This is a genomic window from Chitinophaga sp. W3I9, from assembly GCF_050434025.1.
In the GTDB taxonomy this organism is placed as follows: Bacteria; Bacteroidota; Bacteroidia; order Chitinophagales; family Chitinophagaceae; genus Chitinophaga.
This window is the reverse complement of record NZ_JBNPWC010000001.1, coordinates 2,271,309-3,194,054: the sequence shown is the minus strand read 5'-3', so window position 1 is coordinate 3,194,054 and position 922,746 is coordinate 2,271,309. Positions and strand designations below refer to the sequence as shown.

General features: G+C 47.5%; 730 protein-coding genes, 4 tRNA genes, 1 other RNA gene, 2 pseudogenes and 4 riboswitches (1 of these 741 cut by a window edge). Of the genes and pseudogenes, 346 read left to right on the top strand and 391 right to left on the bottom strand.

Annotated features, from left to right (window positions below):
- Positions 1-267 precede the first annotated feature (267 nt).
- A complete protein-coding gene (locus tag QFZ51_RS13305) occupies positions 268-4,422 on the bottom strand; it encodes a two-component regulator propeller domain-containing protein (RefSeq protein WP_429046447.1) in 4,155 nt (1,384 codons plus the stop codon).
- Between the two features lie 225 nt (positions 4,423-4,647).
- Here QFZ51_RS13305 and QFZ51_RS13300 point away from each other — a divergent pair, with 225 nt between their 5' ends.
- The 4 genes from QFZ51_RS13300 to QFZ51_RS13285 are packed head-to-tail and all read left to right on the top strand — an operon-like array spanning position 4,648 to position 12,819.
- Positions 4,648-7,842, top strand: a complete 3,195-nt coding sequence (locus QFZ51_RS13300) for a SusC/RagA family TonB-linked outer membrane protein (RefSeq protein ID WP_429046446.1) — start codon at positions 4,648-4,650, stop codon at positions 7,840-7,842.
- Between the two features lie 10 nt (positions 7,843-7,852).
- Positions 7,853-9,352: a RagB/SusD family nutrient uptake outer membrane protein gene (locus QFZ51_RS13295; protein WP_429046445.1), complete on the top strand. Its 1,500-nt coding sequence runs from the start codon at positions 7,853-7,855 to the stop codon at positions 9,350-9,352.
- 11 nt (positions 9,353-9,363) lie between these two features.
- Entirely contained in the window at positions 9,364-11,751 is a 2,388-nt protein-coding gene (locus QFZ51_RS13290) for a glycoside hydrolase family 2 protein (RefSeq protein WP_429046444.1), read from the top strand.
- A gap of 18 nt (positions 11,752-11,769) precedes the next feature.
- Positions 11,770-12,819, top strand: a complete 1,050-nt coding sequence (locus tag QFZ51_RS13285) for a glycoside hydrolase family 53 protein (RefSeq protein WP_429046443.1) — start codon at positions 11,770-11,772, stop codon at positions 12,817-12,819.
- A 27-nt stretch (positions 12,820-12,846) separates the two neighbouring features.
- Here the strand turns inward: QFZ51_RS13285 and QFZ51_RS13280 are convergent, their stop codons facing one another.
- Positions 12,847-13,743: an alpha/beta hydrolase gene (locus tag QFZ51_RS13280; RefSeq protein WP_429046442.1), complete on the bottom strand. Its 897-nt coding sequence runs from the start codon at positions 13,741-13,743 to the stop codon at positions 12,847-12,849.
- A gap of 75 nt (positions 13,744-13,818) precedes the next feature.
- Positions 13,819-14,727, bottom strand: coding sequence for a helix-turn-helix domain-containing protein (locus QFZ51_RS13275; RefSeq protein ID WP_429046441.1), 909 nt, complete (start codon positions 14,725-14,727; stop codon positions 13,819-13,821).
- A 243-nt stretch (positions 14,728-14,970) separates the two neighbouring features.
- On the opposite strand from QFZ51_RS13275, the gene QFZ51_RS13270 reads away from it, so the two are divergent.
- From QFZ51_RS13270 to QFZ51_RS13260, 3 genes are all read left to right on the top strand, one after another.
- Positions 14,971-15,213 (top strand): LytTR family transcriptional regulator DNA-binding domain-containing protein, encoded by a 243-nt coding sequence (locus QFZ51_RS13270; RefSeq protein WP_429046440.1) that lies wholly within the window; start codon positions 14,971-14,973, stop codon positions 15,211-15,213.
- A gap of 375 nt (positions 15,214-15,588) precedes the next feature.
- Positions 15,589-16,719 carry a M12 family metallopeptidase gene (locus tag QFZ51_RS13265; protein WP_429046439.1) on the top strand — a complete coding sequence of 377 codons (1,131 nt, stop codon included), beginning with the start codon at positions 15,589-15,591 and terminating at the stop codon, positions 16,717-16,719.
- 104 nt (positions 16,720-16,823) lie between these two features.
- On the top strand, positions 16,824-17,288 hold the full coding sequence (locus QFZ51_RS13260) for a hypothetical protein (protein ID WP_429046438.1): 465 nt from the start codon (positions 16,824-16,826) through the stop codon (positions 17,286-17,288).
- A 92-nt stretch (positions 17,289-17,380) separates the two neighbouring features.
- Here the strand turns inward: QFZ51_RS13260 and QFZ51_RS13255 are convergent, their stop codons facing one another.
- The 6 genes from QFZ51_RS13255 to QFZ51_RS13230 all read right to left on the bottom strand — a co-directional run bounded on the left by QFZ51_RS13255 (position 17,381) and on the right by QFZ51_RS13230 (position 21,882).
- Positions 17,381-18,277 (bottom strand): hypothetical protein, encoded by an 897-nt coding sequence (locus QFZ51_RS13255; protein ID WP_429046437.1) that lies wholly within the window; start codon positions 18,275-18,277, stop codon positions 17,381-17,383.
- A gap of 97 nt (positions 18,278-18,374) precedes the next feature.
- Complete coding sequence (locus tag QFZ51_RS13250; protein ID WP_370911760.1) at positions 18,375-18,953, bottom strand: YdeI/OmpD-associated family protein; 579 nt, start codon at positions 18,951-18,953, stop codon at positions 18,375-18,377.
- A gap of 11 nt (positions 18,954-18,964) precedes the next feature.
- Positions 18,965-19,345: a DoxX family protein gene (locus QFZ51_RS13245; RefSeq protein WP_429046435.1), complete on the bottom strand. Its 381-nt coding sequence runs from the start codon at positions 19,343-19,345 to the stop codon at positions 18,965-18,967.
- Positions 19,346-19,351: 6 nt separating this feature from the next.
- Entirely contained in the window at positions 19,352-19,819 is a 468-nt protein-coding gene (locus QFZ51_RS13240; RefSeq protein WP_429046434.1) for an SRPBCC family protein, read from the bottom strand.
- Between the two features lie 7 nt (positions 19,820-19,826).
- The gene (locus QFZ51_RS13235; RefSeq protein WP_370911757.1) at positions 19,827-20,150 is read right to left on the bottom strand and encodes an ArsR/SmtB family transcription factor; all 324 of its coding nucleotides are present in this window, start codon (positions 20,148-20,150) and stop codon (positions 19,827-19,829) included.
- 103 nt (positions 20,151-20,253) lie between these two features.
- A complete protein-coding gene (locus tag QFZ51_RS13230; protein WP_429046431.1) occupies positions 20,254-21,882 on the bottom strand; it encodes an ArnT family glycosyltransferase in 1,629 nt (542 codons plus the stop codon).
- Between the two features lie 206 nt (positions 21,883-22,088).
- Between QFZ51_RS13230 and QFZ51_RS13225 the strand changes: the two genes are divergently transcribed.
- Both QFZ51_RS13225 and QFZ51_RS13220 read left to right on the top strand, forming a co-directional pair.
- Positions 22,089-22,883, top strand: coding sequence for an AraC family transcriptional regulator (locus QFZ51_RS13225; protein ID WP_429046429.1), 795 nt, complete (start codon positions 22,089-22,091; stop codon positions 22,881-22,883).
- A 79-nt stretch (positions 22,884-22,962) separates the two neighbouring features.
- Positions 22,963-23,820 carry a class I SAM-dependent methyltransferase gene (locus QFZ51_RS13220; protein ID WP_429046427.1) on the top strand — a complete coding sequence of 286 codons (858 nt, stop codon included), beginning with the start codon at positions 22,963-22,965 and terminating at the stop codon, positions 23,818-23,820.
- Between the two features lie 80 nt (positions 23,821-23,900).
- Here the strand turns inward: QFZ51_RS13220 and QFZ51_RS13215 are convergent, their stop codons facing one another.
- From QFZ51_RS13215 to QFZ51_RS13195, 5 genes are all read right to left on the bottom strand, one after another.
- Positions 23,901-24,572, bottom strand: a complete 672-nt coding sequence (locus QFZ51_RS13215; protein WP_429046425.1) for a YceI family protein — start codon at positions 24,570-24,572, stop codon at positions 23,901-23,903.
- Between the two features lie 124 nt (positions 24,573-24,696).
- The gene (locus QFZ51_RS13210) at positions 24,697-25,002 is read right to left on the bottom strand and encodes an HP0495 family protein (protein ID WP_429046424.1); all 306 of its coding nucleotides are present in this window, start codon (positions 25,000-25,002) and stop codon (positions 24,697-24,699) included.
- Positions 25,003-25,081: 79 nt separating this feature from the next.
- Positions 25,082-25,522 (bottom strand): YqgE/AlgH family protein, encoded by a 441-nt coding sequence (locus QFZ51_RS13205; protein ID WP_429046423.1) that lies wholly within the window; start codon positions 25,520-25,522, stop codon positions 25,082-25,084.
- Between the two features lie 23 nt (positions 25,523-25,545).
- Complete coding sequence (locus QFZ51_RS13200; protein ID WP_429046422.1) at positions 25,546-25,809, bottom strand: hypothetical protein; 264 nt, start codon at positions 25,807-25,809, stop codon at positions 25,546-25,548.
- A gap of 52 nt (positions 25,810-25,861) precedes the next feature.
- Positions 25,862-27,832, bottom strand: coding sequence for a DUF1963 domain-containing protein (locus tag QFZ51_RS13195; RefSeq protein WP_429046420.1), 1,971 nt, complete (start codon positions 27,830-27,832; stop codon positions 25,862-25,864).
- Between the two features lie 122 nt (positions 27,833-27,954).
- Here QFZ51_RS13195 and QFZ51_RS13190 point away from each other — a divergent pair, with 122 nt between their 5' ends.
- Complete coding sequence (locus QFZ51_RS13190) at positions 27,955-28,875, top strand: DUF2268 domain-containing putative Zn-dependent protease (RefSeq protein WP_429046419.1); 921 nt, start codon at positions 27,955-27,957, stop codon at positions 28,873-28,875.
- A 53-nt stretch (positions 28,876-28,928) separates the two neighbouring features.
- Here QFZ51_RS13190 and QFZ51_RS13185 read toward each other — a convergent pair whose 3' ends face one another.
- From QFZ51_RS13185 to QFZ51_RS13135, 11 genes are all read right to left on the bottom strand, one after another.
- The gene (locus tag QFZ51_RS13185; RefSeq protein WP_429046417.1) at positions 28,929-30,053 is read right to left on the bottom strand and encodes an acyltransferase family protein; all 1,125 of its coding nucleotides are present in this window, start codon (positions 30,051-30,053) and stop codon (positions 28,929-28,931) included.
- Positions 30,054-30,059: 6 nt separating this feature from the next.
- Positions 30,060-30,866 (bottom strand): glycoside hydrolase family 16 protein, encoded by an 807-nt coding sequence (locus QFZ51_RS13180; RefSeq protein ID WP_429046416.1) that lies wholly within the window; start codon positions 30,864-30,866, stop codon positions 30,060-30,062.
- 29 nt (positions 30,867-30,895) lie between these two features.
- Entirely contained in the window at positions 30,896-31,537 is a 642-nt protein-coding gene (locus QFZ51_RS13175) for a carbohydrate-binding family 9-like protein (protein ID WP_429046415.1), read from the bottom strand.
- A gap of 2 nt (positions 31,538-31,539) precedes the next feature.
- Entirely contained in the window at positions 31,540-32,310 is a 771-nt protein-coding gene (locus tag QFZ51_RS13170) for a glucosamine-6-phosphate deaminase (RefSeq protein WP_429046414.1), read from the bottom strand.
- Between the two features lie 6 nt (positions 32,311-32,316).
- Entirely contained in the window at positions 32,317-33,531 is a 1,215-nt protein-coding gene (nagA, locus tag QFZ51_RS13165; RefSeq protein ID WP_429046412.1) for an N-acetylglucosamine-6-phosphate deacetylase, read from the bottom strand.
- Positions 33,528-34,850, bottom strand: a complete 1,323-nt coding sequence (locus QFZ51_RS13160) for a sugar MFS transporter (protein WP_429046410.1) — start codon at positions 34,848-34,850, stop codon at positions 33,528-33,530. Before QFZ51_RS13160 ends, nagA begins: the two co-directional genes overlap by 4 nt.
- 5 nt (positions 34,851-34,855) lie before the next feature.
- Positions 34,856-36,385: a beta-N-acetylhexosaminidase gene (locus QFZ51_RS13155; RefSeq protein ID WP_429046408.1), complete on the bottom strand. Its 1,530-nt coding sequence runs from the start codon at positions 36,383-36,385 to the stop codon at positions 34,856-34,858.
- Positions 36,386-36,416: 31 nt separating this feature from the next.
- Positions 36,417-37,757, bottom strand: coding sequence for a glycosyl hydrolase family 18 protein (locus tag QFZ51_RS13150; protein ID WP_429046407.1), 1,341 nt, complete (start codon positions 37,755-37,757; stop codon positions 36,417-36,419).
- 32 nt (positions 37,758-37,789) lie between these two features.
- Positions 37,790-39,364 carry a SusD/RagB family nutrient-binding outer membrane lipoprotein gene (locus QFZ51_RS13145; protein WP_429046405.1) on the bottom strand — a complete coding sequence of 525 codons (1,575 nt, stop codon included), beginning with the start codon at positions 39,362-39,364 and terminating at the stop codon, positions 37,790-37,792.
- 44 nt (positions 39,365-39,408) lie between these two features.
- Positions 39,409-42,627, bottom strand: a complete 3,219-nt coding sequence (locus QFZ51_RS13140; RefSeq protein WP_429046403.1) for a SusC/RagA family TonB-linked outer membrane protein — start codon at positions 42,625-42,627, stop codon at positions 39,409-39,411.
- Positions 42,628-42,991: 364 nt separating this feature from the next.
- On the bottom strand, positions 42,992-44,056 hold the full coding sequence (locus QFZ51_RS13135; protein WP_429046401.1) for a LacI family DNA-binding transcriptional regulator: 1,065 nt from the start codon (positions 44,054-44,056) through the stop codon (positions 42,992-42,994).
- Between the two features lie 457 nt (positions 44,057-44,513).
- Here QFZ51_RS13135 and QFZ51_RS13130 point away from each other — a divergent pair, with 457 nt between their 5' ends.
- The 7 genes from QFZ51_RS13130 to QFZ51_RS13100 all read left to right on the top strand — a co-directional run bounded on the left by QFZ51_RS13130 (position 44,514) and on the right by QFZ51_RS13100 (position 53,432).
- A complete protein-coding gene (locus tag QFZ51_RS13130) occupies positions 44,514-46,346 on the top strand; it encodes a glycosyl hydrolase family 18 protein (protein ID WP_429046399.1) in 1,833 nt (610 codons plus the stop codon).
- A 386-nt stretch (positions 46,347-46,732) separates the two neighbouring features.
- On the top strand, positions 46,733-47,122 hold the full coding sequence (locus QFZ51_RS13125) for a hypothetical protein (RefSeq protein ID WP_429046397.1): 390 nt from the start codon (positions 46,733-46,735) through the stop codon (positions 47,120-47,122).
- A gap of 89 nt (positions 47,123-47,211) precedes the next feature.
- Positions 47,212-47,907, top strand: a complete 696-nt coding sequence (locus QFZ51_RS13120) for an ABC transporter ATP-binding protein (protein ID WP_429046395.1) — start codon at positions 47,212-47,214, stop codon at positions 47,905-47,907.
- Between the two features lie 35 nt (positions 47,908-47,942).
- Complete coding sequence (locus QFZ51_RS13115) at positions 47,943-50,231, top strand: TonB-dependent siderophore receptor (protein ID WP_429046393.1); 2,289 nt, start codon at positions 47,943-47,945, stop codon at positions 50,229-50,231.
- Positions 50,232-50,235: 4 nt separating this feature from the next.
- Positions 50,236-51,678: an ABC transporter permease gene (locus QFZ51_RS13110; protein ID WP_429046391.1), complete on the top strand. Its 1,443-nt coding sequence runs from the start codon at positions 50,236-50,238 to the stop codon at positions 51,676-51,678.
- Positions 51,679-51,686: 8 nt separating this feature from the next.
- Positions 51,687-53,048 carry a DUF3526 domain-containing protein gene (locus QFZ51_RS13105; RefSeq protein ID WP_429046389.1) on the top strand — a complete coding sequence of 454 codons (1,362 nt, stop codon included), beginning with the start codon at positions 51,687-51,689 and terminating at the stop codon, positions 53,046-53,048.
- A gap of 72 nt (positions 53,049-53,120) precedes the next feature.
- Complete coding sequence (locus tag QFZ51_RS13100) at positions 53,121-53,432, top strand: hypothetical protein (protein ID WP_429046388.1); 312 nt, start codon at positions 53,121-53,123, stop codon at positions 53,430-53,432.
- A 6-nt stretch (positions 53,433-53,438) separates the two neighbouring features.
- Here QFZ51_RS13100 and QFZ51_RS13095 read toward each other — a convergent pair whose 3' ends face one another.
- The 3 genes from QFZ51_RS13095 to QFZ51_RS13085 all read right to left on the bottom strand — a co-directional run bounded on the left by QFZ51_RS13095 (position 53,439) and on the right by QFZ51_RS13085 (position 55,713).
- Complete coding sequence (locus QFZ51_RS13095) at positions 53,439-53,999, bottom strand: hypothetical protein (protein WP_429046386.1); 561 nt, start codon at positions 53,997-53,999, stop codon at positions 53,439-53,441.
- A gap of 173 nt (positions 54,000-54,172) precedes the next feature.
- A complete protein-coding gene (locus QFZ51_RS13090; protein ID WP_429046384.1) occupies positions 54,173-54,745 on the bottom strand; it encodes a hypothetical protein in 573 nt (190 codons plus the stop codon).
- Positions 54,715-55,713 (bottom strand): hypothetical protein, encoded by a 999-nt coding sequence (locus QFZ51_RS13085; protein ID WP_429046382.1) that lies wholly within the window; start codon positions 55,711-55,713, stop codon positions 54,715-54,717. Before QFZ51_RS13085 ends, QFZ51_RS13090 begins: the two co-directional genes overlap by 31 nt.
- Positions 55,714-55,982: 269 nt before the next feature.
- On the opposite strand from QFZ51_RS13085, the gene QFZ51_RS13080 reads away from it, so the two are divergent.
- The 3 genes from QFZ51_RS13080 (at position 55,983) to QFZ51_RS13070 (ending at position 57,659) form a co-directional block, all read left to right on the top strand.
- Entirely contained in the window at positions 55,983-56,771 is a 789-nt protein-coding gene (locus tag QFZ51_RS13080) for a helix-turn-helix domain-containing protein (protein WP_429046380.1), read from the top strand.
- Between the two features lie 89 nt (positions 56,772-56,860).
- Positions 56,861-57,280, top strand: a complete 420-nt coding sequence (locus tag QFZ51_RS13075; protein WP_429046379.1) for a DoxX family membrane protein — start codon at positions 56,861-56,863, stop codon at positions 57,278-57,280.
- A gap of 10 nt (positions 57,281-57,290) precedes the next feature.
- A complete protein-coding gene (locus tag QFZ51_RS13070) occupies positions 57,291-57,659 on the top strand; it encodes a cupin domain-containing protein (RefSeq protein ID WP_429046378.1) in 369 nt (122 codons plus the stop codon).
- A 24-nt stretch (positions 57,660-57,683) separates the two neighbouring features.
- On the opposite strand, the gene QFZ51_RS13065 is transcribed toward QFZ51_RS13070, so the two are convergent.
- Together QFZ51_RS13065 and QFZ51_RS13060 are read right to left on the bottom strand one after the other, a co-directional pair.
- Complete coding sequence (locus QFZ51_RS13065; protein WP_429046377.1) at positions 57,684-58,211, bottom strand: DinB family protein; 528 nt, start codon at positions 58,209-58,211, stop codon at positions 57,684-57,686.
- A gap of 30 nt (positions 58,212-58,241) precedes the next feature.
- Positions 58,242-59,006, bottom strand: a complete 765-nt coding sequence (locus QFZ51_RS13060) for a DeoR/GlpR family DNA-binding transcription regulator (RefSeq protein WP_370911723.1) — start codon at positions 59,004-59,006, stop codon at positions 58,242-58,244.
- Positions 59,007-59,376: 370 nt separating this feature from the next.
- On the opposite strand from QFZ51_RS13060, the gene QFZ51_RS13055 reads away from it, so the two are divergent.
- Genes QFZ51_RS13055 through QFZ51_RS13020 form a run of 8 tightly spaced genes read left to right on the top strand, consistent with a single transcriptional unit; the run spans position 59,377 to position 71,135 of the window.
- Complete coding sequence (locus QFZ51_RS13055) at positions 59,377-62,607, top strand: SusC/RagA family TonB-linked outer membrane protein (RefSeq protein WP_429046375.1); 3,231 nt, start codon at positions 59,377-59,379, stop codon at positions 62,605-62,607.
- A 7-nt stretch (positions 62,608-62,614) separates the two neighbouring features.
- Positions 62,615-64,354 (top strand): RagB/SusD family nutrient uptake outer membrane protein, encoded by a 1,740-nt coding sequence (locus QFZ51_RS13050; RefSeq protein WP_429046374.1) that lies wholly within the window; start codon positions 62,615-62,617, stop codon positions 64,352-64,354.
- Positions 64,355-64,385: 31 nt separating this feature from the next.
- Positions 64,386-65,672: an MFS transporter gene (locus QFZ51_RS13045; protein ID WP_429046373.1), complete on the top strand. Its 1,287-nt coding sequence runs from the start codon at positions 64,386-64,388 to the stop codon at positions 65,670-65,672.
- 5 nt (positions 65,673-65,677) lie between these two features.
- Positions 65,678-66,682: a 2-hydroxyacid dehydrogenase gene (locus QFZ51_RS13040; protein WP_429046372.1), complete on the top strand. Its 1,005-nt coding sequence runs from the start codon at positions 65,678-65,680 to the stop codon at positions 66,680-66,682.
- The gene (locus QFZ51_RS13035; RefSeq protein ID WP_429046371.1) at positions 66,679-68,124 is read left to right on the top strand and encodes an FGGY-family carbohydrate kinase; all 1,446 of its coding nucleotides are present in this window, start codon (positions 66,679-66,681) and stop codon (positions 68,122-68,124) included. The genes QFZ51_RS13040 and QFZ51_RS13035 overlap by 4 nt, the downstream gene beginning before the upstream one ends.
- Positions 68,125-68,141: 17 nt before the next feature.
- A complete protein-coding gene (locus QFZ51_RS13030) occupies positions 68,142-69,599 on the top strand; it encodes an FGGY-family carbohydrate kinase (RefSeq protein ID WP_429046369.1) in 1,458 nt (485 codons plus the stop codon).
- Complete coding sequence (locus QFZ51_RS13025; protein ID WP_429046368.1) at positions 69,586-70,188, top strand: histidine phosphatase family protein; 603 nt, start codon at positions 69,586-69,588, stop codon at positions 70,186-70,188. The genes QFZ51_RS13030 and QFZ51_RS13025 overlap by 14 nt, the downstream gene beginning before the upstream one ends.
- A gap of 2 nt (positions 70,189-70,190) precedes the next feature.
- A complete protein-coding gene (locus QFZ51_RS13020; RefSeq protein WP_429046367.1) occupies positions 70,191-71,135 on the top strand; it encodes a glycerophosphodiester phosphodiesterase family protein in 945 nt (314 codons plus the stop codon).
- Between the two features lie 54 nt (positions 71,136-71,189).
- On the opposite strand, the gene QFZ51_RS13015 is transcribed toward QFZ51_RS13020, so the two are convergent.
- Entirely contained in the window at positions 71,190-71,591 is a 402-nt protein-coding gene (locus QFZ51_RS13015) for a hypothetical protein (RefSeq protein WP_429046365.1), read from the bottom strand.
- 11 nt (positions 71,592-71,602) lie between these two features.
- Complete coding sequence (locus QFZ51_RS13010) at positions 71,603-71,785, bottom strand: DUF3606 domain-containing protein (protein ID WP_370911713.1); 183 nt, start codon at positions 71,783-71,785, stop codon at positions 71,603-71,605.
- A 228-nt stretch (positions 71,786-72,013) separates the two neighbouring features.
- On the opposite strand from QFZ51_RS13010, the gene QFZ51_RS13005 reads away from it, so the two are divergent.
- Positions 72,014-72,448: a hypothetical protein gene (locus tag QFZ51_RS13005; RefSeq protein WP_429046364.1), complete on the top strand. Its 435-nt coding sequence runs from the start codon at positions 72,014-72,016 to the stop codon at positions 72,446-72,448.
- Between the two features lie 51 nt (positions 72,449-72,499).
- Here QFZ51_RS13005 and QFZ51_RS13000 read toward each other — a convergent pair whose 3' ends face one another.
- Both QFZ51_RS13000 and QFZ51_RS12995 read right to left on the bottom strand, forming a co-directional pair.
- Positions 72,500-73,339 (bottom strand): NAD(P)H-binding protein, encoded by an 840-nt coding sequence (locus QFZ51_RS13000; protein ID WP_429046362.1) that lies wholly within the window; start codon positions 73,337-73,339, stop codon positions 72,500-72,502.
- Positions 73,340-73,414: 75 nt separating this feature from the next.
- Positions 73,415-74,335 carry a glycoside hydrolase family 43 protein gene (locus QFZ51_RS12995; protein WP_429046360.1) on the bottom strand — a complete coding sequence of 307 codons (921 nt, stop codon included), beginning with the start codon at positions 74,333-74,335 and terminating at the stop codon, positions 73,415-73,417.
- A 156-nt stretch (positions 74,336-74,491) separates the two neighbouring features.
- On the opposite strand from QFZ51_RS12995, the gene QFZ51_RS12990 reads away from it, so the two are divergent.
- On the top strand, positions 74,492-75,577 hold the full coding sequence (locus QFZ51_RS12990) for an ATP-binding protein (RefSeq protein WP_429046359.1): 1,086 nt from the start codon (positions 74,492-74,494) through the stop codon (positions 75,575-75,577).
- On the opposite strand, the gene QFZ51_RS12985 is transcribed toward QFZ51_RS12990, so the two are convergent.
- From QFZ51_RS12985 to QFZ51_RS12975, 3 genes are all read right to left on the bottom strand, one after another.
- Complete coding sequence (locus tag QFZ51_RS12985; protein ID WP_370911708.1) at positions 75,543-76,316, bottom strand: LuxR C-terminal-related transcriptional regulator; 774 nt, start codon at positions 76,314-76,316, stop codon at positions 75,543-75,545. The genes QFZ51_RS12990 and QFZ51_RS12985 overlap by 35 nt on opposite strands.
- 305 nt (positions 76,317-76,621) lie before the next feature.
- Positions 76,622-77,209, bottom strand: coding sequence for a hypothetical protein (locus QFZ51_RS12980; protein ID WP_429046358.1), 588 nt, complete (start codon positions 77,207-77,209; stop codon positions 76,622-76,624).
- A gap of 87 nt (positions 77,210-77,296) precedes the next feature.
- Positions 77,297-79,099, bottom strand: coding sequence for a serine hydrolase (locus tag QFZ51_RS12975; protein ID WP_429046357.1), 1,803 nt, complete (start codon positions 79,097-79,099; stop codon positions 77,297-77,299).
- A 94-nt stretch (positions 79,100-79,193) separates the two neighbouring features.
- Between QFZ51_RS12975 and QFZ51_RS12970 the strand changes: the two genes are divergently transcribed.
- From QFZ51_RS12970 to QFZ51_RS12955, 4 genes are all read left to right on the top strand, one after another.
- The gene (locus tag QFZ51_RS12970) at positions 79,194-79,928 is read left to right on the top strand and encodes an SDR family NAD(P)-dependent oxidoreductase (protein WP_429046356.1); all 735 of its coding nucleotides are present in this window, start codon (positions 79,194-79,196) and stop codon (positions 79,926-79,928) included.
- 211 nt (positions 79,929-80,139) lie between these two features.
- Positions 80,140-81,570: a hypothetical protein gene (locus QFZ51_RS12965; RefSeq protein WP_429046354.1), complete on the top strand. Its 1,431-nt coding sequence runs from the start codon at positions 80,140-80,142 to the stop codon at positions 81,568-81,570.
- A 3-nt stretch (positions 81,571-81,573) separates the two neighbouring features.
- Positions 81,574-82,557: a caspase family protein gene (locus QFZ51_RS12960; protein WP_370911703.1), complete on the top strand. Its 984-nt coding sequence runs from the start codon at positions 81,574-81,576 to the stop codon at positions 82,555-82,557.
- Entirely contained in the window at positions 82,544-83,911 is a 1,368-nt protein-coding gene (locus QFZ51_RS12955; RefSeq protein WP_429046353.1) for a hypothetical protein, read from the top strand. The genes QFZ51_RS12960 and QFZ51_RS12955 overlap by 14 nt, the downstream gene beginning before the upstream one ends.
- A 15-nt stretch (positions 83,912-83,926) precedes the next feature.
- Here the strand turns inward: QFZ51_RS12955 and QFZ51_RS12950 are convergent, their stop codons facing one another.
- From QFZ51_RS12950 to QFZ51_RS12905, 10 genes are all read right to left on the bottom strand, one after another.
- Positions 83,927-85,246 carry a MutS-related protein gene (locus QFZ51_RS12950; RefSeq protein ID WP_429046352.1) on the bottom strand — a complete coding sequence of 440 codons (1,320 nt, stop codon included), beginning with the start codon at positions 85,244-85,246 and terminating at the stop codon, positions 83,927-83,929.
- A gap of 16 nt (positions 85,247-85,262) precedes the next feature.
- A complete protein-coding gene (locus QFZ51_RS12945) occupies positions 85,263-85,472 on the bottom strand; it encodes a hypothetical protein (protein WP_429046351.1) in 210 nt (69 codons plus the stop codon).
- The gene (locus tag QFZ51_RS12940) at positions 85,450-86,598 is read right to left on the bottom strand and encodes a MutS-related protein (RefSeq protein ID WP_429046350.1); all 1,149 of its coding nucleotides are present in this window, start codon (positions 86,596-86,598) and stop codon (positions 85,450-85,452) included. The genes QFZ51_RS12945 and QFZ51_RS12940 overlap by 23 nt, the downstream gene beginning before the upstream one ends.
- A gap of 6 nt (positions 86,599-86,604) precedes the next feature.
- Positions 86,605-88,917 carry a Gldg family protein gene (locus QFZ51_RS12935; protein WP_429046349.1) on the bottom strand — a complete coding sequence of 771 codons (2,313 nt, stop codon included), beginning with the start codon at positions 88,915-88,917 and terminating at the stop codon, positions 86,605-86,607.
- Between the two features lie 9 nt (positions 88,918-88,926).
- A complete protein-coding gene (locus QFZ51_RS12930) occupies positions 88,927-89,853 on the bottom strand; it encodes an ABC transporter ATP-binding protein (protein ID WP_429046347.1) in 927 nt (308 codons plus the stop codon).
- 26 nt (positions 89,854-89,879) lie between these two features.
- Complete coding sequence (locus tag QFZ51_RS12925) at positions 89,880-91,352, bottom strand: RagB/SusD family nutrient uptake outer membrane protein (protein ID WP_429046346.1); 1,473 nt, start codon at positions 91,350-91,352, stop codon at positions 89,880-89,882.
- Positions 91,353-91,373: 21 nt separating this feature from the next.
- Positions 91,374-95,018, bottom strand: coding sequence for a SusC/RagA family TonB-linked outer membrane protein (locus tag QFZ51_RS12920; protein ID WP_429046345.1), 3,645 nt, complete (start codon positions 95,016-95,018; stop codon positions 91,374-91,376).
- Positions 95,019-95,182: 164 nt separating this feature from the next.
- The gene (locus QFZ51_RS12915; protein ID WP_429046344.1) at positions 95,183-96,349 is read right to left on the bottom strand and encodes a FecR domain-containing protein; all 1,167 of its coding nucleotides are present in this window, start codon (positions 96,347-96,349) and stop codon (positions 95,183-95,185) included.
- 22 nt (positions 96,350-96,371) lie between these two features.
- On the bottom strand, positions 96,372-96,947 hold the full coding sequence (locus tag QFZ51_RS12910) for an RNA polymerase sigma factor (RefSeq protein WP_370911694.1): 576 nt from the start codon (positions 96,945-96,947) through the stop codon (positions 96,372-96,374).
- A 49-nt stretch (positions 96,948-96,996) separates the two neighbouring features.
- Complete coding sequence (locus QFZ51_RS12905; RefSeq protein ID WP_429046343.1) at positions 96,997-97,605, bottom strand: RNA polymerase sigma factor; 609 nt, start codon at positions 97,603-97,605, stop codon at positions 96,997-96,999.
- A gap of 171 nt (positions 97,606-97,776) precedes the next feature.
- Between QFZ51_RS12905 and QFZ51_RS12900 the strand changes: the two genes are divergently transcribed.
- Positions 97,777-98,361 carry a hypothetical protein gene (locus tag QFZ51_RS12900; RefSeq protein WP_429046342.1) on the top strand — a complete coding sequence of 195 codons (585 nt, stop codon included), beginning with the start codon at positions 97,777-97,779 and terminating at the stop codon, positions 98,359-98,361.
- Between the two features lie 52 nt (positions 98,362-98,413).
- The gene (locus QFZ51_RS12895; RefSeq protein ID WP_429046341.1) at positions 98,414-98,914 is read left to right on the top strand and encodes a DinB family protein; all 501 of its coding nucleotides are present in this window, start codon (positions 98,414-98,416) and stop codon (positions 98,912-98,914) included.
- Here QFZ51_RS12895 and QFZ51_RS12890 read toward each other — a convergent pair.
- Positions 98,903-99,385, bottom strand: a complete 483-nt coding sequence (locus QFZ51_RS12890; protein WP_429046340.1) for a hypothetical protein — start codon at positions 99,383-99,385, stop codon at positions 98,903-98,905. The two genes, QFZ51_RS12895 and QFZ51_RS12890, sit on opposite strands and share 12 nt — an antisense overlap.
- Before the next feature lie 99 nt (positions 99,386-99,484).
- Between QFZ51_RS12890 and QFZ51_RS12885 the strand changes: the two genes are divergently transcribed.
- A complete protein-coding gene (locus QFZ51_RS12885; protein ID WP_429046338.1) occupies positions 99,485-99,877 on the top strand; it encodes a winged helix-turn-helix transcriptional regulator in 393 nt (130 codons plus the stop codon).
- Here QFZ51_RS12885 and QFZ51_RS12880 read toward each other — a convergent pair.
- Together QFZ51_RS12880 and QFZ51_RS12875 are read right to left on the bottom strand one after the other, a co-directional pair.
- Entirely contained in the window at positions 99,811-100,353 is a 543-nt protein-coding gene (locus QFZ51_RS12880) for a hypothetical protein (protein ID WP_429046337.1), read from the bottom strand. The genes QFZ51_RS12885 and QFZ51_RS12880 overlap by 67 nt on opposite strands.
- Positions 100,354-100,412: 59 nt before the next feature.
- Positions 100,413-101,138, bottom strand: a complete 726-nt coding sequence (locus QFZ51_RS12875; RefSeq protein ID WP_429046336.1) for a class I SAM-dependent methyltransferase — start codon at positions 101,136-101,138, stop codon at positions 100,413-100,415.
- A gap of 123 nt (positions 101,139-101,261) precedes the next feature.
- Here QFZ51_RS12875 and QFZ51_RS12870 point away from each other — a divergent pair, with 123 nt between their 5' ends.
- From QFZ51_RS12870 to QFZ51_RS12860, 3 genes are all read left to right on the top strand, one after another.
- Positions 101,262-102,299, top strand: a complete 1,038-nt coding sequence (locus QFZ51_RS12870; protein ID WP_429046335.1) for a bifunctional transcriptional activator/DNA repair enzyme AdaA — start codon at positions 101,262-101,264, stop codon at positions 102,297-102,299.
- 20 nt (positions 102,300-102,319) lie between these two features.
- Positions 102,320-103,756, top strand: coding sequence for an MFS transporter (locus QFZ51_RS12865; RefSeq protein WP_429046334.1), 1,437 nt, complete (start codon positions 102,320-102,322; stop codon positions 103,754-103,756).
- Positions 103,757-103,847: 91 nt separating this feature from the next.
- The gene (locus QFZ51_RS12860; RefSeq protein WP_429046333.1) at positions 103,848-105,032 is read left to right on the top strand and encodes a threonine aldolase family protein; all 1,185 of its coding nucleotides are present in this window, start codon (positions 103,848-103,850) and stop codon (positions 105,030-105,032) included.
- Positions 105,033-105,093: 61 nt separating this feature from the next.
- On the opposite strand, the gene QFZ51_RS12855 is transcribed toward QFZ51_RS12860, so the two are convergent.
- From QFZ51_RS12855 to QFZ51_RS12840, 4 genes are all read right to left on the bottom strand, one after another.
- Entirely contained in the window at positions 105,094-106,329 is a 1,236-nt protein-coding gene (locus QFZ51_RS12855) for an RNA polymerase sigma factor (RefSeq protein ID WP_429046332.1), read from the bottom strand.
- 39 nt (positions 106,330-106,368) lie between these two features.
- On the bottom strand, positions 106,369-106,710 hold the full coding sequence (locus tag QFZ51_RS12850) for a YciI family protein (protein WP_429046331.1): 342 nt from the start codon (positions 106,708-106,710) through the stop codon (positions 106,369-106,371).
- 159 nt (positions 106,711-106,869) lie between these two features.
- The gene (locus tag QFZ51_RS12845) at positions 106,870-108,411 is read right to left on the bottom strand and encodes a site-specific DNA-methyltransferase (RefSeq protein ID WP_429046330.1); all 1,542 of its coding nucleotides are present in this window, start codon (positions 108,409-108,411) and stop codon (positions 106,870-106,872) included.
- Positions 108,412-108,474: 63 nt separating this feature from the next.
- Entirely contained in the window at positions 108,475-108,978 is a 504-nt protein-coding gene (locus tag QFZ51_RS12840; RefSeq protein WP_429046329.1) for a GNAT family N-acetyltransferase, read from the bottom strand.
- Between the two features lie 123 nt (positions 108,979-109,101).
- Between QFZ51_RS12840 and QFZ51_RS12835 the strand changes: the two genes are divergently transcribed.
- From QFZ51_RS12835 to fucP, 8 genes are all read left to right on the top strand, one after another.
- Positions 109,102-110,121 (top strand): LacI family DNA-binding transcriptional regulator, encoded by a 1,020-nt coding sequence (locus tag QFZ51_RS12835; RefSeq protein WP_429046328.1) that lies wholly within the window; start codon positions 109,102-109,104, stop codon positions 110,119-110,121.
- 106 nt (positions 110,122-110,227) lie between these two features.
- Complete coding sequence (locus QFZ51_RS12830; protein WP_429046327.1) at positions 110,228-111,370, top strand: glycoside hydrolase family 172 protein; 1,143 nt, start codon at positions 110,228-110,230, stop codon at positions 111,368-111,370.
- 18 nt (positions 111,371-111,388) lie between these two features.
- Complete coding sequence (locus QFZ51_RS12825; RefSeq protein ID WP_429046326.1) at positions 111,389-112,951, top strand: aldehyde dehydrogenase (NADP(+)); 1,563 nt, start codon at positions 111,389-111,391, stop codon at positions 112,949-112,951.
- 9 nt (positions 112,952-112,960) lie between these two features.
- Positions 112,961-113,743 (top strand): SDR family oxidoreductase, encoded by a 783-nt coding sequence (locus QFZ51_RS12820; RefSeq protein ID WP_429046325.1) that lies wholly within the window; start codon positions 112,961-112,963, stop codon positions 113,741-113,743.
- A 20-nt stretch (positions 113,744-113,763) separates the two neighbouring features.
- Complete coding sequence (locus tag QFZ51_RS12815) at positions 113,764-115,404, top strand: UxaA family hydrolase (RefSeq protein ID WP_429046324.1); 1,641 nt, start codon at positions 113,764-113,766, stop codon at positions 115,402-115,404.
- A gap of 33 nt (positions 115,405-115,437) precedes the next feature.
- Complete coding sequence (locus tag QFZ51_RS12810; RefSeq protein ID WP_429046323.1) at positions 115,438-116,670, top strand: DUF6786 family protein; 1,233 nt, start codon at positions 115,438-115,440, stop codon at positions 116,668-116,670.
- A 6-nt stretch (positions 116,671-116,676) separates the two neighbouring features.
- Positions 116,677-117,537 (top strand): fumarylacetoacetate hydrolase family protein, encoded by an 861-nt coding sequence (locus QFZ51_RS12805; protein ID WP_429046322.1) that lies wholly within the window; start codon positions 116,677-116,679, stop codon positions 117,535-117,537.
- Between the two features lie 15 nt (positions 117,538-117,552).
- The gene (fucP, locus tag QFZ51_RS12800) at positions 117,553-118,845 is read left to right on the top strand and encodes an L-fucose:H+ symporter permease (RefSeq protein ID WP_429046321.1); all 1,293 of its coding nucleotides are present in this window, start codon (positions 117,553-117,555) and stop codon (positions 118,843-118,845) included.
- Here the strand turns inward: fucP and QFZ51_RS12795 are convergent.
- From QFZ51_RS12795 to QFZ51_RS12765, 7 genes are all read right to left on the bottom strand, one after another.
- Complete coding sequence (locus QFZ51_RS12795) at positions 118,823-119,905, bottom strand: hypothetical protein (RefSeq protein ID WP_429046320.1); 1,083 nt, start codon at positions 119,903-119,905, stop codon at positions 118,823-118,825. The genes fucP and QFZ51_RS12795 overlap by 23 nt on opposite strands.
- Before the next feature lie 10 nt (positions 119,906-119,915).
- Positions 119,916-122,486 (bottom strand): GH116 family glycosyl hydrolase, encoded by a 2,571-nt coding sequence (locus QFZ51_RS12790; RefSeq protein ID WP_429046319.1) that lies wholly within the window; start codon positions 122,484-122,486, stop codon positions 119,916-119,918.
- Between the two features lie 287 nt (positions 122,487-122,773).
- Complete coding sequence (locus QFZ51_RS12785; protein ID WP_429046318.1) at positions 122,774-124,369, bottom strand: RagB/SusD family nutrient uptake outer membrane protein; 1,596 nt, start codon at positions 124,367-124,369, stop codon at positions 122,774-122,776.
- A 48-nt stretch (positions 124,370-124,417) separates the two neighbouring features.
- Positions 124,418-127,723, bottom strand: coding sequence for a TonB-dependent receptor (locus QFZ51_RS12780; RefSeq protein ID WP_429046317.1), 3,306 nt, complete (start codon positions 127,721-127,723; stop codon positions 124,418-124,420).
- A 30-nt stretch (positions 127,724-127,753) separates the two neighbouring features.
- Positions 127,754-128,695 carry a FecR family protein gene (locus QFZ51_RS12775; RefSeq protein WP_429046316.1) on the bottom strand — a complete coding sequence of 314 codons (942 nt, stop codon included), beginning with the start codon at positions 128,693-128,695 and terminating at the stop codon, positions 127,754-127,756.
- 95 nt (positions 128,696-128,790) lie between these two features.
- Positions 128,791-129,345, bottom strand: a complete 555-nt coding sequence (locus QFZ51_RS12770; RefSeq protein WP_429046315.1) for an RNA polymerase sigma-70 factor — start codon at positions 129,343-129,345, stop codon at positions 128,791-128,793.
- Between the two features lie 317 nt (positions 129,346-129,662).
- A complete protein-coding gene (locus QFZ51_RS12765; RefSeq protein ID WP_429046314.1) occupies positions 129,663-130,547 on the bottom strand; it encodes an SDR family oxidoreductase in 885 nt (294 codons plus the stop codon).
- Between the two features lie 93 nt (positions 130,548-130,640).
- Between QFZ51_RS12765 and QFZ51_RS12760 the strand changes: the two genes are divergently transcribed.
- A complete protein-coding gene (locus QFZ51_RS12760; protein WP_429046313.1) occupies positions 130,641-131,567 on the top strand; it encodes a helix-turn-helix transcriptional regulator in 927 nt (308 codons plus the stop codon).
- 60 nt (positions 131,568-131,627) lie between these two features.
- Here QFZ51_RS12760 and QFZ51_RS12755 read toward each other — a convergent pair whose 3' ends face one another.
- From QFZ51_RS12755 to QFZ51_RS12735, 5 genes are all read right to left on the bottom strand, one after another.
- The gene (locus QFZ51_RS12755) at positions 131,628-133,328 is read right to left on the bottom strand and encodes a RagB/SusD family nutrient uptake outer membrane protein (RefSeq protein ID WP_429046312.1); all 1,701 of its coding nucleotides are present in this window, start codon (positions 133,326-133,328) and stop codon (positions 131,628-131,630) included.
- 11 nt (positions 133,329-133,339) lie between these two features.
- Positions 133,340-136,666, bottom strand: coding sequence for a TonB-dependent receptor (locus tag QFZ51_RS12750; RefSeq protein ID WP_429046311.1), 3,327 nt, complete (start codon positions 136,664-136,666; stop codon positions 133,340-133,342).
- Positions 136,667-136,717: 51 nt separating this feature from the next.
- Complete coding sequence (locus tag QFZ51_RS12745; RefSeq protein WP_429046309.1) at positions 136,718-137,980, bottom strand: FecR family protein; 1,263 nt, start codon at positions 137,978-137,980, stop codon at positions 136,718-136,720.
- A gap of 134 nt (positions 137,981-138,114) precedes the next feature.
- Entirely contained in the window at positions 138,115-138,681 is a 567-nt protein-coding gene (locus QFZ51_RS12740) for an RNA polymerase sigma factor (protein ID WP_429046308.1), read from the bottom strand.
- Between the two features lie 111 nt (positions 138,682-138,792).
- A complete protein-coding gene (locus tag QFZ51_RS12735; protein WP_429046307.1) occupies positions 138,793-140,781 on the bottom strand; it encodes an FAD-dependent oxidoreductase in 1,989 nt (662 codons plus the stop codon).
- A gap of 163 nt (positions 140,782-140,944) precedes the next feature.
- Between QFZ51_RS12735 and folD the strand changes: the two genes are divergently transcribed.
- Positions 140,945-141,805: a bifunctional methylenetetrahydrofolate dehydrogenase/methenyltetrahydrofolate cyclohydrolase FolD gene (gene folD / locus QFZ51_RS12730; protein WP_429046305.1), complete on the top strand. Its 861-nt coding sequence runs from the start codon at positions 140,945-140,947 to the stop codon at positions 141,803-141,805.
- A gap of 148 nt (positions 141,806-141,953) precedes the next feature.
- Positions 141,954-142,457, top strand: coding sequence for a DinB family protein (locus QFZ51_RS12725; protein WP_429046304.1), 504 nt, complete (start codon positions 141,954-141,956; stop codon positions 142,455-142,457).
- Between the two features lie 6 nt (positions 142,458-142,463).
- Here the strand turns inward: QFZ51_RS12725 and QFZ51_RS12720 are convergent, their stop codons facing one another.
- The 3 genes from QFZ51_RS12720 to QFZ51_RS12710 all read right to left on the bottom strand — a co-directional run bounded on the left by QFZ51_RS12720 (position 142,464) and on the right by QFZ51_RS12710 (position 144,937).
- Positions 142,464-143,057 carry a porin family protein gene (locus QFZ51_RS12720; RefSeq protein WP_429046302.1) on the bottom strand — a complete coding sequence of 198 codons (594 nt, stop codon included), beginning with the start codon at positions 143,055-143,057 and terminating at the stop codon, positions 142,464-142,466.
- A gap of 125 nt (positions 143,058-143,182) precedes the next feature.
- A complete protein-coding gene (locus QFZ51_RS12715) occupies positions 143,183-144,292 on the bottom strand; it encodes a Gfo/Idh/MocA family protein (RefSeq protein ID WP_429046301.1) in 1,110 nt (369 codons plus the stop codon).
- Between the two features lie 114 nt (positions 144,293-144,406).
- A complete protein-coding gene (locus QFZ51_RS12710) occupies positions 144,407-144,937 on the bottom strand; it encodes an OmpA family protein (RefSeq protein WP_429046299.1) in 531 nt (176 codons plus the stop codon).
- Positions 144,938-145,106: 169 nt separating this feature from the next.
- Here QFZ51_RS12710 and QFZ51_RS12705 point away from each other — a divergent pair, with 169 nt between their 5' ends.
- Positions 145,107-146,432: a GntP family permease gene (locus QFZ51_RS12705; RefSeq protein WP_429046297.1), complete on the top strand. Its 1,326-nt coding sequence runs from the start codon at positions 145,107-145,109 to the stop codon at positions 146,430-146,432.
- A 14-nt stretch (positions 146,433-146,446) separates the two neighbouring features.
- Here QFZ51_RS12705 and QFZ51_RS12700 read toward each other — a convergent pair whose 3' ends face one another.
- Together QFZ51_RS12700 and QFZ51_RS12695 are read right to left on the bottom strand one after the other, a co-directional pair.
- The gene (locus QFZ51_RS12700; RefSeq protein ID WP_370911653.1) at positions 146,447-146,629 is read right to left on the bottom strand and encodes a hypothetical protein; all 183 of its coding nucleotides are present in this window, start codon (positions 146,627-146,629) and stop codon (positions 146,447-146,449) included.
- Positions 146,630-147,229: 600 nt separating this feature from the next.
- On the bottom strand, positions 147,230-148,456 hold the full coding sequence (locus QFZ51_RS12695; protein WP_429046296.1) for a trans-sulfuration enzyme family protein: 1,227 nt from the start codon (positions 148,454-148,456) through the stop codon (positions 147,230-147,232).
- A gap of 125 nt (positions 148,457-148,581) precedes the next feature.
- Here QFZ51_RS12695 and QFZ51_RS12690 point away from each other — a divergent pair, with 125 nt between their 5' ends.
- From QFZ51_RS12690 to QFZ51_RS12665, 6 genes are all read left to right on the top strand, one after another.
- A complete protein-coding gene (locus QFZ51_RS12690; protein ID WP_429046295.1) occupies positions 148,582-149,172 on the top strand; it encodes an RNA polymerase sigma factor in 591 nt (196 codons plus the stop codon).
- A gap of 67 nt (positions 149,173-149,239) precedes the next feature.
- Positions 149,240-150,397: a FecR family protein gene (locus QFZ51_RS12685; protein ID WP_429046293.1), complete on the top strand. Its 1,158-nt coding sequence runs from the start codon at positions 149,240-149,242 to the stop codon at positions 150,395-150,397.
- 288 nt (positions 150,398-150,685) lie between these two features.
- Complete coding sequence (locus QFZ51_RS12680) at positions 150,686-153,928, top strand: TonB-dependent receptor (RefSeq protein WP_429046292.1); 3,243 nt, start codon at positions 150,686-150,688, stop codon at positions 153,926-153,928.
- A gap of 17 nt (positions 153,929-153,945) precedes the next feature.
- On the top strand, positions 153,946-155,529 hold the full coding sequence (locus QFZ51_RS12675; protein ID WP_429046291.1) for a RagB/SusD family nutrient uptake outer membrane protein: 1,584 nt from the start codon (positions 153,946-153,948) through the stop codon (positions 155,527-155,529).
- Positions 155,530-155,537: 8 nt separating this feature from the next.
- Entirely contained in the window at positions 155,538-157,577 is a 2,040-nt protein-coding gene (locus QFZ51_RS12670; RefSeq protein WP_429046289.1) for a glycoside hydrolase family 2 protein, read from the top strand.
- A 9-nt stretch (positions 157,578-157,586) separates the two neighbouring features.
- Complete coding sequence (locus QFZ51_RS12665) at positions 157,587-159,014, top strand: alpha-L-fucosidase (protein ID WP_429046288.1); 1,428 nt, start codon at positions 157,587-157,589, stop codon at positions 159,012-159,014.
- Between the two features lie 168 nt (positions 159,015-159,182).
- Here the strand turns inward: QFZ51_RS12665 and QFZ51_RS12660 are convergent, their stop codons facing one another.
- A complete protein-coding gene (locus QFZ51_RS12660) occupies positions 159,183-159,977 on the bottom strand; it encodes an SDR family oxidoreductase (RefSeq protein ID WP_429046287.1) in 795 nt (264 codons plus the stop codon).
- Positions 159,978-160,102: 125 nt separating this feature from the next.
- Between QFZ51_RS12660 and QFZ51_RS12655 the strand changes: the two genes are divergently transcribed.
- Positions 160,103-160,465: a winged helix-turn-helix transcriptional regulator gene (locus tag QFZ51_RS12655; RefSeq protein WP_429046286.1), complete on the top strand. Its 363-nt coding sequence runs from the start codon at positions 160,103-160,105 to the stop codon at positions 160,463-160,465.
- On the opposite strand, the gene QFZ51_RS12650 is transcribed toward QFZ51_RS12655, so the two are convergent.
- A complete protein-coding gene (locus QFZ51_RS12650; RefSeq protein ID WP_429046285.1) occupies positions 160,462-161,376 on the bottom strand; it encodes an AraC family transcriptional regulator in 915 nt (304 codons plus the stop codon). The genes QFZ51_RS12655 and QFZ51_RS12650 overlap by 4 nt on opposite strands.
- An 88-nt stretch (positions 161,377-161,464) precedes the next feature.
- On the opposite strand from QFZ51_RS12650, the gene QFZ51_RS12645 reads away from it, so the two are divergent.
- Entirely contained in the window at positions 161,465-162,907 is a 1,443-nt protein-coding gene (locus QFZ51_RS12645) for an amidase (RefSeq protein ID WP_429046284.1), read from the top strand.
- Between the two features lie 29 nt (positions 162,908-162,936).
- Positions 162,937-163,785: an NAD(P)-dependent oxidoreductase gene (locus QFZ51_RS12640; RefSeq protein ID WP_429046283.1), complete on the top strand. Its 849-nt coding sequence runs from the start codon at positions 162,937-162,939 to the stop codon at positions 163,783-163,785.
- A 71-nt stretch (positions 163,786-163,856) separates the two neighbouring features.
- On the opposite strand, the gene QFZ51_RS12635 is transcribed toward QFZ51_RS12640, so the two are convergent.
- Positions 163,857-164,702 (bottom strand): protease complex subunit PrcB family protein, encoded by an 846-nt coding sequence (locus QFZ51_RS12635; RefSeq protein ID WP_429046282.1) that lies wholly within the window; start codon positions 164,700-164,702, stop codon positions 163,857-163,859.
- Between the two features lie 94 nt (positions 164,703-164,796).
- Positions 164,797-165,402: an alpha-ketoglutarate-dependent dioxygenase AlkB family protein gene (locus QFZ51_RS12630; RefSeq protein ID WP_429046281.1), complete on the bottom strand. Its 606-nt coding sequence runs from the start codon at positions 165,400-165,402 to the stop codon at positions 164,797-164,799.
- A 52-nt stretch (positions 165,403-165,454) separates the two neighbouring features.
- Here QFZ51_RS12630 and QFZ51_RS12625 point away from each other — a divergent pair, with 52 nt between their 5' ends.
- Positions 165,455-166,189 carry a DNA-formamidopyrimidine glycosylase family protein gene (locus tag QFZ51_RS12625; protein WP_429046280.1) on the top strand — a complete coding sequence of 245 codons (735 nt, stop codon included), beginning with the start codon at positions 165,455-165,457 and terminating at the stop codon, positions 166,187-166,189.
- Position 166,190: 1 nt separating this feature from the next.
- Here the strand turns inward: QFZ51_RS12625 and QFZ51_RS12620 are convergent, their stop codons facing one another.
- Positions 166,191-166,997: an alpha/beta hydrolase gene (locus tag QFZ51_RS12620; RefSeq protein WP_429046279.1), complete on the bottom strand. Its 807-nt coding sequence runs from the start codon at positions 166,995-166,997 to the stop codon at positions 166,191-166,193.
- A gap of 125 nt (positions 166,998-167,122) precedes the next feature.
- Here QFZ51_RS12620 and QFZ51_RS12615 point away from each other — a divergent pair, with 125 nt between their 5' ends.
- Positions 167,123-169,147, top strand: a complete 2,025-nt coding sequence (locus QFZ51_RS12615; RefSeq protein ID WP_429046278.1) for a beta-L-arabinofuranosidase domain-containing protein — start codon at positions 167,123-167,125, stop codon at positions 169,145-169,147.
- A 48-nt stretch (positions 169,148-169,195) separates the two neighbouring features.
- Here the strand turns inward: QFZ51_RS12615 and QFZ51_RS12610 are convergent, their stop codons facing one another.
- Complete coding sequence (locus QFZ51_RS12610; protein WP_370911640.1) at positions 169,196-169,699, bottom strand: Lrp/AsnC family transcriptional regulator; 504 nt, start codon at positions 169,697-169,699, stop codon at positions 169,196-169,198.
- A gap of 211 nt (positions 169,700-169,910) precedes the next feature.
- Between QFZ51_RS12610 and ppsA the strand changes: the two genes are divergently transcribed.
- Entirely contained in the window at positions 169,911-172,352 is a 2,442-nt protein-coding gene (gene ppsA, locus QFZ51_RS12605; protein ID WP_429046277.1) for a phosphoenolpyruvate synthase, read from the top strand.
- A gap of 73 nt (positions 172,353-172,425) precedes the next feature.
- Here the strand turns inward: ppsA and QFZ51_RS12600 are convergent, their stop codons facing one another.
- The 3 genes from QFZ51_RS12600 to QFZ51_RS12590 are packed head-to-tail and all read right to left on the bottom strand — an operon-like array spanning position 172,426 to position 175,142.
- Complete coding sequence (locus QFZ51_RS12600) at positions 172,426-173,121, bottom strand: LytR/AlgR family response regulator transcription factor (protein WP_429046276.1); 696 nt, start codon at positions 173,119-173,121, stop codon at positions 172,426-172,428.
- 4 nt (positions 173,122-173,125) lie between these two features.
- Positions 173,126-174,187, bottom strand: a complete 1,062-nt coding sequence (locus tag QFZ51_RS12595; RefSeq protein ID WP_429046274.1) for a sensor histidine kinase — start codon at positions 174,185-174,187, stop codon at positions 173,126-173,128.
- On the bottom strand, positions 174,180-175,142 hold the full coding sequence (locus tag QFZ51_RS12590) for a hypothetical protein (protein ID WP_429046272.1): 963 nt from the start codon (positions 175,140-175,142) through the stop codon (positions 174,180-174,182). Before QFZ51_RS12590 ends, QFZ51_RS12595 begins: the two co-directional genes overlap by 8 nt.
- A 306-nt stretch (positions 175,143-175,448) precedes the next feature.
- Here QFZ51_RS12590 and QFZ51_RS12585 point away from each other — a divergent pair, with 306 nt between their 5' ends.
- Genes QFZ51_RS12585 through QFZ51_RS12570 form a run of 4 tightly spaced genes read left to right on the top strand, consistent with a single transcriptional unit; the run spans position 175,449 to position 182,304 of the window.
- On the top strand, positions 175,449-178,505 hold the full coding sequence (locus tag QFZ51_RS12585; RefSeq protein ID WP_429046270.1) for a SusC/RagA family TonB-linked outer membrane protein: 3,057 nt from the start codon (positions 175,449-175,451) through the stop codon (positions 178,503-178,505).
- Positions 178,506-178,516: 11 nt separating this feature from the next.
- Positions 178,517-179,851 (top strand): RagB/SusD family nutrient uptake outer membrane protein, encoded by a 1,335-nt coding sequence (locus QFZ51_RS12580; RefSeq protein WP_429046268.1) that lies wholly within the window; start codon positions 178,517-178,519, stop codon positions 179,849-179,851.
- Positions 179,852-179,879: 28 nt separating this feature from the next.
- Entirely contained in the window at positions 179,880-181,112 is a 1,233-nt protein-coding gene (locus QFZ51_RS12575; protein WP_429046266.1) for a TlpA family protein disulfide reductase, read from the top strand.
- 16 nt (positions 181,113-181,128) lie between these two features.
- On the top strand, positions 181,129-182,304 hold the full coding sequence (locus tag QFZ51_RS12570) for a redoxin family protein (RefSeq protein ID WP_429046265.1): 1,176 nt from the start codon (positions 181,129-181,131) through the stop codon (positions 182,302-182,304).
- A gap of 54 nt (positions 182,305-182,358) precedes the next feature.
- On the opposite strand, the gene QFZ51_RS12565 is transcribed toward QFZ51_RS12570, so the two are convergent.
- From QFZ51_RS12565 to QFZ51_RS12555, 3 genes are read right to left on the bottom strand one after another with little or no spacing between them, the layout of a single operon-like run.
- Positions 182,359-183,450 (bottom strand): hypothetical protein, encoded by a 1,092-nt coding sequence (locus tag QFZ51_RS12565; RefSeq protein WP_429046263.1) that lies wholly within the window; start codon positions 183,448-183,450, stop codon positions 182,359-182,361.
- Positions 183,413-184,378, bottom strand: coding sequence for a FecR family protein (locus tag QFZ51_RS12560; RefSeq protein WP_429046261.1), 966 nt, complete (start codon positions 184,376-184,378; stop codon positions 183,413-183,415). Before QFZ51_RS12560 ends, QFZ51_RS12565 begins: the two co-directional genes overlap by 38 nt.
- On the bottom strand, positions 184,378-184,986 hold the full coding sequence (locus QFZ51_RS12555; protein WP_429046259.1) for an RNA polymerase sigma-70 factor: 609 nt from the start codon (positions 184,984-184,986) through the stop codon (positions 184,378-184,380). The genes QFZ51_RS12560 and QFZ51_RS12555 overlap by 1 nt, the downstream gene beginning before the upstream one ends.
- Before the next feature lie 90 nt (positions 184,987-185,076).
- Here QFZ51_RS12555 and QFZ51_RS12550 point away from each other — a divergent pair, with 90 nt between their 5' ends.
- Positions 185,077-186,306 carry a cytochrome-c peroxidase gene (locus tag QFZ51_RS12550; protein WP_429046258.1) on the top strand — a complete coding sequence of 410 codons (1,230 nt, stop codon included), beginning with the start codon at positions 185,077-185,079 and terminating at the stop codon, positions 186,304-186,306.
- A 589-nt stretch (positions 186,307-186,895) separates the two neighbouring features.
- Positions 186,896-187,096 (top strand): hypothetical protein, encoded by a 201-nt coding sequence (locus QFZ51_RS12545; RefSeq protein WP_429046256.1) that lies wholly within the window; start codon positions 186,896-186,898, stop codon positions 187,094-187,096.
- A 7-nt stretch (positions 187,097-187,103) separates the two neighbouring features.
- Here the strand turns inward: QFZ51_RS12545 and QFZ51_RS12540 are convergent, their stop codons facing one another.
- The 6 genes from QFZ51_RS12540 to QFZ51_RS12515 form a co-directional block, all read right to left on the bottom strand.
- Complete coding sequence (locus tag QFZ51_RS12540) at positions 187,104-189,113, bottom strand: hypothetical protein (RefSeq protein WP_429046254.1); 2,010 nt, start codon at positions 189,111-189,113, stop codon at positions 187,104-187,106.
- Positions 189,114-189,197: 84 nt separating this feature from the next.
- Entirely contained in the window at positions 189,198-190,325 is a 1,128-nt protein-coding gene (locus QFZ51_RS12535) for a family 20 glycosylhydrolase (RefSeq protein ID WP_429046253.1), read from the bottom strand.
- Between the two features lie 59 nt (positions 190,326-190,384).
- Positions 190,385-191,668, bottom strand: coding sequence for an IPT/TIG domain-containing protein (locus tag QFZ51_RS12530; protein WP_429046251.1), 1,284 nt, complete (start codon positions 191,666-191,668; stop codon positions 190,385-190,387).
- A gap of 30 nt (positions 191,669-191,698) precedes the next feature.
- The gene (locus tag QFZ51_RS12525; RefSeq protein ID WP_429046249.1) at positions 191,699-193,351 is read right to left on the bottom strand and encodes a RagB/SusD family nutrient uptake outer membrane protein; all 1,653 of its coding nucleotides are present in this window, start codon (positions 193,349-193,351) and stop codon (positions 191,699-191,701) included.
- Positions 193,352-193,373: 22 nt separating this feature from the next.
- Positions 193,374-196,634 (bottom strand): SusC/RagA family TonB-linked outer membrane protein, encoded by a 3,261-nt coding sequence (locus QFZ51_RS12520; protein WP_429046247.1) that lies wholly within the window; start codon positions 196,632-196,634, stop codon positions 193,374-193,376.
- A gap of 265 nt (positions 196,635-196,899) precedes the next feature.
- Complete coding sequence (locus tag QFZ51_RS12515; RefSeq protein ID WP_429046245.1) at positions 196,900-197,916, bottom strand: FecR family protein; 1,017 nt, start codon at positions 197,914-197,916, stop codon at positions 196,900-196,902.
- A 161-nt stretch (positions 197,917-198,077) separates the two neighbouring features.
- Between QFZ51_RS12515 and QFZ51_RS12510 the strand changes: the two genes are divergently transcribed.
- Complete coding sequence (locus tag QFZ51_RS12510; RefSeq protein WP_429046243.1) at positions 198,078-198,656, top strand: RNA polymerase sigma factor; 579 nt, start codon at positions 198,078-198,080, stop codon at positions 198,654-198,656.
- 34 nt (positions 198,657-198,690) lie between these two features.
- Here QFZ51_RS12510 and QFZ51_RS12505 read toward each other — a convergent pair whose 3' ends face one another.
- The 4 genes from QFZ51_RS12505 to QFZ51_RS12490 form a co-directional block, all read right to left on the bottom strand.
- Positions 198,691-199,563 (bottom strand): EamA family transporter, encoded by an 873-nt coding sequence (locus tag QFZ51_RS12505; protein WP_429046242.1) that lies wholly within the window; start codon positions 199,561-199,563, stop codon positions 198,691-198,693.
- Positions 199,564-199,886: 323 nt separating this feature from the next.
- Positions 199,887-200,822 (bottom strand): NADP-dependent oxidoreductase, encoded by a 936-nt coding sequence (locus QFZ51_RS12500; protein WP_429046241.1) that lies wholly within the window; start codon positions 200,820-200,822, stop codon positions 199,887-199,889.
- A 177-nt stretch (positions 200,823-200,999) separates the two neighbouring features.
- On the bottom strand, positions 201,000-202,229 hold the full coding sequence (locus tag QFZ51_RS12495) for a PepSY-associated TM helix domain-containing protein (RefSeq protein WP_429046239.1): 1,230 nt from the start codon (positions 202,227-202,229) through the stop codon (positions 201,000-201,002).
- Between the two features lie 314 nt (positions 202,230-202,543).
- Complete coding sequence (locus tag QFZ51_RS12490; protein ID WP_429046237.1) at positions 202,544-203,896, bottom strand: TlpA family protein disulfide reductase; 1,353 nt, start codon at positions 203,894-203,896, stop codon at positions 202,544-202,546.
- A 210-nt stretch (positions 203,897-204,106) separates the two neighbouring features.
- Here QFZ51_RS12490 and QFZ51_RS12485 point away from each other — a divergent pair, with 210 nt between their 5' ends.
- Positions 204,107-205,855, top strand: coding sequence for an ATP-binding response regulator (locus QFZ51_RS12485; RefSeq protein WP_429046235.1), 1,749 nt, complete (start codon positions 204,107-204,109; stop codon positions 205,853-205,855).
- Here QFZ51_RS12485 and QFZ51_RS12480 read toward each other — a convergent pair.
- Together QFZ51_RS12480 and QFZ51_RS12475 are read right to left on the bottom strand one after the other, a co-directional pair.
- Positions 205,827-206,690 carry a class I SAM-dependent methyltransferase gene (locus tag QFZ51_RS12480; RefSeq protein WP_429046234.1) on the bottom strand — a complete coding sequence of 288 codons (864 nt, stop codon included), beginning with the start codon at positions 206,688-206,690 and terminating at the stop codon, positions 205,827-205,829. The genes QFZ51_RS12485 and QFZ51_RS12480 overlap by 29 nt on opposite strands.
- Before the next feature lie 29 nt (positions 206,691-206,719).
- A complete protein-coding gene (locus tag QFZ51_RS12475) occupies positions 206,720-207,451 on the bottom strand; it encodes a metallophosphoesterase family protein (RefSeq protein WP_429046232.1) in 732 nt (243 codons plus the stop codon).
- A 186-nt stretch (positions 207,452-207,637) separates the two neighbouring features.
- Here QFZ51_RS12475 and QFZ51_RS12470 point away from each other — a divergent pair, with 186 nt between their 5' ends.
- Positions 207,638-208,351 (top strand): 2OG-Fe(II) oxygenase, encoded by a 714-nt coding sequence (locus tag QFZ51_RS12470; protein ID WP_429046230.1) that lies wholly within the window; start codon positions 207,638-207,640, stop codon positions 208,349-208,351.
- A 3-nt stretch (positions 208,352-208,354) separates the two neighbouring features.
- Here the strand turns inward: QFZ51_RS12470 and QFZ51_RS12465 are convergent, their stop codons facing one another.
- Together QFZ51_RS12465 and QFZ51_RS12460 are read right to left on the bottom strand one after the other, a co-directional pair.
- Positions 208,355-208,777, bottom strand: a complete 423-nt coding sequence (locus QFZ51_RS12465) for a secondary thiamine-phosphate synthase enzyme YjbQ (protein WP_370911612.1) — start codon at positions 208,775-208,777, stop codon at positions 208,355-208,357.
- A 22-nt stretch (positions 208,778-208,799) separates the two neighbouring features.
- Positions 208,800-210,068 carry a PQQ-dependent sugar dehydrogenase gene (locus QFZ51_RS12460; protein ID WP_429046229.1) on the bottom strand — a complete coding sequence of 423 codons (1,269 nt, stop codon included), beginning with the start codon at positions 210,066-210,068 and terminating at the stop codon, positions 208,800-208,802.
- Between the two features lie 186 nt (positions 210,069-210,254).
- Between QFZ51_RS12460 and QFZ51_RS12455 the strand changes: the two genes are divergently transcribed.
- On the top strand, positions 210,255-210,674 hold the full coding sequence (locus QFZ51_RS12455; protein WP_429046227.1) for a response regulator: 420 nt from the start codon (positions 210,255-210,257) through the stop codon (positions 210,672-210,674).
- A 3-nt stretch (positions 210,675-210,677) separates the two neighbouring features.
- On the opposite strand, the gene QFZ51_RS12450 is transcribed toward QFZ51_RS12455, so the two are convergent.
- The 5 genes from QFZ51_RS12450 to QFZ51_RS12430 form a co-directional block, all read right to left on the bottom strand.
- Positions 210,678-211,661, bottom strand: a complete 984-nt coding sequence (locus tag QFZ51_RS12450; RefSeq protein ID WP_429046225.1) for a GlxA family transcriptional regulator — start codon at positions 211,659-211,661, stop codon at positions 210,678-210,680.
- A 114-nt stretch (positions 211,662-211,775) separates the two neighbouring features.
- On the bottom strand, positions 211,776-213,044 hold the full coding sequence (locus QFZ51_RS12445; protein WP_429046223.1) for an MFS transporter: 1,269 nt from the start codon (positions 213,042-213,044) through the stop codon (positions 211,776-211,778).
- 27 nt (positions 213,045-213,071) lie between these two features.
- On the bottom strand, positions 213,072-213,290 hold the full coding sequence (locus tag QFZ51_RS12440) for a hypothetical protein (RefSeq protein WP_429046221.1): 219 nt from the start codon (positions 213,288-213,290) through the stop codon (positions 213,072-213,074).
- Between the two features lie 55 nt (positions 213,291-213,345).
- Positions 213,346-213,936, bottom strand: coding sequence for a TetR/AcrR family transcriptional regulator (locus QFZ51_RS12435; RefSeq protein ID WP_429046219.1), 591 nt, complete (start codon positions 213,934-213,936; stop codon positions 213,346-213,348).
- A gap of 102 nt (positions 213,937-214,038) precedes the next feature.
- On the bottom strand, positions 214,039-214,821 hold the full coding sequence (locus QFZ51_RS12430) for an SDR family oxidoreductase (protein ID WP_429046218.1): 783 nt from the start codon (positions 214,819-214,821) through the stop codon (positions 214,039-214,041).
- Positions 214,822-215,015: 194 nt separating this feature from the next.
- Between QFZ51_RS12430 and QFZ51_RS12425 the strand changes: the two genes are divergently transcribed.
- Complete coding sequence (locus QFZ51_RS12425; protein WP_429046216.1) at positions 215,016-215,345, top strand: winged helix-turn-helix transcriptional regulator; 330 nt, start codon at positions 215,016-215,018, stop codon at positions 215,343-215,345.
- A gap of 2 nt (positions 215,346-215,347) precedes the next feature.
- On the opposite strand, the gene QFZ51_RS12420 is transcribed toward QFZ51_RS12425, so the two are convergent.
- Both QFZ51_RS12420 and QFZ51_RS12415 read right to left on the bottom strand, forming a co-directional pair.
- The gene (locus tag QFZ51_RS12420) at positions 215,348-216,121 is read right to left on the bottom strand and encodes a helix-turn-helix domain-containing protein (RefSeq protein WP_429046214.1); all 774 of its coding nucleotides are present in this window, start codon (positions 216,119-216,121) and stop codon (positions 215,348-215,350) included.
- Between the two features lie 76 nt (positions 216,122-216,197).
- Positions 216,198-217,070: an NAD(P)-dependent oxidoreductase gene (locus QFZ51_RS12415; RefSeq protein WP_429046212.1), complete on the bottom strand. Its 873-nt coding sequence runs from the start codon at positions 217,068-217,070 to the stop codon at positions 216,198-216,200.
- A gap of 167 nt (positions 217,071-217,237) precedes the next feature.
- On the opposite strand from QFZ51_RS12415, the gene QFZ51_RS12410 reads away from it, so the two are divergent.
- Complete coding sequence (locus QFZ51_RS12410; protein WP_429046210.1) at positions 217,238-217,606, top strand: winged helix-turn-helix transcriptional regulator; 369 nt, start codon at positions 217,238-217,240, stop codon at positions 217,604-217,606.
- A gap of 20 nt (positions 217,607-217,626) precedes the next feature.
- Here QFZ51_RS12410 and nudK read toward each other — a convergent pair whose 3' ends face one another.
- A complete protein-coding gene (gene nudK, locus QFZ51_RS12405; RefSeq protein WP_429046209.1) occupies positions 217,627-218,205 on the bottom strand; it encodes a GDP-mannose pyrophosphatase NudK in 579 nt (192 codons plus the stop codon).
- A gap of 57 nt (positions 218,206-218,262) precedes the next feature.
- Here nudK and QFZ51_RS12400 point away from each other — a divergent pair, with 57 nt between their 5' ends.
- Positions 218,263-219,009 (top strand): DeoR/GlpR family DNA-binding transcription regulator, encoded by a 747-nt coding sequence (locus QFZ51_RS12400; protein WP_429046207.1) that lies wholly within the window; start codon positions 218,263-218,265, stop codon positions 219,007-219,009.
- On the opposite strand, the gene QFZ51_RS12395 is transcribed toward QFZ51_RS12400, so the two are convergent.
- The 7 genes from QFZ51_RS12395 to QFZ51_RS12365 form a co-directional block, all read right to left on the bottom strand.
- Positions 218,901-219,821 (bottom strand): alpha/beta hydrolase, encoded by a 921-nt coding sequence (locus QFZ51_RS12395; protein ID WP_429046205.1) that lies wholly within the window; start codon positions 219,819-219,821, stop codon positions 218,901-218,903. The genes QFZ51_RS12400 and QFZ51_RS12395 overlap by 109 nt on opposite strands.
- A gap of 48 nt (positions 219,822-219,869) precedes the next feature.
- A complete protein-coding gene (locus QFZ51_RS12390; RefSeq protein ID WP_429046203.1) occupies positions 219,870-220,748 on the bottom strand; it encodes a hypothetical protein in 879 nt (292 codons plus the stop codon).
- A 60-nt stretch (positions 220,749-220,808) separates the two neighbouring features.
- On the bottom strand, positions 220,809-221,924 hold the full coding sequence (locus tag QFZ51_RS12385; RefSeq protein WP_429046201.1) for a glycoside hydrolase family 76 protein: 1,116 nt from the start codon (positions 221,922-221,924) through the stop codon (positions 220,809-220,811).
- Positions 221,925-221,987: 63 nt separating this feature from the next.
- On the bottom strand, positions 221,988-223,784 hold the full coding sequence (locus QFZ51_RS12380; RefSeq protein ID WP_429046200.1) for a RagB/SusD family nutrient uptake outer membrane protein: 1,797 nt from the start codon (positions 223,782-223,784) through the stop codon (positions 221,988-221,990).
- Positions 223,785-223,802: 18 nt separating this feature from the next.
- The gene (locus QFZ51_RS12375; RefSeq protein WP_429046199.1) at positions 223,803-227,135 is read right to left on the bottom strand and encodes a SusC/RagA family TonB-linked outer membrane protein; all 3,333 of its coding nucleotides are present in this window, start codon (positions 227,133-227,135) and stop codon (positions 223,803-223,805) included.
- A gap of 134 nt (positions 227,136-227,269) precedes the next feature.
- Positions 227,270-228,205 carry a FecR family protein gene (locus tag QFZ51_RS12370; RefSeq protein WP_429046197.1) on the bottom strand — a complete coding sequence of 312 codons (936 nt, stop codon included), beginning with the start codon at positions 228,203-228,205 and terminating at the stop codon, positions 227,270-227,272.
- A 313-nt stretch (positions 228,206-228,518) separates the two neighbouring features.
- Positions 228,519-229,109, bottom strand: coding sequence for an RNA polymerase sigma factor (locus tag QFZ51_RS12365; protein ID WP_370911593.1), 591 nt, complete (start codon positions 229,107-229,109; stop codon positions 228,519-228,521).
- A gap of 360 nt (positions 229,110-229,469) precedes the next feature.
- On the opposite strand from QFZ51_RS12365, the gene QFZ51_RS12360 reads away from it, so the two are divergent.
- Complete coding sequence (locus tag QFZ51_RS12360; protein ID WP_429046194.1) at positions 229,470-230,780, top strand: sensor histidine kinase; 1,311 nt, start codon at positions 229,470-229,472, stop codon at positions 230,778-230,780.
- Here QFZ51_RS12360 and QFZ51_RS12355 read toward each other — a convergent pair whose 3' ends face one another.
- From QFZ51_RS12355 to QFZ51_RS12320, 8 genes are all read right to left on the bottom strand, one after another.
- Positions 230,781-233,195, bottom strand: a complete 2,415-nt coding sequence (locus QFZ51_RS12355; protein WP_429046192.1) for an ABC transporter permease — start codon at positions 233,193-233,195, stop codon at positions 230,781-230,783.
- Between the two features lie 224 nt (positions 233,196-233,419).
- Complete coding sequence (locus QFZ51_RS12350) at positions 233,420-234,184, bottom strand: SDR family NAD(P)-dependent oxidoreductase (protein ID WP_429046190.1); 765 nt, start codon at positions 234,182-234,184, stop codon at positions 233,420-233,422.
- 94 nt (positions 234,185-234,278) lie between these two features.
- Positions 234,279-236,075 carry a TlpA family protein disulfide reductase gene (locus QFZ51_RS12345; protein WP_429046188.1) on the bottom strand — a complete coding sequence of 599 codons (1,797 nt, stop codon included), beginning with the start codon at positions 236,073-236,075 and terminating at the stop codon, positions 234,279-234,281.
- Between the two features lie 11 nt (positions 236,076-236,086).
- On the bottom strand, positions 236,087-237,490 hold the full coding sequence (locus tag QFZ51_RS12340) for a RagB/SusD family nutrient uptake outer membrane protein (protein ID WP_429046187.1): 1,404 nt from the start codon (positions 237,488-237,490) through the stop codon (positions 236,087-236,089).
- Between the two features lie 39 nt (positions 237,491-237,529).
- Entirely contained in the window at positions 237,530-240,742 is a 3,213-nt protein-coding gene (locus QFZ51_RS12335) for a TonB-dependent receptor (protein ID WP_429046185.1), read from the bottom strand.
- A gap of 258 nt (positions 240,743-241,000) precedes the next feature.
- Positions 241,001-242,188, bottom strand: coding sequence for a FecR family protein (locus QFZ51_RS12330; RefSeq protein WP_429046183.1), 1,188 nt, complete (start codon positions 242,186-242,188; stop codon positions 241,001-241,003).
- Positions 242,189-242,268: 80 nt separating this feature from the next.
- Positions 242,269-242,904: an RNA polymerase sigma factor gene (locus QFZ51_RS12325; protein ID WP_429046181.1), complete on the bottom strand. Its 636-nt coding sequence runs from the start codon at positions 242,902-242,904 to the stop codon at positions 242,269-242,271.
- A gap of 95 nt (positions 242,905-242,999) precedes the next feature.
- Positions 243,000-243,629: a helix-turn-helix transcriptional regulator gene (locus QFZ51_RS12320; RefSeq protein WP_429046179.1), complete on the bottom strand. Its 630-nt coding sequence runs from the start codon at positions 243,627-243,629 to the stop codon at positions 243,000-243,002.
- A gap of 276 nt (positions 243,630-243,905) precedes the next feature.
- On the opposite strand from QFZ51_RS12320, the gene QFZ51_RS12315 reads away from it, so the two are divergent.
- The 8 genes from QFZ51_RS12315 to QFZ51_RS12280 all read left to right on the top strand — a co-directional run bounded on the left by QFZ51_RS12315 (position 243,906) and on the right by QFZ51_RS12280 (position 252,361).
- The gene (locus tag QFZ51_RS12315; RefSeq protein ID WP_429046177.1) at positions 243,906-244,472 is read left to right on the top strand and encodes an NADPH-dependent FMN reductase; all 567 of its coding nucleotides are present in this window, start codon (positions 243,906-243,908) and stop codon (positions 244,470-244,472) included.
- 217 nt (positions 244,473-244,689) lie between these two features.
- The gene (locus QFZ51_RS12310; RefSeq protein WP_429046175.1) at positions 244,690-246,432 is read left to right on the top strand and encodes an ABC transporter ATP-binding protein; all 1,743 of its coding nucleotides are present in this window, start codon (positions 244,690-244,692) and stop codon (positions 246,430-246,432) included.
- Positions 246,416-248,179, top strand: coding sequence for an ABC transporter ATP-binding protein (locus tag QFZ51_RS12305; protein ID WP_429046174.1), 1,764 nt, complete (start codon positions 246,416-246,418; stop codon positions 248,177-248,179). Before QFZ51_RS12310 ends, QFZ51_RS12305 begins: the two co-directional genes overlap by 17 nt.
- A gap of 45 nt (positions 248,180-248,224) precedes the next feature.
- A complete protein-coding gene (locus QFZ51_RS12300; RefSeq protein ID WP_079468513.1) occupies positions 248,225-248,437 on the top strand; it encodes a hypothetical protein in 213 nt (70 codons plus the stop codon).
- 115 nt (positions 248,438-248,552) lie between these two features.
- On the top strand, positions 248,553-249,137 hold the full coding sequence (locus QFZ51_RS12295) for a TetR/AcrR family transcriptional regulator (protein ID WP_370911578.1): 585 nt from the start codon (positions 248,553-248,555) through the stop codon (positions 249,135-249,137).
- A gap of 71 nt (positions 249,138-249,208) precedes the next feature.
- Positions 249,209-250,417 (top strand): MFS transporter, encoded by a 1,209-nt coding sequence (locus QFZ51_RS12290; RefSeq protein ID WP_429046172.1) that lies wholly within the window; start codon positions 249,209-249,211, stop codon positions 250,415-250,417.
- Positions 250,418-250,422: 5 nt separating this feature from the next.
- On the top strand, positions 250,423-251,220 hold the full coding sequence (locus QFZ51_RS12285) for a PhzF family phenazine biosynthesis protein (RefSeq protein ID WP_429046170.1): 798 nt from the start codon (positions 250,423-250,425) through the stop codon (positions 251,218-251,220).
- 4 nt (positions 251,221-251,224) lie between these two features.
- Positions 251,225-252,361 (top strand): serine hydrolase domain-containing protein, encoded by a 1,137-nt coding sequence (locus QFZ51_RS12280; RefSeq protein WP_429046168.1) that lies wholly within the window; start codon positions 251,225-251,227, stop codon positions 252,359-252,361.
- On the opposite strand, the gene QFZ51_RS12275 is transcribed toward QFZ51_RS12280, so the two are convergent.
- Complete coding sequence (locus tag QFZ51_RS12275) at positions 252,320-253,438, bottom strand: redoxin family protein (RefSeq protein ID WP_429046166.1); 1,119 nt, start codon at positions 253,436-253,438, stop codon at positions 252,320-252,322. The genes QFZ51_RS12280 and QFZ51_RS12275 overlap by 42 nt on opposite strands.
- 87 nt (positions 253,439-253,525) lie before the next feature.
- Entirely contained in the window at positions 253,526-254,365 is an 840-nt protein-coding gene (locus QFZ51_RS12270) for a ThuA domain-containing protein (protein ID WP_429046165.1), read from the bottom strand.
- A gap of 325 nt (positions 254,366-254,690) precedes the next feature.
- Here QFZ51_RS12270 and QFZ51_RS12265 point away from each other — a divergent pair, with 325 nt between their 5' ends.
- Complete coding sequence (locus tag QFZ51_RS12265) at positions 254,691-255,956, top strand: glycoside hydrolase family 71/99-like protein (protein WP_429046164.1); 1,266 nt, start codon at positions 254,691-254,693, stop codon at positions 255,954-255,956.
- A 93-nt stretch (positions 255,957-256,049) separates the two neighbouring features.
- On the opposite strand, the gene QFZ51_RS12260 is transcribed toward QFZ51_RS12265, so the two are convergent.
- On the bottom strand, positions 256,050-256,439 hold the full coding sequence (locus QFZ51_RS12260; RefSeq protein WP_429046162.1) for a hypothetical protein: 390 nt from the start codon (positions 256,437-256,439) through the stop codon (positions 256,050-256,052).
- Between the two features lie 155 nt (positions 256,440-256,594).
- On the opposite strand from QFZ51_RS12260, the gene QFZ51_RS12255 reads away from it, so the two are divergent.
- The 6 genes from QFZ51_RS12255 (at position 256,595) to bioA (ending at position 266,520) form a co-directional block, all read left to right on the top strand.
- Complete coding sequence (locus QFZ51_RS12255; protein WP_429046160.1) at positions 256,595-257,266, top strand: response regulator transcription factor; 672 nt, start codon at positions 256,595-256,597, stop codon at positions 257,264-257,266.
- Positions 257,267-257,288: 22 nt separating this feature from the next.
- Positions 257,289-258,551: a sensor histidine kinase gene (locus QFZ51_RS12250; RefSeq protein WP_429046158.1), complete on the top strand. Its 1,263-nt coding sequence runs from the start codon at positions 257,289-257,291 to the stop codon at positions 258,549-258,551.
- A gap of 57 nt (positions 258,552-258,608) precedes the next feature.
- Positions 258,609-260,603 carry a TonB-dependent receptor plug domain-containing protein gene (locus tag QFZ51_RS12245; RefSeq protein WP_429046156.1) on the top strand — a complete coding sequence of 665 codons (1,995 nt, stop codon included), beginning with the start codon at positions 258,609-258,611 and terminating at the stop codon, positions 260,601-260,603.
- A gap of 52 nt (positions 260,604-260,655) precedes the next feature.
- Complete coding sequence (locus QFZ51_RS12240; protein ID WP_429046154.1) at positions 260,656-262,605, top strand: LTA synthase family protein; 1,950 nt, start codon at positions 260,656-260,658, stop codon at positions 262,603-262,605.
- Between the two features lie 189 nt (positions 262,606-262,794).
- A complete protein-coding gene (locus QFZ51_RS12235) occupies positions 262,795-265,194 on the top strand; it encodes an ATP-binding protein (RefSeq protein ID WP_429046153.1) in 2,400 nt (799 codons plus the stop codon).
- 45 nt (positions 265,195-265,239) lie between these two features.
- Complete coding sequence (gene bioA / locus QFZ51_RS12230) at positions 265,240-266,520, top strand: adenosylmethionine--8-amino-7-oxononanoate transaminase (RefSeq protein ID WP_429046151.1); 1,281 nt, start codon at positions 265,240-265,242, stop codon at positions 266,518-266,520.
- A gap of 51 nt (positions 266,521-266,571) precedes the next feature.
- Here the strand turns inward: bioA and QFZ51_RS12225 are convergent, their stop codons facing one another.
- The 5 genes from QFZ51_RS12225 to sppA all read right to left on the bottom strand — a co-directional run bounded on the left by QFZ51_RS12225 (position 266,572) and on the right by sppA (position 271,428).
- The gene (locus QFZ51_RS12225) at positions 266,572-267,066 is read right to left on the bottom strand and encodes a DUF2911 domain-containing protein (protein ID WP_429046149.1); all 495 of its coding nucleotides are present in this window, start codon (positions 267,064-267,066) and stop codon (positions 266,572-266,574) included.
- A 105-nt stretch (positions 267,067-267,171) separates the two neighbouring features.
- A complete protein-coding gene (locus tag QFZ51_RS12220) occupies positions 267,172-267,702 on the bottom strand; it encodes an SRPBCC family protein (protein WP_429046148.1) in 531 nt (176 codons plus the stop codon).
- 12 nt (positions 267,703-267,714) lie between these two features.
- On the bottom strand, positions 267,715-268,245 hold the full coding sequence (locus QFZ51_RS12215) for an SRPBCC family protein (RefSeq protein ID WP_429046146.1): 531 nt from the start codon (positions 268,243-268,245) through the stop codon (positions 267,715-267,717).
- Positions 268,246-268,284: 39 nt separating this feature from the next.
- Complete coding sequence (locus QFZ51_RS12210) at positions 268,285-269,391, bottom strand: ABC transporter permease (protein ID WP_429046144.1); 1,107 nt, start codon at positions 269,389-269,391, stop codon at positions 268,285-268,287.
- 285 nt (positions 269,392-269,676) lie between these two features.
- On the bottom strand, positions 269,677-271,428 hold the full coding sequence (gene sppA, locus QFZ51_RS12205; protein WP_429046143.1) for a signal peptide peptidase SppA: 1,752 nt from the start codon (positions 271,426-271,428) through the stop codon (positions 269,677-269,679).
- An 86-nt stretch (positions 271,429-271,514) separates the two neighbouring features.
- Here sppA and folK point away from each other — a divergent pair, with 86 nt between their 5' ends.
- Both folK and QFZ51_RS12195 read left to right on the top strand, forming a co-directional pair.
- Entirely contained in the window at positions 271,515-272,000 is a 486-nt protein-coding gene (gene folK, locus QFZ51_RS12200; RefSeq protein ID WP_429046141.1) for a 2-amino-4-hydroxy-6-hydroxymethyldihydropteridine diphosphokinase, read from the top strand.
- A 16-nt stretch (positions 272,001-272,016) separates the two neighbouring features.
- Positions 272,017-272,646 carry a deoxynucleoside kinase gene (locus QFZ51_RS12195; protein WP_370911558.1) on the top strand — a complete coding sequence of 210 codons (630 nt, stop codon included), beginning with the start codon at positions 272,017-272,019 and terminating at the stop codon, positions 272,644-272,646.
- 193 nt (positions 272,647-272,839) lie between these two features.
- On the opposite strand, the gene QFZ51_RS12190 is transcribed toward QFZ51_RS12195, so the two are convergent.
- A complete protein-coding gene (locus tag QFZ51_RS12190; protein ID WP_429046139.1) occupies positions 272,840-274,090 on the bottom strand; it encodes an NAD(P)/FAD-dependent oxidoreductase in 1,251 nt (416 codons plus the stop codon).
- A gap of 121 nt (positions 274,091-274,211) precedes the next feature.
- Here QFZ51_RS12190 and QFZ51_RS12185 point away from each other — a divergent pair, with 121 nt between their 5' ends.
- On the top strand, positions 274,212-276,671 hold the full coding sequence (locus QFZ51_RS12185; protein WP_429046137.1) for an MG2 domain-containing protein: 2,460 nt from the start codon (positions 274,212-274,214) through the stop codon (positions 276,669-276,671).
- 225 nt (positions 276,672-276,896) lie between these two features.
- On the opposite strand, the gene aspA is transcribed toward QFZ51_RS12185, so the two are convergent.
- On the bottom strand, positions 276,897-278,303 hold the full coding sequence (aspA, locus tag QFZ51_RS12180; protein ID WP_370912649.1) for an aspartate ammonia-lyase: 1,407 nt from the start codon (positions 278,301-278,303) through the stop codon (positions 276,897-276,899).
- A 136-nt stretch (positions 278,304-278,439) separates the two neighbouring features.
- Here aspA and QFZ51_RS12175 point away from each other — a divergent pair, with 136 nt between their 5' ends.
- A complete protein-coding gene (locus tag QFZ51_RS12175; RefSeq protein WP_429046135.1) occupies positions 278,440-279,540 on the top strand; it encodes a lipase family protein in 1,101 nt (366 codons plus the stop codon).
- Here the strand turns inward: QFZ51_RS12175 and QFZ51_RS12170 are convergent.
- Both QFZ51_RS12170 and QFZ51_RS12165 read right to left on the bottom strand, forming a co-directional pair.
- Positions 279,537-280,079, bottom strand: coding sequence for a hypothetical protein (locus QFZ51_RS12170; protein WP_370912651.1), 543 nt, complete (start codon positions 280,077-280,079; stop codon positions 279,537-279,539). The two genes, QFZ51_RS12175 and QFZ51_RS12170, sit on opposite strands and share 4 nt — an antisense overlap.
- A gap of 249 nt (positions 280,080-280,328) precedes the next feature.
- Positions 280,329-281,534, bottom strand: coding sequence for a hypothetical protein (locus QFZ51_RS12165; RefSeq protein WP_370912652.1), 1,206 nt, complete (start codon positions 281,532-281,534; stop codon positions 280,329-280,331).
- A 428-nt stretch (positions 281,535-281,962) separates the two neighbouring features.
- On the opposite strand from QFZ51_RS12165, the gene QFZ51_RS12160 reads away from it, so the two are divergent.
- The 6 genes from QFZ51_RS12160 (at position 281,963) to QFZ51_RS12135 (ending at position 289,086) form a co-directional block, all read left to right on the top strand.
- Positions 281,963-282,036, top strand: a tRNA-His gene (locus tag QFZ51_RS12160).
- A 111-nt stretch (positions 282,037-282,147) separates the two neighbouring features.
- Positions 282,148-282,408, top strand: a complete 261-nt coding sequence (locus QFZ51_RS12155; protein ID WP_429046133.1) for a hypothetical protein — start codon at positions 282,148-282,150, stop codon at positions 282,406-282,408.
- Between the two features lie 340 nt (positions 282,409-282,748).
- Positions 282,749-283,045, top strand: coding sequence for a hypothetical protein (locus QFZ51_RS12150; protein ID WP_429046131.1), 297 nt, complete (start codon positions 282,749-282,751; stop codon positions 283,043-283,045).
- A 70-nt stretch (positions 283,046-283,115) separates the two neighbouring features.
- Positions 283,116-283,703: a DUF445 domain-containing protein gene (locus QFZ51_RS12145; RefSeq protein WP_429046129.1), complete on the top strand. Its 588-nt coding sequence runs from the start codon at positions 283,116-283,118 to the stop codon at positions 283,701-283,703.
- Between the two features lie 167 nt (positions 283,704-283,870).
- On the top strand, positions 283,871-286,447 hold the full coding sequence (locus QFZ51_RS12140; RefSeq protein ID WP_429046127.1) for a TonB-dependent receptor domain-containing protein: 2,577 nt from the start codon (positions 283,871-283,873) through the stop codon (positions 286,445-286,447).
- A gap of 170 nt (positions 286,448-286,617) precedes the next feature.
- Positions 286,618-289,086: an outer membrane beta-barrel protein gene (locus tag QFZ51_RS12135; RefSeq protein WP_429046126.1), complete on the top strand. Its 2,469-nt coding sequence runs from the start codon at positions 286,618-286,620 to the stop codon at positions 289,084-289,086.
- Positions 289,087-289,134: 48 nt separating this feature from the next.
- Here the strand turns inward: QFZ51_RS12135 and QFZ51_RS12130 are convergent, their stop codons facing one another.
- Positions 289,135-289,788 carry a protein-L-isoaspartate(D-aspartate) O-methyltransferase gene (locus QFZ51_RS12130; RefSeq protein ID WP_429046124.1) on the bottom strand — a complete coding sequence of 218 codons (654 nt, stop codon included), beginning with the start codon at positions 289,786-289,788 and terminating at the stop codon, positions 289,135-289,137.
- 124 nt (positions 289,789-289,912) lie between these two features.
- Between QFZ51_RS12130 and QFZ51_RS12125 the strand changes: the two genes are divergently transcribed.
- Entirely contained in the window at positions 289,913-291,637 is a 1,725-nt protein-coding gene (locus QFZ51_RS12125) for a phospho-sugar mutase (RefSeq protein WP_429046122.1), read from the top strand.
- A 102-nt stretch (positions 291,638-291,739) separates the two neighbouring features.
- On the top strand, positions 291,740-292,678 hold the full coding sequence (locus QFZ51_RS12120) for a DUF2279 domain-containing protein (RefSeq protein WP_429046121.1): 939 nt from the start codon (positions 291,740-291,742) through the stop codon (positions 292,676-292,678).
- 4 nt (positions 292,679-292,682) lie between these two features.
- Here QFZ51_RS12120 and QFZ51_RS12115 read toward each other — a convergent pair whose 3' ends face one another.
- Positions 292,683-293,180: a phosphoribosyltransferase family protein gene (locus QFZ51_RS12115; protein ID WP_370912661.1), complete on the bottom strand. Its 498-nt coding sequence runs from the start codon at positions 293,178-293,180 to the stop codon at positions 292,683-292,685.
- Between the two features lie 126 nt (positions 293,181-293,306).
- On the opposite strand from QFZ51_RS12115, the gene QFZ51_RS12110 reads away from it, so the two are divergent.
- The gene (locus tag QFZ51_RS12110) at positions 293,307-294,623 is read left to right on the top strand and encodes a 4Fe-4S dicluster domain-containing protein (protein ID WP_429046119.1); all 1,317 of its coding nucleotides are present in this window, start codon (positions 293,307-293,309) and stop codon (positions 294,621-294,623) included.
- Between the two features lie 47 nt (positions 294,624-294,670).
- On the opposite strand, the gene QFZ51_RS12105 is transcribed toward QFZ51_RS12110, so the two are convergent.
- The 6 genes from QFZ51_RS12105 to QFZ51_RS12080 all read right to left on the bottom strand — a co-directional run bounded on the left by QFZ51_RS12105 (position 294,671) and on the right by QFZ51_RS12080 (position 303,746).
- Positions 294,671-296,077: a PKD-like family lipoprotein gene (locus QFZ51_RS12105; protein ID WP_429046118.1), complete on the bottom strand. Its 1,407-nt coding sequence runs from the start codon at positions 296,075-296,077 to the stop codon at positions 294,671-294,673.
- A 16-nt stretch (positions 296,078-296,093) separates the two neighbouring features.
- A complete protein-coding gene (locus tag QFZ51_RS12100; protein ID WP_429046116.1) occupies positions 296,094-296,933 on the bottom strand; it encodes a DUF4843 domain-containing protein in 840 nt (279 codons plus the stop codon).
- A gap of 10 nt (positions 296,934-296,943) precedes the next feature.
- Positions 296,944-298,398, bottom strand: a complete 1,455-nt coding sequence (locus tag QFZ51_RS12095) for a RagB/SusD family nutrient uptake outer membrane protein (RefSeq protein WP_429046114.1) — start codon at positions 298,396-298,398, stop codon at positions 296,944-296,946.
- An 11-nt stretch (positions 298,399-298,409) separates the two neighbouring features.
- On the bottom strand, positions 298,410-301,889 hold the full coding sequence (locus QFZ51_RS12090; RefSeq protein ID WP_429046112.1) for a SusC/RagA family TonB-linked outer membrane protein: 3,480 nt from the start codon (positions 301,887-301,889) through the stop codon (positions 298,410-298,412).
- A gap of 128 nt (positions 301,890-302,017) precedes the next feature.
- The gene (locus QFZ51_RS12085) at positions 302,018-303,061 is read right to left on the bottom strand and encodes a FecR family protein (protein WP_429046111.1); all 1,044 of its coding nucleotides are present in this window, start codon (positions 303,059-303,061) and stop codon (positions 302,018-302,020) included.
- A 106-nt stretch (positions 303,062-303,167) separates the two neighbouring features.
- On the bottom strand, positions 303,168-303,746 hold the full coding sequence (locus QFZ51_RS12080) for an RNA polymerase sigma factor (protein WP_429046109.1): 579 nt from the start codon (positions 303,744-303,746) through the stop codon (positions 303,168-303,170).
- 196 nt (positions 303,747-303,942) lie between these two features.
- Between QFZ51_RS12080 and QFZ51_RS12075 the strand changes: the two genes are divergently transcribed.
- The 12 genes from QFZ51_RS12075 to QFZ51_RS12020 all read left to right on the top strand — a co-directional run bounded on the left by QFZ51_RS12075 (position 303,943) and on the right by QFZ51_RS12020 (position 313,263).
- On the top strand, positions 303,943-304,560 hold the full coding sequence (locus QFZ51_RS12075) for a (Fe-S)-binding protein (protein ID WP_429046107.1): 618 nt from the start codon (positions 303,943-303,945) through the stop codon (positions 304,558-304,560).
- Positions 304,490-304,723, top strand: a complete 234-nt coding sequence (locus QFZ51_RS12070) for a hypothetical protein (protein ID WP_429046105.1) — start codon at positions 304,490-304,492, stop codon at positions 304,721-304,723. Before QFZ51_RS12075 ends, QFZ51_RS12070 begins: the two co-directional genes overlap by 71 nt.
- 23 nt (positions 304,724-304,746) lie before the next feature.
- Positions 304,747-305,253 (top strand): hypothetical protein, encoded by a 507-nt coding sequence (locus tag QFZ51_RS12065; protein ID WP_429046103.1) that lies wholly within the window; start codon positions 304,747-304,749, stop codon positions 305,251-305,253.
- Positions 305,254-305,470: 217 nt separating this feature from the next.
- Complete coding sequence (miaB, locus tag QFZ51_RS12060) at positions 305,471-306,883, top strand: tRNA (N6-isopentenyl adenosine(37)-C2)-methylthiotransferase MiaB (RefSeq protein ID WP_429046101.1); 1,413 nt, start codon at positions 305,471-305,473, stop codon at positions 306,881-306,883.
- Positions 306,884-306,989: 106 nt separating this feature from the next.
- Complete coding sequence (locus QFZ51_RS12055; RefSeq protein WP_429051582.1) at positions 306,990-307,214, top strand: HepT-like ribonuclease domain-containing protein; 225 nt, start codon at positions 306,990-306,992, stop codon at positions 307,212-307,214.
- A 6-nt stretch (positions 307,215-307,220) separates the two neighbouring features.
- The gene (locus QFZ51_RS12050; RefSeq protein WP_370912672.1) at positions 307,221-308,459 is read left to right on the top strand and encodes a sigma-54 interaction domain-containing protein; all 1,239 of its coding nucleotides are present in this window, start codon (positions 307,221-307,223) and stop codon (positions 308,457-308,459) included.
- A 24-nt stretch (positions 308,460-308,483) separates the two neighbouring features.
- On the top strand, positions 308,484-309,005 hold the full coding sequence (gene lptE / locus QFZ51_RS12045; protein ID WP_370912673.1) for an LPS assembly lipoprotein LptE: 522 nt from the start codon (positions 308,484-308,486) through the stop codon (positions 309,003-309,005).
- Between the two features lie 33 nt (positions 309,006-309,038).
- Positions 309,039-309,977: a hypothetical protein gene (locus tag QFZ51_RS12040; protein WP_429046099.1), complete on the top strand. Its 939-nt coding sequence runs from the start codon at positions 309,039-309,041 to the stop codon at positions 309,975-309,977.
- 5 nt (positions 309,978-309,982) lie between these two features.
- Positions 309,983-310,342, top strand: coding sequence for a preprotein translocase subunit SecG (gene secG / locus QFZ51_RS12035; protein ID WP_429046097.1), 360 nt, complete (start codon positions 309,983-309,985; stop codon positions 310,340-310,342).
- A gap of 133 nt (positions 310,343-310,475) precedes the next feature.
- A complete protein-coding gene (mltG, locus tag QFZ51_RS12030; RefSeq protein WP_429046096.1) occupies positions 310,476-311,528 on the top strand; it encodes an endolytic transglycosylase MltG in 1,053 nt (350 codons plus the stop codon).
- Between the two features lie 14 nt (positions 311,529-311,542).
- Entirely contained in the window at positions 311,543-312,502 is a 960-nt protein-coding gene (locus QFZ51_RS12025; protein ID WP_429046095.1) for a YihY/virulence factor BrkB family protein, read from the top strand.
- 152 nt (positions 312,503-312,654) lie between these two features.
- The gene (locus QFZ51_RS12020) at positions 312,655-313,263 is read left to right on the top strand and encodes a redoxin family protein (RefSeq protein ID WP_429046094.1); all 609 of its coding nucleotides are present in this window, start codon (positions 312,655-312,657) and stop codon (positions 313,261-313,263) included.
- Between the two features lie 2 nt (positions 313,264-313,265).
- Here the strand turns inward: QFZ51_RS12020 and QFZ51_RS12015 are convergent, their stop codons facing one another.
- Entirely contained in the window at positions 313,266-315,797 is a 2,532-nt protein-coding gene (locus QFZ51_RS12015; protein ID WP_429046092.1) for a M14 family metallopeptidase, read from the bottom strand.
- A gap of 129 nt (positions 315,798-315,926) precedes the next feature.
- On the opposite strand from QFZ51_RS12015, the gene ggt reads away from it, so the two are divergent.
- Genes ggt through QFZ51_RS11995 form a run of 4 tightly spaced genes read left to right on the top strand, consistent with a single transcriptional unit; the run spans position 315,927 to position 319,663 of the window.
- A complete protein-coding gene (ggt, locus tag QFZ51_RS12010) occupies positions 315,927-317,633 on the top strand; it encodes a gamma-glutamyltransferase (RefSeq protein ID WP_429046091.1) in 1,707 nt (568 codons plus the stop codon).
- 15 nt (positions 317,634-317,648) lie between these two features.
- Positions 317,649-318,176: a DUF1572 family protein gene (locus tag QFZ51_RS12005; protein ID WP_429046090.1), complete on the top strand. Its 528-nt coding sequence runs from the start codon at positions 317,649-317,651 to the stop codon at positions 318,174-318,176.
- 6 nt (positions 318,177-318,182) lie between these two features.
- On the top strand, positions 318,183-318,605 hold the full coding sequence (locus QFZ51_RS12000; protein WP_429046088.1) for a hypothetical protein: 423 nt from the start codon (positions 318,183-318,185) through the stop codon (positions 318,603-318,605).
- 5 nt (positions 318,606-318,610) lie between these two features.
- Entirely contained in the window at positions 318,611-319,663 is a 1,053-nt protein-coding gene (locus QFZ51_RS11995) for an aminotransferase class I/II-fold pyridoxal phosphate-dependent enzyme (RefSeq protein WP_429046086.1), read from the top strand.
- Positions 319,664-319,804: 141 nt separating this feature from the next.
- Here the strand turns inward: QFZ51_RS11995 and QFZ51_RS11990 are convergent, their stop codons facing one another.
- From QFZ51_RS11990 to QFZ51_RS11975, 4 genes are read right to left on the bottom strand one after another with little or no spacing between them, the layout of a single operon-like run.
- Entirely contained in the window at positions 319,805-320,794 is a 990-nt protein-coding gene (locus tag QFZ51_RS11990; protein ID WP_429046085.1) for a DUF5007 domain-containing protein, read from the bottom strand.
- 23 nt (positions 320,795-320,817) lie between these two features.
- On the bottom strand, positions 320,818-321,492 hold the full coding sequence (locus QFZ51_RS11985) for a hypothetical protein (RefSeq protein WP_429046083.1): 675 nt from the start codon (positions 321,490-321,492) through the stop codon (positions 320,818-320,820).
- Positions 321,493-321,518: 26 nt separating this feature from the next.
- Entirely contained in the window at positions 321,519-323,078 is a 1,560-nt protein-coding gene (locus QFZ51_RS11980; protein WP_429046081.1) for a RagB/SusD family nutrient uptake outer membrane protein, read from the bottom strand.
- Positions 323,079-323,097: 19 nt separating this feature from the next.
- Positions 323,098-326,253 (bottom strand): SusC/RagA family TonB-linked outer membrane protein, encoded by a 3,156-nt coding sequence (locus QFZ51_RS11975; protein WP_429046079.1) that lies wholly within the window; start codon positions 326,251-326,253, stop codon positions 323,098-323,100.
- 660 nt (positions 326,254-326,913) lie between these two features.
- On the opposite strand from QFZ51_RS11975, the gene QFZ51_RS11970 reads away from it, so the two are divergent.
- On the top strand, positions 326,914-331,704 hold the full coding sequence (locus QFZ51_RS11970) for a translocation/assembly module TamB domain-containing protein (protein ID WP_429046078.1): 4,791 nt from the start codon (positions 326,914-326,916) through the stop codon (positions 331,702-331,704).
- 109 nt (positions 331,705-331,813) lie between these two features.
- Here the strand turns inward: QFZ51_RS11970 and QFZ51_RS11965 are convergent, their stop codons facing one another.
- Positions 331,814-333,016: a bifunctional 3,4-dihydroxy-2-butanone-4-phosphate synthase/GTP cyclohydrolase II gene (locus QFZ51_RS11965; RefSeq protein WP_370912690.1), complete on the bottom strand. Its 1,203-nt coding sequence runs from the start codon at positions 333,014-333,016 to the stop codon at positions 331,814-331,816.
- Positions 333,017-333,444: 428 nt separating this feature from the next.
- Here QFZ51_RS11965 and QFZ51_RS11960 point away from each other — a divergent pair, with 428 nt between their 5' ends.
- Together QFZ51_RS11960 and QFZ51_RS11955 are read left to right on the top strand one after the other, a co-directional pair.
- Positions 333,445-336,687 carry a TonB-dependent receptor gene (locus tag QFZ51_RS11960; protein ID WP_429046075.1) on the top strand — a complete coding sequence of 1,081 codons (3,243 nt, stop codon included), beginning with the start codon at positions 333,445-333,447 and terminating at the stop codon, positions 336,685-336,687.
- Positions 336,688-336,982: 295 nt separating this feature from the next.
- Positions 336,983-339,085, top strand: coding sequence for a TonB-dependent receptor (locus tag QFZ51_RS11955; RefSeq protein ID WP_429046073.1), 2,103 nt, complete (start codon positions 336,983-336,985; stop codon positions 339,083-339,085).
- Here the strand turns inward: QFZ51_RS11955 and QFZ51_RS11950 are convergent.
- Positions 339,082-339,825: an alpha/beta hydrolase gene (locus QFZ51_RS11950; RefSeq protein WP_429046072.1), complete on the bottom strand. Its 744-nt coding sequence runs from the start codon at positions 339,823-339,825 to the stop codon at positions 339,082-339,084. The genes QFZ51_RS11955 and QFZ51_RS11950 overlap by 4 nt on opposite strands.
- A 57-nt stretch (positions 339,826-339,882) precedes the next feature.
- On the opposite strand from QFZ51_RS11950, the gene QFZ51_RS11945 reads away from it, so the two are divergent.
- The 5 genes from QFZ51_RS11945 (at position 339,883) to QFZ51_RS11925 (ending at position 345,055) form a co-directional block, all read left to right on the top strand.
- Positions 339,883-340,590 carry an esterase family protein gene (locus tag QFZ51_RS11945; protein WP_370912694.1) on the top strand — a complete coding sequence of 236 codons (708 nt, stop codon included), beginning with the start codon at positions 339,883-339,885 and terminating at the stop codon, positions 340,588-340,590.
- A gap of 5 nt (positions 340,591-340,595) precedes the next feature.
- Positions 340,596-341,663: an ATP-grasp domain-containing protein gene (locus tag QFZ51_RS11940; RefSeq protein WP_429046070.1), complete on the top strand. Its 1,068-nt coding sequence runs from the start codon at positions 340,596-340,598 to the stop codon at positions 341,661-341,663.
- 140 nt (positions 341,664-341,803) lie between these two features.
- A complete protein-coding gene (locus tag QFZ51_RS11935; RefSeq protein WP_429046068.1) occupies positions 341,804-342,904 on the top strand; it encodes a carboxylate-amine ligase in 1,101 nt (366 codons plus the stop codon).
- Between the two features lie 38 nt (positions 342,905-342,942).
- Positions 342,943-343,839: a type 1 glutamine amidotransferase gene (locus tag QFZ51_RS11930; RefSeq protein ID WP_429046066.1), complete on the top strand. Its 897-nt coding sequence runs from the start codon at positions 342,943-342,945 to the stop codon at positions 343,837-343,839.
- A gap of 10 nt (positions 343,840-343,849) precedes the next feature.
- Complete coding sequence (locus QFZ51_RS11925; protein ID WP_429046064.1) at positions 343,850-345,055, top strand: hypothetical protein; 1,206 nt, start codon at positions 343,850-343,852, stop codon at positions 345,053-345,055.
- 41 nt (positions 345,056-345,096) lie between these two features.
- Here the strand turns inward: QFZ51_RS11925 and QFZ51_RS11920 are convergent, their stop codons facing one another.
- Positions 345,097-345,849, bottom strand: coding sequence for a hypothetical protein (locus tag QFZ51_RS11920; RefSeq protein ID WP_429046062.1), 753 nt, complete (start codon positions 345,847-345,849; stop codon positions 345,097-345,099).
- Positions 345,850-346,014: 165 nt separating this feature from the next.
- Between QFZ51_RS11920 and QFZ51_RS11915 the strand changes: the two genes are divergently transcribed.
- Both QFZ51_RS11915 and QFZ51_RS11910 read left to right on the top strand, forming a co-directional pair.
- Complete coding sequence (locus QFZ51_RS11915) at positions 346,015-347,148, top strand: hypothetical protein (protein WP_429046061.1); 1,134 nt, start codon at positions 346,015-346,017, stop codon at positions 347,146-347,148.
- A gap of 49 nt (positions 347,149-347,197) precedes the next feature.
- A complete protein-coding gene (locus QFZ51_RS11910; protein ID WP_370912701.1) occupies positions 347,198-347,590 on the top strand; it encodes a RidA family protein in 393 nt (130 codons plus the stop codon).
- A 70-nt stretch (positions 347,591-347,660) separates the two neighbouring features.
- Here the strand turns inward: QFZ51_RS11910 and QFZ51_RS11905 are convergent, their stop codons facing one another.
- The 4 genes from QFZ51_RS11905 to QFZ51_RS11890 form a co-directional block, all read right to left on the bottom strand.
- Positions 347,661-347,966, bottom strand: a complete 306-nt coding sequence (locus tag QFZ51_RS11905; RefSeq protein ID WP_079468586.1) for a rhodanese-like domain-containing protein — start codon at positions 347,964-347,966, stop codon at positions 347,661-347,663.
- 34 nt (positions 347,967-348,000) lie between these two features.
- Positions 348,001-348,819: a PASTA domain-containing protein gene (locus QFZ51_RS11900; RefSeq protein WP_429046058.1), complete on the bottom strand. Its 819-nt coding sequence runs from the start codon at positions 348,817-348,819 to the stop codon at positions 348,001-348,003.
- 26 nt (positions 348,820-348,845) lie between these two features.
- The gene (locus tag QFZ51_RS11895; protein ID WP_429046056.1) at positions 348,846-349,832 is read right to left on the bottom strand and encodes a D-alanine--D-alanine ligase; all 987 of its coding nucleotides are present in this window, start codon (positions 349,830-349,832) and stop codon (positions 348,846-348,848) included.
- 147 nt (positions 349,833-349,979) lie between these two features.
- Positions 349,980-350,327 (bottom strand): 4Fe-4S dicluster domain-containing protein, encoded by a 348-nt coding sequence (locus tag QFZ51_RS11890; protein WP_370912704.1) that lies wholly within the window; start codon positions 350,325-350,327, stop codon positions 349,980-349,982.
- 94 nt (positions 350,328-350,421) lie between these two features.
- Here QFZ51_RS11890 and QFZ51_RS11885 point away from each other — a divergent pair, with 94 nt between their 5' ends.
- Entirely contained in the window at positions 350,422-351,420 is a 999-nt protein-coding gene (locus QFZ51_RS11885; RefSeq protein WP_429046054.1) for an acyl-CoA reductase, read from the top strand.
- Between the two features lie 508 nt (positions 351,421-351,928).
- Complete coding sequence (locus QFZ51_RS11880) at positions 351,929-353,503, top strand: trypsin-like peptidase domain-containing protein (protein ID WP_429046052.1); 1,575 nt, start codon at positions 351,929-351,931, stop codon at positions 353,501-353,503.
- Between the two features lie 272 nt (positions 353,504-353,775).
- Here the strand turns inward: QFZ51_RS11880 and QFZ51_RS11875 are convergent, their stop codons facing one another.
- The 3 genes from QFZ51_RS11875 to proS all read right to left on the bottom strand — a co-directional run bounded on the left by QFZ51_RS11875 (position 353,776) and on the right by proS (position 359,056).
- On the bottom strand, positions 353,776-354,537 hold the full coding sequence (locus tag QFZ51_RS11875; protein ID WP_078672331.1) for a LytR/AlgR family response regulator transcription factor: 762 nt from the start codon (positions 354,535-354,537) through the stop codon (positions 353,776-353,778).
- On the bottom strand, positions 354,534-357,458 hold the full coding sequence (locus QFZ51_RS11870) for a histidine kinase (protein WP_429046049.1): 2,925 nt from the start codon (positions 357,456-357,458) through the stop codon (positions 354,534-354,536). The genes QFZ51_RS11875 and QFZ51_RS11870 overlap by 4 nt, the downstream gene beginning before the upstream one ends.
- A gap of 122 nt (positions 357,459-357,580) precedes the next feature.
- Complete coding sequence (proS, locus tag QFZ51_RS11865) at positions 357,581-359,056, bottom strand: proline--tRNA ligase (protein WP_429046047.1); 1,476 nt, start codon at positions 359,054-359,056, stop codon at positions 357,581-357,583.
- Between the two features lie 284 nt (positions 359,057-359,340).
- Between proS and QFZ51_RS11860 the strand changes: the two genes are divergently transcribed.
- Both QFZ51_RS11860 and QFZ51_RS11855 read left to right on the top strand, forming a co-directional pair.
- Positions 359,341-360,351 carry a hypothetical protein gene (locus tag QFZ51_RS11860; RefSeq protein WP_429046046.1) on the top strand — a complete coding sequence of 337 codons (1,011 nt, stop codon included), beginning with the start codon at positions 359,341-359,343 and terminating at the stop codon, positions 360,349-360,351.
- A 158-nt stretch (positions 360,352-360,509) separates the two neighbouring features.
- A complete protein-coding gene (locus tag QFZ51_RS11855) occupies positions 360,510-362,063 on the top strand; it encodes an OmpP1/FadL family transporter (protein ID WP_370912710.1) in 1,554 nt (517 codons plus the stop codon).
- Between the two features lie 72 nt (positions 362,064-362,135).
- Here the strand turns inward: QFZ51_RS11855 and QFZ51_RS11850 are convergent, their stop codons facing one another.
- From QFZ51_RS11850 to QFZ51_RS11825, 6 genes are all read right to left on the bottom strand, one after another.
- Positions 362,136-364,499, bottom strand: a complete 2,364-nt coding sequence (locus tag QFZ51_RS11850) for an ABC transporter permease (protein ID WP_429046045.1) — start codon at positions 364,497-364,499, stop codon at positions 362,136-362,138.
- A 203-nt stretch (positions 364,500-364,702) separates the two neighbouring features.
- On the bottom strand, positions 364,703-365,602 hold the full coding sequence (miaA, locus tag QFZ51_RS11845) for a tRNA (adenosine(37)-N6)-dimethylallyltransferase MiaA (protein WP_429046043.1): 900 nt from the start codon (positions 365,600-365,602) through the stop codon (positions 364,703-364,705).
- Between the two features lie 127 nt (positions 365,603-365,729).
- Positions 365,730-366,308: an IS1096 element passenger TnpR family protein gene (locus QFZ51_RS11840; RefSeq protein WP_370912713.1), complete on the bottom strand. Its 579-nt coding sequence runs from the start codon at positions 366,306-366,308 to the stop codon at positions 365,730-365,732.
- A 101-nt stretch (positions 366,309-366,409) separates the two neighbouring features.
- Positions 366,410-367,846 carry a CCA tRNA nucleotidyltransferase gene (locus QFZ51_RS11835; RefSeq protein ID WP_429046041.1) on the bottom strand — a complete coding sequence of 479 codons (1,437 nt, stop codon included), beginning with the start codon at positions 367,844-367,846 and terminating at the stop codon, positions 366,410-366,412.
- 70 nt (positions 367,847-367,916) lie between these two features.
- Positions 367,917-368,483 (bottom strand): L-threonylcarbamoyladenylate synthase, encoded by a 567-nt coding sequence (locus tag QFZ51_RS11830; protein WP_429046039.1) that lies wholly within the window; start codon positions 368,481-368,483, stop codon positions 367,917-367,919.
- A 1-nt stretch (position 368,484) separates the two neighbouring features.
- A complete protein-coding gene (locus tag QFZ51_RS11825; protein WP_429046037.1) occupies positions 368,485-369,627 on the bottom strand; it encodes a glycosyltransferase family 4 protein in 1,143 nt (380 codons plus the stop codon).
- A gap of 138 nt (positions 369,628-369,765) precedes the next feature.
- On the opposite strand from QFZ51_RS11825, the gene QFZ51_RS11820 reads away from it, so the two are divergent.
- On the top strand, positions 369,766-370,578 hold the full coding sequence (locus QFZ51_RS11820; RefSeq protein ID WP_429046036.1) for a 2,3,4,5-tetrahydropyridine-2,6-dicarboxylate N-succinyltransferase: 813 nt from the start codon (positions 369,766-369,768) through the stop codon (positions 370,576-370,578).
- A gap of 120 nt (positions 370,579-370,698) precedes the next feature.
- A tRNA-Leu gene (locus QFZ51_RS11815) sits at positions 370,699-370,782 on the top strand.
- 132 nt (positions 370,783-370,914) lie between these two features.
- Here QFZ51_RS11815 and QFZ51_RS11810 read toward each other — a convergent pair.
- Positions 370,915-371,457 (bottom strand): hypothetical protein, encoded by a 543-nt coding sequence (locus tag QFZ51_RS11810; RefSeq protein ID WP_429046034.1) that lies wholly within the window; start codon positions 371,455-371,457, stop codon positions 370,915-370,917.
- 411 nt (positions 371,458-371,868) lie between these two features.
- Here QFZ51_RS11810 and QFZ51_RS11805 point away from each other — a divergent pair, with 411 nt between their 5' ends.
- Positions 371,869-372,567: a hypothetical protein gene (locus QFZ51_RS11805; RefSeq protein WP_429046032.1), complete on the top strand. Its 699-nt coding sequence runs from the start codon at positions 371,869-371,871 to the stop codon at positions 372,565-372,567.
- A gap of 51 nt (positions 372,568-372,618) precedes the next feature.
- Here the strand turns inward: QFZ51_RS11805 and QFZ51_RS11800 are convergent, their stop codons facing one another.
- The 4 genes from QFZ51_RS11800 to QFZ51_RS11785 form a co-directional block, all read right to left on the bottom strand.
- Positions 372,619-373,182: a hypothetical protein gene (locus QFZ51_RS11800; protein WP_429046030.1), complete on the bottom strand. Its 564-nt coding sequence runs from the start codon at positions 373,180-373,182 to the stop codon at positions 372,619-372,621.
- Entirely contained in the window at positions 373,176-373,712 is a 537-nt protein-coding gene (locus QFZ51_RS11795; RefSeq protein WP_429046029.1) for a hypothetical protein, read from the bottom strand. Before QFZ51_RS11795 ends, QFZ51_RS11800 begins: the two co-directional genes overlap by 7 nt.
- Before the next feature lie 247 nt (positions 373,713-373,959).
- Positions 373,960-376,572 carry a DUF7133 domain-containing protein gene (locus QFZ51_RS11790; protein WP_429046027.1) on the bottom strand — a complete coding sequence of 871 codons (2,613 nt, stop codon included), beginning with the start codon at positions 376,570-376,572 and terminating at the stop codon, positions 373,960-373,962.
- 128 nt (positions 376,573-376,700) lie between these two features.
- Entirely contained in the window at positions 376,701-378,248 is a 1,548-nt protein-coding gene (locus QFZ51_RS11785) for a S41 family peptidase (protein ID WP_429046025.1), read from the bottom strand.
- On the opposite strand from QFZ51_RS11785, the gene QFZ51_RS11780 reads away from it, so the two are divergent.
- The 6 genes from QFZ51_RS11780 (at position 378,249) to QFZ51_RS11755 (ending at position 381,259) form a co-directional block, all read left to right on the top strand.
- Positions 378,249-378,530, top strand: coding sequence for a hypothetical protein (locus QFZ51_RS11780; protein ID WP_429046023.1), 282 nt, complete (start codon positions 378,249-378,251; stop codon positions 378,528-378,530). It abuts the gene before it with no gap.
- A 5-nt stretch (positions 378,531-378,535) separates the two neighbouring features.
- Complete coding sequence (locus tag QFZ51_RS11775; RefSeq protein ID WP_429046021.1) at positions 378,536-378,868, top strand: RagB/SusD family nutrient uptake outer membrane protein; 333 nt, start codon at positions 378,536-378,538, stop codon at positions 378,866-378,868.
- A gap of 81 nt (positions 378,869-378,949) precedes the next feature.
- The gene (locus QFZ51_RS11770; RefSeq protein WP_429046019.1) at positions 378,950-380,245 is read left to right on the top strand and encodes an AAA family ATPase; all 1,296 of its coding nucleotides are present in this window, start codon (positions 378,950-378,952) and stop codon (positions 380,243-380,245) included.
- A complete protein-coding gene (locus tag QFZ51_RS11765) occupies positions 380,230-380,538 on the top strand; it encodes an RloB family protein (protein ID WP_429046018.1) in 309 nt (102 codons plus the stop codon). Before QFZ51_RS11770 ends, QFZ51_RS11765 begins: the two co-directional genes overlap by 16 nt.
- Complete coding sequence (locus QFZ51_RS11760; protein WP_429046016.1) at positions 380,489-380,920, top strand: RloB family protein; 432 nt, start codon at positions 380,489-380,491, stop codon at positions 380,918-380,920. The genes QFZ51_RS11765 and QFZ51_RS11760 overlap by 50 nt, the downstream gene beginning before the upstream one ends.
- A gap of 210 nt (positions 380,921-381,130) precedes the next feature.
- Positions 381,131-381,259, top strand: coding sequence for a hypothetical protein (locus QFZ51_RS11755; protein ID WP_429046015.1), 129 nt, complete (start codon positions 381,131-381,133; stop codon positions 381,257-381,259).
- A gap of 36 nt (positions 381,260-381,295) precedes the next feature.
- Here QFZ51_RS11755 and QFZ51_RS11750 read toward each other — a convergent pair whose 3' ends face one another.
- The 13 genes from QFZ51_RS11750 to QFZ51_RS11690 form a co-directional block, all read right to left on the bottom strand.
- Entirely contained in the window at positions 381,296-381,808 is a 513-nt protein-coding gene (locus QFZ51_RS11750) for a hypothetical protein (protein ID WP_429046013.1), read from the bottom strand.
- Positions 381,809-381,870: 62 nt separating this feature from the next.
- On the bottom strand, positions 381,871-383,214 hold the full coding sequence (locus tag QFZ51_RS11745; protein ID WP_429046011.1) for an SMI1/KNR4 family protein: 1,344 nt from the start codon (positions 383,212-383,214) through the stop codon (positions 381,871-381,873).
- Between the two features lie 49 nt (positions 383,215-383,263).
- Positions 383,264-383,821 carry a dihydrofolate reductase family protein gene (locus QFZ51_RS11740; protein WP_429046009.1) on the bottom strand — a complete coding sequence of 186 codons (558 nt, stop codon included), beginning with the start codon at positions 383,819-383,821 and terminating at the stop codon, positions 383,264-383,266.
- Between the two features lie 102 nt (positions 383,822-383,923).
- The gene (locus QFZ51_RS11735) at positions 383,924-384,715 is read right to left on the bottom strand and encodes a helix-turn-helix domain-containing protein (protein WP_429046008.1); all 792 of its coding nucleotides are present in this window, start codon (positions 384,713-384,715) and stop codon (positions 383,924-383,926) included.
- Positions 384,716-384,758: 43 nt separating this feature from the next.
- Positions 384,759-387,038 (bottom strand): hypothetical protein, encoded by a 2,280-nt coding sequence (locus QFZ51_RS11730; RefSeq protein ID WP_429046006.1) that lies wholly within the window; start codon positions 387,036-387,038, stop codon positions 384,759-384,761.
- Entirely contained in the window at positions 387,031-387,411 is a 381-nt protein-coding gene (locus QFZ51_RS11725; RefSeq protein ID WP_429046004.1) for a hypothetical protein, read from the bottom strand. Before QFZ51_RS11725 ends, QFZ51_RS11730 begins: the two co-directional genes overlap by 8 nt.
- Positions 387,412-387,416: 5 nt before the next feature.
- Positions 387,417-387,956, bottom strand: coding sequence for a DUF4402 domain-containing protein (locus QFZ51_RS11720; RefSeq protein WP_429046002.1), 540 nt, complete (start codon positions 387,954-387,956; stop codon positions 387,417-387,419).
- 13 nt (positions 387,957-387,969) lie between these two features.
- Positions 387,970-391,515 carry a T9SS type A sorting domain-containing protein gene (locus QFZ51_RS11715; RefSeq protein ID WP_429046000.1) on the bottom strand — a complete coding sequence of 1,182 codons (3,546 nt, stop codon included), beginning with the start codon at positions 391,513-391,515 and terminating at the stop codon, positions 387,970-387,972.
- Positions 391,487-394,456, bottom strand: a complete 2,970-nt coding sequence (locus QFZ51_RS11710) for a beta strand repeat-containing protein (protein WP_429045998.1) — start codon at positions 394,454-394,456, stop codon at positions 391,487-391,489. Before QFZ51_RS11710 ends, QFZ51_RS11715 begins: the two co-directional genes overlap by 29 nt.
- A gap of 49 nt (positions 394,457-394,505) precedes the next feature.
- A complete protein-coding gene (locus QFZ51_RS11705; RefSeq protein WP_429045996.1) occupies positions 394,506-396,005 on the bottom strand; it encodes a beta strand repeat-containing protein in 1,500 nt (499 codons plus the stop codon).
- A gap of 32 nt (positions 396,006-396,037) precedes the next feature.
- Complete coding sequence (locus tag QFZ51_RS11700; protein ID WP_429045994.1) at positions 396,038-396,820, bottom strand: hypothetical protein; 783 nt, start codon at positions 396,818-396,820, stop codon at positions 396,038-396,040.
- 186 nt (positions 396,821-397,006) lie between these two features.
- Positions 397,007-397,522 (bottom strand): DUF4402 domain-containing protein, encoded by a 516-nt coding sequence (locus tag QFZ51_RS11695; protein WP_429045992.1) that lies wholly within the window; start codon positions 397,520-397,522, stop codon positions 397,007-397,009.
- A gap of 245 nt (positions 397,523-397,767) precedes the next feature.
- A complete protein-coding gene (locus tag QFZ51_RS11690; RefSeq protein WP_429045990.1) occupies positions 397,768-398,580 on the bottom strand; it encodes a carbon-nitrogen hydrolase family protein in 813 nt (270 codons plus the stop codon).
- A 169-nt stretch (positions 398,581-398,749) separates the two neighbouring features.
- Between QFZ51_RS11690 and QFZ51_RS11685 the strand changes: the two genes are divergently transcribed.
- Genes QFZ51_RS11685 through QFZ51_RS11675 form a run of 3 tightly spaced genes read left to right on the top strand, consistent with a single transcriptional unit; the run spans position 398,750 to position 400,068 of the window.
- Positions 398,750-399,058, top strand: coding sequence for a PepSY domain-containing protein (locus QFZ51_RS11685; RefSeq protein WP_429045988.1), 309 nt, complete (start codon positions 398,750-398,752; stop codon positions 399,056-399,058).
- A complete protein-coding gene (locus QFZ51_RS11680; RefSeq protein WP_429045987.1) occupies positions 399,024-399,896 on the top strand; it encodes a PepSY-associated TM helix domain-containing protein in 873 nt (290 codons plus the stop codon). Before QFZ51_RS11685 ends, QFZ51_RS11680 begins: the two co-directional genes overlap by 35 nt.
- Complete coding sequence (locus QFZ51_RS11675; protein ID WP_429045985.1) at positions 399,886-400,068, top strand: hypothetical protein; 183 nt, start codon at positions 399,886-399,888, stop codon at positions 400,066-400,068. The genes QFZ51_RS11680 and QFZ51_RS11675 overlap by 11 nt, the downstream gene beginning before the upstream one ends.
- Before the next feature lie 86 nt (positions 400,069-400,154).
- On the opposite strand, the gene QFZ51_RS11670 is transcribed toward QFZ51_RS11675, so the two are convergent.
- The 17 genes from QFZ51_RS11670 to QFZ51_RS11590 all read right to left on the bottom strand — a co-directional run bounded on the left by QFZ51_RS11670 (position 400,155) and on the right by QFZ51_RS11590 (position 427,593).
- Complete coding sequence (locus QFZ51_RS11670; RefSeq protein WP_429045983.1) at positions 400,155-400,958, bottom strand: DUF4382 domain-containing protein; 804 nt, start codon at positions 400,956-400,958, stop codon at positions 400,155-400,157.
- Between the two features lie 229 nt (positions 400,959-401,187).
- On the bottom strand, positions 401,188-403,998 hold the full coding sequence (locus QFZ51_RS11665; RefSeq protein WP_429045981.1) for a M14 family metallopeptidase: 2,811 nt from the start codon (positions 403,996-403,998) through the stop codon (positions 401,188-401,190).
- Between the two features lie 17 nt (positions 403,999-404,015).
- Positions 404,016-405,464: an amidohydrolase gene (locus tag QFZ51_RS11660; RefSeq protein ID WP_429045979.1), complete on the bottom strand. Its 1,449-nt coding sequence runs from the start codon at positions 405,462-405,464 to the stop codon at positions 404,016-404,018.
- A 4-nt stretch (positions 405,465-405,468) separates the two neighbouring features.
- Positions 405,469-408,216: a M14 family metallopeptidase gene (locus tag QFZ51_RS11655; RefSeq protein WP_429045978.1), complete on the bottom strand. Its 2,748-nt coding sequence runs from the start codon at positions 408,214-408,216 to the stop codon at positions 405,469-405,471.
- Between the two features lie 36 nt (positions 408,217-408,252).
- Complete coding sequence (locus tag QFZ51_RS11650) at positions 408,253-408,873, bottom strand: hypothetical protein (RefSeq protein ID WP_429045976.1); 621 nt, start codon at positions 408,871-408,873, stop codon at positions 408,253-408,255.
- Positions 408,874-408,905: 32 nt separating this feature from the next.
- Positions 408,906-410,516 carry a SusD/RagB family nutrient-binding outer membrane lipoprotein gene (locus QFZ51_RS11645; RefSeq protein WP_429045974.1) on the bottom strand — a complete coding sequence of 537 codons (1,611 nt, stop codon included), beginning with the start codon at positions 410,514-410,516 and terminating at the stop codon, positions 408,906-408,908.
- Positions 410,517-410,533: 17 nt separating this feature from the next.
- Positions 410,534-414,136, bottom strand: coding sequence for a SusC/RagA family TonB-linked outer membrane protein (locus QFZ51_RS11640; protein ID WP_429045972.1), 3,603 nt, complete (start codon positions 414,134-414,136; stop codon positions 410,534-410,536).
- Between the two features lie 205 nt (positions 414,137-414,341).
- Positions 414,342-415,304 (bottom strand): FecR domain-containing protein, encoded by a 963-nt coding sequence (locus QFZ51_RS11635; RefSeq protein ID WP_429045971.1) that lies wholly within the window; start codon positions 415,302-415,304, stop codon positions 414,342-414,344.
- A 127-nt stretch (positions 415,305-415,431) separates the two neighbouring features.
- Complete coding sequence (locus QFZ51_RS11630) at positions 415,432-416,037, bottom strand: RNA polymerase sigma-70 factor (RefSeq protein ID WP_429045969.1); 606 nt, start codon at positions 416,035-416,037, stop codon at positions 415,432-415,434.
- Between the two features lie 213 nt (positions 416,038-416,250).
- On the bottom strand, positions 416,251-418,461 hold the full coding sequence (locus QFZ51_RS11625; RefSeq protein WP_429045968.1) for a Gldg family protein: 2,211 nt from the start codon (positions 418,459-418,461) through the stop codon (positions 416,251-416,253).
- On the bottom strand, positions 418,461-419,402 hold the full coding sequence (locus QFZ51_RS11620; RefSeq protein WP_429045966.1) for an ABC transporter ATP-binding protein: 942 nt from the start codon (positions 419,400-419,402) through the stop codon (positions 418,461-418,463). The genes QFZ51_RS11625 and QFZ51_RS11620 overlap by 1 nt, the downstream gene beginning before the upstream one ends.
- An 83-nt stretch (positions 419,403-419,485) precedes the next feature.
- The gene (locus QFZ51_RS11615; RefSeq protein WP_429045964.1) at positions 419,486-420,919 is read right to left on the bottom strand and encodes a RagB/SusD family nutrient uptake outer membrane protein; all 1,434 of its coding nucleotides are present in this window, start codon (positions 420,917-420,919) and stop codon (positions 419,486-419,488) included.
- 11 nt (positions 420,920-420,930) lie between these two features.
- Complete coding sequence (locus tag QFZ51_RS11610) at positions 420,931-424,320, bottom strand: SusC/RagA family TonB-linked outer membrane protein (protein WP_429045962.1); 3,390 nt, start codon at positions 424,318-424,320, stop codon at positions 420,931-420,933.
- A 344-nt stretch (positions 424,321-424,664) separates the two neighbouring features.
- Positions 424,665-425,864: a FecR family protein gene (locus tag QFZ51_RS11605; RefSeq protein WP_429045960.1), complete on the bottom strand. Its 1,200-nt coding sequence runs from the start codon at positions 425,862-425,864 to the stop codon at positions 424,665-424,667.
- Between the two features lie 117 nt (positions 425,865-425,981).
- The gene (locus QFZ51_RS11600) at positions 425,982-426,581 is read right to left on the bottom strand and encodes an RNA polymerase sigma factor (RefSeq protein ID WP_429045958.1); all 600 of its coding nucleotides are present in this window, start codon (positions 426,579-426,581) and stop codon (positions 425,982-425,984) included.
- A 101-nt stretch (positions 426,582-426,682) separates the two neighbouring features.
- On the bottom strand, positions 426,683-427,045 hold the full coding sequence (locus tag QFZ51_RS11595) for a hypothetical protein (protein WP_429045956.1): 363 nt from the start codon (positions 427,043-427,045) through the stop codon (positions 426,683-426,685).
- A 134-nt stretch (positions 427,046-427,179) separates the two neighbouring features.
- Positions 427,180-427,593: a DoxX family protein gene (locus QFZ51_RS11590; protein ID WP_429045955.1), complete on the bottom strand. Its 414-nt coding sequence runs from the start codon at positions 427,591-427,593 to the stop codon at positions 427,180-427,182.
- A 135-nt stretch (positions 427,594-427,728) separates the two neighbouring features.
- Between QFZ51_RS11590 and QFZ51_RS11585 the strand changes: the two genes are divergently transcribed.
- Positions 427,729-429,636 carry an AAA domain-containing protein gene (locus tag QFZ51_RS11585; RefSeq protein WP_429045954.1) on the top strand — a complete coding sequence of 636 codons (1,908 nt, stop codon included), beginning with the start codon at positions 427,729-427,731 and terminating at the stop codon, positions 429,634-429,636.
- Here QFZ51_RS11585 and QFZ51_RS11580 read toward each other — a convergent pair.
- Positions 429,623-430,546: an alpha/beta fold hydrolase gene (locus QFZ51_RS11580; protein ID WP_429045952.1), complete on the bottom strand. Its 924-nt coding sequence runs from the start codon at positions 430,544-430,546 to the stop codon at positions 429,623-429,625. The genes QFZ51_RS11585 and QFZ51_RS11580 overlap by 14 nt on opposite strands.
- A 195-nt stretch (positions 430,547-430,741) precedes the next feature.
- Here QFZ51_RS11580 and QFZ51_RS11575 point away from each other — a divergent pair, with 195 nt between their 5' ends.
- The 4 genes from QFZ51_RS11575 (at position 430,742) to QFZ51_RS11560 (ending at position 437,300) form a co-directional block, all read left to right on the top strand.
- A complete protein-coding gene (locus QFZ51_RS11575) occupies positions 430,742-431,191 on the top strand; it encodes a KTSC domain-containing protein (RefSeq protein WP_370912759.1) in 450 nt (149 codons plus the stop codon).
- Positions 431,192-431,239: 48 nt separating this feature from the next.
- Positions 431,240-431,623, top strand: coding sequence for a hypothetical protein (locus QFZ51_RS11570; protein WP_429045950.1), 384 nt, complete (start codon positions 431,240-431,242; stop codon positions 431,621-431,623).
- A gap of 182 nt (positions 431,624-431,805) precedes the next feature.
- Positions 431,806-436,152, top strand: coding sequence for a CusA/CzcA family heavy metal efflux RND transporter (locus QFZ51_RS11565; RefSeq protein ID WP_429045949.1), 4,347 nt, complete (start codon positions 431,806-431,808; stop codon positions 436,150-436,152).
- 11 nt (positions 436,153-436,163) lie between these two features.
- The gene (locus QFZ51_RS11560; protein WP_429045948.1) at positions 436,164-437,300 is read left to right on the top strand and encodes an efflux RND transporter periplasmic adaptor subunit; all 1,137 of its coding nucleotides are present in this window, start codon (positions 436,164-436,166) and stop codon (positions 437,298-437,300) included.
- A 21-nt stretch (positions 437,301-437,321) separates the two neighbouring features.
- On the opposite strand, the gene QFZ51_RS11555 is transcribed toward QFZ51_RS11560, so the two are convergent.
- Complete coding sequence (locus QFZ51_RS11555; RefSeq protein ID WP_429045947.1) at positions 437,322-438,164, bottom strand: chromate resistance protein ChrB domain-containing protein; 843 nt, start codon at positions 438,162-438,164, stop codon at positions 437,322-437,324.
- A gap of 38 nt (positions 438,165-438,202) precedes the next feature.
- Positions 438,203-439,105: an AraC family transcriptional regulator gene (locus QFZ51_RS11550; protein WP_429045945.1), complete on the bottom strand. Its 903-nt coding sequence runs from the start codon at positions 439,103-439,105 to the stop codon at positions 438,203-438,205.
- Between the two features lie 252 nt (positions 439,106-439,357).
- On the opposite strand from QFZ51_RS11550, the gene QFZ51_RS11545 reads away from it, so the two are divergent.
- From QFZ51_RS11545 to QFZ51_RS11490, 12 genes are all read left to right on the top strand, one after another.
- On the top strand, positions 439,358-440,242 hold the full coding sequence (locus tag QFZ51_RS11545) for a sugar phosphate isomerase/epimerase family protein (RefSeq protein ID WP_429045943.1): 885 nt from the start codon (positions 439,358-439,360) through the stop codon (positions 440,240-440,242).
- A 19-nt stretch (positions 440,243-440,261) separates the two neighbouring features.
- A complete protein-coding gene (locus tag QFZ51_RS11540) occupies positions 440,262-441,428 on the top strand; it encodes a mandelate racemase/muconate lactonizing enzyme family protein (RefSeq protein WP_429045941.1) in 1,167 nt (388 codons plus the stop codon).
- Between the two features lie 25 nt (positions 441,429-441,453).
- A complete protein-coding gene (locus QFZ51_RS11535) occupies positions 441,454-441,942 on the top strand; it encodes a VOC family protein (RefSeq protein WP_429045939.1) in 489 nt (162 codons plus the stop codon).
- Positions 441,939-442,889 (top strand): 2-hydroxyacid dehydrogenase, encoded by a 951-nt coding sequence (locus QFZ51_RS11530; protein ID WP_429045937.1) that lies wholly within the window; start codon positions 441,939-441,941, stop codon positions 442,887-442,889. Before QFZ51_RS11535 ends, QFZ51_RS11530 begins: the two co-directional genes overlap by 4 nt.
- 40 nt (positions 442,890-442,929) lie before the next feature.
- The gene (locus QFZ51_RS11525) at positions 442,930-443,802 is read left to right on the top strand and encodes a ThuA domain-containing protein (protein WP_429045935.1); all 873 of its coding nucleotides are present in this window, start codon (positions 442,930-442,932) and stop codon (positions 443,800-443,802) included.
- 40 nt (positions 443,803-443,842) lie between these two features.
- The gene (locus QFZ51_RS11520) at positions 443,843-447,031 is read left to right on the top strand and encodes a PVC-type heme-binding CxxCH protein (RefSeq protein WP_429045934.1); all 3,189 of its coding nucleotides are present in this window, start codon (positions 443,843-443,845) and stop codon (positions 447,029-447,031) included.
- 436 nt (positions 447,032-447,467) lie between these two features.
- Positions 447,468-450,044: a SusC/RagA family TonB-linked outer membrane protein gene (locus QFZ51_RS11515; protein ID WP_429045933.1), complete on the top strand. Its 2,577-nt coding sequence runs from the start codon at positions 447,468-447,470 to the stop codon at positions 450,042-450,044.
- A 133-nt stretch (positions 450,045-450,177) separates the two neighbouring features.
- Entirely contained in the window at positions 450,178-450,603 is a 426-nt protein-coding gene (locus QFZ51_RS11510; protein ID WP_429045931.1) for a hypothetical protein, read from the top strand.
- Positions 450,604-450,630: 27 nt separating this feature from the next.
- Positions 450,631-451,551: a RagB/SusD family nutrient uptake outer membrane protein gene (locus QFZ51_RS11505; RefSeq protein WP_429045930.1), complete on the top strand. Its 921-nt coding sequence runs from the start codon at positions 450,631-450,633 to the stop codon at positions 451,549-451,551.
- Positions 451,472-452,134, top strand: coding sequence for a RagB/SusD family nutrient uptake outer membrane protein (locus tag QFZ51_RS11500; protein ID WP_429051580.1), 663 nt, complete (start codon positions 451,472-451,474; stop codon positions 452,132-452,134). Before QFZ51_RS11505 ends, QFZ51_RS11500 begins: the two co-directional genes overlap by 80 nt.
- Before the next feature lie 111 nt (positions 452,135-452,245).
- A complete protein-coding gene (locus tag QFZ51_RS11495) occupies positions 452,246-452,749 on the top strand; it encodes a DinB family protein (protein ID WP_429045928.1) in 504 nt (167 codons plus the stop codon).
- 229 nt (positions 452,750-452,978) lie between these two features.
- Positions 452,979-453,401, top strand: a complete 423-nt coding sequence (locus tag QFZ51_RS11490) for a hypothetical protein (protein WP_429045926.1) — start codon at positions 452,979-452,981, stop codon at positions 453,399-453,401.
- Positions 453,402-453,479: 78 nt separating this feature from the next.
- Here the strand turns inward: QFZ51_RS11490 and QFZ51_RS11485 are convergent, their stop codons facing one another.
- Positions 453,480-454,193 (bottom strand): Crp/Fnr family transcriptional regulator, encoded by a 714-nt coding sequence (locus QFZ51_RS11485; protein ID WP_429045925.1) that lies wholly within the window; start codon positions 454,191-454,193, stop codon positions 453,480-453,482.
- 66 nt (positions 454,194-454,259) lie between these two features.
- Complete coding sequence (locus QFZ51_RS11480; RefSeq protein ID WP_429045924.1) at positions 454,260-454,946, bottom strand: YoaK family protein; 687 nt, start codon at positions 454,944-454,946, stop codon at positions 454,260-454,262.
- A 256-nt stretch (positions 454,947-455,202) separates the two neighbouring features.
- On the opposite strand from QFZ51_RS11480, the gene QFZ51_RS11475 reads away from it, so the two are divergent.
- From QFZ51_RS11475 to QFZ51_RS11465, 3 genes are all read left to right on the top strand, one after another.
- Positions 455,203-456,162 (top strand): DUF5996 family protein, encoded by a 960-nt coding sequence (locus QFZ51_RS11475; protein WP_429045923.1) that lies wholly within the window; start codon positions 455,203-455,205, stop codon positions 456,160-456,162.
- A gap of 79 nt (positions 456,163-456,241) precedes the next feature.
- Positions 456,242-456,325, top strand: a tRNA-Leu gene (locus QFZ51_RS11470).
- Between the two features lie 299 nt (positions 456,326-456,624).
- Complete coding sequence (locus QFZ51_RS11465) at positions 456,625-456,966, top strand: DUF1016 N-terminal domain-containing protein (protein WP_429045921.1); 342 nt, start codon at positions 456,625-456,627, stop codon at positions 456,964-456,966.
- On the opposite strand, the gene QFZ51_RS11460 is transcribed toward QFZ51_RS11465, so the two are convergent.
- A complete protein-coding gene (locus tag QFZ51_RS11460; protein ID WP_429045920.1) occupies positions 456,938-458,311 on the bottom strand; it encodes an aspartate kinase in 1,374 nt (457 codons plus the stop codon). The genes QFZ51_RS11465 and QFZ51_RS11460 overlap by 29 nt on opposite strands.
- A gap of 207 nt (positions 458,312-458,518) precedes the next feature.
- Between QFZ51_RS11460 and QFZ51_RS11455 the strand changes: the two genes are divergently transcribed.
- From QFZ51_RS11455 to QFZ51_RS11425, 7 genes are all read left to right on the top strand, one after another.
- Positions 458,519-459,553, top strand: a complete 1,035-nt coding sequence (locus tag QFZ51_RS11455) for a ligand-binding sensor domain-containing protein (protein ID WP_429045918.1) — start codon at positions 458,519-458,521, stop codon at positions 459,551-459,553.
- A gap of 43 nt (positions 459,554-459,596) precedes the next feature.
- Positions 459,597-462,596 carry a response regulator gene (locus QFZ51_RS11450; RefSeq protein ID WP_429045916.1) on the top strand — a complete coding sequence of 1,000 codons (3,000 nt, stop codon included), beginning with the start codon at positions 459,597-459,599 and terminating at the stop codon, positions 462,594-462,596.
- A 271-nt stretch (positions 462,597-462,867) separates the two neighbouring features.
- Positions 462,868-465,945, top strand: a complete 3,078-nt coding sequence (locus tag QFZ51_RS11445; protein ID WP_429045914.1) for a SusC/RagA family TonB-linked outer membrane protein — start codon at positions 462,868-462,870, stop codon at positions 465,943-465,945.
- A gap of 29 nt (positions 465,946-465,974) precedes the next feature.
- Complete coding sequence (locus tag QFZ51_RS11440; RefSeq protein ID WP_429045913.1) at positions 465,975-467,474, top strand: RagB/SusD family nutrient uptake outer membrane protein; 1,500 nt, start codon at positions 465,975-465,977, stop codon at positions 467,472-467,474.
- A gap of 1 nt (position 467,475) precedes the next feature.
- On the top strand, positions 467,476-468,525 hold the full coding sequence (locus tag QFZ51_RS11435) for a glycoside hydrolase family 130 protein (protein ID WP_429045911.1): 1,050 nt from the start codon (positions 467,476-467,478) through the stop codon (positions 468,523-468,525).
- Between the two features lie 6 nt (positions 468,526-468,531).
- Entirely contained in the window at positions 468,532-469,794 is a 1,263-nt protein-coding gene (locus QFZ51_RS11430; RefSeq protein WP_429045910.1) for an MFS transporter, read from the top strand.
- Between the two features lie 11 nt (positions 469,795-469,805).
- Positions 469,806-471,512, top strand: a complete 1,707-nt coding sequence (locus QFZ51_RS11425; RefSeq protein ID WP_429045908.1) for a hypothetical protein — start codon at positions 469,806-469,808, stop codon at positions 471,510-471,512.
- 60 nt (positions 471,513-471,572) lie between these two features.
- Here QFZ51_RS11425 and QFZ51_RS11420 read toward each other — a convergent pair whose 3' ends face one another.
- The 4 genes from QFZ51_RS11420 to QFZ51_RS11405 all read right to left on the bottom strand — a co-directional run bounded on the left by QFZ51_RS11420 (position 471,573) and on the right by QFZ51_RS11405 (position 476,519).
- Positions 471,573-473,366 carry a DUF885 domain-containing protein gene (locus QFZ51_RS11420; protein ID WP_429045907.1) on the bottom strand — a complete coding sequence of 598 codons (1,794 nt, stop codon included), beginning with the start codon at positions 473,364-473,366 and terminating at the stop codon, positions 471,573-471,575.
- A gap of 69 nt (positions 473,367-473,435) precedes the next feature.
- Positions 473,436-474,236, bottom strand: a complete 801-nt coding sequence (locus tag QFZ51_RS11415) for a helix-turn-helix domain-containing protein (protein WP_429045905.1) — start codon at positions 474,234-474,236, stop codon at positions 473,436-473,438.
- An 18-nt stretch (positions 474,237-474,254) separates the two neighbouring features.
- A complete protein-coding gene (locus QFZ51_RS11410) occupies positions 474,255-475,136 on the bottom strand; it encodes a nucleotidyltransferase domain-containing protein (protein WP_429045903.1) in 882 nt (293 codons plus the stop codon).
- A 105-nt stretch (positions 475,137-475,241) separates the two neighbouring features.
- Positions 475,242-476,519: an NAD(P)/FAD-dependent oxidoreductase gene (locus QFZ51_RS11405; RefSeq protein ID WP_429045901.1), complete on the bottom strand. Its 1,278-nt coding sequence runs from the start codon at positions 476,517-476,519 to the stop codon at positions 475,242-475,244.
- 295 nt (positions 476,520-476,814) lie between these two features.
- Between QFZ51_RS11405 and QFZ51_RS11400 the strand changes: the two genes are divergently transcribed.
- The 8 genes from QFZ51_RS11400 (at position 476,815) to QFZ51_RS11365 (ending at position 490,106) form a co-directional block, all read left to right on the top strand.
- Positions 476,815-477,399, top strand: a complete 585-nt coding sequence (locus tag QFZ51_RS11400; RefSeq protein ID WP_429045899.1) for a TetR/AcrR family transcriptional regulator — start codon at positions 476,815-476,817, stop codon at positions 477,397-477,399.
- A 48-nt stretch (positions 477,400-477,447) separates the two neighbouring features.
- Complete coding sequence (locus QFZ51_RS11395) at positions 477,448-478,185, top strand: SDR family oxidoreductase (RefSeq protein ID WP_429045897.1); 738 nt, start codon at positions 477,448-477,450, stop codon at positions 478,183-478,185.
- 46 nt (positions 478,186-478,231) lie between these two features.
- Positions 478,232-479,767 (top strand): DHA2 family efflux MFS transporter permease subunit, encoded by a 1,536-nt coding sequence (locus QFZ51_RS11390; protein WP_429045895.1) that lies wholly within the window; start codon positions 478,232-478,234, stop codon positions 479,765-479,767.
- 246 nt (positions 479,768-480,013) lie between these two features.
- Positions 480,014-480,613 (top strand): RNA polymerase sigma factor, encoded by a 600-nt coding sequence (locus QFZ51_RS11385; RefSeq protein ID WP_429045893.1) that lies wholly within the window; start codon positions 480,014-480,016, stop codon positions 480,611-480,613.
- A 122-nt stretch (positions 480,614-480,735) separates the two neighbouring features.
- Entirely contained in the window at positions 480,736-481,938 is a 1,203-nt protein-coding gene (locus QFZ51_RS11380; RefSeq protein WP_429045891.1) for a FecR family protein, read from the top strand.
- Between the two features lie 265 nt (positions 481,939-482,203).
- Positions 482,204-485,530 carry a TonB-dependent receptor gene (locus tag QFZ51_RS11375; protein WP_429045889.1) on the top strand — a complete coding sequence of 1,109 codons (3,327 nt, stop codon included), beginning with the start codon at positions 482,204-482,206 and terminating at the stop codon, positions 485,528-485,530.
- Positions 485,531-485,548: 18 nt separating this feature from the next.
- On the top strand, positions 485,549-487,126 hold the full coding sequence (locus QFZ51_RS11370; RefSeq protein ID WP_429045887.1) for a RagB/SusD family nutrient uptake outer membrane protein: 1,578 nt from the start codon (positions 485,549-485,551) through the stop codon (positions 487,124-487,126).
- A 76-nt stretch (positions 487,127-487,202) separates the two neighbouring features.
- A complete protein-coding gene (locus QFZ51_RS11365; protein ID WP_429045885.1) occupies positions 487,203-490,106 on the top strand; it encodes a glycoside hydrolase family 2 TIM barrel-domain containing protein in 2,904 nt (967 codons plus the stop codon).
- 4 nt (positions 490,107-490,110) lie between these two features.
- Here the strand turns inward: QFZ51_RS11365 and QFZ51_RS11360 are convergent, their stop codons facing one another.
- Entirely contained in the window at positions 490,111-490,773 is a 663-nt protein-coding gene (locus QFZ51_RS11360; protein WP_429045883.1) for a dihydrofolate reductase family protein, read from the bottom strand.
- 110 nt (positions 490,774-490,883) lie between these two features.
- A complete protein-coding gene (locus tag QFZ51_RS11355) occupies positions 490,884-491,438 on the bottom strand; it encodes an RNA polymerase sigma factor (protein ID WP_429045881.1) in 555 nt (184 codons plus the stop codon).
- 185 nt (positions 491,439-491,623) lie between these two features.
- Here QFZ51_RS11355 and QFZ51_RS11350 point away from each other — a divergent pair, with 185 nt between their 5' ends.
- Genes QFZ51_RS11350 through QFZ51_RS11335 form a run of 4 tightly spaced genes read left to right on the top strand, consistent with a single transcriptional unit; the run spans position 491,624 to position 498,663 of the window.
- The gene (locus QFZ51_RS11350) at positions 491,624-492,775 is read left to right on the top strand and encodes a FecR family protein (protein WP_429045879.1); all 1,152 of its coding nucleotides are present in this window, start codon (positions 491,624-491,626) and stop codon (positions 492,773-492,775) included.
- A gap of 55 nt (positions 492,776-492,830) precedes the next feature.
- Entirely contained in the window at positions 492,831-496,193 is a 3,363-nt protein-coding gene (locus tag QFZ51_RS11345; protein WP_429045877.1) for a TonB-dependent receptor, read from the top strand.
- Between the two features lie 2 nt (positions 496,194-496,195).
- The gene (locus QFZ51_RS11340; RefSeq protein ID WP_429045875.1) at positions 496,196-497,854 is read left to right on the top strand and encodes a RagB/SusD family nutrient uptake outer membrane protein; all 1,659 of its coding nucleotides are present in this window, start codon (positions 496,196-496,198) and stop codon (positions 497,852-497,854) included.
- 20 nt (positions 497,855-497,874) lie between these two features.
- Complete coding sequence (locus tag QFZ51_RS11335; RefSeq protein ID WP_429045874.1) at positions 497,875-498,663, top strand: endonuclease/exonuclease/phosphatase family protein; 789 nt, start codon at positions 497,875-497,877, stop codon at positions 498,661-498,663.
- Between the two features lie 42 nt (positions 498,664-498,705).
- On the opposite strand, the gene QFZ51_RS11330 is transcribed toward QFZ51_RS11335, so the two are convergent.
- On the bottom strand, positions 498,706-499,473 hold the full coding sequence (locus QFZ51_RS11330; RefSeq protein ID WP_429045872.1) for a DUF72 domain-containing protein: 768 nt from the start codon (positions 499,471-499,473) through the stop codon (positions 498,706-498,708).
- Between the two features lie 100 nt (positions 499,474-499,573).
- Here QFZ51_RS11330 and QFZ51_RS11325 point away from each other — a divergent pair, with 100 nt between their 5' ends.
- The 5 genes from QFZ51_RS11325 to QFZ51_RS11305 all read left to right on the top strand — a co-directional run bounded on the left by QFZ51_RS11325 (position 499,574) and on the right by QFZ51_RS11305 (position 505,241).
- Positions 499,574-499,987 carry a hypothetical protein gene (locus tag QFZ51_RS11325; protein WP_429045871.1) on the top strand — a complete coding sequence of 138 codons (414 nt, stop codon included), beginning with the start codon at positions 499,574-499,576 and terminating at the stop codon, positions 499,985-499,987.
- A 42-nt stretch (positions 499,988-500,029) separates the two neighbouring features.
- On the top strand, positions 500,030-500,500 hold the full coding sequence (locus QFZ51_RS11320; protein WP_429045869.1) for a nuclear transport factor 2 family protein: 471 nt from the start codon (positions 500,030-500,032) through the stop codon (positions 500,498-500,500).
- Positions 500,501-500,765: 265 nt separating this feature from the next.
- A riboswitch (cobalamin riboswitch) is annotated at positions 500,766-500,972 on the top strand.
- Between the two features lie 121 nt (positions 500,973-501,093).
- Positions 501,094-503,112 carry a TonB-dependent receptor plug domain-containing protein gene (locus tag QFZ51_RS11315; protein ID WP_429045868.1) on the top strand — a complete coding sequence of 673 codons (2,019 nt, stop codon included), beginning with the start codon at positions 501,094-501,096 and terminating at the stop codon, positions 503,110-503,112.
- Between the two features lie 5 nt (positions 503,113-503,117).
- Positions 503,118-504,269 (top strand): YncE family protein, encoded by a 1,152-nt coding sequence (locus QFZ51_RS11310; protein WP_429045867.1) that lies wholly within the window; start codon positions 503,118-503,120, stop codon positions 504,267-504,269.
- A 24-nt stretch (positions 504,270-504,293) separates the two neighbouring features.
- Positions 504,294-505,241: a hypothetical protein gene (locus tag QFZ51_RS11305; RefSeq protein ID WP_429045865.1), complete on the top strand. Its 948-nt coding sequence runs from the start codon at positions 504,294-504,296 to the stop codon at positions 505,239-505,241.
- Positions 505,242-505,303: 62 nt separating this feature from the next.
- Here the strand turns inward: QFZ51_RS11305 and QFZ51_RS11300 are convergent, their stop codons facing one another.
- A complete protein-coding gene (locus QFZ51_RS11300; RefSeq protein ID WP_429045863.1) occupies positions 505,304-505,687 on the bottom strand; it encodes an acyl-CoA thioesterase in 384 nt (127 codons plus the stop codon).
- A 20-nt stretch (positions 505,688-505,707) separates the two neighbouring features.
- Complete coding sequence (gene metE / locus QFZ51_RS11295; protein WP_429045862.1) at positions 505,708-507,999, bottom strand: 5-methyltetrahydropteroyltriglutamate--homocysteine S-methyltransferase; 2,292 nt, start codon at positions 507,997-507,999, stop codon at positions 505,708-505,710.
- Positions 508,000-508,197: 198 nt separating this feature from the next.
- Positions 508,198-508,401: riboswitch (cobalamin riboswitch) on the bottom strand.
- 119 nt (positions 508,402-508,520) lie between these two features.
- Here metE and QFZ51_RS11290 point away from each other — a divergent pair.
- The 8 genes from QFZ51_RS11290 (at position 508,521) to trhA (ending at position 520,094) form a co-directional block, all read left to right on the top strand.
- Positions 508,521-509,393, top strand: a complete 873-nt coding sequence (locus QFZ51_RS11290) for an SDR family oxidoreductase (protein WP_429045860.1) — start codon at positions 508,521-508,523, stop codon at positions 509,391-509,393.
- A gap of 342 nt (positions 509,394-509,735) precedes the next feature.
- Positions 509,736-510,332, top strand: a complete 597-nt coding sequence (locus tag QFZ51_RS11285; RefSeq protein WP_429045858.1) for an RNA polymerase sigma factor — start codon at positions 509,736-509,738, stop codon at positions 510,330-510,332.
- Positions 510,333-510,382: 50 nt separating this feature from the next.
- Complete coding sequence (locus QFZ51_RS11280) at positions 510,383-511,582, top strand: FecR family protein (protein ID WP_429045856.1); 1,200 nt, start codon at positions 510,383-510,385, stop codon at positions 511,580-511,582.
- Between the two features lie 115 nt (positions 511,583-511,697).
- Positions 511,698-515,051, top strand: a complete 3,354-nt coding sequence (locus QFZ51_RS11275) for a TonB-dependent receptor (protein WP_429045854.1) — start codon at positions 511,698-511,700, stop codon at positions 515,049-515,051.
- A gap of 19 nt (positions 515,052-515,070) precedes the next feature.
- Positions 515,071-516,600, top strand: a complete 1,530-nt coding sequence (locus QFZ51_RS11270) for a RagB/SusD family nutrient uptake outer membrane protein (RefSeq protein ID WP_429045852.1) — start codon at positions 515,071-515,073, stop codon at positions 516,598-516,600.
- A gap of 36 nt (positions 516,601-516,636) precedes the next feature.
- Positions 516,637-518,073 (top strand): aryl-sulfate sulfotransferase, encoded by a 1,437-nt coding sequence (locus QFZ51_RS11265; RefSeq protein WP_429045850.1) that lies wholly within the window; start codon positions 516,637-516,639, stop codon positions 518,071-518,073.
- Between the two features lie 29 nt (positions 518,074-518,102).
- Positions 518,103-519,104 (top strand): c-type cytochrome, encoded by a 1,002-nt coding sequence (locus QFZ51_RS11260; RefSeq protein WP_429045848.1) that lies wholly within the window; start codon positions 518,103-518,105, stop codon positions 519,102-519,104.
- Between the two features lie 345 nt (positions 519,105-519,449).
- A complete protein-coding gene (gene trhA / locus QFZ51_RS11255) occupies positions 519,450-520,094 on the top strand; it encodes a PAQR family membrane homeostasis protein TrhA (RefSeq protein WP_370912824.1) in 645 nt (214 codons plus the stop codon).
- Positions 520,095-520,108: 14 nt separating this feature from the next.
- On the opposite strand, the gene QFZ51_RS11250 is transcribed toward trhA, so the two are convergent.
- The gene (locus QFZ51_RS11250; RefSeq protein WP_429045847.1) at positions 520,109-520,993 is read right to left on the bottom strand and encodes an AraC family transcriptional regulator; all 885 of its coding nucleotides are present in this window, start codon (positions 520,991-520,993) and stop codon (positions 520,109-520,111) included.
- 102 nt (positions 520,994-521,095) lie between these two features.
- On the opposite strand from QFZ51_RS11250, the gene QFZ51_RS11245 reads away from it, so the two are divergent.
- The 3 genes from QFZ51_RS11245 (at position 521,096) to QFZ51_RS11235 (ending at position 523,941) form a co-directional block, all read left to right on the top strand.
- A complete protein-coding gene (locus QFZ51_RS11245) occupies positions 521,096-522,049 on the top strand; it encodes an NADP-dependent oxidoreductase (RefSeq protein WP_429045845.1) in 954 nt (317 codons plus the stop codon).
- A gap of 87 nt (positions 522,050-522,136) precedes the next feature.
- On the top strand, positions 522,137-523,024 hold the full coding sequence (locus QFZ51_RS11240) for an NAD(P)H-binding protein (RefSeq protein WP_429045843.1): 888 nt from the start codon (positions 522,137-522,139) through the stop codon (positions 523,022-523,024).
- 2 nt (positions 523,025-523,026) lie between these two features.
- Positions 523,027-523,941 (top strand): helix-turn-helix domain-containing protein, encoded by a 915-nt coding sequence (locus tag QFZ51_RS11235; RefSeq protein ID WP_429045842.1) that lies wholly within the window; start codon positions 523,027-523,029, stop codon positions 523,939-523,941.
- Positions 523,942-523,964: 23 nt separating this feature from the next.
- On the opposite strand, the gene QFZ51_RS11230 is transcribed toward QFZ51_RS11235, so the two are convergent.
- Together QFZ51_RS11230 and QFZ51_RS11225 are read right to left on the bottom strand one after the other, a co-directional pair.
- Positions 523,965-525,656 (bottom strand): sodium:solute symporter family transporter, encoded by a 1,692-nt coding sequence (locus QFZ51_RS11230; RefSeq protein ID WP_429045840.1) that lies wholly within the window; start codon positions 525,654-525,656, stop codon positions 523,965-523,967.
- Between the two features lie 144 nt (positions 525,657-525,800).
- Positions 525,801-526,682 carry an inositol oxygenase family protein gene (locus tag QFZ51_RS11225; RefSeq protein ID WP_429045839.1) on the bottom strand — a complete coding sequence of 294 codons (882 nt, stop codon included), beginning with the start codon at positions 526,680-526,682 and terminating at the stop codon, positions 525,801-525,803.
- A gap of 130 nt (positions 526,683-526,812) precedes the next feature.
- Between QFZ51_RS11225 and QFZ51_RS11220 the strand changes: the two genes are divergently transcribed.
- Positions 526,813-527,829, top strand: a complete 1,017-nt coding sequence (locus tag QFZ51_RS11220; protein WP_370912831.1) for a LacI family DNA-binding transcriptional regulator — start codon at positions 526,813-526,815, stop codon at positions 527,827-527,829.
- On the opposite strand, the gene QFZ51_RS11215 is transcribed toward QFZ51_RS11220, so the two are convergent.
- The 14 genes from QFZ51_RS11215 to QFZ51_RS11150 form a co-directional block, all read right to left on the bottom strand.
- Positions 527,824-528,378 carry a DUF1415 domain-containing protein gene (locus QFZ51_RS11215; RefSeq protein WP_429045837.1) on the bottom strand — a complete coding sequence of 185 codons (555 nt, stop codon included), beginning with the start codon at positions 528,376-528,378 and terminating at the stop codon, positions 527,824-527,826. The two genes, QFZ51_RS11220 and QFZ51_RS11215, sit on opposite strands and share 6 nt — an antisense overlap.
- Positions 528,379-528,398: 20 nt before the next feature.
- Positions 528,399-529,316, bottom strand: a complete 918-nt coding sequence (locus QFZ51_RS11210; RefSeq protein WP_429045835.1) for a hypothetical protein — start codon at positions 529,314-529,316, stop codon at positions 528,399-528,401.
- Between the two features lie 28 nt (positions 529,317-529,344).
- A complete protein-coding gene (locus tag QFZ51_RS11205; RefSeq protein ID WP_429045833.1) occupies positions 529,345-530,943 on the bottom strand; it encodes an IPT/TIG domain-containing protein in 1,599 nt (532 codons plus the stop codon).
- An 18-nt stretch (positions 530,944-530,961) separates the two neighbouring features.
- Positions 530,962-531,660, bottom strand: a complete 699-nt coding sequence (locus tag QFZ51_RS11200) for a fasciclin domain-containing protein (RefSeq protein ID WP_429045832.1) — start codon at positions 531,658-531,660, stop codon at positions 530,962-530,964.
- Positions 531,661-531,678: 18 nt separating this feature from the next.
- Positions 531,679-533,148: a RagB/SusD family nutrient uptake outer membrane protein gene (locus QFZ51_RS11195; RefSeq protein WP_429045831.1), complete on the bottom strand. Its 1,470-nt coding sequence runs from the start codon at positions 533,146-533,148 to the stop codon at positions 531,679-531,681.
- A 21-nt stretch (positions 533,149-533,169) separates the two neighbouring features.
- A complete protein-coding gene (locus QFZ51_RS11190; RefSeq protein WP_429045829.1) occupies positions 533,170-536,412 on the bottom strand; it encodes a SusC/RagA family TonB-linked outer membrane protein in 3,243 nt (1,080 codons plus the stop codon).
- 39 nt (positions 536,413-536,451) lie between these two features.
- Positions 536,452-537,495, bottom strand: coding sequence for a DUF5007 domain-containing protein (locus tag QFZ51_RS11185; RefSeq protein ID WP_429045828.1), 1,044 nt, complete (start codon positions 537,493-537,495; stop codon positions 536,452-536,454).
- 2 nt (positions 537,496-537,497) lie between these two features.
- Positions 537,498-538,640: a carbohydrate-binding protein gene (locus QFZ51_RS11180; protein WP_429045826.1), complete on the bottom strand. Its 1,143-nt coding sequence runs from the start codon at positions 538,638-538,640 to the stop codon at positions 537,498-537,500.
- A 12-nt stretch (positions 538,641-538,652) separates the two neighbouring features.
- Positions 538,653-540,137 carry a RagB/SusD family nutrient uptake outer membrane protein gene (locus QFZ51_RS11175; protein WP_429045824.1) on the bottom strand — a complete coding sequence of 495 codons (1,485 nt, stop codon included), beginning with the start codon at positions 540,135-540,137 and terminating at the stop codon, positions 538,653-538,655.
- Between the two features lie 17 nt (positions 540,138-540,154).
- Positions 540,155-543,154 carry a SusC/RagA family TonB-linked outer membrane protein gene (locus tag QFZ51_RS11170; RefSeq protein WP_429045822.1) on the bottom strand — a complete coding sequence of 1,000 codons (3,000 nt, stop codon included), beginning with the start codon at positions 543,152-543,154 and terminating at the stop codon, positions 540,155-540,157.
- 648 nt (positions 543,155-543,802) lie between these two features.
- Positions 543,803-544,765: a polyprenyl synthetase family protein gene (locus QFZ51_RS11165; RefSeq protein WP_429045820.1), complete on the bottom strand. Its 963-nt coding sequence runs from the start codon at positions 544,763-544,765 to the stop codon at positions 543,803-543,805.
- A gap of 71 nt (positions 544,766-544,836) precedes the next feature.
- A complete protein-coding gene (locus tag QFZ51_RS11160; protein ID WP_429045818.1) occupies positions 544,837-545,586 on the bottom strand; it encodes a DNA-binding domain-containing protein in 750 nt (249 codons plus the stop codon).
- Positions 545,570-546,397, bottom strand: coding sequence for an HvfB family MNIO-type RiPP peptide maturase (locus QFZ51_RS11155; RefSeq protein ID WP_429045816.1), 828 nt, complete (start codon positions 546,395-546,397; stop codon positions 545,570-545,572). The genes QFZ51_RS11160 and QFZ51_RS11155 overlap by 17 nt, the downstream gene beginning before the upstream one ends.
- A gap of 78 nt (positions 546,398-546,475) precedes the next feature.
- On the bottom strand, positions 546,476-546,814 hold the full coding sequence (locus QFZ51_RS11150) for a hypothetical protein (RefSeq protein WP_429045814.1): 339 nt from the start codon (positions 546,812-546,814) through the stop codon (positions 546,476-546,478).
- 254 nt (positions 546,815-547,068) lie between these two features.
- On the opposite strand from QFZ51_RS11150, the gene QFZ51_RS11145 reads away from it, so the two are divergent.
- The gene (locus QFZ51_RS11145) at positions 547,069-547,791 is read left to right on the top strand and encodes a hypothetical protein (protein ID WP_429045812.1); all 723 of its coding nucleotides are present in this window, start codon (positions 547,069-547,071) and stop codon (positions 547,789-547,791) included.
- Positions 547,792-547,814: 23 nt separating this feature from the next.
- On the opposite strand, the gene QFZ51_RS11140 is transcribed toward QFZ51_RS11145, so the two are convergent.
- Complete coding sequence (locus QFZ51_RS11140; RefSeq protein ID WP_429045811.1) at positions 547,815-548,798, bottom strand: acyl transferase; 984 nt, start codon at positions 548,796-548,798, stop codon at positions 547,815-547,817.
- Between the two features lie 149 nt (positions 548,799-548,947).
- On the opposite strand from QFZ51_RS11140, the gene QFZ51_RS11135 reads away from it, so the two are divergent.
- The 4 genes from QFZ51_RS11135 (at position 548,948) to QFZ51_RS11120 (ending at position 553,059) form a co-directional block, all read left to right on the top strand.
- On the top strand, positions 548,948-549,379 hold the full coding sequence (locus tag QFZ51_RS11135) for a hypothetical protein (RefSeq protein ID WP_429045809.1): 432 nt from the start codon (positions 548,948-548,950) through the stop codon (positions 549,377-549,379).
- A gap of 91 nt (positions 549,380-549,470) precedes the next feature.
- The gene (locus QFZ51_RS11130; RefSeq protein ID WP_429045807.1) at positions 549,471-551,009 is read left to right on the top strand and encodes an acyl-CoA carboxylase subunit beta; all 1,539 of its coding nucleotides are present in this window, start codon (positions 549,471-549,473) and stop codon (positions 551,007-551,009) included.
- A gap of 55 nt (positions 551,010-551,064) precedes the next feature.
- Complete coding sequence (locus QFZ51_RS11125; RefSeq protein ID WP_429045805.1) at positions 551,065-551,898, top strand: UbiA family prenyltransferase; 834 nt, start codon at positions 551,065-551,067, stop codon at positions 551,896-551,898.
- Between the two features lie 60 nt (positions 551,899-551,958).
- Positions 551,959-553,059 (top strand): M42 family metallopeptidase, encoded by a 1,101-nt coding sequence (locus tag QFZ51_RS11120; protein WP_370912851.1) that lies wholly within the window; start codon positions 551,959-551,961, stop codon positions 553,057-553,059.
- A gap of 318 nt (positions 553,060-553,377) precedes the next feature.
- Here the strand turns inward: QFZ51_RS11120 and QFZ51_RS11115 are convergent, their stop codons facing one another.
- Positions 553,378-554,154 (bottom strand): hypothetical protein, encoded by a 777-nt coding sequence (locus QFZ51_RS11115; RefSeq protein WP_429045803.1) that lies wholly within the window; start codon positions 554,152-554,154, stop codon positions 553,378-553,380.
- Positions 554,155-554,311: 157 nt separating this feature from the next.
- Between QFZ51_RS11115 and bioB the strand changes: the two genes are divergently transcribed.
- Positions 554,312-555,313: a biotin synthase BioB gene (bioB, locus tag QFZ51_RS11110; RefSeq protein ID WP_429045802.1), complete on the top strand. Its 1,002-nt coding sequence runs from the start codon at positions 554,312-554,314 to the stop codon at positions 555,311-555,313.
- A 163-nt stretch (positions 555,314-555,476) separates the two neighbouring features.
- On the opposite strand, the gene aroQ is transcribed toward bioB, so the two are convergent.
- Genes aroQ through ytxJ form a run of 3 tightly spaced genes read right to left on the bottom strand, consistent with a single transcriptional unit; the run spans position 555,477 to position 556,898 of the window.
- Positions 555,477-555,902, bottom strand: a complete 426-nt coding sequence (gene aroQ / locus QFZ51_RS11105) for a type II 3-dehydroquinate dehydratase (protein WP_079468741.1) — start codon at positions 555,900-555,902, stop codon at positions 555,477-555,479.
- 39 nt (positions 555,903-555,941) lie between these two features.
- Positions 555,942-556,523: a UbiX family flavin prenyltransferase gene (locus QFZ51_RS11100; protein WP_370913471.1), complete on the bottom strand. Its 582-nt coding sequence runs from the start codon at positions 556,521-556,523 to the stop codon at positions 555,942-555,944.
- Between the two features lie 42 nt (positions 556,524-556,565).
- Positions 556,566-556,898 (bottom strand): bacillithiol system redox-active protein YtxJ, encoded by a 333-nt coding sequence (gene ytxJ, locus QFZ51_RS11095; RefSeq protein WP_370913472.1) that lies wholly within the window; start codon positions 556,896-556,898, stop codon positions 556,566-556,568.
- A 310-nt stretch (positions 556,899-557,208) separates the two neighbouring features.
- Here ytxJ and QFZ51_RS11090 point away from each other — a divergent pair, with 310 nt between their 5' ends.
- The 9 genes from QFZ51_RS11090 (at position 557,209) to QFZ51_RS11050 (ending at position 567,227) form a co-directional block, all read left to right on the top strand.
- Positions 557,209-558,573, top strand: coding sequence for a UDP-N-acetylmuramate--L-alanine ligase (locus QFZ51_RS11090; RefSeq protein WP_429045800.1), 1,365 nt, complete (start codon positions 557,209-557,211; stop codon positions 558,571-558,573).
- 30 nt (positions 558,574-558,603) lie between these two features.
- On the top strand, positions 558,604-559,377 hold the full coding sequence (locus QFZ51_RS11085; protein WP_079468745.1) for a 3'-5' exonuclease: 774 nt from the start codon (positions 558,604-558,606) through the stop codon (positions 559,375-559,377).
- 72 nt (positions 559,378-559,449) lie between these two features.
- Positions 559,450-560,190: a polyprenol monophosphomannose synthase gene (locus QFZ51_RS11080; RefSeq protein WP_429045798.1), complete on the top strand. Its 741-nt coding sequence runs from the start codon at positions 559,450-559,452 to the stop codon at positions 560,188-560,190.
- Positions 560,191-560,271: 81 nt separating this feature from the next.
- Positions 560,272-561,147, top strand: a complete 876-nt coding sequence (locus QFZ51_RS11075) for a DMT family transporter (RefSeq protein WP_429045796.1) — start codon at positions 560,272-560,274, stop codon at positions 561,145-561,147.
- 60 nt (positions 561,148-561,207) lie between these two features.
- Positions 561,208-564,054: a prolyl oligopeptidase family serine peptidase gene (locus QFZ51_RS11070; RefSeq protein ID WP_429045794.1), complete on the top strand. Its 2,847-nt coding sequence runs from the start codon at positions 561,208-561,210 to the stop codon at positions 564,052-564,054.
- A gap of 123 nt (positions 564,055-564,177) precedes the next feature.
- Complete coding sequence (locus QFZ51_RS11065; protein ID WP_429045792.1) at positions 564,178-564,930, top strand: zeta toxin family protein; 753 nt, start codon at positions 564,178-564,180, stop codon at positions 564,928-564,930.
- A 130-nt stretch (positions 564,931-565,060) separates the two neighbouring features.
- Positions 565,061-565,900: a DUF6597 domain-containing transcriptional factor gene (locus QFZ51_RS11060; RefSeq protein ID WP_429045790.1), complete on the top strand. Its 840-nt coding sequence runs from the start codon at positions 565,061-565,063 to the stop codon at positions 565,898-565,900.
- Positions 565,901-566,056: 156 nt separating this feature from the next.
- Positions 566,057-566,560: a cupin domain-containing protein gene (locus tag QFZ51_RS11055; protein ID WP_429045788.1), complete on the top strand. Its 504-nt coding sequence runs from the start codon at positions 566,057-566,059 to the stop codon at positions 566,558-566,560.
- A gap of 49 nt (positions 566,561-566,609) precedes the next feature.
- A complete protein-coding gene (locus QFZ51_RS11050) occupies positions 566,610-567,227 on the top strand; it encodes a DUF4230 domain-containing protein (protein WP_429045786.1) in 618 nt (205 codons plus the stop codon).
- A gap of 3 nt (positions 567,228-567,230) precedes the next feature.
- Here the strand turns inward: QFZ51_RS11050 and QFZ51_RS11045 are convergent, their stop codons facing one another.
- Complete coding sequence (locus QFZ51_RS11045; RefSeq protein ID WP_370913482.1) at positions 567,231-567,950, bottom strand: hypothetical protein; 720 nt, start codon at positions 567,948-567,950, stop codon at positions 567,231-567,233.
- A 253-nt stretch (positions 567,951-568,203) separates the two neighbouring features.
- On the opposite strand from QFZ51_RS11045, the gene QFZ51_RS11040 reads away from it, so the two are divergent.
- Complete coding sequence (locus QFZ51_RS11040) at positions 568,204-568,524, top strand: RNA recognition motif domain-containing protein (protein WP_079468754.1); 321 nt, start codon at positions 568,204-568,206, stop codon at positions 568,522-568,524.
- Positions 568,525-568,658: 134 nt separating this feature from the next.
- Here the strand turns inward: QFZ51_RS11040 and QFZ51_RS11035 are convergent, their stop codons facing one another.
- The 4 genes from QFZ51_RS11035 to QFZ51_RS11020 form a co-directional block, all read right to left on the bottom strand.
- Entirely contained in the window at positions 568,659-569,978 is a 1,320-nt protein-coding gene (locus tag QFZ51_RS11035) for a dihydrolipoamide acetyltransferase family protein (protein WP_429045784.1), read from the bottom strand.
- A gap of 70 nt (positions 569,979-570,048) precedes the next feature.
- On the bottom strand, positions 570,049-571,296 hold the full coding sequence (locus QFZ51_RS11030; RefSeq protein ID WP_370913484.1) for a CinA family nicotinamide mononucleotide deamidase-related protein: 1,248 nt from the start codon (positions 571,294-571,296) through the stop codon (positions 570,049-570,051).
- A gap of 18 nt (positions 571,297-571,314) precedes the next feature.
- Positions 571,315-571,725 (bottom strand): acyl-CoA thioesterase, encoded by a 411-nt coding sequence (locus QFZ51_RS11025; RefSeq protein ID WP_429045782.1) that lies wholly within the window; start codon positions 571,723-571,725, stop codon positions 571,315-571,317.
- 41 nt (positions 571,726-571,766) lie between these two features.
- Positions 571,767-572,174: a DoxX family protein gene (locus QFZ51_RS11020; protein ID WP_370913486.1), complete on the bottom strand. Its 408-nt coding sequence runs from the start codon at positions 572,172-572,174 to the stop codon at positions 571,767-571,769.
- Positions 572,175-572,464: 290 nt separating this feature from the next.
- On the opposite strand from QFZ51_RS11020, the gene QFZ51_RS11015 reads away from it, so the two are divergent.
- The 3 genes from QFZ51_RS11015 (at position 572,465) to QFZ51_RS11005 (ending at position 578,394) form a co-directional block, all read left to right on the top strand.
- A complete protein-coding gene (locus tag QFZ51_RS11015; RefSeq protein WP_429045779.1) occupies positions 572,465-575,542 on the top strand; it encodes a tetratricopeptide repeat protein in 3,078 nt (1,025 codons plus the stop codon).
- Between the two features lie 40 nt (positions 575,543-575,582).
- The gene (locus QFZ51_RS11010; protein ID WP_429045778.1) at positions 575,583-577,232 is read left to right on the top strand and encodes a hypothetical protein; all 1,650 of its coding nucleotides are present in this window, start codon (positions 575,583-575,585) and stop codon (positions 577,230-577,232) included.
- Positions 577,233-577,455: 223 nt separating this feature from the next.
- Complete coding sequence (locus tag QFZ51_RS11005; RefSeq protein ID WP_429045776.1) at positions 577,456-578,394, top strand: hypothetical protein; 939 nt, start codon at positions 577,456-577,458, stop codon at positions 578,392-578,394.
- Between the two features lie 3 nt (positions 578,395-578,397).
- On the opposite strand, the gene QFZ51_RS11000 is transcribed toward QFZ51_RS11005, so the two are convergent.
- Complete coding sequence (locus QFZ51_RS11000; protein ID WP_370913490.1) at positions 578,398-579,297, bottom strand: SDR family oxidoreductase; 900 nt, start codon at positions 579,295-579,297, stop codon at positions 578,398-578,400.
- A gap of 106 nt (positions 579,298-579,403) precedes the next feature.
- Complete coding sequence (locus tag QFZ51_RS10995; RefSeq protein WP_429045774.1) at positions 579,404-581,497, bottom strand: prolyl oligopeptidase family serine peptidase; 2,094 nt, start codon at positions 581,495-581,497, stop codon at positions 579,404-579,406.
- Between the two features lie 171 nt (positions 581,498-581,668).
- Here QFZ51_RS10995 and pfkA point away from each other — a divergent pair, with 171 nt between their 5' ends.
- From pfkA to QFZ51_RS10975, 4 genes are all read left to right on the top strand, one after another.
- The gene (gene pfkA / locus QFZ51_RS10990; RefSeq protein ID WP_370913492.1) at positions 581,669-582,649 is read left to right on the top strand and encodes a 6-phosphofructokinase; all 981 of its coding nucleotides are present in this window, start codon (positions 581,669-581,671) and stop codon (positions 582,647-582,649) included.
- Between the two features lie 12 nt (positions 582,650-582,661).
- Positions 582,662-584,149 (top strand): pyruvate kinase, encoded by a 1,488-nt coding sequence (gene pyk, locus QFZ51_RS10985; RefSeq protein ID WP_429045772.1) that lies wholly within the window; start codon positions 582,662-582,664, stop codon positions 584,147-584,149.
- A 109-nt stretch (positions 584,150-584,258) separates the two neighbouring features.
- On the top strand, positions 584,259-584,828 hold the full coding sequence (locus tag QFZ51_RS10980) for a TetR/AcrR family transcriptional regulator (protein ID WP_429045770.1): 570 nt from the start codon (positions 584,259-584,261) through the stop codon (positions 584,826-584,828).
- Positions 584,829-585,042: 214 nt separating this feature from the next.
- Positions 585,043-586,449: an MFS transporter gene (locus tag QFZ51_RS10975; RefSeq protein ID WP_429045768.1), complete on the top strand. Its 1,407-nt coding sequence runs from the start codon at positions 585,043-585,045 to the stop codon at positions 586,447-586,449.
- On the opposite strand, the gene QFZ51_RS10970 is transcribed toward QFZ51_RS10975, so the two are convergent.
- Positions 586,439-587,614 (bottom strand): MFS transporter, encoded by a 1,176-nt coding sequence (locus QFZ51_RS10970; RefSeq protein ID WP_429045766.1) that lies wholly within the window; start codon positions 587,612-587,614, stop codon positions 586,439-586,441. The two genes, QFZ51_RS10975 and QFZ51_RS10970, sit on opposite strands and share 11 nt — an antisense overlap.
- 152 nt (positions 587,615-587,766) lie before the next feature.
- On the opposite strand from QFZ51_RS10970, the gene QFZ51_RS10965 reads away from it, so the two are divergent.
- The 5 genes from QFZ51_RS10965 to QFZ51_RS10945 all read left to right on the top strand — a co-directional run bounded on the left by QFZ51_RS10965 (position 587,767) and on the right by QFZ51_RS10945 (position 591,994).
- Complete coding sequence (locus QFZ51_RS10965) at positions 587,767-589,122, top strand: NAD-dependent succinate-semialdehyde dehydrogenase (protein ID WP_429045764.1); 1,356 nt, start codon at positions 587,767-587,769, stop codon at positions 589,120-589,122.
- A 9-nt stretch (positions 589,123-589,131) separates the two neighbouring features.
- Positions 589,132-590,166, top strand: a complete 1,035-nt coding sequence (gene coaA / locus QFZ51_RS10960) for a type I pantothenate kinase (protein ID WP_429045762.1) — start codon at positions 589,132-589,134, stop codon at positions 590,164-590,166.
- Entirely contained in the window at positions 590,090-590,668 is a 579-nt protein-coding gene (locus QFZ51_RS10955; protein WP_429045761.1) for a Crp/Fnr family transcriptional regulator, read from the top strand. Before coaA ends, QFZ51_RS10955 begins: the two co-directional genes overlap by 77 nt.
- Before the next feature lie 84 nt (positions 590,669-590,752).
- Positions 590,753-591,199, top strand: coding sequence for a DoxX family protein (locus tag QFZ51_RS10950; protein WP_429045759.1), 447 nt, complete (start codon positions 590,753-590,755; stop codon positions 591,197-591,199).
- Positions 591,200-591,235: 36 nt separating this feature from the next.
- On the top strand, positions 591,236-591,994 hold the full coding sequence (locus tag QFZ51_RS10945; RefSeq protein ID WP_429045757.1) for an MBL fold metallo-hydrolase: 759 nt from the start codon (positions 591,236-591,238) through the stop codon (positions 591,992-591,994).
- Between the two features lie 79 nt (positions 591,995-592,073).
- Here QFZ51_RS10945 and tssD read toward each other — a convergent pair whose 3' ends face one another.
- The 5 genes from tssD to QFZ51_RS10920 form a co-directional block, all read right to left on the bottom strand.
- A complete protein-coding gene (gene tssD, locus QFZ51_RS10940; RefSeq protein ID WP_079468771.1) occupies positions 592,074-592,460 on the bottom strand; it encodes a type VI secretion system tube protein TssD in 387 nt (128 codons plus the stop codon).
- Between the two features lie 154 nt (positions 592,461-592,614).
- Positions 592,615-593,139 carry a type VI secretion system TssO gene (tssO, locus tag QFZ51_RS10935; protein ID WP_079468772.1) on the bottom strand — a complete coding sequence of 175 codons (525 nt, stop codon included), beginning with the start codon at positions 593,137-593,139 and terminating at the stop codon, positions 592,615-592,617.
- Positions 593,140-593,302: 163 nt separating this feature from the next.
- Entirely contained in the window at positions 593,303-594,478 is a 1,176-nt protein-coding gene (locus QFZ51_RS10930; protein ID WP_370913502.1) for a hypothetical protein, read from the bottom strand.
- A 12-nt stretch (positions 594,479-594,490) separates the two neighbouring features.
- Positions 594,491-595,345 carry a TssN family type VI secretion system protein gene (locus QFZ51_RS10925; protein ID WP_370913503.1) on the bottom strand — a complete coding sequence of 285 codons (855 nt, stop codon included), beginning with the start codon at positions 595,343-595,345 and terminating at the stop codon, positions 594,491-594,493.
- A gap of 109 nt (positions 595,346-595,454) precedes the next feature.
- Positions 595,455-596,417: a type VI secretion system baseplate subunit TssG gene (locus tag QFZ51_RS10920; protein WP_429045755.1), complete on the bottom strand. Its 963-nt coding sequence runs from the start codon at positions 596,415-596,417 to the stop codon at positions 595,455-595,457.
- A gap of 230 nt (positions 596,418-596,647) precedes the next feature.
- Between QFZ51_RS10920 and QFZ51_RS10915 the strand changes: the two genes are divergently transcribed.
- Genes QFZ51_RS10915 through QFZ51_RS10905 form a run of 3 tightly spaced genes read left to right on the top strand, consistent with a single transcriptional unit; the run spans position 596,648 to position 599,994 of the window.
- Positions 596,648-597,703 (top strand): PKD domain-containing protein, encoded by a 1,056-nt coding sequence (locus tag QFZ51_RS10915; RefSeq protein WP_370913505.1) that lies wholly within the window; start codon positions 596,648-596,650, stop codon positions 597,701-597,703.
- 9 nt (positions 597,704-597,712) lie between these two features.
- Positions 597,713-598,144: a GPW/gp25 family protein gene (locus QFZ51_RS10910; RefSeq protein WP_429045753.1), complete on the top strand. Its 432-nt coding sequence runs from the start codon at positions 597,713-597,715 to the stop codon at positions 598,142-598,144.
- Between the two features lie 23 nt (positions 598,145-598,167).
- Positions 598,168-599,994: a hypothetical protein gene (locus tag QFZ51_RS10905; protein ID WP_429045751.1), complete on the top strand. Its 1,827-nt coding sequence runs from the start codon at positions 598,168-598,170 to the stop codon at positions 599,992-599,994.
- Here the strand turns inward: QFZ51_RS10905 and QFZ51_RS10900 are convergent.
- The 9 genes from QFZ51_RS10900 to QFZ51_RS10860 form a co-directional block, all read right to left on the bottom strand.
- A complete protein-coding gene (locus QFZ51_RS10900; RefSeq protein ID WP_429045749.1) occupies positions 599,975-601,075 on the bottom strand; it encodes a transglycosylase SLT domain-containing protein in 1,101 nt (366 codons plus the stop codon). The genes QFZ51_RS10905 and QFZ51_RS10900 overlap by 20 nt on opposite strands.
- A gap of 9 nt (positions 601,076-601,084) precedes the next feature.
- Complete coding sequence (locus QFZ51_RS10895) at positions 601,085-601,984, bottom strand: hypothetical protein (protein ID WP_429045747.1); 900 nt, start codon at positions 601,982-601,984, stop codon at positions 601,085-601,087.
- Between the two features lie 116 nt (positions 601,985-602,100).
- Positions 602,101-603,471: a DUF5458 family protein gene (locus QFZ51_RS10890; RefSeq protein WP_370913510.1), complete on the bottom strand. Its 1,371-nt coding sequence runs from the start codon at positions 603,469-603,471 to the stop codon at positions 602,101-602,103.
- Between the two features lie 38 nt (positions 603,472-603,509).
- Positions 603,510-603,956, bottom strand: a complete 447-nt coding sequence (locus QFZ51_RS10885) for a hypothetical protein (protein WP_429045745.1) — start codon at positions 603,954-603,956, stop codon at positions 603,510-603,512.
- A 37-nt stretch (positions 603,957-603,993) separates the two neighbouring features.
- Positions 603,994-606,432: an AAA family ATPase gene (locus QFZ51_RS10880; protein ID WP_429045743.1), complete on the bottom strand. Its 2,439-nt coding sequence runs from the start codon at positions 606,430-606,432 to the stop codon at positions 603,994-603,996.
- 375 nt (positions 606,433-606,807) lie between these two features.
- The gene (locus QFZ51_RS10875) at positions 606,808-607,818 is read right to left on the bottom strand and encodes a DUF3137 domain-containing protein (protein ID WP_429045741.1); all 1,011 of its coding nucleotides are present in this window, start codon (positions 607,816-607,818) and stop codon (positions 606,808-606,810) included.
- Between the two features lie 13 nt (positions 607,819-607,831).
- Positions 607,832-608,359, bottom strand: a complete 528-nt coding sequence (locus QFZ51_RS10870; protein WP_370913513.1) for a hypothetical protein — start codon at positions 608,357-608,359, stop codon at positions 607,832-607,834.
- Positions 608,360-608,378: 19 nt separating this feature from the next.
- Positions 608,379-608,690 (bottom strand): hypothetical protein, encoded by a 312-nt coding sequence (locus QFZ51_RS10865; RefSeq protein ID WP_429045738.1) that lies wholly within the window; start codon positions 608,688-608,690, stop codon positions 608,379-608,381.
- Positions 608,691-608,829: 139 nt separating this feature from the next.
- Entirely contained in the window at positions 608,830-610,053 is a 1,224-nt protein-coding gene (locus QFZ51_RS10860; RefSeq protein ID WP_429045736.1) for a PmoA family protein, read from the bottom strand.
- A 143-nt stretch (positions 610,054-610,196) separates the two neighbouring features.
- On the opposite strand from QFZ51_RS10860, the gene QFZ51_RS10855 reads away from it, so the two are divergent.
- Entirely contained in the window at positions 610,197-611,753 is a 1,557-nt protein-coding gene (locus QFZ51_RS10855) for a C25 family cysteine peptidase (RefSeq protein WP_429045734.1), read from the top strand.
- Between the two features lie 136 nt (positions 611,754-611,889).
- Here the strand turns inward: QFZ51_RS10855 and QFZ51_RS10850 are convergent, their stop codons facing one another.
- From QFZ51_RS10850 to dnaK, 3 genes are all read right to left on the bottom strand, one after another.
- Entirely contained in the window at positions 611,890-613,026 is a 1,137-nt protein-coding gene (locus tag QFZ51_RS10850; protein WP_429045733.1) for a dipeptide epimerase, read from the bottom strand.
- Positions 613,027-613,088: 62 nt separating this feature from the next.
- Positions 613,089-615,713, bottom strand: a complete 2,625-nt coding sequence (locus tag QFZ51_RS10845) for a 4-alpha-glucanotransferase (protein ID WP_429045731.1) — start codon at positions 615,711-615,713, stop codon at positions 613,089-613,091.
- Between the two features lie 287 nt (positions 615,714-616,000).
- Positions 616,001-617,908, bottom strand: coding sequence for a molecular chaperone DnaK (gene dnaK / locus QFZ51_RS10840; protein ID WP_429045729.1), 1,908 nt, complete (start codon positions 617,906-617,908; stop codon positions 616,001-616,003).
- Positions 617,909-618,174: 266 nt separating this feature from the next.
- On the opposite strand from dnaK, the gene QFZ51_RS10835 reads away from it, so the two are divergent.
- From QFZ51_RS10835 to argS, 4 genes are all read left to right on the top strand, one after another.
- Positions 618,175-619,539, top strand: a complete 1,365-nt coding sequence (locus QFZ51_RS10835) for an OmpA family protein (protein WP_429045727.1) — start codon at positions 618,175-618,177, stop codon at positions 619,537-619,539.
- 64 nt (positions 619,540-619,603) lie between these two features.
- The gene (locus tag QFZ51_RS10830) at positions 619,604-620,089 is read left to right on the top strand and encodes a GNAT family N-acetyltransferase (protein WP_429045726.1); all 486 of its coding nucleotides are present in this window, start codon (positions 619,604-619,606) and stop codon (positions 620,087-620,089) included.
- Between the two features lie 80 nt (positions 620,090-620,169).
- Positions 620,170-620,745, top strand: coding sequence for a porin family protein (locus QFZ51_RS10825; protein ID WP_429045725.1), 576 nt, complete (start codon positions 620,170-620,172; stop codon positions 620,743-620,745).
- Between the two features lie 106 nt (positions 620,746-620,851).
- Complete coding sequence (gene argS / locus QFZ51_RS10820) at positions 620,852-622,780, top strand: arginine--tRNA ligase (protein ID WP_429045722.1); 1,929 nt, start codon at positions 620,852-620,854, stop codon at positions 622,778-622,780.
- Positions 622,781-623,111: 331 nt separating this feature from the next.
- On the opposite strand, the gene QFZ51_RS10815 is transcribed toward argS, so the two are convergent.
- The 3 genes from QFZ51_RS10815 to lepB form a co-directional block, all read right to left on the bottom strand.
- Positions 623,112-623,495, bottom strand: a complete 384-nt coding sequence (locus tag QFZ51_RS10815; RefSeq protein WP_429045720.1) for a hypothetical protein — start codon at positions 623,493-623,495, stop codon at positions 623,112-623,114.
- Positions 623,496-623,572: 77 nt separating this feature from the next.
- The gene (gene cdd, locus QFZ51_RS10810; protein WP_429045719.1) at positions 623,573-624,061 is read right to left on the bottom strand and encodes a cytidine deaminase; all 489 of its coding nucleotides are present in this window, start codon (positions 624,059-624,061) and stop codon (positions 623,573-623,575) included.
- 109 nt (positions 624,062-624,170) lie between these two features.
- Positions 624,171-625,370, bottom strand: coding sequence for a signal peptidase I (gene lepB, locus QFZ51_RS10805; RefSeq protein ID WP_370913527.1), 1,200 nt, complete (start codon positions 625,368-625,370; stop codon positions 624,171-624,173).
- A 177-nt stretch (positions 625,371-625,547) separates the two neighbouring features.
- Here lepB and QFZ51_RS10800 point away from each other — a divergent pair, with 177 nt between their 5' ends.
- Positions 625,548-626,417: a MerR family transcriptional regulator gene (locus tag QFZ51_RS10800; protein WP_429045717.1), complete on the top strand. Its 870-nt coding sequence runs from the start codon at positions 625,548-625,550 to the stop codon at positions 626,415-626,417.
- A 6-nt stretch (positions 626,418-626,423) separates the two neighbouring features.
- Here the strand turns inward: QFZ51_RS10800 and QFZ51_RS10795 are convergent, their stop codons facing one another.
- The gene (locus QFZ51_RS10795) at positions 626,424-627,071 is read right to left on the bottom strand and encodes an alpha/beta fold hydrolase (protein ID WP_429045715.1); all 648 of its coding nucleotides are present in this window, start codon (positions 627,069-627,071) and stop codon (positions 626,424-626,426) included.
- Between the two features lie 11 nt (positions 627,072-627,082).
- Positions 627,083-628,267 (bottom strand): sigma-54-dependent transcriptional regulator, encoded by a 1,185-nt coding sequence (locus QFZ51_RS10790; protein WP_429045713.1) that lies wholly within the window; start codon positions 628,265-628,267, stop codon positions 627,083-627,085.
- A gap of 245 nt (positions 628,268-628,512) precedes the next feature.
- Between QFZ51_RS10790 and QFZ51_RS10785 the strand changes: the two genes are divergently transcribed.
- Both QFZ51_RS10785 and cysM read left to right on the top strand, forming a co-directional pair.
- The gene (locus tag QFZ51_RS10785; RefSeq protein WP_370913531.1) at positions 628,513-629,325 is read left to right on the top strand and encodes a serine O-acetyltransferase; all 813 of its coding nucleotides are present in this window, start codon (positions 628,513-628,515) and stop codon (positions 629,323-629,325) included.
- A 4-nt stretch (positions 629,326-629,329) separates the two neighbouring features.
- Positions 629,330-630,211 carry a cysteine synthase CysM gene (gene cysM / locus QFZ51_RS10780; protein WP_429045710.1) on the top strand — a complete coding sequence of 294 codons (882 nt, stop codon included), beginning with the start codon at positions 629,330-629,332 and terminating at the stop codon, positions 630,209-630,211.
- A 74-nt stretch (positions 630,212-630,285) separates the two neighbouring features.
- Here cysM and QFZ51_RS10775 read toward each other — a convergent pair whose 3' ends face one another.
- Positions 630,286-631,311, bottom strand: coding sequence for a pyruvate dehydrogenase complex E1 component subunit beta (locus QFZ51_RS10775; protein WP_370913534.1), 1,026 nt, complete (start codon positions 631,309-631,311; stop codon positions 630,286-630,288).
- A gap of 219 nt (positions 631,312-631,530) precedes the next feature.
- Between QFZ51_RS10775 and QFZ51_RS10770 the strand changes: the two genes are divergently transcribed.
- The gene (locus QFZ51_RS10770) at positions 631,531-632,076 is read left to right on the top strand and encodes a hypothetical protein (RefSeq protein ID WP_429045708.1); all 546 of its coding nucleotides are present in this window, start codon (positions 631,531-631,533) and stop codon (positions 632,074-632,076) included.
- A gap of 236 nt (positions 632,077-632,312) precedes the next feature.
- Here QFZ51_RS10770 and QFZ51_RS10765 read toward each other — a convergent pair whose 3' ends face one another.
- Positions 632,313-633,485: an acetyl-CoA C-acyltransferase gene (locus QFZ51_RS10765; RefSeq protein WP_429045707.1), complete on the bottom strand. Its 1,173-nt coding sequence runs from the start codon at positions 633,483-633,485 to the stop codon at positions 632,313-632,315.
- A gap of 144 nt (positions 633,486-633,629) precedes the next feature.
- On the opposite strand from QFZ51_RS10765, the gene dnaG reads away from it, so the two are divergent.
- Positions 633,630-635,597 (top strand): DNA primase, encoded by a 1,968-nt coding sequence (dnaG, locus tag QFZ51_RS10760; protein WP_429045705.1) that lies wholly within the window; start codon positions 633,630-633,632, stop codon positions 635,595-635,597.
- Positions 635,598-635,614: 17 nt separating this feature from the next.
- Here the strand turns inward: dnaG and QFZ51_RS10755 are convergent, their stop codons facing one another.
- Both QFZ51_RS10755 and QFZ51_RS10750 read right to left on the bottom strand, forming a co-directional pair.
- A complete protein-coding gene (locus tag QFZ51_RS10755; protein ID WP_429045703.1) occupies positions 635,615-636,106 on the bottom strand; it encodes a dihydrofolate reductase in 492 nt (163 codons plus the stop codon).
- An 8-nt stretch (positions 636,107-636,114) separates the two neighbouring features.
- The gene (locus tag QFZ51_RS10750; RefSeq protein WP_429045702.1) at positions 636,115-636,936 is read right to left on the bottom strand and encodes a thymidylate synthase; all 822 of its coding nucleotides are present in this window, start codon (positions 636,934-636,936) and stop codon (positions 636,115-636,117) included.
- A gap of 324 nt (positions 636,937-637,260) precedes the next feature.
- Here QFZ51_RS10750 and QFZ51_RS10745 point away from each other — a divergent pair, with 324 nt between their 5' ends.
- Positions 637,261-640,257 carry a SusC/RagA family TonB-linked outer membrane protein gene (locus QFZ51_RS10745; RefSeq protein WP_429045700.1) on the top strand — a complete coding sequence of 999 codons (2,997 nt, stop codon included), beginning with the start codon at positions 637,261-637,263 and terminating at the stop codon, positions 640,255-640,257.
- 30 nt (positions 640,258-640,287) lie between these two features.
- On the top strand, positions 640,288-641,604 hold the full coding sequence (locus tag QFZ51_RS10740) for a RagB/SusD family nutrient uptake outer membrane protein (RefSeq protein WP_429045698.1): 1,317 nt from the start codon (positions 640,288-640,290) through the stop codon (positions 641,602-641,604).
- A gap of 63 nt (positions 641,605-641,667) precedes the next feature.
- Here the strand turns inward: QFZ51_RS10740 and QFZ51_RS10735 are convergent, their stop codons facing one another.
- A complete protein-coding gene (locus tag QFZ51_RS10735; protein WP_429045696.1) occupies positions 641,668-642,849 on the bottom strand; it encodes a proline dehydrogenase family protein in 1,182 nt (393 codons plus the stop codon).
- Positions 642,850-643,031: 182 nt separating this feature from the next.
- Here QFZ51_RS10735 and QFZ51_RS10730 point away from each other — a divergent pair, with 182 nt between their 5' ends.
- Positions 643,032-643,829 (top strand): FecR family protein, encoded by a 798-nt coding sequence (locus tag QFZ51_RS10730; RefSeq protein WP_429045695.1) that lies wholly within the window; start codon positions 643,032-643,034, stop codon positions 643,827-643,829.
- A gap of 192 nt (positions 643,830-644,021) precedes the next feature.
- Here QFZ51_RS10730 and QFZ51_RS10725 read toward each other — a convergent pair whose 3' ends face one another.
- Positions 644,022-645,233, bottom strand: a complete 1,212-nt coding sequence (locus QFZ51_RS10725) for an NAD(P)/FAD-dependent oxidoreductase (RefSeq protein ID WP_429045693.1) — start codon at positions 645,231-645,233, stop codon at positions 644,022-644,024.
- 63 nt (positions 645,234-645,296) lie between these two features.
- Between QFZ51_RS10725 and QFZ51_RS10720 the strand changes: the two genes are divergently transcribed.
- Positions 645,297-646,142, top strand: coding sequence for a dienelactone hydrolase family protein (locus QFZ51_RS10720; protein WP_429045691.1), 846 nt, complete (start codon positions 645,297-645,299; stop codon positions 646,140-646,142).
- A gap of 39 nt (positions 646,143-646,181) precedes the next feature.
- Here QFZ51_RS10720 and QFZ51_RS10715 read toward each other — a convergent pair whose 3' ends face one another.
- From QFZ51_RS10715 to QFZ51_RS10685, 7 genes are all read right to left on the bottom strand, one after another.
- Positions 646,182-647,204, bottom strand: a complete 1,023-nt coding sequence (locus QFZ51_RS10715) for a sugar phosphate isomerase/epimerase family protein (protein WP_429045689.1) — start codon at positions 647,202-647,204, stop codon at positions 646,182-646,184.
- Positions 647,205-647,456: 252 nt separating this feature from the next.
- Entirely contained in the window at positions 647,457-648,059 is a 603-nt protein-coding gene (locus tag QFZ51_RS10710; protein WP_429045687.1) for an alpha/beta hydrolase, read from the bottom strand.
- Complete coding sequence (locus QFZ51_RS10705; RefSeq protein ID WP_429045685.1) at positions 648,037-648,336, bottom strand: hypothetical protein; 300 nt, start codon at positions 648,334-648,336, stop codon at positions 648,037-648,039. Before QFZ51_RS10705 ends, QFZ51_RS10710 begins: the two co-directional genes overlap by 23 nt.
- 37 nt (positions 648,337-648,373) lie before the next feature.
- A complete protein-coding gene (locus tag QFZ51_RS10700) occupies positions 648,374-648,964 on the bottom strand; it encodes a TetR/AcrR family transcriptional regulator (protein WP_370909874.1) in 591 nt (196 codons plus the stop codon).
- A gap of 267 nt (positions 648,965-649,231) precedes the next feature.
- Positions 649,232-649,930 (bottom strand): LytR/AlgR family response regulator transcription factor, encoded by a 699-nt coding sequence (locus tag QFZ51_RS10695; protein ID WP_429045682.1) that lies wholly within the window; start codon positions 649,928-649,930, stop codon positions 649,232-649,234.
- 34 nt (positions 649,931-649,964) lie between these two features.
- A complete protein-coding gene (locus QFZ51_RS10690) occupies positions 649,965-651,149 on the bottom strand; it encodes a DUF4407 domain-containing protein (RefSeq protein WP_370909872.1) in 1,185 nt (394 codons plus the stop codon).
- A gap of 4 nt (positions 651,150-651,153) precedes the next feature.
- Positions 651,154-652,665, bottom strand: a complete 1,512-nt coding sequence (locus tag QFZ51_RS10685) for a sensor histidine kinase (RefSeq protein WP_429045680.1) — start codon at positions 652,663-652,665, stop codon at positions 651,154-651,156.
- Between the two features lie 157 nt (positions 652,666-652,822).
- On the opposite strand from QFZ51_RS10685, the gene QFZ51_RS10680 reads away from it, so the two are divergent.
- The 3 genes from QFZ51_RS10680 (at position 652,823) to QFZ51_RS10670 (ending at position 655,788) form a co-directional block, all read left to right on the top strand.
- Positions 652,823-653,233 carry a Dabb family protein gene (locus QFZ51_RS10680; RefSeq protein ID WP_370909870.1) on the top strand — a complete coding sequence of 137 codons (411 nt, stop codon included), beginning with the start codon at positions 652,823-652,825 and terminating at the stop codon, positions 653,231-653,233.
- 9 nt (positions 653,234-653,242) lie between these two features.
- Entirely contained in the window at positions 653,243-653,746 is a 504-nt protein-coding gene (locus tag QFZ51_RS10675; RefSeq protein WP_429045678.1) for a DinB family protein, read from the top strand.
- Between the two features lie 68 nt (positions 653,747-653,814).
- The gene (locus QFZ51_RS10670) at positions 653,815-655,788 is read left to right on the top strand and encodes a gamma-glutamyltransferase family protein (RefSeq protein ID WP_429045677.1); all 1,974 of its coding nucleotides are present in this window, start codon (positions 653,815-653,817) and stop codon (positions 655,786-655,788) included.
- 5 nt (positions 655,789-655,793) lie between these two features.
- Here the strand turns inward: QFZ51_RS10670 and QFZ51_RS10665 are convergent, their stop codons facing one another.
- The 4 genes from QFZ51_RS10665 to QFZ51_RS10650 all read right to left on the bottom strand — a co-directional run bounded on the left by QFZ51_RS10665 (position 655,794) and on the right by QFZ51_RS10650 (position 657,982).
- Entirely contained in the window at positions 655,794-656,492 is a 699-nt protein-coding gene (locus QFZ51_RS10665) for a hypothetical protein (protein WP_429045675.1), read from the bottom strand.
- A gap of 77 nt (positions 656,493-656,569) precedes the next feature.
- Positions 656,570-656,938, bottom strand: a complete 369-nt coding sequence (locus QFZ51_RS10660; RefSeq protein ID WP_429045673.1) for a winged helix-turn-helix transcriptional regulator — start codon at positions 656,936-656,938, stop codon at positions 656,570-656,572.
- 21 nt (positions 656,939-656,959) lie between these two features.
- Complete coding sequence (locus QFZ51_RS10655; RefSeq protein WP_429045671.1) at positions 656,960-657,472, bottom strand: hypothetical protein; 513 nt, start codon at positions 657,470-657,472, stop codon at positions 656,960-656,962.
- Between the two features lie 18 nt (positions 657,473-657,490).
- On the bottom strand, positions 657,491-657,982 hold the full coding sequence (locus QFZ51_RS10650) for a DUF4240 domain-containing protein (RefSeq protein WP_370909864.1): 492 nt from the start codon (positions 657,980-657,982) through the stop codon (positions 657,491-657,493).
- A 239-nt stretch (positions 657,983-658,221) separates the two neighbouring features.
- Here QFZ51_RS10650 and QFZ51_RS10645 point away from each other — a divergent pair, with 239 nt between their 5' ends.
- The 5 genes from QFZ51_RS10645 to QFZ51_RS10625 all read left to right on the top strand — a co-directional run bounded on the left by QFZ51_RS10645 (position 658,222) and on the right by QFZ51_RS10625 (position 666,417).
- Entirely contained in the window at positions 658,222-658,821 is a 600-nt protein-coding gene (locus QFZ51_RS10645; protein WP_429045669.1) for an RNA polymerase sigma factor, read from the top strand.
- Positions 658,822-658,911: 90 nt separating this feature from the next.
- Positions 658,912-660,096, top strand: coding sequence for a FecR family protein (locus tag QFZ51_RS10640; RefSeq protein ID WP_429045667.1), 1,185 nt, complete (start codon positions 658,912-658,914; stop codon positions 660,094-660,096).
- Between the two features lie 251 nt (positions 660,097-660,347).
- Positions 660,348-663,635, top strand: a complete 3,288-nt coding sequence (locus tag QFZ51_RS10635; RefSeq protein ID WP_429045665.1) for a SusC/RagA family TonB-linked outer membrane protein — start codon at positions 660,348-660,350, stop codon at positions 663,633-663,635.
- Positions 663,636-663,659: 24 nt separating this feature from the next.
- Positions 663,660-665,297 carry a RagB/SusD family nutrient uptake outer membrane protein gene (locus QFZ51_RS10630; RefSeq protein ID WP_429045663.1) on the top strand — a complete coding sequence of 546 codons (1,638 nt, stop codon included), beginning with the start codon at positions 663,660-663,662 and terminating at the stop codon, positions 665,295-665,297.
- 166 nt (positions 665,298-665,463) lie between these two features.
- Positions 665,464-666,417, top strand: a complete 954-nt coding sequence (locus QFZ51_RS10625; RefSeq protein ID WP_429045662.1) for an endo-beta-N-acetylglucosaminidase H — start codon at positions 665,464-665,466, stop codon at positions 666,415-666,417.
- A gap of 60 nt (positions 666,418-666,477) precedes the next feature.
- Here the strand turns inward: QFZ51_RS10625 and zwf are convergent, their stop codons facing one another.
- Positions 666,478-667,980 carry a glucose-6-phosphate dehydrogenase gene (gene zwf, locus QFZ51_RS10620; protein ID WP_429045661.1) on the bottom strand — a complete coding sequence of 501 codons (1,503 nt, stop codon included), beginning with the start codon at positions 667,978-667,980 and terminating at the stop codon, positions 666,478-666,480.
- Positions 667,981-668,065: 85 nt separating this feature from the next.
- Positions 668,066-668,458, bottom strand: a complete 393-nt coding sequence (locus tag QFZ51_RS10615; protein WP_429045659.1) for a hypothetical protein — start codon at positions 668,456-668,458, stop codon at positions 668,066-668,068.
- 181 nt (positions 668,459-668,639) lie between these two features.
- On the opposite strand from QFZ51_RS10615, the gene QFZ51_RS10610 reads away from it, so the two are divergent.
- The 7 genes from QFZ51_RS10610 (at position 668,640) to QFZ51_RS10580 (ending at position 676,782) form a co-directional block, all read left to right on the top strand.
- Positions 668,640-669,134: a molybdopterin-dependent oxidoreductase gene (locus QFZ51_RS10610; protein WP_429045657.1), complete on the top strand. Its 495-nt coding sequence runs from the start codon at positions 668,640-668,642 to the stop codon at positions 669,132-669,134.
- 87 nt (positions 669,135-669,221) lie between these two features.
- A complete protein-coding gene (gene eat / locus QFZ51_RS10605; protein WP_429045656.1) occupies positions 669,222-670,538 on the top strand; it encodes an ethanolamine permease in 1,317 nt (438 codons plus the stop codon).
- Entirely contained in the window at positions 670,535-671,893 is a 1,359-nt protein-coding gene (locus QFZ51_RS10600) for a glutamine synthetase family protein (RefSeq protein ID WP_429045655.1), read from the top strand. Before eat ends, QFZ51_RS10600 begins: the two co-directional genes overlap by 4 nt.
- Positions 671,894-671,903: 10 nt before the next feature.
- On the top strand, positions 671,904-673,040 hold the full coding sequence (locus QFZ51_RS10595) for an iron-containing alcohol dehydrogenase (protein WP_429045654.1): 1,137 nt from the start codon (positions 671,904-671,906) through the stop codon (positions 673,038-673,040).
- Positions 673,041-673,043: 3 nt separating this feature from the next.
- Positions 673,044-673,760: a gamma-glutamyl-gamma-aminobutyrate hydrolase family protein gene (locus tag QFZ51_RS10590; RefSeq protein ID WP_429045653.1), complete on the top strand. Its 717-nt coding sequence runs from the start codon at positions 673,044-673,046 to the stop codon at positions 673,758-673,760.
- Positions 673,757-675,121 (top strand): aldehyde dehydrogenase family protein, encoded by a 1,365-nt coding sequence (locus QFZ51_RS10585; RefSeq protein ID WP_370909848.1) that lies wholly within the window; start codon positions 673,757-673,759, stop codon positions 675,119-675,121. The genes QFZ51_RS10590 and QFZ51_RS10585 overlap by 4 nt, the downstream gene beginning before the upstream one ends.
- Positions 675,122-675,264: 143 nt before the next feature.
- A riboswitch (cobalamin riboswitch) is annotated at positions 675,265-675,476 on the top strand.
- A gap of 175 nt (positions 675,477-675,651) precedes the next feature.
- Positions 675,652-676,782: a DUF5074 domain-containing protein gene (locus QFZ51_RS10580; RefSeq protein ID WP_429045651.1), complete on the top strand. Its 1,131-nt coding sequence runs from the start codon at positions 675,652-675,654 to the stop codon at positions 676,780-676,782.
- Positions 676,783-676,826: 44 nt separating this feature from the next.
- Here the strand turns inward: QFZ51_RS10580 and QFZ51_RS10575 are convergent, their stop codons facing one another.
- The 8 genes from QFZ51_RS10575 to QFZ51_RS10540 form a co-directional block, all read right to left on the bottom strand.
- The gene (locus QFZ51_RS10575; RefSeq protein ID WP_429045650.1) at positions 676,827-677,909 is read right to left on the bottom strand and encodes a DUF2652 domain-containing protein; all 1,083 of its coding nucleotides are present in this window, start codon (positions 677,907-677,909) and stop codon (positions 676,827-676,829) included.
- 70 nt (positions 677,910-677,979) lie between these two features.
- A complete protein-coding gene (locus QFZ51_RS10570) occupies positions 677,980-679,941 on the bottom strand; it encodes a hypothetical protein (protein ID WP_429045648.1) in 1,962 nt (653 codons plus the stop codon).
- Positions 679,942-679,985: 44 nt separating this feature from the next.
- Positions 679,986-681,584, bottom strand: a complete 1,599-nt coding sequence (locus QFZ51_RS10565) for a solute:sodium symporter family transporter (RefSeq protein WP_429045646.1) — start codon at positions 681,582-681,584, stop codon at positions 679,986-679,988.
- A 12-nt stretch (positions 681,585-681,596) separates the two neighbouring features.
- Positions 681,597-682,613, bottom strand: coding sequence for a GntR family transcriptional regulator (locus tag QFZ51_RS10560; RefSeq protein WP_429045644.1), 1,017 nt, complete (start codon positions 682,611-682,613; stop codon positions 681,597-681,599).
- 48 nt (positions 682,614-682,661) lie between these two features.
- Positions 682,662-683,735, bottom strand: a complete 1,074-nt coding sequence (locus QFZ51_RS10555; protein ID WP_429045642.1) for a UDP-glucose--hexose-1-phosphate uridylyltransferase — start codon at positions 683,733-683,735, stop codon at positions 682,662-682,664.
- Positions 683,736-683,741: 6 nt separating this feature from the next.
- Complete coding sequence (locus QFZ51_RS10550; protein WP_429045640.1) at positions 683,742-685,949, bottom strand: alpha-galactosidase; 2,208 nt, start codon at positions 685,947-685,949, stop codon at positions 683,742-683,744.
- Positions 685,950-686,039: 90 nt separating this feature from the next.
- Positions 686,040-687,698 (bottom strand): RagB/SusD family nutrient uptake outer membrane protein, encoded by a 1,659-nt coding sequence (locus tag QFZ51_RS10545; RefSeq protein ID WP_429045638.1) that lies wholly within the window; start codon positions 687,696-687,698, stop codon positions 686,040-686,042.
- Positions 687,699-687,737: 39 nt separating this feature from the next.
- Positions 687,738-690,827: a SusC/RagA family TonB-linked outer membrane protein gene (locus QFZ51_RS10540; RefSeq protein ID WP_429045636.1), complete on the bottom strand. Its 3,090-nt coding sequence runs from the start codon at positions 690,825-690,827 to the stop codon at positions 687,738-687,740.
- A 246-nt stretch (positions 690,828-691,073) separates the two neighbouring features.
- On the opposite strand from QFZ51_RS10540, the gene QFZ51_RS10535 reads away from it, so the two are divergent.
- Positions 691,074-692,546, top strand: coding sequence for a M28 family peptidase (locus tag QFZ51_RS10535; protein WP_429045634.1), 1,473 nt, complete (start codon positions 691,074-691,076; stop codon positions 692,544-692,546).
- 36 nt (positions 692,547-692,582) lie between these two features.
- Here QFZ51_RS10535 and QFZ51_RS10530 read toward each other — a convergent pair whose 3' ends face one another.
- Together QFZ51_RS10530 and QFZ51_RS10525 are read right to left on the bottom strand one after the other, a co-directional pair.
- A complete protein-coding gene (locus tag QFZ51_RS10530; RefSeq protein ID WP_429045633.1) occupies positions 692,583-692,927 on the bottom strand; it encodes a winged helix-turn-helix transcriptional regulator in 345 nt (114 codons plus the stop codon).
- Between the two features lie 70 nt (positions 692,928-692,997).
- Positions 692,998-693,633: a DUF4142 domain-containing protein gene (locus QFZ51_RS10525; protein WP_429045631.1), complete on the bottom strand. Its 636-nt coding sequence runs from the start codon at positions 693,631-693,633 to the stop codon at positions 692,998-693,000.
- 329 nt (positions 693,634-693,962) lie between these two features.
- Between QFZ51_RS10525 and QFZ51_RS10520 the strand changes: the two genes are divergently transcribed.
- From QFZ51_RS10520 to QFZ51_RS10465, 12 genes are all read left to right on the top strand, one after another.
- Positions 693,963-694,565, top strand: a complete 603-nt coding sequence (locus tag QFZ51_RS10520) for an RNA polymerase sigma factor (protein WP_429045629.1) — start codon at positions 693,963-693,965, stop codon at positions 694,563-694,565.
- 56 nt (positions 694,566-694,621) lie between these two features.
- The gene (locus tag QFZ51_RS10515; RefSeq protein ID WP_429045627.1) at positions 694,622-695,575 is read left to right on the top strand and encodes a FecR family protein; all 954 of its coding nucleotides are present in this window, start codon (positions 694,622-694,624) and stop codon (positions 695,573-695,575) included.
- Positions 695,576-695,582: 7 nt separating this feature from the next.
- Positions 695,583-695,816, top strand: coding sequence for a DUF4974 domain-containing protein (locus tag QFZ51_RS10510; protein ID WP_429045626.1), 234 nt, complete (start codon positions 695,583-695,585; stop codon positions 695,814-695,816).
- A gap of 258 nt (positions 695,817-696,074) precedes the next feature.
- Complete coding sequence (locus tag QFZ51_RS10505) at positions 696,075-699,659, top strand: SusC/RagA family TonB-linked outer membrane protein (RefSeq protein ID WP_429045624.1); 3,585 nt, start codon at positions 696,075-696,077, stop codon at positions 699,657-699,659.
- Positions 699,660-699,670: 11 nt separating this feature from the next.
- Positions 699,671-701,095, top strand: coding sequence for a RagB/SusD family nutrient uptake outer membrane protein (locus tag QFZ51_RS10500; protein WP_429045622.1), 1,425 nt, complete (start codon positions 699,671-699,673; stop codon positions 701,093-701,095).
- A 26-nt stretch (positions 701,096-701,121) separates the two neighbouring features.
- On the top strand, positions 701,122-702,048 hold the full coding sequence (locus QFZ51_RS10495; RefSeq protein WP_429045620.1) for a hypothetical protein: 927 nt from the start codon (positions 701,122-701,124) through the stop codon (positions 702,046-702,048).
- Positions 702,049-702,194: 146 nt separating this feature from the next.
- Complete coding sequence (locus QFZ51_RS10490) at positions 702,195-703,124, top strand: ABC transporter ATP-binding protein (RefSeq protein WP_429045619.1); 930 nt, start codon at positions 702,195-702,197, stop codon at positions 703,122-703,124.
- A gap of 21 nt (positions 703,125-703,145) precedes the next feature.
- Positions 703,146-705,446, top strand: coding sequence for a Gldg family protein (locus tag QFZ51_RS10485; RefSeq protein WP_429045618.1), 2,301 nt, complete (start codon positions 703,146-703,148; stop codon positions 705,444-705,446).
- Between the two features lie 14 nt (positions 705,447-705,460).
- Positions 705,461-706,810 (top strand): MutS-related protein, encoded by a 1,350-nt coding sequence (locus tag QFZ51_RS10480; protein WP_429045616.1) that lies wholly within the window; start codon positions 705,461-705,463, stop codon positions 706,808-706,810.
- Positions 706,807-708,117: a MutS-related protein gene (locus QFZ51_RS10475; RefSeq protein WP_429045615.1), complete on the top strand. Its 1,311-nt coding sequence runs from the start codon at positions 706,807-706,809 to the stop codon at positions 708,115-708,117. The genes QFZ51_RS10480 and QFZ51_RS10475 overlap by 4 nt, the downstream gene beginning before the upstream one ends.
- Before the next feature lie 66 nt (positions 708,118-708,183).
- Positions 708,184-709,068, top strand: a complete 885-nt coding sequence (locus QFZ51_RS10470; protein WP_429045613.1) for a M16 family metallopeptidase — start codon at positions 708,184-708,186, stop codon at positions 709,066-709,068.
- Positions 709,043-710,989, top strand: coding sequence for an insulinase family protein (locus QFZ51_RS10465; protein ID WP_429045611.1), 1,947 nt, complete (start codon positions 709,043-709,045; stop codon positions 710,987-710,989). The genes QFZ51_RS10470 and QFZ51_RS10465 overlap by 26 nt, the downstream gene beginning before the upstream one ends.
- A gap of 526 nt (positions 710,990-711,515) precedes the next feature.
- Here the strand turns inward: QFZ51_RS10465 and QFZ51_RS10460 are convergent.
- The 12 genes from QFZ51_RS10460 to QFZ51_RS10405 form a co-directional block, all read right to left on the bottom strand.
- Positions 711,516-711,950 (bottom strand): hypothetical protein, encoded by a 435-nt coding sequence (locus tag QFZ51_RS10460; RefSeq protein ID WP_429045609.1) that lies wholly within the window; start codon positions 711,948-711,950, stop codon positions 711,516-711,518.
- Positions 711,951-712,029: 79 nt separating this feature from the next.
- Complete coding sequence (locus QFZ51_RS10455) at positions 712,030-712,755, bottom strand: hypothetical protein (protein WP_429045607.1); 726 nt, start codon at positions 712,753-712,755, stop codon at positions 712,030-712,032.
- Positions 712,756-713,459: 704 nt separating this feature from the next.
- Positions 713,460-713,942: a toxin-antitoxin system YwqK family antitoxin gene (locus QFZ51_RS10450; protein ID WP_429045605.1), complete on the bottom strand. Its 483-nt coding sequence runs from the start codon at positions 713,940-713,942 to the stop codon at positions 713,460-713,462.
- Positions 713,914-722,238 (bottom strand): RHS repeat domain-containing protein, encoded by an 8,325-nt coding sequence (locus tag QFZ51_RS10445; protein ID WP_429045604.1) that lies wholly within the window; start codon positions 722,236-722,238, stop codon positions 713,914-713,916. The genes QFZ51_RS10450 and QFZ51_RS10445 overlap by 29 nt, the downstream gene beginning before the upstream one ends.
- A 6-nt stretch (positions 722,239-722,244) precedes the next feature.
- Positions 722,245-722,985 (bottom strand): hypothetical protein, encoded by a 741-nt coding sequence (locus QFZ51_RS10440; protein ID WP_429045602.1) that lies wholly within the window; start codon positions 722,983-722,985, stop codon positions 722,245-722,247.
- A complete protein-coding gene (locus QFZ51_RS10435) occupies positions 722,978-724,975 on the bottom strand; it encodes a hypothetical protein (protein ID WP_429045601.1) in 1,998 nt (665 codons plus the stop codon). Before QFZ51_RS10435 ends, QFZ51_RS10440 begins: the two co-directional genes overlap by 8 nt.
- Positions 724,976-725,537: 562 nt before the next feature.
- A complete protein-coding gene (locus QFZ51_RS10430; protein ID WP_429045599.1) occupies positions 725,538-726,437 on the bottom strand; it encodes a hypothetical protein in 900 nt (299 codons plus the stop codon).
- A 39-nt stretch (positions 726,438-726,476) separates the two neighbouring features.
- Entirely contained in the window at positions 726,477-726,971 is a 495-nt protein-coding gene (locus tag QFZ51_RS10425; RefSeq protein ID WP_429045598.1) for a hypothetical protein, read from the bottom strand.
- A 23-nt stretch (positions 726,972-726,994) separates the two neighbouring features.
- The gene (locus tag QFZ51_RS10420; protein ID WP_429045596.1) at positions 726,995-732,574 is read right to left on the bottom strand and encodes a PA14 domain-containing protein; all 5,580 of its coding nucleotides are present in this window, start codon (positions 732,572-732,574) and stop codon (positions 726,995-726,997) included.
- A gap of 41 nt (positions 732,575-732,615) precedes the next feature.
- Positions 732,616-733,488 carry a hypothetical protein gene (locus tag QFZ51_RS10415; RefSeq protein WP_429045595.1) on the bottom strand — a complete coding sequence of 291 codons (873 nt, stop codon included), beginning with the start codon at positions 733,486-733,488 and terminating at the stop codon, positions 732,616-732,618.
- On the bottom strand, positions 733,481-733,717 hold the full coding sequence (locus QFZ51_RS10410; protein WP_429045593.1) for a hypothetical protein: 237 nt from the start codon (positions 733,715-733,717) through the stop codon (positions 733,481-733,483). Before QFZ51_RS10410 ends, QFZ51_RS10415 begins: the two co-directional genes overlap by 8 nt.
- Positions 733,718-733,726: 9 nt before the next feature.
- Positions 733,727-735,997, bottom strand: a complete 2,271-nt coding sequence (locus QFZ51_RS10405; RefSeq protein WP_429045592.1) for a hypothetical protein — start codon at positions 735,995-735,997, stop codon at positions 733,727-733,729.
- Positions 735,998-736,478: 481 nt separating this feature from the next.
- Between QFZ51_RS10405 and QFZ51_RS10400 the strand changes: the two genes are divergently transcribed.
- From QFZ51_RS10400 to QFZ51_RS10385, 4 genes are all read left to right on the top strand, one after another.
- Entirely contained in the window at positions 736,479-737,393 is a 915-nt protein-coding gene (locus tag QFZ51_RS10400) for a hypothetical protein (RefSeq protein WP_429045591.1), read from the top strand.
- A 114-nt stretch (positions 737,394-737,507) separates the two neighbouring features.
- Positions 737,508-738,368 carry an NmrA family NAD(P)-binding protein gene (locus tag QFZ51_RS10395; protein ID WP_429045590.1) on the top strand — a complete coding sequence of 287 codons (861 nt, stop codon included), beginning with the start codon at positions 737,508-737,510 and terminating at the stop codon, positions 738,366-738,368.
- A gap of 80 nt (positions 738,369-738,448) precedes the next feature.
- Positions 738,449-738,970, top strand: a complete 522-nt coding sequence (locus tag QFZ51_RS10390; protein WP_429045589.1) for a hypothetical protein — start codon at positions 738,449-738,451, stop codon at positions 738,968-738,970.
- Positions 738,971-739,083: 113 nt separating this feature from the next.
- Entirely contained in the window at positions 739,084-739,425 is a 342-nt protein-coding gene (locus tag QFZ51_RS10385; RefSeq protein WP_429045588.1) for a HopJ type III effector protein, read from the top strand.
- An 81-nt stretch (positions 739,426-739,506) separates the two neighbouring features.
- Here QFZ51_RS10385 and QFZ51_RS10380 read toward each other — a convergent pair whose 3' ends face one another.
- Positions 739,507-740,289 carry a phytanoyl-CoA dioxygenase family protein gene (locus QFZ51_RS10380; protein WP_429045587.1) on the bottom strand — a complete coding sequence of 261 codons (783 nt, stop codon included), beginning with the start codon at positions 740,287-740,289 and terminating at the stop codon, positions 739,507-739,509.
- A 229-nt stretch (positions 740,290-740,518) separates the two neighbouring features.
- Between QFZ51_RS10380 and QFZ51_RS10375 the strand changes: the two genes are divergently transcribed.
- Positions 740,519-741,982 carry a TlpA family protein disulfide reductase gene (locus tag QFZ51_RS10375; protein WP_429045585.1) on the top strand — a complete coding sequence of 488 codons (1,464 nt, stop codon included), beginning with the start codon at positions 740,519-740,521 and terminating at the stop codon, positions 741,980-741,982.
- A gap of 49 nt (positions 741,983-742,031) precedes the next feature.
- Here the strand turns inward: QFZ51_RS10375 and QFZ51_RS10370 are convergent, their stop codons facing one another.
- The 7 genes from QFZ51_RS10370 to QFZ51_RS10340 all read right to left on the bottom strand — a co-directional run bounded on the left by QFZ51_RS10370 (position 742,032) and on the right by QFZ51_RS10340 (position 746,659).
- Positions 742,032-742,670 (bottom strand): NAD(P)H-binding protein, encoded by a 639-nt coding sequence (locus tag QFZ51_RS10370; protein ID WP_429045584.1) that lies wholly within the window; start codon positions 742,668-742,670, stop codon positions 742,032-742,034.
- Between the two features lie 40 nt (positions 742,671-742,710).
- Complete coding sequence (locus QFZ51_RS10365; protein WP_429045583.1) at positions 742,711-743,526, bottom strand: DJ-1/PfpI/YhbO family deglycase/protease; 816 nt, start codon at positions 743,524-743,526, stop codon at positions 742,711-742,713.
- 49 nt (positions 743,527-743,575) lie between these two features.
- A complete protein-coding gene (locus QFZ51_RS10360) occupies positions 743,576-744,253 on the bottom strand; it encodes a putative quinol monooxygenase (RefSeq protein ID WP_429045582.1) in 678 nt (225 codons plus the stop codon).
- 147 nt (positions 744,254-744,400) lie between these two features.
- The gene (locus tag QFZ51_RS10355) at positions 744,401-745,213 is read right to left on the bottom strand and encodes an alpha/beta fold hydrolase (protein ID WP_429045581.1); all 813 of its coding nucleotides are present in this window, start codon (positions 745,211-745,213) and stop codon (positions 744,401-744,403) included.
- A 54-nt stretch (positions 745,214-745,267) separates the two neighbouring features.
- Positions 745,268-745,837: a carboxymuconolactone decarboxylase family protein gene (locus tag QFZ51_RS10350; protein ID WP_429045580.1), complete on the bottom strand. Its 570-nt coding sequence runs from the start codon at positions 745,835-745,837 to the stop codon at positions 745,268-745,270.
- 16 nt (positions 745,838-745,853) lie between these two features.
- On the bottom strand, positions 745,854-746,423 hold the full coding sequence (locus tag QFZ51_RS10345) for a cupin domain-containing protein (RefSeq protein ID WP_429045579.1): 570 nt from the start codon (positions 746,421-746,423) through the stop codon (positions 745,854-745,856).
- An 11-nt stretch (positions 746,424-746,434) separates the two neighbouring features.
- Positions 746,435-746,659: a 2TM domain-containing protein gene (locus tag QFZ51_RS10340; RefSeq protein WP_429045578.1), complete on the bottom strand. Its 225-nt coding sequence runs from the start codon at positions 746,657-746,659 to the stop codon at positions 746,435-746,437.
- A gap of 412 nt (positions 746,660-747,071) precedes the next feature.
- Here QFZ51_RS10340 and QFZ51_RS10335 point away from each other — a divergent pair, with 412 nt between their 5' ends.
- A complete protein-coding gene (locus tag QFZ51_RS10335) occupies positions 747,072-749,543 on the top strand; it encodes a histidine kinase dimerization/phosphoacceptor domain -containing protein (protein ID WP_429045577.1) in 2,472 nt (823 codons plus the stop codon).
- Between the two features lie 12 nt (positions 749,544-749,555).
- On the top strand, positions 749,556-751,523 hold the full coding sequence (locus QFZ51_RS10330; protein WP_429045575.1) for a sigma 54-interacting transcriptional regulator: 1,968 nt from the start codon (positions 749,556-749,558) through the stop codon (positions 751,521-751,523).
- Positions 751,524-751,625: 102 nt separating this feature from the next.
- Here the strand turns inward: QFZ51_RS10330 and QFZ51_RS10325 are convergent, their stop codons facing one another.
- The 9 genes from QFZ51_RS10325 to QFZ51_RS10285 form a co-directional block, all read right to left on the bottom strand.
- Complete coding sequence (locus QFZ51_RS10325; RefSeq protein ID WP_429045573.1) at positions 751,626-753,452, bottom strand: hypothetical protein; 1,827 nt, start codon at positions 753,450-753,452, stop codon at positions 751,626-751,628.
- 33 nt (positions 753,453-753,485) lie between these two features.
- Positions 753,486-754,748 carry a hypothetical protein gene (locus QFZ51_RS10320; protein ID WP_429045571.1) on the bottom strand — a complete coding sequence of 421 codons (1,263 nt, stop codon included), beginning with the start codon at positions 754,746-754,748 and terminating at the stop codon, positions 753,486-753,488.
- 3 nt (positions 754,749-754,751) lie between these two features.
- On the bottom strand, positions 754,752-756,668 hold the full coding sequence (locus QFZ51_RS10315) for a beta-N-acetylhexosaminidase (RefSeq protein ID WP_429045570.1): 1,917 nt from the start codon (positions 756,666-756,668) through the stop codon (positions 754,752-754,754).
- Positions 756,668-757,717, bottom strand: a complete 1,050-nt coding sequence (locus QFZ51_RS10310; protein WP_429045569.1) for a DUF6528 family protein — start codon at positions 757,715-757,717, stop codon at positions 756,668-756,670. Before QFZ51_RS10310 ends, QFZ51_RS10315 begins: the two co-directional genes overlap by 1 nt.
- A gap of 1 nt (position 757,718) precedes the next feature.
- Positions 757,719-758,828 carry a DUF6528 family protein gene (locus tag QFZ51_RS10305; RefSeq protein WP_429045567.1) on the bottom strand — a complete coding sequence of 370 codons (1,110 nt, stop codon included), beginning with the start codon at positions 758,826-758,828 and terminating at the stop codon, positions 757,719-757,721.
- A gap of 15 nt (positions 758,829-758,843) precedes the next feature.
- On the bottom strand, positions 758,844-760,400 hold the full coding sequence (locus QFZ51_RS10300) for a RagB/SusD family nutrient uptake outer membrane protein (protein ID WP_429045565.1): 1,557 nt from the start codon (positions 760,398-760,400) through the stop codon (positions 758,844-758,846).
- A gap of 12 nt (positions 760,401-760,412) precedes the next feature.
- Positions 760,413-763,775, bottom strand: a complete 3,363-nt coding sequence (locus QFZ51_RS10295) for a TonB-dependent receptor (protein ID WP_429045564.1) — start codon at positions 763,773-763,775, stop codon at positions 760,413-760,415.
- A 212-nt stretch (positions 763,776-763,987) separates the two neighbouring features.
- Complete coding sequence (locus QFZ51_RS10290) at positions 763,988-765,157, bottom strand: FecR family protein (RefSeq protein ID WP_429045563.1); 1,170 nt, start codon at positions 765,155-765,157, stop codon at positions 763,988-763,990.
- A gap of 82 nt (positions 765,158-765,239) precedes the next feature.
- The gene (locus QFZ51_RS10285) at positions 765,240-765,821 is read right to left on the bottom strand and encodes an RNA polymerase sigma-70 factor (protein WP_429045561.1); all 582 of its coding nucleotides are present in this window, start codon (positions 765,819-765,821) and stop codon (positions 765,240-765,242) included.
- A 418-nt stretch (positions 765,822-766,239) separates the two neighbouring features.
- Here QFZ51_RS10285 and QFZ51_RS10280 point away from each other — a divergent pair, with 418 nt between their 5' ends.
- On the top strand, positions 766,240-766,755 hold the full coding sequence (locus tag QFZ51_RS10280; protein ID WP_429045559.1) for a GNAT family N-acetyltransferase: 516 nt from the start codon (positions 766,240-766,242) through the stop codon (positions 766,753-766,755).
- 369 nt (positions 766,756-767,124) lie between these two features.
- On the opposite strand, the gene ssrA is transcribed toward QFZ51_RS10280, so the two are convergent.
- The 4 genes from ssrA to QFZ51_RS10260 all read right to left on the bottom strand — a co-directional run bounded on the left by ssrA (position 767,125) and on the right by QFZ51_RS10260 (position 771,750).
- Positions 767,125-767,498, bottom strand: a transfer-messenger RNA (tmRNA) gene (gene ssrA, locus QFZ51_RS10275).
- Between the two features lie 76 nt (positions 767,499-767,574).
- Positions 767,575-768,909, bottom strand: a complete 1,335-nt coding sequence (gene rseP / locus QFZ51_RS10270) for an RIP metalloprotease RseP (RefSeq protein WP_429045557.1) — start codon at positions 768,907-768,909, stop codon at positions 767,575-767,577.
- Between the two features lie 84 nt (positions 768,910-768,993).
- Positions 768,994-770,160, bottom strand: a complete 1,167-nt coding sequence (locus QFZ51_RS10265) for a 1-deoxy-D-xylulose-5-phosphate reductoisomerase (RefSeq protein WP_370909813.1) — start codon at positions 770,158-770,160, stop codon at positions 768,994-768,996.
- A 90-nt stretch (positions 770,161-770,250) separates the two neighbouring features.
- The gene (locus tag QFZ51_RS10260) at positions 770,251-771,750 is read right to left on the bottom strand and encodes a GH3 auxin-responsive promoter family protein (protein WP_429045555.1); all 1,500 of its coding nucleotides are present in this window, start codon (positions 771,748-771,750) and stop codon (positions 770,251-770,253) included.
- Positions 771,751-772,188: 438 nt separating this feature from the next.
- Between QFZ51_RS10260 and rplU the strand changes: the two genes are divergently transcribed.
- The 7 genes from rplU to QFZ51_RS10225 all read left to right on the top strand — a co-directional run bounded on the left by rplU (position 772,189) and on the right by QFZ51_RS10225 (position 777,021).
- The gene (rplU, locus tag QFZ51_RS10255; RefSeq protein ID WP_079470010.1) at positions 772,189-772,491 is read left to right on the top strand and encodes a 50S ribosomal protein L21; all 303 of its coding nucleotides are present in this window, start codon (positions 772,189-772,191) and stop codon (positions 772,489-772,491) included.
- A gap of 49 nt (positions 772,492-772,540) precedes the next feature.
- A complete protein-coding gene (gene rpmA, locus QFZ51_RS10250; RefSeq protein WP_079468897.1) occupies positions 772,541-772,819 on the top strand; it encodes a 50S ribosomal protein L27 in 279 nt (92 codons plus the stop codon).
- Between the two features lie 64 nt (positions 772,820-772,883).
- On the top strand, positions 772,884-773,315 hold the full coding sequence (locus QFZ51_RS10245) for a hypothetical protein (protein WP_209863763.1): 432 nt from the start codon (positions 772,884-772,886) through the stop codon (positions 773,313-773,315).
- Positions 773,316-773,435: 120 nt separating this feature from the next.
- Positions 773,436-775,124 (top strand): helix-hairpin-helix domain-containing protein, encoded by a 1,689-nt coding sequence (locus tag QFZ51_RS10240; RefSeq protein ID WP_429045552.1) that lies wholly within the window; start codon positions 773,436-773,438, stop codon positions 775,122-775,124.
- Positions 775,121-775,825: a PrsW family intramembrane metalloprotease gene (locus tag QFZ51_RS10235; protein WP_370909810.1), complete on the top strand. Its 705-nt coding sequence runs from the start codon at positions 775,121-775,123 to the stop codon at positions 775,823-775,825. Before QFZ51_RS10240 ends, QFZ51_RS10235 begins: the two co-directional genes overlap by 4 nt.
- A gap of 61 nt (positions 775,826-775,886) precedes the next feature.
- Complete coding sequence (locus QFZ51_RS10230) at positions 775,887-776,522, top strand: DsbA family protein (protein ID WP_429045550.1); 636 nt, start codon at positions 775,887-775,889, stop codon at positions 776,520-776,522.
- A gap of 4 nt (positions 776,523-776,526) precedes the next feature.
- Positions 776,527-777,021 (top strand): GNAT family N-acetyltransferase, encoded by a 495-nt coding sequence (locus QFZ51_RS10225; protein WP_429045548.1) that lies wholly within the window; start codon positions 776,527-776,529, stop codon positions 777,019-777,021.
- Between the two features lie 277 nt (positions 777,022-777,298).
- On the opposite strand, the gene QFZ51_RS10220 is transcribed toward QFZ51_RS10225, so the two are convergent.
- The 5 genes from QFZ51_RS10220 to QFZ51_RS10200 are packed head-to-tail and all read right to left on the bottom strand — an operon-like array spanning position 777,299 to position 793,285.
- Entirely contained in the window at positions 777,299-777,991 is a 693-nt protein-coding gene (locus QFZ51_RS10220) for a Calx-beta domain-containing protein (protein WP_429051579.1), read from the bottom strand.
- Between the two features lie 20 nt (positions 777,992-778,011).
- Positions 778,012-779,784: a hypothetical protein gene (locus tag QFZ51_RS10215; RefSeq protein WP_429045547.1), complete on the bottom strand. Its 1,773-nt coding sequence runs from the start codon at positions 779,782-779,784 to the stop codon at positions 778,012-778,014.
- Positions 779,785-779,827: 43 nt separating this feature from the next.
- Complete coding sequence (locus QFZ51_RS10210; RefSeq protein ID WP_429045545.1) at positions 779,828-781,978, bottom strand: OmpA family protein; 2,151 nt, start codon at positions 781,976-781,978, stop codon at positions 779,828-779,830.
- 20 nt (positions 781,979-781,998) lie between these two features.
- Positions 781,999-782,913 (bottom strand): PorP/SprF family type IX secretion system membrane protein, encoded by a 915-nt coding sequence (locus QFZ51_RS10205; protein ID WP_370909805.1) that lies wholly within the window; start codon positions 782,911-782,913, stop codon positions 781,999-782,001.
- 58 nt (positions 782,914-782,971) lie between these two features.
- Positions 782,972-793,285: a Calx-beta domain-containing protein gene (locus QFZ51_RS10200; protein ID WP_429045543.1), complete on the bottom strand. Its 10,314-nt coding sequence runs from the start codon at positions 793,283-793,285 to the stop codon at positions 782,972-782,974.
- Positions 793,286-793,802: 517 nt separating this feature from the next.
- Between QFZ51_RS10200 and ahcY the strand changes: the two genes are divergently transcribed.
- Both ahcY and QFZ51_RS10190 read left to right on the top strand, forming a co-directional pair.
- The gene (ahcY, locus tag QFZ51_RS10195) at positions 793,803-795,131 is read left to right on the top strand and encodes an adenosylhomocysteinase (protein ID WP_079468905.1); all 1,329 of its coding nucleotides are present in this window, start codon (positions 793,803-793,805) and stop codon (positions 795,129-795,131) included.
- A gap of 97 nt (positions 795,132-795,228) precedes the next feature.
- Entirely contained in the window at positions 795,229-795,960 is a 732-nt protein-coding gene (locus tag QFZ51_RS10190) for a pyridoxine 5'-phosphate synthase (RefSeq protein WP_429045541.1), read from the top strand.
- A gap of 149 nt (positions 795,961-796,109) precedes the next feature.
- On the opposite strand, the gene lon is transcribed toward QFZ51_RS10190, so the two are convergent.
- The 4 genes from lon to QFZ51_RS10170 form a co-directional block, all read right to left on the bottom strand.
- Positions 796,110-798,512 carry an endopeptidase La gene (gene lon, locus QFZ51_RS10185; protein WP_429045539.1) on the bottom strand — a complete coding sequence of 801 codons (2,403 nt, stop codon included), beginning with the start codon at positions 798,510-798,512 and terminating at the stop codon, positions 796,110-796,112.
- A 222-nt stretch (positions 798,513-798,734) separates the two neighbouring features.
- Entirely contained in the window at positions 798,735-799,352 is a 618-nt protein-coding gene (locus tag QFZ51_RS10180) for a porin family protein (RefSeq protein WP_370909800.1), read from the bottom strand.
- Between the two features lie 113 nt (positions 799,353-799,465).
- Positions 799,466-800,374, bottom strand: a complete 909-nt coding sequence (locus QFZ51_RS10175) for a hypothetical protein (protein WP_429045538.1) — start codon at positions 800,372-800,374, stop codon at positions 799,466-799,468.
- A 123-nt stretch (positions 800,375-800,497) separates the two neighbouring features.
- Positions 800,498-801,763 (bottom strand): metallophosphoesterase, encoded by a 1,266-nt coding sequence (locus QFZ51_RS10170; protein ID WP_429045536.1) that lies wholly within the window; start codon positions 801,761-801,763, stop codon positions 800,498-800,500.
- Positions 801,764-802,107: 344 nt separating this feature from the next.
- Between QFZ51_RS10170 and QFZ51_RS10165 the strand changes: the two genes are divergently transcribed.
- The 9 genes from QFZ51_RS10165 to QFZ51_RS10125 all read left to right on the top strand — a co-directional run bounded on the left by QFZ51_RS10165 (position 802,108) and on the right by QFZ51_RS10125 (position 809,958).
- Positions 802,108-802,788 carry a metal-dependent hydrolase gene (locus tag QFZ51_RS10165; protein ID WP_370909797.1) on the top strand — a complete coding sequence of 227 codons (681 nt, stop codon included), beginning with the start codon at positions 802,108-802,110 and terminating at the stop codon, positions 802,786-802,788.
- A gap of 66 nt (positions 802,789-802,854) precedes the next feature.
- On the top strand, positions 802,855-803,676 hold the full coding sequence (locus QFZ51_RS10160) for a ParA family protein (protein ID WP_370909796.1): 822 nt from the start codon (positions 802,855-802,857) through the stop codon (positions 803,674-803,676).
- The gene (locus QFZ51_RS10155; protein ID WP_429045534.1) at positions 803,660-804,577 is read left to right on the top strand and encodes a ParB/RepB/Spo0J family partition protein; all 918 of its coding nucleotides are present in this window, start codon (positions 803,660-803,662) and stop codon (positions 804,575-804,577) included. The genes QFZ51_RS10160 and QFZ51_RS10155 overlap by 17 nt, the downstream gene beginning before the upstream one ends.
- 61 nt (positions 804,578-804,638) lie before the next feature.
- Positions 804,639-805,277, top strand: a complete 639-nt coding sequence (locus QFZ51_RS10150; RefSeq protein WP_370909794.1) for a DUF5683 domain-containing protein — start codon at positions 804,639-804,641, stop codon at positions 805,275-805,277.
- 41 nt (positions 805,278-805,318) lie between these two features.
- Positions 805,319-806,038 carry a 4-hydroxy-tetrahydrodipicolinate reductase gene (gene dapB / locus QFZ51_RS10145; RefSeq protein WP_429045532.1) on the top strand — a complete coding sequence of 240 codons (720 nt, stop codon included), beginning with the start codon at positions 805,319-805,321 and terminating at the stop codon, positions 806,036-806,038.
- Positions 806,039-806,189: 151 nt separating this feature from the next.
- Positions 806,190-806,609 (top strand): RrF2 family transcriptional regulator, encoded by a 420-nt coding sequence (locus QFZ51_RS10140; RefSeq protein WP_142683316.1) that lies wholly within the window; start codon positions 806,190-806,192, stop codon positions 806,607-806,609.
- A gap of 389 nt (positions 806,610-806,998) precedes the next feature.
- Positions 806,999-807,682: a phosphoadenylyl-sulfate reductase gene (locus QFZ51_RS10135; protein ID WP_370909792.1), complete on the top strand. Its 684-nt coding sequence runs from the start codon at positions 806,999-807,001 to the stop codon at positions 807,680-807,682.
- A gap of 35 nt (positions 807,683-807,717) precedes the next feature.
- Positions 807,718-808,626: a sulfate adenylyltransferase subunit CysD gene (gene cysD / locus QFZ51_RS10130; protein ID WP_370909791.1), complete on the top strand. Its 909-nt coding sequence runs from the start codon at positions 807,718-807,720 to the stop codon at positions 808,624-808,626.
- Positions 808,627-808,707: 81 nt separating this feature from the next.
- On the top strand, positions 808,708-809,958 hold the full coding sequence (locus QFZ51_RS10125) for a sulfate adenylyltransferase subunit 1 (RefSeq protein ID WP_429045529.1): 1,251 nt from the start codon (positions 808,708-808,710) through the stop codon (positions 809,956-809,958).
- Positions 809,959-810,182: 224 nt separating this feature from the next.
- Here QFZ51_RS10125 and QFZ51_RS10120 read toward each other — a convergent pair whose 3' ends face one another.
- Positions 810,183-811,121, bottom strand: coding sequence for an NAD-dependent epimerase/dehydratase family protein (locus tag QFZ51_RS10120; protein ID WP_429045527.1), 939 nt, complete (start codon positions 811,119-811,121; stop codon positions 810,183-810,185).
- A 244-nt stretch (positions 811,122-811,365) separates the two neighbouring features.
- Here QFZ51_RS10120 and kdsA point away from each other — a divergent pair, with 244 nt between their 5' ends.
- Both kdsA and QFZ51_RS10110 read left to right on the top strand, forming a co-directional pair.
- Positions 811,366-812,187, top strand: a complete 822-nt coding sequence (gene kdsA / locus QFZ51_RS10115; RefSeq protein ID WP_370909788.1) for a 3-deoxy-8-phosphooctulonate synthase — start codon at positions 811,366-811,368, stop codon at positions 812,185-812,187.
- Between the two features lie 119 nt (positions 812,188-812,306).
- Positions 812,307-812,708: a hypothetical protein gene (locus QFZ51_RS10110; protein ID WP_429045525.1), complete on the top strand. Its 402-nt coding sequence runs from the start codon at positions 812,307-812,309 to the stop codon at positions 812,706-812,708.
- Between the two features lie 70 nt (positions 812,709-812,778).
- On the opposite strand, the gene QFZ51_RS10105 is transcribed toward QFZ51_RS10110, so the two are convergent.
- Complete coding sequence (locus QFZ51_RS10105) at positions 812,779-813,000, bottom strand: PspC domain-containing protein (RefSeq protein ID WP_079468922.1); 222 nt, start codon at positions 812,998-813,000, stop codon at positions 812,779-812,781.
- A 209-nt stretch (positions 813,001-813,209) separates the two neighbouring features.
- Between QFZ51_RS10105 and QFZ51_RS10100 the strand changes: the two genes are divergently transcribed.
- The 3 genes from QFZ51_RS10100 (at position 813,210) to QFZ51_RS10090 (ending at position 816,773) form a co-directional block, all read left to right on the top strand.
- Positions 813,210-815,480, top strand: coding sequence for an aconitate hydratase (locus QFZ51_RS10100; protein ID WP_429045523.1), 2,271 nt, complete (start codon positions 813,210-813,212; stop codon positions 815,478-815,480).
- An 85-nt stretch (positions 815,481-815,565) separates the two neighbouring features.
- Positions 815,566-816,183, top strand: a complete 618-nt coding sequence (locus QFZ51_RS10095) for an HD domain-containing protein (protein WP_429045521.1) — start codon at positions 815,566-815,568, stop codon at positions 816,181-816,183.
- Between the two features lie 8 nt (positions 816,184-816,191).
- Complete coding sequence (locus QFZ51_RS10090; RefSeq protein ID WP_370909784.1) at positions 816,192-816,773, top strand: TIGR00730 family Rossman fold protein; 582 nt, start codon at positions 816,192-816,194, stop codon at positions 816,771-816,773.
- Here the strand turns inward: QFZ51_RS10090 and QFZ51_RS10085 are convergent.
- On the bottom strand, positions 816,770-817,819 hold the full coding sequence (locus tag QFZ51_RS10085; RefSeq protein ID WP_429045519.1) for a DUF4421 domain-containing protein: 1,050 nt from the start codon (positions 817,817-817,819) through the stop codon (positions 816,770-816,772). The genes QFZ51_RS10090 and QFZ51_RS10085 overlap by 4 nt on opposite strands.
- Before the next feature lie 31 nt (positions 817,820-817,850).
- Positions 817,851-818,321, bottom strand: coding sequence for a metallophosphoesterase family protein (locus QFZ51_RS10080; RefSeq protein WP_370909782.1), 471 nt, complete (start codon positions 818,319-818,321; stop codon positions 817,851-817,853).
- Positions 818,322-818,377: 56 nt separating this feature from the next.
- On the opposite strand from QFZ51_RS10080, the gene purU reads away from it, so the two are divergent.
- Complete coding sequence (gene purU / locus QFZ51_RS10075) at positions 818,378-819,247, top strand: formyltetrahydrofolate deformylase (RefSeq protein WP_429045517.1); 870 nt, start codon at positions 818,378-818,380, stop codon at positions 819,245-819,247.
- A 33-nt stretch (positions 819,248-819,280) separates the two neighbouring features.
- Positions 819,281-820,114: a CHAD domain-containing protein gene (locus tag QFZ51_RS10070; RefSeq protein ID WP_429045515.1), complete on the top strand. Its 834-nt coding sequence runs from the start codon at positions 819,281-819,283 to the stop codon at positions 820,112-820,114.
- A 30-nt stretch (positions 820,115-820,144) separates the two neighbouring features.
- Here the strand turns inward: QFZ51_RS10070 and hutG are convergent, their stop codons facing one another.
- The 6 genes from hutG to QFZ51_RS10040 form a co-directional block, all read right to left on the bottom strand.
- Positions 820,145-821,149, bottom strand: coding sequence for a formimidoylglutamase (hutG, locus tag QFZ51_RS10065; protein WP_429045513.1), 1,005 nt, complete (start codon positions 821,147-821,149; stop codon positions 820,145-820,147).
- Positions 821,146-822,372 carry an imidazolonepropionase gene (hutI, locus tag QFZ51_RS10060; RefSeq protein WP_429045511.1) on the bottom strand — a complete coding sequence of 409 codons (1,227 nt, stop codon included), beginning with the start codon at positions 822,370-822,372 and terminating at the stop codon, positions 821,146-821,148. The genes hutG and hutI overlap by 4 nt, the downstream gene beginning before the upstream one ends.
- A 30-nt stretch (positions 822,373-822,402) precedes the next feature.
- Complete coding sequence (gene hutU, locus QFZ51_RS10055; protein ID WP_429045509.1) at positions 822,403-824,073, bottom strand: urocanate hydratase; 1,671 nt, start codon at positions 824,071-824,073, stop codon at positions 822,403-822,405.
- Entirely contained in the window at positions 824,051-825,619 is a 1,569-nt protein-coding gene (gene hutH, locus QFZ51_RS10050; RefSeq protein WP_429045507.1) for a histidine ammonia-lyase, read from the bottom strand. The genes hutU and hutH overlap by 23 nt, the downstream gene beginning before the upstream one ends.
- A 29-nt stretch (positions 825,620-825,648) precedes the next feature.
- Positions 825,649-826,128 carry a MarR family winged helix-turn-helix transcriptional regulator gene (locus QFZ51_RS10045; protein ID WP_429045505.1) on the bottom strand — a complete coding sequence of 160 codons (480 nt, stop codon included), beginning with the start codon at positions 826,126-826,128 and terminating at the stop codon, positions 825,649-825,651.
- A gap of 127 nt (positions 826,129-826,255) precedes the next feature.
- A complete protein-coding gene (locus QFZ51_RS10040; RefSeq protein ID WP_370909774.1) occupies positions 826,256-826,660 on the bottom strand; it encodes an SET domain-containing protein in 405 nt (134 codons plus the stop codon).
- A 125-nt stretch (positions 826,661-826,785) separates the two neighbouring features.
- Here QFZ51_RS10040 and QFZ51_RS10035 point away from each other — a divergent pair, with 125 nt between their 5' ends.
- Together QFZ51_RS10035 and mgtE are read left to right on the top strand one after the other, a co-directional pair.
- On the top strand, positions 826,786-827,664 hold the full coding sequence (locus tag QFZ51_RS10035; protein ID WP_429045503.1) for a bestrophin family protein: 879 nt from the start codon (positions 826,786-826,788) through the stop codon (positions 827,662-827,664).
- Positions 827,665-827,719: 55 nt separating this feature from the next.
- Positions 827,720-829,096 carry a magnesium transporter gene (mgtE, locus tag QFZ51_RS10030; protein WP_429045501.1) on the top strand — a complete coding sequence of 459 codons (1,377 nt, stop codon included), beginning with the start codon at positions 827,720-827,722 and terminating at the stop codon, positions 829,094-829,096.
- Between the two features lie 36 nt (positions 829,097-829,132).
- Here the strand turns inward: mgtE and QFZ51_RS10025 are convergent, their stop codons facing one another.
- Positions 829,133-829,663: a histidine phosphatase family protein gene (locus QFZ51_RS10025; RefSeq protein WP_429045499.1), complete on the bottom strand. Its 531-nt coding sequence runs from the start codon at positions 829,661-829,663 to the stop codon at positions 829,133-829,135.
- A gap of 102 nt (positions 829,664-829,765) precedes the next feature.
- On the opposite strand from QFZ51_RS10025, the gene QFZ51_RS10020 reads away from it, so the two are divergent.
- The 5 genes from QFZ51_RS10020 (at position 829,766) to QFZ51_RS10000 (ending at position 837,092) form a co-directional block, all read left to right on the top strand.
- Complete coding sequence (locus tag QFZ51_RS10020) at positions 829,766-832,138, top strand: prolyl oligopeptidase family serine peptidase (RefSeq protein WP_429045497.1); 2,373 nt, start codon at positions 829,766-829,768, stop codon at positions 832,136-832,138.
- Positions 832,139-832,403: 265 nt separating this feature from the next.
- On the top strand, positions 832,404-834,239 hold the full coding sequence (gene glmS / locus QFZ51_RS10015) for a glutamine--fructose-6-phosphate transaminase (isomerizing) (protein ID WP_429045496.1): 1,836 nt from the start codon (positions 832,404-832,406) through the stop codon (positions 834,237-834,239).
- A 90-nt stretch (positions 834,240-834,329) separates the two neighbouring features.
- Positions 834,330-836,075: a DUF4954 family protein gene (locus QFZ51_RS10010; RefSeq protein WP_429045494.1), complete on the top strand. Its 1,746-nt coding sequence runs from the start codon at positions 834,330-834,332 to the stop codon at positions 836,073-836,075.
- On the top strand, positions 836,002-836,532 hold the full coding sequence (locus tag QFZ51_RS10005; RefSeq protein ID WP_429045493.1) for a hypothetical protein: 531 nt from the start codon (positions 836,002-836,004) through the stop codon (positions 836,530-836,532). The genes QFZ51_RS10010 and QFZ51_RS10005 overlap by 74 nt, the downstream gene beginning before the upstream one ends.
- A complete protein-coding gene (locus QFZ51_RS10000) occupies positions 836,520-837,092 on the top strand; it encodes a DNA-3-methyladenine glycosylase I (protein ID WP_429045491.1) in 573 nt (190 codons plus the stop codon). Before QFZ51_RS10005 ends, QFZ51_RS10000 begins: the two co-directional genes overlap by 13 nt.
- A 224-nt stretch (positions 837,093-837,316) precedes the next feature.
- Here the strand turns inward: QFZ51_RS10000 and QFZ51_RS09995 are convergent, their stop codons facing one another.
- The 9 genes from QFZ51_RS09995 to QFZ51_RS09955 all read right to left on the bottom strand — a co-directional run bounded on the left by QFZ51_RS09995 (position 837,317) and on the right by QFZ51_RS09955 (position 845,004).
- Positions 837,317-838,366: a cytochrome-c peroxidase gene (locus QFZ51_RS09995; protein ID WP_429045489.1), complete on the bottom strand. Its 1,050-nt coding sequence runs from the start codon at positions 838,364-838,366 to the stop codon at positions 837,317-837,319.
- Between the two features lie 7 nt (positions 838,367-838,373).
- Positions 838,374-839,129 (bottom strand): MbnP family protein, encoded by a 756-nt coding sequence (locus QFZ51_RS09990; RefSeq protein ID WP_429045487.1) that lies wholly within the window; start codon positions 839,127-839,129, stop codon positions 838,374-838,376.
- 68 nt (positions 839,130-839,197) lie between these two features.
- Positions 839,198-840,436: a sugar MFS transporter gene (locus tag QFZ51_RS09985; protein WP_429045485.1), complete on the bottom strand. Its 1,239-nt coding sequence runs from the start codon at positions 840,434-840,436 to the stop codon at positions 839,198-839,200.
- A gap of 60 nt (positions 840,437-840,496) precedes the next feature.
- On the bottom strand, positions 840,497-841,279 hold the full coding sequence (locus QFZ51_RS09980) for an SDR family oxidoreductase (protein ID WP_429045483.1): 783 nt from the start codon (positions 841,277-841,279) through the stop codon (positions 840,497-840,499).
- 20 nt (positions 841,280-841,299) lie between these two features.
- On the bottom strand, positions 841,300-842,127 hold the full coding sequence (locus tag QFZ51_RS09975) for an amidohydrolase family protein (RefSeq protein ID WP_429045481.1): 828 nt from the start codon (positions 842,125-842,127) through the stop codon (positions 841,300-841,302).
- 51 nt (positions 842,128-842,178) lie between these two features.
- A complete protein-coding gene (locus QFZ51_RS09970; protein ID WP_370909761.1) occupies positions 842,179-842,508 on the bottom strand; it encodes an L-rhamnose mutarotase in 330 nt (109 codons plus the stop codon).
- A 5-nt stretch (positions 842,509-842,513) separates the two neighbouring features.
- Complete coding sequence (locus QFZ51_RS09965) at positions 842,514-843,365, bottom strand: fumarylacetoacetate hydrolase family protein (RefSeq protein ID WP_370909760.1); 852 nt, start codon at positions 843,363-843,365, stop codon at positions 842,514-842,516.
- A 24-nt stretch (positions 843,366-843,389) separates the two neighbouring features.
- Positions 843,390-844,136, bottom strand: coding sequence for a hypothetical protein (locus tag QFZ51_RS09960; protein WP_429045479.1), 747 nt, complete (start codon positions 844,134-844,136; stop codon positions 843,390-843,392).
- A gap of 82 nt (positions 844,137-844,218) precedes the next feature.
- Positions 844,219-845,004: an SDR family NAD(P)-dependent oxidoreductase gene (locus QFZ51_RS09955; protein WP_429045477.1), complete on the bottom strand. Its 786-nt coding sequence runs from the start codon at positions 845,002-845,004 to the stop codon at positions 844,219-844,221.
- 144 nt (positions 845,005-845,148) lie between these two features.
- Here QFZ51_RS09955 and QFZ51_RS09950 point away from each other — a divergent pair, with 144 nt between their 5' ends.
- On the top strand, positions 845,149-845,826 hold the full coding sequence (locus QFZ51_RS09950; protein WP_429045476.1) for a M15 family metallopeptidase: 678 nt from the start codon (positions 845,149-845,151) through the stop codon (positions 845,824-845,826).
- A 2-nt stretch (positions 845,827-845,828) separates the two neighbouring features.
- Here QFZ51_RS09950 and QFZ51_RS09945 read toward each other — a convergent pair whose 3' ends face one another.
- From QFZ51_RS09945 to leuC, 6 genes are all read right to left on the bottom strand, one after another.
- Positions 845,829-846,218 (bottom strand): hypothetical protein, encoded by a 390-nt coding sequence (locus QFZ51_RS09945; RefSeq protein ID WP_429045474.1) that lies wholly within the window; start codon positions 846,216-846,218, stop codon positions 845,829-845,831.
- A 269-nt stretch (positions 846,219-846,487) separates the two neighbouring features.
- Positions 846,488-847,993 carry a 2-isopropylmalate synthase gene (locus QFZ51_RS09940; protein WP_370909755.1) on the bottom strand — a complete coding sequence of 502 codons (1,506 nt, stop codon included), beginning with the start codon at positions 847,991-847,993 and terminating at the stop codon, positions 846,488-846,490.
- A 26-nt stretch (positions 847,994-848,019) separates the two neighbouring features.
- A complete protein-coding gene (gene leuB, locus QFZ51_RS09935) occupies positions 848,020-849,099 on the bottom strand; it encodes a 3-isopropylmalate dehydrogenase (RefSeq protein ID WP_429045471.1) in 1,080 nt (359 codons plus the stop codon).
- A gap of 37 nt (positions 849,100-849,136) precedes the next feature.
- Positions 849,137-849,736 (bottom strand): 3-isopropylmalate dehydratase small subunit, encoded by a 600-nt coding sequence (gene leuD / locus QFZ51_RS09930; RefSeq protein ID WP_370909753.1) that lies wholly within the window; start codon positions 849,734-849,736, stop codon positions 849,137-849,139.
- A 14-nt stretch (positions 849,737-849,750) separates the two neighbouring features.
- Positions 849,751-850,500 (bottom strand): class I SAM-dependent methyltransferase, encoded by a 750-nt coding sequence (locus QFZ51_RS09925; RefSeq protein WP_429045470.1) that lies wholly within the window; start codon positions 850,498-850,500, stop codon positions 849,751-849,753.
- Between the two features lie 31 nt (positions 850,501-850,531).
- The gene (leuC, locus tag QFZ51_RS09920; protein WP_429045468.1) at positions 850,532-851,935 is read right to left on the bottom strand and encodes a 3-isopropylmalate dehydratase large subunit; all 1,404 of its coding nucleotides are present in this window, start codon (positions 851,933-851,935) and stop codon (positions 850,532-850,534) included.
- A 228-nt stretch (positions 851,936-852,163) separates the two neighbouring features.
- Between leuC and QFZ51_RS09915 the strand changes: the two genes are divergently transcribed.
- Entirely contained in the window at positions 852,164-853,642 is a 1,479-nt protein-coding gene (locus QFZ51_RS09915) for a hypothetical protein (RefSeq protein ID WP_429045466.1), read from the top strand.
- Positions 853,643-853,659: 17 nt separating this feature from the next.
- On the top strand, positions 853,660-854,238 hold the full coding sequence (locus QFZ51_RS09910; protein ID WP_429045465.1) for an NADPH-dependent FMN reductase: 579 nt from the start codon (positions 853,660-853,662) through the stop codon (positions 854,236-854,238).
- Here QFZ51_RS09910 and QFZ51_RS09905 read toward each other — a convergent pair.
- Together QFZ51_RS09905 and QFZ51_RS09900 are read right to left on the bottom strand one after the other, a co-directional pair.
- The gene (locus QFZ51_RS09905) at positions 854,217-855,344 is read right to left on the bottom strand and encodes a hypothetical protein (protein ID WP_429045463.1); all 1,128 of its coding nucleotides are present in this window, start codon (positions 855,342-855,344) and stop codon (positions 854,217-854,219) included. The genes QFZ51_RS09910 and QFZ51_RS09905 overlap by 22 nt on opposite strands.
- A gap of 1 nt (position 855,345) precedes the next feature.
- Positions 855,346-855,987, bottom strand: a complete 642-nt coding sequence (locus tag QFZ51_RS09900; protein ID WP_429045461.1) for an ABC transporter ATP-binding protein — start codon at positions 855,985-855,987, stop codon at positions 855,346-855,348.
- 444 nt (positions 855,988-856,431) lie between these two features.
- Here QFZ51_RS09900 and QFZ51_RS09895 point away from each other — a divergent pair, with 444 nt between their 5' ends.
- Both QFZ51_RS09895 and QFZ51_RS09890 read left to right on the top strand, forming a co-directional pair.
- Positions 856,432-857,406 (top strand): ribonucleoside-diphosphate reductase small subunit, encoded by a 975-nt coding sequence (locus QFZ51_RS09895; protein ID WP_429045459.1) that lies wholly within the window; start codon positions 856,432-856,434, stop codon positions 857,404-857,406.
- Between the two features lie 38 nt (positions 857,407-857,444).
- A complete protein-coding gene (locus QFZ51_RS09890; protein ID WP_429045457.1) occupies positions 857,445-859,820 on the top strand; it encodes a ribonucleoside-diphosphate reductase subunit alpha in 2,376 nt (791 codons plus the stop codon).
- 69 nt (positions 859,821-859,889) lie between these two features.
- On the opposite strand, the gene QFZ51_RS09885 is transcribed toward QFZ51_RS09890, so the two are convergent.
- Positions 859,890-860,735 (bottom strand): helix-turn-helix domain-containing protein, encoded by an 846-nt coding sequence (locus QFZ51_RS09885; protein ID WP_429045455.1) that lies wholly within the window; start codon positions 860,733-860,735, stop codon positions 859,890-859,892.
- A 9-nt stretch (positions 860,736-860,744) separates the two neighbouring features.
- Complete coding sequence (locus QFZ51_RS09880) at positions 860,745-861,407, bottom strand: TrmH family RNA methyltransferase (protein WP_429045453.1); 663 nt, start codon at positions 861,405-861,407, stop codon at positions 860,745-860,747.
- Between the two features lie 51 nt (positions 861,408-861,458).
- Between QFZ51_RS09880 and QFZ51_RS09875 the strand changes: the two genes are divergently transcribed.
- Together QFZ51_RS09875 and QFZ51_RS09870 are read left to right on the top strand one after the other, a co-directional pair.
- Complete coding sequence (locus QFZ51_RS09875; protein WP_429045452.1) at positions 861,459-864,161, top strand: AsmA family protein; 2,703 nt, start codon at positions 861,459-861,461, stop codon at positions 864,159-864,161.
- Between the two features lie 246 nt (positions 864,162-864,407).
- Complete coding sequence (locus QFZ51_RS09870; RefSeq protein ID WP_429045450.1) at positions 864,408-864,791, top strand: SdpI family protein; 384 nt, start codon at positions 864,408-864,410, stop codon at positions 864,789-864,791.
- A 67-nt stretch (positions 864,792-864,858) separates the two neighbouring features.
- On the opposite strand, the gene QFZ51_RS09865 is transcribed toward QFZ51_RS09870, so the two are convergent.
- The 5 genes from QFZ51_RS09865 to QFZ51_RS09845 form a co-directional block, all read right to left on the bottom strand.
- Positions 864,859-868,041, bottom strand: coding sequence for an efflux RND transporter permease subunit (locus tag QFZ51_RS09865; RefSeq protein ID WP_429045448.1), 3,183 nt, complete (start codon positions 868,039-868,041; stop codon positions 864,859-864,861).
- A gap of 29 nt (positions 868,042-868,070) precedes the next feature.
- On the bottom strand, positions 868,071-869,204 hold the full coding sequence (locus tag QFZ51_RS09860; RefSeq protein WP_429045447.1) for an efflux RND transporter periplasmic adaptor subunit: 1,134 nt from the start codon (positions 869,202-869,204) through the stop codon (positions 868,071-868,073).
- A gap of 18 nt (positions 869,205-869,222) precedes the next feature.
- On the bottom strand, positions 869,223-870,557 hold the full coding sequence (locus QFZ51_RS09855) for a TolC family protein (RefSeq protein ID WP_429045445.1): 1,335 nt from the start codon (positions 870,555-870,557) through the stop codon (positions 869,223-869,225).
- A 408-nt stretch (positions 870,558-870,965) separates the two neighbouring features.
- Entirely contained in the window at positions 870,966-871,865 is a 900-nt protein-coding gene (lipA, locus tag QFZ51_RS09850; RefSeq protein ID WP_079468971.1) for a lipoyl synthase, read from the bottom strand.
- 36 nt (positions 871,866-871,901) lie between these two features.
- Positions 871,902-872,735 (bottom strand): hypothetical protein, encoded by an 834-nt coding sequence (locus QFZ51_RS09845; RefSeq protein WP_429045443.1) that lies wholly within the window; start codon positions 872,733-872,735, stop codon positions 871,902-871,904.
- A gap of 166 nt (positions 872,736-872,901) precedes the next feature.
- Between QFZ51_RS09845 and QFZ51_RS09840 the strand changes: the two genes are divergently transcribed.
- Positions 872,902-873,309, top strand: coding sequence for an OsmC family protein (locus QFZ51_RS09840; RefSeq protein ID WP_429045441.1), 408 nt, complete (start codon positions 872,902-872,904; stop codon positions 873,307-873,309).
- A 246-nt stretch (positions 873,310-873,555) separates the two neighbouring features.
- Here QFZ51_RS09840 and QFZ51_RS09835 read toward each other — a convergent pair whose 3' ends face one another.
- Positions 873,556-874,839, bottom strand: a complete 1,284-nt coding sequence (locus QFZ51_RS09835) for a DUF2851 family protein (RefSeq protein WP_429045440.1) — start codon at positions 874,837-874,839, stop codon at positions 873,556-873,558.
- Positions 874,840-874,966: 127 nt separating this feature from the next.
- A riboswitch (SAM riboswitch) is annotated at positions 874,967-875,086 on the top strand.
- Positions 875,087-875,271: 185 nt separating this feature from the next.
- Here QFZ51_RS09835 and QFZ51_RS09830 point away from each other — a divergent pair.
- Both QFZ51_RS09830 and QFZ51_RS09825 read left to right on the top strand, forming a co-directional pair.
- Complete coding sequence (locus QFZ51_RS09830) at positions 875,272-876,450, top strand: trans-sulfuration enzyme family protein (protein WP_429045438.1); 1,179 nt, start codon at positions 875,272-875,274, stop codon at positions 876,448-876,450.
- 96 nt (positions 876,451-876,546) lie between these two features.
- The gene (locus tag QFZ51_RS09825; protein ID WP_429045436.1) at positions 876,547-877,728 is read left to right on the top strand and encodes a homoserine dehydrogenase; all 1,182 of its coding nucleotides are present in this window, start codon (positions 876,547-876,549) and stop codon (positions 877,726-877,728) included.
- A 62-nt stretch (positions 877,729-877,790) separates the two neighbouring features.
- Here QFZ51_RS09825 and QFZ51_RS09820 read toward each other — a convergent pair whose 3' ends face one another.
- The 4 genes and pseudogenes from QFZ51_RS09820 to QFZ51_RS09805 all read right to left on the bottom strand — a co-directional run bounded on the left by QFZ51_RS09820 (position 877,791) and on the right by QFZ51_RS09805 (position 880,647).
- Positions 877,791-878,360 (bottom strand): Maf family protein, encoded by a 570-nt coding sequence (locus QFZ51_RS09820; RefSeq protein ID WP_370909733.1) that lies wholly within the window; start codon positions 878,358-878,360, stop codon positions 877,791-877,793.
- Positions 878,361-878,362: 2 nt separating this feature from the next.
- Positions 878,363-879,307: pseudogene (locus tag QFZ51_RS09815) on the bottom strand (geranylgeranylglycerol-phosphate geranylgeranyltransferase); the annotation flags it as partial.
- 10 nt (positions 879,308-879,317) lie between these two features.
- The gene (locus tag QFZ51_RS09810) at positions 879,318-879,839 is read right to left on the bottom strand and encodes a KdsC family phosphatase (protein ID WP_429045433.1); all 522 of its coding nucleotides are present in this window, start codon (positions 879,837-879,839) and stop codon (positions 879,318-879,320) included.
- Between the two features lie 43 nt (positions 879,840-879,882).
- Positions 879,883-880,647: a Rossmann-like and DUF2520 domain-containing protein gene (locus QFZ51_RS09805; RefSeq protein WP_429045431.1), complete on the bottom strand. Its 765-nt coding sequence runs from the start codon at positions 880,645-880,647 to the stop codon at positions 879,883-879,885.
- Positions 880,648-880,871: 224 nt separating this feature from the next.
- On the opposite strand from QFZ51_RS09805, the gene topA reads away from it, so the two are divergent.
- Positions 880,872-883,220, top strand: a complete 2,349-nt coding sequence (gene topA, locus QFZ51_RS09800) for a type I DNA topoisomerase (protein ID WP_370909730.1) — start codon at positions 880,872-880,874, stop codon at positions 883,218-883,220.
- Positions 883,221-883,347: 127 nt separating this feature from the next.
- Positions 883,348-884,220 carry a transglutaminase-like domain-containing protein gene (locus QFZ51_RS09795; RefSeq protein ID WP_370909729.1) on the top strand — a complete coding sequence of 291 codons (873 nt, stop codon included), beginning with the start codon at positions 883,348-883,350 and terminating at the stop codon, positions 884,218-884,220.
- A 311-nt stretch (positions 884,221-884,531) separates the two neighbouring features.
- Here the strand turns inward: QFZ51_RS09795 and QFZ51_RS09790 are convergent, their stop codons facing one another.
- The 5 genes from QFZ51_RS09790 to QFZ51_RS09770 all read right to left on the bottom strand — a co-directional run bounded on the left by QFZ51_RS09790 (position 884,532) and on the right by QFZ51_RS09770 (position 887,783).
- A complete protein-coding gene (locus QFZ51_RS09790) occupies positions 884,532-884,747 on the bottom strand; it encodes a hypothetical protein (RefSeq protein WP_429045429.1) in 216 nt (71 codons plus the stop codon).
- A gap of 89 nt (positions 884,748-884,836) precedes the next feature.
- Positions 884,837-886,150 (bottom strand): ribosome biogenesis GTPase Der, encoded by a 1,314-nt coding sequence (gene der / locus QFZ51_RS09785; RefSeq protein ID WP_429045428.1) that lies wholly within the window; start codon positions 886,148-886,150, stop codon positions 884,837-884,839.
- A 58-nt stretch (positions 886,151-886,208) separates the two neighbouring features.
- The gene (gene era / locus QFZ51_RS09780; protein ID WP_079468984.1) at positions 886,209-887,078 is read right to left on the bottom strand and encodes a GTPase Era; all 870 of its coding nucleotides are present in this window, start codon (positions 887,076-887,078) and stop codon (positions 886,209-886,211) included.
- Positions 887,079-887,192: 114 nt separating this feature from the next.
- Positions 887,193-887,264 (bottom strand) — tRNA-Met (locus tag QFZ51_RS09775).
- 111 nt (positions 887,265-887,375) lie between these two features.
- Positions 887,376-887,783, bottom strand: a complete 408-nt coding sequence (locus tag QFZ51_RS09770; protein ID WP_370909726.1) for a single-stranded DNA-binding protein — start codon at positions 887,781-887,783, stop codon at positions 887,376-887,378.
- 238 nt (positions 887,784-888,021) lie between these two features.
- On the opposite strand from QFZ51_RS09770, the gene QFZ51_RS09765 reads away from it, so the two are divergent.
- Positions 888,022-890,397: a TonB-dependent receptor gene (locus tag QFZ51_RS09765; protein ID WP_429045425.1), complete on the top strand. Its 2,376-nt coding sequence runs from the start codon at positions 888,022-888,024 to the stop codon at positions 890,395-890,397.
- A 232-nt stretch (positions 890,398-890,629) separates the two neighbouring features.
- On the opposite strand, the gene argH is transcribed toward QFZ51_RS09765, so the two are convergent.
- From argH to QFZ51_RS09715, 10 genes are all read right to left on the bottom strand, one after another.
- Entirely contained in the window at positions 890,630-891,964 is a 1,335-nt protein-coding gene (argH, locus tag QFZ51_RS09760; RefSeq protein ID WP_429045423.1) for an argininosuccinate lyase, read from the bottom strand.
- A gap of 78 nt (positions 891,965-892,042) precedes the next feature.
- Positions 892,043-893,107: a M20 family metallo-hydrolase gene (locus QFZ51_RS09755; protein WP_429045421.1), complete on the bottom strand. Its 1,065-nt coding sequence runs from the start codon at positions 893,105-893,107 to the stop codon at positions 892,043-892,045.
- A gap of 3 nt (positions 893,108-893,110) precedes the next feature.
- Entirely contained in the window at positions 893,111-893,899 is a 789-nt protein-coding gene (argB, locus tag QFZ51_RS09750; protein ID WP_370909722.1) for an acetylglutamate kinase, read from the bottom strand.
- 2 nt (positions 893,900-893,901) lie between these two features.
- Positions 893,902-894,852: an N-acetylornithine carbamoyltransferase gene (locus QFZ51_RS09745; RefSeq protein ID WP_429045420.1), complete on the bottom strand. Its 951-nt coding sequence runs from the start codon at positions 894,850-894,852 to the stop codon at positions 893,902-893,904.
- A gap of 72 nt (positions 894,853-894,924) precedes the next feature.
- The gene (locus QFZ51_RS09740; protein WP_429045418.1) at positions 894,925-896,052 is read right to left on the bottom strand and encodes an aspartate aminotransferase family protein; all 1,128 of its coding nucleotides are present in this window, start codon (positions 896,050-896,052) and stop codon (positions 894,925-894,927) included.
- Positions 896,053-896,083: 31 nt separating this feature from the next.
- Positions 896,084-897,067, bottom strand: a complete 984-nt coding sequence (gene argC / locus QFZ51_RS09735; RefSeq protein ID WP_429045417.1) for an N-acetyl-gamma-glutamyl-phosphate reductase — start codon at positions 897,065-897,067, stop codon at positions 896,084-896,086.
- Between the two features lie 11 nt (positions 897,068-897,078).
- Positions 897,079-898,269 (bottom strand): argininosuccinate synthase, encoded by a 1,191-nt coding sequence (argG, locus tag QFZ51_RS09730; protein WP_370909719.1) that lies wholly within the window; start codon positions 898,267-898,269, stop codon positions 897,079-897,081.
- Between the two features lie 50 nt (positions 898,270-898,319).
- Complete coding sequence (locus QFZ51_RS09725) at positions 898,320-899,099, bottom strand: GNAT family N-acetyltransferase (RefSeq protein WP_370909718.1); 780 nt, start codon at positions 899,097-899,099, stop codon at positions 898,320-898,322.
- An 820-nt stretch (positions 899,100-899,919) separates the two neighbouring features.
- The gene (locus QFZ51_RS09720; protein WP_429045414.1) at positions 899,920-901,569 is read right to left on the bottom strand and encodes a discoidin domain-containing protein; all 1,650 of its coding nucleotides are present in this window, start codon (positions 901,567-901,569) and stop codon (positions 899,920-899,922) included.
- Positions 901,529-901,981, bottom strand: coding sequence for an alpha-L-fucosidase (locus QFZ51_RS09715; RefSeq protein ID WP_429045412.1), 453 nt, complete (start codon positions 901,979-901,981; stop codon positions 901,529-901,531). The genes QFZ51_RS09720 and QFZ51_RS09715 overlap by 41 nt, the downstream gene beginning before the upstream one ends.
- 319 nt (positions 901,982-902,300) lie before the next feature.
- Between QFZ51_RS09715 and QFZ51_RS09710 the strand changes: the two genes are divergently transcribed.
- Positions 902,301-903,695, top strand: coding sequence for a Gfo/Idh/MocA family protein (locus QFZ51_RS09710; RefSeq protein ID WP_370909716.1), 1,395 nt, complete (start codon positions 902,301-902,303; stop codon positions 903,693-903,695).
- A gap of 221 nt (positions 903,696-903,916) precedes the next feature.
- Here the strand turns inward: QFZ51_RS09710 and galK are convergent, their stop codons facing one another.
- Both galK and QFZ51_RS09700 read right to left on the bottom strand, forming a co-directional pair.
- Positions 903,917-905,062, bottom strand: coding sequence for a galactokinase (gene galK / locus QFZ51_RS09705; protein ID WP_429045410.1), 1,146 nt, complete (start codon positions 905,060-905,062; stop codon positions 903,917-903,919).
- Positions 905,063-905,171: 109 nt separating this feature from the next.
- Complete coding sequence (locus QFZ51_RS09700) at positions 905,172-906,494, bottom strand: sugar MFS transporter (protein WP_429045409.1); 1,323 nt, start codon at positions 906,492-906,494, stop codon at positions 905,172-905,174.
- Positions 906,495-906,692: 198 nt separating this feature from the next.
- Between QFZ51_RS09700 and QFZ51_RS09695 the strand changes: the two genes are divergently transcribed.
- The 15 genes and pseudogenes from QFZ51_RS09695 to QFZ51_RS09625 all read left to right on the top strand — a co-directional run.
- On the top strand, positions 906,693-908,609 hold the full coding sequence (locus QFZ51_RS09695; protein WP_429045408.1) for an MFS transporter: 1,917 nt from the start codon (positions 906,693-906,695) through the stop codon (positions 908,607-908,609).
- Positions 908,581-909,546, top strand: coding sequence for an ROK family protein (locus QFZ51_RS09690; RefSeq protein WP_370909712.1), 966 nt, complete (start codon positions 908,581-908,583; stop codon positions 909,544-909,546). Before QFZ51_RS09695 ends, QFZ51_RS09690 begins: the two co-directional genes overlap by 29 nt.
- Positions 909,547-909,582: 36 nt before the next feature.
- A complete protein-coding gene (locus QFZ51_RS09685) occupies positions 909,583-910,638 on the top strand; it encodes a N(4)-(beta-N-acetylglucosaminyl)-L-asparaginase (RefSeq protein WP_429045406.1) in 1,056 nt (351 codons plus the stop codon).
- Between the two features lie 65 nt (positions 910,639-910,703).
- A complete protein-coding gene (locus QFZ51_RS09680) occupies positions 910,704-911,459 on the top strand; it encodes a copper homeostasis protein CutC (protein WP_429045404.1) in 756 nt (251 codons plus the stop codon).
- A gap of 83 nt (positions 911,460-911,542) precedes the next feature.
- Complete coding sequence (locus QFZ51_RS09675; RefSeq protein WP_429045403.1) at positions 911,543-912,427, top strand: alkaline phosphatase; 885 nt, start codon at positions 911,543-911,545, stop codon at positions 912,425-912,427.
- A 7-nt stretch (positions 912,428-912,434) separates the two neighbouring features.
- Positions 912,435-913,202: an endonuclease/exonuclease/phosphatase family protein gene (locus QFZ51_RS09670; RefSeq protein WP_429045401.1), complete on the top strand. Its 768-nt coding sequence runs from the start codon at positions 912,435-912,437 to the stop codon at positions 913,200-913,202.
- A gap of 20 nt (positions 913,203-913,222) precedes the next feature.
- Positions 913,223-915,517: a beta-N-acetylhexosaminidase gene (locus QFZ51_RS09665; protein ID WP_429045400.1), complete on the top strand. Its 2,295-nt coding sequence runs from the start codon at positions 913,223-913,225 to the stop codon at positions 915,515-915,517.
- A 235-nt stretch (positions 915,518-915,752) separates the two neighbouring features.
- Positions 915,753-917,684 (top strand): annotated as a pseudogene (gene nagB / locus QFZ51_RS09660) (glucosamine-6-phosphate deaminase); the annotation flags it as partial.
- Between the two features lie 56 nt (positions 917,685-917,740).
- Entirely contained in the window at positions 917,741-918,172 is a 432-nt protein-coding gene (locus tag QFZ51_RS09655) for a phosphohydrolase (protein WP_429045398.1), read from the top strand.
- A 63-nt stretch (positions 918,173-918,235) separates the two neighbouring features.
- A complete protein-coding gene (locus QFZ51_RS09650; RefSeq protein WP_429045396.1) occupies positions 918,236-918,808 on the top strand; it encodes a hypothetical protein in 573 nt (190 codons plus the stop codon).
- Between the two features lie 25 nt (positions 918,809-918,833).
- Positions 918,834-919,211 (top strand): hypothetical protein, encoded by a 378-nt coding sequence (locus tag QFZ51_RS09645; RefSeq protein WP_429045394.1) that lies wholly within the window; start codon positions 918,834-918,836, stop codon positions 919,209-919,211.
- A 73-nt stretch (positions 919,212-919,284) separates the two neighbouring features.
- A complete protein-coding gene (locus tag QFZ51_RS09640) occupies positions 919,285-920,124 on the top strand; it encodes a hypothetical protein (RefSeq protein WP_429045393.1) in 840 nt (279 codons plus the stop codon).
- Between the two features lie 93 nt (positions 920,125-920,217).
- Positions 920,218-921,174: a YeiH family protein gene (locus tag QFZ51_RS09635; protein WP_429045391.1), complete on the top strand. Its 957-nt coding sequence runs from the start codon at positions 920,218-920,220 to the stop codon at positions 921,172-921,174.
- A gap of 150 nt (positions 921,175-921,324) precedes the next feature.
- Entirely contained in the window at positions 921,325-922,170 is an 846-nt protein-coding gene (locus QFZ51_RS09630; RefSeq protein WP_429045389.1) for a class I SAM-dependent methyltransferase, read from the top strand.
- Between the two features lie 38 nt (positions 922,171-922,208).
- Positions 922,209-922,746: the 5' portion of a type 1 glutamine amidotransferase gene (locus QFZ51_RS09625; protein ID WP_429045387.1), read on the top strand. 158 nt of this gene lie beyond the right edge of the window; the window shows 538 of its 696 coding nt (coding positions 1-538); the start codon lies at positions 922,209-922,211; its stop codon lies off the right edge, out of view.

Below are 922,746 nucleotides of genomic sequence, written 5' to 3'. Positions count from 1 at the left end.
CAATGACTGCTCACATGCTATTTTTCATCCACAGCAACTGTACCAATAATCTCTGTCGCCGGCCCCTGCAATAACACCGGTTATACCGGTACGCTGCGTAAAGGAACGGCATACCAGTCATACTCCTGCATTTCCATGAAGCCGGCAAAAGGGAAGATGAAAAAGAGATGTAGAGAATTTACCGCGTATTGATTTCTTTTGAGGAAGGAATTTTACGTCAGATGCTTTCCTGGATCCACCACTGATGCGACCGGTCTGGTGCAAACACTACTTCTTAATCTCCTGCAAAAACTGGGTGGGCGTTTTCCCGAATTCCTTCTTAAACGCCTTCGTAAAATACGACTGCGTTTGAATACCCACGCGGTACATTACGTCCGAGAGCGGTACATCCTCGTGTGTCATAATATAAACGGCCCTTCTCAAGCGGGTAGTCCGTATAAATTCCACAATATTCTGACTCGTAATGTGCTTTATTTTCTCATAAAGTTTTGTCCTGCTCATGCCTATTTCAGCGCATAGAACGTCTACATCAAACTCGGGATTGATCATCTGGGATTCAATAATACCAAGCAGCTTATCCATAAACTCCTTGTCCTGGGTAGAATGCACCAGTTCTTTTGCTTCTATATGATAATCCTGTATATAGCGTTCTTTCAGCTTCTGCTTCTGAACAAAAATATTACGGACAGTAAGTAGTAACAGGTCGATACTAACCGGCTTTGAAAAATAAAAATCCGCCCCGGAGCCAACGCCTTCTATTCTAGATTCGATCGCATCTTTGGCAGTAAGCATGATAAACGGAATATGGCTGGTTTCAACATCTTCCTTTATCAATTTACAAAATTCAATCCCGTTCAGACGGGGCATCATTACATCACTTATAATCAATGAAGGAAATATCTCCTTTGCCAGCTCAAGGCCTGAAGCGCCGTCAATAGCTTCAGATACCTTATAAAATGGGTGCAGTGAATCTTTCAGGAACTTCCTTAATTCATTATTATCTTCTACCAATAAAATATGTTCGCCTTGCAAGGCTGGTACAGGTAAGTGCTCGGGGCGGTCGTCCAGCAATAACTGTGGTTCGAATTTTTGCTGAACGCTTTCCAGGGCAATTACGCCTTCCGGCACATTCCCCTCTGTCTTCTCCCCGCTGGAATAATTTTCTGCTGCTGATGGCAACGCTATGATAATTTCTGTTCCCTGGTTCCGTTCACTATATACATACACATCTCCTTTATGGAGAGTGGTTAAACTTTTTACAAAAGCCAATCCAACACCCGATCCGAGATGTGATTGCGTGATGCGGTAATATCTTTCAAAAAGATGTTTGATAGATTCTTTTGAGATACCAATGCCGTTATCCTTTACCCTTATATAGAAGTAATCTTTTGCCCGGAACTCATTTTTGAGGATCAGCTCATTGCTGAAGGAAGGTTGAAATCCGCTGAGGGAGGTAAATATATCGATCGTTATCTTCCCCCGTTCTTCTGTATACTTAAAGGAGTTGTTCAGCAGGTTTAAAATAATCTTTTCCAATATTTGTTTATCAAACGAGGGAGTTAAATGCGTATCTGTAGTTGGAAAAGTAAATTCAATCTGCTTCTGCAGCGCCAGGTCTTCAAATTCTTCTGCCACGGTTTGTACAAATCCACTCAGGTTATGCGGAGAAACTTTTAATTTCAGCACGCCCGCTTCCACTTTTCTAAAGTCCATCAGTTCATTTATCAGGCCTATCATACGAAGCGCATTTCTATGTATGGAACGATAGTAATGGGAAAATTCGGGATGGGAATGGCTTTGTCTTAATTTCTCTACAGGCCCCAGGATCAATGATAAAGGTGTACGCAGCTCATGGGAGATGTTGGTGAAAAGCTGCAGCTGCACCTGGTGCATTTCTTCCTTCTTTTTCTCTTCTAATTTATTGAGTTCAAACTTTCGCCGCTGTTTCAGGGCAAAATAAACGAGGTACATCACCAGGCATCCCAGCAGGAGTAAAAACCACCATGTTTTCCAGAATGGAGGAGTGATAATAATCGTTATCGCGGTACCTGCTTCGTTCCACTTGCCATCATTGTTGGAGGCTTTCACCCTGAAAGTATACTCACCCGGATCCAAATTGGTATAAGATGCTTTCCTTTCAGTGCCTACCAGGTTCCAGTCGTTATCCAGTCCTTCGAGCTTGTAGGCGTACTGGTTATTCTGTGCGGCGGTATAATTTAACGCAGCAAAACTGAAGGAAAAATCCGCCTGCTTATAAGAAAGGGTAATCTCCCGGGTGGCGGTGATGTCATTTAGCAGCGGAGTGCCTTTCTGCCCGGCGGCCACCTTTCTGTTGGATATCTGGAAACCGGTAATGTATACTTTGGGAACGAATGTATTTACTTTGATACTATCAGGATAGAATGAATTAAATCCATTAATACCACCGAAATACATTTTGTTGTCACTGGCTTTCAGGTAAGCATTCGCCTCAAATTCGCCGCCCTGCAGGTTATCTCCTATATTATATCTTTTATGTTGACCCGTTTCCGGGTTAAACTTCAACAGTCCGTTAGATGTGGAAATCCAGAAATTACCTTTATTATCTTCCGTTATTCCTTTGATAAACTCCCGCGAAAGACCAGCCTTACCGGTAAAAATTTTAAAGGTGTCATTCTTCTCATCAAAAAGATATAACCCCGCCTGCCCTATCCATAACCGTCCTTTGCTGTCATTGAATATCACCCGAAGGTCGGGCACCTTTTCCTCACTTTTAAAATAACAGGTAAATTTCCGGTTTTTAATATGATAGCAGTTCAATCCGCCATCGTCCGTACCAATCCAGATATTATGGTGAATGTCTTCATCGATGGATACAATATTATTGCCGGATAAGCTATTTTTTCCTCCGGGAGCTGTTGTTATCCTGCGGAATTTCCCGGTGGCCCGGTCAAATAAATTCAATCCGCCGTAATAAGTGGCGACCCATAAATTGCCATTGCTGTCCTCAAATGTTTTTTGCACATAGTTAGAACTGATGGATTGCCTGTTGTCCGGATCATTTACATACCTCCTGAAGGTGCCGCTTTTCCGGTCCATCAGGTTTAAGCCGCCGCCCCAGGTGCCCACCCATAAATTCCCTTTGCTATCTTCCGTAATATGTAAGACGGCATCAGAACCTATGCTTGCCGGCATATACGGATTATACCGGTAACGGGTAAACGTATTTGTCCGGGGGTTAAACCGGTTTAAGCCACCGCCATCGGTACCTATCCATATATAACCTTCTTTGTCTTCATAAAATGCTTTTACATCATTATAACTTAAAGAAGAAGCGTTGTTTTCCTGCCGGTATAATTTGAACTTATCCGTACCGGGGGTGTACAGGTTAACACCGCCCCGATGGGTACCCACCCATAAATTGCCCTGGTTGTCTTCAAAAAGCGCGGAAACGGTTCGTTGCGACAAGCTGTTCGGATTATCGGGTTCATTCTGGTAATGATAAAAAGAGCCATTGGCCGGGTTGAACAGATCCAGTCCCCCATTAATGCTGCCTACCCATAGATTCCCGGTGGGAGTGCTCAGTATTATTTTTATCTGGTCGTTCGACAAACTCAGGCTGTTTGTTTCACTGTGCCGGTATCCCTTAAAGGTTTTCCGGGAGGGATCAAAAAGATAAAGTCCCTTGTCCTGTGTACCCAGCCAAAGATTTCCGGCAGTATCTTCCTGGATAACCTTCACAGTATTTTCGCCTGCGTTGCCGTCCCTGCTTCCGGATGGATAGAAAATTTCAAATGTTTTGTTCTCCGGATTGAACCGGTTCAACCCATTATCAGTACCAATCCATATATTATCTTTTTTATCCCGGTAAAGATAATTGACCCGGTTATCGCTGATGCTACCCGGCTGGCCGGAATGTAAAATATGACTGAAGGTATTTGAAGCCCGGTTATACAGGTTAAGCCCTTCGGTAGTGGCTACCAGGATCACGCCGTCGCGTTGTTCCAATACACAGTTCACCATATTGTTACTGAGGCCGCCGGCCTCCTGGGCACGATGGGTAAATCTCCTGAAGGTATTTTTAACCGGATCAAAAAGATTTAACCCATTATTCGTAGCCACCCACAGTTTGTGGTCACTGTCTTCACATATATAACGGATATAGCTGTCGCTGATGCTGCTGGCATCACTGCGGTCGTTCCGGTATACCACCATTTCATAGCCGTCGTACCGGTTTAATCCGTCGCGCGTACCAAACCATATAAATCCCCGGCTATCCTGGAATATTGTTTCAATGGTGCTGTTTGAAAGCCCTTCCTCCTGGGTAATATGTTTGAAGGAGAGTCTTGGTTGTTGCGCAAAAGAAAACAGCGGAACCAATGAAAGTGTCATGGCAGCCACGTGGAATAATAAAAAATGGGAGATATATTTTTTTAGAGACACCAGGCGCTTTTTAAAAAATCCTTAAACGAATCATCAACCAATTTAGATAAAATCGGGAAATATAGCTGCCTCCCCCTCCTGAATACCTGCTGATATTAACAAAAGACAGATTGAAACAAATGTTAGATGATTTGAACAAGCCTCCGGAAGCGAATTGCAATAAATTGCTTCCCAGCTAATTATGTACGACTTGAAGCTTAGAGTCACTTTATAAATTCCCAGCATATGAATAAACTACGACAAACGTATCGTTCCGCGTGGAGAGTTAGTTATGTAAGACTATTTTGCCAGACCGCGGCGCCCTTAGCCTTCGCCATCGTTTCATCCATGCCTGCGATGGCTGCTTACAGCGGTAACAACATCCGGATCACCTACCGGATAAAAGCCGACATCCCGGTAAAGGGAAAGATCACAGACAAAGCCAACGGAGATGCCCTGCCCGGCGTTTCAGTAAAAGTGAAGGGAAGCAGCGCTGGGGCGGTAACAGATGCCAACGGGAACTTTTCTTTAAATGCACCGGAAAACGGAACGCTGGTTATCAGCTATATTGGTTATACCACTATGGAAGTGCCGGTAAATAACAGGAATACCCTTCGTATTGCCCTGGAAAACCCCGCCACCGCATTAGGCGAAGTAGTAGTGGTAGGTTACGGAACCACCAGCAAAAAGGATATTACAGGATCAGTGGTATCTATAAAAACTAAAGACCTGCCACAGGTGGCCAACACTTCTATTAATAACCTGTTGCAGGGGCAAGCAGCCGGCCTTAATTTAAGTGTGCGGAGCGCCCAGCCGGGTGGTGGCCTTTCTGTGAACATCCGGGGCGCCATTTCTCCGAGAGGTAGCAACGCCCCGTTGTATGTAATCGACGGAGTGCCTATATTAAATAACGCCTCGCCCGTTCCTTCCATCGCCGATGGCGATCTTGGTTTTTACGGCGGAGTGGACCAGGACCCGTTAAGCAGCATCAACCCTTCAGATATTGAATCCGTAGACGTATTGAAAGACGCCAGCGCTACGGCCATTTATGGTTCTGCTGCTGCCAATGGCGTTATACTTATTACCACCAAAAAGGCAAAAGCCGGACAGGCGATAACGGAATACCGGGGCAGCTACACGATACAGTCGCCCAAACCCTACCTCGATTTTTTAGACGCGGGTAACTTTATGCAACAACAGGTCCGTTTGGCCCGGGATAAGTATTTATATGATAACAACCTGGCCCCTTATGGCAACACAGACCCCTCCTCCGTTCCGGCATTCAATCCCATGTTTTCGGATGCAGACATCAGCAAAGCCGGCGCAGGCACAGACTGGCTGGACCTGTTAATGAGACAGGGCAGTATTAATGAACATAATATTTCCGTGTCCGGCGGTACCGAAAAAACGAAGGTATACGCCTCTTTTAACCTGTATGATAATAAAGCGCTGCTGGAAAACTCCCGCTACAAGCGGTACACCGGGAGGGTAAACCTCGAACAGCAAATCAGCAGCCGGGTAAAATTCAACCTGAATTTAACGCTAAGCCAGGTTAACAGCGACAATGCAGCAACAGGATCTAATGCAGGAGGCCCCGAAAAATACAACCAACTGCAAGCCGCCTACACTTTTGCGCCTAATATTGGTATTTATGATGAATCGGGAAATTATACCAAAAGCTACGACCGCCTCATTACCAATCCCGCTGCATTTTCCATTATCCGGAACCAGACCAGCCTCAAACGGCTGTTGGCTGCCCCAACCCTGGAAATAAAGATCCTGGATAATTTAAAACTGACTGCAGTAGCAGGTATCGATAAACAAAGCTCCGATCTGAAATTTTACCTGCCACGAAAAGCTCAGAACGCGCAATTGCCAGAAGGAATGGCGCAACTGGCCACTAATAATATTGGTAACTATACCGCAGAATCTTATTTAACTTTCAACAAGTCATTTAAGAAAAGCGATCTCGCGGTAGTGGCAGGAGCCGGATACTACAAAAGTATGTCAGATAACTTTGGTCTCCAGGCAGTAGGTTTTTTCACAGATGCTTTTAGTTTTAATAATGTAGGCGTTGCCAGCAATAAAGAAAAGAGTTTCCAGAACTCTTTCAGGGCGCCTGACCGCATCAAAGTTTCCCAGTTCTTCCGGGTAAATTACAGTTACGATAATAAGTATATTCTTACTTTAACAGGGCGTAACGACGGATCCAGCTACTTTGCCGACAATCATAAATTCGGTTTCTTCCCCGGACTTTCAGCCGCATGGCGCATCAGTGAAGAGCCTTTCCTCAAAAACTCGGGCTTTATTTCCAACCTCAAGCTTCGCGCGGGATATGGTACCTCCGGTAATGAAAGCATCCTTGGCACCAATGCCTTATCACTGTATGGAACGGGCTCCCCATTTTTAATAGGCTCCACTTATTACACAGGCATTGCCATTACACAGATTGCCAATCCCGATCTCACCTGGGAAACAGACAAAACAATCAATCTCGGTCTTGATTTTGGATTTTTCAACGACCGGCTTACAGGAGCGCTCGACGTGTTCCGGAAGGAAGCAAAGGATCTGCTGGATTACAACCCGCTGCCATCCAACAATGCCGTAAGCCAGGTGGCGGCAAATGTAGGATCCACCCGCAGCGACGGCATCGAGCTATCGTTGAACTCCCGTAATACTACCGGTGCATTTAAATGGAATACTTCTTTTAATATCTCCCAATATAAAAATTACTGGATAGAAAGAAATCCTGTTATTGCGCTTTCTCCTTTCATCGGCGCCAAAGATCCGATCCGCGAAATATACGGCTGGAAAACGGATGGTATTATCAAAAGCGCCGCTGATGCTCCTGTCTATATGCCCAATGCACGGCCAGGAAATATCAGGTATACAGATGTAAACAACGATGGTAACCTGGATATTAATGACGTGGTGAAACTCGGCAACAGGGATCCGAAATTTTCTATCGGACTGGGTAACACTTTTTCCTATAAAAATTTTGACCTGAATGTATTTGTTTACGGCAACTTCGGAGGATATCTTTTCAACAGCTATTCGGGGTTTTATGATCCCGCACAAATAAACGGCAGCAACGCACACAATACACTTACCGGTATCAAAGGAGTTTGGTCTGCCGACAATACCCACGGGGTATATCCCGGTTATGCCAGTAATCCCTACAGTGGCAATAATCCCACCACCACAAATGATTTCTACCTGCAAAAGGTGAATTTCCTTCGGTTAAGGAATATCACATTAGGTTACAAGCTGCCTGATAACCTTACCCGGTCCACCCGGTTGATACGGAATGCCCGGTTGTTCTTCGACATGCAGAATATTGCGGTACTCACCAACTACAAGGGATATGATCCCGAGGTTACAGAAGTGAATCCTTATCCGCAAGCATTATCTGCCACTTTTGGCGTAAACCTGACCTTTTAATATCCACATCATGAAAATATTCATTTCAAACTGCCGCAAACTTTCGCTGCATCAACTGGCACTGATAGGCCTGATCATACTTTTACCGCTCTCCGGGTGTAAAAAAATGCTGGAATCAGACATCTATTCCCAGCTGGCGCCGGAAAATTTCTTTCAAACAGAAGGAGATGCGAATGTTGCGCTCATTACGCTTTACAATCCCTTCACCTCCAACTGGGGCAACGCTGATCCCGGCGCCGGCAACTGGTATGGTGCGCTGTATAACGCTGATATCAAATCTTACTTCATCCGCAGCCTGATGACAACAGATGAATTACAAACCGATTGGGATGCCAATTTAACCAACTTTACCTTCGGACCCTCCACCTGGGTGGATGCCAACGATCCCACCTATCCCAAGATCAGGTACGTAGCCAAAGCTACCGACGTAATTAATAATATAGAAAAATCAACGCTTGACGCAGGCATTAAAAGAAAATATATCGCAGAAGCAAAAGTGCTGAGAGCCTGGCTGATGTATGTGCTATATGATTTTTACGGCCCTGTAAATGCCAAAACTGATCCGGCAACACTGGCAGATAATACCATCACACCCAGGCCGGACGCCACAACTTATTCCGCTCAGATTGAAGCGGATCTGACTGCCGCCCTGCCCGACCTGGCCGACAAATACAACAGTGATGCCACCAACTGGGGAAGGGTTTCCAAAGGCGTTGCACGCATGCTGCTGCTGAAATTATATATGCACAATAAAGAATGGAACAAGGCGGAAGCAACCGCCAAAGAAATAATGACCATGAATTATTCGCTGGAAGATAATTATGCAGATATATTCAAAAAGAAAGCAGGCAAGGAACTCATTTATGCTGTGCCTACCAATGATGCCTCTCCTAACTACTGGATCCAGGAAGTACTTCCCGGCGACTTCAAACAGGCAGGAAGCATCCAGAGAGCCCCGGGCTGGGGAGGATATTATATGCCCTGGAGCTTTTACAATAAATATGAAACCAACGACACCAGGAAAACAACGATCATAGACCACTATACTAAAAGCGATGGTACGGAAGCCAACAAAAGTAATGGATTAAGAGGAGCCATTCCGCTGAAATATACCAGCATCCAGGGCGACGGACCTGGTTATGCCATTGATGTGGTAGTGTTCAGATATGCAGAAGTACTGCTGGCCATAGCCGAAGCCATCAATGAACAAAGAGGACCAGGCGAAGCATACCAATATGTAAACCAGGTGCGGGCCAGGGCAGGCGTTCCCAATTTTACAGGCTTAACACAGGCAGGTATGCGTACCGCCCTGCTGGATGAACGTGGCAGGGAACTCTATGGCGAAGGCGTGAGACGCCAGGACCTGGTACGAAACGGCTCCCTGATAACTAACGCACTGGCAAGAGGAAAAACAAACGCCAGGCCATACCAGGTGTTATTTCCCATCCCATCTGCCGTGATCATCGAAGGAAAGGGAATCATTAAACAAAACGACGGGTATCCGCAATAACCATCTAACCCATGACTACATTTATGCAAAACCGGTTCATCTTTCTTTTCATCTTACTAATTATTATTAACAGTTTACAAGCACAAAACACACACCCTGCGAATAAAATTAATTTCAACGGAAAATGGGAGTTTGTGAAGAATGTGGATAGTATGGAAATAGCTGCATCCCTTTCCGGTAATACTGGTCATAAAATTTTATGGGAGAAAGTTTCACTGCCCCATACACCACGGATTGAACCTGTGGAGAAGAAAGAGGAGCAATGGCAGGGCACCTGTTATTACCGGAAAAACTTCCGGGTGGCTGCTGCCGTCAGGGGAAAACATATCGCATTGCAATTTGATGCAGCCATGCACGAAGCAGATATTTATCTGAATGGAACGCATGTATATCGCCATGCAGGAGGATATCTTCCTATCTATATTGATATTTCTGATAACGTCAGGTTTGAGGGAGAGAATATCGTAGTCGTTAAATTAAATAATCAAAACAATCCCGCTATTCCGCCGGGAAAATCAATTAAAGACCTTGATTTTAATTACTATGGCGGCATTTACCGCAATGCCTGGCTGATCATCAAAGATAAACTGCACATTGCCGATGCGGTGGAAGCGAACAGGGAATCCGGCGGCGGCGTGATGTTGCATTACGAAAACGTTAGCAACAGCCGGGCAACATTAATGATAAAAACAGAATTGCGGAACGATTACCGCCGGCCACAAAATGCACAGGTGAATTTAATTTTAACAGATGAAAAAGGAGTGGAAGTTGGTCGCGTTTTATCTGGTGTAAAAAATGTAATCAGTAAAGGATATGTTTCTTTTAACGGGCAGGTGGCTATCAAAAATCCCGCGCTATGGTCACCAGAACATCCTTCGCTATACCAGCTTACTGTGCAGGTATTGCAGCAGGGCAAAGTTGTGGACGAAGAGCAAATCAGTACCGGTGTTAAAACCTTCCGGTTTGAAGCAGGTAGTTTTACCTTGAACGGGCAGCCATTTTTCCTTCGTGGCACTAACCGCCACCAGGAGTATCCTTATATCGGCTATGCACTTCCGGATAATGCGCAATTCCGCGATGCCTATAAAATCAGGGCAGCCGGATTTAATTTTGTGCGTTGCTCCCACTACCCTCCTTCCCCCGCTTTTTTAGATGCCTGTGACAGATTAGGAATACTGGTGATGAACTCAATTCCCGGCTGGCAATTTTTTGGTAATGAGGAATTTCAGCAAAACAGCTATCAGAATATCAGGGATCTCATTCACCGCGACAGAAACCATGCCTCCATCATTCTATGGGAAGCGTCCCTGAATGAAACCAATATGAGTATGGAGTACATGCAGCAGTCCCACGATATTGTACATAAGGAACTGCCTTTCACAGACGTGTATACCTGCGGATGGATGGACGATGTGTACGATGTGTTTATTCCTGCAAGGCAACATGCCAGGGCGCCGGACTACTGGAAAAAATACACCCGGAAGCCAATACTGATTGCTGAGTATGGCGATTGGGAATACTATGCACAAAATGCGGGGTTTAATCAAAAAGAATATAAAGATCTGAAAGAAGGAGAAAGAACTTCCCGGCAACTGCGGGAAGCTGGTGAAAAGGCATTGCTGCAACAGGCACTCAATTTCCAGGAAGCCCATAACGACAATCTTGCCGGAACAGCCGTAGGCGATGCTAACTGGCTTTTGTTCGACTACAAACGCGGATACGCGCCGGACATAGAATCGTCCGGGATCTCCGATATCTTCCGTTTACCGAAATTCTCTTATTATTTTTATCAAAGCCAGTACCGGACACCGGAAAACACGAACAGCGATTTTGGCAAGCCGATGATCTTTATTGCCAGCTATTGGAATAATCCCTCCGTAACAACAGTCAGGGTTTTCAGTAACTGCGATGAAGCGGCTCTTTTGCTGAACGGGAAGCTGATAGCGCGTCAAAAGCCCGATCAGAACTCCTTCTCGGGAAAATTGCCCCATCCGCCGTTCACCTTCCTGGTAAACAAATTTGAACCCGGAACATTAACAGCGATCGGATACAACAACGAAAAAGAAGTGATCAGCACCACACAAAGAACGCCGGCAAAAGCCAGCAGCATCAGTATGGATGTTGATACGACCGGGAAGCCGCTTCAATCCGGCCAATCGGATATCGTTTTCCTTTACGCGCGTATTACGGATGAAAATGGCGTACTGGTGCCCGATGCAAAAAATGTCATTCAATTCACGGTTACTGGTAATGCAGTATTAATTGGCAGCAATCCGGTAAAGGCGGAAGCAGGCATTGCCACTATCCTGCTGAAAGCAGGAGATCTTACCGGAAAAGTTGTTGTTACTGCCTCTTCGGAAAATCTGAAAGAAGGAACGATAAAAGTGACCATCAAATAACACTTAAATTTCAGCCAGATGAAAATATCAATAATCACTATCTTCTTTATACTGCTCGCGGTTATACTATCGACAGGATGTACCACATCAAAAACATCCGTTGGCCCATCCCGCAACGAATTTGCAAAAGGAGCTGATATCAGCTGGCTACCGCAGATGGAAGCCTCGGGGTTCAAATTTTATAATGATAATGGCGTGGAGCAGGATTGTTTCCAGATCCTGAAAGATCACGGTATCAATACGATCAGGTTAAGAACATGGGTAAATCCATCTAACGATAAAGCCAGCGGTCATTGCAGCAAAGAAGAAACGGTGGCAATGGCCCTACGGGCAAAGAAATGGCAGATGCGGATAATGATAGATTTTCATTACAGCGATAGCTGGGCAGATCCGGGTAAGCAAAAAAAACCGGCGGCCTGGGAAGGCCACGACTTCCCGCAGCTGCTGAAAGATGTATATGATTATACTTTCGATGTAATGTCTGCTTTGAAGAACAGCGGCATCACCCCTGAATGGGTGCAGGTGGGCAATGAAACAGCCGGAGGTATGATCTATCCTGAAGGAAGCACTTCAAACTGGCATCAACTGGCGCAATTAATCAACAAAGGCTATGATGCCATTAAAGCGGTGAGCCCTGCGTCTAAAGTGATTCTTCATGTGGATCAGGGTAATAACCGAACACGCTTTGTTACGTGGTTCGACAGCGCCAGGACCCATGGTGCAAAATATGATGTAATCGGGCTGTCATACTATCCCTACTGGCTTACCGGCAAACCCGATTATACCCTTTCTATTGATGACCTGGGCAATAACCTGAAAGAGATGGCCGCCAGGTACGGAAAGGAGGTGATGGTAGTAGAAGTGGGCGGAGAAGACACGAAAGCGCAGAACACCTATGATATGCTGGTTGCCGTACAGAAAAAGGTAAAGGCCGTGCCGGATGGAAAGGGTTTAGGTGTAATTTATTGGGAGCCGCAGGGAGCAAAAAGCTGGAGCCATTATGGATTAAGTGCCTGGGGAGATGACGGGAAACCCACGAAGGCGATGGATGCCTTCCTGGAGCACTGATACAGTAGGCATACTGCGGCTGACCCACTAAAATCCATTTTCTGCCAGCCAGCTTTTAAATAAATTAAACCAGTTATCCTTGCTGTGAAGATCTGTTAAACCAAAACCATGACCACCAGATTGCAGGATATGCATTTCCGCCTTTACATTCGCTTTCAGTAAAGCGTTAAAAAACAGGAGGGTATTTTTAACCGGTATCACATCGTCATCAGCCGCATGCACCAAAAAAGTCGGTGGCGTATTTTCCGTGACCTGCTTATCGGTACTATAAAGATCCAGCAATGCAGCAGATGGATTTTTACCAATCAGGTTTTCGCGGGTTCTGGGAATAGCAGGATCATAGATCGTTACAGGATACAATAGCGCCATAAAATCTGCCCGGAGATTGATCCGCTCTCTATTTTCAATCACCACCCTGTTCAACTGCGTACCCGCTGTTGATACCAGGTGACCACCTGCTGAAAGGCCCATTGCGCCTACCTTGTGGGGATTGATGCCCCACTCTGCAGCTCTTTTGCGTACCAGCTGAATGGCTGCCTGGGCATCCTGTAACGGACCAATTGTTTTATCAATCATGATGGTATCATGCGGCAAACGGTATTTTACTACAAAAGCGGTGATACCTGCTTCATTGAGCGCCCTGGCCATTTCATAACAGGCGGCTGGCGCCAAAACAAAATAACCGCCTCCGGGAAAAATAAGTATAGCCGTGCCGGTTGCAGTTCCCTTCTTCGGAAAAAAAGGTATCAGGGCAGGTTGTGTTACTTTTCTTATCAAACCTGAAGTATCCGTTTCTTCTATATAATCCGGGGGTATGCTCCTGGAATTCGGAATATTTTTTTCATACAGCGGTATCATTGTTTCCTGCGCATGCGCCAACTGTAAAAATGACAAAAAAGCCAATACTGATATAATTCTCTTCATTTTGTAAACATAAAATGCATGGATACTCAATATTACGCCTACGCTGCAAGATATGATGTGCAAAAATGCTCAATTTTATTTTTTCCTGAAGAGCACCGGTTGGATGCCATAAACAGATTTGAAAGCCCGGCAAAAAGCACTCGTATTTTCAAAACCGCATATCCAGGTAATTTCCTGCACAGGCTTATCCGTGTCTTGCAACAATTGAGCAGCATGCCTGAGCCTGATGCGTATGAGGTATTGATACGGCGTACAATGAAAAGCCGCTTTGAACTGCCTGATTAGTTGAGGCATGGATAAGCAGGCCAGGCTACTTATCTTTGACAGATCAAGATGTTCGGTATAAGAAGAATGCAGGATATCCCTGGCTATGCATAGCCGTTTGTAAATTTCAATCCTGGTAGTTGCCTTAACCGCCCGGATACCAGCTCCGCGAACCACGTCAGATTTGTAAACCCCAATCAGGTGCCGCAACAGAAAAACCAGGTGTTCATCTACCATAGTTGCATCATATCCCCTGCTTTCAATAGTGGTTACAAGCCGGGATAACTGCGCCTGTAAATCAGGGGAGATATTATTAAGGGTCTGGAAAAATTCAGGTATTGTACTGTTATTATAAGAAGAATTATCCAACAGCGCTCCTTCGCTGTTAAGCATATCACTAAACACAGCCGACGCAAATTCCTTTTTAAAAAACACCGACAACCCTCTCACTTTTTCGCCCCGGCTGGTACGACACGAATAACGCTGATCATCGTTTAAAACCAGGAACTGGCCGGGCCTTACCACCAGCCTGTGACGATCAATCCCATACCATTCCTCGCCACTGAGTATTGTTTTGATAGAAAGACACCCGGCATGATCGTCACAATGACTCCCATTGCTCTCCGCATTAATAATAATGTTATGCTTTTGGAATTTGCTGAAATACAATGCCTCATCAAATCCTGGCTCCATATGATCGGGCACACTGGTAAGATACATACACTAATATTAAATTATTTCTATAAACCGGTCAAATTTGTTTTGTTATCCCGCTTTTAACCAGGCAGGAACCCATCTGGCAGGAGTTAGTCCAGCCCCTTTAACTCCCCGCCGGCTCACCCACTTACTCCATCTGCTAAACGGGGCTTCTGCCATTCCCGCTTATCTCGGAATTTTAATGGTACACAGGTCGATGAAGAGGCTCCCCCGATCCCGGCGGACTTTCCGGTAAAGCCCTGTACGATGCCATCAATAATGCCTCCCCCCTTCAAGCTCAAAAGCGAAGGAGTGACGGCAGAAGAAAAGCTCCAGGTACTGCCAGATTTATTCTTCCGTACCCATCACTCGCATATTATCAATCTGCAGTACATCAAACGCTATATCCGGGGAGAAGGCGGGCAGATAGAACTGGAAAATGGTGTGTATGTAACAGTATCGCGGCGAAAAAAAGAAGAGCTGCTGAAAAAGTTCAGGTATAAGAAATAGATCGGGCTAACAGATAAATGGTAAACATCTCCCAGGGAATTTGCTGCACCGGTATAAATTTACCCGCTTGATAAATTAGTACTGTCAATATTACAATTATTCAAACCGGGCACTTGAAAAATTACAACAAAAAAATAACTGATTATCAGAAATATATAAAAATGCCCCGGGCATACCCCCCCACATTATCAGGACTACGAATTAAAAATTTGAAAAATAAATTCCCGGGGAATTAAAATTATTCTTTATTTTAGATAGTATTATAATCGTGATGCTTACCCTCAGGTATCACATTTGTTTAACCTATTCTCATTTTTGCTATATAGTCTGATAATATGTAACCCAAAGTATTCCTTCAACCAATAAACATTACCCATGAAACGTAACCACTATTTGAAAGCATTCCCGTTGTTAGCCGTATTGTTTTTCCTGTCCTGTAGCAAGGATAACCAATCCAATCAATCAGATAACCAGAAAGATGGCCCGATCACTTTAAAATCCGGTGCGATGGTCGAAAAAAAAGGAGCTGATTATTTTTGGGAAGGAGATATCCGTCTCACTAAGGAACAATACAAAAACCTGGATCTCTATGGCCAGCTACTGCCCAAGAAACCAGACTATGTAGGCGCCGAAAAAAATGCGCACCCGGTGTATAATGTGCCCTTTCAAAACACCGCCCAGGGCCGCACCATCCCCAGAGCATTCAGTATATACCCTACTGCCTATAATTTATGGGCCATGGTGAGGATTATATACGGGTCAAATTTAACCCTGGCGGAGAAACAGAAAGTCCGTTCAGCACTGCTTGAAATGGAATCCAATACCAATGTAAGGTTCTACAACGCTACCTGTGAGCCGCTGGTTGACCCCACTTATGGATTTACTTACCCCAACATCGAGTTCTGGTCCACAGATGGTGCTGATGTCAGCGAATCAAACCTCGGAAGAACAGGCGGGGTACAACGCATCAACCTCGCTGATTTCGCCTTTGATTCATGGGACAACAGTGTGATCATCCATGAAATCTGCCATGCGCTGGGTTTAAGACATGAGCATACGCGCCTCGACAGGAATTCGTTTGTTACCGTTAATACGTCTAACCTTACCTCTTCCGGGCTCGCGCAATTTAATATCCCCTCCACCAATTACTATCAGACAGGTACATACGATTACACTTCTGTAATGGGATACAGCTCGCTGACAAGCAGTACATCCATAGTACATAACACCAGTTTACCAATGTACACTAAAACAGATGGCAGTTATATTTACCAGGGCAGCTTTCTTTCCAACAGCGACAGATCCTGGATAAATTATTTCTACATTCCGTATATAGCAAGATCAGATGTGTATGCTGAATTGGCGCCAACAGTGTATAAGTCAGATAACACCATCATGACGCCGAGTGAAAGACTTGACCTGCAGGCGGCTTTGAACAACGGTAATCCATACCCTCCTAATTGTTGTACACTGAACAATGATTTAGGAAAATTTACCTGTCCTTAATGTAAGGACACCAGGAAGAAGCCTGTTAAAAAATGACAGGCTTCTTCCTGGTTTTAAAAGATAAAAATGTAATTTACTTTTCAAAATAGATAAAATATCCACAGATGAAATCCTTTTTCATTTTTTTGTACCCAATTGTAGCGCTGCTGTTATTACAATCCTGCGGGAAGGATGATAACGATGGTGATTTACAGATAGATCCTTTTACCTATGGCGCTAAATTCGATTGGCGGGAAGACTCTATCAAGACGCAGCAGGAAGGAAGCTGGACAAAGATCGGGAACGGCAACATATTTTCCTGGCTGGCAAGAGAAAACACGCTGCAAAGCACCAGTTTCGCGGCCTATGGTCTCCGGACAAATATCAAAGCGAATTTTGTATATACTATCCAGAAAGATTCGGTATTTGCACTCAAGCTAACTGCAGACAGCATCTATTTTCTGGATGGAGATGGCCGGCAAAGAACAGATCTGAAAGGAAAAGTTACCTATTCACCGGATACTTCATTAGTCGTAATCAACACGGCTGTGTCACCAGCGATTACAATAAAATACCGGTTGGAAAAATAGGACGTTCCCTGTATTGTTCAGGATATTTATAAATGCCGGTTATTAAAACTGGTCTTATTTGTTTGTGCCTGGTTCATCAAACAGGCAACCCATCAGAACTGAATGATAGCGCCCAACCTGGCGCCGTAATAATTATTCGCGGAGCCATTAAACTGTGTGGAAATCTGCGTGCCGTTACTCAAATAAGAGATATCAGTTCCTTCCGAAATCCTCGCATTCCCCAGCATGCCGTTAAGTGAAAAGGCGAGAAAGCTGTTAACAGCATATCTGACATTCAAACCATAGTCCATACCATGTCCCTTCGACGTTTGCGCAAAGCTTAACGGATGCATGAACAGATCGATCAGGTTCCAGTTCGCCTCTCCCCGGTAACTGATCCAGGTATAAGCGATATCAGCGCCCACTGATAAAGAGCGGTTGATCTTGTAATTACCCTCCAGAGAACACTCGGGTCCACGCCACTTTGCTGTATAACTACTCTGCAGGTCCGTTAATTCAGGACTAAGTATAACAAAGTTTTGCCGGGTATTTTTATAGGATACCCCAGCTCCCAAACTGAAATTGGCACGTTGCAGAAAGGTAGCCATGGCGCCTGCCCTGAATATCTCCAGGTAGCCCCTGTCGCTGGAAAAAGATTGCTGAAAGGTAGGATCTGTGCGGTTATCACCCTTATAGTCGGTATCCACACCACTGCCGCTAACTACACCATTTCTTTGATAGTATGCGTTGAACCGGAGGCATTTCAACGGGCGATAGGCGCCATCCAGGTAAAAGCCCAGGGACGTGATACCATTAAAGTGCAATTCTGATAAAACGTTGGGGGATTGTCCCTGCGGATTACCTGCAATCGACCAGTCGAAATCATTCGTGTTAAATGCACCGCCACCGGATACCGAAAACTGACGGAATTGCGCATTTGCCGGAAATTGACTCAGCAGCGCCATAATACAGATAGTAACACCCGACCATAAGGGTTTTAAGCTGGTCATGTTATTGGGATTATATAACAGATGCAAATAGTGTTTTCATACCAGCTAAAGATACATGCTTCTTCAGAATAATGCAATAACATCAGATGAAAATCCCTTAATCATCCAATCCCTTCCCGTCGAGAATCTGCGACATATATTTCTCCACCCTCGACTCCCGCGTTTTAGATTGTTTGGGAGCAGAAAAATAAAGCAGGTAGCCTCTTTGCCGCCCCGGTGTTAATTCATAAAAAGCTTTTTTCAAGGCCGGCTTTTTATCTAACTGCTGCTGAAATTCTTCGGGGATGGCGTATTCTTTCGTCTTTTTAAGCGCCACTTTCGCACCTGCTTCTTCCAGTTCAACCGCCTCATAAATATATGCTTTCAGGGTAGGCGCCAGCTTCACTATTTCCTGAAGACTGGTAAAGCGGACCTGGCGCGCCGCCTGCACATTTTCTGTTTGCTGGATCAGGATTCCTTTAGGGTCCTTTAACAGGGCTCCTTTAAAAAACAAAAGCGCACAGTACTCTTTAAAAACATGTATTAAAACGATGTTACTCTTTTCAAACATGTAACAGGGACACCCCCATTTCAATTCTTCATTCAGGTGACAGTCGAGAACAATCGTTCTCAATTTCTCTATTTCTTTCTTCCACTTGTCAGCTTTACTAAAATAGAAATCAACCTTGGGATTCATATTATCTTGTTTTATTGATTAACTGAAATAGTTTTCCTGTCTGCAGGCCTGAAGTACCAGGATGTAATTGTCAACGCCAGCAATAACAACGAAGGAAAAATATTGTTCATGGTACCAGTTGCCATATGTGAAAGTGCGGCTCCCGACATGACAAAGAAAAAGCCTGCATACGCCCATTCCTTTACCAAAGGAAATTTAGGAATCAGTACTGCTATGGCTCCCAACAATTTCCAAATGCCCAGTATGGTCAGAAAATAAGTGGGATAGCCCAGATGCGCCGTAAAATCTGTTTCATCCTGTTCTTTAAATAACTGTACTAATCCGGTTGATACCATTCCTAATGCAAGCCAGAGCGTAGCAATCCAATAAATAATTTTATTTCTCTTTGACATGATGTGTTATTTTAATTTGCCTACGATGCTTTGTAACCGGTTATGTGCCATATTCAGGCCGGGAGCAAAACCCATTTGCATCATCTGGTCCCTGAGTTCAACTGATTTATATACAATATGCATATTGAGTTTGCTGGTATCGGCTGTAAGTGGTTCAAATTCCAGGAACTCGAGCTGGGCGGCAAAAGGTGCATTCTCCATTTCAAAAGTCCGGGTAATTTTCTGGTTCGGAATAAACTCATGAACGGTTCCATTGGCTTTAAATAGCACGTTGCCTTTAGCATCGCTGGTTTCAAACTGCCAGCCGCCGTGCTTCCTGTTTTCAAGTTTCAGCACTTTGGTTCCCATCCATTGCTCCACAATTTCGGGTTCTGTGTATGCCGTAAAAAGTAATTCCACCGGCAAATCAAATTCCCTCGTTATCACTAATTCCTGTTTGCCATCTTCGGCATTGATTTTTGTTTTTCGTTCCATAAGGCTGCTATTTTTTTGGTTTGTACTTTTTCATAATGGATTCTAATTTATTAAATCTGTCATCCCACATTTGGCGGAATGGTTCAATAAAGTCTGCTACTGCTTTCATTTTTTTTGCGTTGATGTGGTAATAAATTTCCCTGCCGTTTTGTTTCTGTTCCAGTAGTTCGCATTCCGTGAGTATTTGCAGGTGTTTGGAAACTGTTGGTCTGGCGGTGTCAAAGTTAGCGGCTATTGCCCCTGCTGTCATGCCCTGTGAAGCTACCAACAGCAATATAGCCCGTCTTGTCGGGTCCGCTATGGCTTGAAATACATCTCGTCGTAAATTCATTGTGTAGCTATTTGACTACAAATGTACATGTAGTTATTTAACTACACAAATTTATTTTTCACCGGCGGTTGGCTGTCTTAACGAATCATTGATTTGAAGATGATTACCTGATCCCCGTGATCCTGTAAAGCGCCACGTCCTTTGTCAGTAACAGGCGTTCGAAATTAGCAGGAATCTTATCTGTATGTTCATCCAGCAAAAAGGAAAACTGGGGAAGATATGTGCTGCTAAGCCGGTTAAAAATAAGGTAATTCACAGGGGATTTTGTGATATCCAGGTCTCCCGGAAAGCGGGGAACATAGTTAATGACCTTGGGGGCAAGATGACCGTATGCGATCCAATCATTGATATTATTGCTATCGTAATAGAGTGGTATCATCACAAACCGGCATCCGAGATAATATGCGCTGGCCGGATGTATGGCCATGATCGTTTTTTGGGATAAATCAGGATCCTGCGCTTTTAAAAGCTGTGTTATTTTTTCCATGTCCGCCAGCTGTCCACTATCGTTTTTGTCATCCAGGTAAATATCCATTTTCCTGATAGTCACTATTACGTTTATCAATAAAAAGAAGAGCAGTGCGCCGGCAACAAGCGGTTTTAATTTTATCCACCCCGGATCAGACATGCCTATTGTATACAACAACACAGCTATAGCCATACCGGTTATGGCAAACCAGCTTAAAAGCAAACGGTCTATGATAAACGCCTGTGAAATCAAGCCTGTATACATTATTAAGCAGGTTGCAATCACCAGGAAAAATTTATTATCCGCCAAAAAGGACCTGCATTTCCGGGTAGATAAAAACTGTACAAAAAATAAAATAATACACCCAATAAACGATAACAGTGTTTTTATAGTGAGCGTGGAGAAAACCTCCATTACATTATATAAAAAATGTTTCCCATAATCTAATGGTGATTGCCGCATAATTTGCCAGACAGAATTGTAGGATGCCTGGTCATGCCACCACCATTTCGGATTAACCGGAGCTGACTGGTACGACAAGCCATAACCAACGTTCAGATAATGCCAGCTATTAAAAGGACCGCCGCTGTTAAGCGTATTAATGATCCACCAGGGCAGGGAAACTATTGCAAACCCCACGAACAAGGTGAACACATTTGAAGAGGCGGCCCGTGGCCGGTAATAGAAAAATAGCAGTATTATAAAGGAGGGCAGCAACGCGTAACTGGTATACCGTGTCAACCCCGCTAATCCGGCCATAATTCCTGTTATAAAAAGATATTTATAAGAAGCTGACTGCAGTGCTTGGAAAAAAAAGCAAATAGCGCTTACATAAAACATGGTATCCAGCATGACGTTTTGCGCCTGGATACTGTAAAGAAAATAGGTGGGATTAGCGGCAACAAGTAATTGCGCTAAAAAGGCAGGCACCTGGCTGCCGGTAAACTTCATCACAAAACGGTAAATAACCAAGAGCAGCACAGACGAGGAAAGCACAGATATAAATTTCGCCGCCGCAAAACCATCCTGAAAAATCCAGGTGAACAAGCCTGTTAATAGCGTAAAAAGAGGAGGCCAGAAATGTGAACTCACACCCCGATATCCTTTTCCCTCAAATAAGTCCACACCAGCCAGGTATTGCATGGCGCCATCCCACTCCTCGAACAAAGTATGATGTTGCGCAATAAAGAAAGTCAATATAAAATATGCCAACGGAATTAAAGCTCCTTTCCAAAGAGCTGGTTTACTTGATCTGATAATCATCTGACAGCTTTAGATACCTGAACCTCATATAAATTAGGCTTATTTTCCATAACAGATAAATATGTTGTTTAAGTATATGTATCAGAGGTCTGTTGTTGCATATATATCATGCTCAGCCATTTAAATATAAATTTAACAATAGCCCACCGACTTCCCGAAACCGGGAAATGGGTTATCTTCGGTATCTGCGTGTTAGAAAATAAAAAATGAATTACCAGGTAATTGCTCCCCCTCCGTCGCTGAAAAATTATGTTCAATGTTTCTGGACCCTGGAGCACCAAACTGACGATGTATCACAAAAAACTTTCACGGCCATGTGCAATGGTGCTCCGGGGCTTATTTTCCAGGAGAACCCCGCAGTGTTTACCGGTTTTGAAGGTGAACAGCTGCCACAATTGTTTGTTTTCGGGCAGGCAAGGAAATATGGCCAATTGCATGGCGGTGGTAGTTTTCGCACGGTTGGTATAAACTTTCACCCCGCAGCACTTAAATCGGTGTTTGGTTTGAATGCTAATGAACTAACCGACCAAAATACCTGCATCAGTCACCTTACAAAAACAGCTTTAAGCGAACAACTGCTTAATTGCAGTTCTGCACAACAACAGGCTGCTTGTCTTTTTAACTTCCTGGAAAAACAGGCACACCTTTACGAAAACAGCAATAAAAAAGTAGATTATGCCGTAACAGCGCTGCAACAGGGGAAAAGGCTGTCGCATGTATTACATGACCTCAATTTATCAGAACGTTCGCTGGAACGTCTCTTTCTTACCCACATCGGCATTACACCAATCTTTTATGCCCGTATCTGCCGCTTCCAGGCTTCGGTAGCGCTTTTGCGGAAAGGCAATCTTTGTTCACTCACAGGCATTGCACATTCGCTTGGCTACTTCGACCAATCCCATTTTATCCGCGATTTCAAACTTTTTGCCGGCGTGAGCCCGGGCATTTACCTGCGCAAATCCATTGAACGGATGCCTGGATTTCCCGAATGGGAATCATAAAAGGGCCTGTCGGTTTTTTACAATTTTACCCGGGGCATAGCAGCTAATTTTGTCACATTGATCACCCAAACCATCACACATGGAACAGGATAAAAGAAAGGCTGCACCAGACAATACAGCGGTACGCACAGCTTTATGGAGAGCCCTGCACGTTCAGATCGATCCGATGCCTCATATTATTGAAGATGAAACCGGGCTTCAACTAATAGCGCCCGATAATGGATGGCAGCAACGGCCGGACATGAGCCCGGATTTTACCAAACGCCTCCGGGCATCCATGGTGGCCCGTGCCCGCTTCATTGAAGACCTGGTGATAGCGCAGCAGGAACAGGGCATTCATCAATACGTGATACTGGGTGCAGGACTGGATACCTTTGCGCAACGCAGACCGGACATTGCATCCCAATTACAGGTATTTGAAATTGACCAGCCTGATACCCAATCCTGGAAACAACAACGGTTAACTGAACTTGGCTTTGGTATGCCGGAGTGGCTGCATTTTGTTGGCGTTGATTTTGAAACCTCCTCCTGGTGGGAGCAATTGATAAGTGCTGGCTTTGATACCAGCCAACCTGCGGTGGTGGCTTGCACGGGCGTTAGCCTTTATCTTACCAGGGACGCGATCGTTGCTACCCTGCGCCAGCTTGCCACCCTTGCACCCGGCTCCCGGATTGCCATGACGTTTTACCTGCCATTTGACCTTCTTAAGGAAGAAGATAAACCCCTGCAACAAATAGCAGAGAAAGGCGCCCAGGCGGCCGGTACTCCTTTCATCAGTTTTTTTACACCGGAGGAAATGCGAACGCTGGCACGTGAAGCTGGTTTTAAAACGTTGGAGATAATATCGGCAGACGATCTTGACAAACGTTACTTTACCGGCAGAACAGATAATTTCCACCCTTCCAGCGGAGAAGAATTTTTGGTAGCGACTACCTGAAATAAAACAGCCTGGCACGATCATGTGCCAGGCTGTTTTCATTTGATATTAAGTTATCAGGACCTTAGCCGGTAAAGAAATTATTTCTTTGCTGCCTTCAGGCTGAAACCAATTTCAACATCTTTGCTGATCATCCAGTTTTCTGGGCTACCTTCTGTTTTGTAGTTAATACCCCATGAAGACCTGTCGATCACGAACTTTGCATTAGCAGTAACGCCGCTTTCAGCAACAACGATTTGCGCAGGGAAAGTGATGTTCAGGGTGCTGTCTTTCAGGGTCAGGTTACCGCTGATAAGATTGGTAGCGCCAGGAAGCAGACTTTTCTGCTTGCTGCTGTCGAAAGGAGCTACAGACGTGATAACGAATTTGGCGGAAGGATACTTTGCCACATCGAAGAAATCGGGGCTTTTCAGGTGCCCTTCCAGGTCGGATGCTTTTTTGTCCGGTTCAGTAACAGAAGCCGGGTCTGCAACCAATGTAGTCAGGTTTACATCAAAACTACCGCCGGTAACAGCGCCGTTTTCAACGTTAAGACTGCCATCCGCTACTTTGATGGTACCAAAACGGGGCGCAAAGCCACCTTTGTGAGTAGCACGCCACTGTACAGTGGTAGTGGCAGTGTCAATGGTATAAGCTGCGCCACCGGTCACAGCTGCTTCTTTCTTTTCTTCGGTCTTCGCCTGATCAGTCGAAGCACCACCACATGCTGCAAGTGTAAGCAGCAGGGCAAAGGCAGGTACTGTTTGCTTCATAAATTTAAATTAGAATTATATATAAGTTCCCGAATATAGGCAATCGGCCTTAATCATGATGCAACATATCGAAAAATGTCAATATTATAACAATCCCTGTATAACTTTTTGCATGATAAAGCTCCTACAGCATAATCACCGAATCAATCTTTGACACCTCCTTATAATACGAAATCACTTCTTCCTCATTCTGAACAGGCACCTGCACGGTAAAGGATTTATACTTCCCGCCGGAAGAATTGGTCTCTGTAATTTTTGCACTTACATCCGCAAACATCGACTTCAGCTCCGCTATCTTGTCCTCGTCCGCCTTAATGATAAACTTAAAAGTATACTCACTGGGGAATACTATTGATTGCTGCAACAATGAACGAAAATTTTCATACGGATCTCCGCCTAAGCTGGCATTTACATTTTCACCTGTAGACATATTAATACTATTTATCAATTTACTTTGCAAAATCAACGTGCAAAATAACTTCTTTTTTAAAAATCCCCCCTGTCCATCACTAAAACATCTTCCCTTCTTTCAGTATCTCCCAACTGCCTTCTGCTATTTCTCCTTCGAGTTCCTGCGCATTCCAGCCGCAATACCCGATGAATATCCGGATGTCCTGCTCAGATATCGTTCCCTTATTCATATGCATCACCGCTGCCTTAAAATCCCCGCCCATATAGATGTTATCCACTACCTGTATACCTTCTTCTATCAGCTCAGGACAACGGTGTATAAAGTAAAGATGCTCCCGGTCTACCGGACCGCCATCATACAACGGAAACGGGGGACTATACCTGAACTCCTCCAACTCGTTAAACTTACGGGGATACTCCTGGTTCACCACAAATCCCATCGCCCCGTTCTCATTATATTCCGTAATGAACAGGACGGCCTTTTCAAAAAAGGTATCCTCCAAAAGCGATGTGCTGGCGATAAACATTCCTGCATTCATAATTTATAAATCTCCCCCAATAATTAATTAAATGTGCCGATCAACTGCAATACCTGGCTGGTGGCCAAAATTAAGCCAAGTATAAGAAACAGCCAGAACCGGGTTGTCCGGTACGTTGGTTCCCCTATTACATAAAGCACCAGGCACACAATCCAGAAAGCGATCGCGAAGCTTTTAAAGGTAACGGAGTTTTTCATATACGTACTCCCGATAATTAAAAGTATAAGCCCCGCAACTTCTATAGGAGGGCCGTAACGCTGCCAGAACAAAACCAGTTTTCTTTTCATAACAATATACTTTTGTTAGATATGCCGAATGTCAAACATGCCAATTCTTTCTTTAGCTGCTCTCCATAGTTACATACACCCTGCGGAAATCTTTCCGCGCCAGGTCGCTTTTATGTATAACAAAAAACAGGTCGCCGGCATCTCCCCAACTAAAATCCCCGCGCGATTTTACGGTAAGCAGAATGGTCCAGTCCTCGGGGTTTCCTTTGCAGGCCAGCGCCGCCTGCAACTCCGGGGAATGATGCTGTGTAAAACCATAGTTATTCATTTCATGATCGCTTTCCAGCAGGCGATTAACCGGCTCTTCAAAGATATCATACAAATTGCTGAGCAGCGCCTCATCCTGCAACAACGACTTCGATATACCCCGGAAAAGATACTGATTAACATGCCAGGAATAAAAACCCGGTACCGAATTTTTAACCGTAGCATCGGCTTTATACGGGGCGTATTGCCCATCTGTCAATTCATAAAAATCCTGCTCCCCGAAGGAAAACCGCTTACCGGATTGCAGGGTGGAATTATCGGCCACATACAATACCTTACAAGGCAGGTGCCCGTCCCGGGCGCCGAGATTGTGCATGGTTTCCAGGAAAAAGAAAAGCATTCCCTTTTCCGGTAAATATTCCTGTAACGGCGCCAGCGCTTCACAATTAACCTGGGCGATGAATTCATACTTATAATACTCCTTGCGGTAATCATCGTGGTACACAGGATAATCAACATCCGCGGGCAAATCAGGCATGCCGCCAAACCGGTGGTTGCCAGTGGCAGCGTAATCTTCTTCGCCGGAATATTTAAAACTGATGGTCTTTTTTACCAGCGCACGTAACGCTTCGCGCTGTTGTAATAACCCCTCTTTCTGCAGGATCTCATCCACTGGTTTAATTAATGCTTCATCATACTGCGCAAAGAAACTTTCATCGTTCCAGTTCACCGGTCCGTTGCCATCTGCATCTTTGTAAGTATTATCCAGCAACTGCTGCTTACTTTTTATATCCAGTTCCAGTCCGGCAAAATCTGAAAAAGCTGCCGGCAGGAATGAAAACGGGTTATTGGCAGCGTTGATCTTTATAATTTTTGGCAACGCCAATAGATTTTCGGGCAGGGTTTTTAACTGGTTCTTCGCCAGGTGCAGGTATTTCAGCTCCGGCAATTCGAATACGGCTATTTCGCTGAGCTGGTTGCCGTTGAGGTTAAGATATTCCAGCCGCGGCATATCCATCAGGTGAGCGGGTACACGCGATAAATTTCCACCTGCAAACGAACAATGCTTCAACTTCGTAAGCTGGTTCATATACTCAGGGATACGGCACAGGTTTGAATCAACAATCACCAGGTGCTCCAGTTCACGGAGATGAAGCAACTTATCATCCAGTCGTTCCAGGGGGATTTTTTTCACCGGCCATTTGGCTATGATTTCCACATGCCGCAATGCTTTCAGGCGATAAAATTCATTCGGCAGCCAGTCGAATGCAGGGTTGGTGAGCACCAGTTTTTTCACCAGTTCCACGGGAGCGCCTGCTGCTTCTGCCACGGAAGTGAAACAGTACTCTTCCCAGTTTAACTGTGCGGTATCTATCTTCCGGTAAACAGTCACCGCAAACACGGGTTGATCACTCCACGAAGGTTTCAACTGCCCCAGCAGCGCTACCCAGCCATCTTTAAAAATAACATCCCCTGAAAATTTTAACGTATAATGGAACCTTTCCCGGTTAATAGAAAGATAAGGCGCCTCGTGTTTGTCTTCCGTAAAATGCAGCACGCCTTCCGGTGCATCGCTTTTATAAATACCCAATGCGGGAATCGTAATTTTCACCTCGCCCGTGGGCTCGTAGTCGTCCAGTAATTCCACCGCCACAGCCCTTTCTACATCGCCGGTCCTGGCAACCACTGTGATGAGTAAAGCCCCTGAGTAATCGAAACCCTGTCCCGATTGTGCTTCATCTATCTCAAAATTAAAATCTCCTATCTGAAAGTGGTTTTTACCATCCGCTGGTGGTACAAAAGCATGAATTTCCATAAGCCCGTTCTTTTGATATGGTTTCCGAATTTGGGTTAACCGGGTTACCGGCACATGGCATAATTATACGAAAAGCGGCTTAAAAAAAGAATTTTGCGTCAAAAAAATTACTTTGCAATATTATGAAGCCATTTTCAACCAATGTTGCTATGTTTAAATATTGCCTGACATTATTAATAGTTGTATTTACATGCACGGTTACTTATTCCCAAACAGCTTTTTCAAATAACCCCGACAGCGCTGTTTTTCTCACAAAAGACATTGATGTTTTCTGGAAAGCGTTTGACCTCTTTAAAAAAGACACGACCGTTAACCCGTTTGGCAGCGCCTATCTCGACATTGGCAGCGCCGGTGTAAAGGGGTTTATACCAGGCAGGATTAAAAGCGCCGAAAATTTATTCCTGGTAGTCAGGAAACGTCGCAGCGACTATGAAAAAGTAAGGGCCACCACCTTGCAAATGAAGGAGAAAGAAAAACAATGCCGCAGCGCGTTCTACGCTTTAAAATACTGGTACCCTCCCGCGCAGTATCCACCTGTTTATTTTGTGATCGGCGCATATAATTCAGGAGGAACCTTCAATGAGCAGGGTTTGTTCATCGGCGCTGAAAAGCAAACTGATGTCAGCAACATTCCATTTATTGTAGCGCATGAGCTGATTCATTTTCAGCAAAAGAACTGGATGGAAAATCCCACTTTATTGCAGCAAAGTATTATCGAAGGCAGCGCGGATTTTTTAGGAGAACTGATATCCGGGGCAACTACCAATAAAATTGCGATAGATTACGGGAATAAAAACGAGGAAAAATTATGCAGGGAATTTGTTACAAGAATGGATAGTACCAACTATATCGACTGGCTATATGGTGTTTCCGGGAAAGACAACCGCCCAAATGATCTCGGTTATTGGATGGGTTATAAGATTACACAACAATATTTTGTGAAGGCAACCGATAAAAAAGAGGCTGTCAGGGAAATTCTTGACATCAAAGACTATAAAGCGTTTTTAACCAGGAGCGGATATCTGAAAGAATATCTCAAATAAGATAGGCATCGGTGTTAATTATCTTACTGACAAAATCCGTGTTGGTAAGATAATTACACTTTAACATATATCTTCCGCCGGTCCATCACATATCCAACAAGCCACATCAGCAGCATATAAAAAACAGCAAACAACAGGGAAGCATTTTTGTCAGATAGCCAACTGGTAAAAGCATCCCTGTAAATAATACCTCTCACGGATCCCCCGTCTATGCGTATCATTCCCAGCAATACAATCACCACCCAGGCAACGATGTAAATGAACAAGGGATTTTTACCAAACACTTCAAAGAAATAAGTCCATTTCCGGAACGACCATACATCAATGATGATGATCAATGCGGCGAGGATCAGCAAATCAAAGCCAGTGGCATACACAACATAGGAGCTGGTCCACAGCGGCTTGTTAATCGGCAACCACCTGTCCCATAACGTGCCGGCCACCACCAGCAATATCCCGGCTACCAGCAACTTCACGATACCGCCTATGCGCTTCCCGTTCTCCTGGATAAAACTACCCGTAAGAAAACCTGCCACCACATTAATAACAGCCGGGAACGTACTCAATAACCCCAGCGGATCAAATGGAAATCCATAATGCCGGTACATGTTCCGGGGAGATAAATAAAGCGCGTCCAATCTGCCAACAGCATTTCCTTCAAGGCTGTAAGGTCCTGGTTGCGTCCCAAAATAATACAACACATACCAATACAACAATAATATCAGCACGCTCATAACAACAAGCATGCGGTGGCTGCTGTAACGGATCATAAAAGCTGCGATACAGTAACAAACCGCGATACGTTGTAAAACGCCCCAGATCCGGGTATCAGCCAGGTCCTTCCACAGGTAATGTCCCTCTTCCACCTGCACAAAAGGAAAAACGCCGAGTAATATCCCAATCATAAAAATGATCGCTGTACGTTTGAATACCTTACCCATAAATGCAGTATGAGAAAGACTTTTCATCTTCCTCATACTGAAGCTAAGAGCGTTTCCCACCACAAACAGGAAGGACGGAAACACCAGGTCGGTAACCGTAAATCCGTGCCAGTCGGAGTGTTTAAAAGGTGCATAGATCGCATTCCAGCTGCCGGGTGTATTCACCACTATCATGAAAGCAACGGTCATGCCTCTCAGCACATCCAACGCAGGGTATCTTTCCGGTACAGATTTCATACGCCACTAAGATAAAGGGGTAAATTTGAATTCGTGTATAATGATTTCCACTGCTTTGCCATTAGAAGGCGGCACCGCTTTAAAAAGCCAGAGGTTCATGTGTACCGGCATTTGCAGCGTGCTGATAGAAGTGGGTGCAGTCCACGTTTTTGTTTCAAACTGGTTCACGTTTCCATTCTGAAAGCCGTGCAAACTCTGAAAATGAATGGAGGTGGCATCCCGCCGGAAACGGTGCGTGGTATAGGTGCCGTTCATCACAAAATCCTTTGCATAGGTTACATTGCTGATACCCGTATCGCCGGTAGCCGGCCAAACGGTATAGTTTAATATCGGCGCATTGGGATATCCCCATCGTGAAAACTCGATATCCATTTCATCAAAACGGCTGTTGCCGGAGTAGTTAAAAAGACCCAATACAATATTTTTATCCAGGGCATTTACGGCTCCTTCAATCTTCCATTGGTAAGTGCCATAACCAAACAGCTGTGTGCTTCTTACCTCTGCACACTCCCACCGGCCGGTATCATTGTGTTTCTTGAGCACCAGGTGTAACCGTCCGTTGCTGTCTACCCACACATTGTCACCACTCCAGTAGTTATTATGTGGTCCCTGCTGACCAGCCGGTTCCTTTACGATCCAGGTATAACCCGAAAACTGGATAGTGGTTTGGTTCAGCGCGTTCACGGCCACCGTATTGGCTTTGCTGTTCTGAATACTTGTTTTTGTTTGAACCGGCCCATCCAGCTTGGAGGAGGTACAATTTGCAAAACAAACAGGGATGGCTGCCAGCAGCCATGCAAAAGTGCTTTTCATATTTTGTACTTTTTATAGGTTAATGAATATCAGAGAAAACAGATATCCGCAAAATCTTCCCGCCGGTGGAAATCCGGCATAGCGGCTTTTACGTCATTCCAGGTTAAAAAATGCGGCGCCGGCATTTCATCCCCGCATTTGTAAAAATTGCCTTTCACCTTCATGGCGGTTAGGGTAGTGATATTGTGATAGCTGAATACTACTGCAGGTATAATCACCGTCAGTTCCCAAACAAATGATCTCCTCCCATGCTCCACTGCCGATGTGATATGGGTAGCCGTGGTGATCAGGTCTGTAGCCGTAACAGGCAGCGGTGCCCTGTTTTCACGGCTGGATCCAAATCCTGCTTTACACCAGCCTATACAGTTAAACTCCAGGTTATAATAATTGCCGCCATCGTCGCAGGCAACAAAAAATTCCACGCAGCTGTCTTTATGAATATCCCCGTTAGTAGAAGCCGCTGCCAGCAAATGGCTCTCTTTTACATAATACTTGAGCAAAATAGCCTCTTCGCTATGCGCAATGGAAAACGCTGCGGTTACCGCATGCGCATACTGCGGCCAGGGGTTACAGCTGATCGGGATCACCTGCAGCCTGTCCAGCAACCGGCTCACTTCCGCCGGTGCCGGCCTGCCATACAACGGAATAAAGGGTACCTCCAGTTTCCGCATCCTTATACCTTTTGATGGCTTAGCTGCGCACCGCTGTCAGCATCCAGGAAAAGCACCGCACCCGGATGGGTACGCAGGATGGTAGCGGGATATTGCTGCTGTATATCCCGGTGAACAGTATCGTATACCGCTGCTGCTTTCCGGGAACCGGGCACCACGCAAAAGATATAGGGCGCTGCCAGCAACGTGGGAATGGTTAAGGTAACGGCATGCGTGGGTACTTCTTCCAATGTGGCGAAACATCCATCATTCACCTGTTGCTGCCTGCATACTTCATCCAGCGCTACTGTTTTCACTTGCAGCGGATCTTTAAAATCGGCCACCGGCGGATCATTGAAGGCAAGGTGGCCATTCTCGCCTATGCCCATGCATACGATATCTGCCGCATGTGTTTGCAGCAGGCCGGCATATTGCTCACAGGCAGCTGCTGTTCCGCTGCCATCGATATAATGAACGGAATGAAAGGGCAACGCATCAAAGATCCGGTGCTTCAGGAAGTTGCCAAATCCCTGTGGCGCATCTGCCGGCAGGCCAATATATTCATCCATATGAAAGGCATTTATGCGGTTCCATTCAATGCCTTTCTCCTGCTGCAGCGCTTCCAGGAACTCGTTCTGGGAAGGGGCTGCCGCAAAAATGATATTCACTTCTTTTTTATTTTCCAATAAATGCCGGAGGGTAACCGCCGCCATCTCCGCAGCTGCCCTGCCCATTTCCTGCCGGTTGGGATAAATCCTCACGGTTAATTTTCCTGCTTTAAATTCCTTTATCATGTTTTTTTATTTAGATAAGATACCCGGAGAAATTTCTTTCGACGTGTACACTATTTTCCCGTTCACGATAGTGGTGTGAATATTTATCTTGTCGTCGAAGATGACAACATCCGCGTCCTTCCCTTTTTCCAGGGTTCCTTTCCGGTCCTGTATGCGGAGAATAGATGCAGGTGTTTCACTCATCATCCTTACGGCATCCCGCAGGGGAATGGCGGCCAGTTCCACCATGTTCAGTACTAACCGGTCGGCGGTAGCCACGCTTCCGGCAAAAGCGCTGCGGTCGGGCAGCTTGGCCACGCCATCTTCCACCAGCACGTTCAACCCATCTTTAAGGCTGCCCAACACCGAGAGGCCTTCCGGCATAGCCGCTGCGCGCATGGCATCGGTGATCAACGCCGTGTGTTCGGGCCCTTTAATTTTATACACCAGTTTCAGCAACGGCGCGGGCAAATGAACACCATCGGCAATAATCTCTACGGTCATGCCATCAATCAAATAAGCGCTTTCTATCACCCCCGCATAGCGGTATGCGTTGCGCCGGGACACGCCGGACATACAGGAGTAAAAATGCGTGGCATGTGTAAAGCCCGCTTCATAGCCTTTTACCACTTCTTCATAAATAGCATCGGTATGCGCCAGTGCCGCCAGGATATTCCTGCTGGTTAAGTATCTTCCAAACTCCGGCGCTCCAGGTAGCTCAGGAGCGGCGCTCCATCTTTTGATGGCCGGGGAACGGGAAAGTATTTCCATGTATTCAGCCGGGTCGGGGTTACGGATATAGCGCGGGTCCTGCGCCCCTCTCTGCTGCATGGAAAAATAAGGCCCTTCGATATGCAGGCCAACAAATGCCGCGCCTTTATCATTCCCCTTATCCGCCTGTTCGTAAATAGCCAGCGTATCCAGCAAATCCTGCTTACCACAGCTCAGCGTAGTGGGCATCATGGCGGTGGTGCCAAAGCGCGCATGCGTAATGGCAATCTGATGGAAGGCTTCGATGGTATTATCCATAAAGTCGTGGCCGCCGCCGCCATGCACATGCATGTCTATAAAACCAGGCGCAATGTATTGCCCGCGGGCATCTATCTCTATGGCGCCGGGCACGTCTATCTGCTGATCGCTTACCTCAGCGATAACGCCATCAGCGATAATCACGCAACCACCGGGAATAGTGCGTTGCGGTGTAAGCACCGTTCCGTTATATATCTTCAGATAGTTTATCATTTATTAATAGTTTTCCGGTTCCAGCTTCTCAAGCCAAATGCATAAAATGCGTAAAAGATCAGGTAGCCATAGCAGGGCAACAACACCAGGTAAGCTAACCGCAAACCATATTTATCGGCCCAGTATCCATACAGCAGCGGCAAAATGGCATTGCCGCATAACCCCATTACCAGTAGGGAGGCGCCCGTTTTTATAAAGCTCCCCAGGCTATCGAGTGCCAGCGGCCATATTCCCGCCCATATCATGGAATTGGCAAATCCCAGCAGCACAATGCACCATACGGAAATGTCCGTTTGGTGTCCCAGCAGCGTTACGTTTCCCTGTATAAAAGGAATCATACAGCTGAACAACAGTCCCAATACGGTGCAGATACGCAACGCCACCAGCTGCGAAAGAAACCGCGGTATCAATAATATACCCAGTATATAACCGGTGATGGTAGCCGCTAAAGTATACGACGGAAATACCTTTGCTTCAAGGAATGGCATCCCCATACCGGAGGCGTAATTAATGATACTGTCTACCGCAATCACCTGCGAACCTACATGGAAAAAAATGGCCACTGCTCCCAAAACCAGGTGCGGAAATTCCAGTACACTTTTCCGGTTTTCATGTAAAGCAGCCGTGTCGCCATGCCCGGTATCAGTATCAATTTCCGGTAAAGGAGAAAATCTTATCAATAATCCCAACAAAAATAAAACAACAGATACCACTGCATAAGGAACAATCACCCGTTGGATCAGCTGGTCCAGTATCAATTCTTTTTCCGGTCCCTGCATCGCGGGGAGCGCCTTGAAAAGCGTTTGATCACCAGGCCGGATGATGGCCACCGCAAATAAAAGCGGCGCCAGTATCCCCGCAGCTTTGTTGCATATGCCCATGATGCTGAACCGCTGCGCGGCGCGCTCTTTATCGCCCAGTATAGTGATGTACGGGTTGGCGGCAGTTTGCAAAACGGCCAGCCCCAGACCAATTGTAAAAAGTCCCGCCAGGAAAACAGGATAAGCCCTCGTAAAACCTGCAGGTACAAAAAGCAGTGTACCGGAAGCCATGATCCAGAAACCAATCATCATCCCCTTGCGGAAGCCGGTTTTCTTCAGCAGGTAACCGGCTGGCAACGACATCACCAGGTAGGCAATATAAAAAGCAAAAGCTACCAGGTAGGATTGAAAATTATTCAGCTCACAGCCTATCTTAAAATAAGGGATCAGGATAGCATTGATCCAGGTGACCATCCCAAAAATAAAAAACATCAACCCGATGATCACAATAGATATCGTGTCCTCCCTCCGTTTGTACAATACCCCCTGTATATTCATATGTGTCATTTGTTGGCCTCCAGCTTATTTCTTAACTGATTCCATCTTTCATTACGCAACGTGTTCTCTGTTTCAATCTCCGCCGGAAACATTATCTCCTCATTCATCAGCGAGAAACGTTTGTTCAGCTGCTCCGGCTTCAGCGCATCCAGCTGTTGCAGCAAACCGGCCGCCTGATCCCGGGTATAATTCACACTATTCATTTTTGCTTCTATCATTAAACAAGACAGGTAATAGATCCTGATATCACTCATTAACAGGAAATGACCAAAGCTGGCTTTATTAGCAGACGGTTGAAGGGAATATAAAACCCTGGCTGTTTCCCGCGCACTGTCCAGCAAAGCGGCGAGCGAAACACCCGGCTTTACCACCGCGCCCTGCGACACCTCATAAGGCGCTTTCTTCAGCGCGTTCCAGCAGGCAAGGGCCTGCGTTTCATTAAAGCCATAGGTATCTTTGCAATACCGGGTAATGAATTTCGTTACTTCCAGCGGGCGGGTGGTACGTAAACTTTCAAAATACGCGGCTATCAGCATATCAAACCCCGCAATGGGATACACCCGGCGGATCGCATAGAGATCTGTAATATCACTGCCCGATTCAAACACCGGGGAATACAACCCGGAGGTGGACCAGGAAGTCATGACCATACCACGGTAACCTAACTTCCGCGCCTGCGGAATAAAGTCACGGATATTATTAAAATGCTTCTCCCAGTCGGTCAGGAAATAATTATCCGGCCCACTCCGGATAGCCGGGGAACCCCATATTTCAAACCCGCTGTGCATAAGCTTTTCATGATCGCCAAAACGATTGAGGGCCCAGCCATAGTTCCAGTCAATAAAAACAGTTTGCTTCGGCAACCCCTGTAATGCATCCGGGTATTTCAACGCAATATCTGCCCATACCACCGGTATTTTGCCCAGGCTCACCACTACCTCGCACAGCATTTTTATGTAATCGCCATACAAACGCCCTTTGCCCACTTTCGCCACTTTCTGTTTCGACGCTTCTGAGTGACCAAGCAGGTAAGTTTCATCCCCACCAATATGAATATACCGGGAGGTATGTGTGGAGATAAGATCCTTATACAGCTCGCTAAAAAGGGCTTTGCAGGCCGCTTCTTTGGTAGGATTTACCTGGGAGTAATCTTTCTGGTCTTCCCGGAGCTCCCGGTAGCGCCAGTGCCGCAGAATATATTCAACATGCCCAAAGCTTTGCTGGAGGGGAATCACATCTATCCCCAACCCGTTACAATACTTTACAAAATCAACAATCTCCGTTCGCGTATAGGCGTAGCGGTTGGAAATAACAGCGTGTTGCTGATAAGGATAAGTGGCCTCCCACTCCATCACCAGCGTGTTGATGCCATGCTCGCTCAGCTGCCGTGCAAATGCTTTCAACGCCGGCATTTTCATCACCTGTATGCGCAGGTCGAGATGAAAACCTTTCACACGGAAAGTATCCGCCTGGCCATTCACCGAAAGATACATGACCAATATAAACACTGCTGTTAATACCCGCTTTGCCATCATAATACTACTGGTTTTTATTATTTACGTGTGTTCATTTCAGTAAATTGAATACAGCACCTGTTAAAGAATTCGCGCCTTGTACGTCATAATCGCCTGTCCAGATATAAGCTCCCAGGAAGCCGTTCTGTTTCAGGTAAGTGGCTTTCTGCGTTACCAATGGCAGGCCATTAAAATACACCCCTTTGGAGATCTCCGCGTATTCCTTGTCTGATGCTGAGGGCACTGCTGCCAGGATATCTTTGTAAGGAATATAGTTGTACGACGACCAGCCCAGGTTATTCCCGTTTGCATCGAGCTGGTTATACCTCAGCCCGAACGCCGGTATGCCGATTACCAGTTTTGAAGCAGGGTATTTCGCTTTCCACAGCAACGCCCCCGTCACAAAATAATCATATCCTGAAGGCTGGCCCGGAATTTTACCCGGCCCTACATGCACGCCATCTTCAAAGGCATGCACATTCAGCCAGGTGGCGGCGGAGAGATCCGGGTAACGGTTGTGGTATTGATTGGTTGGCACCGTTACTGAAATAATAGCGCCTGCACCCAGTGCTGCCCGCAGCTCATTCAATAACAAACCCGTTGCCGCAATGTTGGCATTAATAATAGCGGAAGAAGCGTTGATGTCGGTCATCATGATATCTACGCCATCCATTTTCTTTGCGGCAATATAACTTGCAATGGCCTTCACCAGTGCCGCTCTTTTTGCCGCATCGGTGATCACGGCGCCAAAATTATTACTCTGACTTACGCTCCATCCGTCGCCCGACAATGCGCCGCTTACACTCAGCAGCACCGGCACGCCGTTGAGATGCGCCCTGCCTGTCAGCTCTTCGGCTTTCCGGTAAGGCTCCCCTTTTGAGATATCCATCACGCCGGCAGCCGATATAGTGGCTACTTTATAAGCCAGGTGCGTGATCGTGTTCCAGTCGATATACTTATAACCGGCCGTATCATTCAGGTAGGCCAGCACAACGCCGGCAGCCGCCTTTTTCTGATAGGTGTCCGGCACTACAAAAACGTCGCGGTACCGGCTGGTGGTCATGCCTTCATAAGACACATCGAGCTTTATACGGAAAGCACCGCCGGTGGTGGCCTTGAAGGCAAAGGTATCGGCAGTGGACACTTCTTTATCATTCACCTTCCAGGAAATAGCCACTTTGCCGCCGGGAGAAAATTGCATGCCGGTGAAGGGCAGTTGCTCTCCCATCATCAACACCCTTACACTATCGCGGCTTTCCGGGAACAGGGCCGCTTCATTGAATACGCGCGGTGTAAACGGCCGTCCGTCGGACTGTTCATCCGCTTCTTCTTTTTTACATCCTGCTATGCAATAGCAGCAAACCGCCAGCAATAAATAAATGGATCGTTTCATCAGTTAATATTTTTATTCCTGTGTTTGGATGTTTATTCTTTGTCCCACCATACCCTCTTCAGCCAGTCATCTTCGTTTATCCGCTCAATGGCAGCCTGCACATTCACGGTGTTCTGCTCTTTTTCTGATAACGGATACTGAAACCGCCGCGGTATCGTCAGCGAGGTGGATTCATTGTTGGGAGTGGCTACCAGTTCGGGATAGCCGGTCCTACGCCAGTTGGCAAACAGCTCTGGCCCGTTCAGCATCAAAGCGATCCACAACTGGTTATTGATCTGCTTTAATTCCGTGCCCGGCTGCAGCGGGTTATTCGTTAAGAAATCCGCTATTTCCGCATCGGGGATCACCGGCCCGCCGGGGTAAAGGCTCAGCTGTTTCATGGCTGCCTCTACCCCCTTCTGATAATGTGTAGCCGCATCCGCTCCCAGTGTGAGCCCCAGGCGCACGGACGCATCTGCCAATAACAACTCCACTTCTGCATAGGTCAAATGCAGGAAGGGAGCGTTATTGCGCATAAAACAAGTATTCATCTCACATTTCAAATCACCGTTCACTGCGTTATAATTAGCGCCATTGGCGAGTTTTACGGTAACCGGACCTACCCAGTCGTCATACACATATTTCCCGGGCTTCGACCCCACCAGCCCCAGCACACTGGCTTTTACCTGCGCGGTAATATCTTCCCTTTCAAAGGGCTTCAGCGGCACGTTCTGCTTGTAACAACGCGGAATGTAATTCACCCGCGGGTCGTTGGTATTTTTCAGCTGATCCAGGAAGGTCGTCACCAGCTTCGGCATGGCACTCTGCTGATTGATGGCGGCTGACACAGAATTACCCCGCAGGTCTGAATAATTATTCTGGATATCCATGTGCTTCGTCATGCAGTTATCAGCGTTGCTGATCATCACGCCGCCATCGGCATTAAAGGCTTCCTGGACTTCTTTCTTTGCCTTTTCAGCATCGCGCTTCACCAGGCGCAGGGCCAGCCTGATCCGCAGTGAATTGGCAAATTTCTTCCAGGCAACAATATCCCCCTTGTAAAAAATTTCATTGGATACTTTGTCCTTAGCCGGATCCAGTTGTGCAGATGCCGCTTTCAGTTCTTCAAGAAAATTATTATAAATGTCCTGCTGCAGATCATACACCGGGCGTTTCACCTGGGTGTAAAATGCGCTGCCTGCCTGGGAATAGGGGATATCTCCATAGAGATCTGTTAACCTGGCGAAAGTATATACTTTCATGATCCGGCAGATCGCATTCAGATTGGTTTTTGATGCTACCCCGTTGGTGCGTTCCACGGCATCTACTATATTCACCACATCATTCTGATAACTGTTTTCCCACATTACCCACATCCGCGTAATGTCTTTTATGTACATGCCTCCCACCCTTGCATAATAAGCGGCTCCCAGCTGTTGCATCATCGGCATCAGCACAATGCTGTTGGTACGTTCCTGCGTGGAAAGGTCTCCGGAGAACCACAATTGCGCAAAGATCAGCTGGTTCTCGGGGTTTATTTTGCTGGACTTGGTGGGATCGGTATTCAGATCACCGAACTTGCTGCAGGCGGATATCAGCAGCAACAGCGCCAGTAGTATATATCTCATTGAATGATTGCTTTTAGTGTGCATGTCTGTCATGTTTTGATTGATTAGAACTTGACATTCAGGTTAATTCCCCAGCCCCGTCTTGATGGAAGTGATCCATATTCCAGCCCCTGGCCGTTACCGTTGTTATAATTTGAATCCGGATCTACGTTGGGAATATCTTTATAGATGATAAAAGGATTTCTCGCTACTAAACCAACCGAAGCATCTTTGATGCCCAACCTCCTGTTGAAGGTTCCCGGCACGCGGTAAGACAACGTGATTTCCCGCACCTTCACATAGGTGGCCTTGTAAATAAACGGTACCGCAATACCATTACCATCGGAGTAAAAGCCGCCCCAGTAAACAGAAGGATCCACTGCCCGCGTGTTTTTAGTGTACACCGGTTTGCCCCCGGCGTCCGTGCCGGTTTGCACTACACCTTCAGGCACATATCCTTTTACGTTTCCTGCGGCCTGCCATTCGGCCGGGGTCTTCTTCGCAGCAAGCCTTTCCTGTTCGGAAAGAATCCATTCTTCGCGGCCGGGCAAGGTTTTCGCGCTGCTGCCCCTTACCACGGAGAACAGGTCGGTCATCGAGAAAATATCAGCGCCGTATTTGATATCGAATGCCGCATTAAGACTGAAATTTTTATAGGTAACCCTGCTCATCACACCACCGGTCCAGTCGAACACGCCCTTGCCCAATACTCTTCTGTTGGCCGTAGGCATGGGATTCAGGGAAGATGGGTTAAGGATAATGTTTCCGTCCGGATCGCGCTGGTAGTCGTATCCAAGGATAGCGCCGTATTGCTGACCGGGCATAGCGGCTACCAGCAGGCCAAGCCATCTTGCTTCTGATAAAGCAATAAACGGTACATCGTCTGCAAGCGATTCAACTTTATTAACATTGCGGGCAAAATTTAATGTAAGATCCCAGGAGAAGTTCTTTTTAGATACCGGTGTGCCGGACAGTAAGAATTCTATTCCCTTATTGGTGATCATACCGGCATTGATGATCTGCTTTGGGAACCCGGAAGAGATAGGCGCCGGCACAATATTGATCTGGTCCCTGGAATGGGAAGTATAATAGGTGGCGTCGAAATTCAGCCGGCCGTTAAAGAACTTCAGGTTAGTGCCTGCCTCAAATGAGCGCGTCCTGGTGGGTTTCAGGTTAATGTTTGGTAATATTTTCGTGGCCAGGTTAGCCGGCTGCACCCCATTGAATGCGAGTGGGTAAAGACTGTAATACACATCCAGCATATAAGGGTCGGTGTCGTTTCCTACTTCCGCCCAGGAGGCCCTGAGTTTACCGAACGATAATACATCGCTCTTCATTTTAAACGCATCGGTAAAAATGAAACTGGCAGATACAGAGGGATAAGTATATACGTTGTTATTTTCAGGCAGGGTCGACGAAGCATCTGTTCTCACCGTAGCGTCGAGGTACAGGTAATTCTTATAGCCAAAGGTGAACAGTCCATACGCCGATCTAATCTCCCTGCGCACGTTATTTTCTTCAATGCTTTTATCCTGGTAGCTGTTGATGCTGATCACATCTGTTACCGTCATATTGGAATAGGTAGCGGTAGTGCCTTTCCTGATACGCTGGTTAAAGCTGGCGCCCAGGCGTGCAGAAAAATTGAGATCGGGTGTGATCTTTTTAGTGATGGTAGCCATGAAATCGGCCTGGGTAGTGGAGTACTTCTGGTCCAGTACATTCATCATACCTGAAAGCGCCAGCGGCGTGGTACGCGGACTGTATTTCCGGTAGTTCAGGAAAGTGATATCGGTGGAGGCCCTTGCCAGGAAACTGAGCCAGTTGTTAACCGTATAGGTGGCATTGAAAGCACCGGTGAGCCTGTCTTTCAGCGTAACGTTCGACATTTCATAAAGTATCCAGTAAGGATTCAGGCGGTAAGCGCCACCGCCCCATTCCACGTACTCTCCCTGCGCAGATTTATAGGTATCGGAAAAAACGGATTGATCGATGTTATTAGCCAGGCCGTTAAAGTTTTGCCCGATGTTGGTGGGTGCATCTCCCAGGCCGGCCCTGTTGTTAACCCTTTCATTCAGATAAGTGGCTCTTACATCCACATCGAGTTTACTTCCGAATTTCGACCGGCCGCTGAACGTAAAATTATTGCGGCGGATATCACTGTTCGGCAGGATGTCTTTATACCGCAGGTCTGAAACAGAAAAGCGGAAATTGGACCTGTCGGTGGCATTAGTGAGCGACAAGGTATTATTCAAGGAAGATCCTGTTCTGAAGAAGCTGCCGAAATTATCTTTTGCAAGGGCATAGGGCCTGGTTACGCCGTCGAATCCAATGGAATGGAGACTGGGATCCAACCGGGGACCAAAGTTGGTGAACATAGTGCTTTGCGCCTGCGATTGATCCAGTGGCAGTTGCCCGGAGCGGCCTTGCCCGTACAGGTATTGGTTGCCATCAACTTTTGTAAGCTGGTTTTCAATAGTAGCGGTACTGCTCAGTTCCACGCCCAGTTCTTTCGACTTCGCGCCTCTTTTGGTAGTGATGAGTATCACCCCGTTGGCGGCGCTGCTGCCGTACAATGCAGCGGCGGAGGGGCCTTTCAAAACACTGATCTTATCGATATCATCCGGATTAATCGCCGAGATGGCATCGCCCATGTCCACGCCTTCTGCGAACTTGGTATCGCCCACCTGGCCGTAATTGGAATTATCCATCGGGATACCGTCGATAACATATAACGGCTGGTTGTTGCCGGTGATACTGGTATTTCCGCGGATGATAACCCTGGAAGAACCGGACGGACCTCCCGCGGTGCTGTTGATGATCAGGCCCGGCACTTTTCCTGCCAGGGAGTTGATCACATTGGTTTCTTTTGCTTTATTGATATCCTCTCCCTTTACTTCGGAAAATGCGTAGCCCAGTTCCCGTTCTTCCCGGCGGATGCCGAGTGCGGTAACCACCACATCTTTCAATGTTTCTGAACGCGACAGCAGCTTCACATTCATGAGGCGTTGTGTTCGGGTGAGGAAACCAGCACGCTCGTAACCAATCATCTGGATGATGATGCTGTCGCCGCCGGCGGCTTTAATGGAATAGGCCCCATCGCCCGCTGAGATGGCGGTTTCCTTACTGTTTTTGTTGAAGATACTGGCGCCGGGAATCACAGCGCCATTTTCATCCGTGATGATGCCTTTTATAACAGCAGGCGCCTGCGCAGCGGCATAGTGCCGGGAAGCCGCCAACATCGTTATACATAAGTACAGATGTTTAAACTTGACAATTGCATTCATGGTGGTAGTGATTTTGGTTCTGGCCTAATTCGATAGGTACACAGCAGTGATCAATAAATACCCGCCCGGCTTCACTTTATCCGGAATAAAGCGTAGCGCATTTTGGTTGACTGAATACTCCCTGGCAACAACGATGAAATGATACAGGCTGTTAAAAAACGATGGCTGAAAATAAGACCGTTAACGTACACGAAAAAAAGGTAAAAAAGAGGAATCGCCCCAAAAGCACAATTCCATGTACGTTAACGAAGCGATAAAGGAATTACAAATCCGTCATTTCGTTAACGTACACGAATATAGAAATAAAATTCAGAAAATGCTATCTATCGTAAAATATTTTTTTTCTGGAGAAGTAAAAACAGGGTTAGTTCCTGTAATTGAGATAGTTTTCCCTGGTAATGATATCAATGGGCATATACTGCTGCCGTTCAATTACAGCGGCATGTGTAAGATGATCATATAAGGCCATGATGCCCTTATTCCCCTGCTCCTGTGGTTTCTGGCAGATCAGGAAATCGATCACCGACTTTTTGAGATAGTCGATATTTTCTGCGAGGAAATCATAGCCTATCAGTTTGATGTGCGCCAGGCCGGCTTCCTCCAGGTAACGGCCTACAGTAGCCACCCTCGAATTGGTAACAAAAATTATATCCACCGGCGTTTTGCCCAGCGCCTTGTGCAACTTGCTTTTTACGGACTTGTAATCGGTTTGCCGGATATCGGTTTTCCTGATCTGTATATCCGCAGGATGTGCCTTATAGTATGCACGGAAACCTTCTTCCTTTCTCAACAAATGGTGATGCAGGTCCATTTCCCTGGAGATATTCACAATCAGCACCTGCTGCCCCTCCCTCACCAGGTAGCTGATGAGATGCGCCGCCAGGTAACCGCTCTGGTAAAGGTCCGGACCAATGTAACTTAGACTTCCGGCTGTTTCAATATCTGAGTTAATAAATACAAAAGGGATCTTCTTAGCCCGGCATTTTTTTGTGAAGCTCAGCGATTCCTCTTCAAACATAGGCGCCAGCAGAATGCCCTGGTATTCTTTCTTTAAAATTTCATTGGCCCTGGCAGTAAACGTAGTTTTATCGTTCTGATCAAAGAAGTATATTTCCACAGTCACCCCGAAGTCCCTGATCGCGGCAGCCGCCTGCCTGATTCCATTCAGCGGCGCATTCCAGTATCCTGTTTCACCGGAAGCCGCCGGGATCAGCACCGCCAGGTGAAGAAGCCTCTTGGATGCCAGTCGCCTTGCCATAATGTTTGGCTGGTAATCCAGGTCTTTAATAATCTCCAGTACCTTTTCCCTCGTTTTCTCCGCCACACCGGTACGGTTATTCAATACCCTGTCAACCGTGCCTATGGAAACATTCGCCCGCCTGGCAATTTCCTTCACGCCCACCAATGCTGCTTCTTTTGTATCTTTCATTAACTGGTTTATTGAACATTCAATTATTCGGCTTACAGCTGCGAAGTTATGCCTGTTGCAGCAAAACCTGCTATACCAGCCGGTAATACATCAAAAATACTAATTTAATCCTGTTTTCATCTATTCATATATAAGCGTTGCCCGCCACAACAATATCCTGATATTTTTTATCCCAAAACTTGGATATGAAGAAATAAACACTATTTTTGTGTACGTACACGAAATATAGGTAAAAAACCGTTCGCCCAAAAAATACATCTCCCATCATTACTGAAGCATGTTTTAAAAACAGCTTCCCTGCTGCATCATTATATCACTTCTTTAGTGGCATAACAATGATGGCATGCTAATGTAAAACATCAACCAGATCACTCTTTCCCGGTATTGCTGCACCGGGACAGGAACAGCTATTCAAATATTTCCGCTTATTATTTACCGTTCATTTAAACCAAAAAAAATGAAACAAAAACTAGTCGTATCCGCCCTTCTTGTATTGCTTATTTCCGGCTGCACAAAAATCCGGTATATGCTTAACGCCGGCAAAACGGCGCATATGTCCACATTGCAACTGGAAGAAACCGGGTTTAAGATAGTCGCCTATCTGCCTAAATATACTTCCACACTCGCAGATCATATCAATGCCTTTGACTTCTCCAAAGTTACCCACCTCAATATCGCTTTCTTTAACCCGGATGTAAATGGTAACTTCCCTGCATCACAAGGCACCGGGCTGGATACCATTGTATCAAAAGCGCATCTCAATAACGTTAAAGTGTTGTTGTCGCTCGGTGGCGGCTCCAATCAGAGTCAGTATGCCAACCTGCTCACCTCCGCCAACAGGGCAGCTTTCATCACCAAAGTGGTAAACCTCGTATCACAATACAATGTAGATGGCATCGATGTAGACCTTGAAGGAGATAACATCGATGAAAACTACGAAGCATTTATTACCGGCCTGTCCGCTCAACTCAAACCCAACGGAAAATTACTGACCGCAGCTGTTGCCTGGTGGACGCGCGACCGTGTAACAGATTCCTGTCTCGCTGTCTTTGACTTTATCAACGTGATGGCATACGACAAAGCGGGCGACGAACATTCGCCCTACAGCTACGCCAAACAGCACGTGGAATACTGGAAAGGACAAAGAGGATTAGCGGCCGCTAAAATAGTAGTGGGCGTGCCTTTTTACGGGCTATACACCCTGTCTGGTAATTTACAATCCATGAAGTACAGCGAGATCACCGCGCAATACCCCGGTGCTGAAAACAAAGACACCGTGCGGCGGCCAGACGGCGCCATAGTTAACTACAACGGCATACCCACCATTCAGAATAAAACGGCGTATGCCCAACAGGAAGCCGGCGGCATCATGTTTTGGCAGGTGCTCCAGGACGCCACCGGATCCCTCTCCCTGCTGAATGCGATTCACGATAAAATAAACAGCAGCACAGGTTGGGAGCATCCCTACATCACCTGGAAATTTGATCTGAGCGCCCCTGCTTCCGCTACCTTCGCTGATTCTACCGCCGCTAAAGCGTCTGTTTCCGTAAAAGGAACACCCGGCTTCCTCCCCGCTCCACCGTATGGCTACGGACGGGTATTTCTGCCGGCCACCTGCGGAGGGTACTTTCAATTGCAGCCCGGCGCCAGTCCTCCCAGTTTAAAAGTCGCCGCAAGTTCTACCAATACCCCGGCAAAACTTTCCTGGTATAATATCGATGAGGCGAAACCGCTGGCTGCCCTTACTTTTAATCTCAACCTCAATGCTGCATTAACAAACGGCCAGCTGATCATTCCATTTGGCTACAGCACCACCAGCAGCAGTACGTTTAATAACACCAACCAGCTGACTTCTGTTAGCACACCCGGCGTTTTCGCTGCTATCCGCCTCGACTTTTACGGCGGCAACTTTGCCACCCTCTCCTACCGCAATGCTACCTACGGCTATACTACCATCAACAATACGGTATTCAATAAAACAGGAAATTATAAAATTGAATTATACTGCAATAACAGCAGTGCAGGAGAGAATTATACAAAAGGCGCTTCCACCTATGCATTACCAGCACAAACCTATAACCTGTGGGTAAATGATGTGCTGATACCAGGCGCCTCTTCATTAACAAACTTTCCGGCTACCGGCGAACTGGCCACCCTCAGCACTATCAATAGCTTCTCTTTTAACGCGTCAGGAAACACCGGCACACCAGGTACTACACCGCCAACAAGCGCTAATTCGTTGCTCGCAACGCTGAGTAATATTTTTATCAGCTTTGATCTTAAGAACTGATAAAAGAGAAGAAAAGAATTTTATTTGCAGGGGGTTGTACCAAAAGTACAACCTCTTTTTTTTGATATTTTCGCTGATCAGGTTTATCTTTGAAACAAGTATAAAACATTGACATCCAATATTTTTCTCTTTTCTGTTTGTCTAAACACAACGCCCCCCCTGCAACATCTTGATCCTCAACATCTTACCGATCAAGTCCACGTCACCTCCACATCAACCCCACGTCAACTCCATAGCAAAGGCATCTCCCAAGTATCCCCAAAGCATGTCAAAGGCAATTGCAAAGTATGCGCTATCTCTTGCTCAGGCCATCTTCAAATACACCATCACTTAATTATACGCCCGCTCTGTTACGCTCTTAAAAAAATAAACCTTTCGCCTTTTTAATGAAAATTGTAACTTCGTTGCATATTTTGAATACGCAACAAAAATACCGCCTTCAGCTACTCTCCAGGATTGGGGCCGTATTTCTATTGCTTATATTCCTGAGTGCCCCGCTGATAGAGGCTTTCCATCATCATCATTGCACGGCCGGAACAGAACTGATCGTAAAAAAACATAGCCCTACCGGCGATGAGCAATTCCATACTGTCCATGTAAAGTGTAAGCTGTGCGATCTGATAAAACACCAGTCGCATCATTTCCTGCCAACACAACTACCTCACCTTGTATTCATTTCCCCGGTTACTAAAACAACCGTTTCACTTTTCCGCGTACAGGCCTATTCAGGCTATCTGCTCTCCTGTACAAATAAAGGACCTCCCGCTTTCTGTTAAATCATTTACTCCTACCGGATGTAACATCCGGTTCCTGATTTCTCCGCCCCCGCTATCCGGGGGGTGTATCGCTGCTTATATTCTTTTTTATGCTTCAGGCAATATCTTTATCAAAACATTACCAGTCGCACGTTGCGCTGGACAATCTCAACCTGGAAGTTAAGCCAGGTGAAATTTTTTGTCTGCTTGGCCAGAACGGCGCCGGCAAAACCACTACCATCAACCTGTTCCTGGGCTTTACGGCGCCCACATCAGGGAAGGTAATGATCCACCAGCAGGAAGTGCGCCCCGGTGACGCCGAAACACGCAAACACCTGGCGTATATCCCCGAAGTGGTAATGCTGTACGGCAGCTTAACAGCCACCGAAAACCTGGACTACTTCAGCCGGCTGGCCGGTTTTAAGTATGATAAAAACAGGCTCACCACCTTCCTCTCCGATTGCGGCTTACAACAGGAAGCGCATCATAAACATCTCTCCGGATTCAGTAAAGGCATGCGGCAAAAGGTAGGCATTGCCATCGCGCTGGCAAAAAATGCAGACGTGATCCTGATGGATGAACCCACCAGCGGGCTGGATCCCAAAGCCACCGATGAATTCACGGGGTTGGTGAGGGAACTCGGCAGGCAGCGCAAATCCGTGCTAATGGCCACTCATGATATATTCAACGCCGTTAATGTAGGCGCCCGTATTGGGATCATGCGCAAAGGTCAGCTGGTGCATACCTTAAATGCCGGCGATATCAATGCCCGCGATCTACAGGAACTATACTTACAAACCATCTAGTTATACACTTCATGAAATTTCCTTATTCTCAGCCAATGGCCAAAAACCTGTTTTTGGCAGCAGGCTTTATATATTTATCAACGGCGGCAACAGCCCAGACAAAGGCCGGCGACACCACCCGGCTGCATGCGGTCACCGATTCCTCCAGGAAAAAGGTAGAACTGCAAACAGTGGAAATCACCGGTACCAACGCACAAAAATATTATGGCGACTACTCCTTCTCTGCCACAAAGATCGCGTCTGCCAACAAAGATATCCCGCAGGCTATTTCTTCGGTATCTAAAGAACTGATCTCCGACCGGCAGGCATTCACGCTGGCCGACGCCGTGAAAAATGTAACAGGCGTTTCCCAAAGCAGCTACTACAACCAGTTTGCCATACGCGGCATCAGCCAGAACGAAGAAGGCGCTATTATCAATGGCATGCGTACACGCCAGTACTTTTTTAATCAACCGCTGACCAATAACCTGGAACGCATTGAAGTGATAAAAGGACCGGCCAGCGCTACTTTCTCCAGTGTAGACCCCGGAGGCAGCATCAATATGGTGACCAAAAAACCACTCACGGAAAACAGGAAGCAGGTCAGCATCTCCACCGGCAGCTTCAGCACCATAAGGGCTGCCCTCGATTTCACCGGCCCGCTGAATAAGGAAAAAACATTGCTGTACCGCCTGAATATAGGATACGAAAACAGCAAGAGCTTCCGCGACCTGCAATACAAAAAGGCCTACCTGGTTTCACCGTCCTTTTCCTATGTGCCTAATCAAAGTACCAGTCTGAATGCGGAGCTGGTGATGAACAACAGCAACTCCAGGCTGGATCGCGGACAGGCAATATTCGGAGCTATCGCGGGGCAAACAAACCTCAACAGCACCCCCATCAGTTTTAATATGGGCGCCAGCAACGATTACTTCAATACACAGGACCTGATGCTGATGATCAGCGGCTCCCATGCCTTTACATCAAAAGTGGTTTTCAACGTTGCCTATATGAAGCAAACCTGGAATGAAGACCTGCTCGAACACCGCACCACCAATGCATTTGGCGTGGATGAAAACAATCTCCCTATCCCTACCCTCGCTGCTATGCGCGCTGTACAACGGCAACAGAAATGGAATACAGATAACCTGAGCGCTTACTTCAGTATCAACGCCAGCACCGGCGCTGTACATCATAAGATCGTGACGGGATACGATCGTATTAACACACAGAAGTACCGTGGCGGCGGCGAAAATTCCGCCCTGGGCTACCGGCTGAAAGACGGTACCATTGCTGCACGGTACGATCCGGCAAAGAAAGATGCCTATCTCTTTAAAACAATTAACGGCGTAAATGCACCGGTTCCTAATGTCGACTTCTTTAACCTCGCCAGCCCCGTTTATACCATCCGGAACCTGGGCGATTATATTTTCAACAAAACAGAGATCCCGCCTGCCTATTATCTCGTTAACGGCGTATACATCCAGGACCAGGTGAATTATCAACAGCTCACCCTCACGCTGGGCCTGCGGCAGGAATGGTATGAAGATTTCAGCAACTATAAACTTCCCGGTGAAAAAAAGATCTCCCAACAGCAACTGCTGCCAAGGATAGGCCTTATCTATGCCATCTCTCCGAATATTAATTTGTACAGTACTTATCTCCGCGGTTACCAGCCACAGGGCAATACCTCCACGCTGGTAATTGTACCTCCGCCGGCAGGCGTCAACTACAAACCGCTGGAAAGCGATCTTAAAGAAATCGGGGCAAAATCTGAATGGCTGAATGATCTGCTGATGGTGAACATTTCCTTTTTTGAAATCAACCAGAAGAATTTGCTGATGAATGCCAACGATCCGGAAGATGTGAACCGGCTGGCGGAACGCGGCGCACAACGCAGCCGCGGAATAGAACTCGAAGCCTCCGGGTTCATCATGCCCAACTGGCAATTTAATGCAGGCTATAGCTTCGTGGATGCCATCATCCTGCAAGACTTAAACCCCAAACTCATAGGAGAACGCGTACAAAACACGCCCAAACACAGCGGCAGCCTATGGACCCGGTACGACCTGGACGATCACCCGCTGCTGCAAGGAATTGGCTTTGGCGCCGGCATTCAATACAGTGGTAACAAACTACCCTGGTATATCCGCGATTTCACACTGCCGGCGTATACATTACTGGATGCCGCTTTGTATTACAGTCCGGCTAAAACAAGGATACAACTGGCATTGAATGTGGGCAATATCCTGAACAAAACCTATTGGATAGGCGCGCAGAATTATCTCCGCCTGTTCCCCGGCTCTCCCAGAAACATGATGTTCAACGCTACCTATAAATTCTGATCGCATGAGAACAATTTTTTTGATTGCAGGCAGCACCTGGAAAGCATCATTCCGGAATAAAGCCACGCTGGTACTCACATTGATCCTCGGATTGGCATTGTGCCTGGCCATGTACATCGGGTGGCAGAACTTCAACATCCAGAATGGCCAGCGGCTGAAATATAAACAAATCGTCCGCCAGCAATGGCTGGCAAAACCGGATAAGCACCCACACCGGATGGCCCACTACGGCTATCTCGCGTTCCGTGATAAACATGAACTGAGCTTTTTTGATTTTGGCATTGAAAGCTTTGCGGGCGTATCCATTTTCCTGGAGGCGCACAAACAAAATACCGTCAACTTCAGCGAAGCCGGCTTCTCCAATGGCATGCTCCGTTTCGGAGAAATGAGTGTGGCCATGGTGTTACAGCTGCTCGTTCCATTGCTGATCTTTTTCCTGGGATATAACAGTATTTCCGCGGAGCGCGAAAACGGTACTTTAAAAATACTGCTTTGCCAGGGGGTTAGCTGGCCGGCATTACTAACGGGAAAAATTGCAGGGATTATTGCCGTCAGCTTTACACTTTTCATCCCGGTTATTTTGCTCACCATTTTCCTGTGGGCAATGCTAAGTCACTGGCAGGTAACGGCCGATGCAACCATCCGTCTTTTATTACTGGTACTGGCTTACGCGGTATACTTTATCATCTGCGCCGGCATTGCCGTAGTGGTATCCGCGGTGCACAAAACATCGAGGGCCGCGCTTACTACGCTGCTGGCCTGTTGGGTGTTTTTCACTATTGTGATGCCGCGGATTACCCAGGCGATCGGCGTTAAAGTGTACCCCTCTCCATCGAAAATTGAATTTGCGGCTGCCGTTGAATCAGACCTGCACCAGCAAGGCGACAGCCATAACCCGGACGATCCGCACTATGCGAAATTCAGAGCAGATGTTTTAAAACAGTATGGCGTAAGTGATGTGAAACAATTGCCCTTTAACTACGGCGGCTATGTGATGGCCGAAGGAGAAAGAATTTCCGCCGGCATTTATACCCGCCATCAGAAAGCGCTGACGAAAACATTTGAGCAGCAGAACAGCTTCCAGGTGGCAGTCGGCTACCTGAACCCGTTCCTCGCTATAAAGAACCTTTCCATGGCGCTGACCGCCTCCGACTTCAACACCTTTGCTGATTTCCAGGATCAGGCAGAAGTTTACCGCTACGGGCTTGCCCAGCGTATGAACAAATTACAGAAAGATAAAATCAGCAACACCACACCGGGAGAAAAAGATAAACCTTTAACCATCAGCCGGGCGCACTGGGCAGAACAGGCCGATTTTAAGTACGTGTTTAAACCGGTTGACCAGGTAATGTCACATCACATCAGCACCATCATTTCCTTACTCTGCTGGCTGGCGGCCTTGTTGGGATGCCTGCTGCTGTCATCAAAATGGGTTAGAACTTTATAACAGCAAATATGAATCAGCATATATATCAATTGGAATACAAGATCTTTTTCAGGAATAAAACGGTATTGACAGGGATACTGATCCTTTTTATCAGCGGGTTGGCCGGGTTATATTTTGGAAAGAATTTTACAGACAGGCAGCAGGAAGTGATTGTCAAAGCCGAAAAACTACAGGCAGAAAATACGGCCAGGAATGTTAAATACTTCGGCAAAGAACTGGGATTAATGTTATATCACACCAAATTTTCGATGGCCAACATGCCACGCAACTGGGCGGCATTTTCCAATGGCCAGCGCGACATCAATCCTTATCTCATCGGGGTTACCACCCTGGGCCTGGAAGGACAGCTCTATGATACCGATCTTAACAATCCTTCCACGCTGTTACTCGGCAATATGGATCTTGCTTTTGTATTTATCTTCATATTTCCTCTCATCATCATTGCATTCAGCTATAATTTACTTTCAGGAGAACAGGAGTCCGGTATTTGGGGGCTGCTGCGTTCCCAATCGGCTGTTCCTTTAAAAATACTATGGCGGAAGTTCCTGGTGAGGATGAGTACCGTTTACCTGACAGCGTTGGTATTAATAGCTGCGGCGATTGTTTACCTCCGGCTTGCAGCAGATCTCCGTTTGCTGGCGGTAATCGTGGTATTAAGCCTGTACCTGCTGTTCTGGTTTGCCCTCTCCTTTTGGGTCATCTCACGGGGAAAGTCCTCCAGCGTTAATGCGGTGACGCTCATTTCATGCTGGGTGGTGCTGAACATACTCGCACCTGCTTTGGTAAATGTTTGGCTTACCCGGAAATATCCCGTTCCTGAAGCGTTGGAAACCGTGGTGATGCAACGGGAAGGATACCACGAAAAATGGGATATGGATAAGCGCGTTGCTCTCACCTCATTTTACCGGCATTATCCGCAGTTTAAAAAATACCCGTTCCCGGAAGAACTGGCGTTCAGCTGGTATTGGTATTTCGCCATGCAGCAAAACGGCGATGACCAGGCCGCACCGGGCGCCAGGTCTATGAAACAAAAGCTGGCACAAAGGAACGATTTTACAACTGCAGTGGCGCTTATTCTTCCTGGTATTCAAACCCAGCTTACGCTTAATGGAATCGCCGGATCCGATCTTCAGCAGCACCTGGATTTCCAGCAGGCTATCAGGAATTATCATGAACAGCTACGCCTGTATTTTTATCCGGCCATTTTCCAGGAACAGCCGGTTAAAAATATTGATTGGAGCCAGTTTAAGTTAAAGCGCTATAATGAAAACGGCACCGGCGCCATCTGGCCAGGTGTGCTTTCACTGGCAGTGCTCATTTCACTGTTGTCCGGTGCGGCCATCTATAATTTCGGCAAGAAGATCTATTGAGGAAGTGATTAGGTGCTGCCGCCAGGCGGATATATTTTCCTGGTGTGCGGGTAAGGTAGTACCTTTAGCACTATGGCAAAAGAAAAAAACAAACCGGTACCGGTGAGATTCGATTTAAAGCTACTGGAATTGCTGAAGGAGGAAGAGAAGATAGATACACCTCAGCAGGCGTTAAACTTCCTGTCGAAGTTCTGGGAAAATAACCGGCCCGCAACCACTGATTTTACAAATGATTTCAAAACGCTGACACCGGTAGCGCCGGTTGTAAAGAAAGAAAAAACAGATAAGGAAGACGCTTCCTCCCACCCTTCCGGGTTGTCGGGAATCGACCTCCTTATCTGGAAAGCCGAGCAACGGGAAAAAAATAACGACCCCGAAATCTAATTCCGGCTAGTACCGTTTCTTCGGTTTAGGTATTACCGTATTGTTCAAAGGCGAGGCCAGGAAAATACCATTGACTTTTTTGTCGGTGGTTTCCGTAAGCTCGGCGTCATAAGTAATTTTACCACGTTTTATTTCATAGAACTTCGAGGGAACGTAATACATTGAATCGGCAGCGGGGTAAACCTTTGTAACATCACTGCCGCCGAATTCGAGGTCACCATCGCGGTCCCAGTCTTTCACATCCGAGCTCACTGCACTCAACAGGGAATCTGCCAGGGAGTGGTCGATATTAAACACATACAGCCTGTTCTTGTTCGGGCTGCCGTTTACCTCCAGGAAGAGAAAAACGGATTTACCGTTTTCCACCAGGCGGTTGCGTTTACTTTTGTAGTTGATAATATCTTCATGAAGCACAAAAGCTTTATTGCCGTTCACAAAAATAGTTCCTTTGTACACCGTGATCAGCTGCTGCTGACTGCTGGTAAAATGTAGTTCATTGGCGGGTTTCTGAGCCATGGCTGGCAAATAAACGGCGAGTAACAGGCATAGTTTGAATAGATGGCGCATCGTAATATTTTATACTGAAAATTAATAATAATTATTTAGTAGCCCTAAAATAGTGTGATAAAAAACAATGCCTCACTTTTTTACGCTGCAAACAACTGCCTTTCCCGCCTGCCCGGAATAGAGCCGGTATTTCAACGCCCGCTGCATACGGGCGTTGAAATACCGCTACCTGCTTATAGCTCCATCCAGGTAGTACCTCCGTCTGCATTTCTCCAGCAAAGATGACCGGTTGTTATACTCCAGTCGTTATATATGATGGTTCCTTTGGGTTTCACTTCTGTTGGCACCACTGCTGCATAAGATAAATGATGATCTATGCCCGCTGCCTCCAGGCCGGTATAAGCTGTTACCTGTTTAAAGTCAAGTGTAGCCACGGAAAATGATCTTATTCTCAGGTTCGCTGTCCCGGATGTTAATATTACTCTTACAAACGCTACATTATCCGCTACATTAAAGCTGGTTGGGTATTCAACATCTGAGTTGTTCAGGTAACACCCTCCAAATTGCCCTGTATTAACTATTGTCAAATGTGGTGAAAAGAGGTTGGCGCCGATTACAGGCGTCAATACATTGCCTGCACTGTCGTAGCAAACCACCGATACCCTTCCTCCGAAGCCGGTATCCACATTCTTTCTTACAATAAACTTTTTCGCAGACGATGTATTGATAAAAACGCCTATGCCGGTGTTCCCGGATATCTCCACGTAACTGCTGGTTACCCCTGCAATGAGCCTTGATGGTAACACAGCGCTGCTGGCTTTATCGGCGCAGTGCAATCCTCTGAAAAAGTAACTGGTAGCGTTATACCTGTTGATATGCAGGGGCAGGAAAAGTGATTGCCAGCAATTGCTGTTATTGACAGCGTCATTATAATAGTTCGGATAGTTAGCCACCCGGTTGATGCGCTCAACTCAAAACTGGGTTTGTAAAATACATTGTTGTTGGGAATATGCGCTGTTGTTCCCGACATGCCAATCCTGACACCATATCTTGCTTTGTTCGCCAGGCCGCTTAGTGAGTTTACGGCAAACCGGCCGCCGGTAAAAACATTTTCATTACAAAACCCCTCTGTTCCCGACGCCTGGAGATCCAGCTGTATTTTGCCATCTTTCAATGTCCCTATCCCCGCCCGGTTGTAGGCGCATTGCACACTACCCATGAGCTGCGCGTTAATGGTAAAGGAACTTACAAATTCCAGGTTTAATCTTGATGATAAAAGGTTAATAAGCTTTACGCCGATACAGCTTTCATTCGTCCAGCCCGATATGGTTTCTTTCACGATCCGGATGCTGAGTTTCACGGATGCATTACTTGCACCGTCACTTCCTATTACCATGCCTGGCAGTGAATCAGTGGGGTCGACAAAACTCACCGGTGCCTCCATTTCCACATTCACACCTGCGCCGATATTCAGGGTAGCGCTACACGTATACCGGTCGCCCCTGGGAAAATACAATGTAGGCTTATTCCCATAATAGCTGGTACCCGGATCTGGCGAAGTGACGGAGTAGGCATTTACTACCTTGACGGCATCCTTCAGTGCATTGGTTGAATCAACAGCAGGATTTCCTAAAGCGCCAAACCACAGGACATTTATGATATTGCCATCAATATTCCTGATCCATCTGCCTGGACTGCCCGTCACCTCAAATATAGTACCCAGGTTGGCAGTTAATGAAAGTGCTATTCCAATAAAATACCCCTCCTCCTCCATCGGCCGGTTCAAGATATCCTAACAGATGGCTAAGTTCTCCATTCGTTGTGCCGGCAGTTGCCTTCAATTCATTTACATTTTGAAACGTCATTTCTAATTTATTTGTGGGTTTTCAATAAAGAAATTGTCTTTATAAAAATCCACTTCCCATACGCATTGTAAATGCGTATAAAAATATTTACCACCAGAAGCTTTTCAAAAAAGAAATACGCAGATTCCTATTACCGTTTAAAACCCTATCTTCGGTATCACAACCACCCAAACGCAGGATGATTGAAATAAAAAACCTGGACCATAGCCCGCTTCCCGACAAGCCAAGGCGCATCATGAAGTATGTATTGGTGTACTGTACATCAGGAAAGCTCCAGGTACAGGTAGATCATACCGCATTTGACCTGAATCCGGGCGATGTGATCACTATCACCTCCGGACAGATACACTGCATTCAGCCGCTTCAGAATGCCCAAGGATTTGTACTGGAATTTACACTGGACTTTTTCTGCAAAGATGATAAAGATATTGAGCTGATTTTTCATAACGGGCTTTTCTGCCACTTCGCCATGAATGAAGTAATCCCCGTGGATAAAGAGATCGTCGAAACACAACTCACCCTCATCCGGGATGAATTACAGGAGCAGCCTTACCAATACCTTATTTCTGTGCATAGCCGCGTGGAGCTGATACTGGTATCTATCAACCGGGCAAAGGTGAAACGTGGCGATGAAATCTGGAAACCGGAAGCCCTCTTCCTGAGATTCCTGGAAGCAGTAAGGGATAACTTTGAGCATAACTATCCCCTCGCGCAATTTGCCAAACTGCTTGGCACTACCGAAGCAAAGCTCAATGAACTGGCAAAACTCCATGCCGGCAAAACAGCCCAGAACGTGATTTATGGCCTCGTTACCTCTGAAGCAAAACGGCTGCTTACCTATGGCGACCTGTCCGTAAAAGAAGTCGCTTATAAGCTCGGCTTCAACGATCCCTTCTACTTTTCTAACTTCTTCAAAAAACAAACAGAAATCTCCCCAAAACTGTATAAAGAACAATTCTCCCTTTAAATATTACATGCTTTTTGCAGGATTCTCTATTCCCTGGGGTCCCTATAAACCGCACCTTTGTATCAGGTTAACAATTAAACAACTGGTACATGAAATCTTATCAGCACATCGCTTCCCTGCTACTCCGCCTTGCACTGGCAACAGGCTTCTTATCCGCGGTAGCAAGCAGGCTGGGGTTATGGGGGCAACAGTCATCCGGGTGGGGAAAATTCCTGCAGTATACAGCACAGGTAAATTCATTTGCACCGCAAAAACTGGTCACTGCCCTCGCAGTAGCCAGTACCATCCTGGAAACATTATTGGGTATTTTACTGTTGCTGGGGTTCAAAACATCGCTGGCAGCCATCAGCGCCATGATACTCACCCTGCTGTTTGCGCTCACCATGACCTATTCCTTTGGGCTGAAAGAACCCCTGGACTATTCCGTTTTCACCTTCAGCGCAGCCGCTTTCCTTTTAGCAACGATGCCTCCAAGCAAATGGAGCATGGATCAATACTTCACCAAATAAAAACAAGATCATGAATACAGACATCCATCACTACATCACTAAAAGTAACCAGGCTGAATGGCAGCCTCTCGTGGAAAAAAATGTTCACTACAAAGGAATATTCGTGAAGTCGCTCCGGTACGATGAAGCCGCCGGGCGCTCAAAAACCATCCTGCTCAAATTTGAACCCGGTGCGCATTATCCTTATCATAACCATCCAGGAGGTGAAGAGATCTTTGTGCTGAGTGGAGATGCGGTGCTCGAACATGCAACACTGCTGGCAGGCGACTATCTGTACACACCGCCAGGCTTCCGGCACTCCGTTACCAGCAGAACCGGCTGTGTCCTGTTCTTCGTGATCCCTGAAGAAGTAGAGCTTCTTCCCGGTTCAGGCGAATGATAGCTGTTTTGTTCCCCGTTTGTTTTATCCGGGGAACAGTTGTTCGTCAATCCGCTTTTTTTGCCGGAGATGATGTCTCATATGCATCTCTGCAAACTGAAGCCATTCCAATGAACTAAAAAAAAGCAAACCCGGATGTTCGGTTTTTCCGCCTGCCGGTGAGGGATTTGCAGCGTATAAGGTATTCACGGCTTGTTTTACGCGCAACAGGCCCTGCAACAGCTCCTCTTTATTTTGTGGTTGTCTTGAATAAGGGTCGTTGGACGGGTTTTCGACCAACATATCCGGGAAGTCGTTCTTTGCAAACATGACTTTGGCATGTTTATGCATGGCTTTATCATGGTTCACATTGTCCACCAGTGCAGCTTTCATCTGCTCATAAAAAAAGGTGGTATCGGCAATAATGTGCAGGTACACCTGTCCCAGCGACCAGGCGTCTTCCCGGGGTTTGCGGCAAAGCATCTCTAACGTATAGTCGTTGAGGTAAGTAATCCATACTTCAATGGTTTCATTGAAATGCCGGAGTAAAGTAGTGGTGTGATTTGTTTCCATACGGATTGATCTGTGGTGGTGTTAACGGAATTATTCTGCTATAATTACTTTCACGCCGTGCTCCTTCAGCGTTTTCACGGTGTCTGCAGATACCAGGTTATCGGTAATAATATAATCCACCTGTTCAAGGCTGCAGATGCGGCCTATGCCACGGCGGTTAAATTTGGAGCTGTCGGCCATGATGACCACCGTTTGCGCCAGGTTAATCATTTTCATATTGAGGCTCGCCTCTGCCAGGTTTGTAATAGAAAGACCAAATTCCATATCAATCCCATCTACCCCGATAAATAATACCCCGCAGGAAATATCATCCAGCAGCCGCTCTGCAAAGGAACCCGCAGCCGAAGAAGAGGTTTGATGAATGAGGCCGCCAATCTGCAACACATCTACAAAGGGCCGGTTACATAGTTCCAGCGCCACTTTCAGCGCAGGGGTAATTACCGTGATATGTTTCGACGGATGCAGGTAACGGGTCAGCTCAAAGGCGGTGGTGCCGGAGCCAATAATGATGGAATCATTCATCCCGATAAGCGCTTCCGCTGCTTTGGCTATCTTTTTCTTCTCTTCCGTTTTGATAAACTCTTTCTCGTTGATCGGCCGCTCCACCGTATAAGGATTCTGCGTTGATCCGCCTCCTTTGGTACGGTATAATAACTTTTTCTCTTCCAGTAGTTTGAGATCTTTCCGGATGGTTACTCCTGATACCTGCAAGGCATCACTCAGTTCCTGGATATCCACTTTCCCGTTTTCCTGCAATTTCTGCAGGATGAGCTGATGTCTGTCTGTAATATTCATGGAAAGTTGAATTTCTTCTTTATGTTTAAATTTCTTTCATCAAATATAAAATTATTAATCAAGACTCTACTGTCCTTTTCTATACAACAGCCACCATTATAGTTATAACTCCCTGTTAGCCTGGAAATCATCCCGCTTCCCCACACTTAAAAAATATTTAAAAAGATTAAATAGTTTACTTACATTTACTTTAATTTAATTAAATTTTGTTTAATTTTAAAGGTAACATCGATTGCGCAACCGTATGTTCCAACGTTCATGAATTCCACCATCAGTCCGGAAAAGGTCAGACGAATCAACGGGTAACGGATATCAACAAACAATTTCATGTTATAGAAAAAAGGGTCAACCAAAACAAAACAATCCAGTTATGAATCACTTAAGCTGCACAGCTATGTACAAAATGTACATGCTCTGTTTCCTGCTGCTTGCATGGCCGTGTGCATTATCCGGCCAAACGTCCCGGAAAGTACAGGGGCAGGTTACCAACGACAAAGGAGAAATACTGATTGGTGTGAATGTAAGAGTGAAAGGCAGTACTACCGGCGTTACCACCAACACAGAAGGGCGCTACCAGCTGGCCGTACCCGGTAACGAATCTATTCTCCAGTTCTCTTTTGTGGGTTACACCCCGCAGGAACTCCCCGTTGGCAACCGCAACACCATCGACCTCCAACTCACCTCCTCCGCCAAACAATTGCAGGACCTGGTAGTAGTAGGTTATGGAACACAAAAGAAAGTAAACCTCACCGGTGCGGTGGACCAGGTAGGTAGCGAGGTATTTCAAAACCGGCCGCTCACCAGCGTTACCCGTGGTTTACAGGGCGTAATTCCCAATCTCAATATCCGTATGACCGATGGCAAGCCTACCCGCAGCGCTACCTATAATGTACGCGGCACCACCTCCATCGGCGCCGGCGGCAGCGCCCTCATACTCATTGATGGCGTACCAGGAGAACCCTCGCTCCTCAACCCCAACGATATAGAAAGCGTCACCGTGCTGAAAGATGCAGCTGCTGCAGCTATATACGGGTCACGGGGATCGTTCGGCGTTATCCTTATCACCACCAAAAGCCCGGCGAAAGATAAAACCACCCTCAACTACGCCGGCAGCTACTCCATTAACGAACGAACCATCAAACCCAAAATGGTAACTAACGGTTACGAATGGGCCAAAAACTTCGACGACGCATTTACCTCGTGGAACGACTATGCCTCGCACCCGCAAAAAGCAAACTCCGTGTTCCCGTTCTCGTTAGATTACCTCGATGAACTGAAACGCAGAAACGACGATCCGTCCCTGCCTAAAACAGATATCAATCCCACTACCGGCGAATATGTTTACTACGGCAACACCGACTGGCTGAAAGAACTCTATGCAGATAACAATCCATCTATGGAACATAATCTCAGTCTTTCCGGCAGCAGCAAAAACGTGAGCTACTATCTCTCCGGCCGGTACATGGCACAGGATGGGATCTTCCGTTACAACCCGGACAACTTCAAAACCTATAACCTCCGGGCACGCGGCTCCGTACAGGCGTTACCGTGGCTCAAAGTGGAAAATGATCTCAACTTCACACAAACAAATTATTTCTACCCAATATTAAACCATCCCAGTAACACACCCGTGTGGAGAAGAATTTCCGATGAAGCCTTCCCCATCGCCATGCTCCGCAACCCGGATGGCACACTCACCGAAAATGCTTCCATCGTCTTTGGCAGCTTTATCTCCGGTAATAACCAGTCAGAACTGAGTCGCGCGCAGATCCGTAACACCTCCCGCTTTACCGCTACCTTCTTTAAAAATAAAGTACATGTAAACGGCGATCTCACCTTCTGGCGGCTCAACGATGTGGAAACGCGTATATACACGCCCGTGCCCTACAGCAAAAAACCAGGCGTGGCACTGGAACGCGGCGAAAGTAAGATCAACGAAAACGACGATAAAACAAACTATCTCGCCGCCAACGTCTATGCCGATTATGAACATACCTACCGTAAACATTACTTCAAGGTAATGGCCGGCTATAACTATGAAAATTCCCTGCTGAAAAGCAGGTACATCCAGCGGGATGGCATCATCAACAATGAACTGCCTGACTTCTCCCTTACCAACGGGCTCAACTTCACCATGAGAGGCGGCGGTAATGAATGGCGCACACTCGGCGGCTTCTTCCGCATCAACTATAACTTCGATGAACGCTACCTCCTGGAAGTAAACGGCCGGTACGACGGCACCTCCAAATTCCCGCAAACGCAGCAATGGGGCTTCTTCCCATCCGCTTCCGCAGGATGGAGGATCTCCAAAGAAAAGTTCTGGAACATCCCTTATAAAGTGGTATCCGACATGAAGTTGCGGGCATCATATGGCACCCTCGGCAACGGCAATATCGCTCCTTACAAGTTCCTCGAAACCATGAGCGTAACGCAAATGGCCCGTATTCTGAACGGTATCCGGCCCGACTATACGCAGCAACCCAATGTAATCCCCAACGGACTTACCTGGGAAAAGGCCACTACGCTGAATGTCGGCACTGATCTCGCATTGCTCAACAACCGCCTCACGCTCACGGCCGACTGGTACACCCGCAAAACGAAAGATATGTTCACCGACGGATTGCCGCTCCCCGGCGTATTCGGCGCTACCGAACCCAAAGGCAACTATGCCGACCTGGAAACAAAAGGCTGGGAAATATCTATCGGGTGGAGGAATAAAACCAATGGCAGCAAACCATTCAGCTACGATGCCCGACTGGTACTGTCTGATAATAAAAGTGTGATCACCCGCTTCAATAATCCACTCGGCCTCATCAACACCTACTATGAAGGCATGCAGATCGGCGATATCTGGGGATTTGTAAACGACGGTTACTTTAAAGATCAAAATGAAATAGATACCCGTGGCATCGACCAGAGCTTTATCCGCGTATCCGCCGCCAACAAAATATTACCTGGCGATATCAAATTTAAAGATCTTAACAACGATAAAAAGATCAATGAAGGTGCCGGCTCACTCGCTGATCCGGGCGATAAAACAGTTATCGGCAACAGCTCCCCGCGTTACATGTATGGCTTTACCGGCAACATGGAATGGAATAATATCTTCTTCTCCTTTTTCCTGCAAGGTATTGGTAAAAGAGACTTCTGGCCGGGAGCCGATAACTCCCTGTTCTGGGGCGCTTATAACCGCCCTTACAGCTGGCAGCCGGTGGATGTGGTGAACAATGTATGGTCGGAAGAAAAGCCCGACGCCTACTTCCCGCGCATGCGTGGCTACACCGCGCTAAACTCCCGCGCCGAACTACAGGTAACACAATCCAAATACTTACAGAACGCAGCTTACCTGCGTCTCAAAAATATTACACTGGGATATAACCTCCCCGCATCACTGGTGAACAAAGCCGGTATGGCCAATGCGCGCATTTACGTAACCGGCCAGAACCTGTGGACCTGGAGCCCGATGTACAAGTACGTGAAAACAATGGACCCGGAAGTTATTGAAGGCTCAGATCCTGAGCTGAACGATGGCTCCGGAAACGGGATGAGTTATCCTATGCTGAAAACCTACACTATAGGGATCAATGTAACATTCAAATAAAATGATCATGAAAAATATTCTCTTCCTGGTTGCCGGAATGATGATCATGAGTGCATGTAACCGTGATCTGAACCTGAAACCATTTGATAAGCTGTCGCCTGAAAATGCTTTTAATACCGAAAAGGACCTGCAGTTATACGCCAACTCCTTTTACCTGGATTTGCCCGATGGCAGTGATATTGTGAGGGGAGATGCCCTGAGCGATTACCTGGTGGGCAGAACCCTGTCCAACTACATTTACGGCGCCTTTGGCCCCACCGAAGCCACTGGCTGGAGCTGGAGCGCACTGCGCAAAATCAACTACTTCCTGGAACACGCCGGCAACGCAAAAATTACAGACGAAGCCAAAGAACATTACATAGGTCTCGCCCGCTTTTTCCGCGCCTGGTTTTATTTCAATAAAGTAAAACAATTCGGCGATGTGCCCTGGTACGATAAAAGCCTCGCTGCGGACGATCCGGATCTTTACAAAGGCCGCGATCCACGCACGCTTGTAATGGACAACGTGCTCGCCGATCTCGACTATGCGTGTAGCCATATCCGTAATACCAAAGATAACGGCGCATCACAGGTAACAAGATGGGTAGCCCTTGCCTTTAAATCAAGGGTATGTCTTTTTGAAGGCACCATCCGCAAATATCATCCGAAACTGAAGCTTGCCGGCACGGCGAACGACTGGCTCGACAAAGCCATTGACGCCGCCAACCAGGTGATCAAAGGAAACCAGTATAAACTGCTGACTACCGGCTCCACCGATCAAAATTACCGCAACCTGTTTATCAATGAAACACCCAACAGCACAGAAGTACTGCTGGCGGCTGTTAACAATAAAAGTCTCCGGGTATTCAACGATGCCAACTGGTACTGGACCAGCGCCACTTACGGCGGCCGGTACAGCTTCATCAAAACTTTTATCAACACCTATTTAAATACAGATGGCACGCCTTTCACCACGCAAGCGGATTATGATAAAATCCCTTTTGCACAGGAAGTAAAGAACCGCGACCTCCGCCTGAAACAAAGCATCCGCATGGGTAACTATTCCCGCGATGGTGTGGTAACGCCGCCCGACTTTACGTATACCTATACGGGTTATATGCCTATCAAACTGGCGGTGGATGCGAAAGCGACCGATGGTGTGGCAGAAAACTTTAACTCCCTGCCACTGATCCGGTATGCAGAAGTATTGCTGAACTATGCGGAAGCAAAAGCAGAGCGTGGCAACTTTACTACGGAAGACTGGAACCTCACCATTGCTCCGCTGCGGCAGCGTGCGGGCATCACCGTTACCACGCCGCCGGTTACAGCAGATACATATCTTCAGCAACATTATTTTCCTGGTATAAATGATCCCGTACTGCTGGAAATACGCCGGGAGAGAGGCATTGAGCTGGCCCTGGAAGGATTCCGCTACGATGATCTGAAGCGCTGGCATCTCGGCAACCTGCTCACCATGCCCTATGATGGCATGTATGTACCCTCCCTCAACACATTGATGGATCTGAATGAAGATGGGAAAATGGATGTTTGTTTTGTAGAGAAAATCCCGGCGACAAAAGTACCGGGCGTATATTATTTCCTGATAGACAAAGTACAGTTCAAGCTCAGCAACGGTACCAGCGGCAATCTGCAACTGTTTGATAACCTGGTGCGCAAATACGAAGACCGCAAATACTTCTATCCCATTCCATACAACGAAATCATCTTAAACGGCAACTTAATCCAGGACCCGGAGTGGGCAAATTAAATAAAACGAAAAACCTTAAATAAGCAACCGTATGTTATCAGGTAACAATTCCACAGTAAACAAAACATTCTTCGAAAAGGCCGGACTGCCCCGGCAGCTGTTCTTTGGCTACATCGGCATCATGATATTCATGATGGGTGATGGTATTGAACAGGGATGGCTAAGCCCATACCTGGTATCACATGGCATGTCGGTGCAGCAGTCGGCCACCCTGTTTACGGTCTATGGCATCACCATCGCCATCTCCGCCTGGTTTTCCGGCGTACTGGCAGAAGGCTACGGCGTAAAGCGCACCATGTTCACAGGTTTGATCCTCTACATTCTCGGCACCATCGGGTTCGTCGGATACGGCATGCCGGGGCTCAACTACCCGCTGATGCTGCTCTTCTACGCATTACGTGGATTTGGTTATCCTTTGTTCGCCTACTCCTTCCTGGTATGGATCGCCTACAGCAGTCCGCGGCAGCAACTGGGTCGCGCTGTAGGCTGGTTCTGGTTTGTATTCACCGGCGGACTCAATGTACTCGGCGCGTACTATTCCAGCTGGGCCATTACCCGCTTCGGGCACCTCAATACTTTATGGACCTCAGTTTTCTGGGCGCTGCTGGGCGCACTGTTTGCACTGGTACTGAATAAAGGAAGTATTAAGAAAGAAACTGCCGGCGGCTCGCAGGTAAAAGAACTGATCAAGGGGCTCACCATTGTGAAAGAAGAACCCAAAGTATTATTGGGCGGTATTGTGCGCATCATTAATACCACGGCGCAATTTGCCTTCCCGGTATTCCTGCCGATGTATATGGCGAAACATGGCTACGAAACCACGCAATGGCTGCAGATCTGGGGAACCATCTTTACCGCCAATATCATCTTCAACCTCATCTTTGGCTTTGTGGGCGATCGCATGGGATGGCGTAATACTATCATGTGGTTCGGCGGCGTAGGATGTGCAGCCACTACCCTGCTGTTTTATTACGCACCACAGATATGGGAAGGCAATTTCTGGATGGTCATGACGGCCGGCATACTTTGGGGCGCCTGCCTGGCGGGCTACGTACCCCTGTCGGCGTTAGTACCTTCCCTGGTGAAAAAAGACAAAGGTGCGGCAATGGCTATTCTGAACCTCGGCGCCGGCTTACCTGTTTTCGTGGGCCCTGCAATTGTAGGATTATTTATCGGCAGCGCAGGCGATGCAGGCGTTATCTGGATCCTGGCGGCCCTTTACCTGGTAAGCGCCGTCATCACCCGGTTTATCACCCTGCCGGACAATGCAAAAACATCTCATCATTACAGCAATACAACGGAAACCATACAATTATAATACACATGAAAATCTTAATCACTGCCCCTTATCATGAGCAGGGGCTGGAAACATTACAGCGGCAGTTCGGAGAAATTATTTACCGGTCGTGGAAGCCTCATGGAAGGGCATACAATGAAGACGAGCTGCTGGCCATGCTTTCAGACACGCAGGCCGAAGCGCTGATAACAGAGCACGATCACGTTACTGCAAAAGTAATAGCCGCCAATCCCCAGCTGCAGTTTATCGGCGTATGCCGCGGCACACCGTCCAACGTGGCAGTGAGCAAAGCCACTGAAATGGGAATTCCGGTATTCTTCACACCTGCCCGTAATGCGCAGGCAGTAGCAGAACTGTTTATTTCCAATGTGATCATGCTGTTGCGTAATACCATCCCCGGCATCAACTGGCTGAAAGGCCGCAACTGGCAGGCAGGCGCGCACGACTCCTACCTGCACTTCAAAGGCAATGAGCTGGCAGGCAAAACTATTGGCATGGTTGGCTTTGGCGCTATCGGCCAGCTGATTGCAAAGCTGGTAAAAGAATATCCCTGCCCCATCCAGTTCTTCGATCCGTATGTGGCCGAATACAACAGTGATTACCGGAAAACCAGCCTGGAAGATTTGTTTGCTACCAGCGATATCGTATCCATCCACCTGCCGGTTACCGCAGAAACAAAAGGGATGATCAACGGCCGGCTCCTGAAAATGATGAAAAAAGAGGCCATATTTATCAATACCGCCAGGGCTTCGGTCGTGCAACGGGAAGACCTGCTGGAAGTACTGGAAAAAAAATCGATCCGGGGGGCTATCTTAGATGTTTTCGATCATGAACCACCGGACGAACTGGATTACAGGATCATTGACCTTCCACAGGTAATTGCCACCCCGCACATTGCGGGCGCCACCTTTGAAGTGGAAGATCACCACGTTGAAATTATGAACAGGGCCTTGCTGCAGTGGTATGCACATGCCAACAGGCACATAGCCGAATTAGCCAACAAAGACATACTTAAAGTTCATTTCCAATGACAACACAGAACACCTACATCATTGTGGACATAGGCACCGGAAACGTAAGGGTGGCAGCAGCTTCCCCGCAGGGACAGGTATTAAGCGTTGCCCGGGAAGACATACATTACATCAAAGATCCGTTGTACCCGGATGCCCTGTATTTTGAGCCTACTCAGCTATGGCTTCAGGTAAAGCGTTTAGCCGTGCAGGTACTCTCCGGTATCCCCGGCACGGTGGTAAAAGCCATTACGGCTACCAGTCAGCGCGAAGGTATTGTGCTGTTATCCGCCACCGGCGAATCGCTGACCGGGTTGCCCAATATCGACCACCGTGGCCGGGAATGGGAAAACACCATTGCCGATAAAAGCAGGGTGTACCAGCTGACAGGGCGTTATCCTACCTCCCTGTTTTCTGCCCTGAAACTGGTGGGCATCCGTGAGCGCAGGCCGGAACTGTGGCAGCAATGCAGCACGTTCCTCAGCATCAGCAACTGGATAGAATTTATGTTCAGCGGTGTAGCGCGGTATGAGCATTCACAGGCATCGGAAACATTGTTGTATGATGTAGCGCAAAAACAATGGTCGGCTGAGTTATGCGAAGTTTTTGCACTGGATGCCGCATTGCTGCCGCCGCTCGCAGACTCCGCGACTATACTGGGAAATATCCTTCCTGGAGTAGCACAGGAACTGGGGCTGTCTGCCACCGTGAAAATAGTAGCCGGTGGCGGCGATACGCAACTTGCCATCAAAAGCACGCGACCGGCGGTAGACGATGTAGTGATTGTTTCAGGCACTACCACTCCTATTGTGAAGATAACAGGCACCTATACACTGGATGCGGAAGAAAGGACCTGGACAAGCCGTGATATAGAACCGGGACGCTTTGTATTTGAAGCCAATGCCGGTGTAACCGGGCTAAACTATCAGCGGCTGAAAGAAATTTTTTATCCTAATGAAGATTATGAAGTGATTGAAAAAGAGCTGGAAGAAAACACCCATACGTTTTGCATGGCCTCCCTGGGATCGTTGCTGGCTGATGAAGAAGTGTCCCTTACCCGCGGTGGCTTTATTTTTCCCGCGCCGGTATCGCACCTGCTCACCCGCGGCTCCTTTGTATGGGCTACCATCCTGGACATTGCCTGCTCCATCGTTAAAAACTACCGGATACTGGCTGCTACTGCCGGTCATGATCCAGATTATATCTGGGCCTGTGGCGGCGGACTGCAAAGCCGGGTGCTGCGGCAACTCATCGCCAATCTCACGGGGAAAAAGGTACAGATCAGGAAAGAATACCAGCAATCATCTGCCGTTGGCGGCGCGTTGATCTGCAATGAAGCGCTGCAGGTAAATGCAGTAATGGAGGATGCTACCGAAGTAATCCATCCTGTTGATACTGCCTATTACAGCACATTGTATGCTGAATGGGAAAAAACCCGGCATTATTTCCGGGGCATGAACTAACTACTTAAAATTCGATTATGGCAACAGCTTGTTTCATAGGCATCGACGTAGGTACACAAGGCGCCAGGGTGGTATTAATGGATGCCACCGGCAACCTGCTGGGCAGCCGGGAGGAACATTTCCCGTTGCATGAAAAAATGCGGGAGGAGCAGTCGCCCACCGGCTGGTGGGATGCCTGCCTTGCGTGTTTGCATCAACTCCTGCAGGACGCCTCCGTGCAGCCGCACCGGCCACTTATCAGGGCCATAGCCGTTACTTCTACGTCCGGTACCATCGTACCCGTTGACCGCCGGCACCGGCCACTGCATAACGCCCTGATGTACAGCGACGGCAGGCAGGTGGAGACCGGGAAGCTTTGCCGGGAGACCGCTCTCCGGTATCACCCGCATGGCTATACGTCGTTTAATACTTCCAGTGGACTATCGAAAATGTGCTGGTTTGTACAACAATATCCGGAAGCAGCCCAACAACTTTATAAGTTCATTCATGCGGCCGACTATATCACCGGGCAGCTCAGCGGCCGCTTTGATATAACCGACGCCACCAACGCACTGAAATCGGGATATGATGTGCAGGCGCAGGAGTGGCCTTCCTATCTCTGGGAGCACCTGCCCCTGCAACAATCGTGGCTGCCAGAAGTAGTGCCTGCGGGTACTCCGTTGGGAAAGATACAACCCGGTGTGGCAGCCCTCCTCCACCTGCCGGAAGACGTGACCATTGTAGCTGGTATGACAGATGGCTGTGCCTCGCAGATTGCGGCGGGCGCCGTTTGCCCCGGCGACTGGAACACCACCATTGGTACCACCCTGGTGGTGAAAGGAGTAACTACCCGGTATATCGATGATCCTTCCGGTGCATTGTATTGTCACCGGCACCCGGAAGGATACTGGATGCCGGGGGGCGCCAGCAATACCGGGGCGGACTGGGTATCTCAAAAATTCCCTGGTGATCTTACGATGCTGAATGAGCAGGCGTTGCGGATCATACCCACCGGCCACCTCTCCTGGCCGCTGCTGCAACACGGAGAAAGGTTTCCGTTCGTGGCGCCGCAGGCACGCGGGTTTGAAGCCGCGGAGCTTTCTGCCGTTGAAAGCTATGCCGCCGGCATGGAAGGTGTGGCTTATATAGAACGCTACGCCTACCAGATGATCCGGCAGTTAAGCGGTGAAGCGGTGGAAAAGATTTATACCGCAGGCGGCGCCAGCAACAGCCGCGCATGGCTCACCATCCGCAGCAATGTGCTCAACCTGCCCATCATTAAAATGAAACACGTAAGCGGCGCTGCCGGTGCGGCTATCCTGGCGGCGTCCAAAACATGGTACCACACCGTTATGGAGGCAACAGCTGCAATGACCCAGGTAGCGGAAGAGATACTGCCTTCGCCATCTCCCGTAAAAACCTACGATGCCAGCTACCTGAAATTTATACAACTGCTGAAAGAAAAAGGATATATTTCAACTTATGAACATGCTTAATATTTACCTGTTAAGACACGGACAAACCGCCTGGAACGCCGATAATAACCGCTACTGCGGCAGGTCCGACATTGCCCTTACGGCAAAAGGCATCGGCCAGGCAGAAGCCGTGCGGGAACAACTGAAAGGAATTAACTTTGCCGGCGTATATTCTTCCCCGTTAGAGCGGGCATATCAGACCGCGCGCATCGCCGGCGGAATGGATGTTATTAAAGATAACCGTCTTATTGAAGCTGATTTTGGTAACTGGGAAAAGAAAACAAAGGAAGAATTTATTGCCGAAGATCCGCAGCTGTGGCATAACTGGATGGACGACCCAGGTCAGCACCGCGCCGGTGGCACCGGCGAAACCGGCAGCGAAATCGTTGCCCGTGTGGATGAATTTTTCCATGACCTGCTACAGCAACATGACCATGGAAACATTCTTGTAGCAGCGCATAATGGTGTAAACCGCCTGTACCTGGCGTATAAGCTGGGCATGCCGCTGAAAAATTACCGGATGCTGGTGCAGGACAATGCCTCTGTTACAGTATTTAACCTGTCGGCTCACGAACCTTTTACATTACAACACCTCAATGCAAAATTCTGATCATGATAAAAGTTATTGCCAGAACCTTACTGCTGACAGGCGCGTATCTTACCTGCCAGCTTAACACACAGGCTCAATCACCTGAACTGAATGTGCTGAACATCCGCAACAGCCAGGATCTGCAGGCATTCTTTAAGTATACCGGGAAAGATATTCCCTTTATCAGCGGGCATCGTGGCGGTGTAAACAAAGGCTTCCCGGAAAACAGTATCGAAGCGTTTGAAAATACCCTGCGGCATACGCCCGCCACTTTTGAAATTGATCCCCGGCTTACAAAAGACAGCGCCATTGTACTCATGCACGATGCAACACTGGACCGCACCACCACCGGCAAAGGAAAAATTTCCGATTATACACTGGCGGAACTTAAACAGTTCCAGCTAAAAGATGTGGAAGGAAATATCACCAATTTCCGCATTCCCACCCTGCAGGAGGCAATTGTGTGGAGCAAGGGGAAAACAGTGCTCATCCTGGATAAAAAAGATGTGCCTTTTGAGATGACCGCAAAAATCATTAAAGACAATCATGCCGAAGGAAACGTAATGGTAACGGTACATACCGCGGAAGAAGCCCGCTGGTACCACAGCCGCAATAAGGATATTGTATTCGAAGCATTTGTAAAAACACAGCAGGCGTTGGAAGAATACGAGGCCGCTAAAATTCCGTGGTCGCATATCATGGCGTATGTAGGTCCGGATAACAAACCGGCGCTGAAGGAACTTTACCAGCAATTAAACAAGCGTGGTGTGATGTGTATGATATCCACGGCGCCCACCTACGATAAGCTTCCTTCTTCCGCCGATCGCAGTGCCGCTTACCAGGCGATTATCCGCGATGGCGCCAGTCTTATTGAAGCCGACCGCTCCATAGAAGCCGCAGCGGCCATCCTGCCATTGGTTCCGGTGCATAGCGCCAAAAAGAAATTCTTCGGTAAAAAAAGTATTTAAAATACAAAAGCGTCTTACAATATAACTGTAAGACGCTTGTTTTATACGGCAAACTTATGGGGTCTTCATCCGTTTTAAAACGATTGCCTTTCTTCGCTTCCAGCCGGTAATCACCGGGTCTTCATTTGTTAATTTCCCTTTGGCATCTATTTGTCCCAGGCTTTTTGCCAGTGCCTGGCTTAGCTTCGCCGCCTTCCGGTGCGCTTTCATCCAGGTAGTCCTGGTTTGATGCACATTATCTTCCAAAGATTTTATCCCTTTGTTAATTGTTTCTAATTCTTTTTTATACGCTTTCTGCTTCCGGTAAATGATCATTAACCGGTTATAGGCAGCAATGGTCAGCGGATCATTGGAAAGCGCTTCGTTATACAAGGCAATAGCGCCTGGCAGGTCGTCTTCCGCCTCCAGTTGCCTCGCCTGTTCCAATAAGCTCTTATGGGAAATTTTATCCGCCATGCAACGGGTTATTAATGACCATTCAGATATTTGATCACATCGCTTCTCATCGGCCCTGCTTTTTTGATGGCGTCTTTAATTTCCTGGTGGGTTTTAGATGGAAACTGCTGATGCAGGTATTCCACTTCTGAAGGGTCCTGGCTATCTACCCGGATATCATCCTGCTTGCCAACGTTTTTTTTATCGTCTGCCATAACAATGAAATTTAGGTGAAGAACTAATTACTTTTCCTTTTCAGTTGCCGCAAATTATATGCCCTGACCGATAACAGGTGTGGGACAGAAAAGCGGTGCGGAATTGCAGAAACTGCTCCCCAAAATGTAGCGGCCGTACATCGTAAAACCGGTTTCAAAGAAGGCTGCAACGTGTTCGCATTAATAGGATTATTATTTGATAAAAGGCTGCTATACAAACCAGGTTTTATGAAAGCGATCGCTGCGGGCCTATTTGGTACTTTATTAATGACAGGCGCATTATATCTTCTCACCGCCATTACCGGTAAAAATTATAAAGTGGTGGGAGTGCTTGCTACTATGGTTACTAATCATACAACACCGGATAAGGGTTTAACCCGGAAGCCGGCAGACCTCTTAACCGGCATCATGCTGCATTACCTCATAGGTGTGTTTTTCGCCATTATTTACTTTTACCTGTGGCAGGCCGGCATAGGACGTCCTACCTTGTCCTGGAGTATCGTATTTGGGTTACTGAACGGTATTTTCGCGATGGGGTTCTGGTTTACTTTTATCCGTCTCCACCCGCGGCCGCCTGCCATCCCGGTGATGTCGTATGTGATGGCGGTTGGCCTGTCGCATGTATTATTCAGTATAGGCGTGCTCATTGTTTATACGCTATAACCCAGGCAGGGAAAAGCATTGGCGTGCTTTTCCCTGCTGTTGCTCATCTTCCTATGCATTCCATACGCCTTCAGCAGCGGTTTTCCGGGCATAGTCTGAGAAGTCCCGCGGCGCACGGCCCAGGGCGCGTTGCACTCCATCAGTGAGATGGGCATTCCGGCCATCCAGTACTTCGGCAAACAAATAGGTGACCAGCCAGATGAAATCATCGGGGATGTTATATTCAACGAGCATGGCTTTGTATGCTTCCATGGGTATTGCCTGGTATTGAATTGGCCTGCCTGCGGCTTCGGCTATTTCCCTCACCGCTTCTTCAAAGGTCATCAGGCGGGGACCGGTAAGTTCATATAGCTGGCCGTTATGGTTTTCCGTGGTAAGCGCCGCAATGGCTACGTCTGCAATATCATCCACATCCACAAACGGCTCCGCAACGTTTCCGGCCGGAAGCGCTACATGGCCGGCCAGCAGCGGATCTAACAGATAACCCTCACTAAAATTCTGGCTAAACCAGGCGCATCTGAGAATGGTCCAGCTGATCCCGCTGTTCATAATGATCTGCTCGCATGCCTGCGCTTCTTTTTCTCCGCGGCCCGACAACAATACTATTTTCTTAATGCCGTTTTTCACCGCTGTTTGGGTAAATGAACGTACCGTATCCACTGCTCCGGGTATCGCCAGATCCGGGTGATAGCTGAGATATACGGCGTCAATACCCTGTAAAGCAGGTTCCCAGGTGGATGTATCTTCCCAGTCGAAAGCCGGATTGGCAGAACGTGATCCGATACGTACGGGCCATCCCCTTTCTGTGAGTTGTGCTGCCACCCTGCTGCCGGTTTTACCGGTGCCGCCTAATACGAGTACTGTTTGTTTGGTAGTATTTGCTGTTTTCATGATCTATTTTTTCTCAAATCTACTATGGCGGTTACCCGGAAAATAGAACAAAACCGACACCGCGATACTTTCTTCTTACTTCAGCAATTCAAACTCCTTACTGGTAATGGTCAGCACCGCACCATGCCGGATGCCTTGCGGCATAGATAATTTGCCGGATACGTCCGTCCACGTTTTCAGATCAGTAGATTCCACTGCGCCATAACGGTGCTGGGTATACTTATCGAAATACACGATCCACTTACCGGCGGTATGCAATGCCGTAGGACCTTCCGCCCAGTAAGGCCCGGTAATAGGCGCAGAAGGCTTCCCATAGCCCCCTGTTAAAGTGTTGCTGACTGCTGTGCGGATATTTTTCTGTGGCGGTGTTTTGGTTTCATCTTTCAGGAACATAATAAACCGGCCCTGGTCAGGTACAATGCTCGCATCTATCACGTTAAAGCCCTGGTCGTATAATAATTTCGCCGGGCTGAAATGCTGGAAATCTTTTGTGGTAACATAATACAGCCGGTGGTTATATTTTTCGTCGCCGGTAGAATCGCCGGCGGTGAACCGGCCGGGGATCGTGGTGGCCCAATAGATCATATATTCTTTACGCCGGGCATCGTAAGTAATTTCAGGCGCCCAGCAATTTAAGGCTCCCGGTTCATGCGCCATCACGGGAATATCTTTTTGCGCGGACCAATGCACCAGGTCGGCCGATGAAGCATAGCCGATGCTTTTTTCCTTCCAGCTCACGGTCCATACCATATGAAACCGGCCATCGGCGCCACGGATAATACAGGGGTCCCGCATCAGCTTATCCACTCCGGCGGCGGGTGTGAGCACGGATTGGTCGTTGTTCAGTGCCAGCCACTTATAACCATCCCGGCTATACGCCAGGTGCAGTCCATCCTGCCCGTTGTCTTTAAAATAGGCAAACAGGTATACCGCATCCTGTGCGGTGGCGTTATGCAGGAGTCCTGCTAAAAAAATAAGAATAAATAGTTTCTTCATAAATGACGGATCAATCTTAAATATACATGCAACGATTCGTTTTTCGCAGTCATGGTACCCTGGTAACAAGGCTTTTTTCAGGCCGCGGGTCTATTATTTCTGCCAACTTATTATATTTACCCTCAATTATCCAACCGCTGCTATCCCGAACTGCTCATGAAAAAAACGATTACTCACAGCAACATGTTCCGTCAGCTGAAGGCTGACCTCGGAGGTAAGGACTCTTACCGGGGGGTTACGCTTACCTATACGTGGCTGGCCAACCAGTTTGGTCACTTTTCACTGGGGTTTATTCCTGCATTCATTTTATACCTGGTGCTGAGGCATCGTATGGAAGAAACGCGCGCTGCACTTACGGCCGCCTGGAGTATCAGCGCCGTTTGGCTGGTATTTGAGGCCATCAACTTCCTGTGGCCTTTAACCTTTGGCAAAAAAGGCGGCGTAAAGTCATACGTATTTCAGCCTGCCTGGGGCAATGTGGCTTTTGATACCATCACGGATCTGCTGTTTTTCTGGCTGGGTGCGTTTTTCTGCTCCCTTTTATGTAAAGATACCATGGTGGCCAGGGCCATCGTAATAGTAACTGCGGCGTTGCTGCTCTACCCTACCTATTACTGGTATCTTACCAAAATGTACCTGCAAACGCCGGGCTATCCGTTTCAGTTCCGGCTGAGCCAATGGAGCACAGAACAGATTGCCCCCGAAGATATCGACCTGATCAGGCGTTTCCTGGACAGTAAAACACAGGGGATGCATCTGTTCCTGTTTGGGCCGAAGAACAGCGGCAAAACGAGTTTGAGCGTGGCCATCGCCACGGAACTATCCATCCGCCACTATTCGGCGGTGTATACTTCCGCCATGAAGCTTTACTGCATGTTTTATGAACACGACGATGACTCCACCGCCGATGTGCTGTGGACCTGGCGCAAAGCCTCCATCCTGGTGATAGACGATATCAATCCGGGCAACCCGGTGAAAGAAGACCTGATCACGTCCGACCGCTTCCTCAGCTTTGTGGATGGCTCCTCTACCAATGACATTAACAGAACCGCGTTAAAGGATACCAATGTTATCTGGGTGCTGGGCAACGACGACCAGGACCGTAAGCTGTCTGCCACCTGGCAAAACATGCTGCACAGCATAGGTGTGGAACGGGAAAAAATGCTTTCCCTCAACCTGGAGCGGTATGTACGGAAAAATAAAGCGGCTAAGGCAGAATATGATTTGCAAATGCAAAGCTGATGAGATGGGTCAGGCTTTTTACCCCGAAACGTTTATACATCGGTAAGATCCTTTTCTCAATAGCTGACTGCGATACCCCGAACCGGGCGGCAATTTCCTTGAAGGAATAACCTTCCGCCACCAGGGAAAGGGCGTCTTTCTCTTTTTCTGAGATGGCATAATACCGGAACAACTGCTTGTTCAACTCTTCCTCAAACTCGGATTTTTCAGGCCCGTATGCCGCATAGCGCATCACGTTTCCGAATTTAATGCTCTCATTTTTCTGGGAGTGGCCAATGATGCTGGTCACCTTTCCCTGTTCGGTGGTAAATACGCCCACTTTACTGATGAGGGGTATGGGCGTACCGTTTTTGTGGATCTTCTTCAATTCGATGGTAAAGCTGTATTGTTCGTCGCCAATAGATTTATTGTGCAGGAACATCAGGGCTTTATCGTTCAGCTCATTGGAAAAAGGGGCATATTCGGGTGCGGTAATATTTACAATGGTGAGCATGCTGATCTCGTTATCTGCATAGCCGAGCAATTCCTCCCAGCCGTCAGCATACAACATCTTATTTTCTTTAAACGAATAAATATAGATGGCTTCATCCGCAAACCGGCGGATCGTATTTTTAAAATGCAAAGCTTCCGGGCTGGTCAGATCAGCCGGAACATCAGTTATAAATCCTTTCGAGTAACTTCCAAACCCCAACTTATCAGGATGCATCTTTTTGATCGTAAAAATAATAAAGAATAGCATAACCTGCGAATTTTCGCAGTTGATTCACTGGCTGCTGCGCTATACTTTTGCCCCTGTAATACAATCCTTTAAGGATTAACAAGAAGAATAGCTGATGGCCTTTTATCCGGAGATCCCATCAAAAGCAGACCTGGCAACGGTTTGTATAATGATGGTATCTCGGTAACACCCCAATATTAGTTTTTAACAAGTGTGTCTTAACGTCATTGTTGGTAACCCGGCCCCATTCAATAAATACAATGTTCCCCAGACCGGTGCAGTAATACAGAACTGCACCGGTTTTTTCTGTTTTGAGATATCAGTTATTATTTTACTTTTTTACTCACCATCCGTCCCAGTTCTTTTCCCGCTTTGGCATATGCATCACCAATCCGCATACCGGTAGCGAACTGTCCCTTTCCACCTTTCATATCATTCATCATAATTTTACAGATAGATTTTTTCAGGTTGGCCCGGTCGTATATTTCAACCTCCAGGTTCACCGCCGCCCTCTGCGAAGAAACAGCCACGTTATAGCCCACCTCAATAAATTTTGTCCGCACCACCATTAAATATTTACTGGCGGAATCCTCGGTAAGTTTAATATCGGAATACTTGGTAAAAAGCTCTGAGAACTCGGGTTCATAATGTTTTTTCCTGTCGGCAAACCAGCTCTCCTCCCACTTGTCGCCGGTTCCAGGCTCTTTAGCATCCTTTTCCGCTTTTTTTCTTTTGAGATAGTTCGCTTCTTTTCCTTCTGTTCCTACGGTTACTTTATTGTAGTCGAAGGATACGCCCAATTCTGTAACATCCTTCAGGAAATCAAGCTTTCCTTTTACCAGGTCTTGTGCTTTTAATTGGGTTGTTGTGGTCATAGCTGCCACTAACAGCAGCAGGGTGAAAATTCTTTTCATACGGTAAGAGATCTGTTTTTTATCAAAAATATAGGTAATCCGGCGTGTTATAAACACTCCGTGAGCAAACATAAGTTTTAAAGCGCATTATTCCTTCTCCGCCCGGAAGGAGCCATTAGGCTGGATGGATGTTAACGCCACCACCTTGTCTTTATCATCCCTGATAAACTTCACCTTGTACTCTTTCAGCCCCTGAATACGGAAGGTACTGCTGTCGATTGCTTCCAGCGTATACACCGGTTGCCCAGGCACTACCATGGTAAGTACCTGCTTATCCGACAGTTTGATCTGGATCGGCATGGAGGCCATTTTATAAGCGCCCACAAACGGCGCCAGCGAGGCTGCGGATAATACCACCTGTTGCGGTACGCGCTCAAATATAACCGGGTCGCCGGACGGGTCATAGGCAAAACTCAGCCGATCGATATCCCCGCTGTTATTCATCAGGAATTGTACTCTCATGTTCGACTTGTACTTTACGTCAATCGCCGTATCTGCAGCATCGTAAGGAGAGAAAATATTATAGTCTTCCTGGTTGAGGTACCAGGTCACATCGGGGAATGTGGCAAACAGGGAATCTCTCTTTACAGCAATATCAAAGTTACCATAAGCATCATTCTTAAACACTCCCGCGAATGCCGCTACCGGGTGTGTAGGAGGATGCGGCCTGGAGGCAGAATCCCGGTGAGGCGCGGGGTCTTCCTCCTTTTTGCCGGGTTTAGCTTTAGGACTGGTCGCGGCTGCAATGCCCAGCAACCGGTCGGTGATCAGGTTGGTCACCTTAGTGGGAATAGCGGAATTATTCTGATTGCTCAGCACCACGATGCCAATACTATCTGTTGGGTAAAAGGTAGTCAATGCCGTGAAGCCATCTATATTCCCGCCGTGTTCCACGCGGTAATGACCACGATAAGAAAGCAGCATCCACCCAAGTCCGTAATTGGCAAACTGGATATACGGTGTTTTTGTATCCGGTTCTCCGCCAGGAATGACCATCTGGGAAGAAATGGCTTCTTTCACATAGTCTGCCGGGATGATTTCCTTCCCGTTATACTTCCCGCCATGGATCCAGGTGATCAGCCACTTCGACATATCCGTTACCGTGCTGTTGATAGCTCCGGCGGGGCCCATTGCTACTATCGGGTGATACTTCATTTCATTAATGCCTTTCTCCCTGCTGAACTCATATCCGTGTGAGCGCTCTTCTGCAGCGGCGAGGGCAATAGTGCCGATAGAAGATTCACTCATGCCCAGCGGTTGAAAAACCCGGCTGGCAATGTTTTGTTCCCACGATTGCCCCGTTAACCGCTCTACCACCATTCCCTGTACCATAAACATAAAGTTGTTGTATTGCCAGCGGGCGCGCAAAGGCGCATTGGGCTTCATATAATGGATGCGTTTCAGCAGCGAGTCACGCGAATCCGTTTCAAAAAGATACCATGCAAGGTCGTAGCGCGAAAAGCCGGTACGGTGGCACATCATATCACGTAAAGTAACCTGGGTATTGAGATAGCTATCCGAAAAATCCAGTGCAGGCAGGTAAGTGGTAGCCGGTTTATCAAAATCAACCTTTCCCTCTTTCCGCAAATCGCCCAGCAAAGTGCTGGTAAATGCTTTGGTACAGGAGCCGATGGCAAAACGGGTATGTTCTGTCACTGGTAATTTTCGGGTCATATCCCGGTAACCAAAGCCTTTTGAAAATATCACCTTATCTTTTTCCACCACAGCCACGGCAAAGCCGGCGCCCTGCGCATCCTGCAGGATATCCGTCAGCGCGGCGTCTATCTTTTCAAGTTTATTATTTTTGGCGGGAGTTTGAGCAGTGGCCACTGCTGCAAAAATTAAACAACACAGGCAGGAGATCCACCTGTTAATTCTAGGTACTGTCATCGGGTTACTTTATTACCGTATAAGATTACAGTAAATAACCGGATTTAACAAACGCCTGCAACGAATCTCCCGACAATGACTATTTTTATGATCTATGACTCTTCCTGCTATCAAAACGGTCCTTGTTCTTGGCGCAAATTCCGATGTGGCCAAAGAAGCGATATTATTATACCTGGAAAAAGGCTATCATGTTATAGCCGCTTCACGCAGCACCGCCGACATCGCATCGTTTATGAAAGCCAGGAAGGCAGCCGCTGAGCAACTGACCATCTGTTACTTTGACGCCACCGCTTTTAACGATCACGCCGGGTTCTATGCCAGTCTGCCGGCTAAACCCAACATCGTGGTATATGCCGCAGGCTTCCAGGTTACCAATGAACAGGCGCTGGTGGATTGGGAAGGCAGTTACCGGATGATCAACGTGCATTATGCCGGCGCCCTGTCTATTCTTAATCTCATTATTTCGGATCCCGAAAACGATCACCTGGAAAGGATTATCGGGCTATCGTCGCTATCCGGCGTACGCGGGCGCAAGAGCAACTTTGTATACGGCAGCACCAAGGCTGCCTTCACACAATATCTTGCAGGACTGCGGCAATACCTGTTCTCCAGGAAAATTATTGTTAATGTAATTATAGCAGGGTACATCCGCAGTAAAATGACAGCAGGACTTAACCTTCCCGAATATTTACTGATGGAGCCTTCTTTTATTGCAAAAACTATCGTGCATGCCGGTAACCGTTTTGCCATTGTGCCGGGCGCCAAATGGAAAATTATTTACCAGGTGCTGAAGTATATGCCGGAAAGACTGGTAGCCCGGCTGCCTTAATGCACCGGTGCCTGAAGCCGCCCACCCAGGGACTGCTATTAACCGCCACAGGCATTTCCCGGTACAATAAATTTGAATTTCTGTAAAAATGACCGATATTAGATATCAGGAAAAGAAGCCCCAAAAGACGAGTAACTCCAAATCAGTACCCCAATAACCTCAATTAAAGACGGGGCTCTCCGTGTATTCAAATCAACCCCAAAAAAAGATCATGGAAGCACTTGAAAAAATCTTCTTTGTAAACGTAGGCGCTGATGGCACCTTTGCCGATTCAGGTCACCTCTCCACTACCCCGGCTGATGTAGAACAGATCTTTAGCTTCCTCGAAGAAAAAGATATCGAAAAACTGCTGATCTATTTTCACGGGGGATTAGTCAGCGAAAAAAGCGGGCTGAAAGCCGCTGCTGTCATGAAAGAACACTTCGCCGACGCGGCTGCAAAAAGGCACACCGTGGCCTTTGTATGGGAAACCGGTCCTGCTGAGGTAGTGATGCAAAACCTCAAAAACCTGAAGGAACTTACCGGGAAAGGCGTGTTCGATGAAATCGTGAAATTCGTCACCAAACTGGTTGCCAAGAAACTCGGTCTGGATGATGCCAAAGGCGGGGGCACCTACCTTAGCGATGAAACTATTGCCGTAGAAAAACAAAAGATCGCCCCTTTTGAAGACCTCGACAGATCCCTGGACGCCCGCGGCGGCACCCCGCTTGAAATAGATGAGGAGGACGAAAACTACAGCACCTACTACGCCAAACTGGAAACAGAAGCCAAGGGGCTGGTCAGTGCCGAAGGATCGGAAGAACTCAAATATGAAAAGGCCGAAGGCGATGAAGTGGCCAGGGGCGGAATGCTGTTTGTGGCCAAAGTGGTAGCGCAGATAGCCTTTGCCGTGTTAAAACGCTACTTCAAAAAAACGCACCACGACTTCTACCCCACCATCATGGAAGAAGCCTTCAGGAAATTGTACCTCGATAAAATCGGCGGATGGGGCTGGAAACAAATCAAAGATAAATCCGGCAATATGTTCAACAGCAACAGCGGGGTAACCGGCAACAACCTGCACGCCGGTACGCACTTCCTCTCCTTGCTGGATACGCACCTGCAAAAAAGAAAGGCCGCCGGGAAAAAGCTGGATATAGAACTCATAGGCCACAGTGCCGGCGCTATTGCCGTATGCAATTTACTGGAAGCCACTGCCAATCATTTCAATGCCGTAACCTATAATAACGTCTTCTTCCTGGCCCCTGCCTGCAGAACAGACTTCTTCCTGCAGAAAGGAAGCCCCGCGCAGGAAAAAGGCGTGTTTAAACATTTTAAGATGTTTACCATGGATGAAAGCAACGAAAAAAAGGATCATTGCATTCCTTTCGCTTACACCCACTCCCTGCTATACATGGTGTCTGGCCTGTTTGAAGAAGAAGTGGATGCAAAAATCATGGGGCTGCATGAACAACTGAAAGCAACCGGCCGTTATGAAGACTTCGATGAACTGAAAAAACTGAATCAATATATCGGCAATAATAAACTGATCCTCTCCACCGATCTCGAAAATGCAGACGAAAGCCTGCGATGCAGCTCTCTTAAACACGGCGATTTTGATAACGACACACTCACTTTAACCGCTATTCTAAAAAGCATATAAACCATGGAATATGCAATTATAATAGGTATTGACCATTATGATAAAAGGGCACTCTCCGGGGCGGTAGCCGATGCAGAGGCATTTGCAAAATTCCTGACCGACATGCAACTTGTTTCTAACCCCGATAATATCAAACTACTGAAATCCGATGCCAGCAACCAGATTGTCATTGGCTATGAAATTGATAGTGCCATAGAAGCGATCACAGAAAATGCGAAAGCACACAGGAACGAAACCAATCGCATCTATTTCTATTTTTCTGGTCACGGCATCGGCAATACCTTTAACAACACCGCACTGTGCATGCGGTTCTGGCCCAAAATGATTAATCACTGTATCTCCAGCCTGGATTACCTCACCGGGCTAATCAACAAGGGAATCTTTGATGAAGTGCTGTTGTTCCTCGACTGCTGCCGGGAAAACGACACCATGATAAAAGGTTTGCCTCCTATCGGCGACTGGCAGAATAAAGTGGGCGAACGGGTACCCAGGGTACTGGTTTGCAATTCTACCATCTATGGGAAACTAAGCTATGAAGTGTCTATCGACTCCAACCAGAAAAGGGGCGCCTTTACCTCTTTTCTCATCGAAAGCCTGAAAGGAGATGCCGATATCAACAACAGTGGCAAAATTACCGCGCTGGACCTGAAACAGCATATAGAAACCAATTTCCCAACGTATGCCCTGAAATATAACAAAATCCAGAACGGCAGCGCCTCCACCGACAATGGCGGCGATAACATCGTGATCTGCGAAGTAAAAAAACTGGAAGAAGCCTACAACTTCGAGATAACCTTCAACCGCAATTCCAATGTAACCCTCTATAATAAAAACGCCGACAAACTGCGTACAGCCGATGTAGTTACCGGCGAGAAATGGCACTACAAACTGGAAAAAGGAAATTATGTTTTACTGGACAATGTAAGTGGTGAACAAAAAACGATCATCAACTTTTCTGAAAACACTGTGGGTTATGAACAATTCTGATGTAAAATTCCATATTACCGTAGCTTTCAATCAACCTGTGGAGGGATTGCACCTCATACTCGTAAACGGGGATCTGCAGATCATTTACGCCGGGTATACTGCTGAACTGGATATGTTTGTGGACAAAGGCATTTACCGCCTGAAAGTGAACCTCATCGACTACTACCAGGAATATCTCCTCATTGTAGATGCCGATAAAACATTTCACTTCGACTTTGACTATCCCTCCGTTGCGCCCATCTTATCTTTTAAAGCCACGCATGATTACTTATGCAAAAACCTCGAAGCATCCAGCCTGCAATCCACCAACCCGGATACGCCGCACCGGCCCAGCTTCCTGTTCTTTGGCGCCAAATACGATAAAAACACTTTCCCCGAACTGGTTCCTGTTAACCTGCTTACCAGCTACTCCATCCTCAGCAGCACCAATGATACACTGATTGAATTCAACGCCGATAACACCCGCTTCAATAATGAAGAAGGCTGGTTCATCTTTTCCGGCAAACTGGAGAATGGACTGTACTTCCTGAAAGCCAATGGTACGGAAGATCCCAGGATCTTTCCATTTTACATATATGATCATTATCAAACGCAGTTCTTTATCCGCTATCACAATAAAGCGGATATGGAGAATTGCTTCTTCTTCTATTCCAATAAACAATCATTCAGCAGGGATGCAGAAGAATACCTGGTGCTGGACAAAATCATGTATGCTTTCAAAGACTATAAAAATTTCCAGCAACTCACCGACAGCGATCACCTTCTCATCCGGGAGCATCCTTTCCTGGTATCACTGGTCCGCGCCCTGCAAATACTGGCTACCGGGGAAAGTACGGACTTTACAGATTGCGCATTTCTGCTACTCCCGGATCTTGAACTGCTGACGGGCAACAAACAGCTCTTTGAACTAAATAATCTTTTGCCGGTACTTTCCGCCGTGATGACCCGGTTTGCCGTTAATGAAAATAATGGCGGGATTAATTTTGAGCAGGAACTACTGGTGGATATGGTGATCGATTACGTTAAATATGATCTTTACTGGAATAATTTTTCGCAGATAGATGCACCTTACAGCAACCTCACCGGCTTCATGAACCGTTTGGACGAGCTTACGAGAAGCTTTATTACCCATCCTTACATCATTAATGTTAAAGGGAATACCTACCAGGAACGGCTGATCCAGGCCGTTACCCGCCTCATTGCCACCAACCAGATAAAGGAAGCCATCAAGCTGCTGACAAGAGCGGATAGCATTTCCACGATCGCGCAGCAATTAAATTTACCTACCAGCCAGGTATTCCGGAACTTTGATACTTACAACGATATTTATAATAAGATGAAGCCTACGCAATGAGTGATATTTATTTTATTAAGACATAATAATTTCCAGGATCCCTTCATTTTCTATGATCATCATACCATGACGATCAGTAGTAATACCGGCTTCCAGCTGGTAGGTATACCTGGGAACAGTTCCTTCCATCACGGTTGGCAGGTAAGCAAACTGCAGGTTATCACATCGCTGTTTTAAGGTTTCCCCTACCTCAATAATATGAGTGGAGATAATAAAGAAAGAATTCCCGTATTGCGAAAAGGCTTCTGTTACCGCCAGGGTGGCATCGTACGCATCTTTTACATTGGTGCCTTTAAACAATTCGTCGAAGATGACTACCAGGTTCTTTTTCTGGCTCACTTCTGCTGCCACATTTTTAACACGCATTACCTCCGCATAAAAATGACTGTACCCCAAACTCAAACTATCCGGTACGTTGATAGAGGTATACAATCCATCCCTTACCGCAAACCTCATAGCAGTGGCGGCAACCGGGAATCCCATATGCGCCAGGTACACCGCAATACCAAAGGATTTCATCAGGGTGGACTTGCCGGCCATATTGGCGCCGGTGAGGAACATCACGTTCCGGTCGCGGTGAAGGGACACGGTATTAGGCACGCCATGGTCCAGCCCCGGATGCCGGAGCCCTTCTACCTGCATTAAATGATCCGCTGCCGGCAACGCCGTTGCATAGGAGAAATTCTTTTCCCTTGCCACCTGGCTTACCGCGATGTAAACGTCCAGCAGGTAAATATTTTCCAGGATGATGTCCATTTCCTTTCGCAGGGTGTTACGCAGCAGGAAATCGTACCGGGCCACTTTCATCAGCGGCAGCTGTGTTACGCCTTTTTCTGCTGCAAGCCACTTTAACCGGGGGCCGGAAAAAATACCCAGCAACATTTTTACCTGTTCTTGAAAAGGATGCTGGTTATCATTCATACGGCCCAACAATTCTTTCAATGCGCTTAATGCGGCAATGCAGGCGAGCAGCCCGTTGTGCAGGATGTCAAACTGGTCGTCCCGCAACAACGACTGCCAGATCTTCTTTCTCACAGTAATAATAATCGCTGACACACTGTTGCCGGCGGTTTCCATGCCCAGGTAGTTTTCCGCTGCCCGGAAGGAGCCGTTCTGAAAAGGAAATTCCAGCTGCTTTTCCTGGAAGTACCGGAACGTACCGCTGCGGTGGTTGATTTCTTCCGGCGCGGTGAGCGGATGCTGGAACATGGATTCCAGTAACCGTTCCCCGCCCGCGGTGCGCACTTTATTAAAAATACTGTAAACGGAATGTGATTTATATTTACCCAGCAGGTTCAGGTCATCTAATGTTTGTTTATCAGCAATGAAGCTCATGTTATTGTCTTTTAATTCATGTTGAGATACCTGCCCGCAGCATATCGAGGATGCCCTCATTATTTATGATGATCATACCATGGCGGTCGTCTGTAATACCATTTTCCAGCTTATACGTATACACGGGTTTGTTCCCATCCATTCGTGTAGGCAGGTAAATAAAATGAACATTGTCGCAGGCTTGCTTTAATATCTCTCCCGCCTCAATGATATGAGTGGAAATCACGAACAGGCTGTTGCGTTTGGTAGCAAAGGCTTTGGTAATGGCAATAGTGGCTTCGTAAGCGTCTTTTTACGTTGGTGCCACGGAACATTTCATCAAAAACGATCAGCAGATTTTTACCCTGACTAAGTTCATGCGCTATCTTTTTCACACGCAATACCTCCGCATAGAAATGACTGGCGCCCATTCCCAGATTATCCGGAAGGTTTATAGTAGTATAGATGCCATCCAACACTGAAAATTCCATCCGGGTGGCCGGCACCGGGAAACCCATATGCGCCAGGAACAGCGCAATACTCAATGATTTCATAAAAGTAGACTTGCCGGCCATATTAGCGCCTGTCAGGAAAATAACATTGCCTTCCGGTGTTATCCCTATGGTATTGGCAACGGCATTGGGCACCTGCGGATGATATACGCCTTCCAGCGTCACCGTTAACCGGCTTGGAGGCAGGGCTGCCGGGAACACAAATCCCCTTTCCTTTGCCACCTTTGCTATCGCTATATACACATCGAGATAATAGATATGCCGCAGCAGTTTCAAAATAATGTCCCGGTGGCGGAAACGGAAAACACCGTCAAAAGCAGCCATTGTAGCAGCAGGCAGCTTGTCTTTCCCTTCGTGCAGGATCACCGGGTTCAGTGCATGATCAGTCAGCAGCGCATCTATAGCGGCTTTCTCCGTGTTATAATAAGGCATTCCGGTTACTGCCGGTGAATGAATAAAATCGTTCAGTCCTTTTATCAGCCGGGTAAGCGCGATCACTCCTTTCCGGATCTGAACAGCGTCGGCATCCGGTGCAATAAAACTGCTGAGTTTTTTGGTAACCGCATGATCTTCCGTAGTGAGCCTGGTCCGTTCATCCGTATTACCGAGATAAGGTTCCGCCGCATCAAAGAGGGTGTTCTCAAACGGGAACATGGTTTCTTTTGCCGCGAAATGCTGGATGATACCACTGCGACGGTTAATCAATTTCTCATCTGACAGCGGGTACTGGAACATCTCATCCAGTACCGCCGCACCACCCCTGGTGATGCAGCGGTTAAAGATATTGAAGATGGAATCTCCGCCATGTTTGCCAAAGATGTTAAGATCTTCCAGTGTTTGTTTATCTGTAGTAAATAACATAAAGTTTTATTTCCGCTTACGTCTGATCAGTAATATAGCGCCAAAGGCAATCAAGATTCCAGGCATTACCCAGAGGTATACTATCTTCAGCAGGTCCACATCATCAAGCGATACTTTTACCCGGTTATCTTCCGATTCCGGGCGGTGCGTATCAATCGGGAATTCTTTGTAATCCAGCCAGCTGAATAATGCGGTGATGAAAGGGAAGTTAGCGGTTTCCACATCAAACCTGTTCAGGTTGGTGTTGCTCATAAAATCGGCATCGCCGGCTACAATGATACGTTGTTCTTTACCGTTCACTTTGCGGGTCATGCTGATCATCACCGGCAATGCTTTTCTCTCATCTCCGGCAGCCGCATCGTATACAACCTGTGCAGAATCCAGCACCAGCGAGGCTTTCCTGAGCCAGCTCTTTTTGGTATCGGTAACCAGCAACGGCTCAATGGTGAAGGAACTACCGCTGTAGGTAAGACCGGTAACGCCCGGCATTGCCACTTTCAGGCTGTCTTTCACTGTTTTGGCTACATCAGCTGATAAAGATGCCGCCAGCGGCGTTAACTGCGGCAATACAATATCTGGTGTAAGCTCCTTGCTGGGTTGGGCTACCACGCCATCCGTCATTTGCACCCCCAGTTTTTGCAGGATAGGGTTGAGCACCGTTTGCTTACCTGGTTCCCCGGCAATGAGCAGGTTTCCTCCTTTATCGATATACTGTTCCAGTTTGGCCAGCGTAGCCGCGCTGAGAGCCGTTTTCGGATCTGCCAGTACCAGGGCGGTGATGCCTTCCGGGATATCGCGCGCATCGAGGGAGATGGTGTCTGAATCGAAGCCCTGGTTAATGAGGGAATACCGGAATGGTTTAGTATTGGTGATGGTCATATATTCCCTGGCGCCCACTTTATGAATATCCCTTTCCAGGTTACCGGTTACAAACAGGATCTTTGGCAATTTAGCCTGCAGTAAACGTTTGAAGGCAGCGGAAACTTCTGTTTCACCAGGCCATACCATCTGATCATCAAATACCCGCAGAAAAGTAGAGCGGCCTTTGTACTTTAACTGCATTACAAACCGGTTCAATTCAGGCTCCAGGTCAATTATTTTTTTGATCTCTTCGGGTGTTTTAAACGCGGATACCTTCATCCCCATCCCACGTATGGTTTGTTCCGCCGCCTCTTTAACGGTTTTGTTGGGATACATTTTAGAAAACGGGAATTGCGGATTATCCAGCGGTTCCGCATAGTACTGTACAAACCGGAAACTGATATCCGGCTTGAAACGGGTATACAGATCCCAGTTGTCCAGCAGCCTGTTACGTTGCTCGGGTACGCCCAGCCAAGAATATCTGCTCAAAGCATTGTTATAAGTGATCACTTCCAGTGGTTCATCTCCCAGCTCTTTAATAATTCGTTGGGCATTGGGTGTGAGGGTTCGTTCCTGGTGAACCGTGGTATCCGCATAGGTTGTAAAGGCAGGCCGGGAACTGATATACCCCACAGCCAGGCCAATAACCACCACGATCACATATCTCATTGCTTTCACCATAAATGGCCTGGATTCCATACCAGATTTCAGCTTGAAGTAGGTGAAGCCGATAAACATAAAGATGATGACGAGGAAATATAATACGTCTTTACTGCTGATTAAACCAAACAACATTTTCTGCGTACGTCCCTGAATGGACAGGAAATAAGTAAGATCCCGCACAAAATCGATGCTTTGCCACATGGTGCCTACAAAGCTGAGGATGCCGATCATCACAAAAGTACACACCGCTGCCACTACCTGGTAGGTAGTTAAACTGGACATAAATAACCCGATGGCAGCATAGGTACACAGCAACAGGAAAAGTCCCAGTACAGCGGACATCATAATACCGCTGTCCATCGATTTGATCTGCCACATACCCGCAACAATAAAAACACTCATGGCCGCTACCATCAGTACGCTGTAAATGAGCATGGCCAGGTACTTACCCAGCACAATGTCCCGTACTTTTATCGGGGAAGAATACAGCAGTTTAATGGTACCACTGCTGGTTTCCCGGCTGATCAATCCCATTGTAAGCAAGGGAATGTAGAGATACAGTTTCTGCATCACGTTGCTGAAAACGCTGCTATCTGAAGAAAAGATCTTTAGGGTCAGATGATCCATATACCGTAACTGTTCGCCGCCCATTTCCTGCATGCCGGCGTATCCTTTCAGCTGAAGGAAATAGGCGATACCGCATTGAATAAAAAAGGCAACCAGTAAAAACCAGGCAATGGGAGAATAGAACAGTACCCGCAGTTCTGTTTTTGCAATTCTGAATATTGTCTTCATTAAATATTTTTATTGAGATGATTGACTGGATAATTGTTTGAAGATCTCATCGAGTGCTGTTTTATCAAGATTGATTTCGCGTAACCGCCATCCGTTCTGCACACTGGCAATGATCAGCTTTTCGGTGATATCCTGGCTGCCGTTGAAATACAGGCGCACTTGCCGTTCTGTAAGAAAATCCGCTTTGGTAACCCCATCTATTTTTAACAGCTCGGCAGCAGCCGGCGGATTTTCCAGGTGCATCATTACACTGTGTGGTTCCACATAGTTGTTGAATGCGTCCATGCTATCAGAGAATACGATCCTTCCGTTTTCAATCATCTTGATTTCTTTGCAGAGCAATTGTATTTCAGAGAGAATGTGAGAAGAAAAGATAACTGCCCGGTCCTGTGCAATTTCTTTGATCAGTGAGCGTACTTCGGTGATCTGGTTGGGATCGAGGCCATTGGTAGGCTCGTCCAGCACTACCAGGCGGGGACGGTGAACGATGGCTTGTGCAATGCCTACACGCTGCCGGTAGCCGCCGGAAAGATTGCGGATCAACCGGCTGCTGAAATGGTCGATGCCGCAACGTTCCTTGGCTTCTTTTATGGCTGGCTTCATTTTGTCTTTTGGCAACTGTCTTAATCCGGCGCAATAACCCAGGTATTCATCTACCGTCAGATCCATGTACAGCGGCGGGTTCTGTGGCAAAAATCCGATTTCTCTTTTTGCGAGCTGCGGATCTTCGCGCATGTTGATTCCGTTGATATATACATTCCCCTCTGTTTGGTTCAGGGCGCCGCAGAGGATGTTCATGGTGGTGGACTTGCCCGCACCATTAGAACCCAGCAGTCCGACGATACCGGTTTTGCTGATCTCTATATTGATATCACGGATCGCCCATGAGCTGCTATACTTATGAGACAGGTGCTCAAGCTTTACAATGCTGGTCATATCGTGTTGGTCTGTTTTTTATTGAATTATGGATTATCGGGCATGCCCGGGTTATTCTGTATAAAGTAGGGCGGTATTTTCATCACCAGGCGGTTGGGCTGCTTCAGTGTAATGACCGTAGTTGTTCCATTGGTGTTGTACAAGGTATGCGTGATCGGCTTACCGCTGAAAATGGGATCTACCGATAATCTGCGCATATCAAACCAGCGATATCCCTCCTGTGCAAACTCACGGATACGCTCATCGATGATGTATTTTATCAGCGCTACCTGGTTGCCTGCAATGGCAGCTGGTACCGGCGCATCAGCCGATGGCATGCGGTTCCTTCTCAATGTTTCCAGGTCTGAAACTGCACCGCCCAGGTCGTTTGTTCTGGCCCTGCATTCTGCCCGTAGCAGGTACAGTTCGGGCAATTGCAGGCCATAGCGCGACCAGGTAATACCATACTTGCGCAACCTTCCTCCGGGGTTTAAGTTACCATCCAGGTCCCTGTTGGTATACAACAGCAGGCGCTGATCGTGAGGCCCATACAGGGCTGCGGTAGCCGGCATCAGTACCAGTCCGTCGGTGCCAAACATATTCCCCCGGAACGGACCATTGTAATAAACTTTAGAAAGAATTGCTTCCCTGGTATCATTGCGGTTAACGCCCGGCCCCTGCGGGCCGAAAGTTGGATCGATGGGCAGGAATGCGCCCCCCGGTGCAAACTCCACGTTGTAATTATACAGCACCGGTGCGCCGTTGGCTGCAATATCGGTGAACACATTATTCAGCAATGGCAATGCATCCGCATAGCGCCCCATAAATACACACACTTTGCCTAACAGCCCGGCCACCGCGGGTTTGGACATTCGCGTAACAATGCTGGGGCGCACAGGTACATCCGCCAGTGCTTCCGTAAGGTCTTTAATAATAAAATCATAGCTACCCTGTACGTTGCCGCGGCTAAACTCCGACACGGTAATATCCGCTTTGTCAATAACCGGAAAGCCAGGATCTGTAGCGGCAGTAGTTGCGTCGTAAGGTTTTGCGTAAAAATTGATAAACTGGAAATTTATCCAGGCGCGGGTAGCTTTTGCTTCGGCGAGGAGTTGCTTCTTTTGCGCATCTGATCCACCGGAAGATTCCATCACTTCCCCGATGATCTTGTTGAGCAGGTACATCTTTTCCAGTCCTTCCCGTAGCATGAAAGGGTACGACAATTCATCGCCGGGCTTATAGATGCTGTCGGCCCATTGAAAAAGCCGCGGCATCCATACCGAACCCCTGTTCAGAAAAGCTGCTTCTGCACCTGTTTCATCGCCCATTGATACGGCCTCCTGCCACCCTGAAATGTCATTCATATAAAACCAGGGGTTGTTCATCAGCTTATCATAATCGTCGGTGGTGGTAGCTACCTGGCTACCCTGTGGCACTACTTCCAGGAAATCCTTTTTGCAGGCAACAAAAGAAAAGAGCAGCGTTATATATAAGAAAGGACAAATTATTTTCTTTACCATGATCTGTTCATTTTAGTTCACTTATAAAGTAAGGTTTACGCCCAGGCTGTAGCTATGCAGAAAAGGAGGCGTGGACCTGTACCCCTGCCGCATATCGTGGTATTCCGGATCAATACCATAATCATTGGCTTTCCACACCATGAAATTGGTGGCTTGCCCGTATACGCTCAGTTGCTGTACTTTCAAAGGTTTCAGCCAGGAAGCAGGCAGTTCATAATTAAGCGTAAGATCCCTGATCTTGATATAGGAGGCGCTCACTACATTGATATCGGCCCTGTTATAATAGTTCATGTTGCGGCGGGTATAGCCTTCAGATGGATTGGCTACGTAGGAAGGCACATTGGTAATGGCTTCATCTCCCGGCTTTTTCCAGCGGTGCAGGAAATAGCTGGGTAGATTTCCGGACGTAAATCCTGACGCATATACTCCTATCCGGTCGGAGGTGATGACGTTTGTCTCGGTGCGCATCACATTGCCCAGGTTATAAATCATGTTCACCGACAGTGAAATGCCTTTGTAACGGAAGGTATTGGAGAACCCACCATTGAAAATGGGAATGGTGGTGCCCATATATTTGATATCCTCATTCTTTGTTTGGTAGTAGGGGTCTTTGATAATGGATTTATCGCTGAGTTTTATCTGCGGGTCGCCCATATTATCCAGTCCGCCCCAGGTGTAAGCGAAAACAGGTCCGGCAGGATAACCGATATAATAGAACGATTGTATTTTATAATCCCCGGTATTGGCATAGGCGGATAACGTTTCAAAATCCAACAGCTTATTTTTGTTATAGCTGAATATAAATGTGGTGGACCAGTTCAAACCATTTCCCTGGATATTCTGCGAAGTAATATTCAATTCAATGCCTTTATTGGAATATTTGCCGATATTGCCCAGGCTACTTCTATACCCGGTAAATGGATTCAGGAAAACGCTGCCCAACATGTCGGAGGTAGTTTTGCGGTACATATCAATACTTCCGCTGATCCTTCCTTTCAGCAGGGAATAATCTATACCGATATTAATGGTTTCAGTATGTTCCCAGGCAAGTTTGTTATTAGCAGTAGTTTGAATGCCTAATGCATCACCGGCTATTCCACCGCTATTAGCCTGCGGGATCGCATTCAGGATATCATTCCTTGATGCAGACCCCACGTAGGGCGAATTACCGGTGATGCCATAGGTGGTTCTGATGCTGAGGTTATCGACCCATGTAATGGGTTTAAAAAAATGCTCCTTTGCCAGTTGCCACTTAGCGCCAAAGCTCCATATCGGTTTATTCTGCGAAGAAACATCGCTGCCAAAAAGATTACTGTGGTCTTGCCGCCAGCTTCCATCTACACTATATTTCCCGTTAAAAGTATAACTGGCCAGTGCAAATTTTGAAGTAAAACGGGAGAGCGTTTGGTTAATGAAGTATGGGCGCTGCAGGTAGCCGTAACCGCTAACCGCACCTGTTACACCCTGGCTCAGCGTGGCATAGTCTACCATCCCGTAGGTACCCAGTTTCTCATCATACCCTAAAAAAGTACTGGTAGTGGAAAAATTGAATTGTTCCTGTGCCTCCTGTCCTACCTGTACCATCAAGTGATCCCGGCCTTGTGCAGGTTCTGCGGTATATACCAGCTGATTCCTCACCGTCCAGTTGCGCTGATCGTTGTGACCTTCTATGAAAGTGCCGCCGGTAGTGGGTACCAGGTATTTAGGCGTGGAATTGACAGTAGGCGCTATGGTAAAACCCAGGAGCTGCTGCCGCTGAGAAAACGCCCTGTTATCATTAAAATAGTTGTTAGTTCCCGGAGATTTTACATAACCATAGGTACCATCAAAACTCAATCCTTTCCAGATCTTAATATTTGCGTTAGCGGTGAGATTAATGAAAATAGTATTCCTTTCACTATGCGCGTAATCTGTTTCATCGAGCGGTACATAATCCATATTGATCCTGCTGCGCGCCTGGTAATCGAGCCGTAGGGAATCTGACCAGCCGGACATAAAAGGCATTGCCACGTTTTTCCCGGAGGCATCCCTGGGCAGCAGGTAGGGCAACACATTAGGACTAGCTGCCACCTGGTTCTTTCCGCTTTGTACGCTGTTGATGAGAGAGGCGTTGACAGAGATCCTGATATTTTTATTCGGCTGAAGATTTTGCGTCAGGTTTATTTTGTAACTATTGTCTTTATTCCCCGGCATATTATCCTGCGACATGGTATAACCCAATGATCCATAAAATGAATACACGTTATTTCCACCGCTCACGGAAACGGTATGATTGGTGGTAAACGCCGGGCGAACCATCAGATCAAGGATCTGCTGCCGGTTGTTGATAGACGCCAGGCTGTCCATTCCTTTGTTGTACTGCGCGTCAGAAATCAGTCCGCGGTAATGATCATACATCAGCTGGTCGTGCGGCGGAATGGTCTGATCGTACAAGGTGTTCCACGGAAACTGTATGGGGTCGAATAGTTCTTTTACGGTGGCAATGAACTGCTGGCTGTTCATCACCGGGATATAACTGTAGTTGGGTTTACCCTGGAAGTTAATAAAGCCGTTATAGCTAACCGTGAGCCGTTGATTATTCTTTCCTGACTTAGTGGTGAGTACTATTACGCCATTGGCTGCCCTGGCGCCATAAATGGCGGCGGCAGCGGCGTCTTTCAATACCGTGATATTCTCGATATCATCGGGGTTCAGCGTACTGAAATCGTTTACGATCATGCCATTGATCACATACAGCGGATCTGTGTTCAGCTGAACGGTACCTTTTCCCCTGATCACACTTCTCCGGGTGGTAACGCCATTTCCATTGGAGTTGCGTGAATCCACATCATAATCGGCACCCACTGCCAGGGTTAATCCGGGGATCAGTCCATCGAGCCTTTGCATGATATCCATGCTGCCGGTGCGTTTGGCAACAATCTCCATATCCGGTTTACCAAAAGAGCCAGTGGCCCTTTCTTTATCTAGTTTCTGATAGCCGGTATTAACGATCACCTTTACATCGGAGAGCTGGTACACTTTACTTTTTACGACAATGGTATGTTGCTGTTCATCCATGTTCAGCTCGCCGCTCCATGGTTCTATATTTACACTGGTAATCTGGGCCTTCACCACCGGAAGTTCTACTTCAGATAAAATGAAGACGCCTTTTTCATCTGTAAAGGACATCTGCAGCCGGTCGGCAGATACATCGGCGCGGATGGTGGCGCCGACAACAGGTCTTTTGCGTTCATCTACCACACGTCCGCTGAAAACCCTGCCCGCGTTGGAAGGCTCCGGCTGGGCCATTACCGGTTGCGCCATTACAGCAGGTTGTTCGGGTGTAATCACAATCACCTTATTTTTTATTTCCCAGGTGAGATGTTGTTCTGAAAGACATTGATCCAATACATCCTTCAGGGAGGCATCTTTTACGTTCAGGTTTACAGGTTTGGATTTCTTCAGTGTTTCTTTGCTGACGAGAAAAGAATATCCTGTTTGTTTTTCTACTTCCCTGAAGATCTTCTCCAGGGATAAATTCCGTCCTGTGATCGTAATCTTTTGTGCGTAGGTATTTGCGCTAAAAAGCAATGCTGCTGTAAAAACAAAGAAACACACCTTTATAAATCTGGTCAGTTTAGGTGGCATACAATCAGGCACGGGACTGCCATGTACAATTGAGTTCATATCTATGTACCGGTTTGGATGTTAAAGTAATGCTGAAAAGCGATGTTGGTTTTACGTCTAATTCCTGCTGCTATCCGGAAAATGTTCTCCCATATCCGGATTTCTTTTTGGTTGATGTATTCCTATTTATTTATTTTCATTCACAATGACTGGTTGATTTAAATTTATCTCGGACCGGGAATAACAATGATCTGCTTCCCTTTTATTTCAAAATGTACTTTGCGTGTCAGTTCCAGCACATCCAGGATCTGCCGGGCATTTTCACTTTTTGGAATGGCGCCGTAAAATTCTTCTTCCGGTAATTGCCCCTGGTATATTACCTCCACATCATACCACCTGGCTACCTGCCGCATAATGGTGGCGATGTCTGTATTATAGAACCGGAACTTCCCTTCCTTCCAGGCCAGCACTTCTTCCAGGTCTGGTGTGGTAATGGTAATACCGGGAGTGTTGTTTGCTACGGCGGCCTGTTGACCAGGTTTTAGTATCTTTTGTGTTCCCTGCTGGATCACTTTGATGGCGCCGTTTATCAACGTAGTTTTTATGGCTGCTTCATCAGGATAGGCCATCAGGTTAAATGCTGTTCCCAATACTTCAATGCGCTGCCCTTTGGAAACAACGATAAAAGGTTTCGTGGCGTTCTTTGCCACACTGATGTATGCTTCTCCCGAAATTTCCACGCTCCTTTCTTTATCACCAAAACGGTTGGGATACCTGATATAAGAAGCACTGTTGAGCCACACCTCTGTACCATCAGACAGCTCCAGCTGATATTGCCCGCCGCGCGGTATGGTAAGCACGTGCATGGTAACAGCTCCGGCAGGATCAGCTGCATAAGCGAGTTTGCCGTTGCTTTGTTTAACCACCCCGTTTTCACCGGCAATTTGCCCGTTTCCAATACTATCCAGTGTGATCACCTTACCATTGCCCAGCGTAAGTATGGCTTTATTGCCACCCGGCGCCAGTGGTGTTTGTACGGCCAACGGCCTGCTTTCATGCGAACGGTAATAAGTATAGCCACCTATGGCCACCAATACTGCTATAGAGGCCGCAGCTGCCATACGGAACCAGGCCATCCGGTATACCGGCGTTACAGCCGGCGTTGCCCCGGTGGAGGCCATAATAGTCTGCCATACCACTTCTTCCCGCTCTGGCGGAAGATCTGTCAGCGGTTTGGGTTCCCGCAAACCACGGCGCAGTACTTCCCGCAGGATATCTTCATGACCTGGTTCCTGCAGATACTGCAGGAATGCAGCCTGCTCCTCTGCAGTAGCGGCGCCCTGTATACAACGGTGATATAAAGCAGCTATATTATCTGGTAGTTCCATCATTCATTTTCTTAGGTGTATGTTTTTAATGGGAAAGCTTTGCCAGGCAAAACCGCCGTATCGATCGCATCGCCTGGTCCAGGTTCCATTTCACCGTTTCCGGTGACACCAGGAGCTGATCGGCCACTTCATTTCTTTTTAGGCCTTCCTCTTTTATCAGCTTATACGTTTGTTGCTGTTTATCCGGCAGTCGTGCTACAGCCTCGTCCAGCAAGGTATCCAGCTCTTTTTCGATGTAGAGGTCCAGCGGATCTTTTTTATCCGTTTCCGGTGGTGACTGCGGATTGCTGACGGTTCTGCGCAACTCACGGATCACTTTAAAACCCGCATGTTCCGTTACCCGGTATATCCAGCCGCCGAAATGTGTGATTACCGGCAACCGTTCCCGGTGCAACCACACCTTCATAAACACTTCCTGCAACACATCTTCCGCCAACTCCCGGCTTCCCGTAAGGTGATAAATGGTTGTATACAGTTGCTTCCTGTAATGCGCAAATACCGTGGCAAAGGCAGCGGTATCTCCGTTGGCAATTCTCCCGAGTAACCCTGCTTCATCAGGCAGATAAACAGTATGATTTTTACGGCCTTTCCTGTGAATCATATATATAAGAGCCACGGGAATAACAATTGGGGGGTAAGGACGAAAAAAATTATTGCAAACCGTTCAGCAGCATGAAAGCCAGGGTAAGTCCCAGGTGCGCCATGCAGTACTTACGGACGGACTGGTTGGCCTGATCGAGGTTCCATTTAACCGTTTCAGGCGACACCGACAATCGTTCTGCCACCTCTTTCCTTTTCAGTCCCTGCTGCTTAATGAGCCGGTAGGTGAGCTGTTGTTTTTCCGGTAACTGCGCAATGGCAGCCTCCAACAGCTGGTCATACTCTTTTTCAATAAAAATATCAACGGGATCTTTCTCCGGCGGCGTTAACGGATCATTGGATAAAGCCTGCAGCCCACCGGCAATACGGCGGTTACTGCGGATCACTTTAAAGCCGGCATATTCGGCTACTTTGTACAGCCATCCGGCGAAATTAATAATACCCGGCAATCGCTCCCGGTGCATCCATACCTTGATAAATACTTCCTGTAATACATCTTCCGCCATCTCCCGACTGCCGGTTACCTGTAAAACAGTGGTATACAAATTTTCCTTGTGCGTTTTAAACAATATGGCAAACGCCATGCTGTCACCGTCAGCTACGCGATGGAGCAACTCCTGCTCTCCTGGCAGATCCTCATGAATTCCGAAACCCCTCATATAATGAATCAATGAAATCAGGATGAATTCCTTGATTAGTAAATTGGAAACTACTTTGGTTGCGGAAGTAAATTTATTAATAAAATCTGCCGAAAGGTTATTTTTTTATACCGGATCACTATATTGATAATATATTATATATTTGTCTGCTTTAAAAAATACCCTGACCTTATGAAACCGCATATACACTTTGCTTTTGCAGCTGCTTTATTGTTACTTTTTATTACCGGGAATAGTTTCGCACAGCAAACAGACACTGTTAAGCAGGCGCAATTCTTAGCATTGGTAAAGAAAGCTGCCATCACACTGAAAAATGAAAAGGCCGACGAAAAAAAGCTAAAGAAAGCAGCAGCCACCATGAAGGCAACGCAGGAAATTTACTATAAAAGAGTGGACAGCCTGCGGGAAGCGGACGATACTCCTCAGCCGGTATATGATGCGAACAGCGTTGACCTGGGCGCAGTGGTGATGAAAGACCTCATTGCAAAAGAAGATACCTCAAAGGAACATAAGAATTATCTCGATGCATTGCTGAAGCACAACACCCTTACCATTATCCATATTTTCGGGAAAGAAGCCGGCCAGGAGACATGGCTCCTGCTGGCAAAGAAAATGACCTACGAAGGAAAGGATTATGAACAATACCTGCAGTCTTTTACCTATAGCGACAAAACCAGGGATGCATATACAAAGGTGATCAAAAATTCCCTGCTGGACCTGGCAACGAAGGAAGCTAAAAAGCGGTCGGATTATTAACGTCTTCTTATCAGGTGAATGTCCTACTTTTGACGGGACCATCATAAAACATATGACCCAAACTTTCAGACAGGGCGCCATCGGCGCATTGCTTGATGAATATGAAAGAGCCATTTCGGCATTGAAAGAAGTGATCAGGACCATTCCCGATCACGCACTTACTGTTATCACCGATCCGCATACGGCGGACGAAAACTGCCGGTCGGTTCAAACCATTTTATCTCATGTAGTCAGCTCCGGCTTTGGCTATGCCACCAGTATTCACAACCTGCGGGGCCCGCAGCTAACACGTCCTGCCAAAACATTTCATCTTACTGTAAACGCTTACCTGGAAGACCTGACCCAGGTATTTATCTTCACAGAAAAAATATTCGCAGCATTTAAAGATGATGAACTGGAACAAATGGACGATGCGTTAAAAATAAAAGCCGGCTGGGGACAGGTATACGATATAGAACAAATGGCCGAACACGCTATTGTGCATGTACTCCGGCACAGGCGCCAGATTGAGAGGATTAAACAACAACAGCTTCATGATATTTTAAGCCGGTAATTTCATCATCCCCTGCCGGATCATCCGGACGAAATAAATACCAAGGGGAATTACCACAATGCCCTGCAGCACTCCCGTCACTTCAAAAAATATATCATCCGGCATTTCATACATAGCGGGCGGGAAAAGCATGGACATGTGTGCTGCTGATAATCCGCCAAAGTAAAGGATATTTTTAAGGAGATGATTATAAAGCCCTTCATAGCTCCCAATCATTACAATAGCGGCAAGGAATATGATGGAACAGTATATCCAGGACCACACACTCTTAACGGTCATTCCTTTTTGTTTGATTACCCGGTCCAGGATAATGGTAATGATCAGTACGGGCACACTCAGCAGCAGCACATGCATCCGCCAGGGCGTGTGGTACCGGATGGCGCCGTATACGTGATGAACAGAAGTGAGGAGCATGAGTGCGTTGCTATACAGACTTACATTCGTTTGCTCATTTTTCGGTAGCTTGTACATGATTCGTATTTTTATACAAGCAAAACTAGATTTGTAAAGCGGCGCAGACAAGTAGTTACAGGATGGTAACCATCAACTTTTTTTTAAAAAGATATACGCATGTCAATTACACATACCGAATATGACGCAGGCATTTGCCCGGTCAGTAAAACAATAGAACTGATCAGCGGTAAGTGGAAGCCTGTCATCCTCTATTTAATAGAGCATGATATCAATCGTTTTGGCTTGCTGCATGAAAAAATGCCGAAGATCAGCAGGAAGATACTCACCGAACATTTGAGGGACCTGGAAAATAATGGGCTGATAAGCCGCGAGGTAAAGGTCAGCAAACATCCGCAGGTAGTTATTTACAGGCTAACAGAAAGCGGTGCATCATTGCGGCAGCTGATCGACCAGATCTTTAACTGGGGCAGCCGGCACCTGCTTCAAAATACAATTCCTACAACAAACACATTAGCATTGACGGATTTTTCGCCGAACACAACACTGTGATCCTCTTCCGATATTCTGTCGGGATACCGGTATTTATAGCCGCGGTAAATATAAGAAGCGAACACGCCTATCTTATTGAAATGCCAGGCAACACCAGCACCTGCTCCATAAAAATACTTCCCGGATTCATTGAAAGTAACAGACTCCTGCCCTGTTCCTGAGGGCACTTCCGCAGTACGGGTTACATTATAGCCATTCCTGCCGAACTGCCCGGTGATATACGGATCTATATGCCCGAAGCGGTGTTTGATTTTCACATCTGCAAATACCGGGATCAAGGAATGATCATTGTAAGAAGTGAGCTCCACACCCGGCCCCACACTAATAATATGATTCAGCAACTCCACGCTGGCAGTCACGCCACCGCCGCCATTACCGTCGTGGATCATTCCATAAGCGTAACCATACAGCAATTTCTCCCGCTGGGCAAAAGTAAAAAGCGGTAAACCCAACAGAAAAAGCAAGATATTTTTCATGATCATATGATGTTTCTCTTTTCTTCTAACAACCAGCCGAGGAATATTGTTGCCTGCGCTTACTTTTGCGCCACAATGATGAACCTGTCTTTCTGCACATCCAGGAAAGTATGCAGGGCAAAATAATCCGACAGCCGGGCCGACAGCTGCTCAAAATCAAAGCTGTCGTATTCCTCAAATAAGTAAGGCATAGAGCGGATATAAAACAGCAATGCTTCCACATCATAAAAACGCATAAAGCCATAATCATCCTGCTGGTGAAGGATGCTGAAAGCGGTTGGTGCAAACTGCTGCAGCGCATAATCGATGTTCCAGTGCAAAAATTCTTCATTAGGTTTCACTCCCAGCACCTCTGCGATGGAAAGATCACTTCTTCCATCCACTTGTTGGGTAATGAAGTGCCCGCCGGGCTTCAGGATACGATATACTTCTTTCAGATCATAACTCTCATGCCGGTCTATTACCATGTCAAAATAATTATCTTCAAAAGGCAGGTTATCATCTGTATACTCATGAACAAGCGTTCCGCCAAACGAATGCAGCCGTTTTTGGGCGAGTACCACATTGGGGATGTATCCTTCGGTGGCGTATATACGAAATTGTTCTTTACCGGGCAGCAGGCTTAAAAACTCTCCCCCACCGGTCCCCAGGTCGAGAAGGGTACAGCCCGGCTTCAGGTGGCGGCACACCATTACAAAATAGTTCCAGGGCAAAGGGCTTTCCATCATTCTGCCTGTGTTGGTTAAATAGCTGAAGTCCCAGCCGGTTGCTTTTTCTTCCTGCATATAGCATGGTTTTTATCTCCGTATTTAAAGTTACACAACTACGAGGTACGCTAAAAAAAATACTTGTTCAATTTCCGGTTGTTACCCAAGTTCAGCTGGCGTACTTTTGAAAAAAAGATATACATGCTGACGGACGAAATCATGTACCAGGCGATACTTGATAAAAATGTGGCTTATGAAGGCAGCTTCATAACAGGGGTTAAAACCACCGGGATATTCTGCCGTCCTACCTGTACGGCCAGGAAACCCAAAAGGGAAAATGTAGAATTCTTTAAAACCACGAAAGACGCTATTACAAAGGGATACCGGCCCTGTAAGGTGTGCAGTCCGCTGGAAAAACTGGATGAAACACCTCCGGCTATCAGGGCGATCCTGCAGGAGCTGAATGAAAACCCCTCCAGGAAATTCAAAGACGCAGACCTGGCTGTAAAAGGTATAGCACCCAGCGCCATCAGGCGGTGGTTCCTGAAACATCATGGCATTACCTTCCAGGCTTACCAGCGCATGTTCCGCATTAATGCTGCTTTCAAAAAAATTCAGCATGGCGAACCCGTAACGGCAGCAGCATTTGACGCCGGATACGAGTCCCTGAGCGGCTTTGCCGATTCATTCAGATCAGTATTCGGGGTATCGCCATCCAATAGCAAACAAAAGCAGGTAATGAATATCACACGCCTGGAAACGCCGCTGGGAACTATGTTTGCAGGCGCGGTAGAAGCAGGTGTTTGCTTATTGGAATTCACCGACAGGAAGATGCTGGAAACGGAATTAAAACAACTTTCACAAAAACTCAACGCCAATATCATCCAGGGCGCCAACCCGCATTTTGATGTATTAGAACAGCAGCTGGAAGCGTATTTTTCCGGAAGAAGAAAAACATTCACGGTGCCTTTGTTTATGCCAGGCACAGACTTTCAGCAATCGGTGTGGCGCCTGCTTCAAACCATTCCGTATGGCAGCACCAGGTCTTACAAGCAACAGGCCATCGCTCTGCAAAAGCCGGAAGCCATCCGTGCCATCGCAAATGCCAATGGCATGAACCGCATCTCCATCCTCATTCCCTGCCACCGCGTAATTGGAGAAGACGGCAGTTTAACCGGCTATGGTGGCGGCATCTGGCGGAAACAATGGTTACTCGACCTGGAACAGGGTAACCGGTAAACATTCACACAAACAAGGTTATGAACCCAAAACAACCCAGGCATTCCAAATGGATTGCCCTGGCCGTTATTTTAACGGCCCCGCTGCTCTATGTCATTGATATCTTCATTATCAACATGGCGATTCCCGGTATTCAGAAAGGCGTACAAGCCACCGATGGGGAAGTACAGCTAGTGATAGCCGGGTACCTGCTGGGCAGCGCTTCTTTCCTGATTACCGGTGGCAGGGCCGGCGATTATCTTGGCAGAAAAAAGATCTTCTTCCTGGGCATGCTGCTCTTTACCCTCACCTCATGCGGATGCGGGTTAGCGCAAACCCCGCTGGAGTTAAATATCATGCGCTTTCTGCAAGGGGTGAGCTCTTCCCTGATGGTGCCGCAATCCATCGCGTTCATACAGGTGTTGTTTACCGACCCGCAGGAAAGGGCAAAAGCCATTGGGTGGTATGGTATCACGCTAAGCATTGCTGCTATCATTGGCCAGATCCTGGGCGGTTATCTGGTAGATACCCATTTTCTCATCGCCGGCTGGCGGCTTATTTTTTTCATCAACCTCCCCGTTGGGATCGTATCCCTGTGGGCTATCCGGAAATATCTCGATGAAACACCGAGGGACACGGGGCAGCAGTTTGATTACTCCGGCGCCGCTATCCTCACAGCAGGACTGGTTTGCCTCATCTATCCACTCACAAAAGGAAGGGAAATGGGATGGCCGCCGTGGGCAATCGGGTTGATGCTGCTGGCGGTTTTCATATTTGCCTTTTTTATCCGCGACCAGCAAACAAAAACACTTTTACAGAAAGGCAGTTTAATTGATACAGCACTCTTTAAGATCAGGGAGTTTAATATCGGCTTGCTGGCGGTACTGTTTCACTTTATGATGCACACCGCTTTCCTGCTGATGAGCGCCGTATATCTACAGAACGGGCTCGGCTATACGGCGTTGGACTGCGGCATGTTCTTTCTTCCGCATGCAGTGTTGTTTATGATCTCATCTGTGCTCGCTTCTAAGCTGATAGTACGGTCCGGGAAAAAAGTATTGCAGGCAGGACTACTTATCATTCTTATTTCCTTCATACTGCAACTCCTGCTTTTCAGGCCACACGTCAGCACCATGAATGTAATACTACTGATAGGATTATACGGCCTGGGCAACGGTCTGGTATTGCCTTTCCTGTTAAACATTGTTTTAAAAAGCGTCCCGGTAAAATTTGCAGGGGCAGCGGCAGGCGTTTTCTCTACTTTCCAGCAAACTGCTTCTGCACTGGGCATCAGCATCGTGGGCGGTGTATTTTATTACGTGATCAACAGCAGTCCGCATTTTCCGGATTATAGCAAAGCGCTCGACTGGGGTATACTCACGGGGATCTGCTGCCTGGCAATAGTAGGATGGATGCTTTGGCTACTGCCTGAAAATATGGACATGCATACAGCAGACATTCCTGCCGAAGGCATATAAAAAAGTATTACTCACAATGAAAAGTAACGTGCTGCGTTTGTTATATTTACCGGATGAACAGGTTTATGTCTTCCTGTAAAAACAACTGTTTATGACCTATATTCCGCGCAGACATTTCCTTAAAGCAGCCTCCCTCAGCGCATTGGCGGGCGCTTTGCCATTGGTATCCAAAGCAGCACCCCATTTTGATAACATGGATCCTGACAAAGACAGCGAAAGGATATATTTTATCAACGACGGTATCTTTTACAGGCCGGCAGATTATATACAACAGCTTCAACTTATCCAGCAACAGCATCCTATCACCAGGGATTTTTATGGTACAGATGGCACACTGAAAGAGTTGCTGGACAAATGCTGTGAAATCACCGGCAAAGAGGCGGCGATATACATGCCATCCGGTACACTGGCCAACCAGCTGGCCTTACAGGTGCTTTCCGGCGATCATCCCAAAGTAATGGTGCAGGAAAGCAGCCACGTTTACCGTGATGAAGCCGATGCCGCGCAAACGGTGTTTAATAAAAGGCTGATCCCGCTGGGAAAAGACCAGGCTGCTTTTACGCTGGAGGAACTGAAGCAGGCCATCAGCTGGCATAAAACAGAAGAAGCGTTTGAAGCCCCGGTGGGCGCTCTCTCCATAGAAACGCCGGTGAGAAGGTTCAGCAATACTTTTTTTCCTTTGGAAGATATCACCGCCATCACTGCCTATTGCCGGGAACAGGGTATAAAAACACACCTGGATGGCGCGCGGCTGCATATATCGGCCGCGTTTACCGGGAATAAAGTAATCGACTATACGAAAAACTTCGACACGGTATATCTCTGCCTTTATAAATACCTCGGTGCACAGGGCGGCGCTATCCTGTGCGGTGAAAAGAAAGTGATCGACAAAATGCCGCACCTGCTGAAAGTACATGGCGGCGGCATTTTCACCAACTGGGGAAATGCAGCCATGGCCTTGCATCACCTGCAGGACATCGACGGCGTATTACAGGCATCTATCAAAAAAGCACAGGCCTTGTTTAAAGAGCTGAACAACATCAGCGGTATAAAAATAACGGCAAGGGAAAGGGGAACCAATATCTTTGACCTGCATTTTGATAAACAGATCGATACCGTAAAAGCAGCCAAATGGCTCCGGGAAGAGAAAGGAATTATTGTGGGTCAGCCGCAGGCTTATGGCGCTTCGCGTATGATGGTGAACCCGACCATCCTGAGAAGGGACAATGCTGCTATTACCACTGCATTTTCATCTGCGCTGCGTATCAGCAGCTGATTGTTGTATGTTCTATTTCAGGCTGGCAAACCAGGTAGTCATACTTTTTTCCTGAACCGGCTTACATCGCTGCCAACCGGGCCAGCTTCTTTTGAATGGTTTGTTTATCGGCTTCCGTTTTAGCCAGTGATAAAGCTTTTTGAAGATGGGTAACGGCACGGTTGTTATCAATATCTGTATACAATTCTCCCAGCAGCACAAAATAATAGTGATTATCCGTAAGCTGCAGTTTTTCAGCTTCTGCGATGGCCGCTTCCTTTCCATTGGCTTTCGACAATGCATATGTTCTGTTCAATGCCGCCACCGGCGAATAGCAGATCTGCAGCAAGCGGTTATACAGTTGCAGGATACTCTCCCATTTTTCCGGTGTATCCTGCTTTTTTGTATTCCAGTAAGCAATAGTCGCTTCAAGATGATAACGGGAAAGCTTTTTACCACCGGAGGCTTCATGCAGGAACCACGCGCCTTTGGCGATCAGCGCTTCATTCCAGCGTGACTCGTCCTGGTCCTGGTACAGGATAATCTCACCGTTTTCATTTTTCCGCGCTTCAAACCGCGATGCGTGAAAACACATCAGGGCAAACAATGCATTTACCTCCGGCGTATTGGTAGCGGTATTTTCCAGCAAGAGGTAAGTGAGCCGCATGGCCTCCAGGCAGAAATCTTCCCGCAACACTGCATCCTGGCTTTCAGAATAATAGCCTTCATTGAAAAGCAGGTACAGCGTGGTGAGTACGGTATCCAGGCGTTTTTTGATCTCCGTTTCCCCCGGGAACTCCATCTGCACTTTTTCTTCGCGCAGTTTTTCTTTCGCCCGGAACAAACGTTTATTGATAATTTCCTTATTGGTTAAAAAGGCGTTGGCAATTTCTGTAATCCCAAACCCACAGAGCACGCGGAGTGCAAGGCCAATCTGCGCTTCCTTTGAAATACCGGGATGACAAATAGCGAATATCATCTGCAACTGGCTATCGGTAATATTTTTATCAGACAGATCGATGTCGGGTTCTTCACTGCCAGGGGAAGTATACTTGATCTGGCTGGCGATTTTTGCCGCAAACAGGTGATTCCGCTGAAAATAATTCTTCGCCTTATTTTTTGCCACGAGGTATAGCCATGCCGTTGGATTCTCCGGAATTCCTTTATAGGTCCAGGTTTCCATTGCCGACAAAAACGTTTCACTGGCAATGTCTTCAGCCGCCTGCAGGTGTTCGATGCCAAAAACCTTACAGAGCACAGCCGTTATTTTCCGGAACTCTGTACGGAACAAATGTGGTATTAATTCGGATTGTGCCATACATTAAAACAGCCCCTGTTGCACAGGGGCTTATACTTTTTAGTGACGATCCACCTTCCTTACTTCCACCGTATTACCGTCTCCCTGTAATACCGGGCTGCCTTTTGCGAACTCCACCGCTTCTTCTACGGATGCCGCTTTTACAATAATGTAGCCGCCGATGGTTTCTTTAATTTCGCCGAAAGGCCCGTTAGTCACCACGTTATTATGATGCACTACCCTGCTGTCGGCAAAAGGTAAACCATTTCCTTCTACAAATTTGTTTTGTGCGGCAATGCCGCCGATCCAGTCCATCGTTTGTTTCATCCAAACCTGGATTTGCTCCGGGGAGGCTACTTTGTTGCCATCTTCGTGTCTGAAAATCAACATAAATTCTTCCATCTTTTTAAAGTTTTAAGTGTGATAATATACCTTATAACAAATGGAATGGCAGCAATTGGACATACCGGATCAAATATAATGGAATAAAAAATCAAACGGCAGGGATGGCCGCTGGTGGTTAAGTGGCAGCGGATTGTTCCGCAGCAATACAATTATAGCTCAGAGGGGGCCTAACCGGTATACGCGGAAGCCATCGTCGAACACGGCGCCGGTCTCCTCTTTTATTGACTTGCCGGCTCTGCGTATCCGCTCTTTCCCTATCTCACAAATATTTTTATACCCGGCATGATAAGCGTCGCTCTCTTCAGCTGTAAGCTGCGGCTCCTGCACCAGGATAAATTTCCGCTGCTGCCCGGTGTGCGCTGCCAGTGAATATACCGCATGCGCAGTGGTCGCTGACCCGGAAAAGAAATCCAGCACAATATCGCCTGCGGAGGTTGACAGTGCAATGAGCTCACTGATGAGAGATACCGGTTTTGAATACTCAAATATCTTCCCTTCAAACAATTTGCCCATATCTTTCCTGGCATTATCGTTTGAAAACCGGTTATCAATAAAATCGAGGCTGGTAAAGGCTTTGGTTCTTTCTTTCATTTCTACCGCATACCCGCTGCCTGCTTTGGAAATAGTGGCCTTTTCGTATGTTTTTGTATAAATGCGGTAGCCGTGCCTCGATTGCTTCAGCACCACAAACCCATGCTTTAAACCAAATTCATACAGCCCTTTGCTCCATCTCCAGCAAAAATCGCTTTGGGGATTACGCTGTTGTCTTTTCAGCATTTCTTCCCGGGTTACATTTCCAGGTCTTAGTACCTGCCCGTCTATTTCAATTTCATAATCAAGGGACGCAGAGTACTGGATAGAGCTGTAGTCCAGCGTTTGATTTAATTTATACCTGCCTCTTTCCGGTTCATATTCATCAGCGTGGGTGTATCCCTGCGCTTCAAATGTAGCAGTATTAAAGCGCGCGTAAGGCGACCTGCGGTAGCACAACACATAATCGTTATTCCTGGCGATCATGCTGGTGGATTTACCGGCTTTTTTTGTGAGGCGTGGCAGGCAGCTCACAAAATTTATCTCTCCAAAAATCTCATCACAGATCCTGCGGAGATTAGGCAATTCCCTGTCGTCAATGGAAATAAAAATGATCCCGTCTTCGTGCAACAAAGCAGCGGCCAGTTTCAGCCGGGGATACATCATGGAAAGCCAGTTAGCGTGGTATCTGCTGCCCGCCTCCGGGTATTCATCCGGTGAACTGTTCAATGGGTAATGGTTTCCGTCGCCTTGTGTAAAATTGTCACTGTATACAAAATTTCTACCGGTATTGTAGGGCGGATCAATGTAGATCATTTTTACTTTAGCGAGATAGTGCGGCTGCAACAATTTCAGTACTTCGAGATTATCCCCTTCGATATAGATATTTGCCGTTTCATCAAAGTGCAGAGAGTCTGTTCTTACCGGGTGCAGTGCCTGTGTAGCCGGCTTACCGGCGGAAACGATGGCAGCGCGCTTCCCGGGCCAGTCCAGGCGGTATCTTTCCCTGGGACCTTCTACAACCGCATGGCTGATTTCCTGCTTCAGCAAATCAAAATCGACCACTTTACCATTGGCACCTTCCACCACACAATCCGGAAAAAGGGCGGCAAGCTTTTCAAGATTTTCATTCACCAAAGGGGGTGAAGTATGGTCTGGTTTCTCCATGCTGATCGGCTTCAGTTTATTACTGCCGGCAAATGCCGGCCCAACTGCTAAAGTAGGGAAATATTACAGCATCTGCCAGTCGGCTTTTTGTAATACCATATTATGTGTGTGCCATATTTTCCCGCCTACCTCCGTGGTACCGGCCATCTCCGGGTTAATCCGGAAGCCCAGCTGCGTGTAACACGCAATAGCGTTGTGGTTCCAGTCGAACACATTCAGGTCAACCGCTGTATGTTCGGTAGTACTGAATAACCTGTTCACCATTTCCTTCACCACCTGTTTTCCCAATCCTTTATTACGCATGTTCTTGTCGCCTATCAGGATGCGGGACAAGCGGGGCATTTCCTTTTCAAAATTCAGCTCACAATGGCCAATCACCTCACCGGTTTCCAGTAACCGGATCTTAAAAGGTTTCTTTTGGGTTTGTTCCAGGTAGGCGGTTAGTTGCCCGTGGGTTAACGGGTAAGTAAACAACGGGCCTGCAAACTGTACCAATGCTTCTTCATTGTCGATCCAAGATATAAAACGGTCAAAGTCCGCAGCAGTAAATATTTCCAGTTGTATCATGCACTTAAAAATAGACCATTGCGGGTAAAAACACAAATACCTGGAGTTGGTCAAAAGTTCTTCTCTCAAAAAAAAATTACCCAAAAGCTTGCAAACTTAAACGTTTAAGCATATTTTTAAAAGATGAAGAAAGTCTCGCTGAAAGATATCGCTACCGAAGCAGGTGTGTCCACTGCGCTGGTATCTTATGTGCTGACCAACAAAGACAAGAAGGCCCGGATCGGGGAAGAGATGGCGAAGAAGATCCGTGAAATTGCGCGGAAGCTGAATTACCAGCCCAATCATATTGCACGCAGCCTTAAAAGCGGCCGGTCTTTTACCATTGGCCTGATCGTGGCGGATATCTCCAATCCTTTCTTTGCCAATATTGCGCGGACTATTGAAGACGAGGCCAAAAAGCACAATTACAACGTGATTTTTGGCAGCTCGGACGAAAACGTGGACAAGTCGCAGGACCTGATCAATGTGCTCGTAAACCGGCAGGTAGATGGCCTTATTATCACCCCTACCGAAGGATCGGAGCAACAGATCCTGCAACTGAAAGAGCAGAAGATCCCTTTTGTGCTGATCGACCGGTTCTTTCCGGAGATTCCGGCCAGTTATATTGCCGTTAATAACCGCGAGTCCGCCGCAACAGCAGTATCGCATCTTATTAAAATGGGCAGCAAACGGATTGGCATGGTGGCTTATAAAACCACGCTGCACCATATCAGCGAAAGGATAGGCGGCTACCAGGATGCGTTGCAGCAACATGATATAAAAGCAAGTAATAGTTTACTGAAGAAGGCAAGGTACTCGCATTTGAAAGAAGATATCAGGCTGGCAATTGATCAGCTGCTGAAAGGAAAACAGCCGGCAGATGCGATCTTCTTTGCCACCAACAGCCTGGCTATAGAGGGCCTGAAATACATTAATACACTGGGTATACGCATACCCGATGACCTGGCGGTGATTACATTTGATGAAGGAGAAGCGCTGGATTTGTTTTACGCACCCGTAACATTTGTGAGACAACCGATCCTTGAAATAGGAAAGGCCGCAGTGCGCGTGCTGCTGGAACAGATCCTGGACCATACTACTGCCACCACCGCGATTTGTATTGATACGACGCTGGTGGTAAGAAAATCCTGTGGCAGCCGGTAACACGCGACCACGTACGAAAGTGATCTTTAAAAATTTACCCGATTGCTTAAACGATAAAGCTATATTCAGCAGAAACCCGTAAAACCTAATCTTTTAATATTCACGTATGATGAAAAAGTTATTGCTTCTTTCTTTTATTGCGCTCCTCACATGGACGGCCACCAGCGCCCAGCAACCCTTTAATGGCCTGGAGATGAACATGGGAAATCTGTACCGTTTGTCTGATGCCAAAACCCGTTCTATCAGCCCGGAAAACTTTACCGGCGAACCCGGTAAAGGCGGCATGGCCACACTTGATCAGGGTAATGCCCGCGGCGCAGCAAAAGAGCTGGGCCAGGGATGGAAAGTAAATCCTTATATTCATATTGAGCCGGGGAAAACCGTTACCCTCGCGGAAATTAGCGGCCCCGGCGCCATCCAGCACATATGGATGACACCCACCGGCAACTGGCGCTACTCTATCCTCCGTTTTTACTGGGACGATGAAACCACGCCTTCTGTAGAAGTGCCGGTAGGCGATTTCTTTGGGATGGGCTGGGGCGAATATGCACCCCTCAATTCACTGGCCGTATGCGTAAATCCAGGCAGCGCCTTCAACTGTTACTGGGCTATGCCCTTCCGCAAGAAGTGCCGCATCACCATGGAAAATATCAACACTGAAAGAATGACCTTGTACTATCAGGTAGACTACACGCTTACTAACGTGCCTGAAGACGCCGGCTATTTCCATGCACAGTTCCGCCGCAATAATCCCGTGAAAGACGCGAGCTTTACCATGATCGATGGTGTGAAGGGAAAAGGCCAGTACGTAGGCACCTACATCGCCTGGGGCGTTAATAACAACGGCTGGTGGGGCGAAGGAGAAATAAAATTCTTTATGGATGGCGATAAACAATATCCTACTATTTGCGGCACCGGCACGGAAGATTATTTCTGCGGCTCCTACAACTTCGACACGAAAGGCCGCTACCAGGAATTCTGCACACCTTATTCCGGATTATCGCAGGTAATACGCCCCGATGGATTGTATAAATCACAGCAACGGTTTGGATTGTACCGCTGGCACATTATGGACCCGGTACGTTTTGAAAAAGAACTGAAGATCACCATCCAGGATCTGGGCTGGCGCAGCGGCGGACGTTATCTTCCGCAACAATCGGATATCAGCAGCGTAGTGTACTGGTACCAGCGTGAACCACACGCACCGTTTCCGAAACTGCCGGCAATGAACGACCTGGAAGTAAATTAATCATAAAAATACAGGAAGATGAACAGAACCTCGTTGACAGGATTGCAGATGATAGGCAATAACTTTTCCGGTGAAGGCGACCAAACCTTCCGGGCATTCGCGCCTGCGCAGCAGCAATGGCTGCCGCAGGAATTCAGGGAAGCTACTACCGGTGAAATTGATTCGGCTTTAAACTTAGCCGCACAGGCTTTCACCGTTTATAAAAAAACAACATCGCTGCAAAGGGCCGCTTTCCTTGAGGCGATTGCAGAGGAAATAATTTCCCTGGGAGATGAATTAATCAACGTTGCGTCGGCAGAGAGCGGGCTGCCACTGCCGAGGCTGCAGGGCGAAAGAGACCGCACCACCGGTCAGCTGCGGCTGTTTGCCGCTACCATCATGGAAGGCTCGTGGGTAAATGCGCGGATCACCACGCCTGCTCCGGACCTGCGGCAAATGCAGATTCCCATAGGCGTTACCGGTATCTTTGGCGCCAGCAATTTTCCGCTGGCATTTTCCGTGGCGGGAGGGGATACCACCGCCGCACTGGCGGCCGGCTGTACCGTGGTGTTCAAAGCACATCCTGCACATCCGCATACTTCGCATTTAACTGCTACGGCTATACGTAAAGCAGTACTCCGTACCAATATGCCCGATGGCGTATTCTCGCTGGTGCATGGCACCTCCCATGAAACAGGGCAATACCTGGCCGCTCATCCGCTGGTATCTGCCATCGCCTTTACCGGCTCCTTCAAAGGAGGAAAAGCACTATATGATACGGCTACACGAAGAGCAGTACCTATCCCGGTATTTGCGGAAATGGGCAGCGTAAACCCGGTATTTTTTCTTCCGGGGATACTCCGGGAGAAAGGCGCTGCCCTGGCCACACAATTCCTGCAATCTGTTACCCTTGGCACCGGGCAGTTTTGTACCAATCCCGGTTTGTTCATCACCGCAGCCGGCGGGTCCACCGATACCTTTATCAGCGCCCTGCAGCAAGGCATAGGCACACTGCCCAATGGTTATATGCTCACACCGGGGATCCTGGCGGCGTATAACAACGGTATTGCCACCCTGCGTGAGCAGGGCGTACAAATACTGGGCGAAGCCACTCCTGCCGATCAACAGGCAGCCCCCAGCCTGCTGCAGGTTACCGCAGCGCAGGCATTGGAAAACCCGGCTCTTTGTCATGAGGTATTTGGCCCCTCTTCCCTGCATATTCATGCCGGCAGCATCGAAGAAATATACACGGTAGCCAGGAAGCTGGAAGGTCAGCTCACCGCTACCGTTCACGGTACCGAAGAAGAACTGCAGCAACACGCTGCTTTGATCGATATCTTACGGGAGAAAGCCGGCAGGATCATCATCAATGGATTTCCTACAGGCGTAGCCGTTAGTCATGCGATGGTACATGGCGGCCCCTGGCCGGCTACTACGCCGGCCGCAGGCACATCCGTAGGCACCGCAGCGATCTATCGCTTCTGCCGCCCCGTATGTTACCAGGACTTCCCCGCTTACCTGCTGCCACCGGAACTTCAGGATGAAAATCCAACGAATATATGGCGACAGGTGAATGGCGATATTTCAAAAAAATCCCTCTAAATAGTACGTATGGACCTGGGTTTAAAAGATAAGATCATCATCGTAACCGGCGGCGCCAAAGGCATTGGCGCCGCTATCAGCGCAGTGCTGGCACAGGAAGGCGCCATCCCTGTCATTATCGGCAGAAGTGAAGCCGATAATCTCCTGCAACTGGAACGTATCCGTGAAGCAGGTGGCCAGGGCGCACAGGCAGTAGCGGAACTCACCGATCCGCAGGCCTGCGAAAAAGCCGTGGCCGCAGTTGCCGCGGAATTCGGGCGCATCGACGGGCTGGTGAACAATGCAGGTATCAACGATGGCATTGGGCTGGAGAAAGGAAACTACGAAGCGTTTATGCAATCACTGCACCGCAACCTCGTACACTATTACCTGATGGCGCATCATGCACTTCCCTACCTCAAAATATCAAAAGGCGCCATTGTAAATATCACTTCAAAAACCGCAGAAACCGGTCAGGGTAATACTTCCGCTTACGCTGCCGCCAACGGTGGCCGCAATGCGCTTACCCGTGAATGGGCCGTGGAACTGTTGCCTTTTAGCATCCGTGTAAACGCCATCGTGGTAGCTGAGTCGTGGACGCCTTTATACGAAAACTGGATCAATACCTTCCCCGACAAAGAAGCAAAACTGGCCAGCATCGTGGAACGTATTCCCCTCGAAAAACGCATGACCACCCCAGAAGAAATTGCACAAATGACCGCCTTCCTCCTGTCGGGAAAATCGAGCCATACCACCGGGCAACTTATTCATGTGGATGGCGGCTATGTACACCTCGACAGGGCACTGGTATAAATTATTTTATTCAAGCAATAATGAAACAAAGCATATTACAAATCCATCCTGGTGACAATGTTTGGGTAGCCTTGCAAAACATTCCTGCCGGCACCGCGGTGAGCAATGGCGGGCAAACTGTAACGGCTATACGTGATGTTGCCGCCAAACATAAAATAACGGCGGGCAATATCCCGAAAGATGCGCCCATCATTATGTACGGCGTACTGGTAGGACTGGCCAATGAAGATCTTCCTGCCGGGGAACTCATCACCACCGGGAACATACGCCATGCCTCCGGTCAGTTCAGCGTGAGCGGTGAGCGGCATGCCGAATGGACACCGCCGGATACATCTCCCTGGGAAAACCGCACCTTTATGGGCTACTACCGTAATGACGGCCGCGTAGGCACCGGTAACTACTGGGTAATTATTCCGCTGGTGTTCTGCGAAAACCGCAACGTACAACTGCTGCATGAAATGCTGGTGAAAGAGCTGGGCTACCGGGAACCCTCTCCCTATGAATCCATGCTGCAACAATTGCTGCAGGATTTCCGGCAGGGCGTACAACCAGGTCGTTCCACCGCTGCGGCCACGCTTACGCTGCCCACCCGGACCTTTCCCAATATAGATGGTATTAAATTACTCACGCACACCATGGGCTGCGGCGGCACTAAAGATGATGCACGCACGCTCTGCGGATTACTGGCGGGCTATATCACCCATCCCAATGTGGCCGGTGCTACGGTGTTAAGCCTCGGATGCCAGAATGCTCAGATCAGTATCCTCAAAGAAGAAATTGAAAAACGTTCGCCCGGCTTCGACAGACCGGTGATCTATCTCGAACAACAACAGGTAGGTTCGGAAAAAGAACTGATGACACAGGCATTGCAACAAACTTTTGAAGGGTTAACGCAGGCCAACAGCTGGCAGCGGCAACCGGCCCCACTCAGCAAATTATGCATTGGCATGGAATGCGGCGGCTCCGATGGATTTTCCGGTATCTCTGCCAACCCCGCTGTTGGCAAAGTGGCTGATATAGTGGTAGCGCTGGGTGGTTCGGTAATACTTTCAGAATTCCCGGAACTGTGCGGTGTGGAGCAGGAACTGAGCGATCGGTGTGTTACCACGGATATGGCTGCACGCTATGTGCAACTGATGCGCGACTATGCCAGCAGAGCGGAAGCCGTAGGCTCCGGCTTCGACTCCAATCCTTCATCCGGTAATATCCGCGACGGCCTGATTACAGACGCCATCAAATCTGCAGGGGCGGCGAAGAAAGGAGGCTCCTCTCCTGTAACCGATGTAATAGATTATCCCGGTTGGGCACAACATCCCGGTCTTGCCCTGCTCTGTACTCCCGGTAGCGATGTAGAATCCACTACAGCGGAAGTAGGCGCAGGCGCCAACATCGTACTGTTCACCACCGGCCTCGGTACGCCTACCGGCAACCCTGTTACACCAGTCGTTAAATTATCTACCAACAGTATACTTTCCCGCAAAATGCATGATATCATTGATCTTGATACCGGCACCATCATCAGCGGAGAAGAAACCATCGATGAAGTGGCCGTCCGCATTATGGACATGGTGATCAATACCGCCAGCGGCAACTACCAGACAAAAGCACAGGTACTCGGCCAGGATGATTTTATTCCCTGGAAAAGAGGGGTATCACTATAGTTCATATTTTATCAAGCTAAAAATGCCATCGTTATGAAATCTATCCTTCTCTCCGGTTGTATTGCTGCAGCGCTTTTTAGCTGTAACGGCGCCGGACCAACGAAAGCACCCGATCATATGAAGCCCGTAAATTTTGGTGAAGACGTATCCTTTTTACAACAACATCTGAAGAATGTTGTGGTATTGAAAAATGGCAGCGACAGCGGCCGGCTGGTGGTTACAGGCGACTACCAGGCCCGCGTAATGACCAGCACTACCGGCGGCGACAAAGGAAAGAGCTTTGGCTGGATCAACTACAACCTGGTGTCATCGCAGCAATACGCGCCGCACATCAATGCCTTTGGCGGCGAAGAACGCTTCTGGCTGGGCCCTGAAGGCGGACAATATGCACTCTTCTTTCCCCCGGGAAAACCTTTCGACTTTCCCAACTGGCAAACGCCCGGCCTGATAGATACGGCACATTATACGGTAACTGCGCAATCGGAGAATAGTATTACCTATCAACAGGAAGGAACGATTCAAAATTATAAAGGCAGTACCTTTCAATTGCAGATCAACAGAACCATCCGGTTGCTGAACAACGCCGACATCGTTTCCAGTATTGGATTTGCATTACCTGCAGGTATTAGCAGCGTAGCCTATGAAACCGACAATACCATCACCAATAAAGGCGACAGCAGCTGGCAGGAAGAAAACGGATTGCTGAGCATCTGGCTGCTGGGCATGTTTAAACCATCCGATCAAACCGCCATTGTGGCGCCTTTCAGACCAGGTCGGGATGCCAGGCAACATATTACGGATGATTATTTCGGTAAGATACCACCACAGAATTTACAGGTAAAAGACAGCCTGCTGCTATTCCGCGCAGATGGAAAGTCGCGTGGCAAACTGGGCCTTTCTCCCCTCGTGGCTAAAAGAGGCGCAGGCAGTATTGACCTTGAAAACAACACGCTCACGGTATTGCTTTATGATGTAGTACCACAGGGCCGTTATGTAAATTCAAAATGGGAATTGCAGAAAGAACCATTCAAAGGTGATGCAGTGAATTGCTACAATGATGGTCCCCTTGCCGACGGCACACAAATGGGCCCCTTCTATGAAGTAGAGTCCTCCTCCGATGCGCGGGCCCTAAAGGCAGGCGAATCGCTCCGTTACCGGCAAACGACCCTGCACTTTGAAGGCGACCGTAAAGCATTGCAGGCGCTGGCTATGCAGTTATGGCAACTCCCACTGGAAGACGTTCAACATTTTCTTACCAACAAATAATTCCAAATGAATAGCATCCGCATTTATAAAACCACTACTACTTTACTCATCGCCTACCAGGAGCAGTACTACACTGTTATTGCCGGCTGGAATGAATTCGTAAACAGGGAAGGATTATACCAGCGCGTGGTAGAAGATCTGAAAGGATTGTCGCCTGTTGAAAAATCCGTGGCTGAAAAAATACTGGCAACAGCGCTGCAGCCACCTATTGGTTCACAGGAAGTATGGGCCGCTGGCGTTACCTATTACCGGAGCCGCACCGCGCGTATGGAAGAATCAGAGATATCAGGCGGCGCCACTTTTTATGATAAAGTATATGTAGCCGAACGTCCTGAATTATTTTTCAAGGCTACGCCACACCGTGTAGCCGGTCATGGGCAAACCGTGTATATCCGTGAAGACTCTTCCTGGGATGTACCCGAGCCGGAACTGACCTTATTTATCAGCAGCAAAGGTACTATTGAAGGCTATACCATCGGCAACGACATGAGTTCGCGCAGCATAGAAGGGGAAAATCCTTTGTATCTGCCGCAGGCAAAAGTATACGAGAAATGCGCCGGGCTTGGCCCTTGCCTGATGGTGCCTGATAAACCGGTTCCCCCGGACACTATCATCCGCATGTCTATTTACCGGAACAACGAAGTGCAATATTCCGACAGCGTGCCGATCAGCCAGATGAAACGCAGTCACCAGGAGCTGGTGGATTTCTTATACCGTGGCTGCGCTTTCCCTGATGGTTGTTTCCTGATGACCGGCACCTGCCTGGTACCGGACAATAGTTTTACGTTACAGGACAACGACCGGGTAGAGATCAGCATCGATCATATAGGACAGCTGGTGAACGAAGTACAGACTTACCGCTTATAATTAAAAAACATCTTTATGAATTCCACTGCAGCCATCCAACAAGAGGCGTCCACCGCTTCTCCTGCTTCGCGTCAGCTGAAACTTGCTACTGTACTTATTATCAGCCTCTTCTTTTTATGGGCGCTCACGGGCAATCTCATTCCTGTATTAATACCACATCTCCGGAAAGCCTGCCAGCTGAATGATTTCCAGTCGGCTTTTATTGACGCTGCCTATTGGATCAGCTATTTCTTTTTTGCTTTGCCGGCGGCCTGGGTGATGCGCAAATGGAGTTACAAAACCGGTATCATCACGGGTTTGCTCATTGCCGCTGCGGGGGCTGTGCTGTTTTTCCCCGCCGCAGAACTGCGTTCATTTGGTTTATTCCTCTTTGCCCTGTTCCTGGTAGCCGCTGGCATGACCTTCCTGGAAACCGCTGCCAATCCGTATATCACCATTATGGGCACACCCGAAACAGCGGTGCAGCGACTCAATTTTGCGCAGGCTTTTAATGGCCTGGGCGCTTTTGTAGCGGCTTTTTTCCTGAGTAAAGTGATCCTTTCGGGAAAGGAGCTCACGGCTGCGCAAAGCAGCAGCATGTCGCCCGAAGCATTGAATCAATACCTGCTTACCGAAGCACGTTCCGTTCAGGTTCCCTACCTGGCAATTGCAGGCGTGTTGCTGTTTACAGCGCTATTGTTCCGGTTAGTACGATTCCCAAAAATACATGAAGAGCATAGTGGCGGCTTGAGTATTAACCTGCGTGTATTCAGGCATGTTCATTTCCGGTGGGGGGTGATCGCACAGTTCGCATATGTAGGTGCGCAGGTTTGTATCTCCAGTTTCTTTATCCGCTATGCAGGTTATAGTGGTCATATGCAGGAGAAAGAGGCGACTACCTATTTGGGATTATTATTGCTTTGCTTTATGACGGGCAGGTATGCGGGTACATTATTCATGCGGAAAATAGCACCGCAACGATTATTGCTGCTATACAGCATTGCGTGCGTATTATTGTTGTGTTACAGTGTAGCCGTTGGCGGTAGAACGGGCGTTTACTTTTTGCTGGCGGTGGAATTCTTTATGTCTATTATGTTTCCTACTATTTTTTCACTGGCGATTAAAGATCTTGGTAACGAAACGAAATCAGCGTCTGCTTTCCTGGTAATGTCTATCGTAGGTGGAGCGTTGATACCACTGGCCTTGGGCGCAGTGAGTTTTTACAGCAACGTGCAGCTGGCATATACTATACCGTTGATTTGTTTTGCGGTGGTGGGTTATTATGCGTTAAGACGAGCGGCGCCGGTTACTGTTCCAGCAATTCACTAATGGGTTTACGGGTCAGTCCAAAATATACTTTCTGACCGGCATTATATTTTTCCCGTAATTCAAAGTTTTCGAAAGATGGACCACCGGGGATATTGATGTATGCGTTCGGATCGGTGCTTCCACCGCTCCAATATTTCGCCCGCCCGTTTACCCTTACCTGTAGAGAACTATCGGCCTCACTGGCTTCTTTGCGCCAGTATTGGGTAAGTGTATAAAAAGGGCGGTACCGCCAGCCCCAGCGGGCGGCGTGTTGTTCATCCTCCGGCCAGGCGGCCAGCTCCTTTAATGATTCGTCGGGTTGCGCCATTACCAGGTAGTCCCCGCTTTTATTACGCAACAGCTGCTGTACGGGGTACGGTGCTTTTTCCACGAACCCGGTGCCATCATACCCGTCATATAACGTTTTCGCATACACGACTTTATCCTTCAGGTGTAATTTCCTCAATCGTGCATAATTGCCCATGGTAGCGGTGATGCCACATCGCTCCATGGGCGTGCCACCTGGCTGGTGGAATACTTCTATACATAGTTCTTCCGGCCGGTTGCTGCTGATGCTCAAACGGAGGTAAGGCCGGGCGCCGTTTTCAAATGCTTCCATGAAAACATATAAGCTGAGGGTAGTATATTCCGGATGCTGCGGATCAGGATGTGAAAGCACGCCACGGGTACCGGCAGCAGCCGTAAACCGGCCTGGATCGTTGGTTTCGCCGGTCCACATCAACTTGCCCCACTTCCCGTCTACCCGTGAAGGGGAGATTTCACTGAACTCAATTTTACCATTCACCACCGGCTCTATAGCGATGTAGTTAAGATGGTACACGATGCCTTTCCATTCATACCCGATGCGCAGCAGTCCCCGGGGGCCGCCATCATTGCCGGGCCGCGCGCCTTCTATCGCAGCTGGCCAAAGCCCGATTACAATACCATTGCGTATCCCCCACACCGGTGGACTGGCGGCATTATCAGGTCTGATCCATTGCGGTTCCGACGCTGGTTGCTGCGCAGATGCAGTGCTAACGGCAACGATTATACTAAAAACCAGGCAGCGGTAAATGTTCATCTGTTATTATTTAAACGGCGGATTGTTGCAGCGGGATCGTTTTTCCCCCAACTATCGCGTGTATGGCCGGAATAGTACCATAGGCCACAGTTAAGGAAGGTACACCTTTCTTCCAGCTCACAGTGCCAAAACCTTTGTCGGTGGCCAGGAAGCTGCTGAAGTCGCCGATCTTTGAATCGATATGGATGGCTTTATCCACCGCGTCGTACCGTACGCCGGTAAGTCCCTGCAGTAAGCCGTAGCTCGACATTGCCCGGGCGTACCAGTGCCCGCATTCATATTCATTGAAAGGATTCCTGACGGTACCATCATACCGTTGACGGCAGGCACGTACAATATCAAGTCCCTTTTCCACTTCACCCTGGAACATCAGGTGGGAAGCCACCTGGTATTCGATGCCGGTCCATACTTCATTGCTGTACACAAACGGCAGCGACAACATGCCGCCCTTTGGCCAGGAGCATAGCAGCAGTCCGCCTTCATGCCCCAGTGCATAAGTAGAGCGTTGCGGGTTTTCATGTTGTTGCAGGTCTTTTTTAAGATTGTATTTATGTACGGCCAGTAAGTGGTTTTTTGTTTTGGCAGGATCAACGGGTTCCGGCAGGCCGCATACGCGTGCAATCCAGGAACCCAGCACGCCATCTGAGAGGCATCCTGTACCATATTGATATTTGGGTCCTTCCTTTTTCAGCAGGGCCAATGCTTCCGGCGAGTACTGGGTGCTAAACGACTGCGCTTTTACCGGATCGGGCGCCTGCAGGTCGGTCCATTTTATTTGCTGTATAAAATATTCGCCGTTGTATAACTCCGTTTCCAGGTATTGCTTCCCTTTTGCATAAAGCGTTTTGTAGGCGCTAACATCTTCGCCAAGAAAGGCGCCCATTGCAGTGAACGCCGTGAGTGCCCCCAGATAGAAACTCGTACACATGCCGGTAGGGCCCCAGAATTCAATGTCATAAGTATTATGATGCGGTTCTTCCACAATACCTTTTCTTTTCGGATCCCAGGTGCGGATACAATAATCCATGCTCACTTTCACCAGCGGGAACATTTTCCTCAGCCAGTCGTTATCCCCGCTGACACGCCAGTCGCGGTACATTTTCATAATTCCTCCCAGCTGGCCATCGGCAGCTGAATGGAAGTTATGCACCAATGGCGAAATGGGGATATTTGCGCGGAAGCCCTGGTGTCCTTCCGTATTTTGATTTTCATGAAACTCGGTATGGCGTAAACTTCTTTCCAATGCTGGAAACAGGTGTGGTACTGCCTGTGCATAATTCCATACATGCGTGCACGTGCCGTGGCAACTTCCCCAACTGTCGCCGGAGCCTTCCCAGCACCAGAAGCGGCCATCATACTGCCGCATCACGGTAGCGGATTTCAGGATGGTGAGGTTGGCGGCTACTGCTTCCAGCACTTCGGGCGGTAAAGTGCTTTTATAAAAGGTATTTGTAAAAAGAGATGTTTGCCTGTACAGTTCATCATAGTGGCCGGACCAGTAATCGGCTGCTTCCGCCACATCTTTAAACCTGCTGCTGTACCAGGGCCGGTAATATTTGCCGGTAGCGGGAGTGCCGCCACCCGGACTATCACCTATATGCAGTTTTGAATCCGGCACATACCAGGTCATCATCAAACGGATCACTTTTTTCTCACCGGGTTGCAAACGGAAAGGCACATACAAAGATCCTCCGGGTGCGTCTTTCTCTACAGGTGCGGTGTTACGTGTTTCGCCTGCTTTTACGGTATTCCATGACATTGTTAAGGGATCGAACCAACCGCCCCGGAACCAGCAATGATCCACAATAGTGGAGGGCTCCGTAGTAAAGATGGCAAATTGGCCTTTCTTTTCGGGCGCATCCGGAATTGCCTCCTGCGATAAAACAAACCCTTGCGGCATAGCCTTTACACTATTCCCTGTGTCCCCCTGCCGCATAAAGTTGCGGGCATGATAGGAAAAGATATATTCTTCCGGTTTGGCGCCGGTGTTGGTAAACTGGTATTCCAGAGCGCCAAAAGGCATGCTGGCATGATCTTCATCGCCCGGGGTAAAAGGGCTCCAGCCTTTTATGGATACCTGAAGCGGCAATGCGTTATCACGGAGACGGATATCCGCAAACGGGAAGCGTGCGTTAAAAGTGGATTCGTTGAAACGTGGCAGCCCCCAGGTGGCGCCGCCGGTGCCGCCCAACCCGGCATCGCGCTGCCCGAATTTTTTCCAGTCGGGCACATTCCCTTCAAGTACCCTCGCTCCATCTGGAATGCCCTTTATACTAATGGCGGCAAACATGGCCGGTTCATAAAACATTTCGGGATTATGGTGTACCGACATATGTGAAATAGCGCCGGTACCTTCCAGGCAAAACATGCCGGCGCCTATTCCTCCAACAGGAAAGGCTATACGGTTATTGTATTTTCCGCTGTACGTTTCATTAAAACGACGGCCACCGGGCGCCTTTTTTTCTCCCGGTGGAGGTGTTTCTTCCTTTGCCGCCAGCGCTATGGCAGGAATAGTGGTGGCGCCTAGGTAGGCAACAGCAATGTTTTTCAGAAAGAAACGCCGGTTGTTACTTTTTTTCATGTGGGTTCAAAATTTTAAACAGCCGGTAAGCGGTACCGCTGCTGCACTTTACAATAAAATCAACTATGGCTCTGCTGGTTAAATGTGTCGTTTTTCATCGTTTCTCCGTGGACCATTAATTCTGCTTACACGTTTAAGCAAAATAACAAGATTGAAACTAAAATAATTTATGATAGTATCCTAACGTTTGTGGAAATTTTATTTTGAAGGAAGGATTATTAGTTGCTGCCAAAAAAAAACGGGGATGACTAATCATCCCCGCGATCTTTATACAACCAAAATAGACCTCAATACCCCGGATTCTGTTTCAGATTATTATTCTTCTGTATCTCCGTTCTGGGTATCGGGAATAGCGTACGGTTAATATTATTGGTGGCGGCATGCGACAACCACGACTTTTTCGTAAACGCGCCAAACCGGATCATATCCGTGCGGCGATGGCCTTCCTGGTCAAACTCCCAGCCCAGCTCATCCAAAAAGCGGCCGAATGAAAGATCTGCACCGCCTTCATTGCTGAACTGATTATTCACGGCGTCTTTCATACCATATTGATAGGAACTGCCGCCTTTCAGCTGCGCACCAGTCACCACTGCCTTCGCGGGATTACCCACAAAATCACGTTGCCTTACCTGGGTAACAATGGCTGCAGCCTCGTCGGCCTTACCCGTACGGAGCAGGCTTTCCGCTTTCATCATCAACACTTCTGCGTAGCGGAACAGCGGATAGTCGTTACTCAACCGGTTGGTGGCGCCCATCTTTATTTCAAACTTTCCTAAACGGAAACCATGCACCGACTCTCCCTTTTCCAACCCCGGTAATTCATTCACGAAACTCAGCGGCTTCCCGGCGAAATCGCCCTGCGCCACAAACAGCATCTGGCCGCCGGCGGTGTACTGCTGGCCTTTGATCCAGTTATTCTGATAGCGGGCATCAGCAGCATCAAAGGTGCTGATGAATTGCGGAATAGCGCAGATGCCACCCCAGGGAGTATTCTTCAGGTTATAGGTCGACTGGTTTTCCTGCTGCAATGTTTGCATGTGCAGGTCAAAGGCATTCCAGTTATTGGTATAATCCTCATCCATCGGAATTGCCAATATGATTTCTTTTGAACTCTGGTTCTCTGTTACAAACACATTTTTCTGTGCCGGTTCCAGGATATACCCGGCGCCTGAATTCATAACGCTGTCGCAGGCACTGATACATTTTTCCCACTGCGGTGTACCGGTATACACACCTGCGTTCAGGTACATTTTAGCCAGCAGCGTAAAGGCCGCCCATTTGTTGAACTTGCCGTAGGTAGCCACCGTGTTATCCTTGCTCAGCAAGGGAATATTATCGGTGAGGTCTTTTACAATGAAGTCATACACTTCCTTACGCGTGCTTTGTTGAGGCAGAAATCCTGCAGGCAGATCAAACTGTGTTACCACGGGAACATTCCCGTAAAAATCGCAAAGAATGGCATAGTACGACGCGCGGAGCACCTTCAGTTCCGCGAGGGTGGCTTCTTTTTCATCTGTGATGGGTATCAGGCCGGATTCAATCTGGTAGATGATCCTGTTACAATTGGTGATACCTGCGTAGGTCCGGGACCAGGTTTGGTTTACCACATCGTCATCGGTAGTCCAGGTGTGCTTGTGCAAACGCTGGTATACCCCGTCATCAAACCATCCCCACGGGCGCTTTGGAATCACCAGCTGATCGCCAGTTACTTCCTGTGCCCGCCAAAGGCCATTCCAGTCCAGCAATATAAACCGCCATTGCGAGTATCCTGCGCCCACCAGCGCGGCAATATCATCTTTAGTAGGATTGAACTCCGTGGAGATGATGGTGGTGTATGGCTTATCTTTTAACTTGGTGCACGCCGACAGTAAAACAATAACCATCAGCAGATTTATTTTACGAAGCATTTTCATATGCGTGTTTTTGGAAGATTAGAAATTCAGGTTCACACCAACGGTAAAGGAACGGGTAGACGGGTATTTGTCGCGGTCGTCCATACCGGGGTTCAGTCCCAACCTGTTTACTTCAGGGTCCAGGCCCTTGTACTTTGTGATAACGAAAGTATTCAGCGAGGAAACATAGAAACGCGCACCTTTGAGATACTTGCTTTTCACCTGTGATAAAGTGTAGCCCAATGTAATGTTATCTATCTTCCAGAAATCGCCGTTTTCCACATAATAGCTGTTGAATTCCAGTGCATTTACATTCAGTACTTTCTTTCCAAAAACAGGATCATAAGCCGATTTCAGGATATTATAATTTTGTATAGATGGATTCTCCATATACATCCGCTGCGAATTAATGATCTGATACCCGAAAGCGCCGCGCATAGTGATACTGAGATCAAATTGTTTGTAGGAGAAATTATTATTCCAGCCGGCATAGTATTTCGGCAAACCATTACCGATTACTTTTTTGTCCTCAAAAGCATGGGCAAAATTATCATAGGCGACCGGTTTACCGTCTCTTCCTTCGTATATCCATTTACCGTTATCATCCACATCAATCACTTTATATCCGTAAAAATCGCCGATACCTTTGCCGATGGTTACAATGTTGGTAAATGTCTGGATGGGAATCCCCGCCGCACCAGTGGTGAAGTAAGGCGTAGTGGTCTGGTATAATTCGTTGGAGAGGCTGATTAATTTATTGCTATTGGTAGAAAAGTTGACGCTTGTATTCCACGTAAAGTCCTTTGCTTTCACCGGGATGAAGTTTAGCATTACCTCAATGCCTTTGTTTTCCATTTTACCTACGTTCGCAGTAGTGGTGCGGTAAAGATTAGGCGGACTGGGTACTTCATAATTATACAGCAATCCTTTGATCCGCCGGTTATATACATCCACATTACCGCTGATGCGGCCTTTCAGCATACTAAAGTCTAATCCTATATTAGCTTCTGCTTTCTCTTCCCAGCGGATAAACGGATTCGCATTGGTAGAAGGCACCAGGATGCGCGACCATTTGCCGTTGGTATATACATAGTCGCCATAGCCAATTAATGGCTGGCTTAAAAACCCATCCAATGGCGGGTTACCGGTAATACCATATCCAACACGTAGTTTCAGGTCATCAAACAGCCGTTGCTGTTTCATAAAGTTTTCATTTGAAATTCTCCAGCCACCGGATGCTGCCCAGAAATTACCCCAGGGGTTCTTAGCACCAAACAACTGGCTGGCTCCTTCCCTTCTCAGGCTGGCCATCAGCAGGTAACGGTCTTCGTAGCTATAGTTCAGTCGTCCAAAAAAACTGATCAGGTTTGTTTCTCTTTTATAACTGCTGATATTCGCCAGCTGGTTCTTGATGCCTTCTCCCAAACCAATATTATTATACCCAAAAAGATCAGTCGGAAAATCCTGGTTATCGGCATAGTTACCGGAAGACTCATTCTCCTGGTAGCCATATCCGCCTAATAATGTAAAGTGATGCGCATTGAATGACCGGGAATACTCGGCCGTCCATTCTGTGAGGCGATCGATAGATAAATCCGAAGCCACCGATGCAAAGCCATTCACGCCGCTTTTGATATTGGAGATATGCTTCTTCGTTTCTGCATAACCTTTGTTGGAGTTAAAACGCGCGTAGGAGAATAAGGCCGACAGCTTCAAATTATTAATGGGGCGGTAGGTAAGCGTAGCATTCATGCGCGAATTTACATTCTTGGCTTCCCCGTCGCTTTCATATAATAAGGCCATTGGATTTTCATAATCAAAGTTGCCGGTTTGTTCATAGAAGTCGCCGTTTTCTTTACGCACCGGTTCAGTAGGATTCCTGATGACTGTTTGGCGGTAAATCCATCCGTTGAAGCTGTTATCACCGTTATTATTACGATTGTAATTATTGGTTTGGTTCAGGATGCCGATATTCAGTTTCAGTTTATCATCCAGCATACTGTGGTTTACATCGATCCTGCCGGAGAAAGTATTGTTATCACTCTTTTTAAAGATACCCTGTAACGCGCGGTAGTTGGCGGATGCAAGGTAGTTGGTGGTAGCGTTTCCGCCGCGGATGGTGAGGTTATGTACCTGTGAAAACGGCGTACGGGTGGCTTCCTTCAGCCAGTCGGTAGAGCTGCCTGCATCCCATGAAGCCAGCCTGGTGCCGGCTTTGATCTGGTCGCGGTAATCCTGTGCCGTGAGCATGTCCAGTTTCCTGGAAATCATTTGCGTGGTACCATAGCCGCTGTAGTCCACGGAGTTAGCGATGGTACCTTTGGCTCTTTTTGTGGTAATGATGATAACGCCATTAGAGCCTCTTACACCGTAAATAGCCGCAGAGGAGCCATCCTTCAGCACATCAACCGATTCAATATCTTCGGGTGCTACTGTTTTCAGATCGCCGGGGATACCATCAACGATAACGAGGGGGTTGGCGTTGGCGCCGAATAAGGTGGTGTTACCGCGCAGTAATATTTGTGATCCATCGGTGGGATTACCGCTGGGCGTAGCGATGGTTAAACCTGCTACTTTTCCCTGCAACAGCTGTCCCGCATCCAGTACCGGGCCTTTCACGAAGTTGGCCGCCTTCACGGTGGCTATGGCGCTGGTTACATCGCCCCTGCGCTGTGTGCCATAACCAATAACCACGGCTTCGCGGAGACTTGCTATCGATCCCTGCATAACTACATTTATCAAAGTCCTGTTGCCCACCTGCGCTTCTTCATCCTGGTAGCCCACATAGGAAAACACCAGTACGGCGCCGGGGTCCACAGCGATGCGGTATTTTCCGTCCACATCTGTAGAAGTGCCTGTTTGCCCGTTCTTCACTTTCACGCTTACACCGGGCAGTGCCTCATTCTTATCATCGGTTACCTTTCCCTGTATCGTTATTTGCTGAATGGGTATATCATTGATGATTTCCTGGTGCGGAGTTTCTTTTTCCACGATAATGATCAGGTTATCTTTCTGCAGGTAACTAAGCTTCGTATTCTTCAGTACTTTGTCCAGTACAACAGAGAGCGGTTGCCTGTTTGCAGATACGGACAACTGCCTGTATTCCGCTACCAGTTTATCATTATACACAAATGAAAGCCCGCTTTTCTTTTCTATCTCTGTCAGGATATCATGCAGGGAGCGGTTCTCCAGCTGCACATCTATTTTTATCTCCCTGGCTGTTTGCCCTGTTAAGGCGCCTGCAAACAAAAGTTGTGTGCCGAGTGAAATGAGCAGGAATATGCTACAGCCGGTGCGCATCGTTTTCCGGATGGCATAGAGATGACACCAAATGAATTGCTTCATAACGAGTGAGAATTTTGGTTAAGAAAAGATTTAGAATTGTACTACTTTATTCCGGGCTGACCAGTTAAGTTTGTTGGCTTTAGCAATAGCGAAAAGAATTTTTTCCAATGAATCGGTGGAACTGAAATTTGCTGTAAAACGTATTCCCTTCGTAGCTTCATCTTTAAAAACTATTTTGACATCATAAATATTCTCCAGCAGGATGGCCACGTGCTGCAAAGTTTCATTACGAAAGATTAATTTTCCTGTGAGCCACCCGGTGGTGGCCGCCGCGTCCACTTTCCTTTTCTGTGGTGACCCGTTGGCAGTATGGATGATAGCCTGTTCATCCGGCAGCACCATCAAAGGCGCTTCCTGCGAAGATGTTTCCACTGCTACCTTACCACGTATAACCGTAACTATTACCTCTCCCAATGCTTTGTATGCCTGTACATTGAATGCGGTGCCCAGTACTTCTGTTTGTACGCCTGCACTTGAAACAGTAAAGGGATGCATAGGATCAGTTGTTACGTCAAAACAAGCTTCTCCTTCCAGCAGCGTTACCATTCTGTTCTCCCGGAAGTTTTCCGGGTAACGGATACCGGAGCCTGCATTCAGTGTTACTATTGACCCATCCGGAAGCGGTATTTTCAGCTGTTGCCCCCTGGCGGTGGATCTTGTAACATACTGTACTGCAACGGTGCCTGTGTTGTGATAATGCAGGTATGCCCATGTGCCCAATGATAAAATAACAATAACAGAAGCGGCTACACGCAGCAATACCGGGAGCTTAAAAAAATTTTGTCTTTTGATTTGTCTGTCGATGCGTTCTTTCAGCCGCTGCATTACCAATTCTTTATCTGCAGGCAACTCCTCCCCGCTTCCTTCTTCTGAAAGGCGGTCGAACCACTGCTCCATCCACTCTTTTTGTTCCGGCGTGCATTTCCCTTCCAGGTAAAGTTCCAGCAGCGTGTTAAAGTCAGTTTCATTCATAACGGCTGTTTTTCTTTGTATGGAACACGTGGTTAATATAGAAGTGTATAAAAAGAAGGGATGGTAGTAGATGACTTAAAAAAAAGTTGAAAAAATTATACATTCAGTTTGAGGTGCAGGTATTTCAATGCATTGCTGATCTGTTTCTTTACTGTTTTATCGGAGATATTCAGCTTATGTGCAATTTCTTTATGAGAGAGATCTTCTGTTCTGCTGAGGAGAAATACTTCCCGCATTTTCAGGGGCAGCTTATCTATTTCACGGTTTACCAGCAGGGAAAGCTCATTGGCGGCCAGTTGCCGTTCAAAAAGGTCGTCGGCCTCCGCGAAGAGTATGCCCCAGGATTTACGGAAATGGTTTCTTTTGATTTCCTGGCGGATGTACCGGAAGCCGCCATATCGTACGCAGGAATGAAGATAGGTATACAGTGATTCTACATTGTGCAGGTTACTGCGGCGTTTCCACAGGGACACAAATACTTCCTGCAGGATATCTTCCGCTTCCGTGGTATCCTTGATTGCCTTTACCAGATAAAAGTACAGCCGTTCCCAATAACGCATATAGATCACATCAAAGGCTTCCTTGCTATCCTCTTTCAGCAAATTTAAAAGAATATCGTCTGCATATTGTTGAAGATGCACACTATTCATAAGTGGAAAATTAACATAAACGTGAAACCTCTCTTTACCTACGGCCTTCTGTTCCTTCGGAACGTGAGAATTATTAATTGTCTAATATACAATTAATAACTATTGACCCGTTATTTTTTTTCCGGATTTTTTTTAATTATTACAGAAGATTTGATGGATAAGGGTTTACAGGAAACAAACCACTGTTCAATTGTTATTTTATATTAATTGTCATTTTTACACGAAATACATTCCCCGGAAGAACACTTCCGGGGAACGGGGGTAAAAAATGTAAACGATGTCCTTTAACGGGTATTATTTAAAGGGCGCCGCTGGTTTTATCTGAACCATTCTATATGGTCTGCTATAAAAGCGGCGGTGGTACGCGCCGGCTTGCCCAACACCTGCTGCACATCATTGCTCACATAAGTGGCGTCGCCATTCCGCTGTACTTCAGCATACGTTATCAGGGTTTGAATGGTCCATTGCGGCATGCCCGTCTTTTCCATCCGTTCCCGGGCTTCCTCCAGGGTGAGTGGCACATAGGTCACTTTCTGATGGATCACCGTTCCTATGATATCGGCGAGCTGCCAGTAATTAAGGACTTCGTCGCCGGTGAGGATATACGTTTGCCCGGCATGTTTTGCCGGGTCTTTGAGCACGGTAAATGCCACTTCCGCAATATCCCGCAGGTCGATGTATGCCCGCCCGCCATCGCCGGTAGCTTCATAAATACTGCGCTCTTCTTTTACCCGTTTTGAAAACTCGCCCAGCCAGTTCTGCATAAAACCGGTCGGCTGCAGGATGGTCCAGTCCAGGCCGGAGGCTTTCAGCAAGTCTTCCACTTTCCTGTGCGACTGCCCGATGGCCGATGGCGCAATGTGTGCAGGCCAGCTTTTACCGGCTGCCGCAGAGGATAATTTTACAAAGCTTTTCACCCCCGCAGCCTTCGCCGCGGTGATTACATTGTGTTGTTCCGCTATGAAGTTGGCCCCCATGCCGGATACCAGGAAAGCCGCCACACTGTTTTCCATGGTGGCAGGAAGCGTTTCCGGCCGGCTCATATCCGCGGCCACCCATTCTACAAAAGGCAGGCTTTCAGCCCTGCCCAGGTCGCGGGTTACTGCAATAGTGGGCAGCTGTGCCTCTGATAAGAAACCGAGCAATGCCCTGCCTATTTTTCCTGTTGCACCAAACACGGTGCGGTACGGTGTGTTTTCCATTTTAATGATTTAATTTAGCAGACCCAAAGTTACCGCCCGTAAATTCCGGCTGATAACGCAGAAGGAACTCTCATCAACGCAAAAAGAAGTATTATGATCCGCAGATGCCAGGTAACCCATAGCGCAGATAAACCTCCCGTGCAGGAAAAACAGCTGAGTATTGGAGATGCCTCCGGGTTTCGCATTCAACTGGAAGAGATCACTTTTAACGGCGTAGATCTACGCTGGGGAAGCTACATCAACCACGACGCCAAAGTGTTGTCTTTTCATCCGGAAAAAAAGGCCATTGTATCACACTTCAGGATACAGGATGCCGGCGCCGCCAGTACACACGCCATCCGCGAAAAACAGTTCGTGGTATACCGCGAATCACCGGAGTCGCACGATCTGTTCATTCCTCCCACCAATAATAAAATACGCTCCTTCTTTGAACTGATCGTTACGGATGATTTCTTTGATCATATTTTCACGGAAGAAAGCCGTTTTATGGAACGTTTCCGCCGGTACAACACTTTTAATATACCTGCGCCGGAATTTACCGCACAAATGCTGCCGGCCATGCACAGCGTCATCAACGATATGCAGCATAGCCCATACAGCGGCGCGCTAAAGGCTACCTACCTGGAAACCAAAGCCACGGAATTATTCCTGATGCAGGTGCTGCAACTGGACCAGCCATCGCCCGCTCCCGCAGGATTAACACCCGGCGATACAGAGCGGCTTCACAGCATTAAATACTACATCGATCAGCACTATGAACAACCGCTTTCCATACTGGAACTGGCCCGCACTGCCGGTATTAACCAGATGAAGCTGAAAAACGGCTTTAAAGCCCTGTTTAACACCACCGTATTTGGCTACATCTCAGGATTGAAAATGCAGGAAGCCAGGCGATTGCTGCTGGAGGAAAAAATGTATGTAAACGAGGTGGCCGACAGGATGGGTTATAAATATCCCCAGCACTTCACAGCTGCCTTCCGGAAGAAATTCGGCCTGCTTCCGAAAGATCTCAAAAACTAAGCTGCCCGCTGTAAACACAACGGGCAGCAGCATGGGTGACCAGATATTTATCTCCCGGAATTAATAACCGGGATTTTGTACGATCAACGGATCTGTTTGTGTTTCTATATAAGGGATCGGCCACAGGTAATCCCGTGCAGCATTAAAGGTGCGCACTTCTATCACCCGCATTTCCCCTTTATTGGGCACCGCACTGTAATCGGCGATCCCATTGGCATCTATCTTCGGGGCGGCAGCAAGCCAGCCTCTCGGAACACGGCCATAAAATGGCCCTTTCATCACTTTATTGGCAATCTTCCAGCGGCGGATATCAAACAAACGGAATCCTTCCATCGACAATTCGTGCATCCGCTCTTTCCTTACTGCAGAACGAAGCGCTTCCTGTGTGCTGCCGGCGGGAATGTCCGGCATGTTTACTCCCGGCCGTTTCCTTACCGCGTTAATCGCCTGGTATACGGTGGCATCCAGCTCATTGGCTTCTATTTTTGCCTCCGCATACATGAGCAATATTTCCGCATACCGTGCGAGGATCACGCTCATGGTCGACTGGCGCGTATTGTCTTTATCTTTCAGATCCACATACTTACGCCAGCAATAACCACTGAATGAAGCGTAAGCGTTAACGGCATCCTGGTTTACGATCCGGGTAGCCGGGTTGGTATTATAGTTCCAGCACGTGAGACTGTCCTTATGCGTTTCAAACTGGTAATTAAAAAAGATGGATCCCGGGAGTGCAATCGTGAAGCCAAGCCGCGGATCGCGGTGTTCAAAAGGCTTCTGCGGGTTGAACAACGGTGATTGATCAATGGTTAGTCCGTCGGTACACTCATAGCTGTCGACCAGCGACTGTGAAGGAATTTTATTGGAAGCACCACCGGCATTCCTGCACAGGAGCGGGTACGGTCCTACCCAGTTGATAACCGGTAACTGATACTGCAGGGACAGGATCACTTCCGGCGAATTTTTTCCATCATAGCTAAATAACCGCGGGTAGCTGTCATCCAGCTTGTACACGTTAAGATCCATCACTGCTTTGGCGGCATCAGCAGCAGTTTTCCATTGTTCGTTATACAGCGCCGCCCTTGCTTTTATAGTGAGCGCTGCGCCTTTGGTAGCACGGCCATTATCGGTAGCCGGATAGGTAACCGGCAGTAATGCTGCCGCACTGTCCAGCTCATCGAATACGAATTTAAGTACGGCTGCTTTCTCGCTGCGTGGCACCTGCGAGTTTTCCAATGAAAGGGTATGCGTTACCAACGGCACCCCGCCAAACATCGACAGCAGCTGCTGATACATAAATGCCCTTACAAAACGGGTTTCGCCCATACTGCGCTGGTACAGCAAGGGATCAGTTACGGCCCGTACTCTTTCCGCATTATCCAGAATATAATTACACCGTCCTATCACCTTGTAGTAATCCGTCCAGATGCCTTGTGTAAAGGTATTGTTGGCATCGTGGTTACCCAGCCCTATTTTTTGCAGGTCACTGTTGTTTCGCTCATAGCCAATATCACTGATGGCATCAAACAGGAGCACTGAGGGAAACCCGTCCAGCTGGGCCGGGTCGGAGGCTTTGTCCATAGGCTTATTCAGCCCTTTATACAGTCCGTTCACTGCCAGCAGCAGTTCGTCCTGGTTATTGAAATAAGCGGCGTCGGAAGGGCCGGTTAAAGGATCTTTATCCAGGTAATCTTTATTACAGGCCTGTATCCCCAGCAGGGTAACAGCCACAATCATCCAACAGGTAAAACGCTTCCTCATGATTTCGGTTTTTAGAAATTTACATTAACACCAAAACTGTAGACCTTTACAATGGCATAGTTGTCGGCCACGCCCACAGCTGTTTCCACATCATAGCCCGGCCAGAACTTACTGGACGTAAACAGGTTGGAACCATTTACAAACACCCGCAGGCTGTTGATCCGCATGGATTTCACCAGGTTGGCCGGCAGCGTATATCCCAGTTGTAAGTTTTTCAGGCGCAGATAAGCGGCGCTCTTCATCCAGAAACTGGAGATCTGCTGGTTGTTGGTGCCACCAAATACCAGCCGCGGAAATGCGGCATCTTTATGCTCCGGCGTCCAGTAATCTTTGAAGCGCTCCTGGGCGGTACCGCCTACAGAGCTTACATAAAAAGGCATGATACCGGCGCCGTAAATCAGGCCGTCTACTTTACCTACACCCTGCAGAAATGCGCTGAGGTCGAAGCCTTTCCACGATGCGTTTAAACTAACGCCATAAGTATAACGGGGAATGGTGTTGCCAATAATTACCTTATCATTTTCGTTGATGATGCCATCGCCGTTCTGATCTTTGTATTTGATATCGCCCGGTGCAACAGTGCCGAATTGTGTAGCATGTTTGGCTACTTCATCGGCATTCTGGAAAAATCCCTCTGCCTCTAACCCGAAAATAGAATTCACCGGGTATCCTTCCCTGCTCACGGTTACAGCCGATTGATTAATACCGTGCATATCCACTACTTTATTTTTCACGTCGGATACATTCACACCGATATTGTATTTAAAGTCGCGGATCCTGCCATCGTAGTTGATGCCAAGCTCCCAGCCTTTGTTACTTACTTTTCCTGCGTTCTGGTAAGGGGCTGTCAGCCCGGTGATGAGCGGGATATTGAGCAGCAGCAGGATATCTTTTGTTTTGCTGACATAATAATCTCCTGTTATGGAGAGATGGGAAAACAGGGTTACATCAAATCCAATATCGCTCATCTCGGTACTTTCCCAGGTAATATTTTTGTTCGCGAGAGAATCCAGGGCGGCGGCGCCTATGATTTGTCCGCCCATTGTATAAGAGCTGAGATTCACTACAGTGGCAGACGGGTAGGTTCCAATGTTCTGGTTACCCAGCCGGCCCCACGATGCGCGGAGCTTTAATTCATTCACCACCGGTTTCAGCGATGCCATAAATGCTTCTTCTGAAATGCGCCATCCGGCTGATGCAGAAGGGAATACCCCCCATTTGCGGCCTTCTGCAAAACGGGAAGATCCATCGTAGCGGGTATTAACTTCGAGCAGGTACTTTTCTTTGTAGTTATAGTTAATCCTGCCGAAAAAGGAACGCAGCGCCCACTCTTCACCGGCGCCGCCGTTATTCATATTGGTAGCCGCTCCGGCATTCAGTATGGGATAGTCGGGTAAAACGTAGTTGTCGCGGTACGCGGTGAATCTGTCCTGGCGGTAGCTGTTTTGTTCCACGCCGCCCAATACTTTCAGGTCGTGTACGCCGTATTTTTTCTGGAATGTGAGCGTACCGCGCATATTGTTGTAAAACTGCCGCTGACTGGAAACGTCCAGGGTGCTTACCGGTGGGAACTTATAGCTGGGAGTGCCATCAGGATGATAGGTTTGCACCACTTTATTAAACTTGTTCGTATAGGTTTGCACGTATTTGGGGGCGATGTTAAAGGAAGCAGTAAGCCATTCTACCGGCTGGTAGTTGATGGACGTGTTGAGACTGCCCCAGGGCGCACTTACGCGGTTCAGACCACCTTCGCTGGCTGCTGCCGCCGGGTTGATGCCTACCCATCCTTCCCCGCGGGTACCGTTGGCATTTACCGCCAGCTGATTGGGGGAAATATTATTCATGTAGGCAAAGATCACATCAGCGCCTGTTGCCGGCTCTGTGGTTACCGGGCTGATATACTGCAGGTCAAACTGCATGTTTAACTTCTTCGAAAAAATGATATCGGTATTACTGCGGATGGTAAGGCGTTTAAATTCGTTGTTATCCATCAGCCCTTTCTGGTCAAAATACCCCAGTGATACCAGCATCTTTACTTTATCTGTACCACCGTTCACTGTCAGGAAATGGCTTTGCTGAAAACCGGAACCGGTTAACACGGCCTTTTGCCAATCGGTATTGGGCAGCGAATCCGAGCTGCCGTTTCCCTGCTGCCGGTATTTTTCCAGCAATGCATCGGAGTACAACGGAGAGCGGCCGGAATTTTTATACGCCTCATTCGCCAGCAACATATAATCTAGTGCGTTGGTGAGTGCAGGCAGATTGGTAGGTTTCTGCCAGCCAACGTAGTTGTTATAGTTAATGGACAGCTTGTTGCTTTTGCCTCTCTTGGTGGTTACGAGTATTACGCCGTTAGCCGCACGCGAACCATATATAGCCGCCGATGCCGCGTCTTTCAGCACACTAACGGAGGCGATCACATTAGGATCGATGTTGTTGATAGAGCCTTCCACGCCATCGATAAGCACCAGCGGATCGGGGTTTTTAAGGGTACCCCAGCCGCGCACGCGTACGGTACCACCATCGCCGCCGGGTTTACCGTTGCCTTGCGTAATAGTAACGCCGGGCATGGTACCTTGCAACCCCGCAGCGGTTTGTCCTACCGGCCGCGCGGCCAGCACCTCGCCGGATACGGTGGCTACGGCTCCCGTGAGGTTTACTTTTTTCTGGGTACTATATCCTACTACCACTACTTCCGTTAATGCCGCGGGAGTAACGGATAAAGGTATACGAAAAAACTTTTCCCCTTTAACAGGTTGTTGTTTTGTAAGATACCCGATACTGGAAATACTAAGTACGTCCTGGTCTGTTACATTGGGCAGTGAAAACTTGCCATTTTCATCTGTGAGCACGCCTTTTGTAGTGCCTTTGATGCCTACCGTTACGCCGGGTAAGCCTACACCGGCGCTATCCGTAACGATGCCGGTAATGGTTTTTGCCGGTGAGCTGCCGTCCTGTGGGGAAAGCGTTCCGCCGGGCGGTGTGTTTTTTTTGATAACTACGGTGCCATATTTAATCGTGTAGGTAAGCGGAAGATCTTTCAGGCAGATCTTCAGGGCTTCTTCCAGCGATTTGTTGGCAATATTCACACTGAGCGGCGGCGCATCTTCCAGCAGTTTTTCATCGCAGATAAACTGGTAGCCGGTTTGCTTGCTGATAAGATCAAATACCTTATCCAGCGGCATTTTACTCACGGAGAGCTTTACGGTTTGAGCGCTGGCGGTAAGTGAGGCTGCCAGCAGCAGCCAGGCGGTAAATTTAAATACCCGCCATGTTCGTTGTTTAGCCGGCATACGGCTCCTGCTCCCGTGGGAGTGGACAATGGTAAACAGTTCCATACTATCTTCTGGTTGAGTTTAAATAATTCATACGTGGAGTACTCTCCTGATTTACTTCATAGTGGCGGGCATTACGGTGATACGGCTTCCATTGATGGTGAAATGCACCCTTCCGGTTTGCTCCAGCAGCTCAAGGAGCTGTGTTACACTTTCCTTGCGGGTCATGCTGCCATACAGCTGAATACCGGAAAGATCGCCCTTGTATTCGATGTCCACATCATACCACCTGGCTATCTGTCGCATGATAACGGTGATATCTGTTTTGCGGAATTTGAACTGTCCTTCTTTCCAGGCCATTACCTCTTCTATTTCCGGGCGGGTAATTAAAAACTGGTTTTCTTTTTCAGCGATGCTTGCCTGCTGACCAGGTTTCATCATTGCGGTAGCAGCGCCTTGTGTTACGCTGACAGCGCCTTCCAGCAGGGTTGTTTTTACACGGGCTTCGTCGGTGTAAGCCATTACGTTAAAGTGAGTGCCCAGTACTTTCACCTGTATACCGGATGTTTGAACCACAAAAGGCTTCGCCACATTTTGTGCGATTTCAAAATACGCTTCCCCGGTGAGGAGTACTGTTCTGTTGCTGCCTGTAAACACTACAGGGAATTTCAGTGAAGAGGCGGCGTTCAGCCATACCTGGCTGCCATCGGGCAATACTACCTGGTACTGTCCTCCTTTAGGCGTGCGGATGGTATTATATTCGGGGGCGGCGCCACTGCTACTGCTCATGCCACGATAGGCGAGCCGGCCACTGTCCAGTTTAATGATACGGGTGTTTCCCTGTTTGCCTACTGTTCCTGTTCCTGCATCGTCCAGCACAATGGTGCTGCCATCTGCCAGGATCAGCTCAGCTTTGTTACCTGCCGGTATGGGCGAAGCTGTTTTACTTGATACCAACGGTGCCGGGCCTGCGTAATAATAGCGCCAGGTGTAACCCGCTGCCAGTATAAATGCTACTGCTGCTGCCGCGGCCATTGTTTTATAAAAAGTGCGGATACTTTTCCGGGAGATATGATAGCGGTTATCTTCCTCCTTTATTGGTGGCTGCGCATCGTTGCCTGTTTCCGCGTCATCATCTCTCCGCGTCAGCGCCTGCCGCAAGGCAGCAGTTTCCATTACCTTGTTAAAAGCCTGTTGCAGATCAGGATGAGCGTTAGCCGCATACCTGTCTTCCGCCAGTATGGCTTCAATCATTTCTTCCATTGCCGGCCCGTTACGTTCTGCCTGCATCAATACCTGCAGGCGCCTGGTTTCTTCCGGTGTGATCCGGTTGTCCAGGTATTTCTCCAATAAATCTTTTAACTCATCGTGTAACATAAAACCGGATGCAAGCACAACACTCTCATGAAGGGTTGTATAATAAAGACGAAAAAAGAACGAACGGGAATCCTTCTGTTACCGGAAAATATTTCACTTCGTTTAACCGGCAACGTTATCACCTGTTTCCATGCTCATGTAACATGCTCCGCTCTCCCACCCATATACTTCCGGATGGCGGCAATGGACCGTGCAATATAATTTTTGGAAGTGACCCTGGAAATATTCATCTGCCGGGCTATTTCATCGTGCGACAATCCCTGGAAGCGGCTCAGGCGGAAGGCCAGTTGCATTTGCGCCGGCAGCTGGTTGATGGCAGCATGCAACTGGCCTTCAAAATCCTTCAGTTCCAGTTTATCCTGGGCAGACGGCTGGTCCGATGCCATGTACACATGGTGTCCTTCTTCCTGCACCGTGGGCAATACCCTTTTCCTGAACTCATCCAGGATCAGGTTTTTTGCCATCGTATACAGGAAGGCATCGAAACGCTGTACTGCCAGCAGGCGTTCCCGGTTCATCCATATTTTTATAAAAATTTCCTGTGTCAGGTCTTCTGCCACGGCAGGCGACTTAACAAATTGCAGGGTGTTGGCATACATCTTCCCCCAGTACCGGTCAAATAACCGCTGGAAGGCGGGCTGATCCCCCGCTGCCACACGCAGCAACAGCTCTTTTTCATTATGTGGACTATCTTTCGGCAAGGAAGGTCATGGAATTTATTACAAAATAATCATTTCGCGGAACTACCTGTAATTATAAAGACGATAAAAAATGTAAACCGAATCCTTCCTGTTCTATTTTTTCCAAAATAATTATCTCGGGATAAATAATACTGCATCCGCAGCTATTATCCCGTCCGTTTTGTGGTTGTCTATTTCCACATAGGCGCCGGTTCCGGCTTTCAGCTGGTAACTACCCAGGCTCACCCATTCGCCACTGGTTTGTCCCTCTACTTTTATACTTGCCGCTGCAATTTCCACTTCCTTTACCGTACGGCCATCGTATACCTTTACCCGTGCATTTCCATCCAATCCGGGTAGGCGCGGCACATAGGTAAATACCTCATATTTACCCGTTTTCCCGATAGCCGGTGAAAAACGTACCGATTTGCGCACAGCTCCCTTGCTGTCGTCTGTGAGCATGGAAGGGCCATAGCAGCCATGGATCACCTTTTTCCATTCGCCGGTAATGGTTACGTGTTGCTCGTCATTGTCGTCCACCAGTATTTCCGCCGGGCTGTTATCCACCAGCGGGTTGGTACGCAGCATGGTTTGGATCTTTTTTACGTCTGCGTCCTGTATGGAGCTGCGCTGATCGATGGCTACCGCCGCTGCGGTGGCAGCAGATTGCCCCAGTACCATAAATACCGGTTCCATGCGGATGGAGCCATAGGCGATGTGCGACGCTGATAAACAAACCGGCACCAGTACATTTTTCGCGTCCTCCGGTTTAGGTGTGATGGACCTGTAAGAAACCGGGTAAGGGCCAAGACCGCCAATCTGTACATCTCCCTCATTTTTTACCATACCATTTACTACGATACGCTGGCAGTTATGGGAATCCATATTGTAGGCCGCCATACCAACGGCATCCGTTACTTTTTCCCGGCCTTCACAATTGGCCTGTGTCATCACATATCCGCCGATCATGCGCCTGGCCTCGCGTATATACAGCTGGGGCGACCAATGGCCGTTATCCGTATACTCATCTTTCGGGTACCCCCATTGTAACATTTGTTCCCGGAGATGGGAAGCGATCCGTTCATCGTGTCCTATAAAATATAACAGTCCTTTGGTATAAAGCTCATGATCGCGGATGATCTTTTTCCGGGTAGCCGGATCGGCCTCCGGGTAGTTATAGTTCATCCCGATCATATCCGTGGAAAAAGCGCCGTAATTATTGATATCCGTTTTCCCGTTGGGCATGAGATCTATCTTGAGGTTGGGCTTCAGGGCTTCAGGTTTGGTAGCATTCAGGAGGCGTATCAGCAGCTCATAACGCGACGGATCATAATCTTCCGGTTTGGTGATCGGAATACGGTTTTCCGGGCGGTTGCTCAGGCAGATCCTGAAATTATAGGCCTGTACCTTTTTGTCGCCCTCGCCATGGGCGGCCAGCGAATCGGGACTAATGCCCCACAGCAGGCCGCTTTCGGGTTTGCCGGGGATCTTGTACGGATCAATGCCGTCGGGGAACTGGTGTTTGTCGAGGAGCTGAACGCCGTTGTAGGTTTCGTGGTATTGTGCATTGGATTCCCGGCCAACGGTATAAGAGATGCCGGCTTTGGCCATCAGATCGCCTTCATAGGAGCAATCGATGAACATTTTGGCTTTAACCACCTGTTCCGCGAGTCCGTTCACGGTTATTTCCGTAACATACCCGTTTTTCTTTACTGCGTTGCTGATGGTGTATCCGTACAGCACTTCCACTTTGGCGGCATCGATATACTGCTGGAAAGTAGCTTCCGCCACATGGGGTTCAAAGATCCACTGTTCCAGTTTTCCGTAGTGGTTGCCGATCCGGCGGTAGAAGTCGCGCGATAACCCGGTGATAGCATACTTATTACCGATGTCGGTATATCCCAAACCGCCGGAGGTAAGGCCGCCCAGGTGTTTGTCCGGTGATACGAGCAGTACTGTTTTATGCAACTGCTTTGCCGTATAAGCAGCTATTACACCTGCAGAGGTGCCGCCATATACGCAAATGTCCACCTCCCTGGGAGGCGCTGTAAACCCGGAACTGTTAAGCGGAAGGAGATACCCTGTAGCTACAAGGAGGATAGAAAAGAGTTTTATTTTCATACGTGAATCAATAACAGCCCTTTAAAAGACCGTTATGTTTATAAAGACGGAAAAAAAGGTAACAGGAATGTGTCTTACGAAAAAAAATTATGTCGCAGGTGGTTAGTATCTTTGCTGTCTTCTACATACATCTGGCTCAACACACGGAAATAAACACCAAAATATGACAGCAACAACAATACTACTCGACGGAAAAGCTTTATCCAAACAAATGGAAGCAGAATTAAAGATCAGGGTGCAGCGCATCATTGAAAAAACGGGCGTGGTGCCTGTTCTGGCTACCATCCTGGTGGGCGATGATCCTTCTTCGGAAGTATATGTGAAAATGAAAGGGAATGCGTGTGAGCGGGTGGGCATGACCTCTGTAAAAGTACACCTGCCTAAAGAAACCACTACCAAGGAATTGCTGGATACCATCAAAAAGCTGAATAACGACGACCAGATCTGCGGTATCCTGTTGCAACACCCGGTTCCGTCACAGATCGATGAGCGGGCGTGTTTCGATAAAATACATATTGATAAAGATGTAGATGGGGTTACCTGCCTGGGCTTTGGCCGTATGTCGATGAACGAACCCGCTTATGGCAGTGCCACCCCTGCGGGAATTATGGAGTTGCTGAAGCATTACCAGGTACCTGTTGCCGGTAAGCATGCAGTAGTAGTGGGCCGGAGTCCTATCCTCGGCAAACCGGTAGCTATGATGCTGCTGAATGAAAATGCCACGGTAACTATTTGTCATTCGCGGACCAATAATTTACGGGAGCTTATCCAACAGGCAGACATTATAGTAGGCGCAGTGGGCAAACCTGAATTTATAAAAGCGGAATGGATAAAAGATGATGCCGTTGTAATAGATGCCGGTTATCACAAAGGCGGCATCGGCGATATAGAACTTGGGCCATTAGCAAACCGGGTGGCCGCCTACACACCGGTACCGGGTGGCGTTGGACCTATGACTATCGCAAAACTGATTGCCCAAACAGTGGAATCTGCTGAAAGAAAACTGGGATCTTCCAGGAAATAATATTTAAGTTCCAAAAAATATAATGCAGGGAACAGCTGCAGGTAGTGAAATAACTGCAGCTGTTATTGTCCTTTTTTGCCCGCCTGATTGTCGTTTTCACACCCGTTATATACCGATATATCCACCTAAGTTTGTGAAAAAGAAAATCATGAGACAAGAACTGCTCCGCGAAGTAACCAACACCGGCGATATCCTGCAACAACTGCTTACGTCCTTTGATGACGAACAACTGAACAAGGTACCTTTTGAAGGCAGCTGGACAGCCGCGCAGGTGGCATCGCATATTTGCAAAGCCGGCGACTGTGGCATCTTGTATGGCGAGGCGGTACCTACCGACCGTCAACCGGATGAAAAAATACCCGCCGTAAAATCACTGTTCCTGAACTTCGATATTAAAATGAAGTCGCCAGACATGATTGTACCGGAAGAAGGTTATATGCCGAAAGAAGCTGTACTGGAAGATATCGCTGCCGCCTGGCATAAATTAACCACTGCCGCCAATACCGTTAACCTTACAGAAGAATGCACCGACTTTGAAGTGCCTGGCTTCGGACCTTTTACCCGGCTGGAGTGGATACAGTTCATCAATATTCATACGCAAAGACATATACACCAGTTACAACGTATATACGATACCGTAGTAAAGGCGTAAGGCTGTTTACTTAATATTCACGCCAATGCCGATTTGTACCTGGCGTGTTTTCCACTGGTAGCGGTCATCAATGTCGTTTACATTCATAAGGCCGAGTACATAGCGTGCGTATACGTGCAGTATGTCGAAGTTCAATGTGGCGCCGGCAGCCACTCCCAGATCACTGCGTTTAAAAGCATTACGGTTGTAGTTAAGGAGGTTTTCATTGGCATAAAACAGGTAGCTGTATTGCGGTCCGGCGTTGATAGTAATTAACTTATTCACGTTGTAACGCAATAACAGGGGCAGGGTAATATAGCTGAGTTTAATGCTTTTATTGGCGTTGTCGTTGCCGGCAGAAATATATTTTGCACCGAAATCATCGTCACGTTTGGGTCCCACCTGCGAGAACAGGAGTTCCGGTTGCAGCCCCCATTTTTTTGTAAAATCATATTCGGCATATACGCCTAATCTTCCGCCCAGTGTATAATTTGATTTAATGCCTGCCCCATCCAGTTTAAACATGTTCAGGTCTGCCTTGATGCCGTAATGCAGTCCTTGTGCGCTGGCCGTGGCAGCAAGGCAAACCAGCAACAATACTGACAGTAATCGTTTTTTCATAGCTGATGATTTTAGCATAAAGAAACGAATTGATCAGATGCGAATTGCTGCGCCCGGACCACTAATAGATGATCCTGCTGTTTTTCACTATCACGCGGGATATTTCCTCGGCAGATCGTTTGGGGTTATGACAGTTTAAGGTCTACTTTCTGTCCGGTTTTAACGGCGTGATAGATGGCGTCAATAATTTTCAGGTCTTTCAGGGCCTCTTCTCCATCCACAGCTACCACCGGTTGTTTTCCTTCCAGGATGATCCCTGCCATTTCTTCCATTTGCACGGTTTGATGGGTAACGTGTGGCTGGGTAAGTTCTCCTTTATTGGTGCGCCCGCGGATGGGGCCGTAGCCGGTGGAAGGCTGCATCTCTGCAAATCCTTTTTCGCCGGTGAGGTAAAAGCGGTCGAGGTAGTTCATGTTGTAAGTAGACAGGCACGACGCCACGGCGCCACTGGGGAAGCCCAGCTGGAACTGGATGGTTTCGTCCACGCCTTCTTTAAATTTCACCGGGTCGGTTTTGGTTTCCTGGGCTGTTACCCATATAGGGTCTTCGCCAGTCATATAGCGGGAGCCGTTGATAGCATAGATGCCTATATCCATTAAGGAACCGCCGCCGGCCAGATCTTTATTAAGGCGCCACTGCGTGGGGTCGCCAATACGGAAACCGCATTGCCCCTGGAAGAACATGATTTTTCCGAAGTCGCCGTTTTTACGCATGCGGATAACTTCCAGTGTTTTGGCTTCAAAATGCATGCGGTATCCCACCAGCAGCTTTACGTTTGCTTTTTTACAGGCGGCGATCATTTCCTGGCCCTGTTTGGCATTCAGCGCCATTGGCTTTTCGCAGATCACATGTTTACCTGCTGCGGCCAGGCGGATGGCCTGGTCGTGATGCAGGGCATTGGGGGTGGTGATATATACCGCATCAATGTCTTTGTTATCTTTTATGCGGTCGAAGTTTTCGTAATTATAACAGTTCTTGTCAGGTATGGAAAACCGGCTCTGCCAGTCTTTTATTTTAGCGGGGGTGCCGCTGACCACGCCTACCAGTTTTGCCTTTACGCATGCCTGCATGGCTTCTGCCACCCGGTTGCCATAGCTGCCCAATCCCATAATGGCTACACGTAATACCGGGCCATCATAGTGTTGGAGATCTTTTGCCCAGCCGGCAAGCGGCATCAGGGGCAGTACCATAGCGGAGGCGGCAATTTTCTGTATAAAATCACGACGAGTATTCATGACGGGAGATTTGGGTTTCATTGATTCCTTAATAATACAAAATTTATCCAGGAAATCATATCAAAAAAAAAGCCGCTCCGTTGCCCGGAGCGGCTGACTATCTTTATAAAAAAATCAATTCTTTACATCATACAAAATTACAAACTCCACTCTCCTGTTTCTTGCCTTTCCGGCTTCTGTATCGTTGGTGGCAACAGGATCGCGGTCAGACAATCCCCAGGTGAACATACGGTCGTTGCTCACTTCAAAACTATTGAGTAATTGTTTGGCGCCTGTTGCACGGCGTTCAGACAAATCACGGTTGTATTCCGCCGCGCCGGTATTATCCGTATGACCGGTGATCAGGATCTTTGTTTTATTGTATTTGTTTAGTACTTCTGCAAAATGTTTGAAGGTAGGCTTTACGCTTTCGTTCACCTGGTCGGAAGACGATGAAAACAGTACGTTGTTGGGGAAGATCACTTTCAGGCTGTCTTTGATGATACTTACTTCCGCATCATTCAACGTGTTTTTCAGCTCTTCATACTGCTTGTTCATATAGGCATGCTGGCTGCTGCTTTTCCGGGAAGATGCACACGAAGCCATTAAAACAATGGTCATTATTGCCAGCAGGCAATAACGTGAGGTCAATAACATTCTTTTCATATCCGCTGTATTAAGGTGCAAAGGTAGGTAAAATAGCCATTATCAAGCTGTTGCATAAATAATCTGTAATATTTGCAAAAACATATATGCGTTAATGTTATAACCTGCTGGTGCTGCCACGGTAACACCTATACGGGGTATTGCGTAATTCTTTTTATCTTGGAGAGATATGAATACCATTCCTTTGATACAAAGCATGCTGGGATTGCTGGCGGGCATTGCGCTCATTGTATTGCTCACCGCGCGCTTCCGGGTGCATGCTTTTTTTGCATTGCTGCTGGCCAGTGTTCTCACCGGCGTGATTTTACAGTTGCCCGTAACGGATATCCTTGGCAGTATTAAAAGCGGCATGGGTAATATTATTGGCTCACTGGGATTGCTCATTGTGCTCGGCACTACGTTGGGTTTGATCCTGGAACATACCGGCAGCACTACTGTGCTGGCCAACTATGTGTTACGCCGCACCGGCACCGGCCGCTCTGCGCTGGCGATGAATATCATCGGCTACCTGGTGGGCATGCCTATTTTCTGCGACTCGGGATTTATAGTATTAAGCGGATTAAATAAAGCGCTGGCCAAACGTTCGGGAATTCCGATGATTGTGATGGCATCTTCACTGGCCACCGGCCTGTATGCCGTTCATTGCCTGATGCCGCCGCACCCCGGTATCACTGCCGCCACCGGCACTATACAGGCGGAAACGGGCAGGGTAATGCTGTTTGGATTACTCATTGCCATCCCGGTATCGGCGGCAGGTTATTTATGGTCGGTATTCGCCGGCCGGCGGATAGCCGTTGGCGTTAGTAATGAAGAAGACATTGCTACCGAAACGCCCCGTGGTCCTTCTGTGCTCATGTCTGTGCTGCCTATCGCTGTTCCGGTACTGCTCATTGCCGTCCGTTCCCTGAGCGGCCTGGAATTAACACATCCTTCCCCGGCACTAAAGGCGATCTCTATTCTTGGTATTCCTGAAGTGGCGATCAGCGCAGGTATCCTGCTGGCGTTATCCCAACTGAAAAATAATATGGGCGCTATCCTGCAGGAAGGCGCTGAAAAAGCAGCAGGCATACTGGTGATTATTGGCGGTGGCGGCGCCTTTGGCGCCATCCTCGCAAAAGCAGATATTGGCAGCCATATTGCGCAGAACCAATCCATCGCTGCGCTGGGATTATTTCTTCCGTTCCTCATCACTGCGCTCCTGAAAACCGCGCAGGGGTCGTCTACCGTAGCCGTGATTGCCGCAGCCGCCATTGTGCAACCGCTGCTGCCGGTAATGGGGTTGGATTCCGCTAATGGCCGCATCTTTTGTGTGCTGGCAATGGGTGCAGGGTCCATGATGATTTCACACACCAATGACGCTTACTTCTGGGTGATCTCTAAATTTTCAGGACTGGAAATAAAAGATATGCTGCGGGTGTATAGCACGGGTACGGTGGTAATGGGGCTGGTGTCTGTGGGGTTGGTGTATTTGTTGTCGCTGGTGCTGGCGGTGTAGATGACAAAAAACTCCTAATGGGATAGCTTTTTACTATCCTTTTGTTTGCTCGCAGGCTTGCCTGATACTACCCGTTTCTTCTTTCCTGTTGCCTTATAATGAGAAATTACTTCACTGATCAATTTCTTATCATTTTCTGTAACAGGCTTAGGATCCACAACAAAATTAATACCCTTCGGTTCCTTAATGTATCCCATGTTATTTATTGTTAAAATATTTAATAACCAGCTTTAAAGCTCCGTCTGGAAGGATAATCATTTTATGATTACCAATATGCACTGCACCCAACGTTTTTTCGTAATGCGAAATGAGTTTTGTTTTGGATGTGAAGGATATAAATCCTTCATATCCACGGTCTATAGATAATTGACAGGAAAAAGCAAATAGGTTACCCGGAACTCCTTCGTATAACTTTGCACTTCCTAAATTAAAAGGCGCACTTTCAATAAGACGGAGATAAAAAATGATCGGTATAATCGCTCAAAACTTGCTAATCTCTGCAATATGTGACTATTTCCTTCGATAGTAAGTTTATAAACTTTCTATCGGTCAGTTTAAACTCTTTTTCCAATCAAATTTCCATCCATTTTTCAATGATATCCCTTTTTAAGTCCTCCTTTGCAAGCGGATTCACAACAGTCTCAAAATTGGCTCCGGAAATAGTATTTAAGATACTGTTGGTCAGTTTATCGACTTCGATCCCTATGTAATATTTTGATTGTCGGGACATTCACAAATTTACAAAAAAAGGCTCCAACCTCTGTCTCCCCTCGCTATAAATTTTAATAAAAACGTTATTACCCTTCCAATGCCTGCTTCAGATCCGCCACAATATCCCCTACACTTTCCAGCCCCACACTGATACGGATCAAACCATCAGAAATCCCCGCTTTCCCGCGATCTTCTTTTTTCATTCCTGAATGCGTCATAGACGCCGGGTGAGATACCAATGTATCCACGGCGCCCAGTGATACGGCGCGCAAACACATCTGCAGCCGGTCAATGAAACGTACGGCGGCGTCAAATCCATCTTTCAGTTCAAAGCTCATCACCGCACCGGGATGACGCATTTGTTTGGCCGACAACACATAATCCGGATGCGAAGGAAGCCCGTTGTAATTGACCTGCGCTACGGCAGGATGCGCGTGGAGAAATTCCGCTACCGTTTGCGCATTGCTGCAATGTTGCTTCATGCGCAATTCCAGTGTTTTGATGCCCTGGATCAGTAAAAAAGTATCGAACGGATTGGCGCAGCCACCGAGCAATTTCGCTGTTTTATTGACTTTCGTTTGCATCAGGGGAATATCTTTTCCGATGAGCACACCGCCAATAGCGGTACCATGACCGTTCAGGAATTTGGTGGTGGAATGAAAAACAAAGTCGGCCCCATACCGGAATGGCTGCTGAAGATAAGGCGTAGCAAAGGTATTATCCACACTTACTTTTACGCCGTGCGTGCCGGCTATTTTGCAGATGGCTGCAATATCCACACAGCGCATGGATGGATTGGCGGGCGATTCAATATGGATCATTTTTATAGACGGGTCCTGTTGCAGCAGGGCAGCTATGGCGGCTGTGTCATGCAGATCGGCAATGAGCGCTTTTACACCGAATTGCGGGAGGAAGTCGAATAAGAACTCGTGTGTGCCGCCATAGAGCGAGTAATGCGTGAGTATGGTATTTCCTGCTACTACATTTGACAGGAACATGCTGGCCATAGCGGATTGTCCGCTGGCGTGCAGCAATGCTTTCAATTGCAGGGGCTCACCATCTGCCGTAGTAACGCCAAAAGCTTCCAGGGCGGCGATCAGCTTTTCTGCTACTGTTACAGTGGGATTGCCAAACCGGGAATAAATATAGCCGGGGGCGGTACCTTTAAAACGGTCCATGCCCTGCTGTGCATTATCGAATGTAAAGGTAGCGGTAGCGAAAACCGGTACCAGGTGGGCATGTTCGGCCATATCGGATTGGGCTGCATGGATAGCCGCTGAGGCCATTTCTGTAAAACGCGGATGTTGACTCATGCTGTAAATTTATGATTTCCGGGGAAGAAAATAGGTAGGCAGCAAAGAAAGCGCTTGCAGGAAACCCCTAAATAGTATAATATTGACCATAGCTTATCATTTTGCCACAAAATCCGGATCACGCTGTGAGTTTATCTGAGGACAGGATACTTTTTTCGAGAATTGCAGGTGGAGATGAAGCCGCTTTCCGTTTATTATACCACCGCTATAATGCAGTACTAGCGGGGTCTGTAAAGAAGTTGCTCAGGTCCGGCATGGCATCGGAGGAAGTATTACAGGAAGTATTCCTTAAAGTTTGGATGGTGCGTCATACCCTGGAAAGCATCGAAAATCCGGGTGGGTGGATGTATACCCTGGCGGCCAACTACTCCCTTTCCGCGCTTAGAAAACATGCCCGTGAAAAGCACCGGCAGGATGATATCGCCGATGATATGCCGGATAATGCAGATGTACCTGCAGATATTTATGCAAAAGAATTACAGGTACTGATCCGGCATGCTATAGAAAAATTACCTGCCTCCCGCAGGGAAGTCTTTATGATGAATACCCAGGAAGGCAAATCGCGCAAAGAAATAGCCGATGCCCTGGACATCTCTGAAAATACGGTCAAAAACCAGCTGGTAACAGCCCGCAGATTCATCCGGGAATACCTGGAAAAACATACCGGCACACGACTTCCTATCCTGTTGATTATACTCCTGTCGAAGTTTTTTTAATTTTTTTTAAGACGCATAGTACAGTAACAATATTTCAGCGTCTATCAGCAAAAGAAGGGTTTGTACCGTGGAAGCAAAAGAGTACTACAGGTTTTTATTGGAGCGTTACTACAACGGTTCTGCCACTGCGGCGGAAGAGGAAGAATTGTTTGCCGCACTTCGTACCGGCACGGATGAAGAGGAGTGGACTGTCATGATCAGTGAACTGCATGCGGCGGCCCCCGCCGATCCGGCATATAATCCCGTTTTGTATGAACAACAGGTGAACAGTATCCTGCAACAAGACTCACCTGTAAGAAGCAGGCGCCCGGTAATCATGCGTTATGCTGCGGCAGCCGCTGTTGCTTTACTGGTAGTCGCCGCCGGCTACTTTACCTGGCAGCGGACATCCCGTAAAAGCACCGTTCCCATAGTTGCCACCGCCGATGTAAAACCCGGCAAAAACGGCGCAGTGCTCACGCTGGCCGACGGCAGCGAAGTAGTACTGGACAGCCTGGGCAACGGCACCGTAACCACACAACAGGGCACACGCGTAATACTCAGCAACGGCCAGCTCTCCTATGATGCCGCCGGCACCGGCGAAGTAAGTCAGAATACCATGACCACGCCCCGTGGCCGCAAATTCAGGCTGCGCCTTCCCGATGGCACCAACGTATGGCTCAACGCCGCCAGCGCTATCAGCTACCCCACCGCCTTTACCGGCAACACCCGCAGCGTAACCCTTACGGGGGAAGCCTACTTTGAAGTAACCGCGAATAAAGATCAACCCTTCATTGTACAACTCAATAACGAAACCAGCGTCCGGGTGCTGGGCACTCATTTCAATATCCATGCATACCCCGACGAAAATAATATCAGCACTACCCTCCTGGAAGGCGCTGTGAGGGTACATGTGCAGCAGCAAACGAGTTTACTGAAGCCCGGTCAGCAACTGGAGATCAATAAAAAATCCGGCGCTACCGCCCTCAATAACCAGGCAGATACCCTCGCCATCATTGCCTGGAAAAATGATATCCTGAATTTCCAGGATAAAAAGCTCACCACCGTTATCAGTATGATTGCGCGCTGGTACGACATTGAAGTAGTATATGAAACGACTCCTCCCGATATCACTTTTGTAGGGGAAATTGGTAGTGATGTAAATCTTTCAAGTGTACTGAACTTCCTGAAGGAATCAGGCGTACACTTCCGCCTCGAAAACAGGACTTTAATTATAGGAAAATAAATAAGCTAATCATCAAAACAGAAACAGTTATAGGAAAACAGTGAACAAAATTTCAGCGATCAGCCAATGAAGTTAGCGTAATAAAAAACCGGAGGTGATTCGACCCACCCCCGGCAACAAGATTACAGCTATGCAAAACAATTGAGTAATTCCGTACATCTATCTATTTACAAGCCTAATCATTACAAAGCTATGCAAAAAAATGCTCTTTGTAACCGGTTCCCCTATGCGCCAAAATCAGGAAAAGCGCATACCCGGAGCTGGTTTCCAACCAAAATGCTGTTAGTTATGAAACTGACGTTTTTATTACTTACCGTCGTTTTTCTGAATGTAAGCGCTACCGGATATGCGCAGCTGATCACCTGGTCAGGGAAAAATGTGCGCGTGGAAAAAATATTTTCCGTGATCCGCGTCCAGTCGGGCTACACCGTAGTGGCCAGCAAAGACGTGCTGGACAAAGCCAACCCGGTAACCATGAAGGTGGAAAATGTATCCATCCGGGAATTCCTCGACCTCATGCTGAAAGATCAGCCACTGAAATACGTGATTGAAAATAAATCCATTTTCATTTCACCCAAATCTGCCGGTGGCTATGAAAACAATACCAGCGCGGCTCCGGCCACAGATGTGAAAGGTAAAGTAACCGACGAAGCGGGCAATCCCTTACCCGGTGTATCGGTAAGGGTAAAAGGCGCCACGCAGGGCGTAAGCACCGGCGCCGATGGCAGTTATTCCCTTCATATCACTACAGAGGGACCGCTGGTGCTGCAATTCTCCTACCTCGGTATGATCCCGCAGGAAATAAGCGTAACCGGCAGCGGCATTTTTAATATTGTGCTGAAAGCTTCTGTAGAACAACAAAACGAAGTAGTGGTGGTGGGATACGGTACGCAAAAAAGAAGTGATGTCACCGGTTCGGTATCCTCCGTGCCAAAGGAACGGTTGAAAAACCTGCCCGTCACCAATGTATTGCAATCCATCCAGGGGACCACTCCCGGCGTGAACATTATCAGTAACAGCAGCAAGCCAGGAAGCTCGCCTGCTTTTTACCTGCGCGGGCTTAAGTCCATCAACGCCAGCAATGCACCGCTCATTGTATTGGATGGCATTCCTTTCAGCGGCAGTTACAACGACATCAATCCCAATGATGTGGAGTCTGTTGATATTCTGAAAGATGTATCTGCCTCTGCCATCTACGGCGCCAGGGGCGCTAACGGCGTCATCATGATCACTACCAAGAAAGGTAAAACGGGCAAGCCGGTGATTTCCTACAACGGCTACGCCGGACCGGAATACCAGAGCAATACCGTAAAACAAATGAACGGGGAAGAATACCGCACCAAAAATCACTGGTACAATATCCAGGCAGGCCGCCCCGATGCGCCGGATCTGCCTTACCTCACAGAACAAACGAATTATGCCAACGGCGCACCGGAAACAGACTGGCTCAAAGAAATCGCCCAACAGGGTTATATCCACAGCCATGAACTAAGCATTTCCGGTGGTACCGATCATGTGAAATACTATATCTCCGGTACTTACCTGAAAGAACAGGGGAACCTGAAAGGCTTCCAGTACAACCGTTCCAGCATCCGGGCCAACCTCGATGCCAATGTAACCTCCTGGCTGAAAACAGGCGTAAACCTGTTCCTTGTAAATAATAACCAGGACGGTGGCAAAGTAACCATGTTTGAAGCCAACGCCCTCAGTCCATATGGCTCATTATACAATGCAGCCGGCGACTATGAAGTATATCCCATTGCGCCGCAAACACTGTATCTGAATCCGCTGATCAACCTGTACAACCCGGGAATAAACCGCGGCAAAAACATGACTGCCAGCGGTTATGCAGAAGTAGCCCCCACCTTTCTGAAAGGACTAAAATACCGGGTTAATGCATCTTATGCATTCCGGCCTTCCCGCACGGGCGACTACACCGGCCGGAAAATGGGTGATCTGAAAGGAACTGCCAGCGTAGACAATACGGAAAGTAAACAATGGATCGTGGAAAACCTGCTCTCCTATGCCATCACACGGAATAAGCATGCACTGGACTTTGCCGCACTTTATAGCGCGCAGCAGGATGAACAGTTCTTTTCACAACTGGATGCCAATACCTTTATCAATGATAACCTGGACTTCAATAACATGAAGGCTGCACAGGTACAGCAAACTACCACCGGCTACAGCGCCAGTACGCTGTTGTCGCAGATGTTCCGCGCCAACTACAACTACGATAGCCGCTACCTGCTCACCGCCACCATCCGCCGCGATGGCTACTCGGGGTTTGGCGCCAGTAATAAATACGCGGTATTCCCTTCCGTGGCTGCAGGATGGAATATCCACAACGAAAAGTTCATGGCGGCAGCACCGGTGATCTCCCAGCTGAAGTTACGGGCGTCCTATGGCAAATCGGGCAACCAGGCGATAGGCGCCTACCGTACGCTGTCGAGGCTCAGCACCGTCAACTATATTTATGACGGCGTTACTTCCATTGGCGTGATCCCGGATACACTGGGCAACAGCCGCCTGAAATGGGAAACCACCGCGGGATTAAACGTAGGTATCGATTTTGCCCTCTGGAACAATCGCCTCAGCGGCAGTATCGAGGGATACAGCACCCGCACCTCCGACCTGTTGCTCAGCAGGAAAATTCCGTCCATCAATGGTTATACTTCCGTATACGATAACATCGGGGAAACCGCCAATAAAGGGCTGGAAGTGATGCTGAACAGCCGCAATATCCAGTCGGGCGACTTTAGCTGGAATACCGGTTTTAATATCTCTTTTAATAAAAATAAAGTGGTAGCCCTTTATGGCGATAATAAAGATGATATTGGGAACAACCTGTTCATCGGTAAACCCATGCTGGGCATTTACGATTACACCATGACCGGTATCTGGCAGGAAGGAGAAGATGCCAAAATAGACCCGGGCGCCAAACCAGGGTATATCAAATTTGCTGACCTAGATAACAGTGGAAAGATTGATGCGGCAGACCGCTCCTATCTTGGTACACAATTACCAAAATATATTGCAGGACTTACCAACACCTTTACCTACAAAAATTTCATCCTGAATATTTTCATCCAGGATGTGCATGGCTCCCTTCGTGCCAACAACATCCTCGATAACAGGGACCAGGCAGGGATTATTAACCTGCCCGCAGAAATTCCCTACTGGACCTCTGAAAACAAGATCAATACCAACCCGGCGTTGTTTTACACCAATCCGAAAGGGTATAAATATGCGCAGGATGCGTCCTTTATCCGTATAAAAGACGTAACGCTCAGCTACAATTTCGATAAGAGCACTTTGCAGCGGTATAAGATTTCCAACCTCACGGTATATGTCAGCGGAAGAAATCTTGGCACGTTTACCAAATGGCAGGGCTATGATCCGGAAACCTCGCCATCTTCCGTTACGTCCAACCCTACCCGTTTGAACAACGGACAGGGCGCAGGGCAGCAGAGCTCGGACTTCTATCCGTTGAATACCACGGTGATCATGGGTGTAAATATCAGTTTATAATTTTAAAGAGATAAACAATGAAACACGCTAAATATATATACAGATTTGTGCTGGCGGGGATGTCGCTGCTAACCGTATCTTCCTGCAGCAAAAGCTTTCTTGACGAGGAGCTGAAATCCAGTTATGCACCGGATAACACGCTGGTGGACCAGCTGGGCTTTGAAGCCGCCAGCACCGGTATGCTGAGCATTATGCGTAACGATTACGGCAACACGCAGGGCTTACTTGCCACCTTTTACGTGGGCACTGATATGGCTATTACCGGTCAGCCCAACACCGTGCAGGCGCCGTATGAAAATTACCAGAACCTCAATTCACAAACCGGCTCCCTGAGCTCGATCTGGAACTGGGGATATAAGCTGATCAACAGCGCCAACGTGATCATTGCGGCATCGGATAACCCTTCCGCACAGCTCACCGATGAACAAAGGAAATTTTACAAGGCAGAAGCCAGTTTTTTCCGTGCTTATGCTTACAACCATCTTTCTATACTTTTTGGAGATGTGCCACTGATCGTTGCCCCTGTAACCGTGCCACGCACGGATTACACGCGGGCAAAAGAAGCTGATGTGATCAACCAGATCATCGCGGATCTTACTTTTGCAGAAGCCAACCTGCCAGACCCTGCGCATGTGATCAAACAGGGCAGGATCAATAAATTTGCGGCAGCTCAATTACTTACAGAAGCGTTGCTGCGCGCCAACAAACCCGCGGATGCAGAAGCTGCTGCCAAAAGGATCATCGACAGTAAATTCTTTACGCTCATCACCGCACGCTACGGCGCCAAAGCATTGCAACCCGGCGATCCGTTTGCCGACATGTTCACCTATGGCAACATGCGCCGCAGCCAGGGCAATACAGAAGCCATCTGGGTAATAGAGCAGAACTACAATGTAACCGGCGGCGGATCCGACTTTGATCAGCGCCGGCGCGAGTGGGGGCCTTTCTATGTAAACGTAGCCGGCATGAAGATCTGTGATTCGCTGGGAGGCCGCGGTATCGGCAGGATCAGGCCTACCAACTGGTGGACTTATGAACTGTATGATAAAGACGATATGCGTAATTCCCCGTACAACATCCGTCGCAACTACTATTACAACGATCCGGCTTCCCCGAAATATGGTCAGCCGGTAATTGTGAGCGGGTTTGATACCATACAGAATATCTATGCCCATACCACCAAGTGGTATGAGTTCCAGCCGCAGGATCTGCAGGGAGCACAGTCGTACAAAGACCGCATCCAGATGCGCCTCGGGGAAACCTACCTCCTGCTCGCAGAAGCACAGCTGCAACAGGGCCGCCCCGGCGATGCCGCCGCCAGCATCAACGTAATCCGCAACCGCGCCCACGCCAAAGAAGTACTGGCCGGCGAAGTAAACCTCGACTACCTCCTCGATGAAAGAGCCCGCGAACTCACCGCAGAAGAACTCCGCAGGCTTACCCTGGTAAGAACAAAGAAACTGGTGGAACGCGTGAAGAAATACAACCCTAAAGTAGCGCCTACCATCAGCGACTATAACATTCACCTGCCCATCCCGCAATCTGAAATTGATGTGAACAAAGACGCCGTGCTGACACAGAACACAGGCTATACGAAATAATCCGGCACATGACTAAATATTGTATTATCACTTTCCTCCACGTACTCCTGTTTTTACAGGGGTACGCGCAGGAAGGACGAAAAGTAATTCCCTTCAATGATGGCTGGACTTTCAGGAAAGGACCATTAAATGCCAGCACTGATACCACGTGGGAAGCAATTACCATTCCGCATACCTGGAACAACAAAGACATGCAGGAAGGAAAGAATTTTTATGCAGGTGAAGCATGTTATCAGAAAACTTTCCCGGTAGCCGCCGGCCTGAAAGGAAAAAGATTATTCCTGCGATTCGAAGGCGTGGGCTCGGTAGCGCAACTGTATGTGAACAACCGCTTCATTGGCGAGCACAAAGGCTCTTACGCGGCCTTCTGCTTTGAAATCACCCATTCGGTAACGTATGGAGCGGAGAATACCATTGTAGTAAAAGCCAACAACACGGCACGCGAAGATGTACTGCCCATCAACAATTTCCTGTTTGGTATTTTCGGGGGAATTTACCGGCCGGTAAATTTGCTCATCACCAATGACATCAACATCACCACTACCGACTACGCTTCTCCCGGCATCTATATTACCCAGAATGAAGTGAGTGATAAAAAAGCGATAGTGGGTGTTACTGCAAAAATTGAGAACAAACAACCACATCATACTAACGTACAGCTACAAACAGAGATCCGCGACCAGCACGGAAAACGTGTAGCCGTTACGGTTAAAGAGACAAACCTGAGCCCGCAGGGCATTAATATCATCCGCCAGGAGCTACCGGTGATAAGGCCGCATTTGTGGAACGGGTTAAAAGATCCGTATCTCTATTCCCTCACCACTTCCATTCTTATCAACGGGCGCATTACCGATGCGGTTACACAGCCGCTGGGCTTACGCCGCTTTGAAGTAACCGCCGGCAAGGGCTGCTTCCTGAACGGACAGCCTTATGCAATGCACGGCGTTACCCGTCACCAGGAATGGCAGGACTGCGGCAATGCGCTCACCAATGCGCAGCATAAAGCAGACCTGGACCTGATCCGGGAAATAGGCGCTACCACGATCCGCTTTGCACACTACCAGCAGTCTGAATACCTGTATTCGCAATGCGACAGCATGGGTTTTGTGATCTGGGCAGAGATCCCTTTTGTAAATAACTTCTCCGGCAAGGAAAGTGAAAATGCCAGGCAGCAACTGACGGAGCTGATCCGGCAAAACTTCAATCATCCTTCGATTTACGTGTGGGGCATGCACAATGAAGTGTATTCCAAAACACCTGACGAACATGTGGCCGTGCTCACCCGGCAGTTGAACGACCTTGCCAAAACAGAAGATCCGCGCAGGTATACCGTTGCGGTAAGCGGTTATGGTGAAATGACACGCCCGGCCAACCTGGCTGCCGATATACAAGGCATGAACCGCTACTTCGGCTGGTATGAAGGCAGGATCGGCGACATTGAAAAATGGGTGTCCGGCCTGGAGAAAAACTACCCCGACTATAAACTGATGCTCACAGAATACGGCGCAGATGGAAATATTGATCAGCATACCGATAGTCTCAGTACCAACTTCGATCCGGTAAGCGGGCAGTTTTTTCCGGAAACCTATCAAACTGCCACACACGTGCAACAATGGGCAGTGATAGAAAAGCATCCTTATATTGCGGCCTCCTATTTATGGAATATGTTTGAATTTGCAGTGCCCATGTGGAACCGCGGAGGCGTAAATGCACGCAACCTGAAAGGACTCATCACCTACGACCGCAAACAGAAAAAGGACGCCTTCTACTGGTACAAAGCCAACTGGAACCCCGCTCCCATGATCTACATTGCAGAGCGACGGAACCATGTGCGACAACCCGAACGGGTACACGCAGAAGTGTTCAGCAACCTGGAAAAGGTAACGCTCACACTGAACAACGGAGCGCCTGTTACCGGTCGCACAGGCGCCAATAGTAAAGACTTTATTTTTGATAACCTTACGCTGAAGACAGGTGTGAACACCCTCACCGCTTCCGGCGTATCTAACGGTAAAGTATACACGGACACCATTACCTGGACCCATTAAAAGAACAACATGAAAAAATACTGTATCGCTGCCGCACTGCTCCTCGCACAACTGCACAGCAGCGCACAAAGCAATCCTGTTAAAGACACCATCACCCTGCAACACGGCGCCCACCGCACCGGCAACAGAACTGATGCCGATATGGCCCGCTGGCGGTCCCTTCGCCTGGGACAATTCATCCACTGGGGCCTGTATGCCATTCCCGGCGGTGAATGGAACGGGAAAACATACAACGGCGCCGCAGAGTGGATCCGCTCCTGGAAAGAAATGCCGCGCGGCGACTATGACAACTTATACAAACAGTTTAATCCCGTAAACTACCACCCGGAACAATGGGCGCAATATGCAAAGGATATGGGCGCAGCCTATATGATCATCACCACCAAACATCACGATGGTTTTTGCCTGTGGCCCAGTAAGTATACCCGCTATACGGTAGCCGCCTCGCCTTATAAAAAAGATATCATCGGCCCCATGGTAGATGCATATAATAAAAAAGGAATCGACGTATATCTCTACTTTTCTATTATCGACTGGAACCATCCCGACTGGCGCGCCTCGCTCAAAACGCCGGCCGACAGCCTTGCCTACAGCCGCTTCAAAGTATTTGTGAAAAACCAGCTGAAGGAACTACTGGTGAAATATCCCACCGTAAAAGGTTTCTGGTTTGATGGCACCTGGGACGACTCCTGGAAAAATGACGGCGCCTTCTCCGATGAGCTGGAACAATACCTCCAGCAACTGCATCCCGGGCTGATCATTGGCAGCCGCCTCCGCGCCGACGAAAAAGGCGCAAGGCATTTTGATGCCAACAACCGCCTCATGGGCGATTACGAACAGGGATGGGAACGCAAGCTGCCCGAAAAATATGCAGACATCCATGGCAACGACTGGGAAGGTGTGATGACCATCCCCGAGAACCAGTGGGGATACTGCACCAAATGGACAGGGCATATTAAATCTTCGGACGAGCTGATTGAAATGCTGGTAAAATCCACATCTCTTGGCGGCAACTTCGTCATCAATTTCGGCCCCAAAGCAGATGGCACCTTCCGCCCTGAAGAAACACAGCGTATGCAGGAAATCGGCAACTGGATGAAAGTAAACGGCGCCGCTGTTTATGGCGGCGGCTATGCCGGTTTTGACAAACAGGACTGGGGCTATTATATCCGCAAAAACGGATCCGACAGCGTTTATATGGTAGTGTGCAACGTACCGGTATCCGGCAACCTGCGGGTGAAACTGCCTCCGCGGGTTACCCTGCTGAACGTCTCCCCTGTAGGGCAGCCCGAAGCGCGGATAACGCCGGAGCTGATCGGGCGGAGTGAGTACTTCATCCAGGTGGGGAATGCACCGCGGGCGGCGCCTTTTGTACTCCTGCTGCAAACGGGTAATGCGGGTGCGGAGAGCGGGGGGGCCGACAAGGCGCGGACTTAATGCAGCGGAGGTTGTCTTTCCCGCTGATTACGCTGATTTTGCTGATTAGTTTTTTTGATTTGGTGTGGTGGTTTGATTTTGATTTGATTTGATTGGGGTGAGGTGGATTTTTTATTTTTTATTTGGGAAGATGGAAATGGTGGCATTTTCATCTTCCCATTTTTTTATTTATATAGTGGGGATGGTGCCGCCATCTATGATGTATTGTGTGCCGGTTAAATATCCTGCACGCGGGGAAACGAGGAAGCCAACAAGGTCCGCAACTTCTTCCGGCTTGGCGGGGCGTCCCATGGGAATGCCGCCCAGGAACTGCATGAGTTGCTGTAAGGCATCATTAAAGCTGCTGCCGGCACGGTCGGCCATTTCCTGAATCATTTTATCGGCGGCGGTGGTTTGGATAAAGCCGGGCGATACAGTGAGTACCCTCACTCCTTTCGGCGCCACTTCGTTGGACAAGCCCTTGCTGTAATTAATCAATGCAGCCTTGGCGGCTGCGTAGGGCAGCGTGGAATCATACAGCGGCATAGTGCCTTGTATGGAAGCAATATGAATAATTACACCAGTGCCTTGTGCCAGCATGTAAGGCAACAGCGCTCTGTCCAGCCGTACCGGCGCCAGCAGGTTGGCCTGGAGGGTGGCATCCCAATGATGATCCGTTAATACCTCAAAGCCGCCACCAGGGGTTTCAGAACCGCCCATGTTATTAACCAGGATGTTTACGCCGCCGTAGTTTTCCTTTATTTCGTTTGCTACGCTCGTAATGCCTGCAGGAGTGCTCAGATCAGCGCCTATAAAATGAAATGCCGGGTTCGTGTCTGCCGGCTTTGTTCTGGCAGTGATGATCACTTTTGCACCGGCATTGGCCAGTCGTGCTGCAATGGCTTTTCCTGCTCCCTTTGTACCACCTGTTACCAGGGCTGTTTTACCGGATAGTTCGTTATCAAAACTTAATCTTGGTTCCATCTGTTATTATTATTTTCAGCAAAATTCCGTCAATCATTTATGCCGGACAATAACGGAAAAACGATTCGCATTGGGTGGAATTTATCCCTATAGCCCGTTTAAGAACAATAAAGTACTTTTGAATCATGTATGTAAAAAAACTACCCATTACGCTGAATTGCGGTCTCGACCTCGTGGGCGAAGTGCTCTACGGTAAATGGAAAGTGCGCCTGCTGTATTTCATCCATGAAGGGCATAAGCGCCCAAGTGAGCTGCAGCGGAAGATTCCGGATGCTACGCGCCGGGTATTGAACATCCAGCTCAACGAAATGGAAAAGCATGGCCTGGTGTCGAAGGTAGTGTTTGCACAGGCCCCGCCGAAAGTGGAGTATAGCCTTACTAAGCTGGGCGCATCCCTCATTCCAGTAATAAAAATTTTGGGAGAATGGGCAGATGCACATGAAGAAGTATTGAAAGAAGCGATCCTTCAGGGAGATCTGAAAAATTAAGCGCCACGCTGCTGTGTCGTCACTATGGTTTTGTTTTTTGTAAACGCACTGATATCTGCATTCCACATTGTTTTCCGGTACATGGAAGCACTCATCCCTTTATATCTTTTAAAAAGCCTGTTTAAATGGCTTTCATCTGTAAACCCTAATTCATTTACAATTTCATTGATCCGCATATCGCTGTGGAGTAATCGTGTTTCCATCATTTTTATTTTATAATGCTGGATATATTGCTGCAGCGTTTCGTCGGCCTGTTTTTTAAAGAATTTACCGAGATAATTGGGGGAGATATTAAAATACTGACAGATGGCGCTCACCTTTAGTTGTTCCGGCTCATAGATATGCTCGTGGACATATTGGAAGATGTCGAGCGTTTTTTTATCGGCTACCGGGGTAAATTTATCGGGGAGCCTTTGCGCAATGGACCGGGCCACGAGAATGATAAGACTGTTCACCATCTGCTGAATCAATTCCTTGCTGTACAGATCACAGTGCTGGTATTCGGTTACCAGCGTTTCCACCATTGTTTTTGCCAGCATTTTATGTGGCTGGCTTGGCAGGACACAACCGGGTTCGTGGTTGGCGTGTTGCAGGATAAATTCCAGCCGTTTAATCCACGCTTCCCGCTCCCGCTCATTGCCGGAAAAAGCGGCCGACCTGATATAAATATCATTAAAGCAGATCAACAACATCTTCGTGGGCGTAGTGATATGAAAGGTGGTCAGGTCTTCAGGTGTGATAAGCAGCAGGCGTCCCGGCACGTAATTAAATGTTTGCTGATTGATGGTCTCTTGCCCCGTACCTTCCATGATATAAATGAGCTCAAAAAAATTGCTCGTCCGCCGCTTCTCTTCACCTACTTCCAGCTCTTTATAAATGATTTCAAACGGATAATGCAGATTCTCTTTCATAAGTGCAAATATACCTAATAATGGCAAAATCATACCTAAAACAACCCCTTTACCGGGTATAATTTTGCTATAACAAAAAACAGGAAATATGCATTTATCTGAATACGCCGGCTATGATGCCACGGGATTGGCGGCGCTGATCAAAGAAAAACAAGTGAGCCGGAAAGAGGTGGCGGAATGCGCGCTGGCCGCCATTCAACAGTTGAACCCGGTATTAAATGCCGTGGTGGAAGTTTACCCCGACCGGGCAGCACATTTACCGGAAAATACGGATAGCGGCCCATTTGCAGGCGTCCCCTTTTTACTGAAAGACCTGGCAGCCTTTGAATCGGGTCAATATTACGAAATGGGGAGCCGCATTGCCAAAGGTATGAGGGCGCCGCATGATACCGAACTGGTAAAGCGGTACAAGGCGGCCGGCTTGCTCATTATGGGTCGTACCACCACACCTGAATTTGGCGGGTCTACCGACACGGCATCGCTGGCATCCGGCATTACCCGCAATCCCTGGCATACGGACTATTCCCCCGGCGGATCGTCCGGTGGCTCCGCGGCAGCGGTGGCGGCTGGTATGGTTCCCATGGCGCACGCTACGGACCTGGCGGGATCTATCCGCATACCGGCTGCATTTAACGGGCTGGTAGGACTAAAGCCCAGCCGTAATCTCACCCCAGTAGGGCCTGACCGGGGACAATCCTTTTTTGGGTTGGCGGTGCAGCATGTGCTCACGCGCAGTGTGCGTGATTCCGCTGCGGCCCTGGATGCCACTGCCGGCCCCGCGCCCGGCGAATTCTACTACACACCGCCGGCAGCCTCGTATGTAGCTGCGTTAACACAGCCCCTGCCTGTATTGAACATCGCTTTCAACCTGCAGCCATGGCTGCCCGGAAGCGTTGACCCGGTTATAGTGAATGCCGTAAAAGCCGCAGCAGCGCTATGCGCCTCGCTGGGGCACCGGGTGGAAGAGCAACGCTTTGACCTGGAAGCGACGCAGCTTCTCGATTGCATCAAGACTATCTGGGGCGCCTATACGTTTTACGGCATCACACAGGTTTCCCATGCCATGCAACGCAACATCTCCCCACAAACGCTGGAAACCAGCACGCTGAGCGGCTATCAGGCAGGGCAGGCATTGTCTGCCGCAGACCTCATCAGGGCGGTAGAATACAGCAATACCGTATCACGGGCAGCAGGTAACTTCTACGAAGAGTACGATATTATGATCACCCCTTCCACCGCTATACAGGCGCCGTTAGCCGGCAGCATGAATGGTAATGCCGCGGACATCGACTGGCATAGCTGGGTGCAGGAAGTTTGTGCCGTTGCTCCCTTTGGGCAGGTATTCAATATCGCGGGCGTGCCGGCCATCAGCTTGCCATTGGGTATGGGAGATAATGGCCTGCCTGTTGGCATTACCTTTTCGGCAAAAACAGGTAACGATGCGTTGCTGCTCCGGCTGGCAGCACAGCTGGAAGCCGCGGCGCCGTGGAGCGGACGTAAACCGGCCGTATATGCAGGTAACACTTTTTAACTTTTTGCTACCTTCGGAAAAAAAAGGTTATGATAGCATTCTTAGGCATGGGCCTCCTGGGGTCAAATTTCGTAAGGGCATTGATCGGCAAGGGTGAACAGGTACAGGTATGGAACCGTACCGCGTCGAAAGCGACAGCGCTGGAAGCATACGGCGCCAAAGTATTTCCGGAGGTAACCGCTGCGGTGCACGGCGCAGACCGCATTCATCTTACCTTAAAAGATGATCATACTGTAAATGAAGTATTGGCGGCAGCAGCCACTGCACTTAAACCGGGAGCGGTGATCATTGATCATACCACCACTTCTGCCGAAGGCGCAGCTGCCAGAACAAAAGAATGGAAGGAACGCGGTTTTACTTACCTGCATGCACCGGTATTTATGGGTCCGGCAAATGCGCTGGACGGCACCGGTTACATGCTGGTTTCCGGCGATCAGGCAGTGATCAGCACATGGGAGCCTGCACTCTCCAAAATGACGGGGAAGGTGATCAATTTCGGCGATACGGCCGGTAAAGCTGCGGCCATGAAACTCATCGGAAACAGCTTCCTGGTAGGACTCACTGCCGGTCTTGCTGATACCCTGTCGCTTGCCAAAGCACTGAACATTCCTTTGGGCGATGTAAGTACGTTATTTGATTCATGGAACCCCGGAGCGGCGTTGCCCGCACGCTTACAGCGTATGACTTCCGGTAACTATAACAGTCCTTCCTGGGAACTGAGCATGGCGCGGAAAGACACGCAGCTGTTTATAGATGCGGCAAAGAAAAGCGATGTTAAACTGGCGGTGTTGCCGGCTATTGCCGCTGAAATGGACCGGTGGATTGAGAAGGGACATGGCAATAACGACTGGACCGTGATAGGCAAGGACAGCATCTGAATAAAAAAAATATCATAAAAAAGCGGGCATCTCAGATATGAAATGCCCGCTTTTTTTATAGTGATATTTTATCAGTCTTGTTTCAATACTACTTTATACCCGGCAGGTACAAATGTTTCTGCTGTTGGTGAGGTGATTACCTGCAGGTTGATGCTGCCGGAAGCCGGGGCTGTGAGTTTATAATGGATCTCTGCTTCGCCTGCTTCTGTAAAAACAATGCTGGTTACTTTAACCGAATAGCCGGATGTAGGCTGGTTTTCCGCGGTAATAACGATGCTGTTCACTTTATCGTTCACCGGTGTGGAAGTAAAGCTCGCCGTTTCTTTTCCGTTATGTTCTGCTGCAGCGCTTTTATGCGATTGAATAAATGCAGCGGCCTTCTTCACCATTCCGGAAGCTTCTGTTTTGGTGATATATGCCTTTGGACGGTAGTTGCCATTTTCCAGTGCCACTACATTAAACTTGATCAATGTTTGCACGGCATTCATACCTCCGCTTACAAAAGACTTTTCATCTTTGATGTTGATAAACATCATGTTCACGGGATACTGGCCGGTTGACTGGATCGCTTCATACAGCGCCAGGGCAAACTGTTCGCGGGTAGCCGGTGATTCCGGGTTTACGTCGCGCAGCGACTCCAGTCCGTTGACAGCCGCAATAATGAGCGAAGGTGCATACGATGCTTTATCATTGGCCTTCTTAAAATAATCGGTGGCTTTGGGCGCTTTAATAAAACGGACGTTATCGATGTTCAGTCCGAGTCCTTTTACAATAAGATCAATACCCTTGCCGATAGAGATCCGTGACTGGGGCTTTGGAGCCGAAAATTCCGTGTTAGCTTTGTCTTTGCTGTGTACATCCCGGGGATGCAGGGTCAAAAGGAATAACGGTAATGCTACTGCCGTGTATAGATTCATAAAACAGGTGTTTAACGTACTGCGAAAGTAGGCATTTGTAACAAGATGCCATAAACGGGTGTGACATTATTCCTCAACTGTGTAATAATACCAACTAATAAATAATCCGGAAGGTGAGGTTTATTCTTGGTTGCAGGGGCCGGGCTGATTTCGGGATTCTGTGTTCCCAATGATGCTGCAGGTCTCCTTTCATAATTAACAGGGAGCCATTGCCCAATTTAAGTGAATACTTCTGCTGATGATCTTTCTTATTCCTGAAATCAAAGCTCCTGGCCTGTCCAAGGCTCAGGGAAGCAATATTGGGATGTTGCCCCAGTTCCTTCTCATTATCGCTGTGCCAGGCTACCGAATCATTTCCATCCCGGTAATAATTCAGTAATACGCTGTTGAAGTGCATGTGGGTAAAGGCTTCCACCTTTTCCCGTAACGCACTCAGCGCAGGTGTCCAGGGAAATGGGTGCAGTTGTTTTTCCGACAACCGGTAACTTTTCTGTGCATCACCGTACCAGGCGGTGAGCCGCGGGGTAAGCAGTACTTTATCTTTGATGGTGAGCGTGGTTTGTTTCCATGGCGCGGTGGCTATCAACTCATTCATCAGTGCCAGTGCGGGCCCTGTCTCCAGGAAATGCGGGTAATATTCCAGCAGGTTCTCCGGGAAGCGCAGGCTTTCGTTGTCATCAAAAAAACTTAACTGCGACATATACGGCACATAATTTAGTACGGTTAACGGTAGATAAATTTACATCATTTTTATGCCAGAAGGACCTTCCATAGTTATATTGAAAGAAGAGGCAGCCCGCTTTACCGGGAAGAAGGTGCTTATGGCCTCCGGCAACTCCAAAACAATTGATTTCAGCCGGATGACAGGGAAAAAGATCATCGCTTTTAAAAGCTGGGGCAAACATTTCCTGATTTGTTTTCCGGGCTTTGCAGTCCGCATTCATTTCCTGATGTTTGGCACTTACCGGATCAATGAAACCAAGGATATGCCTGCCCGTTTGCACCTGCAGTTTGCCAAAGGGGAACTAAATTTTTATACCTCTTCCATCCGGATCATAGAAGAGCCATTGGATGAAGTATACGACTGGAGCGCCGATGTGCTGAATGAAAGCTGGGATGCATCAAAGGCAATGGCTAAACTTAAAAAGATACCTGATGCCCTGGTTTGTGATGCCCTGCTAAACCAGGATATTTTTGCCGGCGTAGGGAATATTATCAAAAATGAAGTGTTGTTCCGTATCCGCGTGCATCCGCAAAGTTTAGTGGGAAAGCTGCCGTTGAAAAAGAAGAAGGAGCTGGTAAAGGAGGCAGTACAATACAGCTACGACTTTCTTGAATGGAAGAAAGCTTTTGTGCTGAAGAAGCACTGGCTCGCACATACGAAAAAGATTTGTCCGCGTTGTGAGATCCCGCTCATCAAAGCCTACCTGGGTAAAACCAACCGGCGGAGCTTTTTCTGCAACAACTGCCAGATACGTTATGAGTAGATTATTTTGTCCTGTTTAATAACTGAAAAGCTTTGTACGCCCCATTGTGTAAAATAGTGAGATGCGTTTCATCCGGTAGCGGCACGTAGTGAACATGTAACCCGGGCGTGGCTTTCAGCATGTCTCCCAGCTGACGGGCAGGTTCTTCCATCTCTTTTCCTTCTTTGCCTACCGTAAGAAAAACATTAGCAGGTATGCTGCCTGCGGTAGTCAATAGTTTACCGGCTTGTTTCAACAATGACTCCTGGTCCCACCATAAGCTGGGACTTACGATCATATAGTTGTTAAACATTGCCGGATGTTTGAGTAATATTTCGGTAGCCAGTAATCCTCCGAGGGATTGTCCTATGAGGGTGGTGGTATCGTTGGTGCGGAAGTGTTGTTGTATGTATGGTTTCAGTTCTATATCCAGAAAGCGGATAAACTTTTCAGAACCGCCGGTAGTGGGAAAATCGGCTTTGTCTTTTTTCACGGTGGTGGGAAAGGTGAAATCGTGCTTCCGGTCTTTGTTGGCAATGCCTACCAGGATGGTGGGCGGCATGTGCTGAATCATAGTCAGGAACTGCATTACGCCGGCGATATGGATAAAGTCTTCGTTTGCAGATCCATCCAGCAGATACGCCACCGGATAACGGGCGTTTACAGCCTGCCCGTATCCGTCGGGAAGGTATATATTCAGCGTGCGTGTTTCATTCAATACAGCGGAAGGCAGCTGGTGCGTTTCACCTAAGGTAAAAGAGGTAGTTTGTGCCGTTGATGTGTTGATCCCTACAATTCCAAGTAACAGGATAGCCAGTATACGTTGCATCTTTTTCTTTCAAACATAAGAAAATATAGAGAGACATTTTATAGAAAGAATGAGGCAACCGGGATAACAACCCGTATAAAATAAGGATATATTAGCACCTCATTATGCCACGTCACCACTCATTTATGAAATACTTTGCTATTGCTTCCTCGATATTGCTGGGTCTTACTTTACAGGCAGCGGCGCAGGGAAAAAAGAATACAGCGCCTGTACCACAGTATTATGGCAACCGGGCGCCGCTCCATCCTAAACCGTACTCCCTGCTCCCTTTGGGCGCTATTACGCCACAGGGATGGCTGCGTACCGTGCTGGTGCAGCAGAAGAACGGCGCTACCGGTCAGCTGGATAAATTGTACCCGCTGGTCATGGACCAGCGGAACGGATGGCTGGGCGGGGATGGCGACCAGTGGGAACGCGGTCCTTACTGGATCGACGGATTGCTGCCGCTGGCGTATCTCCTGAAAGATGAAGCACTGATTGCAAAGGTGAAGCCCTGGGTGGAATGGTCTATTAAAAGCCAGCAACCCGACGGTTATTTTGGTCCGGCTAAAGACTATCCCGCTGAACCGGGGATTCAAAGGGATAACAGCCGCGATTGGTGGCCCAAGATGGTAATGCTGAAAGTATTGAAGCAATATTATGATGCTACCGCTGATCCGCGGATCATTACACTCATGACCAACTACTTCCGGTACCAGCTGAAAGAGTTACCGCAAAAGCCGCTGGACCACTGGACCTTCTGGGCGAAGTACCGTGCCGGTGATAACCTGATGGTGGTGTACTGGTTATATAATATTACGGGAGATGCGTTCCTGCTGGACCTTGCAGCCCTGATCCACAAACAGACCTTCGACTACGCCGGCGCCTTTATGCATACCAACCTGTTGTCCACCACAGGGAGTATTCATGGCGTAAACCTGGCGCAGGGTATAAAAGAGCCCATGATCTATTTCCAGCAGCAGCCAGACACGTTATACCCGCAGGCCACGGCCAAAGGGTTTGATGACCTCCGTACCTTCAATGGGATGGCGAATGGCCTTTATGGCGGGGATGAAGCCCTGCATGGCAATAATCCCACGCAGGGATCGGAGTTATGCAGCGCTGTAGAGATGATGTTTTCGCTTGAAAGTATCCTGGAGATAAGCGGCGATGTAAGGTATGCCGATCAGCTGGAGAAGATTGCGTTTAATGTACTGCCTTCACAGATTGCCGAAGACTTTATGAGCCGGCAGTATTTCCAGCAGGCCAACCAGGTGATGGCTACACGGCATATCCGCAACTTTGATGTAAACCACAGCGGTACGGATCTTTGTTACGGGTTGTTGTCCGGTTATCCCTGCTGCACCTCCAATATGCACCAGGGCTGGCCTAAGTTTGCACAAAACCTCTGGTATGCTACCGCCGACAGTGGCGTGGCAGCATTGGTGTATGCCCCCAGCGAAGTGAAGATAAATGTGGCCGGTCAAACGCCTGTTACGGTAAAGGAAGTCACTAATTACCCGTTTGAAGAAGCGGTTACTTTTACCGTGAATACGTCTAAAAAAATAAACTTTCCTTTTCACCTGCGGATACCTGCCTGGTGTAAGAAAGGGGTTATAAAAATCAATGGTAAAGTATGGCAGGAAGCTGCGGGTAACCAGGTAGTGAAGGTGGAAAGAACCTGGCAGCAGGGCGATGTAGTGGAACTGTCGTTGCCGATGCATGTCTACCAGCAGCACTGGTTTGAAAATTCATTGTCGGTTGAACGCGGCCCGGTTACCTATGCGCTGCAGATAGGCGAGGAAGTGAGGGCGGTAAAAAATGATAAGGATCCCCTGGACTATGGCGCCGGTTACCTGGAAGTGCGCCCCACTACCCCATGGAACTATGCACTGATAGCCACTCCGGATGATCAGCTGGCAGCGCGTTACCGGGTAGAGCAACATGGCAGTAAGACTGCCTGGCCGTGGAATCCCGGGCAGGTACCCATCTCCCTTAAAACAACCGCCAAAAGGATTCCTTCCTGGAAGTTATACAATGAGATGACCGGCCCCATTCCTTATAGCATTACCTATGGTATGGAAACAGGGGAAGAAGAAGAGATAACCTTGATACCTTTTGGGTGTACTAAGTTGAGGATTTCACAATTCCCGGTGGTGAATGGCCGTTGATAGTCCGGGCAATAGTGGGGGAAAAACCTTCTCCCCTACTTTTTAAAATTATTTATTTTTCTGTTGCAGTTTTGTTTGCAGTCCTGTTTTGAGGTTGAGTTCCACTTCCTGTTTTGTTTCTGCTAAAACAAACAGGCTGCGGATCTTGTAGATATTATCCAGTTTGGATAATTTGGTAAAATTAAATACTTCATAGGCTTCCATATCCGCGATGAGTACTTTGAGGAGGTAGTCGAACTGCCCGTTCATTTTATAGCACTCCATTACTTCGGGGAAGGTATTGATCTTTTGTTCAAACTCCGGAAACTTGTCCTGGCCGTGCTCTTTGAGGGTGATGCTGGTCCAGGCCACGAGATTTTTGCCCAGTTTATTTTTATTCAGTACAGCGATATAGCGTAAAATATACCCCTCTGCTTCGAGGCGCTTCACTCTTTCAAATATAGAAGTAACCGACTTACCCAACCTCGCAGCAATCTCTTTATTCGTGGTCCTGGCGTCCTCCTGCAATATGTCCATTATACACATATCAATCTGGTCAGGTATAAAATTCATGGGCCGATTTTTCATCAAAAATAATGATACTGCTACTGATTTGATGAAAAAAAATCGGTGACATCCCCTTTTTTTAGTTTTGTTTTCGCTTTTATCCGGGTTGCCGCTATTCCATTTCTGCATGATCTAATTTGCTGTCATAGAAATCTAACCACGTTTGGAAGACAAAAAAATGTCCTTCCTCATTATTATTCACTAAACTCATTTTTACATGAGAGAGAGTATTGTACTGCCGCTCCACGCGGTGGGCATGGATGCTATTGCCTTAGTGGGCGGTAAATCTGCTTCGCTGGGTGAGATGATTGCCAATCTTTCAGAAGCAGGCGTAGCAGTTCCTTCCGGTTTTGCTATCACGACCAAAGCATACTATGAATTTATGAAGCAAAGCGGGCTCGAACAATTTATTGCCGAGCAGGTAGCCACGGTAGACTACAGCGACATCATCACCCTGCGCAGGGCCGGTCAGAAGATACGGCAGGCCATCAGCAGCACCCGGTTTCCGCATGAACTAAGCGAGGAAATCATTGCGGCCTATTATGCTTTATCGCAGCAATACGGGCAGGAACAAACCGATGTAGCCGTGCGGTCGTCTGCCACCGCGGAAGACCTTCCTGATGCCTCCTTTGCCGGTCAGCAGGAAACCTTTCTCAACGTAAGAGGCCCCGCAGCCCTGATTGATTCGGTAAGAAACTGTTTTGCCTCCCTGTTTACTGATCGCGCCATCAGCTATCGCCAGAACTTCGGCTATGACCATTTTAGTATAGGCTTATCCGTATGTGTGCAAAAAATGGTGCGGGCCGATCTTGGCGCCTCGGGGGTCGCTTTTTCGCTCGACACAGAATCCGGATTCAAAGAAGTGGTAGTGATCAACGGTTCTTTTGGATTGGGAGAAATGGTCGTACAGGGCGCCGTATCGCCGGATGAATTTATTGTATTCAAACCATGCATGAAGGATGGCTACATCCCTATCATTGAAAAGAAACTGGGTGTAAAGGATAAGAAAATGGTGTATGGCGAAAGCAGTGATGAAAGAACAAAGATCATCCCGGTAGAAAAAAAGCAGCAGCAACATTTTTGTTTAAGCGATGCCCAGATCATGCAGCTGGCTACCTGGGTGCGTTGTATTGAAACCTATTATTCTGAGAAAAAAGGCCGCTGGTGCCCGATGGATGTGGAATGGGCGGTAGACGGGCTTACCAATGATTTATACATTGTGCAGGCAAGGCCGGAAACCATTCATTCACGCAAAGATCATAACCTCATCACCACTTATGCGATCAACCATAACGGCACGCATCCCCGGCAATTGCTGAAAGGCATCGCGGTGGGTGATAAAATTGCCGCCGGCAAAGTAAACATCCTCTTCTCCCTCGATAACCGCCTTATTACGGGCAGTGAATTCAAACCGGGCGACGTACTGGTTACCGACATGACTGATCCCGACTGGGAACCCATCATGAAAATGGCTTCTGCGATTGTTACCAATAAAGGCGGACGTACCTGTCATGCTGCGATAGTAGCCCGTGAAATGGGTATCCCCGCCATTGTTGGCTGCGGCGATGCTACCGAAAAATTAAACGCCGGGCAGGACATCACCGTGAGTTGCGCAGAAGGCAGCGATGGTATTGTATACGAAGGGATCCTGCCGTTCCGGGAAGATAAACTGGACCTGAGCACCCTGCCTTCCATCCGCACACCGCTGATGCTGAATGTAGGCTCTCCCGCCATGGCGTTCCAGTTTACACACCTGCCTAACAAAGGCGTGGGACTGGCCCGCGAAGAATTTATCATCAACAACTACATCAAGGCGCACCCGATGGCATTGCTGAAGCACAAGGAACTGAATGACCCTGAGCTGTCTGCAAAGATTGCGCAACTCATCCAGGGACATGCCAGCGAAACAGATTACTTCGTTGATAAACTGGCGTATGGTGTAGGAAAAATTGCCGCGGCTTTTTACCCGGAAAAAGTGATTGTCCGTTTCTCTGATTTTAAGAGTAATGAATACTTCAATTTATTAGGCGGTAAATACTTTGAGCCAACAGAAGAAAACCCGATGATAGGCTGGAGAGGCGCTTCCCGCTACTATTCCCCTGAATACAAACCGGCCTTTGAGCTGGAGTGTAAAGCGATCCTTAAAGTAAGGGAAACGATGGGATTAAAGAATGTGGTGGTGATGATCCCTTTCTGCCGGACCGTGGAAGAGCTTCAGCTGGTGCTGGCTACGATGGAGGAATTCGGGCTGCGCCGCGGCGAGCATGGACTGGAAGTATACCTGATGGCGGAACTGCCTTCCAACATTATGATGGCCGAAGAATTTTCTGCATACATAGACGGATTCTCGATCGGATCCAATGATCTGACACAGCTCACACTTGGTCTCGACAGGGATTCTTCCCTGGTGGCCAACCTTTATAACGAGCGTAACCCCGCAGTGCAACGGCTGATTGCGCATCTGATCAAGGTGGCTAAGCAACAGAATGTAAAGGTAGGGATCTGCGGGCAGGGACCGTCCGACTTTCCGGACTTCACCAGGTTCCTTGTTCAGCTGGGCATAGATAGTATTTCAGTTACACCAGATGCAATCATAAAAACGGTGATGGCGATTCATGAGGCGGAGAGGATTAGAAAAGAAGTACCCACTGGTGCCTGAGTAGTCCGGGTCCGGGGTTCAATTTAAAGATGGCCTGCCGGTTGGCGGGCCGTTTTTATTAAATGAGATAGTGTTACCGCTGCATATTAATCGCTTCCATAAACTGTTTCAGGTAAGCATCTCCAATCGGTACATGATGTTCTCCTGTGAATATCCGTTGCCGTTCTATGCTGTCTATTTTATCCAGGGAGATGATAAACGATTTATGTACCCGGAAAAAGCGGAAGGGCGCCAGGATGTCTTCAAAGCTGCGGAGGTTTTGTAACGTCAGGATCTTTTGCTTGTTAGTTTGTATGGCTACGTAGTTGCGGAGCGCTTCTACAAAAAGGATATCTTTTACATCCACCCGTACAATGCGTTTATCGGTGCGCACAAATATATAATCGGTGCCTGCAGGCTGCGATATAGCGGGCGCATTTTTCGCGAGCACCCGTTGTACGGTCCGCGCGAAGCGCTCAAACGATACGGGTTTCAGGAGATAGTCCACCGCTTCGCGGTCGAAGCCTTCTACTGCATATTCATCGTAGGCAGAAACAATTACTACCTGTATACCGCGGGGTGCGAGCTGCATAAATTCTATACCGCTGAGTTCCTGCATTTGTATATCCAGGAATACCAGGTCTACCGGTTCTTTTTTCACAAATACCAGTGCTTCCTGCGGGTTGTGAAATGTTTTCAGTAACTGCAGGTCCGGCGTTTTGTTGATGAAGGCTACCAACACCTGTGCGGCCAATGGCTCATCGTCTACTACTATACACTTTACCGCCATATTATTACCAGTTGATCGTTAAGTTACTGAAATATTCTTCTTTCAAGTCCTGAATTTCCAGGTGATGCCGGCCAGGATAGATCAGTTGTAAACGCTTCCGTACATTATCCAGTCCTATGCCACCGGTTTTATCCCGTTGCTGGCCGGATATATAGTTGTGTACGCGGAATACCAGTCGCTGTTCATTACACATCATGGTAATAGTGACCGGCTTTTCCGGGCGATTACTCACGCCGTGTTTAAAGGCATTTTCCACGAAAGGTACCAGCAGCAGCGGTGCTATTTCCTTGCCGGGCAATTGTTCCGGCAGGGAAAAAATAACGCTTTCGTTGCAGCCGGTACGTATGCGCTGGAGTGTTACGAAGTCCTGCAAATAGCGTATTTCTTCCGCTATAGCGGCGCGGTAAGCGATATCTGAAGGCTGTTCTACCATATAGGCCAGCAGGTGGGTAAGCGTTTTATGGGCGCTTACTACTTCCGGTGAGTTCATCAGCGCCAGTGAATAAATGCTGTTCAGGCTGTTGATTAAAAAGTGCGAGTTGAGCTGCATCTTCAGAAAACCTGATTCTGCCTGCAACTGCTGTTGCTGTAAAATGGCCCTGCGTTTATCTTCCTGTAACCACAAAATAAAAAACCGGTACGAGAAAGCGGCTAACACAATCATGGCGCCGCTCCACAGGTTGCTGAGGAAGTAATTCCCTGCGGAAATATACAGTTGTACTTTTTGCATATTCACATACCGGTAACCTGCGTATAATATTTCCTGTCTGAAAAAATGATCCGCGATAAAATATTTCAATGCAATGCTTCCCAGGACGACCGGTACTACAGACAGCAACAGTTTTATCCAATTTGTTTTTTGTAGAAAGGCAGGAACTATCCAGCGTATATAAATATAAAACGGCAGGAAATTAAACAACCCGAACAGGCCGGATTTGATGTTTAAATGATGTAATTTCTCCGGTGTGAGCGGCCTTGCCAATACCACATTAACACCGTATACCGCCAGCATCCATACCAGCAATAAGAGCAACAGCTCCTGTATATTTTTGCGGGTACTATGCATATTCCGGGTACAATTTTATTTTATGTTGAGAGATGTGAACGGCTGTGAGCACCGGCGATACAGACAGCGCCACCGATTGTTCAACTATATGCAGTGCTATCATAATTCCGCCCGGCGTATCACCCAGTTGCTGCAGGTATTTTTCTGTGGTGTTCTGCAGCCGTAATGCCTCGATCATACCGCCGGGCTCCCCGGTGATGCGGAGGGTCAGCGGCTGATGGGGATGACAGATCCTGCGCAAATCCAGGTAGCGTTCATAGTTGAGCAGTTCTTTCTTAAAACTCACTTTATCTTTTTCCAGCGCTTTATCATACAGCATATATCTCAGCAAATCAGACAACAGCAGGATCGCTTTGGTTCCGTCTTTTTCGCGGGTTTGTTCATTTTCCAGTACCGGTGTGAGTTGCTGGAGATAGTGCAGCAGCTGCCTGGATCCATCCTGCATACGCTCATAACGGATGGCGGCTTGTGTGGCGGCGGTAGCGAGCAACCGGTCGCCGGGTGCGGTATTGCGCCATTGCAACAGCAACCGGTAACCGTAGGCCAGCAGGGCTACTCCCATTCCTGTTTTGATGGTTTCCGGTGCATACTCGACGAAGGTCATATATATTTTGGGGCGGCCAATAAAAGGGATCCCGCGGAGCAATACCTGGTCGGGGAAAAAGAAATAACCTACCATGTACTTAATAACAGCAAAAATAAAGATCGCTGCAAGGACATAAATGATCACTTTCCAGTGCTGTTTATATTGTACCGGGCGGGGAAGTAAACCGAAAACCAGCAGGTAAAACAGGTGGAAATTAATGCATCCGTACAGTACCAGCCGCACCAATGTCCATTTCATGGCAATGGGATAGGGCCAGCCTCCTTTCAGCTGCGGAAAACTATACAGCAGTATCAAGGCCATGCAAACGGCCAGGTGAACAAAATAACGGTATGGTTTAATGTGTTGCATATACACTTACAACATTGAAGATAGCATTTGAAATAACGGTTTTGGCATAAAACGATATTTATTTTTTTCGTCCCTGTTATATGCCTGTTGGTACTTTATTATTACCGGAAAGTACCTGCTGCCGGCACTTTCCGGTGATTCGTGCTTTTGTGGCGGGGAAAATGTTTCATCCATGTAAAAAGAGGGAATGTACTGTTCCGCATCCGGTATGTCCATTATCCGGTGCAGCTGAAAACAGGATAAGTATCTTGGATTTTCATTTTTCTGAGACAGTCCGTATATCGCAAAAATCAACCAACCATTTGTATGAGAAAGTCATTTTTATTCCTGTTGTTGTGCATGTCCGGGGCGTCGGTATATGCACAGCAGGTACTAAAAGGAACCGTGAAGGATGCGGTTTCCCGCCAACCGGTTCCCGGCGCCACCGTAAAAGTAATTGGTTCGTCTAAAGGCGCTACCACCAATGAAAAAGGGGAATTTGAACTGAATGTTCCCGCCAATGCGCAACTGCAGATCTCCTCTGTAGGTTTTGAAAATGTAATTGTTGCTGCCAGTATTATCCAGGCTTCGCCGGTATGGCTGAAAATCAGGGCTATTAATCTCACGGATGCCGTGGTAGTAGGTTACGGCACCCAGCAAAGAGGCAAAGTAACCAACGCTATTTCCACCGTCAAAAGCGATGCTTTATCTCCTGAAAAAAACATTGCCAGCGATTTCGGGAAAGCGCTGACCGGCCGTGTAGCGGGCGTATTTGTTGCATCTAAAGACGGAAGTCCGGGTGGCACGCCCAATATCCTCATCCGCGGGGCGCAGTCGGTGAATGCGGCCAGCACCAATCCGCTGATTGTAATAGATGGTTTGATCGTAGAGGGAAGTACCATCTCTATCAACAATATTAATCCGCAGGATATTGAATCCATTGAGGTATTGAAAGATGCTGCATCAGCGGCCATTTATGGCGCCAGGGGCTCTACCGGTGTGATCATTGTTACCACCAAGAAGGGCAGGATGAACAGTAAGCCTGCTTTCAGCATCAATATGTACACGGGAGTGAACAATGTGCCTACTTCCCGGCATATGCTGAATACGGAAGAATACAGTTCCGCTTTCCTGGATGCCCGCAATAACCGTATTGGCGATATCAATACGTTGCTGTCGGATCCCGGCAATCTCACGCCCGGCAAGATCAGCCAGTTGACCAACGAAAAACAAACCCTGCAAAGCCAGGTGAATGGGCTGCATATGGTTGACCGCAGCACCGACTGGATAGACCGGGTTAAAAATAAAAATGCGTCGGTGAATAATATCCTGGCCAGTATGAGTGGTGGCGGCGACAAGAATAATTATTATATGTCACTGGGCCGTTATGCAGAAGAAGCCACCATTGGTACCGGCAATTTTGAAAGATATACAGGCCGCCTGGACGTAACCCAGCAGGTAAACAACTGGTTAAAGATAAATGGCAACATCAACATTACGCAATCGGTCAGGAAGAATTTCAATAACCCGTTGGTGGCCGCATTCAATGCGAGGCCAGACACCCCGGAAGATCCGGTACTGAACCCCGATGGCTCGCTGGGTTATTATGTTGGTCAGCAGCAGCATCCGCTGGGTGTAATGATGGACAACGACAACAAAGACAGGAACAATGTATACCTGGGAGGTTTATCTGCAGATATTAAATTATTGCAGGACCTGTCGTTCCGCTCCTCTTTCAATGCCACCAAGTTCAATGACCTGAACACGGTGTTCTATCCTCCTACCGGCTACCTGGGCGCTTTTAACAAGGGCGTATTGAAAAACACGGGCGTGGATAATTTCTCTTATAATTTCGATAACTATTTCACCTATACGAAAAAGGTAAGCCGTTTGGGAATCAATGCCACCCTGGGTTACACGTTTTATAACAACCAGCTTAATTACTTTGGATATGAGCTGAATGGTTTTCCTAAAATAGATGGTATTACCGGCGGAGGCGCTGGCAGCGCTTATGGCAGCGCATTTGCCATTGGCAGTAATAATAGCAGTAACAAAGAAGTATCTGACGCCTACTTTCTGCGCACGGGGCTCGATTGGGAAGGCAAATACCTCCTCAATGCCTCCATCCGCCGCGATGGTTCTTCCAAACTAAATGCGGGTAACCGGTACAGCTGGTTTCCTGCGGTATCGGCAGGGTGGGATATAGCGCGTGAAAATTTCCTTGCCGGCAGCAGGTTGGTGAACCAGCTAAAAATCCGCAGCAGCTATGGCATCAGTGGCAATATCCGTCCGCTGGGATATTTTGATGCGCAGAATCTGCTTAACGCTACTTCTTACGTAAACAACCCGGCGTTGATGCTGACCACCGTTATAGGCAATCCGAATATCCGCTGGGAGCGCACCAAACAGGTAGATGCCGGTATAGATGTGTCGCTGCTGGGCAACAGGCTCACATTAACGGCCGACTATTACAATAAGACCACCGATGGTTTAATGAGCAACAATGATATCTCCTGGATTTATGGCGCCAGCAGCATCCCGGATAACATAGGCAGTATCCGTAACTATGGCGCTGACTTGGAACTGGCGCTCAGCAGCCGTGCCGGGGCAACGTTTTCGTGGGAAGTGGAAACCAATATGAATATCAACAGGAACCAGTTGCTGTCATTGAAAGACTCCCTTACTACTTATGGCGCCTATGTATTTGGCGGGCCTATGACAAAAGCTAAAGTGGGGCAATCGCTGGGCTCCGTGCAGGTATATGAGTCGCTGGGCGTGGATCCTCAAACAGGTGATATGTTGTATAAGGATCAGAACAAGGATGGCAAATGGGATAACAATGATATGATCACAGTACCCTTGGCGCTGCCTAAATTTACCGGTGGCACCAACATTACCTTGTCTTACAAAAACTTTACAATAGATGCGCTGTTCAACTATGTGGTGGGCAACAAGGTATATGATTTCTATGAGCAAACATTACGCAACTACAGCCCCGATTTTTACGGTGTAATGCCTAACAAATTTGATATCATCAATAAGCGCTGGAAGCAAAAGGGCGATATCACGGATGTGCCAAGGGCCATTACAGGGCCACATGGCGCCGGACAAACGGCGGACTGGAACTATCGTCCTTCCACACAATTTATCTACAATGCGTCTTATGTGCGTTTGCGCAATATTTCCCTGAGTTATAATATTCCAACGGCAGTTTTAAGCAAGGTAAAGATCTCACGGGCACGCATCTACGCATCTGCCCAAAATGTATTTACCATCACGAAATATATTGGGTTTGATCCTGAAGCAGCCGCTAATAACGGTATTGTAAGTTCCAACCTGCCCAATCCGCGCGCAGCCGTTGTAGGTATAGATCTTTCATTCTAATCTGGCATCACATGAAAAAACATATTTTATTATATTTTACCGCTATAGCCGCCATCAGTTTTTCTGCCTGCAGTAAGCAACTGGACGAGGTTACGCCTGATACGAAGATCGGCTTTTCACAACTCAGTAAAAACAACCTGCCGCTGGTGATCAACGGCGCCAAGCTGGCGCTCACCAACAACGGTTCCTTTTATCTTTATTATGCGTTCCAGGATATTATGAGCGACGACTTTCAATCGCTCACCTTCCCCACATACGACAACAATAACATCGCGCCCAATGATAATTCGTTGCCTGTAGCGTACCGGCAGCCTTACCAGTGTATTGCCAATGCCAACATGGTAATTCAATACGCCAGCGGGTTTCCTGGCGACAGTACCATCAGTGCTGCGCTGGGAGAAGCGTACCTGTTACGTGCCTTCTCCTATATGCTGCTCTCTGAATGCTTTGGTGACGCTGCTATCATAAAAGGCGGGGAAGATCCCAAAAGCCGGCCGGCGCGCAGCCCGCTCACAGCAGTCAACCAGCTGATTGAAGCAGACCTGAAAGCAGCTGTTACGCTGCTGGCAGACTACACCAGCCCGGCAGCCGGTTCCAAACAGGCTGCGCAGCTGCTCCTGTCGAGGTTATACCTGAAGCAGGGGCGTAATGATGACGCGCTGACCCTGGCAACAGCGGTGATCAGCTCCGGGAAGTTCAGCCTGCAATCTAACTATACCGATATCTTCAAATCGCAGGTGAACAGTGCAGAAGCCGTGTATAAAATCAATGAAACCAGCACCAATACCTTCTATGGATTGCCTGCAGTGTTTGGTCCCGGTACTTACAACGGCGTGAATATGTCTGGTTCCGGCAACACCTGGGTCGACAGTAACCTTGTTAAATCCTATGAGCCGGCAGATGTGCGCAGAACTTGTTTCCTGCGTACCAAAGGCGCCGCTATCATAGACTCTGTATACTTTCTCACCAAGTTTCCTGCAGAAATTACGCCTTCGTATGTGGTTTGCCGTTATAGCGAAGCATTATTGATTGTAGCAGAAGCCAATGCACGGAAAGGCGTAACAGATGTAAGCATGTATAACCAGCTGCGTACGGCCCGTAAAGCCAGCACTGTTAGCAGCAGCGATTTCAGCAGTCCGGCCGCATTCCTTGCGGTGATAGAACAGGAACGCCGCAGAGAATTCATTGGCGAACGTTTAAGGTGGAGTGATATGCGCCGTTTTGGTAAAATGGATAGCTGGCTGCAGTCGTTCGGGCAACCCATAACGCATGCTTTGATGCCGCTGCCTTCCAGGGAATTTTTCATCAATCCTGACCTGGCGCAGAATGCAGATTACAGTAAATAAAATATTAAAATAATAAATTAAACAAACAATGATGAAGAAAGCAATTTTCAAGATTTGTGTAGCGGTGCTGGCCATACCCGCAGCATTACAGGCGCAACAGAACAAGTTAGTTAAATCGGTTACGGTAAAAGGCACCGTTGAATTTACCGATCCCAAACAGGCGGTCAATAAAGTATTTTTGTCGAAAGATAACTTCAAAGGAAAACCTGTGGTAGTAGATTCCTGTGAAGTAGGCAAAGACAATTCCTTTTCTTTTAAAATTAAACAGGACCACCAGGGCATTTATATTATCAATGCGATGAACTGGGACCGTGCCACCTTCTGGAGCGATGCCGATGTAACGGTACATATGAGAGGGTATGATACTGCCAGGTATAAGGTGAAGATTCCGCACTACAATTATGTGGCAGGATCTTACGACAATAACTTTGTGAACCTCCGCGAGCTGAACAACGAGCTGAATTACCGCAGGATGATAGATGAATACAACATGGAGTATTATGCCAAGAAAGCCACCGATACTACCTGGTACGCCTATATGAGGGACCATCAGAAATATAACCCGATGGGCGAGGATTATAAAATCCGCGAAGAGGTGCTTACCAAAGCGTATGCCGACCGCCCGGTGATGGTATATGCCATCCGTGGTATGGCGGGCACACAGGCAGGTGCACAATACGACAATGCCATGAAAATGCTGGAGGTGCTGATAGCGCGTTATCCGTGGTTAACAGAAGCAAAGCTGCTGAAGGAAACGATTATCACCAACAAAGCACAGGCCATGCGGTTGAAAGCAGGGCAGCCTATGCCATCTGTGAAGTACCCTGATGCCAATGGGTCGCTGGCCGGACTGGAAAAATACAAGGGTAAATACCTGTTGGTTGACTTCTGGGCAAGCTGGTGCGGCCCTTGCAGGCAGGCCATCCCAAAGGTAAAAGAGCTGTATGAAAGTTACAAGGCAAAAGGCTTTGAGGTAGTAAGCATTTCCATCGACACTGATAAAAATGCCTGGGAAAAGGCAATGAAAGAGGAAGCTATGCCATGGGAACAATTGCTGAGTGATAACAAGGATAAGACCATGGAACAATTCCAGTTTTCCGGCATCCCTACTATGTACCTGGTGGATACCGAAGGAAAAATTATGGAGCGTTTCACCGGCTACAGTGAAGACGCAGAAAAGAAAATAAAGGAGAGCCTGGCAAAAGGCACCAAAGCCGTTCCTGCAAAACAGGCGGCCTCTGTTCCAATGTCCAGTTTCTAAACATCATACACCAACCATGAATAAAAACACATTGATAATGGCCGGCAGCATGCTGCTGGCCGCTTTTCTCCCGGCAACCGCACAAAAGAAATACAAGATAACTGCCCATATCAAAGGCCAGGACGACTATCGTCTGAGCCTGTCGTATGTAACCGCCAGCGGGCATATGGCAGATACGGTAATTGCCCGCAATGGCGACCAGTTCATCTTTTCAGGGCAGGTACAGGAGCCTGTAGTGGGTACTTTTTTGTCGCGCCACCCTGCTTCAAAATTTGAAATGGTGAAAGGCGGTATGTTTATGCCCGCGCCTAACCTGGAAATCCTTCTCACGGAAAATACGGATGTAACCATTACCGGTGATGCCACCGAACTTTACAAAGCAGTAGTGAAGGGCGACAAAGCCAATGAAGAACTGAATGCGCTCCGGCAAAGAGAAATGCCGCTGGTATCAAAAGTATGGGAGCTGAGGAAGAAGTCGGCCGCCATGCGCAAACCGGAAGACAGCACCGCCAGGAAAGCCATGACAACAGAAATGGCCGCCGCCAATGAACAGCTCACGGTTATGCGTAAACAGTTTGTGGCAATGCATCCCAAGTCTTTCGTAAGCGTTATGCTGCTGGTAAGGTTGCAGGGCGACTACGATGCAGTAGCCTATGAGCAGGCGTACAACAAGTTAAGCGACACTTATAAAAATACTTATTTAGGCAGGTACCTGGGCTCCCGGATATCCGGCGCCAAAGCTACCAGCGAGGGCGCCGCGGCTATTAACTTCACCAAAAAAGATAATTACGGTCAGCCGTTTACGTTATCCTCCCTTAAAGGGAAATATGTATTACTTGATTTCTGGGGAAGCTGGTGTGGTCCCTGCCGGGCGAGTCACCCGCACCTGAAGGAAGTATACGCAAAGTATAAAGATAAAGGATTAGAAATAGTGGGCGTTGCAGATGAAAAAGCCAACAACCTGGAAGATGCAAAAAAGGCATGGTTAAAAGCTATCAGTGATGATGGCATCGGCTGGATACAGGTACTTAACAACTACGAAAAGGCGTCTGCCGATTTAGCGATGGCATACGGTATCACCGGGTTTCCCACTAAAATACTGCTGGATAAGGACGGGAAAGTATTATTCAAACTTGTTGGAAGCGGCGGGGATGAATTGGATCAAAAGTTGAAAGCGGTGTTAGGTAATTGAGGAAGGAAGCCGGCTTATTACATGGAGCCGGCTTCTTTTTTATGTTTAATGCAATCATCTTAAGAAACTGTAGAAAATGCCTACCCGGAAACCGATCCATAATTTATTACTGCGGCTTGCATCCGGAGAGAAATTATTGCTGATGGTATAAGGTGGTTTAAAATACTTTACATTAGCGAGTGCCTCACTCTCCTGCTTTCCCAGGGCACGTGGTTTTCCTTCTGTGTAATAGGTTGTTTGCAGGCTATTCAGCGCCACCCCAAACTGAAGCCGCCAATGATCGCCTATTTGTTTTTCCCCTGCCAGGGATAACTTACGTAGCTGTGCTTTCACTGTTTTTTGCAGGAATGCCAGCGAGTCATAGTTCGCTTCCATCCTTCCTGTAGTACCCTGCAGATGTAAACGCCAGTTGTCTGATAAACGTATAGAAGTACCTGCGCCATACCGGAGCATAGAGAAAGAAAAGTTAGTGCTCCAGGAACCGACGAGGTAAAGGAATGGTACTCCTACATGGATGGTTGGATTTACATAAAAAGATTCGTCTGCTACCATCCCTGCGGCGGCATAGGGTTTTAATGCGAATGCCGATTCGCTTCTTTTAGCGCCGGCAGGTGGTGCAGTTATCAGTGGCCTGAAATAGCCGGTATTCTTTTTTATGGTGTCCGGCGCGGGAAATATAACACCTGCCTGTTTGGTAGTCACCGGGGAAACAGGGATGATGACAAAACGGGCAGGTGGTATTACGCGTTCCCGTTTTATCACTACAGGAGCTTTTTTTGTAACAATAAGCGGTGGTGCATCTACAAAAATAATATGACCTCCCAGCACACGGTAATCAATACCGGTATGTTCACGCAGCTCTGTGAGCAACCTTAACAAAGATTGCGTTCCTTTTTTTACATGCACGGTCCTGGAGGTTGGAAACTTCCGTGTGTTCACGGAAAACCGGATGCCTACCTGTTTGCTGACGAGGGTCAGCAAAGCATCCAGGCGCATATCTGCAACGGGAATGGTTACTTCTTCCTGTAACTTCACGGTGGCTTCCTGAGCAAAAACGGTGGCTGTTAAGAGGGTTAACCCTGCCGCTATAAAAAATTTCGATAGCAGACTAATTACATCCTGCCCCACTGATATATATCCTGTCATGCTCAAATCTACATTGTACATTCAACGTAACTGAAATCACTTCAAATACGTATTGTATTGGTTTATTCTCAAAGGCACTGCTCATGGTGCAGTTCTCCAGGCGTTTATCTTCCAGGATCACTTTAATGTTGTATGCCTTTTCCAGTTGAGTGACAATTTCTTTCAACGACGCATTTTCAAAATTAAAGATCCTGGTGGCATATCCCGTTTTATTGGGATTAAAGGCGCCTGTGATGCTGAAACGCTGGGAGATGGTGTTGTACTCCAGCTGTTGTGCTGCTTTTGCTATTATAGCGGTATCTCCCTTGCTGACCAGTACAGCGCCGCTGGTAACCGCTACTTCAATCACGGCTGCCAGTTCACGGACATTAAAGGCAGTGCCTAATACTTTAATGCGCAGGTCCCCCACTGATACTATAAACGGTTTTAACGGATCAGAAGTTACATTGAACCAGGCTTCCCCGGTTAATTGAATGAACCTTGTTTTATCTGCGAGGCCCGGGTTATACTTGATAACCGAATGGCTGTTCACTACTGCCAGGGAGTGGTCCGGCAGGGTATCGCGGTAAATGCCGGTGGTGGTTTGCCTGATCACCAAAGGAGCAACTGCAGGTGATGGCCGCCATATAAAGTAAAGGGTAGCGGCGCCTATCAGCACCAATATGACTGCTGCCATACGCCAGGCGTTCCTTTGCAGTTTATGCCCCACTGCCTTTTGTTTGATTTCATGCAGCAGGAGCGCTTTATCCGGCAGCTGGTGATGCGGGTTGTTCCCGGCTGCGTCCCAGGCTGCTGCTGCTTCGTTGTATAATTTGCGGTGATCCGGGTGCTGCGTGATCCAGTCATCCACGGCCATCGCCTCTTCCGGGGAGGCTTCCCCGGAAAAGTATTTCCCTAATAACCCGTATAACAGCTCCCCGTTGCTCATTATGGTTGTAATAAAAGTAAAATAAATACAGCGATCGTGATGTCCGACAGTTCCGCTCGAAGGATCCGTAAAGCCTTTCCTATCTGGGCTTCTACGGTTTTTACAGAAAGGTCCATTTCTGCCGCAATATCTGCATACTTCTTTCCTTCAAACCTGCTTTTGGTGAAGATCAGCTTACATTGTGGCGGTAATTTTCCGATGCATGCCATGATCCGTTGCTGCGTTTCCTTGCTGACCAGGGCATTCCTGAATTCGCCGGCAGGATGATTGTTGGTTGTTGCGTAATGATCTTTTATTTTTTTATGTCTTTTTATATTAAGACAATAATGGTAGATGGCCGTATACAAATAGGATTTCACCGACTGCTGCCCGTCTATTGTTGTCCTTTTCTCCCATAACTTCAGGAAAACCACCTGTACTGCATCTTTGGCCTCATCATTATCTTTTAGTATAGTGAAGGCATAGCGGTGCAAACCTTCAAAATACGTTTGAAAGTATGTTTCTATCTGCCTGTACAGGTCATCTGCCTTGCCAATATGTGCGTTCAATACAAAACCGGTTACCGTGATTGAAGTGATCGTTCCCTGGTAATACACTTCAGCTTTCAAATCCCCCTATCTGTTTCAAAAAATAATTTTTTAATGGTTCCAGGTAAGGGTAAAAATGAATTAAAGTGTATTAGCCCAAATATCTGTACCATGACGAAAACCATCAGCAAAAGAAATCTCATCTGCCTGATAGCCGGGACAGCCCTTGTTATTTTAAATTCGGTTTCCTGTAAAAAGGAGAACAACGGCGCCAACCCCGCTCCCATACCCAATGAGCCGAACCCGGAGCCTGGCGGAAATGATCCTGGCGCTCCTAACCTGCCCGGTACACTTTACGACTATGTGAGCACCCGCAACAATATGCCTCCTTACATGCAGGCATTTATGAATGCCAATCCTACCCTGGACAATACACCTGTTGGCAATCCTATTACCAATGCAGGAGCTACCCTGGGCAGGGTATTATTTTATGACAAGTCGCTGTCGGTGAATAATACCCGGTCGTGTGGTTCCTGTCACCACCAGGACAAAGCCTTTACCGACGGCGTAGCCACATCCGAAGGATTTGAAGGGAATTTAACCCGGCGTAACAGCATGCCGGTGGTGAATCTCCGCTTCTTCCGGTCGGCCACCATGTTCTGGGACATGCGGGCCAAAGATATTGAAACGCAAACGCTGATGCCTGTCCTGGATCATATAGAAATGGGAATACCTTCCCTCGCTGCTCTTGAAACGAAATTAACAGGGATAAGTTACTACCCGGCACTATTTAAAGCTGCTTTCGGAAGCGAAGTGGTTACCTCCGATAAAATAGCCAAAGCAATATCGCAGTTCCTGCGGAGCATTGTATCCTTCAATTCCAGGTATGATCAGGGAGTAGCCATGCAATTCAGCAACTTCAGCGCCTCAGAAAAAAATGGCATGCGGCTGATGCAGGCGGATTTCTGCACCGAATGTCATAGCGACTTCTCCACCGCCGGGGTGGGAAAAAACGCCTCGTATCTCATTGTGGACAACACCGGGGTGAATACCGGGTTTGGCTCCAACAACGGGCTGGAAAGTAACTACACCGACAAAGGTATTGGTGAGATTACCCACAAACCCGCCGATCAGGGTACCTTTAAAATTCCAAGCCTGCGGAATGTGGAGCTGACTGCCCCGTACATGCACGATGGCCGCTTTGCCACACTCGAAGATGCGATAGAACACTATTCTACCGGGATCAAACAAAATCCAAATATCGGTATACAGTTTTCGGGAATACAAAGCGGGGGTTTGGTGTTTTCCGCGAAAGACAAAAACGATATTATTGCTTTTCTTAAAACACTGACTGATCAGTCGCTGGTAACGGAGCCGAAGTATGCGGACCCGTTTAAATGAGATGGAGAGGGCGTTTCATTGAGTGTGAAACGCCTTTTTTTTTAAAAAATATGTTAAACCTATATTACTATTTATGTCTTTGTAGTGTACAATTAATGTTATTCTCCTTCTAAAAAATCTATACGTTTGACTAATGATCAGAATAAACTTTGAAGATACATTTGAGCGATAGAAGTTGCCACTGATTTAACGGATATAAAATTCTATTCCAGACTAAAGAACGGAAAATTGATTTTACTAAAAATAGAAATCAGACCTCTGACCGATCCGTTATTGCCAAATGTTTTCAACCTGGCCTTTGGTCCTTTAAATGAAGAAGGAAAAATTAACGACGAGATTAAGGTTAATCACTCAAATATCGGCAAATGTTCTCGACGGTCTTATTGTTTGCCTTAAGCTTTCTGCGGAAAAATAATTCATCGACCATTGGCGTAGATGGATCTAATGATATACGTGCATATTTGTATCACAGGATGTTTCTAACCAATAAAAATTATCTCTGCGACGTTATTATAACAATTGGAGTAGATTGGTATGTAGGATTCATTTAAACAACTGATTATTCAATAAAAAACCATAATTTCGACATATGACGAAGAATATCCAACAAAAATTAGATAAAATCATTCAGTTTGCAGCAAGCTCCGGCAAGGCTGTCAGGCCGGTTGAGGATACGTCCACGCAACGTTTAAGCAACGATAGCCTTTCCATGTCTATCAGAAATAAAAAGGAAGCTGATTTATTTCTCGCAGAATTAAACGCTGTCATAAAAACCGCCCGCTATAAATAACCTGGAATCACTTCCCCGGCTTCAGCTCCAGCACTTTCACCTGGAATGGCGCCAGTTCAAGTATAATCGTTTTCTCACTATCCATCTCTTCTTCTTTTACATCTTCTGTAACATTCAAAACAGCAAACCTGGTATGATAGCCAACCGGCAATTCCAGCACTTCTTTTAGATTGAAAGTAATTCTTTTTGTTCCGGGAGATGGGTTCCTCCATGTTAAGATGCCTTCCTGTTGGTTCCATGCGGCAAAGCCATACACCTCCTGTTTGCCGGGGTCACCGCCCATCCAGTGTGCATCGGATAATACATCCCGGTGCTTTTCGGACCAGCGCATGGCTTTGGCCAATACATTCCAGCTGTTGCCGCTCATCAGGTGCGGATTGATATACAGTTCCTGCATGCCGGTGCCGGTGCCAAAAAACTCCCAGATATCTTCCGCAATGCCTTTATCGTCGTTGGTAAAACCTGCGCCCACGCCATTTTCATTATTGATTACCACGCCGTGATACATCATAGCGTTGAGCGGATATAATTTTGCGCGTTGTACTACATTTTTATATACTTCCGCATCGCGGTAGTTGATCCATTGCTGCCTTTTGGTGCCGGCGCCCAGTACATCCATATCGCCGCCGGCGCGCCAGATGGCGTCGCCATAATTGAGCCAGTAAGGAGAGGGCCAGGTGCCTACCGTTAAATTAAAGAAGAGGTCGGGTTTTATTTTGCGCAGATCGGTGATGACGCGTAAAAATGCTTCCACATCTTTAGCGTACTTCTCTCCTGCCCCGCTGGCGCCATTACCAGCGCCTACGCCGTCGAATTTAAAGCTCACCACACCCTGGTCTTTCACAAAACCGGTGGTTAGTTTTTTAAAGTAGCGGAAGTAATTTTTATCCGCCAGGCTAAGGCCATTTTCATTGGGCGTAAAGGGAAGGCCGAGCGTTTTAATGCTGGCAAGGCGACTGATCTTTTCCTGGTCGTAGCCGCCCCAGGGAGACACCCATACGCCCATGGCAGCATGATATTTAGCCGCCAGTGCTTCCATATTCTTAAACCCGTTGGGCAGGTGCCTGCTGAAATACCAGAGTTTATTGTAATCATCCCAGCCGCTATCCCAAAGGAAAGCGCTGATCTTTGCTTTGCGTTTTACGACGAGGCTGTCGCCAAACATGCGGATACGGTCCATTGCGTTGGCTTCGGTAATTTCCCGGCCGTCGTAACCTGCATCGTACCAGGAGTTGTAATGTGGAAAAGGACGATAAGGTACCGCGCGCACTTTTTCCAGGTAGTAAAGGAAACCGCGACGGAGCTGTGTTTCCGGGGTAACGCCCCAGGCTGTGCTCACCTCAAACCCGTTGCCGGAGCGCAGCGTGGCAGATGCCGCCACGCTGCTTTGAATACCTTTATCTGTTACACGTCCCTGTGCCATCGGGTGTTCCAGCGCAAAGAAACTGTTGCCGGCTATAACGGGCGAACCGTCCACAGTGCCGGAAAGCTGCGGCTGATAGGCCGATGGAACATTTACCAGTAACAGATCGTCCACAGCCGACGAAGGATCGGTGATATGGAAATGCTGCTGAATGAAGTTACAGTCGTTGTGCAACGTGATCCGCCAGATCACCTGAATATTCTTTACAGTATTTACCAATGTAAAGCTGAGCTGCTTACCGGGCAGGCGCGCTATCAACCGTACTGCGGTTGGTGAAGCAGTGATGTTACCGGCGTCTTTTGTGCTTACCTGGAAATCAGCGGCGGTTAATACGGTTCCATCTTTCAATTTTAATTCAAACAAACTATGTTGCGGAAAAGAGAATGCTTTAGCACGCAGCTTATCCGTAAACGTTACCTGTTGCAGGTGGTTCTTCAACACGTTTATTTTTACTTCCAGTATATTATTCCCCAGTGTATTGGCAGCGGGTTGCACCACTGCCACGGCGGGCGTTTTGCCAGCGTAATATACCTGGGCAGATAACGCCAGCCGGGATAGCAATAAGATGGCAATAAAAACGGATCTTCTTTTCATGGCTTGTGCTGTTGAACGGAGGATAATGTTAGGCGATTTCACCCGGCTTTTCCAGCACAAACGATTGCGTGAAATAGCAGTATGCTACATCTTTTCTTTTTTCCGGATCTCTGCAAACAATGCTTTAAAGGTATCTGCATTATCCTGTGTTGGTTTGCGCACACCTTTTCGGTTGTAGTAGGCATCAATAAATTCTTTTGTATTTACCCACATGGTTTCGAATACGCCGGGCATCCGTTCAGATAACGTATAGGAAAAATCTGCCCGCAGCGCATTTTTCCGGGCGGCATATACCTGTTCCAGTTGTGCCAGCGCCACGTCTTTTTTTCCGCAGGCGGAAGGCAATACATGAAATCCTTTGATGGCAAAGTAAGCCGGGGTGGGCGGTGCATCTTCATATTTCCAGTCGCAGATCATGATATCTTTCGGGATCAGGTCTATAGCCCTGGCGGTATTGTTCATACTGGCCTGCCATCCGAGCAGGTTGGTTTCTTTTCCGTCTATCAGGCGGTCGCTCCACATCCACAGCTGGCAATTTTTTTCTTTGAGATGCTGATGCAAGGCGTTTACATAGCCTGCAAACAGTTCGGCTTTGTCGCGGCCCCCGCAGCGGGGGCACTTATCATAGCCTAGGATCCACACCTCATCAAGTCCCACGTGAAGCGCATCGGCGCCGCATACATCGATGAGTTCATCCATCAGGGGGAAAATGATCTTGAACAGGTCGGGGTGCAGCGGGCATAGGCTTTTGCTGTAGAAGTCGAACATACCGCCGTTTTTCCAGGGCACCGGCGGATTATAGTCCGGTGATTCGTCGAGCTGCGGGTAATTTTTCAGCAACGGTCCCATTTCTGTTTGTTCCGACTGGTGGGCCAGCAGGTTCATGGTAGGGATAAAGCGGATACCGGCTTCCTTGCAGGCGGCTACAATCTGTTTGAGGTCTGTTTCCGAAATCGCGTTGCGCTCGGCGAGTTCGGGATGCGATTTAAACTGGTATGCATATTCAATCCGTAACGCCAGTGTGTTTACCCCTTCTGCCTTCAAGGCTTCTTTGATAAAGCGGCACAGCAGCGGCACATCCTGGGGAGCTGGCACGCTGAGCAGCAGCCCTTTTACAGGCAATACGTTCCATTTGAAATCTTTTGGTGTTTGCGACATGGCAGTTGCAGGCAACAGCCATAGGGCTATATAAAACAGGACTTGTTTGAACATTACTGAACATTTAATTATCTGAGAAAAGTGGCGGCCCGAAAACGGGCCGCCACTGCTACTTATTCTGCCGTTACTTTGCGGATACGGTTATTGTTGCGGTCGAGCACATACACTACGCCGTCTTTGTCAACTGCCACGCCGGTAGGTGCGTTGAACAGCGCTGCTGCGCCGGCGCCATCCGCAAATCCTGCGGTGCTGCCGCCTATATAGGTGCTTACTTCCCAGGCGTTAGCAGTGATGAAGCGGATGCATTGGTTGCTGTTAACAGAAGATCCGTCGGCACTGCCGTTACCGGCTACGAACAGGTTGTTGGCTTTGTCCACGATAATACTCCAGGGATTTTCAAAACGTGCAGCGGTACCGGTACCATTTACCAGGCCGGTTTGATTTTCCGCGCCGGCGATGATAGTGGGCGCCCAGTTACCTGCAGCAAACTTTTTGATCACGGAGTTTCCATTCTCTGTTACAAATAAATTCCCTTTGTCATCTACCGCTACATCAGCGGGTCTGTTTAGCCCGGTGATGATGGGTGTAACGCTGCTGCCATCAGGCGTTACCTGATAAATGCTGCCAGGGCTGCCGTTGTTGGCGTAGTACAGGGTGCCGTTGCGTTTATCGATGCCAATTCCCCAGGCTTCGCCCCAGCAAATGCGGGAGGTGGTACCATCGGGTGTGATTTTGCGGATGGTCCATGCGGAAGGATCGGATACGAATACATTCCCGCTGTTATCGGTTACAATATCAAAGGGAAGATAGAACTGTGCGGCGGGGCCTTTGCCTTCCACATAGCCGGAAGTGCCGCTGCCGGCGAGTGTGGTGACGGCGCCATCGGGTGCAATTTTTCTCACGCGTAAGTTGCCTGCATCGGCTACATATACGTTTCCGTTATCGTCTACATCGAGGCCGCAGCGTTTATCAAAATTAAAAGCGGCGTTTGTGCCTTTGCCATCGGAGTAGCCTGCCGCGCCGTTGCCTGCCAGGGTGGTTACTTTATAGGAAGATAAATACTGGAAGTCTTTGGGAGCGGTGCCTGCTTTGCCGTTAATGGTTACGACTACTTTACCGCTGCCAGCTTTTTCCGGGATTACTACCAGGATATGATCGCTGATAATGCCGGTGATAAGGGCTTTTTTGCCATTCACCGTAACGGTCACCCCATTGGTATCTTTACTGAAATTGGTTCCATAGATCAGCACTTCCGTGCCGGCGGCGCCGGTTTCCGGTGTAAATTTATCCACTACCACCGGTGCGTTGTTATCGTGTTCGAAATCGTTGTCTTTGTTACAGGCAGCGGCTGTAAACAACAGCCATACTGCCAGTAAGCGGTATATTATCGTTTTCATTCTTTTAAATTTAGGGAGATGTAGAACGCTTTACCAGCCTTTATTCTGCGTAAACTCAGGATTCTGGCTGCTTACCTTATCCATTTCACTTTGCGGAATGGGAAGCCAGTAATTTTTACCCGGATCGAACACCCTTTTTTCTATTATGGGGTAGCGGTAGGAAACATTGCCGGTGCCGCTAACGGCTACGCCGTGTACTTCTTTATTATCCACCTGTTCAGCGGTTTTCCAGCGGCGCACATCCCAGAAGCGATGATCTTCCAATGCCAGTTCTATTCTTCTTTCATGCCGGATCTTTTCGCGCAGCGTTTCTTTGGTTCCACCGCTGACACCCGGCATACCGGCCCTGGTGCGGATTGCATTGAGGGCATTGTATACTTCTGTTGCGGGGCCTGCGGCTTCATTTTGTGCCTCCGCGTAGTTGAGATAAAGTTCCGCGGTTCTGATGAGTACCCATTTGCGGTCGCTGCCACCGGTGCCTGCGAACAGGTCGACCGAAGGGAGGAGATATTTCCGTGGCCAGTAGTTGGTGGCAATCTGGCCGGAACGCGGTGCATCGGCCCCGTTCGGATCCAGCACCTTTCCTTTCCAGGAACAGCCGGGATACAGGATGGTAGCATAAAAGCGGGGATCCCTCCCATCGTAAGGACGTTGCGCGCTGTAGCCGGAAGCGGGATCTTTAATGGAAAGGCCGGTGGTTTTCATTTCGTAATCATCTACCAGTTCCTGCAGCGGCGTAATGTTGCCGTAGCCGTTGGCGCTGCGGGGATTCATTTCCCGGTCAATACCACCATCGCCGAAAGCGCCGGGCGCGGGGCGGCTCCAGATCACTTCACGGTTGAAGTATTGGGTGAAGATATCGCCGTAGCTGTCGTACAGCGTGTAACCGTTGGCGATAGCAGTGTCCAGTGCGGCCTTGCAGGCGGTTGCGGCAGCCTGCCAGCGGGCGGCATTGTTGCCTGCATTGTAGAGCGGGCTGGCGTAAAACAGCCGTACGCGGCCTTCCAGCGCCAGTGCAATCATTTTGGAGGCACGGCCCCAGTTGGAAGGGCGATCGTTGTAAGCCACCGGCAACAAAGTGCCGGCTTCCTGCAGGTCGTTGAGGATGCTGGCAGTTACTTCATCGATGCTGTTGCGTTTGTAGTAAATGCCTGTTGGATCATCAAACGGATTTTTTTCCGACAGCAGCAGTGGTACGCCGCCCCAGGCGCGCATCAGTTCAAAATAGTAGAAGGCGCGCAGGGTGAGCACTTCTCCTTTAAGGCGGCTACGGCGTTGCGGATAGTTAGGATCCTGGGGCACGAGGTCGTACTGCGCAAGGAACTTATTACACGAACGGATCTTGCCATAATAGTCGGCCCAGGAGCTCTGCATCGGGAAGTTGGCAGGGCTCATGGAGCCGGTGTTGAAATTGCCGGCATCGGGATAAGAAGCGGAATTATCGCTGGCCTGGTTGGTTTCGTCGGTGGCACTGCTGAGCGGCCATGCCGACCCGGGCTTAAAAATATTGGGTAAGCTTTGGTAGATAGTATTCACAAACTTTTCGGCGTTTTCAATATTTGAAAACACTTCTTTTTCAGTGATCAGATCACTGGGCTTCCTGTCCAGGTAATTCTTACCGCAGGCAGTAACACACATGATCAGTACTGCTGCTATCCCTGTTTTAACGAAGAACGTATTCATGATTTTAATTTATCACAGGTGATTAAAGATTGATGGTGATGCCGGCATTATATACGCGCATAATCGGATAAGGCTGCCAGCCCCAGCGGCCGCCGGTATTGGATTCCGGATCTATCCCCAGTTCCTTCACATTATCCCAGCTGATGAGGTTCATACCATTCACATAGATGCGTGCGCTTTTAATTTTTACCTTTTTCAGGAGGTGCGCCGGCAGGCGGTATCCTATCTCAGCATTCTTTAATTTAACATAGTCGGTGTTCCTGATCCAGTAAGTAGAACTGACCGAGTTATTGGCCATATTACTTTCCGATAAGTGTAAAACAGGATAGGTGGCTTTGTCGGCGTTTTCCGGCGTCCACCTGTTCAGGTGCATGGGCCGGTAGCTTTCGCGGAAGTTGCCGGTGAGCTGCGAAGAGTAGATCTGGCGTCCGCCGCCTGCGCCCTGGAACAGCACACTTACATCCAGGCCTTTATAGTCGATGCCGAAGGTGGCCCCGAAATAACTGGTGGGTACATTCATCATGGGCAGCATGATCCTGTCGGCTTCATTGATCACGCCATCTTTATTGATGTCGGTGTACTTGATGTCGCCGGGGATGAGTGGTGAAAAAGTTTGCTGCGGGCTTTTATTGATTTCATCCTGGTTGCGGAACAGTCCTTCTGCCACGTAGCCGAGATCGTACCCGATAGGATGGCCTACTGCGCTCTGGTAAGGATATGCCAGTTTGGGTTCATCCATCTCCAGTATTTTATTTTTTACATACTGGTAATTCAATTTTGAAAAGACGCCTACTGCGCCGATGTTGGAATTTACATTCAGTTCTGCTTCCACACCTTTATTGCGGATACGGCCCATATTACGGTTCAGTGATGCGGTGATACCGAGATAAGCAGGGATGGTGCCGGCGTAGGTAAGGATATCTTTACGCAGTTCATTAAAAATATCTACCGAAAACTTCACTTTATCTTTCAGAAATCCTGTTTCAATACCGAGGTTTGTTTTGGCTGCTTTCTCCCAGGTGATGGCGGTGTTGCCCACCCTGTTTTCATAATAGCCGCCGGCGCCGGTGCCCACGCTGCCAAAAGTAAAGCCATCGCCGCGGGCGTAATCAGATACATATAACCAGCGGTCGCCGCCTACCTGGTCGTTACCCACATAACCGTGTGAGAAACGCATTTTCAGGTAACTGAACAACGACTGGCCGCTCATGAATTGTTCATTACTCAGCACCCAGGCTGCAGAAAGCGCCGGGAAAAATCCGTACCGTTTACCGGGAGGAAAGTTCTCGGAGCCATTGTAACCGGCGTTGAATTCGAGGTAGTAGCGGGTAGCGTAATTGTAAGCAATCCTGCCTACAAAGCCTTCGTATACCCGTGGGAGGTTGCCCGACTGGGAGCGGTAATTGCGGTTGAACAGGAGCAAGCCTCCGAGTGAGTGTTTACCAAAATCGCGGTCGTACATCACTTTCAGATCGTAGTAGTAATATCTTTCGCCGCTGGAATAACCGGAGCGCTGTAAACTGGTGGCCTTACGGTGCTGGGTATACGTACCATCTGCACCGGGCACTGATTTGTAACGGTAGGAATCAAAGTCCTGGTCCAGTGCAAAGTTGATATCGCCATAGTTCTCGAAAGTAAAGAGTCCTTTTACTTTCAGTCCGGGTGTGATAAAGTCCAGTTTTCGGGTGAGTGCCACACTGCCGTTGGTGCTATGCCAATAGGCATCGATATAACCGTTGCGGGTAAGTACGCCATACAGGTTGTAGAAATCTTCCCGCATGGTACCGGAGGCGATAGAGCCATCGGGGTTAAACACCGGTGTAAGGCGGTTGGTCATCTGCGACAGCAGTACCCAGAAAAATTCATTATTGCCACGGTCCGCAGAAGGACTGGTACGGTTTTCCAGGCGGGAGGCCAGGTCTACCTGCAGGTCGGTATTTTTATCGAGGGTGATATCCACGTTGGAGCGGAAATTAAAGCGGTCGTATTTGTATTTGATGCCGTAGATATTTTCATTGGCGTGGTTGTATACCGGCTCCTGGCGCAGGTAAGAACCCGATACAAAATATTTCACAAATTTGGAACCACCACCGATATTGATGTTCACTGTTTTCTGCGGGGAATAGTCCCGGATGATTTCCTTGTACCAGTCGGTATTTGGATAGTCATAAGGTTTCAGTCCTGTTTTATAATATTCCAGTTCCTGGTCGGTGAATACCGCCGGCATGCCATCATTTTTGGCGGCTTCATTTTCCAGCAGGCCGGATTGGTAAGAATCGAGGAAGCGGGGAAAATTGGTAGGCTGCTGCAAGGCATACTGCATGTTCACCTGGATGTTGGGCGGGCCGTCTTTACCGCGTTTGGTGGTCACCAGCACGATACCGTTGGCGCCCTGTATACCGTATAATGCAGTAGAGGAAGCGTCTTTCAGGATAGAAACGGATTCTATTTCGTTGGGGTCCAGCTGACCGATATTGGCATCGCCGCGGGGCAGGCCATCTATTACCACGAGCGGGTTGGTGGCGCCGGTGGTGCTGATCCCACGGATAAACAGCTGTGAGTCGTCGCTGCCGGGGCGGCCGGAGTGCTGCGCCGTGATGAGGCCGGGTAATCTTCCGGCCAGTGCGTTCGATAGGTTGGCTACCGGGCTTTGTTTCAGTTCTTTTGTTTGTATGCTGGACACAGCGCCGGTGATGCTTTGCCGTGTTTGTTTTTGTCCGTATCCCAGTACCACTACTTCATTCAAACCTGCATCGGAAGATTTCAGTGTTATGACGGCCAGCTGCGCGTTGCCTTTCACGGCGATTTCCCTTGTTTCAAATCCCAGGTAGGAGATGATGAGGACGCCGTTTTCCGGGACGGTTATTTTAAAGTTGCCGTCAACATCGGTGGTGGTACCACGACTGGTCCCTTTCAGCTGGATGCTTACGCCGGGCAGCTCGGGGCCATTTTCCGCCGTTACCTTACCGGTTACCGTGATATCGGCCGTACTTTCCGAGATGGCTACCAGTCCGCCTTCCAGCATTTTATACCGTAAATTTTTCGCCAGCACTTTATCCAGGATCTCCGGCAGGGTGGCTTCTTTGAAGTTGACATCTACCTTTTCATCTTTCGGAAAAGTTTTGTAGTTGTACAGAAACCGGTAGTCACTTTTCGTTTCCACCCACTCCAGCAGCTTATGCAGGGCAATTTGCCGGCTGTTGAGCGTGAATTTGCTTTGCGAATACACTTCGGCGCGCACCTGTAAAATTGAAGCAGTAATAAGGATGAGACAAAGCTTCATACACAAGAATATTTTTCTCACTGAATAGTTGGAAAGGGCTGTTTTTGAACACAGCTTTTTTTTCATACATTTGAAATTGAACGTTAGACATTAGAAACAACGGGCATCCCGCACGGATTACGTTGTTTCGTACCATGTTTGGCTTTAGGGGAAGTGTTGCCGCACTTCCCTTTTTTTTATGGGCGGAAGGAGTGGTTATACAGGTTCGGTGGGAACCGGGAATATTTTTCTCATCGTGTTACTGTTTGTTTTATGATCTGGTTGATTAATGATGTATAAAGATGGTATCTCCCTTTATAGTGAAATTAAAATCGGCAGTGACCTGTAATGCTTTGAGCGCTTCTGTAACGGATTCTTTCTTGAACGTGCCTTTGAAGCGGTAGTCTGCCGGGAAGGTATCTGTTAAGATAATTTTACGGTTGTACCAGCGGCTCATTAAGATGGCCAGTTCCGGGAAGGATTTGTCTTTGAATTCCAGGCGGTCGTCCATCCATACCAGTTCGCTTACCTTTTTGCTGGTCACATTTGGCGTTATTGTTTCCAAAATGGCCAGTACGCTGCCCCAGTCGAGAATACGGCCATTTGTTACCGGCGTCGTTTTACCCTTCTTCCTGATGGTGAGTTTTTCACCGGGCGCCAGTACCAGCTTTTTATCCGGATGCCCGCTAAGGCTTACTGCCACGCGGCCGTCTACCAGCGTGGTTTCCATGCTTTCATCGGTTTGGTAGGCTTTTACGTTAAAGCGGGTGCCCAGTACCTGCACGTCCACGCCCGACGTATGAATGGTGAAGGGGCGTGTTTCCTTTGGCTTTACTTCAAAAAAGGCCTCTCCTTTCAGGTATACTTCCCTGCTGCTGTTGCCGATGTTAGCCGGATAGGTAAGGTGACTGCTTACATTGAGCCATACCTGCGTGCCATCTTCCAGTTGTATTTTTTTGCGGATGCCGTCTTTTGTATCTGCCGACAGCTGCCTGTTAACGCGGGGAAGCAGCGTCCAGATGCCGGCGCCGGCCACCAGGAACAGTATGGCTGCGGCGATACGCCATCCCCGTTGTTTGAGCGGGTGGATTTTTGCGCGTGGCGGCTCCACCCATTCCCCTTCCTGTTTCAGCCTGCCGGTAATGTCGTGGTACATCTGCAGCAGATCGGGCTGCGGATCGCTGCCAGGCGCTTTTGCGGACTGGTATGTTTCATACCAGGCTTCCAGGGCATTCCGTTCCTCTTCAGTACCCCTGCCCTGCAGGTATTTTTCCAGTAATCCTATCAGTTGTTGATCACTCATTATTTTGGTTGTCTGCAGTATAGACACAGCAGTGAAAGGCTACCCTACCCCCTGGTAGAAATTTATTTTTTCGGGGCGTTTTATGTGGTGCGTCCTTTTTTTTATATCTTATGCTTTTTAAGGGCAGCCGGCAATCATGTGATCCGGCTTAAGTGGTAAGCATGACGGAGTATATTGCATTACAGGATGAAGCTTTACTGGCACTACTGGCGAACAATGATAATAAGGCTTTTGAAGTCTTATACCAGCGCCATGCAGCGGAACTGTATCAACATGCATACAAGAAATTCCCGGCGCCTCATCTGCTGGAAGATATGATCCAGGAAATTTTTATCTCCCTGTATAAAAAACGCGCTACCCTTACCGGCATTAAAAACGCCAAAGCATACCTGCATGGCGCACTGCGCAACAGAATCCTGAATGAACTGCGGAATTCGCTGCTGCATGAGCAGCACCACCAACAACTTCCCGTAACTACTACCGCCGAAACAGATAATACCTACGATCTGAAATTACTGGAACAGCGGTTTGCGCTGGCGCTGGATAAATTAACGGAGCGCAGCCGGGAAATATTCCTGCTGAGCCGCCGGGATCATTTGTCCAATAAAGAAATCGCGCTGCGTTTGGGCATCTCTGTTAAGGCAGTGGAAAAGCACATGGGAAAATCGTTGCAGGTAATGCGCGGGGAGTTTAAAGACTATGGCCTGGTAATAGTGCTTTCAGCGATCTTCTACCAGTAAAAAAAGAACCGGGCAAGATGCCCGGTCTCCTCTTCTATTTGCGGAAATAACGCGCATTCAGCAGCAGCATTGATAACAACATGAGCGCAACTCCTGCCCATTGCAGGCCGTTCACCGGTTCCAGCAGGATGAAATGCGAGCACACAATGGCCACCGGCAACTCGGCGGTCATGATCACCGCGCTGATCCCTGCCCCTACCTTGGGGATTCCTTTGGCAAACAGCAACGGCGGAATAATGGTTCCAAAAAGCGACAGGAACAGCGCCCATTTCAGCAGACCCGTATCGAAGTGGGTACTGGCCAACAGTTGCGGTGCGTTTACCAGGAAAATACATAGCGTGGAGCCAGTGATGATGACCGCACTTTTCTTACCGGTATCCAGCGATTTGCCTACGCGGCTGTTGGCAATGATATACACGGCATATAAAAAAGCAGATGCGCCGGCATACAACAATCCTTTTACAGACAAGCCGGAAAGGCTGCCACCGGCCAACCCACTGCCCAGCCAGGTGCCCACCAGGATCAGTATGGTGGTGATAAGCTGTAATAAGGAAGGTATCTTTTTAAACAGCAATGCTTCCATCAACAAACCTATCCAGGTAAATTGCATCAGGATTACGATAGCTACCGATGCCGGTATATAGGCTACCGACACATAATATACGAAACTGGTAAGGCCAATACCGCCGCCTGTCAACAGCAGCCAGGCCCAATCACCTGGCTTCACCCGGTGGCGTTGCCGCCGGGTAAGGAGATACAGGATCCACAAAACGATCATGCCTGTGCAGGCCTGTGTAACGGATATTTCCGCGGCTGTATAGCCTTCGCGGTAGGCTAATTTTACAAAAGTAGAAAGGATGCCGAAGCTGCATGCGCCGGCAAAAACCATTAATATATACCTGGTCATTATTTTCGGTTGTGTAATAAAAAAGGGAGAATATGGGTACACGAAAATAACCAGGTCAATAAACAGACTTAGTGCATATAAATGACGAACTGATTCCTGTAACAGGAATAGCTAAAAGCCGTAGTAGTGCTGGTTATTTTGCGGACAAAACAACAACAGCTGGCGGAGGTGTGCTTGAATAAATACGGTGCATTTGTGCTTGATTATGGGTAACAAGATAGAAATATTTCTTTACATCTCTCTAAAAAAAATCAGCAGCGCCGGCGGCCGGGCTACCGCCTGTTTAAACTGCGCTGCTGTTATTATGGAATCGTTACTAACGGTTAAACCCGTACGATAATTTTACCTACTGTTCTGCCGGTTTCTATCTGGAGATGCGCCTGCTTCATTTCCTCCAAAGAGAAAGTTTTGGAGACGATGGACCTGAGCAGGCCCTGTTCCATCAAAGCAGCGATACTAGCCATTTCTGCCCCGTTGGAAGCCACCAGGATGAAGAAACCGGTGAGGCCTTTTGCTTCCGCCTTGGCGGTTACCGCTTCCCGGAAACCGGAAGGAATGCTGATGATAGTAGCGCCGCGCTTCATTACTTCGAGCGACTGATCAATGGTATCGCCGCCGATGGTGTCAAGAACGAAATCGACATCTGATACATGATCTATTAAGGGCTGGGTGTGATAATCGATATGCTCATCCGCTCCCAATCCGAGGATCACCTCCCTGTTAGCCGCCGAAGAAGTACCGATGACATACGCGCCGAGATGTTTGGCCAGTTGCACTGCATAGTGTCCTACGCCGCCTGCCGCTGCATGGATCAGCACTTTATGCCCGGGTCTTATGCTGGCGTGATCTATCAGCGCCTGCCAGGCGGTGAGCGCCGCCAGGGTGGCTGCAGCCGCTTCATCGTGAGAGATATTTGCCGGCTTCAACGCCAGGTGCGCGGCCGGCGCGGCTACATACTCCGCGTATGCGCGGCCGTGACCAGGGAAGTTGACCATTCCGAATACGTCATCGTTTTCTTTGAACAACGGTGAGTTGGAAGCGACTACCACGCCGGAAATATCCCAGCCAAGGATCAGCGGGTTTTCCTCTTTCAGGAGGTTGTACCTGCCTTTGCCGGCACGGGTTTTAACATCCACCGGGTTAATGCTGATGGCCTTTACTTTTACCAGTACTTCGGCCTCTCCCGGTACCGGCACCGGCAAGTCTGTGAGTACTAAGTTATCTACGCTTCCTGCACTATTTAAAACAATTGCTTTCATGGTCCGTTGTTTTATAAGCGCAAATTTATACCGATAATCTCTTTATTCACTTGTACATTATTCCTTTAATTCTGTACATTTAAAAGAAAGCCGGTGTATGTACACCCGATAAAAAAAGGACATCAACTGAATGACGCCCTTTCTTCTCTGAATCTATGTAATTGGGAAATAGTTATTTTATACTGCTGCTGTTTGCGCCTTTCTTTTCACCGGCGCCGGCGTTTTCTTTTTCCGGCCTTTACCCCACCAGATAATAAACCCCGTGATAGGTAGTGTAGCGCCGATCAGGCTGGCGAAGAATGCCATGAACTTGCCCGGTAATCCCAGGATGCTGCCTACGTGGATATCGTAGTTCATGCGCCTGAGTTTAGCGCCAAATTCGGCTTCTGCAAAGGATTGCTCATATAATTTATTACCGGTAAGCGGTTCCAGTGTATGCTGATCAAATACGTAGCGCTGGTTATTATAATACTGTCCTTTTTCAGGATATACAATAACAGTAATAGACGCGGTGGCTTTGGAAGTATCCGGGAAGGCCATGTAAAAACCGGATGCCTCCGGGTGTTTGCCTATCGCTGTTTTCCAGGCAATATCCATTTTCTGGCCGAGGTTAATATCCTGTTTTTTGCCCGCCTGCAGGGAATCTGATTTCAATTCCCGGAATTCCGGCAATGTTTTTCCACCGGAGGTAGCCCAGTAGAGGCCTTTGCTCCACCATTCCAGTCCGTATACCATACCGGTAACGCATATAGCAAAAAGTACCAGCAGTGCGTAAAAGCCCAGTACATTGTGCAGGTCGTAGTTAATGCGTTTGAAGCTGGCGCCCCATTTTATTTTAAAGCTCTGGTTACGGGTACTTTTATTCCATCTTTTCGGCCACCATAACACCAGGCCGCTGATCAGGGTGATTACGCAGATCAAAGTGCTGTAGTTGACGATAGGGCGGCCGATCTTAACCGGCAGCCAGAGGAAACGGTGTCCGTTGAGTACCCATCTGAAAAAGTTCAGTTCCCCTTCTTTACGGTTTACTTTATTGATTACCGCGCCGGTATAGGGGTTCAGCTTCAGGGTGGAACCGCCTCTCCTTGCGCCGATATTGGCTTCTACGGCTTTGCCTTCTTTATACAGCACATAGCCTACGGTTTTGCCGGGATATTCTTTCGCGGCTACTTCCAGGATCTTTGAAGGAGCAATGAGTGGCTGCGATTGTACCGGGACATTTGCTTCCGGTTCCATCCAGCCGGTGATTTCCTCGTTGAACACGTAGATGCATCCGGTTACGCACACGATGACTACTACAATACCCGAAGCAATGCCCAGCCACAAATGCAGCCAGGCGGAGATGCGATAGAACAGCGACCGGGAATTTGCTTTTTTCCCGGCCGTTTTCTTTGAATTTGCATTCATATTTTTCTGCATAAAAGTGATATCAATATGCTGCTTTGGTGCCGTAATTCTTCCGCCATCACATTTTAAACAGCTTTATTTAAATGACATGAGGCAAGGATATTCCGTAGCGAATCCTGCAGCATGGTATCCAGGTATTCAGCATACAGCGTACTTATAGGTATTTAAATCTGCTGTAAAAGTAGGTGTATATCTTTCAAAGGATTTTCGATATCGGGAATTTTTCGGGAGATTTATTTTTCCGGATTGCGGGGAGGTTGTCTTTCTCAGGATTACACTGATTAGGTTAATTTTTTTGATTCGATTTTTGATTTTTATTTTATGTTGATTTTTAGCTGCTCAGCCACCGCAGAGGTGTAGCCTGGCATGGCAATTATTTCGCGGTTTTTATTAAGAAGAATATAGGTGGGGTAGCCGCTGATCTGCAATTTATCAAGATAGCCACCGGTACGGCCGTTGTACAGCGATAATACGCCGGGGAGCTTTTCGCGTTTATCCAGGAATGCTTTCATTTGCTGGAGGTTATTGTCAACGGAAATGGAAACGATGGTTAGCTGCCCGTTGCACTGACTGATCCAGGAGGGAAAGTTTTTCATTCCTTCCACGCAGCCCCAGCACCAGGTGGCCCAGAAGTCGACCAGGATAAGATCAGATTTTATATCTGCAAAATTTACGGTTTCATTTTTTTCATTTTTCAGTGTCAGCAGCGGAAATTTATTCCCGACGCGGGCGCGGGTATTTTCTGTAATGACGTGGGCAATCATCGTCCTGATCCCTGGATGGGTAAGGCTATCCAGGATGGTGGCGCGGATGCGGCGGGACAGTTCATCTTTCTGCTCCGGCTCACGATTGACCCGGTATGCCTGGTTACACCCTGCTGCCAGCGCCAGTTGCTGCAGCTGTGGCGATTTAAAATAAGCAGCTTCGTGGGTTACCTTGTCGATGAGGTTACCTGCACTTCCTTTATATCGTTGTTGGGCAAGAAACATCATTCTTACAAACAAATCATCTTCCAACAGCTTCGTATAAAAGGGATTTTTTTCCTGAATGGGCGCGTTATTGAAATAATCATTCTCAAAATAATCCATCAAGCCTGTGGTATCAGGCAGCTGTTGCACAAATGCCAGGTAATAGATCGCCGCATCATAGCGCAGCAGCGGGTAAGCTGTTGATGTGGTATCGTTCGTATATTTTAATACTATTTCGTGGAAGCGTTGAAAAACAGTATCTGCCGGTAGGGTTAGCCGGAAACGGCCGGTGGTATCTACAAATAAGGGATACCAGTTTTTCAGGAGCTCTTGTTCCATGCTATGCAGGAGTTGGTTCACGGGAGTGCCGGCAGCATCGGTTACGGTGAGTTGGCCCGTCGTATCCTGAATAATATAGGCGCCGCCCGGCAGCGTGAAAAAGGACAGTGACCTGTTTTCCACGAGCAGTTTTACCAATGGTCCGCAGGAATCCGATACGGTTACCCGGAAATTTCCGGCACCATTTGTATGTACCTTCAGTATTTCCACGGGCGCCTTACTGATATAATCGGCATAGCCATACAGGGTAATGAGGCTGTGCGGATTTCCGGACAGTTGCCCTTCAATGATGATAGCGCCTTTGCCAGTCACCGGTATGATAAACAGCCAGATGACCAGGTAAAATAAACGTATACTCATGTATATGATAATTTCAATATGAAAGTAGTGTTTATAACTGACAAAAAAATGTGCGTTAATTGTTCAAATCTTCACACGGTAACTTTAAACCGCTGGCAAAAGATATCTGTTGTTAACAAAGAATTTACACTTGATAATCTGCATTCTTCTACCTTGAATGCATCAGGAAAAGAAAGACCTGCAACCCCTTAACATGAAAACCTGGATTTTATGAAAAACAACCTTACCCTGACCAGGATAAATGGCCGCAATGCGGAGGAAAATGAAGCAAAGGAACGGATTATAAAGATTGTCAATTCCCTGGCGGTAAGCGCCAGCCTGCTGGCATTTACGCTTGGATGCCTGTTATATTATATGACGGGCTACGGCATTATTTTTTACCCTGCCCTGCTGGAAAGCGCCCTTTTTCTCTCCACGCTGCTGATTACCCGTTACAGCAAACCGGTTTACGGGAAACAGTTGATGTTCTTGTTACACAGTGTTTCTATCTGGTTTTTTGGCGTGTTGCTGGGACCTGCTTCCCAGATTTACCTGTTTGCCCCCTTCCTTGCTTTTTGTGTATTCCTGGTGTTTGAAAAGCCCTGGTCGCAGGTCATAACCCTTGTTGCCAGTGCAGTGGTAATGATACTGGTACTGATTAATTTCAGGTACCCGGTGATTGCTTCGCTTCCGCTTAATAAGGACACCGAATTATACTTACACTGGCTGGTGATCATCTCTGCTACTTTTCTGAACGGCACCGCCCTGTATTATTTTGCCAAGGAAAGCAGGTTCCAGAATAAACAGCTGAAATCGCTGGTAAACCAGCTGGACAAAGCCAACCAGGCCATGCGCATCTATGTGCGTGAAACCACCCACGAAATCCGGTCGCCATTGAATGTGGTAAACAGCATCCTGCAAAATTATATTGAAACGGCCGACCAGGGGAAAAGAACGGTACAGGTAGGCATTGCCCACCTGGAAGCCGTACATTTTGCCTGCCAGGATATGCAGCTGGTAATGAGCAATGCACTGGGATGGTCGAAAATTGAGGAAGGAAAAGATGAGATCAGCAAATCACCGTTTCACTTCAGCGACTGGGTGCAGCACTTATGCGATACGTATGAATACCTGGCCAAAAGAAGATCCGTGCATATCAATATTTCACTGAACGACAACCTGCCGGAGTATATCCTGGCAGATAAGTCGAAGCTTCGCACCATTATTGTAAACCTTCTCAGCAACGCTATCAAGTTCACTACTTTCCGGTCAATCATTACAGTAAGGGCCGGCATGAAAAACAACCAGCTGGTAGTTTCCGTAACTGATCAGGGGGTGGGCATTAGCGCCGACCGGAAGGAGCACATTTTTGATCCGTATGTGACTGAACCAGGGCAGCATACAGAATCCAGCGGGCTGGGACTACCCATTGCCCGGCATATGGCCCGCATGATGGGAGGCGATCTTACGGTAACAGATAATCCTGATGGCGGGGGCAGCATTTTTACCTTGCGCATGCCGGTGGAAATTACTACTCCACCTGCTGCTATCCATCAAATGATGGACTATTCTATCTTAAAAGGCTTAAAAGTGTTGGTGGTAGACGATGACCACCTGAACCACCTCGCATTTTCACTGGCGCTCAAACGCATGGGCATAGAAGTAATAGTGGCCGACTCAGGTCCGCAGGGCCTTGCCAAAGCCCGGCTGCATCAACCGGATGCTATACTAATGGACATGATCATGCCGCATATCAGCGGTGTGGAAATGTTGTCGCAGTTCAGGGCCGACCGCCAGTTGCGGCAGATCCCTTTCATACTGGTATCCGGCAATGCCTACAGTGAAGTAAAGGAAGAAATAATTGCTTCCGGCGCGGATGGATTTTTGAGTAAACCGGTAAATATTGAACAACTGTATACGATATTGAAAGACCTGGTAGTAATGGCAGATGCTACTCCACCGGTTTCAGTCGCCAGGTAGCCCTGATCCTTCCCGCCGCCCTCATTTTATGCAGCTGCTCTTCTGTAGCGTTTTCGACCACGTGTGGCAGCCCGGTAAGGCGCGCATGATCACGGGCAGCCACCTTCTCTATTTCGAATCCCATCTTCCGGAAAAATATTTCAGCGGCTTCAAAGCTGTCGAACATTTTTTCATGAATCTGATGCTGGGCATAAAATGCTTTCCACTGTTCATCCCGTTTTATTTCGTTGGTGGCGGCATCCCGCTTCACATAAATATCTGCGGTGATCCAGTATCCTCTACGTTGTTGCAACACGCGGCGGATAATATTACATAGTTTTTCCTTTTCAGTATCATCAAGGTACATCAGCAATCCTTCATTCACCACTACAAGCGGGCCTTCCGGGAAACGGTTCACCGTTTCCATAAACTGCGCTTCATCCAATGCGTTTAACGGTAATACTTCCAGCACACCGGCCGGTGGTTGTTTCTTCAACGCCGCAACAAATTCCTTCTTTAGTGCTATTACTTCCGGCAGGTCCGTATCAATATAGTGATACCCCGGTTGTTTCACAGTTTCCAGTCCACGGAAAGAAAACCCGGAAGATAGTTCAAGGACATTTTTCGCCGGCAATTCATCCAGTAATTGATTGATACTCCAGTAACGGTCTTCGAAATGCACCACCCTTAGCCAGAATGAAAGATCCTTACTATCCGTATTCATTTGATAGGGCAGCGGCGCCAGCATGAGTTGTGCAGCTTCCTTTGCGTAAGGAATAGCGGTAACGCCTTTCAGCAGCAACAATGATTTGGCAGTAGGACTGATGGTGCTGTAATCCCGGTGAGCAGTTTCCATACCCGTTAATTTACGGATAAAGATACGCACTAAGCGTTATCGTTACCTGCTAAAAAATGTGCGTAAAAATCGGGAATGGGACTGTTCCGGATGCCGGCTATGGTTTCTTCCACCGGGTAAGGTATCTTCCGGATGGCCGGTGTAATTTTACTGCCGGTAACCGTTAGTTGCAGATAGGCCGCCAGGCGGTCTCTTTCTTTCGACCTGCCTACTGATCCGGTGTTGATCACCATTTTTCCCGCCGCTTTCAGCGGGCGTATATAAGAGAGATGCGTATGCCCGGTCACCATTATATCTGCATGATATTCTTCCATCATTCCCAACAGGTCATTTTCATCATGATCCTGGTAGAGGTATTCATCGTTACTCCGGGTGCTGCCATGTACCAGTAATACTTTTACGCCGGCAACATCCATCTGTATATGGGGTGGCAGTTCTGCGAGGAAGGCTGCGTGTTGCGGCCTAATGGTATCTTTTGTATAGTTGATGGCCTGTAGCCTGGCTGTTTGCTCTTCCGGCGTGTGTTTACTAAGCGGGTATACAGGGTGGTCAAAGGCGATGCGTTCATCATGATTGCCCATAATTACCGGGATGTTCTTTTGCCGGATCAGGTCTATTACTTCATTGTGCCACGGCGCGGCATCCGTGAGATCACCCAGGCAGTATACCTGGTGGGCACCAAACTGTTCTATGTCTTCCAGTACGGATATCAACGCAGGCAGGTTTGCGTGAATATCGCTGATGATGGCCAGCTTCAACATTTCATTTGTTCATTTTGATATTTGCAACGTTACTATTTAATTCATGCACTGCATATTTCAGGCAATAATAAACTATGAAAATACTATTATTCCGTTGAATAATACCATTACCCCAACACCGCAAGAACCGGGTTTTCCGTGGTGGCCCGGGCAGTTATTTTTGTATCTCCATAAAAAAAATACCAGATGAAAGATATTAAACAGCGGCTGCTGGCGCACGACTGGCAACAGGCAGCCACCCAATTGAACGACCGCGGCTATACGTTACTGAAAGGTGTACTGGGCAAAGCGGAATGTGATGCGCTGATCAATGATTACCAGGCCGACGACACCTACCGGAAAACAATTGTGATGGAGCGTTACCGTTTTGGGAAAGGGGAATATAAATATTTTCAGTATCCCCTGCCGGAGCTGGTCACCACTATCCGGGAAACAGTGTACCCGTTTATTGCGCCGGTAGCCAACAAATGGATGGAAGTATTGCACATTGCGCAGCGGTATCCCGATACACATGCTGCATTAAAAGCGCATTGTCACGTTAACGGACAAACGAAACCCACCATCCTGATCCTTAAATATGGGCAGGATGGATTTAACACCCTGCACCAGGACCTGTACGGCGATATTTATTTTCCAATGCAGCTGGTAGTATTCCTGAATGAGCCGGAAGAGGATTATACCGGGGGCGAGTTTGTATTAACGGAACAGATCCCCAGGGCGCAATCCAAAGCCAATGTGCTGCGGCCGCAGCGGGGGGATATGCTGATTTTTACCACTAATTTCCGGCCTGTAAAAGGCAGCAAGGGATATTACCGTGTGAACATGAAACATGGCGTAAGCCCGGTGCATAACGGGAACCGGCACACGCTGGGTATTATTTTTCACGATGCGTTGAGCTGATTGTTATTCTCCCCATGCGGTAAGCAGCAGGTTCCGCGGACCGCCGTGATTGCGGTGTTCACACAGGTATATGCCCTGCCAGGTACCTACTGCAAGCCGGCCGTTGCGGATGGGGATCATAACAGAACTGCCTAACAACGCGGCTTTCAGGTGCGCCGGCATATCGTCGGATCCTTCATCATCGTGCAGGTATTCCGGATCGTTTTCAGGGACGGTTTTATTGAAATACATTTCGAAATCTTTCCGCACGGTGGGATCTGCATTTTCATTCAGCGTAAGCGACGCCGAGGTATGCTGGATGAATACCTGCAGCATTCCCGTTTTTATTTCGGAGAGTTGCGGAAATGCCTGTACGATTTCCGTGGTGATAATGTGAAATCCCCTTCTTCTTTGCTGTAGCTGTAATGCCTGCTGGAATATTTTCATGCCGTGCAAGTTAAACATTTCATTATTGTCCGTATACCACCTTCCAGATGCGGTTGGTTTTATCGTCTGTTACCAGCATTGCGCCGTTTTTCAATACAAGGAGTCCTACCGGCCGGCCTCTTACATCTGCCGTGGTGGAATCTTTCACAAATCCGGTGAGAAAATCTGTTGGTTTACCGGCGGGTTTCCCATTAGCAAAAGGGATAAACAATACTTTGTAACCAGAAATAGGCTTGCGGTTCCAGGAGCCATGCTGGGCGATGAATGCACCCTGGTGGTATCTTTCCGGAAATTTATCTCCCCGGTAAAATACCAGGCCCAGGGAGGCGGTATGAGGGCCTAATTGCACATCGGGGATAATGGTATTGTTTGCTTCCGGTGGCGCGGGATCTTTCACGCGTGTATCAGTACGCTGACCGTAATACTTCCAGGGCCATCCGTAGAAGCCGCCTTCTTTTACGCCTGTCATGTAATCGGGTACCAGGTCGTTGCCTAATTTATCCCTTTCATTAACAGCCACCCATAAGGTAGAAGTACCGGGGGCCCAGTCCATGCCAACAGGGTTTCTTAAACCTGCGGCGTAAATGCGGCGACCGGTACCATCGGGATTGATTTCCACGATGGCTGCCCTCGATTGTTCATTTTCAATACCTTTCTCTGCATGATCGGTGGCTGAGCCAATAGCGATATAAATTTTGGATTGATCTTTATTGGCGATGATATTTCGTGTCCAGTGTTGATTTTTTTTGCCGACAGGCAGGTCTGTTATTTTCTCCGGCGCCGCGGTGATCACCGTATCGCCGGTTTTGTAAGGATAGCGGACTAACGCATTGGTATTGGCTACATAAAAATGGTTGCCTATCAGCAGCATGCCAAAGGGCTGATTCAGATTGGAAAGAAAGGTGCTGCGGAACTCCGGTATACCGTCGTGGTTAGCATCCCGCAGCAGTGTAATGCGATCTGCACTGTGCCGCATACTCTTTGACTTCTGGGCGCCTACAAACACCGCCCCTATTTTAATCACCAGCGGGAAATTACTGTTTGATTCCGCCACCAGCACATCGCCGTTTGGGAGCGCATACATCCAGCGTGGATTTACCAGGTCATCCGCATATAAAGACACGTGAAAACCCGCTGGTGCAACGGGTGTTTCACCAGGACCCCAGCCAACTACCTGGCTATAGTTCATATATGATTTTGTGGCATGGGGTGGCGGCAGGCGGGCACTGTCTTGTGCACACAGCTGATAAGTTGCGGGCAACATTAAAAGTGACAACAAATATTTTTTCATGAGAAGATGCTTTTAGGGTGATACCATCTCTCTTACAATATTTGCGCCACCGGATGCCACAAAAGGAGCGCGACCGTATGTATGGTAAAATCTTAAATTTGAACGCTTTTGCATTTTTGTTTATCTTCATATTTCCCGCCGAAGATCCAAACGAACGTGAAGACCTTAATGCTTAAAATTTTAGCCATGACGAGACCACAACAAATAATGATTATTGATGATGATGCCGATGATAGAATTTTTTTCCAGGAAGCCATTCACAATATCTCTCCGGTTATAGAAACACATGTATGCGATAGTGGAATACAGGCAATAGCGATGTTCCAGGAAAATAAAATTCCGGCTCCTGATTACATTTTCCTTGATTTCAACATGCCGCTGATGAACGGGCGCGAATGCCTGGTAGAACTGAAAAAGATCCTTCAGCATCAGTTAACGAACATCATCATACTGAGTACTTCTGATATGAAGGAAGATATGGAAGATGCCATGCGGCTGGGTGCAAAATTATTCCTGACCAAGCCCAATACTTTCCAGGAATTATGCACTATGCTGAAAGGGGTATTGGAAGGCAGATGGCATAAGATCTTCTCCACAGAAAAATAAAGGTTATTTGGCAGTTGCACCTTTATTGTATTTGTTCCTATACTCGAGTGGCGATAACCCGGTTGTTTTCTTAAAGATTGTCCTAAACGCCTTTGTATCCGAATAACCCACTTCCCACATAATTTCATTGATATTTTTACGGCTGCTTTCAAAGCTTTTTTTGGCCACTTCTACCTTTACCCGTTGGATATATTCCGATACAGTGTTGCTGGTTGCTTTCTTAAATCTTCTTTCCAGGCTTCTGCGGCCTACGGCAAACATGGATGACAACTGTTCCACCGTGATTTTTTCCTGCCAGTTCTGCTCAATAAATTCCTGCGCCTGTTTTACTGATTCATCCTGGTGTTCGCGCTGACCTTTGAAAATGGTGAAGGTGGCCTGGTTAGTGCGGTCTATTTCAATTTCAAAATACTTGGACGCAAGAATGGCCATGTCCCTGTCTGTATACTTTTCTATCAGGTAAATGAGCAGGTTCCAGAAGGAGTTGGCACCACCGCTGGAATAAATACCCTTTTCATCTGTAATGATCTTTTCAGACACCAGTTCCACATCGGGGAACATGTTCCTGAATTCATTGGCTGCCAGCCAGTGCGTGGAGCAACGCTTTCCATTGAGCAAGCCAGTGGATGCCAGTAAAAAGGCGCCTACACAAAGGCTGGCCACTTCTGATCCGTGGTGGTGCTGTTGTACAATCCAGGGATAGAAATCCTTATTCTGTTCTATAACCACTTCACGCTCCCCGTTCACTGCGGGAATAATGATGAGATCTGCTTTATGTTTTTCTGTGATCATAACGTCCGGTGTTACTTTAAAAAACCGGTCGTATTCGTGTGCTTCTTTGGAGAGCCCCACCAGCTGCACGTTGAATAGCGGATCCTTTCCAACGCTTTCGAGGAAGTCGTTGGCTTTGGTAAACAGTACAAAGGGACCTTCAATACTACTGAGCGCAACGGCGCCTTTGGGAACGAGAATGGATATTTGTTTCATAATTCAAATCTAAGATAAAAGTTTCGCTGAATCAACCCTAAACAGCTGGTGCGCGTACCTTATCTTACTAAATACTTTTTTGGGAAGCCGGTCAGCCCGGCTCCCCAAAAAACATTACACTTCCGCCGCTACGCTGGTGGTATTCACCACCGCGCCTTTGGCCAGTTTTCTTTTTACGATTACGCTTACGCGGTGTACCAGGTAAATACAGGGAAGGGTTAAGCCTACAATTACCCATCCGAGTGTATCATAGTGTTCCAGCGGACTGAATTTATCTTTCTGGGATACGATCATCCCTGCAATGACCGCCGCTATTCCGCCGGCAATTTGTTGCAGGGAGGAGTTCACGCTCATAAAGGCGCCGCGGTCCGACAGATCGGGGATACCGGTAGTTAAGGCGGTGAATGGGATCATACGGCCCATGATACCTGCCATCATCAGTACGTTCAGGCACATGATGATCCAGAGCGGTTGCGGTGTTAAGTGTGTATAAATAATGATGATCACCAGTGCATAAATGGAAGCAATGGTAAAGAGCGTAAACCTGTCTTTTTTATCACTTAACTTTCCCAGCACCGGCATAATGAACAGGGAACCAACACCGGTGACCATGAACAACAGCGGTAACTGTTCATGTGTAACGTGCAGGTTATTCACGGCAAATGCGCTACCGAAAGGCATCATCATAAAACCGCCTACAGACATGAGTGCGGTGGCGGTGAAACCGATGCGGTAATCGCGGCTTCTTACGGTATGCCACAGGTGCGTGAATGCGCTTTTATCGCGTTGCACCGCCAGGTGTGCAATTACCGGTTGCAGCTGAAGGATGATCAGTAGCATCACGATAGCGGCTACACCGGCTACAAGGAAAAAGGGCGCTTCCCATCCCCAGGCGTTGGCGAGGTATAACCCAATAGGAATACCGAGTACCTGGCTGGCGCCGAATGCCATTTGCACAAACCCCATCACGCGGCCGCGTTGTGAGATATCAAAAAGATCGGTGACGATCGCCAGGGAAATAGATCCTATTACGCCGCCAAATAAACCAGTAACGATGCGGGCCGCCACCATCGTGTAATACGTGTTGGCCAGGCCGCAGCACAGTGTGCCGAGGATAAAGCCCGCATAAAAAAATATCAGCAGTTTTTTACGGTCGAAGCGATCGGCAAAGCCGGCAGTGAGCAGACCAGAGATACCGGCGCTGAAAGCGTAGGCCGATACGATGAGCCCGAACTGGTTAGGCTTTATGTTCATCGATTTCATGAGCATATCACCGAGTGGCGACATGACCATAAAATCGAGGATGACCGTGAATTGTGTGAGTGCCAACAGGGCTACTATCATTTTCTGGTGACCCGAAAATGCGGTGGATGCTTGTTTCATTAGGGAGATTTTGAGCTTATCTATTTGTTAGTCTTCCAGCTCTGCACATTCGTACTCGCTGGCATTGATTAATGCAATAATGCGATCCGGCACCGGTTCGGCAGTTACTACTCTCAGCACGCAATCTACGTCTTCCATGTCTACTGTCCATTTTTCAATAAAGGACTGCTGATCCAGTAACGACGCTACTTTGGAGCGGGCTTGCACAGTGGCAATGTTTGTTTTGAAAATGAGAACGTGTTGCATGACTAATTTGTTTTTGTGAGCGAGCGTTCATTTATTAATTTGACAAAAAAAAGGGCTATTTCATTATTCCTTTTATCACACAGTCGAATGTTTCTTTCATGATCTTCTCTGAAAACTTAAACTTGCGGCCATCGAGACTTCGTCCTTCGTTATGGAATTTTATCAGTGAGTATAAGGGCGCAAAAGCAACAGACCAGTATACTTCGAGGGGCATTTCTTTGATCTCTCCGCGCTTTACAGCATTATGTACATAGCTCCCCATTGCGCTATGGAATTCATGTGAGATCGTTTCCAGCATTTTTTCTTTATACATAGAATTCCGCAGCTGTTCAAAGAAATTGACAGATTGGTGGTTATCCAGTGAAAAAGCGGCCCTGTTTTTCCATTGGATCCACAGCCCTTCCTCAAAGCCCATTTCCGGGTTAAAATCTTTCAGGGTGGCCCGCGTCATTTTCAGTGCTTCTTCTGTACTGATGCTGGTCAGCAGGTCTTCTTTATCTTTATAATAAATATAAATAGTTGCCGGAGATACTCCCGCTGCTTTTGCCAGCCGGTTGATGCCAAAATTTTCCAGCCCATCTTTCACCACCATCTCAATAGCTGCCTCGCGAATGGCCTGTATTTTATTTTCGTCTCTGTATCTCATGCCGCACAAAGATAAGTGAGCGATTGCTCATTTTAAAATATTTTTTTGAGACTGGGGATTTTGAGAGGGGCTGACTATAGATTTATAGCCAGCCCTTTAAAATTAGTGTGAAAGATCGGGCGGGGTGAGATTTTTAGAAAGACCTCCATCTACGGTTAGTTCCTCACCAGTAGTAAATGTAGCATCGAAGGCCAGGAACAATACGGCCTTCGCCACTTCATCCGTATTACCATTGCGTTTCAACGGCGTTACCTCCTCCCCGATTTTTTCGAAGGCCAGCAATTCTTCCTTCGATGCGCCGGACACGCCCATAGTGGGTGTGTGAATAAAACCCGGACTCACGGCATTTACGCGGATGCTCCTGGGCAGCAGTTCAGCCGCAAAACCTTTTACAAAGGAGGCCAGCGCCGCTTTTGCACCGGCGTACACGCTCATGCCTGCATAGCCGGAATCATTGGCGATGGACGTAGTGAATACAATGGCGCCATAATCTTTTATTAACGGCGATAGCTGCTGTACGGTGAAATAGGCTCCTTTGGTATTGATGGCAAAGGTTTTATCGTAAGTGGCTTCCGTTACTTTGTCGAAGGGTTCCAGCAACGAGAAGCCGGCATTTATAAACAGGAAATCAATTTGCCCCAGGGTGGCAGCCACGGTGTTGCGCAGGGTTTCAATGTCGCTCATGGATGATGTATCGGAAGCTATGATGTGTACGCTGTTACCCAACTCCTCTTTGGCGGCTTCCAGGTTCTTTGGATTTTTCCCGGTGAGCAATACTTCTGCACCGCCTGCGATCAGCATTTTAACCACTGCCAATCCCATACCATGTGTACCGCCGGTGACTACCGCTGTCTTTCCATTGTAATTATTCATTGTGCTGGTCATGTTATTTTTATTTTGATGATCAATGCTGCAAAGTGACGCAGATCGGGTGAACAGAACAATAACGGACATTATGTTCCTATACGGAAAATTTTATCCGTATGCCTGGAATCCGGCTATTAGGGATAAATTTGTCCGTATCAGAAAAGTGACCGGTTATGTATGAAAAAAAGATTCCAAAAAGTTTTGCGTGCGGGATGGCGATCATCATGGAAATCATAGGTGGTAAATGGAAATCCTATATGGTATACCTGATCAACAAAGGGGTAAGAAGACCCAGTGAGCTGCAAAGAGCGATGCCTTCCGCCAGCCGGCGGGTGCTGGATCTGCAGTTGCGGGAACTGGAATTCCACGGCATCATAAAACGGGTTATTTATCATGAGCTGCCGCCGAAAGTAGAGTACTATCTCACCGATTTCGGCGAGTCGTTATTGCCGGTGGTGGATGCGATGGATAAATGGGGGGAAGACTACCAGGGTGAATTTGAGACATTAATGAAAAAGAAAACAGAACCAGTGGCCGTATAAGATTACCACCAGGAGGTTTGCTGCAAAAATGCCTGTGGTGTTTGACCGGTGAAAGCCCGGAAGTCTTTTATAAAATGCGCCTGGTCATAATAGCCGGCATCATAGGCTGCTTCTGTGAGGCTGCCGGCTTCCGGAAAATGATCCAGCAGGTGCCGTAATCTTACGATGGCGGAGAATTGCTTGGGCGTAGTTCCTACGCTTCGCCTGAATCGTTTTTCAAATGCATCCTGACTGATGTACAGGTCTGCTGCCAGTGATTTGATCTTCACATCGCCGGCGGCTGTTTTAATTTGTTGTACCGCATGGCGGATGAGTAAATCCGGTTGCCGGCTGCTGAGTGCCGCCATCAGGAATTGCTCCACAATCGCGATCCGCTGCAGGTTGTTTTTTGCCTCATACAACTGTTCTTCCACTTCCCTTATTTTATGGCGCTGTACCAGTTGATCGAGCGATTCATGGGTATCGAACAATTCATGCAGGGGTGTTTTGAAAAAGGCGGCGGCGCCACCTTCCCTAAACTTCACCAACACATTGCCGGTGCCGGGCGCATAGTGTAACAACCGGGAAGTTCTGCGCAAACCTGCCAGCGCTGTTACCGGCAGGTTGAACGCCTCACCGGATTCCCCGCTTATTACTTTACCACCAAACCGGAAAGACATCACCACAGCAGTATCCGGCATTACGCGGTTCTCCATGCCGTCTTTGCTTTCGATGATCAGATAAGCGCTGACATAAGGAGAGAGAAGGGCTGAGGGAAGATAACTTTCCATGTTCATGCGGCAGCTATTTGAGTGCTTATAAAGATACGGATAATTAGTGTTTAGTCCGGCGGACTAAACACTAACCTCCTGCTTACCGCATGGCTTTTATCAATGCTCCCACCTGCTCTTCTCCATAACCGGCCTTGATGCCTTTATTCATAAGGTTGAGGATGAAGGCGGGCACGTCGCCGGGAATGCCGGATTCAGCGGCCTGTTTCATCATTAAAGTCATAGATACCGCGCAGGTTTTGAGGCTGCTTTCCGGTTGGGAAAAATTGTTGGTGCTGATCACAGCGCCTTCATGCCGCACCATTTCCCCAAGTACCGGTGCAATGTTATGGATCATATCGCCTAATGCGTTTACATCCAGCTTTTCTGATTCAAAGATCCTGGCGCCCTGCAGGAAGCCGGTGATCAAACCGAACAGGCTGGAAAGTATGGCGAGATCCCACGCAGCGGCGGCGCCGGTGGCGGCTCCCATATACATCAGGTTGCCACCCAGTACTTTTAACACGGATTCCCCTTTTTCAAAAGCGGCCTGTTGCCCGGATAAAAAAATAGGCGTATCCGGTTTTCCTATCTGCCGGGGGGTGGCCAGCAGTGCGCCATCCAGGTAGTGCGCCCCAAGGGACTGTGCCCAGGTTGCTGCTGTTCTTGCATCCTGCGGGGTGCCGGTAGTGAGTTCCAGCAGAAGGCGGCCATTCAGCGCCGTTGCTGCTTCCGGCGTGGAAAGAATGCTGCGGGTGGTTTCGTAATTATTGAGGCAGGTAATGATCACCGGGCTTGCCAATACCGCTGCGGCAGGATCTGCTGCCAATACAGCGCCATCCGTTACCAGCGGCGATGCTTTTTCTGTGCTGCGGTTCCATACGGTTACGCGGTAACCATTATCCAGCAGGGTACGCGCCAATACAAATCCCATAGGGCCTAACCCAATTACAGCAACACTTTTATTTGTTGTCATCGTCTCTTTTTTTAGGCCTCAAATGTCTTGACTACGGCGGTGACGGACAATAACCGAAAAAAGTTTCACCCATGGAAAAATTTTTCGGTATACTCCCCTGTTGCGTTACGACGATGCGCTTTTATGAAGTAGTGTAAAATGTTTATCTTTCCTGCAAATGAAACACCATGTACGAGAAAAAAATCCCCGAACTGCACTGTGGCATCAGCATTTTCATGAAGGTATTGGGCGGTAAATGGAAAGCCTGGATCATTGAGTGTATTCATGATGATATCAGACGGCCAAGTGAAATTCACCGCGAGATGGAAGTAAATGGCGCCAGCATGCGCGTGATCACCATGCACCTGAAGGAGCTGGAAGATCTTGGCATACTGTACAAAAAAGTATATGCCGGTATCCCGTTGAAAGTAGAATATTACCTGACAGAAGTTGGACTAAGCACCTTACCTCTGATAAAGGCCATGGATCAATGGGGCAAAAAGAACCAGGCCTTACTAACGAAAGATGAAAACAAAGCGGTATTGGCGGATAACTGATACCTGCTCTGCTTTTTCGTTTAGCCGCACAGGTGATGAAGCGCCGCATATTGCAGCAGCATGATTGTTTTCCCATCCCTGATTTCCCCGGTGCGGATCATGTCCATTGCCTGCGTAAACGGCAGTTCCAGCACTTCTATATTTTCCTGTTCGGCTTCCAGTCCGCCGCCATCGTGAACTTTCAGCTCTTTCGTGTATGCGGCCACAAAAAAATACAGGATCTCGGTAACAGAGCCCGGCGACATATACGCTTCAAATACTTTCTCCACCGCGGTTACCTGGTAACCGGTTTCCTCCATCGTTTCCCGGCGGATGCATTCTTCCGCATTATCTTCATCCAGTAAACCGGCGCAGCATTCTATCAGCAACCCCGTTTCGTTGCCATTGATATAGGTAGGCATGCGGAATTGCCGGGTTAGCACTACGGTGCCATGTTCTTTATTATACAGCAATATAGTAGCTCCATTGCCGCGATCATACGCCTCCCGCTCCTGCTTCACTACTGCCCCATCGCTGTCGGTCATTTCATAGGTGATTTTCTTGAGTGTGTACCAATTGTCCGACAGGATGGCTGTTTCCAGAATATTAATTGTTTTCATATTAAATGATCGATTATGATCGTTTTTGATTATTTTTGATCAAGTTAATTATTTAAAATGAATTTCCAGCTAAGAAAACAAAAAATACTGGCGCTGCTGCATGCGAAAGGAGAAGTAGCCACCGGTGAACTGGCGCAGACATTGGGAATTTCAGAGATCACCATCCGGCGGGATCTCAATCAGTTGTCGGACGACGGGCTGCTGTACCGTACCCACGGCGGCGCTATCCCGGTGACCGGGCAGGATTCCCCCTTTGAATTTGTGAACAAAGCAGCAGCCAACCAAGCAGCAAAAGATAAGATCTGCAGAAAAGCAGCAGCGGAAATCAACGATGGCGATATTATTTTCATGGATTGCGGCAGCACTGTTTTCCGCTTATGCCAGTTTATAAAAAACAAAAAGATTAAAGTAATCACCAACTCCCTCCCGGTGATATTTGAGCTGCAACATTCCGCAGTATCCCTTAACATTATCGGCGGCGAATACGATGCGGCCCGGCAGGCCATACATGGTACAATGGCCACAGAGCATATTCAACGGTATAAAGCAGGCAAGGCATTTATTGGTGTAGATGGCCTCTCGGTGCAGGGATTGTTTGCACACAGCGAAAAAGAAGCAGCTATTGCCACTGCGCTGGCTACACAAAGTGACTATACGTACCTGTTATGCGATGCAGGGAAAATAGGGAAAACCTCCTACCTGAATTTTGCAGGACTGGAGTTGGTAGATGCAATTATTACGGATGGCGATCCGGCCGCATTGAAGTATTGTAAGAAGAAGGGAGTAAAGGTGATAAGCGCATGAGTTATTCCAATATCTCCTTCAGCCGCTCTCTGGTATTCGGGGTTATCCGTCATACCGTTATGCCGCTGCCCTTTCAGTGTGATCAGTGTATCTCCCGGTTTAAAATATGCTTTCAGTTTTTCGGAAGAGCCGTAGTAAATCACTTCGTCGTTATCACCATGAAAGATGGTAACGGGAACGGTAACACGTTGTATATTCCTGTAAGTTGGAAATGTATACTTCAATAAAAATGAAGGCAGCATGGGATAATAATACCTGGCCATATCTTTCATGCTGAAGTAGGGCGCCTGCAGGATGAGTTGCCTGGGATGATTGTCTGCTGCGAGGCGTGCGGCGGTACCTGTGCCCATGGAATAACCGAGAATAACAATCGTATTTTCCGGGTAAGCTGTTTTCAGGCTGTCATAGGCAGTTTGTGCATCGGCATAAAACTGCCGTTCACTGTGGATCTTTCCGCTACTTTTTCCGTAACCGCGGTAATCAAACATAAATACATCATAACCAAGGTGTGTATATACCCTGGCGGCTTCTCCCCACGACCGGAGGGAGCCGGCGTTACCATGGAGATAAAAGATAAGGCCTTTGTCGCCACGGGATTTAAATAGCAGCCCGTTTAACTGTGTGCCATCAGCAGTGGTAATAGTGCGTTCTTCGAAGGGCTCGGGGAACTGGAAAACATACGCCGGCGGTAATCTCTCCGGAAAAAAAAGCAAGCGCTCCTGGATGAAATAAACGAGGACACAAACCGCTGCATACAGGAGGAGCAGCACGCCTGTTGTTTTCAGCACCCATTTTACTATTACAGCTAACATCTATGTAAGATACAAAGAAACACAAATCATGTTATCACCGGCGGTCTTCTACTTCCCCAGTTTTTTGAAGGTGCCGTTTACGCCATCCCAGCTGTATTTGGTAAGCTCTTCTTTTACTGACATAACCGGTTCCCCGTTCTTATCCAGCTTATCTGTTTCTTCTTCTTCATGCATTTTCAGGATGATGGTATCTGGTAGACCGTTTTTCTCGCCGGGGAAAATGAAAGACTCCTCATGATAATATACACCGGCATCACCCACATCCATTCTTTCCGGCAGTGCGGCGATCCGTCCATCCTTCATCCAGGCGAAATAATAATAGTTTGTCGAGACACCACAGGCTGCTCCACCAAAGCCAACAGATACGATATTTTGCACGTTGGTAAGACCGAGACCGGCCATTACCTTCGCATAGGAAAAACCAGCGGATTCATCATCCATTATCCGGAATGTGGTGGCAGCAAGGATTTTACGGGCTTGTACGGCTTTTAATTTCACAATATACTGCGGGTATTTTTCATTGCCGATCAGTGTATCCACGCGGCGGTCGTAGGCAAATACAAATTTCATGTCGCCTCTGCGCATAGGAGGAAAAGAGATCAGTCCTTCCCACACGTAGCCTTGTTTTTCCACACCATCCTTTTTGTATTTAATCTGTACCCAGGGAAGGGTGAGACCTTTGAGTGTGAGCATTTTGCCGGGCAATACCTCCACCGTAGTAATATCGTCGCCGGCCAGCAGGGTGTCGATGGCGGCTTGTTTGGTATCCGGGCTCATACGTACCAGTGCGGTATCTGCAAAAATATACCGGCTATCATCTTTGTTTAACGACCAGGTATTGAAGATAAATTCCTGTTCCTGGGCAAAAAGAGGGGTAGCAAAACAGGCGAACAAACAAGTCAGCGTAAAAAACAACATCGTTTTCATGAGGTATATTGATTAAAGCGCAAAAATAGCGTTTTACCTCCTGAAAACGATGCGTTGCCATTAATTTGCCGGAGGGCATATCTGCATCATGTATACTGCGCTGCTGGCCTCATAGGATTGCAGCACGCCGGTTACACAAGGCACTTTATAGTTACGGTAGGTTAACCCACGGGTAACGTCGCGGTTCCCCCAGGCGGCGTTGATATTTTTCTGGATCCAGGGCAGGAACTGCGTTTGGCCGGCATCGTTGATCAGCGTCATCACATATTGTCCGAAGATGGCCTTTAATATGCCCTGCTCGTTCCAGTCGCCTTCGGCGGGCATAATACCATTTACATCGCTCATGGTTTTCTGCGTATAGGTAGCGGCGAGCTTCGCCTGATCAAGATAAGTCGCGGTACCGGTTTCTTTGTACAACATCACGGCTGCTCCAATGAACGTTCCCTGGTTGTAGGTGTAATCGGACCAGCCTTTGTTACCATTTACATTATTATCTGCCACCCTGCCGGTAGCGGGATCATAAAGATTATTTACGCCCCAGTTGTACACGTCTTTTGCTTTTTGAAGATAAGCGGCTTCGCCGGTGATCTTATACAGGGTCATGGCGGCGATCACAGTGGGGAAGTTAATACAGGCGTTTTTACCGCTATGGTTAAAATCCCAGAACATGCCGCCTTTATCCGGATCATAAGATCCATCCCATACCCTTTTGAAACCCGAAACGGAGAGGTCGAGATATGCCTTGTTGCCGATAACCTGGCTGGCACGGGCAAGTGAAATGACCCACCACATAATATCATCGTAAATAAACCATTCCTTGGTATTGTTCCAGTTGTATTTATCATAGCGGTTATAACCACCCTGGAAGATATCGGTGATGCGTTGAAGATCGGCCGGATCTTTTGTGCGTGTGTATACGTTCATGGCCATATCCCAGTAAATTGCCTGGACCCAGATGGCGCCGATGCCTTTCTTTTCGGTATTGCTGTAATAGAGCTTGTCGGCCGTACTGTAGAAATACTGGTTAAAACTGGCGTAGGCAGTAGCCGCATCTTTGGTAGTAAAAGATACCGTGGGCGTTGGTCCCGGCGTAACAGGATCTTCTTTTGCGTTGCTTTTGGAACAGTTGCTGTGCAGCAGCAATGCTGCAAAAAGTAAACAGGTTATTTTATACATATGATCGGGTTAAAACCGGGAGCCGGTACTACAGTCCGGCTTCCGGTGGTTCTTTAAATATACTTACCAGCCTGGATTTTGCACCAGTTGTTTATCATTATCCACATCATCTGCCGGCAGTGGGAACAGGTAATGTTTTCTTTCAAATACGCGGGTTTCAAAAGGCACTACCTGCAGGAAGTCGGGCATATCAGATCCGATGTTCAAACCATAGACAGGACCGTTTTCTGTTTGTTCTGCTATTTTCCAGCGGCGTACATCAAAGAAACGGTTATTTTCAAAAGCCAGTTCCACGCGGCGTTCTTTGCGGATCGCTTCACGGATGGCGGCTTGCCCGGCGGGTGCCGGCAATTCTGCCGATCCGTATTGCGGAATCCCTGCCCTTTCCCTGATGAGGTTCACATATTTCAGTGCTTCCGGGCTGGCAGGATTGGCTTCATTCACACATTCTGCGTAGCTGAGATAGATCTCCGCCAGGCGGATGAGCATCAGCGTACGGCCACCTACATCCCATTTGCCGAGGCCCTGCGCCTTGCGTACAATATAGCCGGTAGGACTGTAATCGTTGTTGCCTGTGGCCTTACCGGAGTTGCCGTGATTATAGATGCGGGTAACGATATTCCCAAAAGATTTATTCAGCCAGGTGCTTCCATCGTAAGTGATGTTTACATAAAAACGGGGCTCGCGGTTTACCCATTGGTTATAGATATTGCTGGGCGCCGTTTCATTAGGACCGGTAAAATCTGAGTAGCCTGTTTTTACATACTGCGATAACGGGTCATCGATGCTTCTGCCATTCTTCATAAAAAATGCGTCTACCATATTCTGGGTAGCACCTAAACCGCCGCTTCCCCGTACATCGCTGGAAGGTGCGCCGCTGTGGAACGGCGTCATTTCGTACTGACGGGAATTCAGCGAATTGGCAGGACGGGCAAAGATCACTTCCGGGTTCCAGTCGGTCAGGAATACATCCCTGCAGGAAAGATAAGGATCAAATTCTCCCTTTGCATTATTCTTCTTAAATAAACTGTAGGTAGAAGGCACAAACTGGTCGAGGAAAGATTTATAGGCCTCTGCCGCCAGTTTCCATTTATTGGCATCGTACGACTGGCTGATCAGCTGTTTGCCATCCGTGTTTTTCAGGGCAGCCATATCGGTGTTTCCATTAAACAACGGGCTGGCGCTGTACATCAGTGCATTGGCGCGGAAGGCCAGTGCAATGCCTTTACTGATCCGGCCGTAGTCCTGATCGTTGTTGGGTATTACCGGTAAGTTAGCCGCAGCTGTTTCCAGTTCTGAAGTTACATAGGCCACGCACTCATCAAAGGAGTTGCGGGGCATCTGGAGACTGGCATCCACTTCTACTGGTTTTTCGCCCATGAGTACAACGGGACCGTATATACGCATCAGGTAAAAATAGTACATGGCGCGCAGTGCCCGGGCCTCTGCTTTGTATTGGGTGATGAGATCCGGTGAGAGATCTGTTATTTTATCGGCGTTATCAATAAATACGCTGGCTGCGCGGATACCCCGGTAAAAATTGGTCCAGTAGTCGCCCACAAAACCGGATTTGGCATCCCAGCTGCCGATGTTTACGCTGTTGGATTGTACAAATCCCCACACATAATCTGCTTCATCGCAGCCACCGGTCCATAAGCCGCGGTTGTTGTAATCGCCGGGGTTGCGTTGTCCGAATTCATCCGGTATGCGGACATACACGTTGTTCAGGAATTTCTGTGCGGTAGCCCAGGTACGGAAAGTTTCCTCGATGGTTAGCCGGTCGTCCGGCACCTGGTCCAGGTATTTTTTGCACGATGTCAATAACACGATGCCCAGTAAAATATATAATAGCTTTTTCATGATCAGTTGCTTACGTGATTAAAATTTCAGGTTTACTCCCAGCGAAATGGTTCTCACATTTGGATAAGTAGAACCGTTGTCGGTATTTAATTCAGGATCCCACAATTTGAACTTGCTGAAAGTAAGCAGGTTGATACCCTGTAAGTAAACAGATGAATTCCGGACGCCTATGCGCTGCAGCAAACTGGCGGGCAGGTTGTAGGCGATCTGCGCAGATTTCAGGCGGATGAAGCTCACATCTTTTACCCACCAGCTGCTTGGCTGGGTGTTGTTTACATTCTCTGCTTCGCCATAGGCGAGACGTGGGTAAAACGCGTCCTGGCGTGGGTTTTCAGGGGTCCATCTGTCGGTAGCAATGCTATAGGCGTTGCTTTCCCCGCCACCGCCATTGAATGGAATGATGGCGCTGCCCTGCAGCATACGATCGGCATCGGAGATTCCCTGGAACAGGAAACCAATATTAAATCCTTTGTAGGCAAGATTTAACCCGAAGCCATACACCATTGCGGGTACATCGCCGCGGCCGATCTTTGTTTCATCGGAGGAGTTGATCTTACCGTCTCCGTTAAGATCCTTGTATTTGATGTCGCCCGGTTTCACCTGTGAGCGGGAACCCGGAACGGCGCTTTTGTCGATGTCTGCCTGGTCAATGAACAAGCCTTCTGCGATATAACCATACCGCGCCAGGATATTATTGCCGCGGTGTTCCATCCATGGGTACAGCTGCGGCGGGCGGTCATCTTCCAATACTTTATCCTGGTTCCAGGTAATGTTACCTCGCACGGATACTTCTACATTCCCGATACGTGCATTGTATTCCAGGTTGGCATCCAAACCTTTGTTTTCCACGGCGCCGAGGTTACCATACTGCTGATTATCAAGGCCCATGAAATCCACGTTGGAAGCGCGTTGCAGGAAGATACCGGTACGGTGTTCCTTGAACACATCCACATTTACAAGGAGACGGTCGTTCAGTGTACGCAGTTCTATACCCAGGTCCTGTTTATTGGAAACAGACCAGCGCACATCCGATGCATAACGGGTGATGCTGATACCACTGCCGCCGTTAAAACCTTTTCCAAACGTATAGCCGTGATCGTTATCATTCAGTTTGGTGATATACAGGAAACGCTCTTCTGCGCTACCGAGACCGGTATTACCGTTGGAGTAGCGGAACTTCAGGAAGGAGATGGCGTTTTTAAACGGCTCAAAAAAACGTTCATTGGAAGGTACCCAGGCTAAACCGATAGCGGGGAAAAATCCGTAGCGGTTTTCCGGTGCAAACAATTCCGAGCCGTTGTAGCCGAAATTGAATTCCATAAAGTAACGGTCGTCGTAAGAATAGGCTGCTTTACCTGCCAGGCCGAGGTATCTTTCCGGGATGGAGTTGATAAAGTCGCCGGCGAGGGTATTGGTTTTATCGCTGGTATAAAACAATCCTAAACCGGTTACGCGGTGTTTACCAAAACCACGGTCGTAGTTGATGGCGGCCTCTGTATAAAACTGGCGGGTGGTCTGCCGGTCGCCATCGTTTTTATCGAAGCCGAGGTATTGATTACCGGTGAATGTTTTCAACAGGTTAAGCGTACCATCCGGTTTGTACGGATTGTTCATATCCGGGAACCAGGTGTCCTCGCGTTTGGAGCGGGTAATATAGTTCTGGTTAAAAACGTCGAAGGCAAACATCGCGGTGGCCGACAACCCTTCCGTAATGGATTTCAGGTCTTGCGTAGCCCGGATATTGGAGTACAACTGGTTCCTGAATTCGTTGCGATAGCCTCTGCGGGTAAGGTCGGCATAAGGATTCCTGAAGCCGCCGTTGGCCGAGCGACCGGGAACGAAGCCACCAGGGTACATTACAGGATACACCACCGGGGAGGCGTCCATCGCGCTCTGGAAAATATCGTGGGTGTTAATGCCGGGGTAGTTACCATTGGAGAAGTATCCCTGCAGGCCTACATCAAGCTTGGTGGACTTTGTAACTTTCAGGTTCAGGTTAGACGTAAAGTTATAGCGGTTATATTTTAAGGAAGAATTGTACTTCTCCAGGTCGTCTGTTTTCAGGAAGCCGCTTTCGTTATAGTAGCCGAGTGATACGTAGTACTGTGCATTTTCCACACCGCCGCTGGCGTTGAGGTTAGCGCTGCGGGTATGACCGTATTTATTGAATACAGCATCCATCCAGTTTACGTTCGGGTATAACAGCGGGTCCACGTTACTTTTTGTTTTTTCGATAGTTTCTTCGGAGAACACCGGGTTGTGGTTGCGGGTGGTAGAGGCTTCGTTGGCGAGGTTCATATAAGTAACGCCATCGAGCATTTCCGGTCGTTTGGTAAAGGAGTTTACGCCTTCATTATAATCGAAGTAGATCTGTGGTTTACCTACTTTCCCTGTTTTTGTTTTCAGGAGAATAACACCATTGGCGCCGCGCACGCCATATACGGCGGTACCGGCGGCATCTTTCAGGATGGTGAACGACTCAATGTCTTCCGGGGAAATGTTATTGATAGATCTTTCCACACCATCCACGAGGATGAGGGGCGTTGCTTTATTACCGCCTCCGAAGGTGGAGATACCGCGGATCCAGATATCGGCGCTGCCTTTACCGGGTTCGCCGGTACGCTGCACGCCTATTACGCCGGCGATGCGGCCTGCCAGCATGGAAGAGATGTCTGATGCCGGCTGTTTAAATTCCGCCGGGCGGATAGTGGACTGGGCGCCTACCAGGCTTACTTTACGCTGGGTACCGAAACCCACTACGGCTACTTCGCCGAGTGATTTGCTGGCTACTTTCAGTTGTACGTTGATGGTAGTTTGACTGCCAGCTACTATTTCTGCCGTTTCATAACCAATGAAGCTGAATGCCAGTACATCGGTAGCAGCGTTTACGATGATCTTGTAACGTCCGTTGGCGTCGGTGGTGGTCATGGTGCTTACGCCCCTTACAGCTACGCTTACGCCGGGAAGTGGTTTACCGTTTTCATCTTTGATCACACCGGACACCACTACTTCCTGGCGGGTCATGGCCGCTTTGGGGGCAGTGAGTTTACTGATGACTACAATATCATTTACTTCTGCATATCCGAGGGATTTGTGTTGCAGTAATTTTTCGAGAACGTAGTCCAGTCGCTCGTTGGAAAACGAGTACCCTTCTACTTTGTAGCCGCTGAGCAGTTGCCTGTCGTAGGCAAAATTAATTTTTGTATGGCGGTGCAGGTCCCTGATGGCAGATTCCAGGCTACCTCCTTTCAATGCAATAGTGACGCTGGTTTCCTGCAGGATTTGTCCCTGGCCGGCGTATACCGGCAGTATGGCTGGGACACACGTCAGGGCCAAAACGACTGCAAGCATTCGTTTTCTGAAATTTTTTACAATTTTCTTCATACGTGGTTAGGCATTAATTGTTAGCATTAACAAAAGGTTCCATTTACGTGGCATTAATACGTAGTTGTTTTAAGCGATTAGCTTTGGTGATACATTGTTTATTATTCGTAAATAACGGTGTGCTGATTGATCGTGCGTACTTTCAGATGATGGATCGCCGCCAGCACCTGTGCTGCTTTTTCGGGCGCCATATCTGTTGGCAATTCCGTGGTATATCTGGTGGTTCTTACATGTTCCTGTGTGGTGGTGATGGTGATGCCGAAGTTTTTTTCCATCAGTATCACCATGTCGTGGAAAGTAACATCATTGAAAACGAGTTTGCCATCCTTCCATCCGGGCAGTTGTTCGTCTACCGGTGAAACTTTTATCTGCCCGTTGTTCCGGTTGTACACCAGTTCCTGGTTTTGCCCGAGGATGTGTGCGGGTGAGGCTTTTCCAGAGATGCTTACTTTGCCGGATACCACTCCTATGCTGAGGGTGTGTATTTCTTTATAGGCGGCGATGTTGAAGGACGTTCCCAGTACGGTGGTCTGGAGCGGACCGCTTTCTACAATGAACGGTACACCGGGATTTGTTTTCACATCAAAGAAGGCTTCCCCGTCAACCAGGTCGAGTTTTCTTTCTTTGGAGAGGTTGTCGGGTATCCGGATCGTGGTGCCGGCGTTTAACATCACTATTGATCCGTCGTTGAGGTGAATGGTTTTTCTTTCACCGGTGCGGGTGGCGTAGGTGGTCCAGGTAGCCTGTGGGTGTGGATGCAGCAGGTACCAGGCCGCCCCGGCGCCTGCCAGCAGCAATACAGCCGCTGCAGCTCTTTTCCAGCCACGGGTAAGATAAAACGTTTTAGCGACTTCAATTTGCGGCTGGATATTTAGCCACATTTCGCGTTTTATATGCTGTTGCTCCGCCTCATCCATTTCTGGTAAAGCTGCTGCATCGAACGACTGGTACCATTGTTCTATGAGTTGGTTTTCCGGTCCGGAGCTATGCCCCAGCATATACTTTTTAAAAAGCTGTCTGATTTTACTGACTTCCAAAGCGCGCGATTTTATTACTTATCTGAAAAAATAATATCCGGTACTAGTCCGGTTTAAAAAATATTTCCCCTCCGGGAGAAGGATGCCTGGCAGCGGATCATCTCCGGGAGATAGCCCTTTACCACCAATGATATGGCCTTCCCGGGGACAGCCATTCCGGGAACGCCCCGTCGTCTGCATGAATGAATGATGCGCCCCGGGCAATGGATGACACAGTACCGCCTCTCCCCTGCGGGGAGCCTGCCGGTAACAAAGGGAAAAGGTTAGACCATCGGGCCAATCCTGCACGCCGGGAAAAACTTTATCCGGCGGACTACTGTTGCTGATGTAACTGGGAGAAGAGGTAGATTAATACCAGTGTCCAGTCGCCGGTGGAAGAGGCTTTCAATGAAGTACGGAGGCGTTTTAAGGCATCTGTCAGCTGATTCTTTACGGTTTGTTCTGAAATATTAAGTGTTTTTGCAATATCGGCGATGGTATAATCATCCTCCCTGCTCAGGCGGAAGATCTGCTGCATGCGCGCAGGCAACCTGCCGATCTCGGTTTCGATTTTGGCTTTTAGTTCTTTGGTTTCTAATGTATCAGTCGCAATGTAATCGTCGAAAGTATCAAAAAAATCCGCCTTTTTAATTTCTGCGGCACTAAAGGCATAATGGCTGATCACGCGGTACCGGATGGCGGTGAACAGGTACCGGCCCAGGTCTCCCTCCTGCGTTACCCGGATATCGTTCCTTCTTCTCCATAACGTAATCATCACCTCCTGCACCATGTCTTTCGCCTCATCTTTATCCACACGCTGACAAGCCTTTAAATAAAGGGCCTGCCAATATTTATCATAGATAGATTCAAAAGCAGCTGTATCATCTCTTTTTATAAGCTGTAATAAGTCTCCATCACTCATCATTTTTCGCGCATATTAAAAGTGGGTGAATACCTCATCATCTCTCCCGCGGCCGAAAATTAATGATAATTATTTTAGCTTTCCCGCTTTTGTAAAATGCATTTAGCAAAATGTAACGGAAACGGATGGTCTTTACGTATACCCCTTCGCGTTTGGGACAATATTATCTTCGCTTACAGATAATGGCGCGGATATTGCTTTTGATGGCGGTCAGATTTTCTTTGGCCACGCCGCATTTTTTTTAAAAATTAATCAGGTAGTATAAAGAAAACCGCGAAAAAATTGTGACATTACAATAATATGATTATCCTGAGCCCGGCATTTTCACTGCCAACAGCAGTTGTTTTTGCTTAAATTAGTAACATGTCAACACCCGGAACCATAACGATATCCCAACGATTGAAACAATTCTCACACTTCCTGATAGGAGACCCCAGACAGTTCTCGCTGGAAAACCGCATATTCAATGCGATATGTGCTATTTCCCTCTTTATTATTGCCATTAACGTACCATATAATTATATTACCGGCCTTACGGTTACCTCGCTCATCTTTGCTTTACTGGTGCCTGCATTCTCCTTTATTTATTTTTTGTCGAGATACCGGAAGAAGGTAAATATCAGTATAGCCATTGCCGCGATCGTTATTAACGTGAGCTTCGCTATTAACTATTTCTACAGCGGGGGAATACAGGGCGCCTCCCTGTTGTCCTTTACCCTGGCGTTCTTCCTGGTTATGCTGATTTCCTCCCGGAAACAATATTACTGGTGGCTGGCGCTGAACCTGCTCACCGTACTCGGGCTGATCATGTGGGAATATTATCACCCGGCGGTGGTAGATGCGGTTTATAAAACGAGGAAAGACATTTTTGCAGATATGACCCCTACCTATATTATCTGCGTGTGCGTAATTTTCGTAGGAACGGTTTACCTGAAAAATGCCTATAACAAAGAAAAGCAGCAGGGAGAAGAAAAAACGCGCGCACTTGAAATCATGAACACGGAAAAGAGCAAACTCTTTTCGCTGATCTCGCACGACCTGCGTAACCCATTGGCAGCGATACAATCGTACCTCCAGCTGATGCGGGAAATAGAACTGGACCCCGAAAATAAAACCCAGATAGAAACGGAACTGCTGTACGTGGTCAACAGCACACAGGAGATGCTATATAATATCCTTGTATGGTCTAAAACGCAAATGGACGGGCTCAATGTAAATCTTACTCCTGTAGACGTCGCATCGGCCATACATCCCATTCTTAAAATCAACAAAATGGCGGTATCCAAAAAAAAGATCAGCCTGGATACCAATATAGACGCGTCTATAAAAGTGATGGCCGACATCAATATGCTGCAGCTGATTGTGCGTAACCTGCTTGGCAATGCCGCCAAGTTCACCCCTTCCGGTGGAACCATCTTCATCAAAACCAGCAGGGCCGGCAATAAATGCTTAATTGAAGTGAGAGACAGCGGTGTGGGTATTGACCTGTCCAGGCAACCGGATATTTTCTCCCTGAAAGTACGTTCCACTTTCGGAACAGATAATGAAAAGGGGATTGGACTGGGGTTATTTCTCTGTAAGGAATATACCACCGCGCAGGAGGGACAGATCTGGTTTGAAAACAACCGCGAAGGCGGAAGCTCCTTTTACCTGGAACTTCCGCTGGTCAACTGATTATTCTGCTTTGAGGCTGTTCACCGGGTTGGCCGTAGCAGCCCTGATAGCCCGGTAGCTGACAGTTAAAATGGTGATGGCGATCGCAATAAACGCGGCCAATACAAAGGTTGTCCAGCTCATTTTTACCTGGTAGGCAAAATTCTGCAGCCACCGGCTCATCACATACCAGGCAAGCGGACTGGCAATAACAACAGCCACCAATACCAGTTTCAGGAAGTCTTTCGACAGCATGGCCACAATACCCGTTACTGACGCGCCCAGCACCTTGCGGATGCCTATTTCCCGGGTACGTTGTTCCGCTGCATAAGTGATCAGCCCGAATACTCCCAGGGACGCAATTAATACGGCCAATATGGCAAAGGAAATGAAGATCCTGCCTGTACGCTGTTCTGCAATATAGAGGCGGTTAAAATCGTCATCAAGAAAAGAATAGACGAATGGCTGCCCACCCATACCCGGCTGCGCTTCATAGGCGGTTTTTATCTTTGCAATGAGTTCCTGGATATTACTGGTCTGGATGCGGAATGCCATTGACTGGAAATTTTCCCGTAGCCGGAACACCATTGGCGGTATTTTATTCCTTAAGCTACCGGCATTGAAATCTTTTACCACGCCTATTACTTTCAGCGGCCTGTCTCCATCGGCATAGAGATACTTTTCATTCAGATCCCTGAAATCAAATAACCGGGCTGCCGTTTCATTGAGCAATACAGCAAAAGTATCGGAAGGCATGTCTGGTGAGAAATTCCGGCCACTGGCCATTTGCATGCCCATTGTGTGGATGTAATCCGCATCCACATACCATTCCGGTACGCCGGTTACCTGCCCGGTGCTGCGGGCGGCATCTTTTGAATAGATATTGGTGTTCTGTCTTATATCGGTAGGCAAAGAGCCTGTCATAGTACCCGATTCCACACCTGGTATGTTCAGCACTTCATTTTTAAAGTTGCGGGCATGTGTCCACAACGACTGGGTATTGCCCAGGATGAGCACCTGTTCGCGGTTATAACCAAGCTTTTTATTCCGTATATAATTCAGCTGACTGTTGATCACCAGCGTACCAACAATCAACAGGATAGCAGAAGCAAACTGGAAAACCACGAGGCTGTTCCGCAGCCATCCGTTCCTGAAACCGCTGTTCAACCGGCCTTTCAGCACTTTGATAGGCTCAAAGCCCGACAGGAAAAAGGCGGGATAACTGCCAGCCAGCAACCCGATCACACCAGCAGTTACCAGCAGGAAAGGCAGCAGCCATAAAAAATACCCCGCCTCCAGCGTAATGTTTTTTCCTGACAGCTGGTTGAGATACGGGAGCAGTAAAATGGCGAATGCCACTGCCAGTAACAGGGCAAAGAAGCTGGTCAGCATAGACTCCGTAAGGAATTGGAAAATCAGGGAAGACCGTTGGGAACCCAGCACCTTCCGCACTCCTACTTCTTTAGCGCGCCCGGCAGAGCGGGCGGTGGAAAGGTTCATGAAGTTAACGCAGGCAATCAGCAGAATGATGATCGCCACCGCAATGAAGATGTACACGTATTGAATATTGCCGGAAGGTTCTGCTTCATCGGCCAGCGGGGAATATAAATGAATGCTTGTGAGCGGCAGCAGGTTATATCCAAAATGCCCCCCTGATTTTTGGAGATCTGCAAAGGTACTGCCGGTCATTTTCTTCAGCGGCCCCTCCATATATTTTTTGGTAACGGCATCCACATAGCTTTGCAGTTGCGCGCCGGTGGCGCCTTCCCGCATTAATACATAGGTGGCGTAGTTGTCTGACATCCATCCGCCGTTTTCCCGGCTTTCGGGTAATTCGGACATGGCGCGCACAAAATCGAAGTGCAGGTGCGACTGATCCGGCACATCTTTTATTACACCGCTGATCTGGTAAGTGGCCACATTATCTGTTTGCAGTGTTTTACCCACTACATCGGTGCTATTAAAGTATTTGAGTGCCATCCGTTCGGAGATGACCATGGTATTAGGTTGGGTGAGCGCGGTTTTAGGGTCGCCGCTGATCATCTGCAAGCTGAATACATCGAACAGGGTGGAATCTGCAAAGCAGGCATTTTTTTCTACCAGTGTGGTGTTCCCTTTTTTTACCAGGATACTTCCCTGGCGGATAAACCGTACATAGTTTTCCACGTTGGGATATTCCTGCAGCAGCACCGGGCCCAGCTGGCTGGGGCTGAATCTTTCTTTAAAGGCATTGCCGTTTACAAAAAAATCAGCATTGATACGATAGATCCTGTCGGCTTTTTTATTGAACCGGTCGTAGCTCAGCTCATCTGTTACGAACAACGTGATAAGTAAACAGGTGGTCATGCCAATAGCCAGCCCGAATATAGTGATGGCTGAAAAACCTTTGTTTCTCCAAAGGTTCCTGAGTGCAATGCTGAAGTAATTCTTAAACATAATATGCAGGGCGTTCTAATTGGATGCCGGAAATCAGGAGACATGATAATCAGCACTTTAACATCAATACACGACTACCGGATGCCCGGTTTCAATACAGCAGGTGTCCGATTACGGTCATGGTTTATTAAGTGGCAACAGCCAAAAATAAACCTATTTTAATCGCCCGATATAAAAAAAGCACGGCAGGAAACCCGCCGTGCTGCATAATTTGTTTTACTCTATTACAGGAACATGCCTCCGGAAGCTTCAATACGTTGTGCGGTGATCCATCGGGCTTCTTCGGTACACAGGAAGGCTACCACGCCCCCAATATCGTCCGGTACGCCGGTGCGACCAAGGGCGGTATGGGCCGAAATGTATTCAATTGCCTGTGGCGCATGTTCAAAAACGGATTTTGTAAAATCTGTTTCAATGATGCCGGGGGCCACTACGTTGGCAGTAATGCCGCGTGTGCCCACTTCTTTGGCCAGGTACCTGGTAAACACTTCTATGGCGCCTTTCATGGAAGCGTAGGCGGCATATCCGGGTGTGGCAAACCGCGCCAGGCCGGTCGACAAATTAATGATACGACCATTGTTATTAATAAAAGGTAATGCTTTCTGTGTGAGGAAGTATACGCCCTTTAAGTGCACCTGATACAGCTCATCAAAATCTTCTTCCGTAGTATCGGGGATGAGGGAGCTTCTGTCGATGCCCGCATTGTTTACCAGGAAATCGAATTTGCCTTCGCCGGTGTTTTCCTGCAGGTGCGCCGCAACTGTTGCCAGGAATCCATCGAACGATTTTGTGTCGCCGGTATCCAGCTGGTAGGCGATAGCTTTTTGCCCGATAGCCTGGATTTCTGCTACTACTTTGTCGGCCTCCGCCTGGTTGCTTCTGTAAGTGAGGATGATATCGTGCCCGCTTTTAGCGAGTTGTAAAGACATATTCTTACCTAATCCGCGACTGCCACCAGTAACCAGGGCTATTTTGTTTTTTGTTGCCATTTTGTTTTATTTTTTTTGATAAGACAAATTTCCGGGAATCTTTCCGGCTGGTTATGGTGACTACTTAAGTATTTAATGGTACCCGTTTAAGTATTTAGTCGTTTAACAGGATCTCCAGCTGTTGCTTCAGCTTTTCTTCCACTTCCGGTCCTTCAAAGCCGATGTTGCTGAAAATGATGTTCCCTTCTTTGTTGATGAGATAGGAAGCGGGAATGATGTTAAACCGGAACTTATCTCCTATGGCCGGGTCGGTATTATAATACACCGGGAAGGAATATTTTTTATTACCGCTCCAGCCCTGCGCGTCGGCTAAGGTGTTGCGGGCGCCGCTGTTGGCAATCATAAAAACCACATCGGGGTGTTGTTTATATTGATCGTACAATTTCTGCAGGTAGGGCATTTCCTGCATGCAGGGTACACACCAGGTGGCCCAAAAGTCGATCAGTATGATCTTGCCTTTCAGTGAAGCGGCAGATACCGGCTGACCTTTCATATCCACAAAGGAGCTGAGTGGCGGGGCGGGACGGTTGATCCGTTGTTTCTTTACTTTTTCTATCAGTATTTTTTTCCGGAACTCCTGCAGCTGGTTCAGTTGAGCGGTATTATTGGTTTGCTGGTAATATGTTTCCGCGTTGTCGAGTGTTTCTTTATCTGCATAATAATCCACGGCTTGTTCCATGTGTTTGTCTGCCGCTGCCAGGCGTCCCTGTTTCATATCGATGAGGCCCAGTACAGATGCCAGATGCCGGCTGGCTTTATTATACACCGCATTACGCGTACTATCGTCTGCATACGGATAGATGTATCCCGTTTCCGGGAAATGACGGATCACGCCTACCGGGTAGCTGCGTACGCTGTCTAACGCCAGTTGTGCGTACCGGCGTGCGGTATCCAGCGAGAGGTTATTATCCAGCAGTGTTTGCGCAATCTGTTGCCAGGTGATCACCTTGTAAGGATTTTCCTTTTCGGTGGTCATAAAACGGGCATGATATAATGCTTTGTTACTGTCTTTTCTTACAGCATAATATTGAAGCAGGACATCGTGCATTTCTGTGAAAGATTCCCTGTTTTCCGGGGTTTCCTTTTTCAGTTCGTTTTCAAAGAAGGTGATCTGCCGGGCTGTGTCTTTTCCTTTCGCCACGATGCCGGTCATGATATCCCGGCCCAGTGCGGATTCCGGGTAGCGTCCCATCACTACGCGCCGGATAGAATCCAGCCGGGAGTTTTCGCCGATGATCAGGTAGCCCATGGTTACCTTATTCATGTTGCCGGGAGTTGTGGGCGCGCTGTTAAATTTGTCTGCAATCACCTGGTGTGCCTGTGCCCTGAACTTTTCTTTTTCTTTGGCGTTGGTGGCCTTGTTCATTTCGTAGGTAAGCAGGCGCAGTTTTGCTTCGTAGTTGTCCGGGTAACGTTTCAGTTCTTCTTTATAAAGCGCGGCCTGTTTATCGGCCAGTAGAGGGGACTTGCCCATTTGCGCACTAAGACTGTAAGCCTTGTACAGCGCCATATCTTTTACCGGCACTTTGTTTTTATACACCGCTACTTCGTAGTGCCGGTCTTTTGCCGGCTTATCCACAGCATCGCCGCTTTCCAGGTAAAAGGTAGCGAAGGTGGTGTAGTCGGCCAGTACAAAAGAGGTGGTCCATTTATTCCCGGTACGCTGCATGTTCATGCGCCATGCAAGGTTGTAAAAGTTGGAATAGGAAAACACGAGGGTGACCGGCGCAGCGGTGACCGGAATCCCTGCCCCCGGCGCAGCGGGATCGTAAGTGACCGTAACGGTTTGACCACGTTCCGGGTATTCCGGGCTGATCACTACCCTTTGTTGGGCATATATTTTACCGGCTGCCAGGGCAGCCAGTAAAAATATGATAACTAATTTCTTCATATCAGCAATGGTTATTTGTACCCTTCGTTCTGGGTAAGGTTAACATTGGTTCTGATGGCATCAGAAGGAATCGGGTAAAGGGTATCGGTAGATTGCCAGTTGGCGCCTTTAATCGGTCCCAGCACCGCATCCGACCTTTTGGTACGTTTCAGGTCAAACCAACGGTGGCCCCACTCTGCAAACAATTCCACTTTTCGTTCCTGCTCCACTGCCAGCAGCAGGGCGGGTTGTGCGAGGGAAGCAGACAAACCGGGTAAACCTGCGCGTTGACGGATAGCATCCAGGTCGGCGCGGCCATCGTCCAGTTTTCCTTGCTGGATGCGGGCTTCCGCGCGGATGAGATACTGTTCTGCAAGACGCATTACCATGGAGTATTCGGTAACGCCGCTGGTACTCGTTCTTATTTTGTATTTATAAGGGAAGTAAACACTGGTACCCGCAGTGGTTTTGTAGTAAACGATCCATTTGGTAAACCGCTGATCATTCGGTTCGTATTTTCTGATCAGGTTGATGGTATCCAGCCGGAATACCGCTGTACCAAAGAGGCCCGTGGTGGGGTTAATAGCCGGGGTAGAAGTAAATCCTTCCCAGGTGTTGCGGCCACCCACTACATTAAGTGGCTGCAGCTGCCAGATCGCTTCATTGCTATTAGCCAGGAACACTTTGTTCAGATCAGTTACCAATGAATAACGACCATTATCGATGACCAACGATGCAGTAGTTTCTGCCAGTGCCCAGTTTTGGTTATACAGGTACACCCTTGCCAGTAATGCGTTGGCTACGGATTTATCCGGGCGTATATGCTGCCCCGTAGGATAATCATCTCCCATTAATGCCACTGCTGCTTTAAGATCCGTGATAATCCCATTATATACTTCCGCACGTGGTGCGCGTGGTTTTACACCGTTAACTTTATAGTCTGTGCCGGTGATCAGGGGCACATCTCCATACATATTTACCAGGTAAAAATAACAGAAAGCGCGCATGAACAGGGACTCTCCCATTAACTGGTTCTTTACGGCAGGCGTTAATGCGGATGCGGTGGAAAGTCCTTCTACGCAAGCATTTGTCTGGTAGATATAACTGTAAAGATCCGCAAACATACTCTGTACGTACTGGCTGCTGGGCAATAACCTGTTCTCTTTAAAAACATCATAATTGGCGAAGGAAGAGTAATAGGCCATATCATCTGCCTGCATTGCGGTGAGGTAGTTAATGAGCACATTTGCAAACTGGTAGTTGAACGAGTACATACTGCCATATAAACCGGTAACAGCGGCCGTAGCAGTTTTATCATCTGTAAATACCAGTCCGGATACCAGCTCGTTCTTTGGTAACGGCGTATCCACATACTTGCTGCAGGAGCTGCTGCTGAAAAGGAGAACACCGATTAAAAATATATGAATTCGTTTCATGGTAAATCTTTTTATTATCTGCAAAACAGGAATATTTCTTTATAAAGCAAATTGTAACCCGATGGTATACGCTTTTAATGGCGGCATTACCATGCCCTGGGTTTCAGGATCAAGACCTTTATAGTTGGTAAAGGTGAGCAGGTTTTGCGCTAACGCATAAACGCTGATGTTATTGACTTTCCAACGTTTGGTATATTTCGACAGGTCATATCTCACCGAAACATTTTTCAGGCGGATATAAGAAGCGTCGCCCCAACTGGCGGTAGAGAGGCTGTAGTTCCTGTAGTTAGCCGTTCCTGCGGAAGTAGTAGCGCCGGGTACATTCGTGTTATCGCCTTTATTCTTCCAGCGGTCCAGCGCACGCAGGTCCTGGTTGGCGAACGAGCCGATGGCAGGACTACTGTATCCATAGCCGATTTGCGGGCCTTCCTGTTTTACAAACTGCAGCAGGAAATCAAGGCTGAAACCTTTATAGGTAACGCTGTTTTGTAACCCGCCGTAGTAGGCCGGCATTGTTTTACCCAGTGTTACATAGTCGTCATACTCTGCCGGATCCGTAGTAGTGCCGCTGTTGCTGTAGAACTGCGCCAATCCTGTTTCAGGATCGATTCCCATGAACTTATATCCTCTTACAATAGTTAATGATTGTCCTACCACATATATATCTTTGTAAATAGAGCCTTCAATACCCGGATACGATTTCAATTCATTTTTACTTACCGTCAGGTTTAAGGATGATTTCCAGGTAAAGCCGGGTCGCTGAATATTAATAGTATTCACTTCAAATTCCCATCCGCTGTTAAGCACGGATGCCGGGAAGTTGGCGGTGATAGACGGAAAGCCTACCTGTGGTGGTAGCTGATCCTCCACCAGTTGATTACCGGATATGTTATGATAATAGTTGGTATTAAACAGAATCCTGTCTTTCAGGAATCCCAGTTCCAGTCCAATTTCCTTTTTGCGGTTTTCCTCCCATTTATACAATGGATTGGCTAAGCGGGAAGGTGTTAGTCCGGATACCCCATCATAAGGATAAGGATTGGAGGTCCAGCTGTCGAGGTACTTGTAATTTCCTATGTTATCGTTGCCAGTAACGCCGATGCTTGCACGAAGTTTACCAAAGCTGAGGAAACCCACATCTTTCATAAAACCTTCTTTGGTAAATATCCAGGCGGCTCCTATGGCGCCGAAGTTACCGAAGCGGTTGCCGGGGCCAAAGCGGGTGGAGCCATCACGGCGATAGGTGGCATTCACTAAATATTTTCCTTCCCAGTTGTAATTGATCCTGCCGAAAACGGATGTGTAACGGTAAAAGGCGTACTGTGATGGATTAGGGATGACGAGACTGGCCGCCTGTTGATCTTCCAGCAGCGCATCACTGGAAAAGCCGGTTGCTTTTACGGACTGTCCCTGGGTAATGGTTTGTTGCCAGGTGCCGCCCACCATTACCTGCAGTTCACCTTTTGCGATGGTTTTGTTATAATCTATCTGTGGTTCAATGATGTAAGATCCAATGTCGGAAGTACCAAAATATGACATGCTCCCGGTGGAAGTAATCGGGTTAAAGGTGGCATCCGGATATACCTGCACCTGCCTCATATTGGATTTGTTGTAACCCAGGCTGGTTTTCAGATTCAATCCCGGGAGGATGGTATACCTGATGGTACTGTTAGCCACCAGGTTATTGGTATTTATTTCAGACCGGCGCAACAGGTATGCCTGTGGATTTTGCGCATTTCCAAACCAATAGTATTTACCGGTAGAATCATACAGCGGATAATTGGGAGACATGTTGAAGAAGGTAGTGAGATCACTTGCCAGCGAATTATCTTTATTGGCCGAATAATTCACAGAGGTGCTGATGTTAAACTTTCCATCGGTGCTGTTATGATTTAAATTAAAATGGCCTGCGCCTCTCTGGTAGCCGAGGCTTCCGGGCATTACTGTTGATTCCTTATGATAAGTGCCGCTTAACATAAACTGTGTTTGTTCACTGCCGCCGGACACAGAGCCTTGTGCTTCCGTAGTGTGACCGGTACCGCCGATCATGAACTTTTGCCAGTCGGTGGTTTGATGCTGATCCCAAAGGGTGAGGTCTGGTGCAATATCCTCGTCGTATGGTTTATTATCATTTTTATAGGCTTCTTTACGCATGGCAATGTACTCCGGCGTATTCAGCATTTTTACGGTATTAACTACTTTATTGGCGCCCGTATATACGTTGAAGTTAGCCTGTGTTCTGCCTGATTTACCTCTTTTGGTGGTGATGAGCACCACGCCGTTAGCACCTCTGGAACCGTAGATGGCAGTAGCATCTGCATCTTTCAGCACATCGATACGTTCAATATCTGAAGGATTGATGGTAGCCAGCGGGCTTTGATTACCGTTGGCAGAAGTAAACTGGTTCAGCGGATCAGAATAAAAGGGTACACCATCAATGATGTACAGCGGATCGTTTGGGCGGCCAACAGAACTTTGTCCTCTTATCACTACTTTAAAGCTGGATCCGGGTAACCCATTAGAAGATGATATCAACATACCGGCCATCCGGCCCTGCATCGCGGCCAGCGGGTCCATTACCGGCTGTGAAGCGATGTCTTCCGCCTTTAAGCTGGATACCGATCCGGTGTTATTGCGTTTGCTGGTGGTGCCGTAGCCAATCACCACGGTTTCGTCCAGGCTGCTGGCGCGTTGGCGAAGGAACAGCTGTAATGGGCCATAGTTCCCGATACGAACAGTATATGGTTCGTAGCCGACGTAGGTTAACACCAGTTCATCGCCGGGACCTGCTGCGAGAGAGAAATGTCCGTTTTCATCCGTGATGGTACCAATATTAGAGCCTTTCACCTTGATGGTTACCCCGATAAGCAGGTTACCTGCGGCATCTTTCACCACACCCGTCACCGGTTGCTGAGTGGCTTCCGGTGCGGTGCTGATGTTGTTGCTGCCTGCGGGCAGCGCTTTCTTTTTGATGAAAATTGTTTTGTCTTTGATCGTATAATCCAGTGGCTGGCCTTTAAAGATTTCCGTAAGGAAGTCTGCCAGCCTGGTGTTTTCCGCCTTGATGGTAACCGGTTTCACGGTGCGCAGCAAGTCCCGGTCGTAAAAGAACAGGTAGCCGGTTTGCTGTTTTACGGAGGTAAACACCTCTTCCATCGGCGCGTTTTTCACCGATACAGACACTGTTTGACCGAAGGCACCCGCAGATACTTTCAATGTCGCCACAATCATGAGAACAATCGTTAATCTCATAGTAAGTGCAATTTTGGTTGGGGAAAGTCCAGGCATAGAAAGGACTTTACCATAATAATTCAATTGCATAGATTTGCATTTGTTAGGATGGATAATCAGTATTCAAGTATGTACAAGCTTAGTGCTACTATCATCCGGACATATTCGCCGGGGGTGGGTCCAATCACCTCCGGTTTTTTTATCCGTATAGCGGCATTACAATCTCTGAAGTTGGTGGTGCATAAATGTTCAGTTGACAATAGCTAAAAAATAAACCCATTATGGTTCCACGATAATGCTGCGTCCCTGCAGGCGGAAATGGATACCGGTACTTTGCAGTCCTTCCAAAACATCCGACAGTGGCAGATTACGTTGAATTTCCCCTTGGAACCGGCGGGCAGGGATATTACCTGCATAAACAATTGTTACATCATACCATCTGGCCAGCTGACGCATCACGGTGGGGATGTCTGCATCGCGGAAATTAAATTCTTCCTTTTTCCAGGCGAGTATCGCAGCTGTATCTGCATGCGCTACGATATCGATATTTCCAGGACTTTTTACCAATGCCTGCTGACCGGGTAATAATACCCTGGAATTGTTGCCTGCATTTACTTTTACGGCTCCTTGTATAAGGGTCGTTTTGATGCCTGGTTCATCTGTATAGGCGTTGATATTAAAACTGGTGCCTAATACTTCTATGTTGGTTTGGTGGCCCACTTTTACCTGAAAAGGCATTTTCGCCATGGCAGCCACTTCAAAATAAACTTCTCCTTTTATCTCCACTTCCCTTTTCCCCTGCTGGAATGCAGTGGGGAAAGTAATTGAGGAAGCTGCATTCAGCCATACCCTGGTACCATCCGGCAGCGTGAGGCGGAACTGTCCGCCTCTTGGCGTAGCCAGTGTGTTCAGCGTAGTTTGTGCAGAATAATCCTGCGCGTTGTATTGCAGCTGACCATTATTCAGGTGAATAAGGGCACCCTGTTGTGTGATCACGCGGTTACCGTTGCTATCCAGCGGTATTACCGAACCATCTGCCAGTGTTAACGTGGCTTTGCTGGTACCCGGCATAATAGACGTGGTGGAAAGGGCCGTTACCGGGGCAGGCGGGGCGGAAGGGCGAAGAAAATATAAGCCTGCACCCAATAACAGCAAAACAGCCGCAGCAGCGGTCCACCAGCGATACAACGGGCGTACCGGCACATTATCTTTTACCGGGAAATGCTTTGCACTGAAAGTGTTCCAGCCGGCAGTAACATCAAATTTCTCGTATTGCAACAATTTATCACGGAGTATATCCGGGTCGGTCATCTGTTCAAAAAAAAGACGGTTCTCCGCGGAGGCATCACACCAGGTCCGCAGCTCTTCGGCTTCGGCGGCTGTCAGTATACCCTGCTGATAACGGCCTATCAGCCAGGCTATCCGCTGCAATAATGGATTTGTTTCACTGTTTTGATCTATTTCCAACTCACCTCTTTTACTATAGAAACAATAAGAAACTACTTTCGATTAAATAAATCTGAAAAAAATTTTACGGGCTAACAGGATCAGTAATAATTATAATAATATTTGAGAAGGGTAATATAGATGCCCAGTAAGGGCAGTATGTTCTTTTTAATGAGACTGCTCCTGATAAGTTTAAGCGCCCGGAGCTTTTGCGCCCTCACCGTATTGTAGGAGATTTGCAGGGAGGTGGCTATTTCTTCATTCTTTCTTCCTTCAAGATAGCTCATCTTAAAAATCCGCCGGCATTGGGTGGGCAGATGTTCTATTTCCCGGTACAACTGCTGAATGATTTCCGTTTCGGTGAGTACCGGATCAAATCCGGCTATTTCCGTGGTGACCTGTTCTTCCTGTAAATAAGAAAATTCTTTTTCCTTTACATTAAGCCGCTCCCTGCTTTTCAAAAAATTGAGGCAGGCATTTTTGGTGGCGATAAAAAGAAAGGCTTTTATGTTGGCGGCAGATTTGAAGTCGCCGCGTTTATCCCAGAGCTTTGAAAAGGTTTCCTGCACGAGGTCTTCCGCCTCCTGTGCGTCCGCAACAATGGTAAAGGCAAAATAACATAATGCTTTGTAATGCTGGTTAAAAATGAATTGGAAAGCGGATTGTTCTCCACCAGCGAACTTTTGCAGTAAAATATGCTCCTTGTTTGAATACTCCTCTATCATCCCTGGAAACACCCTCCTGGCAATATAAACGATGATTTATCGGTATAAAAATACCGATAAAAGCTGATTTATTTATAGATAGGGGGAAAATATAGTAAAGATCAGCATCATTTCCCCGTGATCCTGTATACACATCTCCGCTGCCCTCCCAGTATATGTTCCAGCCGCTCCACTTTCGCATGCTTTCCAAGTATCCGTGTAAACATCTCGTGTTCCGACTGGCAGAAGCGGCTGCAGCAGCTGGCCGCGGCCTGAATGGGACAATGATTTTCCACGAGGAGATAACTGTTTCCTTCGTTGATATATTCGGCCATGTATCCTTCACGGTTACGGATATCCGCTAATATACTTACACGGCTTTCCAGGCTGGTGATGCCTTTCAGCTCTTCCTGGTATTTTTCGAGGGTGCTTTGGGCTGTGGCGTCGAGCACTTCGTCCATCACACCAGAGGGAAGTGTTTTATTCATATTACACAGGAGCCGCAATGCCAGGTCCTGGTGCCGGTCGGGGAAACGCGCGTTGCCCGCCTCCGTGAGCGACCAGATCTGTTTGGGTCTGCCCCTGCCTTTGGCTTCGGTGGTGGCCTGCACCAATCCTTCATTTGCCAGTTTGAGCAACTGAAACCGCGCGCCCTCCATCGTTACTTTCAGCTCCTCTGCCAACTTACACAGGGGTTGTGGCCCTTGTGTTTTCAGTATCCATACCGCCCGCTCATTATCGGCAAAGTTATTATTCATAATAAACAAAGTGTTTATTTGGTTTATTCAGCAAAGATACTATCTTTGTTCCATAAAGAAAACGACTAGTTGGATACGCAACGCGGGCATAGACTTCCGCGGGTTTATACCTGTGCGGTGCGCAAACACAGGTATGAAAAAGCGGCATACTGCGCTCCCATATACCAGCCGGCAGGGCCCTCCGGCTGGTAACAACCAAACAATGCAATAACCGGTTACTGCTGAAACATCATTTTCAGTACAGGTAGCTGCATGTCTTCACAAAAAATAAAAACAATGAGAATAGCCATATTAATCGGAAGCATCCGGCAGGGCAGGCAATCACAGAAAATTGCCCATTACCTGCAAAAGCAATTAGAGGGCAAGGGATTGGAAACCGATCTCATAGACCTGGCCGAAAACCCGCTGCCCATGCTGGAAGAACGGGTAGGCGTACATCCCCAGCTGCCACAGGTTGTAAAAGAACTGAGCCAGCGCCTGCACGCCGCAGACGCCCTGATATTTGTTACACCGGAATACCACGGCAGTTTTTCCGGCGTACTGAAAAACGCCCTGGATTATTTTTACAGCGAATTTTCCAGGAAAGCCATCGGTATTGTTACAGTGAGTGCAGGAAAACTGGGCGGCATCAACGCAGCTACACAACTGCAACAGGTGATCCTCAGCGTAGGCGCTTACGCACTGCCGGTAAAACTGCTGGTGCCGGAAGTGTACGGCGCATTCAATGATACACACGACCTAACCAGCGAGCATACGCTCAAATCAGCAGCCAGGTTTATGGATGAATTTTATTGGCTGGCCAGCGCCATCTACGAAAAAAAGAAGGCGGCTGTCACTATTTAAATCAAAAGCCAGCGCATCTCCCAACGGGCAGGGACGTGCGCTGGTTCTTCTTTCCTTCTCCACCCCACTCCTTCTCCGGATACCTCACCGGAATGCGTTCCCTAAACCGCTAAAAAAACAATATCTTGTTGAGATATTTATACAATATTTGCGGAGCGGATCCGTCCTCATGTGGAAACCTTTAAAAGCCGCGTCCTGCTAAACATACCAGTTAAAAATGAAACAAGAAGAGGGTAGTAAAAAGAAAGAAGCCGGTGTATTCAGTCTCCTGCAACCATATATGGGTATGGTTAGCCTGCTGATCCTGTTTACACTGGTGAGCAATGGCCTCAACCTGTGGTTGCCCAAAATTATCGGAAACGGCATCGACAGCTACGAACATGGCACCTTCCAGCTGAATACGCTGGTCATAAAATTTATGGTGGCGGTCATCATCATCCTGGTGTTTACCTATCTGCAGAACATCATACAAACCTATGTATCTGAAAAAGTGGCGCGTAACCTGCGCACTAAAATATCAGATAAAATATCCGGTCAGAGTTACGCATGGGTGGAACAAGCCAACCCCTCGCGGCTGCTCACCAACCTGATTGCCGATGTGGATTCTATCAAGCTGTTTGTTTCCCAGGCCATCGTTTCACTGGTATCTTCCTTATTTATTATTATAGGCGCCAGCATCCTGCTGCTGACCATCAACTGGGAACTGGCATTGGCTGTGATTGCCACGCTGCCGGTAATAGGCGTTACCTTTTTCCTGGTACTGCGTAAAGTGAGATCCCTGTTCATCAAGAGCCGGGAAGTAATGGACTGGCTGAATAAAGTGATCAACGAAAGTATACTCGGCGCAGCGCTGATCCGCGTGATCAACTCGCAGCAACTGGAATACCAGAAATTCCTGGACGCCAACGGTAAAGCGATGGACTTCGGGTTATCCATCATAAAACTTTTCGCAGGACTGATCCCGGTGATTACGTTTACCGCCGGCATTGCCAACCTGATCATCCTGGCGCTGGGCGGACATTTCGTTATCACCGGCAGTATGAGCCTGGGCGATTTTGCGGCGTTCAGCAGTTATCTCGCCCTTCTGATCTTTCCGATACTGGTCATCGGTTTTATGAGCAATATTATTGCACAGGCCACTGCCTCCTATCAAAGGATCAGTGCCGTGATCAATATGCCCGACATTATGCCCGCAGGTTCTCTGACGGCACCTGTTAAGGGAGATATTGAATTTCAGCAGGTGAATGTTAACTACGGTCAGAAACCAGTGCTCAAAGATATTTCCTTCTCCATAAAAGCCGGATCAAAAGTAGCCATCATCGGGCCTACTGCTGCAGGTAAAACGCAGCTGCTTTACCTGCTCACAGGGTTAATCAAACCTACCTCCGGCGCGGTGCTGGTAGATGGGCGCCCGGTAGCAGATTATAACAGCGAATCCTTTCACAGCCAGGTTGGCTTTGTATTCCAGGACAGTATCATTTTTAATATGAGCGTCCGGGAAAATATTGCGTTCAACGAAACCGTTACGGAAGCAGCCATGGAAAAGGCATTGCACACCGCCGAACTAAAGGAATTTACCGAAGCGCTCCCCGAAAAACTGGATACCATTGTTTCAGAAAGAGGTGCCAGTCTTTCCGGCGGACAAAAACAACGTATCATGCTGGCGCGCGCGCTGGCCATTAACCCGAAGATCCTCCTGCTGGATGATTTCACCGCCCGTGTAGATACCAATACAGAAAAAAAGATCCTGGCAAACGTACAGGTGGAATACCCGGGCATCACACTCCTGTCTGTAACACAGAAAATTTCTTCAGTAACGCATTACGATCAGATCATCCTGCTCATGCAGGGCGAAATTATCGCCACCGGCGGACATGAAGAACTTCTCCATACCAGCCCCGAGTACGTGCAGATCTTTAATTCCCAACAAAGCACCAGCAACTATGAATTACAATCTTAATAAGTTTACGGAGAAGGAGCAGAAGATATCCAACTACTCCGCATTCAGGAATTTGCTGAAGCTGATTTCCCACGAAAGAAGAAACCTGGCAGTGGCTTTAACCGCCATCCTGCTGAATTCTATACTCAACCTGCTCGGGCCCTTCTTAATCGGTTATACCATCGATCACTATGTGCAGCATAAGCAATACCACGGCGTACTGATCTTTTCAGGCATCCTGCTGGGCATTTACCTGATGGCGCTGTTCACCAGTTACTTCCAGACAAAGCTCATGGGCGGCGTTGGTCAGCGTACCTTATTTACCCTCCGGAATGCTATTTTTAGTAAGATACAGCAACTGCCCGTAGCCTTCTTTAACCAGAATAAAGCAGGAGACCTTATTTCCCGCGTAAATAATGATACGGATAAACTCAACCAGTTTTTTTCACAATCGCTGATGCAGTTTATTGGTAACATTTCTACTATGATCGGCGCCGGTATCTTCCTGCTGATCATCAATTACAAGATCGGCATTGCCGCACTGGCGCCTGGTTTGCTGATACTCCTCTTTACAAGGGTATTATCTCCCTGGGTAAAAAGAAAAAATGCAGCCAACCTGAAAACGGTGGGTAATATGAGTGCAGAAATTCAGGAAAGTCTCAGCAACTTCAAAGTAATTGTAGCCTTTAACCGCCGCGATTATTTCCGCCAACGCTTCCAGGATGCCAATGAAAAAAACTACCAGAGCGCCATTGGCACCGGGCTTGCCAACAATGTGTTCCTCCCTTTTTATGCCATGTGCGCCAGTATTGCACAATTGCTGGTATTAACCGGCGGTATCTACCTGATCACCCAGGGAGAATTTAGTATAGGCCTGCTCGTTAGTTACCTGGCATATGCCACTTATTTCTATAATCCGTTAAGGCAACTGGCTACATTGTGGGCCAACTTCCAGGTGGCGATGGCTGGCTGGGACCGGATCTCCGAAATACTCGGACTGGAAACGGATCTTGTTACAGTGAATGCCGGCAAGGATTACAGCGACTCATCAGCATTACTGGAGTTCCGGAATGTACATTTTGGCTACCCCGAAGGCAGGGAAATATTACATAACATCAGCCTGTCGCTGGAGAAAGGGAAAACCTATGCTTTAGTAGGACCAACCGGCGGCGGCAAAACCACCACGGCATCACTCATTGCGCGTTTGTATGATCCTACGCAGGGGATGGTATTACTGAATGGAAGGGATATCCGCAGTTATGATGCCGATGAACGTTCCCGGAAAATAGGTTTCATTTTGCAGGAACCTTTCCTGTTTACCGGCACCGTGAAAGAAAACATCCTGTACGGCAACCCGGCATATAAAGATTTTTCCAACGAACAGCTTACAGAAGTGATCAGGGAAGCTAACCTGGAAAAACTGCTGGCCATTTTTGAAAACGGGCTGGAAACAAAAGTGCTTTCCGGCGGAGATGGTGTGAGCCTGGGACAAAAACAACTGATTGCTTTTATGAGGGCAGTATTGCGTAAACCCGATCTCCTTATCCTGGATGAGGCCACCGCCAATATTGACACCGTTACCGAACAGTTGCTGGGAGAAATCCTGGAAAAGCTGCCGGAAAATACTACGCGGGTAATCATTGCGCACCGGTTGAATACCATTGAAAATGCCGATGAGATCTTTTTTGTGAATTCGGGAGAAGTAACCAGGGCAGGGTCTTTACAAAACGCGATGGAAAAATTACTGCATGGGGTAAGAATGAGCTGATCCGTGATTTTACCCAAAATCCGGAATTTTTGTTATATTCACTACATGTCAAAATTCAAAGATGTAGTGGTAACACTATCAAAAAAACACCCCCAGACCGCAGAACCGGTGCAGGCCGGACACACGTTTGTGATAGGCGTATTAGGCAAGAAAACTGCCTTTTACGAAATTTCAACGGAGCAGTTAAACAATCTTCATAATGATGATCTGCAAAGAGAATTGTTTCAGCTGCTTCACCCACAAACTCCGCATCACTAACCGGTATATTTTCCACACAAAAGATTAACCTGCGTATTCCGCAGGTTTTTTTATGCCGGAAAAATTTTGTACTATTTGGTAAAGAATATATCTTTGTCATGTAAAAGAGAGAGATATGTCAGGCAGACCGAAAATATTTGACGACGGGGAAGTGCTCAGCAAAGCGGCTGAAATCTTCTGGCGCCAGGGATATGAGGCTACTTCCACGGAAGACCTGCTCGCTGCTATGGGCATAGGTAAGGGCAGCTTTTACCTGGCTTTTAAAGGGGGTAAAAAAGAGCTGTATGAAAAGGCGCTGGCGCAACATAGTGATCAGGCGATTGCACAGTTCAGAAGAGAACTGGACGCCGCCGTGGATCCGGTGGATTACATCCGGGAATTTTTCCGCAGGGTAGCGCAAAGCACCAAAACCAGGCACCAGAAAGGTTGCATCTTCGGCAACGCAGTAGCAGAGCTTTCCAACGTGGAAAACCCTATGATGAAAAGGGCCGCCACTCACCTGCAGGGACTGGAAGCATTATTCCTGGATGCACTGCTGCGCGGAAAACAAAAAGGCACCCTGCACTCCAAACTGCCGCCCCCACTGCTGGCCCGCCTGCTCCTCAATAACTGGAACGGACTTGGTATTACCCGGCGGATTTACCCGGATAACGAAGCTCTCTCCGAACTGATAGAAACACAATTAAAAATACTCGGTTAACCAGGGGGACATCGTATCCCCTTTTTTATGATCTATTTTGTACCATACAGTACAAAACACATAATTCACTCATGGAAAAATTCACCCGGTTTACCGCGCTGCTTTTTGCGGTGGCCTGCGGCCTCGCCGTTGCCAATGTTTATTATGCCCAGCCCTTGCTGAACACAATGGGAAACGATCTTCATATTCCGTCACGCTCACTGGGCATCATTGTTACCATTACGCAAACAGGGTATGCGCTCGGGCTTCTCCTACTATTACCGTTGGGCGATCTGTTCAACCGCCGCAAACTGATTGTAACCCAACTGCTACTGGCAGTGGCTGCATTGCTTACCGTAGCGTGGTCGCCGGCCAAACTGCCTTTCCTCGGTGGCATTGCAGCCGTAGGATTGCTGGCGGTAGTTACGCAAACACTGGTGGCCTATGCCGCCACACTGGCCGCCCCGGCAGAACGGGGGCGTATTGTGGGCTTGGTGACCAGCGGCGTAGTATTGGGTATCCTGCTCGCCCGCACCGTTTCCGGCGCCCTTGCAGACATCGCCGGCTGGCGCTCGGTATACTTTTTTTCCGCTGCATTAATGCTTCTCACCGCCGGTGTCCTTTACCGCGTATTGCCCGTTCACGACCCGCAGAAAGCCAATACCAGCTACCCGCAATTGCTGCTGTCTGTATTCCGGTTATTCCTGGAAGAACCCATTCTTAGGGTACGCGCTATTCTTGCCTTCTTCATCTTCGCAGCCTTCAGCGTGTTGTGGTCGTCGCTGGTATTACCACTTAGTGCGCCACCGTATTCCTTTCCGGCTACCGCGATTGGCATGTTTGGTTTAATCGGGGTGGCAGGTGCATTAGGAGCCGCCCGTGCAGGTAAACTGGCGGACCGTGGCCACGGCCAGCGCACCACCGGCGCCGCCTTGTTGTTACTGCTGGTTTCATGGCTCCCGCTCGGCTTTGCCACCTATTCGCTGACAGCACTTATTGCCGGTATCATCCTGTTGGACCTGGCCATCCAGGCGGTGCACGTTACCAACCAGAGTATGCTGTACAACATCAGACCGGAATCACGCAACCGCATGGTAGCGGGCTACATGCTTTTTTATTCCATCGGCAGCGGCGTGGGAAGCATTGCCGCCACTACTATATATGCCTTCGCCGGATGGATAGCCGTATGCATACTCGGCGCCGCTATCAGCGCCACAGGACTGCTCTTCTGGGCATGCACCCTCCCCCGGAAGATACACGCTCAAAAAAGCAATACCTTTACGGTACAACACCAAAACTGATTTCCATGCCGCATATACCCATTTACCAGGTAGATGCTTTCACCAATGAACTGTTCGGCGGAAACCCCGCAGCAGTATGTCTCCTGGAAGCATGGCTGCCAACAGATACCTTGCAGAAAATTGCGGCGGAAAATTTTCTGCCCGAAACCGCGTTCTTTATTCCCACCGGTCAACAGGGACACTATGAGCTCCGGTGGTTCACGCCCGAAATAGAAATGGACCTCTGCGGACATGCCACACTGGCCAGCGCACATGTGCTGTTCAATCACCTCGGATGGGATATGCACCAACTCACTTTTCATACGCAAAGCGGACCGCTTACCGTTTCCAAACACAACGATCTGCTCACCCTTAACTTCCCGTCAAGGCCCCCAGTACCCGCATCCCTTCCTCCGGAAATACTCAAAGGAATGGGCGTATACCCCATGGAAGTGCTGAAAGCAAGGGATTATATCCTCGTGTATCACGATGAAGAAATTGTACGCAACCTGCATCCGGATAAGGCCATCCTCGACCAGATCAACCTCGACCCCGGCGGCATTATTGTTACGGCAAAAGGAAAGCAAGTGGACTTTGTATCACGTTTCTTCACCCCACAGGCCAGCATCTTTGAAGATCCTGTTACCGGCTCTGCACATTGCTCGCTCATCCCCTTCTGGAGCCGGCAGCTGGATAAGAAAGAAATGATCGCCCTGCAGGTATCCCCCAGAACAGGAAAGCTTTACTGCGTGGATGCCGGCGAACGCGTATTGATAGGCGGTACCTGCAAGACTTACCTGGAAGGAAATATTTTTGTACCTTAATTTTATGAGATATACCCGTATACTGCTGTTATGCCTGCTGGCAGTGAATACCGCTGCCGCACAACCCCTCCCGCAGATAGACAGCACCGTACATGCTTTCATGAATCGCTACCACGTGCCGGGAATGGCGGTTGCAGTAACTTACAAAGGCAAACTGGTATATACCGGCAACTACGGTTATGCAGATACCACACAACATATCCCCGTAAATTCCCAACACCTGTTCCGCATTGCCAGCGTATCGAAATGTATAACGGCCACGGCTATATTAAAATTGGCAGAAGCAAAAAAGCTGTCGCTGAACGACCATGTATTTGGCCCCAATGCTTTATTGGGCACGGCTTACGGCACACCGCCCTACCGGGAAGACCTGAAAAATATCACGGTACGGCAGTTGCTTGAACATACCTCCGGCGGCTGGACCAACAACGGTACCGATCCCATGTTCAGCCATCCGCACATGAGCGCCGCCCAGCTGATTTCGTGGACTATTGATCATCAGCCACTGGACAATATTCCCGGAACAGTATACGCCTATTCCAATTTCGGGTACTGTATCCTCGGCCGTATAATTGAAAAAGTATCCGGTATGCCGTATGAAGCGTATGTAAAAAAAGCAGTGCTGCTACCCTGTGGCATCACAGCCATGCAAACAGGCGGCAATACCCTGGCAGAGCGGAAACCAAATGAGGTAGTATACTACGGCCAGCATGGCGAACAACCATACATCTATAACATTACCCGCATGGATGCGCATGGAGGATGGATAGCCAGCGCTGCCGACCTTGCACGCCTGCTCGTTCATGTAGATGGCTTCGCATTACCTCCGGACATACTCACTGCAAAGTCTGTCACTGCTATGACTACCGGCTCGGAAGCCAACCCCGGTTACGCCCTGGGATGGGCTGTAAATCCTTATCACAACTGGTGGCACTCCGGCTCCCTGCCCGGCACTGCCAGCGAAGTAATACGCGCACAAAAAGGATTCAACTGGGTGATGCTTTGCAACACGCGTACCGACAGCAGCTTCTTCAACGACCTGGATGGATTGCTGTGGAAGGCAGTGAACGATCCCGCCACAAAATGGCCGGACACCGATCTATTTAAACATGGGGCCGATCATGCGGTTATGAAAAATTAACTTTCGAAGCGCCACAGGATCAATTTCTCCCTGTTGCGCATATACGATCTTTCCACCGGGCTCCACTAAAATAGTATACGGCAATGCGCCCTGCCATTTGGGGTCAACAGCTTCAATCAATTCATATTTACTTTTCCCGCTGAAAAGATAATTTTTCCCGGAAGAATGCTTCTTCTGTAAAAACTGTAATACCTTATCTTTCTTCTCCGGTTCATCTGCACTAACACTTACAAACTCAAAATCACGCTCACTAAACGTTTTGGCCAGGATAATAAACTCCGGGAACTCCGCCACGCAAGGCACACACCACGTAGCCCAGATATTAATAAGCCGCAGATTGGAAGAAGTATTTTTCAGCAGCTCCTTAATACCGTCCACCGACACCGTATCCAGGTTCACCGGTTCTTTCGCCCAGGCCTGCGTTGCTTTTTCCACGCTGCCACTTTTATCTTTCCACTTCACAGAACAACCAAATACTTTGGTGACCGCTACCGGCACCTCCCGCTGCTGCAACAAGGCATCAATAGCATTCCGTGCATCCATCGACCCTGGCTTCTTTGCAGGATTCTCCATATCATCAATCCTTCCCTGGTAACGCAGCTTCCTGTCTTTATCAAAAATGAAAATGTGCGGCGTTGCAATAGGACCATAGCCCCGTGAAACTATCTCGCTGTCACCATCATACAAATAAGGAAAGTTGAACTGCTTGTCTTTTGCGCGCTGTTTCATATCATCGAAAGAATCCCCAAGATCCGTGTATCCCAGCTCATCATACCGCAACCCCTCCGCGTTGTTAGGCATAATCGCCACCAGCTCCACACCTTTGCCGGCATAGTCTGAGGTGAGTTGTTTTATCCTGTCTTCATACGCCTGCGCAGTAGGACAATGATTACAGGTAAAAACCACTGCCAGTACCTTCGCCCTGGAAAAGGAAGACAATGAATAATTTTTCCCGTCTGTAGCCGGCAGCGTAAAATCCGGTGCAGCCGCGCCAATGGGAAGTGGCTGTGCGTTTAAAAGCAACGGCAGCAGGAGCAAACAATACAGCATACCGCTGATAAGAAATTTTTTCTCCATTTTATATGGTTTATTTTTTCTTATAACCCACCCAAAGAAAGGCTCTTCCTACGCAGCAGCTAAAGTTACTAAAACTTCCACATCCTGTTATTTACCGGCTGCCCAGAAAATAGCGTTCTGTAACAATTGCAGGTATGCCGGGTTATCCAGCAACCCGGGGCCATGCCCCATGAAAATATAGATATTCCTGGCTTTATAATGTTCATTGGTCCATACCACCGGATGATCGCCCATCTTCCTGTCAGAAGCAGGCACATAGGAGCTTTCATCCACACTGGCCAGCACATGCACCTGCGGGCGGGGGCTTTTATTGTAGGTATACCATTCTTCTTTATTAATAATAAAGGGAGATGTAATGCCCTTCATCACCGGGTGCTTTTTATCTTCCACTACTACCTTCCCGTTGGCAAACTCAGGAATATAGTTCGTGAACCGGATGCCGCCCATAAATGCCGAAAACCAATCCCACATAGGAAAGCCGTCGAATTCACCGAGCAGAGTGGCGTGATGTAACCCGATCCAGCCGCCGCGGCCCTCTTGAATATATCGCTCAAATGCTGCTGCAGCTGCAGGCTTCCATCCATAAGGCGGATAGTCGAGCTGGATAAAAAGCCGGAACTGCTTTAAATAGTCATCATTAATCGCATCAGTGTTGTTGATATAGGTAAGGGTAAATTGTTTCTTCGCTGCGAGGCTGTCCAGCCATACCCTGGCTGCTTTTGAAAACGCCACATGGTGGCCGCCGCCTTCATACAGCACCAACGCTGCAAAGGCAGGCTTGCTGCGGTTGGTATCTGAAGTGCTGCGGCATTCGCGCGTGGCTATTCCACCGCAAATATCCCGGGCACTGCTTGCATCATTTGCAAAAATCATCAACAGCCATACAGTAACAACGCGGAATAGTAATCTGTTTGTTTTTACGGGCATAAAACATTGGGTTGCGTATACAGAAAGATAAATATTATTCCGCCATGCTGTTCGCACGACAAATAAAAGATACTGCTAAATACCGCGATTCCCCTTCGTCAATTTGCCGTTTTCGGAAATTAATCCGGTAAATAGGCCATTAATGCCCGCAATTAATGCTTTGTTAACGCTCCTGTTAGTCCTTCCCGCTTTACTTGCATCTTATTCCGGGGAATATCACCGGGATACACAACTAAGGTGAATGCAAAACCTTTGGAGAATCCGGGCAAGCCGGGTTCTCCTCTTTTTAAAAGCAGGTTCCACGTTAATAACAAACAGTATATATATGAAGCGTATCTTACTAGCTTTCCTCCTCCTGCTGAGCATACCCGCCCAGGCACAATTGAAACACAGCAGGGAATCACAGTACCCAACTTATCATGGACTGGTGATGGCCGGCTACCAGGGATGGTTCCGGGCCGAAGGTGATGGCTCCGGCGCCCGGCGCTTTTCCTATGGCGATGAAACCCGCAGCGGAATAGACATGTGGCCCGATGTAAGCGAATATGAAAAAACATACGCCACACCTTTTAAGCTCGCCAACGGCCAGCCCGCACGTTTCTTCAGTTCTTACGACAAAAGCACCGTAGACATTCACTTCAAGTGGATGCAGCAGTATGGGGTTGACGGCGTTTTCATGCAACGCTTTTTTAATAATGCCAAACGCCGCGACAGCGTCTCTTCCGTTGTCCTGAAAAATGCCTTCGCAGCAGCTTCGAAATATAAAAGGGCCATCGCCGTGATGTATGACCTTTCCGGGTTAAGTGCCACAGGGGAGGATTGTTCCGCTATTATTGAAGACTGGAAGTACCTGGTGGATCAGCTGAAAGTAACCAACCAGCCCGGCGCCAAAACTTATTTGCAGCAAAACGGCAAACCGGTAGTAGCCATCTGGGGAATTGGCTTTCCTGACCGCCCGTATAATCTCCGTAATATTGGCCTCGAAAGGCTCATCGATTTCCTGAAAAATGACCCGGTGTATGGCGGCTGTGCCATTATGCTGGGCGTACCCACCGCCTGGCGCACTTTGAACGCCGACTGCCTCCCTGATCCTTACCTGCATACCATCATCAAACAAGCCGACCTGGTGCTGCCCTGGACGGTACAACGGTATTCCCCGCTGCTTCACAATGATATGGACCGCTACCGCGATAACCTCATCGACGACCTGGCCTGGTGCCGCGCCAACCACCTGGAATATGTGCCCTGCGTATATCCCGGCTTTAGCTGGCACAACCTCAGTCGTTATGAATTCCCGGACGATATAAAACCCGTGGGCTCTATTCCCCGCCAGGGCGGACGTTTTTACTGGCAGCAAATTTCTACCGCCTTAACTGCCGGCGCCAGCATGCTGTATGTGGCCATGTTTGATGAAGTAAATGAAGCCACTGCGATATTTAAAGGAAGCGATCAGCCTCCCGTAAGCAGCACCACGCCGTTTATCAACTTAGATGGGAAGCCTTCAGATCATTATCTCTGGCTAACCGGCGAAGCCGCCAGCATGTTGCGCAATGAAAAGCCATTGAGTGTAAAGATGCCTGAAAGAAAATAATACCGGAAATGGGCTGAATAAAAACGTCCCGGCAGTAATGTACTGCCGGGACGTTTTTATTCAGCCATATTATAAGTGTATAAAATATATATTTTATCCCCATACCTGGACAGCCAGGTGCTTTCCTTTTGCGAGCAAATAAACGCCTCCGAAATAGGAAGCAATACCAACCGTGATGAAAACCACCATCATCCATATGAGCCGGCGTTTGTTTTCTTTCTTTCTCTCGTTCCGGTTCAGCACAATTTGCTCCACTTCGAGCCACCTCCTGCCAGGATCCCCGCTGGTATAACGCTCTGTGAGCCGGCCCGTTCTCATCATCTGACGGTACATTGCTGCCACTGATTTCGCATTGGGAATATGGTCCATCAGGGCACACAACTCCCTCGTGTCATCATCTGAAACCTTTCGTTGTGTGATGGCTGCTTCCGGCAACTTTTTCAGTAATAGCCTATCTGCCACCATTTTAAAATAAGTACTCATAAGAATGCCTGAATGAATGGTTTGATATCGGTATTGTATTTACGAAATACAGGAGTACATAGTTTTCATTCCTGCCAAAAAATGATGAAAAACCCGTATGGGATTGCAGAATGCTGCTACAGAATTCCTTTAGGAATTATACCTACTTTTAGCCTATGAAAGTGCTGATTATAGAAGATGAACCGGCTCTCAGGGCCAGTATACAGGAATACCTGGAACACCAGGGATATATCTGTGAACTGGCAGCAGATTTTCCACAGGCCATTGATAAGGTCAATGAATTTGACTACGACTGCATAGTGGCAGACATCGGCCTGCCAAAAGGCAGCGGCCTGGACGTGGTAAAGGAACTGAAACTGCTGGAGTCCAAAGCCGGCATCATTATCATTTCTGCCAAAGACTCCCTGGAAGATAAACTTAACGGCCTAGAACTCGGTGCAGATGACTATCTCACCAAACCATTTCATCTCTCAGAACTCAATGCACGGGTAAATGCCATCTTACGCCGGAAAAACTTTGACGGCAATACCACCGTCAACTTCCAGGAAATCACCATAAAACCCGCCTCCAAAACAGTGCTGGTTCATCATAAATCCCTTACCCTCACCGGGAAAGAATACCAGCTGCTGCTGTATTTTATTGCCAATCAACACCGGGTAGTCACCAAATCCGCCCTGGCAGGACATCTTTGGGGCGATGAATATGACCAGGCCGGCTCCTATGATTTTATTTATACCCATATTAAAAATCTCCGGAAAAAAATGCTGGAAGCAGGCGGCGAAGATTATATCAAAACAGTATACGGAACCGGTTACCGCTTCGGATAACATCCCTTAAAAGATTGCGCACATGAAACTGCTGACAAAAACAACCCTATACTTTTTACTGATCATGCTCCCGGTGTTTACTGCAGGCGCTTTTTACCTGTACACAGAATTCAATCAGGAGATAAAATATGAAACAGATGAGGAACTGGTGAATGACAAACTCCAGTGGATGCGGTATCTTGATACCGCCAGTGTGAACAACCCGGTTTTTAGTATCAAAACACCGGAATTTAACCTGCATCCTACGAACGACGCGGCGCAGCCAACACATCACCTGAAAGGCGTAAACATTTACCAGGAACCGGAAAATACCTACGCGCCCTTCCGGCAACTATCGCAGGTAATCAGTTTGCATAACAAAAATTATGAACTGGTACTCCGTAAATCACTGATAGAAAAAGATGACCTGGTAAAAAACATCATTCATGTAATGCTGGCGGCTTTTGGTGGTTTACTCTTGTTTGCATTGCTCTCCAACTGGCTGATCAGTAAAAGCATATGGAAACCGTTTTACCGGTCGCTCGACAAAATACAAAAGCTGCAACTGAACAAACTGGACGCCACCGTTTTTGAACCAGCTGCCACCCATGAATTTAACCGGCTGAATACCGCCCTCAGCGCCATGACCAGCCGTATTCACAACGATTACACCAGTATAAAAGAGTTAACGGAAGATGCAGCCCATGAAATGCAAACACCCCTTGCTATCGCCCAAAGCAAACTGGAATTATTGCTGCAGGACGATACCCTCTCTGAAATACAACTAAACAGCATCCTCACCAGCTATGATGAGCTGCAACGCCTGTCGCGCCTCAATCACAACCTGTTGCTGCTGGCCAAAATAGAAAACCAGCAATACCCGCTAACAGAACAGCCGGACCTTTGCACCGTCGTTGAAAAATACCTGCTGCTTTTTGAAGAACTTATCAAAGAGAAAGATCTGCACATTCATAAAGAAATAACCGCTACCGCACCATGGCCGCTGCATCCCGCACTCACCGATATACTGGTCAGCAACCTGCTCGGGAATGCCATCAAATATAATTATCCGCAAGGCAGCATCACTATTCAGTTAACACCCGAGGCGTTCACTATTGCCAACACCAGCCATCTGCCTGAAATACCCGCCAACGTGTTGTTCCAGCGCTTCAAAAAACACAACAACGGCTACTCTAATTCCAACGGACTGGGACTTGCCATTGTTAAAAAAATGGCAGACTCTTATCATTTCCATCTTACCTATTATTATGCAAATGGTCAGCATACTTTCCGTGTAAGCCTATAACCCACCGTTCAGATTTGCTCCAGATTCCATGTTTTTCTTTGCAGTACAAAGGAGCATATGAAACATGTAATACTGGCTATCATTTTATTGAGCGCAACAGGCATTGTAACCGCACAAAATCGTGTGCCCGTTCCCGTTAAAGACACCACACAGCCACCGGCGAAAGATACCACCATCAGCAAAGTATCCGACCTGGAAGAAGTAGTGATTTCTTCTACCCGGGATAACCGCCGTATTGAAGACCTGCCCATGAAAGTAGAAGTACTGGGAAGAGAAGATATGATGGAAGAAAGCGGCATAAAACCGGGTAACGTGGCCAGTATCCTCGGCGACCTGTCTGTAATCCATATTCAGAATACCTCTGCAGTGAGTGGTAACAATGCCATCCGCATGCAGGGACTGGACGGTAAATACACCCAGCTGCTGCGTGACGGTGTGCCGGTGTACGAAGGATTGAGCGGCAATTTCGGTGTACTGTCCATTCCGCCATTAGATCTTAAACAGGTAGAAATTATAAAAGGATCTGTTTCCACTCTCTATGGTGGCGGCGCTATTGCCGGGATCATCAACTTCATTGCCAAAACGCCCGGCAGTAAACCTGAACTAACAGTACTGGTTAATCGTAGTACACTGAAAGAAACCAACGTGAACGCTTACTATGCGGAAAAATACGGCAAAACCGGTATCACCCTCTTTGCCGGCGTTACCACACAAAACGCCAGCGACGTAAATAAAGACGGCTTCAGCGATGTGCCGCGCCTGCGTCAATACCTGCTCCACCCCCGCTTCTTCTGGTACCTCAATCCGCAAACCACATTGGTGGCCGGCTATACCGGTACCATCGAAAAACGCGAAGGCGGCGATATGCAGGTACTGGATCATGCCCCGGCCGGCATCCACCAGTATACAGAAACCAATAACAGCGAAAGACACAGCGCAGAGCTGCAATTCACCCGGAAAAACCTCGGCGGCGGCACTTTAACAATAAAAGGAGCAGGCAGCTTCTTCCACCTGCAAAATAACGTGGAAACTTTTACGCTGCTCGGAAATCAAACCAGCACTTATGCAGAAGCGGCCTACCATAAAACAAGCGGCCGGCACAACTGGGTAGCCGGCATCAATAATACCGGCGAAATATACCACCGCGCCAAAGGCGATAGCACATTACTCGGCAACTACCAGTATAACACGGCAGGCGCCTTTATACAGGATGGTTTCCGGATCACGGACCAGTTGATGGCAGAAGCCGGGCTGCGCGCAGACCATCACAATGAATTCGGATGGTACATTTTACCAAGGCTGGCGTTTGTATACAAACCACTAGATGACCTGTCCATCCGCCTGAGTGCAGGCACGGGTTATAAATCACCGGCTGTTTTCACCACGCAGACTCAAACCATTGGCTACCGCTACCTGCTGCCGCTCAGCGCGGGTATAAAGTCGGAAAGCAGCCAGGGTATTAACTTTGACGGGAACTACCATACCAGTTTAGGTAAGGTAGACATGACCCTGAACCAGGCGCTCTATTACACACATATCAAAGATCCTATCCTGCCGGTGCTGCAACCCGGCAGCCAGGGGATGTACCTGCTGCAGAATATGCCTTACGCTGTAAACAGTGTTGGTACAGATACCTACCTCCGCTTTGAACTGGATCACCTGGAACTGTACCTGGGATACAACCACACGGTGTCCCGTTACAACGATGCTGCCCATACCAACGTCGCGTTTGCGCCACAGGACAAATTTGCCGGTACACTGGCCTACAGCATCAAAGGCAAATGGCGCTTCGGCATTGAAAACAGCCGGATAGGCCATCAGTACGACGATCACAATCAAAAAACACCCGACTACTGGTTCTGGGCTGCGATGGTTTCCCGGCAGTTGGGGGAACACGTTACCCTGGTACTCAACGGGGAGAACATTTTTGACGCAAGGCAAGGCAAGAACACCCCCTTATATACCGGCACCATTACGCATCCGGAATTTGCCCAACTATGGGGGCCTGTAGATGGAAGAATCATCAATATGTCATTGAAAGTTAATTTATAGTTAAATTTATGAGGAAGAGTGTAACTTCGCGGTCTTTAATTTTCTGTACACTATGAAATTCATCAAAAACAGGTACGCGGTGCTCCTGGGCTTTGGCGCCGTACTCCTGATCCTGTCGTTCCTCGTTAGAACTGTATTGCTGGTATGGGCTTTCCCTCAATCCGGGCTGCGCTTATCCCATTTACCAGCCATTTATGGCAAAGGGCTGATATATGATACCGGGGTAGCTTTGTTTTTTACCATTGGTTATGCCCTTTACCTGCTGCTGCTGCCGCAACGGCTCAATAACACGCTGTTTAACCGGATATTCACTTACACCGGCTTTTTCCTGGCGTTGGTAATCCTTGTATTTTCCTTTTTTGCAGAATTAACCTTCTGGGGCGAATACTCCGGGCGCTTTGATTTTATTGCAGTAGACTACCTCATTTATACCTATGAAGTAATCAGTAATATTAACCAGTCGTACCCTTTACCATTGCTGATTGGCGGCGTATTATTATTCACCGCCCTCATCACCTGGGTGCTGGCTCGCAGGGGTATTTTCCGCAACAGTTTCCAATCGCACACACCTTTCGGGAAACGGCTGCTCATCTTTGCCGGGCTGGCGGGGCTAATGCTCCTGCACATTTTCTTCATCAATAACACCTGGGCCGAAAAAAGCAAAAACCGGTATGCACAGGAGTTATCCAAAGCAGGTGTGTATTCATTTATTTCCGCCTACCTGAATAATGAACTGGCTTACGATAAATATTATTTGCTGGAAGATGATAACACTGCCTTCAGCCGGATGCGCACCTTGCTGCAATCGCCCGACAGCCATTACCTGACTGCCGGTAACAATATTTACAGGAGTATAACGGATACGGGTACACGTGTTACGCCCAATGTGATCATGGTCACCATTGAAAGCTTCAGCGCCGATTTCATGGACCGCTTTGGTAACACCGGTCATATTACGCCTGTGCTGGACAGTATTGCCAAAGAAGGTATTCTCTTTACCAATATGTATGCGACCGGCACCCGTACGGTAAGAGGGATGGAAGCGCTTACACTCGCCGTGCCACCCACTCCCGGGCAAAGTATTGTTCGCCGGAAAAAGAATGAACAACTCTTTTCCGTAGGCCAGTTATTTGAGCAGCAGGGTTATGAAAGCACCTTCTTTTATGGCGGCGACGGCTACTTCGATAACATGAACAAGTACTTTGGGAACAACGGCTATGATATTACCGACCGGCTCCGTCATAAACTGGTGGATGATCATATCACCACCACCCGCACAAATATTCCCGACACCGCCGTACAGTTCGAAAATGCCTGGGGCGTATGCGACGAGGACATTTATGCCGCAGCGATTAAAAGCGCCGATCAGAAATATGCGGCCGGCAAGCCGTTCTACGATTTCGTGATGACCACCTCCAACCACCGGCCTTTCACCTATCCTTCCGGCAAAATAGACATCCCTTCCGGCAGCAGCCGTGAAGGCGCGGTAAAGTATACCGACTACGCCATCGGGCAGTTCCTGAAAAAGATCCGCACCAAGCCCTGGTTTAAAAATACCGTGATCATTTTTGTGGCTGACCACTGCGCCAGCAGCGCCGGTAAAAATGAAATAGAGATCAGTAAATATCATATTCCCTGTATCCTGTACAATGTTCCGGGCGTAGCGCCACAGGAAATCAGTGCCATGTGCTCCCAGATAGATATTTACCCTACCCTCCTGGGCATGCTGCACTGGTCTTATAACAGTAAGTTTTACGGCGAAAACGTACTGGAACCGGGATACCAGCCCCGTGCCATGGTAAGTACCTATCAAAAACTGGGTTACCTGGAGCCGGGTAAACTGCTGATCCTCAGCCCGCAGCAAAAAGCGCAATGCTTCAGCTGGAACAAAGAGCGCAATGAACAACGGGCCACGGCAATGGACAGCGCACTTCTCAAAAACAGTATTGCCAACTATCAAACTGCTTATGCCCTGTTTAAAAACGGCGGCATGGCAAAATAACAATCCTCTCCGAGCTGAGGGAATCGTCGAAAACCGTTCCCTCAGCTTATGATAATAATTCCTTGTTCGTTTCTCCGGTTAATTCCCTAAATTTATTCCCCCGGTATAATCCTGACGATAACAATATAACTACACCGGTTTCATAATCTGGCCTCTTTTTAACACCGAATATTAAAACCAACATCGCTCATGCTGGCTACTGCAGCGCTGCGTCAACAAAAATTACTGGATATCATTGGCAGTATTCCCGCAGACTACAGTTTGCAGGAACACCCGGTTAATGCCGTCCAGCAACTGTTAGGACAACTAATGGACCTGACAGGCAGCTCTTACGGTTTTGTAGGGGAATTGAAGAAAAGCGATGCACCTTCCCAACTGCATACCATTACTATCATCAATCATGCGCCGGAACACGGCTGGAACTTCACGCCTGCCCTGCAGGAAGTGGCTGGCAACGGGCAACCGCTGATCCTGCCGGCAGGGGATGCTACCACTGCATTTATCGGGCTGCCGGTAACATACCAGCAGCAGGTGCTGGCCGTAATAGGGCTCGCAGGCTGCATGGACGGCTATTCGGCAGATGCAGTAACTTTCCTCCACCCACTACTGCAAATATTGGGGCATCTGCATTTTCACGGTACCAGGGAAAAGGAAACCAGGCAGCTGCAATCCGCTTTTACCCGGTTAAAATACGAGTGGGATTCGCTGATGCTTACCCTGGATGATATTTTATTTGAGATGAACGAGCAGAAGGTCTTTACCGGGGTATGGTGCAGCAACGACAACCTGTTATTCCGGCCCCGGGAAGAGGTGATCGGCAAAACCATCTCAGAAGCCCTTGGCGAGCATGCCGGCACTTTTAACCGGCTGGTCGACAAACTGCTGGAAACCGGAGAAAACCAGGAATACGTGTATCCTGATATCAGGCAGGGTCCTCAAAACTGGTACCAGCTGAAGGTACGGCTGATTAAAGATAAGTTGCCCGCACCCCGGCGCATCCTGCTGATGATCCGTAATATCTCTGAAATAGAAAAAAAGAACAACAGCTACCTCCAGGCACAGTCTGAACTACGCCGCAGTAACCAGCTGCTGGGCATCTGCCAGCAGATGGGCAAAATGGGGGGATGGGAATTCAATGTAGCCACCGGCGAAACCTACTGGACACGCGAAGTGTATGAATTGAGGGAGGTGCCGCACGACTTCCCGCTTACTTTTCATTCGTCCGTTGCATTTTATCACCCGGATGACCAGCCTGTTTTCGTTGCTGCCAGGGAAGCACTGATTACCCATAAAACCCCGTTCGACCTGGAATTACGGCACATTTCCGCTAAAGGTAAACATACCTGGATGCGCACCATCGGCAGGGCGGTATTTAACAGCCAGGGCCAGCTCACGCATTTCAGGGGCATTATCATGGATATTACTGATAAGAAAGATACAGAACTGGCGCTTACTGCTGCCCGGGATAATGCACAGAAAGCCGCCCAGTCGAGAAGTGATTTCCTGTCTGTAATGAGCCACGAAATCCGTACGCCCCTCAATGCCATCATCGGCATCGCCGGTATCCTGGGGGAAAATCCCGCACCCGAACAGGCGGAACTGATGCATAACCTGGAGTTCTCCGCCCATCATTTGCTCGGACTGATCAATGATATCCTCGACTTCAGCAAAATGGAGGCTGGAAAAATTGAACTGGAAAATATTCCATTTGATCCGGAGGCACTGCTAACGGGTATCGTACGTAACTGCCAGCCACTGGCTACCAGCAAGGGTATTGAACTCATTTCCCGGTTTGATCATTTACCGGGAACACTGAAAGGAGATCCCGTAAGATTATCCCAGGTACTCAATAACCTGTTGCACAACGCCATCAAATTTACCAGTGCAGGATCGGTTACCCTGGAAGTACGCCGGGCAAACACTTCCGCCGGCGACTGTACGCTTTCCTTTGCCGTAAAGGATACCGGTGTGGGCATTGTTCCGGAAATGCAGGCAAAAGTATTTGATACTTTTGTACAGGAAGATTCGGCTACCAACCGCCATCACGGCGGTACAGGGCTTGGACTCGCCATCACCCAAAAACTGGTGGCGCTCCACAACAGCAGCATCATACTGGAAAGCAAAAAAAATGAAGGCACTACCTTCCGTTTTGATATCAGTTTTACAATACCTGAAACTGCACCCGGTCCTGTGCCCCAGAAAAATAAACAACAGGAAGGCCATCTGGAAAATATGAAGCTGCTGGTAGTAGAAGACAATGCCATTAATATCCGCATCCTGCAATTACAGCTGAAAAACTCCGGTGCGCAGATTGAAACAGCCAGCAATGGCAGACTGGCACTACAGAAAATACAGGAACAATCTTTCGATGGTATTATCCTTGACCTGCATATGCCGGAGATGAATGGTTATGAAACCATTCCGCACATCCGGCAACTGCAGCCGGATGCTTTTATCATTGTGTTAACGGCAGACATAATGCCGGAAGTAACCGAACGGCTGGCCCGCCTGCAGGTAAAACATATGCTGCCCAAACCCTATGCAGCAGCGGATCTGCTGGAGATACTGGAACGGCACAGGAAAACATAACCCGCTTTTATAGTACCTTCGCGCCTGCACCAACAGCCAGCAATTATGCAAACATCTTCTTTGTCGGCCCGTGATCTGGACGTGATCTGGCATCCTTACACCCAAATGCAAACTGCACCTGCGCCCATAGGCATTGTACGCGGCGAAGGCGCTTTACTTTTCGACGAAAATAATAACAGCTATATAGACGCTACCTCCAGCTGGTGGGTGAATATTCACGGTCACGCACACCCGCACATTGCGCAGCAACTGGCAGCACAGGCGCTGCAACTGGAACACTGTATTTTCGCCGGGTACACCCATCCCCCGGCCGTTCATCTTGCGGAACGGTTATTACCGCTTCTTCCCGCCAACCAACGTCGCGTTTTTTATTCCGACAATGGCTCTACGGCCATAGAAGTAGCCCTGAAAATGGCCATCCAGTACTGGGATAACAAAGGCACGCCGAAACATAAAATACTGGCCTTCCACAACGCCTATCACGGCGATACCTTCGGCGCCATGAGCGTGAGCGGCAGAAGTGTGTTCACCCGCGTTTTTGATGACCGCCTGTTTGATGTTCAGTTCATAGAAGTGCCCACTGCGGAAAACATCTCCCAAATTATAAACAACATTATTGCACTGCAACCGGAAGATATTGCTGCCTTTGTGTTTGAACCGCTGCTCCAGGGCTCCGGTGGCATGGTGATGTATGACGCTGCCGCCTTTGAACAGCTCCTGCAGTTTTGCTCCTCCCAAAATATCCTGCTGATTGCAGATGAAGTGATGACCGGCTTCGGCAGAACCGGGAAAAATTTTGCTATGGAATACCTCCAAACACCACCGGATATTGTTTGTCTTTCTAAAGGACTCACCGGCGGCACCATGGCGCTCGGTGTAACTACCAGCACTGCGGCGGTGTATGAAGCCTTTCTTTCCAATGATAAGCTAAAAACATTATTCCACGGGCATTCTTTCACGGCCAACCCGCTGGCCTGTACAGCTGCACTGGCCAGTCTCGACCTCTTCACCGACCCAGCCTGCGCGGCTAGCCGGGAACGCATACACGAAAAGCATACCGTCTTTCTGAAAGAATTGTTTACTTACACGGTCATAAAAAATCCAAGATTGCTGGGCACTATCCTGGCGTTTGAAATAGTAACCGCTAACGCCGATGGTTACACGAATGCGTTGGCCGATGAACTGCACCGCTTCTTCCGGGCAAAAAGAGTGATGCTGCGCCCGCTGGGGAATACTCTTTATATACTGCCGCCTTACTGCATCACCAACGAACAGCTGGATGAAGTGTATGGCAGTATCCGGGAACTGGTAGCCACCTTATCATAAAAAAAGGGCACAGACGCGGTGTCTGTGCCCCTGATATTTTTCCCGGTCGTGTTATTTAACCGGTACGGATACTTTAGTGTCATCCCACTCAAATACCACGGCGTTACCGGGTAAAGTGAACGTGAGTTTTTCTGCTGGTGTAGACAGTTTTTCGCGTGGTACTTTCACGGATACTACGTCTTCACCTTTATTCTTGTCGTAATCATAAGCACCCCATTGGCCCAGTTTACCATTCAGGATAACGGTCCAGGTTTTAGGATCAGGAATAGAGAATAAAGTGTAAGTACCTGCTTTTACAGGTTTGCCGCCAAAAGACACGTCTTTGCTGAAAGTGATCTGGGTGGCTTCATCAGCGCCTGTACGCCATACTTTACCAAATGGTTCCAGTTTGCCAAAAATTTCGCGGCCTTTCTTGGAAGGCTGGCCGTACACTACTTTAATACCGTTGGCTTCTACTGTAACGTGGGGGCTTTTACGTGCCTTCTCCTGAGCAAAAACGAGGCTGGTAAAGGCCAGAAATAAGGTTGCCAAAAAGAAATGTTTCATTTTTTTTAGTTTTTTCTGTAAGAAGTTGTTGAGATACGATAACAATTTAAATCATAAAAACCATCGTAAACAAAACTATTGGATCAATGGTAAAATAACTCCATACTATTTTCCTTCACAGATCCGGCTCAACTTTGTCAACCCGTCGTTCATAGCGGGGCCGTATACCCTGTCGGCCACAAATCCCCTCAGCTTCCACCATGGCAGCATGCCCAGCTTAATTTCCATATGCCAGAAGATCGCAGTGGCTTTGCCATCTGCCGTAGGCTTCAGTTCTATGCCTCCTTGTACAGGACGCACACTTTTAATATCCAGCAGGTAATGCATTCCTTTGGCCGGATCACTGTCCAGCACCGTTAGCTTACCGCTGTTGAGCTGGCCGTCCCAGCTGTACCAGGCGCCGGGTCCGGAAGGCGGATCGGAGTATACCAGCGTAGCAGTAGTATCGGGGCGGGTCCAGGGATTCCAGGCATCCCAGGCTTTCAGGTTACTGATATGTGCATAAACAGTATCAATAGGCGCCCGGATAACACCGGTACGCTCCACCACCGCCGTAGAAGGAAATGCCAGCGACAACCCGAAAATCACCACGCCTAAAATGATCACACTGATCAGTAACAACTTAATAAACCGCATAGAAAAAATATATTATCCTTTAAGGAGCCGTTTCATGTTCTCCAGTCCTTTCTCAAAATCCTTTCCTACCCATTTGTCCATCATCAGCCCCATTACTTTCCGGATAGGATGTTGCCCCATATCGCACACCATTCCCCAGGTAACCAGGGTGCCGCCATTTACCGGGTCCAGCCGGAAATAGCCTTTAGTAGCGCCCATGCCCATAAAATCGATGTGGGTGGCCACCTGCTGATCAGGTTTGGACTCCGTGATCGTCATATGCCCTTTGCCCACGTTCCGGTTGCGGCTTTCCCAGCTGTAACCGGCGCCCACGCCACTTTCCTTTTCCCCGTAAGTAATTTTAACGTTGGGATCCTGTTCTTTCCAGGGCGACCATAGCTCCCAGTTACGCACTACGTTCATCAGCGGGAAAATAACTCCCGGCGCAGCCGGTATTACCAGCGAACGCTCCACCTTAATGGCAGATGAGAGGAATAAACTGAAAATGAAAAGCCCCAGCACAAGGACAATGAACGCACCCAGGATAATGAAAAAGGCTTGCATGTGACTGGATTTAGGTCCCACAAAGCTAACGAAATCGCCTTATTCCCACTTGAATACTTTCACGGCTACCGCATATACGACAACACCCCATAAGGTAAGAATGGCGATATCCCAGCCCACATGCCAGAGATGCAGCCCTTCAAAGGCCACTTTTCTCAGGGCGTCTATCAGGTAGGTAAGCGGCATGATCTTACAGATTGGCTGCAGCCAGCCAGGAAAGGAATCTATCGGGAAAAAGGTACCCGCCAGCAGGAACTGTGGCAGGGTAACGATATTGGCCAGGGGCGGAATAGTGCTCTCGTTTTTTGCCAGGCTGCTCACCACAAAACCAAAACCCATGAATACCAGTAGCCCGAATACCGACAATACCAGCATTTCCAGGAAGGTGGCAAAACCATGTACCAGCGTAAAGCCAAAGGCGAAATGCCCAAGCGCAATGATCACCACAGAGCTGATGAGCTGGAAGATCATCCGGCTCAGCGCTTCTGCCAGTACAATATAGGTGCGTTTGATGGGCGTGGCGAAAAAACGCTTGAGTACCAGCGTTTGACGCATATTATAAAACAGGAAGGCCGTACCAAAAACGGCGGCACTCATCAGGGCAAAGCCCAGCTGTCCCGGTAAAATAAAGTCGATGGTCTTAAATTCACGACCCGGCACCTCTGTTTGTGTAAAAGTGGCTACCGTAGGGCGTTTATAGGTTTCATCATCCAGTTTGCCGGCGATGCTTTTCAGCACCGATAACAGGGTTACTTTCTTCGCGGCATCGGAAGCCGTAGAGGTCCGGATATTAATATCGTAAGCAGTTACATGGTTAACTCCCGCTTTGGGCACAATGTTCAGAATAGCCACCAAACGGCCTTTCTTCAGATCATCCTCCATTTCCGCTTCAGGCTGATCGGTAACCAGTTTCAGCGTCCCGGCATGCGACAATTCCTGGTAATACCTGCTGGTAATATCAGTCCGGCGGTCCACCCCCACTTTAACGGAAACAGTACTTTTACCAATAAACCCAAACACCAGGATAAATACCAGCGGGAACCCCAAACTGAACACTACGGCGGAAGGACTACGGAAAATACCTCTTAAACTTCCTTTTGTAATGGCCAGCATGGCCCTCAACTGACTGTACTTCGCTCCATTCATCTGATTCTGCTATTTAAAAACCGGCGGTAAAACTACGACGTTTTTCCAGCTTTTAGTAAAAAATGCAGGGGCGGGGATTTTGTCTTTCTCGCTGATTACGCTGATTTTGCTGATTAGCTGGATTTTTACTTTGGATTTTTTTAGATTTTCTTAATGATTAATATAACTAAGGGAGATAAAAACGAATATATCCGCTTCTATCTCCCTTAATCCTTTATAAAATCCAAAAGTAAAAATCCAGCTAATCAGCAAAATCAGCGTAATCCTGAGCCAAGACAAAATTCGCTAGAAACTGTACTTAAACGGCATTCTCGCCTGAACATCGCCATGCAACTGTTGTACGTCCTTCACCTGCTGGTAAATGTCGTAGTTGGCGCCGAGTTCCTGCTTCACCAGCTGCATGCGCACGTTGCCGGCGAAGGTTTTGAAGAATTTGTTCAACGGGTTTTTCTCTTCCGGGAACTCTCTCAGGCGGTAGTCCGGCAGTTTGGCCAGCCGCGCGGCACAGGCCAGTGCTTCGTTGATACCACCGATGCGGTCTACCAGTCCGAGTTCCTTTGCCTGTAAACCACTCCATACATGCCCCTGGGCGATGCTGTCCACGATAGCGGGGTTCAGCTTCCTGCCGGCCACCACGCGTGATTTGAAAGAGGCGTAGGTGCTGTCAACGCCGTTCTGTATAAAGCGTCTCTCCGCTTCGGTGAGCGGGCGGCCAACGGAACCAAGATCCGCATAAGGTGCGGTTTTAACGCCATCGAAGGTAACGCCCACTTTATTTTTGAAGAAGTCCTGCATATTAAACATCACGCCGAATACGCCGATAGAACCGGTTAAAGTATTGGGTTCTGCAAAAATGCTGTCAGCCATGCAGGAAATATAGTACCCGCCGGATGCTGCATAGTCGCCCATGGATACCACCACCGGTTTCACTTTCTTTGCCAGCGACAGTTCGCGCCAGATTACTTCAGATGCCAGCGCGCTGCCGCCACCGGAGTTCACCCGGAACACGATTGCCTTTACATCTTTATCTTCGCGGGCTTTGCGGATTTCACGGATATAGTCGTCGCTTGCAATGGTTTTATCGCGGTCTGATTCCCCGCCTATGATATCGCCCTCTGCGTAGATCAGCGCCAACTGTCCATCTCCGCCACCGGAAGAAAGGTCGGTGCCACTGTTATATTTTTTTAGCGTCACCAGGTTTACCTCGTCGCCCTGTTTAACGCCCGTTTTGCTTTTCAGTTCCGCTACTACTTCATCGTCATACTTCAAACCATCTACCAGCTTATACTTCAGCGCATCTGCGGGTTGCTGGATGAGGTTTTCATTGGCATAGCCATGTAAAGTGGCCGTGTCGATGTTGCGCGCAGAGCCTATTCCTTTCAGGAAGGTGCCATACAGTTCTCCCAGGAACTGGGTGGTTTGTATGCGATTGGCATCTGTCATCTGTGTTTCGCGCAGCGGCTCGGTAGCGCTTTTAAATTTACCGCAGTAAAAAATTTCCGGTTTGATTTCCAGTCTATCCAGGGTTCCTTTCAGGAACATCACCTGGCTGGCAAAGCCGGTAAAATCAACTCCACCTTTAGGGTTCAGGTATACTTTATCGGCAGCACTGGCCAGGTAGTAGGCGTTCTGGTCCATTACCTCTCCGTAGGCGTACACAAATTTCTTTGACTTCCGGAAACGGAGGAGCGCATTGCGGAATTCCTCTGTGCTGGCAAAGCCATTAGGGTTACCGTTTACTTTCAGGTAAATGCCTTTGATGTTGTCATCGTCAGCAGCGTGTTCTATCAGTCTTACGGTCTGATACAATCCGGGGGTAACTGCGGCGTCGTCGTTCATCAGTCTGCCGAGTGGGTTAATTATATTCTGTTCGTTGTACGACTGCCCTGTTTCGAGTACCAGTACGCCATTGGGGGAAATTGTTACCTTTTCAGGGGTAACGGCCCTTCCTATCATGATCAGCAATATAAAGAAGCATATTGCCGTGAATGCTACGAATGCAAGGAATGCGGCCAGGAAAACTTTGAAGAAACGCATACTTTTTTGTTAAGATGAAACTGAGATGGAAAGATACATTTTTTCAAAAATAAGGAATATGGCTACTTTTGAGTCCTGAAATATACATGAATACAGCAATATTACTTATAGGTGGCAATTTAGGTGATCGTACCGGGAACCTGCAAAAGGCGGTACAATTGATTGCTGAAACAGCCGGAGAGGTGGTACAAACCTCGGCCTTATACCAAACAGCTCCCTGGGGAGCCGTGGATCAACCCGACTACCTGAACCAGGGAGTGGAGATCCGCACATCATTGGATGCACTAACGTTATTGCATACACTGTTAGAAATAGAAAGAAAGATCGGCCGTATCCGCCAGGAGAAATGGGGGTCGAGGGTTATTGATATCGACCTGATCTTTTACAACGACAGCATTCATTCGCTGCCGGATCTGAAGGTACCGCATCCGCGGATGCATCTCCGGCGGTTTGTGCTGGCGCCTTTGATGGAAATCATCCCGGATTATATGCACCCTGTGTTGCATAAAACCGTGCGGGAGCTGGCAGCCAGCTGTCCGGATACATTAGCTGCAAACCGTTACCAGGATTAATTTTAAACCCGTTTTCATGCACTATAGATTTATTACGGTAGAAGGAAATATTGGCGCCGGCAAAACTACGCTGGCCAACATGCTCGCTACCCATTTCTCTGCAAAACTGATATTGGAAGAGTTTGCAGACAATCCTTTTCTCCCACTTTTTTATGAACGCCCGCAACAATACGCCTTCCCGCTGGAGTTATTCTTTATGGCGGAACGGTATAAACAACTCAAGGAAATGTTGCAGTCGCAGGACCTTTTCAGCGATGTGATCATTTCTGATTACCTCTTCATCAAAAGCCTGCTGTTTGCCAAGATCAATTTACCGGAAGAAGAATACTCCCTTTACCAGAAACTTTTTGACATCATCAATCCCCAGCTGGTACAGCCCGAACTGCTTATTTTCCTGAACGCACCGGTTACCAAACTGCAGGAAAATATCCGTCACCGCAACCGCTCCTACGAGCAGCAAATACCCGACGAATACCTGCTGAATGTACACGATATGTACATGCAATACATCAAGCAGCACCCCGTACGCACACTCGTGGTAGACACCACCAAAGTAGATTTCCTGCGGCAGCCGGAAGACTTCGACCACCTGCTGCTGGCGCTGGAAAAAGAGTACGAACCGGGGGTGCATTACCTCAAATTATAATCGCGCGCGAATTTTGTCTTTCTCGCTGATTACGTTGATTATACTGATTTAGGAATTTGATCACTTTGGATTTTAAATGATTTGGGGAGACATAAGCGAATATATCCGCTTATATCTCCCCAAAAATAAAATCATTTAAAATCCTTTATAAAATCCAAAAATAAAATCACGGTAATCAGTATAATCAGCGTAATCAGTGAGAAAGACAACCTTCGCGCTGCGCTATGGCGGTAGCGGCAACAAAGCCGCTCGTCCAGGCATGTTGGAAGTTGAAGCCGCCGGTGATGCCATCCACGTCCATTACTTCGCCGGCGAAGAACAGGTTAGGTACCAGCCGGCTTTCCATGGTAGCCGGCTCTATTTCACTGAGTGTAATACCGCCGCAGGTAACAAATTCTTCTTTAAAAGTGGTTTTACCTTTCACCGGAAACTCCATGCCTACCAGCAACTTCATTAAACGGTTCTGGTCTTTCGCGGGGATGTCCGCCCATCTCATCTCTTCAGTAATTCCTGTCTGTTGCAGCAGGAACTGCCATAAACGCTGTGGTAAACCAAAAGGATTTTTATTATATATTTTTTGCTTCCCTGATTCAAAACGCAGGTCCTGCCAGTGTTCCCGCAGGGTATTTTCGTTGTAATCCGGAATCCAGTTAACGATGGCGGTAAAAGTATATTGCAGCTGCTGCAGTTCCCGGGCGCCCCAGGCCGACAACCGCAATATGGCCGGGCCGCTCATTCCCCAATGAGTGATCAGCAAGGGACCCTGCTCCAGCAGTTTGGTACCGGCCACTTTCACCTGTGCATGGGTAGCTACTCCCATCAGGCCGGTGATAGGATTACCGGGCATGTTAAAGGTAAACAGGGACGGCGCCGGTGGCACAATGCTGTGACCTGTTTGTTCCAGCCAGGCAAACTTACCTGCCTGCGCATAGCCCCCCGCAGCGATGCATAAATAATCGGCGGTGAGCGCAGGACCTTGCTGCAGTTCCAGCTGCCAGCGCCCGTTGCTGCCTTTTTTAAAAGAGGTAACTTCTGTATTGGTACGGATGTTAAGGTGGTATTTGTCGGCCTCGCGGAGGAGGCAGTCGATGATCGTTTGGGAGTTATCTGTTACCGGGAACATCCTGCCATCATCTTCCGCCTTCAGCTGTACGCCTCTTTCCCCAAACCAGGAGATGGTATCGGGAACAAAGAACCGGGAAAACGACTTTTTTACAAAGTTCTGGCCACGGGGATAGCGTTTAGCCATATACGTAATATCAGGGGCATTGTGGGTAACATTACACCGCCCGCCGCCACTCACTTTTACCTTCGACAACAGCTTGCCTGTTTTTTCCAGCAACACCACTTCCAGCTGCGGACATAGGCGGGCCGCATTCACCGCACAAAAAAAACCGGCAGCACCGCCACCAGCTATCACTAAACGTTTCTTTCCTGAACTCATTAAAATCTTGTTAAAACCGTAGGTTGAACACGCAATAATAACAAACCTGCCGTAATCTTACTGATTAATCTTCCAAAGTTTATATTTTTGACATATATTATACCCGCTCAAACTATATTGCATGCAATCGAACCTGAAGAAAAAGCGACAACATCTGAAATGGATAATACCAGCCGTAATGTTAAGCGGCGTAATGAGTGCACTGGCTATACAAACGCGCCCAACTGACTGGTCCGACCGCATTATAAAGGCATTACAAACCTTCGGCAGCCGTTACCCGGCCGAAAAAGTATATCTGCATCTTGATAAGGACTACTACGCAGCCGGTGAAACCATCTGGTTCAAAGCCTATCTCACCCTGCAGGGCATGCCCGCCACCACCGCCACCAATCTGTATGTGGAGCTGCTGGATAAAAACAATAACATCGTGCAGAAGAAACTGTTCGCCGTTGGCAACGCCGGCGCACCCGGTAACTTCGACCTGCCCGAAACACAAAAAGCAGGCGTATACCAGCTAAGGGCTTATACCGCCTGGATGCTCAACTTCGATCCTGCATTCAGTTATACCCGGACCATAGAAATCTTTGATCCTTCAAAGAAAACATCACCGGAAGCAGATAGCGCCACCACACCCGACTTTGCCGTACAGTTCTTCCCCGAAGGCGGAAACCTCATCGCAGGCCAGCCGAACGTAGTAGCGTTTAAAGCCATCGATAACAATGGTTACCCGGTAGAAGTTTCCGGCGCTGTAAAAGACGCTAAAGGCGCCAACAGCGCAGTGATCAAAACCCTGCACGATGGCATGGGATCTTTCGAGATCACCCCCGCCAATGCACAGGACATCTTCCAGGCAACCGTAAAAAACAATAAAGGCCAAACCAAAACAGTGGCCCTGCCCGCAGCAGTAGCGGCCGGCGCCTCCCTGAAAGTATTCAATAAAGGCAGCCGCATCTTTTACCAGGCCGTACCCGGCAACGTAGCCGATACCTCCGTGAATGACCTTGTGATCATTGCCCAGATGGGCAGCCAACTGGTGTACAAAGCCAACCTGGACATAGGAGAAGGCCGCATCAGCGGATTTATCCCCGCCGATCATCTGCCGTCAGGCATTATTCAAATTACCCTTTTTGCCAAATCAGGCATGCCGCTCGCAGAACGGCTTGCCTTCGTCCGCAAAAATGACCTGATGCAGATAGATGTACTGGATGCAGATACCCACAAGGAACCAAGAACAAAAAATGCCATTGAACTGAGACTACCCGATACCATGCAAACAAATATCTCTGTAGCTATCACAGATGCAGACGCGGTACCGGTAGATAAAAATTCCAATAACATCATCTCTACTTTCCTGCTCACCTCCGACATCAAAGGTTATATCTACAACCCATCGTGGTATTTCCGCAATGACGCCGACTCCACCCTGAAAGGCCTGGACCTGGTAATGATGACCAACGGATGGAGACGTTTCAGCTGGGAAAAGATCGTCAATAACGAATTCCCTGAAGTAAGATTCCCTTACGAACAGGGCTTGCTCATGAAAGGCGTTGCCACCATGCTCAACGGTCGCCCCATGCCTACCGGTAAGCTGGATATGATCATCCGCCTGCCGATAGACAGCTCCTCCATGTTTGCTTCTACTCCCATCAACGATAAAGGACAGTTTGAAATGGCCAACATGGTATTCCCCGATACCGCTTACATTTACTACCAGGGCAACGACCTCGTAAAAAAAGGCGTGGATGTAAATGTGAAATTCGATAACCACTTCTTTGAACGTCCTACACAAATTAAAATTCCTTACCCGCTGCGCGTACCACCGGCGGTGGATAATAACGCACTGAAACAATTCCTCGCCAATGCAGCAGAAGGCAACAAAGTAAACCGCTCTATCAATAATAAAACGGTATACCTGCAGGAAGTAAACGTAAATGCGAAAAAAGTGAAGCCGGAAGAAACTACTGAAAAACGTTATGCATCCGGTATGTTCTCCGGTGGCGACGGTTACTCCTTCGACTTAACCAAAGAAACACCGATTGCACTCAACGTATTCCAGTACCTGCAATCCAAAGTAGCAGGCTTGCAGATTACAGGCGATTATAATAATCCCACCCTTTCCTGGCGCGGCGGTGCACCGGGATTATACCTTAATGAAATGCAGTCGGATGTGAGCATGCTGAGCACCCTCTCTATCCAGGATATCGCGCTCATTAAAGTATTCCGTCCTCCATTTATGGGTGGCTTCGGCGGCGCCAATGGCGCTATCGCGGTATACACCAAAAAAGGCGGCGACAATTCACCGAAAAATGACCCCAGCATCCGGGGCTTTAAACTGTATAAAAAAGCCGGTTACCAGATCGTGAAACAATTCTATTCACCGGATTACTCCGTGAAAAAAGAAGTACACGCCTTACCGGATAAACGCCTCACCCTTTACTGGAATCCGAACGTAGCAATAGACACCCTCACGCACACCGCCAGGGTAGAATTCTACAACAATGACTACACCAAACGTTTTCGTTTAGTCGTGGAAGGTATAGGCGAAGATGGCAGCGTTGGCCGTCTCGAACAGGAGTTCTAGTGCGGAGTTTGTCTTTCCCGCTGATTACGCTGATTATAATGATTTTTTTGATTTGATCACTTTGGATTTTAAATGATTTGGGGAGATATAAGCGGTTACATTCGCTCATATCTCCCCAAATCATTTAAAATCTATATCCGCTTATATCTCCCCAAATCATTTAAAATCCAAAGTGATCAAATCAAAAAAATCATTATAATCAGCGTAATCAGTGAGAAAGACAACCTACGCGTTTATAAACCGCGGCCTGATAAGATTATCGAAAGTGAAAATTTCGTCCCACTTCTCCTGGGTCACCCACTTCTTTTCTTTTACGGCGAGGTCGTGCACCGACTTGCCCGTTTCCAGTGCTTCCCTTGCGATCGCTGAGCATTTTTCGTACCCGATGATGGGGTTGAGTTGGGTGACAATCCCAATGCTTTGCATGACCATATCCCTGGTGCGGTCTGCATTCGCGGTGATGCCCACCACGCATTTGTCTTTCAGCGCCCTGCAGGCGTTGTTCATATAAGTAATGGCGGTGAACAGCGCGAAAGCGATGGTAGGTTCCATTACGTTCAGCTGCAGCTGCCCTGCTTCTGCGGCCATTGTTACCATCAGATCGGCGCCAATTACATAGAAAGCAGTTTGGTTCACCACTTCCGGTATTACGGGGTTTACTTTTCCCGGCATGATAGACGAGCCCGGCTGCATGGGCGGCAGGTTAATTTCGTTCAGCCCTGTCCGTGGGCCGGAAGAAAGCAGCCGGAGGTCGTTACATATTTTGGAGATCTTTACCGCGGTACGTTTCAGCACACCGGATAACTGTACATAGGCGCCAGTATCCACGGTGGCTTCAATGAGGTCGGCGGCCAGCACCAGGTCCAGGCCGGTGATAGCGGCGAGGTGTTTGGTCACCAGCTCTGAATATCCCTTGGGAGCATTTACACCGGTGCCAATGGCAGTGGCGCCCATATTGATTTCAGAGATGAGACGCTTGCTGTCTTCCACCCTCGACAACTCCTCGTTGATATTCGTGGCAAAAGCTTTGAACTCATCGCCCATACTCATGGGCACCGCATCCTGCAACTGGGTGCGTCCCATTTTCAGCACGTTCTTAAACTCCTCTCCTTTCGCCTGGAAAGCATCGCCCAGTTCACCCAGGGTTAATTTATAGCCGGTAAGTTTGTTGATCAGCGCAATACGGAATGCCGTAGGATAGGCGTCGTTGGTAGACTGTGAGCAGTTCACATGATTATTGGGATGACAGAATTCATACTGTCCTTTTTCTTTGCCCATCATTTCAAGCGCTACATTGGCAATTACCTCGTTGGCATTCATGTTTACCGAAGTACCTGCACCACCTTGTATCAGATCGCTGAGGAACTGGTCGTTAAATTCACCGGCAATTACGCGGTCGGATGCTTTGATGATGTATTCAGCAATGTTTTTATCAAGTACGCCGAGGTCGCGGTTGGCCATGGCAGCGCCTTTCTTCACATAACCCAGCGCCTGTACAAACATGGGTTCCACTTTGAGGGGAATACCGGTAATATGAAAGTTTTCTATTGCACGAAGGGTTTGAATACCATAGTACACATCCTGCGGTATTTCTTTTTCTCCCAGGAAATCGTGCTCAATTCTCTTTGCCATATTTAAAGTAATTTAGGTCGGAAAGTTAAACGGATTTAGAACAATGAAAGCATTTCAATTGTTTTATTTTATCTTAAAGTGCAGCACTTTTGTTACTGTTCGTCTGTCATTGGTCATTTATAATTTGTTATTTTCTATGGGGTTTCGTATTTCGCTGTTCTCTTTTCTAATTTTATTTTCCGTAAGAAGTAATTGTTTTGCCCAGCGCCTGTTACCCAATTTCAATGCCGCTGAATACAGTGAGTTGCTGAAGCTGGCGGAACGCACCAGGGATACACCGTGGACCAAAATAAAAAGTACCCCGCCTGTTGATTGTGAGCTGGTATACCGTGCTCCCGAATCAGGATTGGTAAACCGCTGGGATCTGTGGAAAAGAAAAGACAATGTTGGCATCATCGTAATCCGTGGCACCAATGGCACCGCGCCTTCCTGGCTGGAAAATTTCTATGCCGGCATGATACCGGCACAAGGCACCGTGCAATTAAACGACAGCACGGCCGTCCCCTATAAAGTGGCGGAAGATCCCAAAGCATATGTACATGCCGGGTGGATGCTGGCAGTAGCCGCTATGGGACCGGAAATAAAACAGAAGATCAACGAATACTACCAGCAAGGCATACACGAATTTATCATCTTCGGACATAGCCAGGGAGGCGCCATTTCTTTTTTAATGCGTTCTTATTTTCAATATACTACCGGCCTGCCGAAGGATATTGTTTTTAAAACATACGCCAGTGCAGCGCCTAAACCAGGCAACCTGTATTACGCATACGACTTCGATTTTATTTGCCGCGATGGCTGGGGATTGCGTGTAGTGAATGCCCGCGACTGGGTGCCGGAAACCCCCTTCTCCTTGCAAACAACCCACGACTTCAATACCGTGAATCCATTCACCGATATCAAAGGCGCATTAAAGAAGCAGAAATGGCCGGTGCGGGGTGCATTGAATTATATGTACGGCCGGCTGAACCGACCCTCCAAAAGGGCTTCCAGGCGCATGCAGCGGGTATTGGGAAACCTGGCGTACAAGCGGGTAAAAAAAATACTGCCGGAGTATCAGCAACCGGATTTTGTGGCCAGTCACAACTATACCCCGGCAGGTACACCGGTGATCTTATATCCCGTAAAAGGCTACGATGAGAAGTTCCCGTTTGATGGAAAAAATATCTTTATCAATCATCTCCCGGAGGCTTACCGCTGGGAACTGGAGCAGATCTATCATATAGACGCCCACTAATCGTTGCCGCTTTTTTCGCCGGTAAACCAATGTTCCTTATCCCTGAACAAAACATTAAAAGTGGTAAGCGACCCATAGATACGGGTAATATATTGCTGCATGTTCACCTTCTCTTCGTCGGTGAGTACTTTGTGGCTGTTAATGTTTTGCTCCAGTACACGGAGGCGGTCGCGCAGCATCACTATTTTATGGAAGAAGGTATCGATGGGCAACTCCTTTGCTTTCAAGGTAGTATCACCAGGCTGAAGAATGAGGTTGCCGCCCTTCCAGCGGTCGCCCAGTGGCACCACTTCCGCAATACCGCCCCAGAGGCGTAGGATCTTCAGCAGCGATGTTTCCACATCTGAAGTGGTTTCCACTTCCGGGGTCGCATTTTCCGCCACCAGCACTTCAAACAACGGGTCCGTTTTATCAATCATCTTAATACCATGATCCATAAACGTAACACGATACTGGGCATATTTAACGGCAACAATAACACCGGGACCAAAATGTGCGTGCTGTACCCGGGAGCCAACGCCGAGAGTAAGTTCTTCCATCTCTTTTTTACGTAAACATAAATAATTCCGCGGAGTTTGTCTTTCGCGGAGTTTGTCTTTCCCACTGATTACGCTGATTATGCTGATTCCCTTGATTTTACTTTTTTGATTTTATAAAGGATTAAAAAAACTGGGGAGATATAAGCAAAAATATCCGCTTATATCTCCCCAAATCAGTTAAAATCCCAAGTGGTCAAATCCCAAAAATCAGCATAATCAGCGTAATCAGCGGGAAAGACAAAATTCGCTTTATTCTTTTACCTTGTTAAGGAAGTACGATAACTTGAACAACAGCTCGTCCTGCAAACCTGCGCGCAGTTTGGCTTCCTCGTCGGTGATGCCCAAACGGCGAAGGCGCTGGTAATATACATAAGAGCCGCCGATCAGTTCCAGGCATTCCTGTATTTTACGTTTTACTTCTGCTTCTTTGGTTCTCTTTTCAAATTCTTTTTTAGTAAGAATTTTATCCACGAAGTAGAAGTGGTCTTTATCTTCTACCCATTTATTGCCTTCCCTGTGCTGGGGTTTATACACTTCCAGGTAGCAGTTATCCAGTTTCAGCACATCGCCGAATTCGGCACGTATATCTATTACCGTTGGTTTCTCTGCAGCCGGATTGGCCAGGCGCTTTTTAATATGATTGCTGATTTCAACACCCAGTTCATCACTGCTCATAAGGATCTGGTTCAGCTCTGAAAATTCCAGGCTGATAGTGATGCGGGCATATCCCCTGCCACTCTTTATTTTACCAAACAGGCTTGGCGTAGTTTGTTCATCAAAGATGATATCTTCTACCTGTACTTTGGTAATGGTTTTATAGTTGGGCGTATAACCATCTTCCAACGGCGTAGCACGTTTATTCACCAGCCTGGACGGTTCCTGGCGGCGGGTAAACTGAATGAACTCATCAATAAAGCGCAGTTCATGTTTCTTCAGTTTGGTGTACAGTTCGTGGGTAGTATGATTATGTATTTTACTCAGCAGCATCAGGTCGTTCCAGCTATCAAAATGCTGCATCTTTTTCAATTCATCGAGGATATCACCGGCAGCCATATTGCGGCGGTAAAAAAGCTCTCCGATGAGGAATAAGGCGTATTCGTGTGCCGGGTAGCCCAGTTCGGGCAACACATCATATGCGCTGCGTTTTTGTTCGCGGGCGCTTTCCAGTAAATCAATGTCCGACATAACAGGCGCCAACAGATACTTACGTGCGGCCGTACGTAGTTTTTTACTCACATAATCCAGTAACTGGTCACTCACATGACCATGATGCACGAAATCATGCAGTATCTGCACAAAACGCCGGGATGTAGGCAATCCAAATTGTGAAAGAATATCGTTTTCCATGTCCAGCACGTCCTCAAAACCAGGCTCCTCCTTTCCAGGCTTCACCCGTTGGTCCATTTGCTGGTAACGCTGATAGTACTCCTGCAACTTCAGTTTAAGCTGATCCATATGTATATACAGTTAAATATTAAATACTTGTTTTGTTTTTAGTCAGTAGTAAAAGGGATTTTGTTAAATATTTCCTGTCTTGGTTAACTTATCCGGACTAAGGACACTAAATTGCCTGAAATCAGGGATTTCTTTGATGCCGTAAAATAACATCCTACTGATTATTAATCACTTATAAAAATGGGAATGGAATGGGAAAGTGCGCAAAGATACACCTTTTCTGTAAGTTCCAATAGTGCCGCTTGTTAATGTTAAGACCGCCCCTTTTTAACAAATGAAAACGATTGTAATATTGGGTTTCATCTGCAGAATATGATCAATATATAATCCCTTGAAAATTTTTTTTCTGAAGTATTTGGAATTTAAAAATAGTTTCACTTATCTTTGCACTCCCAACAACGAAATAATACGAAACTAAAGATAAAACGGTGGTTGTAGCTCAGTTGGTTAGAGCATCAGATTGTGGTTCTGAGGGTCGAGGGTTCGAAACCCTTCAATCACCCAAAAAACGAAAAAGGCTTCTGTAAAAAGAAGCCTTTTTTTATTTGTATATCCTTCGGATTCTTCGTCTTTAATTTTTTTATTTTAAATTCGTTGACGTGAAATTAATCATATGATAAGGCCATTGACAGAAATAGAGAAAAGAGCACAGACTGCAGTTAAAAAACTACGGGATGAAACCTTATTACAAGGCAACCCGTTCATGATCTATCATAAAAGCCTGCCAAAAGGTAAATACTATATGGAATACCCGGATGGCAAAATGAAAATCGTTTCAGTCTCCCGTAAACTGAACGACTTTATTATTGAGAGCGAATTGTCGCAACAACAGGCAGATCAGATCAGGAAAAGGCTTAATTCCAAACATAACTAGTGCCAACATTGTATATTATTGCAGGCTCCAATGGCGCCGGCAAATCTTCGGCCGGGCCCTGATTTGTTACCCACAGAATTAATAAAAAAGCATTCCCCTTTTGATGGCGACAAGCTAAAGTCCCTAAAACAATTAGAATTTCGGAAACAACTGGGGCTGTTCATACAAAGAAGCTGGCAGGCTAGCAGATGAATATGTCGATCAAACCTTCGAGTGGCAGTATAACTCCGCACTTGAGCACAATGAAGATTTTGTATATGAAGGGCATTTTACGGAGGAAGATAGCTGGTCATTGATACGTACCTTTAAAAAAGAGAAATACCGGATTAACATGCTCTTCATGGGATTAGCAACACTTGAAATATCACTGGATAGAGTATTTAAACGCGCTATGAATGGCGGTCACAATGTCCCTGTTTATGAAATTGAAAAGAATTATTATGGTAATCTCTATAAATTAAACCAACACTTTAACCTAATGGACGACCTTATCGTTCTCGACTCTTCTGAAGAATTAGCCCTGCATCTGGCTACCAAAAAGGACGATCTCATAACTTTTCACATCCCCCCTGACGAAATGCCGTTATGGTTCCGCAACGGTCTCCTCAACCTATTCCAACAAGGCTCTTTTGTCTAAAACAAAAAAATCATTTACTTATTGACTCCCAATTTTTTACATTTGTAATAGCTGAAAATCAATTCATTCAATGATCTTTTTCCTTCCCCTCATCGCTGCTGTCATCGGTTGGTTACTCAATAGCCTGGCGCTTACCCTGCTTTTCCGCCCGTATAAACCCGTTAAAATCGGCTTTATCACCCTGCAGGGATTGTTTCCAAAACGACAAACACACCTCGCCAACAGCATCGGAACACTGGTAGCGCAACAGTTTTCCTTTGAGGATATCAAAACAAAAATGACAGATCCGGAAAAGATCAAAAAAATTATTCCACTGGTAGAAGCGCACCTGGACAGCTTCCTGCGGGAACGGCTCCCCAAAGCAATGCCCGTACTGTCCATGTTCATTGGCGATAGTATTGTTAACCAGATAAAAACCCACCTGGTAGCAGAACTGGACACCCTCTTTCCCGTGCTGATCCGCCAATACCTCGATAACGTGGAACAGGACTTGAACCTGGAAAAAATGATATCACAGAAAATTGCAGGTATCTCTGCAGCACAACTGGAAACCATTACACATAACCTCCTCAGCAGGGAACTAAAAAGTTTCAAACTCCTCGGCGCCATCAGCGGACTGATTACCGGGTTAATTTGTATGGTCATCACCCTTTGGTAATCCGCTGAAACACAGCTCTGTTAACTACTGTTAAGACCTCTTAGCGCTTATATTTGCAATTTCCTGCGCATAATAATTCCACTCATCACAATCTTAAACCATTCATACCTGTACCCCGATACATTTGTCCTTATCTGAGAAGAAAGTCCGGATAAAAAACGATAAGGATGAAAAAATGCTACGCAGTTCTTGCTGGTATACTTTTGTTGCAGGCGCACACCTTTGCACAGGCGCCTGGAGCCACAGCCCCGCGGCAGGGACAAGGACAGGGACAACAGGGAAGACCTAACATGCCCCAGATTGGCCATCTTTATGGCAAACTGGTGGATGCAAAAACAGGGAAACCAATAGAATATGCTTCTGTTACTTTATTAAGGCAGAAAGATTCCTCACTGGTGACAGGTATGCTCACCAAACCCAATGGCGACTTCAGCCTCGAAAGCCTGCCATTCGGCCCCATGATACTGCGCGTCAACTTCATGGGCTACACCAGCATGCAGAAAAAAGTAATCATCACCCCGCAGGCTACAGAACAGGATCTCGGCAATATCAAAATGCAACAGAATGTAAAAACACTGCAAAGCGTGGAAGTTACCGGGCAAAAAAGTGCCTTCGCCATGGGTATCGATAAAAAAATATTTAATGTAGACAGGAATCTCACCTCCGTTGGCGGAACAGCACAGGATGTACTCAAAAGCGTACCTTCCGTGAATGTAGACCTCGATGGAAATGTTACCGTGCGTAATGCTTCTCCCAACATCTTTGTAGATGGTAAACCTTCTACACTTACCCTCGATCAGATACCCGCAGATGCTATAGAAAGTATTGAACTTGTTACCAACCCCTCTGCAAAATATGATGCGGAAGGTATGTCCGGCATACTGAATATTGTACTGAAGAAAAACCGCAAAGCCGGCTTCAATGGCGCTGTGAACGCAGGTATTGGTACCGGTAACAAATATAACGGCGGTGGCAATATTAATATCCGGCAAGGCAAATTCAATGTGTTCGCCAACTATAATATCAATGCCAATCAGAACTGGGCAGATGGTACTACCAGCCGCAGCAACTACAGCAACGGTCAAAAGGCAGACACCAACTTCCTCTTCCAGAACAGCAACAGCACCAGCAAACCAACATTTCAATTCGGACGGTTCGGACTGGACTATATGCTCGATAACAGGAACACCATCTCTATCTCACAAAATATTGTAGCCGGCGATTTTAAAAACAATGAAGACCTGCGAAGCACCTTCTCCGACAAGAATCACGTGGTAACCGGGATCAGCGACCGCCTGAACAATAATAACTTCAGCTTCCGCAACTACACCACTGCACTGAGTTTCAAACATACCTTTGCACAGCCGAATAAAGAATGGACCGCTGATATCAATTATAACAACAGCAAAAACAACCGCAACGGCGACTATCTCACACAGGCGCAAAACGCCGATGGATCACCGCTCGGACAGGCATTGCTGCAAAATAACACCACCAACGGTAAAACCACTTTTGTTACTTTCCAAACAGATTACACCAATCCCATCGGAAAGAACGGTAAGCTGGAAGTAGGCGCCAAAGCTACTTTACGCGATTATACCAGTCTATACAACGTATACGACAGGGATACCACTACCGGCGAGTTTATCAACAATCCGCAGCTCTCCAACAATTATAAATACAACGAAGAGATCTATGCCGGTTACGCCAACTTCGCCAACACCATTGGCAACTTCGGCTACCAGGCAGGCTTACGTGTGGAACAATATGTGTATGCAGGCGAAAATGAAGGCACTAAGTATAAACCCACCAAAGCGGTACCAGGATTATTTCCCAGCCTCTTCCTCTCCGAAAAATTAAAGAACGATCAGGAACTGCAGCTGAATTATTCCCGCCGTGTAAACAGGCCCAATTTCTTCCAGCTGATTCCTTACCGCGATTACAGCGATCCGCAGAATCAGCGGGAAGGTAATCCCAACCTGAAACCGGAATATACCAACAGCTTTGAATTTTCATATGTAAAAAACTGGGCTAACAGCAACTTCCTCGGCAGCGTGTATTTCAGGAATACCAACGACATGATTTCCACCATCAGCACGCCCATCGGTGCGGATACGCTGCTCACACAATACATCAATGCCAACAGGAGCAATTCCTATGGTGCTGAGCTGACCATGAAGAATCAAATCCTGAAAGGATGGGATCTCACCAGTAACGTGAACTTCTATCAAACAGATATGAAGGTAAACGCCAATGGCCAGAACTATGATAATAACGGCTTCAGCTGGTTTGCCAAAATAAACTCTGAAACAAAATTACCGGCCAACTTCACGGTGCAGGTAAATGCCACTTACCAGGCGCCCACCATTGCGCTGCCCTCATCCGGCGGTGGTGGCGGAGGCGGCCGTGGTGGCGGAGGCGGTGGATTTAACCAGATCCCCAGCTCCGCACAAGGCACCATCAAAGGCTTCAGCACAGTAGACCTGGCAGTGAAAAAAGATTTCCTGAAAAATAAAGCAGCTTCTTTAACACTCAGCTTATCCGATATTTTCAATACCCGTCAGTATGAGCTGAACCAGGCATCACCGGAGTTTGCACAGGATTATATCCGCAAACGTGAATCCAGGATACTGAAACTCAACTTCAGCTACCGCTTCGGTAAATTTGATGCATCGCTGTTTAAAAAGAAAAGAAAAGACTCCGGAAACGATACGCAGATGGGCGATCCCATGCAGAGTTTCTAAAAAACATATTAAAGAAGGTGAATGCAAACCACAGGCCGGTTAGTAGTGTTACAACACTCTGCCGGCCATGTTTTTTTAGCTACCACTCATCATATTTCGTGAATGTTTACACATACGCCTATTACTTTTACGCTGTTGTTGTATCATTATTAAAGTTGCTAAGTCCACGCATGCGAAATCTTTTTTCACTCATGGTCGTGCTGTTTGTTGTGTCGTATAACGTTAACGCACAAACGCCCATCCCTGCCAGCCTGAAGGTAACAGGAAAGGTAGTAGATATTGTTACCGGGAAACCCATTGAATACGCTTCCGTGGTACTGCTAAATCAAGCCGATTCTTCCATGGTTACCGGCGCTTACACCACACCCGCCGGTACATTTTCACTCAATAATGTCACACCCGGCATCTATGTTGTCCGCATCACCTTTATGGGATACGAAAAACTGGAAAAGGCAGTGCGGGTAACAGCAGGAAAAAATACACTGGCCGGCACACTTCGCCTGCAATCCGCCGGTAAAGTGCTGAATGCGGTGGAAATCAAAGCAGAAAAACCAGCGTTCTCCATGCAAATAGACCGGCAGGTATTTGATGCCGGTAACATGATCAACGCAGAAGGGGGAACGGGAACGGATATACTAAAAAACATTCCCAGCGTGGATGTGGACATCGATGATAATATTACGCTCCGTGGTAAAAGTGTTACTATTTATGTAGATGGTAAACCCTCTCCTTTCGGGGATGCTAAAACAGCCCTGCAAATGATTCCCGCGGAAAGCATCGATCACGTGGAAGTCATCAACAATCCCTCTGCGAAATTTGAAGCCAACGGCAGCGGCGGTATTATCAACATCGTACTGAAAAAAGATAAAGCAATCGGCTATAACGTAATGTTCAACGTGGGCGGCGCCACCCGCGGGGAAGGCTTCGGAAGCGCCAATGCAAGCCTGCGCATGAAACGGTTCAATTTCTTCGGCAACTACAACGGTCGCTACGAACAGGTAAACGGCAGCGGGAAAAGCTTCCGCCAAAACCTGGTAGCAGACAGCAGCAATACCTGGTTCTTCTCCCAGAACAGTAAAAATGAAAACAGGAACACCAATAACGGCGGCCGCTTCGGATTCGATTACTTCATGGATGATCACAATACCTTCACACTGTCGCAGGGACTTAACTTTGGCCACAGCCAAAATGAAGATAATATCCTCCTGAACTACATGGACCAGAAAATGGAATCCCTGCGTAACGGAGAGCGCGCCAACAACAGCTACAACCGCAGCAATAATAAAAATACCAATCTCAGTTATAAACACACCTTTGAAAAGCCCAACCAGGAACTCACGGCTTACATCAGCTACAGCGGTAATAACAGCAGCAGCGGCAGTAACTACAATACCCAATATCACATTGCATCAGTAGATACACTTCCCAACGCCGACAAACAAAGCAATAAAGGGAAAAATGGTAACCGCTTCTGGAACCTGCAATCAGACTACACTTCCCCACTTGGAAAGAAAGGTAAGCTGGAAGCAGGCGTGAAAGCTACTATGCGGCATATCGACAATAATTACGTGGCTACGCTGTTCGACTGGGACGACAAGGATTATGTGATCAGCCCTACCCTGTCGAATAAATATGATTATGAAGAAGACATTTATGCAGGCTATCTCAACTTCGCCAATGCCATCGGCAACCTCGGTTACCAGATAGGCGTGCGCGCAGAACAATCGCAGCTCAAAGGATACTCGTTTACAAAAGATACCACGGTGAATAACCGCTTCTTTAACCTGTTTCCAAGTATATTCCTGAAATATAATATGCCGAAGAACCAGAACCAAAGCCTGGTATTCAACTATTCCACCCGGATAGACCGGCCCAACTTTGATCAGTTGCTGCCCTATATCAACAACTCCGACCCGCAGAATATCCGTACCGGCAACCCGGAGCTGCAGCCGGCACTGTCGCATAAGTTTGAGGTCAGCTACTCGGTATACTACCCGTCGTCCAATAATTACCTGAGCACCAGTACGTATTTCGCGCAAACAAACGATAATATCGACCGTATCAGCACACTGGACACTATTTCCGGCGTTACCACTACCAAACCCATGAACCTGGCCACCCAGCAGAATATGGGCGGTAATGTTTCTTACAGCCTGAATCTTACCAAATGGTGGAAAGTATGGGCCAACCTGAATGTGGAGTACAGCAAGCTTACCAGCATCGCCGTCAATAACGAAAACTTCAGCTACGGGTTAAATGGAAATACACAATTTCGTTTACCCGGTAAGTTTAGTGTGGAACTCGGCGGTCATTTCCGCTCTCCCCGCATTCAGCCCCAGGGAACCTTCAAGGCCATGAATGGCATTGATTTGGGAATCCGCAAGGAATTGCTGAACAAATCGCTGGTAGTGGCCCTCAATATCTCGGATCTGTTGAATACACAGCAGTTCAGCTCACATTACGAAACAAATACCTTCATCCAGGACTACGACCGTAAAAGGGCTACCCGCTTCATCCGGCTGAATGTGCGTTACCGCTTTGGCAAAATGGACCCGAACCTCTTTAAGAAAAAGAAACCACAGGAAGAAGAAGAAAAACAGGAAGAAGAAAAGCCCAGGGAGGGCGCCGGACGGCTTTAATAAAATCAGGCAGGATCATATCAGTGCAGGGGTATCATCACCCCTGCATTATTTTTTTCCGGCCAGCATGGGAACAAAAGAGAAGTTGTCAAACAGCTCTTGTTCAGTCTCCGTTTCGCTGATCCTGGTGATCCGCAGCATACGTTGTACATCCTGTCCGCCCACGGGAATCACCATTTTGCCGCCGATCTTCATCTGTTGCAGTAATTTTTCAGGGATATGCGGAGCGGCCGCTGTTACCAGCACCTTATCAAAGGGCGCATAGGTCGACAATCCCTCATAACCATCCCCGTAAAAGAAACGAAGATTGCGATATTGGGCTTTGAAAGGAAAACTTTTCACCTGGTCAAACAGCTTCCGTTGCCGTTCTATCGTATATACATTGGCTTTCAGCTCGGCCAGTACGCAGGCCTGGTAGGCGCTGCCAGTCCCTATCTCCAGTACTTTTTCATAAGGTTTTACCTCCAGTAGCTGCGTTTGATAGGCTACCGTATACGGCTGTGAAATGGTTTGCCCCTCCCCGATAGGGAAGGCCCGGTCGTCGTAGGCTATACTCTCAAAAGCCGTATCCAGGAAAAAATGCCTGGGAATATTGCCAATAGCTGCCAGTACGTTTTCATCTGTAATACCTTTCTGACGGATACTATCGACTAACTGTTTACGTAATCCTTTTTGTTTATAAGTATCTTCATACCGCCTCATGGCCGCAAAATTAACCAATACAAGGGATTTTCAATGTATTTTGAAATCCGTAATTTCCAACATTCATTTTTTTATTTTTACTTTACAATCCATTTTAGCATTTACGGCTCACAAAAAAAAGACCATGGATATAAATATTCAAAACAAAGTAGCGCAATGGCTCAACGGTAATTACGACGCTGAAACCGTTGCCACACTGAAGAAAATGCAGGAAGGAAACCTTGATGACCTCAACGACGCCTTTTACCGTAACCTCGAATTTGGTACCGGTGGCCTCAGGGGCATCATGGGCGTTGGCACCAACCGCATGAATAAATATACTCTTGGAATGGCCACCCAGGGCTTCGCCAATTACCTCAAAAAAACCTTTACCGGCGAAATTAAGGTAGCCATTGCACACGACAGCCGCAACAATGCCCGCTTTTTCGCAGAAACCGTTGCCAACGTTTTTGCCGCCAACGACATTAAGGTATTTCTTTTTGAAAGCCTGCGTCCCACACCGGAACTGTCTTTTACCATCCGTCACCTGCGTTGCCAGGGTGGTGTGGTACTCACCGCCTCCCACAACCCGAAGGAATACAACGGCTACAAAGCCTACTGGAACGACGGCGCACAGCTGGTGCCGCCCCACGATAACAACGTGATCCGTGAAGTAGAGAACATCGCCTCCCCGGATGAGGTAAAATGGACCGGTGGTGAAGCCAATATCACCCTCATCGGCCAGGAAATAGACGAAGCTTACCGCAAGGAACTGCTCAGCCTGTCCATCAATCCCGATATCAACAAACAACAGCACGACCTTAAAATAGTATACACACCTATTCACGGTACCGGTATCACCCAGGTGCCCCAGCTGCTGGAACAATACGGCTTTACCAATGTAACCATTGTACAGGAACAGGCCACGCCGGATGGAAATTTCCCCACCGTAGTGTACCCTAACCCGGAAGAATCCGAAGCCATGAGCCTCGGCCTCAAAAAAGCCAAAGAACTCGATGCCGATATTCTCCTGGGTACCGACCCCGATGCCGATCGTGTAGGCATTGCCGTGAAAGACCTCAAAGGAGAGTGGATCCTGCTTAACGGTAACCAAACCGGCGTACTGCTGTTTAACTACATCGTGGAAAGCCGCAAAAGCAAAGGACTCGCCAAAGCAAACGACTATATTGCCAAAACAGTAGTAACATCCGACCTGATCGATGTATTCGCTGCCAAAAACAATATTACCTGCTATAACGTACTCACCGGCTTCAAATGGATCGCTGACCTGATCCGCCGTAAAGAGCCGGAGGAAAACTTCATCTGCGGAGGTGAAGAGTCCTATGGCTATATGATTGGTCAGAATGTGCGCGATAAAGATGCCATCGCCTCTGTAGCCATGATCTGTGAAATGGCGGCCTATGCCCGCAGTCAGGGCAAATCCCTGTTTGAACAGCTGATCGACATCTATGTACGCTATGGCTATTACATGGAAAGTTTGATTTCCATTACCAAAAAGGGAATGAGAGGCGCGGAAGAAATCGCCGAAATGATGCGCGGATACCGCGAAAATCCACCGGTTACCATCAACGGATCACCGGTAGCAACGCTGTACGACTACCAGCTGCAACAGATCAGGGATATTAAAACCGGCGACACCAAAGCGCTGGATCTCCCGAAATCCAATGTACTGCAGTTTGTATTGGAAGATGGCAGCAAAATATCTGCCCGTCCCTCCGGTACCGAACCAAAAATCAAGTTCTACTTCAGCGTAAACGCACCACTGGCCAGTGCAGGAGACTACGACAAAGTGACCGCTGAACTGAATCAGAAAATAAATGGCATTATTCAGGATCTGAAACTGAAATAAAGCCCGTCATCTGAAAAGATGATAAAAGCCGGGAATGTTGAAAGAAAGGACTCCTCCGGAATTTCCCCCTTTCAGCATTCCCGGTATTGTTTAGCCACCCGCATGAAAAAGCCACTGCTTATCCTGATCCTGTTACTGCCGTTTTTCAGCAGCATGGCACAAAAAAAGGTGCCTTTTTCCACTATTCCTGATACCACCATCCCATCACGCGTATGGATCCTGAGCGGCACCACCGCAGCCCTTTACGGCGCGGGGCTGGCAGCACTCAATACCGCCTGGTACAAAGGTTACCCCAGGTCGGGATTCCATTTTTTTAATGATATGGGAGAATGGAACCAGGTGGATAAAGCCGGGCATATTTTCAGCGCTTACTTCATCGGTAAATATAGCCGCGAAATGTGGCGCTGGTCGGGGCTTCCACGAAAAAAACAGATCTGGATCGGGGGCCTGAGCGGATTTGCTTACCAGTCCGTTGTGGAGGCACTGGATGGCTACTCGGCTGAATGGGGATTTTCCTGGGGTGATATGGGCGCCAATGCCATCGGCTCCGCCCTGCTCATCAGCCAGGAACTGGCCTGGAATGAACAACGCATCCAGCTGAAGTTCTCAGCACATCCGCAACATTACGATGACCCGGTACTACAGCACAAGGCAGATCAACTCTTTGGCACCACCTTCTGGGAAAGAACCCTGAAAGATTATAACGGTCAAACCTACTGGCTGTCAGTAAACCTCTACTCCTTCCGGAAAGAAAGCCGGCTCCCCAAATGGCTGAATATTGCCGTGGGATATGGCTCACAGGGTATGATGGGTGGCCGCGATAACACCTGGACAGACGAACGCGGCATCGGTCACGATTACAGTCAACTACAGCGTGTACGGCAGTTTTATCTTTCCCCTGATGTGGATTTCACGAAAATACCCACACGGAAAAAGGGTGTTAAAGTAATATTCCAGGTATTGAATATGCTGAAGTTTCCCGCCCCCACCTTTGAAATCAACTCAAAGGGGAATATGAAATTACACGCGGTTTATTTTTAACGCCTTATTCGAAATAAGCGGAGATGATCTCTTCGCCGTTCATTTCCACCAGCACCATGTCCTGCAGGGTGGTAGCCAGTGAATATCCTACGAAGTCAACGGATAAAGGAAAGGACTTATGCTTACGGTCTACCAGCACGGCCGTCTGGATCTTTTTGGGGAGATATTTCAGCAATGGTTTCAGGGCGTACAGCATGGTGCGGCCGGAGTTGGCCACATCATCCACCACCACTATCACTTTGTTATTGAAGTCAATTTCTTCAGATACCACTACTTCACCGGGATGCTGCTTATCCAGACGTAATTCAATAATATGGATGTTCAGGGGGGATATCTGTCCGAGGATAGCAGCCAGCTTATGGGCTATGATCACGCCACGGTCCCAGATACCCGCTAATATGATATCCGTGCCATCGCTGTTATGCTCATAGATTTCATATGCGATACGCTCAATTTTCTTTTGAATGATATCCTGCGTTAGAATGATGTTCCTGCTTTCCATGGTTGCAAAAATAAGCAATTAGCCATTAGCAGTTAGCACTTAGCAAAAAAATCAAATACACTAAACCTTAACCCCTAACGGCTGATAGCTAAAAAAGACATAAATTAGGGAGTCAAATCTGAGCTAATGCGAATTGTACAAGAATTATTATTTGTGATCCTGTTCGGAACAGCGGTATATCTTTTTGCCCAAAAAGCAATCCGGATAAGAAAAAACATACTACTGGGACGTGATAAAGACCTGAGCGACCATCCGGATCAACGCTGGAAAAACCTGCTGTTGCTGGCTTTTGGTCAGAAAAAAATGTTCCGAAACCCGCTGGTAGCTGTACTCCACTTCTTCGTATATGCCGGATTCCTGATCATCAACATTGAAATCCTGGAAATCATCCTGGATGGTATCCTGGGCACACATCGTTTATTCGTTCCCGTATTAGGCCCGGTTTACCCGGTGCTGATCGGTTTATTTGAAATACTGGCTGTGCTGGTGATTGCCGGCTGCGCCATCTTCCTCATACGCAGGAATATATTGAAGCTGAAACGCTTTATGGCCCGCGAACTCAAAGGGTGGCCGCGCTCAGATGCCAACTATATCCTGATCACGGAAATTGTGCTGATGCTGCTGTTCCTTACTATGAACGCTGCAGATCAGGCTTTACAGGCCAAAGGCGCCTCACATTATGTAGCTACCGGCAACTTCTGGATTTCAGGGATGTTTGCGCCCCTGCTCAGCGGCATGTCTGAGGGCTCGCTGGAAGTACTGGAACGCAGCTGCTGGTGGCTGCACATTGCCGGCGTACTCGCTTTCCTGAACTATCTTCCTTACTCCAAGCACCTGCATATTATCCTGGCATTCCCCAACGCATATTACGCCAGCCTGGAACCAAAAGGTGAAATGGAAAACATGCCCTCCGTACAGCATGAAGTACAGCTGATGCTGCAACCGGAGCTGGCTGCCAACGCGCCCGCCTCCGATACCATGCCTAAGTTCGGCGCCAAAGATGTAATGGACCTTACCTGGAAAAATTTGCTGGATGCCTATAGTTGCACAGAATGCGGCCGCTGCACGGCTGCCTGCCCGGCCAATATCACCGGTAAACTGCTGTCGCCCCGCAAAATCATGATGGATACCCGCGACCGCCTGGAAGAAGTAGGCCACAACATCAAAGCCAACGGCGGCACCTTTAAAGATGATAACAAAGCCCTCTTACGCGATTATATTTTAGAAGAAGAACTGCGCGCCTGCACCACCTGCAACGCCTGCGTACAGGAATGTCCCGTGAGCATCAACCCCCTGGATATTATCCTCCAGCTGCGCCGCCACCTGGTAATGGAAGAATCCAGCGCCCCGGCAGAATGGACCGGCATGTTCAGCAATATCGAAAATAATATGGCCCCCTGGAAATTCAGTATGGACGACCGGGATAAATGGACCGGGGAATAATCTGCATAAAAAAAGGAAGGTTTAAAACCTTCCTTTTTTTATGCAAATTAATTCGTTCTCACAATCACATCTTTCGGCGCTCCCGGAATACCATCCACCCTCTTTGTGGTTTCACCATTATGCCCCGTGCCTACATTCAGGTAAAAAATACTGCCTCTTACTCCCACCAGCAGCTGGTTGCCATTTTCCAGCAACTTCAGCATAGTGATCGTTTGCCCGCCGAATGAAGAAGCCATTTCCTTTACATCTTTATTCAACGGGTTATACCGGTACACCTTATCTGCCTGTGTAAAATAAAATACACCCACCGGCGACTCTGCCCAAAGCGTGGCCGCACTGATCTTATCCGCAATCACCGGCTTCCTTTTTTCCAGCGCATGAAAAACAGGATCGCTGCCTGTTCTGAACTCCACGCCAAAACGCAGTTCCCTGATCTGCCCCGCACTGTCGCAGAACGCATAACATACGTTATCTGAAAAACGACCCAGGTGCAACATATCCATCTTCAGGTTCTTCGGTGTAAAAGCGGAATCTTTTACAATGTAATTGGTATCAAGATAATTGCCCCAATCCATCCGCACCATCTTCCGCTTCGTTTCTTCAAAACCCACAAAATACCCGCGGTTATCAGGATCACTGGCAATAATAGACGGCGACAGGCTATAGGTACCGGAAAGCGGGATGCCCATAAAGCCGTAATAGGTGGCAAAAGGAGCTGTTTCTGTAGCGCCGCGGTATAATTGTTTATTGATAATGCCCACGGGTACACCAAGACTCGAAGGGATAAAAGTAGATACCTCCAGCGGCCCCGGATCAGAATAAAAATTCTTCGCCAGGGTTCTTATCTTTCCAAGGTTATTGGGATCAATATAAACGCCGCCTGTTTTAAAAGTAGCCCAGTAGCCGGTAATGAGATTGCCATAATTAACATTCTTCATCATGGTTAGCTGCAATGCGCCGCCAGGAAGGGTATCGTGATTAATATTGGTATATACGTCGGCTTGTACTGTCCCATCTTCTTTAATAAAAGATATTTTGGAAGACGTTACATCATCACTCAACACCACCGTACCACGTGTAAAAGTAGCGGTACCATTGATCACAAATTTATAATAGTACTTCATGCCGGTAATGCTATCGTACACAATGTATACTGCGGGGTAACGCGATGCGCCCAAACCAAATACAATGCGCAGCTCCTGGCCGGTATAATCCTGCGTTCCCATCTGGCCCGGAACGGATATCTTCCACAATCCCTGGTACTTTGTATTACCGGAGGCCAGCACCACTTTCGGCGATATGATAAAGCTATCCCCTACAACCGCCATGTAAGCGGTATCCAGCTTTGTGATCACCGGCTCCGGGATTGGGTGATAATCGTAATTGCCTTTGTCTTTATAGCAGGCGGTAAATAATACCAGGATGCCAATGATATATAGAAATACATGTTTCATGCGTATAGATTTTTGGTTATTGTGGTACAATCCTGTTCCCGTTTTCATCATGGAAATAATACCTGCCGTCTGCAGTACTATGTTCCAGCGGGTATTTTTTATTAAGATTACCGGTATTGTAGAAATAATAAGTACCGTCCGGTTCCTGCCCGATAGCATATCCCTTATCCTTATAGTCGGCCGCACGGGCAATAGGATCCATCATAAACGCGCGGAACTGCCGCAGGTAAAACAATGTTTTGGGAGTAGACTGCCAGTCGGAATTATCCAGCTGTAATTCAGTGGTACCGGATGTACGGATAAACAGTTCATGCTTCACACGGGAATAAACACCAAGGTCGCTTTCCCATACCACCCACCACAGCGGCTGTTCCAGCCGGTTTGAAAAAGTAACCTTAGCAGTGTCGTAGGAAGGGAAGTCATTGCCAAATGCACTGGAAGCCATGATCTTTAGTTTAATCACCACAGAGGTGTCGAGCAACAGCGGATCGCTGCCGGAAATGATCAGCGGCAAAAAAGTCCTGCCTGAATCTGCCGGGATCTTATAGGCCGAGTCCAGCATTTTGTAATGTAATCCCACGAGGGCGGTAGTACCCTCAGCTATTACCATTGCTTTGAACCACCTGTCGTACGATGCCCGTTCCCCCGAAATCCTTACCGGCAGTAAAAGCGTGTCTATTGATTTTTCAGGAAAAAGCGCAAAGGAATAAAAGAAGCTGTCTATCCTGGTATTCTTTATATAATCTGTAAAATCAAAATAAACATTATTGTTCTCACGGAACACCAGATCATCCTGCTTTTTGCATGCCATCAGCAGTATCCAGCTGAACATGCCTGTCGCTATTATCTTTTTCATGTGTGATATTTTATCGGTTACCGTATGCGATTTCATCATCAGGAAGCGGCAGTACAAACACGCCATCGGAGGGTGGCACCGGCTTACCGCCTAATCCCACTATCGACCTGTTCAGGCGTTTGTACATGTAGAATAGCTGTCCTTCCCCATACAATTCCTTGCGCGCTTCTTTCAGCAGTTCGGCATAAAAACTGTTGGTATCTGCCGGGCCGCTATATGGCCCGATACCGCGGTGTAACCGTACTTCATTGAAATATGCCCATGCCTTATCCGGATCAGTAGCAAAAGTGCATTCCGCGGCGATGTAATAAATTTCACTGAGCCGTAACGCAGGCCCCATCAGGTAATGAAGATTGTCATCTGTGCGCTTGTATTTTTCCAGTTGCAGATAAGTAGTGCTGTTAACGGATTGTTCGCTGAACCACTGTTTAAAGCGGAAATCCTCCCCGCCTACGCCTGCTACTTCATAGATGTTTTTACCTTCTGTACTGGAAATAAATAATCCTTCCCCGGTGCCTTTCCGGAACAGGTCATTCATGGCATCTTTCCGGTTAGGCATATAAAAGCCGAAGATCAGTTCCTTATACAGGATCCTGTCTTTCTTTGCATCATTGCCATTCATGAAATCTTCCTGCCGGGTCCACGGAAATTTATTGGCATTAATGATTTCCAGGGCATTCTGTAATGCGTGTACCGGGTCTTTTTTATAGAGATATACCCTGGCCAGTTCGCCGCATACCGCGTAATAATTTAAACGGTGCCGGCGCTGCTGCGCAAACATTTCCCCATTGGCTTCGGTACTGGAATCCGCGATCATATATCCTACTTTATAACCCGCATTTAAGATAGGGTCTACTCCACGCAGTATTTCTTTTGCTGCAGTGAGATCTTTGATCACAGAATCCAGCAGCGCAGTTACGGTTTGCATCGCGGCAGCGTTCTTGGAAAACGCTGTTGCATAAGGCACGCCTCTGGCGGCCGGCATGCTGGCAAAGGAAGGAGCAAAAAGGCGGAGCGCATCAAAATGGCACCAGGCCCGCATAGCCAGCGACTCTCCCTTTATCAGGCCGTAGTTAACGCCCGACAGGATACTTTTTTGCTGATCTACTTTAGCAAGAATTAAATTGCTGTTGGCAATCACTTCATACAATCTTTGCCAGATCCTGCCTTTCCTGTCGATCAGACTTTTATCTTTATAGTTATACAGGGATGCCTGCCTGTAACCTGCTCCGTCGAGAACAGGGATCGCATAGTTCTGCGCCAGTACATCCGGCAAACCACCCATCAATTCCTTGCCATAGATATCTTCATTCAAACACAGGCTGTAAAGGCCATTCACCGCATCTTTAAAGCCATCTTCGCTTTTGAACAGCTCATCACCGGATACTTCCGAAATCGGTTTAATATCCAGCCATTTGCTGCAGGAAGTGGTAAATAATAAAATGAGGACTAAATACTTCTTCATATATAATGATTTTAGAACCTTGTTTGAAGTGAGAAAGTGAAGCTCCTGGCAAACGGATAGTCAATACCTCTTTCTGCCGCTACGGTAGACCAGTAGCCGATATCATTCATATTGAGGGAAAGCCGGAGGCTTCTCATCTTCAAACGGTTGTAGAAGGCTGCAGGCGCTTCGTAAGAGAGGTACAGCGATTTAAATTCCAGCCTGTTTTCTTTTTGTACAAACCGGGAAGAAGCCCTGGTCAGCGACTGATCTGCAATGTCTTTGTAGAAAGTAACATCTCCCGGTTGCTTCCACCGGTCAGTTAGCACGCGGGAGTCTACGTTAAATCTGGGATCTGCATTTTCCACACGGTCCAGCAACGTCTGGTTGTAGTAGTCGCCGCCAAACTTGGTATAGAAGCTCACTTCCAGCATCCAGCTCTTATACACCACGTTGCCGCCAAAGAAGCCTTCCAGCTTGGGTGTTTGGTCCCCTACCGGCACCGTATTTTTTACATCATAGATATACGTTTTGGAGCCATCCTGGTTCAGGAAAATTTCTTTACCGTTTTCAGGATCAATGCCCAGCGACCGTACTGCGTAAATGGTATTCATGGATTGGCCTTCTTTATAGCGCAGCAGCGATAAAGATTTCAATTCATCTTTTTCATTTTGTTGCTTGTCGATATCATCGTTATAGGCTTTGAGCGCATTGGATATTTTGGTGATAACGTTGGTATTATGCACCATGTTGACCCAGAGGTTTACAGACATATCGCGGTTACGGTATACGTTTCCACGGATGTTAAACTCATATCCTTTATTCACCATTTCTCCCAGGTTCTCTTTATACTGGTAAAAACCGGTGGAAGGCGCTACATTGATATCTGCCAGCAGATCCTTGGTGCGTTTATAATAATAGCGGGGCGCTACATACAACCGGTCGTGGAACAGGCCGAGTTCTGCACCCAGGTCGTAGTTTTGTGTGCGCTGCCATTTCAGGTTGGAGTTGCCATACGCTTTAAAATGCGCTCCTACGCCGGTAGAGTACCAGTCGCCAGTATAATACTCATAAGTAGTATTGGACAAATAAGCAGGGAAAGATACTTCCCCTGTTAAACCGGTGGTGGCTCTCAGTTTCAGCTGCGATACAATCGTGTTACGCAAAAACTTTTCGTTGTGCAGGTTCCATCCGAGGCCATACGACCAGAAAGGCGCCATGCGTGCATCTACCCCGAACTTGGAAGATCCGTCAACCCGTAGCGTGGCGTCCATCAGCAGGCGGTTCTGATAAGAATAGTTAATACTTGCAAGCGCGCCAATCAGTCTTTCTTCATACGTTTCGCCGGTAGGCGCTTTATCTTTTTCGTAGGTTCTGGCAAAGGTGATATCGGTAAACCGGTCGTTGGTAAACCCTTGCGCCTTAAAGGTTTTCAGGGAGCTTTTAGCGTCTTGCATGTTTAACCCGAGCGAAGTGTTGAAGAAGTGATCGCCTATTCCTTTGTTGTAATTCAATACCAGGTTACCATTGTACTGTATCTCATCACGAACGCCGAAAGTATAGCTGCCACGGTCTTTCAGGTCGTCGCCGGTTTTATCAAAAAAGTCGTTGCTATAGGGAGAAATGAACTGATCGGCGGTAGAGCGGCGTTTGGTTAAGCTGAAGTCTCCGCGGAGTCTCAAAGTATTGGTGATATTATATTCAGCAGAAAAGGCGTCGGTAAACTCCAGGTATTCTGATTTGTTGAAGCTGGCAAGGGTAGCTTCATACATGGGGTTCAGCACGGTGTTGAGCTTCATGCCATTGGTTGCGTAATCCGGCACATTCCATTTATCCAGTTCCCGCAGCAGCTTGCCGGTAGAATCGGTTTTAGGGAAATAAGGATTCATGCGCGCATAGGTGGAAAACTCCCCGTAAGGCGATTCACGGCCGTTTACCTGCGAGATGGTAAACTGGTTGCGGAACAGTACCTTATTATCTTTCAGGTTGTATTGCAGGTTGGTAGCGAGACTGTAACGGTCGCGTCCCGAGCCTTTCATCGCTCCTGCATTGGTTTGGTAACGGCCGTCGATAATATATTTTAGCGACTGTGATCCGCCTTCCAGCGTCACGGAATGTTTATGACCAAAATCGGTGGCAAGTGGCTGCGACAGCCAGTAGGTATTTACACCCGCCAGTACATTCCTCCGTTTGGCGTAGTACTGCATCTGCAGTTCGTCCTGCCCTTGTCCTAATGCATTTTCGTATACCCCCGACAGTCGCTCATATTCCAGTTTCTGTTCGCCGTTGAGCAGGTTGTATGCCGTGAGGTCTGGTGTGGTAACATTCAGTTCATAGCCATAGGTGAGCGACAACTTGCCTTCTTTCGGAGGGCGGGTAGTGATCACGAGTACGCCGTTGGCGGCACGGGAGCCGTAAACTGCGGTGGCTGCTGCATCTTTCAGCAGGGTTACTGCCGCGATCCTGTTGGGATCAAGGTCGTATACCGACTGCACCGGAACCGGGTAACCATCAATTACAAACAACGGCAGGTTGGGTGTGCTGTTGATCTGGTTGCGGGTGAGTTCCGTGGTTTTGCCGGTAGGCAATGCGGTAGTACCTCTTACATTGATGTTGGGCAGCGCATTGGGGTTGGAACCGGAGAAATTATTCTCTACGAGTTTAAAAGAAGGGTCGAAAGATTGGATACTGGCCAGGATATTCTGGGGGTTGAATCGTTTTAGCTCTTCTCCCGTAATAGTAATAGCCGATCCGGTGAAATTATCTTTCTTGATATTCTGATAACCGTTTACCACCACATCTTTCAGCGACTGCATATCGGTGAGCAGGGTAACGGAAATGGAAGTACGTTTTCCTGCTTTTATTTCCTGTGTTTTAAAGCCGATGTAGCTAAAAACCAGTACAGCGTTATCGGGAACGTCTCTCAGTTCAAAGCGGCCATCTGCGTTGGTTTGTACGCCATTGCGGGTACCTTTCACCACGATAGTGACGCCGGGGATAGGCACACCGTCTTCCTGCGTTACCTGTCCTTTCACCGGCGGATGCATGGGTACCTCCTGCACCGGTGCAGGGGCGGTGGTTACTACAGCTGCTGCCGGGGTCGCAACCGGCGCCTGTTGCTTCGGTGCGGAAGCAGGCGGAGCAGGCGCATCTTTCCGGAAGATGATATAATTATCCGCGCCGGCTTCTTCTACCTCCAGGTTTAGTGGCTGCATCAGGCGTTGCAGGTAAGCCTGCATTTTAACCGATGCTGTTTTTGGCGAAGGAACCGTTGCTTTCAGGTCTTTGATGGTGTTGCCCGTATAGTTGATACGTATCTTATACCGGTCTTCCAGTATCGCAATAACCTCCTTCAGGGGAAGTGGCTGCTGCTGTGTAACCGGGCGGGCAGTGGCATACAATACATCATGTTGACGGTGCAAAGGCGCCGCTGTAGCCGGCGACACACAAAGCTGTATCAGCAGGGCCATAGCCATGCTTCCGCCAACACGCCTGGCGTAAAATTCTATCATAGCAATAGATTAGGTTGGTTGAATAATTGTTACCTCGTTATTATGGCTGATTATAATTTCATCGGTGCATAAGTTTCCCCTTCCCGGATACGGCGGGCAGGGCATTGTTTATTATGTCAGTTCAAATACTATTGTTGGTTGATCCTGTATGTCCGGGCGCCCGTTTTTGTAACGGTTACCTGTAACGATCTGGATAATGTTCTGAAAAATACTTCTACATTATCTGTAGGTACTGTTCCTGTAAATGTTTGCCTGCCGAGGCTTTCTTCCTGGAGCTCAATAGTGATGCCCAGGTTATCCTGCAGGGATTTAATGACTTCTGTAATGGGCGTATCTGTAAATAATAGCTTTTTACTTTGCCAGGAAGAATATACTTCCGGGTCTACTTTTTTATTGGTCAGCTCATTGGTGGTGGCTGAGTAAGTGATCATGTCGCCGGGCTTCATGATGATAGATGCTGCCGTATCGCTTCCGCGGGGACGCAGCGCCAGTTTCACCACGCCGTTGTTCAGTACTACCTGTGTTTGCACCCGCCGGGTGTTAACATTAAAAGCGGTGCCTGTTACCTGTACGTCCATGTCGCGCGTATGCACTACAAAACGCTGGTTATTGTGTTTATGCGTTACCGTAAAAAATGCTTCTCCTTCAATCCATACTTCGCGGGCATCCTTTGCATTCCATTTCTCCGCATATCTCACGGAAGAATTCACGTTCAGCCGGATCTCGGAGCTGTCGGGCAGCAGGATGGTTTTCAGTTCTCCCATTTGGGTAGCCTGATGTACTTCCCCGCCGGAGAACAGGAAAAAAGCAGCGGCATATAAAACTGCAATACCGGCCAATACAGCTGCATAAGGCAGCCATCTCCTGTTTTTAATGGTATTCATTACCGGCTGCAGAGCAAAAATGCCCGGTTTGCCTGATTTTTCTGTTTTGTCGATGGTTTGTTCAATACGGTTCCAGGTATCCGCTTCTGCGGCAGCATCAGGTACCCAGGAAGGGGAACCTATTACCTGCAGCCATTGCCTGGCCTGCATTACGGTTTCACGCTTATCCGGATTATTGCCCATCCATTCCTCCCAGAAAGCGGTGGCGGTGGCATTGTTATCCAGCACCCAGCTCCGGAAAGAAGGTTCCTGCAAAAAATCTGAAATAGTGAATTCCCTGAATCTCATCTTCAATACTTATAGTGTAAAGTAAACCGGTGTTAAAATCTTAGCGTTCCGGCGCCACTTTTTTTTATTTTTTTTTGCCGCCTTTCAATTGTCTGTTAAACACTCATTAAAATGGCCATAATAAAAAGAGGGTAACCAGTTTGTCGCTGTGCTTTTTGAGAAAGCGCAATGCCTGCGACAGCAGCACATACGTGGCATTCACGCTGAGCGACATCAACGCGGCGGCTTCCTTTGTATCCAGGCCCTGGAAATAACGCAGGTGCAATACCTCCTGCTGCCGGCGTGGCAACTGGTTGATCACTTTTACCAGTTTCTGCTGCTGCTCCCTCTCCGACTCCCGCCCCATGATGATCTGTTCCGGGTTGGTGCTGAAATCAGCTTTATCCATCGAATGATCAAACATACTGGGAACATACAGGGGCTTCAGACTGCGGATGATATTCCTTTTAAGACTGGTCAGCAGGTAAAAACGAATGGTATCAGTAATGGATAAACGCTCCCGGCTGAACCAGAGTGTCACAAAAAGATCGTGTATACAATCCTTCACGATGGTTTCATCGGGATGAATCTTCATTCCATAGTTGAACAGTGCGGGGAAATGCTGTGTATAAATAAAAGACAATGCATCCTTATCGCCTTCCACTACCTTGATCCATAGCTCCTTATCATTCAGGCTGGCGTACAATTCAGTTAGATTTAAAATTTGTGCGGTTCTGTTTTTTATCTTTATATTCAATTCGTCTTAAAGATATAAACAGTAATAATAGTAAGCAAGTGTCGGAATTTAAAGGATACACCCAAATTTTAGACAGTTGCATGACTTTTCGGCTTTTCATTTGATTGCATGCAATCATTTTCGGTATTAATTTAAAATAACAAGAATGCATATTAAGACAATGGCAGAATATGCCGCAAACGGAGAAACCCCAGAAGTACTGTTCTGGGTGGGATGTGCAGGGAGTTTTGATCAGCGTGCCCAGAAAATAACCCGGGCATTTGCTACCATCCTTGAAAAAGTGGGCGTCCGTTTTGCCATTTTGGGAAAAGAAGAAAGCTGCACCGGGGATCCGGCAAGAAGAGCAGGTAACGAGTTTATTTTCCAGATGATGGCGCAGAATAATATCCAGTTGCTGAATATGTATGAAGTAAAGAAGATCGTTACTGCCTGCCCGCATTGTTTTAATACGCTGAAAAATGAATATCCCGCACTGGGAGGTAACTACGAAGTAATACATCATACCACCTTCCTCCAGTCGCTGATCGACGAAGGAAAAATAAAGATGCAGGAAGGCGGCACCTTCAAAGGCAAAAAAATAACTTATCATGATTCCTGCTACCTGGGCCGCGCCAATAATATATATGAAGCGCCCCGCAAGGTATTGGAAACCCTGGACGCCGAACTCGTGGAAATGAAACGCTGCAAAAGCAATGGCCTTTGCTGCGGCGCCGGCGGCGCACAAATGTTCAAGGAAGAAGAAAAAAGGCGCCACCCGCATTAACTTTGAACGCGGACGTGAGGCCGTAGCTACCGGGGCGGCCGTGATCGCCTCCAATTGTCCTTTTTGTATGACCATGCTTACCGATGGCGTAAAAGACGCCGGCAAGGAAGAATCCGTAAAGGTGCTGGATATAGCAGAACTGATCGCAGAGAGCATGAAATGAATCCATTTACCTAAATTTGTGTTATGAATACCAGCAACATCTTCCCTTCAGGCTTTTCTCCCGCCTCCAGGGTTTGGATATACCAGAGCAACAGACCATTCAATGAACAGGAGATACTGGAAATTAACGAGCAGTTGCACCAGTTCACCGCCCAGTGGAACGCCCACGGCGCTCCCGTAAAAGGCTGGGGACGGGTGGTGCTGAACCAGGTGATCGTATTGATGGCAGATGAATCGCAGACCGCCGTAAGTGGCTGCAGCACAGATAGTTCCGTTCGCATTATCAAAAGTATAGAACAACAGTACAGTGTTAATATGTTCGACCGCCTCCTGCTCGGCTTCATCGTAAAAGATAAAGTGGAGTTATTGCCTATGGCCCAGGTCAGCTATGCACTGGAGAAAGGTTATATCGATGAAAATACCATCTACCTGAACAATACCGTACTTACCAGGCAGGAACTGGATACCCGCTGGCTTCAGCCGCTGAAAAACAGCTGGATAGCCACAAAGCTGAAGTTAAAAACCGCGTAACTTTAAACTGGCAGGGCGTTAGCGCTTCAAGTCCACCTTTCCTCCGGGCATACTCCGTGGATACACCGGGTATACAGCGTAAAAACCATATTATCTGTTTCCGGATCATTAATGTCCTTTTATAGAGCACATTAATCATCCGGAAATACTATTTTCTGCCATTCTGTCATTTTGTTATTTTTATTACCTATTTTTGCCTTCCAAAATTTTTGTCAGGATGCTTGATCTGGATACCAAAGTGCATGATGAAAGTCGCCAGGGAGAAGCTTTTGCTCCTGCAACGACTGGCACCCAAACATATACTAAAAAATTTTACATTGAAAGTTATGGTTGTGCAATGAATTTCAACGACAGTGAAATTGTTGCCTCCATCCTGGGCGAGGAAGGCTATGGCCCTACCCGCAATGCGGAAGAAGCCAGCCTCATACTCCTCAATACCTGCTCTATCCGCGAAAAAGCGGAACAAACCGTACGTAAACGTCTTACTGAATTCAAAAAAATAAAACAGCAAACCCCCGGCATGCTGGTGGGTGTTTTAGGCTGCATGGCCGAACGCATCAAAGGTAAACTGCTGGAAGAAGAGAAACTGGTAGACCTGGTAGTAGGCCCCGACGCTTACCGCAGTCTCCCGGCGCTGATTGCAGAAGCAGGAACCGGTCAGAAGTCGGTGAATGTATTGCTAAGCCGCGAGGAAACCTATGGGGATATCAGCCCGGTACGACTGGATAACAACGGGGTTACTTCTTTTGTGTCCATTATGCGGGGCTGTAATAATATGTGTTCCTTCTGCGTGGTGCCGTTTACCCGTGGCCGTGAACGCAGCCGCGACGCCTATTCCATTGTGAAGGAAGCTGAAGAGCTTTTCGCCAATGGCTACCGCGAAGTAACGCTCCTGGGCCAGAATGTTGACTCCTACTACTGGACCAGCAACGACGGCAGCGAAACCATTACATTCGCCATGCTGCTGGAAAGAGTAGCGCTCATCAATCCTTTGCTGCGCGTACGTTTCAGCACTTCCCATCCGAAAGACATTACAGATGAAGTACTATTCACCATGCTGAAGTACGATAACATCTGCAATTATATTCACCTGCCCGTACAAAGCGGCAGTTCACGCATCTTGCAGCTCATGAACCGTACGTATACCCGCGAATGGTATATCAAAAAGGTAGACCGCATCCGTGAACTGATCCCCGACTGCGGCCTGTCTACCGACGTGATCACCGGCTTCTGCACGGAAACTGAAGAAGATCACCAGGATACGCTCAGTCTGATGCGCTATGCCCGCTACGACCTGTCTTATATGTACTTCTACTCCGAACGTCCGGGTACACTGGCAGAACGCCGGTATACAGATGATATTCCGGAAGAAGTAAAGAAAAGTAGACTGGCCGAAGTGGTGGCGCTGCACCGCGATATTTCGCAGGAAAACATGCTGAAAGAAGTAGGCAAAACGTTCAAAGTATTGGTAGAAGGCACTTCCAAACGCTCCGATGAGCAGCTGTTTGGCCGCAACGATCAGAACAAGGTAATCGTGTTTCCAAAGGAAAACTTTAAAAAAGGCGATTATGTGATGGTTAAAGTGGAAAGCTGCACATCAGGTACTTTGATCGGGAAAGCTGTAGTTTAGCAATAAATAATTGATAGTATGATAAATCCGATTATTTCCCGTCACCTGGAAGAGATAAAAGATACTTGCAATAAACATCATGTAAAATATCTCTTTCTGATAGGCTCTGCAGCCAGGATTACAAATAATAGGTGAAGCCGTCATTTGTGCGCTAAAAATAAAGCCCGATCTGAATATCAGTGAGGTGCAAAAAATAAAAGCAACAAGGAACATTATTGTTCATGACTATGATGGGATCAATTACAGGATTCTGTGGGATATCGTCAATAATCATCTTCCCATTTTAAAAACGGAAGCTGAAGCTATTTTAAACCATCAAACATATGAATAACCGCTTATGGACATACAGGCTATAAAAAACAGGTTTGGCATTATTGGTAGTAGTCCTGCGCTCAATTACGCATTGCAGGTGGCTGTTCAGGTAGCCAATACCGATCTCACGGTACTCATTAACGGTGAAAGTGGTGTTGGTAAAGAGGTTTTTTCACAGATCATTCACGCCCTGAGCGCACGTAAACATAATCCGTTTATTGCCGTTAACTGCGGCGCTATCCCCGAAGGTACCATCGACTCCGAGCTTTTCGGTCACGAGAAAGGATCCTTTACCGGCGCGGTCGACAGCCGTAAAGGTTACTTTGAAACCGTTAACGGCGGTACTATTTTCCTCGATGAAATTGGCGAAATGCCAATGGGAACACAGGCAAGGCTGCTCCGTGTACTGGAAACCGGTGAATATATCCGCGTGGGTTCCTCCAAAGTACAGAAAACAGACGTGCGGGTAGTAGCCGCTACCAACCGCGATTTGCTGGAACGTACCCAACAGGGCAAGTTCCGCGAGGATCTTTACTACAGGCTCAACACAGTCCCCATCCGGGTGCCTGCGCTCCGCGACCGTAAAGAAGATATTCCTTTGCTGTTCAGAAAATTCTCGGTCGACTTCTCCGAAAAATATAAAACACCTTCGATACAACTGGATGAAGAAGCCCGTAATATCCTGGTGAACTACCCGTGGAGAGGTAATATCCGCGAGCTGAAAAATATTGCAGAACAAATTTCCGTTCTGTCTTCAGATAAGCTGGTAACTGCCAATGATCTGAAAAGGTTCCTCCCTGATCAACCGGAAGTGAACCGCCTGCCCATGTTGGCGGCGCCACAGCAGAACAGCGATTTTAACAGTGAGAGGGATATCCTGTACAAACTTTTCTTCGATATGAAGAAAGATGTAACAGAAGTAAAGAAAATGTTCTTCGACATCCTGCAAAATCCGAATATGCCACATGCAGCTGAGTATCATCCTGATAATCATGTGCTGCACACTTATCCCGGCGCTGCAGAAATGAATACGCCTCCCGGCGCCGGCCTGGGACCAGCGCAACAGCCCATTATCCTGTCGGATAATAAAATTGATCATCACGAAGAAGTAGAAGAAACATTATCTATTGCCGACAAAGAGAAGGAACTCATTGTGAAAGCGCTGAAAAAACACAAAGGCAAACGTAAGGATGCCGCGCTGGACCTCGGTATTTCCGAAAGAACGCTTTACCGCAAACTCAAAGAATATAATATCGCCGAATAAACGAATCTTAATCTTAGCACCACAATGATCAGCAATATCAAAGTATTTATAGCCATCGGCGTAATGGCAATATTGGCAGGTTGTAGCGTGAAGTACTCTACCACCGGCGCCAGTATCGAACAGGGAGCCACCACCGTGAATGTACGCTTCATCGAAAACAGGGCGCCCATCAATAACCCGACCCTGAGCCAGAAGCTGACAATGAAACTGCGTGATAAGATTACTTCACAAACCCGTCTCACACAGGTGAACGAAACAGAACCCCGCGCCGATTACGAGTTCAAAGCCACTATTACCGGCTACTCCTTTTCCAATGCGGCGGTAACCAATGTGGACCAGGCGGCTACTTCCAGGCTCAATGTTACTGTAAACGTTACTTTCATTAAAAGGATAGGCGATAAAAAAGGCTTCACCCAATCCTTTTCCCGCTCAGCAGAGTTCCCGGCCACGCAATTGCCCAGCTCCGTGGAAAACAATCTGCTGGAAAGCAATATTATTCCCGGTATCACAGATGATATCTTTAACAGGGCTTTTGCAAACTGGTAGTGTGTAATCATTAATTTATTACATTAGCAACCTATGACGGCAAACAGGATTATAGCACATGTGTTTCTACAACCCTCCCTGGAGTTGGTGAATGAAGCGGCAATGGAGCAACTGGTAGCGGATCACCCGTATTTTTCCGCAGCCCGCCTCCTGCTGGCAAAAAAAGTATACCAGGAAACCGGCAACCTTCATCACCCCGCCGTAAAAAAAGCGCTCCTGTATTCAGATCAGCATCACTATGCTTATCAGCTGATTACAGCAGAAGAGGTGTTACAGGTTGTAGAAAACCGCGTAGCTGCCATTATTCCGGAAGATGCACTCCCGGAGGTAATGGAAGAACCGGAGGCGCCCATCGCCGTCGCGGATTTTGAACCAGGTAACGCCAGTCATACCGCCACCGCGGAAATACTCCCACCACCGGTAGTAATGCCGGCGGCTACCAACGGGCAGGATCATGCAGAGGCCGTGGATGAAGAAGAATCAACTTCCTCCGGCCCTATTAAGATATTCCCGATGGCAGCGGCCGAAGAAGAAACGGAACTGATCTTTCAACCTTTATACACAGATGATTATTTTGCTTACAAGAGACTTAAAAATCCCGATGAAGCAGATGATTTAAACGAACAAGGAGCGGCAGAAATGAAGAGTTTTACTTCCTGGTTACGGCAAATGAAAGACAATTTTGCCGGGAAAACCAGCAAAGACTGGTATCACCAGCAGTTACACCGGATGTATGAAGAAGAGGAAGAACCGGAAGTTTCTGAAACCGTGGAAAAAATGGCGATGGACTCCATTGTATTCAACAATGATATCGTTTCAGAAACCCTGGCCGAAATCTGGGTACGCCAGCAGCAGTATGGCAACGCGATTAAGATATATCAAAAATTAAGTTTGCTTAATCCCGACAAAAACGCTTATTTTGCGCAAAAGATATTAGACTTAAAGTCAAAAACAGATAAAAATAAACAGTAATTTCTATGTTGATAATTTTTGGTATCCTGATCATATTAGCCTGTGTGTTGTTGGGCTTCTTCGTGCTGATCCAGAACCCAAAAGGTGGCGGACTCTCCGGCAGCCTCGGTGGTGTTGGTAATCAGGTGATTGGGGTGCGTCAGACAACTGACGTATTGGAAAAAGGTACCTGGATACTGGCGGCACTGATTGCCATCTTGTGCCTCACTGCTCCTTTCTTTATTGGTAAAGGCAGCAAAGTGCAGCAGGTTGCACCAAGTGCAGTAGAAAAAGCATCCGCTGGCCAGCCAATTGCGCCTCCGGCACCATCAACTCCGTTACCAGGCACCCCTGCTCCGGCACCGGCTCCTGCTCCCAACAAGTAATTAACACTATCAGCATAATAATATTTGAAACCTCGCCGTTAAAAGCGAGGTTTTTTTTAATGGCAACCGGCGGCGTATATTGAAAAACCTGGCTGATCACGCCTTTGCCCACTTGTAACTTCCAACACGATCTATGGCGAAGAAAAGCAAACAATCCAGCGCAAAATCAGTCTGGATAAGACGGATACTGGTCATTGCCGGCTGTTTGGCGGCCGGTGCACTGGTATATACCTCCTACCGCGTATTTGGCCCCAATACCAAACCATTTGGCGACAGCAAATACTTTTATGTGCGCACCAACAGCACCTACTCAGCGGTACTCGACGGACTGGAAGAACAGGGCATTATCCGCAACCGCAACAGTTTTAACTGGGTGGCGGAAAAACTCGACTATCCCAACCGCGTAAAAGCAGGACGCTATAAAATTACCCACGGCATGAGCAACTTCGACATTGCCCGCATGCTCCGCTCCGGAAAACAAACACCGGTGGTACTCGTGATCAATAAACTACGCACCAAAAACGATTTCGTCAGGAAGATCTCCAACAACCTGGAAGCAGATTCCAATGTAATGCGCTCCCTGATAAATGACCCGGTATACCTCCGCCAGTTTGGCCTGGATACCAATACCGTCATGTGCGCCATCATCCCCAATACATTCGAATTCTACTGGAATACCGGCGCAGAAGCCGTATTTAAAAAACTGGAAAAAGAAAGGGAAGAATTCTGGACGGCGGAAAGAAAAGAAAAAGCCGCTAAACTGGGCCTCACCGCCAATGAAGTAACCATTCTTGGCTCCATCGTGGAAGAAGAAACCAATAAAAACGATGAAAAGCCAATGGTTGCCAGCGTATACCTCAACCGCTACCGCAAAGGCATGCGCCTCCAGGCAGATCCTACCGTGAAGTTCGCACTGCAGGACTTCGGGCTGAAAAGGATCCGGGAAAATCATACCCTCTTCGATTCGCCGTATAACACTTACCGTTATGCCGGCCTGCCCCCGGGACCCATTTGCACGCCCTCGGAAAAAACTTTAAATGCCGTATTGAATACTCCTGAAACAGATTACCTTTATTTTTGTGCCAGAGCCGACTTCTCCGGCTATCATGCTTTCGCAGCCACCTATGCCGAGCACCTGATAAACGCAAGAAAATACCAGGCAGAACTGAATAAAAGAGGATTCTAAATAAAATAACAAATTTGGCCTTCAGACCCGAAAACATCATCTTCCGTTCAAAACCCTACCGCCGGCTGGTGGCAAGGACTAAAACACTGATCCTTCCCGGGTTTGAAGGCATCCCACTATACGACGTACTGAAACACTTCGGACAGGAAACCAAAAGCCGGGGACTGGGAGACCGCGCCAGGGCCATTTCCTTTAACTTCCTCCTGGCCATTCCACCATTTTTCATCTTCCTGTTCACACTGGTACCATACATCCCGGTGCAAAACATAGAGCCCACCCTCTACGACCTGGCGGAAGACCTGACACCCAACTACAACACCTATATGATTGTGCGGGGAATGATCCACGACTTCCTCTACACACACCGCAACGGATTGCTCTCTATCGCCTTCCTGATGGGATTCTTCTATTCCTCCAACGGCGTAATGGGTATTCTTCGTTCCTTCAGTAAAATACAGGGCGCCGGCTTCCGGAAAAGAAAATGGTGGCAAAACAGGCTGATAGCACTGCAACTCACCGCCATACTGGTTTTCCTGCTGCTCATTACCGTTGCCCTCATCATTGCTCAAGGCGCTACCCTCCGCTGGCTGTTTAACATCATCGGCATCCACAGCACCTTATTACGGAACGTGATCGATATCGCCCGGTGGGTACTGATCATTATGCTTTTTTACTCGGTGAATGCGGTGCTGTACCGCATTGGCGCCGCTACCACCACCCGCTGGAAATTCATTACCGCCGGCGCCGCCGTAGCCACTATATGCATGATCCTGGTGACCATAGGGTTCTCCTGGTTTGTGAATAATTTTGGCAACTATAATAAGATTTACGGATCTATCGGCACCATTCTCGTACTCATGCTGTGGGTGTTCTTCAACTCCTTTATCCTCCTCGTAGGGTTTGAACTGAATGCCAGCATCAGAACCATCAGCGACGCAAGAAAAGAAGCAAAAAAAACTTCCCTGCCCGCATAACAAACCTCGTCAACTTCTTCTTTTATTCCCTGACAAATATTTTTATCTTATTCTTTTTTATTATATCTTAAACGATTATTTGTCTTTGAAAAAAGACAGGAATATCCTGTAGCATTTTACTATATTTAATCAGGACCTGAAAACCATACGCTATGATAAAGGCCACCTTTTATTTATCCTGCTGTACTATTTTACTTTCTTCCTTTCAACCAAACCGGGAAGTTCCCCTGGAACCGGGATCTCCTTTACCAAAGTCAGAAATTGCCTGTACCGATATTTCCGGAAAAGAGATTTCATTGGGCGCAGCAAAAGGCGCCAACGGATTGCTGGTCATCTTTGGAAGTAATCAATGCCCGTACATGCTGCGCAACCAGGAACGGCTGCGTAACATCTGCATGTATGCTTCAAAAAACCGGATCGGCATCATTATGGTGAACTCCAACGAAGCTGCGCGTACCGGCAATGAATCCTTTGCCGCCATGAAGCAGTATGCCACCTCGCAGCATTTCACCTGGTATTATGTGATAGATAAAAATGCGGTACTGGCCAATGCCTTCGACGCCAATCATACACCCGAATGCTTCCTGTTTGATAAAAACAGCCTGCTCGCTTATAAGGGCGGAATTGACGACAGTCCGGGTAATGCAGACGCTGTAAAAACACGCCTCTTACAGAATGCCATCAACGAAATGCTGGCTGGCAAACCTGTCAGCGTAAACACTTCCCATACCCTGGGATGTAATATAAAAAGGAACCTGTAAAACTATTGTCCCACCAGGAAAACTGCATTGCTAAACAAGAGCTTGCCATTTTCCCAGAAACTTCTGAACAGGGGATTATCTGCAAGAATAATCACTGATCCGTTACCTATTTCTTTCACACCAAACAGCAGCCCGTCTTTCAACTGCTGCCGGGTAGATGCCCCCACAAAGCCGGTGAGGTAGCTGTCTTTCTTTAACACGCCCACATTCCAGCCGCTGCTTTCAATAAACTCATACAAATGCGCATCCTGCTTCAATGTATAATACAAAGCAGGGTAACCAAAAGCCAGCGGATGCGTGGTATCCAGCTGCACTTTATAAATGGCGCCGGGTATAAACTGTTTAATGCTTTCCCGCTCCCTGTTGGCATAAGGTTTCACGGCATCATACGGATGCGCTGCTGCGGCTTTCTCTTTGGCGTCTTTATCTTTCTCTTCTTCCTTTTTCAGTTTAATGCCCCAGTCGGCGCCCGCTACCTGTACCGCCGCACTTTCCAGTGCAATCAGTTTTCCCCCGTTATTCACCCATTCTTTCAGTTTGTCGGTAGCCGCTTTATCTTCAAACATCTTATAATCCCCATCTGCTAAAATCAGCACATCGGTCCGGTCCCAGTTAATATCATCCACATTTCGTTCATCCACTACCGTTACAGGGAAATCCAGCTGCTGCTCAAAGAAATGCCATATCTCCCCCATGCCCAGTGAAGAGATGCCTCTTCCTGCCAGCAGGGTTACTTCCGGCTTGCGGATAAACCGGATCTTGTCTGAGCCAAAGTCCATTCCTTTATCTACGAACCCAGTAGCCACTGCTTCCAGTGAAATCTTAAAATGATTGGCCTGCATGGTGATGAACCGGTCGAACTGATCTCCTTTGGCAGTATTGCCCGAACGGGTAATAATAAGCGTACCTGCGGGGAAATCCTTACCGCCGGCAGTAAACGGTGTTTCTGTAAACCGTACTTTAATATCGTTTTGCAATAACGCCGACAGGAATTTCACATCGCGCACGCTGTTCCATTTAGCCAGGTAAGCATAGGGTTGCTGTATCGACAACGGCGCGTTGTTACGTGCCGCCGGCGCGTCTGCCGCTGGTGTTAACGGCAGCTTCACCGCATAGGAAGTTAACCCGTAAGCATACGGCAACGCCCATGCAGTAATATCGTAGGTAATGGAATCTGTTAAATGAGAGACCGGTTCAAACAATACCCGCAGCATATTGGAATGTGGCTGATAGGCATTGATCACCAGGTCTTCTTTATCGATGGTAAACGTTTCTGTTTTGCCGGTAAAGTAATTGAAGCCGCTGGCGCTGCCGGTGTTGGCGCCAAAGCCGAATGCGATATTATTTTTACGCAGCAGTTCTGCCATCGTGTTAAGCTTTTCGGTGTTGCCGCCGGCCTTCACCACATATGATTTATACCCGCCCTGTGGCGCTTTCTGCGCCGCTTCAAAGTATTGGGTATACTCCTGGATAATCTTGTCTGCCTGTTGGGACGCCACTTCTATGGTAGACATGCTGGTGGTGAAATGATGCGCAATACGGTCGGTCAGTGTAAGCGTATCGCCGTCTTTTTTCAGTACTGCCACGCCTGCCCTTCCGCTGCCCCCCTGCTCGTACGTCATGCCAATGGCGCCGTTGTACATGGGATAGGTATCGCCATAGCTGGGATAGAACAGATCGAAACGTTCCTTTGTGAAATACAACCAGCCCTGCTGATCAAAGTACTTCGCATTGTTTTTACCAATGAGCACCTGCAACTGGCGCTGCCAGGGTGTAATAGCGTCATGAAAAGGTTCTGCTGCAGGCGCAAAATAATAAGGCGCTTCTATTTCCTGCTCATGAAAATCCACATGCAGCTGTGGCATCCACTGGTTGTACTTCGCCACCCGCTGCTGCGATTCCTTTTGTGTTTGCCAGGCCCAGTCGCGGTTCAGATCGAAGTAGTAATGGTTAGCCCTTCCGCCTGGCCAGGGTTCATTGTGCTCCCTCGACCAGCGGTTTACATTTGGTGTAGCGCCGCGGGTGTTGTTATAGAAGTTCACATATCTTTCACGTCCATCGGGGTTCAGGCAGGGGTCAATTACCACCACGGTATTCTTCAGCCACTGCTGCGTTTGTGCATTCGCGTTATTCACCAGTTCGTAGAGGGCCTTCATCGATGCTTCCGTGGAAACCGCTTCATTACCGTGCACGTTATAGCTTAACCAGACAATCACCGGCTGATTGCCGGCGCTGTTGCCTTTCGCGTTGGACATGTCCAGGCTGTGCTGCCGGATCTCCTCAAGCCGGCCGGCATTTTCAGGAGAAGCAACAATTGCCAGCACCAGCGGCCTGCCTTCATAGGTAGTGCCATACTGTTCCAGCTTTACATTTTTCGCTGTAGCGGCTACCTGTTTGAAATAGTCTACCACTTTATAATGTGGCGTAAACTGTGTTCCCAGGGGATAACCGAGAAACTGATCAGGGGTTGGCACCTGGGCATTTGCAAAAAGAACGCCCAGCATAACAACGGTCATTAGTATAAATCTGCGCATAGAAAGCCTGCTATTATTGGATACTGTAAGTTAGGAATTGTTTTCGGGTGATAATTATTAACACTGCTTAAATTATTAAATTTCCTATAATTCCCCGCATATCCTTAATTTCGATCCAAACAGATACCCATGCGTTTCCTTATCATGCTGGGGATGACGGTATGCACTTTACATACCGCCTGTGCCCAGCAAACAACAGATGAACTACATCCTTACGATTATAGTGTAGAAAAAGATATCAAAGTGCTGCATGGAGCAGTAGTATCTGCGCATCCGCTGGCCAGCCGTGTAGGCGCCATCGTACTGCAACAGGGCGGCAACGCGGTGGATGCGGCCATAGCCACGCAGCTGGCGCTGGCCGTGGTATACCCGGGCGCCGGCAATCTTGGCGGAGGAGGGTTCCTGGTAGGTCACCTCAAAAGCGGCCGGAATATCGCCATTGATTACAGGGAAACAGCCCCGGCAAAAGCGCACCGGGATATGTACCTCGATTCTCTTGGCAACCCGGTTACCCAGCTGAGTCTTGATGGCCAGCTGGCCGCAGGCGTGCCTGGCACCGTTGCGGGGTTATTTGCCGCGATGAAGTACGCCAGGCTGCCTTTTGCAAAACTCATAGATCCGGCTATCCGCCTGGCAGAGAAAGGGTTTGTGATCACTGAAGCAGAAGCCAGTGGCCTGAACAACGCCAGGGCTGATTTCGAAAGACTGAATACCAGCAAAACCGCCTTTGTAAAAGAACAACCCTGGAAGGCCGGCGACACACTGATACAAAAAGAACTGGCACATACGCTCACGCTTATACGAAATAAAGGAGCCGCAGGATTTTACCAGGGAGAAACCGCCGCCAGCATCGTGGCAGAAATGAAACGCGGCAACGGTATCATGACGCTGCAGGATCTTAAAAGCTATAAAGCAAAGGAAAGGACAGCGGTAGCTTTTAACTATAAAGGCTATACGATTATAACCATGCCCCTGCCTTCCAGCGGCGGCATTTGCCTGCAACAGCTGATGGGCATGGTGGAAAACTATCCCATCTCGCAATGGGGATTCCAGTCGCCACAGGCGGTTCAACTGATGGTGGAAGCGGAAAGGCGCGCGTATGCCGACCGCGCCCAGTTTCTCGGCGACCCCGATTTTGTGAAAGTGCCCATCTCACAACTTACTGATAAAAAATACCTGGCCGCCCGCATGCAGGACTTTACACCCGGTAAAGCAGGTTCCAGTGAACAAACCAAAGCGGGCGTGCTGCCGGAAAGCGAGGAAACCACGCACCTCAGCATCATCGATGCCGATGGCAATGCAGTGGCGGTAACCACCACCCTCAACGGCCACTTCGGCAGCAGAACAGTGGTAGGCAAAGCAGGCTTTCTACTCAACAATGAAATGGACGACTTCAGCGTAAAACCCGGCGTGCCCAATATGTACGGACTGGTAGGCACCGAAGCCAATGCCATTGCACCGGCCAAACGCATGCTCAGCTCCATGACGCCTACCCTCGTTTTACGAAAGAACGAAGTGTTATATTCACTGGGTACACCCGGCGGCGCGACTATCATCACCTCCGTTTTTCAAACGCTGATGAATACACTGGAATTCGGGCTTACCCCATCAGAAGCTATCAACAAACCTAAATTCCATCACCAATGGCTGCCGGATGAAATTGCCGTGGAGAACGATTTTCCCGACACCACCATCCAGGCGCTGGAAGGGATGGGCTATAAAGTAGTGAAACGCGGCGGCATTGGCCGTACAGAAATTATTAAACGGGCGCCTGAAAGCCGCTACCTGGAAGCTTCCGGGGATAAACGCGGCGACGACAGCGCAGCAGGATATTAACTTAAAAACATTGACATGTCTATTCAGTCTATCTATTTACAAAGTGTACTAAAACGGCTTGAAATACACCGGGAGCTGGGCCTTAAAACCATGCTGCGGCTCAACAAAGCGCAGCTGAACTGGCAACCGGAGGGAGCGCCGAACAGCATTGCCATGATTATAAAACACCTGCATGGCAATATGTTATCACGCTGGACCGACTTCCTCACCACCGACGGAGAGAAGCCCGGCCGTAACCGCGACGGGGAATTTGAAGAAAGCGATCTTTCCCCGGAACAAATCCTCCAGCTTTGGGACGAAGGCTGGAACTGTATGCTCCTGGCTATCCGTAGCCTGCAGGAAACGGACCTGGACAGGACCGTGTTTATCCGTAATGAGCCTCACATTGTGATAGATGCCATTAACCGGCAACTGGCTCATGTGCCCTACCACGTGGGACAAATCGTATACATCGGGAAAATGATCCTGAAAAGTAATTGGGAAAGCCTGTCCATCCCCAAAGGCGGATCGGCAGCCTTCAATAAAGAAAAAACAGGGAACTGACCATCCATGAAAATACGTCATCTACTTACCGTTATCGCGGTGCTATCTGTGATCACCGCCTGCCAGGGTAAAAAGAACAATGAACTGCTGATGAATAAAAAGTGGCGGGTATACGATGTAAAAATTCCACCGGAGTCGCCCATCAGCAACACACAATACATACAGGCGCAGGACCTTAAAAAAGGTTACTACCGGGATGCTTATTATCAGTTCCTCGATAACAACGTTTTCGTGGCCACTATTGCAGGCAGGTCGGATACCGGTAAGTACTTTATCCTCAGCAATGGCGCCATGATCTCTGTTACCGCGAAGAACGGCGACCGTAAGGTGGAGAACCTGGTTACCGTTACCCGGCTTACAGAAGATTATTTCGACATGCAGGTAACTTCTACCGATTTCCAGTTTATCTTATGTACTAAGAAAGATTAACGGCTATGTTGTATACGGATCACACGCCCGGCAGAACAGTGACACAGGACGGCCGCAGCTGCCTGTTCTTTTCGGGGTTTGCCTACCTGGGGCTGCATCAGCTGCCAGCCTTCAAACACCTGCTTATACAGGGGATTGAAAGGTATGGCGCCCTGTTTCCTTCTTCCAGGTCGGCAAACTTACGTTTATCCATATACGAAGAAATAGAACATGCCCTGGCTGTTCATTTGCAGCAGCAGTCGGCCGTTGTTTTTTCCTCCGGGTACCAGGCATCGCAAGCCGCTGCACAATACGCTGTCAGTAACAAGCAGCCCCTGTATGCACCGGATGCGCATCCTTCGCTGTGGCAGCAGCAACCGGAGTTGCCGGCTATGAGCCGCGAAGAATGGATTACCCAAACCACTGAAAAAGTAAACACTCACCCGGATCATCACTTTGTGATCATCACGGATACGGTGAACCCGCTTACCGGCACTATTCATTCTTTTCACTGGTTGCAGGAATTGCAGCGCAAAGTATTGGTGCTGGCAGATGATTCCCATGGCATCGGTATATTAGGCCCGGCCGGGCAGGGCGCCATTCATTTTCTGCCGCAAACACCTTTTGTAAGATACCTGCTCACCGCCTCATTGGCAAAGGCCTACAGTATTCCCGGCGGCGTTGTTGCCGGTCATGCAGCCGATATCATGGCCATCAAAAAACTGCCCGTGTTTTCCGCCAGCACGCCTATGATGCCGGCCTATGCTTATGCGTGGCTGCAGTCCGGTGAACTGATTGTCAAAATGCACCGGTCGTTACAGCAAAACATCGCCTTTCTTCTTCATCTTACCGCCAACACCGCTGTGCATAATCCGCATGGCCTGCCCATGTTTATTCTTCCACCCGGTGAAGCATTGGTACAATACCTGCAGGAAAGGGACGTGATCATTTCCAGCTTTGCATATCCGCAGCCACATAGCCCGGTAATCAACCGGGCGGTAGTTTCTGCGTTACATCTCCAGGAAGATATGGCAACGCTGCACCGGTTCCTCCAAGAGTTTGGTGTCACAAAAGCATAAATGCCTGAACAGGAGATAGCCCATACTTTACAGTTGCTTTTGACATGCTTTGGAGATACACCTGATCAGCGGGAATATCAAAAAAAAGAGATTGTATTACGTTGAATACAACCTCTTTTTTATTTATGTTTTACCGCTTTCTTATGGCGTTACCTTTACCGTTTTAGGCATCCTCAGCTCCACAACATAGGTTCCCGCTTTCATCAGGCGGAAAGCAAACAGCGGGTTTACGCTGCCTATTTTGCTGGATACATTTTTATCTACCGATACAAAGGCAGAAGGAATACGATAGTACATCAGGTAGTTCCAGTTGGTACCGCCATTGGAATAGCGGCTCAATGGGAATGGTGCAATCTCAAAGTTGCAGATCATGGCGGTATCTGTATACTCAATGGGATGGAACCTGGCGTAGTTTTCAAAAATAGGACGGTCGCCACGCTTAATGATCTCTCCCTTTTTAGGATTGAAAGGCTTGCCATCTTTATCCGTTATTTTCAGGATCACGGAAGCGCCGCTTTCACTAACCCTGGTAATCGTCATTACCGGTGCGCCCATTGGCACGGTGGGAGAAGCATCATCCGGGAAGAAGTTACAGTTGGCCGTTGTTTCCGTAACCAATGGCGGATCCATAGTAGTGAGCGTTCCGATATTCTTATACACTTTGGAACCGGCCACGTTGGATACTTCCACATCATATTCGTAGGTAACATCCAGCGGTAAGCTGTCGGTGGCACCGTTAAACACAAACTGGCCACTGGTCAGGAATACATAAGGCTGCATCTTTTTCAGTTCACGCTTTTTGTTCACCAGTTCAATGGTGGTGTCTTTCGCGGGATCTACCGCTGCCGTATATACGTAAACAGGGTATTCTTTATAAAATTCATCCGCATGTTTTTTGTTATCTGCCCTCCTGATGTCGAGCAGCTTCACGGTCATGGGCTGGGTGGTACCATCTGCAAGGATGGCGCTTGTTTTCTGGAAAGCGTTACCCCGCTGCACTTTTATGGGGGTGTCCGGTACGTAGAGTCCTTCGCTCAGAAAGCCTTCCTCAATTTTTTTACATCCGGCGATCAATAGTCCCAGCAGAACAACGGATGTAACGAATTTTATCCCTTTATATTTATACAACATACTTTTAAGTTTAGTGGTGATGACTATTTCCAATAAAACACGTGGTTGTTTTGCAGTACATGCAATACACCTGTTTTGGTAATGATACCGGTTGTTTGCAAGGTATACTGCATATCCCTGTCTTCCTCCGGATAGTCATCCGGACGGGGATCCGGATCGAGACCATTAATCACTTTTGTAAGCGCCATATACCGCACACCCCCGGAAAAAATATTGCCAAATGCGTCGGTTTTAGTAAGCTTGAAAGCGAAGTCTTCGTTCACTTTATTTTTATATACCTGCGATTCCAGTGAAAGGTCTGCACGTACAATTTTACCTGCAAAAGCATAGGCCAGCAGGGAGTCGCGCAGTTCAGGCGTTTTCAGGCTATCAATCGTATACTTAACGTTTTCATCGTTCAGCTCAATCTGCAACAGCTTGGTCCTCACCGCCAGGAATTGTTTGATAGAATAATCTGTAGGCGCAACAAAAGTAATATCGCTGTTGATGGTTTCTTTTAAACCGGCCTTGTCGATCAGGAGGATCAGCGTATCGAAATTAGGATTTGCTTTCAGGTAATCGTAGGTAGTAAGATCGGTGTGATCGTTGGTAGGACTGCCTCCCAGGAAATGATCATCTTTCTTACAGGCAGCGAACAACAGGGTGATCATTAAGATGCCCCATCCTGCTTTTGTGGTAAATATTTTTAGTTTGTTCATGTCAGTACGTTTAAAATTTCAAGATGCTATTTCACTTTACCCAGCCAGTATGTATTTTGTATAAGCACGCTGTTATTGAGGAACAACGAGCGTCCTACCGGCCATTTCCAGCCACCGGCATCAAAGCGGTCCTGCGGGAAACCTGGAGCAGCGTTCACATTACCATTCATGAGCATGCCGGTGCGAACCAGGTCGTACCAACGTTGTCCTTCTGCATATAATTCACGGGAGCGTTCCAGGAATGCTTCTTCTTTAATGTCGGCCACATCTTCTGCTAAAATAGGTTCCGCATGCGAGCGTGCCCTTACCCTGTTGATATCCTGCAAGGCGGCGCCTACATTGCCCTGGTCGGCACGGGCTTCTGCACGTAACAACAGCAGATCTGCATACCGCATCAGGATGATGTTGGCGTCTACAGCACCATCTGTAAAGTTGCCCGGATTACGGTAGTTAATGTTTTCCCGGTTAGGGCCTGCAAACTTGCAGATCATCACATCATACTGCCCAAACGCATCCAGGTTGGTGAAGTAATAATGACGGCGCACATCGGTACCGGCTTCATCATACAGTAAATTGATCAGGTCAATATTCGGCGCGTCTACCTTTCCATCTTTATTACTGATAAAAGGTGTTTTCAGGATGCTATAATAAAATCCTTTTTCTACCTGCTGTTCTCCATCCGCTACCTGCATATTGATTTCGAATATGCCTTCCATTGATTTTCCGTGGAAGATCTTTGGATACATTTCGGCGGCGAGTAACTGGTATTGACCGCTTTGCTCAACCGAATCGATGGCGGCAATCGCATTGGTTACGTCGGATACTACCTGTCCTTTGTTCAGGAAGTTTCTCCACATGTATGCGTGCGCCAGTAAGCCAAATGCGGCGCCCCTGTTAGCTCTTACCGCTCTTTCAGTGCCGTTTTTGTATTCCCACGGCAACAGGCTGATAGCTTTCTTCAGATCAGCTATACAAGTATCCAGGATGATCTTCTCATTGGTTCTCGGAATATTTTCTGCTCCCACAGGATTAGGATCATACTTCGTTACCAGCGGCACATCGCCCCAAAGGCGCACCATATAGAAATAACTGAACGCGCGCAGGAAGTAAGCTTCTCCGACGAAACGGTTACGGGTACGGGTAGGCTGATCCGTAAACTGTGCATCGGGGATATTGGGAATATTATGCAACATAATATTCGCTTGTGTGATCACTTTATAGTAGGGAGACCAGTCGTGATATTTATCCAGGTAAGATCCCAGGAAATCGGCGGTATTCATCCCATCTCCACCTTTCACCAGGAACCTCACATCATACACGTCGTAGTCGTTAAATTCATACGCGGGTAAGGAGCCATATGCAAAATGCGACATGTTCTGGTCCCAGTCCGTATTGGTAGTTAATGCCCTGCGCAATAACGCATAGCCGCCGGCCACACCCTGTTCTGCATCCCGCTGGTTTTTCCAGAAAACGGAATTATAGGGAGAATTGATCGGCTCCTGATCCAGCAGCTTCTTACAGGACACGAAAGGCGACAACAGCAGTCCTGCAGCTATTACCGTGAATATATTTTTCAGACAATTCATATCTTCTTCTTTTTAAAAATTAAAAACCAACATTTACACCGAGGGTGAACTTACGTGGTATCGGGTAGCCGCCACCGGTGTAAGTACCTTTTTCATCCACTGCTTCCGCATCCGGAACGCTTGATTTCTGGAACATCTTTACATTGTCTACCACACCATAGATCTGGAGTTTGCTCAGCTTTGCACGTTCCAGGAACTTAGGACTGAACTGGTAAGCCAGGTTCAGGTATTTGATACGCAGGTAAGAACCATTTTCTACAAAGGCTGACGAAAATGGAAGGAACTGGTAGTAATACTGCTGGCTGTAAGGAATTACTTCTGAATATTGGGCGTTATCGCCTTCTTTATGCCAGCTGTTGATCGAAGAAGGATCTATGCCCGCAATAGTAGCGTAGCTGTTGGTTAAGCCGGTGAGCCTGTCGGACATGTATTTGTTGTAGATATCACGTTTAAGGGTAAACGTCATATACACCTGCATGCTCCAGGGGCCGTAAGAAAATACGTTGGTAAAACCGCCGGTACATGCCGGGTTGGGATTACCGCTGCGCACCTTGTCATTCCAGTCCCACACGTCGTAGTCGCCGTTCTGGTCTTCCCAGATAAAGTCGCCCGCCTGCACGGTATGGTTGCCATTCCAGTAGGTGAGCTTTTCACCGGTGTAAGGGTTAAACGGAATATCTTTTTCGCTGGCATATACGCCTTTGCTCTTCATCAGGTAAAACTCGTTGATAGCGCGGCCCTTAGTGAGCACATACGTCATACCGGTATTGTTATCCGGTACCATCAGGTCACGGTTACCATTGGGTAATTTAACAATCTGGTTTTTGATGAAAGATAATATCAGGGTAGAACTCCACTGGAATTTGCTGGTGGGCGGCGTGATACGGCCCTGCACCGTGAATTCCACGCCAGTGTTGCGTACATCTACCGCGTTGGTATTTACTTTATCATACCCCGCAGTGGAAGGCAGCAGCAGGTTAAACAGCAGCTTGGAAGTACCCCTGTTAAATGCGTCGGCAGTTACATTTAATCTGCCGGCAAAGAAGCTTGCATCCACACCAATGTTGGACTGGATGGCCTGTTCCCAGGTGAGTCCGTCCTGTGCCACACCATCTGAGAAGTTAGGCGTTACGGCATTCACGCCGTTGTAGGTGCCGCCGGTAGATCCGCCGTAGGTACCCTGGTTGATGCTGTAATTATTATACTGGAGGTAATATTGTTTTGGTAAACTTCCGGTTACACCATAGCTTCCGCGGATCTTGAAATATTCCACCCACTTTTTAAGCGGGGCCATAAATGGTTCGTCGGAAATATTCCAGCCACCGGATACAGAGGGGAAGTAACCCCATCTGCTGTTACGGCCAAAACGGGAAGAAGCATCAGCACGATAGGCAAATGACAACAGGTATTTTTCTTTATAGTTATAATTCACACGGGAGAAAAAGGACAGCATACCGGAAGACTGGTAATCGGAACCTGAAACGAGGTTGCCATATGCATCCCTGTACATCAGGTAGCTGAGGTTGTAGCCCTGTACCACTTTCACGTTATCATTACTCAGCGCGCCGCTGCCAATACCGGTAAATTCATTCCTGATATTGTTGATAGTGTTACCCAGCAGCACGTTCAGATGATGATCTTTATTGATGATATCAGAAGTATAGCTCAGGGTGTTGTCGAGGTTGGCATTTTCAAAACGCGACTTACCACTTTGTGCGTAAGATAACCCGGCGGTGTTCAACTCTCCGGGACGGAAAATATCGCGGGTATTGATGCTGGACTGGATAGACCCGATGGAAGCAAAGCGCAGCTTTTTAGAGATATCGTAGTTCACGGTAAGACTGGCGGTGATATCATCATTGATATTTTTATCACGACCGGATTCCAGGTCGCCGGTAAAGTTCTTACGGTCGATATCCGAGATATTGAACAGGGAAGAAAGATACTGGCCATCTATTAACGGGATCACATTTTCTCCGGGGAACACGCCGCGACCGCGGGATCTGTCGCCGCGGCTCAAACGGAACAGGGAGGCCACATTTAGGCGGGACGACATTTTTACGCCCATGGCGGCTGAAATAGTGTACCGTTTAAAGCCGGTACCACGGATGGTTCCATCTTCATCGTAGTAGTTACCACTCACGCGGTAGTTGGTATTTTCTGAAGCGCCGGAGATAGACAGGTCGTAGTTCTGGATAATACCATTCTGGTAGAAGAGGTCCTGCCAGTCGACCGCTCCACTGAAGGCAGGATTCAGGCTATCTGTCAGCATCATGGGAATACCATTCACTTTCTGCTGATCAGTAAGATACTTCTGCAGGTAGTCCATTTTGAACCATCTTTCTTCTGCGCCGCCATATACGGTTTCAAACTTTGGTTTCTGGATCATACCGGCATAGGTGGAAAAGTTCACCTGTGGTTTGCCCTGTTTACCGCGTTTGGTTTTCACGATCACCACGCCGTTGGCGCCGCGGGAGCCATAAATGGCGGCAGCGGATGCGTCTTTCAGGATATCTATCGATTCAATGTCGTTGGGATTCAGCCCGGCGATGTAGTTGGTACCGGTGTTGTCAAATGCGGCGGCATCGTCCAGTGAAACAGGGATGTCGTCGATCACGAACAGCGGGGAGCTGAGGGTACGGGCGGCGCTGGCATCTCGGCTGATGGAGGTATTTCCCCTTACCACGAAAGAGCCTCTTACGCCTGGTTCACCGGTGAAGTTTTGTACGTTCAACCCGGCTGCGCGGCCTTGCAGGAGCTGGTCGAAACTGGGAGAAGGCAGGTTTTCGATATCCTTGCCTTTCACGCTGGAAACCGCCGCTGATACGGTTTTACGTCGTACTTCCTGGTAGCCGATAACCACCACGTCTTTCAGACTTTTAGCATCCGGCTTCAGGGAAACAGTAATCGATGTTTTCCCCGACAACACCACTGTTTGCGTTTCAAAACCTATAAATGAAATGGAAAGTTTGTTGGAATTGCCTTTCAGGGTAAGCGTAAACTGGCCGTCGGGGCTTGTGGCTGCCCCATTATTGGTACCGACTTCTTTTACAGATACGCCGGGCAATGCCGCTCCTTTATCATCTGTAACAGTACCTGAAATTTTTCGCTCCTGGGCCCATGCGTGCAGGCATAGGAATCCCATTAGCGCTAGTAGTAGCAACTTTTTGTGCATAGATTCTGGTTTATTGAATTATTCTGGAATTATCAGACTGGTTGACTGAATGCTCACTGAAATTTGTTCACTGGTGAATTAATCCTTGTTACTGTTATTGAAACGGGTGAATTACAACTGTTGCTGGTATGCTATAGTTTGGCTTGAATAATTCCGGTTGCTAAAATGTTTTGTTCACTGAAATGCTACTTTGTTCATCGATTGCTCACTTGTACTTCATTGTTCTGGAAGGAAATTTAGAAATGTTAAAGTTTTCCTAATAGGCCGGAAAGAATTAGTGACACTACCGTGACGGAGATTTTCACGCGGCAGAAAACGCTTATATCTTCTTGTAAATTATTGACAATCAGATATAAACAAGAGAGACCCATTTAAGCACCTGTCTTTTAAAGACAAAATACTATTATTAAATACGAATATAACATCACAATAAAAAGACAGGTCCGACAATTTCGTGATAAACTTATCACCAGAGGATTTTCCGGACGTATAACGGACCTGCACATACTCACTGGCACCTATATACGAAATCGTCCGTCAGCATACTTAAACCGGAAATACATCTTATTTATTTGCTAAATGGCATTGGCTGCCAACTATTAATTATTTTTGCCGGATAAACTTTGCCGCCTGAAAAAAGTACGGAAAATATTATCTGTCGTGTTACTGTGTTTGTTAGGCCTTGTCATTCTGATCGGAATACTGGTAAACATCCCCGTAGTGCAGAACTTCCTCGTGCATGAAGTGACCAGCCGCTTGTCGCAGCAGCTTAAAACGCGCGTGGAAATAGACCACGTGACTTTCCGGCTGTTCAACAGCATGCAGCTGGAAGGTGCGCTCATTGAAGATCAGCACAGAGACACGCTGTTGTATGCAGGCAAGCTGCAGGTGCGCATTACCGACTGGTTCTTTTTCCAGGACAAGCCCGTGATCAAATTCATCGGGTTGGAAAACGCCCAGGTAAACCTGTTGCGTACCCGCAAAGATTCCGTCTGGAACTATCATTTCCTCGAAGAAGCATTTGGCTCATCCAAAACCGATACCAGTAGTCAACCCTCCGGCGGCATCTCCCTTGACCTGAAAAAAATTGATCTTAAAAACATCCGGCTCAACCAGGTGGACGCCTGGGTGGGTGAAGATATGCGGGCATCTGCCAAACGCATTTATCTCGATGCGAAGAACCTGGACCTCCAGAAACATAACATCGATATACAGGAATTGACGCTTACCAATCCAGACTTCATTATCAGCAGTTATGCCGCCTCTCCCCTGCGGCGCCGGCGGAAACCCAGTCCGGACCACCCGGTACCAGATACAGGGCAACTGCAGCAGCTGCGCTGGAATAATGCCAACTGGAAGCTGGTGGTGAAAGAACTCAATATCAAAGACGGCATCTTCGGGGTGGATAACCCCGACGACAGCACGAAAATTGAACCCGGCTATTTTGCACCCAATCATATCCGCTTCAATGACATCAATCTCTCCCTCAGCAATACCAGCCTGGTAAAAGACAGTGTGATCGGGGATCTTACCCTGAGCACCAAAGAACGCAGCGGCTTTGAGGTGAAAAAATTAACCAGCCGGTTTAAAATGTCGCCCGTGGAAATGGAATTTTCACAGCTCGACCTGGAAACCAACCGCAGTCATATCGGCGACTATTACACCATGCAATACAGCGACATCAGTGATATGAGTGATTATATCAATGATGTGTTTATGCAGGCCCGGTTTAAAAATTGCAAACTATCGTCAGACGACATCGCCTTTTTTGCACCGCCCCTTTCCTCCTGGAAAAAGGAAATTACGCTGAGCGGTAAAGCCAGGGGCCCGGTGAGCAACCTGAAAGCATCTGAAATAGATCTGACCGCAGGTAGCACCACCCGTCTTAAAGGGAGCCTGGAAATGCGCGGACTGCCGGATATCTTTGAAACATTTATCGATTTTCATACAGAAGAACTCATCACCACCGGTAATGATGTGATGCAGATCATGCCCATTGTAAAGGACATTGTGAGCACCGTGCGCATCGACAAGCTGTCTTCTATCCGCTTCCAGGGAAGCTATACCGGGTTCATCAACGACTTTGTGGCCTATGGCCAGTTCCAGACCAACCTTGGTAAGGTAAACTCCGATCTGAACTTTAAAACCAGCCGCGATGTCCCTGTTTACTCCGGGAGTTTAAAAGCTACCAACTTTGATATCGGCACCCTTTTTAATAACGCTAATCTTTCTACCATCTCCCTCGATGCCAAAGTAGACGGCGCGGGCTTCAATTTTAAAACGCTGAAAGCTACCGTGGATGCAGATATCCAGGAAATATCCCTGCTGGGATACAATTACCGGAATATCAAAACAAAGGGGGAAATGAGCCGCAAATTTTTTAATGGTGCGCTCACGGCCACTGATCCTAACCTGGACATGGACTTTGCCGGGACCATTGATTTTAATGCCGCCCTGCCGGAATTCAAATTCAATTCAGAAATCCGTAAAGCAGACCTGAAAGCGCTGCATATTACAGAAGATTCCGTTACCCTGCAGGCCAAACTGGAGCTGAACTTTGTGGGCAGCAACATCGATAACTTCGATGGTACCGCGCGGATGTACGATGTATCTGCGTTTAAGGACAACCGCCGCCTCGAATTTGATTCCCTGTATGTATCGTCGCATATGGTGGATAACCAAAAGCTGCTCGAATTTACCGGCAGTGAAATCGACGGCTTTGTAAAAGGACAGTACAGTTTCCTCCAGCTGCCGGATGCTTTTCACCTGCTGCTGTATAAATATTATCCCAGCTATTTCAGTGCCCCGCAAAATGCGGTCATCAATCAGAACTTCACCTACGCCATTAATCTCGGTGAAGTGGATAAACTGCTGAGTGGCTTTACCAACCAGTTTTCGGGGTTTGACCATGCGACCGTAACCGGTGCCCTCAATACCATGAATGGCGGCAACCTGGCGTTGAACATCCAGGTACCCGAAGCCGGTTACCTGGGATATCATGTACAGGAATTACAGATTAAGGGAGATGGTAACTTTAATAAGGTTAACATCAGTGCGAGCATCGGCAAAGTATTATCCGGTAAAAATGTGATCCTCGAAAACCCGGTGATACTGGCCAGTTCAGGGCATGACACCTCTTTTGTAAAAGTGGACCTGGCTGCGGAAGACACTTCCTCCCTGGATGGCTTCTACGCCCGGATCATTACCGTATCGGACGGGTTGAAGATCAATTTCCTCAACAGCGCCTTCACCGTAAATGAACGGCAATGGAATGTTACCCCCGGCAATGAAATATACTGGAGCAAACATTTCCTGACGGTAAAAAACCTGCGGGTAACCCGCAACGACCAAAGCATTACCGTAGAAACCAATGAGTTTAATCCTGATGAATCCAAATTCATCGTTACCCTCAAAAATCTGAACCTGGCTGATGTAATTCCTGCCCAGCTGATTTCCACCAGGGTGGAGGGAATTACGGACGGCACTATTAATATTGCAGATCCCACGCAGAACCTGGATATCAATACAGCGCTGAGAACAAGGGAACTGCGCATCGACAATGACTCCATCGGTATTTTAAACATAGATGGCACCTATCATCACCTTACCGGTGACGCCACCTTTAACATACAATCGGATAACGAAGGAAAAGCTTTCCTGGCCCGTGGTAAAGTAGGATTAACGGCGTCCAACAATGGGATTGATGCCAGCGTGAAGCTCAACGGTACTTCTATCAGCCTGTTGAATAAATACCTCGCGGGCTATGTATCCAATCTCACCGGTGCGGTAACCGGTACTTTAAATGTAAGCGGCACCACGCGCGTGCCATCTGTAAAAGGCGCGCTCACCCTCGATACCGTGGGTGTTACCGTAGATTACCTGGGCACTCACTACCGCATTCCGAAGCTGAATGTGAACATAGATGACAACCTGATTGAATTCGGCAACTTTACGCTGGTAGATAAATACAATACCAAAGGCACTGCCAGCGGGTATATCAGTCATGACCATTTCGACAAGCTCAATTTCGACTTTGATGTCACCGGCCGCGGATTCCTGTTCCTGAATACCAGCGCTTCCGATAACGACCTGTTTTACGGAGATGTGCTGGCCGACGGAAAGGTATATTTCTCCGGTCCGCTGAATGATATGCAGATGCACATCCTGGCCCGCCCGATTAAAGGCACCCACTTCTATCTCCCTATGTCCGACAGCAAGGATATCGGGAAATACGACTACATCACGTTCAAAAGCTATGGCACCGAGATTGTTGAAAAGAAGAAGAAAAAAGACAATACGAAACTGACCGTCAAGCTGGACATTGCCGCCAACCCTGATGCGCAGATCGATGTTATCCTGGACGCCACCACCGGCGATATTATTTCCGCCAACGGTACCGGTAACCTGCAGATCACGGTGAATACAGAAGGCGACTTCACCATGTTTGGCAACTACGAAATCAATAACGGTTCCTACAACTTCAATTTCCAGCGGCTCACCAGCTGGAAGTTCGACATAGAAAAGAACAGTACCATTACCTGGAACGGCGATCCGTCGGAAGCCAGGGTAAACATTATGGCGAAATATTCCCTGCCAAAGGTAAGCTTGTATAACCTGGTAGGTCAGGGTACCAATGTGAGCACAGATAAGCTGGCCACGCGCACCGAAAAAGTGGATGTGCGGATCAATCTGCGTGGCGCCCTGCTGAAGCCGGATATTACGTACTCCATTGAATTGCCGGAAGTTGGCAGCCTGGCTTATGAAAGTGGTGTAGCCGCGCACCTGAAAGAGATTAACAATGACCAGAACAAGGCATTGTTCCAGGTGTGGGGGTTGCTGTTTTCCAACCAGTTCCTGCCGGATGACGCTACTACTACCGCCGCTGCCAACGTGGGCATTACCGGGAAAAACAGCGTGGGGCAGGCGTTATCGGCCCAGGCGCAGGCCATTCTCAACAATATTACCGGTGTGCTGCTGAAAGGAAGTGGCATCGGGGTGAATGTGAATTACCGCGCGTACAATGTGGGCGGGCCACAGGACAACTCGTCCGTAGACCGTAACCAGGTGAGCGCAGGTATTACGAGCAATTTGTTTAATAACCGTTTCCGTTTATATGCCGGTGGGGATTACGATTGGGGTAAAACGGCTACTTCCGCCAATACCAACCGTTTTGCCGGCGACTTCCGCATTGAGTACCTGCTTACGCCGGATGGCCGTTTCCGTATCAACGCCTTCAGCAAAACGGATTATGATGTATATAACCTCAACAACCGTACGAAATCCGGGGTGGGTATTTCCTATATCAGGGAATACAACCGCTTCAGCGAGTTGTTTAACGACAGGCGGCGCAGGCGCACGCCGTTGCTGGATTCCCTCCGCCGCGCGGCGATGCTGAAACAGGAACAGGAAGATTCTTCCCGGGTTAAAGCAGATACTACCAACATTGAATAAAACAACAAAGGGAGCAACCTGCTGTTAAACAGTATTACTCCCCTGTGTGGTTTACTTTGCAGGAATGGATTCATTCCTTACTATACGCGTTCTCAATGGTGACCGTCACTTATCCCCTGAGGATATCATGCCCTAATTTATCGCGTTTGGTTTTAAGATAATTCTCGTTGTGTGGGTTTGGATGAATTTCTATGGGTACATTTTCAACAACTTCCAGGCCATAACCACTTAAACCGGCGCGTTTACGCGGGTTGTTGGTAATAAGACGGAGTTTGCAGATACCCAGATGGCGGAGGATCTGTGCGCCTACGCCATAGTCGCGTTCATCCATTTTAAAGCCCAGCTCCAGGTTAGCTTCCACGGTGTCCATGCCTTCCTCCTGCAGCTTATAGGCTTTCAGTTTGTTCATGAGCCCGATACCTCTTCCTTCCTGGTTCATATATAATATAAGGCCTTTCCCTTCTTTCTCCACCATTTGCATAGCGGCGTGCAGTTGTTCGCCACAGTCGCAACGCAGTGAATGGAGGATATCCCCTGTCACGCAGGATGAGTGGACCCTTACCAGTACCGGTTCATCTTTTTTCCAGTCGCCTTTTTTCAGTGCCATGTGAATTTCACCGGAGTTGATTTGTTTAAAGGCGATGAGTTCAAAGTTGCCGTACTTGGTGGGCATCTGTACTTTCACGCCTTCTTCGATCAGCGTTTCTGTGCTGAGGAGGTAGGCGATCAGGTCTTTTATGGAAATGAGTTTAAGGTTGAATTTGGTGGCTATTTCGCGGAGTTCCGGCAGGCGGGCCATGGAGCCGTCTTCATTCATAATTTCCACCAGTACGCCGGCAGGCTCAAATCCTGCGAGTCGGGCCAGGTCGATGGTGGCCTCCGTGTGGCCGGAACGGCGTAAAACGCCGCCGCTTTTGGCTTTTAGTGGAAATATATGGCCTGGTTTACCCAAATGTTCAGGTTTGGTAGTGGGGTCAATCAGCGCCTGCACTGTTTTGGCCCTGTCGTGTGCGGAGATGCCGGTAGTGCAACCGTGCCCGAGCAAGTCTACCGAAACGGTGAAAGGGGTTTGGTGCAGGGCGGTATTATCGCGGACCATGAGGTCCAGTCCCAGTTCCTCGCAACGCTCTTCCACCAGCGGTGCGCAGATGAGCCCACGGCCGTGGGTGCTCATAAAGTTGATGATTTCAGGAGTTACATTGCGTGCTGCCGTGATAAAATCACCTTCATTTTCACGGTCCTCGTCATCTACCACGATCACCAGCTTACCGTTTTTTATATCTTCTATTGCTGCTTCTATTGTATCTAACATATATTATTCCCTCCGGGTCAGTAATGTTGAATTGCGCAAAGTTACGACATATACTTATGAAAAGTTGCCGGGGGAAGTAAGTGTGATTCTACCCGAAAAGTATTGGGAAGATGTTAATTATACAGCTGAATTTTAACATATAATAATGATTGTCAATTTGATAACGGAATTATACACCTGAAACCTTATAAGGTTCACTGTGGTGGCAGATTTCTCTCATTATTATTATCTCATATTTGAGAAATCGTAATTTTCAGGGAAATTCTTGGAAAAACTATTTATTAAGAGGGCTATAGCTAGATGTCATTCAAATTTTATTGTGCCGCTTGAGATATCCACAGTGTACTTAACAATTTGTTAATTCCGCGTTAAAATTTTCACGGGAAAATTGTTCAACTTTGCGTCTGAAACAACAACTTCTTTGCTTTATGGGGTTTAAAAAACTACTCTTTACATTTTCATTGTTGCTCACCGTGTTTGTAACCTATGCGCAGGTAACTACCAGCAGCATCACCGGTGTTGTAACCGATTCAAAAGGCCAGGGCCTGATTGGGGCCACTGTAAAAGCCACCCACACACCTACTGGAACAATTTATGGCACCACTACCCGCGGCAGTGGTGAATTTACCATCCCTAACGTTCGTGTTGGCGGACCTTACAAGGTGGAAGTTTCATTTATCAGCTATGGCACTGAAACTTACAACGACATTTTCCTTAAACTCGGAGAACCGCTGAAGTTAAATGTTACGCTTTCTGAAGGCTCTACCAGCCTGAAAGAAGTAAGCATTACAGCCAGCAGGGCGATTGCTAAAGGTAATGGCGGTACCGCACTGAACGTTTCCCGTACCCAACTCGATAACCTGCCTACGGTTAACAGAAGCGTACAGGATTTCGTAAGACTGAGCCCACAGGCATCTGTATCTACCAATGGTAAAGATGGGTCACCTATGGGTATCTCTTTTGGCGGGCAGAGCAACAAGTACAACCAATTCGCGGTTGACGGCGCTGTAACCAACGACGTATTCGGCTTATCCGCTTCCGGTACCAATGGTGGCCAGGCAGGAGCCAACCCTATCTCCATAGAAACTATTGATCAGCTACAAATTGTACTGAATCCTTACGACGTTAAACAAAGCGGTTTCACAGGTGGTGGTATCAATGCTATTACCAAAAGCGGAACAAACGATTTTCATGGTGCCGCTTACTTCTTCTACCAGGGTCAATCCCTCGTAGGTAAAGCCCCGGATTCTACCCGTGCAGACTACGGCAGTTTCACCAATAAAATATTCGGCGCATCACTCGGCGGACCGATTATCAAAAACAAATTGTTCTTCTTTGTAAACGCGGAGAGATCTGTCAGGAATAACCCGATAGATTATAACCCTGCCACCGGAGCTTCCAACGTAACCACCGATGAACTGAAAAGCATCTACGACTTTGTTTCCAATAAATATAAAGTAGACCTGGGAAGCTATACAGACCAGGAACGTGATAAACCAGCTACCACCCTCTTTGGACGTATCGACTGGAACATCAACTCCGTTCATAAACTGACTGTACGTCATAATTACCTGAATGCAAGTGATTTGATCTACAGCCGGACCAATAGCTCTGCTGCTTTTGCAAATAACTATTATAAATTCCCTTCTAAAAGTAATTCCAGTGTGATTGAGCTGAACTCCAACTTCTCTAACAGGCTGAGTAATGAACTGAGGATCGGTTATAATAATGTAAAAGACAGAAGAACTTCCCTCGGTCAACCTTTCCCAACTGTTACCATTAATGATAACGGGCGTACTATCAACCTGGGCAGTGAGTTTTCTTCTACTGCCAATGCATTGGATCAGAGTATCTGGACGATCACAGACAACCTGACCATGTATAAAGGTAAACATACCATTACAATAGGTGCGAATGCTGAAATCTATAAGATCAAAAATACCTTTATCCAGGGTGCTTTCGGTTCTTACACTTATGATTCCATCAGCGGATTTATCAATAACCTGAAACCAAGACAATACCAGATCAACTACAACACCGCTGATTCTACCCTCCGGGATGGTATTGGCTTTAAAGCAGCACAGATCGGTATTTATGCACAGGATGAGTGGAACATCAGGAAAAACTTCACCCTGACTTATGGCGTGAGAATAGACATTCCTATCTTCCCAACCACCCCTCCGGATAACGTAGCATTTTCTAAAGACCCGAACTTTGCAGGCTATTCCACTACCACCATTCCAAAATCAAGACCATTGATTGCTCCGCGTATTGGTTTTAACTGGGATGTAACTAACGATGGACTGACTACCATCCGTGGTGGTGTGGGTATTTTTACAGGACGTGTTCCGTTTGTATGGATTTCCAACCAGTACGGCAATACCGGTAACGTATATACCAACGTAAGTTTGAGCGGTTCCGGTTTACCAAATAGTTTCCGCTTCAACTACGACGGTAACAGTCCTTTCTACGGACAGTATTCTGCCGCCAACCTGTCGGCGATGGGTGCTAACGTAGGAAGCAGCCCTTCCAACATTAACCTGTCTGACAAGGATTTCAAATTCCCGCAGATGTTTAAAACCAACCTGGCTGTAGAAAGAAGACTGCCATGGGGAATGAGTGCTACTATAGAAGGTAACTTTACCAAAACGCTTAACAATGCCATCTGGGAAAACCTGAACGTTGTTCCTACCGGCGACAGCGTTTCTTTAGGTGGTGGTGTTAAAAGACCTACCTGGAAAAAGAAAACCACTAACTGGGGTAACCAGATCCTCCTGCTGAAAAATACCAGCGAAGGTTATACCTATAACATCTCCGGTGAACTGACCAAACAAACAAGCAATGGTCTGTTCCTGAAAGTGGGTTATTCTTACGGAGACTCCTACTCAGTAAATGATGGTACCTCTTCTACTGCCGGCTCCAACTGGCGTTTCGGACCAAACATCAACGGTTTGAATAACCTGGAAATGGCCCGCTCTAACTATAGCATGGGCAGCCGCGTACTGGCAGTAGCTTCCAAAACCTTTAAATATGGTAAAGAAGATAAGTTCCGTACTACCGTAACCCTGTTCTATAACGGTCAATCCGGTATTCCTTACTCATGGGTTTATTTCAACACGGTTGATCCTACCGGTGATGACCTGAACTCCAGCGGTAACAACGACCTGATCTACATTCCAAAGGCTACAGAAGTTGCTACAATGAGCTTCGACCTGATCTCTCAGAAAGATTCTAAAGGTAATGTGACCTATACCCGCACACCCGATGAACAAAGAGCCGACCTGGAACGCCTGATCAGCAACGACAGTTACCTGAGCAAACACCGTGGTGAAAATGCAAAGAAAAATGCAAGCCGCACGCCGTTCGAAAATATCTTCGACTTTAAAGTGGCACAGGTACTGCCTATTTACAAAGGTCATAAAGTGGAAATCACTTTCGACATCCTGAACGTAGGCAACCTGCTGAACCAGGATTGGGGCAGAACTTACTTTATCGCCAACAACGCTTCTACTCCACTCACCTTCAGAAAATATGATGCTACCTCAGGTGCAGCAGTTTTCCAGTATGACAGAAGAAGAGAAATCAATGGTTTTGGCGATGAAAAACCTTACTATATCAACAACTTCACTGCACGCTGGAGAGGACAACTTGGTCTTCGTTACAGCTTCTAAGAAAGCAGGGATTAATTTATAAAGAGAGGGCTGGCCGGATGGTCAGCCCTCTCTTATTTAGCCTTTTGTCTTTCCAGGTGATTATTCTTTCTCCAGGAAGCTTAAAACCATCCTCAAAATTTTCCCGATTGCGTAAATCAATCGCCCGCCTTTTACCTAATTTCGCCCCCGTAATAAATTCGGCCAATACGCAAATCTGTACATTTTAAACGGCAACACTACTGCCATACACCACATGCTACACAAAAAATTATGCCTCCTGTTACTCTCCGGCTGCGGATTTACCGCACCTTTGATGGCACAACAGCAAAATACCATCAACCATAAAAAAGATACCCTCGGTGAACCAAGAGCACTGGGCGAAATTGTAGTTTCTGCCAGCCGCAAGCCGGTAACACTGGATAATGTTCCTTCCTCGGTGACGGTGATCACCCGGAAAACACTGGAAAACGACATGACTGTTAATACAGATGTAACGGATATCCTCGCCCGGGAAGTACCCGGCCTGGCGCCCGGCACACAAACCAACAGCAACGTTGGTCAATCCCTCCGCGGCCGCGCCGTACTCATTATGATCGATGGCGTTCCGCAATCCACCCCGCTCCGTAACGGGGAAGTGGATATGCGCTCTATTGACCCATCCGTCCTGGAAAGGGTGGATGTACTGAAAGGCGCTACTGCCATTTACGGCAATGGCGCTACCGGCGGGCTGATCAACTATATCACCGTTACGCCTAAAGAAGATAAAATTCTGTCCGGTAAAACAATGATCAATGCCACCGGTTCGCTCACCAGCATCAAAAATAGTGTGGGTGGCCGTTTAAACCAGGTATTGCAAGGGAAATATAAAAAGTTCGACTACATCGTGAGCGGTGTGGCAGAGCAAACCGGCGAATTCAAAGACGCCAAAGGCAAGTTGGTAGGCCCCAACTACAGCCTGGGCGAAACAGACAGCTACAACGCCTTTGCGAAAGTTGGCTACCAGGTAAACAGCCGTCAGCGTATACAGCTGATGTACAACTACTACCGCAGCCAGCAGAACTCCCACTATAACCTCGTGAATGGCGACATCGCCAAAGGCATCCCTGCCTCCGGTGTATTGGGTACACCCACCGGCGTAGCCACCGGGCCGAGAGGAAATCAAACCCTCCACCTCCTGTACCAGGCTGATAGCCTGATTGGCGGGACTTCCCTCACGGCAGATGCCTATTATGAATCAAGGGATGATATCTTTTATGTATCGTTTGGCCGCTTTGAAGGCGGCGACGGACAATCGCATACCATCGACAAGAAAAAAGGATTGCGGTTGATGTTTAACTCCCCGTTGTCGAACAAATCCGCCTTTAACGGTACGCTTTCCTATGGCGCTGACCTGTTGAACAATGTGACCTCGCAGCCGCTGGTAGATGGCAGGGTATGGGTTCCGGAGATGAACATGCTGAACTATGCCCCCTTTGCGGAAACACAATGGTCGCTCTGGCAGAATCTGATCCTGAAAGCGGGTGTGCGCGTGGAAAGGGTCCGGGTAAGTGTGGATGATTACACCACCCTTCAGCTCACTAACGCCAACGGCACTACGAGCGCGCCGAGTATTGCGGTAAAAGGCGGCGACCTGGATTATACAGCTACTTTATTTAACGCAGGCATCCGTTACAACAGGCTGCCGGCATTCATGCCCTACTTTAGTTTCTCACAGGGGTTCTCCGTGTCTGACATAGGTTTGGCGCTGCGCGATGCTAAAGTAAACGATATTAAAAAGATCAATACAGAAGCAGTATTGGTGAATAACTATGAACTGGGCTTTGTAAGTGAATATAAAAAGCTCCGCTTTGAACTGAGCGGGTTCATCAGCACTTCCAAGCTGGGTGCAGATATGATCTTTGATCCCAACACCGACCTGTTCAATGTAAGCAGAACACCCGAACGCATATACGGTTTTGAAGCATCGCTTCAGTACCAGGTACTGCATAACCTCGATATCAGCGCCAGCTACAGCTACCTGGAAGGGAAAGCCGATACCGCTAAAACAGGCGGCAGCTATAATGTATACCTGAACGGCAGAAGGATTGCTCCTCCAAAAGTAACCGGCAGCATCGCCTATCGCCCCCTGCCAACGCTGGAAGTAAGACTGCAGTACATGGGCGTAAATGGCCGCAACCGCTTTGAGAAAAATGCCAAAGGTGTTTACAATGGCAACGAAGGAAAGGTGTCTGCCTACAACCTGGTGAATTTCAATGCCAGCTATAAAGTAGCTCCCCGTACCCTGCTTACGCTGGGTATTGATAACCTTTTCAACGAAGACTATTTCCCCGCACGCGCTCAGTGGTTTATGCAGCCCGGGTTTTATTCCAAAGGGAAAGGCGCCTCTTTTAATGTAGGCATTGCCGTTAATTATTAATAAAAGAAAGGTAATTGTAAAAAGAGATCCATAGCAGTTTTCCAGGTGGCCATATCATGCCGGCCACCTGGAATCTCCAGGTAAAAAATATCCTTGTCCGGTTTGTAGCCCTTCTGTAATAACTCCTTTATCAGGTCCCGGGTATCATCCATACTATCAATCACCCCGTTGTTATTCCTGTCGGCCGTTTCATCAGCAGTACCACACTCAAAGAAGAACTGTTGCCCCGGATGATAGCTGCCAGCACGGATCAGTTGGTGCATAATTCGATCGGTATCATCCTGGTAGCCAGGTCCCAGCGCTTTACTACGCCACCATAATGAACCCGAAAAAACGCCGGTCAGCTGGAAGATGTCCGGGTGGCGCCATACAATATCCAATGCAGATAAGCCTCCCAGGGAGAAGCCTGCAAAGGCGCGTTTTACAATCCGCATATCCGGATACTGCTGTTGCAGGAATGGCAGCAATTCTTCTATGATAAAGCGGGTATAGCTTCCGGACAGCTGGCCCTGCCCCAGGTAATCCGGCACACCGGCGGTGCCGTAAACCGCTTTCCGGTCGGCGTCCGCATAAATGCCTGCCACCAGCACAGTGGCTGGCAGCTCCGGTAATAACCGGGAAAGTTCCTGACCATCATTTACCAGTAAAAGTATATGGGGAGATGTACCGGTGAAGCAGGTATCCAGCTGCACACTGCGCGCCAGGTACACAGAATCGATATAATGTTGACGTATTTGCACCGGAACAATTTACCAATAAACCAATAATCTTCTTTAAATTTATCTAAACACTTTCCCGTGACCGAAAACTATTTAAAATGGCATTCTCCCAACCTGGGAAAGGAATTTGAGATGTTGGTATATGGCGACAGCGGCTACCCTTTGCTCCTGTTTCCTACCTCTATGGGACGTTATTATGAAAGCAAGGACTTCGGCCTGATTGAAGCCCTCCGCTGGTTTATTGAAGAAGGAAGAATTAAAGTGTATTGTCCCGATAGTATTGATGCACTCAGCTGGTATAATAAAAATATTTCCCCGGAACAAAGAGCGTATAATCATACCTGTTACGACAAGCTACTCATGGAAGAAATATTACCCCGCATTGTTACGGAAACAGGACATCAGCGGATAGTGGTTGCCGGCTGCAGCTTCGGCGGTTATCACGCTGCCAACTTTGCCTTCCGGCATCCGGACCGGGTTTCTTATTTATTCAGCCTCAGCGGGATCTTTGATATTAAATTCCGCATGGATGGACATTACGACGACAACGTATACTATAATAATCCGGCCGATTATGTGCCGGAAAACCAGCATGAAGACCTCTGGCGCATGGGTATTGTATTGGGCGTGGCCGACAGGGATGTAACCCGGCCGCAAAACGAATTGTTGTCCGGCATATTAGCCGGCAAAAAAATAGCCCACTGGCTGGATATCCGCCCGCAAACCACCCACGACTGGCCGGTATGGCGGGAAATGCTGCCGCATTATGTTTCACTTATCAAGTAAGTATCATGAAAAAAATCGGGATTCTATTCGGGCAGGAAAACACTTTTCCCCAGGCATTTGTAGACCGTGTAAACCGTATTAACCCTCCCGGCATCTTTGCCGAATTTGTGACCATCGACAAAGTGATGCAGGGCGCCGATCCGGGCTATGCAGTTATTGTAGACCGTATTTCGCAGGATGTGCCCTTTTACCGGTCGTTCCTGAAAAATGCCGCTGCTGCCGGTACTGCGGTGATTAATAATCCTTTCTGGTGGAGCGCCGACGATAAGTTTTTCAATAACGCCCTGGCAGAAAAGATCGGCGTAAATGTGCCACGCACCGTGTTACTGCCTTCTAATAAACTGCCGGATGATACTACCGATAAGTCGTTCCGTAACCTGATCTACCCGTTCGACTGGAACAGTATTTTTGAATACGTCAGTTTCCCAGCGTACATGAAACCCTATGCCGGTGGCGGGTGGAAAAACGTATACCGCGTAGAGGATAAGGACGATTTCTTCCATAAACACAGCGAAACCGGACAGCTGGTGATGATGCTGCAGGAAGAGATCGACTTCAGCCAGTATTACCGCTGCTTTTGTATAGGCGGTAAAGAAGTACGGATTATGCCATACAATCCAAAACATGCGCCGCACCTGCGTTACCAGGCAGATTATGAACCCGGCCCGGAACTCGCGGCCCGGATCACGGAGCAGGTGCTTACCCTGCACCAGCACCTGGGATACGATTTCAATACCGTGGAAATAGCGGTGCGCAGTGATGTCCCTTATGCCATTGATTTCTGCAACCCGGCACCGGACGCCGATATTCACTCCATTGGCGCCGAACATTTTGAATGGGTAGTGGAAACCAGCGCCAGGTATGCCATTGAAAGGGCCATTGCACAGAAACCAGGAAAAGACAATCTTACCTGGGGCAAATTTGTGCAACCCGGCCGGGCAAAAGCAAAGGCAGCAACGACGGTTGAGAAAAAGAAACCAACAGTTCCCAAAGCAAAGAAAACCGCTCCTGAAAAGGAGAAAAAGGTGGCCGCTAAAAAAAGCCCTGCTAAAAAACAACAAAAAGAAAAGTGAAACCGTTTTACTGCCCTACATTTGCAGACAGCGTTCATGTTTTTTAGTCTTTCGATTTGCGGAAAGCACTACACTGAAATGAATCGCTGTAATTACCGCTGCTGGCTATACGCCGCAGCTAAAAGCTAAAAGCTAACAACATGTTTAAGGCGTTCACGCTGGGGATCGAGGAAGAGTATATGGTAATGGACCCCGTTACCCGGGAACTGAGATCACATGAACAAAAAATAGTAGAACAGGCGCATAAAGTGATCAACGACCAGGTAAAAGCAGAGTTTCACCAGGCCGTAGTGGAAGTGGGCACACAGATTTGTGCGGACATACATGAAGCGCGGAAAGATGTAGCTTACCTGCGCCGCACCATTGCGCAAATAGCCGGCGACCTGGGATTCAGCATAGGCGCTTCCGGTACCCACCCTTTCAGCAAATGGGAAAAACAACTCATCACTGATCATCCCCGCTATTTTGAAATAGTGAATGAAATGCAGGACGCCGCCCGCTCCAACCTCATCTTTGGTTTGCATGTGCACGTAGGAATGGAAAACAGGGAGATGGCCCTTCATATCGCTAACTCTGTCCGGTATTTCCTCCCGCATATTTTTGCGTTGAGCACCAACTCCCCTTTCTGGGAAGGACGTAACACCGGCTTCAAATCATTCCGCACAAAGGTTTTTGATAAATTTCCCCGCACCGGTATTCCCGATTATTTCGCCAGCATAGAAGAATATGATAATTATATCAAGCTGCTGGTGAAAACCAATTGTATTGATAACGCCAAAAAGGTATGGTGGGATTTAAGGGTACATCCCTTCTTTAACACCGTGGAATTCCGCGTTTGTGATGTGCCGCTCACCCTCGATGATACCATCATGATAGCCGGGCTTTTCCAGGCGGTATGTGCAAAGATCTATAAGCTGCGGATGCAGAATCTCAATTTCATTATCTATAACCGCTCCCTGATCAATGAAAATAAATGGAGAGCTTCCCGCTATGGGATCGATGGCTACCTGATTGATTTTGGTAAAGAGATGGAAATAAATACCCGCGCGCTTATCTCGGAACTGCTCGACTTTATTGACGACGTAGTAGATGACCTCGGCAGCCGCGATATTATCAGCGCTACTACCCGGTTACTGGAAACCGGCACCGGTGCAGATAAGCAATTGCAGGTATATGCGGATACCAATGACCTTGTGGCAGTAACGGATTTTATCCAGGGTCAATTCCTCCAGGGCTGTTAGTACATTCCCATAAAATAAATTTCGCGTAATTTTGTGGCATGCATCCAATTAAAAATAGCTGGAAGGTGGCTGTGCTGGACATGTATGAGGGTGTTCCCAACGAAGGGATGCGCTGTATCCGTGAAATATTGGCGAAATACGCCAGCATGCATGCACTGGACCTGCAATTTGATGAGTTTGAAGTAAGGCAGCAAATACAGGTTCCTGATACTTCCTATGATATATATATTTCCACGGGCGGCCCCGGCAGCCCCGTGGCCAGTGAAGGCAGCGACTGGGAAACCGCTTACTTCTCCCTGGTAGAAAGCCTCCTGGAATGGAACCGTACCCACGAAGAAAAAAAGCCCGTCTTTTTTATCTGCCACTCTTACCAGCTCATGTGCCGCTATTATAAACTGGGAAATGTATGCAAACGCAAATCGTCTGCATTCGGGGTATTCCCCGTGCATAAAACCGCTGCAGGCATGCAGGAAAAAGTATTCAGCGCACTCCCCGATCCTTTTTACATTGTGGATAGCCGCGACTGGCAGGTGATTGAACTGGATTATGAAAATCTCCAGGCAATGGGCGGATATGTGATTGCACTGGAAAAAGAACGGCCGCATGTTCCGCTGGAACGTGCTACCATGGCCATTCGGTTCAATGAACACTTCATTGGTACCCAGTTTCATCCGGAAGCCGATGCTGCCGGTATGCACATGTACCTCCTCCAGGAAGAAAAGAAAAAACAGGTAGTGAAGCATCACGGCCTGGAAAAATATAACAGCATGATCCGTCAGCTCACTGATCCCAACAGGATTATGCTTACACACGATCGCTTTATTACCGCGTTCCTCGACTATGCTATTTATGGCCGGCTGTCCGACAGGCTGGCGGCCATTGAACGGCTGGTGCAGGTAGCGGCGCATAATGATAACGAGCACTCGTTCTTCTAATTAAAAACTTATGATCCCTGCAGTAAGAAAGGCATATAATCAACAATTCACACCAGCGCAATACCAGGCTTTTTTAGCAGGTATTGCGGCAGATACCGGTGTAGCGCCTGCTTTCCGGGTGGCTGAAACTCCTGTATTTGTGCCGGCAGCCCTTCGTAATAAGCTGGTTCAGGCCTGCGAAGAAATAGTGGATGTGCTGCTGCGCCCCGATTTTAAAACCATTACCCGCGACGCTATTCCACCTTCACTAAAGGTACCCAATGAAAATGAGCATCCGCATTTTATTGTCATTGATTTTGCCGTTTGCAAAGCCGCAGATGGTTCATTGGCGCCGCAGCTCATTGAATTGCAGGGATTCCCCACCATGATGGCTTTCCAGGAAGTGATGGCCCGCCGCTTTAAAACGCATTTCAACATACCGGATACCTTCAGTAATTTTTTCAACGGACTGGATGAAGCAGCCTATTACCAGCTGTTGCGTGAAATGATCATCGGGCCTTATGCGCCGGAAGAAGTGATACTGCTGGAAGTGAAGCCGGAAGAACAGAAGACCCGCATTGATTTTTACAGCACAGGAAAAAACCTGGATATCCCCACCATTTGCTTAACGGCCCTCATACAGGAAGGCAAGCAATTATTTTACCTGAAAGATGGTATAAAAACCCGTGTACACCGTATTTATAACCGGATTATTTTCGACGACCTGCAACGCCAGGCCGAAAGTATTGGCGCTCATGTCAATCTTTTCCAGGAACTGGATGTGGAGTGGATCACGCACCCCAACTGGTTTTACCGCATCAGTAAGTATATCATGCCTTTTATTCACAGCGAGTATGTTCCCAAAAGCTGGTTCCTGCATGAATTACCGGTGGTGCCTGCCGACCTGGAAAATTATGTACTGAAGCCGCTTTTTTCTTTTGCAGGGCAGGGAGTATTAATAGATGTGACTGCGGAAGATATTGACCGGATCAAAGATCCTGAGAACTGGATATTACAACATAAGGTGAAATATGTACCTGCCATAGAAACGCCTACGGGTCCGGCTATCTGTGAAATACGCATGATCTATATCTGGCAGGATGGCGCTGCGCGGCCGATGCTGGTGCATAACCTGGCCCGGATCAGCAAGGGTAAAATGATAGGCGTAGGATTCAACAGCAAAGATACCTGGGTTGGTGGCAGCTGTTGCTTTTTTGAATCCGGCGATACAAAATAAATAACGGGAAAGCATTTGGTATGGCTGCTTTCCCGTTAAGACTAAAATGCAAATTCTTCAATCAGCGGTCCGGTGGTGTATTCACTTCTTTTTCCCACCCCGATAGCCAATTCCTGGTTCTCGCTGTTTTTAACGATCAGGAAGGGCTGACCATATTTCTGCTTACCGGCAAAAATAACGGCAATGTCTGTGCAGGAATAAACGTCTTCGTTGGTGAGCGTAATTTCCTTGTTATCGTCCAGCACATTTTCCGTCTTTTTATTTTCTTTCCGGAGATGTAATTTTCTTCCTACATACTGCCGCTTCAACCATTCGTAGTTGCCGTTAATAATAACCGGTGTGTTAGAAAGATTGTCTTCCGGCACCTGGAAAAGCAATAGTTTCCGCTCCTCATCACGCAGCGTGAAAATAAGTGTGGAAGTACCTTCCAGGTTTCTGCGGTCGTAGTCAACGATCCTGAATGTCTTATTTTCTATCGCCTTGTAGGGCGTATAAAAATGTCCGCCTTTGAGTACACTTTTATAAGGCACTTCCACTACGGCTTTCATTTTAAGATTATCCAGCAGGGTATCTTCCTTATTTCTCACCGAACGCCTGGGATTCAGTTTCAGGAAAGTGATTTCCTGTCCTACCAGCGTTAACTGGGCAATATCCGGTGTAAGATGCTGAAAGGCAATGCTGCTGTCGTAAGGAACTAAAGTCGGCTTCTTCTCGGTATCCCTGTATTTAATTTGGGCGGAAGCGCTGAAGGTAGCGGCCATTCCCAAACACAAGGCTAAATGTTTCAATTTCATATACACTAAAATATTGGCAAAGATATATTGTTTCCATGCTGCGGCTGACACAGCAATTTGTTAAAAAACATAACGGAGAGTTTGCAAATACATTGCGTAGTGCCCTTTTATCTTTGGTATAAATATTTACTTTTATGTAAATATGTCAACTTAATACCTATCCTTATGTTTAGTAACCTGGCCATAGATGTGGCCCTCGGCCTTATTTTCATTTACCTGCTATACAGTTTGCTGGCCTCGGTGGTGCAGGAGCTGGTTGCCAGAATCTTCAATTCCAGGGCGCGGCTGTTAACGAAAGGCTTACGCCGGATGCTGGAGGACGATGATCACAGTAAAGACCTGGGCTGGTTTGGGAAGTTTACTTTCTTCAACTGGTTTTATGAACTGGGGTGGAGCGTGGTTTATTTTTTCGAGCCTTTCCGGAAAAGTCCTTTCCTTAAAAAGTTTTACAGCACGTCCTCTATCCGGAACCTGGGTGAGAACAGCGCCACTTCGCGCCCGGCCTATATCAGTCCGCAAATCTTTTCCCAGGCGATGGTGCACCTGTTGCGCAGCAGTGTGCCGGAACACAAGGCAACAGATGCCCTGGCAATCAAAGCGGCGCTGACGCATAATTACCTGCAGCTGGTACCGGGTACCAGGGAGCACCTGTTACAATTATTTGAAGATGCCGGGCACAATATGGCAGCCTTCCGTGTCAACATGGAAACATGGTTCAATGAAACCATGACCCGCGCCAGTGGCTGGTACCGGAAGCAAACGCAAACCTGGCTGCTATGTATGGGAATGGCCATTGCGGCGTTGTTCAACGTGGATTCCATTGCTATTGCGCGGATCCTCATGAAAGACAAAAATGTAAGATCACAGCTGGTGCAGCTGGCATCCAGCCGGGCACCGGGTTATACGGCCATCACTGATACGCTTATACGTAAAAACGTACTGCATAAGGACAGTGCCTTTTTCCGGGCCGATACTTCTGTTCGTATACTCGTCAGCGATACTTCCCTGCTGGGCGTGTATGGCATGCTGCGCAGCGATGCCGGCGATGCAGCAAACGTGCTGGGCATCAAACGCGCCTGCGTAGCCGACAGTACCGGCGGGCATATTACCCTGCGCTGCGGTTACACCCATCCTTTCCAGCAAAACGGCTGGCTGATCTTTGCCGGCTGGTGCATTACCGCACTGGCCATATCGCTGGGAGCGCCCTTCTGGTTTGATTTGCTGGGAAAGGTGGTGAAATTCAGGAACGCGCCGCCCCCGGCAGATACCTCCAGGACCAACACCGCGGGCACACACTAAAGAAGATGTTGTAGATTTGCATATCTCCTCATCTTTCTAAAAAACAGCTATGAAACGCACCAATTATTCCTCCGGGGCACTCTGGGAAGGAAAAGTAGGTTACTCCCGGGCAGTAAGGGTGGGCAATGTAATTGAAGTATCCGGCACCGTGGCATCGGATAACGACAAAGTGGTAGCGGAAGGTAACGCTTATGAGCAAACGAAATTTGCCCTGGCAAAAATAGAGTCCGCCTTAATCAATGCCGGCGCCACGCTGCATGATGTGGTACGTACCCGGATGTTTGTAACAGATATCTCCAGGTGGGAAGAGTATGGAAGGGCACACGGGGAGTTCTTTAAAAGCATCAAACCAGCTACCACCATGGTAGAAGTAAGTAAACTGATTGATCCCCGTTACCTGGTGGAGATAGAAGCGACTGCTATTGTAGAGCAGAAAGCCTGATGGAGGGAATCCTTCTGCGCTTATTTTTCCGGTACAAACCGGGCAAAGCAGGCGCAGAAGGCACTAAATGTTATTTATACAGCTCTGTCCATTTCAGCATACCACCTACCAGGTTTTTGGTATTGGTAAAGCCCATAGAGTCGAGTAACATACAAGCCTGTCCGCTGCGGTTACCGCTGCGGCAATACACGATGATTTCCTTGTCTTTCCAGTCCTCAATTTCGTCCACCTGCATCTGCTGTACAAAGCCCAAAGGAATATGCGTACCGCCAATGTTGAACTCTGCGCGTTCATGTGGTTCTCTTACATCTAATATATAAAGTTCTTCACCGTTGTCTATGCGTTGTTTCAGTTCTTCTGCCGTAATGTTTTGCATGTTATTAAGTATTTAAAATCAAATTACATCATTTTCAATTATCCTCTTCAACTGGTTTAGGAGCAGCGGTACTGTCGGTTACCGGTTTGGTAGCTGATAACCAGAAGTCCACGCTTTCACCGGCCCTTACCATATTAAAATCGCCGATCTCATTTTTGCGGGTAGGCACCTGTTTGATCACGTAGGCGTTTGCTGTATCGGATACGCTGGGATCAATGATCACGGTACCTGAATTAAGATTGCTGGCGCTGAGCATTTCGCGGGCTTCTGCATAGGTAAGTCCCACGAAGTTGGGCACCGGGTTTTCCACGCTGCCGGTTCCGCTGCTCAGGATCAGGGTGATATTGCTGCCTTCCGCTACTTCGGTGCCGGGCTTTACCTTCCTGCCATTCAGCAGTTGTTGTAATACGGTGTTGGTGGCAAAGTCGGGTTTATAAATGGTATCTCCTACGTTGAGGCGCATGCTTTTCAGCATCATTTCGGCGCTGCGGAAGGTAAGTCCTTCGAGGTCCGGCATTTTCACCATAGGCGCCACTGTTTTATTTACGGTCAGGTAAATAGTTCTGCCCACCTTTACCTGTGCTCCCTTGTCGGGCGTTTGCGCATACACTGCCAGTGGAGGAATAGAATCAATATAAATAGAATCCCTTACATCTGCTTCAAAGCCGGCTTTCTCCAGCAACGCAATAGCTTCTTTTATATTTTTTCCATGCACATCCGGTACGGTTTGCTGTTGTCCGTGTTTGGTGATGAAGCCCAGCATGGAGAAAAACAACAGGGCCAGGGCAAAAAACACTACAATAACCGCCAGCAGATTAAATAAAAAAGAGCGTTTGGTAATAAAGTCGAACACGATAATTATATTAAGTGTGATAATCCTTACTTCAGGCTTTCTTCCAAAAGCAGGCCATAAAATTCTGTCAGCGTTTTTCCTGCAGCCCTTACCTGTTGGGGAACCAGGCTATTTTCAGACTGCCCGGGCATTGTATTTATCTCCAGGAAATATAATTTCCCGGTACCTTCTTCATATATAAAGTCCACCCGCACAATGCCTTTGCAATTCAGTTTGTTGTAAATAACAGTAGCGGTTTCCTGTACCTGGCGGGCAATATCGTCCGTTATGGGTGCAGGGGTAATTTCGTTGGAAACGCCCGGGGTGTATTTGGCTTCGTAGTCGAAGAACTCCTTGCTGCTCACTACTTCTGTGATAGGCAGCACGGTAATAGCGCCGTTTGCACGGTACAATCCCATGGTAAGTTCCCGGCCTTTGATAAACTCTTCGATCAGGATCTGGGAGTCTTCATTAAAGGCCTTATCGATAGCTGGCTGCAGCTCTTCAGCGGTTTTCACTTTCGACATACCAATGCTGCTGCCCCCTTCTGCCGGCTTCACGAACACGGGTAAACGCAATTGCTGCAGGATTTCTGCTGTATTATAGGGCTGATGACGGAAAATATGTACTGATTTAGACACATTTACTATATTCAGTGCATCCACCACCTTATTGCAATAGCTTTTGTTGAATGTGAGTGCGGAGGTGACCATACCACAGCTGGTAAAAGGAATACCAAGCATTTCGAAATATCCCTGCAGGCGGCCATCTTCTCCAGGCGTACCATGAATACCAATAAATACGGAATCGAAAATGACCTTCTTTCCGTTGATGGTTAAGGAAAAATCATTTTTATCTACTTCAGTCACCTGGCCATCAGCGCCTGTATGGCTCCAGCTCTCTTTGGTGATAATAATCTTGTATACGTTATACTTACTGCTATCCAGGTTATTTTCAATAGTTACGGCACTTTGTACGGATATCACATATTCTCCGGAATATCCACCGGCGACCAAAGCTATATTCTTCTTCATAAGAGATTTTACTATAAGCGGGTAAAGTTAAAGGTTATTTGTTAATTGTCAAGAGCCGCAGCGCCTGTGGGCGGTGGCTGTTCAAATTACATAAAAAAACCGTTCCAGCCAGCGCGGGAACGGTTATCAAGCTTCCTGGAGAATATCTTAAATGTGCAGTTTTGCCTTCTTATCCATCAGTTCATCGACGGTTTCCTGGTACATTTCGTCAGGAACGCAGCAATCTACCGGGCAAACCGCCGCACATTGCGGTTCTTCATGAAATCCCTGGCATTCTGTACATTTGTTGGGCACAATATAGTAGGTATCTACACTGATAGGCGCATTTCGCTGGTCAGCATCCAGTACACTACCATCCATTAATGTATAGGAGCCTTTTACGGTGGTACCGTCGGCTAGCGCCCATTCAACACCACCCTCGTATATCGCATTATTGGGGCATTCCGGTTCGCAGGCGCCACAGTTTATACATTCGTCTGTTATCTTAATTGCCATAGTGTAAACTTTTTGGTTAAGTAGTAAGCCATTAATTTTGTGTGACAAAAATAAAATTTTCCCGGTTTAATTAGGTCATTATTTATATAGTTTCATGAACATAGCAGAAAAAGAAGCCGCATTGGTGCGCCTGGGGCAGTATCTGGCGGATAAAAGCCCGGAATTGGAAGCAGTAAAAGAGCGTGCATATATTGCCAATGGTTGGTTTATCCCCTCCTTTATCGACAATGCGCTGGACAATATCTCCCGTTATTTCCTCTCCCCTGCCCCTTTACAGCAGTGGTTGCAGGGATATCCCAAAGCTGCGGAGGCACGCACCCCTAAAACTGTTGGAATCGTTTCTGCCGGGAATATCCCGCTGGTAGGCTTCCACGACTGGCTTTGCGGGTTTATCAGCGGACACCGGGTAAAAATGAAACTTTCAGGTAAAGATGAGATCCTGATGAAACATATCCTGGAAAAGATCGGTGAATGGTATCCGGACCAGGCCGGTCAAACGGAAATACAGGACATGCTGAAAAACTGCGACGCCTATATTGCCACCGGCAGCAACAACTCAGCCCGGTACTTCCACTACTATTTTGCCAAATACCCACATATTATCCGCCACAACCGCACCTCCGCCGCCATCCTTACCGGTAAGGAAACCCCGGAGGAACTGCTTGCCCTGGCTGATGATGTGATGCTGTACTTCGGCCTTGGATGCCGGAATGTTACTAAAATTTATGTGCCACTGAACTACGACTTTGCCCCCCTCCTCAAAGCACTGGAGAAATACAGCCACCTGGCTGACCATCACAAATACAAAAACAACTACGACTATAACCTGGCCCTGCTGCTGCTGAATAGCAGTCCTTATATGACTAATGGCAGTATCCTGCTGCAGGAAAACACCGGCCTGTTTTCACCCATCAGCGTTTTACACTATAGTTATTATGTAGATATGGCGCAGCTGCAACAGGAGCTTTCCGGTGAAGATGCCCTGCAGTGCCTGGTAGGACAACAGTTCACGCCGTTCGGTTATGCCCAGCAGCCGTCGCTTGCTGATTATGCAGACGGGATAGATACGCTGAAGTTCCTGCTGGAGTTGTAGCGCGGCGCGCGCCTTCGGCGCTTGCCACGGAAATTGTCTTGGAGCAGGATTACGCTGATTATGTTGATTACGCTGATTTTCCCACCTTTTATTATGAAGATTTTTCCATTTTTTGTTGTAATGGTAATGGGGAGATTAGAAAAGATAAAGTGTGATAAGACCCATTTTATCTCTTTTTTATTTTATCTCCCCGAAATATAAAAACAACAAGACGTGGGAAAATCAGCGTAATCAACATAATCAGCGTAATCCTGCTCCAAGACAATTTAAAGGCGCCGAAGGCGCCGCCTCCCTAACAATTTGTCGCAATTACTTGTTATCTTGACAGGCAGGCTGTCATTCCTGTCAGTACGGTATTAAGCCGTGTTTAACGATTGATATAAAAATGTGTTAAAGTGAATCACCCCTGTTGCGTTTGATTCACAGGGCGAATTAAATTTGTAGTAAGGGCATGTAAATTGATCATATCCCGGCGTTATTATTAACTATCACGCAAACACACTATAATATGAAATTCAAGCAAATTGTTACGACTGTTCTTATCAGTGCTGTAACGGCAGCTGCCTCCATATTTGTGTATGGCAAATATATTCAGCCGAAGCAGCCGATTGTTTTCCAGAATGGTACTGAAATTCCCGTAAACTATGCCCGCTACATGCCGGGTACGGAAGGGAATGCGAATGCCACCCCACCTTCCGACTTCACCACCGCGGCCAAGGCAGCAGTGCCGGGTGTAGTGCATATCAAAACAAAGATCAACCCCAGGCAGGTAACCAATGGTAATAACCTGCAAAGAAGACGCAGCATCCTGCAGGACCTTTTTGGAGATGATTTTTTCGGAGATGAATTTAACGGTGGCGGAGATGGCCGCAGGTACTACGTTCCAGGCCAGATGGCTTCCGGTTCCGGCGTACTGATCTCTGCAGACGGTTACATTGTAACCAATAACCACGTAGTTGCAGATGCCGATGAAATCAGCGTTTCCCTCAGCAACGAAAACAAAGTATTCAAAGCAAAGATGATAGGCACGGACCCCAGCACCGACCTGGCCGTTATTAAAATTGATGCGAAAGACCTTCCTTATCTGCTGTATGGCAACTCCGACAATGTAGAAATAGGACAATGGGTACTGGCGGTAGGTTATCCGCTGAACCTGGATGCTACGGTGACTGCGGGTATTGTAAGCGCCAAATCACGCTCTATTGGTATCAACAGAAGCGGTGGCAAAGTGAACAGCGCTATTGAATCCTTTATTCAAACAGATGCTGCTGTGAACCAGGGTAATAGTGGTGGCGCATTGGTAAATACCGCCGGCGAACTGGTAGGTATCAACTCTGCGATTGCCTCTCCAACAGGCTCTTATGCCGGCTACTCTTACGCTATCCCGGTAAACCTCATCAAAAAAGTGGTGAACGATATCCTGAAATATGGTAATGTACAGCGGGCGTACCTCGGTGTAAGATATGCGCCTTCCTCTCTCATTGCCAATATGAGCGATGAGCAGTTAAAGGATGCCGGTATTAAAAGGGATGTAAACGGCGTACAGGTAACAGATGTATTGCCTAACAGCTCTGCTGCGGCCGCAGGCCTCCGTACCGGTGACGTGATCACCGCTGTGAATGGCGTAAAAATTCCTACCACTTCGCAGTTGAGCGAACAGGTGGCACGCTATAAACCAGGCGATAAAATCAGTTTAAGCTACCTGCGTGACGGTAAAGAAGTTACCGTGAACAATGTGGTGATGAAGAACCTGAAAGGCAATACAGACCTGGTAAAGGTAACTGCGCTGGATCGTTTGGGTGCAGACCTCTCCGAACTTGATAAAGACCAGGCCGCCCGTTTGGGTGTGAATGGTGGGGTAATTGTAAACGATATCGGCAACGGTATCCTGAAAAAACAGACCACTATGGCCCCGGGATTTGTGATCCTCAAAGCTGGTAATACGCAGGTCACCTCCGTGGATGAACTCAGCCAGATAGTGGAAAAGCAAAAGAACCTCAAGCTGATAGGTTTCTATCCTGAAAGAGGCGGAAATATCTATTACTATAATATTGCTACCGGCACTGAGGCCGAAAACCTCTGATCCCCTTAAAGTAATTGGGTTTTAGGTCTTAAGAAAAAGTCCCGTTTCCGGCAAGCCGGAGCGGGACTTTTTCTTTTTAAGTCATACAGGCCTCGCCTGGAAAAGCAGACCGTGCAATCAGTCATTCTATGAAAACCTATTAGGAAAATAATATAAGTATCTGATAAGTTGGCGGGGTAATCCGTAAACAGGAGAATTGGCTTAGGCAACGCATAAAAAAGCCGGTTAAGCGATGGCTCACCGGCTTTAATAATTAAAGTAAATTAAGAATATCAGAGATTAATTACCCCTTTCAGCTGGGTAAAGAACTCGTCCTTTTTACGGGAAGAGATAGGAATATTCTTCTGATCGCTCATCACCACGGCTGTTCCCAGCCCTTTGATGATTTTCACGATGTGATGAATATTAATGAGGAAGGACTTATGCACCCGGTAAAAACCTTTATCGGACAGCATTTCCTCATATTCCTTCAATGATTTGGAGATCAGGTGAGATACGTTGTTGATCAGCTGAATTTTAGTATAGCTGTCAAAGGCTTCACAATAAATAATATCCTTCAGATCGATTACATTATACCCGTCGTTCACCGGTATAACGATCTTTGAGAAGGCGTTATCGTTGTTCTTTACGTAGTCTTTCAGTATGGATGCCAGCTCGTTGAGTCGCCCCTTCTTGCTTTTCTTCACTTTTTCAAGTGCATCTTCCACTTCACTGACCTTGATTGGTTTCAACAGGTAATCCAGCGCAGCAAATTTAATTGCCTGCAGTGCATATTCCTGGAAAGCGGTGATAAAAATAACTTCAAAATTCAGTACCGGAAACATTTCCAGTAGCTGAAATCCATTGTGTGGTGGCATCTCAATGTCAAGAAACAGAACATCAATGGGGTTATTTTTTATCATTTCTGCCGCCTCATTGATATTCTGCGCCTCACCGACAACTGTCACATCTTTGCAGTAGTTCTCGAGTATATTGCGTAAAATATGAATGTTGCGGACTTCATCGTCTACAATGGCAGCTTTTATATTACTCATAACATCTTAACAATGGGAATCAGTATTTCAACTAAGGTACCTTCCTTATTGCCGAAACCAGATTTAAATTTATCAATAATTTCTAACTTTCCAACACTTCCATTAAAAGATTTTATAATCTGCAACCGCTCTTTAATCACGCTAAGTGCAGTAGACTCGTGTTTAATGAGCCTTGAACTTTTAATGCTATTTGACTTATCCCAACCTATTCCGTCATCATCTACCGAACAATATAACAGGTCGTCCACCATTTCCAGGCGGATTTCCAGGTAACCGCTGATATTTTTGGGCGCCAATCCGTGTTTAATGGCATTTTCCACTATCGGCTGAATAATCATGGGTGGGATGTAGATGGTATACTCCTTCAAAGCATCCTCCATGATAAAGTGATAGGTAAAGGAATGTGCAAACCGGATCTTTTCCAACTCCAGGTAACGGGTCAGGAAAGCGATTTCTTCTTCCAGTGATATATACGATTTCCTGGAGTTGTTGAGCATCTGCCTCATGAGCGTAGCAAAGTCTGCCAGGAAATTCAGCGCTTGTTTCTCTTCCTTCTCCAATATAAGGTGTTGAACGGAGTTCAGCGAATTAAAAATAAAATGTGGGTTCATCTGGTTGGTCAGCGCCTTGGCTTCCAACTCCGCAATGCGCCGGTTGTACTCTGTTTTACGCTTTTCCGCCTGTTTAATCCGCCTGATAATATACCGTAAACCGATCAGCACCACCAGCAAACCAGCCAGCAGCAGGATGCCTCTTGCCCACCATTGCTGGTACCACCTGGGTAGTATGTTCACATCTATGCTCACCGGCTTTGACCAGTCGCTCTTATATTTTCTTGCCCTTATCATAAGGGTGTAATTCCCTGGCTGCAGGTCGGGGAACGGAATGATGTTAGACATGGTGGTTACCCAGCCGCTGGTGGTATCTCCGGAAAAATTATACTGGTATTCCACCAGCTCCGGCAGGTCAAAAACGATGGTACCGAATTCCGCTTCAAATGACGCTTTGCGCTGATACAGGTGTACAAAGCTATTGGAGGCGAGGAAGGTGCTGTCGCCATAGCGGATGTTATTCAGGTAAATCACCGGCGGCACGGTATCCACCGGGATATGATCCGCATTAAAAGAACACAGGCCATTGGAGGTAGCGATGAAGAGGGTATCATTATCGGCATATACGCCGCGGATATCGTCCGACATCAGGCCGTCGCTGGAGGTGATATTACGTGTAATCGTCTGCGTTTTTACATCAATCACGGACACTCCGCGGTTGGTGGCCACATACAGCCGGCCCACGCCATCGTAGTAAAGCTGCTGACAGATATCGCTGGCCAGGTTGTTGGCGGTGGACAGGTGTTTGATGACGTTGTCATTTTGCATCACGTAAATCCCCTGGTCGCTGGTACCAATCCAGAGGGAGCCATCAATCCATTTAAGATCCTTGATACTTACCTTCCGCAGGGTATCTGCACCGGCTGGCAACAGTTGCCGCCTGCCGTCTGTACAAAAAAACAGGCCTGCGTTGGTTCCAACGTAATAAGCGGAGTCGTTGATGCTTGCCAGCGAAGTAACCAGCATATCTAGGTCGCTGATGGCATAATCATCCAGTGCTACTACCTGGTTTTTTGCAGCAATCCTTATCTTCCCGGAAGGCGACACATCCACATCTTTCAGCATTCTCACGGATTTTAACAGTGTTGTTTTCCGGGACAGGGTATTAAACTTGTACAATCCGTTATCGGTGCCAATGAGTACATTATCGTTGGTATACGGGGTAATGGAAAGTACGCTGTTACGGCCGGAAGTGGTATCCACTGTGTATTGCCGGATACTGTTTTCCGCATCCATTGTATTGAGAACGCCGGCATTCTGCCCGATCAGCAGCAGGTCGCTTTTCTTGTCTTTGCTGATGCTGAAAATGGAATGTGAATAAAGTCCGTTGGTATTATCGAGATAGCTGAAGTAAAAGTTTTTGTAGGGGATGTTATACACGCCGTCTCCAAAAGTGGTGATCCAGATGTTGCCGTCCCTATCCTTCAGCAGGGAGGTAATGAAGTGATTATCCAGCAGCCGGGTGATCTGCCGTTCTCCTTTAAAATAATCTTTCAGGTAATACAAGGCGCGCTGGGTGCCAATCCACAGGTTATCGTTATCAATACATATGTGGCTGATATCATCTTTAATACCCCATTCTGCGCCGTTAAAAAAACACACGGCATCCTTTGCGGTGTAGGAGTAAAGCGTGTTCCGGATAATTACAATGGCGCTTCCATTTATACGGTTGTGAAACGCGGAATCATCCAGCGGGTACGGCGATGCGTTATAAATCTCTTGTTTGGAATTACTGGGGTCGCGCAGGCTTTCGAGGTGAAAGGAGGCCTGCAGCGGGTGGAAGATGCTGTCGTTCCGCATCAGGAAGTACAGGTCTGATCCCGAGGCGCCCAGTTTATCATAGATTATTTCTTTACCGTTGTATTGAACAATCCTGTTGTTGCTGTTGAGGAACCAGATATAACCGCCTTTGCCTTCAAATGCATACTGCATATAGTGACTACGGCTGTTAAAAATGAGGGAGGAATCATTTTCTTCGTTATGAATCACTGATTTCTTATAGAACGAAGGTTTTCCGTTGAGGGTGAAAAACCATACCCTTCCCCTGGAGTCGGCGGCGAGTTTCACTACCTCGTTGTCTGTGAGACCGTCTTTTTTGGCGTAGTTACGGAATCTTTTACCATCAAATTTACTGACGCCGGTAGGAGTTGCAAACCATATGAAACCGTCTTTATCCTGCGTAGCAGCATAAACAGTAGCGTTGGCCAGTCCGTCCTTTACATTATAGTTACGGATCATCAGCCCCTGCGCGAGGGTTGTTGTAACAGTGCAAAAGAAGACCAACCCCCATAACATTATAAAACGGCTCAAGGGCATCGGAGTTTAATGGTTTATTGCAGGAGTATTACCTGTAAGTATTACGAGTTACGGATTTTTCCGGAAAACACCCCGCAAAAATCCGGCCCCGTAATACTTAATATGAAACTTCTTTCCTAGTACGCTCTTGCGAAAAGCACCCTTTCTTTAGATGGCTTCCCGGTCAGGATACACGTGCCGGCTTCCTGCGGGTTGTTGAGCGGAATACAGCGTATCGTAGCTTTTGTGCGATCTTTGATCTGTTCTTCTGTTTCGGCGGTACCATCCCAGTGAGCAGATACGAAGCCGCCTTTTTCGTCCAGCACTTTCTCAAATTCTTCAAAAGTATCTACACGGGTGATATGACTATCGCGGTAAGCTTTTGCTTTGTTGAACAGGTTGAGTTGTATTTCGTCGAGCAATTCCGTGATGCGGGTTGATAAACCATCGAGCGACAAGCTCATTTTTTCCCTGGTGTCGCGGCGGGTTACTTCGGCCACATTGTTTTCGAGATCTCTCGCGCCAATGGCTATACGAACCGGTACGCCTTTCATTTCGTATTCGGCAAACTTCCAGCCCGGGCGGTTGTTATCGGAATCATCGTATTTCACGCTGATACCGGCGCTTCTCAGTTCCTTAACGATGACATTTACTTTTTCATCGAGTCCTGCTTTCTGATCAGGTCCTTTGTAAATAGGCACAATCACTACCTGTACAGGTGCAATTTTTGGCGGCATTACGAGGCCTTCATCATCGCTGTGCACCATGATGAGTGCGCCGATCAGGCGGGTAGACACGCCCCAGGAGGTGGCCCACACATGTTCCAGTTTATTTTCTTTATTAGAGAACTGTACGTCGAATGCTTTGGCAAAATTTTGTCCCAGGAAGTGAGAGGTACCGGCCTGTAAGGCTTTACCATCCTGCATCATGGCTTCCACGCAGTAGGTTTCCACGGCGCCTGCAAATCTTTCGCTCGGCGATTTCAGTCCGCGTACAACAGGCACGGCCATATAGTTTTCTGCGAAATCAGCATAGATATTCAGCATCTGTTCTGTTTCCTCGATGGCTTCCTGTGCAGTGGCGTGGGCGGTATGGCCTTCCTGCCAGAGGAACTCCGTGGTACGGAGAAACAGGCGGGTACGCATTTCCCAGCGCACAACATTTGCCCACTGGTTGATCAGGAGGGGTAAGTCGCGGTACGACTGTATCCAGTCTTTATAAGTATTCCAGATAATAGTTTCAGAAGTGGGGCGAACGATCAGTTCTTCCGCCAGTTTGGCATCGGGATCTACGATTACGCCGCCGCCGTTGGGATCGTTTTTGAGGCGGTAGTGGGTTACTACGGCGCATTCTTTGGCGAATCCTTCCACGTGCGCAGCTTCTTTACTTAAAAAGCTTTTGGGGATGAACAGCGGGAAATAGGCGTTCTGGTGACCGGTTTCTTTGAATTTGCGGTCCAGCACATCGCGCATGGCTTCCCACAAAGCAAATCCGTATGGTTTGATGACCATACATCCTTTTACTGCAGAATAATCTGCCAGTCCGCCTTTCAATACCAGGTCGTTATACCACTTTGAATAGTCTTCCGAGCGGGCCGTTATCTCTTTACTCATAAAAAATTTACCTTATTTATATACCGTTATTTTTAAGCTAGTTCCGGTTCAATTTGTCGAGACAAAATTAAACCTATCCGCCGGGTGCCAAAGGCTGGATTGGCTTAGTTTTTGTCCATTTATATTAAGAAGAAAATTCCACAAACATAGATGAAAAACATAACGTTGCAAACACTTATCATAAAATAATATAACATAGTCTGTGTTATTGTAACTTTCTTCCTGTTAATTCCGTTTAAAAGAAGTAAATTTACTACACGAATCACGCTTAAAACATATTTCAAATGAAGCCTATATTATACATTGGACTGGCCGCATCGCTCGCACTGGGAGCGTGTTCCAGTACCTATAAAACGGCTCAGACTCCGGATGATGTATACTATTCTCCGCGTCAGCAGCAGCGTACCTATGCCTCCAGCAACGGTTCGAACGGCAACAGCCGCCAGGATGAAAACGATGCCAACTATGTTGAAGGAACGCAGGATGATGGCGGTACCTATGTAACTTACCAGGACGATGACCAGGGTGACTATCAACGTCGCCTGAACAGATTTGGCAGTGGCAGCAACTATTCCGGTGATTACTGGGATGGTTACAATGCAGCCTCCAACCTTTACATGAGCAGTGGCTTTGGTATGGGATACGGTAGCGGCTTTGGTTTAGGTTACAGCCCATACAGCAGCTTTTATGGTCCTTCCTTTGGTTTGGGCCTTGGATTCGGCTGGGGAATGGGTGGTTACTACAGCCCCTGGAGCACCGGCTTCTATGGCGGATGGGGTTATCCATACGTAGGCAGCTACTGGCCTTCTTACTACTACCCGTACTACGGCGGCTACTATGGCCACGGTGGTTACTACGGTGGTGGCGGTTATTACGGACATTATACCACACGTCCTTCCAACTCCTATGGTTCCGTAAGAGGCGGTAACGAAAGAGTTCGCAGGGCAGATTATACCAACAGTGGCGGCACAGGCGGCGGCGGTTACACCCGTCCTTCCAGAACCGGTACTTTCCAACCTGCCAATGGCGGTACATCCAATGGTGAAAGACCACGCCGTGTATTCCAGCAGTCCAGTTCTGAAAGACCTGTAACCAGGCCTTCTTACCAGAACAACAGCGGCAGCAGCAACAATGGCGGCGGTTATTCCCGTCCGCAGAGAACAGAGTACAGCAGACCTGCTCCTACTCCGGCTCCAAGTTACACTCCTAGTTCCGGCGGTGGTCGCGTAGGTGGTGGTAATTCCGGTGGCGGCGGTGGTGGTGGCTACAGCCGTCCATCCAGAGGAGGCCGTTAATAAATAAAATCATTTACAAGATAAGCGTAGCCTAAAAACCTACGCTTATTTTTTATCTCGCACACGTTTTGCCAGTTCAGCACGTTATACTTATCGCGGCAAGCGTTAGTAACCGTTAAATTAACCTGCAAGCAAATCTCATTTTAAGAATACAGATTATGATTAAAAGACTTTATCCTCTTTTAGGTGGCTTGTTTATATCTGTAACAGCCATGGGCCAGAGTTCCAACGACGCATTACTTTACTCCCCCCTGCAGCCTCACGGTACAGCCAGGACCCAGGCGCTGGGCGGTGCAGGTGTGGGCCTTGGAGGAGATTATTCATCTGCTCATATTAACCCGGCAGGTATTGCCATTTTTAAGACCGGCGAATTTCATATTTCGGGTGGCGTAGGCATCTCTCAAAATACCTCCAATTACCTGGGCAACAGCCAGCTTGATAATAAAGGGAACCGCAGCAATTTCCAGCTGCCATCCATCGGGCTCATTATGGCTACCAATAAGAATAGCGGCAGCAGTACCTGGAACAACATTACCTTTTCACTGGGTATGGAACGACTGGCCAATTACAACAACGAAATTGCCATTGCAGGTCACAATACCTTGTCTTCTTATTCTGATCGTTTTGTAGATGATATATTCGATGGTAGTACCTCCACACAGGCACTGGGTACAGATCTGGGATTCAGTACCGGGTTACTGGCTGATTACCAGCCTACCGGCGGTAACAAAGAGCCTATGACACTGGCCTCTCCTTCCAGGCAAATAGGCGGTCTTACGGAAGGCATCCAGCAAAGAGGTACCCTGAAAACAGAAGGTGGTTTAAATGAATACACTTTTGCTATCGGCGGTAACTACGGCGATCGCCTGTATATCGGCGCCAGCTTAAACCTGCCGAGCATTAATTATAAAGAATCACTCGCCTGGTCAGAAGATGACGCCAGCAGTAACAAAGGCAACGACTTTGGCTACTTCGATTATTACAAGGACCTGAAACGTACCGGCTTAGGCGTTGGCGGTAAAATTGGTATCCTGTATAAAGTGTCTGATCATTTCAGACTTGGTGGTACTTTCGCTACCCCTACCTGGTATTCCCTTCATGACAGCTACAGTTCGGAACTGTACTCAGATATAGAAGATGGTCGTGGTGAACAGGGTTCTACTTCCTTTGATCAAACAGAAGGTTATCCTGTAGAATACGACTACAACTACACTGCGCCTTTACGCGCGGCAGCGGGCGCCTCTTACTTTTTTGGTAACCTGCAGGAACCACAAAGCCCTCAGGGCTTTATTACAGCTGATTACGAATTCGTGAACACCCCTTCCGGTAAATTCAGGATGAGTGACGACAGGGCCGGGGAAAAAAACCTGAACGATAACATCAGCGCGGTGTATAAATCTACTTCCAATATTCGTGTAGGCGCCGAGGTTAAATTTATGGCGATATACGCGGTAAGGGCGGGTTTTGCTTCCTATGGCAATCCATACAGCGATGATAAATACAACGCAGGCGTAAACGCTTCCCGCAAAGTGTACAGCGGTGGTATTGGCTTCCGCAATAAAGGTCTTTATGCAGATGCTACCTACAGCTACACCCAGGGCAAAGACAGGTACCAGCCTTACACTGTGTACGACGCACAGCTGAGTCCTGCGGCGGCAACACTGGATTTTACCAGAAGCAACATTGTACTGACAGTAGGATTTAAATTTTAAGCAACCTCATTTTACGATACATAAAAAAAGCCGTGGTGTAATTCACCACGGCTTTTTTTTATGTATCGTCTATTACTCCGCCTTCAGATTCTTCACCGGGTTTTCCAACGCTGCCCGGATCGCCTGGAAGCTCACTGTGAGTAAAGTGATTCCAACAATCGTAATCCCTACCAGCAGCGACACGCCGGCTCCCACCTCGATGTGATAAGCAAAGCTATGCAACCACCGGTCCATGCAATACCATGCCAGCGGCAAACCAATCAGCACGGCTATCAGTACCGACCGCAGAAATTCCCCCGACAACATCATCATTACATGGGTAGCGGTAGCACCCAATACTTTGCGGATGCTGATTTCCTTACGCCTGCTTTCGGCGGTAAAGGTGGCCAGTCCAAACAGGCCCAGACAGGATATCAGGATAGCCAGTGCAGTAAAATATTTTGATAAGGCGGCCACTCTTTTCTCCGCTGTATATTGCGCCTGGTAATCTTCATCGAGAAACTTATAATCGAACGCAAACCCGGGGTTATAGTGCTGGTAGAAGGCAGCCAGTGCATCCAACACTGCTTTTGTTTGCCCGGCTTTTACTTTTACCATTACCGTGCTGTTTAGAGAATCCAGCCGGAAAAACAACGGGCTGATAACTTCGTGCATAGATTGAAAATGAAAGTTCTTCACTACGCCTGCTATCTCCGTTTTCATCCCGTTAAATTCTATCACCTTGCCTACAGGATTATCAATTCCCATTGCCTTGATAGCAGCTTCATTAAAAATGATCCTGGAATCATCTGCACCGTAGTCGCGGGAAAAGGACCTTCCAGCTGCCATTTCGATGCCCAAGGTTTCTATCATATCGTAGTTCACCATAAACGGACGGCACATAATAGTTTCCGTGGTGCCCCTGCCCTTCCAGGTGCACCCTGTGGAAGGCGCGCCCAGCACATTCCCTACCATAGCAGAGGCATTCACCACGCCTGGTATTCTTTTCAACGCTGACAGGAATTCAGGTATATGTTCCGGCACTTTACCTTCCACATCGAAGTATACGACGTTGTCTTTGTCGTAACCAGGATTTTTATCCTGCACATAAGCTATTTGCCGGTATACTGTAATTACGCCCACCATAAATAAAACTGAGAGTGTAAACTGGAATACCACCAGGCCTTTGCGTGCCATCAATTGCCCCGGTGATCCCGGCACTTTTCCTTTTAGCACAGGCAGAGGATTAAATCCGGACAAATACAACGCCGGGTAGCCACCCGCCAGGATGCCCGTCAGCAGCGCGATACCAGTAATGATACCCACCATTGTGCCACTTAGCGAGAAAGACAATGCTTTGCCGGTGATACGATTGAATTCCGGCAGCAGCAGTGCCACCAGTAGTAATGCGATGCCCAGCGCGAGAATAGTCATCAGCATGGATTCACCGAGGTATTGCAGTACCAGCGCCAGGCGGTTGGCGCCTATTGTTTTGCGGATCCCCATCTCTTTCATTCTGCCGGAAGCCTGTGCGGTGGAGAGGTTTACAAAGTTAATGCAGGCAATTACCAGGATAAAAAGTGCGATGAGGGAGAATAATTTCACGTAGCTGATCCTGCCACCGGCAGCCACACCGTTTTCATAATTGCCATGCAGGTAATGATCGCTGTAGCGCTGCAGGAACAGGTTGCGGGGTGTAGTGCTTCCCTTGGTAAGACCAGTCATGAAGCTGCTCAGCTTTGCATTAAACGCGGGGATATCGGCGCCTTCTTTCATAACAAGAAAGGTATTGAACGGTCCCTGCGGGTCCAGCGCCGTGATGTTCATGATTTCCCGGAATGCATCGAATGGCAGCAGGCAATCGAATTGGGTGGAAGTATTGGCGGGGAGCTCATCTAACACGCCGGAAACAGTGCTGACTTTTTTGAACCGGTCTACCTGCCAGGTGATGGTTTTACCCAGTGCATCGGTTGTACCAAACAGTGTTTGTGCAAGCTTAGAAGAGATGACGATGCTGTTTTTGTCTTGTAGTACCTGCCGGCTGTTTCCCTGCAGCAATGGATAGGAGAATACCTGGAGATAATCCTGACCTGCAAATATGCCGGCGGATTTCGTGCTTTTGTTGCCGGTGGTCAGCGCTATTTTAGGGAACCAGGATGGCGGTGTGCTCACGGTAGCATTTTCCACTTCAGGCATATTTGCTTTCAACGCATCCGCCAGCAGTGCGGGTGTTCCGTTGGAGGTGGTAATGCCTTTTTCGTGTGGCTGATTTTCCATTACCTGGAAAAGGTGGTGGTCGTTTTTATGGAAGTGATCAATGCTGAGTTCATCGTATACCCACAAACAAATCAGCAACGTACAGGCGAGACCGGTAGACAGGCCAATGAGATTGAGGATCGTAAAACGCCTGTTTTTCAGCAGGTGGCGCCAGGCCGTTTTCAGGTAATTTTTAAACATAAGCAACTGTTTTCGTGAGCTGTGCAGACACGGTGCCGCCAAGAAAATGCCATGTTACCAGGCTTTTAAATACAAGAGATTTATATATTTTATATTTATCGCAAATGTTCGGTTTCAGTACAGTGGTTGTCCGTAATTATTTTCCGGGAGATGTATACCGCGGCGTTACAACTGGTGGAAAAATCCTGCGCGGAGCATGCGTACTAGCCTTGTTGCTGCACGTAGTTCATGATATCTGCCGTATTGCGCGGATCAAACCAGGTGAATGCCGGGTCCTTCCTGAACCAGGTGAGTTGCCGTTTTGCGTACTGGCGGGTATGTGTTTTAATATCGTCGATGGCCTGATCGAGGGAGATGTGGCCGTCGAGGAAGCTGAATATTTCCTGGTATCCTACGGTGCGGAGGGCATTGTGTTCGCGGTAAGGTAAAACGGAGCGGACTTCTTCCACCAGGCCGGCGTGTATCATTGTATCTACGCGGTGGTGGATATTGTGGTGGAGTTGTTCTTTGGGCAGGGTGATGCCTATTTTAATTACCCGGAAATCGCGGGGGGAGCGGGTAGCACTGCGGAAGGTGGTGATAGATTGGCCGGTGGCGTCGAGCACTTCCAGCGCGCGGATAAGGCGTTGGGGGTTTTGGGTTTCGGCGGTGGCATAGAAGCCGGGATCGCGTTCCTGCAATTGTTGCTGCAGCCAGGCGAGGCCGTGTTGTGCATACTGTTCATTGAGGTGAGTGCGGATGCCCGGGGCAATGACAGGCATATCGTCGATTCCTTCCGCGAAGGCCCTGATATAAAGACCGGTGCCGCCGCACATTATGGCTACGTCGTTTTTCTCAAAGATTTCGCGGGCGTAGCCCAGCGCCAGTTTCTCGTAAACGCCTGCGTTTACGTCTTCCCGGATGCTGTGGGAATTGATGAAGTAGTGGGGAACCGCCGACAATTCTTCCGCGGAGGGCTTTGCTGTACCGATGCTGATTTCGCGGTAGCATTGCCTGGAATCTGCAGAGATCACTGCTGTATTAAACAGTTGTGCCATTTGAACAGACAACGCTGTTTTGCCAGAAGCGGTGGGACCTGCGATAATGATGACGGTTTTTTGCATAAGTATTGCGCTAAATATTTAGGGATCTGTTTATTTTTTCCGGGAGACGGGCCATTTCAGCTAAGTGGATGAAACGGGTAATCTCTGCAAAAAATAAACAGATCCCTAAAATGACTGACAGTTCTATTTAAAAGTTATTTTCTTCTTCTCCGCCAAATTCTTCTGTGCTATCGCCGCCTAAGGCGTCGCTTTCTTCCCCTTCTTCGCCGAAGCCGTCGGCGTCCATACCTTCTTTATTGAGGTCATATTTTTCTTCCATTTCCACGAGTTTATCACCTACCAGGCCTTTGGTGCCATATTGACTGGGGGCCAGGCCTTCTTTGCGAACGCAGGCAGGGTAAACCATTTTGCTGTTTTCATCTTTGGAAACGCCGATGAGTTCTACGAGGAACGACCAGTTTTTGGCGAAATCGTAGAGATAGATAAATTTCTGATTAGGATCTTTCACTGCGGCAGCAATCATGGTATCCGCCATGAGCAGGGGTTCTGCTTTACGGGGTTGATTATCTGCTTCCAGGATGATTTCCCGGCCACGTTGCCAGTTATCATTGCTGCGGAAAAAGGTGGCTTTGTGTTTTGAATCAAATTCGAATGCCTGCAAAATTGCTTGGTGAAATAATAAAAACGTCTGATTCGGCTTAATGGCAATGTCCCTGTAGACACTTTCATCTTCTTCCCAGTAAACTCTGAATTTCAAAACCGGCATGACAAAAAGGTTATAAGTTATTTAATGATTAAACACTCCGCAATGAGCGGTGGATCCTGAATGCTAGTGTATTTTATTATGGTATTGTAAAATTACCAATTTTATTTAACCGGGCTTAGATTCAATGCGCCGGCTTTTTCCAATAAAAAAGCGTATGCTGCCTCGTAAGTATTTGGGATTTCGCCATCCAGGATGGCTTCCCTGATGGCGCTTTTCAGATCGCCTACGATCCTGCCAGGTTTCAGCCCAAATGTTTCCATAATCATCTCCCCGGTTATAGGAGGTTGCCAGTTGCGGATCCGGTCGCTCTCTTCCACTTCTTTTAAGCGTCTGCGGACCAATTCAAAATTTTCGAGGTAGCGCTTAACCTTGGTTTTATTTTTTGAGGTAATATCCGCTTCGCACAGCATCATCAGTCCTTCTATATCGTCTCCGGCATCGAAGAGTAATCTCCGGATAGCCGAGTCTGTTATGTTCTCTTTTGTGAGACTGATGGGACGCAGGTGTAGTTCTACCAATTTCTTTACCAATCTCATTTTTTCGCTCATTGGCAGTTTCATCCTGCTGAAGATACGGGGAACCATTTTACCACCTACCGCATCGTGACCGTGAAAAGTCCAGCCATGACCGGGTTCAAATTTTTTGGTGGCGGGTTTCCCGATATCGTGTAGCAATGCGGCCCACCGAAGCCAAAGATCCCGTGTATTTTCCGATATATTGTCTACTACCTGCAAGGTATGATAAAAATTATCTTTGTGCCCTTTTCCCTCGTACATCTCTACTCCCACCATATCTATCATTTGGGGGAAAATAATTTTGAGCAGGCCGGATTGATATAAGAGGTCCAGTCCTACCGAGGGTTTTGTTGAGAGCATTATTTTATTGAACTCATCGGAGATCCTTTCCTGGGAAATGATCCTGATCCGTTCAGCATTTTCCTGTATGGCGGTAAAGGTGCTTTCTTCGATGGTAAACTGCAGCTGGGAAGCAAACCGGATGCCACGCATCATGCGCAGGGGATCATCGCTGAATGTTTGAGCGGGCGCCAGGGGCGTCCGGATGATTTTCTTATCGAGGTCCACGAGGCCGTCGAATGGGTCGAGCAGGGAGCCATAATCGATATCCCGGAGGCTGATGGCCATTGCGTTGATGGTGAAATCGCGGCGGTTCTGGTCATCCTGCAGGGTTCCGGCAGACACTTCGGGGTTGCGGGATTCTTCGCGGTAGCTTTCTTTGCGGGCGCCAACGAATTCAATTTCCAGGTCATTCAGTTTAACCTGGGCGGTACCATAGGTTTTGAAGAAGTTAACGGGAATGTTGTCACCTAAATTTGCTGCGACTTTGTGTGCGAGTGCGATGCCATCGCCTACGCAAACAATGTCCATATCTTTTGTTTTCCTTCCCAACAGTTTATCCCGCACAAAGCCCCCGATCAGATAGGCGGGAACGCCCAGTTCCTGGGCGGCCAATGCTATCTTTTCCAGCACTTTTCTTTCCTGCAGGGAGCAGGGTATGTCCAACGGCTTGCTGCTGATCATATTTAAATATTCCTGTTAATTTTTATTCCTTTCTCTGAAACCAGGGCGCAAATGTAATAAATAAACGATTTTAATCCCGGATTATCACGATTGAACCATCTTTGTTTATCCTGATTATCCTGGATGCGGCGCTGGGGGTTTCATCGTTTTGCCGGTAGTTCACCACATAATCCACGCCATTCCGGATGCTGGCGGACACGTCGCGGAAGCTGGCCGGCGAGGGTTCCCCGCTGACATTGGCGGAGGTGGACACCAGTGGTTTGCGTAATCTTTTGATCAGGTGGCGGCAAAAAGGATCTTTTACAATGCGGATGGCGATGCTGCCATCTTCGCTGATCACGTTGGGGGCCAGGCCGAGTGCGCCTTCATAAATAACAGTGGTAGGGCGGGTAAAGCCGGCAATGATGTCGGCCATATCGGGGCGTGGATTTGCCACATAATGCAGCAGGTCTTTCACATCGGCCAGCAATACTACCAGGCTTTTGCTTTCACTCCTTTTTTTCAGGGTATAAATTTTCTGTACGGCCTTTTCATCGGTGGCATCGCAGCCGATACCCCAGATGGTGTCTGTAGGATAAAGGATAAGTCCGCCGGTACGCAGCACCGGCATGGCTGCACTGATATCATCTTCAAACATTTTATATTTCCTTATTTAATTGTTTATATACTTTCATCATGGCGGCGGCGCATTTTTCCGGGGTAAAACGCTGTGCATGCTGCCATCCTTTTTCCTGCATTTGCCTTACCAGGGAAGGATTTCCCATGATTTGCCTCATCGCGTCAGCTATGGAGCCAGGCTCCCGTGGATCTACGTACAGGGCTGCATCTCCCGCTGTTTCTGCAAAACAGGACCCGTGGGAGGTAATTACCGGTGTACGGCTCCAGAGGGCTTCCAGTATGGGAATGCCGAATCCTTCAAAGAAAGACGGATAGATAAGCGCTACCGCGCCCTGGTACAGGAGAGGCAACTCACTGTTTTTAAGCCGTACCTGTTCATTGAGGAAAATCACCTGTTGTGTGAGCCCGTTGGCTTCCAGGTATGCTTTTACTTTCTTTTTATAGCCACTGCCATTGCCCAATACCACCAATGGAAAATCCAGTGTTCCTTTTAGTGTATTCATGGCCGTTACGATGCCTAACAGGTTTTTCCGTTCAATAATCGACCCCACGTACAGAAAATACTGGGACGGCAAACGGTACCTGGCGCCCATTGCGGCGATATCATCATCGGGGTATGTAATGGCAAAAGAGGGATCGCAGCTTTGGTATACCACATCAATTTTACCGGCAGGCGTGTGATAGTAAGTGATCAGGTCCTGCTTTGTCTGCTCGCTGATGGCCACTACCCTGTCTGCCTGCTGGCAGGCGTAGCGGGCCTTGCGGCGATAAGTGATAACATCAATAGGATTATACTGCTCCGGGTATCTTTCAAAAATAAGATCGTGCATGGTAACTACCGACCTGATACCGCTTTTATGAATACCAAAAGGCAGTTCATGACTGAGGCCGTGGTAAATACCGATCTGGTAACGCAACAGGTCCTTTACCACAAAACGGCTGCGCCAGGCCGACTTAAACCAGCGGTACAACGGGTTTTCCGGCACCACTACTTTAAGATCCGGCAGGGCACTGAGATCGTACATACCGGTTTGCCTGGGGGCAAACAGGTAATATTCATCTTCCGGGAAATCCTTTACCAGAGATGATATCAGGGTACGACTATAATTCCCAAGACCAGTGTCGTTCTGGAATGCACGTTTGGCGTCGAATCCTATTTTCATAAAGTTCTTTCTTCCACAAAAGGCAAAATTACGGATTACGGATGGCGAATTACGTATATCTGATAAGATTTCCGGAAATACCTCTTTGTAATTCGTAATTTTATTTTCTACGTATTATGTTTGCAAAAAATAAAAAAAATGGATTTACAACAACAAATACTGGCTGCCTGGGCTGATCGCAGCCTCTTACAGGAGACACAGTACACAGATGCAGTTAAGGCGGTGATAGAAGCGGTAGACAAAGGACATCTGAGAGTTGCGACGCCAACAGAAAACGGCTGGCAGGTGAATGAGTGGGTGAAACAGGCTATTTTACTGTATTTCTCCGTTCAGCCAATGGAAACAATGGAGGTGCCTCCATTTGAGTTCTATGATAAAATGAGATTGAAGTCGAACTATAAAGAACTCGGCGTAAGAGTAGTTCCCCATGCAGTAGCGCGTTATGGCGCATTCATTGCCAAGGGCTGTATCCTGATGCCTTCCTATGTTAACATCGGCGCTTTTGTAGATGAAGGAACGATGGTAGATACCTGGGCAACAGTAGGCTCCTGCGCACAAATCGGTAAACACGTGCACCTGAGCGGTGGCGTTGGTATTGGCGGCGTACTGGAACCGTTACAGGCCAGCCCTGTAATCATTGAAGATGGTTGCTTTATTGGCTCCCGTTGCATTGTGGTAGAAGGTGTTATTGTGGAAAAAGAAGCGGTATTAGGCGCCAATGTAGTGCTGACGCAATCTACCAAGATCATTGACGTAAGCGGCAGCGAGCCGATAGAATACAAAGGCCGTGTACCTGCCCGCAGCGTGGTAATTCCTGGAACTTACACTAAGAAATTCCCTGCTGGCGAATACCAGGTATCCTGCGCACTGATCATTGGTCAGCGCAAAGCCTCTACAGACCTGAAGACCAGCCTGAACGACACCTTGCGTGAGTTTAATGTAGCGGTATAAATCTTTATATATTGATGAACGGCGCCTGTTATAGGCGCCGTTTTTTTATGTCCTGAAAAAAAATTTGGTTAGTTTAAAAAAGTGTTTACTTTTGCAATCCCTTTTATGGGGACAAGCGATGCCCAGATGGCGAAATTGGTAGACGCACTGTGTTCAGGTCGCAGCGTTCGCAAGGATGTGCTGGTTCGAATCCAGTTCTGGGCACGAAATTAAAAAAGGCTTTAAGTCATTAGACTTGAGGCCTTTTTTGTTCGAATCAGTTTTGTTCTTTTGGGATGCTGAAGAATACCTCTCTTACCTTTAAATTCCGTAAAGATCTTTCCATCATAACTTTACTCAGCAGCCACCTTTGCGAGGAGCACGTTTATAAATTATTCTACCATCTTGTTCTACATAGTCGCCCGATACAATTGGATATGAATACTTGGGCGCGTACGATACAAAATGACTTCTTATAATTATTTTGTCGTTAACCTTCAGGCTATGCATTTGCTGAAATTCATTAGCGTTTTCCAGCCCAAAACTAAGAATATAATCGTCACCATTAATCCTGACCATCACTCCGAAACCTAATCGTGAGCCTGGCGGAAGAGAAAGAGAGGTTACAACAGCTTCCATATTGGTAGAAGCACTTGTTTGCTTCTTTATTTTAGCCGCACCGGCAAGCACCTTTTGACCTTCAGGAGACGCTTTCCATTTTTTGAACCTTATACCCTCAGGGGTAGCTTCCCATTTTTTTAATTCGGCTTTCATTTCAGCAGCAGAGAGTGGCTTTGGGGCTGATTTTTTAGCCGTTTCATTTTTGATTTCGCGATTGGCAAATACTAGTCCGCCTACCACCACCAGCGGTAAGATCAGCGCATAAATAACTTTTTTCATATTTTTTAGGTTTAATTAACATAAATCTATCTTCTGATAAATCAGATCCGTTTAAGGCATTCCTTTTTATTTTTCGTATCCTTTCAAGTTGGTGCAACAAAAATACTTTGATTTATTTCAGCCTAAGGAATCTGTATTGTAAATAGAAGTGTAAACTTTGTAAATAATATCTTGACATTGTGTTTGTTAGAAGAAAGCTCCTGCCCGTCAGACGAAAGCACCAGGGCGGATGGTTATTACGCTTGTTTTGGTTCGAAAACTTACTGCTACCGGGCATACATAAAAAGCCCGCTCAATGAGCAGGCTCTTTCTTTTTTGTAAATTCCCCCCCTATTGTACATGGCTGGAGGTTAGCTTTTTGTTGTTATCTTCATCAAAGCTGGCTTGACCGGCTGCTTTATATTAACTATCATGACAGATTTATCTCCTGCAGAGCATCAAATTCACCGTGTCACGAATTTTCAGGACCTTGTTGCTACGCCATTCAGTGGAGAAATGAATGCGATTTGCTGGCCCCGTCAACTAACAGGTAATTTTTCTGAGATTGTAAAAAAGGTAGCGCTAAGTGGAAATATTACGACCATTGAACAAGAGGAACTTCATGAACTTCAGCTGAGTGAACAAGGGCAACTTGCCCGTGAAATTCTTTTACATGACCTGGAGGTATTGAAAGCTCACGGTGCATCGCCCATCCTCAATGTGATCAGCTACTACGACCGGGATGATACCTTCCCTTTTTTTCCAACCGATGTTTATTCTTTTCATGTAGATCGCTCTCCTATACCAACCGATACCTTTTTATGCACTTACTATGGTGAGTCGAGTGAAATATTACCAAATTCACAAGGCAAAAAGAAAGTACTTATTCCCGCGATACGTGATGAACTCAAAAAACTATATCATGGAGCAGCGGAAGGCTTTGAATCATTCTTAAGCGACCATTTCTTTGATCTGCATTACCAGGCTACGCCTGATGCACGGCCAATAAGCTTAGGGCTTGGTCACCTATGGAGGCTGGCGGTTGATCACCCTGAAAGCCAGGTGCCTCCCTGTATTCACCGTGCACCAACAGAAAAACCCGGAGAGAGCAGGTTGTTACTGATCTGTTGAAGCAAACGATAAAGAGGTGGTCTCCATTACTTTTGACCACCTCTTTATTATTTATGGCTTCATCCAAACCAACTTCCAGTTTAAATCCCTGCCCCGTTGTTCCGCTTTTACAACTACATAGGTCTTACTCTCTGCATTATAATCATACGCTTTAAACAATCCCTGGTCATGATCCCTTTTCTCAGATGGTTTAGCAAAAAAATAATCCACTGCAGGTATTTCCTTATTACCACTCAGTTTATAGCAAAACGCATCACAATCGTCCAGTGATTTTACTTTACGGGGATCTTTTCCTGCCTGTACCCTTTCAATATTATCTGCATCATCATTCAGGAACAGGTAATTAGTACCCCCTGCACTCAGGTAGTTAAATGCTTCCAGCGGAGAAGGCTGTTTATACGACATTTCGAAGGCGTTATATGCATTGTAAAACATAGGAGATCTAAGCATCTCTGCACGTAAATGACGTCTTGGCACTCTATAATGTTGTATTTCTTCTCCATCATTTGCCAGCACACTCACGGTATAATCTTCCATATCATAACCGGTGGAATATTTAGTGGAATATTTATCAGTCAGGGCATCGCGCGATTCCAGCGATAACTTAATTACCATTGGCTATGGCCCCGCACAGGAGAGTATATGGGGGAATAAAAGGGAGAATTACCATTGTAGCTGCCTCTGCTTACGCCAACGCTACCGGAAATGGAGAATGTTTTGTCGTTGCTAATATACATTACCCCAATTTTGGCATCAGACCAGGCGGCAAAGTTATTCGTTTGTATCCAGCTCTGGTTCTTGTTAACCGCAGGCTGATAAGGCACGCTGTTATAACGGAAAACGTAAGGCGTTACCGATACCCCGCCGAAGGCGTACAGGTTATTGGTTAACTGGCGGTTAACCTGCAATGCCAAAGGTACCGACAGGAAGGAACTGCTACCTCCTTTAAATCCTATGAAGCCGGTAGAAAGGCCGGCATACTTTGTAACAAACCATTTCTTATGGATATTGGCAGTATCACCTACCTGTTGACGGTGTCTGAAAGCCGGTTCCATGCCATTTATAGCCCCGAAAGAGGAGTCTATCTGTGCATTTACCGTCATACCTGACATAAAAATAACCGCAAAAAGAAGTGTCCGTAACATACCAATAAAGATAAGCATCCTTTTTTACTAAAATGCTAACATAATCACAATATGTGAATGGCTACCTGAAATTATTTCAGAAAACCCCGATCGTTTTGCGCCGCTAAATCGTCAAAAGATAAAATAAAAGGCAATAGATAGTTTACCGCATATATGCTATTAAGTAAAAGTTAATCGTTCTCATTTAAAACAAAAAGCCCGCTCAATGAGCGGGCTTTTAATATAAAGTCAATATTATGCTAACCAGTTATTTTTTCTGCTGCGCAAGATAACTAACGAGCGATGCAAGTTCCTCGTATGATAATGCGTTGGCAAGGCCGGTTGGCATCATCGATGTTTTCATTTCCTTACGGGTCAGGATATCGGCCGTTTTAACGGTGAATACCTGGCCGGTGATATCTCTCATGACTACCCTGGCGGAAGTTTCTTCCGTAACAAATCCCATATAAGACTTGTTGCCTTTCGCCGTGATCATCACCGTGGCAAATCCCTGTGAAATAGATGCGTTAGGTTTGAGAATGGATTCCGTGATCTGCTCCCGGTTCATGATGGATCCGATCTGTCCCATAAAAGGACCTTTCATTGTTTCTCCTTTATTGATACTGTGGCAGGCCACACAACCCTGGATGGTAAACAATTGCTTTCCCCTGGCCGGATCTCCTTTTAATTTATTGATGGCCAGCAACACATCTTCGATAGATGACTTACCTACCTGACCTTTTTTACTTTTTATCTTTTCCAGGTCTACTTTAGGTTCTTTCACCGGAGCCGCTATCACTTTTTTCTCTGCTGCGAAAGCAGGAATATCCATCCTGTTGCGCGCATCGAGATCCCTGAAAAACGCTTTGCCGGTGGGGCTTGTTTTCAGCGATTCTTTTTTAAGGAATTTTTCGATAGCCGGTGATGCTTCCCAGGTTACTGCTTTGTAGTAGGGGCCATGCGAATCGGGCCTGGTTCCCCACCACCATGATGCATCATAGGTATCTTCTTTTTTGTAGAGGCGTGCTAAGGTGGTGATGATCTGCCGTTTTAGTTTCGCATCTTTCGACAGCTCGTAAGCATTTATCAGGCCGTCCACTGCCTTCGGATCATGCATGTATCGTAGCGCCCACAAGGCAAGCGTGGCGTTTTCGGTGTTGATGGCTGCTACGGTGGCATCTACGGCGTGCAGATTTACAAGGGCCCGAACTGCCAGGTGAGGCAGTACGATAGCTGCATTAGGCGTAGCATGCGGTCCTTCGATATCTTTAACAGGTGCAACAAATGAGGCAGGCACTTTGGTTTGCAGCAAAGCGCTGGCAGTTTCAATGCGACCTAAACGTCCAAGTCCTATTATTGCAGCAGCCTGCACGCGCGGAGACGGATCTTTAAGTCCTTCCAGGAAAGGTTCAGTGGCAACATCTTTCAGGAGACCTTTCCGGTCGGCCAAAGCGCGCAATGCATGTTCCCTCATGGTGGCATCTTTTGTTAAGGCTGTTAAAGCGGGGATGCCTTCTGCACCGGCAATTTGTGCGTATGTATAAAGACCGGCCACACGTGCAAATAACGGCAACTGCACATCTGAAGCGATTCCCAGCGCTGCGGCAATAGCGTCTTTACCGGCGCGTGCGATTAATTCCTGGGAGGCATTCAAACGGGCTACCGCGCTGGCCGATTTAAGCAACCGGGCCAATTCTTCAACAGAGGCTTTGGCCACGTCAGGGAATGGCTGGTAAGTCCAGTTGTTTGGTACCGCGCGGATTACATAGCCTTTCTCCGGACTGCCGGAATAGCCTGCGCCATCCCATGCGGAAAGGTAAAGCCGGCCGGAGCCGTCAACATCCAGATCTGTAATCTGTGGCAATCCTATAAACTCCTCTTCTTTTTGGGTGAAGGTTGGGCCATCAGGCGTTACACGGTGAATATACAGCATGCTCCGGCCCCAATCTGCCATCATGGGAACGTTATTGTATTTCTCCGGCCAGCTTGGTTCCGCCATGTATAAAGCGCCTGTACCTGAGCCACCGCCAAGGTCTGCAAGTGCCGGTAATATTTCGTCTGTAAAATGCTGAAACAATACCGGGTATCCATATTCCCCGGATTGGATATGGTGGGAAAACCGCACATTCCATCCACCGCCGTCATTGGTATTTTCTCTTGTAAAAATATTCATGTAGGGGTCAATGGCCACGTCATACACATTGCGTGTACCATGGGTAAATATCTCCATTTCCGCACCGTCGGGGCGTACACGTACGATACCACCCCCAAGCATGGTCAGTTTCTTACCGGAACGGTCTGTTGCATCATGAAATCCAAAATCACCTACCGCAATATAGATCCAGCCATCAATACCCATCCGGATACCATTAGTGGCATGATCCGTTCCCCGCTCCTGTATGTATTTGGTATTACTGAGGTTTTCGATCAGTGGCTGGGGAGGTCCGTCTGCTTTTCCGTCACCGTCTTTATCTTCAAAAACAACCAGCGCCATTCCTGACGCTTTACCAGTTTCTTTGGAAAATGTGGTATGCAATACAAAAACCCGGTTGCCCTGCACAATGATGCCACGCGGGTTATCCACCGTTGCAAATTCAATATGCTGGTCCATTTTACCGTCGTTGTCCTTATCAATAAGCTTAAGAATCCGGCCTTTGCCCGGGTCCTTTCCTAATGAACCGATCATATCCACTCCTACAAACACTTCGCCGGTTGGCGCCACTGCAAGGCAGGCGGGGCTGGGCGTTATATCCGGACCGGAAAATCTTGTAATAGTTAATTCAGGGGGATTGGGAGCAGTGGTTTGAGCGTCTCCAATAAATTGATTTGAGCCAATAAATACTGCAAGAGAATAGATCAGGCCGAGAGAAATTTTCGTCATTTGTGTTCGCTGTATTAATAAGATAGTATTGTTCAGTGCTTTGCCAAAAGCAAAGGTCAATATAGAAAAAATAAACTTTCAGGCCGGAATTATTTGGCGAACGGCACCAGGTGCTGTTGAATGCGATGCTATTTCCCCTCTGTCAGCTTCAACACATATTCCATCTGTGTATCGCGGTTTTGCATAAAATCGCTGAAGGAAGGCCACACGGTATAATCGGGAATAATCCCTCTACCTTCCGGCTGATCCGGTTTTACAGGTGCGTCCTGCTCCACATAAACAATAGAGAATTTCGTTTTTATTTTTGAGTGCGGCAGTTCGTATATCATGGATGCATGGCCGTTGTGGACATAATAACCACCAACAGTTTCCACCCCCACAATGGTCACATTGCGGGCATAGGCTTTTACGAGAGAAGCCAGGTGGGAGGCCGCCGATGCCACGTTTTCATCAATCAGTAAATATAACTTTCCTTTGAAACCAGGACTCTTAGGGTGGTATACCGGGTTGTACTTCGGGTTTTGCATATTCCTGCCGTTGTGCAGTGCCGGGAAATAATCTTTCAGAAACGCTTTTCCGGCAACTTTGCCCGCCGAATCCAGTCTTTCCGCGGTGGACACGCCCCAAAAGTATTCTTCATACGGAATTCCATTATCAAAGATGGTATATGCCAACGTATTCTCTTTGAAGCTTGTATCCGTGAGGTACATCATCGGTTGTTCAAAAGTAGGATCACTGCCGCCGGGATTACCGCGGATATCCAGGATGAGGTGCGGGATACTGTTGTGGCTAAGCGCCTGGAATACGCTGTCGAGAAACGCCACATATACCGGGAAAGCCGGATCAGCCGCGTCGCTGGCCATGGAGAATATCCGCAGGCTCAGTAAACCTGTTGAAGGGTTTACCATCTTAAAACTGTATTTGGGCTGCACGTTATAATCGATCAGGCTGTCGACCGGCGCGCTATGACGCCGTATTAAGTTTGCTTTTTGTTCTTCCAGCGATACCGCCGGTACTGTAACGGTTTGCTGCCGGGTAGTGCCCGGAGCTGTAAACCGGATGGCGAAGCTATCATTAATGCCATACTCATACAGGTAACGCAAACCATAGCTCCTGTTCACGCTGCCTGATTGCTTTTGTGTCTGGATAAATCCATCGGAGGTCATGTACTTGTAAAAGGATTGCATCAGGTCTTTGTCTGCAACGCCGTTGATACTCATTATCCTTGATCCTACCGGAATATGGGGCGTTTTGCTATTGAAGATCATATTGCCGTCAATATACTTCAGGGCAAAAGGAAAGAAGCCACGCTGCCGGTTGAAATACCCGACCAGGGCGGCATCCGGCTCTGTATAATTATGACAGCTTCCCTCAAAATCGGTGAGCTGCAAAATGATCTTATAAAAAGCCACAGTGGACATAGATTGACGCACCTGGCGGAAGGCCCATTGGTAGATGCTGTCGACTTGCTTCGGGGTGCGGTAGCGATACAAACCAGAGTTGGCTTTTTTACGGATATCGAGAAACACCTGCAGGTCCTGCTTCATTTCACCGGGGTTGAGCTGCCGGTTGTAGATGGAGAGGCTGTCGATAGATTGGTTGGCCCTGGATAGATGTTTGGTTGATTGTGCCCATCCCTGGTGCACCAGCAGTAGCAAAAACAGTACTTTTCTCATTTGGTTTTTAAGATATCAGGGGCGAATCTACAAAAACCTGTTCCATTTCGCGCGGACAGCCTGGCCTATTACTGGAAAAATCCACTGCACAAAAACAACCGTGATCCAAGGCTGACAGCCAGCGTTCTTTTCCCGGGGCAAACATTTGTAAACCGTTTGCTGGACCCATTCACGGTGGGATCGGTAGATCAGATCGGGGCTGCGCAATCCACGCAAACCGGCTTCTGGGTGAAGAAATATCTCGATGCCGAAGATGTGTCCCGCAATATGCCAGCACCTTAAATTTTATGATCATCCGTTACGCAGGGATCTTACTGAGTTATGTAGAAGCCTTAGTAGAATCGGGCGACTGGCAAAACCTGGATGTATTGCTGTATCTCAACAAGATCCGCAACCGCGCAGGAATGCCAAATGTAAATACGGCGGTGTATAACACCGCTGAAAAAATGCGTGAATTATACCGCCGGGAAAGAAAAGTGGAGCTGGCATTTGAAGGTACCCGCCTGTTTGACATACGCCGCTGGAAGATAGGAGAAGAAGTTCTGAAAGGGCCTGCGATGGGTGCTATCAAAGGCGCTCTACTAACTGAGCGCCTTTCTTATAGTAATTATAGTCAATAATTCGAATTTTTCTCATTTTTATGCTATACAATGAATTTATTTTACTATATTTGAGATAATTTCTCATAAATAGACAATTCTATGTTATTAGAGTTTTCCGTTACTAATTATCTTTCCTTTAAAGAAAAGACTACATTAAACCTTTCAGCTACAGCTATTAAGGAACATGTTGCGTCAAATATTTTCACCTCCGGACGCCATAACTTGCTTAAAGGGGCTGTTATCTATGGTGCTAATGCCAGTGGCAAAAGTAATTTTGTAAAAGCCATGTCTACTATGAGGCGACTTGTATTACAATCATTTGAACAATCTTCTACAGATGAGTTGGATATTACGCCTTTCCTGTTAAACACTGAAACAGAAAATGCTCCCTCCTCTTTTGAAGTTGTATTTCTTATTGGCGAAAGTAAATATCGTTATGGCTTTGAGGTGGATAACCGCAGTGTATTATCTGAATGGCTTTTTGATGCCCCGAAACAAGCCGAAAGGCCTTTGTTTATCAGGGAAAAAGATGGTATTGAAGTAATGCCAAGGGTTTTCCCGGAAGGGAGAGATCTGGAAGAAAGAACAAGGGACAATGCACTATTCCTATCAGTGGTAGATCAGTTTAATGGCAAGATTGCCAAGCAAATAATGCGTTGGTTTCATGATTTTATCACCATTTCCGGATTAAGTCATGAGCGATATAAAGGCGTAACATTTGATTTGCTTGAAAACAAACACACCCAGCATCTTTTACTTGATTTCTATAAAAAAGTTGACCTGGGATTTGATGACATTACCATTTCCAAAGCCCCTTTTGATCCGAGAGAACTGCCCAATGACCTGCCTGAAAACCTTCTGAAACAATTAATTACCGATCTTGAAGAGTCTTACAGAATAGATATTAAAACCGTTCACAAAAAATACAATGCAAAAAATAAGGTGGTCGGCAATGTTGAATTTGATATGCGTAGCCAGGAGTCTTCTGGTAGCAATAAACTGTTCAATATCTCAGGCCCCATCTTTGATGTACTAAATGATGGTGGAACACTTGTAGTGGACGAGTTAGATGCCAGCTTGCACCCTTTATTAACGCTGGCAATTACCAGACTTTTTAACTCCGCCGAATTTAACAAGAACAACGCACAGCTGATATTTGCTACACATGATACCAATCTGCTGAATTATGGTAACTACCGTAGAGATCAGATTTATTTTGTAGAAAAAAATAAATACGGAGCTTCTGAAATGTATTCACTCGTGGAATATAAAGAAGAAGGAAAAACCATTCGTAAAGACCGCTCCTTTGAGAAGGATTATATAGAGGGCCGGTATGGTGCTATTCCGTTTATTGGCAACCTTTCAAATGTAATTACGGAATGGCAAGAAAAATAAAGATTCCAAATGAACATTTAAAGCGTTTCAAAAGAGAGGAACAAAAGCGCAAAATTAATGTAAGAAATAAACGCAGATATTACCTGATAGTTTGCGAAGGTGAAAAAACTGAACCTAATTATTTTCAGGGCCTTAAAGAGGATTTGCCTAAAGGTGTACTAACCTGGTGTCAAATAGATATTGAAGGTACTGGCAGAAATACCCAGTCGCTCGTTGATGAAGCACTGCGCCTAAAAAAGTGGTATGAGCAGGAGTATAACAGACCTATTGATAAACTTTGGGTTGTTTTTTGACAGGGACAGCTTTTCTGCAAATGATTTCAATAATGCTGTTCAACGATGTCAGAACACAAAACCTGTAATAGGATGTGCCTGGACTAACGAGGCTTTTGAACTATGGTATCTGCTGCATTTTCATTACTATAATCACAGTATGAGCAGAAAAGACTACCAGAATGCTATTGAAGATAATTTAAAACCTATACTGGGAGGAGGATATAGTTATCAAAAGAATAGCAGGGATATGTATGATCTCTTGAAAGAACATGGAAGTTTAGAAGCCGCAACAAGGAACGCTAAACGGTTGACAGAAAGTTATGCAAAACGAGAAGATTATGCGAATCATAATCCTTGTACAATGGTATGGCAGCTGGTAGAGGAATTATTGAATCTGTAGCCGACCTGCGAATCCTGTATCCTATACCTGACTTTGCTCTCAAATACAGCGCAATCCCTCTGAAACCGGATAGAACTGCAATAGCAACAGGCGTTTACTTACAGAAGCCGTGCAGGAAAGGTGGACTTGATCAGGAGATGTGATTGGGGTGAATTTGATCTTCGCGAAAGGTGTTTCAGGAAAGATGATGATGTGATTTTTACTGATACGATGACCTTCTTACTCACCCAAAGCGGCCGGACGCACACTTACGGGCATAACAACGCACAGAAAGGCAGTTTCCTTTGCAGGGAAATATATGCTGATGGAAGTGGTGATGATAATTACCGCGCTGCGTAGTCTACAGCATACTTAATGCCATGACTATGGCGTAACTCATTCCCGTTGCCGCGCAGATACCGGCAACGTTGTTTTTTTTATGGCAGGCAGCGGGTGATAAGGCAGCACTCTTTTTACATGAGGTATCTTGTTTACTTTAACCGGCTGCTTCTTTGTGGCAGCAGGCGCCATTACCGCTATGATGTCAGCGGCCTTGCTCCGGCGGTTTTCAACTGGTTGGTGCGAAAAGAACTGGTCCACGCCGGCATATGGGTTAAACCGGAAGCCTTTCAGCTCCGTGAGGCGATCCTTTGTTGCGGTGATCAGCGCTTTGTTTAAGCGGTTCACCAGCGTGCCGCAGGGATTTATTTCCAGGCGAGGAACGATGGCCTGCCGGATCAGTTTTCCTTTCCTGCTGGCAACACCAAAGTCACGTGATGCTCTCCTTGTAGCGGTAGTTTGCCGTACTGCATCCGGCATGCTGCGGAGGAAGTAGGTTCCATTTCTCCGGTATCCTATGACGTTGCCCAATTTACCGGTGAATTGGAGCAACCCAGTTTGTTTTGCCATAAGGGGTTAACATTTTTACTGAAAATACGAAATTATTTTCAATGAAATCAGCGGCAAAACCATCACTTTTTTAACTTCTCAATGGTCAATCCCATTTCAGCCAGCCTGTGGCCAAGGTTGGACAGGATATGGTCTTGCTCCGTTGGAAATCTCTCTGCTATCTTTTTATACTCCGGCAATAATCTGTTATCCTTCACTCCGGATAGTGCCTGCAATGCAGCATGCACCACATCATTTGAAGGATCATTTAACCCATTGATAAAAACATCCAGGTAGGCAGCCTTCTTTTTAACTTTCCCTAAAGTATAAAAAGCTGTTTTCCGGATATCTTCATTGCTGTGGGTTGTCATCGGAACAATTAAATGCGCGTAGTCCACTTTCATTTCCTCCAGCAGGTAGGTGCAAAACCGGAATATTTCCTCATCATGGATGTTCAGGATATTTTTTTCGATGACTTCCTGCCATTCCCTACTTTTATCTTTTGCGTACCACCAGATAAATTTAGCAACGGATAAGAGATCTATATCGCTGTAGGCCACCAGGAGAGGCTTTGCCAGCGGGTAGCTGAACTTTGTGAGCGCCTGCAGCCAGCCGCGTTTGTACTCTTCTTCTGCCCTCCGATATTCCTTTTCCAATATTGCCGCAACCGCCGGTTCAATACTTCGTTTGCACACTATGCCGGTGATGCAGTTCAGCCGGGTTGTTTTATCCGAAGCAGCATGGTATTTTTCAAGCAGAGACGTTACACTTCCTCCCATGGCATAGCCAAACCACGAAACACCATCTGCCAGCAGGTCTTCAGAAATTATTTCATCTAACCAGCGTTCATACCAATCGAGGAAATTACTTTCAAAAGTGAATCTTGGCTTTTGCCTGTCTATGTCAATGTTTACTACCTTGCCGGCATGTTCCCCGTTTAACACCAGGCCGTGAATAAAGGCGCATCCCTGTGATCCTATCGGTAAAATCCCGGTGTAAATATTTTGTATGGCGGCATCGTATGCTTCATCTGAAAGATCCTCCCTTTCGGTTTCCTTTATGAGATTATTCCATTCGTCGTCTGATATACCGGGATAAATTTTTACGGGTTCACTTAAATATTTCTCAGGATTACTTGTCAGGTCGTTCGCACCTTTCCTCAGCGGGTAAATGCCATAGTACGGACCTGCAGCTGAACCGGCCTGGGATATTCCTCCATGCCCCACATAAAGCAGGAATGCCCTGAAACTTCCGGGTAAAGAAATGTTGTGTTCTTTTTCAAAACCCGAAAGTTGAGCTTCCTCCAGCGGTGGATGGATGGTGTATTTATGGTAGCTGGCGCCGAATACTTTCAGCTGTTTATCTTTTTGTTTTGCTGCTTTTAATTTGGTGCTGATCCGTTCTATTTGTTCCTTAAACTGATGCATGGGGGTTATTTTAAATTAATTAAAATTAATTTTTTTTCCCCACAAACCGTTACTTCTTCTCCCGCTGATAAGTAAGCACTACTACCCCGCCATCCAGTATTTTTGTGTCAGAAAGATGCAGGCCACCGGGAAGTTTTCCATCTTTAAAGAAACGTTTCCCACTTCCCATGATGACGGGATGTACAAAGAATTTGTATTCATCAATCAGATCGGCTTTGATAAGCGCGTCTACCAGGATGGCGCTTCCTTCTACCTGGATTTCCTTTCCGGGTTGTTGTTTCAGCCGGGTAATTTCTTCTATGACATTGTTTTTTATGATCGTGGTATTTTCCCATGCGGCTGTTTCCAGCGTTTCAGATACTACGTATTTGGCTACACTGTTTAGTTTTGCGGAGATGCCCATTTCGTTGTTCTTCATCTGCGACCAATAAGGCGCCAGCATTTCATATGTTTTACGGCCAAAGAGGATGGCATCGCAGGCGTGAATACCTTCGCTGATCAGCTCCTGCCGGGCGGGGCTGTCGTAGGGCATAAACCATTCTCCCATTGTTTCTGCATCGAAGATACCGTCGAGTGTGATCCATTCGGAAATGACTAACTTTCTCATGTTATTTTGTTTTTGTTTTTTGAGATGATTGTTTACAGGTACAAAACAACAGCACCTTTCCTCCTTATGATAGAAGAAACCCGACAAAATGAAAAGGATGGATTAACCGGGGAAGTTGTTCGCCTGTTTTACATACTCCAGGGGAGAGTAATGGGTAAAGTCTTTAAACGCGCGGATCAGGTGACTTTGATCTGCATAGCCGTTTTCCAGTGCCACGTCGATCATGTCTGAAAAATTATTCTGACTGAGCTGCCGGAAGGCGGCGTTGAACTGGCAGATCCTGCTGTACATTTTCGGCGTAAGACCAATATGTTGTTCAAACAACCGTTGCAGTGTGCGTTCTGTGGTATATACTTCTTTCTGAAGATCGTTCATTAACAGGGTACCCTTATTTTTCTGAATAAGGCGGGTGGCAAAAGAAATGGTTTCATTTACCCGGATCTTTTTTGACCGCACCAATGTGAGTACATAATTATTCATCAGTTCCAGGCGGCCGTTTAAAGAGGGCGTATTGAGCAGCTGTTCTTTCAGGCTCATTTCCCTGGCGGGATCATCATAGCTCAGGTCTATACCCTGATCTGTGAGTTCTTTGGCATTGTATCCAAAAAGGGAGGGCAACATAAAGGGATACAGGAAATAGGCAATCACGGTTATTTCACCTGCCGTGTGAAGCCGGATGGGGCGGGTATTCTGACCGTACAATACCAGGTGATGACTTTTTTTTGTGGTGCTCAGCATCCTTGCCGGGTCTGTTAACTGAAAAGTAATACTGGGATACCCGTTGGCGATGAGGGGAAGAACCGCTTCATAGAACATACTGTTATTTTCAAGCACCACGATGTTGCTTACATAATCAGCTATAGCAGGAGGAGGCGTAAGTGTTTGTACTTTCATTCCCGGGAAAGATATAGGCTAATTTAGGAAAAAACAATTGATGTTATTCGACCTTTTCTCTCCGGAGCCTGAATTCCAGTCCGTCTACCACGTCTCCTTCCATGCGCAGCCTGATGGTAAGCGGCAGCTTCGCAGGAGTGGCGGTCATGCCGAGTTTTTGCAACTGCAGCGGGTCTATTCTTACCGTATAGGTTCCGGGCGGCAATCCCATATAATTGAAATAGCCATCTGCTTCCGTTTGGGTACGGGCCACCAATGTGGAATCATTTCTGTAAAAACCGATGGACAGGCGGCCTATTCCCTTTGTTACATTTTGTTCTTCCAGGATCACTTTACCGGATACTTCGCCCATAATCACCACCGGCACTTCCACCAGTTTCATCTGGTTGGGATCTATTGCTACACTGATAGCGGGTTTCTTTATCTGCCAGGCAACATTCTCAAAACTGTTCTTTCCCAGTTCGATAAAATAGTATTCGTAGGGCTCCATATTAACGATGCGGATGGTGGTGTCGTGTTGATTCTGGAGAATCCGGCCGCCGTTACAATTTGTTTTGAGGCCGTAGGCTTTGGGCTCACCGGGATCGCGGCGGTCATTAGCGTTGAGATCCAGGAAGGGCAGCAGTACTACGCCTCCTGTTCCCACGCTGGTGCGGTTGCTGAATCCTGCGAATTTGGTTTTATCATCGTATACCAGGCTGCCGCGTGCAGATTCCACCAGGGTAGTCATGTTAGTTCCTTTCCAGGCAGAAAACCCGATTTGTGAGAAAGCGAAATCATAACGCAAACCGATGCCCACATTTGTGATATTACTTTTATAGTTACGTTCATAGGATACGTTCATGTAACCATGTCTGAAAAGATATTTACCCAGCTCGCATCTTACCGCCATCAGGCTGTTGCTGTTGTATTCATATTGTACCTGGGGAGTAATTAAAATTTCTCCCGGCAACCGGTAGGTGAGCGCGAGGTTGGTATATACAAACGGCGGTTCAGGTTTTATAAAGATGGCATAGGTATTCACGTTAACGCCTACACGGAAAACTGCCCCGGACACCAGCCATTCAGCGGTCGTATATTTTGTTTCCGGTAAGATGATCTGGTTGAGTGTGACGCGGTTGAAGAAAGAGAATTTTTTTGCCAGGAAGGGCTTTGAGATAATCAGCTTTCTTTCTTCCACAAAATTATAAATAATGGCCTGCTGACCTTTCTTATACCTCGTATAAAACAGTTCGAACTGTAAGTTGGAGGGCATTCGATACGTGAGTATACCGCGTCCCCGTACTCCGTAGGTATAATCGCCCGCCAGCAGAAGATTGGACGCCACACGGGCAGAAGCCATCACAAAAGGCATGGCCTTTCCAGTGGGTATGGACGACAGGTACTCCATGCCTCCGCCCACTGTTACATTCCGGCTGAGGCCATAGTTCATTTGCACCCTTGAAAAGATACTCCGGTGTCCATCTTCCACCATACCGGCGCTGGCAGTATATTCAAATTCATGCAATGGCAGGAAGTTGAAAGGGATGCTGATATTTTCTTCTCTCGACCGTTCCTCTCCCCAGGGGCCATAAAAGCGGAGCCGCACCACAGAGTTACCATATACAAGCGGTACCTGGAAAGTAAAGAAGCCGGCTGCATCTGCAGTTGTATAATCTACCAGGGCATTGTTCACATATAACTCCACGGTCCATCCGGGATCCGTAAAATCGCTCAGGGTATAGGAACCATAAGAGCGCCTGTAGGAAGTGGGGGTATTTGTAAACTGCACGCCTACCACCGGATCAAAGATAGATGCCGTGGATGGTGTGAATATTTTACCTGCAATGATCTGCCGAAGGGCGCTGTGATCATTATTCACATAGCGCCACCGGTAGTATTGCTGCCGTTGATCAAACGGCTTGATCAGGGCGCTGTCGTGGCTATAAGGAAGTTGCTGTTCTGCGTAGTTATTGTAATTAAGTGATACGCTGGTTTCACCGCCCAGAACAACGCCCCCCATAGCAAGGTTTAACCAGGTATTACCGGCGCCGCCTTCAGGGCGTTGTGTAGCTACCACCGACCAATCGGCCATCCCGATACTGAACATCTGCCTGCGGGGGCCGATGATGGTATCTGCTTTCAGTTCTCCTTTTAGCCGGCTGATATTCCGGCGCATCATTTCCTGCCGCATTTCCCTGATAGCAGGCAGCTCCTGCCTGGTTTCCAGTTTAACAGAGAGCGAGCGGAAACTAAATTTACACTGTAGTCCGAACACGCTTGCAAACATGCCGGTTTTCAGGTAAAGCGCGGTTTCTGTGCTCACCATATCATCTTTATTCAAACGGCACGATTTTATCCTGGTAGTGAATCACATTGTTTTTTTTATCTACCAGGAACGGGGCGTTTTCATTGATAAAGAAACCATATATAGAATCCATATGGGGTGAGGCCGTGTTTCTTATCTTCAGAAAATTAAAAATATCGGTGATAGATAAGTAGGCAGAATCATTGTTGATAACGGCGGGAATTTCGGCCCCTCCTATTCCCTGCACCACCACGAAAACAGAGGTTTCATAAAAAACAGGTTCCGGCTCTATAGCTGTGGCTTTCAACGGAGCTGCAAACAGTATAGCGCAAAAGATCATCCACACCGGCGTTACCCGGAATATGCTGCGCAGGCAGCGGAGGATGATATTTTTGCTTCCTGTTGTCATATCCGTTATTCCTGGATAAACGTGACGTTAAATACGCCGCTGTACGAGCCCGATGGATTGGATGGCGGACTGCCCACGGTGAGCGTTCCGCCGATCCTCACCAGGTTCCTTGCCGGTGGTGTAGCAGTTGTAATAAATGAGCTTCCTGTGCTGGCGGCGCCCACATGTAAAGTGATGGTACCACCGTTGCTCCCGGTGAGGATGACATCGGGTCCGTTTAATATGGAAATGAGTGTACCCCTGTTTGCTTCTATTTCAAAAATGGCGGGTGAAAACGGATACCCCAGGTTGGCCTGCACTACGCTGCCAGTTACGGCGCGCGAGCCATCAGGATAGATGATCACTGTTCCGCCGGATAATCCCTGGAAGAAGGCACCGAAGATGAGACCCTGCGCGGGGTTTACATATACCGCAATAGGGCGCGGAGGCGGCTCCTGCGCAGATGCGGCCGCATATCCCCACAGCACCAGGATACCTGCTACTAATAACCGGTAGCCGAACTGCCTGAGAAGATCCATATCTTTTATCATCCTGGTGAAAAACATCTCAAAAAAATTATTACTGATTACTTATAAATACTTTTTTAGACACTACTTTATCATCTGTATAAAATGAAACAATGTACATTCCGCTGCTATACTGCTTCCCTATTACATGTTGCCCGTTGCCGGTAACATCCTGCCGCCACAACACCTGCCCGAGCAGATTAGAGATGGTGATGCGGCATTTTTCACCGGGTACTTTATCGAAGTAGCCATACAGTATCCTGCCAATGCTATAAGCCCTGAACACGGGTTCTGATGAAGGCGAGGTGGTAGTTCCGTTGTGCCGGAATACGAGCGAAAAGCGGTTTTCATAAGTACCTGCATCCAGGTATACCCTGTACTTTGCGTACTGCTGCAATTCCTCGGTTTTGCCGGTTACGGCATCCTGCAGGTAAATATGCAGGTGCTGCGGCATGCGTGCAATTTCCGCTGTATTGAATGTTATCCATCCTGCCCTTTCTGTTTTGAGGCCCAGTGGTATTACATCGGTACTGTCGGGGAACTGCGGCCATGCGTTAATAGAGAGCCGGGCGCTGTCGGCCGACAATGCGTAAATGTTAGGCACTGCCGGATCTGTATTCATCAGTTTTAATGCATCCATTGTTTTTTCGAAAGATGCAGATGCATCGGCATCAAAATAAACCACTACGGGATCAGCTGTCAGCCCATCGTCGGCGAAGGCTGCGTCCAACCTGAGTATTGGTGTTGTAAGTGAAACCCGGTGATACACCGGTGAGAGGTTATTGGTTCTTGCATTATTGTTTACCGACAAGGTACCTGTGACCGGGAAAGTGCCATTGGTCACGTGCACAAAAAATCCCTGCATGGAAGCGATCATGTTGGTGGCGATGCCATCGCTGGATACGCCGTTGATATAAGAGCTGTAGGTGCCGGTATACTGATCGGCAGTACCTCCGTTAAAATAGTACACGGCATTGTCAATATTGGTACGGCTCCATCCCGCGGCAATGTCCCAGTCGACCGGAGAAGGATACGGATTTCCTACCAGGTTGAACCCCTGCGTATAGGGTTGATTGTTATTGGTCAGCGTGGGCGCGGTAACGGTTTGGCTATTCACTACGCCGGTGATATCCAGGGTTGCCGGCGTATTGGAAGTCCCCATTTGCGCGGTATATCCCTGCATAGGTGTAAGCACACCGGCGGGGCTGGTGTACGCCACCCATCCGGAGGAGGTACGGTTTTCCACATAGCGGTAAAACGATGGGAAGGCAGCGTTAAGATTAATATCATCTGCCAGTTCATTTACGGTGGCCGCCTGGAAAGGAGAGCTGATGTATTTATATCCGAATGCGGTGGGCAGGTATCTTTGGATGGTAACATTACCGGTTACCTGTCCGGCGCCACTGCCATCGATCAGCGCTGTTTGCGTGGCGGTAGACAGCAGTGTAAGAAAGCCGCCGGTGTTCAGTTGTCCGCTGGTTACTTTGAGGATGCCGCTGATATTCAGTGTACCATTCAGCGTTACACCGGGTGTGTTATTGATGGTCAGGTGCAGCAATGTATTCGAAGTAAAGGCGGCTGCAGGAATTACCTGTGCAGCGGCCCCATTTAATTCTATGGTACCGGCAGTAGCCGTGAAGGCGCCGCTGTTAGAAATAACACCTCCTATCTGGAGTGTGGCGCCGCTTACGGTTACCGAGGCGCCCGTTTGTATCGTTACATTATTGGCCACGGCTACACCGGAGTTGATAAGCGGATAGTTCACCAGGCCGGTTGGGATAGTAACATTAGTAGTGCTCACCGGTATGGCGGCGGAGGACCAGTTGCCGGTAATATACCAGTTGGTGCTCACTGCGCCGGTCCATATAGCGCCGGTGGCCAGCTCTCCTACTACCAGGTCGCCCAATGCGGTTAACCCGGTTGCCTGTATGGAAGCCGGTTGCGGGGAACTCACGGCGGCCAGCGACCAGGAAGTTCCGTTATACCTTGCTACTTTAAAATTGGTGGTAACAGCACCTGCGTCTACATCCGCCGCTACCCAGTTGAGTGTTACAGAAACGGTGGTAAAGGTGGCGCCGCTGTTGGTAAAAGCCCAGTACCTGTTTACTTTCCGGCTTACATTTAAGCCGGAGGTCAGCAGGTTGGGATGGCTGGCAGCGAATACACCCGCCAGTACATCGCCGGCGGCGCTTACGTTGGCGTATAACGTTGTTGCCGGTGTATAGTTAAGGCTGTCGCCCAGTTCATAAGTGCGGGTAATATTGGTACCGGCAGCAACATTTTTTTGCAGGCGGCCGTATACCCATCCTGTATTTTGTGCGGCGCCGCTGACCGTTCCGGTAGCGGTAACAATTACGGCGTTGGTGGTGCCGGTACGGATCTTTCCTGCCATAAATGTAAGCGCACCGTTTATGGTAGCATTTGTGGACAGGGTCACCAGCCCGGTGGCTTTATTTACTTTAACATGATTAAAAGCACCGGTAGAAGAAATGTTCTGGTTGGCGGCGCCATTAAAATAAATAGTAGAACCGGTGTTGGTAAATGTTCCGCCGGTCATGCTCCAGTTTCCCCTGAGTGTATCCGTAAAACTTCCCGGCACAAATGTGCCGTTGCTGAGTGTAAAATCATTCAGGATGGTTAATGGTGCAGTGGCGGTTTTGGTACCTGTGGCTGAGATGGTGAGGTTACCATATGGTGTAACCGCAGCAACAGTTTGCGTGCTGCCTGCATATTCCACGGTGCTGAGTGTATCCAGCTGGTAAATATCAAACGCCGGGAGGCTGTAAATGCCTCTTACGATGAGGCGTGCGCTGTCATCGATCGACATTTTGCCGCCGTTGGTGGCATCCTGGGTAATGGTGGAGTCGCCGGTATCGAGGGTGCCGCCGGTGATGTCCAGTGTGGTCATATTCCTGAGACTTCTGGCAAGTGTGGTGGTGGCGGCAGCATCTTTATGTACCTGCAACTGTGCGAGGTCAAAGGGGCTGCCGGTACCGCCGATAACAGATGGTCCAGTGCCGGTCATGGCGGGCATGCCTGTGGATGCATCCAGCGATCCGTTGATGGTAAAGTTGTGCTCTATATTAAAATCGGCATCCGAGGTAACGGCGCCATTGATCACGAGGTTATAAAAGGTAGTTCCTTCGCTGCCGGTTAATACGCCGGCGGGGGAAGTCATGGTAAAAGTAGAAGTGCCACCGTTCAGGGTGCCATTACTTTCGAGATCGCCTGCAACCGTGAAGTTGTTACTGCCCGCATTAAAAATGGCGTTGCCATTAATGTGAAGGTCCCCGCTGATATTCCAGCTGGTAGCAGGCGTAACACCGGCTGTATTGGCGATGGTCACATCTGTAAGTGTGGTGGGCGAGCCTGAAACGGTGAGCGCTGCGCTGCCGCCGAATATGACGGAGCCGGTACTGGAAAATGCGGTGCCTCTGAGGGTAATGTTCTGGGCTGCAAAAGGATTAAAATAAAGCGTACCGGTGCTGGTTACGGTACCGTTGTTGGTAAAGCTGCCACGGATAGTATGCGTGGGAATTCCGCCGTTGAAAGTGGCGCCGTTGCTGATATTAAAGGCCACCAGTACGGTCCATCCCACGCTTGGATTGATGCCGGCGGTGGTTGTTCACATTCAGGGTGGCGAAGGTAGGGGCACTGGTAGAATTTAATACCGGTGAAACGTTACCATTAAAGTTGATCACGCCGCTTGAATTGGAAACAATGGCATTTAAGAAGCGGATGGTTTGCAGGGCGGTGCCTGTAAACGTGGTCACGCCGTTGCTGATCAGTGATCCGCTGTTGGTGAGGTCGCCGTTTATGGTGGCAGAGCCACTACCACCGTCGTACGAACCGCCGGCAACTATCTGCAATAAATCATTGTAAGTGATATCGCTGCCGGCTACTGCGTAGCTGCCATAAACAGTAAGCCTGCTGAACGTAGTATTTCCGGTAATTATTTTGCCGCTGCCGTTAAGTGTTACGGTACCTGTACCGCCATTAAAAGTGCCGCTGTTGGTCCAGTTGCCATAGAGGTTGACAGTAAATGTGCCGGCGCTGAAGGTGGCGCCGCTGCCGATCAGCAAATCGCCGTTTATGGTGGTATTGGCGGCGAGGGTTTTAGTGCCGCTGCCGCTGAGGGTAAGATGTCCGTAGGCAATATTTCCTGCCACAGTTTGCGCTCCTGCCCTGTAGTAGTTAACGGTGCTGGTGATGCCGGGCAGGTACTGAGAGTAGTTTGCCGGAAAATTACCTGCGCCGCCGACATTCACGGTGGCGCCGTTTGCGATGGTTAACGATCCTCCCGGAGAACTACGGTTAGCCGTAAACGTTGCCAGATCCAGTGTACCGCCGGTCACCGACAGGTTACCGTTGGTAGTTACATTACCGGTGAGCGTGGCAGTTCCTCCTGATTTATTAATCACAAAGTTATTAAAGGCCGTAGCAGAAATATTTTGTGCGTTGCCACCGGTGAAATTAACGGTGCCGGTTCCGGGAGTAAACGTGCCGCTGTTACTCCAGTTGCCGTTTAAGGTGACTGTGGCAGCTCCTCCGTTCATAGTAGCGCCGGCACTGATGGCCACATTTCCTGTGATGGTGGTGGCTGCGTTGATGCTCAGGTCACCGCTGGTAACGGTGAGGTTGCCGTTTACCGTGGCGGCGCTGTTGATTTGCGCACTACCGGCCGTTTTTGCTATACTGAGATGATTATAGGTTAGTCCGGCTACCGACTGAATGGAGGAGCCATTATAAACTACAGTACCGCTGCCGGCAGTAAACGTACCACTGCTGTAGTTAAAGCTGTTGCCTATATTCAATGCGCCAGTACCAGAGAAGGCAATGCCTGCACCACCGGATTGGGTAACAGACCCGGTAGTGGTAACGTTACCATTCCCGATGTTTAATTGTATGTTATGACCGGCAGTGCCATCGCTCAGGATAATGTTCCCATTTACCGTGAGATTTTGATCATTCACATTAATAGTGTGGGTAGCATTAGCCGACCATAAGCCAGTGATATTACCCTGTGTTACCAGCGATCCACCGGCGGCCAATGTAAGCGTGGCTGCCTGTGCGCTGCCGAAGGAAATGCTTTTCACACTGGCGCTGTTGCTGATGACTGGTTGGTTAGTGAAAGCGATGGTGCCTATTTCAGCGATATCATTCACGCCGGGTGGCCGGGAAGGGCTGCCCTGTGCTATAGTCCAGTTGGCGGCAGTGTTCCAGTCGCTGCTCACCGAGCCGTTCCATCTTACCACATTAGACGCAGCTGCCAGTGTGTAACGGCCTGTAAAGGCCGCCAGCACGCTTGTTTGCTCCACATAATTGCTGGTGGTGTTGCTGCCTGAATTTCCGTATAAAGACCAGCCCGAGCCAGTGTTGCGCCAGATACTGAGACTGGCTTCCGCGTTACCGTTCAGTTCTGCATCTTCATAGTGAAAACGCAGGAGCGTAGCTGCCAGCGTGATACCGCTGGCCGTAACGTTATACTCCCGGTTTATGGCCGCGCCGGAAGGGAAATCGGCTACTCCCTGCGGGGTGACGGTCATCGTAACAGACGCGGATGTAGTAACACCTGTAAGTGTGAATGTATTATTAGGGCTTTCAAAAGCATAGGCGGTACCCAATACAAAAGTATGGGAATGCTGGATGCTGCCCAGTATGATACCGTTGCCTGTTCTGTTGCCTGTAATGGTAACTGTATTGGCGCCGGTGATCATTGTTCCGCTGGTCATGTTCAGCGTGGTTACTGAAATATTATTTAACAGGGTTACCTGGTTAACGGCGCTGGTTTTATTGAGGGTAAGGATATTAAAAGTAGTGGCGCCGCTCAAGGAAGTATTGGCAGCGCCGCTCAGTGTTACGGTACTGGTGGCGGGCGTGAAAGTACCGTTGTTGATCCAGTTTCCCAGGACAGTGATGGACTGACTGGAGGCATTGAAGGTTGTAGCCGATGCGATGGTAAAATCGCTGTTGACCACCACGGCGCCACCCAGCGTTTTGGTGTTGCCATTACTTACGATGAGCTTATTATAAGTACCGGCAGCCAGTGTTTGGGCGCCGGTTCCATTAAAGTTTACCGTATTGGGAACAGTGGAGGTTACGTTGAGCGTTCCTGCCGTAATGGTGTATACATTGGCTATTCCCAGCACCGCGTTGGCCGATAGCTGCAATGCTGTTCCGTTGAGGGTAACGTTGAAGAGGTTGGCAGTACCGTTCAGGAAACTGCTGCCTGTAAAAGTAGCGGTGCCGGCACTGGCGGTGAAAGTGCCGGAAACATCCAGGACGTTGCCGATGGAAAAACTGGAGGAGGAGGTGATACTTCCTGTTATTGCCAATGTTCCCAAAGTGATGGTACCTGCGCCTGACAATGTTTTTCCCGCACCACTCATGGTTATGCTGCCGGTAGTGTTATTCAGGCTGCCGCTTACAGACAGGTTACCGGCGATAGTGATCGCATCTGCTGAGCTTACGGAACCGGAGATGGTAAGGTTTTCAAACGTAAGGCCCGTACCACTGATTGTTTTAGTTGCGCCGGTCATTGTAACGGTACCACCTGTAAGATGCGTGAAGGTGCCCGGGGCTGTGCTGCTAAAATTTCCGGAGACTGTAATGGCAGTACCCGGCAGCCGCGGTAATATTGGTGGCAGCGACGGTGAGATTATTGAAATTATGTGTGCCTGTTCCGCTGATAGAAGCACCTCCTCCCGCCAATACCACCGTTCCTGTACCGCCGCTGAAAACACCATTATTTACCCAATTGGAAGTGGTGGTGGTGGTGAAGCTTCCTCCGTTGAAGGTAGTAGCTGCGCCAATATTTACATTACCGCTCACCGTGATGTTGGAAGCAGCGGTAAAGCTCACGGAGGTACCGCTGCCAATGGTCGAGGTAAGGTTTCCTGATATGGTAAGTGCCGTAGCAGGCATGGTTTTAATAGCTGCCCCGCTGCCGGCAGACAGGGTAAGATTTCCATAGGGCTGTACCGCTACCGACTGATTGGTACCATTGTATTCCACGGTACTGGTAAGGCCAAGTGAAACGGTAGCATAGTTAACCGGGAAGGTGTTCACACCACCGATCTTCAGGATAGCATTGTTGACTACGGTTAAACCGCCACCGGGCACTGTAGTACCTCTGTTGGCGGTAAAGGTGGACAGGTCGAGTGTGCCGGCGAGCACTTCTATTTTCCCGGCTGTTGCCGTAGTTGCATTCAGCGCGTTTAAATTTCCGCCCAGTGTTTTTATACCAGTGCCGCTGATGCGGAGGGTGGAATAGGTAAGGGTGTTCCGGACGGTTTGATTTACCAGGGTACCGCTATAATCTACAATACTGCCGGCGGCGAGGGTTACTGTACCTGTGAGGCCGTAGTTCCCTCCGATAGCTGCCGCTTTTACGTGTAAGATGCCACCGGCGGCTACGGAGGTGGTGGCAGCCCCGGAAATAAGCACGGGAGTGGCTACATCTGCCGGAACGAATGTGCCGTTCACTGCAAAGGTACCGGAAACGGTCATGTTCACATTTTGCGTAGTGGTACTACCCACGCCGATGGTGAGTTTCCTGAAAGTGGTAACCGAGGCGCCGCCTATAGACTGGGTGGTTCCTGCAAAGGTTACTTTGGCATTGGTACTCGAAGTGCTGTAAGTGCCTGAGTTGGTCCAGTTACCTTTTAAAGTAAGGGTAACGCCGCGTTGGGAAATAGTGCTGCCGGAACCAATTACCAGGTCGCCCGCCACGGTGAGGCTTTGGGAAATGGTTAATACCGCATTAGTGCCTGCGCCTACGGTAAGTGATTTACAACTGGCGCTGTAGCTGATCACGGGGTAAAATATCCCGGTAAAAGCGGCATCGCCAATGATAGCGTCCACATTGGCATTGGGTACACCGGCGGTCCAGTTGGCGCTGTTAGACCAGGAGCTGCTAAATGTTCCTTTCCATCTTGTTTGCGCCGATAACATAACCGGGAAGAGCAGTAACAGTATCAGCAGGCCTCTGCCGCAGGCGGACATGGGTATACGGGGGACGCCGGAAAGAAGAGCCCTGATTATCCTGATGTAAAACTGATGAACGAACCAATGTACAATCACTTCCATAGGAGCGTTATTTGATGGAGACTTTCTCCCGGCTACCGTAACTGCAACTCGGCCTGGGCCAGTTGTTCTGTTGAAGCTTTTGATTTGGTGATATATGCTACCCGTAATTTGCCGGTATGGTAATTAATACCGGGTTTGTTTTCAAGTGGAAGATGAAGATAACGCTGTGTGTTTGGTGTGTATACAGCCAGCCCCCTGGCGACTCCTACCTGTGTTGTTTTTCCCTGTGGCGACACATAATCCACTGTGAGATCACCGTACACGGAAGAGTTACCCAGCCGGTTGAATAATACATTCAGGCCCGGGTCTTTTGCGAGGTCAACAGAGAGGTCTGACAACTGCACGCTGGCGGCGGTTTCCCCCACCGGTATAATTACCGGGATGGTGATACCAAAAACCGGGGTGAGCTTTACATTGATGCCGGTGCTGTCTTTAGGCGGATCATCTTCACCGATGGGTTTTTCATCCGGTACCGCCCGGAAATAAAGATGCGAACGGTATTCACCGGGTTCCAGCTGACTGGCCGCGGTTAACTGCAGTTTTATTGCCTGTGCTTCATTGGGGCCTAGTACCACGCTCCGGGGAAAGAAGCGCAGGTATTTACTGGCGAACTGTTGCCCTGAATCAGGTTCGTTGATCTGTTGAAAGGTGCCGTTCTTATTCATCCTGATTTCAACAAATGAAATAAGATACCTGGCGGTATCTTTTCCTGAGTTCGCAAGATTCAGTTCTTCTGCACGTTTCGTGCCTTCAAAAACGACCCGTACAGGGGTTACGAGCAGGTTGCCCTGTGCGCATGTTTCCTGTATTGCCATGCAAAAACATATCATACATATGATTACAAAATAGTAAGGATATCTAACGACGTAATTATTCGGTGGTACCGATACATTCATGGGTTCATGCTTTGGAATAAGCGTGTAGCTGCGCGCTTCGCAGCTACACAGGATATGATTAAGGTTGTTGTAAAGCGTGGGCAGTTATGTGTTATAACCGGTTGATCAGTTGTAATTAACAGTTACATCAAAGGGGGTAGCTGAAACATATGTTCCGGCAGCCTGTGCGGCACTTACATTCAGGGTAGCACCCACATTAAGTGTTTGCGTACCGGCAGTAAGTGTACCAACTCCTGAAGGGTCGCTGGTGAAATTTGTAACCGTCATCGTATTGGATCCGCTGGTGATAGTAAGCGCAGTAGACGGCAATGTAATGCTGTAGGAATAACTGCCGGTACCTGTTACAGTAAAGGAAGCGGCTGTAATAGTTCCTGTAGCAGTGGTGGGCAGTGTAACACCGCCCGTAGCGCTGCGAACGCCTGCGGGAGTAAGCACAACCGTTCCTCCAGTGGTTGACTGTACTGCAACGTTACCAAAATTCATATCCACATCTTTCACAATGCTGATGGGTGTCACAATAGTAGCGGTAGCAGTAGCGGAAGCGGTTTCCTGCGCGAATGCGTTGGTTGTAAGGGCTGCAAATACGAGCGTAACGGCGGAAATAAGACTAGTTCTTTTCATTCTCGGCTGTTTTAATGATGAGGGAATGTATTTGAAGATTGTTTTAGGATACAGAACAGTAAAATGACTAACGTACCGATCACAAGCTACAGATGTCAAACAGGGCTAAGGCTTTCATAATCCAGTCATTATAATCACGACAATTTCCACTATGAAGATAATACAAATATTTAGAACCGTTTACTCCGAGCTGATTCTTTATCCAATATTTACGTATTAATTTTTCATGTGGTTTGCTCAGTCCGTCATTCAGCGGCTTCCTTATTGCGATTTTCATATAACGCCGACCTGTATCTCTTCGCCAGCAAACCTGTAGCCAGCGCCGGATCGATTGCAGCTACTATTACGCCCGGTTTACCATATTCCCCGTGTGCTATGCAGGTACCATCGGGGCCAATGATGGAGCTGGCTGAATCGGGATATGTAAATGCATAATTAGCGCTGGCGAAGTAGATGGTATTTTCCAATGCGCGCATCATCATGGCTTTCTCGTAGTAGGGATTATTGATATGGCCCCATTCGGTGAGTAGTTCACCGGTAGTATTGCTGCCGGTGCAATGCGGGTGAAATACTATTTTAGCATCGTGCCGCGCTGCCCACCGGACGGATTCGGGATAGCGGAATCCCTCATGACAGATCGTGATACCAAACTTCACACCATTCACTTCAAAGATGCTGCGTGCGGTACCGGGTATCCAGATATTATCTTCTGTGGGATCTAACTGGTTTTTAGTTTGGTATCCCAATACTTCACCGGTGGCTGCAATCACAAAGGCCACATTCAGCAATGCATCTCCCTGATGCCAGTCCATGGGCATAATAACGGCGATGGAATTTTCAGCGGCGAGTTTACCCACTTTTTCCAGCGCCTCCTGCAGGTTCCGGGGAGAACGTTCTTCTTCCGGAAAACCCATACCCGGATAACCGGGAATATAGGACTCCGGGAAACAGATAATTTCCGCGTGTTGTTTTGCTGCCTCTCCTATCAGTTTTTCAGCCCATAACAAACCGTCGCTGATAGATGTTGGAGGTGGTGGAGCAGCCAGTGCTATTTTCATAAGATGCAGATTATGACAACAAAGTTATTCAGAATTATTAAAGAAGAGGCTGACTTTAAATGACCGGTACCCGATAAAATTCCGGATTTGTAAAAAGTAATTCCGGATTCCGTAAACGAAAATTAAGGGAAGCGATCAATCTTTGGGGTTGAATTATACCTGTTAAATAATGAATATAAGAACCGCAAAGCGTTGGTTTCTGTGGCATAAATGGACCAGCCTCGTTTGCACTGTTTTTTTACTGATGCTGTGTTTAACTGGTCTCCCGCTGATCTTTCATGAGGAGCTGGATGGACTGCTGGAGAAACAGGTAGCAGCTGAAATACCGGAGGGCACGCGTAAACTAAGCCTGGACTCTCTCGCCGTACTTGCCGGCCAGCAATACCCGGCAGAAAAAATACGGTATATTTTCTGGGACGAGAAAGATGAAAACAAGATCTTATTTGACCTCGCGGCCCCAACCCGATGCTCCTCCTGAAGGAAGCAGGTATGTAGCGCTCAACATGTATACCGGCGCCGTGCTGGGCAAGCCAACTACTGATGGATTAATGGACGTTATATTAAAGATCCACATCAATATGTTTCTTGGTATTGGCGGGAAATTATTTTTGGGCCTGATGGGCATCTTATTCATTATTGCCATTGTTTCCGGCATAGTACTTTATGGGCGTATCATGAAAAAGTACGATTTCGGGATGGTCCGGAAATATAAATCGAACCGCCTGAAATGGCTGGATACTCATAACCTGATTGGAATTGTTACGCTCACCTGGGCCAGCGTGGTAGGGCTTACCGGTGTGATCAACACGTTGTCGGATGTAATCCTTGGCCTGTGGCAACAGGGGCAGTTAAAAGAGATGGTGGCACCCTACGCCCAACAGCAACCGCTTACCGGCAAGCTGAGTTCACTGGACGGTGCAATGGAGGTAGCGCGAAAAGCAGCACCGCATATGGAACCGCGCATCGTCACCTATCCCGGTACCTTGTTTTCCAGCAAACATCACTACGCTGTATTTATGCGGGGCAATACCGCCCTCACCTCAAGGTTACTGATGCCTGCACTGATAGATGCCAAAACCGGCGCGCTTACCGATGCCCGGCGCATGCCCTGGTTTGTAAACACCCTGTTTTTATCGGAGCCCCTGCATTTCGGCGATTATGGCGGGATGCCTCTAAAAGTCATCTGGGCATTATTTGACCTGGCTACCATCATTGTATTAATTACCGGCCTTTACCTGTGGTTTGCACGCAGAAAGGCTGCCAACCTGCAATGGAGCAGGCTAACCGAAAAAACTGTATACCAGGATGAAGAATAGTGCTTTTTTCAGATTATGGGGAAAACCGCTGCTGATGGCATTGCTGTCGATAGCTGGATTAATTACAGCGCTGATGGGCGACGGTTACTGGGATGTATTTTCCTGGATAGCGCTGGCCATACCTGTTATCATCATTGTGCGCAACTATTATTTTACGGGGAAGCAGGGTTAAGCACCTGATACCTTCGTTATTACGATAAAAAAAATCGGCCAATCAGTCAATCTGGTTGGCCGATTTTTTCAATGCTATTTTGATGATTACTTCAATGTGATCGTGCTTACGGTAGATACTTCCCCTGTTTTTACTGCTACGGCAGCAACAGTAGTATCTTTTAAAATACCATTACCGGCAATAGCCACATTATAGGTACCTGCGCTTAAGCCTGAAATTACATAGGCGCCGGTTAATGCGTCCGGTAATGCGGAAGCCACGGTATCAGTGTTCTGAATAGCATATACGCCTTTCACCTGCAGTAATGGTAACGCAATTCCTTTAATAGTACCGCTGGTTGCTGCTGTATAAGTACGGATCACTGGTTTCAGGATGTACTTATTGCTTCCGGTGGTAACGATAGAGCGACCGGCATCAAAATCGATCCAGAGGCGGTATTCGATGTCGGCTACCAGGTCGGCATGCACATTCAGTTTTAAACCTGATTGCTGAGCAGAAGGCGTTTCCAGCGGGTGGGATACCCCATTCAATACTACGCTGTTGTTGGTGCCCAATACCAACCGGATCTGTGAAATTTTACCGGCGGGTAATTCTTTTGACGCCAGTAAGGTGTCTAATCCATTTCTGAAATCAAGCAGGTTATACACGCCGGGACGTGCCAGGGGAACAGATACCCAACCTGCACCTGTTTCTGCTGCATCAGCTGATGCATTTACCTGGATGTCCTGGATATCGATGTTCACTTCATCGTAAATAGCCGGATCATCTGTCAGGTACACTGTGAGCTTCGACTTTCCACTGTTGGAGGAAGACTCGTCTTTGCTGCACGCACTAAAGAATAGCATGGATGCGGAAACCACCATTAACGTGGCGAAGAATTGGTTTTTCATGATTCAAGAATTGAATTGAATAACAGTTTTCGGTTAAAATTTGAATTTGAGTTGATAAAGTTGACAACAGATAGTGACAGATTTTCGTGTTTGAGTTGTAAGTATACTCCCCGGAAAACAAAAACTGTACCGGAAAACGGACACACCGGTGGATGAGCGTTTTCCTGTCAACAGAACGGCCAGGCAAATTGCCTGGCCGTTCTGTTGACATATGCATAAACAGTATCTCTTATCCCTTCTTTCTCACCAGCTTTGCTTCTTTGGTGTCCATTCCATAGAGGTCATTGAACAACAATTTGAAGGTGCCTAACGACTGGGCGCGGAAAGTAATTTCAGGGCCAAAGGCATAGAGCATGCCGGCGCCCACGGGGGCAGAAAATGCGGCCACGCCATCTTTCAGGTATGTTTGTCCCCATGCCCAGCCGCTATGCAGCGGTTTATCTGTGGAAAACCAGGCAATGGGCTTAATTCCTTTATCAGCTGCATCTGGGTCCAGGCGGAACACGGGACTGTTATCGAAGTTCACATCTCCAACAGCGGGAAGGCCCCATGCGGCGGGGTGTGTGCTATCGAAAGACACCTGCAGGATGCTTCCGGGTACAAAATACTTTGTACCGGGTAATGGTTTTTCCTTGCCGGCTTTATCTGTTTCGACCAAGGCATTGTGCACCGGCAGGCCGAGATGATAGGCCAGGTTGGTGCTGCTGCCGATCGTGATCACGGTGCCGCCTTCTTCCAGGAATGTTTTTATCTGCGGAATAGATTTCTCTTTCGTGATCTTCCCTAACAAATGCCGGTATTGTTCCGGGATATCTGCGGGCGAAGGATCTTTGGGGGCATAGCCATACCTGTTGGGTTCTGCTCCTGATACCGGTGGAATAGCACGGGTAGCGAAGATGATGGCATCGTATTTACTGCGGAGATTACCGGTATCGATATCCTGCGGGTATATTACCTCGAAAGGGAAATGATACTGCTCCATGATCCACCGCATCCAGCCGGAGGGCATAGAGCCGCCGTAGGTGTCCCATAATGCAATGCGCATGGGCGCCATACTCACTGTTCCGGCCGGGCGTTTGCTGATACCGGTGGTTTTAAGTCCGAGGGTATTGGCGGATTGTTGCAGGATCTCTTTTGCTTTGCCATCTGCAGGCACATAAAAGCTACCCGCAACGGCTTTATCGTTGCCGGCTACTCCTTTGGTAAGACGGTATACTTTCACGCCTGCTTTCATAAGGTCATTTACCGCGATGAAGGCGTTGTTTTCCCGCGCACTCAGGAGGTAGCCGCCGGCAGTAGCCAGCGCTGCTTTGGGAGGTGATTGTAAAGCGCCATAGGGCAATTTTATAAAGGGTCCGTCGAAGCTATCCAGGATCCTGTCGAACTGCACGCCCATTTGAAACGCCAGTGTCCATCCGGCAGCATCATAAGGCCGGATGGGAGGACCACCAGGATACTGAAAATCGTTTGGATGATCCTGTGGTTCAAACATATCCAATACATGCGGGCGGAAGGCCTGGTTTGTTTTTACGATGTAGGAGCCGGCAGGGTATTGTTTACCGGCTACTGTGAACGGTGCATCTGCCTTCTGTACCTGTATGCCGGCTTTAATGAGGGCATTGATAAATTTCACGGCGGTGGGGAAATCGGCCTGGTCGGCGGGGAGGATGTATCCGCGGGGATCCCTTCCGGCAGGATCTTTAAACACCGCATCATAATACTTCATCGGGATATTGCTTCCCCTGCGCATCCATCCATACGGATCGCTGCCATCGTTTTTGTCGGTGGAGTCCACGTTATCCTTTTTAAAAGCAGCGGTAATGGCTTCGGAGCGTTTGGGTGATAATGTCCACGAATCCTGGTTGCCTTTATCGATAGCATTCTTCCCCATTTTGTAAATATTGAAAAGCACTTCATCACGTTGTCTTGCTGCGTAATCGAGCACCGCGTAGTTGAGCGATACCGAGTAATCAATCGAGCGTTTGAAGCGCCAGTCGTTTTGCGGTGTTACCGGGTTCGGGGTAGCGCCGTTGGGGATCAGTCGTTGCGGCACTACCGGAATTTTTTCCGGTGTAGGGTTGCCGATAATTTCCGTAAGCAGCCCGATCATGTTATGATACTGCGTGGTTGTGCGTAAGCCGCCATTGTACCAGGTAGAGAAGCTGGAGCCATTGAGGCGGGTGTAGCCGGGTTTATCTTCCGCATTGAGGCGGTTATACATCGCTGCGCCGAGTGCATCGATGCCAGTGATCATCAGCGGGTCAAAGAAATAATTGAAAGGGTCGCGGTAAGGAGGGCCTGCGAGTACGGATCCTTCCGGCCCGCGCTGGTGGTGATTGTACATAATTTGCGGCATCCATTCCAGGAACAGCTGGCGCCCCATGTTCACGCTTTCCTTCATATTCATGATGTAGAAATCGCGGTTATTATCGTGCCCGATGTACTTCTGGTATAGTACGGGCAGTTGATCAACCGTACGTTTCAGTGTATCTGGATTCCGCATGTACCAGTTGGACACCAGCTCCTGGCCGTCGGGGTTGGCGTGTGTCATGAGAATGATCACATTGTCGAGAATGCGCATGGTTTCCGGGTCTTTCCGGCTACTCAGTTCCCAGGCGGTTTCAATGAGCTGGTGAGTGCCTACTACTTCCGTGGCGTGCAAGCCGCCATCTATCCATACCACTGCTTTTCCTTCTGCGGCCAGTTCCCGTGCCTGTTCAGTGGAGATGCCTTCTGCGCGTGCCAGCTGTTGTGATATCTTTTTATATTTTTCCAGCAGTTTAAGGTTTGCGGGAGAAGAGATGATCAGCATGTACTGATCGCGGCCTTCTTCTGTTTTACCGATGTCCACCAGCTGTACGCGGTTCGACGTGGCAGCCAGTTTCTTAAAATACGCGGCTGTTTGCGTGTAGTTAGCCAGCTGATAATCGTCCCCGATGTTAAAACCAAAATGATCTTTCGGGGAAGGAATATTTTGCGCCATCGCCGTTGTGCAATACAATCCAACAGCGGTAAGCGTGACAAGCAGTTTATTTCTCATAACATTTACTGATTGAGTTATTTACGATAATCCAGTGCGGGTTTTCTGTCGCCCAGCATTGCTTCATATTTGAACCCGGTTCCCTGTCTTTTATCCAGTTCTTCTTTTGCCACTTTCAGGGTTTCCGGGCTTTTGAATAAATCGTATGCGGTGAGCGCCATGGTTTTGGCGGCCACCATCATGCCTTTTATGCCGATGCTGCTGCCGGCAGCGGCTACGTTCTGCCAGCTGTGACCGGAAGATCCGGGCACAAAGGTGGCCGTTACAATGCCGGCTGTAGGAGCCACCCAGCTTACATCCGCCACATCGGAAGAGGCGCTGCCGCCTTCGCGGATCATTGCAAAAGGACTCACGCGGGAAGTGACCGTATCAGGATCGGGAGTGTTATCTTTTTCCACGAAGCTGGCCTGGATCTTTTTTGCAAACTCCTTTTCTTCCGGGGTGTAGCTGAAACCGCCCACCTGGTGGAGATTTATATCCATTATTTGCGACAGGGTAATATTGGGCAACATGTTATACACCCCTCCTATTACCTCGTAATCCATGCGGGTACCGGTTCCCAGCGCAGCGCCTTCCGCGCACTTTACCAGCCGTTCCCACACGCTTTTCACCACTTTCATTTCCGGGTGCCTTACATAGTAATATACTTCTGCAAATGCAGGTACTACGTTGGGAGCGTCGCCACCTTTGGTGATCACATAGTGAATGCGGGTGGTAGAAGGAATATGCTCCCGCATCATGTTCACCATATAATCCATTGCTTCCACGCCATCGAGGGCGGAACGGCCTTTTTCAGGAGAGGCCGCCGCATGAGCCGCCGTGCCATAAAACCTGAACTTTGCGTTCTTATTGGCCAGCCAGGGCGACACTGCCGCAGAATTCTGGTTACCCGGATGCCAGTGCAGCACTGCATTTACATCTTTAAATAATCCTTCCCTTACCATGTATACTTTCCCGGAGCCGCCTTCTTCCGCAGGGCAACCATATAACCGGATCGTTCCTTTTGCACCGCTGGATTGCAGCCAGTTTTTCACACTGATGGCCGCCGCCACGGAGGCGGTTCCAAAAAGATTATGACCGCAGCCATGTCCGGGACCGCCGTCTTTCACCGGGTGTTTTTCAGGAACTGCTTCCTGTGACAAGCCGGGTAACGCGTCGTATTCTGCCAGTATGGCGATTATTGGTTCGCCGCTGCCATAGCTGGCTTCAAAAGCAGTAGGAATACCGGCGATACCCGCTTTTACGGTGAAGCCCTGTTGCTGTAAAGCTGTTTGCAGCAGTGCCGCACTTTTTTCTTCCAGGTAACCCGGTTCCGCATAGCTCCAGATCTTTTTTGCAATGGAATCGTAACTGGCGGTATGCTGATCAAGATACGTGATCATGGCTGCTTTATCTTTCTGTTGTTGCGCTGCCGCGGAAAATGCGAAACCACACATTATGCTGCTCAAAATGATTTGCTGCCTCATAAAATTATTTATACAATTGGTTAAACAGTAATTTGAAGGTACTGTGAGATTGACCCCGGAACGTGATTTCCGGACCAAAGGCATACAGTTTGCCTTTGCCTACCGGCGCCACAAATGCTGCAATGCCATTTTTGAGGTACTGCTGGCCCCAGGCCCATCCGCTGTGTAATGGTTTATCGTCTGAAAACCACATCAGTTTTTTAATGCTGGCGGTATCACCGGTGGCACTCAGTTTAAAAACGGGGCTGCGCTCAAAATACACATCATTTCTTGCCGCCATGCCGAAAGTTTCCGCAACGGTAGTATCTATATCCGCCAGCAGGAGACTGCCCGGAATATAGTATTTGGTACCGCTGAGTGATTTCCATTCATTTTTGCTGTTCTTTTCCACCAGTGCATTCTGTACCGGCAGTTGCAGGTGATAGGCCAGGTTGGTACTGCTGCCAATGGTAACAATACGGCCGCCGTCTTCCAGGAATTTCTTCAGCCGGGGAATGGAGGTATCCGCGGTAATTTTCCCCAGCCAGCCGCGGTATTGCGTTGGCAGTTCAGCTGGTTTAGGTGGTTTGGTTTCAAATCCGTTGCGTGTCTTTTTAGGTTTGCCGGTATCGGGTATGGCGCCGGTAGCAAAAATGATCATGTCGTATTTGCTGCGGAGCTTTCCACTGTCAATAGCGGAGGTATAAACGAATTCATAAGAGAAGTGATACTGTTCCATCAGCCAGCTGATCCAGCCGGCGGGAATAGATCCGCCGTAGTTGTTCCAGATGCCGATGCGCATGGGCGCTACTGCTTTCAAGCCGGCAGGTTTGCTGTCACTAACGGTAACGGGTATACCAAATGAGGCCGCATCTCTTGCGAGCAGTTCATGCGCTTTAGCAGAGGAAGGGATGTAGAAGCTACCTGCCTCTTTAACGCCAACGGGCACACGAAATACTTTCACGCCTGCTTTCAGCAGATCGTTCACTACGATGAAAGCATTGTTGATGCGGGCATCAATGAGGTAACCTTTGCCCATGGCCACTTCCTGCTTTGGCGGGGATTGCAGGCTGCCGTATGGCAGTTTTTCAAACGGACCACTGAAGGCTTCGGGAATACGATCAAACTGTACACCCATCTGGAAGGCCAGCGTCCATCCGGCGGCATCGTAGGGCCGGATAGGCGGACCACCTTCATATTGAAAATCGTTGGGATGGTCCTGTGGTTCGAACATGTCTATTACATGCGGGCGAAAAGCCTGGTTGGTTTTTACAATGTATGAGCCGGCAGGATATTGTTTTCCTCCCACTGTAAAACCAGCCGTGGCTTTCTGCACCGCTATGCCTGATTGAATGAGGGCATTGATAAACTTCACGGCGGTGGGGAAATCCGGCTGATCTGCCGGGATGATGTAGCCGCGGGCATCCCTGCGTCCGGGGTCTTTCAGCACAGCATCGTAGTATTTCACCGCCACAGTATCCTCCCGGCCGAAGGAGAATTCGCCACCACCTTCTCCTTCTGTACCGGGTTCGGATTTTTTATTGTTCTTATTGGCAATTTTTATGCTGTCGATATAGCTCGGGTAGAACGTCCAGTTGTCACGGTTTCCTCTCGCAATAGCGTTGGCGCCCATGCGGTAGATATTGAACAACAGTTCGCTGCGATAGCGGGAGGCGTAGTCGAGTACGGCATAGTTGAGCGATACGGAGTAGTCAATCGACTGCCGGAAGTGCCACCGCTGTGGCGTTACCGGGTTGGGTGTAGCGCCGTTCGGGATGAGCCGTTCGGGTACCAGGGGTACATTTTCCGGTGTGGGACTGCCTATTATTTCCGTCAGGATTCCTACCATATTATGAAAGTAGGGCGTAGTGCGCAAGCCGCCGTTCCACCAGGTGGAGAACTGTGAGCCGGCGCGCTGGGTATAGCCGGGTTTTCCTTCCACGTTGAGCCGGTTGTTCATAGCGGCGCCTACGGCGTCTATACTGGTTACGATCAGCGGATCGAACACATGGTTGAAGGGATCGCGGTATGGCGGACCGGCCAGCACGGAGCCCGCGGGGCCGCGCTGGTGATGATTATACATGATTTGCGGGAGCCACTCCACAAACAGCTGGCGGCTGATGTTCTGGCTCTCTTTCATGTTCATCATGTAGAAGTCGCGGTTATTATCGTGTCCTACATACTTTTCGTATAGCCGTGGTATGTTAGTAGCTCTTTTGCTGGTATCGGGTTCGCGCATGTACCAGTCGGACACCAGTTCCTGTCCGTCGGGGTTGGCATGTGTTAAGAGGATGATATCGTTGTCCAGGATATTCATGGTTTCCGGATCTGTACGGCTTACCAGCTGCCACATGGTTTCTATAAGCTGGTGGGTGCCTACTACTTCGGTGGCATGCAATCCGCCGTCGATCCAGATGATGGACTTCCCTTCTGCGGCCAGTTCGCGGGCTTGCTGGTCGGTAAGACCTTCCGCGTGTGCCAGTTGCTGTGAGATGGCTTTATACCGTTCCAGCCGCTTTATATTTTCCGGGGAAGAAACGATGAGCATATACTGATGACGACCTTCTTCTGTAAGCCCGATATCCTCCAGTTTTGTACGGGGAGAAGCCGACAGCTTTTTAAAGTAGGCGGCCGTTTGTGTATAGTTGGCCAGTTTATAATCATCCCCTATATTAAAACCAAAGTGTTCTTTGGGAGATGGCACCTGTTGTGCCCATGCGCCGGCTGCGACAGTCAGCAACAGGAGTAGCAGGCCGTAAAATTTCCTATTCATACGGGTTATCAGTTTCAGTTGATCAAAACGGGTTCTCTATTGTTTTTTAAACCTCACACCTACGCGGCAGTCGCCGGGTTCGCCTCTTGCTTCATCGCAGATATTGTTGAAGAAGGTGACGATCCTGCGGCCATCGGCCAGGTTGAGGATAAATTTGAACAAAAAGTAATCGTTTACGCTCACATTTGAAAGACTTACATGATTCAGTGTTGCCAATTGCGCTGCTGTAAAGGAATACGTTTTCGGGAAGGTGGTCACGGTTTCATATAAATGATCGTTGGTGCCTACTATGCTGGGCAGCGGAAACTGTGCGATGTTCGTATATTGGTTACCGGGAGAAGAGATCACTAACGGATAAGCAGGTACGCTGGTTTCGGCTTTATTATAGCTGGTATACACTTCAATAGAAGTAACGGTTTCTTTCCCGAATCCTTCCCAGCTGAGGGCAAAGGCAAACTGCTGACTGGCCACGTCCGGATCTTTCAGGTTAAAGAAAGCTACTTTGCCTGCCTGCCGCGTTGGCAGGGCTGTTTTGGTAGTATCTATCGTAACTACCGGCACGGCGGTATAGGTATATCCCTCCCATTCGTACTTCACCTTTTTACAGGAAAATGCAACCGATGAAATAAGCACTATAGCAACTATAAAATGTTTCATAATTATAATTTTAGTCCCGTAAAATTTTTTACCTATTTATCCCAGAAAACCGGTGTTGTTTGTTGCGCTACCTGCAAGCGGCCGGCGTCATCCCCTAAACTGGTATTGGCGGTAAGCTCTGTTTCTGAATAATACAGGCGCAACGGGAAGGTGTTGAGCGGCGACAGCGGTGTGCGCAGCGTTGGCAAACCGGTACGGCGATAGTCGTTATACGCTTCCATGCCATTGCCGTATTCCGCGATGTATTTCTGTGTCATCACCAGTTCCAGTTTACCGGCATTGCTGGCGGCGTCATATTTCACCAGCAGGCCTGCGGCAAAGTCGGCGATGGTGGTGGTGGTTAATGCAACGCCGCCATTCGCGGCGGCATAGGTGCTCACGCTGTTGAGATGTGCGGTGATACCGTCTTTAAACGCCTGCCGGGCATCGTCGCCGGTGTTGAGCGTAAGGGCTGCTTCTGCACGGATGAACTTCACCATGGCGTTGGTGATCATAGGCATGATGCCTGCGCCGGTACCATCTGTAGGGCCCACTACTTTGAGGACGCCGGTGGCATTGGTATTGGTAAGGAATTGATTGGTGACGGGCATATTATTTACCGGTGCATTGTCGTACAAACCGCCGGCGGGATAGATACCGAAGGTAGAGCGCCGGTTCAGATCGGCCGGTGCGGCGGTACCATCGCCGGGGTTGCGGCCATAGTAGCCGTTGCTGTTGGCCGAATTATTTAATCCTGCCGTGGCGTTCTGGCGAATGATGTAGTAGCGCAACCGGGGATCGTCGTTGTTAAAGAGCAGGTCGATCAGCGACTGGCTCATATAAAACGTTTTGCTGCCCTGGTATTCCGACCGGTGCCAGGGATGCCTGTTGTTGGGATTTTGCCCGGGCCCGAAGCGGAAGGTAAAGTCCGATGCGTTGGTATTGGTGGCGCCACCAATCAGCGTGGCCGGATCGGCGATCAGCGCCTGTATAGCGGTAGCGGATCGTGCAGGATTCACCAGGCGGATCTGGTTATACAGCTTTAGCTTGAGCGAGTTGGCCATCATGAGCCAGGAGCTTTTAAGCCCGCTGTACAGGAGATCGGATGTAGCGGGAACCAGTGTGGTGGCAGAAATTTTCCCGGCATCAACAGCTGCTTCGTCGATCATCTTCAAAAGATCTTCATAAATATCCGCACCTTTTTCAAACGGCGGGCTCACCGTTTCCTGGCCTTTTTGTGATTGTGAATAAGGAATATCTCCCCACATATCCACCATCAGGCTTACGAGGTATGCCTTCTCCAGTTTGGCGATGGCCACGTAGCCCCATTGTTCCTGTGCCGTGCCCGTTTTTATAATAGCCTCCAGGTCGTTCAGCGTTTGTGTGTAAAACCCGTCCCATGAGTCGTTGAAGCTGGTGCCCTGTTGCTGCAGCCTGCTCAGGCCGGAGGAGAAAACGGTGTACTGCATAAAAGTGGCGGTGCCGCTGTTCAGCTGGTACATATTGGCTGCCATTGATACTTCTGTCGCCGGCAGCAATAACGATAACTGGGCAGTGGTGGGATTGTTTGGATCTGTATTGATATCTACAAATTTTTTACAACCGGTAACTGTGAAAACACCTGCCAGTGCTATTGTATATGCAATATATTTAAGTGCCATCATCATATCAGGTTTTATGATCAGAAAGAACATTTCAGGTTTATACCAAAGCGACGGGTGGTGGGTACTGCCAGGTTATCGTATCCCTGCGAGTTACCAACGCCGAGCGAACTGACTTCCGGGTCGAAGTTGGTATACTTCGGGAAGTTGGGAGCGCTGTACCAGAGGTTTCTGCCGGTAACAGAAATGAAGGCAGACCCGAAAGGTGTTTTACCTAAAAAGCTTTTGGGAAGTTCATATCCCAGTGCCACTTCCCGCAGGCGAAATACGGTAGCATCGAATACTGATCCTTCATTAATACCGCCGTTGCCGGGGCCCATACTGCTGCTGAAGAAATGATCTTCAAAAGACAGCGCCACGTTATTCGGGATCTTATTGCCTTTGTCGTCCAGCAGCGGCGTTTGTGTATTGATATCGCCCAGCACGCCCGGCGATACAATGGTAAACTCGCGGTTTTCCATATCACGGGTAACGCCGCGCGACAGCATTTCCGCTACGGTGCGGGAGTACAGTTGTCCGCCTTGTTTCCAATCGAACAGGATATTCAATGAGAAGCTGCGGAAGCGGAAAGTATTGGTAATGCCTACCATGAAATCGGGATTGGGATTACCGATTGCTTTGAGTGCGCCGGAGATCAGTGGTTTACCTGTGTTGGGATCTATGAGCACATTGCCTTCCTCGTCGCGTGCATAGGCTGTTCCCTGGATAAGGCCGTATGGTTGTCCTACTACATGCACACTGCTGGTACCGTTGGTGCCGCCATAGCTGAAGCGTTCATATCCTCCCAGGTCGCGGATGATGTTCCTGTTACGGGTGAAGTTGGCCGAGATATCCCAGTTGAGGCCATTATTGGATTGCAAGGGCACTACCGTTAAACCCAACTCCACGCCTTTGTTGGTGGCTTCACCCAGGTTAAGGATCTGGGTAGTATAGCCGGAAGAGGGTGCAGCAGTAACCTCGAAGATCTGCGAAGTACTTTTCTTATTATACCAGGTAAAGTCAATGCCTATACGATTATGAAAGAACTGCAGTTCTGTTCCCAGTTCCAGTTCCGTGATAAATTCCGGTTTCAGGTTAGCGTTGGTGAGCAGGTTGGCCTGTGTAACGACGTTATATACGCTGCCACCTGCCGGCGTAAAGGGCAGTCCTACGTTTGCCGGCGTAGTGCTGGCGCCGAGGATCGGGTTGATCTGGTAAAAGTTTTGTGTTTGATAAGGAGAGGCTTCGTTACCTACTTTGGTATAGCCTGCTCTTATTTTACCAAAGTTCAGTACTCCTTTGGGCAGATGCAGCGCTTCTGTGAATACCAGTGATCCGTTTACACCGCCGTAGAAATAGCTTTTGTTATTGGCGGGCAGTGTAGAGGAAATATCGTTGCGTCCTACAAAGTTAAGGGAGGCAAAGTTTTTATAATCAAAGGTGATGTCTGTAAAGAAGGCGTAGTAGCGTTGTTTCAGGATGTTCCTGTTATTGATCAGCTGTATCGGTGTTACCGAGCTGGTGTTGTTCATGTCTATCAGGTCGGCCACGATGATATTATCCCCGTAAAATGCTTTCCTGTCTGTAAGCCGCTGGTTCACATTGTTACCAACGATTGCCCGCAGCGATATATCTGATGTAAGAGGTTTGGTGGCGGTTACCAGCAGGGTGTTATCCAGTTCCTGGCGGTAAATATTATCTGATGTGATGCTTCCGTTGGGATAGGAAGAGCTGCCTTTACCGCGTACGCTCATTCGCCTGTCGGTGTATGCGTTAAAGCCGATGGTATTCTGCACATTCAGCCAGGGCAGCGGATCGAAGCCCAGTACGAGGTTACCGTAGTACCTGTCCACGTCGCTGGTAGAAGGACTGTGTTTCACTGACCAGTAGGGATTATCAATTCCCGTATAGTCGTATACGTTACTACCATCCAGCGGGTTCTCGTAAGGGTAGTTAGTGAGATCGTAGCTGGTTGGTACGTACATGAGGGTAGACATGATAGAGCCTGTGAGGCCGCCTACCGGTGGTGTTTTTTGCCTGGTGGTGACGTAGTTGATAGCGCCGCTGGCATAGAATTTATTTTCCAGCCGGATATTTCCGCCGATGTTGACAGAGGAACGGGTTATTTCATTGCCGGGTACTACGCCTTTATTTTTTGTGTTGGAGAAGCCTGCGTTGAAGTTTCCTTTTTCGCTACCGGAAGAGATGGTGATGGCATTTTCGTATACGCTACCCTGGCGGAAGAAATTTTTCGCATTGTCCTTCGCATACGATTTGTAGGGCACCTGGATGGGCGTTACGCCATCTGCTTCGTAGAACTGCGGGAACACGGCGGAAGAGAACTGCCGCGTGAGCTGATGCGGAACGGTAGCGCGTGTGGGCAGGATGCTTTCCACTCCTTCAAAGGGCTGGCCCCAGGAAGCGTATACCCCTTGCCGGTAGTCGTTGTTGGTACCTTGTCCGTATTTGGTTTGATAATCGGGCAGGCCGGACACCTGTTCCACGGAATAGCCGGTGTTGTAAGTAATTTCTGTGCCTTTCCTGCTTTTCTTTTTACCTGCTTTCGTGGTGATGATGATAGCGCCGTTAGCGGCTCTTGATCCATACAATGCGGCGGCGGCAGCGCCTTTCAGCACCGTCATGGTCTGGATATTATTCGGATCGAGGTCGAATGCGCGGTTGGTAACGCCTGCGCCGCCTACGGTGGTCGCGCCCACGTTGGCGAAGCTGGAGTTATCGAAGGGAACGCCGTCTACCACAAACAGCGGCTGGTTGTTGCCATTGAGTGAGGAGTTACCGCGGATGGTGATATTGGTACCACCTCCGGCTACGCCGCCGGCAGATTGTACATTCACACCGGCTACTTTCCCGGTAAGGGCTCTTACGGGGTCCGGTTCTGATTTCTGTGCCAGTTTATCCGAGGTAATGGTGCTTACGGAGTAGCCTAGACTGTTTTTCTGGCGGGCAATTCCGGCGGCTGTAACCACGAAGTCCTGCAATTGTTTTACGGCGGCTTTCAGTCGTACGATACCGGCATCAGCGGCTTTTACTTCGGTGATGCTGTAGCCGATGGCGGTAACTACGAGGGTGGCGCCTTCTTTGACTTTCAGGGTGAAGGTGCCGTCGCCTGCCGACGTGACGCCATTGCCGGTACCTTTTTCCATGACGGTAGCGCCGGGGAAGGGATCGCCTGTTTCATTCAGTATTTTTCCTTTCACTACAATATCCGCCAGTGCGATGGAGGTCATCATATCCGGGCTGGCGGTACGTTTAGCGGCGGCGTCATTATCTGTAAGAATGATATAGTCATCGTTCACTACAAAACCTATTTCGAGGCGGCCGAGGAGCCGGTCGAGCACCTTACCGAGTGCTTCCTGGTCGGCCCTTGCGGATACTTTCCTGTCGAGCGCGATGTGGCTGGAGCTATATACAAATTTCACTTCTGCTTTGCTGTGGATCTGGTTCAGCACACCTTTCAGGCTCATATCATCTGCCTGCAGCGATATTTTCCTGTCGAGAACTCCCTGGGCGTATGCCGCAGCGGGATGCGTAATACCATAGAGTAATACGCCTGCCATCAGGTTGGCCGCCGTTACTTTCTTGCATTTGGACAGGAAGGCATTTGTCTTTAAATTTATGAGCATAGACCTTGTACTTTGTTAGATTTCGGAAAGAATTTGACAAAGGAATTCCCTTACCGCGCTGTCACGTGGTGATAAACAGGGCTATTTATCATAAGCTGGCGGGGCTGTCACCCCTCCGGCTTTTTTAGTTGGAAATGATGTTAGCCATGATGTTAGATTTTTGTGTTTGACTCGGTTTGATTGTGGTTGATAACAGGTTCATTTTTCACTTTTTTTGTTTGAGTAAAATAGTTTTGCCGTTGATCCCGAAGTCCAGGTTGAGTGCCTGGCTGATCATCTCCATTGTGTGTTGTAAAGACTGGTCAGTAAAATCTGCCGTGATTAGATTTGTGTTGATTACTGCGTCCTGCAGTTGTATGTTTATCTCAAATTTATTTTCTATCCGTTGTAAAACCTGTTGCATGGTGGCATCGTTGAATGCCATGTTATATTCTGTGCCTTTTGTGATATCGCTGATGGGCGGCGTTCCTTCTTCCTCTTTCCGTATAGCCGTTCCTGTTGTGGCATATATTGCCTGTTGTTCCGGGTACAATACGACAGGAGCCGATTGCGGCGCGCTGAGTGCAATTTTTCCCGTCAGCAGGGTCACCTGTGTTTCTTTGCCTGTTTCCCGGATATTGAAACTGGTACCCAGCACCGTGGTGGTGAGTGTGCCGCACTTCACCAGGAACGGATGCCGCGGGTCTTTCGCAATTTCAAAGAGGGCTTCGCCCTGCAATGTTACTTCGCGGTTACCGGCGCCAAAACCTGCCGGGTAAATTAATTTACTATTTCCTTTGAGCCAAACGATAGAGCCATCGGACAGGATATGTTTTTTAGTTTTGCCGGGAGTACTTTGCAGCGACACCAGGCGATGCGGCGCTACTATGTTCAACATTTCCTTTTTGAATATAGCGCCGGCGATAATGATACCCGCGATGCAGGCAGCCGCTTTCCAGTAGCGGAACAGCGATGTTATCATGCCGGGTTGCCGGTGTTGATTGATGCGCTTTACCAGGTGATGGTATCCTGCTATTCTGGCTGCTTCCTTTTCTGCTTCGGGCATCGCATCAAATGCGTGTTCCTCGCCTGTTGCATCCAGCCACTGCTCCAGCTGTTGCGCTTCCGCAGCTTCCAGCGTGCCATTTAGATATTTCTCGATTAAATTTTTAAGATCCTGGTTGTTCATCAGTTTTTCACACTTGTATTTAATCAGGCAGTTAATAGTGTCACCTATAGATAAGTACACTTTGAAAAGCGTAACACCTACGTCTTTAAAAAAAAAATTTAAAAATAGAAAGACCGGGTAGGCCATATTACTGTTGCAGGGCTGTATTCAGCACCAGGATGATGAGGCACAGGTGATGCCCCAGCACCATTCTAAGCTGCCGGAGCGCTTTGGTAAGATGGTTTTCCACTGTTTTGTGAGAGATGTTCAGTGTATTGGCGATGTCGGTAACAGAAAGATGTTGATGGCGGCTCATCCTGAATACCTGCTGGCATTTTTCCGGGAGCCGTGATACTTCTTTCTCCATGGTATTTTTCAGATCGGTAGCCGCGATATTTTCCTCGTTGGAATTATCGGATCGCTGTTCAGGTAATTGCGCAAACTGGTGGATATAGGTTTTGCGGATACGGTCTGATTTGAGATAGTTGAGTAGCTGGTACTTTACCGCGGTAAATAGATACGCGGAGAGCGTGTGTGTGAGTTGCAGTTCTTCATGTTTTTTCCAGAGGGAAAAAAATACTTCCTGGATAATTTCTTCTGCTATTTCTTTACTTTTCAGCCTGTTGTAAACATATCCGTATAAACGGGGCCAGTATTCGTTGTAGATAGCCTCATATGCACCCATATCACCTTCCTTCAGTAAGGCTAATATGTGAGATTCATCTGATTGATTATATTTTTTTATAATGTTCAATATTTTCGTTTATTCAGATGTTATAAACATAAACAAACGAAAAAAATACCAATTATCATAATAATAGGATGATAATTTATGTTGGAACACTTAAATAAATTGATTTTTTATAGGTAACGTGTTAAGTAACATGATAAAATGGCCTGGAATAAAAAAGAAAAGGCCGCCTTGTTACGGGACGACCTTTCCTGCCTATGAGTGGTTGGTTAAATATTATCTTCTCTTCCTGTAAAGTAGTAGTGTAGTAGCAAAAATCAGCAGTGATACGGGTATTACGCCAAAGAAAAGTATTCGCATGGTCAGGATCCCCTGATCATCGCTGTCGATTACATCTTTTGATCTGATGGCGCCGGTATTTACGGGGAAATCGCCGTAGGTAAACCAGCGGAATAATTCTGTGATCAGCGACTGGTTCCATACGGAAGGTTTGCGCCGCGCCAGCTCGCCGGTGCTCATAAAATCGGCATCGCCGGTAACAATGATGCGTTGGGTTTTGCCCGCCACTTCTCTTTCGGCGGCAATGGCCAGTGCCTGGTTATTTTTTGCCAGCAGCAGCGGTACCGTGTGGAAACCGTGCTGTTGTGCATACTGAAGATTCACAGCGCCCGGCATGGATACCACCGCACTATCACCCTTGAATGCGGCGAGCTTTGGTGAAATTTTCCCGGCATCGTCTGAAAAACGGGCGAGGATAAAGTCGGGTGCATAGTCCCTGCTTTCCTCCTGTACCGGCGCTGCGCCGGGTTGCACGCCCAGTTGTTGCAGTAAAGGTTGCAATATTTCCTGTGATCCTGGTTCTGTGATCACGAACAGGTTTCTGCCGCTGGCAATATATTGGTCCAGTTTTGCCTGTGCTGCCGGCGGGAGGGCTGTTTTCGGATCAGCAATTACCAGCACTGAAGTGGCGGCAGGAATTTCTTCACTGGTAAGATTTACGGTATCTACATTAAATCCCTGGTTAATCAACGCCCCCCTGAAGGTGAGTTCATTTACAAACATCCTGAATGCGGCATCACCTGCTTTTGTGATGCTTCTTTCGCCGTTGCCGGCAACAAACGTAACCAAGGGTATTTCAACAGGTGTTACGATACGTTTCAGCGCAGCGGTAAATTCCTGTTCGCCGGGATATATCATGATATCGTTGTAATACCGGAGAAAAGTTTTCTTATCACCATATTGCAGGAGCCTTACCAGCCGGTTTTCTTCAGGCCCGAGATCCACCATTTTCCGGATCTGTGCAGGTGGAATTACTTTCTTGTAATCCAGGTCCTGGATATCTGCTACTTTTTTTGCGATGGCGGCATCGCTTTCTCCGGGGTAATTTTTATAGAGATTTTTGTTGTTGGCGAAGTCGTAGTAATACACATATTCCATTTGCAGGTTGGGCATAAACCGGCGGTAGGGTGTGAGTATTCTTTCATCCGCGCTTTTCTTCTCCGGTGCGCCGAGGTAGTAATTATCGTCGAGGATATTCACATAGGTGGTAATTTTCAGCGGCTTGTCCATCGCCTTTACCAATTCGCGGCTTTGCAGGCCGAGTGTATGGGTTTTGGTAGCCGTCATATCCACATACCCTGTAAAGGACGGGCGGGAGCTGATATACCCGGTGAGGAAGCAAAGCGCTATCAGTCCGAGGTACCTTGCGGTACGTATCCACGGTGACTTTGCCTCCCGCTGGTCTTGCAGCCGCATGCCGGTAATGGCCAGGAAAAAGCCGATTACAAGGAAGAAGTAAAAGGCGTCTTCTGTGCTGATCAGTCCATAAATAAATTGTTCGGTTCTACCTGAAATAGACATAAAATAGGTAATATGCCGCACTGCATCATTGCCCTGGAACAGGCCGCCGATAAAGTTGAGACCGGCCAGCACTGCCAATGTGCTGATAGCTGCCACCACCTGGTAGGTAGTAAGCGAGGACATGAACAGCCCGATAGCGGCATAGGCGCAGATGAGCAGGTACAATCCCAGTGCGCCCGAGGCCAGCAGTTTCCAGTCGATATGCTCAATAAAAAACGAACCGGAAATTCCATAGAGGCAAATGATAACCAGCAATAGTGCGCCGTATCCCATCATGGCTACATACTTTCCCAGTACGATGTCCCTTACTTTAATGGGAGACGACAATAATAATTTAATGGAACCGCTGTGTGTTTCCCGGCTGATGAGGCCCATCGTTAACAGTGGAATATAGAAGTACAGGGTATTTTTCACGCCGGGGTAAAATCCTTCCTGCTGACCAGTGAAGATCATGGAAGTAACATCGGTGAAGTGATGTCCCATACGTTGTGCGCGTCCTATCATCTGGATATAGTGAAGGAAGTCGATTCCTATTTGTACCGGGAATACAATTAAGATAAGCCAGGCTACCGGCGAATGGAACAGGAGGCTCAGCTCCTGGCGGGCTATTCTGATAATTATTTTCATTACTGTATGGCAGGTTTAGATTTTTTATTGGATAACTGTGCGAAAATGGCGTCCAGGGAGCTTTTCTCCAGTGTTATTTCTTTGAGGCGCCATTTTTTTTGCACGCTCATTTCCACGATATTTTCAGCGATATCGGTGGCGGGCTCAAATCTTACGCGGATCGTTTTTTCTGTCAGGAACTCCACGTCTTTAATGCCTTTGATGGCTCTCAGTTCCTTTTCTTCCGGAGGGTTTTCGAGGGTGGTGATGAGGCTGTCCGGTTCTATATAATTGTTGAAAGATTCCATGGTGTCTTTAAACACCATTCTGCCGCCTTCTATCATAATAATATCCTGGCAGGTAGCCTGTATTTCCGAGAGAATATGTGAAGAGAAGATTACGGCGCGATCTGTGGCTATTTCTTTGATCAGCTGGCGTACTTCCAGGATCTGGTTGGGATCCAGGCCATTGGTGGGTTCATCCAGCACTACCAGCAGTGGCGTGTGAATGAGTGCCTGCGCGATGCCTACCCGCTGGCGGTAGCCACCGGAGAGGTTGCCGATGAGCCTTTTGCTGAAATGTGCCACACCGCATCTTTCCTTCACGGTATCTACCGCTGCTTTTATACGGCGTTTATCTATCAGGCGGAGGTGGGCGCAAAAGGTAAGGTATTCATCTACTGTTTGTTCGAGGTAGAGCGGTGCATTTTGCGGCAGGAAGCCAATCCTTTTCTTTGCTTCTTCCGGGTCGGCCCTCATATCGATGCCTTCAATGAGCACCTGGCCGCGGGTTTGACTTAACACTCCGCAAAGAATGTTCATAGTAGTGGATTTGCCGGCGCCATTGGAGCCAAGCAACCCTACAATGCCTTTCTTGTTGATTTCGAAACTGACATCTTTCACTGCCCAGTCTTTACTGTAACGGTGTGATAGTCCTTCAATTTTAACGATGTTGTCTTGCATGTGTGATTTAATTAGTCAATAGGAGGTTAATGACGCCGGCAGGTTACCGGCGTCACAAATGGAACAGGGAGGACAGGAATGACTTATGGATTCAGCGGCCAGTCCGGGTTGAATACAGTAGCATTGGGCCACAGCTGGCGCAGGTAATTATTACTACCGGGCAGCAACTCATACGTTTTGCCTTCTGCGGTATGCTTTATTATTTTCTGAAAACGGGTTTCTTTGTTCAGGCGTTTCAGGTCGATGACCCGCATCCCGGTGAATGCCATTTCCCTTCTTCTTTCTTCCAAAACAAACCGTAATACCTTCTCACCATCATTACTGAAGTCTGCCGGGGTAAAGGCTTTATAGGCAGCGGGTGTAATCCGGTTGAGTCTTAATTTATTGATATCTGCGAGGGCAGCTGTTAAATTGTTTTCACGGGCAAAGCATTCTGCGCGGGTCAGGTACATTTCCGGCACATTGAGATAGTTGCTATAGAAATCTCCGCGGAGGAAGATCTTCACCTGGTACCTGGACATGTAATTAAACGGTGGCGCGGGAGGCCAGCCATCGGCATAGTATAATGTCCAGCGTTTATCGTCGTTGGTAAAGAGTGCACTTAATTCCGGGGAGGCGCAAACATCCATGGCCAGTCCGAATGGTCGCAGGAAGTGCCGGGCCACGATGGTTTCTGTATTAAGCTGTGCGTCGGGGATGTTGGTCCATCCGAGCGGCGCACCGGGAACATTTGGAAACGGCCCGGGGATCGTGATCTTATAATCATTCATGTTGGCCAGCTCACTTTGCAGCGACAACGCCAGGTCCGCATTTTTGCGGGCATTGACGTAATCGCCCATAAAGAGATAGGTTCTGGCCAGTAAGGCGTATCCGCCTGCTTTACCTGCCCTGAACTTTGTGAGCTTATGATTTAGCGGCAAATCTGTGATGGCGGCGTTGGCATCGCTGAGTACCTGGTCGTATACTTCTTTTACCGTGTTCCTTTTGAATTTTGCGTTGATGTCTGCAATCAGTGCAATGGGAATACCGTCCTGCGTGGCGGCGGTGGCGGCATCATAATGCTGTGCGTATACATTTACCAGCTGTAGGTGTTCCATTGCGCGGCCCAGCAGGGCTTCCGCGCGAACACTTTTTTTGTTGGCTTCTGTACCTTCCGTTGCATCCATGATATTGTTGATGATGCTGTTGTAATAAAAGATCCTTTTATAGCCTTCACTCCAAAGGAAATCGTTGGTACCTTGTTCATACGGCGCGGGGTTGAAGGTATAAATTTTCCGGCCGGGCAGTTGTTGCTTCGTGAAGAGGTTGCCGGGATTTCCTTCCGGCAGGAAAGCATCGTCTGAGAGCAGGTCCCAGAAGTAATCACCGAAGTTCACTACGGTGCCGGAGTTAAGCATATTCTCGTAATCGGCTACTGTTACCGGGATAAATTTATCCTTTGGTTTTATATCCAGGAACTTTGTGCAACCGGATAAGATCAGTATGCCGTAGATGATATAAAGATGTAATTTTTTCATGTTTCCTGGTTTTAAAAGGTGATATCTATTCCTGCCATGTAAGTGGACATTACCGGTAATGTTCTGTTAGCGTACTGGCTGGCGATTTCATAAGCTTCAGGATCAATTCCAACGGAGTTGTTGTACCAATGGAAAGGATTTTGTACCTGCAGTGTTAATTTGGCGGAAGATAATTTTTTGACACGGGACAATACGGGCGCAAAATTATAAGAGAGGGCAATATCCCTTACTTTGATATAATCTGCCTTGAGTACATTTTGATCTGAGGCGTACCAGATGAGCGTATAATAGTTGCCGCCATTACCTTTGAGATCGGGCGCCGGTAACATGCCGGGTTTATTTTCATCGCCGGGTTTGCGCCAGAAGTTCATCACCCTGCTGTCTACATTGCTGCGAGGGAAACCATAATCGATAACAGGCACCACATCTCTCATCACATTTCCTCCATTGGCAATGATCATGATACTTAGCGTGAGTTGCTGATAAGTGAAGGTGTTGGTAAAACCAGTTGTGTATTTCGGTCTTAATGTGCCGCTGTATACAAGGCCGTTTATATCCGTCATGTTGGCCACAATGGTACCGGACTGGTCATAATTCTTTACCACTTTTCCTGCGGCATCGTACACCATCATGGAACCGTTAGCCGGATCAAGACCTGCCGATCTGAAACTGAAAACGGCATCCATCGGGTAGCCAATGCGATTTACGCCGTAGCCACCGGTAAGGCCGTATACATTTTCATCCCTGGTATTTATTTCTGTCATCTTGTTTTTATTGAAGCTCAGTGCCAGGGTGCTGCTCCAGGTGAAATATTTCTTGTTTATATTGAGGGTGTTGAGTGCCAGCTCAATACCTTTATTATTTAAGCTGCCGTAGTTAATCAATGCGCTGGGAAATGCGTTGGTGGGATCGATGGCCTTTTCTCCCAGCAGGTCGGTGGTTTTTCGGATGTAGTAATCTATTGATCCTGACACCCGGTTATTTAATACGGCGAAGTCGACACCAATATTGGTAGTAGCTGTTTTTTCCCATCTTAATGATTTATTTGGCGGATAGATGATATCCGTTGCGGTGGCATTGGCTTCAGAAAAGAAGGTAGATCTTGCCTGGAGGTAGGGTCCTACCGTTCTGGCCACGTTTCCGCCGAGGCCGTAAGTAGAGCGGATGCTCAGGCTGTTTAACCAGCTGATATCTTTCATGAAATCTTCTTCAGACATTCTCCAGCTGGCGCCAACAGACCAGAGCGGCAGGTAGCGGTAGCGGGGGTCGGTACCAAAGAGGTTGGAGTTATCTACCCGTACGCTTCCGGTAACGTTATACTTCCCGTTGTAGGTATAGCCGGCATTACCATAGGCAGAGATGTATCTGTCTTCTCCATAATAAAAGTTATTATTTTCGTTATACCTCATGGAGAAGGTGCTGCCCAGGGATTCTGTTCCTTTCAGATTGCCGAGGGCAATTTCATTTACCGGCAGGTATTGCAGGTTATTATCGTTATAGCCCATTTTAAACACGGAGGTCGACGTTTGTGATACTGCCCTGCGTTCCACACCGGCTAATGCCGACACGTGATGTTTTGTGCTGATATTTTTGTCGAAGTTCAGTTGTGCGCGGGCGGTATAGGATTTTGAATTGCCACGTGTTTCGTATAGTTGTCCACCGTCAGGTACATTCTTCACCAACTCCCCGTCGATGACCTGCGCTGCGTCGTTGATCATATTTTTGGTGTAGTAGGAGTCGGGAGAATAATATGATTTATTGTAACTGCTGCCGCGTTCTGTCTGGTATTTCAGATCCAGTGTAAGGCCGCTGATAATTTTAACGGTGAAGCCACCCTGCAGCCTGAAGTAATTTGACCAATAGGAAAGATCTGATTTATACAGCTCATCCAGCGGATTAAATGTTTCATCATACAGCCCGAGGTTTTTCAGGCGGTCTATTTCATAGGGTGACTTTAATTTAGTGAACGGGGCGGAGCTGCCATCGGGATTTTTCAGCACTTCGTAAGGCATATTCCGGTAAAAGGATTCGGGGCTTTCGCGGAGATACTTCCCGTTGCGGATATTGGTATTGGCGCCTACTTCTGCGTCCAGCCATTTAAACACTTTCACTTTATCTTTCATGCCCACGTTAATATCTTCATTGCCGGTACGGAAACCGTAGTCCCTGTTACCTGTATAATTCATCATGATATTATACTGGTGAATTTCGTTTCCACCGCTGGCGGAGAAGCTGTGGCGTTGTTTGACACGGTTACGCATGAACAGGTTTTCCAGCTGGCTTTGCCCGTTAGCGTTCCTTAAATTATTGAGGGTATTGTCGAGATCAGTTTTGCTGATGAGATTTTGCTCATAATTATAAAGTGCTTCCATTGCTTTTGGCTGGCCTGCACGTTTGATGACATCGTTATAACCAGGATGCCAGCTATTGAACAGTTCCTGTTGCAGATCCACCATCTGGGAGGAATTGAGCAGGTGCATATAACCTGCGTCGGGGGTGCCTGTTATAAACGCGGTGCTGTTGAAGTTGACCGTGAGTTTCCTGTTGCTGCCATACCTGGTGGTAATAGAGATCACGCCATTGGCTGCCCTGGTTCCGTAGATCGAGGCGGCGGCGGCGTCTTTCATTACTGTTACATTCACTACATCAGCGGGGTTGATATAGTTAAGGTCTCCTTCGAATGGAAAACCGTCCACCACATATAGCGGGTTTTGGTTGCCGTATAAGGTGGAAAGTCCGCGGATATTAACGGCGCCGTTCTGCATAAAGAGGCCGGGCACAGTGCCTTCCAGGCGGTCCATAATATTGGTTTCCATCCTGGCGCCGAGTGTTTTTTCTGTAATCACGCTGAATGATCCGGTGGCACGTTCTTTTGGAATTGATTGATAGCCGGTATTGGCCGTAACATTTAATGCTGATAAGGTAGCCGAGATGACAGACAAAACGATGTTACCGATATTCCCGGTTCGCAACATACCGGAAGTCACTGTCACCTCTTTTGTTTTATATCCTATAAAGCTGATGCGAAGTACATCCCCGGCAGATACCGGCAAGGTGAAGTTGCCTTCTGAGTTGGTAATAGCGGGTTGACTGGCGCCAGGCACCTGCACCGTAGCCCCGATGAGGGGAATGCCGGTGCTGTCGGTAACATGCCCTGTTACCGGTGATTCTTTCTCTGGTGTGGCGCTATTCGCAGCAGCAGGAGGCTTGCTGTACAGCATGATGGTGTTGCCTGCTATTTTATAGTTGAATGGCTGGTCCTTCATCACCAGTTCCAGGAAGCTGATCAGGGGCATATTCTGCACTGATACTGATACGGTGCCGGCCTGTTTCAGGAGTTCAGATTTACCCCACACCACGAAACCTGTTTGTTTTTTGATGGCGGCAAAAAGTTTTTCCATTGGGACGGCTCGTCCGGAAAAGGTGACAGATTGCGAAAATGTGTTGGCTGATACATGTAAGCAAATGGTAAGAAGGAGAACACTGGTAAATCTCATAATCCGGAGCATTTTGGTTGGGAGCCGGCACGGCAAGTCCCAACGGCTCCAATAAGCAGTTTTTTGCATAGATTTGCAACGTTTGGTTGTTAAAAATGGAGGTCTCGAAACCTGATTTAAGTCAGCCAGCAACTTTCCGGAAGTGTTGGTCGCACTTCCGGTTTTTTTTGCCGGTCAACCTGTTTTAGTTGATATTCATTACTGGCATAGTGTTTCAGTTTTACGGTATCCGGGATAAATAATATACGTTAAGGCATTACGATCAGCCGCCGGCCCTCTTCCAGCCGGAAATGCACATCCGACCGTTCCAGCCCCGCGAGCACATCAGAGAGTTGCAGGGTTCTGCTCATCTCACCAAAAAAATGAACATCGGGCACATTTCCTTCATACACTACTTCCAGGTTGTACCAGCGTTCCAGCTGCCGCATCATTTCCCGCAGGCCCACTCCTTCGAGGTTAAACAGGCCGTTTTTCCAGGCGATGGCCTTTTCCACATTTGCGTTCCGCGTTACTTTTATACCTGTATCACCTGCCTGTAGCTGATCTCCTGGTTTTAACACCACGCTGCCAGCGGTTTGATTGGTAAGGGATATACTGACCGCTCCTTCCACCAGCGTAGTATAGCTATTCTTTTCATTCGTGTATGCGTTTACGTTAAAACCGGTACCGAGTACCTGGATGTCCATTTTCCGGAGCACATTCACCCTAAAGGGTTGTGCTGCGTTGCCGGCAACTTCGAAATAGGCTTCCCCGGAGAGTTCCACTCTCCTTTCCTTTCCTTTGAAGGCTACAGGAAACTGCAGGGAGCTGGCGGCATTGAGCCATACTTTGGTGCCATCCGGCAGTACCACCTGGAATTGCCGTCCTTTGGGTGTGGTGATGGTATTGTATTCCATTTCGCCTGCACCCGGGGCTTCCTGCGTGTATTGGAGGCCGTTACTTTTCAGGACTAGGGTAGTTCCGTTCTGATGGGTGATGATACCGTTTCCCATGCTGTCGAGCACCATCTGTGAGCCATCCGCCAGCGTAAGGATGGCGCCATTTTTCCCGGGAGCTATGTCCTGCAGCGTGTTTCCGGCGATAACAGCAACCGGTTGCCGGCGATGATAGTGGCTGATAAACCAGGCAGCTGCCCCAAACAGTAACACTACAGCGGCCGCCCATCCCCATTTGTGGAGGAAATGTACACGGTGAAGCGGTTTGGTAACCGGGTCGTTTGATAGTTTATCCGATGACAGGATCTGGTCAGCCACCTGCATCCAGTGTTGCTGGTTGTAAGCCGGCAAGGCGGTTGAATGATGTTCCTGCAGCCAGCCTTCCACGTCGTCGATAGAAGCGCCGGTTTCGTCCCGGTCAACCCAACCGGTTAATTCGTCCAGTTCTTCCTCTGTGGCAGTGTGTGTTGCCAGACGATCGAGTAAATATGCCAGTCGGTGGTGATGTTCCATTTATGAAGGTGATACAGGTAAATGAAAGTGATGTATGTCCCCTTATCTATACCAGACAATTGAGCGGGGAATTGGTACCGAAAAAAAGTGAAGTTTTTTTTCAGAGGGACTGTTTATTCAGATGAGTATATCTATCAATATGGCCAGGAGCAGCGGGTAGCCGGCCTTTTGCAGGGAGGAGCGGATATTTTTCAACGCCATTACCAGCAGGTTTTTCACCGTGCTGATGGCGAGATCCATATGTTGTGCGATTTCACTGCTGGAGAGTCCCTGTTCACGGCTAAGGCGGTAGATTTGTTGCTGCTTCTCCGGTAATTGCTGCACAGCCTTGTTCACCAGGCCCAGCAACTGCCGGAATTCAATCATGTCTGCCACCGGCAGGTCCTTACCCGAGCTGTCTTTTTCATAGCCAACGGTATGCATTACTTTATCGCGGATGGTTTGGCGACGGACATAGTTCACGGCCAGGAAAAAACAAATTTTTTTAATCCAGGCGCCTGGTTGTGCCACTTCCGTGAGTTGGTCGCGGGCTACCCATATTTTGAGAAAGGTATCCTGTACCAGGTCGTCTGCCACTGTCACTGATCCGGTAATACGTGCTGCCATCGCCTGCAGGCGTGGTGCATAAATTTCAAAAAGACTCCTGAACGCAGATTCGTCGCCGGCCGCTATCCGCTTATAAAGGTCAGGAGCATCAATAGAATGGCCCTCGCTCATTGACAACCTTGCTTGCGTGAAATAACAAATGTGACGGCAAGGTAGAATAATAATGTAAAATTCCATAGCACCCGGGGAAATGTGCTGACGGACGTATTTTATTAACGGGAAAGCATATAAGCTACCAGCGCCATGGCAGTGATACCTGCTACATCATTCCAACGGAAAGGGGATGTCTGGCGATAGTTGTTTAAATGATGGTGAGATGGATAGGCCTCGTATATCAAGCTACTGCTGTTGCTGCTGTCCTTGACAGCGGGCAGGTATTGCTGCCATGACCACTGTTTATGGTTGGCAGTCTGCCCAAAGGAATTGGTTTTCGGGGCCGGCAGCGGCAACATTTCTTTCTTGCCGGTGATCGCGCTGCTGTCCTGCGCAGGTGCGGTTAAAGTAACGCCCACGGTCAAACCGGCGGTGAGCATGATTGCCCGGAAATAACTTTTCAATTGATCTGGTAGTAGCATGGTAATAGTCCTCCTGTATTCAGGACGCATGGAATTCGCCGTTCCCCTATGCGCGGGGTATTTTTTTTCCGGCAAAATAAAGAGCCTTTGTACTGCAGGGCAATACAAAGGCTCTTTATTTTTATAGAGATAAATTACGCCTGGTTGTTTTGCACCGGAAAAAGCGTGCGCAGCGCGGGAATACGTAAAAAGAGGCTTACCCATACCAGGATACCGAACACCACCGGGAAATAATAGGGTTCGTTGATCCTGGACATGATGGCTACAGCGCCGCCGAGGTAAGCGGTGACCAGTATCGCACCCAGTATAGCCGTACGGGGAATGGCATACAAAATAGTGGCGATGAGCAATATAATGCCGATACCCTGTACCTGTTCTGCCGGCCAGCCCAGCTTTACGCTGCCTTCCATGGAAGTGATGTTCTTAATTACTTTCATGATGGCGTCTACCAGGAGAAAGAGTACACAAAGAACGGTGATTACCCAACCGGTAACATTAGCTGCTTTAGAAGGAGCTTTCTTATTCAGATAAATTGTTTGCGCTTCCATATAAGTTGTTTTTTTGTTTTTGTTTGATTTGATTGACAATACAAACTTACCGGCATTTGTGCGCATTCCTGCTGGGGAAATACGACATTCTTACTGGTTGATTGCGACAATTCAGGAACATCTTACCTTTGCGTCATGGATTATTTCAAAAAGCAGCTTGATTTATTAAAAACAGAGCGGGAAGAAGACAGGAAATCATACAAACAAATGACGGAATCCACATCTGTAGCAGATCGCAGGGCAAACGGACTTACCTGGTACCCTATTGCTATCAGGGGATCAGAGATGAGCCGGGGAGATTACCTGACGGTGGAAGTGGAGCGTACCACTCACCAGGACCTGCCGCATCAGCTGCGTTTTGGCGCTTCTGCCTTATTATTTTCCAATCATGATCCAAAGCAGGATCATCTTGAAGGCACCATCACTTACCAGGGCGGGAACAGGCTGAAGATCACCCTGCGCACCGACGAGCTGCCGGAATGGGCCAGTGATGGTAAACTGGGCATCGACGTACTTTTTGATGATAACAGTTATGACGAAATGCAAAACGCCCTGAAACAGGCGGATGCATTGCAGGATAAAGTACCCGAAGGACGGCTGATAAAAATACTGACCGGGGAAAAGAAACCCGTGTTTCATCCGGATATTACTCCTTATGTAAATCCCGCGCTGAATGCCTCCCAGCAATCGGCCGTTAATAAAATACTTTCCGCCGGCGACCTGGCCATTGTACACGGTCCGCCCGGCACTGGCAAAACCACTACCCTGGTACAGGCCATTAAAGCGCTGATCAAACAGGAGCAACAACAGATACTTGTGGTGGCGCCTAGTAATACCGCAGTGGATCTGCTCAGCGAAAAGCTATCGGATGAAGGACTGAATGTGTTGCGGGTGGGCAACCCGGCGCGCGTATCAGAGCGGCTGATGTCGCTCACGCTCGACAGCAAAATATCTGAGCATGCCAGTATCAAAGAAATCAAGCGCCTGAAAAAGCAGGCGAATGAGTTCCGCGACATGGCCCACAAATACAAGCGTAACTTTGGCAAAGCAGAAAGGGATCAGCGGAAAGCCTTGTTTGACGAGGCCCGCAAGATCATGAAAGAAGTAGGCAATACAGAGCAATATATTATTGACGACCTGATCTCCAAGGCACAGGTGATTACGGCCACCCTGGTGGGCGCCAATCATTATACCGTGAAAAATTTAAAGTACCATACGGTTGTAATAGATGAAGCCGGGCAGGCACTGGAACCTGCCTGCTGGATCCCCATCCTGAAAGCGCAAAAGGTAATCCTTGCCGGAGACCATTGCCAGCTATCGCCCACCGTAAAATCGGAGGAAGCCGCCCGTAAAGGTCTCAGCACTACCCTGCTGGAAAAATGCACCGCCCTGCACCCCGAAAGCGTAACGCTGCTGGAAGAACAGTACCGTATGCATGCCACTATCATGGGATATTCTTCCAGTATCTTTTATGAAGATAAATTAAGGGCCCATGCCTCTGTTGCCGGACACCTGCTGTTTTCCGAAGATAACCCGCTCAGCTTTGTAGACACTGCCGGTTGCGGTTTTGATGAAAAGCTGGATGGCACCAGTACCACCAACCCGGAAGAAGCTGTTTTTTTATTTAAACATCTTACCCGGCTGGTAACTGCGCTGGGGGAACATTACCAGCCGAAAGACTTTCCCACGGTGGCGGTTATATCTCCCTATAAACAACAAATACAATTATTAAAAGAGCAGCTGCATCACTCCCCGTTGTTGCAGCCCTATGCAGACAAAATATCTGTGAACACCATCGATAGTTTCCAGGGACAGGAGCGCGATATTGTGTATATCAGCATGACGCGCAGCAACACCGAAAATAAAATAGGCTTCTTATCAGACATCCGGCGGATGAATGTAGCGATGACCAGGGCCCGCAAGAAGCTGGTGGTGATAGGCGACAGCGGCACCCTTTCCCAGCTTGGGTTTTATGCGGACTTCATCACTTATGCGGAGCACAAAAACGCCTACCAGAGCGCATGGGAGTTTATGGATGTGTAACGCTGGTTGTCATTACCTTTTCCAATACCTCAAAAAAAGCGGGTTGCTGTTCAAACATCGGGAAGTGACCCGAAGCCTGGATCCAATGCAGTACGATATCCGGGCGGATGATCTTCAGTTCGTAGGTATAGAAAGCCAGGGGATCCTGGCGGCTGCCGATCACGGTTACCGGCCCTTTATATTGCGGCAGGTTTTTACTGAGATCAAAATGGGTCCGTTGCAGGTCTGATACCATTAACCCCTGCATACGGACATTGGGTTTTGCCACATAAATCTTCCCCATGAGGCTGTCGATGTCCGCTTTGTTGTAAATGTATGCCAACCGTATGGTGCGGTTATACAGCGCACTGTCTGCGCCAGTTGCCCTCCCTCCTTCTATCTTTTTGCCCAGGGAATCCATCAGCGCCAGGTCGGATACACCCAGGCGTGCCCGCAGGTTGTTCATGTGCGTGGTCATGAAATCGGCGGAGAACTTATAGTAGCCAGGATTTGCCAGCACCAGGGCGCGCACCTTTTCCGGGTGGGCAGCTGCGTAACTCATGGCCAGCATCGCGCCCCAGGAGTGGCCGTAAATAACGGTTTTGCTGATCCCTTCTTTCTGCAGCAACCGCTGAATGTCTTCCACGGCGGCTTTGAGGTTAATAGTGGTGGAATCGAACGGTACGGGGATGGATAAGCCGGTGCCCCGCTGTTCCAATAAGATGGCCCTGTAATGCTTTCCCAGCTCAATCGCCACTTCTTCCTGCTGCAAACAGGAGTTGCCAGGGCCGCCAGACAACACTATAACAGGGCTTCCCTTCCCATAAGTATGATAATAAAGCCAGCCGTTGGGGTATTTCAGTGAGTCCAGTTGCTGTGCATGGATAGGCAGGCAATACAGCAACGTGGTTAACAATAACAACAGTTTCATAAGACGGTTTTTCTCCATTAAAATAGGTGATTTCAGGCATATAATGCGCCTGTTCCCCTGAAAGCCGCTGCTGTAAAGGACAAATAAATCCTTGCCGGAAGCCTGAAAAACCGTAACTTTGCCCGTTTTTCGGGATAAGATAAATGGTAGCCTGCTCATAATGATCAGCCTGTTTATTTTTTGAATAAATACATTATGAGTAAAATAGTTGATTACAGGAAGTTACTGGGTGTTACCAAAACTACTGAAGTAAAAGAATTGAAAACGATCTACAGGAATTTAATGAAGGAGTGGCATCCCGATAAATTTGAAGGCCTGGCAGAAGAACAGAAACTGGAAGCAGAAGCAAAGAGTAAAGAATTGATTGAGGCTTATCACTTTTTAGTAAGTATAGCACCTGAAACAATTGCTGCTGCTTTACCACAGTACACAGCCACCATTTCTGCTTCTACCCTGGTGGATTTCTCCTATCAGAAACAAACGCTTCAGCTTCACTTTGAAGATGGCAGCAGTTATGAATACCTCGACGTTCCGAAAACATTATATATAAAGCTGATCAACTCTGATACGCCGGGCAGGTTCTGCCGCAGGCATATTTACCACGAATTTGTATACCGTAAAGTGAGCAAGGCGGTTGAAGCATAGCATACCTGTTAGTATGCTTTGTTTTAAAGAATAAACTATATTTGCGCCATGCGTTCATGGATCACAAAGATATCGTTGATGCTGGCAGTAATGGTTATTACTGCGCACAACGTTATGTTTCATGACCATCAGCATATCATTTCATCGTCCGGACACTCCGTCCACGATGATGATGATGACCACGATCATGATATGCAGCATTCGCTGGCGCTGAACCTGATTGATCACAGCTTCACTTCTCCCTCTTCCAGCCACCTGCAACACGAAGTGCCCGTTTTAACGCTGGCGCCTGCACCTGACCTGGTTTCTCTTCCGGAAGTTATCTGCTTTCTGATATCGAAAACCAGCTATCAGCAAAAGCAGGAATTTCCACCTCCGCTGCAAAGCCTTTCATTTTCGGCATTAAGAGCACCCCCTATTTTCCTTGCATAACTTCACCGGAATTTTGTTTATAAGACGGTTGTATTAATGCTATTGCGTTTAATGCATTCAATCTGATAAATCTGTCTACTGGGAATACCAGCACCGGTGGCTGCTTTCCGACCTTCCCTGCATTTTATTTTTAGTACTTATGCCCGCTCAACGGGGCGGAATGAGTATGCCAATTATTCGATATGCTGAATAAGATCATTGAATTTTCAATCCGGAACAAATTGATTGTAGGCTTATTTATACTCGGTCTTATCGGCTATGGTATTTATGAAGTCACCCGGCTGCCGATAGATGCGGTACCTGATATTACAGACAACCAGGTACAGGTAATAACCGTAACGCCTTCATTAGGTGCGCCGGATGTTGAGCGGCTGATATCGTTTCCTATAGAACAGGCAAACCGCAGTATACCTGGACTGGCAAAGATCAGGAGCTTTTCCCGGTTTGGGTTATCTGTAGTGACCCTTGTTTTTAATGAGGACGTGGATGTTTACTGGGCAAGACAACAGGTTACCGAACGGCTGCAGGAAGTGCAAAGCCAGATACCCGGCGGAATAGGTGTTCCCAAGCTGGCGCCGGTTACAACTGGTTTAGGAGAGATTTACCAGTATACGGTACGGCCTAAAAAGGGCTATGAAGACCGGTATACGGCAATGGAGCTCCGCACTATCCAGGACTGGATTGTTCGCCGGCAACTGTTGGGCGTTACCGGCGTTGCGGATGTGAGCAGCTTTGGCGGCTACCTGAAACAATACGAAATAGCGGTAGAACCGGCCAAACTGAAGTCTTACGGACTTTCCATCAATGATGTATTCAAAGCACTCGAAACAAATAACCAGAACACCGGTGGTGCTTACATTGAAAAAGAGCCAACGGTACTTTTTATTCGCAGTGAGGGCCTGGTCGGCTCAGAAGAAGATATCAGGAAAATTGTCGTTAAAAATACCGGTAACGGCACGCCGTTGCTGGTAAGGGATATTGGTGAAGTGCGGTTAGGCTATGCCACCCGGTACGGCGCTTTGACCTATAATGGCGAACGTGAGGTATCAGGTGCGGTAGTAATGATGCTGAAAGGAGCCAACAGTAATGAGGTGATCAAAAAGATCAAAGCGCGTGTAGACCAGATCCAAAAAACACTTCCGGAAGGAGTGATGATCGACCCCTTCCTGGATAGAACAAAAATGGTCAATAACGCCATTGGCACTGTTGAGAAAAATCTCCTGGAAGGCGCATTGATCGTAGTATTTGTACTGGTGTTGTTCCTGGGTAACTTCAGGGCCGGATTACTTGTTGCTTCTGTTATTCCGCTGGCGATGCTGATAGCGGTAATTATGATGAATACCTTTGGCGTAAGCGGTAACCTGATGAGCCTCGGTGCGCTGGATTTCGGGTTGATTGTAGACGGCACCCTGATTATAGTAGAAGCCTGTATGTTCAGACTGCATCATTACAACAAACCCTTTATCACGCAAACGGAAATGGACGACCTGGTGTTGGAAACATCAGGCAGGATGCGAAATGCAGCGGTTTTCGGAGAGCTGATCATCCTGATCGTATATCTTCCCATATTTGCCCTCGCAGGCGTGGAGGGTAAGATGTTTAAGCCCATGGCGCAGACAGTAGCCTTCGCGTTGTTTGGCGCTTTCCTGCTTTCCCTGACCTATGTACCCATGATGAGCGCACTGGTTTTAAGTAAAAAAATTCCCGCTAAACTTTCCTGGTCCGACAGGATGATGGAAAAACTGGAAGTCCGCTACCAGCGTCTATTAAACAAAGTACTGAACATACCCAAAACAGTAATTGGAACAGCAGCAGGTTTATTAGCCATTGCTTTATTTGTTCTTTCGCAGCTGGGAGGCGAATTTATACCCCGACTGGAAGAGGGGGATTTTGCGGTAGAAACCCGCGTACTTACCGGCAGCAGCCTGAAAACCTCTACTACTGTGGTGTCGCAGGGTGCGAAAATCCTGCTGGAGAAATTTCCTGAAGTGGAGAAGGTGGTTGGAAAAACCGGTAGCAGCGAGATTCCTACTGACCCTATGCCGATTGATGCGAGTGACCTGATGGTAATTTTGAAAGACAAAAGGGAATGGACTTCTGCAAAAACCTTCGATGAATTAACAGAGAAAATGTCAAAGGAACTGGAAGCCATACCCGGCGTTACTTTCGGATTCCAATATCCTGTACAGATGCGCTTTAATGAATTAATGACAGGCGCCCGTCAGGATGTTGTCTGTAAAATTTATGGCGAGGACCTGGACAGCCTGGCTACATATGCCACCCGCCTCGGGGCAGTGGTCAATACCGTGAAAGGTGCTACCGATCTGTATGTGGAAGCCATCACCGGGATGCCGCAGATTGTTATTAAATATAACAGGGATGCCATTGCGCAATATGGCCTTAACATCAATGATATAAACAGAATAGTAAATACCGCCTTCGCGGGGCAAAGCAGTGGTCTTGTTTATGAAGGAGAAAAGCGTTTCGACCTGGTAGTCAGGCTGAGCGGTCAGCAGCGGCAAAACCTTACTGATGTGCAGCATTTACTAATTCCTACCCAACAGGGTTCACAGATACCCTTATACCTGGTGGCAAAAGTAGCTATAGAAGAAGGGCCCAATCAGATACAGCGCGAAGATGCCCAGCGCCGGATCATTGTAGGATTCAATGTGCGTGGCCGTGATGTGCAGACTGTAGTAGAAGAACTGCAGCAAAAGGTATCCGGTAAAATAAAATTACCACCGGGTTACTACGTTACCTATGGTGGCGCATTTGAAAACCTGGAAGCTGCGAAAAAGCGTTTAGGCATTGCCGTACCCGTTTCCCTGCTGCTTATCCTGCTGATGTTATATTTTGCTTTCAACAGTATCAGGCAAGGGTTGCTGATTTATTCGGCTATTCCTTTATCTGCCATAGGAGGCATTTTTGCCCTTGCATTGCGGGGAATGCCGTTCAGTATTTCAGCCGGCATTGGTTTCATTGCATTATTCGGTGTGGCTGTACTGAATGGTATTGTGCTCATTGCAGAATTTAACCGGTTACATAAAGAAGGACTGAACGATGTCCGGGAAATTGTATTAAAAGGAACGAGGGTACGTTTACGGCCCGTGTTGATGACCGCATCCGTAGCCTCTTTGGGTTTCCTGCCGATGGCACTGAGCAATGGCGCCGGCGCCGAGGTGCAACGGCCATTGGCTACTGTGGTTATCGGGGGACTGATCCTGGCAACGTTCCTGACCCTGTTTGTACTTCCAATTCTTTACATCATTTTTGAAAAGAAGCATCTGATGAAGCAACCCAAGCATTTACCGGGCGCTGCACTCTTATTATTACCATTCCTTTTGCTGGCAGCACCTAACGCACGGGCACAACAACCGATCTCCCTTAATGCAGCGCTGGATACCGCTATGAAGAATAACCTGTCTGTCCGGAACCAACAGCTGAATGCAGACTATCTGAAAAAATTAAAAGGAGCGGGATGGGATGCCAACCAGGCGGTTATTACCGGTGAATATGGTAAAATCAACAGCGCTTACAATGATAACCGGTTTACCATTTCACAGACCATCAAATTCCCAACCATATACAGCAGGCAAAAACTGTTGCTGAATGAAGAATGGAAAGAAGGACTGCTGAATGTTTCCGTTAAACAATCTGAATTAAAAAAGCAGGTCACTTCGGTGTACTACCAGCTCCTGTTCCTGCGCAATAAAAAAGAACTGCTTCAGTATACGGATAGTATCTATGCGCTTTTCCTGGAAAAGGCGGCAATACGTTTTAAAACGGGGGAAAGTAACATACTCGAAAAAATGACCGCCGAAACCCAGCGTGGACAAATCGCTTTGCAGGCGGGCCAGTTACAGCAGGACTACGCCATCCTGCAAGCGCGGCTGAAAGTGCTGCTCAACACGACTACTGATGTAGAACCTGATGATACACCGCTTAAAATGCCGCTTCCCGGTGATATTGATAGCACGGAGCTTAAAAAGCATCCCTACCTCCAATTACTGGAGCAACAGGAGCAAACAAGTCTTTCCAGGTACAAACTGGAAAAATCCAGACTGTTACCCGACTTACTGCTGGGATACAATAATATGACCATGCGTGGTATGGGGGCGGATGATAAAGAATATTCGGGAGACACCCGGTTCCAGTCGGCCCAGATAGGTGTTGGTATTCCGCTATTCTTTGGTGCGCAGAAAGCAAAGATCGGCGCTCAGAAAATAAACCAGGAACTGGCAAAAAGCACTTACCAGGCAGGATTACAGGAATTACAATTAAGATATACCGAAGCTGAAAAGCAGTATAGTAAAATGATGCAGGCGGTTTCCTACTATGAACAAAGTGGGCTAAAGAATGCGGATACCATCATTGCTACCGCAAATCTGCAATTCGTAAACGGGGAAATCAATTACCTGGAATGGGTGATGCTGAACAACCAGGCTTTCAGTCTCCGGAATGAATACCTCGATGCCGTAAATAACCTTAACCAGTCTATCATTGAATCCAATTCTTTATTGAACAGGTAAATATAAAATTCATGAAACAATACATCATCATATTAGCTACATCCTGTTTACTGGCGGCATGTAACAACAAACCGAAGGAGGAAGAAAAAGCACCGGCCGGCGATAAAGGAAATCTCATTGAACTGACGGATGCCCAGCAAAAAAATGCGGGCATAGAAACCGGGCACCTGGAGAAAAGGCGTATTGCTGCTGCAATCCGGGTAAACGGGCAGATTGATGTCCCCCCGCAGAATATGGTCAGCATCAGTTTCCCGTTAGGGGGCTTTTTAAAATCCACCACGTTACTTCCCGGTATGCATGTTACCAAAGGAGAAGTAATCGGCGTTATGGAGGATCAACAGTTTATTCAGCTGCAGCAGGATTATCTCACTTCAAAAGCGAAATTGGCGTACCTGGAAAAAGAATATGCCCGTCAGCGTGAACTTAACCAGAGCAAAGCTACCAGCGATAAATTATTTGAGCAAACCGAAGCGGAGTATAAAAGCCAGCGTGTACTGAACAGATCTGTTGCAGAAAAATTGCAACTGATTGGTATTAATGCCTCCAGGCTTGATGAGAACGGCATTTCCAGAAGTGTTAATATCCACTCTCCCATCAATGGTTTTGTGTCGAAGGTAAATGTGAACATAGGCAAGTATGTAAATCCTTCAGATGTTTTATTTGAAATAGTAAATCCGGCGGATATTCACCTTGCGTTGACCGTTTTTGAGAAAGACATCAATAAACTGGCTATCGGTCAAACGGTGGTGGCTTTTACCAACAGCAATCCCGAAAAAAAGTACGATTGTAAGATCATACTGATAGGCCAGGATCTTACGGCAGACAGGAGTGTGCAGGTACATTGCCACTTTGAGCAATACGACAAATCACTGATCCCGGGAACTTTTATGAATGCTGATATAGAGTCAGCCAATGATAGTACCTGGTCGCTGCCGGCGGATGCGGTGGTACGTTTTGAAAACAAAGAGTATGTTTTTTGCCGGAAGGATAAAAATGTATTTGAAATGATACCTGTAAAAACAGGCAACAGCGAGAATGGATATGTGGAAATAATATTGAATGGCAATACACCCGCAGTCAACAGTGAATATGTAATAAAAGGCGCTTATTCTCTTTTAATGAAAATGAAGAATACGGCAGATGAATAAGTTGCTGAAGATTGATGGTGTTTACTTCTTCAATAAATTTTTTTTATAGACAGAAGGGCTTTTGCCTGTATGCACTTTAAAAACCCGCGTGAAATGGCTCTGGTCCGAAAACCCGGTGAGATATGCTATTTCCGTAAGTGAATGCGACGTGGTGGAAAGCAGCTGTATCGCTTTGTCTATCCGGAGTTTTCTGATATAATCACCAAAGGAAAGGTCATCAAAATATTTTGAAAATTCCCGTGATAAATAGGCGGGATGTACCTGTAAAGTTTCTGAAATTCCCTTCAGACTCAGATTCAGGTTGGTATCTATCTGGTCCTGGATGATCTCTTTCAGTTCCTTTGCCCAGTGAGGTACCTTTTTACTGTCTTTTTCATGTTGCAGGAAATTTTTAAAGATGTCCAGCAGCTGACTTTCAAATGGTTGCTGCGTGTGCTTTACATGTTGCAGGTATTTTGCCCAGCTGTATAGCGAATCGTATAACAACATTCCTTTTTCCAGCAACTGATAGTCGTCTGGTTCATCATGCGCCATACCAGCGGAGATAGCCCATAAACCGGCAGCTTGCGGCGCCAGGTTGTGGCGGTCGGTATCAGCACCGCGAACAATTGGCGCCAGCGCGTGAATGGCCGGATCTTCAAGGTGGTGTTTTTTTATGATGTAGTCAAATGTACATAAGTCGTCATAGTGTGTGTATTCCACACCGGCTATATCAAAAGGAATGGCGTTCAGCTCAGCGGCCTTTGACAATACTTCATTGAACGGCACGTATATAAATTCAGCCGCCTGGTCCACAAATCTTTTTATAAGCCAGGGACAAGCCAGTCTGTCTATTTTCGGGCGCTCGCGGGTGATCCATTTCATACCTGATAATTAATTATGATAGTTACGTGTAGAACAATTTAGTTCCCCGTAGGCCGGAAGCTGGGGGTGCTTACATTACTTTCTATAAATGCCTTACGGTATTCCCTGGGCGATTTTCCCTGGTAAATTTTAAACTGCCTGTTAAAGTAAGAGATATTATCAAACCCACAGGCATAGCATATTTCAGATATGCCATTTCCTGTGCCTATCAGCAGCTTTGTAGCATGACTGATCCTTATCTCGTTTACAAACTGTGAGAATGTTTTCGTGGTTCTTTTTTTAAAGTAGCGGCAAAATGCAGCTTCGTTCATACAGGCGAGAGAGGCGGCAGATTTGCTATCTACATGATCAGCATAATTTTCCAGTACATATTTAAATATCGGTTCCAGCTTTTTTGAATCTGCATCCTTATAGCGTGTCTTTCCCGGATCATCTGTTAATAGTTGAACACTTTCCCTGCCCTGCAATGATAATTCGTCCAGGATCTGTAAAAGGATGATCAGGTTTTTCATCTGCTGATTTGCCTGAAACTGGAAAAACAGGGTATTCACAACAGGCGATATTTTATTAAATTTTATGCCGTATTCAGATAACTGCATCAGTTCTTTTATCTTTCTCAATTCCAGTTTTTCAAAAAAATCCTTCCCGATAAAATCTTCTGTAAACTGCACTATAATAGCGTGCGCTATTTCGTCGGCCCCAACAGCAGAGCTATTATTGCAAAAGCAATGGACCAAACCCGGACCGAACATATAAATTTCTCCTTCATTGTAATTCATCACTTTGTTTCCCGCATACATTCTGCCCGCACTTTTTACAATCAGGATCAGCTCGTGCCCATGATGAAAATGAAATGTATTGGTGAACCGGGGCTGACAGAATTCTTTTATTACAAAACTGGCATCCTCCGGAGTAGATATGTGTCGATAAGAAACTTTCATAATGTCTTTATCTTTAGTACACTATTTATTTTCTAAAGCAAAAAAAACAGAAATATGGTAAATATAGTATTGATATCTTGCAAATGAAGTACTTTTATTTCAATGGAAGTCTGAATAAGTTTGTGAAACAATGAATTCTTAAAAAACGTTCCGGTTATGAAACCAGCAGGCTTATGCCTTACAGATGCCACATGATTCGACGTAGCTATTATCTGCAGCATACATTAATCCACTTTTATATATCAATGCGTTATGGAATTAGGGATACACAACTGGATGCGGTCTGAAACGATAGAAACTACCATCAGGAGAGTTTCTGCGCTGGGATATACCAGGCTTGAAATTGCCGGCACCCCCGAACATTATGATACGAAAAGTTTAAGAGAACTGATGAAGACGCATGGTTTGTCTTGCTGGGGAGCTGTAACGCTGATGCTGGGTGACCGCAACCTGCTTGCCAGGGATGAGGCGCAACGCGCAAAATCAGTGCAGTATGTAAAGGATGTAATCACCATGGTAAAGGAACTGGATGGTCACATGGTGGCTGTTGTACCTTGCACCGTTGGAAAAATTGTACCGGACGGAAGGCCTGATGAAGAATGGAAATGGGCCGTTGGTGCGCTAAAGGAAATTTACGACTATAGCGAGGCTGCAGGAATCCGGATAGGCATTGAGCCTATCAACAGGTTTGAAACCTATTTCATCAACAGGGCCGATCAGGCATTGGCTTTAGCAGCCTCCGTAGGGCCTAATTGCGGTGTTTGCCTGGATACCTTCCACATGAATATCGAGGAAGCGGATATGTTTGAGGCCATCAGAAGGGCGAAGGGGAAACTGGTTGGTTTTCATGTGGCGGACAACAACAGGATGGCGCCGGGAATGGGGCACCTCAACTGGAAGAAGATCATAGATACGTTGAGGGAAATAAATTATGATGAGGTGCTTTCCGTGGAATTTTGCGCTTCGCTGGATCGCACGCCGGCCAATCCTTACCCGGATTCTATTGATGAAAATCCTGAAAACTTATCTGCTGAGCAGGCGAAATTCCTGGTGGACCACGGCAGTGCTTCTGTTACAGAAGCGTTTTATACCATGCTGACTACCCAATCATTTAATACTTTATCAAAACTTATTTAAAGAAGTCAACTGCTAACAGATGAAAATAGCTAATGTAGAGGCATTTTGGTTGCGCTGTCCTGTTCCTAAAGAAAAACAACATACTTCAGACTATGGATTACTGGCCAATTTTGACATGACGCTTGTTGTGATAACTACAGAGGACGGTCTTCAGGGATTTGGAGAAGCCAAAGCAGCGGTTGGATCTTCAGGCGTGTGTGCCTCCATCGTGAATTGTATTGAAAATGAGTTGAAGCCAGCTTTACTGGGTAAGGATGTTAAAGACATTTCCAGGTTATGGGAGGAGATGTATAATGGCACACGGGATCATTATGCATTGCTGAGAGGACGGAAGTTTCCTATCCTTGGGAGAAGGGGCCTTACTATATCAGCCATGAGCGGCATTGATACCGCCTTGTGGGATTTGAAAGGCAAAATGTTGCATGTTCCGGTAATGGATTTGCTCGGTGGCGCCTGCAGGGATCAGATGCCGGCATATGCAAGTGGTGGCTGGGCAGATGCAGACAATATTGGCAAACAGTTGAAAGGATATATAGATAAAGGCTTTAAGAGTGTTAAGATGCGTGTTGGCGTGATGGATCAGACCGTACAAAACAGCATTGAAAGGGTAAAAGCTGCGAGAGCCGCTATCGGTCCTGATATTAAACTGATGGCTGACGCACACGGTACCTTCAGTGTTCCCGAAGCGAAACAATTTTGCCGGGGAGTAGCAGATTGTAACTTGTACTGGTTTGAAGAACCTATCAGTCCTGATAACAAAAAAGGGACTGCAGAAGTAAGGGCTTCCACGCATATTCCTATCGCAGCAGGTGAAAGTGAATATACCAGTTTTGACATACAGGCACTTTTGGAAATAAGGGCCATTGATGTAATACAGCCGGATGCGGCCATCATTGGCGGCATTTCGGAAGCGGTGCGGGTATCGCACCTCGCCAGTGTGCATCAACTGGAGCTGGCGCCGCATTGCTGGGGTTCTGCCTTTTCTTTTATGGCAGGACTGAATGTAGCATTTGCATCGCCTTCCGCAACCATCATTGAGTTCTCCGTTGGAGGAAACCCGATGATGTATGACCTGGTGAAGGAACAGATTACCGTTACAAATGGCTCCATCCAGGCGCCCACCGCACCTGGATTAGGAGTAACGCCAGACTGGGATTTTGTACGGCAGTATAAACAAAAAGTTTAGAAGTGGTATTTGTAAATATTTATTTATGGCCAAAGCACTTAAAATTAATCACGTAACACTGATTGTGGACAACCTGGAAAAAGCAGGTCATTTCTATCAGCATGAATTGGGCCTGGAGCCACTTGCCGCCTTCCGGTTTGATTACCCTGTTATGTTTTTCAAATTCAATGATGAGCAGCAATTGCATATCTCCGAATGGGAAGACAAAACCTCTTTCCGTGGACATGTATGTCTGCAGGTAGATGATTTCAGCAGTCTTTTTTTCCGCATGAAAGCACTGAATATAATTGATGTTCATCCGTGGGGAAAGGTAAGAAAGCTGCCTGACGGGGCTATGCAGATGTTTGTGCGCGATCCTGCCGGCAACCTGGTGGAAATATCTTCCATACCAGGAGCTGAAGTGGACTCGCGGATATTCACTGATGAACTTTATGAAGAAGGGTTGTATGTTTCAAACAGAAATGACTTCAGGGGATACCGGTCTGATGATGCCACCTTATATCACAACAAATGAGAAAAAACGTACTGTTGCTTGAAACCATTGCAGAGGAAGCGTTAGCCGTTCTTCAGAAAAATGTGAATGTATTCACAGGATACGACGAACCTAGCTTACAGGAGGTTTTGAACAAAGAGGACATTCATGCCATCATTACAAGGGGGAAAGGCCTGATCACTCAACCACTCATGGATGCCTTCCCGCATTTACAGGTAGTGGCCAGGTGTGGCGTTGGGTTGGATAATGTAGATGTAGCTGCAGCAACAGTAAAAAAGATCAAGGTAATTAATGCACCGGGCAGTAATGCCGCCACTATTGCGGAGCATACCCTGAGCCTGATGCTGATGCTGATGCGTAATATGTATGAATCGGTTTCCCAGGTGAAACAAAACAACTGGAGCTGGCGCAATTCATATGCAGGAGATGAGTTGAACGGCAAAACCCTGGGGGTGCTGGGAATGGGGAACATAGGAAAACGTGTTGCCCGGCTTGGAGAAGCTTTCGGGATGGAGGTTGTGTACTGGAGTAAATCTGTTCAGGATCTGCCTTATAAATACCTGGCCATGGAAGATGTATTACGGCAGTCAGATGTTGTTAGCTTTCATCTTCCACTCAATAACGAAACAGGTAAGATCATAGGAGAAAAGCAATTGCGTTTAATGAAACGGGGTTCTTTACTGATCAATACAGCAAGAGGCGCGCTTATCGACCATCCGGCGTTATTGCAGGCATTAAATTCCGGGGTGATTTCGGGGTTTGCTGCGGATGTATTACCGGATGAGCCACCAGTTGAGAGCGTTGATATAGTGCGTCACCCGCGGGCCATTATCACGCCGCATACCGGCAGTCTTACATCGGCCACCTACCGGCAGATATGCCTGCTTACCATCAATAATGTAGTAGCCGTGCTTACCGGTGGGGAGCCGGAGCCAGACAGCATATATAACCGCAAGGCGTTGTTTTGAAATATATCGTATTCAAACGGTCATCATAATCTCTGTTCAAATGAAAAAATTTTGCGTTTGTTTATTATTCATAGTAAGCACTGGTATAACATCTGCCGGATGGCTCTTTGCACAATCTTCCAAAGAGATAAAAAAGCCGCTGGTTGTTTTCGTGACCGGTGATCATGAGTACAGCAGCGAAGAAACCATGCCTTTGATCGCCGCCGTGCTGGAGAAAGATTACGGCATGAAAACGATCGTTCTCAAAGCATCTCCCGATTATAACAGTGAAGAAAATATTCCGGGCCTCGAGGCATTGAAACATGCAGATCTGGCCGTTTTCTTTTTGCGCTGGCGCAGGCTTCCGCCTGAGCAACTTGCCTATATCGACGCTTACCTGAAATCCGGCAAACCTGTTATGGGTTTCCGTACCACCACGCATGCATTCCATTTTCCGGAGGGGCATGCCAGTGAGAAATGGAACGCCTTTGGAGAATTTGCATTAAATGCACCTCCCGGATGGGGCGGCGCCGCCAAACATACCCATTATGGACATGAGAGCAGCACGGATGTACGCATCATTCCTGAGCAGGCCGGCAATCCTATCCTGACAGGCGTTGCAAAGAATTTTCATGTGCGTTCATGGCTGTACCGTGTTTTACCGGATTATCCTGTGAAAGGGTCTACCTGGTTGCTGATGGGAAAGGCCGTAAATCCTGATAAAGAAGCGATTGAAAACCCGGTTGCCTGGACTGGCACCAACGCTTTTGGCGGACGTGTTTTTATGACAACCCTGGGCCACCCTGAAGATTTCAGCCAGGAGTCCTTTCAGCGCCTGGTGATCAACGCCATTCACTATGAGCTGGGCCTTAAAATTCCACGAAAATGGAAAGGTAAAATGAATATCCAGGTACCCTACCGCGAGGCGAAATAGTATTTCACGTTTCCTGATGCTGCTAAACTTGTTTAATAAGATGTCCAAACTATTAAAAATTGGCATTTACGCGCCTTTTATTCCCATAGTATTGGCGATAATGATACTGCATGCCTGCAAATCCCAGGGGCCTGCTCCGCTCACTATTTCCGATACCTCCCATATATCCCTGATCGGTAACAACCTGGGATCGAGGATGATCAATTATGATAATTTTGAAACGGAACTGTATCTCCGTTACCCGGAATATAAACTGCACATCCGCAACATGTGCGATGGTGGGGAAACACCCGGATTCCGGCCACATGCCGGCAGGAATTCCCCTTGGGCATTTCCCGGTGCAGAGAAATTCCATCCTGAACTGGCCAGCCAGGTTCAAACAATAGAAGGCCCGAGCGAAGGACGCTTTGACACTCCCGATCAATGGCTTACCCGGCTCAAAACAGATGTGATCATTGCCTTCTTTGGTTATAATGAATCATTTGATGGAAAAGAAGGGCTGGACAGTAACAAAGCCGAGCTGGATGCATTTATAAAATGGACGTTGAAGCAAAAATACAATGGCGTCTCGGCGCCGCAACTGGCCATTGTTTCACCCATTGCTTTCGAAAACCTTTCCGGCAAATATGACCTGCCGGACGGCCGGAAAGAAAATGAAAACCTTGCCTTGTATACCCAGGCTATGAAGGAAGTGGCTGCCCGCAATAACGTATTATTTGTTGATGCGTTCACCCCTTCCCAAAAATGGTATAAGGATGCAAAGGAACCTTTGACCATCGACGGTTCTCAACTGAATGAAGAAGGTTATAAAAAGCTGGGGCTTTTGCTGGCAGACCAGATTTTTGGAAATGCATCCCCGGGCGCAGGAGCTAACAGGCAGCTGGTACACGACGCCGTAATGGAAAAAAACTGGATGTGGCTGAACGACTACAAAATTCCCAATGGCGTACATGTATATGGTCGCCGGTATGATCCCTACGGTCCGGATAATTATCCTGCAGAAATAGAAAAGATCCGCGAGATGACAGCGATCAGGGACACCGCGGTTTGGCTGGCTGCTGCTAAAGGAACGAAAATGGATATTGCAGCTGCCGATAAAAATACCAAAGTACTGCCACCCGTTAAAACTAACTATAACCCCGCTAAAAATGGCAGTCTCCGGTATCTCAGCGGGGAGGAAGCGGTAGCAAAGCTGAAAGTGCCACCAGGATATAAGATTGAGCTATTTGCCTCAGAAGAGCAGTTTAAAGACCTTGCCAAGCCAATGCAGATGTCATTTGACAATAAGGGCAGGCTGTGGGTAGCCGTGATGCCGAGCTATCCCCACTATAAGCCGGGGGATGCCAAACCCAATGATAAAATTATTATCCTTGAAGATACCAACAACGACGGCAAAGCCGATAAAGAAACGGTATTTGCAGACAGCCTGCACCTGCCCATCGGTTTTGAGATTGCAGCAGAAGGCGTATATGTTGCCCAGGGAACTAATCTTAAATTGCTTACAGATACGGATGGTGACGATAAAGCGGATAAAACAGAAATCCTGCTCAGCGGATTTGATGATCACGATACACATCACAGCAGTCATGCGTTTACTGCAGATCCTTCAGGAGCGATCTATTCGGGAGAAGGCGTGTTTCTTCATACACATATAGAAACTTCCTACGGGACTATTCGTGCGTCTAACGGCGGCTTTTACAGGTATGACCCGCGTCGCAGGAAACTGGAACGTACTGCACAACTTTCCATTCCAAACCCCTGGGGTATTGCCTTCGACGACTGGGGACAGCCCTTCTTTGCAGAAACCTCCAGTCCGGATGTACGCTGGATGCTGCCAGGCACCGTACTGCCCAGGTACGGCCAGGCTACACATAAATCGATCCAGCTGATAGAAGATAAACATAAAGTACGGCCAACATCCGGCCTTGAATTTGTATCCAGCCGCCATTTTCCGGACGAGGTGCAGGGCGACTTCCTCATCAACAATACCATAGGATTCCTCGGAACAAAAGAACATACGCTGCAGGACGATGGAACAGGCTACAAAAGCCGTCATCGCGCTGATCTGCTGGTGAGCGGAGACCCCAATTTCCGGCCGGTAGATCTGGAGTTTGCTCCCGACGGATCATTGTACGTAATCGACTGGCACAACATCCTGATCGGGCACATGCAGCATAATGCACGGGACCCTTTACGGGATCACTCCCATGGGAGAGTATACCGCATTACTTATCCGTCGAGGCCCCTGGTGAAACCGGCAAATATAGCGGGAGCCTCCATAGAAGAATTGCTGGACAACCTGAAACTACCGGAGTACAGGACCCGCTACAGAACCCGCCGCGAACTGAGAGGACGGGATGTTTCCGCCGTACTGTCCAAACTGCAAACCTGGGTTTCCCAACTGGATAAAAACGATCCGCGATATGAGCATCATTTGCTCGAAGGACTTTGGGTGAGTTGGGGTATGGATAAAGTGAATCAGCAGCTTTTAAAACAGGTATTAAAAGCCCGCGATTATCATGCAAGAGCCGCAGCCGTGCAGGTACTGCGTTATACAGGACACCAGGTTCCTGACCAGGCAGATTTGCTGATGCAGGCGGCAAGCGACGAAAATAGCCGTGTACGCCTGATGGCGATTGTGGCCGCTTCCTGGATCGGTAAAGAAAAAGGGCTTCCCATTTTAGCAGCAGCTAAAAAAATGCCATTAGACGAATGGATGATCCATGCTTATGAAACCGCAGTAGCACACTTAAATGAGGAAAATGTGAAAAAGGGAAAAGAGGAAGATGTTAATACAACTCTGAAAGGTGCTGAGCTGGCACTGTTTAACCAGGGTAAGAAAATTTATTCCATAGAAGGGTACTGTAAAACATGTCATCAGTCAGACGGCAAAGGTCTTCCTGATTCCGGCTTCCCTCCTCTTGCCGGTTCCAGGTGGGTAACGGGAAGTGATGAGCGACTCATCAAGCTGGTGATGAAAGGACTCTTAGGTCCGATAGAAGTAAACAATAAAATATATTCCGGCCAGGTTCCCATGACGCCTTTCGGCGGCTTACTAAAAGACGATGAGGTTGCTGCCGTGCTAACCTATGTCAGGAATTCGTTCGGCAACAAAGGATCAGCTGTTTCTCCGGAAAAAGTAAAACAGGTAAGGAAGCGCATAGAAAGTAAAAAGGATTTTTATTCTTCAGAGCAACTGCTTAAAGAACATCCAATGGAAAAGAGATAATAAAAACACCTGTCCGTTCACCACATCTCAGCGTTTAGGCGCTGGTGTTAATTTACTACGTCACTTAGTGAAAATATCACAAGGAAGTATCATTTCGTATACTTAATATTGTTAGGATTACTATCAATATAATTTGTTACACGATTTAAAAACCAATTACGCCATTTACTTTTTTAACAGTGAAAGATACCCGAAATGGACTGTAGCGCCTACTGGCATCAACTATTAATCCTTTTCACGAATATGAAAAACCATTCAGTATAGAACAATCACCGACAAGCCATACTCATTTGCCTGAAAAACACTAATAGATCATTCAACCAAAAACACAACGCATTTTCTGCGAAAGCTTTACGCTGCCCTTAAATTCTGCTACTTAAAAAAAATGTATCCGGAACAACGGATACGATCAAATTAACCTGATAACTTTTTAACTATGAAACAGTTTTCCACGGTGACTTTCAACATGCCAGCGTTACGCCAAAAAATCATTTATGCCGCTTTTGTTTTATTCACGGGAGTAGTCCCGCAGCTCCATGCGAAAGATCCGGTAACAGGTAACTATTCACCTGCATTCCTCATGGATGTGCGTGGTAAGGTTTTGGAAGAGAATGGCGTTGGTGTGCCGGGAGTAAGTATTAAAGTAAAGAATGTTAATAAGGCCACGACTACCGACGGCGACGGGAACTTCAGCATTAAAGGCGTTAATGAAGATGCAGTGTTGATTGTTTCTTATATCGGCTATGTTACCCAGGAAGTGAAGGTTACTGCGGACATGGTGATTAAGCTTGTTCCGCAGGTTAAAAAGATAGATGAGGTAGTGGTGGTAGGTTATGGAACGACCAAAAAATCAGATCTGACCGGGGCGGTTGGTACTGTTAAAGCCGAAACGTTACAGGAACGTCCGGCCTCCTCGTTAAACCAAAGCTTATCCGGCCGTGTATCCGGGGTGAATGTTTCTTCCAACTCCGGTAGACCTGGTGGGAGAACCAACGTTCGCATCCGCGGATCAAGCTCCCTGAGCGTTTCCAATAACCCATTGTATGTAATAGATGGTGTGATACTGAACCCGGTAGGCTTGAGGAATGGCAGTACGCCGATTGACTATATCAATCCTAACGATATTGCTTCTATTGAAGTACTGAAGGATGCTTCTTCCACCGCGATCTATGGGGCCAGGGGAGCCAATGGCGTTATCCTTGTTACCACGAAAAGAGGCACTTCCGCCGGTGGAAGAATCACGTATGATCCGGATTTCAGTATTGGTGTGCTGCCTAAAAAACTGGAACTGCTCAATGCAAAAGAGTTCCTGGCGGTGGAGGATCTGGCTTATGCCAACGCGCAAAAATATGATCCGGTTGGATGGGCAACGGGAACAAAATACACCGATCCCAAAACCAAACGCACCAATCCCAAATTATTTGATTCACAGGGAAACCCGCTGTACGACACCGACTGGCAGGGCGAAGCATTTCAAAAAGCTTTTACGCAGAATCATCAACTTGGATTTACTGATGGTGATGAAAAAAGAAGCATAGGCGCTTTCCTGAACTATCGCAGCCAGGATGGATTGGCGCGGGGTTCCTGGCAGGACCGGTATGCCGGCCGTGTGGTATACGACAGCCAGATAAAAGACTGGTTAAAGATCGGTGGTACCATGAGCTATACGGATCAGCGGGAAAAACAGGTGGATCAACTCGATGGAGGCGGTATTACCATGATGCGCCAGGTATTGGAAGCGCTGCCTATTATCCCGGTAAAATATGCAGACGGGTCGTGGGCGAGCAACAGGGACTATCCGGGCATGGAGGGCGGCGATAATCCTTTAAGGGTATCCGCCGACAGGATCTCCATACTGCATACCCAAACGCTTCTTGGCAATATGTATACAAACATTCACCTGGCGGAAGGGCTGGAATTGAAATCGACGATTGGTGTCAACATCATTAACCAACGGGAAGATTATTTCGCCGCCAAGGGAATGCAATACATTTCAGACAACGGAAATGCTTTCATCAATAACAACAGGTACAACTCCTGGCAGTTTGAGAACTACCTTACCTACAACAGGCAGTTTGCAAAAGTACATGCTTTAAATGCGATGGCAGGAGTGTCCTGGCAGCATATCGACCGTTTCGAAAATCAGGCAAGTACAGAGGGCTTCACCGATTCGTACTACCGGTATTACAATCTTGGTGCAGGATCCAGCCCTCAGCCTCCTTCTTCAGTAGGAACTGCCAATGGGCTGAATTCTTATTTTGGCCGTGTAAATTATGGTTTCCGCAATAAGTATTTAGTCACTTTCACCGGCCGCTTGGATGGATCTTCCAAATTCGGAAGTGATAACCAGTTTGCATTCTTTCCTTCTGCCGCTCTCGCCTGGAGGGTAACAGAAGAAGATTTCATGAAGAGTATTGCTGCTATATCCAATTTGAAAGTACGTGCTAGTTACGGAGCCACCGGCAACTCTGAAATCCCTGCCTACCGGGCGCTTGCGGGCATGGGAAATTATAGCGTAATTTTCAATGGGGCACGTAATTCCGGCGTGGGTATTGACCGTATCGCCAATCCTGGTTTACAGTGGGAAAAAACAAAGCAGGTCGACTTCGGTCTTGAACTCGGTTTATTTTCCAACAGGCTGAATCTCGAACTGGACTTATACCGCAGAAAAGTAGATGGTATGTTGCTGGATGCGCCGTTACCCTATACCAGCGGGCGTGATAAAATTTTCTCCAATGTTGGCAGTATGGAAAACAAGGGTGTTGAGTTTGCCATCAATTCTATTAATATTCAAAACGATAATTTTTCCTGGAATACCACTTTCAACATTTCTGTCAATAAAAACAGGGTACTTGCTTTGGCCAATGGTGATATATCTTCCGGCAACGGGATCATCAGGGTGGGCGAACCGGTTGGTTCTTTCTTTGGAAGAATGCATCTCGGCACCTGGGGCAGCAAGGAAGCTGACGAGGCAAAGAAATATAATATGCTGCCCGGCGACGTAAAAATATAAGGATATTAATAATGACGGTATCATCAATGATTTAGACAGGACCATCATCGGGAAAGGTATACCAGACGGGTATGGTACCTTCCTGAACACCTTTCAGTATAAATCATGGTCGCTGACCGTAGACCTGCAGTTTATGTATGGCAACGATGTATTAGACAGGAGCATACATTCAGCTGAAGACCGGCAAGGTATTGCCAATAGTTATAAAACCGTGCTTAATGCATGGACGGAAACCAATCAAAACACTCCTATTGCGCAGATACGCCCTATTAACGCCTATTACACCACCAATAACGATAGCCATAAGGTAACCGACGGATCGTTTATCCGTGGCCGTAATTTGTTACTGGCTTATGTATTTCCGGCAAACACCGTTTCTGCTTTAAAGCTTAGTCGCCTGAGAGTATATGCTTCCGTGCAGAACTTTTTCCTGGTCACGAAATACAAAGGATACGATCCTGAAGTTTCCAACTCCAGCTCTCCTTTCGATCAGGGTTTGAACTTGTACGATTATCCGAAGCCACGGGTATTTATGCTGGGTCTTAATGTGGGATTATAATACAGAATAAACTTTAAACGAAAAATTATGAAAGCAACAACAATAAGATACGGACTGCTGGTATTAACAACCGGCGCACTATGGATAAGCGGTTGCCGGAAATTTTTAGATGAAACGGATCCCAGCAACTATACAGAAGATACTTATTTTACAAAGCCAGAACACGCAAGGAGTTCTGTAAATGCCATTTACGCCAGTTTGCGGGAGCCTATGTCCGGTGAGTTTGGCGGCGGCCCCTGGACCATGACAGAATTTGCTACCGGGCAGGCGGGTACTGATCTCGGGCAGGCTGTTAACAGCTACTTTGTAAAAGACCTCCACAATACCGCCGATAATGCTTATGGAGAGAATTACTGGAGAAACTATTACAAAGGCATCAGCAATGCTAATTTATCTATCGGCAAAATACCAGGTATTTCTATGGATGCCGCAGAAGCCAAAAGCCTGCTGGGCCAAGCTCACTTTTTACGGGCCTGGTATTATTTCAACCTGGTGCAAATGTTTGGCAATATTCCTTTAATTACGGAGCCCGTTGATTTGAAGTCGGATCAGTTAAGACCCATGCAGGCAGCACCGGAAGATGTTTATAAATTAATTGTAGATGATTTAACAACGGCGGAAAATGCCGGGCTACCCTGGAAGGACGCCAGCGGAAAAGTATCGCTGGGAGCCGTAAAATCATTGCTGGCAAAGGTGTATCTGACAATGGCCGGTTACCCTTTACAAAAAGGAGCTACCTACTTTGACCTGGCAGCCAAAAAAGCAGCAGAGGTATTGGATTCAAAACAATTTAAACTATTTGACACTTATGGTGATTTGCATAACCCGGCAAAGAAAAATACAGAGGAAAATATTTTTATGATCCAGTATAAAACACAGGTCATTCCCGGATCCTGGCAACCGCTCATTATTCCTTACAACAAGAATATTTCTGCCCTATTCTGCTGAAACAGGCGGTATTTATGCAACGGCCGACTTTGTAAGATCCTATGATGCCGCTGATCTGCGCGCCAAGGAAGGTCAGTTCTTTTTTACCGAATTCACCAACCAGGACAACCGGAACCTGAAGGTAGACCTTGGCGGATATTTTATCTACAAGCTTTTTGACGTGACGGCGCAAACAACTACCGCCAACAGTGATCTTAACTGGTCGTTGATCCGCTACGCCGATATCCTGCTTGTGTATGCTGAAGCTGCCAACGAAGTAAGCGGTCCGGGTGCAAAAGTGTACGATGCGGTTAACCAGGTAAGGTCAAGGGCTACCTTACCGGCGTTGGCAGGATTGTCTAAAGATCAACTACGGGAAGCCATCTGGCGGGAACGCTGGTACGAGTTGTGCTTTGAAAACATTACCTGGTTTGATATGGTACGCCTCCGCAAAGCATTCAACCTCACTACTAAAGGCTTTGATAACTATGTGGGACATAAATTTTCATACGGACCGGTTTTAACGGAAAGAGAACTGTTATTCCCGATACCAAGTACGGAGTTAAGAAATAACCCCAACCTGGTACCTACCAAAGGATATTAATATCGGATAGTTGATTACACCGGTAAGGCACTGGAGAGGCATGTCCTCTTTAGTGCCTTATCGATTTTAGTATCAATCCTCTTTGTTATCTTTATTAAAAATTCATGAGACATGATACTGCAATATTTAACACAGGAATTCGAACATGAAGTAAATAACACACGTAAATTATTACAAGCCATTCCAGAAGATGACCTCGGTTACAAACCCTCTGAAACTTCCTGGACGATGGGTGAGCTGGCACAGCACATTGCCACCATTTACCACTGGTACTCCGGCACATTCACGCAGGACGTGTATGATTTGGCCAAGGATCGCCCGGAACGGGGCGACACGAACGATATCAAAGCTACCCTGGCGTTTTTTGAAAGTAATGTTGAGAAAGCCAGGACTGCAATAAAATCGCTTACCGAAGAAAAATTGCAGGACAACTGGACCATGAAAGCAGGAGAACGGGTAATTCTGGGTCCGGTGCCGAGGGGAATCGTAGCACGGGGATTTCTTTTTAATCATATCTATCATCATCGTGGTGAAATGATTGTTTACCTGCGTGCCACAGGAAACAAGGTACCGGGTTTATACGGCCCTACTTATGAAGAAAGCAAAAAAAGCTGAACCATATCAAAGGAGGCTTGAAAATACTGGATGTTCAAGCCTCCTTTGATGTAGTGTTAATTTGTTTACTCCTTTTCTATTGCTGATCTCCAGCGTATAAACGCCCTTAGCCAGGTGACTGTTTTAGCTACATTATCATCCCTTGATTTAACAATAAAATCTTACAAAATCCAGCAATAAAATTCTAACTTAAATACTCATTTGAAAACCTAATATTAAATTTTAACCCATGAGAAAAGCAATCTTCCTTAGCTTTCTGTCCGTACTCTTTTTATTACAGAGCAATGCAACTCCCACTTCCGGCAGAAATGATGACATCAGCAGCGCCCATTGTATTGTTCCCGGAAAATCCAGCAAAATCCTGACGGAATTTAGTGTCCGTATAACGCTGGTAGACATTTATGGCGCGCCGGTTACAGGCGGCACCGGGTTACGCGGTTACTGGGCAAAAAATGTAGCCACTGGTGTGTACTATTATCCCGGCGGCCAGGAAGACGAGGATAAATTTGAAAACCTGCCGGCCGGCACATATACCTTTGGTGCGTACCCGGGCAACTGGGAAGGGGCTGTTTCCTCTACTGTTACACTCAGCAGCGATGCTGTTGGATCTGATGGCTATATTGTTGTGCCGTTAACCTACTGGGTGGAATAATTTAACCAGCTGGTTATAAAGAAGGGTTGTAAGTCTTTCGATCTGCAACCCTTTTTTATAAGCGCCTGTTTCAGGCTATCATATATTTCCATAACCTGACAATTTAATCAGTTGCTTCACATCTTTAATACAAATATTTTTCCCCTGCGTCGTTAAAATACCGGTGGCTTTAAATTCGGATAAAAACCTGGTGATGTTTTCGTTGCCGGTACCTACCATGTTGGCCAGGTCACTACGGGAAAGATTGATCAGGATATCGTTTCCGGAAGGAGTTTCTTCTTTGAATTTCTCCCGTAAAATGATTAATACTATAGCCAGTCGTTCTTTAACAGACCGCTGTGCAAATACGGAAATGCTGTTTGCCAGCACGGTATATTCATGACTGAGCGTTTTCAGTAACCTGCGTGGCAAAACATCCGACCGGTTTAAGGTAGCCATAAAATCTTCTTTGGGAATAAAAGAAAGGAGGCATTCTTCCAGGGCAGCCGCAGCATCAGGGTAACGCTCTCCTGCTAAAATTGCATGGTATCCGATTAATTCTCCTTTATTGGCGACGTATATTATCTGTTCTTTTCCTTTATGGTCTACGTGATACTTTTTAATCTTTCCCTTTTTTATAAAGAAAATACCTGACGCTACTGTTCCTTCCCTGAATATCACATCCCCTTTACGGTATCGTTGTTCCTCCATGTGGGAACAGAGTTCCGCGTACTCATCTTCCGGCAGATCAGTTAAAATGGATTGAGATTTGAAATTCCATTTATCAATAGGAAACAGGCCAGCTAAACTCATAAAAACGACCTCTGATTTATCCGGGAAAGCAAATATCATCAAAGGTACCCTTATGGTATGAAAATGTCAACTAATTCCCGTTCGCGGATGCGGCATTGTTCTTATGCGACGCATCCATTTAAACAAGCGGATCCGGAAAACGTCGTAAAATACAGCAATAGCGAGGATGGCAGCCGGTAAATAAAAGGTGAAGTACTGGTATCTGAGGAACACGTATCCTCCTGCTATTCCTCCAGCCAGGAAAAAGGCGATAATGACAAGCCGCAGTGTGACCTTCTTTTTTACATGATCCACATTTTTACCATGAGCAGCTGCCAGTGTATACAGGTCGATTCCCAGGTCGGTGAACATGCCTGTAAGATGTGTAGTTCTGACAACATAACCGGAGATGGTGGATACCAGCGCATTTTGCATTCCCATTGCGAAAAGCAAACTGCCGGCGAAGAGTTCTGTTTTGATAATAGACTGATCAAATGAGCTTCCGAAGCTTCCCACCTGCAGGAGAATAATGATCTCAATCACGATACACGCTACGTTACCCCATCGTTTGTTTTTACCGGCTTTCCCGGTTAAGAAGCTTGAGAAAAAAGCCCCGGCAAGAAAAAGGATCAACCATAAGCCTACCATCCTTGCGGCGCGCAGATCGCCGGTTGCCAGTTTGTGAGCCAGCAATGCGGCGTGCCCGGTAACATTAGTGGTTAGCACAGCGAAGGCAAAAAAACCAGCCGCATTTACGATACCGCTGTAAAACAAAGCAACACTGCCAATTGCAGGTTGTGTTTATAATTTCTCTTTCTTCCAATATGGCGTAGCATTTATTATCTCCGGTAATTTTTGAGGAAGACACCATGGTTCTTCCCCTGCAACCAACAAAGTTACTGGCAGGTGGATTCCGTTTAACTGATATTTTTCAAGATAATGATTGCAAAAAGTCACTTTTACCCGGAACATTACCCCCACCCCATTTGTTAATCCGGGTACTGAATTGCTCATCTTCAATCATTCACCCATGCAAAATGCCAATTCCAAACAGGATCAATGGCCTGTGCTGACCTATAACGACTGGAAAGATACCTTAGCTACCGTACACCTGTGGACGCAGATCGTGGGAAAAATCCGACTCCGGAAAATGCCGTGGTTAAACCACTCGTGGCATGTAACACTGTATGTGAGTCCGGATGGACTCAGCACCGGGAGCGTGCCGTACCAACACGGCATATTCCAGATCGACTTTAACTTCATGCAGCACCAGCTGGTCATCATCACCAGTACCGGCAAAAAAGAAATAGTGGAACTGCGGCCCAGAACGGTGGCCGACTTTTACCATGCGTTATTTGAAAAACTAAAGGAACTGGATATTGATGTAACTATTTACACAGTGCCCAGTGAAATAGCAGAGGCGATTCCGTTCGAAAAAGATGAGGTTCACCAGTCGTACGACCGCCAAAAAATGGAGGACTTCTGGCAGGCCCTGGTGAAAATCCACAACATCTTCACCCGATTCAGGACACGTTTTACCGGCAAATGCAGCCCCGTCCACTTCTTCTGGGGCGCCTTTGACCTGGCAGTAACCCGGTTCTCCGGGAGGGATGCGCCGCCTCACCAGGGGGAAGCACCCAATATGCCGGCAGCGGTAATGCGGGAGGCCTACTCCAAAGAAGTGAGTTCCTGTGGATTCTGGCCTGGCAGTGAACAGTATCCGCATGCTGTTTTTTACGCTTACTGCTACCCGGTTCCCCCTGCTTTCAGCGAACAACCTGTTCAACCTGCCGGCGCTTTTTACAGCCAGGAGATGGGGGAATTTATGTTGCCTTATGAAGTAGTACAACAGGCAGCAGATCCGGAGGAGACGCTGCTCGCGTTCATGCAGTCGACCTATGAGGCAGCGGCCAACACGGGGCATTGGGACCGCGCAGCACTGGAATGCGATCTTTCCCGTTTGGAGGTTGCCTATGGGTGTTACAAATAGACTCCACTATTTTTTTGCAAAAATATTTGGTAAAAAGTTTTAGCTGCTTATCTTTGCAACCCCTGACACAATATCAGTTGCCCAGATGGCGAAATTGGTAGACGCACTGTGTTCAGGTCGCAGCGCCTGCAAGGGTGTGCTGGTTCGAATCCAGTTCTGGGCACGAAGGTGGACAAATCGAGATTACTCTTGGTTTGTCCATTTTTATTTTAGGAAGACCCGTGTCCAGCGCGTATATTAGCTTTACTGCTTCATTCAGTCGGGCGGTTCGATAATGGCTTCCATCAAAAATGAGTTTTAGAGGGAAATCGAACCACACTTCCTTTTACAATTGAATTATTCTCCTGTCGCATTAACTTCCAATTAACGCTTATAATTCTTTCGTTATCTAATTTTCAGGTTATTCATCTAACGTGAGAATCTGGCATTCCTCAATACTGGATTGCTAATAAATTAAGCACAATGGCAAAAGGAAGAAGCGTAACGTCAATCGAAGAGTCCTTATTCAACGAGCTCTCGCAGCTTATTGAGCAAAGTCAACGACAAGTATTTTCACATGCTAACAGTACTCTTACAATACTTTTCTGGCAGATTGGCCAGCGCATCAACAATGAAATCCTTAAAAATAAACGGGCGGCGTATGCCAAACAGATTGTGTCGACGCTGTCGACACAATTGAGGAGTCAATACGGGAGAAACTTTGAGACTTACAACCCTACTTTATTTGTATCAATGTCGATTTTCCTGAAGCGAAAAAATAAGAAGGAAAATAAAATTATCCTACCGCTTTATTCAGTGCAATGATCGCTGCTTTGAAGTGTTCCCTTGTAATCACGAACTGGAAATTAACCTTTCTCAATGCTACTCCAACGCTTAATATATTGATATCTGCATTGGCCAGTGCAGCAGTAGCTTTGGCTAACAATCCCGGCTGATCCATATTAGAACCCAGCAAACATACCATTGCAATAGGTTCCAAAGTCACATGTTCATATTTTTCCTTCAGTTCCTTCAGCAGCTGCTGTTTCAAATCACTTTCCCAAATAACGATACTAATGCTGTTGGCGCTGGTAGCCTTAAAAGTATAGCTGACACCGTAACGGGCAAATACCTGCATGATATCGAGATCGCTGCCTACGGCGCCTACCATTAGCGGATCATAGATGTCGATGAGCAATTGCTGGTCTGAGCCGGTGATGACTTCTACCCTCTTATGTTCAGAAATATAATTTTTAGTGATCAGCGTGCCCGGATGTTCAGGTTCAAAGGTGTTTTTGATCCGCAGGTTAATACGCGATATCTCCAGTGGCTTTGCAGCTTTAGGATGAATAGCTTCCATCCCGACATCGGCCAGTTGATCTGCAATATCGTAATTGGTATAGCCAACCGGTTTTACGTTTTCTATGCCTACCAATCCGGGATCCGCGGTTGACAGGTGGTACTCTTTGTGGATAATAGCTTCCTCAGGCCGGAGTAGTTCTGCTATTCTGCTGAAAGTTACCTCAGAATAACCGCGGTCAAATTCTCTCATGATCCCTTCTGTTCCTTTCACATACCCCGTTGCAATACACAGGCAGCTTTTAAGATCGAGACGCTCAAATTCTTCCCTGATGCGTTCATCAATGGTTAGTGAACGTCCATCCCCCAGGCCGCTCAGGTCCGCCAGCGCTACGTTAAGCCCTTTGTTCCGCAGGATATTTGTCAGCACAAAAGCCGAGTGACTTTCTCCTACGGAAGCCAGGATCTCACGAACAGCCAGCAGGATGCCTTCATTAAGGTACCCCGAGGCCAACATGGTGTTTGCGCTGTCGAGATATGTCAGCACCCGGTTAATAATGCCGTCCGTCACTTCGTTGGCTTCTGCTATGTTCAGCCCAAGCGGTTGGTAATAGGCATTCAACTCTTTAAGGTGAAGTCTTACAGATTCAAGTGCCTGATGGTAATCATTTCCAGTGGCGAATTGATGATAGGCTCCAGGCGCTTTTGTTTTTTTATTCTCCAGCAGCAGGTTTGTAACGCCAGAAAAAGCAGAAACAATAAAGACACGATTGTATAACCTATCGCCGGTACGGCCATAATAAATGATATTGTCGATTACATCTTTCAGGGCACTCATTGACGTGCCACCGATTTTTTCCACAGTTAACATGCTGCGAAGCTATATAATTTATTAATGGAATAAAAGCTATCAAAAACTTCATAAGGTATGCTATCCGGAGGAAATGGGTATTATTCCGGCAAAGGCGTATATGAAAAATCATCGTTGAAATGTTTAGGCATTCCCTACGTTCCTCACAACCAGAAATTTAGTACCTTAACAGATGTCAACGGTAATGCCACCGTAAACCGGCACGTTATGAAGCGATTGTCTCTGGTCTGTTTCCTGCTGATCTGTATATTCACCTGTGCACCAGCTGTTTTCGCGGGTGACACAGCGTCTTACTATACCCAACAACTTGATAACCGCAACGGTCTTTCCAACAGCGCAGTTAATTCCCTGTTCCTGGATTCCGATAAGCTGCTGTGGGCCGCCACCTGGGACGGGCTGAATATGTACGATGGCACCGCCTTTCATGTATTTAATTACAGCAAAGACAACCCCCTGCACAGCATCGGCAATAACGTGGTGCTGCAGGTAACGGAAGACGGCCAGCGGCGCATCTGGCTCAGCACCATCGAAGGGGTATCGCGATACGATAAACAAACCGGGAAATTTTATAATTACTTTTACGGCCGCCAACAACGCAGCCGCATCAGCGAGCAGGAATACCGGCTGATCGCCGATACCGCCGGACAGCTTTACTGCCTGAGCCGGCAGGAGGGACTTACCCGTTACAATGCCGCCACCGATTCTTTTGTGGTATGCCCGCTCCCGGCTGGTAATAACCGTATCAGCAAAGCAGTATTTGACAGCGCTAACCACCTGTGGGTACTCCGCGGCGATGGCAGCCTGGAGATATATGCCGACTGGCAGGCACAATGGCCTTTATTACAGCGCTATACCAATGTGCAGGCCTTGTTCTCCGTTAACGGCAGGATCTTTTTCACCACCGCCGCACACGAGCTGATGGCAGTATCGGGCGGTACCCACCAGGCACAACTGCAGGCGCTGCTTCCGCATGCCGTAAACGCCATGACTATCTACAACCAGCATTACCTGCTGGCATGGGTAACACAAGGCTTTGGAGAGTATGATGCGCAGTTCCGGCCCACGCACCTGCTGCCCGAAGCCACGCGGCAGCTGCAGGACATGAAAATCATATCCTGGGCCAGCGGCAGCAACGAACAGGTGTTATGGTGCGGAACAGATGGCAATGGCATCATCAAAATATACCCGCAAACAAAATACTTCGGCACCGTAAACAAAATTACCGGCGGGCGCCGCTTTTAATAAACCGATACGCGCCTTCTGTGCCAATGGCAACGATCTTTGGGTGGGCACCAAAGGCAGCGGCATCATCTGTTTGTCCAACTTCACCCGGCAACCCGCCGCTACGCACCAACAGCTATTTTCGGCAGAACTGGAAGATAATTCCGTTTTTGCGCTTTGCCGTGGCATGGATAGTATCATCTTTATTGGCACCGATGGCAAAGGTCTTGCTATTTATGACCAGCTGCATAAACGCTTCATCAACTGGCAACAGGTACGCGGCAGCAACAAATTACCCGTGTTTGGCTCTGTATATGCCATACTGCCGGATGCCGACAGCTCCCTATGGCTGGGCACCAGCGGGTACGGGCTGGTACATCTGCGTATTCAGCGGCAGGGTGGCGATATCGCCGTAACGGCATTCCAACAATATACTTTTAATGGCAGCAATAGTGGCCCTGCCAATGATATCATTTATTCACTGGCTCCCGGCCCTGCCAACTCGTTATGGATAGGCTGCCGCTACGGCGGACTTAACCTGTTCAATAAAAAGCTTCAACAATTCCAGGTATTTAAGGCCTTTAGTTACGAAGGCAGCTTATCACATAACGATGTGCTGGCACTTTACCGCGATACCAAACAGCGGTTATGGATAGGTACCAGCTATGGGTTGAACTATATTGCAGAAGCAGATATCAATAAACCGCGACCAGCATTTACCCGCTATAATACCGGCAACGGCCTGCCCAATAATACCATTCATGCCATTACGCAGGATAACGACAGCCTGATCTGGGTGAGCACCAATAAAGGGCTGGCGCGCATCAATCCCGCTACTGCGGAAATATCTCATTTCCAGGAGGCCGATGGATTGCAAAGCAACGAGTTTAGCGATGGGGCCGTTTGGAAAGATCCCGCAGGACGGCTTTACTTTGGTGGCGTATATGGCTTCAATTATTTCATACCGGCTAATATACAGGAACGCCGTGTATATCCTAACCTGCTGGTATCAGGATTACAACTGGCCGGCAAAACAAATGAAACCGGCCTGGAGGTACTGCAACCCGGGGAACATAATACCGCCGCCTATACGCTGGCAAGGCGGGATAACTTTTTTGAATTGCAGGGAAAAGCCGTCAGTTTTCTTCACGCAGAAAAATGTGAATACGCCTGGCTGTTGGAAGGCTACGATAAAACCTGGCAGTACACCGGTGGTAACGGCAGAATCGCTTACAGCAATGTACCTCCCGGCCGGTATGTGCTGAAAGTAAAATGGAGTAACGGGGAAGGCGTATGGACGCCGCCCAGCGTACTGTTCACCCTTACCATTCAACAATATTTCTGGCTTACGTGGCCTGCGTTCCTATTGTACCTGGTACTGTTGAGCAGCGCGGGTACTGCTTTCTGGCTGTACCGGAAAAATAAACTGGCCATGAAGCATCAGCTGGAAATGGAACACCTGCTGCGTAAAAAAGAAGAAGAAGTACACGAAGAACAACTTCGCTTTTTTACCAACATCGCCCACGAACTGCAAACACCGCTCACGCTGATCGTTGGTGCGGCAGAACGCAGCCGGGAACAACCCGGCGACACGTATCACCAGGCGCTTGTACATCAGCATGCCTCCAGGCTTACCTACCTGGTGCAACAGTTGCTCGAATTCCGCAGGGCCGAAGCCGGTTTTCTGAAAAACTATTATTCCGCGCTTAATATTTCCGCGCTCCTGGAAAATATTGCGGCCTTGTTTAAACCTATGTGCCAGCAAAAAGCCCTGCGTTTTGACATCCATATTGCACCGGCTATGATTGCAGCGATGGATAAAGATAAACTGGAAAAAATCCTGTTTAACCTGCTGAGCAATGCCTGTAAATATACCAACCGGGAAGAATCCATCCTGCTTCGCGCCCAACAAACGAACGACTGCCTGCACCTCTATGTGTATAATTCCGGTAGCCACATCTCCAACGAACAACTGGATAACTTGTTTATCCGTTTTTTCAGTACCGCTACTGCCACACATGGCACATTCGGAACGGGCATCGGGCTGGCTTTTACCCAGCAAATGGTACACCTGCTCAATGGCAGCATCCGTGCGGCAAATGAAAATAACGGCGTGGCCTTTTATGTACAGCTCCCGCTTTCAGAAACGGGCAACACTTACCTGCAGCAACAGGAGGCGCCTGCCAATCCTGTTCCCTCCTACCTGTTGCAATCCATTACTGCCGACCTGTTACCCCAGGCGGCGCCGGTGATTGATCCCAACAAACTGTCCCGCATCCGAAGCGTACAGGAGGTGGGTAAAAAAAGTATTTTGTTAGTGGAAGATGAATACGCCATCCGGCAGCTATTAAAAGACCTGCTTGCCGGTCAGTATATTATATATGAAGCCGGTAATGGGAATGAAGCACTGGAGCTGATCCGGCAAACCCTGCCCGACCTGATCATCAGCGATATCATGATGCCCGATATGAACGGCCTGGAACTCTGCGACAAAGTAAAGAATACCGCCAGTACCTGTCATATTCCTTTTATTATCCTGTCGGCCCGCAGCGCCATCGACCAGCAAACAGAAGGCTACGAAGCAGGTGCAGATGCCTATCTTCCCAAACCCTTCTACGCTGATCACTTACAGGTGAGAGTACGTAAGCTGCTGGAATACCGCCAACGCCTGCACGAAATCTTCCGGAGGGATCATCCATTCGGCCAACTGGAAGAAACCGATATGCCGGATACCGACAAACAGTTCCTGCAGGAACTGGTACAGATAATAGAAAACCGGATGGATGAAGAAGGATTAAATGCTGAAGCATTGGAAAAGCATTTGCTCCTCAGCAAAATGCAATTATACCGGAAGCTGAAAACACTTACCAATATGACACCGGCAGAATTTATCCGTTACATCCGGTTAAAACAAGCTGCCCAACTCCTGGTAAAAACCCGTTTTACCGTGGCCGAAATATTCTACAAAACAGGTTTTAACAACCAGTCTTATTTCTTCCGTGAGTTTAAAAAGATGTACCACTGCTCCCCCAATGAATATCGCGAACAACAAACCATGGTATAGTTTGGCGCACAAGACAAGTAAACATACAACCACTTGATTATCAATATATACCAATTATAAATTCTCCCAATTGTACAGTTATTTGTAACTATAGTACAGTCGCTTCCCGCTCCTTACACCTATCTTTAGCTCATCCAAATCAATCAAAAAAAATATTCCGGCGTATGAAAAAACAGGTGATGCACGGCCTGTAAATTCCATTCAAATCCAACGTTAAATACATTTCTCAAACCGGTTCTTCCAGGGGGACGGAACCATTAAATTCTTACGAATGAAAAACTGGACACAATTAATGTCAGCTATGATACTGCTGCTGCTTGGCGGGGCAACTTATGCCCAGGTGAAAGTAAGCGGTCGTGTTAGCGACGAGCAGGGTGGCGCCCTCCCCGGCGTCACCGTAGTACAGCCCAATACCAAAAACGGCGCTGTTTCAGGGGTGGATGGCAGCTATACCATTACCATCAGCGGCGGCGGTCCTGCTACGCTGCAATTTTCCTTTATGGGATTTTTGACCAAAACAATCCCGTACTCCGGCAGCGGCGCCCTCGATGTAACCCTGCAAAAAGATGAAGTGGCCTTGAAAGATGTGGTGGTAATCGGTTATGGTACGCAACGGCGAAGCCAGGTGACCGGCGCCATCTCCTCCATAGATGGAAAAAGCCTTGCTAAAACGCAGGCGGTCGATCTCAGCACTGCGTTGCAGGGACAGGCCTCCGGTGTTTCCGTTACCTCGCCTACCGGCGCACCCGGTACCGAAGCCGTCGTACGCATCAGGGGTATTGGCTCCCTCAGCCAGAGCAGCAACCCGCTTTATATTATTGACGGAGTGCCTATGAACAGCGGGCTGAACACCATTTCACCCAACGACATTGCCTCCATTGAAGTGCTGAAAGATGCGGCAGCGGCAGCCATTTATGGTTCGCGCGCAGCCAATGGCGTAATACTCGTAACCACCAAAACAGGACAAGCCGGTAAAAACGAAATTAATCTCGACATCGCCTATGGCATTGCCAATGCCAGCGGGTTACCCGATATGCTGAGTACCAGCCAGTTTATAGAATTACAAAACGAGGCTTTTGCCAACGACGGCTCTTCCACGCGCAACCAGGACGATGCCGCCAAATTGCCCAATACCAACTGGCTGAACGCCATTTTCCGGCAGGCGCTCACCCAGCGTTATAACCTGGCTTTCTCCGGCGGCTCGGATAAAACCCGCTATTACCTGGCCGGCAACGTAGTAAACCAGGATGGTACGATTGTAAACTCCAATTTCAAACGGTACGGGCTCCGCTCCAATGTAAGCAGCGAAGTAAAAAGCTGGCTGCGGGTAGGTGAAAACCTGAACCTTACCTACGACCGTACCCAGGAAATAGGCGCTTCCGGCGATGGCGCACGGCCAGGCAGCTTACCAGGCGTGGTACGCTATGCGCTTATCAGGCCCAATGCGCTTCCGCTCTATGATGATAAGACCGGTTTTTATACCGACCTGCCGCCGGCGGATCTCTATAAAAATCCTTTGCTCTATGGTGATGGAAAAAATCCACTGGCCATTGCTGATTACCGTACCCGCACCATGAGCAAATACCGCCTGTTGGGTAACGTGTTTGCAGAAGCCCGCTTTCTGAATGATTTTAAACTCCGCAGTGATCTGGGTACCGATTTTTATGTGGCGGAACAACAGCAGTACAGCGGGCAAATACCCGGCGACCGTACGCTGATGCAGGATAAAGACAAAGGGCTCGATAAATTCCGTAACCGCTATACTACGTATAACTGGACCAATGTACTCAGCTACAATCACCTGTTCAATGAAAAACACAATGTGGGCGTAACACTGGGTTCCGAATATATTTCTTCCAAGGTAGACTACCTCGCAGCATCCCGTAATGGCTACGATAACCGCGCCGATGCTTCCGCCAGCCTGCGTTACCTGGACTACGGTTCCGGTCAGCAATTTAACAGCGGCAACCTGGAAGAATGGGCGCTGATGTCTTACTTCGGCAGGGTTACCTACGCATATGATAACAAATACATGCTGAATGTAAACATGCGGACGGATGCTTCCTCCCGGTTTGGCGCCGACAACCGCTGGGGCTATTTCCCCTCTTTCTCTGCCGGCTGGAACATTGCCCATGAAAATTTCATGAAAGATGTGACCTGGCTGAATGACCTCAAAATCCGCGGAGGATGGGGACAGCTGGGCAACCAGGATATCGGCCTTTATCCATTTGCCACCATTTACTCCACCAGCAATAATATTTTACAGGTAATCAGCCGTGGTAACCCCGATGTGAAATGGGAAACCACTACCCAATCCAACATCGGTGTGGACGCAGGTTTCCTGAAAGGCGCACTGACCCTCAGCGTGGATTATTTCAACAAACAATCTTCAGATATTCTCATACAGCTGCCCTCTTCCTACACCAACGGCGATGCCACACCACCATATGTAAACGGCGCTAAAATGAGTAACAAAGGACTGGAAATTACCGCCGTCTATAAACAATCCCTGCAGAAAGACCTCTCTCTTAATATAGCCGCCAACGTTACTACCCTGCGCAACAAGGTAGTGTCGTTATACAAAGGCCGTGAACAGATATTTTCCGCCGGCTCCGGTCGCGTAATCCTGAGGGAAGGCCAGCCTATCAGCTCTTTCTATGGTTACAAAACAAATGGTTTATTCCAGAACGACCAGGACGTAGCGCAGTATACAAACAGCAAAGGCGAACTGTATCAGCCCAATGCCAAACCCGGTGATATCCGTTTTGTTGATTACAATAACGACGGAAAAATTGATGATGCAGACCGTACTATTATCGGCAATCCTAATCCCAAGCTGCTGTACAGCCTGAATGCCGGTATCAATTACAAACAGTTTGACCTCACCCTGTTCTTTAACGGGGTACAGGGCAACCAGATCTATAATGAAGTAGATAACATCATCAACAGTTTCGACGGACGGGGATTTAATAACAAGGAAGATTTCTACAATGAGCGCTGGCATGGAGAAGGCACCAGCAACAAAACACCCAGGGCCACCTTCCTTGACCCTAACAACAACCGCCGCACCTCCGACCGCTATGTGGAAAATGGCAGCTACCTGCGGCTTAAAAACGCGATGCTGGGTTATACCTTGTCGCCTTCCCTGCTGCAACGCATCGGTTTTACCAATGCACGCATCTATGTAAGCGCCCAAAACCTGTTTACCATTACCAAGTATGGCGGCATGGATCCGGAGTTGTATACCAACGAGAACCTCGCCAATTATGCTGATATGGCGGTGGGTATTGACATGGGTACTTATCCGCCTTCCCGCACCTACACTTTTGGTTTGCAATTCGGTTTCTAGGAATGCCATTTTATTAAAATCAACACACCATGAAAAAATTAGTTGTTATTATATCAATTGCTGTTAGCATAATGAGCTGCACCAAGCAGCTGGAAAAGTTCCCGCAGGGAAAGCTCACAGGAGGCAATGTTTTTACAGAAGCCAATGATTTTGTGATGGCTACTGATGCTGCATATCTGCCCATTACCAACCGTTTCCGCGGTGACTGGGGCTGGGATGATGGTAGCAGCATACCGCGCGATTGGGTAATAGGCGATCTGATGAGCGATGATGCGGTGAAAGGCGGCGGTAGTTTGGGCGACCAGGAAGACATGCGGCGGATGCAGACCTTTGGCATCTTCCCGGAAAATAATAATGTGCTGGGCATCTGGCGTTTTAACTATAAAGGGGTGGACGCCTGTAACACGCTGCTGGCGCAGGACGGCGCCGGCGTTCCCGGCCTGGATCCGGCATTGCTGAAACGGATGAAAGGCGAAGCATATTTTTTGCGCGCTTTTTATTACTTCCGGCTGGTGATCAACTTTGGCGATATCCCTTTGCTGGTGCCTGAAAAAAATATGACCGATAATACCGTGCGTACACCCGTGGCACAGGTGTATGAACAGATAGAAAGTGATCTGGCACAAGCCTTCAGTATGTTACCCGCCACCTATGATGCTGATAACTACCAACGGGCTACTACCGGCGCCGCGCACGCCCTGCTGGCCAAAACTTACCTGTACCGGCAGCGCTGGCAGGATTGCTTAAACCAGATTGCGGAAGTGGAAAAAGGTAATTACCAGTTGCTGGATCATTATGAAGATAATTTTAACGGTGTTGGAGAAAAGGCAGGTGAGATCATCTTTGCTGCCCGTCATGATGCAGGCAAAACACCTTCCCAGGGATCTGTACTAAATGCTGTATTCGCACCACAGGGCAAAGGCTGGGGCTTTGAAATTCCTACCAAAGACCTTGTAAATGCTTTTGAAACCGGTGATCCCCGCAGGGCGGCCACCCTTTTCCAGGCAGGCGATAAATACCTCGATGGCAGCAACTACGATCCGGCCTGGTCGCCGGTAACCGGTTTCAATGTGCGCAAGTTTATGAGCAATGTAAACCCCATCGATGATGGCGGAGTAGACTTTGCGTATATCCGTTTGGGTGATGTAATACTGTGGAAAGCCGAATGTCATGCTAACCTCGGTGCATTCACCGATGCACGCGCCGACCTGGAAAGAATAAGGGCGCGGGCACGCAAGTATGCAGCCAACCCGGCTACTGCCCTGCCGCCTGTTACCGCCAATGATAAAACAGCGCTCCTTACCGCCATCCAACATGAAAGACGCGTGGAACTTGCCATGGAAGGCCATCGTTATTATGACCTGGTGAGATGGAACCTGGCACAGACCATACTGGCCAAAGCCCCGGATGCCGATCCCCTGAAAGGATACAAGGACTACGGCAATGGCTGGCAATCTTTTAATAAGCTGTTGCCTATCCCGCAAAGAGAAGCAGACCTGCTGAAACTTAATCAAAACACCGGCTACTAATATGAACCAGGTTACCGCTAACCGCTTTATCGAAAATCCATTGCTGAAACCGTCGGATGTACGGCCCAGCAGGCCAGGTCTGGAAGTAGCCTGTTTGCTGAACCCGGGCGTTTTTGAGTACGATAATAAAATATGGCTGATCATCCGCGTAGCAGAAAGGCCGCAACAACAGCATGATATCATTTCATTCCCTGTACTGCTCAATGGCGGAATAGAAATCAGGGAAATCTTTAAAAATGATCCGCACCTGGATGCTACCGACCCGCGGATACTGCGTTATAAAGGCGACGACTACCTCACCACGCTTTCCCATTTGCGGCTGTTTTGCAGCGAAGACGGCATTCACTTCCACGAGCCTGAAGGCTATCCACAGCTGCATGGAGAAGGACCGCTGGAAGCATTTGGTGTGGAAGACTGCAGGGTAACAAAAATAGAAGACACCTATTATCTCACCTTCACCGCGGTATCATCAAATGGTGTGGGAGTAGGCATGCGCACTACCCGCGATTGGAAAACATTTTCAGATCAATGCATGATCATACCTCCGCATAATAAGGACTGTGCATTATTTGATGAAAAAATAAACGGCAGGTACTATGCCCTGCACCGGCCCAGCAGCGTGGACCTTGGCGGCAACTACATCTGGCTGGCACAATCGCCGGATGGGGTGCATTGGGGAAAGCACCAATGCTTAATAAGGACCCGCCCGGGTTACTGGGACAGTGCAAGGGTAGGCGCCGGTGCGTCTCCCATTAAAACAACAGACGGATGGCTGGAAATTTATCACGGCGCCAATGAAAAGCACCAGTACGGGCTGGGCGCCGTTTTGCTGGACCTTAACGATCCATCCAAAGTGCTGGCACGCAGCGATGATCCTATTATGATACCCGAAGCCCCTTACGAGCTTACCGGCTTTTTCGGGCAGGTGGTTTTTACAAACGGGCATATTGTGAAAGGCAATGAAGTCACCATCTATTACGGCGCTGCCGACGAAGTAGTATGCGCTGCAAGGTTTTCTATCGGGGAAATACTTTCATCCTTAAAAAGATAACAACTTATGCTCAAAAACCTTTCTGCAGAAATAAAACATTTCAACCAGCAGCCGCAAAACTTCCGTATACTGGTGCTCACCAATATGATTTATGCACTCGTACTGCCGGTGATCGACATATTTGTGGCGGCTTATGTGATGCGTAACTCTAACGACCCTACGAAAGTGGTGATCTATCAGCTCACCATTTACACCGGTATCCCACTTACTTTCTTATTAAATGGTTTTTTGCTGAGCCGTTTCAACATTAAAACATTGTATTCGGCCGGTATGCTGCTGAGCGGCGTATCCATGATCGTGATGATGTCGCTCAAAACGCTGGACCTCACCGGCATTGGGATAGCGGGTATTATTATGGGCATGTCGTTTGGCTTCTATTGGGCCAACCGTGACTACCTGGCGTTATCCATCACCAATGATCAAAACCGCAATTATTACTATGGTCTTGAAACGTTCTTTTATACTATCATCGCCGTAGTAGTGCCTATCTGTATCGGCTGGTTTATAGAGTCCGGCGGTGAAATCAATGTCAACAATGCCTACCGCATTATTACCGGGCTGGTATTTATCATCACCATCCTTGCTTCGGTAGTATGCTTCAGGGGGCAGTTCCACAACCCGGATGAAAAAACGTTCCTGTACCTGCGCTTCCACCCTTACTGGCGCAAATTGCTGATGCTGGCATCTTTGAAGGGGTTAGCACAGGGTTACCTGGTAACGGCGCCCGCTATGCTGATCATGTTACTGCTGGGAAAAGAAGGGGCATTAGGCACCGCCCAATCGGTGGGTGCCATCATTGCCGCGGTGCTGATGTATATTATTGGCAGGGCGGCGAAACCGGAACACCGGATCACCATTTTTTCAGGAGGACTCATATGTTTTGCGCTGGCGGCTATTTTCAACGGCGCCTTTTATAACGCCACGGGCGTGGTAATCTTCATGCTATTCCTTTTGCTGGCAAAACCGCTGCTCGACATGGCCTATTTTCCTATTCAATTCAACGTGATTGATATTCTTTCCAAAAAAGAAAAACGTAACGTATACGCCTATATCCTCAATCATGAAGTGGGCCTGTATGCCGGGCGCTTCCTGGGCGCCGGTACCTTTATTTTCCTGGCTTACTACTTCTCCACCGAAGTGGCGCTGCGGTATGCCATCATTATCATTGCCATACTGCAACTACTTTCCATTGCGGTAGGCAAAAGTATTATCAAAGAAGGAAAAGCGCTGATCAAAGAAACTACTGAAAAAACCACTGTAGTGGTATAAATTTTATAAGCATGGTAAAATTAACAACAACGGGGTTCGTACTCTGCCTGCTATGGATGGCCTGTAAAACAACTACGCCGTCGCCGGTGGTGCAGCAACACCTGCCCCGCCTGGACTCCATGGCCGATATGCCGCAGCCCCTACAGATCATAGACTGGTATGCCCTGGCCCGGCAGTTCGACAGCACCGCTTACAACTTTAACACCACGGATCCCCATTGGCCACTGGTGTGGTGGGATAGCAGCCGGCACAATTTTGATCAGCCGGTAGTAGGGCTTTATACCGCGATGGACGATCAGCGCCAGGGGCCCCTGCATCACAAGGGAATATTCCATGAAGCGCTTGCTACCATGGGCGCCACGCTGGGCGCTACATTGGTGGGTATTGACAAAAGCCGGCAACAGGGTATTAACTATGTGGCCATGCTGAAAAATTATTTCAACCGCGAAACAGGCTGGGATATTATGATGAATAACACCTGCCCGGAAGTAGCCCTGCTCGGCGGTGGTTATGGGCGCGATTGGTGGTATGATGTATATCCGAACGTTCTTTTTTATGGCATCTATGATCATTATCCCAACATGCCGGGATTTGATACGCTGGCGCATCGTATTGCGGAAAAATTCTGCGCAGCTGATTCGGTGCTGAACGGCAACTATGATCACTCGTTTTTCGACTATGCACAAATGCAGCCAAAAGATAACCAGATCTGTAAACAACAGGACGCCGCTGCCGGTCATGCTTATGTATTATATGCCGCCTACAAAAAGTTTGGCGATCCGCGCTACCTGCAGCATGCCATAAAGGCCCTGCAAACGCTGGAGCAGCAGCCACATAATACCAACTATGAAGTGCTGATGCCTTTTGGCGCTTATATGGCAGCAAGACTAAATGCAGAACAGGGCCAACACTTCAATGTGCAAAAATTTATGGAATGGACATTTAACGGCGACCCTCAATGCCGCCAGGGATGGGGCGTGCTGGCAGGTAACTGGAATGGCATTGACATATCAGGTATTGTAGGCAGCACAACAGACAGGGGCGGTTACGGCTTTCTCATGAATACTTTTGATGCCGCGTGGCCACTCGTAGCCATGGTACGCTATGATCCTTCCTATGCCGCTGCCGTAGGCAAATGGATGCTGAATGCCAGCAACGCCGCCCGCTTCTTCTACACCCAGTACATGCCCGATGACCATGAAACCATCCCGGAAAAAGCTTCTATCACAAAAGGCGTGATTGGCTATGAAGGCATTATCCATACTTCCTCTTATCCTGAATATGCACACCTTAAAGCGCCGGTAGCACAGGGCGATGGCCCGCAATGGGCCAAAGGAAATCCCGATGTATCGCAATTCAGCGTATATGGCAGCGGGCATGCAGGGATCTTCGGCAGTATTATCCGCACCACCACGGTACCTGGTATATTACAACTGAATTTGCTGGCCACAGATTTTTTCAGAGAGAAAGCTTACCCGTCCTATCTCTACTATAATCCCTACATGGAAGAAAAAACAGTCACCGTAAATGTAGGTGATCAGCCAGTGGATATTTATAATACGATTACCCGGCAGTTTATTGCCCGCAAAGTGAAACAGGCTTACAACCTGGTGATACCGGGGCTTAGCCCTGCAGTATTGGTGTTTACACCACCCGGCGGAAAAGTAAGTAAAGAGGGAAACCGGTTGCTGATAAACGAAGTAACGGTCAGCTTTTAGTTTAAATACACTGGCCAAACGGTTTAAACACTGTCTGGCCAGTTTTCTTCCAATAACCTGCTATTTTTCACTATAGCTTTGCGCCCAGCTGTTCATATAATCTTCGAGCACATTCAACGGCATATCTCCATATCCGAGCAGGGCATCATGGAAATCCTTCAGGCTGAATTTACTGCCCAGCTTTGCGGCAAATCTATTTCTTAGTGCTTTGATCTTTAGTTCCCCGGTCTTGTAAGACAGTGCCTGTCCCGGCATAGCCATATAGCGTTCCACTTCGGCGGTGGCAACCGGTTCACTGATAGATTCATGCTGCATCATATAGGCGATAGCTTCCTTGCGGGTCATTTTACCGGTATGAATAGCCACATCTGTTACCAGCCTCACGGCCCGGTGAATCTCCATATTCAATGCGCCCATCTTCTGGTAAGGATCTGTGTAGCAACCCAATTGTTCTCCGAGTGATTCACAGTATAATGCCCATCCCTCAAAGTAGGCATAGAAAGCCGGTTGCCTGCGGAATGCCGGTATATCATTATTTTCCTGCTGGGATGATATCTGAAAATGATGACCGGGTACTGCTTCATGGATAAAGGTGGCTTCCATGCCCTGGAAGGTAACATTGATTTTTGTAGCATCGGGAACCGGCACATAAAAAACGGCTGGTATATTTTCCTGCAGGTTGCCCTTGATATAAAAGGGGCCGCCCTGTGAGGCTTCGCGGTAAGCTTCTACTCTTTTGATCACAAAAGGAGTTTTAGGCTGATGACCAAACAATGCAGTCAACCTTGGCTGCACTTTTTCATTGATATGACGGTATGCATCCAGTACCTGTTCCGGTGTTTTGAAAGGCATGAAGCGCGCATCCGTTCTCAGGTAATGAAAAAAATCAGCTAAAGAACCTTTAAATCCCACCTTTGTTTTTATGACTTCCATTTCCCCGGTAATACGCGCTACTTCTTCCAATCCGGTCTGGTACACCTTTTCCGGGGTAAGACCTGGAGAGGTGGTATACATGCGCAGATAATACTGGTATATCCTGTTTCCGCCCGGAAGGGAAGACAAGCCTGCATGATCCTGCGCGGCGGGTAGATAGGTGTGTTTCAGGTAGGTGGCCAGTTTCCGGTAAGCGGGGATCATGCTGGCGGTAATCACCTGGTGATATAATGTGGTGATCCGTTGTTGTTCCGTTGCTGTAAATGAAGCCGGAAACTGCGACAGGGGTTTATAAAAAATACTTTTAGCGGTATCAGTTTTCGCCAGTTCTTCCATCTGCGGGATCATTTTTACTACAAGCGCTTTAGGGAGTACGATACCTGCGCGGATGCCTTTATTAAAGTTTGCGATGGCGGTGTCTGTCCAGGCCATGAACGCCGTCATGCGTTTTGACCAGTTCTCATAATCCTTTACCGTGTTAAAAGGTTGTGCGCCGCCTCCCGATCCGAATTGTGCCAGTTCCAGTGGTGTAGATATAAACTGGTTCATCGGCATATATTCCAGGTGCAGCTGCAATGATTCCTGGCCGGTGTTGAGGATATATTTCAGGATGTCATAGGAGATCCTGTCCGGGGTACTTAATGCGGTGCGGTTAACCTGTTTCAATGCCTCGAGGTATTTCCCGTAGAACTTTCCGGCAACAGCCACCTGTGGACCGGCGCCATACTCCGGCAGTAGGGCGTCGTACCGATGGTCACCTGCTGATGTGGCTTCTGTGGGGAACAGTTGCTGGCGTTCATTGTAGTAGTTATCAAATAGCTGGTGCAGCTTTTCATTGCGCTGTTGGGCGCCGGCGACAGAAACATTTAGTATGCTCACTATTACCAGGAGGAACCACCTTACTTTTCTTTTTTCAGACATGACTGCTTTGTTTACCGGGCAAAGCTAGTAAGCACGGGTAGTAAAAAATTGTATAAAATTAGCCTTTTGTCAGATGCTCCTGTATTGCTTGGGAAGCAAACCCGTTACGTGCCAGAAAGTTTTGGTAAAATGCGCCTGGTCTGTAAAACCACACTCATAGGCGATTTCCGTAAGCGAATAATTGCCTTGTTTTATTAAAGGAAATGCCCGTTCTATTTTAATGCGCCGCAGGTATTCCCCTGCTGAGCAGCCGAAATACCTGGGGAAATATTTTGAAATGGTAACCGGATGAAGTTCCAGGTGGGTTGCCAGCAGGGAAAGCGACAGTGGCTGATTCCAATAATCATTCATGACTGTTTTTATCTTCTTTGTCCATTCCGGAAAATATGCCTCCCCTTCTTTACCGGGATGCACCAGGTTAATGCATAGCTGGTCTATCGCCATCGGCGAGTCTGCATCATCCAGGTAATGTTCTTTCATAATCCTGATAAGCCCGGTGGTATTAAGCTGGTTGCTATCTTCAAACATCAGGGACGCTGCTGGAAGTGATAATCCGAAGGTGTTGAAAAATGCGGCATCCAGTTCAAGATTAAATATGCGTGTGCCGGGGCGGTAGTCAACATTCTGGTGTACTATGCCCGGATAATAATACAGTCCCTTACCGGCGTACTGTATATCGGAATTACCGTTCCGGATCTCTTTGCTTCCACCTGCCAGTATATGAGAAAAATGCGGATTGGCGTGATAGTGATATGCGGAACTCATATCAGGCACAAAAGCGGTTTCACTGGTAATAATAGCACCGAATGTCCGTTCCTTTATTTTTGCGCCAACGTACATCCCTTTTTCATACTGAACCGGCTTATGCATAATTACATTATTTTAAATTTACGCAGTATCAACCTGAAATCTTGGCTGATATTGTCCTTCCGTCAAAGCTACGGTTTCCATCCATAGCGCTTTTAACAGATCGGTGCTTGCCATTAACTCCTGTGCCCCTGTACCAGCATGCCCCAATATTTTACTGAGTGTTTCTTCTACATTAAAAGGCGACCGGTTAAAAGCTGTTATTAGCCGCATGGCTCTTTTGTCGCCCAGCGGATACGTTTCATTTATTGCGAACAAGGCGTGGGTAAGATAATTGGCAATTCTTGTAAAACAACCAACGGTATTATAAGTATCCGCTGCAGCCGCAAAAGCATAACATTGTATTAATGTAAACTCCGCCAGCCAGAGACAGTCGGATAGAATGGTTTGTTTCAGCTTAGCGGGATAAGTAGTAACCTGATCTTTAAGCTTCCGGATAATATTTTCTGGATCAAATAAAGGCTTACAAACCTGTGTTTCACCTAAGTAAATCACTGATCTGAATCCGTAAGGCGGTTGCTGATCAAAGTTATGATGCCAGATACCATTGGCGGCATCCGTAATGGTTTGTTGTACCTGGTCGATATTGCGATAGAGCAGATCTACCTTTCCGGCAGCTGTTGTGATCCATGCCCCGCCATTCACCCAGGGCCCCCATTCATAAAAATCGGTAACCAGTGGCAAACCCTGTATGGAAAAACTATTGGCGATTCTTCTGATACTTTCTGTATCAAAAGGATGTTTCCCAAAGTAGTACAGCCCGATATCCAGGTCTGATTTTTCATGAGCTTGTCCTACCGCCTGTGAGCCTCCCAGCACAATAGCCACTATGCCCGGAACATCTTTAAATGCTGAAGTTATTGCATCCAGTATTATCCTTTTTTCATCCGGATCAGATTTCATCTCCTTTACATTTTTCTTCGATAAAATATATCCTCTGCAGCAGTTCGGATCTTCTGATAGCCGAATGTAAATAAAACTATTATAAATTATAGCCGTAACTGACATTTAACGGATCTCTTCCTTTTTCAGCGGCCTCAATATTAACCGGAGCGACTGATCTTTTGTAAAGTAAGCGATCAGCCAGTTATAAAGTGTTTTCACACGGTTGCCGTAACTGATCAGAAAGGTGAGGTGAATGAAAAGCCAGATAAACCAGGCAATAAAACCTTTGAAGTGGAGTTTGGGTTTGGGGATGTCTGCCACGGCCTTATTCCGGCCGATGATAGCCATATTACCTTTATCGTAATAACGGAACGGCTTACGGTTCTCCTGCTTTGCGAGCGCCAGGAAATTCTCTGCGAGGTGGCTACCCTGCTGTATAGCCACCTGCGCCAGCTGCGGATGCCCGTTGGGAAAAGCAGGGTCGGTGGTTTGTATACACATATCGCCTATTGCAAAAATATCCTTCATGCCCTTTATCTCATTGAACTCGTCTACCATCAGTCTTTTTCCGCGACCATAACATTCCGCCGGGATGCCTTCCGTTACAGTTGCCGTTACTCCTGCCGCCCATACTACCGTTTTGGTGGCAATGGTTTCTCCGTTGGAAAAGATCACGGTATCATCCACATAATCTTTTACCTGCATACCCAGTTTTATTTCCACACCCATTTTAACCAGGGCATCGTAGGCGTCCCGCTGCGACTGGTCACTCATGGCGGCCAGTACTTTGGAGATACCGTCTACCAGGTAAATATGCGATTCAAATCCTTTCCCCGCTATTTCGGGATAGTCTTTCGGCACCACTTCCTTTTTCAATTCCGCCAGCAGGCCGGATACTTCCACTCCGGTAGGGCCGCCACCTACTACAACGATGGTGAGCAGCCTGGTTCTTTCTTCCGGATCGGTGGTAAGCGCTGCTTTTTCCATTACCTGCAGGAAATGGTTGCGCAGTTCGAGGGCATCGTTCACTGTTTTCACCGGCTTCGCATGCCGCTGTACGCTTTCCATGCCAAAATAATTGGTAGACGTGCCAAAAGCCAGTACCAGGTAATCGTATTTCAATTCAGTGGTAGAGAGTATTACTTTTTTTTCTTCCGGTATTACTTTCTGAAATTCACCGATCACAAAACGTGCGTTTTTGTTTTTGCGCAACAGTTTCCTGAACGGATAACTGATATCAGTAGGATCTAAAAAGCCCATTGACACCTGGTAAACCAGCGGGGGAAAATAGTTATAGTTGTTACGGTCTACCAGTGTAACGGTATATTCCTCTTTGCGGGCCAGTTTCCTGACCAGGTTAACGCCTGCAAATCCACCACCAATGATAACGATATGTTTCATAATATGACCTTTTATCTGTGTTGTTAAAACAGCCAAAAGGCCATTTTGTTGCTGTATGGTCCGCAACAACAACCAGGCCACCGGAAGAAATGCCATAAAAATCGTCCGTTCATTTACCGGAGCAGACACACCTGTCGACACAACTCCCCATCCTTTGGATAAATTTCACGTTATAATAAGCTGCGAGATGGACAAGAATAGGAACTGAGCCATGAACCGTTTCCCTTCTCCACAAAATATATTTTTTATTTTATACCAAATGGTATATTTTTGCTTTGTCAAAAGAAAGAGGGATATGAACAAGGCAGAGAAAACAAAACAGTTTATTGTGGAGATGACGGCCCCTGTTTTTAATGAGAAGGGCTACACCGGCACTTCTTTGAATGATATGACGAATGCTACAGGGCTGACAAAAGGAAGTATTTACGGCAATTTCGCTAACAAAGATGAAGTGGCCCTGGCATGCTTCGACTACAACCTGAAAAAAGTAAACACCATTATCCGGCAGGAAATGGATAAGAAAACAACCTGCAGGGATAAACTGATGGTGTATGTGCATATATATGAGAACTTCCTGAAACACCCGTTCCCTGCCGGCGGATGCCCTATTCTCAATACAGCAGTGGAAGCAGACGACACGCATCCTTTATTGAAACAAAAAGCCGCAGATGCCATCCTTTCCTGGAAGGGCGTTATTACGGGGTTGATCGAAAAAGGAAAAGCCGAAGGGGAGTTCAGAGAAGCAGTAAATGCCGAACAAACTGCACTCACCATGATCGCTACCATTGAGGGTTGCATTATGATTGCCAAATTAACCGGTAAGATAAACTACCGTAATACTATTATGCAGTCGGTTGGAAAAATGATAGACACACTATAACGCTTTTTTTTCTTTATAAATATACCGATTGGTATAAAAAACAAACACATGAAAACAACAGGAAATACTGTACTTATTACCGGCGGCAGCGCAGGTATCGGACTGGAAATAGCCAGGCAATTATCACAACAGGGCAACCAGGTAATCATCACCGGCAGGGACGCCGCCCGCCTGGAAAAGGCCACGCAGCAACTGCCGGGCGTGAAGGGCATCGTGAGCGATGTAACCAGCGATGAAGCAGTGACCCAGCTGGCAGCCACCCTGCACAAGGAATATCCGTCGTTAAATATCCTGGTCAACAATGCAGGCCGTGCATTTGCCTATGAGTTGTCGGACAACGCGGATGCCGCCGGAAAAGCAGCGGAAGAAATGGACACTAATTTCTTTTCGGTGATCCGCCTCACCGAAAAATTGCTGCCATTACTGAGTCAGCAGCCGGAAGCCGCCATTGTAAATGTAACCTCCATTGTTGCCTTTGCACCGGGCGTACGGGTACCCACTTATTCCGCTACCAAAGCTGCGCTCCGGTCCTATACCCAATCCATGCGGGTCACCTTTCCTAAGCTGCACATCTTTGAACTGATGCCTCCCCTGGTAAATACCGATTTTTCACAGGAGATAGGCGGCATTAACGGGATTCCTCCTTCACAGGTGGCTGCTGATCTTGTAACTGCACTCGGAAAAAATGAATATGAAATCCGTGTGGGCAATACCGAATTGATCTACCAGTTATCACTCAGCAATCCTGCAGCCGCACTAGCCGCTGTAAACGGCGGTGGCGAATAAAAAAATTTATATAATAATATACCAACCGGTATATTAAATAGCAGCAATGAAACGGACAGTACTGATCCTGGTGGTGATTACAGCGGCCATCATGGAGTTGATAGACACCTCTATCGTAAACGTAGCCTTATCGCATATGAGTGGCAACCTCGGCGCCACGCTGGAAGACACTTCCTGGGTCATTACTGCCTACGCCATTGCCAACGTGATCATCATACCCATTACGGGCTTCCTCGCCGCGAAACTGGGCCGGCGTAATTATTATATCGGCTCCATCATCGCCTTCACCTTCTTTTCACTGATGTGCGGGCAGGCCACCAACATCTGGATGCTGGTAGTATTCCGTTTCCTGCAGGGCATCGGCGGCGGCGCGCTGCTATCCGTATCGCAGGTGATCATCTTTGAACTGTTTCCCAAAGAAAAACAAAATGTGGCCAGCGCACTTTTTGGCGTAGGCGTGTTTATTGGTCCCACGATAGGCCCCACCCTCGGCGGTTATATCACCGAATTTTATTCCTGGCCCTGGATCTTTTATATCAACGTACCCATAGGTATTACAGTGGCAACACTCTGCTATATACTCCTCAAAGAACCCGCTAATGTGCCTGCGGCCAAGCGGATCGACTGGACCGGTATCCTCCTGCTGGCCGTTGGCGTGAGCGCATTGCAAACCGTACTGGAAAGAGGGGAAACCGACGACTGGTTTGAAGCGCCCTATATCACCTGGCTTTCCGTGATCGCCACTTTCGCCATCCTGGTATTTGTGTGGTGGGAACTGCGGATCAAAGACCCGGTGGTAAACCTGCGGGTGCTGAAAAGCAGGAACCTGAGCATTGCCGCGATATTGACATTTGTTTCCGGCATGGGCATTTTCAGCTCTGTTTTTCTTACGCCGGTATTTGCACAGCGACTGCTTAATTTCACACCACTGCAAACAGGTATGCTCCTGCTGCCCGGCGCCTGTTTAGCCATAGGTGGACTCATTATTTCTGCGAGGCTGCTACAGCGCGGTGTTTCGCCGGTGTTTCTTATTGTAGCGGGAATGGGATTATTTATTCTATTCAGCTGGCAGATGTCGGCATTGAACCAGGACGCCGGCGCCGCCACTATTACTACCTCTCTCATCTGGCGGGGCGTAGGACTGGCACTGGTAACGGTTCCCCTTACCACCCTGGCCGTATCCTCACTGACGCCGGCAGATATTCCGCAGGGCGCTGCTTTAAATAATATGATGCGGCAACTGGGCGGCTCCTTCGGCATCGCCATGGTGAACACCTACCTCGCCAACCGGAACGCCCAGCACCGGTCGGATCTCGTGAGCAACCTCACTACCGATAACCCCGCGGTGGCCAACCGGTTAAGCAGTTACGCGCACTTCTTTCTCAGCAAAGGCGCTACCGCAACAGATGCCCATCATAGAGCCCTGAAGCTCCTGGATAGTTCCGTAGTAAAACAAAGCACCCTGCTGAGTTTCAGCGACGCCTTTTTACTGGTAGGTATTATATTCCTGGCAGCGCTTCCTTTGCTGTTAATGGCTTCCACTAAAAAGAAAACAGCCCATGTAATTGTGATGGATCACTGATACAGGCCAGCTGTTTTAATAAACTGACTGAAAAAACCCAAAAAATAAATCAGAAAAATCTGCCTGATCAGCCTAATCCTGCTCCAAGACAATTTCCGCGTTGAAGGCGCCGCCGGCCGGTACCGTGATTTTTTTGTACTTTGCGATCTGCATCTTTATCGGTCACACCACCTGATTCGTCTATTTTTTGGCCGGATTAACAGCGATAGGGTGATATTTAATTTTAAGGGGAACTGGATCTAACGGATGAATAATGACACTGTACATGAAACTGCACTTTTCCACCAAATTGCCGGGGGGGATGAATCTGCATTTGAAGCATTATTCCACCTCTATGTGCCGAAGATCAGGCCGGTAATTGCCCGTATTATACAGGTAGAAGGGCCGGAGAAAGACATCATACAGGAAATATTCCTGGGCATATGGCTGAGCCGGGAGAAGCTGACAGAGGTAGTGGTTCCCCATAACTGGATCTTCAAAATGGTGTATCACCGCTGCTACAGCTGGTTGCAGAAGCAGGGCGTGCGGAATAAGGCCAGCCAGATCATTACCCGCGAAAGCACTGACCACTCCAATCTTACCGAAGAAAATATTGCTTTTTCTGAAACCGCGCTGCTGGTAAAGCAGGCTATCCTGCAATTGCCGCCGCAGGCACAAAAGATCTACCTGCTCAGCCGGGAGAAGGATCTTAAAGTCGCCGAAATTGCCAGTGAATTACAGCTCTCCCCCCAAACCATTAAAAATTCCCTGGTCCGTTCCCTCAAATCTATCCGGGAATACCTGACCAGCCAGGGCATCACCCTCCCGCTATTCCTGCTTGGGTGGGGTGTTTTATATTTTTCTTAACTTTTTTTTGAAAGACATAGGTACTCTTTGGCTGCTGACGGTACGTATATGCAGGGGGCTTTCTGTAATTGGGTAGTCCCCGTATATGTCAACTGAATTCCGAATGCTTTAAAACGAGGCCGTTGTCCACATCAGAAAGACTAACATACTTATTGGAACAGGTACGGCTGCGTCGTGCCACCACCGGGGAGTACAGGGAACTGTTACAACTGATCAGTGAAGATGAGTCGGGGGAAATAATCCGCCAGCTGGATGCGTTTCATGCGAACTGGCTAATGGAAGCTGCTGCCCATGCGGATCACGACCGCGACTACTGGCAGCAGGCCGTCAAAGAAATACTGGCCGCAGATAAGCTTGCGCAGCAGCCGGAAATGCTGTCCTCAACCCCGAACCGGGTCTATTTCCTGCAACGCTACTGGTGGGCTGCTGCCTGTATCGTTGTGCTGGCAACGGGCGCTTATTATCTTTCAAAGCAAGCCCCTCCCACGGCTGTAGTGGCTACTTCCCCCGTAAAGGATATTGCACCGGGCGGCAACAGGGCGGTACTTACGCTTTCAGATGGTACCCAAATCCCCCTCGACAGTGCAGGCAATGGCGTATTGGCGCAACAGGGCAATACCCGGATCACCAAGCTGAATAACGGGCGACTGGCTTACAATGGCTCCGGCAGTTCGGAGGATAAAGTATTATATAATACCATGAGTACCCCCTTGGGTGGACAATACCAGCTTATTTTGCCCGATGGTACCGGCGTATGGCTGAATGCCGCCTCTTCCATCAGTTATCCCACTGCCTTTACCGGCAACGAAAGAAGTGTAACCGTTACCGGTGAAGTGTACTTTGAAGTGGTGAAAAATGAAAAGATGCCTTTCCGTGTAAAGGCAGGCAATACGACCATCGACGTACTGGGTACGCATTTTAATATTAACGCATATAAAGACGAAGCCAGCATCAATACTACCTTAGTGCAGGGATCTGTGCGGGTAAGTGTACAACAGCAACAGCAAATGCTGAAACCCGGGCAGCAGGCCAGGGTGGCGGCAAAGGGGGAGTCTATCCAGGTGCTGGACCATGCGGATCTATCCGAGGTGCTGGCCTGGAAAGCAGGGTTCTTCTCCTTTAATGATGCGGATCTTCCGGCTGTAATGCGGCAGCTGTCGCGCTGGTACAATGTAGAAGTAACATATGAAGGCAAGATTCCTCAGCGTGTATTCACCGGGGAAATAGGCCGGAACCTCACCTTATCGCAGGTGTTAAAAGGACTTACAAAAACAAGAATTAAATATAGAATTGAGAATGGTAACCGGATCGTTATCCAACCATAGTTATGAACAATGAACAATGAAAATTGGGAACAATGAAAAACACCAGGCTATCGCCATTGGCATTCCATGCGCATTGAATAAAAACCGGGGCTGAGATTGGCGTCCTACCCCGGCCGTCGTTCAATTTAATCAACAAACAAGTCGGTAAACATTATTTATTAATTCAACCAAACATTGCAAAAGTATGCAACTTAAGGCTATTTGTAATTCCGGTACCCGCAGATATTGGAAATTTGCGGGGCTCTCAACCAAAACACTGTTAGTTATGAAGCTAACTTCTTTTATGCTGCTCCTTGCTGCTTTGCAGGTAAGCGCTAAGGGCAGCGCCCAAACGGTGACTTATTCCGCCAAAGCGGTGAGTCTCCAGAAAGCGCTGAACGTTATTAAAGCACAAACGGGGTATGTTTTCTTTTACGATAAAGAGGATCTGAAAAACAGTAATCCTGTTTCGGTAGACATAAAAAACGCATCGCCGCAAGCAGCGATGGAAGCAGTATTGCGCCAGCAGCCATTGAGCTTCGAAATCCAGGGCAATACCATCTTCATTACAAAAAATGAAAAACCGGCAGCAACACCGGTAACGGCCCCACCTGCCGCCAACATCACAGGAAGGGTAATAGATGATACCGGGGCGCCACTTCCAGGTGTTTCCATCGTGATAAAGGGCACCCAGAAAGGCGTTGTATCCGGACCGGATGGTACCTTCCAGCTGGCCAACGTACCGGACAACGCGGTACTGGTGGTAACCAGCATCGGGTACATCACCCAGGAAATCAAGGTAGCCGGAAAAACACAGATCAATATTTCAATGGCGCCGGATGTAAGTGCGCTGAAACAATTTGTGGTAGTAGGTTATGGCACGCAGAAAAAGGCGAACCTCACCGGGGCCGTTACTTCTATCACCACAGAGCAACTGACTAACAGGCCGGTAACAAGCCTGGGTAACGCATTGCAAGGTACGATGCCAGGTATCACCGTTACCGCCGCCAAGAGCGGACAACCGGGCAGTGATGCAGGACAAATCCGTATCCGGGGTATTGGTACGCTAAACAATGCCGACCCGGTAATTGTGGTAGACGGAGTAGTTACCAACCTGAGTAGTCTTAATAATATTAACCCCGACGATATTGCCACCTTATCGGTACTGAAAGATGCGGCATCTGCTGCCATCTACGGTTCCCGTGCAGCTAACGGCGTTATTCTCATCACTACCAAACAAGGCAGGAAAGGCCCCCCACAGGTTACCTATACCGGGTATGTGGGCAAACAACAAGCCACCGGCTTACCGGACTTTTTACCTTCCTGGCAGGCAGCTACGTTATATAACCAGGCGCTGAGCAATGAAGGAAAAGCAGCACGCTGGACCGATGCAGAAATCCAGAAATTCAAAAATGGCTCTGATCCTTTTAACTATCCTAACACCGACTGGCTCGACCTGTTTTACCAGGGCAGCGGTTTACAACAGAACCACTATGTAGGTGTTTCCGGCGGCAGCGACCATACACAATATGCTTTCTCTTTAGGTGTATTTGATCAGAATGGCCTCATGGAAAAAACAAATGCCAAACGTTACACCAGCAGATTGAATATTACATCTGAGATCAACGATAAAATAAAAGTAATCGGCAATATCGCCTTTACTTCTTCCGGCAGAAATGAGCCCAGCAATCCTTACACCGGCGATTTTACGCAGCTGGTAAGACAGATCAACCGTATCTCCCCTACCATTCCTTATAAATATGAAAATGGCCACTACGGCTATATTTCAGATGGCAGCCCGATGGCGTGGCTGGAAGGAAACAGCCTGAATAAATATAACAACTACGACCTGATAGGTAATGTAGGCGCCGACTGGGAAATTGTAAAAGGCCTGCATTTCAAGCCCTCTCTTGCTTATGTGATGAAGATCGCTCATAACAAGAAGTTCATTGCTGACCAGCAATATTATGATGCTGCCGGTAATGAAACTTTTTACCAGGGACCCAGCTATGTAACCGACGAAAACACCTTCGGCAATACGGTTACACAGCAGGCATTGCTGGACTATACCAAATCCTTCAGTAAACACAACTTCAAAATACTGGGTGGCTATTCCCAGGAGCTGACCAAATTCAGCTTTGATGATGGCTACCGGAAAGGCTTCCTGAATAACCAGTTAACCGATATTAACCTTGGTTCTACCGACGGACAAAAAACCACCGGCTACTCTTACGAACTGGCGCTTCAGTCTTATTTTGGCCGGTTAAACTACGACTACGACGGTAAGTACCTGTTTGAAGCAAACCTGCGGTATGATGGTTCCTCCCGCTTTGCTCCCGGCAACCGTTGGGGTTTATTCCCTTCCTTTTCCGCCGGCTGGAACTTAGACAGGGAAGATTTTTTCACACCACTGAAGAAATATGTTTCCAATCTTAAAATAAGAGGTTCATGGGGACAGCTGGGTAACCAGTACATTACCGGTAAAGATGATGTCAATTACCCAAGCTATCCGTACTACCCGTATATTGCCACTATCAACGGAAGCCAGAACTATACTTTTGGTGGTACCGCGGCTGCTATTGCCGCAGGTGTAGCGCCGGTTAATGGTGCCAACGAAAACATCAAATGGGAAAGCACCACCGCCACAGGCGTGGGTATTGATGCGGGATTCCTGGACGGGAAACTGAATTTCACTGCCGACTATTTTCATAAACGCACTTCCGACATCCTGTTATCAGTACCGGTTGGCGCCGTATACGGCCTGAATGCGCCGGTTCAAAACGCAGGTTCTGTCATCAACAAAGGTTGGGAGTTTGCACTGAGCTATGCCAGCAACGCAGGTGATTTCAAGTACAATGCTGCCGTAAACGCGGCCTTTATCAACAACGAAGTAACCGATCTCCACGGAACAGGGCCGATTATCGACGGCTATACCTTTAAACAGGTGGGTTATCCGATCAACTCCCTGTATGGATATGAAGCAGATGGCATTTTTCAATCGGCCGATGAAGTGACCAAAGCGCCTTATCAATCCAACAGAACGGCTGCCGGTGATCTGAGATACAAAGACAAGGACGGCAATGATACTATTAACAGCGCCGATAAAGTATACCTCGGCAACTACTTCCCGAAAGTAACCTTTGGCCTGAACCTGGGCGGTACCTGGAAAAATATAGACCTGAATATCTTCCTGCAGGGTGCTGCTGGCGTAAAAACATACATCGACGCCGGTAAACTGGGCAGTGTAAGTTCTTCTGCTGGTAAACCTACTTCCGCTTTACTGGATACCTGGACACCGGAAAACACTTCAGCCGCGCTACCACGCATCTGGAACGGCTATACGCAGAATGATCCCGGCGGCACGCCGTCTTCCTTCTGGGTGAAAGACGGATCTTACCTGCGCCTTAAAAACCTGCAGGTAGGTTATACACTGCCGGAAAGAATAGTAAAACGGATAGGCATCAACAAAGTACGTTTCTACTACAGCGGGCAAAACATCCTCACCTTCGACGGCCTGTATAACTGGATAGATCCGGAAGCATCTATTACGAGCAGTATCTATTACTACCCGCAGGTGAAAGTGCACACGTTTGGCGTAAATGTTAGTTTTTAACGAAAAGCAATCAACATCATGAAAAGGAACATTCTCTATATAATATTTTTCTCTGCTGCACTGCTATCTGCGTGCAATAAAGATTTCCTCGACAGGCAGCCACTGGATGCCTATAATAACGACGTTCTCTGGAAAACGCAGAACGATGCAACCGCTGCACTCAATGGCTGTTATAAAGAATGGGAAATTGACTATACCATCCTTTATATGGACGCTGTGAGCGATAATATGTACAGCCAGTATTACTGGGAAGGCTATACGGATTATGGCAATGGCAACATTACGCCTGCCAATACCAGTGCCTCCAAGCGCTGGAGTTATACCACCATTCAGAAATGCAACTGGTTCCTGGAAAACATCGACAAAACACCGATCGACGAAACCTTAAAAACGCAGTTTAAAAGTGAAGCCCGTTTTCTGAGAGCTTATCAGTACTTCACGCTGTCACAGCTTTATGGTGATGTACCGCTGGTCAAAAACACTATTACCAGTGAAGAAGCTAATACCATTTCCCGCACAGCCGCTACCGAAGTACGCAAATTTGTACTGGACGAATTGGAAGCGATTGCGCCTACCCTCCCGGGAAACTACAGTGGTAGCGACGTTGGACGTATTACTCAGGGCGCGGCTATTTCCCTGAAGGCCAGGCTGGAATTGTATGATAAAAACTACGCCGCCTGTATCGTTGATTGTAAAAAGATCATGGCCCTGGGTTATGAACTCTTTCCAAACTATCAGAACCTGTTTCGTATACAGAACGAAAACAATAAAGAAGTGATCCTCGATGTGCAGTATAAAGAGAATGACTATTCCAATGCCGACATCGGCGTAATGCCTTCTTCCTCCTTTGGTGGCTGGGGCTCGCTGGATCCCACTCAGGCGCTGGTAGACGCTTACGAAATGAAAAACGGCAAACTTATTACTGATCCAACATCCGGCTATTCCGAAAATGATCCGTACAATAACAGGGATCCACGCTTAACAGCTACGATCGTATGTCCCGGCCAGTTGTATGAAGGTAAATACTACAACTCTATTCAAAATACCTCCGGTGATTATTATAATGGGGATAACAATTCTAAAACAGCTTATATCCCGAAAAAATTCACGTCTAACCTGTCCGACTATACGGATATGTGGAACACCGGGCTGAATATGATCGTAATCCGCTACGCAGAAATACTGCTCACTTATGCCGAAGCACAAATTGAATCAGGCATTATTGACAATACCGTGTATGATGCAATAGATGCCATCAGAAAGCGCGCTGGCATGCCAGTGATAGACAGAACCGTGTATAACACCGTTGATAAAATGCGTACGCTCGTAAGACGCGAACGCAGGGTGGAACTGGCACTGGAAGGCTTACGCTGGTACGATATTCAACGCTGGAAGATAGGCACTGCCGTTAGATCCGGCACCGTATACGGCGCACGACTGGGTACTGTAGATCCTGCCAACGGCAAGCTTACCCTCAGCGGAGACCACGTCACCGTTGAGCAGCGCACCTTTGTGGAAAACAGGGATTACCTCTGGCCGGTGCCTCAGACAGAAAGAGATATCAACAAAAACCTGACACAAAACCCAGGTTACTAATACAACTGTAACAATCAAAAAAAATCCCGCGAGTTGAAAGATGAGCGGGATTTTTTTATGCTTAAAAAGTATTCACATGTATCGTTTCATTACCGGCCTGCTGGTTTATTTTATTTGTCCTTTTACCTTATGCGCCCAGCAAAGCAGAACCGTTCTTAACTTCAATACCCACTGGGCCTTTCAAAGAGGCGATATCACCGGGGCGGAGCAGGCAACATTTAATGACAAGAATTGGGTGGGCATCAGCATTCCGCACGTAATGCGTATTGAAAAAAAGCACAACGGCGGCAATGCCGTGTACCAGGGCATCGGCTGGTACAGGAGATATTTTAAAGTACCTTCCTCTTTCCGCAATAAAAGGATCACTGTTTGTTTTGAAGGCGTGCAAACCACTGCGGATGTGTATCTCAATGGTAAAAAAATAGCGACCCATACAGGTGGTTACATGGGCTTTGTAGTGGATATCAGCACGTATGTGGATTTTGAAAAAGACAATGTGCTGGCAGTGAGGGTATCCAATAAAGATAACCCGCAGATCCCACCCGGAAAGCCGCAGTCGAAGCTCGACTTCAATTACTTTGGCGGCATCTATAGAAATGTGTCACTGACGGTTACCGGCAAAGTATTTATCTCCCATCCACTGGAAGCTAACAAGGTAGCCGGTGGCGGCATATTTATCACCTATCCTTCCGTTGGCAAAAACGCTGCAGCTGTTGCGGTAAAAACCAATATCGTGAATGCTTCCGGTAAACCGGTACATACCACGCTGAAAACGACATTGATTGATACCAGTGGCATGCCGGTAGCAACAGCAGCCATTGAACAGCCCATTCCTGCACAGGCAGATACAGATATCCGGCAATCGCTGACGGTGACCGCTCCTCATTTATGGCATCCGGATCATCCTTACCTGTATCGCCTGGTATCTGTTGTTTATGAAGACAATGCACCAGTGGATAGCCTGATCACCTATACGGGTATACGAAACATCGCTTTCGCTGCCGACGGTTTTTATATCAATGGAACGAAATTATACCTGCGCGGCGCCAACAGGCACCAGGCGTACGAATACACCGGTGATGCCGCCACAGACAACCTGCAATACCGGGATGCTCTTCAACTGAAAATGGGCGGGTTCAATGCCGTGCGGGCCGCACATTATCCTGCATCGCCCACATTCCTGGAGGCATGCGACAAAACAGGTTTACTGGTGATTGAGTGTGAGCCGGGATGGCAATTTTTTTCCAAAGATTCCCTCTTCGTTGAAAACACTTACCGCGACATCCGGGAGATGATCCGCCGCGACCGCAACCACCCATCTGTTTTCCTGTGGGAAACTTCCCTGAATGAATCACCCACCAGCGAAGCATGGATGGAAAAGGCCGTACAAACCGCACGGGCTGAAATGCCCGGCAACCAACTGTTTGTAGCCGATGATTTTAACGCACGCAGCAAAGACCATTACAACGTTTCCTACAAAGTGGTAAATGAAGATGGCACCGACCCTATGCCATCACGCCCGTTTATTACCCGTGAGTGGGGAGATAGCTGGATGGCCGATGCTGAAAAAGAAAACAGCCTGCGCGCCAGCAGGATGTACACAGAGAAAGGATTGATCAACCAATGTATTTTACGGCAAAATGCGTTGAACGGAGAAACATCCGAAGCGTTGGGCGGCTATTGGGATCATGGCGGACTGGATGCCAATCCAAGAATTGGCGGTTACTTTGTATGGAGCTACAATGATTACACGCGTGGCTCCGATCCCATCACCGCTTTCAGCGGCGTTACCGATCTTGACCGCTATGAAAAATTCAGTTACTACCAGCTACAGGCGATGCAGGATGCCCGCAATCCGGCATATGGCCCAATGGTATACATTGGCAGCTATAATAACCAGCCAGCACTGGATAGTTCCATCATGGTATTCTCTAACTGTGATGCCGTACAACTTTACCGGAACAACAAATTCTGCGGCGAAATAACAAGGACGCAAAATGCCCGTACCGCTCCTTTTGTAGCGGCCAAAGGCGGTAGTCCTTATTTTGTTTTCCACACCGGGAAATACGAGCCTGGAGAGTTGAAAGCCATCGGTATCCTGAATGGAAAAGCCATCTGCACGCATATTGTAAAAACACCCGGCGCGCCTCATCACCTGGAAATTGAAATTCCTGCCGGCGCTGCCACTTCCACCGCCGACGGATTTTCTATGACGCCGTTTTATGTGAAGGTATGCGACCGGAACGGCACACTTGTATCTAATCAAACCGCCGGGCAATCCTATACTGTTCAGATCAGTGTATCAGGACAAGGCACCCTCATAGGCGGAAATATTCCGGCTGCGGGTATTGCCTTGCAGAAAACGGAAGGCGGCATTGCCTATGGTGTTATCCGCCACACTGCTACAGCAGGAAACATATATATCAACGTAAAGAGCGCCGGCATGGCTCCAGGCAGTAAGGTGATTAAAACCACCGCAACACCCTATGAATATGTAAAAGACGGTATCCACCGGCCATGGATACACGAAGATAAAAAAACAATGACTGCCTATTATACGGATACCATTGCCGCCAAACAGCTCCGGGAAATTAAACTCGCCGGCAAGGCCAGTTTTGTTCAGCCTGCGGATGAAAGTCTTAACGCGGTTATTGACGGCAACACCGCCACAGGATGGATATCCGGCGCAGGAAGTGTTCCTGTTAGCATTACCCTGGATCTGAAAAATGAATACCAGCTGAGCGGCAGCCGCGTAGTATGGGGGAAAGACAGCGACTGGTACACTTACAGTATCGCGGTATCTGCCAATGGCAGCGACTGGACAAGTGTAAAGAGCACGGAACGGGTATCCGGGCAAAATTATCAGCCGGTGCTTTTCCATCGCACAGCGGTAAGATATGTCCGTTATCTTATTACCGGTATCCAGCCAGAAAGCAGCAGGATAGCGGTAAAAGAAATACAGCTGTACGGGACGATGTAACCGGTCATCCGCCTTCCGCTACCCGTTTGCGTCTTGCCAGCTCCGCTTCGCTGGGGTTATCCCCTACAAACGAGCCCGGTTTAATTTCTCCTCCCGGTTCATAGCTGGCAATGATCACGCCTTTCGGGGAGCTTTTTACGTCCACTAATTTCCAGTCCACCGGTTGGGTCCCTTCCCGGAATAACCGTTTGCCTTCACCGATGGTTAACGGGAGGGTCCATATGGTGAGTGTGTCCACCAAACCATTCGCCAGTAAGGTTTGTACCAGTTTGCTGCTGCCGTGCACCAGCAGGTCGGGACCGTCCTGTTGTTTGAGTTGCCGGAGGCCTTCCACTACATCGCCGGTGATCAGCGTGGAGTTTTCCCAGCTCAGATCCATTGGTTTGCCGGACGCTGCATACTTATGGATACTATTAAACTTGTCGGCGATACTATGATCCTGTATAAAAGGCCAGTAAGCCGCAAATATCTCATATGTTCGTCTTCCTAACAACAGATCAAAAGATTGAGACATGAGCGCATTCATGATCCCATTTGTGAAGTCGTCGGAATAAGGCGTCATCCAGCCGCCCCATCTGAAGCCATTACTGCGGTCCTCTTCGGGGGCTCCGGGCGCCTGCATAACGCCGTCCATAGACATAAAAGTGATGACGATAATCTTTCTCATAGTAATCTTTGTTATTTGATTCAAAGATACTTTCAGTAAGAATGGCCGGGGCTGTGTAAATACGACTTTATGAAGGGTGAATTGCGACAATTTGCCGGAATCATCACTATTTACAACATCAATAAATGTTTAAGATAAAGCCTCAGGTGTTGTAGCGCGTGGGTGATCTGGTTTTCCACGCTTCTTTTGGAGATATTTAACCGTTCTGCGATTTCCTGGTTGCTGAGTTGTTCTTCCCTGCTTAACAGGAATATTTCTTTACTGCGTTTCGGTAAATTGCTGAGGGACGCGTGCAGTTGCTGGCGGAAAGACTGTTCCTGGATTTTTTCTTCTGCGGTATTCCCGATAGCCGCCATATGTTCTTCTGCTTCCACTACCTGGAACGCTTTCCGTGTTTTCAGCACCCGGTATACATGATAGCGGGTGGCGGAAATAATATAGTTACGGAAATGAACGATATGCAGTTCTTCTCTTTTAAGCCATAAGGTGAGAAATATATCATGCACAATTGTTTCGCTCGCTTCCGGATCGTTTAACAGGTTATTGGCGGTTTGATACATCTTTCCCCAATAGCGGTTAAATAACAGGTTATAGGCTGTTTTTTCACCGTCTCTGACTGCAAGCCATAAATCAGCATCTGCTGTGTTAGCATCCCACCTAATCATGTCACAAAAATTGACAAAATAAAATTACCTGCATGTTAAATTAAGATGAACTATATAGGAATTGATCCTGGTTGATTGTCTGTGTAACACCTGTTGGCGCTTCCTTCCCCGACAAAATACTCTTTTTTTTAAAAAGTAGGTGTGTAAGGGAAAATAATTGTCTCTATAGAATAAATGAATCGCCTGTGCTGACAAAAGAAGAATACCTTGATCTGTACGAAAGGTCCCTGAACGGGGATTGCAGCCCTGAAGAGCTGATCCGGCTGCAGCAGTATGAGGATGACTTTTGTTTTTCCGATGACGCTGATTCCGACGAAGTATTAAAAGAAAAGATATACAACAGGCTCTCTGCAAGTATTTCGCGGGAAGAGAACGTAAAGCGGCTATTCCCCTGGAAAGCAGTAGCAGCGGCAGCAGCAGTATTGGCGGTGGTTGCATCGGGCTTCCTTTATTTTAACAGCGGCCTGCGCCAGCGGAATAAGCCGTTGGCAGTGGTGGCTGAAAAAACACCTGTAATAAAACGAGATATTACACCTGCTACCAATAAGGCCGTGCTTATTCTAAGCGATGGCAGGGAGGTAGAGCTGAACAAGGCCACAGAAGGGCAAATAGCAGCGCAAGGCAATACCACGGTGAATAAATCCGGTAACGGGCAACTGGTTTACCAGCTGACCGATAAACCGCCAACAACTTCGCTGGCGGTATTTAATACCCTGGCCATCCCACGTGGCGGGCAATACAACCTGACATTGCCGGATGGCAGCAAAATATGGCTGAATGCCGCCAGTAAACTGCGCTTCCCTACCCAGTTTACAGGAAAGGAAAGAATGGTGGAGCTGGAGGGAGAAGCCTATTTTGAAGTAGCGCATAACCAGCAGCAACCCTTTGTGGTGAAAGTTAAAGGCATGCAGGTAGAAGTATTGGGTACTCATTTTAACGTAATGGCATATGCAGATGAAGCTAGTATAAACACCACGTTACTGGAAGGAAAAGTAAGGTTACGCAACGAAGGAACAGCGGCGGTCATACTGAATCCCGGGCAGGAAGGGATATTTACCGGGAGCAAAGGTTTTAAGGTGAACAAAGCAGATATAGAACAGGTAATGTCGTGGAAGAATGGCTATTTTATTTTTAATGATGAAGACCTGACATCCATCATGCGTAAAATTTCACGTTGGTACAACGTGGATATTGAATATAGCAGTGGCACAAAAAAATTATCTTTTGCGGGTAGCATCTCGCGCTTTAAAAATGTTACAGAAGTATTAAATATGCTGGCATTAACAGGAACAGTACAATTTAAAATAGAAGCAGGAAAAATCACTGTCATTAATTAACCTATCGTCCACAACATATCGGCCAGGTCAATAATTCGTAAACTAAACTTTATTTATGAAGCGTAATGCTCATGCCTTGAAAAAGGCAGGTCTACTGTCATGGGAGACACTCAGGTTAGTCAAGCTCTCCTTCTCTCTTGTTATTTTCCTTTCGCTGCAGGTAAGCGCTGTTACCTATGCGCAAAGGGTGAATCTTTCTGAGAAACAAACCCCGTTAAGGGAAGTGTTTAAAGAAATAAAAAAACAAACCGGTTATAATTTCCTGCTCAATACGGAAATGCTGGCAGACGCCCGGCCGGTAACCCTTACCCTGGTGAATGCCACGCTGGAAGAAGCATTGAACAAGTGCTTCGAAGGGCAGCCTTTCACCTACACCATTAACAACAACACCATTGTTGTAAAAAGAAAGGCCATGCCGGTTGTGGCGGCCCAGGAAATAACCGGTACTGTTACCGATGAAAAAGGTGTTCCGGTTCCCGGCGCCAGGATCCTGAATCAATCCACCAATAAAGGCGCTATCACCAACGATAAGGGGGAGTTCAGGATCGCGGTGAATCCTGGTGAAAAGCTATCCATAAAAATGCTGGGATATGAAGAAATTATTATTACGGCAGATAGTAAACAAGACTACCACATCCGCCTGAAGCCATCTACGGTGGGCCTGGATGCGGTAGTGGTGGTAGGCTATGGCACACAGAAAAAAGCCAACCTTACCGGTGCGGTGAGTATGGTGAGCAGCGACGACTTCAAAGGCCGGCCGGCTACCTCCGCTGTTTCAGCGCTGCAAGGTCAAATGACAGGTGTTACCGTGATCAATGCCACGGCTATTCCCGGCGGCTCCGATGAAAATACGATCCGCATCCGTGGTATAGGTACGCTTAATGATGCCGGTCCGCTGGTGGTGGTAGACGGTATTCCCGGCGGCAACCTTAATATCCTGAACCCCGACGATATAGAAACGGTGTCTGTGCTTAAAGATGCAGCCTCCTCTTCTATTTACGGGGTACGTGGCGCCAACGGCGTTATTCTTGTGACCACAAAAAAAGGTAAAAGCGGCAAGCCGTCTTTAACGTATGCCAATTACTTTGGCGTACAAACGCCTACTGCCTTACCTACTTTCCTGGGTTCTGCGGATTATATGACGCTGCTAAATGAAGCCAAGGTAAACGCCGGCAACAATCCTACTTATACACAGGAACAGATTGATATCGCCAAAAACGGCAGCGACCTGAATTATTACGCCAATACCAACTGGCTGAAAGAAATGTACAAGTCGGGCGCACCACAGCAAAATCATATGCTGAACCTTTCCGGCGGCGCTAATAATATTAACTACTACCTGTCTTACGGCTTCCTGAAACAGGGCGGCCTTATCACCGGCGATAACTACAACGCCAAAAGACACAATGTGCGTTTAAGACTTAATACCACGTTGTTCGACATTCTTCAACTGGATGCCAACATTGGGTATATCGACCGGAACCAGACCGGTTCCAGTGCTGATGTAAGCGGTTCAGGCGGGCCTATTCAATCTGCCCACCAGATCTCTCCGCTGGTACCGGTAAGATTTACCACCGGCGGATGGGGATATCTCGGCGGATCCGTGAATCCCGTTGCACTTGTAACCGATGGCGGTACCAATGACTTCTCCTCACAGGAAATTACCGGTAACATCCAGGCGACGCTGAATATTACAAAAGACTTTCGTTTAAGGGGACAGTATGGCCTGGTGAAAAGTAATTCTTTCAGACAGATCTTTACAAAAACCATTAACTATTACAGCCCGGAAGATAATTCACTGATTTACCAGACCAATAATCCCAACAAGATTGACAACCGCGATTATACTTCTTTGTACCAGACCGTGATCGGGATGGCGGAATATGAAAAGACGTTTGCAGGAAAGCATTACGTGAAAGCGCTTGCTGCGGCTTCTTCTGAAGAAACGGTGAGCCGCAATTTCACGGCTAGCAGAACCAACCTGCCTACGCAGGATTTGGGCAGCATCAATCTCGGTACACTTAATCCGCTTAACGGTTCAGACGGCAGCCAGAATGCATTGCAATCTATCTTTGGCCGCGTGAACTACGCTTACAGCGACAAATACCTGCTGGAAGGTAACTTCCGTTACGACGGGTCTACCCGGTTTGCCGCAGACCTCCGCTGGAACTGGTTTTTCTCCGGATCTGCAGGATGGGTGTTTTCAAAAGAGTCCTTCTTCAAATCACTGGAAGGCATTATCAATTTTGGTAAGATCAGGGCCTCCTATGGTACGCAGGGTAATGATAAAGTGCAGGATGATTTCGGATATCTTTCTTCCATCAGTTCTGTCGCGACGATGCCAATCGGAAATGTGCTAACCCTTGGTTACAGGCAAACCGGTATTCCCAACCCGTTGCTTACCTGGGAGTCCATGACCAAACAGGATATCGGCCTGGATCTCACCTTCCTGAACAACCGGTTAAGCCTCACGGCGGATTACTACATCAACAACACCAACGATATTTTGCTGAGAGTACCGTTGCCGGATGTACTTGGCATGAATGGAAGCTATCCGTACCAGAATGCCGGTAAAGTGCGCAATAAAGGATGGGAGCTGATGGTAGGCTGGCAGGACAGGATCGGTGATGTGAGCTATGGTGTGAGCGGCAACTTGTCTGATGTAAAAAATGAAGTAATGAGTTTAGGTAATGCGCCGGCCACTATCGCCGACCAGATCAGAACAGTAGGTCAGCCGATTGATGCCTTCTATGGTTTTGTGGCCGACCGTATTTCGCAGATCTCCGATTACTCTTATGATGCCGCTACCAACAAATACACGCCGCTGTTCCCTTATGATGCCAGTTATCCTATGATGCCCGGCGATATCATCTACAAAGATTTAAACAACGATAAAAAGATCACCGCCGCAGACGACCGCCAGGTGATAGGCAGCGCTATCCCCAGGTATACGTATGGCTTTAAAGGAAATGTTGCCTATAAAGGTGTTGATTTCAGCTTCTTTTTACAGGGAGTAGGTAAAGCAGATGGATGGATTACCAGTGCCGCCCGTCATGCTTTTATTAACGATGGTTCCAATCCGCAACCGATTCACCTGGACCGGTGGACGCCTCAGAATCCCGGCGCCAGCTACCCACGGCTTGCCTATGGTTACTCATATAACCAGCGCTTATCAACCTTCTGGCTCGAAGATGCTTCCTATCTCCGGTTAAAAAATATCCAGGTAGGATATACGCTTCCGGCGCACATTACCGAGAAGCTGCGGATAGACCGCTTCCGGCTTTATTTCTCTGCCGACAACCTGTTTACTGCTTCCGACTTCTTTTATGGATATGATCCGGAAACACCAGTGAGCAGTGGTGGTTTTTATCCACAGGTGAAAACATTTGTATTTGGTTTAAACATCAACTTTAAATAATTATGAAAAAGATATTGCTATATACCTGCGTGTTATTAGCGGTAACATCTACGGGTTGCCGGAAAGGATTCCTTGACCGGACTCCGTTGGATGCCATATCTGATGAAACGTACTGGACAACAGAAGAGCAGCTGACATTAGCGTTGAACGGGCTTTATGCCAATGTGAAAAATAATAACACGGTGGCGATGGACCAGATGGGAGACAACAGTATTAATTCTTCCACCGGAGATACCTACCGTATTTTTGGCAGCGGCAACTTCGGTCCTGACCTGTCGGCGGTAGATGCAGAATGGCGCAGTCAGTACACCGGTATCCGCCAGTGTAATGTATTTCTTGCCAATTACGAGCGTGCTACCAGTGTATCACAGGAAATAAAAAACCAGATGGCCGGCGAAGCCAAAACTATCCGGGCATACATGTACATGAACCTGGTATCTTACTTTGGCGATCTTCCGCTGGTGACCAAACCGCTGAATATTGATGAACTGTATGGTCCGCGTAATAAACGTAAAGAGATCATCGACTTTATATTATCTGAACTTGAAGAAGCTGCCAGCCTGATGAAAAAAGAGCGGCAGGTTGGTCCCACACTGGGACGCTTCAGCAAAGGCACTGCGCTGGCGTTCAAAGCCCGTATGGCGTTGTACGACAGTCGCTGGGATGTAGCAGAAAAAGCCGCCAAAGATGTAATGGATCTCAACGTATATTCTCTTTACAGCACGGGTAAGCCTGCACAGGACTATTACGACCTGTTCACCTACAAAGGTAAGCTCAGTGCCGGCGTGAATAAAGAAACCATTGCCGCCCGTCTCAATCTTACGGATGTAAGCATGCATAACATCAGCCGTGAATCGCAGGTGCCTGACCAGGCCTCCCGTTACAATCCCACCAAAGCATTGGTGGATGCGTATCTTTGCAGTGATGGTTTAACCATCGATAAATCGCCGCTGTACAAGGAAGATACCTATGCTAACATTTTTGAGAACCGCGATCCGCGCATGAAGCAAACCATTCTTGCACCGGGTGCTACCTGGGGTGGTAGAAAAGATGGCAACCCCGCCAATACCAATCCCGCTATTTTTACGGCGCCGAAATTTGTGTCTGATAAACTGGGATGCGTTACCATCACCGGTTATTACTATACCAAATACGTGGAAGTAAGCACCGTATCACAGGTAAGCAAAGACCAGAACGATATACACGTGATGCGCCTGGCGGAGGTGCTGTTAACCTATGCAGAGGCGAAGATGGAACAGGGTACGCTTACACAGGGCGATATAGATCTGACCATTAATAAACTCCGCGACCGGGTTGGCATGAAAAGGATGATCCTCACAGAGCTGGCCGCCAACGGGCAGGACCTGCGCACGGAGATCCGGAGGGAACGCAGGATTGAACTGGCGCGCGAAGGACAACGCTGGTATGATATTATCCGCTGGAAACAAGGTAGCCTGCTGGGTGCTGATGTGAAGGGTATGAAGAAATCACTGGCAGCAGTGCCATCACAGGTAAGCAATATTGCGGCAGACGCCAACGGTTATATTATTGTAATGACCGGCAGGCAATTTGTAGATCCGAAACACTACCTCTTCCCTGTTCCGCTGACGCAAATACAACGTAACCCTGCTCTTGGTCCACAAAATCCAGGTTGGGAATAATGCTAAAAAAGATCAACATCATGAAAATATCTCTGAAAATATTATCTGCGCTCCTGCTGTGTGCCTGCTTCAATAAAGCATCAGCAAGCGACACCTTGCGTGTAATGACTTACAATATTCATCACTGTAATCCTCCAACAAAAAGTAAAACAGGGGAAATTGAAGTCGATGCCATTGCCAGTGTTATCAACAGCCGGCACCCCGACCTGGTGGCGTTACAGGAAGTGGATGTAAACACAAAACGTTCCGGCAGTATTGACCAGGCTGCACAACTGGCTGCCAAAACCGGTATGCAGGTATACTTTGCCAAAGCCATTGATCATGATGGCGGTGAATATGGCGTGGCTATATTATCTAAATTTCCCTTAACCGGTACGGAAACCATACACCTGCCGGAAACCGCGAATCCTGCCAGTGAAGACCGTGTAGTGGCATTGGCCGGTATTACTTTACGCAGCGGCAAAAAATTAATTTTTGCCTGTACACATATGGATGTCAGCAATGCAGCGGTAAGAGATGAACAGGCAGGTGAGATCAATAAAATTGCTGCCGCCAAAGCCATTCCTTTCCTGCTTGCCGGCGATCTTAACTGCGTACCGGAAAGTGCATCTTACCAGCTACTGCTGAAAAAATTTACCCCTTCCTGTACCGGTTGCGGGTTCACCATCCCGGTGAACAACCCCAACAGGGTGATTGACCACATTATGTGGACAAACGCCCCGGGCTTTACGGTAAAAAGCAGCAGTGTAGTAAATGAGCCGTATCCCTCGGATCATTTACCGGTGATAGCGGAAATTGTTATCAAATAGTATAATAGAGCCGCACAAGTCGCAGGATTTGTGCGGCCCCTATTATTCGCGGTTAACATGCAGCATCCCGTTTAACGTCACCAGGTTTTTAATGGCGTCCCCGATAGTGTTATTAAAATAAACATACACTTCCTTTCCTTCTTTGATCCACGCGCGGATCTCCTTTGCCCGTTGCGCCAGGTAATCATCTGTATACCCACCCTTATAATCGCCGGCGGGCCCATGAAACCGCAGGTATACAAAATCAGCCTTTGCATTAAGTCGTTCATTCCTTGATTTTGGAATGTCATGCAGCACGATGCTGCATTCATATTCATCTGCCAGCTCATACACTTCCCCGATGTACCAGGAGCTGTGCCTGAACTCCAGCGCTACTTTCCAGCCATCCGCGGGATTAATGCCCTGTACTATATCCAGCAGTTGTTCTACCTGGCCATATTGCTCCACCGTTACACCGGGTGGAAACTGTATTAACAGGCATCCTTTCTTCGCTCCGGCCTCATTGATCACTTCCATAAAACGAATCACATCCGCTTCCTGGAATGCCAGCTGCTTCACATGGGTGATGTCGCGCCATAACTTGAAGGTGAAAACAAAATCATCCGGTACTGAGTCCGCCCACTTTTTTACCGTTGCGGCCTGGGGTACTTTGTAGAAGGAGCTGTTGATTTCAATGCTGTTAAACAGGGAGCCATAGTAAGTGAGCCGGCTTTTATCCCGGAAAGCGGGAGGATAGGCCAGCTTGTTAGGCACGGGTAGTACGAGTCCGCTTGTGCCCGATTTATAGATGCCTTTGGTTTTTTTTGCCATGCAAGGGGTAAAGCAAAAATCTAACCAGTGGGGATGGTAATAGCCAGGAATACTTTTTGTATAGAAACCGTAAATCCGCTTCCCCTAAAAACTATCCGTTATGACATCATTCACCGACTTCTTCACCACTTATGGCCGGGCCTCCTTAGGCAACGATACAAGTATCATCGCCAGTTGTTATGCAGAAAACTTCATGGCCGCCGGGCCATCGGGAAGCATGACTTTTAAAAATGATGAAAAGTTCACGCAATGGCTGGAAGAGATGTTTAAATTTAACCACAAGGTCGGCATGCAGGAAATGAAAGTCATTAAAGTAGAAACGTCGCCGATGGGGAAATACTATACCAGGGCGCTGGTGAGATGGGGCGCTGTTTTCTCAAAAAATCCGGAGGAAGTCATTGAATTTGAGATTACTTACATTTTACACCATCTTAATGATGCACTCAAAATAATCATGTATATCAGTCATGAAAACGAGGAAGATGTTTTAAAAGAGAAAGGCATCATCAGCTAGGCGCTGGTACAAATACAAAATCAGTATATTGTAAGAAAAAAAATGCGCCGTATTATACTCAGCTTCGTACTTATCATCATGGGTGCCTCTCTCTACGCCCAGGCACCGGAGGAAGCAGTGAAAGCTGCTATTAACCAGCTGTTTACTGCCATGAATAATTCAGATAGTGTAGCGGTGGCCGCCTGTTTCGCGCCGGGAGCGATATTGCAGTCGGTGATGGAAGACAAAGCAGGCAAGCAAACTATCCACACCACGCCGGTCAATGAATTTTCCTCTTTTATAGGCAGACTCCCGGCCCAGGCGGCGGACGAGCGTATTGTATTTGGCTCCGTCCTGATAGATGGCCGGCTGGCTGCTGTATGGACACCCTACCGCTTCTTCTTCAAAGGACAGTTTTCCCACTGTGGGGTAGACTCCTTCCAACTGGTGAAGCTCCCGGATGGGTGGAAAATCCAATATCTCATCGACACCAGGCGCAAAGACAATTGTGAAGAATCAGCCATGGCAAAATAATACCTGCACCCGCCCTGACCCGGTATTACCTCGCGCATGCTTCACAGATGCGTGAAACCAGCGTATTCGTTGCGTAACCCATGCACTATGCATACAGTCCGCATGCACTACTCATGCACTACTCATGCACTCATGATGCACTCCCATGCACTATCAATGCACTATCAATGCACTATCCCTGTCAAAAACCAGGGTTTCGGTCAGCTTTCAGGGTGGATATGCCCACATGGATACCGCTCCCGTTTTGAATCGATCAAATAATAACCTACTTTTGCCCCGCTATGGTTCAGGCATGTCCACTCCGGATATACCTGATTAAAAGGGAACTCGGGTGAAAATCCCGGACAGTCCCGCTGCTGTAAGTCTCATACAATGCTAAGGCATCGCCAATCAGACCACTGTTGAACATTCAATGGGAAGGTCGCCTGAAGCAGAGATAAGTCAGAATACCTGCCATACAACTACTTTTTTAAGCTTTCGTGGAATGAAGCTTGGGAATAAATTCAATCTGCGGGTATCCCCCGTATCTTGTCTCTTTCCTGATTATTTTTCTTATTGCGAAAGCTGTTGATGGAACATTAACAGGCTTGGGAATGATGCGTTTTAAAACACCGGCGAAAACCGCCGGGATGTTGCTGGTATTGCTCTGTGGGGCGCTGAGTGCTTTTGCACAACAGGCCGACAGTGTAAAATCCAAGGACCTCCGGGAGGTGTCCGTTACAGCCCCGCGTACGGCCAGGGAAGTAAGCCCGGGGCAGAAAATGCAGGCGAAAGAACTGGAGCGGCTGGGCAGCCACTCCGTGGCGGATGCTATCCGTTTTTTTGCCGGGTTGCAGGTAAAGGACTACGGCGGTATTGGCGGTCTCAAAACCGTTGATATACGCAGCATGGGCACCAACCAGGTGGGCGTATTTTATGATGGCATTCAACTGGGCAATGCCCAGAACGGACAGGTGGACCTGGGCCGGTTTTCGCTGGATAATATGGAGGAAATCGCCCTGTACAACGGGCAGAAAAGCAACATCTTTCAGCCGGCGAAAGACTTTGGATCTGCAGGGGCCATCTATCTTACTTCTCTCAAACCTAAATTTGCACCGGGAGAAAAAACACATCTCAGGGGTACTATCAAAACCGGCTCCTTTGGCCTGTTCAATCCCTCTTTGCTATGGCAGCAGAAGATCAGCAGCAAAGTATCCGCCTCCTTCAGCACCGAATGGATCAATGCTACCGGCAGGTATAAATTCTCCTACCAGAAACGGGATGAAAACGGGCACCTGGTATATGATACCAGCGCTTACCGGAAAAACGGCGACATCAATGCCGTTCGCATGGAAGGCAGTTTCAATGGCCTGCTGAATGGCGGGGAGTGGAGCACCAAAGTGTATTATTACCAATCGCAGCGCGGTCTGCCCGGGTTCATTGTAAACGGTGTGTTCGGGCATGTGGACCGTCAATGGGATCAGAACATCTTTGTGCAATCCAGCTTCCGCAAAGATATTACCAAACGTTACAGCATCCTGCTGAACGGGAAATACGCCTACGACTACACGCGGTTCCTGGCGCCGGATACTGCCCGGCTTTATATAGATAACCACTACCGCCAATATGAAATGTATTTCTCCTTGGCACACCAGTATACCCTTACCAACTGGTGGACCATTGCGGCTTCGGGCGACTTTCAATGGAACCGCCTGGATGCGGACCTGACCAACTTCAGCTACCCTACCCGTTATACCACACTGGCTGCTGCCGCCACAAACATCAGCTTCAACCGTTTCAGCGCACAGGCCAGCCTGCTGGGCACCTTCGTGAATGAAACTGTAAAGAAAAATGCTTCGGCGCCCTACCAGCAGAAATTTACACCGGCAGTATTTGTTTCCTGGCAGCCCATGCGCTCACCGGATTTCCGGCTTCGTGGGTTTTACAAACAGATCTTCCGCATGCCTACATTTAATGACCTCTATTATACCGAGATCGGCAACCGCTTCCTGGAACCCGAATTCGCCACACAATATGATGCAGGATTCACCTGGAATAAAACCTTTGCCAGCAGCTGGCTCACTCAGGCAGGTATCGAGGCAGACGTCTATTACAATGAAGTAAAGGATAAGATCGTAGCCGTTCCCGGCGCCAGCATGCTCAGCTGGCAAATGGAGAACCTGGGGTTTGTAAAGATAAAAGGCGTGGATGTAAAAGCAAAAGCGCTATGGCTTATAAAAAAACAGGTGCAGTTCAGCACACGGCTCACGTATACGTACCAACGCGCACAGGATTTCACCGATCCCTCCGGCAGTTTTTACGGCGACCAGATCGTTTACATTCCCCGTCACAGCGGCTCGGTGATACTGAGCGCCGACTATAAACAATGGGAAGCCAACTACAGCTTCATTTATACGGGAGAACGGTACAACAGCAAAGAAAATAAGTTAAAGAACTACGTGGAGCCCTGGTATACCAGCGATATTTCACTGGGCAAACAATTCAGTTACAAACATACCCGGTTCCATGTAACGGCACAGGTAAATAATCTCGCCAACCAGTTCTATGAAGTGGTGATCAGCTACCCCATGCCGGGGAGAAATTACCGCTTCATTTTAACCGTGAATATTTAATCGTCATGATGAAACAGCTAAGGAATACAGTATTGGTGGCCGCCCTGGCAGGACTGGCCATCACCGGTTGCCGGAAAGGAGAAAAAATTGTTCCGCCGGAAGTAACACCCGTGGATACCGCCACACCAGGATCCCTGCTCAATGGATTTTACCTGCTGAATGAAGGCAATATGGGCAGTAATAAAGCCTCTCTGGATTATTACGACTATACCACAGGCATCTACAAAAGTAATATCTATGCTACTGCCAATCCCACTACTGTAAAGGAACTGGGCGATGTAGGCAACGATATTGAAGTATATGGTACGAAGTTGTATGCCGTGATCAACATTTCCAACAAGGTGGAAGTGATGAATGCAGCCAGCACCAAACGTATCAAACAAATTGATATCCTCAACTGCCGCTATATAACTTTTGCCAACGGCAAGGCATACGTAAGCTCCTATGCAGGCCCCGTACTGATAGAACCCAATGCACCCATTGGTTTTGTAGCAGAGATAGACACCACTACCCTGGAAATTACCCGTAAAGTGATTGTGGGTTACCAACCGGAAGAAATGGCTGTAGTGGGCAACAAACTTTATGTAGCCAATTCCGGCGGCTACCGCGCACCAAATTACGACCGCACCGTGTCGGTAATAGATTTGAATACTTTTAAAGAGATAAAAAAGATTGATGTGGCGATTAACCTCGACCGCCTCAAGGCAGACAATGATGGCGATGTCTACGTGACTTCCCGCGGCGATTATTATAATACACCATCCCGCCTTTTTGTGATAGATACAAAAACGGATGCGGTAAAAAAACAATTTGATATTCCCGTGAGCAACCTGTGTATTTCCGGCGACACCGCTTATGTGTATGGTTCTGTCTTCAGCTATAACACCGGCAAATGGACCATCACCTATAATATGGTAAATGTAAAAACGGAGACTGTGTTAAACACCAATTTTATCGCTGATGGTACCGACAAATCCATCCGTATGCCTTACGGCGTTGCAGTAAACCCCATCACCAAAGAAATTTTTGTGACGGATGCAAAGGACTACGTTTCTTCCGGAACCCTTTACTGCTTTGATAAAACAGGTAAAAAGAAATGGTCGGTCACCACCGGCGAGATACCCGCACACATTGCATTTGTTTCCGCAACTAAATAATCATAACCAACTAAATGTATACAAATGAAAAGTAAACTTCTACTTGCTGCCACGTTCATCGCTGCTATGGTAAGCAGCTGTTCAAAGGATAAAGACGTAACCCCGCCCATTGAGGACCCTGAGCCTACCGGTCCTTTCCTGAATAAGGTGACCAAAGTTTTTGAGTACTTCCCCGCACCCGGACAGTTCACCAATGAACTTCCCATGTGGAAGCAGGGCGATTCAGCAAAACAAATGGCGGATTACGCACTGGCGGCTTTAGGAAAAGAAGATATGATTTCCCTCGGCGGATTCGGCGGATATGTAGTAATGGGCTTTGATCATACCATCAAAAATGTACCCGGCGAATACTCCTTCGTGGTATTGGGCAATGCTTTCAACCAGTTTGCAGAACCCGGCGTGATCTCCGTATCCGTGGATGCCAATAAAAATGGCCTCCCCGATGATGAATGGTATGAAATTGCCGGCTCAGAATACAACAGTTCCAAAACCGTAAAGAACTACCAGGTCACATACTACAAGCCCAACGAAACAAAAGAAAGGGTGACCAATCCGGATGATCCCTATACCAGCGACACGGAGTATATCCGCTGGAAAGACAACCAGGGCAACACCGGTTACCTTGCTAAAAATGTATTTCATGATCAGTCGTATTACCCGCAGTGGAAAGGCGACAGCATCACTTTCACCGGTACTAAGTTAACAGACATCAACATTAAAAATACTTCCAGCGATCCTTTCTCTCCCTTCTATGTTTCACCCGCTTTCTCGTGGGGTTATGCAGATAACCATGCGAATGAAGATACCGATGCGAAAATAAAACTGGATTGGGCAGTAGATAAAACCGGCAAGCCGGTGAAGCTGACAGGGATCAACTTTATTAAAGTGCATACGGCTATCCGTGCAGAAGCTGGATGGTTAGGGGAAATTTCTACAGAAGTGCTGGGCGTAAAAGATCTGAACCTCGAATAATATCCATGAATAATCTAAAAGAAGGGGGCGTTTGTTTACAAACGGCCCTCTTTCTTTTTCGACTATTTCACGCTTACCGGGTGCTTATCGTCGCCAATGGCCACCAGGCTAAAAGTGCCGGTGATGGCTTTTTCCCGTGAATAGGAATACATTTCCTCAATGTATATTTCCACCAATACTTTAACACTGGTATTTCCTACTTCGATGATTTTCCCGATCAGTTCCACGATGGTGCCTGCCGGAATGGGCCGGTTAAAATCTATTTTCCCGGAAGATACCGTTACCATTTTTTTACGTGCAAAACGGGTAGCAGTAATAAACGCTACTTCATCCATGAGCGACATGGCCGTGCCGCCGAACAAGGTATCATAGTGGTTGGTAGTGCTGGGAAATACGGCTTTAAAGATCCGGGTTTCCGAATGAAGAATTTTTTCTTCTATAGTCATGATTGTACTGTTTTTCTTTTTTACAAAGATGCTTTTCCCCGCATCACTTCCGCTGCTCGGACCATATTCGACAATGCCACTTTTGTTTCCGGCCATTTACGGGTTTTCAACCCACAATCCGGGTTTACCCACAGGTTCCTGGCAGGAAGTGTGATGGCGGCTTTCTCCAGCAGCGAAATCATTTCTTCCGCAGATGGCTGGCGGGGAGAATGGATATCGTATACGCCGGGGCCTATCTCGTTAGGGTATTTAAAATCAGCAAAGGCATCCAGTAACTCCATCTGCGAACGCGAGGTTTCGATGGTGATTACATCTGCATCCATCGCTGCAATATGCTCAATGATATCGTTAAATTCACTGTAGCACATGTGTGTATGGATCTGCGTTTCATCCTTTACGCCGCTGGCGGAAATGCGGAACGCCTGTACCGCCCATTCCAGGTAAGCTGCGCGGTTTTCTTTACGCAAAGGTAAGCCTTCCCGGATAGCAGGTTCGTCTATCTGGATCACCTTAATGCCTGCCTGCTCCAATGCCACTACTTCATCGCGGATAGCCCACGCGATCTGGTTGGCCGTGGTGGAACGGGGCTGGTCGTCCCGTACAAAGGACCATTGCAAAATGGTAACCGGACCGGTGAGCATGCCTTTCATCAGTTTATCGGTATGCGCCTGCGCAAAACTGCTCCAACGCACGGTCATGTTTGCCGGACGGCTTACATCTCCAAAAATAACCGGTGGTTTTACACAACGGCTGCCATAGCTCTGTACCCAGCCATTTTTTGTAAACAGGAATCCCTGCAGTTGCTCACCAAAATATTCTACCATATCATTCCGTTCAAACTCACCATGTACCAGTACATCCAGGCCAATCTCCTCCTGCCAGCGGATCACCTCTATGGTCGCTTTTTCAATGGCGGCTTCATATTGTTCGGTGGTCAGCTCTCCTTTTTTCAGGCGCGCCCTTAACTGACGGATATCATCTGTTTGCGGGAAAGAGCCGATCGTAGTTGTAGGAAACAGTGGCAGTCCAAACTGCTGCTGCTGGATGTTTTGACGCACCGGGAACGTACTGTTCCTGCGTGCATCTGCGGCGGTAAATGCCGCTATCCTCTCTTTCACTTCTTTCCTATGAATCAGCGGCGAGGTGGCCCTGTTATGGATAGCTGCTTTATTGGCTTCCAGCAGCGCCGTATTGCCGTTCACAATATCACGCAGCTCATTCAGTTCCTGCAATTTCTGTTTGGCAAAGGCCATCCAGTTTTTAATTTCGGGAGACAGGGCTGTTTCGTTATCCAGGTCGCACGGCACATGCAGCAATGAGCAGGAAGGAGCAATGGCGATACGGTCTTTTCCTAACACGTTTACTGCCTTTTGTATCTGCTGTAAAGATTTTTCATAATCATTTTTCCAGATATTCCTGCCATCCACTACACCCAGCGAGAGGTGCAAAGAAGTATGGGCAATAGCTGTATCGAGGATATCTTCCAGTTGCAACGGGCAACGCACGAGATCGAGGTGCAATGTTTGCACCGGCAATGCCAAAGCCACCGGCAGATTCTTTCCATAGCATTCAAAATAAGAAGCCAGGAGAATATGCAGTTGGGGAAAGGCTGCATGAATTTTCGTGTAGGTATTCGTAAACACCTGCAGGGCTGCTTCATCCAGGTCGAGCGACAGGCAGGGCTCATCGAGCTGCACAACTTCTGCGCCGGCTTGTGTGAGCTGCGACAGCACCTCCAGGTATACCGGCAGCAGTTTATCTATCAGCGATAAACGGTTGAAGCCGGCCGTTTTCTCTTTTCCGAGTAACAGGAAAGATACCGGGCCAAGGATCACGGGTTTAGCAGCATAGTTTTCTTTTTTTGCCTCGAGAAACTGCGCTGTTACTTTGCGGGAGAAGAAATGAAATGTTTGGTCTGCCGTAAATTCCGGAACGATATAATGATAATTGGTATCAAACCACTTTGTCATTTCCATGGCGGTGATATCGTCGCCATCGCGCTGGTAGCCGCGCGCCATGGCGAAGAGCAGGTCTGTTTCAGGAAGTTTCTTCTCCTGCAAGGTGCGGTAGCGTTGTGGCACAGCGCCCACCATCAGGGAAGTGTCGAGCACCTGGTCGTAAAAGGAAAAATCATTGCAGGGAATCCAGTCGATCCCTTTCTGTTGCTGCAGCTCCCAGTTGTGTAAACGGATATTACGGGCGGTTGCCTGTAATTCATCAAGAGTAATTTTGCCTGCCCAGTAGCTTTCGCAGGCTTTCTTCAATTCACGCTGGCTACCTATCCTCGGATAGCCTAAGTTGTGGATAATCATTACTGATTGTTTAAAAGGTGATACATGACGTTCACGCTCTTTTATATAGTACAGCAATGTTTTTGAGAAAATAATACGGAAGGAGAAGGTATGGCAGATACAAGAACAAGCATATAGTATACATGATTCCATCATGCATACGCCTGTTCTGATAATTACCGATACCGAAACCTGACACGCTTCAATCCCCGAAAGCATTGTCAAAGTGAAATAAAGGCAGGTCTCCTGGCTTGTTCCGCTGGTAAACACCTTCCCATTCCTGGCCGGAACAGTGGCATATTATTTACCAGTTGCAGTGCATGTGCGCTGCCGGAAGCTTACAGTTGCGGGACAGCCTGTGATTTGCACACAGTTCCCTTTTAATCCCGCTTTTCAGCGGGAACCATTATTTGCTTCGATTAGTAATACATAAAGAACCGGCGCGAAGATAGTAAATCCCCGCAACTATCAAATCCGTTTCGTTTTCTTACAATTTCGGGCCGGGCGAAAAGCGGAGTTTTACATCATAAAAACAAACAGCTATGAAACAGGCAAACATACTGATCACCGGCGCCACCGGACACATTGGTACTACATTGGCTAAACAGTTATCGGCACAAGGCATTCCCTTCCGCGCCATGGTGCGCACAACAGACAATAACGTAAATGCCCTTGCCGCCTTACCCGGCGCTGAAATAGTAACCGGCGATTTCAACGATGCCAACAGCTTAGCCCTTGCACTTAAAGGAATAGAGCGGGCTTTCCTGCTTACCAACTCTTCTGAAGCAGCGGAAAAACTGCAAAGCAATTTTGTAACGGCCGCCGTTAAAAGCGGGTTACCGCATATCGTAAAGCTCTCGCAACTCCATGCGGACGCACAATCGCCCGTACGTTTTTTACGGTATCATGCCGCTGTAGAAGAAAAGATCCGTGTATCCGGTATGGCATATACTTTTCTGCGGCCCAATTTATTTATGCAGGGGCTATTGGGTTTCCGTGAAACAATTGCCAGCCAGAACAAATTCTTTGCTACCGCCGGCGACGCTCCCATCAGCGTAGTAGACACCCGCGACATTGCCGCCATAGCTGCGGCTGCCCTCACCGGCAATGGGCATGAAGGCAACACCTACGATATCACCGGCCCGCAATCACTCACCCATGCCGCACTCGCAGAAACGCTATCCAATGCACTGGGGCGCACTATCCGCTACATCAACGTTACCGCAGCAGAGTTACTGCCCGCCCTTCTCCACGCCGGATTCCCCGCCTGGCAGGCAGAGGGCCTCATCGAAGACTATGCCCACTACGCACGCGGCGAAGCGGCGGCCGTTTCCTCCGCTGTAATGGATATAACCGGCAGGCCGGCGCGCGACTTCGCCGCCTTCGCCGGCGAGTATGCACCGGCGTTTACCTGAGCGGATTTTGTCTTTCTCAGGATTACGCTGATTATACTGATTAATTGGATTTTGTTCTTTGGGATTTTTAAAGGATTTGGGGAGATAGAAGCGGATTTTGTCTTTCTCGCTGATTACGCTGATTATACTGATTTTACTTTTTGGATTTATAAAGGATTAAGAGAGATAGAAATGGAAATATTTGCTTTTATCTCCCTTAATTATTATCAATCTAAAAATCCAAAAGTAAAATCAGTATAATCAGTATAATCAGCGTAATCAGCGAGAAAGACAAAATCCGCTGCAAAATTTTACACGAATTTCCCGCCAATTGCTTACTTTAGTTATCAAATCGAGCAACCAGTGAGCAATGAAGAAGCGGTTTTGCTGCAACGGCTACAGCAAGGGGATACTGAAGCGTATATCACCTTATATGATCAGTATTACCCCTCACTTTACACTTATATTCTCCACTTCATCAATATCCCGGAACTGGCCGAAGATGCACTGCAGGAAGTGTTTATAAAGATCTGGGAGATTAGGGAGCGGATCAACCCTGAATTGTCATTCAGTGGTTATCTGTACCGTATTACCCGGAATCATGTATTTAAGTTAATGAAGAAGATCAGCGCCGACGCAGCGCTCCGTTTACAGGTAATGCAGGAACTGCAGCATCAGACGGAAGATGCGGACACCCGGTTATTGTGGAAACAATACGAATCTTTATTACATAAGGCCATTGCGCAATTGCCCCCTCAGCGGCAAAAAGTGTTCAGGCTATGCCGGGAAGAAAGCAAAAGCTACGAAGAAGTAGCCGTAGAACTGGGCATCTCCCGCAATACAGTAAAGGAACATATGGTGCTGGCCATGAAAAGTATTAAATTTTTCTTCTATACTAATACCGACGGTATTCTTCCCCTGTTACTGGTTTCCGGGGTTCTCCTCAACTCCTCCAAATAATTTTTTTTCTCCCGGACCACCCTACCTGCTTTTTTTGGGATAGTATATATATGCCCACGGAAAGGAACAATGAATATTACCAATTATTGCTGCAACGCTGGCAACAACGGACTTGTAGTCCGCAGGAAGCCCTTGAACTGATGGATTACCTGCGGGACAAGGATTCCGACAGGACGCTCCTGAACGAAATGCAGGCCGCATTCCGGCAGGTGAAGCCGGATAACGGCTCCCACTCCGGCGAACCCGGCGAAAGGGTCCGGAAAGGGCTGTTACAGCATATCCAGGGCGCCCCGGTAATATCCATGTCCCGCTCCCGGAGGAATTATGGTCCGTTTAAACTCGCCGCCGCGGCAGCCGTGATAATCGGACTCGCTCTTCCGGCCATTTATTTTTTCAGGCAGCCAGTGGTTAGCCCGATGGCCACTACAGCGAAAAAGACGCCGGCAGATGTGGCGCCCGGTCAGCATAAAGCGGTACTCACCCTGGCCAACGGGGAAAAGATAGTGCTGGACAGCGCCGGTATCCAACAACTGGCACAACAGGGCAATAGCGCCATCCGCAACCAGGGCGGACAACTGGTATATGTAAAAACAAAGGGAGCCAGCAGCGCTCCTATCTATAATACGCTTACCACGGCGGCAGGTGAAACCTATCCGCTGGTATTGGCCGATGGCAGCAGGATTTGGCTGAATGCAGCCTCCTCGATCCGCTTCCCGGCTACTTTTTCAGGCGATGAACGCCGGATTGAGCTTACCGGCGAAGCTTACTTTGAAATTGCACATGATGCGCACCGGCCCTTCCGTATCCAGGTAAACCAGATGACCGTGGATGTACTGGGCACAAATTTCAATATCAATTCCTACGCCGACGAAGCCACGATCAACACTACCCTCCTGGAGGGAGCAGTAAAAATAAACAGTAAAAAGGGCAGCATACAACTGGCGCCGGGCGAACAATCGCAGGTAAGCCCTAATGGGAATGTAAAAAGAGTAACCGGCGTAAATACCGCTGAAATAATAGCCTGGAAAGAAGGATACTTCCAGTTCGAGAGCACAGATCTGACCACTGTATTACGGCAATTCTCCCACTGGTATGACGTGGAGATTGTATACGAAGGCAATATCAAACCCAGGAAATTTTTCGGGATGATCAGCCGTCGCAGCAGCCTGGTAAATGTGCTGAAAATGTTGAATGCCAATGATGTTAATTATCGGTTAGAAGGAAAAAAACTGATTGTACGGGGCGATTAACGCCCGCAGGTGAACAATTATATCAACCAGCATGACGGAGATGTCATGGTAACAAGGATTTATTAAAGCAGATAGCACAACCAAACCATTCTCTCAATCAAAACTCAGCACAAGTATGCAATTACGTACTATTGCCAGTTCCCGGTGTAAAAACAACCGGCGTCCAACCAAGCATCTAAAGGTCAGTCAGTTCCTGGCCCTGCTATGTTTCGCCACCACGGCACAGGTGAGCGCAGCCAGAAGCCAGAACCAGGTAGTAAGTTTATCATTGAAAAACGCTACCGCCAAAGAGGTTTTCCGGGAAATCAATAAACAAACCGGCCTCAATATCCTGGCCGATGAAGCCTTGCTGGAAAAAAGCGGCAGGGCCAATATCACGGTGAACAATATGCCTGTAAGTGATGCGCTGAATATTTTCATGCGTAATCAGCCGCTCACCTACAGCATCGAAGGAGGTGCTATCATTGTAAAAACAAAACCGGTGATACAGCCGGTCACTACGCCGCCGCCACCTATTGAAGTACATGGCGTGGTGACCACCGATAAAGGACAGCCTTTACCCGGTGCCACCGTTACCGTAAAAGGTACCAAACTGGGAACTGTTACCAACACCGACGGCAGCTTTAAGATCAATGCCAACCCAGGAGAAACACTGGAAATTTCTATGGTGGGTTTTAAAACCTGGTCTGTGAAGTTTGATGGCAAAAACACCAGCTTTAAAGTAACGCTTTCTGAAGAAGTATCTAACCTCACCGATGTAGTGGTAGTGGGTTATGGTACCACCAAAAAGAAAGACCTCACCGGTTCTATCAGCTCCATATCCAGCGACCAGATGAACCTCGGCGGTGTAACCAGCAACGCTGCGCAGGCCATCCAGGGCCGGGCCGCAGGGGTGCAGGTGAGCCAGTCGAACGCGGCGCCAGGCGGACAAACCATTGTGCGTATCCGCGGCGGCAATTCCATCAAATCCACCAACGAACCATTGTACGTGGTAGATGGCTTCCCTTCCGAAACCGGGAAAGACATCAACCCGAATGATATCGATGATATACAGATCCTCAAGGATGCCTCTTCCACCGCTATTTATGGTGCCCGCGGCGCCAACGGCGTGGTAATGATCACCACCAAAAGAGGTAAAAGCGGCAGGGCATCTATTCAATATGATGGCTACTACGGTACGCAAAGGATCATTAAGGAATACGATAAAATGAATGGCCTGGAAAATATGCAGGTCACCAATGCAAAAGCTATTGAAAAAGGGCAACCTGCTTTTTATACCGCTGCCGAGCTGGCCAGTGGCCGGGACAACGACTGGTTTAAATTAACCACACGCCCCGGAATGGTGCAAAGCCATAACCTGAGCGTAAGCGGCGGTACCGCGGAAGACAGGGTTGCCTTATCCGGCAGTTACTTCAAACAGGATGGTGCATTAAAAAATACTTCTTTTGAAAGGTATTCGGTAAGACTCAACTACGATAAGCAGTTCGCAGCACGATTTAAAACAGGAGCCAGCGTATACGCCTCACATGCTTATACCAATTTTAAAACCTACGATGGAAACATTGTACCCTCCAACGTGATGTATGGCGTACTCACCGCTTCTCCGGCTATTCCCGTATACAATGAAGATGGTACTTATGCCCGCTTCAAAGGAAGGGACAACCCGCTGGCGTGGTTAATGGCGCCTACCAACGACCGGTTTGAAAACAAGGTAAATATTAACGTCTATGCTGATTACCAGATCCTGGACGGACTTAATTTCCGTGTGAACGGCGGTAGCGAGTATATGACTACCAAGGAAGGCACCTATCTTCCACGCGACCTGGTAGACGGTGAAAAAGTACAGGGTAAAGCCAGCTTAAATGACATCGCTGTTACGCGAAACCTGGTGGAGGCCTACTTCACTTACAGGAAAGTGTTTAATGCCATCCACTCCTTCAACGTTGTAGCAGGGGTATCTTATCAGTCTGACAAAACCGAAAAACATTATTCGCTGGTGCAGAAATTCAGTACGGATGCATTTCTGTACAAGAACCTGGAAGCAGGTACAGAGCGGCTATCCAGTACCAGCAACCTGATTCCATCCAAGATGGCTTCTGCCTATGGAAGGATCAACTATTCCCTGAAAGATAAATATCTCGCTACCTTCACAGTGCGCCGGGATGGATCTTCCCGGTTTGGTGGCAACACCCGTTTTGGTATCTTCCCTTCCGGTTCCCTCGCCTGGAGAGCAGGTGAAGAAGAATTCATTAAAGACCTGAACATCTTTTCCAACCTGAAAGTAAGAGGTGGTTATGGCGTTACCGGTAACGACAGGATCGGTGATTATATTTACATGCCCACATTCGGGCCTACCAACGTGTCGCTCGGACAAGGCAGCGACAGTTATGGAGGAATTGTTGCCACCCGTTTAGCTAATGCAGACCTGCAATGGGAAAGCACAGCTCAGCTGGATCTTGGAATAGACATGGGCTTTTTCAACAACCGCGTTTCTGCTACTATTGATTACTATCGCAAAAAAACCAACAGGCTGATCTTCGATATGCCTATAGGCGACTGGAATGGTTTTGCGGTGCAAACCGTGAATGCCGGCAGTATTGAAAATAAGGGCGTTGAATTATCCGTTACTACAGAGAATATTATCAATCATGCATTCACCTGGAATACTACCGTGAACGTTGCCTACAACAAACAAAACTGCCTGGACCTGGGCGGCCGTCCTTATATCATTACACAAACAGCTAACCTGTATGGCGGTCGTGGTATGGACTTCACCAAACTGGAACCGGGAAGGGAACTGAGTACTTTTTATGGTTATGTTTATGATGGCGTGATAAAAACCGGTGAAGCACATCCCGCACAACCGAATTCAAAAGCAGGTGATCCTAAATTCAAGGATATCAGTGGTCCCGGCGGAAAACCGGACGGTGTTATTGATGCCAACGACCGCACGTATCTTGGTCATGCGAACCCGCACTATATCTATGGCATCAATAACAACTTTGCCTATAAAGGTTTTGAACTGAACATTTTCCTGCAGGGCGCACTGGATTACAGCCTGTATAACGGAACCGGTCTTGTACTGGAATCCGGGCCGGGTAAAGCGGCACTGAACAGGTGGACTACCAACAACGAAAACACCGATATTCCGAGAGATGGATACGCGATTGCTTACGGCGGTATGATGAACTCCCGCTTTGTGGAAAACGCCTCTTACCTGCGCTGTAAAATGCTGATGCTCGGTTATAATATCCCGGTGGCCAAAACTTTTCTGAAAAGCCTGAGAGGCATTAAAGTATATGGCTCCGTACAAAACTTATTCACCATTACTAAATATACAGGATCGGACCCTGAGGTAAACAGCAATCTCAATAGCAGCGGCAGCAACGCCAACCTTTCATCAGGATTGGATTATACAGCTTTCCCTGCGTACCGCACCTTTACCGCGGGTCTTAAATTGAATTTTTAACCTGTAAATTCCGGAACAAATGAAATACGCATATATCGCATTAGCCACCTTGCTGCTCGGCGCCAGTTCGTGCAAAAAAGAGGTGGAACCTAAAGTATACAGTTATCTCACTGATATGAATGCCTTCCTCTCCCTGAGTGATGCCAAAGCTGCAGTGAACGGCGTTTATTCAAGGCTCAAACAACCCAGCGGCAGATCGGATGCATGGATGTATTATGCAGGCTTCCAGGTTACCATTTCAGATCTGACCACTGATGTAGGGCACGCCAGCTCCGGCGGAGACGTAGGACTGATGTCTGATTGCCAGTGGGCCCCTGTCAATACCTATCTTGCCTTTGCCTGGCAGCATCAATACAAGCTGGTAGCAGATGCCAACATCTCTTTATACTATATTCCTAAAATGACCAGCATCACAGATGCACAAAAAGACCAGTTCACCGCGGAACTCCGTTTCCTGCGCGCATTGGGATATGTAGATCTGACAGATGCTTTCGGGCCGGTGCCAGTGGTCACAGAAGAAACCGTAGCCAAAAATATTGAAGCACCGGATTATGAGGCAGCACTGCCAACCACACCGGTAGCAGAGATCAATCAATTGATCATCAGCGACCTGGAATTTGCGGCCACCCATCTTCCTGTCAACTATTTAAGCAACCCTATCTACAGCTCCAACGATATAGGCCGTGCTACCAAGGGCGCCGCCATGTCTTTACTCTGCAAACTGTACATGCGTGAACATGAATGGCAGAAGGCACTGGACCTCACTACCGAAATCATGAAGCTGGGTTACGGACTGTATCCAACCTATGCAGGACTATTTGCAGAGAAAAACAAGTGGTGCCAGGAAAGTATTTTCAGCGCCCTCGCCGATCCATTGGTAGATGCCGTGGAAATCATGAACCACTTCGGCCCTATCAACAATCCGCAGGTAACTGACCGGTGGCAGTATTTCGCTTTAACCTGGTACTTCTGGAATACTTTTGCGGCTAACGACGACCGTAAAAAGATGTTCTATTCCGATTATATCGGCACCGATGGCTTACATTACATGCAGGCGCCTCCGGGACAAACCAATCCACCGGATGGTTACTACTACATGCCAGACGTAGCCACTACCAAATTTGCCGATCCTAACGGCTCTACCACTTATTACGATGGTCACGTATTCCCGATACTCCGCTATGCAGACATCCTGCTGTGCAGGGCAGAGGCCCTGAATGAGCTGAATGGTCCAAACAGTGAATCCATCACGTTGATCAACCAGGTAAAAGACCGCTCCCATGCTACCAACCTGGGCGCTGCCGGTAGCTTCACTAAAGAAACCCTGCGTAATGCTATCCTGCAGGAACGCGGATGGGAATTCTTCTTTGAATGTAAACGCAGGCAGGATCTGATCCGTATGGGTAAATACGAAAGCGTGGTAAACACCTACCTGACCGCGGTAGGAAAAACACCGACCATTAACCTGGCAAGAGATAAATATTTCTCTTATCCACAGGCGCAAACAGATCTTAACAAAAATCTCAGCAACAGTGGCCGCCGTCAATAACGGCTTGCTATCTTTCTGAATTATTCAATATTGCAAATGATTAAATTGAATAAAATACAACGCCTGCTGCCATTGTTATCAATGGCAGCAGCGTTGTTGCTGTTTGCACCCGGTTGTATGAATAGTGGCGGCAACGATATTGTTTCCATTACGCTCAACCCGCAGGGACAAAATGCCATCAAGGTAAAAACAGATATCCTGTGTACCGACACAGTAGACGCAGCAGTAGAATACTGGCCAAAAGGACAGGAACAACAACGCACTACCACGCCATTGTCCGCGCACCGGATCAGTCATACCATTGTCCTCACCAACCTGCTGCCGGAAAAAGCGTACGAGTACCGTATCTTAACCGGTCATGGCAAAGATCTTTATCCCAGCAAAACTTATACTTTCAACACTTCCGGTTTCCCGGTATGGATGAAAGATATGTTCAGCGTGGTATGCCCCGATAGCTCCGTATTACCGGCAACCTTCAGGAAAGGCTATGTAATGCTTACCCGCCGGGAAGATCCCGGTGTGCTTTTCCTCCTCAATGCAAAAGGAAATGTTACCTGGTACCACCAGGTAAGCGGCACCGGTTTTAAAGTAGCCAGGTTTACAGACAACAACACGTTCCTCACCCTGCTGGGCGGTCCCGGTTATGAAACCAGCTACGGCGACCAGATCCTGGAACTTTCTGTTTCCGGCGATACATTGGCCAATCTCAAAAAAGGACAACAGGATTTCAAACAAACCATTCACCATGAAATACTGTTGAACCCCAACAATGAGTTTGTAACGCTTTGCGTGGAAGAAAGGATCTGTGACCTGAGCAGTAAAGGCGGCGGCAAACAGGATACAGTAAAAGGCGATGGCATCCTGGTGCTGAACCGGCAAGGCAAACAGGTGTGGAAATGGACCGTGTTTGATGCACTGAATCCGCTGGACGATAAAAACATCTTAAAAGAAAAACAAGACTGGATGCACGCCAACTGCATCGCATTTGATAAAGATGGTAACTACCTCATCTCTTTTTATAATAACGGGCAGATATGGAAGATAGATGCCCGCACTGGTAAGCGTCTCTGGACATTTGGAAAAAACGGCGACTTTGACCTGCCAGCCACGGCCCTGTTTGACCAGGCGCATGGACTGCATATCAACGAGCATGGTGAGCTGATGTTCTTCGACAATGGAGTGAGCAAAAAAACATCAAGAACGCTTTCCTTTAAACTGGATGAAAACGGAAAAAAGGCGCAGCTTCGTATCAATACCCAACTGCCACGGGAAAATTATAATGAGAGAATGGGAAGCAGCTATTTAGTAGGCGACACTACCCTGCTGCAATGCGCTACGAAAAGAAATACCGTTATACTAACCAACTTCGACGGAAGATTTCTCTGGCTGCTGAGAACAGGCATGTCGTCTTACCGGGCCTCTTTTATCCCGGCGGAAAGACTGGCGCCTTATATTGTTCAGCCAGGCTATTAACAATCATTGTGCACTACAAAAAAAATATCATGAGAAGCTTAATTGTGATTGGTGTGATCGGTTGCTGGGGGATAATAGCCATCATATCTTCCTGTGGATCGCAGGTAACAGGAGAAACAAAAGCAACAGCAGCTACCCTACCTGAAAAAGAAACATACATCAATATCGACACCACCCTGATACCAAATGACCAATTCGGCGAGTCCGTGAAATACGGCCGGGAGCTGATGCTCAATACGGCCCGTTATATCGGGCCTGATGGCAGTGCCGGCAAGTATCTTGGTAATAAAATGAATTGTACTAATTGTCACCAGGATGCGGGCACCAAAGCTTTTTCCTTCAACCTGATGTCATCGCACGATAACTACCCGCAATACCGGGGCCGGGAGGGCAAAGTACTTACGCTGGCGGAAAGGGTGAATAACTGCGTCATGCGTCCGCACAACGGCAAACCACTGCCGCTGGACAGCAAAGAGATGGTGGCATTTCTTTCTTATTTTAAATGGATCAGCACTTTTGTCCCCAAAAACAAACCTTTCAAAGGCGCTAAAAATCTGCATGTCACCTTTCCGGATATCGCCGCCAATCCTGAAAACGGACAGGTACTTTATCAAACCAACTGTGCACGTTGTCATGGTCAAAACGGGGAAGGACAATGGACTGCAGACAAAAGCACTTATGTATATCCGCCGCTGTGGGGCAACACCGCCTATCAACCCGGCTCCAGTATGCATCGTGTAATCAAACAGGCGGAATGGCTGAAAAATAATATGCCTTACGATAAGGTAACACCCGGCAAGCCATTCCTCTCCGACAAAGAAGCAATGGACATCGCCGCATTTGTAAACAACGACAAGATCCATAGCAGGCCCAATCCCAAAAGCTTTGACTACCCGCATATTGCGGAAAAAGCAATTGACTACGATCACGGTCCCTTTGTGGATACCTTCTCCGTAGCACAACACAAATTCGGCCCCTACCAACCGATTATCGACTACTGGAAGGCGAAGGGGTTGAAGCCGATTTACTAATGCCGCGGATTTTGTCTTTCCCGCTGATTACGCTGATTATACTGATTTTGGGGATTGATCATTTTGGATTTTTTTATGATTTTGGGAGACATAAGCGGATATATCCGTTTGTATAGATTCTTTTTATGATTCGGGGAGATATAGGCGAATATATCCGCTTATGTCTCCCCGAATCATTTTATAAAACCCGCTTATATCTCCCCAAATCATAAAAAATCCAAAATGATCAATCCTCAAAATCAGTATAATCAGCGTAATCAGCGAGAAAGACAAAATTTGCGTATAGATAAACTCGATCTCCCTCCTCGCTAATATACCTTACTTTTGCCTTGAAAAAAGGAAGGAATGGCAGTTATAATGAACGAAAAGGGGTATAGCCGTAAACAGGAAATCGTGAACGGGCTGATACATGGAGTGGGCGTTATTTTTGGGGTAAGCGCATTGCCCATGCTGGCAGGTATTGCCGCCACGCATAATAATACGCCCGGCATTGTAGGCGCCTGTATTTACACTTTCTGTTTTATATTGTTGTTTACGAACTCCACTATTTACCATTTATCGCAGGAGTTGGCCGTAAAAAAGCTGTTCCTGATATTTGACCATATCAGTATTTACTTTTTAATAGCTGGTACCTATACGCCTTTCCTGCTGGTGTATATGAATAATGCCTTTGGGATCACGCTATTGTCGATTTTATGGGGACTTACGCTGGTAGGCGTCTTATTTAAAACCTGGTTTACGGGAAAATACGATATTGTGTCCACTATCATTTATCTGTTGATGGGCTGGATCATGGTATTTGGCGGCCGCCGCTTTTTCGATAACCTCCCCCTGCCGGTGATCATTATGCTGGCCATTGGCGGCGGTTTATACACGATAGGGGTTATTTTCTATATCTGGGATAAATATACTTATACACATGCCGTGTGGCACTTGCTGGTGCTGGCGGCGGCTATTTGTCATTATGTGGCGGTATTGATGGCCATGTAAAACCAGGGAAGTTATCAGCCGCTCAGTCCCGGTTGATAATTTCGCTCTGCCCACATTTTTTTCCGGTAGTCGGTGGGGTTAATACCGGTGTATTTCTTGAACGTCCTGTTTAGATGGCTTTCGTCTGTAAAGCCCAGTTCATCCACAATTTCGCTCATCCGCATATCGCTGTATTGCAGGCGGGTTTCTACCAGCTTCAGCTTATAATTGGTTACGTACCGCTGGATGCTTTCTCCCGTTAACTTCTTCACATATTCACTGATATAATTTGGAGAGATATTAAACCGTGCCGCCAGTTTTTCTGTACGCAGGTTTTCCGGGTAGTAAATATTCTGGTGGATATAACCGATAATATCGTTGGAAGCTTCGCTGTTTACCGCTGCTATTTCTGGTGTAAGCAACGATACATTACGTGCCACTATGGTGATAATGGTATTTACCAGCTGCTGCACCACTTCGTTGCGCAGGGATTGCTCGCGCGGGTATTCCAGCATCAGTGCGTTAACAAGCGCCCGTACAATTGGTTTATCTTCCGTATTATGTAAAATACAGCCGGGGAAATGGTAATTATTATGGAAGATAAATTCCAGTTTCTTTGCCCAGTCGCCCAGGTTACTATGGGTATTGCCCGTACGCTGCGCTTCCAGGTAGATGCCGTTAAAACGGATGAACAGGAAGCCGGTCCGGCTTTTTATGCGGGTATACTGTACATCCTGCGGCATAAGCAGGAACAGGTTCTCCTCCTCATAGGGAAAAGCATGCTGGTTGTTGTGGAAGGTGCCGGTACCCTTCAGGATATATACCAGTTCAAAGAAATTATTGCGATGCTGGCCCATCGGGCATACATCTTCCTCAATGTATATGATGTCAAACGGCTTAAAAAGATTAATTACTTCCATAACCTATGATTGTACAAAATGTACCCTGATTCGTACAAGGGTATACCTGCAAATTTATTGGAATTTTGACTCATCAAATCACAAAAAAAACAAAATAAGGATATGAAAGCAATCGTATTAAAGCAGGTAGGCGGTACAGAAAACCTGGAAATCAGGGATATTCCTGTTCCCGTTATTAACGATAATGAAGTGCTGGTGCGCAACCATGCAGCAGGCATCAACCCGGTAGATGTTTTTGTAAGAGCCAATGAGGGTGCGCTGAAAGGATACCTGCAACCACAGGAGGGCGAGGATATTATCATTGGGTGGGATATTGCGGGAGAAGTAACCGCAGTAGGCAAAAATGTGAAGCAGTTTAAACCAGGTGATGCTGTATTTGGCATGGTGAATTTTACCGGTCATGGTAAAGCCTATGCGGAATACGTGGCCGCCCCGGAAAGCCACCTGGCGCTGAAACCGGCCAACACCTCCTACGAAGCCGCAGCTGCCGCTTCCCTGGCGGCCCTCACTGCATGGCAGGCGCTGGTAACTTATGGCAACATAAAAAAAGGCGATAAAGTGCTGATCCACGCAGCCGCAGGCGGTGTGGGACACTACGCGGTACAAATTGCCAAACATTTTGGCGCTTACGTGATCGGTACGTCTTCCGCCGCTAAAAAAGAGGCTGTGCTCCGTTTTGGTGCAGATGAGCATATCGATTATAACAGCCGGCAATTTGAGGAAGTAGTGAATGATGCTGACATCGTACTGGATTCCCTCGGCACCCCAGGTCACCTCAACCGCTCCCTTGCTGCCGTAAAAAATGGTGCCCGCCTGATCAGCATACTCGCATTTTTCAATGATGAGCAAAAACAACAAGCAGCGGCTAAAAATGTGTATATACACCGCGTGTCCGTGGTTTCCAGCGGTGATGATATCAAATCCATTGCAACCTTACTGGAACAGGGCGCCCTGCACTCTGAAATAGCACATGTGTATCCTTTTGAGGAAATAGCCAAAGCGCATGAGCAGGTAGCGACAGGGAAAACACAGGGAAAAGTGGTGGTGAAGATATAGCCTGCGATTTGACTACAACAATAGCAGATCGGGCTACAGCTGTTTCTTTGCCGCTACGGAACTTCGTAGCAGCAAAAAAACAGCAAAATGAAAATCATTGTTACAGGTTCTTTAGGGAATATCAGTCAACCGCTGACAACGGAGTTAGTACAAAAAGGCCATACCGTGGTGGTAATCAGCAGCAGCCCGGAAAGGCAGAAAGACATTGAAGCACTCGGTGCTGCCGCCGCCATCGGCACATTGGAAGACGTGGATTTCCTGGCCGCCACATTTACCGGTGCAGACGCGGTGTATTGTATGATACCACCCGGCCTCTCTGAACCCGACCGGTTAACTTACTACAGCCGGATTGCCGGCAACTATGCAAAGGCGATTCAACGGTCGGGGGTAAAGCGGGTCATCTTACTCAGCAGCTATGGCGCTCACCTGGATAAGGGCACCGGCATTATTCTTGGCGCCCATAAGGCAGAGGTGACGCTGAACGGATTGCCTGGTATCGCTGTTACGCATATGCGGCCTACCTATTTCTACTACAATTTATTTAGCTTTATAGCAATGATAAAAAGCGCGGGCGTGATGACGGCCAGTTATGGCGGTGACGATATGATTCAATTGGTATCGCCAATGGATATTGCTGCTGCCATTGCCGATGAAATAGAAACGCCCACTGCTACCGGCCATAAAGTACGCTATGTGGCAAGTGACGAACGAACTGCCAACGAAATTGCCGGCGTTCTGGGGGCTGCCATCGGGAAGCCGGACTTAAAGTGGACCGTTATCACCAATGAGGAAATGCGAAGCAGCCTGGAATCACACGGCGTACCCGCAGTGCTGGCAACAGGGCTCCTGGAAATGTATGCGTGCATTCATAACGGTACGTTAGCAGAAGATTACTATCTGCACAAACCAACGGTAATGGGAAAAGTAAAACTGGAAGATTTTGCAAAAGAATTTGCTACTGCTTTCAAAAAATAACAATGGCGAACATGCAACCTCGTAAGATAAAAACGATCAGCGAATTTCACCAGCTCAGGAATTTGCCCAGGCCCCAGCATCCGCTAATCAGCGTGATCAATTTTGAAACGATTAAACGCATACCGGACGACGAGCCCAAAAGCCAGGTACAGGATTTCTATTCTATTGCGCTGAAAAGGGCCGTGAATACGAGGATGAAATACGGCCAGCAGGAATACGACTTCGACGGGGGAATACTTTTCTTTGTTGCTCCCGGACAAGTGTATTCCATTGAAACGCAGAAAGATTTTCAACATTCGGGATGGATTATACTCATCCATCCCGATTTTCTCTGGAATACGCCGCTGGCGAAAAAGATAAAGCAATATGAATACTTCGACTATTCAGTGAATGAGGCCCTGCACATGTCAGAAAAAGAAGAAGTAACGATTACAGGCATTGTGCAGAATATGGAACAGGAATATCATAACAGCATTGACAAATTCAGCCAGGATGTAATGATAGCGCAACTCGAGCTATTGCTAACCTATGCTGAAAGATTCTATCATCGCCAGTTTATAACCAGGAAAATAACCAACCACACTATCCTCGATCGTATGGAAAGTATCCTCACCGAGTGGTTTAACAGCGATTCCCTGGCATCAAAAGGCTTGCCCACCGTTCAATACATTGCCGGCGCACTTAATATATCGCCTGGCTATCTAAGTGCATTGCTTAAAATACTGACAGGGCAAAGCACTCAACAACACATCCAGGACAAATTAATGGAGAAGGCCAAAGAGAAACTATCTACCACCGGTTTATCCGTCAGTGAAATTGCATACGAGCTGGGCTTTGAACACCCGCAGTCGTTCAGCAAGCTGTTTAAAAATAAAATGAAAGTGACGCCGTTGGAGTACAGGCAGTCGTTTAACTGAAAATAACAAGCAAACAGCAAATATTACCAGAACCTCACATAAATAACCGACAGCAACAATAATATCGTTACAATTAAAATCACGGAAGAAGGCTTCAGCTTAAACATCTCATAATCCAGTTCAAAAGCTTTGGCACTTACCTTTGGTCCCGCCAGGCTGATAGCCACCATTACCAGCACCGTGGTAAGGAAAGACCATCCCAGGCTGATAAAGAAAGGTATTTCGTATTCGCCCTTTGCATTGTGGAAAGCGGAATATAATACCGTTTCAGGACCAAAAATCTTTACAGCTACCTGGTTGAAGAACAGGGAGGCTGCAAAACCGGTGATGATACCCGCTATGGCAGCCGCGCCGCTGGTTCTTTTCCAGAACATGCCGAGGATAAAAGTAGCAAATACACCGGGGCTGATAAAGCTGGAATACTTTTGTACAAAAGTATAACCGCCGGCGCCGCCGATATCCAGCACATCGTTCCAGGTGAATAATACGCCTATCACGATAGCAGCTACAATAGTGAGCCGGCCGGTCCATACCAGCTGTTTTTCATCTGCTTTCGTATTGATATATTTCTTGTAAACATCTAAAGTAAAAATGGTGGAAATACTGTTGGATTTACCCGCCAGCGAAGCTACGATAGCAGCGGTAAGCGCGGCAATAGCGAGACCTTTCAACCCGGCCGGCAGCAGGGTTAAAATGGCGGCATAGGCGCCATCTTTTTGTCCTCCTTCCAGCTGAGGCAGGTGCCCGTGCTGGTACAACACATACGCTACAATACCCGGCAGCATCACAATTACCGGCATCAGTATTTTAAGCAGGCCGGCAAATAAAATACCGGTGCGGGCTGTTTGCAGATCTGCACCCAGCGCCCGTTGGGTGATGTACTGGTTACAACCCCAGTAGTTAAGGTTACTGATCCACTGTCCGGCAATGTACATACCAAAGCCCGGCAGGATCAGGTATTTGTTCACGTAATCCTGTGGCGCGCCAACAGCGGGCTTCTTCAGCATCATATGGAAATGATCGGGCGCCTCCTGTACCAGGATATTAAAGCCGGCCAGCACATCTTTTCCCATGCCGAATTTTTCACTCACCACGGTTAATGCCATCCAGGTAGTGGCCAGTCCGCCGATAATCAGCACCCCGACCTGTATTACATCCGTGTAGCCAATTACTTTCATACCACCCAGGGTGATCACCACGGAGAAGATAGCCAAAGCCACCATCACTTCATGAAAATAGGCGCCCCCTAGTAGTCCGTTGATAGCGAGAGCGCCCAGATACAAAATAGAAGTGAGGTTAACAAATACATATAAAAACAACCAGAATACAGACATTATCAACGCTACCGTTTCATTGTAGCGCGTTTTCAGAAACTGTGGCATGGTGTAGATCTTATTTTTGATATACACCGGCATCAGGAATACCGCCACAATGATCAGCGCAGCTGCGCCCACCCATTCATACACGGATACTGCGATGCCCACAAAAAAGCCATCTCCGCTCATCCCGATAAACTGTTCCGCTGAAATATTGGAAGCGATAATAGAAGCCCCAATGGCCCACCAGGTAAGAGATCCTTCTGCAAGGAAAAAATTCTTGGAAGCGCTAACAGCTCCTTTCTTCTTTCTTTTATAAATCCAATATCCGTAGGTAGCAACAATCACAAAATACAACGCAAATACCAGGTAGTCTTTGAAGACAAGTTGATTACTCATAAGTGGAGCGGTTGATCAGCAGTTTTTTTTAACGTGGGTAGAAATACCTGGATATAATTTAACACTTTCCGGCATGCAAAAAAAAGGATTACCGGCGACACATCAGAAAGTTGCATCTGCACCGGTAATCCATAATATCACTGTTCAAAACTTTAAGGTGGATGGTAAGTACTTGGCTACCAGATCTTCGTAATATGGTCTTAATACTTTCCAATCTGGCGGAGTTGGACTCTTGGAGTACAGGTCGTACGGATTAAACAGATCCACCCATTTAAACATTTCCACATCATGTGCATTCATCAGGTGACCATAAGCATGTTCCCTGTGCTGCGGATAAAAGGAGTGATAACGCAGCATGTACAGGGCCGGTTCCGGCAAATGATTTTTCATGATCTGGTAAATATATTCGTCGTGTCCCCAGCTCAGGTGTACATTTTCCAAACCGCAGTTAGGTTCATATACACCATACTTGGTGTTATAATCCGGGTTATTGATATCCGGATTATTTTTGAAGAACTCCGGGAAAACGATTTTATCAGAGAAGGCGCAGCCAACAGGGAAAGTATCCCCTACCACTGCCCATTGCGGTTCGCCGAACAGGCACAATACTTTGCCCATGTCGTGAAACAAGCCGGTGAGCACCATCCAGTCCGGGTGACCATCAGCACGGATGGCTTCCGATGTTTGCAGCAGGTGCTGGAACTGATCCAGGTCTGTATCCGGATCGGAATCATCTACCAGTTGGTTAAGAAAATCGAAGGCATCCCATACCGACATTTCCCTTTTATTGAAAGAAAGAAATTCCTTTTCTTTTTCTTTTACAAATGCATAAGACTGGTAAGTATGATTTAACCGGTAAAACTCCCGCACCGTATCGCGTGGAGGCGCTTCGTAATTCCGGAATTCAGCAGTGCTTTTTTCTTTGTTGATATTGGCGGGATCTGGATATCGCTCAAGTAAATCATCTTCCCATTGATCCAGTGAAGTAAGTGGTGCAGGATTTGGCTGCCCGTTAACGTTATCCATAATATCAGATTTTAAAAGTTCGTGGAAATGCAGAAAAATATCCTGCTCTAAATATGCGATCTTTTTAAAAATCTTCCGCATAATAGAATAACTTTATTTACTTAACCGATTAAGTAACACCGGCCATTATATGGAAAACGTCACCATCAGGATGCTTGCGGAAAGATTGCAGTTATCTACTGCCACCATTTCAAAAGCGCTGAGTAACAGTCATGAAATAAGTGAAGAAACAAAGCAGCGGGTGCTGGCGCTCGCCGCAGAGCTGAATTATGTGCCCAATCCATATGCCAGCAGTTTACGGAAAAAGTCGAGCCATACCATTGCGGTAGTAATTCCCGAGGTTGCCGACAGCTTTTTTGCAGAAGCCATCAATGGTATCGAATCTGTGGCACAGGAGAAAGGCTACCACGTACTCATTTATCTTACGCATGAAAGTTTTGGGAAAGAAGAGGCTATTTTGAAAGATTTCCAGAGCGGACGGGTAGATGGGGTACTTATTTCTGTTACAACCGAAACATCGTCGAAAGCGCATGGATTGGCGCAGCTGGTGAAAGAAATACCCGTCGTATTTTTCGACAGGGTTTGTGAAGAAGTAACAGCCGCCAGGATCACCACCGATGACGCCAATGCCGCTTATAACGCCACCGCGCACCTGATCGCCGGAGGATGCCGTAATATGGGCCTTTTATCAGCTTCACGGCAGCTTTCTATCAGCAACAGGCGGGCAGATGGTTTCCGGCAGGCACTGGCCGATCATCAGCTTCCGCTTACTGACAACAGTATTCTCTATTGCTCCAATGATCCTGCCGCTACCCAGCAACTGCTGCAAACAGCATTACAGCAAAATCATTACGATGGCCTGATTGCCACCACGGAAAAACTCGCCACAGCAGTATACCAGGCCTGTGAGGAGCTATCTCTCACTATTCCCGGCGATGTACAGGTGATCGGCTTCTCCAACCTGAGCACTGCACGCTTCCTGCAGCCATCGCTTACCACTGTTTCGCAACCCGCCTTTGACATGGGACACGCCGCCGCCACTGTACTGTTCAAAGCGCTCAAAAGCAGCAGCTTCCCATTGCAGGAGCAGCAACAGGTGATTCCTTCTTCACTGATTATAAGAAACTCTACCAAGTCAGGGCTATAAACAACTATCCCGCAGCATTTTCATATACGCAGTGCCTTTTTCACGGGCAAAGCTGATATTGCGTTCGGGGATGTTTTCCGGGTGGGGATATTGCTGCAATGCCTTCTCTATTTCCGCTTCCCGTAACAAATGCAGCATGGGATAGATGGACCTGTTGGTATAATTGGCCGCATCCTGCAGATCCGTGCCGGCAAACTGGTACAGCGGATGAAAACTCGCCAGCTGGTAGATACCGGTGTACTTCTTTTTATAGATCATTTTCTCCACCACCGATACCAGGTCGAGATAGTCACGAAACACGGGAAAGCCGGCAGGGAAAATTAACAACGTAGTAGATACCGCCGGTTCACTGTCCAGCAACAAACACTCCTGCAACAGCTCATCACTGGCCGCCTGCAGCGATATGGCGCCGCTCACCTGGTACCGGATGCTGTTCTTCTTCACTTCCCTGTTGGCAAAAGGGCAGAAGTTACAACCGATCACAAGTTCCCTGACCCAGTTCTGAGTTTGTGTAATGACCGCTGCTGCCTGTTCCGGACTGTATACCATAGCGGTGAAGGTACGGATAACTATCTTCTGGTGATCACTGTGCTACTGAAGTGATCGCCTACTTTATCATGACTGATCACATACTGTTCCATAGGTAAATAAGATTCGATCATAGGTAAGGCGGGCGCATAATGGTAACTACCACCGGTTTGCAGCGATGCCAGTATTTCCATGTACTTTTTTGCATAGCTCATATAAGCACTATTGCTGCGCTGATGGTGATGCAGAAAATGATTGGAGAAAGAAAGATTGGAGATGATGGTGCCCCAGCTGTTGGGCTCCAGGCGGTATTCCAGCCAATCGGCAGATCCGAGATAACTTTCCGGTTGTTCAATAAAGCGGTCTATTCCATATGCTTTGATGCCCTGTTTACGCAGGTATCTTACCAGGTAAGCATGTTGCCCGCAACCGATATCCAGTACGGGACCTTTGATGGCAGCGGGGTTTAACCGCAGCACAGACAGTTGCGTGGCGGGTGTATATTCTGCACACACTACCTGTTTAACATGAGGTTCCTGCTCACTGTTCAATTCTTTTACAAATGGGTTGGTGTGTAGTAACCATTTTGTTAAGCGTTGTCCATGCAACTGTTCCAGGTCATCGAAATTGGTTTGTTTTCTTTTAAGGCGGGTAACAATATCTTCCATTAAAGTAACATATACGGCCTTTAAGGACTCCCCGGCAACGCCGGAAACATTCATATACTGGTTGGCGGCACAAAAAGTAAGCTGGGCCTGGGTGGTGAGGTAATTAACCAGCCCTGCTGTCAACCCATCCGCGTTCAATTGTAAAATTTCACGCGGATAGGTGGCCAGCAGGAACCTGGTATAAGGCGTCCACGCCAGTGCGGCGCTTTTCCCGCCATAAAAAAGATTCAGTTCTTTATGATGATCATGTTGTGACGAAATACTTTTTATTATCTCCGGTAAAACATACATGCCTCAAAGGTACGCTGCTTTCAGGTGATCACGGGTAAGTAATCCGTACAAACCTGTTGGCATCACGGTAATCAAACTTTGTAAAGGTGCCTACTACCAGCAGCGACTTCTCTCCCACCTGCGGCAGGATCTGTGTAATACCGCCACTGTTGGCGTTCTGGTCGAGTGTTACGCCGCCAATAGTGTTATACGTAGGATGAACCGCGCCTTTGTCGGTGAGCACAATCATATTATTGCGCACCAATCCGCTGAACTCTGTGAAGATACCGCTCACAATTACTTCTCCTCCGGGCATTACATGCGCATTGAACAGGTAACCATTGGACCCCACACCCACGTTAAACGTGGGATCTATCACCCCGTTTTCATTGATACGGGCTACATTAGCCAGTTTTAGTCCGCCGAAAGTATTGAAGCGGCCTACAATGATCAGCTTTCCATCTGGTTGACGGGTCATGTTCAGGATATTCTGATCGGGACCGGCGCCTGCTGAAAAGGAGGGATCAATAGAACCATCGGGGTTTAACCTGGCAATGCGGTTCACGGATTGTCCGTTGTATTTGGTGAAAGTACCTGCAATCAGCATTTTTCCATCGGGTAGGAGGATAGAGCGGTTGATATAACCATTGGGCCCCTCTTTACCCATGTGCTTTGCCAGGTCGTAGTTGTAGGTACTATCCAGGCTTCCGTCGGGCATTAAGCGAACCAATCCATTGATCTGTACGGAATCGAGATGTACGGAATCCTGACCGGCAGCACCCACGAGGTTGTAGTTAGGTTGTACATAAAACCGGAAGAAGCCGGTGAGCAGGATCTTACCATCCGCCTGCACATGCATATTGGCCACCTGTCCGGAAATACCGCCTTTCAGGGAAGACACAGTGATTTCCTTCCCGGTAGGACTGAAAATCTTATCTGCTGCCAGCGAGCCGTTGTTGTTCAGCAGGGCAATACTGTTGACGAAGTTCACCCCTTCATAGTTATTAAAAGCCCCTGCCACCAGGTATTTACGGTCGGCGCCTGGAAGTGCAGCGGCTGTAGCCACAAAGGTATTGGTACCATTTTTCTTGTCCGGGCCAAAAGAGCCGTCTACTTTACCATCATGATTAATCCTCGCCACGCGGTTAAGCTTTCCTTCCTTACCGGAGTTATCGAAGTCTGTGAAATCACCGACGATTAGATACTTCCCGTCTTCCACAGGTATAATATCCGAGATACCGCCATTAGCGGCTACTTTACTGGGGAAAAGGGTATCCATCTGAAAAACACCTATTACCCGGAAGAAGGGTCCGAAGAAGTACTCCTGGTCCACCTGTGCAGCCACATTACCGGTAGCTGCCTGTGCAGGCACCTTTACGCGCACGGTCGTATCTGTAAGCGCCAGGATGGGCGTACTTATGCCATTAAAAAGAATGGCCAGTTTATCTTTGTTCTTCAGGAATCCTTTCCCGCTGATCAGCACCTCCTCTCCTATGTGTGCGCTGGTGGGAGTGATACCGTCTTTATTGATATAGATCGCCGGCTGCACCTGTTCTTTATAAGGATCATCCCCCTTGGAGCTGATCTTATCTTTTGTACAGGCGCCTAACACTGCCAGGAGCACTATTAAATACGTATATTTTTTCATACTGAATGCATTAATGAGTTATTGATTCTGCAGTTCCTGTTCTGCTATCCTGACAAATTCTCCCGGCCGGAAACCGAAGTTGTGCCGGAAATTCAGCACATGCAATACACCGTTTGTTGGCTGAATGTCGGAGGTCATCACCTGCACTTTCTGGTTATTGGCAAAAGTCACCGGATCATAGGTAATATCTGTGAGCAACAGCACACGCGCGCCTACCGCTTCTACACCATTATAGTTCTGGTAAATTAACCCGATGTTGAGAATATAGCCGCTGTTCATAACGTAGTTAATGCCCGGGTAAGCGTATACATTCACCGGATCAATACGTGCAAACTTATTGGCCGTATACTTCCCTTTGAGCATGTACATGCCCAGGAATTTCTTCCATACTTTAGCAGGAATATCAGCTAGTTTCACGCTGTCTTCTACCATCCGGTAACGGTACTCGTTCAGGTCATCAATAGCATCCACGATGCTTTGGTCTGTTGGTGTAAAGAAAGTAACAGAATCGTTCTGCAACATTTCTTTCAATCCGGCTTTTTCCACCACATATGCCACGGTGTCAAAGAGGTCCGGGTTTTGAACCAGGTACTCATAAATAGTTCCTTTATAATGCGGATCCGCAACACCGCTGTCGATATAATAATCTTTTTTACAGGAAGATAACAACAGGCCTGTTATTAACAGGATGCCGGCTATGGGCAATAGCTTTCGCATAGTGAATATTTTTTACAGTTATTGTATCCAGTATTGATTTCTGGTGACCAGCGGATTGTTGTTTACTGCCGATGATGATATCGGCCAGGTCCATGCGCCTTTTTCCATGAGATCCGGTGTGAGGGGATTCTCCGTCAGTATTCTGTCGCCGATCCTTCCGGTGCGGATGAGGTCATACCACAGATGTCCTTCTCCCATCAGTTCCTTTTCCCTTTCATAGAAAATAGCCGTTTTCAGCGGTTCTCCACCGCCGCCGGCATACAGCTTTGCGCCTGCCCTGTCGCGTACCAGGTTCAGCATCTCTATCGCTTCGGCATTTCTGTTTCCCAGGTTGGCCAATGCTTCCGCCCTCAGCAGGATTACATCTGCATAGCGGAACAGGATAAAGTTGGCGTCATAATCCCTGGTAATTGGATTGGTGATCGCAGAAAATTTCAGGAACATTGGTTTCTTTTCTCCTTTGGAAGCATACGGATCATCGAACCACAGGTCTATCCGTTTGTCGGATTCACCGCGGGGATAAACCCTGTCGAGGTGCCTTACCATGGGAGTGATTTCACTGTTCCCGTTCAGTCCATCCCTGATAATGGGATCGTGCAGGGTCCACTGGCAGATAAGGAAATGGAAAGCGCCACCATAGTTAGCATCCAGCGACAGTTCAAAGATGCCTTCTTCTGAGCGGCCTTTGAAAATGGTCTGGAATGTTTCTTTGGTGTAAGGCAACAGTTTGTATTCGTTCAGCGCCATCAGTTCTTTGATCAGATCGGCGGTTTGTGTCCAGTATTTCTGCTGATTGGCGGGGTCAAAACCAGCGCTCCACATATTGATATGCGCCATCAGTGCCAGCGCAGCGCCTTTGGTGCCGCGTACCGCCCTGTTGGTAGGATCGTCGTAGGAAATTACCATATCGTCTTTACATCCTTCGAGGTCTTTCAGACAGAAGTCCAATACCGTCAGCATTTTCTCGCGCGGCCTCAGCGTAATATCATAAGGGTCTGTTTGCAGGGGCACATCTCCGTATAGCCGTGACATATAGAAGTAGATGAACGCGCGTACAAAGCGGGCTTCTGCCACCAGGGCTTTTTTCTCCCTTGAGCTGAAAGCCGGATCTTCAATACCTGGTATCCTGTCGATACAAAGATTGGCGGTAGCAATCGCCTGGTAAAACAATCCCCAGTCCGGGATATCTTCTATGCCGTCGCCACCGGCCTGCAGCAGGCGGTTGGCAGCGAGGTTGCGGAAACCGTTCTTATCAAACCAGTTCCAGTTGCCGGCCCTGAAATCGCCTACATTATATATAACGCCGTTGGTAAATTTTTGCAGCAGCTTTGAATATATACCACTAACCGCCTTCTGTGCATCGCCTCTTGTTTTCCAGAAATCCTTTCCGGAAAGGGTATCCAGTGGCTTTACTTCCAGAAATTTCTTACAGGAGCCCACACCCAGCAAAAGGCAGAAAAGCATTCCTATTTTAAACCAATGTTTCATCTGAAAATAATTTAAGTGTCATTAAAATTGAGCGCCAATACCAAATGTCAAACTGGTGGCATTTGGATACCCGTTGATATCGTCCCTTCCGAGTGAGGTAACGGTTTCAGGATTAGGCCCGGTATACTTTGAGAAGATGCCTACGTTGTATGCAGTGAGATAAGCACGCAATACCCGCAGCTTCAGCCGCTTCATAAAATCAAAGTCACGGAACTGGTAAGCCAGTGTGATCTGGTTGATTTTGAAGTAGGAACCATCTTCCATATACAAGCTCTGATCCAGCCTGTTGGGCGCTACCTGTGCATCGTGATCAAAAGAACCTACGATGGCAGGATGCGATGCTTTGTCGCCCGGATTTTTCCAGTAGTCAATCTGATTGATATCATACAGGTTGATAGGACCGGCGGCGGTACCGTCGTTCTTACTCAACAGGTTGGGATACTGCAGGCGGTAGATCCTCGCAGCGATAGCGTTATTCAGGATGCTGCGGTCTGCCAGGAAAGTACAGTTGATATTGAGCGACAGGTTCCGGTAGCTCAACGTATTGTTCAAACCACCGGTGAACATTGGTTCCGGGTTACCCATGATCATGTAGTCGGCACCATCCAATGCGTAGTCGCCGTTCAGATCTCTCCAGATAGGATCTCCTGCCTGGAAGTACTGGGTACCGGGACCTTTAAACGCTTTGTAACGTACGCCCCTGATGGGATCTACCGGTACATCTGAAGTATTGCTGTATACACCGTCTGTCTGGTACATATAATTGCTCTGCGGATTTCTTCCTACTTTCAATGCAATGCTCTGGTAAGTGTTCTGATCCACTGCTATAAAGAGCTGCGAACCTCCGGGCAATTCCGTGAGCACGCCTTTGTTGTACGCACCGTTTATGGAGAAGATCCACTGGAAACCTTTGGGATCGCGGTTCATAATAGGCCGCGTGGTGATGGACAGCTCATGGCCGTAGTTCACAATAGCGCCGCCGTTGACCTGCATTTTACCGTACCCCGTGGAATTAGGCAACGGGATATCGCGCACCAGGTTGTAATTGTTCTTGTAATAAGTATCGTAGATAACTTCTACACGACCTTTAAACAGGCCCAGGTCTACCCCGAAGTTAAATTGGGAAGACTTCTCCGGTTCCATGTAAGGGTTGGCGAGCACGCCGTAGTTAGGATTGATGGAAACCGCGTTGTTGTAGTTTTTCACACTTTCATATGCACCCAGTGAATTGAGGATAGTAGCGGTAGGGCGGCTGTTAACGCCATAGGTTACACGCACCGATCCATAATCCAGCCAGTTCCAGCGCCGCATCAGGTTTTCTTTATTAAAGTTCCAGCGTACACCCACAGATGGATTTTTCGTATAGGGGTTATTGATACCTGCAGACGAGTTTCCATCCAACCGGTAGGCCAGGTCCAATACATACTTCGTACGGTAGTTATAGGAGAAGAACCCTGCCCACGATGCAGCATGATATACATAAGATACCGGCGTACCGTTTACATTTATTTCGTTGGCATTATTCCAGGGGTTACCGGGATAGAACCGCGGAGAATAACCACGGGGTCCCCAGTAGTAATCGTTCGGACCATTGCGTATATCTTTCACATGCTGGTCATCTGATTTGATGTTCACTTCGCTGAATACGCTGGCATATATGTTATGGCTTTTTTCCAGGTCGGCAGGTCTGCTGCTGTAGCTGTAGTTCACGCCATTCCTGGTATTAAGCTCATCGTGCCGGCCTACGAAACCATATAAACCGGTTTGGTTGTTATTGGAAAACGATTGATTAAACCGGTCCCTGGTATCGGTGTAGTAGTCATAAGAAGTAGTAGAGTTGATACGCAGCCCGTTGATAATTTCATAGTCCACATCCACGAAACCACGGATATTGAGGGTGTTGTTATCATCTATATTATTTTCATATCCACTCAGCTGGGGGTTACCAACAAAGGTAGAAGGGCCGGGCATCAGGGAAGAGGTAAAGGAATTTCCTGCACCATTGTTAGTCAATCCGCCGCCATTACCACGTTGCTTTTGACCCAGCGCACTGAACAACTGTGCACCAATACGCAGCTTCTTGCTTGGTTGCATATTCAGTTGCATGTTCAGGCTATACTTATTAAAACCGGTATTTTTCAATACGCCCTGGTTCATCTGGTAAGCAAAGTTGGCCTTGTAGTTCATTTTCAGGTTACCTCCGCTGATCTGTACGTTATTATTGGTATTTAAAGTGGTTTGGTAAAATAACCCCTGCCAGTCGGTTGAATTATTATAGAAAGCATTCAGGCTGTCTGTCAGGAACTGGGAATTGGGATCGCTCAGTATGCTGCGTGCGTCCTGCAAATCCCTCGCATTTTTCATGATGGAGTTGATACGATACCGGCGCTCGGCATTACCACCAATAGTAGGGCGCAAATTCGGCGGCAGGTTCACAAACAAACTGCTGTTGATGTCGATGATCGGTGTAGGTGAATTACCACGTTTGGTGGTTACCACAATTACGCCGTTGGCGCCACGCGAACCATACAAAGCAGTAGCCTGCGCATCTTTCATTACCACGATGGACTCTACGTCTTCCGGCGGAATTAAGGCGAGCGGACCTGTTGCGGCGCCTGGTTGCAACATCGACTGGGAAATACCGCCGTCGAAATCTACCGGAACGTTATCAATTACCAGCAATGGGTTGTTACTGGTAAGATAGGCATTATCACCGCTGCCACTTACATCCAGCTGGGAAACCCCTCTAACGGACATGGTACCACGAAAACCCGGCGCGCCGGAATTGTTCTGGATATTGAGGCCCGCAATCTTTCCCTGCAGGAGTTCCTGGATATTGGATACCGGCACATCCTGCAGCGCCTTTCCGTCGATCACGCCTGCCGACCCGGAAGATGTTTCCTTGGTACGCTTCTGGTAACCTATGATCACCGTTTCTTTCAGCGACTTATTCTCCGGGCTCAGGGTAACGTTAAGCGTCGTTACACTTCCCGTTTTAACCGTTTCCAGGCGATAGCCGATGTACCGGAACTGGATGGTTTTATCGGGTTCTACTGAAATGGTAAAACGACCGGTGGGGTCTGTAACACCAAGACCTTTATTATTTTTTACATCAATGATGGTTACGCCCGGGATTCCCTCTTTGGAACCGGCATCCGTCACCCTACCCTTAATGGTAACAGCCTGTTGGGCATATACCCTGTTGCCTGCTCCTGTAAGTAACAGGAGAAGAACAACCAACGTATGTATGTACCGTTTTTTCATGGCACTAATATTTTAATGATTCAGAATACAGTTACCGGTTTAATCGTTGGTAAACTTGGGATTTACTTTAAACTTGAAGATCACGTCCCAGCTGCCTGGTTCAAATACGGCAAAGCCGTAGCCGATACCTGCCTGCCGGCGCACACCATAGGAAATGCGCTCATAGATGAACATGACGCTGGCTTTTTCATTAATCCCCACGTCCGCCAGTACCGGGTAAGGGCTGGTTACATCCCAGGTAACAGTGGCGCTGTCTGATGAAAACTTGCGGTTAAAGCCAAAATTCACAGTCGTACCAACGGTGTTGCTGTAATATCTCAGGCTGTCCCATTTGGTAACATTAAACTTCGACATTTTAATTGGTAAGGAATCCTGATCATAAAATTTAAATGTCAGTGTATTCTTAGCAGTACCTGTTTTAACGAAATACACATTTACCTGCTCGCTGTTAATCTCATTGTTCTGCATATCTTGCACGCCTATTACGGTAGGATGATTGTAAAGAAGATTATCGGTATTAGGCACTTTCTTTTGCAGGCCGGTGATGTCATCAAACTCGTAAGGCTCATATGGTCGCGGGCGGCGGAGGTCCAGCTTTCTTTTCTGGAAAGTTTTCTGCCCACCTTTGTTCTTCACCAGGATATCAAAAGTATAAATGCCCTGTTTTATTTTGGAGGTATCGGTGGCCCAGAAAACAAGATCGCCTGAAGTAGAGCGCATGTCAAGTACCGGCCTTTTCACCTGGATACGTTTGGCTTCAATTTCCGCTACGGTTTTTTCCGTACCGCTATAATACTCTTTCCACTGCCAGGTATTCACCTGCTCCAGCAATTCCGGCGCAGGCGTGCCATCGGGCCGTGCAATGTTCTGCATTTCAAAAGTGAGTGGCTGCGTTGAATTGTCTGCATTAAATTTTCCGTAGAACACATTGGTACGTCCAAAATTGGCCTGGTACGTATCGCCGTCAAAGTTGGCGTTATTACTGAAATGCTCTTTCTCATCCGGCAACAACTGCTTGTAGCAGCCTGTTACCGTAATGGCCAGTGTGCCGGCTATTAATAAAGTATATACTTGCCTTTTCATTGCTATGGGTTTATTTTGGTGAAGATGAGACGGTGCAGGTTCAGGTTGGCTTTCTTGATCATCACTTTCATCAGGTGTTTTCCTGCGGGCAGATCTGCCGTTCCAAAGGCGCCCTGCCAGGATTGCCAGCCGCCGGTACCTTGAATCGGGATATCTTCACATACCCTTACTTCATCTATCAAAAGATAAATAAGGCCACCGCCATTCCCGGCTATCCTCAGTTCTACTTTATATTTTCCTGCTTCTTTAATGTCAACCGTATACCGTACCCAGTCGCCGTCGCTGGTCCAGCCGATATTATAGTTACCGCCGGGACTTGTGGCGCCATCCCCCTGCGAGCAGTTTTCTGTGCCCGGATCATCGGGACGGTAAGTATGACCGCCATTGGGATTACGATAGTCGTAGGCTACTCCCTTGGGGCCTTCGTCATAATCGGCTGCATTCACAATACCGGGTATTTCAATCGGGTAGCCGAGGTATGGCCCCTGCGCCGGCTCCAGTGACCTGGGATAGGCTTTTCCAACAAAGGATGTAAAGCCGAATACATGCCGGGTTTCTAAAATGTGCATCAATCCGTTGGTAGATTTGATGTCCACGTTTTGCGTAAGCGCAACGGACCAGTCTTTTGTAAACCTGGAATCATTTTTATCGCTGTACTGCAACACCGCGGTGCCTGCGCCCACTGCGCCGGAAGCATTGGTGCTGGCGGTTTTACCATTCATTTCATGACCGTACAAAGATTCGAGGTCACTGCCATCCGCATATCTCAGCGAATCGGCGGTTACCAGTCCACGCACGATATAGCGTCGCAAAAGACTATCCCATACCGTCAGCGGAATACTATCCAGTGTCCAGTTGCCTTTATCACCGAGGCGTTCCCGGGAAAAATTCACGTTCCTGATGGCTGTGGAAATACTGTTGTCCTGTGGAACAAAAAAAGTGACCTGTTGATTTTTAAGCGTATCCGTAAGCTTTACGCGGTCTATCAGTAATAGCAGGGTGTCATATAATCCTCCCTGTTGCTTGAGAAAATCATAAGTACTTACCTTCACTTCCGATACGGGCTTTGCATTCCGGTAGTCCTGCATTCCTTTTTCGCATGCAAAACAAGCCGTTACAGCCAGTAGTATTAAATATTTTTTCATGGCAGTGATTTATTATTTCCAGAAAGAATTTTGAACCAGCGCGCCATTGTTGGCCAGCGCTTCCTGCGATAGTGGCCACAAAGCGGCGCCCCTGTCTACGTCAGCCTGTGTAAGCTTGGTATACTGCGGGATCTTTTTGAAATGTATGAGGTCGTACCAGTACCATCCTTCTCCGATCAACTCTCTTCTGCGTTCCAGCAAAATAGCATCCAGCAGCTCCTGGCCGGCAGTAGCTACGTTTACATTTTTGAGTGCGCGGGAGTTACGGATCTGGTTCAGGTCTTTTTGTGCTTCCGCGGTTTGTCCTAACCGGGCTTTAGCTTCTGCGCGCAGCAGGTACAATTCCTCATAACGGAATACGATTATACAAGACGAATACATTTTCAGTACGGGATCTTTCACCGCGCCGTTGATTTGTTTCATCTTGTAAAAGATGGGATAAGCCTCTTCCATTTTTGTAAAGAAATAGGTAGGGCGTTGTTCCCGCGATTCGCTATAGATCTTTAGCACACTGTCTTTCGGCACATAAATTTCAGATTCCCTTTTTGGAATATAAGGTTCACGGAGGGTCCAGTCTTCCAACTGACCGGTAGACGATATTTCCGCGTGGTCAAAGTTCATATCTATCTGGAAAATGTTGGCCCCGATACGTCCGCGGAATGCGCCATCCAGCCTGGTAAGATCGTTCAGGCTCACAAAACCGTAACCGGTGTTCGACTGGTTGTTGATGACGGTGTTGGCATACTCGAGCGACTTATCGTATTCGCCTTTCCAGTTATAGATATGTGCGAGCAATGTATAGGCCATTCCTTTGGTGATGGTGATAGAGATATGATGTGATTCACCCTGACCACGGTAATCGCCCTGTTGTTCCGGCGACTTACCATTGTATTTCCAGGGTAAGCCATCAATACAGGCTTTTGCTTCGGCGGCAGCATAATCCAGTACTTTATCCCATTTTTCACGGGAGATCGTTTTTGCTACTCCATCCGACGGAGCAATTACCAGTGGCACATCTCCCCAGATCCTTACAATATAATAGTAGAGAAATGCGCGGATGTAAATCGCCTGCGCCCGGTCCAGCTTCATATCGTTTTGCGAGTAACGGTAATCGGTAGCGGTTACCTGTGGTAATTTTTCTATCGTAAGATTGCATTGTGCTATAGCCGTATAAAATCTTCGCCAGTCGCGCCATTCCTCCATTGTAGAATAACTGGCGTTCAGGTTACTTTCCACTACTGCGCGCAGATCGCCGCGCTTGGTCGACTGAAAGTCGCCACCACGCAAATCTCCGTACACCCAGTGTGCATTTTCGTTTGACATGGCAGCGCGCATTAAAGCATAGCAGGCAGATAATCCTGCGCGTGCATCATTTTTAGTCTGCCACATATTTTCTTCTGTCAGGGCGCGATGTGAAGGCACATCCAGCATTTTCTTGCAGGACTGCATCCCGCCAGCCAGTAATAGTATCACCCCAACAACAGCGATATTTCTCATGATCTTGTTTTTTAACATCAGAATTGAAAATTAAAGCCCAGTGTAAACGTGCGCGGAGCCGCCCAGTTATAATATCCTTCGTCATATCCGAAATAGCTCACGGCTTCCGGATCGCCGCCCTTGTACTTTGTCCAGGTAAGCAGGTTGTTACCGGTGGCATAAATACGCAGGTGCTCAACACCCGAACGTTTCATCCAGTCTGTTTGCATATTGTAGGCCACCGTTAATGCGCGGAGCTTTACAAAAGAGGCGTCTTCGAGGAACAGGGTCTGGTTGGGCTGGTAGGCATATACTGCGCTCCAGGGATTGTATTGCGGTATTTTGCTATAGTCGCCTTCTACTTTCGACCACCAGCTGATTTCCTTTATCGCCTTTGGATCATCAATGGCTTCCCTGTTGGCAAAGTCAAAACGATCGGCCAATGCCTGGTTAATCACTTTACGGCCAAAAGAATAGTTCAGCAGGATGTTCACGTCCCACGCGCCATAATGGAAGGTGTTGGTAAAACCTCCGGTAGCAGCGGGTGACAGGCGGCCTTTCATTACACGGTCCGCATCATTGATATTAAAATCGCCGGTTAAATCTGTCCATTTAGGATCTCCTTTTTTCAGGGTTACACCCTGGTAAGTCATCTTCCTGCCTGTTTTTGGATTCACAGGTACTTCATCATCGGAGTTATAAATACCTTCGTTGAGCAGCAGCCAGTAACGGTCTACCGGTTTTCCTACGAGGAAACGGCGGTTATTGATCACCAGGTCGGTAATCCCGTCGGGCAAAGCCATCAGCTTATTCTGGTTTGTATAGATATTGATACCGGTGGTCCACTGGAATTTCTTTCCTTTCACTACGTCTGCATCGATAGACAACTCATAGCCGTAGTTCCGGATGTCCATGCCATTTTTTACGATACCGGTATATCCTTCCTCTTCCAATGTAGGCACCTTCAGTACCAGGTTACGATCTGTTTTGGCATATACATCCAGCGAGGCGCGTAACCGGTCGTGAAAAAGACCGATATCAATGCCGCCATTCAGTTGCTCTACTACCGGCCACGAAGTACCCGGCACTACATAGCCGGTGGTGTAGCCGGCGTTAATAACAGGGAAACCGTTGTAGGTAGACATGTTAGGCACCCCATTCCAACCTGCATCTACGTTATATACCGGTCCGCCGGTATACATTTCATCCATCAGCAAACGGCCTACACGGCCCCAGCTGGCGCGGACATTCAGGTTGCTCAGCCAGGAAGATTCTTTCAGGAAATCTTCCTTATGCACTTTCCAGGAAGCAGATAAAGTAGGCGATATCAGCCAGCGGTTATCTGCATCGAGGTAGGAGCTGCCATCTCTTCTCACATACAGGGAAACAAAATATTTTTCATTGAAGTTATATCCGACATTGGTGTAGAAAGATGCCAGCCGCGACTGCGTAAAATCTTTAGTGTTAAACATCAGGCGGAAGTTGCCGAAGCGGCCTTCTTTCTGCTGATCTGTACCCGGCTGATAGATCTTCACATAATCGCTGGAGCCTTTGTAGGCGCGGCCGTAATCATAGCGCCATTTGTCCCATTGGCCATACTGACCAAGTGTTATTTCAAGATGATGTTTTCCCGGGAAAGTTTTTTCAAACTGAAGGGAATTGTCCAGGATCATCCGCCTGTTCAGTCCATCATAATTGGATACATAACTGTTGCCTTCGCCGAGTGCCGTAGGTACAAAGAAGTCGCGGAAATTTTGCCCGTAGTCAATAGCAAAACGGGTGTTCCAGGTGAAGTGCGATAAGAAGCTATACTTCGCATTGGCAATGATACGGGCAGAATTATTCTTGTTCCGGTTAATGGTATTTTCCAGCGCCGTATAATACTGTTGGAGATAGGCTTTGTTGGGAGATAAAGGTGCATCGTAGTTAAAGAGATAGTCTTCGTCTCCGGCGCGGTCGCGGATAAACTCATTCCGTTTCCGGTTTTGGTTAGCTACAGAAATATCTGTTGTAAAAATCAGGTTCCTTACGGGCTGGATGTTGATCCCGAAGTTTACATCGTAGCGTTTGATGCCTGTTTTGTCATATACGCCCTGCTGCGAGGATTGCCCGATGCTGAACCGGAAGTTGGCATATGGCGTTCCGCCGCTTACGGCAGCCTGGATACCTTCCGTGAATGCGTTTCTCAAAAAAAGATCATCCCAGTTGGCTGGGCCATAGTAGCGGGCCTGGGAAGAATCTGCCAGGTAGCGGGGAAAGTTACGCCACTGTGTTTCATCAGCATATTTCTGGTAGAAGGGCAGGCGGAAATCACTTTCGTATCTGCCATTCACTGCATCTACCGCAGGTTTTAATGATACACCGGCGTAAGCATTTACCGACACCCGCATCTGTCCCACGCGGGGTGCTTTGGTGGTGATGTTGATAATCCCGTTGGCAGCATTGGGACCGTATTTTGCGCTGGCAGCAAAATCTTTCAGCACTTCGATACTTTCAATATCATTGATATCGAGGAAGCCAAGCAGGTTGGTTTCCGTTCCCATCCTGTTAAAATCGAACCGCTGAATGTCATAGGCGAAAGCATGCTCCATGATCAAGGGCACACCGTCGACCACATAAGTGGGTTGCGCATAAAACAAATCGCGGTTGCTCAGGAGCAGGGAAGAGGTACCTCTTACAAATACGCTGTTGCGTTTTCCGGGTTCTGCTGAAGGAATTCGTACATCCACTCCCGTTACCCTTCCTATCAGCATCTGGTCGATACTGTTGTAGGGAAGTTTTTTAACCTCGCCAATGTCTACTGAAGAAATAGCCCCACTGGCACTACGTTTCAGGAAGAGTTCATTGTTGGGAAAATATCCCAATGTGTCCCGCCTGGTAGATGTCACTTTGGAAAAGGCAAGTGAATCTGCATTCACACCGGAGGTATCTTTGTTATTTTTGAACAACACATTCTGTGCTTCCGATGATGTACTCACCAGGCACATTGCTGCAAAAAAATAAATACCTCTGTGCAGGAAAAAGTAAAAGTATTTCATACATGCAATATTTAGGAATGAGAATCCCAGGGCGTAAAAGAAGCTTTACACCAGATTAACTATTTTTTGACATGAACGGGCATAGGTTGCCCTGTTCCCTTTAGGGGAATGTCTGTGATTTAGAGATCAGCGTTCGCCATGGCTACTACAGCACAATATCTGCCATGCAAAATGCCTCGTCAGCATAAGCAGGATGCGAAAATAATGTCAACTGTGGAAACATAACGCCCGTGGGTAGTTAGGGACAGCGGGTGACCCTATCAGGATGTAATGAACGTTGAGTCATGGAAACAAGATTAATTAACGTGAAATTTTCAATCGGTCTGTAATTCTGGTTTTCAGTAATGGCAGTACTAATGCACAGTGGGGAAACTACAGCAAACACAGGGTCTTACTGGTCATCAGTACTATCAATGCTCTTTAAATTCTGGTTGTTTTTTTAACGCTACTGTACCAAATGTAATTAGCTAAAAGGATTTTTCATAGTTTTTTGTGAATTATTTTTTAAAATTTAATCCGGGAGGTAACACCGCCTTCATCTTCGTGAGCCTTTTTTCAAATTCTTCATTCACAATGACCGGGGTAGTCTTCACAGGTGTTAATAATGCAGGACGTTATCGTTATCATACATCCCCATGCGGGTCCAGATCAATATGCCCTGTCGGTGGTATAGCGCACCAATTCCTCTAATGCGGCCCGCGTGGGTGAGGGCGGAAAAGTAAAGAGTATCCGGAATGCTTCATCGCGGTATTCCATCATTTTTTGGATGGCGTAATCAAGTCCACCCGACTGGTTCACCGTTTCCACTACAAAGTTTACTTTATCCTTGTCGGTATGCTGGTGCTTTACTATATGAAGGATCTTTTTCCGCAACGCCGGGCCGGCATGCTGAACGGCATAAATAAGGGGAAGGGTTACTTTCTTTTCTTTGATATCATTACCGGTAGGTTTGCCGATGTCGGTATTTCCATAATCAAACAGGTCGTCTTTCAGTTGAAAGGCCATGCCTACTTTTTGTCCGAAGTTGTGCAACCGCTGGATAGTTTCCGGGTTATCGCAGGCGGATGTGGCGCCGGCGGCGCAGGCAGCGGCCAGGAAGGAGGCAGTTTTAGCATTGATGAGATCATAATAGTCCTTTTCCTCAAAGCTGAGTTTATTGGCTTTTGTCATCTGGAGCAATTCTCCTTCTATCATTTGCTGAATAGCGGCGGCGTATATTTTAAGCAGGCCGGGGTCGTTGTTATCGAGGGCCAGCAGTACACCTTTGGTAAAGAGCTGGTCGCCCACCATTACGGATACACGATTTTTCCAAAGGGCGTTTACAGAAAATGCGCTGCGGCGTTTCATAGCGTCATCCACCATGTCGTCGTGCACAAGGGAAGCGGTATGCAGCATCTCCACCAGGAGCGCGGCGCGGTAGCTGGCATCATTGATGGCGCCACACAACCGGGCGCACAGCAACACAAACATCGGACGCATCTGCTTCCCCTTGTGGGCAGCAATATCCGCCATGATCCTGTTCAGCAACAGTACATCACTTCGCATGGCATCATGAAAAATTTCCTCAAACCGCTGTAATTCGCTACCAATCGTTTCCCGGGCTAATTGCATATGATCATCACTATGAACGGGGCCGAAATTACGACTTCTGTGGGAAAGTATGACCTGGGACCTGACTTTCTTTATTGCCGGAAGCCCAGCACAAAATGTAATTGCTGCATGTGTTTTAAAAAAGCCAGCGTATCCTGCTCCAGTGTACCCGTGTCCGTTATATTCAGCTGCGGCGCGTATTCCAGTATATCCTTTACCGTGATGCCGAGTGTTAACTGCTCAGTAAGGAAGGCCAGCCAGGGCGACAGATCCGTGAACTCTACATGCCCTGTTTCCGGGTGACGGAACAGCAGCACAAAATAAACGCCTTTATTTTTCAGCAGTTCTTTCGGCTTCGCTACCAGGTGAACGGGGTAGTTAAAAGATAACAGCCGGTGCTCAGGGTTGAGTACCAGCAGGGTATCCAGCCAGTTGCCGGAAAGGGAATACGCAGGTGCAGGTATATCTTCCATGTTATACACCTCCATTTCGGCCCACTCAAAAGCGAGGAGATCGTTGAGGAAGGGAATACCATAAGTATCTTCCCAGTTATGCTCTACCGCGTAAGTATAAAACTCCAGGGGGAGTTTCCATACCTGGTACGACTGACATGCATGCCTTGAAAAAAATTCCTTCACCATTTTATTCCACCTGGTGGTGGGAATATGTTTAAATGCAATGGGGAATGCATGCTCCATAGTATCCTGGATCATGTTAAATACCAGCTGGCGATAGTGTTTCAGCCGGTGCGGCGCTACGCCGGGCAGCTTCACTTTTTCACCGGTTCTGCAATAGGTGGAAAAAGTTTGCTGGATATGATAAGTGTCAGGCAACAAGCTCATCTTTCCGTGTCCATTGTTTGTGACAAATATTTTTCAACCTGGTTAACTCTCCCTGCAGTTCCGCCATTTCCGGGATATTAAAATCCCTTTCCAGTAAAACCGGTACGGGTTGCAGGTGCTGAATGGTCCATTCAAAAAGGTCGTACACCAGGTCTATAATTGGTTCCCCGTGCGTGTCAATGATCAGATCAGGAGCTACCTGTTCATGACCTGCCATATGTATGTAAGCAACTTTACTAAGGGGCAGTTGTTGTATAAATGCTTTGGCATCATACTGGTGGTTGAAAGCATTTACATAAATGTTGTTCACATCCAGGAGCAGCTGGCAGCCGGATTGTTTTACCACTTCATTAATAAAATCCACTTCACTCATTTCTGCCGCTACCGGTGTGTAATAAGATACAATTTCCATTACCAGCGGGCGTTGCAAATAATCCTGCACCTGCTGTATACGGCTGGCAATATGCTTTACCGCATCCATCCGGAAGGGAATGGGCAACAGGTCGTACATATGCGCGTTATCACACTTGGAATAGCTGAGATGCTCTGAGTAGATCTGTACGTTGTATTCCCGGAGAAATGCTTTTATGTACCGGAGAAACGATTTATCCAGCGCTTCGGGGCTGCCGATAGAAAGGGAAAGCCCATGACAAAGCACAGGGTATTTTTCTACCACGCGGTGCAATACCTTCTTCCAGTATCCGCCAATGTTCATCCAGTTTTCAGGGGCAAACTCAATAAAGTCGGGGCGGATATGTTCACCGCTGATCATCTCTTCCGCAAATTCCCTGCGAAAACCTATACCTACCATGGTCGTACATTTTAGGAGGTTAAAATACGAGTAAAGACCGGCCTGCATATGATACCGGTCTTTACCTTATCCGGGAAATCAGCTGCCGGATTTTGTACTGTCTTTTTTATGCTTATCTCCTTTCTTACCTTTTTTATCGCCGCATTTTCCTTCACCACATTTACCCTGACCGCATTTACCCTCTTTTGTTTTACCTGCAGCAGCGCTGTCTTTTTTTGCGCCGCATGACAGTTCAATCGCATTGGCTGTATTGCCGGATGCGCCGGTTAATGTACTTCTTACGGCTGCGCCGGAACCCAGGTTAGTATAACTGCCGGGGGTTGCAGTTACCTGCAATGCAGCCATACCGAGGATAGCACCGGCAACAAGAGAGCCGGAAAACAGTACTTTTTTGCTGATAGGATTGTTGTTTTTCATCTTCTTGAAAATTTAAGAAACTGGTGAGAAAATATATGTTTCTGACAGACAGACGTGATGATCGTTGTTTATGTTTCGTAGTGGAAAGCTTACGGAAAATTACCTGTTTTAGTTTTCCCGGCAACCAAAAAAAATGTTAAAGGCGGATAACCGGTAAAGAGAGTATGGCAAATGGTGTGATAACCGGCATCACTATTCAGCATTTTATCCTATTTTTGGCCTGTACCCAATGAAATATGAATTAAACTCGGCCCATGAAAAATGAAATGTCGCCTGTAACGTCCGTTTACTTTGTAACATTATTGAAGGCATATTTACGTGGTACTAAAACAAGACAGGAAGTAATAGATGAATTGCGCAGCGTATCCCCGCTGCAACAGAAGGCCGGAGAAGAATCAGACACTGAAGTGAGCAGGTTACTGTTCCAGACTGCCAGTGAAATCAATGAGGATTATTACCAGGATATAGTCACTGCTATTTCGCATGCTTCCGATACCACTCCCACCCGCGAAGGGGTTATTCACCAGCTGGAAGCGATGCTGACCGGCTATATCACCAAGGAACAGCTGATCCAGTGGGCCACCTGGCACAACGAGCCCGGTACCGACGATGGAGCGGGTTTCTTTGATGATATCGCGGTAGATTATTTTTGTACCCAGCTATTGCCTGCTTCTGCCGGTGAATTAACGTTGGCGCACTACAAACAGGCACTGAGGATTTTCCGGTCGGGCCAGCATAACAGCCTGAAAGACAAGGTGGCGCTGGTGTTGTTATCTGAAAAAGAAAGACAACGGTTTCTCTTTTATCTCAGTGATTACATACAGGGACATACTTCGCCGGAGCAACTGGATGTATACCTGCTTCATAAATTTGGTATGGACCATCATTCTTTTCCCTATATGTCGTCCCTTTCCGCCATTATGCACGATCCCGCCAAATTACCTGCGCTTTTACACCTCGCCGCCATGGACGAATAAACACATCATATAAATTTAACATACTAACTAACCATCAGGCTGCAGCCTCTTAACGCAGAGTTGTCCAGCCGGCCCAGTACTTCAAACCGGCCATCAGCATGGATACGGCCAATGTCTTCCGTGGCAATGAATGCACAGGAGTAAATATTAGCCAGGTCAATTATGTTCATTACGCCCGCGCCTTTGCCGGCAGTAAGCTGGAAAGGATCGTTTTCATCACGCAGGAGTACTTTCATCCAGGGGGGAGTTTCAAACAAGCCATCACATTTGGAATAAGCCTGTGATAACAGCTCCGTCATGCCATATTCCGCATGGATACAGGCCGTTCCCAGCCGTTCTTTGAGGAAAGCATGTACTTCTTCCCGGGTCCATTCCTCTCTTCTGCCCTTCATGCCACCAGTTTCCATGACGATGGTATTTTTCAGGGAAAGGGTATACTGCTCTGCAAAATCCAGTAATCCGAAGGTCACGCCTATCAGTAATACCTTTTGTCCGCGTGCTTCCAGCGCCTGCAGCTGTTGAAACAACTTATCATGTTCATACAGGTAAAAGCCGCTTTCCGCGTGTCCGCTGCGGAGGGTCATTTCCTGCACCATGCGCACCAGTGAAGAATGCTGGCGTTCCAGGTAGGAAGGCAACAGTCCCACTACCACGTAATCGCTCACCGGGCCATAAAATTGTTCAAACGCTGTCATGAAGCTCCGGGTGTAGATCCCAGACTCCTTCACCAGGTGCCGGCTGTTCACCGTTTGGGTGGTGCCGCTGCTTTCAAAGATCAGCTCAGGCACAAACTGACCGCATACGACGGTATGTGATTTGAAAAATTGTATGGGGAGATAGGGAATTTCAAGAATGCTTTTCACCGAAGCAGGCGGGATGCGCAGGGCATCTGTATAGGCCCTGTACAGGTCATTTTCCCGGTACTGGTACTGAAACAGCTCCAGTGCAGCGGCTTCCAGCCCGTTTTGGGTTAATGAAAATATATATTCCGGTGATACGGCGGTCATGTAAAGCTGAATTTAAAATCGCACAAAGTTAGGGAGAAGAATAAATCTATCCGCAGTAAGTAACAATTGTCACAAAAAAACGTTTTGGTATAGATGGATAGCGATAACTGAATATTTGTATATTTCCTAAATTAATGTAGGTTTGTTTTATGAAGAAAATTCTGTTTTTGTTCCTGCTGGCCGGGTTATTTTACGCCTGTAAAAAGGATAAAATAGGCACCAAACCCATTCTCAGCTTCAAAGGATATTCGCTCGACAGCGTGGTAACCAGTACCCAGGTAATGTTTGTAACGCTCGATGTCCAGGATGGAGACGGGGACATAGAAGACACTTTGCAGATAGCCCCTATCTATGATACCAAACTACAGGACACCTTCTATATTGTGAGACGGATGCCTGAAATTGGCGCCAACCGGGGAAACAGCGTAAAAGCAGAAGTAGCTATCCGGCTCGATCCCGTGGATTTCAGAACCTACCAAAGCCCGAGCGACAGCATTCATTTCCTCGTATTTATCCGTGATAATGCCGGGAATATCAGCGACACCATCGCTACCCCGAAAATACCTTACAACATTCCCTGACAAACGTTACATTCTAAAATATCATACATTTAAGGATTCCTTTTATCAAAGGAATCCTTTTATTTTTAGCTTTACTTTTGATTTTTAGCATATGGATAAAATAGAAGAACTACAGGCAAAGATCGCCGAAGCAATGCTTGGCGGAGGAGATGTACGTATTGCTTCCCAGCATAAAAAAGGTAAGCTGACCGCCAGAGAAAGGATACAGTTGCTGATGGATGAAGGTTCTTTCGAAGAGCTGGATATGCTGGTCACTAACCGCAACCGCGGACTCACCGCCGACCAGGAACAGTTTCTCGGCGACGGCGTGGTAACCGGCTACGGGACCATCCACGGCCGCTTGACTTATGTTTTTTCACAGGACTTCACCGTATATGGCGGTAGTTTGTCCGAACCACATGCCCGCAAGATCTGCAAGATCATGGACCTGGCCATGCAGAACGGCGCTCCTCTCATCGGTTTAAATGACAGCGGCGGCGCACGCATCCAGGAAGGTGTGGTGAGCCTTGGTGGCTATGCCGATATCTTTTACCGCAATACCAGGGCTTCCGGCGTGATCCCGCAGATCTCCGCCATCATGGGACCCTGCGCCGGCGGCGCCGTATACTCCCCCGCTATCACCGACTTCATCATGATGGTGGAACAAACGTCTTATATGTTTGTGACAGGCCCCAACGTGGTAAAAACCGTTACCCACGAGGAAGTAACTTCAGAAGAACTGGGTGGCGCGCAAACGCACGCCGCTAAAAGCGGTGTAACCCATTTCGCCTGCGCTAATGAAATAGAATGTATTCAATATATCAAACAGCTCCTGAGCTATGTGCCGCAGAACTGTGAAGAAACCGCACCGGTATACCCTTACGAACCAGGGAACGAAATACGCGATGCCCTCAACACGCTGATCCCGGAGCATCCGAACCAGCCGTATGACATGAAAGAAGCCATCGAGCAGATTACGGATGCCGGCAGCTTCTTTGAGGTGCATAAAAACTTTGCAGAGAACATGATCGTTGGCTTCGCCCGCATTGCCGGCAGGAGCATCGGTATAGTGGCCAATCAGCCGGCCCACCTCGCAGGAGTACTCGACATTCATGCCTCCGTAAAAGGCGCCCGGTTTACCCGCTTCTGCGATGCTTTTAACGTCCCATTGCTGGTGCTGGTAGACGTGCCCGGCTTCCTGCCCGGCACCGACCAGGAATGGAACGGCATTATCACCAACGGCGCTAAACTGCTGTACGCACTCAGTGAAGCAACGGTACCCAAACTTACCGTTACCACCCGCAAAGCCTATGGCGGTGCCTACTGTGTAATGAATTCCAAACACATCGGCGCAGACCTCAACTTCGCTTTTCCACAGGCCGAAATTGCTGTAATGGGCGCCAAAGGAGCGGTGGAAATCATCTTCAAAAGAGAAATCGATGCGGCGCCGGATCCGGAAGCACGCATGAACGAACTCGTGGCCGATTACACGGAAAGGTTCGCAAACCCTTACCTGGCAGCAGAAAAAGGGTACATCGACGAAGTGATCAAACCTGAAATGACCCGTATCAAACTGATCAAGGCTTTCAAAATGCTCGAAAATAAAGTGGTAAACATGCCGCGAAAAAAACATGGCAATATACCTTTGTAGCAAATGGCGCCCCGCTTTTTCATACTAAAAAAGCGGGGTGCTAAAAGCTAAACATATGCTCCGCAGTCTTTTCAACCTTATTCTCTTCACCTCCGTTTATATTTCAGGGTGTGCCATCCTGATGGTATGGCAAACCAACCAGTTGCTGGCACTCGATTACCCGCATAATACCTTTTACCTTTTTGTTTTCTTTTCCACCATCTGCAGTTACAATTTTCACTGGTACCTTACACCCGGCGCCTACTCGGCCTCAGAAAGAATCCTTTGGGGTAACCGTCACCGTACCCTTATGCTCACTTTATGCGGCATAGGCCTGGCAGGCTCTCTATGGTTTTTCTGGCAGCTGCGCGAGCACTGGCTGGTACTCAGTGGCAGCGCAGTACTCACTTTTTTGTATTCTGCACCCAAAGTACCGCACAAGGCATTCAGGTGGCTCAGCAAAATAGCCATCGGGAAAACACTATTCCTCACCTTTGTATGGACCTATGTAACCACTGTGCTTCCTGCGTTGATAGCGGACAACGTGGTCACCCAGCCATTGGTATATCTCACCATACACCGTTTTGGTCTTATCTATGCGATCTGTATCTTATTTGATTACCGCGACCTGGAATCAGATAAAAAAGAAGGCATCCGCAGCCTGATCACTACCCTGGATGAGAAAAACCTGATGCGACTTTATTACGCTTCCCTGCTGATAGCCGCCATAAGCGCCGGTTTAATGTGGCCCTATACCACGCTGCCCGCTGTGGTTACCCTCCTGGTACCGGTCATCGCCACGGCCATCGTCACCCGGAAAGCGCAGCACACCGATTCCGATTACCTGTTCTACTTCGTACTGGATGGATTCATGGCCTTGTCGGCCGTATTATATCTCATGATCGTTTAATCCGGATGAGCACAATCCGGCGTTTTCCTTACATTTGTCGCGTCACAATCTGCAAATATTATGTCTAAAAAACAGAAATCAATATTCAACAAGGAATCACTGACATTCCTGGAAACGTACCTGAATAACCCGTCTCCTACCGGTTTTGAGAAAGAAGGACAAAAGCTCTGGCTGAAATACCTGACGCCTTATATCGATGAATATTTTGTAGACTCCTACGGATCTGCAGTAGGTATTATCAATCCTAAAGCGGAATTCAAAGTGGTGATTGAAGCCCATGCGGACGAAATCTCCTGGTTTGTAAATTACATCTCCCCGGAAGGACTGATCTATGTCATCCGCAATGGCGGCTCCGACCAGCAGATTGCTCCTTCCAAGCGTGTGAATATCCATACTGAGAAAGGTACCGTAAAAGCCGTTTTCGGCTGGCCGGCGATCCATACCCGTATCCGCAGCGGCGATGGCAAAGAACCGCAACCAAAAGTGGAAAACATTTTCCTCGATTGCGGCGCACGCTCCCGCAAAGAAGTAGAAGAACTGGGTATACACGTAGGTTGTGTATGCACATTTGAAGATGGTTTCGAGGAACTGAACTACGACTACTACATCTGCCGCGCTATCGACAACCGTATCGGTGGTTTCATGATTGCAGAAGTTGCCCGTTTGCTGAAAGAAAAGAAGCAGCAGCTTCCTTTTGGTCTTTATATCGTGAATGCTGTACAGGAAGAAGTAGGTTTGCGCGGCGCAGAAATGATCGCCAAACGTATTAAGCCAAATGTGGCCATCATCACCGATGTAACGCATGATACCACTACTCCCATGATCAACAAAAATATTGAGGGAGAAATAAAATGCGGCAGTGGTCCCAGCATTACTTATGGTCCGGCAGTACATAACATCCTCCGTGACCTCATCATCAAAACCGCCAAAAAGAACGACATTCCTCACCAGCTACATGCGGTAAGCCGCAGTACCGGTACTGATACAGATGCATTTGCCTACAGCAATGACGGCACGCCTTCTGCGCTGATCAGCTTACCACTACGCTATATGCATACTACCGTGGAAATGGTGAAGAAAGATGATATTGAAAATACGATCCAGCTGATTTACCAGACGTTGCTGAATATTACGCCTAAAACGAATTTCCAGTATATATAGGAGATCGGCGCGGATTTTGTCTTTCTCAGGATTACGCTGATTTTACTGATTTTACTTTTTGGATTTTTTTTGATTTTAAAAGATCAGGGAGATATAAGCGGACATATTCGCTCCTATCTCCCTGAATACTTTAATCAGTTATAAAATCAAAAAGTAAATTTTTGATTTTATAAGATCATGGAGATAGGAGCGGAATATATTCGCTCCTATCTCCATGAATACTTTAATCAGTTATAAAATCAAAAAAAATCCAAAAAGTAAAATCAGTAAAATCAGCGTAATCCTGAGAAAGACAAAATCCGCGCCGAAGGCGATCTCCTAGTTTTTAAAGAAGTCCGCTGCCCGGTTCACCTTCTCCACCCATGCGCCGGAACCAGCCTGCATTACATATTCGCTCATTCCTACCCTGCTGGCGCCCGGGGCCCAGTCGTAGGTGTAGCCTAGCCTTGTCCACGGATAGTGCATATCTGTGGCTGATGTCAGCGGGCGGTAGTAAGCGAAGATGATGTAGTTGTTAAACCAGGTGGTGAAGTCCGGCGATACACCGCTGATGGGGACTGCACCGGTGGTTTTGGTAGTAATGGCAGGATTGCCGGCGGGACGGTACAACCTGGAGGCACTTACCCACATGGTAGCGATATGGGTATTTGTTTTTGAGTTAACGGGCGGTAGTCCCAGTAACTGGCAGATACGCTGAATGGTATCTGAAGTAGGCGTAAGGGATGGTCCTATCCTGGTCTTCATCTGTTTAGGGATGAACAGCCAGGATTCGCCCCATACGGTGTTGATGGAATCGCCGGCCGGGTAACTTCCGGGGAAACGCATGAAGGTAGCCATCAACACATACTGCTGACCATTAATGGTTTTCCATTGCAGGTCAGGGTTGTCTGGTGTGATGGGCCACAGTGCATCGGTAATTTCGCTGCTGTCGGCAATCATGGCATCATCTACGGCCTGGCTGTAGAGCTGATCCAGGGTGTACACCGGCGGCGGAGGCAAAATTGGGTCATCATCATTTTTACTGCAACTGGAAAATGCCATAGCGGCAAATAGAGCGAGTACGGACAGCTTACTGCCCTTAGGGAAATGTTTCATAGAAGTGGTTTTCTGGATGCTGGTTATTTAAATTGAGTCCCGCAATTAAGTGTATTTCAACAGAATAATCAAATTTCCTTCATTTTCACTCCTACTAATTGGTAATTTGTATTTCGTAATAATTTGCTACGTTTGCTATTCAAACAAAATCAGATCTATGATCCGTCATGACTGGACGTTAGAAGAAATCAAAGCTATTTACAATACTCCTTTACTGGAACTGGTATACCGTGCTGCCACTATTCACCGTGAATACCAGGATACAGCAGAGGTGCAGGTTTGCACCCTCTTGTCCATTAAAACAGGCGGATGCCCTGAAGATTGCGCTTACTGCCCGCAGGCTGCCAGATACAACACTGACATCAATGTGCATGGCCTTCTGAAAAAAGAGGACGTGATGAGTTACGCGCAGAAAGCAAAAGAGGCGGGGTCCACCCGTTTCTGTATGGGCGCAGCATGGCGTGAAGTGCGCGACAACCGCGATTTCGACCGTGTACTGGATATGGTAAAAGGCGTAAATGAACTTGGTATGGAAGTATGCTGCACATTGGGCATGCTGAACGAAGACCAGGCAAAGAAATTAGCCGATGCCGGCCTGTTCGCCTACAACCACAACCTGGATACTTCCCGTGACCACTACGAAGAAATTATCACCACCCGCACTTACGACGATCGTTTACAAACGCTGGATAATGTCAGAAAAGCAGGTGTAAGCGTATGCTGTGGCGGTATTATAGGCTTGGGAGAATCGCATGAAGACCGTATCGCCATGCTGTGGACACTCAGCAGCTTACCGTCGCATCCGGATTCCGTGCCCATCAATGCGCTCACCCGCGTAAAAGGTACACCGCTGGAGCATTTACCTAAAGTAGAGTTCTGGGATATGGTACGCATGATTGCCACCACCCGCATCCTGATGCCAAAGGCAATGGTGCGTTTGAGCGCAGGCCGTGCGGAAATGAGTATGTCCGACCAGGCCCTGTGCTTTATGGCGGGCGCCAACTCTATCTTTACCGGCGAAAAATTATTAACTACAGGCAATCCTTCCTTTGAAGAAGACCACATGATGTTTGAGCTGCTGGGACTGAAGCCCAGAGAAGCTTTCAAAGCACAGGAAGCGGTGGCGCCTTCGGCGCCGGAAATTGTCTTGGAGCGCTGATTACGCTGATTATACTGATTTTTTGGATTTGATCAGTTTTGATTTTATAAGATTAAGGGAGATATAAGCGGATAAGTCCGCATATATCTCCCTAATCAATTATATAAAATCCAAAAAATCATTATAATCAGCGTAATCAGCGCTCAAGACAACCTCCGCAGCGCTACAAGTCGTTCATCCCGAAGTACTCCACTCCCAATTGATATCCTTTGAGTCCGAGTCCGCAGATGCAGCCGATGCATTTGGGCGCTATCAGTGAGGTGTGCCTGAATTCTTCCCTTGCATATACGTTGCTGATATGAATTTCCATCACCGGTGTTTTGATGCCCGCAATAGCGTCACGGATGGCAATGGAGGTATGTGTATAAGCGCCTGCATTGAGCAGCACGCCATCATATGAAAATCCTACTTCATGCAGATAGTTCACGATTTCCCCTTCTATGTTACTTTGATGGTAGCTGAAAGTTACCGCCGGAAATTGTTTTTGCAGATGTTTGAAATACTGTTCGAAAGATTCGCTGCCATAGATTCCCGTTTCACGCTTACCGAGCAGGTTAAGGTTAGGTCCGTTTATAATAGCTATTTGCATGATAATGGTTATAGAATGAAGAATGAGGGACTAAGATAATTAATCCTGTTTATTATTACTATCGCTTCCCCAGCGGTAAGTTTGCTGTTCCAGGCCTGCGAGGTCTATGATCCGGTCCACCACTGTGGCGGCCATTTCTTCGAGATTGGCGGGAACGCTGTAAAAGGAAGGAGTGGCAGGGCAGATAATGCCGCCGGCCAGGGTAACTGCTTCCATATTTTTGATGTGAATAAGATTATAAGGGGTTTCCCGTACCACGCAGATGAGCTTTCTTCTCTCTTTCAGCACTACATCTGCCGCGCGGGTAATAAGATCGTTGGAAATGCCGGTGGCAATGCGTCCCAGCGTACCCATGGAACAAGGGCAGATAATCATGGTGTTAAACCGTCCGGATCCCGAAGCGAACGGCGCGTGGAAATCCTGTTGGGAATAAAAACGGAAAGGCAATTGTTTATAATCTTCGTCTCTGAGCTCTGTTTCCCATACCGTTTTTGCGTTTTCTGTCATCACTACAGCTACCTGGTCCAGCTGTTCATGTGCTGCCTGCAGCTTCTGTAACAACTGACGGGCATAGATAGAACCACTTGCCCCGGTAACTGCTACTACTATACGATGTTTCATTGGCTATGCTGTTGAATTTACAAAGCTAGCCTATTTGGGTGGTTATACGCCAGCCTGTGCAACTATTTCATCCATGGCAATGCCGCCATGACTTTCATTGTAAACACATTGGCCGTTGCGGATGACCAGTACCTGGGGAGACTCATGCTGAACATTATAGACTTCCGCAATTTTATTGGATACCGGACGATGGGCGATCAGATCCAGGTAATAAAACGTTAACCCTTCTGGTACAGCCGACCGTTCCAACCTGGCCTTGGCCATCGAGCTGATAGAGCATCGCGTGCTGTGTTTGTAAATAACTACCGGCTGATGCGCTGATACTGCATTGATTTCAGCCAATTGTTCCTCGCTGGTTAACGTTTTCCAATTCATTTAACATGCTTTGTTATGTTCTATCGCAGGCGACTTGGCCATGCCCTTCATGGGACAGCCTAATTTCTGATGGCTTGCGCAGGACGTTAAGAAAGCGGCAAAGATACAAACCATAGCGGTGTAGCCCAAAATTCTTACATAAGATTGCATACTGGCAGTTTTAAATAATTTATGACTAAAACGAATTTTCACAGGAAATATGATACGACCACTTTTTTAATCGTCTTTTGTAACGTTATTTTGCAAATATAGAAAATACATTAAAAAAAACAACAATGTAATTTTCGGCCAGCCGAAAATATCCAGCGTTATGACAAAAGTACATTTTATTGCCATAGGCGGCAGCGTAATGCATCAGTTGGCCATTGCGCTCAAAAATAAAGGTTACCAGGTAACCGGCAGTGACGATGAGATTTTCGAACCGGCATTGTCAAACCTCCAACAGGCGGGCATTTTACCAGCCAGTACCGGTTGGAACCCTGCCCGGATAACGCCGGATCTCGACGCAGTCATCCTCGGCATGCATGCCCGGGACGACAACCCCGAGCTGATAAAAGCCCGGGAACTGCAGCTGAAAATTTATTCTTTCCCGGAATATATCTACCAGGAAAGTAAAAATAAAACGCGGGTAGCCATCGGGGGAAGTCATGGTAAAACTACCACTACCGCCATGGTAATGCACGCCTTGCAGCTTAATCATCAGTCGTTCGACTACCTGGTAGGCGCCCGGCTGGAAGGTTTTGCCCAATCTGTAAATATCACAGACGCACCCGTAATTGTGTGCGAAGCTGACGAGTACCCGGCCTCGGCCATTGAAAAACGGCCCAAGTTCCACTTTCTGCATCCGCAGATCGCGGTATTAACCGGCATCGCCTGGGATCACATCAACGTATTTCCTACCTACGAAATATATAAAGAACAGTTTGCTATTTTTATCAGGCAGATGGAAGCCGGTCAGGTATTGATCTACAACAATACAGATCCTGAACTCGTTAGCCTGGTAACCGCTACCGGCAACCACCTTAAACTGGTGCCATACGGCCTGCCCGAACATACCATTACCAACGGCGTTACCCGGGTTGTTTTTGGCGACCAGCAGGCCAGCCTGGAAGTTTTTGGCGATCATAACCTGCTGAACCTCCACGCTGCCAAGCTCGTTTGTAACGAACTGGGCCTCTCTGATGCGGAATTCCTGGCAGCAATTGCTACCTTTAAGGGCGCCGCAAAAAGACTGGAACTCGTAGCTAAAAACGATCATTGCGTTATTTACCGTGATTTTGCACACGCGCCTTCTAAAGTGAAAGCCACTATGGAAGCCACTAAACACCAGTTTCCCGACAGGAAACTGATAGCCGTGCTGGAATTACACACCTATAGCAGTTTAAATGCAGATTTCCTGGAACAATACCACGGCGCCCTCGATACAGCAGATACCGCCGTTGTGTTTTACAGCAAACATGCACTGGAAATAAAAAGAATGCCGGATCTGGCGCCGGAACTCATTGCACAGCGGTTTGGCCGGGATGACCTCCACGTTTTCCATAACAGGGAAAAACTGGAAGCTTTCCTCGCCGCACAACAATACCAGGACACCAACCTGCTGCTGATGAGCTCCGGAACATATGATGGTCTCGATTTTAGCAAACTGAAAGCATTATTGCCGTCAGACAAATAAATACATTAAACAAATTATAAATTATTCATAATGCCTTCTTTGCTCCTCAAAAGGCCGCTGGCCGTAATCGATCTGGAAACCACCGGTACCAACGTGGCTTCCGATCGTATCATTGAAATTGCTATCATCAAAGTGTTTCCGGACAAAACCACCCAGTCCAAAGTGAAACGCATTAACCCCGGAATGCCGATCCCAGCAGGATCTACAGCAATTCATGGTATTAAAGACGAGGATGTAAAAGACGCACCTACCTTTAAACAGGCCGCTCATGAACTCAAACAGTTCATGGATAACTGCGACCTGGCCGGGTATAACTCCAATCGCTTCGATATTCCCCTGCTGGTAGAGGAATTCCTGCGGGCCGACATCGAATTTGACGTATCCAAACGCAAATTTGTAGATGTACAGCGGATCTTCCACCTGATGGAAAAACGTACCCTGGGCGCCGCCTACAAATTCTATTGCGATAAATTGCTGGAAAACGCTCACAGCGCTGAAGCAGACGCATTGGCCACCTACGAGATCCTGGAAGCCCAGCTCGGCCGCTACGAACAATTGCAACAGGATATCGATTCACTCGCCGATTTCACAAAAGAGGAAGATTATATCGACTTTGCCCGCCGCCTCGTGATGCAGGGTGGACAGGAAGTGTTTAACTTTGGTAAATACAAAGGCCGTCCTGTCAGGGACGTACTAAAGGCAGAACCTCAGTACTACGATTGGATGATGAAAGCGGATTTTCCGCTTAATACCAAACAGAAACTGACTGAAATCTTCCATAATATGATGTTAAAAAAAATGTAATGTTATTCGGGAACGTCATATCTTGCGCCGGAATTGAATTATTTTCGCAGTCCAAAAATATCATCTGCTGAATTGGAAAAGCTTGTCATCATTCCTACGTACAATGAAAAGGATAATATCCGTAACATCATTGACGCTGTATTTTCCTTACAGCAGAATTTTCATGTCCTCATTGTGGATGACGGATCGCCCGACGGCACCGGCGCTATTGTAAAATCATTACAACAGCAACATCCCAACGAATTATTCCTGGAAGAAAGGTCCGGCAAACTAGGTTTGGGTACAGCTTATATCCACGGTTTCAAATGGGCGCTGGCCCGGGGCTATCAGTACATCATAGAAATGGACGCGGATTTTTCACACAATCCCAAAGATCTGCCGCGCCTGTATGACGCCTGCGCCAAAGATGGAGCAGATGTATCCGTAGGCTCCCGCTACGTAAAAGGCGGCAAAACCGAAAACTGGCCGTGGGACCGCGCCGTACTATCTTATGGCGCTTCCATTTATGTAGGCATGATCACCTGGATGCCGGTAAAAGATCCCACCGCAGGATTTGTATGTTACCGCAATACCGTATTGGAATCCATTAACCTGGACCAGATACAGTTTGTAGGCTACGCTTTCCAGATTGAAATGAAATTCACCGCATGGAAGCTGGGCTTTAAAATAAAGGAAGTGGCTATTACCTTTAAAGACCGGAAAGAAGGCTATTCCAAGATGAGCAAAGGCATCGTAAAAGAAGGCATCCTCGGCGTACTCAAAATACAGTGGCAAAGCCTTTTCCGCAATTATAAAAGACGGGTTCAGAATTAATAATTTACATCAATCGCATAGCATTTAGGGATCTGTTCATTTAAAAAAATGACCAGGTCCCTAAATACATTTTAACGGACCATGAAGAAAGCATTTCTCCAGCTACACCTCTCCGTATTTCTGGCTGGATTTACCGGGATATTGGGCAAACTCATTTCCCTCAACGAAGGACTACTGGTATGGTACCGGTTACTGATCACGTCCGTTACTTTGTATGTTCTATTCCGCTTCCAGGGTACCTTTAAAAAACTCCCCTGGAAAGACATCCTGCCCATTGGCAGCACCGGCGTAGTGGTAGCCCTGCACTGGCTCTTCTTTTATGGTAGTATCAAATATTCCAACGTATCTATCGGGGTAATCTGCTTTTCACTCACCAGCCTGTTCACCGCTATATTTGATCCACTCATCAACAGGCGCCGCTTCGACGTGGCCGAAATGCTGCTAAGCATGCTCACCCTCCTCGGCATCCTGCTTATCTTCCATTTTGATACGCAATACCGTACCGGCATTATCCTCGGAATTATTTCTGCCATGTTCGCCGCGCTGTTTACCGTATTTAATAAAAGACTGATCAAACGGTTCGATACCTATACCATTACTTTTTATGAGCTGTCGACAGGCTTCATTGTGCTCACCCTCGCCATGCCTCTATATCTCTACCTGTTTCCGGCCCCTACCCTGCTGCCCTCGTCTATGGATACACTCTACCTCCTTGTACTGGCCTGGTTCTGCACGGTGCTGATGTACCTGCTGAGCATGAGCGCATTAAAAAAAATCTCCCCGTTTACCGTCAACCTTTGTTTCAACCTGGAACCGGTTTACAGCATTGTGATGGCGTTTGTATTGTTTCATGAAAACAAATTCCTGAATAACGCTTTTTATGCCGGACTGGGCTGCATCATCCTTTCCGTAGGACTGCAAATGCTGCGGGTGGTAAAGGGTAAAACGGCGTCGTAATCCCCTCCGTTCATCCTCATTTATTTGTAACTTGAGCGCCGTAATTATTACTTTGCGCTTATGAGAAAAGTTTTATTAGGGGTGTCTCTCCTGGGCTCCTCCCTTTTTACCTATGCACAGCAACCTGCAAAAAAGCCGCTGGACCACAGTGTTTACGACAGTTGGCAAAGCATCGGCACTAAACTGATCAGTAATAACGGACAGTGGGTAGTGTATACTGTAGTACCGCAGGAAGGCGATGCCAGCCTCGTGATTTATGACCGCAAAACAGGTCAGTCCACCACCATTGACCGTGGCGGCAGCCCGGTGATCACGGAAGATTCCCGCTACGTGATCTGCAGCATCAAACCGTTTTTTAAAGATACCCGCGAAGCAAAGATCAAAAAGAAAAAAGCTTCAGAAATGCCCAAAGATTCCCTGGCCATCATTGCATTGGGCCAGCCCGGCATCCTGAAATTTCCTGGCGTAAAGTCTTTTAAAACACCGGAAAAAGGCAGTGGTCTGCTCGCCTATCTTTTGGAAAAACCAGCAGCAGATAGTGCCAAAGCCAAAGGAGGCAAAGCCCCTAAATCGCTGGATGATACCGATCGTGCAGACGACGACAAAATGCCCGCTGCCGGCACTGAAAGCGGCACGCTGGTGATCCGTCAGCTGCAGAGTGGTACACAGGATACCATTAAGAATGTAACGGAATTTACATTCAGCAAACCTGGTAACCAGCTGCTCATAGAAACAAAGGCAGATAAAAAAGATTCGCTGTCGCGCAACGGTGTACTGCTGTGGCGTGCCGCCAACAGGAAAGCGGTGGCATTGAGCAACGGTAACAACGATTATAAACAATTTGCTTTCGATGAAAAAGGAGAACAGGCGGCGTATTTCGGCACGCGTGATTCTGCCAAATCATTACAGCAATTCTATAAATTATATTATTTCAAACCCGGGCAGGACAGCGCCTACGAAGTAGCCGATAAAAACAGCAGCGGCCTGCCGGCCAACTGGAGTATCAGTCCCAACAGCCTCATTTATTTCAGTAAAGATGGACAGCGCCTGTTTTTTGGCACCGCTCCCGTGCTGCCCGTGAAAGATACCACCATCGTGGACTTCGAAGTAGCTAAAGTGGATATCTGGAATTATAAAGATGATTACCTGCAACCCATGCAGTTAAAAAATGTGGATAAGGAACTGAAAAGAAGTTATGCCGCCGTATATTATCCAGGCAGCAAACGGGTGATCCAGTTAAGCGATAAAGACCTGGAAACAGTTGTCACCGCTGCGGAAGGCAACAGTGCTAACGCCCTCGGCTATACGGATAAAGGCGCGCGCATCCCTATGCAATGGGTGGGCCGCACACTGAAAACAGCTTACCTCGTAAACATAAATGACGGTACGAGAAAAAAGATCAAAGAAAAGCTGGACGGTAACTTTTTCATCTCCCCTAAAGGAAAATATATTATCTGGTACGACCTGGCAAACCGGGAGTGGTTCAGTTATGATAATGCTACCGGCGCCGCGGTAAATATAAGCAAAGGCATTCCCACCAAAGTATATGATGAGGAAGATGACCATCCCGATGTACCGGATGCATACGGCATCGCTGGCTGGATGACCGGTGACAACTACGTATACATTTACGATCGCTACGATATTTGGCAGGTGGATCCTTCCGGTAAGGCAGCGCCGCTGAATATCACCAAAGGCCTGGGCCGTACCAACAAAATACGTTTCCGGTACCTGCGCCTGGATCCGGATAAGAAATTTTTCCTTCCCGGCGACCGCCTGACCTTATCTGCTTTCCAGGACAGCACCAAATACAATGGTTTCTATTCGCTGGAACTGCCGCGTAAAAGCGGTAAGGCTGCTAACCTTCAACCCGTGGTACTTGGGCCTTATTCATACACCGATCTGCTGAAAGCAAAAGATGCCAACGTGTTTTCGTATACCCGTAGCCGGTATGAGCTTTCCCCGGATGTTTTTACCGGAGATGATATCGCAAAAGCGACACAGATCAGTCATACCAATCCCCAGCAACAAGGATATAACTGGGGCACCGCATCGTTGTATAAATGGACAACTTTCAGCGGCAAACCGGCAGAAGGTATTCTTTACAAACCTGAAAATTTCGATAGCACCAAACAGTACCCGGTCATCTTTTATTTCTACGAGAAATTAACAGATGGATTATACAGTTACCAGGCGCCCGCGCCAACGCCGTCCCGGCTGAACATTTCGTTTTTTGTAAGCCGCGGTTACCTGGTGGTAGCGCCGGATATCAGCTATGAAAATGGTTATCCCGGAAAAAGCGCTTACGATTATATTGTGAGTGCCGCAGAAGACCTGGCTAAAAAAGCCTGGGTCGACGGAAAAAATATGGGTATCCAGGGGCAGAGCTGGGGTGGTTACCAGGTAGCTTATCTCGTTACACAAACCAATCTCTTTAAAGCAGCGTGGGCGGGCGCTCCCGTAGCCAATATGACCAGCGCTTATGGCGGTATCCGTTGGGAAAGTGGTATGAACAGGCAGTTCCAGTATGAACATTCGCAAAGCCGTATCGGCGCTACCTTATGGGAAAAACCCGAGCTGTATATTGAAAACTCACCCTTGTTCAACCTGCCGCGCGTAAACACGCCGGTGGCAATCATGGCCAATGATGCCGACGGCGCCGTTCCCTGGTACCAGGGCATTGAGCTGTTTACCGGCCTGCGTCGTTTAGGCAAACCCGTATGGTTGCTGAACTATAACAACGAAGCGCATAACCTCATACAACGCCAGAACCGGAAAGATATTCAGCGCAGGGAACAACAGTTCTTTGATCACTTCCTGAAAGGCGCACCGGCGCCGCAATGGCTGGAAAGCGGTGTGCCCGCAACAGAAAAAGGGATCAACTGGGGCTGGGATCTGCAACAGTAAACTAACGGCAATAATAAAAACGCTGCAGGCGCCTGTTAAGGAACCTGCAGCGTTTTTTGTTAATACGGGACCGGAGATAATGCTATTAACAGCTAATGCTGATAGATGACCGATTTTTGAGAAATGCCGAATCTATATATCATAGCCGGTTGCAACGGCGCCGGGAAAACGACCGCCAGTTTCACACTATTACCTGAAATACTGGACTGCAAAGAGTTTGTGAATGCAGACATCATTGCTGCAGACATGTGTCCTTTCCATCCGGAAAGCGTTGCTTTACCTGCAGGCAGGCAAATGTTGCACCGGATCAGGGAACTGGTGCTGGCAAAAACAGACTTTGCTTTTGAAACAACCCTGGCCACCAGGAGTTGTGTATCGCTGATTGAAAAAGCAAAAGAAACCGGTTACACCGTTACCCTGCTTTTCTTTTGGCTGAATTCCCCCGAAATGGCCGAGAGACGGGTACAGAAAAGGGTGAAAGAAGGCGGCCATCATATTCCCCCCGAAATCATCAGAAGAAGATATCACAGAGGTCTTAGTAACCTCATGAACCTATATATCCCTGTCTGCGACAACTGGCTGATGATAGACAACACCAGTACAACACCATTAGAAATCAGTTCAGGCACTAACATCCCTTCGGAATCTTTTTGTATATGGGATGTATTCCCCCTCCACTGTGGCAGGGAGGAACCGGAAGCAGCCGGCCAATATGAATTTAAAATACTCTCCGGGAGAATAATGCAGGGCGTTGAAACAGCTATGTGTAAACTGGTGGAAACGAATGCTGGTCTTGGCCGGGAGCTCATTATCGGCGATAAACAGGGTAACATCCTAAGCATTCCTGCCAGGGATATCCCGCTCACTGCCAGGTGATTCCGTTGCTCTCTAAATATATTTTTCTTAATATAAATTATTTAACATATATTTACAATAACATCGCCACTTCAGCGTATGGTGTGATCTGCAGCGATAGCGATATCCTTAACACCACATTATTGTACCTATGAACTTCCATATCCATCATCCCGCGGATGCATTACGTCCGTTTGTAAAGCAATATTATTATTGGGAAGACGATACCCGTGGTATTATTCAACTACCACAAAACCTGTTTGCCCTGGGCGATCAGTACATGGTATTCATTCTCGAAGGGAAGGCTGAAGTTAAACCAGTGAATCACAAGGCATTCACCTTGCCTGCGGGCTCTGTGCTGGGGCATCTTACCTGCGCCTGCCAGTTACAGGTGCAGGGGCCGGTAAAGGCAGCAGTAATACAGCTGAACGCTTATGGATGCTACCGGCTTTTAGGTATGGATGCCGCTAATTTCACCAATTACTACCGCAACCTGTTGGCCGCCGGACAACCTGTGTGGCAGGAACTGATCACGGCCCTCCAACAGGAAAAGGAGCCGCAACGCATAGAGTCATTGCTGGATGGTGCTTGTCTGCAGGCGCTTTCACAGCAACCGGGCAATCTCCGTGAAGTAGACGACATGGCGGATTACCTGGTGATCATGCAGGGAAATGTAAGCATGGACGAACTCACCACCCGCTACGGACTTTCCCGTCCCACGCTTGAAAGACTCTTCAGCAAAATAGTAGGTATTCCGCCGCAATTATATGCGCGGATGATCCGCTATAAAACCGCGCTGAGTGCGCTCCGCCAGCTAAACTTACCACAATGGCAAACACAGGTGGAAGCAACATCCTGGTACAACCAGGCCATGTTTATAAAAGACTACCTGCTGTTTAATCATGAAACGCCTTCTTACTTTACTCCGTCAACAGGAACTATTGCACATATGCAGGTAGATAACCTGCAGCAGGTGGCAGTAGCCAGTTAAGAAAAAGCTGCTTTTGCAGCAATATAAAAAAACAAACTTCCGGGAGCAGGCAAGCCTGTTCCCGGAAAAACCATGCTCGATATAACCCTCACCAATACACGAAAAAGTACAATACCATACTTTTTATTTAACTTACTTTTTCTAACAGGCATTACTATGCAATATTCTGCAGCCCATTGGCGTGAACAACTAAAACTGCAATCTCATGTTGAAGGCGGCGCATTCCGCGAAACTTACCGGTCGGAGTGGGTACTCGACATGAAAACCCTGCCTGCCGGCATGAGTGGTAACCGCAATGCATCTACCTGCATTTATTTCTTACTGGAAGAAGGAGAGTTTTCTGCATTCCATCGTATCGCAGCCGATGAAATCTGGCATTTTTATGATGGCAGCACATTGACTATCTACGAGATCGTTCCCGGTGGAGAACTGCTGATACATAAGCTTGGACGCGATATTCAAAACAATGAAAGCCTGCAGGTGATCATCACCGCGGGCAACTGGTTTGCTTCCCGCGTGGAAGTGCCCGGCGGATACGCCCTTGCCGGCTGCACCGTAGCGCCCGGCTTTGATTTTGCAGATTTTGAACTGGCTGAAAAAGCGCCGTTGCAGGCGGCTTACCCGGAACATGCGGCACTGATCGACAGTCTTACCAGGTAACGGTAACGGCTATCCGCTGCAGGCTCCTTACTTTTCACTAAATTTAGGTATGAAAAAAGCCCTTTATCTCGTTGTATTTATATTATTCGCGCTCCTGATCTTTTGGCTGGGCAAGCGTTTTGGCAGTACCAATGTGAGCCAGCAGGTAATTTCCAACAGCACTATTGTAAAAGAAATTGCAGAACTGGCCAGCCTGGATGTACAGGGAAGCGCCAGTATCAAAAGGAGTAATATTGAAAACAGCGGCGACTGGACTGATAACCTGAAGAAAGCATTCCTTGAAAATACAGTATGGGTAACTATTCCGTACCAGGCCAAATACGGCGTAAACATCGACGATAAGTTGTTTAAAGTGCAAATGACTGATAAGAAGATCATTATCAGTTTACCGGCGCCCCGTTTGCTCAGCTATGAACTGAAAATGGACCGGATGGAAACCTCGAACCGTAAAGGCTGGCTCCAGTTCCAGGATGACGAAACCTATACCGATGTTCAGAAAAGTCTCTATCGTACCTCCCGTGCCCAGCTGGAAAATAACCCCACTTACATCCAGCAATCCAAAGAGAAAATACAGAAGGTAATGGAGCAGTACTATGCTCCATTCCTGAAGGACCACACCCTGGAAATCCGGTACGACGGCGAAACCAGTGCACCGGCTTTAAACTAACCGCTACGCCGCTTCCTGCGCAATATATTTTACCAGGCTTCTTTTGGCGATGGGCAGCAAGGTTTCATCTACCGGCACCACCAATGGCGTTTCCACGCAATACACCGCAGGGTTGGGTAAATTATTCCGTTCCCGTATCAGCATGCCTTTAATATGATTGATGGTATGCACCAGGTCTTTTTTATAGGCCTGAAGGTATTGGGTATGAATACCCCGGTATTTCTCGTCATGTCTTTCAAAAATAGTAAGCCGGTAAGTGTATACCAGCGTTTGCCGGCCACGACCGTCGCACAACAGCAGATACCCTTCGGCTGTTTCCAGCGGCACAAGCCCCACCGGGAAAATACTGAGATGTTCCGCCACGTATTCGTAAATCTCCGTTCCTTCCTTAATAGTGCTGTTTAACTGTGGCAGGGAATAATGGATGATGGACTCCAGTTCTTCCATCAGTTCATCATCTGCAATCAATTGCTCGTACAATAGCTCCAGCTTCTGGATGTTCACTGCGGTAAGCCTTTTTGGAAACTGCTGCTGTAAAAACTGTTTGTTGTCCCGGAACGCTATCAGGTTGTTGTAATGAAAGATAATGTCTGACAACTGCGGGTACAGCCTGCTCTGGGTAAAGTGTTGATTAATGTCCTGTAAATAAGCCAATAGCGTGTACTTTTTGAGCTCAAAGTCTATGTAACCATCGGCAAACCATGTTTCACTTAACGCTCCCATATGAATTTAATTTAATGGATCATGTACTGAATTTACGAAAAAAAAACCGTAAAAAGGAGCGTTTATAAGGGTCAGAGCACTATTTTAAATAATATTTCCATGCCAGTCAAACAAAGTACTGCAAAGGATCTGGCTATGTCAAGTGGTAGTAAAAAAGAAGGTAATTACAAAAATATTTTAACGCTAACTTTTTTATTAGCGTAATTTTCATAACTTCAGTATATTATTTTTCATTTTTTTAATTTCAGTTATCATGAACATTTACGTAGCCAACCTGCACTATAGGTTGAACGATGAGGATCTCCATCAGATTTTCAGCGATTTTGGAGAGGTTACCTCCGCTAAGGTTATCAAAGACCACGAAACAGGCCGCTCACGTGGTTTTGGCTTTGTGGAAATGCCTAATCAAGAAGAAGGAGCAAAGGCTATGGATAGTTTGAACGGCAGCGAAATCGAAGGTAAGCAATTGATGGTAAACGAAGCAAGACCTAAACAACCGAATAATAATTTCAAAGGTGGCGGTGGTAATAACCGTGGCGGCGGAGGATATGGTTCCCGCGACCGTCGTTATTAATAATCCCCTTTATTCGGCACTAAGGAACTAAAAAGAGACGCTTTTTCGGGCGTCTCTTTTTTTGTGGCTGTTAAAAGACAAAAAATGCAGCAGAAAAAGATTCCTGCTGCATTCCTGCTAATACAATAGCTATCTTAAATTCCTCTCTTCGGATCAAAATTCTCCAGTTCCTTCGCTACTGCGCTCAGGAAAGTAGAACCCAGGGAGCCGTCTACAATGCGATGGTCGTAAGACATCGACAGGTACATCATGTGCCTGATGCCAATGGTATCACCGTCTTCCGTTTCAATAACCACCGGGCGTTTCTTGATGGCGCCCACTGCCAGGATGGCCACCTGCGGCTGATTGATAATGGGCGTACCCATCAGGCTGCCAAAGGTGCCTACATTGGTAAGCGTGAAAGTACCGCTCTGGGTATCTTCCGGCTTCAGCTTATTCTGGCGGGCAGAATTGGCCATATAGTTTACCTGTTTGGTTAACCCGGTGAGGTTCAGCATATCTGCATTCTTGATCACCGGAACAATCAGGTTACCACTTGGCAATGCGGTAGCCATACCTATGTTGATGTCTTTCTTGATAATAATCTTATCGCCGTCGAGCGAGCAGTTGATCAGCGGGAAACGCTTGATACACTTCACAATGGCTTCTATAAACAGCGGCGTGAAAGTCAGTTTTTCACCTTCACGTTTTTCGAAATCCCCTTTTACACGATCGCGCCATTTCACCATGTTGGTCACATCGGCCTCGGCAAAGCTGGTCACATGCGGACTGGTTTGTTTGCTCATTACCATGTGGTTGGCAATCAGTTTACGCATGCGATCCATTTCAATAATTTCCACATTACCGCTATAGGTTGGGGAAGCCACGGTAGTGGTCACCACCGGCTGACGGGTAGTGGCCGCTGCTGTTGAGGTTGCCGGTTCCGGCGTTACATCCGGAATCACCTTTCCTTCGCGGCGGTCGGCTACGTATTGAAGGATATCTCTTTTGGTTACGCGGCCATCGTTGCCGGAACCGGGGATTTTTTCCAGGTCGGAAAAGCTGATGCCTTCCTGTTGTGCAATGGTAAGTACCAGCGGGGAGTAGAATTTGGCTCCGCCACCGGAAACAGGCGCTTCGGCAGCAGGTGTATATGCCGGCGCTGTAGTGAATTTTGGTTCAGTGGCTGCAGGTGCAGCAGGCGTAACAGGTGTGGAAACCGCTGCTGCATCGGCATTGGTATTAATGCGGGCAATGACTGTACCTACCGGCACCACATCATTTTCATTGAAGAGCAGTTCTGTGATTTCGCCTTCCGCGGTGGAAGGAACTTCGCTGTCCACCTTGTCGGTGGCAATTTCAAGTACGGTTTCATCTACTGTTACGTGATCGCCCGCCTTTTTATGCCAACGCAAAATGGTGGCTTCCATGATGCTCTCCCCCATTTTTGGCATTACCAATTCTACAATGGCCATAAGATTGATTTTTGCTTTAGTGCGCAACAAAAATAAGGGAATTGTACCAATTCAAAATACGTGAATATCCCTATTCCAGAATGAGTTTGCGCAACTCATTCATGGCGTAGACAGCTGTCATTTGCGTATTCCGTTCCCGGTCGTAACGCAGCTGGTGTTTTATGGTGACTTTTCTCTTTTCATTTCCTACCGCTATCCAAACGGTGCCCACCGGTTTTTCCGGCGTACCGCCATCAGGTCCCATGATCCCGGATACGGCAATGGCATAATCAGTTTGCAGCAGTGCCAAAGCGCCGGTCAGCATTTCAAGCACAGTGGCCTCACTCACGGCGCCATGCGCCTGCAGGGTTGCTGGATTCACGCCTAACATCTTTACTTTCATTTCATTCGCATACGTTACCGCACTGCCTTTGAAATAAGCGGAACTACCAGGAACAGCGGTGATCCAGCTGGCAATCAGTCCGCCGGTACAGCTTTCCGCGGTACCCATGGTTTTCCCTTTCTCCTTTAACAGGTTACCGAGTACTTCGCCTATAGAAATATCCTGGTCTGTTACCGTGATATCTGCCAGCAGGTCTTTCAGCTGGTGAAACAGGATGCTCACTTCTGCCGCCACTGATAATTTATCTTTCCCAAAACCGGTTAACCGGAGTTTCAAGAGGCTGTAACTGGGCAGGTAAGCCAGTTTGATGTGGGCAGGGAGCTTTGCTTCAAAAGCAACCAGCCGTTCGGCAATAAAAGATTCGCCCATGCCGGAGGTAACCAGCGTTTGATGTACTACTGCCGGGGTTTTGAAATGGCTGGCCAGCCGGGGCAGCACGTAATCTTCCATGATCCCCTTCATTTCATGCGGCACCCCGGGCATGGATACATAGATCTTGCCTTCTTTCTCAAACCACATTCCCGGCGCGGTGCCTCTCTTATTTTCAATAACCGTGGCCGTTTCCGGTACCAGGCTCTGGTCCAGGTTCCTTTGCAGGATGGGCAGCCCCCTGCTTTCAAAAATATGCAGTACGTTATCCAGCGTTTCCTGGTGCTGTACCAGCCGGGTATTGAAGTATTCACACAAGGTGGGCTTGGTGATATCATCGGCCGTGGGTCCCAGCCCGCCGGTGATCAGCACAATATCCGACACCGCCGATTCTTTTGCCAGGGCGTCCAGGATATCATCCCTGATATCGCCAATGGCTACACGCCGGTGTACCCATATGCCCATTGCATTCAGTTGCTGCGCCATCCAGGCAGAATTGGTATCAATCGTTTGGCCTATCAACAGTTCATCTCCGATGGTGATGATGCTGGTGGTGATTTTATCCATAATGCGTTGTTTATACTGCTATTCAAAAAACGGTGCCAGTATTTTCTGCAGCTCTTCCGGCAAGCCAGCTTTCTGCTTCGTTTTCACATCAATGAATACCAGTGTGGTCACTCCAACATTCAGCAATTCATTCTTTTCGTTATACAACTCACTGTGAAACTGTATCTTAGAACCCTTCGGCATCTCCTTTAGTATAGTCTTCACCGTTATCAGGTCGTCGTAATAGGCGGGCCGCAGGTATTTCACATTCAGTTCGGCTACCGGCATAATCACGCCCTGTTCTTCCAGCTGCCTATAGCTGAAACCCAGTTCACGTATGGCTTCTGCCCTGCCTACTTCGTAATACAGCCCGTAATTGCCATAATACAGGTATCCCATCTGGTCTGTTTCCCCATAACGCACCCTGATTGTTGTTGTACTGATAAACATGGTTCCCCGCTATTTTTATCCTAAACGTTTACTTGAAAATTTTATTTGCCTAATGCGCCATCCAGTGAAAACCTGCCCGGTCCAGTGAAAAGCAGCGTTACAAATGCTGCCAGGAAAAGAATCGGCATTTCTTTTTCTGATACCGGGTCGTGGCCGTGAATCATAAAAATGATCACTCCCATACAAATGACCAATGGCACAGAAGCCAGTCTGGTTAACAGTCCCATGATCAGCAACACCGCGCAGAACACTTCTGCAAAAACCACCATTCCCAAAGAAATTTTATGTCCTACTCCCAATGGATCAGGAAAAGAATTCATTTTGGCAGTAAAATTGATCAGCTTGGGCCAGCCATGCAGGAGTATCAGACCACCGGATATCACCCGGAGCACCAGCATGGAGAAACTTACAGCGCCATTCGAGTAGCCGGCAGAGAACAGTTTTCTCATAGTAGGTAAGGTTTTTGTTCTTAAAATTATTTTCCGCAAGATAAATGAATAGCTTTTGCCTTGCTACCGGAGTTATCCACATTGTTAGAAACACAATCGGAAAGGAAAAGATATAACTTTTATATTTGCTGATACCACCTGGTTCGTTTCTCATCATGAACGCCGGCGGCACTCAGGCATCAAAGAAACGGACTACCAGGGTCAGGCCACGACAGAGTACTTCCCCGGCTGGAAAATATTTCCTCCCGGGATTCGTTTTAAACGCATATTCAAGAAATAACAGCTATAGCATGCAATTTATAAGAAGAGTTTTTGTTCCCGGACATCTGTACATATCACTCCTGGCCTTTACGGGTACAGGTTTGATAGGGCTGCCTGCCGCACAGGCGCAGCAAACACGCATTTATACAGATCCGGAAAAAGTGTTCAAGGACGCCCAGCAATATTTCCAGCAGGAAAAATATGCCGTGTCCATGCAGCTTTTCAAGCAAACCCTTGATAACATCGACTATTTCCACGAAACCAACCGAGACCTGGTTAAAACAGATGCGTACTACTATTATACCATCTGCGCACTGAAACTGCAACAGGACAATGCGGAAAAACAGGCGCAGGAATTCCTGAAACTGGCCAATAACAATGCCCGGGAAGAACTGGTGAGCTATCAACTGGCAAAATATTATTTCCGTCAGAATAAACTCAAAGAGGCCATTCCCCTCTACGAGAAAGCCAATATCGAAAACCTCTCCAACGCAGAAATTGCAGAAGCAAAATTTGAACTGGCCTATTGCTATTTTAATTTAAAAGATTTTAAAAAGGCACAGCCCCTGTTTGCCTCCATCAAAGAAGTACCGGGCAAATACAGCATTCCTGCTAATTATTACTATGGTTTCATCAGCTACTATAACCACCAGTATGCAGAAGCACTCAATAGTTTCCAGAAAGTAGTGAACGAACCGAAATACAGCAACGTAGTGCCTTATTACATCGCTGAAATTTATTACTTCCAGGGAAAAACAGATCAGCTGATCGCCTACACCGAGCCACTGCTGAGACAAGGCGGACAATACTACGAAGCAGAGCTGAAACAATTACTCGGTAAAGCCTACTTCGAAAAAAAGAACTATCCGAAAGCATTGCCCTACCTGCAGGATTTCCAGGATAATGCAGATGACGTGAGAAACGAAGATATCTACCAGTTATCATACGCTTATTACCAGACGAATAACCTCTCAAAAGCGATCGCCGGATTTAAACAACTGAGCAGCTCCAAAGACTCACTTGGACAAAATTCCATGTACCTCCTGGGCGACTGCTACCTCCGCACCGGTCAGAAAGCCAATGCACGCAATGCTTTTGCCTTTTGCGCCAACAACAGCTCCAACGCGCAGCAACAGGAAATTTCCAGGTTCAACTACGGTAAATTATCGTACGAACTGGGCTACCCCGATGCGGCGCTCAGCGAACTCACACAGTTTGTAAAAACATACCCGCAATCTGCTTATAACAAAGAAGCCCGGGAAATACTCGTTAATCTTTTCATGAACAGCAATAACTACAAAGACGGTTTAGCGACCATTGAATCGATTCGCGATAAAAACCCGACGGTGCTGAAAGCTTACCAGAAAGTAGCCTACGGCCGCGCCACCCAGCTGATCAACGACCAGCAACTGGCAGAAGCCGACCGCCTGCTGGATGTGGCCATCAGCAACCCCTACGATCCACAGATCAAACAACTCGCCCATTTCTGGAAAGCAGAAATTGCCCTTCGTCAGAATAAAACAGACCAGGCGGTTACTAACCTGAACGCCTATCTGAATAATACGGCCCCGGTGTCCGGTGAAGCTAACGCACAAACCGCCAGCTACAACCTGGGATACAGCCTCCTGAAACAGGACAAATTCACGGAAGCACTGCCTTACTTTGAATCCGCCCAGCGCACCAGCGGCCCTAACGCAGAACGCATTGCCACCGACGCCGCCCTACGCAGCGCCGATTGTTATTATATGCTCCGCCAGTTCCCGAAGGCACTGGCGCTGTACGACCGCATCATCAGCAACAACGCTCCCGGCGCTGATTACGCCACCTACCAGAAAGCCGTGATCCTCGGCTTACAGGGCAAGCAAGGCGAGAAACTTGCACTGCTCAAACAACTGGGTAACAAGTTTCCATCGTCCGGCTTTAATAACGAAACAGATATTGAGATAGCCAATACCTATCTCTCGGAAGAAAAATATACAGAAGCCATTCCTTTCCTGGAAAATGTTTTACAGAAACAACCCAACGGACCGAATGCACCACGCGCACTCCTGAAACTGGGTTTGAGCTACTACAATAAAGATAACGACAGTAAAGCGCTGGCCTATTACCGCCAGGTAGTGGAGAAATTCCCTAACTCGCCGGAATCCAATGAAGCCCTGCAAAGTATGAAGTCGATTTATGTTAGCCAGGGCAAAACCGACGACTACCTCGCCTTCCTGAAAGCCAGCGGCAGAACCGTTACCGCTTCTGCTGAAGACTCCCTGGCCTATGCTGCTGCTGAAGCCCGCTTCACCAGCAACGATTGTACAGGCGCCACCAGCGGCTTCAACAACTATATCCAGAAATATCCGAACGGACAATTTATCCTGCCGGCCTACTTCTATAAAGCAGAATGCGCTTATAACAGCAAAGACTATACGAGCGCATTGCCCGCCTACGAATTTGTATTATCCCGCAACAACAGTTTATATGCAGAAAGATCTGCGCTACAGGCGGCTAACATCAATTTCTACCAGGTAAAAAATTACGATAAGGCAAGAGGCTACTACCTGCAACTGCAGGACCTCGCTACCAGCAAAGAAAACAGTCTTACTGCCACCAGGGGATTACTTCGCAGCAACTACCAGCTGAAACGTTGGGACGAAGTAACCAACTATTCAGAAATGTTACTGGCTGCCGCCAATATCAGCACGGATGATCAGATCATCGCTCACTTCTATCATGGTAAAGCATTGCAGCAGGCAAAAGATTATGCCGCCGCCCTGTCGGAGTTCAAAACAGTTGCCGGCATGACCAAATCTGAAACAGGCGCCGAAGCCCGCTACAACATTGCGGATTGCTACCTGCAACAGAATGAACTGGATGCTGCTGAAAAAGCTGGTTTTGATGTGATTAAAAATACGCCGTCCTATGAATACTGGGTGGCTAAATCATATATCCTGCTGGGAGATGTATACGCCCGCCAACAGGATTATTTCAATGCAAAAGCTACTTACCAGAGCATCGTTACCAACAGCTCTATTCCTGAGCTGAAACAGGAAGCGAAAGATAAACTGGCCAAAGCGGAAGCAGAAGAAAAAACAGCCGGTAAAAAACCGAAGAAATAATCACCCGGATTCTGGAATCTGACATTAAGCGCAACAAAGCATGAACATTCAAGCAATATATAACAAACGAACTTTTATCATATCAGCACTGGGGCTGACGGGAATGCTGTTTTCACAGAAAGCAGCCGCTCAGGAGGTATTGAAACAGGAAACGATTGATATCATTTCCACCAACCAACCCAAACTGCGCGACGCCTACAAACTCAATCTCACAGCTTCTTTGCCGGGTATCGATACCACCCGTCCTTCCATGAAGTACGAGATACCGGCGCTGAACCTGAACTTTATGTACCAGGCCATGCCGCTCAAACCGTTGGCACTGGGTAAAGATTCATTGTCGTACCTGCAGAACAACTTCGTGAAACTCGGATATGGTAATTATAAAACACCCTATGTGCAGGCTGGGTTCGGCAGCGGCCGGCAGGATATGTACAACTACGGTTTGTACGTAAACTACACCGGTTCCAAAGGCAAGGAAATTCCTGACCAGGATTATAGTAACCTCAATGTACTGGCCGCGGGCACCTACCTGTTGCCAAAGTTCCGGTTCGACGGAAGCGTCGGGTACGACCGTAATACCGTTCACTACTATGGCTATGGCCACGATACGGCCAGCTATAAAAAGAAGGATATCGAGCAAACGTTTAACCAGATCACCGCTTCGGTAGGCATGCAGAACAGGCCGCAAAACGACTGGGCATTTACCTTCCAGCCAAAAGTGAAGTTTATTCTTTTCAACGATTCCTACAAGCGCACAGAAAATACCTTCCAACTGAATGTACCGGTACGTAAGCAGGTGTTTGAAGATATCTACATAAAAGTAGAAGGTGTGTTTGATCTTTCTACCTATAAAGAAGATAACAACCGCGCCATCAACAACAACATCGCTTCTATCCACCCTGCAGTGGATATCATGAAACCGGGGTTTGTGCTGCATGCCGGCGTAAATCCAACGTGGAGCAACGGCGAATTTTACCTGCTGCCCGACATCGTGAATGAGTCGCACCTGATCCGTAAAAAACTGATCCTGAGCAGTGGATGGATTTCCTATTTTGAAAAGAATTCCTATCGCAACCTCGCCAATAAAAATCCGTTCCTCGCCGGCTTACCGGGAGAAATGATGAATACCCGCGTAGAAGAAAAATATACCGGTATCAAAGGTACGCTGGGCAGCCATTTCAACTATAACACCAAATTCGCTTCTGTTACCTGGTACAATATGCCGCTGTTTGTAAACGACAGCGCCGATACCAAGAAATTCACCACCCGTAACGAAGCCCAGCTGCGCGCTTTCCAGCTGCATGGTGAAGTAGGCTATATTGAAGAAGAAAAATTCCAGGCCCGCGTAAGCTTCGACTGGTATAATTATAACAAACAGGAAACGGAAGTGCAACCATGGCACCTGCCCGCTTTCCAGGGCGATTTGTTTGCACAATACACCATCGCCAAAAAATTACACCTGAATGCCGACCTCTTTGCACTGAGCGGCAGCTATTACCTGCTCCCCAACAAAGACTTTGGCAAAACCAAAGGCGCATGGGACCTGAATGCAGGCGCATCCTATGATATCAGCAAAAATTTCGGACTGTGGGTGAATGCAAATAACCTGTTCAATACGCACTACCAGCGGTATTATCTTTACCCTACTTATGGGTTCAATATTGTGGGTGGTGTGATGATTAAGTTTTAACTTTATACGCGGATTTTGTCTTTCTCGCTGATTATACTGATTACCAGGATTTGATCTTTTTTTGATTTTTTTGATTTTGGGGGAATATATGCGAGTATATCCACTTATATCTTCGAAAATCCTTTATAAAATCACAAAAGTTCAAATCCTGGTAATCAGTATAATCAGCGTAATCAGTGAGAAAGACAAAATCCGCAGCATTATTCACTAAAAATTGCTCCACTTGATACTTCAGCAATATATCCAGGAAGTGCTGTTTAAACAGCGGATTTGTGTAGTACCACAGCTGGGAACATTTTCTGTACAACATTTTCCGGCGCATTATAACGACCACGCCCAAACGCTTACGGCGCCACGTGAGCAGGTGATGTTTACCCAACAATGGCAGGACGATGGTTCCTGTGTGGAATGGATAGCCCTTAAGGAAAACCTGGTGCCGGCAGTAGCACAGCGGAAGCTGGAAAAATACCTGGAAGAGCTGAAAGCAGAACTTCAATCCGGGAAGCCACTGGTATTACCGGGTATTGGTCAGTTGCAGGGCGACTTTACCGGCAACATTCACTTCCATGCAGAGGAGCTGCCGGTAGAAAAAGAAACACTGGATATTAAGCCGATAGAACGCACAACAGATAGCCGCTCTGCGCCAGCATTTGTTCCACCGCCGCCTTTGGAGGCGCTGGAGCCTGTTATGACAGAAGAGGTAGAAGATACATTGGAAGCCGTAACAGAAGAAAGTGGTTTTAAATGGTGGTGGGCAGCTATTCCCATTGCGGCTATTGTAATTGGATTAGCCGCCTGGTGGTATTTATCGGGTGTTTCAAAACCAATAGCTGAATCCGAAACTCCCGCTGATACGGAAGTCAACGCGCAACAGCTCGCCGCCGCTGCTGCAGATTCCATACAAAAGGTCCTGGCCGACTCCACAGCAAAAGCTGCGATTACGCCCATTACCTATTATGCAGTGGTGGAAAGATACAAAGACAGCAGCATCGCTGTAAAAAAACAAAAGCAACAACTCGCCTGGGGAAAAACGCTGGTTCTTTATAAAAGGGACAGCATGTACAGAACTGCGGTGGAATTGCGCTCACTGGCAGCAGATACAACCGTGCAAAGGGATAGCATCCGCAAAATATTTGGCAATAAAGTATTTCTTGAATTTTAGCTGTTAAGCTTTGATTTCAGCGGCTACAATTTCCAGCCCCTCCGCAAAAGTACGGGGCTGATAACCCAGTTCTTTGGCCGCCTTATCTATTATCAGCCCGGTTTTGGCAGGACGGGCCGCCGGTTGTGCCAGTGTTTTGGCACTGATTTTTTCTACGAGGGAAGTATCCAGTTTAAAGTATTCAGCCGTTTGAATGGCCATATCATAGGGAGTGAGAATTTCATTTCCGGAGATGTTGAAGAAACCGTTTGCTTTCTTATCTGCAATCAGCAAACAACCCTTCGCCAGGTCGTGGCATAAGGTAGGCGTACGCCATTGGTCATCCACCACTTTCACTTTTTTACCCTGCTGCAAATTATTTTTTACCCAGGTAATCATATTATTGCGATGCGGATCTGCTACCACGCCATACACCAGTACAGTGCGGACAATGGCCCACTTCAGTTTGCTATTGATCACCAGTCGCTCTGCAGCTACTTTACTGGTACCATAATAATTAATAGGATTTACGGTAGCGTCTTCACTGTAAGGTCCCTGTAAGCCATCGAATACAAAATCGGTAGACAGGAAAATGAAGAAGGCGTTGCAACTTTCTGCCGCGTGTACCAGGTAACGGGTAGCTCCTACATTGGTATCCCAGCACGCATCTTTATTTTTTTCGCAGTCATCTACCTGCGACATGGCGCCGCCATGAATAATGATATCCGGCTGATGTTTTTCCACCAGCTGCTTTACGCTGCCGGCATCGCGGAGGTTCACCGCCTCATAAGTGTATTTATCCCGCAGGGGGAAACGATTAGGGCCTCTGCCTGTGGCTATCACATCATATTTTCCATCTTGCAGAAAAAGCGGGATCAGATGTTGTCCCAATAATCCGTTACTACCAGTTATAAGTACCTTCATAAAGCCATGTTCAATACGCTATTTCTAAAGATAAGAAAAAAAAGCTTTTAGCTGTTCACCAAAATGAGGCATTTCGATAACAGCTAAAAGCTGATCACCTGCAACTTTACTTGTGCATGCCCAGGTTATACATGGTGAACGCCCAGATATCAGCGGCTTCATCAATCATCTTGGAAGTGGGTTTGCCGGCTCCGTGACCTGCCTGTGTTTCAATACGGATCAGGGCCGGGTTTGGCCCGGCGTTATCTGCCTGCAGTGTAGCTGCAAACTTAAACGAATGCGCCGGTACCACACGGTCGTCGTGATCCGCAGTGGTGATCAGTGTAGCCGGGTAAGCGGTACCTGGCTTCAGGTTATGCAACGGTGAATATTTCAGCAGGTATTTAAACTGTTCTGCATGATCGCTGCTACCGTATTCCACTGCCCAGGCCCAACCGATGGTAAATTTCTGAAAGCGCAGCATGTCCATTACGCCTACAGCGGGCAGTGCCACCTTAAACAATTCCGGACGCTGCGTCATACAGGCGCCTACCAGTAAACCACCGTTGGAACCGCCGCGGATCGCTATCTTGCCGGGATTGGTGTATTTCGCTTTCACCAGGTATTCAGCTGCACCGATAAAATCGTTGAATACATTCTGTTTCTTTTCCATCATACCCGCTTTGTGCCAGGCTTCACCGTATTCGCTGCCACCTCTCAGTGATACTACGGCGTATATGCCTCCCTGTTCCATGAAGTATAGGTTGGAAACGCTGAAAGAGGGCGTCATGGCAATATTAAATCCGCCGTAGCCGTAGAGCAACACGGGGTTATTACCATTCAGCCGGATCCCTTTCTTGTAGGAAAGGAATATGGGAACACTTTCGCCATCGGCACTTTTAAAGAATACCTGTTTGGTTTCGTATTCCGCAGGGTTGAATTTTACTTCTGCCTTATTATATAAGGTAGAAACGCCGGTGGCCACATCATATTTATATACAGCAGGCGGCGTAACAAAGGAAGTATAAGTATAAAAGAATTCCTTGTCTTCTTTCTTGCTGCCAAATCCACCAGCGGTTCCGAGGCCAGGCAGTTTCACTTCATGTTCTAGCTTACCTTTATAATCATACTGGTAAACCCTGGTAGAAGCGTCTTTCAGATAGGAAAGGAATAATTTGCCGCCGGCAAGGCCCACTCCCTGGAGGGCTTCTTTCTTTTCCGGAACAATTACTTTCCAGTTGGCTTCCGCAGGATTGGCGGGGTCTATCAGCACAATTTTATAGTTGGGTGCGTTATGATTGGTGCGCACCAGCAATTTATCCCCATCGTTATCTATTACGTCTGGTTCGTTAGCGAAGCCTTTTACCAGCAGGGTGAATTCTTTTTGTGCGGGGTTTTGCAGGTCGCGGTACCAGAGTTCCCGGCCGGAAGTACCTTCCGAGGTAGAGAGGATCAGGAAACGCTCATCTTCTGTTACGTCTACGCCGGCGTTGCGCAGCGGGTGTTCTTTATCCACATAGATCAATTCATCCTTCTCCTGCGGATCGCCCAGGCGGTGGTAGTATACTTTCTGGAATTCATTCTTTTGGGATAGTTTGTTTTGTTCATCGGGTTTGTCGTAGCGGCTGTAATAGAAGCCATCACCTTTCCACGACAGGCCACTGAACTTTACCCATTCCAGTTTATCCGGCAGGAGTTGCCGTGTTTCCACGTTTATCACATAACCTTCCTGCCAGTCGGATCCTGCTTTGGAAAGCAGGTAGGCAAAATATTTCCCGTCTTTTGAAAACGACATGCTGCCCAGTGCGGTAGTACCGGCTGCTGACAGTTTGTTGGGATCCAGGAAAACTTCCAGGGTACCGCCTAAAGTGGCAGAACGGTAAAGAACGGACTGGTTCTGCAGACCATCATTTTTAAAGAAGTAATAATAGTTACCGTGTTTAGCGGGGGCGCCGTTTTTGGGGTAATTCCACAATTCTTCCAGTCTTTTGCGGATTTCTGCGCGGAAAGGGATGTGGGAGAGATAGTTTTCTGTTACCTTATTCTGGGCGTCCACCCATGCTTTTGTTTCGGGGCTGTGATCGTCTTCCAGCCACCGGTAAGGATCTGCGATCGGGGTACCGTGATAGTTATCTATGGTATCCACTTTTTTGGATTCGGGATAAGTAATCGTTTGCTGCTGCTGCGCTATTGCCTGCCCGGCGATTAAACTTACGCTCATAAAGATCCACCTCCTATTATTTTTTTTCGACATGCGTAATATTTTTTAAAAAATTTATCTACTTTGTTTGATGGAAATTAAAAATTTAGGTTATTTCATCAGATAACAGTTAGAAAACAATTGCAAAATGTTATTTTTGTGCGCCTTTAAGATATTTTTTTAGCAATTTATATGAAAAAACTGAACAACATTGCAGTCCTTACATCGGGGGGAGATGCTCCCGGGATGAACGCCGCCGTTCGTGCCGTTGTAAGAACGGGCATTTATCATCAGCTGAATGTGTATGGCATTATGTACGGCTATAGGGGAATGTTGAAGAACGAGATCTTCCCAATGGAGTCAAAATCCGTTGCCAACATTATTCAGCGCGGAGGCACCATATTGAAGACCGCCCGGTGCAAAGAGTTCTATGAATATGAAGGGCGAAAAATGGCTTATGAAAATCTGAAAAAACACAACATTGACGGGCTGGTAGTAATTGGTGGAGACGGCTCGTTTAATGGTGCGCAAAAGTTCAGCCAGGAATTTGATATTCCGTGTATAGGCTTGCCTGGTACTATTGACAAGGACATTGCAGGAACTGATTCTACGATTGGATTTGATACAGCTGTGAATACAGCGGTGGAAGCTATCGACAAAATCAGGGACACTGCCGATGCGCATGACCGTTTGTTTGTAATCGAGGTAATGGGCCGTGATGCCGGTTATATTGCGTTACACAGCGGCATTTCCACTGGTGCGGAGCACATATTGCTGCCTGAGCGCAAAACCGAAGTAAATGACATTATTGAAGAACTGCAGGCGAACGAACGCCGCAGAAAACTGGTTAACCTGATCGTAGTAGCCGAAGGCGATGAAACCGGCGGCGCTACTGAAGTTGGTCGTATCATTAAAGAAAGGTGCCCACAACTGGATACCCGGGTTAGTATCCTCGGACACATCCAGCGTGGCGGCGCTCCCACCTGCACAGATCGTATTCTGGCCAGCCGTCTGGGCTATGCAGCCGTAGATGCCCTTCTCGAAGGCATCCACAATGTAATGGTCGGTGTTGTCAACGACAAGATCCATTACACTCCTCTTGATAAAGCTGTAAAAGCCAAACAGGAAATTGACCCCGAATGGTTTAAGATTGTTAAAATTCTTGCGAGTTAAAAAATTAGACTTATGAGTACAAAGGATCTTTCGAAATACTATCACAAGCAGATGGATAACGCTGCGGGTAGAGAACACTCTTCGCACAAAACAAAAATCGTGGCTACCGTAGGCCCGGCATGCGATACCTATGAAGGCCTGCTGACACTGGTAAAGGCCGGCGTTAACGTTTTCCGCCTCAACTTTTCACACGGCTCGCACGAAGATAAACTGCGGATTATTGAATACATCCGCCAGATCAATAAAACAGAACCTTACACCGTAGCCATACTGGCCGATTTGCAGGGACCAAAACTTCGTGTGGGTGAAATCGAAAACAATGCACTCCCGCTGAAGAAAGGTGATATCCTCACTTTCGTAAACGAAAAGCTGGTGGGCAACATGGAAAAAATTTACGTTTCCTACCCTGACCTGTACAAAGATCTTAGAGTTGGCCAGAAAATTCTGCTGGACGATGGCAAAATCGAGACAATTGTAAAAGAAATTACTGCCAGCGGTGAAATCAAAGCGGAAGTATCCCTGCCAGGTGTACTGTCTTCCAAAAAGGGCTTTAACCTCCCGGATACCAAAATCTCCCTCCCTGCGCTGACAGATAAAGATATTATTGACCTGGAATTCATCATCGACCACGAATGCGACTGGGTAGCGCTCTCCTTTGTAAGAAGCGTAAAAGACCTGGCCGTATTACGCAAACGCCTGGAAGCACGTAATTCTAAAATGAAGGTGATCTCTAAAATTGAGAAGCCTGAAGCGATACAGAACCTGAAAGAAATTATCTGGGAAAGTGATGGCGTGATGATTGCCCGTGGTGATCTCGGTGTGGAACTGCCAGTAGAGCAGATCCCGATGATCCAGAAAGATATCATCCGCAAGTGCATTCACCGTGCAAAGCCCGTTATTGTGGCTACACAAATGATGGAAAGCATGATGGACCGCACCCGTCCGAACCGTAGTGAAATCACCGACGTAGCCAACGCCGTACTGGAAGGTGCTGATGCGGTAATGCTGAGCGGCGAAACTGCTACCGGTATGTTCCCGGAACTGGTTATCCAAACCATGAATAAAATTATCCAGGAAGTGGAAAAAGAAGCGATCATTTACAACCGCAACCTGATCCCTCACCGCCACTCTCCTACCTTCCTCAGCGATGCACTGTGCTACAACGCCTGTAAAATTGCGGAAGACCTGGACGCTGATGCCCTCATTGGTATGACCCAGAGCGGTTACACCGGCTTTATGCTGAGTAGCTACCGCCCACGCAGCCCGCTCTACATCTTCACCAAAGAAAGGTCGCTGGTAAACCAGCTGAGCCTGAGCTGGGGTGTACGCGCCTTCTACTACGAAGAAGAAGAAAGCCTGGATGATATCGTATTCGATCAGATCAATATCCTGAAAGAAAGAGGATTCATCAAATCAGGAGATGTAGCCGTTAACACCGGTAGCACCCCTGTCAAAGAACACCTGCCCACAAACATGCTGAAGATCACGAAAGTGGACTAATTGCTATAAGGATTTAGTAAGCGGCGGAGAGGAAGTTCCTTTTCGCCGCTTTTTTGTCAATAATATATACAGACTTGTCTGTTTTGTAAATTTAGCCTAATATTGCCTTATGAAAGAACAAGGCGCAAAAGAAAGAATCTTAAACACAGCCAGCGAATTGTTTTACAAGCAAGGCTACCAGGCAACCGGTATTAACCAGATCATAGAAGAAGCGGGGATTGCCAAAGCAAGCCTGTACCAGCACTTTCCATCCAAGGAAGCTTTGCTGACGGAATATCTACTGCGAACCCGGACCAACAACCACGCCGAGCGGATGGCTTATATTGACCAGCTTGCGCCTGGCAGGGAAAAGCTCATGGGCCTGTTCGAATACCGCCGCCGCCACATGGAAAAAAACAATTTCAGGGGTTGCGCCTTTATCCGCATCGCCTATGAACTGCCAGGATTGAATGAGGACGCACTTTTACAGGTACGGACGCATACCCAAACGCTGAAAACATTTATCACCGAACAATTACAAATCATAAAACAACCTTACCCCGCAGCGGAACTTGAAGAAATGACCGGCATGCTGTTGAATCTGTATGAAGGCGCGGGGCTTCAGGGCTATATCCAACGGTCCGCAAAACCGGTAGAAGACACGAAGAAAGTGGTTGCCAGGTTGCTGGATACACTTTGAAGCTGATAGATTGAGGAATTGCAACCAAAGGGAAACACATCTTTATAAATACCCGCGAATGCCGGATAAACAAAACTAAATACCAGCAACACTGCCGGAATATCACCAGCAAGGCTGGTAAAAAGCGCCGTAAAACATTAAAGTTTTCGCGGCGTATTTCCATCAATTATTTAGTGCATCCAATAACGTTATCTATTATAAAAAATTTACTCTCATGAAAACAGACCAGTCTGTATATATTAAACCAACCACTGTCAATCCATGGATATCGCTGGCAATTATCCTGCTGGCGCCACTTATCACTGTGATCGATGTATTTATTGTAAACATCAGCACACCGGCCATTAAAGCGTATTTCCATAGTTCGGACGCAGCGCTGGAACTGGTGATTGCCAGCTATCTCCTGGGTTACGCCGTGTTCCTCATCACCGGCAGCCGCACAGGCGATTACCTGGGCAAGAAGAAAGTATTTATAACCGGGCTGGCTGCATTCACCCTCACCTCAGCCATGTGCGGCTTTGCCACTTCCATGGAAATGCTGATTGTGTCCAGGCTGCTGCAAGGCGTGGCTGCAGCTTTCACCGTACCGCAAACCATCACGCTGATACAACTAAGCTTCCAATCGCCCGCAGACCGCGACAAAGCCTATGGCCTCTATGGTATGGCCCTCGGCACCGGCGCTACCCTGGGGCAGTTCCTCGGCGGCTACTTCATTACCTCGCACCTGATCACCGACAGCTGGCGGCTGATCTTCCTCGTCAATCTCCCGTTTGGTATTGTAGCAATGTTGCTGGCCTGGTTCTTTGTGCAGGAATCCGGTCAAAACAAAAGCACCCGGTTTGATATACCAGGCATCATCCTGCTCACCTTAGCCTTATCTCTCCTGATATATCCTGTTATACAGGGTGCAGAACTTGGCTGGCCTGCCTGGACTATCACCATGCTGGCAGGTGCATTCATATTATTAGGCGTATTCGTGTGGTATCAACACTGGCTGGGAAAACGGCAACGCGATCCGTTAGTACCGCTGGAACTCTTTCGTATCAGGAGTTTCAACACCGGTGTCATCAGCGTATTATTCTTCTTTGGTGTAAACACCGCTTATATTTTTATTGTAGCCATCTACTTTCAGAATGGATTTCATATGTCGCCTTTTACAGCGGGGAATTATTTCGTCATGCAAACCATTCCTTTCCTGCTGGCTTCTTTGTGGTCAATTAAAAATGCTGCACGATACGGTATCCGCCTGCTACAGTTTGCGTGTATACTAATGATCCTCTCTTTTATCTTACAATTAGTTTTATTTCAGGGAGATGTAGTAACACCTTACGATATCATGCCGTGTTTAATTATTTATGGCAGCGGATCTGGTTTGCTGATGCCATCATTATTAAAAGTGGCGATGTGGGATATGCCGCCGGCTAAAGCAGGAGCCGCCAGCGGCGTGTATTCTACGGTACAGCAGTTTGCCTCTGCGCTGGGCGTAAGCATGCTTGGAGGCATTTTTCTCTACCTTGCACGCCACTCCGGCAATTTTTATCTCGCTTATAAAATTGCGTTGTTCTGCATGATGGGTTATTTAGTAATAGTGATGATCGTGCTAAACCGGGTTAAGCGGTAACTGCTCCTTTTGTTTTCTTATAAGTACCCAGGTAAATAATCAGGGCAATGGTGATCAGTGCAGTACCGGCCACGCATATACCATTCCATTGTGCAAAAGACCATACCCATAGCCCGATGCCGGAGCCAAGTGAAGTGCCAATAAAACTGGTAGTCATAAACACCGTATTCAAACGGTTCCTTGCTTCCGGCAATAATGTGTAGATGCGGGTTTGGTTGGATACATGGATACCCTGTAAACCAAGATCAATAGCGATGATCCCAACGATGATACCTATAATATTGGCTTTAAAAACATAGAAGAGAAAATAACCGAGGAACAAAAAGATGATACCATAACCAATGGCAATGCGCGGATTCTTTTTATCTGCAATGCGTCCCACCAGTGGGGCGCCTAAAGCGCCGGCAGCCGCAGCAAGTCCCATCAACCCGATTTGTTCACTGGTATATTTAAAAGGCGCATCAGACAATAAAAATACCACGGTTGTCCAGAACATGCCAAACATAGCGAAACAACAGGCATTGATAGCCGAAGCTTCTCTTAATAAAGGCTGTTCTTTGATCAGCGTAAGCAATGATTTCATCAGGTCGCCGTAGCTTCCTTTGAAATTTGGTTTACTGGATGGAAAAGATGTAATCATGATCACCGCCAGCAAAGCGCTGATACACGCGGCTATCCAGAACATGGCACGCCATCCGAAATGATGTCCTACTACACCGCTGAGGGTGCGGGATAATAAGATGCCGACGAGTAAGCCACTCATAATAGTACCAATCACTTTCCCCCGGCTTGCAGGATCAGAAAGGCCTGCTGCCAGTGGCAATATCAGCTGCGGCACTACCGAAGTAAAACCAATCAGCAAACCCGTAATTTTCAGCATAGTGATATTCACCGACTCTGCAGCCGCCACCAGGGCCACTACCGCAGCCAGTGTCATCACCACTATCTGCCGCTTGCGCTCCAGTTTGTCACCCAGCGGCACACAAAATAACAGGCCCAGCGCGTAGCCCACCTGCGTAAAAAATGTGACCTGTCCGGCATTACTTTCCGATACGCCAAATTCGTTGCTCATCAACACCAGCAAAGGCTGGCTGTAATAAATATTGGCAACGATCAACCCCGTGCAAAGGGCCATTATCATGATATTCCACCTACTAAGCGCCATAAAATTGTACTGTTTTTTCCGGGAGATGCAAAGATAGCCTTTTCGTGTTTAGTAGTTGCCCTTTAGCTTTTAAGACGGGCTTTTAACGGAAAAAGGTAAATTTGTCGGACTATTCACTAACAGCTAAATGCTAACCGCTAAAAGCTACCCGTATGTTTACAAGCATTAATCCGTTTACGCAGGAAACCATTGCTGAATATGCAGCACATACACCGGAACAAATAGAGCAGAAATTACAGCTGGGCCATAAAGCATACCGGGAATTATTACAAGTTTCCCTGGAACAACGCCGGCAGTGGATGATGCAGGTTGCACAATCCATGAAAGACAATGCAGATGAACATGCCGCGCTGATCACGCGGGAAATGGGAAAAACGCTGAAAGAAGCACGGGCCGAAGTGCTGAAATGCGCCACCTCGGCAGAATATTATGCAGAAAACATCGTGGAAATGCTGGCACATAAACCGATCGGTTCCGATGCGTATAAAAGTTACGTATCGTACGAACCAAAAGGAATTATACTGGCAATCATGCCCTGGAACTTCCCCTACTGGCAGGTATTCCGCTTTGCTATTCCCAATATACTTGCCGGCAACACCGGCATCCTGAAACATGCCAGCAATGTAAGCGGTTGTGCACTGGCCATCGAAAAAATATTCACTGAAAGTAATTTTCCCGCCGGTACTTTCCAGTCGTTACTCATCTCTTCCAAAGATATAGAACCAGTTATCGCAGATCACCGCGTACAGGGCGTTACACTCACCGGCAGTACCCCCGCAGGTAAAAGTGTAGCGGCGCTTGCCGGGAAATATATCAAGAAAACCGTGCTGGAACTGGGTGGCAGTGATCCTTTTATTGTATTGAAAGATGCCGACCTGGAAGCCGCCGCTAAAACAGCGGTACAAGGTCGTATGCAAAACGCCGGTCAGTCGTGCATTGCCGCAAAACGCTGGATCGTAGAAAAAGATATTGTTCCCGCGTTTACCGCAGCTGTAAAACGGATCCTGCAGGACCTCAAACAGGGAGATCCCACGCAGGAAAGCACACAAATGGGCCCAATGGCCCGCCCCGACCTGGCAGAGGAGCTGGCCAAACAATTACAGGACTCTATTCGCCAGGGGGCTAAGCTGGAGTTGGGTGGCACGCATGAAGGCTGTAACTTTGCGCCTACCCTGCTTACCGGGGTAACCAATAAAATGACGGCTTTCAAAGAAGAAACTTTTGGTCCGCTCGCCGTGATCATAGAAGCAGCCGACGAAACGGATGCTATCGCACTGGCCAATGAAACAGAATTTGGCCTGGGCGCAGCCCTGTGGACCAGCGATCTCGACAAAGCCGCCAAACTGGCCACACAGATAGAAAGTGGCAATGTATTTATTAATGCGATGGTTCGCTCTGATGCACGCTTACCTTTCGGCGGCGTAAAGCAATCCGGCTATGGAAGGGAACTATCACTGGAAGGCACACACGAATTTCTGAATGTAAAGACTGTCTATATACAACAATAAAGCACTGGAATGACCACCTCTCTGAAACGCGACCGCTATACTCCCTATATCAGTTTCTCCCGTAAAGAATGGGCAGAAAGAAGCAATGATGCCATGCTGCAATTACAGGATTACGACCTGGAAGCGCTGCACGGCATGAATGAACCACTCACACAGGAAGAAATAACACAGGTATATCTTCCGCTGGCACATCTGCTCAACTTATATGTAACCGCGTCGCAACAACTGCATACTGCTACCAGTAATTTCCTCAGCAGCCAGGTACATAAAGTGCCTTATATTATTGGCATCGCCGGAAGCGTAGCCGTTGGGAAAAGTACGACCGCCAGGGTGTTACAAAAATTATTACAGGCATGGCCCAATCATCCGCGGGTAGACCTGGTAACAACGGATGGTTTCCTCTATCCCAATAAAGTGCTGGAGGCCAATAATATCATGAACAGAAAAGGCTTCCCGGAAAGCTATGATATTAAAAGACTGATCCACTTCCTGGCGGATGTAAAATCCGGTAAGGAAAAGGTGGCGGCGCCACTTTATTCCCACCTGGAATACGATATCTTACCCGGCCAGCTGCAGTGGATAGAGCAACCGGACATTGTGATTGTAGAAGGCGTGAATGTGTTGCAGGTTCGTCACCGGCAGCAACAAAAAGATCCAGCCGTATTCGTATCCGATTTCTTCGACTTCAGCATTTATGTAGACGCTGCGGAAAAAGATATCCGCAAATGGTACATCGCACGCTTTGAAACCCTGCGCAGAACTGCCTTTCAGAGTCCTGAGTCTTTTTTCCACCGTTATGCACATCTTTCTGATGCGGCCACTATCGAGTTAGCCACACAGATCTGGGATGATATCAACAAACCTAACCTGGAACAAAATATTGCACCTACCCGCTACCGCGCCAGCCTGATTTTGGAAAAAAGGTCATCATCATTTCGTTCAATCCATTCAACTGAGAAAGACCTGAATGCAAGGCACACAAATTATCCGTCAACAGCTGCAGGCACTGCTGAAAGAACCCATGGTTCACTGGGAACTGTTTGAAGACATCCTGCAGCCGGTAACTTTCCCCGCAGGCGATCACCTGTCGGAAGCGGGTAAAACCGCCAATGCTATTTATTATATCGAAGAAGGAATTGTGCGGGTATATACCATCCACGATGGTAAAGACATCAGCATGGACTTTGCCTTTCCGCATAACTTTACTACTTCCTACGCCTCTTTCATTACACAAAAACCCGCGGTAGTAAGTTTGCAGGCAGTAACGCCGGTACGTGGGTACGCCTGTTATTATACCGATCTGCAACAATTATATCGCACCTCGCACCAGTCGGAGAAGATAGGCCGGCTGGTAGCTGAACAGCAATACCTGCGGAAATACAACCGGGAACTCTCCTTCCTGCAATACTCCGCACAGGAGCGGTATGCGCAGTTGCTACAGGAATATCCTGAAGTGGTGCAGCATATTCCTGTCAAACAAATTGCTTCTTACCTGGGAATTGAACCGGAAAGTTTAAGCCGGATCAGGAAGAAAAGAAGTACATAACTTGTTCTTCTTACCCATTAACTAACATTTGTCAATTTTATTCCTCCGGAAGATGTGGATCTTTGAGTCCTAAAAAATATACAAATGGCTTTCTTTTCCGGCTTATGCAGCATTGCCCTCTTACTACTGGCGATTGGCTATATCTTCCAGATCCCTCTTTTACAACAACTTCCTGCAGATGCCCGTATATCCGCTGCCGTTATGTTTCTCCTGATAGGGGGTACACATTTGGTTAAGCCGCGCAAACTTACCTATATGATTGAAGGAATGATCCCATATCCTTTATTCATGGTGTTGTTTACCGGGGCGCTGGAAGTATTACTGGGAGCGGGTTTGCTGTTTTCTGCCACACAGTATTATGCGGGATGGGGATTAATGATACTCCTGGTGGCTATGTTTCCTGCCAATATCCGCGTAGCGGTGCTGAACCTGCCGGCGCCTGGCGGATTACCCTCCAAACCCTGGTACATCTGGAGCCGCTTATTATTTCAACCTGTTTATATTTTATGGATATGGTGGGCCATCAATTAATTGATAACTTTATGCCATGCTATAAAAAATTTAACCATGCGCATACATTATTTACGCAATGCCACATTGCTCATAGAATGGAATAATAAGAACATACTGGTTGATCCCATGCTCGGCGTTAAAGACAGCCTGGACCCCGTTCCCAACGCAGCCAACAGCATCCGGAATCCCATGACCGATCTTCCGCTTAACGACGACGATTTAAAGCAGTTGCTGTCGTCCCTGGATGCCATTCTCGTCACCCACCTGCACCGCGACCACTGGGATGTAACTGCACAGGCCATACTGCCTAAAAGCATTCCTTTATTTTGTCAGCCGGAAGATGAAGCCACTATCAGGGAACAGGCATTTACACAGGTGATTCCTGTTGTTACGTCGGTTACCTGGGAAAATATAGTCATTACACGTACTGGTGGACAACATGGCACCGGCGAAATAGGCAAAATGATGGCGCCTGTTTCCGGCTTTGTGCTGAAAGAAGGGAACACTACATTATACATCGCCGGCGATACTATCTGGTGTGAAGAAGTAACAGCTGCGCTGGATACTTTCCGCCCGGATTATGTGGTGGTGAATGCAGGCGCTGCACAATTCCTGCAGGGAGATCCCATCACCATGACCGCAGCAGACGTTATTAAGACCATCCGGCACGCTTCGCAGCCCAAGGTAATAGCAGTGCACATGGGCGCTATAAATCACTGTTTTCTCAGCAGGGAAGCGTTAAGAGCGGCTGTTGCTGCCGAACAGCTGTCCGCCATTATTCCTGAACAAGGCGAATGGATTAATCTTTCATAAAAAGATCTTTTGTACACACAAAAAAAAGGGGCTGTTACCTTCCGGTAACAGCCCTTTCTGCATAATGTAAGGAGTTTTTTTATACCCACTCATTAACATGTTTTGCATTACCCATGCTAACTTCACGGGCCGAAATGGTAAAGGAAATTACCATTGGATTTTTGTTTTCGTAGTCAAAAGACTCTTCAAACTTTACTAAATACCCTTCTTTAAATTCCAGGGTTTTCAGTTTGGAATCAGTGTCTCTTTTGTAAAAAGTAATGGTACCATCTTTTCTTTCAAAGTTGTTTACCATCCACTCAAAGAGATCTGTTTTTCCGGTAGATTCAACGGTCAGCTTAATGCGTCCGCCACGGGTGATGGCTGAAGGGCGACCGGTTGCATCTACTTCTTGTGTGAGGTCATAAGCGACATGCTGTACATTGTACTCGTTGCCGCCTGCTTCAAATTTGGCTTTGAATGACATGTTGGGTTAATTTTTAAGGTTACAATAAAGAAAAAATAATTAGTATTTATTTATGAATTATAAGTACCAAATATAGGATGAAAATTTCAATAGTCAAGAGTCCTAACAAATAATTATTATTCCAATATTTACCGGATTAATACCCTTCTGAAAGTTAGTGAGCGCGGCTGTTTAGCAACATCATTTGCCGGCAGTTATCGAGGTCCCTGCTCTTGCTTTCCAGTTTCGCATTCAGGTCGGCGACCTGTTCTTTCAGACCTGCAATATTTTGTTGTGCATTTTGCAGTTCGCGGAGCTGCTGTTTGGTTTGTTGCAACGACAAACAGTTCTGCACAATATTATCATACAGCCCGTAATGCGTCACTGCATTTTTTGGAATAGAGTTGCGCATATCCGCCAGGGATGCGGCAATCACCTGATCCATGTAATTGGCGTTCTGGTTAGGAAGGTTAATAGAATCGAGGTTATGTTTTACCTTATCCAGCTTTTGCAGGAACTCTGATTGGAACGCCTGCTCTTCCCTGAATGAAGTCAATTCTTTCCGCAGGGATGCGTTTTCCCTGGCAGGTACCTGGTAATTAAAGAATACAGCCAATACAAATAAGGCGACCGTTATAATGAAAAATAACAGGAACCAAATAAAGGATACATTTCTTTCCTGCCTGTTTAATACTTGCATATTGCGGATCGTTTTTTTTAGGGAAATTATCTTGTTGAATGATCAGTTAAGCGGAATAAATTCCTGTTGAAACATTTAGTGTTATTGCACCTGGTTTGTACGCATCACAAACGTCAGAAGCGTTGGGTAATGGCTGTTATATTGCTGCCATAACCGCATGATACTAGTCGGTAAAGAACCAGCGCTTGGTTTTATGCTTCCGCAGGTATTCCGCGTCTTCCTGTGATTCTTCTTTTACGAAAATATTGCTGTCCTGCTTGCGTCCGATATAATCCAATCTGCTCAGGCTTTCAAACAGTTTATTCACGGCCCTTACAAAAGGAATCATGGGCTGCAGGCACTCTCTTACATCCAGGTGCTTATATTTGATATTGGCGCAGTTGATCATGAGCGTTTCAAGTTCTCCCTGTCGCAGTTCGCACCACTCAGATAAGTAGTTCAGCAGCTCCTCTTTACCTGCGCCGGCACGTTGATCAATAGCGTTTTTCATGGTGCGGGCAAGGCCTGCAATAATTTCCAGCATCTGGGCCGGTGGTTGCTGTAATCCTAACCACCGGAATTGCGTGATCCTGGTGCCGAGATACTGCACCATTCTCTCCGTGATATACAATACGACAAGTGCCAGGTCATTTTGCTGGTTCCTGCCGTAGATCTTTTGCACGATGTGTACGCCGTATAATTCCATTTGCCCCAGGAACTGGTCCAGTTCATGAAAGAGATCTATCAATGCAGGATGTGCGCTGACGATGCTGCAGGGAGGGATATAGTCATCATCCATCTCCGGACGGCCATCGGACACACTGATGCGGCCCAGCACCATCTGGTAGCTGCCTAGCTGGCCGGAAGGCAGCTGCGACGCCGGCGCTACGTATAAACTATATTCCGGTGTGGCATAAGGCAATCTTGGTGGATCTTCATCCAGCAAAGGCTCTCCGCTGGGCTGCCGGTCAAAGGGATTTACCTGTATGATGACGTAATAAGTAGTTTCTGTATGTTGCGGGTCCCAGGTATAAGTTGCTTCGGGGAAGGTAGTAGCATACTTCAGCGAATGCACGGTATGTTCAGGGATCTCAATACGGCCGCCACCGGGAGTTACCGCACGGCATTCGGTTAATTTGATCCGCCACAACTGCTGATTATCGGTCACAAACCAGCAACGCAGCGATTCCTTATTTTCTGCTTTGGGGGGCAACAGTCCATAGTTAAGCGCATGGATACCGCATGCCAATGCATCCCTGATCTGGTCCAGCAAAGCATTTTCCGTATCTATAAAATGCTGCTTTTTTATCTTCATACCATCAACCCAGTTAACGGGAAAATGCTTTAGCGGTTCTGCCATAGTTCTGCTCTTTTACGATAACATAATTCTGTTGCAAATAATCACACTATTTTCTTTAATGCCATTCATAAACACGGCCTTGTCGGGGTCCAGTGTTTTAGCGCTGCCAAACCAACGTGGTTTCAGGTGGAATACCCATCCATATGGCTGCCCGGTGTGATCCACAAAATCAATCGGGGTATTGGGATAGCGATCATTATAATCATTGATAAAATGATAGAACAGGTCGCCCAGATCCATCTTGATAGGTGTACGTGCCCGGAAATAAGTACGGCTGTTGTCAAGCGGACCTTTTTCCATTTCCAGTCCAATGACAATCAGGTCTTTCATTTCATCCTCATTCACTTCCGGTACCTCTTTATAGATAGGATACTGCCACCACTTGTGTACCTTCACAGGAATGGCCATCATCTTTTCAAAAGTTTTATAAACAAAGGTGGGCAGTACAAAGGAAAACATGCTGGTGAGCATCGGGTAATAAAGAAACGTGTCCTTGTCCAGGAACCGGTTTACCAGTACAAATCCGGCGCCGCCAAATAACCAGATGGCCAGTATGAAAGCCAGTTCAGATACCAGGGTGGTTTCATTGGCCCAAAAGCGGGTATACATAAAGTGGCAATGCACTACGCCTAATCCCAGGAACCACACTTCGTAAAAAAGATATTGGTTCATCAGGTTCTGATGGGTAAACAGGAAGGGAATGGAACTGATTACAGCAAATACCAGCGTCATACACACTAAATACAGCAGTGCTTTCTTTTTATAAAGACTGAAATTTTTGATGTATCTGCTGAGCAGAGCCACTATAAAGGACCCTATTGCCAGGGCGCCGGCCAGCATGATATAAAACTTAGCGGTGTATCTCATAGTTCTGTTGGTATGTCAAGGTTTTTCGGGTTTGGGTACTAACATTTCAGTTTTTCAGATGGTCGTTAATAGCAAAAATGATTCCATGTAAGCTTCTGCCAGCTGTTTTTCAGAGAAAAAAATTATACCCCATCAGCCCCTGCTCAGGTTGCTTGTCAGACAGGATTACTTTTTTCTCTCCTGAAGACGGCACCAGCAAGGTATTAATTTCCACATCTGCAGGAAACAGGTATCCATAGCAGGTTTCCAGCAGCTTGCCATAAGGTTGCCAGGGCAGGTAATCGTATATCCGTTGGCGTTTTACCGGGCCAATGCTCACCGTTACCACCGGCATGTCCGTATAACATGATGTTCCTACCATAGCGTCTACCCCAAGCATGCATTCGCCCAGGGGAACACTGCTTCCGGTATTAACCATTTGCGGCTGACGTTGCCAGGTAATCGTTACCGTTTCTTCCAGTACCTGTTCCAGGCAAAGCTTCACCAGGGTCATATTGCCTGCTATCCGATGAACATATGGTAACAGTTTTACTAACCTGTTCACGGCAGCATCAGGAAGCCCGGGAGGCAACTCCCAGAATTCATGAAATAACTGGTCTGTGTCCTTTCCGAATACGTCAAACAACAGGTGCTTTTCCCGTTGTTCCAGGTATACACGTTGCAGGAAAAACTCATTTTCCAGGGGTTGAAAAAAGCGGCGTGCCTGCTGTTGCTGTTGCTGCTGCTTTTTATACCGCACCACCATTTCGGCAACGGCATTCTGCCTGGAAGAGGGCTCCTGCTTGAATTCATGAAACATGCCCTGCGGCAGCCGGTCGTAAATACCATCGCGCGAAAGGGAAAAACTAATAAACGGCTGATACGGCTGACTGTCGTCCAGCTTCACCCCGGTAATATCTGTTGCAAAAGAACGGGTAAATACATTTTGCAACTGCACCACTATTTCTTCTTCCCGCACATGATTATCGAGTAATTCCCCCACCACTACTTCGGCTCTGATGTCGTATGGTAAAGCATTGACGTGGTCAATCACTTCTTCCAGCACGGCAGCCTTCTGCGCATTATTTACCATGAGGTTATATTTAGGTTTCTCGGATTCTGCTATTAGCGGCAAACTGTTAGCATAACTATCTTTCGTCTATGGTTCCGGGCTAACAACTCAGTAACAAAAATAGCGGTTTGATTTTATTATTATGAATATTACGGCTTAAATTTTGAACCGGGAAAAAATTTTTTCTACGGCCATTATCTTTGGCAATTTATCTAAAAAAAACACTAAAATTGTAAAAACCTGAAAAACCGATGGCCCCCCGTAAACCCGAAAATGAACGCAAGGTAAATTCATTCAGACCCTTTGGAAAAATTGCCAGTCATGTTGACCCCATGGTGCTGTGGACCTTCCTGGGCCTGTTCCTCATAAGCATAGTACTGCTGGCTTTCCAACTCGATGGCCGGGAAGATTGCAGTAATACAGATATAAAACTCAGTCATATTCAGAATAGTAACAGTAAAGCATACGCCGTTGGAGAAGTGATTACTTTTAATGCCGAAAACGCTGATAAAAAAAATGCAGACTATTCCTGGGAGTTCGGCGACTCCAGCGCCAGGGCCACTGGCAGGCAGGTATACCACTCTTTCAACAAGGCCGGCAGCTATATGATCACACTCACTTCCGGCAAATGCACCTGGCGGAAAGAAGTACTGGTGATCATGAACACACCGGCAGCAGCCAACAGTCAGCCCGATATCTTCCCCGTTATTGATGGCCCCGCTGAAGCATTTGCAGGCAGGCCGGTGACCTTCACCAACTCCACGCCAACCGCCAAAAACTGGACCTGGCGGCTGTTGCAGGATAATGCGGAACCACATGGCGGTTCATCTGTTACATATACCTTCTCTTCCCCTGGTGAAAGAACCCTGTCGCTGATCATCAACGGCGACAGCAGCCATATGGTGCTAAAACATATCACGGTATTCCCTGCAAGGGCCCCCGAACACCAGGAGCAGCCGGAACCGGCCTTTAACCCGGCGCCACTGCCTGCACCAACACCGGAGGTACCGGTAAAGAAAGAAGAGCCACGACCCACCATCTCCGATGACGAATTTAAATACATGCTCACCCAGGTGACCCTGAAACAAAAAACGGCCTCCGATTTTGCGCAATACCTCTGCAATAATCTTAATGCAAGGGTGGTGCTCAATACCAGCGATGTGGATAACTTCACGCATTTCTGTCAGCGGATCTATGGCAAGAAGAAATTCAAGATCGAAAGAGTAAACCTGGCAAAAGACGAGAAAGGATGCGTAAAGGAAATTCTCATCATGTACGACCGCAAAAAAGTGCTGGGCATATTTTAAGCTGATATCATGAAAGGAAAATATTATCAATTACCCATCGATTTTTCACTGCTGCTGCAGAAAAAAGACATGCCGGCCATTTCGCTGGAAGACTCTATCGCGCAGCATATTCACCTGCTCATCACTACCGTACTGGGCGAAAACAAGGATGATGCCCAATATGGCTGCCAGTGGTGGGACAGCGACTTTGACATCAAAGCTTCCAATAACGAAGTAAAGGAGCAGATAGAAAATGCGGTTAAAGCATCCATTACCCGGTATGAAAAAAGGATTTCCCAAATAAGGGTAGTGGCCGCTGTAAACCAGGAAGAATTGTTGCTGTCATCTACCCGTAAAATGAAAAAGAAAATCCGGGTGACCGTTTCAGGAAACGTTACCAAAAACAATCATCCGTTTCAGTACAGCAGCTTCTTTTATATCAGCCCGTTGTCGTACGATTGATTACTTGTTTATTAACCGCTCTCATGAAAGAAAAAAAAGAAAGAATAAAAGACCGCATGCTGAAAACAGCTGCACGGCTCTGGGGATACCCGGATGCTGAAGTGGAAACTTCGTTTGACCCGGTAGTGCAGCTGCTGCTGGAAGCATGCGCCAGTGAGCTGGAGAAAATTTCAGGAGAAGTGGATGTTTCACACGCCCGGCTGGTGGAACGTCTGGCGCAGATCATGATGCCGGAACCCATTACCAGCAGCCAGCCGGCCTATGGCATTCTCCATGCCATTGCCACAGAACCGGTAGCCGATATTCATGCCGATCACCAGTTTTATCATCATACCAAATCAGGCATGCATAACCGCGACCTGTTCTTTGCGCCGGTGACCAGTCACCGCCTGTTCCGCGGACAGGTGCAATACATGGTTATTGGCAACAAGCTGTATGAAACCCGCGATCACTGGTTCAAGGAGCAGATATTACAGGGGCAAACATTCCCTGATATGGCCCCGAATCATTTATGGATAGGCATTTCACTCGAAGATGTACCGCACTCCTGGGAAGGTATGTCCTTCTTCTTTGACCTGCGTAATATCCATCAGCAGGAAATGTTTTATCATTATCTCCCGCTGGCAAAAGTATTTAGCGGCAACCGGGAGCTGATGATAAAAGGAGGCTATCACCATAGCAGGACTGTAGCTGAAGAAGAAAGAGATAATATGATCCAGGTAGCAGTAAATAACAACTCCCGTTATAGCCAGCATATCCTGCAACGTTTCCGCCGCCACTTCCTTACCATCACGGATACGCAGCCACCCCTCGCTTCCCGCACACCGGAAGCCCTCACCAGGATTTTCGGGCAAGATACCGCCCGCTTAAATAAAGAAGTACACTGGTTGCGCATCGAGTTTCCCGAAGCGCTGCATCACACCCTGCTGGAAGACCTGTATTGCAGCATTAACTGCTTCCCGGTTATCAACAAAAAAAATAACGAGCAGTCTATGAAACTGAATCGTTATCTGAATATCATTCCCCTGCAAACACCAGATATTTTTTTTGATATCAAACGTGTTTACGACCTCGAAGGAACCGATTACTATGTGCGTAACTTCTCTACAGCCGGACAAATGCAGGAAGGCGAACTGGTGATCCGCAGCAGTGGCATCGGGCGTTTTGATACCCGCGAAGCCAAAGAAGTGATCGCTTATCTCGTGGAAGTAATCCGCGACGAAAGCTCTTTATTCGAAGAAGTAAAAAATGATTTTGTTACCAACCGCATGAGGGAACTGCATCAGTTGATTGCCTCACTGGAAGAACAGCTGCAACCCGGCAACAACAAAGGAAATATTCCTTATGTGATGGTAAAGCCCAAAGAAAATGCAGAATATATTTTCCTGGAATTTTACTCAACGAACGGCACCGCTGCTAATAATATCCGCATGGGTACGCGAATGCTGGAATATGGCAGTATCAACACCCGCCCCAACAGCATCACACTGCTGAGTAATACCCAGGGAGGAAAAGACAGGCTGAATATCGATGAGAAAATTAACCTGTACCGGTCCCATTTATTGTCGCATAACCGTGTGGTTACCCCCGAAGATATCAAAGCGCTTTGCCGTACTATTTTTGGAAAGGAAATGAAATCGGTCGCTGTTGTTAAGGGGATGGCCCTGCAACCCGGTATGAATGCGGGTTACAGCCGTACGCTGGATATCCGTATTTCATTGCTCCATCAAACCGAACGTTATCCCGCCGCCAATTTGCAATACATGAAAGAGGAATTGCTTTTGCAACTGGAAGAAAAATCCAGCAATACGTTCCCGTTCCGCGTGTTTATTAATGAAGTGTTGATGTAAGTGCATCAACCGGTGCGGGTAATGCAGAAATAGCGCTCCGGTTATCGGTTCTTCCACGCAACTGCACATCTCCGCCGGTTTTCAGCAAATCGGCGGGCACTCCTTTTTTACCATCTGCGGCGTATAATACCACTGCATTCTCAAAACCAAGGTCCACGTAAATCCGGCTACCCACCACCCAGCCTTTGCCGGAGAGGCTTGCATTTTTACGGATATACACGCCATTTGCCTGCAGGTCGTCCAGCAACTGAATGCTCACCAACTGGCCGTCTTCAAAGGCGTTGCTGATTTTCAGCCGCGCAGCATATATCATCATTGCCGGCCGGCTAACCGGCTGTTTACCTACAGAGATACGGATGGAATTAAAATCTTTGTCGCCCGCTTTGCTTACCGGTGCAGGAGTAGAGAAAACGGAACCATTGGCGGAGTTTTTACTGAACACATTGTATCCAAAACCTGGCAGGTATAATTCGGGGCTTTCAAAAAGCTGTTTTATAGCGATGATCTTGTAGATATACTGGGCGGTTTCGTTATTCAGCAGTAGCTGGTAGTAATCACTGCTCCCCTGGCGTTTTATGTTCCGGGAGATGTTACCCGAACCGGCGTTATAGGCTGCTGCGGCCAATGTCCAGGAGTTCAGCTGCTGGTGCAACAGCCGTATCAGTTTACAGGCCGCATGGGTAGCCTTGATAAGATGATTCCTTTCATCGTAGCCCCCGCTCACAGTTAGTCCAAGTTCAGCAGCAGTGCCGGGCATTATCTGCCACACGCCTTGTGCGCCCACCGGTGAGGTAGCATTGCTTAAACCGCTTTCCACAATAGGCAGGTATTTGAAATCCAGCGGCACCTGATATTGTTGCAGGATGGGTTCTATTATCGGGAAATATTGCTCCGCCTTCAACCGGAGTGCCGGCAGATAGCCCTGATAGCGCAGGTTGCGTTTAATAACATCCATGAGGCGGTACGAAACAAAATCCCTTTCCATTGGCACCACCTCCCCGCAGAAATCCACCTGCTGCGCCGTGGTATAACCCGGCAACAGCATCAGCAGTATTCCTATCAGAACAACCTGTTTCTTCATTTGGTTTCTCTATTGCTTCGCCAGCATGTACCGGGGGAATACAGTTACCGGCACATACAATACCAGTTGTTGTTTTCCTTCGGTTGTTTGCAGCACAATGATCACTTCATCCTCTTTCCGGAATTGCTTGGAGGGAACCACAAATACTTCATTGGCCTCTTCTTTTGGCGCTATGGTTTCCGGTCCTTTTTTATAAAGGATGGGCATCGCATGCAGCAGGGCGGTATCTTTCTTTTCCTTGTGCAACAGGCTTGCCTTCACTATTTCGAAAGGTACCTTTCCTTTATTGCGGATACGGAAACAAAAGTAGTTCATGTTGTTCAGTGTCATGGCCTGCGCATATCCTACGCTCACGTCTTCCACCTTCACTTCATACTGGCGGTTTACTTTACGGTCTTTCCCGAAGTCCTCCGCTATTTTACCTACTGTTACCGTATCAACACTGATCAGGTGTCCGGTTTCTTCCGGAACTTCTGCCAGGGAAATTTGCCCGTCCCTTTCGCCATAGCCGGCGCGGGGCGCCTGCGGTGTTGCTTCCGGAGTAGTAAATGCGCCTGTTGTTTTGGCTTTACCGGATAGTGTGTATTTCAGGCGGGCCAGGTCCACTTTATCGCGGAAGGCAATAATCATGTAATGAATGTTTTCTCCTTCCCTCACTATCAGGTTGGTAGGCCGGGGAGTGGGAGTTATCGGGCGCAGAAAAACCATGTTACCATCCACAATGCGGTAATCGTAGTCGGTGTTTTTCCCGTCGCCGATCTGAAAGGTACTGATAGGCGCACCGGATGTGATCAGCGTCACTGCCCCTTTGGTGGTCAGAATACTATCTGTGACCGTTTGGGCACTTACCGTTGACAAGGCGCCTGTGATTAACAAACAAAGCAGCAAACTGCACAGCACATGTTTCATCTTTTCAATTGGCTTTAATGCTTATGATATTTTATATACGGGGTTAAAGCAATCAGCTCCGGGATGGAAGGTTACTCCCACATACGCATTTAAGCCCCAAAGCTGACCGCTGACGGCTATTTACCATCCTGTTCGTAAGTAGTATCCCAATCTGCCGCATCATCGCCCCTTTGCCCCTCCATTTTGATCAGGAAGTTTTTGGCAGGGAAATATGGCTTCAGATGAATATCCAGGTGGATACGGTCTTTCTGTACCGGATCCTGCTCGAAACGGCGGATATTAAAATCTTCGATCAGCTTGTCCGGCCCGGTGATCCCATCAAGGAAGCGGATGATCTGTTTCATCAGGTCCTTGCGGGTGTTGGCGTTAAAGTTCTCGAAGGCCCTGCGGTTCAGGAAGTCCATCAGCACTTTGGTAACAAAGTCGAACACACGCACTACGGAATAAGTTTGCAGGCCCAGGTTATCCCCGTTGAACAGTGTTTTCGCACTGAATGCCATTACTTTTCCGTATTCTTTCACCATCGGTACCAGTCCCATTTTTTCCAGGCTGGCGATTTCACTTTTCTTCAGTTCAAATTTCACCCCGTCTACTTCGTTCATACCACCGAATTTCTTACCGGCGGTAACCTGCGACATCAGGGTTTTATAGATCTTACCTGCCAGTGCGCCGGAAGGTGGTACATACAAGTGATCCTGTTCTCCTACTTCATCAAATTTTCCACGGCCAACCAGCCAGTTGCAGGACATGATTACATTGGAACGATGAATTTCTCCACCGGTCAGATTCGCCAGTTCAAACATCTCCATTACATCATCCGGTGCATCGAGATGCGCGAAATCGGTTACCAGCATGGCTTTGTTTTCATGCGCGATCTTTGCCCATTTTTCTATTACCTTATTGGAGCCCAGGTAACCGGGAATCACCAGCAGGCTGTAGTTGGTACGAAGATCCAGTCGATCGTAGTTATTCACCAGTTCTGTACTGATGGCGTCAATGAACCGGGTGTTATCCAGGTCTTTGAGCTGCTCCAGTTCCACATTGATGAACGACACATTCTTTACTTTATCAGACTCTGTGTTCTTGAAGAAGAGTGCCACATTGCGGTACGACTGTTCCAGTTCACGGGTAGACTCTACTGCTTCCCCGAGATTAGTGGACAGCACCTTTTCCGCTTGCTCTGCATGGGAAGTACAGTAGTCCACCATTTCAGGCAGTTCGTTTGTTTCGGACAATACTTTTTCCCAGAGCGACAGTATCTTCTTTAATTTATCTCTTTCTGTTTTTTTGCCGGCTTCTGTCAAAAAGATATTGCGGCGCGCCTTACGATCGGGGTTCAGGTTTTGCGCACCTTCCACCGCTGCTTCCAGCAGGTCGAAGCCACCATATTTTGCCAGATCTTCAATACTTCCGGCGAGGTTTACTTCAGATTGCTGTGAAGACAGGTTCTCATTCTGCAGTTCCTGGTTTTTCTGTAATTCTGCCATAATCATTGAGGTTATGTTCCCGTATAGGCAACGGTTAATTATTTGGTATTAAGGTCTTTCATCATTCCACGAATGGCGTTCAGCATGGCTTTACGGGCGTCCGGATCCGCCAGGGCTGACTTCAGGATCTTATTCGTTTTCAGCTGCTTCATAATTTTCAGGTACTGCTCCTTTTCGGTAGCCAGGTCGTTGAGAAACGCGCTTTGCGCCGTGATACCTTTTATGCCAAAATCGCCCAGGTGGTGGAATTGTAATTTTTCCGGTACAGGGCGGCCTTCTGCATCATGGAAACTTACATTCACTGCCGGCTTGAAGTGTTCAAACACACTTTCTACGGAAGTAAGCCCTTCCACTATTTCGGGTTTAACAGGCGCCTGCTGGGTTAACTTTTCAGCAAACAAGGTACGGTTATGCGAGATTTCCGCGATGGCTTCGTTGGCGTCCAGCTTCACTTCTGTGCCGCCAATTCCGTAGTTGTCATTCATTTGAGATAAATTTAGAATTTTGGGAATCTGACAATCATCAAATTATTGTCCAGTCTAACTGATCATTTTTTATATCCAGTGTTACCGTCATATCTTTCCGGAGGCTGCCGTCGATAATCATTCTCGACAAGGGCTTCCGTAGTTGTCCCCGTATCACCTCCCGCAGCGGCCGTGCGCCATACTGAGGAGAATATCCCATCAGCGCCAGGTGCCTGCGGGCAGCTGTTGTTACGGTAAAACTGATGTGCTGCTGCTCCAGCAGTTGCAGTAAATGTTGCAAATGAATATCGAAGATCTTTTCTACGTTGGCTGATTGAATAGGCCCGAAGGGAACGATCTCGGTAAGTCTTCCCAGGAACTCAGGCCGGAAGTGACGGGCCATTAGCTCCATCAATTGTTGGGAAGCGGGAATCACGCCTTCCTGGAAGGACCGCGATATGGCTTCGCTGCCTATGTTGGAAGTAAACAACACCAGTGCATTGGAAAAGTCGCCTGTTTTCCCCAGCCTGTCGTGCAGTTTCCCTTCATCCATGATCTGCAGAAAAATATCAAATACAGAGGGATGTGCTTTTTCTATTTCATCGAATAATACTACGGCGTAGGGTTGTTGCCGTATTTTATTCACCAGCAGTCCACCTTCCTCGTATCCCACGTATCCGGGAGGGGCGCCGTATAAAAGTGCGGCAGCATGTTCCTCTTTGAATTCCGACATATCGAAGCGGATCATGGAGCGTTCGTCCTGGAAGAGAAAATCCGCCAGTGATTTTGCCAGTTCTGTTTTACCCGTTCCCGTTGGCCCCAGGAAAAAGAAGGAACCAATTGGTTGTCCCGGGCGGCTCAGGCCTGAACGGGATTCCAGTATCGCATCTGCTACGGCTTTGAGGGCATGGTCCTGCCCTACCACCCGCTTGCGCAGTTGCGCTTCCATGTTGATCAGCCGTTCCCTTTCCTGCGATTGCACCTTTCCCAGGGGAATACCTGTAATGGCCGCAATCATGGTAGCCAGATCCACCGGTGTTACCGCTTCCTGCCGGGAAGAAGCGATTGTTTCCAGTTGCTCCAGCAATTGCTGCAAGGAGGATTGCAGTTCCTGCACAGACGTAATCTTATCAGGATCGGTTTCCGTATGTAAACGAGATGATAGTAATACGCCCAGCCTTTCTTTCATTTGCCGGTAAAACCAATGAAGATCCGCTATCTGTAAGGATTCCTTACTATTAAGATCAGCAAATTCCTGTTGTAAAGTTTGTAACAGCGGCTGGCTGGTGTCTTCCGTTGCCCTTACCGCGGCCATGGTGCGGTCCAGCAGGTTCACGGCGCTATCCGGGAGGCTTCTTTCCTTCAGGTAACGTTTCGACAAACGGATGGCTTCGTTTATCCCTTCGGGTGAGACGGTGAGCTGGTAAAAGTTTTCATACACCGGCACCACAGCACTTACCATTTTTCCGGCCAGTGCTTCGTCGGGCGCTGCCAGGTTGATCGTTTCAAAACGGTGCCGCAGGATAGCATCCGGCTCAATGAGTTTACGGAAACCTTCCGGTGTGGTAGTTCCGATAAGGATGATCTCCCCTTTGCCCAATGCGGCTTTCAGCACATTGGCCATGCCTGTACCGGTTTGTTTATCCAGCAGGCTATGAAGATTATCTATAAAGAGGATATGCCTCCCTGTTTGTTTAAGTTGCTGAATGATCTGGAGGAGACGGTCTTCCAGTTCACTTTTATAGGCGGCGCCTGCTATAAATGCACCGTAGTCCAGCGCATAAATATCGGATGCCTGCAATTGCAGTGGTACCTGCTTCTGCACAATGGCGCGGGCCAATCCTTCTGCCAGCGCTGTTTTCCCTACACCTCCCTCACCAATGATCAGTACGCTGGCGCGGTCTTTACGTGTAAGCACTTCCGTTACTGCCCTGATTTCCCCGTCGCGGCCAATCACCGGGTGAAAGGTTTTCAGCAGTTGCGGATCGGTAATACGGTATACATATTTCAATGCGCCGGGCTTAATAGCGCCGGGCACTGTGGTATTGGTACTGGTTTCTTTTCCTTTTTTGCCGGCGCCCAGGAGCTGGTCGCGGGTGAATGGAAATGTTTTGAGTTGTTCATAGGAAAAACCTACACCCGGCGTGCATAAAGCAATAAGCAGGCTCCATGCATCCGGTTCACTGTCGCTATCCTGTGCTATACTGATGGCTTCATTCAATACTGCTGCCGCAGCTTCATCCGGTTCCGGTTCATCGGGAATACGCGATGCCCTGGGCATCTCATCCAGCCGGACTTCTGCCCATTCTTCCAGGTAGTATACATCGATGTCCATTTGATGCAATGCAGGGGCGAGACCCGTTTCCTTATGCAAACAGGCGCGCAGTAAGTGCGCAGGTGTAAACTGCGGATGATGATACTCCTTTGCAATGGCCGTTGCAATTCTGATAGCAGATTGCAATGCAGGGCCGAATATGGTCAAGGTTGACAGGGTCATTTGGATGATTCCAGGTTTTTCAGAATTCAGTTAACAATTACAATTTTTCGGGTTGCCTCTTTTGGAAGCAAAGTAAAGATACAGCGAAAACATATACGTAGAATTCATTCCGGAAAAAAATGCAGTCTTTTTTTAAGCCCACCACCACCGGATATATATCTTATCCCCCGCGATTCATAAAAGCCATGAAACGCGCTACAGCAAAGGGTTCCAAAGGGTGTCAAAAATCAAACAATATTATTTATCTTTTTTATAATATAAGTAATCATTAAAAAATAACAGCGGATATAGGGAGGATGTCTATCAATTAAACAGGAACGTGCGGTCTTTATATCTCCGGAAAAAAAATTACCTGGCATACTCATCCGTTTTTTTTTAGGACGGAGAAAATGCGCGGGAAGTCCAGATAGGCAGATTGCTTTTCAGGTCTTCCGCCAATTGTAACATTGACATGAAATCCAGGAAAAAGTTATTCAGCAGCTGCCGGTTATGTAACGACTTGTTCAAAGTGGTTTCAAAATAATCGGTTCCATGATCGATGCCGATGTAAACCCGGTTATTATAAAAAGAAATAAACAATCTCGCCCCGGTGCGTTCGTGCAATGCCACCATCCTCTCCATCAGCGCCGGAGTAAGCAGCTGCTGCGCTGCCACCTCATCAGGAGCGTACACCATAAATAATTTATTAAAAGCGGCATCAGCCGGCAATACCTTCTTTCCAAGATGCCAGGTTTGAATGTATCCCTCGCCGGCCGCGCTGTTATTGCGTGACAGCACATACACAGGCGTACTGAAGTACCGGGGAAACTGGCCGATAAAATAGCTGCCACAGAAAACGGTGTCGGGTCCCTGTCCGCGTACGGTTACCAACGGCATATGCATCACCGTGAGGTCGCAGAACTGAAAATTCATCTCCCCAAGTTTACCATACACCTGGTCATTACCCGTTATCTGGTATGCTTTCTTTTCAAACAGCCCGCTTTCTGTAAATTCTTCATAGCTGGCATGATTAAGGGGCTGGTATTGATAATCCGGATGGATGAAGCTGATTAATGGTTTTACAATCCGTTGCTTAAAATCGTGCCGGTAATCTGTTGCTTCGTTTACGCCTCCCTGTTTCATCATAAAACGGCGCATTGCATAGCCTGTCAGCGTTACAAGCAGTACCAGACCGGCAATTACGACGGTCCTGTTCCCTTCATTTCCCGAAGCGGGCTGCAGAGAAAAACGCACGATAAAGAAAACAAAGGCAGCAAACGGTAGCAGTGACACCACCCACATCCGGCGTACCCAGTTACGGCCGGCAATACGTTGTTTTTCCAGCGACTCCAGTTCATCATTGAGTTGCCGATCCAGGAAGGCATTAAATTCTTCCAGTGTTTTCATCACAAAATTGTTATCAGTTAGAAGACCAATGTGCAGCAGTGCCACCGATGCTGCTTACCACCCCGCCTGAAAATGGCTGGCTGATAAGCGCTTTAAATGGTTGCACATTTTCAGCAGATAAAGGCAGCTTGAAAAACGACCGGCTTTGTCCGAGTTGTACATACGCATATTCCATAGGAAACAGGCGTACCCTGATGATCCGCAGCGGCAAAATGAGTTTATAGTCCGTATAGGTGTCCACGTTATTTACTGATTCACCTCTTTCCAGACGGCTCACAAAGTCATTAATTTTTCCCGGCCGTTTTCTGATCTGTGCAAACATAAAAAGATATGGGATCAGTACTCCCACGGGCATGAACAGCAGTATAAAAAGAACAGCAGCAGGTGTTTCAGTACTTCTGCCCGCAAAGATGCTGTAGCCGATAAGTCCAAACACCAGTACAGCCAATACTTCTGCGGTGATCAGGGCGGTGATGGTCTGCTTTTTATCTTTTTCATGGATTTCCAGCAGCTTGGTTTTCAGCTCAGAAAAATTCTTCATCGGATATGGTTTTGTAAATTTATTTTGCCCGCAGTTTGCTGTAATTGCTGATAGCGAGATAGAATCCTGCCAACGCCACGAGCCCATAGGCTGCCATCAGTGCCCAGATGCTTTCACCGGTTACCTTATAGATCAGCATTTCAATTTTGGTAATACTGATACTGACATCGCTGACGGCGTGAAATTGTTTGTAACGGTAGAAGATCAGCGCGATACCCGCTATGCCAAGTAATACACCAACAATAACGCCACCCCAGGAAGGCGGATCATCGTCTTCTTCTTCAGGATTACGCGGACGCACGTCTTTACCAGGTTCATTTGCATTACTCATCCGGATGATGGTTAAGGGTTACTAAATACAAGGCTGCTATCAATATTTCCGTTCACAGGGCTTCTCCGAGGTTAACCGAATTGAAACCGAATCATTCACTGTACGAAAATAAATGAAAAAGACATCACTCACAAACACATTATGGTGCGGTGATCACTTCCGGTGGATACGCATAGTCCTGCCAGGCTGCCTCTGCTTCTTCTGCAGTGATATCGCCGCTATACACCATTACCCGGTATTTCAGCTGGTAGCGGGCATCCGGATACAGCTGCCACGGTTTCATACGGGTGGGAGTATAATTGAACATCAGTTCACCACCTTCCGCATTTTCGGGCCATACACGCAGGGGTTCAGGAGAATCAAAATTATCAGGATAGTTCATGATCAGCAATCCTGCCTTTCCCTGTGGCGTAGCGCCGGATATTTTCACCCAGCGGGCACGGGTACTGTCGGCATCCCGGCGTGTTTTGCCCTCAGACGTAAGCACCTGGCTGGTTTTATCTGTAAAGTCGGCGGTGGTTCTTAAACCAAACCCGCCACCATAGCGGTATTGCAACAGGGTAATGCCAGTGGGGGTAGCTGGTGTAAAGGTGGAAGTAAAATCCCACAGGCGGCGGTTGCCGTTGTTGGTGGCGGGATACGCCTGTACCAGCCATGTTTCATGAATGGCGGTTTTTTCTGTACCATCTTTCAGAAATGCTATATGATCCTGGCTGGCACTGAATCCGCACCATACGTTTCCGGAAAATGTTTCCATTTTACCCGCAAAGCGCACCTTGCCTTCTTTCTTCTGCACATTCCAGAAATCAGTTTCGCGTCCTTCAAACAGCGTATGGGTCCAGGGATTCCAGATGCCCATATGATGCCGGTGACCGGCATTTGGGAAGATATTCGTGAGCACTACGCCATTAGGCGCCCAGAGCGGATGGATAAATGCACTGCGGTTATACACGGTATCTGTGCCGGCGGGTGCGGGCACCGTTATAAAATTATACTGCAAAATAGGTTGCGCGGATTGTTCCAACAGTACATGGCCATCCTGGCGGAGCGCCTTCATCAGGGTATCAGTTGCGCCCTTGCCTTTGCGCAGTTCATATTTTCTTTCTGTACCTGCTGCAGTAGTTCCCGTAAGGATCCAGCAAAGCTGACCTGCCTGCCGGCTAACGGCTACGGGTACACGCTTATTACCGGTTACTTCTTCCAGTATCACCGGATCACCGGCGGATGACAGAACGCCGGTATATACAATGCTGTTGTAGCGGTTCAGCTTTCCTGCCTTCACAGTAAAGTGTGCAATTACCTGCGCATGGGTGTCCATATAAAAGAAAACAAATAGTAACGGTAACAGGTGGAATTTTTTCATATTCATCTCCGGTAGATTCCCTGAAAAATACGGTTTACTTTTTCAGTATGCAAATACCTTGCGCAGGGAAATATTAATATTGTTTGGAGACCGGCACCATATTATCCTTTAATTCAATATTTTTGAACGCTTAAAGGTTAATTATGGCAGCCCCTCTCAGTAACATGCTGACAACAAAACTCATTATAACCAATAAATCCGCCCTTCAACAGAAATACGGCGATGCTCACCAGCAGATTCTGGATGATATAAACGCATTGCAGGCATTTGATAACAACAGGCACCTGGATGCCCACATTATTTTCCTGGATGATGCTGCCCAGATGCTGGGCTGCCAGTCAACCGCAGTAACAGCAGCCACGGACGATGCCCAGAACAAAAAAGCGATTGATGAACTGTACCGCTTCTTTTCGCCCGGATATATACTCTTGCTGGGGTCGCAGGATATTATTCCGTTCCAGCGGCTGAAGAATTTGTTACCGGGAGATAACGACCCCGATACCTTTATACCCAGTGACCTGCCCTATGCGTGCGACACGCCGTATGATACAGACCCAGGTAAATTTATTTCACCCACGCGGGTGGTAGGGCGTTTGCCGGATATTCCAGGCGTGGGGGACCCTTCTTACCTGCACACGCTGATTACGAACATACTGGCAGCAGTGCCTTCCAAACAGGGCGACTACCTCCCCTATTTTTCCATGAGTACTTTCGACTGGCAGAACTCTACACAAAATACCCTTCAGAACATTTTTGGCAGTACCAGCAACCTGCTCATATTCCCCGGCAGCGATGAAACGCTGAACGGTACCAACTGGACCGCTGCGCAACTGCAGGCTAAAACGCATTTCATCAACTGCCACGGAGCCATCTATAATCCAGGGTTTTACGGGCAGAAGTCCACCGAGTTTCCGCTGGCGATGAGATCAGATATTCTGAAAGATAAGATCACCCACGGCACCATTGTGGCAGCCGAATGCTGCTATGGCGGCCAGCTGTTTGACCCGAAGAAAAACAGCGGTAAGCGCATCAGCATGGCCAACAGCTACCTGCTGAATCATGCACTGGCTTTTGTAGGCAGCTCCAATATTGCCTATGGCCCGCCTACCGGGCAGGGACTGGCTGACCTGCTCACGCAGTATTTTGTGATCAATGTGCTGAACGGCGCTTCTACCGGGAGAGCCTTGCTGGAAGCCAGGCAACGGTTCCTCAATGAAATGGGCCCCATGCTGGATCCCTATGAACTGAAAACGGCCGCACAGTTTTATCTCCTGGGCGACCCATCATGGCAACCGGTGATCAACGACAAAGATCCCAGCAGCACGGGCGATACGCAGCTTTTTGTAAATACCCTGCAAAACCGCCGCGATAACCTCGAAGCACGGGGTAAAATGCTGGACGACTTCATCGCAGTGCCCCATCCGTCTGATGGCTCGCACGCCACAGATCCCGCACTGCACCAGGCGATGCACAAGTTGCTGGATGAAAAGAACTTTGCCGAAAAAAGAGATCCGAAGGTATTTGTCAACAAAAAAAATAACCCTGTGGTTAAAGAAGATGTGAGCGGCTCCATGCCATCTGTAAAATTTCACGTATTTTCGGAATCTGCCACCACTGGGGACTCCCCTTCAACAAAGGTGATAGTGGTGAAAGAAAAGAATAATCAAATACTGGGGTATCGTGAATATGTCAGCAGATAACAGCAACAGGGACAAAAACAGTCCCTTTATTACACTTACCGGGCGTTTGGTGCTCCGCACATTTGGTAAACACAGCAAAAGTGAACACCTCGGCGTATTCCTGGTAACAGACCAGGGAGATTACCTGATTCGCCCTTCAGGAGCAAATCCCTTTATGCCCAACCCGCTGATGCCACTGGCCGGCAAAACTATAGTGGCCACGGGTTGCATTGAAGACTATGTTTTCCTTGCTCAAACCTGGAAAGAAGAAGAGTGAGCTGCCTTCAATAACTCCGCACCAGTTCCCCCACCTGTCGGCGTAAATAATACGGCCGTTTTCCATTTTAATACCGTCTGCGCTATCTTCCGCCAGCAACAGCGGACCATCCATATCCACATAATCCAGCAGCGGCAGCAGATGCGCCACTGCAGAAGTGCCTACCGTGCTTTCGTTCATACTGCCGGTCATTACTTTCATGCCTAAACGCTTTGCCTCCGTAATCATCCGCAGCGCTGGTGTAACGCCGCCACATTTGGTGAGCTTGATGTTGATGCCATGAAAATAGCCGTGGCATTGGGCTACATCCTGTTCCACAATACAACTTTCATCGGCTATAACCGGTAACACCACTTTTTCATATACCTGTTTCATTCCTTCCTTGTCTGCTGCTGCCATCGGCTGTTCGATAAATTCCACGCCCAGCTCCTTTAACGCAATGGCATTACGCAGGGTTTCCTCTACTCCCCAGGCACAATTGGCATCTACCCGGAAAATAGCCGTGGTATGCTTTCTCAGCTCTTTAATAATCGCAATATCTTCCTTTGTACCAAGTTTGATTTTATAAATGGGCCACGGAAATTCCTGTAGTTTCCGCACCATATTTTCAATGGTGTCAATACCGATGGTATAGTCTGTAAGCGGATTATGCGAAATATCGAGTCCCCATACCTCGTAGAGTTTCTTTTGCTGCTGTTTTGCGTACAGGTCCCACGCAGCAATATCCAGGGCGCATAGGGCAAACATATTATCCTTCAGCAGCGGGTACATGTCCTGCCAGAAAAGCTCTGGTGTATGCAGGGTATAGTTTTCAATAAAAGAACGGTGCTGCTCAAGGTCTGCCATCAGCCGCGGCACGGTCATCTGGTAATAGGCATTGTCGGCGGTTTCACCCAACCCGCTTTCTCCCTCCTGTTCCAGCTTTACCACCAGTAAGGGTTGCAGATCTTTGGACTTACGGGAAATCGTAAACGTGTGCCTGAATTTCAGTTCAAAAGGGAAAAGGGTGAGCTTCATTTTACTAACGGGTTCTTTCTGTGAAAATACAATGCATTTGTGATATTGTTAACCGCAGCTAATCATCGAACGGGCATCATCTCCGGAAGGTTCCGCGGAATGCGGTAACACCAGTAATGCGATGCCACTGCGGGAATATTGATCCTTTCCGTATCAGGATTCCGGGTACTTTCGGGGGCTTCCGCCGCCAACAGGTCCTGCACCTGGAAGATGCGCCACATAGCAGGAGACGCCATATGCCGGCTGATAATTTCGCGGATCAGTTCCGGCGTAGCAGTGGCAGGTGCTGGTCCGGTATGTTGCAGCTGTTGCTGATAATATTTCCGGGAGATGGATGTATTTTCCTTCCACCACCCTCTCAGGGTGCTCATGTCGTGCGTGGAAGGCGTTAAAACAGACAGGTAGGGCGCCTTTGATATGTCTGCAAAGAGTGCGTTCCCGGATTTTGGCATACGCTCAATTTCCAGGCTTAAAATGCCTTGTGCCTGCATTACGCCAGGCACACATGCGGGCACCATGCCCAGATCTTCCCCGCAGATGAGCATACGGGTAGCCCTTTTTATCAGGGGGAGTTTATCAAGCGCTTCCCGGCGCCAGCAGCTTTCCTGCCGCAGGTAGAAGTAGTCGTGGTACAATGCCTGCAAAGCTTCCCTGCTCCCGGCATCCAATGCCGCAAACGACCTGGTGGCCGCCATATCATAACGGGGATGGTACAACGTTTTACTGTCTCCACTTACTTTTATAAATAATACATCAGCTATCAGGTTATAGAGTATCGTTTTTATGGTTTCCGGCAACGCTGATGCCGCCACCTTTTGTTGCATACTGTATGCCGGCAACAGCTGGTAACGCCCATCCGGCAAGGGATGCATTAGTTGCTCTTTCATCATACCCGCATAGTTGCCAAACAGTTCTTCCAGGATGGCGTCGGTTATATAAGGCAGGCAGTACCTGCTTTCTTCAAACTGAATGCCACGGCGACTCATTTCCTCCGGTGTAACGGGAACGGCTGGATGAAAATATCCCAGTATGCCTTGTATAGCATCGCGGGGTATCTGCCAGATGCGGAAGAAGCCAAGGATATGATCAATCCGGAATGCGTCAAAATAAACAGACAGGTGACGAAGGCGCTGCTGCCACCACTCCAATCCGTTTTCCCTCATGTGTTTCCAGTTATAGGTGGGAAATCCCCAGTTTTGTCCTTCGCTGGTAAAGCTGTCTGGTGGCGCTCCTGCCTGCATATCCAGGTAATAATGACCGGGGTTCATCCAGGTGTCTGCGCTGTGGCGGGCCACACCAATGGCGATGTCGCCTTTCAGGACTACGTTACAATCGTGTACTGCGGCGCTGGCAGCGGCCAGCTGCCGGTGCAGGTGGTATTGCACAAAGAAATGATACTGTACTGCCGCAGCAGCATCTTCATCTGCTACTGCCAGTTGTTTCACTGCCGTAGCGTCATATACATTATAGCCGGGCCATTGAGCGAAATCACCGGTCCCGTAACGATCGCGCAGAAAGCAGTATACGGCGTAAGGCAGCAGCCAATGCTCATTGGCAGCCAGCCATTGCCGGTATTCCGGTGTTTGTAACCGGTGCCCTTCCGCTTTAAACAGCGCCCGCAGATAAGCCAGTTTGAACGACATTACTTCTTCATAGTCCACCGTTTCTTTTTCGTTGAGCCATTGCCGTAGCCGATCAAACTGCCGTTGCAACGGATGGGATGCAGGCAAACTGCCTACGTACTGCAAGCGGATATATTGTGGGTGCAGCGCGAAAGAAGAAATAGCGGCATATGGATAGGAATCTTTCCAGGTACCGGTTTGTATGGTATCATTCACCGGGAGCAGCTGTATCAGCTGCAGCCCTTTCTGCTGCGCCCATTGGGCAAATGCCGGCAGGTCTGCAAATTCGCCGGTACCAAATCCTTCGGGACTGCGCAAACTGAACACGGGTACGGCCACGCCGGCGCCTTTCCAGGGAGCAGGTGCAATACGCAAAAATCCGTCGTGTAAAATTACCTGCCGCCCTGTTGTTGCGGTGGTATGCAATTCACGGTTGCTGCCGGTTTCATACTGAACAAATTGTTGCCTGTCCTGGTCGTAAATGCCGTATTTATAATACATGGGCGCCGCTTCACCGGAAAGGTTCAGCGCTATGGAAAACCAGCCTTGTTCATCGTATTGCAGCAACAGTGGGTTACTGGTATCCCAGTTACCTGTTGACAGACTGCTGCCCAGCAAACAAACGGTTTTACTGCTATCCAGCAGTGGCGCCTGCACACGGAATATATGCGTTGCCGTTAGGGGTGCTGTAATTGCAGCAGGGGATCTTTTATAAAAAACGCGGGAGAAAGGAGCCGTTAGCCAGGCATTTTCCGGGCGATGCGCATCATTCCAGGTATCCAGGAAAACGATATCAGGATGTTCTCCCGGTATAAAAACAAATTCACGTACTGCGCCTTCGTATATCACCTCTTCCCCTTCTCTTAACAAGTACTGGTATCGCAGGGTAAAAGGTTTCCCGGGAGCCAGCCGGATATCGGTGTACCACCATTCTTCGTTTCCCCATTGCATAAGGCGGGCATGTTGTGGCACATCATTACCCAACGCAGGTAAATTACCAAGCAGGTATAGATCCTGCCCGTAATGAGTATGGTAACGGATATAAAAACGTACACTGTAATTCATCGGATCCCGGCTAAGCCGGAACAAAGTAGGAAAAAACGCGCGGATTTTCGCGGATGTTGTCTTTCCCGCTGATTACGCTGATTATACTGATTCAGGGGATTTGATCACTTTGGATTTTAAAGGATTGGGGGAGATGAAAGAGAATATAATCATTTTTGATTAAAAAAAAGGGAGATATAAGCAGGTTTATCCGCTTATATCTCCCAAAATCCTTTAAAATCCAAAGTGATCAAATCCCCTGAATCAGTCTAATCAGGTTAATCCTGAGAAAGACAACATCCGCGGCATTATTTTACTTCTTCGAATTCTGCGTCGGTAACGCCATCGTTGGCACCACCCTGAGGCTGGCCCTGTTGCTGACCGCCGTTTGGCTGGCCGCCTTCGGGTTGACCCTGAGATGCTTTGTACAGCTCTTCTGAAGCAGCAGTCCAGGCAGCTTCCAGTTCTGCAGTAGCAGTATCCAGTTGCGCGCTGTCCTGTGATTTGTGTGCTTCTCTCAGCTTTTCAAGTGCTGCTTCGATAGTTGCTTTCTTATCAGCAGGCAGTTTGTCGCCGTATTCTTTCACCTGTTTTTCGGTCTGGAATATCAGGCTGTCTGCTTTATTGAGCTTTTCGATCTTTTCGCGTTGTTCTTTATCTGAAGATTCGTTGGCTTTTGCTTCGGCTTTCATCTTTTCGATTTCTTCCTTGCTCAAACCACTACCTGCTTCAATCTTAATGTTCTGTGTTTTTCCGGTGCCTTTATCCTTTGCAGTTACGTGCAGGATACCGTTGGCATCAATATCGAAAGTTACTTCGATCTGAGGAACGCCACGCGGAGCAGGAGGAATATCACCCAGGATAAAGCGGCCCAGTGTTCTGTTCTGGTTAGCCATTGGCCTTTCACCCTGCAGTACATTGATTTCCACGCTAGGCTGGCTATCTGCTGCAGTTGAGAAGGTTTCAGATTTCTTGGTAGGGATAGTGGTATTGGATTCGATCAGTTTGGTCATTACACCACCCATTGTTTCGATACCCAGTGACAGCGGTGTAACGTCCAGTAACAGTACATCTTTCACTTCACCTGTCAGTACACCACCCTGGATTGCAGCACCTACGGCTACTACTTCATCCGGGTTTACACCTTTATTAGGCTTTTTACCGAAGAATTTTTCTACTACTTCCTGGATTTTAGGAATACGGGTAGAACCACCTACCAGTATAATTTCGTCAATTTCGGAAGTGTTCATACCGGCATCTTTCAATGCTTTGCGGCAAGGTTCCAGTGTTCTTTCCACCAGGCTGTCGCTCAGCTGTTCGAATTTAGCGCGGGTTAATTTTTTCACCAGGTGTTTGGGAACGCCATCCACTGCGGTGATATAAGGAAGATTGATTTCAGTTTCCTGAGAAGAAGATAATTCGATCTTTGCTTTTTCAGCAGCTTCTTTTAAACGCTGCCATGACATTGGATCCTTGTGTAAATCTACTGCTTCATCTTTTTTGAATTCATCTGCCAGCCAATCCATGATCACTTTATCGAAGTCATCACCACCGAGGTGTGTATCACCATTGGTTGATTTTACTTCAAATACGCCATCACCTAATTCCAGGATAGAGATATCGAAGGTACCACCACCGAGGTCAAATACAGCGATTTTGCTGTCCTGGTGTTTTTTATCCATACCATAAGCCAGTGCCGCAGCAGTAGGCTCGTTGATAATACGGCGAACATTTAAACCGGCAATTTCACCGGCTTCTTTGGTAGCCTGACGTTGTGCGTCATTAAAGTACGCAGGTACAGTGATTACTGCTTCTGTTACTTCCTGACCCAGGTAGTCTTCGGCTGTTTTCTTCATTTTCTGCAGGATCATTGCTGAAATTTCCTGCGGAGTATATAATCTGCCGTCTATATCAACTCTTGTGGTATTGTTGTCTCCTTTTACCACTTTATATGTAACGTGGCTCACTTCACTGGCAACTTCGTCAAAATGACGGCCCATGAAACGCTTCACTGACATAATAGTGTTTACGGGGTTGGTAATAGCCTGACGCTTTGCGGGGTCGCCTACTTTCCTTTCTCCGTTCTTTAAAAAAGCCACTACAGATGGGGTTGTTCTCCTGCCCTCATCATTGGCAATCACTACCGGTTCGTTACCTTCCATTACGGCAACGCATGAATTGGTAGTTCCTAAGTCAATGCCTATTATTTTTCCCATAGTATTAAAGATTATCCTTTAGTTGTAAGTATTTCCGTGTTTGTCGTTGGTTTGTCAATGATTATGCCAAGCAAAAAAATATGAAATTATGTCAGTCAGGTACCCTATATTTGATCACAGATCACAGTTATTCCGTTGGCAAACACCTTTTTACTAAATAACTGAGTCGTTTAATTTGTTCATAACCTCGCCTTTCTTCAGCTATTTTATTCCTGACCTCCTGTTTTTATAATGATACAAATTGTGTAACCTAACCGTTATTTCTTATGAATACATCCATTTTATGGAGGGCTGCGTGCTTGTTGTTAGCAACCACCCCAATGATGAGCCAGGCTCAGGATCAACCTACCACTACTTCTGCCGTACCCACAGCAAAATTATTCAGTGGCCCCAGTGACTATAAAACATGGTCAATTGGCGTAAATGGCGGCGTTTTGGCGCCAGTGGCTGCCACCGGTGGCAGTAACGACTTTACCAAATGGAAAGGATCCTTCGGTTATGGCGCCTATGTTAAGTACCAGGTACTGCATTTCTTTGCCCTGCGGGCAGATTATGTAGGCGGTAAACTCCAGGCAGATAACAGTAAAGAACTCGGTAACGGCTCCCTTCCTGTCAGACCGTATAAGTCGTACGAAACCAAATTAAACTGGTCAGGAACTTTAAATGCCGTATTCAATATCACCACCGTCAATTGGTTATTCCGGGAAAACTTTGTTCAGCTGTATGCCTCTGTAGGCGGAGGATTGGCCGGATATAAACCTACTGTAACCAGAAACGACAACACCAGTTTCCCCTATAAAGCGGAAGACAAAGCCATCAAGGAACTGATTATCCCGGTGGGCGCCGGCCTCAAATTCAGGCTGTCTGAGTTCATTAACCTGGACCTGGGCTATACCATGTATTACACCGACGCGGATAACCTGGACGGCTACAACTACGGACCCAACAAGGATAAGTACTCCTATGGCTATGCGGGACTGGAATTTGCCCTTGGCAAGAAAGGCAAAAAACAACTGCAGTGGTCTAACCCGGCCAAAGTGATGTATGATGAGCTGGAAGCCCAGAAAACCACCCTGGCAGCTTCGCTGGATGCTGCCAATCAGAACAATGCCAGGTTGACCGCTGATGTGGATAAACTGACAAAAGACAGTGACGCGGATGGCGTTTCCGACTTCTTCGATAAATGCCCGGGCACCCCTGCCAATACCAAAGTAGATGGCTCCGGTTGTCCGCTGCCGGTACCGGAAGTAGTGAAAAAAGAAGAAAAAGTAGTGATTACAGAAGAAGATAACCGTATCGTAAGGGAAGCCATTCAGAACCTGGAATTTGAATTTGCGAAGGCAAGCATCAAGCCCAGCTCCTATCCTGCGCTCGACCGGGTGGCAGAACTGCTGAAACGCAAAAACCTCAACCTGAAGCTGAGCGGCCATACCGACAATGTAGGCAGCAAGTCGCGGAACCTCGCCCTGTCAAAGGAAAGAGCGGAATCCGTTAAAGCATACTTTGTTGATAAAGGTGTGAATGCTTCTAAAATTGAAGCAGTGGGTTATGGCATGTCACAACCTATCGCCTCCAATAAAACCGCGGCAGGCCGGCAAAAAAACAGAAGAGTAGAGTTTACAATATTCTAACTGACTGACAATAAGATCATAGGGATTTTTTGATGTGAAATCAAAAAATCCCTATTTTCATTTTATGGAACCTTACATCATCAGAACAATAGCTCCTGCAGACGATCCGGCAATTGCCCATATAGTAAAAACCACGTTGACAGAATTCGGCATGAACAAAGCCGGTACCGCGTTTTCAGATCCTACCACCGAGCACCTCTCCCGGTTGTTTGATATTCCCCGTGCAGTGTATTATGTAGCGCTGGCAGATGACAGAATAATTGGCGGGGCCGGCATTCATCCGCTGGATGGCGGCGAAGCGCATGTGTGCGAACTACAGAAAATGTACCTGCTGCCCGAAGCCCGCGGGAAAGGACTGGCAGGCAAGCTGATCACCCTGTGCCTGGATTTCGCTAAACAAAACGGCTACACGCAATGCTACCTGGAAACAGCGCCAGAACTTGCCAGGGCCAGAAAAGTATATGAACAGTTCGGATTCAGGTACCTGACAGGCCCGATGGGTGATACCGGTCATTTTGGCTGTGACAGCTGGATGCTCAAGGATTTGTAGTTTCCGCAACAGGTGGATTTTTATTCCTCATTGTAAACCGGCACACTTCTTGTCAACTGGGGCTTACAAAATAACATATCATGAAAAAATTTATTTTGTCTGGTGTATTAGCCATTGGAACTATGCTGGCAGTACAAGCACAAAATGTAAAATTCGGCGTTAAAGGTGGTTTGAACATCTCCAAACTAACAGATACCGACGGCTCCAAAACACTCGCAGGCTTCCACGCCGGCGGTCTTGTTAACATCGGGCTGAATGAAAGCTGGGCAATCCAACCGGAAGTATTGTATTCTGCCCAGGGCACCAAAGCAGAAAAGAGTGTATTATGGTTAACCACTTCCAACACGGTGAAGGTTAATTATATTAATGTACCGGTAATGGTACAGTATTCTATTGTACCTGAATTTTATTTGGAAGCAGGTCCGCAGGTAGGCTTTCTCACAGCCGCCAAAGTTAAATCCGGCGATGTAACAGTAGATATCAAGGACGATATGCAATCCGTTGACTTCGGACTGGGCTTTGGTTTTGGTTATAAATTCGATATGGGTCTTGGTATCAGCGGCAGGTATAATTTTGGCCTGACCAACGTATATGATTCCGACAAAGTAGACAGCAAAAACTCTGTAGCACAGATCGGCGTGTTCTACACTTTTTAATGCAGGCATAAAATATTGCAGATAAGCGAAGGTTGTCTTTATCAGACAACCTTCGCTGCTTTCGGCTAATTAACTATCTTTGCCCCTCGCATTAATCATTTTCAGCATGAGTGTTGTACAATCCATCAGAACGGCCGCCGTGGCCGCCATTAATTCACTTTACGATCAGCAGTTAACAGCAGCAGAAATTGCTATTAATACCACCAAGCCTGAATTCGAAGGTGAGTATACCATTGTCGTTTTCTCTTTTACAAAATTCAGCCGGCAGAAACCCGAAGAAACAGCACAACGTATCGGGGAATACCTGACTGCCCACTACCCGGAACTGATTGCGCGATTCAATGTAGTAAAAGGGTTCCTGAACCTGAGCATCAACGATGCCTACTGGACAAAATTCCTCCAGCAACATTACAGCGACGTAAACATCGGATTACAGCCTGCCAATGGTAAAAAGATCATGGTGGAGTATTCATCTCCCAATACCAACAAACCTTTACACCTCGGTCACCTGCGTAATAATTTCCTGGGATATGCTATCGCCGAAATTATGAAAGCCAATGGCTACGAGGTGATCAAAGCCAACCTGGTAAATGACCGCGGTATCCATATCTGCAAATCCATGCTGGCATGGCAAATGTTTGCACATGGCGACACCCCGCAATCGACCGGTATAAAAGGCGATCACCTGGTGGGCGACTACTACGTGAAGTTTGAATCGGTGGTAAAAGAACAGGCAGAAATTATCATCGACCGCGTACTGGAAAATGACTTCCGTGACTTCGACAGCGCCGAAACCGAAAAGCTGGAAAAGCTGGTAACCGCCCTCCATAAGCCCGAAGTGAAAGACGATAAAGAAAAAACTGCCAAGATCATGGACGACATCAAAGAGATGTCGCGTAATAAAACAGAGATCATGCAGCAGGCGAAGATCATGTTGCAGCAGTGGGAAGCCGGCAACCCCGAAGTAAGGGAACTGTGGGCCACCATGAACAGCTGGGTGTATGAAGGCTTTGATCAAACCTATAAACGCCTTGGCATTGACTTCGACCAGATGTACTACGAAAGTGAAACCTACCTGTTAGGTAAAAACCTTGTAGCAGAAGGATTGGAGAAAGGCGTGCTGTTTAAAAAAGAAGATAACTCCGTATGGATAGATCTGACCGCCGACGGACTGGATCAAAAACTGCTGCTCCGCGGAGACGGCACCTCTGTATACATGACCCAGGACATGGGTACGGCGCGGTTGAAATATGAGCAGTACCAGATGGATCAAAGCGTATATGTGGTGGCAGATGAACAAAACTATCACTTCAAAGTACTCCAGCTGATTATGGAGAAACTGGGAGAACCTTCTGCCAAAGGTATTCACCACCTCAGCTATGGCATGGTGGAGCTGCCGCATGGCCGGATGAAAAGCCGGGAAGGTACGGTAGTGGATGCAGATGATATGATCACTGAAATGGTGAAAACAGCCGCAGAGAAAACACAGCAATCCGGTAAAAACCTGGATGCGTTTTCCGGTGAGCAACTCAACGAACTGTATGACACGGTGGGTATGGGCGCCATGAAATTTTTCCTGCTCCGCGTAGATCCTAAAAAGAAAATGATCTTTAATCCGGAAGAATCAATCGATTTGCATGGGTTCACCGCTCCGTTCATCCAGTATGCGTATGCGCGTATCAAATCCATCCTGCGGGACGCCGGCACAACAGCAGAACTTGAATCATATACCTACGAAGGAGAATTGCTGCCGCTGGAAAAGGAACTGATTATTCTGAACGAACAGTTTCCGGGTATACTGGCAGACGCATACCGTGAGCTGAGTCCTTCTGTGATCGCCAACTACGCGTTCCAGTTGGCCCAGTTATTCAATTCCTTTTATGCCGAGAAAGTGGAAGGCGTACCTACCTATTCCATTATCCGTGCTACCAGTGAAGAAAAGAAGAAACTGCGTTTACAGATTATCATGCTCACTGCGCATACCATTGCTCAGAGTATGAAATTACTTGGCATCCGTGTACCGGAAAGAATGTAATAACGAGGAGGTTGTCTTTCTCACTGATTACGCTGATTTTATTGATTACCTTGATTTTACTTTTTGGATTTTTAAAAGGATTAGGGGAGATATAAGCGAATATACCCGCTTATATCTCCCCTAATCCTTTTAAAATCACATATGATCAAATCCTTGTAATCAGTAAAATCAGCGTAATCAGTGAGAAAGACAAAATTCGCTTATTAAAACGCTGCAGCCCTTACGGGTTGCAGCGTTAGCAACTTGCAGCCGCCGTGGCCGAAGTTGCCGAAGAAAATACCACAGTAAGCAGCGCAGCGAAAAAGGAGCTTGCCTATCCTTTATGCGCTGTTTAAAATCCCTCTACACTGTGGCAAATATTTTTACCGGGTTGTTCTCCGAGTATGAGAGCTTCATCGCATAAGCGTTCTCCCTTCTCCTGCTCACCCACACCCATATACGATTTTCCGAGCATAAACATAGCAAAAGCATTGATAGGTTGCAAGTGTAAAACTTTTTTCCATTGCACTATTGCCCGTTTAAAAAGTTTCCTTTCGTACAAGTCGTGTGCCAGATGCTGATAACGGTTAACGCTTTTCAGGGTATCCTTAACAACGTATAGCCCAGGACGGTAGTCTGCCTCTTTTTTATCAAAGTAACAGGCTGCCGGTTCACTATACACTGCAGTAAGTAATACAATACAACAGATACTAACGGATAGCTGACAGGATTTCATAGGTCGCGGCGCTTATGGGGCGCCGGACAAATATATACATAATAAATCGTAAATGAAAACTTACATATATGTAATAATCACACCCCCAGCTCCTCACCGCTAAAGGAAAGGGGCAGTAAATCGTTGGCACGACTGATCACATATATTTTACCGCTTAACCCCGCCATGATCACCCGGATAGGGCTTTCCTGTTTCCGTTCGTACTCCGACAATGTTTGCCGGCATATGCCACAGGGAGAAATGGGATGGGTACTGTCGCCGCTGAGGTTATTATAACTGATGGCAATGGTATCAATATCAATATTGGGATATACAGAAGCAGCGGAAGCCAGGGCCACTCTCTCCGCACATAACCCGATCGGATAAGAAGCGTTTTCCTGGTTAGAGCCCGCAATGATTTCCCCATTGGCCAGCCGGATCACCGCTCCCACCTGGAAACGGGAATAAGGTGCATAAGCATATGCCGTTACTTCCCTGGCTTCTTTCAGCAGCCACGCGTCAGCATCGGAAAGACCGGTAAGATCATCATATACCTCGTATTCAATATGCAGCAATTGTTTCTCCATAACAACAGTTGAAAAGGGTTCTTCGTATAGTCGTTGTCGGGGTAAGACAACAACGGACCGGCATACTGCCGGTCCGTAATTTACTTCAAATTATATTTCGGGCGGTTGCTTACTTAATATTTCTGAAGATACGGCTCCAGCGGATACCGCCTTCTCCATAGCTCATCCAGATCAACCAGGCTTTACCCACTACGTGATCTTCCGGCACAAAGCCCCAGAAACGGGAGTCGAGGGAGTTGTTACGGTTATCCCCCATCATCCAGTAATAGTTCATCTTAAATGTATAGCTATCAGCGGGTTGACCGTTGATGATGAACTTACCATCTTTCCGCTCCAGCGTATTGCCTTCATAAACACGGATCACGCGGTCGTATAAAGCGATGTTGCTTTCGTCCAGCTTAACGGTAGCGCCTTTTTTAGGAATATACAGCGGACCAAAGTTTTCTTCTGTCCATTTGAAATGCGCGGTATCGTGCGGGAAAACGTTATTGTAATTGAAATCCGTAAAATCAGACTCCTGGTATATTTTAATGTCTTTCACGATTGGCTTAAACTGCTCGAGCGCTGCTACGTTGGCCGGTGTGAGGTTGTAAATGAACTTGCTGGCATCAAGCTGGTAAAAGTCCGGGCCGGAAGTAGCAATGCCCAGATCTTCCAGGCGGCTGCTGTTAAGCTGGTCGCCGGTAGTTTCCACTACATATTTATGCTGGCTGCCGGGAGGAACCGGTGCTGCCTGCCCGTTGACATATACCGCACCTTTGATGATCCGGATGGTATCGCCGGCCTGGGCCATGCAACGTTTGATATAATTCTCCCTTTTATCTACCGGGCGCTGGATGATCTTATAAGAGTTCTGCACCGACTGCCAGCCAAACTGCCGCACCATGCCATAATAGCTGGGATCGGGCGAGTCAATGGCTACGGTATCTCCTTCCGGGAAGTTAAAAACCACTACATCGTACCGTTTGATATCTGAGAAACCGGGTAAACGTCTGTATTTCCACTTCACCGCCTCTGAATAGGCTTTGGCTGATTTGGTAAAGGGCAGGGTATGATGTACAAAGGGTACTGCCAGCGGCGTCATTGGGATACGTGGTCCGTAACTGATCTTGCTCACAAACAGGAAGTCGTTCACAAGTAAGGTTTTTTCCATTGAAGGTGTCGGGATCGTATAGGCCTCAAAAATAAAGGTGCGGATAAGCGTGGCTGCTATAATAGCGAAGATCGCAGCGTCTAACCATTCTCTAACCGCAGATTTCTTTTTCTTAGGCTGACTGTCTTTGTTTTTTTTCCAAAATGCCAGGTTCATTCAGTTACGCTTATTAGATGCTTAAAAAGGCAAATATAATATTCTGTTGCTAGCCTGTCGCTATTACTTTACAAAAGTTTTCTTAAAAATAGATTAAAATATTGTTTATTATAGTTTTTAAGTATATGGTGTATCCACCAATGAATTGCCTAAATTTGACGTTTTACTATACCTCCGTTGAATACATTTACGATCAAGGATATTGAAAACTTTACCGGTATAAAGGCGCATACCATCAGGATATGGGAGCAGCGGTTCCAGTTATTCTCCGCCAGGCGGAAGGATACCAATCACAGGATCTATGATGGGGAGGATCTGAAAGCCTTATTGCGTATAGCCTATTTATATCATCACGGGATCAAGATCTCGCGCATAGCTGCGTTGTCGGAGGAAGAACAGAATAAACTGTCGTTGCAGCTGGCCGCCGAAGGATCGGCTGCAGGTCTCCAGGTAAATGAGCTGATTGCCGCCACGCTCGATTATGATTACTTCCGCTTTGAGCGCATTTTTTACAGCCAGGTATTACACCTGGGATTTGAGCACTGTATTACAAAGATCATTTACCCTTTCCTTGAAAAGATAGGCGTGCTATGGCTTACTGGCAATGTGATCCCGGCACAGGAGCACTTCTGCGCCAATATTATCCGCACCAAAATAATGACGGCGATCGACGGCCAGCAGATGAACCAACAGGCTACTACCCATTACCTGTTATTTCTCCCGGAGGGAGAATTTCATGAAATACCATTGTTGTATGTGCAATACCTACTGAAAAAAAACGGGAAACTGGTTACCAGCTTCGGCGCCAACGTTCCATTTGATGATCTGAAAACATTTACCCCGGTGCGGCCGGTAACCCATATGTATACCCACCTGCTTACCAATGTAACAAAACAGGCAGTAACCCAGTTTGTCGCCGCACTGGCGCAACAGTTCCCGGGTATTAAGATCCTGATGTCAGGACCGCAGGTATGGCAGCTGACCGGCCCATTGCCGGAAAATGTATTCGTATTGAAAAGCCTGGATGAGTTATTGGCGTTTAACTGATCTGTATCAAAGCACTTCCTCCAGGATACGATTGATGGCTGCTGAGCGGTTCAGCACCATAAAATGCCCGCCATCGGGAATGAGGTGTGTAGGCTGAAGATATTTAACCGGAAAAGGCAGGTCCCGTGCGCCGTGGATATGCACCAGTCCTTCCGGCACCTGCTCATTTTCCCAGTGCAGGATCGCGTTTACCGCCCAACGCGTAAAGGTATAGTCGCGCTTTGCAAGGTATTCATTCACCAGTTTGCGTTCTTCCGGTGTTTCGATATTGAGGAACTTCCTGACAACCACGCTTCTCCGTTGGTACAGCAGGTTGTCGGGCAATTTGTGCAGTCCGAGTTTCTTTACCCAGTTATAATAGGGAGGCTTTTCCGAGCTACGTTTAATGCTCGACAGGAGGATGTTCTTTTCTACGGGAATATGCCGGGCTATTTCCAGGCTCATGATGCCGCCGAAAGACACGCCTATTAGGGTTACTCTCCCATCAGCCGCAATGTTTTGGGCCATACGGGCCGCATAGCGGCTGATGGGTTCCTCCTGCAATGGAGGGATCCATTGCAGGTGATGCACCTGGTAGCCGGTGGGAAAACGCAGGTTGTTGAAAATGCGTTCATCCGCACCCAGTCCACTGATCAGATACAGGTGTTTTTGCATGTTGTTGCTGGTTAAGAGCTTACCTTTCTTTTATCGCGGCTTGGCACCACGAAATCTTCCACGTCTTCCGCAGTGATGGTTTTACCGGAAAGGATAACGAGCCTTTCCACTACGTTCCTGAGCTCACGGATATTACCGGTCCAGTTGTGATTTTGTAAAGCTTTCATGGCATCTTTATCCGCTACTTTGCGGGAGATACCATATTCGCTGCAAACGCTGTCGAGGAAGCTGTCTACCAGTAACGGCACATCATCCCGGCGGTCGTTCAGGGAAGGAACGTGAATCAGGATCACGCTTAAACGGTGATAAAGATCCAGGCGGAAGTTTTTGTTTTCCACTTCCTGCAGCAGGTCCTTGTTGGTAGCGGCTACTACCCTCACGTCCACGCTGATTTCCTTATCTCCGCCTACGCGGGTAATTTTTCCTTCCTGCAGGGCGCGCAATACCTTTGCCTGTGCGCTGAGGCTCATATCGCCAATTTCATCCAGGAAGAGGGTACCGCCACTTGCCTGTTCAAACTTCCCGATCCGTTGTTTTACAGCGGATGTAAAGGAGCCTTTTTCGTGGCCAAACAGTTCACTTTCAATGAGCTCTCCGGGGATGGCTGCGCAGTTTACTTCCACCATAGGGCCGCCGGCGCGGTTACTGCGTTCATGCAGCCATCTGGCCACCAGTTCCTTACCCACCCCGTTATCGCCGGTAATCAATACCCTGGCATCCGTGGGCGCTACTTTTTCTATCGTTTCTTTAATTTTCAGTATCGGGGTGGATTGACCAATCATATCCGACACCTTATTCACCTTGCGGCGCAGGGTTTTGGTTTCGGTAACCAGGTTGGTTCTATCCATTGCATTACGCAGGGTAATGAGTAAGCGGTTCAGATCCGGCGGCTTTGAAATATAATCATAGGCGCCTTTTTTCACCGCATCTACTGCCGTATCAATATTACCGTGGCCAGACACCATGATAATAGGAATATCCCCGTTCACCTCACGTGCTTTCTCGAGAAACTCCAGTCCGTCCATTTTAGGCATTTTGATATCGCAAAGAACGGCATCATATGACTTTGCCTGGAACATTTTAAATCCTTCCATACCATCCGCGGCCTCATCTACCTTATAACCTTCATAGGTTAAAATTTCCGTGAGTGTTTTACGAATACTTTTTTCGTCGTCTATTATTAAAATGTTAGCCATAATCAGTTTTATTTTGTACGACCGGCAATACCTGCCTTTTATACAACGGGCAAAAATAAAGATTAATCCCTTAAAATTGCATTATATCAGGGATCATTTAACATGTCAGAAACAATTGAGAGATTACCATATCCTCCCGGCAGCCAGGAACGCTTGAATATTAGCAGACAGTCTACTACCTTTACAGGATTAATGCGTAATTTCAGTAACGATTAAAGTGCCAATACCTGTAATTCGATCCGCATATGAATGATTTTCTGGAAGAGTTGAAGCGGCGGCACCAGCTGGCAGCGGCGAACGCCTATCCTGCCACGGGTGCAGTAGATGAATTTGTGAGCCACCTGTTGAATTGGTTATTTCCTGAACATACCGGCCAGGTAATCCCCGATCCGGTGGCGCTGGAACGTTTTGGCCATGAACTGGAAGCCCAGTTGCAGCAATTGCTGCAATCAATGGAAAATCAGCTGCCTGCGGATGCCGCGGGGCTGAGCCGCGACTTTATGAACAAAGTACCGGTGATATATGATGAACTGACAAAAGATGCCACGGCCATTTACCAGGGCGATCCGGCAGCATCCTGTTTATACGAAGTAATCCGTGCCTATCCGGGGTTTTATGCCATTGCCTTTTACCGCATTGCGCATGCCCTGTACCAGCTGAAAATACCGGTATTACCCCGGATGATTACAGAACTGGCGCATTCCCGTACAGGAGTGGATATTCATCCGGGTGCGGTGATAGCGCCCTGGTGTTGCATAGATCATGGTACCGGCATTGTGATCGGGGAAACCACTGTAATAGGACCGCATGTAAAGCTGTACCAGGGCGTAACGCTGGGTGCACTGAGCATTGAAAAAAGTATGGCGCGCAGCAAGCGGCATCCTACTATTGAGGAACATGTAGTGATTTACGCCGGCGCCACCATTCTTGGCGGTGATACGGTGATAGGCCATCATAGCGTAATAGGCGGGAATGTGTGGCTGATTAAAAGTGTGGAACCTTTCTCCCGGATCTATTATAAAGCAGAACATAAATTTTCAGATACAAACCAGGACTAGTACAATGGCTTCCATCATAGATCTGATCGGCAACACGCCGATGGTAGAATTAAAGAAGATATCCGTTAACCCGGCCGTTAAAATTTTTGCCAAACTGGAAGGAAACAATCCTGCCGGCAGCGTGAAAGACAGGGCCGCCTATGGCATGATCAAAGGCGCGCTCGACAGGGGCGATATTAAGCCGGGCATGAAACTGATAGAAGCTACCAGCGGCAATACGGGTATTGCACTGGCCATGATTGCCAGTCTTTTCGGCATTGAAATAGAGCTGGTAATGCCTGCAGATGCTACCCGCGAGCGGGTGCTCACTATGGAAGTATATGGCGCCAAAGTAACGCTCACGCCAAAGGAATTGTCCATGGAAGGCTCTATCGACTATGCCAACGCCCAGGTGGAGAAAGGCGGTTACTATATGCTGAACCAGTTTGCCAATCCCGATAACTACGGCATGCACTATAAAACTACCGGACCTGAAATCTGGAAAGATACCAACGGGGAAGTGACGCACTTTGTAAGTGCGATGGGGACTACTGGTACTATTATGGGTGTATCCCGCTATTTAAAGGAGCAGAACCCGGCAGTACAGATTGTAGGATGCCAGCCTACCGAAGGGTCAAAAATCCCGGGCATCCGCAAATGGCCGGAAGCTTATCTCCCTAAAATATTTGAAAAACCGAGGGTAGACCGTATCATGGATATTTCAGAAGAAGAAGCGAGGATCATGACCAAAAGACTGGCAAAGGAAGAAGCGGTATTTTGTGGTATGAGCAGCGGCGGCGCTGTGGCAGCGGCTGTACGGGTATCAAAGGAATTACGTAGTGGCGTGATCGTTAGTATCATCTGTGATCGCGGCGACCGTTACCTTTCCAGCGATCTGTTTTCCTGAAAATATTTTTAAAGATAAAAAGAAACGGAGCGAAGAAAATCTTCGCTCCGTTTCTTTTATATCGATAGCAGGTGCTATTTTTTCATGTACATTACTTCTTTCACCAGTTTCACGGTACGTTCCACATCCGGCAGGTATTGCTTAACCAGGTTAGGAGCATAGTGCATAGGAGCATCCTGTGCGGTGATACGGCGGATCGGTGCATCCAGGTAGTCGAAACCTTCTTTCTGGATACGGTAAGTAATTTCGGAAGAAATACTTGCGAATGGCCATTGTTCTTCAACAATTACCAGGCGGTTTGTTTTCTTCACTGATTCCAGGATGGTGAACCAGTCCAGCGGACGAATGGTACGGAGATCGATTACTTCTGCTTCGATACCTTCTTTTGCCAGTTCTTCAGCTGCACCCAGCGCTACTTTCATCATTTTATTGAAAGATACGATGGTTACATCTTTACCGGCACGTTTGATATCTGCTTTACCAATCGGGATGATATATTCTTCTTCAGGAACTTCACCCATATCCCCATACATCACTTCACTTTCCATGAAAACAACCGGATCATCATCGCGGATAGCCGCTTTGAGCAAACCTTTTGCATCATATGGATTGGAAACGGAGATTACTTTCAGGCCCGGGATATTGGCGTAGTAACTTTCGAATGCAGTGGAGTGCTGCGCACCCAATTGACCGGCAGAACCGTTTGGTCCGCGGAAAACGATCGGGCAACCCACCTGGCCGCCACTCATTGCCAGCATTTTAGAAGCGGTATTGAGGATCTGATCCAGCGCCAGTACAGCGAAGTTCCAGGTCATGAATTCAACTACCGGACGCAGGCCGTTCTGTGCAGCACCTACTCCGATTGCAGCAAATCCAAGTTCAGCAATCGGCGTGTCAATAACACGTTTTGGACCAAACTCATCCAGCATTCCCTGGCTCACTTTATAAGCACCATTGTATTCGGCTACTTCCTCCCCCATAAGGAATACCCGTTCATCACGGCGAAATTCCTCCTGCAGGGCTTCTCTTAAGGCTTGTCTGAAAGCTATCTGACGCATGCTATTCTTAATTGAAAGTTTAAATGCCTTATTGAAAGGCAGGGCAAAAATATTGTTTGTTAGCGAAAAAGCAAAGCAAACGCCCGATTAATAATTATTATACCCCCCACATGCAGTCTGTATACTATTAATTAAAATAAATACATATATTTATATTTTAGACTATAGTACACCCGGCCAACAACTTTACCCGCTGTCATGATTACCATTATTATCCTAACCTTATGCTTTTTAGCTGCCCTGTCCTGTAAAATAAAAAAGGTGAAAGTACCGGAAATACAGGCGCTCCTGTGGTACCTTCACCTGGTTTTTGGCTGCTTAGCGCTCCTGTGCGTGTTATTGATGCTGAACGACTACGGCTTCAAGGGCACACAAACCGAACGGGTGTTCTTTACCCTCTACGCAGGTACCGGTATGCTGATTTACGGCCTTACCAAACCGGATAACGACGCCAGGTACGCCTACCTGACAGTTTTTTTTGGCTTCCCGTTTGTATTGCTGATTGGGCTGCTGCTGCCGCCGCTGCGTACCCTTACCCTGGTAGCCGCTATCACCTTATTGTCGGACAGCGAGTTTCAGCGCTATACTATTGACGACGATTACGCCCTGCAAACGAAAACTACCGGCATATTATCCAGCTACCCGGTTTACAGCCTGGTGGAAGATAAATACCTGTTTTTTGAGAAAATAGTGCCTGACGTGGTAAAACCAAAGGCTGCATTGCATTCGCTGAAGATGGTCAAAAAAGGGGAAGACAGCTTGAGAATACAGGTAAATAACATAGATACCGTGATTGCTATTTATTGATGAAGTGTAAACCTGTTTCAGGTTTATTTCTCCAGGTGTAAAGTTTTTTCAGGACAAAACCGGGGTGGAAGTGTATGAGGAGTGTATCATGAGTGTATCGGAGAAGTATCCGAGAAGTATCCAAAGAGTATTAACCCGCTTACCGGCAATGCCATAACGGCCCCTGCCGCTGTAAGATTAAATAAATCAGTCGTCAGCTGCTGGTTTCGAAAAAAACAGCAGCTGACGGCCTGTAATTAAACTCTTTCTATAATAATCGCGCTGGCGCCGCCACCACCATTGCAGATTCCTGCAACGCCGTAACGCGCCTGCTGCTGATGCAGAATTGCATTCAATGTTACCACAATCCGCGCACCACTGCAACCAATAGGATGTCCCATGGCTACGGCCCCACCCCATACATTCACTTTATCGAGCGACAGCCCCAGGTCTTTCGCATTGGCAATAGGCACGCAGGAAAATGCTTCATTCACTTCCGCCACATCCATGTCGCTGATTTTCAGGCCAGCTTTATTCAGTGCGTTGTTGATAGCTTTTACCGGGGTAGTGGTAAACCATTCCGGCGCCTGCGAAGCATCGGCAAAGCTGATGATCTTTGCCAGTGGCTTTAATCCGAGCGCTTTCAGTTTTTCACCGCTCACCAGCACTACTACTGCCGCACCATCGTTGATGTTGGAGGCATTGGCAGCGGTGATGGTGCCGTTTTTCTGAAAACTTGGTTTCAGGGAAGGCACTTTTTCAAAAATCACTTTCTTATAGTCTTCATCCTCAGACACCGTTACCACCTGTTTTCCGGGTACCTGTACCGGCACTACTTCATCTTTAAAATATCCTTTCTCCCAGGCTGCGGCTGCGCGTTTATAGCTTTCGATAGCGTACGCGTCCTGGTCTTCCCGGGTAATTTTGTATTCGGTGGCGCACAGCTCTGCTGCGTTGCCCATATGAAAATCCTTGTAAGGGTCCCAGAGGCCGTCGCGGATGATGCCGTCGGTAATGGCGCCATGTCCGAGTTTATAACCGGTACGGGCTTTATCCAGGTAGTAAGGGGTTGCGCTCATGTTTTCCATGCCGCCGGCCACTACTACGTCGTTGTCGCCCAGCATAATACTTTGGGCGCCCAGCATAATGGCTTTCATACCGGAAGCGCATACTTTGTTTACCGTAGTACAGGGAACATTGTTAGGCACGCCTGCAGCGAGACTGGCCTGATTAGCGGGCGCCTGGCCGAGGTTGGCGCTCAGCACATTGCCCATATATACTTCATTTACTTCTGCCGGGGCGATACCCGCCCTTTCCAGTGCCGCTTTAATAACGTGAGCGCCAAGCTGTGTGGCCGGAATGCCTGCCAGTGCGCCATTGAACGAACCGATAGGCGTACGGGCCACGGCTACTATAAATACTTCTTTCATCTGATAAATAAGATTGATTTGGCTAGTTTATAATCTACCAAATATAAGGAAAAGTTGCCGGGAACAGCAACCACGCCTACATGCTGATCCCCTTCTCTCCAAATCCTAATTTTCCCGTATGTTTGCAGTTGCATTTACGAAACCGTGATATCTCAGAACTCCATACAACAGATCCTCAGCCGCATTGATATTGTGGAAATTGTGGGTTCCTTCGTTAAACTGAAAAAAAGAGGCGCCAACTACTTAGGCTTGTGTCCATTTCATAACGAAAAGTCCCCTTCTTTCACCGTATCTCCCGGAAAAGAAATCTATAAATGCTTTGGTTGCGGCGCCAGCGGCAATTCCATCAGCTTTATCATGGAGCATGAAAAGTACTCCTATGTAGAAGCGCTCCGGTGGCTGGCACAACGGTACCAGGTAGAGCTGGAGGAAACGGAAGTAAGCCCCGAACTGAAGCAGCACCAGCTGATGGCGGATAGTTTGTTTATCATCAACAACTACGCCCGGGAGTACTTCACCGATACCCTTTTTAATAAAGATGAAGGCCAGAATGTGGGTCTGAGTTATTTTGAAGAAAGAGGATTTACGGAAGAAACCATCAAAAAGTTCCAGCTAGGCTACTGTCTGAATACCTTTGACTCTTTTGCCAAATCGGCACTGGACAAAGGCTACAACCTGGAATACCTTCAAAAAACAGGATTGGTTACCATCCGGAACGATCAACCTGCCGATAATTACCGCGGCAGGGTCATATTCCCGATCCATAACCAGTCCGGAAAAATACTGGGCTTCGGGGCGCGTATCCTGGTAAAATCAGACCGGGCGCCCAAATACATCAATTCTCCCGAAAACGAAATTTATGTAAAAAGCCGGGTACTGTATGGTACCTACTTTGCACGGCACGCCATCGATAAACTCAATGAGTGCCTGCTCGTAGAAGGTTATACCGACGTAATTTCCCTGCACCAGGCAGGTGTGGAAAACGTGGTGGCCTCCAGCGGTACCTCCCTTACGCAGGATCAGCTGCGGCTGATTAAGAAATATACCAATAACCTCACCATCCTTTACGATGGCGACAGCGCCGGGGTGAAAGCAGCGCTCCGCGGGCTGGACATGGCCATTGAAGAAGGATTGAACGTGAAGCTGGTATTGCTGCCGGACAAAGAAGACCCGGACAGCTATGTGCAAAAGATCGGTGCGGAAGCCTTCCGTGAATTCATTAAAGATAACAAGCAGGACTTTGTACTGTTCAAGCTGCAGCTGAGCATGCAGGAAGCCGGCGCCGACAGTAATAAAAAATCACAGCTGGTAAATGAAATCGCTGAAACCATTTCAAAAATTGATAAGGCGGAAGATTTTACCCGGCAGCAGGATTATATCCGTCAGTGCAGCCAGCTACTCCATATCGATGAACAGGGATTGATCCAGCTGGTCAATAAATTTATCCGCGACCGCCTCGTTAAACGGGAGCAGGCCTATGCGCGTAACAATCCCGCTCCCAGCGATGATGGCCTCAGCGAAGAAGCTATTGCCGCTATGGAGGCTGCTGAAACAGGCATTTCAGTAGACTCGCTCATCAACGGGCATGAAAAGCAGGAAAAAGAACTGGTGAAAATCCTGCTGCGTTTTGGCGATAAACCCTTCAGCGAAGAAGAAAACAACACCGTAGCCGACTATGTGTTCCATCTCCCCTACGATTTCGAGGCATTGGCAGAAAGTGAGCTGGTGAAAAGGATTTTAAGGGAATACAAAGCATTGTACGATGCAGGGAACCTGCAGGACAAACGGTGGTTCCTGTATCATGAAGATCAGCAGCTGTCAAAACAGATTGCCAATATACTGGAAGATAAAGAAGCCGATTTGAGTATTAACTGGAAAGACCGTTTCGAGATTGATACCGTATACGGTGATAATGCCTATCTGAGAGATACCATCTCCACTACCAACTATCTTATTCTGCGTAAGATCAAGAAGCTGATCCACGAAAACCAGGAAGAGGCTAAAAAGGCGACAGACATGGACCAGATCCTGAACTGCCTTGAAATGCAGAAGCACCTCAACTCCCTGGAAAAGGAACTCACGAACGGCATGGGCACCGTTATTTTCAAGTAACCGTTAACGTTAGTATCTCAAATCCGCTCCCATACCTGGAAGGAGAACGGGTACTGATTTTTTTCATCCGCCTCATGGCGCTCATCACTTACCAGTTCAAACTCTGCGCCATCCAGTTGGGGGAAAAAGGCATCCCCATGAACAACCGCATATACGCGGGTGAGATAGATCCGGTCTACTAACGCCCACGCCTGTTCGAAAATTTGCGAGCCGCCGGTGATAAACAATTCATCACCGCCGAATGACCTGGCTTTCTCAACACCTTCCTCTATAGAACGCACTACATATGCACCTTCCGGCTGAAAATCCGTTTGACGGGTAATCACGATATTAGGTCTGCCGGGCAATGGTTTGCCCAGGGAGTCAAATGTTTTACGTCCCATTACAATGGGTTTTCCCAATGTGGTGGATTTAAAATATTTAAGATCCAGCGGTAAACGCCAGGGTAACATATTGTTGATACCGATTACGTTATTTTCCGAAGCGGCTACGATAATGGATATACGCATATGGAAAGTTATATGGCTACCGGTGCTTTAATGGCCGGGTGAAACTGGTAATTCACCAGTTCAAAATCTTCATACTTAAAGGAGAAAATATCTTTTACGTCCGGGTTGATCTTCATCACCGGAAGCGGGAATGGTTGCCTGCCTAATTGCAGGTTGGCCTGTTCTATATGATTGCTGTACAAATGCACGTCTCCGAAAGTATGGATAAAGTCGCCGGCTTCCAGGTCGCACACCTGCGCCATCATCATGGTTAACAAGGCGTAGGAGGCGATATTGAAAGGTACACCGAGGAATACATCTGCGCTGCGCTGGTATAGCTGGCAGCTCAGTTTACCACGGGTTTGCCCTTTTGCGGGATCTGCAGGGGTTACATAAAACTGGAACAGGCAATGACAGGGGCTGAGTGCCATTTCCGGCAGTTCGCCCACATTCCACGCGTTCACAATAATACGGCGGGAATCAGGATTATTTTTGATGGTATTTACCGCTTCGGTGATCTGGTCTATTACCTTGCCGCTGCGGGTTTCCCAGCTGCGCCATTGCTTTCCGTACACGGGTCCGAGGTCGCCATTTTCATCGGCCCACTCATCCCAGATGCTTACGCCATGTTCTTTCAGCCAGGCGGTGTTGGTATCTCCTCTTAAAAACCAGAGCAGTTCATATATAATCGATTTGAGATGCAGCTTTTTGGTGGTCACCACGGGGAAACCATCCTGCAGGTTGAATCTCATCTGGTAGCCAAAACAGCTGGTAGTGCCGGTGCCGGTGCGGTCTGTTTTTACCGCGCCTTCCCGGATAATATGTTGTAATAAAGATAAATACTGCTCCATAAGGTCGCAATTTACGAAGTTTTCCAGTTGAAAAAATATAACATATTTAAGTCAAAGAAAAAAAGCGGAAGTACCCTTAAAATTTCGTAATCTGCTATATCATTTTACGTTACAATAAGATCGGCTTAATGAGAAGTCCTTGCCATCAGAGATGATGATGAAAAACCTGTAGTACCCCTTGTGCAAGGATCGCAACAAATTAACGCTATTAAACAACCAAAATCAAATCAGGATCTGTACTATCTATAAACCAGAAAAATAATCAGCAACATGATATTGTAACCTCGTTTTAATCATCATTCATTATCTAAACCATTTCAAGCTATGCTTCTACCAAAATCCAGCTTGCTGGTACTGCTATGCCTATGCAGTACCCTGGCACTATTTGCGCAGCAAAACATTACCGGAAAAATCCGGGATGCCGTCAGCGGCAAACCCATTCCGGGCGTCACCGTACGCATTCCCAACACCAATAAAGGGACCATTACTGATGCCGATGGCAACTATACGCTGGCCATCACGGCCGGCACTACCAGTTTAATGGTGAGCTATACCGGTTATAAAACCAAAACAATCAATCTTACACCGGGTAACAACGTAATAAACCTGAGCCTGGAAGAAGATTTCGCCCGGCTGGATGAAATTGTGGTAACCGGGTTGGCCACCAATGTAAAGCGAAGTAATCTTGCCAATGCGGTAGCTACTATTTCCGGCACGGAATTAAACGGGGTGGCGCCTGCGCAAACATTTGACGCAGCCATCAGCGGTAAGGTGCCCGGCGCACTGATAACCGCCAATTCCGGCGCCCCCGGCGGCGGCATCTCTGTAAAAATGCGCGGTATCACTTCTGTATTTGGCAACTCGCAGCCACTGTATGTTGTAGATGGTATTTTCTTCAATAACAGCAGTATTCCCGCCGGATTGAACGATGTAACCGGCGCCGCTACCTCGGGCAGTCCCAACAACCAGGACAACCCTTCCAGCCGCATTGCAGACCTCAACCCGGAAGACATTGAAAATATTGAAATCCTGAAAGGCGCTTCCGCCGCCGCTATGTATGGCGCCAAAGCTGCTGCCGGCGTAATCATCATCACCACCAAAAAAGGTAAATCAGGCAAAACGAAAGTGTCCCTCAACCAGGAAACCGGTTTTACCAAAGTACGGCACCTGATGGGCGTCCGCACCTTTACCCCAGAAACAGCTGCTGATCTTGCAGGTACTGCCGATAACCCTGATCCTGACGTACAGGCGAAGCGTGCTGCTTACAAGGCGCAGTTCACCGAGGCAAAGAATGCCGGGAAGATCTTTGACTATGAAAAAGAGCTCTTCGGGCAAACCGGACTGGTGCTGAACACCGGCGTGTCTCTCAGTGGCGGCGGTGAAAAAACTACCTTCTATCTTTCCGGCAACCGGCGGCAGGAAAACGGTATTGTGAAAGGCACCGGCTATTTCAACAACTCCATCCGGCTGAATGTGGATCATAAGGTGAGCGATCGTATATCCATAGGCGTTACTACCAACTATATCAACTCTTCCGCCGACAGGGGGCTCACCAATAACGATAACAACGGCGTTTCCCTCGGTGTGGCGTTGTCGTCCACACCCGATTTTGTGAACCTGTTTCCCAACGCGCTCGGTGAGTATCCGCGCAATAGCTTCGCCAGTTCCAACCCGCTGGAAACGCGCGACAATATGATCAACAACGAACAAACCAACCGCTTTGTTGGTGGTGGTAATATTGAGATACGGCTGCAGCAAAGCGACCGTTCCACCACCAGGCTGGTAGGGCGCGGTGGTATCGATTACTTCAATTTCAAAACCACCGCCTTGTTTCCACGTAACCTCCAGTTTGAAGAGAACGGACAACAGGGACATTCCATCCAGGGCAATACCAACAACACCAATACCAACATCGGCGGATTTATAGTGAATACGTTTACGCCAAGCGACAAGCTCAGTTTAACCAGTACTGCCGGCGCCACCCTGGAAACCGGTTATCTCGACAATATTGTTACCGTAGCTACCAACCTGGTATCCGGCCAGAGTAACCTGGATGCCAGCGCCAACACCACTACCCGGCAATTCCGCCAGAAATACCGCGATAACGGTATTTTTATCCAGGAAGACCTTTCCCTGATAGACGCCATTACTTTCAGTGCCGGCGTACGTTTCGACCGGTCCACCAACAACGGCGAATACCAGAAATATTACGTTTTCCCCAAAGGATCTGTTTCCTGGAATATTGCCAAAATGGATTTCTGGAAGGTAGCCGGTGTGGATAATCTCAAGCTGCGCGCAGCTTATGGCCAATCCGGCAACGTACCTCCTTATGGCAGTAAATTTACCCAGATGCTCGGCAGCAATATCGGCGGCTTCCCCGGCGTGCTGGTAGAAAACCAGCAGGGCAACCCCGATATTAAACCGGAACGGCAAACAGAATTTGAAACCGGGCTGGATGTAAGCGTACTGAATGGCCGCATCAGCCTGGAAGCAACTTACTATAACAAAAAGATTTATGACGTATTACTGCGTCATGCGCTTCCCGGTTCTTCCGGTTATGCTACTGAATGGAAAAACAGTGGTGACCTGAGAAATAAAGGAATAGAGCTGGGATTAAACCTGATACCCGTGAACCAGCCCAATGTGCGGTGGAACAGCAGCATTAACTGGTGGCAAAACCGTTCCAAAGTCACCAAGCTGATCATTCCTCCCTATGCCATTGGCGCCTTTGGTAACTCCCTCGGCACTTTTTACCTGGAAGAAGGACAACCCGCCACACAGCTCAAAGGCATTGTAAACGGCGACCTGAAGCTGATCGGAAATGCTGAACCGGATTTCCAGATGAGTTTCTTCAATGAATTAACCGTGTTCAAAAACTTCTCCCTGCGTTTCCTCATCCACTGGAAAAAAGGCGGCGACAACATTAATCTTACACAGCTGCTCACCGACGCAGGAGCCACCTCTTTTGATTATGACGATGAGATGAAAGGCACCAAGGCAGGGCTTTACCGCCCTGGCGCAGGCGATGCTTCCATTTATGTGCAGGATGCTTCGTATGTGCGTATCCGTGAGATCGGCCTTTATTACAATATTCCCATGAAAAATACATCCGTGCTGAAAGCAATCCGTGTAGGTGTATCTGCCAATAATTTCTTTACATGGACAAAGTACGTGGGGTATGATCCGGAAGTATCCAACTTCGGAAGTAACACCATTACTACCGCTCAAACCCGTGGCAGTAACGGGTTATCAACCGGAGTAGATGTTATGCCGTTCCCTGCATCTAAAAGGGCCAGCTTTCATGTTGGCGTCGATTTCTGATCATTTTCCATCTGCTTAAAAACATTACATATGAAAAAGTATCTTTCAATAACAGCGATCGCTCTTTTACTGCTGGTGATGAACGCCTGCCAGAAAGGAGAGATCAACAGTTTGAATACACCCGTGGTAAGCGGCATCACTACCGATCCTTCCAGGAGCGACCTGTTTAACCTGGTAACCGGCGCCGAATCCGGCATGCGTAACAGCCTCTCTGCTTACCTCGATGGTACCGGTATTATTGGCCGGGAAATTTACCGTTTCTCCGGTGCAGAACCCCGGTACACCACCGATTTGCTGGGTGGCGGTTCCAAACAGCTGGACAATAACACCTTTTACCTTACCAACCCCTGGTCGGGCCGCTACCAGGTAGCCAGGCAGTGTTTCATTTTACTCGATGCCATCAGCAATACCCGCACGGAAGTAGCGTCTGATGTGCAAAAGAAAGCCTTTACAGGATTTGCCAAAACGCTGATCGGCTACCAGTTGCTGCTGAATCTCAACATGACAAATACCAATGGCGTACGTATTCCCGTTCCCAATGGCGCTACCCTGGGACCTGTGATTACCAACCCTTCGGTAGTGATGGATTCTATATTGAAATTCCTGGATGAAGGAAAAGCCGATCTTACCGGATCGGAGGTTATTTTTCCTTTGTCGGATGGGTTCCTGGGATTTAAAGATGCCGTTGGGCTGATTAGATTTAACCGCGCCATTGCCGCCAGGGTGTATACCTATCAACAGAAATGGAGTAACGCACTAACCGCACTCAATGAATCCTTCTTCGACCTGAACGGCGCTTTAAACAGGGGCGTTTATCATGCTTTTTCCACCAATGGCGGCGATCTTGCTAATACCATGTATCTCCCGCCAAATGGCAACGGGGAAATAAGAGTAGCGCATCCTTCTTTTGCTACCAATATTCTGCCGGGCGATGACCGCATCTCCAAAACATCGTTGCGGACTTCTTCCGCCAGTCAGAGTGGTTTAACCGGCAACCGCGATGTGATTGTATGGACCTCCCTGAACGCACCCATCAGCATTATCCGGAACGAGGAGCTGATATTGATATACGCGGAAGCCAAGATTCAGACAAATGCATTCCCCGACGCCATTGTGGCGCTCAACCGCATACGCACAGCGCATAACCTTGCGCCATATGCCGGTGGCGCTGTTTTAAATGCATTAATTACTGAACTGTTGTATAACAGGCGCTATTCCCTGTTTATGGAAGGGCATCGCTGGATAGATGTAAGGAGATATAACCTGTTGGGAACATTGCCTAAAGACAGGCCTGATGATGATGTGTGGCCTAGGTATCCGTTGCCGCAGAGTGAAAGCAATATTTAAAACTGATAGTATTATCCATAAAAAAGCGAAGCGCATCCTGGATGCGCTTCGCTTTTTTATGACTTATGCCATGGCTCTTCTCTTCATTTCCTTCCTGATAAGTGCCAGTTCGCGGCCCATTTGCCCGGCGATGGAGGTGTTCTCCTGCGCCCTGCGGATCAGGTAAGGCATTACTTCTTTTACGGGACCATAGGGCAGGTATTTGCTAACATTATAACCGGCATGCGCCAGGTTAAAAGTGATGTTATCGCTCATGCCCAGCAGTTGTGAAAAACTTACATGCGGATGGTTATGCGGCAGTCCTTTTTCGTGGAGCAGCCTGGCGGCAAACATGCAGCTGTTTTCGTTATGCGTGCCAATGAAAACCGCGAGTTTATCGAGGTTATCGATGCAGAATTTTACGGCAGCATCATAGTCCTTATCCGTAGCCTCTTTGCTTGGCTGGATAGGCGTTGGATAATTATTCTCTGCAGCGCGTTTGTTTTCTTTTTCCATGTAGGCGCCGCGCACCAGTTTGGCGCCCAGCAGGTAGCCGTTCTTTACTGCTTTTTCCAGGGATACCTGCAGGAAAGGGTAACGGTCGTGGCAATACATCTGGAAGGTATTGTACACGATTACCTTTCCTTCGTTGAATAACGACATCATTTCATCCGTGAGCGCGTCTACCGGGTCCTGGATCCAGGATTCTTCTGCATCCACGAGGATGGCTACGTTATGACGGGCGCCTGCTTCAGCGATGGCGTGCACACGGTTGCGTACACGGGTATATTCCTGTTGCTCGGCGGGCGTTAATGTTTCCTTGCGGTGTACTTTTTCCAGCAGATCGAACCGGGCAAAACCGGTAACTTTTATAGCGATAAAAGGAATATCGGGTCTGGAGGCAGCATACTGAATGGCACGGATGAACTCAGGAACAGCGGCATCATAGCTTTCTTCCCCTTCCATGGCTTCCACGCCATAGTCGAGTGCCACCCCTACATGATAGTTACCCAGTTGCAGTGCAGTGGTAGCTGCTTCTTCCAGGGTTTCGCCGCCGCAGAACTGTGAGAAAATAGTGCTTTTAATAATTCCTTTTATGGGTAATCCCAGTTTAAAGGCGATGGGAGTCATCACGGCGCCTAATTTTACCAGCCAGGGCTTCCCGATATTACTAAAGAGAAAGTTGGCTTTTTTCAGTGCCTTGTCGGTCTTTGCCTCAAATGCGATAGCGGTATTATCAAATGATAAAGGTAGCTGCTTTTCCATGGGCCGCAAAGTTAGGGTGCGTCCGGCTTCTAAACAAAAATCATTATAATATCAGTATATCTTTTTAACAGCGTTAACAGATATTGTCTATTGCTTCTCAGAAATTGTTTAAGCATACCCTTATGCCGCTGTTTATTTTATTACTTTTAGGTCTTTTAAGATACATACAAAATTCCCGGAATATGCTATTTAAACCTGATACTATTTCCCGTTGTTTTTTCAGCCGCTGTTCGCTGGCATGGTTACTAACGGGCGGAATAGTGATCACCGGCTGCCAGACAAAAGCACCGGAAAACGCACCTGTGAACCTGAAAACGCCGGGCATTGAATACCAGACCTATAAAGGCGCCACCGGCCGGCGTACTGCTATTACGCTGCCCGACAGCTCCCGGGTAATACTCAACTCCGCTTCTGTACTGGAGGTGCCCGCCAATTATTTACAGGGCAACCGTGCCGTGATCCTCGACGGCGACGCATTCTTTGCCGTAGTTCCATCTACCGATACTTTTACGGTTACCAGCGATAAATTAAGGGCTACCGTGCTGGGCACCGAATTCAAAATGCGTTCCTTTGCCAGTCAGCATGGCGCTACCGTATACCTTCTCAACGGGAAAATCCGCGTGGGAAAATCCTATCATTCTGCCACCGATAACCAGCCGGAAATACTGGAACGGGGACAAATGATCCTGGCCAATAATGACATCGACCTGATGGAAAAAGAAACCTATCATCCCGAAGAACTGGAAACCTGGTTATCTGATACACTGCGGATCAATAATGCCAATCCTATGGCACTTTCCCGCACACTGGAAGAATGGTTTGGCGTAGAAGTGGAAATGAAGGGGGATGCTTCCAAAGCACCGGCGATTACAGATGCCGCGTTTTTTCATGCTTCATTGGAGGAGGTGCTGAATAACCTTGGTGAACAACAGCATTTCAAATATAAGATCCGTGATAATAAAGTGGTGATTACTTTTTAGTATAGGCTTTAACGTTAGATGCTTTTCGCGGAGGTTGTCTTTCGCGGAGGTTGTCTTGAGCACTGATTACACTGATTATGCTGATTACCTTGATTTTACTTTTTTGATTTTATAAGGATTTGGGGAGATGGAAGCGGAGCAGGATTTGGTTTTATAATGATTTGGGGAGATGGGAGCGGGTTTGGGGTTGGTTTAGAAATGGATTTTCCTGTTGAAGGAAAAGATGGTGGCATCGGGATTTTTCTTTCCCTGTATGAGGTCAGTGATGATATTGGCGGCCATCTGGCTGAAAGTGATCCCGTTGCCGCCGAAGCCCAGTGCAAAAAAGGTATGCGGCATAGGTGCGAAAGGGCCGATAAACGGGAGTCCGTCTTCTGTAGCGCCAAAGGTGCCGGTCCATTTAAACTCGGGGTGGAAGCGCAGCTCGGGGAATTTCTTCTGAAGGTCTTTTTCGAGGGCCTTTGCTTTTTGGTGGATTAGCTTATCCCGGCGGCCGGGGTTATAAAAGGGCTCATCACGCCCCCCTACCATTATACGGTGATCGCTGGTAGTACGCATGTAGAGGTAAGGGGATTTTGTTTCCCATATCAGGCAATCCTGATACCACTGTTCTTCTGCGTGATTGGGTTCACTTGCGATGGCATAAGTGGAGTTTAATTTCAGCAGCGGCGTTTTGATATATTGCAGCACCTCATATCCTGTGGCAATCACGAGGTAACGCGCCGTAACCTGGTACCCCTGTGAAGTTTTTAACACTACGCTGCGAGGACGGAAATCAATATCCACCACGGCGGTACGGTCAAATACCTGCGCACCATGTTTGATATTGTGCTGATGCAAGGCATGGGTAAGCATATATGCATCTGTTTGCGCGGCGGTATGGGAATAGATGGCAGCCGGCGCATCAAAGCCCATCTTTGCTTTTACTTTTGCGGCATCCCACCACTCTATTTTCAGCCCCAGCTCCCGGCGGGCTTCCAGTTCTTCCGATAGTTTTTTTACGTCTTTGAGGTATGAAGCAAGGTACAGGCTATGTTTTCGTTCAAAATGCGGGAAATGCAGGGCTTTGCAAATCTGCTCCAGCTCGAGGATAGCAGCCACAGACAGTTCATATGCCCTGTTGGCATGGTAAGTACCCACTTTATCCCGTAGTACCGATAAAGGCGTATCAATTTCATACTGTAACAGCGAGGAACTGGCCGCTGTGCTGCCAAGCCCAATGGTCCGGGCATCGGCTACCACGCAGGGAATACCTGCGTTTGTTAGGGCATAGGCCGTTAAGGCGCCGGAGATGCCCCCGCCTATCACGGCCACGTGCGTACGAATATCCCGTTCCAGCCAGGGATAATTGTATGGGAGGCCGTTACGGATCAATGAATAAGGGTAACCTGACTGAAGATCCATATTTATTGATTTTACAAAAGCTGCACCAGAAATTCGTATCTTCTGTCAGCAAAATTAACTGTCATGAAAACACTAACTTTCTCAACCGGTTGTTTACTGATGGCTGTGAGTGCTTTTTCCCAAACGGCGCCCTGCTGCCATACAGATGCCATCACTGAATTTGCTGCACTGGCCAACCAGGAAGAATTCCGCATGGCGCACAAAGATCCGCTGCCATTTACCTACCAGGGAACTACGGGCGCTGCCATCACCTTTCCTGCTACAGATGGAACACCTGCGCACGGCTTTCTGTTCAAAGCCAAAGAAACCTCCGGTAAATACCTGCTGGTGTACCAGGAATGGTATGGCGTTAACGACTACATCAAAAAGCAATCGGAACAGCTGTACAACGACCTCGGAGGCAAAGTAAATGTGCTGGCAGTGGATATGTATGATCAGAAAATAGCTACCAACCGCGAAGATGCTGCTAAATTAATGCAGGGAGCTTCCAGGGAAAGATTACAGGCCATTATGCAGGGCGCCATTAACTACGCCGGGAAAACGGCTAAAATAGCTTCTATTGGCTGGTGCTTCGGCGGCGGACTCTCTTTGCAATCGGGTTTACTGGCTGGGCCTCAAAACGCAGGCGTAGTGATGTATTATGGCATGCCTGAAAAAGATGTGAATAAACTAAAAACCCTGCAGGGACCTGTACTGGGATTTTTCGGTAATAAAGACAAAGGCATTAACCCGCAGGTGGTGGATGAATTTGAGAAAAACATGCAGGAAGCAGGTAAAACGCTCACGGTTAAACGTTATGATGCGGCGCATGGCTTTGCCAATCCGAGCAATCCCATTTTCGACAGCGCCGCTACCGCGGATGCATATAGTCATGTGGTGCCATTCCTGAAGAAAATATTTTCATTGTAAGTGTTAAGCGGAGGGAATGTTCCCTCCGCTTAACTATTTTTATTTGCCGCCGAGCCTCAGCAGCAATTCTTTTGTTTTCCTGATACCTTCTTCTTCGGATAATTTTTCGCCTTCGTACTCAATACCCATGAAGCCATTAAAGCCGGCGTCCTTCACTGTTTTGAGGATACGGGTATAGTCGATGGTTACTTCATTGCCGTTGGCATCGAAGTCGTATGTTTTTGCGCTCACGCCCTTTGCAAAGGGCATGAGCTCTGCCACTCCTTTATACCGGTCGTATTCTTCGAGGCAGGTGGTTTTAGCCCAGGCTTCCGGTGTATTGCTCTCCGGCTTACTACGTTTAATGCAGAAGTTACCCAGATCCGGCAGGGTACCGCAATTAGGCATGTTCACGGTTTTCATTACGCCGCTCAGCCATTCGCCGTTGGAAGACATGCCGCCGTGGTTTTCCACGATCACGCTGATGTCGTGTTCCTTTCCAAAGGTGGCCAGTTTAGTGAGGCCATCCGCTGCCGCTTTGGCTACTTCTTCCGGGGCGCCTTCTCCCGCTGCGTTTACACGGATAGCATGACAACCCAGGAACTTCGCTGCTTCTACCCACTTGTAATGATTTTCAACTGCCTTCATTCTCTTCTTCACATCCAGGTCGCCCATTTCGCCTTCCCCGTCGCACATAATGAGTACGCTGCGAACGCCCAGGTCGTCGGCGCGTTTCTTCATTTCTGTGAGGTAGGCCTGATCCTTTGCTTTGTCTTTGAAGAACTGGTTCACGTATTCAATGCCTTCAATGCCAAATTCATTCTTTGCGCGGGAAGCAAAATCGAGGTGATTCATTTTACCGGCAAACAACGCTTTATGGAACGACCATTCCGCCAATGAGATCTTAAAGAAAAGTTCGCGGGCAGTGGCTTCACCGGGTTTGGCAGCTGCGGCGCTGTCGCCTTCACTTTTAGTGGATTTCCCCTCATTACAGGCGGCCAGTATAGCGGGCAACATTCCCATTCCCATGGTGTACACGCCCATTTGACGCAGGAACTGCCTGCGGTTGTTAACATTACTCATATACGTGGGTTTTAAAGTTCATTCTCCTAAAATATTCATTTACACGGGGGAAAGCAAGTTAAAACGTATAAATTTTAAGAGAAAAAAAAAGAGCAGTTGAAAAGGGAAGATGATCACAGGCCGCTGCTATAGGCAGACTGCCTTAGCGGGAGATATAAATACAGATAGCTCGCCACGCTGATAGAAATCAGCGTATAACCGTGACAGTTACTCCTGCCTATTTTTAATTCCGGTTTCTTGTTGAATACCTTTTTATTTTATGTCATCCGCCAATACAGCCAGGACTCCCTGCAACACCGCTTCGTGCCGCATGATGCGGAAATGGCCATCACCGGTGATGCGGAGCGATTGTATGGCCGGGTATTGCTGCAGGTAGTCATCTATTTCCGTGGCTTTTGCGAGGGTATCAGTTGTATCGTAAGCCATCCATATTTTATCGGCTTTGATATGATTGATATAGCGGTGCAGGTCCATTTCAGCAAGATCTTCTTTCAGTCTTTGCCGGATCAGTTGCCGCAGCACGGGCATTACCACCGGGTGGATACGGAACAGGCGGAGTGCTTCATTAAAAAACACGGGAGCGCTCAATGCCGTGCTGAGCATCAGCAGACGGGGCACGTGTACATTTTTGCGGGAGAGTGTGAGTGCGGCATTGAGTCCGCCGAACGAATGGCCAACGATAGCGTGCAGAGGTTCTTCCTCTTGCATCACCTGTTCCAGTACATGCATCCATTGTACCAGGTTGGTGCGTTTGCCACCGGAGAGGCCGTGTGCCGGCCCATCGTAGGATACCACCTGGTAGCCCTGTTGCACCAGTGAGCTGATCAGTTGTTTAAAAATGGAGGGGGCTGCCACCCCAGCCGTGGAGCAGTAATACTTTGGGGCCTGTGGTTCCCCATCGGTAGGTGGTTACTTTCAGGGGAGCGTTATCAAACGGATAGCTGGTTACCTGCAAATGTTGCAATACCGCCTGATCGCGGAACTGCTGATGTACCGGCCGGAGCTTCAATGCGGGCGGTGTGCAGTACAGCCGGTAAAACAGTTTGGCCGTGGTAACCGGGAACGGGCGGCTCATGGCGGATAATATCACGCCGGTCATCCGCAGTGACAATGGTAAAACCTGGTGTTGCATTATAGACCGATTGGTTTATTTTTAGAACAAAAAAAAGTTAAAGAGAATGCTGCCTGATTTCTTCTCTTAACGCTTCCAATACCACGAGCATTTGTTTGTTATGTCCGAGCACGCTGCTTACGAGTATAGCACCTTCCAGCATGGTAAACATCCGGATAGCAAATTTCCGTTCGTCCCAGTCTTTTTCAAACTCGCCATGCTCCTTGCCATACTGCACCATTTTAGCGATGCGCGACTGGTAATAGAGCACCAGCTCACTCACCTTTCTTTTCAGCCCCGGATTAGTATCATCTGCTTCCACGCCGAAGTTGAGCATCGGGCAACCGCCGGCGATCTTTTGTTCTTCCGGGTAGCGGGCATAATACTGAAACAGCGCCTCAAATTTCCCGGCCGAAGTATTAGCCGTGGCCGTCACCTGCCGCAGGTTCAGCTTCTCCTCTTCAGCGATATAATCGAACACCTCCATCACTATTTCCTCTTTGGAGGAAAAGTTCCCGTACACGCCGCCCTTCGCCAACCTGGTGGCTTTGAGGATGTCACTGATAGAAGTACCGGCCACCCCCTTTTTATTGAAAATAGGAGCGGCTTTTTCTATGATGAACTGGCGCGTCTTTTCTGCTTTACCCATGCGAGGACTAAATTAGACCAATTGGTCCATTCCAACAAATATTTCTCGCGCGCGGATTTTGTCTTTCTCGCTGATTACGCTGATTTTACTGATTACTCGGATTTTTACTTTTGGATTTTTTTAGATTTCTTTGATTTTTTAATAATAATTAAGGGAGATAAAAGCGAATATCCGCTTCTATCTCCCTTAATCCTTTATAAAATCCAAAAGTAAAAATCCGAGTAATCAGTAAAATCAGCGTAATCAGCGAGAAAGACAACATCCGCGTTAGAAATTGAAGATGCGTTCAATCGCAGGCGCATAGGCCGCCCCGATGGGGATGGGAATGTTTTTGATGTAAAGGGAGTTGCGGTCGGCGCGTTCAATTTTTTTATTGGCTACAATGTAGGAGCGGTGCACACGGGTGAAGGAGCCGATGGGCAGCAGGTCTACCGCTTCCTGCATGGAAAGGCGGGAGATGAGCTTGCGGTCGGTGAGGATGAAGTTCACGTAGTTGCCGGCGCTTTCAAGGTAAAGGATATCATCGAGTACAATACGGAATTGTTCGTAGCCGCTTTTCACGAAGATGTAGTCTGTTTGTTCCTTGCCTGGGGCGGGGCCATTTTGTTGCTTCAGTTGCAGCAGGTTATTGGCTTTGTTGCAGGCTTTCATGAAACGTATCAGGGAAAAGGGTTTGAGCAGGTAATCAATCGCGTCGAGCTCAAAGCTTTTCACCGCATGTTCTGAATAGGCGGTCGTAAAAACCGTCATGGGCGGATGAGGGAGACTGGATAAAAAATCCAGTCCGGATATATCCGGCATTTTGATATCCAGGAAGAGCAGGTCTACTTTTTCTTTGCTGAGAAAGTCGATGGCTTCAAAAGCATTGGTAAAAAAACCCTTCATTTCCAGGAAGGGAACCTTGGCAGCGTGATTTTTGATAACAGCCAGCGCCACCGGTTCATCATCTATCGCAATAGCAGTCATCTTTGGCTATTTTACGGGTAAGCAATACAGGGATCTAACTAATTTTGCCGAGCAATAATCTCCGGGCTTGCTGCCAGAGATTCTGGTACTGGCCGTTTTCGCGGCTTTGCCACTCTTTTACGAGGGCGTCGGCTTGTTCGCGGCGCAGGTCGCGGGTAGATTCAAACAGGTGATCCACCGTTTCCTTGTCGGCTGCCAGTGCGGCGGCCTGGTAGTGTTCCATTAATTCCTGGCTGGTATCTGTTTGCAGCCTTGCGGAGGCTACGCCCTGGGCAGTGGCGGCAGCCAGCTTTTCATCGTATTCTCCTTTGGGCATCAGTATTTTGCTGAGCAACGGCATTACTTCAATGAGGGTAATGATAAATACAATGAGGCGATAACGTTGTTTTACCGGCGGATGCGTTTCGGTGAGCTCATTCAGGGCTTCTATCTGTGCCAGGAATCCGTTGGTGAGGGTACCGACATATACAGATTCTTTCACGCTGTCGACGCTGTGCATACGGGCCATTTGTGCCTGCAGCTGTTGCTGCTGCGGCTCCCAGGCTCTTTGCATGGCCTGCAGCTCCTCTTCTGATTTGAGGTAAGCCGATTTTTTTACGCGGGCAATGTCTGACTCTCCTATTCTGCCGGAGCCACCGGTGCCATCGGTTTCTTTGATATAACCATCTTTATATACTTTCAGCTCCGCGGTTTTTTGCGCCAGCTGCTGCTTGCCCTGGTCAAGGGATTGCTGCAGGGTGGCCATCTGGCCGGCGTTGAGCTTTACCAGCTGCGCCCGGTAGGCATCGAGCTTTGCCTGCTTGCCAAGTTCCAGCTGCGTATCAATATCTTTCTTAAATAACATTAATACCACCGGCTGGGAAATAAACAAACCTATGGTAACGGCGAGGACTAAACGAAATATTACCGGCATTACTTTTATGCTGCCGTTGGTACGGGACATGGCAGCGATGAGGGTACGGTCGACCGATAAAATAGCGAAGCCAAAAAACAGCGCCAATCCGGCCACCACCATGTCATCGTTTACGATGGTGGAAAAGAAATAGCCCCATGACAGCGTGGCAAACATCCACGTAACCAATACTGATACACCAATGATCCGGTACCGCTCTTTCTCGGTTTTACACTCCTGCAAAACATCGGCATCAGCAGCGGCCAGCCACCACAAAAAGCGCGTCATGCCATCAGGCCCGGGTACCACTTCTTCTTCTTTTTTCATTTACTTATTTATTAACATCAATAGTCAGATGGATAAAAAACTCAGTAGCCGTGTGACGGATACTCAGCTCGTGCCGGTGCGGATACAATAAATTTAGTCTTTCTTTTACATTATTCAAACCAATGCCCATTCCCTCCCTTTCCGGATCATTTTCCGGGCGGGGATGCACGCTGTTATACACATCAAAGAAGATCTGATCAGTCGTACAGCTCAGGGAAATCACGATGCGGGAGCGATGCCGCAGGCTGATCCCGTGCTTAAACGCATTTTCCACGAAAGGGATCAGCAACATCGGCGCAATTTCATGCTGGCATTGACTTTCATCGATATTTACCTCTATCAGGATATCGGGCGATGACAATACACGCAGGCGTTGCAGGGCGATATAATTTTGCAGGTAAGCCACTTCCTTATCCAGTGGAATTTTTTCCAGGTGGTTATCATGTAGCATAAACCGCATCATATCACCCAGTTTCTGGATGCCTTCGCTGGTGCGGGCAGCCTCTTCCTGCAGGGCGGTTCCATACAGCGTGTTAAGGGCATTGAATAAAAAGTGCGGATTGATCTGGGAACGGAGGAAGTCGAGGTTGGCAGTGGAATGCCCCAGCGCCTTTTTCAGCGTTACCACCGTGTTCACCTGCTTCCGGCGGCTTTTAAACAACAGCCAGCAAACAGGCAGTACAATACCTGCCGATACCGCAATGCCGATAAAAGCCAGTGCTACAAACCAGCCTCCGTTGCGGTGCACCAGTGCGCGGCATATCAATGCCAGCAACACATTGCTTCCCAGGATGGTGAAAACGATATCCCGGATCAGGAGACTTTTATTCCGGTGAGTGTCCTCGAAGGCGGGGAATACCTGGTACCGGAGAATAAAGAACACGGCAATCTGCGAAGGACCAAAGAAAAAGATCATCAGCGCCATATCCCTGGAATCGGAGAACGACAAACAAAACAATACCATAAATACGCCGGCAGCCCAGCAAATTTCTGTGAGCATCTGCCTGAAAGCCATATCTGTTGCAATGCGCGGATACAGCATACTCACCAGCGCTTTCCGGAAATAATAATATGCTACATACAGCACACCGGAAAAGACCGTAGTAATGAAAGCTGTTTTAGCAAAATACATATGCGCACCCCGCACCGTGTCATATACGCCCAGCAGGTAGCCGTTGTAATAAGAATTGGCGACCATCATCATGGCGAAATAAAACAACCCTACCGGGATCAGCAGCAATATGCCACCCAGCCATTTTCCCTTCTCCAGGAACTCCGGTACAATGACAAAGTTCACCAGCAGGAAACTTACATATACCAGTGTAACCCGTCCCATTGAGGGCAGCAGGTAATGAATGTAATAATCGAATACCTGGTGGTAAGTGTCGAATTTTCTACCATAGATGTCCTGCAATTCAAATACGTTATACACAATGCTGGGATATAGGATCGAAAACATCAGCAACACAAAAATGGCGGTTACGATGCCAAATTCAATTTTCTTAAATTGATTCATAAGGTTGATGTATTTAGGGCAATAATAGCATTTGTTGCCATGCAGCAGGGGCAAAATGGGATGAAAGTAGTGTAATCCGGTATGAAATGGGCTTTGACAGTAAGAATTATAATAAATCGGTAATCTTTATTATTTTCATCGCCTCAACAAGCCCGATATGAGCACTTCCAACAGACGTAAATTTTTAGGAACCGCAGCAGCGCTTGCCGCTGGTACTGCCGCTGCCGCAGCAATCCCCTCAACAAATATGGAAAAGAAATACCCGATTGTGCATCATGTGTTCTTCTGGCTGAAGAACCCGGATTCCAAAGAAGACCGCGACAAACTGGTGGCCGGTGTAAAAACCCTGTCGAAAATTGAAACCGTTCGTGACCTGCGTGTAGGCGTGGTAGCGAGTACCGAAAAACGCGATGTTGTGGATAACAGCTGGGGCGTATCAGAGCTGATCTTTTTCAGTGATCTCGCCGGACAAGCCACCTATCAAACCCACCCCATACACCTGGAGTTTATTAAAAACTGCAGTCATTTATGGGAGAAAGTAATCGTTTATGATGCCGTAGAGGTATAAAAAAATATCATGGCAACGGAATACTGGATGAGCGGGCCGGTAGAAAACATACCGGCATTATTGCAACCCGTGGCGCATGCGTTATTGCAGGCCAACCAGGAAATAAATACCCTGATGCAGGATTTCCCGGAAACACTTTTATGGGAAAAACCGGCGGGACTGGCCTCGCCGGGATATCATCTTCAGCATGTGAGCGGTGTGCTCGACCGGCTGTTTACCTACGCCAGGGCGGAAGCGCTCAGTCAGCAGCAATTTGCCGCCCTGGCCGGTGAAGGTAACCCAGGCGCCACCCTCCACGATTTGCTGGATCATTTCAATGCACAGGTACATCAATCGCTGATGCAATTGTCGGCCACCCCGGAAAACACCCTCACCGATTTCCGGGGCGTGGGCAGAAAACAACTCCCCTCCACCGTATTGGGATTACTATTTCATGCTGCGGAACACACCATGCGGCATACCGGGCAACTGCTGGTTACGGTAAAAGTACTGCTGGAAATGCATGCCCGTTGAAAGCAGAGAAGCATTACCCTTCATGTAAATCCGGATTGTTTTTATCCGTAAAACTATAAATTAGCCCTATGAAACGCTTATTCCTCCTTTCCCTCGTGTTGGGTTGTTATACCGGCATGCAGGCACAGCAAACGCAGAAACCACCTTTACACGGCAAAAACTGGATGGCCGTAACCGGCAAGCCACTGGCTGCAACAGCCGGCGCCATGATCTTCCAGCAACACGGCAACGCCGTGGATGCCGCCTGCGCTATGCTTGCCGCTACCTGTACCATGTGGGATGTGCTCAGCTGGGGCGGAGAAACACAGGCACTCATATACAATCCGAAAACAGGAAAAGTAATTGCCATCAATGCCCTGGGCGTGGCGCCTACAGGCGCTACTCCCACCTTTTATAAAGGAAAAGGATACGACTTCCCACCTGAATACGGTCCCCTGGCAGCAGTAACACCGGGAACTGCAGGTGGGTTGTGCTACATGCTGGCAGAATATGGCACTCTCAGTTTAAAACAGGTATTAGCGCCCGCCATGGAAATGGCCGCCGGCTACCCGATAGAAGCACAAACCGCCAATAGTATTGAACGCGGGAAAAAATATATCAACGAATGGCCTTACAGCAAAGCTGTTTTCCTGACACATCCCGGCGAAAAAAGAGAAGCCCCGGAGGCAGGAGAAATTTTTGTGCAGAAAGACCTCCTCGCTACCCTCTCCAAAATGGTTGAAGCCGAGCAGGAAGCACTGCGTAAGCACAAAAGCCGGAAAGAAGCCATTATGGCGGCATACGACCGCTTCTACAAAGGCGACATTGCGAAGGAATTTGTACGTGGCTGCCAGGAGCAGGGCGGCCTGATCACCCTGGAAGACCTGGCCCGCTGGAAGCCGGTGGAAGAAGAACCGCTGCATATTAATTACAAAGGCATAGAAGTGTACAAACTGCAGGAATGGACGCAGGGACCTATGCTGCTGCAAAGCCTGAACATCCTGGAAAATTTTGACCTGAAATCGATGGGGTATAATTCCATTGAATATATTCATACGTTGTATCAAACCATGAACCTCACTTTTGCGGACCGTGATTTTTATTACGGCGATCCTGCGTTCAATACCAATCCTGCTATCAAAGGATTGCTGAGCAAAGAATACGGCAAGGCGAGAGCGAAACAGATGAATCTTGCGCAAAATGACGCCAATGCAGGACCGGGCGATCCCTATCCTTTCATGGGCAAAACCAATCCTTACCTGCATTTCCTGGAGGAGCGCAAGCAGCTGACAGATACCAGCAACGGCCGCAAGCCCGGCGGATTTGTTCCCAAACATGACGCCACTATGCTGCAGCATGGAAATGCGGACCAGCAATATGCTGCCAATGCCTTGTCAACAGAGGGAGATCTAAATCAGCTGTATGCCGGCAATACACCCGACAGCGCCTATATGGACCGGCTGTGGCGCGGCACCACCAGCGTGGAAGCAGCAGATAAAGACGGCTGGGTAGTATCTATCACGCCCAGCGGCGGTTGGCTGCCTGCCTGTATTGCCGGTAAAACGGGTATAGGAATGAGCCAGCGGGCGCAGAGTTTTGTATTGGATTCTGCCATTTGCCCTTTTAATGTAATTGCGCCCGGTAAACGTCCGCGGGTAACGCTTACTCCTTCGATGGCGTTGAAAGACGGCAAGCCTTTCCTGGCTTTTGGTGTGCAAGGTGGCGATACGCAGGACCAGAACCTCTTGCAGTTTTTCCTGAACGTGGTGGAATTTGGGATGACCGTGCAGCAGGCTACAGAAGCCGCGAATATCAATACCAACCAGTTGTGGTTGTCGTTAGGCGGTACTACCATCAAAGACAGGGAGCCGCGGCCGGGAAGTATTCTCCTCAATAATAATACCTCCGAAAAAACACGCAAAGCCCTGGAGCAAATGGGTTATCACCTCACTTTCGGAGAGCGTACCAGCGGCCCTATAAACGCCATTTACATAGATCGTGTACACGGCAGTTTATGGGGTGGCAGCAGTAATCATGGAGAAGATTATGGAATAGGGTGGTAAGTAAATTACTCCCGGGTCCATACTTCATGAATAGGATCTCCTTTTGAGCTTTTGCCGCTATGGTCCCAGTTGTTGCCGTTTACGCTGCCTTTAAAAGACAGTTCAGCCCCAATACGGGAGCTATCGCGGGAAAAGAACTCGATTTTTTCGGTGTAGGTACCGTTATCAAAAGTATAGGTACCTCCACCGGAACCAAAGAACTCGCCTGTTTCCTGGTTGATGGCTACCCATTGAAAGCGGGTGCCCGTCATTATTTTCATGGTGCGCCTCGCACTGTTGGGAATGGGTGTCATCTTACCTTCTCTTTCCCGTGAAGTAATTTGCCAGCTGCCGGCCAACGGGCCGGTACCATCGTCGATACGCGTCCACTCCTGTTTTCCACCACCGGGACTGCTGGTGATCAGCTGCCCGTTTTCCATGCCTACCGGCACGGTTGTTTTTTGCCCTACCTGCGAGGCATTGGCCGTGTTAAAAAGAATGGCTACATCCACCTGCGTGTCACCCGCCTGTTTCCAGGTTCCTCCATATGAAGTAATGAAACGCTGGTTATTGTAATCGGTGACTGTAAACCAGTTGGGCGTAATCAGCAACACGCTGGTTACATCGCCGGTCGCTGATTTCCAGGCGCCTAAGGGTGAGTCTTGTGCGCTGAGTATACCCAGGCAGGAACAGCATAACGTAAATAACAGGAGTAGTTTTTTCATAACATAGCATTTGTGTACTTAAGATAAGCAAACAAACGCAGTAACTAAGCGGTTTCTCTCTGTGGTATGAACACGTTTTATTTATACAGATGCTGGTCCTGTATATAATCAACACCTTGTTTTTTGAGATAAGCGATTCCCCATTCGCTGACAAATTCGTACAGAGGAGCCAGTGATTTTCCTTCGGTGGATAAGTAGTATTCCACGCGGTATGGCTTTTGGGTAATCACATTCTTTTCAATCAACTTATCGCGTTCCAGTTCTTTAAGCTGCTGGCTAAGCATCTTTTCTGAGATGCCCGGCAGGTTATCTCTTATTTCAGCGTAACTTTTTTTAGTAAAGTAATGCAGGTGGAAGAGGATTAACAGTTTCCATTTCCCTCCAATAAATCCGAGTGTTACATCTACCGGGCAGGTGTATGTTTTATTGTTCAGTGTGATCATCATCAACCGTGTAAAGTGGTTTCGCTATGCTTCTTCCAGTACGCGCTTCAGGATATTCAGGTACCCGATATGCTGTTCCGCATAGGAACTGCTTTCGGAGAGCTGTGCCCAGGCAATTTGCCGTTCAAGGGCGATATTGATCACCGGCTTATTGGCTTCTTCGATTACACCTTCGTCTGCCAGCTGGCCAAAGCCGGCGGCAATTACTGAAGCATCCAATGTGAAAATAAAGTGCTGGTCATCAAAAGCAGGATCTTCTTTCATACGTATGATCAGATCCCGGTCCAGCAGCGTTTCGTTATACTCTTCAAAGGCCATTTCCCCTACCGATTCGATGGTCCATTTTAAGCATTCAATGGTAGGCGTGGAAGGATATTCCCGGCGCCATTCCCGGAATGAGGCAAGCCCGGTGTCTCCTTCATCTGATCCGAAAGGGGCCAGTTCATCAGCGGGATCCCAGAAAAAGTCTTCAGGTATCAGGGCAATAGCTCGTGCATGTGCATGATCTTTATCTATGCCATAGATTTCGTCCTTCATAAGATATGTTGTTTTAAATTACGCTTTACCCCACCCATCGGCATTTGAGCAGGTTTCGATGCCATGCCTTGTATACCGCTCAAATTCTTCTCCAAATAATTCCTGGTATACCATATACCCGATAAATCCTACAATTTCTGCTTCTGCATCGCAGGTGGCTTTTGAAGGATTTTCGTCGATCATTTCATAGTACGTTTTCCCCATTCCTACAATAAAACACCTGCAATAAAGGAAACCGTCATCTGATCCATCGGTATATGCATGGATATCTTCCCGGTCAATCTGAAATAATTTTTCTTCCATGATGTGATTAAACCCTGTCAGCTCTTCCTTATCCAATTGGAGCAGGATATCCCGGATATTATTGGTAATAACGCCGTATACTTCCCCGGTCAGGTCTTCGATCAATACCGCATCATTGGTTTTCAATGCTGTATTGCGCATATCCCGTAATGCCGGGGATGCAGCCCACGCTTCTTCAATAATCTGCCAGAATTTAAATTCATTCATAAGAGTAGCAATTAATGATCATTAAGAATTAACTGTAAGATATACATAGGAAACGCAGTGTAAATGCGTAGTAAAAAAAGCGGTCAGTGATCCGGTATCCCTTGAAAATACACAATAATTTTCTTTCTTTTCTACCCATCTGCTAAAACCTTCCTCCTGTATAAATTATTTTATTATTAATTCCCTGTCCCCTAAATTTACCGGGTTATTGTTTTTGTGAGGGTACAAAACTTCCAGCTTTGCCAGACATTTCCCTGAATGACGAACATGATTTACTGCAGAAAGTTGCCATGGGTGACGGGGATGCATATACCATCCTGTTCAGGCATTACAGCGGGCAGGTGTATGATGTGGCCATGCTTTACCTGAGAGACAGCAGCCTGGCCAGGGAAATTGTACAGGAAGTTTTTATGAAGGTATGGCTGAAAAAAGCCGATATGTCCCACATAAAACAATTTAAAGATTACCTGTTTATCCTTACCCGCAACCATATTTACGACGGCTTCAAAAAGCAGCTGGTAAGGCTGAAAGCCTACGATTTCCATCTGAAAAACCAGCCGGAAGCACAGAATGATACCGATCACCTGTTGCTGCAACGGGAATACGACGCCATCCTGGACAAAGCCGTGTCCGGTCTGCCTCCGGAGCGAAAAAAGGTGTACCTCGCCCGTAAACAGGGCTGGAGCAACGAGGAAATTTCCCAACAGCTCAATATATCAGTACATACCGTTAAAAAGCAAATGAGCCTTGCTATGCACGCTGTACGGGCTTTTGTAAAGTCCAGGCTGCAAAATGATATCGTTCCCCTCCTCCTGTTTTTAATCCTCTTCCGCAAATAACATCTTCCCCGAAAAAAATTTCATCCCGGATACTCCTTTTTTACCGGTTGATCGTCTTTACCCCATATCACCCTTCCAAAATCGCTGATAATGTCCATAACGGAAGTACAGTTATTGCTTGAAAAATATAAGAATGGCCGGATCAGCCAGGAAGAACTGCTGCGCCTGAAAGCGATGGTAGCCGGAAACGACTACGAGCCGGAAATCAAAGCAGATATCCTGTCGGCACTGTACAACAGCGGGACGCCGCAAAGCGGTCTGTCTGCGGAAGATGGTGAAGCCATTTTACAAAACATCCTGCAAACAACGCCGCCCCGCGCTGCCGGCAATACCCGCAGAATAATCTGGTATGCAGCCGCAGCAACCTTGCTGGGAGCCACGCTTGTCACAGGCGCACTTTATATGAAACGGCAGCAACAGCCCGTTATAGTGGCTGCTCCGAAAGCCAATCCCCTGGCGCCCGGCACCAACACCGCCGTACTGGTACTGGCAGATGGTAAAACCATTCCGCTGGATAGTGCCAACACCGGCGCACTGGCCAAACAGGGCAACAGCAGCATCGTAAATTCAGTGCAGGGCCTTGCCTATAAAGCAGAAGGTGCCACCACGGAAGTGGTGTATAACACCGTAGTAACTCCCCGTGGCGGGCAATACCAGCTTACCCTGGCAGACGGCACTAAAGTATGGCTAAACGCCGCCAGCAGCATTCGCTTCCCTACTGCATTCAGCGGGAAAGAACGGCTGGTGGAGATTTCCGGGGAAGGTTATTTCCAGGTAGCCGCCAATGCGCAGCAACCGTTCCGGGTGAAAGTAAAAGGCAATCCTGATATGGAAGTAAATGTGCTCGGCACCAGCTTCAATATCATGGCCTATACCGATGAGAAAAACATTACCACTACCCTGGAAAGCGGCGCTGTTCAACTGGTGCATGGCAACATCCGGAGCGTGCTGCAACCCGGCTACGGCGGCAGCCTGAACACCGGCGATGCCGCATTCACCATCGAAAAAGCGGACCTGGAACAGGCACTGGCCTGGAAAGAAGGCAAATTCAGGTTCCGTAATACCAGCATACAAACCATCATGCGCCAAATTGCCAGATGGTATAATATAGAGGTTACCTATGAGGGTGATCTGTCGGATATCCGCTTAACAGGGATCATTTCCCGGCGGGAAAATGCAGCTTCTTTATTAAAGATTCTGTCAACAACAAAACGGGTTCACTTTGATATTAATGACAACCGGGTCGTGGTAGCACCATACGATCCTGAGCAATAGACGCTATTTGTCCACTTATGAATTGATCATTTTTAAATTTATTTAGGTTATGAAGACGTAAATAATTCCACTGCCGGTTGTAAAAAAAAACCGGAAGCAGTGCAATGCTCCCGGCTATAGAAGGCAACCCAACTCCCTGAATCATTTAGAAAATTGAATTATTAAGCCAACAACACAAAAGTATGGAACTACTTGGTACCTGCAAAGTCCCCGGGAAAGGAGGACGTATGCAAAGAAAATTACTGTTGATTATGCGATTAACTGCAATACTGACACTGGTATTCACCCTTAATCTGAGCGCCAAAACCTTCTCTCAGTCTGTTACCATCAAAGGGAAACGTCTTCCCCTTTACGATGTTTTCAACAGCATCAGCCGCCAGACAGGTTATGAATTCATTTATGATGAGAAGCTGCTGGAGAAAGCGCCGCCGGTAAATCTGAATATGAACCAGGCCTCCCTCACAGAGGTGCTGAATGCCTGTTTGAATAACAAACTGTTTAACTACAACATTGTAGATAAAACAATTGTAATCAGCCCGAAGGCTAAAGCAATGGTGCCCGCCGCCGCGGTGATAGCTGCCATCGACATACAGGGCAAGGTGACCGACACCAAAGGTCTGCCACTTGTAGGCGCATCTATCCAGGTAAAAGGCACCAGCAAAGGCACTGTTACCAACACCCAGGGCACCTTTACCCTGGCCGCCAATCCCGGCGATGTGCTGATCATCAGCATCATAGGATATGAAAGCAAACAGGTAACCGTAGGGAATGATCCCAACATCCAGGTAACGCTGGCTGTACAGGACAGCCAGTTAGGCGCTGTAGTGGTAACGGCCCTCGGTATCAAAAGATCCGAGAAATCCATTACCTATTCCGCCCAGCAACTGGATGGACTGGAACTTACCAAAGCGAAAGATGCGAATCTTGTAAATACGCTGAACGGCAAAGTGGCAGGGTTAACTATTTCTTCCAGCGCTTCCGGTGTAGGCGGTTCTGCCAAAGTAATCCTGCGCGGCAGCAAATCAGGATTGGGCAGCAACCAGGCTTTGTATGTAATTGACGGTGTGCCGATGAACAACACCATCACAAACCAGCCGGGAAGTATTTATGGTGGCAGCTCCTCTTATGATGGCGGCGACCCTATCTCCAACCTCAATCCGGAAGACATTGAAAGTATCTCCGTACTGAAAGGCGCATCCGCAGCCGCTCTTTACGGCAGCCAGGGCGCCAACGGCGTAATCATTGTTACTACCAAAAGTGGTAAAGTGGGGCGCACTACTATCAATATATCATCCGGATTCAATGTTAGCCAGGCTGCCTATAAGCCAAAGTTCCAGAACAACTATGGCCAGTCGGCCGACCCTACCACCAAAAGCTGGGGCAGCAAAATCAGCGGCGCAACCGACAATGTATCCGACTTCCTTCAAACAGGACGCAACTTCACCAACGCCATCAGCCTGGCCGGTGGTTCTGAAAAAGCGCAAACTTATTTTTCTTATGCCAATACCTCCGCACGAGGTTTAGAGGCAGGCAATAAACTCGGTCGTCACAACCTGAGCTTCAAAGAAACTGGTCACTTTCTGAATGATAAACTCACCGCTTCTGCAGATGTGAATTACATGACCCAGAAAATTGACAACACGCCTTTGTCCGGGTTTTACTTCAACCCCCTCACCGGTTTATATCTTTTCCCGCGCGGAGTTGATATCAGCCCTTACCGGGACCAGTATGAAATTCCTGATCCTTCCCGGAATAACCTCATGGTGCAGAACTGGCCCTTTTCAGAAGATGTGCAGCAGAATCCCTGGTGGATCCTCAACCGCAACACCAATTCGCTTTCGCGCAACAGGATACTCGCCAATGCCAGCCTGAAATATGACATCAACTCCTGGTTGAATGTACAGGGAAGAGGAAGTATTGACCGTATGAATGATGTGTATGAGCAAAAGATATATGCCGGCACCCAAACCACGCTGGCCTCCAAAAACGGCGGTTATAACTATACCAACAATACCACTACGCAACAATACGGAGACCTGATCGCCAATTTTAATATCCCGGCAAATGATTTTCATTTTACGGGTATCGTTGGTGGTAGTATCCGCGATGTTAAAACAAACGGTATCTATTTCGCAGCAGGTCAGGAAGGTTTATATCTCCCGAATATATTCACCATCCAGAACATGAAAACGATCAACGCAGCGAACTCCGGTAGCTCACAGGAGAAACACAGCCAGTGGCAATCTGTTTTCGGAAGTGTGAATATTTCTTACAAAGACTGGGCATACATGGATCTGACGGCAAGGAATGACTGGGCCTCCAACCTGGCGTTTACCAACCAGTTATCTTACTTCTATCCATCAGTGGGATTGAATGTAATCCTCACCCAACTGCTTAAAATGCCAGAGGCTATTACCTACGGTAAGATCCGTGGTTCCTATGCTATTGTAGGCAATTCTCCGCTGGCCTACCAGAGTAATACACCGGATAACCTGATCAATACCGGCGGTAACGTAAAAGTGAATACCACAGCTCCATTCAGGGATCTGAAACCGGAAAAAACAAAGTCACTGGAACTGGGTACAGAATGGCGCTTTTTCGACAGCCGTTTGAGCGTGGATCTCACTTACTATAAAACCAATACCACTAACCAGACCATGGAAATTGCCGCACCTAATGCAACCTTGTATAACACCTACTTTATTAATGCAGGTGATATCCAGAACCAGGGTGTAGAAGCCATGATACGGTATGATGTGTTGCGCGATACAAAACTGAAGTGGAATACTGCTTTAAACTATGCAGTAAATGACAACAGGATCATTTCCCTGTCGCCGTTTGTAGACCGTTTCAGCCTGACCGGCGACGGCACCGGCGCCAACTACGCTTCACAATTTAAGGTAGGCGGTTCGTTTGGCGATATTTACGGTACGGTGTTAAACCGTGATGCACAGGGACGTGTGATCATTAACAATGGCGCTCCTTCTCTCGCAGGCGGCCAGATGCAATATCTTGGTAATGCCAATACCAAATGGCAATTAGGCTGGAACAATAATTTTGCATACAACAACTTTACCTTATCCTTCCTGATAGATGGTAAGTTCGGCGGACAGGTAATGTCTGTAACCCAGGCAATGATGGACGGATACGGCGTTTCTGCTACTTCCGGCCAGGCAAGGGATGCCGGTGGCGTAAAAGTAAACGGGGCAGATGCCAATGGCAACCCGGTTACCTCTGTAGATGCAGAGAAATGGTACAATGTGGTAGGCGGCAGAACGGGTGCTTCCGGGGAATATATGTACAGCGCCACTACTGTAAGACTGAGAGAAGCATCGCTGGGATACACCATCCCGTTGAAAAGCAATGCAGTGAAGGCACTGAAGGTATCTGCCAACGGCCGTAACCTGTTTTACTTCTCTAAGAAAGCTCCATTCGATCCTGAGCAAACCATGTCTACCTCTAATGGCCTGAGTGGTGTGGATGTATTTATGTTACCTGCTTCCCGCAGCTATGGCGTTACTGTAAATGCCACTTTCTAATCATTTACCGCAAAACTGAAAACGATGAAACTGTATAATAAAATGAAGCGTTACAGATCTGGTTTACTGGTGGCCACTGCAGCCCTGGTAACCGGGATGAGTGCATGTACTAAAAACTTTGAACGTTATAATACCGACAATACCGGCGTAACGGATGGTCAGCTGGGACCCGATTTTAATTCACTGGGGCTGTACCTGAAATCCGCGCAGATGTCGATCCTGAACTTTTCCGGCGGCGGGGATCCCAACTCTTACCAGGTACAACAGAACCTCAATGCCGACTGTTTTTCCGGTTACTTTATGACACCCAATCCATTCAGCAGCTCTAATAATACCAATTACGGCCTGGTGCCGGGCTGGAATGGGGAAGCGTATAAAGTGGGTTATCTCAATGTGATGTCGCCGGTAGTGAAGCTGAGGGCAAGCGGCATAGATAAAAACTTCCCGGCAGTATGGGCAGTGGCGCAGATAATACAGGTAACCGCCATGAGCCGTGTAACCGATATTTACGGCCCTATTCCGTATAGCCGTGTAGGTGAAGGCCTGTCATCTGTTCCATACGACAGCCAGCAGGATGTATACAAGCGTTTCTTTGCCCAGCTGGACACCGCAACAGAAAGTTTGCGCGCCCAGGTTAACAGCGGCACGCAGCTGCCTTTCGACTTTTCCAATTTTGATGTCGTTTACAACGGCAATTTTGCGCAGTGGCTGCGTTTCGCTAACTCGCTGCGGTTACGCCTGGCCATGCACATCGTAAAAGCTGATCCGGCAAGCGCAAAAACGGAAGCAGAGAAAGCGCTGAACCCTGCCAGCGGCGGCATCATCACTGACAATGCCGATAACATGACCGTAAAAGTGACCGGCGACTTTACCAACCCACTTGTTTTCATTGCGAAAAACTGGGCGGACATCCGCATCGGCGCCTCTTTGCAGTGCTACCTCACCGGTTTTAAAGACCCACGGGTTTCAAGGTACATGGACAAAGCCACTGATCCTGCCACCGGGCTTAAAGGCGTATACAAAGGCATCCGTATCGGTAGCCTGGTAGATAAACCGAAGTACCAGACCTATTCTTCCTTAAATACAGAAGATGGCGCTTCTCCTGCTTTTACCCTGAAAACGCCAATGCAGGTAATGACTGCCGCAGAAGTGTATTTCCTGCGCGCAGAAGCAGCTGTAAGAGGCTGGAGCAATGCAGGCGGTAGTGCGCAACAATTGTATGAGCAAGGAGTTACTACGTCTATGGCGCAGTGGCAGGTAAGCGCTCCCGGCTATCTTGCCAATGATTCAAGTCATGCCGATGCTTACACCGATCCTAAGAATGCAGCGAATAATATAGGCAGTCCATCTTCCATTACTATTAAATGGAATGAAGGCGATGATGTGGCTAAGAAAATGGAACGCATCATTACCCAGAAATGGCTGGCCATGTTCCCAGAAGGACAGGAAGCCTGGACAGAATTCCGCCGTACCGGCTATCCTAAATTGTTCCCGGTAGTGAACAACAATAGCGGTAATACCATTGACGCGGCCATACAGATCCGCAGACTGCCATTCCCGCAAAATGAATATAACACCAATCCTGCTGCAGTGGCGGCTGCCGTGCAACTGCTAAGTACACCGGCAGATAACGGGGGTACCCGTCTCTGGTGGGATAAATAAAAATAAAGAGCATTTAAGGAGATGGCCGGTAAATGGCCGGCCATCTCTTCTATTAATATCTTTAAGTTAACCTGAGCATACGTTTGTTATAAGAGCCACCAGACCGGAAAACCCGTAACCAAAATTTGAACCCAGATTTCCTGATCATTTAAACATTCATTCCATTATGAAAAAACAATTTCACCCGTTACGGCTATTGGCCGTAGGAATGGCGTGCGCCGCCCTGTTTTTCACCGCCTGTAAAAAAGAAAGCAACACCAGCATTTCAACCGATCCCGGCAAAAGCGCCACCGGCGCGCATGTAGAAACCGTTAGCAAAGCCGGAGGCATGTCTGTTTGTTATGTAGAAGTAAACAGCAACAGTTTACTCAATACCGGCAAGTACACATTAACCACCGGCGGGCAACAGCTGTTTGATATTGCCATTATTTTTGCCGCCAATATCAACTACAACACCAGTACCCAGAAAGCCGTGCTGTACAACAATCCCAACGTATCCAACGTGCTGGCCAACAAGGCTACGCAAATTGTGCCCCTGCAAAATAAAGGGATGAAAGTATTGCTGTCTATTCTCGGCAATCACCAGGGCGCGGGCTTCTGTAACTTCACCAGCAGAACCGCTGCACGCGCCTTTGCCCAACAGCTCAGCGACACCGTTACGTACTACGGACTGGATGGAATTGACTTTGATGATGAGTATGCCGACTACGGCAACAACGGCACCACGCAGCCAAACGACAGCTCCTTTGTGATGCTGGTAGATGAACTGCGTAAGCTGATGCCCACAAAAATTATCTCCTTCTACTACTATGGCCCGGCAGCATCCAGGTTATCGTGGGGTGGGAAAAAAGTGGGCGACTTTGTTAACTACAGCTGGAATGCTATTTATGGCTCTTATTCCGTACCTAACGTAGCCGGCCTTACAAAGGCACAGTTAGGCCCTGCGGCGGTGGACATTCAGAGTACCAGCCAGAGCACTGCCAATTCACTGGCCACGCAAACGAAGAACAACGGTTATGGTATTTATCTCTGGTACAATCTTACCAGCACCGATAAACATGTGTACTTCTCCGGTGTATCCAATATCCTCTACGGCAGTAATGTTACCTACACGCCCTAATAAAAAGAAAGGAGTCGTTTATAAAAACGACTCCTTTCTTTTTATTCGATACTCTTCTATTTAATACTGTCTTCCCTTGCCGATAAACGGAACCAGTCCTTTGCGTAAGGCTTTAACAAGGCGGGTAGCCGCGGTGGGCCCCCAGGTGCCGGCCTTATACAAATGCAGTTCTTTTGCCGGGTATTTTTTCCAGGTATCCAGGATGGGCATTACTACTTTCCAGGCAGCTTCCACCTGGTCTGCACGCATGAACAAAGTAGGGTTACCATCCAGCACATCCAGCAACAATGCTTCGTATGCTTCGGGAATCGTTTCTGTATAAGATTCCTGGTAAGTGAAATCCATCTCCACCGGTTTTAATTTCATCTTCAAACCAGGCACTTTACTCTCAAACAACAAACTTATTTCCAGCTCCGGCTGAATACTGATGATCAGCCTGTTGGGCGTGATATCGTCTTTAAAAATTTTATGGGGAGAATCTTTAAACTGCACCACAATTACAGACGATTGCACCGGCATGGATTTTCCCGTGCGTAAAAAGAAAGGCACGCCTTTCCACCGGTCGTTGTCAATAAACAATCTTGCAGCCACAAAGGTTTCTGTATTGGAAGCGGACAGCACATGTTCTTCCTTACGGTAGGGCAAACGTGGCACACCGTGTACATTACCGGCCGTATACTGGCCACGGATAACGTTTTTCAGCACCTGTGCCGGTGTATACGGCCTGATGTCTTTGAGTACTTTTACTTTCGCATCGCGGATCAGTTCCGACTGGTAAAACTCCGGTGAATCCATCGCAACAATACACAACAGCTGCAGCAGGTGATTCTGCACCATATCGCGCAGGGCGCCGCTGCCTTCGTAGTAGCCGCCGCGTTTTCCTACGCCTACTTCTTCTGCCACGCTGATCTGCACATGATCAATATATTTTTTATTCCACAGCGGTTCAAATACATAGTTGGCAAAGCGGAACGCCATAATGTTCTGCACGGCTTCCTTACCGAGGTAGTGATCAATTCGGTAGATCTGTTTTTCAGCAAAACGTTTTGTCAGGAAGCGGTTGAGTTTTTTAGCCGTATCAAGGTCGGTGCCGAAAGGTTTTTCCACTACGATACGGTCCAGGCCATCGCGGTTGCAAATGGTGTGCTTGTATAAGCCTTCCGCAATGATTTCGATAAAACGTGGCGCCACTGCAAAGTAAAAGATGCGGGAACCGTTTTGTTTCTGTTTCTTTCCAAACGCATCCAGCTTCTCTTTCAGGCCGGTATAGGTTTCTGTTTTCAGGAAATCGCCCTGGAGGTAAGAGATATTTTTAGCAAATCCTTCCCATTCTTTCGGATCTGCTTTGCCGTTGCGGCTAAACTCATTGATCCCTGCCAGCAGGTCGAGTTTAAAGGCAGTTTCATCTTCGGGCAGGAAATCCACGCAATAAATGGTGAATACAGGCGGAAGGTGTTTATCGGTGTACAGATTATAAAGCGCAGGAATCAGTTTTCTTTTAGTCAGATCCCCTTTGGCGCCGAAGATGGTAATGGCGGCGGGGAGTGTTTTTCCAGTTTTCATCTAAGCATCGGTTTATTCCCCTGTAATTTAAGCATCATTCCTGTAATCTTTTCATCCATTTTTGGATGCCGGTGGATTCAAAAGATTACCGGTTGCGGGCCAGTATGGCGGCGCAAACGGCCAGGATACACGTCATTGGCGTGAAGATCAGCTGCTCCCATTTATTGATGGAGATGAGGTTACCCAGGGTGTTTACAAAAAATAAAAGACACATCAGCCACAGTACCAGGCTTAAAACCTTGCCATTGGCAGGCAGCTTCAATAGCTTCCTTTTCCCCAGCACCACCAGCAGGAAAAATACATTCACCAGAACAGAGATAGCCTCTAACCGGTACATTTCCATTGGTGACCTCAGTCTTCCTCCCCATACAAGGGAATAAGGTAAAACTTTCGCCACGATCAGCAGGTGAAAAAGAATAAGCAGGGAGAATATAGTGATCATCACTACACCCGCTATTTTTGGCATACGGATACTCATAAAGCGATTAACTTGCGTCAAAGGTAAGAATAGCGGCGTTAAACGGGTGGGAAAGAATTTAAACCGCATTTGACCCGGATTAAACATTAGCCTAATAATGCATATTAATGTCAGATGGAGTTACGTTTTTTGTCTGCAAAGTGATATTATTGTCTTCCATTCTTTTAATTTAAAAACGATCATGCTTTTCAAATTAACCGGGTTATTTCTCGCTATACTGGCAACATCCGTCGTATCCGCACAAACGTCTTCTGCCACCATCATTGTACAAGGGGAAGTTACCCACCCGCTGAAACTCAATGCCGATGATATCAGCAGGATGAAAAAAACGGAAGTCACGGCTACTGATCATGACGGGAAACCGCATCGTTATTCCGGTGTACCTGTAGCGGATCTTTTGCAGCAGGCAGGCGTAACACAAGGCGCTCAGCTGAGGGGAAAAAATATGTCCAAATACCTGCTGGTGAAAGCCAGCGATGGATATGAAGCAGTATTTGCCCTTGCAGAACTGGATACCGCCTTCACCAACCGGGTAGTGATACTGGCCGACCAGGTGGACGGGCAGCCGCTGCCGGCCGGCATAGGGCCATTCAGAATAGTAGTGCCCGGCGAAAAGAAGCCGGCGCGTTGGGTACGGGAAGTAACCACTATGACCATACGATTTGCAAAAGAATAGGCCCGGCTGGAAAGGTCTTCTTCCCTGTAGTAAAATAATATTTTAATTTATATTATATTACACATACACGCAATAGAGATCTTTCAAATGACACAAAACAAGGGCTTAAAGAAAACACTGACTCCCTTTATGTTGTGGGGACTTGGAGTAGGATACGTTATTTCAGGAATGTATTTTGGTTGGAATCTTGGCCTTGAAAAAGGCGGTACAGGAGGTATGGCCATTGCCACACTTGTGATCATGGTGATGTATGTAACGTTTACTTTCAGCTATGCTGAACTGGCCTGCGCCATCCCCAAAGCAGGAGGAGTTTTTGACTACGCAAACAGGGCAATGGGAAAGAATATCGGCTTTATTGCCGGTATAGCCCAGGTCATTGAATTTATCCTGGCGCCGCCTGCCATTGCATTCGCCATCGGCGCTTATTTCAACGCTTTTTTTCCGCAGGTACCCATCCTCACCAGTGCCATTGCCATTTATTTTGTGTTCACCGGGCTGAATGTTTATGGTGTAAAAGCTGCTGCTTCTTTTGAGGTGATCGTTACCGTTTTTGCTGTGGGAGAACTGTTGCTCTTCGCCGGTTTGTCGTTGCCGAAATTCCAGGCGGTCCACCTTACCAACAACGCACTTCCCAACGGATGGGGCGGCGCCTTTGCCGCCATCCCTTTTGCCATCTGGTTTTTCCTTGGTATCGAAGGCATTGCCAATGTAGCCGAAGAAACCAAAAACCCGCAGCGCGATATCAGCAAAGGTTTTGGATGGGCCATCCTCACGCTGGCCATTCTCTGTGTCCTTATATTTATTTCCGCCACCGGCATTGCCGGATGGGAGGCAATTGTATATAAGAACGGGATCAGCGGGGAAACCTCCGACTCTCCTCTCCCGCTGGCGCTGGCAAAAATTACCGGGAGCAGTCACCTGATGTATCACCTGCTGATCACCGTAGGATTATTCGGGCTGGTGGCTTCCTTTCACGGACTTATCCTCGCCGCCGGGCGCTCTACTTATGAGATGGGCAGGGTACACAACCTTCCTGCTGCCCTCGGTAAAATTTCATCGCGGTTCCATACGCCCGCCAACGCGCTTCTTGGCAACATGGTGATCGGGATACTGGCACTGCTTTCGGGCAAAACTTCCGAAATCATTATCGTATCCGTTTTCGGCGCGCTCACCTTGTATATCATTTCCATGGTGTCTATTATTATTTTGAGAAGACAGGAGCCTGATCTGCCACGGCCTTTCCGGGTAGCCTTCTACCCTGCCTTCCCGGTAATTGCACTGGTGATCGCCAGCATTTCCATTGTTGCGATGTTTTTCTTCAACCTGCAACTTGGACTGATCTATTTCTCCCTGTTGGCCATTTCCTTTTTGTTGTACAAAATTTTTAAACCTGCTCACACATGACAACTTCCGAAATATTAACGTACGTAAAAAACCATCCATCGGGTAAGGTAAAAGTAGCGGTAGCGGACATCGACGGTGTACTGAGAGGGAAATATATTGCAGCAGAAAAATTTGCGTCTGTAACAGAGAGCAGGCTGGGATTCTGCGATGTTACCTTTGGCTGGGACATGAGCGATGTGGTGTACGACAACGTGAAATATACCGGCTGGCATACCGGTTATCCCGATGCACAGGTAAAAATTGACCTCAGCACTTTCCGGAAAATTCCCTGGGAAAACGATGTGCCTTTTTTCCTCGGGGATTTTGTACAGGCCGACAATGCACCGGTGTACACCTGTCCGCGGCAGCTCCTGAAAAAAGTGCTGGCAGATGCCGAAAACAGTGGCTTCCTGCCGTATTTCTCACAGGAATTTGAATGGTTTAACTTTACAGAAACGCCTGATACCGTTCACCAGAAACAGTTCCGCGACCTTACGCCTTTATCGCCCGGCATGTTTGGATATTCTATCCTGCGCAGCGCGTTAAAGAATGAGTACATGAGCAGCCTGTTTGAACAACTGGTAAAATTTGATATCCCGGTAGAAGGATTACATACAGAAACAGGGCCCGGCGTTTATGAAGCAGCTATTAAGTATGGCAGGGTTTTACAGGCCGCCGACCAGGCCATACTGTTTAAAACCGCTGTAAAAGAGATCGCGTACAAACATGGCGTAATGGCCACCTTCATGGCTAAGATCCATGAAAGCCTGCCAGGCTGCAGCGGGCATGTGCACCAGAGCCTCTGGGATGCGGGCAGTCAACAGAATTTATTTTACGACGAACACGACGAACATAAAATCAGTGCCATCATGAAAAGTTACATCGCCGGGCAGCTGCACTGTTTACCTTTCATATTACCCATGATAGCGCCTACCATCAACAGCTATAAACGGCTGGTAGAAGGCGCCTGGGCTCCTACTACGCTCACCTGGGGCATAGACAACAGAACGGTGGCATTACGGGCCTTGCCGGGCGATAAAAAGGCCACCCGCCTGGAAACGAGGGTAGTTGGCTCGGATACCAACCCCTACCTCGCACTGGCCGCCTGCCTGGCTGCCGGGTTGTATGGCGTGAAAAATAAAATGGTGCTTGAAAAAAAATTGACCACCGGCAATGGGTACAAAGACACCTCGAATGGTGTATTACCACAGAACCTTCATGTGGCTACCCAACAAATGAAGGAATCGGCCCTTGCAAAAGAACTGTTTGGTGAACCTTTTGTGGAACATTTTACGTTAACCAGGGAATGGGAGTGGCGGCAATATGCCAAAGCAGTGACCGATTGGGAACTTAAAAGATATTTCGAAATCATCTAAGCATCAGCATATGGCATTTCAGTATAATTTTCCTACTACTATCCGTTTCGGCGCAGGCGTCATCAGCGAGCTGCCAGCCTATTTACAGAAAAACGGATTATCACGGCCCATGATCGTTACCGATCCAACGATAGCTGGATTATCATTTTTTAAATCGATCGTGAGTGACCTGCAGGCACATCACATCTCCGTGGAAGTATTCAGTGATATCCACAAAAACCCGGTGAAGAGCGATGTGTATAAGGGCACGGATCTCTGGGATCATACACAACGCGACAGTATCATCGGTATTGGCGGGGGCGCCGCGCTGGATGTGGCACGCGCCATTGTGCTGCGGGTTAACCACCGGGAAGACCTGTTTAAATACGACGACCTGATAGGCGGCGATATTTATGTGACCAACGACGTACCTCATTTTATCACCGTACCTACTACCGCCGGCACGGGTAGCGAAGTGGGCAGAAGCGCCATCATTGCCGACGACGACACCCATCAGAAAAAAATACTGTTCTCACCCAAACTGATGGCGAAGATTGTATTTGCTGATCCGGCTCTTACCATGGACCTGCCGCCGTTTATCACCGCCGCCACGGGCATGGATGCATTGACCCACAACATGGAAGCATTCCTGGCAAAGAATCCACATCCCCTGTGTGATGGCATTGCCCTGGAAGGTATCTATCTCATTAAAAACTCACTGGAAAAAGCTACTAACAAACCGGACATAGAAAGCAGGAGCAACATGCTCATGGCTTCCATGATGGGCGCTATCGCTTTTCAGAAAGGACTGGGCGTGGTGCATTCCCTTGCACATCCTCTCTCCTCCCTGCTGGACACGCATCACGGTCTCGCTAATGCCGTAAATATTCCTTATGGCATGCAATTCAATATTGCAGGCTTTGAAGAAAAATTCCGGCGCATCGCCAGAACACTGGAGTTAAAAGAAGAAACAGGCGAAGCAGTGGTACAATATCTTTTCGGTCTTAATGCAAAGATAAATATCCCGCATCACCTCCGCGATATCGGTGTTACCAACGCACATGTGGACACACTGGCAGACCTGGCACTTGCCGATTTCGCCCATCCCAATAACCCTAAACCGGTTACCCGGGAAGATTTCAAACAGTTGTACCTAAACGCGCTTTAGATCATGAAGAAAAAGATAGGGATCAGCTATACGGAAGCCAGTTTTGTCAATTATGAAAACTGGTTTACACCCGAAGACCTCGGCGATGACCTCGAAGTGGTGATCCTTTCCTTCCTGCGTAATAACGTGGAAGATATTTATACCTGCGATGGCCTGGTGCTTACCGGTGGCGTGGATGTGATTCCCTCGCTGTATGGCGGCGCCGAAAACTATCCGCATCAGCCGCAGGAATTTCTGCCGGAAAGGGATGCTTTTGAAAAACGCATCTATGAGTATTCCCAACAGCAACAGCTGCCTGTATTAGGCATCTGCCGCGGATTACAGTACATCAACATCCTGGAAGGCGGGAAAGTATATGAAGACATCGGCGAAGCCGCCAACAAAATTCATAAAAAAGATACCAGCGATAAAATACACGGCGTAAATATCCGGAAAGACTCATTGCTGTACAGCATTACCGGCCAGGAAAAAGGACAGGTGAACAGCGCGCATCACCAGGGCATCCACCCGGCCAGGCTGGGAAATAATATTATGGTAAGCGCCACCTCCGACACCAGCGATGAAATGATTGAGGGTATTGAGTTCAAAGATAAAACCGGTAAAGGCTTTATGCTTTGCGTGCAATGGCATCCGGAAAGAATGCCGGAGAAAGAAAGCAACCCGCTTTCCCAGCAAATCAAAACACAATTTCTTCAAGCAGTTAGAAACCATACGAAATGAGAATCTTTAATCCTGCCACCGCACAAACCCTCGCCGTTCTCAGAGAAGATTCACTGGCAAGGGTAGTTGAAAAAACCGCGTTGCTGCGGCTGGCATTCGACCGCTGGTCGGCCAAGCCACTGGCAGAACGCATCAAAGTAATTACCCGGTTCAACCAGCAGCTGGAAAAGAGAGTGGAAAAACTGGCGGGCGTGCTTACAGCTGAAACCGGAAAACCATTGCAGCAATCACGCAATGAAATCAACGGCGCCGTAGCCAGGATTAACTGGATGCTGGAGAACGCAGAGAAGTACCTGTCGGACGAATGGGTAACGAATACAGATAGCTTAAAAGAAAAAATCTCCTACGAACCACTGGGCGTTATCTGCAATATCTCCGCCTGGAATTATCCCTACCTGGTAGGTGTAAATGTTTTTATTCCGGCCCTGCTGGCGGGCAATACTGTGTTGTATAAACCTTCCGAATATGCTACTCTAACGGGTATGGAAATAGAGAAACTTTTTTACTATGCCGGTCTTGAGCAAAATGCTTTCAAGGTAGCCATTGGCGGGAAAGCCACCGGCGAAAGCCTCATGGATCTGCGGGTAGACGGCTACTTCTTTACCGGCTCTTATAAAACCGGTAAATACATTTATGAAAAAGTTGCTTCCAGGATGCTGCCCTGTCAACTCGAACTGGGTGGAAAAGATCCGCTGTATGTAACAGACGACATCGAAGATATCGCAGCAGTGGCATCAGCTACAGCCGACGGCGCCTTTTATAACAACGGTCAGAGCTGCTGCGCAGTAGAACGCATTTATGTACATGAAAAAGTATACGATGAATATGTAGCTGAATTTGTAAAAGCAGTGAAGTCGTGGAAACTGGGACTACCTACAGACGACGGCGTGTACTTTGGCGCCATCACGAGAAAGGAACAGTTAAAAGTACTCGAAAACCAGGTACTGGAAGCCCGTGCAAAAGGCGCCACGCTGAAACTCGGCGGTCATATCATTGTACATGATGGCAACTTCTTTGAGCCCACCGTTCTCACGGATGTAGATCACAACATGAAAATTATGCAGGAAGAAAGCTTTGGCCCGGTGATAGGCATCATGAAAGTAACCAGTGATAAAGAAGCTATTCAACTAATGAACGATACGGAGTATGGTCTTACTGCATCGGTATACTCTTCCAATGGTGAAAGGGCGCAGGAAATCCTTTCGCAGGTAAATGCGGGTACCGGCTACTGGAACTGTTGCGACCGGGTTACAGCAGGATTGCCGTGGGCGGGCAGGAAGCACTCCGGCTTTGGCGCAACGTTATCGCACCAGGGATTGAGAGCGTTTACCAAAACGAAGGCGTGGCAGATGAAGGGATAAGTTTTATAGAAATATTGTTTGTAAAGCGTGGTGCAATGTTGAATTGCATCACGCTTTTTTTATGAGTTAACAGGTTACAAAGGCAACCCATCCACTGAAATTCCTCCTACCACATCATTTTGGCAATTATACCTAATTACCGTAGGTTTGCTTCCGCATTTGGTTCCGCCCCGTGGCGGATTAAAAGGGAATCCGGTGTAAAACCGGAGCTATCCCCGTAGCTGTAATCCTGCATTTATCGTCAGATAAATTGTTTTTCCGGATGAACTCCATACCACTGTCTGCCTGTCCGGCAGATGGGAAGGTCCCGGAAAAGCAGGTAAGCCAGAAGACCTGCCTCTTGTAATTAATCATTCAACGCTTTCGGGTGAAATGCTGTGAATGTGGGCCTGCCAGCCATTTTATGCGCTGTTATTTTTTTTCGTTTAGCCTTAGGCGTAATTCCGGAGGATAGCCGGTATTATGATCATTTCTCCAGGGTTTTGCCCCGGGAGAAACGTGCGTTGTATTTTCTTAATAAAACAATAAATATGAAAAAACAGTTATTATCCTTTCTGTCTGCAGCACTGATGCTGTTTGTTGCTTCCTGCCAAAAAGATGATGCGTTACAGCCGCTCGAACGCCAACGCACAAGCGAAACGGGTACCGGCGGTGTTACGGCTTCATTAATCGCCGGCAAATACGGCAATGGATTTTTTATCGCCAACGAAGGGTGGTTTGGTCACGGCACCGGTGACCTGCATTTCTACTCCTACAGCGGCGATAGTCTTGTCCCTAACATTTATCATGCAGAGAACCCCGCAGGCGCATTGGGTGGCCCATCCAACACGCTGCAGTATGCTACTATCTTCAACGGTAAAATGTATATTGTTGTAAAAGCAGGCGGCCCGCTGGTAGTGACAGATGCCGGCAGCCTCGTGGAAACCGGCCGTATTACCACCCTGCCGGGTAATGATGGTCATGCTTTTATCGGTGTGGATGCCACCCGCGGATTGCTGAGTGCAAAGGACGGCGTATATCCCATCACGTTACCTTCCCTTGCTGTAGGTGCTAAAGTAACTGGTGTAGCGGGTTATACCGGTGATATGTTAAAAGCCGGCAGCTATATTTTTGTGTTATCCCAAACAGATGGTATCGTTGCTTTAAACAGCAGTACCTATGCCGTAGTAAAAAAATTCGGCGCAGCCAACCTGGCCTTTGCAGCAGGTAAAGATGGCGGCGTATATGCCACCAACGCAGATTCCCTGATCCGCATAGATCCGGTTACACTGGCGCGAACCGCAGTGAAATTGCCTTTCACGGTACCTTCCCCATGGGGCGCATGGCGTCATGCTGCCATCACTGCCTCTACAACGGAAAATGCCGTTTACATTGTGCGTAACAACGGCTTTGCCGGTGGCACCCAACTGTATCGCTATATCATTGGTAACACGGCATCTCTTGCATCTCCTTTTATTACACTGCCTTCCGGTCAGTATTTCTATGGCGCCGGCGCAGCGTATAACAAGGATAAAAATGAACTGGTGATGACTACGCTGAACGGTTCCTTCACCGGGGATGTGAACAGGGTGCTGATGTATGATGCCACTACGGCCACATTGAAAAAAACGATTACTTACAACGGATGGTATTTCCCCGCCATGCCTGTATTTCATGAGTAGAGGAAGAAATAAAAAGAGGCGACTCGCAGGAGTCGCCTCTTTTCTTAAAAATCCAGCGGCAACTTCATATTCATTACCACAGGCTCCAGCTTTTCGAGCGACCTCCATAAACCCGCTTCTACCTTATCTTTTTCCGTGAGCCGGAAAAGCCATTGCCGTATAAAATTTTTAGGGAGATAATAATCAATAGTCAACCGGCTTCTCTGGTCTGTTACCTTTTCCACCGTATAGTAGAAAGCGTTATGCCGCTTCTCATCTGTTTCACTGAACAACGCCTTTTGTTCCGGATCGTACGAAAAACTGCTGGTGAACATTATCACATGTTCGCCATTATCCATCACATGCCGGTGACGGCTACCTACGCCGGGCAGAAAATGTTCTACTTCGTCTATTGCCACCACACCGGGTTGCCACAGGTGCCTGAACTCAAAATGCACGACGCTATAAATGAGCGTTTTTATATCCCGGTCAAATTCCTTCGACACAGAAATCATTTTCGTTTTATTTTTAAGCTCTATCTGTGGATCGGGATCAGGTGGTAAGGTATTGCGCAGTTCACTTAAATGCGTGTAGTGAAAAGAAATATTACCGGTTTCTGTTTGTTTGATGCTGGCATCCCATGTCATCCATTGCGCCAGTCCTTCCGGCGGCTCATCATGCAACAGGTTATCTGTTACCAGCCAGTATTCATGCTGTTCTATATCATTTTTCAACAACTGGTGCGCCACTATCACATCTTTCCCTATCAGCTTACTGAAATTCTTTACCTGGTAGGTGGTAAACTCGCCATAGTGGGTAATTACCTTCAGGGTAAGGTCAATAGCGGATACACATGCTTTACACTGGCAAATTTTGCGGTGATTGTAATTGACCAGGTACCGGTGAAATTCGCAGAACATCTTTTCCACCTGCTTATACAGTACTTCCAGCTCCGGCGGGGATCCAAACTTATAGAACAGGATGGCGTCGCCTTCCACTTCAGACACTTCCAGGCCCGACTGATTAGCGTTTATCAGCAGTTCCAACAGTTGCTGGATAATATGGCGGCTGTGCTCAATCTCTATTTCATTCACAAAACGGGTAAAGCCACTTATATCCGGAATAAAAAGCAGCCCTCTATTTTCCATTTTTTTTATTAAAGTTAGAGATAAAAATAATAAAAACGGCATATAGCTGCGCTTCCGGGTATACCGGTCCTTATTTCTTCTCCAACCGGAAGATCATGGCGTCCGCAGCGTCTACCGTTACATGGATCTTCCCTTTCTCCCTGGATGTTTTACCGGAGAATAATTCTTTACAGAGATATTCCCCGGGGCTGAGTCCCAGCTTATCAAAATCAGCTTCGAAAGCGGTGGCTTTCCTGTTATAGTTCACCACGGCCAGGTATGTAAACCGGCCGCTGTTGTGTACAAAGAGGCTGGAGGGGGTTTCGCCGGTATGGTGATCTACCGGAACAAAACCATTAGGCAACTGTGCGGCTTCCAGCACCTCGCGGTTTTGCAACAGCTGCTGTGCCACGCCGGAAGCGCTGCTGTGCTCAGCATAATCGTCGCCGGTAACAACGGTGCCGGTAACGATGGCAGAGGCAAGGCGGGCCCTGTTCTCACCGGGACTGGCGCCCGCAAACACTACGTGATCTGCATCGGTAAAATCGTATACTTCATTCTGCCACCAACCCAAACTGGTAGCATTAAGGGTATAGGCTGTTTCGTCAATGTTTTTAAACGCATCGCAGGCGATACGGCGCATATGCACATATCTGCCAGTGGCCATACCGGGCGAAATAGCGGCGTATACCAGCATCTTGCTATCCAGCTGATCTACCAGGAATTCCATGCCTTTCCTGAACGCCTGCATGCCCGTATGCACGGAAGGATCATACCAGCGATCTGCCTCTATGGCCGCATGGCCAATGAAGTCGATCTTAATCATTTCAAAGCCGGTTTCCCTGAACCGTTTGATGAGATAGGCGATGCGGTCGCGGGTAGCGGGATGAGTGGGGTCCATGGCACGGGCGCCATCAAAATCGTGGTATTGCCCGTTTACTTTGGTCCAGGTTTCCTCGTAATTATAACGGCTTCCTTCTACTACGCGGGACGATTTGGACCAGTCTACGAACGGCGCCCAGTAAATACCGGGTTTACATCCCCGTTGTCTGCAATAAGCCACAAATTCTTTCAACTGGCTGAAATCGCCGGTCATGCCGCCTTTGGTCATGTTATCCCAATAAGAGTCGAGGTCTATGTAAAGGCTGCCATCTTTAGCACGGAACGTTTTACAGGAGTCTGCAAAAAAATCGACCACCTGTTTGGCTTTCACCAGGTTCAACTTCGTTTGCATACTTCCCCAGCTGTTCCAGCCCAGCGGCTTTGCCCCCGTCCATTCAAAAATATAGCGGGGCTCTGCGAGGCGGTTAGCACTGCCATATTGCTCCATGCCTTTGCGCCAGTTGGCGGCCGGCAGTACCAGGATTTTCGGGGAACTGCACAGGGTATCGCCCTGCGTAACTATGCCATGGGGTATTTTGTCGCGGGTAACAAGACTATCAGTCCACCCCGCCACTACAGAAACGTGTGAATCTTCCACCTTTACCCCTGTTTTCCAATTGTTATGCTCTACCGAGCCGAGTATCAGTCCAGCGTTGGTAAGACTGTCGTACAACGCAGTTACCTCTGAACTGGTAAATGCCGGGCCGCGCTGATCCGCTACACGGTACCTGATCCATGCATCATTATCAAAAGGAACGACTACCCCGCTGGTATAAATAGCCGCTTCCCCTGTTAAAGGGCTCATCGCCCGGGAACGGGCGCCCTTTCCCTGCAGAGTTAACGAAGTATAAAAACCATCTTTCCCTTTATATACATAAAATATTTGCTGTTTTTTTACGCCGTTACCGGCAGATGTAATCACATACCGGGTTCCTTCTCCCATACCATCTTTCACGGGTACACTGGTAAAAGTGCGGTTAACAGGAAGGGTATCCGGCCGGCCGGCATCTTCATAAAACGCAAATGCATGCCGGATGATTTCTTTTCCGCCGGTCCACACGGAGTAGGTACCTTTCCGTAAATCGTAGGCGATGTAATTGTTTTTCCCGAAGGAAATATGTTTGACATGAGCGGCCTGCTGCGCATGCAACGGCGTTAACAGGCAAAGCATTCCCGTGACAGATAAAAGGTATCTGCACCAGATCAGAGCGTTATTCATTTTGCAAGTCCTAGTGGTGAAAAGATGATAAATAGCAACACCATTAATATCAGTAAAGCAGCGCTGTACCAGTGCCGGTTCTTCCAGGGTTCTACCGATACCACCGGGATCACCGCCGGCTGATAAGGTACGGCCATCGGTTTTATTTTACCGATGATCAGCATCAGCACTGCCGTTATTACAAACGTCATCGCCAACAAATGCAGGTAATGGATACCGGTGTCGAATACCCATTGCAGTAATACATTTACAGCCAGGAAAAATACCAATCCCGCTTTGGCCGCCACCGGCGGAACATGCCGGGTAGCCATGCCCACCACCATGATGGTAAAAATCGGGAGACTGAAAAACCCCGCCAGCATCTGGATATAATTATAAAAACCTCCCTTGAACAACATGATAAAGGGTGCAATCACAATACCCGTGAGCAATACCAGTACCTGGAACAGGCGGGTTCTGCTGATCAGTTCTTTATCCGTGATGCTGCCTTTGCGGGCTATCATAAAAGGTTTATACAAATTCATAGTGAACAGTGTACCCACGCTGTTCAACCCTGCGTTAAAAGTGCTGAGCGCTGCACCAAAAACAATGGCCGCAATTAAACCGGTGTATACCGGCGGCAGCACATCCGCCGCCATCCTGGGAAACACTTCCGCCGTTGCCTGTGGATGGATATACAGGTGCACGGCAATAAGGCCGGGAATGTTGAGCATGAGCGGCGACAACAATTTACACAAACATGCCAGCGCAATTCCCTTCTGGCTTTGCTCCAGGTTCACGGAACCCAGCGCCTGCTGCACAATAAACTGTTCCATGCCCCAGTAATAAATATTCACCAGGAGCATACCAGTAAAAATAGTGCTGAAGGGAACTGCATCGTGTGCACCACCGATAGCATTTAAATGGCTGGTATGGGTGCCGAGTACGGTTAGCAAACCGGTTTCCGCATCGCCATGCCCCAGGTATTTAAACCCGAAATACGGCAGCAGCAATCCGCCGATGATCATACCGCCGCCCAGCAAAGTATCGGAGATACTGATCACTTTTAATCCGCCCAGTACATTGTAGAAAAAGCCCATGATGCCTATCAGGCAGGCCAGCAGCCAGATGGTAGACCAATAGCTGATATGCAGCAGCTCATTCAGGTGAAAGATCCCGTTAAAAGCCACCGCACCGCCGTACAATACCGCGGGAATCAGGTTTACCAGGTAGCTGAGCAGGAAAATAACGGAAACAATTTTCTTGGTGCCCCGGTCATACCGTACTTCCAGGAAATCCGGTGTGGTAACAGCGCCTATACGCAGGTAGATGGGCATCAGGAACTCGCCTACCAGCAACATCGCAAATACAGAAGTAACACCCCACGACATAATAGACATGTTATTGATGAAAACAGACTCGTTTTCACCAATAAACTGGTTGGCGCTGATGTTGGTCATGATGAGCGCACCGCCTATTACCAGCCAGTTTAAACTGCGGCTGCCAAGGAATACGTCGGCGGCTGTTTTCAACTGGTGCCTCCTTGTAATGTACCACGACAATACCGTCATGAGCACCACGAAAAAAGCAAAGCTTATAATAGTAGAAAGTGGCATTAATAATTACTGTTACAAAGATTTTCTTCTTATCAGCACGGTAGGCAGTACTTCCTGGATCTTTTCCCGGTTCAGTACAAAAACTGCTGCCTTCTCCGCCATTAATTTAAAGTCCGTGGAATAAGTGGTAATTCCATTGCAGATAATTTCCTTTACCACATCATCATTGTGAGATAAAATGCCTACATCCTTTCCAAGCGTCATTTTCTTTTCCACACAGTCTTTCAGGATAGCCCACAACTCCGTATTATTGATGGTGTAATATACTTTTCCCTTTGCCACCGTACCAGGTACGTATTCCGTTTTAATAACACCGTTGATCTTATGATCTTTTATAAAACGCTTAAAAGCCTTGAGTATTTCTATCGGCGTATCCGTAGAGGGCCGGTAATAAAAGATCATTTCATCAAACTGCTTTATGGTAGCTGTTAACGCAGTGAATGCCCTGTAGGAAGATTCCCCGAACTCCTGCACAATGTAAGAACAATCCATGTTCAACGGTTCGTAGCGGTCAATCATCAGGAACTTATCCACCGGCAGCCCCCGCAGGATCTCCGCGGTTTTGGGATGCGGAATAGGCGCCACCACGTACATGCCATAGCGGCCCTTTACAGATGCCACAATGCTCTCAAATACCTCGATGTTATTATGATGAAAGAAAACATCCAGCTGTATGTTCTCCCCGAGATGTGCCCGGAAAGTTTTATAAAATGTTTCCTGGAAAGTATCAAACGCAAATAATAACAACGCTACTTTCAACTGCTGGCCGGTATCATCGCTGCTTACAAAAAAGCCCTTCCGGTTTTGCGATGCCACAATACCTCTTTCCACCAGCTCTTTATAACCTTTGGCAATAGTTTCCCTTGCAAATCCCAGCTCTCCGATCAGGTTATTCACAGAAGGCAATGGGTCGCCCCTCGACAACAATCTTGAATTGATAGCATTGATAATTCCCTGAACAAATTGTTCATGTTTAGAAAGACCGGGAATTCCTTCCAGTTCATGTATCTGTTCGTATACGTCCTGCATGTAAGGAAAATTAATCTGGAATTAACTGTACTACACTATCCTACTAAGCTATTGCGTTTTTTCAACACTTGCAACTTTTTGCAGTGAATAATGGGTTTCAGACAGGGATTGTAACTTCCTGGCGGCCCATTCCGGCGTAATATCGCGCTGCGGACTGGCCAGCAGCTCATATCCTACCATAAACTTTTTCACGGATGCAGAACGCAACAGCGGTGGGTAAAAATGCATGTGCCAGTGCCATTCCGGATGATCCCCCGAATTTACGGGCGCCTGGTGCATACCAGCGGAGTAAGGGAAAGATGTTTCAAAAAGGTTATCATATTTTGTGGTTAATCTTTTTAAAATATCCGCCAGCGCAAGCTGCTCTTCTTCCGTAAAATGCATCAGATCCGGTACATCCCGTTTGCTGATGATCATGGTTTCAAAAGGCCAAACCGCCCAGAAGGGCACTAATGCCACGAAGTGATCATTCTCACAAACAATCCGTTCCTGTTTCTTTAACTCCAGAGCAACATAACTTTGCAGCAGGCTTTTGCCGGTAGCTTCATAATATTTTTCCTGGTGAGATGTTTCCTTGATCAGTTCCGCCGGCAAATCGCTGGTTGCCCAGATCTGTCCGTGTGGATGGGGGTTGCTGCATCCCATGATATCGCCTTTGTTCTCAAAAATCTGGATATACCTGATAGCGGGATCCGCGGAGAGCTGTTGGTACTCCTCCTGCCACAACGTGATCACTTTCCGGATGTCTGCTACTTCCAGCAAGGGCAATGTGAGATCGTGCCGCGGGGAAAAACAGATCACGCGGCAGATGCCTTTCACGCCCCGTGCATGCAGTAAGTCATCTGTTATTGCTACGCCTGCCGGCGTATCTGCCATCAATGCGCCAAAATCATTGGTAAATGCGAAAGGTTCCGTGTAGGCCGGGTTCAGATCCCCGCCCATCCGGCTGTTGCCCGGGCATAAATAACAGGATGCATCGTACGCCGGCAGCGGATCTTTGTTTACCTTTTCTACTTTGCCCTGCCATGGCCTTTTGGTACGGTGCGGCGATACTAATACCCACTCGCCCGTTAAAATGTTTAATCGCTGGTGTGGATGTTCTTCTAACTGGAAATTGTTCATAGATAATCAGGATACTTCGTTGATCTGGATAACCACGCTGGTTCTTTTAACATTCAGCTGCGGATTAAACCCGATGTTCATTAAAAATTCGCCGGTAAATATAGCATTATCCGGGATAGTTGTTGCTTCGCCGGGATAAAGATTAATTTCTTTCAGGCGGTATTTCTTTGCAGGGTCCAGGCCCTTTAACCGGATGGGAAATTTGCTGCCTTCGCCATAGCGGTAATTGACCAGGTAGTTAAACAACACGCCGGTGGTTTTCTTTTCATCGAGATACATTATGGCGGCTACGCTGCCCTCGTGCGGATCTGCCAACCGGTACTGGTCACCGTGCCAGATCACCTCTTTCAAAGCACTATAATTGTTAATCGCCTCCTTGCAGAAAGCAAGATCTTTCTCTTTTAAATCTTTTACCACAATGTCAAAACCCAGCTTGCCCATCATGGCTACATCCACCCTGAACTTAATCGGTTGTTTTCCCCAGTCGGTTACGTGGTTGGCGCTGGCAATAGCCGGGTAGAAATAGGAATTTTCCCACTGGATGTAGATCCGCTCCAAAGGATCTGTATTATCGCTGGGCCAGTACTCCGTGAAGTACTGCAACGCGGCATAGTCCACACGGCCGCCGCCACCGGAACAAAGCATCATCGACACCTTTGGATATTTAGCGCGTACCCTGGCCAGTACTTTATACAGGCCCCGCACATATTCCACGTATAACTGCGATTGCTGCTGCCGCTGGTAAGCCGACCATGCGTTGTAAATAACGGCATTACAATCCCACTTAATATAAGATAATTTAGGCGCTTTTATGAACAACGAATCCACCACCTTAAACACAAAATCCTGCACCTTTGGATTACTTAAATCCAGCACCAGCTGGTTCCGGAAATAATGTTCTTCGCGGCCGGGTTGTCTTAACACCCAATCGGGGTGTGTGGCATTCAGCTCACTCTTTGGATTCACCATTTCCGGCTCTATCCAGATACCAAATTTCACCCCGTTGAGCTGTGCCATGCTATCCAGTGCAGCGATGCCGTTAGGCAGTTTTTTGCGGTTCTCCTGCCAGTCGCCCAGCCCTGCATGATCGCTGTTACGCGGGAACTTATTCCCAAACCAGCCATCATCCAGCAGGAACAGGTCCACGCCCAGGTCTTTGGTATCTTTTAATAACCCTTTCAGTGCAGATTCATCGAAGTTGAAATAAGTGGCTTCCCAGTTATTTAATAACGTGAGCCGTTCTCCTTTTCCATCCGGTATTCTATAATTCCTCGCCCAGCTTTGCAGCTTACGGCTGGCCTCTCCTTTTCCTTTTGTGGAAAAGGTATAGAGGAACGGCGGTGTTTCAAAAGCAGTATTTGTTTTTAATACATAGGGAGATGCATAATTGTTGATCCCTGCTATGATCCGTAAGTTATCCAGGTTGTCAAGTTCCAGATCGATCCTGAAATTTCCGCTCCACTCCAGCGATCCGTATAGCACGCTGCCCTGGTCTTCTGTAGCCGGTTGATCCAGCGACACCATAAATACCGGCGGCTGGAATAAATTGGCGCGGGTGCCCAGTTTGGAGTCCAGCGTTTTAATGCCATGTGTAAGCGGTGTTTCCTCCGGCTGCATTTCTCTTGCCCAGTCGCCATGATACTGGCGGAGCCAGTAACGGGGAGCTTTGAGATAAAGATTGGCAGATGCAAATTTCTGCAGGGTAACATTTCCCTTTTCCTGGTGCCTGATCACCGACCATTGCTCTATTACATCTTCCGCTTTATATACCTTATAGTACAACGTTACTTCAAACGGGTATACCGGGTCTTTCAGCAGGATGCTGATTTCTTCCACACCGGCTCCGCGGGCAGTCACCTTATGACTTACATAACGCAGGTCCAGTGCATTGTTGCCATCGGCATGTGTTACTGCAATGGCGGGTTCCATCAGGTTTTTTGTGCCGGCCGCCGTATAAGCGGCATTGGATACAGTTGAATAATCTTCGCTTTGCTTGTATGCCAGCGGCGCCTGTTGGTATTCTGCCGCATTGGATAGCTTAGTACCAAAGTAGATGGTAGACAGTTGTCCTTTTGCATCTACCTGCAATACCACGGCGTTGTTCTTTGATTCCACAGGTATCGTCAATGGCCTGGCATCCTGTGCGAATGCTTGTCCGCAGCAGCACATCGCCAATAACCAGATGCCCTGTTTTAAATGGAAGAATCGTGTCATGAAAAAAATCTTTTAAATTTATAGCTACAGGTCTTTATGCGCAATACGGATAACAGGTTGCCCGCTATCCGTATCATTTTAAGGAGAATATCAGTACCCGTCATTCTGACGGAGTTTTCTTCCGGATGAATTTATTTCTGATTGCGGAACAGGCACCCAGTAATTTTTTGTTTTATCAAATTTGCGGTTATCCAGCGCAATAATCCTGGTATATACGATTGTACCATTGGATTGTTTGGATGGTAATATGCCGTAGCCCGGAATATTTTCTGTCACCTCGGCGATCTTCCACCTGCGTACATCGAAATAGCGGTGTTCTTCAAAAGCCAGTTCAATGCGGCGTTCGTTGCGGATGCGGATACGCATGCTGTCGGCCGATAATCCTTTCGGCAGTTCAGGCATGCCTGCCCTTGCGCGGATATCATTTACGGCTTTATACACGGTATTATCCGGCCCTGCAGCCTCGTTCTGCGCTTCAGCATAGTTGAGCAGCACTTCTGCATATCTTAAATACTTCCAGGGCTGGTAAGCGGTTTGATTCGGATTTTCAACCGGGTTGCCTTCATTGATATATTTTCTTACGTAGTAGCCGGTAGGACTGGTATTCCAGTTGCCGTTACCATCTTTACTGTCTTTACCGCCGGGAAGAAATGTTTCCACGTTGCGGGTTCTGTAAGGCGCGCCGTTATAGAGAATGCTGGCATAAAAACGCGGATCCCTGTTCTGGTAAGGATTTGCTTTTTCTGCGGGATTGTTCCAGTCGAAACGGGAGCCATCAGCCATTTCATAATCGTCAACCAGGTTTTGCATCGGGGTATTCCCACCCCATCCGCCATACCCATTAGGGCCGTTGACCAGTTCCAGGTTGGTGTGCTCATTGGTAGGAGAATATACCCGTTCAAAGATATCTTCACTGGTGCCGCTGATGGTGAATAAAGTTTTGTAGTTGTTGTACAATGTAAACTTGTTCAGCGCCATTACATCTGCGGCGGCAGCAGCGGCGGCGGCCCATTTTGTTTTATCGTTGGTTCCTTTGGTATACAAGGGGCTGGCGGCATACAGCAACAGGCGCGCTTTCAGCGCCAGCGCGGCGGCGTATGAGCCACGGCCAGTGGGGTAGCTTTTATTCTGCATCATGGCAGCAGCTGTATTCAGTTCATTCACGGCATACTGAATACATTCCTGCACCGGTTTACGGATAAAAAGCGAATCGAAATTGGTATCATCCAGGTTGTAAACACGGTCGCCTACCAGCGGCACATCACCGAAGTTGCGGATCAGGTCCTGGTAGCGGTAAGCGCGGATAAAATGAAGTTCCCCTTTCAGTTTTTCTTTACCATAATCACTCATCGGCACTTTATCGATATTGGCTAAAGCGTAGTTTACTTCGCGGATGCTGCGGTAGCTCCTGATCCAGGTATCGCTCATCCAGCCGGTTCTGTCCGGGGTAAGGGCGCCCTGTTGCACAAACCAGGTGTTGTTGTCCCATACCACCATGGATTCGTCCGTTACAGAACTCATCCAGGCATCTTCAAAACCGCGGCCAAAGCCTGGTTTTCCACCATCGTTATTGCCGCCTACACCGATATATCTTCCTGTAACATAGGCTTCTGCCAGCGAGGAATCGCCCCACACGGCCGCATCGGTGATGATGCTGGTTGGTGTGGTATCAAGAAAATCTTTCTTACATGCTCCTAGTGCTGCGAGGCCGGCCGCTACCAGGATCAGTGATATATTTTTAGTCTTCATTTCTTTGCAATTGAGATAATAAATGATTTGTTTCCCCGCTTAAAAATTCACATTCACACCTACATTAAACACTTTCTGCTGCGGATAAAAATATCCGCTGCCATCGGTGCCTTCCGGATCTATTTGTTTTACTCTTGTAAAGGTGAGCAGGTTAAAGCCGTTCACGTAAAAGCGGGCGGATTTAACAGATGCCCTGGATAGCAAGGCAGTTGGGAGATTATAGCCAATCTCCAGATTTTTAAGGCGTAGGAAAGAAGTGTTCCAGTTCCAGAAAGTACTCGGGTATGCACCGAGGTTGCTGGAATTCGGTCTGGATACCGGGCGTGGCCAGGAAGCGTTGGTATTTTCCGGCGACCAGCGGTTATCTGCCCATTCCTTGAGAAAGGAGCCAAATTCGCCGGATTCCCAGAGGAGGTATTGTGCGGATTCGCCTTGTCCCTGTAACAGTATATTCACATCAAAATTTTTCCATGACGCGCCTAACGTGATCCCATATACGATTTGCGGAATATTGTTCTGGTCTACCCTCACCCGGTCTGCGGCAGTGATTTCTTTATCACCGTCATAGTCTTCCAGGATCAGGTCGCCGGGCCTGGTGCCGGGTGCATGCGGCGTGGCATCGATCTGCGCCTGGTCTTTGAAGATGCCGATGCTGCGGTAATACAGGCCAGCGTTGATGGGGTGTCCTTCCACTTTTTGGTACGACAGGGTACCGGGGGCTTCATCCAGGAAAATGACTTTATTTTTGATAAAGCTGAAGTTACCGCCGATATGGAATTTCACGTCATTAAAATGGGTTTCATACATCACGGAGGCTTCAACTCCCTTGTTGGTTACCTTACCGATATTTTCATCGGGAATCTGGCTGCTGCTGATACCGCTTACCCCCGGAATACTTAAATTTCTCGGTGCCAGGATGTTGTCTCTGGTTTCGCTGAATACATCCAGGGTCACATTAAAGTGGTTGAATAAAGATGCGTCTATACCGATGTTGGCCTTCTTCGCTGTTTCCCAGGTGATATTTGGATTCGCGAGTTTGGCATATACAATGGTGGGAATATTGGCGCCGTAAGGTTGCCCTGCGTTTGTTAAAGTGCTCAGCACGTTGGTTTGCAGGTTCAGGTTCTGAAGATACTGGTAGCCGGGCGCATCGTCAGGTTTAATATTTTCATTTCCCAGCAGGCCGTAGGAGGCACGGATCTTTAAGCTGTTGACAGCACTTTTATTAAACCACGACTCTTCCGAAATGCGCCATGCTGCCATTGCGCTGGGGAAAAATCCATATTGTCTTCCCGGGGCAAAAATAGAGGATCCATCTTCGCGGAGCTGTACATCTAACAGGTACTTCTCGGCGTAATTATAACTGATACGCCCGAAGTAACTTCTGCGGGTAATAATATAGCTGCTGCCATAGTTACTTGCATCCGTTGGCAGCGCGCCACCCTGGCTCAGTTCCGGCAACAAGGTAGTAATGTAGTTCTGACGTGCGGCCCCAAAAGTTTCATAGGTTGTTTTCGATTGCTGTACGGCTGCAAACGCGCTGAGCTGATGCTTACCAAAATGTTTATCATAGCTCAAACGGAGAAAAGAGTTCAGTAGTGTATAATTGATCTGGCTTTCCGACAAGGATGGGTTATTAGGTCCGCCTTTCACCGGGTTATAGGTTTGTGCACCTTTATCGTACTGGTACACGATCCAGTTTTGAGCCAGCTGTTTATCAAATTCGAAACGTTTATCGATAGATACCATTCCATCTACGGACAACCCTTTGGTCAGTTCGTAACTCGCTTTACCGATGATACTGCCGGTGGTGATAGGTCTTTTATCCGCACCGGATAACTGCGCCATTGCCAGTGGATTTTTTCCCATTTCCACGCCAGCGCCCATGAGTCCATTCGGATAGTAAGCCGGTAGTGTTGGATAGGTGCGGTAAAGGAATTCAAATACGTTGGAGGCGCCAAAACCGGCCAGGGCGGTCTTTTCTTCCTGGCGGCCGGATAGCTGCACCGTTGCTTTAAATTTGGAAGAGAAGTTAATATCGAAGTTTGCGCGGATGTTATATTGTTTATAATTGAGTGGACTGCTGCGATACAATCCATCCTGGTTCAGATAACCACCGGAGATATAATACGAAAGTTTATTGCTGCCACCGGAGAAGGAAAGATTGGCAGAAGTCTGAGGCGCCAATGGTTTCATCAGTTCCTTTTCCCAGTCTGTATTCGGGTAAGACACCGGGTCTTTCCCATTTCTGAACAATTCTATTTCCGCATCAGAATAGCGCTGGTGCTGGCCTTGCGACGGGTTGTTATAATAGCCTATTTCATTTACGATAGTAGCATAGGTAGCCGCATCCACAAATTCCGGCAGCCGGGTGGGTTTAATAAGTCCCTGGTTCAGGTTAAAGCTGAAATTTGTTTTACCTGCTTCTCCTTTCTTCGTAGTAACCAATATAACACCGTTTGCGGCCTGCGAGCCATAAATGGCCGCGGAGGCATCTTTCAGGATACTGATGCTTTCAATATCGCTGGCATTTAAGCGGGAAAATCCGCCGAGCGCATTGGGTACGCCATCAATTACAATTAAAGGTGCAGAGTTGCCGGTGGTGGCCACACCACGGATCAGCAGGCGTGCATCATCGTAACCTGGTTCCCCGCTGGTGTTGGGCGCAATGAGGCCCGGCATACGGCCTACGAGTGAGTTGGAAATATTGGGTTGCGGGCTCCTTACGATCTCTGCACTTTTCACCGCTGCAACCGATCCTGTTAACGTAGCTTTTTTAGTGGTGCCATATCCTACTACCACCACGTCGTTCAGGTTTTCAACAGAGGGCTCCAGCGCGATCGTAGTGAAATCGGTGGTAAGTAACAACTCCTGCTGGCGGAAACCAATTCCTGAAACAACCACCGTATTGTTGCCGGCGGGCATTGCGAGCACAAACCTGCCTTCCTCATCTGTTTTGGCGCCGGAAGTGGTGCCTTTTACGACTATAGAAATAAATGGTAGTGGTGATTTGTCGGTGGAACTGATGACTTTACCTTTGAATGTTTTTTGCTGTGCATACCCTGGTATGCACAAACAAAACGCAGCAAAAAATGCGATGACGCATTTCAGCAAGTGTCTGGCAATCATTTTTTTTTAATTTAAAACGTAAATGGAATACGAATGGTGGAACATGAATCGTGGAACGGCGCTGTGATCCCATCATTCATAACGTGCTTTTTTTAGTTGACCTGTACTATTCACATCTGTACTATACTATACTATTCTACAAATATAATTTCCGGTTTTCAAACTTCCAAAAAAAATTCCCTGGTCATCACCGGGATGAATATATTAGACCCTATTACCGTATTTTTATTACAGAAAGATATGCTTATGACAAACCGTTTCTCCGCAGCATTGGCTGCATTGTTGTTAACCACCAGCGCATTAATGGCACAGCGTAACAAGCCCATAGACGCCATTAAAGCGGACGATATCAAAAAAGATCTGTACTACCTGGCCGACGATCATTTCAGGGGCAGGGAAGCCGGCACATTGGACGAACTGAAGGCATCCGTATGGCTGGCGGAGCAGGCGCGTAAAGCCGGGCTTGAACCTGCCGGCGATGATGGCACCTACCTCCAGTTCTTTTCCCTTATAAGGGAACGGGTAAGTAACCACAGCACCATCAGTGTAGGCAACCGGCCATTTCATTTGTGGCAGGATGCCATTGTGTATGAACCCAGCTTTGCAGCGGTGGATGCCCCCATTGTATTTATTAAGGACGCCGACACCGTATCTGAGGCCACCATACGGGGAAAAGTAGTGGCGTTACAGTTTTCCGCCAAAGGCATCAATGATCCGCGTGTACGCATACCCACACGGTACGCAGGCATAGTGGTGAACTATTGGGCGCGGTACCTCGCGGCCAAAGGTGCAGTAGCTATTATCTTTGTTGCTGATGAACTGGCACAGAAAGGATGGTCAAAAGCCACGCAATATAACAACCGCGGTTCCTACCAGATAGAAGGCAGTCTTTTTCACCGGCAGCTGTTAACCGGCGTTCCCATTATCTGGCTGCAACAGGATGCGCTGCCGCTGGTACAGCAACCAGGTCAGCAACTGAAAGCGCATATCTTTTCCGAGTCGTTCACCTATCCGTCTGTAAATGTAGTAGCGAAAGTAAAAGGCAGCGATCCTAAACTGGCGGGAGAATATGTAGTGTTTAGCGGTCACCAGGATCATGACGGGGTAAGGAATGTAGCGGGAGTGGCCGACTCAATTTACAACGGAGCAGACGATAATGCCAGCGTAAGCGTTGCCTTGCTGGCCATTGGCCGGGCTTTTCATCAGCAACCAGGTAAGCGCTCTACGCTGTTCATCTGGCATGGTTCGGAAGAACGGGGGCTGTTTGGCTCCACCTGGTTTGCCGATCATCCAACAGTGCCCCGCGAATCGCTCGTAGCCGTATTAAACGCGGATATGATCGGTAATAATGCACCCGACAGCGCCGCTCTTCTTGGCCTCATTCCGCCTCACCTCAGTTCTTCCGCGCTGGCAAAAATAGGACTGGAAGAAAACCAAAAAGGGCCGCGGTTTAAGCTGGATACAGCATGGGACAAAGCCTCTCACCCGGAAGTATGGTACTTCCGCAGCGATCACTATCCTTATGCAAAAAAGAATATCCCGGTATTATACTTCAGCTCATTGCCGCATGCGCTTTATCATACCCCCGGCGATGAAGCCGCCACCATCAATATAGAAAAGCTGACAAAAATAGCCCGGTGGATGTATGCCACCGGCTTTACCGTATCCAATCTTGCAGAACGGCCGGCAATGGAACCCGGCTTTCAGCTGGAAAGGTAAAATATAAGAAAGCAACTGCCCTAAGCAGTTGCTTTCTTATATTATAATCTGCTCCTCCTTCATCAGGAACACGCCATAAGCATTCAATGCATCAATAACAGACAATGCCTGCCGGGCTCTTTCAGTGAGTGCATAATCCACTCGTGGAGGCTTCTCCTGGTATGCCTTCCTGGTGACCATATTTTTTTCTTCGAGGTCGCGCAATTGCGTGATCAGCATTTTATCGGTGATATGCGGTATGGATTTTTTCAGATCACCATATCTTACAGGCCCTTCCTGCAACGCCACGAGGATAGGAATTTTCCAGGTGCCACCGATATAATTCATCGCAAATTCAACAGGACTGTAATACAGCCTGTTCTGATGCCGGAAATCTTTCATGCCGGAAATTTACTCACGGATTCCCGGTTTTTTGCCTTTACATACCAAAAAGTATATAACAAGGCTATTTCTATTCGTAAGGTGGCGGGCCAACCGGTATCTCCTTAATGCCTAACCGCTTCTGCAACTGCTGCACAGAATCAAGATGCGCATATAACATCGGCAGATTGGCCGCCGCAAATGATTTTATATCACTGTCTGTTGCATTCTTTGCTGCCCGTTGAAATTCCCGGATGTCTTTTTTATGGTCGCTGAGCATCGCATTTACATAAGCCCTGTCGAATTCGTCTCCCTTCTTTTTTCCAAGCCGATCCTTTTCTTTCTGTTGGGAATTTGAGATGGAATCCGGCAACGTTATTTTTTTGGAAGCGGCTAATGCCTTTATTTGCGCTCCCCCGCCGCTGTGATCTTTTACCATCAATGCACCGAAATCCTTTACCTGTTGGTTCCGGGAATTTGTTTGTGCCAACTGTCCCAGTTGCACTTCCATCATTCCCCCACTGGCTGCTTCCACCACGAAATCAGCATCTGCCTGCGACAAAACCACTGATACCGAGTCCGAGGACTTGTTGTTCATAATCTGGCTGTCGATCCGCTCACTATTGGCTTCTTTCGCTTTCTTCTCACTATCTGCAGACCTGTTGTTACAACTCCATAAAAGGAATGCCAATGGCAGAGTATAATAAACCAAAAATGAGTTTTTCATAATACCCTCCTTTTTTGAAAAAAAAGCCCAAAACATATGCCACGTGCGTCAAACCAGGTATTTATTTCTTTATGAGCACCAACCAGCCGTCTGGTTTTTGCAGCAGGTTGAAACCAACGTCCGTACGAAGGCGGGCGAGATTAAGATGGTACCGGAAACTTATCCGTTTGGTACGTAAAACTGGTTTCCCATTATATGAGAACACACCCATCACTGACCAATTATTATAAATTCATAACAATTTAATTTTCAACTTCTTAAACACACCCCTTTTTCCTTGAGAATTTTTGCTCTAGTTTGTGCTTCCAAACATGAACATAAAATAAGCATTGTCAAGTAAGCAAGCATACGGGGAAATTGAGCTGATATCTTCTTTTCAGCAGGGCGAACACAAAGCACTGCATCAAATTTATGCGCTATACCAGCGGCCACTCTGCTTTTTTACGGAACAGCTGACTTCCGATACCATGGCCGCAGAAGATATTGTTTCTGAATGCTTCATCCAGGCATTTCAAAAAAAAGAGGACTTTCCTACACTCGGGCAACTCAAAGCTTTCCTGTTCACCGCAGCAAGGAATGCCGCCCTCAATTATCTCAAGGCGCAAAAACGACATGGTGATATTCACCAGTCGATAGAAAGGAACGCCGACCGCTTTTCCATAGATGTTGAAAAAGCCTATATAAAAACGGAGGTCACCCAGGCTATTTTTCTTGAAATTGAAAAACTGCCGCCACAATGCCGGCAGGTAGTCCGCCTTTCCGTTATCGACGGGAAAAGGCCGCAGGAAATAGCCGACGAACTTAATATGGCCTACCAGACCGTTCTGAACCAAAAAGCAAAAGGCGTAGGATTATTACGTACCGCTCTTTTAAAAAATGAGCTGATATCCCTTCCAGTCCTCGTTTCCGCACTATTAATGCTGCAGCGGTAATTTTTTTTGAAAAGGGCGGTATAAAAAGAGGAGTTAGTTGTTTTAGTAGTATCGACATGACTGAGAACAATCATTACATAGCCGGCCTGATTGGCAAATACCTGGACAATAGTCTGAATGCTGACGAGAAGATGGCGTTAACGGAATGGATCAACGCCTCCGATGACAACCGTCGTCTTTTTGCGGAATTAAGCGATCAGCAACAGCTGGTGGCGAATCTTCAGCGGTTTTATGCCTATGATACTGACAGGATTTCCAGGAAGATCAGTGAACAGATTCCCGGATTTGGCCAACCCATTATGACGCCGGTTCACCGGGTTCATTTTATCCGCAGATGGGGCTGGGCCGCTGCTGCGGCACTGCTGCTTGCAGGAAGTGCCTACCTGCTGGTAATGAATAAAAAAGATCAGTCACCGGCCATCGCATCCAATGTAACGGATATCACTCCCGGCAGCCAGGGCGCCATACTTACCCTCGCCGACGGACGGCAGGTAGTGCTGGATAGCCTGACCAGCGGGGTTGTTGCGCAACAGAACGGCAGCTCCATCGTACTGTCGGATGGTAAACTTAAGTATGATCCTTCCGGGGAAGCCGTCTCCGACATTCAATATAACAAAATGACCACGCCCAAGGGGCGGCAATTCCAGCTGACCTTACCTGATGGAACAAAGGTGTGGTTGAACGCAGCCAGCTCTATCCGCTACCCTACGGTGTTTGCCGGCAAGGAACGAAAAGTGGAAATATACGGGGAGGCCTGTTTTGAAGTAGCAAAAGATGCCAATAAACCTTTCCTGGTAAATGTAAATAATAAAGCTTCCATAGAAGTACTGGGCACGTTGTTCAACGTAAACGCCTACGAAAATGAGAAAACGATCAATACTACATTGCTCGATGGAAGCGTAAAAGTAATCAATGAACCTGCCAGCGTAATCCTCAAACCTGGCCAGCAGGCACAGATCAGCAACACACCGGGAGGAAAAAATAGCTATAGTAAACAAACCGGACATTGAAAAAATAATGGCCTGGAAAAGCGGCCTGTTCAACTTTGAAGGCGCTAATCTTGAAGAAGTAATGCGACAGCTGGAACGCTGGTACAATATAGATGTAGTTTATGAAAATGGTATACCGGATATACAATTCATGGGAGAAATGAGCAGACAAATTTCATTAACAGACCTGCTGGAAATATTAAGGAGAACAGAAGTAGACTTTAGAGTAGAAGGACGCAAATTGATTGTGCTGAATAAATAAGTATCAGTTACACTGCACCGGGAATCACAGAAGGGGCCTGCATGGCCCGGCCTGACTATGTAATTTAACAAGCCAACCATTAAAAAACCGTCACGGATTGCGGCCGTGACGGTGTATTTGACTTAGTTGGTTTCTAAACGGTTTATTGCAATTCACATTTATTAACAACCAAATCTCATGCAATTTATGCAAAAAAAATGCTATTGGCCGCCGGATCGCCGGGGAAAAAACACGGGCCTAACCAAAATCTTTCTGGTAATGAGACTTACTGTCATTCTATTAACAGCCGCCATCTTTCAGGCAAGTGCCTCGGGTCACGCACAAACCGTTACCCTGTCGGGTAAAGCCATCCCTATCAAACAAGTATTTAGTGCTATTAAGCAACAAACCGGGTACGTAGTTTTCAGTAATAATAACACGATCAATGATGCAAGGAATGTATCGCTTTCTGTACGGGATATGCCCCTGAAAGACTTGCTGAATGAAGTATTGAAAGACTTACCCGTTACCTACGTGATCAAGGACAAAACGATTGTACTGTCACGCAAAACAATACCAGCCGGCGATATCCTGGCTCCTCCAAATACGATTACCGGCACCATCCGGTCTTCCACTGGTGAACTATTGCCAGGCGTATCTGTCCGGATAAAAAATACGGTCAACGGTACCATCACCGGTTCCGACGGGTCCTTCTTCTTTAACCGTCCACCTGAAGATGCCGTATTCGTGATCAGCATGCTGGGGTATGAAACCCTGGAAATCGCTGTTCTGAAGGGCGACAACGGATATACCGCCAACACGCTGGATAAAGCACAATCGAAGTCGCTGCTGGTGAAAGAAGGAGCCAACCTCCTGCTGAACATTACGCTGAACAGGAAAGACCTCGAAATGAACGACGTGGTGATCACCGGGTATATGAACGTGAATAAAAAGAATTACGTAGGTTCCGTTTATTCCGTAAAGGCAGATGATATCAAGATTGCCGGCGAAACCAGCATCGATCAGATGTTACAGGGCGTTGTACCGGGCATGTCTGTTATCACGCAATCAGGACAGGTAGGTTCCACGCCAAAGATCCGTATCCGCGGTACCTCCACCATCCTGGGCAACCAGGAACCGGTTTGGGTAGTAGATGGCGTAATCCAGCGCGATCCCCTGCCAATGCCCAATGGTAGCGGATCACTGGCAGGAGATATGAGCGAACTGCGGCTGATCGCCTCCAATGCCATTTCCTGGCTCAATCCAAACGATATTGAAACCATCACCGTTTTAAAAGATGCTTCGGCCACCGCTATTTATGGTTCACAGGCAGCCAACGGCGTAATTGTGCTCACCACGAAAAAAGCGCGCCCCGGCCAGTTATCGGTGTCTTATAGCTCCAACCTCACAGTGGGTCAGAAACCTACCTACGGCGACTTCGACCTGATGAACTCCCAGGAACTGATGCAGTTTTCGAAAGAAGTATACGAAGCCCGCGACAGCTATACCGCTGAAGTATTGCCGATCGGCTACGCCGCATTGATCCAGCAGTTACAGAGAAAAGAAATCGATTATGCCACTTATATGGAACGGTACCGGAAGCTGGAAAACCAGAATACCGACTGGTTCTCACTCCTGTTCCGCAACCCGTTCAGTCAGAATCATAGCCTGAGCATCTCCGGCGGTACCGAGAAGATCTCCAACAGAACCTCTTTCAGTCTTCAGCAGCAGAACGGGGAAGCCAAAGGGAATGACCTTACTTCTTTCGCCGCTTCCTCCAATACCACTCTCCGGTTCGGAAAACGGCTGACCGTAAACCTGATGCTGAACGGCAGCCGGCGGGAAACAAATGGTTTTTCGTATGGCGTAGATCCGTTCAACTATGCTTATAATACTGCCAGAACCATTCCTATGTATAATGATGACGGATCCCTTTTTTACCATGAGAAAAGAGGAGAATCCAGCACCGTTTTCCCCGGCAACAACAGCTACCGGTATAACATTCAGAATGAAATTAATAATACAGGAAATAAAAATGTTACCAATAACCTCGCATCTACTGTAGATGTAAACCTGCAGTTAACAAAGGACCTGCAATACCAGGGACTGTTATCTTACACCCTTACCAATTCCAGCGTAAAATCCTACGCAACGGAATTATCTTACTTTATCACCCAAACAAGAGGATATGAGTTCGGCAGCGTACTGTCCAACTCTCCGCAGGAACTGGCCAGCCGCCTGCCTTTCGGAGGACTCGCACAACTGCAGAACGCCGACAACAGTGGCTATACCTGGAGAAACAGCCTGGTATATAACCACTTATTTGGTACCCGCCATGCCGTGACCCTTCAGGCTGGAATGGAAGCCAGATCCGCATTAATGCAGGGTAACACCGATACCCGTTATGGTTATCTACGGTATCGCGGGGAAAGCTATGCACCTGTTCCGGTAATGCCCGCGATGATTTCTGCCAATGGCGACAACCTGCTTGATCTCATGCGCACAAATTCAGGAATCGTCAATCAAAAAAGTAATTTCCTGAGTGAGTACTTCTCTGCGGTATATGCTTTTGATCAGCGATTTATCTTCAACTTCAATGCGAGATTGGATGCCTCCAACCGTTTTGGCCAGGATAAAAACAAGAAATTCCAGCCAACCTGGTCGTTTGGTGGAAAGTGGCGCGTTGCCAATGAAAAAATCCTGAGCTCCGTGAAATGGCTGAACGCACTTGACCTGTCTGCCACTTACGGCTACCAGGGAAATGCAGTGGAAGCGGTATCTCCTTACCTGATTGCCACCGACGGAGGACTTAGCAATGTATTCAAACAATATGTCCTCAACATCAAATCGCTGCCTTATCCTGAACTGGGTTGGGAGAAAACAAAAACATGGAACTTCGGACTGGACCTGGCAATGTTTAACGGCCGCCTGAGCGCCACCGCCAACTGGTACAAAAAAAGCAGCAATATCCTGGCTTCACGGGACGTACCCATTGAAAATGGGATGAACTCCGCTACCGTATTTGGTTCCCTGATGGAAAACACCGGGTACGACCTGATCATCAGCGTAGTGCCGGTGCGTACGAAAGACTTCATGTGGCAGTTTTCTGTGAATACCGGTCTTGCCCGGAACGTGCTGAAACAAAACGAAAGGATCAATACAAAAGATGATTACCTGAACGGAACTGCTATTGTGAACGGAGAGGCTTACTCCACCTTTTATTCCTTTGCCTATGCCGGTTTAAATCCAGCCAATGGCGTGCCTCTCTTCAAAAACATGGATATTAAACCTACTGCCAATGACCTGGATTACCTCGTTAAATCCGGTAAGCTGGATCCCGATTTTTCCGGCGGATTCAATACCATGGTGCGATATAAAAACCTTTCGTTAAGCGCGCAGTTTGCCATGGCTTTCGGAAATCAAAAAAGGCTGCCGGTGTTCTACAATTCTTCCGGGGCGCCTACTCCTGAACAGAATGCACCCAGGATCCTGAATGACCGCTGGAAACAACCTGGCGATGAGCAGCACACCAACATCCCTGCTGTTCCACCCGGTAATCCCCGCAGGATAGAGTTCTACCTGCCCACGATAGCGTCAAACAGAGTAACGCCGTATGACCTGTATAATCAATCCGATTACATGGTGGCAGATGCTGACTTTATCCGTTGCCGGCAGATTGCGTTGAACTATGAGTTTACACAGGAACTGCTGAAAAAGATACACATCAAACGACTGAGTACGTCCCTCAGCATGACCAACCCATTCCTGGTAACTTTTGACGACGCATGGAGAGGTTACGATCCGGAAACAAACGGATGGCCTGCCCGCAGAACAACGTCATTATCTTTTAATATGACTTTCTAATATTGAAGCGCATGAAATATAAGTTATTTGCTGTTTTCTTTGTCTTCACGGTGCTGACATCCAGCTGCACCAAATTCCTGGAAGAACAATCACAGAGCGAGATTATTCCCAAAACGGCTACCGACTTCCGGGAGCTATTGATGGGATCAGGTTATATGGGAAATCAGGAGCCAACTGATTTTCTTTCCCGCATGGACGACGATGTGGACCTGAACATTGAATGGGGCGCGGGCACCCCCTACACTATCGTAGGCACCGCTACGGTTAAAACAGATTACCTGTTTTATACCTGGCAGCCCCAGTTGGCCGACAGGAATGGGTTAGGCGATCTTATCAGTGAAGATCCCGCGTCTACCGCCTATTACTATTTTTATGAGAAGATAATGGGATGTAACGCCGTACTGGATAATATCAATACCGCGATCGGCAGCCAGCAGGATAAAGACAGGGTAAAAGCCGAAGCCCTGGCGATGCGGTCGTTCTATTATTTCCGGTTGGTAAATCTCTATGGAGCACCTTACAACAACAATCCACAGGCGCTTTCCATTCCTTTAAAGCTGAACTCCAATGTTACAGCCGAATACACGGAGCAGTCGACCGTGGCAAGGGTGTACGAGCAAATCGTTAACGATCTGAAAGAAGCTGCCACGCTGATGGATCCGCTGCCTGTTGCGCGCAGGGACTTTCACATCAATCAACCAGCCATTCACATTCTTTTGTCCAGGGTATATCTCTATATGGAAAAATGGGAAGAGTGCGTAGCAGAAGCCAGTAAAGTTTTTGAACAGTCGTCAGTACTGATGAACATGACCGGCATCACCACTGGTTACTGGCTCACCTATACCAACCCTGAAGTAGAGTGGATGTTTGGTGCAAAACCGCAAGGGGGCGACCAAACCGCCTTTATTCCTTCTCCGGATCTCCTGTCAGTTTTTGATCAGAACAATGATGTGCGCCTAAAATATGGTATAACGAATTCAGGTGGCACACCGCTCATCACGAAGTATACAATCATAAACGGAGAACTGACCCAATGCATTCGTACAGCAGAAGCAGTGTTAAACAGGGCGGAGGCAAACGTGCAGCTCGGAAAACTGCCTGCTGCCATGAAAGACCTGAATGACCTGCGCCGTACACGCATCATTGGTTACACAGATGAAAATATTGGCGACAAGGCAGCACTGCTGCAGGCAGTCCGGGTAGAGCGCCGTAAGGAATTTTTCCTGGAAGGATTCCGCTGGTTTGATCTCCGGCGCTATGGCATGCCTGCCATTACACACCGCTATCAGCATGAGCCGGGGGAAGCGGTATTGCATTATACCCTGAAGGAAAAAGATCCGATGTACACGCTGCCTCTTCCCAATAGCATACTGCAGAGAAACCAGGCACTGAAACAAAATCCATCCGGCACTATGCCCGACAGGATCGGCCAGTAATGTTTAACAAGCAATAACATCATAACATGAAGCATATATTTCTAATCGGCTGCATCTCCAGCATATTACTATTTTCCTGTGCGAAGGATACTGAAATCGGCGCACCAACGCCGATCGGACCTGATTATGTTTTACCGCAGGGCAACGCCCCAAAAGAGGCAAATGATAAAATTCAACAGCTCTATAACAACTACGGATCTTACTTCCTGTATGTGTTTACACAAAAGGATTTTGAATGGATGCAGGCAGCCGGCGGCAGCGCATCAAAGATCGATACAGCGGTATTGGGCAACCCTGCTTATACCGGTGATATGCTGAATTTCCTGAACGATGTGTGGTTGAAATTCCTGCCGGATGATTTCAAGAAAAACCAGGGGATTCCTTACCGCGTTCTCATGGCAGATACCATCAAACAATACAGGACCGGGTATCCCCCCGGCAGGGAATACCTCTACTTCGATTACAAGGTAGTAGGTAAGTCCATCACTTTCGCCGGCATGAACGCATCACTGCGTACCATGACCCCGGCTCAAAAGGTGGACAAAAAGAATGTCCTGACAGGCGCTATCTGGAACTATTATATCAGTAATAATATTCTTGATATTCCGGCAGCATTCTACACGGTCAGCAATTATGCGGCAGAGGCAGCACCCACAGCGCCGCTGTCCATTCCTGCCAACCTGGAGGCCTTCCGCAGCAGGGGCTTTTTACCAACCAGCTATGATGCCCTCAGCGGCAGAATAGGTGAATGGTATTATGGCACCTATTCCTGGGGAACGGCCAAATCAAATGATATCACGTCATTTATCATGCATATTACAACCCGGACGGATGCACAAATGCAGCCTTACCTGCAGTATCCGCTCATTAAACAGAAGTTTGATATCCTGGTAGATTATTACAAAACAAAATATCATATAGATGTGCGTGCTATCGCCAACGCCACCTACTGATGTATAACCTTTCCTTTCGCCCGGGGCTTCGTCCCCGGCGAAAGGTATCTTTCAGCAGCACATCTTCATAAAAAATATTCAACTGCAATCACCGTGTAAGCAAAAGCTTACGCCTGCTATATTATTTAATAAACAATCCGTAATGAATGGAAAACGCCATCGTAAAAGTTGAAAATCTGTCTCACCGTTACGCTTCCCAGTGGGCGGTTCGGGACATAAATTTTGAGATCCATAGCCAGGGAGTGGTGGGACTGCTGGGTTCCAACGGAGCCGGCAAATCCACTACCATGAACATCATTTGTGGAGTATTAAAACAATCGAAGGGAGAGGTATTCATCAACGGGATCAACCTGAAAGATGACCCGGTAACCGCCAAGCGCAACATCGGGTTTATGCCGCAAAAACTGCCGCTGTACCTCGATTTCACTGTGGAAGAATACCTCACCTACTGCGCTGATCTGCGGATGGTGGAAAAAAGCCAGTTAAAAAAAGCAGTCGACCAGGCCCTGGAAAGATGCGGTGTGGCACATTTCAGGGAACGTCTGCTCCGCAACCTCTCCGGTGGATACCAGCAACGCGTGGGCATCGCCCAGGCCATTGTGCACAACCCTAAATTTGTAGTGCTCGATGAACCCACCAACGGCCTGGATCCCAACCAGATCGTGGAAGTACGGAACCTGATCAAAGAAATTGCGATAGACCGCTCGGTGCTGCTATCCACGCACATCCTCACAGAAGTACAGGCTACCTGCAAGGAAATCAAAATGATTGAAGAAGGCCAGATGGTATTTTCCGGCACACTGGAAATGTTCGATAATTATATTGAACCCAACTCACTGGTAGTTATGCTGGACGCAGCTCCTGCACCTGAAGAACTGCTGAAGCTGGAAGGTATCAGATCTATCGAACAACTGGCCCCCTCCCGTTTCAGGCTCGGATACGACGGGGAAAAGAAAACAGCACAGCGGCTAGCGGAAATAAGTGTGGGCAAAGGCTGGGGACTAACAGAACTGATTATCGAAAAGAGTTCACTGGACGCAGTATTTGCCAGGTTGTCTAAAAAAAATACCAAATAAAAAATCATTAAAAGATATTCAATGAGACAAATTTTTAAGATCGCCAAAGCAGAGTTATTCACTTTGTTTTATTCACCGATCGCCTGGATGATCCTCGTGGTATTTACTTTTCAGACGGGAATGGGCTTTGCAGACACCCTGCAGGAGATGCTGCGTGGCCAGAGCAGCGGTATGGGCCTCTCCTTTATTACCGCTAATATTTTCTCCGGACAAAGGGGAATGCTGGCTTCCGTACAAAATTACCTGTACCTCTATATGCCCCTGCTTACAATGGGATTGATGAGCCGGGAGTTAAGCAGCGGTTCTATCAAATTACTGTATTCATCCCCGGTTACTTCCTCACAGATCATTCGTGGTAAGTTCCTTGCCATGATGACCTATAGCTTACTACTCATCGCCGTATTACTGGTGTATGTAATAGTGGGTATGTTTGTGGTAGATAACTTTGAACTGGCGCCTGTACTATCAGGTCTCCTTGCCATTTACCTCCTGATGTGCGCCTATGCGGCTATCGGGTTGTTTATGTCTTCCCTCACCTCTTACCAGGTAGTAGCGGCTCTCGGCACATTGGTGCTGCTGGGAACACTCAGCTATATGAACAAAGTATGGCAGAGCATCGATTTTGTACGTGACATTACGTACTGGCTGTCTATTTCCGGCCGTTGCAACGAAATGATCAGTGGGTTGATCTGCACAGAAGATGTGCTTTATTTTGTGATCGTAGTTGCCATGTTCCTGGCACTGAGCATCCTGAAATTGCAGTCCAACCGCACCCATGCCTCTTTTTCCTCGGTATGGAGCAAATATGCAGTTGTAGTGATCGCCGCTATGGCGCTGGGTTATACCACTTCCCGCCCAATATTCATGGCTTATTACGACGCTACCGAAACCAAGCGGAATACCCTCACCCCCAATAGCCAGCAGATCATGGCTAAACTGGATGGCGGTCTCACCATCACCACCTATGTAAACCTCCTCGACCGGGAAGGCTATAATGGTATGCCCGAAATGGTAAATGAAGATAAACAACAGCTGAAACAATACATCCGCTTCAAACCGGAAACAAAGCTGAAATACGTTTATTACTACGATTCTGCCAGCAATAACCCCCGCCTGAATTTTGTTTATAAAAACAAATCACTCGCGGAAATGGCACAAAAGGAAGCAGAGATCAAAGACCTCGATATTGATCTCTTCCTGACACCGGAAGAAATAAGGAAGAAGATCAACCTCCGGGATGAAGGCAATATTTTTGTCCGCCTAGTAGAAAGAGAAAACGGGCAAAAGGCATTTCTCAGGATCTATGAAGATATGATGAAATTTCCCGACGAAGCGGAAGTATCAGCCGTTTTCAAACGCATGGTAATGAAGCTGCCAAAAATTGCTTTCCTGCAGGGACAAGGAGAACGGAAAATAGAAGGGGATCGTATAAAAGATTATACCCTGTTCTCTTCTGTTAAAACATTCCGTTATGCGCTCACTAACCAGGGCTGCGATGTGGAAACGCTGGATCTTTCCGGTAATAACCAGATTCCCGCAGGAGTAGACATTATCGTGATTTCCGATATGCAGCAGGAGATGGATTCCGTTTCCAAACGAAAACTGGACACCTATATTGCCAATGGCGGAAACCTGGTGGTGACCCTTAAACCAGGATCAGCAGTCATGGAATCTTTCATTTCCCAATTTGGCGTAAAAACAATACCCGGCCAACTGGTACAACCTAAAATAGATGTAGTTGCGAATGCCGTTATATGCCGGCCCACAAATGCTGCTATCAGCATCGCACCTATGTTCGATCTCATGATCAAACAACATGCGTATGTGGGCATGGTGAAAGCGGCTGGTTTGGTAATGGCGGAAAACAAAGGCTTTAAAGCCACCCCCGTTCTTCAGACCGATACCATGAAAACATGGAATGAAACGCAGACCATCGATTTTGTGAATGATTCTGCTTCCGTAGATGTAATGGCCGGAGAAAGGGCAGATAGCTTTGTTACGGCAATGGCTTTATCAAGAAAGATAGGTAATAAAGAGCAACGCATCATGATCATAGGAGATGCCGACTGTATCAGTAACGGGGGTATGAAACCGCCTATCAGATATTACGGCGCTTCCAACTTTTCTTTGATTCCGGGTATGTTCCATTGGCTATCTTACGGCACTGTACCAGTAGACGTAAGCCGTCCGCATTCAAAAGATAACACCCTCTTTCTTACCAAAGGAAGCCTGAAGGTGGTGAAATACGGATTAATGGGCGTGATCCCGGGATTATTGCTGATAGGAAGCAGCATTTTACTCATCAGGAGAAGAAGAAAGTAAAACAAACAGCTGGTATGAGCCTAATGACCGATAAACAAACGCTGAATGACCTGAACATTTTCGGGAAAGGTGGAGGCGATTCAGTGTACACGATATTTAACCGCACCTTTACCCGCGGCGGCTCAGAGCTGCTGGAAGAAATGTTCCGCAGCCCGCTCTCCGACGCTGCCGCCATCAATGCGCGCAGCACCATCATCCGCGCCTTTTCTGAACAGCAGATAAGCTTTCCGTATGAGGGTGAATGGTTCGATGCCGCAGAACAACACCTGCAAAATACCGATGAGCGCACGAAGCTGAATGACCAGGAACATACGCTGGGCAGAAAGTTTAATCACCTGATTGCCGCCGACACAGAATACAAAGCCATTGAAAAAGGCGTGGTAAGCCTGATCGGTATCTTACAGGCCACCCGGGTGTTTGCAGACAGCATCCGGCAACAGGTAGCAGGTATTCCTTACAACAGGGAACTCGCTTCCATCGACCGGTTATTACAAACAACAGAATTGCAGCCCCTCCTGCAGGAACATACCAAACAGAAATTTTCTTTTGCCAAGGTAGCGGAGTATGATAAAATACTCCGCTTCCGGCAACGGAACATCATCCTCCAATTGCTGGGACATATTTACCTGGCCGATGTATACCTGTCGGTGGCCCGTACTGCCAGGGAACGGAAGTTCTGCTTCCCGGTTGCCCTGGATGCGGAAAAGCAAACAGTAATACTGGAAGATTTTTACCATCCGTCTTTAACCAGGCCGGTGGCGAATACATTAACCATCACTCCTTCCAGTAACATTATTTTCCTGACAGGAGCCAATATGGCGGGAAAATCCACCTTTATGAAAGCGCTGGGTATTGCTATGTTCCTGGGCCAGATGGGATTCCCGGTGCCGGCAGCCAAAATGGAATTTTCTGTAAGGGATGGTATTTTCACCACCATCAACCTGCCGGATAACCTGAGCCAGGGGGCCAGTCACTTTTATGCGGAAGTGCTGCGGGTTAAAACCATTGCACAGGAGCTAAGCCGCGACAAATACCTGTTTGTCATTTTCGATGAACTGTTCCGCGGCACCAATGTAAAAGATGCATATGAAGCCACCATCGCCATTACATCGGCCATCGCACGCAGGAAGAATTGTATGTTCGTGGTATCTACACATATCATTGAAGCCGGCGATGTGCTCAAAGAAAAATGTGACAATATCAACTTCGTATACCTGCCAACGTTAATGGAAGGCAATAAGCCCGTTTATACGCATAAACTGGCCTCCGGTATTACTTCCGACCGGCATGGTATGGTAATTATAAAAAATGAAGGTATCCTGGACCTATTGGCCAGGAAAAAATCAATAAAGAAGACCACATGAGCTTTATTGCCGATAAACAAACACTGGACGATCTGTCGCTGCTTGGAAAGTATAATGCCAATTCCATCTTCTCCCTTTTTAACCAGGTAAAAACCCGGGGGGCAGAAAAACTGCTGGATGCCATGTTCCTCCATCCACTAACCGATGCGGATCAGATCAATGCCAGGAGCACTGCCTTCCGTTATTTTGGAGAACAGCCCATTCCGTTTCCTTTCAACGAACAACTGCTGGGCAACACGGAAGCCTTCCTGGATGAAGGAAGTAACAGCAGCTTCCCCCTCGCCCTCTGGCAAATGGGCCGGAAAAAGTTAGCGGCCCTTCTGGTAAAGGATGATGCATTTGAATTGCAGCTGCAGGGAATAGATACCTGCGTACAGCTGCTAAAAGGCTTTTCTACCCTACTCAATCATCTCGAAAAAGAAGGCCGTGATAAAAATACCCCTTGGGAAAAATGGGTCACAAGTGCCCGGAACATCCTCCGGGATAAGCGGCTGCAAAATATCAATTCCCAAAGATCCCTGCTGCAAACCGCCAGGTTACACTATCTGCTCGCACACATATTCCAGGATAAGCTAAAAACCTTGTTGGCACTCACCTACGAAATAGAAGTGTATCTCACCGTTTCCGGCATTGCCAAAGCAAAAGGATTTTCCTATGCAAAGGCATTGCCGAAAGAGAAGAATACGCTGATAGCCAAAGGGGTTAAACATCCCGGCCTGGATAAAGCGGTTCCCAACAGCCTTTCGTTTAATGGCAACAGTAATGTACTGTTCCTCACCGGGGCCAACATGGCGGGCAAATCCACCCTGATGAAAGCGACCGGTATCATGATGTACCTGGCACATATGGGATTTCCTGTAGCGGCCCGGGAACTGGAGTTTTCTGTGCTGGATGGTATTTATTCTTCGGTAAATGTACCTGATGACCTGAACCGTGGATACAGTCATTTTTATGCGGAGGTGCTCCGGGTAAAAAAAGTAGCGGAAGAAGTAAATGCTGACAAACACCTCTTCGTTATTTTCGACGAACTGTTTAAAGGTACCAACGTGAAAGATGCCTATGACGCCACACTGGCAGTAACAGAAGCTTTCACCGCCTTCAGGGATTGTTTCTTTATTATTTCCACACATATCTTTGAAGTGGGAGACGCGCTAAAAACAGCAGGCGATCATATACAGTTTGAATTCCTGCCAACTATTATGGAAGGTACCGTACCCAAATACACCTATACCCTGCAAAAAGGTATTACAACAGACAGACAAGGAATGATAATTATCGAGAATGAAGGTATCTTAGACATGTTATAATGTTCTAAGCCGCTTCTTTATAACGGGAACATGTTACACACAAAAACCAACAAAAGATAAACATCTATGCATTATCGTTATCTGGCCATAGCAGCACTGCTATGTCTTTCCACTGCAGGCAGCTTTGCACAGGGCTCCGGTCAGAGCCAGCTCATTCCGCTGGACACGGCTGTTCGCACAGGACAATTACCCAATGGCTTTACCTACTACATCCGCAAAAACAATGAGCCTTCCAAACGTGCATTATTCTACCTGGCCAACAAAGTAGGCTCTATCCTGGAAGATGAGGATCAGCGCGGTCTTGCTCATTTCCTGGAGCACATGAACTTCAACGGCACCACCCATTTCCCCAAAAATGAACTGATCGACTACCTGCAAAAGGCAGGTGTACGCTTTGGCGCCGACCTGAACGCCTTTACATCGTTCGATGAAACCGTTTACCAGTTGCCTATCCCTACTGCCGACCCAAAGATGGTGAGCCGCGGACTGGATATTATGCGCGACTGGGCACAGGAAGCCCTGCTGGAAACAGATGATATTGACAAAGAAAGAGGTGTGATCATTGAAGAAAAACGCCTGCGCGAAGGAGCAGCTGCACGCATACAGGATAAGACACTTCCCGTGGTGTTAAATAATGCCAGGTATGCCAACCGCTCTCCTATTGGTACAGACAGCATACTCCTGCACTTCCCGGCAGCCACGCTCCGCCGCTTTTACCACGACTGGTACCGTCCCAACCTGCAAGCCCTCATCGTAGTGGGCGATGTGGATGTTGACCAGGTGGAACAACAGATCCGCAAACAATTTGCAGACCTGAAAAACCCCGCCAACGAAAAACCCAGACCCGATTATAAAATTGCCCTCACCGGTAAAAATCAATTCCTGACTATTACCGACCCGGAAGTATCTGCCACCAACCTGGAAAATGGCCATCAAACATACCGCCGGTAAATTGACTACCACCACCGATTATCTCAATACCGTAAAACGGTCGTTGTTTAACCAGGTACTCGGCGCCCGGATCGGTGAGTTATCTCAAAAACCAAATCCTCCGTTCCTGGGTGTAAACGCAGGCATCGGCAACTTAATGGGCGGACTGGATCAGTTTTCCTTCTCCGTGACGGCGAAACCCGGTAAACTGGCGGAAGCTTTTGCCGCCGGCTGGTCGGAAGTAGAACAGGTGAAACGCTTCGGCTTTACACAATCAGAACTGGACCGGGCCAAAGCAGCGTATATGGCAAGCCTGGAAAAAGCAGCAAAAGAAAAGAATAAAACCGTTTCTGAAAGCTACGTGAAAGAATACCAGACGCTGTTCCTCGAAGGAGCCGCCTCGCCGGGGTTCGACTGGGAATACAACTTCCTGAAAAAAGAATTACCGGGTATCAGCCTGGATGACCTGAAAGCAGTCGCCAACGAATATATCACAGATACCAACCGTGATATTTTCATCGTAGCTCCCGATAAAGAGAAGAATAATCTTCCTGATTCCGCCACCGTTACAGGATGGTTTAAAACCGTTGCTGCAGCGTCGCTGGCCGAGTATAAGGACAACGTTACCGACCAGCCGCTGTTGAAAAAAATACCGGCGCCTGGAAAAGTAACAGCGCAAAAAAATTATCCGGCATTAGGCATACAGCAATTAACCCTGAGCAATGGTGTGAAAGTATGGCTCAAACCAACCACTTACAAAAATGATGTTATCCAGTTCCTTTCATTTGCACCGGGTGGTATCAATAAATATTCAAATGAAGATTTCCCCAGCGCGTCCAGTGCAAACGGTATTATAAGTGGTTCCGGTCTGGCTGACTTCTCACCCGTTCAATTATCGAAGATATTAAACGGTAAATCAGTCTCCGTAGGCGCCTTCATCAGCGGACGTAGCCAGGGTATCGGCGGCGCCAGCATCGTAAAGGACTTTGAAACCGCACTGCAACTGATATACCTGCGGTTCACCGCACCCCGGAAAGACACCGTGTTATTTGAAAATGCACTGGCTCAATCCAGGGAGCAGGTACAAACCCGTTACAATGATCCGGGCAATGTATTTAAAGATACCGTGACCGCAGTATTGAGCGGCTACAATTACCGCACAAGCCCTGCCACTTTGGCCAGGCTCGATAGCATCAGTTTGGAAAAAGCTTATGAAGTTTACCGCGACCGCTTTGCAGATGCCTCCCAGGCCAACTTTGTATTTGTAGGTAATTTCAATACCGACAGCATCAAACCTTTGCTCGAACAGTATCTCGGCGCACTGCCTTCCCTGAACAGAAAAGAGAAAGCTGTTAAACTGCCGGTACTTGTACCCAAAGGACAACTGGTAAAAACAGTCACCAAAGGAACAGACAATAAAGCCAGCGTATTACTGGTTTACAACGGCGATTGTGTTTACAGTACGGAGAACAAAATGCAGCTGCAGGCGTTGTCTGAAATCCTGCAATACCGGCTGCTGACAAGCCTGCGGGAAAATGCCGGCGAAGTATACACCCCTTCGGTAAATGCAAATATGTCGAAAGAACCCGATCAGCGCTTCGGCGTAAATGTATCATTCGGATGTGCACCTGAACACGTGGAACACCTGGTAGGACTGGTACAACAGGATATTGCGAATTTACAGCAGCAGGGCGCCTCTGCCGATGAAGTACAAAAGTTCAAAGCCGGCTTTCAGAAGCAATATGAATTGCAGTCCGAAAGCAATGAGTTCTGGTTACAATTTATCTCCGGGAAAATAGAAGGTAAGGAAGAATTGAAAGAGCTGCCCAATATAGAAAAACAATTGAGCCGGATTAACGGTGCATCCATTAAGGCTGCGTCAAAGAACTACCTGAGTGGAAAGAATGTGATCCGTTTTGTGGCATTGCCTGAAAAGAAATAGAAATTGTTTTTGAGTGATGATGTAAAAGCCGTTTCCTTTTTTGGGAGGCGGCTTTTTTTATGGAAAAAATCTTAATTGAGCCGGAAACCTGAATACAAGCAAGGGTAAACATAAAATTTGTTATCCTTCTTAAAAGCAAATAGTAAGTGAGTTTCATTGGCAGCAAAAACGAACGCGCAATTGCTATTGTCTATAGCGTCAAATTGCAGCTCCTGACCTGAAAGCGGCTGCCCCTTCAGCACTTTAACCACTTCGACAGTTGCCCTATATCCTTTATAATAACTTATACTCTCCTGATGTATCTGTCTTACCTTAACGGTAAAAATAAACTCAGAGGCAGGAATATATGACCTGACCGGATACATAACACAATCACAGGCCACTACTTTCTGACCGCATAAGTTTAAAACTATTGCAATACAAAAAGTTAGCATTTGCAGCCTGAATACGTTGTTATGGATCATTCTTGCTTTTTTGTTGAGTGTTGTAAAGGCAGCCAGCTTCATTCAATGATCCTTCTTTCCAACTACTTTTCGTTCAGCTTGTTTTCCAGTTGGCTAACACGTTCCTTCAATGCCGCTATCTCCTCCATTAACATGCTTATTGTTGGATCCACATTTTGCACTGATGGTGTACTTGTAGCATCGCTTGTTGCACTGAATGACTGGGTGCCTGTAGATGCCAGTTGCACTTGCCTGCGCACTCCGTTTATTGTAAAATACAATGCAGTGCCATTGAACTCCCACGCGCCATTCAAGGGAGTCGTAAGCAACGCTCCCTGGGTAAACAGTGCCACCGGTTTAGAGGTAGTTCCGGCCCTGGCGCCGAAGTTGTACAGTTGCCCTACCGTTGCAGCATGCCGGTCATAAATACCTGCACGAATGGCCAGCAAGCCGTACTTATATTCGTTACTGTCATCGCCCGTATTTTTATATGCATCAAACGTAGTTCCACTTAACACCCACTCTACATTTGAAGATATCGATGTCGGAAAATCCCGGGGGTGCTCAGTTGAATACCTGTTTAAAAAATATGGAATATTATAGGTAGCGGGGGCCGCCTATACCAAATCTTCTTGAAACTTCCTGGTTAGCATTTACCTGTAAGCCGCTCGCATACATGTTCTTGGTGGTAATATTGCCTTCGTCGGTTACTGCCTGCAAGGTAATAAGATTAGTTTTCCAATAAGATGAATCAAAAGCTCCCAGGGACGGATTAAAAACAAAATGAACAGGAGTGATGTATTGAGGGGTTAAGCCATTTAAATACCAGCTTATCCCATTACCTACTATTACGTCTGTCATTTGCACAGAATCGCGCTCCCTGGATGCATAAAAATATACGTTCTTACGGTAATAACTAATCGGCCCTATTGGCGCATTACGGGAAGTATATGGCAGGTAATACCAGCCAGATTTGGTAATGGAGTTTACATTTGTTATCCGGATTGCCCTACCGTCTGTTTGCGTAACCCGGGGGGACTGGAACTTATCCAGGATCGTGCTTAAATTCAATGTATCCTGCCCTGTGATGGCAATAGCATTACTGCCAACTGCCGACAAGTGCATCTTTCTGAACTCGGTACGGCCTTTACCCTTATTGAATAAAAAGCCTAGTGTGTCCTGGGTACGATTCTCCAGGATCAGTTCCGCAGTATCACAGGTGTTGTAGATGCGTACACTATCTGCCTTTATCTGGTATACGTGTTGGGCAAAACAAAAATTAGTTAACAATAGGGTGGCAATGGCCAAAAATACAGTTTTCATTTAGATATAATGTTGGTATAAGGGTGGATAAATTATTATGTTTATTTGCGGGCTATTAAAGCCAAACGATTTTTATGTTCTCTTGATATTCCGGACTTGCGACTTGAGCGCCCGTTCCGCGAACTGTGTCATCGGCATTCCTTGAGATCAAACATGCTTCTTTTACCGCCAGACACAATTTCACGTGTAGGACTATTCTGCTTAACGTTTCTGTCATTAGACTCCCTAATTCCTTAATATGTCATAAGATTCGAATACATTATCATCAACAGCCATTAAAACAACTAAGAAGATTACATTTCATTATTTAGATATCTGGCTTATTATTGTCTCAGATCCTCAACGCTGCATTCCTGAGACATTATAAACCTATAAATACTATCTTTGTCTCTAGACGTAAATACCTTCGATATATTTAAATGATTAGTATCTTTTAGCATATTATCATATATCTGTTTAAAGGCCGTCCCTATTTCATTCATACTAATATGGATGGTGTGTACATTGATCTGGTTTCTGAATAATTATGACATGAGATACAATTTTCGGTCACCAGCTTTTTCCCCGATTTACTTTCCTTTACTGACTTACAAGAAAAGTCAATTGCCATTGTAAGTCCGAATAATACAATTAATAACTTCATAAGTTTTTACTCTTTTTTTGTTACGGCTCCCTTTTCTTTCATATATTTAATTGTTTCCTCCCTACTTGTTGTCAATAATCAGATTTCCATTCTCATATTTCTCCTCTTTCAACAACTCCCCTTTCTCGTCATAATATTTCCATGTCCCAGTTCTTAATGGTTTATAATGTGTAGCTGTTCGAGGCGTGCGATTCCCTGTCACGGGATCTACCGCCCAAGCCTGAACGGTATCAAGCTTAACTGCATCCAAATAGTTACCACTAAAAACCAAAATCCCATTGGACAGTAAATGGCGCTCAAGATACATGGCCCCCTTACAACTTTTAAGAAGCATCCTTAAATAATAGGTTTCGCCTTCTCTAATTGTTATAGTATCGGGAGACTCCTCTAAATGAGGAAATCCTGATTTAATTGCATCAACAAAAATTGGCGCCTTACATAATTTTACTTTAGACTGTGCTTTTAAAGTATTCACACAGCAGAGCAAAATAAAAAATACCAATACAGAATTTAACTTACTGCAATTTGATATGTGTTCCTGCATCTTTAATCTTATTAGCATTATTATTTGATCGTAATACTGTGGCTCCCCCATTAACAATTTTCACCTTACTCTTTGTATCTTTATCCAATGTGTTTATTATGTTACCAAGCGCAACATTGGCCTGCCTTACAGCCTCGTTATATTGACCAGCTGTTATATCCGATCCCACAACTTGTGTTAGGCTAACTGTAATAGTTTTAATATTGCCCGCCTGATCAATAGATTTTCCCAATCTTGAAAGTGAACCTTTCATCTCATCCCCTAAATCTCCTGCACTTGGAAAATTACTTACTCCTATATAATAATTATTTGATCCCTTAAAATCAGATAAGGTAACTCCTGGTCTAATAGGGTGATGATCATCAAATAAAACAGGTCGAGGCTTCGGCTTAGCTGGCACAGGATATTCAATTGTTCCTGAAGATTTAATAAAGTTTCCCTCTGCATACTCGCGCCCGTCATATTCAGAACTAGAAAAAGACTCATGCCCACCATTCTTATATGAAAAGCTCCTGACAGATAAATTCTTATTTAAAACATCCTGCTGTGTTTTGGTTAGTTGATCTTGTTCTACAACCTCAGGTGCAGCATTATTTCCTCTATGGTTAAAGGTTAACACATTCCCTGCTATTTTATATCCATCAGACAAGCGAGTCATTTGATTATTTTGTAGTTGCCCATTAACATCTGTATATCTCATAATTTCAATCTTCGACACCTTACCTTGATTAAAGTATTGGTGTACTATTAATTCTTCTAGGCCATCCAGATCTACAGCGACTATAGGCTTATTTCCTGCGAACTGATAAGGAGTATACCATGGATATGTTTGAGTTAATGGATCCACTGACAAAAACCTAGCTATTCGTGGGTCATATATCCTAAACCCATAGTCATACTGATTCCCCGCTCCCTTCACCTCATTATCATTCTCCTTCCCGTTAAACCCATATCGGTATTTCCCCACATCAAACCCTCTACCCGTCAATCCCATTCCAAAAGGTGCATAATCCTGTGCAGATATCACCCTGGCTTCATAACGGTCAATGTTATTGCCATCAGTAGAAACCCCCATCTTCTCATCAGATACCGTAGCCAGCACATTGCCCAGATGATTACTCAGTTCAAAGAACTTATACCCCCGCATAAAGTTAACAAATCTACCGTCTCCAACACCTGTTAACCTGGTATTTTGAACCTCCGCATCATTCTGCAAAGCGATCACACGGGTATCAATGCCTAACCTGCTGCTTCCATACAAATGTGTTTCAATCTGGCTCAGTAAGCCATTATTGATGTTTGTGTTCCCACTTACATACACACTCATTACATTGCCGGTAGCGTCGCGTACGTAGCGGGTTTCTGTGTTACCTGCAATTTTACTGATCCTGTTACCAGCAACATCATATTTATAGATAATCAATGTATTATCTGATTTCCTGATCCTGCTGATTTTACCATATAAGTTCCAAACAATGCTATCCAGCTTGCCTTCTTTGTCTGCAATCAGGTTGCCGATAGAATCATATTTGTAATTACCTGCCTCCTGCGCATCGATATCATTGTCATATTGACCAGGGGCGATAGCATCATCTATGGAAGATAACTTATTGGTGCCCGGCGTGTAGTGATACGTCAGTGCGTCCATCATCCTGGGTTTATTTGCCCAGGTTTCATTTCCATTCCGGTTATAGGTCAGGATATTGCCGTTAGGATCGTAACTAATGTTCTCTTTAAAATCTTCTACTGTTACCGGTGTCCAGGTATTACTGCCCTGATCCAATCCACGATTAGCATTCATACCTGTCAGCCTGTTGAGCACATCATATTTGTAAGCATACAATAATGGTTCTCCAACCTTAGGCAGGTTCAGTGATATTCCGCTGATGTTGCCGTTGAATAAAGGCTTCAGCGTACTGCCGGTGACCGCAAACGGACGGCTGGTAGATATCGGCGTATAATCATTGTCTCCGTAGTAATACAGCGAGTAGCCAAACACATCTTTAGCCGTTAAGCCAGTGCTTGCCCCATCATGCCCCATATCGTTAGTACCGGTGCTGTTAGCTCCCTTCATCCATCCCTGCAGATTATAGGCATAATCCATGCCCTGCACCTGCGCCTGACCTATCACGCTTCGCGCGAGTGCTCCATGTTTGTAGTACTGGTAATACGCATCATTCTCCCAATAAAGACTGTCACGGCTGGTTTCTACATTGATAATCCTGTTTTCTGCATCATAGTTATAACGGTGATAATAAGCATCCACCTTTCCTGGCTGGTAGCTCACCGTATTTACTTTGCCACTAACCAGGTCATAAGTATAACGGATTTCTTTCCAGCGATTACCATTGTTATCTTCTGTAGCCGGATTATAGTCTTGCAGTAACGTGCTTACATTGCCATGTATGTCATAACTATAATAAGTTGCGGCAGCTTGTCCGCCTGGTACCGTATCTGCAATATTGTTATAGACACCGGACCAGGATACCCTGTTTCTCAGGTTCTTGGCCTTCCAGCCGATGTTCTCCACAAAATTATAAGGCTGGTCATACACCGTGCGGGTAATCTGCGAACGACTGCTACCACCACCCTGTATCCATAAGGACAAGGCCACCGGATCACGGCTGATGGCATCCGTTATCGCCATACTATTGTTGATCTCCCCTACTTCTGTGATACGACCGATGTAATCATAAAGCGTATAGCTATACGCCACAGGACCCGTTACAGGATGTAATTGTTTTGAGTTCTGAGAAATCGCAATTCTTCCCAAACGGTCATACCAGAAACGGGATGTTCCTGCATCCGGGGTTTTCTGCTCTACTACATTATTTAGGGTATTATACCTGTATTCCGTTTCCAGCTTATGAACCGGTGTTAATGCAACACCATTCTTTCTCGCTTCCTGCACGCTATCCAGCCACTGACGTGAGCGGTTCCTTACCACACCAGCAGGAGGTACCGTTTTTACCAGGTTACCTGCCTGATCATAGTAGTACAGCGTATAATGATACTCACCCAAATTATAACTCACCGCAAAACGCTCACCGGATATGGCGGCCATCGATTTAGAAAGATAAGTGCTCTCAAAATCATTCATCACCGAATCACGGATAGCATTGTAAATCTCACGTGCCTTATTATCTGCTATATCCAGGCTGTCAGCACAAGCCGTTACCGGTGTTAACGGATCTTCCTGGTAAGCAGGTACTGCATTGCCACACAGCAACCCGTCGTAAACCATAAAGCAGCTGTCGATACCCGGACAGGTAATCGCTGTAACAAGCGGGGTACATACCCGGTCGGTAATAGCAACGGTATTAATATTGTTATAGGAAAGATACTGACTGGCTTGTGCGGCCATCAGGATCACTCCCGGCACATTTGTGCTTACACTTAATGTTTCCGGCTTATCATCACAGCCACTTTTTCCTTCCTTGTTAGCCAGCATCAGCATGGCGCGCCCATTATACATCCCGGCTCCGCCATAGGAACTGTCTGACCGCTGCACTACTTTATATACCTTATCATCGCCACTCAGCTGAACATGACTGCCCCAGCTTAATACATTATCAGCACTCCATTTGCTCCACCATACATCCTGACTGGAAGAAGCCGAAATAACGCCACCATCAAGCGTAGCGGAGGCCGTCCATGTTTGACCAATAGCCCCTGATACGCCATTCTGCTGTCTCATGCTAACAATAGCACCGCTGTTATCCACATCTATGAACGATTCGGTATTATTACTTCCTGTTACCACCATCTTATAACCGGTGGTAGTCCGGATCAGGTTATTCACTACGTAATTACCCGTAGCACCAGCAGGCTGATACTGCATCATCAGTAAGGGCGCTCCGGTTTTCAGGTCCTGTTTGAACAACACCGGCATCCTGCCTGTCTGGTTATTCATCGACGTTCCTGCCACCAGCGTATCATTGCTGGCTACCAGGCTGATCATATCTTTGGCATCACCGGCGCCTGTTTGCTTCAGCCATACCAACTCTCCGTTGGCAGACAATACACCGGTCACCCATTCTGTATTGGTAGCCCCTGTAGTACGTAATCCGGCAATAGCAAAGTTACCGTCATCTGTTTGCACAATGTCGCAACCTTTTGCGCCGTTGGCTTCCCCAAAATCAACCGTCTTATTCCATATCACACCGCCGCTCGCATCTATCCTTACCACCATCATCGCTCCCTGCGGGAAGCAATAGGAACGGGTGGTACCAATCGCTATATAACCACTGTCTGATGTTGGTATTAACCTGCGGAATTCCTCATCTTCGTCTCCTCCATAGGTTTTGGACCATTGTAGCTGACCACTGGCATCCGTTTTAATAATGTAGGCATCTTTCTTTCCGGCACTGCAACCGGTAGTAGCCCCGGCCATAATAAATCCATCTGTAACAGCACGGATGTCGGTAATCGTATCCTGTCCGCCATTACTATATGTAACCACCTGGCGCTGTGTGCTGGCTGTTTTCACACAAACCCGGGTACCCTGGTTGGCCGAGTTATGACAACTGTCCAGGAATTCCAGGTAGGTAGCCGTTTTTTCACTGAAGCCCAAACGGTTGTTCATAAAGGCTTCAAACAATTTATTTTTCTGTTGCTGCCCGGGAGCCGTTTCATCGGCAACAGGCGTAATACCAGGATAAGCTGTAGTAAACTGGTGATACAAACTATCTGTTACCGCACAGTTCACGCATGGTGGCGCAATACTACACTGGATCAGCGCCGGGATCTTTACCGGCCGGGGAAGATAATCGCAACCAGATGAACTGCTGCTGCTACATGCTGCCAGCAGATCGTCCAGGTCTGTTTGAGCAATCTTTACCCCGCGGGTGCGTTGCAGGTAAACGGAGAAGTTAGCATCCCCCGGTTTTTTGTTTTGTAAATATTGGGCATTCAGTATACTCAGGTTATTACACTCACATTCCTGCGGTTTCTTATAACTATAGTTACTAGCCAGTGCCGGTTGATTATTATAAGGCTTAGGGAAAGTGATCAGTTCCCCATTACATATCAGTGGGTCTGTGATCTGGTGACTATTATTATATTCTGCCAGGATGGCCTGGAAACTGCTGTAGGCATTGGAAGCGCCTGGCTTCAGCGTACTGGCGCCATAAGGATGGTCTGCATCTGCACTGGCTTTACACATACTGAGCAGCTTGGTTTTGATCTCCCCAAGTGCCACGTCAGTATATTTACATGGCGCCAGTTGCTTTAACCATGTATTGGCAAGACTATCAATATTGTTATAATAGACCTGGTTGACTGCCTGCTGGGCAGCATCCCGGGTAGCCTGCTCATTACCGGTCTGTCCTAAAACGCCATTCGCAATATCAACTGCACCCGTCTGCCGCATGATCAGGTCGGGCGTAATAAATTGTGGTTGCTTGCCTGCCGCTGCAATGTTTGCTGCTACGCCACGTGCTGCATTACAGCTGCTGTTGATATAGTTATTGCTCTGCTCCCGGTGAATATTCAGGTACAGGGAGCGGAAGTTACGCCAGGCCATATCCAGATCCGCCGCACACATGCTGGCTTCTGCCTGTTCAGGTGTTAATGCTTTATAATCTTCAAAACACGAAGCCGTTTCTCCACATTTACTCGCTGCTACGGCCATACCCAGTAACGTCATAGCGGCACCGGAGGGCGCTTTATATTTGGTTAACCCGGCAATCAGTTCCGCGCGTCTGTAAGAAATTAATGGATCCGGATTGGTAGTAGCGGTGGGAAACAGATAACCTTTTTGCTTCGCTCCAAAATAAGTATCAGTAGCAGAAAAATCCTTCTCCCAGAGCTGCGCCTGCTTCATCTGGTCGGCCTGCAGATAACCCAGTTTGCAGTACTCCGGATGCAGCGGCAATAAAGCCTCTGCCCACGAAGGCTGGAACTCATCTGCAAATTGCTGTGCACTCAGATCCTGCGGAATAACAAAAGTATTGGTTTCAACACTTAATACTCTTGCTTCCTGCCCGTTCGCATCCAGGTATTTAATATCTGTACGCTTATAGGCTGGAGTGGTATTGTTACGGTAAAAAATGGAATAATCCGTTTTCATACTGTCGGACAGCAGCGCATACTGACCAGAAGGCGGACTCATGTCCTGCAGCATCATACTGCGGATATCATCTCCTTCCGTATGCTGAGGGTCTTCGCAATCACCACATACCGGCTCACAAAGCGATTGACGTTGTTTGATCAGCTGATTTTCCCGGATAGTTTCATAAGAAGTACAGATATTATTTTTCAGAAAGATGCTGTCACGATAATACTCCATCGCAACATGGCTCACCGACAGGATCTTTGATATATTATAAGTTCCCTTTACCAGGAAAAGGGAAAATTCCAGCGACAGCTTCCCGTCGCCGGCTACCTGCAACGCTGGCGTATAGTTATGAAGGACCGTATCAAAAGGCACCTTGCCTGGCATATGCTGGTTCCATACATCATCCGTAATACGGATCTGAAGATCATATAAACTAACATAACTGGTGGAGTGCTCATCGCAACCTACCTTTGTTAATACCGGCGGATCCAGCTCATAATTAAACTTATAGGTACCATCCATCAACACGGTAGTGGAATGGTTAGTGACCAGTGAACGGTCACGGATAAATGTTTTGCCAGGGCCTGATAAAGAGTCCGTAACAGGGATTACTTCTTTCTCCGGCACATCTTCCAGGCTCTTGTTCCACGCCTCTCCCGCCAGCGCGGTGGCGATAGTGCGGCCATGCATATCCACATAGCTCACAGACAATTGTCCGTTGGCATCTTCCACTACATTCTTCTTATAATGACTGCTAATGCCTACCTCCGTGCCAAACAAGGCATCCAGGCTCTCCTGCTCCGCATCGCCATAATAATACTTTATCTCATGGTTGCTGCCTATCTTAAAATCAGGTCCTACACCACCCTGGCGACTGATACGCCCCGTGTTATCCGGTGTGAGTACTGTTTCCGTAAAAGCATAACCCTGCGCATCCGGCAGGTATTGGTTTACCCCGGTATTCTTCTCCGGGTTGGCAGGGGAATAATACTGGTTGGCGCCGGCAGCAGTGCTCATCTGAGCTGCACTGGCAGTAATAATTTCTGATGGCTGGTCTATATGATCATACTTGCTTTTATCATACTCCCCGCCATTGATCGCAGAATTAAGATTGCGGGTATATTTTAGTACATTATTCAGCGTAGGGGCCGGCAGCAACTGGATAACAGGTCTTCCCTGGTAATCATACAACGATTCTGCCACCACCGTTTTATTGGTGGTATTATCCTTGGTAGCAGTTTGACGCCCGCGTAAACTTCCATCATAATACTGCACCACCACTTTCCGCTTTCCGTCTTCTGCAAAAGATATACTCGATTGCCAGTTCAACCGGTTCTGGTGACCACCAAAAGTATAATGCCCCAATCCTTCGGTATAATCAGAACTCCAGGCCGTTTCTATTCTTACATCATTACTCTTTTCCTGCACCGCCCTCACCCGGTAATACAACACACCCACCTTGTCGTACAACAAAGGAACAGCATAAGAATTACCGGCAATCGTTACCCGCGTGGTATTATTCTCAAATACCAGCGATGGATTAAGCGGTATGCCATACCGGTTGGATTCCAGCGCGCTCGAGTCCACATAAGCCCATTCCAGGTCATATACATCAGCGCCGGTAACTGCATCCCAGCTCACCACAATTTCATCAGTAGAATCCGTATTGGGTGGATTATTGGAAGAAATCCGCTTAATGGCATCTGCTATACAATCCAGTTTATACACCGGGTATACCGTCATCTCATTTTCCAGTATCAATGCCGGAATAATATTTTTAGACGCATTCGTGGTAACACTCAGCACTTTCACCTTTACCTGGTGGGCCTGGGTGAACACAAAGCTGTTACGCAGCTGATAAGGATGAGTTGTGTCATAATCCACCGTAATAACCTGATCCGTGGAATCCTTGCTCAGGTTTGGAGCCGTATAATAGATACGTACATTCACCGTAGCGCTGAAAGTAGCCGGCAGGTATAAACCTGAAAACTCGTTGATGCGCAGCGTAATACTGTTACGCACCAGGTAGGGCGTATCCAGCTTACTTTTGTTGGCATCAAAGTAATATTTGTCCTGCACGTCAGCTACTGAATCTTTCGTCAGCTGTCCGGCAGCGCCGTCCAATACGCTTTTGATCAGGATGCCGCGGTTCAGCTGCGCATAACCTGTTAATCCTGTCAGCAGGAAAAAACTACATAAAATCAGGATACGGGGCACTTTCAGCAAATAAGGTTTCATATACTTCTATAGGTTCGGCGATGCTTTAAAAATTTGGTATTCCCGGTAAGCCGGCGTTGGTTTGAGCGTATCTCCTTCTCTGGTGAAGTAAATACTTTCATCAAACCCGTGATAGGAAGCAGGCAATGGCTTGTGATTAAAAAAGTGGGAATCCACTTCCAGGACCTGCACACTATCTTCTTTTCCACCAGTAAAGTTCTCCGGAGGAGAGATCATTACTATATGCGCATCTGTTATGTAACCGGTACGCGGATCTATCTTAAATTCAGCGCTCTTGCACCTTGCACCTTCCTTATACCGGATCTTCAATACTTTTTCTTTTCCTTTTGCGCTCATCAGCCAATCCTGCATATCATCGGCCATTCTCCGCATATTTAAATAACCGGCTTCATTCACGTCTTTGCTATCGGATGACCTGGCGAGATACATACTTTTGTTTTGCTTAAACAATACAATCATATACCGCTCATTCACGATTGTTTCCACATCATTCAGCAGGTAGTGCAAACGGCTGCCATCGATATGCATATAGCCAGACATCGAATCTGCTAAAGCGGCAGATCCCGGTCTTATACTGGTAATCCGGATATCATAAGATACCGGCTGTTTTCTGGCATCCTGCTGTATTTTAGTGAATTCAGCAAACAACTTGGTCGTATCCTGCAATTGAGCCAGCACCCGGGAACCGGCAGCGAGTAAAATCAGCAGGAACAAAGCAGTTGTCAGGGTGATATGCTTATTACTCATTATCTGTTTTTATAAGGCCGTTTCTGGATTCTTTGATTGTTTTTATACCGCGCTCTGTTTCCTTTTTCACCCTGGTGAGGGTGCCATTATCGTCATATTCATAGAAGGAAGCATAATTATTCTCGTCCAGCTCCGCCATAAGGCGCAGGTTCTGCGGATCGTACACAAACGATTTCATATTGGCATTGTAAGGATGGAATCTCAGGTCATCGAAATACACTTTCGTATTACCAGTAGCCACCATTACTACACTGAGACCAGTACTACCCGCCGGAAGATCAATGACCTGTTCATACCGCTGCCAGCCTTCAATAATACTGCCGGTAGGCTGCACTTCCGCAGTAACACGGGTTTCACCTGCCACAAACAACGTAATCTTGTTATTGGTATAAGAAGTAGAGTTACAGGTCTGCTCCTCTTTCACCCATACGCTGAATAACATCCGTTTGCCGGCTACGGGTGAAAATGGCGGTAATAATACCGTGCTGTTGGCTCTTACATTTTTCAATACTTCATAGGGCGTGCAGGCATTACTTCCCTTATTAAAAGTGGGAGATTCAAGCACCGTTTCTGCAGCAACCACTGCCACTTTCATCTGGATGGTATCATGTGCATTAGCACGCATACTATAGCGCCCGGTATGATGCTGGGTGCTGTCTATATTAGCCAGGTAACTGCTAAAATCCAGTCTGCGGTCTACTTTACAGGTGGCATCGTCATTACATTTACCACTGATGAACGAATAATCTTCGAAGCCATCAAATGCAGCATCGCGGTAACGGCTATTTTGCACCGTAGCCACCGGAACAGCATTGTCATAACCGTATAATCCGGCGTTGTAGCGGCCTAATGGATCTTTATTCTCCAGTTCAAAACCTTTTTTATTAAAAATAGTACTCTCCGCATTCCATACCCATGCAGTGGAATCGTAGTTGCTATCCTTTGCCCATCCTTTCGTTTGCTGTTTCCAGAAGGTTTCAAAATCCCTGAAAGCACCGTCTGTACGGATATTTGTTTTCACGGCAGTACTGGATTGCGCACGGGCGCCGTAGTAAGTGTAGGTACGTGAAGCACGCCAGTTACCCAGCATACCGAATGTATAAGGATTCACAGTCGTATCTGTAACTGCGCTATAGCAATAAGTGATATAAGGCGCCAACCGGATATCCACACTGCCTTCAATAGGACGCGAGCACATATCGGAGCTGATGGATACATGATACACCCCTTCTTGTGCCGGTTTCACCTGGGGCAACATCACTGTTTGTGCGTTGCTGGTGAAATTATCAGGTCCGGTCCAGGTATAAGTTTTTGCAGTTGTTGGCAGGTTGAATGCTCTCAGGTATACATCATCATTGATACAGAATAGTGGTTTGTCTGTTGTCACTACCTGGTAATTGGCAAAGTCGAGAATCGTTACCCGCTGTACAATGGACGCTCCGCAATCGTCGATGATCTTTATCTGGTAATTGGTATTTCTTGATAACTGGTAATTACTGTTACTGTTGAAATTACCAGTGTAATTGCTATCGAGATAAGGACCGGTTTCCCCTTTTCCGTCTATTGCGAGTTTATACAAATAGTGTTGCGTGCCGCTGTTCCCATCTACGCCCCGGATTTTAATATGGCCGCTGTTAGCCGGGTCACCGGGACATATCCAACCTAAAGTACTGTCGTTCTGAGCTTTCAGGGGGGAGTCATCGAAGGTGATGGTTTTAGTATTCTCCGCTCCCCAATCATACGTAAACGACGTTGAACTTATGGCAATTCTATAGCTACCTGCAAACGGTAATATAATAGACTCTCCTTCACTAATAGATTCTGTTGGGAATGAACTGGTTCCGGATAGTACCTTATAAATCCCTCCGGGTTCACTTCCCCTATATTTGTAACTACCTTTGGGTGTTACTTTCATACCCACACAAGTCCGTTCCAATGTATACGACCAGTTATACCTGTATACATCATCCTCCCCTATAAAAGCCGGCAAATCGTAAGTTTTCCCAATACAAGGATCAGTTATCCTGAAAACATAATATCCTGGTGTCCAATAAGAATTATCTTCCTTATAATAAACATCCATATATGAACGCGAATCGGGTACGGAAATCACTCTTCCTGTGTACGGATAAATGAGTTGAATGGTAGTTCCGCTGGGAAAATGCCCGGTATTAACATAAAAAGAAAAACCTGCAATTCCGCTTACGCCCGTATAGGCTTGATATGGCGATTCTATCCGAACTGAATAAGGATTCAGTGTATCAGTTGGCCCTACCATGAAGGAGGTGTCATTTGCCATCACAAAACCATCTGCGGTGGTAACAGTTAACCTGTAATTGCCATATGGAAATTTTTGAGAAACAGTTCCATTGGCAAAATCAGCTGTTTGGGTAAGTACCTGATTGGTCGTTTTATCTTGTAAAGAGATAGTAAGTGGGTTACAGAAAAGATCTGATTGATAAAAAGTTGTGCCAAAACTAAACCGGTTATCACAGTCCCTCAATATATTATAGGTAAAACTTGGAGTCGGCACTTCCTGCGATGCAACTAATTCATCCCTGACAACGGATATTTACGTAATAACTAATTATTTTTCCGTAATAATCTTTGAGCGTCTTTCCTGCCAGGAGCGTAATCGTCTGATAAGCATTTTCCACTGCTTTATACGGCGTTTTTGGCCCCCCGTCCAAAGAAATACTATAAGTGGCAATACTATCTGTATTGGAATAGCCGGAAATATAAAGTTCGTAAATATAGGGGTAAGTATTAAAACTATTACAGCTACCGCTATTCGAAAACTGCGGATACATCCTGTCGATAACCGGCAATTCGTTTATTGTTATACTTCCGGTTGCCGGAGTGGTAGAACAGGCATCCGTTACCGAAACCATATAGGTTCCTGCGGTAAGACTATCGATATATACTATATTAACACTGGTATCAAAATTTTTCGGTCCTCTATAGTTGGCCGGAGTAGAAGTAAGCGTAATCCGGTACGGCTTCCTTCCGCTATTCAACTCAACTCTCATGCGCCCGGTATTACACGCATTCAATGTATTCCTGACCGGAAAAACACCAACCGTCAGCTCCTGGTAACTCCCCGCTACCACTACTTCCACCGACCGGGAAACAGGCTGCTGCCCACACAATGCCTCTACCAATACCTGGTATCTGCCTGGCTTCAGATTTTCCAGCACCGGGGTTGTACTCTGGTAAATCACATTACCTCCTGCAGTCAAAGGATTCAGGCTATAGAAAAAATTGCTCAGATTCCCGGCATCGGCGCCATTAACGGATACCGTTATTTTACCACTGGCGGCACAGACAGAACTATCTGTAACGGTAGCAATATTCCAGTTACTGCATTGCGCCCATAACTGGTTGCCGGTAAACAACAGCAACATTAACAACATTCCGGCCGCGCTCTTCTTACATTTATTGAATTGTCCCATCTGGTATAGGGTAATAGGCTTTAATAATATATTTCAGGATTACTTAATCCTGGTATAATGACAGGTATACTTCATTTTAACTGGTACACCGGTAGACCTGTCCATATAACCCGATATCATCGGACCAATAAACAGATCCCCGTTACTTCCGAATGAATATTGTAACCGTAAGTGGTGCTCCGGTGTTTCCTTGGACGGTGCTTGGCTATCCACTACTGGTTTCAATTCCAAACGTCCGGAGTCTGCATGAATATAATCCCAGGCGTTACGGCCACCGGATTGCTTAATAATGCAATAATCTTCTCTGAATACTATATTCAGAAAGCCTCCTCCAATGGTCGTAATAGAATCATAAGCAGTAATCTCCTGTTTCCCCAGCAAATGGCCCTGCTTCATATGATATCTCTCTACCGTCACACTTTTAACCTGCCATTCTCCTTTCAGCTTTATATCTACCTGTACAGGCACTCTCTGGGCGGAAACGGATATGCCCGATAACAGCAGCAACGCAAATACAATATTCCGGATCTTCATAATTCTCTTTTTAATAATGACGATTACTGGTAAACGCAGGTGGTGGTTGATTTCTTGGAATCTTCCACATGCCAGTTCTGCTTATACTCTACCATAGAGGCATTAATAATATTCTTTTGCTTACCGATCACCAGCTTATAGCCAGTACCGGATTTTTCCAAGGGATTTTTCATCATCGTTACAGTACCCATATTAGCGCCGATATTTTTCCTGCCGGAGCGGATGATCTTCATCGTAACATCATTACCCGTAACTGGTGCGCCTTCTTTAGTCATAAAATAAATATCCGGTGTGCCACCTTTAATAGCGTTGGCATCCACTGCCCAGATTTTAGCACTGCCGGGGAAGCTGGCCAGCTCTGTTGAACATTCTGCTGTATCTATCTGTATCCTGCTGTACATAATGATTTCATCACCGGAAGCAAAATAATCTCCCACTGTAGCAGGGTAAAGATCATTTAAAAGCTTACCCGCCTTGATATTTATACCACGCAGGGAAGTATTGATATTCCTGTACGCGCCACTCATACCATCGTATGCCCAGGCGGCCGGATAAACGAACTGGAATATAGAATCCCCGAACTCGTTTTGTGTGGCGGTCAGCAATACACTTCCCGTTTCACTATCGAAAAGCAGGTTGCGCGTGGTAACCCTGCTTCCTTTGTCGGTTACAGCCACACTATCCAGGATACCGTGACGGTTAATCACTTTAGTTGTAGCAGACGAACGGAACTTCTTCTCTTCACTTTGAGGATATACCAGTCCAAAACCTGTACTGGACCACAAACCGGCATAAAAACCATCAGTTCCTGCGCTATAACTCATTCCTTCTGTTTTAGAAGTCTGCTCCCGCATGTCCGTCATCAGTTCTACATCCAATCCAATAACAGCACCGGAGTCTATTACGCCTTGCGCATTCATTGATAATACCCGGTTGTTCAGGTGCTTGAATTCACTGTTTTCATCTGCCACCCGGTAGTAGTTGGTAGTGGAAGAAATTGGTTCCTTTCCGCCTTCCGCGTATACCGACTGCGACTTCATCTTCCCGTTCATATCATTCAGCTCCACTACGAAGCCCTGGGTCATTGCGAGGTGACGCGCCGTATTTATTTTCAGAATTCCCCCCAGGCCAGGCGTGTAATCCATTCGGGTAGTCCCACCTTCAAACTCTGAGAAACTCACATAAGTAGGGAAATCATAGGCAGTATAAAAACAGGATTCATTATACCCATTGGCAGAACGTACATTTTTTGTCATCAAAGAACGGCTCTGTACTTTGCTGTATCCCACAGAGGCTGAAGGGAACAAGGTTTCACCCAATGGCGTTTCCACGTAACTTACCACATCCGGAATCAGTTTACCTAATTTCTCTTTGTATATAAGTGGCGTACGCCATGGATTATCTTCTCCGCCAAGAATTGGCTCGTAAGCAGCCACGCCACTGCTGATCTCTACTTCTTTACCATTGATCAGCTTTGTTGTAGTATAATTATAAACAGTACCGTACAAGGATTCCTTCTGACCGGTCATAGCATTCCAGTGGTCATAAATCAGGATGCTCTTTACCCGCAATCCGCCCCCATACTTTTTATAATTCGGCTCATTCAACCTGGCAAAGGAACGGGTAAGATCAAGATCCCTTGCTGCCCCACGTTTTCTTGCTGCAGCCGGGAATCCCTGCAACTCACTATGGATGGAAGTGATCATAGTAGCCAGCATCTTGATGGCGCCGGCTCCGGTGAGATCATCACCTATTTCACTTCCCGGGTAAGCTTTTGACGGCAAATTCACTTTCAGGTATTGAATAGCGGCGTTGGCAAGCGGACTGAATTTTCCACCCCCATCGCCATCCAGCTCCACCGAACGGAGTTTTACATAAATAGTTTTCCCGCCATTATAAAATCCGTAATCATCGGCATCAAGAAAACCATAACAAGGAATGTATTCAGCACCATTATCCGGCTTATCGGTTTCCAACGGCATCTGCACATTCATACGGAAATACAGCGTATCATGTAATCCCTCCAGGTAGTTAGTGAATACCTCCTTCTTCGAAGTCACCGCCTTAGGCACATTAAAAGATACATACAGATAATCTGAGCTGCCATAAAGCCGGTTGGAAATATCACTCAGGGAAGATGGCCTGTTAGGTGACAAACCCGCAATCGACGTCATCTGGGCTGCACGGCGGTTTTGCACATAAGCGTAATCATCACTTTCATAGTTGATCTTTATACGCCCTCCTGAAGGCAGTTTTATAGAATCCATTGTCCATGCGGCCACATTGGCCGCCATTACCAAACTATCCTGTAATGCATATGGATATTCCGCATTGGTAATCAGGTTCTGTGCGGTAGATTTGGGATTCTGCAAAGCATCTTTATAATTACCCCAACGGTCAAATGATTTTCCATTGTACCCGGGATTCTTACTGTTGTAATAAAATACATAACTGTTTCGCCTTGCCCTCACAGGATCTTTACTCTGATTACCATTGTAGGAGAACCAGATCCTCTTCAATGTTAGTTTTCCACCATTATTCAGCGGGGCATTAATACCAGGACAAAGCTCATAGGTGTAATCGAAATGCACCGTCTTTATAGGTTTGGCCTTATCGCCATATTTAATAAAGTCTGCCTTTGTATACAGATTAATCTCATCCAGTTTCTTTGGCAGCTCACTGCCTGCTATTTTTTGTCCGCTTTCTGTGATCGGCAGCAAATCTTCCCGGTTGCTTACTTTAAAAGTAGCCACCATATTTTTGGAGATGATGGAGTTCAGGTACCACAGTTCTTTTTCCCCGTATACATAACTGCCTTTATCATCTTTAAAATTAGATTTAACCCCTTCGTTGAAAGTCACCTTATTATTATAAGGAGTTCTCCATTTATAAGAATAAGCGCTACCGGCAGTTTTTGAATAGTTGAACTTAATGGCATTTCCAGGATCGTCATCGGTGATACCATCGCCGGTAAGATCTACATAATCAGGCGACACAATACCAGTCAGTAGAAAAGTATGTGCATATGCCGGCATTACTTCTTTTGAAATATAGTTGTCATTGCCCTTGTTGTTGCGGGTAGTATTATCTACGCCGGAGTTATAGTCTGCAGTTCCTTCCGCTGTATTTCCATCTTCATGGTTTAGGGAAAATGTAGCTTCCTTCTGAAGGAGATTATATACCGGTATGCCGTATACATATTTCTGCCCATCCGGATTCAACACATCAACCTCTGAAATATGATGGGGTTTACGGAAATTGTTAACCCTTTTTTCCAGTGAAACAGCCCCTAGATTTAACGTATCAATGGTTTCAGGTAAAAAGAAGTTTTCGTTTGGCACCCTGGTGCCATTACAATACCAGTCCATTTTTAGTACGCCATTGGCTGGTCCGTTGAAGTACTCAATTTTGATATCATACATTTTACCTGCTTCAAGGTTTACCGTGCTTTCACCCGGTTCATACGAATATTCCCGCTGCCATTTGTCGATGAAAAGGCTGTCATTGATAAATAATCGCAACCTGTCATTGAGGATGGTTTTGATCTGATATTTCCCGGTTAAAGGCGCCTTTAAACGCGATTTAAACCTCATGCACACGCGCGCCTCGTTTCTATAAGGCAAAGGAGAGCTGGCACGGGGCCACAACTGCCAAAGATAGTCAAACGTGATATCAGGGAAGGTAACCACATGCTTCAGCGCATAGTCGAAAAACCAATCAGCCTCATATATTTCCGCCAAAAATCCCTGCTTGTTTTCAAGGCTCGACGGCATGGTCATATCACACTTATTAAGCGTGTATTCGTTAACTTTATAGTTCTCGATAAATTTTGCCATTCCCACGACACTGGCCTCTTCTGCGGAGAGATAAGTAATCAGCTGCGTGCGCTTGTCGCGGTCCTTTTTACGGTTATTGGCAGCAGATAAAGGCAATTTACCAATGATGTTACCACCACGATATCTAAGGAGGTTACCGGTAGTATGAATATGCCGTGTTTGATTGCCGGCAATTTCAGGCATTACCACATCGTCTCCTCCTATTGTTTCATAAAACTGGCTGTTGTTGATGGCCATCTCTCCCGGATTACGAAAATATACCGGTTCATAGTCCTTATCAGCATTGGTAAAACGTAAACTTGCTGCCAATGGATTATCATCTTTCCAGGGTCCGCTGGCCGAATAGGAATGCGTCTGGTTAAAATCTGCCCCTATATGTATAGCATTCCCTGCTCCTATGTCCAAACCTCCGCTGAGCGATTTATCGCGGGTCCGCATCGGATGATCAAACACATAACCCAGGTCATTCCGGTATCCCCTGAACATACCGCCCGTTCCTTCACCGGTAATGGAAAAGGCATCGTAGGTATAGTATGGCAGGGCTATGGTACGGTTGCTCGACTGCACCGGGATTTCCCTCTCCCTGTTGTAATCCAGCAGCGCATTTTCTTTAACGCCTCCGTTATATAGGTTAAGATACCCGTATGCTGGTAAAGTTTTTATCGTATCCTCATCTGCAATGTACTGGGTAGTCACATAGCCACTCAATCCAAAATTTGGATAAAAGCCAAATAATTCTCCACCTAAACTAAATCTGCCTGTATAAGCTTCGCTGGTATAGGGCATGCTGATACTAGGTGTATAGGAAGGCGCTGCAAAACTGATGGAACTGGAAAAACCAAGCGAAGTATAACCATTTACACTCGCGTCGTGCGTGATCTTGTCGAAATGCTGATACTTGGCAACACCAGCGGAAAATTGCAACGCTTTCATACCACTCCTCGTATTAAAGGCCAGGCTTGTGGAAACATTACCGGAGAAACCACCATATTCATTCGTCCCTTTCTGATATAAGGAAAGTGATATGCCAGGTGAAATACTCAGTCCTCCCTGTGTATTCTGCGAAATCCCCAGGCTGGCCGTAAGTGGCCCATCTGCTTTTGATCCGCTGCGGATACTCGCATTGATACCCTGCTCCATTCCCCAGCCCCGATAATTATTATAATACATTCCCAGGTTAGCGGTAAACTTGATGGGGGTACCAAAGATTTTAGCGCCGAAACTACCGTCAACACCTATGGTTTTATTCTTTTTAATACTCATCACTTTCGAAATGTAATCCGTGCCATTAAAATCATCCGGCAGCCCTCTTACATTTCTCGTTATGGAACCAGGGTTAATATTCCACCCTAACCCTGTCCAGCTGGCTTCCTGGTCCATAGTAATGCCGCTGTTATAACCTATGGAGATAGGATATCCGCCTACATCCACCAAAGGAATGCTATAGGAAAAATCCCCGCTGAAAAGGTTCACCATATTGTCACTGTTTACAGAATGGAATGACTCTGTTTCAGGCTGGGTAGGTCCTCCATCTGCTTTGACGGCTTCCCCGGACAAATTTCCTGATACGGAATCCACCTTTACAGGCGCTTCCGCTTTCCTGTTGACTGGCACCGGAAGTACAGGTGCAGCCGCAACAGGCCGGGTATAATGAGGCGTGCCAGGCTTACCCAAAGCATAGGAAGGTATTACCACTTCCATATAGATCAGGGATAGCATAAAACCCGCTATCAGTTTCTTCCTCTTTGCAGCAAGAGCCAATATCATTTCACTTCGTTTTATAGGTATAAGGTGCTTTCAGTTTTTTTCTACAGGGTTTCCCTGTCTCTCACATAAATAAACTTCATCTGCCAGTACTCATTCCGGGAGTTCAGTAAGCGGAACAGGTACACCTGGTCGCTGTCCAGTCCCCGCTTCCTTCCCAATGGTATACTTATATGATTGGCTCCACGCTTTAACGGAACAGCCCCTGCATACACAATTTTATTCGTGTTATCGAGCAGCAGCAGTTCATAATGCGCAGTGGTATCTCCGGTTTCATTGTTATAGCTCATCTGCATTTCTTCTCCACACCGGATGATAGATCCATCCAGTTCTCTTCTCAACTGCACAAATGCCCCACCAGCATTATCCACTACATTCACAATGCCTTTTACACGGAAAGTCCAGGTCTCAGTTTGGGCGGCAAACAGGTTGCCGTTGCGCGCTATCACCGACCAGGCATACGTGTTGGCGGTATCCAGTGGTGTGGCGCCGGATGGATAGTTAACAAAATTATTACGCAGGCCGGGCACCCGCAGCACGGGTATGTTTTGTTGAATGGCTTCTTCAGGCGACTGGTTTCCGTGTATCTCTGTCAGTATCATCTCGTACTTCAGTTCACTGAACATATTCATTGGCGCCGGCGGCAGCCAGGTAAACTGCGGCAATAAGGTAAGTGATTCGCTTTTGTTCGCAGGCATCAATAGCAATGGAGGACTTATCGGCTCAATAGTAAAAGGAATACAATCTTCGCCCGGCTGATAACCCGATTTATCACCCTCAACAATGATACTGTAACATGCGAGGTAATTACCGGCCGGCAATAATCCGTTCACACTGCGATCTACCGACGCCGAAAGATACTCATATTGAATAGGCATAAAATCCGTTGCCTGCAGCTGTTTGGCTCCTTTATTCATTACCAGCGTACGCGTAATACCGGTGAGCACCGGCTGATTGGTACGGGCATCTGTTAAAACGCATGGTGATCCGCACGTTCACAGTAGCATTTGAAGCCGACACCAGTACTATATTCCATAGCTGTGCCTTTAAAAGCACGCCGGCCGGCGGCAACTGTACGGTCATACTAACCTGGGCGCCTGCACGAAAATAGCAGGTCAGCATCAGTAGACATAGGAATTTCTTCATATTCAATACTTAAAATATTTTGGTATAGGTTAATCTTCCTGTTTTGTTTGATACCAGCTGCCGGTTCACTCCCGGTACAAATCCTTTATCCCCCGACAGGGATACTTCTCCGAATTTCCGGATACTCACCCTCGCATTTGCGAGATATCCTACCTGCTTTATTTCATACACTGTCTGGTAATTATATTTTAGCCCCGCGCCCAGCTCCAGCCAGTTCAGCGGCCTGTACTGCACACTTCCGTCTGCACCGTATACCGCATACTCCGTAGTGGTAGCAGAAGAAGCACCACCATTCAGGGTAAATTTTCCCAGAAAAACAGTTTGATTCAACATCAGATTAGTACTGTTGAAATACACAAAGTTGCTGTCTGACTGCTGATTATAAAATTTTGTCCCGGAGAAAATAGTATTCATGGTGACGCCTTTTAACTGGTAATAGTAACTACCGGTTGCCACCAGTGTATAATAAAGGTTCTCCACAAACTTGTCATCACTTAACTTCATTAACTGGGAAGAGGGGAAATATCCAAGCGACAACACGGGCCATTTCCTACGCCGGAAAGTAGCCTGTATACTTTTAAAGATGGTATTGCTCCTGTAACTGGCATTATCAAATACACTGGTGTACATATTCTGCCTTACACCTCCTGTCAGCGTAAGCTGCTGTCTGAAAAACGGCTGGGTTAACTGCACCATCCAGGCATCCTGTGAAGAGCCGGAAGCATACAGGCTGAACGACTGGAAATTAGCACCCATACTTTTATACATCCCGTTAATACGTGTAGACGTAGCCGGTAGATATGAAAAAGCGCTTACCGCATAAGCTTCATTGCTGTGATCATCGAAAGTGAGCATACTGTTTCCCAGGCCCTGATGTGCTGCACTCCTGGCGTAAAAAGGAAGTGATGATTTAGCGACTTCCCCGATTATGTAGTTGTTCTTATCAGGTTGCCACCGGCCTTCCAGCGACAATCCCATTATCTTATAATCCGGTATTTCCACAACGCCGCCGGCAGGAGGATTTGTATTGAAATTATATACCTGCTTTTTTCCCGTGTAATAAGAAAGGATCACATGATTCCCTTCTTTCCTTCCGGCTCCTACCCTTATCATATTGAGGTATTGGCGGACACGGTTATCATTCACAATGAAATCACGGAACCGGTAATCGACCGCCCCCGTTGCAAATGCCACATACCAGGAAGGATTTACTTCCGTTTGTACACCCATGATGCTAATATTCTTTGCCGTCAACTCCGAATAATCCACCATAGTGCGTCCTACCCCGAATGATTTAACAGACAACAATATTTTATATCCCTTTGGCAACAAAGAATCCGGAAGATTTAATGTTTCCAGGTTATTCATCAAATCCAGATCATCCCGGCTATGCTGCAAGGCATCCATCAAACTGCCTTTCCGCGCACTATAGGCTTTTTCCTTCTGGTGGAACAACCGCTCATTTTTAGTGTATGCCTGCTGCAGGGAATCAAACAACACTTTCTTAGCTTCATACTCCTGACGAAACACCAGCAACAAACTATCCCTGCGGGAAAGCTTTATCTCCGGCAAGTTCCCTAAACTATCTAAGGAAGGACGATGTAAACGTGTTGCCAGCTGCGCCAACGAATCCTGTATTTTCAACCGGTACTCCCGCTCCCTGGACTCGGCCATTTTCTGTAACTGTCCCGGGGCCGTGAACCACGACTTTAATTGATTAAGTTTATTCCAGTCATTATCCAACCTGGCTTTCAGCTGCTCTAATGCCACCTTTTGCTTTAACTTACCTGCATCCCACCCCTTCGCTTTGGCCAACAACATATTTTTAAAGTCCTGGTTGGTGTATTGAAAGTTAATACCGGTAATATTGCGGAATAACTGCGAATTGCTTTTGCTGGTGCTGAATGAAAAATGCAAAGGATACTGGTCCTTCACTGTTATATCTAATGTTGTTTGTACAGTATGCTGATAGATATCCTTCTCGAGATAAGGAGTATCTGTATTGGACTGATAGTAACCATCGTAGGTAACATTACCGTGAACCACTAAAAAAGGTGAATGGCGTACTTCAACAGGTATTGGTACCGTATCAGTATGTTTACGGCGGATAGACTGGTAATGTGTGTCTCCGCGTGGCGATTCATACAACACTACCAATACCGGTAATTTCATTTTGCAGCTGGTGTGAATAAAGAAAAAGCTGGTATCAGACTCCCTTCCACTGCTACCGGGCAGGCAGAGCTGCGCCTTAACGTCACAGGCAAGGATAAGAAGTACCATAATTGATATAGCGGCAATACTTTTCAAAAGGGATACAAAGGTTAACTTAATTATTCAGCCCGTCAGAGACGTTTAATCCTCTGGGGCCAGGGCACAATAAACATTCTCAGGACATTAATCCATGTACAGATGATCTTCTAAATAAATACAGCTTGAGCCTGTTGAAAAGCAAGGGCAATCCTGCAACACGGCAGATCTGTTCGATCAGATGTTTTCATAGTATGGGTAATTTTATAGGTATTAATTTTATAGGTATAAAGCTTCAAACTAATCGCCTAAGCGACAGTCAAATATATTATATTAAGTTTATCCCACAGAATTTTTTTTGATCAAGATAAAACTTTATAAAATTTACAGGCAGGAAAAAATTCCCGATCACATCTGGCGTTTAAAAGGCTGGCATCCCCTCCAAACTCTACTACTACAAGTAACAAAAAAGGCACGGAATAAAGTTAACTTAATCTACCTAAATTCTTCAACCATGTCTAAAACTGCTCCCCTGGTATGGCTTGCCGGTGCCATACTATTCATGTCCTGTAACAAAAGCGTTGAACAACCTGCCAACGCTGAAGCCAGCGCCGGACCTGTCTTCCCCGTCACCTTTAATATCGATGATTTTACCCAGCAGCTGGACAGCTTTGGCCGCATCGCCGGCGACGCTGCAACTGCAAAAGATTCCCTGGATGGTCATGTAAAATACCTTTACTACAAAGTGTATGGTACGGGTGCACAGGCAGCCATAAAACATGAAATTATGCAGGAAGTTGGTACCCCTTCTTTTGGTGTAATCAGGGATACATTGCCGCCGGGTAATTACAAGTTTACTTTGCTGGCTGCGGGCGACAAGTATCTTTCCTACATCACCAATGCCGGGTTTAAATATCCCGGCAGTGATGCCTTCAGCACTCACTTTGAAATGGTGGTAAACGGACCGGCTAACGCCAAAGTTTCCCTGGATCGTATTGTGGCAAGGCTGCAATTTATTATCCAGGACCCGCTACCTGCTGATGCTGCCTGGATGGACATCCAGTTTGGGGGCATCCCACGGGTGTTTAATTTCCCAACCGGGGAAGTGAGCAACCCAGCCAACGGTACCGCTTATTCGAATTACATGGGCTATACGTTCCAGATACCCACCTATAACCAGGGAAAGCCGGGCTTTAAAACACAGGCATATTTTCCCCTGCAGGGCAGTTACATCGTGCCTTCGATAACCATTGTCTGCCGGAGCAGACTGGGCAATTTGCTGGCCAACAAAGTTATTAACAATGTTAAGTTTGAAACTAACAAACGCACCGTTTTAAAGGGTAATCTCTTTGCGCCAACCAGCAGTGGTATAGAAGTAGACCTCAACGACACCAACTGGAAAGCAGACAGCATCGCTGTATTCTACTGACAGCCACTTTTATTGCTATCATTCCACCAGCAGCTTCTCTTATGGGAAGCTGTTGTTATTGGCAGCATCATGGTATGATTTGTGGGTTCCATCCGCACACCAAACTACTGATGTATGCATATTGTTTTAGGCGGCACAGGACATATAGGGTCTGCATTGGCAGAAACCCTGATTAAAAAGGGGGAGCCGGTTACCATTATCTCCCGCGATCCTAAAAAGAAACAACAATGGGAACAAAAGGGAGCCGAAGTGGCCATCGCTGATGCGCTGGATGTAAAGCGTTTGCAGAAAATATTTAATACCGGCGAAAAATTATTTCTGCTCAATCCCCCGGCTGATCCGTCAACAGATACCGTAGCACAGGAAAAAGAAACCCTGAACGCTATTCTTACCGCACTCGGTGAATCACAGATAAAAAAAGTAGTAGCGGAGTCTACTTATGGTGCACAACCCGGGGATGGCCTGGGCGACCTGGGTGTGCTATATAACATGGAACAGCAATTAGCTGAAATGAATGTGCCTGCCAGTATTATCCGCGGCGCTTATTACATGAGCAACTGGGCCACTTCGCTGGCAACAGCGCGTGAATCGGGTATTGTTTATACCTTTTATCCCGTTGATTTTAAACTGCCAATGGTTTGTCCAGGGGATATTGGCAGCGTAGCTGCCCGGCTCATGCTGGAACCAGTTACCCAAACCGGACTGCACTATGTAGAAGGTCCGCAACAATACTCGGCAACCGATGTGGCAGAAGCTTTTTCTGCTGCATTGGGTAAAGACGTCAAAGCAGTGGAAATTCCCGAAACCAACTGGATGCAGGCGCTTAAAGACGCCGGCTTTTCAGAGCCGGCAGCAAAATCAATGGCAGCAATGACCCATGTTACGCTCAAGGAAAAATACGAGGATCCCAATCCTGTCAGGGGTACAACCACATTAAAAGCTTATATCGCGGATTTAGTGGAATCAGCAGCGTAGAGCGACTATAAACCCATCGGCATCCGGGAACACATTTTTTGTATATTTATTTGTTGCTCCCTTTAAATATTATTTAACAGATGTCGATACATGTAGCCATTACAAGAAAAGTGCTTCCCGGAAAAGAAGAGGAATTTAAAGAAGCGCTCAGGCAATTCCTCGGTGAATCATTTATTCATGGCGGCGTTCACGGCGCTGCCATGATCACGTCGCTGCCGGGTTCAGATTCCAATGAAATTGGCATCTTACGAACTTTTGCTGATGAAGCAGAAAGAGACGCATTTTATAATTCAAAGCTTTTTAGAGACTGGGAAGACTTTGCCTCAAAACTTACCGAGGAACCGGTTTACAGGCCGCTAACCGGGCTGGAAGCCTGGTTCCGCTACCCTTTGCCGCCACCAAGGTGGAAAATGGCCATTACCACCTTATGCGGTGTTTTCCCCACCAGCCTGTTGTTAACATACACACTCGGTCCTTACCTTCAAAAACTGCCTATACCACTACGGGTATTTATTGTCGCAGGCTGCATGGTAGCCTTGTTAACATGGGTAGTGATGCCCGTAATTACCCGGCTGTTGAAAAAATGGTTGCGCCCATCATGAAAATAATAAAAAGACGATGTCATCTTTTTCTATTTTTGACCTGTTAAATGAGGTATGCCGGGCCTGAAGACTTCGCACCGCCTCACATTGATTTTAAATACATCATACGCTGGATGAAAGAACAACTAATTACGTTAATTAAAAATTTAAAAGACAATTCACTTAGTTTCAAAGAGGTGATTGAATTTATAGAAACTTACTATCAACACCAGCCTGCAGCCTTTAAAAACGGAGAGGTGCATAATGAAGCCACCCAAAACCAGGGAAGTGCAAAGGTGTTTGCTTTCGCGCAGCTAAATAACCTGGACAAAGAAGATACACTGCTGTTATTTGCAGAACACTACCAGGCTGTATTAAATACACCGGATGGCACAGATCACCAGAATATCAGGCAATTTATGATTCACGGCTGGCCCGGAGTAATCTTTGAAAGGCAAGCCCTGCTTGCGAAATAGGTCACAATACTTCTTTTGCAGAGGAAAAAGATTGTCCGGATATCCCGCAGGCATATCCGGACATCTGCTTTATTACACACGTTACTTACCTAATGCGATTTTTATTGCTTCCTCTACCGGACTGCACGGGCCTAAACCACTGATATCAAACCCGGTTCTCAGTAACAGCGGTGGCTGGGCCATAAACTTAGGTACCAGGCCACGATGCCGCTGGGCAGCATGCACCAGGAACGGATGACAGAGATATACCGTGCCGGCCTTTCCCGTAGCCTGGACTTCCTCTTTCTCAGGTAATCCCGGCAACTTCATTGCCAGTTCCATGAAAGAAAGTCCGTCTTCACCTTCCGGCGCCAGCAATCGGGCAACATCCATATGTGAGCCCTTTAAAATCCTGGTTGGCGCATCCCACTCGCCCACATCCGAAAATAGAAACAGCATCAGCAAGGCACGGCCTTTAGAGTTTACATTGATTCTGGCTGCGAAAAAGTCATTAGGATCTACACCGGCAAAACTTGCATCTACATGCCAACCGGTATCCCCGGAATCAACTTCCGACGGGAAACGAATGGGAAAGGACCCCATGCTCATACAGGGAATCCATTTTTCTTTACCGGCCAGCTGATCGAATGCACTATGAAGAACGGTGGTATTCGCAGCCTTAATAAATGGCTCCTGTGTATACATACCCAGCCAAACGACCGGTTTTGTCCAGGTGTTGCTGTCGTTGGGATCGGCCGGAATATCTTTCCAAAGAATATCTCTTGCTTCGCTCGCAAGATCAGCAGAAAAAGCGTTATCGATACGGACAAAGCCGTCAGTAATAAATGACTGTATTTGTTGAGGATTCAGGGTATTATGCATCATGTTATACTATAAAAGTTCAGACAATAAAGAATTGATGCCCCTCGGGGCACATTGGTCTTAGTGGACTTGAAAATTTTATATTATAACATCACAGTCATTCTCATACAGCAAATTTATTCATTTGTTTTAAAAATACAAGAGGATAGGATCATATCAACTTTCTGCTTATCTTATATGATAATGGCAGAGCAATTTTGTCACCGGATCCCATTAAAACGCACATACCGCTATGAAGCACAAACTTTTCCCACTGTTCCTTCCCTTTTTGTTGGTCCCTGTTTTCCTGTATGCACAGGATTTTAGCCATCCGGGTCAATTTGTTCTTAAGGGAAAAGTGAAGCATTATAAAGATAAAGTGTACGAATTCGGGATGTCCACCTTTTTTGGCAGTTTTGGAGATACGATCCGGATCAAAGCCGACGGAAGTTTTGAACAAACGGTGCCGGTGCAGCAACGGCAGCATATATACTTATACCTGGACGACGATCGTCCCTGGTTTACGGTGGCAGACAAGGATACGATTTACCTGCAATGGGATCAGAAGGAAGAAGTATCCTCCCTTACTATCCGCGCCCAGAACGAGGGACGCACGAAAGAGATAACGCAACAATTACAACTGCATAAAGTCCTGTCGGAACCATTTAGCAATCTCAATCAACAGTTGAGTACTGAAATGAAAGACCTCACTGCAGAAGAAAAATTTAAAAAGATAAACCTGCTCTTTAACAGCCAGGCAAAAAGCATATTTGAAGTAACGGATACTTTTTCCCAATTCTCTACCAGGCAAATCAGTGCCTTGTATTTTGAGTATTCGAACCTGTTGTTTATGCAGCGGCTGCTGCCAAAGTTTGGGCTGAGCTTTATAGCGGATAGCGTTGGCAACTACACACAAAAGCATAGCACCATCCAAACTACTCATTACAAAACGTTAAATGAAAACTGGTTTTGGAACGTACCGGAATACCGTACTTTCATTTATAATTATCTGCGCATGGCCCGTCCGTTTAATGCAACTATAAGCGCAAGTATCCAAACCGCTCCCAATACAAAATCTAATTACACAATGGACTATTATCACCTGGCGGAGGCCAATATTCCTTTCACGGCTATGAAGGATTGGTTTATTACTAACAGTATCATGAGTGGGTTTGAATATTACGAATTTAACGATGTAAAAAAAGTATATGATGCGTTTATGAATACCTGCAACACGCCTTTCCTGAAGGATACGCTGCAGCAATATTATACCACGATTGCACATTTAAAACCGGGAAGCCCGGCGCCTGATTTCACTTTAACAGATGCCACCGGGAAAAATATCTCTCTAAAAGATTATAAAGGAAAAGTAGTGTACATTGATTTTTGGGGAGTAGGCTGCGGGCCCTGCATTTATGATATCCAAAACCATGTGCCGCAGCTGCATAAAGACTTTGAGCATAAGGAAGTGGTATTTCTGAATATCTGTGTGGATGAAACAGAAGTGAAATGGAAAGATGCCCTTAAGAAATATCATCTGGAAGGCGTAAACCTGGTGGCGGAAGGATGGACAGCCCACCCGGTATGTAAAGCGTATAATGTAAATGGTATCCCGCATTATGTTTTGATTGATAAAACAGGTAAGTTATCCAATAACAATGCGCCACGACCCAGTGATGCGTCATTGAAGGGAGCTATTGAAAATTTGCTGAAATAGGGAGAAAATTTCCATCTTCGATAATTTCCGTCACGATCTTTACACTGTTCTAAAACCTGAATATTCTATCCAGCTCTATGACGTGCATTCCGGGCGCGAGTACTTTCGGAGCTTTGGCCATTTTCTCAGCAAGCGTAAACGTAGGTAATGGACGGAACTTCCTGATCAATCCCAAAAAATTCAGCACTTTTAATGCCCCCGCGGTCATTCGTTCACCCAACCGGTTGGTATTCTTCCGCAGCAATAATCCCGGTCTGAAAATGATGTATTGCTCAAATGCCAGGCTGGCTATCCTGTCCTCCAGATTGCCCTTTACCCTGGAATAAAATACACTGCTTTTGGCAGAAGCGCCGTAGGCGGATAGCAGCACTGCTTTGGTAACACCGTTTCGTTTGGCTATTTCAGCAAATTTTGCAGGAATATCATAATCTATATGCCATTGCTTTTCCTTCGAACCAGCTACTTTCATAGTGGTTCCCAAACATGAAAACCATACATCTCCTTTGATAACCTCAGATTCATTTTCTAATTTGTTGAAATCAATCACGATCTCTATCAGTTTGGGATGAACAATTCCGGTGGAACGGCGCACAAATATTACAACGGCTGTGTAGTCACGGTCTTGCAACAATACCCGCACAAGATCTTTGCCGGTAGCCCCTGTTGCCCCTATGATTAATGCTTTCATACCTGGAATTTAGTTTATAACCGGACTACACCTCCTTTGATCATTTCTTTACCAACCAACTTTCCACTGCCCTTGAAAAATCAGCTACATCAATAGGATGCCTGCTGGTAATCAGGTTTCCGTCTGTTACCACAGGTTGCTCCAATACAATCCCGCCTGCATTCTTCAAATCTACCTGTATATTCCAATAACCTGTTAATTTTCTACCTTTCAAAATATCGGCAGATGCTAATACAACAGGTGCATGACAGATTGCCGCGATCAGTTTTCCCGATCTGTTGAAATCCTGTATAAATTTTATTACATCCTTATCGTAGCGTAAGTTATCAGGGTTCCATGCACCACCTGGAATGAACACAGCGTCGTAATCACTTACCTGGATCTGATCCGCAGTACGGTCGAATTTTAGCCAGCCCACAGGCTGTAAGTATTGTATGGCCATGATATGTGTTTTTGCCATTTCAGGAAACATAAGGCCATATCTTTCGGGCGCAGGAACGTATTTTGGTGCCACGATATCTACTGTAGCACCCAGTTGCCTGAAATACCACACGGGCCCCAGTAATTCAATTTCCTCGAAACCGTCGGCAGCGATTACAGCTATTTTTTTACCTTTTAATACGGTTACATCCTTTACAGGAGTAAAAAAGAAAGCCCGCAAAGCCTCGTTTCCGGGAGCATTTAATAATTGTGATACGGGCATGTTTACCACTACTGAAGGAGAAGCCAACTGATTCAATACAGACAGCTCATGGTCATTGATCCGTGTAGTGCTTACTTTATCCTGAGCCTCCGCATTGAATACAGTAAGAACCCCTGCCATGCCTGTCATGACGATTTGATGAATAGCTTTCATTTCTAAATTTTTATTGTTATAAATGATTGTGTTTAAGTCATTGCCGCCTTCAAGGGGCAAAGGCTATCAGCCTGTGAAGACCCGTTTGAAAAGGCTGCTTTTTGATGCTGGTATTCAAATAATCGATCACAGGTTGTATAGGAGGAAAATCCAGATGATACCGGAAGGCATCTTCACTCCTGAATTTTTCATAAGTAACAAACCGGGTACTATCTTCTTCCAGTTGTGAAAGCTGGTAATTAATAACACCTGGCTCGCTCCGGAACTGCGGCATGGCAGTGTGATACACTTCTTTAAAATTACCTTCGGTCCCTTCCCGGCTATCCACAAACAACATGATAGTGATTGGCTTGTCTTCTTTTAGGGGCCTCCGCTGCCATTCGTTCTTTGAAATCGGCTCCAGGTCTTTTATGTAGATCGTTTTTGCAGGTTGTATCAGCCTCTTTTCAGATAATAACTTTATTGGGTTGTATTTCACACCTCCTCTCACGTTCTCCAACCCGTTTTTGCTACCCCATCTTTCTATAAGCCACAACACGGAAAGGTTTTCCTGCTCATAATACGCTTCTGCCATAATGTTGCTTTTATGAGCGATAGCATACTTCACGTACTTACGAAGCGCTTTGCTGAACTTCTTTTTGTACCTTTTCTTCACCTCGTACCTGGTTAACGCGGCTACTTCTTCCGTTTGGCTATGACCTGCTGCTACCAATGGATTCTTCTCCATATTATCCCGTTTTTCTGCCATTGCAAATGGGCTGCTAACCAAGAGGCACATAATTATAAATACAGAAACCTTATTGAATAGTGATAAAAACATTTTTGTTGCCATTACTTTTTGTTTTTAGTTTTCATCAATTTGCTTCACCCTGTGCTATTGTGCTATCTTAAGCAACAGGTCTGCAACTACCTGCGGTTGAGACAGGAATGGCGAGTGGCTGGTATTTACACTGTAAATGGTTTTGATACCGGCTCCGGCGATCATACGATCCTGCAGACCCGGTGAGATCACAATGTCCCGAAGCGTTTTGATATACACCTTTTCTACCGTGCCAAAGGCGGCTGCGGTTAAGGTAACCTTGTCGCCAAATGGAATGGCCGGTTCAGCGCGATAGTTATCAATTACCTGTTGCTTGGCGGCCGGCGTACCATCGTTGATGAACAAATAGGTCAGACTGTCGCGCGCTACATCAAGTGTCAGCTTATCAGCAGACAGCGTTAGCAACGGGCCAAGTTTTGAGTCAGGGTCCGAATTTGCCAGGTCGCCAAGCGTTTGTCCTGATGTTGGAACAAAGGCTCCGATATAAACCAGCTTACTGATTTGGGCCGGCACTTTCTCCGCTACCGCGGTTACCACTACGCCGCCCATGCTGTGCCCTACCAGGATTACTTTTTCACCTGCTTTATTGATCGCGTCGATCACTTTATCCCGGTAAACATTTAAAGTAAGCGTGTGAGCCGGTGTTTGGTCGCTACCATGTCCCGGAAGTTCTACGACAATTACTTTGTTGCCTTTTTGTTCCAGATCGCTACGTACGGCATTCCATACATAAGGCGCCTGCCAGGCACCATGTACCAACACATAGGTCTGGTTTTTGGCAATCTTGTCATCATCATTATTATTGCATGATGCCAATGTCGAAAGTGTGAAAGCTGCAGTTAGCAGCGATAAAACTATTTTTTTCATTTTGTAAGAATTTATTGTTGATGCCGGTTTTGTCCAGTTGACTGATTAGTATATTTATTCATTATTGCCAGGCGCCGGTATGTCAAATCCGTTCAGAATCATAGCGATGAAAGTGTAGCCGCTGATCAGGAAGAAAAGTTCTGCCACACCATCCTTTCCCAGCAGATTTACCGCATGATTATAGGTTGAATCCGGAACAATGTGACCAGTCACCAAGGCATGCACAATGTCGTGCACGATGGCCTCCTGTTCGTTTAAACCGGATGGACGGCTGCCAGCGGCAAGTGTGGCGATAATACCCGGCGCAATGTCAAAAGCTGCTGCCATGATCTCATGTGCGTAAAGCTCAAAGCGGGCACCATAAACGCCACCTACCGTTAAAATGGCAACTTCCCTTACTGTTTTAGAAAGTGTTGCATGCGTGTCGAGCGTCCGCAGAAAACTCAGGGCTGGTATGCCAAACTGCGGATAGTGCAGCATCGGCGCGAAAGGGCCTAACAAGGCTCCCTGCGCATCAAGCATGTTTACCTGGCTTTGACTTCGGCCAACAAGACTGGCTATCTCGTTGTGCACACTGCGGACTTCAGGACTAAGAATAGCTGGTGGCAATGGTTTTATACGCATGACGCTTGTTTGTGGATTAAATAATTTCACTGGCAAACTGCCCATCGATCAGCATAAACATCATACGGCAGATCTTACCGGACCGGTTAGCCCAGGCATGATTGGTGCCGTTCTGAATAACAATATCACCAGCCTGGATGATGGTCTCCCCGCGATCAAGGATCAATGTTATCTCTCCTTCAAGTACGATCCCATAATCCACCGTTTTTGTCCGATGCATCAGGGGATGAGGTGCAGCTCCATCTGATGTGGAGGCCTTCTCATCACCCATAATCCTGAATTTCGCGGCAGCATCTGCAGAGGTAAGTTTCTGTATTTCTTCGCCTTCCGGTGGAAATTCGATGACCCGGATGCGGGTACCACTTTTAGGGGGCGGCAATACCAAACCCGGTTCATCCCGCTCATCCGGTTGAGCCTGAATAAAAGCAGGTGTTTCCAACGTATGCCATACTTCAAAAAAAGTAGGACCACCAGGGCCGCCAACAAGTTGTGTATGTACTGGAGGAGCATCTGAAATAATGATTGCCTTCCCGTTTGCATCATGACCTGTTACAATACGCCTGAATGTTTTTGGTTGCTGATTCATAATCCTGGTCTTTAATTGCTTTTTGATTTTTTGAAAACAAATACCCCGAGGTAATGAAAGAGTATACCTATTGCCCACGCTGGTGTGGACCACAGCGGCCAGGGATAGGTCCGGTCGGTGAGGTACCATACCAGCCAGGTCGCCGGGGTGGCAAGCAGGAAAACAATTAGGTGGATCCTGAAACCTTTTTTAGGATCGATAGGGGTAGTTGGGTCCCATTGAGTTGAATATGTCATACAAATGGTTTTGTTGTTTCATGGCTACTTACATGCCATTTAGCAGAAACAACCCTACCAGAAAAGTGTAGATCATTAATGAATTGAAAAACAATTTTTTAGAAAAATATCAATCAGGCGGGGGCGAAAAAAATACAGGCAGGTTACTCCGAAACATTGGAGTTTAATAACAAAACTCCGGAAATATCGGAGTTTGCAATGCTATTGATCAATAAACAGGAAGAATAAAATTCTAATCAGTAAAAAATGCTATATATTGTATAAAATGCTTTCCATGTATTCCATCCCATGGCCATGAAATAAGCATTAAAAATCCAATTTGCTCCGAAGATGCTGTGATGATATTTGCTTTCTGAGTCAAAGTCCCTAAAGATCCAACTCTTCCCAGAGTTATTAATTTAAAAAGAATAACATGTCCAGGCTGACTCTTATGTACATACTGTTCGGTGTGCTGATGTTTTTTGACGGACGATCTCAAAGTTCTGCCAAAACAGAAGTGTCAGGCTATTCTTACTATCATCCGTCGAAGGATAAAGAGTCATGGCAGCGGCTGAATTTGTTGCTTAGCTCCACTTATATTGTTGTTGTAAAAGAAGGGCAGATTAGCCATGATACTTGTTTATATATGGCCAGCCGTTCCCTGGGTCTGAGCCGCTTTCCGGTGTTGGCGGAAGGAATCGGCGGCAACAAATTGTTTGAGCAATCTCATTGGATTGACCGGCGGGAACCAGGCGTTGGTATTGATCGCCTTTCAAAAGCAACAGGCCGGGAACACCTGCAATTATTGATACTCCTGGGATCCTACTATGCTTTTCAACCCGCTAACTATTACGGCTATAAGGACAGCGTTGAATACTTTCTGAACAAAGCAGTGGAAGAAAGTAAATCTTTGAAAGAAGAAAAGCTGGGTAGAATAGCACTTTGCCTGCTTGGAAAAATGTATGTACAAGTAAATGACAGTAAAGGTGATTCCATTTATAACCGGCTGATAGATGAAAGCCGGAAGGCCGGGGATAGGGAAACAGAAGCAAGGGCATTTGCCTACCGCGGCATGTATACAAGCCCCACGCGTGCTACCCTGCTTACAAAAGTCGCCGACCTGCAGAAAGCAGCGGAGCTTTATCGCAGTCTTGGCAATACAGAAGCGGAGATCAACGTATTAACTGATTTAGGCTATCTGCTCGTTGTAACCGGGCAATTGCCAACTGCCAATGAAATGTTTTCAAAAGCACTGGCGCTGGCTGAAGCAATAAACTATCCATATATCCATTATAATACGGAGGCACTTGCTATGGTTACCATGTTTCAAGGGAAATTTGGGGAACCATTAAAATATATCCTTCAAACAATCAAGGTGGCCGAAAGCTGCCGGGACAGTATTGGCTGGGGGTATTTTTATAGCCGGCTGTCGTTCCTTTACGATGCAGAGGGCAGGCAGAAAGAGAGTTTTGATATGGCGCAAAAGGCAATGAAAAGATTCCGCATAGACCGTAATCCAACGATATACAACGTGTTAAATCAGGTAGTAAACTATCTGAACGCAGATGGGCGTGCAAAAGAAGCGCTTAATCTTACGCTGGACATGTCAAAAAAGATGGGTATACCGTCGAATATTTCGGAGCAAATATTTTATTATCACACACTTTCCAACAGTTATCTATACACGGGCAACCTGGATCTGGCGGAGACACACTTAAAAAAGATGGACTCGCTGGAAACCATTGCCGAAGGCATCAGGGGGCCACTCCGGAGAATCTCGATCAATGATCAATATGCCATCATCTTATTTAGGCGGGGCGAGTACCGGAGATCAAGAGAATTATTTGAAAAACATTTTACACCTGTTTCATTAGCAGCCCGGGATTTACCATCCGACCTGGCTGCATACCGCTGGCTGATCAGTATTGATTCCGCGCTGGGTGATAAAGCGTCCGAAGCATCTCATTACGAAAAATACACACAGCTGCTCGACTCCAGTTTCAGGGTAACAAAAATCAGGCAGGCAGAAGAGCTCCGGGTAATGTACGAAACACAGGAAAAACAAGACCAGATCACATTACTACATGAACAGGCAATACTGGAAAGAGCCAATTTAAAACAGGCCAAACTGGTGAAAAATCTAACGCTTGGAGGCATTGCTGCCGTAATAATCATTGCCGGTTTATTATACTGGCAAAACCGCTTAAAACAAAAGAATAATAAAATAATCACGCACAAAAATGAACAATTGCAAAAGTTGCTTACTGACAGGGAATGGCTGTTGAAAGAAATACATCATCGTGTAAAGAATAATCTGCAAATTGTAATGAGCCTGCTCAATTCACAGGCTATATATATAAATAATGATGCCGCATTTACGGCCATCCAGGACAGTAAACGCCGGGTGTATGCCATGTCACTCATCCATCAAAAGCTTTACCAGTCTGAAAACATTGCCTCCATTGCCATGCCTGAATATATCAACGAGCTGGTGAACCATGTCCGGGAGAGCTTTGATGCCGGGAACCGGATAGTTTTTGAGCAGGATATTGAACCGCTGGACCTTGATGTATCGCAGGCAATCCCGTTGGGATTGATCATCAACGAGAGCATTGTAAATGCCATTAAGTATGCTTTTCCCGGTGATCGTGAAGGGATGGTGAGTATCAGCCTGCGACATAATGGGCCTGATCAGCTATTGCTGAGTATATCGGATAATGGCGTTGGCCTGCCTGCTGACCTTGATATACTGGAAAATAACTCGCTGGGGTTTGATCTGGTACAGGGGCTCGCAAAACAATTAAAAGGCCGCTTTAATATTACAAGCGATGACGGTCTGCGCATAACGATCAGCTTTGCCGTTGCCAGCAAACAAATTCCGGATGAAGCTCCAGGTAACTTTTAAGCAACAAATTTTATGAGTAAAAGAGTGCTTATTGTTGAAGATGAATTTATTGTAGCCAATGATCTGCGGTTAATATTAGTACGCGCCGGCTATGAGGTAACAGGTATTGCCGCTTCAGTTGAAGAGGCGAATGAACATCTGCTGAAGCAAGAACCGGGTCTTGTAATGCTGGATATCCGGTTAGAAGGAAATCAATCAGGTATTGACTTTGCCAGGAAACTAAGAGCTGAAAATATCGCTTTTATTTACTTGTCTGCCTACGCAAATCAACAAATACTGGAAGAAGCAAAAACAACCGAACCTTATGGATTTCTTGTTAAGCCATTCAAGGAGCAGGACTTACTGGTTACCCTGGATATTGCATGGTATCGTCACACCAATAGTCTTGAATCAAAATTGCGGCAGGAAGAACATTTGCAAAAACAGTTAACTGCAATAAGCAATGAAACTTCAGATGCGCCACAAAAATTATTGAAGGTGGCCCTGGCCATACAGCCTTTTATACCATTTGATTTTATTACATCGGGCATCAGGCCGCTTGATGCTGAACAGTTTGGTGATACAGGATATTTGCGTATCGGATTTAACGAATACCAGTTTGTTGGCGAAAAAGAATTAATGACGATTACAGGTTTAAATAAAAACCAGCTTTCCGCCATTATTGAAAATAGTTATACAGATAGCAACGCAGTTCTTTATAGCAGTAAAAACATCAATAAAAACACGTCCAGCGCTTCGCTGCAAAGGTTAATGCTGGATCATTTCCAGCTGAAGTCATATCTTGTATTTCCCGTCACGTTGGGGTATGGCCTATCTGTTCACTATTTTTTCTACAGCCGGCAGCCTAATATTTACACCAAAGAGCATATAGCCTTATTGGGCCGCCTGAAGCTATGCCTGGAAGAACTGGCTGAAAAAACAATCTATTATAAAACTCCACCGGCCGGAACAAAGAACCGGTCTTCTTCTGCCAATAAAGCACCGCATGAAGTATTAAACCATGCCGGGTTTAAAAATATCATCGGAAGTCATCATCTTTTGTTGTCTGCATTAGATCTTGCAGCGCAGGTAGCGCCGTATAGCACTTCTGTTTTAATATTGGGAGAGAGCGGTACCGGTAAAGAAAAAGTGGCGCAATCCATTCACCTGTCTTCGCCCAGGAAGAACGGGCCATTCATAAAGGTAAATTGTGCTGCTATTCCTCCAACATTAGTGGAATCTGAACTCTTCGGCCATGAAAAGGGTGCATTTACCGGCGCCTTTGAAAAAAGAAAAGGACGGTTTGAGCAGGCTGATGGCGGCACTATTTTTTTAGATGAGATTGGAGAATTGCCACTTGCCATGCAGGTGAAATTATTACGCGTTTTACAGGAAAGGGAAATCGAATATGTAGGCGGCAGATCACCTGTAAGAGTTGACATCCGTGTTGTGGCTGCTACAAGCCGAAACCTCGAAAAGGAAATTGCAAACGGAAATTTCAGACTTGATCTGTATTACCGGTTAAATGTTTTTCCCATTACGCTGCCCCCTTTACGGGAACGAAAAACTGACATCGAAGCACTGTCCATATTTTTTGCAGAAAGGTTTTGCAGGGCGTTCAATAAACCATTCAATGGCATTGCTGCATCAATGATAGGCGAACTGTACACATATAATTGGCCGGGCAATATTCGTGAACTCGAAAACATCCTGGAACAAGCCGTTGTTCTCAATGATGGTAAATCGAAATTGCAATTAGTACGAAAGCTTTCATTGCCGGCTTCCAGCCTGCCTGTCAGCACGGGTATCAACACCCTCGAGGAAATGAAGCACCTGCATCAGGAAACAGAAAGAGACTATATCATTTCCATTCTCAAAAAAACAAAAGGTCGGATTCGTGGCGCCAATGGCGCCGCGGAATTATTGAATATTAAACCTACTACCCTCGAATCAAAAATGGCTAAGTTGAATATAAGAAGGCGGGATTTTATCAATGCATAGGAAATATATAACCCTTATTCACTTAACCGTTTACCTGATTGTTCCACTTTTAAACCGCCAGCTCCCATCCGGAACGGCCTATGTTGTTGGTACAAATTGACTTCAGCGCATAACTTTGATCCCGTAATCTTCTGCTAATCCGTAATCATAAACGTCATATTCATTCCCTGGTGGCTGCGTTTTTACATTGTACCATTTACCAGGATCAACCAGGCCCGGAGCCGGCTTGTTGTAAAATGGTCCTAAAACATTCTTCAAACTGCCGGTTACGGTTACTTCAATCTTATTAGTTCCCTTTTTTACAAATTCCCCGATAGACAACCTGTGGGGTTCAGCAGTGATGACGCCGGCAAGAATCCCATTTACCTTCACCGCTGCCACAGTGCCCTTCCATTTACCTAACTCCACTGCATATGACTTGCCGGGATCTGCCACTGTAAATATCTTCGTATAGGTGATACCGTGTCCATATAAAGGCAATCCCTGTTTGTTCCAGTAACCAAATTGTAATAGTTGCGGTTTAACAATGCTCCAGCCACGTGATGCCGCTTCCAGGTTGAAATCTCCCAAAATATAAACCGGTTCAATTTCAGCATAAACACTCATAGGAGAAACGGTTACAGCCAGTTCATTATCTCCTGTTTTTAAATAGCGGCCGATCTGGTATACGCCAAAGGAGCGGTCCAGCCACCATTGCCCGGGTTCATTTTTAATGTATTCACCATTAATTTTTACATCGTGCCAAAGTTCAGGTTGTTCTATTACCGCTTTGAAATTCCGGGAATCAACGCCAGCCTCCACATTGAAATGATAAACCGCCGTGTACCCGGTACCAGTGGAAAAAGTATCCCGGCTTACAATCGCCTGTTTAAATTGCGTACGGTTATTCCAGGGATTGCCTACGCCATCCGTAAATCCGTGGTGTTTGAAAGCTGTATTGGAGGCTACACCAACGTGTATATTGGTATAATTTGAATCCGGCTTATGTAAATGAAGATCGCAGAAATCAATCGTCAGGTTGTTGTCAAACGGCCTGCTTATTTTAGTTGCGGAAGCCTTCACAGTAGCCCATTCTACAGCCGGTGCTTCTATTTTATATCCCGGTAATTTCTTATCCGCGATAAACAGTACCTGGCTTCCGGCTGGCGGAATATTAAAGTCGAAATGTACCTCCTGATCATGTAGCGAATAGTTAATGCGGGAAATGTTTCCCGAATTCATATCCATCTTTAACACATCCTGTCCCTGCATGTTGATGCTGCCCGAAGAAATACCGGTCATGCTGGCATTGGTCAGCAGTAATAACTCCCCGTTAGCCAGTTTACGGCGCTGATGATAAATGTTACCACCAATGCTGTCGCCTGTTCCACCCGATATGCTAAAGCCTTCATGATGGAACAGGTCCGGTAATGCCTCCCGGATCTGGCTGATGGTGGAAAGCTCATTGTTCACTGTTCCATCTACTAATCGTAATTGTTCAAAACAGATCACCCTTCCTCCCGCTGCAATATAATCTTTCAGTAAACGGAAGGTACTGCTGTTTATATTTTCCATACCTGGCGGAATCACTACCACCTTGTACGCCCGTTGTCCTACTACAAAGCTGCTTCCCTTAACACTGCCATGATCTTTGATCACGTTTTCTGTCCCTAAATCATATTCCAGATGCGATCTTTGCATCTTTGTCACGAAATCATTAAAACTTTTGGTGATGTCGAAGAAACGTTTGTTCTCCCCGTCTCTGGCATAATACATCCAGGCCGAAGTGGTGGGTTCAATTACCAGGATATTGTTGTACTGCTGTCCTTTGGATAATAAATAAGATAAACGTGTGAAGTAATGATTCATAAAACGATAATAGGGCCACCATGGCTCATGATAAGAGAAGCTGGGTGGATAATCGTATTTGCGTGCTCCCGTCAGCGTCATAAACGATAAATGCTGATTCAAAAAGTTAACGCCTTATACAAACTCCCAGTCGGCAAGGCGTTTCATATCCTTAAAAGTAAGTTCCCAACCGGCGCCACCATAGGTTTCCGACAGGGTACGTGTTTTACCCAATTGATTAGCTACACTCCCCAGCTCTTTGACGGCGCGGATATTGCCAAACTGCACCGGTTTATCTTCATTAAACTGGTTGAACAACATATCAATACCCGGCATTTGATGCCAGGCATACATGGCCATATTATCTGGTCCGTGATAAGGACTTGGCCAACCATGTTCCCAATAATGCCCCGTCCAGGTAAGCTGGTGATCACTCATATAGGTGGACACGGGTTTAGACCACCGGTCGATAAAAAGTTCCAGCAAAACCTGGTAGTAATTATGGCGTACCCGTTTCCAATCGCCTGTTTCTTTAAACAGAGATGGCAGATGTAACCTCAGATCGTACTGCCAGTCTTTATAAAACCTGTCGAACAGATCAGGAGTCCAGCGTACACAGTTATGCCCTTCGTTGATGATGGTTGGTTCGTCAGAAAAAACGCCCTTGATGGTTTTGCCAAATTCTTTGCCCACCACTTTTTCATAACTTTTGTATGCGATGTCTATGAACTTATCCGTAACGCCTTTGGCCATCAGATCCACATAAGACACGCCTATAGGACCTGCCACCGAGCCCCGGTTCGAGCGTTGATAATTTACTTTTTTGAATAACTGATAATGTCCGGTTTTCCCTTCTTCGTCTTTCAAATCATTCGTTACATCTTTATAAGATCCATTTTCTTCTTTAAGAAATAAAAAGAAAGCAGAAAGGTCAGCAGGCAACCGGGTTGCTTCTTCCATATACAACATTTGACCCTGGTTGTAGGCTTCGGGCATTTGCTCTCCCACCAATCCGCCGGCAAAGCCTGTAGGGTATGAGTTTTCGTCGTATATCCAGATATTGAGTCCCAGTTTTTTTCCCTGCTGAAGGGCATATTCAAATAAATCAAACCACTCTTTTGATAAGTACTCCGTAATTAAACCGGGGCGTGGATGAATGATCACACCGCCAAAGTCATTCTTCCGGTAATCATTCAGCATGGAATCGATATTTCTTTTGGTAATTTTCGTATTCCATACCCAGAATGGCACGGTACCATAGTCTCTGCCAGGGTTTTTAAACCCCGCTGCAACCTCTTCAAAACGTTCCAATGGTTGTTGTGCATTTGCATTGGAAGAAATAAATACAGCAGCGATGATCAAAGCACTGCATAAGAATTGGCGGATACTTCTTGGCATAGGTTATGTTTTCGGTTTATCGTTATTATCCAGTACGGTACGCGTGATAATGCTTCTGTGGCCTGCGGAAGTAACAACCACCGTTTTAAGAATGATTGTTTTTCCCCTGGGAATCGTAATAATTATTGGTTCGCGGTATTCGTGATCATAATCGCCCGGCGGCCGGTTGTTCAGCGTGTAAAATATCCTGGCTCCCCGTACAGGTGGCTGCACTTCAAACCTGAAAGTACCGGTTACGATTGTTGTATCTGTGCAGTTAAAAACGGTGGGTACGCGGTAGTTGATACCGGCTTTGTCGAAGCGCTCCAGGTGCAATGGTAATGCTGTGCCGGCGAAACGTGGATAGTCTTTGGCCGTTTCATCTGACCATCCTGTTTCCGCCAGCGCCAGCATACGTGGCAGCAGCATGTATTGGAGTTTGGAAACATCAGGAATGCTTTCCGTCCATATGCAGGCTTCCACGCCCATAATGTGTTTATGTTCTTCTCCGGACAATGCGGGGTATTCCGGGTTGTACTGATAAGCTTTCCATACCGGCTCATTACCTCCGTGACTGGATGGTTCCTGATCTGAAGTGCTTTGCGCATAGTCAAAATAAAGTCCGTTATGACCGGGCGCCAGCACTATGTTCAGCCCTTTCTTAACTTGCTCAATGGCGCCCTTTTCACCAAACCGGTTCATCACCGTGATGCTGTCTTTTGCATTGCCTGCTGCTACTTCATCCCAGGCAATCAGTTTTTTGTGTTTGGACTGAATGATTTTGTTCAGCCTTGAAATAAAATAGCTTTGCAGCTCGTGGGTATCATTGATATGATGTTCCTTCATAAAGTCCTGCACGGCTGTGTCTTTCTTCCAATATCCTTTGTAGCATTCATCTCCGCCAACATGAATGTATGGGTAAGGGAACAATGCTGCTACCTCGCCGAATACTTTATTGAGGAATTTGTAAACTCTTTCATCAATAGGATTGAGGGAATTGTCTACATACATTTCAAAATCACCCGAGGGAAACCATTTGGCGAAGCTGCTGCCTGGATTCACTTTAATATCAGAATTCTGCGTAACACACAGCTCAGGATATGCTGCTATGGCCGCCATAGAGTGACCTGGCACATCAATTTCCGGCAGTATTTCAATATGTCTTTCAGCAGCGTAAAGGATCACTTCTTTCACTTGTTCCTGGGTGTAAAAGCCACCATCGGTGGCAAGCTCGCCAGGTTGTGGAGGCAGGGTATTGCCGCCGAACTCGATACGTGGCACACGCCAGGCGCCCACTTTCGTTAGTTCAGGACAGCTTTTGATTTCCAGCCGCCACCCCTGGTCGTCCGTAAGATGCCAGTGAAAACGGTTCAGTTTATAGTAAGCCATCAGGTCCAGCAGGTCTTTGATCTGTTCCACCGTAAAGAAATGCCGGGAAACATCCAGCATGAGTCCGCGGTAGCCGAAGCGGGGAGCGTCTTCTATGGTGAGACAGGGAATAGCTGCTGCTCCGCTTGTTGACACGGACAACAACTGCAGTAAAGTTTGCATACCATAAAACAAGCCCGCGTTTCGGCCTGTGAGGGTAATGCGGTCTGGTGTTACCAACAGCCGGTATCCTTCTTCGGGTAGTTGTTCAGCACCGGTAGCAGTGATGAGCAGTTCCGGCTGCAGACCCGCTGCTTGTGCAGTGCCTGTCATTATTTTGTTTCTGAACTTCCAGGTACTGAACAAACGATCCGTGAAATACTCAACGGCGCGCTTCTCCCGAACGTCCGTCCGGATCAACGTGTTAGCGTTGAAGAGAAAGTTGCCCGTATCCATTTTTACAGAACGCGGCATGGGAACCAGCGCCGGTGTTGCCTGCTGCGCAACACTGCTGCCGGCACTAAAGCCCAGTAACGCCAGGCAACAGGTATATATCTTTTTGCTAAAGTACATCACTGATAATTGTCGTAAACTATTTTTATTTTGTAGAAACAGGCGCCGTTCACTATTCTTGATCCCTGCCACTGCCCGCCTGATGTATAGAAGTCAACCGTGCTGGCAGACCAGTTATTGAGCAGGCAACTGATGGCAGGACGTGGATTTTTATTGGCGTCCGGACGCACCAGTACAATCTGTCCGCTGGGTTGGTTCCCTATCCCTTTTACAAAGGTCAGGTTGTTTGTGGGGGACATGGAAAAGGTTTTTGTAGTTTTATTAAAGACATATTCTCCTCCGTTGGTAGTGACCCATAACAGGTTGGTATTACCATAGTACGCGCTTACTTCATGGCCCCAGGCAGTAGGTAATGTAACCCGGTACTGTGTTAGTTCCGTTAATTCCGGGTTGGTAGCATTGCCGCCAACAGCCAGGGCAGTGAGGATATGCGCATTATTGGATAAATCCTGACCGGTAACCCATAATCCATTAATTACCGGGTCCCATAATACGGCATGTGCCGCGCCCAGCGTAAACTCCGCGTAGGTGTTGTTATCCGCCCCCTGTGAGGAAGCATACACCCTGATCCAGTTACCATCAGATGCTGCGAGGGCGATGTTACCATTGGGCAGCAGCTCTGCTGAATGCAGATTCCCGCTGATCACTTTTGACCATACCCGCTGCCCGGATGGATAGCCAATCAATGCCGCCATGCCGTTGTCGCTGATAACTGCATAGCTGGCATCCTGCCAGATTTTCATTTTCCGCACTTTGAAATCGGTGCCGCCACCAAAACTCTTAATTTCATTTGTGCTGAAGCCCAGTGTAGTGGTAGGAGACCATCTCCACTTTTTTGCATCCGCGGTGTTCCAGTCCGTGATCATTGGATCATACAACTCTATCTGCTTGCTGGCGTCATTAGTTAATGCCAGCTGCAGTCCCGGATAAGGCTCGGGAGTTTGCACAGTTGGCGGACCGGGAGCATCTGCTCCCGGTTTTTTACTACAGGCCATCTGAAGAACAACCAAAGCGATAGCAGCGCCCATCCGTATTATTCTGCTCATCATATCAATAATAGTTTGGATCAAATGCTTTCGCTTTATAAATAGCAGCTCCGCTTACAGTACGGGAACCGGTGGCAGCACCGGTGGTGGCATTATAAAAATTAACCACGGAGGTACACCAATTACTGGCGGGATACAATGGGCAGCCAGTGCTGGGTCGTGTTTCTATAAGCGTATTCTGTCCGGGTTGACTGCTGATAGATTTCGCAAAGATTCCATAGGCCGCTCCGGGCATGTCGCTGAAGGTTTCCGTGGATATATGAAAAATATGAACACCACCATTGGTCGTAATCAGCAACTGGTCCGGGTTATTCACATCGGCTGCAAGGTCGTGCCCCCAGGGACGTGGCAAAGAGTCATAAGAAGTATCCAAACGCAACTTGGGGTTTGTGATAGTGCCTCCGGATCCGGGAGCGTTATAAGAGTATTTTCTCAGCGCATTTCCCAGCGCCCAGAGCACCTGGTGTGTGGCATCCCAAAGCACCGCATGAGCGGAGGCAAAATGGTATTGTGTGTTTACGCCATGATTGGGTGATGGCTGTGACGATGAATAGATACGGATCCATCCCTGCGGCCATTTTTCGCCGGCGCTGGCAACCACACAGTTGCCATCAGGCAGTATTTCCATCGCATGCAGGCTGGTGGTATCATTAAAACCCATTACCCATAGCTTCTGCCCCTTTGTGCCTGTACCGGTATAACGGGCTATGGTGGCCAATCTATATGACGTGGCGGTGATCACCTGCGAGGTGCCGGCAAACACCGTATTGTTCCTCACCTTGATATCTGTAGGCGCCTTCCAGAGAGGTATTTCACTCGTGGCATTGTACGACAGTGCAGTGGTAGGCTTCCAGACCCATTTGGGCGTAGTCCAGGAAGCATCTGCCGGATCATATATCTCAATGTCGTTTGGGACCTCATTCGTAATAGCCACCCAGCAACAGGTTGCCAGTTCTGTTTTGGGTTGCACCTTTGCCGGCGATTGATCTTCAACTTGTATTTGATCTGCCCGCCGGGAGCAGGAAACTACGAGTAAAGCCAATACAATTGCTTTCCAATTCACACAGGTAGATCGCAGGCAGGAATTACCTGCCTTCATCATAATTTTTTTCATGACTGTGAGTTTTAGTTAGTAACCTGGATTCTGAGTAAGTTTATCATTCAGTAATACTTCTGCATTAGGTATTGGAAATAACAGCCGGTTCTGGGTAACATTATAACTTCCTGCCTGCAGATAACTATACTTCGCCTTTTGTCGAACACCAAAGGCATTCATTACGGCGATGGCATTGCCTGTCCGTACCAGATCGAGCCAACGCTTATTTTCAAAGGCCAGCTCCACTCTTCTTTCATTTAAAATGACCGTTTGCAATGCTGCCTGATTGGTGCTGGTGATATTATGTAACGCATCCCCAAAAGCGCGTTCTCTTACTGCGTTCAAATAAGGCAATGCTTCACCTGATTTGCCCTGTTGATTCAGGCTTTCCGCCAGCAGCAATAAAACCTCTGAATAGCGGTAAACCGGCCAGTTGTCATTGGTTTGATTACCGATCGTATGCGTATGCAGGTATTTCTTTGGAAACGGCCGTCCGACTTTGCCTGCCGGCGCTGTATAATCTACGGCTGATTTAACCGCAGTAGCCGTAAAATCATCGGTGGCATTGAATGTACCTTCGGCTATAGCGATCGATGCATCAAGGCGTTGATCGCCTGATTCATATGCATTGATCAGGTCCTGTGTAGGGGTGTTAAAACCACCCACAGTGGTAACGCTGTTAAAGTTTACGCCAGTCACCACCGTAGTGTTGACCATGCGTGGTAAAAAATTATAAACAGATGCCTCTACATTGGCCTGTGGTACGGCCAGCCCGGTGTTGAACTGGATTTCAAATATAGACTCCTTACCATTTTTATTCACCAGCTGAAATGCATCGCCATAACCTGGAAACAACGCATAGCCCATTGCAGTTACCTGTTTTAACGCATTTTCAGCGAGGTCATATTTCTTCAGGGTGAGATATACGTCACCCAGCAGGGTCAACGCCGCGCCCTTTGTAGCGCGCCCTGTTTGCGGAAAAGTGGTGGCGCTCAGTTTGGCAGCGGCATCAGTAGCATCAGCAATGATCAGGTCGTATACTTCCTGCGCGGAAGAGCGCGGGATGTAAGTCTCTTCACGGTTAAGCGGTGCGTGTTTATAAATGGGCAATCCGCCGTAATAACGCACCAGGTCGAAATACACCAGGGCACGGATAAACTTTGCCTGGCCCAGAATAGCGTTGCGATTGGCATCAGACAACTTAATATCATCAATATGATCTATGATCACATTCGCCGCTGATATGGCGTTAAAACCCAAATTCCACTTTGGAGGTGTCTGGTTATTATACTTATCATCCAGAAAATCTGCTACTGCGTAACGGTTCACCGTGGCTACTGCCTGGTCAGATGATTTGTAATCGTAGTGCGTGTTATCTGAACGCATTTCGCCCATTACCCAGGCGCTTCTGTTATTATAAAGCCCGCGCAACTGGCTATAAGCGCCGTTCACCGCCAGGTCATAATCGTTCTGCGTTTTGAAGTAGCTGCCCAATGTTACATTGTTGGGATTGACTTCGGCGAGAAATTTCTTACAGGATATCTCCACCAAACTCAGTATCACTAATATTAAATAGGAAATCTTTTTCATTTTTACTGATTTTTAAAGACCGAGATTCAAGCCAAACGTAAATGTTCGTTGCAGTGGGTAAGCACCCAGATCCTGCCCCTGCTGCGTTACAAATGCGAGTCCACCAGCACTTACTTCAGGGTTCCCCGGGTAACTGGTGAAGATGTATACATTTTGTGCTGATGCATACACTCTTAAACTCTTGATAACAGGTGTCCTGAATTTTCTCAGCATATATCCAAGTGTGATATTGTTGATAGTGAGATGGGAAGCATCATAAACGAACAGTGTATTATCTGTACGGTATGCCCCGGTGGTGTTAGCTAAAGTACGCGCCACCTTTCCATTACCCGGATTGGCCTCGGAGCGCCAGCGATCAAGCAATTCCGGCGGACCGTTAAATACACCGTCCAGGTTGTATGTACTTTCCTGCATGCCATTTTTCAGCTTGTTGCCATAAGTACCTGACATGGCGATATTCAGATCGAAGTTTTGGTACTGAAAGGTATTACTGAAACCAAATATAAATTTGGGATTAGGATCTCCGATCACCGTCTGATCATCCGGGAAAGTAATCTTGCCATCGCCGTTTAAATCCTTGAATCTCACTGTTCCCGCCTGAGAGAGTGTAGTGGTACCGGTTCCATAATATTTAGGACCGGCATCGGCTTCTGCCTGATTTTTGAAAATGCCGTCAAATATATATCCATAAAACTGGCCGATAGGCTTCCCAACAAGTGTCCGGTAGTCGGTGAATTCAGATAATGTCCTTGTCGGATTGTCGGCAAAAGAAATATTGTTTAAACCAATTCTTTTAACAAGATTTCTGTTAAATGAGATATTAAAGTCCGTATTCCATTTGAGTTTTCCGGTCAGATTTTTAGTGCTGACAGTAAACTCATGTCCCCATTGGCTGATATCACCCAGGTTATCTTGCACGCTTGAAAAACCCGAAGATTGCGGAACAGGTAGTACGAATAATAATCCCGTCGTCAGCTTATTGTAATAATCGTAAGAGAAATTGATCCGGTTGTCAAATAGCCCCAGATCAAAGCCGGCATCAAATTGCCGGTTGCGTTCCCAGGCCAGATTCGGGTTACCCAAACTGGTTTGTACCTTTCCCGGAGCCAGGCCACCTGAAAAAGAATAATTGGCATTACCAATACCTGCCACGGTAGTGTAGTTACCTATCTCATTCATACCGGTTAAACCGAAGGTCGCTCTTAGTTTCAGCAAACTCAGGTTCGGCACATTTTTAAGAAAGGATTCATCACTGGCGATCCAGCCTGCACCGATAGAAGGAAAAGTCCCCCATTTGTTATTATCCCCGAAACGTGACGACCCGTCTCTCCTGATGGTAGCCTGCAAAAAGTAACGCTCTTTATAACTGTAGTTTAAACGACCCAGGAGCGACGCCATTGTCCAGGCGTTAAAGCTGGAAGTGTTGGTAGTAAAACGGGTAGCAGCACTTAAATAGGAAACGCTGTTGTCCGGAAAATCGCGGCCCACCATATCGCTTGCAAAACCTGTAGATCGTTGTATTGTAAAACCGCCCAGTAAATCCAGTGAATGATCTTTCCCAAATTGACGCCGGTAGTTCAATGTATTTTCATTGAGCCAGGAATAATCATTATTTACGGCTGATTCACCCAAAGCAGTGTTGTTGCCTGGCGGCGGATTTTCTATAGGTATTGCATTAAAGCCGCCTATTGAAGTAGATGGAATAAACCGGTTGCGGGTCATGCCGCCAACGTCCGCACTACCGGATGTACGGAAGGTCAGATGATCCGTGATTTTTACTTCTGCGAATAAATTGGCCAAGACCCGTAACCGGTTAGCATCGTCTTTTACTTCGAGCAATTGCCTCAGCGGGTTTGCCCATACAAACTGGTTGGTAAAACCAGAAATACCCAGGGCCAGTGAGCCATCCGGGTTGTAAGGAGAGCCCATAGTAGGCATCATGGAGGCAGATGCAAAAATGGCACGCTGTCCATCCACATTAAAACCGTCCCCCTGCCTGTTGTTATGCTCCAGTTGTAAAGACGGTGCAACACCAAAACCTACCTTCACCCGTTTGCCAGGATTAAAATCACCATTCACGCGCAATGAAAAACGCTTGTAGCCGGTGTTTACAAGGATACCCTGCTGATTAAAATAACCAGCCACGATACTGTACGCAGCCTTATCGTTGCCTGCATTAATAGACAGGCTATAATTCTGCACAGGCGCATTCCTGGTCAGCACGCTGAACCAGTCCGTACCCTCTCCATATTGCTCCGGATTCTGATATACAGCAGGTATACCGCCGGTATAGCCTTCGTATTTGATCTTATCTTCATAAAAACCTTTCATGTAAGTAGCCAGTTGTGTGGCGTTCATTACAGGCGGGATCAATTCACGCATCAATGAAGCAGTCCCGTAATAGGAATTAAAATTTATTTGCGTGGCGCCGGATTTCCCTCTTTTGGTCGTGATTATCACCACACCGTTGGCGGCGCGTGAACCGTATAAAGCGGTGGAAGAGGCATCTTTCAGAATGGTAAAGGATTCAATTTCATCAGGGTTAATATTATTGATGTTATCAGGGTTGCCCAACATAGGCTGTCCGTCTACTACTACCAATGGCCGTACGTTGGATGTAAAGGAGGCCGCGCCGCGTATACGCAGGTCCATCCCCTGTCCTGGCCGTCCGGTAGTTTGGGCTACCTGGGCTCCCGGCAGCTTGCCTTGTAACCTTTCAGCGAAAGTGCCGGTTGGCTGATCTTTAATATCAGTGGCAGAAAGCTTTGCTACCGAGCCCACAATTTCACGCGAATTTTGTCGGCCATAAGCGACTACCACCTCGGTGAGCTGTGAGGTGGATTGTTCCAGCTGTACGTCGATAACAGTTTGCCCTTTGATCGGTATTTCTTTGGGGGTATAACCCAGGTATTTGAATGATAACACGCCGCCTCCATCAGGCACACTGAGCGTATAAGTACCATCAGCTTGTGTGGCTGTTCCAATCTGGGAGTCTTTAAGCCTTACAGCAACTCCGGGTAATGGATGATTATTGGCATCAGTAACCCGCCCTTTGATGGTCATGTTAACCAACGTTGGTGCTGTTTGGCGCGTCACCACGATCGTGTTTTCATGGATTGAGTAAGTAAAAGGCTGACTGGCAAAGCTTTTCCGCAATACTTCTTCTACTGTTGCATTGGTTACCTGTATGGCTACGGGTTGAGCATCCTTTAAAATTTCAACATTCCATACAACATTATAACCCGTTTGTTTCCGGATCTGGCGGAATACCTCCCGGAGAGTAATTTGTTTAGCTGATAATGTTACCTTTTGAGCATAACCGGAGGCGCTGACTTCCATTAACGCTGCGATCATTAAAACAAAGGTGAGTTTCATAATCAACAGGAATTTTTTGTACGTGGCGCCGGCTTTTTTTGGGCACACGTCAGGTATGTAAAATTTCATTACATTTGGATGTTTGGGTTTAATAATCAGAAACTGTGACTACAATAGCTTTCGAAACTTGTTTTTCACAGGGTAAGCTCAAACTATCCGGGGGCGCTCCAACGCTCCCGGTTTTTTATTGCGCCCTGTTTGCAGATATTTTTTTATGGCATAACTGTGATCCTCCTTCCGTTTATTTTAAAGTGTACGGTACCTGTTAATTCCAGCATATTTAATACTTCAGAAACATTTTTTGACCGCGATAAACTACCGCCAATGGCTTTTCCTGACACGTCGCCCTGGTAGGTAATTTCTACATTATACCAGCGGCTGATTTGCCGCATGATGCTTTCCACCTTTTCATTCTCAAATAAGAAGTAGCCATTTTTCCATGCAATAGCTCCTTCTGTATCTCCCTCTTTTATATTGATCTTGCCGGAAGTCCTGTTTAATATTGCTTCCTTACCAGGAGCCAGCAAGGCATTTGCCCCACCGCAATCTACTTTTACGGCACCTTCAAGCAGCGTAACAATATTGTGCTGGTCATCAGGGTAAGCGTTAATATTAAAATGTGTTCCCAATACCCTTACGGTCATAGGTGCTCCCGATCCTGCATTTACCGTTACAAAAAATGGCCTGGCTTTGTCTTTAGCCACTTCGAAATATGCCTCGCCGGTAAGTGTTACATTCCTTTCATTTCCGGGAAATGACGCGGGGAAACGCAGTGATGAACCTGCGTTGAGCCACACTTTGGTGCCATCCTGCAATGTCATCTGATACTGGCCGCCATAGGGTGTACTCAGGGTATTGTAAACGATGGAGGCAGCGGAGCTACCAGCCGCCTCCTGGTTATAAATCAGGCTGCCGCTGCCGGTCTTATTTACTGAGGCATTGCCCTGTTGGGATATGAGCCCGTTTTTAGCCTCTTCCAGCACTATCTTATCACCGTTAGCTAATGTTAATATTGCTTTGTTTCCCCCGGGACCAATGTCTTTAATATCCCCGGCAATAGCAGCAGGGTGGGTTGAACGGTGGATCTGCGGGTAGTAAAAATAGGTGGTCAATCCCAGGATGAGCAGTACAGATGCAGCAGCAGACAGGTAGTACCAAAGCCGCCTGGTAGTACCTGGTTTGGTTGCAGGATTATTGATTTGCTGATTCAGGCGCAGGAGCATACGCAAACGTACCTGTTCTTCTTCATCCGCATTTTCTGCCGGCCATTCAACATCGGTTTGATTATGATCCTGGTACCAGGCCATTAACTGCTCTTCTTCTGCCGGTGTAATCGTGCCGGCAAGGTATTTTTCGATCAGGTAATATATATTGTCCTTCAATGTATAAATTTTATCCTTATACAGATAAGTACCATAAGGCTGATCTTTACCCTTAGTGAGCGGAGGATTTTTTTTGAAGAAATTAAGAAAGGAACATTTTAACGATTATGATCACCCATAAATAAGGGCGATTCAATTTAACTTTCAGTACTTTCAATGCTTTAGTAAGATGTGCTTCGGCCGTTTTCTCGGCAATACCCAATCTTTGGGCTACTTCTGGTATACTTAGTCCTTCTTCCCTGCTTAGTTTAAACACCAGGCGGCATTTCTCCGGTAAAACTTCCACTATTCCATTAATGTGTTGCTGCAAGAATCTGGTGTAGATCTTTTCTTCATCCCAGGTGGTGATTATGGGATCGGCGGCCTGTTCTTTTATCTCATCCCTCCGTTTCTGCCGCACATATTGTTTAAACACAGATAGCCTCACTGCAGTAGCGAGATAGGCATTTACATTATCGATATAAAGCTCTTTCCGCCTGTTCCAGAGGCCGATAAAGACTTCCTGCACAATTTCTTCTGCAATTACTTTATCCCTGCAATGATTATATGCAATGGCCAGTAATTTCTTCCAGTAGCGGTCGTAAATTTCAGTAAAAGCATCTCCCTTATCCTCGCGCAGGAACATTATCAAATCTGCATCAGTTTGTTGCCGGTACTGCGTCATGTGATTGGTATGGTACACAAGAATATAAAAATAAATCGAGTTTTTGTACCTGTATATGAAAAGATAATATTTAGGAGAAAGGGTACCGGGGCAGATGGTAAATCTTAAAGGCGAACTAAATGCGCCTGTATATTTGATACTGGATTAGTAAGTGCAGGGGGACCATCTTCTTTTCTATATTTCCTTTTCATACAGCTGTTTATGGGTAACATAAAAATATGCATGCCCGTTATGAAGTACGTATCATAGTTTTCTTTATTTTCACATGGATTTCCACTTTTCTTTAATCTGAGCGTATGTTGGATATTGTATTACAGTAATTACCGTCCAGGTAATTACATCTTCAGCTGGTAATCTATTCATAGCTCCTGTGCCTTCGGCAGCGGGAGTATCTTCTATTTATTTAATTCTATCAGAAATGCACAAATACAATTATACTTTCAGAAGGGAAGAGCCTTCTGATATCGGAGCTATCGATCAGGTAACGAAGGCTGCGTTTGCCTCAGCAGCATATAGCAGTGGAACGGAATCATTCATCATAAAAGCCCTGCGCGCAAATGGCCGGCTGACCCTTTCTCTGGTAGCAGAAGAGGAGGGAGTATTGATAGGACATATTGCTATATCGCCAGTAACCATTTCTTCAGGAAGCGAAGGCTGGTTTGGACTGGGGCCCGTATCGGTAATCCCTTCCAGGCAAGGATCTGGCGTGGGGTCCGGCCTGATCAGGGCCGCCATTGACGCATTGCGGGAGTTGGATGCAGCCGGCTGTGTGGTGCTTGGCGAGCCTTCCTATTATGGCCGGTTCGGATTCAGGAGTGATGCCCGTTTGCAGTACAAGCATGCTCCTGCTGAATATTTCCAAATACATTCATTTACAGGAGCGATACCGGAGGGGACTGTGGAATACGATGATAGTTTCAACGTTACCAGTTGAAATTAATCAGATGTAAATAGAAGAGGCTGTCTCAACAAGATTGAGCAACCTCTTCTTCTTTGGGCCTGATAGCGACCGGAAGGCGTTGAAAAATCCTCAATGCGTTCGAACGCACTAACTGTTTCTATCGGTGAACATAGGTCCTGCTCAAGTAGCTTGAAATTTTTTTAATTTATCTCCGCCGGGACGCTGGTTCAGATGAAGCAAATTGGATTACTTATTTTATAAGGGGCAATAAAAAAGCAGGATACAAAACCTGCCATTACTGTAAAAAACACGACCAAAAAACTATTAGTTATTGCAATCAATAAGAATACTATTGAAAGGCACATAAAAAAAGCCTCTGGTTACCCAGAGGCCTAAAATTATTTGTGGAGATGGCGGGAATCGAACCCGCGTCCAAACATATTCGCCGAAAGCTTTCTACATGCTTATTTACGCATTGTTTTGTCGGGATCTGGCAGGGGCGTAACAAACCAACCATCTCCTTATCCGTTGTAGCTTCAGTATTCACTCACAGAAACCATGAATACCTATCCCTATGGGTTTATGATTCGGCGGCGGAAGTCGCATAAGGCGACAACTTCAAGCGGCTATAATGGGTGTCTAATTTATAATTAGGCAGCCATGGCGTAGTTAGATTCGCCAATTAGAGTTTGAATATTCAGATTATCGTGCTAATTATCCAACGCACGGCATGCTTACACTCTCAAAGATCTATGCTGTCAAAACCAGGCATCCCCCTGTAAAACAGTTTACAAAGATACTATAAAAAACTGGCATTTGATCATTCATCACAATCAAATGCCAGTAATATTTTTAAAATAATCCACTCAGCAGGTTTCTCCACACATCCAGCCCGTTTGCAAACAACAGCAAACTAAACAGGATCAGCATACCTGCAATCTGCGCGTACTCCAGGAACTTCTCGCTCGGCTTGCGGCCTGTAATAATCTCGTACAACAGGAAAAGCACATGGCCACCATCCAGCGCCGGAATAGGCAGGATATTCATGAATGCCAGGATAATGGATAAAAATGCAGTCATCTCCCAAAACATCTGCCAGTCCCAGGCATCAGGGAACAGTTTGGCAATAGACATAAATCCTCCCAGCGACTCACTCACCTTCACTTCTTTGGAAACAAAGATCAGGCGAAGCTGCTGCACGTATTTTACGAGTTTGTCGACGCTCTTGTGAAAACCGGCCGGGATAGATTCCAGGAAAGTATACTTCTTTACTTTATACTCAAAAGGATCTCTTGGATAAACACCAAATGTACCTTTCTCACTCAGCTTTGCAGCCAGGTTCAACGTGTCCTTGCCACGAACCAGGGTCACAATCACATTTTCATTCTTGTGCTTCCTGATCTCCGTTGCAAACTCATGATAGTACAGATACGGTGCTCCATTGATCGCAATAAGCTGGTCGCCGCTCTTCACACCTACCTTTGCGGCCGCAGATCCCGGAAGAGTACTGTCGGCGATATAAGGAAGACGGGGCATGGCAAAAGGCGCTTTCTGCTTCAGCAGCTGCCTGGTAAAGCCAGCCGGAATAGGAAGATCAAGGGTTTTACCATCGCGTTCTACCTGGATACTTTTGGCTTCCGAAAGAATTACATCTCCGGGGATCGCCTCAAAGGCTTCCACGTGATGGTGATCAATGGTAACGATCTTATCACCGTCCTTCATACCGATGCTGCGGGCCAGGGAATCTGTTACCACGCCATATTTTGCGGCAGAAGTAGGCAGGTAGGTTTCACCCCAATGCCATAAGATCATCGCATAAATAAAGAACGCAAGAACAATATTAACGGTAACGCCGCCGATCATAATGATCAAACGCTGCCACGCCGGCTTGGCACGGAACTCCCACGGCTGCGGGGGCTTTGCCAGCTGCTCTTTGTCCATACTTTCATCTATCATCCCGGATATCTTTACATACCCTCCCAACGGCAGCCAGCCGATACCATATTCTGTTTCACCCTTCTTTATCTTGAAGAGGGAAAACCATGGATCAAAGAACAAATAGAATTTTTCCACCCTGGTTTTGAACAACTTGGCCGGGATAAAATGGCCTAACTCATGCAACACTACCAAAATAGAAAGTGACAGTAACAACTGTCCGGCTTTCACCAATATTACCTCTGTAGTCATTTAATTGTTTCTGCTTTAATCTGCCTAATATATCAGTTTTAATACATATTCCGGCAAAACTCTTTGTTAATTTTTACTGGCAATTTATATAACGATAGAATTGATAAGGGATGCAGCGTGTTCACGTGCGGCATTATCGCATTCATAATAATCGTGCAGGGTGGGGGTTTCAATAAACGGTATTTTACCCAGCGTTTCCTCAATTACTTCCGTCATCTGCAGGAAACCTATCCTGTTTTTCAGGAAAGCATTCACCACTTCCTCGTTGGCGGCATTCATTACACACGCAGCGTTTCCGCCTTTGTGCATCGCCTCAATAGCAATGGCCAGGTTACGGAAAGTTTTGGTGTCCGGCTGCTCAAAAGTAAGCGTAGGATAATTACGGAAAGAGAAACGGGGGAAATCATTGGCCAGCCTGTCGGGATATCCCAGCGCATACTGGATAGGCAGTTTCATATCCGGTAACCCCATCTGTGCTTTCAGGGAACCATCCACAAACTGCACCATCGAATGAATGATAGATTGCGCGTGTATCACCACTTCAATGTTTTCCGGCGCCAGGCCAAACAGCCAGCGTGCTTCAATCATCTCCAGCCCTTTATTCATCAGGGTGGCGGAATCAATGGTTATTTTAGCGCCCATGCTCCAGTTTGGATGCTGCAGGGCATGGTCTTTTTTTACATTGATGAGGAAGTTCGGCTTTTTACCGAGGAAAGGTCCGCCGGAAGCGGTGAGGATTACCTTTTCCACCTTGCTGAAAGGCTCTCCCAGCAAGCATTGGAAAATGGCGGAATGTTCAGAATCCACCGGTATGATGGGTACATTTTTCCTGCGGGCGGTAGCCATTACAATATCACCGGCTACTACCAGGGTTTCCTTGTTGGCCAATGCCACCGGGGTGCCCTGTTCAATAGCAGATAATGTAGGCGCCAGACCGGCAAAACCCATGATGGCGGCCAGTACCATGTCAATCGAACTCCAGGCGGCTACTTCCACCATCGCTTTCGGACCGGCAAATACTTTGATGCCTTTATCAAATAATACATCTTTTACCTGTTTGTACTTTGCTTCACTGCCTATCACTACCGCATTAGGCTTGAATTTCAGCGCCTGCTCAATCAGCAGGTCAGCATTTTGCTGTGCAGTCAATACTTCTACACTAAACCTGTCGGGGTGCGCAGCGATCACCTCCAGTGCCTGTATGCCAATGGATCCGGTTGATCCGAAAATGGCAATCTTTCGTTTATTCATTACGGTGATTTACGTTTTTACAGTTAACAAAAAATGAAGAATCAGCTGCCGGTAAAATAGCCTGACAGCCGTCCCGCCCTGAATCGCCGGTTATTTTTGTAAATACGCTGCCAGCTCATCTGCCAGCTTTCTGTCGTTACTCAAACGAGGTACTTTGTTCTGACCTCCCAGTTTTCCAATGGCTTTCATATAATCGATAAAGCCCTGCTTACGTACAGTCCTTATCTTCAGGGGTTGCAAAATATTACCGGTCAGCAGATCATCGTAATAAATATTCTTCTGACGCATGTTTTCATCTACTTTTCTGGAAAATGCCTCCATGTTGGCCGGCATATTCTCAAACTCTACAAACCATTCGTGGTAAGGCAGTTCACCACTGGTTTGCACCATCGGGGCCACCGTAAACTCTGTGATCTGCACATTTTCCTCCGCTGCCGCCTTCATCAGGCTGTGTTCCACTTCTTCTCCTATCACGTGCTCCCCGAACGCAGAAATAAAATGCTTGATACGGCCGGTTACCAGCAAACGATACGGATTAGTGGAAACAAATTTTACCGTGTCTCCGAGGTTATACCCCCATAATCCAGCGTTGTTGTTGATCACCATCGCGTAATTTACACCGGTTTGTACATCTTTGAGCGACAGTCGCGTAGGATGCTCATTAAAAATTTCCTGTGCGGGGATAAACTCATAAAAGATCCCTGAATTGGTGTTCAGCAGCAAACCTTCCCGCTCCTGCGAGTCCTGGAAAGCAAAAAAGCCTTCAGAGGCAGGAAACGTTTCCACTGTGTGAATCGGCGCACCTATAGATGCCATCAGCTTGGAACGGTAAGGCTCAAAATTCACCCCGCCGTATACCATCACGTCAAAATTCTTAAATATTTCCCTGATCTTTTTACCATTGCTGCGCTCCATCAGGCGGTCGAAATACATCTGTACCCATGGCGGTATGCCGCTGATCAGCGTCATATCCTGGTTAATGGTTTCTTCCACAATCTTGTCCAGCTTCGTTTCCCAGTCATCTATACAATTGGTTTCATACGATGGCAGCTGGTTGGTACGCAGGTACCGGGGAATATGATGGTTTACAATACCGCTCAACCGGCCGGTAGGAATGCCTCCCACCCTTTCGAGCTCCGGCGAACCGGATAAAAAAATCATTTTACCATCGGCAAAGGCCGTACTGCCCGTTTCCCCCATATAGTTCAGTAACGCATTACGCGCAGTATCTATATGATTGTTAACAGATTCTTTGGAGATGGGGATATATTTAACGCCACTGGTTGTTCCGGAGGTCTTAGCCAGGTAAATCGGCTGCCCTTTCCACAGTACATTTTGTTTGCCTTCCTTGATTTTTTCAATATAAGGCTTAAACTGCTCATAATCCCGCAAAGGCACAGCCTGTTTAAATTCTTCGTGGGTTTGTACCCCGCTAAACTTGTGATCTGTTCCGAATTCCGTCTTTCTGCCTGTCTTCAAGAGCTCCTGCAGGATATTATCCTGATCTTCTACCGCCCTTAACATTTCCTTCTTTATCTTATTATGTACGATAGAAGCAAATGGTTTGGCCAGCAGTGATTTAAACTTCATGCCTGTTGTTTTATAATTGAGAGACTAAAGCTGAGCATATTTATTTATCTGGAGATTTAATTGCACTGATTTTTAGGGAGTTCCGGAAGAAATACTCCACTCTGGCAATTAAATAAGCAGGTAAATAAATATCCTCATCCTATCTGTTTTTATTCGTGTAAACGACAAAAGTATACAAAATTGCGTTGGTTTGCACAGCAAGATAGCTGTTTTTAAATGATCCCGAAATAGCATAAAAATGTGCATATAGCGGTCAGGCGCCGGAAATCATTATTTGTTAAAATAATTTAAAATTCAAGAAAGTATGTATCTTTGAAAAGATTAAGCTTTAGGCGGTCCTTCATATGTGTTTATACATGGTGATTTAAAAAAGACCGAAAAACTTTGTCTATTAGAAAACAAAAGGTTACTTTTGCGGAAATTATATTTTGGATAATTATGTTTGCAGTTGTAAAAATCGCAGGTCAGCAATTTAAAGTACAAAAAGACCAGGAAATTTTTGTACAGCAGTTACAAGGAAATATTGGAGACAAGGTGGAGTTTTCCGATGTACTGTTAACAGATAATGCTGGTGCGCTGTCCGTAGGCACTGATGTAAAATCAGTAGTAAAAGCAGAGATTCTGGCTCATGTTCAGGGTGACAAAGTCATCGCTTTCAAGATGAAGAGAAGAAAAGGCTTCAGAAAGAAAGTTGGACACCGTACCCACTTTACAAGAATCAAAATCAATGAAATAGCTTAATCCTGTTAAGCTAAACTTATTTATTAGACAAGTTTAAAGTAGTAATACAATGGCACATAAAAAAGGTGAAGGTAGTGTAAAAAACGGCCGTGACTCCCACAGCAAAAGGCTGGGAGTAAAAATCTTCGGTGGTCAGCCAGCTATCTCCGGCAACATTATCGTTCGTCAGAGAGGTACGGTTTATCATCCCGGTCAAAACGTAGGCGTTGGTAAAGATTTTACCATTTTCGCAGTAGCAGACGGTGTAGTGGAATTCAGAAAAGGTCGCGAAAACAAGACTTACGTTTCTGTTAAAGCATTTGATACCACTGCTCAGGCGGAAGCCTAATCAGTGTTAGCCATAAAGTTTTTTTTAATACCCAATTTTTTTACTAACCCAAATTCAAAAAACAATGGCAACAATTAAAAAAGCGGCTGCTAAGAAAGCTGCACCTAAAAAGAAAGCTGCTGCTCCTAAGAAAGCTGCTGCTAAAAAAGCTGCTCCTAAAAAAGCCGCCGCTAAGAAAGCTGCTCCTAAAAAGAAAGCTGCTGCTAAGAAAGCCGCTCCTAAAAAAGCTGCTGCTAAGAAAGCTGCTCCTAAAAAGAAAGCTGCTGCTAAGAAAGCCGCTCCTAAAAAAGCTGCTGCTAAGAAAGCTGCTCCTAAAAAGAAAGCTGCTGCTAAGAAAGCCGCTCCTAAAAAAGCTGCTGCTAAGAAAGCCGCTCCTAAAAAGAAAGCTGCTGCTAAGAAAGCCGCTCCTGCTAAGAAAGCTGTTGCAAAGAAGAAAGCTGCTCCTAAAAAAGCACCTGCTGCTGCACCAACAGTTCCTCCAGCTCCGGCTAACTAAGATCGGAATTACAAAATGTAGTTATAAGGATCCTGGCATCTATGCCGGGATCTTTTTTTATGCCCATTCCCCAACATATCCCCCCTCCACAATTTCCGCGTAACTCCGTATTTTTACGGCATGGATAATTATTCAATCTCAGATAACTTCTCCCTCCTGTCCAAACTGATGGACATCCACGGAGAAAACAGTTTCAAAGCCAAATCCTTCGCCAGCGCAGCATTCACCATAGAAAAGCTGCCCAGTCCACTGAAAGATACCCCCCGCGATGAAATATTCCGGATAAAAGGCATCGGAGAATCCACCGGGAAAAATATCCTCGAAATGCTGGATACCCAACAATGCTCCCTCCTGAACCACTACATAGAAATTACCCCCGCCGGCATCCTCGAAATCATGAAGATCAAAGGCCTGGGACCTAAAAAAATCGCCACCATCTGGAAAGAGCTGGAAATAGAATCCATGGGCGAACTCCTCTATGCCTGCAACGAAAACCGCCTCATGCTCCTCAAAGGCTTCGGCGCTAAAACACAGGAAAGCGTTCGCCAGAACATCGAATTCTATCTCTCTAACCGCCACCGCTTCCTCTTCGCGGAAGTGGCTACCACCGGGCACGAACTGGAAAAACAACTGCAACAGCTCCTGGCCCCCGCCGCGGTTTCGCTCACCGGCGCGTTTCGCCGCAACAGCATCATCATCGATGAAATAGAACTACTCATCGCCGCCCCGGTGGAGATAGTACAACAGCAACTCGCCGCCCTCCCCGGTTTTTCACTCACCGCCGCCAATGCCGGTAACCTGGTATGGCAGCTGAACGAAAAACTCAAAGTAATAACACATAGCTGTACTGCTGATAACTTCGCGGCTACCTTATTTACTACCACCGGCTCACCAGCGTTTATCGATAAATTCAACGCCGCAGGCGGCGCCGCATTCCTTCACAACGCCGCCTCGGAAGAAGCTATCTTCAGCGCTGCAGGAATGGACTATATACCCCCTTTCCTACGGGAAGGCATCAACGAATTAACGCTGGCCCGCAACCGTCAACTGCCGGAACCCATCGTCGCCGCAGATATCAAAGGTATTATCCACTCCCACAGCAACTGGAGCGACGGCGAATCCTCCCTGGAAGAAATGGCCATCGCCGCTAAAACACAAGGCTTCGAATACCTCGTGATCAGCGATCACTCCCGCTCCGCTTTCTATGCCAACGGCCTGCATATAGAAAGGATCTTAGCACAACACGCAGAGATTGATGAACTGAATAAAAAACTGGCGCCATTCCGCATTTTTAAAAGCATAGAGTCCGATATCCTCAACGATGGATCATTGGATTACCCGGATGAAATCCTGGCAAAATTCGACCTCGTAATTGCATCGGTGCATTCCAATCTCAAAATGACAGAAGACAAAGCAATGGCCCGCTTGCTGAAAGCCATCGAAAACCCATACACTACTATCCTCGGGCATATGACCGGCCGCCTGCTCCTGAGCCGCAACGGCTACCCCGTAGATCATAAAGCCATCATAGATGCATGCGCCGCCAATAACGTGGTAGTAGAACTCAACGCGCACCCACGCCGGCTGGATATCGACTGGACCTGGCTGCATTATGCACTGGAAAAAAAGGTGCTCATCTCCATAGATCCCGATGCCCACAGCATCCAGGGCTTCCAGGATATCAGGTACGGCACCCTCGCCGCACAAAAAGGAGGCATTACAAAAACAAACAATCTTAGCAGTTACACTGTTGACATGCTGAATAATTACCTGCTGCAACGCAAGCAACAAAAAAATATCCTCCCATGATGCTATTGGCATTGGCGGTGGCGCCGGGTTTTGCTATCTGTCTTTTCATTTACCTGGTGGACAAATACGACCGGGAACCTACCAGCCTCCTGGTAAAAAGTTTCCTGCTCGGCATGCTCTGCGTAGCACTGCCGCTGGCAGTGCAGGGTCTCGCTGTGGAACTGGGCCTCCGCGAAAATAATGGTACCCTCCTGGGAACCGCCGCATTCGCATACGGCGTAGTAGGCCTCTCGGAAGAACTGGCCAAATTCCTCGTACTGCTGCTGTTCGCCTACCCCAAAAAAGCATTCAACGAACCCCTGGATGGTATTGTATACGCAGTAATGATCGGGATGGGCTTCGCTACGCTGGAGAATATTGCGTATGTAAGCAGGTTCGGCGTAGGCACCGGGATCGCCCGCATGTTCCTCTCCGTACCCGCCCACGGTGCCTTTGCAGTACTAATGGGGTATTATGCCGGCATGGCTAAATTTGTACCGCAGAAAAGCAGTTCGCTGCTATTCCAGGCACTCCTGGTTGCCATTTTCTTTCACGGAACATTCGATTTTTTCCTTTTTCTCGGTAATAACATCTTCCTCATGGGAGCCTCCGTGATCACCCTCATCTTTGCGGTACGCCTATCCATCAAGGCTATACGAAAGGATAGCGCCCTCTCCAAGAAACTGTCTGAGGAACACTTTTTTGAAGAAGAGAACACCTGATACCACCTTTTTGGCAGTCAGCTTTTAGTTACCTTTGTCAGGGGCCTAAAAGCCGACTGCTATGAGATTCATTTACATTTACGATCCGCTCTGCGGCTGGTGCTATGGCTTTACCCCCGTGGTACAGCAACTGCAGGAACGCAGCAGCGGGAATATGGAATTCAATATCCTCTCCGGCGGAATGATCACCGGCGATAACCGCCATCCCTTCTCTTCCATGAAGGCCTACATTCAGCGGGAACATACCAACGTGGAAAACGCCACCGGCGTGAAATTCGGCGCTGCCTTCCTGGAGAAATTACTTCCGTCGGAAGAAATTATGGACTCCGAAAAACCCAGTGTCGCCCTCACGGTATTTAAACAATACCAGCCGGAAAATGCCATCACCTTTGCACATGATATGCAGGTAGCGCTCAACTATAATGGCCAGAGCCTTAACAACGACAGCACCTACCGCTCGCTGATAAAAAAATTCAGCCTGCCGGAAGATGAATTCATCAACCGCCTGCATGATGAAAATTACCGCTACGAAACCCAACAGGAATTCCAGTTGATCCAGAACTGGGGCATCACCGGGTTCCCCGCGGCCATCCTCGATACCGGCAAACAACTTTATCTCTGCGCACGGGGATACACTCCCCTGGACAAACTGGAAGAAACCATACAAAATATATTGAGAGAAAATAACAGCTTATAACTTTATGTACCACGTCAAAACAGCTACCGTAAACGATATTCCTGTTATACAGGAACTAACAGAAAAGATATGGAGACCTACCTATCAGTCTATTCTGACCCCGGAACAAATAGAATACATGATAGACATGATGTACAGCACCTCCTCCCTGAACAAACAGATCACGGAGCTGCAACACCAGTTTCTCATTCTGCAGGACGATAACAGCCCCATCGGATTTGCTGCCTACAGCACCACCGATACCCCCGGCATCTTTAAACTGCATAAGATCTATCTCGATGGAAACTACCAGGGAAAAGGAATCGGCAAATTCCTACTGGAACACGTGGCCGGACAGGTAAAAAGCCGTGGCGCAAATACCCTCGAACTCGACGTAAACCGCTTCAATAAAGCAAAACAGTTTTACGAAAAACAGGGATTCAGCGTGTATAAAGAAAAGCAAACCGATATCGGCAACGGGTACATCATGGACGATTATGTGATGCGTAAACCACTATAAAAAAAGCCCGGTAAGGAGATACCAGGCTATTCCCAAGTTAACCATTAAAAGACACAACTCTTTTTTAAAAAAAATAATGTTAATCTAAGGTTATGTACGATAACGCCCGGTAAGCGGATTTATCCATAGATTAAAAAAGCAGTATCTTTTATATTCTAATATAAAAGATGCTGCTTTTAAGTTTAATATCTTTCTAAAAAAAATTCCCGCATAGCTGACTATGCGGGAATGCAGGTGTGCCTGAAGCGCGTATATCGGTTATTGATCCAAGCCGTTATTATTTGGCTGTGAGCACGGTGCCTTCATCGTTATCATCATCATGGATAACAGCAACCGCCTTATTCAGTTTCAGCTCAGGCGAAATTTTCAATACCCCTGCATTGGCAGCAGCAGTAGCATCACGCAGTTTCACAGATACCAGTGCATCTATTTCTTTCACACGGTCGTTTACCAGCGCTACCTGTATATCGGTTTCGCTGAAAGCGCAATCACCGGTAATCTTAACCATGTCGCCGTTCATGATCACATAATCCTTACCGTAAGCCGCTGTACTGGATGAATCCACACCAAAGAAGATGTTGATATCACTACCGGTACAATTCGTTTGCACGGTTTGATCCGCAGCTTTCACCAGGATACATTTAAACATGCTCACAGGCGCCGTAGCAGATTCATTGGCATCTGTCAGTTTCACCAGGGTAATGTAAGCCGCCTGGTCCTGTATGTACTGGGAAGCTGAAATGGAAGTTACATCGCCGTTATAACCTACCACCGCCTCATTCTCCGCTTTAATTTCGCTTAACACCAACACAACGGTCTCCGCCAGCTCAAAGCGGTTGTCGTCTTTTATCTTTACATTCAAACTCGCAGTAGTAGCGCCGCTGTCGATTACAAAAGGCGCTTTGATGCTGCTTACAAAGTCGGCGCCCGGCAGCGCAGTGCCGTTACCAAACTTGTAAGTCAACCTCACTGGTTTGGAGGTGGCATTGATCAACGGGGTATTATCCCGCTTGAACAAACCGCGGCAGAAAACACCACATCGGTAGCTGGCTCGGCGCCATTGTTACCACCAATGAATTTCACCATAGCCGGCTGATCCAGGATCGTTACCTCTCCTTTTGACTTGGTAAGATATAACTCCGACGCATCCAGCACTTCTACATGGAAAGCTTCTTTACCTTCCAGCAGGTTATCACTCTTTACAGGGATCTGGATAGATTTGGAGATAATAGCTCCGGCAGCAAACTCAGAAGGCACAAAGGAAATAGTTCCTTCGGTAACATCAAAGTCGGTTGAACCGGCGCCGCCTTTATGCGGAATCGTTTTATAATGAACGTTAACGGGTGTACGAACACCATTGCTTCTTAAAAACCCGGATAAGGTAATGGTGAGCGTAGCGTTGGATAAACCATTCAATGGCTCGGAAACAGCTATATCGTTGATAGATACGCCATGACTGATCTTAATGATACGGTTGCCATCTTCATCACCACCGCCTGCTGCCAGGATTTCGCCGGAAGGGCTCATCAGCAGCGAAGCCAGCGTGGTTTTTGCATCATACTTGCCCAGCTGCTTGTCGAACATCATTTCACCATCAGGACTCAGCTTAATCATGCGATAGCCTTCTTTTGCCACCACGCAGATTTCATCGTCTTCGGTGAGTAACAGGTGCTGGAATACAGAACCCAGGTTTTTATCAATGGAAACAGTACCGTCCGGGAGCAGCTTCACAATCTTACCCGTGTTGTTGCTCACATTGCCACCTGCCGCCACTACTTTGCCGTTTTTGCCTACTTCCAGTGCGTATAAAGCAGCATCTGTTTCTTTGTTGAATAACTCCGTGCCATCAGGACGCAACTTAACAATGCGGCCATGATCTTTTTCTTCCGCACAGGCGAAGATCTGGCCCAGGTCGTTCACTTTGATGGCATTGAACTTGCCATCCGCGGTACTGTACTCTTTATCAAATACTACCTGGCCCTCCGCATTTACTTTCGCAATGCGGCTGGCATTGCCGGTACCATAAGCGCCACCGCCCATCGCCAGCACAGCGCCATCTTCCAGCAGCAACATCTTTTCAAATGTAGCTCCTGGTTTACCAAAGGAAAGCTCAAATTGTTTTTCTCCCTTTCCATCCACCTTTACCATGTATGCCTTTCCCTGTCCATCACCCACGTCGCCACCTACAGCAACAATGTTGTCATCTTCATCTATCAGTACATTGGTAAAAACATTGTGCGCACCAAAACCTTTGTCGAATTCTACTTTGCCATCGGGCGACATCTTGGTGATGCGGGCCTGCGCAGGCCTACTACCATCCACGCCAACGGTAATATAGTTGCCATGACGATCCGTAATGATCCGGGTAAAATAACCACCCTGACCGTTACCGATGCTCTTGTCAAATACTACTTCACCGGTAGCAGATAATTTGGTAATACGGGCATTGCCATATGCAATGGTACCACCGCCTACTGCCACCAGTTCATTCTTCGGCAGTAAAAGCAGGTCCTGGTAGGCTACCAACCCGCCTTTATTCAGTTTGGCATTGTAAATAAGAGTGCCCGTTGCAGATAACTTGGTGATACAACCGTTATCTGTTCCGCCCCCGATGGCAACAATAGCATTGTTCTCCGCAATAGCCAGTTTCTTATACTGGTTTTTGGGAGCACTGAAGCTCTTGTTAAACACAACAGGCATCTCCTGTGCGAAGGCCTGTGTGCCTACCGCCAGTAATAGCATTAGTGAGGAAAATTTGTTCATTTGTATTAGTTTGATATACGCTAAAAAATAACCGATAAATAGTTTATTGAATCTTAATCTCACATCTTCTGTTGATACCCTGCAGTTGTATAAAGTATTCCCTGTTAGCCTCGAGCCGCTGGCTCCCCGCCATCCATACCGGACGGGTAGATCCGAAATAATTGATCCTGATTTTATCAGGCGCTACTCCCCTGCTCAGCAGGCACTCCTGGATGTATACTGCCCGGTTCTTCGACAGCGACAGGTTATACCGCTCGGTGCCAATAATATCTGTATGCCCGTTCACCAATATGATCCGGTGCGGGTTCGACTTCCATATCCGGAAAATAGAATCCAGCTTACGCCATTCCTGGTCCTGCGGCACAAAAGAATTCAGGTCGTAGTAAATCACACCGGGCACTTTCCACAATGCTTCCAGCACTTTCACAACACTGTCTTTTACCAGCGTATAACCCATACCGTTAGCAATGGCATGAGGACCGCTAACCGACTGCTGCCACGATACCATTTCCGGGCTGCTGTAGGCAGCCTGGCCGGCATAGGCCGGTTGTACTGTAGTGGTGGCCGCAACTACCGGTTGAACATTGCTGTTACCAGGATGATCATTTTGCCAGGGAATAATTTCGGGAGAACTGTCTGCTGCTGTATTGGTGTAATCCACCATGTTGCGCTCCGGACTAACGGCAACGGCTACTACAGGAACAGGTTTTAACACAACGCTATCTATCACCGGCGTTGCCAGAGGGAGATTGTCGTATTGTTTGGTTCCAACTAAAGTCAGCTGTTGACGGGCATCCGTCTGATTCATGGTATAAGGCACCCGGTCGTCTTCTTTTACTGGCTTGCCGGGATAAGGCAGGTCCAGCTGTTTCAAAGGACTTTTCTTCAGGTTTAACACATAGATATGATCGTTATCATGCGCGCCTGAACGGTCTGATGTAAAATATAATAACAGTTTGCTTTCATCCAGTACGGGATTCAGATCATCAAACTGCGTATTCACAGGATACGGCAAATGTACAGTTCCTTCTTCCGGTTTTTTAATATTTATCATAAAGATGTCCAGTCCACCAAACCCACGAAGGCCATTGGAAGAAAAGAACAACTTATCACCTACCACAAAAGGATACAGTTCATTTCCATTGGTATTTACCTGCGGACCCAGGTTCACCGGCGCTTTCCACCGTTTGGCTTCCTTGTCCCAGTCGGTGTAGTAAAGATCGGTACCACCCTGACCACCAGGCATATCGGATGCAAAGTACAAACGTTTACCATTAGGTGCAACTGATGGATGAAGGAAAGAATATGTTTCCAGGTTTTTCCCCAGCTTCACTGGCAGCGGCTTACTCCACATATCATGATCGGGCTGGTAAACAGCAGATAACAACTGCGTGCCGTTATTGTAATTAATATAGGAATTCTTATCGTTCTTTACATCCGTAAACCGGTTGGAAGTATAGATCACCTTTTGCCCGTTATCAAAGAAAGAAGCAGGTCCTACCTGTAATACTCCGCGCAGGCTATTGTTAAAAGGCTCTACCCCATCTTCAGAAATCTGGTATAATTTGGAATTGGTATAGAAAGATTGCTGCTCGTTTTTCCGGATATCATTGGAAAGAAAAACAATGCTATTGCGGTATAAGGCAAGTCCATACTGGTACCCGGGCAAATTCAGGCGAAGACTGTCCACCCTTATATTCTCCATGGAATCACGGTTAAAGAAACCGTAATAATTCACCAGCGACTCTTTCAGATTGGTAAACCGCGCATTGTTCTTATAGTTATTGGCATACACTGCGCTGATCTCCTGGGCTTTCACTACCCTTCCGGTGCGCTTCAGCAAATCAATGTAATTGGTTACATCCGTTACCAGCACGTCTTTTTCCGGCTTGTACAACAGCTCGTCGTATAAACTGATCGTTTTTTCAAACTGCCTGGTTTCAAAGTATACCCGCGCCAGCTGCAATTTAGCCCGGCGTAAAACTTCTTCACTGCCGCCATTATTTATTACTTCATTACACAAAGAGATCGCTCTCTCGTATTCCTGTCTCTTGTAAAGCCGTTCCGCACGCTTTACCTTAGCCATACTTCCCAAGCCACCTATTTGCACTCGGTCTTTTACAAAACTGCAGGAAACAAACAGGGAAACAATGCTCAGAAAAAGTATGAGGGAAGAGAAACTGTATTTTCGCATACCATTCTTGATTTTTAAAATTAGAAATAACGCGGTGCTACCACTTTCCACTTCGACCACGAGAAGCGGTAATTAATCATCACTTCATGCGACACCGTTTGCGCACCTTTCAGATTCGACTGCATAGGCGTATCATACGAATAACCGATCTGCAAGTTCTTCGTTGCCTGCACCTGCACCAAACCCGTCATCGTTTTTTCAGAACGCCACGATGCACCCAGCCAGATCAGGTTCTTCAGAAGGATATTGGCATTCAGATCATACTGAAAACCCGCTCCCTTCACCTGGCGTAACAACACGTTTGGCTTTAACTTCACATCATCATTAATATTGATCAGGTAACCCGTTTGCAGGTAATAGTGCGATTCCACCACTACCTTATTCACGCTGTTGCCAAGGTCAAAACTTTTAAAAGTAGGCGACGACAACCCGATAAAGAACCGGTCTGTAAACAACATGAAACCAAAACCCACATCCGTTTTCCAGTAACTCTGGTTTTGTGCAAACACCGGATCTGTAGTAGTCAGGGAACTATTGTCTTCCCTGAAGTGCGACATGCCCCCCTTCAGTCCCAGGGCCAGGTAAATTTTCTCATTAAGCTTCACCCGTTGGGAAATATTCAGGTTCACCGCTGTTTGCGAATTCACCGTGATCTTTTCATTCATCAGCGACACGCCAAAACTGGTGTTGGTGGCTTTAATAGGAGTATAAAAGGAAGCCGTGGCCGTTTTAGGAGCCCCTTCCACACCTACCCACTGGTTACGGCCTACTGCCGTAAGACTGGAAGATTCATCCATAGAAGGGTAAGCCGGATTGATGATCATGCCATTGAACATATACTGCGAGTACAACGGTTCCTGCTGCGCAGCAACCTGTAAACAACAACACCAGCATAAGATAGTAACCCCTAAAGCTTTCATAAGATGCTTTTTCATAGGTATCAGCTTAAATATTTTTTTGTCAGATGCATCCTGCTTAAAATTCGTATGCCCGTTAACGTTTTATCACAATAAACCCGGTGTAACGCTCTTTCTTACCATCTATCTCTACTTCAATATTGTAGAAGTAAGAACCATCCGGCACATCATTTCCTGAACTGCCGCCTGCGTTTGCCTTACCGCGGAAGTTCTTCGATTTGTTATCGTAGTGCTGCAACTTAAATACGGTGCCGCCCCAACGATTAAATATCACTACCTCATTATTTGGATACTTGTCGATATTTTCAATATACATCACGTCATTTCCCATGCCATCGTTGTTAGGGGAAAGCGCCGGATGTACGCGGATCTTACCGCTGTTGTTATTGATTTGGCGGCCATCCGTACTATACTTTTCAACAGCATCGTTTACACCATCTCCATCAGAATCCAGGTCGAGGAAGTTAGGGATACCGTCTCCGTCTGTATCGTCGTCAAATGGATCACCATTGCTGTTGATGTCTTCCTGCTTATCTGTTAATCCGTCGCCATCTGTATCACAACTGCTGCACATCGGATCATCATTCAGGATCACACCGGTAGCTTTGGAAGGCTCACCTAAAGTTGGCGTATGCTGGCCGGAAGGAACTGATACCGTAGTCATCTTCAGGATGAAGGTTTCATTCTGTTCAAAGGTCGTATCCCCTTTAACATTCACTGTTACCTGCCCGATCGTCTGCAACGCCGGGATCACCGTTTGGGTAACTGTGTTGTCGAAATCATTACCCGGCGTGGCTTTGAAGTCCATGTAAGGATAAGATACCCCATCTACCGAAGCCTCAAAATCATAGTTAATCGTAATCGGACGGGAACTTTGCCTGCTCAACTGTACATTAAACCTCAGCGGTGTATTCTCCCCGGTATCGCCTTCTTTCACGCTGAATTTGTCGGCAGCAAAAGTGAGGGTCAACGGATCGTTATCCGTGATCGCAACCCTTGCAGTATCCGTAGCCCCGGCTTTATATACCAGGGTACTGCTGCCGCCAATGTAGGGCAGTATCGCTGCTTTCAGGAAGCCGTCATCGTCATTGATATCGTTATCACCAGTGGTGATAATAAACGAGTGTTGCTTTGTAAGCGCCGGCATGTTGATGGTTAAGATGTTACCGCTTACGGTACCTTCACCGGCTGTAAACGTACGGGCGGCATCCTGCGTAATGCGGAGTCGTACCGGCACATCGTAGGCCGCAGATGCGGGCGATTTCAAGGTGAACTTCATACCGCTTCCTTCAGCCGCAGTAACAGCTTCTGCTGATATTTCCACCACCAGCGTATCATTATCATGAATGATTACATCAGCTGCGGCGCTCCCAGATAACGGCCAGGTAATACCTGCCATACTGCTGCTCACTGCGCCCAGCTGTACTTTCACATCTTCATCTCCCTCTACAATATTGTTATCGATCGGTGTTACTTTAATGTCTGCACCATTCTGGCCGGCGGGGATCATCACCGTGCCACTCAGCTTACGGTAACGGGTGTCTGCTACAGCAGTACCGCTAACGGTATAGGTTACATTCACATCTTTCACGGCAGATAACTGTGTATCGGAGAACCGTACACGGAAAGATCCTGGTACATCCGGCTCGGTGGCATCTGCTGTTTTCGCAATCATCATCTCCCGGCCCGGAGCAGAGCTTTCATCATCATGCACTATCAGGGTAACAGTATCCTTATCATCTACATCCAGCGCGATGTTCTTATTAAACCGCTTCATCTGTGCCAGCATTGGTGCCAGCTTCACCTGTTCATCGCCCTCTATCACTTTATTGTCAATCACATTCACGGGAACGGATATACTATTCTGACCGGCAGGAATCACCGCGGATGTTTGTACCGGTGCAATGTTGGTCGTGCCGGCAATGCTGCTTACGTAAAATACTACTTTCACATCAGCTGCTGCAATGCTGCTGCCCGGCAGTTTCACCGTGTATGCCCCGTTTGTAGCCGGTTCTGCGGCGTCTTTGTTCTTTTGCAATACTACGCGCATATCACCCGTTTCAGGGATCAGCACCATACCTGGCTGGGAAAGTGTATAACCCGTTGTTGCCAGCTGTGCGGTAAATTGCAGTTGCTCGTCTCCTTCCAGGATATTATCGCCTGTTAATTTCAGCTGGTATAATTTACTATGTGCTCCGGCAGCCAGCGTTACCTGTGCAGGCACACCACTGTAATCTGCATTATCTGCAGTAGATACGGCGTTTCTGCTGATATTGATCACTACATCTTCGGAAGAAATGATCTGGCTGTTCACAAACCCGATGGTCACATCACTGTTGCTGCCTTCGTGTATAACGGAGGAGTCAATACGCATTTCTACCTTCAGGTTATCCGGATTCAACCGCGTAGCGTCATCAATCGTTACAGATAATTTATCTCCTTTCATACCTGCAAAACCCTGTGGCGTTGCGGCGATCCATAACAGCTCCGGTTTCTCCAGTATAAAGTCTGTTTTGGCAGTAAAAGAGAAGGTAGCATCAGGTATTCCTGCAGGAATGATTACGGTAGCCGGCAGGTTATCAATATCTGCTGCTGTTGCTACGGATGTTGCATCCCTGTTCAGGGTAACAATGATATCCTTGCTGGCAGTAACACCTGGCGCCAGGCTTACCTTCATCTGGTAAGTATTTCCTTCCAGTACTTTGGTACCCGCTGTTACGGAAGTAAGATGTATGAACCCGGTAACCGGATCATCATGTGTTCTGTCTTTGATCGTAATGGTGGTATCTCTTACAACAGCGGTATTAAAAGTAGCATCTGTAATGCTGCCTTTAAATACCACGGTTTCATCATCTTCCAGTACCAGGTCTTTTAATGCCTTCAGCACAAAGGTGTGGGTACCCTTGTTTTGTCCTTTTTTAATAATAATATCATAAGGAGATGGCAAGGCATTATGATCTGCGTTTACCGCGGTACTCAGCGTCTTATCTTTTGTTACATGCACCGTGATGTCCTTGCCCGCCAGCAGGTTGTTGGGCAGCTGCGCACTCAGCATTGCACCGGAACCGTTTTCATCAATAGCAGCCAGTGTGCTGTTGAGTGCAACAGGCGCCGGCAGCGGATACTGCGTTGGATCATCCTCAATGGTGAATACCGGTTTACTGATGGTATAAATACTGATGCCATCTGTAGCGCTGGTATTGATGATAAAATTCTCGGGCCCCTCTGTGAAGTTATCTTTCTTAATCTTCAAACCGGTAACGATACTGTTGCCGCTGTTCAGGTAAACGTCGGGCGCCAGGGTGTAATCCAGCCCGGCTTCCGCACTGCCTGCCGATTGTGGCAGTAATATATGAACAGGTACATCAGTGGTAACGCCGGCAGGTAAACTAATAGTTACCGCGCCGCTATCGCCTTCTGTCAGTGGTGTTTTCCAGGCGCTAACATTCAATGCCAGATTAGCGGCATCGCTGCGGGTAAGGTCCTGTATCGCCAGCGGCAGGTTATTAACCGTATATCCATTAACGGTAGCATTCACCACCAGTGTTTCGTTCTTCTCCAGCACCTTGTCAGCCACTGTTTTCAGTAGCTCAAAGGTAGCAGTGGTTTGTCCGTGCGGCAACACATAGGAAGTGGCCGACAGCGTATAGTCATCAATGTTTTTAGCGGTAGTAAGCGCATTATTTACCGCCAGCTGTATGCTTACATCTTTTGTAGACGCATAAGGCACCGTCACGGTCACCATCACTTTATTGCCTTCCGGAACCAAGGTGGCATCCGGGGTAAGTGTCATTTTCCTTGCGTTCGGCTGCTTCTCTGTGTAGTCTTTGATATACACACCTGCACTGGTAGCTGGCATGTTGGTATTACCCTTGTTGCCTTCAATAATCAGTTTCCCTTCATCATCCAGTATGGCATTGGTACCCGCCGTAATGGCCGGAGCAGATGCAGCGGAGGTGTTGTTCAGGATGGTCACACTGGCTGGTACCGCCGTATGACGGGCATCAGCTACAGTAGAAGCGGCAGCATCCTTCGCCAGGTTGATCACCCAGTTTTTACCGGCTTTCCAGCCATGTGGGAAAGTGGCCGTTATCACCGCATTGCTTCCTTCGTAAATGCTGTCGGGCGTACTCGTGAGGATAATGGAATCGCCCACAGGGAAAGGATACTGCGCATCTTTAATACTCATATCCATTGTTGCCGGCAGGAACGTGTACACGGTGCTGAGTGCATCACTTACCGCAGGAGTGATATGTATATCTTCTGCATCTTCTACCAGGATATCTGATGCAACCTTTAACTGTGCAATACCCGAAGCACCGGTAAACGTAGTATCCGCAGGCAGGTAATAATCAGTATTACGTATAGCCGTTCCGGTAGCGCCACCCATTGTAATCTTAACCGGTATTTCGGTGGTTACTCCGGCAGGTAAACTGAAACCAATATTATTGATACTGTTTTCATTCACCGCACCAGATGGCAGCGTGAAGGTGATCTTTGTTTTAGCCGCATCCCTGCGGGTAGCGTCATTAAGCTGGATAGCCGCATCTGTAATCGTATAGCCGGTAGCGGTACCCTTTATCTTCAGTTGTTTATCCTTTTCTATCACTTCATCCGCAACGGCTTTAATAACCGGTGCAGCGGTGGTGAAGGTGTTGCTGTTCTTCGGGAACACAATGCTTGTCTGCAATGCGGTATAGTCGGCCGCTGCTGCATCGGTGCCGGTTGGATTGGTTGCCAATGCAATCGTTACGTCTTTGGCGGCTGTATAACCCGCTGGTAACGACACCCTGAAAGCAGTACTGCTGCCTTCTGCAAGCGGGGAAGTGACTGCTGTTAAAGTCAGTTTTTTCTGCGCAGGATCAGTACCATCCGTAATATTAATGATAGCGCTGGTAGCCGGCATATTGGTGTTACCGGCATTGCCATCTACTTTGATGAAGCCGCCGTCGTCGAATACGTTGTTGATTTTAGTGGTAATAGCTGCGGTAGTGCCGGATGCGGCGTTGGTGGCAATGGTCACGGAGGCAGGGATCGTACCATGACTGGTATCAGCCGTCGTAGAGCGCAGGGCATCTTTCGCCAGGTTGATGGTCCAGGCTTTACCAGCTTTCCAGCCATGCGGGAAGGTAGCGGTAATGATAGCAGAACTGCCTTCCGTTACCGGGTCAGGCGTGCTGGTCAGCAATACGGAATCTCCCGCAGGGAAAGGATACTGCGCATCTTTAATACTCATATCCATTGTTGCCGGCAGGAACGTGTACACGGTGCTGAGTGCATCACTCACTGCAGGAGTAATATGTATGTCTTCTGCATCTTCTACCAGGATATCTGATGCAACCTTTAACTGTGCAATACCCGAAGCACCGGTAAACGTAGTATCCGCAGGCAGGTAATAATCTGTATTACGTGTAGCCGTTCCAGTGGCGCCACCCAATGTAATCTTAACCGGTATTTCGGTGGTTACACCGGCAGGTAAACTGAAACCAATATTATTGATACTGTTTTCATTCACCGCACCAGATGGCAGCGTGAAGGTGATCTTTGTTTTAGCCGCATCCCTGCGGGTAGCGTCATTAAGCTGGATAGCCGCATCTGTAATCGTATAGCCGGTAGCGGTACCCTTTATCTTCAGTTGTTTATCCTTTTCTATCACTTCATCCGCAACGGCTTTAATAACCGGTGCAGCGGTGGTGAAGGTGTTGCTGTTCTTCGGGAACACAATGCTTGTCTGCAATGCGGTATAGTCGGCCGCTGCTGCATCGGTGCCGGTTGGATTGGTTGCCAATGCAATCGTTACGTCTTTGGCGGCTGTATAACCCGCTGGTAACGACACCCTGAAAGCAGTGCTGCTGCCTTCTGCAAGCGGGGAAGTGACTGCTGTTAAAGTCAGTTTTTTCTGCGCAGGATCAGTACCATCCGTAATATTAATGATAGCGCTGGTAGCCGGCATATTGGTGTTACCGGCATTGCCATCTACTTTGATGAAGCCGCCGTCGTCGAATACGTTGTTGATTTTAGTGGTAATAGCTGCGGTAGTGCCGGATGCGGCGTTGGTGGCAATGGTCACGGAGGCAGGGATCGTACCATGACTGGTATCAGCCGTCGTAGAGCGCAGGGCATCTTTCGCCAGGTTGATGGTCCAGGCTTTACCAGCTTTCCAGCCATGCGGGAAGGTAGCGGTAATGATAGCAGAACCGCCTTCCGTTACCGGGTCAGGCGTGCTGGTCAGCAATACGGAATCTCCCGCAGGGAAAGGATACTGCGCATCTTTAATACTCATATCCATTGTTGCCGGCAGGAACGTGTACACGGTGCTGAGTGCGTCACTTACCGCAGGAGTGATATGTATATCTTCTGCATCTTCCACCAGGATATCTGATGCAACCTTTAACTGTGCAATACCCGAAGCACCGGTAAACGTAGTATCCGCAGGGAGGTAATAATCTGTATTACGTGTAGCCGTTCCAGTGGCGCCACCCAATGTAATCTTAACCGGTATTTCGGTGGTTACACCGGCAGGTAAACTGAAACCAATATTATTGATACTGTTTTCATTCACCGCACCAGATGGCAGCGTGAAGGTGATCTTTGTTTTAGCCGCATCCCTGCGGGTAGCGTCATTAAGCTGGATAGCCGCATCTGTAATCGTATAGCCGGTAGCGGTACCCTTTATCTTCAGTTGTTTATCCTTTTCTATCACTTCATCCGCAACGGCTTTAATAACCGGTGCAGCGGTGGTGAAGGTGTTGCTGTTCTTCGGGAACACAATGCTTGTCTGCAATGCGGTATAGTCGGCCGCTGCTGCATCGGTGCCGGTTGGATTGGTTGCCAATGCAATCGTTACGTCTTTGGCGGCTGTATAACCCGCTGGTAACGACACCCTGAAAGCAGTGCTGCTGCCTTCTGCAAGCGGGGAAGTGACTGCTGTTAAAGTCAGTTTTTTCTGCGCAGGATCAGTACCATCCGTAATATTAATGATAGCGCTGGTAGCCGGCATATTGGTGTTACCGGCATTGCCATCTACTTTGATGAAGCCGCCGTCGTCGAATACGTTGTTGGTTTTAGTGGTAATAGCCGCGGTAGTGCCGGATGCGGCGTTGGTGGCAATGGTCACGGAGGCAGGGATCGTACCATGACTGGTATCAGCCGTCGTAGAGCGCAGGGCATCTTTCGCCAGGTTGATGGTCCAGGCTTTACCGGCTTTCCAGCCATGCGGGAAGGTAGCGGTAATGATAGCAGAACTGCCTTCCGTTACCGGGTCAGGCGTGCTGGTCAGCAATACGGAATCTCCCGTAGGGAAAGGATACTGCGCATCTTTAATACTCATGTCCATTGTTGCCGGCAGGAACGTGTACACGGTGCTGAGTGCATCACTTACCGCAGGAGTGATATGTATATCTTCTGCATCTTCCACCAGGATGTCTGATGCCACTTTTAACTGTGCAATACCGGAGGCACCGGTAAACGTAGTATCCGCAGGCAGGTAATAATCAGTATTACGTATAGCCGTTCCGGTAGCGCCGCCCATTGTAATCTTAACCGGTATCTCGGTGGTTACTCCGGCAGGTAAACTGAAACCAATATTATTGGTACTATTTTCATTCACCGCACCCGATGGCAGCGTGAAGGTGATCTTTGTGTTGGTAGTATTCCTGCGGGTGGCATCATTAATGATGACTACTGTATCTAACACGGTGTATCCGGTTAAACCAAACACACTACCCGCCAGCCCCAGTCGTTCGTCATTTTCAATAATATGATCATCCCCCACCGCATTGATAATAGTATAAGTAGTAGTATAAGGAGAAGGGGTATTGGCCGGTAACCGGAGGGTATCTTCCGTCATCCAGCCAAAGTCTGTTACACCGGCGTCGGAGCCGGCCACTTTTCTTGTCAGCGCAATTACAATGTCTTTTGCAGAGGTATATCCGGCAGGCAGCGCAATAGTAAAACGGGTACTATCGCCTTCTGGCAGATGATACGTCAGGGGGGCAATGGTTAATTTCTTCTGGGCAGGAGAGGTCGCGTCGTTGATGATCAGGGTAAGACTGTCCTTTACCAGGATACCTGCATCCGCAGTGCTTCCCACTAGTACCAGCTTGCGGGTATCATCCAACACCTGGTTGGTGGTGGTTCCAACAATTACCGTATCAGAGAGTATCCTGGCTGCTGGTATGGTAACGGTACCCGATGGGAAAGTATAGGTGCCCGCTGCCGCTGTTGAAGAGCCGCCGGGCGTAAAGTTAACCTGGATAGGGATTTCGGTGGTAAGACCCGCTGGCAGTTCTGCCCATACGCCCGGAGACGTGCCTTCATTAATGCTGTTGGCAGCAATATGTAAGATAACAGGAGCCGTCATTGGCAACTGTGCATCGGTGATATTTACTACAAACGGTGTAACAGTTGTGGTATAAGTAGTGGAAGGTATAGGGTCTGATGCAGTAAGTTCGATCTCTATCTTCTCTGTTCCTTCTATGGCGTTATCACTTTTAATCTTGAACGGAACCGTGATGCGACCAGCTCCCTGGGGAATAGTAACGGGTCCGGTAAGTTCATAGTCCGTACCATCAGTAGCAGTGGAAGTGCTTTTTTTATTGATGCTCACATCAATCGGCAGATCGGTAGTAACACCGGTTGGTAAAGATATGGTTACCAGCCCGTCGTAAGGCTCTTTCAGCAACGCAGGAGCATCTGTTGTAAAAGAAAGCACCGTTAAAGTAGGATCAAGCCGGGTAGCATCCTCAATGTGGAGCGATTTGGAAGAAGTTTGTGGTTGTCCCATCACCACCGCGTCCGCTTTGAAATTTACCAGTTCGTCTTTTTCCAGGATACTGTCTTTTACAGGTCTTACCGGGATATTTACCCCGTTGGAATCTTTCTCTATATAAGCAATGTTGTTATAGGTAAAATCTGATGCAACCGCCTCTGTGCCGGCCACCACTGATAAATCCACCTGAGTTCTTTCAGAAGCCAGCACTCCTGGAGGAAGTGTTACACGAACCGAATCAATAATACCTTCCCGGATCTTTGCAGGAGCCGACAAGGTAATGTGTTTGGGTTCATCATCCTGGATAGTGTATACGCTGGTCGTTCGCCCGGTTATGTTCACCAGTTTATTTTCGGTAACGGGTACCAGCTGAAAGGTCATATGCCGGCTGTATTCCAGGGCATTGTTGCCAATGATCTTTATGTTGCTCAATCGTATTTTATCCCCGGCCACATATGCTTTCGCAGGAATCATAAAACCGCCGTAAAAAGTAAAGTCGGTTCCCTGCACCGCATTATGCGACCCTCCAGACGGAGGCACCAACGCCACTTTTACATACATCTCTGAAGTAACGGTAGCGGTATTGTTCACCACCAGGTACAAATCCGGTGAGGCGAGATCCCCGTTATTTCCTTCCAGGCCGGTGGCAGAGTCTTTTTCAAACGACACGGAAATAGGATCAGTACCGGTACTAAGGGGCGATCCCTGGAGATTAATATGCACCGGTGTATTGTCATATCCATAATCAACTGCCACACGGGTACCAATAGCTTTGGTGGTGGGTTTCACGCCAAGGGTGATACCTGCCGCCAACCCTTTAGGGGCCGTGTTTACGCCGCCTTCATCAATGGCGTTTACCAGCATGAAGTTGTTAAAGTTCTGCCTGTCTCCTGCCGACTTGGCCACATAGGAAGAAAAGGTGCTATAGGCGTGATAGGTATGTGAGAATTCGCCTACCGTCGCGTTGGGATAATCGGAATTAAAACCAGGCGGTCTTATAAAACCTATGATGTCCGGATTGGGTCCCCCACCCGGAGGATTCATATACCCGGTAGCGCTTCTGTTATTATCCAGTATAGGCCCCACCGGATCATCCTGCATGGTGGGAAATTCACTCAGGTACAGGTAAAAAGTGGTGGAGGGCCTGTCGTTATAAAAAGTATAATCCAGTACAAAGTAACTGTTGGGCACCACGTAGGTGATAGTCATCAGCACGGTGGCAACAAATGGCCCTCTTCCTGCATTTTCATAATACGAGAGGGAGTCAACCAAACAAACCTTATAAGGGTCCGCAACGGTGCCGGAACCCATTACCTCGGATATCTTTTCAAAATTAATGTCAATAGGGGTCGGGGTCTGAAACCCGCTGGTATTTTGCATCTTGAAATTCGACCGGATCCCCATTACGGAGCTTGAGTTTTCCTTCCTGGATTCAGATCTTCCATTCCTGGTTACCTCGTAGGTGCCATCGGTATTGATCTTTATCCTCAATCCATCGGTAAGCGTATTTCCTCCAAGGGGGTTGATGGTTACCTGCGCCTGTACACCCGTACTGATCAGGAAAAAAGCGGCTATCAGGAATAACGCCTGGCACAGGAACACGGGGATACGATGGGGCATATCTTGCTTAATTAATTTCGTAGGATAGGAAAGGAGTAACATATAAGCGTGTAAATTTCTATTTATACATATAGATTTTAAGTCAAAAATGTGAAAAACAGTCCTTTGTAAAACCCTATATGCGAATCTCTGTAATTGGCTCTCCCGGTAGGCTTCTAATATTGCTCCTTCTTCTCTTCTGATGAAACTGAAAAACCAGCCGCCGGCAATTTATAATCTCTATAATCGTATAGTGGTGGGTGCCTAAGACGCGCTAATGGGCGTTTTTTATGATTTTTATAATTATGCCATACTCTTCCATCTGTCACACATCTCTAAACAATTAAATATAAAATCATATATTTTAATTAGCAAATCTATAATAATATTTATATTAAATCAAATTAATTTATCTAACCATAAGTGAGGGGGCCGGAAACAGTGATTAACAAATTTTTAAGGCAGATAACGCCTTATATATCCGATGCGGTTATGTTAAAAGTTAAAATAACCCTAGATTTGCAAAAAACAATTCAGAATGTCAACAATTGCAAAATCAAACATTGACTTTAGCCTCGGATACAAGGTAAAAGACATGTCTCTCGCGGCCTGGGGTCGTAAAGAGATAGAACTGGCAGAAGCCGAAATGCCCGGACTGATGTCACTGAGAGAAGAATATGGTAACAGCAAACCATTGCAAGGTGCACGTGTTGCTGGTTGTTTGCATATGACTATCCAAACTGCCGTATTAATAGAAACCCTGGTAGCTCTCGGTGCTGAGGTGCGCTGGAGCTCCTGCAATATTTTCTCTACGCAGGACCACGCTGCCGCTGCTATCGCCGCTGCAGGAGTACCCGTATTTGCCTGGAAAGGTCTGAATGAAGCAGACTTCGACTGGTGTATTGAACAAACCCTGTTTTTTGGCAGCCCCGACCGTCCGCTGAATATGATCCTGGACGATGGTGGTGACCTGACTAACATGGTGTTCGACAAATACCCTGAGCTGATCCAGCACATCAAAGGACTGAGCGAAGAAACCACTACCGGTGTTCACCGCTTATACGACCGCATGAAAGCTGGTACTTTACCAATGCCTGCGATCAATATCAACGACTCCGTTACCAAATCCAAATTCGATAACAAATACGGTTGCCGCGAATCCTGCGTAGATGCGATCCGTCGCGCTACAGATGTGATGATTGCCGGTAAAGTAGCTGTTGTTGCCGGTTTTGGCGACGTAGGTAAAGGTTCCGCTGAATCACTGAGAGGTGCAGGCGCCCGCGTTATCGTTACTGAAATTGACCCTATCTGCGCTTTACAGGCTGCAATGGAAGGTTATGAAGTAAAGAAAATGAACGACGCCGTTAAAGAAGCCGATATCATCGTAACCACCACCGGTTGCCGCGATATCATCACCGGCGAACACTTCAAACTGATGAAAGATAAATGCATCGTTTCTAATATCGGTCACTTCGATATCGAAATCGATGTAGCCTGGTTAAACAAAAACTACGGCAACACTAAAGTTGAAATCAAACCACAGGTAGATAAATACACCATCGATGGTAAAGATATCATCCTGCTGGCAGAAGGCCGCCTGGTAAACCTCGGTTGCGCTACCGGCCACCCTTCTTTCGTAATGAGTAACTCCTTCACCAACCAGGTACTGGCTCAGCTGGAACTGTGGCTCCACTCAGAAAACTACGAAAACAAAGTATACGTACTGCCTAAACACCTGGATGAAAAAGTTGCCCGTCTCCACCTGAAAAAAGTAGGCGTGGAACTGGATGTACTGACCACCGCACAATCTGAATACCTCGGTATTCCTGCAGAAGGTCCATTCAAACCAGACTACTACAGATACTAGTTTTTTACGACTAACAAATACAAATGCAGCGGAGAAGAAGTCACTACTTTTTCTTCGCTGCATTTTTTGTAAAAGCTAAAAGCCGTAATTTTGCCACATGACAAAGCTGAGTGTAAACATCAACAAGTTTGCTACCCTGCGCAACGCACGTGGAGGCAATCTACCGGATATATTAAAAGTGGCCCAGGATTGTGAACGCTTCGGCGCCGACGGCATCACCGTTCACCCCCGCCCCGATGAACGCCATATCCGCTACCAGGATGTAAGAGACCTGAAACCATTGGTCACCACAGAGTTCAATATCGAAGGATACCCTTCCCAGGACTTTATGGACCTCGTACTGGCGGTTAAACCTCACCAATGCACACTGGTCCCCGATCCGCCGGATGCCATCACCTCCAACACCGGGTGGGATACCATCGCATACCAGTCGCAGCTGAAAGACGTGATCTCCACCCTCAAAAAAGCAGGGATCAGGGTCTCCATCTTCCTCAATGCAGATGTTACAAAAGTAGAAGGCGCTAAAACCGCTGGGGCCGACCGCATAGAACTCTATACCGGCCCTTACGCAGAAGAATATACGAACGCACGCACACAGCCGCAAAACCTGCAGCTATTCAACGACTATAAAAATACGGCAAGAGAAGCCACCGCTATTGGCCTGGACCTTAACGCCGGCCACGACCTCAACCTCGATAACCTCCGCTTCTTTAAACTGCATATACCACAGCTGAAAGAAGTATCCATTGGCCATGCACTCGTGGCAGATGCACTCTACTTCGGTCTGGAAAATACCATCCAGCTGTATAAAAGACAACTGGCCGACTAACTTATACAAAACAATAAAGCCATTCCGTATTATTGGAATGGCTTTATCAACCCTTAAAACAATCAACATGAAGTTCATAACGGGGTCACAACAAAACCGGTATGAACAGTATATAGTTTGCCGTCATGACTGACAGCAATGTTACACACTTACTTCTTTAATAACGCTATTTCCAGCACTTGGTTCATTTGCTTTACATAATGAAACTTCATCCCCTTAATATAAGATGGATTGATCTCTTTAATATCTTTTTCATTTTGCCAGCAAAGAATAATCTCACGGATACCTGCCCTTTTGGCGGCCAGTATCTTTTCCTTAATACCACCTACCGGTAACACCTGTCCGCGAAGCGTGATCTCACCCGTCATAGCCAGGTATGATTTTACCCTCCGGCCCGTAAATACAGAAGCCAACGCTGTAAGCATCGTGATGCCCGCACTCGGACCATCCTTTGGAACAGCGCCCTCCGGCACATGCACATGCACACTCTTCTGCGTAAACTTCTTCGGATCAATACCCGCTTCCTCTGCATGGGATTGCAGATAAGTCAGCGCTGTAACAGCCGACTCCTTCATCACATTACCCAGGTTACCCGTCAGCTTCAGATCACCCTTACCCTCGCTCAAACTGCTTTCTATAAACAGGATATCCCCGCCTACATAGGTCCAGGCAAGCCCCACCGCTACTCCCGGCGGATTACCTACCTTATAGATTTCATTGGAATAACGGGGTTTACCCAATATCTTCTGAAGCCCCTCTTCGGTTAACGCATCCGGTAATTTCTCATCCATCGCCACCTGCTTCGCCAGGTTGCGCATAATAGCGGCAAACTGCCGGTCAAGCTCACGCACCCCACTTTCACGGGTGTAATCGGCAATCAATTGCTCTATCACCGTATTGCTGATCTTTACCTTCGTATCCTTCAAACCATGTGCATCCTTTTGCTTGGGCAACAGGTGCCTCTTGGCAATCTCTACTTTTTCTTCAATGGAATACCCGCTCAGATCAATAATCTCCAACCTGTCACGCAGCGCCGGGTGAATAGAACTGATACTATTGGCGGTAGCAATGAACAACACCTTGCTCAGGTCGTACTCCAGCTCCAGGTAATTGTCGTAGAAAGTAGCATTCTGCTCAGGGTCCAGTACCTCCAGCAATGCGGAACTTGGATCGCCGCGCATATCGTTACCAATCTTATCAATTTCATCGAGGATCATCACCGGGTTCGACGATTTGATTTTACGGATCGACTGTACCACCCTGCCCGGCATAGCGCCGATATAGGTTTTACGGTGCCCGCGGATCTCACTTTCATCGTGCAAACCACCCAGGCTCAGGCGAACATATTTACGGCCAACAGCGTTGGCAATAGATCGGCCCAGGGAAGTTTTACCAATACCCGGAGGGCCTACGAAACACAGAATGGGTGACTTCATATCCCCCTTCAGTTTCAGCACTGCCAGGTATTCCAGGATGCGCTCCTTTATTTTCTCCATGCCATAATGGTCATGGTCCAGTATCTTCTTCGCCTTCTTCAGATCATAACTATCCGTGGTGTACTCGCCCCAGGGCAGGTCCAGCAACAGATCCAGGTGATTATACACCACGCTGTAATCCGGTGTGCTCGGATGCATACGCTCCAGTTTCTCAATCCCCTTCGCAAAAGCTTCCGCAGCGGCAGCCGGCCATTTCTTTTCTTCCGCCTTGCGCTTCATTTCCTTCAGCTCCCGGTCGTTGGCATCTCCACCCAGTTCTTCCTTGATCGACTTCATCTGCTGCTGCAGGAAATAATCCCGCTGCTGCTTGTCCAGGTCGGCCTTGGTTTTGTTGGTAATTTTATTCTTGAGCTCTGCCAGCTGTAATTCTGTTTGCAACAGTTTCATCAGCAATTCCGCACGGGTACGGAGGTTATTGATCTCCAGTAACTGCTGCTTCTCTTTCAGATCTGAGTTCAGGTTGGAAGAAACAAAATGCACCAGGAAAGAAGGATTCTCAATGTTCTTTAAAATGATGCTTGCTTCTGAAGGCAGGTTGGGAGAAAGCTGGATGATCTGTGCTGCCAGGTCTTTGATGGAAGATATATACGCTTCAAATTCTGAATCGTCTTCCGCCGCTTCATCGTGCAATACACTGATCTTGGCTTTGAAATAGGGATCTTCCGTCACTATCTCGTCTATCTTAAAGCGCTTGCGGCCCTGTATGATGATAGTGGTGCCACCATCAGGCATTTTAATGAGCTTTACAATACGCGCCACGGTACCCACTTCACTCAGATCTGCCACACCCGGATCTTCTATCGTACTGTCTTTCTGCGCTACCACCCCGATCGACTTGTCTGTTTTGTAGGCGTCATTGACCGCTTTTATGGATTTATCCCGGCCCACCGTAATCGGCAGCACAACACCCGGAAATAATACTGTATTTCGTAATGGTAATAATGCCAGTTCATCGGGAATCTTTTCATCCTCCTGTCCTTCCCCGTCTTCATTCAAAGGGATAATAGGCATGAACTCCATTTCATCTTCCGAATTTCCTAAATAAAATCTGTTCATCTGAGATATTTAAAGCCTCATGAGGACATTCTGTCATACAACCCGGCAAAAGTCCTCGTTTTTTTATGTATCCCTATATAGTCAAGTTTGATGCCAAGTGACGCTCTGGCAGGAACGGAAGAACGCGCAACAGCGTTCCTTTTATCACAAAAAAGCAGCAAAGTTAAAGTATACACTTTAATCTTTGCTGCTTCATCAAAAGTTAACGCTGAACGCGGGAAACTAGAAGGATACGCCTACACCCAGCTGGATGCTCTGGTTTTTCCAGTTACTGGTGTTAGCTACATCTTTGTAATTGTTTACATCATTAAAGCCAATCACATAACGTGCACTCACATTAACAATTGGCAGTTGCAGCCACAAACCGGCTACACCGGAAATGTCGCCGCCTTTAAATGCTTCATTGGCAGCGCCCAATACTTTTTTATCGCTCACTAATGCGCTGAACTGAGGTCCTACCTGTAGTTTCAAACGCGGTGTTCCCAGGTCAATGTTGGCCAGCAAAGGAATACTGAGATAGCTCATAGTAATCTTCTTACCATTATCTTCCAGGTTTCCAGTATTATAAATTTCACTGAAATCGTCTGTAGTTTTTGTTTTGGTAGAAGAGAAGATTAATTCACCCTGAACTCCGAATCCTTTCACCAGATTCACCTGGGCAAACCCACCGATGTGATAACCTAACTTAAATCCATCCTGAAAACCGGTACCATCAAGCTTTCCAAGATTAGCACCCCCCTTCACACCAAAGCGAAGGAATTTCGTTTGTGCATTAACAGTTGACACGGTTGAAACAGCAGCTATCATCAGCACTGCTACGGCGAAAAACAGTTTTTTCATAAATCTATGTATTGTTAGTAATGGTTAAAATATAGACGTCCGGAGTAAAAAATACCCCTATGTTGTAATTACATTTCCAGTAATTACAAATTCCGTGCTATTTGTTAATAAAATCAAAAACTGTATAAAATACGTGCCGTGAAGTAACTCATAATACCCTGATCTGTACCGGTTAAGGGCTTAAAAACCGTATAGGAAGGCGCCAGGTTTATCCGCCCGATAAAATAGGATACATTCATGGAAACATCTATTGCGCGGGGTTCAAATTCAGTGTGATCTTCAAAATTAAGCTCGCCACCGGGAGGGTTGCGGAGCTTCACCATATGGGGCGACCGGCTGATATATTGAAATGCTTTGAGATTACTGTAATAGTTAGCCGTTCCCAGCGTCATGTTCACAGAAGGCGTCACCATCAGTACATCAAACCGACCCACCACGCCGGAAAAAATAAAAGGATGCCTTACAGACGCTATCACATTGAAATCATTGCCATGCAGCGTTTCTTTGGTATACAAGCCCTCCGATACATGCTTTCCCCAGCCGTAATCCAGGCTCAAACCGGGTTGCACCCACCACTTTCGGTAATAGAAGTAGGCAAAAATTTCATTCTTGATCGGGGTGGAAGGCACATCTGAAGAATCGGCGAAAATATATTTTGTATAAGAGATACCAGTAAGAAAGTCCCTGTTTTTCGTATAGTCGTAACCGGCGGTGAAGTCCCATTCAAACCAGGGCTTATTTACCGAGTTAAAAAGATAATACGCGCTAACGCCGGCATACAGCCCGCTTTTGTGATAATAACTTAAAGAAGGTGCGATGAATGTTTTTAAAACGAGGGGATATTCAAAGTTAGCTACTTTACTGCCATAAGCAGGATTGTTCCCGTACCCGATACCGGCCACTACTTCGCTTTTCTGCTGTTTCTGCAACAGCGAATCCAGCTGTCGCTCCAGCTCTGCCAGGCTTTGTCCCGATGCTACACGGCTACATAACAACAGGAAGGTAAAGAAGTATAGGCGCATGTTTTAAAAAGTACGTCGCTGCAAGATAAGCGTAAATCACTTTCATTTAACCCGGCATCCGCGAACAGGACGAATGTGTGGTTAAACAATGCTTTTCTGTCGGTCAATGCGCACAATACCTTCTTATACCAGGTCGATCACCGTAATTTCCGGCAAAATACCCACTCTTCCTGGATAGCCAAGAAACCCGAAGCCCCTGTTTACATACAGGAACTGCTCGCCCTTCTTATATAACCCGGCCCACTCTTTATAAAAATATTGGGCAGGACTCCATTTCAAACCGGGTATCTCCACACCAAACTGCATACCGTGGGTATGGCCCGCCAGCATCAGGGCAATGTCGGGATACTCTGTACGCACCTGCGCATCCCAGTGGGTGGGGTCGTGCGACAGCAAAATTTTAAACGGTATATGTTCTGCTCCTTCGTAAGCCCTTTTCAGATCGCCGTAACGGGGAAAACGTTTGATGGCGCTCCAGTTTTCAATACCAATCAGCGCAATCTGCTCACCGTTGCGGTCCAGCACTACGTTCTCGTTCATCATCAGCTTCCAGCCCAGCTTGCCATGTACCGCTTTCAATTCCTCCAGGTTCTGGTGCTGCAACGCACTGTAGCCATTGGCGTTTTTATCCGGCCAGGGGTAATAATCGCCATAGTCGTGGTTACCCAGGGTGGAATACACGCCCATCGGGGCTTTCACCTCCCGGAATACATCCAGCCATTCCGCCATTTCCACCGCCCGGTCATTAACCAGGTCACCGGTAAACAGCACCAGGTCGGCCTTCTGATCATTGATCATTTTAATCCCCTTCATAACCGCCTCCCGGTTAGCAAAGCTGCCGGAATGGATATCAGAGATCTGCACAATGCGCAGTCCTTTAAAAGAGGCCGGCAAATGCTTAAAGGCCATTTTTATTTTATGTACCCGGTAGTTGTATTTATTGGAGAAGCCGTACAACAGCGTACCAAAAAAAGCGCCTCCGGTGATGAGTCCCAGCCGGTTAATAAACTGTGAACGCGATAATCCGCCCGCTGCCGGGCTTGCAGTCGCCGCGGGTGCACTGCTGAATTTGCGGATCAGCCACAATACCCCTCTTCTGATGTCATCTATCAGCAGGAACACGGTCACCAGCAGCTTTGCCAGCACCAGGCCCATGAAAATCGCCATCAGGTAGGATTTGAGCGTAGGCGACCAGTTATGCCAGTTGATATAAGGCAACAACGCTATCATCACCACACAGCTGAGAGATATAAACCAGTAAATGGAATAAGTGATGTTCCTTACTTTTGGAGTAGACATGTACACCATGGCCCTGATGGCCTGGAAAACGTAAATATCCAGCAACAGCAGGAAAACAATGAGTATGACGGAATTCAGTCCGGGTCGCATTATAGAAATTTAATATAGATACCTAATAATGAAGCAATTTAACACAACTAACCGGGTCTGAAAAGTTAAAACCGGTGCTTGTAATTATACTAGACGAATAACAACGGGAAGAATTGTATGTTTTATTTTTTTTTACACCGTTAACAGGTTACGGGGCTTGTTCTGCGAACACTTTGTGTATAAATAAATATACTACAGCGCCCGAATTTTAGGTAATCGTTGTATTTTTGTCCGATCACGCTACTTTTAATAGAGTTACTTTTAAATATAAGGTGTAGATTAATCACGGATGACGGAGAGCAGATTTCCCCGAAGTTGTCGTGATGTATTCAAATGGATTGATTATGAAGTATACTTGCTATGGACATTCCTGTTTTGCGGTGGAGATTATGGGGAAAAAGATCCTTTTTGATCCTTTCATCACCCATAACGAACTGGCGGCTAAGGTGGATATCCATGCCATAACGGCGGATTATATTTTTGTTTCCCACGGACATGAAGATCATACGGCCGACCTGGTAGACCTGGCAAAACGGACAAATGCAACAGTAGTATCCAATTTTGAAATTGCCACCTGGGCAGGTAAACAGGGAATCGAAAAGGTACATCCCATGAATACCGGCGGGAAATGGAAGTTTGACTTTGGTACGGTAAAATGCGTGGTGGCACAACATTCCAGCAGTTTACCCGATGGAACCTACGGCGGTAATCCCATGGGTTTCATATTTATGACGGAAGAAGGGAATTTTTATTATGCCGGCGATACCGCACTCACCGTGGATATGGAGCTGATACCAGCTGTTACTTCCCTGGATTTTGCAGTACTGCCAATTGGCGATAACTTCACCATGGGCATCGAAGATGCCATTGCGGCCGCTGAAATGATAGAATGTGAGAAAATAATAGGGGTACACTACAACACTTTCGGCTACGTTAAGATTGACACAGACGAAGCAAAGATGCAGTTTATTGATGCCGGGCTTGAACTGTTACTGCCTGAAATAGGCAGTACTATAGAGGTTTGAGGAAGAAGTGATCATAGCTGATTTATCCTTTATCCTATAAATAACCTTGAATTTTTAAATTACACAATGGCTAGAATAATCGCAATCGCTAACCAAAAAGGTGGCGTAGGAAAAACTACAAGTGCAATAAACCTGGCAAGCAGCCTGGCTGTGCTGGAATTTAAGACACTGCTGGTTGACGCCGACCCGCAGGCAAACAGCACCACAGGGCTGGGTTTCGACCTGCGCAATGTGCAGCAGAGCCTGTACGATTGTATGGTGAACGACGTGCTGGCCAAAGATGTTATCCTGGAATCAGATACTCCCAACCTGAAGGTATTGCCTTCCCATATAGATCTCGTAGGCGCAGAACTGGAACTCATCAACCATCCCAACAGGGAAAGGGTGATGAAACAGGTGATCGACACCGTGGAAGCGGACTACGACTTCGTTATTGTTGACTGCTCCCCTTCCCTCGGCCTTATCACCGTAAATGCCCTCGTGGCGTCTAACTCGGTGATCATACCCGTGCAGTGCGAATTTTTTGCACTCGAAGGACTCGGCAAACTGCTCAACACTATCAAAATTGTACAAAGCCGGCTGAATATAGAACTGGAAATTGAAGGCATCCTGATGACCATGTACGATGGCCGTCTGCGCCTCAGCAACCAGGTAGTGGATGAAGTAAAACAACATTTCGAAGAAAGTGTGTTCAATACCATCATCCACCGCAATACCAAACTGGGAGAAGCTCCCAGCTTCGGCAAATCCGTTATTATGTATGATGCAGCCAGCACAGGTGCGATTAACTATCTCAACCTGGCCAAGGAAATCCTGCAGAAACATAATTTCACCAAAATTAAATCTAAAGACAAAATCCTAGCTATTAACGATGACCAATCCAAGTAAGAAAGAGGCGTTAGGCAAAGGCATCCGCTCACTGCTTCAGAACATGGATACAGATCTGAAGCAAACTGCCGGCGCCCTGGGTGATAAGGTAGTAGCTGCTGCTACCGGTATTGAACGCATATCGCTGGATCTGATTGCCACCAATCCGAAACAGCCGCGTCGTGACTTTGATGAGGTTTCTTTACAGGAGCTAAGCCAGTCGATCAAGCTGCACGATGTTATCCAACCCATCACCGTATCCAGGATCAGCGCCAAAAAATTCCAGCTGGTCGCCGGTGAACGGCGCCTGAGAGCCAGCAAACTTGCCGGCCTCAAAGATATTCCCGCTTATATCCGCCAGGTAAACGACCAGGAACTCCTGGAACTCGCCCTGCTGGAAAACCTGCAACGGGAAAACCTCAACGCCATTGAAGTTGGACTCAGCTATAAAAGGCTTATGGATGAATGCAGTCTCACCCAGGAACAGGTGGCCGACCGCATGGGCAAAGAAAGAAGTACCGTTACCAACTATATACGCCTGCTGAAACTGCCGCCGGATATCCAGGTAGCCGTTCGCAACGGCCAGCTCAGCATGGGCCACGCCCGCGTACTCACCGGCGTGGAAAATGTGGAAAACCAACTTTTCCTGTATAACGAAATCCTGAAAAACGGATTGTCAGTACGCCAAACAGAAGAACTGGCCCGCACCATCAATCAGGCCGATAAAAATCATCAGCAAAAAGCTGGCAAAGTAAAACTACCTCCTGCTTTTCAGAAAATACAGGACAAACTGGCCACTCACTTCTCTACCAAAGTAAAACTGGACAGGGGAAAAAACGGTAAAGGCAGCATCTTAATTGAATTCTATTCGGATGAAGAGCTGGATAGTATCCTCGAAAAAATAGATATATACGGTGGCTAATAAGGCGCATTACATATTTCATTCACTACGATACTCTTTGTTGTTTTTAATCGCGGTTGTAATGGCAGCGCCATTGCACGCGCAGCAGGATACCCTGCGCCCGGTGGCCAAAACAATGGATACGCTCATCCGGCCCATCCCTGCTCCAGGTACGGATACCGTGAAAGCCAATAAAGCCATTTTCACCGACAGCGCCTATATTCCCGATTCCAAACTCCCCCACAGCCCGCGTAAAGCAGCCCTTTACTCCGCCGTGGTGCCAGGTCTGGGACAGGCATATAACAGGGAATACTGGAAAATTCCGCTCGCATACGCCGCCATCGGCACCTGTGTGTATTTCTTCGTGGATAATATGAAGACCTACAAACTGTACCGCGATGCCTACCGCCTCCGGGTAGACGGAAACCCGGATACAAACGACACCAGCCCGGATACCAAACCTTATGATACGGAATCACTGAAGCTGGGCCGCGACCAGTTCCGGCAGTATGTGGACTATTCCGTGTTGTTCTTCATCCTGGCCTATGGTGTAAACATTATAGACGCTACGGTATTCGCACACCTCCGCAACTTTGATATGTCAGACGACCTGAGTATGCGCGTCTCTCCCACACTGATCAACAACCGTACACTGGGCATCGGCATCAACATTTCCATCGGCGGCAAAAAGACCAAAAGCCGGTACTTTGCCGGCCGCTGATCATCATTAATACATCCACTTAAATACAACTTGCAAGGGTCATGAAAATAGCGCTCATCGGATATGGTAAAATGGGACAGGCAATAGATGCTATTGCCACTGCCAAAGGACATGAGATAATACTCCGGGTAGACGTCAACAGCAAACACCTGCTGGAAAAAGAACACCTCGGCCAGGCAGATGTAGCCATCGAGTTTACCACCCCTGAAACAGCTTACCACAACATCGTAAAGTGCTTCGAGGCAAATGTACCCGTAGTATCCGGTACCACCGGCTGGCTCGATAAACTGCCGGAAATAAAAGCGCTTTGCCTGGAAAAAAACCAGGCATTCCTCCACGCCACCAATTTCAGCATCGGCGTTAATATCTTCTTTGAACTGAATAAGAAACTGGCAGCCTTCATGGCCAGCCAGCCACAATACAACGTACAGATGGAAGAAATCCATCATACCCATAAAAAGGATGCGCCAAGCGGTACCGCCATTACACTGGCAGAACAGGTGCTGGCCTCCCTGCCCCGTAAAACCGGCTGGGTAAACGAAGAAAGCAACCAACCGGAAGCCCTTCCCATCATCTCTAAAAGGATTGATCCGGCGCCGGGTACACACACTGTAAATTACACCTCCGCCATCGACGATATTACCATCACCCACACCGCCCATTCCCGCGAAGGCTTTGCAGCCGGCGCAGTAGTAGCGGCAGAATGGCTGAAAGGTAAAACCGGCGTGTTCACCATGCGGGATGTATTGAATTTAGGATAGCAGCAGCTAAACGCATTAGCCGCCGGATACCGCTCCGGTGGCTAAAAGCCAGCCACTCACTGCTGGCAGCTAAAAACTGCTTATCTTTGCCGGAATATAAAGTGTGCACGGCACTATTAGTTCATCCGTGGAGGGATGCAAAAAAGTCAGTATGTTATCGAAAAAAACGCAATACGCATTTCACGCATTAGTACACCTGGCAGAGAACGTAGATAAAGGCCCCATCCTTATATCTGAAATTGCACAGGAAAAAAATATCTCTATCAAATTCCTGGAAAATATTTTGCTGGAATTGAAGAATGCCGGCATCCTCGGCAGTAAAAAAGGAAAAGGTGGCGGTTATTACCTCATGCGACCTCCAAAAGAGATCGCACTGGCCAAAATCATCCGCCTGCTCGATGGCCCCATTGCGCTGCTTCCCTGCGTAAGCCTCAATTACTACGAACGCTGCGAAAACTGCCGCGATGAAGCCGTTTGCGGCCTCAACGAAGTAATGGGACGGGTAAGGGACTCCGCCCTGAAAATCCTCGAGAACAAAACTTTGAAAGACATTCTGACCCGGAACAGCTAATCAGGGTGTAAAATATCCGAGCCGGCCCAAACACCGGCTTTTCCGCTACAGTAGCAGGTTCCAGGATCAAGTCCACCTCCCCTCCAGGTCACCTCCGGGTTTACAGCACGGATACTCCCAGTGTAAAGCCACTCCTATCTCAGTCCACAGCGGATATCCCCCCAGCTTGCAGCACATATAAGCTACTCCTTTTCCCCGTCCACAGTAAATAGCCCCCAGGCTCTACCCACGCCCAATTTCCATCCGCCACCACAGCCATTTTACCCGAAAGAAATAATTTTTTACCTTATTAGTCTATCTTTTTTATAGGTTTTATGTATTTTTGTTGAAGGAGTGACTGTAATCGCTCCGCTGGCACTAGACATATCAATTCAATAAGGAAGATCTACATGACAGACATTACCACCGCGCTGGTCAATAAACCGGTTGAGGAGGCCATACAGTATCTGCTGGAACAATACCCCGGCGCTGTAGCATTCTCCACCTCTTTTGGCCAGGAAGACCAGGTGATATCAGATATTATCTGGCGTAACCAATTGCCGGTTAGAGTTTTTACCCTGGACACGGGCCGCCTCTTTCAGGAAACATACGATGTAATGGACCTCACCATGGCCCGTTATAAACAACCTGTAGAAGTTTTCTACCCCGACACCGCCGCGGTAGAAAAACTGGTTTCCGCCAAAGGACCCAACAGCTTTTACGAATCAGTGGAAAACCGCAAAGAATGCTGCGGCATCCGCAAAATTGTACCGCTCAACCGGGCCCTGGAAGGCGTAAAGGTATGGATCACCGGCCTCCGGGCAGAACAATCCGAAAACCGGCAAGGCATGGAAATCCTCGAATGGGATGAACATCGCCACCTCTATAAATTTAATCCGCTGATCCACTGGGGCTACGACGAAGTACTGGCCTACCTGGATCAACATAACGTGCCCTACAATAAACTGCACGATAAAGGCTTCATCAGCATTGGCTGCGCACCCTGTACACGCGCCATTGAGCCGGGAGAAAATCCGCGCGCCGGCCGGTGGTGGTGGGAACAGTCGCAGAAAGAATGCGGTCTGCACGGATAAACAACATTTGCTTTTAGAATAAATTATTATAGTCCATGACTAATCAAATAAATTGGGAATTTCCTCAGGCACTGGAAGATGAAGCCATTTATATACTCCGCGAAACAGTAGCACAGTTCGAAAAACCAGTGCTCCTGTTCTCCGGAGGCAAGGATTCAATTACACTCGTACGACTGGCACAGAAAGCATTTTATCCCGGTAAAATTCCTTTCTCCCTGCTTCACGTGGATACCGGCCACAACTTCCCGGAAACCATCGAATTCCGCGATTGGCTTGTGAATTCACTCGGACTGGACATCATCGTTAGAAATGTACAGGACAGCATCGACCAGGGTAAAGCCCAGGAAGAAACCGGCAAATACGCCAGCAGAAACGCCCTCCAAACCGTTACCCTCCTGGATGCCATCGAAGAAGGAAAATTTGACGCCTGCATCGGCGGCGCCCGCAGGGACGAAGAAAAAGCCCGCGCCAAAGAAAGGATTTTCTCCGTAAGAGACGAATTCGGTCAATGGAACGCCAAAATGCAACGTCCCGAACTGTTCGATATCCTCAACGGTAAAATCAATATCGGTGAAAACGTACGCGTATTCCCCATCTCCAACTGGACAGAACTGGACGTGTGGAATTATATCGTTCGTGAAAAACTGGAAATACCTTCTATCTATTTCTCCCATGAAAGAGAAATTATAGAACGCGACGGTCTCTACTGGCCTTACTCCTCTTTCCTCAATACCACTGCCGACGAAGTACCCTTCCGCCAGAAAGTACGCTTCCGTACCGTAGGCGACATGACCTGTACCGCAGCCGTGTTATCTGAAGCCGATAAACTGGAAGATATCATTGCCGAAATCATGGAAGCAAAGATCTCCGAACGTGGCGCACGTATAGATGACAAACGTTCTGAAGCCGCTATGGAAAAGAGAAAACAGGCAGGATACTTCTAGCAGCATTCCCTGTAACACACACTTTAACTTAATTAAACACATCTTTTAACGCCAGCCGCTAAAAGCAAAAAAATAAAAATAATGGAGGTTTTACGTATAGCCACTTCCGGTAGTGTAGACGATGGTAAAAGTACCTTAATAGGCCGTTTATTATACGATACCAATTCTATTCCGCAAGATAAAATGGAAGCGCTCCACGCTGCCAGCAAACGCAAAGGACTGGACTTTACAGACCTGTCGTTGCTTACCGACGGACTGGTAGCAGAACGTGAGCAGGGAATTACGATAGATGTGGCCCACATCTACTTCTCCACCCCTACCCGTAAATACATCATTGCCGATACCCCCGGGCATATTGAATATACCCGCAACATGGTAACCGGCGCCTCCAATGCACAGGTGTCGCTGATCCTCATCGATGCCCGCAGAGGCATCGTGGAACAAACACACCGCCACTTCTTTATCGCTAACCTCCTCCGTATCCCGTACCTGGTGGTTTGCGTAAATAAAATGGACCTCGTGGATTACAGCGAAGCCCGCTTTAACCAGATAGTGGAAGATTTCCAGCAAATGCTCGATAACGCCGGTTTTAAAGGACAGGAAGTGAAGTTTATTCCCATCTCCTCCCTGTATGGCGAAAACGTAGCCAGCCGCACGGGTGCTATCAACTGGTACAACGGCAGCACCCTGCTGGAATACCTGGAACAGGTGTCTTTCGATCATGAAGACCGTAACCACCCTGCCCGTTTCCCCATTCAAAGCGTGATCCGCCCACGCACCACCGAATACCACGATTTCCGTGGCTTTGCAGGCAAAGTGGCCAGCGGGCATTTCTCTGTTGGCGACGAAGTGATCTCCCTGCCCTCCGGGCAAAAGAGCCGCATCAAAACCATTGAGCAATTTGAAAAACAACTACCGGCAGCGCATGCACGCGAAAGCGTGGTGATCACCCTGGAAGGTGAAATAGACAGCAGTCGCGGTAACATGCTCGTAAAAACAAACGAAATACCACCGCAACTAAAAGAAATAAGCGCCAATATCTGCTGGATGGACCAGCTGCCGCTTACTTCCGGCAAAACCTACCTGTTGCAACATGGCGTTAACCGCGTGAAAGCAAAAGTGCAGCAGATCAACTACGTAACAGACGTAACCAACCACGTACAGGTAACGGACAAAACATCCATGACACTAAACGACATCGGCAGAATTACGCTGAAAACCGCAGCACCCATATTCGCCGATCCTTACCAGAGCAATCCGGCCAACGGCGCCTTCATCCTCATCGATGAATTCAACAACACCACCGTAGCGGTAGGCTTCATCGAAGGGTAGCGCAGCGCGGATTTTGTCTTGGCTCAGGATTACGCTGATTTTACTGATTACCTGGATTTTTACTTTTGGATTTTTTTGGATTTTTAGATTAATAATATTTAAGGGAGATAAGAGCGGATATCCGCTTCTATCTCCCTTAATCCTTTATAAATCCAAAAGTAAAAATCCAGGTAATCAGTAAAATCAGCGTAATCCTGAGCCAAGACAAAATCCGCGGCAATCTCCTATATATGCTCCAGCATGTCCCGCGTCATTGCCGCCAGGTCGAACTCTGGCTTCCAGCCCCAATCGGCCCGTGCCTGGCTGTCGTCGATACTGTTGGGCCAGCCATCCGCGATTTGCTGACGGTAATCCGGTTCGTAGGCCATGGTGAAGGCGGGAATGTGTTTCTTTATTTCTGCGCCTATTTCTTTCGGGGAGAAGCTCATGGCGCCCAGGTTATAGGCGGAACGTACTGCTATTTTAGAGGCGTCTGCTTCCATTAGCTCAATGGTGGCGCGGATCGCATCCGGCATGTACATCATTGGCAGGTACGTGTTTTCAGAGAGGAAGCTGGTATATTTCTGATGCTCTTTCGCCTCATGGAAAATTTCAATGGCATAATCAGTGGTACCGCCGCCGGGCGCCGATTTATAGCTGATCAGGCCAGGGTAACGTAAGCTTCTTACGTCCACACCAAAGCGGTGGTTGTAGTATTCGCACCAGCGCTCACCCGCAAATTTGCTGATACCATAAATGGTGGTAGGCTCAATTACCGTGTGCTGAGGCGTTTCCTGCGATGGTGAGTTAGGACCAAATACCGCGATGGAACTTGGCCAGTATATTTTATCGAGGTTTTCTTCTTTCGCAATATCCAGTACGTTCAACAGGCTTTGCATGTTAATATGCCACGCCAGTAATGGATTCTTTTCACCGGTGGCCGACAGGATCGCCGCCAGCAGATAGATCTGGGTGATATTATGACGGATCACCAACACATGCAGCATCTCCTTGTTCATCACATCCAGCGACACATACGGACCGGTTCCTTTCAGCAAATCATGCTCTTCACGCAGATCTGAAGCCAGCACATTTGCATCCCCATACATCTTTCTTAAGGCCAGGGTGAGCTCCACGCCAATTTGTCCGCAGGCGCCTATAACCAGTATCTTATCTTTCTTCATACAAAAATATAATTGTAAGCTATTTTAAATCGGACCGTAATATTAACAGGTTCCCAGCTATTTCCATTCACCCGCCTCAGCGCATGACAATGCTATAACAATAAAATTAACGCCAGGTTATGCACATGGTTTTCGGATTACAATGTTATGACAATTACCCCAAATAGCGTGGCTTCATCACCTCCCTTTGCCAGAGAATGCCTATCTTTGCACCTTCAATTAAATGACACAATTTTTTCAAGATATGAAGCATTTAAAATCTTTATTCAAAGAGCAATACAACCCCGAAAATTTCTTCCTGATTGCTGGTCCCTGTGTGATTGAAGAAGAATCCATTTTAATGGAAGTGGCGGAAAAAGTATCCACCATCTGTAAAAGATTAGCGATCCCTTATATTTTCAAGGCTTCTTACCGTAAAGCAAATCGTACCAGCGTGCATTCCTTCACCGGAATCGGTGATGTGGAAGGACTGGAACTGCTGCAGAAAATTGGTAAAACTTTTAATGTTCCGGTTACTTCAGATATTCACTCCGCCGCAGAAGCTGCTATGGCAGCCGCTTACGTGGATGTATTGCAAATCCCTGCCTTCCTCTGCCGCCAAACGGACATCCTGCTGGCTGCCGCAGAAACAGGCAAGGTAGTAAATGTAAAGAAGGGACAGTTCCTCAGCGGCGAATCCATGAAATTTGCCGTGGAAAAAATCAAGGGAGCCGGTAATGATCATATCATCCTCACCGAACGTGGTACCACCTTCGGCTACCAGGACCTGGTAGTGGACTACCGCAATATCCCCATCATGAAACACCTGGGTGAGCCCGTGGTAATGGATTGTACCCACTCCTTACAACAGCCCAACCAAACCAGCGGCGTAACCGGTGGTAACCCGCAAATGATCAGCACCATCGCCAGAGCAGCCATTGCTACCGGCGCAGATGGCCTGTTCATTGAAACCCACCCCGATCCTTCCTGCGCAAAATCCGACGGCGCCAACATGCTCCGCCTGGATTTACTGGAACCATTACTGGAACAACTGGTGGAACTCCGCCAGGTAGTGAGAAAGTTTTAATCCAAACCACATAAAGCAAAAAAGCTATTATCATCTTCCGGTGGTAATAGCTTTTTTCTTTACATGAAGCTTTGCACTTTTTTCAGTAAATTCATGAAACACATAAAACTCAGTTCACTATGATTAATATCCACGAATTAAAATCAGGTGATACCATTATCACAAATTATGGCGGGACAGAAAAGGAAGGGAAGATTTTGCAGGTAGATCATGAGGACAAGAAAGTGTTGGTGGCTACGGATGAAAATGAGTTCTGGTACGATCTTGATAACCTGGAACCTATTCATCTGACCGAGGCCACCCTGCTGAAACTGCAATTTCATAAAGATGAAACGGCATCGTCGAAAGCAGGAGGAACATTGTATGTGAGAGGACCATTCTCTATCCGCTGGTTTGAAGAAGGCAGCAAACCGCTGATGCAGCTGCATTACCGGGATGAAACCAGGAATCTCACAGAGCCGATCACGTTAAATGAATTGCAGAACCATTATCAACAGATGACATTGTTTCACCTGGAATAAGGAAAATATTTAAAAGAAAAGAGGTGGTTCACGGATAACGCGAACCACCTCTTTTCTTTATATCAATAACTTATAAATAACGCAGTGGATTCCTCCGGGCATTTAGAATGTAATTCTTCATATTTACCCAAAAGGCAAGAATCATGTATACAATGAGTGGGGAGCCCATTGTCAGGAAAGTGGCATAAATGAAAAAGATGCGAATACGGGACGTGGCTACGCCAAGTTTATCTCCTATAGCGGCACATACACCGAACGCCTTCCATTCCACAAAGTCTTTTATCCGGTTCATACTTCAAATTTATCAAATTCCGGCTGGAAAAACAAGGAAAAAACGGCTGGCAGGGCTATTCCCTGTACCGCGTTGAATATCAGGGGAACTTTAAAAGTACAGGAAGTTTTCAGGTAGTTGACCCGATGTTAAGTATTTAATTTAAAAACTTGCTGATTTTAGTTAATTTTGCGAGCAATTTTTAACCGCTCTTAAATAATTTTTTTCCCATGGTGTTTGATATTGACATGATTAAAAAAGTGTATGCGGCACTCCCGGGTAAGGTGGAAGCAACCCGTAAAATGCTGGGTCGCCCGCTGACACTGGCTGAGAAGATTTTGTACGCTCACTTGTATGCACCGACTACCACGCCCTACGAAAGAGGCAAATCTTATGTTGAATTTGCGCCGGATCGCGTAGCTATGCAGGATGCAACCGCCCAGATGGCATTGCTCCAGTTTATGACCTGCGGTCGTGATAAAGTTGCGGTTCCCTCCACTGTTCATTGTGATCACCTCATTCAGGCTAAAGTAGGCGCTACAGAAGATCTGGCAACGGCTATTGACACCAATAAAGAAGTTTACGATTTCCTTTCCTCAATTTCTGATAAATACGGCATCGGTTTCTGGAAACCAGGCGCTGGTATCATTCACCAGGTAGTGCTGGAAAACTATGCGTTTCCGGGTGGTATGATGATCGGTACCGACTCCCACACCCCTAATGCCGGCGGTTTAGGCATGGTGGCGATTGGTGTTGGCGGTGCTGACGCGGTTGACGTAATGGCCGGCTTACCATGGGAACTGAAAATGCCGAAACTGATCGGTGTGAAACTGACAGGCAAAATGAGCGGTTGGACTTCTGCCAAAGATATTATCCTGAAAGTAGCAGGTATCCTCACCGTAAAAGGTGGTACCGGCGCTATCGTGGAATACTTCGGCGAAGGTGCGGATAGCTTCAGCGCTACCGGTAAGGCAACCATTTGTAACATGGGTGCTGAAATCGGCGCTACCTGTTCCCTGTTTGCGTACGACAGCAAAATGGCCGATTACCTGAAAATCACCGGTCGCTCAGAAGTGGCTGCCCTGGCTGATGAAGTAAGAGACCATCTCCGCCCTGATGCAGATGTATATGCAGATCCTTCCAAATACTACGACCAGGTGATCGAAATCAACCTGGACGAACTGGAACCTTATGTAAACGGTCCGTTCACCCCGGATCTGGCATGGCCTATCTCCAAATTTGCACAGGCAGTAAAAGAAAACAACTGGCCTGAAAAACTGGAAGTAGCCCTCATCGGTTCCTGCACCAACTCTTCCTACGAAGATATTTCCCGCTCTGCTTCCCTGGCACAACAGGCCATCGACAAGCACCTGGAAATGAAATCTGAATACACCATCACTCCCGGCTCTGAACTGGTACGTTTCACCATCGAAAGAGACGGTTTACTGAATACCTTTGACCAGGTAGGCGGTGTGGTACTGGCAAATGCCTGCGGTCCGTGTATCGGTCAGTGGGCCCGTCATATCGACGACCCTACCCGTAAAAACTCTATCATCACTTCCTTCAACCGTAACTTCGCGAAGAGAAATGATGGTAACGCTTCTACCCACGCATTTGTGGCTTCTCCGGAAATCGTAACAGCACTGGCGATCGCAGGTGATCTTACCTTCAACCCGCTGACCGACAAGCTGAAAAACAAAAACGGTGAAGAAGTAATGCTGGACGAACCGGTAGGTTTTGAACTGCCTCCAAAAGGTTTTGCCGTGGAAGATGCCGGTTACCAGGCCCCTGCTGCCGATGGTAGCGGTGTTCAGGTGAAAGTATCCCCTACCTCCGACCGTTTACAACTCCTGGCGCCATTTGCTGCATGGGAAGGCACCGATCTGAAAGGATTGAAACTGCTCATCAAAGCAAAAGGTAAATGTACCACGGATCATATCTCTATGGCTGGTCCATGGCTGAAATACCGCGGTCACCTCGATAACATCTCCAACAATATGCTCATTGGTGCGATCAACGCATTCAACGATAAAAGCGATACCGTTAAAAATTCCATTACCGGCGAATATGGTGCAGTACCTGCTACCATGCGCGACTACAAAGCACACGGCTTCGGTGCAGTGGTAGTAGGTGATGAAAACTACGGTGAAGGCTCCAGCCGCGAACACGCTGCTATGGAACCCCGTCACCTCGGCGTTCGTGCCATCCTGGTGAAATCTTTCGCCCGTATCCACGAAACCAACCTGAAAAAACAAGGCATGCTGGGTCTGACCTTCGCTAACAAAGAAGATTATGACCTGATCCAGGAAGATGATACCATCGACATCCTGGGTCTTACGACCTTCGCTCCAGGTAAACAACTCACTGTTGTGCTTCATCATAAAGATGGCAGCACCAGCGAATTCCCTGTAAACCACACGTACAACGAACAACAGATCGAGTGGTTTAAAGCCGGTGGCGCACTGAACGTAATCCGTGCAGAAGCTGCGAAAAAAGCTTAATCAGGCTACTCAGCATAAAAGAAACGGGCAGGAATTTTTTCTGCCCGTTTTCTTTTTAAATTACTCCCCGAAAAGAACCCTGCGTATGTCAGCATTAAATGTCATCTGGTCCTCCCTTCATCCCAATACGGATGCAGCCCTGGTTAACAGCTCCTACGCGGCCTTGCTGGATGCCTACCAATCGTCCGGAAGGTATTATCACAACTGGTCGCATATACAGCAGCTGGTAAGCCTGCAACAGGCCTATGCGCATCAGCTCACAGATCCGGAAGCCGTACTTTTTGCCATCTTCTTTCATGATATCATTTATAACCCGCAGCAACCCGATAATGAAGAACGCAGCGCTGCAGCCGCAGTAGCCCATCTGCTTAAAATTAATTACCCGGCGGAAAAAACCGCCCAAATCAGCGATTTCATTATCACCACCAAAACACATATCAATACCCGTCAGGATCCGGACCTGGATTACTTCCTGGACTTCGACCTGCAAATACTCGGCGCCGCACCGGAAACATACCGGGCCTACGCACAGCAAATCAGGCAGGAGTACCAGGTTTACCCCGATGAGGTGTATAACTCCGGCCGTAAAAAAGTATTGCAGCATTTCCTGGAAATGCCCGCCATTTATGTAACACCGGCGTTCCGGGAACAATATGAAACAGCTGCCCGCACCAACATCCGGGCTGAATTGAACACTTTATAATCAAGAATATGAATCGAATTGTTGTTTACTGTGGCTCCAGCGCCGGACATGATCCCGTTTATATGCAACAGGCCACCCTGCTGGGCGCCGCACTGGCCCAACGCAACCTTACACTGGTGTATGGCGGCGCTAACGTAGGACTGATGGGCGCAGTGGCAGATGGCGCCTTAAATGCCGGCGGCAAAGCCATTGGCGTACTGCCTCACTTCCTGCAACAGAAAGAACTGGCGCATACCGGCCTCACAGAACTGATCCTGGTAGATACCATGCACGAACGCAAAACGAAGATGAATGAATTGTGCGATGGCGTTATCGCATTGCCCGGAGGCTTCGGCACCATGGAGGAATTGTTTGAAATGCTCACCTGGGGACAACTGGGCCTGCATAAAAAACCCATCGGCCTGCTGAATGTAAATGGCTTCTACGACGCCCTGATGGCCCTGTCGCAAACCATGTCTGAGAAAGGCTTCCTCACGGCAGAGAACCGTGATATGCTGTTATGCAGCAATGATATCAGCGACCTGTTATTACAAATGGAAAAATACCAGCCACCGGCCAGGTCCAAGTGGATTTCACCGGCGCAAAGCTAAATCGTTTTTGATTTCCATAACGGCTTTTCCAGGGTGAAACGGCGCACCAGGCTCACCCTGAAATTGCCCGTACCAAAGGTTTGATAAGTATGTGGTATCGACATGCCGCTGCGGGTGTTCATGCCCACGTAGTGTATCCCCGCAAAATAACGGCTGGAATTATACCCCAGCGAGGCCCGCACTGTATTACTGAATTGCAGTCCCGCTTTACGGCTCACATTCCCGTTTTCCAGGAACAGGGTGGTGATATTTCCTCCTAAACCGCCGGTAAGCGATAAGGATAAAAAGAAGTGCTCCTTCAGCACAAAGGTGTAAGCATATCCTACATTGGCAGCCAGGGAATAAATGCCGGTCTTATGATAATGCTCATCCCGCAGAAATGCGGTATCTGCCATATTGGTGGGGATGAGGGAAGAATCGCCTTTGATGCCGGCAAAGAACATTTCTCCGCCTATGATCAGCGAACCCGCACTTTTCTTCTGGTATTCATTCTGTAGATTGGGCGCACGGTAAGAGAAACGTTTGTCGTTGAAGATATATCCCACATTCAGGCCGAAGTCGGTGTTCCTGATATCAGGCCGCTGCGGATAAGGATGCAGCGCAGTATAGGCTTTACCATATACTTCCTCCGGGTTGGCTACATAATAGCCTTTATAATATTGACCGTAGAAGTCTACTACAATTTTACGCAGGTATACATGCGACTGCAGATCGATGTATTTCGTTTTGCCGTACCTGTCGTTGCTGTTGATAAATGGCAGGTTAAACCCGATGTTAATGCCTATAAACCGGTAATTGGCGCCAAACCCCACATTAAAAGGAGTATTGGGACGGTAAAGGACATCGGTTTTCGTTTTCCGGTCTACGATGTCATACTTGGTGTACTTGCGGGAGCCGTACAGCCGGAAGGTAATATCTTCCGTATGATCTTCGATATACGCCGTATCATTTTCTGTTTTCAGCCATTTCAGGAATCTTCCCTGCGCCTTTGCCTGCGCAGATCCAAGTCCCAATACTACCAGCCATGCTAAAATTCGTAGGTTCATAAACGTTGTAGGTTATAAGCAATGATGTTGATCAGGGCAGTTCTATCACCTCGAGTTGTTGAATATTACCAGCCTCCAGTTGAAAACGCAGCAGCGTTTTTACCTTGTGCCATCCTTGTTGACCGCATGCGCCCGGGTTCATATGTAACAAATGAAGTGCCGCGTCCGGCATTACTTTCAGGATGTGTGAATGCCCGCAGATAAACAGTTTGGCAGGATGCTGTTTCAGTTGTTCCTTCACGCCCGGGGCATATTTCCCCGGATATCCGCCAATATGTGTCATCATCACCTCTACTCCTTCCAGGTTGAAACGCAGGGTTTCGGGGTAACGGATACGGATATCTGCCCCGTCGATATTCCCGGAAACGGCCCTGAAAGGCTTGAATTTTTCCAGTTTATCAGCCAGATCCACATTGCCGATGTCGCCGGCATGCCAGATTTCATCTACTTCTTCAAAATATTTGAATACCTGTGGGTGCAAATAGCTGTGGGTATCCGACATTAATCCTATCTTTTTCAACGGAGAATTGTATTATAATTTTATATTTTGGTAATCATATGTTAAAACAAGAAGTCCCTCATATCACCGCCTGTTTGCTTATTTGCTGTCCCGACCGGCCGGGCATCGTAGCCGGCGTATCACAGTTCCTCTACCTGTTGGGTGCAAATATACTGGATGCAAGTCAACACAGTACCGATCCACGGGAAGGATTATTTTTTATGCGTATGGAATTCCAGCTGGAACAGCTTGATAAGTTCGCGCTGGAAGCGGCTTTCCAGCAACAGGTAGCTACCCCGCTGCAAATGGAATGGAAAATAGATTACAGCGATCGCCGCAAACGTATGGCTATCATGGTATCGGCGTATGATCATTGTTTGCTGGAATTATTATGGAGATGGAAAAGCGGTGAGCTGGCGGTAGATATCCCGCTCGTGATCTCGAATCATGCTTCCCTGGAAAAGGAGTGCACTGCATTGGGGATCCCATTTCACTACCTCCCGGTAAGCAGCGGCACCAAGGAATTGCAGGAGCGCGTTGCCATGCGGCTGCTGGAAGAGCACCGGGTGGATTTCACCGTGCTGGCCAGGTACATGCAGATCCTGTCGCCACAGTTTGTAAGTCATTATCCGCAACGGATCATCAATATTCATCACTCTTTCCTGCCTGCCTTCGCCGGCGCGCGCCCTTACCTCAACGCCTATACGAGAGGCGTAAAACTGATTGGCGCTACCGCCCACTACGTTACCAACGAACTGGATGAAGGCCCGATTATTGAGCAGGATGTGGCCAGGGTAAGCCACAAGCACACCGTGGAGGACCTGGTGATGCTGGGCCGCGACATTGAGCGGCAGGTGCTCACCCGTGCAGTGAAAGCGCATATTGATAACCGCGTGATCCTGCATGGCAACAAAACCATTGTGTTCTGATGGTTTCAGCGGATTTCGTTAATTTTAAAAGACATGTTGCAAACGGCTTTATATCATTATCTCCGTAAGGAATGCGATACGGTCACCACCGCATATGCCACCCTGCGGGAGGCTCCCGGTGATGCTGATGCCATACACGCCATGCGGGTAGGCGTAAAAAAGCTGCGGGCCTTTTTTTCGCTGGTAAAACAGCTCCCGGATTATTCGTTCGGGGCAGGTAAACATCTACGCACCGCCAGGCTGATACAGTCGATCGGCGGCGCTTCCAGGGATACGCACCTCCAGGAAAAAAACCTGCGCAGCTATGAAAAAAAAGTATCGTGGCGCTTTTCATTTGCGCATCTCTTACTGCAAAACAAAGCCGCTACAGCCAGTGAAATGTTAGCCGCCACAGTGAAATACTGCTCCCTGAAAAAACTGGAGTCACTGCCGGAAAGATTTAAAGAGGCTATTGCCAATACCGACACCAATGCTGCTACTGCCGCGCTGATCAGCTACCTGGAACAACAGCATCAAAAAATCACCGTACCTGCCAGCAGAGCGCATCACACGGTATGGCACGAAGTCAGGAAAGAAGTAAAAACATTGTACTATCAGCTCAATATACTGGAACAGGTACTCCCTGCTGTTTTCACAGAAAACCTCGCCACGCCTACCCGTAAAGCGGGTGAGCTCCTTGGCCAATGGCATGATACCAGCGAATTATTGTTGTTTGTAAAGGCAACGGCAGCACAGCTGAAGAAAGAGAAGATTACCCTGCCGGTAAATGCACAACAGCTGATACAGCTGCTGCAAATGGACATGAAAGAACAACTGGCGCAATGCGCCTGGCAGGTTAAGGAACTGAAAGCCGCTGCCGTATTTTAACGTATACCCGTTAAAGATAACGGCTACACGCTAAAATGCTTCTTCCCCGCTATACGCCATCACTATCTCAAAAACCAGCGCTGCCGCCAGTTTCGCAGTGCGGTTATCTATATCCAGTGAAGGATTTAATTCTGCAATATCGGCTCCTGCCACTTTCCCGCTTTCCAGTATCTTACGGAAACATTGCAGGAACAAACCTCCCGGCATAATACCATTATAAGCCGTAGCGCTTACTCCCGGCGCAAAGGGTGCTGCAAATACATCCAGGCAGGTGGTCAGGTATACTTTATCCACCTGGCTGAGAAAATGCTGTATGGCGGCAAACAACGTGTCTTTATCCTGCAAATGAAAAGCATCTGCGCTTACATAAGTCGCTTCTTCTTCTCCTGCAGTATTAAAAAGCTGGCGGGTATTCCCGTTCTTCTGGATACCCAGGGCCAGGTAATGAAAAGGCACGCCGGACTGTTTGGCATCCTGCGCCAGTTGCCAGAAGCCGGTACCTGAGCTGGCGCCTTCTTCACCGGGAACACGGATATCAAAATGCGCATCAAAGTTGATAAAGCCTACGGATTGCTTTCCTGCAAACCGGCGGATACCACTGGCATGCCCATACGTAATTTCATGACCGCCGCCCAGTAACAGCGGCAGGTAACCTGCCGTGAGGATATCGTTCACCGTTTCGCTGAGCACCTGCTGTGCATTTTCCAGTTCGCCATTGGGACAAAGGATATCTCCCGCATCCAGCAACACCGTTTGTGCGTTGAAGTGAACCGGAAAGTTGGCAATCACCTTCCGTATGGCGGCGGGTCCTTTTGCAGCACCTGCCCTGCCTTTGTTGCGGCGCACGCCTTCATCGCAGGCGAAGCCCAGCAGGACAATACCTTTCTGACCCGGCTGCAAAACCGGTAAGGGCGTTTGCAACAGGTCGGTTACGGTAATTACCTGGTGCCAGCGCAGCAGGTCGGGGTCTGTACCATCAATACGACCGGTCCAGGAACCACTTGCAGTGGGCTGATAGCTTTCTTTTGTTATCATACTAAAACTCCTTTCTTCCATACCAGTGACGGCTTCATCTTACCCTGGTAATAAAGTATGTCGCGATAATCCGCGGTGGGATAAGCCTGCATATCAGCGGCGTAACCTGCCAGCAGCTGGCCTGCATCTTTCAGTTGCAACGCAGGCGCTGCTCTTACGGTCAGCGCAGCCAGTACTTCTGCGGTGGATAACTTTTCGGCGGCGCTCATTACGGCAGCCTGTATCAGCAAATCGCCCATGGGGGCCGATCCGGGGTTCCAGTCGCTCGCAATGGCTACACATGCACCTGCATTCAGCAGCCTGCGCGCCGGCGCATATAACATACCTAATCCCAGTGAAGCACCTGGCAAAACTACTGCAACGGTATCAGAATTAGCGAGTAAAGCAATTTCTTTTTCAGTGCTGGCTTCCAGGTGATCGGCAGATAACGCCCGCGCATTCACGGCAACTTCAGCGCCGCCGGCGCTGAACTGATCCGCATGCACGGTTGCCACAAATCCCTGCTGCATGGCCTGTTGCAGGAAACCGGCAGCAGCCTTTGCAGAAAAAGCAGTTTCTTCTATAAAAATATCCACCCGGTTACTCAGCTGCTCCTGCTGCACCACCGGCAACAGTTCCGTTAAAATCCACTCCAGGTAGGCTTCTTCACTGCCTGCATAATCACGGGGTTTCATATGCGCAGCCAAACAGGTGGAAATCAGCGTAGCAGGCGTGTGCAGCCCCGCCTGCTGTATGGCGCGCAGCATTTTCAATTCACTCTCCAGGTTCAGGCCGTAACCACTTTTTACTTCCAGGGTGGTAACGCCTTCTTTCAGATGCCGGTTAGCGCGGGCCACCGTGTTCTCCGTAAGGGTAACAAGATCGGCTATACGCGTTTTGGTAACCGAATCCCATATACCACCGCCTGCACGGGCTATTTCCAGGTAACTTTTACCGGCTATGCGCATGGCATAATCACGGTTGCGGCTACCATCGTAACAAATGTGTGTATGACAATCAATAAATCCCGGCAATAACACGAGCGGTGTATCCTGGAAAGCGATTTCGCAATCCGGGTATTTCTGCAACAGTGATTTGTACCCTGCTATCGCAATGATCTCCCCGTTTTCCACCACTACCCCGCCCTTCTCTATCACGGTCAACTGTTCATCGTGCAGGGCGCCTTTCAGCGATAAGCCCGTCATTGGCAGGATCTGGGCAAAAGGACCGATTAATGTTTTCATGGGCAATGATTAAGCGGTTAACCGCTGTGATTAAATGCTGATATCAAATTTTTGTCCCCATTCCTGTGCCTTTTCGTAACCCGCGTCCGCATGACGGAAAATGCCCAGCGCCGGATCATTGAAGAGCACGCGGCGTAAGCACTCAGCTGCACGGTCGGTACCATCGGCCAGCACTACCATGCCGGCATGTTGTGAATATCCCATCCCTACGCCGCCGCCATGATGAAAAGACACCCAGGTAGCGCCGCCGCCGGTATTGGCCATGAGATTGAGCAATGTCCAGTCGCTCACAGCATCGGAGCCGTCTTTCATAGATTCGGTTTCACGATTGGGAGAGGCCACGGAGCCACAGTCGAGGTGATCACGGCCAATCACAATCGGCGCTTTCACTTTTCCTGTTCTCACCAGCTCATTAAAAATAAGCCCCGCTTTTTCGCGTTCGCCCAGTCCCAGCCAGCAGATGCGTGCAGGCAATCCCTGGAACGCCACTTTCTCCTGCGCTTGTTTCAGCCAGTTGATCAGGTGGGTATTTTCCGGGAACGCTTCCATCAACGCGCGGTCGGTGGTATAAATATCTTCCGGATCGCCGGAGAGGGCTACCCAGCGGAAGGGCCCTTTCCCTTCACAGAAGAGCGGACGGATATATGCCGGCGTAAATCCGGGGAAGTTGAAAGCATTGGGCTCTCCGCCTTCCCGCGCAAATTCGCGGATGTTATTACCATAATCAAAAGTAACGGCGCCTTTCTGCTGCAGCTGCAACATAAAGCCCACATGGCGCGCCATGCTTTTCAGCGACAGCTCCCGGTATTTTGCCGCATCGCTTTTACGCAGTTCCAGCGCGGCCTGCAGTGTAATGCCATTAGGCACGTACCCGTTCAGCGGATCATGTGCGGAGGTTTGATCAGTGAGGATGTCCGGTATGATATTATCTTTCAGCATTCTTTCCAGCATATCACCGGCATCGCTTACCAACCCGATTGATAACGCTGTTCCGTTGGCCTGTGCTTCCTTCGCCCATTGAATGGCTTCTTCGTAGGAATGAGTCATACGGTCAATGTAACGGGTATCCAGTCTTTTCTGAATACGTGTAGGATCAATGTCGGCGCCAATGAACACGGCTCCGGCCATAGTGGCTGCCAGAGGCTGTGCGCCGCCCATACCGCCAATACCTGCTGTTACCAGCAGCTTACCGGCCAGGCTGCCATTGAAATGCTGCCGGCCGCATTCCATAAAGGTTTCATAGGTTCCCTGTAATATACCTTGTGTACCGATATAGATCCAGCTGCCGGCCGTCATTTGTCCGTACATCATCAGACCCTTGGAACGCAGTTCGTTGAAATGCTCCCAGGTGGCCCATTTCGGCACCAGGTTGCTGTTGGCCAGCATTACTCTTGGCGCCTGCGGATGCGTGCGTACAATACCTACCGGTTTACCGGATTGCACCAGCAGGGAATGCTCGTCGTCCAGCGTTAATAATATTTCGATAATTTTCTGAAGAGATTCGCGGTTGCGCGCTGCCTGGCCGATGCCGCCGTACACCACCAGCTCATCGGGGTTTTCGGCTACTTCTGCATCCAGGTTGTTAAGCAGCATGCGCAGGGGCGCTTCGGTTTGCCAGGATCTGGCGTGCAGCTGTGCACCACGCGGCGCTTTATAATGCGGGTGAGCTGCATATGTTTTAATAAAGTCCAAACTGGTCATTATAAAGTCCGTTTAAGTTAAGTTGATGATTAGCGGCAGCTTCATTGGCTACACGTACCAGCGATTGATCGACAACAATTTTGTGCAGGGCGGCAATATCATTGGCAAAGATCCGGTCCTTATCTGCAAAGGTTACATGTCTGCGCGTATACTGATGTACGGCTTCCAGTACCGGGCCTGATTTCATTGGCCGGCGAAAATCCACTGCCTGCGCGGCATACAACAGCTCAATAGCAAGAATGTATTCGAGATTGCCGATCACCTGGTTCAATTTGCGGCCACTGATAGAGCCCATTGATACATGATCTTCCTGACCCAGTGAAGTAGGTACGCTGTCGGCGCTGGCAGGGAAGCACAGGGTTTTGTTTTCTGTTACCAGTGCGGCAGTGGTATATTGTGGTATCATGAAACCGGAGTTGAGTCCGGCATCCTGGATCAATAATTTTGGCAGCCCGTATCTTCCTTCAATCATCATATAACAACGCCTGTCGGAGATGTTGCCCAGTTCCGCAGCAGCCACAGTAGCGTAGTCCAGGGGCAATGCCAGTGGCTGCCCGTGGAAGTTACCACCGCTGATGGTGTCTTCTGCACTGAAAATAATGGGGTTATCAGTAACAGCGTTCAGCTCTATGGTAGTGAGTTCCTGCAGGTGTTGCCAGGCAGTGCGTGACGCACCGTGTACCTGTGGCATACAACGCAGGGAATAAGGGTCCTGCACACGGCCGCAGTCTACATGCGACGACATGATCTCCGAGTTATCCAGCAATGCTTTCAAACGGTGCGCTACCAGCTGGTTGCCGGGGTACGGGCGGATAGCATGTAAGCGGGGATCAAATGGTTTGGCGGTGCCCATCAGTCCTTCGAGCGACAACGCCCCGATGATATCCGCGGCTTCGAGTGCATTATGCAGGCGTTGTACTGCTTTAACGGCAAACGACAGGATGAACTGTGTACCGTTGATAAGCGCCAGTCCTTCTTTAGGACCCAGCACTACCGGTTGGATCCCTTCCTGTTGCATCATGGAAGCGGTATCTGTTTTCGCGCCACGGTACATCACATGCCCCAGCCCTATCAATGGCAGGAACAGGTGCGATAACGGTGCGAGGTCGCCGGAAGCGCCTACAGAGCCCTTTTCAGGCACCAGCGGCGTTATCCCGTGTTCAATATGCCAGATGATTCTTTCGAGGGTAGACAGTGCCACGCCTGAGTAACCCTGTGCCAGTGCCTGCACTTTGGTGATGAGCATGATGCGGGCAATTTCTTCCGGGATATTTTCTCCTACGCCTACACTGTGGCTTTGCAGGATGTTGTACTGCAGGGCGCGGGTATCTGCTTCCGAAATCTTGGTATCGCACAACGGGCCGAAACCAGTGTTAATACCATATACCGTGGTGTGTTGCGCCACAATGGTTTGTACATAGCCAAAGCTGGTTTGTACACGCGTAATGACTTCCGGTACCAGTATGCCTTTCACTTTGCCGGCAGCAATATCAATCGCGCGGGCAACAGTGAGCTGGTCGATACCGTACTTAAAAATATCACTCATGTCGTTAGATTTTTCTGGTGTATGAAGTATTATAACTGTTGTCTGATCCTTTCTGATAAAGACTTTTGCTGCACTGACTGTTCAATCTGGGCGATGGCAGCCAATATCTGCTGGCTTTGTTTGTTTTCCGTTGCCAAAGCTTCCATAGCGCCGGTGATGGCTTCCCATACGGGTTGTATCTGTTGCAGCAGGTCTTCGCCTTTCTTGGAGAAAGCGACCAGTTGCCGGCGGCCATCTTCCTTACACGGCGTTGTTTTCAGGAGTCCTTTCTTTTTCAGGTTGGTCACCATCTGGCTTACGGCGGAGTGGGATATTTCCAGTTGTTCTGCAATATCGATCATGGGTACCGGCTGCTGTCTGGATAAGAGGTAAAACACCGGGAACCAGCTGGCATCAAAGGGTATGCCCGCCTGTTCATATACCTTGTTTACTTCCATGAGAAAGTATTCGCTCAGCCTGCGCAGGCGGCTGCCAAAAACGAGGTAGCCAAGTGATGGATAGAATGACATATGAAAAGGTTGATGTTAATATTATATAAGCGCTTATACAATATTACGAAAGAAATACGAATAATATAGTCACCGGGCAGGAATATTCACTGCTGTCTGCCCGCAACGGTACTATTCGTACTGCTTCTTACTTTTTAGCGGTCTGTTTCTTTTTAGTATCAAACCAAAGGGGGGAGCTGTCCGTTACATCACCATTGTAGTTGATAAAAAGCTCTTCTCCTTTCTTGATATCACGACGGGTGATGATACTCATGGTTTCTTCCTTGAAGTCCATTTCATACTCACAGTTGGGGTTGTAATCGTGATTATAGATAGAGCAAAAGCCCAGTGCCACGCAGGAACGGGTTTCTTTTGCACCCCAGAGAAAAATATAATTGTGGAGTCTTGTTTTATCCACAATCTCAGTATCGTCGTAAGTGAGAACGAGCACGGGTGACGTCTCAATTCTTGTTCCGGCAGGGATTTTTTCTTTGGTATAAACACCCCGGCCTTTTCCTTTCGACTTATCAATGTACAAATACGGCTTTATCATAGCGTAATTTCAAATAAAAGAAGACGTAAAGTAAAGTTAAAGCAGGAAGTTATCAAAATCATGTTTAAAAAATTTAGGTTTGCCGCCCGGAAAATATTTTTTTTGCCTTTCATTAACCTGCATATATGATCAATTATAATCCAAAGGAGTGGTTTACGTTCATTTTCCGTCTTCATAAAGCGGATACAGTAAGGAAGCTGTTCCCCATGTTTATTGCCCTCTCCATCTATTCTGCCATTGTAGCCTGGCTGGAACTGGAGGTCTGGAAGATGTCTGACAAGAGTGAACTGAAGAACATCACGCTGATGTATGGCCTGCTGGGCTTTGTGATCTCCCTGTTACTGGTGTTCCGCACCAACACCGCGTATGACCGCTGGTGGGAAGGCCGCCGGCAATGGGGCGCCCTGGTGAACAGCAGCCGCAACCTGGCTATTAAAATCCAGGCCATACTGCCATTGGAAAACAAGGCCGACAGAGAGTTCTTCAAAGTAATGATCCCGAACTTCGCCTATGGCCTGAAAAATCACCTGCGCAAAACTTATGTGCACGACGAGATGGAAGCCATACCGGGACAGGAGCCACTTCATACTGATATCAGTAAGCATGTGCCTAACCAGTTGTCGCAGCTCATCATGACTAAAACCATGGACCTGTACCGCAGCGGGCAGCTCACCGGGGATCAGCTCATTGTGCTGAACAACGAGCTGCAGTCGTTTGCTGATGTATGCGGCGCCTGCGAACGGATCAAAAATACCCCCATCCCTTTTTCCTACAGCGTATTTATCAAGAAATTTATATTCTTCTATGTAATGTCCATGCCCTTTGGATACGTGTTCAGCCTGGGTTACCTCATTATCCCCATGATTGTATTCGTATTCTTTGTACTGGCAAGCCTCGAGCTCATCGCAGAAGAAATTGAAGACCCCTTTGGCAAAGACGCCAACGATTTGCCGCTGGATAGCATTTGCAGCAACATCCGCCTGCATGTATCAGAATTATTATAACGACTGCCCCGGCAGCGTGCTATTTTAACTTAATTTCGCAGATAGAGGCAATTGTATGGAAAATGAAGCTTTACTGGAAAAATTCCAGACACTGACAAAAGAAAGAAATTACCGCGAACTGTCAGTATACCTGGACGACCAGCTGATTACGGATATAGCCGAATTGATTCACGAGGTCCCCGAAGATGCCGGAATAATCATCAATCACCTGTCGATCGGCAGAGCGGCAGCGGCTTTCCGTATCCTGGACTTTCCTTTACAGGAAGATGTGATACGTACTTTATCGCCCGCAAAAATAGCAGAGCTCATGAACGAGCTGCCAGCGGATGACCGTACCGCCTTCCTGGAAGAGCTTCCCAGCGAAGCGGTAAAAGAGCTGATCAAACTGCTGGACCCCGAAGAACGGCGCATCACCCTTTCCCTCCTGGGTTACAAGGAGAACAGTGTGGGCCGTATCATGACGCCCGATTACATTGCTGTTAGAGAAGAATGGACCGTGAAGGAAGTGCTGGATTATATCCGCGAGCATGGAAAGGACAGTGAAACCATCGACGTAATTTATGTAATCGACGAAAAAGGGCAGCTGCTGGACGACTTCCGGATACGTGAGTTCCTGCTCGTATCACCGGAAACGGTGGTGCATACCCTCATGGACGACCGCTTTGTATCGCTCCATGCCAACGACGACCAGGAAGAGGCCATCCAGGTTTTCCGGATGGAAAACAGGGTAGCCTTGCCCGTGGCAGACGACCAGGGCATCCTGCTCGGCATTGTGACCATCGATGATATGTTGTGGATCGCCAACGAAGAACATACTGAAGATATCCAGAAGATTGGTGGTACCGAAGCCCTGGACGAGCCTTACCTCGATATGCCCCTGCTCAAACTGGTGAAGAAGCGGGTTGGCTGGCTGGTAGTATTGTTTATCGGTGAAATGCTGACCGCCACCGCCATGGGATTTTTTGAAGATGAAATTGCGAAGGCGGTTGTACTGGCGCTATTTGTACCGCTCATCATTTCCAGTGGCGGTAACAGTGGCTCACAGGCTTCCACGCTTATTATACAGGCAATGGCGCTGGGCGAAATCAGCGTGAGCGACTGGTGGCGCGTGATGCGCCGGGAAATCCTTTCCGGCCTGCTGCTGGGCGGCGCACTCGGCGCCATCGGCTTCCTGCGTATCCTGCTCTGGAATACCCTGTTCAATACTTACGGCGCACACACCGTGCTGATAGGCGCTACAGTAGGCATTTCCCTGGTAGGCGTAGTATTGTGGGGAACCCTCTCCGGTTCTATGCTGCCGCTGGTACTGAAGAAATGCGGCGCGGATCCTGCTACCTCCTCGGCACCTTTCGTGGCTACCCTGGTGGATGTAACCGGGTTGCTGATTTACTTTACAGTAGCCTATACCCTCATGAAAGGCATCTTGCTGTAATGCGCAACTATAGCGGGGGAAAAGGCTTTTCCTCCGCTAATAACAGATCTCTTTAAGCACCGTTCCTTCTCTTGTTTTCCGCACTATAAACAACCGGTCGTATTCATTTTCTCCTATAGAATCCGTATGTGGCCTAGCTTTCAGGCTATGCAAGATAGGGATCAGGGTATTGGAATGCCCTATCACCAGCAGGCGCTTTCCCCAGTCCTGGTGCCGGGTAACCTGGTAAATAAAAGATTCCCCGCTGGTATCTGCGGCATAAAAACAAGTATCGATGTGCAGGTGGATGCGCAAACTATCGGCCGTGGCAACCGCTCTTTTATAAGGCGTAAAGTAAATTTTATTCAGGCCCGAATCCTTCAGCAGCCGGTATAATGCGCCTGCCCTTTCCTGGCCTGCCAGGGTTAAAGTGGAATCCGGACCCGGGTTTCTTTCTGCATGCCTGATCACATAAAAAGTGCCTGTTAAAAAGGTACTGTCTTCAGATACCGGTACCGGTTGGCGGACGGGCTGCTTCGGCTTACAAGCGGTAAAGATCAGGAGGGAAAGAAGTATTGATATGCGCATAGCGTGGATTTAAAGCAGATGACCGCATTACGTCCATCCAAAACTTACGGCAATTTATGATTAAACCGTTACATTTATTCCCCAACAAAATAATGAACCGCTATGAGAAAATGGGTTATACCCGCCATTATTTTTTTATCAGCCAATCGCATCAGTGCCCAACAGGCAATGCCGCTCACGGTAGAAAAGATCATGCGCGATCCCAAATGGATAGGAACTTCTCCTGATAACGTTTTCTGGGGTGCCGACAACCAGACCGTTTATTTCAGCTGGAATCCCGGCAAGCAACTGAGCGACTCCCTTTACTATGCCGGTGTTAAAAACAATACGCCCCGGATTACGGCCGCAGGTGAGCGCTCCCTTATTAACGCCAAAGCTGCCGGTACCTGGAATGCAGATAAATCGCTACTGGCTTATTCCTATGAAGGGGATATTTATTTACTGGAGATAAAAAGCGGGAAAACCACCCGCATCACCAATACCAAAGCCGTGGAGTTTAACCCCGCATTCAGTTTCGGCGGTAAACAGGTGGTGTTTCAGCAAAACCGCGATCTCTATGGCTGGGACAAAGCGTCCGGGTTAATCAGTCAGCTTACCAGCTTTGAAGCAGGCAGCAAGCCGGCCGAAAACGATGAGCGTAAAACCGGCAACGCAGAAGAAAAGTTCCTCAAAGCACAGCAAGAGGAACTGTTGCAGGTGATCCGTGATAAAAAAACAAAGAAAGACGCCGCCGAAGCTTTTGATAAAGCATACGACCCCAAACCACTACGGTCCCTGTACCTGCAAAACAAAAGATTAAGAGATCTGCAGATCAGTCCCGACGGGCGCTTCGTTACCTATAGCCTTTTCACCGCACCCACTGATGCCCGCAATACCATCGTTCCCGAATTTGTAACCGCCACCGGTTTCACCACCGATATTGCGGCCCGCGATAAAGTAGGCGCGCCGCAAGGCAGCTTCGAAAGCTTTGTATACGACCGGCAGCGTGATACGGTGCTCCCCATCAAAACCACTGATCTCCCCGGCATCAAAGACCAGCCCGATTACGTAAAGGACTACACGAAAAAGGATACGCCCAAAGTAAGGGAAGTAATTGTGAACGGTCCTTACTGGTCGGAACAAGGCACACATGCCATTGCCGACATCCGCTCACAGGATAATAAAGACCGCTGGATTGTACTCCTCAACGCTGAAAACGGTACCGTGAAAACACTGAACCGCCAGCGCGACGAAGCCTGGATAGGCGGCCCCGGCATTGGCTGGAGCATGGGTGGCAGCAATATCGGCTGGATAAATGAAAACACCTGCTGGTTCCAGTCGGAAGCCACCGGTTATTCACATCTGTATACCGCCAATGTAAACGATGGTAGCACTAAAGCCCTCACCAGCGGCAACTATGAAGTACAGGAGGCACAATTATCTCCCGATAAAAAATACTTTTATATTATCACCAATGAAGTACACCCCGGTGAAAAACAATTTTACCGTATAGGCGTTGCCGGTGGAAAGGCCGAAAGGATCACTACCCTGCCCGGCGCCAATGAAGTAACTGTTTCTCCGGATGGAAAATGGATTGCGTTCCGTTACTCCTATTCCAACAAACCCTGGGAATTGTATGTGCAGCCAAACACACCGGGCGCAAAAGCAGTACAGGTCACCAACCTGGCGCAGACCGATGAATTTAAATCATATCACTGGCGCGATCCGCAGGTAATAACGATTACCGCGCGGGATAACCAGCCCGTGTATGCCCGCTTATACACCCCGGACCCTGCAAAAAATAATGGCGCGGCAGTGATTTTCGTACATGGCGCAGGCTACCTGCAAAATGCACATAAATGGTGGAGCTCCTATTTCAGGGAATACATGTTCCATAACCTGCTCACCGATAAAGGCTATACCGTACTGGACATGGATTACCGTGGCAGTGCCGGCTACGGCCGCAACTGGCGTACAGGCATTTACCGCTATATGGGCGGCAAGGATCTGGACGATGAAGTGGACGGCGCAAAATATCTGGCAGAAAAATTGCAGGTGGACGCCCATCGTATCGGTATCTACGGAGGCAGTTACGGCGGCTTTATGACGCTGATGGCCCTGTTCACCCAGCCAGATGTGTTTGCATCCGGCGCTGCGCTGAGGTCTGTAACGGACTGGGCGCATTATAATCATGGCTACACCAGCAATATACTGAATGAACCATTCACTGACAGTATTGCTTACCGCAGGTCTTCCCCCATCTACTTTGCAGATGGGCTGAAAGGCAAACTGCTGATGTGTCATGGCATGGTGGATACCAATGTGCATTTCCAGGATATCGTGCGGCTGTCGCAGCGACTGATTGAATTAGGGAAGAATAACTGGGAGCTGGCCGTGTATCCCGTGGAAGACCACGGATTTACTACGCCCAGCAGCTGGACAGATGAATATAAAAGAATACTTTTGCTCTTCGAGAGTACGCTCTTGAAGAGATGATTGCATTTTAAATTTTTTTATTTAGTTCCGTCGATATAAAAAAATTACAAAAGGGGGATACAGTGAATGATGCAGGCTAATGTTAAGGAATCTTAATATTCGCAAGGATCGTTCCCGGTATTCCCTTTTTCATTTTACATTAGGACCGTTGTAAAATGCATGCTGACCATATCTTTACTTAAACAATATTCACATTTTCTGATGTGATCTTAACATTTTAATGCGATATTGCAATGATAAAACCTAGCACAAATCCAAAAACCTTATGTGTGGAATCGTAGCTTACATCGGGCAGAGAGAAGCCTACCCGGTAGTATTAAAAGGCCTCAAAAGACTGGAATACCGCGGATACGACAGCGCGGGAGTAGCCCTGATCAATAACGGGTTACAGGTATACAAGAAAAAAGATAAAGTTGCCGCCCTCGAAGCATTCGTGGAAGGAAAAGATCTCCGGAGTCATATTGCCATCGGGCATACCCGCTGGGCAACACACGGAGAACCCTGCGACCGCAATGCGCACCCGCATTTATCCGGCGACGGTAAACTGGCCATGATCCACAATGGCATCATTGAAAACTATGTACAGCTGAAACAGGAGCTCATTAACCAGGGGCATGTTTTTCATAGTGATACCGATACCGAAGTACTCCTTCATTTTATTGAGGAAATCAAAAAACAAAACCAGTGTTCACTGGAAGAAGCCCTGCGCATCGCTTTAAAAAGAGTGGTAGGCGCTTATGTGATTGTACTCATTGATGAAGAAAATCCGGATACCCTCATCGCCGCCCGCAAGGGAAGCCCGCTGGTAATAGGCGTTGGCAAGGGCGAACACTTCCTGGCTTCTGATGCATCTCCCATCATTGAATACACGAAAGAAGTAGTGTATGTAAATGATTATGAAATTGCCATCATCAAAGCAGATGAACTGATCCTGAAAAACATTTCCAATGAAAGGCAAACGCCTTACATCCAGAAACTGGATATCGAACTGGCCGCCATTGAAAAGGGAGGCTATGATCATTTCATGCTGAAGGAAATCTTTGAACAGCCGCAAACGATCTTCGATAGCTTACGTGGCCGTTTAGACGCGAAAAAAGGCACCCTCACCATGGGTGGTATGCGCGAATATGCGGATGTGCTGAGCAATGCCAAACGTATCATCATCGTAGCCTGCGGTACCTCCTGGCACGCAGGGCTGGTAGCCGAATACATGATTGAAGAATTATGCCGCATCCCGGTGGAAGTGGAATACGCTTCCGAGTTCCGCTACCGCAACCCGGTGGTAGGTCCCGGTGATGTCATCATTGCCGTATCGCAATCCGGCGAAACAGCCGATACCCTCGTAGCCATTGAAAGCGCTAAAGAAAAAGGCGCTATCATTCTCGGCGTTTGCAACGTGGTAGGTTCTTCTATTGCACGCTTATCTCACGCCGGCGCCTATACGCATGCCGGTCCTGAAATTGGCGTGGCCAGCACCAAAGCCTTTACTGCCCAGCTGGCAGTGCTTTGCCTGGTAGGCTTAAAACTGGCGGCCGATAAAGGCACCATCACCCCGCAAAGGTTCCAGCACCTGCTGGATGAACTGGAGCAGGTTCCTGAAAAAGTAGCAACGGCCCTGAAACTGGATAACCAGATCAAACAGGTAGCCGCCAAATATAAAGACGCACGTGATTTTCTCTACCTGGGCCGCGGATACAACTTCCCGGTAGCCCTGGAAGGAGCGCTCAAACTGAAAGAAATTTCCTACATCCACGCGGAAGGCTATCCTGCTGCGGAAATGAAACACGGTCCCATTGCACTGGTAGATGAAAACCTGCCGGTAGTAATTGTAGCCACGAAAGACAGCTACTACGAAAAAGTAGTGTCTAACATTCAGGAAATTAAAGCCCGTAAAGGTAAAGTGATCGCAGTAGTAACAGAAGGCGACAACACCATTCCTCCCATGGCGGATGATGTAATTTTTGTGCCTGCGGCAGATGAAATGGTAGCCCCTATCATTTCTGTAGTACCGTTACAACTGCTCGCTTATCATATAGGCGTGCTCAAAGGTCTGGACGTTGATAAACCCCGGAACCTTGCGAAATCAGTTACAGTAGAATAAAGACAATGGAGATACTCATCTGGTTATTTTATTATCTGCACGCATAATAAAATAACCAGATAGTCATTTCTCCTCAAATGATGTATCCTCATGAATAATATCCAAAAAAGACCCCTTTCCGATCTGGGGTATAATTTCATTGAAACCACGTTACCGAAAGGCAAAGACGAATATTATCTCCGTAATGAACAATGGAGCAGGCAGGACCAGTACAGGAAATTAACAGCATACGAAATAGAATCGCTGGTACGTAATGATAACACCTCCGACGACTGGAATATTATTTTTGTTTCCAACGAATTTGATCCGCAACTGGTACAGCACTGCCACTTTTTCGGGATGGTACGTATCGGGAAACTGGAACCCTACTACCTGGAGTTCCATAACCTTCGGATGCCGGTGGGATTGTACAACAGTACCATCTGCGCCTGCGACTTCGGCGACAATGTAGTGGTACACAACGTAAATTATTTATCGCATTATATCCTCGGCAACGAGGTAATTGTAGCCAACGTAAACGAAATGGCTACTACCGATTATGCTAAGTTCGGAAACGGTATCCTGAAAGAAGGCGAAAACGAAAACGGCCGCATCTGGATGGAACTGTGCAATGAAAACGGCGGCAGAAGCGTAATGCCCTTTGATGGTATGCTCCCCGGAGATGCTTACCTGTGGACACGCTACCGCGATGATGAACAACTGCAGCAGCAATTCAAATCGTTCACAGAAAAACAATTCGATAAAAAGCGTGGCTACTACGGTATGGTTGGCGATCGTACAGTGATCAAAAACTGTAAGATGATCAAAGATGTTACCATTGGTACGGACGCATACCTGAAAGGCGCCAACAAATTGAAAAACCTTACCATCAACAGCAGCAGCGAAGCTTCTTCACAAATAGGAGAAGGCTGCGAAATGGTAAACGGTATCATCGGCTACGGCTGCCGCGTATTCTACGGCGTGAAGGCCGTTCGTTTTGTAATGGCCTCGCACTCGCAGTTGAAATACGGCGCCAGGCTGATCAACTCCTATCTCGGCAACAACGCCACTATCTCCTGCTGCGAAGTATTGAACTCACTCATCTTCCCGGCACATGAACAACACCATAACAACTCGTTCCTGTGTGCAGCGCTGATCATGGGTCAAAGCAACATGGCGGCAGGCGCCACTATCGGCTCCAATCACAACTCACGCGGCGCTGATGGTGAAATCATTGCCGGCAGAGGATTCTGGCCAGGCCTGTGCGTAAGCCTGAAACATAATTCCCGCTTCGCCAGCTTCACCCTTATTTCCAAAGGCAACTATATGTCGGAGCTGAATATCTCCATTCCATTCAGCCTGGTGGTAAATGATGAACATGAAAACCGCCTGAAAATAATGCCCGGCTACTGGTTCCTCTACAACATGTACGCCATTGCCAGGAACTCCTGGAAATATGTTGACCGCGACAAACGCACCGATAAACAACAACTCATTGAATACGATTACCTGGCGCCCGATTCTGTAGAGGAAATATTCCAGGCGCTGGCGATCATGGAAACCGCCACCGGGAAAGCATGGTACGCCCTGCCGGAAAATGCCTCCAAAAAAGAACTAACGGAAAAGGACCTCCGTAAAAAAGGAAAGGACCTGTTAAAAAATAGTCCGGAAGAAGTAGCCAAGCTCACCATTCTCTCCAAAGGATTTGAAAACAGCTCGCGTGAAGTAGAACTGCTGAAAGTACACAAAGCTTACCCACTGTTCGTGGAAATGATAGTACTGTATGCTGTTAAAAATATTCTCGCCGCAGAAAAACCATCATTCCCTGGCTTTACAGGCAGCAGTGAGCACCGCTAAACGCGGCGACTGGCAAAACATCGGCGGACAACTGATGAAAGCGGAAACAGTAGCTACGCTCAAAACAAAGATCCGGAAAAACAAGATCAGCAGCTGGCCGCAACTGCACACGGCCTATGAAGAAATAGGCAATGAATATGCAGCCGACAAATTACAACATGCCGTAGCCTGCCTGCTGGAAATAAAAGACAGCTCCCTGAAAAATATGACCACCGCCGATCTCGCGCAATGGATGAACGATTCTGTTGGAACGATGGAGTGGATCACCGCACAAATTAAACGCTCCAGGGAGAAGGACTACAAAAATCCGTTCCGCCAGCTCGCCTATGAAAGTGAAAAAGAAATGAATGCAGTAGTTGGCAGCCTGGAAGATAATAGTTTCATTAAACAAACTGCTGAAGACCTGGAAAAGTATAAATTGCAGGTAAACAAAACCATCAGCGAATGGGAGCTATAAAAAAAGTAAGATGCCACTGGTCGGAGAAAGATAAGCTTTACCAGGACTACCACGACGAAGAATGGGGCACGCCCAGTCATGACGATAAACATCTCTTTGAAATGTTATGCCTGGAAGGTGCGCAGGCTGGCCTCAGCTGGTATACCGTACTTACCAAAAGAGAAAATTACCGTAAAGCCTTTGATAACTGGGACGCTAAAAAAATAGCGAAATACGACGAGAAAAAAGTGGAAGAACTGATGCAAAACGAAGGCATCATCCGCAACCGTCTGAAAATAAAATCTGTGATCGGCAACGCAAAAGCCTACCTCGCAGTTCAAAAGGAATTCGGCAGCTTTGACAAATACATCTGGTCATTTGTCAACCACAAACCCATCGTTAATCACTACCGCAAAGGCATGGCCGGCGTTCCCGCCAAAACAGCCATTTCCGACGCCATGAGCAAGGACCTGCTGAAACGGGGGTTCAAATTCGTGGGCTCCACCATCTGCTACGCCTACATGCAGGCCACCGGCATGGTAGACGACCACATGGAGGAGTGCTGGAAGAAGCGCGGGTAATGCGGATTTTGTCTTGCTCAGGATTACGCTGATTATACTGATTACCGGGATTTTTACTTTCTTGATTTTATAAAGGATTAAGGGAGATAGCAGCGGAGATATTCGCTTTTATCTCCCTTACTTATTATTAAAAAAATCAAAGAAATCCAAAAAATCCAAAAGTAAAAATCCCGGTAATCAGTATAATCAGCGTAATCCTGAGCAAGACAAAACTCGCGGCGGTCCTACTCGATCCGTACCTCACTTAGCGAAGCATTGCCGAGAAAGGAGTAGTCCGTGAGCGTGTTCAGAAAGAAATACAGCTGCCGCTTTTCCTGGTCCGACAACGGGATGCCCTGCTTCACCAGCGGATCGGTGGTGGGAGTGACCTTTACACCATGGTCATAGAAGTCAAAAACCTGGAAAATATCGAAGAACCGCCCATCGTGCATATAAGGGGCGCTTTTGAGAATATTGCGCAGGGAAGGCACCTTAAAACGAAGATTGTCGTCTGTGCTTCCAGTGATCTTCATCCGGCCGATGTCATTCAATGCCGGTAAATAAGGCAGGCCATTACTGCGGTAGGTGAGATCTGTGAACAATGGTTCCTTATGACAGGCCGCGCACTTCTCCTGGAAAACGGTGTATCCTGCGTTTTCTTCAGCAGTGAAGGCAACGCCGGGGACTTTGAGCATTACGCTGTCGTATTTGGAACCGGCCGATACCATGGTGGCAATAAACTGCGTGAAGGCTTTGAACATGCGTTCACTCGTGATTTCTTCCGTACCAAAAGCAGCTTTGAACATACTCCTGTATTCGGAGTCTGTCTGCATTTTTTGTATCAGCACCTTCAGGTCTACCGCCATTTCGTTGTGGTCTGTTAAGGGGGTGAGTGCCTGTATTTCGAGATGATTCACACCGCCATCCCACATAAACGCTTTTTGCCAGATCATGTTGAACAGTACCGGTACAGAGCGGATACCCTGCTGCCCGGCCACGCCATGCGCCAATGCGTGGTCAAAATGGCCGAAAGCCGCAAACTGCTGGTGGCAAAAACCACAGGACACGGTGCTGTCCTGCGACAGGCGGTAATCATAAAACATAAACCGGCCCAATGCCACACCTGGTTTGGTGAGCGGGTTACGGGTGAAGTCGTATACCGGCCGCGGAAAATGCGCGGGCAGCTGCAGTAAAAAAGGCTCCGGCCCTTTTACCGCGCGCTTCTTGGTACCCGCCTGCACCAGCGCCAGCAAAAGGCAAAACGCCCCAATGATGTATATGACCTTATGATTCACGCAGCGGCTAATTGGAAATACCTGTTATGTTAAACATATGCTGATAATTGCCGGCTACCTGTCTTGCTTTTACGCCCGGCGCCATGATCACGGTTATCTTTTTAAAACTTACGGTATCCGGTAAAAACCACCTTTCCACATCGGCAGTAAGATTAATACGGGGTTGTTTACCTGCTGCAATTGTTACCGGCTGCGGAAGCGGCAGCGTCACATTTTTCAGTACACCATCTTTTGTTTTATAACCGCCGCAATGAAATAAAAATTCCTGCATAGGCGTGTTAACCGCAGCAGAATGACCTTCTATCTGCGCCATAATATAACCGCTGTTCCACGTCCAGAACATGCCGGATTCTACAGCCAGCGCGCCGGATTGCACCCCGCTCACATTACGGATACTATCTACCCCGATCAGGAAACGGATACTCTTATATTCGCCGGCAGGAATGCTATCCAGCAGGATATTTTTTGAACTGTCGATCGCATCATCTACCAGAAAATAAGCCGGTGGTAAAGTAACCATGTTGCCATTGACGGCTTCCAGTGAAAAGTTGCTGAGGAAATAACGGAAACGGCTGATGGTAAAAGCCTCTCCGGAAGCATTGGTGTAAGTGATCTCTTTCCTTACCAGTGGCTGCTGCCCCATCAGGTGGGTGAAAGACAATTGCAGGGAAGGCACAGGCCCGGGATCAGCAGGCACCCCGGCAAACAACGTGGTTACAACCAGGAACCAGCAAGCATAGGAAGCAAAAATCCGCAAAATCATGGTATCCTCTTTTGTTAAAGAAAGTTACAATGATTTTGCGGATTAAATATTAAAAAGAAATCTGCTGATTAAACTCTTTTATATCCTTTCCAGCCGTACAAAAACACAACAACAAAGCAGAAAGTAGGAATGCCGTAAGAAATAGCCAGCGACTGCCATTCCGTTACAATCCCCATCAGGTAAGGAACGGAAGCACCACCTACGATAGACATTACCTGGAAAGAAGCGCCGCGTTTGGTATGTACACCCAGGTCTTTTACGCCCAATGCAAAAATGGTAGGGAACATAATAGACATGAAGAAGAAGATAGCGATAAGCGCGTATACAGAAGGAGCCCCGTTACCAGTCATTACAAAAGCGCAGAGTAGGACATTTATAAACGCATAAACAGCAAGCAATTGATTCGGAGCGATTTTGCGCATAAGTGCTGTGCCCACAAAGCGACCTCCTGTGAACAGTGCCATACCAATAGAGAGCAGAAGAGATGCATTTTTAGCAGAGGTGCCATGCCAGTATTCAGTTACATAGTTAATAAACAAAGCGCCCACACCTACCTGAGCCGCCACATAAAAGAATTGTGCTACCACTCCTAATACAAAATGCCGGTGAGCAAAAAGCGGGCGGGTATCCGCCATCACCTCTTCACCTTCCTGTTTTGCTTCTTCAATTTCTGGCAAGGGAGTTCTTACGAAAAAAGCTGCTATTAGCAATACTACAACAGCAATAGCAACATAAGTAATCTTTACCGTGGTGAGATCTCCTTTACCAGTGCCGAGAAATAGCCAGGCACCAATAATAGGTCCCAGGAAAGACCCCAGCCCGTTAAAACACTGTGATAAATTCAACCGTTGCTCGGAAGTAGCTTTATCTCCCAACACGGTTACATATGGATTGGCAGCCGTTTCCAGGCAGGCCAATCCGCAAGCAAGTATAAACAATGCCAGCAGGAAGAAATCAAAATTGAGTGCGTTGGCCGCTGGATAAAAAAGAAATGCACCGGTAGCATACAACAGCAAACCCAGTATGATCCCCTTCTTGTAGCCAAATTTGTTCATAAACATTCCCGCAGGAAATGCCATGAGGAAATAAGCGCCGAAATAAGCGCCCTGTAATAAAGTAGAACGTTTCGTAGTAATGCTCAATACTTCCTGGAAATGTTTATTTAATACATCCAGCAGCCCGTATGCCAGTCCCCATAGGAAGAACAGGCTGGTAACCAGGATCAGCGGGAACAGGTAGCTGCCAGGCTTTGCGCCTGTATCTTTACTGGTGGTATAGGTGGAATTACTTACTGCGCCTCCGGCCATAACGAAGAATTTAATGTTTCAGGTGATTAAATGTTGATAACGTGTGTTGGCTCTTTATCCTTAGCTGATAGATCTGTCGAGATGCGTGTAACCACCATCTACGTATACGATTTGTCCGGTTGTATGAGATGAACGTGGCGACAGCAGGAATACGGTGCTGTTGGCGATTTCTGTTGAAGTGGTCATCCTTTTTTCAAATGGAATGTTAGCCGTGATAGACGCCAGTTTTTCTTTTGGATTGGGCAACGAATTAATCCAGGTTTCATACAGCGGCGTCCATACTTCAGCTGGGATAACCGTGTTTACACGGATGGAGTATGGCAGCAATTCCACTGCCCACTCGCGGGTGAGCGCGTTGATTGCGCCTTTGGAGGCAGCATAACCACTGGTGTTCCCCTGGCCGGTATCGGCTACTTTAGATCCGATGTTCACAATATTTCCTTTGGTGACCTTCAGGTACGGCAATGCAAAATGCGCCAGGTTGTAGTAGTGTGATAAATTATTTTGCAGCGACTGCGTAAACCGCTCGGGGCTGCCATTTTCCAGTCCTACGCCATCATTGGCGCCGGCATTGTTTACCAGGCCGTCTATTCTGCCATACTTTGCTATCGTTTCAGAGATCACTTTTTTACAATCTTCCACTTTACCCAGTTCTGCGGTAACGGCGATCGCCTTACCACCCACCGCGATAATTTCGTTTACGGTTTTTTCATTATCGGCAGTACTGCGGCCGGCAATCACGGTAATACCACCTTCTGCTGCTATCAGTTTTGCGATAGCTTCCCCGATTCCTTTTGCACCACCGGTAACGATAATCACTTTCTCCTGTAATCCTAAATCCATAGTATGTATGATATTATTTTTTATAGATGATAAAATGAGCGGGCATTGCCTCCCATTATCTGTTCCTGTTCACTTGTTGATAAGGTGCTGATGAAATCCGTCACGATGCCTTTCACTTCGTGGTACCTGGCGGCTACCAGGCACACGGGCCAGTCGGAGCCATACACCAGCCTGTTTGCACCAAAGGCTTCCAGCGCTACTTCCAGGAAAGGCCGGAAGTGTGCCGGCTCCCACTGCTGCCAGTCGGCTTCAGTAACCATGCCGCTTAGTTTGCAGTATACGTTTGGCGACTGTGCAATGCGGCGCATATGTGCCGCCCATGCGTCCAGTTCACCGGCTTTAATATCGGGCTTGGCCAGGTGATCAATGATCAGTGGCTGGTCAGGGAACTGCTGTACAAATTCTTCTACCGCAGGTAACTGTTTCGGATATACGAGAATATCATACGTGAACCGGTGCTTCGCCAGCGCTTTGATACCACGGCAGAAATGTTCCCCGAGAATAAACCGGTTATCCGCCTCACCCTGTACAATATGGCGAAAGCCTTTCAGCTTCGGATGTGCAGCGTACTGTTCCAGTTGTTCACTGATATTTTCAGCGCGGAGGTCTGTCCAGCCCACCACGCCTTTAATAAAATCATGCTTATCCGCCAGCGCCAGTAAAAAGGCCGTTTCATCCGGCGACTGATCCGCCTGTACCGCCACACAGCCGTGAACGCCGTTTTCAGCCAATACGGGGGCCAGGTCTTCCGGGTAAAAGTCGCGGCGGATCACTTCCATAGATTCATCGATCCATGCGTCGCGGACAGGATCGTATTGCCAGAAATGCTGATGTGCGTCAATAACCATGTAGATATTTTTTGCATACCGGTCGCCGGAAGTTCCGGCGGCCGGTATACTTTACAATGCAAAAATCTGATCCATAATCACCCACTTCTCTCCTTCCTTCGCTACCGGCAATGACTGCTGGTATTTCCACATCAGCTGTTCCCACACCTTTACCGCGGGATTGGCAGCGTCCATCGCATCTTTACGTTCAAAGGAGAAAGTATCGTCTACTTCCATGATCATAAACAGGCGGTTACCGGCACGGTAAATATCCATTACGGTAATGCCGGCGTCCGTGATACTCTTTTTTATTTCAGCGGATACGTTGCGGTGATGCGCTTCATATTCGCTGATCAATTGCGGATCATCTACCAGATCCAGCGCCAGACAATATCTTTTCATAATTCTTATTTACAGGCTACAGCAGTTTGTTTGGAAGTACCCAAACCATCAATACCCAGTTCAATCACATCCCCTGCTTTGAGGTATACCTGCGGATTCATGCCCAGGCCCACACCAGCAGGCGTACCGGTGGAAATCACATCTCCCGGGAGCAGGGTCATGAACTGGCTCAGGTAAGCCACTACATAAGCTACGTTGAATATAAAGTTGGAAGTATTGCCATCCTGCATTTTCTGACCGTTAACGGTGAGCCATAAACGAAGATTATTCACATCGGCAATTTCATCTTTGGTAGCCAGCCATGGGCCTAACGGAGCGAATGTATCGCAGCTCTTTCCTTTTACCCACTGTCCGTTTCTTTCAATCTGGAAAGCTCTTTCGCTGTAGTCGTTATGCAGGCAGTAACCCGCTACGTAGTCCATTGCGTCTTTTTCTTCCACATAAGTGGCTTTTTTGCCAATTACTACTGCCAATTCCACTTCCCAGTCGGTTTTCTGACTGTTGCGCGGAATCACCAGGTCGTCGTTTGGACCCACCAGTGCGCTGGTACTTTTAAAGAACACGATAGGTTCTGTAGGAATGGCTGCGTTGGTTTCACGCGCATGATCTGCGTAGTTAAGACCGATGCAGATAATTTTGGAAGGACGGAGGATAGGTGAGCCCAAACGTGTACCGGCAGGCACCTGCGGGCATTCTGCAGCATGTGCGCCATACCATTCTGATAAGCGCGCCAGCCCGTTGGTTTCAAAGAATTTCTCTCCAAAATCTTCACCAAAAGCACTCACGTCAAACATTCCCGCTGCGGTTGCAACACCCGGTTTTTCTTCTCCCGGTAAACCAAACCTGATCAGTTTCATATCGATATTATTTATTTATTAGTCTTACTTAATTTCTTTCAGTGTTTTAATCTGTAATCTTCCGTTTTCCACATGCAGGTCAATCACCGGTTCTGCTTTACCATCTTTTACAAAAGAGAAATACACATGATCATTTTGTCCTGTTGGCTGGATCACACCTTTACTGCCACTGGGCACGGGCATGAACATACTTTTACGGAGACCGCCAAATTCCACATACAGCTCCAGGCTGTCGGGCGAGGCATCCGGCTTGATCTCTGCAATAAAATCTGCCAGGATGTTTCCGGACTGGATACTCTTTTTATATTGCTGCAACATTTCGCCGCCGGCAGATACCTTACCAAGACCCAGCGTGCCTTCCATGTATGCCCAGATTGGCTCAGGCGGCGTGGCAGCCCATAATATTTTCATGTCTTTTTTACTGTCTACAAAAGCGTGGTAATAACGTGGCTGATGATTCGCTTTCATAACGCCGATATAACAGCTGTTGGGCTCATTCCACAACACCTTATAAAGGTCTTGTTCCGGTGCGTCTTTCAGGATTGTTTGTTCAAAAGTTTTTTCCTTTGTTCCCTCTTTCAGCTGAAATTTAATCGTGACCAGCGAAGTATCTTTTTCCTTATCAGAAAAAGTAACAGATACGGTACCACCTGGTGTGGCCGGTTTAACCGCTGTGGCGGAATCCCCGGTGGCAGTTTCCTTGTTGGTACCGGAATTACAGGCAGATAATACGGCTATTGCTATTGCCAGCCCTATTCGAAAATGTTGCATGATATAACTAAAAATTAATGAATGAATAACTTGAAAGATACGGGTAATCGTCCGCACTTTAAAACACACATCACATTAATTATTAATTATTAAGCCTGATAAAACCGCCATCGATGGGATAGTCGGTTCCGGTAATAAAGCCTGCTTCGTCGGAACACAGGAATAACGCCAGGTTACCCACTTCCACTGGTTTAGCCATGCGGCCGATGGGTTGTGTTTTACTCAGCTTATCAAACATTTCAGCTTCCCTGCCCGGGTAATTCTTGGCAATAAATCCATCCACAAACGGCGTGTGTACTCTTGCGGGCGACACGCAGTTGCAACGGATATTAGCGCCGAGGTAATCTTTCGCCACGGATAATGTCATAGTCAGCACCGCGCCCTTACTCATAGAGTAGGCCAGCCTGTCCGGTATACCTACACTGGAAGCAATGGATGCCACATTGAGGATCACACCGCCACCCTGTGCTTTCATTTGTTTAATGACTGCATACATGCAGTTATAGGTGCCCTTCACATTTACCTGGTACACCCTGTCGAAGTCCTGTTCCGCCGTATTTTCGAGGTTACCCACATGCGCAATGCCTGCACAGTTCACCAGGATATCCAGTTTACCGGCCGTTTGTACAATACCGTCCATAACGCCTATCACGGCTGCCTGGTCGGCTACATTGCACGCATGCACACTTGCCTGGCCACCTGCTGCCTTGATTTCCTCTGCTGTAGCTTTACCGCCATCTTCATTCAGCTCCAGGATATGCACCTGCGCACCCTGTGCCCCGAATGCTTTTGCTATCGCCTGTCCTATGCCGCTACCACCACCTGTGATAACCGCTACTTTATTGTCTAGTCTGAACAGTTCCATCATTAAAAAATTTAAGGGTTCTAAAATACCTATTAATATAAGGTGATTGCAATTGTATTTTCACTGTATTTCATACTTTCTTGCCTAATTTTCGCAAAATTCAATAATCAGGTCCAAATACGGGGCTTTTTCTGCAATTTTAAGCACATGAAAATAATACTGTTAGCGGCGCTCCTGTGGACCATTTCCGGCCAGCTATCCGCCCAGAAAATACCGGTGAATAAATACGGACTCGCCGTATTGAGCACCCGGCAGCAATATGATCAGCTGGTGAAAGCCGACAGCAACCAGCTGCTCGTAAACCTGGAAAAGTATATCCCGGGCATCAAAAAAGATGTGCGCTATGCCACCACCAATAACTTCACCAAACAAAAGCTTTATACCCGCACCGATATTTACCTTCGGCTGCCGGCAGCCAAAGCCCTCAAAGCAGTACAGGAAGCCCTGCGCAAAAAGGGATACGGCCTGCTTATTTACGATGCATACCGTCCTTATCATGTAACGGAAACGATGTTTAAAATAGTACCAAACGATCTCTATGCGGCCGATCCCCGCAAAGGATCGGGGCACAACCGCGGCGTAGCCATAGACCTGAGTATGGTAAGCCTGAAAACAAATAAGCCCGTGGCAATGCCTACGGACTTTGATGATTTTACCCTGAAAGCGCATGAAAACTACACCCCGCCGGACCCGGCAATGGCGGCCAACCGCAAATTGTTAAGAGATACCATGATGCAACATGGCTTTAAAGGAAGTTCTACAGAATGGTGGCACTTCTATCTGCCGGGTTATAAAAAATACCCGCTGATGGATATCTTCTTTTAAGATCATGGAATCTTCACGGTATCCACCCGGTTGGGAATCCCCTCCCACTTTAAATAATAGGTGCCGTTATCGGCAGGTATAAAAGAATACGTTTTGGTTTGTGTAGTAAATGCCTGTGTACATACGGTACAGGTATTGTATATATATTCCGCCTTTAGCAGTACGGTATCCTTGTCCCTCATCTCCACAATTTTGTTGATGGCGTAACAGGAATTGGGGAAGGTACAGCTTACATCATAAAAAGCACCATTCTGACCTCTTGCATCGCTGGTGGATTTACCCATGTATTTCGCGCCCACAATATTCACCCATCCGTACTGGGAGCAATTGTCTGCTTCTTTGCTGCAACCGGCAAAGAGTAAAAAGGCAAGGAGTAAGGGAACTGTTTTCATCAGGCAAATATTTCACCCGTAGAACGGGGTGGCGCGGGAAAAGTTACAGCACGCGGATTTTGTCTTTCCCGCTGATTACGCTGATTATACTGATTACTCGGATTTTTACTTTTGGATTTTTTTAGATTTCTTTGATTTTTTAATAATAATTAAGGGAGATAAAAGCGAATATCCGCTTCTATCTCCCTTAATCCTTTATAAAATCAAAAAGTAAAAATCCTGGTAATCAGTATAATCAGCGTAATCAGCGGGAAAGACAAAATCCGCGGCTAGTATATCTTGTTCAGCGCGTCCACGTAGGCGTGCACGGAAGCGTTCACGATATCGGTGGAGATACCGAAACCGTAGTACGACTGGCCGTTATGTTTTACGCGCATGTTTACTTTACTCACATCATCGCTGCCGCCGCGCATGGATTGAATATTAAATTCATCTAGTTCAATATCGTCCTTAATAATATCGTGGATCGCATTGATGGTAGCATTAACGGGACCATTACCGGCAGCACTGGCTTCTTTTTCTTCGCCATTGATACGCAGTTTAACGGTAGCCATGGGGCGGAGCGGATCGCCGCAAACCACCTGCAGTAAGATTACTTTGATGGCATTGTCGCCGTAGGTTTTAGCGTCGCCGTCGCCCATCAGTTCCAGCAGATCGGCATCATTGATTTCCTTTTTGGTATCCGCCATCAGCAGGAAGCGTTGGTACACTTCGTCGATGTTTACTCTTTCCAGGTTGTATCCCAGGCGCGACAGGTGATGCTTCAGCGCATGACGGCCGCTGCGGGCAGTGAGGATAATGGAGTTGGAGTTGATCCCTACATCTTCAGGGTTCAGGATCTCGTAGTTCTCGCGGTGTTTCAGCACGCCATCCTGGTGGATGCCGGAGCTGTGCGCAAATGCGTTACGGCCTACAATGGCTTTGTTGGGCTGTACCGGCATGTGCATCATGGTTTCCACAAGATTACTGATTTCATAGATCCCTTTTGAGTTGATCTGGGTATGATAACCCAGGGCATGATGCGTTTTCAGGATCATGGCTACTTCTTCCAGCGAAGTGTTACCGGCACGTTCACCGATACCATTGATAGTACATTCCACCTGGCGGGCGCCGTTGATAATACCTGCAATGGTATTGGCGGTAGCCAAACCGAGGTCGTTATGACAGTGAACGGAAATGATCGCTTTATCGATATTGGAAACGTGATCTACGAGGTACTTGATTTTTGCGCCATACTGATCGGGCAGGCAGTAACCGTTGGTATCGGGGATGTTAACGGTGGTAGCACCGGCTGCAATCACGGCTTCGATCATGCGGGCCAGGTATTCATTGTCTGCGCGGCCGGCATCTTCTGCATAAAATTCCACATCGTCGGTAAACTTGCGGGCATACGTTACAGCGGCTACGGCACGTTGTAAAATTTCATCGCGGGTGCTGTTGAATTTATATTTGATGTGCATATCGGAAGAACCGATACCGGTATGGATACGTTTGCGTTTTGCGAAGCGTAAAGCATCTGCGGCAGCATCAATGTCTTTGTTATTGGCACGGGTAAGTGCGCAGATCACGGGCTCTGTAACCGCTTTGGAAATTTCCACCACGCTCTGGAAGTCGCCCGGACTTGAAATCGGGAAACCTGCTTCAATGATATCTACGCCTAGTGCTTCGAGTTTTTTAGCTACTTCAATTTTTTCAACGGTTGTCAGCTGACAGCCGGGGACCTGTTCTCCATCACGCAAGGTGGTATCAAAGACGTATACACGATTTTTATCCATGATAGTGTAATAATTTTATTGAATGATTAATTCAGATTCTCTAATACTTTGGCGCCCATCGCATCGGTGCCCATAATGAAATCGTTCACGGTGTGTTTGTTGGCGATGTCCATTGTTCTGTAACCTTGTCTGAGAGTGGCTTCCACGGCTTTGATCACCCGTTGTGATTCTGTTTTCAGGCCGAAGGAAATATCCAGCATGAGGGCAGCTGATAAGATAGAAGCCAGCGGATTGGCAATGCCTTTACCGGCAATATCATGTGCAGATCCGTGGATCGGTTCAAAGAAACCGGTGCTGTCACCGATGGAGGCAGATGCCAGCATACCCATGGAGCCAGCGATCTGTGAGGCTTCATCCGTAAGGATATCACCAAACAGGTTACCCGTAACCACTACATCAAAGCGTTTAGGATCTTTGATCAGCTGCATGGCCGCGTTGTCGATGAACATATGTTCTGTTTCCACATCAGGATATTCTTTTGCTACTTCCTGTACCACTTCTCTCCAGAGACGGCTTGCTTCCAGCACGTTTGCCTTATCCACAGAGCACAGCTTTTTGCGGCGGGTGCGCGCTGCTTCGTAAGCTTTGCGGGCAATGCGTTCTACTTCATAACGGTGGTAGATCATGAGGTCGGAAGCGGTGTTGCGGTCGGCAGTCCGGATCTTTTCACCGAAATACACGTCGCCGGTCAGCTCACGGAAAAAGAGGATATCTGAACCGCGTAAAATTTCCGGTTTAATGCTGGATGCTTCCAGCAGTTCATCAAACAACTTTATCGGGCGGAGGTTGGCATACAATCCCAGTTCTTTCCTGATCTTCAGTAAACCTTGTTCTGGTCTTACTTTCAGGGTAGGATCGTTGTCATATTTAGCATGACCGATAGCGCCGAACAGGATAGCATCGGCGTTCCGTGCTTTCTGCAGCGTTTCTTCAGGCAGCGGATCACCGGTAGCTTCAATGGCTACGTGCCCCATGATCCCTTCTTCGAAGGTAAAAGTGTGGTGATAATTTTTGGCTATTGTTGTCAGCACTTTTTGTCCCCATGCGGTCACTTCCTGTCCGATCCCATCCCCGGGTATAACTAGTATTTTCTTCTCAACGCCCATATATGTGTTTAGCTTTTAGTATTTAGCTTTTTGATGATTAGAAATTATATGTTCTTGTGGTTTCGTATTGTTCAATTTCTTTACGGAGGCTCAGCAGGTAATCGATATCATCATAGCCGTTGAGCAGGCATGTTTTTTTATACTGGTTGATATCGAAGTTTTCTTTTTCGCCGGTGCTCACAATTTTTATGAACTGGTTTTCCAGGTCTACTTCCAGTTCGGCTTTAGGATCGGCTTCTATGGCTTTAAAGATCCGGTCCAGGAAATCTTCTGATACCTGGATGGGTAAAATGAAGGTGTTGAGGGCGTTATTTTTAAAGATGTCTGCAAAGAAGCTGCTCACCACTACTTTAAAACCGGCATCCGCAATCGCCCAGGCAGCGTGTTCACGGGAGGAACCACAACCGAAGTTTTTACCGCCTACGAGGATCTGGCCACTGTAGATGGGATTGTTCATCACAAAATCCGCCTTTGGCGTATTATCGGCTTCATAGCGCCAGTCGCGGAACAGGTTTTCGCCGAAACCTTCCCGGGTGGTAGCTTTCAGGAAGCGTGCGGGGATGATCTGGTCTGTATCTATATTCTCGATGGGTACAGGTACCGCAGATGAAACGAGGTGTTGAAATATTTTACTCATGATGATTTTACAGTTTAAATTTTTGTGGCGGCTACTCTCAGGCGCACATAATCCGCATACAATTCGCCGTTCCGCATCAGCTGTGGCGCCAGTTCGTATTGCACCTGCTGCAGGATGGCGCCTTTGTCCTGTTCCGGCACACCGGCAAAAAAGTGAGCGCCAAACATCTCCAGCCAGTCGCTGATGCCTGTTTCCGGATCCACCAGTTTTGAAGGGCGGTCAAAAAAATGCACCCTGTCTATTTTAAAACCTTCCTTTTCCAGCAGGGTAGTATATTCTGCCGGAGATGGAAAATACCAGAACGGTTCGTAGGTATAACCCCGTTGCTGCATGGCCTTTTCCAGGTAAGTAAGGATCTGCTGCACATTGCCTTTGCCACCCATTTCTATCACCAGCCGGCCGCCTTTTTTAAGTTGGGCGTACATCCGGCTGATGGCTTTTTCCTTCTCCCGCACCCAGTGGAGGGTAGCATTGGAAAAGATGCCATCAAACTGTTGTGGCAGGGAAAAAGTAGTAGCGTCGCCCACTTCAAAGGAAATGCCGGGAAAATGTTCACGGGCGCTGCTGATCATAGCGGCGGAAGCATCTATTCCTGTTACGGTGGCGCCTTTTTGCGCCAGCTGCGCGGTGAGTTCACCGGTGCCGCAACCCAGGTCCAGGATATTTTCCCCCGATTGCGGCTGCAGCCAGTCGATCAGGCTGTTGCCATATTCAAACACGAAGGCGTGTTTTTCTTTGTATAAGTCAGCGTTCCATTGATCCATAGCTTTCGGCTTTACTTGTTCTTTTTGTTAACTATTGGCCCAACAATTCCCTTACATCTGTTACCCTGCCCGTAATGGCTGCTGCCGCCGCGGTGAGCGGACTGGCCAGGAAGGTGCGGGCATTGGGACCCTGACGACCTTCAAAGTTACGGTTGGAAGTAGAAATGCAGTACATGCCGGCAGGCACTTTATCTTCATTCATGGCCAGGCAGGCGGAGCAACCTGGTTCACGCAGCTGGAAACCGGCTTCGGCAAATATTTTGTCGATGCCTTCTTCCATGGCCTGGGCCTCCACCTGTTTGGAGCCGGGAACGATCCATACCACTACATCGTCTGCTTTATGTTTGCCTTTCACAAAATCTGCTACGAGGCGTAAATCTTCAATGCGGGAGTTGGTGCAACTGCCAATGAATACATAATCCACTTTTTTGCCCAGCAGTTCAGCGCCGGGTTGGAGGTCCATATACTCAAGCGATTTTTTGAAAGAAGGCCTTTCTTTCTCGTCGAGCTGCTCCAGTGAAGGGATGTGGCGGGTAACGCCCATGCCCATACCGGGGTTGGTACCATAAGTAATCTGTGGTTCTATATCGGCGGCGTCAAAGGTAAGCACCTGGTCAAATACGGCGTCGCTGTCGGAATACAGCGTTTTCCAGTATTCCAGTGATTTATCCCAGTCGGCTCCCTCAGGCGCGAACTCGCGGCCTTTGATATAATCGAAAGTGATATCGTCCGGGGCGATGAGTCCTCCGCGGGCGCCCATTTCAATGCTCATGTTGCAGATGGTCATACGGGCCTCCATACTGAGACTGCGGATGGCTTCCCCTGCATATTCCACGAAGTAACCGGTAGCGCCGGAAGCGGATATTTTAGAGATGATATAAAGAATGATGTCTTTAGAAAGTACGCCCTTGCCCAGTTGTCCGTTCACTTCGATCTTCATCCGCTTGGGCTTGTATTGCAGAATGCATTGGGTGGCCAGTACCTGTTCCACTTCGGAAGTGCCGATACCAAAGGCAACAGCGCCAAAAGCTCCGTGGGTGCTGGTGTGGCTGTCGCCGCAAACGATGGTCATGCCAGGCAGGGTGATGCCCAGCTCCGGTCCTATCACGTGCACAATGCCCTGGAACCGGTGGCCCAGTCCGTAAAGCTCTACACCGAATTCAGTAGTATTTTTTGTCAACATTTCCACCTGGCGGCGGCTCAATGCTTCTTTGATAGGCTGGTCCTGGTGTAAGGTAGGTACGTTGTGATCGGCGGTAGCCCTGGTTTTAGCCGGGCGGAATACCGGGATGCCACGCTTACGCAGCCCGTCAAATGCCTGGGGGCTCGTCACCTCGTGAATAAAGTGCGTGTTGATGTACACCGCATCGGGATGCCCCGGCTTGCTAACCACTATATGGCCATCCCAGATTTTATCAAATAACGTTTTTCCCATCCTTTTGCTTCCTTTTATAATTGTTTATACCTTCAAATCTAATGGTCCTTAATTAATTGCCATATCGCTAAATTTGCTTTAATTACAACCTTTAAACACCACTGATACACGTTAATATACTGTTTATCAATAAATTACAAGATTTTAATAACGATGCCCAACAGTCAAAGTGATGCTTTATTCATATTAATAAAAACCTTAACAAAAGCCGAAAAACGCAATTTTCAGTTGGCGTTTAACAAAAACAACACCAAGGAAGATGTACTTTTTATCCAATTGTTCACCACGCTGGACAAAATGAAAGAGTACGATGAAGAGCAGATACTGAAGAAAATAACGGATATTAAAAAGCAGCAGCTATCGAATGTAAAAGCACATCTTTACAAGCACCTGTTATCCAGTTTGCGGCAGCTATATAAACAAAAGGACCCGTTGATCGACCTGCGCGAGCAGCTGGATCATGCGCGGGTGCTGTATAACAAAGGGCTGTACAACCAGAGCCTGAAGATACTGGCCAAAGCCAAAACGATGGCGCAGGAACAGGAAGAGGTGATGCTGACCTATGAAATTGTGGAGTTTGAAAAGCTGATTGAATCGCGGCATATTACGCGAAGCCTGGAAAACCGGGCGGAAGTGCTGAGTGCCGAGTCCAGGCAGATAGAACAGCAGCTCACCAATATCAGCCGCCTGTCTACCCTTTCCCTGCGGATGTATGGCCTTTACCTCAAGCTGGGCCACGCGCGCAATGAGCGGGATGCCGAAATGGTAAAGTCTTTTTTTGAAAGCCAGCTGCCGCCCTTGCAGCATGTGCATATGAGCTTTTACGAAAAAGTGTACATGTACCAGGCATCGAGCTGGTACTACTATATTCTGCAGGACTTCGTGATGTATTACCGATATACGCAGAAATGGGTGGACCTGTTTCGCAAATACCCGTCCCTGCAGCAAACGGATATGGATCTGTATATTAAAGCGCAGCATAATTTACTGACCGCGCATTTTTATACTTCGAATTTTGAAAAGTTCAAAACAGCCCTGCAGGACCTGGAAGAATTTATCCGGGACAACCAGGATAATTTCCACGAAAACACCCGCACCTCTGCTTTTGTATACCTGTATACCGCCAAAATAAACCGTTATTTCCTGGAAGGCACGTTCAGCCAGGGTTTGGAAATGGTGCCGGAACTCGAAACAGAGATCACCAGGCATACCCTGAAAATAGACCAGCACCGGGTGCTGGTATTTTACTATAAGATTGCCTGTTTATATTTTGGTAGCGGTGACAACAACAAAGCCATTGTTTATCTTAATAAAATTATCAATTTAAAAATTGGTAACCTGCGGGCAGATATCCAGTGTTTTGCCCGTATCCTGCACCTCATTGCACATTACGAACTGGAGAATTACAGCCTGGTGGAATACCTGATCAAATCTGTTTACCATTTCATTTCAAAACATAAGGATCTTGGTTTGGTGATGGAAGAAATCATGAAATTCCTCCGCCGTTATATTTATGCCAATCCCAAAGCATTACGTAATGCGTTCGTAGACCTGAAAGACCGGCTGGAACAGATCTCCGAAGATCCGTACGAACGCCGTTCCTTCCTTTACCTGGACATTATTTCCTGGCTGGAAAGTAAGATTGAGAGCATACCGGTGCAGGAAGTTATTCACCGGAAATTTGTGAATAAGGAAAAACGCATTTAAATAAAACCGACGAGCATATGTCTGCTGACAAACAGTATCATTTCATTGCCATTTCCGGCAGTTTACGGAAAGGCTCTTACAACACGATGGCGCTGAAAGCGCTGCAAAAACTGTGTCCTTCAAACATCACGGTGGAGCAGGTATTTTTCGACAAGATCCCGATGTACAATGCCGACCTGCATACCGAGCAATTGCCGGAAGAAGTAGTGCCGCTGGTGCATAAAATTAAGGAATCGGATGGCGTGATCATCGTTTCACCGGAATACAACTACTCTATACCCGGCGCCCTGAAAAACGCGATAGACGTGGTTTCCAGGCACCCCGATAAACCCTTCAGCGAAAAGGCAGTGGCTATTATGGGCGCCTCGCAGGGCCAGATCGGTACTGCCAGGATGCAGTATCATTTACGGCAGGTGATGGTATTCCTGAATGCGTTTGTGATCAACAAACCGGAGATCATGATTGGCAATGCCCAGCATAAGTTTGATACCGATGGTAACCTGACAGATGAACTGGTGATTAAGCAAATCCCTCAGTTGTTGCTTTCACTGGCACGGCTGAGCGACAAAATGGGTCATGATCCTGCTTCTATATAAGGTTCATAGCTGCGGTATTTTGTAAAAAAGATAATGGCCGATGCTGTCTGTAACAACAGTACAGCCGGCCATTCATAATGTCCGAGCACCATGAACAGCACAATGAAAGAAGTGAGCATGGTATAACGTACATGCACCTCCGGATTCATTTTAGGGAAAAACAATAGGGTACGGAACAGGATCATTAATGATAATGCCGTGCAGAATACCGTTATCAGTCCCCATGGCGTTGTTTTCGTATATGCATTAACGGTAATGATGATCATCTCCGGTAAAAAAGTAATCACATATACCCCCACCAGCCGCATATAGTGGCTGAATAAATTAACAGGAAGATTCTCCATGAAATTGAGGTACGTATCATCAAACGCGCGATGATGCACCATCAGCTGCATGTGTGTAAGCACGCTGATCATAACACCCAGCTGTAGTCCGCGGAGATCGAAATAATCACCTCTCGTCATAATGAGAAATGTGAGCCACAGCACTCCTGCGGAAAACAGTTTGGTGCTCACAATCCGGCGTGGAAAATTAGTAAACAGTTCATACAGGAAAAATAATACCGGCGGCTTTGTGAAGTGCCGGTTGATCCAGCGTTGCAGGTGGCCTGTAAAAAATATGACATCGGGTTGTTCCAGTTTTCTTTCATATAACGTTAACGGCCATATGCAATTGGCAATATTAACAACCGTGATGATCACCGCCTGTACATAATATCCCTGTTGGATCGCAATAACGAGTGCAATGGCCACATATACGAGTACCGGCATATAAATGGCCGTATGGAGCCGCAGCCAGATAACACGGCGGGTTGGTTTATCGATGCTGCCCATGGTGGGATAAAGGAAATCATATCCCTGCAGCTGAAATGTTTTCAGCATGAAGCCCACGCATTTGAGCGCGTAGGACGTCCATAGCAGGAGTACCAGGAACAGGAACGTATAATTGCCCAGGAAGCCCAGCATCAATCCTTTGTGATAGGCGAGCAGGTTGGCGCCGTTTACCACGCCGAACAGCAAATAAAACAGTACCAGGAAAAAGCCCGTATTCTGAATATAGAACCGTTGTGTGAATATTTTGCTAAGTATTGCCGTGGTGGTACGCATATCAGCTGAGCGTAATGTTTTTATGAGCTACTTTCAGTGTGCCCGTTACCGTTAATTCTTCCTCATCCAGCGGCTGGTGGGAAGTGATACAAAAAGAAACGCCTTTGGCGCTGTACTCCCGGATCAGGTCGTACAAAACGGCCAATGCGCGGGTATCGATGGTGATAAGGGGTTCATCCAGCAGGATGAGGGCCGGGTTACCGGTAAAGGCCAGCAGCAGGGATAATTTCTTCAGCATGCCGCTCGAATAGCTGCTTACCGGGTTATTCACAAAGATATGCACACCCAGTTTTTCACTGATGGCCCGGATGTCTCCGGTGTTCCCTCCTTTGGTGTTGAGGTAAAGCTCCAGTAAATCGCGGCCGGTGAGAAAAGAAGGGTAAAGCGGTTCCGCTTCCGCGTAGTTGATCAGGCGGCGGAACTGTACCGGGTGTTCCCGGCTGCTCACCTTTCCCTGCAGCAGTATTTCCCCTTTGAAGGGGATTAAGCCTGCCATGACCTTCATGCAGGTGGTTTTGCCGGCGCCATTCTCCCCTTGCAGCCAGTAAATGCCGGCGGGCAGCTCCAGCCGGGCAATATCCAGGACAGGTACATCCTGGTAGTTCTTCTTAACCGCATGAAGGGCTATAACCGGTTCGGGCATATGAAAAGACTTAAAAGTGTAAATATGAAAAATTATCGCATATATATCTACGGAAGGTCCTCTTTTTAACAAAAATTTTCCGGGTACATTTTTATACTGATCATCATTCATTTAGCCGTAACAGTTAAAAAAACAATTATATAAGCCAGATTTTTGCATGGCTCTTTTCACATGCTAATCATATTACATATGCACAAAGTGCAAAACGCGTGAAACACGCATTGCCACTATACTTTCATTAAAGTTGTATATCTTTTCCACACCTGTTGAAAACTATATCGGGCATGCCTTACCCGGATGCTTACATTTGTAATCCTGAGCGTATGGATTTTAGGAAGCAGAGATGTTGAAATCGGATTGTGGGAAAGAGAAGTGAAGATTTCGGTATGCTGACCCCAAAAGAAAAACCAAAAACCTTCGACAGTACCCATAAAATAATTAAAGATGAGTAACGAGAATGAAATTCTTTTAAAAGAGAACAAGGACCGTTTTGTGCTATTGCCGATCAAATACCCAAAAATCTGGGAGCAATACAAAAAGCATGAGGCCAGTTTCTGGACAGCAGAAGAAATAGATTTAAGCAGTGATCTTAAGGATTGGGCAGGCCTGAATGATGGCGAACGTCATTTTATCTCTCACGTACTGGCATTTTTCGCCGCCAGTGACGGGATCGTAAATGAGAACCTGGCAGTAAACTTTATGAGTGAAGTACAGATCCCGGAAGCCCGGTGTTTTTACGGCTTCCAGATCATGATGGAAAACATCCACTCTGAAACATATGCATTGCTGATAGACACCTACGTAAAAGACGGCACAGAAAAAGACCGTTTGTTCCACGCTATCGACACCGTACCTGCGGTAAAGAAAAAAGCGGAATGGGCATTGCGCTGGATTGAAAATGGCAACTTCGCCGAACGCCTGGTGGCATTTGCTGCTGTAGAAGGTATCTTCTTCAGCGGTAGTTTCTGCTCCATTTTCTGGTTGAAGAAAAGAGGGCTGATGCCGGGCTTAACCTTCTCCAACGAACTGATCAGCCGCGATGAGGGCCTGCACTGCGAATTCGCGTGCCTGCTTTACAGCATGCTGGAAAACAAACTGAGTGAAGAACAGGTACACGGCATCATCCGCGATGCAGTGAGCTATGAAAAAGAATTTATCACAGAAGCCCTGCCGGTTGGACTGATCGGCATGAATGCCGAACTGATGTCGCAATACATCGAATTTGTGGCAGACAGATGGATCGGTGAACTGGGCTACAACAAGATATTTAATGCGTCTAATCCTTTTGACTTCATGGAAATGATTTCCTTACAGGGTAAGACCAACTTCTTTGAAAAACGTGTGGGAGATTACCAGAAATCCGGCGTAATGGGTGGTACAAAAGAATCACAGACATTCAGCCTGGAAGAAGATTTTTAAAACATTTTGAATTACTAACCTCTTAAATTCGCAAACCCATGTTCGTAATCAAAAGAGATGGAAGGAAAGAAGCAGTGAAGTTCGATAAAATCACTGCGCGTATTGAAAAACTATGCTATGGTTTCAATACAGAATATGTAGATGCCATAGATGTAGCGAAAAAAGTGATACAAGGTTTGTATGATGGTGTAACCACCAGCGAACTCGACAACCTGGCTGCCGAAACGGCCGCTTCCCTTACTACAAAGCACCCTGACTATGCACTGCTGGCTTCCCGCATAGCAGTAAGCAACCTGCATAAGAATACCATCAAGTCGTTTTCCAAAACGATGAAGAAACTGTATGATTATATTGATCCCAAAACCGGCAAAAACGCAGCGCTGCTGTCTGACGACGTTTGGGAAATCATCCGGAAAAATGCAGAAATCCTGGATTCCAGCATCATCTACGACCGCGACTTTGCCTTTGACTATTTCGGGTTCAAAACACTGGAACGTTCTTACCTGCTGAAAACAGACGGTAAAGTGCAGGAACGCCCCCAGCATATGCTGATGCGCGTATCTGTTGGCATTCACAAAGAAGACATCGAGTCTGCCATCAAAACATACAACCTGATGAGTGAGCGCTGGTTTACACATGCCACGCCTACCCTGTTCAACGCAGGCACTCCAAAACCACAGATGTCTTCCTGTTTCCTGCTCACCATGCAGGACGACAGCATCGAAGGCATTTACGATACCCTGAAACAAACGGCCAAAATTTCACAGAGCGCCGGTGGTATCGGTTTAAGCATTCATAATATCCGCGCTACAGGATCTTACATCAGCGGTACCAACGGTACTTCCAATGGTATTATCCCGATGCTGCGCGTATTCAACGATACAGCACGCTACGTGGATCAGGGTGGTGGCAAACGCAAAGGCGCTTTCGCTATCTACCTGGAACCATGGCACGCCGACATCTACGAATTCCTGGACCTGCGCAAGAACCACGGTAAAGAAGAAATGCGCGCCCGCGACCTGTTCTACGCCCTCTGGATGCCAGACCTGTTTATGAAACGCGTGGAATCCAACGGCGACTGGTCGTTGTTCTGCCCGCACGAAGCACCAGGACTGCACGAATGCTGGGGTGATGAATTTGAAGCCCTGTACGCCAAATACGAACAGGAAGGACGCGCCCGTAAAACAGTAAAAGCACAGGATCTCTGGTTTGCCATCCTCGATGCGCAAATAGAAACCGGTAACCCCTACCTGCTGTATAAAGATGCTGCCAACCGCAAATCCAACCAGCAAAACCTGGGTACCATCAAGAGTTCCAACCTCTGCACTGAAATCATCGAGTATACTGATGCAGATGAAGTGGCCGTTTGTAACCTGGCCTCCCTGGCGCTGCCCCGCTTTGTAATTGATGGTAAATTTGATCACCAGAAATTATTCGAGGTAACCTACCAGGCTACCCTGAACCTCAACAAGATCATCGATAACAACTACTACCCTATCGAAGAGGCCAGACGCAGCAACATGCGCCACCGCCCTGTAGGACTGGGTGTACAAGGTCTTGCTGATGCGTTTATCCTGATGCGTTATCCATTTGAAAGCGACGAAGCTAAAAAACTGAACAGCGAAATATTTGAAACTATTTACTTCGCAGGGTTAACCGCTTCCAACGATCTCGCAAAAGTAGACGGCGCCTACGAAACCTTTAAAGGCTCCCCTGCCTCCAAAGGTATCCTCCAGTTTGATATGTGGGATGTGAAACCTTCCGCACGCTGGGACTGGGAAAGCCTGAAAAAATCTATCGTGAAAGATGGTATCCGCAACTCCCTGCTGCTGGCGCCAATGCCTACCGCTTCCACTTCACAGATCCTCGGCAACAACGAGTGCTTTGAACCATACACTTCCAACATCTACACCCGTCGTGTACTGAGCGGTGAGTTTGTGGTGGTAAACAAACACCTGCTGAAAGACCTGGTAGAACTGGGACTGTGGGATAATGATATGAAAACAAAGATTATTTCACACAATGGTTCTATCCAGAACATTGCTGAAATACCTGCAAATATTAAAGAACTGTACAAAACAGTTTGGGAAATCAAACAACGTAACCTCATTGATATGGCGGCTGACCGCGGAGCTTTCATCTGCCAGTCACAATCACTGAACCTGTTCGTTGACACCCCTACTACCGGTAAACTTACCTCCATGCACTTCTACGCCTGGAAGAAAGGTCTGAAAACCGGTATGTACTACCTGCGTACTCAGGCAGCCACCCAGGCCGTTCAGTTTACTGTAGAGAAACAAGGCGGTCAGCAAATCCAGCCAGTAGTTGCTACCGGCGGCGACAGCGCGGCAGAAGAAATGGTGGTGGGTGCAGTTTGCACCATGGAAGAAGGTTGCGTTACCTGCAGTGCATAAGGGTTTATGTAAGTATAAATGCGAATCCCTGGTCAAATGGCCAGGGATTTTTTTGTGCAATAACTTTACCTAATACCGTTTTCCCGGCTTCGTGGTACAAAACTCCTTACGCGCAATCTGTTTAATAAACGTTTCAGGCGTGGTTCCCAGGTAATGCTGAAAATCTTTGATCAGGTGACTCTGATCATGATACCCAAAGTCGTGGATCAGATCAAACCAGTCGATCGAATCCGCGGTATTGTGTTCTATGCTGCTGATCACCTGCTTGAAGCGCAGAAACCGCAGCATTTCTTTGGGGGAATAACCAACATATTTCTTAAACCGCATCTGCACCGTGCGTTCGGAGAGGTCTGCATCTGCAGCAATGGCTTTCGCCGGCTGGATAAGCGGATCATTAAAATAATCAGCGCCGTTTAAAAGCGGCAGCGCCCCTTCCTCCGCCGCATGCGTAGCGGTGGAGATATAATCCTTTAGAATGTCTACTCTTTCTGCTGAAGAAGGCGTTCTTTTCAATACTTCCCATAATTCATGTGCAGATGCCTCCTCCATGAAATCCCCGGGGTGATGGAGCTGTTCACTATTCAGTGCATCTACCGGCACCTGGAACAGCCGGTAAAAACCATCCAGGTTGAATACCACGGCCAACAGGTCTGTTTCCGGCAGCAATTCGTAGTTCAACATCTTCCTTAAAGGGCCCAAAACAGCCACTTTATCTATCTGCATATCATCCAGCGGGGTGGCGGCAAAAGAGAACCTGACAGGGGCGCCAAAATTGAACAGCCACATCATTTCATAGTTGGGCGAAAGGTGCGCGGTAGTAGTAACGAAATCCCGACCGGATTGCATCACGTAAAAATGCTTCACGATATCCGACAACGGCGGCGAAACTTCGAAATGTGTACCGGCTAATGCCATAAGGAGCGGTTAATTTTCTTCATCCAGATCGTGTGCCTTGAATCCCCATTCCGTCAGTAAAGTCTGATACTGTTCTTCCGGCAATCCCTGTTTGCTATAATGCCCTGCAATGGTTTTCTGACGCATGGCCTCATAAATACTCACTGCGCAGGCTACCGAAATATTCAGGGAACGGATAATACCCATCTGGGGAATAATAAAATTTCCGTCTGCCATTGCCCTGGCGGCATCACTCACGCCGTTCTGTTCATTCCCAAAAACCAATGCTACAGAGCCACTGAAATCAATATCATAAAGACTCACCGCATCTGCGGCGAGATGTGTCGTTAATATTTTGTCATATTTGCTGCGCAATACGGCAAAACAATCTGCCGCATTATCAAAATCATGTATGGTGAGCCACTGTTTGGCACTGCTACTGCTTCTGTGGCCCCAGTTCTTTATCCGCGGCGCTTTTGATGTGATGATATAAATATCCTGTATTCCTACGGCATCGCATGTACGCATCACCGCCGACACATTATGAGGGTCCTGTACATCCTCCAGCACTACGGTTAAATTAGCCTGCCGTTTGCCCAATACAGATAATAATTTTTCTCTTCTTTCCGGTGTCATACGCTGATTATTGCCGCTAAAATACGAAATAGTGCAGAGATGGTCCTGCACCCACATTTCCTCGTTTACACATTATGCTTATCTTCACCCCCAAAATATAGATAACCTATGCTCAAAAAGATCCTGAAAATTGTGGGTATCACAATGGTGGTCTTGATACTGGCCGCTATTGCCATCCCCTATTTCTTTAAAGACAAAATAATAGCGAAAGTAAAAACAGAACTGAATAAACAGCTGACCGCCAAAGTAGATTTTAAAGATGTGGATATCAGCTTATTCCGCCACTTCCCCCGTCTGGCCGTTGGCCTGGAAGACCTGCAGGTGATCGGCACCGGTGAATTTGCTGCCGATACCCTTCTTTCTGTAAAACAAATAGACATAGCCCTCAACCTGATGAGTGTGATCAAGGGAGATAAAATGGACATCTACAACATTGCACTCTTACAGCCACGCATACACGCTATTGTTAATAAAGATGGCGTACCCAACTGGGATATCATGAAGCCTGATACCGCCGCCGTAAGTCCTGCCGACACCGGTAAAAGCAGCTTCTCACTCAGTTTACAGCAATATAAAATTGAAGATGCCTGGGTGAATTACGACGACCGCCAGGGCAACATGGAATTACTCGTTACAGGCCTGAACCACCAGGGCAAGGGCGATTTTACACAAGACCAGTTCCTCCTGCAAACCAGTACCACAGCCGGCGGCATTACCTTCCGGTATGGCCTCGTTCCTTATTTGTCGCAGGTAAAAACCACCCTGGATGCCGCTATCCAGGTGGATAATAACACCAACACCTATACGTTTAAAGATGGCAAAGCCTCTCTCAACAACCTGGAACTGGCGCTGCAAGGGTTCTTTAAGCTGGTAAATGATTCTACCTATGGTATGGATATGAGCTTTAAAGCGCCTTCCACCAATTTTAAAGACCTGTTGTCTTTAATACCTGCTGTTTATAAAACAGATTTCGATAAGATAAAAACCAGTGGTACCGCCGCTTTTGGCGGGTTCGTAAAAGGCAATTATTCTCCTGTGCAAATGCCTGCGTTTGGACTGGACCTGGCCGTAAAAGATGGTTTCTTCCAATATCCTGATCTTCCAAAACCGGTAAAAAATATCCAGATTGCCATGAAGATCAGCAATCCCGATGGTGTACCGGATCATACCGTGATAGATATGCCCACCGGCCACCTGGAAATGGATAACACGCCGCTGGATCTGCGCATGCTCATTAAAACACCGGTATCTGATATGTATGTAGACGCAGCTGCCAAAGGCAAACTGAATCTTTCTAAAATCACCCAGTTTGTAAAACTCGAAGCCGGCACCAATTTATCCGGCCTGCTGGATGCCGACATCAGCGCCAAAGGCAACATGAGCGCTATCGAAAAACAACAGTACGATCGCTTCTATGCCGCCGGCACACTGCAACTGAGCAATATGCTCTACAAAAGCAAAGATTATCCCGATGGTGTAAAAGTGAATAATCTCTTCTTGCAGTTCAACCCTAAAAACGTGACGGTGAAAGACCTTAACGGTCAATACCTGGGTACCAACTTTGAAGCCAACGGAGAAGTGAATAACCTGCTCGCCTATACGTTTAAAAACGAGCCGCTGGACGGACAAATGAATTTCAAAGCAGATGAAATCAACCTCGACAAATGGATGGGTACCACCAGCACCACTTCCACCGATCCCGCCACTGCAAAAAAGGATTCCGCTGCCGCTACCCCATTTGCCGTACCAGCTAACCTGAACTTAGGATTGCAGGCCAATGTGAATAAGATCCACTACGATAAAGCCGATCTTACCAATGTATCCGGCAAGCTGCTGGTAAAAGATGAAACAGTAACCATGCAGCAGCTGAAAGCCAATGCCCTGCAGGGTACTATGGAAATAAACGGCAGCTACAGCACCAAAGCCAGCAAAACGAATCCCGATATCAACCTGGCCTACGACGTGCAAAACCTGGATGTGCAACAAACATTCAACACCTTCAATACCGTACAGAAATTAATGCCAATCGGCAAATTCCTTTCCGGTAAAATTACCTCGCAGTTAACGATGCATGGTAAACTGGGAAAGGATATGTCGCCCGATCTGAGTACGCTTACGGGAGATGGCAACCTGCTGCTTGTACAAGGATTCCTGAAACAGTTTGCCCCAATTGACCAGCTGGCCAATACCCTTAATGTAACACAGCTGAAAGATCTTTCGCTGCGTGACATTAAAAACTATTTCTCTTTTGAAAACGGACGTGTTAAAGTAAACCCGTTCAAAGTAACGGTGAATGGTATACGAATGGATATCGCCGGTTCGCACGGCTTTGACCAGTCGCTCGATTACACACTGCAGCTGGCACTGCCACGCAGCATGATGGGCACTGCCGGCAACACGCTGGTGAACAACCTGGCGTCGCAGGCACAAAGCAAAGGCATCCCCATTAACCTGGGCGACAGCGTTCACCTGCAGGTATTAATGGCCGGAAACATTCTCAAGCCGAGCGTAAAAACCGACCTGCGTGAAACGGCTAACAACCTCAAATCACAGGCAACAGAACTGGTAAAGAACAAGATCGACACCGTAAAAAATACGGTAAAGGATAGTCTTAACCAGATCAAAAATACCGCTGTCAATTCCCTGAAAAATCAACTCAAAGATCAACTCAGCGGAAAGAAGGATTCTACCAAACCCGCCACGGGCAAACCACTGGACAACGTAGGCAAACAAGCCGGCGAATCCGTGAAAAACACGCTGAACGGCCTGTTCGGCAAGAAGAAACCGGCGGCGGATACCACGAAGCACTGACGCGGAGGTTGTCTTTCCCGCTGATTACGCTGATTTTACTGATTACTTTGATTTTACTTTTTTGATTTTATAAGGATTTGGGGAGATGTAAGCGGATATTTTCGCTTATATCTCCCCAAATCCTTTATAAAATCCTTTATAAAATCCAAAAAGTAAAATCAAAGTAATCAACAAAATCAGCGTAATCAGCGGGAAAGACAAAATCCGCCTTTTTTACGTAACTTATGGTAACCAAAACCCCGGACCATGTGGTTACGTTTCTTACATTCCACTTATTGTAATCCAGCTATTTTTGCGGGCATCATCTTTTATCTCATGGGGTATTTCATACACCGTTTCCCGCCTAAAAGCCCCAAATCCTGGTATGGTTACCGCAGCGTATTGTCTACCAAAACGCCTGAAATGTGGCGCTCTGCCAATGAATATGCCGCATATATTTCGCGGCGTGTGGGCGTGATACTGGTGGTTAGCGGCATTGCATGCGCACTTCTTTTTCAGCGCCAGTCCGATTGGTTCTGGTATATCACGGTGGGCGCTGTAGTAGCAGGGACTATGTACCTGGTAGGAGATACTGAATGGGAATTAACCCGTCACTTCGACAAAGACGGCAAACGTATCCTTCCGGAATAAAACAAAGAAGGCGCTGCTTTCGCAACGCCTCTTCGTGTATGTACAATTATAAACCCTTCTCTTTTTATTACAATCTGCCCTGCACATCGTGCTCCGGTACAGACTGATAATTTTCTTTCATCTTACGGAGCTTTTCTTTGCCGTAAGCCAAACGGGTGATCACCACGTACAGCACCGGCACTATAAAGATGGCCAGGAAGGTGGCGGTAAACATACCACCCAATACGGTCCAGCCCATTGTTTTACGCGCTTCCGCACCTGCGCCGGATGAAAATACCAGCGGCAGGATACCCAGCAGGAAGGCCAGGGAAGTCATGATAATAGGGCGTAAACGCAGCTTCGCTGCTTCCACCGCCGCTGTTACCAGGTCCATGCCCTTATCCACTCGCTCCTTCGCAAATTCCACGATCAGGATCGCATTCTTGGCCGACAAACCTATCAGCGTGATCAAACCGATCTGTGCGTATACGTTGTTGCTCAGCTTCGGCAGGAAGGTAAGCACCGTAATGGCCCCAAAGGCGCCAATAGGCACCGCCAGGAGTACCGAGAATGGTACGGACCAGCTCTCGTACAATGCGGCCAGGAACAGGAACACAAAGATGATAGACAGCGCAAAGATGTACACCGTTTTGGAACCCGACAGGAGTTCCTCGCGGCTCAAACCGGAGAACTCATAACCATATCCATCCGGCAGGGTTTGCGCCGCCACTTCTTTCAGCGCATTGATGGCGTCACCACTACTGTATCCCGGAGCCGGGTTACCATTTATTTCCGCAGAGCGGAACAGGTTATAGTGTGAAATTACCGGGGCACTTTCTATCACCTTATAAGAAGTAAGAGAACTCAGTGGCACCATAGAACCGGCTGCATTGCGTACAAATAACTGGCTCAGGTTTTTGATATCTCCACGATAACTGGAATCCGCCTGCGTTACCACGCGGAAGTTACGGCCATAGATGGTGAAGTCGTTGATATAAGCACTACCCATGTATGTTTGCAATGCAGTAGCAATATCAGATATCTTCACCCCCATTTTCTTCGCCTTCTCACGGTCGATGTCCAGCTGGTAGCCGGGCGTGCGTGCGGTGAAGAAGGAGAATGCCTTGGCTATTTCAGGGCGTTTGTTGGCGGCGGCCAGGAAGTTCTGTAATACCCCTTCAAACGCTTTCACTTCGCCGCTTCCTTTTTGCTCCAGTATAAATGAGAACCCTGCGGTAGATCCCAGACCCGGAATGGCCGGAGGCGGAATTACCACTACGTTTGCTTCTTTGTATTTCGATAGCTTTTTCTGCAGCGCAGCTACCAGTCCGAAAACCTGCAGGGAATCCGGCTTGCGTTCATCCCAGGGCTTCAGCTGACAAAAGATAGTCGCACTGTTTGATTTAGTGGCAAAGTTTACCACGTTCAAACCGCCGAGCGCTGCATAGTGGGCAATACCTTCGGTGTTGTCCAGGTCTTTCATCATTTGCTGCATGACAGCCAGCGTACGTTCTGTAGAAGAAGATTCGGGCAGATCGAAGGTGATGTAAATACGTCCGTCATCTTCCGTAGGAATGAACCCGGTGGGCTTGGCTTTGAATAACATCATTGTTCCCACAAAAATGCAGATCAGGATGACAACTACAAAGCGGAAGTAGCGGATACTTTTCTTAACCCCCATCGAATAACGGGAAGTAGTATGCCCGAACCAGCGGTTGAATTTAAAGAAGAACTTGTTCAGACCTTTTGAATCTTTATCCAGGTGCATTGGTTTCAGCAGCAGGATACACAACGCCGGTGTTAATGACAAGGCTACAAAAGCAGAGATCATTACCGAGATGGCGATGGTGATCGCAAACTGCTGATACAGGCGGCCTACGATACCAGGTATAAACCCTACCGGCACAAATACCGCCGCGAGGATCAGTGCAATCGCAATTACCGGCCCGGATATTTCCTTCATGGCCATTGCAGTAGCGTCTCTCGGCGACATTTTCTCATGGTCAATATTATGCTGCACTGCTTCCACCACCACAATGGCATCATCCACCACGATACCAATGGCCAGTACGAAACCGAACAAAGTAAGGGTGTTGATGGTAAATCCAAGCGGGATGAAGAAGATAAATGTGGCGATAATGGATACCGGGATAGCCAATACCGGGATCAGGGTAGCGCGCCAGCTCTGTAAGAACAGGAACACCACGATCACTACCAGTATCAGCGCTTCCACGAGTGTGTGCAATACTTCCTCTATGGATACTTTTACTACAGATACGGATTCAAATGGCACTACATATTCCACATCGTTTGGAAACTGCTTCTTCAGTTCTTCCATTGCTGCCGTAACATTCTTCGCTGTTTCAATCGCATTGCTTCCCGGCGCCTGGTAAACCAGCAGGTAGGCTGCACGCTTGCCATCCACAAAGTTGTTACCCGCGTAGTTGAATTTGCCTAACTGCACACGGGCTACATCTTTCAGGTATACCAGCGTTCCGTCTGACGGACGTGTTTTAATGATCACATTTCCAAATTCCTCAGGGGTGGATAAACGTCCTTTGGTGAAGATGTTGTATTCAAAGGTTTGCCCGGTTTGTTGCGGCGGCGCACCCACGGAACCTGCGGTGATCTGCGCATTCTGTTCTGCCAGCGCTGCGCGTATATCCTCGGCAGTTACGCCCATTTCTGCGAGCTTATCGGGCTTCAGCCAGATACGCATACTGAAATCATCTGCACGGGTAAAGATATCACCCACACCTTTGGCCCTGAGCAACGCATCTTTTACATATACGTTGGTGTAGTTATCCAGGAAGGTAATATCGTGTGTGCCTTTGGGTGAGTACAAAGCTACCAGCATGAGAATGCTGGGATTACGCTTTCTAACGGTTAAGCCCAAACGCTGTACTTCCTGTGGCAGGGTAGGCTGCGCAATACCCACGCGGTTTTGCACATCCAGTGCGGCGATGTTGATGTCGGTACCTACTTCAAAGTTTACCGTCATACTCATCTGACCACTGCTGGTGTTGTTGGTGTTGATATAGGTCATGCCCGGCGTACCATTTACCTGTACTTCCACTGGCGTGGCCACTGTTTGTTCTACCGTTTGCGCATCCGCACCGGTATAGGTACCTGTTACCTGCACAGTGGGGGGTGAAATTTCCGGATACTGGCCAATGGCCAGGTTCATCATCGCCAATATCCCCACCAGCACCAGTACTATAGATATTACTATAGCCGTTACGGGTCGTTTTATAAAAGTATCTGCAATCATGATCTTCTGCTGTTGATTCTACTGATAAACTATTTCTTCGCAGGCGCGCCTGTTGTTGCGGCTGGTATTCCTATCTGTATCTTGCCGCCATCACGTAAACGCTGGAAGCCTTCTGTAATCACTTTATCGCCGGCCTGTATACCGTCCATGATCACGATCCTGTCGCCGATTCTTGGTCCGAGATGTACTTTTTGCTGGGCTGCCACAGAATCTTTTGCGATGAATACAAAGTATTCACCCATCTGCTCGGTGATCGCTTTGTAAGGAATGATCAGCCTTTCGCCGGATTGTTCGTTCAACACACGCAATACGCAGCTCATACCATCTTTCAGGCGGTCGTCGGGGTTACTGAATTCGATACGCACGCGAATAGTACCGGTCTGGTTATCCACGCCGCGGTCGATAGCCAGGATCTTACCGGCATGAACGAACTCTGTGCCATCGGACAACTGCAAACGGAAGGTGGAGTCGCTGGCTTTGCTGCCCTGCATGGCGGCAAAACGGGAGATATCATTTTCTGTTACCACGAAATCAACACCTATCGGGTTTTCGCTGGAGATGGTATTCAGGAGGGTTGTACCAGGGCTTACCTGTGCGCCAAGCTTTACTTGTGAGATACCGATACGCCCGGTAAACGGCGCTTTGATCAGGGAATAATCCAGGTCAGTACGCACAGCAGACAGGTTGGCTTCTGCGGCAGCCAGCTGGCTGCGGGAAGTTTCCAGCGTCGCTTTCGCATTATCCAATATCTGACGGGCCACCGCATCCTGCTCTGCCAGTCGCTGGTAACGGTCGTCATCTTTTTTTGCTCTCTCAAAGGTGGCTCTTGCGCTGGCCACATTTGCCTGCGCCTGCAGATAAGCCGCTTCATATTTACGGCGGTCTATTTCATACAGGGTCTTTCCTTTCTGCACCACTTCACCTTCTTTAAAAAAGATCCCGGTAATAAACCCTGACACCTGGGAACGCAGTTCCACCTGGTTCAACGCTACTACTGTGGCGGGATATTTATCGTAATAAACGGCCGGTGCTACGGATGCCTCCGCAATATTTACCGGTGTAGGGGGCACAGCAGGCGCTCCTTTCTGGGCAGGACCTTTACAGGCAGTAAAGCCCAGGATACTGGCAGCGCTGATTAAGACAATGTTGTTCATTTTTTTCATATCCGTTCCGGTTACCATTTAATAATTAGCGGTTAAGGTTCCTAATGCTTTTTGCAGGTCTATCCGGCTGGACAGCACCTGGTACATGGAATTATAAAAATTCAGTTGCGCAGTGCGCAGTTCTGTTTCAGACACCAGTACATCGAGGTAAGTTTTAATTCCTTCTTTATACTGCAGTTGTAACATATCGTATACATCCTGTGCCATCTGTACATTTTCTTTCAATGTGAGATAGTCGTTATAATTACTTTTATATGCAGCCATTGCCTGTGCGTACTGCGAATTAATTTGGCTTCTTAAAGCCGCGAAATCCCATTGTGTACGCTGGATCTGGAGTTCTGCCATGCGAATGTTATGCACTCTTTTTCCTCCCTGGAAAATGGGTAAGGATAATTTCAATCCAAGTAAAGAGTTGGGGAAATTCTCACTGTATAACTTGCCAAATTGCTCATTCTGGTAAGCAAAAGAGTAGTTAATAAAAGCAGATACGGTGGGCAGGTAACTCCATTTATTGTATTTCAGGTTAGCCTGCAGTAAGCTTTGCTGTGTTTCGAGTAACTGGTATTCAATGCGGTTTTTATAATCGGCTGTCAGCAGGGTGTCCGCCCCTGTTACCTCTGCTGCTACGGAAGCGGAATCGGCTGTCAGTGGCACATCGCCGCCGTTCAGCGGATATCCCATCAGTTCCTTCAGGTAAGCCTGTTTGGAGGTGAGCAGTTCACGCGCGGCTTTTTGTTGTGCGCGGGCATTGTTCAGCGAAATGGTAGCGCGCTTGGCATCCGTTTTATCCACAATACCGCTGGCGTATTGGTTATTCGCGTCTCTGAGGCTGCGTTCCAGGCGGATAATGTCTTCACTCAATACCTTGATCTGCTGTGTAGTGAGGAGTACGTCGTAGTAAGCCTTGCTCACATCTGCCACCAGGTCTATCTGGTTGCGTGCTGTGGTCTGATGGCTTTGTTTCCGTACATCCCTCGCCGTATTGGTGGCCAGTAAGAGATCGCGGGTAAAGAGGTTCTGATTCAGTCCGAACTGCGCGGTAGAAGTATTGGCCACGCCTACTTTGGTAGGATTACCACCAAAAATGGAAGTGGGCAGTTCCAGGTAATGCTGGATATTATAATCCAGGTTGATCTGTGGATACCAGTCGGCCAGCTTACTTTTCACTGTTCTGTCGGTAATCGCTTCATCGATGCGCGATTGCCTGATGACCGGCTGATGGGAAAGGGCATACCGCACACATTCCTGCAGGGTAGCGCTGGTTAACAGAGAGTCCGTAGATTGCTGTGCAAATACCTGCGGGGATATAAATAGTCCGCACGCCACAGCTAACAAATAAAATGCTCTTTTCATAAAAGGCTTTTGACATTCAGTTCATCATTGTACCAATCGAAAGAAAATAATGTATACCAGCAAGCAGTTGATTTCTTTCATGGCATGGCATTATCATCCCGTATTTGTTGCAGCGCTGTACGCACTCCAACATTTTTAATTGCCGCAAAAACATGTTAAGCTGTAATCATTACAGCAAACAGGTAGGTCGATAAGAGAGTTGCGAATTCAAAATCATCTGAAACTTTATCAGCACGGTTTCCAGGATGGTTTCAGGTATCTGAATACAACGTATAACAGCGAAGTAGGTGAACAACAAAATGATTCTGTTGCTTAGGTAAAACGAATTCGGGCGCTAAGATAACGCTATGAAAACGAAAATCCACCCTTTTGGGTGGATTTTAACAATTAAGTGAAAATCAGTTCCGGTCATCCTTTATTACGACCGCTGACAATATGTTTCTCTGCGTGATAAGATGATCTTACTAACGGTCCTGACTCTACGTAGTCGAGTCCCATATTGTAACCTATCTCGCGTAATTCGGCAAATTCATCAGGATGCACGAAGCGGGCAACAGGCAGGTGTTTTGGAGTAGGCTGGAGATACTGGCCCAGCGTTACCACATCACAACCGTTGTCGTACAGGTCCTGCATGGCCTGTACTACTTCTTCTTTTGTTTCGCCCAAACCGAGCATGATACCGCTCTTCGTGCGCATGCCACCTTCTTTCAGGCGACGGATCACTTCCAGGCTACGGTGATATTTGGCTTGTATCCTTACCTGTTTGGTTAAACGTTCTACGGTTTCCAGGTTATGTGATACAATTTCGGGCGCCACATCGATAATGCGCTGGAGATTTTCCCATTGGCCGCGGAAGTCCGGGATAAGGGTTTCCATGGTGGTTTCCGGGTTCAATGCCCTTACGGCATTGATGGTGTTGGCCCAGATAATGGAACCGCCATCTTTCAGTTCATCCCTGTCCACAGAGGTGATAACGGCATGTTTTACTTTCATCAGGTAAATGGCTTCGGCCACACGCTGTGGTTCATCAAAATCCACTGCCTCCGGCCGACCGGTGGCTACGGCGCAAAAACCGCAGCTACGGGTACAGATATTTCCCAGGATCATGAAAGTAGCGGTACCGGCTCCCCAGCACTCGCCCATATTAGGGCAGTTACCACTTTCGCAGATCGTATGTAATTTATGGGTATCTACCAGGTTTCTAACCTGTTTATAATTCTCGCCTATGGGTAATTTAACGCGCAGCCAGTCTGGCTTTTTTACTCTTGTTGTAGCCGGTTCGGCGGCTATTACGGGTAGTTCTTGCATCGCTTATTCCTTTCTTTAGAAGAGCAAAGTTAATACTTATCTCTTATTCCAGCGCTTCCCGAATTGGATGCTGATATATGCATTAAAAAAGAACTGTTTATTTGGGTCAACGCCATCCACTGTCACCATAATAGGAATCTTTTTAGTGTAATATTCAGCATTTACCCCTACTTCCAGGGCGCTCACCACCTCGTTAAAATGGGCCCAGTCGAACCGCATGCCCAATTTGGCATGTAAACCCGGTACCACACTGAGGTTATTCCAGCCCTTACCAAAGCCGCCGGCGCCATTGATCTGTTCCTTATGCAGGAAAAGGTCTGCCGTTTCCGGGCTGTATTTGATATCCACATTCTCGCCGTTTTCGTCCTGCACGTTCAGGTAATAAGGTTTCAACAGCCCCAGGGATACGCCTCCGTAATAGATGGCGTCTACTTCTACCCCGTTTTTATTGGCTTTGCCACCGATCAGATACCGCTGACCCACGCCCAGCTTAGCCTGGTAGAAATTATTCTGTTTACCGTATATAAATGGACGCTGGGTAAAGGCATAACCGCTGTTGTTCTTTACTTCCTTGTGACTTTTCTTCTCTCCAAACTCAAACTGGAAATAATTCACCTTTTTCCTGGTTTTCCGGTATCCCAGTTCCGCAAAGCCGGACCAGCCGTCGGTATTTAGCCGGGCACCCGCGGAAAAGTCGCGCTGGAAAACGTTTTCCCCTTCCTCCTGTTCACGGAAAATGGAGATCTTCTTCAGCTTACGCTGTTCCTTATCGCTCTTCTTATTAGTGCTTTGCTGCTGCCGTGAGGTGGATTGCGCAAACAAGCCGCCGGATATTGTTGCTAAAAACAGGATTAAGTATATTTTTTTCACAGTGGGCTATTGTTATAATAATTAAACGCTTGAACAAAGGTATTGTTATGTATATATTACAAACGTAGCTAATTTTTTTTTAGTTTACCAGGGCCTTCACTGCCAGGGAATACACTTATAATAAAAATACATTTAATTTTACGGATTGATCATTTAAAAAGATATCATGCAAACAGCATCTATTATCTATACCGGCGAACTTCGTACAACCGCCACCCACCTGCAATCAGGCACTGTTATCGAAACAGATGCCCCTGTTGATAACCGTGGTAAAGGAGAAAGATTTTCCCCGACCGACCTGGTGGCTACCGCCCTCGGTTCCTGCATGCTCAGCATCATGGGTATCAAGGCGCTGGATAATAACTGGGCTATTGAAGGCACCAAAGTAAGCGTTCAGAAAATAATGGGCTCAGATCCCCGCCGCATTACCGGTGTAACCATCGTATTCGACTTCCCCTCCGGCCACGGTTTCGGTGAAAAGGAACGAACCATCCTGGAAAGAGCCGCCCTCACCTGCCCGGTGGCCAAGAGCGTGCACCCGGATATTGTGCAGGACGTAACCTTTAACTGGTAGTACCGCCTTCGGCGGTACGGAAATTGTCTTGGGCGCTGATTACGCTGATTATACTGATTGGCTTGATTTTTACTTTTTGGATTTTTTTGGATTTTAAAAAGATGAAGGGAGATAAAAGCGGGTATATCCGTTTCTATCTCCCTTTCATCTTTTAAAAATCTAAAAGTAAAAATCAAGCCAATCAGTATAATCAGCGTAATCAGCGCCCAAGACAATTTCCGCATCGCCGAAGGCGAGGCGCCCTCCTCACACCCCCGCGATGATCTTCGCTCCTATGGCGCAATGCAGGCACTTCTTCTCGTCGCAGTAGTGTTGCTTCAGCTGCAACAGGGCTTGCGATTCCATAGCGCTTTCCTGGGTTACGCCCAGCCGGCTCCAGCTGTTGGTGATGTGGTTCTTTTCCGGCGGCAGCTGTTGCAGGAAATGCAATGCTTTTTCCTGGTAATATTTCCCGTTCTTATCCTGTCCGTACAGGAACAGCAATGGCAATACCGTGTTGATCAGGATGCCCTGCACCGCCTGTTTTCCCGGCCGTTGTGTGCGGGCCACGGGTTGCCCGAAGCAGTAGTGCGTATGCCAGTACGCCGACGGCTGTACGAAGAACAGCTGTTCCAGCGCTGTTACGTCGGGGGCTTCCAGTATGCGGGAAAACAGGTGGGGAGATTGCTGCAAAAGCGCCGCAAAAGTCGCCAGCCGCATGGTAGGAAAGGCGGCAGGCCGCATCCGCAGCCAGTTCCATTGGTGAGCGGGCATAGGACTTAGCCGGAACTTGTGTTGCAGGTGCCCGTAAACATCCTGTAACTGCAACGCATATCCGTCTGTTTGGGGCGCTTCCAGCATACCTGCCTGGCCAAACAGCAGGGCCTCCAGCTGAAGCAACAGGTGCCGGTACCGCATCAGCATTTTGTAGGGCAGCGACTGTGCCACCTGCAGGAACGGTAAGGTATTTACGGGCGTGCCATAACTTTGCGCTACCGCCCAGTAACACACCTCTTCCCAGTTGTAGCGATTATGCTGCAGCCAGGCCCGCAGGCTGCCGATCTTACGTTCCCAGCGCTCTGCCAGCAAGCGTTCCTTCCAGCTAAGCCAGATGAGGGGCGGCACCCGCGCAGCATGCGGGGCACAGGGAACAAAAGGCGACAACCGCCGCAGCTCCTCATACCGCTGCAGGAGCAACTTGGGAATATGCTGCTGCAATTCCAGGCAGGGGGCCTCGCCCATTCCTACGGCGGGCATATCGTGTACAAACACCACATGCAGGATAATTCGCCCGTATTGCGGATTATGCTGGTGCCCATGCCGGAACCAGTCGGATGTACGCAGGTGCAGCTCCACCTGGCCTACCCATAAAGTAGCCCCGATCCTGATTTTTGCGGCCGAAAAATCCGGCCCGCCATTGTGGTTGTGACTACCGGGAAACAAGACCTGTACTGATTCTCCGCCGGTAGTGGTTAGATGATCCTGCTTAAATAGCCGGAATGCCCAGATATGCTGGAACAGCTCTTCTGAGAGCAACGGGTTAACAAACATAAGAGATATGGTTGGGTACAAAATAATATCATCCAAAGGTAATAAAACATCGATTAATAAATAAAATTCAGCTCCAATTTGGAAATCTGCTCAAAGTCATATTACCTTTGCGCCAGTTCTTACACATCACTTATCCAGAAAGGCGGAGGGACTTGGCCCTGCGATGCCTTAGCAACCTTTCCTGATTATTATAATCGGGAAAAAGGTGCTAATTCCTGCCCCGGTGCAAATCGGGGAAAGATAAGTTGGCAGAGATAATACTTCACAGAGATATATAACTTTCTAAAGGAGCTCTTCCAACAAACGGGAGAGCTTTTTTTATGCCCCTTCCCCACCCTTTTCATGGATTTGTTGTTGTTTAAGTTGATCTTTAATGATATCGTTGCAGTTGGCAATTGTGCACATTGAACATCATTAAAAATAATTTATAACATGAAAACAGCTACACAACTGATTCATAGCATCCCGGTAGACGAACTGACAGGCGCCATTTCTGTGCCTATCTATCAAACGTCCACCTTTGTGCAGGAATCACCCGGCATCAATAAAGGCTTTGAGTTTTCGCGGGCAAACAATCCCACGAGAAAAGTGCTGGAAGACCTTATCTGCAACCTGGAAGAAGGATTTGCCGGATTTGCGTTTGCCAGCGGTATGTCGGCCATAGATGCGGTGCTGAAGCTGTTAAAGACCGGCGATGAGATCATGGCCGTGGAAGACACCTACGGTGGCATCTTCCAGATCTTTAATCACATGTTTGAACGCTTTGGCATCAAAGTGAATTTTGTAGATACCAGCAACCTCGATAAAGTACTGGCCGCCATCACGCCCAATACAAGGATCATCTGGCTGGAATCCCCTACCAATCCTACTTTGCGCGTATCTGATATTAAATCTATCAGCAAAATTGCTAAACAACATAACATCCTGCTGGCGGTAGACAATACCTTCAGCACACCATTACTGCAACAGCCGCTGACACTGGGCGCCGACCTCGTTATCCACAGCGCTTCCAAATACCTCGCAGGACACTGTGACGTAATTGCCGGCCTCGTAGTCGTAAACTCAAAAACACTGGCAGACCAGATCCGGTACAACCAGAATATTTCCGGCAGTATCCTCAGCCCGTTTGAAGCATGGCTCACCATACGCGGTATTGAAACATTATACCTGCGCCTGGAAAAACAATGCAGCAACGCCAACGCCATCGCCAATTGGCTGGCCACACACCCCGCTGTGGATAAAGTATTTTATCCCGGACTGGCTACTCATAAAAATCATCACATTGCCCGTAAACAACAAAAAAATTACGGCGCACTGGTAAGCTTTTCCCTGAAAAGCGACAATATCAAAAACGCTATACGTATCGTAAACGCCACCAAATTATTTAAGCTGGCAGAAAGCTTTGGCGGCGTGAAAAGCATGCTGGCCCATCCGGCCACCATGACGCATCGTACCATACCGGAAGAATTCCGGAGAAAAACAGGTCTGCAGGACTCCTGCATCCGTTTATCAGTAGGCATCGAAGATGCTGATGACCTGATCAACGACCTGAAACAGGCGCTGGATAAATTAAACCATCCGGCCGGCAAGCAAATTACTGTTTTACAATAGCCGTCAGCGGTTAGCACACCACTTTCAATGTTCAGAACCTGATCATCTCTGTACAGCGAAAGACTGACCCCTACGGCGGAAAGCTCAAAAAAAAGTATGGAAAACAAGATCATCAATTTAGGCATTTTCGGATTTGGCGTCGTAGGACAAGGACTCTATGAAGTTTTGAACAGAACAAAAGGTATTAATGCACGGATCAAAAAAATCTGTATTAAAGACCCCAATAAATCAAGACCTATCGATAGCAGCTACTTTACGACAGATAAAAACGACATCCTCGAAGATCCTACCATTGACGTAGTAGTGGAACTGATCAACGACACCGAAGCAGCCTTCGAAATAGTAAGCAAAGCACTCCGCAACGGCAAAGCCGTAGTAAGCGCCAGCAAACGTATGATCGCTGAAAACCTGCCCGCACTATACCAGCTGCAGGCAGAAAACAAAGTGCCATTCCTGTATGAAGCGTCCAGCTGTGCGAGTATTCCCATTATCCGCAACCTGGAAGAATATTATGATAACGACCTGCTCAATGCTGTAGAAGGTATCTGTAACGGATCTACGAATTATATTCTTACCAAAATATTTGAAGAGAACCTCAGCTTTGCCACTGCCTTGCAACAGGCACAGGACCTGGGTTTCGCGGAAACAGATCCTACACTTGATATCGAAGGATATGATCCGAAATTTAAAATAGTGATCCTGCTGCTGCACGCATTCGGCACCTTTGTGAAACCGGAAGAAGTGTTCAATTTCGGTATCCATCACCTCAATGATTTTGATATACAATTTGCCAAACAAAGAAATTGTACCATCAAACTGATTGCGCAATGCCGCCGCCAGAACGGTCACGTATTTGCGTATGTGCTGCCACACCTGATCAGGGAACACAACCTGCTTTATGATGTGTATAACGAATACAATGGTATCCTGCTGGAAAGCGCATTCACCGATAAACAATTTTTTGTAGGCAAAGGCGCAGGCGGTACGGCTACCGGCAGCGCGGTATTATCCGATATCTCTGCCCTGTTATACAACTACCGCTACGAATACAAAAAGATCAAACAAAACAATCAGCCCAACTTTACCAACGACGTAAACCTGAAAGTATACCTGCGCTACAAAACACCGGACCAGGTGGACCTGGCAGAGTTCTTCAATATCTCTGAGAAATATGAATCTACTGAATGGCGCTATGTGGTAGGTACTATTAACTTACAGAAACTGAGAGAAGCCGGCTGGCTGAAAAATAAAGATGTGAATATTCTCGTATTGGAATAAAGATAGTAATAAGCAAAAACCAATCATGAAAACGGCGCAGTTCCCTGCGCCGTTCCTCTTGTTTAAAAATTTTCCAGTTCTTCCACTACCCTGCTCACCGGTAGCCCCATTACATTATAGAAGCAACCGTTTATACTGTCTATGCCCACAGCGCCGATCCATTCCTGGATCGCATAAGCCCCGGCTTTATCAAAAGGTTTATACTTATCCACATAATAAGTGATCTGCCCGGTGGTTAACGGCTTGAAATGCACGGCCGTTGTTTTGGAAAAAGCGACTTCTTTTTCTCCCTGTTGAATAATAACGCCGGTGACTACACGATGTTCACGCCCGCTGAGGCGCGACAAAATATCAATGGCATCTTCACGGTCCTTTGGCTTGCCGATAATGTTGTTATCCAGCACCACCACTGTATCTGCAGCGATAATGATATCGCTGGCCTCACACAGGTGCTGCACAGCGGCCGCTTTCTGCCGGGCAATATGAACCGGGATGTCGGGTATGGCCAGCCCGGGAGGAAAAGTTTCTGCGGTTTCTACCACCTTCACCTGGAAAGGGATTCCGGCCTGCTCCAGCAGCTGCTTTCTGCGTGGCGACTGGGAAGCCAGGATAACGGGCGCGCGGTTATACATCTCTATAAATAAAGTTTAAAAAATATCATTGATAAAATACCGGTGAGCATAATTACTTTCACCAGGGAACTCACCTTGTGATAATGTTCCGGCAGGCTTGCCTTTTTTAACCTCAGGTAGATATAAGCACAGGGCACCTGTACAAACAGGAACAGATAGCCGATGGCAATATACCAGCCAAGTATCCACACCCGGATTTCCACCAGGAGAATAATGATGATCAGTGCCAGCAACAGCGCATTGCAAAAGCGTTTGGCAGCCAGCACTCCCCAGGCAATGGGCAGGGTGCGGCACCCGTCTTTGCTGTCGCCCATCATATCTTCCAGGTCCTTCACAATTTCCCTGACCATAGAAATGAGGAATGCAAATAACGCATACACCCCGATGATCTGGATCAGCTTCCGGCCGGTGGGCGACAAGATGGCTTCAAAGCTATGATAGATCTGTTTTTCGTAAAATCCTACCACCACTACTGCCAGGGCAGTTAGTAATGAAATGACCACATTCCCGATGAGTACCTGTCTTTTAAAAGAAGTGGAGTAAAACCAGAGCAGCAGGGAACAGATTACCTGGGTGAAGCCGAGGTAAAACTGCTCTGTTTTCCAAGCTACCAGGAAACCCAGCGACACGCCGGCCAGGTTAAGCATGGTGTGCCAGGCCATGGCCCAGCGGCGGCTGATAATTTTGTCCAGCACCATTTTATCGGGCTTGTTGACAATGTCTATGTTAATATCAAAATAGTCGTTGATAATATAACCCGCAGCTGCTACCAATATAGTAGACAGGCTTAATAAAATAAATTGGGGAACCGGCAGTGACGGCTCTTCGCCGGAGCTGCGTAAAACCGGCTCTACTACGCAATATTGCAGTAAAAACTGGGTTAGGCCAATATATATCAGGTTTGGGTACCTGATCAGTTTAAAAAATGCAGCCCAGAGCTTCATAGTTTTTCTTTTATTATTTCGATGCTATTCCTTCATCCATTAACCAATGTCCATTCAGTTTCAATACTTTTTCCATGACTTCCCTCACGCAACCGTGGCCTCCGGGCAATGGGGACACATACCTGGAAATACTTTTTATTTCGGATGCCGCATCTGCGGGGCAGGTGGGCAAAGCCACCAGTTGCATAGGCAGATAATCCGGGATATCATCTCCCATATATAATATCTCTTCCCAGCGAAGATCATTTTCAAAAACATAATCCTGCAGCTTCTCCTGCTTATCGTGTATGCCGGTGAAGATATCTTTTATACCCAGTCCCTGTAACCTGCTCACCACACTTTCTGATTTTCCCCCGGAGATAATCACCACACGATAACCTTTTTTTACCGCCAGCTGTAAAGCATAACCATCCTTGATGTTCATCCTGCGGGACATTTCACCTCCCGGCAGCAATTGCAGGGTGCCATCGGTGAGTACACCATCCACGTCCAGCACAAAGGTGGTGATAGATTTAAATAAAGCCAATACGTTCATGGGGCCAAAAATAGCCAATTACGCATTAAGAATCGCTTATTCTCTATTTATTATGGAACTGGTAAATGGCGTCAGACATCACCTGGTAAACCAATTGCAGATAGGGGTCACCGGCCAGCAATTCGCGGTGGAGGCTCATGGTGGTTTCGTCCTGGCGCAGCGCCGGACCGGTTTGTACCGACTCTGGTGCAAACTTCTCCAGCCGGTCGAAAGTCTCCTTTATAATAGGTTGTAACAGGTTAAAGTCCAGCTGTTCTTTTTCACAATAGGCTTTTGCCTGTGCGATCAGGTGATTGGTAAAATTATTACATAATACCGCCGTGAGGTGATATTTCAGCCGTTGTTCCGAGGAAGTAACGGTAACGCTGCCGGAAATACTCTGGGCGAGCGATTGCAGTCGCCGGAGCACCTCGTCGTTGCTGGCTTCCAGCATCACCGGGATGGGCGGATAGCTCTTCACTTCCTTGCGGATCGATTGTAACGGGTATACAACCCCCGTATTAGATGATATCCGGGAGATCGCCGCCAGGGGTACAGCCCCTGCGGTATGCGCCACCATACGCTTCCCTAAGCGGAGCTGGTCGTTCAGTTCGGGGATGGCTGCATCACTTACCGCGAGCAGGTATACGTCTGCGTCCATATTTATATCCTGCAGATCGTCTGTATAATCTGCGTGGAGCATCTCTCCCAGTTCCCTGGCGTGTTCCTTGTTCCGGCTCACCACCTGTTTTACCTGGTGCCCATGAATTTTTAAGAGGTGTCCGAAACAATGCGCAACATTGCCAGTGCCAACGATAACTACATCCATTATAATTAATTTTAAAATAACAAACCGCCGGTATCCGTCTGATTCGTGCTTTCTAATATACGGGTTTTAGCGGGTCCCCGTTTTTTTCATTACATTACAACGTATTTTAACGTTTAAGAGTGCCTTATTTTTTAATTTGATGGTACTTTTATATTATTGCGGAATTCATTGCAGTAATTATTTTATAGAATTTGCGTATTTAGCAGCACAATAAAGAAGCATACATGGCAAAAAATTTAGTTATAGTTGAGTCCCCGGCGAAAGCCAAGACCATAGAAAAAATATTGGGCAAAGACTTCGAAGTCAGATCCTGCTTCGGTCACATACGTGACCTGGAGAAGGATGACATGGGGATAGACATTGAAAATAACTTCAAGCCTAAGTATGTGATCCCGGAAGATAAGGAAAAGGTGGTGAAAGAGCTGAAGAAGATGGCGAAGGATACCGATGAGGTATGGCTGGCAACGGATGAGGACCGTGAGGGGGAGGCCATTTCCTGGCATCTGTGTGAGGTGTTGAACCTGGACCCAAAGACGACCAAACGTATCGTTTTCCATGAAATCACCAAGCCTGCTATTGAGGCTGCGGTACAACATCCGCGTCACCTGGATATGGACCGTGTAAATGCACAGCAGGCCCGCCGTATCCTGGATCGCATCGTAGGTTTTGAAATTTCCCCGGTACTGTGGCGCAAAATGAGCATGCGCAACTCCCTGTCGGCCGGACGCGTACAATCCGTAGCGGTACGGCTGATTGTAGAAAGGGAAAGAGAGATCAATACCTTTAATTCGGTGAGCACCTTTAAAGTGGAAGCTTATTTCACCGGCAAGGATATTAATGGTAAGAACATTTCCTTCAAGGCAGATGGTCCCGGTAAGTTCAAAACCGCGGAAGATGCGGAGAAATTCCTGGAACAATGTGTTGGAGCGGCTTATACCGTAAAAGACATACAGGTTAAACCAGGTAAGAAATCACCCGCAGCGCCTTTTACCACTTCTACCCTGCAACAGGAAGCCAGCCGCAAATTAGGCTACAGCGTTTCCAAAACCATGTTGCTGGCCCAGAAGCTGTATGAAAGCGGTAATATCACCTATATGCGTACCGACTCCGTAAACCTGTCGGATACCGCTATCGGTGAAATTGAAAAAGCGATCAAAACCAGTTTCGGTGATAAATACCATCAGCACCGGAAATTTAAAAATAAGAATGAGTCCGCACAGGAAGCGCATGAGGCCATCCGTCCTACCTACATGGAAAACACCACGGTAGATGACAGCGATACCCGCAAACTGTACGAACTGATCTGGAAACGTACTATCGCCAGCCAGATGGCAGATGCGGAACTGGAAAAAACCACCGCCAAGATCGATATCTCTACCAACCACGAAGAGCTGAGTGCCAGCGGGGAAGTATTGAAATTCGACGGCTTCCTGAAAGTATATATGGAGAGCCATGACGATGAGGATGAAACAGAAGAAGAACAGGAAGGCTCTTTACCGCCACTGGCAGTAAAACAGTCGCTGGATCTGAAAGAGATGAAAGCCACTGAAAGATTCTCCCGCCCGGCTCCCCGTTATACGGAAGCCAGCCTGGTAAAGAAACTGGAAGAACTGGGCATTGGCCGTCCGTCTACCTATGCACCTACCATTACCACTATCCAGAAGCGTAACTATGTAGAAAAAAGGGATAAAGAAGGAATAAAAAGAGATTTCCGTATCCTGAGCCTCAAGGACGATAAGATTACAAAACAAACCGATGCGGAAAATACCGGTGCAGAAAAATCAAAATTATTCCCGACCGATCTGGGAATGATTGTGACCGACTTCCTGAACCAGTATTTTAATAATGTAATGGACTACGGTTTTACCGCCAAGATTGAAGGGGAGTTTGATGAAATTGCCAGCGGTAAGAAGGTATGGAACACGATGATCAGCGAATTTTATTCTCCTTTCCACAAAGATGTGGAAAACACCCTGGAAAATGCAGAGCGTGTAAAAGGAGAACGTCCGCTGGGCACCGATGCCGCTACCGGTAAACCCATTGTAGCCCGCATGGGCCGTTATGGCCCGATGATCCAGATAGGCAGTGTGGAAGATGAGGAAAAGCCGCGCTTTGCCAAATTGAAATCTACCCAGAGCATTGAAACCATCACCATGGATGAAGCCATGGAATTGTTTAAATTGCCGCGTAACCTGGGTCAGTTCGAGGACTCCGAGGTTATTGTAAATATTGGCCGTTTTGGTCCTTATGCACAGCACGATAAGAAGTTTTATTCCCTGAAAAAGGAAATGGACCCTTATACGGTGGAACTGGATGAAGTAGCGCCGCTGATTGCGGAGAAACGCACCGCCAAAGACGAACGGACTATCAAGATATTTGAAAAGGAGAAAATTCAGATCCTGAAGGGCCCATATGGTCCTTATATTAAGCAAGGCCTGAAGAACTATAAGATACCGAAGGAGAAAATAGATAACGCAGCTGATCTGACAGTGGAAGATGCCAAAGCGATCATTGAAGACGTTAAAGCAAATCCACCTAAGAAAAAGGCGCCTCCCAGAAAGAAAAAAGCTTAACGCTGTGGTAAGAATATGCTGAAAAATGGGGCAATGATAATAACTGCAGTGTGAATGGTATGCTTATTATTTAATTTGCCGACAGGATCACATTATTTAATGATTACCACATGATCATAATAATGGTATGAACGAAAACAGAGAAATAAACGCTTTGTTCCACCTGTTGGATGATCCGGATCTGGAGGTATTTGATACGGTTGCCAGTAAAATATTACTGTACGGTAAAGATATCATTCCGAACCTGGAGAATTTGTGGGAGAATACAATTGACGAGGCTATTCAGGAAAGGATAGAACTGCTCATTCACCGGGTACATTACCAGGATTTGCAGGCGGCGCTGCGTGTATGGGGGCTTTCAGAAAGACAGGACCTGATGCAGGGCGCCATACTGGCGGCCCGGTACCAGTTTCCCGATCTCATGGATGCGCAGATCATTGCGGAAATAGACCGGATCAAACGTAATATATGGCTGGAACTCAATAATTATCTTACACCGCTGGAACAGATCAATGTACTGAACAGCATGATCTATAACTACTTTGGCCTTAAAGGAGAAGAAGTTTCTTACCAGCGTAAAAATCAGTTTTTTATTAACCAGGTAGTAGAATCCAAAAAAGGTAATCCTGTTACCAATGGAATCATTTACCAGAGCCTGTGCACAATGCTGGATTTACCGGTGTATGCAGTGAATATTCCCCGGCAGTTTATCCTGGCGTATTTCGACAGCTACATCGATTTTTCCACCCCGATAGAACCTGATGACCACCGGATCCTGTTCTTTATAGATCCCATACAGGGCCAGATATATACCCAGCAGGATGTAGACACTTATCTGAAAAGGGTTTCTGTGCCACCGGTGCCTTCTTACTTCAAACCACAATCCAACAAACGCATTATACAATTCTTACTGGAAGAATTATCCAAATGCTTCCGCGACGACAAAGACGCCTACAAACAAGATGAACTGATCAACCTGGCGAGTATACTCGAGGATTAGCGCGCGCCTTCGGCGCTGCGGAAATTGTCTTGGCTCAGGATTACGCTGATTATACTGATTTGTTTGATTTTTGCTTTTAGATTTTATAAAGGATTAAGGGAGATAGAAGCGAATATTCGCTCTTATCTCCCTTAGTTATTATTAATCAAAAAAGTAAAAATCAAACAAATCAGTATAATCAGCGTAATCCTGAGCCAAGACAATTTCCGCAGCGCCGAAGGCGCGAAGGCGCACACACGAAAAAGCCCACCGCACAAGCGATGGGCTTCTTAATTTCTTGCAAGAAAAGATATTATTGTTATAATAATCTCTTACTTAGCTGGAGTTGCAGCAGCAGAATCAACTGGAGCAGTTACAGCAGCAGAATCAACGTGAGCAGCAGAATCAACTGGAGCAGTTGCTACTGGAGCAGCGTTCATAGTGTCTACTGGTGCAGTTGCAGCAGAATCAGCAGCAGGAGTGCTACCACCGTTACAAGCAACGAAGAACATGCCAGCGGCAACAGCGAATACGAATAATTTTTTCATTTTTTAGGTTGTTTTATTTTTAAAACCGCCGCAAAGGTATGCAAAATTTATAAAATACAAAATCTGCTGCCTGCTTTTTCGGTAAGTATTTATTTTTTTCTGAAGAAGATCTTCAATGGAACGCCTGTAAAGTTGAATTTCGTGCGGATCTGGTTCTCCAGGTAGTTACGATATGGTGTTTTCACATCATCCGGGAGATTACAGAAAAACGCAAATGCAGGTGTATGCGTAGGGATCTGCGTTACGTACTTGATACGGATAGGAATACCTCTTACCACCGGTGGATGATACGCTTCAATAGCTTTCAGCAGTACATCGTTTAACACGGAAGTCTGGATCCGGCGTTTACGGTTTTCGTATACGTCCAGGGCTGTTTCAATCGCCTTGAAAATACGTTGCTTTTCAGTTACAGAAGTGAAGATGATGGGCACATCGGAGAATGGCGCCAGTCGCTCTTTCAGTGTTTTTTCATAATCCCTGGCGGTGTTGGTACCTTTTTCCACGAGGTCCCATTTGTTCACCAGCACCACTACGCCTTTACCTTTACGGGCAGCGAGACTAAAAATGCTGAGATCCTGTGCAGTGATTCCTTTTTCGGCATCCAGCAGCAGCATCACTACATCAGATTCATCTACCGCCTTGATGGCGCGGATCACGGAATAAAATTCCAGGTCTTCATGCACTTTTGTTTTACGACGGATACCAGCGGTATCTATCAGCATGAAATCTTTCTGGAACATATTATAGCGGGTGTGAATGGTATCGCGGGTAGTACCGGCAATTTCGGAAACGATATTACGCTCTACGCCTACCAATGCATTCAGCAGGGATGATTTCCCTACGTTAGGCTGACCAATGATCGCTATTTTAGGAATATCTGTGTCCAGTCTGGCGTCTTCCATTTCCGGGGTAATAAAGCTTACCACATCATCCAGCAATTCGCCGGTACCGCTACCGGTCATGGACGAAAGGAAGTGGATATGTTCGAAGCCCATACTGTAGAATTCAGTGGCTTCCAGCTGACGCTGACTGTTATCTACTTTATTTACTACGAGGAAAACCGGTTTGGAGGTGCGACGCAGAATGTTTGCCACGTCTGCATCCAGGTCGGTAATACCGGTGGTTACATCACACATGAAGATGATTACATTGGCCTCTTCCATAGCCACTTTTGCCTGCTTGCGAATCTCCCGCTCAAATACATCATCACTGTTGGTTACAAATCCGCCAGTATCGATTACGTTGAAGGTTTTGCCGTTCCAGTCGGCAATACCGTATTGTCGATCGCGGGTTACACCGCTTTGGTCATCCACGATGGCCTTCCGTTGTTCCAGTAAACGATTGAACAACGTTGACTTGCCTACGTTGGGGCGACCCACTATAGCTGCTGTAAATCCTGCCATTTTTTTATTATATTTTGTCGTACTAACCTGGATAATACATCCAGGAATTTTGCAATGATTAATATCCGTATTCCTTCAGGAAAGTGTCGTTGTCGCGCCATTTGCCGCGTACTTTCACAAACAGTTCCAGGAATACTTTCCGCTCAATAAATTTCTCTATCTCCTGCCGGGCTAATGTTCCCAGCTCGCGGATGGATTTACCCTTTTCACCGAGGATAATTCCTTTCTGGGTGTCGCGGGTGACGATGATTTCAGCGGTGATCTTTGTCAGTGTTTCCTTTTCCTGGAATTGTGTAACAATTACCGTGGTGTGATAAGGAATCTCTTCTTCAAACAACTGAAATACTTTTTCACGGATCATTTCTGCCACTAAAAAACGTGTAGACTTGTCCGTTAGTGTATCATCCGGATAGAACGGATTGCCGTCAGGTAACAGCTTTATAATTTCAGCCAGCAACTCTTTAATACCTTTCTTCTGCATTGCAGACACCGGTACTACCGCTGCTGCTTTGCCCCAGGCTTTGGCGCGTTCTACCAGAACTTCCATATCCTCTTTGAGGATATTATCCATTTTATTAAGGATGAGAACGATCGGCACTTTCAATTTCAGTGAATCAAACAATTCCAGGTTTTCTTCCATAGAATCTTTCGAATCCATGATCAGCAAAGCCACATCAGCATCCTCGAGGGCGGATTTAACCGCACCCATCATTTTCTCATGCAGCTTGTATTTGGGATCAATGATGCCCGGCGTGTCAGAAAAAACGATCTGATACGCAGGGTCCGTTAATACGCCTGTAATACGGTGCCGCGTGGTTTGCACTTTGGGGGAAATAATAGCCAGCTTCTCGCCGATGATGGCGTTCAGCAAGGTGCTTTTTCCCGCATTGGGCTTACCAAAAATATTTACAAAACCTGCCTTATGCATGATGACATTTAAAACCTGGTGATGTTGCTTTCACAACTCAAACTTACCGAAATAAAAAAAGCCGAATTTCTTCGGCTCTTAATCTTTTTTATGGACGCTGACGTACCTATTTTGTAGCGAGGAGCGGATTCGAACCACTGACCTTCGGGTTATGAGCCCGACGAGCTACCTCTGCTCTACCTCGCAATGAGGGTGCAAAGATACAAATATTTCAATCCGCTCCAAATCTTTTTTAAAAGAAAAACAAAAAGCCAACCGTAACTGGTTGGCTTTCATATTGGAATGCTTCATACATTGTTAAAATGGAAGATCGTCAGCCGGCTGCTCCTGAACGGGCTCTGCCTCGGGTACGGTCATTTCAGCGACCGGCATTTTCCGCTTTTCCTCGTCCTTACGGCTGAGTAACTGCAGTGAAAACACCCGGAGCCGGATAGCCCCGCATAACGCACCGGTAGCTGTACTTACATAAGCCTCCAGTTTTGGAGCGCCTTCTACATACACCATTACACCCTGCGTTAAATAAGGAGCTACATTGGCCTTGTCCCAGAGCGAGCAATCCACCCAGGTGGTTCTTTCTTCCAGTATGCCCTGCGCGTTTTTAAAACGCTCATTTACCGCTACCGGAAAATTGAAAACAGTGGCGCCGTTGACTTCTTTTTTCACTACATCGCGGCCAAGATGCCCGATAAACTGAAGTTTGATCATCAGAAATAAAGATTTAAATGATTAAAAATTTATAAAAGATGACTGAGAGAAGTATCTCCGAAAATTACGCATTTTTCCTTCTCCCAAAAAATAATTTCTGATTTATTATAGATACAAGTATACCTTTGCATTAACACAATACATGGGGTGCCTTACTTTCAGGCTGAGATCACACCCAATGAACCTGGACCAGGTAATGCTGGTTAGGAATGAACTAACAGAAAACAGGATATTTAAAATGAAACAGCTAATGTTATTAGTGCTGCTATCTGTAGCAGGCACTTTACATGCACAATCCCTGGTTACCGGTACCGTTACCAGTAAAGCCAGCGGCCAGCCACTGGAGGGTGTTACCATCTCCATCAACCAAACCGGCGCTGTTACCGACAGCAGAGGCCACTACAGTATTCATCTTCCTAAAAAAGGAAGTTATCCCTTAACTGCCAGCTACATTGGCTTCAAAACATTTACCACTACCATTACCGCGAATAACACCACGCAGCTGGCAGACATTTCGCTGGAAACAACAGCACTGTTTGTAAAACCTGTAGAGATCAGCAGTTTACGCGCCGGTAAAAATTCGCCTTTCGTAAACACCACTTTAACGGCGGCAGACCTTAAGAAAGAAAACCTTGGCCAGGACCTGCCCATACTGCTGGATCAGCAACCAGGCGTAGTTACTAACTCAGACGCAGGTACCGGTATCGGCTATACGGGCATGCGCGTGCGTGGTTCCGATATCACCCGCATCAACGTTACGGTAAATGGTATCCCGGTAAACGATGCGGAATCGCAGGGAACATTTTTTGTGAATATGCCCGACTTTGCGTCCTCTGTGAGCAGCATTCAGCTGCAACGCGGCGTAGGTACCTCTACCAACGGCGCTGCTGCTTTTGGCGCCACGCTGAACCTCAGCACCAACGAATTCAATGAAAAAGCATACGGCGAAATCAGCAACAGCTACGGTTCTTTCAATAGCTGGAAACATACGGTGAAAGCAGGTTCCGGCCTCATCAACGATCACTTCACCATCGACGCACGCCTTTCCAAAATTTCATCAGATGGATATATCGATCGCGCTACTTCCGACCTGCGCTCTTTCTATACTTCCGCCGCCTACGTTTCTGCCAAAACAGCCATCCGACTGAACGTCTTCTCCGGAAAAGAAAAAACATACCAGGCATGGAACGGCGTACCACAGGCACTCCTGGAAACAGACCGCACCTACAATTCTGCAGGCACCGATAAACCAGGCACCCCGTACGATAATGAAACAGATAACTACCAACAGGATCATTACCAGCTATTCCTGAACCAGGAAGTAAATTCACATCTCAACTTCAACGTGGCCTTCCACCTCACCCGCGGACGCGGCTACTACGAACAGTACAAAGCTCAACAACCTTTCTCTGAATACGGCCTGCAAGGACCAGTGATCAACGGCAAACAGGTTGATACCACTGATCTCGTCCGTCAGCTGTGGCTGGACAACTACTTCTATGGCTCGGTATTTTCGGTAAACCGCACCGGTGACAAGTTCAACTGGAGCCTTGGCGGCGGCTGGAACCGCTATACCGGCGACCACTACGGCAAAATCATCTGGGCACAAACAGGCATCGATAAAGACCATGAATATTATAATTATCCTGCTGCTAAAAACGACTTCAATATCTACTGGAAAGGAGAATATAAACTCACTTCTGCCCTCAGCATTTTCGCAGATATGCAATACCGCAACATCATGTACAACATGGATGGCTTTGAAGCCGCTCCCGCATACATTGCACATGTGAACTATAATTTCTTTAATCCGAAAGCAGGTATCTCCTATAACATCAACCCTACCAACCGTATATTCGCTTCTGTGGCTATTGCACACAAAGAGCCCAACCGCGTAGACTTTGAAAATAACTTTGGTACAGCAACACCCAAACCGGAAGTGCTCCGTGACGTGGAAGCCGGCTATTCATGGAACAACAACATCGCTGCCATCCAGGCCAACGTGTATTACATGAACTACAAAAACCAGCTGGTGCAAACCGGTATGCTCAATGATGTGGGTGCATACATCCGTACCAACATTCCTAAAAGCTACCGCATGGGTATTGAAGTAAATGGAAATGTAAAACTGGGAAGTATCGTGAGTGTGGCCGCCAATGCAGCTTTGAGCCAAAACAAAGTACTGGACTATCATGCCGTTACTTACGACGCCGACTATGCATCACATACCCAGGTGTTCAACAAAACAGATATTTCTTTCTCCCCTTCTTTCGTAGGTGGGTTAACGTTAACCGTGAAACCGGTTAAAAACCTGAACATCGATGTGCTGGGTAAATATGTAAGCCGTCAGTATATGGATAACACCTCCAATGTAGCCGGCAGCCTGGATGCTTACTTTGTAAACAACCTGCGTATCAACTACGTAGTGCCGCAACCGTTATTCCGTGAACTTGGGCTGCAATTCATGCTGAACAATATCTTCAACGTGAAGTATGAGCCCAACGGAAGTACCTACAGCAGCTATGATCAGGCTAGTAACCGTGTGGTGTACGACAATTATTATTACCCGATGGCGGGGATTAATTTCTTTGCCGGGGTGACGATAGGATTCTAAAGCATAAGCGGTTGATCAAAGCGGATTTTGTCTTTCTCGCTGATTACGCTGATTTTACTGATTACCTTGATTTTACTTTTTGGATTTTTAAAGGATTTAAAATGATTGGGGAGATATAAGCGGATATTTTCGCTTATATCTCCCCAATCATTTTAAATCCTTTAAAAATCCAAAAAGTAAAATCAAGGTAATCAGTAAAATCAGCGTAATCAGCGAGAAAGACAAAATCCGCTCAGCTATTCAGTAATTTCTCTAACGCTTTATCTACCGATTCAAAAGGAAAACTTTTTATCACCGCATCCATTTGTGCGGCAATTTGCTGTGTACCTAAATTACCGATGCTGCCTGCGTGGGTATGTTTTACTTCTTTATCAGGGGAGAAGGTGCCGTTTTCAATGTCCATGCCTACTTTTTTATAAGCTTCGCGGAACGGAGTACCTTGCAGCACCAGGTTGTTTACCACTTCCACGCTGAAGAGATACTGGTACTTATCATCGTCCAGTATGTTTTCCTTTATGCGCACATTTTCCAGCATCAGGCGGCTCATGCGGATACAGTCTTTTAACGTTTGGAAGGCGGGGAATAAATTCTCTTTCAGCAGCTGCAGATCGCGGTGATAGCCGGAAGGCAGGTTGGTGATCATCATAGCAATTTCGTTTGGTAATGCCTGGAGCTTATTGCCATGAGAGCGGATCAGTTCCCATACATCCGGGTTCTTTTTATGCGGCATGATGCTGGAGCCGGTGGTGAGTTCGTCCGGGAAGCTGATGAAGCCGAAGTTCTGGTTCATGAACAAACAGGCATCCATGGCCATTTTAGCAATGGTGGCGGCAATGCCGGCCAGTGCAAAAGCCACTATTTTTTCCGTTTTACCGCGTCCCATCTGTGCGTATACTACGTTGTAGTTGAGCGAATCAAAACCCAGCAAGGCAGTGGTAAGCTCACGGTCGAGGGGGAAGGAAGATCCGTAACCCGCGGCGGAGCCAAGCGGGTTTTTATTCACTACTTTATAAGCGCCCTGCAACATGGTGAGGTCGTCTACCAGGCTTTCCGCATAAGCGCCAAACCATAATCCGAAAGAAGAGGGCATGGCAATTTGCAGATGGGTGTAACCTGGTATCAGGTGTGCTTTGTATTCTTCACTTTTTTGCTGTAATAGGTGGAACAACGCAAGTACTTCTTCTGTCATGGTTTGCAGCTCATGACGCAGGAACAGCTTCAGATCCACCAAAACCTGGTCGTTGCGGGAACGGCCGCTGTGGATCTTTTTGCCTACTTCCCCCAACCGGCGGGTCAGCAACAGTTCTACCTGTGAGTGGATATCTTCCACTCCTTCTTCCAGTTTAAAATCACCGGACTGAATTTCCTGGTAGATGTTTTTGAGTTCTTGTTTTAATATAGTGAGTTCTTCTGCTTCCAGCAATCCTATACTTTGCAGCATGGTGATATGCGCCATAGAACCCAGCACATCAAACGGCGCCAGGAAGGCGTCCATCTCACGGTCTTTTCCTACGGTGAATGTTTCCACTGCCGCTAAGGAGGCTTTATCTTTTTGCCACAATTTCATAATACTATAGTTTTTCCACGCTGTGTTGGAGCATGAAATTAAAAATCATATTTACCAAAGATACGCTGCCCTTCCATACTACTGGATCATTTCAAGTAACTGGATATAACTCTGTATACCCTCTTTGATTTCATGCAGGTGAATATATTCATCTGCGGTGTGTGAACGGGCGGAATCGCCGGGACCCATTTTCACAGAGGTAGCCGGGATCAGCGCCTGGTCAGAGGTAGTAGGCGATCCATAGCAGGTTTTGCCCACGCTTATGCCTGCCTGTACAAACGGATGATCCATTGGAATAAAGGAAGGCCGCATTCTCATGGACCGTGGCTTTACTTCGCAGGATACATTGGCCCGGATGATTTCCAGCAGCTCCTCGAGTGTATATTGATCGTTAGCCCGTACATCCACTACAAAGGAGCAGTCGGCCGGTACTACGTTATGTGCTTTATTGGAAGTGTTGATCACTGTAGCGCTCATCTTCACCGGGCCCAGTGTTTCCGATACTTTCGGGAACCGGAAATCTTTGAACCAGTTAAGATCAGGCAATGCTTTATACAGCGCATTCTCACCTTCCTCCCTTGCAGCGTGTCCTGCTTTGCCATAGCTGGTACAATCCAGTACCATCAGGCCTTTTTCCGCGATGGCCAGTTGTGTTAAAGTAGGTTCTCCCACAATAGCAAACTCGATAGCGGGCAGTTTTGGCAAGATACTTTCTATCCCGTTGGGGCCGCTGATTTCTTCTTCTGCGGTAGCCGTGAGGATGATGTTATAGCCCAGGTCACTACGATGATAAAAATGTAGGAACGTTGCGATCAGGCTCACCAGGCAACCGCCGGCATCATTACTACCGAGTCCGTAGAGCTTTCCGTCTTCCACATCCGGACTAAAAGGATCGCGGGTATATTGCGGATTAGGTTTTACGGTATCATGATGGGAGTTCAGGAGTATATTACGTTTGGAGGGATCGTAGTGTTTATTGAGGGCCCAGATATTATTGAGATGCCGCTCATGCGGAATATCCATTGCCGTCAGGAATTCACTGATCAGTTGCGCGGTGCCGTCTTCTTCGCGGCTTAATGAAGGGGTGGCGATCATCTGTTTGAGCAGGGCCACCGCCACATCATATAGTTTTTCGTTCCACATAGGTTAGCATATTAGAGTGCCTGCCACTTTCGGGGTTGTATTGCTCAGAACATCGTCTGCATGCCCTATCAGCACTTCTTTTACACCATTGTCAATTGCCCCGAAAGCGTTTTGCAGTTTAGGCAATATCCCTTCTGTCAGTATTTTTTCTTCCAGCAGTTGCTGGTAAATTTCTTTGTTGATAAGATTTATAACGGATTCATCATCTGCAGGATCACGCAATACGCCTTTCTTTTCAAAGCAGTAGATCAGCCGCACGCTGTAGTGCTGTGATAAAGCAATGGCCAGGGAAGAAGCGATGGTATCTGCATTGGTATTCAGTATCTGGCCTTTACCATCGTGCGTAAGCGGGGCAAACACCGGTGTGATGCCTGTATCCAGTAATGCTTTCAGCGGCCCGGTGTGCAAGATATCCGTGCGTACATCTCCTACAAAGCCGTAGTCGATTTCCTTTACGGGTCTTTTTACAGCGGGGATGATGTTGGCGTCTGCACCGGTTAAACCGATGGCATTGCAGCCACTGGCCTGCAGTTTGGCTACCAGCTGTTTGTTTACCAAACCGCCGTATACCATTGTCACCACGTCGATGGTGTCTGCATCTGTGATCCGCCTGCCGTCTACATACTTCGATTCGATACCCAGCTTATCACCGATACGGGTAGCGATTTTGCCGCCGCCGTGTATCAGGATTTTCTTACCGGGAATTGCTGCAAACTTTTCCACGAAGGTTTGCAGCAATGCCGGGTTATCGATTACGTTTCCGCCTACTTTGATAATGAATAAGTCGATCATAATTATCCTTTGAGTATTTCACTCAAAACTGCCTGGGCAGCCCATACCCGGTTACCGGCTTCCCGGATAACGATGGATTGGGGACCGTCCAGTACTTCATCTGCAATCACTACATTCCTTCTTACCGGGAGACAGTGCATTACCTTGGCAGCATTGGTGAGCTTGAGTTTTTCGTTGGTAAACATCCAGGAAGGATCTGTGCAGGTGATCTTTCCATAGTCTTTGTAAGAAGACCAGTTTTTCACGTATACAAAATCCGCGTCCTGCAGGGCTCTATCCTGATCGTATTCAATTTGTGCGTTACCGGAAAATTTTTCGTCCAGTTCGTAGCCTTCCGGATGGGTGATTACAAAATCGGCTTCTCCCCATGCGTTCATCCATTGTGCAAAAGAGTTGGGAACAGCCTGTGGCAGCGCTTTTACGTGAGGCGCCCAGGTCATTACCACTTTAGGCTTACGGGTTTGCTGCCAGTTTTCCTTAATGGTAATTACGTCTGTTAAACTCTGCAAAGGGTGCAGCGTAGCGCTTTCGAGACTTACTACCGGCACGCCGGCATACTTAATGAACTGGTTAATATATTTCTCGGTATAATCTTCTTCTTTATTCTTCAACCCCGGAAAAGTACGGATGGCCAGTATGTCGAAGTACTGCCCCATTACTGCCGCCGCTTCCTTCACGTGTTCGGTGGTGTTGCCGTTCATCACCACACCGTCATTCATTTCCAGCGCCCATCCTTCCTTGTCGATATTAAACACGATTGCTTCCATACCCAGGTTCTTTGCAGCGATCTGTGTACTTAAACGTGTTCGCAAACTGGGATTCAGGAATATCATTCCCACTGTTTTGTTCTTACCTAATTCCTTATCCCTGAAAGGATCTTTCTTGTAGTTCAGCGCAATGTCCACTAACCGCGGGACACTGGGAACATCTGCTGTAGAAATAAATTGTTTCATTTCGCTTATAGGCTTTAAACAGGCAGTGGAAAGATGTTAAAGGCACACTGCCTGCCGTACATGGTTGTTTACTTATTTGTTTAATGCTTTTCCGAATGCTTCCAGGAACTGGTCTGCATGGGCTTGTGTAAGCGCCAGGGAAGGAAGCAAACGGATCACGTTTGGCTTGGCTTCACCGGTGAAGATCTTATGGGTATGCAGCAGTTCTTTTTTCACATGTGATAATTCTTCCGGGAGATCTATACCGATCATCAAACCACGGCCTCTTACTTCTTTTACCTTATCAAAGGTGCGTAACTGTTCCATGAGATAGTTACCTACTGTAGCTGCGTTCTCTATCAGTTTTTCGGCCTGTATGGTTTCCAGTACTGCCAGCGCTGCTGCGCAGGCCAGGTGATTACCACCGAAAGTAGTGCCCAGCATACCATACACTGCCTGAAATTTAGGTGCAATGATGATAGCCCCGATCGGAAAACCATTTCCCATTCCTTTCGCCATGCTGTAGATATCTGCGTTTACGCCTGCAAAATCGTGCGAGTAAAACTTACCGCTGCGGCCATATCCACACTGAACGGAGTCTGCAATGAACACCGCGTTGTGCGCATCACACAGGCTCCTGATCTTCCGCAGGAACGATTCGCTGGCTACATTGATACCACCTACGCCCTGGATACCTTCAATGATCACGGATGACACTTCATACTGCTGGAAAGCCTGTTCCAGTGCAGCTTCATCTTCCCAGGGTAAAAATACCACGTTCTCTGTTTCATTTACCGGCGCAACAATCCTGGGATTGTCGGTAGCTGCTACTGCCAGGGATGTTCTGCCATGAAATGCTTTCTTAAAAGCGATGATTTTCTTTTTGCCGTTGTAAAAAGAAGCCAGCTTCAGGGCATTTTCATTGGCTTCTGCTCCGGAGTTGCACAGGAACAGCTGATAGTCCTCCTTACCGGACACCTTGCCCAGCAAGGCGGCCAGCTCTTCCTGTAAAGGCATCTTTACAGAATTGGAATAGAAGCCTACTTTATGCAGCTGATCTGTAAGGCGTTTTACATAATGTGGATGCGTGTGACCAATAGAGATCACGGCATGCCCGCCATACAGGTCGAGATATTGTGTGCCCTTGTCATCCCAAACATGGGAGCCCAGGGCTTTTTCTATAATGATATCGTTAACGGGATATACGTCGAAAAGTTTCATGTCGGCAATAAATTGAAAATGATAAAAACACTTAGAACACGATGGACTTCAGTTTCAGTCCGGAGGTTTCATCCAGTCCGCACATCAGGTTCATGTTTTGCACTGCCTGACCAGAGGCGCCTTTCAGCAGGTTATCTTCAATGGAATGGATCACCAGTTTGTTGCCGGTTTTTTCCAGTTGAATCAAACACTTGTTGGTATTTACCACCTGCTTCAGATCGATCTGTTTATCGCTTACATGTGTAAACGGATGACCGGTGTAGAAGTCCTTGTACAGCTTCACAGCGTCTTCCAGCGATAAGTCGGTTTGCAGGTACGAGGTTACCCAGATCCCTCTTGGATAATCGCCGCGTACCGGCACAAAGTTCACCTCACCATTGAAGCCTGGCTGCAACAGCTGCAGGCTTCGTCGTATTTCTTTCAGATGCTGATGATTCAGCACTTTATAGGTAGATATGTTATTGGCTCTCCAGGTAAAGTGGGAGGTCGACTGTAAGCTTTGCCCCGCTCCGGTGGAACCGGTGATACCGGTGGTATGCACTTCTGTGAGCAAACCTGCTTTTGCCAGTGGCAATAGGCCCAGCTGGATACCGGTAGCAAAGCAACCGGGATTGGCAATGTTCTTTGCTGTTTTTATGAGATCGCGCTGCATTTCCGGCAGGCCGTATACAAAAGTGCGGTCCTTCACGGTTTCGCCTAAACGAAAATCCTGACTCAGGTCAATCACTTTTACATGGGCAGCCACATCGGTTGCTTCGAGGAATTTTTTAGATTCGCCATGGCCCAGGCAAAGGAACATCACATCGATGTCATTGCTGAGATCGCCGGTAAACAGTTGTTCTGTTTCACCCAGCAGATCTGCATGTACTGCATACAAAGGATTGCCTGCATTACTACGGCTATGTACAAACGAAATGGTAACATCCGGGTGATTCAATAAAAGCCGGATCATTTCACCGCCTGTATAACCTGCCCCGCCTACAATTCCTGCTCTTATCTTTTTATCATTTGCCATTGCCTGCTGATTTAGATAGAATTTTTAACCTGATGCCAGATCATTGTCTGGTTACCAAAAATTTTGCTGAATCCTCTTACATCATCTCCGCTCCAGCCGGTGTTCATTTCACCGTATTTACCAAACTTGCTGCTCATCAGATCGTAAGGCGAGCTGATACCGGTAACCTGGAAACGGTAAGGCATCAGGGTAACAAATACTTCGCCGGAAACATTTTCCTGGGTGTTTTGCAGGAAGGCTTCGATGTCACGCATCACGGGGTCCATGATCTGACCTTCGTGCATGTAGTTACCGTAGAACTGCGCCAGTTGATCTTTCCAGCTCAGCTGCCATTTTGTTAACACGTGTTTTTCCAGTGCGTGGTGCGCTTTGATGATCACCATTGGTGCAGCGGCCTCAAACCCTACACGTCCTTTGATACCGATGATGGTATCGCCTACGTGAATATCGCGGCCAATGGCAAAAGGACCGGCGATGGTTTGTAAATATTGAATCGCTTCAGATGGATGACCAAAAGTTTTATCGTTCACACCTGTAAGCTCACCTTTTTCAAAAGTTAATTTCACCTGTTCTTCACCCTGCTTTGTGAGCTGGGTAGGCCATGCCGCTTCCGGCAGCATACCGTTGGAGGTCAGTGTTTCTTTACCGCCCACTGAAGTTCCCCACATACCTTTGTTGATAGAGTACATGGCTTTTTCAAAGTTCACTTCTACTCCTTTGGATTTGAGGTAGGAGATCTCTTCTTCACGGCTCAGTTTCAGGTCACGGATGGGGGTAATGATTTCCACGCCGGGGATCATGATATGGAACACCATATCAAAACGTACCTGGTCGTTACCGGCGCCGGTGCTGCCGTGCGCTACCGCATCGGCACCTACTTCCTTCACATATTCCGCGATGGCTAATGCCTGGCTCATGCGCTCCGCACTTACGCTCAGCGGGTAGGTATTATTTTTCAGTACATTACCGAAGATGAGGTATTTGATCACACCATCATAATAAGAACGTATTGCATTAACAGTTTTATGACTTTTAACGCCCAGGCTGTAAGCGCGCTTTTCTATTTCCTGCAGTTCTTCTTCAGAGAAACCGCCAGTGTTTACAATCACTGAATGCACTTCATATCCTTTTTCTTCGGTCAGATATTTAACGCAATAGGAAGTATCAAGTCCTCCGCTAAATCCCAGTACTACTTTTTTCATTATGACATCTTTTTTTATAAATCCAGATAACAATATTGACGATCCTGTAGTCAGAACAGGAAAAATTTCTTTTTAGATCCGGTGGCGCCACCTTCTTTTTTACTTTTCAGCAAAACAAATCTTTTAAAACGTAACCATCGCTCGTAGAGCTTTATGTTTCCTTTAAATCTGCGGCGGCGTCTGGCGTGGTGTATGTGACCGCTGGCGCTTACGGAGAATTGTGGCTCTGGTTGTGGTGCAGCAGCAGTGGCTTTTTCGGACATTGCTTTCTCTTCTGCTTCCTTCAGTTTTTCCAACGGGTTGTACAGCATGGCGGTACACAGGCAGTTTTTCCTGTCTTTCGCCGTGAGGATATCGAAGTTTACGCAGCTTCTGCAGCCTTTCCAGAACTCTTCGTCATCGGTGAGTTCGGAATAGGTTACCGGCTCGTATCCGAGTTCGGAGTTGATTTTCATTACTGCCAGCCCGGTGGTTAAGCCGAAGATCTTGGCATCTGGGTATTTCTCTCTCGACAGCTCGAATATTCTCTTTTTAATTGATTTAGCCACACCGTGGCCTCTGAAGGCGGGATTAACGATCAGACCTGAATTCGCTACAAATTTCTCATGACCCCAGGCTTCTATATAGCAGAAGCCTACCCATTCGTCTTTGTCGGTAACAGCAATTACCGCTTTGCCTTCCTTCATTTTCAGTTCTACATAGTCAGGAGAACGCTTGGCAATGCCTGTTCCTCTTGCTTTTGCAGACGATTCCATCTCGTTTGTGATGGTATTTGAATAGTGAACGTCGTCAGGAGTGGCTACCCTAACGATGATATGTTGATTTTCCAACTTTTTAAATTGAAATCGTGAATCAATAAACTAACTTGAAATTCCATTGCTGGAAAGGTTCACCGGAGGATTGGGGAATCGCGGTGCGATAGCGGTCATATTCAGACAAGCGCTATCAAATTCTAGGTCGTCGGGAAAGAAATCTAAAGACATTGAACCCAACAGAATATACCCCCTCGATGAAAGCGGGATGATATGCAGAAATGTTGGTATGAGTTGCGGTTTTTTCCAACTTCAGTTCAGCGTTAAATTGTTATAAATATTGTCTTTAGTTTTAGATTATCCGCAAAGTTATAACAATATCCTTTTAAATAGTCGAATTTTTTTTGGGTAGAGAAGAATTTTAACAAACGCGGAGGTTGTCTTTCTCGCTGATTACGCTGATTATACTGATTATAAGGATTTGATCACTTGGATTTTAAAGGATTTGGGGAGATATAAGCGGAGGTTGTCTTTCTCGCTGATTACGCTGATTATACTGATTATAAGGATTTGATCACTTGGATTTTAAAGGATTTGGGGAGATATAAGCGGAGGTTGTCTTTCTCAGGATTACGCTGATTCTACTGATTATAAGGATTTGATCATTTGGATTTTAAAGGATTTGGGGAGATATAAGCGGAGGTTGTCTTTCCCAGGATTACGCTGATTGTGCTGATTTTAATAAGAAAATATATTTAATTATATGATAATGTATATAGGGAGATAAAAATGGAATATCCAATTCTATCTCCCCAAATCCTTTAAAATCCAAATGATCAAATCCTTATAATCAGTATAATCAGCGTAATCAGCGAGAAAGACAAAATCCGCCGCGGTGTTACCGGGTAATTACGCCCAACTCGGCAATTGCGGCCTGCGCCTGCTTTTCGTCTGCGGGCGAAGTGGCCACAAAGCGGATATAGCGGGCGGTAGTCTTTTTGAAAGCCACTGTTTGCTGTACCGGGTTGTTTTTGATATTGGCAAACTGACCACTGGCTACCGGGCTGCCCCAGTTTTTGCCATCGGTGCTGGTGTAAAATCCGTAACCATAAATAATACCTTCGCCGGTGGGCGGAGTGTAGGTAAATCCTTTCAGGGAAAGGGTTTCGCCTAGATCCACCTGCAACTCATGCGGGTATCCTTTATTGCCTGCCACATAAATAGTAGCGGTATTGCCGTCTATTGCTTTAGCAGGGTCATTATCTTTGGTGGCCGCTTCCGGGGAAATTACTTTCCATTTGGCAGAAGCGATATCAAAGGTAGCGGTAACGGTTTCGCTGGCAGTTTTGCCGTTGTCGAGGAACGCTTTGGCGTGTACCACACCGCCCAGGGGCAGGTTGATAACCGTACTTTCTGCAGAGATATACTTCGGCGACTTCACGGTAGGTTCGCTGCCATCCAGGGTATAGTGAATATCGGTATCGCCGGATTCGCTGTGTATCCATACTTTTCCGTCGGCGGTACGGCCTATCTGTGGCAGGGTGAGCAATCCCGGCGCCTTATAGAGCTGCACTTCGCTGATCACCGGCGCCGCCTTGGCATCCATGATATTGATACGCACCTGGGTGGTGGTGTAATCTTTCAAACGCAATATACGTTTGTGGCCGATGGTGGTTTCATTGGCAATTTGCTTCCAGGCGCCTTGCTCCAGCACTTCCACGTTGAAGGCTTTCACACGCTGCCCCAGTGCAATATATTCCTGCAGCACCAGCCTGTTGAACGTAACCGGCTGTTTATACGTAAGCGTAATAGTGGTAGCAGCGGCATCGTCGGTGGTGGCCCAGTAGGTGTTGTTGGTACCATCATTCAGGTGCGACACTTTCACCGCTTTATTATTGCTGCGTGTATGAGTAGCCGTTACTACGGCCTGCTTTGCCAGGTTGGTTTTAAAAGATGCATCCAGTACACGGCGCAGTTCCATCAGGCGGGTGGAGTCGTTGGGGTGGACAAGACCATCGCGGTCAACCGGCACATTGAGGATCAGGTTACCGTTGCGGCCCACGGAGCCGTAATAAATATCGAGCAGGGAGGACACGGACTTCACCTTATCGTTTGTTTCCGGGCTGTAAAACCATCCCGGCCGGATGGATACATCGCATTCTGCGGGAATCCATTGTTCGCCATCCTCATTACCTTCATTGAGTGATTTGGTGGCCGGGCCGTTGGCGCCTGGTGCAAAACCTTTTACGTTCAGTGTGCTCCAGTTGGTGGTGCCGGCAATACCATTCTCATTGCCTACCCAGCGGCAACCCGGGCCTACATCACTGAAGATGACAGCATTGGGTTGATTCTTATATACCACGCTGTGGAACAGGTTCCAGTCGTACGGCTGTTTGATATTACCGCCATTGGCCCCATCGAACCACTGCTCAAACACAGGGCCGTAGCTGGAAAGCACTTCATTGAGCGTATTGGCGAACACCTGGTTATAACCGGGCTTGCCATATTCAGGATGGTTGCGGGTCCCACGGAGAGAGGTACACGCCAAACTTCAGACCGTACTCTTTACAGGCGGCAGACAATTCTGCCAGCACGTCTCCTTTACCATCCTTCCATGCGCTTTCGCGGACAGTGTGGGTGCTGTACTTGCTGGGCCAGAGGCAGAAGCCATCATGGTGTTTGGCGGTGATCACAATTCCCTTCATACCGGCCGCTTTGGCGGTACGTGCCCACTGACGGGCATCCAGGTGGGTAGGATTGAATACTTTCGGATCTTCATCTCCATGTCCCCATTCCTTGTTGGTGAAAGTGTTTGGACCAAAATGAATGAACATGTAATATTCCATGTCATTCCAGGACACCTGCGCTTTGGAAGGCAGGGCGCCATAGGGCTTGATTTCCTGGGCCATTGCCATATTAAAGCCTAGCAGCCCCGCGAGGAGTAACGTGTTTTTCTTCATTGCCGGAAATAAAAGTTACAGATTACGATGTGAGCGAAGATATAGCAGATAATCAGAATCATTCAATCTCAAATTCCCTATTATTAATTCAATTTTAGCTTAAACCGGCCTTTGACACGAGGCTGATACGCCTTTGATACGCCTTTGAGGTGGACTTGATCCGCTTTCGCCCGTCTGTAGCGCGAAATAAGCCACAATTCTTCGCCGTTTATCACAAAAATGTAAGATTATTCCCTATTGGGTTGGTTTAGATAAATCAATTTTTATAAATTTAGTCCCTCCTAAGACGTATAATGTATACGCTGATAAACTTTGAACAATGAATAAAAATCCACTGCATCGCAGAAGTTTTCTGAAAAACACGGTAGCAGCTGGCGTAGGACTTTCTATGCTCGGCTCTTCTGCCAAATTATTTGCCAACGAAAAGAAACCAAAGGTTAGAATTGGTCTGATTGGTGTTGGCGCCCGCGGACTCGGTCACCTGAATTTCTGTCTCCATCGCGAAGATGCGGAAGTAGTTGCTTTCGCAGATCCTGACACCGCCTACACCCTCCCGAAGGTACGTGCCATGATCGAAAAGGTATACGGCGGCAAAAGAAAAGTAGCTGAATACACGAATGGTCCGGAAGATTTCCGCAACATGCTGAAACGCGACGACATCGACGCAGTGATTATTGCTACTCCCTGGGAATGGCATTCTATCATGGCGGTGGCCTGTATGAAAGCAGGAAAAACACCGGCGGTGGAAGTTTGCGGCGCATCAGATATCCAGGAATGCTGGGAGCTGGTAAACACCAGTGAAGAAACCGGCATCCCCGTATTTGGTATGGAAAACGTATGTTACCGCAGGGATGTGATGGCGGTACTGAATATGGTACGCCAGGGTTTATTTGGTGAGCTTATCCACTTACAGGGTGGCTACCAGCATGATCTGCGTGGCGTTAAGTTTAACAACGGCAAGCAGTATTACGGCGGTGGTGTGGAATTCGGAGAAAAGGCGCTGTCGGAAGCCAAGTGGAGAACTAACCACTCTGTGCATCGCAACGGTGACCTGTACCCTTCCCATGGCCTCGGTCCTATCAACAACTATATCAATATTAACCGTGGTAACCGTTTATTGTCGCTGACATCCGTGGCTACCAAATCCCGCGGTCTGCATAAATACATTGTAGACAATGGCGGTGAAAACCATCCAAATGCAAAAGTAGAATTCAAACTGGGCGATATCGTGTCTACCCTGATCAAAACCAACAATGGTGAAACGATCATGTTGTCGCACGACACCAACTCCCCGCGTCCTTACTCACTGAACTTCCGTGTTCAGGGTACCAATGGCCTGTGGATGGATGACCAGGAATCTATTTACGTGGAAAAGAAAAGTAAGTACGACGAGTGGGAAAAGACCGGCGACTTTAAAGACGCCAACAGCTACTTTGGAAAATACGACCACCCATTGTGGAAAAAGTATGCCAACGATGCCGCAGGCGCAGGTCATGGTGGTATGGACTGGTTTGTACTCAACTCTTTCCTGGAGTGTATCAAACGTGGCGCACCTTACCCGCTGGATGTATACGACATGGCTACCTGGTACGCTATCACTCCACTGAGTGAGCAATCCGTGGCAGAAAGCGGCAGTGTACAGTTCATTCCGGACTTCACCCGTGGCCGCTGGATGAACAGAACGCCGATCTTCGCACTGGACGACCAGTACTAAGCGGAGGGAGCGCCTTCGGCGCTTTTAAATTGTCTTGGAGCGCTGATTACGCTGATTATACTGATTTCCTTGATTTGATTTTCCGGGATTTTAAAAAAGAAAAGGGAGATAGAAGCGGATATTCGCTTTTATCTCCCTTTATCTTTAAAAATCAAATATGATCAAATCTTAGTAATCAGTATAATCAGCGCCCCAAGACAATTTAAAAGCGCCGGAGGCGCCTAGTCAATAATGGAAACCCCTTCCTCTATAATAGTTACATATACTTCCGGCTCCTTACCATATTGATCCTGGTACCGGGATTTGATGAAGGAGACGTATTCATCTACCTGATCGGATTTTACGAGGTTGATGGTGCAGCCACCAAAACCTCCGCCCATTACGCGGGCGCCGGCCACTTCTTTTCTTTCCCTGGCAAGAGATACGAGGAAGTCCAGTTCCGGGCAGCTTACTTCATAGAGTTTGCTCAGTCCTTCGTGGGTGGCATACATCAATTTTCCAAACTGTTGCAGGTCGCCTTTCCTGAGCAGTGCGGTGGCATCCTGTACGCGTTGTATTTCAGCGATCACGTAATTACAGCGGTCGTATACTTTGGAAGAAAGCTGTGCGCGTACTTCGTTGAGCATATTCATATCTGCATCGCGCAGGGATTTTACGGCAGGGTGATTTGCCTGGATGGCCTTTACGCCTTCCTCACACTGCTGCCTGCGTACATTATATTCCGAGGAGGCGAGTGAGTGGTGTACCATGGAATTGCACAGCACTATTTTGTAATCGGGGAAGCTGAAAGGGAAATATTCAAATTCCAGGCTGCGGCAGTCGAGGCGCATTACCTGGTCTTTTTTACCATGCAAGTTTGCAAACTGGTCCATGATGCCGCATTTTACGCCGGGGAAAGTATGTTCCGCTTTCTGACCGATGAGGGCCATTTGCATGCGATCCAATCCGTATGCGAAGATGTGGTCCAGTGCGGCCACGAGGCCACCTTCCACTGCCGCGGAGGACGACATGCCTGCGCCTACGGGAATATCGCCGGCCAGTACACAATCGAAACCCTGTACTGGTAGTCCGCGTTCCTGCAGCTGATACACTACTCCCATGAGATAGTTGATCCATCCGGGAGTTGGCTTCACCTCGTCCAGGCTGAACGACACGGTTTCGTTGGTAAAAACGGCGTGTACATTACATTGCTGAGTATTGTTGAGCGCGATGGCGTATACAATTTTTTTATCGATAGCTGCGGGTAAAACAAAACCATCATTATAATCTGTATGTTCACCGATCAGGTTGATTCGTCCGGGGGAAACGACCATCAGTGGCTCTTTTTCAAATAAGTGGATAAACTGCTCCCTGGTTTCTTGTATCATTAAAAGATTATTAAACGTAAAATTTACACCTAAAAATATAAAAATGATTGAGAATAAAAAAAGGTTGTTCCGAAAATCGGAACAACCTTTCAAAAAATATCAGGAGTAGTTAATTCTTGCCTACTTTATCGCCTACCAGGGCATAAAACAGGATGTACAGGTAGCAGGGCACCATGCAATACAGGAATGCGTGTCTGAAATCGATGCTGCTGCTGTAAAGGAAGCTGAACATGCTGTGCTGGTCGAACATACCGCTATAGATCTGCGGGATTACGCCACCACCGGCGATACCCATTACCAGTAAGGCGGAGCCTATTTTGGTAAAGCGTCCGAGTCCGTCGATCGCCATTGGGAAAATGGCCGGCCACATGAGTGCGTTTGCCAGTCCGAGTAAAGCGATGAATGTTACCGCAGAGAAGCCGGTAGCGAAATAGGCGGCTACGGTAAACAGTACGCCCAGTATAGCAGAGATCTGCAATCCTTTTTTACCCGAGAGATATTTCGGGATGGTGGCGATACCTATTACATAACCTGCCAGCATGGCTACGAGGGTGAAGGTGGTGAAGTACTTGGTATCGTCTACGCTCATGCCGAGGGCTTTTCCGTACTGACCGATTACGTCGCCGGCCATTACTTCCACGCCTACATAAACAAAGATGCAGAGTACGCCCAGCAACAGCTGAGGGAACTGGAATACGCTTGTTTTACCGGTGGTAGCTGCGGCGGTGGCAGCATCTTCCGAATTGGTATCTATTTCCGGTAAAGAAGAACGTTTCAGGAGAAACGCCAGTATAGTTAATATGATAGCGATAGCCACATAGGGTCCGATTACGCGGGAAGCCAGGCTATCGAGTAAAGCATTTTTCTGAACTGCATCTACCGCAGCGGCGATATCTTTTTCCAGCTTGTCGGCTCCTTTCAGTACAATAGAGCTGAGGATCAGTGGTGCCAGGGCGCCTGCACTTTTATTACAGATACCGAGGATACTGATACGTTTGGCAGCGCTTTCCTTTGGTCCGATGATGCTGGCGTAAGGGTTGGAAGCGGTTTGCAGCAATGATAATCCCGCGCCCTGGATGAACAGGCCGGTGAGGAACATGGCAAAGCTGCGTGCGTTGGCGGCAGGAATAAATACCAGGGAGCCGATGGCTATGATGAGGAGTCCTAAGGCCATCCCATTCTTGAAACCTGTTTTGTTCAGGATAAAGGAAGAAGGAATAGAGAGGAAGAAGTAGGCCATATAAAAGGCCATGGTTACCAGCAGCGCCTGGGAAACGTTCAGTTCACATACGATCTGGAAAAACTGGATCAGTGTTCCATTGAGCCAGGTAACAAACCCGAATACGAAAAACAATATGCCGATGATGGCCATTGATTGCGCATACCCGGCCTGTTTGGAAGGGACTTTCATTGTTACTGTTTGGTTGGACATAAGCTGTCAGAATTATTTTTTTTTGATAAACACGAACATAATTAAACTTCTCTTATATTTCTTGTATATTTCGCAATTATTTTTGCTAAAACGTTTTACCCAATCACTAAATTGCAAGAATATTTTGACTTTTTAAAAAATTTTAAAAAAATAATTATACATTTAACCGGCAAAATTTCACCGTAACTTAACACGTTTATGACTGAGCAATCAAAACAAAACGCACAAAGCACCCATCCTTCGTTCTTTGTGCTTATTCTGGTTTTCTTTTTCTGGGGATTTCTGGCTGCCTCCAACAGTATCTTTATCCCATTTTGCAAATCTCACTTTAACCTTACCCAGCTGGAGTCGCAGCTGATCGACTTCTCTTTTTACAGTGCCTATTTTATAGGTTCACTGATCCTGTACCTGGCTTCCACTGCTAGAAAAGTGGATATCCTCAACAAGATCGGGTACAAGAAGGGTATTATTTACGGATTGCTGATTTCGGTGCTTGGCTCCGTGATTATGATTCCATGTGTGAATAAGGAAAAGATTGTTCCTATTAAAGAAACCATTGCTGACATCAGCGGTTTCCAGGTAGAGCAGCAGTTACAGACTTCCGACAGGCAGGTGAAGATCCGCCGTGAGAAAGACCCTGACACTTATTCGCTCCTGATCAGCAGCAATGAATCCGCTGAAAAGTACACCACGAATCCACAGTTAATTTCTGCAGTTTCCGGTGGTTTTACAAAAGATGAGGAGCATAAACAATATGCTGCCAGCTTCACAAAAGCCAACCTGGAAAAGATAGTTACGGTACTGGATACAGATTATAAACAAACGGTTACGTTCGGATATTTTGCCCTTATCCTCATGGCTTTATTTATAGTGGCCTTAGGATTTTCGCTGCAGCAAACTGCTGCCAATCCATTTGCTATTTTACTGGGAGATCCTGCCAAAGGTACACACCGCCTGAATCTCGCGGGAGGTATCAACTCCTTCGGTACTACCATCGGACCCATCATCGTGAGCATGTTGCTGTTTGGTAATATTAAGGGCGGCGAAGTAAGTACGGATATCAGCAAGATCAATACTTTATATTTCCTGCTCATTGCGTTGTTCCTGATTGCAGCTGCTATTTTTGCTTTTGTGAAGATGCCGGAAAGCCAGGATACAGAAGGTTTTGAATCTTCTCCCAAGGCTACTAAGTCATTACTGGCTATCACCTTTATGTTCATCCTGATCCTCATGGGGCTGGTGCTGAAATTTGAATTGCCTATGTTCATTGCCGGTATTGTGGGTATTATCGGTATCCTCTTCTATACCAAGATGGCATCTGCCAACAACAGTGAAGGCTGGGGTGCCATGAAATATCCGCAGCTGATCCTGGGCATGCTGGCCATCTTTATATATGTGGGTGTGGAAGTATCCATTGCCAGTAATCTCGGCGCATTACTGAAGCATCCTGGTTTCCTGACTGTAAAAGGTTTGGCAGAATCAGAACTGGATCCTTATGTATCGCTGTTCTGGGGAAGTATGATGATTGGCCGCTGGACCGGTGCTATCAGCGTATTTAATGTATCTAAAACCACCCGTAATATTCTCTGTGTAATTGTTCCCTTTGTGGCTTATGGTGTTATTCTCGGCGCCAACAGCATCAAGGGCAATGATATCAGTGTTTTATATCCATATGTCATCTGTATAGTGGTACAGATCATTGGCTTCTTCGCCGGCCAGGACAAACCTGCCAAAACCCTCACCATCTTTGGTTTGCTGGGTGTTGGTTCTGTTCTGATCGGATTATTTACCACCGGTCAGCTGGCTACATTTGCATTTATCAGCGGCGGATTATTCTGCTCTGTGATGTGGCCAAGCATTTTCGCGTTATCTATCGCAGGCCTGGGTAAGTATACCGGTCAGGGTTCTGCGTTCCTGGTAATGATGATCCTCGGTGGCTCGCTCATTCCTCCTGTACAGGGCGGTCTGGCAGACATTGCAAGCATTGGTATCCACGCCTCTTATGTTATTCCGGCGCTGTGCTTTGCTTATCTCGCGTTCTTCGCATTTAGAGTTAAAACCATTTTAAAATCTCAAGGAATTGATTATGAGTCAGCAGTTAGCGGTGGGCATTGATATCGGGGGTACTAACACCAAATTTGGTATTGTAGACCGCAGGGGTAATATTATATGTGATGGTCGGATGTTAACCAATCAGCACGAAGATGTAACCGGCTTCCTGGATGAATTGCACGAACACCTGTCCGCGCTTATTGAACAAGCGGGAGGCATCGAAAACATGAAAGGTATCGGGGTAGGCGCTCCTAATGGCAACTACTACACCGGCAATATAGAATATGCGCCCAACCTGCGCTGGAAAGGCGTAGTACCGCTGGCCAGTCTGCTGGAGCAGAAATTCGGTTTGCCTACCGTACTCACCAACGACGCCAATGCGGCAGCTTTGGGAGAACTGATTTATGGTGCTGCCAGGGGTATGAAAGACTTTATCGTGATCACCCTGGGTACAGGTGTAGGAAGCGGCATTGTAGCCAACGGGCAGCTAATTTATGGTCATGATGGTTTTGCCGGAGAGCTGGGTCACTGTATCGTGATCCCTGGCGGCAGGCTGCATGCCGGTACCGGAGCACATGGTTCGCTGGAAGCGTATGCTTCTGCCACCGGCGTTACCAATACCGCCATAGAATTCCTGGCTAACCGCCCGGATACGCCCAGCATCATGCGGGAGCATACCAACGAAGAAATCAATTCCAAGCTCATCTACGAAGCAGCCATGGAAGGCGATCCGCTTGCCAGGGAAGTATACGAGTTCACCGGCAAAATACTCGGTGAAGCCCTCGCCAATTTCGTGATGTTCTCCAGCCCGGAAGCGATTGTGCTGTTCGGCGGCTTAACCAAAGCCGGAGACCTCATCATGAAACCGGTACGGGAGCATATGGAGAAGAACCTGCTTCCTATTTTCCAGAATAAGGTTAAATTGCTGTTCTCTGAACTGAAAGAAAGCGATGCAGCTATTCTGGGCGCCAGCGCACTGGCATGGGAAATGAAAGACTAGCTTTCAGCGGAAGCAGAAAAGTATAAAATGCTTTATATGAGTAATAGAAGATCATTCCTGAAAACAGCGGCCCTTAGCGCCGCTGTTTTCTCTTTGGACGGAGTAACGGGAACGCCTGCACGTTCACAGGGGAAACGCGGACCGGTAAAAGGAAAGCCGATTGTGGTATCTACGTGGGACTTTGGCCGTGCAGCCAATGCTGCTGCGTGGGAGGTACTGAAGAAAGGCGGCCGCGCACTGGATGCTGTGGAAGCAGGCGTAAAGATACCGGAAGCAGATCCCAACAACCACACCGTTGGTTTCTCCGGTTACCCCGACCGCGACGGCCGTGTTACGCTCGATGCCTGTATCATGGATGAACATGGCAACTGCGGCTCTGTAGGCGCGCTGGAACATGTAACCCACGCTATTTCTGTAGCCCGCCTGGTGATGGAAAAAACACCGCACGTAATGCTGGTAGGCGATGGCGCCTTACAGTTTGCACTGGCCAATGGCTTCCAGAAGGAAAACCTGCTGACGCCTGAATCAGAAAAAGCATGGAAAGAATGGTTGAAAACATCGGAATATAAGCCTGTCATCAACATAGAAAACAAATCGTATACGCCCACCAACGGCGCCACCGCATTTAATCCGCTGATGCTGCCCGGGAATGCATACAACCACGATACAATAGGCATGGTTGCAATGGACGCCGACGGCAACCTGTCCGGCGCCTGCACTACCAGCGGCATGGCCTTTAAGCTGCATGGCCGCCTGGGCGATTCTCCCATCATCGGCGCAGGATTGTATGTAGACAATGAAATTGGCGCTGCTACCAGCACTGGTGTTGGCGAAGAAGTGATCAAAATAGTAGGCAGCCACCTGGTGGTGGAACTGATGCGTCAGGGATATCCGCCGGAAAAGGCCTGTAAAGAAGCGGTAGACCGTATTGTGAAAAGAAGTCCTTCCAAAGCAAAAGAAATCCAGGTTGGTTTCCTGGCCCTCAATAAAAAAGGAGAGCATGGCGCTTATTGCCTCCAGAAAGGCTTTAGCTATGCGGTGTGCACCAGTGATACCAGCAATGTGCTAATTGACGGGAAACATCATTTTTAGCAGACAGGGATCAGCCGTTGTGGCTGATCCCTGTACTGATACCTCATTTTCAAAAGCTATTTTTTATGTCTTTCACCCTCGAAATATGTGCAGGATCAGTAGCATCCTGCATTGCAGCGGAAGAAGGCGGCGCAAACCGGATAGAACTGTGTGACAACCTGCTGGAAGGCGGTACTACGCCCAGCTATGGTGCCATTGCGCTGGCCAGGGAAAAAGTAAAAATAGACCTCTACCCTATTATCCGCCCGCGTGGTGGCGATTTCCTTTACTCCGACCTGGAGTTTGAAGTAATGAAACGTGATATTGAGCTTAGCAAGCAACTGGGCTGCAACGGTGTGGTAATTGGTATCCTCCTGCCTGATGGCCGGGTAGATAAACAACGATGCAAAATACTTGTTGACCTGGCATGGCCGATGGGTGTTACTTTTCACCGCGCCTTTGACATGACAGACAACCCGTTTGAAGCCCTGGAAGATATCATTTCCATCGGTTGTGAACGGATCCTTACTTCGGGTGCGCGCAATACTGCGCTGGAAGGCGCGTCTCTATTGAAAGAGCTGGTGGAAAGGGCGAACGACCGCATCGCTATTATGGCCGGTTCCGGTGTTCGTGCCAGCAATATTGCCCAGCTGATTACCGCTACAGGTGTTACGGAATATCATACTTCCGCAAAAGCCTATGAAGAAAGCGGGATGATCTATCGCAATCCCAATGTGAGCATGGGCGGCATTCCCGGCGTTCCTGAGTATGGCATCTCTGCCACACAGAAAAAAGAAGTAACATTAATACGTGAAATAGGAGAGAAAACATTACTATCTTAGTCGCTCTGTTTAGCTAAAGATTTATTGAAAACCCATTATTAATTGCAGGCTGACGTGTGTCAGCCTAAAAGTGAACAACGAAAATGAAAAAACTGATCATTGCAACAGGTTTGTTGCTTGGCGGATTCTTCGCGCAGGCACAGATCAAAGGGGTAAAGCATGTTATCCTGATAGGCATGGATGGCTTCGGCGCTTACTGTTTTCCGAAAGTGGACAACCCCAACATGAAACAAATGATGCAGGACGGTGCGTGGACCTTACAGGCCCGCAGTGTATTGCCTTCCTCAAGTGCGGTTAACTGGGCCTCTATGGTGATGGGCGCCGGTCCTGAAGTACACGGTTATACAGAATGGGACAGCCGGAAACCGGAACTGCCTTCCCGCGAGCTGGATCAGTATGGTATGTTTCCATCTATATACACGATTTTACGTGAACAAAAACCAAAGGCAGAGATAGGCGTTATTTACAGCTGGGAGGGTATCGGTTATTTGTTTCCAAAAGCAGCGGTCAACAAAGAGCTTGGCACACACGACAACGACAGCCTCGCTACTGCGGCGGCTGTAGCATATATCAAAGAAAAGAAACCGGACTTCCTGTTCATCCATTTTGATGAACCCGATGGAACCGGGCATAATATTGGTCATAATATACAGCCTTACTTCGACCAGGTAGCAAAGAATGATGTGTTGCTGGGAAAAATTCTGCAGGCAGTGAAAGATGCAGGGATGTGGGATAATACCATCATCCTGCTGACGGCCGATCATGGCGGCATCAAGAAAAGACATGGCGGCAAAACCATGGAAGAAATGCAGATTCCCTGGATCATCCGTGGCCCTGGCGTGGCAAAAAATAAAGAGATCAAAAGCAGTGTGGTGACCTACGATACCGCTGCTACTCTTGCCTGGATCTTTGGGTTGAAAACACCGCAGGTGTGGACCGGAAGGCCAGTGACGGAAGCGTTCAAATGATATTGATATGAAAAAAATGCTGCTTTTAACGGTGGTATGTTTTGCAGGTTGCACCCTTTTTGCGCAAACACAAAAAGTAAAGGTGCTTACCTACAACATTCATCACGGGGAAAACATGAAACAGGTACTGGATCTTCAGGGAATTGCCAATGTAATACTGGCCACTAATCCCGATCTGGTGGCGTTGCAGGAAGTAGACAGCGTTACCGGCCGTACCAGCCAGAGCGATCAGCTGAAAGAACTGGCTTCCATCACCGGCATGTACACTTATTTTGCCAAATCAATGGATTTTGATGGCGGCGGTTACGGCACCGGCATTCTATCCCGTTTCCCTATCAGCAGTAATACTACCATGATGTTACCTTCTGCAAAAGGCAATGAGCCCAGGGCCGCCGGTATTGTTACCGTTCAGCTGCCGGGAGATAGTTCACTGCAGTTTGTGACCACTCACCTGGATGCAGGCAGAAAGGCTACCGACCGTATTGCCCAGGCAAATGCACTGGCAGACTATTTCAGGGCCACGGCTACTCCGGTGATTATTGCCGGCGATTTCAACGCCCTGCCGGCCTCAAAGGAACTAAAAGTACTGAAACAGGTATTTACGGATGCCAGCAGCCTGATGGGACCAACCTTTCCTTCCGATTCACCGACCATAAAACTGGACTATATCATGATTGCTCCCAAACAACGGTGGACGATCACCGGCGCACGTGTCATTGAAGAAACAGTAGCATCTGATCATCGCCCGGTGTTGTGCGAACTTGAAATGAAATAAGAGAAAAAACAATCCATTATATGACAATGAAAAGAGTAATTCACCTGTGCTTACTGATGGCAGCAGCAGGACTGTGGAGTTGTACCACTCAGCAGCCCTCCGCGCCCAAAGGCAGTGTGAGCATCATTCCTATGCCTGCCAGTGTCAGCGAAACAGCTGATTCTTTTTTACTGGACAAGCAAACGGTGATTGTTGCCAATAATGAAAGCGACAAAAAAACAGCCGCTTTATTTAATGCCTGGCTCAAAGAACTGACCGGGTATGAACTGGCAGTAAAAGACCAGGGAGATAAAAATGCAATCCTGTTACAGACCGGCAATGACAGTGCTAACGCAGAAGGCTATACGCTTGCTGCGACTCACAACAACATCACCATTAAAGGTAACAGCAGCGCCGGCACTTTTTATGGCGTACAGACGCTGATCCAGTTACTGCCGGTAGAAAAAGCGCGCGCCATGTTTGTACCGGGTGTGAATATTACCGATGCGCCGCGTTTCGCTTACCGCGGGCTGCACCTGGATGTGGGTCGCCATTTTTTTTCTGTTGATTTTATTAAGAAGTACATCGACCTGATGGCAATGCACAAATTGAATACGTTTCACTGGCACCTGACAGAAGACCAGGGCTGGCGTATTGAAATAAAGAAATATCCGCGCCTGCAGGAAGTGGCTTCCAAAAGAAAAGAAACCATGGCCGGCCGTTATGCCGACAATAAATACGATGGCAAGCCTTATGGCGGCTATTATACACAGGAGCAGGTGAAAGAAGTAGTGCAGTATGCTACCGATCATTTCATCACGGTGATTCCTGAAATTGAAATGCCGGGTCATTCGCTGGCAGCGCTTACCGCATATCCCAACCTGGGCTGCACCGGCGGCCCGTATGAAGTAGGCACCCGATGGGGCGTGTACGACGATGTATACTGCGCCGGCAACGACAGCGTTTATCTTTTCCTGCAGGATGTACTGGATGAAGTGATGGCGTTGTTCCCCAGCAAGTATATCCACATCGGCGGTGATGAATCTCCCAAAGTACGCTGGGAAAAATGTCCTAAATGCCAGGCGCGCATGAAGCAGGAAGGTTTGAAAGATGAGCATGCGTTGCAGAGCTATTTCATCCAACGGATGGAGAAATACCTGAACAGCAAAGGCCGGCAGATCATCGGCTGGGATGAAATCCTGGAAGGCGGTTTGGCACCCAACGCTACGGTGATGAGCTGGAGAGGCATTGAGGGCGGCATTGCAGCAGCCAAACAAAAGCACGATGTGATAATGACGCCGGGCGAATTCTGCTACTTTGACCACTACCAGTCCAAAGGCACGAATGAACCACTGGCAATAGGCGGATTCCTGCCGGTAAGCCAGGTATATTCCTACGAACCCATACCCGCAGAGCTGAGCAGCGAGGAAGCCAAATACATTAAAGGTGCACAGGCTAACGTATGGACAGAATACATCAACAATACCAACTACCTGGAATACATGGTATACCCGCGTGCAGCTGCATTATCAGAAGTATTGTGGTCGCCCAAGGATAAACGCAACTACGACAACTTCGTGGACCGTTTAAAAGTACATGTAAAAAGGCTCGACCTGAAAAAGGTAAATTATGCCAAGCATGTTTTTGAAGTTACCGGTAAAGTAACCGATAATAGCAAAGACGGTGTAGCAGTAGTACTGAATACAAAACTGGATGGCGGTAAAATATTTTTCACCACCGATAGTACTGCCCCTACCCCTCAGGCGACTCCTTATACAGCGCCTGTACAGATTACCCGCAGCGGCACACTCCGCGCGCAGGTATTCCTGGATGGCAAACCTTTTGGTAACGAATACAGTCAGACGTTCCTGTTTCACAAAGGATTGGCTAAAAAGGTAAGCATGGCTTCCGCAGCAGATGCTGCTCACCGTCCTGCGACGACCTTTACGCTGGTAAATGGAGTGGAAGGCAATGCTGCTTATAACGACAACGAGTGGTTTGGCTTTAAAGGAACGGATATGGAAGCAGTAGTGGAGCTGGACAGTGTGCAGGATATTCACCTGGTAGGCATTAATACGATCAATGTAAAGGGCGACTGGATCTACCCACCGAAGCAGGTAGTGTTTTCTGTATCTGACGATGGTAAAACATTTAAAGAAGAATACAAGCAAAACACCTTTGCGCAGCAGGGCATCAACAAGATCAGGGGCCATTTGCAGGCTGTTCGCGGCCGCTTTGTGAAGGTGCAGATGCAGAACTTTGGTAAGATACCTGCCGGTGCAGCAGGAGCAGGCAACGGCGCATGGTTGTTTGCAGATGAACTTATTATAGACTAAAATCGAAAACCGTCCCGGCAAATGCGGAACGGTTTTCATTTTATGACTCCTACACCAAAATATATGATACGGCCTTCAACCGCTGTATGCTAAACATATTAACGAGATCAAATATTAATTGGTTTATTACAAGCTAAAAGAAATATAATTTAAATATTGCTAAATAATAATGCGCATTAGCAGTAAATTCTTTAATTTTCCGGCTCGTTTTTAAACCGCATCTAATCAAAAACGTTTACAAATGACGATTAATCATCAGGAAATCGAACTGATCGACAGCTTTGAACAAATTGCTGTGGAAATTCACCCTTCTGCCAAAGAAGGTTCCAAAGCAGTAGCACAGGAAATTGCCGCGCTGATCCGCGAAAGGCAGGCTGCCGGCCAAAAATGTATTTTAGGATTGGCCACCGGCTCTACTCCTAAATATCTGTATGCAGAATTGGTACGTCTGCACAAAGAAGAAGGACTCAGCTTTAAAAACGTCATCACCTTTAACCTGGATGAATATTATCCTATAGAGCCGGATGCTTTACAGAGCTATAACCGCTTTATGAAAGAGCACCTGTTCAATCATGTTGATATCCCTGAAGGCCAATACAACATTCCGGATGGTACTATTCCAAAGGACCAGATCAAGAAATATTGTGAGGCTTACGACAAACGTATTGAAGAATTAGGCGGTATCGATATCCAGGTGCTGGGTATTGGCAACAACGGCCACATTGGTTTTAACGAACCAGGCGCCAATATTAATTCACACACCCGTCTCGTTACACTGGACAACAGCACCCGGTTGGCCAATGCGTACGAGTTTCCGAATATGAGCCAGGTGCCCCGTTTGGCTATCACCATGGGTCTCAGCAGCATCTTTAAGGCAAAACGTATCTTACTGATGGCATGGGGTTCCCATAAATCCAAAATCGTTCGCCGTTCGGTAGAAGGACACAGTACCGACCAGGTGCCTGCTTCCCTGCTGCAACAGCATTCAAACTGCAAGTTTGTGATCGACGAACAGGCAGCTGCAGAGCTGACCCGTTTCAACGAACCGTGGCTCACCGGCGATTGCGAATGGACGCCCGGTCTGATCCGCAAAGCAGTAACCAGCCTGGCGCTGAAGCTGAACAAGCCTATCCTGATGCTCACCGACAAGGACTATAACGAAAACGGTTTGAACGACCTGATCGTACAGTATGGTTCTGCCTATGAGCTGAATATCGAAGAATTTAACGCCATTCGTGATACCATTACCGGCTGGCCTGGCGGCAAGCCCGGTCCGCAGTTACCGAATCACCCCGAGCGTTCAGAACCCGCTAAAAAGCGCGCGCTGATCTTCTCTCCGCATCCCGATGATGACATCATTTCTATGGGCGGTACTTTCATCCGCCTGCATGAGCAGGGCCACGATGTACATGTAGCTTACCAGACTTCCGGCAACATAGCCGTAACAGATGAGTTCCTGCTGCGTTTCATCGACTTTGCCGTAGGTTTTGAAGGTATGTTCGATATTGATAAAAGCAAAAGCTCCCTGATCCTGGATGAAGCGAAAGCCTTCATCCGCACCAAGAAGCCGAGCCAGAAAGATACTCCTGAGATCCGCGCTATCAAAGGTTTGATCCGCCGCTGCGAAGCAAAAGCTACCTGCCGTTATGTAGGTATTGCGGAAGAAAACGCCCACTTCATGAACCTCCCTTTCTATGAAACCGGTTTGGTGGAAAAGAAACCCATGGGACCAGAAGACGTGGCGCTGACCGTAGAGTTGCTTCGTAAACTGAAGCCGCAACAGATTTTCTGTGCCGGTGACCTTGCCGATCCGCATGGAACGCATAAGGTGTGCCTGGATGTAATCTTTGCCGCACTGGAAATTGTGAAAACAGAGGACTGGGCGAAAGATTGCTGGGTATGGCTGTATAAAGGCGCATGGCAGGAATGGGAAGTACATGAAATTGAAATGGCTGTTCCAATGAGTCCTGACCAGGTAATGCAGAAGCGTTTGGGTATCTTCATTCACCAGAGTCAGAAAGATGTGGTGCCTTTCCAGGGAACCGATCTTCGCGAATTCTGGCAGCGTGCGGAAGACCGTAACGCCAACACGGCCGACCTGTACGACCGCCTGGGCTTACAGAAGTATGCCGCCATGGAAGCATTTGTACGTTATCATTTTATGTAAATAAATCATAATTTTAGGGGACTGTGATAACCATCGCAGTCCCTTTATTTTTTTATATGAATCTGAGCAGAGCCATAGAAATAGCCACCACCGCGCATAAAGACCAGGTGGATAAATACGGACAGCCTTATATAGGACATGTATTCCGGGTAATGCAAATGGGCCGTACCGAAGATGAAAAGATAGTGGGTGTACTGCATGATGTGGTAGAAGACACCGACTGGACCTTTGAGGCCCTCGAAAAAGAAGGACTGGCCCCTCACCTGCTGGCGGCACTTTACTGTGTGACCAAGCTGGATGAAGACGAAGACTACCACCACTTCGTAGACCGTACCCTCCAGAACCGGTTGGCCTGTATGGTTAAACTCAACGACCTGACGGATAACATGGATATCAGGCGTATGACCGATGTACAGGAAAAAGATATTGCCCGCCTGAACAAATACCTGCACGCTTACCGCCGGATAGCGGCCGCCGTTATCCAGTAGAATATTTTTTCAACGCCTTCCGATTAAACTATTAAATTACAGTAGAAAACAGAATAGCCATCAATGGAAAACGATATCCTCATTGACTTTAGGTTCGCTGCAAAAGAGAAGCCCAGGTTCGGTGAATTATTCTTAATTACAGGAGAAGAGAATCCTAAATTTCCGGCCAGGAACAAAGCATTCGCACAACTGGCCCCATTGGGTTTTGAACAACTCGATGATTTTTTTGGTATCCTTAACAGCGAAGAATCAGGCGACGACGTACTGATATGGCTTTTCCCCATGATCAACGGGGAAGAAGTATTTCATAACAGCGGTCCGTTCGACGCTATTCGGCTATCTTACAGCGCATTACGCAATGCTCCCGCAACTATCACTTTACTGCAGGATTGCTTCAATGCCCTCCAGGCCTTACCTGAGGTAGAAGTTGAATTTGAAGGATCGCCTATTGCCGACTTTAGCCCCGTGCAAAAGAAAGCAGACGAGATTGTGGCTCACTGGCGGGAAAGCCATATAGAACCTGGTTCAGAACAAAGTTTACTGATTGACGATGATGATGCAGACGATGACTGGGAAGAGGATGAAGACTGGGAAGAAGACGACGAATGGGATGAAGAAGCTGGTGATAAAAAATAAATAACCTGATTTACGCCAACGGATCATGAAAAAACAAGCCAACAAAAAAGGTACCACCGCATTATTGCTGGTGGCCTCTTTAATACTGGTATTGCTTATTTCCGGTATTCCCTCTGCCCGTAAGGCTGATAAAAAGAATTGCACGCCAATCACCGGGGTGGTAAAAGAAATCAAAGCGGGTCCTCCTGGCATTATTATTCACCTGAAGCAGGATCCCAGGATCTATTACATCTCCCGTAAAACTAATACCAGCCTATCTCTAAAAACACTGGAAAAAGAACTGACAGGTAAAAACATACAACTTTATACTGCGCAGGACTGGTCGCCGCTGGACCCGTTTTCCACCATGAAACAGGTTCACCGGCTGCAGATAGGCGACACCGTTATATTCACGGAATTCTAGGCCTAATCTTTGTGCAGATGCCATGCGGGTGGAAGCCGGAGTCCTTCCATCCGCATAAAACAGTAACTTTCATATGCATCTCAATAAATATTTATCCTGCCTCTCACTGGCAGTATTACTGGTATCGTGCAACCTGAATAACAAACCAAGTAAATACGATAACGAAGAAAACGCTGCAAAAAACGATAAGAAAACTGCTACTACCACTGCCGCCAAACCAGCACGCAGCAAGGCTCCCATTGTTGGCGAAAGAATCAACGGCGCTGCTACCATACTGAATAATCCAGGCGGAGAACCACTGGTTACCCTCGTGGATTATATCCCGCTGCGTTGTGCGCCGGTGAAAAAAGACTGGTACCCTGTAAGCGTAGATTTTGATATTACGAAAGAAGAATACAGCAAACCCATTTTTCACAAGGGCCGCAAAATAAAAGTAAACGGCGTGGATGCAGGCGTGCTGCAACGCGATATCAAACTGCCCGTAGCCACCAACGGGGAAAAGATGTGGGCTACCATTGACGGCTATACGCAAAAGAAAAGTATCCGCAGCGGCACTATCATTGAATCTGCTTTAAGCAGTTACCTGAAGCAACATACCGGTCGCAGTACCGCCGATATGGAGCCCTTTATCCACAATTTCAAACTGGAAGAAGAAACCACCCTCAAGCCTTACCTGCTGTATTTCAATTATGAAAGCGGTATCGACGATCCCAGCCCCTTGTATCGCCTCGCCCTTGTTTTCCAGGGAAAACAGCTGATAGGCGTGCTGCACTCCCGGCCCATTCAACTGGATGGCGGCACTCCGCGCAGGTTGCAACGTGGCTTTACAGTGAACTACCTCAGTGGCATCGATAAAAGCCTGAAAGAAGATTTCGCCGTGAAGTTCAATAAGTTCATTCTTTCTGTTGATTAATCCCATAACTTTTGGTTATCACCTATCACATATAGACATTTGACTTCCGCGGCAGCGATACGGACCTTTGTATCCAATTACAAACGTTCGTGTATGCAACAAGAGAAGACAATAGCTGCCTGGCTGCCGGAGAACACGCAGAAAATTATATTCCTTACCGCAGCAGCCATTACGCTGTTGCCCGTAGTAACTCCACCGGTGGCGCTGTTGCTGGGATTTGCACTGGCGCAAACCAGCGGGAACCCTTTCACTGCGGTAACGCCGCGCATCACGCACTGGTTGTTGCAGCTGTCGATTATAGGAATGGGCTTTGGCATGAATGTACACAGCGCGCTGAAAGCCGGCGGTGAAGGTTTTCTCTTTACGGTTACTGCCATTGCAGGTACCCTGTTAACAGGGGCGGTGCTGGGTAAGCTGTTGGGCATCGATAAAAAAACCGCTCATCTTATTTCCTGTGGCACCGCCATCTGCGGCGGCAGCGCTATTGCCGCCATTGCCCCGGTAATGAAAGCCGGTGAGAAACAGATATCTGTTGCGCTGGGAATCATTTTCCTGCTGAATGCACTCGCTCTTTTTATTTTTCCGGCGGTAGGCCACGGGTTACATTTATCCCAGCAACAGTTTGGCCTGTGGAGCGCCATCGCCATTCATGATACCAGCTCCGTGATAGGCGCCGCCAGCAAATACGGCGAAGAAGCACTGCAGGTAGCCACCACGGTGAAGCTGTCGCGCGCCCTCTGGATTGTTCCCGTAGCATTTATGACCACCCTGTTGTTTAAAACAGGTACAGGTAACATAAAGATCCCGTGGTTTATTGCGGTGTTCATTGCTGCCATGCTGCTGAATACCTGGGTACCGCTATTCCAGCACGCGGGCCCCTTCCTGGTAAAAAGCGCCAAAACAGGGTTGTCGCTCACCCTTTTCCTGATAGGCACCAATCTCAGCCGCGAGGCGTTGCGGGGAATCGGGCGTAAACCATTGATTCACGGGGTAGTACTATGGGTATTGATCAGTACCGGTACCTTACTGGCCATCTGCTGCCTGGCCTGATACCGGGGAAAACCCCGTGATAACCCAATTATCATTTTTACATATATTTGATCATCGAGCATTTGTGATACTGGCAGCATTTATCATAATAACCAAGATGACTACACGTAATTTATGAGCCGGTCCCCAGCCACAAAATCCGGCACTTATATGGCTGCATTCCGGGCAATAGAAAGTACGAAACCTGAAAAAGAGCGTTTGTTGTATGATCCGTTTGCCAGTGCATTCCTGTCAAAATTCTATCAGATCTTGCTGGCAGGTTGCGCCATCGCCTTCATCCGGAGAATAGTGACAGCCTGCATCCAGTTCCGCTGGCCTGGCAGCTTCACCGCCGCTGTTGCCAGAACAAGGCTGATTGACGACATGATCCTGCATGCCGTAAGATCGCAGGGCATTAACCAGGTGATCATCCTCAATGCTACTTTTGATACCAGGGCGCACCGCCTCAACGTAGGAGTACCACTGCATTACGTGGAAATGGATCATCCATCGCTCCAGTATACAAAAAAGAAAATACTGTCTGACCTGGTAGGACTACCAACCATTCACGTGGATTATGTGCAGCTGGATTTAAACACGCAGCAGATCTCTGAAGTATTCCCGGAACTCTTCTACGGAGCACATTACAAAACATTGTTCCTATGGGAAGGAATCACCACCAAGCAGGAAGCCAAACAAGCGGAAACGATTTTCCATCATGTGAAAAATTTTAGCCCGGGTACACAGATCATCTTCACCTATGTAGAAAAAGCAGTACTGGAAAATCCCACGGCATTCTATGGGTTTGTGCGTATAAACAAGCTGCTGAGCCGCGCCGGTGAGAACTGGGACTTTGGTATCCGCCCGGAAGAGTTGTATGCCTTCCTGGAATTACATCACCTGAAGCTGCACTATGACGGCGGCGGCGGGGATTACCGTGCAAAATATTTCGGAGAAAAGAGTAAGCAGATGAAAGGTTATGAATATTTAAGGGTGGTAAGAGCAGAAGTGAAATAGCAGCCGTATCTTCGGTGCATCATTTTAGCGTTCTGCATATGCATATTCACTACTTTCAACATGTGCCTTTTGAAGGATTAAGCTGCATCGCCGACTGGGCCAACCGTCATCAACACCAGGTAACTTATACCCGCTGGTATGAAAATACTGATACCAGTGCCGTTGCGGCAGCCGACTGGCTCATTATCATGGGCGGACCGATGGGCGTGTATGAACAGGATCATCATCCGTGGATGACCACAGAAATAGCCCTTATCCGGGAAGCTATCCAACAAAATAAAAAAGTATTGGGCATCTGCCTGGGATCACAACTGATTGCTGCGGCTCTTGGTGCTAACGTATACCCGCACACGCAGCCGGAAATCGGCTGGTTCCCGCTGGACCTGAGCTTTCAGGGCCAGGCCGCCCCATTGGAAACCGTGCTGCCACATCACTTTAACACATTTCATTTTCACGGCGACACCTTTGATGTGCCTGAAGGCGCTACCCGCTTCGCGGCGTCCGCAGCCTGCAGTCACCAGGCATTCATTTACGGCAACCGCGTAATTGGGCTCCAGTTCCATATGGAATTAACGG

Excerpts from the sequence above, each read along its gene's own strand:
- QFZ51_RS12915 (WP_429046344.1), bottom strand. The coding sequence starts at position 96,349 with ATGATGGAACTACCAGATAATATAGCTGCTTTATATCACCGTTGTATA.
- QFZ51_RS11860 (WP_429046046.1), top strand. The coding sequence starts at position 359,341 with ATGAAGCCTATATTATACATTGGACTGGCCGCATCGCTCGCACTGGGA.
- QFZ51_RS11920 (WP_429046062.1), bottom strand. The coding sequence starts at position 345,849 with ATGAAATTGAAACATTTAGCCTTGTGTTTGGGAATGGCCGCTACCTTC.
- QFZ51_RS12500 (WP_429046241.1), bottom strand. The coding sequence starts at position 200,822 with ATGAAAGCAATTGTTTTAAATAGTGCAGGAAGCGTAGATAACTTAGTA.
- QFZ51_RS12255 (WP_429046160.1), top strand. The coding sequence starts at position 256,595 with ATGAAAGTGCTGATTATAGAAGATGAACCGGCTCTCAGGGCCAGTATA.
- QFZ51_RS12960 (WP_370911703.1), top strand. The coding sequence starts at position 81,574 with ATGGAATATGCAATTATAATAGGTATTGACCATTATGATAAAAGGGCA.
- QFZ51_RS13280 (WP_429046442.1), bottom strand. The coding sequence starts at position 13,743 with ATGAAGAGAATTATATCAGTATTGGCTTTTTTGTCATTTTTACAGTTG.
- QFZ51_RS09810 (WP_429045433.1), bottom strand. The coding sequence starts at position 879,839 with ATGAACGTATTGGCTTTATTTAAATCTATCACCACCTTTGTGCTGGAC.
- QFZ51_RS12215 (WP_429046146.1), bottom strand. The coding sequence starts at position 268,245 with ATGCAAGCCTTTTTCATTATCCTGGGTGCGTTCATTGTCCTTGTGCTG.
- QFZ51_RS12245 (WP_429046156.1), top strand. The coding sequence starts at position 258,609 with ATGAAACATGTAATACTGGCTATCATTTTATTGAGCGCAACAGGCATT.
- QFZ51_RS10355 (WP_429045581.1), bottom strand. The coding sequence starts at position 745,213 with ATGAAAAAAATAGTTTTATCGCTGCTAACTGCAGCTTTCACACTTTCG.
- nagA (WP_429046412.1), bottom strand. The coding sequence starts at position 33,531 with ATGATAAACTATCTGAAGATATATAACGGAACGGTGCTTACACCGCAA.
- QFZ51_RS12935 (WP_429046349.1), bottom strand. The coding sequence starts at position 88,917 with ATGAAGACAATATTCAGAATTGCAAAAACAGAACTGCGGGTACTGTTC.
- QFZ51_RS09680 (WP_429045404.1), top strand. The coding sequence starts at position 910,704 with ATGTCTTTCACCCTCGAAATATGTGCAGGATCAGTAGCATCCTGCATT.
- QFZ51_RS11575 (WP_370912759.1), top strand. The coding sequence starts at position 430,742 with ATGAGTAAAATAGTTGATTACAGGAAGTTACTGGGTGTTACCAAAACT.
- QFZ51_RS11855 (WP_370912710.1), top strand. The coding sequence starts at position 360,510 with ATGATTAAAAGACTTTATCCTCTTTTAGGTGGCTTGTTTATATCTGTA.
- QFZ51_RS12580 (WP_429046268.1), top strand. The coding sequence starts at position 178,517 with ATGAAAAAACATATTTTATTATATTTTACCGCTATAGCCGCCATCAGT.
- QFZ51_RS11690 (WP_429045990.1), bottom strand. The coding sequence starts at position 398,580 with ATGAAAATAGCACTGGCTGCTCCACCACCTCCAACATCTATCAGCGAC.
- QFZ51_RS12395 (WP_429046205.1), bottom strand. The coding sequence starts at position 219,821 with ATGTTAGCTGTAATAGTAAAATGGGTGCTGAAAACAACAGGCGTGCTG.
- lipA (WP_079468971.1), bottom strand. The coding sequence starts at position 871,865 with ATGCAAGAACTACCCGTAATAGCCGCCGAACCGGCTACAACAAGAGTA.
- QFZ51_RS10670 (WP_429045677.1), top strand. The coding sequence starts at position 653,815 with ATGAAACGCTTATTCCTCCTTTCCCTCGTGTTGGGTTGTTATACCGGC.
- QFZ51_RS11445 (WP_429045914.1), top strand. The coding sequence starts at position 462,868 with ATGAAAAACTGGACACAATTAATGTCAGCTATGATACTGCTGCTGCTT.
- QFZ51_RS11490 (WP_429045926.1), top strand. The coding sequence starts at position 452,979 with ATGAGAAAAGCAATCTTCCTTAGCTTTCTGTCCGTACTCTTTTTATTA.
- QFZ51_RS11030 (WP_370913484.1), bottom strand. The coding sequence starts at position 571,296 with ATGGATAAAATCACCACCAGCATCATCACCATCGGAGATGAACTGTTG.
- QFZ51_RS10945 (WP_429045757.1), top strand. The coding sequence starts at position 591,236 with ATGCGCATACATTATTTACGCAATGCCACATTGCTCATAGAATGGAAT.
- QFZ51_RS09640 (WP_429045393.1), top strand. The coding sequence starts at position 919,285 with ATGCATCTCAATAAATATTTATCCTGCCTCTCACTGGCAGTATTACTG.
- QFZ51_RS13000 (WP_429046362.1), bottom strand. The coding sequence starts at position 73,339 with ATGAAAACAGCAAATACTACCAAACAAACAGTACTCGTATTAGGCGGC.
- QFZ51_RS13195 (WP_429046420.1), bottom strand. The coding sequence starts at position 27,832 with ATGGAAATTCATGCTTTTGTACCACCAGCGGATGGTAAAAACCACTTT.
- QFZ51_RS11200 (WP_429045832.1), bottom strand. The coding sequence starts at position 531,660 with ATGCGAAAGCTATTGCCCATAGCCGGCATCCTGTTAATAACAGGCCTG.
- QFZ51_RS09835 (WP_429045440.1), bottom strand. The coding sequence starts at position 874,839 with ATGTTTGTTAACCCGTTGCTCTCAGAAGAGCTGTTCCAGCATATCTGG.
- QFZ51_RS12625 (WP_429046280.1), top strand. The coding sequence starts at position 165,455 with ATGCCAGAAGGACCTTCCATAGTTATATTGAAAGAAGAGGCAGCCCGC.
- QFZ51_RS09755 (WP_429045421.1), bottom strand. The coding sequence starts at position 893,107 with ATGTGGAACGAAAAACTATATGATGTGGCGGTGGCCCTGCTCAAACAG.
- QFZ51_RS13210 (WP_429046424.1), bottom strand. The coding sequence starts at position 25,002 with ATGTCTACAGGTGAAAATGTAAATGCCAGCTTAGGCGGAGATCCGTAT.
- QFZ51_RS09885 (WP_429045455.1), bottom strand. The coding sequence starts at position 860,735 with ATGGCATTAGCCGGTACACATTTCGAAGTTTCGCCGCCGTTGTCGGAT.
- hutI (WP_429045511.1), bottom strand. The coding sequence starts at position 822,372 with ATGAAAACATTAATCGGTCCTTTTGCCCAGATCCTGCCAATGACGGGC.
- QFZ51_RS12130 (WP_429046124.1), bottom strand. The coding sequence starts at position 289,788 with ATGAGGCGGTATGAAGATACTTATAAACAAAAAGGATTACGTAAACAG.
- QFZ51_RS10910 (WP_429045753.1), top strand. The coding sequence starts at position 597,713 with ATGAAAGGAAAATATTATCAATTACCCATCGATTTTTCACTGCTGCTG.
- miaB (WP_429046101.1), top strand. The coding sequence starts at position 305,471 with ATGCTTGATCTGGATACCAAAGTGCATGATGAAAGTCGCCAGGGAGAA.
- QFZ51_RS12085 (WP_429046111.1), bottom strand. The coding sequence starts at position 303,061 with ATGAGATTCAGGGAATTCACTATTTCAGATTTTTTGCAGGAACCTTCT.
- QFZ51_RS10530 (WP_429045633.1), bottom strand. The coding sequence starts at position 692,927 with ATGAAAGATTTCCGGCATCAGAACAGGCTGTATTACAGTCCTGTTGAA.
- QFZ51_RS10140 (WP_142683316.1), top strand. The coding sequence starts at position 806,190 with ATGTTATCGAAAAAAACGCAATACGCATTTCACGCATTAGTACACCTG.
- QFZ51_RS09710 (WP_370909716.1), top strand. The coding sequence starts at position 902,301 with ATGAATAAAAATCCACTGCATCGCAGAAGTTTTCTGAAAAACACGGTA.
- QFZ51_RS13255 (WP_429046437.1), bottom strand. The coding sequence starts at position 18,277 with ATGACCAGCTTAAAACCCTTATGGTCGGGTGTTACTATCTGTATTATG.
- QFZ51_RS11300 (WP_429045863.1), bottom strand. The coding sequence starts at position 505,687 with ATGACTATAGAAGAAAAAATTCTTCATTCGGAAACCCGGATCTTTAAA.
- QFZ51_RS11035 (WP_429045784.1), bottom strand. The coding sequence starts at position 569,978 with ATGGCCATTGTAGAATTGGTAATGCCAAAAATGGGGGAGAGCATCATG.
- QFZ51_RS11530 (WP_429045937.1), top strand. The coding sequence starts at position 441,939 with ATGAGAAAAAACGTACTGTTGCTTGAAACCATTGCAGAGGAAGCGTTA.
- QFZ51_RS12745 (WP_429046309.1), bottom strand. The coding sequence starts at position 137,980 with ATGTTACACGATGAGTTAAAAGATTTATTGGAGAAATACCTGGACAAC.
- QFZ51_RS10915 (WP_370913505.1), top strand. The coding sequence starts at position 596,648 with ATGGCCCCCCGTAAACCCGAAAATGAACGCAAGGTAAATTCATTCAGA.
- QFZ51_RS12460 (WP_429046229.1), bottom strand. The coding sequence starts at position 210,068 with ATGAAAAAATATTTGTTGTCACTTTTAATGTTGCCCGCAACTTATCAG.
- folK (WP_429046141.1), top strand. The coding sequence starts at position 271,515 with ATGAATACAGCAATATTACTTATAGGTGGCAATTTAGGTGATCGTACC.
- argC (WP_429045417.1), bottom strand. The coding sequence starts at position 897,067 with ATGGCAAATGATAAAAAGATAAGAGCAGGAATTGTAGGCGGGGCAGGT.
- QFZ51_RS11055 (WP_429045788.1), top strand. The coding sequence starts at position 566,057 with ATGCAATATTCTGCAGCCCATTGGCGTGAACAACTAAAACTGCAATCT.
- tssD (WP_079468771.1), bottom strand. The coding sequence starts at position 592,460 with ATGTCATTCAAAGCCAAATTTGAAGCAGGCGGCAACGAGTACAATGTA.
- QFZ51_RS11910 (WP_370912701.1), top strand. The coding sequence starts at position 347,198 with ATGAAACGCACCAATTATTCCTCCGGGGCACTCTGGGAAGGAAAAGTA.
- QFZ51_RS11195 (WP_429045831.1), bottom strand. The coding sequence starts at position 533,148 with ATGAAACATTGGTTTAAAATAGGAATGCTTTTCTGCCTTTTGCTGGGT.
- QFZ51_RS11985 (WP_429046083.1), bottom strand. The coding sequence starts at position 321,492 with ATGAACAAACTAAAAATATTTACCACAAAAGCAGGATGGGGCATCTTA.
- QFZ51_RS10420 (WP_429045596.1), bottom strand. The coding sequence starts at position 732,574 with ATGATATTGGCTCTTGCTGCAAAGAGGAAGAAACTGATAGCGGGTTTT.
- QFZ51_RS09650 (WP_429045396.1), top strand. The coding sequence starts at position 918,236 with ATGGAAAACGATATCCTCATTGACTTTAGGTTCGCTGCAAAAGAGAAG.
- QFZ51_RS11640 (WP_429045972.1), bottom strand. The coding sequence starts at position 414,136 with ATGCTCATAAATTTAAAGACAAATGCCTTCCTGTCCAAATGCAAGAAA.
- QFZ51_RS13230 (WP_429046431.1), bottom strand. The coding sequence starts at position 21,882 with ATGATTATCAGATCAAGTAAACCAGCTCTTTGGAAAGGAGCTTTAATT.
- QFZ51_RS12470 (WP_429046230.1), top strand. The coding sequence starts at position 207,638 with ATGAAAGATATTAAACAGCGGCTGCTGGCGCACGACTGGCAACAGGCA.
- QFZ51_RS11125 (WP_429045805.1), top strand. The coding sequence starts at position 551,065 with ATGCTCCGCAGTCTTTTCAACCTTATTCTCTTCACCTCCGTTTATATT.
- QFZ51_RS12890 (WP_429046340.1), bottom strand. The coding sequence starts at position 99,385 with ATGTACAAGCTACCGAAAAATGAGCAAACGAATGTAAGTCTGTATAGC.
- QFZ51_RS12090 (WP_429046112.1), bottom strand. The coding sequence starts at position 301,889 with ATGATAGAATTTTACGCCAGGCGTGTTGGCGGAAGCATGGCTATGGCC.
- QFZ51_RS12320 (WP_429046179.1), bottom strand. The coding sequence starts at position 243,629 with ATGAATAATAACTTTGCCGATAATGAGCGGGCGGTATGGATACTGAAA.
- QFZ51_RS09670 (WP_429045401.1), top strand. The coding sequence starts at position 912,435 with ATGAAAAAAATGCTGCTTTTAACGGTGGTATGTTTTGCAGGTTGCACC.
- QFZ51_RS11785 (WP_429046025.1), bottom strand. The coding sequence starts at position 378,248 with ATGAGAAAAGTACTGTTTTTGCTACTGCTGGTGCACCAGGGATGGGCA.
- QFZ51_RS10660 (WP_429045673.1), bottom strand. The coding sequence starts at position 656,938 with ATGATGATCACACTGAACAATAAAACATACACCTGCCCGGTAGATGTA.
- QFZ51_RS13080 (WP_429046380.1), top strand. The coding sequence starts at position 55,983 with ATGATTGAAATAAAAAACCTGGACCATAGCCCGCTTCCCGACAAGCCA.
- QFZ51_RS13160 (WP_429046410.1), bottom strand. The coding sequence starts at position 34,850 with ATGAATATACAGGGGGTATTGTACAAACGGAGGGAGGACACGATATCT.
- QFZ51_RS09675 (WP_429045403.1), top strand. The coding sequence starts at position 911,543 with ATGAAAAAACTGATCATTGCAACAGGTTTGTTGCTTGGCGGATTCTTC.
- QFZ51_RS11495 (WP_429045928.1), top strand. The coding sequence starts at position 452,246 with ATGATACTGCAATATTTAACACAGGAATTCGAACATGAAGTAAATAAC.
- QFZ51_RS10825 (WP_429045725.1), top strand. The coding sequence starts at position 620,170 with ATGAAAAAATTTATTTTGTCTGGTGTATTAGCCATTGGAACTATGCTG.
- miaA (WP_429046043.1), bottom strand. The coding sequence starts at position 365,602 with ATGCAAAAAACCGTCATCATTATCGCAGGTCCCACCGCTTCTGGCAAA.
- QFZ51_RS11980 (WP_429046081.1), bottom strand. The coding sequence starts at position 323,078 with ATGAATTGTCTGAAAAATATATTCACGGTAATAGCTGCAGGACTGCTG.
- QFZ51_RS11220 (WP_370912831.1), top strand. The coding sequence starts at position 526,813 with ATGGAAAACGTCACCATCAGGATGCTTGCGGAAAGATTGCAGTTATCT.
- QFZ51_RS10835 (WP_429045727.1), top strand. The coding sequence starts at position 618,175 with ATGAATACATCCATTTTATGGAGGGCTGCGTGCTTGTTGTTAGCAACC.
- QFZ51_RS11540 (WP_429045941.1), top strand. The coding sequence starts at position 440,262 with ATGAAAATAGCTAATGTAGAGGCATTTTGGTTGCGCTGTCCTGTTCCT.
- QFZ51_RS13155 (WP_429046408.1), bottom strand. The coding sequence starts at position 36,385 with ATGATGGCAAAGCGGGTATTAACAGCAGTGTTTATATTGGTCATGTAT.
- QFZ51_RS09925 (WP_429045470.1), bottom strand. The coding sequence starts at position 850,500 with ATGGATCAATGGAACGCTGACTTATACAAAGAAAAACACGCCTTCGTG.
- QFZ51_RS10745 (WP_429045700.1), top strand. The coding sequence starts at position 637,261 with ATGCTTCTACCAAAATCCAGCTTGCTGGTACTGCTATGCCTATGCAGT.
- QFZ51_RS09700 (WP_429045409.1), bottom strand. The coding sequence starts at position 906,494 with ATGTCCAACCAAACAGTAACAATGAAAGTCCCTTCCAAACAGGCCGGG.
- QFZ51_RS12630 (WP_429046281.1), bottom strand. The coding sequence starts at position 165,402 with ATGTCGCAGTTAAGTTTTTTTGATGACAACGAAAGCCTGCGCTTCCCG.
- QFZ51_RS12700 (WP_370911653.1), bottom strand. The coding sequence starts at position 146,629 with ATGGGATACATTAAGGAACCGAAGGGTATTAATTTTGTTGTGGATCCT.
- QFZ51_RS13085 (WP_429046382.1), bottom strand. The coding sequence starts at position 55,713 with ATGGAGGAGGAGGGGTATTTTATTGGAATAGCACTTTCATTAACTGCC.
- QFZ51_RS10370 (WP_429045584.1), bottom strand. The coding sequence starts at position 742,670 with ATGAAAGCATTAATCATAGGGGCAACAGGGGCTACCGGCAAAGATCTT.
- QFZ51_RS10785 (WP_370913531.1), top strand. The coding sequence starts at position 628,513 with ATGAATGATTTTCTGGAAGAGTTGAAGCGGCGGCACCAGCTGGCAGCG.
- QFZ51_RS11905 (WP_079468586.1), bottom strand. The coding sequence starts at position 347,966 with ATGCAAAACATTACGGCAGAAGAACTGAAACAACGCATAGACAACGGT.
- leuB (WP_429045471.1), bottom strand. The coding sequence starts at position 849,099 with ATGGGCGTTGAGAAGAAAATACTAGTTATACCCGGGGATGGGATCGGA.
- QFZ51_RS11455 (WP_429045918.1), top strand. The coding sequence starts at position 458,519 with ATGAAGCGATTGTCTCTGGTCTGTTTCCTGCTGATCTGTATATTCACC.
- QFZ51_RS11405 (WP_429045901.1), bottom strand. The coding sequence starts at position 476,519 with ATGAAACATATCGTTATCATTGGTGGTGGATTTGCAGGCGTTAACCTG.
- QFZ51_RS10755 (WP_429045703.1), bottom strand. The coding sequence starts at position 636,106 with ATGCGTATATCCATTATCGTAGCCGCTTCGGAAAATAACGTAATCGGT.
- QFZ51_RS10170 (WP_429045536.1), bottom strand. The coding sequence starts at position 801,763 with ATGCGACCCGGACTGAATTCCGTCATACTCATTGTTTTCCTGCTGTTG.
- QFZ51_RS12875 (WP_429046336.1), bottom strand. The coding sequence starts at position 101,138 with ATGCAGGAAGAAAAAGCAACCGGCTGGGACTTCAGCTATTTAACCAAC.
- QFZ51_RS12815 (WP_429046324.1), top strand. The coding sequence starts at position 113,764 with ATGAAACAAAGCATATTACAAATCCATCCTGGTGACAATGTTTGGGTA.
- QFZ51_RS11515 (WP_429045933.1), top strand. The coding sequence starts at position 447,468 with ATGAAACAGTTTTCCACGGTGACTTTCAACATGCCAGCGTTACGCCAA.
- QFZ51_RS12620 (WP_429046279.1), bottom strand. The coding sequence starts at position 166,997 with ATGCAACGTATACTGGCTATCCTGTTACTTGGAATTGTAGGGATCAAC.
- QFZ51_RS12885 (WP_429046338.1), top strand. The coding sequence starts at position 99,485 with ATGTCAATTACACATACCGAATATGACGCAGGCATTTGCCCGGTCAGT.
- zwf (WP_429045661.1), bottom strand. The coding sequence starts at position 667,980 with ATGAAAACTGGAAAAACACTCCCCGCCGCCATTACCATCTTCGGCGCC.
- QFZ51_RS11915 (WP_429046061.1), top strand. The coding sequence starts at position 346,015 with ATGTTTAGTAACCTGGCCATAGATGTGGCCCTCGGCCTTATTTTCATT.
- QFZ51_RS11425 (WP_429045908.1), top strand. The coding sequence starts at position 469,806 with ATGGTAAAATTAACAACAACGGGGTTCGTACTCTGCCTGCTATGGATG.
- QFZ51_RS11120 (WP_370912851.1), top strand. The coding sequence starts at position 551,959 with ATGTCTAAAAAACAGAAATCAATATTCAACAAGGAATCACTGACATTC.
- QFZ51_RS10665 (WP_429045675.1), bottom strand. The coding sequence starts at position 656,492 with ATGAAAAAACTACTCCTGTTATTTACGTTATGCTGTTCCTGCCTGGGT.
- QFZ51_RS09740 (WP_429045418.1), bottom strand. The coding sequence starts at position 896,052 with ATGAAACTTTTCGACGTATATCCCGTTAACGATATCATTATAGAAAAA.
- QFZ51_RS11265 (WP_429045850.1), top strand. The coding sequence starts at position 516,637 with ATGATTAAATTGAATAAAATACAACGCCTGCTGCCATTGTTATCAATG.
- QFZ51_RS12990 (WP_429046359.1), top strand. The coding sequence starts at position 74,492 with ATGAAAAAAACGATTACTCACAGCAACATGTTCCGTCAGCTGAAGGCT.
- galK (WP_429045410.1), bottom strand. The coding sequence starts at position 905,062 with ATGATACAAGAAACCAGGGAGCAGTTTATCCACTTATTTGAAAAAGAG.
- QFZ51_RS10830 (WP_429045726.1), top strand. The coding sequence starts at position 619,604 with ATGGAACCTTACATCATCAGAACAATAGCTCCTGCAGACGATCCGGCA.
- QFZ51_RS11280 (WP_429045856.1), top strand. The coding sequence starts at position 510,383 with ATGCCCACGGAAAGGAACAATGAATATTACCAATTATTGCTGCAACGC.
- QFZ51_RS12925 (WP_429046346.1), bottom strand. The coding sequence starts at position 91,352 with ATGGTAAAGAAAATAATTTGTCCTTTCTTATATATAACGCTGCTCTTT.
- QFZ51_RS11745 (WP_429046011.1), bottom strand. The coding sequence starts at position 383,214 with ATGCATCAGTTTAAGGAACAAATAGAACGGATCAGCACCAAATTAAAA.
- folD (WP_429046305.1), top strand. The coding sequence starts at position 140,945 with ATGACAGCAACAACAATACTACTCGACGGAAAAGCTTTATCCAAACAA.
- QFZ51_RS12710 (WP_429046299.1), bottom strand. The coding sequence starts at position 144,937 with ATGAAAAGAATGTTATTGACCTCACGTTATTGCCTGCTGGCAATAATG.
- QFZ51_RS13170 (WP_429046414.1), bottom strand. The coding sequence starts at position 32,310 with ATGATAAAGGAATTTAAAGCAGGAAAATTAACCGTGAGGATTTATCCC.
- rpmA (WP_079468897.1), top strand. The coding sequence starts at position 772,541 with ATGGCACATAAAAAAGGTGAAGGTAGTGTAAAAAACGGCCGTGACTCC.
- QFZ51_RS13030 (WP_429046369.1), top strand. The coding sequence starts at position 68,142 with ATGGCAACAGCTTGTTTCATAGGCATCGACGTAGGTACACAAGGCGCC.
- QFZ51_RS10650 (WP_370909864.1), bottom strand. The coding sequence starts at position 657,982 with ATGAATGAATTTAAATTCTGGCAGATTATTGAAGAAGCGTGGGCTGCA.
- lptE (WP_370912673.1), top strand. The coding sequence starts at position 308,484 with ATGATCAGCAATATCAAAGTATTTATAGCCATCGGCGTAATGGCAATA.
- QFZ51_RS11620 (WP_429045966.1), bottom strand. The coding sequence starts at position 419,402 with ATGCAAGACAACATCGTTAAAATTGAAGGACTATCACACCGTTACAGT.
- QFZ51_RS11130 (WP_429045807.1), top strand. The coding sequence starts at position 549,471 with ATGGATAAAATAGAAGAACTACAGGCAAAGATCGCCGAAGCAATGCTT.
- QFZ51_RS11060 (WP_429045790.1), top strand. The coding sequence starts at position 565,061 with ATGAACTTCCATATCCATCATCCCGCGGATGCATTACGTCCGTTTGTA.
- QFZ51_RS11820 (WP_429046036.1), top strand. The coding sequence starts at position 369,766 with ATGGATTTACAACAACAAATACTGGCTGCCTGGGCTGATCGCAGCCTC.
- QFZ51_RS10345 (WP_429045579.1), bottom strand. The coding sequence starts at position 746,423 with ATGAATCAGCAACCAAAAACATTCAGGCGTATTGTAACAGGTCATGAT.
- QFZ51_RS12940 (WP_429046350.1), bottom strand. The coding sequence starts at position 86,598 with ATGTTATTTACTACAGATAAACAAACACTGGAAGATCTTAACATCTTT.
- QFZ51_RS11045 (WP_370913482.1), bottom strand. The coding sequence starts at position 567,950 with ATGGGAGCGTTAAGTGAAACATGGTTTGCCGATGGTTACATAGACTTT.
- QFZ51_RS10400 (WP_429045591.1), top strand. The coding sequence starts at position 736,479 with ATGTCTAAAACTGCTCCCCTGGTATGGCTTGCCGGTGCCATACTATTC.
- QFZ51_RS10675 (WP_429045678.1), top strand. The coding sequence starts at position 653,243 with ATGGCAACGGAATACTGGATGAGCGGGCCGGTAGAAAACATACCGGCA.
- QFZ51_RS12550 (WP_429046258.1), top strand. The coding sequence starts at position 185,077 with ATGACGAAAACCATCAGCAAAAGAAATCTCATCTGCCTGATAGCCGGG.
- QFZ51_RS11830 (WP_429046039.1), bottom strand. The coding sequence starts at position 368,483 with ATGTTTGAAGATGATATCAGTGCAGCCATGCCGGTGCTGCGTACCGGC.
- QFZ51_RS10280 (WP_429045559.1), top strand. The coding sequence starts at position 766,240 with ATGCACAAATACAATTATACTTTCAGAAGGGAAGAGCCTTCTGATATC.
- QFZ51_RS09765 (WP_429045425.1), top strand. The coding sequence starts at position 888,022 with ATGAAACAGCTAATGTTATTAGTGCTGCTATCTGTAGCAGGCACTTTA.
- QFZ51_RS10715 (WP_429045689.1), bottom strand. The coding sequence starts at position 647,204 with ATGAGTAATGTTAACAACCGCAGGCAGTTCCTGCGTCAAATGGGCGTG.
- QFZ51_RS10450 (WP_429045605.1), bottom strand. The coding sequence starts at position 713,942 with ATGCAGGAACACATATCAAATTGCAGTAAGTTAAATTCTGTATTGGTA.
- QFZ51_RS11925 (WP_429046064.1), top strand. The coding sequence starts at position 343,850 with ATGATCCCTGCAGTAAGAAAGGCATATAATCAACAATTCACACCAGCG.
- QFZ51_RS13270 (WP_429046440.1), top strand. The coding sequence starts at position 14,971 with ATGCCATCAATAATGCCTCCCCCCTTCAAGCTCAAAAGCGAAGGAGTG.
- QFZ51_RS12795 (WP_429046320.1), bottom strand. The coding sequence starts at position 119,905 with ATGAACATTTACCGCTGCCTGGTTTTTAGTATAATCGTTGCCGTTAGC.
- QFZ51_RS11955 (WP_429046073.1), top strand. The coding sequence starts at position 336,983 with ATGGCACAACAGCAAAATACCATCAACCATAAAAAAGATACCCTCGGT.
- QFZ51_RS11580 (WP_429045952.1), bottom strand. The coding sequence starts at position 430,546 with ATGAAACTGTTGTTATTGTTAACCACGTTGCTGTATTGCCTGCCTATC.
- QFZ51_RS13200 (WP_429046422.1), bottom strand. The coding sequence starts at position 25,809 with ATGAAAAGAAAACTGGTTTTGTTCTGGCAGCGTTACGGCCCTCCTATA.
- QFZ51_RS10950 (WP_429045759.1), top strand. The coding sequence starts at position 590,753 with ATGGCTTTCTTTTCCGGCTTATGCAGCATTGCCCTCTTACTACTGGCG.
- QFZ51_RS12830 (WP_429046327.1), top strand. The coding sequence starts at position 110,228 with ATGATGAAAAAGTTATTGCTTCTTTCTTTTATTGCGCTCCTCACATGG.
- QFZ51_RS12015 (WP_429046092.1), bottom strand. The coding sequence starts at position 315,797 with ATGCGCAGATTTATACTAATGACCGTTGTTATGCTGGGCGTTCTTTTT.
- QFZ51_RS11890 (WP_370912704.1), bottom strand. The coding sequence starts at position 350,327 with ATGGCAATTAAGATAACAGACGAATGTATAAACTGTGGCGCCTGCGAA.
- ggt (WP_429046091.1), top strand. The coding sequence starts at position 315,927 with ATGCGTTTCCTTATCATGCTGGGGATGACGGTATGCACTTTACATACC.
- QFZ51_RS12285 (WP_429046170.1), top strand. The coding sequence starts at position 250,423 with ATGCCGCATATACCCATTTACCAGGTAGATGCTTTCACCAATGAACTG.
- QFZ51_RS10265 (WP_370909813.1), bottom strand. The coding sequence starts at position 770,160 with ATGAATAAACGAAAGATTGCCATTTTCGGATCAACCGGATCCATTGGC.
- QFZ51_RS12050 (WP_370912672.1), top strand. The coding sequence starts at position 307,221 with ATGGACATACAGGCTATAAAAAACAGGTTTGGCATTATTGGTAGTAGT.
- QFZ51_RS09950 (WP_429045476.1), top strand. The coding sequence starts at position 845,149 with ATGAAAATAATACTGTTAGCGGCGCTCCTGTGGACCATTTCCGGCCAG.
- tssO (WP_079468772.1), bottom strand. The coding sequence starts at position 593,139 with ATGCAAGTATTAAACAGGCAGGAAAGAAATGTATCCTTTATTTGGTTC.
- leuC (WP_429045468.1), bottom strand. The coding sequence starts at position 851,935 with ATGGGAAAAACGTTATTTGATAAAATCTGGGATGGCCATATAGTGGTT.
- QFZ51_RS12810 (WP_429046323.1), top strand. The coding sequence starts at position 115,438 with ATGAAATCTATCCTTCTCTCCGGTTGTATTGCTGCAGCGCTTTTTAGC.
- QFZ51_RS11025 (WP_429045782.1), bottom strand. The coding sequence starts at position 571,725 with ATGTTTATCAGTACAACAACAATCAGGGTGCGTTATGGGGAAACAGAC.
- QFZ51_RS10565 (WP_429045646.1), bottom strand. The coding sequence starts at position 681,584 with ATGCCACTTTCTACTATTATAAGCTTTGCTTTTTTCGTGGTGCTCATG.
- QFZ51_RS12105 (WP_429046118.1), bottom strand. The coding sequence starts at position 296,077 with ATGAAACATGTATTTCTATATATCATTGGCATCCTGGTATTATTTACC.
- mgtE (WP_429045501.1), top strand. The coding sequence starts at position 827,720 with ATGGAAAATGAAGCTTTACTGGAAAAATTCCAGACACTGACAAAAGAA.
- QFZ51_RS09875 (WP_429045452.1), top strand. The coding sequence starts at position 861,459 with ATGCTCAAAAAGATCCTGAAAATTGTGGGTATCACAATGGTGGTCTTG.
- QFZ51_RS12880 (WP_429046337.1), bottom strand. The coding sequence starts at position 100,353 with ATGAAAAATATCTTGCTTTTTCTGTTGGGTTTACCGCTTTTTACTTTT.
- QFZ51_RS10180 (WP_370909800.1), bottom strand. The coding sequence starts at position 799,352 with ATGAAAAAACTGTTTTTCGCCGTAGCAGTGCTGATGATAGCTGCTGTT.
- QFZ51_RS12545 (WP_429046256.1), top strand. The coding sequence starts at position 186,896 with ATGACGAAGAATATCCAACAAAAATTAGATAAAATCATTCAGTTTGCA.
- QFZ51_RS13190 (WP_429046419.1), top strand. The coding sequence starts at position 27,955 with ATGAAGCCATTTTCAACCAATGTTGCTATGTTTAAATATTGCCTGACA.
- QFZ51_RS11000 (WP_370913490.1), bottom strand. The coding sequence starts at position 579,297 with ATGAAGGTACTTATAACTGGTAGTAACGGATTATTGGGACAACATCTG.
- QFZ51_RS11595 (WP_429045956.1), bottom strand. The coding sequence starts at position 427,045 with ATGCTACTACCAGATCAATTGAAAAGTTATTTCCGGGCAATCATGCTC.
- QFZ51_RS10425 (WP_429045598.1), bottom strand. The coding sequence starts at position 726,971 with ATGAAGATCCGGAATATTGTATTTGCGTTGCTGCTGTTATCGGGCATA.
- QFZ51_RS10580 (WP_429045651.1), top strand. The coding sequence starts at position 675,652 with ATGAAAAAACAGTTATTATCCTTTCTGTCTGCAGCACTGATGCTGTTT.
- QFZ51_RS13045 (WP_429046373.1), top strand. The coding sequence starts at position 64,386 with ATGTTATCAGGTAACAATTCCACAGTAAACAAAACATTCTTCGAAAAG.
- QFZ51_RS12585 (WP_429046270.1), top strand. The coding sequence starts at position 175,449 with ATGAGAAAGTCATTTTTATTCCTGTTGTTGTGCATGTCCGGGGCGTCG.
- QFZ51_RS11460 (WP_429045920.1), bottom strand. The coding sequence starts at position 458,311 with ATGTTAACTGTGGAAAAAATCGGTGGCACGTCAATGAGTGCCCTGAAA.
- QFZ51_RS11230 (WP_429045840.1), bottom strand. The coding sequence starts at position 525,656 with ATGAGTAATCAACTTGTCTTCAAAGACTACCTGGTATTTGCGTTGTAT.
- QFZ51_RS10600 (WP_429045655.1), top strand. The coding sequence starts at position 670,535 with ATGACAACTTCCGAAATATTAACGTACGTAAAAAACCATCCATCGGGT.
- QFZ51_RS12075 (WP_429046107.1), top strand. The coding sequence starts at position 303,943 with ATGCATATTAAGACAATGGCAGAATATGCCGCAAACGGAGAAACCCCA.
- QFZ51_RS12315 (WP_429046177.1), top strand. The coding sequence starts at position 243,906 with ATGAGAATAGCCATATTAATCGGAAGCATCCGGCAGGGCAGGCAATCA.
- pfkA (WP_370913492.1), top strand. The coding sequence starts at position 581,669 with ATGAAAAAACTGAACAACATTGCAGTCCTTACATCGGGGGGAGATGCT.
- QFZ51_RS10205 (WP_370909805.1), bottom strand. The coding sequence starts at position 782,913 with ATGAAAAAGCATCTTATGAAAGCTTTAGGGGTTACTATCTTATGCTGG.
- QFZ51_RS12175 (WP_429046135.1), top strand. The coding sequence starts at position 278,440 with ATGGGGTTTCGTATTTCGCTGTTCTCTTTTCTAATTTTATTTTCCGTA.
- QFZ51_RS10455 (WP_429045607.1), bottom strand. The coding sequence starts at position 712,755 with ATGAAAACTGTATTTTTGGCCATTGCCACCCTATTGTTAACTAATTTT.
- QFZ51_RS11940 (WP_429046070.1), top strand. The coding sequence starts at position 340,596 with ATGAAAAAAATCGGGATTCTATTCGGGCAGGAAAACACTTTTCCCCAG.
- QFZ51_RS12840 (WP_429046329.1), bottom strand. The coding sequence starts at position 108,978 with ATGATACAACTGGAAATATTTACTGCTGCGGACTTTGACCGTTTTATA.
- QFZ51_RS11440 (WP_429045913.1), top strand. The coding sequence starts at position 465,975 with ATGAAAAAATTAGTTGTTATTATATCAATTGCTGTTAGCATAATGAGC.
- QFZ51_RS13185 (WP_429046417.1), bottom strand. The coding sequence starts at position 30,053 with ATGAAATCTGTACCGGAAAGATACCCTGCGTTGGATGTGCTGAGAGGC.
- QFZ51_RS11365 (WP_429045885.1), top strand. The coding sequence starts at position 487,203 with ATGTATCGTTTCATTACCGGCCTGCTGGTTTATTTTATTTGTCCTTTT.
- QFZ51_RS10430 (WP_429045599.1), bottom strand. The coding sequence starts at position 726,437 with ATGGGACAATTCAATAAATGTAAGAAGAGCGCGGCCGGAATGTTGTTA.
- argH (WP_429045423.1), bottom strand. The coding sequence starts at position 891,964 with ATGAAATTGTGGCAAAAAGATAAAGCCTCCTTAGCGGCAGTGGAAACA.
- QFZ51_RS10980 (WP_429045770.1), top strand. The coding sequence starts at position 584,259 with ATGAAAGAACAAGGCGCAAAAGAAAGAATCTTAAACACAGCCAGCGAA.
- QFZ51_RS12575 (WP_429046266.1), top strand. The coding sequence starts at position 179,880 with ATGATGAAGAAAGCAATTTTCAAGATTTGTGTAGCGGTGCTGGCCATA.
- QFZ51_RS11245 (WP_429045845.1), top strand. The coding sequence starts at position 521,096 with ATGAAAGCAATCGTATTAAAGCAGGTAGGCGGTACAGAAAACCTGGAA.
- QFZ51_RS10845 (WP_429045731.1), bottom strand. The coding sequence starts at position 615,713 with ATGAATTACAGTGTACGTTTTTATATCCGTTACCATACTCATTACGGG.
- QFZ51_RS11410 (WP_429045903.1), bottom strand. The coding sequence starts at position 475,136 with ATGAAATCTGATCCGGATGAAAAAAGGATAATACTGGATGCAATAACT.
- QFZ51_RS12150 (WP_429046131.1), top strand. The coding sequence starts at position 282,749 with ATGGGATTAGCAACACTTGAAATATCACTGGATAGAGTATTTAAACGC.
- QFZ51_RS12340 (WP_429046187.1), bottom strand. The coding sequence starts at position 237,490 with ATGAAACGAATTCATATATTTTTAATCGGTGTTCTCCTTTTCAGCAGC.
- QFZ51_RS09655 (WP_429045398.1), top strand. The coding sequence starts at position 917,741 with ATGAATCTGAGCAGAGCCATAGAAATAGCCACCACCGCGCATAAAGAC.
- QFZ51_RS12475 (WP_429046232.1), bottom strand. The coding sequence starts at position 207,451 with ATGTTGAAGCTGGCCATCATCAGCGATATTCACGCAAACCTGCCTGCG.
- QFZ51_RS10380 (WP_429045587.1), bottom strand. The coding sequence starts at position 740,289 with ATGATGCATAATACCCTGAATCCTCAACAAATACAGTCATTTATTACT.
- QFZ51_RS13025 (WP_429046368.1), top strand. The coding sequence starts at position 69,586 with ATGAACATGCTTAATATTTACCTGTTAAGACACGGACAAACCGCCTGG.
- fucP (WP_429046321.1), top strand. The coding sequence starts at position 117,553 with ATGAATTCCACTGCAGCCATCCAACAAGAGGCGTCCACCGCTTCTCCT.
- QFZ51_RS12985 (WP_370911708.1), bottom strand. The coding sequence starts at position 76,316 with ATGCTATTCTTTATTATTTTTACGATCAAAAAGATGCATCCTGATAAG.
- QFZ51_RS11625 (WP_429045968.1), bottom strand. The coding sequence starts at position 418,461 with ATGAAAATAATTATCAGAATAGCCCGCCAGGAGCTGAGCCTCCTGTTC.
- QFZ51_RS11875 (WP_078672331.1), bottom strand. The coding sequence starts at position 354,537 with ATGAGTAATATAAAAGCTGCCATTGTAGACGATGAAGTCCGCAACATT.
- QFZ51_RS12665 (WP_429046288.1), top strand. The coding sequence starts at position 157,587 with ATGAAAAAATACTGTATCGCTGCCGCACTGCTCCTCGCACAACTGCAC.
- QFZ51_RS11960 (WP_429046075.1), top strand. The coding sequence starts at position 333,445 with ATGGGGTTTAAAAAACTACTCTTTACATTTTCATTGTTGCTCACCGTG.
- QFZ51_RS11795 (WP_429046029.1), bottom strand. The coding sequence starts at position 373,712 with ATGTTACGGACACTTCTTTTTGCGGTTATTTTTATGTCAGGTATGACG.
- QFZ51_RS11750 (WP_429046013.1), bottom strand. The coding sequence starts at position 381,808 with ATGGCAAAACAAACTGGGTTGCTCCAATTCACCGGTAAATTGGGCAAC.
- QFZ51_RS12735 (WP_429046307.1), bottom strand. The coding sequence starts at position 140,781 with ATGAAAATAAAACTCTTTTCTATCCTCCTTGTAGCTACAGGGTATCTC.
- QFZ51_RS11215 (WP_429045837.1), bottom strand. The coding sequence starts at position 528,378 with ATGGTATACAGTCCGGAACAGGCAGCAGCGGTCATTACACAAACTCAG.
- QFZ51_RS10725 (WP_429045693.1), bottom strand. The coding sequence starts at position 645,233 with ATGGATCTTCAGTCAGGTTACCCTTATTCATTGATCCGTAACGGCCTC.
- QFZ51_RS11650 (WP_429045976.1), bottom strand. The coding sequence starts at position 408,873 with ATGAAACATTTTATAGTTGCTATAGTGCTTATTTCATCGGTTGCATTT.
- QFZ51_RS11115 (WP_429045803.1), bottom strand. The coding sequence starts at position 554,154 with ATGAAACATTTCCCTAAGGGCAGTAAGCTGTCCGTACTCGCTCTATTT.
- QFZ51_RS10320 (WP_429045571.1), bottom strand. The coding sequence starts at position 754,748 with ATGCCAAGAAGTATCCGCCAATTCTTATGCAGTGCTTTGATCATCGCT.
- QFZ51_RS11685 (WP_429045988.1), top strand. The coding sequence starts at position 398,750 with ATGAATATAAGAACCGCAAAGCGTTGGTTTCTGTGGCATAAATGGACC.
- QFZ51_RS12165 (WP_370912652.1), bottom strand. The coding sequence starts at position 281,534 with ATGGATCAGCTTAAACTGAAGTTGCAGGAGTACTATCAGCGTTACCAG.
- QFZ51_RS13250 (WP_370911760.1), bottom strand. The coding sequence starts at position 18,953 with ATGAATCCCAAGGTTGATTTCTATTTTAGTAAAGCTGACAAGTGGAAG.
- QFZ51_RS09805 (WP_429045431.1), bottom strand. The coding sequence starts at position 880,647 with ATGGATGTAGTTATCGTTGGCACTGGCAATGTTGCGCATTGTTTCGGA.
- QFZ51_RS12950 (WP_429046352.1), bottom strand. The coding sequence starts at position 85,246 with ATGAGCTTCATTGCTGATAAACAAACATTAGATGACCTGAACCTGCTG.
- QFZ51_RS10525 (WP_429045631.1), bottom strand. The coding sequence starts at position 693,633 with ATGAAAAACTCATTTTTGGTTTATTATACTCTGCCATTGGCATTCCTT.
- QFZ51_RS11525 (WP_429045935.1), top strand. The coding sequence starts at position 442,930 with ATGAAAAAATTTTGCGTTTGTTTATTATTCATAGTAAGCACTGGTATA.
- QFZ51_RS12845 (WP_429046330.1), bottom strand. The coding sequence starts at position 108,411 with ATGGAGAAACCAGACCATACTTCACCCCCTTTGGTGAATGAAAATCTT.
- QFZ51_RS09645 (WP_429045394.1), top strand. The coding sequence starts at position 918,834 with ATGAAAAAACAAGCCAACAAAAAAGGTACCACCGCATTATTGCTGGTG.
- QFZ51_RS10695 (WP_429045682.1), bottom strand. The coding sequence starts at position 649,930 with ATGACTGCTATTGCGATAGATGATGAACCGGTGGCGCTGGCTGTTATC.
- QFZ51_RS10550 (WP_429045640.1), bottom strand. The coding sequence starts at position 685,949 with ATGACACGATTCTTCCATTTAAAACAGGGCATCTGGTTATTGGCGATG.
- QFZ51_RS09855 (WP_429045445.1), bottom strand. The coding sequence starts at position 870,557 with ATGAAAAGAGCATTTTATTTGTTAGCTGTGGCGTGCGGACTATTTATA.
- QFZ51_RS12335 (WP_429046185.1), bottom strand. The coding sequence starts at position 240,742 with ATGAGATTAACGATTGTTCTCATGATTGTGGCGACATTGAAAGTATCT.
- QFZ51_RS13120 (WP_429046395.1), top strand. The coding sequence starts at position 47,212 with ATGCTTCAGGCAATATCTTTATCAAAACATTACCAGTCGCACGTTGCG.
- QFZ51_RS10975 (WP_429045768.1), top strand. The coding sequence starts at position 585,043 with ATGAAAACAGACCAGTCTGTATATATTAAACCAACCACTGTCAATCCA.
- QFZ51_RS12855 (WP_429046332.1), bottom strand. The coding sequence starts at position 106,329 with ATGGCACAATCCGAATTAATACCACATTTGTTCCGTACAGAGTTCCGG.
- QFZ51_RS12485 (WP_429046235.1), top strand. The coding sequence starts at position 204,107 with ATGAAAAACAACCTTACCCTGACCAGGATAAATGGCCGCAATGCGGAG.
- QFZ51_RS10680 (WP_370909870.1), top strand. The coding sequence starts at position 652,823 with ATGAGCACTTCCAACAGACGTAAATTTTTAGGAACCGCAGCAGCGCTT.
- argB (WP_370909722.1), bottom strand. The coding sequence starts at position 893,899 with ATGATCGACTTATTCATTATCAAAGTAGGCGGAAACGTAATCGATAAC.
- QFZ51_RS11305 (WP_429045865.1), top strand. The coding sequence starts at position 504,294 with ATGAAAAGTAAACTTCTACTTGCTGCCACGTTCATCGCTGCTATGGTA.
- QFZ51_RS11725 (WP_429046004.1), bottom strand. The coding sequence starts at position 387,411 with ATGACAACAGGAAGCAAAAATATCATCCTCCGCTGCCTGCGCAGCATA.
- QFZ51_RS12235 (WP_429046153.1), top strand. The coding sequence starts at position 262,795 with ATGCTGGCTACTGCAGCGCTGCGTCAACAAAAATTACTGGATATCATT.
- QFZ51_RS09685 (WP_429045406.1), top strand. The coding sequence starts at position 909,583 with ATGAGTAATAGAAGATCATTCCTGAAAACAGCGGCCCTTAGCGCCGCT.
- QFZ51_RS11740 (WP_429046009.1), bottom strand. The coding sequence starts at position 383,821 with ATGAGAAAGTTAGTCATTTCCGAATGGATCACACTCGACGGTATCTTC.
- QFZ51_RS12265 (WP_429046164.1), top strand. The coding sequence starts at position 254,691 with ATGAAGCGTATCTTACTAGCTTTCCTCCTCCTGCTGAGCATACCCGCC.
- QFZ51_RS12425 (WP_429046216.1), top strand. The coding sequence starts at position 215,016 with ATGGCGATCATCATGGAAATCATAGGTGGTAAATGGAAATCCTATATG.
- leuD (WP_370909753.1), bottom strand. The coding sequence starts at position 849,736 with ATGAGTAAAATATTTCAACACCTCGTTTCATCTGCGGTACCTGTACCC.
- QFZ51_RS10900 (WP_429045749.1), bottom strand. The coding sequence starts at position 601,075 with ATGAAGAAACAGGTTGTTCTGATAGGAATACTGCTGATGCTGTTGCCG.
- QFZ51_RS10705 (WP_429045685.1), bottom strand. The coding sequence starts at position 648,336 with ATGCAACACCAGGTTTTACCATTGTCACTGCGGATGACCGGCGTGATA.
- QFZ51_RS11050 (WP_429045786.1), top strand. The coding sequence starts at position 566,610 with ATGAAAAAAGCCCTTTATCTCGTTGTATTTATATTATTCGCGCTCCTG.
- QFZ51_RS12905 (WP_429046343.1), bottom strand. The coding sequence starts at position 97,605 with ATGAGGGGTTTCGGAATTCATGAGGATCTGCCAGGAGAGCAGGAGTTG.
- QFZ51_RS13150 (WP_429046407.1), bottom strand. The coding sequence starts at position 37,757 with ATGAAACGATCCATTTATTTATTGCTGGCGGTTTGCTGCTATTGCATA.
- QFZ51_RS09870 (WP_429045450.1), top strand. The coding sequence starts at position 864,408 with ATGTGGTTACGTTTCTTACATTCCACTTATTGTAATCCAGCTATTTTT.
- QFZ51_RS11770 (WP_429046019.1), top strand. The coding sequence starts at position 378,950 with ATGTTATTAGAGTTTTCCGTTACTAATTATCTTTCCTTTAAAGAAAAG.
- QFZ51_RS12040 (WP_429046099.1), top strand. The coding sequence starts at position 309,039 with ATGACGGCAAACAGGATTATAGCACATGTGTTTCTACAACCCTCCCTG.
- QFZ51_RS12610 (WP_370911640.1), bottom strand. The coding sequence starts at position 169,699 with ATGAATTTTATACCTGACCAGATTGATATGTGTATAATGGACATATTG.
- QFZ51_RS10855 (WP_429045734.1), top strand. The coding sequence starts at position 610,197 with ATGGCAGCCCCTCTCAGTAACATGCTGACAACAAAACTCATTATAACC.
- QFZ51_RS12110 (WP_429046119.1), top strand. The coding sequence starts at position 293,307 with ATGCGAATTGTACAAGAATTATTATTTGTGATCCTGTTCGGAACAGCG.
- kdsA (WP_370909788.1), top strand. The coding sequence starts at position 811,366 with ATGAAGCATTTAAAATCTTTATTCAAAGAGCAATACAACCCCGAAAAT.
- QFZ51_RS12955 (WP_429046353.1), top strand. The coding sequence starts at position 82,544 with ATGAACAATTCTGATGTAAAATTCCATATTACCGTAGCTTTCAATCAA.
- QFZ51_RS11240 (WP_429045843.1), top strand. The coding sequence starts at position 522,137 with ATGAAAATCATTGTTACAGGTTCTTTAGGGAATATCAGTCAACCGCTG.
- QFZ51_RS11695 (WP_429045992.1), bottom strand. The coding sequence starts at position 397,522 with ATGAAAAGAACTAGTCTTATTTCCGCCGTTACGCTCGTATTTGCAGCC.
- QFZ51_RS12240 (WP_429046154.1), top strand. The coding sequence starts at position 260,656 with ATGAAATTCATCAAAAACAGGTACGCGGTGCTCCTGGGCTTTGGCGCC.
- QFZ51_RS10890 (WP_370913510.1), bottom strand. The coding sequence starts at position 603,471 with ATGGCAGAATTACAGAAAAACCAGGAACTGCAGAATGAGAACCTGTCT.
- QFZ51_RS11175 (WP_429045824.1), bottom strand. The coding sequence starts at position 540,137 with ATGAGAAATATCGCTGTTGTTGGGGTGATACTATTACTGGCTGGCGGG.
- QFZ51_RS10625 (WP_429045662.1), top strand. The coding sequence starts at position 665,464 with ATGAAAAAACAATTTCACCCGTTACGGCTATTGGCCGTAGGAATGGCG.
- QFZ51_RS09880 (WP_429045453.1), bottom strand. The coding sequence starts at position 861,407 with ATGTGGGTGCAGGACCATCTCTGCACTATTTCGTATTTTAGCGGCAAT.
- QFZ51_RS10640 (WP_429045667.1), top strand. The coding sequence starts at position 658,912 with ATGTCCATAACGGAAGTACAGTTATTGCTTGAAAAATATAAGAATGGC.
- QFZ51_RS12480 (WP_429046234.1), bottom strand. The coding sequence starts at position 206,690 with ATGGAAACTGCTCACCGGGATTACAGCACCATCAGTCCTACTGCCAAA.
- QFZ51_RS10790 (WP_429045713.1), bottom strand. The coding sequence starts at position 628,267 with ATGGCTAACATTTTAATAATAGACGACGAAAAAAGTATTCGTAAAACA.
- QFZ51_RS10490 (WP_429045619.1), top strand. The coding sequence starts at position 702,195 with ATGGAAAACGCCATCGTAAAAGTTGAAAATCTGTCTCACCGTTACGCT.
- QFZ51_RS11340 (WP_429045875.1), top strand. The coding sequence starts at position 496,196 with ATGAAAAAGATATTGCTATATACCTGCGTGTTATTAGCGGTAACATCT.
- QFZ51_RS11840 (WP_370912713.1), bottom strand. The coding sequence starts at position 366,308 with ATGCCGGTTTTGAAATTCAGAGTTTACTGGGAAGAAGATGAAAGTGTC.
- QFZ51_RS09960 (WP_429045479.1), bottom strand. The coding sequence starts at position 844,136 with ATGCAACATTTTCGAATAGGGCTGGCAATAGCAATAGCCGTATTATCT.
- QFZ51_RS12820 (WP_429046325.1), top strand. The coding sequence starts at position 112,961 with ATGGACCTGGGTTTAAAAGATAAGATCATCATCGTAACCGGCGGCGCC.
- QFZ51_RS10690 (WP_370909872.1), bottom strand. The coding sequence starts at position 651,149 with ATGAAAAAAGAAGAAGAAGTGGTACCCGGGCCTGATGGCATGACGCGC.
- QFZ51_RS10155 (WP_429045534.1), top strand. The coding sequence starts at position 803,660 with ATGACCAATCCAAGTAAGAAAGAGGCGTTAGGCAAAGGCATCCGCTCA.
- QFZ51_RS11735 (WP_429046008.1), bottom strand. The coding sequence starts at position 384,715 with ATGAAAGTACAAACACTTACGCCTCCTCCTGCTATAGCTGATTATGTA.
- QFZ51_RS12755 (WP_429046312.1), bottom strand. The coding sequence starts at position 133,328 with ATGAGGAAGCGTTTTACCTGTTGGATGATTGTGGCTGTTACCCTGCTG.
- QFZ51_RS10970 (WP_429045766.1), bottom strand. The coding sequence starts at position 587,614 with ATGGCGCTTAGTAGGTGGAATATCATGATAATGGCCCTTTGCACGGGG.
- eat (WP_429045656.1), top strand. The coding sequence starts at position 669,222 with ATGACACAAAACAAGGGCTTAAAGAAAACACTGACTCCCTTTATGTTG.
- QFZ51_RS12640 (WP_429046283.1), top strand. The coding sequence starts at position 162,937 with ATGATAGCATTCTTAGGCATGGGCCTCCTGGGGTCAAATTTCGTAAGG.
- QFZ51_RS12870 (WP_429046335.1), top strand. The coding sequence starts at position 101,262 with ATGCTGACGGACGAAATCATGTACCAGGCGATACTTGATAAAAATGTG.
- QFZ51_RS09900 (WP_429045461.1), bottom strand. The coding sequence starts at position 855,987 with ATGCCCGAACCGGTTATAGCCCTTCATGCGGTTAAGAAGAACTACCAG.
- QFZ51_RS09770 (WP_370909726.1), bottom strand. The coding sequence starts at position 887,783 with ATGATCAAACTTCAGTTTATCGGGCATCTTGGCCGCGATGTAGTGAAA.
- QFZ51_RS10895 (WP_429045747.1), bottom strand. The coding sequence starts at position 601,984 with ATGAAACATGTGCTGTGCAGTTTGCTGCTTTGTTTGTTAATCACAGGC.
- QFZ51_RS10120 (WP_429045527.1), bottom strand. The coding sequence starts at position 811,121 with ATGAAGAAAGATAAGATACTGGTTATAGGCGCCTGCGGACAAATTGGC.
- QFZ51_RS13180 (WP_429046416.1), bottom strand. The coding sequence starts at position 30,866 with ATGAAAAGCACTTTTGCATGGCTGCTGGCAGCCATCCCTGTTTGTTTT.
- QFZ51_RS12600 (WP_429046276.1), bottom strand. The coding sequence starts at position 173,121 with ATGGCGGTAAAGTGTATAGTAGTAGACGATGAGCCATTGGCCGCACAG.
- QFZ51_RS12100 (WP_429046116.1), bottom strand. The coding sequence starts at position 296,933 with ATGAAAAAGATAATAGCGACAGGCATGTTCAGCTGGATACTGCTGATG.
- QFZ51_RS10090 (WP_370909784.1), top strand. The coding sequence starts at position 816,192 with ATGAATCGAATTGTTGTTTACTGTGGCTCCAGCGCCGGACATGATCCC.
- argG (WP_370909719.1), bottom strand. The coding sequence starts at position 898,269 with ATGAAAAAAGTAGTACTGGGATTTAGCGGAGGACTTGATACTTCCTAT.
- QFZ51_RS11550 (WP_429045945.1), bottom strand. The coding sequence starts at position 439,105 with ATGAAAGTTTCTTATCGACACATATCTACTCCGGAGGATGCCAGTTTT.
- QFZ51_RS11390 (WP_429045895.1), top strand. The coding sequence starts at position 478,232 with ATGAAACGGACAGTACTGATCCTGGTGGTGATTACAGCGGCCATCATG.
- QFZ51_RS11335 (WP_429045874.1), top strand. The coding sequence starts at position 497,875 with ATGAAAATATCTCTGAAAATATTATCTGCGCTCCTGCTGTGTGCCTGC.
- QFZ51_RS13145 (WP_429046405.1), bottom strand. The coding sequence starts at position 39,364 with ATGAGATATATACTACTGGCGCTGTTGCTGCTGATATCCGCCTGCAGC.
- QFZ51_RS09825 (WP_429045436.1), top strand. The coding sequence starts at position 876,547 with ATGGAAAACAAGATCATCAATTTAGGCATTTTCGGATTTGGCGTCGTA.
- QFZ51_RS12660 (WP_429046287.1), bottom strand. The coding sequence starts at position 159,977 with ATGGAACCAAGATTAAGTTTTGATAACGAACTATCCGGTAAAACAGCC.
- QFZ51_RS11465 (WP_429045921.1), top strand. The coding sequence starts at position 456,625 with ATGGCAAAAGGAAGAAGCGTAACGTCAATCGAAGAGTCCTTATTCAAC.
- QFZ51_RS13260 (WP_429046438.1), top strand. The coding sequence starts at position 16,824 with ATGAAATCCTTTTTCATTTTTTTGTACCCAATTGTAGCGCTGCTGTTA.
- QFZ51_RS12655 (WP_429046286.1), top strand. The coding sequence starts at position 160,103 with ATGTATGTAAAAAAACTACCCATTACGCTGAATTGCGGTCTCGACCTC.
- QFZ51_RS10190 (WP_429045541.1), top strand. The coding sequence starts at position 795,229 with ATGACAAAGCTGAGTGTAAACATCAACAAGTTTGCTACCCTGCGCAAC.
- lepB (WP_370913527.1), bottom strand. The coding sequence starts at position 625,370 with ATGAACCTGGCATTTTGGAAAAAAAACAAAGACAGTCAGCCTAAGAAA.
- QFZ51_RS10315 (WP_429045570.1), bottom strand. The coding sequence starts at position 756,668 with ATGTACTTTAGCAAAAAGATATATACCTGTTGCCTGGCGTTACTGGGC.
- QFZ51_RS12020 (WP_429046094.1), top strand. The coding sequence starts at position 312,655 with ATGATAAAGGCCACCTTTTATTTATCCTGCTGTACTATTTTACTTTCT.
- QFZ51_RS12280 (WP_429046168.1), top strand. The coding sequence starts at position 251,225 with ATGAGATATACCCGTATACTGCTGTTATGCCTGCTGGCAGTGAATACC.
- QFZ51_RS11670 (WP_429045983.1), bottom strand. The coding sequence starts at position 400,958 with ATGAAAAACCAATTCTTCGCCACGTTAATGGTGGTTTCCGCATCCATG.
- QFZ51_RS10630 (WP_429045663.1), top strand. The coding sequence starts at position 663,660 with ATGAAACTGTATAATAAAATGAAGCGTTACAGATCTGGTTTACTGGTG.
- QFZ51_RS12345 (WP_429046188.1), bottom strand. The coding sequence starts at position 236,075 with ATGAAGAAATTAGTTATCATATTTTTACTGGCTGCCCTGGCAGCCGGT.
- QFZ51_RS09945 (WP_429045474.1), bottom strand. The coding sequence starts at position 846,218 with ATGAAAACAGTTCCCTTACTCCTTGCCTTTTTACTCTTTGCCGGTTGC.
- QFZ51_RS10955 (WP_429045761.1), top strand. The coding sequence starts at position 590,090 with ATGCAAGGCACACAAATTATCCGTCAACAGCTGCAGGCACTGCTGAAA.
- QFZ51_RS11590 (WP_429045955.1), bottom strand. The coding sequence starts at position 427,593 with ATGGAAGCGCAAACAATTTATCTGAATAAGAAAGCTCCTTCTAAAGCA.
- QFZ51_RS10865 (WP_429045738.1), bottom strand. The coding sequence starts at position 608,690 with ATGAGTAATGCAAATGAACCTGGTAAAGACGTGCGTCCGCGTAATCCT.
- QFZ51_RS12350 (WP_429046190.1), bottom strand. The coding sequence starts at position 234,184 with ATGGCAACAAAAAACAAAATAGCCCTGGTTACTGGTGGCAGTCGCGGA.
- QFZ51_RS10700 (WP_370909874.1), bottom strand. The coding sequence starts at position 648,964 with ATGGGTAAAGCAGAAAAGACGCGCCAGTTCATCATAGAAAAAGCCGCT.
- QFZ51_RS11475 (WP_429045923.1), top strand. The coding sequence starts at position 455,203 with ATGCAAAATGCCAATTCCAAACAGGATCAATGGCCTGTGCTGACCTAT.
- QFZ51_RS10635 (WP_429045665.1), top strand. The coding sequence starts at position 660,348 with ATGCGATTAACTGCAATACTGACACTGGTATTCACCCTTAATCTGAGC.
- QFZ51_RS11145 (WP_429045812.1), top strand. The coding sequence starts at position 547,069 with ATGAAAAATGAAATGTCGCCTGTAACGTCCGTTTACTTTGTAACATTA.
- QFZ51_RS13285 (WP_429046443.1), top strand. The coding sequence starts at position 11,770 with ATGAAAATATCAATAATCACTATCTTCTTTATACTGCTCGCGGTTATA.
- QFZ51_RS11015 (WP_429045779.1), top strand. The coding sequence starts at position 572,465 with ATGCAATTTATAAGAAGAGTTTTTGTTCCCGGACATCTGTACATATCA.
- QFZ51_RS11990 (WP_429046085.1), bottom strand. The coding sequence starts at position 320,794 with ATGTTGTATAAATATAAAGGGATAAAATTCGTTACATCCGTTGTTCTG.
- QFZ51_RS10795 (WP_429045715.1), bottom strand. The coding sequence starts at position 627,071 with ATGCAAAAACACCTGTATCTGATCAGTGGACTGGGTGCGGATGAACGC.
- QFZ51_RS11075 (WP_429045796.1), top strand. The coding sequence starts at position 560,272 with ATGAAGAAAGCATTTCTCCAGCTACACCTCTCCGTATTTCTGGCTGGA.
- QFZ51_RS11645 (WP_429045974.1), bottom strand. The coding sequence starts at position 410,516 with ATGATGGCACTTAAATATATTGCATATACAATAGCACTGGCAGGTGTT.
- QFZ51_RS11165 (WP_429045820.1), bottom strand. The coding sequence starts at position 544,765 with ATGCAATTAGCCCGGGAAACGATTGGTAGCGAATTACAGCGGTTTGAG.
- QFZ51_RS11635 (WP_429045971.1), bottom strand. The coding sequence starts at position 415,304 with ATGAACAACCAGGATCTTAAAAATTTAATCGAGAAATATCTAAATGGC.
- QFZ51_RS11160 (WP_429045818.1), bottom strand. The coding sequence starts at position 545,586 with ATGAGCTTGTTGCCTGACACTTATCATATCCAGCAAACTTTTTCCACC.
- QFZ51_RS10105 (WP_079468922.1), bottom strand. The coding sequence starts at position 813,000 with ATGAACCGGATAAAAGACTTTGTGGAATGGAAGGCGTTCGGTGTATGT.
- QFZ51_RS12780 (WP_429046317.1), bottom strand. The coding sequence starts at position 127,723 with ATGAAGCAATTCATTTGGTGTCATCTCTATGCCATCCGGAAAACGATG.
- hutG (WP_429045513.1), bottom strand. The coding sequence starts at position 821,149 with ATGATAACAAAAGAAAGCTATCAGCCCACTGCAAGTGGTTCCTGGACC.
- QFZ51_RS11835 (WP_429046041.1), bottom strand. The coding sequence starts at position 367,846 with ATGATCAGCAGCAAGCCGTTGGACATACCCTGCTCCCTGCAGGAAAGA.
- QFZ51_RS10610 (WP_429045657.1), top strand. The coding sequence starts at position 668,640 with ATGCTTTTCAAATTAACCGGGTTATTTCTCGCTATACTGGCAACATCC.
- QFZ51_RS13225 (WP_429046429.1), top strand. The coding sequence starts at position 22,089 with ATGAATTACCAGGTAATTGCTCCCCCTCCGTCGCTGAAAAATTATGTT.
- QFZ51_RS11555 (WP_429045947.1), bottom strand. The coding sequence starts at position 438,164 with ATGAAATGGATCACCCGCGAGCGCCCGAAAATAGACAGACTGGCTTGT.
- QFZ51_RS11935 (WP_429046068.1), top strand. The coding sequence starts at position 341,804 with ATGTTTAAGGCGTTCACGCTGGGGATCGAGGAAGAGTATATGGTAATG.
- QFZ51_RS10515 (WP_429045627.1), top strand. The coding sequence starts at position 694,622 with ATGACTGAGAACAATCATTACATAGCCGGCCTGATTGGCAAATACCTG.
- QFZ51_RS11275 (WP_429045854.1), top strand. The coding sequence starts at position 511,698 with ATGCAATTACGTACTATTGCCAGTTCCCGGTGTAAAAACAACCGGCGT.
- QFZ51_RS11100 (WP_370913471.1), bottom strand. The coding sequence starts at position 556,523 with ATGAAACATCGTATAGTAGTAGCAGTTACCGGGGCAAGTGGTTCTATC.
- QFZ51_RS11415 (WP_429045905.1), bottom strand. The coding sequence starts at position 474,236 with ATGCATAAGCCGGTTCAGTATGAAAAAGGGATGTACGTTGGCGCAAAA.
- QFZ51_RS13060 (WP_370911723.1), bottom strand. The coding sequence starts at position 59,006 with ATGAATATTACAGACAGACATCAGCTCATCCTGCAGAAATTGCAGGAA.
- QFZ51_RS12965 (WP_429046354.1), top strand. The coding sequence starts at position 80,140 with ATGGAAGCACTTGAAAAAATCTTCTTTGTAAACGTAGGCGCTGATGGC.
- QFZ51_RS11435 (WP_429045911.1), top strand. The coding sequence starts at position 467,476 with ATGAACCAGGTTACCGCTAACCGCTTTATCGAAAATCCATTGCTGAAA.
- QFZ51_RS10070 (WP_429045515.1), top strand. The coding sequence starts at position 819,281 with ATGTTGCAAACGGCTTTATATCATTATCTCCGTAAGGAATGCGATACG.
- QFZ51_RS13300 (WP_429046446.1), top strand. The coding sequence starts at position 4,648 with ATGAATAAACTACGACAAACGTATCGTTCCGCGTGGAGAGTTAGTTAT.
- QFZ51_RS11150 (WP_429045814.1), bottom strand. The coding sequence starts at position 546,814 with ATGAAAAACAACAATCCTATCAGCAAAAAAGTACTGTTTTCCGGCTCT.
- QFZ51_RS12115 (WP_370912661.1), bottom strand. The coding sequence starts at position 293,180 with ATGGAAAGCAGGAACATCATTCTAACGCAGGATATCATTCAAAAGAAA.
- QFZ51_RS11790 (WP_429046027.1), bottom strand. The coding sequence starts at position 376,572 with ATGACGAAAATTTCTCTCGGCCTGATCTATTCTCTTGCAGTATTTATT.
- QFZ51_RS11505 (WP_429045930.1), top strand. The coding sequence starts at position 450,631 with ATGAAAGCAACAACAATAAGATACGGACTGCTGGTATTAACAACCGGC.
- QFZ51_RS10095 (WP_429045521.1), top strand. The coding sequence starts at position 815,566 with ATGTCAGCATTAAATGTCATCTGGTCCTCCCTTCATCCCAATACGGAT.
- QFZ51_RS12790 (WP_429046319.1), bottom strand. The coding sequence starts at position 122,486 with ATGAAAAAAAGTAACAACCGGCGTTTCTTTCTGAAAAACATTGCTGTT.
- QFZ51_RS12975 (WP_429046357.1), bottom strand. The coding sequence starts at position 79,099 with ATGACAGTACCTAGAATTAACAGGTGGATCTCCTGCCTGTGTTGTTTA.
- rplU (WP_079470010.1), top strand. The coding sequence starts at position 772,189 with ATGTTTGCAGTTGTAAAAATCGCAGGTCAGCAATTTAAAGTACAAAAA.
- QFZ51_RS10230 (WP_429045550.1), top strand. The coding sequence starts at position 775,887 with ATGAGATTCATTTACATTTACGATCCGCTCTGCGGCTGGTGCTATGGC.
- QFZ51_RS10720 (WP_429045691.1), top strand. The coding sequence starts at position 645,297 with ATGAAAACACTAACTTTCTCAACCGGTTGTTTACTGATGGCTGTGAGT.
- QFZ51_RS12225 (WP_429046149.1), bottom strand. The coding sequence starts at position 267,066 with ATGAAACATTTCTTTTTGGCAACCTTATTTCTGGCCTTTACCAGCCTC.
- QFZ51_RS11420 (WP_429045907.1), bottom strand. The coding sequence starts at position 473,366 with ATGTCTGAAAAAAGAAAAGTAAGGTGGTTCCTCCTGGTAATAGTGAGC.
- QFZ51_RS13235 (WP_370911757.1), bottom strand. The coding sequence starts at position 20,150 with ATGAATTTACGACGAGATGTATTTCAAGCCATAGCGGACCCGACAAGA.
- QFZ51_RS10540 (WP_429045636.1), bottom strand. The coding sequence starts at position 690,827 with ATGATTGCCAGACACTTGCTGAAATGCGTCATCGCATTTTTTGCTGCG.
- lon (WP_429045539.1), bottom strand. The coding sequence starts at position 798,512 with ATGAACAGATTTTATTTAGGAAATTCGGAAGATGAAATGGAGTTCATG.
- QFZ51_RS10085 (WP_429045519.1), bottom strand. The coding sequence starts at position 817,819 with ATGAACCTACGAATTTTAGCATGGCTGGTAGTATTGGGACTTGGATCT.
- QFZ51_RS10615 (WP_429045659.1), bottom strand. The coding sequence starts at position 668,458 with ATGAGTATCCGTATGCCAAAAATAGCGGGTGTAGTGATGATCACTATA.
- QFZ51_RS11040 (WP_079468754.1), top strand. The coding sequence starts at position 568,204 with ATGAACATTTACGTAGCCAACCTGCACTATAGGTTGAACGATGAGGAT.
- QFZ51_RS09795 (WP_370909729.1), top strand. The coding sequence starts at position 883,348 with ATGAACGAAAACAGAGAAATAAACGCTTTGTTCCACCTGTTGGATGAT.
- QFZ51_RS13115 (WP_429046393.1), top strand. The coding sequence starts at position 47,943 with ATGGCCAAAAACCTGTTTTTGGCAGCAGGCTTTATATATTTATCAACG.
- cysM (WP_429045710.1), top strand. The coding sequence starts at position 629,330 with ATGGCTTCCATCATAGATCTGATCGGCAACACGCCGATGGTAGAATTA.
- QFZ51_RS13065 (WP_429046377.1), bottom strand. The coding sequence starts at position 58,211 with ATGGAAACAAATCACACCACTACTTTACTCCGGCATTTCAATGAAACC.
- QFZ51_RS12120 (WP_429046121.1), top strand. The coding sequence starts at position 291,740 with ATGAAAAAGCCACTGCTTATCCTGATCCTGTTACTGCCGTTTTTCAGC.
- coaA (WP_429045762.1), top strand. The coding sequence starts at position 589,132 with ATGACCACCTCTCTGAAACGCGACCGCTATACTCCCTATATCAGTTTC.
- QFZ51_RS10325 (WP_429045573.1), bottom strand. The coding sequence starts at position 753,452 with ATGACGCTGACGGGAGCACGCAAATACGATTATCCACCCAGCTTCTCT.
- QFZ51_RS11995 (WP_429046086.1), top strand. The coding sequence starts at position 318,611 with ATGTTGTATACGGATCACACGCCCGGCAGAACAGTGACACAGGACGGC.
- QFZ51_RS10040 (WP_370909774.1), bottom strand. The coding sequence starts at position 826,660 with ATGATAAAGCCGTATTTGTACATTGATAAGTCGAAAGGAAAAGGCCGG.
- QFZ51_RS13125 (WP_429046397.1), top strand. The coding sequence starts at position 46,733 with ATGAAAATTGTAACTTCGTTGCATATTTTGAATACGCAACAAAAATAC.
- QFZ51_RS12670 (WP_429046289.1), top strand. The coding sequence starts at position 155,538 with ATGACTAAATATTGTATTATCACTTTCCTCCACGTACTCCTGTTTTTA.
- QFZ51_RS12260 (WP_429046162.1), bottom strand. The coding sequence starts at position 256,439 with ATGAGTACTTATTTTAAAATGGTGGCAGATAGGCTATTACTGAAAAAG.
- QFZ51_RS10035 (WP_429045503.1), top strand. The coding sequence starts at position 826,786 with ATGATCAATTATAATCCAAAGGAGTGGTTTACGTTCATTTTCCGTCTT.
- QFZ51_RS12465 (WP_370911612.1), bottom strand. The coding sequence starts at position 208,777 with ATGAAAATATTCCAGCAGGCATTACAGCTACAGCAAAGAAGAAGGGGA.
- QFZ51_RS11760 (WP_429046016.1), top strand. The coding sequence starts at position 380,489 with ATGAGCAGGAGTATAACAGACCTATTGATAAACTTTGGGTTGTTTTTT.
- QFZ51_RS11895 (WP_429046056.1), bottom strand. The coding sequence starts at position 349,832 with ATGAAGAAGAATATAGCTTTGGTCGCCGGTGGATATTCCGGAGAATAT.
- QFZ51_RS10020 (WP_429045497.1), top strand. The coding sequence starts at position 829,766 with ATGAGAAAATGGGTTATACCCGCCATTATTTTTTTATCAGCCAATCGC.
- QFZ51_RS11965 (WP_370912690.1), bottom strand. The coding sequence starts at position 333,016 with ATGTTAGATACAATAGAAGCAGCAATAGAAGATATAAAAAACGGTAAG.
- QFZ51_RS11190 (WP_429045829.1), bottom strand. The coding sequence starts at position 536,412 with ATGAAAAAACGGTACATACATACGTTGGTTGTTCTTCTCCTGTTACTT.
- QFZ51_RS12390 (WP_429046203.1), bottom strand. The coding sequence starts at position 220,748 with ATGAAAACGATGTTGTTTTTTACGCTGACTTGTTTGTTCGCCTGTTTT.
- QFZ51_RS12145 (WP_429046129.1), top strand. The coding sequence starts at position 283,116 with ATGATCTTTTTCCTTCCCCTCATCGCTGCTGTCATCGGTTGGTTACTC.
- QFZ51_RS10905 (WP_429045751.1), top strand. The coding sequence starts at position 598,168 with ATGAAAGAAAAAAAAGAAAGAATAAAAGACCGCATGCTGAAAACAGCT.
- QFZ51_RS10655 (WP_429045671.1), bottom strand. The coding sequence starts at position 657,472 with ATGAAGGACGAAATCTATGGCATAGATAAAGATCATGCACATGCACGA.
- QFZ51_RS12530 (WP_429046251.1), bottom strand. The coding sequence starts at position 191,668 with ATGAAAACGATAATATACCGCTTACTGGCAGTATGGCTGTTGTTTACA.
- QFZ51_RS12360 (WP_429046194.1), top strand. The coding sequence starts at position 229,470 with ATGTCAACACCCGGAACCATAACGATATCCCAACGATTGAAACAATTC.
- QFZ51_RS12300 (WP_079468513.1), top strand. The coding sequence starts at position 248,225 with ATGTCAAAATTCAAAGATGTAGTGGTAACACTATCAAAAAAACACCCC.
- QFZ51_RS12005 (WP_429046090.1), top strand. The coding sequence starts at position 317,649 with ATGTCTATTCAGTCTATCTATTTACAAAGTGTACTAAAACGGCTTGAA.
- QFZ51_RS11250 (WP_429045847.1), bottom strand. The coding sequence starts at position 520,993 with ATGGAAGTAATTAATCTTTTTAAGCCGTTTGACATCATATACATTGAG.
- QFZ51_RS11355 (WP_429045881.1), bottom strand. The coding sequence starts at position 491,438 with ATGATTAGGTGGGATGCTAACACAGCAGATGCTGATTTATGGCTTGCA.
- QFZ51_RS12540 (WP_429046254.1), bottom strand. The coding sequence starts at position 189,113 with ATGAAAAGAAGATCCGTTTTTATTGCCATCTTATTGCTATCCCGGCTG.
- QFZ51_RS11370 (WP_429045887.1), top strand. The coding sequence starts at position 485,549 with ATGAAAAGGAACATTCTCTATATAATATTTTTCTCTGCTGCACTGCTA.
- QFZ51_RS13100 (WP_429046388.1), top strand. The coding sequence starts at position 53,121 with ATGGCAAAAGAAAAAAACAAACCGGTACCGGTGAGATTCGATTTAAAG.
- QFZ51_RS10110 (WP_429045525.1), top strand. The coding sequence starts at position 812,307 with ATGATTAATATCCACGAATTAAAATCAGGTGATACCATTATCACAAAT.
- QFZ51_RS10555 (WP_429045642.1), bottom strand. The coding sequence starts at position 683,735 with ATGAACAATTTCCAGTTAGAAGAACATCCACACCAGCGATTAAACATT.
- QFZ51_RS10560 (WP_429045644.1), bottom strand. The coding sequence starts at position 682,613 with ATGCAGGACGTATACGAACAGATACATGAACTGGAAGGAATTCCCGGT.
- QFZ51_RS12190 (WP_429046139.1), bottom strand. The coding sequence starts at position 274,090 with ATGAGTTCAGGAAAGAAACGTTTAGTGATAGCTGGTGGCGGTGCTGCC.
- QFZ51_RS10375 (WP_429045585.1), top strand. The coding sequence starts at position 740,519 with ATGAAGCACAAACTTTTCCCACTGTTCCTTCCCTTTTTGTTGGTCCCT.
- QFZ51_RS13105 (WP_429046389.1), top strand. The coding sequence starts at position 51,687 with ATGAATCAGCATATATATCAATTGGAATACAAGATCTTTTTCAGGAAT.
- QFZ51_RS10010 (WP_429045494.1), top strand. The coding sequence starts at position 834,330 with ATGAATAATATCCAAAAAAGACCCCTTTCCGATCTGGGGTATAATTTC.
- cysD (WP_370909791.1), top strand. The coding sequence starts at position 807,718 with ATGACTAATCAAATAAATTGGGAATTTCCTCAGGCACTGGAAGATGAA.
- QFZ51_RS09830 (WP_429045438.1), top strand. The coding sequence starts at position 875,272 with ATGAAAACAGCTACACAACTGATTCATAGCATCCCGGTAGACGAACTG.
- QFZ51_RS12185 (WP_429046137.1), top strand. The coding sequence starts at position 274,212 with ATGCAATCGAACCTGAAGAAAAAGCGACAACATCTGAAATGGATAATA.
- QFZ51_RS09905 (WP_429045463.1), bottom strand. The coding sequence starts at position 855,344 with ATGCGTACCACCACGGCAATACTTAGCAAAATATTCACACAACGGTTC.
- QFZ51_RS10225 (WP_429045548.1), top strand. The coding sequence starts at position 776,527 with ATGTACCACGTCAAAACAGCTACCGTAAACGATATTCCTGTTATACAG.
- QFZ51_RS10870 (WP_370913513.1), bottom strand. The coding sequence starts at position 608,359 with ATGAAGAATTTTTCTGAGCTGAAAACCAAGCTGCTGGAAATCCATGAA.
- QFZ51_RS12155 (WP_429046133.1), top strand. The coding sequence starts at position 282,148 with ATGATAAGGCCATTGACAGAAATAGAGAAAAGAGCACAGACTGCAGTT.
- QFZ51_RS10160 (WP_370909796.1), top strand. The coding sequence starts at position 802,855 with ATGGCTAGAATAATCGCAATCGCTAACCAAAAAGGTGGCGTAGGAAAA.
- dapB (WP_429045532.1), top strand. The coding sequence starts at position 805,319 with ATGAAAATAGCGCTCATCGGATATGGTAAAATGGGACAGGCAATAGAT.
- QFZ51_RS11345 (WP_429045877.1), top strand. The coding sequence starts at position 492,831 with ATGAAGCGTAATGCTCATGCCTTGAAAAAGGCAGGTCTACTGTCATGG.
- QFZ51_RS13015 (WP_429046365.1), bottom strand. The coding sequence starts at position 71,591 with ATGGCGGATAAAATTTCCCATAAGAGCTTATTGGAACAGGCGAGGCAA.
- QFZ51_RS12430 (WP_429046218.1), bottom strand. The coding sequence starts at position 214,821 with ATGACCAGCACAATGAATAATTACAATGGAAAGACAGCGGTAGTCACC.
- QFZ51_RS09910 (WP_429045465.1), top strand. The coding sequence starts at position 853,660 with ATGTCTGCTGACAAACAGTATCATTTCATTGCCATTTCCGGCAGTTTA.
- QFZ51_RS09635 (WP_429045391.1), top strand. The coding sequence starts at position 920,218 with ATGCAACAAGAGAAGACAATAGCTGCCTGGCTGCCGGAGAACACGCAG.
- QFZ51_RS12675 (WP_429046291.1), top strand. The coding sequence starts at position 153,946 with ATGAAACACGCTAAATATATATACAGATTTGTGCTGGCGGGGATGTCG.
- QFZ51_RS11600 (WP_429045958.1), bottom strand. The coding sequence starts at position 426,581 with ATGAGCGAGGGCCATTCTATTGATGCTCCTGACCTTTATAAGCGGATA.
- QFZ51_RS10005 (WP_429045493.1), top strand. The coding sequence starts at position 836,002 with ATGCTGTTAAAAATATTCTCGCCGCAGAAAAACCATCATTCCCTGGCT.
- QFZ51_RS10025 (WP_429045499.1), bottom strand. The coding sequence starts at position 829,663 with ATGCGCATATCAATACTTCTTTCCCTCCTGATCTTTACCGCTTGTAAG.
- QFZ51_RS10495 (WP_429045620.1), top strand. The coding sequence starts at position 701,122 with ATGAAGCATATATTTCTAATCGGCTGCATCTCCAGCATATTACTATTT.
- QFZ51_RS10200 (WP_429045543.1), bottom strand. The coding sequence starts at position 793,285 with ATGCCCCATCGTATCCCCGTGTTCCTGTGCCAGGCGTTATTCCTGATA.
- QFZ51_RS11330 (WP_429045872.1), bottom strand. The coding sequence starts at position 499,473 with ATGGCAAAAAAAACCAAAGGCATCTATAAATCGGGCACAAGCGGACTC.
- QFZ51_RS09990 (WP_429045487.1), bottom strand. The coding sequence starts at position 839,129 with ATGATTTTGCGGATTTTTGCTTCCTATGCTTGCTGGTTCCTGGTTGTA.
- QFZ51_RS09860 (WP_429045447.1), bottom strand. The coding sequence starts at position 869,204 with ATGAAAAAAATGAACAACATTGTCTTAATCAGCGCTGCCAGTATCCTG.
- QFZ51_RS12420 (WP_429046214.1), bottom strand. The coding sequence starts at position 216,121 with ATGAACATGGAAAGTTATCTTCCCTCAGCCCTTCTCTCTCCTTATGTC.
- QFZ51_RS10500 (WP_429045622.1), top strand. The coding sequence starts at position 699,671 with ATGAAATATAAGTTATTTGCTGTTTTCTTTGTCTTCACGGTGCTGACA.
- QFZ51_RS10595 (WP_429045654.1), top strand. The coding sequence starts at position 671,904 with ATGGCATTTCAGTATAATTTTCCTACTACTATCCGTTTCGGCGCAGGC.
- QFZ51_RS10875 (WP_429045741.1), bottom strand. The coding sequence starts at position 607,818 with ATGAAAACACTGGAAGAATTTAATGCCTTCCTGGATCGGCAACTCAAT.
- glmS (WP_429045496.1), top strand. The coding sequence starts at position 832,404 with ATGTGTGGAATCGTAGCTTACATCGGGCAGAGAGAAGCCTACCCGGTA.
- QFZ51_RS13055 (WP_429046375.1), top strand. The coding sequence starts at position 59,377 with ATGAATCACTTAAGCTGCACAGCTATGTACAAAATGTACATGCTCTGT.
- QFZ51_RS12270 (WP_429046165.1), bottom strand. The coding sequence starts at position 254,365 with ATGCCCGTAAAAACAAACAGATTACTATTCCGCGTTGTTACTGTATGG.
- QFZ51_RS13040 (WP_429046372.1), top strand. The coding sequence starts at position 65,678 with ATGAAAATCTTAATCACTGCCCCTTATCATGAGCAGGGGCTGGAAACA.
- QFZ51_RS11930 (WP_429046066.1), top strand. The coding sequence starts at position 342,943 with ATGCATCCAATTAAAAATAGCTGGAAGGTGGCTGTGCTGGACATGTAT.
- QFZ51_RS12520 (WP_429046247.1), bottom strand. The coding sequence starts at position 196,634 with ATGAAGCTTTGTCTCATCCTTATTACTGCTTCAATTTTACAGGTGCGC.
- QFZ51_RS11825 (WP_429046037.1), bottom strand. The coding sequence starts at position 369,627 with ATGAAAATAGGATTCGACGCCAAACGTGCATTCCAGAACGACACTGGT.
- QFZ51_RS12435 (WP_429046219.1), bottom strand. The coding sequence starts at position 213,936 with ATGAGATACAGAGACGAAAATAAAATACAGGCCATTCGCGAGGCAGCT.
- QFZ51_RS12920 (WP_429046345.1), bottom strand. The coding sequence starts at position 95,018 with ATGAACTCAATTGTACATGGCAGTCCCGTGCCTGATTGTATGCCACCT.
- topA (WP_370909730.1), top strand. The coding sequence starts at position 880,872 with ATGGCAAAAAATTTAGTTATAGTTGAGTCCCCGGCGAAAGCCAAGACC.
- QFZ51_RS13035 (WP_429046371.1), top strand. The coding sequence starts at position 66,679 with ATGACAACACAGAACACCTACATCATTGTGGACATAGGCACCGGAAAC.
- QFZ51_RS11605 (WP_429045960.1), bottom strand. The coding sequence starts at position 425,864 with ATGGAACATCACCACCGACTGGCATATTTACTCGATCGTCTGGCAACA.
- QFZ51_RS10685 (WP_429045680.1), bottom strand. The coding sequence starts at position 652,665 with ATGAATCAATTTAAGAAAATTGAATTTGGCATCGTAACCGCCATTTTT.
- QFZ51_RS12860 (WP_429046333.1), top strand. The coding sequence starts at position 103,848 with ATGACCTATATTCCGCGCAGACATTTCCTTAAAGCAGCCTCCCTCAGC.
- QFZ51_RS11310 (WP_429045867.1), top strand. The coding sequence starts at position 503,118 with ATGATGAAACAGCTAAGGAATACAGTATTGGTGGCCGCCCTGGCAGGA.
- QFZ51_RS12295 (WP_370911578.1), top strand. The coding sequence starts at position 248,553 with ATGTCAGGCAGACCGAAAATATTTGACGACGGGGAAGTGCTCAGCAAA.
- hutH (WP_429045507.1), bottom strand. The coding sequence starts at position 825,619 with ATGAGTGATATTTTTAAGTACGGTATCGACCAGCTCACTGTTGCCCGC.
- QFZ51_RS11570 (WP_429045950.1), top strand. The coding sequence starts at position 431,240 with ATGCGTTCATGGATCACAAAGATATCGTTGATGCTGGCAGTAATGGTT.
- QFZ51_RS12900 (WP_429046342.1), top strand. The coding sequence starts at position 97,777 with ATGAAACCGCATATACACTTTGCTTTTGCAGCTGCTTTATTGTTACTT.
- QFZ51_RS11290 (WP_429045860.1), top strand. The coding sequence starts at position 508,521 with ATGAAACAGGCAAACATACTGATCACCGGCGCCACCGGACACATTGGT.
- QFZ51_RS10350 (WP_429045580.1), bottom strand. The coding sequence starts at position 745,837 with ATGCGTATAAAACCATTGCCACCAGCTATTCTTAGTCCTGAAGTCCGC.
- trhA (WP_370912824.1), top strand. The coding sequence starts at position 519,450 with ATGGCAGTTATAATGAACGAAAAGGGGTATAGCCGTAAACAGGAAATC.
- QFZ51_RS10335 (WP_429045577.1), top strand. The coding sequence starts at position 747,072 with ATGTCCAGGCTGACTCTTATGTACATACTGTTCGGTGTGCTGATGTTT.
- QFZ51_RS09895 (WP_429045459.1), top strand. The coding sequence starts at position 856,432 with ATGAGTAACGAGAATGAAATTCTTTTAAAAGAGAACAAGGACCGTTTT.
- QFZ51_RS11170 (WP_429045822.1), bottom strand. The coding sequence starts at position 543,154 with ATGAAATACTTTTACTTTTTCCTGCACAGAGGTATTTATTTTTTTGCA.
- QFZ51_RS11400 (WP_429045899.1), top strand. The coding sequence starts at position 476,815 with ATGAACAAGGCAGAGAAAACAAAACAGTTTATTGTGGAGATGACGGCC.
- QFZ51_RS10405 (WP_429045592.1), bottom strand. The coding sequence starts at position 735,997 with ATGGTACTTCTTATCCTTGCCTGTGACGTTAAGGCGCAGCTCTGCCTG.
- QFZ51_RS12595 (WP_429046274.1), bottom strand. The coding sequence starts at position 174,187 with ATGCATAGTACCCGCAAAAATATACAGGAGCTGTTGCTCTTATTGCTG.
- QFZ51_RS09865 (WP_429045448.1), bottom strand. The coding sequence starts at position 868,041 with ATGATTGCAGATACTTTTATAAAACGACCCGTAACGGCTATAGTAATA.
- QFZ51_RS13005 (WP_429046364.1), top strand. The coding sequence starts at position 72,014 with ATGAAAGCGATCGCTGCGGGCCTATTTGGTACTTTATTAATGACAGGC.
- QFZ51_RS10215 (WP_429045547.1), bottom strand. The coding sequence starts at position 779,784 with ATGAACAAATTTTCCTCACTAATGCTATTACTGGCGGTAGGCACACAG.
- QFZ51_RS10860 (WP_429045736.1), bottom strand. The coding sequence starts at position 610,053 with ATGAAAAAATTCCACCTGTTACCGTTACTATTTGTTTTCTTTTATATG.
- QFZ51_RS12695 (WP_429046296.1), bottom strand. The coding sequence starts at position 148,456 with ATGAGTCAACATCCGCGTTTTACAGAAATGGCCTCAGCGGCTATCCAT.
- pyk (WP_429045772.1), top strand. The coding sequence starts at position 582,662 with ATGAGTACAAAGGATCTTTCGAAATACTATCACAAGCAGATGGATAAC.
- QFZ51_RS11615 (WP_429045964.1), bottom strand. The coding sequence starts at position 420,919 with ATGAAAAAATTACATCTTTATATCATCTACGGCATACTGATCTTATCC.
- QFZ51_RS13130 (WP_429046399.1), top strand. The coding sequence starts at position 44,514 with ATGAAACAAAAACTAGTCGTATCCGCCCTTCTTGTATTGCTTATTTCC.
- QFZ51_RS10415 (WP_429045595.1), bottom strand. The coding sequence starts at position 733,488 with ATGAATAAAGGAGCCAAACAGCTGCAGGCAACGGATTTTATGCCTATT.
- QFZ51_RS09665 (WP_429045400.1), top strand. The coding sequence starts at position 913,223 with ATGACAATGAAAAGAGTAATTCACCTGTGCTTACTGATGGCAGCAGCA.
- QFZ51_RS11155 (WP_429045816.1), bottom strand. The coding sequence starts at position 546,397 with ATGGTAGGTATAGGTTTTCGCAGGGAATTTGCGGAAGAGATGATCAGC.
- QFZ51_RS11880 (WP_429046052.1), top strand. The coding sequence starts at position 351,929 with ATGAAATTCAAGCAAATTGTTACGACTGTTCTTATCAGTGCTGTAACG.
- QFZ51_RS13295 (WP_429046445.1), top strand. The coding sequence starts at position 7,853 with ATGAAAATATTCATTTCAAACTGCCGCAAACTTTCGCTGCATCAACTG.
- QFZ51_RS12705 (WP_429046297.1), top strand. The coding sequence starts at position 145,107 with ATGAATACCATTCCTTTGATACAAAGCATGCTGGGATTGCTGGCGGGC.
- QFZ51_RS10150 (WP_370909794.1), top strand. The coding sequence starts at position 804,639 with ATGGCAGCGCCATTGCACGCGCAGCAGGATACCCTGCGCCCGGTGGCC.
- QFZ51_RS09975 (WP_429045481.1), bottom strand. The coding sequence starts at position 842,127 with ATGGTTATTGACGCACATCAGCATTTCTGGCAATACGATCCTGTCCGC.
- QFZ51_RS11185 (WP_429045828.1), bottom strand. The coding sequence starts at position 537,495 with ATGAAAAGGCAAGTATATACTTTATTAATAGCCGGCACACTGGCCATT.
- QFZ51_RS13245 (WP_429046435.1), bottom strand. The coding sequence starts at position 19,345 with ATGTCAAAGAGAAATAAAATTATTTATTGGATTGCTACGCTCTGGCTT.
- QFZ51_RS10750 (WP_429045702.1), bottom strand. The coding sequence starts at position 636,936 with ATGGAGCAGTATTTATCTTTATTACAACATATTATCCGGGAAGGCGCG.
- QFZ51_RS12275 (WP_429046166.1), bottom strand. The coding sequence starts at position 253,438 with ATGGAGAAAAAATTTCTTATCAGCGGTATGCTGTATTGTTTGCTCCTG.
- QFZ51_RS11180 (WP_429045826.1), bottom strand. The coding sequence starts at position 538,640 with ATGAAAAAATATTTAATACTACTGGCTGTAACGGCTTGTTTTGCATGC.
- QFZ51_RS12000 (WP_429046088.1), top strand. The coding sequence starts at position 318,183 with ATGAAAATACGTCATCTACTTACCGTTATCGCGGTGCTATCTGTGATC.
- QFZ51_RS09695 (WP_429045408.1), top strand. The coding sequence starts at position 906,693 with ATGACTGAGCAATCAAAACAAAACGCACAAAGCACCCATCCTTCGTTC.
- QFZ51_RS12770 (WP_429046315.1), bottom strand. The coding sequence starts at position 129,345 with ATGAATAGTGTGCATCTTCAACAATATGCAGACGATATTCTTTTAAAT.
- QFZ51_RS11260 (WP_429045848.1), top strand. The coding sequence starts at position 518,103 with ATGAGAAGCTTAATTGTGATTGGTGTGATCGGTTGCTGGGGGATAATA.
- QFZ51_RS13075 (WP_429046379.1), top strand. The coding sequence starts at position 56,861 with ATGAAATCTTATCAGCACATCGCTTCCCTGCTACTCCGCCTTGCACTG.
- QFZ51_RS10165 (WP_370909797.1), top strand. The coding sequence starts at position 802,108 with ATGAAGTATACTTGCTATGGACATTCCTGTTTTGCGGTGGAGATTATG.
- QFZ51_RS11885 (WP_429046054.1), top strand. The coding sequence starts at position 350,422 with ATGAACATAGCAGAAAAAGAAGCCGCATTGGTGCGCCTGGGGCAGTAT.
- QFZ51_RS10365 (WP_429045583.1), bottom strand. The coding sequence starts at position 743,526 with ATGAAAGCTATTCATCAAATCGTCATGACAGGCATGGCAGGGGTTCTT.
- QFZ51_RS12445 (WP_429046223.1), bottom strand. The coding sequence starts at position 213,044 with ATGAAACAAGCATCCACCGCATTTTCGGGTCACCAGAAAATGATAGTA.
- QFZ51_RS11205 (WP_429045833.1), bottom strand. The coding sequence starts at position 530,943 with ATGAAAAAATATACGTATTTAATAGTGCTCCTGGCAGTGTTAGGCGCC.
- QFZ51_RS12065 (WP_429046103.1), top strand. The coding sequence starts at position 304,747 with ATGAATACCAGCAACATCTTCCCTTCAGGCTTTTCTCCCGCCTCCAGG.
- QFZ51_RS13070 (WP_429046378.1), top strand. The coding sequence starts at position 57,291 with ATGAATACAGACATCCATCACTACATCACTAAAAGTAACCAGGCTGAA.
- QFZ51_RS12195 (WP_370911558.1), top strand. The coding sequence starts at position 272,017 with ATGCACTATAGATTTATTACGGTAGAAGGAAATATTGGCGCCGGCAAA.
- QFZ51_RS12385 (WP_429046201.1), bottom strand. The coding sequence starts at position 221,924 with ATGTATAAAATAACCTGTTTACTTTTTGCAGCATTGCTGCTGCACAGC.
- QFZ51_RS13110 (WP_429046391.1), top strand. The coding sequence starts at position 50,236 with ATGAGAACAATTTTTTTGATTGCAGGCAGCACCTGGAAAGCATCATTC.
- QFZ51_RS10470 (WP_429045613.1), top strand. The coding sequence starts at position 708,184 with ATGCATTATCGTTATCTGGCCATAGCAGCACTGCTATGTCTTTCCACT.
- QFZ51_RS12765 (WP_429046314.1), bottom strand. The coding sequence starts at position 130,547 with ATGGAAAACACACCGTACCGCACCGTGTTTGGTGCAACAGGAAAAATA.
- aspA (WP_370912649.1), bottom strand. The coding sequence starts at position 278,303 with ATGGCAAAGAGAATTGAGCACGATTTCCTGGGAGAAAAAGAAATACCG.
- rseP (WP_429045557.1), bottom strand. The coding sequence starts at position 768,909 with ATGACTACAGAGGTAATATTGGTGAAAGCCGGACAGTTGTTACTGTCA.
- QFZ51_RS13215 (WP_429046425.1), bottom strand. The coding sequence starts at position 24,572 with ATGAAGCAAACAGTACCTGCCTTTGCCCTGCTGCTTACACTTGCAGCA.
- QFZ51_RS12290 (WP_429046172.1), top strand. The coding sequence starts at position 249,209 with ATGGAAAAATTCACCCGGTTTACCGCGCTGCTTTTTGCGGTGGCCTGC.
- ytxJ (WP_370913472.1), bottom strand. The coding sequence starts at position 556,898 with ATGAATTGGAAAACGTTAACCAGCGAGGAACAATTGGCTGAAATCAAT.
- QFZ51_RS09955 (WP_429045477.1), bottom strand. The coding sequence starts at position 845,004 with ATGATGGAACTGTTCAGACTAGACAATAAAGTAGCGGTTATCACAGGT.
- QFZ51_RS12850 (WP_429046331.1), bottom strand. The coding sequence starts at position 106,710 with ATGGAAGAATTTATGTTGATTTTCAGACACGAAGATGGCAACAAAGTA.
- QFZ51_RS10535 (WP_429045634.1), top strand. The coding sequence starts at position 691,074 with ATGACAAACCGTTTCTCCGCAGCATTGGCTGCATTGTTGTTAACCACC.
- QFZ51_RS11710 (WP_429045998.1), bottom strand. The coding sequence starts at position 394,456 with ATGACCGGCGCAACTAAAACAATCAGTGGTACGGGCCTTACGTTTGAA.
- hutU (WP_429045509.1), bottom strand. The coding sequence starts at position 824,073 with ATGACCAGTTTGGACTTTATTAAAACATATGCAGCTCACCCGCATTAT.
- QFZ51_RS11085 (WP_079468745.1), top strand. The coding sequence starts at position 558,604 with ATGCCTTCTTTGCTCCTCAAAAGGCCGCTGGCCGTAATCGATCTGGAA.
- QFZ51_RS10575 (WP_429045650.1), bottom strand. The coding sequence starts at position 677,909 with ATGGAAAATAGAGGGCTGCTTTTTATTCCGGATATAAGTGGCTTTACC.
- QFZ51_RS10240 (WP_429045552.1), top strand. The coding sequence starts at position 773,436 with ATGGATAATTATTCAATCTCAGATAACTTCTCCCTCCTGTCCAAACTG.
- QFZ51_RS12495 (WP_429046239.1), bottom strand. The coding sequence starts at position 202,229 with ATGAATGCAAATTCAAAGAAAACGGCCGGGAAAAAAGCAAATTCCCGG.
- QFZ51_RS09715 (WP_429045412.1), bottom strand. The coding sequence starts at position 901,981 with ATGAAGAAAAACACGTTACTCCTCGCGGGGCTGCTAGGCTTTAATATG.
- QFZ51_RS11775 (WP_429046021.1), top strand. The coding sequence starts at position 378,536 with ATGATCATCCGTTACGCAGGGATCTTACTGAGTTATGTAGAAGCCTTA.
- ppsA (WP_429046277.1), top strand. The coding sequence starts at position 169,911 with ATGAGAGAGAGTATTGTACTGCCGCTCCACGCGGTGGGCATGGATGCT.
- QFZ51_RS10285 (WP_429045561.1), bottom strand. The coding sequence starts at position 765,821 with ATGACGCAGTACCGGCAACAAACTGATGCAGATTTGATAATGTTCCTG.
- QFZ51_RS11700 (WP_429045994.1), bottom strand. The coding sequence starts at position 396,820 with ATGGCAATACAGGAAACATGCGCACAGGGCAACCTGCTCGTAACCCCT.
- QFZ51_RS12365 (WP_370911593.1), bottom strand. The coding sequence starts at position 229,109 with ATGATGAGTGATGGAGACTTATTACAGCTTATAAAAAGAGATGATACA.
- QFZ51_RS11325 (WP_429045871.1), top strand. The coding sequence starts at position 499,574 with ATGACATCATTCACCGACTTCTTCACCACTTATGGCCGGGCCTCCTTA.
- QFZ51_RS12635 (WP_429046282.1), bottom strand. The coding sequence starts at position 164,702 with ATGAATCTATACACGGCAGTAGCATTACCGTTATTCCTTTTGACCCTG.
- QFZ51_RS09840 (WP_429045441.1), top strand. The coding sequence starts at position 872,902 with ATGCAAACAGCATCTATTATCTATACCGGCGAACTTCGTACAACCGCC.
- QFZ51_RS12835 (WP_429046328.1), top strand. The coding sequence starts at position 109,102 with ATGAAGAAAGTCTCGCTGAAAGATATCGCTACCGAAGCAGGTGTGTCC.
- QFZ51_RS09970 (WP_370909761.1), bottom strand. The coding sequence starts at position 842,508 with ATGAAAAGATATTGTCTGGCGCTGGATCTGGTAGATGATCCGCAATTG.
- QFZ51_RS10080 (WP_370909782.1), bottom strand. The coding sequence starts at position 818,321 with ATGTCGGATACCCACAGCTATTTGCACCCACAGGTATTCAAATATTTT.
- QFZ51_RS11765 (WP_429046018.1), top strand. The coding sequence starts at position 380,230 with ATGGCAAGAAAAATAAAGATTCCAAATGAACATTTAAAGCGTTTCAAA.
- QFZ51_RS11010 (WP_429045778.1), top strand. The coding sequence starts at position 575,583 with ATGAACATTCAAGCAATATATAACAAACGAACTTTTATCATATCAGCA.
- QFZ51_RS12415 (WP_429046212.1), bottom strand. The coding sequence starts at position 217,070 with ATGACAACAAATAAAAGTGTTGCTGTAATTGGGTTAGGCCCTATGGGA.
- QFZ51_RS12450 (WP_429046225.1), bottom strand. The coding sequence starts at position 211,661 with ATGAAACAAATATCCATTCTCGTTCCCAAAGGCGCCGTTGCGCTCAGT.
- QFZ51_RS10465 (WP_429045611.1), top strand. The coding sequence starts at position 709,043 with ATGGCCATCAAACATACCGCCGGTAAATTGACTACCACCACCGATTAT.
- QFZ51_RS10480 (WP_429045616.1), top strand. The coding sequence starts at position 705,461 with ATGAGCCTAATGACCGATAAACAAACGCTGAATGACCTGAACATTTTC.
- QFZ51_RS11520 (WP_429045934.1), top strand. The coding sequence starts at position 443,843 with ATGTCCAAACTATTAAAAATTGGCATTTACGCGCCTTTTATTCCCATA.
- era (WP_079468984.1), bottom strand. The coding sequence starts at position 887,078 with ATGCATAAGGCAGGTTTTGTAAATATTTTTGGTAAGCCCAATGCGGGA.
- QFZ51_RS11675 (WP_429045985.1), top strand. The coding sequence starts at position 399,886 with ATGAAGAATAGTGCTTTTTTCAGATTATGGGGAAAACCGCTGCTGATG.
- der (WP_429045428.1), bottom strand. The coding sequence starts at position 886,150 with ATGGCAGGATTTACAGCAGCTATAGTGGGTCGCCCCAACGTAGGCAAG.
- QFZ51_RS12380 (WP_429046200.1), bottom strand. The coding sequence starts at position 223,784 with ATGAAAAAGCTATTATATATTTTACTGGGCATCGTGTTATTGACATCG.
- QFZ51_RS10310 (WP_429045569.1), bottom strand. The coding sequence starts at position 757,717 with ATGATGAGCAGAATAATACGGATGGGCGCTGCTATCGCTTTGGTTGTT.
- QFZ51_RS13010 (WP_370911713.1), bottom strand. The coding sequence starts at position 71,785 with ATGGCAGACGATAAAAAAAACGTTGGCAAGCAGGATGATATCCGGGTA.
- QFZ51_RS12805 (WP_429046322.1), top strand. The coding sequence starts at position 116,677 with ATGAATAGCATCCGCATTTATAAAACCACTACTACTTTACTCATCGCC.
- QFZ51_RS10440 (WP_429045602.1), bottom strand. The coding sequence starts at position 722,985 with ATGAGTAATAAGCATATCACCCTGACAACTGCTTTGTTCCTGCTGATT.
- QFZ51_RS10245 (WP_209863763.1), top strand. The coding sequence starts at position 772,884 with ATGGCAACAATTAAAAAAGCGGCTGCTAAGAAAGCTGCACCTAAAAAG.
- QFZ51_RS10410 (WP_429045593.1), bottom strand. The coding sequence starts at position 733,717 with ATGAAGAAATTCCTATGTCTACTGATGCTGACCTGCTATTTTCGTGCA.
- QFZ51_RS11065 (WP_429045792.1), top strand. The coding sequence starts at position 564,178 with ATGCCGAATCTATATATCATAGCCGGTTGCAACGGCGCCGGGAAAACG.
- QFZ51_RS09965 (WP_370909760.1), bottom strand. The coding sequence starts at position 843,365 with ATGAAACTGATCAGGTTTGGTTTACCGGGAGAAGAAAAACCGGGTGTT.
- QFZ51_RS11665 (WP_429045981.1), bottom strand. The coding sequence starts at position 403,998 with ATGAGAAATAAACTGCTTGTCACGCTTACCGCTGTTGGATTGTATTGC.
- QFZ51_RS11800 (WP_429046030.1), bottom strand. The coding sequence starts at position 373,182 with ATGGTAATTAAGTTATCGCTGGAATCGCGCGATGCCCTGACTGATAAA.
- sppA (WP_429046143.1), bottom strand. The coding sequence starts at position 271,428 with ATGCGTTTCTTCAAAGTTTTCCTGGCCGCATTCCTTGCATTCGTAGCA.
- QFZ51_RS12720 (WP_429046302.1), bottom strand. The coding sequence starts at position 143,057 with ATGAAAAAACGATTACTGTCAGTATTGTTGCTGGTTTGCCTTGCTGCC.
- QFZ51_RS11090 (WP_429045800.1), top strand. The coding sequence starts at position 557,209 with ATGACAAAAGTACATTTTATTGCCATAGGCGGCAGCGTAATGCATCAG.
- QFZ51_RS11020 (WP_370913486.1), bottom strand. The coding sequence starts at position 572,174 with ATGAGAAAACTGTTCTCTGCCGGCTACTCGAATGGCGCTGTAAGTTTC.
- QFZ51_RS12355 (WP_429046192.1), bottom strand. The coding sequence starts at position 233,195 with ATGTTTAAGAATTACTTCAGCATTGCACTCAGGAACCTTTGGAGAAAC.
- QFZ51_RS12680 (WP_429046292.1), top strand. The coding sequence starts at position 150,686 with ATGAAACTGACGTTTTTATTACTTACCGTCGTTTTTCTGAATGTAAGC.
- QFZ51_RS12095 (WP_429046114.1), bottom strand. The coding sequence starts at position 298,398 with ATGAAGAAGTATTTAGTCCTCATTTTATTATTTACCACTTCCTGCAGC.
- QFZ51_RS13275 (WP_429046441.1), bottom strand. The coding sequence starts at position 14,727 with ATGTATCTTACCAGTGTGCCCGATCATATGGAGCCAGGATTTGATGAG.
- QFZ51_RS10925 (WP_370913503.1), bottom strand. The coding sequence starts at position 595,345 with ATGAGATACACCGCTAAGTTTTATATCATGCTGGCCGGCGCCCTGGCA.
- QFZ51_RS12220 (WP_429046148.1), bottom strand. The coding sequence starts at position 267,702 with ATGCGGTTTATTAAGTTGTTACTGATCAGTGTGATCATTTTAGGCGTG.
- QFZ51_RS09980 (WP_429045483.1), bottom strand. The coding sequence starts at position 841,279 with ATGGATTTAGGATTACAGGAGAAAGTGATTATCGTTACCGGTGGTGCA.
- QFZ51_RS11705 (WP_429045996.1), bottom strand. The coding sequence starts at position 396,005 with ATGGAAGTGATTGTACATTGGTTCGTTCATCAGTTTTACATCAGGATA.
- QFZ51_RS11850 (WP_429046045.1), bottom strand. The coding sequence starts at position 364,499 with ATGTTTAAAAATTACCTGAAAACGGCCTGGCGCCACCTGCTGAAAAAC.
- QFZ51_RS10395 (WP_429045590.1), top strand. The coding sequence starts at position 737,508 with ATGCATATTGTTTTAGGCGGCACAGGACATATAGGGTCTGCATTGGCA.
- QFZ51_RS12250 (WP_429046158.1), top strand. The coding sequence starts at position 257,289 with ATGAAACTGCTGACAAAAACAACCCTATACTTTTTACTGATCATGCTC.
- QFZ51_RS10360 (WP_429045582.1), bottom strand. The coding sequence starts at position 744,253 with ATGGAGAAGAATCCATTGGTAGCAGCAGGTCATAGCCAAACGGAAGAA.
- QFZ51_RS10880 (WP_429045743.1), bottom strand. The coding sequence starts at position 606,432 with ATGACCCTGTCAACCTTGACCATATTCGGCCCTGCATTGCAATCTGCT.
- ahcY (WP_079468905.1), top strand. The coding sequence starts at position 793,803 with ATGTCAACAATTGCAAAATCAAACATTGACTTTAGCCTCGGATACAAG.
- QFZ51_RS12615 (WP_429046278.1), top strand. The coding sequence starts at position 167,123 with ATGAAATACTTTGCTATTGCTTCCTCGATATTGCTGGGTCTTACTTTA.
- QFZ51_RS10125 (WP_429045529.1), top strand. The coding sequence starts at position 808,708 with ATGGAGGTTTTACGTATAGCCACTTCCGGTAGTGTAGACGATGGTAAA.
- QFZ51_RS11975 (WP_429046079.1), bottom strand. The coding sequence starts at position 326,253 with ATGCACAAAAAGTTGCTACTACTAGCGCTAATGGGATTCCTATGCCTG.
- QFZ51_RS11655 (WP_429045978.1), bottom strand. The coding sequence starts at position 408,216 with ATGAATAGGAAATTTTACGGCCTGCTACTCCTGTTGCTGACTGTCGCA.
- QFZ51_RS13020 (WP_429046367.1), top strand. The coding sequence starts at position 70,191 with ATGATAAAAGTTATTGCCAGAACCTTACTGCTGACAGGCGCGTATCTT.
- QFZ51_RS12760 (WP_429046313.1), top strand. The coding sequence starts at position 130,641 with ATGATCCGCAGATGCCAGGTAACCCATAGCGCAGATAAACCTCCCGTG.
- QFZ51_RS11485 (WP_429045925.1), bottom strand. The coding sequence starts at position 454,193 with ATGAGTTTAGCTGGCCTGTTTCCTATTGATAAATGGAATTTCAAATCT.
- QFZ51_RS12525 (WP_429046249.1), bottom strand. The coding sequence starts at position 193,351 with ATGAATACGTTCTTCGTTAAAACAGGGATAGCAGCAGTACTGATCATG.
- proS (WP_429046047.1), bottom strand. The coding sequence starts at position 359,056 with ATGAGTAAAGAGATAACGGCCCGCTCGGAAGACTATTCAAAGTGGTAT.
- QFZ51_RS10765 (WP_429045707.1), bottom strand. The coding sequence starts at position 633,485 with ATGAAAGAAGTATTTATAGTAGCCGTGGCCCGTACGCCTATCGGTTCG.
- aroQ (WP_079468741.1), bottom strand. The coding sequence starts at position 555,902 with ATGCAAATAGCTATTATAAACGGACCTAACCTTAACCTGCTCGGTAAG.
- QFZ51_RS10000 (WP_429045491.1), top strand. The coding sequence starts at position 836,520 with ATGGGAGCTATAAAAAAAGTAAGATGCCACTGGTCGGAGAAAGATAAG.
- QFZ51_RS10510 (WP_429045626.1), top strand. The coding sequence starts at position 695,583 with ATGGCCTGGAAAAGCGGCCTGTTCAACTTTGAAGGCGCTAATCTTGAA.
- QFZ51_RS13290 (WP_429046444.1), top strand. The coding sequence starts at position 9,364 with ATGACTACATTTATGCAAAACCGGTTCATCTTTCTTTTCATCTTACTA.
- QFZ51_RS11140 (WP_429045811.1), bottom strand. The coding sequence starts at position 548,798 with ATGACCGCCGTATCACCGGAATATATATTTTCATTAACCCAAAACGGG.
- QFZ51_RS11235 (WP_429045842.1), top strand. The coding sequence starts at position 523,027 with ATGGCGAACATGCAACCTCGTAAGATAAAAACGATCAGCGAATTTCAC.
- QFZ51_RS11375 (WP_429045889.1), top strand. The coding sequence starts at position 482,204 with ATGAAGCTAACTTCTTTTATGCTGCTCCTTGCTGCTTTGCAGGTAAGC.
- QFZ51_RS11225 (WP_429045839.1), bottom strand. The coding sequence starts at position 526,682 with ATGGATAACGTTAACGGGCAGCCAAATCCTGCACCACTTACTTCACTG.
- QFZ51_RS10505 (WP_429045624.1), top strand. The coding sequence starts at position 696,075 with ATGAGACTTACTGTCATTCTATTAACAGCCGCCATCTTTCAGGCAAGT.
- QFZ51_RS12310 (WP_429046175.1), top strand. The coding sequence starts at position 244,690 with ATGAAACAAGAAGAGGGTAGTAAAAAGAAAGAAGCCGGTGTATTCAGT.
- QFZ51_RS10740 (WP_429045698.1), top strand. The coding sequence starts at position 640,288 with ATGAAAAAGTATCTTTCAATAACAGCGATCGCTCTTTTACTGCTGGTG.
- QFZ51_RS12455 (WP_429046227.1), top strand. The coding sequence starts at position 210,255 with ATGACGAGACCACAACAAATAATGATTATTGATGATGATGCCGATGAT.
- QFZ51_RS12970 (WP_429046356.1), top strand. The coding sequence starts at position 79,194 with ATGACTCTTCCTGCTATCAAAACGGTCCTTGTTCTTGGCGCAAATTCC.
- QFZ51_RS11560 (WP_429045948.1), top strand. The coding sequence starts at position 436,164 with ATGAAACAATACATCATCATATTAGCTACATCCTGTTTACTGGCGGCA.
- QFZ51_RS11360 (WP_429045883.1), bottom strand. The coding sequence starts at position 490,773 with ATGAGAAAGATTATCGTCATCACTTTTATGTCTATGGACGGCGTTATG.
- QFZ51_RS10585 (WP_370909848.1), top strand. The coding sequence starts at position 673,757 with ATGAGAATCTTTAATCCTGCCACCGCACAAACCCTCGCCGTTCTCAGA.
- QFZ51_RS13050 (WP_429046374.1), top strand. The coding sequence starts at position 62,615 with ATGAAAAATATTCTCTTCCTGGTTGCCGGAATGATGATCATGAGTGCA.
- QFZ51_RS12930 (WP_429046347.1), bottom strand. The coding sequence starts at position 89,853 with ATGACCAGCATTGTAAAGCTTGAGCACCTGTCTCATAAGTATAGCAGC.
- QFZ51_RS12505 (WP_429046242.1), bottom strand. The coding sequence starts at position 199,563 with ATGACCAGGTATATATTAATGGTTTTTGCCGGCGCATGCAGCTTCGGC.
- QFZ51_RS13220 (WP_429046427.1), top strand. The coding sequence starts at position 22,963 with ATGGAACAGGATAAAAGAAAGGCTGCACCAGACAATACAGCGGTACGC.
- QFZ51_RS09890 (WP_429045457.1), top strand. The coding sequence starts at position 857,445 with ATGTTCGTAATCAAAAGAGATGGAAGGAAAGAAGCAGTGAAGTTCGAT.
- QFZ51_RS12910 (WP_370911694.1), bottom strand. The coding sequence starts at position 96,947 with ATGATTCACAGGAAAGGCCGTAAAAATCATACTGTTTATCTGCCTGAT.
- QFZ51_RS13205 (WP_429046423.1), bottom strand. The coding sequence starts at position 25,522 with ATGAATGCAGGAATGTTTATCGCCAGCACATCGCTTTTGGAGGATACC.
- QFZ51_RS11545 (WP_429045943.1), top strand. The coding sequence starts at position 439,358 with ATGGAATTAGGGATACACAACTGGATGCGGTCTGAAACGATAGAAACT.
- QFZ51_RS12995 (WP_429046360.1), bottom strand. The coding sequence starts at position 74,335 with ATGAAGAAACTATTTATTCTTATTTTTTTAGCAGGACTCCTGCATAAC.
- QFZ51_RS10385 (WP_429045588.1), top strand. The coding sequence starts at position 739,084 with ATGAAAGAACAACTAATTACGTTAATTAAAAATTTAAAAGACAATTCA.
- nudK (WP_429046209.1), bottom strand. The coding sequence starts at position 218,205 with ATGAAAACAATTAATATTCTGGAAACAGCCATCCTGTCGGACAATTGG.
- QFZ51_RS12980 (WP_429046358.1), bottom strand. The coding sequence starts at position 77,209 with ATGAAAAGAATTTTCACCCTGCTGCTGTTAGTGGCAGCTATGACCACA.
- QFZ51_RS11585 (WP_429045954.1), top strand. The coding sequence starts at position 427,729 with ATGGATTATTTCAAAAAGCAGCTTGATTTATTAAAAACAGAGCGGGAA.
- QFZ51_RS10175 (WP_429045538.1), bottom strand. The coding sequence starts at position 800,374 with ATGCGCCTATACTTCTTTACCTTCCTGTTGTTATGTAGCCGTGTAGCA.
- QFZ51_RS12140 (WP_429046127.1), top strand. The coding sequence starts at position 283,871 with ATGAAAAAATGCTACGCAGTTCTTGCTGGTATACTTTTGTTGCAGGCG.
- cdd (WP_429045719.1), bottom strand. The coding sequence starts at position 624,061 with ATGGAGAAACAATTGCTGCATATTGAATACGAGGTATATGATGATCTT.
- QFZ51_RS11510 (WP_429045931.1), top strand. The coding sequence starts at position 450,178 with ATGTATGGCAACGATGTATTAGACAGGAGCATACATTCAGCTGAAGAC.
- QFZ51_RS09820 (WP_370909733.1), bottom strand. The coding sequence starts at position 878,360 with ATGTATAACCGCGCGCCCGTTATCCTGGCTTCCCAGTCGCCACGCAGA.
- QFZ51_RS11315 (WP_429045868.1), top strand. The coding sequence starts at position 501,094 with ATGATGCGTTTTAAAACACCGGCGAAAACCGCCGGGATGTTGCTGGTA.
- QFZ51_RS10850 (WP_429045733.1), bottom strand. The coding sequence starts at position 613,026 with ATGAAGCTCACCCTTTTCCCTTTTGAACTGAAATTCAGGCACACGTTT.
- QFZ51_RS12750 (WP_429046311.1), bottom strand. The coding sequence starts at position 136,666 with ATGGAACTGTTTACCATTGTCCACTCCCACGGGAGCAGGAGCCGTATG.
- QFZ51_RS12135 (WP_429046126.1), top strand. The coding sequence starts at position 286,618 with ATGCGAAATCTTTTTTCACTCATGGTCGTGCTGTTTGTTGTGTCGTAT.
- QFZ51_RS11755 (WP_429046015.1), top strand. The coding sequence starts at position 381,131 with ATGACCTTCTTACTCACCCAAAGCGGCCGGACGCACACTTACGGGCAT.
- QFZ51_RS10545 (WP_429045638.1), bottom strand. The coding sequence starts at position 687,698 with ATGAAGACTAAAAATATATCACTGATCCTGGTAGCGGCCGGCCTCGCA.
- QFZ51_RS13175 (WP_429046415.1), bottom strand. The coding sequence starts at position 31,537 with ATGCGGAAACTGGAGGTACCCTTTATTCCGTTGTATGGCAGGCCGGCA.
- QFZ51_RS11610 (WP_429045962.1), bottom strand. The coding sequence starts at position 424,320 with ATGGAAAAACTTTTTGCCGCCATCAAAAAACAAACAGGTTTCGTGGTG.
- QFZ51_RS12775 (WP_429046316.1), bottom strand. The coding sequence starts at position 128,695 with ATGAATGAAACTGACTTTAACACGCTGCTGGAACTTTACCTGGAAGGG.
- QFZ51_RS10735 (WP_429045696.1), bottom strand. The coding sequence starts at position 642,849 with ATGGAAAAGCAGCTACCTTTATCATTTGATAATACCGCTATCGCATTT.
- QFZ51_RS11270 (WP_429045852.1), top strand. The coding sequence starts at position 515,071 with ATGAAATACGCATATATCGCATTAGCCACCTTGCTGCTCGGCGCCAGT.
- QFZ51_RS09985 (WP_429045485.1), bottom strand. The coding sequence starts at position 840,436 with ATGGCCGGAGGCGCAGTAAGTAATTCCACCTATACCACCAGTAAAGAT.
- QFZ51_RS12490 (WP_429046237.1), bottom strand. The coding sequence starts at position 203,896 with ATGAGTATACGTTTATTTTACCTGGTCATCTGGCTGTTTATCATACCG.
- dnaK (WP_429045729.1), bottom strand. The coding sequence starts at position 617,908 with ATGGGAAAAATAATAGGCATTGACTTAGGAACTACCAATTCATGCGTT.
- argS (WP_429045722.1), top strand. The coding sequence starts at position 620,852 with ATGAGTGTTGTACAATCCATCAGAACGGCCGCCGTGGCCGCCATTAAT.
- QFZ51_RS10045 (WP_429045505.1), bottom strand. The coding sequence starts at position 826,128 with ATGTCATTCTATCCATCACTTGGCTACCTCGTTTTTGGCAGCCGCCTG.
- QFZ51_RS12785 (WP_429046318.1), bottom strand. The coding sequence starts at position 124,369 with ATGGTTATTGTTTTACTGTCGGCGTGCACCAAGTTAAAAGATAAGCCA.
- QFZ51_RS12570 (WP_429046265.1), top strand. The coding sequence starts at position 181,129 with ATGAATAAAAACACATTGATAATGGCCGGCAGCATGCTGCTGGCCGCT.
- QFZ51_RS12440 (WP_429046221.1), bottom strand. The coding sequence starts at position 213,290 with ATGCAACACGTTCTCATTTTCAAAACAAACATTGCCACTGTGCAAGCC.
- QFZ51_RS11070 (WP_429045794.1), top strand. The coding sequence starts at position 561,208 with ATGAGAAAAGTTTTATTAGGGGTGTCTCTCCTGGGCTCCTCCCTTTTT.
- QFZ51_RS10340 (WP_429045578.1), bottom strand. The coding sequence starts at position 746,659 with ATGACATATTCAACTCAATGGGACCCAACTACCCCTATCGATCCTAAA.
- QFZ51_RS10100 (WP_429045523.1), top strand. The coding sequence starts at position 813,210 with ATGGTGTTTGATATTGACATGATTAAAAAAGTGTATGCGGCACTCCCG.
- QFZ51_RS12510 (WP_429046243.1), top strand. The coding sequence starts at position 198,078 with ATGACGGAGTATATTGCATTACAGGATGAAGCTTTACTGGCACTACTG.
- bioB (WP_429045802.1), top strand. The coding sequence starts at position 554,312 with ATGATCCGTCATGACTGGACGTTAGAAGAAATCAAAGCTATTTACAAT.
- QFZ51_RS10330 (WP_429045575.1), top strand. The coding sequence starts at position 749,556 with ATGAGTAAAAGAGTGCTTATTGTTGAAGATGAATTTATTGTAGCCAAT.
- QFZ51_RS12410 (WP_429046210.1), top strand. The coding sequence starts at position 217,238 with ATGTACGAGAAAAAAATCCCCGAACTGCACTGTGGCATCAGCATTTTC.
- QFZ51_RS09940 (WP_370909755.1), bottom strand. The coding sequence starts at position 847,993 with ATGGATAAAAATCGTGTATACGTCTTTGATACCACCTTGCGTGATGGA.
- QFZ51_RS12125 (WP_429046122.1), top strand. The coding sequence starts at position 289,913 with ATGGATATAAATATTCAAAACAAAGTAGCGCAATGGCTCAACGGTAAT.
- QFZ51_RS13095 (WP_429046386.1), bottom strand. The coding sequence starts at position 53,999 with ATGCGCCATCTATTCAAACTATGCCTGTTACTCGCCGTTTATTTGCCA.
- metE (WP_429045862.1), bottom strand. The coding sequence starts at position 507,999 with ATGATTATCCACAACTTAGGCTATCCGAGGATAGGTAGCCAGCGTGAA.
- QFZ51_RS12895 (WP_429046341.1), top strand. The coding sequence starts at position 98,414 with ATGACCCAAACTTTCAGACAGGGCGCCATCGGCGCATTGCTTGATGAA.
- QFZ51_RS12590 (WP_429046272.1), bottom strand. The coding sequence starts at position 175,142 with ATGCAACACATTAAACCATACCGTTATTTTGTTCACCTGGCCGTTTGC.
- QFZ51_RS11660 (WP_429045979.1), bottom strand. The coding sequence starts at position 405,464 with ATGAGGCAGCAAATCATTTTGAGCAGCATAATGTGTGGTTTCGCATTT.
- QFZ51_RS10965 (WP_429045764.1), top strand. The coding sequence starts at position 587,767 with ATGTTTACAAGCATTAATCCGTTTACGCAGGAAACCATTGCTGAATAT.
- QFZ51_RS11135 (WP_429045809.1), top strand. The coding sequence starts at position 548,948 with ATGAAGAAAATTCTGTTTTTGTTCCTGCTGGCCGGGTTATTTTACGCC.
- QFZ51_RS10920 (WP_429045755.1), bottom strand. The coding sequence starts at position 596,417 with ATGGTAAATAATGCGCAGAAGGCTGCCGTGCTGGAAGAAGTGATTGAC.
- QFZ51_RS12210 (WP_429046144.1), bottom strand. The coding sequence starts at position 269,391 with ATGAATGGAGCGAAGTACAGTCAGTTGAGGGCCATGCTGGCCATTACA.
- QFZ51_RS11430 (WP_429045910.1), top strand. The coding sequence starts at position 468,532 with ATGCTCAAAAACCTTTCTGCAGAAATAAAACATTTCAACCAGCAGCCG.
- QFZ51_RS12725 (WP_429046304.1), top strand. The coding sequence starts at position 141,954 with ATGAGACAAGAACTGCTCCGCGAAGTAACCAACACCGGCGATATCCTG.
- QFZ51_RS10135 (WP_370909792.1), top strand. The coding sequence starts at position 806,999 with ATGACAGACATTACCACCGCGCTGGTCAATAAACCGGTTGAGGAGGCC.
- QFZ51_RS12070 (WP_429046105.1), top strand. The coding sequence starts at position 304,490 with ATGGCCTTTGCTGCGGCGCCGGCGGCGCACAAATGTTCAAGGAAGAAG.
- QFZ51_RS12865 (WP_429046334.1), top strand. The coding sequence starts at position 102,320 with ATGAACCCAAAACAACCCAGGCATTCCAAATGGATTGCCCTGGCCGTT.
- QFZ51_RS10475 (WP_429045615.1), top strand. The coding sequence starts at position 706,807 with ATGAGCTTTATTGCCGATAAACAAACACTGGACGATCTGTCGCTGCTT.
- QFZ51_RS10260 (WP_429045555.1), bottom strand. The coding sequence starts at position 771,750 with ATGAAGTTTAAATCACTGCTGGCCAAACCATTTGCTTCTATCGTACAT.
- QFZ51_RS10235 (WP_370909810.1), top strand. The coding sequence starts at position 775,121 with ATGATGCTATTGGCATTGGCGGTGGCGCCGGGTTTTGCTATCTGTCTT.
- QFZ51_RS09630 (WP_429045389.1), top strand. The coding sequence starts at position 921,325 with ATGGCTGCATTCCGGGCAATAGAAAGTACGAAACCTGAAAAAGAGCGT.
- QFZ51_RS11805 (WP_429046032.1), top strand. The coding sequence starts at position 371,869 with ATGACAGATTTATCTCCTGCAGAGCATCAAATTCACCGTGTCACGAAT.
- QFZ51_RS12560 (WP_429046261.1), bottom strand. The coding sequence starts at position 184,378 with ATGAGCAACGGGGAGCTGTTATACGGGTTATTAGGGAAATACTTTTCC.
- QFZ51_RS13140 (WP_429046403.1), bottom strand. The coding sequence starts at position 42,627 with ATGAATGCAATTGTCAAGTTTAAACATCTGTACTTATGTATAACGATG.
- QFZ51_RS10570 (WP_429045648.1), bottom strand. The coding sequence starts at position 679,941 with ATGCTTTGCCTGTTAACGCCGTTGCATGCGCAGCAGGCCGCTCATGTC.
- QFZ51_RS11385 (WP_429045893.1), top strand. The coding sequence starts at position 480,014 with ATGAATAATGACACTGTACATGAAACTGCACTTTTCCACCAAATTGCC.
- QFZ51_RS11210 (WP_429045835.1), bottom strand. The coding sequence starts at position 529,316 with ATGTATGTTTTACCGGAGATAATAAAAAGTATTTCGTCACAACATGAT.
- QFZ51_RS12400 (WP_429046207.1), top strand. The coding sequence starts at position 218,263 with ATGAATTTCCAGCTAAGAAAACAAAAAATACTGGCGCTGCTGCATGCG.
- QFZ51_RS12515 (WP_429046245.1), bottom strand. The coding sequence starts at position 197,916 with ATGAGTGATCAACAACTGATAGGATTACTGGAAAAATACCTGCAGGGC.
- secG (WP_429046097.1), top strand. The coding sequence starts at position 309,983 with ATGTTGATAATTTTTGGTATCCTGATCATATTAGCCTGTGTGTTGTTG.
- purU (WP_429045517.1), top strand. The coding sequence starts at position 818,378 with ATGTTAAAACAAGAAGTCCCTCATATCACCGCCTGTTTGCTTATTTGC.
- QFZ51_RS11535 (WP_429045939.1), top strand. The coding sequence starts at position 441,454 with ATGGCCAAAGCACTTAAAATTAATCACGTAACACTGATTGTGGACAAC.
- QFZ51_RS10885 (WP_429045745.1), bottom strand. The coding sequence starts at position 603,956 with ATGAATGACAACTACGGAATTGGCGGCACAGAAGTGAAGCTGGACGCC.
- QFZ51_RS10295 (WP_429045564.1), bottom strand. The coding sequence starts at position 763,775 with ATGAAACTCACCTTTGTTTTAATGATCGCAGCGTTAATGGAAGTCAGC.
- QFZ51_RS09745 (WP_429045420.1), bottom strand. The coding sequence starts at position 894,852 with ATGAAACAATTTATTTCTACAGCAGATGTTCCCAGTGTCCCGCGGTTA.
- QFZ51_RS12645 (WP_429046284.1), top strand. The coding sequence starts at position 161,465 with ATGCATTTATCTGAATACGCCGGCTATGATGCCACGGGATTGGCGGCG.
- QFZ51_RS10390 (WP_429045589.1), top strand. The coding sequence starts at position 738,449 with ATGTCGATACATGTAGCCATTACAAGAAAAGTGCTTCCCGGAAAAGAA.
- QFZ51_RS11720 (WP_429046002.1), bottom strand. The coding sequence starts at position 387,956 with ATGTTTTTCACCAGGATGATAAAAGATATGGATCTTCTCAGGCAGTTC.
- QFZ51_RS10590 (WP_429045653.1), top strand. The coding sequence starts at position 673,044 with ATGAAGAAAAAGATAGGGATCAGCTATACGGAAGCCAGTTTTGTCAAT.
- QFZ51_RS11320 (WP_429045869.1), top strand. The coding sequence starts at position 500,030 with ATGCGCCGTATTATACTCAGCTTCGTACTTATCATCATGGGTGCCTCT.
- QFZ51_RS10210 (WP_429045545.1), bottom strand. The coding sequence starts at position 781,978 with ATGCGAAAATACAGTTTCTCTTCCCTCATACTTTTTCTGAGCATTGTT.
- QFZ51_RS12715 (WP_429046301.1), bottom strand. The coding sequence starts at position 144,292 with ATGAATACTCGTCGTGATTTTATACAGAAAATTGCCGCCTCCGCTATG.
- QFZ51_RS12305 (WP_429046174.1), top strand. The coding sequence starts at position 246,416 with ATGAATTACAATCTTAATAAGTTTACGGAGAAGGAGCAGAAGATATCC.
- QFZ51_RS10995 (WP_429045774.1), bottom strand. The coding sequence starts at position 581,497 with ATGAGCGTAAGTTTAATCGCCGGGCAGGCAATAGCGCAGCAGCAGCAA.
- QFZ51_RS10730 (WP_429045695.1), top strand. The coding sequence starts at position 643,032 with ATGCTATTTAAACCTGATACTATTTCCCGTTGTTTTTTCAGCCGCTGT.
- QFZ51_RS09690 (WP_370909712.1), top strand. The coding sequence starts at position 908,581 with ATGAGTCAGCAGTTAGCGGTGGGCATTGATATCGGGGGTACTAACACC.
- QFZ51_RS11565 (WP_429045949.1), top strand. The coding sequence starts at position 431,806 with ATGCTGAATAAGATCATTGAATTTTCAATCCGGAACAAATTGATTGTA.
- QFZ51_RS13135 (WP_429046401.1), bottom strand. The coding sequence starts at position 44,056 with ATGAAAGATACAAAAGAAGCAGCATTGGTGGGCGTGAAGGAAATTGCC.
- QFZ51_RS13265 (WP_429046439.1), top strand. The coding sequence starts at position 15,589 with ATGAAACGTAACCACTATTTGAAAGCATTCCCGTTGTTAGCCGTATTG.
- QFZ51_RS10485 (WP_429045618.1), top strand. The coding sequence starts at position 703,146 with ATGAGACAAATTTTTAAGATCGCCAAAGCAGAGTTATTCACTTTGTTT.
- mltG (WP_429046096.1), top strand. The coding sequence starts at position 310,476 with ATGGCGAAGAAAAGCAAACAATCCAGCGCAAAATCAGTCTGGATAAGA.
- QFZ51_RS12650 (WP_429046285.1), bottom strand. The coding sequence starts at position 161,376 with ATGAAAGAGAATCTGCATTATCCGTTTGAAATCATTTATAAAGAGCTG.
- QFZ51_RS10815 (WP_429045720.1), bottom strand. The coding sequence starts at position 623,495 with ATGAAATCCTGTCAGCTATCCGTTAGTATCTGTTGTATTGTATTACTT.
- QFZ51_RS11395 (WP_429045897.1), top strand. The coding sequence starts at position 477,448 with ATGAAAACAACAGGAAATACTGTACTTATTACCGGCGGCAGCGCAGGT.
- QFZ51_RS11810 (WP_429046034.1), bottom strand. The coding sequence starts at position 371,457 with ATGAAAAAAGTTATTTATGCGCTGATCTTACCGCTGGTGGTGGTAGGC.
- QFZ51_RS09790 (WP_429045429.1), bottom strand. The coding sequence starts at position 884,747 with ATGAAAAAATTATTCGTATTCGCTGTTGCCGCTGGCATGTTCTTCGTT.
- QFZ51_RS12535 (WP_429046253.1), bottom strand. The coding sequence starts at position 190,325 with ATGTTCAAACAAGTCCTGTTTTATATAGCCCTATGGCTGTTGCCTGCA.
- QFZ51_RS12375 (WP_429046199.1), bottom strand. The coding sequence starts at position 227,135 with ATGCTTGCAGTCGTTTTGGCCCTGACGTGTGTCCCAGCCATACTGCCG.
- QFZ51_RS10930 (WP_370913502.1), bottom strand. The coding sequence starts at position 594,478 with ATGGCAGAACCGCTAAAGCATTTTCCCGTTAACTGGGTTGATGGTATG.
- QFZ51_RS10300 (WP_429045565.1), bottom strand. The coding sequence starts at position 760,400 with ATGAAAAAGATTTCCTATTTAATATTAGTGATACTGAGTTTGGTGGAG.
- QFZ51_RS10305 (WP_429045567.1), bottom strand. The coding sequence starts at position 758,828 with ATGAAAAAAATTATGATGAAGGCAGGTAATTCCTGCCTGCGATCTACC.
- bioA (WP_429046151.1), top strand. The coding sequence starts at position 265,240 with ATGCAAACATCTTCTTTGTCGGCCCGTGATCTGGACGTGATCTGGCAT.
- QFZ51_RS12170 (WP_370912651.1), bottom strand. The coding sequence starts at position 280,079 with ATGGAAGAACTTACTCTCGGCGTTGGCTCCCGGGTACAGCACGCACAT.
- QFZ51_RS12565 (WP_429046263.1), bottom strand. The coding sequence starts at position 183,450 with ATGACAGGATATATATCAGTGGGGCAGGATGTAATTAGTCTGCTATCG.
- QFZ51_RS12825 (WP_429046326.1), top strand. The coding sequence starts at position 111,389 with ATGAACAGAACCTCGTTGACAGGATTGCAGATGATAGGCAATAACTTT.
- QFZ51_RS13240 (WP_429046434.1), bottom strand. The coding sequence starts at position 19,819 with ATGGAACGAAAAACAAAAATCAATGCCGAAGATGGCAAACAGGAATTA.
- QFZ51_RS10445 (WP_429045604.1), bottom strand. The coding sequence starts at position 722,238 with ATGAAACCTTATTTGCTGAAAGTGCCCCGTATCCTGATTTTATGTAGT.